Source organism: Streptomyces griseobrunneus, from assembly GCF_046713465.1.
In the GTDB taxonomy this organism is placed as follows: domain Bacteria; phylum Actinomycetota; class Actinomycetes; order Streptomycetales; family Streptomycetaceae; genus Streptomyces; species Streptomyces microflavus.
The window spans coordinates 3,679,153-4,601,898 of record NZ_CP177080.1; the positions used below are offsets into that span (position 1 = coordinate 3,679,153).

A 922,746-nucleotide genomic window follows, 5' to 3' on the forward strand; every position below is an offset into this window, starting at 1 on the left:
GCCCGCACCCCACGGATCGCGCCGGCCACGGCGTACGCCCTGGGAGTCCTCCACGCGGACCAGCGCCACGAGGTGGAGGCCGCGCGGGCGGTGTTCCGGGAGACCTGGCCGTACGCGGCGGCCATGACGGCCCCGTGAGCGGGGCCGGGGAGCACCACCAGGACAGCGCCACGCGCCGTGGAGCCGGGGAGCACCGCGTGCCGGGCAGCACCGTCCTGGCCGCCGGGTGCGTCCTGTGGCGCCGCGCCCCGGAGGGCGGCGGGGTGGAAGTGTGCCTGGTACATCGACCTCGCTATGACGACTGGAGCTTCCCAAAAGGCAAGCTCAAGCGCCACGAAGAGCCGCTCGCCGCCGCCGTACGGGAGGTCCTGGAGGAGACCGGCCACCACTGCACCCCGGGTGCCCGGCTCCCGACCGCCCGGTATCTCGTCGACGGCCGCCCCAAGGAGGTCGCCTACTGGGCCGCCGAGGCGACCGGCGGCACCTTCGAGGCCAACGACGAGGTGGACCGCCTCCTGTGGCTCGCCCCAGGGGCGGCCCGCATACGCCTCACCCAGCCGCGCGACCGCGAGCAGCTCACGGCCCTGCTCGACACGCTTCCCGGGGTCTGAGCCGATCAGGGCTCGGTCAGGGGCCGGCCAGGGGCGGCACACACCCGCCTGCCCGACACGGTTCACCTGCCGTTCACCCTCTCCCGTAGGCGGCTTCACCTGTTCTGCCTAATTTCGGACGTACACGGTGCGCGGCGCCAAGCCACAGCACCCTCCTCATCGCACGCCGTCGTAGAACGAACAGACCACGGCGGCTCCTGGAAGGAAACACCCGAAAGTGAAGCTTCAGCGCAAGAACCGGCTTCGTGCCACCGCGCTCGGTGCCCTCGCCGTCTCCGGCGCCCTGGTCCTCACGGCGTGCGGTTCGGACGACAACAGCGGCGACGCGACCACCGGCGGCACCGGTGAGAAGACCGCCGCCGCGTCGAGCATCGACTGCGGCAAGGCCAAGGGCCAGCTCCGCGCCTCCGGCTCCAGCGCGCAGAAGAACGCCATGGACCTCTGGGTCAAGAACTACATGGCCGCCTGCACCGGTGTGGAGGTCAACTACAACTCCTCCTCCTCCGGTGAGGGCATCGTCGCCTTCAACCAGGGCACCGTGGGCTTCGCCGGCTCCGACTCGGCGCTGAAGCCGGAAGAGGTCGCCGAGTCCAAGAAGGTCTGCAAGACCGGCCAGGGCATCAACCTCCCGATGGTCGGCGGCCCGATCGCCATCGGCTTCACCCTGGAGGGTGTCGACAAGCTCACGCTGGACGCCCCGACGCTCGCCAAGATCTTCGACACGAAGATCAAGAAGTGGAACGACCCGGCGATCGCCAAGCTCAACGAGGGCGTCAAGCTGCCGGACAAGGCCATCCAGGCCTTCCACCGCTCCGAGGACTCCGGCACCACGCAGAACCTCGGCAAGTACCTCAGCGCCGCCGCTCCGAGCGACTGGAAGTACGAGGCCGAGAAGAAGTGGCCGGCCCCCGGTGGCCAGGCCGCGTCCGGCTCCTCCGGCGTCGCCTCCCAGGTGAAGCAGGTCGACGGCGCGATCGGTTACTTCGAGCTCTCCTACGCCAAGTCCCAGAGCATCCCCACGGTCGCCATCAACACCGGCGGCTCCGCCCCGGCCGAGGCCACCTCGGAGAACGCCTCCAAGGCGATCGCCGCCGCCAAGGTCAAGGGCACCGGCAAGGACCTGGCTCTGGACCTCGACTACACCACCAAGGCCGACGGCGCCTACCCGCTGGTCCTGGTCACCTACGAGGTCGTCTGCGACAGCGGCAACAAGCCCGAGACGCTCGACACGGTCAAGTCCTTCCTCTCCTACGCCGCCTCCGACGACGGCCAGAAGATCCTGACGGACGCGGGCTACGCCCCGATCCCGGCCGAGATCAACGCGAAGGTCCGCGAGACCGTCAACGGTCTCTCGTAACACCCCGCCGCGCGGGGCATCCCCCCGCGCGGCACGCGACACCGGCAGGCCGGCCCGGCGCACCCCTCCGGACCGGCCCGCCGCCCCGACCATCCGGTGCACCGCCGCCAGGGGAGCCTCGGCTCCCCCACACAGACCGGAAAGACCATGGCTTCCACCACACCGATAGACACACCACCGGCCCCGCCGGCACCCCCGGACCGCAAGGAGCGCCCCAAGTCCACCGGGCGCGCCGGCGACAAGGTCTTCGTCGGCCTCTCGCGCGGTTCGGGCATCCTGCTGCTCGTGCTCATGGCGTCGATCGCCGTGTTCCTCAGCTACCGGGCCGCCATCGCCATCTCGAAGGACGAGGGCAACTTCCTCACCACCTTCGACTGGAACCCGGCCGGTGACCCGCCGGTCTTCGGCATCGCCGTCCTGCTCTTCGGCACCGTCGTCAGCTCGATCATCGCGATGGTCATCGCGGTTCCGATCGCTGTCGGCATCGCCCTGTTCATCTCGCACTACGCGCCGCGCAGGCTGGCCGCCCCCATCGCGTACGTCGTCGACCTGCTCGCCGCCGTACCGAGCATCGTCTACGGCATCTGGGGCGCCCTCGTCCTGGTGCCGTACCTGGAGGGCCTGAACCTCTGGCTCGACCAGTTCTTCGGCTGGACGTACATCTTCGAGAAGACCGAGGTCGGCGTCGCCCGCTCGCTCTTCACCGTCGGCGTCCTGCTCGCGATCATGATCCTGCCGATCGTGACCAGCGTCAGCCGCGAGGTCTTCCTCCAGGTCCCGAAGATGAACGAGGAGGCCGCCCTCGCGCTGGGCGCCACCCGCTGGGAGGTCATCCGCCTCTCGGTGCTGCCCTTCGGCCGCTCCGGCATCATCTCCGCCTCGATGCTCGGCCTCGGCCGGGCGCTCGGCGAGACGATGGCCGTCGCCACGGTCCTCTCCCCGAGCTTCCTCATCTCGCTGCACGTGCTCAATCCGGGCGGCGGGACGTTCGCGCAGAACATCGCGGCGAAGTTCGGCGAGGCCGACGAGTTCGGGCGCGACGCCCTGATCGCCTCGGGCCTCGTCCTCTTCGTCCTCACCCTGCTGGTCAACGGCGCGGCCCGGCTCATCATCGCCCGCCGCAAGGAGTACTCGGGGGCCAACGCATGAGCCACGCAACCGCCGTCCAGGACCGCCCGACGCCGCCCACCGGGCCCGCGCCGAGGTCCGGTCTGAGCAGCCGCTCGCTGCCCCGCCTGGCCCCCGTCGGCTTCGCCGCCGTGTCGGTCGCGCTCGCCGTCGGCATCAGCCTCGCCGCCGGCTGGCACAGCAAGGTGCAGTGGGGCATGATCGCCGCGCTGCTCTTCCTGGCGATCTCGTACGTCGCCACCACCGTCGTGGAGAACAAGCGCCAGGCCAAGGACCGCCTGGCCACCAGCATCGTCTGGGTCTGCTTCCTGATCGCGATCGTCCCGCTGGCCTCCCTGCTGTGGACGACCGTCAGCCGGGGCTCCGAACGCCTCGACGGCTACTTCCTGACCCACTCCATGGCCGGTGTGCTCGGCTCCGAGGCCAGCGGCGGCGTCTACCACGCGCTGATCGGCACCCTGGAGCAGGTCGGCATCGCCACGGTGATCTCCGCCCCGCTCGGCCTGCTGACCGCCGTCTACCTGGTCGAGTACGGCAAGGGCGCGCTCGCCAAGGCCGTCACGTTCTTCGTCGACGTGATGACCGGCATCCCGTCCATCGTGGCCGGTCTCTTCATCCTGTCGATCATGCTGATCTTCGAGATCCAGCCGTCCGGCCTGATGGGCGCGCTCGCCCTGACGATCCTGATGGTCCCGGTCGTGGTGCGCTCCACCGAGGAGATGCTCAAGCTCGTCCCCAACGAGCTCCGCGAGGCCTCGCTCGCCCTGGGCATCCCGAAGTGGCGCACTATCCTGAAGGTGGTCCTGCCGACCGCGATCGGCGGGATCACGACCGGTGTCATGCTGGCCATCGCCCGCATCGCCGGTGAGACCGCCCCGATCATCCTGCTGGTCTTCGGCAGCCAGCTGATCAACGCGAACCCCTTCGAAGGCGCCCAGTCCTCGCTGCCGTTCTACATCTACGAGCAGTACAAGATCGGCGAGGCCGCCTCGTACGACCGCGCCTGGGCAGCGGCCCTGGTACTGATCGCCTTCGTCATGATCCTCAACCTCGTGGCCCGCGGAATCGCCCGCTGGAAGGCCCCGAAGACCGGTCGCTGACGCGGCCATCAGCGACCTCCCGAAAGAAGCAGTGATTTCCATGGCCAAGCGCATCGACATCAGCGGCCTCAGCGCCTTCTACGGCAGCCACAAGGCCATCGAGGACATCTCGATGACCGTGGAGCCCCGCTCCGTGACCGCCTTCATCGGCCCGTCCGGCTGCGGCAAGTCCACCTTCCTGCGCACCCTGAACCGGATGCACGAGGTCACCCCCGGCGGCCGCGTCGAGGGCAAGGTGCTGCTGGACGACGAGAACCTCTACGCCTCCAACGTCGACCCGGTCACCGTGCGCCGCACGGTCGGCATGGTCTTCCAGCGCCCCAACCCCTTCCCCACCATGTCGATCTTCGACAACGTGGCGGCGGGCCTGCGGCTCAACGGCAGCTACCGCAAGAGCGAGCTGAACGACGTCGTGGAGAAGTCCCTGCGCGGCGCGAACCTCTGGAACGAGGTCAAGGACCGGCTCAACAAGCCCGGCTCCGGCCTCTCCGGCGGCCAGCAGCAGCGTCTGTGCATCGCCCGCGCCATCGCGGTCGAGCCCCAGGTCCTGCTGATGGACGAGCCGTGCTCGGCGCTCGACCCGATCTCGACCCTCGCCATCGAGGACCTGATCGGCGAGCTGAAGGAGCGCTTCACGATCGTCATCGTGACGCACAACATGCAGCAGGCGGCCCGCGTCTCGGACCGCACCGCGTTCTTCAACCTCGCGGCGGTCGGCAAGCCCGGCCGGCTCATCGAGATAGACGAGACGGAGCGGATCTTCTCCAACCCGTCGGTCCAGGCCACGGAGGACTACATCTCGGGCCGCTTCGGCTGAGCCGTACGTCTCCTCCCCCGATACGGCCTTGCGGTGCTGCATGGCGGTGCCACCACAAGGCGAAAGGGTCCGCCCCCGCTCTCCTCGGAGAGCGGGGGCGGACCCATGTGACGCCTGAGATACCCGAGATGCCTTACGGCGTCGGCTCAGCCGAAGAGCAGCAGCACCGCGCCGTAGCTCAGCGCGGCGACCAGCGCCGCGGCCGGCATGGTGATGAACCAGCCGAGGATGATGTTCTTCGCGACGCCCCAGCGCACGGCGTTCACCCGCTTCGTGGCGCCGACGCCCATGATCGCGGAGGTGATGACGTGCGTCGTGGAGATCGGGGCGTGGAACAGGAACGCCGAACCGAACATGATCGACGCGCCGGTCGTCTCGGCCGCGAAACCCTGCGGCGGGTCCAGCTCGATGATCTTCCGGCCGAGGGTCCGCATGATGCGCCAGCCGCCCGCGTACGTACCGAGCGAGAGCATCAGCGCACAGGCGATCTTGACCCAGACCGGGATCTCGTCGTTGGGGCCCTCGACATCGGCGATGACCAGGGCCATCACCACGATGCCCATCGTCTTCTGCGCGTCCTGGAGGCCGTGGCCGAGCGCCATGCCCGCCGCCGAGACCGTCTGCGCGATCCGGAAGCCGCGCTTGGCCTTGTGCGGGTTGGCGTTCCGGAATATCCACATGATGCCGACCATCACCAGATAGCCGGCGATCAGGCCGACGAACGGGGAGATGAACATCGGGATGACGACCTTCTCCAGCACCCCGGACCAGATGACGTCCGTCCCGCCGGCCAGCGCCGCCCCGACCATGCCGCCGAACAGGGCGTGCGAGGACGAGGAGGGAAGGCCGAAGTACCAGGTGACGAGGTTCCAGATGATCGCGCCGACCAGCGCCGCGAACAGGATGCCCATCCCCTTCTGTCCGACGGGCGTGGCGATCAGGCCTTCGCTGACGGTCTTGGCGACCCCCTGGCCCAGGAAGGCGCCGGCGAGGTTCATCACCGCCGCCATCGCCAGGGCCGCACGCGGGGTCAGCGCCCGGGTGGAGACCGAGGTGGCGATGGCGTTCGCCGAGTCGTGGAAGCCGTTCGTATACGTGAAGCCGAGCGCGACACCGATGGTCACGATCAGCGCAAAGGTGTCCACGAGGTTCAGGACTCCTTGACCGCGATGGTCTCCACGGTGTTGGCGACGTGCTCGAACGCGTCAGCCGCCTCTTCCAGCACGTCCACGATCTGCTTGAGCTTCAGCACCTCCATGGCGTCGTACTTGCCGTTGAAGAGCTGGGCCAGCAGCTTGCGGTGGACCTGATCGGCCTGGTTCTCCAGGCGGTTGATCTCGATCCAGTACTCGGTGAGGTTGGCCATGGTCCGCAGCCCCGGCATGGCCTCGGCGGTGAGCTCCGCCGCCCGGGCCAGTACCTCGATCTGCTGCTCGACGCCCTTGGGGAGCTCCTGGACCTGGTAGAGGACGACCAGGTCGACGGCCTCCTCCATGAAGTCCATGATGTCGTCGAGCGAGGACGCCAGCTTGTAGATGTCCTCGCGGTCGAACGGCGTGATGAAGGAGGAGTTCAGCTGGTGGAAGATCGCGTGGGTGGCATCGTCCCCCGCGTGCTCCGCTGCCCGCATACGCTCCGCGATCTCGACTCGGGAGGCAGAATCCGCCCCGAGCAGTTCCATCAGGAGTTTCGAGCCCGTGACAATGTTGTCCGCAGACGCGGAGAACATGTCGTAGAAGCTCGTCTCCCTGGGGGTCAGACGAAAGCGCACGTGGGGTCCTCGGGATGCTTTGGATTCGGTCAGGCTGATGCTAGGCGCATCATCCGGCCACGGCTAACCGGCGTTCTTCAGTGTCGCCCATCAGGAACGGGGATCAGCACGGGCCCCCGGTCACGTTTCCGCCGGATTCGTTACGATATACCCGGCAGGGGTATATCGGGGTCAGGTGCGCGGGCCCCAATCGCGGACCGCCGACGGAACGGCACCACCGGCCACATCCGGCCAGAGCACGCCGTAAGCAGGCTGTAACAGGTTGCACGAGGACAACGGGAGGACGCAGATGACCACCACCGAGACGACGGGCACGGGAGCGGCAGCGGAACCGGCGGGGACCCCGGAGGCGACCGCGGCGGCTCCCGTCGGCGCCGAGGAGATCGTCACCGACCACGACCGCGGCATCCACGGCTACCACTACCAGAAGGACGAGCACCTCAAACGGCTGCGCCGGATCGAGGGCCAGATCCGCGGCCTCCAGCGCATGGTCGACGAGGACGTCTACTGCATCGACATACTCACCCAGGTCTCGGCCTCCACCAAGGCCCTGCAGTCCTTCGCCCTCCAGCTGCTGGAGGAGCACCTGCGCCACTGCGTCGCCGACGCGGCGGTCAAGGGCGGCGAGGAGGTCGACGCGAAGGTCGCGGAGGCCACGAAGGCGATCGCCCGGCTGCTCCGGACGTGAGGCAGGGGGCGGGAACGGAAGCGGAGAGCGTCACGGAGGACGTCACCCCCGGTGAGCGGCCTGCCGGGGGACGGTCACCCGCGCCCCCACACCTCGGACGCCGAGCATCCCGCCTGTGACATCGCGTACATGATCGGCGTCGCGCACACCGCCCACGTCAGGCACACCGTCCGCGTCACGCACACCGTCGGCACCGCGCACACCGTCCGCGTCACGCACACCGTCGGCACCGCACCCGTCGTCGGCATCGTGCCCGTCGTCCCTGACGTTGAGCACTTCGTCGATACGGTCGGGACTGAGGCGCTCCTCACGCGCCGCCGAGGCCGCGATCATCAGCTCGCCGCACAACTCGATCTCGGCGAGGGCCACACAGTCCTGAGCGTTCGGAGCGCTGAGCGTCACCACCTGCGTCACCTCTCTCTGCCGTCGCCGACCCTGTTGGCGACCCTTGGGCGCACCGGCTTCCTAGCGTAGGGAGCGCGATACGCGCCGCGCATGGCACGGACGGACCATTTACCCCCCTCCCAACCGGCCCCTCCCGCCCCCGCTCTTCCCGTACTCGTCCCGTGTTCGCCGTGCTCGTCCCGTGGGCGCAGCGCCAGGAGGGCCGCTCAGCCCTGCCGGATCTCCCCCGTGTAGATGTCGTCGTCGTCCGGCAGCGTCACCGTGACCGGCACCCCGAACCCGTACAGCAGCAGCGTCGAGACCACCGTGACCTCCGCCGCCTCCGGCCCCTCGGAGGCGAAGCTGAAGCGGTGCCGGACCTTCCGCAGCCGCCCCTCCTCGTCGAGGTACGCGTCGAACGGGACGGCGTCCCTGCCGAACCCTTTCGCCGCCGCACCCAGCGCCCCGCGCGACTGCGGCGACGCGGCCCGCGCCGCCCGGTTCAGGTCGGCGACGCCCCGGTAGTGATGCACCGTCACCCCTGCCAGCTCCGACTTCCCCACATACGTCACATCACCGGCGCCGCGCAGCAGTTCGGCGGCCGCCATCGGATCGGTGACCCCGCCGGTGACGAGGTTGCCGTCCTTGAGGGCGGTCGTGTCGATCCTGACCCACTTGTCGTCGGGGACCCCGGCACCGCGGTTCTTCATGTAGAGCGCGCCCGGCGCCAGCAGCTCGGTGATCGGCCGGTGGTCGTCCGCGCCCGCCGCGTCCGTGGGCAGCACGACCTTGAGCCGCCCCACCTGGTTGCGGAAGTCGTACGTGCCCTGCCCCCGGATCGTCACCCGCGTCCCGCCGGCCGCCGTCTCCATCGACGTACGGGCTTCCGCGCCACCCGCCCGGGCCAGTACGTCGGCGGCCTGGCCGAGCACGTCGAACGGACGCCCCGCGGCCACGGCGCGTTGCCCGGAGCCGTCGCCGCCACCGCTGCCGCCGTCCCCGCCGACGCATCCGGCGGTGACCGCGATCACCCCGGCCACTGCGAGGGCGCAGGCAGCGCGGGCCCCGTCTCCATACCTGTACTGCTGCACCGCCATCGCCTGCCAACCCCCAACGACTGCCGCTCGACCGAGCCCTCACCCGCCGGGCATAACGACCACCGGCGCCCCCCGTCACGCCGCCCCGGCGCGTCCGCCGCGCATCGACGGGGTCGCCGGGCGCACACACCCCCCGTCGGGAGGCCGCTCCCAGTACCGTGGTCGGGTGCACGAGGAACCCTCCGCCCCAGCCCGCACCACGGCCCCGCACCCCCCTTCGTGCCCCGCACCGCCCCCGGCGGGGCACAGCGCCACGACGACCGAGCGCGGCTCGTTCTGCCTGGCCCGCTGCACCTGCGGCTGGGCGGGCCCGGCACGCAGATCGCGGGACCGGGCACGCACGGACGCCGCCGAACACCTGGCGGCACCCCCGCCCTGACCCTTCAGGAAACGCGAAGGATCAGGGCACCGGGCATGGCTGAAAACAGCACGATCCCCCAGGTGCTCGAAGCACCTGGGGGATCGTTGGAAGCGTCCGGCCGGCTCCGGGGTCAGGCGGCGAGATCCTTCTCCCCCGGGTTGCCACGCCCGGTGCCCGGCCGCGGCTCGGGGATTCCCAGCGAGTCCCCGCGCTCCTCGGCGTACGCCGCGTCCGCCTTCTTCGACCGGACGATCCAGCCGACCCGGTCGGAGCGGGAGATCGCCGCCATCAGCGGGGTCAGCATGGCCATGGCGAGCGGGGCCAGCAGCAGGGCGGTGGCCGTGCCGAGAGCGAATCCGCCGATCACGTCGGTCGGGTAGTGGACGCCCATGTAGACCCGGCTGACGCCTGCGAAGAGCGCGAGGCCGAGCGCGACGAAGCCGAACTTCCGGTTGGCCACGAAGATGCCGACGGCGAGGGCCATGGCGAGGGTGGCGTGGTCGCTGACGAAGGAGTAGTCCGTCTTGCCGTGGATCAGGACCTCGAGCCCCTCATGGTCGTTGAACGGGCGCGGCCGTTCGACGAAGCCACGGATCGGGATGTTGATCACGACCGCGAGCGCGGCGGCGAGCGGCGCCCAGACGAGCCCGGCGACCGTGGTCACCGAGTCCTCGGCGCTCCCGCGCTTGCGCATGCTCCACCAGCACCAGAGGCCCACCAGGACGAGGCCGAACATGGTCCCGTACTCACCGACGAACTCCATGACCCGGTCGAACCAGGTCGGAGCGGCCTTCGCCAGCCCGTTGATGTCGTAGAGCAGACTGACGTCCGGGTTCGACCCTTCGAGTTCGAGTCCAGCCATCTGCTGCGGCCCCTTGCCTTGTCTGCTTCTTCTGTGGCGACGCGCGTCCATGCGCGCCACCGTGGTCGAACCCCCGTGGTCGGTGTGGTCCCGTTCCTGCGCACGCATGGTCAGTGCGCATGCCGTCCCTGTCCAGGGAACGGCCCGGCGCCCGCCCGCGTTCCACTCTCCACCGAATGATCACCATGACGTTATCGAAGAGTGACTGGTCGTCGCAGCTCAGGGCCCAGGCTTCACGGAGAGTTCCGGCCACGGCCGACTCCCCGTCAGACCGGCCGATGACCGCCCGTGCGGGAGAGACCCTTCCGTGCGGGAGGGATCCTTCCGTGGGGAAGGGATCCTTCCGTGCGTCGGGAGAGATCCGTCACCCGGCGAACGTCACCCCGGTGGCAGGTTGGTCGGCAGGGCTGCGGCACCGTCCTTGGTGACCCGCGTCGCACCGAAGTAGTCCGGCGTATCGATCTTGTCGAACCGGATGACCGCCCCCGTGAAGGGCGCGTTGATCATGTATCCGCCCCCGACGTACAGCCCGACGTGCCGGATGGCCCGCGAGTTGGTGAGGTCGTCGGAGAAGAAGACGAGATCCCCCGGAAGCAGCTCGTCCCGCGAGGGGTGCGGCCCGGCGTTGTACTGGTCGTTGGCGACGCGCGGCAGCTCGATCCCGACCGTCCGGTACGCGGCCTGGGTCAGCCCCGAACAGTCGAACCGCCCCTGCTGCTCCGGCGTCCCGTTACCGCCCCACAGATACGGCGTACCGAGCTTCTTCTGCGCGAAGTAGATGGCCCCGGCCGCCTGCCGGGAGGGCGCGACACGGCCGACGGGCCGGGCGAAGCTCTTCTCCAGGGACCGGATGATCTTTACGTAGTTCTGCGTCTCCTTGTAGGGCGGCACGCCGCCGTACTTGATCACCGCGTAGGCGCCGGCGTTGTACGCGGCCAGCATGTTGCTCGTCGGGTCGCCCGGCACCTTCTTCACGTAACCGGCGAGCTCGCAGTCGTACGAGGCGGCCGAGGGGATCGCGTCGGCGGGGTCCCACACATCCCGCTTGCCGTCGCCGTTGCCGTCGATCCCGTGCGTGGCCCAGGTGCCGGGGATGAACTGGGCGATGCCCTGCGCGGCGGCGTGGCTCTGCGCGCTGGGGTTCCAGCCGCTCTCCTGGTACAACTGCGCGGCGAGGAGGGCCGGGTTGATGGCGGGACAGAGGTTGCCCCACTTCTGCACGAGCGGCTGGAACCGCGCCGGCACCGCCCCCTTGGCGAGCGCGACGGCACCACCGCCGCCCGCCCCGGCGAGACCGGCGGCGGCCGAGTACGTACCGACGAGGAGCAACGCCATGAAGGCCGCCGCCATGCCCACGCCGATGCCACCGAAGACCCAGAATTTCCGCACCCCTCAACCATCCCCCATCGGGGAACGGTTCAGGAGTGTTTTCGACGGTGTGTACGAGTCATCCGCGGCACACCACCGGCGCACCCGGAGCACACGGGGGCGGTGGCGGCTCATCAGCACCAGGACTGACGGCACCTCAGCACCCTGGCAGCTCTCTGACACCTCCTTGGCGGCTCTTCGGTGGCTCTTCGGTGACCCTCTGGCCAACGCCTCCTCAGCTCCCCTCCCCCGACTCCCCGGACCAGAAGTCGGAACGGACGGCGGGCCGGGGCAACGGATAGACGCCTTCGTGGGCGGGCCCGTTCGGTTCGGTGGCGGGAGGGGCCACTTTCGACTCCTTCACGCAGGGGCTGTCCGCTTCGAGAAAGGCCTGCCCCTTCCCGCGGAAAGAGACGCTCACACCGAACCCTGCCTTCGTGACCGCGTAGACGGCCGGGAACGCGTCGTCCTTGTTGACGGCCTTGATCCGGTAGTCGCTCTTCCGCCAGAAGGCCTCCGCCCGGTCCAGGAAGGTCTGGCGCCGGTAGGCGGAGATGACTGTCATGACGGCCCGCCGCCGGGTCACGCCGCAGGCCCGGGTGGTGGTGGGCCCGTGGGCCCACTGCACGTCCGGATCGATGGCTCCGAGGACGGCGTCCAGCATGGCGTCGGACCGCTCGGCGGCTTCCTGCATGTCCATGCGGCCGTTCTCCCCGCTCGCCGCGCCTTGCACGCTCCCACCTCCGCTCGTTCCTTCCTCGCTCCCACAGGCGGAGAGGGCGAGCGCGAGGGCCAGGGTCGTCGTGACGACCGGGAACAACCGCCTCACTTCGGTTCCTCTCACTTCGGTTCCTCCATCTTGAGCCGGTCCGAGTGCCCCGACACGATCAGGGCGATGCTGTCCGCGGAGACGGCGTCCCGTTCCGGGCTGAAGTAGTTCGAGTGTGAGTCCAGGCTCACGCCGCCCCCACTGACCAGGGGCGGCCCGTCGGCCACGGGGAAGCGCCGCGCCCCGAACGCCTTGCTCGCCGGATCCTTCCCGAACCAGAGGTCGTCGTCGCCCGGATCGGCGAGGTCTCCCGCGAGATAGGCCCCACCGGGCCCGCCCACGACCAGCCCGACCCCGCCCACCACGACCTGGGTCTTCGACGGCAGCTTGGTGACCGGGTCGTTGGCGGCGGCCCCGACGAAGACGTGCTCGCTGCCGACGCCGAGGTCCACTGCGTGGTCGACGCCGACCCCCGGGCTGCCGACGAGGATGATGTCGTCGACGCCGGGTATCCCGCCCGGCACGGCGGCCGCGGCACCGACGGTCCGGGAGCCGTAGGAGTGCCCGATGGCGGTCAGATGAGGATCCTTGTTCCCGTTGGTCGCGGCGATCCCGCCCATGAAGTCGCGGTAGGCGAGGCCGCCCTTCTCGGCCCGGGCCGTACCCATGACGGCGAAGTACCCGGCCACACCATCGCTGTCCGGCAGCTGCGGGGCGTCGTAGCCGAGCCAGACGATGGAGGCGGTGGACTCGTCGTACCCCTGCGCCCCGATGGCGGTGTCACGGGCCCGCCCGAGGTCGTTCTTGGCGAACTCCTCGTCGAGGGAGGTGTTGAGCCCCGGGACGTACGCCGACACATGCTGGGAGGCATCGGGATTCCCGAACGACACGATGGCGCGCCCGTTCCCCTCGTCACCGATCCCGATGAGATACATGGGCGGCTGCCCGTTCTCCTTGAGCTGCCGGTCGATCTCCCGGAGCCCGGCGAGCTGCTTGCGGGCCTTGTCGGTGTCGACGCCCTCCAGCTTCTCGATGAGCGCCGGGAGGTTCTTCCGGTTGGCGGCGTCGCGAGCGGCGACGGGGATGCCGTCGAGGTTCCCGATCCGCTCCGGGGTGAGCTCGATGTACCGCTCGCGCTGCTCGGGCGTGAGCCCGTCCCACCAGGCCTTGCGCTGCTGCGGGGTGGCGTTCTGCGGGATCCGCGCGTCGAGATACCGCCGCTCGTCCTCCCGCACCCGCTGGTCGACCCGCCCCCCGGACCCGGGAAGCCCGAGCCCGGTACCCCCGCCACCGACGGCCTTGTTCCACTCCCAGGCGGCCCCCGCGTAGTCCCCGCGCGCCCACTGGTCACGCGCCCCCTGGGAATCCCGCTCCCACTGATCCGCGATGCGCCGCCCGCTCTCGACGGGGCGTAGGACGACGTCGGCGACGCCCTGGAAATCTCCGCCGAGCCCGTCCCCCAGGAAGCCGTCGAGGAAGCCGGGGCGGTGGGGGGTGGTGGGGGTGTCAGGGCCGGTGAGGCCGTCAGGCCCGTTGGAACCGCTGGAGCCATCGGAGCCGTTGGGGCTGTTGGGGCTGTTGGGGCCGTTGGATCCAGCAGGACCACTGGAGCCACTGGAGCGGCTGGGCCCATTGGAGCCGTCGGAGCCGCTGGATCTACCCGCGTCGACTCGACTGGAAGAGTCACTTCCGGCGGATGCGGTGGACGACCCGGGAGTGCCGGAGTCGCCACCGGTCGGTCCACCGGAGGTGGTGGAGGAGCCGGCCCCACCAGAGGCTCCACCCCCGGACGTACCAGAAGCTCCACCCCCGGACGTACCAGAAGCTCCACCCCCGGACGTACCGGAGGCTCCTCCGGAATCGCCACCGGAGCCGTCGGCACCGGCCCCCTCACTTGCCCCGGGGCCGGCGACGACGTCACTGCCGGGGGCGGGGCACGAGCTGCCGGTCAGAGAGCAGATGGCGGCCCGCATCTCCGCGGTGAGCTGCCGCCCGATCCCGGTGGCCATCATCGCGCCGACAAGGGCGACGACAACCAGTACGAGCCCGAGGTACTCCAGCGCGCTCTGCCCACCGTCGCGGCGCAGCTTCACCATCCGGGCGAGGCTGAACGGCCGCTGCCCCGCCCGCTCCTCGGGCCCGAGCCTGAACCACCGCCGGCTCTCCGGCCGCGCCAACAACACAGCGACGGCCACCGGTATCGCCAGCCGCGCGACGCCTTGCGCCCCGGCCCCGCCGCTCAGTTCAGCGAGCGCACCGAGGACGAACCACACCTGTACGACGACGAGCCCGCGCCAGACGCCGATGCCGCCGGTACGCACGTACAGGGAGAGCACGAAGGCGCTGACGCCGGGTAAGGACGCGTAGAGCAGTAAGCCGAGCAGATGCCCGTCCACGGCGTCCACCGAGGACGCCGTGGAGAGAGCACCGATCGCGCCCACCAATGTGGCCACGAAAAGCAGCTGAACGAGGATCAGGACCGCCTGCAGCGACCGAGGCATCGACCGCCCGCCCGAACTCGCGGTGGCAGCGCTTACATCGACACCAGCAGAAACCGCACTTCCTCGTATGCCGGACAAGGGCAGTCCCCTACCTCGTGAGCGGGCGGCACAGCGACAGGTCAGTCACTCCGCGTATGCGACCACACGAGCAGGGGACGCGACATGGGCCCCAGGGCCCAATGCAGGGCTCAAAGCCCTTGAGCAGAAGGCGAGTTGGCCCAACTTGCCCTAATCACCGCCCGGACGTCACGCCGACCTCCGGCGTCTCTGCGGACCAGAAGTCGGAGTGGATGTTGGGGCGAGGGATGAGCTCCGCCTCCGGGTCGAGCGGCGCGGTGGCCTGGCGGGGGGAATCGGCCACCTCGGATCGGCGGACACAGGGGCTGTCCACATCGAAATGCACCTGCCCCTCGTCAGCAACAGTCAGGCTCACCTGAAATCCATCCGGAGTCTTCACATAGATCGCGGGGGCGTCGACATGGCTATTGATCGCCGTCACGCGATAGCCGCTCTTCCGCCAGAACCGGTCCACCACACCGAGAAGGCTTCCCCTCCGCTGCGCGGAGACGACAGTCATGACTGTCCGCCTCCGAGTAACCGTGCAGCTACCTGTCGTCGTCGGGCCGTGCACCCACCGCAGACTCGGCTCGATCTCTGCGAGAACGCTGTCGAGCATCTCATCAGCACGTTCAGCGGCATTCTGCATGTCCATCTTTCCACCCCGTCCGCCGTCGCATCCTGTCAACAAGGCCCCTACGAGAAGGGCCACAAGAACCGAACGAACCCAGACCATCAACTCGGCTCTTCTCTTTGGATTCTGTTCGCGTGCCCTGCGGCGATCAACGCCATATTCTCGACCGAGGTCCTATCTAGTTCGGGATCGAAGTACTCCGAATGGGCATCGGCGGTAATCTTGCCCCTCCCGATCAGGGGCGGCCCGTCTCCCACTTCGAACCGCCTCGCCCCGAACGACTCGCTGGCCGGGTCCTTACCGAACCAGACGTCGTCATCTCCTCGATCGGCCAGATCGCCGAAGACGTAGGCGGCCGCCGGTCCTCCGAACAGCATCTCGGCCGCACCCACAGCCGACTGGCCCTTCGACGGCAGCTTGGTCACGACATCGTTGGCAGCCGCTCCGACGAACACATGGCCCCGACCCACCCCCAAGTCGTCGGCGCTGTCGACACCCACCCCTGGGCTTCCGACGAACACGATGTCGTCGACTCCGGGAATTCCACCTGGATGCTGCGTAGCGGCTCCTACCGTCCGTGAGCCGTAGGAGTGACCAATGGCCGTCATGTGGGGATCCTCGTTGTCGTTGGCGGCCTCGATTCCATTCATGAATTCACGGAAGGCTCGGCCCCCGTTCTCCGCCCTGCCATCGGCCGCAACTGAAAGGGTCCCAAGCCCATCCGGTGATTGTGGTGCGTCATATCCGAGCCATGTGATAACTGCAGCAGGCGCTCCGTGGCGGTTTGAGACGATGGAAAGATCCCGCGCACGCTTGAGATCGTTCGTGGCAAACTCCTCATCCAGCGACGTATTCAGCCCCGGCACATACGCCGCCACATTCTTCGACGTATCCGGGTTCCCATAAGAAACAATGGCCCGCCCGTTCCCCTGATCCCCGATACCGAGCAGGTACATCGGCGGATCCCCCGGCTTCGGCACCGCCCCCAGCTGCCGGTCGATCTCCCGCAGCGCCGCGAGCTTCGTCACCGCGTCCTCGTCATCCCGCCCCGCCAGCTTCCCCATCAACAGCTGGAGGTTGTCCCGGTTCGCCGCATCCCGGACCAGGGCCGGGATCCCGTCCAGGTTGCCGATCTGGTCCGGGTACACCGCGAGGTACTCCTCGCGCTGTTCGTCCGTCAGCCCCGCCCACCACGCCTTGCGCTCGGCCGGAGACGCGTCATGCGGGATCCCCTGCCTGAGGTACCCGCCCGCCGCCTGCCGCACCGCTGCCGCATCGCCCGCGGCATCCGTCCATGTCGCCGCCGGTACGCCCAGGCCCTCCTCCGCCTTCAGGCCCCGCAGGATCTTCGCGTACCGCCAGTCCGCGTCGGCCGCCGTCCGCACCGCCCTGGCGACCCGGTCCGCGATGTCCTGGGCCTTCGCGGCGTTCGGGTTGGGCGCGACGAGCCCGGAAGGGACGGCCAGGCCCGGATTGGGGACCCCGGACGCCCGGCCGCCCGCCAACGGCTTCCCGTCGACCAGCCCTTCGCCCGCCGCCGGGTACGACACCGAGCCGTCCGCGTGCACCGTGAACTTCAAGGCCGCCGCATCGTCGAGTGCCCCCCGGAGAACACGCTGCTGGGCCTTCATCTCATGGGCCAGGCTGTTCAGCGCGGTCCGCAGCAGCCCGCACTCCGTATAGATGTACTGGAAGTTCATCGACAGCCGGCGCAACCTCCTCACCGCCGCCCGTGCCGCCTCGCCCTTCTGCGTCCGGCGCAGGTCGTTGACGAGCTGGGTGTCGATGCGGTCCCGGGCGGCGTCGGCGCGGTTACTGACCCGGCCCCACCCGTCGGCCGCCTCTTCCAGCTCGGCGCACTTCACCTCACGTAACTCCGCCCACGTCAGGGTCGCCCCCAGCCCGCCCAGACCGCTCTGCCCGGCCGGACCACTCAGACCACCAGGCCCGCTCACCGCCCCTCCCCCGGCCCCGCCACCCGCACCCGGCCGAAGGAGCCCCTGACGGCTTCGTTCACCTCGGACTGGGTGGCGGCCACCGCCCGCAGCTTCCCGGTGAGGCTCCGGCACTCGTCGCGGGCATCCTCGATCCGTCGCTCCCACGAGGCCCGTACGGCACCCAGCTCCGCGAGCGCCGACAACTCTCCGGCCCCGGCCGTCAGGCCCTGGTGGGCCCGTCCCAAGTCCGCCTTCACCGGACCGAGGTGCGCGACCAGACCCTCCGCTCCCCCGGCAGCCCGCAACCACGGCCCGTCGCTGTGTTTCAGGTCACCACCACCGGCATCCGCCTCGCCGCGCGGCTCACCCCACCACCACGGCCGGTCACCGCCCGGCTGCCCCGGCACGGTCACTCCGCCCACGCCGCTCACCCCGTTCCTCGATGTTCCTCGATCGTGGAGCGGCACTGTGCCAAACGCGGCATGGACGACATGCCGCCCATCTGCGCGGCCGGGCGGCAGCGGCGGGGGCAGGCAGCCGTGATCACAGGGGCTTCCCACCGCACCGGGCGAACACCGGATTCACCCGGACGATGGACGCAGGATCTCCGCCTTCCCCTGCGGCACGTCCTCCTGACGGCGCATCGACCCGGCTCACCGGCGCACCGGCAGCCCTCGAACGGCGCATACGAACACGTCGTGCCCCACGAACGCTGCAACCGCACCGGGAACCCATGGCCACCGTCGTTGCTCGGGGTCACAACGCGTGATACACAGAGTGACCAGGCATATGCGTGTGGATACCGGGACGAGCCGCAGGTCAGGGCGGCCATGTCGGTCGAACGTGCGAGATCCGGGTAAAGAGACCGGCGAAGGCGTCGTGCGAGCGCGGTTTCATCAGCGAAGATAGAAGGCAACCCGTGCCACACGGGCACGCGAAGCTAACTACCCAACAGGGGCGGTGACTTACATGATCCTGGCAGCGGAGAAGGGCGACATCACCACCATCATCGGCGGAATCGCTCCCAACTGGGGGCCGTTCGGCACGCTGGGCAACGAGGCACGCATCATGATCGAGGTGGTGATGGCGATCGCCATCCTGCTCTGCCTCGGCATCGCGATCTGGGGCGCTGCGAAGCAGCGCATCGGAGCGACGGCGCTGCGCGACACGTTCAGCGCGGAACAGGGTAAGGGCCTGATCGTGGCTGGCCTGACCGGGGTCTTCATCATCGGCTCCCTGGGCACTCTCTTCACCATCGTGTACGGAATGGCTGTCTGACCCACCGTCGGCCAGCCCGCACCGGGCCGTCCCCGCCCGCTCCCCACCATCCGTCCGTCGTGCCCACCGGCTGAGGTTGCGTCTCCCTGATGTCGAGTCACTCCACCGCGCTCACGCGGCAACCAGCACAGCTACCGTCGTCATGCGCGTTTCCGCACACGACCGAGGGAGCGAACGCGGCATGAGTCCCGGCGACGAGCACGACTACCGCGGCAAGGACCAGGGCGGGCGCGCGGACGACCCGTACAGCACCCTCGGCGGTACCCGACAGACCCGTACCCGCCTCCCGGACGGCGACGCGGGCCACCCCCACGCCCGCCGACCCGTCCGGAACTCCCGCTCCCTCGTCACGATCACCGGGGTCGTGGTCCTCCTCATCGCCGCCATCGCCTTCGCCAACCGGGGCGGCACGAGCGACGACAACAACGCCTCCCCCGGCACGAAGAACCCGGGGACCGCCGGCTCGGCCCCCACCTCCGCCACCGGCACCAAGCCGGTCCAGGGCAAGAACGGAACGATCGCCTCCGGCTTCGCCCACGACGAGCAGGGGGCGCAGAGCGCGGCGGCGAACTACTCGGTGGCTCTGGGGTCGGCGGAGATGTTCATCACGGAATCCCGCCGCAGCATCATTCAGGCGACGCATGATCCAGCGGTCACCCCGGACCTCCAGAGCAGCCTGGACAGCGCCTATTCGCCCGCGTTCTACAAGAACGTCGGCCTCAACGACGACGGCACGACGCCCACCGGGCTCACCTTCGTCTCACGGACCGTTCCGGTCGGTACGAAGGTCGTCAAGATGGAGACCGATGCCGCCACGGTGGAGGTCTGGTGCACCGGCCTTGTCGGGCTGGCCGGGCAAGGCTCCACCAAGCCTGTCACCGAGACCTGGTTCACCATCTCGCAGGAGCTCAAGTGGATCGACGGCGACTGGAAGATCTCGTCGTCGAGCCAGGCGGAGGGGCCGACACCGGTCAACGGTGACAATCGTGCCTCCACCGCCGACGAGATGGCCGCAGCGGTTGATGCATACGGAGGCTTCACCTATGCCCGATAGCCGCCGCTTCCGCCTCTCCTCACTGGCCGGCGCCGCAGGCCTCGTGCCTGCCGCGCTGGTCGTCACGGCGTCACATGCCGCCGCAGCCCCCGCGCCGACGCCGACCCCGTCACCCAGTGCGAGCGACAACCCCTGCGACCTCATCGTCGGACTCGCCCGGGACTACTGCGAGGACGGCGAGAACGCCCGCAGCGGGTCACGTGCTCCGAGCGACCTCGACAACCCCGCCGACCCCCTCACCTCCCTGGCCCAAGGCTGCGCCGACGCCGCAGCCTGGATCGTCGGCAAGCTCAGCGAGGCAGTCGACTCCACCGCCAACGTCGACTTCACCAACCCCAAGTTCCTCCAGCAGTACGCCGTCATCTTCGCCGCCTCCACCATCCTCACCCTCGTCCTCTGGCTCCTCGCCGTGACCAAGCGCGCCATCCGCGGCGTCCCGCTCACCACCGCGATCTCCGAGGCCGTCGGCTTCCTCTGGCTCACCGTTCTCGCCTCGGCCTTCACGCCGCTGATCCTCTACACGATCGTCTCCGCCACCGACGGCGTCACCGAGGTCATCGCCTCCTCCACCGGCGGCCAGACCGACGTCTTCTTCGGCTCGTTCGCCGAGGCCCTCAAGAAGGGCACCGACATCGGCGGCGGACCGATCATGCTGATCGTCGTCTCGCTCGTCTCGATCGTCGCGGCCGGCGTCCTGTGGCTGGAGCTCGTCATCCGAGCCGCCCTGCTCTACGTCGGAGCCCTGCTCGGCATCGTCGTCTACGCCGGCCTCGTCGACAAGAACATGTGGGGCCACGTCCGCCGCTGGGCCGGCATCATGATCGCGGTGATCATGGTCAAGCCGGTCATCGTCATCGTCCTCGGCCTCGCCGGAGCGCTCTCCGCGGGCGACGGCCCCGACGCCTTCTCGGCCGTCGTCTCCGGCCTCGCCATCATCCTGCTGGCCATCTTCGCCTCCGCCATGATCTACCGCTTCGTCCCCGGCTTCGGCGACGAGATCCAGGGCGCCCGCACCAACCGCAAGCAGGCCACCGACGGCGCCCAGGCGGCCGCCCTCATCAGCTCCCCGGCCGCCCTCGTCTCCCAGGGCATCAAGACCCACAGCGGCCGCAACGACCAGAACAGCGGAGGGGGAGGCGGCGGTGCCCGCCCCTCCAACCCGGCCAGCGGCGGCGTCGCCGCACACAGCTCCCGCACCTCCGGCGGAGGCGGGGGCGGGGTCGGCGGCGGATCTGTCCCCTCCGCCGCACCCTCGCCCCGCAGCGGCGGCTCCGGCCCCACCTCCGGCACCCCCCACAGCAGCCGCTCCTCCCGAGGCGGAGGCGGCGGCTTCGGCAACACGGGCAACACAGGTAACTCGAGCACAGGAGGTGGAGGGCGTTGACGACTCAGTCCCACACGATGACGCCCCGCCGTACGTATCTCATCGGCCGCGCCCGGCCGAACGCGATCGTCGGCAAGAATCGCGAGACCGGCGAGATCGCCCTGATCATCGTCGGCGCGTTCCTCGGCATGATGAGCGGACTCCTCGTCCCCGTCCTCTCCCTGCGCATCGTCTGCCTGGTGGGCTTCCCCCTGCTGGCCCTCGCCATCGTGTACGTCCCGTACAAGCACCGGACGTTCTACAAGTGGTTCGAGATCAACCGCAGCTTCAAGCGCTCCCTGCGCCGCGGCACCGCCTACCGCTCCAGCGCCATGGAGGCAGGCGTCAGCTCCGACGGCCGCGAGGTCGAGATCGGCCCGCCCCCCGGCATCGGCCGGATCAGCTGGCTCGCCGCCCCCTTCGGCCCCGACGAGATCGCCGTACTCCTCCACGCCGACCGCCGCACCGTCACCGCCGCCATCGAGATCGAGGGCCCCGGCGTCGGCCTCCGCGACAGCGAGGACCAGGAAGCCCTCGTCGACCGCTTCGGCACCCTTCTCAAGCACGTGGCCAACGGCGACGGCTTCGTCACCCGCCTCCAGATGCTCGCCCGCACCCTCCCCGCCGACCCCGACGCCCACGCCAAGGACGTCGCCCAGCGCGGCGACAAGGCGTCCCCCGGCTGGCTCCAGGAGTCCTACGAGCAGCTCCAGTCGATGGTCTCCACCTCCAGCGAGCAGCACCGCGCCTACCTCGTCGCCTGCATGCACTACAGCCGCGAACTGGCCGCCGAGGCCAACGCCATGGCCCGCGCCGCCCGCCCCCACGGCGGCCGCAAGCTCGACCGCGACGCCGGGCTCGCCGTCGTCATGGCCCGCGAGCTCACCGACATCTGCGCCCGCCTCGCCGAGGCCGACATCCGGGTACGCCAGCCGCTCGGCCAGAGCCGCCTGGCCTCCCTCGTGCACTCCATGTACGACCCCGACCACCCCATCGACCACATCCAGGCGATGACCAAGCGCAACGCCTGGCCCGCCGAACTGGACGCCGTCGAGCCGACGTTCCTCCAGGCCAAGACCCGCGAGTCCACCACCCGCGCCCCCTGGTGCCACGCCACGGCCTGGGTGAAGGAGTGGCCGATGACCCCCGTCGGCGTCAACTTCCTCGCCCCGCTCCTCGTCCACACCCCCGACGTCATCCGTACCGTCGCCGTCTGCATGGACCTCGAACCCACCGAGGTCGCCATCGAACGCATGCTGACCGAGAAGACCAACGACGACGCCGAGGCCAGCCGCCAGGCCAAGATGAACCGCACCGTCGACCCCCGCGACATCGCCGCCCACGGCCGGCTCGACCAGCGGGGTGAAGATCTGGCCAGCGGCGCGGCCGGAGTCAACCTGGTGGGGTACATCACGGTGTCGTCCCGTTCTCCCGAGGCCCTCGCCCGCGACAAGCGGACGATCCGCGCCTCGGCCGGCAAGTCGTATCTCAAGCTGGAGTGGTGCGACCGCGAACACCACCGCGCCTTCGTGAACACGCTCCCGTTCGCCACCGGCATCCGCCGCTGACGCCGACACCCGCTGACGCCGACACCCGCTGACAACGACGCCGACACGCCGACACCCGTAAAGCACACCGAACCCCACCCACAGGAAGAGAGGGCACCCACACCATGCGAGACCCCCTGTCCGCATTGTCGGATGCCTTCACCGCCTTCCTCTTCGGCAAGGTGGAGACGACCCGCCTCCCCGTCCGTACGTCGACGGGCCAGGCCCAGGCCGTCTACCTGCCCACCGCCGCCCCCGGCCTCGGCGACTCCGGCGTGATCATCGGCCGCGAGGTCTACAGCGGCAAGGGCTACATCTACGACCCGTTCCAGCTGTACGGGCAGCAGCTCCCCGCCCCCCACTGGCTCGTGCTCGGCGAGTCCGGCAACGGCAAGTCCGCCCTGGAGAAGACCTACGTCCTGCGCCAGCTCCGCTTCCGCGACCGCCAGGTCGTCGTCCTGGACGCCCAGGGCGAGGACGGCGTCGGCGAATGGAACCTCATCGCCCAGGAGCTGGGCATAACCCCCATCCGCCTGGACCCGACCGCAGCCCTCAACGGCGGCATCCGCCTCAACCCCCTCGACCCCTCCATCACCACCACCGGCCAGCTCGCCCTGCTCCGTACGATCATCGAAGTCGCGATGGGCCACGGGCTCGACGAACGTTCCGGCTTCGCGCTGAAGGTCGCCCACGCCTACGTGACCGCGACCAACACCGACCGCCAGCCGGTCCTGATGGACATCGTCGAGCAGCTGCGCCACCCCAAGCCCGAGTCCGCCGAGGCGATGAACGTCGACATAGACGATGTACGGGCCTGGGGCCTGGACGTCGCCCTCGTCCTGGACCGGCTCGTCGACGGTGACCTGCGCGGCATGTTCGACGGCCCCACGTCCGTCGGCATCGACCTGGACGCGCCCCTCATCGTCTTCGACCTCTCGCACATCGACCGCAACTCGATCGCGATGCCGATCCTGATGGCGATCGTCGGCGTCTGGCTGGAACACACCTGGATCAGGCCCGACCGCAAGAAGCGCATCTTCCTGGTCGAAGAGGCGTGGCACATCATCAACTCCCCCTTCGTCGCCCAGCTCTTCCAGCGCCTGCTGAAGTTCGGACGCCGACTCGGCCTCTCCTTCGTCGCCGTCGTCCACCACCTCAGCGACGTGGTGGACGGGGCCGCGGCGAAGGAAGCGGCGGCCATCCTCAAGATGGCCTCCACCCGCACGATCTACGCCCAGAAGTCCGACGAGGCACGCGCGACCGGACGGGTCATCGGGCTGCCCCGGTGGGCGGTCGAGATCATCCCGACCCTCACCCCCGGCATCGCGGTCTGGGACGTCAACGGCAACGTACAGGTCGTCAAACACCTGATCACCGAGGCCGAACGCCCCCTCGTCTTCACCGACCGCGCCATGACCGAGGGCTCGTCGGACGACCTGCTCCCCGAGGACATCCGCGCCGCCGAGCTGGAGGCGGAACAACGGGCGGCCCGGATGGAGAACCAGCAGCGGATGAACGAGTCGTCCCGGTCGACGGTGGCCTGACATGGCACGCCGGGCAGCCCACGGACCCGTACCGGAGCGGGGCGACCGGTACCGCCCCCGGAACGAGGACTCACGCAGCGGTGGCGTCCCCGACGGCCTGCTGGTCGGGCTGCTCGGCTTTCTGTTCGCGGCGACCCTGCTCGCCTGGACGGCCACCGGTGTGGCCGGCCTCTTCGCGCACGGGGCCTGGCCGGACGGCGTCACGTTCACCCAGACCCCGCTCGCCCTGCGCGAACTGGCCACCGCCCCGCAGGACCTCCCCGGCGCCTGGCCGCACACGCCCCCGGCCCAGCTCTCCGGCTACGGGCTGTTCTGGGGCCTGTTCATCGGCGAGCTGATGGTGCTGGTGGTCCTGACAATGTTCGTCCTCGGAGTCCTGGCCCGCTGGCGGCTGGTACGGGAACAGCGCCGCGCGAACCGTCTGTACGGGACGCCCCACGAGACCCACGAACCGCACGGCCCGCGCGAACCCCAGGAGATGGCTGCCCCCACACAGCCCTCGACGTCCCCCCTCACCAAAGCCCCCGAGACATCCCGCCAAGCAACTCCGCAGACACCCCCCACCCCAGAAACCCACACCACGGGGCACACAGCGGGGCACACCACGCAGCACACCACCACCCTCCCCCTCTCCCTCCCCTCCCCCCGCACCCCCCTCCTCGTCTACGCCCCCGCCCCCGTCCGGCGCCCCACCGTCGTCCAGGCCATCCAGGACGCCGAGGGCCCCGCCCTGGTCGTCACATCGGACCCCACGGTCTGGGCCGAGACGAAGGATGCCCGCGCCAAGCTCGGCCCGGTCCTCGTCTACGACCCCGGCCACCTCTGCGACACCCCCGCCCGCCTCCACTGGGCGCCCACCGCGGGCTGCGAGCACCCCGACACGGCCGCCGTGCGCGCCGCCGCCCTGCTCGCCCCGGTCCGCCCGCAGGCCCGGATCGACGCGGCGGTGGCCGACACCGCCCAGACGCTCCTCCAGTGCTGGCTGCACGCCGCAGCGGTGGACGGCCGCCCCTTCCGCCAGGTTGCCCGCTGGGCCTCCGGGGCCGGCGCCCACGAACCCGTACGCCTCCTCCGTACGCACCCCAAGGCCGCCTCCGGACTCGCCGGGCTCCTGGAGTCCGCGCTCACGGCCTACCCGGAACGGCGCGAGGTGGCACAGGAGTTGAACGTACGGGCCTTCTCGGCCCTCTCCTCGGTGCACATCCGCGACGCCTGCACGCCCAACCGATCGGATTCGGCCGCACTGGAATCTTTTGCCCGTGAGGGGGGAACGCTCTATCTGGTCGGTGAACCCATCGAGGATCCCCGCACCCGCCCCGGCGCGATGCCCCTCCTCACCGCGCTCGCCTCACACGTGGTCGAGCACGGCCGCCGCATGGCCGCACGGTCATCCGACGGTCGGCTCGACCCACCAATGACGCTGGTCCTGGACGACGTGGCCGCCGTGGCCCCGCTCCCCCAGCTCCCCGAACTGCTGGCGAAGGGCCAGGACCTGGGCCTGCCCGCGATCGTCCTGCTCCGCTCCCGCGAACAGGGCCGGGCCCGCTGGCAGCAACACCTGCACGCCCCGACCCCGGGCGCGGTCTGAGCGCACAGGGGCATCCGCCTACCCCCGCTCCCGCTCAATCACGTACTCCAGTTCCCACTCCCCCCGGTCGCCCGGCATCGGCGTCCGCTGCCCCGACGGTACGAACCCGAACCGTCGGTAGAACGCCGCAGCCCGCGGGTTGTTCTCGTGCACGTAGAGGCGCACCCGCTCCAGCCGGGGCGCGGACAGCGACCAGGCCCAGTCGACGGCCACCCGGAACAACGCGTCCGTCACCCCGGCCCCCCGCACCTCAGGCCGGACGAAGACACCGACCAGGTGCGCCTGGTCCACCTCGGCGGCCTCCCCGAAGCGCACGTCGTCGTCCGGGCGTTCGATCAGCACGGTGACCGTGCCCACCCACTCCCCCTCGGGCGACTCCGCGACGAACTGCCGCACGTACCTGCCCTCGGCAGCCGAGGCCGTACGGTCCTGCCAGAAGGAATCCGGCCGGGCCTCCGCCTCCTCGTACGACTCGAGGAACGCCACGGGAGCCGCCGGATCCTGCAGGGCCTCCAGCCGCAGCTGCCTGGCCAGCGGCCACTCCTCGGCCCGCACGGAACGCATCACATAGTCCATGCCCCGATCCTCGCCCCCACCCGCACTCCGCTCAACCGACTAAAACCTCCGGAACCTCCAGAACCTCCAAAACCTCCGACCGCTCCCCGCCCCCCATCTCCCCGGCCTCACCTCCTCGTACCCCGGTACTACGCCCCCGCCCACGTCCCACCCCCGGGCGGACGACCACCCCCGGGGCCGCTCCGTAGCGTCGACCGCATGATCAAGGCATACGGACTCACCAAGCGGTACGGCGACAGAACCGTCGTCCAGGACCTCGACTTCACGGTCCACCCCGGTACGGTCACCGGCTTCCTCGGCCCCAACGGCGCCGGGAAGTCCACCACGATGCGCATGCTGCTCGGCCTCGATACGCCGACGCGCGGCCGGTCCACGATCGGCGGGCGCTCCTACGCCACCCATGGCGCACCCCTCACCCAGGTCGGCGCCCTGCTGGAGGCCCGTTCCGTCCACCCGGGCCGGTCCGCCCGCAACCACCTCCTCGCGCTGGCGCACACGCACGGCATCCCGCGCAGCCGCGTCGAGGAGGTCATCGCCCTCGCCGGTCTGACCGGGGCCGCCGGCCGCCGGGTCAAGGGGTTCTCGCTCGGCATGGGCCAGCGCCTGGGCATCGCCGCCGCGCTCCTCGGCGACCCGGCCACCGTCATCCTGGACGAACCGGTCAACGGCCTCGACCCGGAGGGCGTGCTCTGGATCCGCACCCTGCTCAGGTCCCTCGCCGCCGAAGGCCGTACGGTCCTCGTCTCCTCCCACCTGATGACCGAAATGGCCCTCACCGCAGACCACTTGATCGTCATCGGCCGGGGCCGCCTCCTCGCGGACACGACGGTCGGCGAACTGGTCCGCCAGGCGGGCGGCGCGTCCGTGAAGGTCGTCACCCCACAACCCGAGGACCTGCGGACACACTTGGCGCATCCGGGCGTGGAGATCGCCACCGTCACTGCGGTCGACGCCCCTCTCCACGAGCTTCGCATCCGTGGCGCGGAGGCAGCCCACATCGGCGCCGTCGCCGCCGCCCACGGCATCACGCTCCACGAACTAACGCCACAGACGGTCTCGTTGGAACAGGCCTTCATGGACCTCACCCAGGACGCTGCCGACCACAGGTCCAAGCCCCCGGCGACCAGGACCCCCACCCACCTCACCGGAGCCGCAGCATGACCTCCACATCGCACACCCCGGCCCCCACCCCCGCCCCCACGCGCCAGGCACCCCCGTACCGCATCACCACGGCCCGGGTCCTGCGCTCCGAGTGGCACAAGCTCCTCTCCCTGCGCTCCACCTGGATCACGCTGGCAACGGCGGCCGCGCTCGTCCTGGGAGTCGGCCTGATCATGAGCGGGACCTACACCTCGGGCGGCGGGGACGCCGACGTCGACACCGTCGTCCTGACGCTGTACGGCAGCCTGCTCGGCCAGCTCTGCGTCATCGTCCTGGGCATCCTGGTCACCGCGGGCGAGTACGCGACCGGCATGATCCGCTCCTCGCTCACCGCGGTACCCGCACGGCTCCCCGTGCTGTGGGCGAAGGCAGCGGTCTTCACCGCCACGGTCTTCACGGTCATGTTCGCCACCGCCCTGACCACCTTCGCCGCAGCTCAGCTCTTCCTCCACGACACCGACCAGGCAGCCTCGTTCACCGACCCCGGCATACTGCGGGCCGTGGCCGGGAACGCCGTCGGCATCACCCTGCTCAGCCTGGTCGCCCTCGGTCTGGGCTCGTTGCTGCGCTCCGTCCCCGGCGCGATCGGAGCGTTCATCGGCGGGGTGATGATCCTCCCCGAGGTGCTGGGGATGCTCCCGTACGAGGCCGTCGAGCGCGCCCTCACGTACTTCCCCACCCAGGCCGCCGGCGCCCTCGGCTCCGCCACCCCGATCCCGGGCACAGCAGCCCCCGGCCCTGCCCTGCTGGCCCTGTGCCTGTGGGCGGCGGCGACACTGGCGGCGGCCGCTCCGGCCCTACGCCACCGAGATGCCTGACCGACCCCTTTCCCCCGGATGCCCGCAGGAGAATGCCCAGGTGACGGACCACCCCACCGATGCCAATATCGATGCCGATGCCGATGTCGATGCCGACACGGCACCACCCGCCCGAGCGGCTCCCTCCGGCCCGGCCCCGGACACCGCCCCGTTCACCCGGGCCATCCGCAGCGGTCTGGACCGCCTCCGCGCCTTCGACCGCCGTCGGCCACTGGCCTGGGACGCGGCAGTGACGGCGTTCTGGGCCGTGGTGGCCCTCCTCGACTACACCTCCGGCGGCTGGCGGAACGTCGCCCACGATGTGACGGCACCCGAACCGCTGGTGCTGCTGATGAGCCTGTGCTTCTCCCTGCCGCTGCTGCCGCGCCGCAGGTACCCCATGGCCGTGCTGCTGCTGATGGCCCCGGTGTCCCTGGTCAACGTCTGGACCGGGGCCGTGGTGCAGGCAGCCCTCCTCCAGCTGATCCCGGCCTTCCAGATCGCGTTGCGCTTCCCCCTCCGGAGGCTCGGGGTAGCCGGGCTCGTCCTCTGCGCCCCGGTGGTGGCCGGTGCGACCCGCATCCCGGACATCTGGGACCGGCAACTGGTCTCGTACCTCTGGGGGTTCGTCTTCGTGGCGCTCCTGGGCATCGCGGTACGTACTCGCCGCGACTACACCGAGGCCCTGGTCGAACGGGCCCACCGGCTGGAGCACGAACGCGACCAGCAGGCCCGCCTGGCCGCCGCCGCCGAACGGACCCGCATCGCGCGGGAGATGCACGACATCATCGGCCACAACCTGTCCGTCATCACGGGCCTGGCGGACGGCGGGGCCTATGCGGCAGCCAAGAGCCCGGAGCGCGCGGCCCAGGCCCTGGAGGCGATCGGCACCACCAGCAGACAAGCCCTGTCCGAACTCCGCCGCCTCCTGGGCGTCCTGCGCGACGACCACCCCGACGCGGACCGCGCCCCCCAGCCGACCCTGGACGACCTGGCCCCTCTCATCGAACAGGTCCGCCGTGCGGGCCTCCCCGTACACCTGGAGCTCCGCGGCGAACCCGGGCCGCCCGAACCGCTCACCGCGGGCCGCCAACTGACCGTTTACCGGGTGGTCCAGGAGTCCCTGACCAACACCCTCAAGCACGCATCCGCCCCCGCCGATGCGCCCCTGTCCGCGGCGGTGACCCTCACCTACACCCGCACACACGTAGACGCCCACGTCACAGACACAGGCACGAGCACAGCCACGAACACAGCCACCGGCACCGGCACCGCCACCAGCTCCGCAGCAGGTGAACCGGAACCGCCCATGCCCATACCCTCCCTCCCCCAGGGCATCATGGGCATGCGCGAACGCGCGGCGCTCTACAACGGCACGATCGAAGCCGGCCCCCTGCCGGAACACGGCGGATGGCACGTACGCCTCCGCCTTCCCCTGGAGGACACCCCCCAGTGACGACCGTACTCATCGCGGACGACCAGCCGATGCAGCGCTTCGGCTTCCGCATGCTGCTGGAGAGCCAGGACGACATGACGGTCGTCGGCGAGGCGGGCAACGGCACCGAGGCCATCAATCTGATCGCCCGGCACCAGCCGGACGTCACCCTGATGGACATCCGCATGCCCGGCCTGGACGGGATCGAGGCGACCCGCCGCATCATCAAGTCGGGCGCCCGCACCCGCATCCTGATCGTCACGACCTTCGACCTCGACGAGTACGCGTACGACGGCCTCCGCGCCGGAGCCAGCGGCTTCCTGGTCAAGGACGCCCTGCCGGAGGAGCTGCTCTCGGGCATCCGTGCGGTCGCCGCCGGCGACGCCGTGGTCGCCCCCTCCCTGACCCGCCGCCTCCTGGACACCTACGCCCACCACCTGCCGGTCACACCCGGCCACGGAGGTGCACCCACCACCTCGGACCCCCGCATCACCGCTCTGACGGACCGGGAACGGGAAATCCTGACGGTGATCGGCCAGGGCTGGTCCAACACGGAGATCGCCGCCCGCTTCCACCTCGCCGAGTCCACCGTGAAGACGCACGTCACCCGCATCCTCGCCAAAACGGGCTCCCGGGACCGTGTGCAGGCGGTCATTCTGGCCTATGACAGCCGGCTGGTGACCCCCGCATGAAGAGGCTGCGGTCGGGGGAAAATCCTGTGAACGCAGAAAAGCCCCGTGCCACAAGGCACGGGGCTTTCCCGGAAAAATTGTTCGGCGGCGTCCTACTCTCCCACAGGGTCCCCCCTGCAGTACCATCGGCGCTGAAAGGCTTAGCTTCCGGGTTCGGAATGTAACCGGGCGTTTCCCTAACGCAATGACCACCGAAACACTATGAAATTAACCAACACCGGACAACAACACGGCAGTTCGTTATTTCAGAACCAACACAGTGGACGCGAGCAACTGAGGACAAGCCCTCGGCCTATTAGTACCAGTCAGCTCCACCCGTTACCGGGCTTCCACATCTGGCCTATCAACCCAGTCGTCTACTGGGAGCCTTAACCCCTCAAAGGGGGTGGGAATACTCATCTCGAAGCAGGCTTCCCGCTTAGATGCTTTCAGCGGTTATCCTTTCCGAACGTAGCCAACCAGCCATGCCCTTGGCAGGACAACTGGCACACCAGAGGTTCGTCCGTCCCGGTCCTCTCGTACTAGGGACAGCCCTTCTCAATATTCCTGCGCGCGCAGCGGATAGGGACCGAACTGTCTCACGACGTTCTAAACCCAGCTCGCGTACCGCTTTAATGGGCGAACAGCCCAACCCTTGGGACCGACTCCAGCCCCAGGATGCGACGAGCCGACATCGAGGTGCCAAACCATCCCGTCGATATGGACTCTTGGGGAAGATCAGCCTGTTATCCCCGGGGTACCTTTTATCCGTTGAGCGACAGCGCTTCCACAAGCCACTGCCGGATCACTAGTCCCGACTTTCGTCCCTGCTCGACCCGTCGGTCTCACAGTCAAGCTCCCTTGTGCACTTACACTCAACACCTGATTGCCAACCAGGCTGAGGGAACCTTTGGGCGCCTCCGTTACTCTTTAGGAGGCAACCGCCCCAGTTAAACTACCCATCAGACACTGTCCCTGATCCGGATCACGGACCCAGGTTAGACATCCAGCACGACCAGAGTGGTATTTCAACGACGACTCCACAACCACTGGCGTGGCCGCTTCAAAGTCTCCCACCTATCCTACACAAGCCGAACCGAACACCAATATCAAACTATAGTAAAGGTCCCGGGGTCTTTCCGTCCTGCTGCGCGAAACGAGCATCTTTACTCGTAGTGCAATTTCACCGGGCCTATGGTTGAGACAGTCGAGAAGTCGTTACGCCATTCGTGCAGGTCGGAACTTACCCGACAAGGAATTTCGCTACCTTAGGATGGTTATAGTTACCACCGCCGTTTACTGGCGCTTAAGTTCTCAGCTTCGCACACCCGAAAGTGCACTAACCGGTCCCCTTAACGTTCCAGCACCGGGCAGGCGTCAGTCCGTATACATCGCCTTACGGCTTCGCACGGACCTGTGTTTTTAGTAAACAGTCGCTTCTCGCTGGTCTCTGCGGCCACCCCCAGCTCATGGAGTAAATCCAATCACCAGTGATGGCCCCCCTTCTCCCGAAGTTACGGGGGCATTTTGCCGAGTTCCTTAACCATAGTTCACCCGAACGCCTCGGTATTCTCTACCTGACCACCTGAGTCGGTTTAGGGTACGGGCCGCCATGAAACTCGCTAGAGGCTTTTCTCGACAGCATAGGATCATCCACTTCACCACAATCGGCTCGGCATCAGGTCTCACCCTTAACGTGTGACGGATTTACCTACCACACGGGCTACACCCTTACCCCGGGACAACCACCGCCCGGGCTGGACTACCTTCCTGCGTCACCCCATCGCTTACCTACTACAAGTCTGGTTCATCGGCTCCACCACTACCCTCAACTCCGAAGAGATCGGGCCGGCTTCACGGACTTAGCATCGCCTGATTCAGTACTGGGCGTTTCAAAGCGGGTACCGGAATATCAACCGGTTGTCCATCGACTACGCCTGTCGGCCTCGCCTTAGGTCCCGACTTACCCTGGGCAGATCAGCTTGACCCAGGAACCCTTAGTCAATCGGCGCACACGTTTCTCACGTGTGTATCGCTACTCATGCCTGCATTCTCACTCGTGAACCGTCCACAACTCGCTTCCGCGGCTGCTTCACCCGGCACACGACGCTCCCCTACCCATCCATACGGGCGTTGGCCCTATGTGTATGAATGACACGACTTCGGCGGTACGCTTGAGCCCCGCTACATTGTCGGCGCGGAATCACTTGACCAGTGAGCTATTACGCACTCTTTCAAGGGTGGCTGCTTCTAAGCCAACCTCCTGGTTGTCTCTGCGACTCCACATCCTTTCCCACTTAGCGTACGCTTAGGGGCCTTAGTCGATGCTCTGGGCTGTTTCCCTCTCGACCATGGAGCTTATCCCCCACAGTCTCACTGCCGTGCTCTCACTTACCGGCATTCGGAGTTTGGCTAAGGTCAGTAACCCGGTAGGGCCCATCGCCTATCCAGTGCTCTACCTCCGGCAAGAAACACACGACGCTGCACCTAAATGCATTTCGGGGAGAACCAGCTATCACGGAGTTTGATTGGCCTTTCACCCCTAACCACAGGTCATCCCCCAGGTTTTCAACCCTGGTGGGTTCGGTCCTCCACGAAGTCTTACCTCCGCTTCAACCTGCCCATGGCTAGATCACTCCGCTTCGGGTCTAGAGCGTGCAACTCAATCGCCCTATTCGGACTCGCTTTCGCTACGGCTTCCCCACACGGGTTAACCTCGCTACACACCGCTAACTCGCAGGCTCATTCTTCAAAAGGCACGCAGTCACGACTGCATGTGCAAGCACATACAGCGACGCTCCCACGGCTTGTAGGCACACGGTTTCAGGTACTATTTCACTCCGCTCCCGCGGTACTTTTCACCATTCCCTCACGGTACTATCCGCTATCGGTCACCAGGGAATATTTAGGCTTAGCGGGTGGTCCCGCCAGATTCACACGGGATTTCTCGGGCCCCGTGCTACTTGGGTGTCTCTTAAACGAGCCGTTGATGTTTCAGCTACGGGGGTCTTACCCTCTACGCCGGACCTTTCGCATGTCCTTCGCCTACATCAACGGTTTCTGACTCGTCTCACAGTCGGCAGACTATGAAAAAGAGATCCCACAACCCCGCATGCGCAACCCCTGCCGGGTATCACACACATACGGTTTGGCCTCATCCAGTTTCGCTCGCCACTACTCCCGGAATCACGGTTGTTTTCTCTTCCTGAGGGTACTGAGATGTTTCACTTCCCCTCGTTCCCTCCACACTGCCTATGTGTTCAGCAGCGGGTGACAGCCCATGACGACTGCCGGGTTTCCCCATTCGGAAACCCCCGGATCAAAGCTTGGTTGACAGCTCCCCGGGGACTATCGTGGCCTCCCACGTCCTTCATCGGTTCCTGGTGCCAAGGCATCCACCGTGCGCCCTTAAAAACTTGGCCACAGATGCTCGCGTCCACTGTGCAGTTCTCAAACAACGACCAGCCACCCATCACCCCGTCCTAGGACGAGTTCACTGGGGCCGGCAACCGAAGGACAGACTCAAACGAGCCCGTACCCTCAGATACCCAACAGCGTGCCCGGCCCGACCGATCCACCACCACATTCCACGCTCCGAGGAGCAGTACTAGCAGTGATCAACCTGTCGCGCCGAATAGTCAACGTTCCACCCATGAGCAACCAGCACCGAACATTCGCCGGTGTACTGGCCTCTGACCAAACCGAAGCCTGGTAAGAAGTGCTCCTTAGAAAGGAGGTGATCCAGCCGCACCTTCCGGTACGGCTACCTTGTTACGACTTCGTCCCAATCGCCAGTCCCACCTTCGACAGCTCCCTCCCACAAGGGGTTGGGCCACCGGCTTCGGGTGTTACCGACTTTCGTGACGTGACGGGCGGTGTGTACAAGGCCCGGGAACGTATTCACCGCAGCAATGCTGATCTGCGATTACTAGCAACTCCGACTTCATGGGGTCGAGTTGCAGACCCCAATCCGAACTGAGACCGGCTTTTTGAGATTCGCTCCGCCTCGCGGCATCGCAGCTCATTGTACCGGCCATTGTAGCACGTGTGCAGCCCAAGACATAAGGGGCATGATGACTTGACGTCGTCCCCACCTTCCTCCGAGTTGACCCCGGCAGTCTCCTGTGAGTCCCCATCACCCCGAAGGGCATGCTGGCAACACAGAACAAGGGTTGCGCTCGTTGCGGGACTTAACCCAACATCTCACGACACGAGCTGACGACAGCCATGCACCACCTGTATACCGACCACAAGGGGGGCACCATCTCTGATGCTTTCCGGTATATGTCAAGCCTTGGTAAGGTTCTTCGCGTTGCGTCGAATTAAGCCACATGCTCCGCTGCTTGTGCGGGCCCCCGTCAATTCCTTTGAGTTTTAGCCTTGCGGCCGTACTCCCCAGGCGGGGAACTTAATGCGTTAGCTGCGGCACCGACGACGTGGAATGTCGCCAACACCTAGTTCCCAACGTTTACGGCGTGGACTACCAGGGTATCTAATCCTGTTCGCTCCCCACGCTTTCGCTCCTCAGCGTCAGTAATGGCCCAGAGATCCGCCTTCGCCACCGGTGTTCCTCCTGATATCTGCGCATTTCACCGCTACACCAGGAATTCCGATCTCCCCTACCACACTCTAGCTAGCCCGTATCGAATGCAGACCCGGGGTTAAGCCCCGGGCTTTCACATCCGACGTGACAAGCCGCCTACGAGCTCTTTACGCCCAATAATTCCGGACAACGCTTGCGCCCTACGTATTACCGCGGCTGCTGGCACGTAGTTAGCCGGCGCTTCTTCTGCAGGTACCGTCACTTTCGCTTCTTCCCTGCTGAAAGAGGTTTACAACCCGAAGGCCGTCATCCCTCACGCGGCGTCGCTGCATCAGGCTTTCGCCCATTGTGCAATATTCCCCACTGCTGCCTCCCGTAGGAGTCTGGGCCGTGTCTCAGTCCCAGTGTGGCCGGTCGCCCTCTCAGGCCGGCTACCCGTCGTCGCCTTGGTAGGCCATTACCCCACCAACAAGCTGATAGGCCGCGGGCTCATCCTTCACCGCCGGAGCTTTTAACCCCGTCCCATGCAGGACAGAGTGTTATCCGGTATTAGACCCCGTTTCCAGGGCTTGTCCCAGAGTGAAGGGCAGATTGCCCACGTGTTACTCACCCGTTCGCCACTAATCCACCCCGAAAGGCTTCATCGTTCGACTTGCATGTGTTAAGCACGCCGCCAGCGTTCGTCCTGAGCCAGGATCAAACTCTCCGTGAATGTTTACCCGTAATCGGGTGCACACATCACGAGAGCGGAACAACCGGTCGGAATAAGACCCGTTGCTCTCAGCGTCCTCGCTGTGTAATTGCCTGCCCGGCGTCACCGAAGTGATCCGTGCAGGACTTTTCAAAGGAACCACCAACCTGCCGAAGCAGGCCGGGGTATCAACATATCTGGCGTTGACTTTTGGCACGCTGTTGAGTTCTCAAGGAACGGACGCTTCCTTCGGTCCCGTTTCACCGGGGCCCTCCGGGCGCTTCCCTTCGTTCTTGCGTTTCCGACTCTATCAGACTCTTTCGTGTCCGATTCCCGGTCGAAGCGGGTCAAGCAGTTTTCGCTTTCCAGGTCCTTCGCTTTCGCGTTTTCCCTTTCCGGCGAGTCCGACTCTATCAGATCCTTTCGGGCCTGACTCCCAGTCAGTGGGGCTTGCCTTCCCGGCCCGTTGGGCCGTTCCGACGCTCAAACTCTAGCGGATTCTCCCGGCGGCTCATAATCGGGCCTTCGAAATGAATTTCGGCATGTCGAAATTCTCCCGGCTGGGAGATCGTGCTGAAGTTTGGTTGCCGCGTGTGCGGCGGGATCGGTTGTCGAAGAACCGTTCCGGCCCCGTGACAACTCGAAGAACCTTACGGATCGGGTGGGGCGGTGTCAACCCCACCTCAGGCCCCTTCCAAGTCCCCCGCCTTGTCCCTCTCCGCCCCCGTCAGTCCAGGTCGGTGAGGCGGCCGCCGGCGTCCGGCTGGGCGTGCTCCACGCGGCGCAGGAGTCGGACCAGCAGCTCGCCGAGGACCCCGCGTTCGTCGCCGGAGAGGTCCTGGAGGAGGTCCTCCTCGAAGTCGGAGGCCATGCGCATCGCCTCCAGCCACTTCGTACGGCCCTCGTCGGTCAGCTCGACGATGACGCGGACCCGGTTGTTCTCGTCACGGTCCCGGGTGACCAGGCCCTCGCCGGCCATCCGGTCGATGCGGTGGGTCATGGCGGCCGGGGTGAGGCCGAGGCGCTTCGCGAGTTCGCCGGGGCCGAGGCGGTAAGGGGCGCCCGAGAGGACCAGGGTCTTGAGGACCTCCCACTCGGCGTTGCTGATGCCGAGGGCGGCGACCTGTCTCCCGTACGCGACGTTCATCCGGCGGTTCAGGCGGCCCAGCGCGGAGACGACCTGTTCGACCTGGGGGTCGAGGTCGCGGAACTCGCGCTGGTAGGCGGCGATCTGTTCGTCGAGGCTCGGCTCGTGGGGGCCGGGCTCCTCGGTGCTCTCAGACATGGCGGGCAGTATGGCACGCCCCCACCACCCTTGAAGTCCTTCGACCTGTAGTTTTCACCTTCTAAGTTTAGTGCTAAAGTCTTCGAGTCTGAGTTCGTCGCGGGGCGTCTCAGGCCTTCGGAACTTCTGACCTTTCTAGACCTTGAGGTAGGTGAGTGTGACCAGGGAGATGGGCGCAGCGCTGCGGCGGATCCAGCTGGGCAGCGCGCTGAGCGCGTTCGGGCTCGGGTTCACCGTTCCGTATCTGTACGTCTACGTGGCGCAGGTACGGGATCTCGGCGCCGGTACGGCGGGAGTCGTGCTGGCGGTCTTCGCGATGGCGGCGCTGGCCGTTCTGCCGTTCACCGGGCGGGCCATCGACCGGCGGGGGCCGCTGCCCGTGCTGGTGGTGGCCGCCGGGCTCGCCGCCGTGGGTGCCGCTGCCCTGGGGTACGCGAGCAGCGTGCCGGCCGCCGTGCTGTCGGCCGCGCTCCTCGGTGCGGGCACCGCCGTGATGCAGCCCGCCCTGGCCACGATGCTCGTCTGGTGCTCCAGCACCGCCACCCGTACGCGCGCCTTCGCCACGCAGTTCTTCCTCCAGAACCTGGGCCTCGGGCTCGGCGGGCTGGTGGGCGGGCAGCTCGTGGACGTGAACCGTCCGGCGAGCTTCACCATGCTGTTCCTGATCGAGGCCGTGATGTTCGTGGTCCTCGGTGTCGTCGCTGTGACCGTGCGGATGCCCCGTACGGCTTCCATCGGCGCGGCCCGTCCGACCGACGGGTCCGCCAAGGGCGGGATGCGGGCGCTGCTCTCGCACCGGGCCATGGTCCAACTGTGCGTGCTGGGGTTCGTGCTCTTCTTCGCCTGTTACGGGCAGTTCGAGTCCGGTCTTGCCGCGTACGGCACCGAGGCCGCCGGGATCCAGCCCTCGACGCTCGGCCTGGCGCTGGCCGCCAACACCGCGGTCATCGTCATCGCCCAGTTCGTCGTGCTGCGGCTGGTGGAGCATCGGCGGCGCAGCCGGGTCATCGCAGCCGTAGGGCTCATCTGGGCCTTCGCCTGGATCGTCGCCGGTTACGCCGGGCTCGGGCACGGCAGTCAGACCATGGCGACGGCCGCGTTCATCTCGACGTACGCGCTGTTCGGGCTGGGTGAGGCGATGCTGTCGCCGACTGTGGCCCCGCTGGTCGCCGATCTGGCGCCGGAGTCGATGGTCGGGCAGTACAACTCGGCGTTCGCCCTGTGCAAGCAGCTCGCGCTCGCGGTCGGGCCCGCTGTCGGCGGTCCGATGGGGGCGTCGCTGCACGGCCCGTACATCGTGACGTTCGTGCTGTTCTCGCTGGGCATCACGGTGCTCGCGCTGCGGCTCGGGCGCCGGCTCACCCCCGTACAGGATCAGCCGTCGCTGGCCCCCGCCCCCTCGCGGGTGGTCGCCGGGTCGCTGCCCGAGGGCGGGGAGAGCGGTGCGGAGGCGGCCGACCGGGCCGTGTCGGTCACCGCGCCGGCGGCCGCGGCCGCGGCCGCCGGCGCGGGCCGCTGAGCCCGATTGCCGACCGCTGAGCCGGGCCGGCAGTCGCTGAGCCCGGCCGGCAGCTGGCCGCACCCCGGCCGGCGGTCACAGCATCATCGAGTCACCGAGCCCTGTTCCGCGTCAGCGGGGCAGGGCGAACTCGCACCAGACCGCCTTGCCGCCGCCGGGGGTGCGGCGGCTGCCCCATGAGGTGGCGATCGACGCGATGATCTCGATGCCGCGTCCCGCCTCGTCCGCCGGTTCGGCCTGGCGGCGGCGCGGCAGGTGGTCGTCGCCGTCGGTCACTTCGATGATCAGCCGCCGGTCCGTGCGGCGCAGCCCCAGGCGCATCGGCGGGGTGCCGTGCTGGAGCGAGTTGGCGACCAGTTCGCTGGCGGCGAGGACGCCGAGGTCGCGGAGCTCGACCGGGAAGCGCCAGGAGGTCAGGACCCCGGTGGCGAAGGCGCGGGCGCGCGGGGCGGCCTCGATGCCGCCGAGCAGTTCGAGCGCGGCGTTGTGGAACAGCTCCGCGTTCGTCCCCGTACGGGCGGGGTGCTGGACCACCAGGACCGCCACGTCGTCGTCGTGCTCGGCGGTCACCCCCAGCGAGCGGATCAGCCGGTCGCAGACCACCTGCGGTGATCCCTTGGCGCCGGAGAGGGCACCGGCGAGGGAGGCCACGCCCTCGTCGATGTCCTCGCTGCGGCGCTCGACCAGGCCGTCGGTGTAGAGCACCGCGGTGGAGCCGGGCGGCAGACCGATCGTGCCCGAGGTGTGGACCCAGCCGCCGGTGCCGAGCGGGGGTCCCGTGGGGTCGGCGGCGCGCTGGACCGTGCCGTCCTCGTCGCGGACGAGGATCGGCAGGTGCCCGGCGGAGGCGTAGACGAGCTGTCCCTCGTTCGGGTCGTGGACCGCGTAGACGCAGGTGGCGATCTGGCTGGCGTCGATCTCGGAGGCGACGCCGTCCAACAGCTGGATCACCTCGTGCGGCGGGAGGTCGAGCCGGGCGTAGGCGCGGACCGCGGTGCGGAGCTGGCCCATCACGGCGGCCGCCCGGACCCCGCGGCCCATCACGTCACCGATCACCAGGGCGGTGCGGCCGGCGCCGAGGGTGATGACGTCATACCAGTCGCCGCCGACGGCCGCGTCGGTGCCGCCGGGCTGGTAGGTGGCGGCGATACGGAGGTCGTCGGGCTGCTCCAGCTCCTGCGGGAGCAGGGAGCGCTGGAGGGTGACGGCCGTTTCGCGGTGGCGGCGCTCGCTGGCGCGCAGGCGTTCGGCGGCCTCTGCGTGGTCGGTGACGTCGGCCGCGTAGACGAGGACGCCGCCCTCCCTGCTGCCGTCTCCCTTGTCGCTGTCGCTCCCGTCCTCCGTAACGTTCCAGGCGGCGACCGGGGTGCAGGTCACCGTGTACGAACCGCCCCCGGCGGTCCTGCGGGACTTGACCGTACGGGCGGTGCCGCTGCGCAGGACCTGGTCGAGCAGGGGCAGCACGCTCAGCTCGGCGAGCTCGGGCAGGGCCTCGGCGGCGGGCACCCCGGCGGGGCGTGGGCCGAACGCGGTCTCGTACGCCTCGTTGACGTACGCGACGCGGTGGTCCGGGCCGTGCAGCAGGGCGACGGCGGCGGGGAGCCGGCCGAGGATCTCGCGGGCCGAGAGGTCGTCGGGGGCGGGGCCGGTGGCTGCCTGCACGGGGGCGGTACCGGGTGGTTCCGGAAGTGCGCCGTCCGGCAGGGTGGCCGCGGCCTGCGCCTGGGCGGACTCGGCCCGGGCCGCGGGGACGGGACTACGGTCGTCCCGCGCGGCGGCTCGACGCTGCGTTCCGGGAAGGCGGGCGCTCCAACGCGTGAAGTTCACGGAATTTCTGGCCTCGTGTGTCGGTCTGGTCCGCTCGGGCGGGCTGCTTCTTCTGCCGGTGCTTCTGCCGGGTTCGAAGGCACCGGGGGCCATGCCCCCGGGAAGGCGCAGCCGGGCCTCGTCGTGCTGTCGGTGCGTCGCTGCTGGTCACTGTTGGTCACTGCCGGCCGGGTCACTCTGTGCAGGTGCGGGCCCACCTATGGTCACACGTCCAGTGTGACCGACCGTACTGACAGTCGCCGTCGGGTCGCTGTCCGGACGGCGTACTCGCGGTGCTCCGGACGTGTTCGGGCCGCCCGTCTGGCACTTGTCAGCGGGAGGGCTGGGGCGGCAGTCCGCCCGGCGGGTCCTCGGGCCTCTCGTCGGTTTCGGGGCGTGGCAGGGTGCCGGGGCGGGGCGGGGTGGCCGAGCCGCCACCGGCCGCGAGTTCGAACTCGGCCCGGGGGTGTTCGAGTGAGCCGAGGGAGACGATCTCCCGTTTGAAGAGTCCGGCCAGGGTCCATTCGGCAAGGACGCGCGCCTTCCGGTTGAACGTCGGCACCCGGCTGAGGTGGTACGTGCGGTGCATCAGCCAGGCGGGGTAACCCTTGAGCTTGCGACCGTAGACGTGGGCGACGCCTTTGTGGAGGCCCAGAGAGGCGACGGATCCCGCGTACTTGTGGCGGTACTCCTTCACCGGGCGGCCGTCGAGCGTCGCCAGGACGTTGTCGGCGAGCACCTTCGCCTGGCGGACCGCGTGCTGGGCGTTGGGGGCGGTCTCCTTGCCCGGCTCGGCGGCGGTGAGGTCGGGGACGGCGGCGGCGTCGCCCGCGGCCCAGGCGTGCGGCATTCCCTCGACGCCGAGGGTGGCGGTACAGCGGAGCCGGCCGCGTTCGGTGAGGGGGAGGTCGGTGGCGGCCAGGAGCGGCGCCGGTTTGACGCCCGCGGTCCACACGAGCGTGCGGGTGGGGAAGCGGGAACCGTCGCTCAGGACGGCGACCCGCTCCTCGCAGGTCTCCAGGCGGGTTTCCAGGCGTACGTCGACGCTGCGGCCGCGCAGCTCGCCGACGGCGTACCTCCCCATGGCCTCGCCGACCTCGGGGAGGATGCGGTCGGAGGCCTCGACGAGGATCCATCTCAGGTCCGTGGGCTTGATGTTGTGGTAGTACCGCGCGGTGTAGCGGGCCATGTCCTCCAGCTCGGCGAGCGCCTCCACGCCCGCGTAACCGCCGCCGACGAAGACGAAGGTGAGCGCGGCGTCGCGGATGGCGGGGTCGCGGGTGGCGGACGCGATGTCCATCTGTTCGATGACGTGGTTGCGCAGCCCGATGGCTTCCTCGACGGTCTTGAACCCGATGCCGAAGTCGGCGAGGCCGGGCACGGGGAGGGTGCGCGAGACGGATCCGGGGGCGATGACGATCTCGTCGTACCCGATCTCCAGGGCGCCGGTGCCGTCCTCCGCCGTGGCCAGGGTGGTGACGGTGGCCGTCCGTTTGGCGTGGTCGACGCGTTCGGCCTCACCGATGACGATCGTGCAGCGGTTCAGGACGCGGCGCAGCGGTACGACCACATGGCGGGGCGAGATCGAGCCGGCGGCCGCTTCGGGGAGGAAGGGCTGGTACGTCATGTACGGCTCGGGCGTGACGACCACGATCTCGGCGTCCCCGCTCTTGAGTCTCTGCTTCAACTTCCGTTGGAGACGCAGCGCCGTGTACATCCCGACGTAGCCTCCGCCGACGACGAGAATGCGCACACCTGGCCGGGTGCCGGGGGTCGTCCCCCGGGAATCTGGAGCCATCACCACCCCATGACGCAACGGAGTCAGTGGTTTGTCCACAGGCCCGGCAAATTGTGTGACCGGAGGGTCCGGCGGGGCGGTCCCGGCCGGTCGGCCGGGCCGTACGGAAGCGGCGCAGGTCAGGCCCGGTGCGAGGGACGTGTGGGCGGGGGCGGGCGGGGGGTTGGGGTGCTTCTGCTCCGATCGGGGGGCGCACCATGCGGAACTACCCCCTTCTGAATTGACGCGGGCTCAACTATGTTCGTAACCCGTCGGGAGTCGGGTGCGGATTTCGTTGTGCTCACTCCCCGACCGACAAGGCGGGGAAGTCTCCGGGGGGAGACGTCATAACCGGGGGAAGTTATGCATATTCAGGATTCGCACGGGCAGTCCACGCGCTCGCTCGCGTCCAAGGACCACGGACGTCTGGGCTCCGTGGGCGCGCTCGGTGTCATGAGCTCGGCCGACGCGGTGCGTTCCGCGGCGGCGGTGAGCGCGGCGGCGATCGGATCGGCCTCGGCCGCTCCCGCTGCCAACGGATCGTCCGCACCCACCTCACCGGTGGGCACTCCGCGTTCGGCTCCGCTGCGCGTCGACGCGCAGCGCAATCTGGAGCACGTGCTGCGGGCAGCGCGTGAGGTGTTCGGGGAGCTGGGGTACGGCGCGCCGATGGAGGACGTGGCACGCCGCGCCCGCGTCGGGGTCGGCACGGTCTACCGGCGCTTTCCCAGCAAGGACGTGCTGGTGCGGCGGATAGCCGAGGAGGAGACCTCCCGGCTGACCGAGCAGGCGCGTACGGCTCTGGGGCAGGAGGAGGAGCCCTGGTCGGCGCTCTCCCGCTTCCTGCGGACCTCGGTGGCATCGGGCGCGGGCAGGCTGCTGCCGCCGCAGGTGCTGCGGGTCGGGGTCGACGCGGAGGAGCCGGGAGCGCCGGTGACGGGTGACGCGGGCGACGAGACCCGTGTTCCGCAGCAGCGGCAGGGTGTGGCCCAGGCCGACCTCCGCGTCGTGGGCCGGCGCGCCGGCGGCGGGGACGGGCTCGACGGCCTCGGCGAGGATTCGGGCGCGGCCGAACTGCTGGAGGTCGTGGGCCGGCTGGTGGACCGGGCGCGGGAGTCGGGCGAGCTGCGCGGGGATGTGACGGTGGCCGACGTGCTGCTGGTCATCGCCACGGCCGCTCCGTCCCTGCCGGACGCCGTCCAGCAGGCGGCGGCCTCGGCCCGGCTGCTGGACATCCTGCTGGAGGGGCTGCGGTCCCGGCCTGCTGTCTGACGTCGGGTGCCCGCTCGACCGCTCGTTCACGTTGCGTGCGGTCGGGTGGGTGGCCCGGTCCGTCGGAGGGCCAGTCGGTGCGTCGGTCGGGGCGATGCTCGCGTCGGCGAACAGGCGAACGGGTTCCGGCAGGCGAAACAGCGGGGATTCATTCCCCGAAAGGGGGGTCTCCAGTACTCACATTCGAGAGAACGCCCCGGATGAGTGGTTGCCTGGACTGAGGGTCCATCGCGATTGAGCCATGTGGCAGTCTTGGCCGGTATTCGGGTCCGAGGGTGTATACGGGGGCTTCCGCGATGAGCGGTAACGAGCAGCAGGAAGAGCCGCTCGACGAGATCGCTGCGGCGGGCGGGGGCACGAAGGCCGACGGGATGTCCTCCGGGCTTGTGCCGGCCCAGCCAGGACGTGGACCGGCGGACGGGGAGGCCGAGGGCGGCACCGTGCTGCCAGGCCCGTGGCCGGCCGTCTCCGAGGCCGACGCCGGGGACAACGCCGGGGACGACGTCTCCGGTGGCATCGGCGCGTACGCGGTGCCGCCGCAGCGCGAGGGCCGCGGTGGGTCCCCCGATGCCGGGCTGTCCGACGCCCAGTTGATCGAGGGCATGCGCGACGGGGACAACCTCGCCTACGAGGAGCTGTTCCGGCGCCACTCGGGCGCGGTCCGCCGGTACGCCCGCAGTTGCTGCCGGGACGGGCACACCGCCGACGACCTGACCGCCGAGGTGTTCGCCCGCACCCTCCAGGCCGTACGGGGCGGCAAGGGGCCGCAGGAGGCCGTCCGGGCCTATCTGATGACCGCCGTCCGCCATGTCGCCGCCGCCTGGACGAAGAGCGCCAAGCGGGAGCACCTGGTCGACGACTTCGCGGTGTTCGCCGCGCAGGCCTCGCGCACCTCGGAGCTCTCCGACGACGACACCCTCGACCTCGGCGCCGATGTACTGGCGATGCACGAGGCCGAGCAGTCGATGGCCATGGAGGCGTTCCGGAGCCTGCCGGAGCGCTGGCAGGCGGTGCTCTGGCACACCACGGTGGAGGAGGAGTCGCCCAGCGAGATCGCCCCGCTCTTCGGCCTGACCGCCAACGCCACCGCCGTCCTGGCCAGTCGGGCCCGCGAAGGGCTCAAGCAGGCGTACCTCCAGGCCCATGTGAGCCAGGCGCTCACGACCGGGGGCGACTGCGCGCAGTACGCGGACCGGCTCGGCGCCTACGCCCGGGGCGGGCTGCGGATGCGGGCCGAGCGCGGTCTGCGCAAGCATCTCGACGAGTGCGCGAAGTGCCGTGTGGCCGCGGGCGAGCTGGAGCATGTGAACGCCGGGATCCCGGCGCTGCTGCCGATCGCGGTCATCGGCTGGTTCGCCGCCGGGTACTCGCTCAAGGCCGCCGGAGTGGTGGCGGGCGGTGCCGCGGGCGCCGCCGGGGCGGGAGCCGCCGCCGCGGCCACCGGGGCGGGCTCCTCCGCGAGCTCCTCCGGGGGCGCCGCGGCCTCCGAAGGCCTCGGCGCGCCAGCCAAGGCCGGGATCGCGGCGGCCGTCGCCGTGGCCGCCGCCGGTCTGGTGTGGGCGCTCGTCGGCGACGACCAGCCGAAGCCGGAGCCCAAGCCCGTGGCGAAACCCCCGGCGGTGGCGCCCGCGGTGCCGGCACCACAACCGCCCGCGCCGGAACCGGAACCTCCGCCCGCGCCCGCCCCCGTACCGCCCGCGCCGACGGAACCGGAGCCCGAGCCGACGCCCCCCGACCCGGCACCGACGCCGAGCGCCGAGCCCACGCCCTCCCCCGAGCCGCCGGAGCCCACGCCGCCCGCGCCCGCCCCGCAGCCGCCCGCCCCGGAGCCCCCTCCTGCTCCGAAGCCGCCCCCGCCGGCCCCCGCCCCGACCGTCTACCAGGTCAGCGAGCTCTCGTACTCCCTGCTCGGCGACCACACCGAGCCGGAGGTGGTGATGGGGCAGAGCAGCTGGATCTGGCAGCGTTCGAACGTGGCGATCGCCGGGACGCGGTACGCGCACGGGGTGACCGTGCACGCCCGGTCCTCCGTCACCATCCAGCTGAACCGCCCGTGCACCCGCTACCAGGCGATGGTCGGCGTGGACGACCTGACGATGGGGCTCGGCGCGGCCCGCTTCTCCGTCTTCGACGGGAACGGGGCGCGGCTGTGGCGCTCCCCCGTCATGAAGGGCGGCGACCCCGCGGTCCCGGTCAGCGTCGCGATCGGCGGCCAGTCGTCGATCCGGCTCGTGGTGGAGCCCCAGGGGCCGTTGGGCGGGGTGGCCCTGGCCGACTGGGCGGAGTCCCGGATCAGCTGCGCCTGAGCCCGGCCCGGCAGGGTCCTGGGCCCGGCCCGGTGGGTCGGCTTCCCGTCACGGCTGGAGCGTGCGCCGGGACGGGAGCACGCCGCCCGCCACCGCACGCTGGCGCGGGGCCGCCGTACCCGTCCAGCACGTCCCCCGACGGGTCACCAGGCGGCGCAGCCACAGCTCGGTGGAGGCCAGCTCCGCCAAGCCGTCCAACGGGAGCGGCTCGCCCTCGGAGGCGGCGCGCAGGGCCTTGCGGACGACCCGCGCCTCGACCAGGCCCGCGTCGGCGAGGAGCGGGGCGTCGAACAGGGCCATCAGTTCGGGCAGCGCGGTGCGCAGGCCGGTCCGGGTGACGGCGGTGGAGGTGGCCTGGGACGGGGCGCCCCAGCCGGGCGGCAGGTCGTGGATGCCGGCCCCGCCCAGCACCCGGCGCAGGATCGCGGCCCGGGCGCCCGGCTGGACGCGCAGCGACTCGGGCAACGCGCGGGCCGCCCGGACCACCTGGTTGTCCAGGAACGGCGCGTGCAGGCGCTGGCTGCGGATCTCCGCCGCCTGCTCCAGGATCCGGTGGTCGGCGGCGCTGCGGGCCAGGGCGGCCCGGGCCCGGGCCTCGCCGGGCCGCTGTACGGAGGTGGGCCGGATCGCCGCCGCCTGAAGGCGAACCGATACTTCGGCGAGCGCCTCGCCCGTCAGCCAGCGGGCCGCCGGTCCCGGGCGCGACCAGGCGAGAGCGGCCAGCGAGGCATCGGCGGGGGTCGCGAGGTCGGGGGCGTACCGGTTGGCGTCGGGGAGCAGTCCGGCGGCGGTCTCCAGGCCGGTGCGGTACGACGTACGGGCCAGCCGGCGGGCCGCGCGGTAGAGCGTCAGCGGGACGAACAGGGAGTGCGCCGAGGGGCCTTCGGCCTTGGTGAGGGCGGCGACGGGGCGCAGGAGGTGGCGTCTCTGCCGGTCCATCAGGAGGTCGGCGAGGCGGGCCGGGTGGGCGTCCAGGACCTGCCGGGCGCCGTGCCCCACCAGATGGTCGGCGCTGCCCGCGGCGAGGCGGCGGCGATGGCGTTCGGCGACGACGAGCGAGGGGCCCGGTTCGTCGGTGAGGGCGCCGGTCCCCAACGAGGCGTACGGCAGGGCCTCTTCGCCCGCCGCGACGACCACGTGGTGCAGGCGCGGGTTGGCGGCGATGGCGCGGGCGCGCTCCAGCTCGTCCTCGTGGCCGCGGGTGGTGAGGTCGTTGAAGGTGACGGCGAGCAGCCGCTCCCCGGCGCCGCTGCCGTGGCCGAGGAGGGTGCCGGGCAGTCCGGGCAGCCCGGAGGCGAGCAGGGCGAGGGTGGCGGACGCGCTGCCGCCGGAGAGGTCGGCGCCGATACCGGCCACCGGGCCGCCCCGGGCCGCGCGGCGGTCGGCGGGTCCCATGCCGGGGACGGGCCCCGGGTCCTGCGGCGCGGTCTCCGGAGCGTGGCGGGGGGCTGTGAGCCGGGCGCGTACCGCTTCGACGAGCGCGTCGCGTACGCCCTCCACCGCGTGCACCGGGTCGACCTGGGGCGCGGCGACGGCGAGGGAGGCGACCGCCTCGTACCCGGTGATCTCCCGCGAGCCCTCCCGCAGGATGAGGGCGTGGCCCGGCGGGACCCGCTTGACCCCGGCGTACGGGGTGCCGTCGCCGAGCGCCTCCGGCGTCTCCGGGCAGGCGAGCAGGGCGGCGAGGTGGCCGATGTCGAGCTGGGCCTCGATGAGGTCGGCCAGCGGCAGGGCGGCGGTGGCGTAGGCGGTGCCGTTGGCCCAGGGGGTGTGGAAGACGGGCCGGGCGCCGGCCAGGTCGCCCGCGACGGTGATGCGGCGGCCGATCTGGACGACGGCGGTGTAGCTGCCCGGCCAGGCGGTGAGGTGGCGCATGGCCCCGCCCCGCGCGGCGAGCAGCCCGACGCGCAGCTGCTCGTCGGTGGCCCCGCAGCAGCCGAGTACGGCGAGGCGGGCGGTGGGGGCGCCTTCGGGGGTCGCCACGCCGATGACGCGGATCTCGTCGGGGCGCCAGTCGCCCACCGCCCAGAGCGGATCCGGGTCGCCCCACAGGAGTTGGGAGCCCACGGGGTGGACCGTGCGCCCCTCACCGCCGTTGCCGACCGCACCGACGGTGCCGAAGCTCGCGGCGATACTGCTCCATCCCACCAACCAACGCATCGCCGCCTCCACAGGCTGTGGACAAGCGGCGCACTGTACCGAGTCGAATCGCCGCTGCGGGACATGCTGCCACGACAGGGCCGCAGGAGAGGGGGTACGGGCAGCGCACGCCGGAAGAGCATGCGCCCCTGGCAAAGGCCGGGAACCGTCCCGGCCGCAGTCTTCACCGCATCGCCGACAACGGAAGTACCGATTCCGCGAGTTAGGGCGGCACCGTGGGCTTCCCGGCCCCACGCCGAGGCGCGCCGGCCGGGGAAGCGGAGGAGGCGCCACCGCCCTTAAAGAGCGCATGAAATCCGGCCATAGTCGGACCGTTGGCCAGACCGTCACCGGACAGTCGTTATTCAGCCATTCTCATGAGGCTCCGCCGCCCGCGCATACCCGTCCGCGCCCCCGCGGCGGACCCTTCCACGCACAGTCCGGGAGGTGGGCCTCACCTCCCGGACCGGTCCGCCGCCCGCGGGGAATGGAGCGGCGTTATCCCCCAGCCCACTGAGTCCAGTGCAGTGAGCCGACCCACGCGGTACCCAGCCAAGCCCCTCCCCTACGGGCCCGGCCAGAGCGCACGGCCGGGCGCACGGCCACACACCAGGAGCACGCCCCACCCCGGTCCGCGCACCCCCGGAGCGCGGACCCGGCCGCCCGCACGGACAACAATCCCGCCATACGGACGTCCGCCCCTTAACGGTAGGGATGGGGAGAACTACGCTGTGTTTACTGGTGTTCTCAACAGGGGGGCATATTCCTCGGGGCTCGGCCACATGCGTGTGCAGGCGGAGTACGAGGGTTCGAACCTGGGGAGCATCGGTACGAATGCCGCGCGCCGTCCTCGGTGTCGCGGCGGCTGTCTGTGTGTCGAGGGGTGGCGCATGTCCAGGGAGCAACGCGGGCCGAACGAGAAGCTCGGCACGGTTCTCGCCCTCGCGGGAATCAGTAACGCCGGGCTCGCCCGGCGGGTCAACGACCTCGGAGCACAGCGCGGTCTGACACTTCGCTACGACAAGACCTCGGTGGCCCGGTGGGTCGCCAAGGGGATGGTGCCGCAGGGTGCGGCACCCCATCTGATCGCGGCGGCGATCGGGGCCAAGCTCGGCCGGCCGGTCCCGCTGCACGAGATCGGTCTCGCCGACGCGGACCCCGCGCCGGAGGTCGGCCTCGCCTTCCCCCGCGATGTGGGCGAGGCGGTCAGGTCGGCGACCGAGCTGTACCGGCTGGATCTGGCCGGGCGCAGGGGCGGCGGCGGGATCTGGCAATCGCTGGCCGGTTCGTTCGCGGTGAGCGCCTATGCGACCCCCGCGTCCCGCTGGCTGATAACCCCCGCCGATCCGTCGGTCGCCCGCGACCCGACGGCGGCACAGGCGGCGATCCTCGGTGCCCGGGGCGGCGGCCAGGACGGCCCTGGCGCGCCCGGTCCGCGGGGACCGCAGGGCGCGGCGGACGGCCGCGGTGCACACATCCTGCACACACCTCACGGCACGGCGGGCGGCTCCGTTCCCGTACAGCCCGGTCCGGAGTCCGCCGCGGACGCCTCTCCGCTGCGGGTGGGGCACAGCGATGTGATGAAGCTGCGCGAGGCGGCCCAGGACGCCCGGCGCTGGGACTCCAAGTACGGCGGCGGCGACTGGCGTTCCTCCATGGTCCCCGAGTGCTTACGTGTCGACGCGGCACCCCTGCTCCTCGGCTCGTACACCGACGAGGTGGGCCGGGCGCTGTTCGGCGCCTCGGCCGAGCTGACCCGTCTCGCGGGGTGGATGGCGTTCGACACCGGCCAGCAGGAGGCCGCCCAGCGCTACTACATCCAGGCCCTGCGCCTGGCCCGCGCCGCCGCCGACGTACCGCTCGGCGGCTATGTCCTCGCCTCGATGTCCCTCCAGGCGACCTACCGGGGCTTCGCCGACGAGGGCGTCGACCTGGCCCAGGCCGCCGTCGAGCGCAACCGGGGCCTGGCCACCGCCCGCACCATGAGCTTCTTCCGGCTGGTGGAGGCCCGCGCCCACGCCAAGGCCGGCGACGCACCGGCCGCGGGGGCCGCGCTCAAGGGCGCGGAGAGCTGGCTGGAGCGGTCCCGGGCGGGCGACGCCGACCCGTCCTGGCTCGGCTTCTACTCCTACGACCGGTTCGCCGCGGACGCCGCCGAGTGCTACCGCGACCTCAAGGCGCCCCGGCAGGTGAGGCGCTTCACCGAACAGGCGCTCTCCCGGCCGACCGACGAGTTCGTCCGCAGCCACGGACTGCGGCTCGTCGTCTCCGCCGTCGCCGAGCTGGAGTCGGGGAACCTCGACGCGGCCTGCGCGGCGGGCACCCGGGCGGTGGAGGTGGCCGGCCGGATCTCCTCGGCCCGCACCACGGAGTACGTGCGCGACCTGCTCCACCGGCTCGAACCGTACGGGGACGAGCCCCGCGTCGCAGAGCTGCGGGAGCGGGCCCGCCCGCTGCTGGTGACCCAGGTCTGAGCCGCCCCGGCGGGTGCTTTCGGCGCCCGCCGGCCACCGTGTGCGCCACGCCCTGCCCGGATCGGGTTTGAGCCCGTTGTCAGTGGGTCAGTGCACTATCGGGGTGGGAGGTGGCGTGATGATGACGCACGCGGCGTACGACTGCGATGTGCTGGTGATCGGCGGCGGGATCGTCGGTCTGTCGACCGCGTATGCGTTGCAGCGGGCCGCTCCGGGCACCCGGGTGACGGTCCTGGAGAAGGAGCACGGCCCCGCCCGCCACCAGACGGGGCGCAACAGCGGAGTGATCCACAGCGGTATCTACTACCGCCCCGGTTCGCTCAAGGCGCGGTACGCGCTCCGCGGCTCCGCCGAGCTGGCCGACTTCTGCGCCGAGCACGGTATCGCCCACGCCACCACCGGCAAGCTGATCGTCGCCACCGAGCGCTCCGAGCTGCCCCGGCTGCACAGCCTGGTCCAGCGCGGCCGGGAGCACGGACTGCCCGTGCGGGAGCTGGGCCCGGCGCAGATCGCGGAGTACGAGCCCGAGGTCCGGGGTCTCGCGGCGATCCGGGTCGCCACCACGGGCGTCTGCGACTTCACCGCCGTCGCCACCCGCTTCGCGACGGAGGTCGCCGCGGCCGGCGGCGTCGTGCGGTACGGGGCGGAGGTCACCGCGATAGACCGGCGCCCCTGGGGCGTGGCGGTGCGCACGGCGGACGGCCTGGTCGTCCGCGCCCGGACCCTGGTCAACTGCGCGGGGCTGCACTGCGACCGGGTGGCCCGGCTCGCGGGCGACGACCCCGGGGTGCGGATCCTGCCCTTCCGCGGCGAGTACTACGAGCTGGCCCGCCCCGAGCTGGTGCGCGGACTGGTCTACCCGGTGCCGGACCCGGCCTTCCCCTTCCTCGGCGTCCACCTGACCCGGGGGTTCGACGGCTCCGTCCACGTCGGGCCGAACGCGGTCCCCGCCCTGGCCCGCGAGGGGTACGGCTGGCCGGTGGTGCGCCCCGCCGAACTGCTGTCCACACTGAGTTGGCCGGGCACCTGGACGATCGCCCGCAGACACTGGCGGTACGGGGCCGGCGAGGTGCACCGCTCGCTCTCCAGGACCGCCTTCACCCGGGCCGTACAGCGGCTGCTGCCCGCGGTCACCGAGCACGACCTGCGCCCGTCGCCCGCCGGGGTCCGGGCCCAGGCGGTGCTGAAGGACGGCACGCTCGTCGACGACTTCCTGATCCGCGAGGCCCCGCACACCGTGCATGTGCTCAACGCTCCCTCGCCCGCCGCGACGGCGTGCCTGCCGATCGGGCGGGAGGTGGCGCGGCGTGCGCTGCGCCGGGCTCAGGAGACGGGATGGAGGCCGCCCGCCGTAGAATTGGGTCATTGTGTCTGAGCAGCCCTTGAACCCCACCACCGCCGCGGCCTCCGAACCCGGGACGGCCGACGCCACGACGGTCCACGCCTCCGCGACCGGCTCCACCGCCGCCGACGCCACGGCCCCGGCCGGGTCGACCGCCGACGAAGCCGCCGCGCTGCGGGCCGCCTCCTTCGAGCGCGCGCGCCGGCTGCGCCAGGAGCCCCGTTTCCCCGGCGGCCCCGCCGCCGACCCGGCCGGCTCTCACCACGAGCGCCGGATCCGCAGCTTCCAGCCGCGCCGCAGCCGGGTCACCACCGGGCAGCAGGACGCCCTGGAGCGGCTGTGGCCGCAGTGGGGCCTGGACATCGACGGCAGGCGCGTCCTGGACCTGGCCGACCTGTTCGACGGCCTGCCGGTCGTCCTGGAGATCGGTTTCGGCATGGGCGAGGCCACCGCGCAGATGGCGGCCGACGACCCGGGCACCGGCATCCTCGCCGTCGACGTCCACACCCCCGGCCAGGGCAACCTGCTGGGCCTCGCGGACAGGGCGGGCTCGACCAATGTGCGGGTGGCCAACGGCGACGCGGTGATCCTGCTCCGCGAGATGCTGGTCCCCGCCTCGCTCGACGGCCTGCGCGTCTACTTCCCCGACCCGTGGCCCAAGGCCCGGCACCACAAGCGGCGGCTGATCCAGCCCGAGTTCCTGGACCTGGTGGCCCCGGTGCTCAAGCCCGGCGCGATCATCCACTGCGCGACGGACTGGGAGCCGTACGCGGAGCAGATGCTGGAGGTACTGACCGCGCACCCCCGCTTCGAGAACACGGCGGCGGACGGCGGATACGCGCCGCGTCCGGCGTTCCGGCCGCTCACCCGCTTCGAGGGCCAGGGCCTGGACAAGGGCCACGTCGTCCACGACCTGCTGTTCGCCCGCATCTGACGCACAGCCCGTATCTGACGAACCGCCTGTCGCTGCCCGGAAGCGCCGCATCCTGGCCGGATGCACCGTCGCCGGGTGTCAGTGCTCCTCGTTAGGGTCAAGGGGTGTCCGACGGTTCCGTGCAGTACCAGCAGCGGCAGCCGGCGGTCCCGGTCCTCCACGAGCAGCGGCTCGACGAGGTGCTGGGCGCCGTGCCGGAGCGCGGCCGGTGGAGGTACCGGCCGCGCCGCGTCGGCATGGTGTGGCGCAGCAAGGCGTTCCGCGTCGGGGCCGTGACCGTGGCGCTCGCGCTGTGCGGGCTGGTGATCCTCGCCCTCGTCCGCGAACAGACGGGCCCGGAGGGGTTCCTGGTCGGCCTGGGCCTGGCGGTGCTTCCGGTGCCGCTCCTGATGGCCGCCTTCCGCTGGCTCGACCGGGTCGAGCCCGGCCCCTGGCGGAACCTGATCTTCTCCTTCGCCTGGGGCGCGTGCGCCGCCGCGCTCGTCGCGATCATCGCCAACTCGTTCGCGATGCGCTGGATAGCCACCGCCACCGCCGACCCGTCGAGCGCCGACACCCTGGGCGCCACGGTGATCGCCCCGGTCGTGGAGGAGAGCGCCAAGGCCGTCTCCGTACTGCTGATCTTCGTCTTCCGGCGACGGGAGTTCCGGGGCGTGGTCGACGGCATCGTGGTCGCCGGGTTCACCGCCACGGGCTTCGCCTTCACCGAGAACATCCTCTATCTGGGCAACGCCTTCGGTGAGGACCAGATGATGGGCAGTTCCGGGTTCGCCTCGGTGACCGCCGGGACGTTCTTCGTACGGATCGTGATGTCACCGTTCGCGCATCCGCTGTTCACGGTCCTCACCGGCCTCGGCTTCGGCTTCGCGGCCATCAGCGGCCGCCACCACCGGGTCCGCCGGATCGCCCTGCCGCTGCTCGGCCTGCTCCTCTCGATGGGCCTGCACGCCCTGTGGAACGGCTCGTCGGCCTTCGGCCCGTACGGCTTCTACGCGGTGTACGGGATGGTGATGGTCCCGGCGTTCGCGCTGCTGACCTGGCTGGCGGTCTGGTGGCGCCGACGTGAGCTGCGGACGCTCGCCGCCGAACTGCCCGCGTACGCCACGGCAGGCTGGCTGGGCCCGGCCGAGCCACTGGCGCTCGCCTCGATGCGGACCCGGGGCACGGCCCGCGACCTGGCCCGCCACTGGCACGGGCGGCAGGACAGGTCCCGGGGCCGGGCGGCGGCCCGCGCGGTCGCCGAGTACGAGTCGTTCGCGACCTCCCTGGCCGGCCTGCGCCGCCTCGCCCGCCACGACGCGGCGGGCCCGGACTTCGCCGAGCGGGAACGGGAGCTGCTGCACCATCTCTGGCAGCGCCGCCCCATCGCGGGCCCGGCCCTCACCCACGCGGCCCGCATCACCGGCAGCGGCCCGCGCCCACATGCGTACCCCCGCCCCCCGATGCCGTACGGAAACGGACAGGGCCAGGGGCACGGGCACGGGTACGGGTACGGGTACGGCCAGGGATACGGATACGGGCAGAGCCAGGGTTACGGGCAGAGCCAGGGTTACGGGCAGAGCCAGGGCCAAGGAACCGGGTACGGCTACCCGGCCCCGCAGCCCCATGCGTACGGCCAGCAGGGCCAGCACAGTCAGTACGGCCGGCACGGCCAACCCGGCGGCAGCCCCTACAACCCCACCCCGCCTCCCCCGTAAGGCGGTTCAGGCGGGCCGGGTCAGGCCGAGGCCTCCGTGAGCACCGCCAGCTCCGCCTCCGTCAGCTCCAGGTCCGCCACGGCCAGGAGCGCGGGGAGCTGTTCGACCGTGCGGGCGGAGGCGATCGGGGCCGCGACCGTCAGGCGGGCAGCGAGCCAGGCGAGGGCGACCGTGGCGATCTCGGCGTCCCGTTCCGTGGCGACCTTGTCGAGGGCGGCGAGCACCTTGCGGCCCCGCTCCGACTCCAGGTGCTCGCCCGCCTTCGCGGAGCGGGCGCTCTCCACGTTCGTGCCTGGGCGGTACTTGCCGGTGAGGAAGCCGGAGGCCAGCGCGAAGTACGGGACGGCGGCGAGGCCGGCGCGGGCGGCGGTCTCCTGGAGCGGGCCCTCGTAGGTGGCGCGGGAGACCAGGTTGTAGTGCGGCTGGAGCGCGATGTACCGGGCCAGGCCCTCGCGTTCGGAGAAGTCCAGGGAGGCCTGGAGGCGCTCGGGGCTGATGTTGGAGGCGGCGATGTGGCGCACCTTGCCGTCCTTCACCAGCTGGTCGAGGGCGGTGATGATCTCCTCGACCGGGACGGTCTCGTCGTCGAAGTGCGTGTAGTAGAGGTCGATGTGGTCGGTGCCGAGCCGGCGCAGCGACTGCTCGGCCGCACCCTTGATGGTGGCGGCGGAGAGCCCCTTGTAGCCGGGGTGGGCACCGACCTTGGTGGCCACCACGATGTCGGAGCGGTTACCGCGCGAGGCGAGCCACTTGCCGATGACGGTCTCCGACTCGCCGCCCTGGTTGCCCTCGATCCAGGCGGTGTAGGCGTCGGCGGTGTCGATGAAGTTGCCGCCGGCCGCGGCGTACGCGTCCAGGACGGCGAACGACTGCTCCTCGTCGGCCGTCCAACCGAAGACGTTGCCGCCGAGGGAGAGGGGGAAGACCTGGAGGTCGGAGTTGCCGAGGGTGCGCAGAGAAGTCATGTGGGTGTTCAACGGCGCCGGCGGCGCCGGGTATTCCACCGCCTCCACGTACGCCGGGCCCTGCCACCCCCCGCCCCCGGACAGACCGGCAGCCCTGACGTCGGGGGGTGAGCGTCAGGGCTGCCGGGGTTTCGGGGGTGGTGCGTGCGCCCGCGGGGACGCGGGGGGCTCAGACGTTCAGGCCCTTGCTGTTCAGCCAGGCCATCGGGTTCAGGGCCGAGCCGCCCGCGGTGTGGACCTCCAGGTGGAGGTGGACACCGGTGACGTTGCCGGTCGCGCCCATGCGGCCGATGGTCTCGCCGGTGCTGACCTTCTGGCCGACCGAGACGTCGATCGAGGACTGGTGGGCGTACCAGACCTCCGTGCCGTCGTCGAGCTGGAGGACCGTACGGTAGCCGTAGGAACCGGACCAGCCGGCCGACGTGATCGTGCCGCTGTGCACGGCCTTGAGCGGCGAACCGGCCGCCCCGGCGAAGTCCAGGCCGGTGTGCTGGCCGGAGGACCACATGGCGCCGGACTGACCGTAGGTCGAGGTGATCGTGTACGAGGAGGCGGGCAGGGTGTAGCTGGCGCGGAGCTTGGCGAGGCGCTCCTCCTCGGCCTTCTTCTCCGCCGCTTCCTTCGCCGCCTTCTTCTCGGCGGCGATCTTGGCCTTGGCCTTCGCCTCGGCGTCGTCCTGCTGCTTCTTCGCCTCGTCGGCGGCCTTCTCGGCCGCGGCCTTCTCCTCGGCGGCCTTGGCCTCGGCGTCGGCGCTGGCCTGCTGCTGCTCGGCCTGCTGGAGGATCCGGGCGCGCAGGGCCTCGCCCGCGTCGGTGGTGCCCTGCTCGGCCTCGGCGGACGTGATGCCCGCGGAGGTGATCGGTGCGGCGGCGAGCGGCGCGGCCTCGGCGTCCTCGGACATGAAAGCGCCGACGCCGGGGAGGGACTTGGCGTCGGGGAGGTTGTCCGCGATGGAATCGGGAAGAGAGATGGAGACCGGCGGCTTGCTCTGGGCGGTGGCCATGCCACCCGCACCGACGGCCGCTATGACGCCGACCCCGAGGACGGTGGAGCTGCGGGCGAGGCCTCGCTGCTTGGCCACGCGGTGCTTGCCGCGGACGGGACGGATGGACTCCGCGGTGGGGTTCCACTCCTCCCAGGTCCGCTCCGGGCCACCGATACCGTCGGCAGTGAAGGGTGACGGGGCCTCAGGGGCAGGCTTGTTGGACGCCACGTGGGCGCACTCCTTTCCTTCCTTCTCGCCTACCGGGTTAGCTGACGGGTTCGGAGCAGGAAGGTCTCCTACGGGCCCCTCCGCCTCTCACGAGACGCAGGCGTCCGATTCACCCCATGTAGGTGGTTCCCCGGTTCCCTTGCGGGATTCGGCGCTCGCGCACGGCGCCGTCTCTGACGACGGCTGGGACGACCGCGCTGCGTTATCGAACGTTAATAGACAGACGGGCCCGATTCCAAGCTGTTCTTGTTGATCATTAACGGCTCCGACGGGGACTTACCGTCCACAAGCGGCCCGAATCGGACGACTTGACGACCACTCACCCACACCTCTTTTTCTGATGGTGTGTCAAATGTTATGCGGAGTGGTGCTCTTCAGTTACGCACCGTGTCATCGCCCCGGCCCACGATCTTCACCGTCGTCCGCCGCGGCGGCTGTCCCTCCGCCGGCCGGCTCACCGCGAGCAGCGCCATGTCGTCCGTCGACCGGCCCCCGGTGTGCAGCCGTACGTCGTCGGTGAGCGCCGAGAGCAGCTCCTCGGGGCCGGGGAAGATCCGGCCGCGCAGCCGGGCCGCCGGGTCGTAGAAGGCCCCGTTCGCGTCCCGCGCCTCGGAGAGGCCGTCCGTGAAGGCGAGCAGCGTCGAACCGGCGGGCAGCTCCCACTCGTCGGAGCGATCGGGCCACACCCCGAGGTCCATCCCCAGCGGCATCGCGGGCACGCTGGGCGCGAGGACCTCCAGGGCCCCGTCCGCGTGCAGCAGGATGGGCTCCGGGTGACCGCGGTTGACCAGCCGCAGCGAGGCCGAACCGGGCGGGATCTCGGCCAGTACGGCGGTGATGAACCCCTCCATGGCGTCCAGCCCGTACCGCCGCGTCCCCTCCCGTGCGAGCGCCCGCTCCAGCCGCTGGGCCACGCCCTCCAGGGACCGCTCCTGCTCGGCGGCCTCCCGGAACGCCCCGATGATCACGGCCACCGCCTCCACGGCGTCCAGCCCCTTGCCGCGCACGTCACCGACGACCAGGCGTACGCCGTACGGGGTGTCCGCCACCGCGAACAGGTCCCCGCCGACGAACTCGTCCGCCTGCGCCGCCTCGTACCGCGCGGCCACTTGCAGCCCGCCGATCCGCTCCGCCGGGGTCGGCAGCACGGCCCGCATGGCGGTCTCCGCGATGACCCGCGCCGAGGCCAGCTGCTCGTTGCTGCGGCGCACGACCCCGTTGATGACGAGGGCCAGGGCCGCGGCGGTGAGCACGGTGATCATCTCGATGACCGGGACGACCTGGGTGGACGTGCCGTCGGAGAGCCGCATCGCGATGACCGAGAGGACGGCGGCCACGCCCGTACGGACCGTACTGGCCAGCGAGAAGAAGGGCGCGGCGATCAGCGGCGCGGCCACGAACAGGGGCACGGCGGTGAAGTTGGGCGGGGCGAGCGAGTCGAAGAGGAGCCCGCCGCCGATCAGCAGCACCGGAAGCAGCCGGACGAACCGCCGGGTACCGGCGCTCCGGGCCACCACCGGCTTCCCCCGGCCCGTGGAGCCGGACATGCCGCGCCCCGGGACGCCGAAGCTCCCCGTCACGCGTCCGCGCCCCTTCTCCGCCATCCCCACCTTGTGTACTCCTGCCCGGTCCGGCCACGGCTGCGGACGGTACCGCGCCCCGTCCAGGCTTCCCGGAGCCGCGCCGTGCGGCGACTCGTCATCGGCCAAATAGGGGGAAGCGGCCGGGAACGCCGCTCCCCGCGGTCAGTCGGTGAGCCGTTGTTCCGCGTAGATCGTCAGTGCATCCCGTACGAAGGCGGCGGTGCCGTCCCCGTAGCGATCGTAGTTCTTTCCGAAGCGCGGATCGGCGACATACATCTCACCGAGCCCGATCACGTACGACCGGCTCGGCGCCTTGGACGACGACAGCCACGCGCAGTGCCGCCGAGCGATGTCCTGCGCCTGCTCACTGTCCGCACCGAGCCCGGCCTCCCTGGCCCGCCCCCAGTCACGCGCGATGGCTTCGTGCTCGTCCAGGAACGCCTTCTTCCCGGCCTCCCCCAGCGAACGCCACCACCGGTCGCCCTCCTCGTACGTTTCGCGGCCCCAGCGCTCGGTCACCTCCCGCTCGTGGGCGGTGTGGTCGAAACCGTCGAACACTTCGTCGGCCATGAGTTCCATCCCCTCCTCGGTCTTGTGGAGAGTGGTCCGCACCGAGGCGATCTGCCGCCCGATGCGCGCCTGTTCCTGTTCGAGCAGCCGCAGATGCGCCCGCAACGCCACCGCCGTGTCCCGCTGCCCCTCCAGTACGCCCTTGATGGCGGGCAGCGACAGCCCCAGCTCCCGCAGCAGCAGGATGCGCTGCAGCCGGACGAGGGCGTCCTGGTCGTAGTAGCGGTAGCCGTTGCTCCCGACCCGGCTCGGCGCCAGGAGACCGAGGTCCCCGTAGTGCCGGAGCGTGCGGCTCGTGGTGCCGGCCTTTCTGGCGATTTCCTGGATGGACCACTCCATGCCGGAAACGCTAGATCTTTACGTTGCGTCAAGGTCAAGCCCGAACATCCGTGCCGGCCCCAGGAAACGACTCGGGCCCGGCACGCTGTGCGTGCCGGGCCCGGGCCTTCAGTAGCGGGGACAGGATTTGAACCTGCGACCTCTGGGTTATGAGCCCAGCGAGCTACCGAGCTGCTCCACCCCGCGTCGGTAAACACAACTCTACGCCATCGGAGCGGCAGGTCCGACCACTTTTCCCACGGCCCGCGCCGGGCCTGGACCGGACTCGGGGTGAGCGGCGCCTGAGCCCAGGAACGTCGAAGCGCCTTCGTCCGGCCTGGGCCGGACGAAGGCGCTCGTTCACGGGTCACGGGCTTGCACCCGGCCCCGCTCCGGGTAGGCCGTGTGGGACTCGAACCCACAACCAACGGATTAAAAGTCCGCTGCTCTGACCAATTGAGCTAACGGCCCCGGTCACATCACCCACGAGCATAGCCCGCCCGGTCCCGGCAGCCGATCCGGTATCGGTGTCGGGCCCTGTCGCGCCCCCCATAGCGTCCCTTTCGCGGCGAGATGCGGCCTTGGTGGGGGTCGCGGCACCCCGGGAGGCGGGGCCTCCCGGGAACAGCAACAGGGCCCGTACGTCACCGAGTCGGTTCGGTGGCGTACGGGCCCTGCCGGTCTGTCAGGCGGACGTGCTCAGCTGCTTGTCAGCGGCTGGGCGGTGGTCAGCCGTTGCGCTTCCAGCGCGGCTTGTCGTCGCGGCGGCCGAAGGAACCGGTGTTGGTGCCGGTGTTGGCGCCGGTGTTGGCGCCGCGGTGCTCGTCACGACGGCCGGTCGGGCGGTCGGTGCCACCCGAGCGGAAGCCGCCCGCGGGGCGGTCGTCACGACGGTCACGGTTGAACGGGCGGTCGCTGCCGCCGGAGCGGAAGCCACCGGAGCCACCCGAGGGGCGCTCGTCACGGCGGTCACGGTTGAACGCCGGACGGTCGTTGTCACGACGCTCGAACGGACGGCCACCACGGTCGTCCCGACGGTCGCTGCTGCCACCGGAGCGGAAACCACCCGAGGGGCGGTCGCTGCCGCCGGAGCGGAAGCCACCCGAGCCACCCGAGGGGCGCTCGTCACGGCGGTCACGGTTGAACGCCGGACGGTCGTTGTCACGACGCTCGAACGGACGGCCACCACGGTCGTCCCGACGGTCGCTGCTGCCGCCGGAGCGGAAGCCACCGGAGCCACCCGAGGGGCGCTCGTCACGGCGGTCACGGTTGAACGCCGGACGGTCGTTGTCACGACGCTCGAACGGACGGCCACCACGGTCGTCCCGACGGTCGCTGCTGCCACCGGAGCGGAAACCACCGGACGGGCGGTCGTCACGGCGGTCGTTGCCGCCGCGGTAGCCGCCACGGTCGCCACCGCGGTTGTCGCGGCGCTCGTAGTTGCCCCGCTCGTCGCGGCGCTGCTCGTCACGGGCGGCCGGCTGCTCCGGCACGGACACGGCTGCCACGAGGGCGGCCTCGGCCTCGGCGGCCACCTCGGCCACCGCCGCCTCCGGGTCGTCGCCCCGCTCGCGCGCGGCACGGGCGACCAGGCGGTCGGCCTCCTCGCGGAGCTCGACGGCGCGGCGCTGGACGCGCTCCAGCTGCTTCGTCAGGTCGGCGGCCTCGCGCTCGGCCTGCTTGGCGGCGTTGTTCGCGGAGTCGGCCTGGACCTCGGTGAGCGAACGGGCGCCGGTGATCTCGGCGACCTCCGGCTCGAAGACGCCCGCGCCCTGGACGATGTGGCGCGAGGCGTCGACGCCCGCGTCCTCCATCAGGCGGAAGATCTGGCGGCGCTGGTGCGGGAGCGCCAGCGAGACGACCACACCGGACTTGCCGGCGCGGGCGGTACGGCCCGAGCGGTGCAGGTAGTCCTTGTGGTCACCGGCCGGGTCCACGTTCAGGACCAGGTCGATGCCGTCCACGTGGATACCGCGGGCGGCCACGTCGGTCGCGACGAGCGCGTTGACGTAACCCTTCTTGAAGTCCTCCAGGACCCGCGTACGGGCGCCCTGGGTCATGCCGCCGTGCAGCGCGTCGGCCTTCACGCCGGACTCGATGAGCTGCTCGGCGATGCGGTCGGCGCCCAGCTGGGTGCGGACGAAGATGATCGTGCGGCCCTTGCGGGCGGCGATCGCGGCCGTGACCGGCGCCTTGTCCTTCGGCTTCACGACGAGGACGTGGTGCGACATGGTCGTGACGTTGCCCTGGGCGCTGTCGACCTCGTGCGTCACCGGGTTGGAGAGGTAACGCTTGACCAGCGTGCCGATCTCGTTCTCCATGGTGGCGGAGAAGAGCATCCGCTGACCGCCACCGGGGATCTGGTCGAGCAGCTCGGTGACCTCGGGCAGGAAGCCCAGGTCGGACATCTGGTCGGCCTCGTCGAGGACGGCGACCTGGACGTTCGCCAGGGAGCAGGCGCCCCGGTTGATGATGTCGCGCAGCCGGCCCGGGGTGGCGACGAGGACGTCGACACCGCGCTCCAGCGCGTAGATCTGGTTGCCCATCGACGTACCGCCGCAGACGACCTTCATCTTGAGGCCGAGCACGTCGCCGTAAGGCTGCAGCGCGTCCGCGACCTGCATCGCGAGCTCACGGGTCGGGGTGAGGATGATGCCGCGCGGCTTCTTCTTCTCGGTGGAGCCACCGGAGAGCGTGGCCAGCAGCGGCAGGCCGAAGGAGAGCGTCTTGCCGGAGCCCGTACGGCCTCGGCCGAGGATGTCCTTGCCGGCCAGGGCGTCCGGGATGGTCGCCGCCTGGATCGGGAAGGGGGCGGTCACACCGTTCTGCGCGAGCTTGCGGACGATGCCGTCGGGCAGGCCCAGCGAGCCGAAGGTGACGGTGGGCTCGGCGTCGATCTCGGCGTCGATCTCGGCGTCGGCCTCGGGGGCCGTGTCGGTCTCGTCGGCCGCGTCGGTCTCAAGAACCTCGACGGTCTCGGTCTTGGTGGAGACCTCGGCCGGCTGGTCCGCGATGAAGTCGGCGACGGACTTCTCGGCGGCCTTCTCGGCCACCGGAGCCTGGTCGGCCACCGGAGCCTGCTCGGCTGCGGCGGTGGCGCCGGCCGGGGCCTCGGTCACAGCGGCCTCGATGAGCTCGGTGAGCTCGGCGTTGTCGATGTTCTCGGGCATGACGGTGTGGTCAGAACTGGAAATTGACATGCGAAATGCGAAACCTTCCGGAGTCTCGGCACGCGCCCGTAACTCCGTGATTCGCAATTTCGACCGCCTCAATGCGGTCCAGCCACGGCAAGGGAGAGTACGCGCCACACGGCGCTCTTCTGTGTCGGCGCCGGGCAATGGGATCAAGCGATCTACCACCATACGCACTCTCACCCACATTGCGCAACCCGGCCTCTCCGAGCGCCCCGCTACACCGGCCCCACCTGCGGTGATGCCTCCGGAGTCCGCAACGGCCGGCTCTCCTCCGCACCGCCCATCGCCTGTGTCCGCAGCTGCGCGGCGGGCGACGCGGAGGGGGGTGGTTCGGAGGGTTCGGTGGGCTCCGGCTCGGGGTCCGGACCCGGGTCGGGGGTGGGCGGCGGAGTCGGCGGTTCCGGCACGACCGGCGGCGGCTCCCCCGGGCCCGGCGTGGACGGCGTCGGGGCCGGCGGATGACCGGGGCGCGAGGGCTGCGGGGCGCCGGGTTCGGGGCGCGGGCCCTTCGGTGTGGCCGACGGCACAGCGCCGGACGCCTCCGGGCTCGGCCGGCCCCCGGGGTTCTTCCGGTCGGAGTCCGAGTGAGGGTGGGCGTCGCCGCCCCGGTGCCCGGCCCCGCCGGATCCGGAGACCGTCTCACCGTTCGGCTCGACGGCCTGGCCCTTCGGGTCGGAGGAGCGCGAGGGCCCCGGCCTGGCGCCGTCGTCGCCGACGCTCATACAGCCGGTGGACGCGGCGATCGTCAGCGCGGTGACGGCTGCCCAACGGACAGGGACGGACGAGTGGCGCACGGGTGGCACCTCCGGGGCGAGGGGGCGGGGCGGAGAGCGGAACGAGCCGTACGGCGCCTTCCTCACGGAGCACGCCGTACGCGGTGGTGTCGTGCCGTGCCCAACTCCCCGGACCCCGCCGGAGACACGCCCGAAACGCCGCCCGCCCCGGCGGGAACCCCCTACCCCCCGAACCCGCCCGCCAGTTCCGCCCCCAGGAACACCGCCCCCAGCCCCGTCAGCAGCGACGCCACCACGTTGGCCGCGGCGAGGAAGGCCCGGCCCGTCTCGGCCAGGCGCAGGGTCTCGTAGGAGAACGTCGAATACGTCGTCAGCGCCCCGCACAGCCCCGTCGCCAGCAGGGCGTGCACCGGGGAGGAGACCGCGGCCCCGGTCAGGATCCCGAGCAGCAGGCTGCCCGCCGCGTTGGCCGTGAAGGTGCCCCAGGGGAAGACGTACGCGACGCCGGGCCCCTGACGCGTCTGCACCGCCCGGTCCGTCAGATAGCGCAGGGGCGCGCCGACCGCCCCGCCGATCACCACCAGCAGCCAGTTCACGCCGCACGCTCCCCGTCACGTACGTCAGGCACGCCCCGGTCCAGCAGCCGCCGCGTCACCACCGCCCCGGCCCAGACGGCCGCCAGCGCCGCCACGACCGTCGCCGCCATGTACGCGAGGGCCACCGCGAGCTCCTGACGCACCAGCAGGCCCGAGACATCGGCCGCGTACGTCGAGAAGGTCGTGAACCCGCCGAGGACGCCGACCCCCAGGAAGGGGCGGACCATCGGGTGGGTCACGCGGCCCCGCTCGACGGTCAGCACCATCAGGACGCCGATGAGGGCGCAGCCGCTCACGTTGACCGCGAACACCGTCCACGGGAAGCCGCCCCCGGCGGCCGGCCACAGCACCAGGGCCCCGTACCGCGCGAGTGCGCCGAGCGCGCCGCCCGCCGCGACCGCGCCCAGCACCCGCGCCTGCGGGGCGGCGGGCGGTCCGGGCGGCGGGAGGACCGGCGACGCGTCGCTCACCCGTAACCCAGGGCGTGCAGCCGCTCGTCGTCGATGCCGAAGTGGTGGGCGATCTCGTGCACCACGGTGATCTCGGTCTCGGCCACGACGTCCTCGTGGGTCTCGCACATCCGCAGGGTCGGGCCCCGGTAGATGGTGATCCGGTCCGGCAGCACCCCGGCGTACCACTCACCGCGGTCGGTGAGCGGAGTGCCCTCGTAGAGCCCGAGCAGGTCGGGGTCGCCGGGCTCCGGTTCGTCCTCGACGAAGACCGCCACGTTGTCCATCAGCCGCATCAGCTCCGGCGGAATCCGGTCCAGAGCCTGGCTCACCAGCTCCTCGAACTGCTCCCGCGTCATCTCCAGCACCCCGCCATTGTCACGTACGGGGGCCCGCCGCGGGCAGGTGGCGGCCGCTCCTGATCCACTCCGCGGGCCGGACCTGATCCCCCGCGCGGGCGGGACCTGATCCACTCCGCGCCCGCCGCCCCGCATGGGCGGGGCCGTACCGGGGCATACGGGCCCAATGGTCCGCGTCCCGTTCCGTGCCGCAGCCGACCGCGTCCGGCACCGCCTCACCCGGTTCACCCGCCCGAAGTCCGCCGCCCGCACCACCGCTCTTACCCCCGGCGACCTGACGGGCTCCGCCCCGAAGCCGTACGTCCGGGCCCTCTCCATGCTCGCCGTCGTCGTGATCGGGGCCTGGCTCGGACTGCTCGCCGTGGGGTCCATCCGTACGCCGGTCGGCCCCATGGACACCAACATGACCCTGCGCCCGTCCCTCACCGGCGGCAGCAAGATCAACGTGTCCCCGCTCGGCGCCCTGGAGCTGGACTCGCACATCGCCCCGCTCCGCCTCGACGTGGACGTGGACCGCCTCGACCCGGTGCGCTCCCAGGCCCTGGTGGACCAGCCGGAACGGTTCTCCGGCCTCCAGGACGAGGTCACCCGGGATGTCGCCGCCGGCACCCGGGAGCTGGCCGTGCGCTCCTGCGTCGCCGTGATCTCCGGGGCGACCGCGCTCGGCCTCGTCGTCTACCGCCGCCCGCGCCGCGCCCTGGCCGCCGGCGGGCTCGCCCTGACCCTGCTGGCCGCATCGGGCGTCAGCGCGTACGCCACCTGGAACCCGAAGTCCGTCCTGGAGCCCAAGTTCTCCGGGCTGCTATCCAGCGCCCCGTCCCTCGTCGGCGACGCCCGCTCGATCGTCACCGAGTTCGACATCTACCAGCAGGAACTGGCCCGCCTGGTCACCAACGTCACCCGGCTGTACGACGCCACCTCCACGCTCCCCGTCTACCAGCCGGACCCCGGGACCATCCGCGCCCTGCACGTCTCCGACATCCACCTGAACCCGGCGGCCTGGCACATCATCGCCTCGCTCGTCGAGCAGTACGAGATCGACGTGATCATCGACTCCGGCGACACGATGGACCACGGCTCAGCCGCCGAGAACGGCTTCCTCGACCCGATCCGCGACCTCGGGGCGCCGTACGTCTGGGTGCGCGGCAACCACGACTCGATGGTCACGCAGGCCTACCTGGAGAAGTTCCGGAACGTACGCGTCCTGGACGACGGCCGGACCGTGGACGTGGCCGGGCTGCGGATCGCCGGCACCGGAGACGCCCAGTTCACCCCCGACCGCACCAAACCCGTCGGAGGCAGGGCGGCCGCCGAGCTGGAGGGGATGCGCCTCGCGACCTCCCTCCGTGACCAGGAGCAGGCCGGCACCCCGGTCGACATCGCGGTCGCCCACGACCCGAACACCGCCCGGCAGACCGACGGCACGGTTCCGCTGGTCCTCGCGGGCCACCTCCACAACCGGATCAACGAAAAGCTGAAGGGCGGTACGCGGCTGAAGGTGGAGGGCTCCACGGGCGGCGGCGGACTGCGCGCGGTGCAGAACGACAAGCCCGAGAAGGTGCGCGCCTCGGTGCTCTACCTGGACCGCTCGACCCGCCGCCTCCAGGCCTGGGACGAGATCACGCTCGGCGGCCTCGGGCTGACGACCGCCGAGGTCAGCCGCCATCTTCCGGAGGAGAACCTGAAGAAGGACGCCCCCTCCTCCCCGGCCCCCACGCCCTCCCCGACACGCTCTCCGGCCCGGCCGACGCCCTCGCCGTAAACCGTTTTGGCGATAGCTCCACCCATCCCATATGCTTCTCACGTCCCCGACGCGCTGCAAAGCGAACAGGCGGGCCAATAGCCCTCATCGTCTAGTGGCCCAGGACGCCGCCCTTTCAAGGCGGTAGCACGGGTTCGAATCCCGTTGGGGGCACGTTTCACCGTGTGCGAGACTTGTTTCGCACATTGCTTGGTCCTGTGGAGCAGTTTGGAGTGCTCGCCACCCTGTCAAGGTGGAGGCCGCGGGTTCAAATCCCGTCAGGACCGCTGCAGCCCCAGCGGCTGCGTGGCTGGGTAGCTCAGTTGGTACGAGCGATCGCCTGAAAAGCGATAGGTCGCCGGTTCGATCCCGGCCCCAGCCACCTCTCGAAGGCCCCGTCCTCTGGACGGGGCCTTCGCCGTTCTCACACCTTCTCGGTCTCCTTCTCCGCCGGCTCCTCCTGCGGCCGGCCCGCGCGTCGCCGCCAGGCCCGTACGCCGAGAACCCCCAGCACCACAAGCACCACGGCCCCCAGCAGCACCGCGTCCGGCACCCGTTCGCCCACCTTCTGCGCCCACTGCTCGACCGCGAACGAGGCGTCGACCCCCAGCAGTCCCGGCAGCGCGGTCGTCCCGTCGTAGACGAGGAAGAGCGCGCCGAGCCCGACGAAGAACAGGCCCGAGAGCAGTGACGTGGTGTGCAGCTCGAACCGGCCGAGCCGGACGGTCCTGCCCCGCAGCCAGGTGCGGCGGCCGAGGTCGAACCGCTCCCAGAGCAGGGCGAGCACGAAGAGCGGTACGGCCATCCCGAGCGCGTAGACCGCCAGCAGCAGCCCCCCGTAGACCGGGCTGCCGCTGACCGCCGCCACGGTCAGGACGCTGCCGAGGATCGGGCCCGCGCAGAAGCCCGCGAGTCCGTAGACCGCGCCCAGGGCGTAGACGGAGAACGCGGTGGTGGGGCGGATGCGGCCGCTGAGGGCGGCGATGCGCCGGGAGGCGAAGCCGAGGCCGACGATCTGGGCGACGCCGAGCACGATGATCAGCCAGCCCGCGCCCGTCACCAGGGCGTCGCGGTGGCCGTAGAAGAGCCTGCCCGCGTACGAACCGGCGGCGCCGAGCGGGACGAGGGTGGTGGCGAGCCCGGCGTAGAAGATGCCGGTCCGGGCCAGCAGGCGCGAGGTGGAGTCGATGGAGTACGCGAAGAAGGCCGGGAGCAGCAGCGCGCTGCACGGGCTGACCAGGGCGAGCAGCCCGCCGAGGAAGGCCGCGAAGTAGCCGATGTCCGGCGTCACTTGGCGGAGTCCCCGGCGCCTTCGGACGCGTCGCTGCCTGCCTTGCCGGTGGTCTTCGCCTGCTCCGCCGCCGTCTCGATGGCCTGCGTGAACGTCTCCTTCGGCTGCGCCCCCGCGATCGGGCGGCCGTTGATCAGGAACGACGGGGTGGACGTGGCGCCGATCCCGTACCCCTGCTCCTGGTCCTTCGCGACGGCGGCGCGGGCGTCGGGGCCGTCCAGGTCCTTCATGAACCGGGCCAGGTCCTTGACCCCGGCCTCCTGTGCGAGGGCCTTGATCCGGTCCTTGCCGAACCCCTTCTCCTTCACCCCTTCGGCGTAGGCGGCCGCGTGGAACTCCCAGAAGCGGTCCTGCTGCCCGGCGGCCCAGGCCGCTCGGGCGGCGTTCTCGGACTCCTCGCCGAAGATCGGGAAGTTGCGCCACTCGATGCGCAGCGTCCCGTCCTCGACGTACTCCTCGATCAGTTCGGGCTCGGTGTCCCGGGCGAACTTCCCGCAGTAGCCGCACTTGAAGTCGGCGTACTCGATCAGGACGACGGGGGCGTCGGCCCGGCCGACCGCCAGCTTGTCGCCCGCGTCGCGGCGGGCCAGCTTCGTGAGCTCGGGGTAGACGCCCGCCTGCGGATCGGCGGAGACCTCGGCGGCCGGGGTGGTGGAGGTGTTGGCGGTGGAGCCGCCGGGGGCGGTGGCTTTGTAGGAGGCGAAGCCGAGGAGAGCGGCGGCGGCGACGATCACCGCGCCGTAGACGAGGGGCTTACGGGAGGAGGACTTCGTGCTCCCGGACGCGGACGGGGACTTCTTGGGCAGGGGCTTCTTGGGCAGGGGCTTCTTGGGCGTGGGCATGCGGCACTCCGTGCTGGTGGTGCGGAAGGAAAGGGAAAGGTGCGGGTCGGGCGGTTTGCCCGGCCTACACCCGCAGCACGGAGAGCTCTACGGGGGTCGGTGTGGCGGGGACCGGGGCCCGGACCCGTATCCCCGGCGGCGGCTCGGCCGGCAGGGCGCCCGTCGCGGCGGGCAGCCCCCACGGGGCGAGGCCGGGGGCCTGGTCGTGCGCGGCGCGGGCCCGGGTCGGGACGGCGGGCTCGCTGTCGTGGTCGCCGGGCTCCCGGCAGCCGGGGACCGGGGTGCCGGCGTCGAGGGCCTCCATGACGGGGGCCTGGGCGGCCTCCGCGGCCGTCGCCGCTCCCCTGACAGTGACCGCGGCAGCCTCAGGGGGCGACGCGTCGGCATAGGAAGAAGCCGCGCCCAGCGGCCCGCACAGCAGCCCCATCACGATCGCGAGCAGCGCCGTCAGGCAGCACCACTGCGTACGGGACACGGGACGGGCCTTTCTCGCGCTGGGGCCGGGCTGAGCGTTCGACTGCCCGAAATGGTACGCGCCGTGACCACGCCCGCCGCATCGGTCACCGGCTCGTACGCGCGCCGCCGCATCGGTCACCTGCCACGCGCGCTGCCCGCGTGACGCAGTCCGCGCGAAATGAGGTCGCCACTCCTCGGGCCCGGGTGAGATCCTGGGATCCGTATGTCTACTTCCTTTGCCGATCTCCAGTCCCAGCTCGGACAGCTCTCGCTCCGTGACGCGAACCGGCTCGGCCGGCGCCTCGAAGGAGCGCGCCGCATCCGCAAGCCCGAGGCCCGCCAGTCCGTGCTGGACGAGATCGCGGCCGAGGCGGGCAAGGCGGCCGAACGGCTCGCGGTGCGCGCGGCCCGGCTGCCGGCCCTGTCGTACCCGGAAGAGCTGCCGGTCAGCCAGAAGAAGGACGAGATCCTGGAGGCGATACGCGACCACCAGGTCGTGATCGTCGCCGGTGAGACCGGGTCCGGGAAGACCACGCAGATCCCCAAGATCTGTATGGAGCTGGGGCGCGGGGTCCGGGGCATGATCGGGCACACCCAGCCCCGCCGGATCGCCGCGCGCACGGTCGCGGAGCGCGTCGCGGACGAGCTGAAGACGCCGCTGGGCGAGACCGTCGGCTGGAAGGTCCGCTTCACCGACCAGGTGAACCCGGAGTCGACGTATCTGAAGCTGATGACGGACGGCATCCTGCTCGCCGAGATCCAGACGGACCGCGAGCTGCTGGCGTACGACACGATCATCATCGACGAGGCCCACGAGCGGTCCCTCAACATCGACTTCCTGCTCGGCTATCTGGCCCGGCTGCTGCCCAAGCGCCCGGACCTGAAGGTCGTCATCACCTCGGCGACCATCGACCCGGAGCGGTTCGCGCGCCACTTCGGCAAGGCGCCGATCGTGGAGGTCAGCGGGCGTACGTATCCGGTGGAGGTCCGCTACCGCCCGCTGCTCGAAGACGACAGCGAGGACTCCGACCGCGACCAGATCACCGCGATCTGCGACGCCGTCGACGAGCTGAGCCACGAGGCGCCGGGTGACGTCCTGGTCTTCCTCTCCGGCGAGCGCGAGATCCGGGACACGGCGGACGCGCTGAACAAGCGCAACCTCAGACATACCGAGGTGCTCCCCCTCTACGCGCGCCTCTCGCACGCCGAGCAGCACCGCGTGTTCCAGCGCCACACGGGACGCCGCATCGTGCTGGCGACGAACGTCGCCGAGACCTCGCTGACCGTCCCCGGCATCAAGTACGTGATCGACCCGGGCAACGCCCGTATCTCCCGCTACAGCCACCGCACCAAGGTCCAGCGGCTGCCCATCGAGCGGATCTCGCAGGCCAGCGCCAACCAGCGCAAGGGCCGCTGCGGCCGTACGTCGGACGGCATCTGCATCCGGCTGTTCTCCGAGGACGACTTCCTCACCCGGCCGGAGTTCACCGATCCGGAGATCCTGCGGACCAACCTGGCCTCCGTCATCCTCCAGATGACCGCCGCCGGACTCGGCGAGATCGAGAAGTTCCCGTTCATCGACCCGCCGGACCACCGCAACATCCGTGACGGCGTGCAGCTCCTCCAGGAGCTGGGGGCGCTGGAGCAGGGCGAGAAGTCCGCCGGGGAGGGGAAGAAGGGGCAGCGGCTCACCCCGCTCGGCCGCAAGCTCTCCCAGCTGCCCGTCGACCCGCGCCTGGCCCGCATGGTCATCGAGGCCGACAAGAACGGCTGCGCCCGCGAGGTCATGGTCATCGCCGCCGCGCTCTCCATCCAGGACCCGCGCGAGCGGCCCGCGGAGAAACAGACGCAGGCCGACCAGCAGCACGCCCGGTTCAAGGACGAGACGTCCGACTTCCTGGCATACCTCAACCTCTGGCGCTATGTCCGGGAGCAGCAGAAGGAGCGTGGCTCGTCCTCGTTCCGCCGGATGTGCAAGCAGGAGTATCTGAACTTCCTGCGCATCCGCGAATGGCAGGACATCTACGCGCAGCTGCGTACGGTCGCGAAGCAGATGGGCATCGCCGTCGAGGAGCCCAAGGGCGAGGAGTCCATCCCGGAGCAGGCGGTGCACACCTCGCTGCTGTCCGGGCTGCTGTCGCACATCGGTCTGAAGGACACCGAGAAGAACGAGTACGTGGGCGCGCGCAACGCCAAGTTCGCGGTCTTCCCCGGGTCGGCGCTCTTCAAGAAGCAGCCGCGGTTCGTGATGTCGGCGGAGCTGGTGGAGACCTCCCGGCTCTGGGCGCGGGTCAACGCCAGGGTCGAGCCCGAGTGGATCGAGCCGCTGGCGCAGCACCTGCTGAAGCACACCTACAGCGAGCCGCACTGGGAGAAGGACCAGGCCGCGGTGATGGCGTACGAGCGGGTCACGCTCTATGGCGTGCCGATCATCGCCCAGCGCAAGGTCAATTTCGGCCGTATCGACCAGGAGGCCTCGCGGGACCTGTTCATCCGCAACGCCCTGGTCGAGGGCGACTGGCGCACCCACCACCAGTTCTTCCACGACAACCGCAAACTCCTCGGCGAGGTCGAGGAGTTGGAGCACCGCGCCCGGCGGCGCGACATCCTCGTGGACGACGAGACGCTCTTCGACTTCTACGACCAGCGGATTCCGGAGCACATCGTCTCCGGGGCGCACTTCGACTCGTGGTGGAAGGACAAGAAGCGCGAGGAGCCGGACGCGCTCGACTTCGAGCGCTCCATGCTGATCAACGAGAAGGCCGGGGCCGTCACCAAGGACGACTACCCGGACTCCTGGCGGCAGGGGAAGCTCAAGTTCAAGGTGACGTACCAGTTCGAGCCCGGTGCGGACGCGGACGGTGTGACCGTCCACATCCCGCTCCAGGTGCTCAACCAGGTCACCTCGGAGGGCTTCGACTGGCAGATCCCGGGGCTGCGCGAGGAGGTCGTCACCGAGCTGATCCGCTCGCTGCCGAAGCCGATCCGCCGGCACTACGTCCCCGCGCCGAACTACGCGGACAAGTTCCTCGACCGGGCGGTCCCGCTGCAGGAGCCGCTGCCGTTCACCCTGGCGCGGGAGCTCCAGCGGATGGTCGGCGTGCCGGTCACGGCGGACGACTTCGACCTCTCCCGGGTCCCGGACCACCTGAAGATCACGTTCCGGATCGTCGACGAGCGGCGGCGCAAGGTCGCCGAGGACAAGGACCTGGAGGCGCTCAAGCTCCAGCTGCGCCCGAAGGCACGCCAGGCGCTCTCCAAGGCCGCTGCGGCGACCGCGGGGCCCTCCGGCGAGTCCATCGAGCGCTCGGGCCTCACGGACTGGACGATCGGCTCGCTGAACAAGGTCTTCGAGACCCGGCGGGCCGGGCAGCCGGTCAAGGCGTATCCGGCCCTCGTGGACATGGGCGAGACGGTGGCCGTAAGGCTCTTCGACACCGAGGCCGAGCAGCAGCAGGCCATGTGGCGCGGGACCCGGCGGCTGATCATGCTGAACATCCCGGTCAACCCCGCGAAGTTCGCCTCCGACCGGCTCTCCAACCAGCAGAAGCTGGCCCTCTCCCGCAATCCGCACGGCTCGGTCCAGGTCCTCTTCGAGGACTGCGCCACCGCCGCCGCCGACCGGCTGATCGCCGCGCACGGCGGCCCGGCGTGGGACGAGAAGGCGTTCCGGACGCTGTACGACAAGGTGCGCGCCGATCTGGTGGACCTGACCGTCCGCACGATCGACCAGGTGCAGCAGATCCTGGCCGCCTGGCAGGCCTGCGAGCGGCGGCTGAAGTCGACCAACAGCCTGACGCTGGTGGCCAACGTCACCGACGTACGAGAGCAGCTGGCCAGACTCGTACCGTCCGGTTTCGTTACGGCCACCGGACTGCGCCGGCTGCCCGACCTGATGCGGTACCTCGTCGCGGCCGACCGGCGGCTCCAGCAGATGCCGACGGCCGTCCAGCGGGACACCACGCGGATGGCGAAGGTCCACGAGATGCAGGACGAGTACGCGTGGCTGCTCGAACAGCTCCCGCAGGGACGGCCGGTGGGACAGGAGGTGCTCGACGTCCGCTGGATGATCGAGGAGCTGCGGGTCAGCTACTTCGCACACGCGCTGGGCACCGCCTTCCCGGTCTCCGACAAGCGGATCGTGAAGGCGATCGACGCCCTCGCGCCCTGACCCGGGGGCCTGCGGGAGGCCTGTGCGGCGGTGACGGTGTCACCACCAGGAGTGAAGTCGACCTGGGCCTCCCACCTCCTGTACAGTCTGGTTTCGCAGCCAGCCGCAAGGCAGCAGCGAAAACCTGGTCCTGTGGAGCAGTTTGGAGTGCTCGCCACCCTGTCAAGGTGGAGGCCGCGGGTTCAAATCCCGTCAGGACCGCAGTAGAAGAAAGCCCGGATCGAAATGATCCGGGCTTTCTCGCGTCTTGACGGCTCCTCGCACTCTTGACGGCTCCTCCCGCCACGGGTACCCCGTAGAGCAGAGGCTGTCCCTGTTTCCCTCGGCGCTTCCTAAGGCGGGGGACGGCCGGGCTCACCGGGAGGTGGCTCGTATGTCCGCGTCCACAGCACGACATGAGACCCGCGCACTGCTCCGCGCCCATCTGGCGGCCGCCTACGGCTACGGGCACCTCACCCGCCACTGCCCCGTCTGCCACCGGCTGCTGCGCCTCGCCATGGAGCCCGGGGACGGCGACCGGGAGGCGCGGGCGTCCGGAGCGGCTCCAGGGGCCCCGTACGAGCCGCAGGAGCCCCGGAATCGCACCGGAAGCCCCGCGGCCGCGGAAGGCGCCGCCGCGGAGCCGGACGGGGGCGAGGACGAAAGGCCCGCCGCTTCATGACCATCGGCCGGATGATTCCGCGTCCGGACAGTGGCAGGCTCGTAGTTGGCAAGCATCCGGCAGTGTGACGGGTGTCACCGAAAGAGTTTTCAGACCGGGGCACTTTACGCCTGTCCTACAACTGGCGAATTTAATATGTGCAATTGCACCGGCCCGAGCGTTCGGCCGGACCGTTCCGTCCGGGGCTGTCCCACCGAGTCCGGGACGCTCACCCACACTCCCGCACAGACCCGCTCACAGACCCACGAAGGGCGCCGGGACGGGCGGCGGGGCGATCCACCGACGGGCCCTGGAAGGCCTGGAAGCCGACCGACCACCCGGTTATCGGTCACCCGTCCGCGGACCCCTCCGAGGGTGTACGAGCGGCTTACGGGGGCACGAGAGGCCCGGCGGGACGCTGCCGGCCCAGGGTGCCGGGACATAAAAAGATCGCGCTGGACCCGGCGGAGTCCAGCGCGATCGAAACGACGCACCCGTACACAGGTATGACGCCCGTTGGGGCAGGCGTCCGTCGAATGGAGCTATGTATGGGCGGCCGGAGGTTGGGGGACCTGACGACTGCCCGGTTGTGATGCTGTTACTGCTGCTGCGCTGCGCGACAGGGGTGTGTCAGGCCTCGCTGCGCTGCTGCGGAATACCCGCAAGCAGTGCGCGGACCTCTGCCTCGCGGTACCGGCGATGTCCACCGAGCGTGCGGATGGACGTGAGCTTGCCAGCCTTGGCCCAACGGGTGACCGTCTTCGGGTCCACGCGGAACATCGTGGCAACCTCAGCCGGGGTCAGCAGCGGCTCGGCATCAGGGGTGCGAGCGGTCATGAGCGGCCTCCTCGGGAGAACCGAACCTTCTCGGTTCTTTCCTCTAAATTCTGCACCTTGACCCGCGTTGCCCGAAATGGCGGACGCGGGCCGAGTCGGTTATAGGACGAACGGCTTGTCCTCGGCACTACAACTACACCATCCGTCCAGCCGCGTCGGCCAAACCGATGGAATTGCCCTCCCAGGTGTTCATCAGCGACGGAAGCCGATGGACCATGCCATAGCGGACAGTCACACCACCGTGACGATCAGTCACAGAGCGATCAGGAGTCATCAGACCCCCCATAGCGTGCAATGCTGAGCATTCCGCCCTTACTTGGACAGAAGGAGCCCTCCCCGGACTCCTTGTCCTATTTTGGCACGAGGAGTAGGGATGAGCGCAAGGGCCCCGTTAGTGCTATCCATCACGCTTGAGGCAAAGGCCCGGTTCGGGACGTAGGTCCCGGCTCATGAGGCGTACTCTTCCGCCTCACCCACCCCACGTGCCACACGGGACGCAGGTTCACGGCCCGTCAGCCGCCCTTCGCGGCCTCCGCCCTGGCGATCCGGCCGGCTCCTCCGCCGGACTCCCGCACCCCTCCTTCCCGCCCGGTCCGACTTCCGGTCCGTCCTGGATGAAGGATGCCCCGGTTCCATCACGTTGATGCCGCTGTGGGCCTTTTCACGTCAATTGGTGAACGGGCCGACCGACGGGCCGGTCAGTTGGTGAACTGGCGGTCCCGGACCGCCCGCCACCGCTCCGCGAGCCGCGCGTACGCCTCTCCGGCGCCCTCGCTGTCGCCGGTGCCCAGCGCGGCGAGCCCCTCCGCCACATCCGCCGCCGACCGGTCCCCGGCGAGCTGCTCCGCGGAGAGCGCGTGCACCAGACCGCCGTAGTCGAGCTCCACGAGCGAGCGCGGATGGAACTCCTCCAGCCAGCGCCCCACATCCACGAGCCCCTCGGTGAGCGGGCCCTGGGCGACGCTCTCGCGCAGCGTCCGCAGCCCCCGGGCCAGCCGGCGCCGGGCCTCCACCATCGGCGTGCGGTAGCGCAGCACCGGCTCCCCGCCCTCGCCGTCCGCCGCCGCGTACTCCCGCTCCTCGTCGCGGAAGAGGACGAACCAGCGCACCGGGACCTGCCACACCGTGGTGCGGATCCACGGCCGCGCGTCCGGGTTGTGCCGCTGCCAGCGCTCGTGGTCCGCCCGCGCCTGGTCCCGCACCACGGCGGGCAGCAGGACGTCCAGCACGTTGGCCGGAAACATTCCCCCCACTTCCCCCGGCCCCTCCAGCTCCTCCAGTGCGAGCCACCCCCGCAGCCGGGTCCGCCACGGGCAGACGCACAGCACCCCGTCCAGCTCCGCCACGAACGCGTCACCGCTCTCGTGGACGGGCACCCCGACCGGCGGGGTCGGCACCAGGTCGGCCAGTGAGCGGCGCAGTTCGTCCTGGGCGGTGGGCAGCACCGGGCGCTGGGCGTAACGGGCCCAGTGACTGCGCTCGGGCTCCGCGAAGGCGGCGAGCGGCTCGTACACCCGGAGGTAGGACGTGTAAGGGACGACCACTGAAGACACCACCGACATGCAGCGCATCGTGCCACGCGCGTACACCCCCAGGGGGTGATCCTCCGCACGGGGGCAGATCCGCGCCGCCGGAGGACTTACGCTCTTGCCCATCGGACCGGCCGTGCCGGTCGGTCCGGGGCTCTCCCCACCCCTAGGAAAGCCTCCGCCGCTTCGTTATTTGGGAGTCACCACAGTGACCGATGTGACCAACGGCGTCCTGCACACCCTGTTCCACTCGGATCAGGGGGGTCACGAGCAAGTCGTGATCTGCCAGGACCGTGCCACCGGCCTCAAGGCCGTCATCGCCCTCCACTCCACCGCCCTGGGCCCCGGCCTCGGCGGCACCCGCTTCTACCCGTACGCCACCGAGGCCGAGGCCGTCGCCGACGCGCTGAACCTGTCGCGCGGGATGTCGTACAAGAACGCCCTGGCCGGGCTCGACCACGGTGGTGGCAAGGCCGTCATCATCGGCGACCCGGAGAAGATCAAGACGGAGGAACTCCTCCTGGCCTACGGCCGGTTCGTCGCCTCGCTCGGCGGCCGCTACGTCACCGCCTGCGATGTCGGCACCTACGTCGCCGACATGGACGTCGTCGCCCGGGAGTGCCGCTGGACCACCGGCCGCTCCCCCGAGAACGGCGGCGCCGGCGACTCCTCCGTCCTCACGGCGTTCGGTGTCTTCCAGGGCATGCGGGCCTCGGCCCAGCACCTGTGGGGCGACCCGACGCTGCGCGGCCGCAAGGTCGGCGTCGCCGGGGTCGGCAAGGTGGGCCACCACCTCGTCGAGCACCTGCTCTCCGACGGGGCCGAGGTCGTGATCACCGACGTCCGCGAGGAGTCGGTGCGCCGGATCACCGATCTGCACCCCGAGGTCACCGTGGTGGCCGACACCGAGACGCTGATCCGCATCGAGGGCCTCGACATCTACGCGCCCTGCGCGCTCGGCGGCGCGCTCAACGACGCGACCGTTCCGGTGCTCACGGCGAAGGTGGTGTGCGGCGCGGCCAACAACCAGCTGGCCCACCCGGGTGTCGAGAAGGACCTGGCCGACCGGTCGGTCCTCTACGCCCCCGACTACGTGGTCAACGCCGGCGGCGTGATCCAGGTCGCCGACGAGCTGCACGGGTTCGACTTCGACCGGTGCAAGGCGAAGGCGACGAAGATCTTCGACACCACGCTGGAAATATTCGCACGTGCGAAGGCGGACGGGATTCCGCCCGCCGCGGCGGCCGACCGGATCGCCGAGCAGCGGATGGCCGAGGCGCGCGGTCGCTGACGCGTACGCGGACGGCCCGCCGACCGGCAGGAGACAAGTCTCACGCCGGTCGGCGGGTCGTCCGCCCAGAAGAGGTTAAAATCGCAGTTGACCAGCGGGGACGGGGCTCCCCACTGGCCCTGCACCGGGGCGCAAGACGCGGGCGGCGTACCGTATGGCCACGGAAGCAGGTACCGTTAAAGCCCTACGGGCGCGGTCTCTCTGTCGAGAGTCCGTCCTGAAACATGAACGCGTGTCAAGACTCTGGGGCCGTCGAGCCCCGTCACCGAGGGGGTCGAGCCATGGGGCGCGGCCGGGCAAAGGCCAAGCAGACCAAGGTCGCCCGCCAGCTGAAGTACAGCAGCGGCGGAACGGACCTGTCGCGTCTGGCCAATGAGCTGGGCGCATCTCCTTCGAGTCAGCCACCGAACGCTGAGCCGTTCGAGGACGACGACGAGGAAGATGACCCGTACGCACAGTACGCGGATCGCTACAACGAGGACGATGGCGAGGATCAGGACGATCAGTCCGGCCCCTCGTCGCAGCGCCGCGGCGCTTGACCTCGCGCTGACACATCAACCCGGTCCGGGCCTGCCCCGGGCCGGGTTCTGTGTGTCCCGATCCGGATCGGATCCGTACGTCCCGGTCCGGAGCTTTTCTGCGTCCTGATCCGGGGTGCGCGAGCTGTCCCGGACCAGGGTGGGCACCCCGCCCCCGATCGGCTCCGCCGTGCGTGGTGTGCCGGGCCGGGCGGCCCGGCACACCACGGCGTACGGCCTAGCGTGCGTAGCTGCCGGTCAGCTCGGCGCCCGTGGCGTGGTCACCGCGGTCGGTGATCTCACCGGCGACCCAGGAGTCGACGCCGCGGTCGGACAGGGTCGTGAGCGCCGCGTCCACCGAGTCGGCCGGGACGATCGCGATCATGCCGACGCCCATGTTCAGCGTCTTCTCCAGCTCCAGCTGCTCCACGTTCCCGGCCTTGCCGACCAGGTCGAAGACCGCGCCCGGCGTCCAGGTGGACCGGTCCACGGTGGCGTGCAGCCCGTCCGGGATGACCCGGGCCAGGTTGTTCGCCAGGCCGCCGCCGGTGACGTGGCTGAAGCCGTGCACCTCGGTCGTGCGGGTGAGCGCCAGGCAGTCCAGCGAGTAGATCCGGGTGGGCTCCAGGAGCTCCTCGCCGAGCGTCCGGCCGAACTCCTCGACCTCGCGGTCCAGCGTCCAGCCGGCCCGGTCGAAGACCACGTGGCGGACGAGCGAGTACCCGTTCGAGTGAAGTCCGGAGGACGCCATCGCGATGACGGCGTCACCCTTGCGGATACGGTCCGGGCCGAGCAGGCGGTCGGCCTCGACCACGCCCGTACCGGCTCCCGCGACGTCGAAGTCGTCCGGGCCGAGGAGACCCGGGTGCTCGGCCGTCTCGCCGCCGACCAGGGCGCAGCCCGCGAGGACACAGCCTTCGGCGATGCCCTTCACGATGGCCGCGACACGCTCGGGGTGCACCTTGCCGACGCAGATGTAGTCGGTCATGAAGAGCGGCTCGGCCCCGCAGACGACGAGGTCGTCCACGACCATGCCGACGAGGTCGTGGCCGATGGTGTCGTACACGCCCATCTGACGCGCCAGGTCCACCTTGGTGCCGACACCGTCGGTGGCGGAGGCCAGGAGCGGGCGCTCGTAGCGCTTGAGCGCCGAGGCGTCGAAGAGGCCGGCGAAGCCGCCGAGACCGCCGAGGCCCGCGACCTCGGGGCGCTGCGTCTTCTTCACCCACTCCTTCATCAGCTCGACGGCGCGGTCACCGGCTTCGATGTCGACTCCGGCCGCCGCGTAGGAAGCACCTGTTGTCTCAGACATGGCCTGGGATCTTTCGTGTGGAGATACGGGGCTGGTGGGGGAGGCGGCCGCGCGTCCGGGTCACGGACGGCGCAGCGCGTCGGCCGCGGCGGTGGCCGCGGGCCCTGCCGCCAGCTCGGTCTCCAGCAGCTGCTTGCCGAGCAGCTCCGGGTCCGGGAGCTCCATCGGGTACTCACCGTCGAAGCAGGCGCGGCACAGGTTGGGCTTGTCGATCGTGGTCGCCTCGATCATCGCGTCGATCGAGATGTACGACAGGGAGTCGGCCCCCATCGAGGTGCAGATCTCGTCGACGGTCATGCCGTTGGCGATCAGCTCGGCGCGGGTCGCGAAGTCGATGCCGAAGAAGCAGGGCCACTTGACCGGCGGCGAGGAGATCCGGATGTGGATCTCGGCGGCCCCGGCCTCGCGGAGCATCCGGACCAGTGCGCGCTGGGTGTTGCCGCGGACGATCGAGTCGTCGACGACCACCAGGCGCTTGCCCTTGATGACTTCCTTGAGCGGGTTCAGCTTGAGCCGGATACCGAGCTGGCGGATGGTCTGCGAGGGCTGGATGAAGGTCCGGCCGACGTAGGCGTTCTTCACCAGTCCGGCGCCGAACGGGATACCGCTGGCCTCCGCGTACCCGATCGCGGCGGGGGTGCCGGATTCCGGGGTCGCTATGACCAGATCCGCCTCGGCGGGGGCTTCGGCGGCCAGTCGGCGGCCCATCTCCACCCGGGAGAGGTAGACGTTCCGGCCGGCGATGTCGGTGTCGGGACGGGCCAGGTAGACGTACTCGAAGACACAGCCCTTGGGCTTCGCTTCTGCGAATCGGGAGGTGCGCAGGCCGTTCTCGTCGATGGCGACGAGCTCACCCGGCTCGATCTCGCGTACGTAGCTGGCGCCGCAGATGTCGAGCGCGGCGGACTCGGAGGCGACCACCCAGCCGCGCTCCAGCCGGCCGAGCACCAGCGGGCGGATGCCCTGCGGGTCACGGGCGGCATAGAGGGTGTGCTCGTCCATGAAGACGAGCGAGAACGCGCCCTTGACGTCGGGAAGCACCTTGGCGGCGGCTTCCTCGATGGTGAGGGGCTTGTCGTTCTCGTCGCGCTGCCCGGCGAGCAGTGCGGTCACCAGGTCGGTGTCGTTGGTCGCGGCGACCTGGGTGGCGCGGCCGTCCTTGCGGGGGAGGTCGGCGACCATCTCCGCGAGCTGGGCCGTGTTGACCAGGTTCCCGTTGTGGCCGAGGGCGATCGAGCCGTGCGCGGTGGCACGGAACGTCGGCTGCGCGTTCTCCCACACCGAGGCACCGGTGGTGGAGTAGCGGGCATGACCGACCGCGATATGGCCCTGGAGGGAACCCAGAGACGTTTCGTCGAAGACCTGCGAGACCAGTCCCATGTCCTTGAAGACGAGGATCTGGGACCCGTTGCTCACTGCGATGCCCGCGGATTCCTGTCCGCGGTGCTGCAGGGCATACAGTCCGAAATAGGTGAGCTTGGCGACCTCTTCACCCGGAGCCCAGACACCGAAGACGCCACAAGCGTCCTGGGGGCCTTTCTCTCCGGGGAGCAGGTCGTGGTTGAGTCGTCCATCACCACGGGGCACGGCACCGAGTGTAGGCGAGATCGACCACTGGTCCGAATTGGGGACCGGTCGGCAGAGCCGGTGCGGAGCACGGGGAACGGGTCCGCCCGCCGCGCCGGGCGGGCGATTCGCGGGACTTCGGCCGGTGACCCTGTGTGACCGCTGCGCGGGTGCCGGATTCCCCGGGGAGCGGGTGCGGCGCTCGCTCCCGGGCCGGAGAACGGTTACCGACCGGTAGCGACTCTCTGCGGCGACCGGGCGGCGGCCGTCCGGCCGTGGCGCTCGGTGAACCTGCCCCGGACCCGCCCCGGCCGCTGGCCGAACGCTCGTTTCGTGGTGAGCCTCACACCCGGGAGCCGGGTTCAGCCCTGTTCCTGGGTGCCCTCGCTCTTCGCCGGGGTGGCCGTGGCGCCGATGCCCTTGCCGTCCTTCGACGTGACGGTGAGCGTGCTGCCCTTGATCGTGTACGTCGCCGGGCCGTCCAGGGCCGCGAGGACCGCGCGCTCCACCTCCATCTCGGCCTCCGGGCACATCTTCCGGGTGCCGGCCGGCGGGCCGAAGCCGATCGTGGAGCCCTTGACCGCCGCCTTGCCGTGGAAGGAGTTGCAGCCGGAGTTGCCGTGCACCGTGCCGTCCTCGCCGAAGGTCAGGTGGGGCACCCGCTCCTTCGGCAGGTCGGCGGGCACGGATGTCGCCGTCTCTCCGCTGAGCAGCGTGTTCACCGCCCACCGCGTGCCCACCAGGCCGGCCGGCTTCTCCTCGCTGAGCGCGATGGTGTCGCCGCCCTCGGTGGTGAGGGTCAGCTTCTCGCCGGAGAGCTTCGCGGTGAGTTCGCCGTCCATCGCGGCGAGGGCGGCCTTCTCGGCCTTCTCGGTGGTCTCGTCGCACGCCATCTGCGTGGAGACGGGCTTGCCGAAGGTGATCCGGTCGCCCTCCACGCGGGCGTCCGCGCTGATGTGGTTGCAGCCGAAGCCGGCCTTGGCCCGGCCCTTCGGGTCGATCTCCAGCCGGGAGCCCTCCGGGGCCTCGGTCTTCTTCCCGTCGACGGTCAGGGAGTCGACGCTCCACGCCACCCCCGTGACGGGCACATCGCTCTGCACGGTGTCACCGCCGTCACCGGAGCCGGAGCCGGAACCCGACTCCGTACCGCAGGCGGCGAGGGTGAGGAGGGCCAGGACGCTGACGCTGACTGCCATACGTTGTGTGTGCATGGCGATGTGACGGAACGGGGCCCCGATCCGGTTCCGTCGCCTTGTGTCCGTCAGCCCATCAGGGGCAGCAGCTCCGCCAGATCGGCGCGCTCGCCACTCGCGCTGACCTCGGCGTTCTCCAGGGCCCGCGCCCACTCCGTACGCCCGGTGGCGAGGCGGATCCAGGTCAGCGGGCCGGTCTCGACGACGTTGGGCGGGGTGCCCCGGGTGTGCTTGGGGCCGCCGATGCACTGGACCACCGCGAACGGCGGGACGCGCACCTCGACCGAACCGCCGGGCGCCCGGTCCGCGAGGGTGTCCGCCAGCAGCCGGGTGCAGGCGGCCAGGGCCTGCCGGTCGTACGGGATCTCCGCCCCGAGCGCCTCGTTGAGGTCGTCGGTGTGGACGATCAGCTCGACGGTCCGGGTGACCAGGAAGTCGGCCAGGCGCATGGTGCCGACCCGGGTGGGCAGCAGCCGCTCCCCCGTCCCGGAGGCCGGGACGTCCGCGAGGAATGCCGCCTCGACCTCCCCGTACAGCGTGGTGAGGTCGGGGCGGTCGGTCGCCAGGTCCTCGACGTCCTCCGCGATCCGGGCGGCGTACGCCGAGGTGGCGGGCGGCCATTCCAGGAGCGTGAGTCCGGGCTTGGGTCCCGGTGGCTCGGGCAGGGCCAGGGAGCGGCTCACGCTGCCCAGGACCATCGCGACATGCGCGGCGAGCTCGCGCACCGTCCAGTCGCCGAGCCGGGTAGGCCGGGCTAGCTGCTCGGGCGTCAACTCGGCGACGGCGTCACGGACATGGGCGAACTGGGCGAGGACCGCCGTCCGGGTCCTGAGGTGGTCGTAGGCGCGCGGGCGCTTCTTGGCCGGGGGCATGGGGCCGAGACTAACGGGCCCCACCGACATCCCCCGGCCGGGTCTGCTCGGCCCGCTCTCCGACGGTGAACGTCTCGCCGTTCGCCGGGACCCCGATGCCCCGCCAGGTGAAGGGGACGCCCCGGGCGTCGTCGGGATCGGGGCCGTCCATGAGGTGGAAGTGGAGGTGAGGTTCGGTGGTGTTGCCGGAGTTCCCGACACGGGCGATCGGCTGCCCGGCCCGGACGGTGTCCCCGGCCCTCACCTGGAGCGAGCCGCGCTGTACGTGGGCGTAGACGGCGTACGTACCCTCGCCGAGGTCCAGGATCACGTGGTTGCCGATGATCCGCCGGGCGCCGAGCATGTCCCGTACGGCGCCCTCGATCAGCATCAGATAGGCGAGCGCGGGCAGCGAGTTGCGGCTCAGGTGGTCGCGCCGGCCGGCGCTCGCCCGGACGACCGTGGCGTCCGCCACCGCGAGCAGTGGGGCGCCGAAAGCCGGGAAGTCGCGGTTGCGCCGGACGACCGGCCAGAACAAGCGGAACGGGGGGCGGGCCGGGGACTCGCCGTCACCGGTCTCGGGCTCGGCCACGATGTCGATCGCGTACGTCTGCCCGTACACGTGTGTCCCGTGGCTCGGCACCTTGTCCGCCGGGCTGTTCAGGGCGGACCAACGGCCGGTCACCGGCGGATCGACCTCCACGGCGGGGCGGTCCTTCAACGCCTCCCTCGGGCCGCTGCGGCTCAGCGTGAACCCGATGACCACGGCCACGACCGCGGGCACGAAGGTTAGGCCGAAGGGCAGCAGCGGCTCGGCGAAGACCCCGATGAGCACCAGCGCCACGAAGACGAGCCAGCACACGCGGTAGAGCACCATCATGGCTTTGCGGACGGACATGATCACTTCCCCCCTGTTTCCGGACGGTTCTACGGCCTCGCCGCCGCCAGCACCACCAGCAGCGGCACCACCCGGGCGGCCGGCACCTCGTACCGGCCGCGGCCGGCCGTGCGGAGCCAGCCCGCGCCGGTCAGCTGGCGCAGGTGGTGGTAGATCTGGCCGGTGGTGCCGACCGCGTCGAGCGCGGCCAGTTCGGCGGCGGTGCGGCGGCCGCCGAGGATCTCGCGGAGCAGGCGCAGCCGTACGGGGTGGCCGAGCGCGGCGAGCGAATCCGCCGTCGCCGACGCGTCGTCGGGCCGCTCCTCACCCGCCTCGCCGTCCCCTTCGAGGAGCGCGCCGGTGAGGGCCCCGTACTGCCACTCGTACTGCTCGCCGGTGGGCAGCCGGACCGCTCCGGTGAAGAGCACTCCCCCGTCGGCCGCGGCCTCCCCGACGTCGGCGAGCTGCTGTTTCAGCCCGCTCAAAGCCCAGAAATCACCGTCGCCCAGGCGGGGGGACTCACGGTCCTGCCGCTCCAGCGCCGTGAGCCGCCTCTCCAGCTCGGCGACCCGCTGCTCCAGCTCCATGACACCAACCTTACGTAATTACGTAATTTCCATCAAGAAGGTTCGAGGGAAAGCCGAAGCCCCCGTCCGGAGGACCCGGGCGGGGGCTTCGGTAAACGCCGGTCGGCGCGCGGCTCAGGCGAGCAGCGCGGGGATCGTCGCCTCGTGCGCCGTACGGAGCTCGCTCAGCGGAATGGAGAACTCGCCCTGGATCTCGATCTCTTCGCCGTCCACGACACCGATGCGGGCGACGGGCAGACCCCGTGCGCCGCACATGTCGTTGAAGCGGAGCTCCTCGCTGCGCGGGATCGAGACGACCGCGCGCCCCGCCGACTCGGAGAAGAGGAACGTGAACGTGTCCAGGCCGTCCGGCACGACCAGCCGTGCACCCTTCCCGCCGCGCAGGCAGGACTCGGTGACCGCCTGGATCAGGCCGCCGTCGCTCAGGTCGTGCGCCGCGTCGATCATGCCGTCGCGGGAGGCCGAGATGAGGATCTCGGCGAGCAGCTTCTCCCGGCCGAGGTCCACCTTGGGCGGCAGGCCGCCGAGGTGCTGGTGGACGACCTCGGACCAGGCCGAGCCGCCGAACTCCTCGTGGGTGTCGCCCAGCAGGTAGAGGAGCTGGCCCTCTTCGGCGAACGCGACCGGCGTACGCCGGGTGACGTCGTCGATCACACCGAGCACGGCCACGACCGGCGTCGGGTGGATCGCCGTCTCACCGGTCTGGTTGTAGAGCGAGACGTTGCCACCGGTGACCGGGGTGCCCAGCTCCAGGCAGCCGTCCGCGAGACCGCGGGTGGCCTCGGCGAACTGCCACATGACGTCCGGGTCCTCGGGCGAACCGAAGTTGAGGCAGTCCGAGATGGCGAGCGGCTTGGCGCCGGAGGCGGCGACGTTGCGGTACGACTCCGCCAGCGCGAGCTGCGCGCCGGTGTACGGGTCGAGCTTGGCGTACCGGCCGTTGCCGTCGGTCGCCATCGCCACGCCCAGGTTCGTCTCGGCGTCGATGCGGACCATGCCCGCGTCCTCGGGCATCGCCAGCACGGTGTTGCCCTGCACGAAGCGGTCGTACTGGTCGGTGATCCACGCCTTGGAAGCCTGGTTCGGGGAGGCGACCAGCTTGAGGACCTGCTCGCGCAGCTCGGCCGCGTTCGCCGGGCGGGGGAGCTTGCCGGCGTCGTCCGCCTGGAGCGCGTCCTGCCAGGACGGGCGGGCGTACGGGCGGTGGTAGACCGGGCCGTCGTGGGCGACCGAGCGCGGCGGGACGTCCACGATCTGCTCGCCGTGCCAGAAGATCTCCAGCTGGGAGCCCTCGGTCACCTCACCGATGACGGTGGCGATGACATCCCACTTCTCGCAGATCTCGAGGAAGCGGTCGACGTGCTGGGGCTCGACGATCGCGCACATGCGCTCCTGCGACTCGCTCATGAGGATTTCCTCGGGCGAGAGGGAGGAGTCGCGCAGCGGCACGGTGTCCAGCTCGACGCGCATGCCACCGGAACCGGCGGAGGCCAGCTCGCTGGTGGCGCAGGAGAGCCCGGCGCCGCCGAGGTCCTGGATGCCCGCGACGAGCTTCTCCTTGAAGATCTCCAGGGTGCACTCGATGAGGAGCTTCTCCTGGAACGGGTCGCCGACCTGGACGGCGGGGCGCTTGGCGGGGCCGGTGGACTCGAAGGTCTCCGAGGCCAGCACGGAGACGCCGCCGATGCCGTCGCCGCCGGTGCGGGCGCCGTACAGGATGACCTTGTTGCCGGGGCCCGAGGCCTGCGCGAGGTGGATGTCCTCGTGCTTCATCACGCCGATGCAGCCGGCGTTGACCAGCGGGTTGCCCTGGTAGCAGGAGTCGAAGACGACCTCGCCGCCGATGTTGGGCAGGCCCAGGCAGTTGCCGTAGCCGCCGATGCCCGCGACGACGCCCGGCAGGACGCGCTTGGTGTCGGGGTGGTCGGCGGCGCCGAAGCGCAGCGGGTCCACGACCGCGATCGGGCGGGCACCCATGGCGAGGATGTCGCGCACGATGCCGCCGATACCGGTGGCCGCGCCCTGGTAGGGCTCGATGTACGACGGGTGGTTGTGCGACTCGACCTTGAAGGTGACCGCGTACCCCTGGCCGACGTCCACGACGCCCGCGTTCTCACCGATGCCGACGAGCATCGCGTCGTTGGCGGGGACCTTCTCGCCGAACTGCTTGAGGTGGACCTTGCTGCTCTTGTACGAACAGTGCTCCGACCACATCACCGAGTACATGGCGAGCTCGGCGCCGGTGGGACGGCGGCCCAGGATCTCGCGGATCCGGGCGTACTCGTCCTCCTTGAGGCCGAGCTCCTTCCAGGGCTGCTCGGCGTCCGGGGTCTCGGCCGCGTGCTTGACCGTATCCAGGCTCATGCGTTGACCAGCTTCTTGATGATCGAGGTGAAGAAACCGAGGCCGTCGGTGCGGCCGGTGCCGATGAGCGGCTCCACGGCGTGCTCCGGGTGCGGCATCAGGCCGACGATGTTGCCCGCCGCGTTGGTGATGCCCGCGATGTCGCGGAGCGAGCCGTTGGGGTTGCCGTCCAGGTAGCGGAAGGCGACGCGGCCCTCGGCCTCCAGCTCGTCGAGCGTGTGCTCGTCGGCGGTGTACCGGCCGTCCATGTTCTTGAGCGGGACCTGGATCTCCTGGCCGGCGCTGTAGTCCGAGGTCCAGGCGGTCTCCGCGTTCTCCACCCGCAGCTTCTGGTCGCGGCAGATGAAGTGCAGGTGGTTGTTGCGCAGCATCGCGCCGGGCAGCAGGTGCGCCTCGGTCAGGATCTGGAAGCCGTTGCAGATGCCGAGGACCGGCATACCGGCCTTCGCCTGCTCGATGAGCGGCTCCATCACCGGCGAGAAGCGCGAGATCGCACCGGCCCGCAGGTAGTCCCCGTAGGAGAAACCGCCGGCCAGGACGACCGCGTCGACCTGGTGCAGGTCCCTGTCACGGTGCCAGAGCGATACGGGCTCGGCGCCCGCGATCCGGACGGCCCTCAGCGCGTCCTGATCGTCGAGGGTGCCGGGAAAAGTGACGACGCCGATACGGGTGGTCACTTCTCCTCCTCCACCTTCACGGTGAAGTCCTCGATGACGGTGTTGGCGAGGAAGGTCTCGGCCATCTCGTTAATACGGGCGAGGGCGGCGTCGTCCACCGGCCCCTCGACCTCCAGCTCGAAACGCTTTCCCTGACGAACGTCCGCGATTCCCTCAAAGCCGAGACGGGGCAGCGCGCGCTGCACCGCCTGTCCCTGCGGGTCGAGGATCTCCGGCTTGAGCATGACGTCGACTACGACGCGTGCCACTGGCACTCCCGGTGTGGTGGTGTGGTGCGGCTGTCTCTCCGGGGGGTTCCCCAGACCCCCGCGGGTCCACTCAGCGTACCTGGCCGAAAATTCTACGCGGGTAGATATAGGACGGAACGGACGTGGGGCACAGCCACCGGGGGCTCGGCGCAGATCACGCCGGGATATCGGCCGCGACAAGGTGCGAGAAAAGTCCTGGGAAAAAATCACCCGCCGGATTGCGCACGGACACGCGGATGTAATTGGCTGGGCTTCACAATGCGGTGCCAACCGCTGTACAAATGATTACCGGGGAAAGCAGCATTGCCCCGGGAACACCGGAACTGTCGACATCAGTCGATCCGTATCCGCCTAACAGCCGGAAGGCCGGCCCACCGGCGCACGCCCGACGCGCCGACGCCGTAGGAAAGGACCGATATCCGTGGCCCAGCGCGTAGTGGTTACGCTCTCCGACGACATCGACGGGGGAACAGCGGCGGAAACGGTCACCTTCGCCCTGGACGGGAAGACGTACGAGATCGACCTCAATCCCGCCAACGCGAAGAAACTGCGGAAGGCCCTGGCCCCTTACATGGCGGCCGGTCGAAAGCAGACAAATGCCAGTAAGCACGGCAGGACTCCCGCGTCGTACCACCACACCTCCCTCGCCCCGGACCCCGCGGCCGTCCGCGCCTGGGCCCGCTCGCACCGGATGGAGGTGCCGGCCCGCGGCCGGATCCCGAAGAAGGTCTACGAGGCGTTCAACGCGGCCGACTGAGGTGAGCGCCGGACGGGCCGGGGCTTTCCCGGGGGCACGGCACCCCGAGGGCTCCGGCCCCGGCGGCGGACGCTCCGTCAGGCGGGCTGCGCAGGAGCGGGACCGGGGTCCGGGGAGCCGCCCCGCCACCCGCTCCGGGGGACCCGCCGGGAGCCGACTTGCGCGACACCCCTGCAGGTCGGCTAGAGTCTGGAGCACGCCGAGGGGCGAGGCCGAAAGGCCGGATCCCGAGCCGCGTGCGGGTGTAGTTCAGTAGTAGAACATCCCCCTTCCAGGGGGAAGGCGCAGTGTGCAATTCCTGTCACCCGCTCTGCACGACTCTTCGGACCACTCAGTTGGATCAGGTAGAGTAGTGCTCGCTCCACCGGTGAAAGCCGAGTGGCTGCACTGCGGACGTAGCTCAGTTGGTAGAGCGCAACCTTGCCAAGGTTGAGGTCGCCAGTTCGAACCTGGTCGTCCGCTCCACAGAGACAAAGGCCCTGACCGATTTCGGTCAGGGCCTTTGTCGTTCTCCGGACTTCCCCCCTGACGTCCCCCGGCGCTTCCCATGACGTTTGTCATGAGCAGTGGTGACAGCGCGCACTGCTCGCGGGCCCGGTCCGGCGGAAAGCTTGAAGCATGACCAGCCAAGACTTTCTCAGCGACCGAACGACAGGTGGCCCGGCAGACGCGGAGACGGTGATCGCGGCGGACGGGGTCCGCCGCAGCTACAAGGACGGCTTCGAGGCCGTCTCCGGGGTCTCCTTCTCCGTGGCCCGCGGTGAACTGTTCGCCCTGCTCGGGACGAACGGTGCCGGCAAGACCTCCACCGTGGAGCTCCTGGAAGGGCTGGCGCTCCCGACCTCCGGGACCATCAAGGTCCTCGGCCACGACCCGTACCGCGAACGCGCCGCCGTCCGGCCCCGGACCGGGGTGATGCTCCAGGAGGGCGGCTTCCCCTCCGACCTCACCGTCATGGAGACCGCGCGGATGTGGTCGGCGTGCACCACCGGCGCCCGCCCCGCCGCCGAGGCCCTGGAGATGGTCGGCCTCACCAGCCGGACCGGGGTGCGGGTCAAGCAGCTCTCCGGCGGCGAGAAGCGGCGCCTGGACCTGGCGCTCGCCCTGACCTCGCGGCCCGAGGTCCTCTTCCTGGACGAGCCGACGACAGGGCTGGACGCCGAGGGCCGCCGCGACACCTGGGACCTGATCCGGGCGCTCCGGGACGGCGGCACGACCGTACTGCTGACCACGCACTACCTGGAAGAGGCCGAGGCGCTCGCGGACCGGCTGGCGATCATGCACCAGGGGCAGATCGTGACGGCCGGGACGACCGCCGAGGTCACCGCGTCGCAGCCCGCCAGGATCCGGTTCACGCTGCCCGACGGCGTACCGGCCGGGCACCTTCCGCTCACGCTGCGGGCGGCCGCCGAGGGGCAGCGGATCGAGATCCGCACCTCCGCGCTCCAGGAGTCGCTGCACGAACTCCTCGGCTGGGCACGGGAGTCGGGCGTCCACCTGCTCGGGCTCGACGCCCGTTCCGCCTCCCTGGAGGAGGCGTTCCTCCAGATCGCGAACACGCAGCTCCGCTCCCGGGCCGACGACCCGCGCCGGGCAGGGGCCAAGCCCATGGACGAGACGAAGAAGAAGGTGACGGCATGACGACGCCCACCGTCCTCGCGGACGACCGCACGGCCCCCGGCCGCTCCCCCTCATCCCCCTCGAAGGCCTCCGCCTCCGCCCGGCGGCTCACCGCCCTCGCCCGCGCCGAGCTGATCCTGCTGGTCCGCAACCGCTCCGCGATCTTCGTGGCCCTGGTGCTGCCGATCGTGATGATCTTCTCGATCCGGGCCTCGCTCCAGCAGATCGACCTCGCCGGCACCGGCCTCTCCATCGCGGGCGCCGCCCTCACCGGCGGCATCGGCATCGTGCTGGTCCAGGTCGTCTACATGACCCTCGTCACCGGGTACGTCACCCGGCGCGAGGAACTCGTTCTCAAGCGGCTGCGCACCGGTGAGGTCACCGACCGCGAGATCCTGGCCGCCAACGCGCTGCCCGCCGTCGCGCTGGCTCTCCTCCAGGTCGTGCTGCTGGTCGCGGCCGGCGCGGTCGCCTTCGACCTGAGCGCGCCGAAGCAGCCCGAGCTGTTCCTGGCGGGTCTGCTGGTGGGTCTCGTGATGATGTCCGGCCTGGCGGCCGCGACCTCCGCGGTGACCCGGACGGTCCAGACCTCGCAGCTCACCACGTTGCCGCTGTTCTTCGTCTCGCTCTTCGCCTCCGGGATCTTCGTCCCGCTGGACATCTTCCCGGACGGCCTGGCCTCGGTGTTCGAACTGCTGCCGCTGACCGGCGTGATGACCCTCATCCGGCACGGCTGGCTCGGCGGTGTGGAGGGCGGCGACCTGCTCACCGCGGCCGTGGCGGCGCTGGCCTGGACCGCGTTCGCGGTGTTTGCTGTGCAGCGGTGGTTCCGCTGGGACCCGCGCGGCTGAGCACCGGAATCGGTCACGGCCACGGCCACGGGGACGACATGAAGGAGCTGACCGAGGTGATCGGGCGAGTACGGGGCTGGCGGCGCGGCTGGACGGAGCGCACCAAGCTCCAGCGCATCGACCTCTACACCCGGGTCACGCTCTGCGCGCTCCCCTGGATCTTCCTCGTGACCTGGGGTCTGCTGCCGCTCGGCGCGACCCTGGACCGCGGCCCGGCGGCGATGGCCCTGGGCGGAGCGTTCTTCGTCGTGAACGCCGTCCAGTGCCTGCTGAGCAACCGCAACGTGAGCCTCTCCTTCGCCCACTACCGGGGGGCGGAGCCCTTCCCGATGCGGCGGCTGCGCCTGCCGGCCGCGCTGCTGGCAGTGCTGACCGGCCTGCTGGTGGCCCTCGCGGCGGTGGGCGGCATCAAGGACGAGGGGCTGGCCCTGCTGGTGCTGGACCTGCCCGTGGCGTTCACGATCCCGTACGTGCTCCTCGTCCCCGTCCGGACGTACCTGCTGCGCTGCGCGGCCTTCGCGGTGGTCGTCGTCGCGCTGCTGGCGGCCGTCGGAGTGCCCGGCGGCCTGCTGTTCGGGGCGGCCCTCTCGCTGGTCGTCGTCTTCCTGCTGGTGCTCACCTCCACCCGGCCGAGCGCCTGGAGCATGAGCGTGATGTGGCAGGCCGAGGACGCACGGGACATGCAGGCCCGGCTCGCGGTGGCGGAGGAGCGGCTGCGGTTCGGCCGGGACATGCACGACGTGCTGGGCCGGAACCTGGCGGTGATCGCGCTGAAGAGCGAGCTGGCCGTGGAGCTGGCCCAGCGCGGCAACGCGGCGGCCGTGGATCAGATGGTCGAGGTGCAGCGGATCGCCCGCGCCTCCCAGCAGGAGGTACGCGATGTCGTACGGGGCTACCGCGAGGCCGACCTGCCCACCGAACTCCTGGGCGCCAAGGGTGTGCTGGAGGCAGCCGGGATCTCCTGCACCGTCGAGGGCGCCGACGGCCCGGCGGGGATCGGGGCGCCCCCGGCGATCCAGGCTGCCCTGGGCTGGGTGGTCCGCGAGGCGGCGACCAACGTCCTGCGCCACGGCGACCCCCGGCACTGCGTGATCCGGCTCACCAGGGCGGCGGGCGCGGTCGTCCTGGAGGTCGAGAACGACGGGGCCACCGACTCCGCGGAGGCCGCCGGGACGAGCGGCGGCGGCTCCGGTCTGGCCGGGCTGCGCGAACGGCTCGCGGCCCTGGGCGGGTCGCTGGAGGCCGGAGCGGCCGGGGACGGCCTGTTCCGCGTCACGGCGACGGTCCCGCTCACGGTTCCGCCCGGCCTCCCCTCCCCCGCCCCCCGATCCATCTCTCCGGAGGAACGATGACCACTCCCGGCCCCACCGCCCTCCCGGAGAAGCGATGACCACCGGCCGTACGGCCATCCCGGAGGAACGATGACCCCCACCGGCCTTGCCGCCCTCCCGGAGGAACGATGACCACCGAAGGTCCGGACCGACCCCTGCGGGTCCTGCTCGCCGACGACGAGCACCTGATCCGGGGCGCCCTGGCCGCGCTGCTCGCCCTGGAGGACGACCTCATCGTGGTCGCGGAGGCGGCGAGCGGCCCCGAGGCGCTCGCGATGGCCCTGGCGCACCGCCCCGATGTCGCCGTCCTCGACCTCCAGATGCCGGGCGCGGACGGTGTGAAGGTCGCCACATCGCTCCGTACGGAACTGCCCGGCTGCCGCACCATGATCGTGACCAGCCACGGCCGCCCCGGGCACCTCAAGCGGGCGCTGGCCGCCGGCGTACGCGGGTTCGTCCCGAAGACCGTCAGCGCCCGGCGGCTCGCCGAGATCATCCGTACCGTCCACGCCGGAAACCGTTATGTCGATCCGGAGTTGGCGGCCGACGCGATCTCCGCCGGGGACTCCCCACTGACCGCCCGGGAGGCCGAGGTGCTCGAACTGGCGGCGGACGGGGCGCCGGTCGCGGAGATCGCGGAGCGGGCCTCGCTCTCGCAGGGGACGGTGCGCAACTACCTGTCCTCCGCCGCCTCCAAGATCGGTGCGGAGAACCGGCACACGGCGGTGCGTCTCGCACGCGAGCGGGGTTGGGTATAGTAAGCATCGCGCTTCGGCGCAGTGCGGACGTAGCTCAGTTGGTAGAGCGCAACCTTGCCAAGGTTGAGGTCGCCAGTTCGAACCTGGTCGTCCGCTCCACACGAAGAAGGCCCCGGTCCTTGAGGACCGGGGCCTTCTTCACGTCTCCGTCGGCTACGACCAGCCGGTGCCGGTGAGGACCTCGTACGCCTCGATGTACTTGGCGCGGGTCGCGTCCACGATCTCCTGCGGCAGCGCCGGCGGCGGCTGCTCGCTCGCGCGGTCCCAGCCGGAGGCCGGCGAGGTCAGCCAGTCACGGACGAACTGCTTGTCGTACGACGGCTGCGCGCGGCCCGGCTTCCAGGTGGCGGCGGGCCAGAAGCGCGAGGAGTCCGGGGTCAGCACCTCGTCGGCGATGATCAGCCGCTCGCCGCCGTCCGCGGTCTTCTCGAAGCCGAACTCGAACTTGGTGTCGGCCAGGACGATCCCCCGGTTGTGGGCGATGTCCCGGGCCCGGCGGTAGACGTCGAGCGTCGTGCGCCGCAGCTCGGCGGCGGTCTCCACGCCGACCTCGCGGGCGATCTCCTCGTAGCTCACGTTCTCGTCGTGGTCGCCGACGGCCGCCTTGGTGGCCGGGGTGAAGATCGGGCCGGGCAGCTCGGAGCCGTCGACCAGGCCCTCGGGGAGGCCGATGCCGCAGACCGTACGGGTGGCGTTGTACTCCACGAGCCCGGAGCCGGTCAGATAGCCGCGAGCCACGCACTCGACCTGGACCATGCGCAGCGACTTGCAGATGAGGGTGCGGCCCGCCCAGTCCGCCGGGGCGCCCGGGGGCAGCTCGGTGGAGATGACGTGGTTGGGCACGAGGTCGGCGAGCTGGTCGAACCACCAGAGCGAGAGCCGGGTGAGGACGCGGCCCTTGTCGGGGATCTCGGTGGGCAGGACCCAGTCGTACGCGGAGATACGGTCGCTGGCGACCATGACGAGGTCGCCCGCCTCGTTCCGGTACAGGTCACGCACCTTGCCGGTGTGCAGGTGGGTGAGGCCCGGAACCTGTACGGGCTCGGGCTTTTCTACAAAACCGGACACGGTGCCTCCGCGTAGATTGATCCAGGAGCGGTTCCGATTGTCCCGTACGGAGGGGGCGGAGCGCGCACGGGGCCCGGTCGCGGCCAGTCGCCCTTGCGGATCCGGTCAGTCCCGCCTGCAGATCGGTCAGTCCCGCTTGCAGATCCGGTCGAGGAGGTTGGCCGTCGCCCGCTGGATCCGGGGGTCGGTGTGGCCGGGCCGGTCCAGGGCCGGGGACCAGGCGAAGGTGCCTGAGGCGAAGACGAGCGCGCCGGAGGGGGCCTGGTAGAGCGAGGTCTCCTGGTGGCGGGTGGCGCCCTCGGAGTCCCGGTACGGGGAGTGGGCGAGCAGGATCCGCTTGTCGTGCTCGGGCAGGCTCGTACGGGGGAAGTAGCGGTCGGCCTCACCGGCGACCAGGCCCGCGATCTCGTCGCCGTCGGCCGCGCCCGTGGAGTCCCAGAGCCAGTGCTCGGCGTTGCGCACGACCAGCGGGCTGGGCTCGGGCACCCGGCCCGCGTACTGGATGCCCAGGAGCTGCTGCTCGGGCCTGTCCACCTCGCGCCACAGCGCGGACTTCCCCGGCCCCCGGCGTTTGCGGCAGGTCATCAGCCGGTCGGGGACACCGGAGGCGGAGAGGGCGAGGCCCACCTGCCAGTACATGGTGTTGGCGGAGAGGAAGACGAGCGAGGTGCCGGAGTCGCGGGCGCGCTCGGCGGCCCGGCGCATGGGCGTCGACCAGTACTCGTCGTGGCCGGGGAAGACCAGGCCCCGGTAGCGGCTGGGGTCGATGCGGCCCGCGTGCAGATCGCGGGCGTCGGCGTAGGCGAGGTCGTAGCCGTACCGCTCGGCCCAGCGGATGAAGTCGTAGGCGTGCCCCACGTGCAGCGGCAGCCCAGCCCCGGCGTACGGGCGGTCGAAGGAGATCGTGACGGCGGCGTCCTCCTCACCGAGCAGCCGCCCCCGCTCGTCCCACGCGTGGTAGAGGCTGGCGCCGGTGCGGCCGTCCTCCGGATAGAGGTTGTACGCCTGCCAGGTGATGTCCGGGAGCAGGAGCAGCAGGTCGGCGGGGTGGTCGTGGCGGACAGTGAACGGGATGTGCGAGCGGTACCCGTCGGCGGTCGTCAGGACGGCCACATACGCGCCGACCGACCAGTAGCTGGGGATCTGGAGCCGCCAGGACATCCACCAGTGGTGGCAGGAGACGGTCCGGTCGGCGGCGAGGGGCGGCGGCTGGACGATGCCGGAGAGGCGCGGGCTCGTGGTGATCTTGGCCGCGCCGTCACCGCCGTAATGACCGATCCGGTAGACGTCGACGGAGAACTGCTGGGGCGGGTCCACGGTGATGTGGAAGTCGATGGCCTCACCGGGGGCCGCCGCTCCGGGGGAGACGAAGCCCTTGATCTGCCGGCGGACGTCGTCGGCGGTACGGGTGCCGCCGCCGGTGCCCCGGCCGAGGTCGGCGTACCAGGGGACGACCTGGCCGGTGTCGTCGAAGTAGTTCTCGCTGCCGCGCAGCCAGGGCAGCGGGCCCTGTCCGAAGGGGTCGCTCACCGCGTGCGCGAGGGCGCCCGACTCCCACCGGCGAATCTGCTCCGCCCCCATGCCGCGCCCCTCCCTCAGGTCCCCCGGACAACTCCGGCGCGCACGATGTCAGCGCCGATCCCCAGCACATCACATAACGCACGCACTCCGTCACCCTTCGTCGCGAATTGACGTGAACGGAACCTTCTCTTCCGGCCTCTTCCCGTCTCTGCTGGCCCCTGCCGCCTTTCAGACCAGGCGTACGGGCTTGTCGGAGCGGACCCCCACCTCGGCCAGCCAGGACCGCAGCGGATCCGGATCGCCGTCCTCGACCAGGCTGAGGACGGGCGTCGCCAGGTCCGCCCGGCGCTCGCCGTCGACGAGCAGTGCGGGGCCGTCCAGCCAGTCGAGGCCGGGGGCCGCGCCCGCCGTGTCCACGGCCGCGCAGCACACCATGGCCGCGACGTGGTCGGCGAGCAGCTCCGTACCCGTACGCGGCGGCTGGAGCGGGAAGAGGGGGAGCGGGTCGGGGCCCCAGAGGTCCAGGGGGTCGGGGCCGGCGCCGGCCTGCGCCTGCTGGACCGGTCCGGGGGCGGGGGCCCGGGCGTCGTCGCGGGCGACCGCCGCGCCGATGCCCGCCGCGAGCTCCTCCCCGGGCCCGCCGGGACCGGCCAGGTGCTCCATGACACGGGCCAGGGTGGGGACCGCCGGATCGGCCGCGGACGCCGGGGGTACGCCCATGGCGTCGAGCACCCGGTGCAGCCGGGCCGCCTCCGTACGCCACTTCCGGTCCACGACCTCTTCCGGATACTGCTGCCAGTCCACCGGCGCCCAGCCCGGACCGCTCTCCGCCGGGCCGCCGTGGAAGAGGCGGGCGGCGAGCAGGGAGGTGGCCTCGTCGGCGACGCCGGGCTCTTCGAGCAGGTCGCACGCGGGGCGCTCGCCCAGGCGCGAGGTGAAGCCGTCGGCCAGCCGGTCGCGGCGGGAGAGCTCGGTGAGGGCGGAGACCACCCCGGCGTCCAGCCGGGAGGGCCAGCGGCCCATCCGCCAAGCGGGCAGCGCGACCCGGGTCAGCAACCGGTCCCAGCCCGCGTAGGCAAGGCCGACCTGCTCCTGGGCGGCGATGCGGAGCGCGTAGTCGACGCCCTGGGCGCGCATGGAGGCCGTGGCCGCCACGCACCGCTCCATCTCGGCGGCATGCTCCCGGCAGGCGCGCAGCAGCAGCCGGGCGACCCAGCCGGCGAAGGTGACCGGCGCCCCGCGCAGCGCCCCCCGGCCGGGGGCGGCGCCGTCGGCCACCGCGGCGTCCAGACCGCGGACGAAGCGCCGGGCGGCGGCTATGTCGGGGTGCGCGGACGAGTCGGTGCCCGCCACGACGGGGGCGAGGACCGCGCGGAGCTCGGCGACCCGCATCCACCACAGGAAGGGGGAGCCGATCACCAGGACGGGGGCCGTCTCCTTGGCCTCCCGCCCGGCTCCTCCTCGGTGGGCAGGGGGGGCACGGTGGAATCGGTGCGTGCGGTCCTCCAGCCAGCTGTCGCAGTCCGGGGTCAGCGCTATGGCCGAGGGCGCGGGGACACCGAGCCGGTCGGCCAGATCCCGGACCAGCCGGTAGAGATCGGGGGCCCCCTCCTCCGCCACGGGGACGGTCGGGCTCACGGCGGGCCGCGCCCGTGCGACGGACACCGCGACCGCGGCGGCCACCAGCAGCACCACGACGGCGACAGCGGCCAGGGCCCAGCGCACGCCGTCCCAGAAGGGTCCGCCGAGATGCCCTTGGGCGCCCGCGGCGAACAGCACGACGGCCACGGCCGCGGGCGTGATCACCACGGCCAGTGCCCTGCTGCGGATCCGCAGCAGGGCGAGCGCTCGGGCCTGTGCGGCCCGCGCACCCAGCTCCTCACCCACGTCGATACCGGACACGGCCGGATGTCACCCCCTCTGCCCCGCGACGGTGTTGCTCACTCCCCCACTGTGGCACCAGCCACCGACATCGCAATGCCGGTGGGCCAAGTGCCGGAACGCTTGCGCCGCACCCTAGTTGGGGCCCCGGCGGGCGTCATCCGTCTGGCCCAGTCGTCACCCGATGGAATGGCTTTGGGTAAAGCTGCTGACGTGTCCGCGTCCGTATGGGCGGTGGGCCGCCACCGGCGTACGCGGGCTGCTCCCCCCTGCACGCCCCATGCCGGCCCTGCCGGCTCCATGCTGTCTGTATGGAACAGCCCCTCGCGCCTGCCCGCGTACGCCGGTGGCGTGCGGGGGAGGCGGGAGGGGCCGGGGTGGGAAGCGGTCGTCGGCGGGATCAGCCCCCGGCGGCCTTCAGGGCGATGTCCGTCCGGTGCTGGGAGCCGTCGAGGCGGATGCGGCCGAGCGCGGTGTAGGCGCGCTCACGGGCCGCTGCGAGGTCCTTGCCGGTCGCGGTCACCGAGAGGACCCGGCCGCCCGCGCTGAGGACCGCGCCGCCCTCGGCACGGGTCCCGGCGTGCAGGACGTACGCGTCCGGCGCATCCTGCGCCGCGACATCCGCGAGCCCGTCGATCGGGTCGCCGGTGCGCGGGGTGTCCGGGTAGTTGTGCGAGGCGATCACGACGGTGACCGCCGCGTCGTCGCGCCAGGTCAGCGGCGGGAGCACATCCAGGGTGCCGTTGGCGGAGGCCAGCAGGACACCGGCCAGCGGGGTCCGGAGCCGGGCCAGCACGACCTGGGTCTCGGGGTCGCCGAAGCGGGCGTTGAACTCGATGACCCGCACCCCGCGCGAGGTGATCGCGAGGCCCGCGTAGAGCAGCCCGGAGAAGGGCGTACCCCGGCGGCGGAGCTCGTCGACGGTCGGCTGGAGGACGCTTTCGAGGACCTCGTCGACCAGCTTGGGGTCGGCCCACGGGAGCGGGGAGTAGGCGCCCATGCCGCCGGTGTTCGGGCCCTCGTCGCCGTCCAGTGCGCGCTTGAAGTCCTGGGCGGGCTGGAGCGGCAGCACGGTGGTGCCGTCGGTGATGGCGAAGAGGCTGACCTCGGGGCCGTCGAGGAACTCCTCGATGACCACACGGTCGCAGGAGAGCGCGTGGTCGCGGGCGGCGGCGAGGTCGTCGGTGACGACGACGCCCTTGCCCGCCGCGAGGCCGTCGTCCTTGACGACGTACGGGGCGCCGAAGGCGTCGAGGGCCTCGTCGATCTCCGCGGGGGTGGTGCAGACGTAGCTGCGGGCGGTGGGGACACCGGCCCCGGCCATGACGTCCTTGGCGAACGCCTTGGAGCCTTCGAGCTGGGCGGCTTCGCCGGAGGGGCCGAAGCAGGGGATGCCGGCCGCGCGCACGGCGTCGGCGACCCCGGCGACGAGCGGCGCCTCCGGGCCGACGACCACCAGCTCGGCGCCCAGACCGGTCGCGAGGCGCGCGACGGCGTCACCGTCGAGCGCGTCGACCGGGTGCAGTTCGGCCACCTCTGCGATGCCGGCGTTGCCGGGGGCGCAGTACAGAGCGGTGACATCGGGGTCGAGGGACAGAGAGCGGCACAGGGCGTGTTCGCGGGCGCCGCCGCCGATGACGAGGACCTTCACGGGGTGCAGCCTAGCCGCCGGGGGCGGTGGGCCCGGACGGCCGCCGGTCCGTGGGCGGCCGCTCGGCCCTTGGAAGGCGGCTCCGCCCGTGGAAGGCCGCTCGGCCGGTGGACGGTCGCTCCGCCCGCCCGGGGGCTACTGCTCGTTGTTGAACTCCTCCACCACGGTGGCGCCCAGCTCGCGGACGATCAGCTCGTGGCCGGAGAGGGCGGAGTCGACGAGATCCGGGTCGTCGGCCTCCGCGGTGTCGTCCTCGGGGGCCACGGAGCGCGGCGGCTCCGACGCGTAACCGCCGTGTGAGGGCTCGGGGGCGGGCGGGGCCGCGCTCCGGCCCTGCTGCGGCGCGGAGGAGGACGGGGACTGCTGGGACTGGTGGGGCTGCTGTTGCGTGTGCTGCTGGGGGGCGTGCGCCGGGTTGCCCTCGTACGCCGTCGGGGTCGGGGTGCTGGGTGAGGGCGTCGGGGCGGGCTGGTACTGCGGGGCCGGGGGGCGTCCGCCGCCGGGGGGCGGGGGCGCCGCACCACCGCCGGAGGCGTCGACGACCGCTTCGACCCTCCACTGGGCGTTGAACCGCTCGGCGAGTGCCTGCTTGAGGACTTCCTCGCTGCCGCTGCTGGCGAAGTTGTCGCGGGCGCCCGCGTTGATGAAGCCGATCTGGAGGGTGGTCCCGTCGAACCCGGTCACCTGGGCGTTCTGGCTTAGCAGGATCCAGGTGAAGCGGCGCTTGTTCTTCACCGCCTCCAGGATGTCGGGCCACATGCTCCGGACCTGGCCGGCGCCCTGGGCCATGCCCTGGCCGCCCGCCGCCGGGGCGGCCGGTGCGGAGGGGGCCGCCGGGGCGGAATAGCTCGGTGCGGGTGTGGGCGCGGGCGGGGCGGCGGGGCCGCTGCCGGGGGCGGACGCGGTGGGCCAGCCTCCTGGGCGCCGGGCCTGCTCACCGCCGGCCGCGGTGGGCCAGGACCCGGGCCGCTGCCCGGGACCGGGGTCCTCGGCGGGGGGCTGGGGGGCCGCTGCGGGCTCGGCCGGGGCCTGGGTGGCCGGGGCGGCGCTGGGCGGTGCATAGGCGGAGGGCGCGGGGGCCGGCGCCTCGCCCCGCACGGTGGCACGGGCGGCGTCCGGACCTGCGGGGGCCGCGGGAACGGCCTGCGGGGCGTGGGCCTGGACGTGAGGGTCCTGGGGCACGTGGGCCTGCGGGGCGTGGGCCTCGGGCCCGGGAACGTACCCCATCGGAACAGCGGCGGCGGGCGGCGCCGCGAACGAGGCGGCAGCGGCGGCGGACGCACCGCGCTCCAGCCGGTCGAGCCGGGCCTGCATCGACCGCTCGTCGTCGAAGGCGGCGGGGAGCAGGACCCGGGCGCAGATCAGCTCCACCTGGAGGCGCGGCGAGGTGGCGCCGCGCATCTCGGTGAGCCCGTCGTTGACCAGGTCGGCGGCGCGGCTGAGCTCGGCGGCACCGAAGACGGAGGCCTGGGCCTGCATCCGCTCGACGACATCGGCGGGGGCGTCGATGAGCCCCTTCTCCCCCGCGTCGGGCACGGCGGCCAGGATCACCAGGTCGCGCAGCCGCTCCAGGAGATCCGCCACGAACCGACGGGGATCGTTGCCGCCCTCGATGACCCGGTCCACGACCTCGAAGGCGGCGGCCCCGTCACCGGCGGCGAAGGCGTCGATGACCGAGTCGAGCAGCGAGGAGTCCGTGTACCCGAGGAGCGAGGTCGCCATGGCATACGTCACACCGTCGTCGGCCGCACCGGCCAGCAGCTGGTCCATGACGGACATGGAGTCGCGCACGGACCCGGCCCCGGCCCGCACGACGAGCGGCAGGACACCGTCCTCGACGGCGCTGTTCTCCCGCCCGCAGACGTCGGCGAGATAGCTGCGCAGGGTCCCAGGAGGAACGAGCCGGAACGGATAGTGGTGCGTACGCGACCGGATCGTCCCGATGACCTTCTCGGGCTCGGTGGTCGCGAAGATGAACTTGAGGTGCTCCGGCGGCTCCTCGACCACCTTCAGCAGGGCGTTGAACCCTGCCGGGGTGACCATGTGGGCCTCGTCGATGATGTAGATCTTGTAGCGGCTGGAGGCGGGTCCGAAGAACGCCTTCTCGCGCAGGTCACGGGCGTCGTCCACACCACCGTGCGAAGCCGCGTCGATCTCGATGACATCGATGGAACCCGGCCCGTTGCGCGCGAGGTCCTGGCACGACTGGCACTCCCCGCACGGGGTCGGCGTGGGCCCCTGCTCGCAGTTCAGACAGCGGGCGAGGATGCGCGCACTGGTCGTCTTTCCACAGCCGCGCGGCCCGCTGAACAGGTACGCGTGATTGACCCGGTTGTTCCGCAGGGCCTGCTGGAGCGGGTCAGTGACATGCTCCTGACCGATGACCTCGGCGAACGACTCGGGGCGGTAGCGGCGGTACAGCGCAAGGGACGACACATCTACGAGGTTATCGGGGCGGACTGACAACCGGCCCCACACGCCCCTCGCGGGGGCCCCCGCCCCAGCTGGGGCGCCAGAACACAGCCCCGTAAGCCCGTAAGTCACCGGTCCCGGAACACACCGCCCCGGAACGCAAAGGGCCCCCCACGCACCCGCCAGAGCCAACCTACCCTTGCTGCCTTCCGGCCCTGGGGGAGTTCAGTCAGATAGCGCCACGTGAGGGGCTGACGCCCACCTTAGCGGATCCCCACCCCCTCAGGTCCACCCACCCGTCCACCCACCCGCCCCGCCGAACGACCTGCGGGGCCTCTCCGGACGATCTTCCGGGAACATGTTCGCGAGCACCCTCCAACGTCTTGTATTGTTTGCGGCGGAGGATTCGCCTAGTGGCCTAGGGCGCACGCTTGGAAAGCGTGTTGGGGGCAACCCCTCACGAGTTCGAATCTCGTATCCTCCGCCATTGCTCTCACCGGGCAATACGTCGAAGGCCCCGACCGGGAAACCGGTCGGGGCCTTCTGCGTTCCCCGGTCGCCCCGCGGACACGGAGCTCCTTCGGCGGGGTTCAGCTGCACAAGGCGGTGTCCACCGCGCGTTCCAGACTTCTCCGGGGCGCCTCGCCGGTGAGCTGCAGGGTGACCGCGATGTTGGCGGCGCGGCCGTCGGCGGTGACGCCGCCGCGGGTCTCGTACCCCGGGAAGCTGCCGCCGTGGCCCCAGGAGAGGCCGCCGCACGGTAGTGGCCGGCTGACGAGTCCCAGGCCGTAGCGGGCGCCCGGGCCGAAGGTCGCTTCGGCCGGGACGGTGGTGCGCATCCGGGCGAGCTGGGCCGGCGGGAGGAGGCGGCCGGCCAGGAGCGCGGTGAAGAATCGGTTGAGGTCGGAGTTGGTGGAGATCATCTGGCCTGCCGCCCAGCCCCAGGAAGGGTCCATCTCCGTGATGTCGCGCAGCGGCGTCTGCGCCGATTCCTCGTAGTAGCCGTGCGGGTGAGGCTCTCGGATGCTCGCGTCGCCGGGAGCGGGGAAGTAGGTGTGGCCCAGCCCGATGCGCTTGATGACGCGCCGGTCGATCTCGTCGGCGAGGGGGCGGCCGGTGACCTTCTGGACGATCAGGCCGGCGAGCACGTAGTTGGTGTTGCTGTACTTCCAGCTCTTCCCGGGGTCGAAGTCGGCCGGGTGCCGGAGTGCTGTGGCGAGCAGTTCACGGGGGGCGTAGTACCGCGCGTCGTCCCCGAGATGGCTGGTGTACTCGGGGAGTCCGCTGGTGTGCTGGAGGAGTTGGCGGATGGTGATGCGACGACCGTCGATGCCCTTTCCTCGGACGAGGCCGGGCAGGTAGGTGTCCACGAAGGCGTCGAGGCCCACCCTCCGCTCCGCGACGAGTTGGAGTACGACGACGGCGACGAAGGTCTTGGTGTTGCTGCCGATCCGCACCTGGCCGTCCCTGGGCACCTTCGCGCCGGTGGTCAGGTCACCGACCCCTGCGGTGTAGGTGCGGGCGCGGCCGTCACGGCCCTTTACGCTCGCCAGTGCGGCGGGCGTCCCGATGTCGCGCACCAGCGCGTTCAGGCTCTGCTGGACGGCGTCCGGCCCGGCGGCCGAGGCGTCGGGTGGTACCAGGGCCAGCGGCGTCATGAGCCCGACGGTCATCGCGACCGCGGCGGGCAGGATCTGTCGCCAGGTGCCGTGCTGCCGGCCCGTCGAGCGGTATGCCCGCCGTTTCTGTCCACGCATGGGTCAACTCCTGAGGAATCGTCGGAACGTTGTTCGGGTTGCCGGTTGCGTGGTTCAGCCGCACAGGGCCCTGTCCACGGCGTCGTTCACGTGCCGTGCGGCCGCCTCGTCCGTCGGGATGCTGGTGACCGCGACGTTGGCGGCGCGGCCGTCCTCGGTGACACCGCCCCGGGTCTCGTAACCCGCGATGTCGCCGCCGTGGCCCCAGTAGACGCCGCCGCACGACAGTGGCCTGCTGGTGAGCCCCAGTCCGTAGCGGAGGCCGGAGGTTCCGGCGGGAATGGTCGTGCGCATCTCGGCGAGCTGGGCCGCCGGGAGGAGGCGGCCGGCGAGGAGCGCGGTGAAGAAGCGGTTGAGGTCGGAGTTGGTGGAGATCAGCTGTCCTGCCGCCCAGCCCGCGGAGGGGTCCATCTCCGTGAAGTCGCGCAGCGGTCCGTCCGCCGGGCTGCGGTGGTATCCCCGGGGGTGCGGCTCACGGATGGTCATCTCGCCGGGGGCGGGGAAGTACGTGTGGCGCAGCCCGATGCGCTTGATGATGCGCCGGTCCATCTCTTCGGCGAGGGGGCGGCCGGTGACCTTCTGGACGATCAGGCCGGCCAGGACGTAGTTGGTGTTGCTGTACCCCCACCTCTCCCCCGGAGCCGCGGTGGCCGGGTGCTCGAGGGCTAGGTCGAGCAGCTCGCGGGGCTCGAAGTACCGGTTCCTGATCTCGTCGTCGTCGAGGTGCATGCCGTAATCGGGGAGTCCGCTGGTGTGCTGGAGGAGCTGGCGGACGGTGATGCGACCACCGTCGATACCCTTCCCTCGGACGAGGCCGGGCAGGTACGTATCCACGAAGGCGTCGAGGCTCACCCTCCGTTCCGCGACGAGTTGCAGCACCACAACCGCCGTGAAGGACTTGGTGTTGCTGCCGATCCGCACCTGACCGTCCCTGGGCACCTTCGCACCAGTGGTCAGGTCGCCGACCCCCGCCGTGTAGGTGCGGGCGCGGCCGTTGCGGTCCTGGACACTCGCCAGCGCGGCGGGCATCCCGTCATCGCGCACCAGCGTGTTCAGCGCCCGCTGTACGGCGTCCTGCCTGGCGGCGGCAGCGGCCGGGGCTGCGGAATCGGAGGCGGCGGGCGGGGCGAGGACTCCCAGCGTCATGACGCCGATGGCCACCGCGGCGACGGCCGGCCAGGCCCGTCGCCGCCGGCCGCCCTGCCGGGTCGGGAAACGAAGGCTCTGCCGTGTCCGAGCACGCATATGTCGACTCCTCAGAAATCGTTCGGTCGGGGCACGATCCTTGTTTCCGGGGCCCTTTGACCGCATCGCGGGAAAGCAGGAGAAATCGCTCCCCCGATCGGGGGAGGCCGCCGGTGGGCCGTCCCGCGATACTGGCGTCATGAACAGGGGAATTCGGCTGCTGCTGCGCGGCTCCACGTACTCAGGTGTGCTGTTCGCCTATTGCGGCGCGCTGGCGAGCCTTCCGCTGCTGCCTTTCGCCCTGTTGCCGGCGCTGTCGTGGCCATCCGCCCCCGAGAGCGTGCAGACCGTCGTGGTGCTGCTGGTCTGGGCGGCACTGGTCGGGGCGGTCGGTCTGGCGCGCCCCGTACGGCGAGCGCTGGTCGTGTCGGCCCGCCGGCTGCTGCGGGTGTCGCTGCCGAACCCGGCGGCCGGTCGCCGGGCCTCCGGTCCGCTCGGCCTCGACCGCTGGCGGACCCCGCTCTGGCTGGTGCTGCACGCGGCCGTCGGGTGGACGGGGGCACTGGCGAGCGGGGTGCTGTTCATCATGGGCCTCTCCCTGCCCATGAACTGGCTCGGCGGCGAGGTGCGGGCGAGCCTCTTCGGCACGTCGGTCCGGGTGTCGGGCTGGTGGAGCTGGGCGGCGGCTGCCGTGTGCATCCTGCTGGCGGTCGCCGTCTGCGTCCTGGTCACGAAAATCCTGCGGTGGTCCGCGCCGCGATTGCTGGGGCCGTCGGCGGCCGAACGGCTCGCGCTGGCCGCCGAGCGGGAGCTGCTGCTGGCCGAACGCAACCGGATCGCCCACGAGTTGCACGACTCGATCGGGCACACGCTGACGGCGGCCACCATCCAGGCAGCGGTGGCCGGCGAGGTGCTCTCCACCGACCCGGCCGCGGCGCGGGCCGCCATGCGCAGCATCGAGGACTCGACGAGGGCCGCGCTGGAGGACCTGGACTACGCGCTCGGAGTGCTGCGGGAGGAACAGTCGGGAACGGCACCCACCCGGACCCTGGCCGACCTCCCCGAGCTGCTGGAACGCCTCCGGCACACGGGGGCGGTGGTGGAACCGGAGCTGTCCGGTGAATTGACCCGGGTCCAGGGGACGCTCTCCCGGGCGGCCTACCGGATCATCCAGGAGGGGCTGACGAACGCGCTGCGGCATGGCGCGGGCGGCCCCATCGAGGTCCGGGTGACGGCCGGACCGGACGGCCTGGACCTCGCGGTGGTCAACCGGACCGGAGCACGTACGGGGCCGGGCCCGGGATCCTTCTCGACGTCCGGCCACGGTCTGCCCGGACTGGCCGAGCGCGTCCGGCTGTTGCAGGGGGAGTTCGATTCGGGCCCGGACGGTACGGGGCACTGGCGGCTGGCCGTCCGGCTGCCGGTACGGGCGTCGGTGTGAGCGGATCCGATACGGACGGGAGCACGGCCCTCCCCTCGGAAACCGGCCCTGCCGTCACCGTCCTGGTGGCCGACGACGACGAGGTGACCCGCAGCGGTCTGAGCATGCTGCTTGCCGCACAGCCGGGGATCTCGGTGCTCGGCGAGGCCTCCGACGGCGTCGAGGCGGTCGACCGGGCGCTGAGCCTGCGGCCGGACGTGGTCCTGATGGACGTCCGGATGCCGCGTCGCAACGGGATCGAGGCCACACGCCGACTGCTGGCCGAGGCGGCCGAACCGCCGAAGGTCGTGGTGATCACCACCTTCGAGAACGACGGCTATGTCACCGGCGCCCTCAGCGCGGGCGCCAGCGGCTTCGTCCTCAAGCGGCTCCCGGTCCGCCGGATCGCCGAGGCGGTCCGGGTGGTGGCGGCAGGCGAAGCGGTTCTCTTCCCGGCCGCGCTGGGCCGCATGGTCGCCGCCCGGCCGCTGGGCTCCGCACAGGCCCTGCCGCGAGCGGCCCTGACCGTCCGGGAGGAGGAGGTGCTGCGGCTGATGGCCACCGGGCTCTCCAATCCGGAGATCGCGGAGTCCCTCACGGTGAGCATGGAGACGATCAAGACCCACGTCGGGAACGTGCTGACCAAGCTCGGCGCGCAGAACCGTACCCATGCGGTGGTCATCGCCTACGAGTCCGGCCTGGTGGTCCCGCGCTTCGCCGGCTGACCGGCTCCGTCACGGGTCGGCACGTCCGCGACCGTCCCCGACGCGTCACGCCGTCCGGGTGCGTCCCAGGCGGAGCGCGGAGACGAGGAAGAAGACGCCGCCGACGAAGGCGTACCCGGCCAGGTCGGTGAGTGAAGCGCCGTCCTTGCCGGCCTGGGCGAGGAACGTGGCGCCGGCGAGTGTGGAGATGCCCCCGCTGGCGATCATCGCCCACTGGCCGCCGAGTTGGCGGCGGGCAGCGCCGACGACGAGTTGGACGACGCCCGCGGTGATGGCCCAGACGCCCCAGACACGCAGGACGGCGGGGATGCCGGCCGTGGCGGCGATGGCGAGGCCGATGCCGCTGAGGGTGCTGAGCGCGATGTTCACGTACAGGCCGCGCACCGGTTGGGCGTTCGCCCGGGCGGACCGGAGGTCGACGACCGCGCACGCCACATCGAACAAGGGGTAGATCACCAGCAGCGTGACCGTGAGCGCGCCCAGCGTGTCGGCGGTCGCGAACAGCAGGGCGGCCCACACCGCGGCGAACGCGAAGCGCAGGAAGTACAGCTTGCGCAGGGCACTTCACCGGCAAGGAGGACCTCGTCCTCGCCTACCTCGACCGGGCCGACCGGGGAATCCGGGCCGGCATCGAGGGCGTACGGGCGGGTGAGCCGTCGGCGGCCGACGCGGTCCGGGCGATCGGCCGGTTCATCACCGGAGGCATCGAGAGCACCGGCTTCCGCGGCTGCGCCTTCCTCAACGCGGTGGCCGAATACCCCGACCCGCCCACCCCATCCACCAAGCCGTCCTGGCCCACCGCCAGTGGTTCCTGGATACGGTCACCGAGTTCCTGGCGCAGGTCGGCGACCGGCCCGCCGAGGAAGCCGGCCGGCACTTCGTCATGCTCCGCGACGGCGCCATGGCCTCCGGCTGCCTCTCCGACCCGAAGCCGATCGCTGCGACCTTCCTCCTGGGCGTCGAAGGGATTCTGCGGGCGCGCGGGGCCTGAGCTTTTTGCCGGCCGCCGCCTACAGAAGATCCCGCGCGGCGTAGTGGGCGTGCAGCGCAGCCTCGCTGCCGGAGCCCAAGGCCGTCATGATGCGCTGGTAGCGGGCTGAGCGGAGATCGCCGGCCACGATGATGCGCGGGTGCTGGACGGCCGGCGGGCAGTAGTCGTCGGCGTCCCGGACCAGGTCGCCTGCGGGAGCGGTGGGCGCGCTCCCGGAGCTGAGGTACGTCATGTCCGCCATGACCGAGCGCCGTCGGCCGTTCCGGCTCTCCACGTCGGCCGTCAGCGCGGCCCATCGGAGGGGTGCGGTGTCAGATGCGTGACGGGCAGAAGCCTGACGCGGGCGTCGTCACGGATCTCCTCGATCTTGTACGTAACGGCCCCCGGTTACGCCACGAGCAGGCGGGTGCCGGTGGCCGAGTGGGCGCGGAGGAAGGTGCCGATCGGGCGGTCGCCGCCGGGGACGAGGAGCGTACGGCCCTCGGCGTCGTCCGGGCCTGCCAGAACGGGTCAAGGTGAGGCCGCTGGGGGGGGTGACCCAGGGCCCGTCGCCGGGCAGGTTGACGAAACTGCCCGGAGTACACAAACAGGCATGGATTGAGCCCAGTTGATCGTCAGGGGCGGGCGCGACAGGGCGAGATCTTCAGACACCGTTCAGCCCGAACGATCGGAGTATCTCTGCGAGCGCGGCTTTCACAGACCGGCAGGCACCGTGGGGGACCGAGACCGCTCGCCCCGCAAGGGGCATACGCACGCACGTGGACATTGAGGCCTTCGATCTGCAAATCCCAGCCAGAACCTTTCCCGTCTCCTTGGTGTGGAAGGCATCCGGAAGTCCATACTCTCCCGCAAGATCTAGGCATCGCTCACCCACGTCGAATACCGCCCCGCGCAATCCGAATCTCCGTCGCGCCTTATGAGGCGCTCCTGTCCCGTCCGTATCCACCTCTCACGCGCCTTGGAGACTCACCATCCGTCTGGCTCTCGCCAAAATCGGCTCATGTCGGTGCCCACAAATACGCCGAGAGTGACACCCGCACCGGGACCTCACATAATGTGCGGGCTCGGATCCCCATAGCCAAAAGGACTCGTTTACGAGGCAGGATCGGGCCGCTCAGACGTGGGACGTCGGCAGTGTATCCGCCCTCTGTTCCCGGCCCAAGCCCTTGCCCAGTGCGAGCATGAAAGAGCGGAACCCGCTGGAGCGTCGAAGCTGAGCTACACACCGATCCCCGATAGACGGAGATACTCGCGCCAACTGCTCGGCCATATAAATAGAGTCCTGCCGAACATTACGGTAATCAAATCGAAGCTACTGCAGGAAAGCCAAGCTCACCAATGACTCCGGGAGATCATCCTGACGTAAACGATCAGCCCCGGACAGCAACACGGGGACGACTATCCGGTTGAGCCTGAACGCTTCTTCGATCTCCTTCTGAACCCAGTCAAAGGCATCTGGGGAACTACCCTTGAGAGTGTTGAATTTATCTGACCAACCAGGATCCACTACGACGAGCATCACCTGGCATTCGCTCACGGCTTTCAGTATGGACTCTGCGAAATCAGAACCAGCGACTACTGACTTCGCTGCCCGAAATGCCTGATCTTCGCCGAAGCGTTCCGACAGCAACGCGTCCAGGAGAGCCGCAGCGTAGGCCCCTCCACCTTTGCGATAGTTGATAAATATATGGACCACTTGGCATCCCTTCGCCCGAATCTTCAGCGATGCCGTCCCTTGCGGAACGCAATCAGAACCCCCGATACAGCGTGATGTCGGGGTCCGATACAGCATGGCGTCCATCTTTCCGAGGGACGGCGTCGGCTTCCTAGCGCTCCGCTCTCCGTGGCCGAAAAGTGTGGAGCCCCCGCCCCGGCAGAGCCAATGCTCAGCAGCCACTTCGGCGTCCACGGAGCCACGCGATGAGGATGACTTTTCGGACAACCCTGGTCCATCCGGGGGGCCCGGGACAACCTCGAGCGCCGAACACCGCCTCTCACAGGCCGGACACAGCGTCGCCACAGGTGCGTTGGGGCCGTGCTGTTCGTCCGCGTCCCGTCACGCACTCGGAAGCCGGAAGTACGAGGAATGATGACCAGATCCCAGCAGGGCCGCACCAACCGCCTCACCCGCCCCTCGATCGCCATCGCCGCGGCCGTCGCCGTGACGGCGGGTGTCGTTGCCGCCGCGCCCGACGCGAAGACGGCGCAGCCGGGGCCGAAGCTCAGCCTGATCGCGGCCTCCGCGTCGGTGACGCTCGACTCGTGGAAGGAGGATCCCGGGGTCTATCTCGATCTCGGGACCTATCTCACCTCCGAGAACGGGGCCTTCGAGCTCAAGGTGACCCGTAAGTCCTACAAGGACCCGGTCGTCGCCGCGCAGATCATCCGGGACGGGAAGAAGACGCAGACCAAGGCGCTCCCCGCGGGGCTGGTGAAGGACTTCTCCGGGCTGCCGGACTTCGCGCAGATCAGCGTCATCGACGCGGCGGGGAAGTCGGTGCTGGAGAAGACCGAGGCCTTCTGTCCCAACAACGCGTCCGGACGTGTGCGGCCCGATGCTCCCGCCAACTCGAAGTATCCGCAGAGCTGTCCGGTCAACCCCTTCACCCTCGGCTCCGTGTGGGGCGTGGAGAACGGGTGGGCGGCCAACACCTACGCCGGGTACTACTCCGATGCGGTCCAGCTGCCCGTCGGGACGTACACCGCCAAGGTCTCCGTGACCAAGAAGTACCGCGACCTCTTCGGCATCGAGGACAAGCCGCAGAGCGTCAAGGTGACCGTTCGTGAGCGGAGTTGGGAGGGTGAGGGGGGCGGTGAAGGCGTGTCCGCGTCCTCTGCCGGGGCCTCCTCCAAGTCCGCGGCCAAGTCCGGGCACGACGCCCACGCCGGCCATGGCACCGCCGCCTCCGAGCACGGTGCCGCCGCCGCTCCGGCCGCCGCTCCGGCCGCCGCCTCCGGCCACGCCGGGCACGGCGCCCCCGCCCGTACCGACGCCCCCGCCGCCGCGACGAGCGGCGCCGGGTCCACGTACAACGTCGGTCACGGGCCCTACCCCCCGGCGCCGCCCGCCCTCCCCTGGGCGCTCAAGAAGCAGGCCGCGGAGAAGGGCGCCCTCGGGCGGCAGGGGTTCTCCGCCGCCGCGGTCGGTGACCGGACCGGGCAGACCGACGGGTCGCGGCAGGCGCCCGGTGTGCAGCCCAACGCGAAGCGGCCCGCCGGCAAGGCGACCGTGCCCGACGTGCCCAAGCCCGACCTGCGCTCGCTGCCCGCGTACGGCATCACCGTCAGCGACGGTTACGAGGACGTGCCCGGCAAGGACTACCTCGCCTTCAGCGCCAACGTGTGGAACGCGGGCCCGGCCAAGCTCGTCGTGGACGGCTTCCGCTCCCCGGGCAAGGAGCTGATGGACGCGTACCAATACTTCTACGACGCCGACGGCAAGCAGGTCGGCTACACCCCGACCGGCACCATGGAGTGGGACCCGCGCCCCGGTCACGAGCACTGGCACTTCACGGACTTCGCCAGCTACCGGCTGCTGAAGGCCGACCAGAAGGAGACCGTCCGCAGCGGCAAGGAAGCCTTCTGCCTGGCCAACACCGACGCCGTCGACTACACGGTGAAGAACGCCAACTGGCACCCGGGCAACACCGACCTGTCCACCGCGTGCGGCCAGGAGAACTCGATCTCCGTCCGCGAGGTGCTCGACATCGGCTCCGGTGACACCTACACCCAGGACCTGCCCGGCCAGTCCTTCGACATCACCGACCTGCCGAACGGCACGTACTACATCCAGGTCCTCGCCAACCCGGAGAACCGGCTCAAGGAGACCAACCACGACAACAACAGCGCCCTGCGCAAGGTCGTCCTCGGAGGGAAGAAGGGCGCCCGTACGGTGAAGGTTCCCGCCCATCACCTGGTGGACGCCAACTGATCCACGGTTCATCGCCTCCCTTACGCCCCCTGTGATGCCGGCCCCGGGTTCCGCCCCGGGGCCGGCATCACCCGCTCTCCCCCACCGCCCGCCGGTCCGTGATCCGGGCCGTCGCGTCCGCGTCCAGGTGGGCAGTGCCCTCCTTGCCGGTCACGGTGACCCGGACCCTCGGCCCCGCCCCTGCGCCGGTGCCCGGGATGACGTCGATGCGCCAGCTCTCGGGGTCCCGTACGCCGAGGGTCGTGCGGGCCTCGCGGACCAGGCCGGGGAAGAGTTCGTACGGGAGGGACTGGAGGCGCACGGTCTCGGAGACCGGGCGGGTGGAGTCGCCGCGCACCGCCATGCGGTGGTCCTCGATGGTGATCGCGGTGACGTACGCGGTGCCCACCCGGGTCTCCAGCTCCATCGCCGTCACCCGCATGCGCCCGAAGGTGAGCAGGGAGGCCGAGGGCCCGGAGACGGTGGTGGAGGTCGAGAACGTACGGGAGGCGGAGGAGGACGAGGAGGAGGACGGCGGCTTCGCCCCGGCCTCACCGTCACCGCCGGAGGTGAACAGCTCGCCCCGGAACAGCAGCACCACCAGCGCCGCCCCCGCCAGGAACGCGAACAGGGTCAGCATGCACCACGAGCCCTCGCTCACGCCCGGGTCCGCCACCAGGGTCGACTCGGGTGCGGAGTCGATCTCCGCCTCCTCCGCCCGGCGGCTCCACTCCGGGGTCGGGCGGGTGACGATCCGCACGTTCCAGGGCTCGTCCGGGCGGTACTCCACGACCGCGATCCCGCGCGGCCGGTAGGCGGGGATGTCGACCAGGTTGATGGGCTGGTCGATCTTCACGCGGTACGCCGGCCGGTCCTCCGGCGCCACGGTCAGCCGGAACTTCACCGGTACGTCGGCCGATTCGCCGCTCGTCGCCCGCAGGTCCTCGATCCGGGCGAGGGCGATCCGGCCGGCCGGTGGCCCCTCGCGCGCCGGAGAGCGCCTCCCGGCGAGGACTCCGACGAGGATAAGGACGACCAGGACCCCGCCCCCGGTGAGGAAGACGGGCACATCCTTCATGATCACGGCGACGACGAGGGCGGCGAGCGCCGCTCCGGTCACCGCGGAGACGACCGTCAGGCGCAGGGCGACAAGAAACTCGCTCAGAGCCGAACGCTTGGGCACAGTCTGCCCGTTGGCCTCATCGACGTCCTGCCAGGCCTGCCCCTGCCCCGTTGTCCCCATGACCGTGATTGTGCCGGTCGGAGACGGATCGGGGCAGAGGCGGGGGAAGGCCGGAAGAAGAAGGTGAGGTCAGTCCTCACCCTCCAGATTGCCTTCGGTCTCCAGGTAGACCTGGCGGAGCGCTTCGAGGACCGCCGGATCCGGCTTGGCCCACATGCCGCGCGACTCGGCCTCCAGCAGACGTTCCGCGATCCCGTGCAGGGCCCAGGGGTTGGCCTCCTGGAGGAACTGCCGGTTCTCCGGGTCGAGGACGTACGTCTCGGTGAGCTTGTCGTACATCCAGTCGGCGACGACGCCGGTCGTGGCGTCGTACCCGAAGAGGTAGTCGACGGTGGCCGCGAGCTCGAACGCGCCCTTGTAGCCGTGGCGGCGCATCGCCTCGATCCACTTGGGGTTGACGACCCGGGCACGGAAGACGCGGGAGGTCTCCTCGACCAGGGTGCGCGTGCGGACGGTCTCGGGGCGGGTGGAGTCCCCGATGTACGCCTCCGGGGCCTTGCCCTTCAGCGCACGCACGGTAGCCACCATGCCGCCGTGGTACTGGAAGTAGTCGTCCGAGTCCGCGATGTCGTGCTCGCGGGTGTCGGTGTTCTTCGCGGCGACCTCGATCCGCTTGTACGCGGTCTCCATCTCCTCGCGGGCCGGGCGGCCGTCGAGCTCGCGGCCGTAGGCGTAACCGCCCCAGACCGTGTAGACCTCGGCGAGGTCGGCGTCGGTGCGCCAGTCGCGGGAGTCGATGAGCTGGAGGAGCCCGGCGCCGTACGTGCCGGGGCGCGAGCCGAAGATGCGGGTGGTGGCCCGGCGTTCGTCGCCGTGCTCGGCCAGGTCGGCCTGGGTGTGCGCCCGTACGTAGTTCTGCTCGGCGGGCTCGTCCAGCGAGGCGGCCAGGCGTACGGCGTCGTCGAGCAGCCCGATCGTGTGCGGGAACGCGTCCCGGAAGAAGCCCGAGATGCGGAGCGTGACATCGATACGGGGGCGGCCCAACTCCTCGTACGCGATGGGCTCCAGGCCCGTCACGCGGCGCGAGGCGTCGTCCCAGACGGGCCGGATGCCGAGGAGCGCGAAGGCTTCGGCGATGTCGTCGCCCGCCGTGCGCATGGCGCTGGTGCCCCAGAGGGAGAGACCGACGGAGGTGGGCCAGTCGCCGTTGTCGGTGCGGTAGCGGGTGAGGAGCGACTCGGCCAGCGCCTGCCCGGTCTCCCAGGCGAGCTTGGAGGGGACGGCCTTCGGGTCGACCGAGTAGAAGTTACGTCCGGTCGGCAGCACGTTCACCAGCCCGCGCAGCGGCGACCCGGACGGACCGGCCGGCACGAACCCACCGTTCAACGCGTGTACGGCGTGCGTGAGTTCGTCGGTGGTGGCCGCCATGCGCGGGACGACCTCGGTGGCCGCGAAGGTGAGGATGGCGGCCACCGCGTCCGGCAGCCCGGCGGCGACACCGGCGACGGCGGCCGGGTCCCAGTCGGCGTCGTCCATAGCCTGGACGAGCGCGCGGGCCTGCTCCTCGATCGTGTCGGCGGCCGTGCGGGTGGCGGCCGACTCATCGAGCCCGAGCGCCTCGCGGAGCCCCGGCAGCGACGCCGTACCGCCCCAGATCTGGCGGGCGCGCAGCACGGCGAGCACCAGGTTGACCCGGTCGTTCCCGGCGGGCGGGTTGCCCAGCACATGCAGCCCGTCGCGGATCTGGACGTCCTTGATCTCGCAGAGCCAGCCGTCGAGATGCATGATGAAGTCGTCGAAGCCCTCGTCCTCCGGCCGGTCCTCCAGGCCGAGGTCGTGGTCGAGCTTCGCGGCCTGGATCAGCGTCCAGATCTGCGCGCGGATCGCGGGCAGCTTCGCCGGGTCCATCGCGGCGATCTGGGCGTGCTCGTCCAGGAGTTGCTCCAGGCGCGCGATGTCGCCGTAGCTGTCGGCGCGGGCCATCGGCGGCACCAGGTGGTCGATCAGCGTGGCGTGGACGCGCCGCTTGGCCTGCGTACCCTCGCCCGGGTCGTTCACCAGGAACGGGTAGACGAGCGGGAGATCACCGAGGGCGGCATCCGGTCCGCAGGCGGCCGAGAGACCGGCGTTCTTGCCCGGCAGCCACTCCAGGTTCCCGTGCTTGCCGAGGTGGATCATGGCGTCGGCGCCGAAGCCGTTGTCGTCGGCGGAGGCGGCGATCCAGCGGTAGGCGGCCAAGTAATGGTGGGACGGCGGGAGATCGGGGTCGTGGTAGATCGCGATCGGGTTCTCGCCGAAGCCGCGCGGCGGCTGGATGAGGATGAGGAGGTTCCCGCGCAGCAGGGCCGCGAGAACGATGTCCCCGTCCGGGTTGGCGGACCGGTCCACGAACATCTCGCCGGGCGCCGGGCCCCAGTGCTCCTCCACGGCGGTGCGCAGCTCCTCCGGGAGCGTGGCGAACCAGCGGCGGTAGTCGGCGGCCGGGATACGGACCGGGTTCTTGGCCAACTGCTCGTCGGTCAGCCACTCCTGGTCGTGGCCGCCCGCCTCGATCAGCGCGTAGATCAGCTCGTCGCCGTCGCCGGAGACCAGCCCCGGGATGTCGGCCTCGGGCCCGAAGTCGTACCCCTCGGCGCGCAGCCGCCGCAGCAGGGCCACGGCACTGGCGGGCGTGTCGAGACCGACGGCGTTCCCGATCCTGGAGTGCTTGGTCGGATACGCGGACAGCACGAGCGCGATCTTCTTCTCCGCGTTCGGGATGTGCCGCAGCTTCGCGTGCCGTACGGCGATCCCGGCGACCCGGGCGGCCCGCTCGGCGTCGGCGACGTACGCGGGCAGCCCGTCCTCGTCGATCTCCTTGAACGAGAACGGGACCGTGATCAGCCGCCCGTCGAACTCCGGCACCGCGATCTGGGTGGCCGCGTCCAGCGGGGAGACGCCCTCGTCGTTCTCCTCCCACGCGGCGCGCGGGCTGGTGAGGCAGAGCGCCTGGAGGATCGGCACATCGAGCCCGGTGAGCGCCCCCGCGTCCCACGACTCGTCGTCGCCACCGGCCGAGGCCTCGGCGGGCCGGGTGCCGCCCGCCGCGAGGACGGTGGTCACGATGGCGTCGGCGGCGCGGAGCTCGTCGATCAGCTCGGTCTCCGGCGTACGGAGAGACGCGACGTACAGCGGGAGGGGCCGGGCTCCCGCGTCCTCCACCGCCGTGCACAGCGCGTCGATGAACGCGGTGTTCCCGCTCATGTGGTGGGCGCGGTAGTAGAGGACGGCGACGGTCGGCGCGCCCTCGGGCACCGCACGGGCCTCCCGCTCCAGCGGGCCCCACGCGGGGGCCGGGGCGGGCGGCTCGAAGCCGTGGCCGGTCAGCAGCACGGTGTCGGAGAGGAACCGGGCCAGCTGCTCCAGGTTGGCGGGCCCGCCGTGCGCGAGGTAGGCGTGCGCCTCGGCCGCGATACCGATCGGCACGGTGGAGGCGGCCATCAACTGGGCGTCCGGGGCCTGCTCACCGGTCAGCACGACGACGGGGCGGCCGGTGGCCAGCACGGCGTCGAGGCCCTCCTGCCACGCGCGTACGCCGCCGAGGAGCCGGACGACGACGAGGTCGGTGCCGTCCAGCAGCTCCGGGAGGCCGTCGAGGTCGACGCGGGAGGGGTTGGCGTACCGGTAGCTGACCGGTCCCTCGGAGGCTCGGGCGCTCAGGAGGTCGGTGTCGGACGTCGACAGGAGCAGGATCATGCTGCGTCAGGCCTTCCTCGGGGTGTCCACGCCCCGGGCGGTGTCGGAGGGGTCTCCCCTCGTCCGGTCCGGAGACCGGGCGCTGCGCTCGGCTCGGAAACCGGGCGCTCGGGGAAGGGAGTTCCTGACTCGCCCGGCCGGTGGTGGCGGCCGTGCTCACAGTGGCGGGACCGCGCCGGAATCACACCGGGCTTCCTCCCCTGTCGCCGTCTGGCGATGGCGGCCTGAACGGACCACCGCCTGCATCCTAAGCGGCGGGGGTGGGGGCGGGGCAGGGGGCGGGGGTGCGGTGGTGATCACTGTTTGCGGGGCGGTGAGGTGAGTCGCCGCGATTCCCTGTCCCGCAGGTCGGAGCGCGGGAGCCGGAGCCCTGTCCCGCAGGTCGGAGCATGGAAGCCGGGCCCCTGTCCCGCAGGTCACAGACGCGGGCCCGCCGCCGGGACCGGCCCGGTCGGTATGCTCGCCGCCATGCCCGATTCCGCCCCCTCGCCCCTTTCCGCGGGCGGCGTCTCCCCCCGTGCCGGTGGCGACGCCTGCCCGGGAACACTGCGGCTGCACCGGGCCGACGACGGGGCGCTGGCCCGCGTACGCATCCCCGGCGGCGTGCTGAGCGCGGACCGGGCGGAGGCGCTGCTGACGGCGGCGGGCCGGTTCGGGGACGGTGAGCTGCATCTCACCTCGCGCGGCAACGTACAGCTGCGCGGCCTCGGTACGGAGTGCGGCGGCGAGCTCGCGGCCCTGCTCACGGCCGCCGGCCTCCTGCCCTCCGCCGCACACGAGCGGGCCCGCAACATCGTGGCCTCGCCGCTGGCAGGCCTGGACGGTTCGCCGTCGCTCGGGCCATGGCTGGCCGAGCTGGACCGCCTGGTGTGCGGTTCGGCGGCCGCCGCCACCCTCTCCGGCCGCTTCCTCTTCGCCCTGGACGACGGCCGGGGCGACGTGGACGCCCTCGGCGCGGACGTGACGCTGATCGCGGAGGGCCACTCGGAGACCGCCCTGCTGCGGATCGGGGCGGCCGACGAGGTGTTCCGGGTCCCGGCCGCCGAGGCCCCGCGCGCAGCGCTGCTGGCCGCCGAGGAGTTCCTCCGCGCGGCCCGGGACTCCGGCGCCTGGCGCGTGAAGGACCTGCCCGACGACGTACGGGCAGAGCTGGCCCGCACCATCGGCTCGGCGGCAGGCCCGGCGGTCCACCGCCCCCGCCCGCGTACGGCAACGCCCCCCGCCCCAGGACCCCACGGCTCCGCGATCACCGCCAGTGTCCCCCTGGGCAGGCTCACCCCCACCCAGTGGCGCCTGCTCACGGAAACAGCCAGGCGGTACGGCGGCGAGCTGCGGCTCACCCCCTGGCGCGGGATCGTCATCCCCTTCGGAGCCGGCCGGGACGAGGCGGCGGAGGCACTCCGCGCCCTGGACGCGGCAGGCCTGATCACCGCCCCCGACTCCCCCTGGACCGGCGTCGGCGCCTGCATCGGCCACCCGGGCTGCGCGAAGTCGCTGTCCGACGTACGGGCCGAAGCGGGGGCCGCCGTCGGACCCCCCGGGCGGCTACCTGTGTACTGGTCCGGGTGCGAACGCCGCTGCGGCCACCCCCACGGGGAGTGGATCGACGTGGTCGTCACGCCGGACGGACACCGGATCTCGCACGTACGGGGAGAGCGCCGGGACCCTCCGACGACCGTGAGGAACGACCCGGCGGCACTGGCGGCAGCGGTAGCCACGGCCCGCGCCTGAACACCCTTACACCCTTCCTTGATGAGCTCCCGGCAGAAGAAAGCGACAGCACTGTGCACCAGTACGAGAAGGACGGACCGGCGATCTACCGCCAGTCCTTCGCCACCATCCGCGCGGAGGCGGATCTGGCCGGGCTGCCCGCCGACGTCAGCCAGGTCGCCGTGCGGATGATCCACGCCTGCGGCATGGTCGACCTCGTGACGGACCTCGCCTTCTCGCCGAACGCCGTGGCCGACGCCCGCGCGGCCCTGCGCTCCGGCGCCCCGATCCTCTGCGATGTGGCGATGGTGGCCAGCGGAGTCACGCGCAAGCGGCTGCCCGCGAACAACGACGTGGTGTGCACGCTGTCCGACCCGTCCGTGCCCGAGCTGGCCGCGAAGATGGGCACGACCCGCAGCGCGGCGGCCCTGGAGCTGTGGCGGGACCGGATGGAGGGGGCGGTGGTCGCGGTGGGCAACGCCCCGACGGCCCTGTTCCGCCTGCTGGAGATGATCGAGGAGGGCGCCCCGCGCCCCGCCGCCGTCATCGGCGTCCCGGTCGGCTTCATCGGTGCGGCCGAGTCGAAGGAGGCGCTGGCCGGGCACGCGTCGGGTCTGGAGCACCTGATCGTGCGGGGCAGGCGCGGCGGCAGCGCGATAGCGGCGGCGGCCATCAACGCCATAGCCAGCGAGGAAGAGTAGTGAGCTCCCCAGTGACGGACATCAACAGTGGTGGCGGCAGGCTGTACGGCGTCGGGCTGGGCCCCGGCGACCCGAACCTGATGACGCTCCGGGCCGTCCAGGTCATCGGCGAGGCCGATGTCATCGCGTACCACAGCGCCCGCCACGGCCGTTCGATCGCCCGGTCCATCGCGGCGGCGCACCTGCGCCCGGACCACATCGAGGAGCCCCTGGTCTACCCCGTCACGACGGAGACCACGGACCACCCGGGCGGCTACCGGGGCGCGCTGGAGGAGTTCTACGAGAAGGCCGCGGCCCGCCTCGCGGCGCATCTTGACGCGGGCCGGACGGTCGCGGTCCTCGCCGAGGGCGACCCGATGTTCTACGGCTCGTACATGCACATGCACAAGCGCCTGGCGGACCGGTACGCCACCGAGGTCATCCCGGGCGTCACCTCGGTCAGCGCGGCGGCAGCCCGCCTGGGCACCCCCCTGGTCGAGGGCGAGGAGATCCTCACGATCCTCCCCGGCACCCTCCCGGAGGAGGAGCTGACGGCCCGTCTCGCCGCCACCGACACCGCGGTGGTGATGAAGCTGGGGCGTACGTTCCCGGCGGTGCGCGGGGCGTTCGAGGCGTCGGGGCGGCTGGCGGAGGCGCGGTACGTGGAGCGCGCGACGATGGCCGGGGAGCGCACGGGCGACCTGGCGGACATCGACCCGGCGTCGGTGCCGTACTTCTCGGTGGCGGTGCTGCCGAGCCGGGTGGACGCGGTCAGGCCTTCTGGACAGGCCGGCTCGGGCGAGGTCGTCGTCGTGGGCACCGGCCCGGCAGGCCCGCTGTGGCTGACGCCGGAAACGCGGGGCGCCCTGGCGGCGGCCGACGCCCTGGTCGGCTACACGACCTACCTGGACCGGGTCCCGGTCCGTCCCGGCCAGGCGCGGCACGGCTCGGACAACAAGGTGGAGTCGGAACGCGCCGAGTTCGCGCTGGACCTGGCCCGGCGGGGCCACCGCGTCGCGGTGGTCTCGGGCGGCGACCCCGGGGTCTTCGCGATGGCGACGGCGGTGCTGGAGGTGGCCACGCAGGAGGAGTACGCGGACATTCCGGTACGGGTCCTGCCCGGCGTCACCGCGGCCAACGCGGCGGCGGCGCGCGCCGGCGCACCCCTGGGCCACGACTACGCCACGATCTCCCTCTCGGACCGCCTCAAGCCGTGGGAGGTCATCGCGGAACGGCTGCGCGCGGCGGCCTCGGCGGACCTGGTGCTCGCGCTGTACAACCCCGGCTCGAAGTCCCGTACGTGGCAGGTCGCCAAGGCCCGCGACCTGCTCCTGGAACACCGCTCCCCGGACACCCCGGTCGTTCTGGCACGGGACGTCGGCGGACCGACGGAGGACGTACGTACGGTACGGCTGGCGGATGTCGACCCGGCGGAGGTGGACATGCGGACGCTGCTGATCGTGGGCTCGTCGCAGACGCGCTGGGTGGAGCGGGGCGGGACGGGCAGGTCCATCGTGTGGACCCCGCGCCGCTACCCGGAGGCTGCCGGGCCCTCCGCGTAGAGCTTCCGTGCGACCCACTCCACGGCCTCGTCGGCCGTAGCGGCCACCGGCACCCCTTCGGGAACCGGTGGCCGCCGCACCACGACGACGGGAATCCCGGCCTCACGGGCGGCGGTGAGCTTGGGGGCGGTTGCATCGCCCCCGCTGTCCTTGGTGACGAGCACATCGATCCGATGCCGCCGAATGATCTCCCGCTCACCTTCAAGGCTGAACGGCCCCCGATCAAGCAGAACTTCCATCCTCCAAGGGCAGGGCGGCTCCGGCGCATCGACGGACCGCACAAGAAACCACAACGCATCAAGCTCGGCGAAGGCGGCGAGCCCCATCCGCCCGGTGGTGAGGAAGACCCGCTCACCGAGTGCGGGCAGCAGCTCGGCGGCCTCGGCGAGCGAGGCGACGGAGTGCCAGCGGTCACCGTCCTGGGCGACCCAGCCCGGCCGGCGGAGGGCGAGAAGAGGAACATGGGCCTGCGCGGCGGCCAGGGCCGCGTTCCGGCTCATGGTGGCGGCGAAGGGGTGGGTGGCATCGACAAGCGCATCGACGTGGTGCTCACGTACCCACTCCGCAAGCCCGTCGGCCCCGCCGAACCCACCGACGCGCACGTCACCGGACGGAAGCCGGGGAGCGGCCACGCGCCCGGCGAGGGAACTCGTGACCCGCACGCGCGGATCACCGACAAGGCTCTCGGCCAGCTGCCGGCCCTCGGTAGTCCCCCCCAGAACAAGCACATGCACAGGCACAGTCATCGAAACGGACTCTTCTCATGAACGGCTTCTCGTGAACGCTGAGGCGCGGGGAACGGCCGGCGGGGCACCGGCGGCGGGCACCGGGGCCCAGGGTGGCCGCAGTGCCCAACTCAAACACACGGGTCTGCGCCCCGGCTGGACGACCGGTGCCTGCGCGACGGCGGCGACGACGGCCGCGTACACGGCACTGCTGACCGGCGACTTCCCGGACCCGGTGAGCATCACGCTGCCGAGGGGCCAGACACCGGCGTTCGCGCTGGCGGTGGAGGAACTGGGGCCCGGGCGGGCGAGCGCCGGGGTGGTGAAGGACGCGGGGGACGACCCGGACGTGACGCACGGGGCGCTGGTGAGGGCGACGGTACGGCGGCTGCCGCCGGGCTCCGGGGTGGTGTTCCGGGCGGGCCCGGGCGTGGGCACGGTGACACTGCCCGGCCTGCCCCTGGACGTGGGCCAGCCGGCGGTGAACCCGGTGCCGCGCCAGTTGATGCGCGAGCACGTGGAGCGGGTGGCGGCGGAGCACGGGGAGCCGGGGGACGTCGAGGTGACGGTCTCGGTGGACCACGGCGAGGAGATCGCCCGCTCCACGTGGAACGGCCGGCTGGGCATCCTGGGCGGCCTGTCGATCCTGGGCACGACGGGTGTGGTCGTCCCGTACTCCTGCTCGGCGTGGATCGACTCGATCCGCCGGGGCGTGGACGTGGCGAGGGCGGCGGGCCTGACACACGTGGCGGGCTGCACGGGTTCGACCTCGGAGAAGACGGTGGTCGCGGAGTACGGCCTGCCGGACATAGCCCTCCTGGACATGGGGGACTTCGCGGGCGCGGTCCTGAAGTACGTACGCCGCCACCCGGTCGCCCGCCTGACGATCTGCGGAGGCTTCGCGAAGCTCTCCAAACTGGCCGCAGGCCACCTGGACCTCCACTCGGCCCGCTCCCAGGTGGACAAACCCTTCCTGGCGGACCTGGCCAGGCAGGGCGGCGCGACCGAGGAGCTGGCGTCCCGGATCGCCACGGCCAACACAGGCCTGGAGGCGCTGCGCCTCTGCGAGGCGGCGGGGGTGCGCTTGGGCGACCTGGTGGCGTCCCGCGCCCGCGACGAGGCGTTGTCCGTGCTGCGCGGGGCCCCGGTGGAGGTGGACGTGATCTGCATCGACCGGGCGGGGGTGGTGGTGGGACGGGGGTGACTCACCACCACCCCCGCCACCCCGTCCGCGGGGGGGCGCCCGGATATCAAGCGCGGCCGAGTGAGCGAACGGTCCAGCCAGCCGCACGCCAGGCCTCGACATCGAGGGTGCCGCGACCGTCGATGACCTTGGCGTCTGCGATCCGCCGGGCGAGCTGCTCGGGGTCGACATGGCTGAACTCCGGCCACTCGGTCAGATGCAGCAGCAGATCGGCGCGGCGATGTCACCGTGGGTTCAAATTCCACACCCACCGCAGATGAATGGCCCCTGACCAGGTGGATCGGCCAGGGCCGTTCATCTTCGCGCTGGCCGGCGATCTCCGTGGTTCCCCGTCAGTTCCCGGCCGAACGGACATGACAAGGGCACGGGTACCACATGGACAGTAGCGGGAGTCCTTAGGATGCCGGGCGGGGCGGAGCTGTAGCGCAGAGGTTGTCGCGCGCGGTCTCCAAAATCGCGAGGACGCCGGTTCGAATCCGGCCGGTTCTGCCTTCTCGCCGTACCCGGCGTGGCTCTACAGCGCTTCGTCTCGGGCCAGGATCAGGCTGACCGAGCCCTCTTCGAGATTGATGCCGCCCTCAAGATGCTCGTGGTACCCGTCCCTGAGTCCGGGATCTGCGAGCCCCATGAGCCGCTCAGCCAAATCGCGCAATCCTGCGGCATTCGCCGCGACGGTGATCTCGGTCGCTGAGCCGTAAACCTTGATCCTGGGTTCATCCATTCGGTCACGTTACAGCGGGCCTTCACCAGCCATCCCAACCCACCCACTCACCCCGGCTCCCATCCCGGAGTCTGAGCGCTCCCGCCGGAGGCAGGAGCGCGGGCGCAGCCAGAGCCGGGAAGCGCGCCCAGCGGAGCGGAGCACAAGCAGGACAGCGCTGGAAGGCAGTCCGTGACCACCGACCCGAGTCAGGGCCGGAAACGTCAGCGCGGAGCGGGTGGAGAGGGCCAGGACTCGCGCCTCTTCCTCGTGCGGGAAGAGCGCTGCACCAAGAGCTCTCTCATTTACCCTACTTTCCTTGCCTGCGGGCGCGATTTACCTGCACAAACCTTGCCTCGACTGGCCTGGAGCGAGGCCGTGCAGGCACTTTCGAGTGCAAAAGTTGCCTACCACGTTGGCCGCTGGAGTTCGGCACCAGCGGCTCGCGCAGTCGGCAGGTCAAAGCCGGTCGAGCTGTCAGGCTCGCGCCAGGTATCTACGCAGTAGGGGCAACGCTTCCCCCAGAGGCCGTCGCCCGCAAGCACCTCAACGCGATCATTGCGCAACTTTGGCCCGGTGCCGTGATCTCCGACCGCTCCGCCTTCGCAGGTGGGCAGCCCGAGGAAGGCTGGCTGTTCATCCGCCACCCCGACCCGCAGCGTCGCGCAGATCTCGTGCTGCCGGGAGTGACCGTCACCGTCCAGGACGGTCCGGGTCCCCTCCCGGGGGACATGCCCATGCCCGAAGGCTTGCATCTGTCGGGTGTCGCCCGTGGACTCGTGGAGAACGTCACAGGCCGTGGCCGGCCACCTGTTGGACGGCCGTCACGCGCCGCCGGCACTCAGGCAGTCGAGGACCACATCGATGCGCTGGCCCGGACAGGCGGATCCGGAAAGATCAAGAACGTCCTTGCTGAAGTGGATCTCCTGAAAGGCAGCCTGGACGCCGGAGCTGTCGAGATCGTCCGTAGCCGCCTTGCGGAGCTGCTGGGTACCTTCGCCTCCACCGCTCCTGCCTCGTCACGGTTGCAGGCCCGCCTGGAAGGCGAGCCCTTCGATGCGCACAGGGTGGGGATGTTCGAGCGGCTCGCCGAAGGCTTGACCGCCATGCCCCCGCAACCAGCACCAGCCCTGGGCGGCTCCTCCCGGTGGGAGTGGCTGGCGTTCTTCGAGGCCTACTTCTCCAACTTCATCGAAGGCACCGAATTCGGAGTCGAGGAAGCCCGCAGCATCGCGGTCGATGGCAACATTCCCGCCGCACGGCCTCAAGACGCTCACGATGTCGCAGCGACATTCCGCATCCTGTCCGACCCCGCCCTCGCCGGCCGCAAGCCGATCTCCGGCAGCGACATGCTGGACCTGCTGAGAGAGCACCACCGCATCCTCATGGCCGCTCGGCCGGACAAACGTCCGGGGGAGTTCAAGGAGAAACAGAACTACGCCGGCGGGTACCAGTTCGTCGAACCAGCCCTGCTGATCGGCACCCTCAGGCGTGGCTTCGATGCCTTCGCTTCCGTGACCGATCCACTTCAACGGGCCGCAGCCATGATGTTCTTGATCACCGAATGCCACCCCTTCGACGACGGCAACGGTCGTGTGGCCCGCATCATTGCCAACGCCGAGCTCACGGCCACCGGACAGATTCGGCTCATCATCCCCACGGTGTACCGCAACAACTACCTCGCAGGACTGTCGTCCGTCAGCAACGAAGCCGGCCGCGGCGAGGCCTTCCTCTCCGTTCTCCGCTATGCCCAACGCTGGGTCACTGCGGTTGATTGGAGGAGCTTCGACCGGGCCCACGCCGATATCACCGAGTCGTACGGGTACAACGACCCAGCGTTGGCCGAATCCTCCGGCCTCCGTCTACGCCTGCCCGGCTCATAGACACAAGCCGGCAGCACCCGCCCCACTCCCGCCCCGCCGAATACAGATGGCGGTCCCGGAACTGGGCATCGCCGCCTGAGCCCCGCTGGCCCAGCAGCCCCCGCTACTGACCGCCAGTAGCCCCGGTAGCCCCGGAGGCGGCAGCGGCGAGCCGCCCCCGCCACCCGTCGGGATCCCGCCCGGCCTCGACGGCCTTCGCGGCCTCCTCGGCAAGGTCGACGCCAAGATCAGCGGCACGGCGCTCGGCCCACCGGGCCCAGGCGGCAGCCTGCTGACAGTCGGGACACTCGGTCTCCCCCGCCATGGCTCGGAAGACATGCTCGGTCCCGGGCCCCTGGCAGGTCACGAGGGGCGCCGGAACGTACGGAGGAAGAACAACGGGCGCGGCGGCCAACGGAGCCTCATCCCTCTCCTCCACACCATCCCGTACGGACAACGGCTGCTCCTCCACGGGCGCTTCGGGCATCTTCTTCACGAGCCGATGCCCCAGGAACCCCACAGCGGACCGAACTCCATCGGGTGGCAGGCCACTGCTCAGCACACGCCGAAGCTCCACACCCGACACCCCACGCCGCAACCACTCAACAGCCAGCCCAACAAGCTCACGCGCTTCAGCAACCCCCAGGCGCAGCTGCCGGTCGCAGTGCCGAAGAGACAACAACACCCGCTCAGCCTCAGCCTCTTCAGCCGACAACTCCACCAAAGCCACGCCCACGTGCGGGGGTTCGGTGGGTGGGCGGGATGAGTTCTTCTCCCGTTCTTCCTCTACCGGTAGTTGACCACCGACGGACCGAGGACCCGGCTGACCGACGGTCGGAAAGTGCGCACTCGGAGACGAGACCGCCCCCACACCGGCCTCACGCCACACACCAAGAGCATCAGCATCACTCAACGGCACACTGGAGAAGAGCTGATGGGTGACCCACAACCCCCGCTCCCCAGAAACCCGCCGCTCATGAACGAACCCATTCACGACCAACTGCCCCTTGGCCCGCTGAAAAGCACGCCCCTTGATACCCAGCTTCCGCCCATGCTCGGACAGCGCCAGATGGGTCTGCTCATCGGGCAACCCCTGCACGTACAACAGCAGGATCTTCGCGTCACTGCACAGACGCGGATGACGCACGACATCGTGCGAGGCCTTCGTGTAACGCCGAACAGGCGCGATAGCATGCCAAAGCATCCCGGTGGACCTCTATCTCCACTAGTTGGGTGAAGGCCCTCGGTTCGGTGCTGTGAACACCTCCGGGGGCCGCCCCATGCACACAAGGGTGCACACAGAGCGTGATGACACGATGACGGTACCGCAGCGCTGAAGTGCCTTGAGGACAATCCGCCGAACGGGCGGGCAGACCAACGCAGATCAACCCGTAAGGGTGTCAGGCCATGGCATGTTGACGGACCAATAGGCGAGTGAGGCTCCCCCCAGCTGGCGGGAGCACCGGCGAGAACCTCCGGGCCGCCCCCTCCCGGTCAGCTCAAGGCCTTCTCGATGGCGTCGAAGATGTCGGCGTCGGTTTCCTGCTGCCAGGCGGGCAGGTCGGCCCAGTCCGCCACGTAACCCGGCTTCGGGTCGTCGAAGTGCTTGAACATCTGGGCGGTCCAACAGATCGCGACGAAGCGCCCACGCTGCTCACGTGACAACCGGGACGCGCGCCCTCCACTGACCTCAACGAACTGACGCACCTGCTCGTAGACGGCCCCCGCCGCTTCGCGCTCCCACTGCGGGGTGTCGTCCCACGGAGTGACGTAACCGGCTTTCGGCTCACCGGGGAAGTGCTGGTGGACCCCCGCGATCCAGGCTTCCCGGAACAGTCGTGCACCCTCGGTATGCGACATGCCATCCCCTTCTCGTCACGGCGTGCTCAGCGTGGCGATCTCCGCCCCCAGTTCCGCCAGGCGGTGGTCACGGCGCAAGGGACCGAACTCGTCGCACAAGCCTTGGAGTCTACGGGCGACGTACCCCGATCCTGAGGCGCGAGCCAGGCTGATCGCCTCTTTGCCGTACGCGACAACCTGGTCAGCATCACGCCGCTTCGCCCCGATCGCCGCCATGTCCGTCAGCACCGCACCCCGCCGGCGGTAGGACTGCCCCGGCGCCAGGGCCGTCTGCGCCAGCGCACGCTCCAGGGCCTCCTCCGCCAGGTCGAGACGGCCGAGCTGTACATAACGCGACCCCCGTTCCTCCGCCAGCCGCGCGCCGTCGAACCGGAGCCATCCGCCGTCGACGCTGTCCGCACTCAGGTCGCGGACAGCCTCCGCGCGCTCCATCGCGTGCTCGCACGCGTCCAGGTCACCGAGCGCCGCGTATGCCTCAGCCTGCACCGACGCGACCCATTGACGGGTCGAGAGGTTCCTGTCGCCCCGGCCCGCCAGGCGCTCGGCCGCACCGAGCATCTGCGCCGCATAGCGATAGCGGCGCTCGGACATGTCGACGTACGCATGCCGGACCAACGCGCACGCCCACAGGTCGTACGCCTGCGCGTCCTTGCTGACCGAGGCCGCGAGAGCGTACGAAGCGGAGGCATCGGCGTATCGGTTCGCATCGAACGCCACCTCCCCGGCCAACTGAAACAGGTCCGCCGCCGCATTCAACAGGGGGCGGGGGCTGCCACGATGACCGGCCAAGGCCTCATTCAGCGTGGCCAGCTGGTCGCGTACGACCGGATAGACGGCCCGCTTGGAACGGGACAGTTGGTAGACCTTCCCGCTGGGCCGCGTCCTGGCCGGCGCCAACCGTCACGACTCGCCGCTGCTCGCCCCGACCCTGGACTTGCTGGACGGCCTCGGCCCGCTCCCCGACGAGGTCACCGTGCACCTGGATGCCGGCTACGACTCCAACAAGACCCGCGCCCTCCTCGACGAACGCGGCCTGCACGGCCGCATCGCGCACAAGGGTGAGAAAGCGCCGGTCCAGGCAAGTCGGAGGTGGCACGTGGAGAGAACCCACGCCTGGCAGAACGCCTTCCACCGTCTCGCCCGCTGCTACGAGCGCCGGGCCACCGTCATCGACGCCTTCTTCGACCTGGCCGACACCGTCATCACCGTACGAAGCCTGATCCGTCGGGCATGGACGACCCACCGCTGGGACGAACGCCCCAACCGCCGCCCATGACCACACGCCTACCTGCGCGACCTCTTACTTCGCCTGATTGTCTGCCAGGAAGCCGGTGATCCGGTGGTTCGTCCGCGCGGGCAAAGCGGTGGGCATGGCGAAGTGGGTGAGTTCGGCGAGGATCTCGATCTGGGAGTCCGGTACGGCCTTGCGGGCCCGGGCTGCGACGTTCGCGGCGTCGTGGGTGCCACTGCGGCCTGCGAGAAGGACCAGGAGCGGGACGCTCAGCGCCGTGGGGTCCGGGCGGCGACCGACGACCAGCTTCCGGTGCGTGAAGCCCGAGACCGCCAAGGCATAGAGCCACTTCCAGCCCAGGTCGGTGTCGGTCCCCGCGGTCTCACGGTCCAGATAGGCGCGCGCACGGGATTCCGTCGGGCGCAACAGTATCGGCAGCGAGCGCAGCAGGAAACTCGGGCGGAAGCCGGCGAAGCACTGGGTCGGGTCGAGCAGTACCAGGCGGTCGACCCGCCGTGCGGCGTGCAGGGCGTAGGTCAGAGCGATCCAGCCGCCGTAGGAGTGGCCCAGCAGGTGCGTGCGGGACACGGTGAGGCCGTCGAGCAGCGCGTCCAACCAGACCATCAGGTCGGTGGTGGTGCGCAGCGGGCGCCCGCTGGGGATGCTGCGTCCGGCATCGCCGAGGATGTCGACGGCCAGCACCCGGTGGTGCGTGCCGAGTATCGGGGCATTGGCGAACCAGACCGCGCCGGTGGAGCCGCCGCCGTGCAGAAGGAGGACCGGGGTGGCGTCAGCAGGGCCGTAGGCGTGGACACGGGTGGTGCCGTACGGGGTGGGAACGTCGATCTCGGTGGTACCGGTGGGCCAGCGGGCGAGGAGTGCGTCGTAGGCGGCGAAGAACTCTTGGGATGAGGACACGGTGAACCTCCCGGGGAATCGTCTCGTTGACCTAGTATCTCGCTGGGCGAGATACTAGCCCGGTGAGTGATGACATCAACCCCGCGATGCGGCTGGTCCACCTGCTGCGCGCGGTGACCGTGGAATTCGACCTGCGCGGCGCCGAGTTCGCCGCGCGAAACGGCCTGCACCCGACCGATCTGCGAGCCCTCATCCACCTGCTTGACGCTGACCGGGCGGGCACCGACGTCACCCCGGGACGACTCGGTACGGCGCTGCGGCTCAACTCGGCCGGCACCACTGCCCTGCTCGACCGGCTGGAGCGCCTGGGACTCGTCCGCCGTAGGCGCGATGAAAACGACCGACGACGCGTCGTGCTGACGGTGGAACAGGAAGCCGCGGAGCTGGGTCAGTCCTTCTTCGGCCCGCTCATCGCCAATCTGGTCGAGGCAGCCAAGGACTTCACCCCGGGCGAACTGGACATCGTTCAAAGCTACTTGACCGCTGCCCTTCAAGCAGCCGCTCCCGGCCGCGACGCGTCGACATCGCTGAACTGGTGAGGGGATCCGGACCCGCGCCTCTTCCTCACTCGGAAAAGGGTCGTGCTGACCGGTGCCTCGCCGTCTCGCCCCGGGTCGTGGACGGTATCGCCGTACACGACGTCGAACCCGTGCTCGTCCAACAACTTCTTCCATACCGACACTCCCAGGACCCACCGCTGCACCGTGCCGGGGCGGCCGTCAGGCATGCGGGCCGGGATGTCGGCGGGCCGGCACTCCGTCTCGGGTGGCGCGCCCGTTCGGTAGTGGGCAAGTGTCGAGAACACCAGGGTGCCGCCAGGGCGGAGGGCCACCGCGGCGGACGGGAGCAAGGTCTGTGGGTCGCTGAAGTCGAGTGCGCCGAAGGTGCTGTAGACGACGTCGAGGCTGGACGGGTGGTCCCGGAGGTATGCGGCAGCGTCATCGTGGACGAAGTCCAGGCCGGGCACATCTTCGTAGAGGTCACGGCCACTGCTGTGCTGCGCGGTGGAGCTGTCGATCGCGATGACGCGCGCCGCTTTCAACTCAGTTGCTACATAAGCAGCCTGGTGGCCTGCTCCGGCGCCCAGCTCCGCGACGGTACGACCGGCGAGGTCCCCCAGCAGTTCGGCCCCAGGGCCGATCCGCTGGTACCAGTCCCAGCGGAGGCGGCTGAGGGAGCGACGTCCGCGCGAGGAAGCTCCGTAGTGCTGCCAGCGATCGGGCCCAGCAGTCGGGGAAGCTGAGGTCACAGCGACATCCTGGCCCACCCATGGTGATCGGCACGAAGGTCTCGCCGTATTCACCCCCTACGCGGCCAGACCTGCCTCACGGGCGGCGAAAGAGCCCAGGGGTTCCCATCGGGCACAACCGGGTGAGGAGATCGCCATGTGACCGTAAGACTTCCCGCGTAATGTTCAATCGCGTTCTGTACCTATTACGGAAGGGTCCGCATGGACGCCGAAGTCGTACGTTCATGGGTGGAAGGCTGGGTCGTCTCACGCGGAGCCGCGCCGCCGGTGTCCGAGCCCTGGGGCTTCACCATCGACGTCGGGCTGAGTGGCCACGTCACCCGGCACGTGGTGACGGATGCTGACGAGTCGCTGGTCCGCAAACTGACGGAGACGGTCACCGTCCCGGGCACCTGGCTCAAGATCTTCTTGCCGCCGCAGACTGTTGCCTCGTGGGCAGCGCCCGGCTGGCGCCTCGCTGACGACGGTTTCCTGATGTCGACACCGCTGCGCACGAACGCCGCAGTGGCCCCCGACGGCTACCAGGTGCGCACTTGGGCGCGGGGCGGGGTCACGCGGGTGCTCGTGGTGACGGAGGACGGTGCGTTCGCTGCCCGTGGTCAGATCGCTCTGCCCGGTCCTGGGCGCACCGCCGTCTTCGACCAGATCGAGACTTCGTCGGCCCACCGTCGCAGGGGGCTTGGCAGCCTCGTCATGCGGACGCTGGAGAACGCCGCTGTTGCCTCGGGCTCCTCGTCTGCTGTGCTGGCCGGGACGGTTGATGGCCGGGCACTGTACGAGTTCCTGGGGTGGCGCACCCTCGGCCCGATGACCAGCGTGGTCCGCGAAGCTCCGCCGCAGGGGCAGGGGCAGGGGATCTGAGCGGGCGTTCGTAGGCCGGTGTCTCCTTCCGAGTGAGCTGGAGCGTCACCAACCACCCCCTCTCAGGCCTTCAGCACCCGCCCCGCTCCCGCCCCACCGCATACAGGTGGCTGTCCCGGAACTGCTCTGCCCCCAGCGTCCGCCCCACCATGATGACCGCCGTCCTGATCACCCCCGCCGCCTTCACCTGCTCCGCGATCGAGTCCAACGTCCCCCGCAACACGATCTCGTCCGGGCGCGACGCCATCGCCACCACCGCCGCCGGGCAGTCCGCCCCGTAGTGCGGGAGCAGCTCCTCCACCACCCGGTCCACGTACCGGGCCGCCAGGTGCAGCACGATCAGGGCGCCGCTGCGGCCCAGCGTGGCCAGGTCCTCGCCGTCCGGCATCGCCGTGGCGCGCTGCGCGATGCGGGTCAGGATCACCGTCTGGCCGACCGTCGGGACCGTCAGCTCGCGCTTCAGGGCCGCGGCCGCCGCCGCGAACGCGGGGACGCCGGGGACGACTTCGTACGGGATCCCCGCCTCGTCCAGGCGCTTCATCTGCTCGTTCACCGCGCTGAACACCGACGGGTCGCCCGAGTGCAGCCGCGCCACGTCGTGGCCGTCCGCGTGGGCCCGTACGAGCTCCTCGGTGATCTGCTCGATGTCCAGGTTCGCCGTGTCGATCAGGCGGGCGCCCTCCGGGCACTCCGCCAGCAGCTCCACCGGGACCAGGCTGCCCGCGTACAGGCAGACCGGGCTGGCTGCGAGCAGGCGCGCGCCGCGCACCGTGATCAGGTCGGCCGCGCCCGGGCCCGCGCCGATGAAGTACACCGTCATGTTCGATCTCCTGAGACTGGGACTGGGGATTTGCCTACCGACCACTGCGTCACCGGCATTGCCTGGCGCCAGCCCGTGAACCCGCCCACCGGGACCGCGTGCGCGACCGCGAGCCGGGTCAGCTCGCCGCCGTACGCCCGGTACCACTCGCCCAGCAGCGCCTCCGACTCCAGCGTCACCGTGTTCGCGACCAGCCGGCCCCCCGGCCGCAGCGCCTCCCAGCACGCGTCGAGCAGGCCCGGTGCCGTCAGGCCGCCGCCGATGAACACCGCGTCGGGAGAAGGCAGTTCTGAGAGAGAAGAAGGGGCCGGGCCCGTGACGACCTTCAGGGCGGGGACCCCCAGGCGTTCCGCGTTACGGGTGATCCGCTCGGCCCGCACCGGGTCCCTCTCCACGCTCACCGCCCGGCACGTCGGGTGCGTCCGCATCCACTCGATCGCGATCGAGCCCGATCCGCCGCCCACGTCCCACAGCAGCTCTCCGGGCGCGGGCGCCAAGGCCCCGAGCGTGGCCGCCCTGATGTGGCGCTTGGTGAGCTGGCCGTCGTGCTCGTACGCCTCGTCCGGCAGGCCCGGTACGGCGCCGAGGCGTAGTGCGTCCTGCGACGCCCGGCAGTCGATCGCGATGACGTTCAGGCGGTCACCGGGCGCGTGCGCCCAGCTCTCCGCGACGCCGTCCACGTACGCCTCCGCCTCACTGCCCAGCTGTTCGAGGACGCGCATGCGGCTCGGGCCGAAGCCGTGGGCCGTGAGCAGGGCCGCCACCGTCGCGGGCGTCGACGCGTCCGCGCTCAGGACCAGCAGCCTCCGGCCCTCGTGGAGGGAGACGGCCAGCCGTGCCGCCGGGCGGCCCACCAGCGTCACGACCTCCGTGTCCTCCAGGGGCCAGCCGAGCCGCGCGCAGGCGTACGAGACCGAGGACGGGTGCGGGAGGACGTGCAGGGACTCCGGGCCCAGCTCCTCCGCGAGCGCGCGCCCGATCCCGTAGAACATCGGGTCTCCGCTCGCCAGCACCGCGATCCGGCGCGCCCGGTGCTCGGCCAGCAGCCGGGGTACGCCGGGGCGCAGCGGCGATGGCCAGCTCACCCGTAGTCCGGCGCACTCCGGCGGGAGCAGGTCCAGCTGGCGCGCCCCTCCGATCAGCACCTCCGCCTCCCGCAGCGCCTCCCGCGCCCCGCCGGACAGCCCGGACCAGCCGTCCGCGCCGATCCCCACGACGGAGACGGGGTGCGCGGGAGGAGCGGGAGGGGTGGCAGACACGGTCGGGACCTCGTTCAGCTGCGGAGGAGGCGGGTGGACGCAACGTTGCCGAACTTTACTGAACGTCCCGTTCCGACCCCTCCAGAGGGTGAATCCCGACGCCGGCGGGTGAATCCCGAAAAGAAGCCGCGCGTCATGTCGAGAACTCCGCCCCGGCCCCGACGTCCCCTGTGTAAGCGGAAGAGAAGAACGAAGAGCGAGCTATCAGGAGGCGACGGTCATGAAGTATCTGGTGATGGTCCAGGGCAGCCAGACGGACTACGAGGCTCAGTCCGGCAAGGGATCCCCCCACAGTCCGGCCTGGGACGAGAAGGCCATGCAGGAGATGTTCGCCTACATGGGCAGCATCAACGACGACCTCGCCGAATCGGGTGAGCTGGTGACCGGGTACGGGCTGCGGGCACCCGCTGAGGGGCGGGCCGTCAGCCTCGACGCCGAGGGGCGTCCGGTGATCTCGGACGGGCCGTACAGCGAGACGAAGGAACTCCTCGCCGGGTTCTGGGTGCTCGACTGCGAGAGCCTGGAAAGGGTGACCGAGATCGCCGCCCGGGTGGCACGCTGTCCGCAGCCCGCCGGGGCGCCCGACTACCCGGTGCTCATCCGGCCCGTCGACGGCGGGCTCGACGACTAGCAGGAGCCGAGAGGGCCTGAGTGGACCGTACGAACAACGACGACATCGAGGACCTGCTGCGCCTCCACGCGCCGCAGGTCCTCGGCGCGCTCGTCCGCCGCTACGGGCACTTCGACCCGGCCGAGGACGCCGTCCAGGAGGCCCTGATCGCGGCCGCCGGGCAGTGGCCGGAGGACGGAGTTCCGGAGAACCCGCGCGGCTGGCTGATCCGGGTCGCGTCCCGCCGTCTCACCGACCGGCTGCGCAGCGACACCGCGCGCCGGCGGCGGGAGGAGACCGCGGCGGCCCTCACCCCGGCGGACGCGTTCGTCGCCCCGCCGCCCGGGGAAGGCCCCTCCGGGCCGGGCCGGGCGCCCTCCGAGGACGACACGCTCACCCTGCTCTTCCTCTGCTGCCACCCCGTGCTCTCCCCCGCCGCCCAGATCGCGCTCACCCTGCGGGCGGTCGGCGGGCTCACCACGGCGGAGATCGCCCGCGCCCATCTGGTGCCGGAGGCGACGATGGCGCAGCGGATCAGCCGGGCCAAGCGGGCGGTGAGCGGTACGGAGTTCCGGCGGCCGGAGCCGGAGGACCGCGACCGGCGGCTGGCGGCCGTCCTCCAGGTCCTCTACCTGATCTTCAACGAGGGGTACACCGCCACCGCGGGCCCCGAACTGCACCGCACCGGCCTGGCCCGCGAGGCGATCCGGCTGACCCGTTCCGTACGCCGGCTCCTGCCCCACGAAGGGCGCGTGACCGGGCTGCTGGCGCTCATGGTCCTCACCGAGGCGCGCACTCCGGCGCGCACCGGGCGGGACGGTGAGTTGATCCCGCTCGACGAACAGGACCGCGCGCTCTGGGACCGTACGGCCATCGCGGAGGGCAGCGCGCTCGCCGAGGAGGCGCTCAGCCAGGGGCCGGCCGGGGACTACCAGCTCCAGGCCGCCATCGCCGCCCTGCACGACGAGGCCGGGCGCGCCGAGGACACCGACTGGCCGCAGATCCTGGCCCTGTACGAGCTCCTCGTGCACCGCACCCCCGACCCCGCCGCCGCCCTGGGCCGCGCGGTCGCGGTGGCCATGGCGCACGGGCCGCGGGCGGGGCTCACGGCGGTCGACGCACTGGCCGGGCCGGCGGCGGGGCGCCCCGGCGCGGGCGCCCGCGCGGAACCCTCGGCGGGTCACTACCGCCTCGACGCCGTACGCGCCCATCTCCTGGAACGCGCCGGGGAGCGGGACGCCGCCCGGGCTGCCTACCGTGCGGCCGCAGACGGCACGCTCAGCGAACCCGAGGCCCGGTACCTGCGGGCGCGGGCGGAGCGGTTGGACCCGTAGCCGGTACGGGAAACTGCGGGCGTGGGCGGCCCGGTCGGTCCCGTAAGCAGGCCGTACCTGCGCAGGAACACCCACGGCGATGACCCGGGCACGCTGCGCTACCTCCTTCAGCCGAAGCCGGAGGGCCCATCTGCGCGGCTCCGGAGGGGCCATCGGCGCGGCTGGAGTCGCCGTCGGCGCCCGGCCTCGGGATCATCGAAAGTATGACCAAGAGTGACAACGGCAGTAACGGCACCGGCAAGAACGACCTCACTCTGCGGATCGCGCAGCGGCCGGAGGCGGACGAACTCCTCGCCCGCAGCCCGCTGGCCGCACTCGTCGGCATGCTGCTGGACCAACAGGTCCCGATGGAGTGGGCGTTCACGGGCCCGTACACGCTGGCGGAGCGGATGGGTTCGGACGACCTGGACGCGGGGAAGATCGCCGCCTACGACCCCGATGCCTTCACCTCCCTCTTCACCACCAAACCGGCCCTCCACCGCTACCCCGGCTCCATGGCCCAGCGGGTCCAGCAGCTGTGCCAGTACCTGGTCGCGGAGTACGAGGGGGACGCGAGCGCGGTGTGGCGGGACGCCGGCACCGGGGAGGAGCTGCTGCTACGGCTGAACGCCCTGCCGGGTTTCGGTACCCAGAAGGCCCAGATCTTCCTGGCGCTGCTCGGCAAGCAGTTCGGCGTACGTCCCACGGGGTGGCGGTCGGCGGCGGGGGCGTACGGCGAGGACGGGTCGCGGCGGTCGGTCGCCGACATCACCGGGCCGGAGTCGCTCACGGAGGTGCGCGCGTACAAGCAGGAGGCAAAGGCGGCGGCGAAAGCAGCGAAGGCGGCCAAGACGGCGAAAGCGGCCAAGGGCTCCTCCAAGGGGTGACCGGAATGCACAGCTCAGCGCAGAGCCGGACAGAACAGTCGGCGGAAACGATCAAAAGCAGCCACTGCTGTTCCCAGGGGCCACCCCACTCGCTAGCTTTCGCAGCACATTCGTTCACACGTCCAGAACGTCTTGACCGGAAGGACTCTTGTGCACGCAACACGTCGCAGAGCCATGGCAGTTGTGGCCGCCACCGCTCTGGCCACGCCGCTCCTCCTGGGCGCCGCCCCGCAGCACGGGCACTCGCACGGGTCCGGCCCCTCGAAAGAGGCGGCCAAGCTGTCCCGGGAGCTGGTGAAGAACGCGTCCGCGCGTGACGCCTACCGTCATCTCCAGCAGTTCCAGGCGATAGCCGACTCGGCCGGTGGTCACCGCGCGGCGGGATCGCTCGGCCACGACGCCTCGGCGGCGTACGTCTACCGGCAGCTCCAGCGGGCCGGATACCAGGTCTCCTACGAGAGCTTCCGCTTCTCCTACACGGAGACCCTGGCCGAAAAGCTCGCCGTGGTGTCGCCGACGTCCCGCGATGTGACGATCAAGGCGATGACCTTCACTCCGTCGACCAGGGTGGGCGGCCTGACGGCGGGACTCGTCGCCGTCCCCGTCGACGACACGTCCGGCTGCGAGGCGTCCGACTACACCTCCGCCAACTTCACCGGCAAGATCGCGCTGATCAAGCGCGGCGGCTGCCCCTTCGCCGACAAGCAGGCGGCGGCAGCGACGGCCGGAGCGGCCGGAGCGGTCATCTACAACAACACCGAGGGCCTCCTGTCCGGCACGCTCGGCGACGCCACGGCCGGCAGGATCCCCACCGGCGGCATCACCCAGGAGGAGGGCGCGGAACTCGTCGCCGACCTGGCCGCCGGCGAGGTCACGGTCTCCTTCGAGATCCGCCAGCTCCAGGAGGAGCGCACCACCCGCAACGTCATAGCCGAGACGCGCGGCGGCAACGCGGCGAAGACCGTGGTACTCGGCGCCCACCTCGACTCCGTCACCGAGGGCCCCGGCATCAACGACAACGGCTCGGGCACCGCCGGACTGCTCGAAGTGGCCCTGGAACTCGCCAAGTCGAAGAGCAAGCCCGCCAACAAGGTCCGGTTCGCCTGGTGGTCGGCCGAGGAGAACGGCCTGCTCGGCTCGGAGGCGTACGTCGCCGGGCTCTCCGAGAAGCAGCGCCAGCAGATCAAGCTCTACCTGAACTTCGACATGATCGCCTCGCCCAACGGCGTCCAGTTCGTCTACGACGGCGACGACTCCGACGGGGTCGGCGCGGGCCCGGGCCCTGAGGGATCGGCCCAGCTGGAGCGCGACATCAACACGTTCCTCGACGGCAAGCGCAAGAAGCACGAGGGCACGGACTTCACCGGCCGCTCGGACTACGGCCCGTTCATCGAGGTCGGCATCCCCTCCGGCGGTACGTTCACTGGCGCCGAAGGCTTCAAGACGGCGGCGCAGGCCAAGACCTACGGCGGGCAGGCGGGCATGGCCTACGACCCGTGCTACCACGCGGCCTGCGACGACCTGGACAACATCGACATGCGGCACTTCGACGTCAACATCGACGTGATCGCCAACGCCGTCGGCACGTACGCCCACGACCTGCGCTCACTGACCCGTCCGGTCACCCCGGCTCCCAGCACCGGCACGCCGGGCAGCGGCGGCGGTCTGCATGACGGTCACGGCCACGAGGTCACGGAGTAGGGCCTACGTCATGGATTAGGGCCCATCTCCTGGAGTAGGACACAGCGCGGCCCCGCAGGAGCAATCTCCTGCGGGGCCGTCGTGGTCCAGGACCGGACCTTGCCCGGTGCTTGCCGAACGGCGGACATCGCTTCACAGGTCACAGACCGGTGATGTCCCGCGCCCTCTTCAGCACGGAGCCGAGCGTGTCCACAGCGGCACCGTGCCGCTTCGCGCGCTCCGCGACGTCCGCCGGCACCAGACGCTCGGCGGTCCGCACGGCATGGGCGTCCGGGTCTCCGTAGGCGGTCTGCGGGCTCTCTCCCGTATCCGCGCAGTGCGTCGTGACTTCCTTGACCGCCTGGAGCACCACGGCCCGGTCCACGCCCGGCTGCATGGCCAGCCGTACCTGGAAGCGCGCCATCCACTTCTCGCGGGCCTTCTCCCCCGCCGCGTCCGCCGTCCGGTCCTTCCTTGCCACGCGCCCTCCCGGGGTGGTCGACACTGCCGTCCGTCAGGAGGTCAGACGCCTGAGTAAGGGAAAAGGTTCACGGGCAGGAAGCCGATGCCGGGGAACCGCGATCCGCACACCGCAGGCGAAGATCAGGCACCACCCCGCCTGCGGCGTGCCCCACTCGCACGAGCGAACCCCTGTCCCGGTATCCAGCGCTATGCGGCGCTCTACGTCCTTTGCCGGGGCACCGCGATGGGGTTCCCTGGCTGCGCCCGGAGCCCCTTGCCCGGTAGGCTTTCCGTGTGATCTTCAAGCGCATCGGAAATGGGAAGCCATACCCCGACCACGGCCGGGAAAGCACCCGACAGTGGGCGGATGTCGCGCCGCGTCCGGTTCGCCTGGACCAGCTCGTGACCACCAAGGGCCAGCTGGACCTGGAGACCCTCCTCGCCGAGGACTCCACGTTCTACGGCGACCTGTTCGCCCACGTCGTGAAGTGGCAGGGCGATCTGTACCTGGAGGACGGGCTGCACCGGGCGGTCCGGGCCGCGCTCCAGCAGCGTCAGGTGCTGCACGCGCGCGTCCTCGACCTGGGCTGACGCCGCCACACCCCGGCACGCCCCCGGCGCGCGCACCACCCCCACGACGCCTTACCACCCCCATGACGGCCGCACGCGAATTCGGGCCTTTCGGGTGCTTTCGCGCTCATCCGGGTGCCATACGTTGATCATTTAGTACGCATCATCACCGGGTCGCACTACGCTGCCTCCATGAGCATGCTCACTCCCCCCGGCATGGGCGGAAAGTACCGCATCACGGGCGACACCTACCCCCGCATGCGCCGCCCCCGGCACCGCCGCAGAATCGTCCTCGCGGGCGTCTCGGCCGTGGTGGCCCTCGGCCTGGCCGGCTGGGGAACACTGCAGCTCATCGACGTCTTCACGGGCGGCGACAAGAGCGCCAGCGCGGCCGGCCACACCCGCGACTGCCCCACGCCGAAGCCGGTGGTCCCCACCAAGGCGCTGCCCAAGCCGGCCGGCATCAAGGTCAACGTCTACAACGCGACGACGCGCAGCGGGCTCGCCAAGACCGCCGCGGAGGAGCTGAAGAAGCGCGGGTTCACCATCGGGGAGGTCGGCAACGCCCCGAAGGAGTACGACAAGAAGGTCCCCGGCCCCGCTGTGCTGCTCGGCGCCCCGACCGCGGCGGACGGCAGCTTCACCGTGCTGGGCACGCAGCTGCCGGGCACGGTGCGGAAGACCGACACCCGCAAGACGGCGGAGGTCGATCTGATCCTCGGCGCGAAGTTCAAGGCGTTCAGCACCCCGGCGGAGGCGACCGCCGCCATGACGGCCCTCACCAAGCCCTCCCCGGCCCCGTCCGCCTCCTGCTCGACGACGAAGAGCGGCTGAGCGGCCCGCACCACGGACGCAGACGCAGACGCACCGGTGCCCCTCCCGCAACGTACAAGCGGGAGGGGCACCGTCCTGTTCCTGAACCGTTCCTGCGACCGTCCGGCAGGCTGCGACCATCCAGCCGACCGCGACCGTCCGGCTGCTAGTCCGCCGTGCCGTACATCCGGTCACCGGCGTCGCCGAGGCCCGGCACAATGTAGCCGTTCTCGTTGAGCCGCTCGTCGACGGAGGCGGTGACGACGGTGACGGGGGCGCCCGCCAGCTCGCGCTCCATCACCTCGACGCCCTCGGGCGCCGCGAGGAGCACGACGGCGGTTACATCGTCGGCGCCGCGCTTGATCAGCTCGCGGATGGCCGCGACGAGGGTGCCGCCGGTGGCCAGCATCGGGTCGAGAACGTAGACCTGGCGGCCGGAGAGGTCCTCGGGCATCCGGGTCGCGTACGTCTCCGCCTGAAGCGTCTCCTCGTTGCGGATCATGCCGAGGAAGCCCACTTCGGCGGTGGGCAGCAGGCGCACCATGCCGTCCAGCATGCCGAGACCTGCGCGCAGGATCGGGACGACGAGGGGGCGGGGGTACGACAGCTTGACCCCCGTCGTGGGCGTCACCGGGGTCTCGATGTCGACCTGCTCGGTGCGCACATCCCGGGTGGCCTCGTAGGCGAGAAGGGTGACCAGCTCGTCGGCGAGGCGCCGGAAGGTCGGGGAGTCGGTGCGCTTGTCGCGCAGCGTGGTCAGTTTGTGCGCCACCAGCGGGTGGTCGACGACGTGGATCCGCATGCGTCAACAGTAACCGCGCCTTCCGGCACTCTGCGCTGGCATCAACCACCTGTTCGGGGGGAAGGTGGGGGCATACGGACCCAGCGTTGGGGTGGTGTGTCGATGGCGGACGGGGAACAGCGGCGGAACCCGGTCTCACGCGGAGTGAGCGACGCGCGCGAACCGCGCGACACGACGGGTGAGGCCGCGGACGCGCAGGAGAGTGACGCGGCCCGCCGCCGGAGGCGCGCCCAGTTCCTCCGTGAGCTCCACGAGGCCAAGCAGCTGCGCGACCGGGTCCAGCCGCGCAGGGCCCGTGCCGCCCGTATGCGGCAACAGATGCGGATGCGCACGTTCCGTTGGTGAAGCCGTCCCGTACCACCGGCGCGCTCCCCCTCTGATCGGGTCCGTCAGGGAGACGTCCGACCAGGCACTCCTGGAACTGATGGCCGACGCAACGGTCGAAGAGGTCTCGCCCGGCGCTTGTTTCTGCCACGATGCCGATTGGGCGGGGCTCAGGACAGACGGATCGCCGTCTGCCCTCCCGTCGGACCGATTCGCCTATGACCAGTGGGAGAGTCACGGTGTACTTCGCCGCACTGCTCGCGCGCACCGAAGACGGGTGGGAAGCGAGCGATACAGAGCTCGACGATGTGGAGACCCTGTCCGACCTGACGGATCTGGCCCAGGAGGCCTCGGTGGACGAGGACACGGTCCTGGTCTACATCGAGCAGGAGGACGCCTGGTTCGGCATCCTCCGGGTGGACGGTGAGGAGGACCCCCGTATCTACGTCTCGGACGCGTCCGCCGCCGCCCGCTCCTCGTACGGGGAGATCCTGCTCACCGACGAACTGCTCGGCCGGGAACCAGGGGCCGAGGACGAGATCGCCGCGCTGGAAGAGCTCGTCGACCTCGACGGCACGGAGGACGGCGACCCGGACGAGGCGGCCCGGCCGGCCTCCCCGGCCGGAACCACCGCCGACCGGCAAGCCCATCCCCCTTCTCATCCCGACTCCGATTCCGACCCCGATGCCGACTCCGATCCGGACGCCGTGCCGGCGGGCCCGATCGGCGAGCTGGGCATCCTCGCCGACTTCGGGGTCTCCGAGAAGGACCTGCTGACGCTGCGAACCGACGCGCTGACGGAGATCGCCGACGCGCTGGGAGCGGCCGAGGTGCTGGAGGCCGTCCGCTAGGAGGTCTCCGGCCCCGACCGGGTCCATTTCCGTCCCCTCCTCGTCCGTTTCCTTCCCCTCCCCGTCCGTTAAGGTCCGCGGGTGACCGCACGACCGCCCGACCCCTCACCCCGGCCCGTCCCGGATCCCGTACGCGTACCCGAGCCCGACCCCGTACGCGATCCGTGGCAGGCCCCGATGCGCCGCGCCCTGGCCGAGGCCGAGCGGGCGGCGTCGGCCGGCGACGTCCCGGTCGGCGCCGTCGTGCTCGGCCCCGACGGCACCGAGCTCGCCGCCGCCCACAACGAGCGCGAAGCCACCGGCGACCCGACCGCCCACGCCGAGATCCTGGCCCTGCGCCGGGCGGCCGAGGCCCACGGCGAGTGGCGCCTGACCGGCTGCACGCTGGTGGTCACCCTGGAGCCCTGCACGATGTGCGCGGGCGCCCTGGTCCAGTCCCGGGTGGCCCGGGTCGTCTACGGAGCCCGCGACGAGAAGGCGGGCGCGGCCGGCTCCCTCTGGGACGTCATCCGCGACCGCCGCCTGAACCACCGCCCGGAGGTGGTCGCCGGCGTCCTGGAGGACGACTGCGCGACCCAGCTGACGGCGTTCTTCCGCACGCTCTGACCTGGCACGGCGCCGCCTCCGAGAACCGATTTCTGTGCACGCCCCGGGATGGTCTAAGCTCTCTCTCGGTAGCGTGTCCGAGCGGCCGAAGGAGCTCGCCTCGAAAGCGAGTGTGGCGTAACCCGTCACCGTGGGTTCAAATCCCACCGCTACCGCTTCTGACACCCCCTTGATCTGCGGAGACGCGGTTAAGGGGGTGTTCTGCGTTCGGGACAGCTCGCCGCGGGCCTTCGTGCACCCGCGAGAAGTCGGCGCGAGAAGTCAGGTCGGGGGAAGCGGCGTCGGGGGGACAAGCCGCTTCCCCCGATGAGAACAGGCTCCTGGTCGGCCGCCGCGGTCAGGGGGGAAGTCGCGCGGCGGTGACCCCACGGAGAGGCCTGTTCCGGCCCTCCGGTTCCTGCCGGGTCCGGGGGCTCGGGATCCATCCTGCCGTGGGGCAGAAGCCGCATCGGCGGGCAAAGGGCCTTGATGGGCGGGCCCTAGGTCCTTAAAGGGCGTATCAGTGATCGGGAGCAGCCACTGGATACGGCCATACGTGCGGATACAATCTGCCGATCGCACGCGAGGTCCGGGCGGGGTCTACGGGGAGGCAAGGGCAGTGGCGCAAGCGAGGAAGATCGCGCTCTACATAGTGGTGGTCTTCGTGCTGTACACGATCATCACCTCGCCCGAACGGGCCGCCGACCTCGTAGGGGTAGGGTTCGAAGGCGTTTCCAGCGCCGCTCAGGGCGTCGGCGACTTCATGACCGAACTGGTGAAGTAGCGAAGCAGTAGGGGTACCGATGATCCGCCACCTGGTCCTGTTCAAGCTGAACGAAGGCGTCGAGCGGGACGATCCGCGGGTCGTCGCCGGGGACCGCGCCTTCCGGGAGCTGGCGGGGCAGGTTCCGGAGCTGGAGTTCTGGGAGTGCGCCTGGAACATCACCGACCGGCCGATCGCGTACGACTACGCCATCAACTCCGCCGTCGCGGACGAGGACGCCCTCAAGCGCTACATCGAGCACCCGGCCCACCAGGCCGCCGCGGGCCAGTGGCGCGAATTCGCCACTTGGGTGATCGCGGACTACCCCTTCTGAATCCTTCCCGCATGCCAATGCGGGACCGGCTCCACCCGACCCCTCGCCTTCCGGCGGGGGGTTTCTTCGTACCTTTTAAACCCTTATGACCTCAACACGGCACTTTGCGGTGCTTGCACACAGTGGACATGTCTTGTGATGCTATGACCGCTTTTGACGGATGAGTTGACCGTAGTTGACCGCGAAGGGGTGGCGTCACCGTGCCGGCCAGTACAGCGCCTCAAGTGCCTCCCCAGTCCGTCCAGCCGTCCCCGGCCGCCTCCGCGGCGCCCCCGGCCGCGCTCCAGACCGTCCGGGCGGCCCCCTCCGAGGAGATCCAGACCGAGACCCCGGACCCCACCACCCCGCCCGCCAGAACCCGCGGGGCGGACACCAGGGCCCTCACCCAGGTGCTCTTCGGTCAGCTCAAGGACCTGGAGCCCGGCACCCCGGAACACGGCCGCGTCCGGGCCGCACTCATCGAGGCGAACCTCCCCCTCGTCCGGTACGCCGCCGCCCGCTTCCGCAGCCGCAACGAGCCGATGGAGGACGTCGTCCAGGTCGGCACCATCGGCCTGATCAACGCCATCGACCGCTTCGACCCGGAACGCGGCGTCCAGTTCCCCACGTTCGCGATGCCCACCGTCGTCGGCGAGATCAAGCGCTACTTCCGCGACAACGTGCGCACCGTCCACGTCCCCCGCCGGCTGCACGAGCTCTGGGTCCAGGTCACCGGCGCCACCGAGGACCTGACGACCGCTCACGGGCGCTCCCCCACCACCGCCGAGATCGCCGAGCGGCTGAAGATCTCCGAGGACGAGGTGCTCGCCTGCATCGAGGCGGGGCGCTCGTACCACGCCACCTCCCTGGAGGCGGCGCAGGAGGGCGACGGGCTGCCCGGGCTGCTCGACCGGCTCGGCTACGAGGACCCCGCGCTCGCCGGAGTCGAGCACCGCGACCTCGTACGCCACCTCCTCGTCCAGCTCCCCGAGCGCGAGCAGCGCATCCTTCTCCTGCGCTACTACAGCAACTTGACCCAGTCTCAGATCAGCGCCGAACTAGGTGTCTCCCAGATGCATGTGTCAAGGCTTCTGGCCAGAAGTTTCGCCCGACTGAGGTCCGCAAACAGGATCGAGGCGTAACCGGAACGGGTAGACCCTCCAGAGACCGGTTCTGACGGCATAAAAGCCCTACACCCCCTGTTTCCAGGGCGGATTCAGCGCTGACTTGTCGACATGTCACTACAGCGTGTTGCCGACATGTGACATTCTGCTCGAAGCGCGTTTGCCGCAGCCCCGCCTCCGGTATTCAGGTGGAGGCTGCGTTCCTCCGATGGTCGCGGCCACCGCGACCGTCCGCGACCTCAAGGGGGTGGCATGTCCGCAGAACAGGGCAGCTCGAAGGTGCTCACGCTCACGAAGAGCGTGCCGGCACCCGCCGTGCTCACCAGCTCGCCGGAAGCCATCGACACCCGCACTCTGTCCCGCTCCCTGTTCCTGCGGCTCGCCGCGCTCGGCCCCGCTTCGGGTCCCGAGGGAACGGACAGTCCGGAGCGGACCTATGTGCGGGACACGCTCATCGAGCTCAACCTCCCGCTGGTGCGTTACGCAGCGGCGCGGTTCCGCAGCCGTAACGAACCGATGGAGGACATCGTCCAGGTCGGCACGATCGGCCTGATCAAGGCGATCGACCGGTTCGACTGCGAACGGGGCGTGGAGTTCCCGACGTTCGCGATGCCGACCGTCGTCGGGGAGATCAAACGCTTCTTCCGCGACACCTCCTGGTCCGTACGGGTGCCCCGGCGCCTCCAGGAGCTGCGGCTCGCGCTGACGAAGACCAGCGACGAGCTGGCCCAGAAGCTCGACCGCTCCCCGACCGTGCCGGAGCTCGCGAAGGCCCTCGGGGTCTCCGAGGAGGACGTGGTCGACGGTCTCGCCGTCGGCAACGCGTACACCGCCTCCTCGCTCGACTCCCCCTCGCCCGAGGACGACGGCGGCGAGGGCTCCCTCGCCGACCGCCTCGGGTACGAGGACGCGGCCCTGGAGGGCGTCGAGTACCGCGAGTCGCTGAAGCCCCTGCTGGCCAAACTCGCCCCGCGCGAGCGCCAGATCATCATGCTGCGGTTCTTCGCCAACATGACCCAGTCGCAGATCGGCGAGGAGGTCGGCATCTCCCAGATGCACGTCTCCCGGCTGCTCACCCGCACCCTCGCCCAGCTCAGGGAAGGGCTCATCTCCGACTGAGGCCCGGCCGGAAGCCCCGTCACGTCGTGAGCCCGTGCACGCGGGTTCAGATTTGACGGGGCGTCAGACACACTGACGCGATGCGACGTCAGATGCGTCAGACCCGTCGGATACGTCAGGCACGCCGGACACTCGGTCCCAACGGCCGCCGGGGCACCGTGATCGCCGCCTCGGCGGTCGCGCTGTGTCTGGGAGGCGGGCTCCTGGTCGGCTGCGGGGGCGGCCCGGGGGACGGTTACGTGGCGGTGGGCGCGGCCGGCAGTGGGCCCGAGCGGTCCGCGGACGGGGCCGAGGGGCCTTCGGGGAAGGTGACGCTGATCCCGTTGGACGGCGGCGCGGAGGAGGGTGGGAGCGGGGGCGGAGCCGGGGGCCGTGATGGCAGCCGGAGCCCCGGAGCCCCACCCGAAGGCGCCGGAGGCGCTGACGCGGCCGACGGGCGTACGGGAGGACCCGGGGCGCAGCCCGCCGGTTCCGGCCCGGGAGACGGCCCAGCAGGTGGCGCGAGCGGGGAGCGTACGGGGGCACCCGGCGGGTCCGGGTCGGGGCCGGGGGCCACCACCGGCACCGGAGCGAAGCCGGACCGGCCCGCGAAGCCCCCGGGGAGCGGGTCCACGCCCTCGGCCCCCGGCAGCCCCAAGCCCGGCGGCGGAGGCGGCACGACCAGCCCTCCCCCCGCCAGACCCACTCCTCCCCCCACACCCGCCGCGCTGAAGCTGAGCGCCCCGCAACGTGCGCCGGCGGACAAGCGGTGGTGCGAGAAGGTCACCGTGGACTTCCGCAACACCGGCGGCACCCCGGCCCGCTCGGGAACCATCACCTTCGCCACGCACATCATCGGGGCCCTGGGAGTCGACTGGGCGACCATCAGGTCCAGCCAGCCGCTGCCCGCCCCCATCGCGGCAGGCGCGACGCGGTCACAGACGTACACGGTCTGCCTGGAGTCCTGGCGGGTGCCCCTGGGGATGCGCGTCGAGACCCAGGACGTCTCCGCCGTGTGGGAGTGAGCCCACGGCATCACAAGAAGGAGACGCGAAGGCATGCAGAAACGCCCGTGGGGCGGGCGGTGGGCGCGCGGGCGCGGTTCCACCGTCCGCCCCACGGGCGTTCAGGCCGTCATACGTCTTCGAGTGGGTCGGTGCGTCAGCCCAGTGCGAGCCACGCCACCGCGCCGAGGACGACGACGACCGCGACGACGATCGCGATCACCCCGGCCTTCGGCCCGGAAGAGGTCGCCGCGGGCTGCTGCCGGCGCTGCGGCTCGCCCTCGTCGACGAAGGCGCGGAACATCTGGGTGCTGCCCGCCGGATCAGGGGTGCCCTCGGGGCCCGGCTGAGGGGCGTGGGGGTTGTGTGCCATGGGGCAGGACCCTAGCGAACTCGGGGCCTGCCGCCCAACCCCCGGGCCACCCCGCACCCCTCCCGACCAGCGGCGGAGCGCACGGAAACCGGGCTTGACCCGGATCCTACGGAGGCTTTTGCGTTCCTTTACTTCTGCAAGCCCGTTTTCGTTTGCCTGTAGCAACCAACGGCTTCTATGGTTGCCCTAAGCAACAACATAGGCATCAGTGCGTTGGGGGGTCCCGTGGCCGCACGGAGTCGGTACGAGGAACTGGCCCGGCAGCTCAGCGCCGTCGGGGCCGTCAAGCGGGGACTCGCCCGCGTACTGCCCCCCGAGTGTCCCGGTGGCTCCGCCGCCGTGCTGACGCTCCTGGACCGGCACGGCGAGATGCGGATCAGCAGACTCGCCGAGCTGATGGCCGTGGACCTGTCGGTGACCAGTCGCCACGTGGCCCATGTGGCCGAGCGCGGCTGGATCGAGCGGTCTTCCGACCCGGCGGACAAGCGGTCCCGCATCCTGCGGCTGACCCCCGGCGGTCACGCGCAGCTCGACGAGCTGACGCGGCGGACCACCGAGATGTTCGCCCGCAATCTTGTCGACTGGTCCGACGAGGACGTCGGCCGGCTCAACACGCTGCTGTCCCGGCTGCGCGACAGCTTCGCCTGTCGCGGACCCGGTGGCTGCGCCCCGGGAAGCCACTCCGGCGAGTGCCGGAACGGGCTCGGCGACGACGCGTACACCCGTACATCTGTTTAACAGAAGCAAACACGCACGGATAAGGAACTCAATGGCTACGACCACACCGACCGGTGTGCGGGGCGGCCACGCCAAGCACGGAGGGCACGGAGGCCACAGCGGCTCCGGGGCCCCCGACGGCACGCCGATGACCCACCGGCAGATCATGGAAGCGCTGACCGGGCTGCTGCTCGGCATGTTCGTCGCGATCCTGTCGTCGACGGTCGTTTCCAACGCCCTCCCCGAGATCATCTCCGACCTCGGCGGCGGGCAGAGCGCCTACACCTGGGTCGTCACGGCCTCGCTGCTGGCCATGACCGCCACCACGCCCCTGTGGGGCAAGCTCTCGGACCTGTTCAGCAAGAAGCTGCTGGTCCAGATAGCCCTGCTTATCTACGTCCTGGGATCGGTCGTCGCCGGTCTGTCGACCAGCAGCGGGATGCTCATCGCCTGCCGGGTCGTCCAGGGCATCGGCGTCGGCGGCCTCTCGGCCCTCGCGCAGATCGTGATGGCCGCGATGATCGCCCCGCGCGAGCGCGGCCGCTACAGCGGCTACCTGGGCGCGGTCTTCGCCGTCGCCACCGTCGGCGGCCCGCTGCTCGGCGGTGTCATCACCGACACCAGCTGGATGGGCTGGCGCTGGTGCTTCTACGTGGGTGTGCCGTTCGCGATCATCGCCCTCATCGTGCTCCAGAAGACCCTGAAGCTCCCGGTCGTCAAGCGCGAGGGCGTCAAGGTCGACTGGACCGGCGCGTTCTTCATCAGCGCCGCCGTCTCGCTCCTGCTGGTCTGGGTGACCTTCGCAGGTGACAAGTACGACTGGCTGTCGTGGCAGACGTACGTCATGGTCGCGGGCTCGGTCCTGCTCGGCCTGATCTTCGTCTTCATCGAGTCGCGGGCCAAGGAACCGATCATCCCGCTGCGCCTCTTCCGCAACCGCACCATCACGCTGGCGTCCATCGCCTCGCTCTTCGTCGGTATCGCGATGTTCGCGGGCACGGTCTTCTTCAGCCAGTACTTCCAGCTCGCGCGCGGCAAGTCGCCGACGATGTCCGGCGTCATGACCATCCCGATGATCACGGGCCTCTTCCTCTCCTCGACCATCTCCGGCCAGGTCATCACCAAGACGGGCCGCTGGAAGGCGTGGCTGGTCAGCGGTGGCTTCCTGGTCACCGCGGGGCTCGGGCTGCTCGGCACGATCCGGTACGACACCGAGTACTGGCACGTCGCGGTCTACATGTTCGTCATGGGTCTCGGCATCGGCATGATGATGCAGAACCTGGTCCTCGCGACGCAGAACCAGGTCGCTCCCGAGGACCTCGGTTCCGCGAGCTCCGTCGTCACCTTCTTCCGGTCCCTCGGCGGCGCGATCGGCGTCTCGGCGCTCGGCGCCGTCCTCGGCAACCGCGTCACGCAGTACGTCAAGGACGGCCTCGCCGACCTCGGCCCCGAGGGCGCCAAGCTCGGCCACGGCGGTACCGGCGGCGGGGGCATCCCCGACCTGGACAAGCTGCCCGAGCCGTTCCGCTTGGTCATGGAGGCCGCGTACGGGCACGGCGTCGGCGACGTCTTCCTCTACGCCGCTCCGTGCGCGCTGGTCGCCTTCATCGTGACGCTCTTCATCAAGGAGGTCGCTCTGAAGACCAGTGCCGGCAACGACAGCCCGCAGACGGAGGACGCTCCCCACGAGGCCGCCCCCGTGGAGGCGCAGGCCCCCGTTGCCGTGGGTGCCGCTGGTGCCGTGGGTACCGTCGGGTCCGTCTCCGGGGGCACGGCCGGGGTCACCTCCGTCGACACGGCCACCGTGGCCGACGAAGCCCCGTACAACACCGTCCACGGCACTCCCGTACGCGGTGTGGTGCGCGGCGCCGAAGGGGCTCCGGTCTCCCGTGCGGCCGTCACCCTGATCTCGCTGGGCGGCCGGCAGCTGGGGCGTTCCGTCGCCCGGACCGACGGCGGGTACACCCTGGACGCGCCGGGCTCCGGCAGCTACGTCCTGATCGCCTCCGCCGACGGTTTCCAGCCGCAGGCGTCCACGGTGGTCGTCGGCGAGGAGCCGCTGGCCTTCGACATCCTGCTCTCCGGTACGAGCGGACTGGCCGGAAGCGTCAGGGCCGCGGAAGCCGGTACGCCGGTCGAGGGCGCGATGGTCATCGTGACCGACGTACGCGGCGATGTGCTGGCCACCGGGACGTCCGGTCAGGCCGGGGAGTTCGCGTTCGGCGAGCTGGTCCCGGGCTCCGTGACCGTCGCGGTCAACGCGGCCGGGTTCCGCCCGCTGGCGCTGCCGGTGGAGATCGGCGGCCAGGGCGTCACCCGCGTCGAGGCCGCACTGCGGTCCGGTGCGCTGGTGCGGGGTGTCGTACGGGCCGGGTCCGCCCGGGCCCCGCTGGCCGACGCCCGGGTCACGCTGATCGACGCGGCGGGCAACGTGGTCGCCACCGCGACGACCGGCGAGGACGGCGCGTACGCCTTCACCGACCTGGACGCGGGCGAGTACTCGGTCATCGCGACCGGCTACCCGCCGGTGGCCGGATCCCTCACCGTCAGCGGTCCGGGAGTCGACGGGCACGACATCGAACTCGCCCACCCGGGCGAGTGATCGACCCCGACGGATAGACCCCGACGGATAGACCCCGTCGGATCGATCCCTTCAGTACGGGCGCGCGTGCACCTATAGGGATGCGCGTGAACACGTGAAGGGATCGCGAAGACCCCTGGTCGGACGGCACTTCTTGCGGAGAGGCTGTCGCGACCGGGTGGAAATGGGCCCCGGTGGTGGGTACGGCAGGCAGGGGACGGCCTGCCGTGTTCGCCCCGGGGCCCGACTCATGTGCCCCGGGGCGGCGGACCAGGCCGCCCGCGGGTCATCGAGCTAGGAGAAGAGATACGGATGGGACTTCGCGCACAGGTACGGACGCGGGACGGCTGGGCGGTCCAGCACGCCGTCGTGACGGTCACCGACATGACCGGCACCCAGGTGCTGCGGGCCGCGGCCGACGAGGACGGGGCCGTCCGCACGGACGGGTCCCTGCCGGCCGGCGCGTACACGGTGATCGTGACGGCGGTCGGGTACGCCCCCACCGCCTCCACCGCCCTCGTCACGGCGAGCGGCCGGATCGAGGGCGGGCAGATCGTGCTGGCCCGCCAGGGCGGGGTGGAGCTCCCGCCGCCGGGCGCCTGGTCCCTGGACCCGGCCCACTCCTCGGTCGGCGCGGTCGCCCAGCACCTGGGGATCTCCAGCGTGCACGGCCGGTTCACCGACTTCGGCGGCCGGATCACGATCGCCGAGGACGTCTCCCGCTCCCGGGTCGACGCGGTGATCGGCGCGGCGAGCATCGACACCGGCAACGGCATGCGCGACAAACACCTGCGCTCGCCCGACTTCCTGGACGTGGACCGGTACCCGGAGATCACCTACCGCTCCACCGGCCTCACCCCGGCCGGCCCCGACCGCTGGAGCGTCCACGGCGAGCTGACCATGCACGGCGTCTCCCGCCCGGTCGGCCTGGACCTCAGCTACCTCGGCACCGGGCCCGACCCGTGGGGCGGGGTGCGCGCCGCCTTCCACGCCACCGCCGAGCTGCGCCGGGACGACTTCGCGATGAACTACAACCAGGTCGTCCAGGCGGGCATCTCCGCGATCGGCACGACCCTGCGCGTGGAGCTGGACATCCAGGCGGTCCAGGGCGAGGCGCTGCCCCAGCAGTGACCGGGGGCGGTCGTAGGGTGGTGGGCATGGCTCCCAATATCGCGACCAACAGCGCCGTGGAACTCGATGAGTTGCTGGCGTTCGTACGGCCCCGGCACCGGGCGATCCTGCTCACCACCCGGGCCGACGGCCGCCCCCAGGGCTCCCCGCTGACCTGCGGGGTCGACGACTCGGGCCGGATCGTCATGTCGACGTACCCGGAACGCGCCAAGACCCGCAACGCCAAGCGCGACGAGCGGGTCAGCGTGATCGTCCTCTCCGACGCGTGGGACGGGCCGTGGGTGCAGATCGACGGCTCGGCGGAGGTGCTCGACGTCCCCGAATCGGTCGAGCCGCTCGTCGAGTACTTCAGGAACATCTCCGGTGAGCACCCGGACTGGGACGAGTACCGGGCCGCCATGGTGAAGCAGGGCAAGTCGATCATCCGGGTCACCCCGGAGCGCTGGGGCCCCGTAGCGACCGGCGGCTTCCCGGCCCACCTGGCACCGGGCGCGTGACAGGCGCGGTGCCGGGGGTGCCGGGGGTGGTGCCCGCTAGTGACCTCCTCGCGCGGGCCCGGCTGCTGGTCGCTCCCGAGCTGAGCGCCCCTCTCGTACGGGAGTTGGAGCGGATCACCGGCCGGGGTGCCGAGCCCCTGGGGGACGGGGAGCCGGCCGCCGGGCCGCTCCTCTGCGTGGGGGCCGCGCTGCCCGGTGCGCTGCGTACCGACCGGCTGCTCTGGTTCCACAGCGTCAACGCCGGTACGGACCCGCTGCTCGCCGCAGCACCCTGGCCCGCCGGGGCGCTGCTGACCCGGACCGTCGGGCGGATGGGCGAGCGGATCGCCCAGTACGTCCTGGGCTGGGTGCTCGCCGAGTGCCAGTCCGTCCCCGAGTTCACCGCCCAGCACGCCCGGGCCGAGTGGCGCCGCCTCCCCTCCGAGCTGGTCGCCGGGCAGACCGCCCTGGTCTACGGCACCGGGCGGATCGGCGGGGCCGTCGCCGGGCTGCTGCGCGGCTGTGGTGTGCGCACGGTGGGCGTGGCCCGCACCGCGCGGACCGGGCCGCCCCCGCCGGGCTTCGACCGGGTGATCGGGGCGGACGAGGACGCCGGGGAGCTGGCGGGCGCCCGGTGGGTGATCTCCGCCCTGCCGTTGACCGGGGCGACGGAGGGCTTCTTCGGGGCGGGTCGGTTCGCGGCGGTGCGGCGGGCGACGTTCGTCAACGTGGGCCGGGGCGCGACGGTGGACATGGGGGCGCTGGAGACCGCGCTGCGGGGCGGCGGGGTGCGGAGCGCGGTGCTGGACGTGCTGCCCGAGGAGCCCGCCGCGCCCGCGGACCCGGTCTGGCGGCTGCCCCGCACGGTGATCACCTCGCACTCCGCGGGGATCACCGCCGACGCGGACGTGACCCGGGACTTCACCGCGTGCTGGGAGGCCGTGGCGGCGGGACGGCGACCGGAGCTGGCGGTGGACACGGGGCGCGGTTACTGAGCCGTCGTAGGGGAGCCCGCCCGCGCGCGCATCGCCTCGATGCCCGCGATCAGCAGGTCCAGCGCGAAGACGAAGTCCCGTTCGCGCATCTCCTCGACCGTGTCGCCGCCGCGCGCCGCCATCAGGTCGTCGGAGGACTCGACGATCTTCCTCAGGTGCGGCTGGGCCCGGATCGTGCCCATCGCGTGCCGGTGGTACTCGTCCTGGGTGAGCCCGGTCGCGTCGCACCGCGCTTTGAAGTGGCCCTCGACGGTGCCGAATCCGTACACGAACTGGAAGCACGCCGAGAGCGCGCCCGTCTGCCGTTCCAGGGGCAGGCCGGTGGCCCGGATGACGTCCATGACGGCGGACGAGAACAGCACCGAGTTCGGGCCGATGTTGAGGAAGGTCCCGGCGAGCGGGGAGATCCAGATGTGGCGGACGATCAGTTCGCGGTAGCTGCGGGCGAGCTCGCGCAGCCGGTCCCGCCAGTCGGCGTCCTCGCGCGGCGGGGCGATCTCCGCGTAGACCGAGTCGAGCGCCAGCTCCAGGAGGTCGTCCTTGGTCTCCACGTACCAGTAGAGGGACATCGCGGTGACGTCCAGTTCGGCGGCGAGCCGGCGCATGGAGAACTTGGCGAGGCCCTCGGCGTCCAGCAGCCGCACCGACGCCTCGGTGATCCGGTTCCGGTCCAGGCCCGCCGGGGACTCGGTCCTGCGGGTGCGCGAAGGGGCCCGCCGGTCGAGCCACACGCTGGTCCGCGCGGGGTTCTTCGCGGGGTCCGTCACACGGTCGGACGCGGACACCATGGCGCACTCTCCTCCTCTTGCGGGGACCGCCCCCGCCGGTACGGTCCTGCCCTGCCGGTACGGTCGGCCTGTGCGGGCGTACGGCCCTGACTGCCCTGCCAGTACGGCCTGCCCCGACTTGCCCTGCCGGTAGGGCGGCGTACCGGACGTCCACGGTCCGGTACGCGCGTCCCCTCCGATGCTATGCCGCCGGTCCCGTCGAGTCTGCCCGGCCTCCGGCAGCCGCAGCCGCCTCCTTCGGGGCCGGGTGCCCTGCCGCATCCACCCGTTCGGCCCGGCGCAGCAGCAGCGCCGCGAGCAGGCCGCCCGCCAGCACCGCGACCGCGCCGACCAGCTGGCTGGCCTCCAGGCCCGAGGCGAAGGCGCCCTTGATCGTCTCGCGCTCCCCCGGCCCGTCGGCGGCGGCCAGCGCGGCGGGCAGCGACGCCGCGCCGACGGCGGCCGGTACGAGGGTGGCGAAGCGGATGTTCAGGACCGCGCCGAGCACCGCGACCCCGAGCCCGTTGCCGAACTCCGCGAGCGTGCCGTTGACCCCCGCGCCCACCCCGGCCTTCTCCGGCGGGATGGCGCTCATGATGGCGTTGGCCATGGCGGGCATCGCGAGGGCGATCCCCACGCCCATCACGACCAGGCCGAACAGCATCCCGGTGTACCCGTCGCGGCCGAGCACGGCGATGGCCGCGAGACCGGCCGCCAGAGCGCTCATCCCCGCCGCGATGGTGGCGGGCGTCCCCATCCTCGGGACGAGCCGGGCGCCCAGACCGGTCAGGTTGAGGGCGACCACGGTGAGCGCCATCGGCGCCGTACGCAGACCCGCCTCCAACGGCCCGTACCCGAGGACGAACTGAAGGTGCTGCGTGAGCAGGAAGAGCGAACCGCCCATCCCGAAGGCGACCAGGATCGCGCCCGCCACCGCGCCGATGAACTTCTGGTTCCGGAAGAAGTGCATGTCGAGCATGGGGTGCGGGATGTTCAGCTCCCACAGGACGAACCCTGCGAGCACGGCGACCCCGGTGAACGCCGTGAGCAGCACCCGGGCCGACGTCCAGCCGTGTTCGGGCCCGGAGATGATCGCGAACACGACCGCGGTCATCCCGATCGTGGAGAGCAGTGCGCCGAGCAGGTCGGGCCGCTCCCCGCGCGGATTCTTGAACTCCGGTACGAGTCGGACGACGGCGACCAGGCCGATCAGGGCGACCGGGATGTTGATGAGGAAGATCGCGCCCCACCAGAAGTGGTCGAGCACGACCCCGCCGACGAGCGGCCCCGCTGCGAACCCGAGGGAGTTGACGGTCGACCAGAGGCCGATCGCCTTGACCCGCTCGGAGTCGTCGAAGATCTGGACGACGACGGCGAGGGTGGTGGTGATCAGCAGCGCGCCCCCGATCCCCATGCCGGCGCGGGCCGCGATGAGCTGGCCGGAGGACTGGGCGAGCCCGGCCGCCAGCGAACCGATGCCGAACAGGGCGAGGCCCACGACCAGCATCTTCTTGCGTCCGTAGCGGTCGGCGGAGCTGCCGGCGGTGAGCAGCAGGCCGGACTGGACGAGCGAGTAGGCGTTGATCATCCACTGCACGTCGGCGGTGGAGGCGTCGAGCTCCGTGGTGAGGGAGGGGATCGCGACGTTGAGGACGGTGTTGTCGAGCAGCACGGTGAGCTGGGCGAGGCAGATGACGCCGAGGATCAGCCAGCGCTGCGGGTGCCCCTGGGGGGCGAGGTCGGGTCGCTGTGCGGCGGGCGCCGTCATGCGGGCTCCTGGGTCTCCGGCGCGGCTCGATGCCTTGACGGCCGGTGGGTTCTACGGTGTATAGGACGTGAGCGTTGTACACCGTAGGGCACTCCCTGTACGGCGTACAACTCGAATTCGGCCTGTGTGCCGTCCCCGTCGTCGTCTGGAGAGCCATGTCACTGCGTCGCCGTATCCGTCTCCCGCAACTTCTCCTCGCCACCGCCCTGTTGGGCGCATTACTCGGATCGCCCGCTGCTGCGGCCTCCCGGCCGCACGTCCCGCTGCGGGTCGTCACGTACAACGTGCACGCCGGGGCGGGCGCGGACAACGTCTTCGACCTCGACCGCCAGACGGCGGAACTGCGCTCGCTGAAGGCGGATGTGATCGGCCTCCAGGAGGTCGACCGGCACTGGGGTGCCCGCAGTGAGTGGCGGGATCTCGCGGGCGAGCTGGCCGAGCGGCTGGGCATGTACGTGTTCTTCGCCCCGATCTACAGCCTGGATCCCGCCGAACCGGGCGGGCCACGGGCGGAGTACGGGGTGGCGGTGCTGTCCCGGTACCGGATCCTGAGCGCCGAGAACCACGAGATCACCCGGCTCTCGACCCAGGCCCCGAACCCGGTCCCCGCCCCCGCCCCGGGGTTCGGCGAGGTCGTCGTACGGGTGAAGGGGCACCCCGTACACGTCTACGTGACCCACCTCGACTACCGCCCGGACCCCGCCGTACGCGTCGCCCAGGTCGCCGACACCCGGCGGATCATGGCCGAGGACCGGGGCCCGAAGATCCTGCTCGGCGACTTCAACGCGGAGCCCGGCGCCCCCGAGCTGGCCCCGCTGTGGGCGGAGCTGACGGACGCCGGTCCGGGGGCGCCGACCTTCCCGGCGCAGGACCCGGTCAAGCGCATCGACTACGTGGCGGTGTCGAAGGCGGCCCAGGTGCGGCGCGCGTGGGTGCCGGAGAGCGTCGCCTCGGACCACCGGGCGGTCGTGGCGGACCTGGTGCTGCGGGGGCGATGAGGCAGGGGAGGTTCCGGAGTCTCTCTTTTACGGTCGTGGCGCTTTCTTTCGGCGCCCGATGACGTCCTACAGTCCGAGCACCGCTCACGGACCGCTGCCCACGGGGGGACGCACCAAAGAGGGCGGACTCATGACAGAGCACGCGGTACCGGAGAGAGGCCGACCATGAGCACCCCGCACGGACTGCAGGAACTGCTGGACTCCCACATCTCCGGGGGACCGGCGCCGGGCGCTGTGGCGCTGGTCGCCCGGGGCGATCGGGTGGAGGTGGCTGCGGCCGGCTCGGCCACGCTCGCCGGGACGGCGCCCATGCGGCGGGACTCGGTCTTCCGGATCGCCTCGATCACCAAGCCGGTCGTCGCGGCGGCCGCCATGACCCTGGTCGAGGACGGCCTGATCGCCCCCGCCGACCCGGTCGCCGCGTGGCTCCCCGAGCTGTCCTCGCCGCTGGTCGTCCGGACCCCGCGGAGCCCGGTCGACGACGTGGTGTCGGCGGTCCGCCCGGTCACCCTCCTGGACCTGCTGACCTTCCGGGCCGGATACGGCTTCCCGTCCGACTTCTCGCTCCCGGCCGTCGCCCCGCTGTTCGCCGAGCTGAAACAGGGCCCGCCGCAGCCGCAGGCCGTGCCCGCCCCCGACGCCTGGATGGCCGCGCTCTCCCGGATCCCGCTGCTGCACCAGCCGGGCGACGGCTGGCTCTACAACACGTGCTCCGACATCCTCGGGGTCCTGATCGCCCGGGTCGCCGACCGCCCGCTGCCCGCGTACCTGGCGGAGCGGCTGTTCGAGCCCCTCGGGATGACGGACACCGGGTTCTCCGTGGAGCCCGGCGCCCTGGACCGGTTCACCGGCTACTACCGGGCCGGGGAGGGCGGCGGCCTGGAGCTGGTCGACGCCCCGGACGGGCAGTGGAGCAGTCCGCCCGCCTTCCCGTCCGGCGCCGGCGGCCTGGTCTCGACCGTCGACGACTGGTACGCCTTCGGCCGGATGCTGCTGGCCGAAGGCCTGGCGGACGACGGCCGGCGCGTACTGGCCGGCGAGTCGGTGCGGCAGATGGTCACCGACCAGCTGACCCCGGACCAGCGCGCGGCGAGCGGCCTGTTCACGGAGGGCCAGGGCTGGGGGTTCGGCGGCTCGGTGGACGTCGAGATCACCGCCCCGTGGAACGTGCTCGGCCGCTACGGCTGGATCGGCGGCACCGGCACCACGGCCCACGTCATCCCGGCCACTGGCACGGTCGCCGTCCTGCTCACCCAGATGGAACTGGGCGGGCCGGTGGCGCCCAGCATGATGCGGGACTTCTGGACGTACGCGGCCGGGTTCTGAGCCCGGCCGCGTACGCCCCCCGCCTTCAGCCGACCGGCTTCGTCAGGTCGTAGAAGGTGGAGCTGCCGACGGTGACCTCGGTGAAGTTCTCCGTCACCCAGGAGGAGATCTGGGACGAGGTCCCGTTGCCGCCGCCTCCGACGCCTCCGCCCATGCCTTCGCCGCCCATGCCTGCGCCCGTTCCGCCCGAGACGAAGTAGTGGACCTTCCCCTCCGCCACGTACTTCTTGAACTGGGCGAGCGTCGGTGACGGGTCGCTGCCGTTGAACCCGCCGATGGCCATCACCGGTTCGCCGGTGGCGAGCTGGTAGCCGGCCGCGTTCTGCGCGCCGACGGCTGCGGCGGCCCAGGTGTAGGCGGCCGCGTCCTTCTCCAGGAGCGCCTTCGCCTCGGTGGAGACGGACGCGCCGTTGAGCAGCCCGCCCATACCGCCGCCTCCGCCACCGCCGAACGCCCCGCCCTCGCCGGCAGTGCCGGGAGCGGTTCCGCCGGGGGTGGTTCCGCCCGGCATGGTGGGCATGCCACCGGGCGCGTTGCCTTGCTGACCGCCCTGGCTCTGCCCTTGACCCTGGCCCTGACCAGGGGACTGCCCCTGCCCGCCAGGCGGCTGCATCCCCGCTCGCTGCCCACGCCCGTCATCGCCACCGCCGCCGCCGAGGCCACCGGGACCGCCGCCCCGGCCGCCACCCCCCGGTCCGCCCATACCGCCCCCGCCCGACGGACCGGCGGTCACGATCGACCCCTGGTGCCCGGAGTTCAGGGTGCTCAGCGTGTACGCCGTCGGCGCCGCGAGCGAGGCGGCGAAGCTGAGCCCCACCACCGCGAGGGCCAGGCTCCGGCCCCCCCACCGGCCTACGGCCAGCAGCCCGAGCGCCCCCACAACCCCGCCCACCAGAACCGCCCACCGCAGCCACGGCAGGTACTCCGGGGTACGGCCCAGCAGGACATACGCCCAGACCACCGTCACGACGACCGTGCCCGCGAGCACCGCCCTCGGCCACCAGGCGTTCCGCTCCTCCCACAGCACCGCCACCCCCATGGCGACGAGCGCCGCGATGTACGGGGCGAGGGCCACCGTGTAGTACTGGTGGAAGATCCCGGCCATGAAGCTGAACACCGCGGCCGTCATGACCAGCGCCCCGCCCCAGGCGAGGAACGCGGCCCGCGCGGAGTCGGTCCGCCCGGCCTTCCGGGTCAGCCAGAGACCGGCCACCAGCAGGATCAACGCGGCGGGCAGCAGCCAGGCGATCTGGCCGCCGACCTCGGAGTTGAACATCCGCCCGATCCCGGTCTCGCCCCAGCCGCCGCCACCTCCGCCCCCACGGCCACCGCCCCCGACGCTCCCGGTCTCCTCACCGTTGAGCCGGCCGAGCCCGTTGTAGCCGAAGGTGAGCTCCAGGAACGAGTTGTTCTGCGAGCCACCGACGTACGGCCGCGAGGAAGCGGGCATCAGCTCCACGATCGCCACCCACCAGCCACCGGCGACGACCATCGTCAGCGTGGAGAGGGCGAGTTGGCCGAGCCGCTTCCGTACGGGAACGGGGGCGCACACCGCGTACAGCACGGCCAACGGCGGCAGGATCAGGAACGCCTGGAGGGTCTTCGTCAGGAACGCGAACCCGACCGCGGCCCCCGCCCACAGCAGCCACTTCGTCCGCCCCTGCTCCAGCGCCCGCAGCACGCACCACACGGTGACGGTCATCAGCAGGGCGAGCAGCGCGTCCGGGTTGTTGAAGCGGAACATCAGCGCGGCGACGGGCGTCAGCGCGAACACGCCCACCGCGATCAGCCCGGCGACCGGCCCGAAGCGACGGCGTACGGCGGTGTTCAGCACGGCGGCCGTAGCGACGCCCATCAGTACCTGAGGGGCAAGGACCGCCCAGGAGTTGAGCCCGAAGAGCCGCACCGACAGGGCCATCGGCCAGAGGGCGGCGGGGGGCTTGTCGACGGTGATGGCGTTCGCGGAGTCCAGCGAGCCGAAGAAGAAGGCCTTCCAGCTCTGGCTGCCCGCCTGGACGGCGGCGGAGTAGAAGGAGTTGGCGTAACCGGAGGCGCTGAGGTTGAAGAAGTAGGCGAGCGCGACGGCCAGCAGGAGCCCGTACAGCGCGGGGCGCGCCCAGCGGGGGCCGCCGACGCGTTCGGGCGGCGCGGGCACCGGGATCGGAGGTACGACGGTCGTCGTGGTCATCGGACGTCCTCGGGTTCGGGGCAGGCGCGGGCCGGGAAGACCCAGGCGCGCAGGAGCAGGAAGCGCAGCACGGTGGCGGCGAGGTTGGCGGTGATCAGGACGGCCAGCTCGGTGGAGTGCGACGGCGAGCCGGTGGCCGCGCCGAGCGCCGCGAGGGAGCCGCTGGTCAGGGCGAGGCCGATGGCGAAGACGACGAGGCCCTGGGCCTGATGGCGGACAGCTCCGTCCCGGCCGCGGACGCCGAAGGTGAGCCTCCGGTTGGCTGCGGTGTTGGCGACGGCGGAGACGAGGAGCGCGCCGCCGTTGGCGAGCTGCGGGCCGACGCCGAGCCGGAAGAGGGAGTAGAGGGCCAGGTAGAAGAGGGTGGAGAGCACGCCCACGACACAGAACCCGACGAGCTGGCGGGCCAGTCCTCGCTCCACGCCGGTCAGCGCCCGGTCACGCGGGTCGTCGCCGAAGGGCCGGGCCAGCCGGTCCAGCGGCAGCGCGCCCACGGCGAGCGCCCGCCCCACCCGCCACACGCCTTTCAGGTCCTCGGTCGCCGTCCGCACGATGTGGACGGTCGAGTCGGGGTCGTCGATCCAGTCGACGGGCACCTCGTGGATGCGCAGCCCGGCCCGCTCGGCGAGGACCAGCAGCTCGGTGTCGAAGAACCAGCCGCTGTCCTCCACCATCGGCAGCAGCCGTTCGGCCACCTCGCTGCGGACCGCCTTGAACCCGCACTGGGCGTCGCTGAATCCGGCGGCGAGGGAGGAGCGCAGGATGAGGTTGTAGGCGCGCGAGATGAACTCCCGCTTCGACCCGCGCACCACCCGCGCACTCCGTGCGAGCCGCGAGCCGATGGCCAGGTCGGAGTGGCCTGAGATCAGCGGGGCGACCAGCGGGAGCAGGGCGTTGAGGTCGGTGGAGAGGTCGACGTCCATATAGGCGAGGACCGGGGCGTCGGAGTCCGACCAGACGGTACGCAGCGCCCGCCCGCGCCCCTTCTCCTCCAGCCGCACGTACCGCACCCCGCGCAGCTCCGCCGCGAGCGCGGCCGCGACGGCGGGGGTGGCGTCGGTGCTGGCGTTGTCCGCGACGGTGATGCGGAAGGCGTACGGGAAGGTGCGGGAGAGGTGGTCGTGGAGGCGCAGGACGCAGGGGCGGAGGTCCTTCTCCTCGTTGTACACGGGGACGACGACATCGAGCACGGGGACGCCGGAGGCGGCGGCCGGACCGCAGGCCGGGAGGTGTTCCCGGACCGGCAGACGGGCGCGGTCTCCGCTGGTGCGGCCGTTGGCGCCGGGGCCGCTCCGGAGGCTGTCGGTGGTCATGCACCGACGTTCACCGACCGCGCTGTCACACCGGTGTGGTGAGCCTGTCCCTGCCCTGTGAGTGCTCGTACGGGCCGGCTTCCGCAGGCAGCTCGACCGCGAACACCGTCCGGCCCGGCGCGGAGTCCACCCGTACGCGCCCGCCGTGCGCAGAGACGACGGCCTGCACGATGGCGAGACCGAGGCCGGTCGAGCCGGTGGCCTTTCCGGCTGCGGCTGCGGCATCGGCGCCGGCATCGGCAACGCGTGATCGGGAGGCGTCACCGCGGGCGAACCGCTCGAAGACGTGCGGCAGCAGTTCGGCCGGGATGCCCGGCCCGTCGTCCCGCACCTCCAGGGTGACCGGTCCCCCGGCACGCGCGGGCGCCCGCCGTACGGAGACGGTGACGGTGGTCCCCGGCGGGGTGTGGGTGCGGGCGTTGGCCAGCAGGTTGACCAGCACCTGCTGGAGCCGGGCGGGATCGGCGCGTACGGTCACGGGCCCGGCGGGCTCGTCGGGCAGATCGAGCCGCCAGTGGTGGAGGGCGTCAGCCTCGGTGGCGGCGTCCGCCACCCGGGCATCGCTGACCGCGTCCACGACCAACGGCAGCAGATCGGTGCTCTCGTACGAGAGCGGGCGTCCGGCGTCGAGCCGGGCCAGCAGCAGCAGATCCTCCACCAGACCCGTCATCCGGTCCGCCTCCGACTCGATCCGCCCCAGCGCGTGCCGGGTGACGGAGCCGGAGTCCGACGGCTCCCGGCCGGTCACGCGCCGGGTCAGCTCGGCGTACCCGCGGATCGAGGCCAGCGGGGTGCGCAGCTCATGGCTGGCGTCGGCGACGAACTGCCGCACCCGTGTCTCGCTCTCCTGGCGCACCGCCAGCGCCGAACCGACGTGCCCCAGCATCCGGTTGAGCGCGGCGCCGACCTGCCCGACCTCGGTACGGGGATCGGCCTCGGCGTCCGGAACGCGCTCCAGGAGCGCCACCTCACCGCTGTGCAGTGGGAGTTCGGCGACCCGGGTGGCGGTGGCGGCGACCCGGCGCAGCGGGCGCATGGCGACGCCGACGAGGACGGTGCCCGCGAGGGAGGCGGCGATGAGCCCGGCGGCGGTGACGCAGACCTCGACGAGGATCAGGGTGTTCAGCGCCCCGCTCACCTCGGCGGTGGGAATCCCGACGAGGACGGTCCGGCCCTCGGCGGTGGTGGCGGCCTCCACCCGGTAGCCGCCGAGGCCGGGCAGCTCGACGCTCCGGGTCCCCTCGCCGGTCTCCGGGGCCTCGGCCTCCAGTGCGCGCTGCTGCTGCCCGGTCAGGGGCTTCGCGCTCTCCTGGGAGCGCAGCCCGCTGTCCTCGACGACCTTCGAAGCGGTGACGTCCCCGTCGTCCCCGACGAGCGCCCCGAACGTGCCGAGCGGCTGCCCGCCCCCGCCGACGAACCCGAGCCGACCCGCCTCGCGCAGGGCGTCGGGCACCGGCTGGGGGCCGGGCGGCCGCTCCGCGCGTACGGCGATGGAGTGCAGCTGGTCGTCCAGCTTGTCGTACATGTAGCTGTGGAAGGCGATGGCGGTGACGGACCCGATGGCGGCCGCGACGACGGCGATGAGGGAGACGGCGGCCACGACGAGCCGGGTCCGCAGGGTCCAGGGCCGTCGCAGCACGCCCCTGCCGCCCTTGGCGCCCGGGCGGCTACTCACCGGGCTTGATCAGATACCCCGCCCCGCGCCGGGTGTGGATCATCGGCGTCCGTCCGGCGTCGATCTTCTTGCGGAGGTAGGAGATGTAGAGCTCGACGACGTTGGCCTGGCCGCCGAAGTCGTAGTTCCAGACCCGGTCCAGGATCTGCGCCTTGCTGAGCACCCGGCGCGGGTTGCGCATCAGGAACCGCAGCAGCTCGAACTCCGTGGCGGTCAGGTGGATCGCGTCCCCGCCCCGGCTCACCTCGTGGCTGTCCTCGTCCAGCACCAGGTCCCCGACGGTGAGCGTCGACTGGCTGCGCTCGGCCGCGAGTGCCGTACCGGAGCGGCGGATCAGCCCGCGCAGCCGGGCCACGACCTCCTCCAGGCTGAACGGCTTGGTCACGTAGTCGTCGCCGCCCGCCGTGAGCCCGGCGATCCGGTCCTCCACGGCGTCCCGGGCGGTCAGGAAGAGGACGGGCACGTCGGAGTACTCGCGGCGGATCCGGCCCAGCACGGCGAGCCCGTCCATGTCCGGGAGCATCACGTCGAGGACCACCGCGTCCGGGCGGAAGTCCCGGGCGGCGCGTACGGCCCCGGCCCCGTCACCGGCGCTGCGCACCTCCCAGCCCTCGTACCGCAGGGCCATCGAGAGCAGTTCGGCGAGCGGAGCCTCGTCGTCCACGACCAGGACGCGCACGGGCGTGCGGTCCGGCCTGAGCAGTTCGGTACGCCCCTGGGGCGCGGTCGTCGTCGTCATGGGACCACCCTGTGAGGCGCCCGTGAGAGAAGCCTGACCCGTTCCTGTGAATTGGCTGAGAAACCGGCGCGACTCCTAGGAAGGCCCCTCGGCGAACAACGCCTCCGCGTTCCCGTGACAGACCGCCCGCAGCCAGTCGTCCCCCAGCCCCAGCCGCTCCAGCGCCTCCAACTGGTGGAGGTACGGATACGGGATGTTCGGGAAGTCCGTCCCCAGCAGGATCCGGTCCCCGAGATCGGCGAGCCGACCGCGCTGGTCGGCGGGGAACGGCGTGAACCCCTCGCTGAAGTCGGTGAACGCCATCGTCGTGTCCAGCCGCACCTCCGGGTAGGCCTGCGCCAGCGCCAGGAACTCCCCGTACTCCGGCATCCCCATGTGCGCCACGATCAGCCGCAGCCGGGGGTGGCGCGCGAGGAGCCGCCCGATGGGTTCGGGCCCGGTGAACCTCCCCGGGGCCGGCCCGGACCCGCAGTGCGTAACCACCGGGACCCCGGCCTCCGCGAGCAGCCCCCAAGCCCCTTCCAGCAAGGGGTCGTTGGCGTCGTACGCACCGACCTGGAGGTGCGACTTGAAGACCCGCGCCCCGTTCTCGACGGCCTCCTTCACGTACAACTCCACACCCTCCTCCGGGAAGAGGGTCGCGGTGTGCAGGCAGTCGGGCGTCCGGGCGGCGAAAGAGGCGGCCCAGTCGTTGAGCCAGCGGGCCATGCCGGGCTTGTGCGGGTAGAGCATGGAGGTGAAGCGGAGGACCCCGAACGACCGCAGCACGGACAGCCGTTGCTCCTCCTCGTACCGGTAGGTGATCGGCCACTCCAGACCGGTGAGCGGCCCGGCGGAGTCGAAGTAGGCCCACACCTTGCGCAGGACCTGCTCGGGCATGAAGTGGGTGTGCACGTCGATGATGCCGGGCAGCCCGAGCCGCTCCCAGAACCGCACGACGTCATGGCTCTCGGCTTCCACGCACAGACTCCTTCGACGGCTGATCCGACCCCGGCAAGGTCAGAACAACCCACCCTGCACGCCGCCGCCCCCGATGTCGATGAGGGGGACACGTACATCGTTCGCCGCTGCCGGGTCCACGGCGGCGAGCTCCCACCCGGTGATCAGCCGCGTATCCAGCACGACCACGCCACCACTACCGCCACCGCCCCCTTCCACGGCAAGGTGAAGATCGGGCCCGGCGGCGGCCACCAACCGCCCGGCGACCACGCCCCCGTCGACCAGCTCACTCACGGACCGCGCGGCGGCGGCCGAGCGCTCCAGCCCGAAGATTTCCGCATGATCGACGACTTCAAGAGGCAGGGGCTCCAACGACTCGGGCCACCCACGCCCTTCAAGCGCGGCGGCCCGCCCGTACAACTCCACCACCTCGGCCGACCGCTCCTGCTCACCCGGAAGTTGCCCGCGTACGGCCCGCTTCCTGGCGTACGGGATCCGGTCCGGCACCCCGAGGGCGGCCCGCAGCACCTCCTCGGTCCGCCGGGCCGCCATGAGGGGCCCGCGCCCGAGCCAGGTGAACGCCACGGCCCCCTGCTCCCGCAGCCGGGCGGCGCCCCGCTCCTCCCGGGTGATCCCGACCTTGACCATGCCGGGCCCGAACCAGGCGAGATACACGCGGTACGTACGCGGGTCGTCCAGCAGCGTGTCGGCGGCCACCGAATGCGCTCGGTCCAGCCGCGCACACTCCGGGCACCGGGCCCCGGTACTGCGCACGGACACCACGGCCCCCAGGGGGCACACGTTCCCCCGGGCCCCCACACAGTGCCGCTCCCCCACCGCCCGGAACCCGAACCCGCCCCCGTACGCGAGAACGCTCACCCGCCGCTCGGCGCCCTTGCTCCACCCCAACCGCGGCTCGTCCCCCGGCCACGCGACCCCGGTACACCGCCACCCGAAGGCCACCCGAACCCCGTTCTCTCCACCGGGAGCCGATGAACCGGCCCCGCCGTCACGTCTCCGCGAAGGCTAACGGGCGCCGTGCGGGAACCCCTCCGCACCACCGGCCGGGCGACCGGTCGAGCCGATGGCCGGGCCGGCGATCGGGCGACCGCCGACCGGGCCGCCGCCGACGCCCTCGATCCGCCGCCGCATCCCGGCCATGCGGCGGACGAAGCGCCGGTTGAACCAGGCCATCCACCCCAGGAACGCCGCCCCGAACGCCAGCCCCCACACGCCCGCCGCCACGTTCCCGGCGGCGAACCAGAGCAGCGGGGTCCCGAAGAGGATCAGCCCCAGCAGCGGGAAGGCCCACCACTGATTGCGGCGCAGCTTCTCCTCCCGGCGGCGGATCAGCCGGACCATGACCGCCTGTTCGGCCGGGTCCTCGGGCAGCTCGCCGTTCCTGGCGATGCGCCGCTCCAGCTCCGGCACACGCGCGGCCTCGGTCCCCACCGCCCGGGCGTCCCGACGTCGGCGCCGCATCACGTACCACGTCATGAACCCGGCGTAGACGAGCCCGCCGGCCAGGATCCCGGGCCACCCCGACCACCCGTCGAAGGCCAGCCGGATCCCGGCCCACACCACCAGCACCAGCAGCGCCACCGCCCACCACCGGTCCTGCCACCGCTGCACCTGGCCGTGCCTCTGCGACGCCATCGGTAACCTCCGCGCGGGGAGCGCCCATCACGCCCCGTACATTTCCGGCTACCCCGGCACACGGCGCCGATGCACGGGTCGGGGCAGCAGCGGACAGGATCGTCGCCGTCCCCGTGCTCCGGGGTGCCGTTAGGATCCGGACCATGGCTCTGACGAGGACCCACGTGGACCGGTTCGAGGCCTCCATGCCCCGTCTGGAGGCCATCGCCTACCGCCTGCTCGGCTCGGCGAGCGATGCCGAGGACGCCGTACAGGACACGTTCCTGCGGTGGCAGGCCGCCGACGTCGACCGCATCGAGGTCCCCGAGGCCTGGCTGACGAAGGTCCTCACCAACCTCTGCCTCAACCAGCTCACCTCGGCCCGCGCCCGGCGCGAGTCGTACGTCGGCCAGTGGCTGCCCGAGCCGCTTCTCGCCGGGGACCCGATGCTCGGCCCCGCCGACACCGCGGAGCAGCGCGAGTCGGTCTCGTACGCGGTGCTCGCCCTCATGGAGCGCCTCTCGCCCAACGAGCGGGTGGTGTACGTGCTGCGGGAGGCGTTCGACTACCCGCACCGGAAGATCGCGGAGATCCTCGACATCACCGAGGCCTCCTGCCAGCAGATCTTCCACCGCGCGAAGAAGCACATCGCGGAGGGCAAGGCCCGTACGGAGATCGGCGAGGCCGCCGCCCGGCGGATCGTCGAGGAGTTCCTCGCCGCCGCCACCAGCGGGCGGACCGAGCCGCTCGTGCGGCTCCTCACCTCGGACGCGATCGCGATCGGTGACGGCGGCGGGAAGGTGCCGGCCCGCACGAAGGCGTTCGAGGGGGCCCTGGCGGTCGCGAAGTTCATGCGGGGCCTGTTCAAGCCCAGCAAGGCCAAGCGCGATCTCGTGGGCGGCTCGGCCGGGATCTACTCCACGACCGCCAACGGCGCCCCCGCCGTCGTGGCGGTCGTCGACGGCCGGGTCATCGGCGTCATGTGCGTCGAGGTCACCGACGACGGCATCGCCGCGTTCCGCAACCAGGCCAACCCCGACAAGCTCGAACGCGCGACCCGGCGGTGGGCCGCCACCGACCACGGAGAACCCCTGTTCCACGCCTTCTGACCATCTTGTGGCACAGGTCACATCGCACACCTGTCAGGAAACGGCGGGCTGCCCGGTTCAAGGGGCGAAACCGCGCGAGACAGGAGCCAGGTCATGCAGGTCACGCAGCACCGCATCATCGTCATCGGAGCCGGATACGCCGGAGCGATCGCCGCCGGTCGCCTCGCCAGGCGGTTGCGCCGCGAGGACGTCGCCATCACCCTCGTCAACCCCGAGCCCGACTTCGTCGAGCGGGTCAGGATGCACCAGCTGGCGGTCGGCCAGGAGCTCACGCCCCGCCCCTTCAGCGAGATGTTCGCCGGCACCGGTGTCGAAGTGAGGCTCGCGCGGGTCACCGCCGTCGACGTCGACCGCAGGACCGTCGCCGTCACGGACGCGCACGGCGCCGAGGAGCTGGCGTACGACACCCTCGTGTACGCCCTCGGCAGCGCCTGGAACACCCAGGGCGTCCCCGGGACCGCCGAGCACGCCCACGACATCGCCGGCCGCTCCGGCGCGCTCCGGCTCCGCGAACGCCTGGCCGGCCTGGCCGCCGGGCAGCCCGTGGTCGTCGTGGGCGGCGGACTCACCGGCCTGGAGGCCGCGACCGAGATCGCCGAGGCCCGCCCGGACCTCGACGTGGCCCTCGCCGCCCGCGGCGGGCTCGGCGACTGGCTCTCCCCCAAGGGCGCCCGGCACCTGCGGAAGGTCGTCGACCGGCTCGGCATCACCGTGCACGAACACACCGCCGTCACCGCCGTCGAGGCCGACCGCGTCACCACCGCCGACTCCACCATCCCGGCCGCGGTGACCGTGTGGACCACCGGCTTCGCCGTGCACCCGATCGCTCGGGCGACCACCCTGGTAGCCGACGGCAACGGCCTGATCGTCGTCGACGCCACCATGCGCTCGGTCTCGCACCCGGACGTGTACGCCATAGGCGACGCGGCCCGGGTGATGGGCCCGGGCGACAAGCCGCTGCGCATGTCGTGCGCCTCGGGCGTCCCCACCGCCTGGCAGGCCGCCGACTCCATCGCCTCCCGTCTGACCGGCACGAAGCCCACGACCGTCCCGCTGCGCTACTTCAACCAGTGCATCTCCCTGGGCCGCAGGGAGGGCCTCATCCAGTACGTCACCGCCGACGACCGCGCCCGCCCCGCAGCCCTCACCGGACGAACGGCCGCCCTCTACAAGGAGCTGGTCTGCAAGGGCGCAGCCTGGGGCGTCGCCAACCCGACCCTGGGGCTGCCGACCCGGCGGCGCGGCGTCATCACACAGAAGCCGGCAGAGGCGGTCGCCCGAGCGGCGTGAGGTTCCGCCCGAACGTCCGCTCCGTCCGGGCAACGCGAGAGGCCCCCGGGATTTCTCCTGGGGGCCTCTGGCCTGATGTGCACTCGGCAGGATTCGAACCTGCAACCTTCTGATCCGTAGCTCTAGCCGGATCGGTCAGTGACGGCCATACCGGCCGTTAGGAGGGTCCGGAGAGACGGTGGCGGGCGGGGGCAGTTGCTGTGGTTGCGGTACTCCGCTGCTGTACAGCAGCCCCAGCTACAGGTCGCCCATGCGGATGCACGTCACCCTGGGCATCGCTCGATCGTGGCCAGCGGATCAGACGGCGCAAGAATTTCCCCACCTCGTCAAGGCGGCTCGCTCCGGTCTCCGCCCCGCTCCAGCCCGGCCGCCGCCCACGCTGCCTCCGTAGCCGTCAGCCGCCGACGCGTTGCGACTGGGGCAGCCAACGCTACGGGCCTGCGAGAACAAAAGGCGCAACGGCTCGTCTTCGCAGTCACAGGCTTGACAACTTCTCCTTCCCTTGTGTCGCTCCGAGAAGAACGGCCAACCCTCGCGCGTCAGAGTCCCTGAGTGCCAAAACATCAGGGTGCTTGTATAGCTCCTTCATCGACCTGAAGGCATACTCGATCGCCTTATCAGCGTGGGCTTGAATGCGGGATTCCGTAAGGGCGCGCTTGGACTTTCCATGCACAATCTGACTGCGCGCGTTGTAAATTTGCTTAATTTCACTGTAAAGCGCGGACCGTTCTTCGTACTGTCCGGGCGCAAGCAGGCATGCCATAGCTCCGCACACTCTTAGTACGGTTTCGGGAGTACCACTGAACATGTTCTCCCAAGCCAATACTGCATCCAGAAGCGAGTCCGAGGGTGTATATCGACTATTACAAGCAGACACCATCCGCCGGATAGCGGTGTTTAGATTCGCGGGATGCGAGTCACGGAATCGAACATACCAGGCCGATGCTTCGATGGCAGTTGTCTGACTAAGGCTGATTCCCGCAACATTGGGTTGAGGGCGAGACCTCCAAGGCTCAATTGGATAATGCGTGAACGGTTCCAGCACTGCCGTGAAGGCTGGCACGATACCAGAAGGTCTAGCAACATCGGACGCCATATAAAGAGAAAGACAACATCTATCGGTCACCACCTCAATATCACTATGCCACTCCCGCACTTGGTCGGCGTAAGGCTGCGCGTCGAGGTAGTTGAATTCCCCGTCAGAGTAAATGACGCTTTTCACTTCATGAATCCTGTAACTCCTCGCCAGAGTGAGCACGATCGGATTCCATGGTGCACCAGATCCTGTGTTCGAATATGAAAATCTGCGCCTCAAGGCGCGCTCATCCCCCAGCACGATTTCATCGCAATCGATACCCAGCTGCGCCAAGCCCACCACCACTGTGATGTCGATCGATTCGCCACGCCCTAGCCTGCGAATATCACTAAGGACACTTGAGGCTTCTCGCAGAAATTGCGCTTGCGATACATCGCTATTTGCCGTCACCAGACGATGAAAGGCACTATTCAGGATATGCTCACCAATGGAATGCAGCCTCAGAATCTGCACTCCTCCACTGGAAGTCACTAGAAAAGATTGAACGTCGGTGATTTCTCGGCCTTGCTCAGCAGGCGCCTTATCGGCGAGAGGCTCTTGATTTGGGAAAAGTGCCGAGGTGTCAGGGTCGCCCAACAAGCCCACCGTGAAAGATAGGCCATCAGGGTGGCTTAGAAACTCTCCACCACACGCAAGGGTCGCACTGAGCGGTTCAGCCTCTGGGCGCTTGACGAGGAAGGCGGGATAAATATCGCTAGCGACACGTAGCAACTTATCCAACAGCTCATCATTCGATCCTTCGACATGGAAGAGCTTCCCGCCGTTGCTTTGGCGCAAGTGATTGGCTAGGGACATCCCCTGCCGATTCGTGAGACGCATGACATTAGCGGCAACGTTCGCCCACCTCAGATACGGTTCCTGATAGGCGGTAGACATGCAGATGTGATCAAGCGTGGCAAGCACTGCAGTCGAAAAGTCGCCGAGATCTTTCGAATCTGCCACACTATCGTGGTTGGCGATATAGGAAACGAACGCGTCGCCGAAAAAGTCTGCCAGTTTCGCATTGTCAGGCATGGCTACTCCACTACCTCCACCCAAAGGTTATTTTGCCGTACTGCTTCGGCGGTAAAATTCTGCAATAGTTTGCTCGATCGCGTGCCAACTGTAGGCCACTCCCAAGTTGAGTTCCTGAGCAAGCCTCACGTGCGGACCGCGACCTACAACAAGCGGAAGAAGCGTAGACCGCTGAACGGTGGCAGCGATAATTCCGACCAACACCAAGCGATTACCAGCTGCCACTGCGGTCGGCCCTGACCGATAAAAGCCCTCGCTCAAAAGGAATACTGGGCTGCCACTACTTCCACCGAATACCGACCCATCTACCAGAAATGAAGGTTTGCCGCCGAATGGAAGTTCAAGAGGTGTAGCTGTAATTCCACGCCTCACAATTGGCGTCAAGTGCGCGGGATCCTGATGGCCGTTTGGGTATCCAATAAAGGTAATCTCCTCGATGGCATCAATGAAGACACCATCGCCATCTGAAGGCATCTGGGTCGATGGAAGTGTGCGATAGAAGATCTTTTCACCTAGCTGATTTATGATGCCAGCGATGGGAAGTACAGCGACATCTACCTCAGGGTCTGGATGTCCAACCCAGGCGTTTTCAGGGTTTCCGATGGCCACGTCTTCGCGGTGACCGAGCTTAGGTAGCCCTTGATCATCTCGCGCAATGAAGCCCAGAGTAAGGAGCTCGGCACCGGCCAAAACATGCTTATTAGTAACCAGGAAAGGAATGGAACTGGACTCGTCAAAAGACTTGTGCAGCAGGAAACCGGTACCAACGCTTTGCACGCCAGCGGCACCTTCATTCACAATTCGCACAGTAACAAAAAGGAGTTCTTTAGTGGGCGTGTCCAGGTTCATGAGCATAGGCTCCCACATCAAGCCGGATGATCGTAGCTCTTTGCAAAATGGAGTCTCGGTTAGGATCGAATTGGAAGGCGGCCCTGGGCACCGCCGCGTCTGGCGGCCCGCCACCGTCTGAGTTGACGGCCATGAACCGGTGGCGTTGCTGTGGGCTACAGCGGGGTCACCAGAGGCTGGTGACAGCGTTTGTGCAGGTCAGAGGGTTAGATGTTCGTGGATGCAGACGGTCTTGAGAACCGTCGTCGCAGCGATGTGACCGTGGGTTCAAATCCCACACCCACCGCAGGCGAGAGGCCCCCGACCAGTACGTATGGTCGGGGGCCTCTGCCATGCCCGTTCCCTGTCAGGTACCGCTGTTCCCCCTGGTTTACCGCTCTGTCGGGCACGGAAGGGGCACGGCTGGGGCACGGCTTTGGAGCTGCCGGGGCAGCTCGTCAGCGGTTGATCGGGATCTCGTAGACGATCTCGCAGTGCGCTGTGGGTACCACGATGTCCGCTGTCTCCACGGGTCGGCCGTCGTCGCTGTAGTACGTCCGCCGGATGTGCGTCACGAGTGCGGCTTTCTGGATGCCGAGTAGTGATGCTTCCTTGGCGGTCGCGTGCCGGGGTTCGGGCTGCTCCACCGCGTGGCTGATGATGACTCCGATCGCGGCCATGCGGTTCACGACCCCGGCCCCGGCGTGGGGTCCTCCCTCGGGGAGAACGACGAGGGTGCCGCCAGTGACGGCGTACGGCTCCCAACTCGTCGACAGCTGAACCGGCTTCCCGTCCGCAAGGAACTCGTACGTCGTCCGCACGCACAGCTCGCCCTCGGCGATCCCGAGCCGCGTCGCGATCTCCGCCGGGGCCGGCACCTTCGCGTCGGTCCGGCTCTCCCAGTCGCCCTGTCGGCGAAGGGCCTTCATGTCCTGGCGGAACGGGGATCCACTGGGCTGCTCACGTGCCGACGACCGGACGACTCTCACGCGCTGCCGGGGCTCGGCGACGTAGGTCCCCGATCCGGCCCGGCCTTCCAGGACGCCTTGGGAGATCAGCAACTCCTGTGCCCTGCGCACCACGTTCTCGCCCACGCCGCACTCCTGGCCGATCTGGGCGCGGGATGGGAGGCGGTCGCCCGGTTCCCAGACGTGCTCCGCGATGCGCTGCCGGAGTTCGTCGGCGATGCGGAGGTACGGCGGTTGCTCAGACATATGGAAAATCTAGTCCACTAGCTCTAATCTAGTTAACTAGCTTTACTGAAAGTGATTGCTGGCAACGGAGGGTGTGCTGTGTCCGCTTCGGGAGTGACCGCGGCGGCTCTCGCCGCCCGCTTGTCTGCCGCTGGCCTCCGCCCGCGCGTTGAGGAGCACACCCGGTTCACGACGGTCGAGGCAGAAGTACCGGACACGCTCCCCGACGATTCATGGCGGGAGGTCCTGGACGCGGTGGCTGATGCCGATCGATTCGGGCTCGTGGCCACCAGCTTGAACGGCCGCACCTTATGGGCGGTCGTACGTAAAACGGTCCCCACGACACGCGACGTCGGGGGACCGGGCTATCAGCGATAGGAGCTGAACAGCATGCTCAACCGTATCCGCCGAGCCATCTCGCGCACCAGAGCGCGGTGCTTCCCCAATGGTCGGCACCGCCGCCCCTTAACGCCCTCCCGGCCGCTGGCCCCTCCCACCTACCCCGCGCCCGCGGACGCTTCGACCGTCACCCTGGGTCGGGCTCCGGTCGGCACGGTCCACCGTTACCCGCTGAGGGGAGAGGACGTCGCGCTTGTCCGGCCGTACCTGCTGGCGTGGGAAGAGCGTGCACGGACGCGCACGGTGCTCGTCGCCCCGCACCTGCCGACCGATGCCTGGTCGGCACTCGCGGGGGCCCACTGATGCCTCCTCGCCGAGAACTGCACCCGGCGGGCAGGACTTCCGCCCCCTACCGCTCGATCGCCTGCTGGATCGGGACGCACCACTCCTGCACCGAGCCGTCCCCGCCTGAGGCGACGGAGGACGTGCCTGTGATCTACGAGGTGTGCGTCTGCCCGTGCCACTCGGCCCCCGACCCGTTCGTGCCCGTGGAGGCGATGGCGTGAGGACCCCAGCCCCCGGCGGCGCGCTGGTCTCCACCGTCGAGGTCACTGCGGCCACCGTGCAGCGCGGCGACATCATCCAACTCGGCGGTCAGGCCTGCCGAGTGAGAGACCTCTTCCAGCTTCCCCAGGGGGCCAAGCAACTGGTCTTCGAGTCGGGCGAACTGCTGGCCATACACGCCCGCACCCGACTCACCGCCCTGCGACTGCTGAGAAGGCGGTGACCCGCTCCGTGCACCGACGCCATCACGACATCGCCGACGACCTACGCCACCAGATCACAACGGGCAGCATCAAGCCTGGCGAACGCCTCCCGTCCGAAGCCGGCCTAGCCGCCCGGTACAGGGTCAGCACGGTGACCCTGCGACGCGCTCTCGCCGTGCTCCAGGGCGAAGGACTCGTCGAGAAGATCCACGGCAAGGGCAACTACGTCCGTCACCCGCGCCGCAAGATCATGTACGTCAGCGGCTGGGGCACGCTGGACCCCTGGACCGCCGCTGAGCCAACGCTGCGCATCACGGTTCGCAGCACCACGGTTCCGGCCTCCGTGCACCTGACGACGCTGCTGAAGGTGCCAACGGGCAGCCCACTCGCGGAGTACACCTGCCTCAGCCTCGAACAGGGTTCGCCTCACGGCCTGGCCCGCATCTACATCCCGCGCGACCTGGCCCCGGCCGGAGTCCTCGACAACGACTCCGTGTGCCGGAAGGCAGCCACGAGATTCGCCGTCCTCGGCCCGTCGCCGGCCACCATCCGAGAGACGGTCTCCGCCCGCTCCCCTACCCCAGACGAAGCGTCGGCCCTCCGCATCGGCAACAACATGGCCGTTCTCTCGATCACGCGCATCGCCACCGACGCCACCGGTCGCGTCGTTGAAGCCGCGCTCCTGGCCTTCCCGGGAGACCGAGTCGACGCCGTCTTCACCGCCCACCACGTGGTCAACGAGAGGCCAACCCAAGGATGACAACACCGAACGAACTTCGGCTCCTCCCGTGGTCGGGCCCGGGAGACAAGCCCTGCTACCTGAGCACCGACGACCCGGACGGCTACATGTCCCGCCTCGCGGACAGCATCGAAGCGATCCAACTCGACACGGCAAGCAAACTGTTGGAGGAAGCCTCAGAGGCTCTCGACAACCAGGGGACGTCACTCGACGACATGCGGTGCCTGGTCAAAGAGCTGACCGGGGCTCTGCGGGACATCCTCCGCGTCGCAACTAGCCGCGGCCACATCCCGGCGTGAGCGAACACGTGAGCCCGCCTACTGATCCCCGCTCCCGCTGATCTGCACAGGAAGAGAAGCCCGCGGCTCTGACCAGCTCAGACGTCGTGGGCTTCTGGCGTTGTCTGACTTCGGCCGGCCGCGGATAGCCCGAGGACCGTTTCGTCTCGGAGCAAATTAGACGGGCGCTCGATCAGGGGCAGGTGCACCTCTTACCTGTTGCGGTGGTCCGCAGATGTGTGCAGGTGTCCGCCGCTGTCTGTCGGCGTTGTCACGCAGTTAAGATAAAAGGCTATCCTCGTCGACAACTCACTGTCGAAGGAACAGGAACTGAAGATACCTAAAGTACGAGACTTTTCGTGCGCCTGCCCGCAGCCGAGTTCTCGCCTCATTCAATCTGTGCATCTCCGCCGCGTCTGCTCGAATATCTGCCAGGCGTAGGCTGAGTTTCGCGATTTGGGTTCGCAGGATATCCAGCTCTTCCTGGTGAAGGTCAGCGAGCAGGGTGCGGGCAGTCCCGAGATCTCGCCTAGCAGTGCTTCGCTTTTGCTCCGCCACCTGTTCGACCGATTTCCTTCGATCTTGAATCTCGTCAAGCCTCCGTTTGAACATGCGCTCGATCTCCGAGTCCTGTTCTGCAGAGAGAATCACAGGACACGATTCTCTTGCCTCTTCTTCACATCGCTGACGCCACGCATACAGAGTATTTGCCTTCGCCGGTCCGACCCCAGCAACCTTTACAGTTTTCCCGTCAGGGGTTACGAGCAACGCGCCCGTGCCACCCTTGACGAGCTTAACTCCAATGATGTCCGCCGCCGAATGAAGGTTCAATTTGGCGAGCGCACTTACGTGCTTCGACGTTATTCCGGATAGGCGAACCTTCCTAAACAGATACGACGACAACCTTTCCGTCACCCAGGGCTCCTGAAGGGGATGCAGAATCTCAGCGACAGAGCCGTCCTTCTCAGCTCTCACCAATCGCAACTCTCCATCTAGCTCCGACACCGCAAGTTTTCTCTCAGATTCTATGCGTGCGAAATCTCGATGCAACTGGACCGTAAGTTCGTGATTTTTTTCTGCATTCACCTCCACCCTAGCTTCTTCGTCGGCAATTAGCTGATCAAGCTCTTCGCGGACCACCGCATAATCGACCGATGCATCTCGCGTCAGGTAGACAAGTTGATTCAAACTTCTCTGACTATTACGCAGCGCCTCCAATTCAGGGCGTCTAGCGCGAACCAAAGCCGACAGAAAAGCAAAGAACAGCAGAAGGACCGCCACACCTGAAACCACACTGCCCACATCGAGAAGTCCAGCCCCACCTATCGCGATAGGCGCAATGGTGACAAAGGCGCCAAGCAAGCACAGGAAGAACTCTTTCCGCCGCCATCCCTGGAAACCCTCCACAGAAAAATCTTGCCGCCCGGAGTTTTCTGCAAGATGCGTTTCGAGCCAAGCCGGCCTACCCGGCTTAGCGTCGGCATTGGGTCTTAACGGAGAATCGGTGAGACCATGCATGCCTGCATCTATTTCAACGGAGAGCGATTTTAAGTCAAATTCTGGGATTTCGTCAAACTGTTCTCCACAAAGACGCGCGAGCCGCTCCATGGAGTTTTTCACAACAGGGTTTGGGTGACGCAGCAGTCCTGGAAAGTGTGCCGACCCGGCTGGATCCAAGAAGTCATCCTCAGAGAGAAGTAAGGATTCGCCATCTGACTCATGAATTTGTGGCCAAAGCGCGGGGTCCGCAGCTACGGCGGTAAGTGTCGTATAGATCACCCAAGATGAGAAGTTGTCTATATTAGGACCGAAGTCATCGAGAGTCCGGTATGGGGACTGATAATTTCGATGTCCAATTTCAGTGCCCCGTTGACCCGCCAGCGATGGCACGAACAGACCGTCATAATCCACCAACCGCAACGTGCGATCCGGAGCCACCAACAAATTTCCGTGCTGAAGGTCTCCATGGGCCATATTATTCTGATGCAGATCGTTTACGATCTCGGCAAAGTTGCGAGCTACTTCGGCGACGGCTTCCTGGTCCTGGTAGTGACTATTTAGCCAATTTGAAAGCTGTATGCCATCGACCCATCTCATTCTAAGGATGGGGTATCGAGCGCCCTCCACGAGGATCCCCTCAGGGATGTACTCAAAGTCCATTTTCCAGGGTTGCGAAAGGGAATCAATGTCGACTCGCGCGAGGTGTTCGCTGATCTTTTCATACCTACGCTCCTGGCCCCGCACTTCTCTGGTGAAGCATTTGATCGCTGTGTGTTGCAGCCCATCATCACCAATAAGCGAGAACACAGTTGCCGAACTCCCGGAGATAGGTTTCGGTACGCCAATTGCATTCATTACAGGCTTGGTGTTCTTGAGCTCCGCTAGGTCGAAGCAAAGTCGCGTATTTTGCAAAGCTGTGGAGTATTGAGACCCGGTGGGCATCCTTCGAGCTTCGGGCTCATTCGCCGGATCGGCATGGGAGCCGGTCATCGATCACTCCGAAATGTAAATGCGTATGAGGGTGATGTCGTCGTTCCGGAGTCTCCCACTGATTATCATTGACGATAGCCAGGACTCGAATACCGACCTATTTTCGGCATGGCTGAATATTCTTACCTTATCTAGCACTTCTTCTATTTGGCTAGGAGTAGCGTTTTCGACGGCATACGTGAACCAGGCAGCAAGCGCATCCGTCATGAGGAAGAACTCGTCGCCACACGTAAACGATCCGCGACCAAAATAGGTGCGCTCGCATACAGTATCCAAGTCGGCCTTGCTCCCCAAGAGATCCGGGTTAACCCCGAAATCTGCAGAGGACTGTACGGGAAATTGGCTGATAACCCTCTGACCTCTGATTTGAAATAGGCAAGAGTCTCCTAGAGCTGCCGCATGCCAGCGGCCCTCTGGTGCTTCTTCGAAATGCACAGCTAACAGCGTGGCGAATGCCCCCGATGCCAATTTTGCCTCTTCATACCAACGCAATGGGCGACCAGAGGCAACACGCTGTTTTACGTAGCTGGAAACCCAACTCTCCCAGCGGTCCATAATCTGCCTAACGAAATGGCGGAAATTATCCCCTGAACCCGTGAAGCCGTCCGGAATGCAACGAGAACTGTCGGCGGCATGCCGGGTGATCATTCTTGCCCATTTCTTCGCAAACATGCTTTCAGTTGCGCCATCGGAAATGGCCACCGCGACGGGGCCGAGCCGCTGATTGCCGAAAGAGAGGTCACGGTCTATGCAAAAGGAGTCCTCGCACTCGTCCTCGCTGCTCCCCTTCTTGGGGATTAACGAAGCCTGTACAGCAACAGGATGGGGATTCACCGCAAATCCGTTGCGCGCGTACCGATATCGAGGAATTGAACCACGGCGGTAATATCTGCATTGTACACAAACCCGCGAGTTTCATCGCTGACTCGATGCCCTAGGGACGCCGCATAAGAGCGCATGTGTCCAGGAAGTGAACTAGACATGGCAAAAAGGAGACGTGAGTACGAGTCTGGTAGTGCCTTGTCAGATTGGGGGAATGTTAGAGGCTGACCGCCGGCAGCTGACACGTGAAGGTTAAACAGAAGGGGTGAGCCGTCTGCAGTCGTGTGGATGCAGATTGCTTTACCGGCCTCGGTGGGATCGCCATCTGTGGACTGACCATCTGTGAGGTTCAGTACAATCGGAGGAAAGCCTCCTGGGTGTTCTTCAACCCACCTTGATACCAAATTATCGGCGTACTGCAACGCGCGATTCATAGGTGTTCCCCCGCGTGCCACCGGCTCCATCCAAACCGGAAAGCTTGCAGCTGTTTCCACGAGACCGCCAGCCCCGTCAGGAACCTTCCTGATGCGCTGATCCACTCTTGCCGGATTGTCCGCAATGAGCGACAGGGGAATTAGGTCACGTTCAGCGAGTTTGCCGTCGAAAGCGGAACCTACGGATTCACCGTACCCAATGACCGCAACATGGAAGTAATCGCGGACGCCTGACTCCTTGGCACACTTGATGGTCAGCTCATAAAGAAGGCGATTAATCGCGTCAGCAACCACTTCTGCCTTAGGCTGCGGGATGTCGCCGCCGATCGCACTCGCCATAGACCCGGACCGGTCTACTAGGAAGACGATGCAAGCAGGGTTACTGCGGCTGATCTCTGCTGTGTATGCCATCTCGGCCTCCTGGACATTGTGATTCGGGTTGAGCCCAGGCTGCACCTGCCGACTGGCCCCCGTCAGGACTTCCTAGCCTAGTCTCACAGTGTGTGTATGGCAGGCTGTTGAGCTGAACTTGAGGGCAAGAGGCTAAGGCGGAGTGTCGTGGGCGCAGGTCAAGAGTCGGCACCTCCACATTGCGCCAGCAGCCGTGACCAGGGGCTTAGCACCAGTCCGTTCGCAACTGGGCCGATCGACAGCACGTACTTCATAAGTGGAATTCAGCATTCCGGAGCAGTAAGGCACTCTAAGCTACCCAGGTCGGAGCGAGGAGGAGCATGTCCGCGGAAGAGAGCAGTACTGAGAGTGGCGCCAGCCGGCGCCTGGCTAGGTCCCTCAAGCGGCAAGTAGCGGAGGCGGAGGCGGTACTGCTTGCGCGCCGTCGAACGAACCGCTGGTTTCGAGTTTGCTTGGCCGTGGTGGCAACCGCTGTCCTCGTCGGTGGGCTAGCTTCGGCGGTCGCCTGGGGTAACGCAATCGTCGAAAAGCTGATCCTAGTTTGCAGTGTCCTCGTAGCAGCTTTCGGTGGAGTATCGGTATTTATCAAGGCATGGGTTCGCAGGAAAGGTCTACCCTCCCTAGAGGAGGCAGAAGCCACGCTTGAGAGAATTCGAGATGATCTGCGCTGGACAGAGGCAAGCAATAGCGTTGCGAGCCAGATTAGCCAGAGCCTTTATAAAGCAGATGTGGCTGCACATATTGCACAGTATCAAGAAGAAAGCGATAAGTATCGAAAGATTCACAACAGGCTTCAGTCCGTAATTATTGTCGGATCGCTTTGCACAACTACCGTAGCTGCGCTGCAATCGGGTGAGATGACGCTTGCGCAATGGGCTACAGTTGGTTTGAGTTTTACTGTCGGACTTGCTGCAGGTTTTATGGGGTACTTCAAATTCCGTGAGCGCAGTTTCTACCTCCAGCAGACCGCAGACCTTATTGAACAAGAGGTCAACGCGATGACGCTGGGTATTGCAGACTACTCGGGGATGAATCGTCAAGAATCTCTCGCACGCTTCGTTGAGCGGGTGGAGGTGTTCCGGAATGAACAGCGGCGTCGGCAACAACAATTGGATCAGCCTGTGGAAGAACACGTTGCCGGATCTGCTGAATGGAGTCGCTCTTCAACAGGGCTAGCTTGATTCGACCCGAGTACCTCAGGCTCTCACTTGTCCTACGACATGGCCGAGGCGCAGCTTTCTCCCTGCCTGCACACCTGCGCCCATCCCGTCCGCCGTCGACCCACACACCGTGGAGCGGGCGTGGTTCATGGCGTCCAGGTGGAGCGCGCCACTGTACGAACGACCTGGACGCCATGGGCCGCGTCTGCTCGGCTCTGCCTGGGTCGACGGCGGGCGGGATGGGATTCCCTTCAACGCACGCCACGACGGGCTCGCGGTCGGCAATCGCGCCACTCCACCCCGGTGTCGGCCGATCCCCCGCCGGAGGCATCATCTTGTGCCCGCGGATAACGTCCGGCCCTTGCCCGCATGCACGCAGCGCGCCGCCGGGCGCGGCCAGCCGGGGCGAAGACAGAGGCAGGCCGCGCCGTCGAGGCGGCGCGCGCCCGCGCCGTGCGCGGGCCTTGATGAAGTAGAGAAAGTCTTATCCCGCTGTGATGAGCTGCTTGCCGTCGTGGCTCCGCACGTGAGGGCCGTTGCCGTCCAGGGCGTCCAGAAGACGGACCGCGTAGACCTCGGCCATGCGCTCGCTGACCTCGTCGGGGGTGAGCCAGGAGACGGCTGTCGACTCGCTTGATGTGCGCTCAGTGCCACCAGAGGGCTTGCAGCGGAAGACCAGGGCGACGATGCCTCGGGTCGTGTTCTTGTATACGCCGGTGAGCTGGTCCACCTCGACGTGGATGCCTGTCTCTTCCCAGACCTCGCGGGTAACGCCGGCCTCTGGTGTCTCGTTGAGTTCGAGGATGCCGCCGGGGAGCTCCCAGGTGCCGTTGTCGGCTCGGCGGATTGCCAGGAGGCGGCCGTCCTCGCGCACCACTACTCCGGCGACGGACACGGAGTGCAGGGGAGTGGGTGTCGCTTCCTGTGGTTGACTCATGTAGAGGAGCATAGGAGGCAGGGAAGGACTATGGGAACTGCGGCGGGAGGGGCCGGTTCCGGTCCTCGGTATGTACAGATCGCTGATGACCTCGTGCAGCAGATCCGGGCAGGGGTCCTCAAGGCTGGCGACATGGTGCCGAGCGAATCCGAGCTGGTGGACCGCTACGGCGTCTCCGGTGGGACGATCCGTAAGGCCATGGTCGAGGTACGGGCGAGTGGGCTCGTCGAGACCAGGCATGGCAAGGGCTCGATTGTGAAGAACCGGCCCCCCGTACGGCACCGCTCCTCCGATCGGTTCCGGCGCTCGCTCCGGCAGGGTGGCCAGGCCGCCTACCTCGCGGAGTCCGCACAGTCCGGCGCCACCGCGAAAGTCAGCGTCCTCTACATCGGTCCCATGGACGCGCCCGAGGATGCCGCCGAGCGCCTGGGCGTCCCCGCTGGTACGCAGGTGTTGGCCCGCCGGCGCCTCTACTTCCGTAACGGCACCCCGGTGGAGACCGCCTCGTCGTACCTGCCCTGGGACGTGGTGAAGGAGATCCCTGAGCTGTTCGCCGAGAACCCTGGGGGCGGAGGCATCTACGCCCGACTCGAAGACCACGGCCATGAGTTCGCGGAGTTCGTCGAGACGCTGCAAGCGCGCCCGGCCTCGAAGTCGGAAGCGTCGGAACTGGCTCTCAGCCCGGGTGCGCCCGTGGTTCACCTGATCCGGGAGGCCCGTACGACCGTGGGTCGGGTGGTCGAGGTGTGCGACACGCTCATGGCCGCTGACCAGTTCGTTTTCGAGTATCGGATCCCTGCCGACGACTGACGTCCGCTCAACTACCCGCAACCCGTCGCGAGTTCTTCTTCGCGGCGGGTTGACTCATGTACAGGAGTCCGGCACTCTTCTTCATGTCACTCATGTACATGAGTGACGGAGTTCAGCATCTATAGAGGAGTGATCTGCTGTGCGTCAGATTCCCGTCGACACCTCCGGCGCTGTCGTGATGGTCGCCAAGACTCCGCAGGTCAAGGTCCGTGACCGCCGCACCGGTGAGATCGCCACCGACATGGAGACCGGTGCTCAGCTCATGACCGTGGACGTGATGTTCGCGGCGAACGAGGAGGTGGAGATCCTGTCCGTCACCGTTCCGGAGCCCGGGATCACCGGTGAGCTGGCCATGGGTACGCCGGTCGCGCTCACCGGCCTGGTCGCCCGTCCGTGGGAGAACGACTTCAACGGCCAGCGGCGGCACGGCATCGCGTTCCGCGCGGTCGCGGTCACCTCGCTCGCCGACGTCGCCGCCACAGGGTCGAAGGCGGCCTGATCATGACCGCCTTCACGGTCGCTCTGGTGCTGGTCGTCGCTGCTGCGGGTCTCCTGCGGTGGCGGCGGCCCGCCTGGTACTGGCTGGCCTTCGGGGTCACTCTGGCCGCGCTGAGGGTCTTGGTTCGGTACCGCTCGGTCATGGACGCGTGCGGGTTGACCGTTCCGCCGGCGCGTTGGCGGTTATCTCTGGCTCGGGCCACCAACCGTCCGATTCCTGAGCCCCGCCCACCGCGTATCCGGCGACTGCGGCCGACTCGCACCGGCCTGGTCCTCCGACTCAAGCTTCGCCCCGGCCAGGACGTCTTCGACATCGCCGCGGCCTCGGACCGGCTTCGGCACTCGTTCTCGATGTTCGGCGTGACCTCGCGTGAGGTGCGGTCCGGTGTCGTCGAGGTGCGGATGACCGGATACGACGTGCTCAAGCGGGTGCAGATGCCTGCTGAGACGGAGACCCGGGCGATGCGAGTACCGGTCGCCCTTCGGGAGGACGGGTCGGTGCACTACCGCGACTACCGCGCGATACCTCACGCCCTCACCCTCGGCGCCACGGAGTCCGGCAAGTCGGTCTACCAACGCAACCTGGTCGCCGGCCTTGCTCCTCTGGACGTCGCCCTCGTCGGCATCGACTGCAAGCAGGGGGTCGAACTCTTCCCACTGGCGCGCCGGTTCTCAGCGCTGGCCGACAGCCCGGACACCGCTGCCGAACTCCTCGATGCACTCGTGGCGCGGATGGCGGACGTCTACCGCCTCATCCGTACCCAGCAGCGCATCACCGTCAATGTGCCGGACGCGGAGATCGCCGCCGACATCTGGGACCTACCTGATGAGCTCCGCCCGACCCCGGTCGTCGTCCTGGTCGACGAGGTGGCCGAACTCGCCCTGTACGCAACGAAGGAGGAGGAGAGGCGGCGGGACCGCATCATCACCGCCCTGGTCCGTCTCGCGCAGCTCGGCCGCGCCGCCGGTATCTACCTCGAAATCTGCGGACAGCGCTTCGGCTCCGAACTCGGCAAGGGCATCACCATGCTCCGCGCCCAACTCACCGGCCGCACCGCCCACCGTCTCAACGACGAGACCTCCGCCAACATGGCCTTCGGCGACATCGCCCCGGACGCGGTCCTCGCCGCCATCCAGATTCCCGCCGAACTGCGAGGCCTAGCCATCGCGGGAGACGCGTCCGGCGGTTGGCATCGCATCCGCGCTCCGCACACCTCGCTCCGCCAGGCCGTGAACCTCTGCAACCGGTACGCCGACAGGACCCCGGACCTGCCCGAGCTGGCCCCCTTCCGGCCCACCACCGGCACCGCCCCCGAGCTTGTGCCATCGGCGAAGGCCTCTCCGGCCACCGCCTGATCTCTCCCCCCACCCGGTAGGCGTGACCGTCTTCGCGCCGAGTCCCTACCACTGCCATGCCCAGAGAAGGGAGAACCGCCATGTGCCCCGACTGCGAGGACTTCGCCCTGACCGTGCTTCTGCTCGGCCAACTCGCCCTGTACGCCGACATGGCTGGCGCCGACCTCGACTTCGTGGACGTCGTCAGCCCGTCCCTCGCCGTGTCGCTGCCGGAGCCGCCGCCGGACACGTTCCCGGACGACTCCGACCCCGCTGAGGACTCCTGATGGGCGCCCGGCACGGTCTCCGGATCGACGCGGTGTTGATCCAGGCGGTCATCGCCGGGGCTCTGTCCTTCGCGCACCTGCACGACCTCGCCGCCGCGGCCGGACAGGACGGCTGGAAGGCATGGGCCTACCCGGTCAGCGTCGACCTGCTCCTTGTCGCCGCCTGGCGTCGGCTGCGTAGCGAGGGTCCGACTCGGTTGGCCTGGTGCTGGTTCCTGATCGCCCTGTTCGCGTCGCTCGGCGCCAACGTCGCCACCGCCGGGTTCCTCGACCTGGCCGACCCGCCGGCCCCGCTCCGGCTCGGCATCGCCGGATGGCCCGCACTCGCCTTCCTCGGCGGCACTCTCCTCGCCCACTCATCGGGGAAGCCGGAGCCAGCTCCGCCAGCCTCCGTCGTGGAGACGAAAGACGTCGGGCCGACGCGTGTGCCTGACGCCGCCCCGATCCCATCCCCGGCCGATGAACTCCCTGCGCCAACCGCCCTGCCCTCGCCACCGGCCCCGTCCCCGGATACGCCCGTCCCCGCCGTGCTGATCGACCACGCCCGCAAGGTCGCCGACGAGTACCGCACCCGCACCGGATCACCGATCGACACCGAAACCCTCCGCTCCCGCCTCGGCGTTCCGCCCCACCTCGCCGACGCCATCGCCGCCCGCCTCAGCTGACCGCAAAGGAGAACTGAGATGACCCACGATCCCGCCGACCTGACCGTGGCCGACTACCTCGACGGAGCGCGTGAGATGGCCGCAGCCGGACGTCCCTTCCTCGCTCACCTACTCGCCGAGGAAGCCGCACGGCGCGTCGACGACCCGGCCACCGCCCGCAGTATCCGCGCCCAGTACACCGACCCGACGACCGACAGGGGCTGACCGGCATGCCCGCCCGCGACAGCTTCCACTCCGTGATGCGTATCGGCCCCGTGCAGATCGGCACCCACCGGGACCGCACCGGCCGCACTGCCCACGCCGCCGTCTGCACTGCCGACCGCTGCGGCTGGTCCGCCGACTACTCCAGTCGGACCGCCGCCCAACTCGCCGCCCGTACCCACCGCTGCACCGTCCGTTAGGAGACAGCGTCCATGGACGTCCCCCTCTGGATTGCCCTGCTGGTCGTCGGCTACCTCGGCATCAAGCTCTTCCGTCCGCCGGTGTGGCTGATCTGCGTGCTCCTCCTCGGCGGCTACCTCCTCGCCGACAGCCTCTTCGCGTCCGTCATCGACACCGCCGTCAAGTAACCCGCGCCCGGGAGAGGAGAACCACTCATGTTCCAGCCCAAGATCCCGACCATGCCGCAGCCCTCGGGCCTGGTCACCCCGCCCGCCGTCGTCCAGCCGACCACCATCACGCCGGGCACGCCTGCCCCGGCACCCGCCGCCACCCCTGAGCCGTCCCGTCCGGTTGTACAGCTCACCCCCCGCAGTGCGGTCGCGCTCGTCGGTGCCGGTACTGCCGTCGTCCTGGTCGTCGGCACAGTCCTGGTCTCGCTGTTCCTGGCGGTCGCCGTCACCAGCGCCTCGGTCGCCGTCTGCGCGGTCGTCCTGCGCTCCCTGATCGCGTCCGACGCCAAACGCCGCTGACCGGCCCCCGGGCGGCCTCGATACCGCCAAGCATCCGCCGCCCGGGAGCCGTGCCCACCGATCGATCTCGCAACCGGAAGGAACCCCCAGCATGGCCCACCGGCCCTCACCCTCGAAGCAGAAGCGGTCCATGCCCGCCCCACAGCTCGACCCGACCGTCCTCGGGGACGTCCTCCGGGTGGCCTCGGCCTCCGACTACACCCGCTGGGAGGACCAGATCCGCCGCACCGGCGGCTGTGCCGACCCCGTTCATCTGAGCGGCTGGGTAACCCACAAGGACAAGACCACCGGCGAGACCCTGCACCGCTACTCGACCGCGCACGAGCCGGGCGGACGCCTCCGCATCGCCTGCGGCAACCGCCGCGCCTCCCGTTGCCCTTCCTGCGCCTGGACCTACGCGGGCGACACCTACCACCTGATCCGCGCCGGCCTCGCCGGAGACGACCGCCGCGACATCACCGCCGCCGTCCGCGACCACCCGCGCGTATTCGCCACCCTCACCGCACCCTCGTTCGGCCCTGTCCACAACCGCCCCGACCGGGGCACCTGCCGGTGCGGCACGGCGCACGCCTCGGACTCCGGGGACCTGGGCTCCGCCCTTGACCCGGAGACCTACGACTACGCGGGCGCAGTGCTCTTCAACAACCACGCCGGGGAGCTCTGGCAGCGTTTCACCACCCGACTCCGCCGCGAACTCGCCATCCACGCAGGAATCCCACGCCGTGAGCTGGGCGACCATCTCCGCCTCTCCTTCGGCAAGGTCGCCGAATTCCAGAAGCGCGGAGCCCTCCACTTCCACGCCGTCGTACGTCTCGACGGCCCCGAGGGACCTCGTACGCCGCCGCCCTCTTGGGCCACCGTCGATCTCCTCACCGACGCGATCCGCGCCGCAGCCGCGCACTCGTACACGTCGATCTCTGTCCCGGCTGCCGGTGAACAGCCGGCCCGGACCTTTCGATGGGGCCGACAGCTCGACGTCCGCCCGGTCAAGGCCTTCGGCGACGGTTCAGATGTCACCGAACAGGCAGTCGCCTCGTACGTGGCCAAGTACGCCACCAAAGCCGCCGAGAACACCGGCACCCTGGACCGCCGTATCGGTGAACTCGCCGAACTCGACCGCCACCGCGTTCCCGATCACACCCGTCGGCTCATCACCGCATGCCGTGAGCTCGACAGCCTCTATCCGGACCGACGTCTCTGGGCCTGGGCCCACATGCTCGGCTTCCGCGGCCACTTCTCGTCCAAGTCCCGCACCTACTCCACCACCCTCGGCGCCCTCCGTCAGGAACGCGCCGACTACCGCGCCGCCCAGGAAGCGTCTGCTCTCGGCCTCGCCGACCGCGAACCGGACACCGTCCTCGTCCTGACCGACTGGCAGTACGTCGGCCACGGGCACACCCCCGGCGAAGGGGCCCTTGCCGCCACCATCGCCCGTGATCTCCAGACCAACCGCGAGACCGCCCGCGAAGCCCGGTATGACGCTCTGGAAGGGACAGCTGCATGACCACCACCGTGATCGAGCGCAAGTGGCACTCCACCACCGAGGTCGCCGAGATGCTCGGCTTCGGGCTCTCCAAGACGAAAATGCTCGTGCTCACCGGGGAGATCCGCTCCGTGAAAGTCGGCCGCAACCGCCGCATCCTCCCGGCCTGGGTGGACGAGTACATCCAGCGCGTCTCCGCCGACGCCGAAGGGTGGGCGGCATGACCGGCAAGCGCGGCAACGGAGAGGGCTCCATCTACCCGTACAAGACCGGCTTCGCCGCCTACGTCTGGGTGACCAAGCCGGACGGGAAGCGCGCAAGGAAGTACGCGTACGGCAAGGCCCGCGAAGAGGTCCACGACAAGTGGCTGGCCCTCCACGCGGAAGCGAAGAAGGGGCCAGTGGCCACCCGGCACCGCACCCTCGACGCCTTCCTGGCGTACTGGCTCGACTCGATCGTGAAGCCCAACCTCGCCCCGCTGTCCTACGTCTCGTACGAGGGGTACGTCAGGCTCTACATCACCCCTCACCTCGGCTCCAAGCGGCTCGACAAGCTCACCGTCCGGGATGTGCGCGAGTGGCTGACCAAGCTGGGCACCGTCTGTCAGTGCTGCGCCCAGGGGAAGGACGAGAAAAGGGCGGCTGCTCGACGGAAGTGCTGCGCGGTCGGAGACTGCTGCGAGTCGTACCCGTCCCGCCGGGTGATCCAGGCATCCCGCGACGCTCTGCGGGCTGCCCTGACGCATGCGGTCACAGAGGAGGAGATCGGTAAGAACGTCGCCTCGCTCGTGAAGGTGCCGAAGCCTCGTCGACGCCGGATCAAGCCGTGGTCTGTTGCTGAGGCCGGCCAGTTCCTCGCGGACGCTGCTGCTCGCGATGACCACCTCTTCGCAGCCTGGGTTCTTGTGCTGACGCTCGGCCTGAGGCGCGGGGAGGTTCTGGGGCTTACGTGGAAGTCCATCGACTTCGAGGCTGGCGAACTGTACGTGGACCACCAGATCCAGCGGGCTGGCAGGCAGATCCTCCACCGCGAGACCAAGACCGAGGACTCTGACGACTTCCTGCCCCTGCCGTCCCTCTGCCTGAAAGCCCTACGGATGCGCCGGGCTCAGCAGGTCGGCGACCGGACGGCCGCGGGCGAACTCTGGCAGGACGCGCACGGCCTGGTGTTCACCACCAAGTACGGCACTCCGATCGAGCCGGGGAACCTCACCCGGATGTTCGCACTTCGGGCCCGCCGCGCCGGCCTCCGGGTCATCCCTCTGCGGAACACGCGGCACACATGCAGTTCGCTCCTGGTCGCGCTCAAAGTGCACCCGAAGATCGCTCAGCGAATCCTTCGGCACTCACAGATCGCCATGACGATGGAAGTCTACGCCGAGGCCAGCGAGGAAGAGGTGCGCGAGGCGATCGGCAAGCTGTCCGACGCGATGGGCGGTACCGGCTGACACGGTTGCTGTACTTCGCTGCTGTACGGGCAACGAGAGAGGCCCCCAGGATTTCTCCTGAGGGCCTCTGGCCTGCTGTGCACTCGGCAGGATTCGAACCTGCAACCTTCTGATCCGTAGTCAGATGCTCTATCCGTTAAGCTACGAGTGCTTGGCGTTCCGGGCTTTTCTGCCTGGTCGGCGTTGCGGGAACAACATTACATGACCTGCGCCGTGACGCGAAATCCATTGCTCACACCGCATCTGACCTGCGGAAACACCCTTCTGGGGCAATTCTCGACCGCCCCCTTGACCACCCTCCGCTCCGCAGCCCGCGCCGGGACGTGCCGGGAACGTGCACGGGAACGGCCGAAGCCCCGTGCCAGGGGCACGAGGCTTCGGGGTGGAGCGGAGGCGGAGGGATTTGAACCCTCGATGGGCTTTAAGACCCAAACCGCATTAGCAGTGCGGCGCCATAGACCGGACTAGGCGACGCCTCCTCCACACACCTCGCGCGGACGCGAGTGGTGCGTGCAGATGATGACACAGTCGAACGTCGTGCCACCAATCGCCGCTCACGTTACTAGCCATGCGGGGGCCAGGGCAAAGCACTTCGGCGTGGTGGCGCAACGTCCGGGCGGACGGCGCGTTAGAGAGGCGTGGGGGCTTCCGCCTCCGTCGGTCGGGAGCGGCCGGGAGCGGTCGGCCCGCCGCCCGCCACCCCACCGTCCGTCATCCGTCGCATCCGCCGCATCCGCGGTCGCCCGTGATGGCCCGCGATGGCCCGAGATGGCCCGCGGTCGTCTGCGATCGTCCGTGATGCAGAGATACAGGAGCCCGCATGCTGCGCCGTCTCGCCCTCACCGCCGTCGTATCGCTCGCCGCACTGTCCACCACCGCGCCCGCCGCGACCGCCACCGGTCCGGTGCCCTCCGCCCTGCCCACCGCCGGGCCCCTCTCCGCCGTCCAGCCCGCCCTCGGGCCGCTGCCCGTGCCGCTCCCGCCCCTGCCCTCCTTCCTGGAAGGCGGCGGCGGTGTGGGCCAGGAGAAGCCCGCCGAGCGGACCCGGCTCACCGTGACCGTCGAGCGTTCCGGGGTCGCCGGGGCCGACGGGACGTTCGAGCTGACCTGCGGGCCGACCGGGGGCACCCACCCGGAGCGGCAGGCCGCCTGCGACCGGCTCGCGGAGGCCGGCGCCACCCGGGCGGGGCAGGAGCTGTTCCGGGCGACGCCCGAGGGCACGATGTGCACCATGATCTACGGCGGCGACGCCTCCGCCCGCATCGTCGGATCGTGGGAGGGCCGGGCCGTGGACACCACCGTGACCCGGGGCGACGGGTGCGAGATCGCCCGCTGGAACAACCTCGTGCCGGTCCTCCCCGACCTCCGCTAGGCCTTCTCCGCCTCGCGTCCGGGCCTGTCCCGCTTCGCGTCCGCGCACGTCACAGGGTGCGCGGACGCTCACGTCATAGGCCGGTGGCGTACACCGCTTGCACAGAACCTTGGTGAGAGCTCCCCCTCATCCGCCGCCCCTGGGCCCTCCCCTGGCCTTAGACTCCTCCAGTGACAGTCTGCGGCCCGAGGGGCGAGACGGGGCCCACTGTCGGCAAGGTGCGGTAATCAGGGAGGAAGCGTCGTCGTGAGCAGCAGGCCATCCCGAGGCACTGCTCGCCTCGCAGCCATACTCGATGCCCTTCCGGACGGGCTTCTGCTCGTCAATTGCAACGGCACGGTCGTCAACGCCAACGCCATCGCCCTCGAAATGTTCGAGACCCCGGGCACCGCGCTCGTCGGTCGCGGACTGCTCGATCTGCTGCCGGAGTTCGACTCCAAGCTGATCCCGGGATCGATGCGCCGGCCCGAGGCTGCGGACGAGCAGGGCAGGACCAAGCCGACGCGCATGATCGCGCGGCGCACCGACCGGCACGAGTACCCCGTCGAGGTCACCAGCGCCAGCCTGGACAGCGGCCAGGCCGCCTACAACGACATCCACTCCAGCTACACCGGCGACGAGCTCCTGATGATCGTCGTACGGGACCTCTCCGGCACCGTCGACACCGAGGCCGAGCTGGCCCGTTCGCAGCGCCAGACCGAGATGATCCTGCGCGCCGCCTCCGAGGGCGTCGTGGGCACCGACACCGACGGGCGCGTCGTCCTCGTCAACCCCGCCGCAGCGCAGATCCTCGGCTTCCGGGCCAGCGACCTCGGCGGCCAGGAGCTGCATCCGCTGATCCTGCACTCGCGGGCGGAGGGCGAGCCGTTCCCGTACGAGGAGTCGCCGCTCGCCGACACCCTCAAGTCCGGGCGCAAGCACCGCGTACGCGGCCAGGTGCTCTGGTCCAAGAGCGGCGCCCAGGTGCCGGTGGACCTGACGACCGCGCCGGTACGCGACGGGGACCAGCTCGTCGGCGCCGTGATGACCTTCACCGACCGCAGGCCGTACGAGGAGCTCTCCGCCCAGCACTCGTCCGTCGTCGCCGAGCTGACCACGAGCCACTCCGACGAGGTCACCGCGCTGAAGGAAGCGCACGCCACCGAGCTGGAGGCGCTGAAGGAGGCCCACGCCGCCGAGGTCGCCGAACGGACCGAGCGGTACGAGGCCGAGCTGGCCGACCGCACCGAGCGGTACGCCGCCGAGCTGGCGGAGCAGGCCGAGCGCATCGCCGCCCTGAGCGCCCAGCACACCCAGCTCACCGCCGTCCTCGGCGGTTCGCTGCGCGGGCCCCTGGAGGAGCTGCGCGGTGAGCTGTCCATGCTCGCCGCCGACCCGGCCGGGCAGTTGTGGCCCGAGGCCAACCAGATCCTGCACCACCTCGCCGCCGGGTACGCCCGGATGACCACCCTCGTCGACAACGTGCTGGGGTACCAGCGTCTCGACGCGGGCGTGGAGGGGCTGCACAAGGCTCCCGCGCTGGTCGACGGGATCGTCACGGGCGGTATCGACGGGGCAGTCGAGCTGATCGGGCCCGGACGCGCCCAGTTCGCCGTGCACGCCCCGCCGATCGAGGCCGAGGTCGACGCGCGTCAGCTCGCCACCGCCCTCGCCCACCTGGTCGCGGATGTGGCCGGTGTCGACTCGACCGGCAAGACCCGGGCCGTCCCCGGGGGTGGATACGTCGACTCGACGGTCGTCGTGGCCGCCGCCCAGCGCGGTGACGTCGTCCGGATCGAGGTACGCGGGCCGTTCGCCGGGGGAGACCCGGTGCACGAGCCGATCGTGCGCGGCATCGTCCAGGCGCACGGCGGGGTGCTCCAGACCCACGAGATGCCGGGGATGAGCGGCAGCGCGTACGTCCTCGACATCCCGATCGGCGCCGGCTCGGGCGCCATCGCGCCTCCGGAGGTCCCGGTGGAGCCGTCCCCGGCCCCGGCCCCCTCCCCCGAGGGTGTCGGCGCGCCGGGCGTGACCAGTGGCGGGCGGCGCCGGGCGCGCCGGTCGTCGACCGACGCGTTCCTGGGCAGCCCCGGCGGTGCGCCCGAGGCCGAAGGTGCGACCGCAGCCGATGCGGGGGGCCAGGGCGACGGTCCCGCCGCCGCCGAGCCGACCGGGCGTCGCCGGGCGCGCCGCGGGCCCGCGGCCACCGAGGAGCAGGCGGCTCCCGAGCTGATCCCGGCCCAGCAGGGCGAGGGCTCCGGCCGCAGGCGCGGACGGCCCAGCCCGGCGGAGACCGGGGCGGGCGGGAACGGACCGGCGGAGATCGGTCCGCCGCAGATCGGGCCTCCTCAGATCGGCCCTCCCCAGGTCGGTACGCCTCGGACCGGTGCGCCGCAGGTCGGTCCGCCGCAGATGAGTCCGCCGCAGGCCGGTGTGCCTCAGACCGGTGTGCCGCAGATCGGTCCGGCGGGGCCCGGAACGTCGGGTACCGGGCAAGGTGCCGTCCAGCAGCAAGCCCAGCAGCAGCCGCAGCGGCAGGCCCTCGCGCTGACTTCTGCCGCTCCCTCCGCTCCCTCCGAGGGTTCCGTCGTCACCGCGGCCGAGGGTGCCCAGGGCGCCGGCGGCCGTCCCCAGCGCGGGCAGACCGTGCCGCCGCAAGGTGTCCCGGCGGACCCGCAGCAGCCGGTGCCGCCCACCGGGCGGCGGGCGCGGCGCGAGGGGGAGCACCGCCCGGCGCTCCCCGCCCTCGCGGCCGGCAACGGCAGCACGGGTCCGGAGCAGGGCCAGGGCGGCCAGGGCCGGCCTCAGGAGGAGGCGCACGCCCTCGGCCCGGCCCAGCAGTCCGGTGGGCGTCGGGCCCGCCGAGCGCTGGCCGCGGCCCAGGAGCGCACGGCCGCCGACGCCGGTCCGCGTACCGCCTTCGCCCTGCCCCCCGCCGACGCGGACCGGGCCCCCGACGCATCCCTTCAGGCTCCCGGCACCGCACCCCTGCCCGTACAGGCGCCCGGGTCCGCTCCGGTGCCCCCGACCGGCGACGAAGGCCACCACGAGCGCACCGCTCCGGAGGCCGGTCACACGCCACCGCAGGCCCATCCCGTGGCCGCGCACGCCCCGAACGCCCCGCACGCCGACTGGCCCGTCCCGGCCTCCGGCGACCGGGACGGCGTACCGCACTCCGGCCCCGACGCGGTGCCGGACGAGCAGCCCTGGGGTGCCGTACCGCAGGGCCCGGACGCCCCGCCGCCCGGCGCGCGGCCCGCGCCGGACGACCGTTCCTGGGGCGGCAACGGGCAGACCGCCCACACCACCGGCACCGCGGCCGTCCCCTCGGCGCACCAGCCGCTGCCCGCCGAGGAGCCGATGCCCGGTGGCAACCCGGACTCGACCCAGGGTCGGGCGTTCAGCGTGCGGACGCTGGGCCAGGGCGTGCCGTTCGCGCAGCACCTGACCCAGCAGCAGAACCCGCAGCCCGGCCAGGCCAACCAGGCCGGTCAGCCCAACCAGCAGCACCAGAGCCTCGGCGGTGCCGGCCGGCGCCGTAAGCTCGCCGCCCCGCCGGAGGGCGAGCGCGCCACCGCACAGCCGCCCGCCGGGGGCACCGACTCCGACGCTCCGGACCGGCAGCAGGGGCAGCACGGCGCCCCGGCGCCCCAGTCCGCCCCCGTCCCCGCCCCCCAGCAGCCCACCACCGCGGGCCCCGGCTCCGGCCAGCTGATGGCACCGCCGGTGGCCGAGGGGCGCGCCTACGCCATAGGGGCGCCCGACGAGGGTGCCGAGGGCCCGGAGCCGCTGGACGGCCCCGGTGGCGCGGTCGAGGTCGCCAACCGTCCGCAGCCCCGCCCCCTCGACGACGAACTGCCGCCCGAGCCGCTGGACAACCCGCGCCGGCTGCTCGTCTGGCCCGCCCCCGACGTACCGACCCAGCAGGCGCTCAGCGACCGGGGCTACCGGCCGGTGATCGTCAACTCCCGTGAGGAGGTCGACGCACAGATCGCCGCGTTCCCCGCCGCGCTCTTCGTCGACCCGCTGACCGGGCCCATCACCCGTACCGCGCTGCAGTCGCTGCGCCAGGCGGCCGTCGCCGCCGAGGTCCCTGTGCTGGTCACGGCCGGTCTGGGGCAGGCGACCCGGGAGGCCGCGTACGGCGCCGACCCGGCCGTCCTCCTCAAGGCCTTGGCCCCCCGGGACAGCGAGCAGCACCCGCCCCGGGTTCTCCTGATCGAGGAGCACGAGGAGATCGCGGCGGCGCTGGCGCAGACGCTGGAGCGGCGCGGGATGCAGGTCGCCCGGGCGGCGACCGACAGCGAGGCCGTCGATCTGGCGGGCCGGATGCGGCCGAACCTGGTGGTCATGGACCTCATGCAGGTACGCCGCCGTCGCGCCGGGATCATCGACTGGCTGCGGGCCAACGGGCAGCTCAACCGCACCCCGCTGGTCGTCTACACCTCGGCCGGGATGGACCCCTCGGAGCTGCCCCGGCTCGCCTCCGGGGAAACCGTTCTCTTCCTGGCGGAGCGGTCCACCAGCGACGAGGTGCAGTCCCGGATCGTCGACCTACTGGCGAAGATAGGGACCAACTAGGACGCCAGGACGCACGCACAACAGGGCGGGGGCGGTACGGATTTCCCGTACCGCCCCCGCCCTGTCCGCGCCCGCCCTTGTTTCACGTGAAACAAGGGAAGAACCGACGCCTCAGAGCTGCGTGACGTCCAGCTCCCCGGCCGCGTACTGCTTCCGGATCACCTTCTTGTCGAACTTGCCGACGCTCGTCTTCGGCACGGCGGCGATCACCGACCAGCGCTCCGGCAGCTGCCACTTGGCGATGCCCGACTCGGCGAGGAACGCCTTCAGCGCCTCGTAGTCGGTCCCGGTGGTGCCCTCCTTGAGGACCACCGTCGCGAGCGGGCGCTCGCCCCACTTCTCGTCCGGTACGGCGACGACGGCCGCCTCCGCGACATCCGGGTGGGCCATCAGCGCGTTCTCCAGCTCGACGCTGGAGATCCACTCGCCGCCGGACTTGATGACGTCCTTGGCCCGGTCGGTGAGGGTGAGGTAGCCGTCGGTGCTGATCACACCGACGTCACCGGTCTTCAGCCAGCCGTCCTCGCTGAACTTGTCCTCGGGACGCAGGTGCTCGCCGTCGGCCCCGCCGTAGTACGCGGCGGCGATCCAGGCGCCCCGGACCTCCAGCTCACCGGCCGACTCGCCGTCCCACGGCAGGTGCTCGCCCGCCGGGCCGACCAGCCGCGCCTCCACACCGGCCGGGAAGCGGCCCTGGGTGATGCGGTACGGCCACTCCTCCTCGGCGCTCAGCCCGGCGGGCGGGTGGGCCATGGTGCCGAGCGGCGAGGTCTCCGTCATGCCCCAGGCGTGGCAGAGCCGGACGCCGAGCTTGTCGTACGCCTCCATCAGCGAGGGCGGACAGGCCGCGCCGCCGATGGTCACGTTGGCCATGGAGGTGAGGTCGCGCGGGTTGGCGGTGACCTCGGCGAGGAGGCCCTGCCAGATGGTGGGGACCGCGGCCGCGTGGGTCGGGCGCTCGCGCTCGATCATCTCCGCGAGCGGGGCGGGCTGGAGGAAGCGGTCCGGCATCAGCATGTTGACGCCGCTCATGAACGTGGCGTGCGGCAGCCCCCACGCGTTCACATGAAATTGAGGGACTACGACGAGCGTGGTGTCCTTGTCCGTCAGCCCCATCGACTCCGACATGTTGACCTGCATGGAGTGCAGGTAGATGGAGCGGTGGGAGTAGACGACGCCCTTGGGGTCCCCGGTGGTGCCGGAGGTGTAACACATGGCGGCGGCCTGGCGTTCGTCCAGCTCGGGCCAGTCGTACGTCGTCGGGCGGCCCGCGATCAGCTCCTCGTACTCGTGCACGCGCGGCGCGACCCCGGCGAGCGCCGAGCGGTCGCCCGGCCCGGAGACGACCACGTGCTCGATGCCCGGCAGATGGGGCAGGAGCGGCACGAGGAGCGGCAGCAGCGTGCCGTCGGCGATGACCACCTTGTCGTCCGCGTGGTTGACGATCCAGGCGAGCTGCTCCGGTGGCAGCCGGAGGTTGAGGGTGTGGAGCACGGCCCCCATGGAGGGGATCGCGAGGTAGGCCTCGACGTGGACGGCGTGATTCCACATGAGGGTGGCGACCCGCTGGTCGCCGTCGATGCCCAGCTCGTCGCGGAGCGCGTTGGCAAGCTGGGTCGCGCGGGTGCCGATCTCAGCGAAGGTGCGTCGGTGCGGCTCGGGTTCGCCGGTCCAGGTCGTGACCTGCGACTTCCCATGGATCGTCATCCCGTGGTGCAGGATGCGGGTGACAGTCAGCGGTACGTCCTGCATGGTGCTCAGCACGGCGTCCTCCCGGTGGGCGCTACGCGGCAGTAAGGTTGCGCTGATTCTGCGCACATACCACGCGGTATGTCACTACTCGCGGGAGAGAATTCCTGTCCGGGGCACGTGGGTGGGCCTGTCCGGGGCACGTGGGTGGGCCTGGCGCGGTGGCCGTGTGGGGGAGCGTACGGAGTGGTCCCGGTCAGCGGACCGGTGTCAGCTCCGGGTCCTCACGGAGCTTGCCGAGGGCGCGGGAGACGGCGCTCTTGACCGTACCGACCGACACTCCCAGCACCTCGGCCGTCTGGGCCTCGCTGAGGTCCTCGTAGTACCGCAGGACGACCATCGCGCGCTGGCGGTCCGGGAGCTTGAGCACCGCGCGCCACATCGCGTCGTGCAGCGACTGCTGCTCGGCCGGGTCGGGCGCCGGGGCGCCGCCCTGCTCGGGCAGCTCCTCGCAGGCGAACTCGTCGACCTTGCGCTTGCGCCACTGCGAGGTCCGGGTGTTCAGCAGCGCCCGGCGGACGTATCCGTCCAGCGCCCGGTGGTCCTCGATCCGCTCCCACGCGACGTACGTCTTGACGAGCGCGGTCTGCAGCAGGTCCTCCGCGTCGCACGGATTCGCGGTGAGCGAGCGCGCGGTGCGCAGCAGGACCGGGCCCCGGGCCCGGACGTACGAGGAGAACGACGCGTACGGCGTGTACGCGTGGTGGCCGGCGGCGGTGGCGGTGGCCGCCCTGGAGGCGCCCGTGCAGACTGGCGTGGTCATGTACTCAACGCTAGGAGCGGAGCCCGCCCGGGGGATCGCCCCCAGGTCCCGAAGCGCCGTCCGCCTCAGGTTGTAGGGGCGGCTCACCCTCCACCTCCTGAAGGTGGACGGGCCGTCGTCCGGCCTTAAGGGTCCCGCCGCCCCTCCGTAAGGGTCCGCGCCCGACTGCGTCCGGGATGGTCACCCGTCCGCCCCGAGGATCAGTCCGGACGTCGGCACCCCCGTACCGGCCGTGACCAGGGACCTCGCCGCCCCCGCCACCTGGTTCACCGAGGTACCGCGGATCTGCCGGACGGCCTCGGCGATGCCGTTCATACCGTGGAGGTAGGCCTCCCCCAGCTGACCCCCATGGGTGTTCAGGGGCAGCGCGTCCGCCGCGACGAACGCCCCGCCCTCCCCCGGACCGCAGAAACCGAACTCCTCCAGCTGCATCAGGACGAACGGGGTGAAGTGGTCGTAGAGGATGCCCACATCGATGTCGGCCGGGGCGAGACCCGAGCTCCGCCAGAGCTGCCGGGCGACCACACCCGTCTCCGGCAGGCCGGTCAGCCCGTCCCGGTAGAAGCTCGTCATCTGCTCCTGCGACCGGCCCGCCCCTTGCGCGGCCGCCACGACGACGGCGGGCGGCCGGGGCAGGTCGCGGGCGCGCTCCACGCTGGTGACGACGAGGGCCTGGCCGCCGTCGGTCTCCTGGCAGCAGTCCAGCAGCCGCAGCGGTTCGACGATCCAGCGGGAGGCGGCGTGGTCGGCGAGCGTGATCGGCTTCCCGTGGAAGTACGCCGCCGGGTTCCGCGCCGCGTGTTGCCGGTCGACCACCGCCACGTGTCCGAAGACCTCCGGTCCGAGGCCGTACGTGTGCAGATAGCGCTGGGCCGCCATCGCCACCCAGGAGGCGGGGGTGAGCAGCCCGGACGGCAGGTTCCAGCCGAGCGCCGCGCCCTCGGCGGTAGGCTCGCGCCGCTGGACACCGGAGCCGAAGCGGCGGCCGGAGCGCTCGTTGAACGCCCGGTAGCAGACGACGACGTCGGCCACCCCGCTCGCCACCGCGAGGGCGGCCTGCTGGACGGTGGCGCAGGCCGCGCCGCCCCCGTAATGGATGCGGGAGAAGAACGACAGCTCCCCGATGCCCGCCGCCTGGGCGACGGTGATCTCGGGGCTGGTGTCCATGGTGAAGGTGACGAGGCCGTCGACGTCGGCGGGGGTGAGACCCGCGTCGTCGAGGGCGGCGCCGACCGCTTCGACGGCGAGCTTCAGTTCGCTGCGGCCGGAGTTCTTGGAGAACTCGGTGGCCCCGATGCCGACGACGGCCGCCTTTCCGCCGAGGGTGTCGGGCCTGCGGATGCTCATGCGCCGCCTCCCTCGGTGATGGCCACGGTGACCTTTCCGGTGACGTGACGCCCTATACGGTTGTCGCCGGTGACCGCGACCTCTACAAGGGCCTGGTTTTCGCCTTCCAGGGCCACGATGCGACCGGTCAACCGGAGCACATCCCCGGGGTGGTTGGGGGCGCCGAGCCGGATGGCGACCTTGCGGAGGGCGGCGGCGGCCCCGAAGTGGTCGGTGATGTAGCGGCCGACCAGCCCGTTGGTGGTGAGGATGTTCATGAAGATGTCCGGTGAGCCCTTCTCCCGGGCCAGTTCGGCGTCGTGGTGCACGTCCTGGTAGTCGCGGGAGGCGATGGCACCCGCCACGATCAGGGTGCGGGTGACGGGGATCTCCAGAGGCGGCAGCTCGTCGCCGACGCGGTAGGCATCCGTCATGACGTCCCCTCCATCCGGTCGCTGCCGATCAACAGGCCCAGCTCCTGCAGGAGTTCGGCACCGCACCCCAGGTAGGCGTCGAGCTGACGCCCCCAGAGGAAGTGCCGGTGGACCGGATGGTCGAGGTCGGCCCCGGTGCCGCCGTGCAGATGCTGCCCCGCGTGCACGACCCGCCGACCCGCCTCCGATCCCCACCACGCGGCCGTCAACGCCTGAGCCGCGTGATCAAGTTGCTGATCGCGGCGCCAGGCCGCCTCGTACGCCGTGACCCGGATGGCCTCGGTGTCCATGTGGGCGTCGGCGGCGCGGAGCAGGACGCCCTGGTTGGTGGAGAGCGGGCGGCCGAACTGCTCCCGGGTGGTGGTGTGCTGGACCGCACGGGCGAGGGAGCCCGCGCAGACGCCCGCCTGGAGCCCGGCGAAGGCGGTGCGACTCGCGGCGAGGACCGCGGCGCAGGCCCCCGGGCCCGTACCGAGGGACTCTCCCCGTACGCCGTCGAGGACGAGCCGCCCCGCCGACCAGGGCGCGGTCGTCTCCACGGGCACCACGGTCACCCCCGGCGCCCCCGCCTCGACGATCCACAACTCCCGCTCGGCATCCGAGACCAGCACATGGGTGGCGTCCCGCAGCCACGGCACCCAGGGCGCGACCCCGTACAGCGCCCCGCCCACCGCTGTCACGCCGCCTCGCGCCGGGAAGGCCCCGGTCGCCACCGCCGTACCGTCGCGCAGTCCGGGCAGCAGGCGCTCCCGCTGCTCCTCCGTACCGTGCTCGGCGACCGCGAGGAGCCCGTACACGCAGGTCACGGCCAGCGGGACCTGGGCGGTGGTGCGGCCCTGTTCCTCCAGGAGCAGGACCAGACCGAGGAGCCCGATGTCCTCGACCGCGCCGGGCAGCCCGGCCGTGCACAGCTCCTTCCACAGCCCGGCGTCCGTCCCCGTGCCCGCTGCCACCAGCCGCTCGTGCGTCGACAGGTCACCGAAGATCCGCGCGGCCAGACCCTGCGCCGCGGCCTGCTCCTCGCTCGGGGTGAAGTCCATCTCAACCGCCTTCGCTCGCCCGGAAGACCGGAAGTTCCAGATCGGGGTCCGTACGGAGGAACTCCAGCCGTACGGGCAGGCCGACGCGGACCTTGTCGTACGGCACACCGGTCACGTTGCCGACGATGCGGACGCCCTCGGTGAGCTCGATGAGCGCGACGGCGTACGGTCCGCCCTCGCCCGACGGGTCGAAGGCGGGGAACGACGGGTGGTGCATCACGACATGGCTGAAGACCGTGCCCTCGCCGCTCGCCTCGACCGTGTCCCACTCCTGGCCGGCACAGGCGTTGCAGCCGGGGAGCCAGGGGAAGCGGAGGGTGGCGCAGCCCGTGCAGCGCTGGATGAGAAGGCGGTGCTCGGCGACCCCGGCCCAGAATCCGGCGTTGTCGCGGTTGATGACGGGCCGGGGGCGGAGGGACGGTTCCTTCTCCGGCTCGGCGGTTTTCCGTTGCGCGGTTTTCCGTTGCGCGGGGTTCCGTTGTGCGGGCCGGTACTTGAGGATGCGGAAGCGGTGCGTTCCGGCGAGTTCGCCGTCGGCGTGGACGTCCATGCGGGTGGTGACGAAGTACCCGGTGCCGAGCTTGGTCGTCTTGCGCCGGGAGACGGACTCGATGACGGCGTCGAAGGTGATCAGGTCGCCGGGGCGGAGCGGCCGCAGATACTCCTGCTCGCAGTCGGTGGCGACGACGGAGGTGTACCCGGCGCCGTCGAGCAGTCTGAGTATCTCGTCGTACGCCGCCGAGCGGCCGGTGCCGTCGTCGGGCTCCGGGTCTGCGGAGAGGCCGCGCATCGTCCAGACCTGGAGCATGGTCGGCGGGGCGATGGCGTCGGGCCCCCGGTAGGCGGGCGAGGTGTCGCCCATGGCCTCGCACCAGTGACGGATCATGGGCGCGTTGACGGGGTCCCGGCCCGTGCCGGCGGTGGCGGCGGGGCGGCCGGCGTAGGCGCTGAGCCGTTCGTACAGCTGATCCGAGGCCTCGGCCCCGTGCGACGGGGAAGCTTCCGGCGCACCGGCCTGCCCCGCCCGGGTGCCCGGCTTCACCGCTTGCCCCGCGTCATCCCGAGCCGCATGGTCGCGACGATCTCGCGCTGCACTTCGCTGACGCCGCCCCCGAAGGTGTTGATCTGCGCGGCCCGGTTCATCCGCTCCAGCTCCCCACCACCCCCGCCATTCCCTCCAGCGCCGTCCGCTCCGAAACAGCCGGGCGACCCGCCCCGGAGGAGGGCGGCCTCCCCCACCACCTCCTGGCACATCCGGTAGACCTCCACGGCGCTCTCGGTCCCCGCGAACTTCACGCCGCTCGCCTCGCCGGGGGCCAGCGCGCCCGCCCCCACGGCACCGACCAGCCGCCAGTTGAGCAGCCGGGTCGCCGCGAGCCGGGCGTACGCCTCCGCGAGCCGGGCGCGTACCCACGGCTCGTCGATCCGGCGGCGCCCTGTCGCGGGGTCGGGGGTACGGGCGTGGGCGAGGGCCTCCTCGTAGAAGTCCTCGGCCTGCATGCCGATGGCGGCCAGGGCGACGCGTTCATGGTTGAGCTGGTTGGTGATGAGCCCCCACCCCTCGTTCTCCGCACCGACGAGGTTCGAGGCGGGAACGCGTACGCCGTCGTAGTACGTGGCGGTCGTCGTCAGCCCGCCCACCGTCTCGATGGGCGTCCAGGAGAAGCCGGGATCGTCGGTGGGCACGAGGATGATCGAGATACCGCGGTGCTTGGGGGCGTCGGGGTCCGTACGGCAGGCGAGCCAGATCCAGTCGGCCTGCTGGGCGTTGCTGGTGAAGATCTTCTGCCCGTCGATCACCCAGTCCTCGACGTCGTCGCCGTCGCGCACGGCGCGGGTGCGCAGCGCCGCCAGGTCCGTACCGGCTTCCGGCTCGCTGTAACCGATCGCGAAGACGAGGTCACCGCTGAGGATGCGGGGCAGGAAGTACGCCTTCTGCTCCTCGGTGCCGTACCTCATCAGGGTCGGGCCGACGGTGTTGAGGGTGACCATGGAGACGGGGGCGCCGGCCCGGTACGCCTCGTCGAGGAAGACGAACTGCTCGTCGGGGCCCCGGCCCTGTCCGCCGTACGCGACGGGCCAGCCGAGACCGAGCATGCCATCGGCGCCGATCCGCCGGAGCAGCCGCCGCTGCTCCCCCGGATCGTCACGCCACTGCCCTCCGCCTCCTCCGGGCAGCACGGCCGCGAAGTACGCGCGCAGTTCGGTACGGAGCTGCTGCTGGCGCTCCGTCGGGGCGAGGTGCACGGCGGACCTCCAGGGGCACGGATCACGGCGACCGAACAGTTTCTGACTGTCCGTCAGATCCACTCCCCCTGTCAAGGGCCGAGGACAACGCCGACAGCCCGCACGGAGCACCGAAGTGCCGCCGCACGGGCTGCTGTTCGACGACCGGAACCCACCCCCCGGAAGGTCCCGGACGTCTGATCACCGAGGAGGCGTGGCCGCCGGGATCATCACCAGAAGAACGGGGTGAAGTTCACGTCGACGCTGTGGTCCGACTGGTCGATGGCGGTGAAGGCCGAGCCGCTCACCTGGGCCGAGGTGTTCTGGTTCGACGCACCGGAGCCGACGGCCTGCTGCTGCGTCGTCGAGGAGTTGCCTGTGTTGTTGCCGCCGACGCCACTGCCGCCGATCGTCGCCACGGCCGCGTTCGATCCGTCGTTCGCGAAGGAGCCGTTGTCCGCCAGGGCCACTCCGCCGCAGAGGGCGATGGTGAGGGGCAGCGCGGCGACTGCGGCGAGAACACGAGCGGTACGGATGCTTGCCATGTCAATTCCTCCAGGAACCGGAAGTCCGGCTTCAGTTGGTTCATGTGCGGCTGGTTCCGGGGAAGTTGGCCGACCGCCCCGGTGCTGGTCACGACGTCGCGAGACCAGAGTTGCCCAGCGCATCCGCGTCGAACCATGCCGTGCCACCTGATTCCCCCGCAAGCATGAAGAAGAGGCGATAAACCTTCTATGGGCCGGAAATGCCCAGTCGGGCGATATGGCCACACCACCCGCTGCCCCGCAAGGGAAGAAGCGCCACCGGGGCCCTCCCGGCAGCCGGACCAGGACGATGCCGTGTTGATCGAATCGTTGCCCCGTCGCGTACAACCGCGCACCGCCCTCCCCTGTCCCACAGTCAGCCGTGAGGACCAGCCTCTGGCCGGTGCGCCGACGCGCTCCCGGTCCTGGCTACAGGGGAGAGGGCGGGGTTCAAGGGGATGGGGAAGACGATGTGGAGAGCGGCGGTGGCCGGTGGAGCGGCGGCCGTGCTCACAGCGATGGCGGCGGTGCCGGCCGGTGCGGCGGAGGGCGGGGTCGCCTTCTCCCGGGTCACGGTGAACGGCGGGAAGCCGATCGTGATCGGGGTCAAGGAGGAGGTCAAGGTGTACGTGACCTTCCGGATGACGACCAAGCTGAAGTACGACTCCGGACCGACGGTGTTCCCCTACCGGGGCAGGACCGACTCCGGGGACGAGCTGTGGAACACCATCTACAGCAGTGACTGCAAGGTGGTGAACAAGGCGAAGGGCATCTGCGACTTCGACGAATGGCTGCACATCGAGCCCCGGCACACCGACTTCGGGAACGAGGACGCCGGAACCTGGAAGACCGCCGCACGGGTCTACCTGCCCGGCGACGCTCACGACACCGATGACAAGAACCTGCCGTTGCAGGTCAAGCGGGCCACCCGCGTCACTGTCAACGCCTCGCCGGAGCCGGTCAGGAAGGGCAAGACCATCACCGTGACCGGGCGCGTCACCCGGGCGAACTGGGACACCCACGCGTACCAGGGCTACGCGGGCCGGTCGGTGAGCCTCCAGTTCAAGGCGGCTGGCTCCTCCTCGTACAAGACGATCAAGAAGGTGAAGTCGAGCGGCTCGGGCGCGCTCAGGACCACGGTGAAGGCGACCGTGCCCGGAACGTGGCGGTGGACGTACCACGGGAACACCACCTCCGGAGCGAAGTCGTCGACCGGGGACCACGTCGCCGTGCGCTAGCCACCACGAGACGGGCGCCCGCAGAACCCAGAGCGCGCTGCTCGGCCGGACCGGCCGAGCCGCGCGCGCAGTCGCGCCCCCCCCCCACCACCCCCCCCCCCCCCCCCCCCCCCCTCAGTCGCGCCCCCCCCCCCCCCCCCCCCCCCCCCCCCCCACCCACCCCCACTTCCCATATTCGAACTCATGTACGAAACTAGAACCATGGCCACCATCGACCGGCAGACCGCCACCCTGGCCCTCGCCCACGCCCTCGCCGCCGCCGGGCGCGGGCTCCCCGTCTTCCCCCTGTCCGCCACCAAGCTCCCCGCGCTGCGCTCCCCCCACCACGGCGAGCAGCCGCCGGTCCACTGCCGGGGCGAGTGCGGTCTGCCCGGCCACGGGGTGCACGACGCGACCACCGACCCCGCGGCCGTGCGCGCCCTCTTCGCCGCCGCACCCCGGGCCACCGGCTACGGCATCGCCTGCGGACGCGCCCCGCACCGGCTCGTCGGCATCGACCTGGACATCGACACCGCGCACGGCAACGACTCGGTGGGCGCACTCCAGCAGCTGGCGCTCCAGCACCTGTTCACGATCCCGCCGACGGTCACCGTGCTCACCCCGAGCGGCGGCCGCCACCTCTGGCTCACCGGCCCCGCCGACACCACGGTCCCCAACTCGGCCGGCCGCCTGGCCCCCGGCATCGACGTCCGCGGCAGCGGCGGCTACCTGGTGGGCCCCGGCTCGGTCACCGCCCACGGCCGCTACCGCCTGGCTCCCGGCACCGCCCACCTGCCCCCGGCCCCCTGCCCCCGCGCCCTCCTCCGCCTCCTCACCCCACCACCGCGACGCCCGGCCGGGGCTCCCGGCGGCACGGCCCCGACGGAGACTCCGGGCCGCCGGGGCGAGGGCCTGATCCAGTTCGTCCTGGCGGCCCACGAGGGCCAGCGCAACACCCGCCTGTTCTGGGCAGCCTGCCGCGCCTACGAACACGGCTTCGGCGACACCCTGGCCGACGCCCTCACCGCGGCGGCGGTCCGCACGGGCCTCACGGAGCAGGAGGCGCGTGCGGCGATCGCGTCGGCGGAGCGGCTGACGCGGGGGCGGGGCCACGAGAGGGACGGCCTGGCCTGACGGTCCGGACACCCGGCCGGGGGGCCTGCCCTGCCCGGCTCCCCCGGCCGGGCATTTTGCATGAAATGAGGTGACACCGGCGTGCCGGTGTCTGCCGTCACCTGGCAGGAGAACGTGCCAACAAGGCGGCACGCAGTGTAAGGGCGATCAACCCTCATGTACGGCGAACCCTGGCGAATGGATCGATCCGCCGGATACTTACCCGACCCGCGACAGCCTCCGCTACAGAGGCTCGGCCCTGCCCCTCCACGCCCCTTCTGCTTCATCGTGAAGCAGGGGGGACTGCGAGAGGCAGGAGGTGAGTTGATGGACCAGTCCGAGACGCCGAGTTGGTTTCGGCAGCACCGGTGGTGGATCCAGTTGACCCTGGACACCCTGGCCGTGGCTGGGACGATCGCGGGCTGCGTTGTGCCGTTCGCGCTCTGACCGTGCGCAAGTGGGCGACCCGGTCGGACGGGCTCAAGAAGTGGGCCCGGCCGATGAGTGCTCGACCGGGCCCACTGCCCGCACGGCCGGCCTGGTCCCGGGTGCATCCGGGACCAGGCCCCTGCCGCAACGGGAGCTCATTCCACTCTCGCGCCGACCCTAAGGGCCAAGCAGCGTACTGCAGAGGACTACGACCTACTACGGTCCACCGCAGTACGCCAGTTCAATGTAGCGGGGCCCCGACGGAAGCCCCCCGGCGTGCCGCGAATTCTCCCCCTTGTTAACCACCGCTAACACTAAAGGATCAAGAAAAACCCAAGGTCGCGGCAGGTATGGGGTGGCGAATCCTGGCGAATTCGTGATCTTGGTCTGCCCTGCTGGTCAACGCGTGGCCCCCAGCTCAGAGCACACCCTTGCCCACCGCCAGGTCCAACCGAGCCGCTTGGTGAAGCTCGTTCAAGGCACTGACGATCGACGAGCCCAGACCCATTCGCTCGATGCCGGAAACGCCGAAGGGGTTCCGAGCACACCTCAGCAGCGCCCAGAGCCGCTCATTGACCGCGTACGTCCAACGACGCCAGATGTGAGAAGCGTGAGGATTAAAGGGCCGATCCTGGCCCGCACATGGCGCACACGGCTTGGTCGGCACCGGGAATCAGGGCCGTGAGGTGAGACAAGGTGAGCGCAGAGGGCGGGCCTCCGGTTCGGAGACCTGCCCTCTGACCTGCTGCTTCTCTTCCTGGCGGTGGGTGTGGGATTTGAACCCACGGTGACATCGCTGCCACGACGGTTTTCAAGACCGTTCCCTTAGGCCGCTCGGGCAACCCACCCCGCGTCGGCGGCCCCGGGCCGTGATGGCCGATGGGCCGTCACGGGCCCGTGGGGCCGGTTCGACGCTTGGGACAGCCTAGCCGGTCAGCTGTCGCCCTCGCGCTGGCCCAGGGTGACTTCGGCGGTTGCCGTCTTGCCGTCGCGCTCGTACGTCAGGGTCACCTTCTCGCCGGGCTTGCGGGTCCAGATCTCGCCGATCAGGGTGGGGCCGCTGTCGATCACGGTGTCGTTGAACTTGGTGATCACGTCGCCCGCCTTGAGGCCCGCCTTGGCCGCCGGGCCGTTCGGGGTGACGGCGGGGGTGCCGGCCGCGCCCTCGGAGGAGATCGCGGCGCCGCCGGTCTTCTCCTCCATCGTCACCGTCGCGCCGATCACCGGGTAGACCGGCTTGCCCGTCTTGATCAGCTGCTCGGCCACGTTCTTCGCCTGGTTGATCGGGATGGCGAAGCCGAGGCCGATCGAGCCTGCCTGGGACTGGCCGAGGCCGCCGCCCGTCGACTGGATCGCGGAGTTGATGCCGATGACCGCGCCCGTCGCGTCCAGCAGCGGGCCGCCGGAGTTGCCCGGGTTGATCGAGGCGTCGGTCTGGAGGGCGCTCATGTACGAGTTCTTGCTGCTGGAGCCGTCCCCGGAGGCGACCGGGCGGTTCTTCGCGCTGATGATGCCGGTGGTGACCGTGTTGGACAGGCCGAAGGGGGCGCCGATCGCGATCGTCGAGTCGCCGACCGCCACGCTCTCCGAGTTGCCGAGAGGGAGGGGCGTCAGGCCCGCCGGCGGCTTCTTCAGCTTCAGCACGGCCACGTCGTAGCCCTGCGCCCGGCCGACCACCTCGGCCGCGTACTTCTTGCCGTCGGAGAACGTCGCCGACAGCTCGCCGGACTCCGCCGCGGAGGCCACCACGTGGTTGTTCGTGAGGATGTGGCCCTCCTTGTCGTACACGAAGCCCGTCCCCGTGCCGCCCTCGCCGTCGCCGCCCTGCGCGTCGATCGTGACCACGCTGGGGAGCGCCTTCGCCGCGACCCCGGCCACGGTGCCCGCCGGACGCTTGAGGTCCCTCGGGGTGTCCGATGCCGAGACGGTGGTCGAACTGCCGGAGGAGCCGTTGTCGTTGCGGTCGGCCGCCCAGTAGCCGAGTGCGCCGCCGACGCCGCCCGCGACGAGTGCCGCCACCGCGACCGCCGCGACCAGGCCGCCGGCGCCCCGACGCTTCCCGTTGCCGTGGGAGGGGTCGTGGCCGGGCTGCGGGGCGCCCCAGACCGGGCCGTTGCCGCCTCCGTTGCCGATGCCGCCGCCGTGCGTGTGGGCGGGGCCCCCTGCGTACGAGGGGACAGCGGGCGGGGGCGGGGGCCAGGATGCGGCGCCCGCGGGGGCCTCGGGCGCCGCCCCGTACGGGGAGTGCGGAGGTTGGTGGGGCTGCTGGGGGGTGTGGGGCTGGTGGGCGGCGGGGTGCGCCGGAGGGTCCTGGTGGGTGCCCGCGTGCGCCGGGGAGCCCTGGTGCGTGGGGGTGTGGCGCGGTGCGTCCGCGTGCGCCGGAGTGGGGGGCGCGATCGGGGCGGCCGGGGACGGTGTCCCCGTACCGGCGCCGTCCGTGGACCCGTCCCGTACGCCGTCCGCCGCCGGAGAGGCCGGGCGTGCCGGATCCGGCGCAGTCGCAGCCCCGTCCGCGGCCGGGTCAGGAGTGGTGGCCGGCACGGGAGGTGCGGGCGGAACGGACGGCACGGCCGGTACCGCGTTGCCCTCGGTGCCCTCGTTCTCGGTGCTCACAGCTCTTTACTCCTCGGTTCCACTCGGCATCCAGTCGGCATTCGGCAAGAAATCCGCTGTGCACGTGTCTGCGGTCAGCTTTTCCCACAGCACGTCGGGCCACTGTAAGCAGGACCTGTGCATCCGCACACCAATCTTTACATCAGACAAAACGGACCTCCAGGGTGACATGTGGTCTCCCACCCCCGTGGCGGTGACACCATGACGAGGGTGACCCACGCACGGCAGCGAAGCCCTCACACCTCGATCCAGGTCGTCGCCCATCGCGGGGCCTCCGACGACGCCCCCGAACACACCCTGGCTGCCTATCGCAAGGCGATCGAGGACGGTGCCGACGCCCTGGAGTGCGACGTCCGGCTGACCGCCGACGGGCACCTCGTCTGCGTGCACGACCGCCGGGTGAACCGTACGTCGAACGGGCGCGGCGCCGTCTCCGCCCTGGAGCTCGCCGATCTCGCCGCCCTCGACTTCGGCTCCTGGAAGGACCGCGAGGAGTCGCCGGACTGGGATCCCGTGCCGGGCGAGCTCACCTCCGTACTCACCCTGGAACGGCTCCTGGAGCTCTTCACCGAGGTACGGGCCACCGGGCGGCCGCTGCAGCTGGCAATCGAGACGAAGCACCCCACCCGCTGGGCCGGGCAGGTGGAGGAGCGGCTCCTGCACCTGCTGAACCGCTTCGGCCTGGCCGCACCACCGGCCGACGAGCCCTCGCCCATCCGCATCATGAGCTTCTCCGGCCGCTCCCTGCACCGCGTCCGGGCCGCCGCGCCCGCACTGCCCACGGTCTACCTGATGCAGTTCGTCTCACCCCGGCTGCGCGACGGACGGCTGCCCGCCGGTTCCCGGATCGCCGGACCCGGCATGCGGATCGTGCGCAGCCACCCCGGGTACATCGAGCGGCTCCACCGGGCGGGCCACCGGGTCCATGTGTGGACCGTGAACGAACCGGCCGACGTGGAGCTCTGCGCCGAACTCGGCGTCGAAGCGATCATCACCAACCGCCCGAAGCAGGTTCTGTCCCAACTGGGCCGCATTTAGCACACAACAGGCACGCGACCCACCCCGCGCACCCACCATGACGGGGAGTACACCGGCGCATTCGCTGCGCGTTCAGTCGTGACGAGTGCGTCACCGGCAGCCCCTTGGCCGGTTTCCGGTGCAGCTCAGTGGGGCATCCAACCCGTGGCGTGGGGCAAAGGAGGTCTCGGGGGTGGCGTTGGTGGTGGCACAAGAGGTGCCTGCGTCGTCGAGCATGGCCGTTCCCCATGGCCCTGCGGGCGTGGGGCAGGCACGGCACCGGATGCGTGAGCAGTTGCGCAGCAACGGGGTGTCGGACGCGGTCGTGGACGACGCTGTTCTCATTCTTTCCGAACTGCTCAGCAACGCCTGCCGGCACGGCAGGCCGCTGGGACACCACACGGATGTCGGTGACGGCGACATCCGTGCCGCCTGGCGCGTGGATACGGGCGGCGGGCTGACCGTGGAGGTCACGGACGGCGGAGGGCCCACCCGCCCGGTTCCGGCCACCCCCTCGGTGACGGCGCGCGGCGGCCGGGGGCTCAACATCATCAGTGCCCTGGCACAGGAGTGGGGTGTACGGGACGACTCCTCGGGCGAAGTCACCGTCTGGGCCCACGTCCCTTCCCCGAAGCCACCCGAGCTCGGCGCGGTCGGCGGGCTCACCGGGTTCGAAGGGCTCGACTTCTCCGACGTCCTCGACGACGCGAGCTGACGGGCCGACGAGCCGGCCGGCTGATCGACGGCTGATGGACGGCCGAAGCGGCGGTCCTGACGACGCCGGTCGGCGAGGGCGGCGGCGGACAGGGTGTGCGGCGGCGGTGTCGCGGGCGGCTAGGCTCGCGCCGAGACCGCACTGTCGCAATCGGGAGAATGCCCACCATGGCCAAGAAGCGCCCTCAGACCAAGGCCGGGAAGCAGCAGCTCAAGGACGGTGAGATCCCGGTCGTCGGGGCCCGTGAGCCCTGCCCGTGCGGTTCGGGCCGTCGCTACAAGGCGTGTCACGGACGCGCCGCCGCCCAGGCCGTGACCGAGCTCGTCCACCGCCCGTTCGAGGGACTGGCCGGCGAGTGCGACTGGGTCGCCCTGCGCGAGCTGGTGCCCGCCGCCACCGTCGGGCTGACGCTGAAGGGCGGGCTGCCCGAGGGCGTTCCGTCGGTGACACTCGCGACCGTTCTGCCGATGGCCTGGCCGGCCCTGCGCCGCGACGACGGTTCCGTCCTCCTCGCCCTCCAGAACGACACCTCCTCCGGCGACCTCAGCCGCGACCTCGCCGACACCCTCCAGCGCGCGCTGGAGGTGGAGCCCGGTACCCCGGTCGCCGCCCGCCGCGTGCCGGCCGACGGGCCGCGCCTGCAGGATCTGCTCGACGCGGACGCCGCGTTCGAGCCGGTCGTCCACACCGGGTTCGAGTTCTGGGTGCCCGACGCGGAGAACGCCACCCCCGAGGTGTCCGCCTCCCTGGAGCGCGCGAACGCCGCCGCGATCCCGACGGTGCTGCTCTCCGGCGTCGACTCCGCATACTGGTGCGAGACCCCGGAGAAGAACCACCTGCGCTGGGTCATGCCGCACCCCGAGGAGCAGCTCCTCGACGCGCTCGCCCGGCTGCACGCCGCCGGCACCTCCTCGCTCGGCGAGGACACCCGGCTGGTCGGCTCGTTCCGGGCGCACGGTCTGGTCGTCCCCGTCTGGGACCTGCCGAGCTCGATGGGGGCCGAGGCATGCGAGAAGCCGGCCGTCGCGTTCGCCGAGCGGCTGGCGACGGCGCTCGCCTCCGACGCCCCGCTCACCGCCGAGGAGCGCCGTGCCCGCGGCGGCCTCACCAACCGCCAGGTGACGCTCAGCTGACCCCGTCGGGAGCCGCTCCGAGTCGGTGACTCGCGTCACAACTCACCGTACTCACAAGTAAATCGCCGTCCCCATAGGCGAGATCGAATTTGCGAACGGCAGATCTCTTGTTACCGTTCTAGAAGCCCGGTCGCTGGTGCATCCCCCGTCGCCAGCGACCGGGCGTCTTCGTTTCCGGCTGCGGCCCGTACCGTCCGGCCCCCGGAGCCCCGCGCCCCCGCCGCCCGGAACCCCGCTTCCCCGGATTCAGTCCGCTGCGCCCGGCGCCCGGTCGGATCCGGCGCGCAGCAGCAACGGCGCCTCCTCCACCGGCCCCGCGCCCGCGTACTCCGCCACCGCCGCATAGGCACCGGGACCGCCCGCCGAGGTCCCTCGCGGGGTCTCGCAGCTGCCCGGCTCGTCGTGGGCCGCCAGGACGCAGTGCAGCTCCACGGTCCGCCCGCCCGGCCCCATCAGCGTGAGTACGGAACGGAGTTCGGCGCCGGAGGTGTTGCGGTAGTAGGCACGCGCCCAGGTCTCGCCGCCGCCGGTCATGACACAGGTCTGGGCCTCGATGCCCGCCGGCGAGGCCAGCTCGGGACCGCACCGGGCCGTACCGCCGGATCCGCTCGCACCGTCCACACTCATTCCCGACGGCGATGTCGACGATGTCGACGCAGATTTCGGCTGCGCCGGAGAAGAAGAATCGGCCTCATTCACGGACGGTTCATCAGAAAGCTTTTTTTCATGGCTTTCTGATGACCTGTCCGCAGATTCTTCGTCGGCCGGTACGGCATCCGGGGAACGCCCGGGATCCGCTGAAGCAACGATCGGAATCAGGCACGCGAACGCGACGACAGCCGTGAGACCGATCATGCGGAGATTCATGGTGGCGCCCCTTGCCGACCACGCGGGCAAGCCGACCGCGCGCGTATGTGGGGCGACGATATCGACGCGGGACACACGGCCGGGCCGTCCCGCACCCGTTCAACGCGAATACGGCCCGGCTCACACCCGAACGAGTGAGCCGGGCCGTCCGCCCCCGCCATAACACGAGAGACGTCCGTGCGCGGGTTCGCAGGACGTCAGTACGCGAGCCGGCTCCCGCCGTCCGGCGCGCTGGTGCTCGCCTCGACCAGGGCGTCCAGGACCGCCTCGACATCCGGCAGCCAAGGAGTCGCCGCCACCGGAGCGCCGCCGCCCCTGGCGGCCCGGCGGAAGACCGGGCCCGCCGGAGGCGAAGGGGCCCGCTCCCAGCGCACCTGGCCCGCGCCGATCTCGGACGGCGGCAGGACGAGATAGCCGCCCTCCCCGTGGAACCGGAGCGAGCTGGGCACCCAGTCCTTGCTGTACAGCAGCTCACCGAGCCGTTCCAGCGTGTACGGGGCCACCAGCAGCGACCACCGGGTCGGCGTCGCCACGACGGGGCCCAGCCGCATGCCCATGCGGTCGAGGGCGACCAGGGCCTTCGCCCCGGCCAGGGCGGGCAGGCTCACCGCGCAGGGGGCGCGGCCGCCGGTCGCCAGCATCACCGGGGCCGTGGGGCGGTTGCTCCACCACCAGCGCACCATGCGCTCGTCCGTGGTGGCCGCCAGCAGTGCGGGATCGAAGGGGTGTGCGCCGGGAACGGCGCAGTCGGGGTCGGGGCAGGCGCAGCCGAGGCCACGCCCGTCGCGCAGGGCGGCCGGCGCGGTTCCGGCTCCGGGGAGCACGGGCCACTGCCACGCGGTGGCGAAGGTCAGGGCCGCTTCGAGCCGGGCGGCACCCTCCTTGCGCCGGAGCCGGAGCCTGCGTCGCCTTCCGAGGATCTCGCGCATGAGCGCTCGTTCCTTTCCGTTGAACGCCGAGTCCACATGACGCCACGCGTGTGGGACACCGCGTGTACGTCTCTTCGCTGTGCGTACGTGCTCATAAGGTTCTGCGGTACGGGCGTGCCTTCGGTACCGAGCGTGAGCCGAGCCGAGCCGAGTGGAACCGATCCGAGTGGAACCGATCTGGGGTGGTGCCGAGCTGCGGGGAGCCGGGGGCGCCCGTCGGGCGCCTCGTGCCTGCCGGCCCGGGCCCGAACCCCGCCGCGTGGGGCGGGGGCGTGACCGTCACTGATCGCGACCGTCACGGGTAAGGACGTCCGGACCCGCTGTCAGGTTCCTGGGCGATCACATCCGCCCCTGAGCACCAGCCCTGGGCGTCCGCCCCGAGCATCCGCTCCGAGCGTCTGCCCTGAGCATCGTCGATTACGTACCCAGCCTGCCCGGAATGACGCCGCTCCTGGGCTTTCGCCCGGAGGAACCCTTGTAGAGCTGCCCCAGTCGACCGCAAATAGCTCCCGGAGGGTGCATTTTTCGGCCAAGTTGACTAACACTGGAGAGGCGCGAATCCGGCGAGCCTGCAGGGGACAATGCTGGACATCGGGTTACTTGTGCGTGTACATGTGGATGCATTGATAGTGGCGCAGAATCACATGGGGGTTTGCGATGCTATTCGACGAATCGCACCGGCCGGAAAGCTGGCTGCCATGAGCGCCCCACACCTGCCGAAAGTGGCTGGAATCGATCCGGAAGTTCCGGTTTCAACGCACACTCCCGCTCCTCTGAGAGAGGTTCCGGCAGCCCCCGGAGCCTTCATCCAGGACCGGCTCGCGGGCTGGGTCTCCGATCTCACGACGCTGCACGAACTCACCGAGCGGCTGGTCGGCACCGCCACCCTCGGCACCGCCCTGAACGAGCTGCTGTCCGCCGGAGCCGCCCTCGTCGGCGCCCGCCGCGGGCTCCTCGTCCTGGAACCGGCGGACGCCGGGACCCCGTCCACCACCCTCGGCCTCGGGCTCAGCCACGCCGATCTCGGGCACATCGAGACCTTGGAGCGCGGCACCACCGCCCTGGGCCGGGTCCTCGACGGACTCCCGGACACCGCGGAGGGCATCAGCAGCCCCGACCTGCTCACCGACAAGGATCTGGACCCCCGCCACCGCGAGGTCGCCACCCGGCTCGGCTACGCCGCCAGTTACGCCCTGCCCCTCGCCTCCGAGGCGGCCGGACGGCTCGGCGGTGCGGTCTGGCTCTACGACGAGCCCGGGGAGCCCTCGGAGAAGCAGCGCCACCTCGTCGGCCTGTACGCCCGTTACGCCACCGAGCACCTGGCCCGGCTGACCGAGCTGGAGCGGGCCCGCGCCGACATCGCCACCGTCACGGAGGAGCTGCTGCCCAGCCTGCTGCCCCGCATCCCCGGCGTACAGCTGGCCGCCAGGCACCGGACCGGCTCCAGGGGCGGCGGCGACTGGTACGACGCACTGCCGCTGCCCGAACACACGCTCGGGCTCGCCGTCGGCTCCGTGGGGGGATCGGGGGCGAGCGCGATGGCCGCGATGGGACGGCTGCGCGCCAGCCTGCGGGCGTACGCCGTGATGGAGGGCGAGGACCCCGTCGCCGTACTCTCCGATCTCGAACTCCTGCTGCGGCTGACCGAGCCCGCGCGGACCGCCACCGCCCTCTTCGCCTACTGCGAACCCGCCGCCCGCAAGATCGTGCTCGCCGGGGCCGGGCACACCCCGCCGCTGGTTCTCGGCGAGCGGCGCTGCGAGTTCGTCGAGACCACGCTCTCCGCACCGCTGGGGATGCTCGCCTGCTGGGAGGCGCCGAGCGTGGAGTTCTCCCCCGCGCCGGGAGAAACGGTGCTCCTCTACACGGACGGCCTGCTGCGACGCACCGGCGACCCGATGGACCGCGCCTTCGCCCGGCTGCACTCGGCCGCCGCTTCGGTACCGAAGGCGGGCCGGCACGATCCGGCCGCCGTCGCCGACCACGTACTGCACACGATGCTGCCCGACGGGCTCGACCGGACCGACTCCGCCGAGGACGTGGTCATCCTCGCCGCGCACTTCGACTGAGCGCGGACGCCTCTCCTGTAACAGGTCCTTCGACCCTGGGCCCCCTTCCGTACGCCCGTACGATGGGTGCTGGTCCAGTGTCGTATCAAGGAGAGACAAATCGTGTCTGAGGAGCTCATCCCGGAGACCCCGGAGCAGGAGACCGAAGAGAACGAAGCGGCGGAGCCGATCAAGCAGCGGAAGAACGGCCTGTACCCGGGCGTCTCCGACGAGCTTGCCGCGAACATGAAGTCGGGCTGGGCCGACACCGAGCTGCACGGGCTCGAACCGATCGCCCAGGCCGAGCACACCGCCGCCCGCCGCGCCGCGCTCTCCGCGCGCTTCCCCGGCGAGCGCCTGGTCATCCCCGCGGGCAACCTGCGGACCCGCTCCAACGACACCGAGTACGCCTTCCGCGCCTCCACCGAGTACGCGTACCTCACCGGCGACCAGACCCAGGACGGCGTCCTCGTCCTGGAGCCGACCGGCGAGGGCCACGAGGCCACCATCTATCTGCTGCCCCGCTCCGACCGGGAGAACGGCGAGTTCTGGCTGGACGGCCAAGGCGAGCTGTGGGTCGGCCGCCGGCACTCCCTCGCCGAGGCCGAGCAGCTGCTGGGCATCCCCGCGAAGGACGTCCGCGAGGTCGCCGCCGCGCTGACCGAGGCCACCGGCCCGGTCCGTAACGTGCGCGGTCACGACGCGTCCATCGAGGCCGCCCTCACCGACAAGGTGACCGCCGAGCGCGACGAGGAGCTGCGCGTCCACCTCTCCGAGGCCCGCCTCGTGAAGGACGCCTTCGAGATCGCCGAGCTGCAGAAGGCGTGCGACGCCACCGCGCGCGGTTTCGAGGACGTCGTGAAGAGCCTGGACAAGGCCGAGGCGACCAGCGAGCGCTTCATCGAGGGCACGTTCTTCCTGCGCGCCCGCATCGAGGGCAACGACATCGGCTACGGCTCGATCTGCGCCGCCGGACCGCACGCCACCACCCTGCACTGGGTCCGCAACGACGGCACCGTCCGCGCCGGCGAGCTGCTGCTCCTGGACGCGGGCGTGGAGACGAACGAGCTCTACACCGCCGATGTGACGCGGACCCTGCCGATCAACGGCACGTTCTCGCCGCTCCAGCGCAAGATCTACGACGCGGTGTACGAGGCCCAGGAGGCGGGCATCGCCGCCGTGAAGCCCGGTGCCACCTTCCGCGACTTCCACGACGCCTCGCAGCGCGTGCTCGCCGAGAAGCTCGTGGCGTGGGGTCTGCTCGGCGACCTGTCCGTGGACAAGGTCCTGGAGCTCGGCCTCCAGCGCCGCTGGACCCTGCACGGCACCGGTCACATGCTCGGCATGGACGTCCACGACTGCGCCGCCGCGCGCACCGAGGCGTACGTCGACGGCATCCTGGAGCCGGGTGTCTGCCTGACCGTGGAGCCGGGCCTGTACTTCCAGACCGACGACCTGACCGTGCCCGAGGAGTACCGGGGCATCGGCGTCCGGATCGAGGACGACATCCTCGTCACCGAGGACGGCAACCGGAACCTCTCCGACAAGCTGCCCCGGCAGGCCGACGAGGTCGAGGCCTGGATGGCTCAGCTGAAGGGCTGACCCGCTTCCGCCTGATGACAGGGCGCGCTGCTCACACCATGAGCAGCGCGCCCTCCCGCCATTTCAGGACCTTGTCGAAGCTGACCACCGCGCCCCGGCCGGGCCGGTTGCCGAACTGGACGTGGTCGGCGAGCTGCTCGATGAGATCCAGCCCGCGGCCGCTCTCGGCGACGCAGGGGATGTACGCGGCGAACGTGGGCTGCGCGCCGACGGGCTCCGGGTGCTGAGCCCGCTCGATGTGCTCGGCGCGCTCGATGTGCTCGGCGCGGTCGACGTGCTCGGCGCGGTCGACGTGCTCCGCGTGTTCGGTGTGCGCGGCAGGGCGAAGCGCGCGCCGGGCGGGAAAGCCCGGCCCCGAGTCGGCCACCTCGATACGGCATTTCTCGCCGTCCAGATAGGCCGTGACCCGGTACTGCCCGGAGTCCGCCGGGGGCCTTTCGGGTCCGGAATCCCCGTGCTCCCCGAGGCCCGACCGGTCGCCGCCGTGTTCCACGGCGTTGGCACAGGCTTCGCTGAGCGCGACCGACAGGTCGAAGGAGATATCCGGATCCACCCCCGCGGTTTCCATGGTGCCGAGCAGAAAACGACGGGCGAGCGGAACGCTCGCAGCTTCGCGCCGCAAATGGAGTGACCACCAGATGCTCATGCTCCAGCCTCCTGGCTGCGGCTCGACGTATCGATACGTATTGCCGCACAAGGCACTTCGTAAGCACGGATCGGCTGTGAGAGCCCTCATTCGGCGGATGTGGATATTCCGCGCACCGGTGTATGGCCACCCCGGGGACCACCCCGGCGGAGGCCGGGGCGGGTTCCGGAAGCGGCGCGTCCACAGTCCGTACATCCCCCGCGAACAGCCGCAACAAGCACGCTTGCGGACGGAGGCTGATGTTCCGGACCTGCCGTACCGCGGAGGGGGGCGCAGTGCGATGATGTCCCGGCCATGTCCACGCCTGTCGCACACGCCGGAGCCGGTCTGCGGCTCATGAGGGCCGCGGTGTTCACCGCGGTCTGCGTCGTGCTGTCCGCGGCGGGGCACGCCTTCGCGGCAGGTACGCCGGTCCCCGCGTGGACCCTGGTCGCCGGTTTCCTCGGCGTCCTCGCCGTCGCCGCCGCCCTCGCCGGACGGGAACGTTCCCTGCCGTCGATCGCGGGCGCGCTGGCGGGCGGGCAGGTCGCCCTGCACGTCCTCTTCGCGTACGGCAGCCACGGCAGCGCGCAGGCCGTCGCCGCCGCAGCGCCACGGGGCAGCGACGAGAACCCTCTGATCCGCTTCGCCGCCGGGCTCGTGTGCGGTGGAGGGGCGGGGCAGCTCGACGCCGCCGACGCCCACCGCATCGTCACCACGGCGGGCATAGACCCCTCGACGCTCTCGCAGGGCCACGGACATCTCGCGTCGGCGGGAGCGGCCGGCGCGGCGGCTCCGGACGGCGGACCGGGCCTGGCCTCGGCGGTCGCGGACGGGGGATCGGGCCTGGCGTCGGCGGTCGCGGACGGAGGATCGGGCCTGGCCTCGGCGTACGCCTCGGTGACCGCGCTGCTGCCGGCACTGCCGATGTTCCTGGCGCACCTGCTGGCCGCGCTCGCCGCCGGCTGGCTGCTGCGGCGCGGCGAAGCCGCTCTCTTCCGGCTGGCCCGGCTCTCGGCGTACGGCGCCCAGGAGTTGGCGGCCGGCGCCCGGCTGCGCTCCCTGCGCGCAGCGCTCGCACTCGTACGCGCCCTGCGCGCCGGAGCGCGCGAGCAGCTCGTGTGCGGCCCGCGCGCCCTGCGTACGGCCGACGACGAACCGGCCCCGGCCACCGGGGACCCGCTGCAGCACCTGGTGGTCAGGCGCGGGCCTCCGGCCCCGTACGCCCTCGCAGCCTGACGCGACACCTGCGCCCACCGCCCGTGACGGACCACCGTCCCGGATGGGCCGCCCCTGCATGTTCCTGAGCGGCTCTCCTGCGGGCAGGGCCGGATTCCTCCCGGACCGGACGAGGTGTCGTGCTGCCGTCGCGCACCCGCGCGCCGAACGACCATGTCTTCCTCTTCCTGCGTGTTCCTCTTCCTCCGTGGAGTGATTCCTGCCATGAACGCCATCCGCGTCTCCCGTATCGCCATCGCCACCGGCGTCGCCGCGTCCACCGTCCTGCTGCTCGCCGGGCCCGCCGCCGCGCACGTCAGCGTCCAGCCGCAGGGCGAGGCCGCCAAGGGCGGTTACGCCACCCTCAACTTCAAGGTCCCCAACGAGCGCGACCAGGCCTCCACGGTCAAGGTCGAAGTGAACTTCCCGGCCGACCACCCGCTCTCCTCCGTCACCCCCGAGGCCGTGCCGGGCTGGAAGATCGACATCACCAAGGGCAAGCTCGACAAGCCTCTTGAGGTCCACGGCAAGAAGATCACCGAGGCGGTCTCCAAGGTGACCTGGACCGCCGACGGCTCCAAAATCGCGCCCGGCTACTTCCAGCAGTTCCCGGTCTCCGTCGGCCAGCTTCCCGAAGACGCCGACCAGCTGGTCTTCAAGGCCATCCAGACGTACGACAACAAGGAAGTCGTGCGCTGGATCGAGGAGCCCACGGCGGGCGGCGACGAGCCCGACAGCCCCGCCCCGGTCCTGAAGCTCTCCGCCGCCTCCGACGACCACCACGGTGGCGGCGCGGCCGCCAAGCCCGGCGAGGACGACCACAAGGCCGACGACAAGGCGGCGTCGGCCGATGGCGACAAGAAGGAGACGCACGCCGCGTCCTCCTCCTCCAGCGACACCACGGCCCGCACCCTGGGCATCATCGGCATCCTCATCGGCGTCGCGGGCGTCGCGTTCGGCGTGCTCGCCGGCCGCCGCCGTACCGTCTGACCTGCCGGTTCCACCACCCGCACCACGTTCAGGACACCCTTCATGCGCAACAGAAAAGCAGTGACGGCCGTGGCGTTCGCCGCCGCGGCCGCACTGGCCCTCTCGGCCTGCGGCAGCGGCGACGACAAGGCGGGCTCCTCGTCGATCGCCGATGTCGAGGCCTCTCCGAAGACCAAGGCCGCGACCGTTCTCGACCGCCCGTTCACCAAGCCGAACCTCGTCCTCACCGACACGAACGGCAAGGAGTACGACTTCCGTGCGGCGACCAAGGGCAAGCCGACGCTCATCTACTTCGGCTACACCAACTGCCCCGACGTCTGCCCGCTGACCATGAGCAACATCTCCATCGCCAAGCGGGGGCTGCCCAAGGCCGACCAGGACAAGCTCCAGGTCGTCTTCGTCACGACCGACCCCGAGCGCGACACGCCTGCCTCGCTCGGCACCTGGCTCAAGGGCCAGGACCCCACCTTCACCGGCCTCACCGGCGACTTCCCCACCATCCAGGCGGGGGCGCGCCAGATCGGCATCGGTATCGAGCCGGCGACGAAGGACAAGGACGGCAAGCCGGTCTCGATGCACGGGGCGCAGGTGGTCGCCTTCTCCCCGAAGACGGACGGCGGATACGTGCTGTACGGCGAGGACACCTCCGCCGAGGAGTACGCGAAGGACCTCCCCAAGCTGATCAAGGGGGAGAACCCGTGAACCGCCGCACGGTCCTCGCCGGCGTCCTCGCCCTCACCACGGGGCTGGCGCTGGCGGGGTGCTCCGCGGGCAGCGACGAGCCCGAGCTGAAGGTCACCGGCGCGTATCTGCCGCAGCCCGTCAGCGACATGGCCGCCGGCTTCCTCGTCGTCCAGAACAGCGGGTCGTCCGCCGACCGGCTCACGTCGGTGACCAGTCCGCTCTCCGACGACGTCACGATCCACGAGACGAAGAACCAGCAGATGCGCGAGGTCTCGTCGTTCGAGGTGCCTGCGAAGGGTGAGCTCGACCTCGAACGCGGCGGCAGCCACATCATGTTCATGAAGCTCAAGCAGAAGCCCAAGCAGGGCGAGAAGGTCTCCGTCGAGCTGCACTTCGAGAAGGCCGACCCCATCACGGTCGACCTGCCGGTGAAGGAAACCACCCACAACCCGAAGAAGCAGTGAGGGACCGACTGTCATGACTGCCACCGCCCCGCGCCTCGGAGCGTCCCCGATACGGCGGCCGTTCGCCGCCGCCGCGCTCGTCGCCGCCCTCGTCAGCCTGCTGTTCGGGCTGATGCTGGCCGGCGCCGGCCCGGCGTCCGCGCACGCCGCCCTCACCGGGAGCGACCCGCAGGACGGGGCGGTGGTCGCCACCGCGCCCAAGGAGGTGACCCTCACCTTCTCCGAGGCGATCGCCGTCGGCGACGGGTCGATCCGGGTCCTGGACCCCAGCAGCAAGCGCGCCGACACCGGCGCCGAGCCGAAGGACCTGTCCGAGGGCTCCACCGTCCGGTACGGCGTCGAGCTCCATCCCGGCCTGCCGGACGGCACCTACACGGTGGCCTGGCAGGCGGTCTCCGCCGACAGCCATCCCATCTCCGGCGCCTTCACGTTCTCCATCGGCGCCCCCTCCGAGACCACCGTGGCCCTGCCCTCCGAGGAGGTGGGCGGCGGCCCGGTCGGCGTCGTCTACGGCATCGCGCGGTACGTCGCGTACACCGGGTTCATCCTGCTCGTGGGCGGCGCGGCCTTCGTGCTGGGCTGCTGGCCCCGGGGCGCGTCCGCCCGGCCGATGCAACGGCTCGTGGTGCGCGGCTGGATCACGCTGACCGCGGCGACCCTGGTCATGCTGCTGCTGCGCAGCCCGTACACCGGCAGCGGGAAGTTCGCCGACGCCTTCGACCTGGACGGGCTCCAGGCCGTCCTCGACACCAAGCCGGGCGCCGCCCTCGTCTCGCGGCTGCTGCTGCTCGGCGCGGCCGCCCTGTTCATCGCCGTCCTGTTCGGTACGTACGCCCGGCGCGAGGACGCGGTCGAGAAGAAGGACCTCACCTTCGGCCTCGCCGTCGGCGGCGGAGTCGTCGCGGCGGGCATCGCCGCCACCTGGGCCATGTCCGAGCACGCGTCCACCGGCCTCCAGGCGGGGATCGCCATGCCGGTGGACGTCCTGCACCTGCTGGCCGTCGCCGCCTGGCTCGGCGGCCTCGTCTCGCTCCTGGTGGCGCTGTACCGGACGCCGGACATCGGGAGCCGTGCCGTACGGCGGTTCTCCCGGGTCGCGTTCGGCAGCGTGCTCGTCCTCGCGGCGACCGGGATCTACCAGTCGTGGCGCCAGGTCGGCTCCTGGTCGGCCCTGACCGGGACGCGGTACGGGCAGTTGCTGATCATCAAGGTCGTGCTGATCGCGGTCCTGCTCGCCGTCGCCTGGTTCTCCCGGCGGTGGACGGCACGGCTGACGGATACGGCTGCCGCGTCCGGGGGTGCGGAGGCGACTGATACGGCTGCTGCCGCTTCCGGAGGCGCGGAGGAGGAATCCGGGACCGAGGAGGCACCGGACGACGTCGATCCCTCGCGGGCCGCGCAACTGGCCCGTCAGCAGGCCGTCCTGACCGCCACGAAGAAGAAGCGGATACGGGACGCCGACCCGGAGCGCTCCGGGCTGCGCCGCTCGGTGCTGGCCGAGGCGGCCGTCGCCGTCGTCCTGCTGGCCGTCACCACCGTGCTGACGTCGACCGAACCGGGCCGTACGGAGGAGGAGGCCGGGGCCGGGGCCGGGGCGACCGCTCCCGCCGCGACGGGACCCGTCAACCTGAGCATGCCCTTCGACACCGGCGGCCGGAACGGCAAGGGAACCGTCCGCATCGACATCGACCCCGGGCGCACCGGCTCCAACGAGCTGCATGTGTGGGTCGACGGCAGCGACGGCAAGCCGATGGACGTCCCCGAGCTGAAGGTCGCCCTCACCCTGGAGGCTCAGGAGATCGGTCCACTGCCGGTCGCGCCCGACCGGCTCGCCGAGGGGCACTGGTCGGCGAGCGGCGTCCGGATCCCGATGGCGGGGGAGTGGAAGGTCGATGTGACGGTCCGGACCTCCGACATCGACCAGGTCACCATCGACGAGAACGTAAAGATCGGCTGAGTACGGTGAGCAAGACCAGGAAGCAGGACCCGGCCCCCACCGGTACGACCGTCCACCCCGACACCGGCCCCCCGGGTGCCGGCCCCGCCGGTGTCTCGCGGCGGCGGCTGCTGGGCGGCGTGGGCGCGGCGGGCGCCACCGGGCTGGTGCTGGGCGCCGGGGGCGGGGCGGCCGGGTATGCCGCGACCCGCTCCGACGCACCGACCGCCCTGACGGCCGTCGGCTCCACCGAGGCGATGTTTCACGGGAAACATCAACCGGGGATCACCACTCCGCTTCAGGCCCGGGGCCACCTCGTCGCCTTCGACCTGGTGGCGGGCGTGGGCCGCAAGGAGGCCGTGGCCCTGATGCGGCGCTGGTCGGCGGTGGCGCGGGAGCTGATGGCGGGCCGCCCGGCGGGAGGCTCGGCGGACGGGCCCGGCCACGACACCGGGATCGCCCTGGACGCGGGCCCCTCCTCCCTCACCGTCACCTTCGGCTTCGGCCGTACGTTCTTCGCGCGTACGGGCCTCGCCTCCCGGCTGCCCGCCGCCCTCGACCCGCTGCCCCCGTTCTCCTCCGACCAGCTCGACGCCAAGCGCTCCGACGGCGACCTGTGGGTGCAGATCGGCGCCGACGACGCGCTCGTCGCCTTCCACGCCCTGCGGGCCGTACAGAAGGAGAGCGCGGGAACAGTAAAGGTGCGGTGGCAGATGAACGGCTTCAACCGCACCCCTGGGGCCACGGCCCGGCCGATGACCGCCCGCAATCTGATGGGGCAGATCGACGGGACCGGCAACCCGAAGCCGGCCGACGAGGACTTCGACCGGCGGATCTTCGTGCCCGCCTCCCCCGGCACCCCGCAGGAGTGGCTGGAGGGCGGTTCGTACGCCGTCGTCCGCCGGATCAGGATGCTGCTGGACGACTGGGAGAAGCTTCCGGTGGACCGGCAGGAGCGGGTCATCGGGCGGCGCAAGGCGGACGGGGCCCCGCTGAGCGGCGGGAGCGAGACCACCGCGTTGGACCTCGACAAGGCGGGCCCGGACGGACGGCTCGTGATCCCCGACAACGCCCACGCCCGGATCTCCTCCCCCGAGAAGAACGGCGGGGCCGCGATGCTCCGGCGCCCGTTCTCGTACCACGACGGGATCTCCGAGGACGGCACTCCGGATGCCGGGCTGCTCTTCGTCTGCTGGCAGGCGGACCCGTTCCAGGGCTTCGTCCCGGTGCAGCGCAAGCTCGACCGGGGCGATGCTCTGTCGCCGTTCATCCGGCACGAGGCGAGCGGCCTGTTCGCGGTGCCGGGCGGGGCGGCGGAGGGCGAGTACGTGGGGCAGCGGCTGCTGGAGTCCTGAGGCAGGGGCGCCTCATGGGGCCCGGGGGCGCGTGACCGGCGTGTCCGAAGCCCTGCGCGCCGGGCCCCGACCGGATTCTGAGACGGCGAGGCCCCCGTCGTACGGCGCAATAGGGTGAGCGTATGTCAGCCACGCGCTACGCCTATCTCGGTCCCGAAGGCACCTTCACCGAGGTCGCCCTCCGCACGCTCCCGGAAGCCGCCACCCGCGAGCTCGTCCCCATGGTCTCCGTACCGGCGGCCCTGGACGCCGTACGCAACGGGGCGGCGGCGGCGGCCCTCGTGCCGATCGAGAACTCCGTCGAGGGCGGCATCACGGCCACGCTCGACGAGCTGACCAGCGGAGAGCCGCTGATGATCTACCGCGAGGTGCTGCTCTCCATCACCTTCGCGCTGCTCGTGCGGCCGGGCACCAAGCTCTCGGACATCAAGACGGTGACCGCGCACCCGGCCGCCCAGCCTCAGGTCCGCAACTGGATGGCGGCCCACCTCCCGCAGGCCGCGTGGGAGTCGGCGGCCTCCAACGCGGACGGCGCCCGGCTGGTCCAGGAGGGGCGCTACGACGCCGCGTTCGCCGGTGAGTTCGCCGCCGCCACCTACGGTCTCGAACCGCTGGTCACGGAGATCCATGACGCGGAGAACGCCCAGACCCGCTTCGTCCTGGTGGGCCGCCCGGCCCGGCCGTCCGCGCCGACCGGGGCCGACAAGACGTCCGTCGTGATCTGGCTGGGCGACGACCGCCCCGGTGCGCTGCTTGAGCTGCTCCAGGAGTTCGCGGTGCGCGGCGTCAACCTGATGCTGATCCAGTCGCGGCCGACCGGCGAGGGCATCGGCAACTACTGCTTCGCCGTGGACGCCGAGGGGCACATCGCGGACCGGCGGGTGGGGGAGGCCCTGATGGGGCTGAAGCGGATCTGCCCGAAGGTGCGGTTCCTCGGTTCGTACCCGCGGGCGGGGGTCTCCGCCGACGAGGTCCGGCCGTTGCGTGCGGGCACCTCGGACAGCGCCTTCACCGAAGCCTCCGACTGGCTGGCGCGCAGCCAGGACGGGCGGATCTGAGAGCGGTCGGCTACGACCCGTCCCGGAGCGGAGCGCTCCGCTCCGGTGTGACCCGCGCACTCCACTCCGGGGTGCTCTGTGCGCTCCGCTGTGGTCCTACCTACAGATAGTCATCCACCCACAGAGTTATCCACAGGCTGGCTTCTCGACCTGGGGACAAGTCGACACCCTCATGCGACATCATCGACAAATCAATGCAGTGGCCCTGGATGCACCCACAGACGGCCGACTCGACACGCCCCCTCCCGAGTCGCGCGAATTCCCTTGATCAACTCACCAGAGCGACGAATTGCCACCCGAATGAGCGTGCGGGGCGGGTTTCGACTGCGAAGACAGGGGATCGGCGCACCTTCGTCCACCCCCCGGAACATTCCGTTCCGACATCCACAGAACTTCTTCACAGCCTGTGGATAACTATTGCGGCACACCCCCTCCTGTGGACAACGCAAGAGAAGAGCGACCCCAACTCCCCCTCCCCCAAGGCTCGTACGTCAAGAGAGCCTGCACCTTCTGCCCTGTTCAGGGGAGTTAACCGCCGTTATTGACGCAGACGCCGGTTCGCACCTCGCGATTCATACCAGAAATATCAATTCCGGCAATTCGGTCAAAGTGACACGCTCGGCAATATCGGTTCGAGTACGAGATCCGCGCACCGGTAGCCTGGAGGGGTGATTGACCTTCGCCTGCTCCGTGAGGACCCCGACCGTGTTCGCGCCTCCCAGCGCGCCCGTGGAGAGGACGTCGCGCTCGTCGACGCCCTGCTCTCCGCCGACGAGCTGCGCAGGTCGTCCGGCGTCCGCTTCGATGAACTCCGCTCCGAGCAGAAGCAGCTCGGCAAGCTGATCCCCAAGGCCACCCCCGAGGAGCGCGCCGAGCTCCTGAAGAAGGCCGATCAGCTCAAGGCCGAAGTCAAGGCGGCCGACGCCGCCCAGGACGAGGCCGACGCCGAGGCCAAGCGGCTGCTCCTCCTGCTCGGCAACATCGTCCACGAGGACGTGCCGGTCGGCGGCGAGGAGGACTTCGTCGTCCTGGAGACGCACGGCACCATCCGCGACTTCGGCGCCGAGGGCTTCGAGCCCAAGGACCACCTGGAGCTCGGCGAGGCGCTCGGCGCCATCGACATGGAGCGCGGGGCCAAGGTCTCCGGTTCGCGGTTCTACTACCTGACGGGCATCGGCGCCCTCCTGGAGCTCGCCCTCGTCAACGCGGCGATCGCCCAGGCCACCGAGGCCGGCTTCATCCCGATGCTGACCCCCGCGCTGGTCCGCCCGCGCGCCATGGAGGGCACCGGCTTCCTCGGCCAGGCCGCGGAGAACGTGTACCACCTGGAGAAGGACGACTACTACCTGGTCGGCACCTCGGAGGTGCCGCTCGCCGCTTACCACATGGACGAGATCGTGGAGGCGGACAAGCTGCCCCTGCGGTACGCCGGGTTCTCCCCCTGCTTCCGCCGCGAGGCCGGGACGTACGGCAAGGACACCCGCGGCATCTTCCGCGTCCACCAGTTCGACAAGGTCGAGATGTTCTCGTACGTCGACCCGGCGGACGCCGAGGCCGAGCACCGCAGGCTCCTGGAGTGGGAGAAGCAGTGGCTCACCGGCCTCGAACTGCCTTTCCAGGTCATCGACGTCGCCACCGGTGACCTCGGCGCGTCGGCCTCGCGCAAGTTCGACTGCGAGGCGTGGATCCCGACCCAGGGCAAGTACCGCGAGCTGACCTCCGCGTCGAACTGCGACAGCTTCCAGGCCCGCCGCCTCTCCGTCCGGATGCGCGAGGACAAGAAGGTCCGGCCGCTGGCCACGCTGAACGGCACCCTCTGCGCCGTACCGCGCACGATCGTGGCGCTCCTGGAGAACCACCAGCTGCCCGACGGTTCGGTCCGGGTGCCCGAGATGCTCCGTCCGTACCTGGGCGGGCGCGAGACCCTGGAACCGGTCTCCAAGTGACCTTCCCCTACAAGCTCGTCGCCACCGACCTCGACGGCACACTCCTGCGCGGGGACGACACGGTCTCCGAGCGCACCCGCGAGGCACTGGGCGCCGCCACGGCGGCCGGTGCCGCGCACATCATCGTCACCGGGCGGTCGGTCCCCTGGACCCGGCACATCCTGGACGACCTCGGTTACGACGGCCTCGCCGTCTGCGGCCAGGGCGCGCAGGTCTACCACGCGGGTGAGCACAAGCTGCTGACCTCGCTGACCCTGGACCGGCAGCTCGCCGGGCTCGCCCTCTCCAAGGTCGAGGCGGAGGTCGGCCCGCTGGCGCTGGCCGCCAGCCGCGACGGCCTGGAGGGCGAGGTGCTGGTCGGCCCGGGCTACCGGGTGCAGGAGGGGCCGCTCCCGTACGTCTTCGTGGACGACGCCGCCGAGATGTGGGCCGCCCCGCTGAACAAGGTCTACCTCCAGCACCCGGAGCTCGACGACGACGCACTGGCCACTGCCGCGCGGGCGGCCGTCGGCAACCTGGTCGACGTGGTCATGGCGGGCCCCGGAGTGGTGGAGATCCTCCCGCTCGGGCTGAGCAAGGCGACCGGCCTCTCGCTGGCCGCCCGCCGGCTCGGTGTGAAGGCCGCCGACACCATCGCCTTCGGTGACATGCCGAACGACATTCCGATGTTCGGCTGGGCGCAGCACGGTGTGGCCATGGCCAACGCCCACGACACCCTGAAGGCCGTGGCGCACGAGATCACCGCGTCCAACGAGCACGACGGCATCGCGGTGGTCCTGGAGGAGCTGCTCCGCACGGGGGCCGTGCCCGCGCCCCACTGACGCGATCCTGCCGAGCCTCGGCCCTGCCCGCTGCCGCTGCATTCCAGCGGCCGCGGGCAGGGCCTTTTCACGGCTCAGCGGCGCCCGGTGCGGCGCCGCAGGTCCTTCATCTGGTGCGCGAAGGCTTCCAGGCGCGCGTCGAACCGCGCGTCCATCCGTACGACGTCCTGCGACAGGTCGGACAGCCGCACGCTCATCGCTCCGACCACCTGCTGCGTCGCCTCCACCTTCCGGTCCAGGCTGTCCAGCCGCTCCGACATCCGGCAGAGCACCGGCCCGAGCTCCTGGAGCGCACTGCCGACGTCGGCGAGGCAGCTCTCGATCCGGGTGACCCGCACATCGAGGGCGTCGTACTGGGCCCGCAGCGATTCCTCGGCGTCGAGAAGGTACGTACGGACGCAGCGGGCGATGTCGCTGTCGCGAAGAAGCATGGCGACGTTGAGGACGGTGCGGCGGGTGTAGAGGCGCAGCTGCGTGGCTGCCTGTGGATAACTTTCCACCCCCTCCTCCTTCCATAGCGACTTCATGTCGCTTTGAAAGGACCGCAGCTCAGAGCCGCGCAGTACGCGCAGCCCGTTCTCACTCAACTCCTCCTGATGGCGATCGGTGAGCCTTCTGACCGAGGCTGTGGATACTTCGAAGTAACGTGCAACGTCCTCCGTGCGAACGTGAATTCCGTCGGGGAGCATGACAAGGCTCTTCACCTTGTCGAGGATGTCGACGCGCCCCATCTGCTCGACGCGCAGCGCGCGCGATTCGAGTAGGGCGACTTCCGTGGGCATGGGCATGCCTTCCGTCCGAGGGAATGACAAGGGAGGGCCCCTACCCCGGGCTGCGGGGGTGGAGGACGCTCACGGTTGCCACTCACTCGATGACCGGACCGGTGGGCTGAGCCTCACCCGGGTCAGGCACTCCCCGATTTCACGAACGCTACGACGCCACGGATTCCAGTTGCCTCCACGCACCCTGCCCAACGACCCGATAAAAGTACGGTTACGCGGACATCTGTACCGGTCATACGACAACCCCCGCCCCGGAATTCCGGAGGGCGGGGGCTGCGTGGAAGGCGTACCGGATCAGGCCGGGCTCACTCCTCCCCGGCCAGCTTGAGCGCGCGCAGCTTCTGGCCCGCGTACCAGGTGGCGGCCACGGTGACGGCGGCCAGCAGGACCGTCGCGAGCGGCAGTCCGACCTCCGAGGTGACCATGCCCTGGCCGGCCACCTTCTCGGCGACGGCGAGGGACCACTGCTGGACGCTGAGGGTCCGCGCGCCCGGCACCAGGCTGCCGAAGAGGGCCTCCCAGACCAGCGCGTACACCAGGCCGATGACCACCGCGTGGCGGCTGATGGTGCCCAGGAGCAGGAACAGCGCGCTGTACGCGATCGAGGCGACCAGCGCCGCGATCGTGTAGGCGATCGCGATCTGCTGCCCGTTGCCGTTCAGGATCAGGCCCGCGAGCAGGGTCGGCAGGGCGGAGAAGACCATGGTCACGGCGATGGCGACGATCAGCTTGGTGAAGATGATCGTGGGCCGCTTCACCGGCTTGGCCAGCAGGTAGACGATCGAGCCGTCGTCGATCTCGGGGCCGATCGCCCCGGTTCCGGCGATCACCCCGATCAGCGGCACCATCGTGGCGATGGCGAAGCCGCCGAGGACGTTGGCGGCGACCTGGTCGTCGGCTCCGGCGAACATGCGGACCGCCGCCGCGATGACCAGCAGCAGCGCGGGAAGGACGAACAGGATGGCGGCCCGGCGCCGGCCGAGCAGGGCCCGGTAGGTGAGCCGGGCGACTGTGGGGTCGTACATGACGGTGCACAGCTCCTTTCAGGCCACTACTCAGGCCGCTACGAGGTACGAAAAGACCGATTCGAGGGATTCGTCGGACGGGGAGACGGTCAGCAGCCGGATGCCCTGTTCACGGGCCACCTTCGGCAGCAGTTCGGTGAACCGTCCGAAGTCGACGGCCTGGATGCGCAGAGCCTTCTCGGTCAGGTCGACCTCGATGCCCGCCGTCGACGGGTCGGCGATGAGCGCGGCCGCCAGCGCCCGGTCGTCGCTGGAGCGGACCAGGTAGCGGTGCGGACGGTCCGTCATCAGGCGGCGGATCTTCCGGAAGTCGCCGGAGGCGGCGTGCCGTCCCGCCACGATCACCTCGATGTGCGAGGCCAGCTGCTCGACCTCTTCGAGGATGTGGGAGGAGAACAGGACCGTACGGCCCTCGGCCCCCATCCGTCGCAGCAGATCCATCAGCTGCATCCGCTGACGCGGGTCCATCCCGTTGAACGGCTCGTCCAGCAGCAGCACCGAGGGCTCGTGGACCAGCGCGGACGCCATCTTCACGCGCTGCCGCATGCCCTTGCTGTACGTGGAGATCTTGCGGTCCTGCGCGTACTCCATCTGGACCGTGGCCAGCGCCTTCTGCGCCTCCGCGCCTCCCAGGCCCTGGAGTTCGGCGTTGGCGACGACGAACTCCTTGCCGGTCAGGAAGTCGTACATCCCTTCCCGCTCCGGGACGATGCCGATCTCCTTGTAGACGCTCTCGTTGCGCCAGATCGGCCGTCCGCCGAGCGTGACCTTCCCCGTCGAAGGGGCGAGGAATCCGCCCATCATGTTGATGAGCGTGGACTTTCCGGCGCCGTTCGGGCCGAGCAGCCCGGTGACACCGGGGCCCACCGTCATGGAGACGTCGTTGACGGCGACCACATTGCCGAACCAGCGCGAGGTGTGGTCGATCTCGATGGTGGTCACAGCCCGACCCTCCGGTAGCGGCGCATCAGGACGGCGTACGAGCCGGCGACGAGCGCGAGAACAACGAACAGGTAGACCACTCCCGTACCGGCCCCCGGGCCTTCCCCTCCGGGGAAGGCGGAGGTGGCACCGAGGAACGCGGTCTGTACGCCGTCGATCAGCGTGATCGGCGAGAAGAGGCCGAGCCACTCCACGGCACCGGGCGAACCGGTCTCCCAGGCGATGGCCTGGACCGTGGAGACGGCACCGTAGGAGATGGTCAGCACCGCGATCACCGCGGCGACACCGAAGCCCCGGCGCGGCGTCAGGGCGGCCATCACCAGGCCGAGCCCGGCGAACAGCACGGACAGCAGTGCCACCGAAACCAGCCCCTGGCCGAACCACTTGGTCTGGTCGACGAAGTCGAACTTCGCGAGCAGAGAGCCCACATAGAGGACGAGCAGCGGCGCTCCGGTGAGGATGAAGAGGGCGGACGCCGTGGCGGCGAGCTTGGCGACGACGTAGTCGGCGCGTTCGATCGGCCGCGAGAAGTACAGGGGGACGCTCTTGAAGCGGAGGTCCCTGGAGACCGCCTGCGGGGCCTGTGCGGCGATGAAGAGGCCGATGACCGCCTGCAGGTAGATCGCGTACGAGGTGTACTTGACCACGAGCTTGGTGGCGTCCGGTGCGGCCATGGAGACGGCCACCAGGATCGCCGCCACCAGGGTCATCACGCCGAACAGCAGCATGGGCAGCACCTTGGACTTGGCGGAACGGCCGAGTCCGAAGGAGCCGCGCAGGGTCTGCGAGTAGAGGGAGCGGCGGGCGTAGGCCCGGCCGAGCCGCTTGCCGTCGTAGGAGCGGTAGCCGATGTTGTGGATCCGGGAGGTGTCGCGCCCGGTCGCGGTCCCGGTCTCAGTGCTCATCGCGACCGCTCCCCTTCTGCTGTGCGGCCCCGGCGGTGGCGGCCTGGGCCGGGACGGCGGCGGTGCGCGCCGCGTCCTGTTCGGTACGGAAGACCTCGGCGATGTGGTGGCGGCGCTGCTCCATGCGGACCAGGCCGAGACCGAGCCCGGCGACGCTGTCGCGGACCAGGTCGTAGGTCTCCTCGCCGGTGGCTTCGACCAGCAGGATGTGGCCCGCGCCCGGCAGCCCTTCCGCGTCGAGCCCGTCGTGGCCGACCAGGGCGACTCCGGCCTTCGTGAGGATCCGGCGCAGGGCGTCGGTGCCGTCGGGGTGGGTGTCGCTGTCGGTCACCTCGACCGCGAGGGTGGTGGTGATCTGGGTGAAGTCGCTGGTGGAGCTGGAGCGCAGGAGGGCTCCGCCGTCGATGACGACGACGTGGTCGCAGGTGCGTTCCAGCTCGCCGAGGAGGTGCGAGGTCACCAGGACGGAGATGCCGAAGTCGGTGTGGATCCGGCGGATCAGGCCGAGCATCTCGTCGCGGCCGACCGGGTCCAGGCCGTTGGTCGGCTCGTCGAGGAGGACCAGCTGGGGGTCGTGGACCAGGGCCTGGGCCAGCTTCACCCGCTGCTTCATACCGGTCGAGTAGCCGCCGATGGGGCGGTAGCGCTCCTCGTAGAGGCCTACGTGGCGCAGGGTGTCGGCGGTGCGCTCGCGGGCCGCGGTCGGCGGCAGCCCTGACATGCGAGCCATGTGCACGACAAACTCGGTGGCTGACACATCGGGCGGGAGGCAGTCGTGTTCCGGCATGTACCCCACCCGCTCCCGGATGGCGGCACCGCTCGTCGCCACGTCGAGCCCGAGCACTGCGGCCCGGCCTTCGGTGGCGGGGGAGAGACCCAGAAGGATCTTGATCAGTGTGGACTTGCCGGCTCCGTTGGAACCCACCAGACCGGTCACACCTGGTCCGATGTCCAACGTGAGCCGGTCGAGCGCGGTCACCCGGGGGAACCGCTTGCTCAGGGCTTCGGTAGCGATAACGGCAGTCACAAGTACGACGGTAGTGGCGCGGGCCACAGGGATCGTCAGCCTTGACGGCTGGATCGGCATCAGACTCCAGTCGTACGGCCCCGTAGGGGGACCCCGCGAAGGAGGAGTTCCGGCCTCCGGGTGCGTGGCCCGGCGGCGGCGATCTCGTCGGCGCCGGGAGTTGTCCACAGGCCGCACACACCCCTTGACGTAGCCGCTGGACATTGTCACATTCATCAGTGGCACGTTACGGGCACGTACCGCACACGGCAGGGAACGGACGGTGGCATGGTCTCGGCAGTGCAGGACGAAAGCGCCCCGGAGCTGCGGGGGTTCAGAGAGGTGCAGCGCCTCGCCTACGCCTGCGCCGAGGCCGTCGCCGGTCAGCTCAGGTCGGGGGTGACCGAGCGCGAGGCGGCCCGGATGCAGCGGGTGTGGCTGCGGGAGCGGGGCGTGCGGGACTGGTTCCACCTCCCCTTCGCCTGGTTCGGGGACCGCACGGCGTTCGCCGGGTTCAAGGTGCCGCTCCAGTTCTTCCCCACCAACCGGAAGCTGGAGCCGGGCATGCCGTTCATCCTCGACATGGCCCCGGTGTACAAGGGTTATACGGCCGACATCGGCTATTCGGGCTGCCTCGGCCTCAACCCGCTGCACGACAGGCTGCTGGCGGATCTGGAGGCGCACCGCGAGCTGATCCTGCGGGAGGTGCGCGAGCGCCGTTCGCTCCGCGAGATCTACGAGGACGTCGAACGCCTCATGAGCGCACAGGGGTACGCGAACAGGCACCGGGCCTACCCCTTCGGCGTCATCGCCCACAAGGTGGACCGCGTCGCCGAACGGCGCTGGTCCCCGCAGGTGTTCGGGTTCGGCACCCAGTCCCTCAAGGGTCTGGTGAGCGACGCGGTGCACGGCCACCGGGACGGCTGGTCGCCGCTGTGGAGCCCGTACCGCTTCTCCGACCATCCCCCGCGGCCCGGACTGTGGGCGGTCGAACCCCACCTCGGATTCCGGGGTACGGGCGCGAAGTTCGAGGAGATCCTGGTCGTCACCGACTCCAAGGACCCCGAACAGAGCGCCTTCTGGCTGGACGACGATCTGCCGCATGTGCGGCGCTGGGCCGAGGAGAAGGTGGCGGCGTGAATCTGCAAGGAGCGCGTGAGCGCCGGGTACGTACGGGTGGCGTCGAGCTCTGCGTCGCCGAACTGGGGGACGCGGACCGGCCGACGGTGGTGCTGGTGCACGGATACCCGGACAGCAAGGAGGTCTGGTCCGAGGTCGCCGTGCGGCTCGCCGGGCAGTGGCACGTCGTGCTGTACGACGTCCGGGGCCACGGCAGGTCGACGGCGCCCGCGCCGCTGCGCGGCGGCTTCACCCTGGAGAAGCTGACCGACGACTTCCTCGCGGTGATCGACGCCGTCAGCCCGGACCGGCCGGTCCACGTGGTCGGGCACGACTGGGGGTCCGTGCAGTCCTGGGAGTTCGTCACGGTCGGGCGGACCGAGGGCAGGATCGCCTCCTTCACCTCGATGTCGGGCCCCTCCCTGGACCACTTCGGGCACTGGATCAAACAGCGGGTGGCCCGGCCCACCCCCCGCCGGGTCGGTCAACTGCTCGGCCAGGGAGCCAAGTCCTGGTACGTGTACATGCTCCATACGCCGGTGCTGCCGGAGCTGGCCTGGCGCGGGCCCCTCGGCAAGCGGTGGCCCGGGATCCTCCAGCGGCTGGAGAAGGTGCCCGCGGGCGACTACCCGACCGCCTCCCTGCCCGACGACGCGGCGCACGGGGCCTGGCTCTACCGGGACAACGTCCGCGCCCGGCTGGGCAGGCCGCGCGCCGACGCCTACGCCCACGCGCCGGTCCAGCTCATCACGCCGACCGGCGACTCCTTCCTCTCCGAGCGGCTCTACGACGACCTGGAGCAGTGGGTCCCCCGCCTGGTGCGCCGGTCGCTGCCGGCCAAGCACTGGGTGCCGCGCACCCGGCCCGACCAGCTGGCCGCGTGGATCGGTGAGTTCGCCGCCGCCAACGAGGCGGACGGCCAGGAGGGTCCGCCGGCCCAGCAGCAGACGGCTGAGGGGCCGTACGCGGAGCGGTTCGGCGGTCAGCTGGTGCTGGTGACCGGGGCGGCCTCCGGGATCGGGCGGGCCACGGCCTTCGCGTTCGCCGAGGCGGGCGCCCGGGTGGTGGCCGTGGACCGCGATGCGGACGGGGCCGCCAGGACTGCGGAGCTGGCCCGGCTGGTCGGGGCTCCCGCGGCCTGGGGCGAGGCGGTCGACGTCGGTGACGAGGAGGCGATGGAGAAGCTCGCCGACAAGGTCGCCGCCGAGTACGGCATCGTCGACGTCCTGGTGAACAACGCCGGGATCGGGCTCTCCGGCTCCTTCCTGGAGACCACCAGCGAGGAGTGGAAGAAGGTCCTCGACGTCAATCTCTGGGGCGTCATCCACGGCTGCCGGATCTTCGGCAAGCAGATGGCCGACCGGGGCCAGGGGGGCCATATCGTCAACACCGCCTCGGCGGCGGCCTTTCAGCCCTCCCGGGCCCTGCCCGCGTACAGCACGTCGAAGGCGGCCGTGCTGATGCTGAGCGAATGCCTGCGGGCAGAGCTGGCGGAGAAGTCGATCGGGGTGAGCGCCATATGCCCCGGCATCGTCAACACCAACATCACCGCCACCACCCGCTTCGCCGGGACCGACGAGGCGGAGGAGCAGCGGCTGCGGAAGCGGACCACCCGGCTCTACGGCCGGCGCAACTACCCGCCGGAGAAGGTCGCCGACGCGATCCTGCGGGCGGTCGTCCGCAACCAGGCGGTGGTGCCGGTGACTCCGGAGGCGCGCGGTGCCCGGCTGCTCTCCCGGGTCAGCCCGGGGGTGCTGCGGGGGATCGCCCGGCTGAAGCCGCCGCTGTGAGCGGGCGGGAGGCGGGTGCCGAGTACCGGATCGAGGACCTGGCCCACGCCAGCGGGGCGACGGTGCGCACGATCAGGGCGTACCAGGACCGCGGGCTGCTGCCGACACCCGAGCGGCGCGGACGGGCCAATGTGTACGGGGAGACGCATCTGGCCCGGCTGCTCCAGATCGCGGACCTGCTGGACCGCGGCTACACCCTGGCCAGTATCAAGGAGCTGCTGGAGGCGTGGGACGCGGGGCGGGGGCTGGGCGGGGTTCTGGGCCTGGCCGCCGAGGTGCACGGCCCCTGGACCGACGAGGAGGCCGACCGGATCACCCGCGAGGAGCTCGACGCGAGGTTCGGCGGCTCGCAGGACGACGAGGCGATCGCCGAGGCGGTGGAGCTCGGGGTGCTGGAGCGCGTCCCCGGCCGGGCCGACGAGTTCCTCGTACCGAGCCCGCAAGAGCTGGCGGTGGCGGTCGAGTTGCATGCGGCGGGCGTTCCGCTGCTCGCGATCTCCGGTCACCTCAAGGAGCTTCGCGGCCAGGTCGAGCACATAGCCTCCCGTTTCCTGGAGTTCACCACCGAGCACGTCTTCGCCCGCTATCTCGGTCACCACCCGCCCACCGACTCCGACGCGGCCGAGGCGGCGTCGATGGTGCGCCGCCTGCGGCCGCTCGCCCAGCAGACCGTGGACGCCGAACTGGCGCGCGCGATGCGGACGTTCGCCACCCGGCACCTGCACCACCACCTCGGGTCGCGCGAGAGCGCCATCGAGGGGAGCGAGACCCGTCCGGTGCTGCTGCCGGCCCGGACAACGCAGGCCGTGCAGGATCTGGTTGGGGCGGAGCAGGTGGCGGCCTTCGTCGCGGCGGCCACAGAACGCGAGGTGCAGGCACGGACCTTGGATGCCCTCGCCTCATCTCACCCACTAGCCAACAAATTTGATGAAATGGGGTAAATCGCACGCCACTTGTCCACAGAACCGCCAAATAGCCTGTGGATAACCCGAGTTAGCTGTGGATCAAACATCGCTTCGGAGAAAGCGGAAAAGAATCCTGTAAGAAATCCGGATGCACCGGTGAACTGCCCACAGGCACTCTGGCGGGATGGACGAACGTCGCACCGTCAAGGTGTCCAAGTACCTCTCGGCCCATCTGCGGCACCAGCCGGAGCGCATCGGCCTCACCCTCGACGCCAACGGCTGGGTCGCCGTCGAGACGCTGCTGGAGGCGGCGGCCCTCCACGGCCTCCCCGTCACCCGGGCCGAGCTCGACCACGTCGTGGCCGTCAACGACAAGCGCCGCTTCACGGTGGACGGCGACCGCATCCGCGCCAACCAGGGCCACACCGTCACCGTCGACCTGGACCTGCCGCCCGCGCAGCCGCCGGCGTACCTCTACCACGGCACGGTCGCCCGGGTGATGGACGCGATCCGGACCGAGGGCCTGCGCCCCATGGCCCGCCACCACGTCCACCTGTCCCCCGACCGCGAGACGGCCACCCGGGTCGGCGCCCGGCGCGGCCGCCCGCTGGTACTGACCGTGGACGCGGGCGCCATGCACCGCGCCGGCCATGTCTTCCGGGTCAGCGCCAACGGGGTCTGGCTCGCCGACGCCGTACCTCCGGAATTTCTGCGCCTGCGTGAGTGAACTCCCCCGGTCGTCAGGCCAGCTGGGCGAGCGCCTCGGTCGCGATGCGCTCGTAGACGGCCAGGTCCGTGTCGAAGTCGGAGTCCGGGATCGGGGCGTGGATGGCGATCTCGGTGAACCCGAGCTCCGCATGGCGGCCCGCGAAGTCGACGAAGGCGTCCACCGACTCAAGCGGGGTGTTGCGGTCGGGGGTGAAGCCGGTGAGCAGGATCCGGTCCAGTTCGGACGCGTCCCGGCCGTCCTCCGCGCAGGCGGCGGCGAGCTTCTTGCTCTGTTCGCGGAGGGCCTGGACCGACTGCTCCGGGGTGCCCTCCTCGTACAGCTTCGGGTCGCCGGTGGTCACCCACGCCTGCCCGTGCCGGGCGGCGAGCCGCAGACCGCGCGGGCCGGTCGCGGCGACCGCGAAGGGCAGCCGGGGGCGCTGCACGCAGCCCGGGATGTTGCGGGCCTCCACGGCGGAGTAGTGCGTTCCGTGCTCCGTCACCGCGTCCTCGGTGAGCAGGCGGTCCAGGAGCGGGAGGAACTCGCCGAAACGGTCGGCACGCTCCCTCGGGGTCCAGGCCTCCTGGCCCAGCGCGGTGGCGTCGAACCCGCTGCCTCCGGCGCCGATACCGAGGGTGATCCGGCCGCCGGAGATGTCGTCCAGGGAGATCAGCTCCTTGGCCAGGGTCACCGGGTGGCGGAAGTTCGGTGAGGTGACCAGCGTGCCGAGGCGCAGCCGCTGCGTGGCCGTAGCGGCGGCGGTGAGCGTCGGGAGCGCACCGAACCACGTCCGCTCGCGGAAGCTCCGCCAGGACAGATGGTCGTAGGTGTAAGCGGTGTGGAAGCCCAGCTCCTCGGCCCGCTGCCAGCGCTCACGGCCCCCTTCGTGCCAGCGGTGGACGGGCAGGATCACAGTGCTCAGGCGCAAGGTCATGCCTCTGAGCCTACGGCCGCCCCCGAGTGCCGTGACCTCCCCGCGACCGCTTGGCATATGCCTGAGGAATGTTCCGCAGATCAGGGGCGCGCCCACTCACATGTGCGCCCCTCCGCACGCACGTGCACTCCGGTGGGCGAGAATAACGGCGTGACCTCAGCTACCGATACGCCTCTGCCTGCCGTGACCCGGCTGATCGCGACCGACCTCGACGGCACCCTGCTGCGCGACGACAAGACGCTCTCCGCACGCACCGTCGCAGCGCTCGCCGCGGCCGAGGAGGCCGGGATCGAGGTCTTCTTCGTCACCGGCAGGCCGGCCCGCTGGATGGGCGTCGTCAGCGACCACGTGCAGGGCCACGGGCTGGCGATCTGCGCCAACGGGGCCGTCGTCACCGACCTGCGGGCGGACCGCGAGCTGCTCACCGTGCGGGCGCTGGAGCGCGAGGCCGCCCTGCACGTCGTGCACACCCTGCGCGAAGCCGCCCCCGGCACCTCCTTCGCCGTCGAGCTGACCACCGGCATCAACTACGAACCGTCCTACCCGCCCTTCCACCTGGACCCGGGCGCCACGGTCGCCGTCGCCGAGAAGCTGCTGCACGAGGACGCCCCGGGCGAGGGCGCCCCCGTGCTCAAACTCCTCGCCCACCACACCGAGATGCCCCCCGACGCCTTCCTCGCCCTGGCCCGTACGGCGGCCGGGGAGCGGGCCTCCATCACCCGGTCCAGCCCCTCCGCGCTCCTGGAGGTCAGCGGGCTCGGGGTCTCCAAGGCCAGTACGCTCGCCGCCTGTTGCGCTCAGCGCGGTATCTCCGCCGCCGAGGTGGTCGCCTTCGGCGACATGCCCAACGACGTCGAGATGCTCGCCTGGGCCGGTGCCTCGTACGCGATGGGCAACGCCCACCCCGCCGCACTCGCCGCCGCCTCGGGGCAGACCCTCACCAACGAGGAGGACGGTGTGGCCGTGGTCATCGAGCGGATCCTCGCCGCCCGCTGACCACCCGCCCCCGACCTCACAAAGGGGCCTCCCACACCACCGTCGTACCTCCCCCGTCCTCCCCGATCCCCGGGCCGAACCAGCTCGCCCCGCCCAGCGACTCGGCCCGGCGGGCCAGATTGCGCAGTCCGCTGCGGCGACCGCCCTCCGGGATGCCCACCCCGTCGTCCGCGACCGAGAGGCGCACGGCGGCCCGGCCGTCCGGCAGGGTCGCCGTGGCGTCGACGACCACGTCGATCACGGAGGCCCGGGCGTGCCGGAAGGCGTTGGACAGGGCCTCGCGCAGCGCGGCGACGAGATTCTTGCCGGTCAGCTCACCGACAAGCGAGTCGACGGCGCCCAGGAAGCGGTGCGAGGGCTTGAACCCGAGCGGGACCGCTGCCATGTTGATCTCCCGCAGGACGCGGGTGCGGAGCCCCGAAGGGGCCTCGGCCGGTTCCTGTTGGAGCGCGAAGATGGCCGTACGGATCTCCTGGATGGTCACGTCCAGCTCGTCGACCGCCCGGCCGACCCCCGTCCGCACCTCGGGGACCACCGACCGGCGCTGGGCGCTCTCCAGCATCATCCCGGTGGCGAACAGCCGCTGGATCACGAGGTCGTGGAGGTCGCGGGCGATCCGGTCGCGGTCCTCGTAGACCGCGAGCCGCTCCCGGTCCCGCTGCGCCTCGGCCATCATCAGCGCGAGGGCGGCCTGCGAGGCGAACTGGGTGGCGAGCGTGCGCTCGGTCCGGCTGAACGGGCGCGCGCCCCGGGCCCGGGGCGTCGCCAGGGCGCCGAGCACCCGGCCGCCGCTCTGCAGCGGCAGCAGCATGCTGGGCCCGAAGAGGCCGGCCAGCCTGGTGACCATCCGGCTGTCGGTGGCCGAGTCGTCGATGAAGACCGCCTCGCCCGCCAGCAGCTTCGCCACCACCGCGGAGCGGGCCGGGATGATCACCCCGAGCGAGGACGAGGGGTCGTCGGCGGAGACGGCGACGATTTCGAGACCGCCCTCCTGCGTGGGCAGCAGCACAATTCCGGCGGCCGAATCGGCGAGGTGGCGGGCCTGTTCGGCGACCACGGAGAGCGCGTCGTCGGCATCCCCGCCCGAGAGGAGGGCGGTGGTCACCGCCACCGAACCGTCGATCCAGCGCTCCCGCTGCCGTGCCGCCTCGTACAGCCGGGCGTTGCCGATGGCGATACCGGCCTCGGTGGCGAGCACCCGCACCATGTGCAGGTCGTAGTCGCTGAACTCGGCGCCCTCCCGCTTCTCGGTCAGGTAGAGGTTGCCGAAGATCTCCCCCTGGACCCGGATCGGCACCCCGAGGAAGGTCCGCATCCGGGGGTGGCCCGGCGGGAATCCGGCGTACCGCGGATCACCGGTCAGATCGGCCAGCCGTACGGGTTCGGGGTCGTGGATCAGCGCGCCCAGGAGGCCGTGGTGTCCGTCGGGCCTGCGGCCGATCGCCCGGGCGACCTCCTCGGGCACCCCGTACGTGACGAAGTCGGAGAGCCCCTCGCCCGCCTCGTCGACGACGCCGATGGCGGCGTACCGGGCGTGGGCGAGTTCGGCCGCGGTCGCGCAGATGCGGTCCAGGGTGGAGTGCAGCTCCAGTCCCGTGCCGATCGAACGCATCGCTTCCAGAAGCTGCGGAACCCGGGCGGTGAGTTCGGTGGAGAGGCCCTGCAGGCTGCGGGTGGCCTGTGTGGCGGCATCGAGTGAGTCCTGCGGGTCCGGCTCTGCCATGACCTGAGCCTAGTTAGTGGCGATTAGGGAGGAAAGTCGGGTTTTCGCTCCACGGTGCGCACCCGAGGGTCACAAGGCACACCCGGGACCACACGGCACCGCCCGGGAAAGGCCGCACGGCACACTCGGCCTCAGGCCCCCGCCGCCACCGTCTCGTTCTCCCGCTCCAGCATGCGGCGCAGCGGCCCGTCCTCGGCGGCGAGTTCCGCGTAAGGCCCGCGCTGCGCCACCCGGCCCGCGTCCAGCACCAGCACCTCGTCGACCGCCTCGACCCCGGCCAGCCGATGGGTGATCAGGACGGTCGTGCGCCCTTCGGTCGCGGCCAGCAGGTCGGCGGTGAGCGCGTCGGCGGTCGCCAGGTCCAGGTGCTCGGCCGGCTCGTCCAGGACGAGGACCGGGAAGTCGGCCAGCAGCGCCCGGGCCAGGGCGAGGCGCTGACGCTGGCCGCCGGAGAGCCGGGCGCCGTGCTCACCCACCGGAGTGTCGAGCCCCTCCGGCAGGGAGCGGACCCACTCCAGCAGCCGGGCCCGGGAGAGCGCGTCGTACAGCTCGGTGTCGGTCGCCCCGGTACGGGCGAGCCGCAGGTTCTCACGGATCGAGCTGTCGAAGACGTGGGCGTCCTGGGCGCACAGGCCGACGGAGCGCCGAACCGTGTCGCCGTCCAGGGCATCCGCCTCCACACCACCGATGCTGTACGTCCCCGACGAGGCGTCCAGGAAGCGGAGGAGCACCTGCGCCAGCGTCGTCTTGCCCGAGCCGGAGGGGCCGACGACCGCGATATGGCGGCCGGGCACCAGCGTCAGGTCGAGCGACCGCAGGGCGTCGTGGTGGGCCCCCGGGTAGCGGGCCGACAGCCCCCGCACCTCCAGCGGGAACGGGGAGGAGGGCGCATCGGCCGGCGCCGCCGGCTCCCGTACGGGGACGGGGGCGTCGAGCACCTCGTACACCCGCTCCGCACTCCGCAGGACCCGCTGGCGGTACTGGACCGCGAGCGGCAGTCCGGCGACGGCCTCGAAGGCGGCGAGCGGGGTGAGCACCACCACCGCGAGCGCGACACCGGCCAGCCGGCCGTCGTTCACGGCGGGTACGGCGACGAGTGCGGCGGCCACCACCGTGAGCCCGCAGACCAGAGCGGAGAGCCCGCCGCCGAGGGCCGTCGCGGTGGCCGCACGGGAGGCGATCCGGGTCAGCAGCCCGTCGGCGGCCCGCATGTGGGTCTGCCGGGCCGGGAGCGCTCCGGCGACGGTCAGCTCGGCCGTTCCGCCGAGGAGGTCGGTGACCCGGGTGGCCAGGGCGGCCCGTGCGGGCGCCAGCTGACGCTCCGTACGGCGGGCGAAGGCACCGCTGACCAGCGGCACTCCGACCCCGGCGACCAGCAGCCCGACCGCGAGGACCACACCCGCCTCGGGCAGCAGCCAGCCGGTGAACCCGGCGGCGGCCACGGAGACCGTGAGCGCGGTCCCGGCGGGCAGCAGCCAGCGCAGCCAGTAGTCCTGGAGCGCGTCCACATCGGCGACGAGCCGGGAGAGCAGGTCACCCCGGCGCACCGTGCGCAGACCGGCGGGCGCGACGCGTTCGAGGCCCCGGTACACCGCCACCCGGAGTTCGGCGAGCAGCTTGAGCACGGCGTCGTGGGAGACGAGGCGCTCCGCGTACCGGAAGACCGCCCGGCCGATGCCGAAGGCGCGCGTCGCGGTGACGGCCATCATCAGGTAGAGCACCGGCGGCTGTTCGGAGGCGCGGGAGATCAGCCAGCCGGAGACGGCCATGAGCCCCACGGCCGACCCCACCGCGAGGCTGCCCAGCAGCAGCGCCAGGGCCAGCTGCCCACGCTGTGCGCCCGCCGCTTCACGGACCCGGGCGAGGACCCGCCCGGGGCGGGAGTCGGTCTCCCGCAGCAGTGCGGTGTCGGCCTCCCGTACGTCCCCGGACTCCAGCAGGTCCGCCGCCTCCAGCACATCCCCGGGGCGGCGCGCGTCCAGCGGCTCACCGCCCGCGAGGGGCTGCGGGACGGGCGGTCCGGGCACAGCGGTCGTGGTGGGCCCGGAAGCGTCCCCCTCCCGCGGCTCCAGCGTCACCACGCGGTCCGCCACCGCCAGCAGCGCCGGGCGGTGGACGACCAGCAGCACGGTCCGGCCCGCCGCCAGCCTCCGTACGGCGTCGACGATCCCCGCCTCCGTCTCCCCGTCCAGGCTCGCGGTCGGCTCGTCCAGGAGCAGCAGCGGCCGGTCGGCGAGGAACGCGCGCGCGATCGCGAGGCGCTGGCGCTGGCCCGCGGAGAGCCCGGCGCCGTCCTCACCCAGCAGGGTCCGCTCACCGTCGGGCAGCTCCGCGACGAAGCCGTACGCCCCCGCGTCCCGCAGCGCCGCCACCACCGCCTCGTCGCCGGCGTCGGGCCGGGCGAGGCGTACGTTCTCCGCGATCGTGCCCGCGAAGAGGTGCGGGCGCTGGGGGACCCACGCGATCCGGCTCCGCCAGCGCTCCGGGTCCAGATCCGCGAGATCCCGGCCGCCGACCCGGACGTGCCCCTCGTCGGGTACGGCGAATCCCAGGACGACGTTCAGCAGGGTGGACTTGCCGACGCCGCTCGGGCCGACCAGCGCGACAGTCTCCCCGGGCTCGACGGTGAGCGATACGGCGTCCAGCGACGGGTCGGTGCGGCCCTCGTGGCGTACGGTCACGCCCTCCAGCTCCAGGCGCGTCGAGTCCGGGACGTCCTCGGTGCCCGCTCCCCGGGGCTCGGTCTCCAGGACCGCGAAGATCTCCTCGGCGGCCGAGAGCCCCTCCGCCGCCGCGTGGTACTGCGCCCCGACCTGCCGGATCGGCAGATACGCCTCCGGGGCGAGGATCAGGACCACGAGGCCGGTGTAGAGGTCGAGCTCCCCGTGCACGAGCCGCATCCCGATGGTGACGGCGACCAGGGCGACGGACAGGGTCGCGAGCAGTTCCAGGGCGAACGAGGAGAGGAAGGCGATCCGCAGGGTGCGCACGGTGGCCCGGCGGTACTGAGAGGTGATGGTGCGGATCGACTCGGCCTGGGCCTTGGCGCGACCGAAGACCTTGAGCGTCGGCAACCCCGCGACGACGTCCAGGAAGTGGCCGGAGAGGCGGGACAGCAGCTGCCACTGCCGGTCCATCCGGGACTGGGTGGCCCAGCCGATCAGGATCATGAAGAGGGGGATGAGGGGCAGCGTGACCACGACGATCGCGGCCGAGACCCAGTCCTCGGTGACGATGCGGGCCAGCACCGCCACCGGCACGACGACCGCGAGCCCGAGCTGCGGCAGATAGCGCGCGAAGTAGTCGTCGAGCGCGTCGACCCCACGGGTCGCCAGCGCCACCAGGGAGCCGGTGCGCTGCCCGCTCAGCCAGCCGGGGCCGAGCCGCGCGGCCCGCTCCAGGAGCCGGCCGCGCAGTTCGGACTTGACCGCCGCGCTCGCCCGGTGGGCCGCCAGCTCGGTGAGCCAGGCGACCAGGGCTCGGCCCACGGCCACCGTCGCGAGCAGGAGCAGCGGGGTACGGAGCTCGGTGACCGTGAGCCCCTCCTCGAACCCGCCCACCACGATCTCGGCGATGAGCATCGCCTGGGCGATCACCAGCGCGGCGCCGACCAGACCGAGGGCCACCACGGCCGCCAGGAAGAGGCGGGTGGCATGGGCGTATCGCAGCAGACGCGGGTCGATCGGTTTCACGTGAAACATCCCCCAGCGGGATCAGCGAGGTGGGCGCGGGCCGTGTTTCACGTGAAACACGGCCCGGTGGGACCGGTGCGGATCAGTGCGCGTCCGCGATGTGCTGGGTGCCGATCCGCTTACGGAACACCCAGTACGTCCAGCTCTGGTACAGCAGCACCATGGGTGTGGCGATGCCGGCGCACCAGGTCATGATCTTCAGCGTGTACGGCGTGGACGAGGCGTTGGTGACCGTGAGGTTCCACGCCTCGTTCAGCGAGGACGGCATGACGTTGGGGAAGAGCGTCAGGAACAGCATCGCCACCGCCGCCACGATCGTCAGCCCCGAGAACGCGAACGACCAGCCCTCACGCCCCTTGGCGATGGCGCCGACCGCCGCCACCAGGGCCACCACCGCCACGATCAGCGCCACCAGGCTCCAGCGGTCACCTCTGGCGGCCTGGGTCCAGAGCAGGAAGCCCAGCGCCAGAACAGCCGTGGCCAGACCCAGCTTCAGCGCCAGCGAGCGCGCCCGGACCCGGATGTCCCCGGCTGTCTTGAGCGCGGCGAACACCGCGCCGTGGAAGGTGAAGAGGAAGAGCGTGACGAGCCCGCCGAGGATCGCGTACGGGTTCAGCAGGTCGAAGAAGGTGCCGACGTACTCCATGTCGGCGTCGATCTTCACGCCGCGCACGATGTTCCCGAACGCCACGCCCCACAGAACCGCGGGGATCAGCGAGGTCCAGAAGATCGCGTTCTCCCAGTTCGTCTGCCACCGCTCCTCGGTGCGCTTGGCCCGGTACTCGAAGGCGACCCCGCGCACGATCAGGCAGAGCAGGATGATCAGTAGCGGCAGGTAGAAGCCGGAGAACAGCGTGGCGTACCACTCGGGGAAGGCCGCGAAGGTCGCGCCGCCCGCGCTGAGCAGCCAGACCTCGTTGCCGTCCCAGACGGGCCCGATGGTGTTGATGAGGACCCGCCGCTCCTTGCGGTCGCGGGCGAGCAGCTTGGTGAGGACGCCGATGCCGAAGTCGAAGCCCTCCAGGAAGAAGTAGCCGATCCAGAGGACGGCGATGAGCACGAACCAGACGTCGTGGAGTTCCATCTCTCAGCTCCTGTGCTCTCAGTACGAGAAGGCCATGGGCCGGTCAGCGTCTTCGTCGTCGTGGCCGTTGATCCGGGTGGGCGGGTTGAGGTCGGATTCGGTGAGCTCCGGTGGCCCGGCCTTGATGTACTTCACGAGCAGCTTGACCTCGATGACCGCGAGCACGGCGTAGAGGAGGGTGAAGAGGATCATCGAGGTGAGGATCTCGCCCTGCGAGACACCGGGGGAGACCCCGTCGCGGGTCTGGAGCACTCCGTAGACCACCCACGGCTGGCGGCCCATCTCGGTGAAGATCCAGCCCCAGGAGTTGGCGATGAGCGGGAAGAGCAACGTCCACAGCGCGGTGAGCCAGTAGAGCTTGGTGAACTTCGGGCTCAGCGCCTTGTTCCGGAAGAGGACCAGGTTCGGCACTTCGTCCTCACCGGTCCGCATCGCCGGTGGCAGGAGGAACTTCCTCCGGGTCAGCCAGAGCCCCAGGATGCCGAGGCCGAAGGAGGCCATCCCGAAGCCGATCATCCAGCGGAAGCTCCAGAACGCGACCGGGATGTTGGGCCGGTAGTCGCCGGGGCCGTACTTCTCCTCCTGGGCCTTGTTGATGTCGTTGATGCCCGGGACGTAGGAGTTCGGGTCGTTGTCGGCGAGGAAGGAGAGCACCCCGGGGATCGAGATCTCGACGGAGTTGTGACCCTCGCTGACGTCCCCGTACGCGAAGATCGAGAACGGCGCGCCCTTCTGGCCGTCCCACAGGGCTTCAGCGGCGGCCATCTTCATCGGCTGCTGGCGGAACATCACCTTGGCCAGTGTGTCGCCGCTGACGGCGGTGAGCAGTCCGGCGATGACGACCGTGACCAGCCCCAGCCGCAGCGAGGTCCGCATCACCGGGATGTGCTTCTTGCGCGCGATGTGGAAGGCGGCGATGCCGACCATGAAGGCCCCGCCGACCAGGAAGGCCGCCGTGATGGTGTGGAAGAACTGGGTCACCGCGGTGTCCTGGGTGAGCACCTTCCAGAAGTCGGTGAGCTCGGCACGGCCGCGCTCCTCGTTGATGCGGTAGCCGACCGGGTGCTGCATCCAGGAGTTGGCCGCCAGGATGAAGTAGGCGGAGAGGATCGTGCCGAGCGAGACCATCCACATGCAGGCGAGGTGGATCTTCTTCGGCAGCCGGTCCCAGCCGAAGATCCACAGTCCGATGAAGGTGGACTCGAAGAAGAAGGCGATCAGCGCCTCGAAGGCGAGCGGGGCGCCGAAGACATCACCGACGAAGCGCGAGTAGTCGGACCAGTTCATACCGAACTGGAACTCCTGGACGATGCCCGTCACGACACCCATGGCGATGTTGATCAGGAACAGCTTGCCCCAGAACTTGGTGGCCCTGAGGTACTTCTCGTTGTTCGTCCGCACCCAGGCGGTCTGCAGGCCGGCGGTGAGCGCGGCGAGCGAGATCGTCAGCGGAACGAAGAGGAAGTGGTAGACGGTGGTGATGCCGAACTGCCATCGCGCCAGGGTCTCCGGCGCCAGAGCGAGGTCCACGTCGTCTTTCTCCTTACGTCGCCGTGGTGACACCACGTCGCCGTGGCCACACCGGGCACTCCGCCCCTTTAATCCCACCGATCATGGGACCAAACGGGGCACGCTTGTGAACGCGTTCACATTCACAAGCAATTATGGCGCACACACTTTCGGGCCGTTCGCCGGGGGTACCCCTTTCGGCCACAGGCGCCCCCGGACGTACACAAAAGGCCCCTGACCTCGTCGAACGAGATCAGGGGCCACCGGCCGTACGGCGCTCCGGCGCGCCAGGCAGCTATTGCTCCGCGCGGAACGCCCCCGCCGCCTTCAGGAAGAGGTCGTTGCCCTCGCTCTCCCCGATCGAGACCCGTACGCCCTCGCCCTTGAACGGGCGCACCACCACGCCGGCCCGCTCACAGGCGGCGGCGAAGTCGAGGGTCCGCTCGCCGAGGCGCAGCCAGACGAAGTTGGCGTGCGACTCCGGAACGGTCCAGCCCTGCCGCACCAGCTCCTCGCTCACCCGGCTCCGCTCGGAGACCAGCGAGCCGACCCGGCCCAGCAGCTCGTCCTCGGCACGCAGCGAGGCGACGGCCGCGTCCTGGGCGAGCTGGCTGACGCCGAAGGGGACGGCCGTCTTGCGCAGCGCCGCGGCCACCGGCTCATGGGCGACGGCGAACCCGACCCGCAGCCCCGCGAGGCCGTACGCCTTCGAGAAGGTCCGCAGCACCGCCACATTGGGCCGGTCCCGGTAGATCTCGATGCCGTCGGGCACGTCGGCGTCCCGGATGAACTCCTTGTACGCCTCGTCGAGCACCACCAGCACATCGCCCGGCACCCGGTCCAGGAACCGCTCCAGCTCGGCCCGGCGCACCACGGTCCCGGTGGGGTTGTTCGGGTTGCAGACGAAGATCAGCCGGGTCCGGTCGGTGATCGCCTCGGCCATGGCGTCGAGGTCGTGCACCTCACCGCTGGTCAGCGGGACCTTCACCGAGGTCGCGCCGCTCACCTGCGTGATGATCGGGTAGGCCTCGAAGGACCGCCAGGCGTAGATGACCTCGTCGCCCGGGCCCGAGGTGGCCTGGAGCAGCTGCTGGGCCACGCCGACCGAACCTGTGCCGGTCGCCAGGTGCGAGAGCGGCACACCGAAACGGTCGGACAGCTCGTTCATCAGCCCGGTGCACGCCATGTCCGGGTAGCGGTTGAAGCTGCCCGCCGCGCTGATCGCCGACTCCAGGACCCCCGGCAGCGGCGGGTAGGGGTTCTCGTTGGAGGACAGCTTGTACGCGACCGGCCCGCCGGCCGCCGCAGGCTTGCCCGGCACATAGGCAGGAACGCCGTCCAGCTCGGCGCGCAGCTTGGGGCTCGTCTCGCTCACCGCAGGTCCTCCTCGACCGTCGTACACATCAATACTGCTCACCTTATGAGGATTGGGCTCCGCTGCGAATGGCCCAGGCGCGGAATCTCCCGCAGTGCCGGGAATGGCCCGTCCGGGCGGGGCGGCCCGGACGGTTATCCGGGGGGAGCGTTTCCGGTTCCGGCGCGCGCCCGTGTCTCACGCCGTGGCGCGCATCCCCCGAAGTGGTGAGTTGAGACCTCTTCGAGACATCGACCATTCAGCAGGCCGTCAGCCGTCAATGCCTGACACCCCAATGCCCAGGCCGTCAACAGCCTTGCTTTGCACGGGATTTGACGGCAAACGACCATGCAGAAACGTGCCTGTCAATGCGTGCATATGCGACCGGACCGACCGCCCCTCGGAGCCCTACTATCGGCTCGCCATGACAGCAGCAGGGAAGCACCAGGTGAGCCGGACGGAGACCCCCCGGCGCAACGGCCGGCCAGGACGGGCGGGGATCCGTGACGTGGCCGCCGCGGCCGGAGTCTCGATCACGACCGTCTCCGACGCGCTCAACGGCAAGGGCAGGCTCCCGGACGCCACCCGCAGCCATGTCCGCGAGGTCGCAGAGCGCTTGGGCTACCGCCCCTCCGCCGCGGCCCGAACCCTCCGTACGGGCAAGTCGGGGCTCATCGGCCTGACCGTGACCACGTACGGGGATGAACCTTTCACCTTCACCGAATTCGCGTACTTCGCGGAGATGGCGAGAGCCGCGACCTCGGCGGCGCTCGCCCGGGGCTACGCCCTCGTCATCCTCCCCGCCACCTCCCGGCACGACGTCTGGTCGAACGTCGCGCTCGACGGGACCGTCGTCATCGACCCCTCCGACCAGGACCCGGTCGTCACCGAACTCGTCCGCCAGGGGCTGCCCGTCGTCTCGGACGGCCGCCCGGCCGGAACGCTCCCCGTCACCGCCTGGGTCGACAACGACCACCGGGCCGCCGTACTCGACCTCCTCGACCACCTCGCCGCCGCCGGAGCCCGCCGGATCGGCCTGCTGACCGGCACCACCACCGACACGTACACCCGGCTCTCCACCACGGCCTATCTCCACTGGTGCGAGCGGGTCGGCCAGGACCCCGTCTACGAGTCCTACCCGGCGCACGACCCCTGCGCGGGCGCGGTCGCCGCCGACCGGCTGCTCGCCCGCCCGGACCGCCCTGACGCGGTCTACGGGCTCTTCGACCCCAACGGGACCGATCTCCTCGCGGCCGCCCGCCGCTACGGGCTGCGGGTCCCTGAGGACCTGCTGCTGGTCTGCTGCAGCGAGTCCACCGTGTACGCGGCCACCGAACCGCCCATCACGACGCTCTCGCTGAAGCCCCGCCGCATCGGCACGGCCGTCGTCCAGCTCCTCATCGACGCCATCGAAGGGGTGGAGCACGACGGACCGGTGGAGCAGGTGATACCGACGGAGCTCATCGTCCGGACCTCCTCGCAACGCCGTCCGCCGCGCACCACGGTCAGCCCGCCTCGCTCCCCCAGCAGGGACTGATCGGCTCTTTTCGGACCAATCGGCCGGTGAACCGTACGTGCGCGCGGATTCACCACCCCTGGTGCGTCACACAGATCGATCCGCATTCCTATGATGGGCGCACGACACCGCGGACCACCTCTACCAGGCAGGGCCCGTCAGGTGTACGGCGGCGCGACGGTGGTGGAGGGGTCGATGACTCAGGGGGCCGGTCAGGAACCCGTGGTGCGGACGGCGACGTTGCGTGACTTCCGGGTTCCGCCGTATGCGCAGACGCCCGTTCCACCGCAGACGGCCGGCGCGGTGCCGCACCCGTCACTGCCACCGCGTGCGCCGGAGCCGCACGCGCCGACGCCGTACGCCTCCGTGCCGCCGCACGCGGCCGCAGCGCCCCACCTGCCGCATCCCGGCAACGTGGCCGTCGGCGACGAGCCCCCGGAGGGGTACACCCCCACCGAGCGCGACCTCCCCGTCATCAACCGCGGCGACACCGTCCAGGTGCAGGCCGTCCCCGAACCCCGCCCCGTCACCGGGGAGGGACTCGGCCCGCTCTTCGTCGTCGGCGACGTCCACGGCTATCTGGACGAGCTGCTGGCCGCCCTCGCCGAACAGGGCCTCATCGACGCCGACGCCAACTGGGCGGCGGGCAACGCCCGGCTCTGGTTCCTGGGCGACTTCACCGACCGCGGCCCCGACGGCATCGGGGTCATCGACCTCGTCATGCGGCTCTCCGCGGAAGCGGCCGCGGCCGGCGGCTACTGCAAGGCCCTGATGGGCAATCACGAGCTGCTGCTCATCGGCGCGAAGCGGTTCTCCGACACCCCCGTCAACTCCGGTGCGGGCACCGCCACCTTCCAGGCCGCCTGGCTGCTCAACGGTGGCCAGAAGAGCGACATGGACCGCCTCCAGGACGTGCACCTCCAGTGGATGTCCCGGCTCGACGCGGTCGTCGAGGAGGACGGGCATCTGCTGATGCACTCCGACACGACGGCCTACCTCGACTACGGCTCCACCATCGAGGACGTCAACGACACGGTCCACGCCATCCTCACGCGTAGCGACGCCGATGAGTGCTGGGACCTCTTCCGCAAGCTCACCAAGCGGTTCGCCTTCCGGGACGAGGGCGGCGCCGAGGCGGTGCGCGAGCTGATGACGACGTACGGCGGACAGCGCGTCGTCCATGGTCACAGCCCCATTCCGTATCTCCTCGGCGAGGTCGGCACGGAGGACGGCGAGAACGGTTCGGGGCCGGTGGTGAACGGCCCGCACGTGTACGCAGACGGGCTCGCCATCGCCATGGACGGCGGAGTGACCATGGCCGGAAAGCTACTGGTCGTCCAACTTCCCCTGCATGAATGACCTTCGGCGGGGAAGACGCTCCTGGATCGGACCGCGCCGATCATCGGGCCTATTTCCGGAAACACCCTGTCACCCCGCGCCGTGAGCGCTCTACCATCGGCTCATCAGTAGCAGGCTCTCCTCCGTTTCCGCCCGATCGCCCGGTCAACGCGGGCTGCCGGGCCCGACGGAGCATCGGGGGATGCAGATGACAAGCGCTCCGCACCTGCTGGCCGAGGACGGTCCCGAGTACGCGCGGATCCTGGGCGACGCACTGCGTCACGCCCACGACCACCCGGACCTGGAGGGCGTCGGTGACCGGCTCAACACCGAACAGCTGCGCACGATGGCGCTCAACGCCACGGCGCTGATCACCGCGGCCGCGGCCACCGAGTACGAGCACTACGTGAAGGCCCGTGCAGAGCTGCGCGCCGCCGGAGCCACCGTCCAGGAGGGCGAGAGTTACGCGGACGGCCCCGGGGCGGCCGGTCCGGGCGCCGGCATAGGAGCGGTCCTCACGGTCCTGACGCCGCTGCTCGCGGGCACCGCCGCCGTGATCTTCCTGCTCGTCGGCTATCTGCTGGAGGCGGTCAGCCCGTCGGTCGCCTTCGGCACCACCATGGTCGCGGCCGGGTGGTTCTTCGCGGCCGTCGCCGCCGCCGCCATCCTGGTCGCCGCCGTGGGACTGCTCGTCACCGCCCTGCGCAACGGCTCGACCTCACTGGCCGCCGAGGACGAGGAGCAGGGACTGCCGGAGGAGGTCGCCCGGGCCAGGGAGGCCTGGCGGCACGCCCTGCTGGAGCGCGGCATCCTGCCGTTCCTCCGGGACGCCCTGGCCGACCCGACCGCGGGCCCCGCCGCACGGACCCCGCACCCCTCACCCAACCGCATCCCGAAGATCGGCTACAGCAGGCCGGACTTCTCCGGCCCGGAGGACGGCCCGTCGGCGGGCCCCCGGCCGACCTTCACGAGCCCCGACTTCACCAGCCCGGACTTCGGCGGACCCGAGCACCGCCCGGAGTAGGGCCTGAGGGTTCCGCAAACGCCACAGGCCGGGGCGGCAAGTGCCGCGCCCGGCCTGTGCGATGCTCCGGCCATGCCGGAGCGGGTGGTTCAGCCCACCTGCGGAGCCAGCTTCGGGTTGGTGCCGTACTGGTTCGGCTCCTGCTTGCCCTCCGAGGCGAGGAAGACGATCAGGACGATGAAGCCGACCAGCGGGATGATCGCGATGAGGAGCCACCAGCCGGTGCGGCTCGTGTCGTGCAGACGGCGCACGCTGACCGCGAGCGTCGGGACGAGGACCGCGACGGCGTAGATGTAGGACAGGAAGTCCGCACCGATCAGGCCACCGACGATCGACAGGACCAGGCTGATCACGAAGCTGATGAGCGTGAACATCCAGTACTCCTTGCGGCGCGCGCGCCCGCTGAAGCCTGCGTAGTTCTTGAGTACTGCCAGGTACCAGTCCATGGTGTTTCCCTCCCCGGGCCCCCCGTGCGAGGGCCGCCAAAATTCAGCCAAGCAAGCCGGAAAGTAAGCCACAGATAAGGAACGGGTCAAGCCCAGTTGACGTTGCTGCGAAACGTACATCCAGCTGCCACACGACTGTGTCCATACTGTCGCTCAACAACGTCCCCAACCAGGCCAGATGACCACCAAGGACGCAAGGAGCCCATAAGGGACGGACCCTGGCGGCGCGTCACCGCCACCGGGTCCGTACACAGGCCGTCCCCGACACCGGCGCGAGGTGTCGGGGACGGGTACGAAGACGCGGGCGGAGAGGCGGACTAGTCGGCGATCGGCAGGTAGACCCGGTTGCCGGCGGCCGCGAACTCCTTCGACTTCTCGGCCATGCCCTCCTCGATCTCCTCCTGCGAACCACCGTGCTGACGGCGGATGTCCTGGGAGATCTTCATCGAGCAGAACTTCGGCCCGCACATCGAGCAGAAGTGCGCCGTCTTCGCCGGTTCGGCGGGCAGCGTCTCGTCGTGGAACTCCCGTGCCGTGTCCGGGTCGAGGGCCAGGTTGAACTGGTCCTCCCACCGGAACTCGAACCGCGCGTCGGAGAGCGCGTCGTCCCACTCCTGCGCGCCCGGGTGCCCCTTGGCCAGGTCGGCTGCGTGGGCAGCGATCTTGTAGGTGATGACCCCGGTCTTCACGTCGTCCCGGTTGGGCAGCCCCAGGTGCTCCTTGGGCGTGACGTAGCAGAGCATCGCCGTACCCCACCAGGCGATCATCGCGGCACCGATGCCCGAGGTGATGTGGTCGTAGGCGGGCGCGACGTCCGTGGTCAGCGGGCCGAGCGTGTAGAACGGCGCCTCCTCGCAGATCTCCTGCTGAAGGTCGATGTTCTCCTTGATCTTGTGCATCGGGACGTGCCCGGGGCCCTCGATCATCGTCTGGACGCCGAACCGCTTGGCGATCGTGTTCAGTTCGCCCAGCGTGCGCAGCTCGGCGAACTGCGCCTCGTCGTTGGCATCGGCGATCGAACCGGGGCGCAGCCCGTCACCGAGCGAGTAAGTGACGTCGTACGTCGCGAGAATCTCGCAGAGCTCCTCGAAATGCTCGTAGAGGAACGACTCCTTGTGGTGCGCCAGGCACCAGGCGGCCATGATCGAGCCGCCGCGCGAGACGATCCCGGTCTTACGACGGGCCGTCAGCGGAACGTACGGCAGGCGCACTCCGGCGTGCACCGTCATGTAGTCCACGCCCTGCTCGGCCTGCTCGATGACGGTGTCCTTGTAGATCTCCCAGGTCAGCTCCTCGGCCCGGCCGTCCACCTTCTCCAGGGCCTGGTAGAGCGGGACGGTGCCGATCGGCACGGGGGAGTTGCGCAGCACCCATTCACGGGTGGTGTGGATGTTGCGGCCGGTGGACAGGTCCATGACCGTGTCGGCGCCCCACTTGGTCGCCCAGGTCATCTTGTCCACCTCCTCCTCGATGGAGGAGGTGACCGCCGAGTTGCCGATGTTGGCGTTGACCTTCACCAGGAACCGCTTGCCGATGATCATCGGCTCGATCTCGGGGTGGTTGACGTTGACCGGCAGCACGGCCCGGCCCGCCGCGATCTCCTCGCGGACGACCTCGGCCTCGACGTTCTCCCGGATCGCGACGTACTCCATCTCCGGGGTGATCTCCCCCCGCCGGGCGTACGCGAGCTGGGTGACGGGACGTCCGTCACGGCTGCGGCGCGGCTGGCGCGGGCGGCCGGGGAAGACGGCGTCGAGGTTGCGCAGTCCGCCGCGCGGCGAGGTGTGCTTGAGCCCGTCGTCCTCGGGGCGGACCGGGCGGCCCGCGTACTCCTCGGTGTCGCCGCGGGCGATGACCCAGTTCTCCCGCAGGGGCGCGAGGCCCCGGCGGACATCGGTGTCGATTCCGGGATCGGTGTACGGCCCCGACGTGTCGTACAGCGTCACGTCCTTGCCGTTGGTGAGGTGCACCTGTCGGACCGGCACCCGGAGGTCCGGGCGCGAGCCCTGGACGTACCCCTTGTGCCAGCCGATGGACTTCCCGGCCTCGTCGTTCGGAGTGCCGTCCGGCGTTCCGTCGTTCTGTTTCGAGGCAGGCGTGCGTGCGTCCGCTGTGGTCATGAGACCTACTCCCTACGCCGGCATTACCCGGTAACAGGTTCGGCGGTCGGCGCAGCGTGTCCCGTACGGATGTACGGCGGTCAGCGCCCTCTCAGCCCGGTGCTCCGAGCTCCCGCGTGTGCAAAGGTGCCTCCACGCTAGCGTCCTTTCCGGCGAGCTGACCAGAGGGCCCTCTCCTTCTTGCGATGATCGCCCCGTGACCTCCCCCCAAAGCGACCCCGCACCCCAGCCGCCGCCCCAGGGCCACAGCCACGGCCACACGCACAGCCACGGGCCCGCCGCCCCGGTCTCCAAGCACCTGCGCAAGGTCATCGCCGCCGTGGTGATCCCGTTCGCCACGGCGGTGGTCGTCGGCCTGATCGCGTTCTGGCCCGGCGGCGTCCCCGACCACGAGCGCACCGGCGTCGGGTTCGACCGGCAGACCCAGGACGGCAAGGTCGTCCAGGTCGTCAAGGTCGACTGCGCCGACGTCAACGCCGCGCAGGTCCCCCCCACCGGTGACACCTCCACACCCTCGGGCCGGGAGGCCGTGAACGAGCAGGAGGGGGAGTGCAAGAAGGCGACCATCGAGGTGACCAGCGGCGACGACAAGGGCCGTGAGTTCGTCGAGGTGGTCCAGCCGGACGCGCCCCGCCAACTGAGCGAGGGCCAGGGCGTGGTCGTGGCGTACGCCCCCGACGCGCCCCGCGACCTCCAGTACTCCGTCACCGATGTGAACCGCAAGGTCCCGATGACGCTGCTGGCCGCGATCTTCGCGCTGGCGGTGGTCGCGGTGGGCCGGCTGCGTGGAGTGATGGCGCTGGTGGCGCTGGCCGTCTCGTTCGCCGTACTGACCCTGTTCATCCTGCCGGCGATCCTGCAGGGCTCGAACCCACTGGTGGTGGCGGTGATCGGGGCCAGCGCCATCATGCTCGCGGCGCTCTACCTGTGCCACGGGGTGACGGCCCGTACCTCCGTCGCGGTCGTCGGCACGCTGATCTCACTGCTGCTGATCGGGCTGCTCGGCTCCCTGTTCATCGGCTGGGCGAGCCTCAGCGGCAACACCGACGACAACACCGGCCTCATCCACGGTCTCTACCCGGACATCGACATGAGTGGTCTGCTGCTGGCCGGCATCATCATCGGATCGCTCGGTGTGCTCGACGATGTGACGGTCACCCAGACCTCCGCAGTCTGGGAACTGCACCAGGCGGACCCGCAGATGGGCTGGCGCGGGCTGTACCGGGCAGGTATCCGCATCGGACGGGACCACATCGCCTCGGTCGTGAACACCCTGGTGCTGGCGTACGCGGGCGCGGCGCTGCCACTGCTGCTGCTCTTCTCCATCGCGCAGAGCAGCGTGGGGACGGTGGCCAACAGCGAGTTGGTCGCCGAGGAGATCGTCCGGACGCTGGTCGGTTCGATCGGCCTGGTCGCCTCGGTGCCGGTGACGACGGTGCTCGCCGCGCTGGTGGTCTCCGCGGACCGCCCGGGCGCCGGCACCTCCTCGTCCACGGCCGCCGCCCCCGCACGGACCGGCAGGGGCCGCCGCCGTAAGGCGTGAGAGAGGCGCGATGCGGGGATGCGGGTGCCGCTCAGCCCGCGTTCTGCTCCTCGGCGAGGATGCGGCCGAGCGCCTCCTCCAGGTTCCCGTCGAAGTCACCCAGCGTGTGCTCCTGGCCGAGGGGCACCAGTTTGTCGGTCCGGTCGAGAAACGCCACCAGCGGCGCCGTACCGGCCCGGAACAGCGCGCGGTCCGCGCCGACCTGAAGGCGGATGTGCACATCGCCGAGGCCCTCGGGTTCGGTCGGCCCGATGTGCACATCGCCGTCACCACTGGGGCTGTTGAGCCCATCCAGCAGCAGCTCGCGACCGAATGCCCAGGTCACAGGGGCATCGCCGGGCAGATGGAACGTCATCCGGATGGCGTAGGGATCAGCCACCTCGTAACGGAGCTCCACCGGAATACGGAACGAGAGCTCCTCGGAGACGAGGAAGCTCATCATGACCTCTGCTTGAACCGACTCGCGCATCGTTCAACCCCGCAGTAGATGAAACTGGCCAGGAATGATCCCCCATGGCCCTATTGACGCCATCGTGGTGCACGCGATAGCAGATCACAAGGAGTGATTTTTCAGATACTGATAGAGAACACGAACGAACGCAAGAGGCTCGCCACTTCGCCGCGTAGCTGTTCGACTGCGGGCAGCAACCGTTCTTCCCGGTCCAGGGGTACGGAAATGGCCATCGCCGCAATGGTGGCACCGGCTGTGACGGGAATGGCGGCGCAGACGGTCCCCAGTGCGTACTCCTGGCGTTCGATGACCGGTTCACCCCGGCGCAACGTCCGCAGCCGCTCCAGAAGAGCCGCGCGATCTCGCACTGAGTAACGAGTGAGGGGCCGTACGGGGTGCCGGTCGAGGTGATCCTCGCGGTCCTTCTCGTCGAGCTGGCCGAGAAGGCACTGCCCGATCGCATGCGCGTGCCCGGTCTCCCGGAAGGACGCCCACTCGTCCACCGCGGGGGCGTCGGGGGCGTCCGCGACCGCGATGAGCTCGATCTCGCCCTCGCGGTAGACGGCGCAGTACACCGGGACCCCGATGGCGTCCCGCCAGTGCGCGAGCGAATCGGTGACGGTGGAGGGACGGCTCCTCGACCCCCGGGCGGCGGTCAGGTTCTCGGCGGCCGCACCGAAGAGGAAGACACCGTTCTCCCGGCGGAGATAGCCCTCATGGGTGAGGGTGCGCAGCAGGTGGTACGCGGTGGGCAGCGGTAGGCCCGCTTCACGTGCGAGTTGCTTGGCGGGCGCCCCGTCCCGATGGGTGCCCACAGCCTCCAGCAGCCTCAACGCCCGCTGAACCGAACCGATCAACGTCGGGACAGCGGTGTTCGATGCCGTGGTCAAAGGTCACCCCCAGGCATGGTGACGGGCCGTCAGCCCACCCGTGGAGGCCGCCCCCACGGGACTGCCGCACCAACGACCGGGCTGTCGTACAAACCACTGGTCACTCAGTCGGTTCGGTGACAGAAGGTCACATTCCAGAGGGCGGCAGCGTTATGTCACTGTATCGGCCGCCCCCGGCAGGAGGGGGTTTTCCTTCTGGACTTAGCTCAGCTGGGCTAATCCGCAGGCCTGTGCGCACCCTCGCACCGCACCGGCCCGCGGGACCTCTGCTACCAGTCGCCGCGCGAGGACGACGAGGAGGTGAACTTGCGTACGACGAAGATCAGACCGCCGACCAGCACGACGAAGACCAGCGCCTTGAAGAGGAGGCTGATCACGAACCCGACCACGCTGGCGATCAGCCCGCCGAACACGAAGATCGCGATGACGGGCACCGCGATCCACTTCACCCACCAGGGCATCCCCGCGTATATCTCCCGCACGGCCATCGCCATCTACCTCGTCTCTCTGGGTTGCTGCCTCGATGCTAAAGGCGCGGGGGACCCCGGCGGGGGCCTCGCAGCCCTTGAAGACCCCTGATCGAACCCTTAGGGAACCCGGGGTTCAGCCCTCCGGCGGCGAGAAGACGACCATCACGCGCAGGTCCTCGGTGATGTGGTGGAACTTGTGGGCCACTCCGGCCGGCACATAGACGACGCTCCCCCGGCCGACCTGCGTGGTCTCCATCCCGACCGTGATCGAGGCCCGGCCGCTGACGACGAAGTACACCTCGTCCTGCTGGTGCGGCTGCTGCGGGTCGAGCGCGCCCGCGTCCAGGGCGTACAGGCCGACCGACATGTTCCGCTCCCGCACGAACTGCAGGTAGGCGCCGTCGTTGGCGGCCCGTTCCGCCTCCAGCTCGTCCAGTCTGAATGCTTTCATGGCCCGTCCGCCCCTTGTGACCCGTACTACCGGTTCCGCGTGCGCTGTCGGTGTCCACCACCGATCATGTCTGCCACGATCAGACACATGAAGAATTTCGTAGTCAAGACGATCGCCAACGCGGGTGCGCTGGCCGTGGCCATCTGGCTGATCGGGAACATCACGCTGGAGGGCGGCTCCACCGGCCGCAAAGTCCTCACCCTGATACTGGTCGCGCTGATCTTCGGTCTGGTGAACTTCCTGGTCAAGCCGGTGGTCCAGCTCCTGACGTTCCCCTTGTTCATCCTGACGCTGGGGCTGATCACCCTGGTGGTCAACGCCCTGATGCTGATGCTGACCTCCTGGCTGGCCGGCGTCTTCGATCTCAGCTTCCACGTCGAGGGCTTCTGGACCGCCGTGCTCGGCGCCCTGATCATCTCGGTCGTCTCCTGGGCCCTCAACATGGTCCTGCCGGACGAGGACTGACCCCCGGCCCTCCCGGACCACCTGACTACTTACGGAGCAGCATGAGCACCATGGGCGACGGAACGCGCGCGGTACGCGCCGGACTTCCCGAACCGGAGCAGTACGAGCCGACCCTGCCCGGTCCGGTCTTCGCCGCGCACTTCCACCTCTCCGGCGAACCGGTGGGTCCCTACACCTACGGCCGGGACACCAACCCGACCTGGACCCATCTGGAACGGGCCATCGGCGAGCTGGAGGCGCCCGGCGAGGACGTGAGCACGACGGTGTTCGCCTCCGGTATGGCCGCAATCACCGCCGTACTGCTCTCCCAGGTCCGCACGGGCGACACCGTGGTGCTGCCGGACGACGGCTACCAGGCGCTGCCGCTCGTACGGGAGCAGCTGAGGGCTTTCGGCGTCGAGGTCAAGGCCGCGCCGACCGGCGGTGATGCCCAGCTGGCGCTGCTTGAGGGGGCGAAGCTGCTGTGGATCGAGAGCCCGTCCAACCCGGGGCTGGACGTCTGCGACATCCGCCGGCTGGCGGCGGCGGCGCACGAGGCGGGTGCGCTGGTCGCCGTCGACAACACCCTGGCCACCCCGATCGGCCAGCGCCCGCTGGAGCTCGGCGCGGACTTCTCGGTCGCCAGCGACACCAAGGGCATGACCGGGCACGGCGACATCCTGCTGGGCCATGTCACCTGCCGTGATCCCCTGCTGACCGCCGACGTTCGGCGCTGGCGCAAGGTGGTCGGGGCGATCCCGGGCCCGATGGAGGCCTGGCTCGCCCACCGTTCGCTCGCCACGCTCCAGCTGCGCATCGACCGGCAGTGCACCACGGCTCTGGCCCTCGCCGAGGCGCTGGCCGAGCGGGCAGAGGTCACCGGGCTGCGGTATCCCGGACTGCCCGCCGACCCGTCGTACGCGATCGCCGTGCGCCAGATGCGGCGCTTCGGTTCGGTGGTGTCGTTCGAGCTGGCCGACCGGGAGACGGCGGAGCGCTTCCTCGCCGCGCTGCGGCTGGTAGACGACGCGACGAGTTTCGGCGGCGTACGTTCCACCGCCGAGCGCCGGGGCCGTTGGGGCGGCGACGCCGTGCCGGAGGGGTTCATCCGCTTCTCGGTCGGCGCGGAGGACCCGGAGGACCTGCTGGCGGACGTCGAGCGGGCGCTGGACGAAGCGGTCGGGCGGGCCGGGGGAGTTTCAGACGGGTCTGCGCGGGCCACTCTCTTGCCATGACCGAACGTCCTGTGGTCAAGCGCACCGCACGCGCCATCCTGCTCGACGGCGACGACCTCGTCCTCATCAAGCGCACCAAACCGGGGGTCGATCCGTACTGGCTCACGCCCGGCGGCGGGGTCGAGCCGGAGGACGCCACGGTCGTCGAGGCCCTGCACCGCGAGGTCGATGAGGAGCTCGGCGCCAAGGTCACCGATGTGGTGCCCTGTTTCGTCGACACCGTCGAGCACATCGCGGACGGCGGTGTCACGGGGGTGAAGGTCCAGCACTTCTTCGTCTGCCGGCTCGCGTCGATGGACGTCACCCAGCGGCACGGCCCGGAGATCGACGAGCCCTGCGGGGAGTACGAGATCGTCCGGGTGCCGTTCAGCCGGGTCGGGATCGCCGCCGTGCACCTCGTACCGCTCTCCCTCCGCCACTATCTGGACGGCAACATCGAGGGCGTACGGGCGATGCACGCCCCCGACCTGAGCTGACAACCCCCGGGCGGGCGGCGCTCCCGCGCGCGACCGTGCTCCATGTTTCACGTGAAACCGAGCGGCAGGGCAGCTTCGGTTCTCGGCCAGTTCCGGGAAACCGGTGGACGGGCGATCATCGCGTCGGACAGCCTGGCCCCATGTACAGCCGATCACCCCTGCCCCTCGTCGACCTGCCCGTACGGCGCCTCACGCGGGGAGACCTGGTCTCCTGCGCCGACCTCAGCGAGGACCGGGGCTGGCCACGCGACGAGCACCGATGGGGGCTGCTCCTCTCCGCCGGTACGGGGTACGGCATCACGGAACCCGAGGGGAAGGGCCTGGTGGCGGCCTGTGTGGTGACGTCGTACGGGCCCCGCCTGGCAGCCGTCGGCGTGCTCCTCGTCGCCGAACGCCACGCCCGGCAGGGGATCGCCCGGCGGCTCATGCGCCATGTGATGGAGGAAGCCGGGTCCACCCCGCTCGCGCTGTACGCCACACCCCAGGGACAGCGCCTCTACGAGGAGCTCGGCTTCGCCCACGTGGGCCGGACCGAGCGGGTCCGCGGCAGATTCCGTGCGGAGGCCCGGGGCTCGGCGGTGACCACACGTCCGGCCGCCGCGGACGATCTGCAGGCGATGGTCCGGCTCGACCTGCCGGTCTTCGGTATCGACCGCACGCACATCATCGCCCGGCTCCCGGCCTTCTCCGACCGGCTCCAGGTCGCCGAGGAGAACGGTGAGCTGACCGGTTACGCTGCCCTCTGGCCGAGCGGCGACGCCCACGTCGTCGGTCCGCTGGTCGCACGGGACACCACCACCGCGAAGGCCCTCGTCACCTCGCTGGCCGCCACGACGGACCGGCCGCTGCGGGCCGATGTCGACGCACGCCATGAGGAGCTGCTCGGCTGGCTGGTGGAGCGCGGCCTCGAGCCGGGCTCCCGGACCGCGGTGATGACGTACGGCATTGCGGATCTGCCGGGCGACGCGACCCGCAGGTTCGCCCCGCTCACCGTCGCGACGGGCTGACGCACGGCAGCCGCACCGCCGGGTGGGCGGTGCGGCTGCGCTGTGGTCCGGTCCGGGCCCGGGGCCCGGCTCCTCCGCCTCAGACGAGGGAGGCCGCCGCGGCAGCCGCGAACCCGTGGTCCTGCTCGGGCGCCCCGCCGCCGACCCCGATGGCGCCGATCAGGCGGCCGTCGCGGTGCAGGGGGATGCCGCCGGCGATGAAGAGCAGCGGGCGGTCCAGCGCGGTCGGCAGGGTGTGGAAGAGCCCGCCGGGCTGCACGGCGTCGACCAGGTCCGCGGTGGGGGCGTCGAGCTGCAGCGCGGTGAACGCCTTACGGGTGCTGGTCTCTCCGGCGATGAGGACCGCCAGGTCGTCGCGCCGGAAGGCCAGCAGGTGGCCGCCCGCGTCCACGACGCTCACGGCGACGGCGACACCCGCCTCCTCGGCGGCGCTGCGGGCCGCCCCGACGAGGGACTCGGCGTCCTGGATGGTCAGCGGGGCGACAGCGATGGTGGTGGTGCTCATGGAACTGCTCCTGTTCGGTGCGTGGTGGGGTGTGGGGGTGGTCGGTGCCGGGCCTTGAGGGGCCCGGTGAGGCTCAGTGCCGGGCCGTGGCGGCGACCGGCTCGGGGCTGCTCCCGGCGACGCTCCCGCCTTCGGCACGGGACGTACGGCGCTCCAGCAGGCTGGAGACCACGGCCAGGGCCAGGGCGGACGCGGCGAGGACCGCGCCGACCCAGTTGGGCGCGGTGTAGCCGAGACCGGCGGCGATCACGAGGCCGCCGAGCCAGGCGGAGAGGGCGTTGCCGAGGTTGAAGGCCCCGATGTTGACGGCGGAGGCCAGGGTGGGAGCTCCTGCCGCCTGGTCGAGAACCCGCTTCTGCAGCGGGGGCACGGTCGCGAAGCCCAGGGCGCCGATCAGGACGATCGTGACGGCCGCGGCGACCTTGTTGTGGGCGGTCACGGTGAACAGGCCGAGGACAACGGCGAGCGAGCCCAGCGAGATGTACAGCATCGGCATCAGATGGCGGTCGGCGAACCTTCCGCCGACCAGGTTGCCGCCCACCATGCCGAGGCCGAAGAGGACGAGCAGCCAGGTGACGGACGAGGCCGAGTAGCCGGCGATCTCGGTCATCATCGGAGTGATGTAGGTGATCGCGGCGAAGACTCCGCCGAAGCCCAGGACGGTCATGGCCATCGCGAGCAGGACCTGCACGTTGCGGAACGCGGCCAGCTCGTGACGGATGCGTACGCCTTCGGGCTTGGGCTGCTCGGGGATGAGCTTCGCGACTCCGAGGAGCCCGATCACGCCGAGGAGGGCCACGATGACGAACGTGGTGCGCCAGCCGGCGGACTGTCCGATGTAGGTGCCGAGCGGGACGCCGACGACATTGGCGACCGTGAGACCGGTGAACATCATGGCGATGGCCCCGGCCTTCTTCTGCGGGGCGACCAGATCGGCCGCGACCACCGAGCCGATGCCGAAGAAGGCGCCGTGCGCGAGGGAGGCGATCACCCGCCCGGCGAGCATGACGCCGAAGACGGGGGCGAGGGCAGACACCAGGTTGCCGACGATGAACAGCCCCATCAGGAGCATCAGCATCCGCTTGCGGGTGACCCGGGTGCCCAGCAGGGTCATCAGCGGGGCGCCGAGGACGACCCCGAGCGCGTAGCCGGTCACCAGGAAACCTGCGGTCGGGATCGAGACCTGGAAGTCCGCGGCAACCTCGGGGAGCAACCCCATGATCACGAACTCGGTCGTCCCGATCCCGAATGCCCCGATGGCCAGGGCGAGGAGCGCGAGCGGCATGGGTTTCACCTTCCCTGGAGATTGCGTCTGCGCCTTACGAGCGTTCACAATAATTGCAGACGCGGGCTAAATGCAAGCGCGGACTATTGCAGGCGTCCCCTATCCTGGAACCACGCAGCTCCCGCACGGAGGAGAGACCATGACCGCGACCGACCCCGCCCTGACCGCCCTGGCCCAGGGCTGGTGCGCCCTCTCCCTGCTCCACGGGAAGATCGAGTCCCGCATCGAGCGATCCCTCCAGGCGGGCCACGGGCTCAGCGCACGTGAGTACTCACTGCTCGACGTGTTGAGCCGGCAGCACAGCGGCCCCGGCGGCCATCTCCAGATGAAGCAGGTCGCCGACGCGGTGGTGCTCAGCCAGAGCGCCACCACCCGGCTGGTCACGAGGCTGGAGGACCGCGGGCTGCTGACCCGGTATCTGTGCGACACCGATCGGCGGGGCATCTACACCGACGTCACCGAGGCCGGCCTCACCCTGCTCGCGGAGGCCCGGCCGACCAACGACAGCGCCCTGCGGGCGGCCCTGGACGAGGCGTCGGACAACCCCGAGCTCGCCCCCCTGGTCCGGGCGGTCGAAGAGCTGAAGGTCGCGGTCTGACAGTGGCGGGCCGGTACTCTGCCGCTCATGAGCGATCTTGAGATACGTCCCGTCGCCGAGACCGACCTGGACGCCGTGGTGGCCATGCTGGCCGACGACCCTCTCGGCGCGCAGCGCGAGTCGCCGGACGACCTCACCCCGTACCGCGCGGCGCTCCGGCGGCTGGCCGACGACCCGAATCAGCACGTCGTCGTGGCCGTCCGCGAGGACCGCGTGGTCGGGACCCTCCAGCTGACCGTGGTCCCCGGGCTGTCCCGGCAGGGTGCCACGCGCTCGATCATCGAGGCCGTGCGCATCCACGCCGACGAGCGGGGCAGCGGGCTCGGTACACAGCTGATCCAGTGGGCGGTGGACGAATCCCGCCGCCAGGACTGCCAGTTGGTGCAGCTGACCTCGGATGTCACCCGCGAGGACGCGCACCGGTTCTACGAGCGGCTCGGATTCACGGCAAGCCACGTGGGCTTCAAGCTCGCTCTCTGACCGACAACGGCCGGTGGGGTGGGTGTTTCACGTGAAACACCCACCCCACCGGCCGTCACAGCTCAGGCATCAGCCGCCGAGCCCCCTCCACCCGGCCGGGTCCAGCCCACCGGGAACATCCGCTCCCGCCTCATAGGGCTCACGGGTGAAGGTGAACGAGCCGAGGTCGAGGTGGTCGACCGAGCCGTCGTCCCTGCGTACGACCCGGAGGGTCTCCCCCGTGTAGTAGTCGTGCAGGCCCGTCCAGGTGCCGTCCGGCCTGGGGATGAAAGACGCTCCGCGACCGGTGCCGCCCAGCGGCCTGAGTTCCAGCCCCCGGCCACCGGTCAGCCTCAGCGTGAACGTGTGGGTCCCCCAGTGCCAGATCCCGGTCAGGGCCAGCAGCTCCTCGTCGGCCTCGGGCAACGGGCGCCAAGGCTCGGGGATCCGCGGTTCCGCGTCCGCGACGATGCTCAGGAGTTCGGCGGCCACCGTGGCGGCGGGCAGCCCTGAGGTGGCGTTGGCGAGGGCGACAGCCGCGACGTCGTCGTCCTCGCTGAACCACAGGCCGGCGACGAATCCGGGCAGCGAGCCCGCGTGCCCGAAGAGGATGCGGCTGTCGGTCTTCACGACCTGGAGGCCGAGGCCGTAGGCGTTGCCTCCGCCCTCGGCGGCGGGTGAGGCGGGTGCCCGCATCTCCCGTACGGACGCGGCCGACAGGACCCGGTCGTCGCCCTCGGCAAGGAATCCGGCGAACCGCAACAGGTCGGCGGCGGTCGACCAGAGCTGACCGGCCGGCGCCATCAGTCCGAGGTCCTCGGCCGGTTCGCTCGCCACCACATCGGCCCAGGGGTGCACGGCCCAGCCCTCCGCGTACGGAGTGACCGGCCCGGCCGTCGTACGGTGCATGCCCAGCGGCTCCAGGATCTCGCGGCGCAGGGCCTCCTCCCAGGAGACCCCGCGTACCGCTTCGATCAGCGAACCGAGCAGGGTGTAGCCCGGGTTGGAGTAGTGGAAGCGGTGGCCGGCCGGGTGCATCTGCGGCTGCTCGCCGAGCACATCGGCGAGCTCCGGCCGCAGGGACCCCGGGGTCCGCTCCCACCAGGGGGCGGGCGCCTCGGCGCCGAGACCCGAACTGTGGCCGAGCAGTTGGAAGACGGTCGCACCGCCCGCTCCGGTGCCGGAGAGGTGCTTCTCCAGCTGGTCGTCCAGGTCGATCAGCCCCTCGTCCCGCAGCCGTAGAACCAGAACCGCGGTGAACGTCTTGGTGATCGAGCCGATCCGGTACTGCGTATCGGCGTCCGGGGCCGGCCCCTCCAGACCCGTACGGCCCCCGCTCCAGACGATCCGGCCCTCCCGCCGCACGGCAGCCGCGAGGGAGGGTGCCCGGCCCTCCCGTTGTGCGGTGGCGACGCGATGGAGGAGGGATCGCCGGGTGCCGGGGAGCAGTTCTTCACTGGGAGAAGTCATGGTCAACCCATACCCGACGGGCTGCCGCCTGACGAGGGGATTACCGGGCACGAAGCCCGCTCCTGGAGCAGCTCCCGCCGGGGTTCAGCGCTTCCGGCTGTACGTCCGCACCAGAACCCCGTTCTCGAAGGAACGCACCTTCTCCAGCGTGAACTCGTCGGCGGCGAACCCGGATCCGAACATCGGCATCCCGGAGCCGTACACCAGCGGATAGGTCTTGATCACGAGCTCGTCGATCTCGTCGATCAGCTCCCCCGCCAGCTGGGATCCGCCGCAGAGCCAGATGCCCAGTCCGCTCTCCTCCGCCTTGAGCTCCCTGACCCTGCCGACCAGGTCCTCCGAGATCAGCTCCACGTTCGGGTCCGGCGCTTCGGTGAGCGTCCGGGAGGCGACGAACTCGCGCATATGGCCGTACGGGCTAGGCAGCCCCATGTCCAGGGCCAGCTGATAGCTGGCCCGCCCCTGGACCACGGTGTCGAACCGCTGGTTCACCAGGTCGTGGAGCCCGAGGATCCTGCGGCCCTCGGCCGAGATGGTCTCCGGGTACTCCTCCTTGAGGAAGGCGAGGAACTCCTCGTTCACGAAGGCCATCATGGTCCCGGCATCACCCTGCGGGTCACCGATGAAACCGTCGATCGAACAGGCGATGAAGTACGTGAACTTGCGCATGTGTTCCCCGTTCCACGTGGCGACGCGGGCCCGACGGCCCAGGACGAGGCGGCGGCCGCATCACGATGGTGACGCACCGCAACCACGTCACTTATAGTGCTTCAGGTGTAGTGGTTGTGCAAGCCTCTTTTCGGAGAACGACGGGCAGGGAGAAGAGCTCATGGCGAAGAACCCCGAGCGCAGGGTGGCACTCACGGACGCGGCCATCGACGTCCTGGCACAGGAGGGGGCCCGCGGCCTCACCTTCCGCGCCGTCGACGCCCGGGCCGGCGTGCCGGTGGGCACCGCCTCGAACTACTTCAGCAGCCGCGACGACCTGTTCATGCAGACGGGAACCCGCATCCACAGCCGGATGACCCCGGACCCGGTCCAGGTCGAACAGGCCCTGCGCCCCGCCCCCTCCCGCGAACTGGTCGCCGAGCTGATGCACTGGCTGGTCCGGCGCATGACCGACGACCGGACGGGCTATCTGGCCATGCTGGAACTCCGCCTGGAGGCGACCCGCCGCCCGGAACTGCGCACCCGGCTGACCGGGACGATCCGCACGTCGTTCGAGGAGAGCGCCGCCTTCCACCGCGACACGGGCCTCCCCGGCGACCACTCCGCGTTCCTCGTCCTCTACCTGGCGATGACCGGCGTGCTCCTGGAGCACTTCACCCTGCCGGACGTGCTCGGCGACATCGCCCTCGACGCCCTGGTGGACACGGTCGTGGAACGGATCATCCCCGGCGGGTGACCGTCACCGCGCCGGGCTCACAGCGAGCGCCGTACGCCCCGCTCAGGTCTGCGCCATGTCCACGAAGCGGGAGTAGTGGCCCTGGAAGGCCACGGTGATGGTGGCCGTCGGGCCGTTACGGTGCTTGCCGACGATGATGTCGGCCTCGCCCGCGCGCGGTGACTCCTTCTCGTACGCGTCCTCGCGGTGGAGCAGGATGACCATGTCGGCGTCCTGCTCGATGGAGCCGGACTCACGCAGGTCGGACACCATCGGCTTCTTGTCCGTGCGCTGTTCGGGACCACGGTTCAGCTGCGAGAGCGCGATCACCGGGACCTCCAGCTCCTTGGCCAGCAGCTTCAGGTTCCGGGACATGTCCGAGACCTCCTGCTGGCGGCTCTCGGAACGCTTCGACCCTCCGGCCTGCATCAGCTGCAGATAGTCGATGATCACGAGCTTGATGTCGTTGCGCTGCTTGAGCCGGCGGCACTTCGCGCGGATCTCCATCATCGACAGGTTGGGGGAGTCGTCGATGTAGAGGGGGGCGGCCGAGACCTCCGGCATCCGGCGCGCGAGCCGCGTCCAGTCCTCGTCCGTCATCGTGCCGGACCGCATGTGGTGCAGGGCCACCCTCGCCTCGGCCGACAGCAGACGCATCGCGATCTCGTTGCGCCCCATTTCGAGGGAGAAGATGACGCTGGGCAGGTTGTTCTTGATCGACGCGGCGCGCGCGAAGTCCAGCGCGAGCGTGGACTTGCCCATGGCGGGACGGGCCGCGATGACGATCATCTGGCCGGGGTGCATGCCGTTCGTCAGGGCGTCCAGGTCCGTGAATCCCGTCGGGACGCCGGTCATCTCGCCGCTGCGCGATCCGATGGCCTCGATCTCGTCGAGCGCGCCCTCCATGATGTCCCCGAGGGGGAGGTAGTCCTCGCTGGTGCGCTGCTCGGTGACCGCGTAGATCTCGGCCTGCGCGGAGTTGACGATCTCGTCGACGTCCCCGTCGGCCGCGTATCCCATCTGCGTGATCTTCGTGCCGGCCTCGACGAGCCGGCGGAGGACCGCCCGCTCGTGGACGATCTCCGCGTAGTACGAGGCGTTGGCCGCGGTCGGGACGGACTGCACCAGGGTGTGCAGGTACGGCGCACCGCCGACCTTGGTGATCTCCCCGCGCTTGACCAGCTCGGCGGCGACCGTGATCGGGTCGGCCGGCTCGCCCTTGGCGTAGAGGTCGAGGATCGCCGTGTAGACGGTCTCGTGCGCCGGGCGGTAGAAGTCGTGGCCCTTGATGATCTCCACGACGTCGGCGATGGCGTCCTTGGACAGCAGCATGCCGCCGAGCACCGACTGCTCCGCGTCCAGGTCCTGGGGCGGAACCCGCTCGAACCCGGGGGAGCCGCCGTCCCAGCCCTCGTCCGAGCCCCGGTCGTGGCGGTCCTCGCGGTTCCCCTTGCGCTCCCCGCGGCGCGGGCGGGAGACAGGCAGACGGTCGCCGGGACCAGCCTCGGTCCAGGGGTCGTCCAAAGGCTCGGGAATGCTCACCGGGCCACCTCCTCCCGTCCGCTTCGCGGACCTAGCCGTGCCACTCTTTCTTACGGCACGGCACCGACAAACAAGTCGCCCGACTCCGCTTCCGGCGCGTCTGGTTCTGCTGATTCCGGTGCCGGAACGGAGTGCGGGCGCCGGTCCACGGTAGGCCTGTCTCCACCGTCAGCCAATCTGGTTATCCACAGGGCATGTGGATGACGGATCAGATGCTGTGGAGAAGTGCTCAGAACCTGTGCACGGACCGGGGGACAGCACTGTGGACAAACTCATAGCAGGACGACGACCACCAGCTTGACCTGCACATTCTCCGTCCACCGACTGTGGGGGAGAAAAACTTTCGCCCTGATTTCAAGATCACTGCGAACGGCGCCCGGATGAGCGCCGCACGGGAGCAGAAGTAAGGGACACTAGGACATTGCATCTCTTACCTGTGGAAGATTAGATTGACCCCCATGACCCCGGCCCCCACCACCCCTCGAACAGGCCGCCGACGGCACGACCGCGAGATCGTCGCCCTCGCCGTTCCGGCGTTCGGCGCACTGGTCGCCGAGCCCCTGTTCGTCATGGTCGACAGCGCAATCGTCGGCCACCTCGGCACCCCGCAACTGGCCGGCCTCGGGATCGCCGCGGCCCTGCTGATGACCGCCGTGAGCATCTTCGTCTTCCTCGCCTACGCGACCACGGCCGCCGTTGCCCGACGCGTCGGGGCGGGCGATCTGCCGGCCGCGATCCGCCAGGGCATGGACGGTATCTGGCTCGCCCTGCTGCTCGGCGCCGTCGTCGTCGCGCTCGCCATCCCCTCGGCCCCCTGGCTCGTCGACGTCTTCGGAGCCTCCGACACCGCCGCCCCGTACGCCGTCACGTATCTGAGGATCTCCAGCTTCGGCATCCCGGCGATGCTCGTCGTCCTCGCCGCCACCGGCGTGCTGCGCGGACTCCAGGACACCCGTACCCCGCTGTACGTCGCCATCGGCGGTTTCGCGGCCAACGGCATCCTCAACGTGGTCCTCGTCTACGGGGCCGGGCTCGGCATCGCCGGATCCGCCTGGGGCACGGTGATGGCCCAGGCGGGCATGGCCGTCGCCTACCTGATCGTGGTCGTCCGCGGAGCCCGTAGGCACGGCGCGTCCCTCCGCCCCGACGCCGCAGGTATCAGGGCCAGCGCCCGGGCGGGTGTCCCCCTCCTGGTCCGGACGCTGTCGCTCAGGGCCGTACTCATGATCGCCACTGCGGTGGCCGCCCGGCTCGGTGACAGCGACATCGCCGCGCACCAGATCGTCCTCTCCCTGTGGAGCCTGACCGCCTTCGCACTCGACGCCATCGCCATCGCGGGCCAGGCCATCATCGGCCGCTACCTGGGAGCCGGCGACGAGAAGGGAGCACGGGAGGCCTGCCGCCGCATGGTCGAGTGGGGCATCGGCTGCGGTATCGCGCTCGGGTTGTTGATCATCCTCGCCCGGCCTCTCTTCATCCCGCTCTTCACCAGCGATCCGGCGGTGAAGGAGACTCTGCTCCCCGCGCTCCTGGTCGTGGCCGTCTCCCAGCCGATCGCCGGGATGGTCTTCGTCCTGGACGGCGTCCTGATGGGAGCGGGCGACGGACGCTATCTCGCGTGGGCCATGTTGGTGACGCTCGCCGTCTTCGCTCCCGTCGCGCTCCTGGTGCCGTCCCTCGGCGGCGGCCTCACCGCAGTCTGGTGGGCGATGACGCTGATGATGGCCGTCCGGCTGATCACTCTGTGGGCGCGCACCCGCTCGGGCCGGTGGATCGTCACCGGAGCGACCCGCTGATACGCGGGCTCTGCGGACTGTTTCACGTGAAACGGTCCGCCCGGGTCCCGTCCGGCTCGCGCCCAAGTCCCGCCCGGGTCCCGTCCAGGCGCGTGAAACGCTCGCGCTGTTTCACGTGGAACAGCCCTGTTTCACGTGAAACAGCCCGCCCCGGCACAGAGCGAAGGGCCGCACCCCCAACGGGATGCGGCCCTTCACCTGCTCTGCTGAGCTCTGCCCTTAGGCAGCAACGACCTCGACGCCGAGCTTCGCTGCGACCTCGGGGTGCAGACGGACGGACACCTGGTGTCCGCCGAGCGTCTTGATCGGCGAGCCGAGCTCGACGCGACGCTTGTCGACGTCGGGACCACCGGCGGCCTTGATCGCCGAAGCGACGTCGGCCGGGGTGACCGAGCCGAAGAGACGGCCGGCGTCGCCGGAGCGAACAGCCAGACGGACCTTCACGCTCTCGAGCTTGGCCTTGATCTCGTTGGCCTGCTCGATCGTCGCGATCTCGTGGATCTTGCGGGCGCGGCGGATCTGCGCCACGTCCTTCTCGCCACCCTTGGTCCAGCGGATGGCGAAGCCACGCGGAACCAGGTAGTTGCGGGCGTACCCGTCCTTGACGTCGACGACATCGCCGGCGGTGCCGAGGCCGGAGACCTCGTGGGTGAGGATGATCTTCATGCTGTTGTCACCCTTCCCTTATCGCGCGGTGGACGTGTAGGGCAGCAGCGCCATCTCACGGCTGTTCTTGACAGCCGTGGCGACGTCACGCTGGTGCTGCGTGCAGTTGCCGGTGACGCGGCGGGCACGGATCTTGCCACGGTCGGAAATGAACTTCCGCAGCATGTTCGTGTCCTTGTAGTCCACGTACTGGGTCTTGTCCTTGCAGAATGCGCAGACCTTCTTCTTAGGCTTGCGCACAGGCGGCTTCGCCATGGTGTTTCTCCTGTGTGATCAAGAAGTGGGGGTACGAGCCGCCCTAGAAGGGAGGCTCGTCCGAGTAGCCGCCGCCAGAGCCGCCGGAACCACCGGAGCCGCCGGAACCACCGGGGCTTCCGCCCCAGCCGCTCCCGCCGCCCTGCTGGCCACCGCTCTGCGGGCCGCCTGCCGGCGCGCCGGTCGCCCACGGGTCGTCGGCGGGAGCACCGCCGCCGCCCTGCTGGCCACCGCCACCGGGACCGCCGCCCCAGTTGCCGCCACCCTGCTGGCCACCGCCGCCGTATCCGCCCTGGCCGCCCTGACCGCCGCGACCGGTGGTCTTGGTGACCTTGGCCGTGGCGCTCTTGAGGCTGGGGCCGACTTCCTCGACGTCCAGCTCGTAGACCGTGCGCTTGACGCCCTCACGGTCCTCGTAGGACCGCTGCTTCAGCCGGCCCTGCACGACGACGCGCATGCCTCGCTGGAGCGACTCCGCGACGTTCTCCGCCGCCTGACGCCAGACCGAGCAGGTGAGGAACAGGCCTTCGCCGTCCTTCCACTCATTGGTCTGCCGGTCGAAGATGCGGGGAGTGGACGCGACACGGAACTTCGCGACCGCCGCACCGGACGGGGTGAAGCGCAGCTCGGGGTCGTCGACGAGATTGCCGACGACCGTGATGACGGTCTCGCCTGCCATGGGTGAACCTCTCGGCGGGGATTGCTTCTGGCTGCTTGCTGCTACTCGGACCCGAAAACCGCTGAGCTAGATGCTCAGTGGATCTCGGGACGGAGGACCTTGGTCCGGAGGACCGACTCGTTCAGGTTCATCTGGCGGTCGAGCTCCTTGACGACCGCAGGCTCGGCCTGCAGGTCGATGACCGAGTAGATGCCCTCGGGCTTCTTCTTGATCTCGTAAGCGAGCCGACGACGGCCCCAGGTGTCGACCTTCTCCACCTTTCCGTTGCCCTCACGGACAACGGAGAGGAAGTTCTCGATCAGCGGGGAGACTGCTCGCTCCTCGAGATCGGGGTCGAGGATGACCATCACCTCGTAGTGACGCATGTGGAACCCACCTCCTTTGGACTCAGCGGCCACGGTCGTTCCGTGGCAGGAGGGTCGTGATGCGTGTTGCAACGGCGTCTCCGAGGAGAACACCCAGCACTGACAATCCGCTCCCGGGATGTTCCTGGGGGAGGGGCTCGCCGTGCCGGCCTGGGCAGACACCGGTGCAGACCGTACAGACTACCTGCAGACCGGCTTCCGGTTGAAATCCGGAGCTCAGGGGGCACATCCGGACCACATCCCGGAGGGCAGATCCGGGGTCCGCGGGGCACAATCGAGACAGATGCGGTGTGAGAGGCGCTACATTCCACCGCCCGTCTCGCCAGGAGGTCATCCATGGCACAGACCATTCGTCCCGCCGGCTCCCGGTCCACGACCGGCCGCCCCGCCACCGGCTCGCTCTTCGCGACGGACGGCAGGCCGCACCCCGTCCAGGACGTCCTGATGGTGGTGACCGGGGTGCTCGGCATCCTCGCCTTCGCGACGGCGATGTTCCACCATCTGCACCTCATCAGCTCCTGGGCAGGGCTGATCGGGATTCTGACCGGTCTCTACGGCCAGTACATCTCGAAGACCACCTGGGAGAGGTTCGGCCTGATCATGGGGATCGGCGCCTCCGCGGTCGGCTTCTACCTCGGCATGGCGCACGGCGGCCTCTTCGGCGGCGTGATCACCTGACCGGCCCCAAGGCCGACGCGGCCACCGGCACGGCCGCGCCGGTCTGCTGCGGGCGGTCCGGCCGTACGCGGCCAGGCCGGGTACCCCTCGGTCACAGTAGGCTTCGGCGCGAGAGCCGGAGCCCCTGACCGATGGGGACACACCTGCCGAGGAGCGCCCCGCATGAGCCTGACCCTGAGGACCATCAGCCGAGAGCAGCATCTGGCGTACATCCAGAACCTGCCCTCGGCCAGTCACTGCCAGGTCCCGGCGTGGGCTGATGTGAAGACCGAATGGCGCTCGGAGAACCTGGGCTGGTTCGACAAGAACGGCGAGATGGTCGGTGCGGGCCTCGTCCTGTACCGCCAGCTGCCCAAGATCAAGCGCTACCTGGCCTACCTGCCCGAGGGCCCGGTCATCAACTGGTACGCGCCCAACCTGGACGACTGGCTCCAGCCGATGCTCGCCCACCTCAAGCAGCAGGGCGCCTTCTCCGTGAAGATGGGCCCGCCGGTGGTCATCCGGCGCTGGGACTCGACGGCCATCAAGTCCGGCATCCAGGACACGGACGTGAAGCGCCTGCGCGATGTCGAGGCCACCCACATCGAGCCGCGCGCCTTCGAGGTGGCGGACCGGCTGCGGAAGATGGGCTGGCAGCAGGGCGAGGACGGCGGCGCCGGATTCGGTGACGTACAGCCCCGTTACGTCTTCCAGGTGCCGCTGGCCAACCGCTCCCTTGAGGACGTCCTCAAGGGCTTCAACCAGCTGTGGCGCCGCAACATCAAGAAGGCCGACAAGGCCGGTGTCGAGGTCGTCCAGGGCGGCTACGAGGACCTGGCCGAGTGGCAGCGGCTCTACGAGATCACGGCCGTGCGCGACCACTTCCGCCCGCGCCCGCTCTCGTACTTCCAGCGCATGTGGACGGTCCTCAACTCCGAGGACCCCAACCGGATGCGGCTCTACTTCGCCCGCCACAACGGGGTGAACCTCTCCGCCGCCACGATGCTCGTCGTCGGCGGGCACGTCTGGTACTCGTACGGTGCCTCCGACAACATCGGGCGCGAGGTCCGGCCGTCGAACGCCATGCAGTGGCGGATGCTCCGCGACAGCTACGCGATGGGCGCCACCGTCTACGACCTGCGCGGCATCAGCGACTCGCTGGACGAGAACGACCACCTCTTCGGCCTGATCCAGTTCAAGGTCGGCACCGGCGGCGAGGCGGTCGAGTACGTCGGCGAGTGGGACTTCCCGCTCAACAAGCTGCTCCACAAGGCGCTCGACATCTACATGTCGCGCCGCTGACCCGCTTCGACCCCCCTCTCGGCACACCCCGTTCGCTCCCTGATTCACCGCAGCCACCAGAAAGGTTCCGGGCCGGCCATGGCGCTCTCCCTCTACGTCGACACCGCGCGCTGGCGGGCGCACCAGAAGTCCGTGATCGACCAGTTCCCCGGGCTCGTACCGGTCTGCAAGGGCAACGGTTACGGCTTCGGCCACGAGCGGCTCGCCGACGAGACGATCCGCTTCGGCTCCGACACCCTCGCCGTCGGCACCACCTACGAGGCCGCCACGATCAAGGACTGGTTCAGCGGTGACCTGCTCGTCCTGACCCCGTTCCGGCGGGGCGAGGAGCCCGTTCCGCTGCCGGACCGTGTCATCCGGTCGGTCTCCTCCGTCGACGGGGTGCACGCCCTGGTGGGCGCCCGGGTCGTCATCGAGTGCATGAGCTCGATGAAGCGGCACGGGGTCAAGGAGGAGGAGCTCGGGCTGCTGCACGCGGCGATCGAGGACGTACGCCTCGAAGGCTTCGCGCTGCACCTGCCGCTGGACCGCACCGACGGCTCGGACGCCGTCGAGGAGGTCATAGGGTGGATGGACCGGCTGCGCGCCGCCCGCCTGCCGCTGCACACCATGTTCGTCAGCCACCTGCGCGCCGAGGAACTGGCCCGGCTCCAGCAGCAGTTCCCGCAGACCCGCTTCCGCGCCCGCATCGGGACCCGGCTCTGGCTGGGTGACCACGAGGCCACGGAGTACCGGGGCGCCGTCCTGGACGTCACGCCCGTCGTCAAGGGCGACCGGTTCGGCTACCGCCAGCAGAAGGCCGCGTCCGACGGCTGGCTGGTCGTCGTCGCGGGCGGTACGTCCCACGGGGTCGGCCTGGAGGCGCCCAAGGCGCTGCACGGAGTGATGCCGCGGGCCAAGGGCGTCGCGCGTGCGGGTCTGGCCACGGTCAACCGGAACCTGTCGCCGTTCGTCTGGGCGGGCAAGCAGCGGTGGTTCGCCGAGCCGCCGCACATGCAGGTGTCGATCCTGTTCGTGCCCTCGGACGCGCAGGAGCCGCGGGTCGGTGACGAGCTGGTCGCCCATCTGCGCCACACGACCACCCAGTACGACCGGCTCGTCGACCGCTGAGCGAGCCGCCCCGGGTCAGCGCTCCCGCGCCGCGCCCCACTCCACCTGAGGTCCCGTGACCGCCGACGCCGTGTGCCCGGGCGGACGGGCCTCGGGCCCCAGCACGAACGCGTCCGGCGCCCCGTCGAGCACCCCGCCCGACGGGTCGTCCGACCCGTCCTTGCGCACCGGGTCCTTCTCCGGCAGCAGGACGTCCCGGACGACCAGGGCGCACAGGTAGAGCGTGCCCAGCAGGTGCAGGGCGATCGCGAGCTGGTACCCCTCCTGCGGCAGCCCCTGGTGCTTGTCGCCGCCGCTCGTGTACGCGAGGTAGAACCAGATCCCCAGGAAGTACATGACCTCGCAGGCCTGCCAGATGAGGAAGTCGCGCCAGCGCGGCCGGGCCAGGACGGCGAGCGGGATCAGCCAGAGCACGTACTGCGGTGAGTAGACCTTGTTCGTCAGGATGAACGCGGCCACCACCAGGAACGCCAGCTGGGCGAAGCGCGGCCGGCGCGCGGCGGTGAGCGCCAGGCCCGCGATGCCCGCGCAGAACACGACCATCAGGACCACGGAGGCGGTGTTCACCGTCTCCACGTCGATGGGCTTCCCGGTGCGCTGGGTGATGATCAGCCAGAACGAGCCGAAGTCGATGGGCCGTTCCTGGCTGAAGGTGTAGAACTTCCGCCACCCCTCGGGGGCGTAGAGCATCACCGGCAGGTTCACCACCAGCCAGGCCGCCCCCGCACCGAGCAGGGCCGTGGAGAACTCGCGCCACCTGCCCGCCCGCCAGCAGAGCACCAGGAGCGGGCCGAGCAGCAGGACGGGGTAGAGCTTGGCGGCCGTCGCGAGGCCGATGAGGATGCCGAAGGCGAGCACCCGGCCCCTCGACCACATGAGCATCGCCGCGGCTGTCAGGGCGACGGCCAGCAGGTCCCAGTTGATCGTGGCGGTGAGGGCGAACGCGGGGGCCAGCGCGACCAGCAGGCCGTCCCAGGGGCGCCGCCGGTGCGTCCGTACGGTGCACACGGCGATGACCACGGCGCAGATCATCAGCATGCCCGCGTTGACCATCCAGTACATCTGCTCCCGCTGCTGGATGGGGTCGCTGTCGGGCGTCAGCGTCAGCCAGGCGGCCACCTGCATGAACACCCCCGTCAGTACGGGGTACTCCAGGTACTGCATGTCGCCGCTCAGCCGGTCGAAGTAGGGCACCAGACCGTCGGCGAAGCCGCGTCCCAGGAAGAGGTGCGGGATGTCGGAGTAGCAGGCGTGCGTGTACTGCGAGGTCGCTCCGCGGAACCAGGCCCACTCGTAGCAGGGGATCTTCTGCACCATGCCGAGGGCGAACATCCCGATCGCGACCAGGGCGACGACCCGTACGGGCGTCAGCGGACCGTCGCCGAGCCGCGCCCAGCGCCCCACCCGTCCGCCGAACAGCTCACTGCCGGCCGCCGCGACCTCGTCCTGATCCGTGGGCCGCACGACGGGCCGCTCCTGCTGCTGCACGCTCGTGTCCTCTGCGCTGGGGCTTGGCATGCCGCACATCCTGCCGTACGGGGCTGTGGCCCGGGCATGGACCGCCCCGGGACACGGAAGGGGAAGCGGAGGAACACCTACGGGGTACGCGGTGGCTCCCGCAGCCCGCGAAAGCGACGAGGGCCGCCGCACCCCGTCCGGTGCGGCGGCCCTCGTCCTGCGGGCGTCCAGGGCCTGTCACGGGCCCGCTGCGGTGCGGCTGTCAGCCGTTGGCACCGCTCCATAGGCCGCCGCCACCGTTGTTGTTGCCACCGTTCCCGCCGTTGGCACCTTCGGTGGCGCCTTCCGTGGTGCCGGTATTCGCACCACCGTCGGCTCCGGCGTTCGCACCACCTTCGGTGGTGCCGGTATTCGCACCACCGTCCGCCCCTGCGTTCGCACCACCGTCGGCTCCGGCGTTCGCACCACCGCCGTTGGGGTTGTTGCAGTCCCAGTCAAAGGGCTCACAGGTCTTGCTCGGCGTGGGCGACGGGGTGGTGGGCGACGGGGACGGCGTCGGCGGCTCCGGCTCCTCGCTGGAGGGTGTCGGGGAAGGCGTCGGGCTGGGCGTCGGGCTCGGGCTGGCCGCGCCACCGCCCCAGACGGTCTCGCCGATGGGCTGCGGCTCCGGGAACGAGAGAACCTTCTTCCCTTTCATGGCCGCGGTCATGTAGTCGTGCCAGATGGACGCCGGGAACGAGTTTCCGTGGATCTTCTTCTCGCCGCCGGTGCCGAACATCTCTTCGAACTTGCGCTTGGTGTTGGTCTCGTCGTCGTCCAGCCGGAACATGCTGATCGCCGTCGAGAGCTGCGGGGTGTAGCCGACGAACCAGGCGGACTTGTTGCCGTCCGTCGTACCCGTCTTGCCCGCCGCCTCACGTCCGGGAAGCCGCGCCGGCTTGCCCGTTCCGTTCTCCACCACGTTCTTCAGCACGTCCGTGACGTTGTCCGCGATGAGCGGGGAGAAGGCGCGCCTGGGCTGCTTCTTGTGCTTGAAGACGACCTCGCCCTCCTTCTTCACCTCGGTGACCGAGTACGTCGGGTTCTGCTGACCGCTCGTGGCGAAGGTCGCGTAGGCGCCCGCCATCCGGATGGCGCTCGGCGAGGACGTACCGATGGAGAACGACGGAACGGTGGAGTCCGCCATCATGTCGTCGTCCTTCAGACCGGCGTTGACGGCGGCTTCCTTGACCTTGTCCGTCCCGACGTCCATGCCTAGCTGCACGAAGGGGGAGTTGGCCGACTGCTCCATGGCGTGCCGCAGGTCGATCTCGCCGTGGTCGTAGTCACCGTCGTTCGTCTGGAGCCACTCGTTGTCGTCCTTGTCCCTCCAGACCTCGCCGTTGTAGTTCTTGATCCGCAGCTTGTTGTCGCCGTTGTAGATGCTCTCCGGCGAGACGACGGTCCGCTGGGAGGCGTCCTGGTCGGGCTCCAGCTTCGGGTCGCGTACGCCGTACTGCATGGCGGCGGCCAGGACGAACGGCTTCCAGGTCGAGCCGACCTGGGCGCCGGTCGCGTCGGCGTTGTTGGTGAAGTGCTTCGTGGCGTCCTGCCCGCCGTACGTGGCCAGGATGGCGCCCGTCTTGGTGTCCACCGAGGCACCGCCGAACTCCACATGGGTGTCCGTCTTGGGACGCTCATCGGGCCGGATCTTGGCCTTGTAGACCTTGTCCACCGCCGCGCTGAGCTGCTTCACCTTCTTCTCGTCGAAGGTGGTGCGGATCTCGAACCCGCCGAGCTCCATGTCCTTGGCGGTGTAGTCCTTGGTGTTGGCGAGGAAGTACTTCCTCGCGAGCTCCACCAGGTAGCCGGTCTGGCCGCCCAGTTTCGCGTCCTTCCTCGGCGGCTTGGGCATCGGGAACTCGGTGATCTTGTCCCGCTCCGCCTTCTCCATCGTGCCGTCCTTGACCTGCTCGTCAAGGATCCACTTCCAGCGGTCCGTGGCACGCTCGGTGTTGGCCTCGCGAGTCGCGCTTTTGTCGATCTCGGTGGCACCGGCCGGGTCGAAGTAGCTCGCGCCCTTGAGCAGCGTCGCCAGGAAGGCGCACTCGCTCGGGGTCAGGTCCGTGGCGTCCTTGTCGTAGTAGGTACGGGCCGCGGCCTGGATGCCGGAGGCGCCGCGTCCGTAGTACGAGACGTTCAGGTAGCCGGCCATGACATCGCGCTTGTCCACGTTGCCGGCCACCTTGAGCGTGATGAAGAGTTCTTTGAACTTCCGGGAGAGCGTCTGGTCCTGGGTGAGGTGCGAGTTCTTCACGTACTGCTGGGTGATGGTCGACCCGCCCTGGGTCTGACCGCCCGTGGCCATGTTGAACACGGCGCGGCCGATGCCCTTGGGGTCGATGCCCCGGTCCGTCCAGAAGCTCTTGTTCTCGGCCGCGACCACGGCGTTGCGCATCGCCACGGGGATCTGCTCGTAACTGATCTCCTGGCGGTTGACCACGCCACCGGTCGCCACCATCTGATCGCCGTTGGCCCAGTAGTAGACGTTGTTCTGCGCCTTGGCCGCGTTCTGGATCTTCGGCGTGTCGACCAGGGCGTACGAAACGCCGCCCACGCCCATCAGCATGCCGAGGAAGCCCACGCAGAGGCCCGAGACGAGCTTCCACGAGGGCAGCCAGCGGCGGAATCCGTACTTGCCGTGACGCGGGTAGTCGATCATCCGCTTCTTGCCGGGAGGCCCGGCGGCGCCCCGGCCGCGCGGTTCCTCCGCACCGCCCCGCCGTCGGCCCCCGCCGCGCTGGGCCGCGCGACGGGCCTCGGCACGGCTGCCGTACCGGCGGTCCTCGCCGTGCGACTCGGACGGCGATTCGGAAGGTGATACGGACGTTGCTCTACGTGACGGGACGGCTCGTCGTCCCGTCGACTGCTGGGCGGCTCGTCTGGCCGCGGCCCGCCCGCCACCTTGCGGCTGAGGCGATTTGCGACGGTGCTCGCTCATGGAACGACTACTCCTCGGGCAGGCGAGAGCGCCTGGAAGCGGCAGTTGAGATCCGGTCCCCCCGAATTACGGACCAGCCCTGCGGAAGGCTCATCCGCAGTACATCCGGCAGTCCGCGATGACTGACGCACAACGGCGCCTCACGGTTCCCGGTGGTCTGCATGCCGCACAGACTACGCACGGTCAAAACCCTCCTAGGGCCGAAGTTCACCCCAAACGACGCAAGTCGCTTCCTACGAATTGACGATGTGACGCCGCTCACGAAGGTCACCCTTGTCGAACCGGACGGACCGATCTATCGTGCTGATGTATCGAGTCGATACATCAGTGCGGCATAAGTACGTCAGTGGGTCCGGCAGACGGCCCCCGCGGAACCAGCGGCAGAAGGAGGAGACGCCCGTGAGCCGACGCTCCGGCATTCTCGAGTTCGCCGTTCTCGGGCTGCTCCGCGAGTCACCGATGCACGGCTACGAGCTGCGCAAACGCCTCAACACCTCGCTGGGGATCTTCCGCGCGTTCAGCTACGGAACCCTCTACCCCTGCCTCAAGACGCTGGTGGCCAGCGGCTGGTTGATCGAGGAGCCCGTCGGCGACCCGGCGGACACCACACCCGCCTCCTCCCTCACGGGACGCCGGGCGAAGATCGTCTACCGGCTGACGGCGGAAGGTAAGGAGCACTTCGAGGAGCTGCTCTCGCACACCGGTCCGGACGCCTGGGAGGACGAGCACTTCGCCGCACGCTTCGCCTTCTTCGGGCAGACCGAACGTGAGGTGCGGATGCGGGTGCTCGAAGGCAGGCGCAGCAGGCTGGAAGAACGCCTGGAGAAGATGCGCGCCTCCCTCGCTCGCACACGCGAACGACTCGACGACTACACACTTGAGCTGCAGCGACACGGCATGGAGTCCGTGGAGCGCGAAGTGCGCTGGCTGAACGAGCTCATCGAGAGCGAGCGGTCGGGACGGGATCAGAGACGATCCTCGCCCGAAGGCTCTGCTCAGCAGGACACATCAGGAGAGACGGGCGGCCTGCCCCGGCACCGGGGTGACACCCCGCCGGATCCGTCCGACGACACCGCCAAGTGAAGTCACCGCATTCCGCGGGGACTTCATCGGAAACACCGATTACACAGGGAGCAACCGGAATGGGTTCGGTTCGCGTAGCCATCGTAGGCGTAGGCAACTGCGCCGCCTCGCTGGTGCAGGGCGTCGAGTACTACAAGGACGCAGATCCGGCCGGCAAGGTGCCCGGCCTGATGCACGTCCAGTTCGGCGAATACCACGTCAGCGACGTCGAGTTCGTCGCCGCCTTCGACGTCGACGCGAAGAAGGTCGGCCTCGACCTCGCGGACGCCATCGGCGCCAGCGAGAACAACACCATCAAGATCGCGGACGTGCCGAACACGGGCATCACCGTCCAGCGCGGCCACACCCACGACGGTCTGGGCAAGTACTACCGCGAGACGATCGAGGAGTCCGCGGACGCCCCGGTCGACATCGTCCAGGTCCTCAAGGACAAGCAGGTCGACGTTCTCGTCTGCTACCTGCCCGTCGGTTCCGAGGTCGCCGCGAAGTTCTACGCGCAGTGCGCCATCGACGCCAAGGTCGCCTTCGTCAACGCTCTCCCGGTCTTCATCGCCGGCACCAAGGAGTGGGCGGACAAGTTCACCGAGGCCGGTGTCCCGATCGTCGGCGACGACATCAAGTCCCAGGTGGGCGCCACCATCACGCACCGCGTGATGGCGAAGCTCTTCGAGGACCGGGGCGTCGTCCTGGACCGCACGATGCAGCTGAACGTCGGCGGCAACATGGACTTCAAGAACATGCTCGAGCGTGAGCGCCTGGAGTCCAAGAAGATCTCGAAGACGCAGGCCGTCACCTCGCAGATCCGTGACCGCGAGCTCGGTGCGGACAACGTCCACATCGGCCCCTCGGACTACGTGGCCTGGCTGGACGACCGCAAGTGGGCGTACGTGCGCCTCGAGGGCCGCGCCTTCGGTGACGTTCCGCTGAACCTGGAGTACAAGCTCGAGGTGTGGGACTCCCCCAACTCGGCCGGTGTCATCATCGACGCCGTCCGTGCGGCGAAGATCGCCAAGGACCGCGGCATCGGTGGCCCCATCCTCTCTGCGAGCAGCTACTTCATGAAGAGCCCGCCGGTGCAGTACTTCGACGACGAGGCCCGCGAGAACGTCGAGCGGTTCATCAACGGCGACACCGAGAGCTGAACCGGCCTTCACGGCTGACAGCCTCACCGGAGCGCTGAGCGGCGACGCTCACCTCTTCCTGCCGCACGTCGGGGGTCCCCGGGCAATCCGCCCGCGGACCCCCGACGTGTGTGACGCTTGCTCACATGTCTGTCGCGCGTGATCTGCGCACCCTCCTGCGCCTGCGGAACTTCCGCCTTCTGCTCACCGTGCGGCTGCTCTCCCAGTCCGCCGACGGCGTCTATCAGGTCGCCCTCGCCGCGTACGTCGTCTTCTCCCCGGAGAAGCAGACCTCGGCCGCCGCCATCGCCTCGGCCATGGCGGTGCTCCTGCTCCCGTACTCCCTGATCGGCCCCTTCGCGGGCGTTCTGCTGGACCGCTGGCCCCGCCGCCAGGTCTTCCTGTACGGGAACCTCCTGCGCGCCGCCCTGGCCTGCTGCACGGCCCTGCTGATCCTCGCCTCGGTGCCGGACTGGCTCTTCTACGCCTCGGCCCTCTGTGTCACCGCCGTCAACCGCTTCGTGCTGGCCGGGCTCTCCGCCGCGCTGCCACGGGTGGTGGACACCGAACAGCTCGTCGTCGCCAACTCCCTGTCCCCGACGGCCGGCACCCTCGCGGCCACCGCGGGCGGCGGCATCGCCTTCGTCGTTCGGCTGGTGGCCGACGAGTCCGATGCTGCGGTCGTCCTGCTGGGGGCCATGCTCTATCTGCTCTCCGCGCTGGCTTCGCTGAGCCTGCCGCGAGCACTGCTGGGGCCCGATCCCGACGGAACGCCTCTCCGGCTGCGGGCGGCCCTGACCGTCACGGCCCACGGGCTGGTCGCCGGAGTGCGCCACCTGGGAGAGCGGACCCACGCGGCCCGCGCGCTGGCCGCTATGACGGTGCTCCGCTTCTGCTACGGCGCGCTCACCGTGATGGTGCTCATGCTCTGCCGCTACGCCTGGGCGGACGACGAGTCCGACGGGCTGGCGCTCCTCGGCCTGGCGGTCGGGGCCTCCGGTGCGGGTTTCTTCGTCGCCGCCGTGGTGACCCCCTGGGCCGTGGGACGGCTCGGACGGTACGGGTGGATCGTGGTCTGCGCCGGATCCGCGGCTGTCCTGGTGCCGGCCCTGGGGCTCTCCTTCACACCTGTACCGATGCTGATCGCCGCCTTCGTACTCGGTGTCGTGACCCAGGGGTCGAAGATCGCGACGGACACCGTCGTCCAGACCTCGGTGGACGACTCCTTCCGCGGCCGGGTCTTCTCGCTCTACGACGTGCTCTTCAATGTCGCGTTCGTGAGTGCGGCAGGGGTGGCGGCGGTGATGCTTCCGCCGGACGGCAGGTCCGTCGCCGTGGTGACGGGAGTGGCCGCGCTGTACGCGGCCGTCGCGGTGGCAATGTTCCGCCGGCGGTACACCAGCAGCGCCGGGTAGCCGGTCCTGGACATGCCGAGGGGCGTTGTTTCACGTGAAACAACGCCCCTCGGCGCATGCGGAGCGGGTGATGTTTCACGTGAAACATCACCCGCTCCGGCTCAGCTCTGTTCCGCCCACCATTCCTTGAGCGCCGCCACCGCCGCGTCGTGCCCCATCGGGCCGTGCTCCAGCCGCAGCTCCAGCAGGAACGCGTACGCCTTGCCGATCACCGGACCGGGACCCACCCCGAGGGCCTGCATGATCTCGTTGCCGTCCAGATCGGGGCGGATGGAGTCGAGCTCCTCCTGCTCCTGGAGCAGGGTGATCCGCTCCTCCAGACCGTCGTAGATCCGGGAGAGCGCGTTCGCCTTGCGCTTGTTCCGGGTCGTGCAGTCCGACCGGGTCAGCTTGTGGAGGCGTTCGAGGAGCGGTCCGGCGTCGCGCACGTAGCGGCGGACAGCGGAGTCGGTCCACTCGCCGTCGCCGTACCCGTGGAAGCGCAGGTGGAGCTCGACCAGCCTCGACACGTCCTTGACCAGGTCGTTGGAGTACTTCAGCTCGGTCATGCGCTTCTTGGTCATCTTGGCGCCCACCACCTCGTGGTGGTGGAAGGAGACCCGGCCGTCCTTCTCGAAGCGCCGCGTCCTCGGCTTCCCGATGTCGTGGAGCAGCGCGGCCAGACGCAGAACGAGATCGGGGCCGTCCTCCTCCAGGTCGATGGCCTGCTCCAGAACGGTCAGCGAGTGCTCGTAGACGTCCTTGTGACGGTGATGCTCGTCACTCTCCAGCCGGAGAGCGGGGAGCTCCGGCAGCACATGATCGGCCAGGCCGGTGTCGACGAGGAGTCCCAGGCCCTTGCGCGGGTGGCTGGAGAGCAGGAGCTTGTTGAGCTCCTCACGGACCCGCTCTGCGGAGACGATCTCGATCCGGCCGGCCATCTCCGTCATCGCGGTGACGACGTCGGGGGCGACCTCGAAGTCCAGCTGTGCGGCGAAACGGGCGGCGCGCAGCATGCGCAGCGGGTCGTCCGAGAAGGACGACTCGGGCGTGCCCGGGGTGCGCAGCACGCGCTCGGCCAGATCCTTCAGGCCACCGTGCGGGTCGATGAACTCCTTCTCCGGCAGCGCGACAGCCATCGCGTTGACCGTGAAATCGCGGCGCACGAGGTCTTCCTCGATCGAGTCGCCGTAGGAGACCTCCGGCTTGCGGGAGGTTCTGTCGTACGCCTCCGACCGGTAGGTGGTGACCTCGATCTGATAGCCGTCCTTCTGCGAGCCGACGGTGCCGAAGGCGATCCCGACCTCCCACACCGCGTCGGCCCACGGTCGGACGATGGTCAGTACGTCCTCGGGGCGGGCGTCGGTGGTGAAGTCCAGGTCGTTCCCGAGCCGGCCGAGCAGCGCGTCACGGACCGAGCCGCCGACCAGCGCGAGGCCGAATCCGGCCTCCTGGAAGCGGCGGGCGAGGTCGTCGGCGACCGGGGACACTCGCAGCAGCTCACTCACCGCGCGATGCTGCACCTGGTTCAGTGCACTGGCGTTCTCTTCGTTGGCGTTCGGCACAACAGAAAAGGGTACGTGCCCGGACCGGCCGCGGCGTCATCGTTTATCCGGACCCTGCGGGCGTACCGCGATCATGTGAACCGGACCCCAGCACTTCGGCCCTGCGCACCTCGTTACCATGCGGGGACGCAGGACCGACAACGATCGACAGACTCTGATGACGACGAGGGACGGGTAGGCGCGTGGCCCAGGCGGCAGACATCCAGGGGATGCGTCCCTCTCCTGCCCGCCGATGGCTGCGGCGCACAGCCTCCGTGGCCCTCGGAGCACCACTGCTGGCCGGTCTGCTGGCCGTTCCGGCGGCCGGAAATGCGGGGGCGTCCGCACCGTTCAAAGCCCCCACGGGCTCCAGCACGGTCGATGTGTCCCTGGACACGCTCTCCCCCGCCGCCCCGGTGAAGGGGGACACCCTGACCGTCTCCGGAACGCTCACCAACAAGGGCAGGCAGACGATCGACGGCGCCGAGATCGACCTGCGGGTGGGCCCCCGGCTCTCCGGCCGGGGAGAGGTCGACGACGCCGCCAAGCGCAAGGGGTACACGCCCGGCGCCGACCCGGACGCGATCGACGACAAGTACACGGTGAAGATCTCGAAGCTCCCCAAGGGGATCAGCCAGAACTTCACGCTCGCCGTTCCCGTCGACAAGCTGGACCTCGACGCGTCGGGCGTCTACCAGCTGGGGGTCTCGGTCTCCGGCCGTACGGCAGCCGCCCCCTTCGAGCAGGTGCTGGGCATCGAGCGCTCGTTCCTCCCCTGGCAGCCCGAGGAGAGCGACAAGAGGACCAAGCTCACCTTCCTGTGGCCGCTGATCGCCTCCCCGCACGTCACCGCGGAGACGCGCTCGGACGAACAGCAGACCCCGGTGTTCACCGACGACGCCCTGGCCGAGGAGCTGGCGCCGGGCGGGCGGCTGCAGCAGATGGTCGCCCTGGGCAGCCGCCTCCCCGTCACCTGGGTCGTCGACCCGGACCTGCTGGCGAGCGTCGCCGCGATGGCCGGGGGGTACGAGGTCAAGTCCGATGGCACGACCGTCCCGGGCAAGAACCGGGCCGTCGCCGGACAGTGGATCACCGCCCTGCAGAAGGTGGTGGAGGACGGCAAGGTGATCGCGCTGCCGTTCGGCGATCCCGACCTGGCCTCCATCGCCCACCGGGGCAAGGGCGTCTCCGGCACCCTCAGCCATCTGCAGAACGCCTCCACGGTGGGCGCCTCCACGGTGGAGACCATCCTCCACGTGAAGCCCTCCACCGACTTCGCCTGGCCCGTGAACGGCGCCGTCGACCCGGGCATCGTGGATGTGGCGACCTCCGCGGGCGCCCACCACGTGATCGCCCGCAGCGACAGCTTCAAGGAGACCGGCAGCCTGCCCTACACCCCGACGGCGGCCCGGCCGATCGGCGGGGGCACCACCGCGGTCGTCGCCGACCACCGGCTGTCGACCGCGTTCGACGGCAGCTTGCTCCGGGCCGACGCCTCGACCCTCGCGGTCCAGAGGTTCCTCGCCCAGACGCTCACGCTGAACGAGCAGGCGCCGGACAACGAGCGCAGCATCGTCGTGGCACCGCAGCGGATGCCCACGACGGCCCAGGCACAGACGATGGCCCGCGCCCTGGAAGCCCTGTCGGGCAACCGCTGGACGCAGCCGCAGGACCTGGTCGCCTCATCCGAGGTCAAGCCGGACCCGCTGGCGACCACCAAGGTGCCGCGGGCCTCCGCGTACCCGAAAAAGCTCCGCAACCAGGAATTGCCCACCCAGGCGTTCCAGGACATCCGGACCACCCAGGGCTCCATCGACAGCTTCGAGACCATCCTCACGCAGCCCGAGCGCGTGGTGACGCCCTTCGGCAACGCGGTCAACCGCTCGATGTCGACGTCCTGGCGGGGCCGCTCCCTGGAGGCACAGGCCTACCGGGACGCCGTGCTCACGTACCTCAAGGACCTCACAGGAGAGGTCCAGCTGATCGACAAGTCGGACGTCACTCTCTCCGGCCGCAGCGCGACGATCCCGGTGACGGTGCAGAACAAGCTGGTGCAGGGCGTCGACCGGCTCGTCCTGAGGCTGAAGTCGGACAACATCCGGCTGAAGTTCAACGACGACGGGACGATGGCCGAACTGCCGGTCCGTATCGGGGGCGGGCACAGCCAGTCGGTGAAGTTCGACACGGCGACCAGCGCCAACGGACGCGCCCAGGTGACGGCCCGGCTCTTCACCGAGGACGGCACGCCGTACGGCGAGGAGATGACCTTCACGGTGAAGGTCTCCGAGGTCACCCCCACCGTCCTGCTCGTCATCGCCGGCGGACTGCTGCTCCTGGTGCTGGCCGGGGTCAGGATGTACAGCCACCGCAAACGCGCCGTGGCAAGCGACACGGCGAACGGCGACGGCGGCGAACCCGAGCAGCCGAGTGACCCGACCCCGGACACCGGACCGGAAAGCGGGGCCCCGTCGGGAACGGGTGAGAAAGTGGACCGTTGAGCGATGTCTGTCGTGGCCGGTCGGCCGGGGACGATGAGGTAGGGGTTTCGATGAACGCGCCGTACTACGGTGACCGCGGCCAGGGCGCCGGCGGAGCGGGGTCCCCGTCCGGGCCCCCGGTTCCTCCGGGCGCGGACCAGGACGGCCGGCAGGTGCCGCCCGACCCGTACCTCCAGCACGCCTATGAGGACGACCCCTACCGGGCGCAGGACCTCGCGGCCCAGGACCCGGTGGGCGAGGCGCTCTACGACCGGGCGTCCCATCCCCCGCCGCCCCCCGGCACCTATCAGGAGCCGCAGGCGCTCTACCAGCAGCCACCCGCGGCCCCGTACGCCCCCGACCCGCGTATCTGGGCCCAGACGCCGCCTCCCGAGCCCTCGGGGCCCTCCCGCCACCTCCCGTACGGCGACCATCCGGCGACCACGCAGTTCGTCGGCGTCGACGACCTGGTCACGCAGGCGTCGGACGACCGGCAGGAGCCGGACGCCTTCGCCCACCTCTTCCGGGACCAGGAGGGGTCGGGGAAGCCCCCGGGCCCGCCCGAGCCGGAACCGGCCCCCGCTCCCGTCCCGCCCAAGTCCGGCGGCGGCCGGGTCTCCGGGGTGCTGAAGTCCAGCGCGCTGATGGCGGCCGGCACCCTCGTCTCCCGGCTCACCGGCTTCATCCGCTCCCTGGTGATCACCGCGGCTCTCGGCGCCGCGCTGCTCGGTGACAGCTTCACCATCGCCTACACCCTGCCGACGATGATCTACATCCTCACCGTCGGCGGCGGTCTCAACTCGGTCTTCGTCCCGCAGCTCGTCCGCGCCATGAAGGACGACGAGGACGGCGGCGAGGCCTTCGCCAACCGGCTGCTGACCCTGGTGATGGTCGCGCTCGGCCTGATCGTGGCCGTCGCGGTCCTCATCGCGCCGGTGCTGATCCAGCTGATGTCGAACACCATCGCCGACGACGTGGCCGCCAACAGCGTCGCCGTCACCTTCGCCCGGTACTGCCTGCCCACCATCTTCTTCATGGGTGTGCACGTGGTGATGGGTCAGATCCTCAACGCCCGGGGCAAGTTCGGCGCGATGATGTGGACCCCGGTCCTCAACAACATCGTCATGATCATCACGTTCGGCCTCTTCATCTGGGTCTACGGCACCTCCGCCGAATCCCGGATGGGCGTGGACACCATCCCGCCGGAGGGCATCCGGCTGCTGGGTATCGGCACCCTGCTCGGACTGGTCGTCCAGGCGCTGGCGATGATCCCCTACCTGCGCGAGGCGGGCTTCCGCTTCCGCCCCCGCTTCGACTGGAAGGGCCACGGGCTCGGCAAGACGGTCAAGCTGGCCAAGTGGACCGTGCTGTTCGTCCTGGCCAACCAGGCGGGCGTTCTGGTCGTCACCCAGCTCGCCACCTCGGCGGGCAAGCTGGCCGGCCGGGACGGCACCGGGTTCCTGGCCTACTCCAACGCCCAGCTGATCTGGGGCATGCCGCAGGCCATCATCACCGTCTCCGTCATGGCCGCGCTGCTGCCCCGCATCTCCCGCGCCGCCCACGACAACGACCCGGGCGCGGTCCGCGACGACATCTCGCAGGGGCTGCGCAACTCCGCCGTCGCCATCGTCCCGGTCGCCTTCACCTTCCTCGCGCTCGGCCTGCCGATGTGCACCCTGCTGTACGCCTCCAGCGGCGCCGAGGCGGCCCGGTCCATGGGCTTCATCCTGATGGCGTTCGCCCTCGGCCTGATCCCGTACTCCGTGCAGTACGTCGTGCTCCGCGGCTTCTACGCGTACGAGGACACCCGCACCCCCTTCTACAACACGGTCATCGTGGCCGCCGTCAACGCAGCGGCCTCCGCCCTCTGCTACGTCGTGCTGCCAGCCCGCTGGGCCGTCGTCGGCATGGCCTTCTCCTACGGTCTGGCCTACGCGGTCGGCGTCGGCGTCGCCTGGCGCCGGCTGCGCAACCGTCTCGGCGGCGACCTGGACGGGGCGCACATCGTGCGGACATACGCCCGGCTCTGCATGGCGGCCGTGCCGGCGGCCCTCATCGGCGGCGCCATCGGATTCGCGATCCTCGAACTTCTCGGCACCGGCGCTCTCGGATCGCTGGCCGCGCTGATCTGTGGCGGCATCCTTCTCCTGGGCATCTTCTTCGTCGCGGCGAAGAAGATGCGCATCGAAGAGGTCAACGGCCTGGTCGGCATGGTCCGTGGACGGCTCGGTCGCTGAATGAGCGCACGGTCGCACAACCATCGCCGGACTCCGCGTGTCGTGGATAGCGCCGGAGTGTGGGCACAATTGGCGTGACTGTGGCGAGCTGGCTGGCATCGCGCAACGGATGGGGAGGCAGGAACGACGGTGGCGGAACGTAGCACGGCTGCCGTCGACGTGGCCGACAACGGCGGCAACGAGCCGCTGGCCGCCAAGGCGGACGAGGCCACGAACGACGGAACGGCGCAAGCCGAGGACACCGAGGGTGCGAGCCCCGAGAACCCCAAGGGTCAAGACGGCGGGCGGGCACGTTCCGAGGCCGTTCCGGCGACCCCCGATGTGCACAGCGGACACAAACTGGCCGGGCGCTACCGGCTGGAGGAGTGCGTCACCCGTCTGGACGGCTTCAGCAGCTGGCGGGCGGTCGACGAGAAACTGCGTCGGGCGGTCGGCGTTCACCTGCTGCCCGCGAACCACCCCCGGGCCCGCTCCGTGCTGGCCGCGGCCCGGTCGTCCGCCCTGCTCGGCGACCCCCGTTTCGTCCAGGTGCTGGACGCCGTCGAGGAGGACGATCTCGTCTACGTCGTCCACGAATGGCTCCCGGACGCCACCGAGCTCACCGCTCTGCTGGCCGCCGGACCGATGGACGCCCACGACGCCTACCAGCTCGTCAGCCAGCTCTCCCACGCGATGGCAGCGGCCCACCGCGAGGGCCTGACGCACCTTCGCCTCACCCCCGGCGCCGTACTGCGCAGTTCCACCGGCCAGTACCGGATCCGCGGCCTCGCGGTGAACGCCGCCCTGCGCGGCATCGCCTCCGAACGCCCCCTGCGTCAGGACACCGAGGCGATCGGCGCACTCCTGTACGCGGCGCTGACCAAGCGCTGGCCGTACGAGAGCGACGCGTACGGCCTCTCCGGGCTGCCCAAGGGCATGGGGCTCATCGCCCCGGACCAGGTCCGCGCCGGCGTCCACCGCGGCCTCTCCGAGCTCGCCATGCGCGCGCTCGCCAACGACGGGGCCACCGCCTCCCGGCAGGAACCGCCGTGCACGACCCCGGACGAGCTGGCGAAGGCCGTCGCCGCCATGCCGCGCGTCCTGCCGCCGGAGCCGACGTTCGCCGCCCAGCCCGTCTACCAGCAGCCCGGCTACCAGCGGACGACGTATCAGCAGGGCACCTACGGACGGCCGTCCACCCACCCGTCGTCCGTGCCCCAGCCGGTGCTGGCCGCCCCTCCGGCGCCCCTCCAGAGCCGTACCGGGCGGGTGCTCAAGTGGAGCGTCTCGGCGCTCCTCATCGCCGCCCTCGGTCTCGGCAGCTGGCAGCTCGCGGAGACCTTGCTCGACCAGCGCAAGGGCTCCGACGACACCGACGTCACCCGGACGACCGACGACGAGAAGGAACCGGCACCCGCCCCGCCCAAGCCGCTGACCATCGCGGGGGCCACCGAGTTCATGCCCGACGGTTCGGGGATCCAGCCGGGTGACGTGCCGAACGCCGTCGACGACAACTCCGCTACGGCGTGGGTCACCCATCGCTACCGGGGCTTCCCCAACTTCGGCAACCTCCCCCAGCGCAGGCAGGGCAGCGGGATCATCGTCGACCTGGGGAAGGTCCAGGACGTCCGCGCCATCGATGTGGACATGTACCGCAGCGGTCAGACGACCGCGGTCTTCGCCGCAGGGCCGGACGCCTCGTCACCGTCCTCGTCGGCGGACTTCCCCCAGCGGATCGTCGAGAAGAAGGTCGCGGGGAAGACGCTCAAGGAAGAGCTGGAGAAGCCCGTCCGGACGCGCTACGTCCTGATCCACATCACGGAGCTGCCCGCGGACGGCACCGGCGGCTATCGCGGCGGGATCGCCGACATCTCCGTACTCGGCTGACCGGGGGCGGTGCGGAGATCCCGCACCGGCCCCTGATCACCGGGCGCGCGGCCCGTTAATGTGGCACCTGACATCGGATCCGGTTCGGAGGGGGAGCACGGTGGATTCCGTTCCACCCGAGGCACCGAGCGACTCGGACCTGCTCGCCCTCCATGTGGCGGGCGCCCCCGACGCCTTCGGTGAGCTCGTACGCCGCCACCGCGACCGGCTGTGGGCCGTGGCGCTGCGCACCCTCGGGGACAGGGAAGAGGCTGCGGACGCCGTCCAGGACGCCCTCGTCTCCGCCTTCCGGGCAGCCCACACCTTCCGCGGCCAGTCCGCCGTCACGACCTGGCTGCACCGCATCACCGTCAACGCCTGCCTCGACCGGGTCCGCAAGGCCGCCTCCCGCAAGACGTCACCGGTGGACGACGCGGACCGGCTCGACCAGCTCCTGGAACCCCACGAGTCGGCCGAGGCCCCCGCCGAACGGCAGGACCTGCACCGCCAGCTCTTCGCCGCCCTGGCCACCCTCCCCGCCGAACAGCGCGCGGCCCTCGTCCTGGTCGACATGCAGGGCTACCCCGTGGCGGAGGCCGCCAGCATCCTGGACGTACCGACCGGCACCGTGAAGAGCCGGTGCGCCCGGGGACGGGCAAGACTGGCACCCCTGGTCCGGCACCTGCGCGCCGGGGACGGGAACGAGGACCCCGACGGGGAGAACCGCGCCACCGGAAGGAACCGGACGCGCGGGACATCCGTCCCACCGGCGTCAGGACCGAAGGACGCAGGAGCGAGCGACCCTGCCGCTGCGAAGGGAGGAGGTGGACGCCCGTGACATCCACGACCGACACGGATCAGCACCCGGAGGTCTCCGAGATCTCCGAGCTCGCCGAGGGGCTGCTCACCGCTTCCCGGGCGGCAGAGGTCCGCCACCATCTCGCGGAGTGCGAGCTGTGCGCAGAGGTACGGGACTCTCTGGAGGAGATCCGCGGGCTGCTCGGCACCCTGCCGGACCCCGAGCCGATGCCCGAGGACATCGCCGCCCGCATCGACGCGGCCCTCGCCGCCGAGGCCTCTACCGATACCGGCGCCGATGAACCTGCCGACGCCTCCCGGGCCTCCGCTGTTTCACGCGATGCCGATGTTTCACGTGAAACAGAGAACGTGGAGACCGGCGACACGTCCTCCGTGACGCCCCGCACCGGCTCCTCCCCGGACCGCCCGGCCGGCCGCCCCCAGGGCGCCACCGGGCCCGGCCGCCGCACCGCCCGGCGCCGCCGCCGTGCGGTGATCCTGGGCACCGCGTGCGGCGCCGCACTCATCGGCATGAGCGTCCTCTTCCTCCAGAACCTTTCGTCGTCCCGGAACGCGTCGGACGGGTCGGCCGACCGGGCAGTCAGCACCTCCGAGAGCGGGGCGCACAGCTACTCCCAGGACACGCTCGAAACCGAGGTCCAGGGCCTCCTGGCCGGCGGAGCGAGCACGGAGAAGTACGACGGGCAGAAGCAGTCACCGAGCACGGACGAGCGAGCCGTCCCCGAAGCGGAGACTCCCGACGCCACCGCCTCCAGGAACCCGCTGAGCGCGCCAGCCGTCGACGTACCCCCGTGCGTGCAGCAGGCGACCGGCCGCACCACACCGGCTCTCGCCCTCGACGAGGGGACCTATCAGGGGACGGATGCCTTCCTCGCCGTCCTCCCGCATCCGAGCGATCCCACCCGCGTACAGGCCTATGTGGTCGCCGCCTCGTGCGTGGACACCGCTCCCGGGTCAACCGGTCGGCTGCTGCTCACAGAGGCGTACGACCGCCCTTGAGAACCGCTACGGCACGGCGGGAATGCATCACCCGTAGGATCCGTTGGGTGGGGTGAGAGTCGTTGAACCGACCCCGTAGGCAGTAGGCAGTCTGCAGAGACGAGGAAGAAACCCGTGAGCGACGTCCGTAATGTGATCATCATCGGCTCCGGACCGGCCGGGTACACCGCCGCGCTCTACACCGCCCGCGCTTCACTGAGCCCGCTGGTCTTCGAGGGCGCGGTCACGGCCGGCGGTGCGCTGATGAACACCACCGACGTGGAGAACTTCCCCGGCTTCCAGGACGGCATCATGGGCCCCGAGCTCATGGACAACATGCGGGCCCAGGCCGAGCGCTTCGGCGCCGAGCTGGTCCCCGACGATGTCGTCGCCGTCGACCTCACCGGTGACATCAAGACCGTCACCGACACGGCAGGCACCGTGCACCGCGCCAAGGCCGTCATCGTGACGACCGGATCCCAGCACCGCAAGCTCGGCCTGCCCAACGAGGACGCCCTCTCCGGACGCGGCGTCTCCTGGTGCGCCACCTGTGACGGCTTCTTCTTCAAGGACCACGACATCGCCGTGATCGGCGGCGGCGACACCGCGATGGAGGAGGCGACCTTCCTCTCCCGCTTCGCCAAGTCGGTCACGATCGTCCACCGCCGCGACACCCTGCGCGCCTCCAAGGCCATGCAGGACCGCGCCTTCGCCGACCCGAAGATCAAGTTCGCCTGGGACAGCGAGGTCGCCGAGGTCAAGGGCGAGCAGAAGCTCTCGGGCCTGACCCTGCGGAACACGAAGACCGGTGAGACCTCCGAGCTCCCCGTGACCGGCCTCTTCATCGCCGTCGGACACGACCCGCGCACCGAGCTCTTCAAGGGCCAGCTGGAGCTCGACGACGAGGGGTACCTGAAGGTCGAGGCGCCCTCCACCCGGACCAACCTGACCGGTGTCTTCGGCGCCGGAGACGTGGTCGACCACACCTACCGACAGGCCATCACCGCTGCGGGCACCGGCTGCTCCGCGGCTCTGGATGCCGAGCGCTTCCTCGCCGCACTGGCCGACGTGGAGCCGGCCGAGCCGGAGAAGACCCCGGCAGTCTGAACTTCTCCACCGCACTCCCAACCCGAGAGACTAAGGAGGCCGCCGTGGCCGGCGACCTGAAGCACGTTACGGACGACACCTTCGACGAGGTCGTCCTCAAGAGCGAGAAGCCTGTTCTGGTCGACTTCTGGGCTGCCTGGTGCGGCCCGTGCCGCCAGATCGCCCCCTCCCTGGAGGCCATCGCGGCTGAGCACGGCGACCAGATCGAGATCGTCAAGCTCAACATCGACGAGAACCCGGCCACCGCCGCCAAGTACGGCGTGATGTCCATCCCGACCCTGAACGTCTACCAGGGCGGCGAGGTCGCCAAGACCATCGTCGGTGCCAAGCCGAAGGCCGCGATCCTCCGCGACCTCGAAGGCTTCATCACCAAGTAGCAGCGCCCCGGCGCGATGTTTCACGTGAAACGGGCCCACCCCCGCACCAGGGGTGGGCCCGTTCTCGTATCGGCCGGCTCCGGTCAGAGCGGGCGCAGCACCGGTTCCTTCTGCACTGCCCCCAGGAGCCGGTCGAGAGCCATCTCGACGTCCTCCTTCCAGGAGAGCGCCGTCCGCAGTTCCAGCCTCAGCCGCGGGTACCGGGGATGGGGCCGCACGGTCTTGAAGCCGACCGCCAGCAGGTGGTCCGCCGGGAGCACACAGCCGAACTCCTCCGCACGGGCGTCCCCGAATGCCTCGATCGCCTTGAAGCCCCGGCGCAGTACGTCCTTGGCCACCGTCTGCACCATCACGCGGCCGAGTCCCTGGCCCTGATACCCCGGAACGATCAACCCGGTGATGAGCTGAACGGCGTCGGGGGAGACCGGACTCGTAGGGAATGCCGTCGACCGCGGGACGTAGGCCGGCGGTGCGTAGAGAACGAACCCCACGGCGACGTCGTCCACGTAGACCACCCGGCCGCAGGAGCCCCACTCAAGGAGCACCGCGGAGATCCAGGCTTCCTTCTCCAGCTCCGGCTTGCCCGCCTTTACCGCGGCTTCCCCGCTGACCGGGTCAAGCTCCCAGAAGACGCACGCATGGCAGCGCTCGGGGAGATCCTCAAGGTTGTCCAAGGTGAGCGGTACAAGCCGACGCCCCATGGCGGCGATTCCTCACTTCCCTCACCCGCCGCATCGCGTGCGGCCGCCAGCGCGTTCCGTTCGTGGAACAGACTGCCGACGAATCCCCCGACGGCTCCCAGGCCCAGCCCGACCGTCACCAGCCGGCTGCGGCTCACTGTTCGCAAGGTCCCCGCCCTCCTCCGAGGTCGATCACCGTGGATGCGCCATCCCAGATCGCATCGTATCCACCCAGAGGTGATGCGGATACCGAGAGCGGGCAAAGGGCGGGCCGTGTTCCGGTAACCACCGGACACGGCCCGCCCTTTGCGGGGTCCCCACAAGCTGGGGACCCCGGGGAACTCAGCTCCCGTCGTCCTCGTCGGCCGTCTCGGAGAGCCGGCGCTCCAGCACCTTTCCCTCGCCCGGGGCGAGGGAGCCGAGAATCCGCTCCAGATCCTCCATCGAGGCGAACTCGACGGTGATCTTTCCCTTCTTCTGGCCCAGGTCGACCTTCACACGGGTCTCGAAGCGGTCGGAGAGCCGGGTCGCCAGGTCGGTCAGCGCGGGGGAGAGCCGCCCGCCGGCCCGGGGGCCCTTCGGCTTCGGCGAGCTCGTGGGGCGCGAACCCATGAGCGTCACGATCTCCTCGACCGCGCGCACGGAGAGCCCCTCCGCCACGATGCGGTGCGCGAGCCGGTCCTGCTCCTCGGAGTCGTCCACCGACAGCAGGGCCCGGGCGTGACCGGCCGAGAGAACACCCGCGGCCACCCGGCGCTGCACCGGCGGCGAGAGCCGCAGGAGCCGCAGCGTGTTGGACACCTGGGGCCGGGACCGCCCGATCCGGTCGGCCAGCTGGTCATGGGTGCACTTGAAGTCCTTGAGAAGCTGGTCGTACGCGGCAGCCTCTTCCAGCGGGTTCAGCTGAGCCCGGTGAAGGTTCTCCAGCAGCGCGTCCAGGAGAAGCTTCTCGTCGTCCGTGGCCCGGACGATCGTCGGAATCCGCTCCAGGCCCGCTTCGCGGCAGGCCCGCAGACGGCGCTCACCCATGATGAGCTCGTAGCGGTCCGCTCCCACCTTGCGTACGACGACCGGCTGGAGAAGGCCTACCTCCTTGATGGAGGTGACCAGCTCGGCCAGGGCGTCCTCGTCGAACACCTCACGCGGCTGGCGCGGGTTCGGCGTGATCGAACCGATGGGCAGCTCGGCGAAGTACGCACCGGACGCCCCCGCCTCCTGGTCCGGCGCGGACGCCGGCTCCGGCACCACCGGGGACGACGGGAGTGCGGTCACCTTCGCGGCCGCCACGCCCCGCTCCGCCGTCAGAACCGGACCCCCGCCGGGCGCCGAGATACCTCCGGGCGCCGACACCTGCTTCTCCTGGGGAGCGGCGGGGATCAGCGCACCGAGCCCACGCCCCAGCCCTCTACGTCGCTCACTCACTACATGCCCTCCGAAACGTTCTGCTGGCTGTTCTGCATGCTCGTGTGGGCGTGCTGGGCCTCGTAGTGCACCCCGACACCCCGCAGGGCGATCTCCCGGGCGGCTTCGAGGTAGGAGAGCGAGCCGCTGGATCCGGGATCATAGGTCAGCACCGTCTGCCCGTAGCTCGGCGCCTCGGAGATACGCACGGACCGCGGGATGCTCGTCCGCAGCACTTCCTTGCCGAAGTGGGTACGTACCTCCTCGGCGACCTGGGAGGCGAGCCTGGTCCTCCCGTCGTACATCGTCAACAGGATCGTCGAGACGTGCAGATCGGGGTTCAAGTGGCCCCGCACCAGGTCGACGTTCCGCAGCAGCTGTCCCAGACCCTCCAGCGCGTAGTACTCGCACTGGATGGGGATCAGCACCTCGGCCCCGGCCACCATCGCGTTCACCGTGAGCAGGCCGAGGGAGGGCGGGCAGTCGATGAGGATGTAGTCCAGCGGCTGCTCGTACGCCTGGATGGCCCGCTGAAGCCGGCTCTCCCGCGCCACCAGCGACACGAGCTCGATCTCCGCACCGGCGAGATCGATGGTGGCGGGGGCGCAGAAGAGACCTTCGACGTCCGGGACGGGCTGAACCACTTCGGAGAGCGGACGGCTCTCCACCAGGACGTCGTAGATCGAGGGGACATCGGAGTGGTGATCGATGCCCAGGGCCGTGGAGGCATTGCCCTGGGGGTCGAGGTCAACCACCAGGACACGCGCGCCGTGCAGGGCCAGCGAAGCAGCGAGGTTGACCGTCGTGGTCGTCTTACCGACCCCGCCCTTCTGGTTGGCCACCACCATGACGCGGGTCCGGTCAGGGCGAGGCAGCCCCTCACCGGCGCGACCGAGGGCCTCGACCGCCAGCTGGGCAGCACGACCGATGGGTGTGTCGTCCATCGGCGGCGGTGTTTCACGTGAAACACCCTCCCCCACGGACTCGGTTCGGGGACCGGGGACCGGATCGGTCATCGGTCCCGCGATGTTGGCGTCGGACCGCAACGATTCACTCTCCTCGACTACAGGCTCGCAATGAGCAGAGCCTGCCATGCTTTCGGGGTCGTGAACCAGCGAGGCCCGCTGTTCTGTGGATGAATCCGCGCGTGTGGACAACCCGGTAACCCGTACGGGCTTCCGATCGCGCGGTGTGGCAGCCGCACGACCGCGGCCGATGATTCCCTGCAGCAGAGAGCGACGTTTCACGTGAAACACGATGCCCCCGCAGGGCAACTACCAGGCCACGACACTCCGCAGGGGGCACAGATGGCTACTTTTCCGGCATTTCCCTGCTAGACGGCAGAGATCACCTGGAAGCAGCTATACGGGACCACGCCCCGCCGGGCCGTCGCCACACCACAGGTCGCCTCTCAGCGGCGCCGACGGGTGCGCCCCGTGCGCGCGGCCTTGGCCTTCTTTGCGGCGAACCTCACACCGCCCGGGCTCTCACCCACCACCACACGCACCACCGTGGCCAGCGGATCGACCACGCCCTCACCGACGTGGAGCACCTCGGCCTCCAGCACACCCAGCTTGCTGAGTGCTGCCTTGGCGCCGTTGATCTCCTCTTCGGCGGTGTCACCCTTCAGCGCGAGCATCTCCCCGTAAGGACGCAGCAGGGGCACACCCCAGCCCGCCAGCCGGTCCAGCGGCGCCACGGCCCGAGCGGTCACCACATGGACGGGCTGGAGCGTCCCGAGGACCTCCTCGGCCCTCCCGCGCACCACCGTCACATGGTCCAGCCCCAGCAGTTCGACGACTTCCTGGAGGAAGTTCGTCCGGCGCAGGAGCGGCTCCAGCAGAGTGATCTTGAGGTCGGGGCGCACCAGGGCCAGCGGGATGCCGGGCAGGCCGGCGCCCGAGCCCACATCGCAGACCGTGACGCCTTCCGGCACCACCTCGGAGAGCACCGCGCAGTTCAGCAGGTGCCGCTCCCACAGCCGCGGCACCTCGCGCGGTCCGATCAGGCCACGCTTCACCCCGGCATCGGCGAGCAGCTCCGCGTACCGGACAGCCTCCGGGAAGAGCTCTCCGAATACCGCCCGCGCCTCTTCAGGTGCCTGGGGGAGCTCTGCAGCGTCCGTCACGGGGACCGTCCTTCCGTACCGCACTAGCGCACTGTGGGTGGCTGACTATCAGGCTGACAAAGATCGGCCCCGCCTGCGAACAGACGGGGCCGACAGTACAAGGATCCGGTCAGGCCGGGAGAACGACGACGAAGCGCTGCGGCTCCTCGCCCTCCGACTCGCTCCGGAGACCGGCTGCGGCGATCGCGTCATGCACGACCTTGCGCTCGAACGGCGTCATCGGGTCCAGCTTGACCGGCTGGCCCGAGGTCTTGACGTCGTTGGCGGCCTTGGCACCCAGCTCGGCGAGGATCTCGCGCTTCTTGGCCCGGAAGCCGCTGATGTCCAGCATCAGACGGCTGCGGTCGCCGGTCTCCCGGTGAACCGCCAGCCGGGTCAGCTCCTGGAGCGCCTCCAGCACCTCACCGTCGCGGCCCACGAGCTTCTGGAGTTCACGCGGAGAGTCGCTGATGATCGAGACCGCGGCCCGGTCCGCCTCGACGTCCATGTCGATGTCGCCGTCGAGATCGGCGATGTCGAGCAGGCCTTCGAGGTAGTCGGCTGCGATCTCCCCCTCCTGCTCCAGGCGGGTCAGGGTGTCGCTGCCCTCAGCGGCGGCCGTGGAGGTGGTGCCTTCCGTCACGGGTGGACTCCTTCTTACTTCTTGGACGGGTGCTTGGGCCGCTGCGGGCCCTTGCGCTGTCCGGACTTGGCTTGGCGTGAGGAGCCGGAGGCGGGCTTGCCCGCCGACGTCGGCTTGTCGTCCTGCGGTGCGTCCCGCTTCTCCAGCGAGGTCTTGGAGCCGGCCTCGGGCTCGTCCTTGGGCGCACCGGAGGCGGTGGCAGCCGTCTGGCGCTTCGCCTTGGTCTGGCGCTTGGGCTGCTGGCGCTTGGGAGCCGCACCGCCCTCGGCCTCGATGACGGCCGTCTCGCTCTTCTGGACGGTGCCGTCCTCCTGAGCCGCGAGCCCCTTCTTGCTCAGCCCGGTGATGAACTTGCGCTCGATGTCGTTGCGGTCGGGACCCTTGGCCACGATCGCCTTGACGGTCCTGCGCTGCGTCCGGCCACGGACCTGCCCGCGGGAGTCCACGGTCTTGAGCACCCGCTGGAGGTAGGCGTCCTGCGCCTTGCTGCCCGGCGTCGGGTTCTGGTTGATCACGTACATCTGCTGACCCATGGTCCAGACGTTGGTGGTCAGCCAGTAGACGAGGACACCGACGGGGAAGTTGACGCCCATCACGGCGAAGATGACGGGGAAGATGTACATCAGCATCTTCTGCTGCTGCATGTACGGGGTCTTCACCGTCAGGTCGACGTTCTTCGTCATCAGCTGGCGCTGGGTGAAGAACTGCGAGGCCGACATCAGCACGATCATGACGGCGGTGACGACCCGGACGTCCAGCAGCGTGGCGTCGAGCGAGGTGAGCTTGTCGACGTTGTCGGTGAACTTCGCGGCCAGCGGCGCGCCGAAGATGTGGGCCTGACGGGCGCTGTCGAGCAGTTCCTGGTTGATCGCGCCGATCTTCTTGCCCGAGGCGATGGACGACAGCACGTGGTACAGGGCGAAGAAGAACGGGGACTGCGCCAGGATGGGAAGGCACGAGGAGAGCGGGTTGGTGCCCGTCTCCTTGTACAGCTTCATCATCTCTTCGGACTGACGCTGCTTGTCGTTCTTGTAGCGCTCCTGGATCGCCTTCATCTTCGGCTGGAGCACCTGCATGTTGCGGGTCGACTTGATCTGCTTCACGAAGAGCGGGATCAGGCAGATCCGGATCAGCACCACCAGGGACACGATGGACAGGCCCCAGGCCCACCCGGAGTCATCGCCGAACAGCGCTCCGTAGACCTTGTGGAACTGGACGATGACCCACGAGACAGGCGTGGTGATAAAGCTGAACAGACTGGCAATCGTGTCCACTAATCAGGCTCCTTGAGCATTGGGCGAGGTCTCTGTGGCCGGGCTCGGAGGTTCGGAGACCGACCCCCCGGACGGCACATCAGCGGCGGGCTCCCCGCCCTTGCCACCGCGCAGGCCGTTGCGCAGCAGCTCGTGCCACCGCGGACGCTTGCGTGGTGGGACATGGTCCACACCGCCGGGTGACCACGGATTGCATCGCAGGATGCGCCAGGCGGTCAGCGCTGTTCCCTTGATCGCACCGTGCCGGTCGATAGCCGTATATCCATAGTGGGAACACGACGGGTAGTAACGGCAGACAGGCCCGAGGAGTGGGCTGATCGTCCACTGGTAAAGCTTGATGAGGGCAAGCAGCGGGTACTTCATCTCGCGCCCCCTCCCAGCAGCCGCTGAAGGGCGGCATCCAGGTCTCGGGCCAGCTGTGCATGGTCGGCGTCGCCCGCACCGGGCAGCGCTCGTACGACAACAAGGCTACCGGGGGGCAGCTGCGCCAGCCGGTCGCGGACCAGATGGCGAAGCCTCCGCTTCACCGCGGTGCGGACGACCGCGCCTCCCACTGCTTTGCTGACAACGAAACCCGCACGCGGCGGGGGAACAGTCTCCCCAGTCACGTGCGGGTCCGTGTCACCGCTGCGTAGATGGACGACGAGCAGTGGACGTCCGGCTCGACGTCCTCGTCGTACCGCGGTCGCGAAGTCCTCGCGCCGCCTCAGCCGATTCTCGGTAGGCAGCACGTCATGGACCTGTTAGCGATCAGGCGGACAGGCTGCTGCGGCCCTTGCCGCGACGGTTCGCGAGAATCGCACGGCCGGCACGGGTACGCATGCGCAGACGGAAGCCGTGGGTCTTGGCACGACGGCGGTTGTTCGGCTGGAAGGTGCGCTTGCTCACTCGGGGGCTCCAGAAATGATTCGTGTCTTGGCGGGACATCGCCTGGCTGTCACCGTGCGCCCACGAGGAACTCGCGTAAACGCCTTAGTGCACCGCTTCACAATCACAGATCGTGATCTTTGCCCATCGGAGGCAGGCGGCAGCAGCCATCGACAACTCGACCTGGTCACGGTACGCGCGGCTACGCCATCCGGTCAAACCGGCTCCGCGCGACCCCCCATTGTGCACAGCCTGTGGACAACAACTTGAACCGCGCGGCCCGGCCTGACTACCGTGGCTGAACTCCGGTTCTTTTCCTTCCCGACTGCCGGGCCTCACCCATCCCGACCCATCCCGTCCCGAGAACCACACATTCGTGGGACATGCGAGAGAGCGTGCCTTGTGGCTGACGTACCTGCCGATCTTGCCGCAGTGTGGCCACGCGTGCTGGAACAACTCCTCGGGGAGGGCCAGCAGGGCATCGAGCCGAAGGACAAGCAGTGGATCGAGCGCTGCCAGCCCTTGGCACTCGTCGCCGACACCGCACTCCTGGCCGTCCCCAATGAATGGGGCAAACACGTCCTGGAGGGCCGCCTCGCGCCGCTCCTCAGCGAGACGCTGACCCGCGAGTGCGGCCGCCCCATCCGGATCGCGATCACCGTCGACGACTCCGCGGGCGAACCGCCCTCCCCGCCGGCGCCCCCGATGCACCAGAGCCAGCAGGGCCACCGCTACCAGGGCCAGCCGCGCGAGGACGCGCACAACGACGGGTACGACGGATACGGTCACCGGCACTCCGACGACGGCATGCCGACGGCCCGCCCCGCCTACCCCGACTACCAGCAGCAGCGCCCCGAGCCGGGCGCCTGGCCGCGCACCCAGGAGGACCTCTCCTGGCAGCAGCCGCGGCACGGGGGCTACCAGGACCGGGAGCAGCCGTCCTCCGAGACCTACCGCGAGACCGAGCCGTACCGCGGCGAGCAGTCGGCCGAGCAGTGGCGCGAGCCGTACGGCACCGGACGGCCCCAGCAGCCGCAGCACGATTACCGCTCGCAGCCGCCCGAGCGCCAGGGGTACGAGCAGCAGCGCGACCGGCACGACCAGCAGCACCGCCAGGGCGGCCCCGGGCGCACCGGCGGCTCGGTCCCCGGTCCGATGGGCGCCCAGCCGGCGCCCGCGCCGGGTCCCGGTGAACCGCACGCCCGGCTGAACCCCAAGTACCTCTTCGACACCTTCGTCATCGGCGCCTCCAACCGGTTCGCGCACGCCGCGGCCGTCGCCGTCGCCGAGGCCCCCGCGAAGGCCTACAACCCCCTCTTCATCTACGGGGAGTCGGGGCTCGGCAAGACCCACCTGCTGCACGCCATCGGGCACTACGCGCGCAGCCTCTACCCGGGGACCCGGGTGCGGTACGTGAGCTCGGAGGAGTTCACCAACGAGTTCATCAACTCGATCCGCGACGGCAAGGGCGACACCTTCCGCAAGCGGTACCGCGATGTCGACATCCTCCTGGTCGACGACATCCAGTTCCTGGCGAGCAAGGAGTCGACGCAGGAGGAGTTCTTCCACACCTTCAATACGCTGCACAACGCGAACAAACAGATCGTGCTCTCCTCGGACCGGCCGCCCAAGCAGCTGGTGACGCTGGAGGACCGGCTGCGCAACCGCTTCGAGTGGGGTCTGACCACCGACGTCCAGCCGCCCGAGCTGGAGACCCGGATCGCCATCCTCCGTAAGAAGGCGGTGCAGGAGCAGCTGAACGCGCCCCCGGAGGTCCTGGAGTTCATCGCCTCACGGATCTCGCGCAACATCCGTGAGCTGGAGGGCGCCCTGATCCGGGTGACGGCCTTCGCCTCCCTCAACCGGCAGCCGGTGGACCTCGGGCTGACGGAGATCGTGCTCAAGGACCTGATCCCGGGCGGTGAGGAGTCGGCACCGGAGATCACCGCGCCGGCCATCATGGCGGCCACCGCGGACTACTTCGGCCTCACGGTGGAGGACCTCTGCGGATCCTCCCGCAGCCGGGTCCTGGTGACGGCTCGCCAGATCGCCATGTATCTGTGCCGGGAGCTCACCGACCTCTCGTTGCCGAAGATCGGCGCGCAGTTCGGCGGCCGCGACCATACGACGGTGATGCACGCGGACCGGAAGATCCGGGCGCTGATGGCGGAGCGCCGCTCCATCTACAACCAGGTCACCGAGCTCACCAACCGCATCAAGAACGGCTGACGCCCACCCCTGGAGCCGTCACAGGGCTCCACAGCGCGCTCGCAAGGCGCCTCGCAACGACCTCCCACGGTCCGCGTGAGGCGCCTTTCGTCGTTCCTGCGGTCGTTCCCTGGGCCCTTGCAGCGGCCTCCGGCACCCGGCACTGTTCGAATACCGGCTGCTCAGAGGCCCTTCTCCACAGATGTGCGGGAAAGCTTCCGTCCACAGCCTGGGGACCGGAAAGTTGTCCATATTGCGTCCACAGGGCGAGCTGCCGATACTCCATCAGGCCAGGTCACGTGGTTGGGGATTTGTGGTCAACCGTGATCCACAGCCTGTGGACAGTTTTCTCGTCCACAGGGGGAGCTCCAGGTTGTCCACCGTCGGCCCACAAGCTGGACGCTGTTGTCCCCAGCTCGGCCCGGCTTCTCCACACCTCTGTCCACTGTTCGGCAACAGAACACGCCCTCTCACCGCCCGGAGTGAAAGGCGTCACACCAAGCTGCCCGAGTGGGCTGTGGGGAACGTGGGTAAAGCTGGGGACAGGCCTGGGGAGAAGTGACCCCCTCCTGTGCATCGGGTGTGCAGAACTTCCGCCCGTCCACAGAAAGCCCCGGTTGTCCACGGGTGCCACCCACAGGGTCGGTGGACAAAAAACCTGCGCTGACCTGCGCAAACGACGTTATCCACGGTTTCCACAGGGCCTACTACTACTACCACTCAGAGTTAGCTAGGAATCCGCTTCGAAGTGGGGCCTGTGTACAACTCGACCGGCGACCGCCTCGCAGCGTTTTGCTCGACTTGACCCCGAGCAGCAACGACTGTCGGTGCGGTGCGTCAGACTGGACCCCGGAGCCACCCCGGCCGTCGGCAGGGAGCTCCGGTCCAGACGACGAAGGCCAGCAGGGCGAGCGAGCAACAGCAGGAGGCGGTTCCGGTGAAGATCCGGGTGGAGCGCGATGTACTCGCGGAGGCGGTGGCCTGGGTGGCCCGCAGCCTCCCGGCCCGTCCGCCGGCGCCCGTTCTCGCGGGCCTTCTGCTGAAGGCCGAGGACGGAGCCCTCTCCTTCTCCAGCTTCGACTACGAGGTCTCGGCCAAGGTCTCCGTGGACGCGGAGGTCGACGAGGACGGCACGGTGCTCGTCTCCGGCCGGCTGCTCGCCGACATCTGCCGCGCCCTCCCCAACCGCCCGGTGGAGATCTCCACAGACGGTGTACGGGCCACGGTGGTCTGCGGCTCCTCGCGCTTCACCCTCCACACACTGCCTGTGGAGGAGTACCCGGCGCTGCCGCAGATGCCGACCGCCACGGGCACGGTCCCCGGTGAGGTCTTCGCATCGGCCGCCGCCCAGGTCGCCATCGCCGCGGGCCGCGACGACACGCTGCCCGTGCTGACCGGTGTGCGCATCGAGATCGAGGGCGACACCGTCACCCTCGCCTCCACCGACCGCTACCGCTTCGCGGTCCGCGAGTTCCTCTGGAAGCCGGAGGACCCGGAGGCCTCCGCGGTCGCCCTGGTGCCCGCCAAGACGCTCCTGGACACCGCCAAGGCGCTCACCAGCGGTGACACGGTCACCCTGGCGCTCTCCGGCTCCGGTGCCGGTGAGGGGCTGATCGGTTTCGAGGGCGCGGGACGCACCACGACCACGCGGCTGCTCGAAGGCGACCTGCCGAAGTACCGCACGCTCTTCCCCACCGAGTTCAACTCGGTCGCGGTCATCGAGACCGCCCCCTTTGTCGAGGCTGTCAAGCGTGTGGCCCTCGTCGCCGAGCGCAACACCCCCGTCCGGCTCAGCTTCGAGCAGGGTGTGCTCATCCTGGAGGCCGGTTCCAGCGACGACGCACAGGCTGTGGAGCGCGTCGACGCGGTGCTGGAGGGCGACGACATCTCGATCGCCTTCAACCCGACGTTCCTGCTGGACGGGCTGAGCGCGATCGACTCCCCGGTCGCACAGCTCTCCTTCACCACGTCCACCAAGCCCGCCCTGCTCAGCGGGCGCCCGGCCGTGGACGCCGAGGCGGACGACGCGTACAAGTACCTGATCATGCCGGTGCGCCTCTCCGGCTGATCCGGCCGACCGCCCGCCGCCCGCAGGGGCCGGGGCGGCACCTTCACAGCGGTTTCGGTGGGCCCGTTCGGCGCGGAGCGGGCCCACCGTCCTGTCGCCGGCCGGGCGTAGGCTCGGTCCCGGGCGGAAAACGCCCCGACGCTATCGCCACGACGCTTAAGGAATCTCTGATGGAGCTCGGTCTCGTCGGCCTCGGCAAGATGGGCGGCAACATGCGCGAGCGCATCCGCCGCGCAGGCCACACCGTCATCGGTTACGACCGCAACCCGGATGTCGCCGATGTCCACAGTCTCGAAGAGCTTGTGGGCAAGCTGAAGGGCCCCCGGGTCGTCTGGGTCATGGTCCCGGCCGGTGCCGCGACCCAGTCCACGATCGACGAGCTCGCCGCCCTGCTCTCGCCCGGCGACGTCGTCGTCGACGGCGGGAACTCGCGCTGGACCGACGACGAGAAGCACGCCGTCGAGCTGGGCATCAAGGACATCGGCTTCGTCGACTGCGGAGTCTCCGGCGGCGTCTGGGGCCTGGAGAACGGCTACGCCCTGATGTACGGCGGCACCGAGGAGAACGTGGCGAAGGTCCAGCCGATCTTCGACGCGCTCAAGCCCGAGGGCGACTTCGGCTCCGTCCACGCGGGCAAGGTCGGCGCCGGCCACTTCGCGAAGATGGTCCACAACGGCATCGAGTACGCCATGATGCAGGCCTACGCCGAGGGCTGGGAGCTGCTGGAGAAGGTCGACTCCGTCACCGACGTGCGTGAGGTCTTCCGCTCCTGGCAGGAGGGCACGGTCATCCGTTCCTGGCTGCTCGACCTCGCGGTCAACGCGCTCGACGACGACGAGCACCTGGAGAAGCTCCGGGGCTTCGCCGCCGACTCGGGCGAGGGCCGCTGGACGGTGGAGGCCGCGATCGACAACGCGGTGCCGCTGCCCGCGATCACCGCTTCCCTGTTCGCGCGGTTCGCCTCGCGCCAGGACGACTCGCCGCAGATGAAGATGATCGCCGCGCTGCGCAACCAGTTCGGCGGCCACGCGGTCGAGTCCAAGACCGAGAACTGATCGGAACGCCGGCCGCGCGCCGGCGTCACACACCTGCGAAGCACTGTCGCGAGAGGTCGGCCACCATGCACGTCACCCATCTCTCGCTGGCCGACTTCCGCTCGTACGCCCGGGTCGAGGTTCCTCTCGGCCCGGGCGTCACCGCGTTCGTGGGGCCCAACGGGCAGGGCAAGACCAATCTCGTCGAGGCGGTCGGCTACCTCGCCACCCTCGGCAGCCACCGGGTCTCCTCGGACGCCCCCCTGGTGCGGATGGGCGCCGAGCGGGCCGTGATCCGGGCGGCGGTGACCCAGGGCGAGCGCTCGCAGCTGATCGAGCTGGAGCTCAACCCCGGCCGCGCCAACCGGGCCCGTATCAACCGGTCCTCGCAGGTCAGACCGCGTGACGTGCTCGGGATCGTACGCACCGTGCTGTTCGCGCCGGAGGACCTGGCGCTGGTCAAGGGCGACCCCGGTGAGCGGCGGCGGTTCCTGGACGAGCTGATCACCGCGCGTTCGCCCCGGATGGCCGGGGTCCGCTCCGACTACGAGCGGGTGCTCAAGCAGCGCAACACCCTGCTGAAGTCCGCCGCCATGGCCCGCCGGCACGGCGGCCGGTCCCTGGACCTGTCCACCCTCGACGTCTGGGACGAGCACCTGGGCCGGGTCGGTGCCGAGCTGCTCGCGCAGCGCCTGGACCTGATCGCCACGCTCCAGCCGCTGGCCGACAAGGCGTACGGGGACGTGGCGCCGGGCGGCGGCCCCGTGACGCTGGAGTACCGCAGCTCGGTCGGCGAGGACATCGATCCCGGGCGGACCCGCGAGGAGCTGTACGAGCAGTTGACCGCGGCGCTCGTCGGGGTCCGAAAGCAGGAGATCGAGCGCGGGGTGACGCTGGTGGGCCCGCACCGGGACGACCTGGTGCTCGGCCTGCGGTCCATGCCCGCGAAGGGGTACGCGAGCCACGGGGAGTCCTGGAGTTACGCGCTGGCGATGCGGCTGGCCAGTTACGAGCTGCTGCGCGCCGAGGGCAACGAGCCGGTGCTGGTCCTGGACGACGTCTTCGCCGAGCTGGACGCCCGTCGCCGGGAGCGGCTGGCGGAGCTGGTGGCCCCGGGCGAGCAGGTGCTGGTGACGGCCGCGGTGGCGGAGGACGTCCCGGGCGTGCTGGCGGGGGCGCGGTACACGGTCTCGGCGGGCGAGGTGGAGCGGGTATGACCGGCCGGAGCAGGAAGCCGGGGGGCGCCTCCCCCGCGGAGGGAACGTCCGGCGGTACGGGGCCTGCGGCCGGTGCCGGGGGCGCCGAGGCGGGCGTTACACCGGCGGCTGCCGGGACCTCGAAGCCGCCCGAGGTGGCCGGGGTCGATCTCGCCCGGGTCGCGCTGCGGGCCGCGAAGGAGCAGGCGCGGGCGCGGGGTGCGGCGGCCCAGCAGAAGAAGCAGGCGAGGCGGGGCGGCGGGCTGCGCTCCGGGGCCCGTTCGGACGGCCGTGATCCGCAGCCGCTGGGCTCCGCGATCAACCGGCTGATCACCGAGCGCGGCTGGGAGACCCCGGCCGCGGTGGGCGGTGTGATGGGGCGGTGGCCGCAGATCGTGGGGGACGATCTGGCCAACCACTGTGTGCCGCTGCGCTACGACGAGGACCCGGCCGCGCGGGTGCTCACTGTGAGCTGCGACTCCACGGCGTGGGCGACGCAGCTGCGGCTGCTGGCCCCCCAGCTGGTGGCCCGGCTCAACGCGGATCTGGGTCAGGGCACCGTACGGATGATCAAGGTGGTCGGTCCGGGGGGCCCGGAGCGCCGGTTCGGACCGCTGCGGGCACCCGGCAGCAAGGGGCCCGGCGACACCTACGGCTGAGGCCCTGCTGTTTCCCGGCCGGTGATCGGTCAGCCGCTTCTCGTCCCTGAGCTGCGCTTTTGGCTGAAAATTGTCGTGTCCCTGATGCCCGTGGGGGCTGCGCCGGGGGGTTCGGAGCTCCCGGTTCGCCGGGGTTCGTACCGGCGGAAACCGGGGGGTGCGGCCGGAGCGTCCCTCACCGTAGCGGGAGGTTGACAGGCCGAAGCGCTCAATGCCCGTCAGGGCCCCTTGGGGCCCCTCCCTGAATATGGGGAGTCGTCAACCGCCGATTCAGGGCGGCACATGCGTACTCAGGTACCGGCAAACCCCCATTCATGTCAGTGCTACCGGTAGACTGGTGAGTAATCCCGCTACTGAGGCGGGAGTCGTCGATACAAGCCGAACGACGCAGCCGCTCCCGCCTTTCCGGAAGACGGCCTGTGCTGTGCCAGAAAGGGCGCTTCGTGGCCGATTCCGGCAACCCCAACGAGAACATCCCGTCCACAGCCGGTGGGCACGGCGAGGTCACCGCCTCGTACGACGCCAGCGCGATCACCGTGCTGGAAGGGCTGGACGCGGTCCGCAAGCGACCCGGTATGTACATCGGCTCGACCGGTGAGCGCGGTCTGCACCACCTCGTGCAGGAGGTCGTCGACAACTCGGTCGACGAGGCGATGGCGGGCCACGCGGACAGCATCGACGTCACGATCCTCGCCGACGGCGGGGTGCGCGTGATCGACAACGGCCGTGGCATCCCGGTCGGCATCGTGCCGTCCGAGGGCAAGCCGGCCGTCGAGGTCGTGCTGACCGTCCTGCACGCGGGCGGAAAGTTCGGCGGCGGCGGTTACGCCGTCTCCGGCGGTCTGCACGGCGTCGGCGTCTCCGTCGTCAACGCCCTGTCCACCCGGGTCGCCGTCGAGGTCAGGACGGACGGCTACCGCTGGACCCAGGACTACAAGCTCGGTGTCCCGACCGCCCCGCTGGCCCAGCACGAGGCCACCGAGGAGACCGGCACGTCGGTCACCTTCTGGGCCGACGGGGACATCTTCGAGACCACCGAGTACAGCTTCGAGACCCTCTCGCGCCGCTTCCAGGAGATGGCGTTCCTCAACAAGGGCCTCACCCTCAAGCTGACCGACGAGCGCGAGTCGGCGAAGGCCACGGCGGGCGCGGACAGCGCGGAGGCAGTCGAGGTTCCCGAGGAGGAGACGACCCGGTCGGTCACGTACCACTACGAGAACGGCATCGTCGACTTCGTCAAGTACCTCAACTCCCGCAAGGGCGACGTCATCCACCAGTCGGTGATCGACATCGAGGCCGAGGACAAGGACCGTCTCCTCTCGGCCGAGATCGCCATGCAGTGGAACACGCAGTACACCGAAGGGGTCTACTCCTTCGCCAACGCGATCCACACGCATGAGGGCGGCACGCACGAGGAGGGCTTCCGTGCGGCGCTGACCTCCCTGGTCAACCGGTACGCGCGCGACAAGAAGCTGCTGCGCGAGAAGGACGACAACCTCACCGGCGAGGACGTACGCGAGGGCCTCACCGCGATCATCTCGGTGAAGCTGGGCGAGCCGCAGTTCGAGGGCCAGACGAAGACCAAGCTGGGCAACACGGAGGCCAAGACCTTCGTGCAGAAGGTAGTCCACGAGCAGCTGACGGACTGGTTCGACCGGAACCCGAACGAGGCCGCCGACATCATCCGCAAGGGCATCGCCGCCTCGACCGCCCGTGTGGCGGCCCGCAAGGCGCGCGACCTGACGCGGCGCAAGGGGCTCCTGGAGAGCGCCTCGCTGCCCGGCAAGCTCAGCGACTGCCAGTCGAACGACCCCACCAAGTGCGAGATCTTCATCGTCGAGGGTGACTCCGCCGGTGGTTCGGCCAAGTCCGGCCGCAACCCGATGTACCAGGCGATCCTGCCCATCCGCGGCAAGATCCTGAACGTCGAGAAGGCCCGGATCGACAAGATCCTGCAGAACACCGAGGTCCAGGCGCTGATCTCGGCCTTCGGCACCGGGGTCCACGAGGACTTCGACATCGAGAAGCTCCGCTATCACAAGATCATTCTGATGGCGGACGCCGACGTCGACGGCCAGCACATCAACACCCTGCTGCTCACCTTCCTCTTCCGCTTCATGCGGCCGCTGGTGGAGCAGGGCAACGTCTACCTCTCGCGCCCGCCGCTCTACAAGATCAAGTGGGGCCGGGACGACTTCGAGTACGCGTACTCGGACCGGGAGCGCGACGCGCTCGTGGCGCTCGGCAAGCAGAACGGCAAGCGGATCAGGGAAGACTCGATCCAGCGCTTCAAGGGCCTCGGCGAGATGAACGCCGAGGAGCTCCGGATCACCACGATGGACATCGACCACCGGGTCCTCGGCCAGGTCACGCTGGACGACGCGGCGCAGGCCGACGACCTGTTCTCGGTGCTCATGGGTGAGGACGTCGAGGCGCGGCGCTCGTTCATCCAGCGCAATGCCAAGGACGTCCGCTTCCTCGACATCTGAGTCGGCCCTACCAGCGACGCCGCAGCTCGAAAGGACTTTGACCAGCAATGGCCGACGAGAACACCCCTGTGACACCCGAACCCGCGACGCCCGAGGAAGTCACCGTCCCCGGTGTGGGCATGCGTGTCGAGCCCGTCGGGCTCGAGACGGAGATGCAGCGCTCCTACCTCGACTACGCGATGTCCGTCATCGTCTCGCGTGCGCTGCCCGACGTACGGGACGGTCTCAAGCCCGTCCACCGCCGGGTGCTGTACGCGATGTACGACGGCGGCTACCGCCCCGAGAAGGGGTTCTACAAGTGCGCCCGCGTCGTCGGTGACGTCATGGGTACGTACCACCCGCACGGCGACTCCTCCATCTACGACGCCCTGGTGCGCCTCGCGCAGCACTGGTCGATGCGCATGCCGCTGGTGGACTCCAACGGCAACTTCGGTTCCCCGGGCAACGACCCGGCCGCCGCCATGCGGTACACCGAGTGCAAGATGATCCCGCTGTCCATGGAGATGGTCCGGGACATCGACGAGGAGACCGTCAACTTCCAGGACAACTACGACGGCCGCAACCAGGAGCCGACGGTCCTGCCGGCGCGCTTCCCGAACCTGCTGGTCAACGGCTCCGCGGGGATCGCGGTCGGCATGGCGACCAACATCCCGCCGCACAACCTGCGCGAGGTCGCCGCCGGTGCCCAGTGGTATCTGGAGCACCCCGAGGCCTCGCACGAGGAGCTGCTGGACGCGCTGATCGAGCGCATCAAGGGCCCCGACTTCCCGACCGGCGCGCTGGTCGTGGGCCGCAAGGGCATCGAGGAGGCGTACCGCACCGGCCGTGGCTCCATCACGATGCGCGCGGTCGTCGCGGTCGAGGAGATCCAGGGCCGCCAGTGCCTGGTCGTCACGGAGCTTCCGTACCAGACCAACCCCGACAACCTCGCGCAGAAGATCGCCGACCTGGTCAAGGACGGCAAGGTCGGCGGGATCGCGGACGTCCGGGACGAGACCTCCTCGCGTACGGGTCAGCGCCTGGTCGTCGTGCTCAAGCGCGACGCGGTCGCCAAGGTCGTCCTGAACAACCTGTACAAGCACACCGACCTCCAGTCGAACTTCGGCGCCAACATGCTGGCGCTCGTCGACGGGGTGCCGCGCACGCTGTCGATCGACGCGTTCATCCGCCACTGGGTGACGCACCAGATCGAGGTCATCGTCCGGCGCACGAGGTTCCGGCTGCGCAAGGCCGAGGAGCGGGCGCACATCCTGCGCGGCCTCCTGAAGGCCCTGGACGCCATCGACGAGGTCATCGCCCTCATCCGGCGCTCCAACACCGTGGAGATCGCGCGTGAGGGCCTGATGGGCCTGCTGGAGATCGACGAGATCCAGGCGAACGCGATCCTGGAGATGCAGCTGCGCCGGCTGGCCGCGCTGGAGCACCAGAAGATCACCGCCGAGCACGACGAGCTCCAGGCGAAGATCAACGAGTACAAGGCGATCCTGGCCTCGCCCGAGCGGCAGCGCCAGATCGTCAGCGAGGAGCTGGCGGCGATCGTCGAGAAGTTCGGCGACGACCGGCGCTCCAAGCTGGTGCCCTTCGACGGTGACATGTCCATCGAGGACCTGATCGCCGAGGAGGACATCGTCGTCACGATCTCCCGCAGCGGCTATGTGAAGCGCACGAAGACGGACGACTACCGCTCGCAGAAGCGCGGCGGCAAGGGCGTACGCGGGACGAAGCTCAGGGAAGACGACATCGTCGACCACTTCTTCGTATCGACGACGCACCACTGGCTGCTGTTCTTCACGAACAAGGGCCGCGTCTACCGGGCGAAGGCGTACGAGCTCCCGGACGCCGGCCGGGACGCGCGCGGTCAGCACGTCGCCAACCTGCTGGCCTTCCAGCCGGACGAGAAGATCGCCCAGATCCTGGCGATCCGCGACTACGAGGCCGTGCCGTACCTGATCCTGGCCACGAAGGGCGGTCTCGTGAAGAAGACCGCGCTCAAGGACTACGACTCGCCCCGCTCGGGTGGTGTCATCGCGATCAACCTGCGCGAGATGCCGGACGGCGGCGACGACGAGCTGATCGGTGCCGAGCTGGTGTCGGCCGAGGACGACCTGCTGCTCATCAGCAGGAAGGCGCAGTCGATCAGGTTCACCGCGACGGACGACGCGCTGCGCCCGATGGGCCGTGCCACGTCGGGTGTGAAGGGCATGAGTTTCCGTGAGGGAGACGAACTGCTCTCGATGAATGTCGTCCGGCCCGGTACGTTCGTGTTCACCGCAACCGACGGCGGGTACGCCAAGCGCACCCCCGTCGACGAGTACCGCGTCCAGGGTCGTGGCGGCCTCGGCATCAAGGCTGCCAAGATCGTGGAGGACCGGGGCTCGCTCGTCGGTGCGCTGGTGGTCGAGGAGACGGACGAGATCCTCGCCATCACGCTCGGCGGTGGTGTGATTCGTACGCGAGTCAATGAAGTCAGGGAGACGGGCCGTGACACCATGGGCGTCCAACTGATCAATCTGGGCAAGCGGGATGCCGTCGTCGGCATCGCGCGCAATGCCGAGGCCGGTCGTGAGGCGGAAGAGGTCGATGGGGCCGATGATGCTGATGGCGAGACGGCCGAGGTCCACGCCGAGAGCGTGGTAGAGGGCACTGTCGAGGGCACGGAGCCTTCGACCGGGGAGCACGAGGAGTAGAGCGTGAGTGGAGCCACGGGCGCCGGTTCGGCCGCTTCCGGAGCAGGGGCGAACGGTGCCCGTGGCCCTGCCACGGACTCCCAAGGGGGCACTGTGACGGACACACGAGGGCCTCAGCCCCAGTACGAGGGTTACGCGACCGGGCCGCTGCCCGGCGAGCGTGAGCCCGCACCGGGGCCGTCGGGGCCGTACCACCCGCCTCAGGCGTACCCGTCGCCGGCGGGTGGCACCCAGGGCGGCGGCACGCTCGGCGGCGCGCAGGGCGTGGGCGGCGCCCAGGCGACGCGCAAGCCGCGTACGGGGGCGCGGACCACTCCGCGTACCCGCAAGGCCCGTCTGCGGGTGGCCAAGGCCGACCCGTGGTCGGTGATGAAGGTCAGCTTCCTGCTGTCGATCGCCCTGGGCATCTGCACGGTGGTGGCGGCGGCGGTCCTGTGGATGGTGATGGACGCGATGGGCGTCTTCTCCACCGTGGGCGGCACGATCAGCGAGGCCACCGGCTCGAACGAGAGCAACGGCTTCGATCTGCAGTCGTTCCTCTCGCTGCCGCGCGTGCTCATCTTCACCTCGGTCATCGCCGTGATCGACGTGGTGCTGGCGACCGCGCTGGCGACGCTGGGCGCCTTCATCTACAACCTGTCGGCGGGCTTCGTGGGCGGCGTCGAGCTCACGCTGGCCGAGGACGAGTAGCGCGCCGAGTATCGATTTTGGGACTGGCCCCGACGTGCGCTAATCTTCAGAAGTCAGCGCGAGAGCGCGGCGGGGCTATAGCTCAGTTGGTTAGAGCGCATCCCTGATAAGGATGAGGCCACAGGTTCAAATCCTGTTAGCCCCACAGCGGCGTAACGCCAGGTCAGAAGGCCGGTAGATCCCAGGATCTACCGGCCTTCTGCATGTACTGCTCGTGCCCGTCCAGCCGTGCAACCTTCCCGCCGCTTCACGAGTCTTCGCGCTGTACCCCTTCGCACAGCGTGAAAGGTCCCCGTGCACCCGAAGAGTCTCGCCGTCACCCGGGCCGGTGGCGTCATGTCCGCCGTCGTCCTGGGCAGCCTGCTGGTCGCGGTCCCGGAGGCGACAGCCGCCGGCCCCGCTTGCTCGGCCAACGTCTACAAGCGGACGTTCTACAAGAGCACCTCGTTCTCCGGCAAACCGGTGAGGACCGACTGCGACAGCGCGATCAGCCAGAGCTGGTCCGGCCGCCCGGCCGCCGGCCTGCCGTCGGACAAGTTCGGTGTCCGCTGGTCGGTGACCCGTGACTTCGGCTCCGGCGGGCCCTTCACCTTCTCCGCCTCGGCCACCGACGGCGTCCGCGTCTACCTGGACGGGGTCCGCAAGATCGACCTGTGGAAGAACACCGGCAACTCCGCCCGTACCAAGAGCGTCCACGTCACCATCCCGTCCGGCAAGCACACCCTCCGCGTCGATCACGTGAACTGGTCCGGCGCCGCGAAGGTCGCGTACACCTATAAGCCCCGGACCTCCGCCACGTACGACAAGAGGAAGCCGCTCGCCCCCACCGGGGTGAAGACCGCCTACAACGTCAAGAACCGCAAGACGACCGTCTCCTGGGCCGCCAACAAGGAGATGGACCTGCGCAACTACTCCCTCTACCGGCGGCCCGTCGACTCCGGTGGCTGGACGAAGGTCGCCACGACCACCGCCCGCAGCCACACCGATCCCCTGGTGAACTCCGACGACCGCACGGCGTACCTCTACGAGGTCCGCGCCGCGGACCGGGCGGGCAACGTGTCGACGGGCAGTGCGGACGCCATCGTCCGTCCCCTGCCGGTCGTCGCCTCCCTGACCGGCGCCTACGACAGCAGGACCGGCAAGGTCACGCTGAAGTGGCCGCTCAACACCGAGCCGCACTTCGACCACTACACGGTCCTGAGCAACGACATGGTCAACGGCTCCTACGTCTGGGTGCCGCTCGGCACCACCAAGGGCAACACCTGGACCACCGGCCCCGTCACCTCCGACGGGGAGTGGCGCCACTATCGGGTCCTCGTCACCAACGACGGCGGCACGACCACCTACAGCTGGCACGGGCTCTTGGCCGGTGCCGACAACGAGGTCTGGCTCGAAGTGCCCGACGGCATCGCCCCCGCTTACGCCCCCGACCTGGCGCTGGGATCGTGCGCGACCGGCGTCCAGGCGACCGCCACCGACTACACGCCGGGACAGCTCCGCGACTTCAACGGCTTCGCGATCGAGCGGCGTGAGGTGGGCACTGAAGCCTGGTCGGTCATCCTGCGCAAGGGGTACGACCCGCGCGGCACCTACGCCACTGCCACGGTCTGCGACCCGTTGCCGGCCGACGGGCGCACCTTCGAGTACCGGGCCCGTACGTACGACACGGCCGGGAACCACTCCCCGTACAGCGATGTGGTCGCCATGACCCTGCCGGAGGGCTGACGGCCGGACCTCCATGGCGGTCTCCCGCGCCGTACGGAAGGGCCCCGGACGCACGGGAAGGGCCCCCGGTCGGTGTGTACCGACCAGGGGCCCCGGAGTGCGGTGGCGCCGGGGTCAGGGGGGCGGTGCCGGGGAGTCGCCTTCCGGGGCCGTGTGGTGGGGGCCGGAGGTGCGGGCGGTCGTCGGGTCGGCCGACAGGTGGCGGGTGGCCGGGGAGGAGCCGTGGGCCTCGGCCCGGATGCGCTGCTTCATCGTGGGCGGCAGGGCCCGGTCACGCGGGAGGGTCCATCGGACCGAGGGGGCGAGTGGAGTTGCCGCGGTGGCACCCGTGTGCTCCTGGGTCGTGGCGCTCGGCTGCGTGGCGTTCGTGGCGTTCGTGGCGCTCGCCGTGGCGGTGGCGAGGCCCAGCGACGCCAGCAGGGCGAAGAAGGCGGTGATGAAGGCGGTCCAGATGCTCTTGGGCTTGAAGGTTCTCATGGCCCCTCGCTTTCGGGTGGTCCGGTTGCTGGCTTCTCCGATCATGTGGATCCGGGCCGCGTTTTCGGGGAGCGACGCCCGCGCTGCGCCGATCTTCGGATTAACACCACTCGTATGGTGCAACCGGGCCTGACGGGCCGTCCGGAACGCGTCGCGGGGGTCGGCGCGGGCCCGTCGGGGTGCCGGTGGCGGGCCGCTTTTGTGTTCCAGGCAGGTCACCGATCGGTATCGGCCGGTGTGTATAGTCGGCGGCTGAAGGCCCCTATTCCAAGGAAAGACGAGGTCGCGCGGTGAAGAAGCTTCTCCTGGTCGCACTGGCTGCCATCGGCGGGCTCCTCGTGTACCGCCAGATCCAGGCGGATCGCGCCGAGCAGGACCTGTGGACGGAGGCGACCGACTCCGTGCCCGCAGGTTCGGGTGTGTGAGACGGCACAGTCTGTTACGAAGCCCCGGCCGCCGAGCGGCCGGGGCTTCGTGCTGTCCGGGGCCCCGGATCCGTCGTGCTGTTGCGGGACCGTGACGTCTCGCCCTTGAGTTCACCTCAGCAAATTAGTAGCTTGCTGAAGCAAATGGGCTTGGGTCGGGGGCGGCAGCGAGGGCAGGAACGCGGACAAGAAGGGTAATCCGGCTGCGGCCGGAGACAGCAGCGGCAGGGGCGGGGCAGGATGGACCGGCATTGCGGTCGCTGCCGGAGCGGGCGGCCCCGGTCATCGTGGCCGGGGGCTCCCCTTCGTACGCAGCCGTCGCGGGGCGGTCATGCGGACGACGAGGGGAAGCGCGTGAAGAGGCAGCGCAACAGGGGCCGGGCGATGGCGGCGGCACTCGCCGCGATGTGCGCGGTGGTGGCGCCGGCGGTGCCGGCGCACGCGGCCGGCCCGCCGGCGTACGCCTTCGCCCCCGACGCGAAGAAGGTGCAGGGCGCGGAGCGCAACGCCGAGGCGTCCGTCCTGGCGGCGGGGGCGGTGTACCGCAGCTCCATCAAGGCGGGCGAGAAGCTCTACTACCGGGTGGACCTCGACAGCGCCACCGACGCCTATGTCTCGGCGGTCGCGGTGCCCAAGAGCGAGGGCTCGGTGGCGTACGGGGACGGCATCACCGTCAGCATCCGGGACCTCAACGACTCCCAGTGCAGCTCGAACCGGACCACCTTCGGCTCGGGCGAGACCCCCCGGCCGATCGCGGCGTACGCCCACCGGACCATCGGCAGGGGCGCGAGCACCACCTGCCAGGGGGCCGGGAAGTACGACGTCCTGGTCGAGCGCGAGAGCAAGGACACCTCGAGTCCCGAGGCCTGGGACCTGGAGCTCCGCTTCGAGCAGGAGCCCGGGCTCAAGGCCGGCGGGCCCACGGAGACCACCGCGCCGAAGGACTGGCCCTCCAGCACGCCCGCCCCGCCCACGGCCGAGCCGGAGAAGCGTACGGGCGGCAGCAGTTACTACGACGCCACCAGCCTGGAGACCGGCGAGTGGATCGACGCCATCGCCCCGGGGCAGACCCGCTTCTACCGGGTTCCGGTCGACTGGGGCCAGCAGATCTACGCCTCCGCCGTGCTCAGCAACACCATCGGCGACACCACCGAGTTCATCGGCAACGCGCTCACCCTGTCGCTGGACAACCCCGCCCAGGGGCACATCGCGGACACGTCCCTCTCGTACTCCGGAAAGTCCGCGAGTACGGCGCTGAAGCCGCTGCCGCCGGTGGCGTACCGCAACCGGTACGACTACAGCTCCCAGGTCAACACCCTGCGCTTCGCCGGGTGGTACTACCTGTCGGTGACGCTCAGCCCGAAGGTCGCCGAGAGCTACGGCAAGGACCCGATCGTGCTGACGATGTCGGTCCAGGTGAAGAACAAGGCCGGTGCGTCGCCGTACGAGGGCGACCCCGGGATCTTCGCCGTCACCGACAAGGACAAGGAGCTGGCCGAGAGCGGCGACAGCGCTCCGAAGGCCGCGAAGAGCGCGACCATGCAGGTGGTCGCGGCGGGCGCGTTCGGGGCGGGCGCCGTGCTGGTGCTCGGCCTCGGCGCCTGGACGCTGCTGGCCCGCCGCCGCGCGGCCGCCGCGGGCGGTCCCGGTCAGGCCCACCACCAGCCGCCGCTCGGGGGGCCGCCGCAGCAGGGCTGGTGACGGCCCCGCCGCCCGTCACATCTGGGTCAGCGCCCAGATACCGACCGCGAAGCAGATCAGCGCCACCACCAGCACCGGGACCGCCACCTTCGGGGGCGGTCCCGGCCGCGTCTGCCGTACGGGGGTGGGCACGGTGGCGTTGCCATGCGCCGGCATGTGGGCGGCGTGGGCTGCGACGGGCTGGAGTTGCTGGTGCTGTTGGTGAGGCGGCTGGTGCTGCTGCTGGGCGGTGTAGGGGCGGGTGGCCGAAGCGTCGTGCGGTACGCCGGAAGTCGGTGCCTGGGAGGGGTCGGGGGCGCCGACGGCGTACGGGGAGGGGGCTGCGGGCTGGGCGGGCAGCGGGGCCGGGGGTGGCGTGGGCTGGTGGAACTGGGCCTGCGGGTGGGGCTGATGTTGCTGCTGGGGCGGGGGTGCCAGGTGGAAACTGCCGGTCTCCGACATGGAGACGGGGGGCGGTGGCGGTACGGACGACTCCTGGGCGGGCGGCTGGGCCGCCTGGGGTGTCTGAGGGGTCGTTACGGGGCCGTCCGGGCCGAACCCCGGGGGCAGCGGCCCGATTTGGTCGAACACCTCCACCGGCTCCTCGTCCGGTCCGGGCTCGGGCAGCATCTCGACCGCCGCGGTCAGCGCCTTGCGCGCCCCCGTCGCCGTACGGAACCGGGCCTGCGGGTCGGGCTGCAGCAGCCCGGCGAGAACCTGCCAGAGCGGCTCCGGGATGCCCTCGGGGGCGCCCGGGGTGCCATGGGCGGCGAAGTGCTGCACCAGCGCCTGGGAGTCGGGCTTCTGGCCCTGGAGGAGGTAGAGGGCGACCAGGCCGACCGCGAAGAGGTCCGCGGGGAAGTCGGGCTCGGCGCCCATCATCTGCTCGGGGGCGAAGTAACCCGGCGTGCCCACCACGTAGTTGGTCTCGGTCAGCCGGGGCTCGCCCTTGCGCATCGAGATGCCGAAGTCGGAGAGGCGCAGATGGGGGCGGCCCGTTCCGGTCGCCTGCATCAGGATGTTGGCCGGCTTGATGTCGCGGTGGACCACCCCTTCGGCGTGCACCGTGGATAGGCCGGAGAGCAGCTGGTCGAGCAGGAGGCAGACGAAGCGCGGCGGCAACGGGCCGTAGTCGCCTATGACATGGGCGAGCGAACCGCCGCTCACCAGCTCCATGGTGAACAGGACCTTGTCGTCGTCGGCGGCCCAGCTGGCCGGGGCCAGGACATGCGGGTGCTCGATGCGCAGCGCCTGCTCGCGGACGAAACGCAGCAGCGTGTGCGCGTCGCTCTGCTGGAGCACCTTGGCCGCCACGTACCTGCGGCGCCGGTGGTCCCAGGCCCGCCAGACGGCGCCGACCCCACCCCGTCCGATCGGATCGATCAGCTCGTACCGACCAGCGAAAACCTCACCCATTGCGCTGCGCCCGCTCCCCGTTCCCGTTGTTGCCGCGGCTCCTGCGGGGACCAGGGGCCCCGGCTGTGTGCGAGGCCCTGGTTCCGTCGTCGTAAGGCCGTACCGTCGTGATCCCGATCCGCTAGCTCTGGTGTCCCTCGTAGTGCGCGACCGCGTCCGCGGTGCGGCCAGCTCCGTACACCCGGAGGAACTCTGCCAGCTCCGGGTGGGTCGGGGCGAGGGCGTCGGCGGCATCGATGATGTCGCCGGCCGCCGCGACCGACCTCAGCAGGGACTGGATCTCGCGCACCACGCGGCGGACAGTGGGGGCGCCGCCGGTCGAGGTGGTCTGGCCGGTGCCGGTCAGCACGGACCCGCCCTGCGACTTCTTGATCTCTTCCATCCGGTCGGTGGCCTCGCCCGCGCTGACGCTGCCGTCCGCGACCTGGCTCGACAGCTCCTGAAGCGCCTGTACGCGCTGGACGACCGCGGGGTTCCCGATCTTGGCCCGCTGGCCGCTCATCAGCTGGGAGAGCATGGGGGCGGACAGCCCGAGAACCGCGGCGAGCCGGGCCTGATTCAGGCCGAGATCATCGATCAGCCGGCGGAAGAGCGCTCCCAACGGCTCCCCGTACCAACTGCGCTGAAGCTCTCTGGCTCTTGCCGTCGCCTCTTGCTGCGCTGCGTCCATGGCGTCTCCCCTTCGCTGCGGCTTCGCTGCTGCGAACCTCGTCGAGCATCTTACGGAGAGTGGTCGCCCACCGGGAGTCCCTATCCTTTTGCAGGATTGGGGGGAGCACCCGGTACTCTGGTCTGCGACGGTGGCTGTGGCACGGATGTGTTCGGCGCTGTCCTTGTTTGCTGTGGTTTCGGGGCCTTAGCTCAGTTGGTAGAGCGCTGCCTTTGCAAGGCAGATGTCAGGAGTTCGAATCTCCTAGGCTCCACTCGCTTCGCACCCCTCTGACCTGCGGAAACGCGGCCAGAGGGGTGTTTTTTGTCTCTGCCGGGCCCGCACGATCTACAACGCCATGACCGACCGCCGCCCGGCGGCTGTCGCGCAGTGCTCCGACGCGGCCGATGTCATGGCCGCGGTCGATTTCGTGCGGGAGCACGGTCTCGAAGCGGCTGTCCGCGGCGGCGGGCACAGCGGTGCGGGACTGTGCCTGGTGGACGACGGGGTCACCATCGACCTGTCGCCGATGCGCGGCGTACGCGTCGACCCGGCCGCGAGGACGGCACAGCTCGGCGACCTCGACCACGCCGCCCACGCCTTCGGCCTCGCCACCCCGGCGGGCATCATGTCGACGACCGGCGTCGGCGGCTCACGCTCGGCGGCGGGCACGGTCACCTCACCCGCGCGTACGGCCTGACCGTGGACAATCTGCTGTCCGCCGACGTGGTGCTCGCCGACGGGAGCTTCGTCACCACGAGCGAGACCGAGAACGCCGACCTGTTCTGGGCGCTGCGCGGCGGCGGGGGAAACTTCGGCATCGTCACCTCGTTCGGCTTCCGGCTGCACCCGGTGGACACCGTCGGGGTCGCGATCACCGTGTGGCCGCTGGACCTCATGCGCGAAGGTGCTCCAGTGGTACCGAGAGTTCCTGCCCCAGGCGCCGGACGAGCTGAACGGCTTCTTCGCCTCGCTGACCGTCCCGCCCGGACCGCCGCTCCCCGAGGCGATCCACGGGCAGCCGATGTGCGGTGTCGTCTGGTGCTCGACCGGCGACCTCGGCGGTCTCGACGAGGCCCTGGCCGCCGTGAACGAACCCGGGCCGCCCGCCTTCCACTTCACGACGCCGATGCCCTACCCCATGCTCCAGACCATGTTCGACGAGCTGATCCCGAAGGGCCTCCAGTGGTACTGGCGCGGGGATTTCTTCGACCGGATCACGGACGACTCGATCGACGTGCACATCAAGTACGCCGGGAGCCTTTCCACCGATCTGACGACCATGCACCTCTACCCGGTCGGCGCGGCGGCGGGCCGCGTCGACCCGGACGACACCGCGTGGGCCTACCGGGACGCCGTCTGGTCCGGGGTCATCGGCGGCATCGACCCCGACCCGGCCAACGCCGCGGCGATCCGGCAGTGGGCGGTGGACTACTGGGAGGAGCTGCACCCGCACTCCATGGGCGGTTCGTACGTGAACTTCATCGGCGTGGGCGAGGGCCAGGAACGTGTCCGGGCCACCTACCGCGGCCACTACGACCGGCTGGCCGCCGTCAAGCAGACGCACGACCCGGACAACTTCTTCCACGCCAACCAGAACATCGGCCCGGCCGGTCCCAGCTGAGACGGGCCGGGCCGAGTTCAGCCGATCCGAGCTGAGCTGCGGGACAGCCCTCCGGCCGTGTCCGGTTCGGCAACCCGGCCCATGAGTTCGGCCGCCCGGGCTCGGTACTCCGTGACCGACGCCATCTTGATGTCCTCGTACCCGCGCACCGCGTCGGGCAGCGACGCGACGTCCAGGGCCAGCGGGAGAGTTGCCGGGCTCAGCGTGGAACAGAGTTCCGTGATCATGGCCTCGTACTCGGTGATCAGCGCCCGCTCCGTACGGCGTACGGAAGCCGTGCCGAACAGGTCGAGCCGGGTGCCCCTGAGATGGCGCATCGCTGCGAGGAGCCGGAAGGCCGGTTTGAACCACGGGCCGAGCACGATCTTCCGGTCCATCCCGAGCGCCCGGAGCGCGGGCGGGTGGAGCCGGTAGGACATCCGCGCGCCCGCCCCGAACCGGGCCTTCACGTCCTGCTCCACGGCGGGGTCCAACGAGAGCCGCGCCACCTCGTACTCGTCCTTGTACGCCATCAGTTTGTACAGGTGCCGGGCCACGGCCTCGGTCAGCGCCGTCGAGCCGGGGACCCGTTCGTCCTCGGCCCGCCGCACGAGCTCGACGAAGCGGACGTAGCGCGTGGCGTAGGCGGTGTTCTGGTACGCGATGAGGTCGGGCACCCGGACACCGAGGAGCCGGGCGAGCTCCGAGCCCGGTGTCGCGCCGACCTGTGCGATCAGCCCGGGTGCGGCGGCGGGAACGGTACTCCGGGGGGCCTTCGGTCCTTCCGCCCCGGCCAGGACCGCGGCGAAGCCGTCGGGGTCCGCGACGGCGAGGCGGCCGTAGCGGAAGGCCTTGAGGTTGTCCTCGACCTTCACCCCGTTGAGGGTGATCGCCTCCTCGACGGCTTCCGCGGGCAGGGGCAGGGCGCCGGTCTGGTGGGCAGCGCCGGTGAGCAGCAGGTTGGCGTACTGGTCCGCCCCCAGCAGGGTGTTGGCCAGGTGCCGGGCGTCGAGGAACACGGCCGTGCGGGCGGCTGCGCGGATGCGGTCCCTGATCGGTCCGGCGTCGGGGAACGACGCCGCCGGGTCGATCACCATCTGCCCGGTCGGGACCTCCGCCGTCGAGACGACCGCCACCGTACGGGCGGGTGTCGCCGCCGCGAGGTGTCCGGTGTCCGCGGCGACGAGCAGGTCACAGCCGAGGTAGAGGTCGCACTCCGCCTCGGCAGCCTTGCCGGCCTGCTGGGTGGGCTCGTCGGTGATCTTGATGTCGGAGACGACCGCGCCGCCCTTCTGCGCGAGCCCGGTCTGGTCCAGGGCCCGGACGTGGCGCCCGGCGAGCGCGGCCGCCGTGCTCAGGATCTGCGCGAGGGTGACGACACCGGAACCGCCCACTCCGGTGATCCGCGTGGTGTGCGAGGCGGCGGGCCGGTACGGCGGCTCGGGCAGAGCGGTGGTGTCCGGCACCGGGGCGGTCCGGAAGGCCGGGGCCGCACCGGCCTTCCCCTTCGCCGGGACGACCGTGAGGAAGGAGGGGCAGTCACCGGCCAGGCACGAGTAGTCCTTGTTGCACGAGGACTGGTCGATCCGCGTCTTGCGGCCGAACTCCGTCTCCACGGGCTGGACCGAGAGGCAGTTGGACTTCTGGCCGCAGTCGCCGCACCCCTCGCACACCCGCTCGTTGATCACGACCCGCTCCGTGGGGTCGGGGGCGAGCCCGCGCTTGCGTCGGCGGCGTAGTTCGGTGGCGCACTCCTGGTCGTGGATGAGCAGGGTGACACCGGGAATCGCCGCGAGAGTCTCCTGGGCCTCGGGCAGCCGGTCACGGTGCCAGACCCGTACGCCCTTGGGGAGCTTCACCTTCCGGTAACGCTTCACGTCCTCGGTGGTGATGATGATCCGGGCGACCCCCTCGGCGAGGAGCCCCTCGGCGATGGCCGGCACCGGCATCACGCCGGCCGGGCGCTGCCCACCGGTCATCGCGACCGCCGAGTTGTACAGCAGCTTGTACGTGACGTTCACCCCGGCCGCGACCGCCGCCCGGACGGCGAGGCTCCCGGAGTGGTGGAAGGTGCCGTCGCCCAGGTTCTGGATCAGGTGGTTCCGCTCCAGGAACGGCTCCATGCCGATCCACTGGGCACCTTCGCCGCCCATCTGCGTCATACCGATCACGTCTCCGGCCTGCGCCGGGTCCATGAGCGTGACCATGGCGTGGCAGCCGATACCGGCACCGACGGTCGACCCCTGCGGAGCCTTGGTCGACAGGTTGTGGGGGCAGCCGGAACAGAAGTACGGGGTACGGGTCAGCAGTGGCAGGAGCGTGCGCGGCCCCTTGCCCCCGTCGCCCATTCCTCTGGAGTCCAGCCACCCCCGCACCGTGGGGAATTCACCGAGGGCCACCAGCCTGGGGGCGAGGCGTGCGGCGATCGTGTCGGGGTCGAGCTCTCCGTCCTGCGGGAACAGCGCGCTGCCGTCCGGGGCGCGCTTGCCGGAGACCGTCGGCATGGCCTCGGAGCCGTAGAGCAGATCCTTGAGCGCCGTCTCGATCAGCGGGCGTTTCTCCTCCACCACGACGATGTGACGCAGCCCGGCCGCGAACCGTTCGACCACCGACGGTTCGAGGGGATGGATCATGCCGAGGTGCAGCAGGCGGACACCGCGATCCGCCAGTTCGGCGTCGTCGAGTCCGATGCCGCGCAGCGCCTGACGGAGGTCGAGGTAGGTCTTGCCGGGGGCGATGATCCCGACGCGGTCGTCCGGTCCCGTGCGGGTGATCCGGTTGAGGCCGTTGGCCGCGGCGTAGCGCCGGGCGATCTCCAGCCGGGCGCCGTCCCTGCTCCGTTCCAGTTCGCCGAGTGCCGGCTGCACCATCCGGGCAGCCACCTTGTGGCGTACCGGTGTGCCGTCGACGTCGGGATCCGGCATGACCGGCGAGACGCGTCCCGCTGTCACGTCGACCGTGCCGGAACCGTCGGCGACGGCGGTCACGATCTTCAGTGCGACCCAGAGTCCGCTGGCCCGCGACATGGCGACGCCGTGGAGTCCGAAGTCGAGCGCCTCCTGCGGGTCGGACGGGTAGAGCGTGGGGATACCGAGGTCGGCCAGGAGCAGTTCGGAGGCGCCGGGGACCGTCGAGGACTTCGCGGCGGGGTCGTCGCCGACCAGGGCGAGCGCACCGCCGTCGGGATGCGTACCCATCAGGTTGTTGTGCCGCAGGGCGTCCGACGCACGGTCCAGACCCGGTGACTTGCCGTACCAGATGCCGGTGATGCCGTCGACGCGCTTGTCGGGCTGCATGGCCGCGAGCTGTGTCCCCTGGACCGCCGTGGCCGCCAGTTCCTCATTGACGCCGGGGCGGAAGACGATGTCGTACTCGTCGAGCAGGTCGCGGCAGCGCTCCAGTTCCATGTCGTAGCCGGCCAGGGGCGAGCCCTCGTAACCGGACACGAAACCGGCGGTACGGCGCCCGGCCCGGCGGTCCGCCCGGCGCAGGTCCAGGGTCAGCCGGGCGAGTGCCTGGATGCCCGTGAGATGGAGGGTGCCCTCCTCACGCACGTACCGGTCCTGAAGCGTTGGGCGCGCTGGTTTCCGCGCGCCCGCGTGATCCGTGCGACCCGCATGGTCTGTGCGACCCGCATGGTCTGTGCGGTCGTCGTGATCCGCGTGGTCCTTGTGGTCCGTGTGATCCTTGTGGTCCATGTGCTTTCCTCCCGCGATGACATCGGCGGTCAACGGCGTACGGGCCGTGCGGGAGGGGGCCCGGCGGACGGCGGAACTCGCCGCCCGCCGGGCCCCTGTGCACGTTTCGTACCGGAATACAGCTGTGCTGCTGAACGGGCGGGCCCAGGCAGTGCCCGGCCCGGACCATGTCCGGCCTAGGCCGCCCGGCCCGCGGTCAGCAACCCGTACAGCGCCGCGCTCAGGGAGTCCTCGCCGGTCCCCTCGGCGCTGCTCCACGCGATGTGGCCGTCGGGCCGGACGAGGACGGCCCCGTCCGCCGGGATACCGAGCTGATCCAGGCCGGTGCCATCGGTGCTGACGACGTCCCGGCCGACCACGACGGTGTGCGACGGCACGCCTTCGGCCACCGCCGCGAAGGCGTCGGCCCAGACCCCGCCGGCGGGTCCCACGATCAGCGTGAAGCCGGGGATCAGGAGGTCCAGCGTCGACACCCGGGCGTCGGCCCGTTCGACCCAGGCGTGCGGGAGCCGGGCGCCGCGCACCGCGGACGGGCAAAAGTCGGTCGCGGAGAGCGGGACATCCGTCGCTCCGTCCGCGGGCCGGCCGGGCCCGTAGGCGTAGCCGATCTCCTGGTTGAGCGCGTCGAAGTGCGGCCGCTGGACCGGGATGGCCGCCGCGAGCCGCCTGCGCGCTTCGGCCGCCACCTCCGGGTCGGGGCTTTCGAGGCACGCGGCGATGCTGCCGGTGTCCGGTCCGATGCCCGCGTCCGCCATCTGGAGCGCGTTGCTCACGCTGTGGCGGGCGTTGTCCATGGCGACCGGGCGGCGTTCGCTCTCGTAGCTGTCGAGCAGGTCCTCGGGCGCCCACCCGTTGATCACCGCGGCGAGCTTCCACGCGAGGTTGTCCGCGTCGGCGAGACCGGTGTTCATGCCCAGTCCGCCCGTCGGGGGGAACTGGTGCGCGGCATCGCCCGCCAGGAAGACGCGGCCGCTGCGGTAGCGCTCCGCGGTCCGCGCCGCCATGGTCCACGGCCCCACGGCCCGGATCTCCACGTCGAGTTCGTCCACGCCGACCGCGTCACGGATGATCTGCGCGCACCGCTCGGGCGGATAGTCGGCCGGTGACTCGGTCGCCGGGTCGAAGCTCCGCTGGAAGGTCCACCGGCGGTCGCCGTCCATCCCGATGAAGACACCGGGGGAGACCGAGTTGATCGCCCATACGAGCAGCGCGGGATCGCGGCTCGTCCAGGGGGACAGATCCGCGTGGAAGTAGATGTTGAGCTGGTGGCCCAGTACCGGCGGCCCTTCGAGCCCGATCCCGAACGCGTCGCGGATCACGCCGGTCGCCCCGTCGGCCGCGACCGCGTAACGAGCCCGGATCGTCTCCCGCCGCTGCCCGCTCTCCACCGACACCTCCACGTCCCCGCCCCGGTCGGTCACGTCGAGGACGGTGGTGTCGTAGCGGAGCGTGGCCATCCCCTGGGCGAGTACCGCGTCCAGGAGATGCTGCTGCACGCGGTCCTGGGCGCAGGAGGTGAGCACCTCGGGGGACGCGTCGATGCGGCGCAGAATGTCCTCGGCGGGGCCTTCGGCCAGGTTGATCCGGCCGAGGTCACGCCCGGAGAGGGTCTGTTTCCACCGGATGTTGTGCGTCCACTCCGGGCCGACCGCGTCCTTGAGCACGGCGTCCGTGACGCCCCATGCCCGCAGCAGCTCCATGGACCGGGTGTTGACGATGTGGGCCCGCGGGTGCGGGTTGACGCCGGAGTAACGCTCGCAGACGACGCTGCGTACGCCGTGCCGCCCCAGCACCAGAGCGGTGGCCAGCCCCACGGGGCCGGCGCCGACCACGACGACGGGGGTGTCGGTCACGGTCATGACTGCTTGACCAGTTCTGCGAAGGGCTCACCCGATTCGAACCGGCGGACCAGTTCGTCCGGGTCGAATTCGACCCCGATCGGATTGTCGGCGAAGGCCCCGGAACGGAACCACCGGTCGAGTTCCGCCTCCGTGGCGAAGTTGTCGATCTGCAGCTCGATGTGGTTGCCGTCGGGGTCTGCGAAGTACATCGACGTGGTCGGTCCGTGGTTGATGCACCAGAACGGATGGACCCCGTCCGCCTTCAGCCGCCGGTAGGTGCCCAGTAGGTCACCCAGCGTGTCGTAGGTGAAGGCCGCGTGGTGCAGACCGGTGTGCGACTCACCCGGGCGTTCCGAAGCCCCGGTGCCCACGAGCGCGATCCGATGGTGCTCGTCGTCGTAGGTGAGGAAGGCGATGAAGCCGTTGGAGAACGTGACGCGGCCTTCGAGGACCCGTACGTACCACTCCGTCATCACTGGAACCTGACCGGTCCGGAAAACGATGTGGGCGAGTTTGGCTGGAGAAGCCATGACAGCAACCTCCTCATCGAGGGCAGGAACAGCCTTCTTGGCTGCCATACAAGAGGAGCATAGGGACGCTCTTGTGTGACAGTCAAGAGAAGTGGCGGGGGACCCCTGTCGCGGGCACGCGAAAGCCGCCGGTCACCGGCCGCCGGGGGTGGTCGCGGCAATCACGGCGTATAAGGCATGGGCGACGACGTACGGAAAGCGACTGATGCCCGGCACCGCACATCGGGCATCAGGCATCAGGCATCAGGCATCGGCATCGGGCATCGGCGCTCAGGTCCGGCGCTCGGCGCACCGGGCGGTTCTCAGCGTCCGACGCGCACCACCGTTCAGCGCGCGGCGGCGGCCGCCACCAGCGCCTCGGTCAGCAGCTCGACGAGATCACCGGTCGCGCGGTCGCTTCTGCGCACGCTGACCAGCAGGCCTTCGAACAGCACATGCGCGGTGTCCGCGACGAGTCCGACGTCGGCGCCCTCGGGCAGCCGGGTCGCGATGGCCGAGAGAAGGCGCTCCTCCAGCCACTCCTGCATCCGGGCATAGGTGTCGCCGAGCGCCTTCGACTCGACGATCCGCTCGTACGCCTCCCTGTGCAGCCCCCGGTAGGGCTCCATGCCCACCAGGAGAGCCACCAGCTCGCGCTGCGGATCACCGCCGGCTTCGGGGTCCGCCTCCACCCGCGCCCGCACCTGCGCGAAGAAGCGGCCGATCGCCGCCGCGAACAGGTCGTCCTTGGTCGGGAAGTACCAGCGCACGGCATTGGCGGCGACCCCTGCGGCACGGCCGACCTCGGCCACGCTGGTCGCCTTGTACCCCTTGGCCGCGAAGAGCTCCCATGCGTGCTCGACCATGGCGGCCTCACGCTCGGCCTTGGGGATCTGCTGTCGGTTACGTGGCATGCCAATGAGCCTATGCCGAACGCGACGGCCTCCCGGTCACGGCCGGTGAACACCTCTTGACGAGCGGGCGCCCATCATCTTGACTCTGAAACAAGAAGACTCTTGCTTTTGAAACAAGAGTATCGGCCGGCCGGACAAAGGGGTTCGTGATGCGTCTGTACAGCACCGATCTGGGCATCGCCAGGGAGGACAGTCCCGGAGAGCTGTCCCTGCTCGATCTGCCCTTCGTGGACCTGGACGCGCTCCTGCGGGGCCCCGGCACCGAAGCGGCCGGGTCGGCGCCGGTCACCGGCCGCACCCCGCTCGACCGGGTACGGCTACACGCACCGGTACGCCGGCCGGGCAAGGTGCTCATCGTCGGCCTCAACTACCGCAGCCACGCGACGGAGGCGCTGGAGATGATCGCCTCCATGGGCCGGGGTCCCATCGCCCTCCCCGAGGAGCCGAACTTCCAGGTCGTGGCGGGCTCTGCCGTGGTCGCGCACGGTGCGGACATCGTGCTCCCGGAGGTCGCGGCCACCCAGGCCGATTACGAGGGCGAGGTGGCCGCGGTCATCGGACGCACCGCGACAGCCGTGTCCCCCGCCGACGCCGGGCAGTACCTCGCCGGTCTGACCATCACCAACGACGTGACTGCCCGCGATATCCAGCGCCGCGCGATGTCCGGGGACCCGACCGCCTCCATCGGCGTCGCCAAGAGCTTCGACACGTTCAAGCCACTCGGCCCCTGCCTGGTGACCGGGGAGGAGTTCGAGGAGCCGCTCGACCTGCGGCTGCGCACCCGGGTCAACGGCGAGCCGCGCCAGGACGACCGGACGAGCAGCTTCATCCACCGCCTGCCCGAGCTGATCTCGTACCTCTCCCGCTATCAGACCCTCGAACCGGGCGACGTGATCTGCACGGGATCGCCGAGCGGCGCAGGGGTGTTCTCCGACCGCTTCCTGCGCCCCGGCGACGTGGTGGAGGTGGAGGTCGACGGCATCGGGACGCTCCGCAACCGAGTGGTCCCGGCCTGACGGAACCGCCGTATCCGCCCACACCCGGCATCGGCCTTCGGCCCCGCGCTCAGACAGAACCGAAGGCCGCGCCCCCGCCCCCTGCCCCTACTCCGCAGCCGGAGTCACCGGGGCCGGAGTCACGGGGCCGGACGGCCGTGACGCTGGGCCGAGTTCGCGGCGAACGTCTTCGGAGCGGCCTGCTGGAGCTTCGGGTCGGCGGGGCGGAAGGCTCCGGCCTCCTCGTCCCGGACGGTTTCGACGGCATAGAGGGCTTCACCGTCCGGGCAGGCCGCCGTGGTCCAGTACACCCCGTCCGTACCGCCGGCGCCGGTGAGATACCGCTTGCCGCGGACGGTCTCCAGCCGGGCTGCCTTCACGTACGGGCCGTAGTAGGCGGACAGCTGGAACAGCCGGTTGCCCGCGTCGTCCGTCAGCACGCAGTCCTCGACCGGGGCGGGGCCGTCCGCTGCGGCCTCTAAGTTGAGCGGACCGTCCGCTGCCGACAGCACTTTGCTTGCGCAAGTGATGAGTATCGGGGCACCCATCGCCTTTCTGGCAAGGCATGCAAGGGCTTGGTCGGAATCATGGATTCCCTTCAGCAACGTGTCCCCATCCCGTGTTGACACGTCAACACGGGAGCCGGATCGAGGAGGATCGAGCAGGATGCGGGAGGATAGAAACAGGGTCTACTATCCGTTTCTCCTGCGTTTCCGCAGGTCAGCGAGGTAACGGTTTTGGGTTCGAATCTCCTAGGCTCCACATCAAAAGACCCCCTCCGACCTGTGGAAACTCAGGCTGGAGGGGGTCTCTGCGTGTTCCCGGGGTGGACCGGAGATCACGGTTTCGTTGCGGATCGGCGCTCCCTTGGCTCCGGGCCCCGGTCGGTTCGCCGGCGGAGTGGATGTCAGGGGCGGGTCAGCTCCGTGTCGGCACCCGTTCCGCCGGGTCCTCCGTCTGTGCGGGGCCGGCCTGGGCCGTCGTGTCCGTGGCAGGGGACGGGCGTTCATGGTGGAAGCCGTACTTCTGGTGGAACCGGCGCAGCGGCCCCGGTGCCCACCAGTTCGCGTTGCCGGCCAGCCGCATGAAGGCGGGCACCAGCAGACCACGGATGATGGCCGCGTCCATGGCGATCGCCAGCGCCGTTCCCAGGCCGAGGATCTTGACCGGGGTGAAGCTGGTGAAGACGAGCGCGAGGAAGAAGATCGCCATGAGCCCGGCCGCCGCGGTGATCAGCCGGCCGGTGCTCTGGATTCCGTGGGCGACGGCCGCGGTGTTGTCGCCGGTGCGGTCGTACTCCTCCTTGATCCGGGAGAGCAGGAAGACCTCGTAGTCCATGGAGAGACCGAAGATCACGCAGAACATCAGGATCGGCATCGTGACGTCGATCTGGCCCGTGACCGTGAAGTCGCCTGCCAGGAAGGTGAGGTTGCCCTCCTGGAAGATGAACACCATCGCCCCGAAGGTGGCGGTGAGGCTCAGCAGGTTCATGATGATCGCCTTGAGCGGGACCAACAGGCTGCCGGTGAAGAGGAAGAGCAGGACGAAGGTCAGTACGGCGATGATCGCCGCGGCGTAGGGGAGGGCGGCCCAGAGGCTGTCCAGGGTGTCGCTGTACGCGGCGGCCATGCCGCTCACCTTGGATTCGGTGCCCTCCGGCGGGGAGAGGCCGCGTACGTCGGCGACCATGTCCTGGCCGTCGTCGGAGTAGGCCTCGGTGACGCTCTGGAGGGACAGCCAGGTGGAGTCGTCGGTGTCGAAGACCTCCGCGGCACCGGACGGCGCGGGGGCGGCGAGTTCGCCGTCCTGGAAGATGCCGGCCGACGAGTCGACCCGTTCGATGCCGTCGATCTCGGACAACGAGGCTGCGTAGGAGGAGAGTTCACCGGCGGGCGGCTTGGCCCCGTCCAGGACGACCTGCAGGCCCTGTCCGGCCAGAGCCGGGAAGTTGTCGCGCAGGGCATCGCCGACCTGGGCGGCCTCGGAGCTCTTCGAGAGCGCGCGGTCGTCGGGCAGCCCGTAGGAGGCGTTGCCGAACGGCGCGACGAGGACGGCCAGGGCGATGAGTACGAGGGTGAGCACCGGGACGGGGCGGCGCATCACGAAGGTGGCGAGCCGGTACCAGAAACCCTGTCCGTCCGTGCGCTCGGTCTGCGGCTGCTTGCGCCGGAACCTGGCCAGCGGGTCGAACTTGTCGATCCGGTGGCCGAGCAGCGAGATCAGTGCCGGCAGGAGCACCAGCGATCCCAGCATCGCGAAGAGGACCACTCCGATGCCCGCGTATGCGAAGGACGTCAGGTAGTAGAGCGGGAAGACCAGCAACGCGCCCAGGGAGAGCAGCACGGTGAGCGACGAGAAGAGGACGGTGCGGCCCGCCGTGTCCAGCGTTCGGCGCAGCGCCTCCTCCTGGTCGCGTCCCGCGGCCCGTTCCTCGCGGTAGCGGCTGACGATGAAGAGCGAGTAGTCGATGGCCAGGCCGAGGCCGAGCGCGGTGGTGAGGTTGGTGGCGAAGATGGACACCGAGGTGAACTGCGCCACGACCACCAGGATGGCCAGCGATCCCACGACCGAGACACCCGCGACAGCCAGGGGCAGCAGCGCCGCGGCACCGGAGCGGAAGACCAGGATGAGCAGAAGCAAAGTGATCGGGACGGCGATCGACTCGGCCAGCAGGAGGTCCTTCTCGACGCTCTCGTTGGCCTGCCTGTTGAACTCGGCGTAGCCGCCGGACTTCACCTCGAGGCTGCCCTGCTCGCCCGTGACCTCGGGGGCGATCTCCTCGGCGGTCTTCGTGATCTCGTCGTCGTCGCCACCGAGCCGGGCCAGGATCAGGACCTGGTCGCGTTCCTTGGAGACGAGCTCTGAGGCGGCCGGATCACCCTGGGCGGCGAAGTAGGACGTGACCGACTCCACGCCGTCCTGATCGGCCAGTTTCTCGGTGAGCCGCTGCCCGTCGCGCTGTGTCCGCGGGTCGTCGAGCGCCTGGTCGGGCGTGACGAGCAGGATGAAGTTGGCGTCGCCCGCGTCGAAGCGGTTCTCCAGGATCTCGGCGGCGGCGGACGACTCGGAATCCGGGTCGTCGAAGCCGCCTGCGGAGAGCGTGGTCATCACGGGTCCGGAGACGACGGCGATCAGCACGAATCCCAGTGCGGACAATATGAGCACAAGACGGCGTCGGTGGACGGCCAGCGACGCCAGTCGCGAAAGCATAGAGAAACTCCATTGGTGTGGGCGGGAGCGGAGGCGGATGGCGAAGTGGCGTCGATTCGGCGTGGAATGCCGTCGACAGACGCTGCAGGAGATGGCTCGCCCGGGAGCTGCATGAAATAGCCGGTCGAATACGGGTGTCAAGGCGCTTTGGCGGCTCTGGCGGTGAATTGGCCGGTCAGAGCGGGGGAGAAAGATTTTGCGGCGGGTTCGGATGCGGACCGCCGGCCGTACGCGAGCGGCGGGGGTTGGGCCGGCCGGCTGTCGACGGGGGATCAACTGGTGGCCGATACCGGTGAAACGACTCTGACCAGGCGCGATGGTGATGTGTGACAAAGCGCCGGGGGAACGCTAGAGTTGGTCACATGACTAACTCGGTCGATCGGCCCACCTCGTCACGCGGCCAGCGGCGGCGCGAGCAGCTGGTCGACGCCGGCATGGAGCTGCTGGCGGAGGTCGGCTGGCCCGGCGTGACCACGCGGTCCGTCGCCGAGCGCGCCAACGCCAACCTCGGCCTGATCCACTACTACTGGGGCGGGCTGCCGGCGCTGAAGACGGCCATCGCCCGCCGGGCCGGTGAGCATGTCTTCGACCCCGTGACCGAGGAGCTCAGCAGGACCACGACGGTGGAAGAGGCGCACGCCAAGCTGATCGAGCTGCTGTCCACCCCGCACGACGGCAGGACCGCCCGTCTGACGGTCGAGCTGATCGCCGGAGCGGCCCGTGAGCCGCTCCTGGGCGAGGTGCTGCGGGAGGCGCTCGCCGAGACCAGGGACCAGCTGCGTCTGTGGATCAAGAAGGTCCATCCGGAGGCGCCGGACGGCAGCGAGACCGTCCTGATCGCCCTCCTCGACGGCATGCTGCTGCACCGGATGCTCGACCCCGACCTGGACAACGGTGAAGCGATCTCCGCCCTGTCGCAGTTCCTGCCGGGCCGTCCCCCCGGGGGCGGCTAGGCCCCGGGGGCACAGCCCCGGCGGTCCGGTACATCCCCCGGCCGGGCCGCCGCCCCTCCCCTTGTCGCACTTTCCCCTGCTGCCCGGAGGATCCACAGTGGAAGCGGCCAAGCCGAGCTGGGCCTTTGGCGCCGGTGCCACCCGCGCCGAGAAGGGACTCGCCTACGCGGTCTCGCTCTTCGGGATCTGCGCGCTCGTGGTCGGTGGGCACGGTCTCGGCTGGACCTGGTGGCAGTGGCTGATCGGGGCTCTGCTCGTGCACGATCTGGCCGGCGGCGTCGTCGCCAACGGACTGGACACCGCCAAGCTCTTCTACCACTCCCCCCTCACCTTCACCGACTCCGTGTTCGCCCGCTTCGTCCACCACCCCGTGGGCTTCACGGCGATCCACCTCCAGCCGGTTCTGATCGCCTTGGTGATACCGGGCGGCACCTGGTGGTGGGGGCTGCTCTGGTACGGCTGGGCCCTGGTCGGCGCGGTCGTCGTGGACCGGGCGGAGGAGCGGCTGAAACGGCCGGTCGCCCTGGCGTGTGTCGTCACCGGGATCATGGTGGCGACCTATGTCGACTCCCCTCCGGGGCTCGAGTGGCTGCCGGCCGTACTGCTGCTGAAGCTCGTCCTCGCCCATGGGGTGCCGGAGCGTCTCGGCCGGCCCGCCGCGGTCGGTCCGGAAGGCGAATCACGGGACGACGTAAGCGGAGGAAGTGGCTCCCATTTGTGAGAACGGGGAATTGGTTGAAGGTTCGGCCTCAGGATACTTTTGTTGAAGTTTTGAATGTCGATATCTTGCCGAGTTCCCGTAAGGGATGGACATCCGCCGGAAGAGTATGCGTAAATATTACTTCCAGTCATTTCTTGCGTGAAAGCGGATGAGCGTACGCCGTTCGGGTGTCAGATGACGGGCGCCCTGCGGACAACTTGCGTGCATTCGCTCTTGGCTGGGGCGGCATTCTGGCATGGGGGAGCAAAGCGAATGCGTCGTCATCTGTTTTCTTCGCTCGGCAGCCGACCGGATGGCCGTCCCCGCTCATCGCTCAACCAGAGCACGGCACCAATTTCGAGCAGACGGGGAAAGCATGCTGATCGAAGTTCTAGGCCCGATGCACGTATTCCATGACGGTACCGAAATCGAGATACCAGGAGCCAAGCCCAGAACCATCATCGCGAGCCTCGCCCTGCATCCGGGCGAGGTGATCTCCGCGGCCGACCTGCTGGACGAGCTGTGGGGGGCCAATCCGCCGCGCTCGGCGGGCAACTCGCTCCAGGGGCACGTGGCCAGGCTGCGCCGCTCGCTGGCGCAGCAGACGAACCGGGCCCGGGCCCGTGACGTGCTGCGGACCTTCGGGTCCGGCTATCTGCTCGACATCGACGCGGACAGTGTGGACGCCCTCAGGTTCACCCGGATCGTGCAGGAGGTCGGCAGCCGCACCATCCACCAGGACCCGAAGCACGCGATCGACCGGCTCACCGAGGCGCTCCGGATGTGGCGCGGGCCGGCCCTGGCGGACACCGGTCAGGGAATCAGCTGCCAGACGGCGTGCGCTCACCTCAACGAGACCAGGCTGATGGCCAGGGACCTGCAGATCGAGGCGCAGCTCGCTCTCGGTCTGCACCGCGAAGTCGTGCCGCAGCTGGAGCAGTTGCTCACGCGCCATCCGTTGCGGGAGCGGTTCTGCGAACAGCTCATGCTCGCTCTCTACCGCTCGGGCCGGCAGGCGGACGCCATCAACGTCTACTACCGGGTACGGGAACGCCTCAGCCAGGAGCTCGGGCTGGAGCCCGGGCCCGGGATGCGTAACCGGCTCACGGAGATCCTTCAGCAGGAGCCGAGCCTGATCCTCGCCGGGCACTGACGCCGGCTTCGCGGGGGCCGGCGGGCTCATCGCTCACCTCGCCGCACCGGACGCCGGACACGACGGTGCGGTGACGTCGGCTTCCTCATGCCGGCACCACCCGACCCGCCATGGGGCGGACCTCCGTTCTCGCAGGCTTAGTCACCCGACTAACTATAGTGCGGGCGTGCTTCTGTGTCACCCCCGCGAAGCCCGCAGTGACAGAAGGTGCGGCGGTATCCGGACAGCCCGGGTACCGCCGTCTCCCATGCCCACATCGGGACAAAAGGGCCTCAGTCAGGTTTCAGTGCATTCTCAGGAACCCCTGGAAAAGTCATGTGCGCACCCTTCTACAACCTCGACTCGCGCGATATTCGCAGACGGAATGGAGTCAGTGTGGGCACCGGTCAGCCGTCCCGTTCGAACCCTCAGGACCTGCGCACCTATTACTCCTACGTGAACGGCGAGCGGAGGGAGAGCGGCGAGTGGGTCTACGTGGTGGACTCCAACGCCCTGCTCGACGACGTGTTCGCCAGCCTCCGCCTCAAGCGCCGCCTGGAGCAGGGAAGGCTGGAAGACGTCGCTCCGGAAGGCCTGCCGGACACCGTGGTCGGCAGGGTCGCCAAGGCGGACCGCGCCACCGTCGAGCTCGCGGTGAAGGCTGCCGCGTCAGCGGTCCAGGAGTGGGCCGCGGTGCCTCTGGAGATCCGGGTCGACCGGTTCGCCGAACTGCTCCACCAGCGCATATCCGACCACGCGGAACAGATCGCCGCCGTCCTGGTCGAGGAGGGCCACCCCCTCGCGCTGGCCCGCTGGCAGGTGTCCGGGATGCTGGAGATCTTCGGCCCCCACTCCACCGCCTTCTACCGCTCGCAGATGCTGCAGGAGTTCAGCCACGGCGGGCGCCGGCTCCAGGTCCGCCGCCGGCCGGACGGCGTGGTGTGCCTCAACCCGCCGCAGAACGCCCCGCTCTCCAGCGCGATGCTGGGCGCCACCGCCATCATGGCCGGGAACGCACTGGTCGTCCGGGCGCCGCGGAGCGGGCCGCTGGGTGTGATGTACGTACTCCAGGAGATCGTCGCGCCCGTCCTGGAGGAGCTCGGAGCCCCCAGCGGCGTTCTCAACGCGGTCTGCGGCGACCCGGCGCCGATGCTCTCCGTCTGGCTGGACAGCCCGGAGGTCGACGACATCATCTACTTCGGCAGCAGCGAGAACGGCATCCGTTTCGAGCAGCGCTGCATCGCCGCCGGGAAGAAGCCGATCCTGGAACTGGCCGGCAACGACGTGGTCACCGTCTGGAAGGACGCCGACGTCGAACTTGCCGCCGAGGCCCTCACCGAGAGTTTCTACGGCTCCGGCCAGCTCTGCATGATCCCCAACCAGGTGGTCGTCCATCCGGACGCGGCCGACGGGCTGCTCGACGCGCTGGTCCGGCGGGTGCGCGAGATCCGGCCGGGCCGGCCGCAGGACCCGGACGTGCTGCTGACACCCGTGCTGCGCAACGAGAAGTTCTTCTCCTGCCTGGAGCAGGCACTGGACAAGGGTGCCGAGCTCGTCCACGGCGGACACGCGATGCAGCTGGACGGCACCCGCGACCCGCACGGCATCTTCCTGGAGCCGACCGTGCTGGTCGTCCGCGGCCTGGCGCACGCCCGGGAGCTGGACGCCGTACGGCATGAGACGTTCTTCCCGCTGCTGCCGGTGATCGTGGCCGAACCGGCCGACGACACCACGCTGCTGGACCGGTTCGTCGCCTTCGTGGAGTCCAACGAGTACGGGCTGCGCAATTCCCTGTGGGCGAGCGACGAACAGGTGGTGGAGTACTTCACCGACCGCATCACCGGGGGCGGTCTGCTCAAGGTCAACGACTCGCACATCGGCTTCCTGCCCTGCCTGCCCACCCATGGCGGCACCGGCCGGACCGGCGGAGTCTTCGGCGAGGCCAACTACCCGATCCTGCGGACCTCGCACATCCAGGGAGTGAGCTTCAGCACCGGCTCCCGTCCTCGCGAGGCCGTCTTCGGTGCGTGGCGTGAGCTCTTCGGCTGACGCGTTCGCGGGGCACCTGCCCCAGGCGTTCGCCATGACGCTCCAGGACGCCCTGCGGAACATCCGAGACGACCTGCCCTTCCGGGCGACCACGAGGGGAACCATGACCACCGTCGAATCTCCAGGCACCGCCGCCGGGGCCACCGATGCCGACACCCTGATCGGCCTCTACCGGACACGTATGAACAAAGGACGGGCCACGCTCGGCGAACTGTTCGGCCGACACGTTGAGTTGGCGTCCGACGGGGTGTGGGTCACCGGCGAGGAGGGGCGCAGGTTCCTCAACTGCGGTGGGTACGGGGTGTTCATCACCGGCGCCCGGCACCCGGCGGTCGTCTCCCGGGTCGCCGAGCAGCTGGCCCGCCACCCCGTCGGTACCCGGCTCTTCCTCGAACCCCAGGCGGCGTACGCCGCGGACGCGCTCGTGGCCCACACCCCGGAGGGCCTTGAGCGGGTGCACTTCGCCTGCGGTGGCGCCGAGGCGGTGGAGGCGGCGATCAAGCTCGCCCGCACCCAGGGCCGTACCCGTCTCGTGGCCACCGAGGGCGGCTACCACGGCAAGACCATGGGGGCGCTCAGTCTCACCGGCAAGGACGTCTTCCAGGACCCGTTCCGGCCGCTGCTGCCGGGCGTCGACCACGTCCCGTACGGCGACGCCGCCGCGTTGGAGCGGCTCGTCGCGACGATGCCGGGCGAGGCCTGCGTCGTACTGGAGCCGGTCCAGGGCGAAGCCGGGGTGATCATCCCGCCTGCGGGCTACCTGCGCGAGGTACGCCGGATCTGCGACACCCACGGAGCGCTGCTGGTACTGGACGAGATCCAGACCGGCCTCGGGCGGCTGGGCGCCTGGTGGGGCGCCGACCTGGCGGGCGTCGTCCCCGACATCCTGCTCACCGGAAAGGCACTGGGCGGCGGCGTCATGCCCGTCTCCGCCCTGGTGGCCACGCCGGAGGTGTTCTCGGTCTTCGACAAGGACCCGTATCTCCACACCTCCACGTTCTCCGGCTCGCCTCTGGCGATGGCGGCGGTACGCGGTGCGCTCGCCGCCATCGAGGACGACGGGCTGGTGGACCGGGCCCAGGTGCTCGGTGCCCAGCTGCTCACCGAGCTCCGTACGATCGCGGTCCGTCACTTCGGCGCCGCCGTCGCCGAAGTACGCGGCCAAGGCCTGCTGATCGGCGTCGAGTTCACCGAACCCGGCCTCGCCGGGGAGCTGCTGATCGAGCTGCTCGAACAGGGCGTCATCGCCAACCACTCGCTCAACTCGCACATGGTGCTGCGTTTCACTCCTCCGGCCGTGCTCGCCCCCTCGGACGTGACGTTCCTCTACGAGGCGTTCGACCGGGCCTGCCGCGCTCAGGCGGCGCAGTACTTCCCGTCCGTACCGACCCATTAGGCGGCAAAACCCATGCGTAGCGTGCAGCTTGTGATCGATCTGCCCTCCACCGAACCCGACACCGTGTTCGCCGCGGTCCGTGAGTTCGGCCGGTTCCCCGGCCTGGCACCGGCGGTGCGCTCGGTCGAACCGCACGAGGGCGGCAGCGACTGGGAGGTCTTCTTCCGCAACGGGATCCTGCGCTGGACGGAGACCGACCGCACGGACGGCGCCGCCCGCACCATCGACTTCGCGCAGACGGACGGGGACTTCGCGTCCTTCGCCGGGCGCTGGCACGTGACCGGGACGGACGGCGGGTCCAGGGTCGACTTCACCACGGACTTCGACTTCGGCATCCCCAGCCTGGTCGGCATCCTCGATCCGGTCGCCGAGCGCGTCATCAAGGAGACGATCAGCCTGATCGTCATCGGCCTCTTCCCGGGCGGCACGGTCGTCGGCGACGCGAAGCTCGCCGACCGGCTGGCCCGTCTGTCGCCGCCCGCGGGCGCGGTCTGATCAGGGGATGACCGTGAAGACTAGGGCTTCGATCCTGGCCGGACTCGGTACCTGGTTACCGGACCGCATCGTCACCAACGACGAACTCGGCCGGGAACTGGACACCTCCGACGAATGGATACGCAGCAGGACCGGCATCGGGCGACGGCATGTCGCCGACCCCGGGACCGCCACCTCCGACATGGCCGTCGAAGCCGGTGCCCGGGCCCTGAAGTCCGCCGGCCAGGACCGCGCGGACGCGGTCGTGCTCGCCACCACCACCCCTGACCGGATCTGCCCGGCCACCGCGCCGCTGGTCGCCGCACGGCTGGGGCTGGGTCCGGTGCCCGCCTTCGACGTGTCCGCCGTGTGCACCGGATTCCTCTACGCCCTGGTCACCGCCCGCGGCCTGATCGCGACGGCCATCGCCGACAGCGTCCTGGTGATCGGGTCGGACACCTACTCCCGGATCCTCGATCCGCGGGACCGCTCCACCCGGGCCATCTTCGGCGACGGTGCGGGCGCGGTCCTGCTGCGGGCGGGCGGACCGGAGGAGCCGGGTGCGCTCGGTCCCGCCGTGCTCGCCAGCGACGGCAGCGGCGAGGAGCTGATCTCGGTCCGTACGGGCGGCTCCAGGGAACCGTTCCGCGCGGAGCGCGCCGCCGACGCGGACCCGTACTTCCGGATGAACGGCAAGGCCGTCTTCCGTAACGCGGTGGAGCGGATGACCCAGAGCTCGCGGCAGGTGGCCGAGGAAGCCGGCTGGACGGTCGATTCCATCGACCGGCTGATCGCGCACCAGGCCAACCTCCGCATCCTGTACGGCGTCGCCGATCAGCTCAAGCTGGGGCGCGACCGCTGCCCGGTCCACCTGGACCGGGTCGGCAACACGGCGGCGGCCTCCCTTCCGCTCGCCCTCGCCGACGCGGTGACCGGGCGGCGGCTCCTCCCGGGCCACCGCACCGTGCTCACCGCCTTCGGGGGCGGCCTCACCTGGGGAGCCGCCGCTCTCATCTGGCCGGATGTGCAGCCCGTCTGACCGCTCCGTTCCAGCACGCGCAACACCCGTAATGCCTGTAACACCCGTACCACCGCACCATCCACTTCCCTGAGCGGACACCGCGTCCGCACCACCCTTACGGAGATACCCATGAGTGACGTGTACGTGCGCTTCGTCGACCTCCTGGTGCAGGGCTTCGGCGCCGAGGCGGGCGAAGTCTCCGACAGCACCACCTTCATGGACCTGGAGCTGGACTCCCTCGCGCTGGTCGAGCTGACGATCGCCGCCCAGCAGGAGTTCGGTGTCCCCATCGGCGACGACGAACTCCACGCCGAGGACACGATGGCGCATGTCGCCAAGGTGATCGAGGCCAAGCTGGTGGAGGTCTGATGGCGGCCGGTGACGGCCGCTTCGACGCCGCCATCACCGGCCTGGGGATGGTGACGCCCGCAGGTTCGGGGGTGTCACCCACCTGGGAGCGGCTGTGTGCCGCCGAGTCCACCTGCGCCGGACCGATCGCCGGACTCAGCGGTGAGCCGGTCGCGTTCGGGGCCCAGGTGCCGGACTTCGACCCGGTGAGGACCATCGGCCGGCGCAAGGCGTGGCGGCTCGACCGCCACAACCAGCTGGCGCTCGCCGCCGCCGCCGAGGCACTCGCGGACTCGGGGCTCGACCCGGCCACCTGGGACGGGGCCCGCGTCGGGGTGGTCCTGGGCGTCGGTCTGGGCGGAGCGGCGAGCTGGGAGGCGCAGCACCGCAAGATGCTGGAGCAGGGCGCGGCGAGCATGTCGCCGATGCTGATCCCCCTGCTCATCTGCAACATGTCGGCCGGTCATCTGGCCATGGAGTACGGCGCCAAGGGGCCGAACTTCGTCACGGTGACGGCTTGTGCCTCCGGCACCACGGCCATCGGAACGGCCAGGGAGCTGCTGCGCGGCGGTGTCTGTGACGTGGTCCTGACCGGTGGCGCGGAGGCCTGCATGGTGCCTTCGATCGCGGGCGGCTTCGCCCGGATGGGCGCGCTGTCCCGGCACGAGGACCCCACGGCGGCCTCCCGGCCCTTCGACGTGAACCGGGACGGCTTCGTGCTCGCCGAGGGCGCGGCCGTCCTGGTGCTGGAGCGGCTGGAGGACGCGCGGGCGCGTGGCGCGCGGGTGCGGGCGCGGGTGAGCGGTTACGGCGCTTCCGCCGACGCGTACAACCCCACGGCCCCCGACCCGCAGGGCCTGGGCGCCGAGCTGGCGGTACGGGCCGCGCTGCGGGACGCCGGGGCCGGTCCGGAGTCCGTCGACCACGTCAACGCCCACGGCACGTCGACCCCGCTCAACGACGCCGCCGAGGCCCGGCTGATCCGCCGGGTCTTCCCGCACCAGCCGCCGGTCACCTCCGTCAAGGGGGTGCTGGGGCACTCGCTCGGCGCCGCCGGGGCGATCGAGGCGGCGGCGGCCGCACTGACGCTGGAGCACTCCTTCATCCCGCCGACGGCGAACCTGGAGAGCCAGGACCCGGAGATCGATCTGGACGTCGTCGCCAAGCAGGGCCGGGAGGGCCGGCTCTCCACCGTGGTCAGCAACTCCTTCGGATTCGGCGGCCAGAACGCGGTCCTGCTGCTGAGCCGGGCCTGAGGTCCGGTCTCCCGGCCGGCCGTACGAACAGCGGGCCCCGGTCGCTTCCCGCGACCGGGGCCCGCTGCGCTGGTCCCACCGGCCCGGCTACCAGGCCGGTGCCGTGGAGTAGCCTGCGCCGACCCGTTCGCCGGCCGTCTCGTCGACGACGACAGCCATGGTGTCGAAGGCCTGTTCCAGCTCGTGGAACGCGTCCAGCTTCATGTCCCGGTCGAAGGCCGCCCGGTCGGTCACGCCGATGATCTCGAAGTAGTGGAAGGGGTCGTCGGGCTGGTGCGAGACGCGCTGGACGCTGAAGGAGAGGACGCTGGGCAGCAGCGGGCACGTCGCGTAGTCGACGTCGCGCACCCAGTGCTCGAAGTGCTGCGGGTCGACGGCGGGCAGGAGCTTGATGCGGTGGACGATGTACTCCACTGTTCCTCCGGGAAGTGGGATGCGGGAAGTCCGGGCGGTGGGGGTTCAGCGAGCCGTACGGCGCCGGTGCGGAGCGCGGCCCAGACCGAGCGCCCGGGCGATGTTGTTCTTCTGGATCTCGTTGGTGCCGGAGAAGATGCGGGACGGCAGCGCATCCCGCAGGAACGTCTCGGCCTCCCCGTCCACGATGCCGAGGCCGCCCCGCAACTGGACGGCGTCGAGGCCGAGTTGCACGGCGGCCTCGCTGACCGCGAGTTTGGCGAGCGCGGGCCCGACCTCGTCCTGGCTGCCCTCGTCGAGGCCCACGGCGGCCCGGAAGAGCATCAGCCGCGCCGACTCGTACCGCATCAGCATGTCGACGATGCGATGGCTGACCGCCTGGAAGGACCCGATGGGGGCGCCGAACTGCTCGCGCTCCCTGACGTGGTCGACGGTGGAGTCCAGCAGCCGCCGCATGGATCCGAGGTACGCGGCGAAGAGGCAGGTGCGCTCCCAGCGCATCGACGACGTGAACACGGCCGCGCCGCCGCCCTCGGCGCCCAGCACCTGGTCGGCGGGTACGGCGACGTCCTGCAGATGGACATCGGCCATCGGTGAACCGCGCAGGCCCACCTTGTCGTACGGGCGGCCGACCGTGAGGCCGGGCGTGCCCGCCTCGATCAGGAAGGAGGTCACCCCGAAGTAGCCCGCCTCGGGGTCGGTCACCGCCTGGATGAGGAAGACGTCGGCGACCGGGGCGTTGGTGGTGAAGCACTTCTCGCCGTTCAGGACATAGCGGTCGCCGTCCCGTACGGCACGGGTGCGCAGGCTGAACGCGTCCGAGCCCGCACCCGGCTCGGTGATGCCATGGGCGGCGATCAGCTCGCCGGAGGCGAGCGCCGGCAGCCACCGCTTCTTCTGTTCGGTGGTGCCGAACTCCACCACCGGCATCAGGCAGGCGTACAGGTGAGCGGCGACGGAGAAGGCGAAGCCCATGTCCCGGCAGCCGCGGCCGAGCGCCTCCATCAGCGCGGCGGCGCTGACCGCGTCCATCCCGGAGCCGCCGAACTCGTCGGGGACGCAGGTGCCGGTGACGCCCTGCCGCCCGGCGAGCAGCCAGCGGCGGCGGAAGTCCTCGGCGTCGAACGTCTCGGGTGGTGCCCCCAGCCTGCTCTCGGCGAAGGCCGTGAGCGTCGAGCACATCTCTTCGGTGTCCTGGTCGAGGGTGAAGCTGATCAGTGGTCTCATCGGGGGAGGTCCGTCCCGTCCTTCGGTTCGTCGTCACTGAGTGCGTCCCGCCGGCCGGGTCCGCCCGTGACCGGGCCCGGTTCCTCGACCAGCAGGTGGTAGTTGATGCCGCCGGTGCCGAAGGAGCTCACCGCCGCCCGGCGCGGACGGCCCGGTGCGGTGGGCCACTTCTTGGCCCGGGTGCCGAGCACGGCCGGCAGGGCGTCCAGCTCCAGCGCCGGGTTGGGGTGTTGGAGGTTGGTGTTCGGGGGCAGGGTCGCGGTGCGCAGGGCGAGCAGGGTGCGCAGCAGACCGGCCCCGCCCGCGGCCGCGAAGGTGTGGCCCACGAAGCCCTTCGCGGAGCCGATCTCCAGCGGCCGGGGCCGGTCGGGGCCGCCGTAGACCCGGCCGGTCGCGGTGATCTCCACCCGGTCGCCGACCTTGGTACCGGTGCCGTGCGCCTCCAGGTAGTCCACCTCCGAAGGGGCGTGGGCGACCTGCGCGAACGCCTGCCGCATGGCCCTGACCTGGCCTTCCACATCGGGGGCGATCAACGACTTGGCGTCGTTGGCGGCGCCCATGCCGGTGAGCAGGGCGACGATCTCGTCCCCGTCCCGCTCGGCGTCCGCCTGCCGTTTGAGCAGGAACAGCGCGCAGCCGTCGCCCGGGGTGAAGCCGTCGGCGTCGGTGTCGAACGGGGTGATCCTGGTGTGCGAGAGCAGGCCGAGCGCCGAGCAGAGCGCCATGTCCCTTGCCGAGCAGGGCAGTTCGACCCCGCCGGCCAGGGCGTAGTCGACCGTGCCGTTGCGCAGGGCGGTCATCGCGGTGTCCAAGGCGGCGAGCGAGGAGGCGCAGGCCGCCTCCACGGCCAGCGGTACGGCGTCCAGCCCGTACACCCCGGCGAGGAGAGCCGCCGAACCGCTGGCCAGGGCTCCGTCCAGGGTGTCGGGCGTCGGCGCGGCCGGTCTGCCGTACGCCTGCCGAGCCGTGTCCAGGAGCCGCTCGACCTCCGGCGCGGAGAGGGCCTTGAAGGCGGTCAGCTCCCTCACCCGGTCCTCCAGTTCCCCGAGGGAACCGTCCACGTGGGCCTGGCGGTCGGCGGCGAGGCCGAGGTTGCTGGCCAGGGCGATCAGCCCGCGCCCGGTCAGCGGTCGTCCGGCCCGGCGGCCGAAGAGCTCGGCCGCGACCGCCAGCGTCATGCGCTGGGCGGCGTCCATCGCCGCGTACCGCTCCGCGCCGATCCCGGTACCCGGCGGCGGGGACTGCGGAACCGCGGCGTGCCCGCCCAGCTCGGTGTAGCTGCGGTTGAGGCTCAACACGCCAGGTGTGTAGTGGAGTTCGCGGTCCAGCCGGTCGGCCGGAACGGGGCGCAGCCGGTCTTGGCCGTCCAGCATGAGCTGCCAGTAGGCGTCGGCGTCCTCGGCGTCCGCGAAGCGCCCTCCGTAGGCGATGACGGCGATCGGCTCCGGAAATCCGGCGCCGCGCGGCACGGCCCGCGCCACTTCCGGTCTCCCGCGGTCGGCGGGGTGGCGCGGCGTGTGCGGCTGCGGTACGTGCTCCTCCAGGATGAGGTGGCACAGCGTTCCGGTGAACGACGCTCCGGTGACGGCGGCCCGGCGGGGCGCGGAGTCCTCGGGTGGAGCCCAGGCGGCCGCCGCGACCGGGCCGCTGCGGGTGCGGTGTGCGGGCAGCGTGCGGTGGTGCAGCGCGAGCGCCGCCGTCGTCACCGCGGCCAGCCCGGCATGGGCGAACGTGCGCCCGATCCGGTCGCGTACGGTGCCGAAAGCCGGGCCGGTTGCCCCGAACTCGGCTTCCAGCGCGGCCAGTTCGCTGCCGTCGGCCTCATCGGCCGCGGTTCCGGCCCGCTCGACGTAACTCACGGTGCCGGTCCCGGCTCCGGCGGACCGGTGGGCGGCGCGGATGGTGTCACGGTGCCGCTCGGCCGAGGTCTCGTGGCGGAACGCGCCGGGGCGGCCCCGGTGCCGGACGTGGCAGTCCGCGATGGTGGCGTAGATCCGGTCGCCGTCGCGTTCGGCCGCGGCCAGGGGTTTGAGCAGCAGGGCGCCCACACCTTCGGAGAGGTCGTCCGCGTGGGCGGACGGCCCGAGCAGCCCCTTGGTCCGCAGCAGCGAGGACAGCACTCCGCTCTCCCGTAACTGCCCGGTGACGACCAGGGCCCGGTCGGTGAGGCCGGCGCGCAGCGAGCCGATGCCCTGGGCCAGCGCCACGAAGGAGGTGGCGTCGGCGGACTCCACCGCGAGCGTGCGGCCGCGCAGTCCGAACGCCGAGGCGATCCGGGCCGGGATGGTGCTGGCCATCTCGCCGACCCGGTCGTGCGGGGCCGCGCCGAGGGTTCGCTGGAGCAGCCCGCGCAGCTCCTCGGCGGCCTGGCTCGCGTTCTCGGCCGCCTCCGGGCTGCCCAGGGTGAGGGCGGCGCGCTCCACCTCCCGCGCGTAGCCGCTGCCGGCGATGCGCAGGGCGTTGGCGTACTGCCGGTCGAGGCCGAAGCAGGTGCCCACCACGACATCGGTGCGGTCGTCCCGGCCGGCCGGGCCGGTCCCGGCATCCGTCAGACACTGGTCGGCCGCCTCCAGCATCAGGAGTTGCAGCCGCGCCATGGAGCGCGCCTGCACCGGCGGGATGCCGAAGCGGGCCACGTCGACCGCGGGCTCGTCCGGCGCCCAGCGAGCGGGCTCCCGCATTCCGTCGGATTTATCCCGTACCCATGTCCAGTAGGCCTCAGCCCCCACTGCCCGAGGAGTGAGCGCGGCGATTCCGATGATCGCCGTTCGCTCTGTTCCGGTGTTTTCCTGCTGAATGCAGGCTGCGTCCACGGAGTGCATGACAGGCAACTCCAGATTTTATCGTTCGACCGGTTGGCGGAAATCCGTGGAAACGTACCATAGGAATTCGGCACTCCGGGCGGTGGGCTGCGATCCGCCGTACTTTTCCGGCGACGTCACCTCCGTACCCCCGGCGGTGCGCCCAGACACCGCCTGCCACCTGTGCCGATGTGCGCAACAGCCGATTGACACCGGGATCTCAGCGGGATCCAAGCTGCGTCTGCAACGGTTGTCCCGGCTCGGCGTTCTGCCGAATACACGTATAAGGCGGCCATGATTACTGAGCAATCGATCATCGAGTACATAGCCACGGCCTGGCTCGACGGTGACACCGAAGGCCTGGATAAGGAAACGCGTCTCGCCGAATTGGGAATAGTCGATTCCGCCGGAATTTTCGACCTGGTCCATTTCCTGCAGAGCGAATTCCGTATCACGGTGCCGCTGCACGAGGTCGCGCCGGCGAACTTCCAGTCGGTCAGCGCCATCACCGCGCTCGTGGACCGCATCCGGAACGAGAGAGAGGGTGCCCGATGAAGGAGTCGGCGGACGTCGCCGTGGACCCCCCGCCCATCCACCGCCAGGTCGTCGAGATCGTCGCGTCCCGCACGCTGTACGACGTCGCGCGTCTGACGCCGGAGAGCGAGCTGGAGGGTGAGCTCGGCATCGACTCGGTGGTGCTGGAGTCGATCCTGGAGGCCCTGAGCGAACACTTCGGCCTGCGGAGCGGGTGGGACCCGTCCCCGACGACGCTGCGGGAGCTGGTGGCGGACGTCACGAGCGCGCTCGGCGACTCCTCCCCGGCCGACGAGGGTGCGGACGCGCTGCTGCGTACCCTGGTCGACACGGCCATGCGGCACACCCACTACCAGCGCCACCAGCTGGGTCTGGACGCCGACTTCGAGAGCGAACTGGGCATCGACTCGGTCGTCCTGACGTCGATCGTCGCCGACGTCGCCGACGCCGCCGGAATCCCGCAGGAGGCCACCGACGGCGTCCTGGCCACCACCTTGCGCAAGCTGCACGCCGAACTCGCCTCGCTGCGGCCGCCGGACGGCCAGGACGCACGGGCGGAGGTCACGGCCGGGGAGGACGCGTGGGACAGCCGCTCCATGAAGGACTTCATGGAGGAGCGGGACCCCGATCTCTTCGCCAAGGCCCGCTCGTTCCGCCGCTACCGCACCCGGCGCGAGCAGGAGAAGCTCTACTGGTACGGGATGCCGCACCGGGGCATGAGCGGTAGCCGCGCGCTGATCCACGACGATCTGGAGGGCCGGGAACGGGAGTTCCTGATGTTCGCCTCCAACAACTACCTGGGCCTGGCCAACCACCCCAAGGTCATCGAAGCGATCTGTGACGCCACCGGCTCCTTCGGCGCCACGCACACCGGCTCCCGGATCATCGGCGGTACCAACGAGCTGCACCGCGAGCTGGAGCGCCGGCTCGCCCGCCTCAAGGGCCGCGAGGCCTGTGCGGTCTTCCCCGGCGGGTACTCGGCCAACCTCGGCGTCATCTCCGGCCTGGTGAAGAGCTACGACGCGGCCATCGTCGACCGGCTCAACCACATGAGCATCGTCGACGGCTGCAAGCTCTCCGGCGCGGTGCGCAAGATCTACCGCCACAACGACATGGCCGATCTCGAACGGGTGCTGCGGCGCAGCCAGGGCGAGGCCATGGGCAGGCTCATCGTCGCGGACGGCGTGTTCAGCATGCACGGCGACATCTGTGACCTGCCCGGGATCGTCCGGCTGGCCCGGGAGTACGGCGCCCGCGTCCTGATCGACGACGCGCACGCCACCGGTGTCCTGGGCGAGCGCGGCACCGGCACCGCCGAGCACTTCGGCCTCAAGGGCCAGGTCGACCTGGAGCTCGGCACGATGAGCAAGGCCCTGGCCGGCATGGGCGGGTTCGTCGTCGGTGACGAGGAGGTCATCGACTATCTGCGCTTCTACGCCAACTCCTACGTCTTCGCGGCGAACATCCCGCCCGGCACCGCCGCCGGCCTGATCGCCTCCATCGACGTCATGGAGTCCGAGCCGGAGCGGGTCACCCGGCTCTGGGACAACATCCGGACCCTGCGCTCCGCGCTCCTGGACGCCGGATTCGACCTGGAGAAGTCCGAGAGCGCCATCCTGCCGATCGTCATCGGCGACGAACGCACCGCGATGGAGATGGGCCGGGCCGTGCGGGCGCGCGGGCTGTTCTGCCAGACCGTGGTCTTCCCCGGCGTGCCCCTCGGTGACGCCCGGCTGCGGATCAGCGTCACCAGCGAACACACCCGCGCCGACCTGGAGGAAGCCGCGGGAATCTTTGCCGAGGCCGGACGCGAGGCCGGGGTGCTGCCCCCGTCCGAGCGGTGAGGGGTACACCGTGACCAAGGGGAACATCTCCGTGATCCGGCTGCCGCGCGGACTCGGCGTGGACGGACTCGCCCGGCCCGCGCTGGTCGGCGAGGACCCAGTCTCGTACGGCGAGCTGACCCGGCGGGTGGACGAGCTCGCCCGGTGGCTGTGCGCGGTCACCACCGGGCCCGGCGAGCGGGTGGCCATCTGGCTGGAGAAGCAGCCGCGCTACGCGGAGGCGATCCTCGCGACCCTGGAAGCCGGGTGCGTGTACGTACCGCTGGACGGGGCCCAGCCCGCCGGCCGGGTGGGGACGATCCTCGGCGACTCCTCGCCCACCGTGCTGTTCACCGACCGGGCGCGGTTCCGGCAGCTCACCGCTTCGGAACTGCCGCGGTCGCTCCGCACCGTCGTCCTGGCCGACGGGGCCGACGGGACGGCGGACAACGAAACGGCCGGGGACGCCCCCACCGTCCACGCCTGGCCGCAGCCCTCCGGCGGAGCCTCCACCGACGCGGCGGTGCCCGTGGGGCGCCCCGGCACCCCCGACGACCTGGCAGCGCTGCTCTACACCTCGGGCTCCACCGGCACGCCCAAGGGCGTGAAGATCTCCCACCGGAACCTGGCCAACTTCGTCGGCTGGGCGCTGGAGGAGCTGGACGTAGGTCCCACGGACGTCTTCGCCAACCACGCCTCGTTCAACTTCGACCTCAGCACCTTCGACCTCTTCACCGCACTGGCCGCCGGGGCCTCCCTGTGGGTGATCCCGGACGCCCGGGCCAAGGACGTGTCCGCGCTCGCCTCGGGCATCCGGCTCCACGGTGTCACCGTCTGGTACTCGGTGCCCTCGATCCTCAACCTGCTCACCACCTCGGGGGCGCTGACGCCCCGGGACACGAGCACGCTGCGGTACGTCCTGTTCGCCGGCGAAGTCTTCCCCATCGGCCAGCTCGCCCGGCTGGCAGAGGTGCTGCCGTCCGGCACGGCGCTCTACAACCTCTACGGGCCGACCGAGACCAACGTCTGCACCTACCACCGGGCCACCCCGGCCGATCTTGGGCGGGAACACCCGCTGCCGATCGGCACCCCGATCAAAGGCGCTCATCTCCGCGTCGAGGACGAGGACGGCAACACCGTGACGGCCCCGGGGGAGCCCGGCGAACTCGTCGTCTCCGGCGAGTGCGTCACCCCGGGGTACTGGGGCCGCGAGCACGAGCCGGCCGCCGAGGACCACCGGGGGGGCCGCCACCGCACCGGAGACCTGGTGGTCCACGAGGACGGTCTGCTCGTCTACCGGGGTCGCAAGGACCGGCTGGTCAAGCTCTCCGGCTACCGGGTGGAGCTCGGTGAGGTCGAGTCGGCGGTGCTGCGCCACCCGGCCGTCGCGGACGCGGCGGTGATCGTCACCGGTGAGCGCGGCCGGGACGGGATCGCCGTGTACTACGTCCTGCGCGAGGGCGCGAGGCAGCCGAACCTGCTCCAGCTCAAACAGCACTGCGCGCGGTATCTGCCGCCCTACATGCTGCCGCACTCGGCAACCCGGCTGACCGGCCTGCCGCGCAACGCCAACGGCAAGACCGACTACCGCACCCTGGCCGCGGCCCCCCGGCCCTGACGGACCACGTCCCGGCCGGCCGGGCACACCACCGGCCCCCGCCTGCCCCACCCGACCCCACCGAGGACACCGTGCCCCCAGTCGAACCGCCCGCCCGCGGGCTGCCGGACGCCCGCCCCGGCGCACCGTGGTTCCCGGCGGGAGCCCCCGGCCCCGCCGCACCGGACGCACTGCCGCTGGTGTGCTTCCCGTACGCGGGCGGCACCCCTTCGGTCTTCCACCGCTGGGCCCGTCCGCTCGGCACCGGCGTACGGGTCGCACCCCTGCTGCTGCCGGGCCGCGGGCTGCGGCTGGCGGAGGAGCCGTTCACCTCGATGGGCCCACTGGTCGACGCGGTCACCGACGCGCTGACGGACCAGGGCCTCGACGCGGACTGCGCGTTCTTCGGCCACAGCATGGGTGCCGTACTGGCGTACGAGGTGGCCTGCGCACTGCGTGAGCGTGGCCGGCCCGGCCCGCGAGGTCTCTTCCTCTCCGGCAGCCGGGCCCCGCACAGCTACGGCGACCGCCGTGACAGCACCCTGCCGGAGGAGGAACTGGTCGCGCTCCTCGGCGGACTGGGCGGACTGGGCGCCGGGCCCAGCGCCGTACGCCGGGCCTTCCTGCGCCGCAGGCTGCCCGCGCTCCGGGCCGATCTGCGGGTCTGCGACCACTACCGGTGGCGCCGGCGGGCCCCGCTGGACCTGCCCCTGACGGTGATGACCGGGGCCGACGACCCGCTGGCCCGGCCCGAACAGGCCGATTCCTGGCGTACGTACACCACCGCCGCGTTCCACCGGCACGAGGTACCCGGCGCCCACTTCTACCTGCTGGAGGAACCGACGCAGGACCTCCTCCTGCATGAGCTGCGCAGCTGGTGCGCAGGCCTCGCCTCCGCCGGCCCGGGGCTCCAGGGCCTCACCGGATCCGCCCGCACACCCCAGAGGTACTCATGACGCCGACCGGACACCGCCCCCGCAACGCCTCGCCGCTGACGACCGCGGTGACGGTCGCCAGGCTGCTCCGCTCCCCGCAGATCAGGCTGCTCCTGTCCCTCTCGGGCAAGCTGGTCACCCCGGTGTACCGGGCGGCCTTCCTGACGGCCGCGGCGAGCAGCGGCGTACTGCGCCGGCTCGCCGAGGGCCCGGCCGATCTGCGCACCCTCGCCCTGGAGCTGGGCATCGAGGGCGATACGCACCGGCTCGGCCGCTGGCTCGACGCCGGGGTGAAGCTCGGGCAGCTGTCGTCGCGCCACGGCCGGTACGCGCTGAGGAGCCGACTGGCCAAGCAGCTCGCCCGGGTCGAGAACGACGCGGCCGCCGGCGCCCTGGAGGAGGTCGTCCGCTTCCACCACCCGGTGCTCCTGGACGCCCCGCGCATGGTGCGCGAGGGCCGCTCCTTCAGCCTGGGGGACCAGGACGGCACGGTCATCGCCCGCTCCTCGCTGGTGGTGCAGCCGTTCATCGAGGAGGCCGTCTCCCGGCTGCTGGACCGGCACCACCCCGTCCGGCTGCTGGAGATCGGCTGCGGCAGCGGTGTGTACGTGCGCCATGCCGCCGCCCTCAACCCCCGGCTCACCGCCCTCGCCGTCGACCTGCAGTCCGAGGTGGCCGAGCAGGCCGCCCGGAACATGGACCGCTGGGGTATCGGCGACCGCGTCACCACCCGGCAGGGCGACCTGCGCGACCTGGCCGTCGACGAGCGCTACGACCTGGTCACCCTGCACAACAACATCTACTACTTCCCCGAGTCCGACCGGGTCGAGGTGCTCGCGCGCGCCCGCGAAACCCTGGCTCCCGGCGGCCGGCTGCTGCTCACCACCTCGTGCCAGGGCGGCAGCCCGAGCCTCGAAGTCCTCAACCTCTGGTTCGAGTTCGCCGACTTCGGAGGGCCGTTGCCGGTGGAGGACGAGCTCGTCGCGCAGCTGCGGAAGGCGGGATTCAGCGATGTGGAGGCCCACCGGATCGTCCCCGGCGAACAGTTCCGTGCCTTCGTCGGCACCAACTCCTGACATCCGCCATCCGTTCCAGCCCATTCTGGAGGCTCGTATGACCGCTACCGACGGCACACCGAACACCGAGAACCCCGGGGACGACACCGAGTTCGTCGTCGTCCTCGGCTCCAACACCCCTGTCACCACCGAGCATCTGGGCGGCAAGGCCGCCAGGCTCGGCGAGATGATCGAGGCGGGGGTGCCCGTCCCACCCGCGTTCTGCCTCACGACCCGGCTCTTCAGGCGCTTTCTCGAAGAGACCGGCCTCGCCGACGAGCTGCGGGCCGGTGCCACCCCGGCCCGCAAGGAGATCGTCGCCCGTGAACTGCCGGAGCCGATCACCCGGCTGATCCTGGACGCGTACGCGGCGATGGGCCGGCCCCGGGTCGCCGTGCGGTCCTCGGCGAGCCAGGAGGACTCGGCCGCCCAGTCCTTCGCGGGCCAGCACGACACGATCCTCGACGTCGGCGGCGACGAGGCGGTGCTGACCGCGGTCAAGGAGTGCTGGGCCTCCCTGTGGTCGGACCGTGCGTCGGTCTACCGGGACGACCCGGCATCGGTCGGCTCGATGGCCGTGGTGGTCCAGGAGATGGTCCACGCGGACGTCAGCGGGGTGCTCTTCACCATCGACCCGATGGGCGGCCGACCGCACCGCATGGTCGTGGAGTCCTGCTGGGGACTGGGCGAGGGGCTGGTGTCGGGCAAGGTGACCAGCGACCTGTTCGTGGTGGACGACCGTACCCTGGAGGTCGTCGAGAGGCGGGTGCGGTACAAGGTCACCCGGTGCGCGGCCGTGGAACCCGGCCGCGTCGCGATGGTGAAGGTGGACACCGCCCTCCGGAACCGGGCCACCCTCACGACCGGACAGCTCGGCGAACTCGCCCGGCTCGCCGTGCAGGTGCGCGACAGCTACGGCACCGAGCAGGACATCGAGTGGGTGCTCAAGGACGGCCGGATCTCGCTGCTCCAGACCCGGCCCATCACCACCAGGCCGCAGCCGCCGAGCCGGCACACCCCGTACATCAAGGAGGTGCCCGAACTGGTCCGGCAGAACACCATGTGGTCCCGGATGGACATCGGGGAGATCTTCGTCGGCGCGATGACGCCCCTCGGGCTGAGCTTCGCCCGCTACTACCAGCAGAACATCCACGGCGACTGCGTGCGGTCCATCGGCACCCGCCGGACCGGGGACATGGACCTGCACATGGGCTACCTGCAGGGTCATGTGTACCTGAACGTCTCCTACACCTCGCACGTCCTCACCCAGAGCCCGCCCACCAAGGACGCGTCCGTCTTCACCGAGCGCTTCGCCAGTGAGGAGGTGGACATGCCGTCCTATCGCTCCCCCTTCGGCCAGTTCACCAGCGGTACGCGCAGCGTGGTCGCCGCCGGGCACTGGGCGAAGAGCTTCGCCCAGGAACTGGCCCGGATGCGGAAGCGGTCCGAGCGGATGGCCGCCTCCCGCCACCGCGAGTACGACCGGGCCCGCGCCCTGGACCTCACCAAGCTGAGCCGCTCCGAGCTGGGGTCCGAGTTCCGTCGCTACCTGGCGTACTGCGGGGCGATGAACGTGGGCTACATGCCCTACTACATCAACGCGTTCGCCTTCTACAGCGCCTTCTCCGACCTGTGCGCCCAGTGGCTCGGCGACAAGGGAACCAACCTGCAGAACCGCATCAAGACGGACATGTCCAACCTGCGGACCGTCGAGTCGGCCCGCGAGCTGTGGGATCTGGCCCAGGCGGCCCGGCGGCGCCCCGAGGTCCTGAAGACCATCGTCGACTCACCGCTGACGGACATCGAGTCCGAGCTGCGCGCCACCGATGAGGGCCGGGCCTTCTGGGACTCGTACGTCACCCCGTTCATGCGCACCAACGGCACACGGGGCCGCCAGGAGATGGAACTCACCCATCCGCGCTGGGTCGACGACCCCACGTACGTCTTCCAGATGGTCCGCCGCTACGCGCAGGAGGAGCAGTTCTCCATCGACGGCCTGCTCCGCGGCGACGGCGGCGTCGCGCAGGACGCCGAGGCCGTGCTGGGCGAACTCCCCCTGGTGAAGCGGGTCGTGCTGCGCCGCATCATGTCGCTCTTCGCCACCTGCAGTGAGCTGCGCGAGATCACCCGCATGGCGATGGTCACCTCGGTCTGGCTGGTGCGCACCGTCGTCTACGAGGTCGGGCGCCGGCTGGTGGCCGAGGGCGTCCTGCACTCCGAGGACGACATCGCCTTCCTCGACTTCGAGGACATACGCACCTACCTCGCGGGCAACCGCGACGCGGCCGACGTCTTCTCCCAGGCGAAACTGACCGAGCGCAAGCGCACGCACGAGTACCACAACAGGCTGCCCGAGCCGCCGCTCACCTTCATCGGCGAGTACGACGTCGCCCAGGCCCTGCGCGCCCCGGAGAACAGCACGCGCCTGGAAGGACTCGGCTCCAGCCCCGGCAAGATCGTCGGACGGGCGCGGATCATCGAGGACCTTGCCTGGCAGGCGGACGAGTTCCAGCCGGGCGAGATCCTCATAGCCCGGTTCACCGACGCCTCCTGGACACCGCTGTTCGCCATCGCGGGGGGAGTGGTCACCGACATCGGCTCGATGCTGTCGCACAGCTCGATCGTCTCCCGGGAGTTCGGGCTGCCGTCGGTGGTGAACTGCAAGCACGCCACCCAGCAGATCTCCACCGGCGACATGATCAGGGTGGACGGTGACGCCGGCCTGGTCGAGGTCCTGGACCCCGCCGACGGCGCCCCCGTGCCGGACGCGGCGGGCACGGAAGCCGGGGCCTGACCGTGCCACCCCTCCCGACGGCCCGGGTGGGCCCGCCCGCCGGGCCGCCGGACCGGACCCGGCCGCCCGGCAGGCCCCCCGGGCGCCATGCGCTCCTGGCGGGCCTGGACGACCGGCTGCGACTCGATCCCGAACGCCCCCTGCTGGTCCACCGGGCGCCGGGCCCGCTCACCTTCGCCGTGGTCTCCATCGCCTGGCTGCGGGCTCTGGACCCCGGGGCGCTGGAACACCTGGCGGACACCCGGCTGCATCCGTCCGAACGCACTGTCCACCGCGGACTGGCCCTGCCCAAGCGGCGGTCCGAGTGGCTCGCGGGCCGGCTCGCCGTCAAGTACGCGGTCGCCGACCACCTCCGCAGGGGTGGCCGGGGCATCCGCCACGACGCGTCCGGTCCGCACGAGATCGTCGTGCACGCTGTCCCCGACGGGCCACGGGCCGGAAAGCCCTTCGTCCGGGAGCCCGTGCACATCGGACTCTCCCACTCGCTCGACTACGCCATCGCCGTCGGCGGCGCCCACCCGCTCGGCATCGACCTGGAGGGGCGGCCGATGGGGCCCCACGTGGCCCGGATGCTCGCTGTACCCGGCGGCAGGCAGGCCCCGGCGGGACTGCGGCGGGTGGCCGGTATGCCGCTGCGGCTGCGCTGGGCCTGCCGGGAGGCGGTCGTCAAGTACACCGGGGTCGCCGGACGTGAAGCGCTCCACCAGACCCGCGTCACCGACTGGCAGCCCGACGGCACCTTCCACTGGTCCCCCGGGGCCTCGCTGCTCCGGCACTCCCGCGGAGCCGATTCCCTGCCGGCCCACGGCTGGGCGCGGCAACTCGGCATCTACGCACTGGCTGTCACATGGAGATAGGACCCCTCTTGGCCACGGCAGAATCCACCTCGCCCCGCACGCTGGTGACCTGTAGCGACTTCGGCCACGCGCTGCGGACCGCCGCCGACACCGCCCGGCTCGCGCCGTCCTCGCACAACTGCCAGCCCTGGGCACTGGCCCGCCTGAGCAGCCCGGACGCCCGTGCGAGCGCTGTCCGGCTGCTGGCGGCGTCCGGTGATTCCCGCCCGTGCGAGGACAGCGAGTTCGTCGCCGTCGTGCTCGACCGGACCCGGCAGCTGGACTCGCTCGCCTCCCACGAGCTCGAAATGCAGCTGAGCTGCGGCGCGTTCACCCAGCTGCTGATCCGGTCACTGGCCTGCCAGGGCTGGTGGCTGGAGCGCAGCGTGCTCACCGACGAGCCCGACAGCTGGGCGTACCGCAGCGTTCCGGCCCCGGTGCGGGCGCTGGGCCCGGCAGGGTGGCGCCCCGGCTGGTCGCTGCTGGCCGTCCTGGAGGTGCGCTACGCCGGAATGCCGGAGGGAAGTCTCACGGAGTGGCAGGACCTCGCGGCCGCCCGCCGGACGAATCGGGGCCCGTACACGGACCGGGCCGTCAGCGGCGAGGCCCTGCGCCGGCTTCTCGACGCCGCACCGGGGCTGTCCGCCCAGGCGCCCGTCGGCATCCGGCACCTCACCTCCCGCGCGGACCGCGACCGCTTCGTCGACTTCGTCTCCCGGCACGCCGGCCGGGACTTCAGCGACCGGGCCGCCTGGCGGGAGACGTACAGCTATGTCCGCCCCACCCGCGCCGAGGCCGAGCGCCGCGGCGACGGTTTCAGCCTGAGCCAGCTCTTCGGCCGTCTCCACCCGCTGCGCGCCCTGATGCTGCGTACCGCGCTGCGCCCCGGCACCATGCGGCTGCTCCGGCACATCGGCTACCCGCGGCTTCTCGCCGACCGGATGGCTGCCGCGATCCGGCCCACACCAACCTTCGTCGCCATGGGCTTCACCGGGACCTCGCCCAGTGCGGCCGACGCGTTGCGCGGCGGCGCGCGGCTGGCGGACTACTGGCTGACCGCCACCCGCGAGGGACTGTCGCTGCACCCCATCAGCATCGTCCTCCAGCACGAGGACCTGCGCCGGCGGCTCCAGGCCGAGCTGGCCCTGCCGGGCCGCACGTTCTTCATCAGCCGTCTCGGCCACGCCGGTTCCGGCTTCCCACCGGCTCCCCGGCGCACGGCAAGCGCCTTCACCTTCACCCTGTAGGGGCGGAGCGCGACGGCGGTCCGGCGGTCACGGAGGCGGCGGGACGTCATCCATGCCGACGCACTTCGTGTACGTCTTCACGGGCTCGACCAGCGCGGACAGGTCGACCAGGACGTCGTCCACGGCGACGATCCCGTCGGAGACCACGGCCTCCACGGCCGGATCGCGGCCGTAGGTGACGACGACCTTCCCGCCGTCCTTCGAGCGGTCCGCGCGGGAGACCCAGTCCACGCCGTCGACGGTCGCGCACGGGTCGAGGGTCGGGACGGGCAGCTCGACGCCGCAGCGCAGCACGATCGCGTTGTCGCCCCAGACCGCGACCCCGGGGAGGTCGGTGAACTTCAGCTCCTGCCCGCCGAGGCGGTCCGGGTAGCGGTCGGCGAGCTTCCCGCAGGCCGCGTCCCCGGCGTGCGGGGCGGCCTTGACGCCCTCCCCCGGCGAGTCCGCGCACGACACCAGGACGCCGGCGGTCAGGACGACGGCCACCGCGAGGGCGGCCGTCCGTGCCCGGGAGACTCGCACCACAGCAGGACCTTTCGGGGAGACAGGGGACGGACAGGGGACTACCGGAGCCTAACCAACGCCCGTCCTGCCGAGGCGCGGGGGACCGGCGGCGGGTGAGCGGCGGCGAGCTCGGGCAACGAGAACGCCGGTCCGCCACAGACCCGTGAAGGTCTGTGGCGGACCGGCGTTCTCTTCTGCTGTCAGCGGTTACGGGCTCCGGCGCCGACTGCCCTCAGGGGCGGTCGTCGAGGCCCGGGGTGTCTCCGTCCGCCTCGGCCTCGGCCTGCTTGGCCTTGACCTCCGGGTCGAGCACGGCCTGGCCGCTGCCGTCGACCGAGCTCAGCGGCGACCGCTCGTCGCCGACCTCGGTGGCGACGGGCGGCTCGACCAGCCAGTCCGGGTTGGCCTGCTTGTCCCACCAGCGCCAGGCGGCGTAGGCGCCACCGGCGAGGACACCCAGCACCAGGAGCCCCTTGGTCGCCCGGCCGGCCTTGGCCCGCCGCTCGTGCTTCCTGGCCAGCTTCTGGATCTCCTTGGCCGTGACGTTGCTCCGCAGCGCGGCCAGCGCGGCGGCGCTCCGGGCGGTCGCCTGCTCGGCGACCGGCACGGCCACCGCCCTGGCGTGCTCGACGCGCGGCGCGGTGTAGTCGGCGGCGGACCGGGCGGCCTTCCGGGTCGAGTGCGCCGCACGCTGCGCGGCCTCGTCGACCTTCGGCGGTACATGGGTCAGGGCCTGTTCGAGACGCGGTGCGAGATGGGACTCGTACTGGACACGGGCCTGCTTGGCGGCCTTCGTCACCTTGGGCGCGAGCTGGACACGGGCCTCGTGCGCATAGTGTGCAGCCTGCTTCTTGGCCGTGTCGGCGTACGGCGCCACCACTTCCGCGGCGTGCTGCGCGCTGTCCCTGGCCGAGTCGGTTGCGGCGCGCACGCTGTCGATGCGGGTCACGGGATCCTCCTCCTTGGTGGCGGGTAGGTACTCCGCCTTTCCGCCCAATTCGAAATCATGCCTGTCACGGCCATGACCGGCACTCGGGACGTGCATCCGGGTCATGATCGTTATTTCCATCAAAACGGTACAAGACGGTAAAACCGTGCAAGTGAAGTGTGCCGACGACAATGCCATGGTTCGGCGGTGAACGCGCCGTTCCGCCAGGCATCCGGCCGTACATTTCCCGGTACGTGGGAGGATTCGGCCGACGTCAGCGAAGGATTGACGTCAGCGAAGGATGAGGGAAGGCAGATCGTGGCCGAGCAGCTTTACGCCACCTTGAAGACCAGCCAGGGCGACATCGAGATCCGGCTTCTGCCGAACCACGCCCCCAAGACGGTCAGGAACTTCGTCGAGCTGGCCACCGGACAGCGCGAGTGGACCAACCCCCGGAACGGCGAGAAGTCCACGGCCCGGCTGTACGACGGCACCGTCTTCCACCGTGTGATCAGCGGCTTCATGATCCAGGGCGGCGACCCGCTGGGCAACGGCACCGGTGGTCCGGGCTACAAGTTCGCCGACGAGTTCCACCCCGATCTCGCCTTCACCCAGCCGTATCTGCTGGCCATGGCCAACGCGGGCCCGGGGACCAACGGCTCGCAGTTCTTCCTGACGGTCTCGCCCACCGCCTGGCTGACCGGCAAGCACACCATCTTCGGCGAGGTCGCCGACGAGGCGGGCCGCAAGGTCGTCGACGCCATCGCGGCCACCCCGACCAACCCGCGTACCGACCGCCCCGTGCAGGACGTGGTCATCGAGTCGGTCGTCGTCGAGACCCGCTGACCGGCCGCCCCGGCCGCTCCCGCCCGGAGCGCCGGGAACCAACCGCCCTGCCCGTCCGTACTGTTACATAGCGGACCAGCGGGGCGGCCGTGTGTGCGGCGCCCGGAGGCGAGACGCGAGAGGCAGGCCGGGCCGATGGACCAGCAGCCGCCGACCGACCGGGGCGGACCGGAGAGCGGTGAGGCCGTGCCGACCTGCTACCGGCACCCCGGCCGGGAGACCGGGATCAGCTGTACGCGCTGCGAGCGGCCGATCTGCACCGAGTGCATGGTCAGCGCCTCCGTCGGCTTCCAGTGCCCCGACTGCGTACGCCAGGGTTCGGGCACCGGCCACCACCCCTCCGCGAGCACGCCCCGCACGCTGGCCGGCGGCACCCTGGCCGCCGATCCGCGCCTGGTCACCAAGATCCTGCTCGGCCTCAATCTCGCGGTCTTCATCCTGGTCGCGGCCGCGCCCGAATCCCTCCTCGACGACCTGGTGCTGCTCGGCCGGGCCTGGGACCCGACACCGCCGCCCGGCTCGGTCGAAGGCGTCGCCGAGGGCCAGTGGTACCGCCTGGTGACCTCGATGTTCCTGCACCGGGAGGTGTGGCACATCGGGTTCAACATGCTGGGTCTGTGGTGGCTCGGCGGACCGCTGGAGGCCGCGCTCGGCCGCGTCCGCTACCTCTCGCTCTATCTGCTGTCGGGCCTCGCGGGCAGCGCCCTGATGTATCTGATCGCCGCGCCGAACCAGCCCTCGCTCGGCGCGTCCGGTGCGGTCTTCGGCCTGTTCGGCGCCACCGCCGTCCTGATGCGCCGGATGAACTACGACATGCGTCCGGTGCTGGTGCTGCTGGCGATCAACCTGGTCTTCACCTTCACCATGGGCGGGATCGCGTGGGAGGCCCATGTGGGCGGCCTCGTCGCGGGCGCCCTGATCGCGGTCGGGATGGTGCACGCACCGCGTGAGCGGCGTACGGCGGTGCAGGCCGGGACCTGTGCGCTGGTGCTGCTGGCGTGCGTCGCGATCATCGTCGCGCGCACGATGTCCCTGAGCTGAGCGGCCCGGGAAGAGCTCTCTGCCCCCAGGGCAGACCCCAGTTGTCCACAGTGGGCGCACGACCTTGTGCATGGCAAGGGGAACATCTGTGCCCACCGTCGCTGAGCTGGGTTTTTCCGTGGTGGCACACAGTGCAGCCCCCCTCTGGCGAGGGAGGCTGCAGTCACACCGGCGTCAACTTGCGGGGAAGTTATCCACAGATCGTCTGACCTTTTCCCCCGACTGTGGATAACTCTGTGGGTAACTCAGGGCAAGGCTTGCGCGAAGGCAGGCCGAGCGGGAGGAGCCACTTCCACCGCGTGCGGAGCGGGAGGAGCTACTTCCACTGGGTGGAGACGGCGAAGCCACCGGCGATGAAGCCGAAGCCCACGACGATGTTCCAGTTGCCCAGGGCGTCGATCGGCAGATCGCCCTCGGTCACGTAGAACACGACGATCCAGGCCAGCCCGATGAGGAACAGGGCCAGCATCACCGGAGCGACCCAGCTGCGGTTGGTCAGCTTTATCGTCGTTGCCTGCTTCGCCGAGGGCGGCGTGAAATCGGCCTTCTTGCGGATACGTGACTTCGGCACGAGGGACTCTCCTGTCGATGCGCTGCGTGACCGCGCAGGGATCTGTGGCGGGCGCCGGGGCGGGGGGTGCCAGGGGGAATGCTGCCTCCCCCGGGCGTCCGTTAGCGTAGTGCTTCCATGGCGCCCGATGAGATAAGGGTACGTTGAGCAATTCTGCCGACTCTCCCGAAGGCCCGGTCCGGCACACCTCCGCGTGGGCGGTCCGGGGGCTCACCGCTGCTGTTTTCGCCCTGGCCGGGCTGATCTTCGTCACCAGCGCCAACACGGCCAAGGGCACCAATCTGCGCAGTGACTCCTCCCTGCTCAAGCTCTCCGACCTGATCAAGGAGCGCAGCGAGAACAACGCGGAGCTCAACGACGCGGTCGCCACCGCCCGCGCGGACGTCGACGCGCTCGCCCAGCGCGACGACGGCTCCACCGAGGCCGAGGACGCCAAGCTGAAGGCGCTGGAGAAGGCGGCCGGCACCACGAAGATCACCGGCGACGCCGTCAGCGTCACTCTCGATGACGCGCCCCCGGACGCCACCGCCAACCCCGGCTACCCCGAGCCCCAGCCCAACGACCTGGTCATCCACCAGCAGGACCTCCAGGCCGTGGTGAACGCCCTCTGGCAGGGCGGGGCGCGCGGGATCCAGGTGATGGACCAGCGGCTGATCTCCACCAGCGCGGTCCGGTGCGTCGGCAACACCCTGATCCTCCAGGGCCGGGTCTACTCCCCGCCGTACAAGGTCACCGCCGTCGGCGACCCCGGCAAGCTCAAGCAGGCGCTCGACAACTCCACGGCGATCCAGAACTACCAGCTGTACGTGAAGGCGTACGGGCTGGGCTGGAAAGTCGACGAGGACGACGCGGTGACTCTTCCCGGCTACTCGGGCACAGTGGATCTCCACTACGCGAAGCCTGTGGAGTGAGCCCGAGCTGATCCCCCGGGGAGGCCTTCCGGTGTCGTCGCCACTGTCGGTGCGATCGTTACGACTCGTCGTCAGAACGTTCAGCGAACTGTGCATCACCGTGGGCACCCTGATCGTCCTGTTCGTCGCCTACGTCCTGCTGTGGACGGGCGTCAAGGCCGCCGACGCGGCCGACGACGGGATCGCGACGCTCAACAGCCGGTGGGCCCGGCAGCCCGTGGCGTCCTCCCCCGGAGCTCCGTCGGCCCCCTCCGTCTCCCCGTCCCCGTCCCCGTACCGCGACGGAAAGCCGTTCGCGACGATGCGCATCCCCCGCTTCGGCTCCGGCTGGGAGTGGCCCGTCCTGGAGAACACCGAGGCCAGGACCTTGCAGAAGGGCCTCGGCCACTACAGCGGGACCGCCCGGCCGGGGGAGAGCGGCAACTTCGCGGTGGCCGGTCACCGCCGCACGTACGGAGACCCCTTCAAGGACTTCCCGAAACTGCGCCCCGGGGACGCGGTGATCGTCAACGACGGCACGACCTGGTTCACGTACCGCATCGCCAAGGAGCCCCACCGGACCGTGCCCACCGACACGGCCGTCGTCGACCCCGTCCCCCGCCGCTCCGGCTTCGAGGGGCCCGGCCGCTATCTGACCCTCACCACCTGCGAGCCCGAGTGGGGCAGCAGCCACCGGCTGATCGCATGGGCGCACCTGGACGCGACCCGGCCGGTGAGCGAGGGGAAGCCGCCGGACCTTACCGGCTGACCCGGACCCGGCCGGGGTTTTCCACAGGCTGACCCACTCTCCGGCCGCGGCACTCTAGTCTGGGCCGGGTACCGAATGGAGGGGTCAGCATGTACGGCTGGATCTGGCGGCATCTGCCGGGCAACGCATGGGTGCGGAGCGTCATCGCACTCCTGCTGGTTCTCGCGGTCGTCTACGCGCTGTTCCAGTACGTCTTCCCCTGGGCGGAGCCGCTGCTCCCGTTCGGTGATGTGACCGTCGACGGCGCGAGCGCCGGTGGGGCAGGAGCCGGCCAGTGAGCGCACGCATCCTCGTCGTGGACAACTACGACAGCTTCGTCTTCAACCTCGTCCAGTACCTCTACCAGCTCGGCGCCGAGTGCGAGGTGCTGCGCAACGACGAGGTGACCACCGCCCACGCCCAGGACGGCTTCGACGGCGTCCTGCTCTCCCCCGGCCCCGGCACGCCCGAGCAGGCCGGGGTCTGCGTCGAGATGGTGCGCCACTGCGCGGACACCGGCGTCCCGGTCTTCGGCGTCTGCCTGGGCATGCAGTCCATGGCCGTCGCGTACGGCGGTGTCGTCGACCGGGCCCCCGAGCTGCTGCACGGCAAGACCTCGCTCGTGGACCACGAGGGCAAGGGCGTCTTCGCCGGGCTGCCCTCCCCCTTCACCGCGACCCGCTACCACTCGCTCGCCGCCGAACCGGCCGCGCTGCCACCGGAGCTGGAGGTCACGGCCCGCACGGCGGACGGCATCATCATGGGGCTGCGCCACCGGGACCGGGCCGTGGAGGGCGTGCAGTTCCACCCCGAATCGGTGCTCACCGAGCACGGCCACCTGATGCTCGCCAACTGGCTGGAGCAGTGCGGCGACCAGGGGGCCGTCGCGCGGTCGGCGGGTCTCGCGCCGGTGGTGGGCAAGGCCGCCGCGTGACCGCACCCCGCCCCGAGGACGACACCGGACTTCAGGGCCCGTACGAGCAAGGGGCGTACGGGGCCGACGGGGCGTTCGCGGCGGCGGTGGAGGGTCTCGCGGATCCGCTCAACGACCCGCTGCCGGGGCAGCACACCTCCCCGTGGTTCCGGAGCGACACCGCCCAGGACGACCCGGGCACCGGGGTGAGCCAGGACGCGGCGCCGGTGGAAGGGGCCCGCCCCCAGGCGTACGGGGGCCCTGAGCAGCCGCAGGGGGCCCCGAACGAGTGGTACGACCCCGAGGGGTACCAAAGGGACTGGTACGGCGCCCAGCAGGCCCCTGCGCCTGTTCCCGCGCCTGTTCCCGCGCCCGCCCCGGACCCCGGACCCCGTCGCGTAACGGTGACGCCGCCCGTTCCCGACGAGACCCTGGGGCTGCGGACCGCGGACACCAGGCGAATAGTGGCGGAGCCGCCCGGCCGAACCGGGCCGCCCGAAGGACCCGCACCGGCCGAACGATCCGAGCCGGCTGAACCATTCGAGCCCTCCCGACGATCCGAGCCTGCGGCCGAACCGGTCACCGGAGGCCGTGCCGAGCGGCGCCGGGCGGCCAAGGGGCGCGGCCGCCGTCCCGCCCCGGCGTCCGGTGCGGCCGCCGCACCCGCCGCACCGCTGTCCCGGATGGAGGCGCGGCGCGCGGCGAAGGCGGCCAAGGACAGTCCGGCCGTGGTCGCCAGCCGGGTCGTCGGCGAGGTCTTCATCTCGCTGGGCGTCCTGATGCTGCTCTTCGTCACCTACCAGCTCTGGTGGACCAACGTCCGGGCCGAGCAGATCGCCGGCCGGGAGACGGACAAGATCCAGGAGGAGTGGGCCAAGGGGGCGGGCAAGCCCGGGGTGTTCGCGCCCGGCCAGGGCTTCGCGATCATGCACATCCCCAAGCTGGACGTCGTCGTCCCGATCGCCGAGGGCATCAACAAGGAGAAGGTCCTCGACCGGGGCATGCTCGGCCACTACGGCGAGGGCAAGCTGAAGACGGCGATGCCCGAGGACAAGCAGGGCAACTTCGCGGTGGCGGGCCACCGCAACACCCACGGGGAGCCGTTCCGCTACGTCAACACGCTCACCCCCGGCGACCCGATCGTCGTCGAGACGAGGGACGCGTACTACACGTACGAGATGACCAGCGTCCTGCCGCAGACCTCGCCGTCCAACATCTCGGTGATCGAACCCGTCCCGGTCGGATCCGGGTTCGACAAGCCGGGCCGGTACCTCACGCTGACGACCTGCACCCCGGAGTTCACGAGTACCTACCGGCTGATCGTCTGGGGCAAGATGGTCGACGAACGGCCGCGCAGCGAGGGAAAGCCCAGAGCGCTCGTGGGCTGAACATCATCACGACAGGGGCGGTGCGGTGGCAGCGAGGACCGAGCACGACGAGCGGACCGACGCGTCCACGCCCCCGGCACCCCGCCCCAGCAGCAGGCACCCCATCGCCACCGCCGTCAGCGTCTTCGGCGAGCTGCTGATCACCGCGGGCCTGGTGCTCGCGCTCTTCGTCGCGTACTCCCTGTGGTGGACCAACGTGCTCGCCGACCGGGAGGCCGACAAGCAGGGCGACACGGTCCGCAGCAAGTGGGCGGACGGTCCGGGTGCACTGGACACCAAGGACGGCATCGGCTTCCTGCACGTCCCCGCCATGAAGAACGGCGAGGTGCTGGTCAAGAAGGGCACCGACCCCAGGACCCTGAACAACGGCATCGCGGGCTACTACACGGACCCGGTCCCCTCCGCCCTCCCCTGGGACGACGAGGGCAACTTCACGCTGGCCGCGCACCGGGACGGGCACGGCGCCAAGTTCCACAACATCGACAAGCTCAAGAACGGTGACGCGGTCGTCTTCGAGACCAAGGACACCTGGTACGTCTACAAGGTCTACAAGTCGCTCCCCGAGACCTCGAAGTTCAACGTCGATGTGATCCAGCCGGTCCCGGAGGAGTCGGGCGTGGAGAAGCCCGGCCGCTACATCACGCTGACGACCTGCACCCCGGTCTACACGTCGAAGTACCGGTACATCGTCTGGGGCGAGCTGGAGCGTACGGAGAAGGTCGACAAGGACCGTACGAAGCCGGTGGAGCTGCTCTAGCCGCGCCCGTCCTCCCGCAAGCACAGCAAGTACGGCGAAGGCCCCGGTCACCGTGGATGGTGACCGGGGCCTTCGCCGTACGTCGTACCTGCTGCGGGCGCTACCTGCCCGACGGGCCTCCGAAGAGGCCGCCGCCGCCCTGGTCCCCGCCGCCGCCCTGGTTCCCGCCGCCGCCCGGGGTGGCGAAGATGTTGACCGCCGAGTTCTTGTCCACGGTCTCACCGACCCCCGGCTGCACGACGGCCACGACGGCGTTGTCGTCCTGCGACCCCTGGATGTTGCCGACCTTCAGGCCCGCCTCCTGGAGCTTCGCCTTGGCCTCGCCGAGCGTCAGGCCCTGGATCTGCGGGACCTGGGTCTTCTCCGGCTCCGGCGGCTCCGCCGGGCCCTTGGAGACCTTGAGGACGATCTGCGCGTCCTTGGCGTGCTTGCCGGGCTGCGGGGTCTGCTCGACGACCGTGTCCTTCGGCTGCTCGCTGTCGATGTCGGTCCGCGAGATGTTCGTGAAGCCGATGCCCCGCAGCTGCTGTTCCGCGGCCGCGAAGGTGCGGGTGCGCATGTCGGGCAGGTCCAGCGCCTCCTTCTTGGCGACCGTGATGGTCACCTCGGAGTTTTCCTCCGCCTCGGTGCCGCCGTCCGGCTTCTGCTTGATCACCGTGCCCTCGGCCTTCTCGGACTCGACCGCGGTCACGTTGACCGTGAAGCCCTTGTCCTCCAGGGCCTTGCGGGCACCGTCCTCGGACTTCTCCAGGACATCGGGCACCTCGATCTTCGGCGCACCGGAGGAGACCATGACCGTGACGGTCCCGTTCTCGTCCATGCTGCCGTCCTTCGGGGTCTGCGAGCAGATGTCGCCCTTCTCCTGCTGCTCGCACGGCTCCTCGCCGCCGACCTTGACGACGACCCCAGCGCGTTCCGCGAGCTGTTCCGCCTCCTGGACGGTGGAGCCGACCAGGTTCGGCACCGGGACCTGGCCGTCGTCGCCGGTGTCGCTGAACACGACCCGGCCGATCAGGATCGCGCCGATGAGCACCAGGATGCCCGCGACGACCAGCAGGATCGTCGAGGTGTTGCTCTTCTTCTGCGGCTGGCGCCGCCTGCTCGCGCGGTCGTCGTAGCCGTAGCCGCCGTCGTCCGGGTTGACCGGCGGCAGCATCGACGTCTGCGCGTTGTTCGGGTCGGTCGGGCGCAGGGCGGTGGTGGGCTGGTCGGCGTTGTAGCCGTCGTAGCCCCCGTACCCCACGGCGCCCATCGCCGCCGCGGCGGCGACCGGCCGGCCGTCGAGGCAGGCCTCGATGTCGGCCCGCATCTCGTCGGCGGACTGGTAGCGGTAGTCCGGGTCCTTGGTGAGCGCCTTCAACACGATCGCGTCCATCTCGGGCGTGATCTCGGGGTCGAAGTTGCTCGGCGGCTGCGGCTCCTCGCGGACGTGCTGGTAGGCCACGGCGACGGGCGAGTCCCCGACGAACGGGGGCCGGACGGCGAGCAGCTCGTAGAGCAGACAGCCGGTGGAGTACAGGTCGGAGCGCGCGTCGACCTGCTCGCCCTTGGCCTGCTCCGGGGAGAGGTACTGGGCGGTGCCGATGACCGCCGCGGTCTGCGTCATGGTCATGCCGGAGTCGCCCATGGCGCGGGCGATGCCGAAGTCCATGACCTTGACCTGGCCGTTGCGCGTCAGCATGACGTTGGCCGGCTTGATGTCGCGGTGGACGATCTGGGCGCGGTGCGAGTACTCCAGCGCCTGCAGGATGCCGACCGTCATCTCCAGCGTGCGCTCGGGCAACAGCCGGCGGCCCGAGTGCAGGAGCTCCCGCAGGGTCGACCCGTCGACGTACTCCATCACGATGTACGGGATGGAGACCCCGTCGACGTAGTCCTCGCCGGTGTCGTAGACGGCGACGATCGCGGGGTGGTTGAGCGAGGCGGCCGACTGGGCCTCACGGCGGAACCGGGCCTGGAAGGACGGGTCGCGGGCCAGGTCGGCCCGGAGCGTCTTCACAGCTACGGTGCGGCCGAGCCGGGTGTCGTGGGCGAGGTAGACCTCGGCCATGCCACCACGGCCGAGCACCGAGCCCAGCTCGTACCGGCCGCCGAGGCGACGCGGCTCTTCCATAACTGTTCCAGCCCTCTCCGTCAGTCCTGACCGCACCCGTGTGTGTGGTCCGGCGGTGCGCTGTTCGCGCATACGCTACCGGGCACGCGGTAGGTGATCAGCCCGCACCCGTCAGCCGATATCCGACCGGTATCCGATGTCCGGTATGGACGGACGGCCGCCGTGACGGGTCTCACCGCTTGCTGGCGATGACCGCCTTCATCACATCGCGCGCGATCGGAGCGGCCAGCCCGCCACCGGAGATGTCGTCCCGGTTGGCGTTGCCGTCCTCGACCACGACGGCGACGGCGACCGGGGAGCCGTTGTCGGTCTTCGCGTACGAGATGAACCAGGCGTACGGCTTCTCGCTGTTGTTCAGACCGTGCTGGGCGGTACCGGTCTTGCCGCCCACTGTGACGCCGGGGATCTGTGCCCTGGTTCCCGTACCGTCCTTGACGACGGTCTCCATCATCTGCTGGACCTTCTGGGCGTTCTCGCCGGACAGCGCCCGGCTGAGCTCCTCGGGCTCGGCGGTGTAGACGTCGTCCAGGTTGGGGGCCTGGCGCTTGGCGACCATGTACGGCTGCATCAGCTTGCCGTCGTTGGCGATGGCGGAGGCCACCATGGCCATCTGGAGCGGGGTGGTCCGGTTGGACGCCTGGCCGATGCCGGCCATCGCGTTCTGCGGCTTGTTGTCCTCGGGGTAGATGCTCGCGTCGGCGCGGACGGGGGTGAAGACTTCCTTGTTGAAACCGAACTTGTCCGTCTGCTCGATCATCTTCTTGTTGCCGAGGTCGTCGCTCATCTTCCCGAAGACGGAGTTGCACGACACCCGCAGGGCCTCGCGCAGCGACGCGTTCTCGCAGGGGATGTTGCCCTCGTTCTGCAGCGGGACGGTCGTCTGCGGCAGCGTCCAGGGCAGCGGCGACTCCGTCTTGGCGTCGATGTCGTCGTAGAGCCCGTTCTCCAGGGCGGCGGCGGCGGTGACGACCTTGAAGGTGGAACCCGGCGGGTAGGTCTCGCGCAATGCCCGGTTGAGCATCGGCTTGTCCTTGTCCTTCAGGAGCTTCTCCCGGGCCGCGGAGTCCTTGTCGGAGTTGCCCGCGAAGACCGAGGGGTCGTACGAGGGGGTGCTCGCCAGCGCGAGGATGGCACCGGTCTGCGGGTCGAGGGCGACGACGGCGCCCTTCTTGTCCCCGAGCCCCTTGAAGGCGGCCTTCTGGGCGGCCCCGTCGAGGGTGGTGACGACGTTGCCGCCCTGCTTCTTCTCCCCGGTGAACATCGACAGGGTGCGGTTGAAGAAGAGCTGGTCGTCGTTGCCGGTGAGGATGCCGTCCTCGAGGTTCTCCAGCTGCGAGGAGTCGAAGGCCTGCGAGGAGTAGCCGGTCACGGGGGCCCACAGGGGGCCGTCCTTCCAGACCCGCTTGTACCGGAAGTCGCTGCCGTTGGCCTCGACGGACCCGGTGACGGCCTTGCCGTCCACGATGATGTTGCCGCGCTCGTGGGCGTACCGCTCGATGCGGATACGGCGGTTCTCGGCGCGGTTGGTCAGCTCGTCGGCGCGGACGTACTGGATCCAGTTGTCCCGGAGGAGCAGGGCGAGCATCAGCAGGCCGCAGAAGATCGCGACGCGGCGCAGGGGCTTGTTCACGGACGGACCACCTGCGTCATTTCGGCGTCGGTCGAGGGTGCGGGCGCCGGTGCGGGACGGCGGGCGGTGTCGCTGATCCGGATCAGGATGCCGATCAGGGCCCAGTTGGCGATGACCGACGAACCACCGGCCGCCAGGAACGGCATCGTCATACCGGTGAGCGGGATGAGGCCCATCACACCGCCGGCGACGACGAAGACCTGGATGGCGAAGGCGCCGGAGAGCCCGATGGCCAGCAGCTTGCCGAACGGGTCGCGGGCGGCCAGTGCGGTGCGCACACCGCGCTCGACGATCAGCCCGTACAGCAGGAGGAACGCCATCACCCCGGCGAGCCCGAGCTCCTCGCCGACGGTGGCGAGGATGAAGTCGGTGTTGGCCGCGAAGAGGATCAGGTCGGAGTGGCCCTGGCCGAGGCCGGTCCCGAGCGTGCCGCCGGAGCCGAAGGACATCAGCACCTGGGCCATCTGCTCACTGGCCGGGTGCGTTCCCCAGCCGGCGAACGGGTCGAGCCAGGCGGTGACACGGTCCTGCACGTGCGGCTCGAACGAGGCCACACCGACGGCGCCCACGGCCGACATGACCAGACCGAAGACGATCCAGCTGGTGCGTTCGGTGGCCACGTAGAGCATGACGACGAACATGCCGAAGAAGAGCAGCGAGGTACCGAGGTCGGTCTCGAAGACGAGGATCAGGATCGACATGGCCCAGATGGCCAGGATCGGTCCGAGGTCGCGTCCGCGGGGCAGGTACATGCCCATGAAGCGGCGGCTGGCCAGGGCCAGGGCGTCCCGCTTCACCATCAGGTAGCCGGAGAAGAACACCGCGATGACGATCTTCGCGAACTCACCGGGCTGGATGGATCCGATCCCCGGGATGGTGATCCAGATCTTCGCGCCGAACTGGGCCGGGAAGAACATCGGCAGGATCAGCAGGACCAGCGCCACCACCATGGAGATGTAGGTGTAGCGCTGGAGGATGCGGTGGTCCTTCAGCAGGAGCAGCACTCCCACGAAGAGCGCGACCCCCATCGCCGAGAAGATCAGCTGCTTGGAGGCGGCGGGCGCGAAACTGGGGTGGGCGAGCAGCCGCTCCGACTGGTCGAGGCGCCAGATGAGCGCCAGGCCCAGGCCGTTGAGCAGTGTGGCCAGGGGCAGCAGCAGCGGGTCGGCGTACTTGGCGAACCTGCGCACCACGAGGTGGGCGACGCCGCCGAGCAGGGCGAGCCCCGCTCCGTATCCGAGCATGCCGGAGGGCAGTTCGCCGTTGAGGGCGAGGCCCACGTTGGCGTAGGCGAACACCGAGATGGCGACGGCGAAGATGACCAGCGCCAGCTCGGTGTTGCGGCGGCTCGGTGCGTCGATCGCGCCGATGGTGGTCGTGTTGGTGACAACGCTCATGGTGCTGAAGGCCCCCTACGGCTTACTGCTTACCGCACTGCGGGACCAGCTTCTTCTCTTCCTCCGAGAGGCTGGGGCCGGGAGTGGGAGTCGCTTTGGTCGGCTTGGTCCCCGCGGTGGGCGGAGTGGCGGAAGTCTCGGCCTCGGCCTCGGCCGCGCGGCGCTGCGCGTCCTTCTTGCAGGCCGAAGCCTGGGCGGCGAGTTCGTCGACCTTCTTGCGGGCGTCGGTGATGCTGCCCTCGGCGATCGTGGCCTCGACCTGCTTGCGCTGGTACGGCGGCAGGTACTTGAGCTCGATCTCGGGGTGGTTCTTCTCGACCTCGGAGAGCGAGATCCAGGCGAGGTCCTGGCTGATGCCGCGGAACAGCGCCACGTTCTCGTTCTGCGCGCCGACGTAGAACTGGGTCTGCGTCCAGCGGTAGCCGCCGTAGAGGCCACCGCCGATCACGGCCAGCGCCAGCACGGTGAAGACGGAACGCTTGAGCCATTTACGGCCGCCGCGCGGCTTGGCCAGGTCGTCGTCGGTGTAGGAGTCGTACGAGCCGTCCGGCATGGAGCCGTAGCCGGCGTCGCCGCTGCCGGGCGGGCCGAAGCCGCCCGGCGGGGCCGGGGCGGGGCGGCCGAGACCGGCCGCGCGCCCGGCGGGGGTCTGCATGGCCCCGCCGTCGCTCAGCTGGGCCGCCTGGTTCTCCGCGACCGCGCCGACGACGACCGGGGTGTCGTTGAGCCGGCCGGCCAGGGTGTCGTTGTTGTCGACGTCCAGGACGTCGGCCACGATGCAGGTGATGTTGTCGGGGCCACCGCCGCGCAGAGCCAGCTGGATGAGCTCCTGGATGGTCTCCTGCGGGCCCTGGTAGCTGGCCAGGGTCTCTTCCATCGTCTGGTGGGAGACCACGCCGGAGAGGCCGTCGGAGCAGATCAGGTAGCGGTCACCGGCGCGGACCTCGCGGATGGAGAGGTCCGGCTCGACATGGTCGCCGCTGCCCAGCGCCCGCATCAGCAGGGAGCGCTGCGGGTGGGTGGTGGCCTCTTCCTCGGTGATGCGGCCCTCGTCGACGAGGCGCTGCACCCAGGTGTGGTCCTGGGTGATCTGCGTCAGGACGCCGTCGCGCAGCAGATACGCGCGGGAGTCGCCGACGTGCACCAGGCCGAGCCGCTGGCCGGTCCAGAGCAGGGCGGTGAGCGTGGTGCCCATGCCCTCCAGCTGGGGGTCCTCCTCGACCATGACGCGCAGCTGGTCGTTGGCCTGCTGCACCGCCGTGGCGAGCGAGGTGAGGATGTCCGATCCCGGTACGTCGTCGTCGAGCTGGACGAGCGTCGAGATCACCTCGGAGCTGGCGACCTCACCGGCCGCCTGGCCGCCCATGCCGTCGGCGATGGCGAGAAGGCGCGGGCCGGCATAGCCGGAGTCCTCGTTCCCCTCCCGGATCATGCCCTTGTGCGATCCGGCGGCGAAGCGCAGGGACAGACTCATGCGCACCTGCCCGGTCGACGCCGCGTCGGGGTACAGCCTGTCTGGAGCCACACTGCCCACCCTCCGGTCGGGAACCGGGCAGCGTCCGTCGTCCAGGCCGCCGCGGCTCGCTCGCTCCGCTCGCTCATTGTCGTACTACTTCCGCAGCTCGATGACGGTCTTGCCGATACGGATCGGCGCGCCCAGCGGAACAGGCGTCGGGGTGGTGAGCCGGGTCCGTTCCAGATACGTGCCGTTGGTGGACCCGAGATCCTCAACGATCCACTGTCCGTCCCGGTCCGGATAGATCCTGGCATGCCTGCTGGACGCGTAGTCGTCGTCCAGCACGATCGTTGAATCGTGGGCCCGGCCCAGCGTGATGGTCTGGCCCTGGAGCGCGACCGTGGTGCCCGTGAGGGTGCCTTCGGAGACGACCAGCTTCGTGGGTGCCCCGCGGCGCTGGCGCCCGGGCTGCTGGCGCTGCTGGGGCGGCGCCGCTTGTTGTTGTTGGCGGCCCTGCTGCGGGCGCGCTTCGGCGGCAGTGCGGCGTGAGCCGCGCTGCGTGACGCGCGTTCCGAACAGGTCGCTGCGGATGACCTGGACGGCCACGATGACGAACAGCCACAGAACAGCCAGGAAACCTAGCCGCATGACCGTCAGGGTCAGCTCTGACATTGCCCCCGCTTCACCCTTCGGCTTGCCGGTAAACGATGGTGGTGCTGCCCACGACGATCCGCGAGCCGTCGCGGAGCGTAGCGCGGGTGGTGTGCTGCCCGTCCACCACGATGCCGTTGGTGGACCCGAGATCCTGGATCGTCGAGGGCGTTCCGGTCCGGATCTCACAGTGCCGGCGCGATACGCCGGGGTCGTCGATCCGCACGTCGGCGTCGGTGGATCGTCCCATCACCAGCGTCGGGCGGGAAATCTGATGGCGGGTGCCGTTGATCTCGATCCAGCGCCGCACCTGGGCGTCAGGCAGTGCGCCGGGCCCGGCCGGCGGGCGCCGGTCGCTCGTGGGGGCCGCCGGCCGTCCGCCGCCCGGCGGCGGGGCCGCGGGCATCGGCGGAGGGGCCGCCGGGGGGTAGCCGTAGCCGCCGGGCGCCTGCGGAGCGGCGGGCCGCCCGGGGGCTGGCCGCTGGGGCTGGCCGTGCTGTCCCGGCTGGTCGGACTGTGACGAACTCGACGCCAGGGTGCGGCTGCGCACCCGGTAGAGACCGGTGTCGAGGTCGTCGGCCTTCTCCAGGTGGACCTTGATCGGTCCCATGAAGGTGTAGCGCTGCTGCTTGGCGTAGTCGCGCACCAGGCCGGACAGCTCGTCGCCCAGCTGGCCCGAGTACGGGCTGAGCCGCTCGTAGTCGGGAGTGCTGAGCTCGACGATGAAGTCGTTGGGGACGACGGTCCGCTCGCGGTTCCAGATCGTCGCGTTGTTGTCGCACTCCCGCTGGAGTGCTCCCGCGATCTCCACCGGCTGCACCTCGGACTTGAAGACCTTGGCGAAGGTGCCGTTGACCAGCCCCTCGAGGCGCTGCTCGAAACGCTTCATGACCCCCATGGGGCACCTCCTCCGGTGTCATCGTCCCTGTACTGCTTACTGATCGTATCCACGCGTCGGGAAATCGGCTGGTTCCCCTTCTCTGCCCTGTGGATGAGTGTCACCCCTCACACGGATCGTAGAGGTGGCCTCCTCACAGTGTCCCGCACACGCGATGCTCTCTGGAGGAGTGGGGGCGATGGCTCCGCGTTCCCGTTTCCCCTCCAGGGATCGGCAGAACAACGGATGTGAATCCACCCTGCTCACCGTGCTAATCTTCCGGATGTCGCCAGGCGCTCGCACCACACACACGGTGAGAGGGACTGGAAACACCACTCTTGCGCGAGTGGCGGAACGGCAGACGCGCTGGCTTCAGGTGCCAGTGTCCTTAGGGACGTGGGGGTTCAAATCCCCCCTCGCGCACAACGAGCGGTTGCTTGCAACTGTTCATGTTGATTCGATAGAACCCCCGCTTCGGAGAGATCCGGAGCGGGGGTTCTTCGTTGTTCCGTCGGCTGTGTCGGCGAGGCGGCGGAAGGGTAAACAGGCAGCGCGGTCGGTATGGCCCGTCGGAGGACGAGGCGGGCGTCGGGGTCTCTCCGGTGCGGTTGCTGGAGCGGTTTCCGGACAGACCGATGGTCTGTGGGGCGGCATGCATGCATACGCTGACCGCAGAGGCTGGATCGACGGCTGCTCGGCAGTGAAGGGCTGAGCGCACAGAACGTCCCGGAGGCAGGAAATGGCGAAGCAGGCTCGCGCGGTGCAGACGTGGCGGTCGATCGTGGATGCCGCGGCGAGTGTCTTCGACGACTACGGCTACGAGCGCGCCGCCATCTCGGAGATCCTCCGCCGCGCCAAGGTGACCAAGGGGGCGCTCTACTTCCACTTCGCGTCCAAGGAGGCCATCGCCCAGGCGATCATGGACGAGCAGACCTCCACGGTCGAGTTCGCCCAGGAGGGATCGCCGCTCCAGTCGCTGGTGGACGGCGGCCAGCAGTTCGCCTTCGCCCTGCGCCACAACGCGATGGCGCGTGCCGGTACCCGCCTCTCCATCGAAGGTGTCTTCCTCGGCGGGCCGCACCCCTGGGGCGACTGGATCGATGCGACGGCCCGGATGCTGGAGCTGGGCAAGGAGCGGGGCGAGGTGCTGCCCCATGTCGATCCGATGGTGTCCGCCAAGGTCATCGTGGCTTCGTTCACGGGTATCCAGCTGATATCGGAAGCCGACTCCGGGCGCGCCGATCTGCGGGAGCAGGTGGCCGAGATGTGGCGCCACCTCCTGCCGTCGATCGCCCACCCCGGTGTCATCGCCCACATCAAGCCCGAGGGCCGGGTGGATCTCGCGGCCCAGGCGCGTGAGAAGGCGGAGCAGGCGGAGCGGGAGGCCCGGGAGATCGCCGCTGCGGCGGAGGCGGCCCGTGGGTCCGCGGCAGCCGGTCCGCGGAACGGCGGGAGCGGCCAGCGCGGCGGGGCCGGTCGCGGTACGCGGGACCAGCCCGAGGAGGAAGGCGCCGATGAACCTGCCGGGGCCGGTGCGACGGCCGGCGGACGGATCTGACCGGAGGCTGTGTTTCGTTTCACGTGAAACGTCCGGTTGCTGACAGCGCAAGGCCGCGGAACTCGATCGAGTTCCGCGGCCCTGTTTTCTGTCTTCCGACGTGGTGCTGCCCGTCGGGTCAGGCGGCGAGGCGGGAGGCGAGAGCCTTCGCCTTCTCCCGGGCCTCGTCGAACGCCCTGGCGCGGGAGGCCTCGGCGAGCGGGATCAACTCGGCCATCGCCGGCTGCGAGTGGGCGAGGGTCAGCTCCGGAACGATGAAGTCCACCTCGGCGGAGAACATGCTCGTGAGCAGCTTCTCCAAGTAATTCTGGACAAATTCGAAGCCCTCGCGCGGGGTGCCGGGAGCGTACGAGCCGCCGCGGCTGGCGACGACGGTCACCGGGGTCCCGGCCACGGGGGAGTCCGGTCCCGCGTTGTGCCCGACGATGATCACCTGGTCCAGCCAGGCCTTGAGGGTCGAGGGGATCGTGAAGTTGTACATCGGTGCGCCGATCAGGACGGCGTCCGCCGCTGCCAGCTCCTCCGCGAGCTCCCGGCGCAGCGGGTCGTCCGCGCCCGCCACCACTGCCGCCGCGTCCAGGTGGGGCAGCGGGTCGGCGGCGAGGTCGCGACGGACGACGGTGCCGTCCGGGTTCTGGTCGAGCCAGGCCTGGACGAACGCGGCGGTGACGTCGCGGGACGCGGAGCCCTGGGGAAGGACGGCGGAGTCGAGGTGCAGAAGCGTGGCCATGGGGATCTCCACAGAGAGCGAAGGGGACGGGGAGTCGCCGGATGCCCGAGCGCTGCCCCTTTCCGTACGTAACTACTAATAGCATAGTCACTTACTTTTCGTAAGTGCCCTACTGTGGCGCAGTACTCTAGGGGTATGGCAGATCACAGCGAGCAGACCTGTCGGCGGGTCGATGTGGGCATCAGCCGTGTCTTCGAACTGTTCGGCAAGCGCTGGACCGGGCCGATCGTCTCGGTGCTGCTGCAGAGGCCGGTGCACTTCGCGGAGTTGCGCCGCGCGATTCCCGGGATCAGCGAGCGCATGCTCTCGGACCGGCTGGCCGAGCTCGGGGCGGCCGGTCTGGTGATCCGTGAGGTCGACGAGGGGCCGCCGCTGCGCGTCGCGTACCGCCTCACCGAGGCCGGTGCCGCGATGGAGCCGGCGCTCAAGGAGCTCGGGCAGTGGGCGGACACGTATCTCGCGGAACCGGAGCCGGGTACCGGCTGCTGATCTGCTGGGAGTGGCGGGGGCCGCCGAGGGGCGCTCCGGGGTTGTCCACAGGGGCGGACGGCCGCAGGGCAACGGCGGTACGGTCGTGCTCGGTCCGAGAGCTGACGAGGTGGGGGAGGCGACGCTCCATGGGCGTCAACGAAGGCATGAGCGTTGTCGGAGGCGCGAGCCTCGGCGGAGGCGTGAGTCCCGGCGAGGGAGCGGCGCCGGAGCGGCCGGCGTCTGGGGCGGATCCCCGTATACCCGTCGTGCCCGGGTTCGCCGGGCGCGGGGAGGCGGGTTCCGCCAAGGCCGTGGGCAAGGCGCTCCGCGACCGGGTTCCGCGTTCCGCGCACGGTTCGCTGGTCCTGCCGTCGGGCCGTCCCGACGCGGTGCGGGCCGTCGAGGAGTCCAACCGGGGCCGGGTGCCGGGGCTGGCGCCGATCCGGGTGGGACGGATGGCCGCGTCGCCCTTCGCCTTCCTGCGTGGCTCGGCCGGGCTGATGGCCCACGACCTGACGGGGACCCCGGTCACCGGTGTGGGGGCTCAGCTCTGCGGTGACGCCCATGCCGCCAACTTCGGTCTCTACGGCGACGCCCGGGGCAACCTGGTCATCGACCTCAACGACTTCGACGAGACCGTCTTCGGCCCCTGGGAGTGGGACCTCAAGCGGCTCGCGACCTCGCTCGTCCTGGCGGGCCGGGCCGCCGGGGCGGACGAGGACACCTGCCGCAAGGGCGCCTTCGACACCGTCGGCGCCTACCGGCGCACGATGCGGCTGCTGGCGCGGCTGCCCGCGCTCGACGCCTGGAACGCCATCGCGGACGAGGAGCTCGTCTCGCACACGGACGCCCGCGATCTGGTCGGCACCCTGGAGAGGGTCTCGGAGAAGGCCCGCAGGAACACCAGCGCCCGGTTCGCCGCCCGGTCCACGGAGGACTGCCTCGACGGCGGCCGGCGCTTCGTCGACGCCCTGCCGGTGCTGCGCCGGGTGCCGGACGCGGAGGCCGCGGCGGTCGCGGCCGGGCTCGCCGGCTATCTCTCCACGGTCTCCGAGGACCGGATGCCGCTGCTGGCGCGGTACGCGATCCATGACGTGGCGTTCCGGGTGGTCGGCACCGGCAGCGTCGGGACCCGGTCGTACGTGGTGCTGCTGCTCGACCACCGCGGGGAGCCGCTGGTCCTCCAGGTGAAGGAGGCGCGTCCCTCGGCGCTGGCTCCCCATCTGCCGGACGTCGGCTTCGAGGCGCCCCAGGAGGGGCACGAGGGCCGCCGCGTGGTGCTCGGCCAGAAGCGGATGCAGGTCGTCAGCGACATCCTGCTCGGCTGGACGGACGTGGACGGCAGGCCCTACCAGGTGCGGCAGTTCAGGAACCGTAAGGGCAGCGTGGATCCCGCCGCGCTCACCGTCGAACAGGTCGACGACTACGGCCGGATGACCGGCGCCCTGCTGGCCCGCGCGCACTCCCACAGCGCCGACCCCCGTCTGCTCGCCGGCTACTGCGGCAAGAACGACGAGCTCGACGCGGCGGTGGCCGACTTCGCGGTGACGTACGCCGACCGTACGGAGGCGGACCACGCGGAGCTGGAGCGGGCGATCAAGACGGGCAGGGTGGCCGCCGAGCGCGGTATATGAGGGGGCCGGGGCCCGGGAGTCCGCTCCGCCGGGCCCGGGCGGTACAGGGCGTGCGGCCGTGGCCATACGCTGGACGGGTGACCCACGAAGCCGCCGGGGTGCCTCCCACCCGGAACGATGAAGACCGGCAGGACAACGACCGGCCCGCCGAGCCGCAGACCGTGCCGGAGACGCAGGACGCCGCGGCCTCTCCGGCAGGGGATGCCGGGGAGGCCGGAGTCCCGCACGACGCCGCGCCGCGCCCCGAGGCGCGGCTGGCCAGGGCCGTGCAGGTCGCCGAGCAGGCGCTGATCGAGTTCGAGATCGCGGTGGAGACCTTCCGGGTGGAGGTCGAGAACTTCTCCCGGCTGCACCACCAGAAGCTCGGCCCGATGTACGCGCGCCTCGACGAACTGGACGCGCGGATCGCCGAGGCGCGGGCCGCGAAGACCGGTGACCCCGAGGACCTGCGCAAGGCCAAGGAGGCGCGGGACATCGTCATGCCGATGCCCGGTGTCGACGAGCTCTTCCACGACTGGATGGACTCCGACGGGCTCTCCCCCGAGGCGTCCGCCATGCTCACCGAGCAGCCGGTGCGGCCGCCGAAGCGGGTCAGGCCGAGCGAGGAGGCCCGCAAGCTCTACCGGGAGCTGGCCCGCAAGGCCCACCCGGACCTGGCCCAGGACGAGCCGGAGCGGGAGCGCCGGGACGAGTTCATCACCCGCGTGAACGCCGCCTATGGGCGCGGCGACATCGAGCTGCTCAAGGAGCTGGCGGCGGAGTGGGCGGCGGGCCCGGCCCAGCCGCTCTCCCCGTTGAGCGAGAGCGAGGAGCTCTACGCCCGCCTGGAGTGGCTCAGCAGGCGCAAGGAGCTGCTCACGGTGCTCGCGGGCGAGCTGGAGGAGAGCGCGATCGGCTCGATGCTCCGGATGGCCCCGGACGACCCGGACCAACTGCTGGAGGACATCGGGGACCAGTTGCTGGGCGAGGTGGCCAAGCGTGAGGCCGAGCTCGCGGAGATGGTGCAGTAGCGTTCCCGGTGACTCTGCCGCGTCACTACGAGAGAAGGCATGACCCATGAATTTCGCCCCGCTGCCCTCGATGGACGTCGCGGAGGTGCCGTCGGACGGCCTGATCCTGGACGTCCGCGAGAACGACGAGTGGGCGGCCGGTCATGTCGAGGGTGCGCTGCACATTCCGATGAGCGACTTCGTGGGCCGTTTCGGTGAGCTCACCGAGGCCGCCGGGGACGGCCGGCGCGTCCACGTGATGTGCCGGGTCGGCGGCCGGTCCGCCCAGGTCACGCAGTACCTGGTCCAGCAGGGGATCGACGCCGTGAACATCGACGGCGGCATGCTCTCCTGGGACGGGGCCGGGCGCCCGATGGTCACGGAGAACGGGGCCTCGGCCTTCGTGCTCTGACGTCTGCGCCGGCAGGCTCCTGGCCCGTCAGCTCAGCGGGTGGGCGGCCAGCAGGTCGCCCAGCGCCTCCTCGTGGGCCGCCGCCGGGCCGAGGGAGAGCTCGATCTGCTTCGCCCAGGCGTGGAAGCGGTGCAGCGGGTAGTCGGTGTCCGCGCCGAAGCCGCCGTGCAGGTGCTGGGCGGTCTGCACGATGCGGCGCACCCCGCCGGAGGCCCAGATCTTCGCCACGGCGATGTCACCCGCGGCGGGCAGCGGGCCCCCGGCGCCGGAGGAGATCCGCCAGGCGGCCTGCCAGAGCGTCACCTCCATCGCCCGCAGGTCGATGTACCGGTCGGCGGCCTGCACCGCCACCGCCTGGAAAGTGGCGACGGGGAACCCGAACTGCTCGCGCTTGCCGGTGTATTCGGCGGTCATCGCGAGCACCCGCTCGCCCAGCCCGAGGGCCAGCGCGCAGGTCCCCGTGGTGAGCAGGGCCCGCAGCCGGTCCCAGGCACCGGGTGCGTCGATCAGTTCACGCGCTTCTACGCGTACGGAGTCGAGCCGGACCTCCGCCAGCCGTTCGCCGCTGGTGGAGACCTGGTCCGCGAGGGTGACGCCCTCGCGGGTCGGGTCCACGAGGGCCAGGACGGCCCGGCCCTCGCCGGTGTGGGCGGGCACCGCGATCAGGTCGGCCGCCTGGGCCCAGGGGACCGCCGACTGCACGCCGTCCAGCACCCAGCCCGAAGGAGCTGCCCCGGGGCCCTCCGGCCGTGCGGTGACGGCGAGTTCGGCCGGGTCGTGGCCGGTGCGCCCGTTTGCCCCGGCGGTCAGGATCAGCTCGCCCCTGGCGGCCCGGGGCAGCAGCTCCGCCGCGAGGGCGCTCTCCCCGTACCGCTCGACGGCCATCGCCACCGCGCAGCTCTCCAGCAGCGGGACCCTGGCCAGGACCTTGGCCGACTCGCGCAGGACCAGGCAGAGCGCGACCGGGTCGAGCCCGGCGCCCCCGTACTCCTCGGAGAGCGTGAGGCCCAGCAGGTCCGAACTCGCGAGCTCGCCCCACAGCCGGCGGTCGATGTCCTCGGCCACGGCGCCCGGGGTCAGGGCGGGGCTGGGCACGGCGTCGGGCGTGACGCCGGAGAAGACCGCCCGGGCCGCCTCCACGGCTGCCTGCTGTTCCTCGGTGAAGGTGAAGTCCACTGTTCCGGCCTCCCGTTGGCGGTCCCTGGCGGGCCGTCAAGATAGAACAGGTTCTAGGAGAAGGGAACAGGTTCTACGGGAGGGAACAGCCTCAGCGGTCGAAGTCCAGCTCCACCTCCGGGGTGAGCGGATGCGACTGGCAGGCCAGCACGAAGCCCGCGTCCGTCTCCTCCGGTTCCAGCGCGAAGTTCCGTTCCATCCGGACCTCCCCCGAGACGAGGAACGCCCGGCAGGTCCCGCAGACCCCGCCCTTGCAGGCGTACGGAGCGTCCGAACGGCTCCGCAACACCGTCTCCAGCAGCGATTCCGTCTCCTTCACGGGCCAGCTGCCCGAGCGGCCGTGCAAGGTGGCCGTCAGGGTGGAGTCGGAGGGGGCGGCGACCTTGACCACTGTGACGTCGGACGGGCCGTCGTCGACGTGGAAGATCTCCTGGTGGACCCGGGTCCGGTCGACGCCGAGCGCGCGCAGGGCGCTCTCCGTCCCCCGTACGAGGCCCAGCGGCCCGCACAGGAACCAGCCGGCCACGTCCGCCACCGGAAGCACCGCCGGCAGCAGCGAGGTGAGCCGCTCGGTGTCCAGGCGGCCGGAGGGGAGCCCGGCCGACTGCTCCTCCCGGGAGAGCGCGGTGACCAGCTGGAAGCGGTCCGGGTAGCGGTCCTTGAGGTCGGCCACCTCGTCCAGGAACATCGTGGAGGCCGCCGTGCGGTCGCTGCGGATCAGGCAGAACCGCGCCTTCTCCTCCTTGGCCAGGAGCGTGGCCGCCATCGACAGCACCGGCGTGATCCCGCTGCCGCCGACCACCGCCGCGAAGAGACCCGGACGCGGCTTCAGGACGAAGCGGCCCATCGGAGGCATGGCCTCCACCCGGTCCCCGACGGACAGCTCCTTCAGGGCGTAGGTGGAGAACGCCCCGCCCTCGACCCCGCGGATGCCGACCCGCACCACCGGTGCGGCGGGCTGCTCGGCGGCCGGTGCGCAGATCGAGTAGGAGCGGCGGATCTCCTTGCCGTCCACGCTGTAGCGCACGTTCAGATGCTGGCCGGGGGTGTGGCGGAAGGTCTCGCGCAGCTCGGCCGGCACGGCGAAGGTGACGGCCACCGCATCGTCCGTGATCCGTTCGATCGCGCTGACCCGGAGCGGATGGAACATCTACAACTCCTTGAAGTGGTCGAACGGCTCACGGCAGGCGACGCAGCGGCGGAGGGCCTTGCACGCCGTGGAGGAGAACCGGCTGAGCAGCTCGGTGTCCGTGGAGCCGCAGTGCGGGCAGCGCACCGAGAGCGTCAGGGGCACCGGGCCGCCGTCAGCGCTGTGGGCGCGCGGGGGCGCTATGCCGAACTCGGCGAGCTTGCGGCGCCCTTCGGCGCTGATGTCGTCGGTCGACCAGGCCGGTGCGAGCACCGTGACCACGGAGACCTCCGGCACACCGTGGTCGTGCAGCACCCGCTCGATGTCGGCGGACATGGCCTCGATCGCCGGGCAGCCTGTGTACGTCGGGGTGAGCCGCACGGTCACCCGGCCCGGGCCCTCCACGTCCACGCCCCGCAGGATGCCGAGCTCGGCCAGGGTCAGCACCGGGAGCTCCGGGTCCGGGACGGAACCGGCGAGGGAGCGCAGCTCCGCCTCCAGCGGGGTGTCGGTCACCATGACGCCCCCGGGTGGCTGCGGTGCAGGTGCTGCATCTCGGCGAGCATCCGGCCGAACGGCTCGGTGTGCAGGCCCTGTCGCCCCGCGCCCGCCGCCCAGGCCCCGGCCCGCGGCCCGGTCGGCAGCGTCAGCGTGGCCCGCTCCACGGTGCCGGTGACGGCGGCGAGCCAGGTGCGCTCCAGCTCCTGGTGGTCGAGGCCGGAGCCGGTGTCGTCCAGCCCTTCCACCGGCTGGAACATCTCGTCGGTGAAGCGCCAGAGCGCCTCCAGGCCGGCCTGCATCCGCTCATGGCTCTCGGCGGTGCCGTCCCCGAGCCGCAGCACCCACTGCTCGGCGTGGTCGCGGTGGTAGGCGACCTCCTTGACGGCCTTCGCCGCGAGGTCCGCGAACTCGCCGCCCCCGGCCGCCAGCCGCTCGTACAGCAGGTGCTGGTAGACCGAGAAGTAGAGCTGCCGGGCGATGGTGTGGGCGAAGTCCCCGTTCGGCTGCTCGACCAGTTGGAGGTTGCGGAAGGCCCGCTCCTCGCGGAGATAGGCCAGCTCGTCCTCGTCACCGACGAGGGAGAGCAGCACCCGCGCCTGCCCCAGCAGGTCCAGTGCGATGTTGGCGAGGGCCACGTCCTCCTCCAGGACGGGGGCGTGGCCGGCCCACTCCCCCAGCCGGTGCGAGAGCACCAGCGCGTCGTCGCCGAGGGCGAGGGCCGCGCTCACAGGTGCTTCACCCCGTCCGGGATCTCGTAGAAGGTCGGGTGGCGGTAGGGCTTGTCCCCGGCCGGCTCGAAGAACGAGTCCTTCTCGTCGGGGGAGGAGGCGGTGATCTGTGTGGAGGGGACCACCCAGATCGAGACGCCTTCGGAGCGGCGGGTGTAGAGGTCGCGCGCGTTGCGCAGGGCCATCTCGGCGTCGGGCGCGTGGAGGCTGCCCGCGTGGGTGTGGGACAGCCCGCGCCGGGAGCGCACGAACACCTCCCACAGCGGCCAGTCGGTCGAGCTGCTCATGCCGTCTCCTCCACGTGCGGTGCCTGATGTGCCTGCGGTGCCTGGTGTGCGTGCTGTGCGGACGGGGTGTGCTTGGCGGCGTACGCGGCGGCCGCGTCCCGGACCCAGGCGCCCTCTTCGTGGGCCTTGCGCCGCTGGGTGATCCGCTGTTCGTTGCACGGGCCGTTGCCCTTGAGGACCTCCTGGAACTCCGTCCAGTCGATCGCGCCGAAGTCGTGCTGTCCGCGCTCCTCGTTCCACCGGATGTCGGGGTCCGGCAGGGTGAGGTCCAGCGCCTCGGCCTGGGGCACGCAGATGTCCACGAAGCGCTGCCGCAGCTCGTCGTTGGAGTGCCGCTTGATCTTCCAGGCCATCGACTGCTCGGAATGGGACGACGCGTCGTCGGGCGGGCCGAACATCATCAGGGACGGCCACCACCAGCGGTCCACCGCGTCCTGGGCCATCGCGTGCTGGGCCTCGGTGCCGCGGCTGAGGGCGAGCAGCAGCTCGTAACCCTGGCGCTGGTGGAAGGACTCCTCCTTGCAGATGCGGACCATCGCGCGGGCGTAGGGTCCGTAGGAGCAGCGGCAGAGCGGCACCTGGTTGGTGATGGCCGCGCCGTCCACCAGCCAGCCGATCGCGCCGACATCGGCCCAGGTCAGGGTGGGGTAGTTGAAGATCGACGAATAGCGCTGGCGACCGGCGTGAAGCTTGTCGAGCAGCTCCTCGCGGCTGGTGCCCAGCGTCTCGGCCGCGCTGTAGAGATACAGACCGTGTCCGGCCTCGTCCTGCACCTTGGCCATCAGGATCGCCTTGCGGCGCAGCGAGGGCGCGCGGGTGATCCAGTTGGCCTCGGGCTGCATGCCGATGATTTCCGAGTGGGCGTGCTGGGCCATCTGGCGGACCAGCGTGGCGCGATAGGCCTCGGGCATCCAGTCGCGCGGCTCGATGCGGTCGTCGGCCGCCACGGCCGCGTCGAAGGCCGCGAGGCGTGCCGCGTCCGCCGGGTCCCCGGCCGTGCCCGCCACCGTCCCTGCCGCTTTCGCCGTGCCTGAGGTGCTCTGCGTCTTCTGGTCCGCAGTCACTGCCGCCATCCCGGGCTCCCTACCGACCGATCGTTCGGTTCATTGACTTCAATGGTCGGTCGGAGGCCCGTAGGGTGTCAACCCTGTGGATAACCGAGTGGTGATCGATCGTGAACGGGGCGGGATGGATGCGAACCACGACGGGAGCTCCGGGCGCGGGGATTCCGGCAGCGGGCACGAGGACGTCCGGCCGCAGGCCGTGAGCCCCGGGCAGGCCGGACCGGACACTCCGGCGCCCGAAGCGGAGGCTCCGGCACCGGTTCCCGGCCCCCCCGTGACCGGCGCGGGCATAGCCGGGCTCTCGTTCGGCTACCAGGTCGTCGCCGCCCTGGCGCTCTCCCTCATCGGGCTCCTGGCCTGCGCACAGGTGGCGATGGTCTTCCTGCACGTCGCCCCGTCCAACACGCTGACCAAGCAGCACGGGAAGACGGTCGACGACTGGATCTACCCGGAGTTCGAGCAGAACTGGAAGCTCTTCGCTCCCAACCCGCTCCAGCAGAACATCGCCGTCCACGTCCGGGCCGAGGTGTCCGGGGCGGACGGGCGCCGCACCACCGACTGGATCAGCCTCACCGAAGCGGACGCCGACGCGATACGCGGCAGTCTCCTCCCCAGCCATGTGAACCAGAACGAGCTCCGCCGGGGCTGGGACTTCTACGTGAACTCGCACGACAACCAGGACAAGCCCAACGGCCTGCGCGGCGAACTCTCCGAGCGGTACGTCCGGCGCATCGCGATGCTGCAGCTGAGCGAACGCGACCTGGGCGGCACGGTCGAACGCATCCAGATGAGGTCGGCCACCAGCCTGATCGCCCCGCCCTCGTGGGCCCCCGAGAAGGCCGACACCCGGCCCGGCTACCGCGTACTCCCCTGGTGGAACGTGACCCCCGACGATCTGCCCGCCCCGCGTGACGCGGCGCGCGCCGAGGAGGGGGACAAGTGACCACCCCGCCCACCGCACCACCGGCCGCCCGGCCCGCCCACGCTCCGGACCCCGGCGCCCCGGACCGCATCGCCGCCGCCGGAGCGGCTCTGGCCCGCGCCCTCCAGCGGATCACCGTCTGTGCCCTCGGCCCGTACCAGAGCGCCGTCATCCGGATCGGCTTCGCCGCCACCTACCTGTTCTTCCTGCTGCGCGAGCTGCCGCACCGCCATGAGCTGTACGGCCCCGACAGCCCGTGGCACTGGGACCTGGCCCGCCGGCTCACCGCCGGGAACGACGCCTTCTCCGTCCTCCTCTGGTCGGACAGCACCCTCTGGTTCGAGGCGGTGTACGCGCTCACCGTGCTCTCCGCCGCCGCCCTGCTCCTGGGGTGGCGCACCCGGACCATGTCGGTCCTCTTCATGGTCGGCGTGCTCTCCGTACAGAACCGCAGCGTCTTCATGGGCGACGGCGGCGACAACGTCATCCACCTGATGGCGATCTACCTCGTGCTGACGCGCTGCGCCCAGGTCTGGTCGCTGGACGCCCGGCGCGCCGCCCGCGACGCGGAGCGCGGCGCGGCGGGCCTGCCGACCCGGCGGGACGTCGTGGGCCCGGTGCTCTGGGCGGTCCTCGGCCCGGTCCTGCTGGGGGCCACGCTGATGGATGGCCTCGGCGGGACCTGGTGGTTCCCGGTCCTGCTGTGGACCCTCTGGCTCTCCGCCGCCGCCTGGTGGGCCGCCGAGCGCTACGCGCCGCAAGGGCAGCAGCGCGCCCTGCTCGATGTGCTGGCCAACCTCACCCACAACGCCACGCTCGTCGTGATCATGGTCGAGGTCTGCCTGATCTACGCGACCGCCGGCTGGTACAAGATCCAGGGCTCGCGCTGGCAGGACGGCACCGCGCTCTACTACCCGCTCAAGCTCGACTACTTCACCCCGTGGCCCGCCCTCTCCGACGTGCTCGCCTCCAGCGGGCTGATGGTGATGGTGCTGACGTACGCGACGGTCGTCGTCCAGGTCGCGTTCCCGTTCACCCTGTTCAACCGGCGGATCAAGAACGTCCTGCTGGTCATGATGATCGGCGAGCACGCCGGGATCGCCCTGCTGCTCGGGCTGCCGTTCTTCTCGATGGCGATGATCGCGGCGGACGCGGTGTTCCTGCCGACGGTCTTCCTCGTGTGGCTGGGCGGCCGGGCCTCGGTGCTCGCGCGGCTGCCCCTGGCCTCCCGGTTCCGGCGGGGGCGGAAGGAGCCGGGCGGTCCGGGCGTTCCCGGCGCACGGCCGGCGCCCGACGCGGCCGGGCCGGGCGGCGAAGGCCGCAGCGGTACGGGGGAGGCCCCGCCGCACGGCACCGGCGGGGGCCATACGCTCGTCGGGTGAGCAGCGAGACCGGCAGAACCGGCAGTACCCCAGACCTCTCGGCACCGGAGCCCCCGCCCGTGGACCCCGTCCCGGCGGAGCCCGTCCAGTACGACGACGGCTACGGCCAGGAGATCGGCGTCGGGCCGCACCCGCTGCCCTGGCCCGAGGGCGAGCGTTACGACCCCGAGCTGCTCGCCCTCGGCGACCGGCGCAACGTCGGTGACGCGTACCGCTACTGGACGCGGGAGGCGATCGTCGCCGATCTCGACCTGCGGCGGCACGACTTCCATGTGGCCGTGGAGAACTGGGGCCACGACTTCAACATCGGCTCGGTGGTGCGGACCGCCAACGCCTTCCTCGCCAAGGAGATCCACATCGTGGGCCGGCGGCGGTGGAACCGGCGCGGCGCCATGGTCACCGACCGCTACCAGCATGTGCGCCACCACCCGGACACGGCGGACCTGACCACGTGGGCGGCGGCCGAGGGGCTGCCGATCATCGGGATCGACAACCTCCCCGGCGCCGTACCGCTGGAGCGGACCGAGCTGCCGCGCCGGTGTGTGCTGCTGTTCGGGCAGGAGGGGCCGGGCCTGACCGAGGAGGCGCGCGAGCACGCCTCGATGGTGTGCTCGATCGCCCAGTTCGGCTCGACCCGGTCCATCAACGCGGGGGCCGCGGCCGCGATCGCGATGCACGCCTGGGTGCAGCGCTACGCCGATGTCCCCGACCCCCGGGACGCCCGCTAGCTACGCCTGGCGGCGCACCTCGACCACCCGGAAGCGGTTGGCGACGAAGGCCGCGTCGCACAGGGCCGCGTTGGCCGCCGGGTTGCCGCCCGAACCGTGGAAGTCGGAGAACGCGGCCGTCTGGTTGACGTAGACCCCGCCGGTCAGGTTCAGCGAGAGCTGGGCCGACTCGTCCAGGCAGACGTCCTCGATCGCCCGCTCCACCTCGGCGGAGGTGGTGTAGGCGCCGACCGTCATCGCGCCCTTCTCGCGGATCGTGCGGCGGAGCAGGTCCAGGGCGGCGGACGTCGACTCGACCGCCACGGCGAAGGAGACCGGGCCGAAGCACTCCGAGAGGTAGGCCGCGTCCTCGTCGGTCTTGGTGGAGTCCAGCTTGACGACGACCGGCGTACGGACGACGGCGTCGGGGAATTCGGCGTTGGCGACCGTACGCGAGTCCAGGGCCACCTCGCCCAGCTCACCGGCCGCCTCCACCCGGGCCTTGACGTCCGGGTTGACCAGCGCGCCGAGCAGGGCCGCCGCGCGGGCGTCGTCGCCGAGGAGTCCGGTGACGGCCGCCGCGATGTCGTTGACCACGTCGTCGTACGACTTGGCGCCGTCGTCCGTGGTGATGCCGTCCCGGGGGATCAGCAGGTTCTGCGGGGTGGTGCACATCTGGCCGCTGTAGAGCGAGAGGGAGAACGCCAGGTTGGCGAGCATGCCCCGGTAGTCGTCGGTGGAGTCGACGACGATCGTGTTGACCCCGGCCTTCTCCGTGTAGACCTGCGCCTGGCGGGCGTTGGCCTCCAGCCAGTCGCCGAAGGCGGTGGAGCCGGTGTAGTCGATGATCCGGATCTCGGGGCGGACCGCGAGGGTCTTGGCGATGCCCTCGCCCGGCCGCTCGGCGGCGAGCGCGACCAGGTTGGGGTCGAAGCCCGCCTCGGCCAGCACCTCACGGGCGATCCGCACGGTGAGCGCCAGCGGCAGCACGGCCCTGGGGTGCGGCTTCACCAGCACCGGGTTGCCCGTGGCGAGCGAGGCGAAGAGGCCCGGGTAGCCGTTCCAGGTGGGGAAGGTGTTGCAGCCGATGAGCAGCGAGATCCCGCGGCCGGTCGTGGTGAACGACTTCGTCAGCTTCAGCGGGTCGCGTTTGCCCTGCGGCTTCGACCAGTCCGCGGTCTCCGGCGTGCGGACCTGCTCCTGATAGGCGTACGCGACGGCTTCCAGGCCACGGTCCTGCGCGTGCGGGCCGCCTGCCTGGAACGCCATCATGAAGGCCTGGCCGCTCGTGTGCATCACGGCGTGGGCCAGCTCATGGGTGCGGGCGCCGATCCGCGACAGGATCTCCAGACAGACCAGGGCCCGGGTCTCGGGACCCGCCGCCCGCCAGGCGCCCGTGCCGGCCCGCATCGCCGGGAGCAGGACGTCCACGTCGGCGTGCGGATACTCGACGCCGAGCTCCGGCCCGTACGGCGAGGTCTCCCCGCCCGTCCAGCCGTCGGTGCCCGGCTGCCCGAGGTCGAGCCGGGTGTTCAGCACCGCGTCGAAAGCGGCCTTGCCCTCGGCCGCTCCCAGACTGCCCGGGGCGCCGCCCTCCCCGTACGCCTTCGGGTGCTCGGGGTGCGGCGACCAGTACGCGCGGGTACCGATCGTGTCGAGGGCCTGGTCGAGCGTGGGCCGGTGGGTCTCGGACAGCTGCTGGGGGGTGAGCGCGGCGGCCATGGCGGACCAACTCCTCATCGAGCCGGGCGGGGACGTACGGACGGAGTTAGAGTAACCGAACGATCGGTCGGGACAAGGGGGCCCGGGGAACCTGTGGACAATTCAGTGGTCCCCGCCTGCGCGGGGACGATCCCTCATGGGGGAGGATCGCGGACATGACCACGGCCAAGCGGGACACGTACACCCCGGAGACTCTGCTCACCGTCGCCGTTCGTGTCTTCAACGAGCGCGGCTACGACGGCACCTCCATGGAGCATCTCTCCAGGGCGGCGGGCATTTCCAAGTCCTCCATCTACCACCATGTGGCGGGCAAGGAGGAGCTGCTGCGCCGGGCCGTGAGCCGGGCGCTCGACGGGCTCTTCGCCATCCTCGACGAGCCGGGGGCGGTGCGCGGGCGCGCGGTCGAGCGGGTCGAGTACGTCACGCGCCGGACCGTCGACGTGCTGATGGCGGAGGTCCCCTACGTCACGCTGCTGCTGCGGGTGCGCGGCAACACGAAGACCGAGCGCTGGGCGCTGGAGCGGCGGCGCGAGTTCGACCAGCGGGTGGCCGAGCTGCTGAAGGCCGCGGTCGCCGACGGCGATCTCCGGGCCGATGTGGACATACGGCTGGCCACCCGGCTGCTGTTCGGCATGGTCAACTCGCTGGTCGAGTGGTACCGGCCGCAGCCGGGCGGCTTCCCGGGGGAGGAGCAGCTCGCCGACACCGTCGTCCAGCTCGCCTTCGAGGGCATGCGGGCGAACGGCGACCGCGACAGCTGAGCCCGCACCGGCCCGGTCGGCCCGGTCAGGCCAGCTCTGCGGGGCGGTCCGGGCGCGGGCCCAGGTCCGTCTCCTCGAAGACCAGCAGGGTGCGCGTCGAGAGCACCTCGGGGATCGACTGGATCCGGGTGAGGACCAGCTCGCGCAGCGCCCGGTTGTCCGGCGTGTGCACCAGCAGCAGGACGTCGAAGTCGCCGCTGACCAGCGCGATGTGCGTGGCACCGGGCAGCGCCTGGAGCTGCTCGCGCACGGTGCGCCAGGAGTTCTGCACGATCTTGAGCGTGATGTAGGCCGATGCGCCCTGGCCGGCCCGCTCGTGGTCGACCCGCGCACCGAAGCCGCGGATCACCCCGTCCTCCACCAGCCGGTTGATCCGGGAGTAGGCGTTGGCGCGCGAGACATGGACCCGCTCGGCCACCGACCGTATCGAGGCGCGGCCGTCCGTCTGGAGGATGCGCAGGATGTCGCTGTCGATGGCGTCCAGGGGGCGCGCGGGCGGGGGCGCGGGGGGCGGCGGGCCCGGTGACGGGGGCGGCGCCGACGGCGTGGCCGCGGGCGTGACCTGGCCGGGATCCTCGCCCCTGTCGGCCATTTGTTCAGCTGCCATCAGCCCGCGCCTCCCTGTTATGGACGACCTGCCTCTATCTCAGGCTGTGGAGAACCGTTTGTCCACAGGCTGAAGGTGCCTGTAGCCAAAATGCGCTCGCGACCGAACAATCGGTAGGTGAGGCACACCACACCGGTGCCTCACCCGATCCGCGACACCCTCGCGACATCTCTTGCCATCACCACACATATCGACACCCTCGATCTTTCGATCTCCATCGATGCCTGGAGGTGCTTTCCATGACGGTCCAAGAGCTGCCCGGCGCGGCCGCCTACCGGCCCACGCCGCCCCCGGCCTGGAAGCCGATCACCGACCCCGCCCCGCTGCTCCCGGACCCGGAGCCCTACCGGGTGCTCGGTACGGACGCGGTCGCCGACGCGGACCCCGAGCTGCTGCTCCGGCTCCACGCCGAGCTGGTCCGCGGCCGCCGGTACAACACGCAGGCCACCGCGCTGACCAAGCAGGGCCGTCTGGCCGTCTACCCGTCGAGCACCGGCCAGGAGGCGTGCGAGATCGCCGCCGCCCTGGTGCTGGAGGAGCGGGACTGGCTCTTCCCCAGCTACCGGGACACCCTGGCCGCCGTGGCGCGCGGGCTCGACCCGGTCGAGGCGCTGACCCTGCTGCGCGGCGACCGGCACACCGGCTACGACCCGCGTGAGCACCGCATCGCCCCGCTCTGCACCCCGCTCGCCACCCAGCTGCCGCACGCGGTGGGTCTGGCGCACGCGGCCCGGCTCAAGGGCGACGACGTCGTCGCCCTCGCCATGGTCGGCGACGGCGGCACCAGCGAGGGCGACTTCCACGAAGCGCTGAACTTCGCGGCCGTCTGGAAGGCCCCGGTCGTCTTCCTCGTGCAGAACAACGGCTTCGCCATCTCCGTACCCCTGGCCAAGCAGACCGCCGCCCCCTCCCTCGCCCACAAGGCCGTGGGGTACGGGATGCCGGGCCGGCTGGTCGACGGCAACGACGCGGCCGCCGTGCACCAGGTGCTGAGCGAGGCCGTGGCACGGGCCAGGCGGGGCGAGGGCCCGACGCTGGTCGAGGCCGTCACCTACCGCATGGAAGCCCACACCAACGCCGACGACGCCACCCGCTACCGGGTCGACAGCGAGGTCGAGGCCTGGCGGGCGCACGATCCGGTCCAGCTGCTGGAGCGCGAGCTGACCGGCCGCGGGCTGCTCGACGACGAGGGCATCGAGCGGGCCCGGGAGGCCGCCGAGCGCATGGCCGCCGCACTCCGCGACCGGATGAACGCCGATCCGGAGCTGGCGCCGATGGACCTGTTCACCCATGTCTACGCCGAGCAGACCAGCCAGCTCCGGGAGCAGGCAGCCGCCCTCCGCGCCGAGCTGGACGCCGAACAGGACCACGAGCACAGCGCGGAGGGAAGCCGATGACCACCGCGGCGACGAAAGCCGGCGGACGTACGGCGAAGACCAAACCGGCCACCATGGCGCAGGCCCTCGGGCGCGCCCTGCGCGACTCGATGGCCGAGGACCCCACCGTGCACGTGCTCGGCGAGGACGTCGGCACCCTGGGCGGGGTCTTCCGGATCACCGACGGGCTGGCCAAGGAGTTCGGCGACGACCGGTGCACCGACACCCCGCTGGCCGAGGCGGGCATCCTCGGGGCGGCCGTCGGCATGGCGATGTACGGGCTGCGGCCCGTGGTGGAGATGCAGTTCGACGCCTTCGCCTACCCGGCGTTCGAGCAGCTGATCAGCCATGTCGCCAAGATGCGCAACCGCACCGGGGGAGCCATGCCGCTCCCCATCACCGTGCGGGTGCCCTACGGCGGCGGGATCGGCGGGGTCGAGCACCACAGCGACTCCTCGGAGGCGTACTACATGGCCACGCCGGGCCTGCACGTCGTCACGCCGGCCACGGTGGACGACGCGTACGGCCTGCTGCGGGCCTCCATCGCCTCCGACGACCCGGTGGTCTTCCTGGAGCCCAAGCGGCTCTACTGGTCCAAGGCCGACTGGTCGCCCGAGGCCCCGGCCGCGGTCGAGCCGATCGGCAGGGCCGTGGTCCGCCGCCCCGGGCGCAGCGCCACGCTGATCACGTACGGTCCCTCCCTGCCGGTCTGCATGGAGGCCGCCGAGGCGGCCGTCGCGGAGGGCTGGGACCTCGAAGTCGTGGACCTCCGTTCGCTGGTGCCGTTCGACGACGAGACGGTCGCCGCCTCGGTGCGGCGCACCGGCCGCGCGGTCGTCGTCCACGAGTCCCCCGGTTTCGGGGGCCCCGGCGGCGAGATCGCGGCCCGGATCACCGAGCGGTGCTTCCACCACCTGGAGGCCCCGGTGCTGCGCGTGGCCGGGTTCGACATCCCTTACCCGCCGCCCATGCTGGAGCGGCACCATCTGCCGGGAGTCGACCGGGTGCTCGACGCGGTGGCGCGGTTGCAGTGGGAGGCGGACAGCTGATGGCCCAGGTGCTGGAATTCAAGCTGCCGGACCTCGGTGAGGGCCTGACCGAGGCGGAGATCGTGCGCTGGCTGGTGGAGGTCGGCGATGTCGTCGCCATCGACCAGCCCGTCGTCGAGGTCGAGACGGCCAAGGCGATGGTGGAGGTCCCCTGCCCCTACGGGGGCGTGGTGACCGCGCGCTTCGGCGAGGAGGGTTCCGAACTCCCGGTCGGTGCGCCGCTGCTGACGGTCGCCGTGGGGGCGCTGGACGCCTCTTCCCACGGAGGTGACGGGGCCGCCGCCGAGGAGCCTTCCGGTGGGTCCGGGAACGTGCTCGTGGGGTACGGGACCGGCGCGCCGGCCGCCCGGCGCCGGCGCATCCGGCCGGAGCGGGTCAGCGCCACGGCTGCGCCCGCGACCGCGCCTGGGCCCAAGCCCGTGCCGGTGCCTGCTGCGGCTCCTGCCCTCGCTCCTGCCCTCGCTCCCGCTCCCGCTCCCGCGCCGGTTCCGGTCGGTGGCGTGAACGGCCAAGTGAACGGTCGGCAGGGGCCCGTGGCCGTGGTCTCCCCGCTCGTACGCCGCCTGGCCCGGCAGCACGACATCGATCTGCGGCGGCTGACGGGGTCGGGCCCCGACGGGCTGATCCTGCGGGCCGACGTCGATTCCGCGATCCGGCACGCGGGGGAGGCGACGGAGGCGGCGACGCGTCCGGCCGCCGAGCCCGTCTCGGCGGAGGCGCCCACGGTCCACGGGGGCGCGGCGGCACCGGCTGCCGAGCGGATTCCGCTGCGCGGGGTGCGCGGGGCGGTCGCCGACAAGCTGTCGCGCAGCCGGAGCGAGATCCCGGAAGCCACCTGCTGGGTGGACGCGGACGCCACCGAGCTGATGGCCGCCCGCGCCGCGATGAACGCCGCGTCGGGTCCCTCCGGCGGGCTCAAGGTGTCGGTCCTGGCGCTCCTGGCGAGGATCTGCACGGCGGCGCTGAACCGGTACCCCGAGCTCAACTCCACCGTGGACACGGCCGCGCGGGAGATCGTGCGCCTGCCCGGCGTGCACCTCGGGTTCGCCGCCCAGACGGAGCGGGGCCTCGTCGTCCCGGTCGTCCGGGACGCGCACACCCGCAACTCCGAGTCGATCGGGGCCGAGATCGCCCGGCTGACCGAGCTGGCGCGGACCGGGAAGCTCAGCCCGGCCCAGCTGACCGGCGGCACGTTCACGCTCAACAACTACGGGGTGTTCGGGGTCGACGGTTCGACGCCGATCATCAACCACCCCGAAGCGGCGATGCTCGGCGTCGGCCGGATCATGCCCAAGCCCTGGGTGCACGACGGTGAGCTGGCTGTACGTCAGGTCGTCCAGCTCTCGCTCACCTTCGACCACCGGGTGTGCGACGGCGGAACGGCCGGGGGATTCCTCCGGTACGTGGCCGACTGCGTGGAGCAGCCGGCGGTGCTGCTGCGCACCCTGTAGGGCCTGTCGTCGGGCAGAGCCTGTCGTCACGCGTGTTCGCCCCCTCCGGACCGGCCTCTTCGGCCACCCCGGAGGGGGCGTCGGCCCCAGGCGCCGCCCATACTCGACGTATGACCGCCTACGACGTGATCGTCCTTGCCGGCGGGGCCGCCAAGCGGCTCGGCGGCGCCGACAAGCCGGCTGTGCGGGTCGGCGGCCGCGCGCTGCTCGACCGGGTGCTGGCAGCCTGCTCCGGTGCGGGCGTGACCGTCGTGGTGGGCGGCCGCAGGCCCACCTCGCGACCGGTCACCTGGACACGCGAAGTCCCTCAGGGCGGCGGCCCGTTGGCCGCGCTCGGAGCGGGGGTGCGGCTGACGGATGCGGAGCGGGTGCTCGTCCTCTCCGCCGATCTTCCGTTCCTCGGGCCGGCCACGGTCGACGCGCTGCTCGCCGCCGCCGGTGCGGACGGCCGGGAGGGCGCGCTCTGCACCGACCCCGACGGCCGCGACCAGCCGCTCGTCGCCGTCTACCGCTCGGAGCCGCTCCGCCGTGAGCTGGCCCTTCTCGCCACCGAGCACGGCGGCCTCGCCGGGCTGCCGCTCCGGCTGCTGACCGGGGAACTGGACCTGGCCCGGGTCGATGCGGGGCCCCACGCCGCGTTCGACTGCGACACCTGGGACGACATCGCCGCCGCCCGGGCCCGGATCAGGGAGCATGGGGCCGTGCTGGACGAATGGATCACCTCGGTCAAGAACGAACTGGGAATCGAACTCGACGTCGACACCGATGTCCTGCTCGACCTCGCCCGCGACGCCGCGCACGGGGTCGCGCGGCCCGCCGCACCGCTCACGACCTTCCTGGTCGGGTACGCGGCGGCCAGGGCGAGCGCCGACGCCGGGCCGGAGGAAGCCGCGGCGGCGGTCGCCGAGGCCGCCCGCAAGGCCACCGCGCTCGCCCTGCGCTGGGAGGCCGAAGGGGCGGCGAAGGGGACCGGGCCGGAGGCGGGCGGCGGAGAGGCCGGGACGCGATGACCGGCGGCGACCTGCCCGGCGGCGACCTGCCCGGCCGGAACGGCACTCCCGGCAGCATCCCGGCTGCCGGGAACGGCACGACCGGCCCCGACAGTGCCCTGGCGCGCGCCGCGGCGGAGGAGCTGGCCGTCGAGCAGGCCCTGGCGCTGGTCGGCGGCCGTAGCCACGCGCGTACCCCGGTGAACGGCCAGGTGGGCGACCAGGCGCCGCGCAACCAGGCCCCCGGTGAGCCCACCGGCGCTGCGGGCGACCCGCACCCTTCCCCCTCCCCGCAACCTCCCCCGTACTCGACGTCGGCCACCCCCTCCTTCTCCCCCTCCCCCACCCCGGACCTCCCCTGGGACCGCGCGCGGGCCGTAGCCGCGCGGGCCGGGCGGGGCGGGCCGCGCGCGGTGGTCCGGCTGCCGCTCGACCGCGCCCTGGGCCACGTACTCGCCGAACCGCTCGCCGCCCTCACCGACCTGCCGTCCTTCGACACCTCGGCCATGGACGGCTGGGCCGTCGCCGGGCCGGGCCCCTGGACGTACGAGGAGGGCGTGAGCCTGCTCGCAGGGGTCGGGGAAAGCCCCGCCCCCGCCCTGCCCGACGGCACCGCCGTACGGATCGCCACCGGAGCCCGTACCCCCGCCGACACCACCGCGGTCATCCGCAGCGAGCACGCCCAGGTCGACGAGGCCAGGAGGCTGGTCTCCACCCGGCGGCCCGTCGTCACCGGCCAGGACATCCGCCCCCGGGGCCAGGAGTGCCGCTCGGGCGACCAGCTGGTCCCGGCCGGCACGGTCGTCACCCCGGCGGTGCTCGGGCTCGCCGCGGCCGCCGGGTACGACGCCCTGCCCGCCGTCCCCCGCCCCCGCGTCGACGTCCTCGTACTCGGTGACGAACTCCTCGCCGCGGGCCTCCCGCACGACGGCCTGATCCGTGACGCCCTCGGCCCCATGCTCGGCCCCTGGCTGCGGGCCCTGGGCGCCGAGGTCTCGGTCCCCCGCCGCCTCGGGGACGACGCCCGGGCGCTGCGCGAGGCCCTCACCGCCTCCGACGCCGACCTGATCGTCACCACCGGCGGGACCGCCTCGGGCCCGGTCGACCATGTGCACCCGGTCCTGGCCGCCCTCGGCGCCGAGCTGCTGGTGGACGGTGTCGCCGTACGCCCCGGCCACCCCATGCTGCTGGCGCGGCTCTCCCCGGACGGGCCCCACCTGGTCGGGCTGCCCGGCAACCCGCTCGCCGCCGTATCGGGGCTGCTGACGCTCGCCGAACCGCTCCTCGCGGGGCTCGCGGGCCGACCGGCCCAGGACGCGTACCGGGCGCTCGTCCACGCCGATGTGCCCGGACATCCGCACGACACCCGCCTCGTCCCCGTGGTCCACTGCGTGGGCCGTGCGGGCGGCCGGGACCATGTGGCGCCCCTGCGGTACAACGGCCCCGCCATGCTGCGCGGGATCGCCGCGGCGGACGGACTGGCCGTCGTACCGGCCGGCGGGGTACGGTCCGGCACCGAGGTGGAGATTCTGGATCTCCCATGGGCCCCGGCGACGCCGTGGACGGAAGGGTGTTTCACGTGAAACTTCCCGGCCAGGACGCGATGGCCAGGCGGGCCGACGAACATGTCGTACCGACGCGGGTGATGCTCCCCCGCCGGGTCGTCGACGGTCCGGCCCGGCAGGTCGGCAAGCGGCTGCTGATGGCGCTGCTCGTGCTGGCCGCGACGGTGCTGATCGTCTGGCTCGACCGCGCGGGGTACAACGACAACGCCGATGGCGAGGTCGACCTGCTGGACGCGGTCTACTACGCGACGGTCACGCTCTCCACCACCGGGTACGGCGACATCACCCCGTACAGCGACGGAGCGCGGCTGATCAATGTGGTGCTCGTGACACCGCTGCGCGTGATGTTCCTGATCATCCTGGTCGGCACCACTCTCGAAGTCCTCACGGAACGGACCCGCGAGGACTTCCGGCTGAAGCGTTGGAGATCCAACTTGCGTGACCACACCGTCGTCGTCGGCTTCGGGACCAAGGGCCGTTCGGCGATCCAGACCCTCTGTGCCACCGGCCTGCGGAAGGAGCAGATCATCGTCGTCGATCCGGCTTCCAAGGTGATCGAGGCGGCCAATGCCGAGGGCTTCACCGGCGTGCTCGGTGATGCCACCCGCAGCGATGTTCTGCTGCGGGCCGAGCTCCAGAAGGCGCGTCAGATCATCATCGCCACCCAGCGCGACGACACCGCCGTGCTGGTCGCGCTGACCGCGCGTCAGCTGAACCGCAGGGCGAAGATCGTGGCGGCGGTCCGCGAGGAGGAGAACGCTCCGCTGCTGCGGCAGTCCGGTGCCGACGCGGTGATCACCAGTGCAAGTGCCGCCGGACGGCTGCTCGGTCTCTCCGTCCTCAGCCCGAGCGCGGGCACGGTGATGGAGGACCTGATCCAGCAGGGCAGCGGCCTCGATCTCGTCGAACGGCCGGTGATAAAGGCCGAGGTGGGCAAGAGCGTCCGGGAGACCGACGACCTGGTCGTCAGTGTGCTGCGCGGGCACCGGCTGCTCGGTTACGACGATCCGGCGGCCAGCCCGTTGCAGCTGACGGACCGGGTCATCACCATCGTGCGGGCCACCCCGCCCTCCGGCTCCGGCCCGTCCGGCCCCTCCCTGCCCCACCTGCCGCATCACCGCCCCTGAAGCCACGCGGGCGGGCAGCGACGGGAGTAGCCTCGCGGCCATGCATGCGATCACGATCCCCGAACCCGGTGGCCCCGAGGCGCTCGTCTGGGCCGAGGTGCCCGATCCCGTACCCGGCGACGGCGAGGTCCTCGTCGAGGTCGTCTCCAGCGCCGTCAACCGTGCCGATGTCCTCCAGCGGCAGGGCTTCTACGACCCGCCGCCCGGTGCGTCCCCCTACCCAGGTCTGGAGTGCGCGGGCCGTATCGCGGCGATCGGTCCCGGAGTGACCGGCTGGGCGGTCGGCGACGCCGTGTGCGCGCTGCTGTCGGGCGGCGGATACGCGGAGAAGGTCGCCGTACCGGTGGGCCAGCTCCTCCCCGTACCGGACGGCGTGGATCTGGCGGCGGCGGCCGCGCTGCCCGAGGTGACCGCGACCGTCTGGTCGAACGTCTTCATGGTCGCCCACCTGCGCCCCGGTGAGACCCTCCTCGTCCACGGCGGTTCCAGCGGCATCGGCACGATGGCGATCCAGCTGGCGAAGGCGGTCGGCGCCCGGGTGGCGGTGACGGCGGGCAGCCCGCAGAAGCTCGCCGAGTGTGCGGCGCTCGGCGCCGACATCCTTATCGACTACCGCGAGCAGGACTTCGTGGCGGAGCTGGAGAAGGCGACCGACGGGGCGGGGGCCGATGTCATCCTGGACATCGTCGGCGCCAAGTACCTGGACCGGAACGTGAAGGCGCTCGCCGTCAACGGCCGCCTGGCGATCATCGGGCTCCAGGGCGGTGCGAAGGGCGAGCTGAACCTCGGTGCCCTGCTGACCAAGCGGGCCGCCGTCACCGCGACCTCCCTGCGGGGCCGCCCGCTCGGCGAGAAGGCCGCCATCATCGCCGCCGTACGCGAGCATGTGTGGCCGCTGATCGCCGACGGGGTGGTCCGGCCCGTCGTGGACCGCGCGGTGCCCATGGAGGACGCCGCCGAGGCGCACCGCGTGCTTGAGTCCAGCACCCACATCGGCAAGGTGCTGCTGGTCGCGCCGGGCACGTGAGCAGGCAGAACGTACACAGCGGGGCCCGGCACACACCGTGATGTGTGCCGGGCCCCGCTGGTTCGCTGCGGTCGGATACGGCTACAGGTACGGGCCCGAACGGATCGGACCGTGCGGGTCCCCGCCGCCTTCCTCGTCCTCGTGGGTCATCCCGGGCGGCAGCGCGCGGCGCATCTGCTCCAGCTGTGCGCGGGCCGCCATCTGCTGGGCGAACAGCGCTGTCTGGATGCCGTGGAAGAGGCCCTCCAGCCAGCCCACCAGCTGAGCCTGCGCGATCCGCAGCTCGGCCTCGGAGGGCACCGACTCCTCGGTGAACGGCAGCGAGAGCCGCTCCAGCTCCTCCACCAGCTCCGGCGCGAGGCCGTCCTCCAGCTCCTTGACGGAGCTGGCGTGGATCTCCTTGAGCCGCACCCGGCTCGCCTCGTCGAGAGGAGCCGCCCTGACCTCCTCCAGAAGCTGCTTGATCATGCTGCCGATGCGCATGACTTTCGCGGGCTGTTCGACCATTTCCGTCACCGGGACCTCGCGCGACTCGTCGTCACTGGCACCGCCGCCGATAGCCATTCCGTCCTGGCCCACTACAAGGACCTGCGGGTGCTCCTGCGACCGGTCATTCCTCGGCATTTCCATGCCGCCATTGTCTCGCACACGTGCCGTACACCACGTTGGTGCCCCCGGAAACGGATGATCCACCGTCTCCGGGGGCACCGGAAGCCTCCTCGGGGGCACCGGAAGCCTCCTCGGAGGCACCGGAAGCGCCCCGGGGGCACCCGGAGCCGCCCCTCACCCCGCGCGTCGGGCCAGCTTCAGCCGGGAGCTGGTGAGCGCGGCGGCGAGCAGCCCGGCCAGCACCGGGACGACCACGGCCAGCAGGGCGATCGTCTCCCAGGGCAGCACGATCGGGGTGTACGCCGACTCCATCGGATCCGCCCGCATGTCCGCCAGGGCTTCGCGCAGGTCGGTCAGGCGCAGTGCGACCGCGGGCACGATCCCCGCCGCCGTCCCCAGCAGTACCCCGGTCAGGGCGACGACCAGGCACTGGAAGCCGGTGAGCGAGCGCCGTACGCCCGGGGGCGCGCCCACCGCGCTGAGCGTGGTGAGGTCGGCCTCCGCGTCGGCCTTGGAGAGACCGGTCGTGATGGCCGCGGCGCCCAGGGTCACGACACCGGCGAAGAGGGCGAGGATCAGCAGGACCGCCTCGTCGTCCCCCTGCCGCTCGGGGTTCGCGGTCATCACGTAGGCGCGGTTGCCGGCCTGCTCGATCGCCGCGTCGGCCCCCTGCCGCTCGGCGTCCGTCGGCTCGCGGTTGAGGGTGTAGATGCTGCCGTACTCCTCGGAGTGCAGGCCGAGCCGGTCCGCGGTCCGCTGCGGCATGACCATCCGGATGCCCGGGGTCGACGCGTAGCGGTCCGGGGCGACGTACACCTTCAGCCGGTCCGTGGTGGTGCGGGCCTTGCCGGGGTGCAGGGCGCGCATCTCCTTGTCGCGCTCGTTGTAGGTGTGGACGGCCTTGAGGGTGACCTCGCCGTCCTTCGCGTACGCCGAGTTGAGCAGGACGGGTGTGCCCTCCGCCAGGGCCTTCGCCGCCGCCGGATCGTCGAGCTTCACGTACGAGGTGAGCAGGGCCGCGTCCCCGATGACGATCTTGTTCTCGTCGGTGCCGAACGTCACCATGGTGGAGCTCTCGTCCACGCAGGCGGGGGAGTTCATCAGCCGCTTGTGCTCGTCGGCCGAGATCCGCAGGGCGAGTTCCTTGGCGCCCTTGCCCTTCAGGGGGCAGGAGTGGGCCTTTCCGGTGGGCTTGACGATTTCGAGGGTTCCGCAGCCGTTCTCCTCCTCGTAGTACACCGAGCAGTCGCTGCCCGCCCAGAGCCGCCCGAGGTCGGTGCGCCCGCCGCTGACGGGGTAGTTCTGTTCGACGGCGGCCCGTGCGCGGGGCAGGTTGGCCTTCTCGGCGGTGTCGAAGGTCATCAGCGCGGCGGTGCCCGCGGTGAGGTTGGGCTGGTGGTCGTAGTCGTTCTCGGCGGCGCTGCTGCTGGTGTACGTGGCGATGGCGACGCTGCCCGCGACGGCCGCCATGACGGCGGCGACGGCGGGGGCGGTACGGCCCCGGTTGCGGGCCGCGTCACGCAGGGCGATGCGGGGCGTCAGCGGCAGCCTGCGGCCGAGCCGTCCGAGGAAGCCGACGATCACCGGGATGCAGCCGAGAAGGCCCAGTTCGGCGAGGACGGAACCGCCCGCGACCAGGGTGGTGTTGCCGCTGACACCTCCGTACACCGCGACGGCGATGCCGCCCGCGAGCACGACGGAGCCGACGATCGGCAGCACCCGGGAGCTGCGGCGGGTGCCGCGGTGCCCGGTGAGCGACTCCAGGATCGACTGGCGGCCCGCCACGATCGCCGGGGCGAGTGCGGCGAGGACACCGGTGACCAGGCCGAGTACGGCGATGGCGAGGATCTCCCAGGGCCGGACGGTCAGTTCGCCGAAGCGGTTGCCGGTGAAGTCCTCGATCATCGGGCGGAACAGAACGGTGAGACCGAACCCGGCCCCGACGCCGGCGACGGCGCCGACCCCGCCGAGCACCGCACCGCCCGCGAGCACCACGGCCCGGACCTGGCCGCGGGTGCCGCCGCACGAACCGACCAGGCCCAGCTGCCGGCGCGAGCGTCGGGCGCCCACGGCGAACGCCGGACCGGCCAGCAGCACGATCTCCAGTACGGCCATGGCGGCCACGGTGAGGGCGGCCGCGGTCAGCTCCGCGTTGTCGGTCTCCCAGCCCTGCGTGTGCGCGGCCATGGGGACCTCGGAGTCCGGCGGCGGGTCCAGGGCGACCTGACGGGCCCGGACCACCACGCCCTTCTCATTGGCGGCGAGCACGTCCGGCCAGGTCACGCCCGCTCCGGGCGGGCCCTGGACCAGCCACTGCACGCTGCTCGCCTGGGGCGGCAGGATCTCCTTGTCGCCGTCCGCGGTCTTCTGCCACGGGGCGATGACCGCGCCGGGTACGGCGAACAGGGACCTCGCTTCCAGCTCGGCGGGCAGTTCCACCGCACCGGTGAGGGTGTAGACCTGCTGGGGGCCGCGCACGGTGATGCGGTCACCGACGGAGAGACCGGACGCCTCGATGAAGGCCTCGGTCGCCGCCATCTCGTTCCTGGCCCGTGGGAAGGCGCCGTCGGTCAGCTCGACCCGGCCGCGCAGCAGTGGGTCCGCGACGCTCAGTTCGGTGATCTGGGTGTCGGTGATGCCGTGGCGGGTCGTCACGGAGGCGGGCACGGACTGCTCGGTGAGGTGGCGCGAGCCCATAGGGAAGGTCGCCGGTACGTCGACGGGCTTCCGCTCGTCATCGGGGAGCGTCTCCGGGGCGTCCTCGGGCGTCTGCCACATGATGCCGTTGGGCATCTGTTCCAGCCGGACCGGGCCCATCCCCTGATCAGTGAAGAGGGCGTCGGCCGCCCCCAGGTCCGCCGTCAGCTCCTCCGCCAGGGTGGGCAGGGCGCTGCGGTACGTCAGGTCGGCGGCGGTCACACCGAGGACCGGCAGGGCGATCATCGCGACGACGAGGGCGCTGCGGCCCTTGGCCCGCATCGCGTCGCGTCTGGCTATGCGGAGGGCGGCGCGCCATCCGGAGAAGAGGCTCACTTGGCGGCCTCGGCGGATCCGGAGGTCCCGGACGCCCCGGGGGCACCCGCTGTGAGCAGCGAGTCGGCCCCGGTGGTCAGCGTCTGGTCGACGATCGAACCGTCGCGGAGGAAGACGACCCGGTCGGCCCAGGCCGCGTACCGGGGCTCATGGGTCACCATGACCCCGGCCGCGCCCTGGTCGCAGCGGGTGCGCAGCAGGGCGAGGACGGCCTCGCCGGTCTCGGAGTCGAGCGCTCCGGTCGGCTCGTCGGCGAGGACGAGGCGCCGGTCGCCGACGAGGGCGCGGGCGATGGCGACGCGCTGCTGCTGGCCGCCGGACATCTCGTCGGGGAAGCGGTCGGCTATCTCGGTCAGCTTCATCTCGGCCAGTGCGGCGAGGGCTTCCTTGCGGGCCTTGCGCACGGAGGCGCCGTCGAGTTCGCGGGGGAGCGCGATGTTCTCGGCGGCGGTCAGGGCGGGGATGAGGTTGTAGTCCTGGAAGACGTACCCGACGCTGCGGCGGCGCAGGGCGGCGACGCCCTTGCGGCCGAGGGAGGCGATGTCCTGGCCCTCGATGACGACCTGGCCGCTGGTGGCGTCGTCGAGCCCGCCGGCCAGGGTCAGCAGGGTGGACTTGCCGGAGCCGGAGGGGCCCATCACGGCGACCAGCTCACCCGGGTACACCGAGAGGCTGATCCCGCGCAGGGCGTGCACCTCGGCGATGCCGGAACCGTGGGTACGGGTCAGCGCCCGCAGTTCGAGTACGGGGTCGCCTACGGGCGTCCCGGGGGACGGCGGCGGCGGTGTGGCGGCGGGCAGGGACATGGTGGGTGGTTCCCCCTAGACAGAGACGCGCTGGTCATGGAGTGCGGAACAGGAAACGCGCGGGCTCGGTGGCGGGCTCTCGTGCGTGCGGTCGGGGACCTGACGCGGGCTCGGTGGCGGGCCTTCGTGCGGCCGAGCCCGCGCGGACGGGACGTGGGCTCAGCGGCGGGCCTTCGTGCGGCCGGTCAGGGACCGGGCCGGGCCCCGGGTGGCCGCCGGGCCGGGCTCGGCCGAGGGGTCGGTGGCGGCGGCTTGGGCGAGGCGGACGAGCCGTGACTCGCAGTGGTCGAGCCAGCGGGCCTCGGCCTCCGCCTGGAAGATCAGCTGCTCCACCACGAGGAGCCAGGCGACCTCGTCCCGGTTGGCCGGGACGTCGGTCAGGGCCTGGGCCTTGAGCCGGGTGTAGTCCTGCATGGCCTTGAGGGTGTGGTGGCGCTGGGACTGGATGACATCACGGATGTCGACACCCGGGGCCCCCACGGCCATGGCGAGCTTGATGGCCAGTTCGTCGCGGGGCGGGCTGGTGCGGTCCACCGGGGTCCCGAACCAGCTGCGCAGCTCGGCCCGGCCGTCGTCGGTGATGGCGTAGAGGTCGTGCCCGGCCTCGTCGGCCCCCTCCTGCACGACCATGCCGTCACGCTCCAGGCGGCCGAGCGTCGTATAGACCTGGCCGACGTTCAGGGGCCAGGTGGAGCCGGTGCGCGACTCGAACTCGGTGCGGAGCCGGGAGCCGTAACGGGGGCCCCGCTCCAGGAGGGCCAGTAGCCCGTGGCGGATCGACATACTGAGTATGTATACCGAGTATGTTGCTTCTGGCAAGTCGCTGCGGCGTTACGGCTACGGGGAATCCGTCAGTTCACGCGGCGCAAACGGAACGCGAGGAAGGCGAGTCCGAGACCCACCAGGGCGATGCCCGTACCGAGCGAGACCTGCCGCACCTGCCGTACGGCGGCGGCGTCCAGGGCACGTGCGGCCCCAGCCCCGGGCTCGCTGAACTCCGCGGGCGGCACGGTGGATTCCGGCAGGCCTGCGGCGCTCTGCTCCGGCTCGACCGGCGGTTCCGGCTCGTCCGGTGTCTCGGCCCGCGCCAGCTCCAGCGGGGTCAGCGACCGCCCGGGACGCACCTTCCCGGCCCCGGCCTCGCGCCCGGCCATCGGTGCGGTCGACCCCGACACCTCGACGGAAGCGGAACGGCTGGGAGAGGGCGAGGCGGAGGACGCGGGGGCCTCGGCGCCGTCCCCGTACACGAAGTCCGCGGATGGGCCGCCGCCCGGCTCCACGGCCCCGGAGCTGAGGGCGCCGGAGGGGAGGGGCAGGGCCGAGGGGCTCACGGAGGAGACGGAGGAAGGGGCGGCACCCGACGGCAGGGGCGGCGTGGCGGCGGGGCTCGACGTTCCGGAGGGTGTGGCGCTCACGGAGGGCCCGGCGGACACCGACGACCCGTGGGCGGTCCCGTCCAGCGGCCCCGACGGCCCCAGCGCCGCGCCGGCTGCCACCAGCAGACAGACCGCGCACCTCGACGACCACACGGCCGGAAGTCCTGGAGCCATGAGATCAGCGTCACATGGGCTCCTGCATCCGGCATCCCGGACGGGTCAGGAGGAGATATCCGGTCATCCGGGGTCGACTGCCGACCCGGAACGGAGATCAACGGCCCCACAAATGATCAGGGAAACGGCACCCCGATCAGAAACGATCACCGCGACGAGGCAGGCGAACCAGGCAGGTGCCGCGCACCCCGGCCGGCCCGCCCCGGCCTGTTCAGGAAGGCCGGCCCGTGGAGACCTTCAGCTCGAAGTGGGCGCCCTGCTCGGCGACGGCCGCACCCGAGGACGGGAACTGCCCGACGACCTGGCCCTCCGCGTACGTGTTGCCGGGCTCCTCGATCTCCTTGATCGTCCAGCCGGCGGCCGCCGCGCAGGCCTTGGCCGAGAGGATGTCCTTGTAGACGAAGTTGGGCGCCTGGACCTTCTGCGGGTCGTCGGAGTCCTCGATGGCGTCCGTGCACTTCGTGGTGTTCATCGTCCGGTTCCGCTCCGGCGGCCGGTAGCCCTCGTCCGTCGAGGTCTCGCTGGTCCCCGGGTCGCCGCCCTTGCCCGCCTCGTCGTCCTTGCCGCCCCCCTGGAGGGCGAGCGCGGTGATGAGGCCGCCGACGGCGAGCAGCGCGACGACGATCGAGCCGACGATGACCGGCATGTTCCGCTGGGAGGAGGAGCCGCCCGTGGTGCCGACGGCCGTCTGGTGCTGCGGGTTGATCGTGTAGGGCGGCGGGGTCTGGTGGGCGAGCGGGCCCGGCGTCGGGTAGCTCTGGGCCGCCTGTGGGTACCCGTAGCTCGGCGCGGGCGTCGGGGCCGGCTGGTTGTACGGGCCCGGGTGCTGCGGCTGCTGGTGCGGGTGGGGCTGGTACGGGGTCTGCACGCTCTGCGGCGCGGGGGTGGCCTGGTCGACGGGCGGGAACACCGCCGAGCCGACGCCCGAACCGCTGTTGGCGGGACCGCCCCCGGCGACGATCGCCGGGGCGCCGGTCCGGCCCCCGGAGGCGTTCAGCACCCGCGCGATCTCGTCCCGCATCGCGGCGGCGCTCGGGAAGCGCTCGTTCGGGTTCTTCTTCAGGGCGCGGGCGACGAGCGCGTCCATCGCCGGGGTGACCGACCGGTTGATGCTGGACGGCGCGACCGGCTCCTCCTGCACATGCGCGTACGCGATGGCGAGCGGCGAGTCCGCGTCGAACGGGATCCGGCCGGTGAGCAGCTGGAAGAGCATGATGCCGACCGAGTACAGGTCGGAGCGGGCGTCGACACCGCGGCCGAGGGCCTGTTCGGGGGAGAGGTACTGCGGGGTGCCGACGACCATGCCGGTCTGCGTCATCGAGGTGACACCGGACTGCATGGCGCGGGCGATGCCGAAGTCCATGACCTTCACGATGCCGCGCTTGGTCATCATGACGTTGCCGGGCTTGATGTCGCGGTGGACCAGGCCCATCTCGTGGCTGGTCTCCAGCGCGGCCAGCACGTCCGCCGTCACCTTGAGCGCCTTGTCGGCGGGCATCGCGCCGTACTGCCGGATGTCGGCGGCCAGCACCGAGCCGAGCGGCTGCCCCTCGACGTACTCCATGACGATGTACGGCATCAGCGCGCCGCCGAGCTCGTCCTCGCCGGTGTCGAAGACCGAGACGATGTTGGTGTGCTGGAGCTTGGCGACGGCCTGCGCCTCGCGCCGGAACCGCTCGCGGAAGGACTGCTCGCGCCCGAGCTCGGTGTGCAGGGTCTTGATCGCGACCTGGCGGTCGAGTGCGGAGTCGTAGGCCAGGTATACGGACGCCATCCCGCCTTCGCCGAGCAGGTCACGCAACTGGTAGCGGCCGCCTGCCACTGCCCCGCCCGCGTAGCGGCCCTGTGCGCCGTCCTGGCTCATGACTTGCATCCCCCTCGGCGGCGCACCGTGCACACGCGATGTTTCTGTATGACGTGGTCGCGTGCGACGCGGTTCCGTTCGACGCGATTACGCGCCAAGTCTGCCCGAGGGGTCCGACACGTCAAGCCGGGTGCCCGTTCCGTGACCCTACGCACAAGAAGCGTCTCGGAAGCGTTACAGGAAACGCGGTGAATCGGCGGGGAGGGCGCGCCGGCCGGTCGGATGATCCGTCCGGTGCGGAACCTGGGTGTCCGGTGGAGGCTGTAGCGTGACGTGGCAATGCAGCAAGGCACCGTGAGAACCCGCGGACGCGCGGACAGATACGACGGCGAGGACTGATGGCACCCGATTCCGAAGCAAACGGCGGCGGAGTTTCGGATGGCTCCGACGCCTGGGGTGTCGGCGGCGTCGTCGGTGACGGACGCTACCGGATGACCTACCGGCTCGGCCGGGGCGGCATGGCAGAGGTGTACGCGGCGGAGGACGTCCGGCTCGGACGTACGGTCGCGATCAAGCTGCTCCGCTCCGACCTGGCCGAGGACCCGGTCTCCAAGGCCCGCTTCACGCGTGAGGCGCAGTCCGTCGCCGGCCTCAACCACCATGCGATCGTCGCCGTGTACGACTCCGGCGAGGACGTCGTGGGCGGCCAGACCGTCCCGTACATCGTGATGGAGCTGGTCGAGGGCCGCACCATCCGCGACCTCCTCCTGACCGCCGAGGCGCCCCCGCCCGAGCAGGCGCTGATCATCGTCTCGGGGGTGCTGGAGGCGCTGGCCTACTCGCACCAGCACGGCATCGTGCACCGTGACATCAAGCCCGCCAACGTGATCATCACGGACTCCGGCGCGGTCAAGGTGATGGACTTCGGCATCGCGCGGGCGCTGCACGGCGCCCAGTCGACGATGACCCAGACCGGCATGGTCATGGGCACGCCGCAGTACCTCTCCCCCGAGCAGGCGCTCGGCAAGGCCGTCGACCACCGCTCCGACCTGTACGCCACGGGCTGCCTGCTCTACGAACTGCTCGCGCTGCGGCCACCGTTCACCGGTGAGACCCCGCTCTCGGTGGTCTACCAGCACGTCCAGGACATCCCGGTGCAGCCGTCCGAGGTCTCGGACGTGGTGCCTCCGGAGCTGGACGGGATGGTGATGCGCTCGCTGGCGAAGGACCCGGACGACCGGTTCCAGAGCGCCGAGGAGATGCGCGGCCTGGTCCAGTACAGCCTGCAGATGCTCCAGGTCCAGGGCGGTCACACCGGTACGTGGAACACCGGCCCGGTCGCGCACCACGAGGGCGGCCGGACCCCGCCGCACGGGATGACGGGCTCCACGCGTGCGATGGGTCACCCGATGCACGGGGACACCTCGCAGGGCCCGATCCTGCCCCCGCTCAACCCGGACGACGGCGGCTACGACGGCGGCCGGAGTGCCGGTGGCCGGCGCGGCAAGATGTGGCTCTTCGTGGTGCTCGCCCTGGTGGCGATCGGCGCCGGAGTGGCCTTCGCCCTCAACGCGGCGCAGGACAACGGCAAGGAGAAGAAGCCGGTCACGCCGTCCACCTCGGTGAGCTCCTCCGAGGAGGAGCCCTCGGAGGAGCCGTCCGAGGAGGAGTCCGAGGAGCCGGAGCAGCCGAGCGACCCGACGGGCGGTCAGACGCAGCCGAACCCGCCGCCGTACACCCCGCCCCCGACGGCCACCCAGCCCTCGCTCACCCCGTCCCCGACCCCGTCGGACAACACGGACGCCGGGACGACGGACGGCAACACCAACGAGGGCAGCAGCGGTGAACCGAGCGGCGACCCCACCGACCCGACCACCGACCCGGGCACGCCGGGCGGGCCCGGCGGCGGGGAGCCCGCCGGAGGAGCCGGTGGCGGCGACGACGGAGGCACGGGGACGACCCCCGGCGCCTCCGCGGGCCTGACCCCGTAGGGGCCGCGTCGCCATAGAGCGCACGCGTCACCTTCTTGGGGCACGCGCTCGGGGCACGCGTCACTCCGTGAAGGCCGCGCACACCGCCTCGTACTCACGGGTCCACCACACCGCCAGGGCCGACACCGCAGGGAACTGCGGGTCGGCCCTTCGGTCGTCCAGGCGGTAGCGCCAGCGGAGTATCCAGAAGTCGTTGAGCCGCTCCCACCACACCCGGTGCACGGCGGCGGCCAGTTCGGCCCCTGCCGCCCCCGCCGCACGCCGGTACGCGCGGGCGTACGCCCGTACCTTCGCCAGGTCCAGCTCCCCGCCCGGCTGCACGAAGAAGATGGCCGCCGCCCGGACCGCCTCCTCGGCGCGCGGCTGCACCCCCAGCCGGTCCCAGTCCACGATGGCGACCGGATCGGCGCCCCGGTAGAGCAGGTTGAGCGGGTGGAAGTCCCCGTGCACCCACCCGGTGGCGGGCCCGTCCGGCGTCGGCGGCCGGCGGTGAGCGTGCCGTTCCAGCAGCGCCCGGCGCTCCACGAGGCGGTGCACGGCGAGTTCGTCGAACGCGTCGCGGGGGCTGTCCCGGGGGAGCTGCCCGCGCGCCACGGCCAGCAGCTCGTCGATCAGCGCGAAGGTGTCGGCGGCGTGCGGACTGCCGTACCCGGCCGGTAAGGGCCCGGCGGACGGCTCGGGTTCACCGTCCGCCGGCATGACCTGCTCAAGAGCGGTGTGTACGGCTCCGAGGAGCGTCCCGAGACGCCGCGACTGGTGGGGGGTGAGCTGGGATCCGACCCGGTGGAGGCCGTCGACCCAGGGGTGCAGGGCGTAGCAGCGGTCACCGATCACGGTGACCGTGGTGCCCTCCGCGTCCGTGAGGGGCGGGACGACGGGCACGCCGAGGGAGGCCAGGCGCTGGGTGGCGCGGTGCTGGCGCACGATCGTGGCGCGCTCACCGGTGGCGTCGTCGATGTGCTTCTTGTCGAGATGGTGCTTGAGGAAGTAGGAGCCGCGGGTGGTGGACACGCGGTATCCGTGGTTCAGCAGGCCCTTGGTGATCGGCTCGCAGGCGAGCGGTTCTCCCACGTCCGGGTAGCGGCGCAGCACCTCGCCGACCGGAGGAACTGGTGGGCGGGTTACATATGAGCGCGGCACTTACCAAATGGTAGATCACGCTGCGTGGCGGACAAGCTGACTTGCGCCGAAGTCCAGAGTGTGCTCTGTGACGAAGTGCGGATCGACCCGGAGATAGGCCGGAGCGAAGGGTTCCCCGTTGGCGCGGACGGGGGCGGCTCCGAAGAGTTCTGCCTGCTCAGGGCAGGGATGGACGATCTCGGCGGGCCCGGTGAACTGCACCGACCACAGGTCCCCGCCGTCGCCGGAGGAGGCCGCGTTGTAGTTGTCCGCGCCGTAGGCGACGACGCTCCCGTCGCACGCCTCGTGGTAGCCGAAGCCGCTGTGCATCCGCAGCAGGATCCGGCCGTCGCTCACGATGTGCCGGGCCACCGCCAGGAACGGCAGGGCCCGCATGCTGGTGGCGAGACGGCCGTACGGGACGCGGCCGAGCAGCTCGATCGGCGAGACCGGCGCGGGCGCGGGGGATTCGTCGGAGGGCATACGGTCCACTGTCCGGCACGCGTAGGGGCCGGGTAAGAGTCCCAGGCCCCGGGTGGCGCGGGACCAAAGTCCCTGCGAGCCGTCGTCAGCGGCGCTCGGCCTGGAGCCGTGCGACGTACGCGGCCGCCTGCGAGCGCCGCTCCATGCCCAGCTTGGACAGCAGGCTGGAGACGTAGTTCTTGATGGTCTTCTCGGCGAGGTGCAGCCGCTCCCCGATGACCCGGTTGGTCAGCCCCTCCCCGATCAGGTCCAGGATCTTGCGCTCCTGTTCGGTGAGGTTCGAGAGCCGGTCGTCGCCCTTGGCGGTGCCGCCGTCACGCAGCCGTTCCAGCACCCGGGCGGTCGCCACCGGATCCAGCAGGGATTTCCCGGCGGCGACGTCCCGTACGGCATTGAGCAGTTCATTGCCCCGGATCGCCTTCAGCACATATCCCGACGCGCCGGCCATGATCGCGTCGAAAAGGGCCTCGTCATCGGCGTACGAGGTGAGCATCAGGCATTTGATGTTCTCGTCCAGCGAACGGACCTCCCGGCACACCTCCACGCCGCTGCCGTCGGGCAGCCGGACGTCGAGCACCGCCACATCGGGACGCGTCGCCGGGATCCTGACCAGCGCGTCGGCGGCCGTCCCCGCCTCGCCGACCACCTCGATGTCGGGCTCGGAGGCCAGCAGCTCATGGACGCCACGCCGGACGACCTCGTGATCGTCGAGCAGAAATACCGTGATTTTTCCATCTTCGCGCACGATCGCAGTCTCACATACTCGCCTCCGCTCCGCTCTTCCCTGCCGCTGATCCACGGGATAACGTGCCGTTGTTCCGGCGGCCTGCAAGGCTGTTACCAGTGCTGTGACCAGCAGAGCTTCGCGATTTTTTCGATTTACTTGGAAATCCAAGCAAAATCGCAGGTCAGATAGGGTTTCGCAGTTATGCGATGCACTGGGTAACGTGCCTATGACAGGGCGCTCGCCGGGGCACCTGTCACGCCTGTATCCCGGCCGAGAAGCACCCACCCCGTGCACGGGTCCGGACACAGGCGAGCCGCACTGGTTCCCGGCAGACCCCGGGGGCCGGACCGACGGAGGAGCACGCACGTGACCGTGGAGAGCACTGCCGCCGCGCGTAAACCGCGACGCGCCAGTAAGCGGACCAGCGCCGCGAAGACGCCACAGAGTTCCGAGCCCCAGCTCGTGCAGCTGCTGACGCCCGAGGGCGAGCGTGTCGAGCACCCGGACTACAGCATCGACCTGAGCGCGGACGAGCTGCGCGGTCTGTACCGGGACATGGTTCTGACCCGCCGCTTCGACGCCGAGGCGACCGCACTGCAGCGCCAGGGGGAGCTGGGCCTGTGGGCCTCGCTGCTCGGCCAGGAGGCCGCGCAGATCGGCAGCGGCCGGGCGCTGCGCGACGACGACTACGTCTTCCCGACCTACCGCGAGCACGGCGTGGCCTGGTGCCGCGGGGTCGACCCCACCAACCTGCTGGGCATGTTCCGCGGGGTGAACCACGGTGGCTGGGACCCGACGACCAACAACTTCCACCTGTACACGATCGTCATCGGCTCGCAGACCCTGCACGCCACCGGCTACGCCATGGGCGTCGCCAAGGACGGCGCGGACTCGGCCGTGGTCGCGTACTTCGGTGACGGCGCCTCCAGCCAGGGCGATGTGGCCGAGGCGTTCACCTTCTCCGCGGTCTACAACGCCCCGGTCGTGTTCTTCTGCCAGAACAACCAGTGGGCCATCTCCGAGCCCACCGAGCGCCAGACCCGCGTGCCGCTCTACCAGCGCGCGCAGGGGTACGGCTTCCCCGGCGTCCGGGTCGACGGCAACGACGTACTCGCCTGTCTGGCGGTCACCCGCTCCGCGCTGGAGCGCGCCCGCCGCGGCGAGGGCCCGACCCTGGTCGAGGCGTTCACGTACCGCATGGGCGCCCACACCACCTCCGACGACCCGACGAAGTACCGGGCCGACGACGAGCGGGCCGCGTGGGAGGCCAAGGACCCGATCCTGCGGCTGCGCACGTACCTGGAGAAGGAGAAGCTCGCCGACGAGGCGTTCTTCACCGAGCTGGAGACGGAGAGCGAGACCCTCGGCAAGCGCGTACGCGAGGTGGTGCGGGCGATGCCCGACCCGGAGCCGATGTCCCTGTTCGAGCACGGCTACGCCGACGGCAACTCCCTCGTCGACGAGGAGCGTGCCCAGTTCGCCGCCTACCAGGCATCGTTCGCAGACTCCGCCGAGGAGGGCAAGTAGCCATGGCCGTGGAAAAGATGTCCATCGCGAAAGCGCTCAACGAGTCGCTGCGGCTGGCCCTCGACACCGACCCCAAGGTCCTCATCATGGGTGAGGACGTCGGAAAGCTCGGCGGTGTCTTCCGTATCACCGACGGCCTCCAGAAGGACTTCGGAGAGGACCGGGTGATCGACACCCCGCTCGCCGAGTCCGGAATCGTCGGCACCGCGATCGGCCTGGCCCTGCGCGGCTACCGCCCGATCGTCGAGATCCAGTTCGACGGCTTCGTCTTCCCCGCGTACGACCAGATCGTCACGCAGCTCGCGAAGATGCACGCCCGCGCGCTCGGCAAGATCAAGCTGCCGGTCGTCGTCCGTATCCCGTACGGCGGTGGCATCGGCGCGGTCGAGCACCACAGCGAGTCCCCCGAGGCGCTCTTCGCCCACGTGGCGGGGCTCAAGGTGGTCTCGCCGTCCAACGCGAGCGACGCCTACTGGATGATGCAGCAGGCCGTCCAGAGCGACGACCCGATCATCTTCTTCGAGCCCAAGCGGCGTTACTGGGACAAGGGCGAGGTCGACACCGAGTCCATCCCCGGCCCGCTGCACAAGGCGGTACGCGTCCGCGAGGGCAGCGACCTCACGCTCGTCGCGTACGGCCCGATGGTGAAGGTCTGCCTGGAAGCGGCCGCGGCCGCCCAGGAGGAGGGCAAGTCGGTCGAGGTCCTGGACCTGCGCTCGATGTCCCCCATCGACTTCGACGCCATCCAGACGTCGGTCGAGAAGACCGGCCGGCTCGTGGTCGTCCACGAGGCGCCCGTCTTCTACGGCTCCGGCGCGGAGATCGCCGCCCGCATCACCGAGCGCAGCTTCTACCACCTCGAAGCGCCGGTGCTCAGGGTCGGCGGCTACCACGTGCCCTACCCGCCGGCCCGGCTGGAGGACGAGTACCTGCCGGGTCTGGACCGGGTGCTCGACGCCGTCGACCGCTCGCTTGCGTACTGAGAAGAGAGGGGTCGTGACGACGATGACGCAAACGTCCGCTCGCTTCCGCGAGTTCAAGATGCCCGACGTGGGCGAGGGGCTCACCGAGGCCGAGATCCTCAAGTGGTTCGTCCAGCCCGGTGACACCGTCACCGACGGCCAGGTCGTGTGCGAGGTCGAGACGGCGAAGGCGGCGGTGGAGCTGCCGATCCCGTTCGACGGTGTGGTGCACGAGCTGCGGTTCGCCGAAGGTACGACGGTCGACGTCGGCGAGGTGATCATCACGGTGGATGTGGCGCCGGGGAGCGAGGATGCCCCCGCTCCGGCCGCCGCTCCCGCCCAGGAGCCGGTCGAGGCCGCCCCCGCCGAGGAGCCTAAGGGCCGGACGCCGGTCCTGGTCGGCTACGGGGTCGCCGAGTCCTCCACCAAGCGCCGCCCGCGCAAGGGGGCCGCGCCGGAGGCCGCCGCGGTCGCGGCCGCGGTCCAGGCCGAGCTGAACGGGCACGGTTCTGCGGCTCCCGTGGTCGATGCTCCTCCGGTCGGCCGCCCGCTGGCCAAGCCGCCGGTACGGAAGCTCGCCAAGGACCTGGGGATCGATCTGGCGACGGTGGTGCCGACCGGCAAGGACGGCATCATCACCCGCGAGGACGTGCACGCCGCGGCGACTCCGGTGGCTGCTGAGGCTCCTTCGGCCCCGGCTCCCTCGGCGTCCGAGCCTGTGGTCACCGAGGCACCGGCCGCCACGGCCTCGGCTCGCGAGACCCGCATCCCGGTCAAGGGAGTCCGCAAGGCGATCGCGCAGGCGATGGTGGGCAGCGCGTTCACCGCGCCGCATGTCACCGAGTTCGTCACGGTCGACGTGACGCGCACGATGAAGCTCGTGGCGGAGCTCAAGGAGGACAAGGAGATGGCGGGGGTGCGGGTCAACCCGCTCCTGATCATCGCCAAGGCCCTCCTGGTCGCGATCAAGCGGAACCCCGAGGTCAACGCCGCCTGGGACGAGGCCAACCAGGAGATCGTGCAGAAGCACTACGTGAACCTGGGGATCGCGGCGGCGACCCCGCGCGGTCTGATCGTGCCGAACATCAAGGACGCGCACGACAAGACGCTGCCGCAGCTCGCGGCGGCCCTGGGCGAGCTGGTCGCCACGGCGAGGGACGGCAAGACGTCCCCGGCGGCGATGGCGGGCGGCACGGTGACCATCACCAACGTCGGCGTCTTCGGCGTCGACACGGGCACCCCGATCCTGAACCCCGGCGAGTCCGCGATCCTGGCGGTCGGCGCGATCAAGCTCCAGCCGTGGGTCCACAAGGGCAAGGTGAAGCCGCGTCAGGTCACCACGCTGGCGCTCTCCTTCGACCACCGCCTGGTCGACGGCGAGCTGGGCTCCAAGGTGCTGGCCGATGTGGCGGCGATCCTGGAGCAGCCGAAGCGACTGATCACCTGGGCGTGACCGCGTCTCCCGGCCGGCCCGGCGTCGGCCGGGAGAGAGCGGAATCGCCGGAAAGCGAAGGGGCCCGGCCCGCACGATGTGTGCGGGCCGGGCCCCTTGCTCGTACGCGCGGGTGGGCTACTTCTTGAACCCGTAGTCCATGAGCTTCTTCGCGTCCGCCGTGCGGTTCGCCTCGGAGGACGAGGTGAGCACCGTACCGATGACGGTCTTGCCCTTACGCGTCGCCGCGAAGACCAGGCAGTACTTGGCGGTCGGGCCGGAGCCCGTCTTCACGCCGATCGCGCCGCTGTAGCTGCTGAGCATCTTGTTGGTGTTGGTCCACGCCATGTTGCGGTAGCCACCGCTCTTGGTCGTGACCTTCTGCTTCGTCGACTTCGTCTTGACGATCGAGCGGAAGGTGGAGTTCTTCATGGCCTTGTTGGCGATGATCGTCAGGTCACGGGGGGTCGAGTAGTTGTTCCCTCCCCCTATGCCGTCGAACGAGTCGAAGCGGGTGTTCTTCAGCTTGAGGCTCTTCGCCGTGGAGTTCATCTTGCCGATGAACGACTTCACGCGGGCCGCACGGGTCTTGCCTGCGCCGAACTTGTCGGCCAGGGCGTACGCCGCGTCGCAGCCGGACGGAAGCATCAGGCCGTAGAGGAGCTGGCCCACGGTGACCTTGTCGCCGACGATGAGCCGGGCGGACGAGGCGTTCTTCGAGACGATGTAGTCGCTGTACGCCTTCTGGATGGTGACCTTGCTCTTGAGGTTCACGTTCTTCTGCGACAGCACCACGAGTGCGGTCATGATCTTCGTGGTGGAGCCGGTGGAGCGGCGGGTGTCCGCAGCCTTGCTGTAAAGGGCCTTGCCGGTGCCGCTGTTCATCACGAAGCCGCCCTTGGCGACGATCTTCGGAACCGGCGGCGCGGCGGCCTGTGCCGTCGAGGCGAAGGCGCCGCTCGCGAGCACCGCACCCGCGGTGAGTGCCACGGTGCTCATGATGGTGACGCGATTGATGCGCTTGATCCCGATTTTCAACTGAACGCTCCAAATGCCCCTGATATGCGGCCACATAAGGGTGCCGCTCGGTGGGTGAGACTCCTGAGGCGGGTGAATGGATGTGTTCCCGAACGGGTGAATTTGCGCAGACTTGACCTTGACCGCGATCTTGAACCTGACCGTGGTCGCAGTTGTCCTGCGCCGGCCCGGCCCCGCCGTCAGTGTCCGCAGGTCTGCGCCGGTGCGCAGCAGCCCTTGCCCTGCCAGGCTTCGCGGCCCTCCTTGACCGCGATGACGGCGATGACGAGGGCGGCGACCGGGTCGGCCCAGGACCAGCCGAGCGTGGCGTTGAGGAGGAGGCCGACGAGGAGGACGGCGGAGAGGTACGTGCACAGGAGGGTCTGCTTCGAGTCCGCGACGGCCGAGGCGGAGCCGAGTTCGCGGCCCGCCCGGCGCTGCGCGGCCGACAGGAACGGCATGACCGCAAGGGAAAGGGCCGCGATCACGATGCCGGTGACGGAGCGTTCGGCCTCGCCGTCGCCCGCCAGTGCCCGGACCGCGTCGACGGAGACGTACGCGGCGAGGGCGAAGAACGAGAGGGCGATGACCCGCAGGGCGGCCCTCTCCCGGGCCTCGCGCACCGCGTGGTCGCGGGCGGAGAACTGCCAGGCGACGGCGGTGGCCGAGGAGACCTCGATGACGGAGTCCAGGCCGAAGCCGACCAGGGCGCTGGAGGAGGCGATCGTTCCGGCGGTGAGGGCGACGGCCGCCTCGATGACGTTGTACGCGATCGTCGCCACGACCAGCAGCCGTATCCGGCGGGCGAGCGCGTCACGGCGGGCCGGGGAGGGGCCGAGGGATATCGCGGTCATCGCTCAGCAGCACCCTTCCGACTCGGCGTCCGCGCAGGTGCGGTCGGTCTCGACGGCGACCACGGCGGCGCGCAGGTTGTCCAGGGCGTCGCCGAGGCGTTCGTCGGCCAGTTCGTAACGCGCTCGGCGTCCGTCCGGCACGGTGACGACCAGGCCGCAGTCGCGCAGGCAGGCCAGGTGGTTGGAGAGCCGGGGGCGGGAGATGCCCAGGGCGTCGGCGAGGTCGGAGGGGTACGCGGGGGCCTCGCGGAGCGCGAGCAGCAGGCGGCAGCGGATCGGGTCGGCGAGCGCGCGGCCGAACCGTGCGAGCACCTCGATGTCGGAAGCGACGGTCAGCATGCGCACGACAGTACAGCTGATCCTGAATTCAGGAAAGCCTGAACTATTGATCCTCGCGGCCCGCCGGGGCCGGTCCGGAATCCGGACGCGGCCGCTCCATGCGTGCATGTTGTATCTATGCTGTGGGCATGCCTGCCGCACCCTCCGCCCCCGCCCGGTCGCCCCACACCTCGCTCAAGCAGCCGCCCGCCGCCGAACGCGTCTACACGCACATCAAGGAGGCGGTCCTGGACCGTCGTTACGAGGGCGGGACGCTGCTCACCGAAGGGGGCCTCGCGGACGCGGTAGGGGTGTCGCGTACGCCCGTACGGGAGGCGCTGCTGCGGCTGGAGGTCGAGGGGCTGATCAAGCTCTACCCGAAGAAGGGCGCCCTCGTCCTCGCCGTCTCCGCGCAGGAGATCAAGGACGTGGTGGAGACCCGGCTGCTGGTGGAGGAGTTCGCGGCGCGCAAGGCCGTGCCCGCCTCCGCGCAGCTGATCGCGCGGCTCGAACAGTTCCTGGAGGAGCAGCGGCAGCTGGCGGAGGTCGGGGATCTGGCGGCGGTGGCCGTGAAGGACCGCTGTTTCCATGCCGAGATCGTGAAGCACGCGGGCAACGAGATCCTCTCGCGCCTCTACGACCAGCTGCGGGACCGTCAGTTGCGGATGGGCGTCGCGGTGATGGAGGCGCACCCGGGCAGGATCGAGGCCAACATCACCGAGCACGGTGAACTGCTGGAGGCGATCCGGGCCGGGGACGCGGAGGGGGCCGCGCAGGTCGTGCGGCGCCATGTCGGCCGGGTGCGGGTACTGGTCCGGGGTGAGGACCGGTGAGTTCGGCCGCCGCCCCCACGCTCTCGCTGCCCGGTGACCCACCCGGGGGCCGGCGTGCCGCCCGGGTCTGGGGGATCGGCGTCGCGGTCTACTTCGTCGCGATCATCTTCCGTACGAGCCTGGGTGTGGCCGGTCTCGACGCCGCCGACCGGTTCGACGTCAACGCGTCGGCCCTGTCGACGTTCTCCATCCTCCAGCTCCTCGTCTACGCGGGCATGCAGATACCCGTGGGGCTGATGGTCGACCGGCTCGGCACCAAGCGGGTCCTCACCATCGGGGCCGTCCTGTTCACGGTCGGGCAGCTCGGCTTCGCGCTCTCCCCCTCGTACGGCATGGCGCTGGCCGCCCGCGCCCTGCTCGGCTGCGGCGACGCGATGACGTTCATCAGCGTGCTGCGGCTCGGCAGCCGCTGGTTCCCCGCCCGGCGCGGCCCGCTGATCGGCCAGGTCGCCGCGCTGTTCGGGATGGCGGGCAACCTCGTCTCGACGCTCTTCATCGCGCGGGCGCTGCACAGCTTCGGCTGGACCACGACCTTCGCCGGCAGTGCGGGGGCGGGTGTGGTCGTGCTCGTTCTGCTGCTGCTCTTCCTCAAGGACCACCCCGAGGGGCACGAGCCGCCGCCCGCCGAGCACGCGGGCGGCGCGTACGTCCGCAAGCAGATCGCCGCCGCCTGGCGGGAGCCGGGGACCCGGCTCGGGATGTGGGTGCACTTCACCACCCAGTTCCCGGCGATGGTGTTCCTGCTGCTCTGGGGGATGCCGTTCCTCGTGGAGGCTCAGGGGCTCAGCCGGGGTACGGCGGGCACGCTGCTCACCCTGGTGGTGCTCTCCAACATGGTGGTGGGGCTCGTCTACGGGCAGATCATCGCCCGCCACCACGAGGCACGGACCCCCATCGCCCTGGGCACGGTCGCGACGACCGCCCTTCTCTGGGCCTGCGCGATCTTCTATCCCGCCGATCACACGCCGATGTGGCTGCTGAGCGTCCTGTGCGTGGTGCTGGGCGCCTGCGGGCCCGCCTCGATGGTCGGCTTCGACTTCGCCCGGCCCGCCAATCCACCGGAGCGTCAGGGCACCGCGTCGGGGATCGTCAACATGGGCGGGTTCATCGCCTCCATGACGACACTGTTCGCCGTCGGGGTGCTGCTGGACGCGACGGGCGGCAACTACCGGGCCGCCTTCGCCTCGGTCTTCGTCCTGGAGGCGCTCGGCGTCACCCAGATCCTGCGGCTGCGCCGCCGCGCGGCGCTCAGGGAACGCGATCACCATGTGGTGAGCCGGGTGGAGGCCGTGCACGTACCCGCGTAACCCGTGCACCGATGTGCCCGGCGGCGCGCCCGCCCATCCGTGAAGTACGGGGCGGGCGCCGCCGAGAGCTACGGGGTGACGGCGAAGTGGTCCAGGATCGCGGTGGCCAGCTCCTGGTCGCCCTCGGCCTTGATCCGGTCGGCGACCGCCGTGTGGCGGACCCGGCCGCAGGCGAGGCGTACGTACGTCTCCCAGTCCATCGACAGGGTCACGGCCGGGCCCAGCGAGGGGGAGCCGTCGATCGAACCGCGGCCGTCGGCGTCGACCCGTACCGTCCGCAGGAACTCCACCGGACCGTGCACGTCCAGCACCACCGCCGAGTTGGCCGGGGCGCCCGCGTCCTTCGCGACCACCTTCGGCAGCGCGGTGAGCAGGACGTCCCGGGTGATGTGCGCGCCGGGGGAGTCCAGGTTGCCCGGCTGACCGAGCGTCGCCCGCAGGTCCTGCTCGTGCACCCAGACGTCGAAGGCCCGCATGTTGTGCGCCACTTCGAGGGTCTGCTCGGCGCCCAGGGGCGCGCGGACCATCGTCTCCGGGGCGCGGGACTCGTTGCGGAGCTGCCGGGCACGGCGGATGAGCACGTACTCCAGCTCGGACGTCATCTCGGGCGCGGTGTGGTGGCGCCGGACGTCGACCTGCATCTCCATGTACCGGGTGAAGTCGTTCTGTACGTGGTAGAGGTCGCGCGGCAGCGTGTGGATCGGGCGCGGGTCGCCGAGCATCTCGCACTCCATGCCGATGACGTGCGACACGATGTCCCGCACCGACCATCCGGGGCACGGCGTACGGCGGTTCCACTCCCCCTCCGCGAGTGGCTTGACCAGGTCGGCTATCGCTTCGATGGAGTGAGTCGCGGAGTCGGCGTAGGTCTGGAGGATGGGATGGACGGTCACGGGACCCCTCGGCGGTTCTTCGGTGCATGGGCTGGAGAGCAGGGAGTGCCGGCGGGCGGGCCGGCACGGACGACGCTGTCGTGGGCTGCGGGCTGCGGGCTACGTGGAGGTTCAGTCGCCTAAGTTACGCTGCGAGCAGGCACCCCGGCAGTGCTTTCGTGTGACGATCGTAGGCCCGTGTTGACGGCTCGAATGCCAGGACGGTGGTAGTGTGCGCGCCTCCCTCATCCAGATCGCAGTAGACCCGGACGAATCCGTCGAGGCCCGGCGGCAGCGAGCGGCCTCCCTGGTGGTCGCCCAGCGCGGCTCCGACCTGGTCGTCCTTCCCGAGCTCTGGCCGGTCGGGGCGTTCGCCTACACCGTGTTCGATGAGGAGGCCGAGCCGCTCCAGGGCCCCACCCACGAGGTGATGGCCAAGGCGGCCGCCGAGGCCGGGGTCTGGCTGCACGCGGGCTCCTTCGTCGAGCGCGCGCCGGACGGCACCCTCTACAACACCACGCTCGTCTTCTCACCGGACGGCGAGCGCTCGGCGGTCTACCGCAAGATCCACCGCTTCGGCTTCGACAAGGGCGAGGCGGTGATGATGGGCGCGGGCGAGGAGCTGGTGACCGTCGCCCTGCCGCAGACCACCCTGGGCCTGGCCACCTGTTACGACCTGCGCTTCCCGGAGCAGTTCCGCGGGCTCGTCGACGCGGGCGCCGAGACGCTCGTCGTGGCGGCCGGCTGGCCCGAGCGCCGCCGCGCGCACTGGACGCTCCTCGCGCAGGCCCGAGCCGTCGAGAACCAGGCGTACGTGCTCGCCGTCGGCACGGCCGGCACCCACGCCGACATCCCGCAGGCCGGGCACAGCATCGTCGTCGACCCGTGGGGCGAGGTCCTCGCCGAGGCCGGGTCGGACGAGGAGATCCTGACCGTGGAGTTCGACCCGGCGAAGGTGGGCGCGACCCGGGAGCAGTTCCCGGCGCTGAAGGACCGCCGCCTGGGACTCGCGCCGCCGAGCTGAGGACTGCCCTGCACGGGGCCGGGGCGCTTGTCTACAGTGAGCGCCATGGCCGAACCGGGCAGTGCCGAATCGACGTTGCTCCGTGGCACGGCGATCTTCGCCGCCGCTGTCACGGTCGTCCTCTACCTCTTCGGCCTCGTCCTCGTCGGCGTCGCGCTCAGCGAGGCCGGGTCGGGGGCGGACTCGACGCCCATGCACCAGTGCCGCGACGCGGGCGATCGGCCTCAGAACGTACAGGTGGGCGCGCGACAGGTGCAGTTTCTGCCGCTGCGCGTCCTGTGCCGCACCCCCGACGGCAGGGAGTTCACCAGCGGGGTCGTACCGTCCTGGCTCAACCCCGCCCTCGCGGTCTCCTTCGCGGCCACCGTCGCCCTTGCGGCAGCCGCCTTCGTACAGGCGGACCGACGGGCGGCAGCGCGCCATGCGTCGGCACGTTCCTGAGCCCCCGCGCTGTTTCACGTGAAACAGCGAACTCCCGCGCGAGGGCGCGCTCAGTCCTCGTGCTCCTTGTCCGCCAGCACGATCACACACATCGACACGGCGATCAGCAGCGCGATGTCCGCGTCCTCCCGCACCACGTCGATGCCGTACGTGTCCCGGACCGTCAGCCAGCGCCGCGAGACCTGGGCCAGCAGCTCACCGTCGTACTCGATGGCGAACTCGCGGTCCAGGATCTTGCCGCTGACGTCGATCTCCGTCCCGTCCACCAGGGTCACCCGGTAGTGGTTGCGGAGCAGCGAGAGCCGCTTGCGCTTGACCTTGGCCAGCTCCTCGCCGCCGCGCTCGATGAGCATGGTGTCGCGCAGGCTGATCAGCTTCTGGCGCAGCTCGACCAGCACCCGGCCGTCGGCGTCCTTGAGCTCGAAGGTGTCGCGCAGCCGCATGGCCTTGCCGTCGACCAGGAAGACCTTGCGGCCCTCGGTGTCCTCGATCCAGTAGTCGTCACCGATGGCGAACAGGCGCTCACGCACGAGAAGTCTCATGCGACACAGATTCCCCCGGGCCCCGGCGGAATGCGTGCAGGTGGGGGCGGTGTTGACTTGTGGCATGGCAACACGTGCACGCGTCCGCGCCCCCGAACTCATCGGCAAGGGCGGCTGGCTCAATACAGGCGACCGGCAGTACACCCTCTCCGAACTGCGAGGACGCATCGTCATCCTCGATTTCTGGACGTTCTGCTGTGTGAACTGCCTGCATGTCCTGGATGAGCTGCGGGAGCTGGAGGAGAAGCACCGCGACACCGTGGTGATCATCGGCGTCCACTCGCCGAAGTTCGTCCACGAGGCCGAGCACCAGGCCGTCGTCGACGCCGTCGAGCGGTACGAGGTCCACCACCCGGTGCTCGACGACCCCGAGCTGGCCACCTGGAAGCAGTACGCCGTCCGGGCCTGGCCGACGCTCGTCGTCATCGACCCCGAGGGCTATGTCGTCGCCCAGCACGCGGGCGAGGGCCACGCGCACGCCATCGAGAAGCTGGTCGAGGAGCTGGAGGCTGAGCACGGGGCCAAGGGCACGCTCCGCCGGGGCGACGGCCCGTACGTGGCGCCCGAGCCCGTCGCCACGCATCTGCGCTTCCCGGGCAAGGCGCTGCTCCTGCCCGACGGCGGTTTCCTCGTCTCCGACACCACCCGGCACCGCCTGGTCGAGCTGGACGAGGACGGCGAGACCGTACGGCGGCACTTCGGCACGGGCGAGCGGGGGCTGAGCGACGGCGGGCCGGACGAGGCCCGGTTCAGCGAGCCGCAGGGGCTCGCCGTGCTCCCCGACGGCCGCATCGCCGTCGCGGACACCGTCAACCACGCGATCCGCGCCCTGGACCTCACGACCGGCGTGACCGGCACCCTCGCCGGGACCGGCCGCCAGTGGTGGCAGGGGACCCCGACCAGCGGTCCGGCGCGCGAGGTGGACCTCTCCTCGCCGTGGGACCTGGCCTGGTTCGGCGACCGGCTCTGGATCGCCATGGCGGGCGTGCACCAGCTGTGGACGTACGACCCCGAGGACCAGGCCGTACGCGTCGCCGCCGGGACCACCAACGAGGGCCTGGTCGACGGACCGGCCGCCGAGGCCTGGTTCGCCCAGCCGTCCGGGCTCGCGGTCTCCGCCGACGGCGAGCGGCTCTGGATCGCCGACTCCGAGACCTCCGCCCTGCGCTGGGTCGACCGGGACGAGCACGTGCACACCGCCGTCGGCACCGGCCTCTTCGACTTCGGCCACCGCGACGGGGCGGCCTCCCAGGCGCTGCTCCAGCACCCGATCGGCGTGACCGCGCTGCCCGACGGGTCCGTGGCGATCTCGGACACGTACAACCACGCCCTGCGCCGCTACGACCCCGCGACCGACGAGGTCACCACGCTGGCCACCGACGTCCGCGAGCCCAGCGACGCGGTGCTGGTCGACGGCGACCTGGTCGTCGTCGAGTCCGCCCGCCACCGCCTCACCCGTCTCCGCCTGCCCGAGGAGGCCGTGCGCGTCGCCGAGCAGGCGCACCGCACCCGGCGGGCCGCGACCGAGATCGCCCCGGGCACCCTCCGCCTCGATGTGGTCTTCCAGGCGCCGGCGGGCCAGAAGCTGGACACCCGGTACGGGCCGTCCACCCGGCTGCTGGTCTCCGCCACCCCGCCCGAGCTGCTCGCCGAGGGCTCCGGCGCGGGCACGGACCTCGGGCGCGACCTGGTCCTCGCGGACGGGGTCACCGAGGGCGTGCTGCACGTCTCCGCGATGGCGGCGTCCTGCGACGACGACCCGGCCAACGAGTACCCGGCCTGCCATGTCCACCAGCAGGACTGGGGCGTCCCCGTCCGCGTGACCGCTGAGGGAACGCCCCGGCTGCCGCTGGTGCTGGCAGGGATGGACAGCCCTTGCTGAGGGCTGGTGGCCGGTGGCGCCGACGGCTCAGAACTCGTCGGCGCCGTTGCGCAGCTCGGCGGTCCAGTAGCCGGTGGCCCACTTCTGCGGGTTGACGGCGAGGCCCTCGGGGGCGGGGGACTTCACGACCGCCGCCCCGCCCCCGTTGGCCTTCAGCGTCACCGTGAACTCCTTCACCGTCTCGGTGCTCTCCTTCCGGCCACCCTCGGACATGCGCACCGCTGCATAGGCGGACTGACCGGGCTCCAGGATCACCGGGACCGCCGGCTTGCTCTTGGCGACGGGCGGGACGATGCCCCGCGCGTTGTCCAGGAAGTGGATGTGCGGGTATTCCTTCATCTCGCAGCCGGCGCCGGAGGTGTTCTTCGCGGTCAGCGTGAGGTGGGTGTAGGGCGGGCCGTCCTGGCGCTCGGCGGTGATCTGGAGGCCCTGCGCGGTGCAGAGGGGGGCGGAGGCACCCGAAGTGCCGCCGGAGGAAGAGGCGGACCCGGTGGTGCCGGAGCCCTTGGCCGTGCCGACGGCCTGCTCGGTGCCGCCGGACCCGGTGGTCCCGGTTTCCTGCGCGTCGTCGGTGGCCTTCTCCGACCCGGGCTGCGCTGCGACCGTCGCGCCGGCGCTCACCGCCGGACCGGCGGACTTGGTGCCGGTGTCGTTGTCACCGCAGGCGGTGAGGGTGAGGGCCAGGACCGCGGTGGTCGTGGCGGCCAGGACGGTGCTGCGGTTGCGGAACGTACGCACGGAGGCTCCCCCGGGAGTGGTGGTGGGACGGACGCCCGGTCGAGACGACCGCCCCGGGTTGCTGACAGGGATGACTCTGCCCGCCGCCGCTCACGTATCGCTGACGTCCGGCTGACGTCCGGGTGGCTCGCGTACCGGGTGGTGTCCCGGCCCGCCGCGCTCGGCGCTCAGCCCTCGCCGGAAAGCCGTCGCAGAGCCTCTTCGTGCCGTCGCCGGTGGTCGGCCCGTGCCGTCACGCGCAGCAGCGGTCCCAGCGCCCGTACGGCCCCCTCGTCGTACCCGGCGCGCTCCGCCTCCGTCGCCGCCCGGTCCAGCAGCCGTATGCCCTCGTCCTCCTCGCCGAGCGCGACGCGGGCCTCGCCGCTGACGGCCAGCAGCAGGGTCCGGCGGGCCACCTCCTCGTGCTCGGGTCCCAGGTCGAGCGCCGTCCGGGCGGACGCCAGGGCATCCTCGGGGCGTCCCGCGGTGAGCTGCATCCGGGCGAGGTGCTGGAGGGCGAGCATCTCGGTGTGCCGGTCCCCCTCCGTACGGGCCAGCTCGACGGCCTGTACGCACCCTTCCTGTGCCGTGTCCAGCTCACCCAGTTCGGCCTGGACGACCGCCAGATTGATCAGCGCGGTCGCCTCCCCCAGCGGGTCGCCGGCCTGGCGGGCGAGCAGGGGCGAGCGCTCCAGGAGGGCGGCGGCCTCGCCAGTCCGGCCCTCCTCCGTCAGCACCCAGCCCAGCAGGGTGAGCACCCGCGATTCGGCGTACGCGTCCTTACCCGCGCGCGCCGAGTCGAGCGCCAGCTCCAGCAGCGGGGACCAGCTGTCCCGGGCCCGCCACACCACCTGCGGCCACTGGAGCAGGATGATCCGCCACGCCCGGTCGTCGAGCCCCGCGGCCCGGGCGGCGACGGCGGCCAGCGCCAGGTCGTCCCGCTCGGCGGCCAGCCAGCGCATCGCGGCCGTACGGTCGGCGAAGTCCCGTACGGCGGAGGGGCGACGGTAGTCGTCCGGCAGGACGAAGCAGGGCTCGCCGCCGGGCTCCGCGGTGTCGGCGACGACCAGGGCGGTGGCGATGTAATGGTCGAGTACGCGGGCCAGCGCCTCGGACGCGGCGGCCGGGTCGAGCCCGCGGGCGTACAGGCGCACCAGGTCGTGCAGCACCCAGTGCCCGGGCGCGGTCTCGGTGACGAGGTGGGCCGCGGCCAGCCGTTCCAGCGCGGCGGTGGCGGTGACCGGGTCCGTCCCGGCCAGCGCGGCGGCCGTGTACGGGTCGAAGTGGCCGCCGGGATGGTGGCCGAGCCGGGCGAACTGGTGGACCGCTTCGGGCGGCAGGTGCTGGACGGTCAGCCGCAGGGCGGCTGCGACCCCGGTGTCGTCCACGTCGAGGTAGGCCAGCCGGGAGCGCTCGTCGGCCAGTTCGTCGGCCAGCGCGGCGAGCGTCCAGCGCGGGCGTCCGGCCAGCCGGGCGGCGGTGACGCGCAGGGCGAGCGGCAGTCCGCCGCAGAGCTCGGCGAGCCGGCGGGCCGCCACGGGTTCGGCGTGGACCCGCTCCTCGCCGAGCACCCCGGCGAACAGGGCCGTCCCGTCGTGGGGTTCGAGGGTGTCGAGCGGGACGGGCCGGGCGGCGTCCGAGGCGATCAGCCCTTCCAGCCGGTGGCGGCTGGTGACCAGCGTGACGCAGTCGCTGCCGCCCGGGAGCAGCGGCCGGACGGTGGCGGAGTCGCGGGCGTTGTCGAGGATCACCAGCAGCCGGCGCCGATCCGTCAGCGACCGGAAGAGCGCGGCCGCGGCCTGGACGGACTCCGGGACCCGGCGCGGTGCGACACCGAGCGCGAGCAGGAACTCCCGCAGTACGTCGATGAGCGCGGCCTCCCCGGCCTCGCTGAACCCGCGCAGGTCGGCGAAGAGCCGCCCCTCCGGGAAGAGCGCGGGGCTTCGGTGCGCCCACTGGAGGGCCAGCGCGGTCTTGCCCACCCCGGCAGGGCCGGTGACCAGACAGACGGGTGCCTCGCCCGCCGCCGCCCGGGTGAGCGCGGCCAGTTCGGGCCCGCGCCCGTGGAAGCCGCGAGGGGCGCGGGGGAGGAGGTCGGCGGCCGCGTCGTCGACCGCGGTGAGGGCTGCTGCGTTGCCGGACCTGGCGGCGGGAGCGGGGCCGGGGCCGGGATGGGGATCGGTATTGCGTACGGGGGCGGCCTGGTCGGGTACGGCCGTGGGCGCCGTCCCGGGCCGGGGCCCGGTGGCGCTCACGGGCTCCGGGACGCCTCCGTCCCCGGGCTCGGCAGGTCCCGGTTCCCCCCGCAGGATCAGCGCGTACGCGTCGGCGAGTCCGGGGCCCGGGTCGACGCCCAGCTCGTCCGCGAGCAGCCGCCGGGTGCGGTGGAAGCGGTCCAGGGCCTCCGACTGGCGTCCCACCCGGTACAGGGCCAGCATCAGCGCCGCCGCGAGCGACTCCCGCAGCGGGTGCGCCGCCGTCTCCGCCGCCAGCAGGGCCGCCGCGCGGTGGTGTTCGCCCAGCGCCCCGTACGTGCGGGCCAGGTGCTCGACCGTCGCCAGCCGCGACTCCTCCAGCGAGTGCGCGGCCGCCCTGAGCGGCGGACCGGTGAGGGCGCCGCTGAGCGCGGGGCCCTGCCACAGGGACAGGGCCTCCTTGAGCATCAGGACCGTGTCAGCGGGGGAGCGTTGCTCCCGCGCCAGCATCAGCAGTTCCTCGAACCGCTGCGAGTCCAGCAGGGTCTCCGGCAACCGCAGGACGTACGCGTCGCCGACGGTGGCCAGTTCCACTCCGTACGCCTCCGCGTCCGCGCCCACCAGGAGGGCACGGAGACGGGAGACGTGCCCTTGGATTACGCTGCGGGCGTGCAGCGGGGGTTCGTCGTCCCACAGGGAGTCCGTCAGCCTGCCGACGGTGACCGGGGTGTTGGGGGACAGCAGGAGCGCGGCCAGTAGGCTGCGCCGTTTCGCGGGTCCGAGCGGCAGGGGACCGGTGAGCGTTTCGACAGAGACCGTGCCGAGCAGCCGGAACTCCACGAGCGGCTCCCCTTCCGGGCGGGACGCGCCCGCGGTGGGGGCGCGGGATCCGTTCCAGAATATCGGGGCCGCCAGGCGCCGGACGCCGGGGTCACGCCTGGTAGGCGCCGGTTTTCGGCCGTCGGACGGGCCGGGTCCTCGCCTCTGTCGCCCGGCCGCGGCCGCCGGTCAGTGGTAGCGCTGCTGGTCGTCCTGGACGACCGTGGTGGTGGGCGGCACGACCATGCGCCGACGGCGCGCGATGCTCATGTAGACGAAGACCCCGATGAGGCCGACGAGCATCATGATCCAGCCGACCAGGTCGACATTGACGGTGTCCACCTTCCAGTCGGTCGCGAACGCCAGAATCGCGCCACCACCGATCAGGAGAATGCATCCTCCGAGTCCCATGAATCCCGCCTCCTTGACGATCCGGTGAATCCGGACCGGTGTACGGGTCGGGTACCCGGCCGGACAACAACCATGTCCGGGGCGCTCGTTGAGTGTGGGTGTCAGTCCGTCAGGAACGCCGTGAGCGCGTTCGCCAGCAGATACGGGTCGTCCGCCCCGCAGAGTTCACGGGCGCTGTGCATGGAGAGGATCGCGACCCCGATGTCCACGGTCTGGATGCCGTGCCGGGCGGCGGTGATCGGGCCGATCGTCGTGCCGCAGGGCATCGAGTTGTTGGAGACGAACGTCTGCCACGGCACGCCCGCCTTCTCGCAGGCGGCGGCGAACACCGCCCGGCCGCTGCCGTCGGTGGCGTACCGCATGTTGACGTTGACCTTGAGGATCGGCCCGCCGTTGGCGACCGGGTGGTGCGTCGGGTCGTGCCGCTCGGCGTAGTTGGGGTGCACGGCGTGGCCGGTGTCGGAGGAGAGGCAGACCGTTCCTGCGAAGGCGCGGGCGCGGTCCTCGTACGTACCGCCCCGGGCGAAGACCGAGCGCTCCAGGACCGTGCCCAGGAGCGGCCCGTCGGCCCCGGTGTCGGACTGCGAGCCGTTCTCCTCGTGGTCGAAGGCAGCAAGCACGGGGATGTACGGGAGCTCCTCGTCCGGCTGTCCGGCGACGGCGGCCAGGGCGGCGGTCGCGGCGTGCACGGACAGGAGGTTGTCCATGCGGGGCCCGGCGACCAGCTCCCGGTCGCGGCCCAGGTAGGACGGCGGCTCGATGGCGTGCGGCATGAGGTCCCAGCCGGTGACGTCCTCGGGGTCGACGCCGGCCTCCTCGGCGACGAAGCGGATCAGGTCGCCCTCCTCCACGTTCCCGAGCCCCCAGATCGGCTGCATGTGGCGCTGCCGGTCGAGCTTGAGGCCGTCGGTGTTGGCCGACCGGTCCAGGTGCACGGCCAGTTGCGGCACCCGCAGCAGCGCCCGGTCGATGTTGACCAGCCGGTGGGTGCCGTCCCGCAGCGAGATCCGCCCCGCGAGGCCCAGGTCCCGATCGAGCCAGGTGTTCAGCAGCGTGCCGCCGTAGATCTCGACGGCGATCTGGCGCCAGCCGTGGGATCCGGTGTCGGGCAGCGGCTTCACCCGCAGGTTCGGGGAGTCGGTGTGCGCGCCGACGATCCGGAACGGGGTGTGCGCGGTCGCTCCCTCCGGGACGTACCAGGCGATGATCGCTCCGCCGCGGAGCACGTACTTCCCGCCGGCGGTCGCGTCCCAGGCGGCGGTCTCCTCGACCTGGCGGAATCCGGCCACCTCAAGCCGGGCGGCCGCGTTGGCCACGGCGTGGTACGGGGACGGGCTCGCCGCCAGGAAGGACATCAGATCATCGGTGTGCGCACGGTCGAACCGGTGGCGAGAACTCATGGTCTTCACTGTATCGAGGGACCCGCGTCCGGTATCCGGTGACCGTCGCGGTGCTCCCCGGGGGCTACAGCTCGTCGATCGCGGTCAGGTCGATGTCGATGTCGTACGGGGCGGAGAGCTTGAGGCGGTCGTGGTGGACGCCGGTGGAGACGTACGTCTTGTTGACCGGGTCGAGCTCGTAGGTGATGACCATGGGGCGGTCGTTCTCGCCGGTCATCTCGACGAGCCAGAAGTGCTTGATTCCGGCCGCCGCGTACTTGTGCGGCTTGGTGTCCCGGTCGCGGTCCTCGGAGTCGGGGGAGACGACTTCCACGGCGAGGAGGACGTCGGCGGCCTGGTAGCGGTTCTGGCGTCGGCTCTTGACTGCTTCTGCCTCGACCACGACGACATCCGGCTCCGGGACATTTCTCTTGCCCAGCACCACTGCCATTTCCCGACGCAGGCGGAGACCGTTCGGGACGTGCTGCCGCAGTCCCTGCTCCAGCAGGTACATCGTCAGCGTGTGGAATGCCCGCTGCGGACCGACGAAGACCAGGCTCCCGTCGATCAGCTCGGTGTGCGGCGGGAGGTCGAGCGTGAAGAAGTCGTCCACTGTGTAGCCGGCCGGTGGTGGGACCGGCCACCTCGAGCCGTCCGGCTGGCGGTACAGCGAGTGATCGGGCAGTTCCTCGGCGGCCATGGTCTCTCCCATGGATGGGATTGTGGGCTCAGCGGCCCCGCCTACCCAGCTGATACGACAGCGCCGCCACCCGAACGAATTCCGGATGGCGGCGCATGTTGACGAAACAGGCGAGCGATTCCCTAGAACGCGGCCTCGTCCAGCTCCATCAGGGAGTTGTCGACGTTCTCGGCGAGCGCGCGCTCGGCCGAGACGCCCGGGAGGATGTTCGCGGCGAAGAACTTCGCGGCGGCGATCTTGCCCTGGTAGAAGGCGACGTCCTTGGCGGAGGCGGTCGGCAGCTTCTCGGCCGCCACGGTCGCGCCCTTGAGGAGCAGGTAGCCGACGACGACATCGCCGGAGGCCATCAGCAGGCGGGTGGTGTTGAGGCCCACCTTGTAGATGTTCTTGACGTCCTCGCCGGTCGCGGTGAGGTCGGTGATCATCGTGCCGACGATCGCCTCCAGGTCCACGGCCGCCTTGGCGAGCGAGTCCAGCGCGGGCGCCAGCTCCTCGTTGCCCTGGGCGCCCGCGAGGAACTTCTTGATCTCCTCGGAGAGCGTGTTGAGCGAGACGCCCTGGTCGCGGACGATCTTCCGGAAGAAGAAGTCCTGGCCCTGGATGGCCGTCGTGCCCTCGTAGAGGGTGTCGATCTTGGCGTCCCGGATGTACTGCTCGACCGGGTACTCCTGGAGGTACCCGGAGCCGCCGAACGTCTGGAGCGACTGCGCCAGCTGCTCGTAGGACTTCTCGGAGCCGTACCCCTTCACGATCGGCAGCAGGAGGTCGTTGAGGCCGTTGAGCGCCTTGGCGTCCTCGCCCGCGGCCTCCTTCTCCTGGATCGCGTCCTGGACGGTGGCCGTGTACAGCACGAGGGAGCGCATGCCCTCGGCGTACGCCTTCTGCGTCATGAGCGAGCGGCGCACGTCGGGGTGGTGCGTGATGGTGACCTTGGGCGCCGTCTTGTCCATGAACTGCGAGAGGTCCGTGCCCTGGACGCGCTCCTTGGCGTACTCCAGCGCGTTCAGGTAGCCCGTGGAGAGGGTGGCGATGGCCTTCGTGCCGACCATCATGCGGGCGAACTCGATGATGCGGAACATCTGGCGGATGCCGTCGTGCTTGTCGCCGATCAGCCAGCCCTTGGCGGGGTGGCGGTCGCCGAAGGTCATCTCGCAGGTGTTGGAGGCCTTGAGGCCCATCTTGTGCTCGACGTTCGTCGCGTACACACCGTTGCGCTCGCCCAGCTCACCGGTGGTCCAGTCGAAGTGGTACTTCGGGACCAGGAAGAGCGAGAGGCCCTTGGTGCCGGGGCCCGCGCCCTCGGGGCGCGCCAGCACGTAGTGGAGGATGTTCTCGGACATGTCGTGCTCGCCCGAGGTGATGAAGCGCTTCACACCCTCGATGTGCCAGGAGCCGTCCTCCTGCTGCACGGCCTTCGTCCGCCCGGCGCCTACGTCGGAGCCGGCGTCCGGCTCGGTCAGCACCATCGTCGAGCCCCACTGCTTCTCGACGGCGATCTCCGCGACCTTCTTCTGCTCCTCGGTGCCCTCCTCGAAGAGGATGCCCGCGAACGCGGGACCGGAGGAGTACATCCACACGGCCGGGTTCGCACCCAGCAGCAGCTCCGCGTAGCCCCAGATCAGGGAGCGGGGCGCGGTGGTGCCACCGATCTCCTCGGGCAGGCCCAGGCGCCAGTACTCCGAGTCCATGAAGGACTGGTACGACTTCCTGAAGCTCTCCGGGACCGGCGCGGTGTTGGTCTCCGGGTCGAAGACCGGCGGGTTGCGGTCGGCGTCGGCGAAGGAGTCGGCGAGCTCGTTCTCCGCGAGGCGGACGACCTCGCCGAGGATGCTCTTCGCGGTGTCGACGTCCATCTCCGCGAACGGACCGGTGCCGTACAGCTTGTCGCGCCCGAGGACCTCGAAGAGGTTGAACTCGATGTCGCGGAGATTCGACTTGTAGTGCCCCATGGGAAGGCTCCGTAATCAATAGCAGTGGCGCGCAGCGCCCCGGGGAGTGATGCGGGTCGGGCGACAGGCAGGCGTGGGGACAGGCAGACGCGGGTGTATCAGCTGACCTCTACGATGATGCTACCCGTCAGTAATAAGGCGCAACCCCTCAAGCCGTAGATGTGTCCGATTACTCTTTGCAGCATGTACGGCTACGACCAGAACCCTGGTGCTCAGCAGCAGATGGGTCAGATGGGCCAGATGGGGCAGATGGGTGGCGGCTACGGTGAGCAGCCGCTGTATCCCGAGCCCTCCCCGCCCTCCCTGGCCGACGCGGTACGGGCCTTCACCACCGGCTCCCTCTCCGCCGAGGACTTCCAGCAGATCTTCGCCACGTCGAAGGTCTACTGCCCGCGCGGTGACAACCCCGGCTTCCTGGCGCTGCACAACACGCAGCAGCCCGTGATCCCGATGTTCACCACGCTCAAGGAGCTGCGGCTCTACGCGGGCAAGGAGTCCAAGTACTTCGTGATCACCGGCGCCGAGGTGATCGACCTGCTGCCCACGGGGTACGGCTTCGTCCTGGACATGGAGGGCGATCACCGGATGGTCTTCGACGCCAAGGCGGTCGAGCAGATGGTCGACTTCGCGATGCGCCGCATGTACGGATAGTCGAGAGTCGGCGCATCGCTGACCTGCGGTTTCATCTTTTTCGGGCTAGGGCCTGCGCCGGGATCGGCGCAGGCCCTTTCCGCTGTCGGGAGCACCTCGGAGCGCACCGGGAATGCCGCACGCCTTGCAGGATGTTCACCATTCAACTAAATTAATTCCAGAAGACTCGCCCGGAGGTGGCTCCCATGCCCGCAGTGACCGTCGAAAACCCGTTGACCCTGCCCAAGGTGGCCGCTTCGGGTGACGCCGTGGCCCGCCCCGTGCTCGCCGTCACCACGGCGCCGAGCGGATTCGAGGGCGAGGGCTTCCCGGTCCGCCGCGCGTTCGCGGGGATCAACTACCAGCACCTCGACCCGTTCATCATGATGGACCAGATGGGTGAGGTGGAGTACGCCGCCGGCGAGCCGAAGGGCACGCCCTGGCACCCGCACCGCGGCTTCGAGACCGTCACGTACCTGATCGACGGCACCTTCATCCACCAGGACTCCAACGGTGGCGGCGGCACCATCGAGAACGGCGACACCCAGTGGATGACCGCCGGGTCGGGGCTGCTGCACATCGAGGCGCCGCCGGAGTCGCTCGTCCTGTCCGGCGGGCTCTTCCACGGCCTCCAGCTCTGGGTGAACCTGCCCAAGGCCGACAAGATGATGAACCCGCGCTACCAGGACATCCGCGGCGGCGAGGTCCAGCTCCTCGCCTCCCCGGACGGCGGCGCGCTGCTCCGGGTCATCGCCGGTGAGCTCGACGGACACCAGGGGCCCGGCATCACCCACACCCCGATCACGATGATCCACGCCACCGTCCGGCCCGGCGCCGAGGTGACCCTGCCCTGGCGCGAGGACTTCAACGGCCTCGCGTACGTCCTGGCCGGGCGCGGCACGGTCGGCGAGGAGCGCCGTCCGATCCGCCTCGGGCAGACCGCGGTGTTCGGCAGCGGCGGTTCGCTGACCGTCCGCGCGGACGAGAAGCAGGACGGGAACACCCCGGACCTGGAGATCGTCCTCCTCGGCGGCCGTCCGATCCGGGAGCCGATGGCCCACTACGGACCGTTCGTGATGAACAGTCAGGCCGAGCTGAAGCAGGCCTTCGAGGACTTCCAGGCCGGCCGCCTCGGCACGGTCCCGGCGGTCCACGGCATGTGACGCCTGGGGCGGTCCCGGCCGTTCACGGCATGTGAAGGTGAGGGCGGTCGTGCCTGACGGCCCGTCACCCGTACGGTGGCGGCGGGCGGGCCCACCGGCGTACACCGTGATCGGGTGGGAGGGTGCCTGCTTCCAAGCCCCTCCTGCCCGACGGCGCCCGCCGCGCGGCCGCATGGTGCGGTGTCGTCCTGCTGGTGGCGGGGGTCGCCGCCGTCGCGATCTGGCTGGTCGTCGCCCTCAAGACCGCGGTCACGCCGGTGCTGCTCGCCCTCCTCGGCACCGCGCTGCTGGGCCCCGTGCACCGCTGGCTCGTCGCCCGCCGGCTCAACCGGTCGCTGGCCGCCGGGCTGACCTGTGCGGCGCTCGTCGCGGTGGTGGGCGGAGCCGGGTACATCGTGGTCACCGCCCTCGTCGACTCCGGCGACCAGATCGTCCGCTCTTTGAAGGACGCCGGGCAGTGGGTCGTCGACCACCTCGACATCGGCGGCAACACCGACGTCGACAGCCTCGCCGACAACGCCAGGAACCTGGTCGAGAAGTTCGGCGCGAGCGCCGCGGGGGGCCTGCTCAGCGGTATCAGCCTGGTCGGCACACTGGTGGCGACCAGTGTGCTGGCTCTCCTGCTGACCTTCTTCTTCCTGCGGGACTCCGACCGGGCGGTGGACCTCGCGCACGCGGTGGCCCCGCGCGGCACCGGTGACCTGGTGGAGGCGATGGGGCGCCGGGCGTTCGAGGCCGTCGAGGGCTTCATGCGCGGCACCACGTTCATCGCCCTGATCGACGCCGTGTGCATCACGGTGGGCCTGCTGATCCTGGGTGTGCCGGGGGCGGTGGGGCTGGGCGCGCTGGTCTTCGTCGGCGCCTACATCCCGTACCTCGGGGCCTTCCTCTCCGGCGCCGTCGCCGTCCTGGTCGCGCTGGCCGACCGGGGGCTTGTGATCGCGCTGTGGGCGCTGGGGGTGGTCCTCGCGGTCCAGGTGCTTGAGGGGCATGTGCTCCAGCCGGTGATCCAGAGCCGTACGGTGCAGATGCACCCCGCGATGATCATGATCGCGCTGACGGCGGGAGCGAGCGTCGCCGGGCTGATGGGCATGCTGCTCGCCGTCCCGATGTGCGCGGCGGCTTTCGGCGTACTGGGCGAGCTACGCAGGCGCTCCGGCGGCAATCCCAGCCCGTCCGGCGTTTGAGGACGGAACCGTTACGGGGGTGGCCCCGCAGCAATCAGGGCCCCGGGCCCCTCAGAGCGCCCCCAACTCCCCCGGCTCAGCCGACTCGTACAGCTCGAACCAGATCGACTTCCCCTCCCCCCGCGGATCCACCCCCCACGCATCCGCCAGCATCTCCATCAGCACCAGCCCCCGCCCGCTGGAAGCCATCTCCCCCGGCCTCCGCTTGTGCGGCAGCTCGTCGCTCGCGTCGGCCACCTCCACCCGCAGCCGCCGCTCCCCCCGCTCCCCGGAGACCTCCGCCGCCATCAGCGCGTCGCCGTCCGTGTGGACCAGCACGTTGGTGGCCATCTCCGAGACCATCAGGACCGCCGAGTCGACCTGCTCAGGGTCCTTCCAGTCGTGCAGCAGCTCCCGTACGAGCTGCCGGCCCACCGAGATCCGCTCGGGCTCGGCCTGCGCGATCGTCATGACGCTGCGGCGCATCGGCGTCTGAGGCGCCCGCGCTCTCTCCCGCCGCAGCACCAGCACCGCGATGTCGTCCTCGCGGCGGTCCGCGAGCGGCCCGGTCGTGTAGTGCGAGGTCGGCCCGTGCACGGCCTGGACCAGGGCGTCGGCCATCTGCTCCAGGTCCTCGGCGGGCTCCTCCAGGACCGGTTGCAGCCGGGCCCAGCCGGTGGCCATGTCGTGGCCGCCGGTCTCGATGAGGCCGTCCGTGCAGAACATGATCGTCTCGGCGGGTTCCAGGACCACCCGGGTGGTGGGGTAGTCGGAGTCCGTCTCGATCCCGAGCGGCAGCCCGCCCGCCGTCTGCCGGATCACCGCGGTGCCGTCGGCGCTCACCACCACCGGGTCGGGATGGCCCGCGCGGGCGATGTCCAGCGTCCCGTTCTCCGGGTCCACCTCCGCGTACAGGCAGGTCGCGAAGCGCGGCGCCGAGGGTTCGTCGTCGCCCGCCACGCCCTCGTACGCGTCCGTCAGCCCGGAGAGGAAGCGCGAGGCCCGGGAGAGCACCGCGTCCGGGCGGTGCCCCTCGGAGGCGTACGCGCGCAGGGCGATGCGCAGCTGGCCCATCAGCCCGGCGGCCCGCACGTCATGGCCCTGGACGTCACCGATGACCAGGGCGATCCGGCCGTTCGGCAGCGGGATCATGTCGTACCAGTCGCCGCCCACCTGGAGCCCGCCGCCGGTCGGTACGTACCGCGCCGCGACCGTCATACCGGGGATGTCCGGTCCCAGCGTCGGCATCATCGAGCGCTGGAGGCCGAGCGAGAGCTCCCGTTCGGTCTCCGCGACCCCGGCCCGGGCCAGCGCCTGGGCGAGCATCCGGGCGACCGTGGAGAGCACCGCGCGTTCGTCGGGCGAGAACCCCACCGGGTGCTGGAACCCGGCCATCCAGGCGCCCATCGTGCGGCCGGAGGAGACCAGCGGCAGATACGCCCAGGACCGCCGCCCGAAGCGCCGGGCGAGCGGCCAGGTGGCGGGGTAGCGGCGGCGGTACTCCTCGGGGGAGGGGAGGTAGATGGCGCGGCCGGTGCGGACGACCTCGGCGGCCGGGTAGTCGGTGTCCAGGGGCATGTCGGTGAAGGGGTCCTCGTCGGCCGCGCTCTGCCCGTGGTGCCCGATGATCGTCAGCCGCTCCCCGACCGAGCCGAAGACCGCGAGCCCGTCCGGGGAGAAGCCGGGCATGGAGAGGGACGCGGCGACCCGCAGCACCTCCTCCGTGGACCGGGCCTCCGCCAGCGCCCGCCCGGCGTCCAGCAGGAACGCCTCCCGGGACCTGCGCCAGTCCCCGGTGATCGGCGTGTGGGGGCCGGACGACCCCAGCTGCGGCTCGGCGACCTCCTGGAGCGTGCCGATGAGCACGTAGTTCTCCCGGTCCCCGTCCGTCGCGACGACCGGCTTGGAGCGGCTGCGTACGGTACGCAGCACCTTCCCCCGCTCGTCCACGATCCGCAGCCGGGCCTCGGCCAGGGTGCCCTCGGCGACGGCCAGGTTCACGACGCCGTAGATCTCGTTCCAGTCGACCGGGTGGAAACGGGAGCGCACCGCCGCCTCCCGGTAGCTGCCGGGCTCGGCGGGCAGGCCGAGCAGCCGGGCCGCCTCCGCGTCGAGCGTGACCGTGCCGGCTGCGTTGTCCCAGCGCCACAGGCCGGTCGCGATCGCGGCCAGGACTTCCTCGGTGCGCATTGCCCCACTTTAGGAAGATGTGCTCTCCGTACGCCACCGAGGGGGCGCCGACTGCGGGCCCGGGTCGGGAGCGGGCGGTAAAGGGAAATGAAGGGGCCCGGCCCCGGGCGGTAGCCTGGGGTGGCTCATTCCACCCCCAACCGCGAAGACTGGATGAACGACGATGCATCGGTACAGGTCCCACACCTGCGGCGAGCTCCGCGCCTCTGACGTCGGCACCGACGTCCGGCTGAGCGGCTGGCTGCACAATCGCCGAGACCTGGGTGGCATCCTCTTCATCGATCTGCGCGACCACTACGGTCTGGTGCAGCTCGTCGCCCGCCCCGGCACCCCCGGCAACGACGCCCTGGCGAAGCTGACCAAGGAGACCGTCGTCCGGATCGACGGCAAGGTCTCCGCGCGCGGCGCCGACAACGTCAACCCGGAGCTGCCGACCGGTGAGATCGAGATCGAGGTCACCGAGGTCGAGGTGCTCGGCGAGGCCGGCCCGCTGCCCTTCACGATCAACACCGAGGACGGCGTCAACGAGGAGCGGCGCCTGGAGTACCGCTTCCTCGACCTGCGCCGTGAGCGCATGCACCGCAACATCCTGCTGCGCTCGGCCGTGATCGCCTCCATCCGCTCCAAGATGGTGGCCCTCGGCTTCAACGAGATGGCGACCCCGATCCTCACCGCGACCTCCCCCGAGGGCGCCCGTGACTTCGTCGTCCCGTCCCGGCTGAACCCCGGCAAGTTCTACGCGCTGCCGCAGGCCCCGCAGCAGTTCAAGCAGCTGCTGATGATCTCGGGCTTCGACCGCTACTTCCAGATCGCGCCCTGCTTCCGCGACGAGGACGCCCGTGCGGACCGTTCGCCGGGCGAGTTCTACCAGCTCGACGTCGAGATGTCGTTCGTCGAGCAGGAGGACGTCTTCCAGCCGATCGAGAAGCTGATGACCGAGCTCTTCACCGAGTTCGGCAACGGCCGCGAGGTCACCTCGCCGTTCCCGCGCATCCCGTTCCGCGAGTCGATGCTGAAGTACGGCAACGACAAGCCGGACCTGCGCGCCAAGCTGGAGCTCGTCGACATCTCGGACGTCTTCGCCGACTCCGGGTTCAAGGCGTTCGCCGGCAAGCACGTCCGTGCGCTGCCCGTCCCGGACACCGCGGGCCAGTCCCGCAAGTTCTTCGACGGCCTCGGTGAGTACGCCGTCGAGCACGGCGCCAAGGGCCTGGCCTGGGTGCGTGTGGGCGAGGACGGCACGCTGGCGGGACCGATCGCCAAGTTCCTCACCGAGACCGACATCAAGACGCTCACCGAGCGCCTTTCGCTGGTCCCGGGCCACGCGGTCTTCTTCGGCGCGGGCGAGTTCGACGAGGTCTCCAAGATCATGTCGGTCGTCCGGGTCGAGGCCGCCAAGCGCGCCGGCCACTTCGAGGAGGGCGTCTTCCGGTTCTGCTGGATCGTCGACTTCCCGATGTACGAGAAGGACGAGGAGACCGGGAAGATCGACTTCTCGCACAACCCCTTCTCGATGCCCCAGGGCGGCCTGGCCGACCTGGAGGAGAAGGACCCGCTGGACATCCTGGCCTGGCAGTACGACATCGTCTGCAACGGCATCGAGCTGTCCTCGGGCGCCATTCGTAACCACGAGCCCGAGCTGATGCTCAAGGCCTTCGAGATCGCCGGTTACGACCGCGAGACCGTCGAGCACGAGTTCGCGGGCATGCTCCGCGCGTTCCGCCTCGGCGCCCCGCCGCACGGTGGCATCGCCCCGGGTGTCGACCGCATCGTGATGCTGCTGGCCGACGAGCCCAACATCCGCGAGACGATCGCCTTCCCGCTCAACGGCAACGCCCAGGACCTGATGATGGGTGCGCCGACCGAGCTGGACGAGTCCCGGCTGCGCGAGCTGAACATCCAGCTGCGGAAGCCGGTCGCCGCGAAGGGTGCGGGCGCGTCGGAGAAGCCCGCCGACAAGTAGTCCGTACGGTCCCGCTCTGCGGATGTTTCACGTGAAACAGCCCCCGATCACCCGATCGGGGGCTGTTTCGTTGCGCGGGCAGGAGAGCCCCCGACGGCCGGGCGACGCGGTACAGCCGGATGGCCCCGGTTCGGGTTCGGCCGCGCCGGGTCCGGCAAAGACTGGCACCGAGACACCCCTCTCGCATCGCGTGCCGCCCCGCCACGCCGTCCGCCGTCACCCGAGGAGCCCGCCACCGTGTCCGTCCCGTGCCGCCCGCATGCCCTGCTCACCGCACCGCTCCTCGTCCTGGCCCTGCTGCTCACCGGCTGCGCGTCCGGCACCGCGCCTGCGAAGGCTCCCGTCGCCGCCCCGGGGCAGGGCGCCGCGGGCCCGGAGTCCGACGCCGCCTCCGTACTCCGGGAGCCGGCCGAAGCGGAGCCGGCGCCGAGCCCCGCGGAGATCCCGGGCCTGGGGCCGCTGACCCGGGCGCAGATCCCCGAGGAGGCCCGCCAGGCGTTCGTCGTCACCGGGGAGGACGAGGACGCCAACCGGTCCAGCGCGGTCCTGTACAGCCGCGAGGACCCGGCGGAGGGGTGGGCACCGGCTGCCGGTCCGTGGGACACCCACAACGGCATGGAGGGCTGGACCGACCACCACGTGGCGGGCGACCTGAGGTCCCCCAGGGGCGTCTACACACTCACCGACGCGGGCGGCCGACTCCCCGACCCGGGCGCCATGCTCCCGTACGACGAACACCCCCGGTTCGCGGTGGACGGCGAGGGGTTCTTCGGGGAGCCCCTGGAAGGCTCCTTCGACTACGTCGTCGCGATCAACTACAACCGCACGGAAGGCGTGACCCCGCTGGACCGCACCCGCCCCCTCGGCCTCGAACGCGGCGGCGGCATCTGGATCCACGTCGACCACGGCGGCCCCACCCAGGGCTGCGTCTCCATCCCGGAGGAGCGCATGGAGGAACTCCTGCGCACCCTGGACCCGGCGATGAACCCGGTGATCGTGATGGGGGATGCGGAGACGCTGGGGCGGTGACCCGACGCCGTACGCCAGGAGCCCGGGACCATGAACGGTGGTCCCGGGCTCCTGGCGTACGTACGGCGGTGGCTACGCCGGCTTCTCCTCCAGGCGCGGGAACAGCACCGCGCCCTTCGTCACCGTCGCGCCGGCGGGCAGGATGCCCCAGGTGCCCGCGTCCTGGACCCTCTGGTCGGCCAGGGCGCCCAGGGACTCCTCGGCGCCCAGGGACTCCCACAGGCTCTGCGAGGTCTCCGGCATCACGGAGTTGAGCAGGACCGCGACCCCGCGCAGTGCCTCGGCGGCCGTGTAGAGGATGGTCGCCAGGCGGGCCTGGCCCTCGGGGGTGGTGTCCTTGGCCACCTTCCACGGCTCCTGCTCCGTGATGTAGCCGTTGACCTGCTTCACGAAGTCGAAGACCGCCAGGATGCCGGCCTGGAAGTCCAGCTCCTCGCCGATCTTCAGGTCGGCCGTGGCGACGGCCTTCGCCAGGCCCTCCTGCACGGCCCGCTCGGCGTCACCGGCGGCCGTGGCCTCCGGCAGCGCCCCGCCGAAGTACTTGCCGACCATGGCCGCCACGCGCGAGGCGAGGTTGCCGTAGTCGTTGGCCAGCTCGGAGGTGTAGCGGGCGGTGAAGTCCTCCCAGGAGAACGAGCCGTCGCTGCCGTACGCGATGGCCCGCAGGAAGTACCAGCGGTACGCGTCCACGCCGAAGTGCGAGGTCAGGTCCTGCGGCTTGATGCCGGTCAGGTTCGACTTGGACATCTTCTCGCCGCCGACCATCAGCCAGCCGTTGGCGACGACCTTGCCGGGGAGCGGCAGGCCCTGCGCCATCAGCATCGCGGGCCAGATCACCGAGTGGAAGCGGAGGATGTCCTTGCCGATCAGGTGCACGTCCGCCGGGAACGTACCGTCGAACTTCTCCTGGTTGGCGCCGTAGCCCACGGCCGTCGCGTAGTTGAGGAGCGCGTCGATCCAGACGTAGATGACGTGCTTGTCGTCCCACGGGACCGGGACGCCCCAGTCGAAGGTCGAGCGCGAGATCGACAGGTCCTGCAGGCCCTGCTCGACGAAGTTCACGACCTCGTTGCGCGCCGACTCGGGCTGGATGAAGCCCGGGTTCGCCGCGTAGAACTCCAGCAGCCTCGGGCCGTACTCGCTGAGCTTGAAGAAGTAGTTCTCCTCCTTGAGGAGCTCCACCGGCTTCTTGTGGATCGGGCAGAGCTTCTGACCGGCGAACTCGCCCTCGCCGTCGATCAGATCGCCGGGGAGCTTGTACTCCTCGCAGCCCACGCAGTACGGGCCTTCGTACCCGCCCTTGTAGATCTCGCCCTTGTCGTACAGGTCCTGCACGAACTCCTGCACACGGTCGGTGTGCCGCTTCTCCGTCGTCCGGATGAAGTCGTCGTTGGCGATGTTCAGATGCTCCCAGAGGGGCTTCCACGCCTCCTCGACGAGCTTGTCGCACCAAGCCTGCGGAGTGACGTTGTTCGCCTCGGCCGTGCGCATGATCTTCTGACCGTGCTCGTCCGTGCCGGTGAGGTACCACACCTTCTCGCCGCGCTGGCGGTGCCAGCGCGTGAGCACGTCGCCTGCGACGGTCGTGTAGGCGTGGCCCAGGTGAGGAGCGTCGTTGACGTAGTAAATGGGGGTCGAGACGTAGTACGCCGTCGCCCCCTGCTTCTCGGATCCAGTGGCCGCCATGGTCGAAATCCTAACGGTCGGTTGAAGATCCACTCACATCGATAAGGCGGGCCCCGTGGGTGGAGAGCTTTGCGAAACATCCCTTCCCGTAATGGTTCCCCCAGGAAAGTCGCATCCTGGGAGGGAGCGGACAAGCGTGCACGAGGCAAGGGACATCACCATGCGGGTACTGGTCGCCGAGGACGAGGAGATCCTCGCGGAACTGGTCGCGACCGGGCTGCGCCGGGCCGGCTTCGCGGTCGACACCGTCTACAGCGGGGACGCCGCCCTCGCCTACCTGGGGCTGCACGACTACGACGTCGTCGTGCTCGACCGCGATCTCCCCCGCGTCCACGGCGACGACGTGGCCCGCCGGCTGGTCGCCTCCGGCTCCCGCACCCGGATCCTGATGCTGACCGCCTCCGGCGCCATGGAGGACCGGGTCGCCGGGCTCGACCTCGGAGCCGACGATTACGTCAGCAAACCGTTCGAGTTCCCCGAGCTGGTCTCCCGGGTCCGTGCCCTGCGCCGGCGCAGCGCCAGACCCGTACCGCCCCAGCTGGAGCGGTACGGCGTCCGGCTCGACACCGTACGGCGCTCCGCGCTCCGCGACGGCCGGGAGCTGGATCTCTCCCCCAAGGAGTTCACCGTGCTGCAGCTGCTCCTGGAGGCCGACGGCGGGACGGTCAGCGCCGAGGAGCTGCTGGAGCGGGCCTGGGACGCCAACGCCGACCCGTTCACCGGTGCTGTACGGGTCTGCATGAGCAAACTCCGCGCCAAGCTCGGTGAGCCCGCACTGATCCGTACCGTCCAGGGCGTCGGGTACGCCCTGTGAAGCCGTCGACCGGTTCGTGGGCGGGCTCCCGGCTGCGGCGGCTGATGGACGCCTCGAAGCTGCCGCACTCCACGATCCGCACCCGCATAGCCCTCGTGTACGGCGGTGTCTTCCTGGTCCTCGGCACCGCCCTGCTCGCCACCGTCAACGTGGCCTCCCGCGCCGGTACGGACTCCGAGGCGCGCGCCATCGCCTCCTCCGCCGTCGTCGTTCCGCCCGGGTATCCCGTCAACGGACCGTTCATCGCCCGCAGCTCGGTCGGCGCCCCCACCCTCTACGAACTGACCGACAACGTCAGTGACGCGGCGAGCAAGCAGCACATGTACTGGTCGATCGCCGCGCTCCTCGTCATGACGGCGGGCGCGGTCGGCGTGGGCTGGTGGATCGCGGGCCGGGTGCTGCGGCCCGTGCACGCGATGACGGCGAAGGCCCGCAGGCTCTCGGAGCGCACGCTGCACGAGCGGATCGCCTCCAGCGGCCCCGACGACGAGCTGAAGGAGCTGGGCGAGACGCTGGACGCGCTGCTGGCCCGGCTGGAGAAGGCCTTCGACAGCCAGCGCAGGTTCATCGCGAACGCCTCGCACGAGCTGCGGACCCCGCTCGCCACCCAGCGCGCGGCGATCCAGGTGGGCCTGGACGACCCGACGCCAGAGGATCTCGTCCGCACCCGGCAGACGCTGCTGGACACCAACCGGCGCAGCGAGCGGCTCATAGAGGGGCTGCTCGTGCTGGCCCGCAGCGAACGGGGGCTGGCCGCCGACGAGCGCGAGGACGTCCGGTTCGACCGGGTGGTGCGCGAGGAGACGGGCCGGTGTCCGGGGGCGCGGCGGGAGAGCGGGCGGCATCCGGCCGTGACCGTCGAGGTGTCGCCCTGTCCCGTGCGCGGCAACCGGCTGCTGCTGTCCCAGCTGGTGTCGAACCTGCTGGCCAACGCGGTGACGTACAACGTGCCGGGCGGGTCGGTGGACATCTCGCTGACCGGCGACGGCGCCCTGGTGGTGCGCAACACCGGCCCGGTGGTTTCCGAGGCCGACATCGCGGGGTTCTTCGAGCCGTTCCGGCGGGGCGAGGGCCGCGACCGGATGGGGCCGGGGTCCGGCCTCGGGCTGTCGATCGTGCGGTCCATCGCGGTGGCCCACGGCGGTACGGTCACGGCGGTACCGGGCCCGGAGGGCGGCGGTCTCGCCGTGACCGTACGGCTGCCGGTCGATCAGCCTGCGGTCGCTCAGCCCTCGGTAAGGGCCTCGCGCGCCGCGGTCCAGGCAGGCAGCCCGGCGAGGATCTCCCGGTAGAGCTCGGCGTCCGCGATCTCGCGCGGGGCCGGGCCCGCGTGGAAGAAGGCGGCGTTGGGGGCGTCCAGCTTCCGCAGGAAGTCGAAGCCCTTCGAGTCCTGCTCGCCGAAGGCGACGAACTGGAAGAACAGCGGCAGCCGTGCCGCGTCCGCCAGTGCCTGGCGGGCGAGCTGCTTGGCGTCCGGCGGGCCGTCCGTCTGGAAGATCACCAGAGCCGGTCCGGTCTCCTGCGACTTCTCGTGGTGCACCACGATCTCCTCGACCGCGCGGTGGTAGTTCGTCCGGCCCAGGCGCCCCAGACCCGCGTTCAGCTTGTCGACTCGGCCCTCGTGGGCGGCCAGCTCGATCGTGCCGGTGCCGTCGATGTCGGTCGAGAAGAAGACGACGGACACGGTGGCGTCGGCGTCCAGGTGCGCGGCGAGCGCCACGGCGCGGTCGCCCAGGTGCTGGGCGCTGCCGTCCTTGTAGAACGGCCGCATGGAGCCCGAGCGGTCGAGCACCAGGTAGACCCGGGCGCGGAGCCCGGCCAGCCCGTGCGCCTTGAGCGCCGCTTGCGCCGCCTTGTACGGGGCGACGAGCTGGGGGGCGCGCGAGGTGACACGGGCGAGGGGGGTGGCGGGCTTGGCGGCGGAGGCTGCCGCCTCGGGGGCTGCGGTGGTGGGTGCGGTGGTTCCGGCCGCTTCGGTGACCTCGATGGGCTTGGTGACCTCGGTGGGGGCTGAGGTCTGCGGGGCGGCCTCGGGGGCGGGCGCTGCTTCCGCTTCCGGCTCCGGCCGGGCTTCCGGCTCGGCGGTCGCCGCTGCGGGGGCGGCGGGGGCGGTCTCGGGCTCGGACGCAGGGTCCGGCTCGGCCTCCGGCGCGGGCTCGGCCTTGGCCGCCGCGACCGGCTCCGCTTCCGGTTCGGGAGCCGGGGCCGGCTCCGGCGCGGGCTCCGGGGCGAGATCCAGGTCGAAGTCGATCGTGATCGGGGCCGGCTCTGCGGTCGGCTCGGGGGCCGTTTCCACGGCCGGGGCCGACGCGGGCTCCTCGGCCTTCACGGGCTCGGCGACGGGCTCCTCCGCCTTGACCAGCTCGGCGACCGGCTCAGCCACGGTCTCTGCGACCGGCTCAGCGACGGGTTCGGCAACGGTCTCCACGACCGGCTCGGCGACGGTCTCCACGACCGGTTCCACGACCGGCTCCGCCACGGCCTCCGCGACGGGCTCTGCCACGGCCTCCGCCTTCGGCTCCGCGTCCGGGCCCGAGCCCTGTGCGGGGACGGTCGGCGAGGAAGTCGCCGGGGCGGTGGCCGCCTTGTCGAACGCCGCGGCCACCAGGTCCGCCGCGCCTGCGTCACGCTCGGTGGCGTCCGCGGACTCGGAAGCGGTCGAAGAAGGCGAGGTGGGCGAGGAAGAAGAGGAAAGGGGGGAAGACGATGAGGGCGAAGCCGGGGCCGGGATCGACGCCTTGGCCTCCGTCGCGGACGCGGCCGCCGAAGTGGTCTCCGGCTCCGGCTCCGTGGACGGGGTGCGCTCGGCCTGGGGCGGGACGGTGGCCGTGGTCGGCTCGTCCTGCTCCGTGCGGCCGAACACCTTACGCAGCAAGCTCCGAATGCCCATGGGCGAGGCCTTTCGCATGAGTTGGGTGCGGGGAATGTCCGACCTGGGTGATTTCATCCCTGGCCAGGACGGATACGTAAGGTTAGCGGCCGGATCCGGCCGTTCGCCGGTCCGGCCCACCCCCGCGCCAACCGAGCCGAAACCGATCCCGGACCGAGTCCGGGCCGGTGTCCGGGGCGGTGTTCACGTACGGCTCCAAGAGAACAGCGGTGGCCCGGACTTCACCCGCCGTTCACCGGGAGTCCCTCGGACCGCGTGGGGGTGCACCTAGCGTCACGCACGACACACCGACGGAGGGAATCCACGTGCGTAATCTGCTGCCGCTCATCAGCTCCCACCCGGGCGGGCGTTCCGCGCTGACCTGCCGCTTCCGCTGCGGGGACGCCTGCTTCAAGGAGACCCCGAACACCAGCGACAACGAGTACGCGGGTGACATCATCGCCCGTGCCGTCTCGCGCCGCTCGATGATGCGTGCAGCCGCCGTCGTGACGGTCGCCGCCGCAGCCGGAACGGCCGCGCTGACCGGCCCCAACGCCCCGCAGGCGGAGGCCGTCGCGCTTGCCGGGCACGGCCACGAACCGCCCCACAAACCGGCCCCGTCCGGCGCTCGGGGCCTGCGGTTCTCGCCGGTCGCGCCCAACAAGAACGACAAGGTCACCATCCCCGACGGGTACAGCCAGAACGTGGTGATCCGCTGGGGCGAACCCATCCTGCGCGGGGCGCCCGCCTTCAACCCGGACAAGCAGTCCGCCAAGGCGCAGGCGGGCCAGTTCGGCTACAACAACGACTTCCTCTCGCTCCTCCCGCTCCGCGGTGAGCGCGGCCGTCAGGTCCTGGTCGCCAACCACGAGTACACGGACGAGATCCTCATGTTCCGCGGCTACGATCCGGCCAACCCCACGCGCGAGCAGGTGGAGATCGCCTGGGCCGCGCACGGACTCTCCGTGGTCGTCGTCCAGGAGGAGCACCGCACCGGAAAGCTGGGCCCGGTCAGCCGTCACCCTCTTAACCGTCGGCTCACCGCCACGAGTGAATTCCGGGTCACCGGACCGGCCGCGGGAAGCCCTCTGCTGCGTACGTCCGCCGACCGCACCGGCCGCAAGGTGCTCGGCACCCTCAACAACTGTGCGGGCGGCACGACTCCGTGGGGCACCACGCTGCACGGCGAGGAGAACTTCAACCAGTACTTCGCCAACGGCAACACCGACATGCACAAGCGGTACGGCATCGGCACCGGCGCCACCGAGCGCAAGTGGGAGCGGTTCGACCGGCGGTTCGACCTGGCGAAGGAGCCGAACGAGGCCAACCGCTTCGGCTGGGTCGTCGAACTCGACCCGTACGACCCGGACTCCACCCCGCGCAAGCGGACCGCGCTGGGCCGGTTCAAGCACGAGGCGGCCGAGCCCCGGCTGACCTCGGACGGGCGCCCGGTCGTCTACATGGGTGACGACGAGAAGTTCGACTACCTCTACAAGTTCGTCTCCAGCAAGCGGATGAAGAAGGGCACATCGCGTGCTGCCCGCGAGCACAACCTGACGCTGCTGGACGAGGGCACGCTGTACGTCGCGAAGCTGACCGGCGACTCACCGGCCGCCGAGATCGACGGCACCGGCAAGCTGCCCACCGACGGCGAGTTCGACGGCAGCGGCGTCTGGATCCCGCTGGCCACCGGTACCACCTCGCACGTGCCCGGCATGACCGCCGACGAGGTGTACGTCTACACGCGGCTGGCCGGTGACAAGGTCGGCGCCACCAAGATGGACCGGCCCGAGGACGTCGAGCCCTCGCCGCGCACCGGCCGGGTCTACGTGGCGCTCACCAACAACTCCGACCGTGGCAAGGAGGGCAAGGCCGGGGCGGACGAGGCCAACCCGCGCAACGCCAACAAGCACGGGCAGATCCTGGAGCTCGCGGAGAACTGGGACGACCCGGCGGGCGACGGGTTCGCCTGGCGGCTCTTCCTCGTCGCGGGCGACCCGAACGACCCGGCGACGTACTTCGCCGGCTTCCCCAAGGAGAGCGTCAGCCCCATCTCCTGCCCGGACAACGTGGCGTTCGACGACCACGGCAACCTGTGGATCTCCACGGACGGCAACCGGCTCGGTTCGCACGACGGTCTCTTCGGCGTCGCGACCCACGGTGACCGGCGCGGTGAGCTCAAGCAGTTCCTGACCGTCCCGACAGGTGCGGAGACCTGCGGTCCCGTCATCCAGGACCGCCGCGTCCTGGTCGCCGTCCAGCACCCGGGCGAGGTCGACGGCGCCTCGGTGGAGAAGCCGGCGAGCACCTGGCCCGACGGACCCGGGAAGATCGTCCGCCCGTCCGTGGTCGCGGTCTGGCGCAAGGACGGACGCGACATCGGGGTGTGACCCCGGCGGCCCTTCCCGTGGGCCCCGCCGGCCATGAGGCCTGTGCCCTGCACGGTGGTCGCGGGGCGCCGTCCCGACAGGTGCGGCCTGTAAAGGACGGCGCCCCGCGCGGCCACCGGACTAGAGTCGGACCCATGGTTTCCGGTGACGCGCCGCAGGCGGAAGGAAGCGTCCGGGTCGACGTGTGGATCTGGTCGGTCCGGCTGACGAAGACCCGTGCCCAGGCGGCTGCCGCCTGCCGGGCCGGGCATGTGAAGGTCGGCGGTGAGCGGGCCAAGCCCGCCCAGGCCGTCCGCGTCGGCGACGAGGTGCGGCTCAGGCACGCGGGGCGGGACCGGGTGGTGGTCGTCTCGAAGATCGTGAAGAAGCGGGTCGGGCCGCCGGTGGCCGTCGAGTGCTTCGTCGACAACAGTCCGCCCCCGCCGCCGCGCGAGCTCGCGATCCAGGTCCCGGTACGGGACCGGGGTACGGGCCGTCCGACCAAGCGCGACCGTCGCGAGATGGAGCGCCTCCAGGGGCGCCCGCCGGAGCTCTGAGCCGACCGGCGGTCCCTGGTGCGGGTTCTGTCCCGTTGTTTCACGTGAAACATCCGTACGGGTGTTTCACGTGAAAGGTCGGCTCGGTCACCCCCGCCCGGGCCTCCGGCGCCGCAGCAGCACCCTGGCCACCACCGCCCCCACCAGCAGGACCGCGCCGACCGCCAGCACCGCCCACACCGTGGTCCGCAGTGAGGCGGTGAGCGCGTCGACCACCGCGGCCGCCGCGTCCCGGTCGCTGCCCGGCACCTCGTCCAGCACCCGGCTCCGGCCGACCGCCACCAGGATCAGCAGCACGATCGCGCCTAGGACGAACCCGGCGCCGACGGCCGCTGTGGCGGTCAGGGCGGCCCGGAGCCCGCCCCGTACCGTCGCGATGCCCACCACCAGGACGAGCAGGACCAGCGTGGCGACGGCCGGCCAGATGCTGCAGTAGCGCAGCCAGTGGAACGAGTCCCTGAGGGAGTCCGCACGGTCGGCGCCGATCACCGTGATCTCCGTCGGCTGAACGGGAATCTGATCCGCGAACGGCACCCCCTGGCTCACCAGATCCTGCTTGACCTGCTCGATCACCGGTGCCAGATCGATGGTGACCGCCTCGCCGCTGTCGCCGCCAAGTGCGGCGGTCACGGCCTCGTGGGCGGTCCGGTTCGCGGTGTCCCAGGCGGTGCGGAAGGCCTCGGTGGAGGTGAAGGACCGTACGGCCTCGTGCAGGAAGTCCCGGACCGTCTCCTGGAGCGGGCCGAGGTCGATCTGCCGCATCGCCTCGTCGGTGATCAGGTCCGTGACGGTGCTCTGCACCGCCGGGTCGGAGGAGAGCGGGGAGACTGCGGCGACATACCGGTCGGTGTCGTCGATCTCCAGGTCGACCCAGGCGGAGAGCGCGCTGAACGGCACCAGGACGGCGAGCAGGACGAGCAGGACGGCCGAGAGGGCCACCGAGGTCGCCGAGATCGCCGAGGCCTTCGAGGGCTTCGAGGTCGCCGGGGGAGAGGTCCGCACCCCTCCAGGGAATCCCCTGCGGAGCCGGACCGCTCCAGGCCGTACGCCGTTCGAGTTGCCGGGCCGCGTGGGCGGGTGTGCTCTGGATGAACGGGGGCGCGCGACGGGGCGACGGAAGGAGCTGTCCGCGATGGTCACACACGCAGCCATGCCCGGCCGGAAGGGGGCCCGTGCGCACGCACGGCCCCGCAGTCTCACTCCGCTCGCCGTGGCGCTGCCTCTGGCGCTCGGCATCATCTACGGGTTCTACGCCGCGTTCATCCGCCGGGACGGCGGCCCCAGCACCGGCGGGCAGGTCGTCCTGGGCCTCGTGTCCGGTGCGGCGCTGGCGGCTCTCTGCTTCGCGCTGGGCCGGATCCAGCGGTCACTGCCGCACGGGCTGCGGGCGGTGTCGTACGGCGCTCTGACCGCCTGCGCGATCGGATTCCTGGTGAGCCTGACGGATACCGGCGTGCTGCGGTCGACCTTGCTGGGGCTGGTGGTCGGCGTGGGTGTCTTCCTGACCACTTTCTATTTCTTCTACTCGCGGGAGCGCTGAGCGAGGCTTCTTCTGCTCGCGGCCGCCAGATTGCATCTGGCGGCCGCGCCCCGGCGTCTGGCGCCCTATGGGTGAGGAGGCCGGAGAGGGAGCGGGAGGAGGAGCGAGCGATGACGGACGACGCGGAGGCCGGCCAGATCGGCGAGATCGGAGAGGCCGACGAAACCGGCGAGGCCGGAGAAGCCAGGGAGACCGGGCAGGCCGGTGACGGCGGGGACCCGTTGCGGGTCGCGGTGATCATCGGCAGTACGCGCGAAGGGCGGATCGGCGACGCGGTCGGCCGCTGGTTCGTGGAGCGGGCTCGGGTACGGGGCGAGCTCGACCTCGTGGTGCTGGACCTCGCGGAGTTCGACTTCCCCGTGCACTATCCGGAGCGGGCGACGGAGCAGATGACGGAGTTCGCCGGGGCGATCGGGAAGGCCGAGGCCTTCGTCGTGGTCACCCCGGAGTACAACCGCTCCTTCCCGGCCTCCCTCAAGCAGGCCATCGACTTCGCGTACGACGAATGGCAGACCAAACCGGTCGGTTTCGTGAGCTACGGCCACGGCTCCTCCGGGCTGTACGCGGTGGAACACCTGCGCTCGGTCTTCACGGAGCTGCACACGGTGACCCTGCGCAACGGGGTCGCCCTCGACTTCCTGCACACGCCGCTGGAGGACCGCGCCGGGGCCTGCGCGCGGGACCGGGCGGTGCGGCTGATGCTCGACCAGCTCGGATGGTGGGGCTGGGCCCTGCGCGAGGCGCGGGCGGTCCGCCCCTACGTCTCCTGACACCGGAGCTCCCGCGCCCCGCACCTTGCCTTGCACCCCGCACCCGCCCCCCGAACATCGACGACGACGTACAAGGAATGGATTCATGAGTACTGAACTGGCCATCGAGACCACGGGGCTGGTGAAGGTCTTCGGTGAGAACCGCGCGGTGGACGGCGTCGACCTCGCTGTCCCGACCGGCACCGTCTACGGGGTCCTCGGACCCAACGGCGCCGGCAAGACCACCACCGTACGGATGCTCGCGACGCTGCTGCGCCCGGACGCCGGTTCCGCCCGGGTGTTCGGCAAGGACGTGGTGAAGGAAGCCGACGCGGTCCGCAGCCGGGTCAGTCTCACCGGGCAGTACGCCTCGGTCGACGAGGACCTGACCGGCAGCGAGAACCTCATCCTGCTCGCCCGGCTCCTCGGGCACTCCAAGCCGGCGGCCCGCGACCGGGCGGCCCAGCTGCTCGAGGGGTTCGGGCTGACCGAGGCGGCGGGCAAGCAGGTGAAGAACTACTCGGGAGGCATGCGGCGCCGCATCGACATCGCCGCCTCCATCCTCAACACCCCCGACCTGCTCTTCCTGGACGAGCCGACCACCGGACTCGACCCGCGCAGCCGTAACCAGGTCTGGGACATCGTGCGCGCGGTCGTCGAGCACGGCACCACGGTCCTGCTGACCACGCAGTATCTGGACGAGGCCGACCAGCTGGCCTCCCGGATCGCTGTGATCGACCACGGCCGGGTGATCGCCGAGGGCACCAAGGGCGAGCTCAAGGCCTCCGTCGGCTCCGGCACCGTTCACCTGCGGCTGCGCGATGCCGCCCAGCGGCCCGAGGCCGAGCGGGTGCTCTCCCTCGCGCTGGACGCCACGGTCCAGCTGGACGCGGACCCGGTGGCGCTGACCGCCCGGATCGACGCGCACGGATCCGACCGGGGCGCGGCGGAACAGGCGGCACGGGCCCTGGCCGAGCTGGCCCGGTCCGGCATCACGGTCGACAACTTCTCGCTGGGACAGCCCAGCCTCGACGAGGTCTTCCTCGCCCTCACGGACAAGAAGGGAGTGGCGGCATGAGCACCGCGACCACCAAGACGGAGCTCGAGGACGTCGAGCTCGCCGCGCCGGACGCGGAGCGCCTCTCGGCCCTCCTGGTCGGCCTGGACCGGCCGCCGAGGCCCAGTGCGCTGTCGGCCTCCCTCACCTTCGGCTGGCGCGCCATGCTGAAGATCAAGCATGTGCCGGAACAGCTCTTCGATGTGACGGCTTTCCCGATCATGCTGGTCCTGATGTACACGTACCTCTTCGGAGGGGCGCTGGCCGGCTCCACGCAGGAGTACATCCAGTTCCTGCTGCCCGGCATCCTGGTCATGAGCGTCGTGATGATCACGATGTACACGGGCGTCTCGGTCAACACCGACATCACCAAGGGCGTCTTCGACCGGTTCCGTACGCTGCCGATCTGGCGGCCCGCACCGATGGTCGGCTATCTCCTCGGCGACGTCCTGCGCTATGTCCTGGCCTCGGCGGTGATGCTCACCGTCGGCATGATCATCGGCTTCCGGCCGGACGGCGGAGTGCTCGGGATGCTGGCGGGGGTGGCCCTGCTGCTGGTCTTCGCGTTCGCGTTCTCGTGGATCTGGACCATGTTCGGGCTGCTGCTGCGCTCGGAGAAGTCCGTGATGGGCGTCAGCATGATGGTGATCTTCCCGCTCACCTTCCTCAGCAACGTCTTCGTCGACCCGAAGACGATGCCGGGCTGGCTGCAGGCCTTTGTGAACAACAGCCCGATCACCCACCTGGCCACGGCGGTACGCGAGCTGATGGCGGGCAACTGGCCCGCGTCCGACCTCGCCTGGTCGCTGGGGTGGGCCGGATTGATCATGGTGGTCTTCGGCGCCGTGACGATGCGGCTCTACAACCGGAAGTGACCGGTCGGAAGTGATGAAACGGAAGTGACACACCGGCTGTGAGCCCCCGGCCACGACCCGGCGCCGCATCGGCCCCGGGTCACAGCTGCCAGTCGGGGGCGTGGCCGGGGCGGTAGGCGCAGGTGGTGCCTGTGGTCACGGCCGCCCGCAGGTGCGCTGCCAGTTCGGGGTGCAGGGAGTCCAGCTTGCGCAGGGTGTCGCGGATGCGGGCGGTGACCGTCTTGCGGGCCCGCTCGGTCCGGTCGTCCAGGCGGCGGCTTCGGCCGCCGAGGCCCGCCGCGGTGCGCAACTGGTCGAGGAGGGCCTGCCGCTCCCGGTCGTACGCCTCGACCTGCCGGGTGTCGCCCCGTGCCGCCGCGCGGTCTATCTCGGCGTCCAGCCGGCCCAGATGGTCCTTGTACCGGCGCTTGGCCTCCTCGTCGAGCACCGGATCGCCACCCAGCTGCCCGGCGGCGACCACGACGCTCCCGCCCTCGGGGGCGAGCAGCTGCACGGCCGGTACGTCGGCACCGGGGAGCCCCAGGAGGCTGTGCAGGTCCCGAAGCCCCTTGGTGTCCGGGACATGCACGGTCCGCCCGTCCCAGCGCAACTGCCATACGGCCCCGTCGCGGCGGAACTCGGCGGCGGCCGGGGCGGGGACCGGAACAGGGGCGGGAGCAGGGACGTGGGCGGGGGAGCCGGCGGGGGTCCCGTGGTCGGTGGCTGACGGGGGCGTGCGGAGGGCGGTCGCTGCGGAGGCCAGGTGGTGCAGGCCCAACTCGGCCGTCTCCCGCTCCACTTCGGCGAGGAGACCGCGGGCCCGGCCGGTGTCGCCCGGCTCCGCGCGGGCGAGGAGCGAGCGGGCCAGGTGCAGCCGTGCGCGTACGGCCCAGGGGCGGGCGCCGAGGCGGTCCGCGGAGGCGGCGGCCTCGGTGAGTGCTGCCACCGCCGCGTCCCGGTCGTCCCGGGCGGCGGCGAGCATCCCGAGCCAGAGGTCCACGGGGCCGCCGATGTCGCACCCGTACAGCGAGACGACCCACTGGCCCGTGTAGGGGGTGAGCTCGTCCTCCGCGAGAGTGATCAGGCGCCGGTCGCCGGTGGTCGCGGCCGTCTGGGCCAGCAGCCGGAGCCAGAGCGGCATGAACGCCCGCGGATAGGGGGCCGGGCGGTCCGACTGCTCGGCGATCAGACGGAGGGCCGGGGCCGCGTCGCCCTGCTCCACCGCGGTGAGCGCCTCCAGCAGCCCGGGATACGGATACCGGGCCCCCGGCAGCGCGGCCAGGACCTTCTCGGCCTCCGCGAAGCGCCCCCGGAGCAGGTGCAGGGACCAGTGCAGATGGCACCCCATGAAGCCGAAGGCCTCGTGGTCCTCGCCCTCCATGCCGAGGGCCTCACCGTTGAGCGCATCGGCCGCCTCGGTGAACCGGCCCTGGAGGGAGGCGATCAGGCTGCCGTCGACGGCGACGGCCAGGGCGAACCGGGGCAGTTCCGAGCGCTCGGCGGCCCGGATGAACGTGCGGTACTGGTCGATGAAGGCCGGGTCGCCGAGCTCCAGCAGGGCCACCCACCGCATGGAGGTGGCGTGCAGCTCCATGTCCAGGTTCTGGGTGCGCCGGCCGACGACAGCCATCTCGTCGGTCAGCCCGAGCCGCTCCACCGCCGAGCCGAGACCCCACACGGAGTCGTGGCGCGCCCAGAGGGAGAAGGCGAGGGCCTCGTCGTCCGAGCCGCTGCGGGCGAGGGCCATGATGTGGATGGCCAGCTCCTGCGCGAGCCGGTCGGCGGAGAGGCTGTCCTGCCCGTCCTTGCCGGTGACCTTGCGGTGGGCCTCGCCCAGGAACGTCACCGTGAACGCCCCGCCGCCGCCCAGAGTGCCCCGGCGGTACAGGGTGATCGCCACCCGGGCCAGCAGCTCGGGATCGTCCAGCTCCCGTGCCAGGTCGACCGCCCGGTCCAGCAGGCGGTCCCCCTCGGCGGTCTCCCCGGCGTGCCGCAGCTGTTCGCCGAGGTCGAGGCAGATGAGCGCGGTCCGGCGGCGGTCGGGCACCGGCACCCGCCCAGGCGACGCCCCGTCCGGCCCGCCCGGCATACCGGCAGCCGCCTCGCCCGGCCCGCCCGGCATCCCGGCAGCCTCCGAGCCCGCCTCCCCCGACGCCAGCGTGAGGGCCCGGCGGTAGTGGCCGATGGCCTCCTCGTCGGCCAGGCGCCCCGAGGCGTCCCGGGCGGCGGCGAGCAGCAGGTCGATCCGGCGGTCGCGCTCCAGCTCCTCCCCGGCGAGGTGGGCGTGGCGGGCGAGGTCCCCGGGCCGCACCGTGTCGCCGAGGCCGCCGTGCGCGTCCAGCGCCCGTACGGCGGCGGCGTGGCGGCGGCGGGTGTCGGCGTCACCGAGGGAGGCGTACAGCGTCTCGCGCAGCAGGTCGTGGGCGAAGGCGTAACTCCCGGAGGGGCGCGGGACGACGACCCGGGCGACGATCGCCGACTCCAGCAGCCGCTCCACCTGAGGGACCGGGGAACCGTGCACCACGGCCAGGACCTGCCGGCGGAACTCCCGGCCGAGCACGGCGGCGGCGGTCAGCAGCGAGACGACCGCGTCCGGCAGCAGGCTCAGCCGCTGCCGGACCGCCTCCCGCACCCCGGGCGGAATGGTGGAGACGGGGCTGCCGCTGTGCCAGAGCCGGGCCGTCTGCTCGACGAAGAACGGGTTGCCGCCGGTGCGCCGGTGGACCTCGTCCACCAGCTGTGGCGCGGGCTCGCGGCCCGTCGTCACGGCCATCAGCGCCCCCACCTCGTCGCGGCCCAGACCGGTCAGCGTGAGGGTCGCCGAGGCGCGTGAGACGAGGGGCAGGATCAGCTGCTGGAGGGGGTGGCCGGGGGCCTCCACCTCGACGTCCCGGTAGGTGCCGATGAGCAGCAGCCGCTCGAACCAGGCGTGCTGGGCGGCGAATTCGAGCAGGCGGAGCGAGGCCGGGTCGGCGCTGTGGAGGTCGTCCAGGACCACCACCAGCGGGCGGCTCTGGGAGACGGTGACGAGGGCCGTGGTCACCGCGTCGTACAGCCCGAAGGCCTCGGCGCCGTCCGCCGAGGCCCCCGACGCACTGTCCCCGTCCGCATCTCCCGTACTCGGTCCGGTGGCCGTGCCGTCGTGCGCCGGGTCGCCGAGGAGGATGCCGAGCCGCCCGTCCGCCGCCTCCTGGGCCGCCGCCCACTCGGCGGCGGTGGCGGAGCGGCGCAGGCCGCGCAGCACCTGCACCCAGGGCCAGTAACCGGGGGTGCTGTCGGAGTCCCAGCAGGAACCGCCGACCACCAGCGCCCCGCGCCGCCGCGCCTCGTGCGCGGCGTCGGTGACGAGGGTGGTCTTGCCGATCCCGGCCTCGCCCGTGACCAGCACGAGACCGCCGTGGCTGTCCGTGGCCCGGACGATCTCCGAGCGGAGGACGCCTGCGGGATGGTCACGCCCGAACAGAGCAGGGGTCATGACCACACGATAGGAGGCACCACTGACAACGGCCCCCTCCGGCGGAGAAACCCCCGGTGCGGGCGCGGGCCTCGGCGCGGGGGCGGGCCTGGCGCGGGCGAGGGAAACCCCTCAGTCGCGCACCACCGTCACCGGGCACGGCGCGTGCTGCGTGACGTGGAGGCTGACCGAGCCGAGCAGCGTCGCCTTGAGACCGCTGCGGCCGCGGGCGCCCACGACGAGCAGGCCGGCGCCCCGGGCCCGGTCCAGCAGGGTCTGGGCGGGGTTGCCGATGACCACGACCTTGGTGACCGCGGCGGCTCCTTCGGCGCCGAGGGCCTCCTCCAGCGCCTCGTTGAGGGAGACGGTGGCCAGCGCCTGCGGGTCGAAGTCCTCCGGCAGGCCCGGCATCATCGACGCCCAGCTGGTCGCGGGGTACTCCCAGCTGTTCACGGCCTCCACCGAGTCACCGGTCAGCTCGGCCTGGCGTACGGCCCAGTGCAGTGCCTTGATCGAGGGATCGGACCCGTCCACACCCACGACGATCCTGCCCATATCTGCCTCCAGCTCGGTGCGGCTCGGAACAGGATGCGTTGCCGCATCCAGCCCCACTGTAATCAAATCGGACAACCCAAACCGGGCAATACGGCCGGACCGGTCCGTTCAGGTCCGGTCCGGCCGTATTGCCCGTTCTCCGTCCCGCCGGCTCAGTCCAGCCGCAGGTCCGCGAGCTGCTGCTCGAAGGGGACGACCGCGTCCTCCCCGTCGTCCAGGCCCGGTGCCCGCGAGGCGCCGGAGACCGTGCGGCCCAGGACCGCGGAGGCCAGCTCGCCGCCCGCGCGCCGGATCCGGGACGGCAGGCCCTCGGTGTACTCGTCGCCCGAGGAGCCCCAGTCCTCCGACGCCGCGTAGACGGAGGTGGGCACGGTGACGGCCCGCAGGTAGGCGAAGAGCGGCCGCAGCGCGTGCTCCAGGACGAGGGAGTGCCGGGCCGTGCCGCCCGTCGCGGCGATCACGACGGGCTTGCCGGTCAGCGCGGTGTTGTCGATCAGGTCGAAGAACGACTTGAACAGACCGCTGTACGAGGCGGTGAACACGGGTGTCACGGCGATCAGCCCGTCCGCCTCCGTCACCGCGTCGATCGCCTCCCGCAGGGTGGCCGAGGGGAAGCCGCTGAGCAGGTGGTGGGCGATGTCCACGGCGAGGTCACGGAGTTCGACGACCTGGACCTCGACGTTCCGGTCCTGCTCGGCCGCGAGGCGCTCGCGGGTGGCGGCGGCCAGCCTGTCGGCCAGCAGCCGGGTGGAGGACGGCTGGCTCAGCCCGGCCGAGACGGCGACGATGCGCAGCGGTGTGGTGGCGAACATCGCGGTCAGACCTCCTTCTTGTCCGTCGTACGGGCGGTGCGTGCGGCGGCGACCGCCGGGTGGACGGGCGCGGACTCCGGCACACCGGCCGGCCGCAGGTTGGCGAACTCCTTGCGCAGGACGGGCACGACCTCCTCGCCGAGGATGTCGAGCTGCTCCAGGACCGTCTTCAGCGGGAGCCCCGCGTGGTCCATCAGGAACAGCTGCCGCTGGTAGTCGCCCACCGCGTCCCGGAACGTCAGCGTCCGCTCGATGACCTCCTGCGGGGAGCCGACGGTCAGCGGGGTCTCGCGGGTGAACTCCTCCAGGGACGGCCCGTGGCCGTAGACCGGCGCGTTGTCGAAGTACGGGCGGAACTCCCGTACCGCGTCCTGCGAGTTCTTGCGCATGAACACCTGGCCGCCGAGCCCCACGATGGCCTGTTCGGCGGTGCCGTGACCGTAGTGGGCGTAGCGGCGCCGGTAGAGGGAGACCATTTTCTCGGTGTGCTCCATCGGCCAGAAGATGTTGTTGTGGAAGAACCCGTCACCGTAATAGGCGGCCTGTTCGGCGATCTCCGGCGAGCGGATGGAGCCGTGCCAGACGAACGGCGGGACACCGTCCAGCGGGCGCGGGGTCGCGGTGAAGGACTGCAGCGGGGTACGGAACTTGCCCTCCCAGTCCACGACGTCCTCGCGCCACAGCTTGTGCAGCAGGGCGTAGTTCTCGATGGCCATCGGGATGCCCTGGCGGATGTCCTTGCCGAACCAGGGGTAGACCGGTCCGGTGTTGCCCCGGCCCATCATCAGGTCGACGCGGCCGTCCGCGAGGTGCTGGAGGGTGGCGTAGTCCTCGGCGATCTTCACCGGGTCGTTGGTGGTGATCAGGGTGGTGGACGTGGACAGGATCAGGTTCTCGGTGCGGGCGGCGATGTAGCCGAGCGTCGTCGTCGGGGAGGACGGGACGAACGGCGGGTTGTGGTGCTCGCCGGTCGCGAAGACGTCCAGGCCGACCTCTTCGGCCTTCTGCGCGATGGCCAGGGTCGCCTTGATCCGCTCGTTCTCGGTCGGCGTCCGGCCGGTGGTCGGGTCGGTGGTGACGTCTCCGACGGTGAAGATCCCGAACTGCATGGCGCCCGCCTCCTGTGATGGTCCGCGTGGTCGGTGTAGCCCTGGCGAGGCGGCCTTTGGGGACCGGCCTTGCGAGGAATTGGTTGAACATTGAACTACACCCTACAACGGGACGCTCCCGCGACCTATTCCCCCGCTTCAGCTACCCCCCTGACTAGGGGATTCACCGTTACGGCGTCACGATCGGGAACGATTTGTCCGGCTCCGAGCATCGCGAAGAGGTCGCCGAGCAGGGACGCGTCACCGCTCTGCTCGATCCCGTCGAGTCCGCCGCCCGCCAGGACGGAGAGCAGCTGCGGTTTGGTGAGGGTGAGGGTCAGCCCCGCCGGTGCCCGGGAGCCGGACCGGTCCACCCCGTCCGCCCGGTCGGCGCTGCGATGGGTGAGGGCCCCGTTGTGCAGCGTGAGCCGGTGCCGGGACTCGGCCGGGCCGGTCACGACGAGGTCGATCACCAGCTCCGTGCCCCAGGCGCGCGGCCCCTCGACCCGTACGGCGAGCGAGTCGATCAGCTGCTCCACGGTCAGCGCCATCGCCATCTCGGGGTTCGCGGCGTCCAGCACGATGGTGCCCGCGCCCTCGTCGAGCTCCTTGGCGCCCATCAGGTAGAAGTTGCGCCAGGTCCCGTTCTCCGCGCCGCGACCCAGCCTGCGGTAGACCCCGGCCAGCTCGCTCCGGGCCGCCGCGTGCGAAGCGCCGACGAAGACGACATGGTTCAGCAGGGTCGCGGCGAACCGCAGATCGCCTGCCTCGGCGTAGTCACGCGCCTTCGCGACCACGGTGTCGGCACCGCCCATGCACTCCACGTACCGCTCGGCCGACTCCACCGGCGGGTGCTCCCACAGATGGGCCGGGTTGCCGTCGAACCAGCCCAGATAGCGCTGGTAGACCGCCTTCACGTTGTGGCTGAGCGAGCCCTAGTAGCCACGGATGTGCCAGCACTTCTCCAGTGCGGGCGGCAGCTCGATCGCCTCGGCGATCTCGGGCCCGGTCAGCCCGGCGTTGAGCAGCCGCAGGGTCTGGTCGTGGAGGTACGCGTACAGGTCGCGCTGGGTGGTGAGGAAGTCCCGCACGTTCTCCCGGCCCCAGGTGGGCCAGTGGTGTGACGCGAAGGCGACGTCCGCCGCGTCCCCGAACAGGTCGGCGGCCTCGTCCAGGTAACGCGACCAGACGCGCGCGTCGCGGACGACGGCTCCGCGCAGGGTCAGGATGTTGTGCATGTTGTGCGTGGCGTTCTCGGCCAGACAGAGCGCGCGGTGGTCCGGGAACAGGAAGTTCATCTCGGCCGGCGCCTCGGTGCCCGGGGTGAGCTGGAAGACGATCCGTACGCCGTCGAACACCTTCTCCTGGCCCGTGTGCGTGATGTCCATGGTCGGCGGGATCAGCGTCATCGTGCCGGTGGAGGTGGTCATGCCGAGTCCGGCGCCGATCTGGCCGTCGGGGGCCTTCGCGAGACGGTCGCCGTACATGTACATCGCCCGCCGGGTCATGGCGTTGCCCGCGTAGACGTTCTCGCTGACGGCGTGCTCAAGAAAGCCGGCGGGGGCCAGGATCGGAACGCCGTCCTCCGTGCCCCGGGGCAGCACCCCGCGCGCGCCGCCGAAGTGGTCGGCGTGCGAGTGGGTGTAGATGAGCGCCGTGACGGGCCGGTCGCCGCGGTGGCTGCGGTAGAGCGCCAGCGCGGCGGCGGCGGTCTCGGCGGAGAGCAGCGGGTCGATGACGACGATCCCGCGCTCGCCCTCGACCACGGTCATGTTCGACAGGTCGAGCCCGCGCACCTGGTAGATGCCCTCGGTGACCTCGTACAGCCCCTGCCGCGCACAGAGCCGGGCCTGCCGCCAGAGGCTCGGGTGGGCGGTTTCGGGGCATGGCGCGTCGAGGAAGGCGTAACCGTCGTTGTCCCAGATCACCCGGCCGTCGTCCGCGGTGATCACGGCCGGTTCGAGTGCGGTGACGAACCCGCGGTCGGCGTTCGCGAAGTCGGTCGTGTCGTCGAACGGCAGGTTGCTCATGAAAGCTCAGTAGAGCCGAAGGTGCTTAACGGTGTATTTCGCACATTCCCTCTGGGGCGGTCCAGGCTCGGCGTGCGCTGTGGGGGCTGCCCGGCCACGGTTTCACGTGAAACACGTTGCTCCGCGGTTCCGGTGTGACGGGTGCGGAAGCAGCGGCAGAGAGAAGCGGATCGTGAGCGGGAGTGGCAGCGACAGCGACAGCGAGAGCTGGAAGGCGCGGGGCGTCGCCCTGCGCGTCTTCGTCTACATCTTCGCGACGCACCTCTTCGCGGGCTTCATCTGGATCCTCTTCTACGTAGGCGATCACGCGAGCAAGTAGCGGCCGCCAAGTAGCGGCCGCGCCCGCCCACCCCTCCCCGGTTGTTCACCCGGCCCCAAGCTCATGGTCGGTACACTGACCGCATGACCTCCGTACCGTGCCGAAACTGGTGGCGCTCCTCTTAAGGAGCGGCCGCAGCACCTGTCTGCACGGAACCCAGGGCCGTTCACCATGGACGGCCCTTTTCGCTGCCTTCTTATAGGCGCGATGTACGGGAACGGGCACCGGACCCCCACCGCTCGGGCCGTCCTCCACGCACGCATCACCCGCGAGGAGACCCCACCCATGACCACCACCACCGCAGCCGCCACCACCACCGCACCCGCCCCCGCCGAGCTCCGCAGCGCCGAGCTGGAGCGCCACCTCGTCCAGGACCCCGGCCGCTTCCGGGTCCTCACCGGCGACCGCCCCACCGGCCCTCTCCACCTCGGCCACTACTTCGGCACCCTGAAGAACCGGGTCCGCCTCCAGGACCTCGGCGTGGACGTCTTCGTCCTGATCGCCGACTACCAGGTCCTCACCGACCGGGACACCGCCGAGCGGCTGGGGGAGTACACCGACGGGCTGCTCCTGGACTACCTGGCCCTCGGTATCGACCCGGCCCGGTCCACCGTCTTCAACCACAGTGCCGTCCCCGCGCTCAACCAGCTCCTGCTGCCCTTCCTCAGCCTCGTCTCCGTCGCGGAGCTGGGCCGCAACCCCACGGTCAAGGACGAGATCGCGCACTCCCGGCAGTCGGCGGTCAGCGGGCTGATGTACACCTACCCGGTCCACCAGGCCGCCGACATCCTCTTCTGCAAGGGCAACGTGGTCCCGGTCGGCCAGGACCAGCTGCCCCACCTCGAACTCACCCGGACGGTCGCCCGCCGCTTCAACGAGCGGTACGGGAACGTCTTCCCGGAACCGGACGCCCTGCTCTCCGCCGTGCCCCTGCTGCTCGGCACGGACGGCACCAAGATGAGCAAGAGCCGCGCCAACTCCGTCCCGCTCGGCACCACCGCCGACGAGACCGCCCGCCTCATCAAGGGCGCGACCACGGACGCCGACCGGCACATCACCTACGACCCCGACGCCCGCCCCGGCGTCTCCTCCCTCGTCCTCCTGGCCGCCCTCTGCCTGGAGCGGGACCCGCACGAGGTCGCGGCGGAGATCGGCGCCGGCGGAGCCGCCGCCCTCAAGCGGACGGTGACCGACGCGGTCAACAGCCACCTGGCCCCCGTCCGGGCGCGCCGGGCGGAGTACGCGGCTGACCTCACGTACGTACGGTCCGTCCTGCGCGCGGGCAACGAGCGGGCGAACGCGGTCGCGGAGGCCACCCTGGAGGAGGTGCGGGAGGCGATGGGCACGATCCGGTAGGCCGCGCGAGGGCACGATCCGGGAGTCGTACAAGCCCGCACGCCCCATGCGTCACTGCCTCGGCAGCACCGACCGTTGCCGCCGCAGCAGTTCCGCGAGGCCCCGCCGGGTGGCCGCGATCACCACCCGGTCCTGGGCACGCAGCACGTATCCGGGGTCCAGGTCCCAGACCAGGCCGGAGGGCGGCTGCGCGCTGACGTCCGGGGGGTACGGGGGGAGCGCGGCGAGGTCGGGGTTGCGGTAGGCGGGCGGGGTCGCGTCGATGGCCAGGATCCGCCACGCGCTCGCCTGGAACGCCTGCTGCACCGTGCGGCCCTCCAGCTGCGGGTGGCCCGCCACCTCCAGGGCGGCGAAGAGCATGACCTTCCGCTCGACCGGGACCGCGCCCAGGATCTGGCGGCCCATCATGGCGACCGCGAAGGAGGGGGCGGCCAGGTGGGAGACCGAGCGGGAGCGGGTCAGGGCCTGGGGGTGCGCGGCGCGCAGGGTGCGGTAGACGGCGGTGGCGAACTCGTCGTCGTACAGCCGCAGCGCCACCCTCAGGTCCGGCTTCACCGACCGGGCGTACAGCGTCGCTTCCAGGTTCGTCGTGTCGATGCTGGTGAGCGCGAGGAGGGCGCGGGCGCGGCGGATCTTGGCCGCTTCGAGGACGCCTTCCTGCGTGACGTCACCCAGGACGGTCGGCACGTGCATGGAGCGGGCCAGTGGGATGCCCCGCGCGTCGGGGTCCTCCTCCACGACGACCACGGGGATGTCGAGCTCGCGGAGGCGTACGAGGACGCGCGTACCGATCTTGCCGAGTCCGAGCAGCACCACGTGCCCCGACAGGCCGCGCGGCGGGCGGCGCAGCGAGGAGGCGGTGCGCAGGGTGCCGAACGCCTCCAGGACGGCGGCGATCAGCAGCGGGAGCAGGAGCAGCCCGGCGATGCCGGAGAGGAGCTGGATGATCTGCCGGGCCGCCGGTGCTTCCTCCGCCGGGTCGTTCATGCCCAGCAGGTCGAGCAGGGTGAGGTAGGTGGAGTGGACCGCCGTGTCCTCGGTGGTCAGGAGCGAGGCGACCACCAGGGAGAGCGCGGCGACCGCGACGCCGAGGGCTGACCAGCGCAGCCTGCGCGAGAAGACCTGGGAGAGCGGCGCGCCCCGGCCTCCCATCCGGGTCGCGGGGCGGTCCGGGTCGGCCCGGCTGATCGCCTCCAGGACGACGGTCCCGCGTCCTTCGGCGGCGGACACGGTCTGCTCGTCGGGCAGGAGCTGGGGTCCTTCGTCGCCGCTGCTGTCCGAACCCTCGGCCCCCGCCGGGTCGTTGGTGGTGGAGGAGAGCAGCGCGAGGGTGCAAAGCCCCGGGTCGAGCGTCTCGCCGGGGCGCGGCGGCGGGCGTTCGGCCGCGCGCAGGAGCAGCCCCTCCGCCTGGATGATCTTGCTGCTGCCGGTGAGCGCGGTGGCGGCGAGGGCGGGGGCGGCGGTGTCGGCGTCGGAGAGGACGGTGGTGGAGGCGTCGAGCAGCGCCGGGTCGATGCCGGGCATGGCGACGGCGGCGGCCTGGTCGAGCAGCTCCTCCAGGTGGAGGCCGAGCTTGCGGTTGTAGAGCCGGATCACCAGCCGCAGACGGGGGTTGAGGCGGCGGGCGGTCAGGGCGGCGCGGATGTTGCGCTCGTCGTCGTCGTAGACGAGGGCGAGGGCGGCCGCCCGGTCGACGCCCGCCTCCTCCAGTACGTCGTCGGAGGGCTCGGGCGCCTCCATGATCCGGACGGCCTCGACCCCGGCGTTGGTGTCGTTGCCGCCGCCGTTCCCCGTGGCGGCGGTGCGGTTCATCGCCGCCGACATCCGGCCGAACAGAGCGGCCGCGCGCCCCCGTTGGGTCAGCGGCGTCTCGGGGCTGTTGGCGTCGCGGCCGGGCGGCAGGAGCAGGGTGACCCGTTCCCCGTACACGAAGCGCAGCTCCACGGCGAGCCTGCGCGCCAGCGCGTCGTCGCCGCAGACGATCATGTGGCCGGTGGCCGGCGGACGCCCTGGCTGCGGTCGTCCCGGCTGCTGAGGAAGTGGGGGCACGAAACCCAGCATGCCGTGATCCTTCCGGCTCGGTCTTCCCGGGTCAGTGTGGAATGTTTGTGATCTTCGCACGGTGGTTCGGGAACCCTGGCCGGTTCTGGTCCCCCGGCGGCCGGTTCACCGCGCTCGCCGGTCCCGCCAGCAGGTGACGGGGATCCGTGGCCCGCTGGATCGCCGTCTCGACCGCCGCGATCCGGTCCGCGAGCAGCCCCAGGGCGGCCACGGCCCGGGTCATCGGGTCGCCGTCCGGGCCGCCGAGTGCCTGCGTACGGACGTAGGAGGCGGTGATCGCCGCCCACCGCTCGGCCTGATCGGCGGTCAGCGTGCCACGCAGGGCAGCCAGCTTGAGCAGGTTGGCCTCGGCGCCCGTGGTGCTGGGCCTCGCCCGCGTAGTGGTCGTCGACGACGGCGGAGAGCTCGGCGTCGTTCATGACGGGCACGATCCGCTCCGCGATCTTGTTCATGTTGCGGTACGAACCCTGGAGCCGGATCGGCGGCTCCGTGCGCGTCGCGTCCGTCTGCGCGGCCGAGGCGATGTACGCCGCGTTCACCGCGAGGACGGTGTCCCGGCCGCTGAGCACCTCGCCGAGGTTCCGGACGTCGGCCCGGTTGGCCAGCATGTCCGGGATCCGGAACTGCTCGCCGGACTCCGTTACGGGTTGCCCGCCTCCAGCGCGAAGTTGCTCTTCTCGATCTCCTGCCGGACGGTCGCGCTCGGCGCCTGGGCGGGGTCGAGCGAGGTGACGCCGTGCCCCAGGTTCGGCCCGCTGATCTTGACGAGCACCATCCCGAGCCGGTCCGCGACGTACTCCATGAGCGTCGTCTTGCCGTACCCGGGCGGGGAGACGAGCAGCAGCAGGCCCTGCGAGTCGGTACGCCGGTCGGTGTCGGCGGTGCCGAGCTGCTTGGCGAGGCTGTCACCGATCAGCGGCAGGTACACCTCGTCGAGCAGCCGGTTGCGGACGAACGCCGACATCACGCGCGGCCGGTGGTCGTCCAGCCGCAGCCGCCCGCGCTCGGCGGCCACCAGGGAGGTCCGCAGCCGCTGCTGGGCGCGGAAGGCGTGTACGGCGTGCCTCCGGAACTCCCCGGTACGGGCCAGGAGTTCATTGATCCGTACGGTGATGGTTCCGCCGCTCCCGATGCGCGGGTGGTCGCCGAGGAGGCCCTCCACCCGCTCCGTGAGCGGCGCGTCGCACCCGTACCGCTCCAGCTCCGGGCAGACCTCCACCGCGACGGCCTCCGCCAGGTCCCCGGGGTCCGTCCCGGCGCCGGTGGCCTCCGCGTACGGGATGAGCCAGCCCTCCACGAGCTGCTTGCGGGCGGCCAGGTCACCGCCGAGAGCGGCGAGGTCGTCCCCGTACGCGTCGGGGCCGGCCGCCCGGCGGAAGGCATCCAGGAACGAGCGGATCGTGGCGTCCACGACGAACCCGGCGGGCTCGTGGCGCAGCAGCCCCGCCTCCGCGTACAGGCGCAGCAGGGCGCGCAGGATGGCGGTGGCGTCCTCGTGTGGACGCCCCGGGTGTACCCCTCGTCGTACGCCTCGGCCGCCGACTCCCGTACGAGCAGGGCAATTTCGTTGTCGGCCAGCGCGGCGAGGCGCTCGGCGCCGCGCTCGGCCAGGAGGCGGGCGGCCAGGTGCTCGCCCCGGTAGACGGCCGCCGACTCCGAGGGGAGCAGCTGCTCCCAGTACGGGCGGGTCGCCTCGAACGCCGGGTCGGCGACCGGCGCCCGGTAGTCCGTCCCGGTCAGCGCGAACGCGAGGCGCTCCCCGTTCTTGTCCTCGGCCCCGGCCGGCACCAGGGTCAGGTCGAACAGCCGGGTGTTCACCGCGAACCGGTGGCGCCCCAGCTTGATGACCGACCCGCCGTCCGCGTACAGCTCGCTGCGGTCCCGCAGCGGCCGCCCGGCCTCCTGGCGGGCCGCCTCAAGCCGCCCGTCCAGCTTCTCCGCCCTTACGGGATAGCCCAGTTCGCGCAGGCCCGCCGCGCCCGCTCGTCCTGGAGCCGCTGCTTACGGGCCGAGAACGCCTCGTACACCTCGCTCCGGCGTCCGGCCAGCTCGGCGAGGAAGTCGCGAACTCCGCGAACCGCGACTGCAGGTTCTCCAACTGCAGCATCAGCCGGCCAAGTTGGTCGTCACAGGCCTCCGGTGAGTCGGCGGCGGCCAGCGCCCCCGTGACCGCCCCCCGAGCAGCGAGAACTCGGCGGCGAACTCGGCCCGCCCCTCCTTCGACAGCAGCTCCCGCCGCCGCGCGTCGAGCGTGGCGCGGTTGGCCCCGCCCAGCACCTCCGCGATCCGCTCCAGGATCGACGCACGCACGGTGGCGTCGCCGATCTCCAGACCGGCCACCACGTCCGTGACGGTGGCCAGCCCGTCCGTCATCGCGGCCAGCCGGTCGGTCACGGCGGACGCGTCCCGTACGGTCGCCAGCGCATCCGCTTCGGCGACCGGACCTGATCCTGTCATCCGGACCTCACCCACCGCATTGCCGGACTCCGGCAATCTTTACGCTTTGCTGATGCTGGGCACCGGCACCGCCCGGCGTGCGTTGGGGAAATGACAGGACTGTTGCAAGGCTGAAGGAGTGTGCATGGCCGAGCCCACGATTCCGCAGGAAATGCTGGGTAACTATGCCCATATTCTGGGCGAAGTCGCCATCACCGGCCGTAGTTTGACACGTAACGAGCTGGAGATGCGCCGGGCGCTGGGCCGGGAGGCGGCCGACGCGGGGCATCAGCTGCGTGCGCTGGTGACGATGCATCTGGCACAGACACGGGAGGCCTGGCCACGGGCGGCTGCCGGAAACAGCCCTGCCGTGGCCGACGCGGTGCTGACCGCGGTGGAGCAGGCGGTCGACGCGTTCGCCGAGGGGTTCGAGCGGGCGCAGCGCCTGACCGTACGGCGGGAGGAGGCGGCACGCCGCGAGTTCATCGACGATCTCCTGTACGGGCGCAGCGACTTGGTCCGCCTCGCGGAGCGCGCCACCCGCTTCGGCCTGCGGCTCTCCCGGGCGCACGCGGTCGCGGTGGCGTCGGGCCCGGAGGCGTACACGGAGACGGACGCGGTGCCGCGGAGTGTGGAGGCGGCGCTGCTGGCCCGGTTCAGCGGCCGCAAGATCCTGCTGACGACGAAGGACGGGCGGATCGTCTGCATCGCCCCCGGCAGCCAGCCCGACGTCCTGCGCTACTTCGCCAAGCAGTCGCACGCGGCGACGGAGGGCGGCCGGGTCGCGGTCGGCCGCCCGCACAAGGGGCCGGGCGGGGTGGTCCACTCGTACGACGAGGCTCTCGAAGCCCTGGACCTGGCGGAGCGGATGGGGATGGAGGATCCCGTGCTGTACGCCTCGGACCTCCTGGTCTACCCGGTGCTGACCCGGGACCGGCAGGCGATGGCGGATCTGGTGCGCAGCGAGCTGGGCCCGCTCCAGAAGGCGCGGGGCGGCGCGGAGCCGCTGCTGAAGACGCTGGCGGTCTACTTCGACGCGGGCTGCGTGGCAGCGGAGACGGCCCGCCGCCTGGCGCTGAGCGTACGGGCGCTGACGTACCGCCTGGAACGCATCCACCAGCTCACCGGCTCCGACCCGGCGGACCCGACGCACCGGTACAGCCTGCAGACGGCGGTGATCGGCGCACGCCTGCTGGACTGGCCGGCCAAGGAGCTGTGAGGCGCCCCGGCCGGCCCGTGATACGTACGCTTACGGGCCCTTACGGGCCCTTACCGGCCCTTACCGGCCCTTACCGGCCCTTACCGGCCCTTACAGGTCGAACTCGTGCGGCGGCAGGTCCAGGGCGAAACACACCTCGCGCACGACGGCCTGCTCGGCCTTGTCGAAGTCACCGTCGGCGCCGCCGATGATGATGCCGATCTGGACGACGGCACGCGCCTCGGCGGGCTTCTTCTTCGCCTTGGCGATCTCCTGGAGCACGCTGACCTTGCCGAAGGCGAAGTCGGCGGTGAGCTTGTTGACGTAGTCGTTGAACCGCCGCTGCAGGTCGTCCGCGGGGAAGTTCTTCAGAACGTCGTTGCTCGCGATGAGCGCCGCGACGCGCTGGCGCTCGGACGGGTCGATGGTGCCGTCGGCGGCGGAGACCAGAGCACACATGGCCATGCTCGCGTCCCGGAACGCTCCGGACTTGAGGTCGTTCTTCTTCGCTTCCAGCTGCGTCTGCATAGACGTAGCGGATTCCTTGATCCGATCCCACAGGGCCATGACATCTCCATACGTTGCGGTGCAATGCCGGAACAAAAGAAAACTCTACAGACGTGTAGAAGTTAGCAGGGACGGTGGCCCCCCGCCCCGGGGTCGGCAGGGCCGGCCCAGCCCACGAGGGCGAGTTCCGGACAGCGCCAAGCCCGGTCCGCACAGCACAACGGCCGGTCCGGGCAGCCGTGGTGACGGCGGCCCGGACCGGCCGGAGGAAGGCGTACGTCAGGTTGTCAGTCGTCGCGCGCCTCGCCCGCGGGCTCCGGGGTGAGGTCGTCGTGGTCGCCGAGGCGGCGCTCGGGCGCGGACTTCGACACCTCCTGCACCGCGGCACCGCCCTGGTCCGTCTTGTTGCCGTCGCGCATCGCCAGGATCTTCTGGGCGATGGGCTGCGTCCACCGGGCGGTGAGCGGGCCGACGATGACGAGGATCAGGACGTACGCGGTGGCCAGCGGCCCGATGCGCGGCTCGGTGGCCACGGCCAGACCGGCGATGACGATGGAGAACTCACCGCGCGCCACGAGCGTGCCGCCCGCCCGCCAGCGCCCGCGCGAACCGATGCCGGCGCGGCGGGCCGCGTACCAGCCGGTGAAGATCTTCGTGAGTACCGTGACGACGGCCAGCAGGGCGGCGGGCAGCAGCACCGGCGGGATGTCGGCCGGGTTGGTGGAGAGCCCGAAGAAGACGAAGAACACGGCGGCGAACAGGTCGCGCAGCGGTGTGAGCAGCTTGCGGGCACCCTCGGCGACCTCACCGGAGAGGGCGATGCCGACGAGGAACGCGCCGACGGCCGCGGACACCTGGAGCTGCTGGGCGAGACCGGCGACGAGCACGGTGAGGCCGAGGACGACCAGGAGCAGCATCTCGGGGTTGTCGGAGGAGACCGCGCGGCTGATGAGCCGGCCGTGGCGCAGGGCCAGGTACAGCACGAAGCCGACGGTGCCGAGCGCGATGAGCAGGGCGAGGCTGCCGCCCGCGAGGCTGACACCGGCGAGCATGGCGGTGAGCAGCGGCAGGTACACCGCCATCGCCAGGTCCTCCATGACGAGGACGCCGAGGACGACCGGGGTTTCGCGGTTGCCGAGCCGCCCGAGGTCGGTCATCACCTTCGCGATCACGCCGGACGACGAGATCCAGGTGACTCCGGCGAGCGCGACGGCGCCGACGGGACCCCAGCCGAGGATGAGCGCGGCCACGGCACCGGGCGTCGCGTTCAGCACGAAGTCGACGGCCCCGGACGGATACTGCGTCTTGAGGCTGGTCACCAGCTCGGACGCGCTGTACTCAAGACCCAGCAGAAGCAGCAGCAGGATGACGCCGATCTCGGCGCCGACCATGGTGAACTCTTCGCTGGCGTCGAGGGTGATGAGGCCGCCGTGGCCGAAAGCGAGCCCTGCGAGCAGGTAGAGGGGGATCGGCGAGAGTCCTATCCGCCCGGCGACCCGCCCGATGAGCCCGAGCCCGAGAATGACGGCGCCCAGTTCCACCAGCAATGCAGTCGTGTCATGCACGGTCAGCCCTCCGCAATGATCTCGGAGAGCGCGTCGACGCCCTCACGCGTACCCACTGCGACGAGCGTGTCCCCGATGGCGAGTCGAAAGTCCGGCTCCGGCGACGGGTGGGCGCTGTGCGTACGCAGCACCGCCACGATCGAGGCCCCGGTCCGGGTCCGTGCCCGCGTCTCCCCCAACAGCCGCCCGCCGTAAGGGGAACGGGACCCGAGCGGGATGTGCTCGGTGACGAGGTCGATGCCCTCGGTCCGTACGGCGTCGATCGGGGCGGGGTCGATGAGGTGGGCCAGCGCGGTGGCCTCGGTCGTCGTCAGGGGCACGGACAACTGGCACGAATCAGGGTCGTCCTGTTCGTAGAACCCGATGAACCGCCGACCGTCGTTGTGGACGACGACGGAGATGTGCTGCCCCGTCTCGGTGGTGAAGTCGTACTGAGCACCCACTCCGGGCAATGACGTGCGACGGGTTCCCATGACTTCCTCCCGAGACGTGCGTCGGCGCGACGGCGCACTTGGTCTTTATCCGGCCATTACCTTATCGGTCGGCCTGAAGTGGTCCGGAGTGAGCCGATCGGCAGGTGGACGTTCGTGCGACAGCGGCCCGTTGCACGCTGCCATCGGCTGTTCAGGACTCGATGCCGGCAGCGCGCAGGGCATCGACGACGAGCGCGTACCTCTCCGAGGGCTCCGAGGACTCCGATGACTCCTCAGACTTCGAGGACCGCTCGGCGCCCGCGCGGGCCTCACTCAGCGCCTTCGCTGTCGGTGTCGCGCCCCGGGCGAGCAGGTGGTGCACCATCGGCACGTACCCGAAGGCGGCAGCCCATTCAAGGGATGTCCGGCCCTTCATCGACCCGTCGATGTCCGCTCCGTACCGGAGGAGCAGATCCACGGTCTGCGGATGGCCCCCAGCACCAGGGGCGGGTAGTTCGGCCGGCCCTGGGCGCCGGTGGTGGCACGGGCCACCGCGGCCGAGTCTTCGGCCACTGCGGCTCGCGCGAGTCGATCCGCCATGTCCGTCCCTCGATCCTGCCCGGTTGCCCTACTTCGCGGACAGAAGGGTTCAGGTGGCGGACGGAGCCGGCGGGGGAGGGCGTACGCAGGTCCCGGCCGGCCCCGAGGGGCGGATCAGTACTTCCCGTCGACCGGAATCCAGCCGGACCACGTCTCGGGCTGGTAGAACTTCCCGGTGTCGCCGTCGTAGCGGAGGACCCGCAGGCGTACGTTGCCGGTCTCGCGGTAGTCCTTGTTGCAGGTGGCCCAGGTGTTCACACCGAGCTTGTTGATGCAGACCTCGGCGGCCCGCCCGTAGTCGGTGTAGACGCCGACGGCCGCGGACATGCCGTCCTTCTGGGTGTCGCCCGCCCAGACGATGTCCCCGTTGTGCTGGAAGCACCCCTTGGAGCCGTAGGCAGCGGTGGAACCGAGGCAGGTGTTCGCCGCCGGAGCAGCCTTGGCCGCTGCTGCTGCCGAGAAGGGGGCATCCGCCTCGGGCTCCAGGGAGGGGGCGTCCGCCCCGGCCACCGGAGCGACACCTTCGACGATCTTCACGCCCGCAGGCATCTGCACTTCCTGGAGGCTGTCCGCCGCTTCGTCGGCCACTGCAGGAGCCGACATGAGAGCCGAGAACGCAAGTGCTGACACACCAGCGACAAGGCTCACCTTTATGCGCCAGTTTTCACGCATATTTCACTACCCCCGCACCTGACTCCTGTTTAGGAGTCACCCATTGTTGAATGTGAACAGGGTGTGAGGCTATGGGATCTCCGCGCGCGGGGGAAGTTTCCGGGGTCCCGAACACACAGCAGGAGGGGCGGGCACCCTAGGGCGCCCGCCCCTCCTGCTGCTGGGATGTTGCGTAAGACCTACTGCGGACCTACTGCGCGTCGGGCGCCTCGGCGGCCGGCTCCCCGACACTGCTCTCGGCGAACGAGAGGTCGAGAGCGCACTCTGCCGGGATCTGCTCGGCAGAGGTCGCACACACCGAGGAGTCCCTCGCGCTCTGCCCGTCCATCTGGGGCGGCCCCGCCTGGCGCTTCCCCGTCTCGATCTTCCCCGCCATGCCTTCCAGGGGGACGGCCTCGGTCGACGAGGCGGGCCGGGCGGGCCCGGTGCTCTCGGAAGCATCCGGCGAGGAGGAGCAGGCGGTGGCGCCTGCGGCGGCGCACAGGACGAGTGCGGCAGAGGCCGCGACGGTGCGAAAACGCATGAAGATCCCCCTACGCGGACGCTCGGACACCCGAGACACCAATTGATCCACCGTGCCACAGAGCACGGCACAGAAGGCGCGGAAATTGTGAAGAAGCCGAGCCATTGTGCGGCTGCTGGTCAGGCCAACGCACTTTATACAGAAGGCTGGTGAGCAATACGAACTACGGCAAAGCATTCCGGTGGCCCGGCGCCTTCCGGCCGAAATCCCACCCCTACTTCAGGGGCGTGAGCAGCTCCAGCGCTTCCTCCCAGCGGAACTGCCGCGCCCCGTCACCGGCCTTGGGGTGATGGGGCTCGTAGGAGCCGACCAGGATCCCCATCTCCCGCAGCCGCTGCAGGCTTTCGGCGTACGCGGGATGGGCCGCCTGGGCGGAGTTGACGTACGGCAGGACGGCCGTGGGGATGCCGAACCCGTACGACTCGCACAGAATGCCCAGGGCCAGGGTGTCCGAAATACCCGCCGCCCACTTGCTGACCGTGTTGAACGTGGCCGGTACGACGGCGATGGCGTCCGGATCCGGCAGCGGCCGAGGCTCCCCGGGAACCCGCCAGGCGGACCGGATCGGGTACCCGGTCTGTGCTTCGACGGCCGCCGCATCGATGAAGCCCAGCCCTTGCGGGGTGGCGACGACACCCACTTCCCACCCGCGCTCCTGGGCCGCGGCGATGAGCCGCCCGACATCACGTGCAATGCCGGCCGCGCAGACGACGACGTACAGAAAGGGCTTCGCGGCCTGCTGTGCGGGCTGTTCGCTCACGCGGGGCTCCCGGATGACGACGACTGAAGGGTGCGGTTCCGGCAGCGTACGACCGATCCTCCGATCCGCCGCCCGCCTGCCGGAGTTCACGTTTCGCACCTCAGGACATGGCAACGCCCGAGAGGGTTCCGTCACCGAGGGCATCCGATACGACGCCTTCGCGGCGAACCTCTGACCCGACTGAACAGTTAGCGTGTGACCGGTGAGCACAGATTTTCAGAGGGCGCGGGACGCCCTCGGGGCGCGGCTTCGGGAGCTTCGTACGACGGGTCCCGCAGGTCGGCTCACCGGTCCACAACTGGGCGAACGGCTCGGCTGGCCCCACTCCAAGATCTACAAACTGGAGAACGGCCGGCAGACCGCGACCGCCACCGACCTCCAGGCTTGGGCGGAAGCGACGGGTCAACCCGATGCCGTACCCGAACTGCACTCGCGACTCAGCGGACTCGAATCCCACGTGCGGTCCTGGCGACGACAACTCGCCACGGGACACCGCCCGGTACAGGACGCGATCACTGTGGAGCACGCTCGGACCGCCACTTTGTACATCTGGGAGAACAGCCTCATACCGGGGATGGTGCAGACTCCGGACTACGCCCGCGCGGTCTTCACCCGGCACGCTCAGCTGATGCGCTCCCCGAAGGACACCGAGGAGGCTGTACGGGCGCGGGTGCAGCGTCAGGAAGCCCTGTACGACTCCCGCAAGCGGCACCGGATCCTCATGTGGGAGGGGGCTCTGCGGGCCCTCGTGTGTTCGCCCGCCGTGCTAGCCGCTCAACTCGACCGGCTCGCGAGCCTGACCGGCCTTGACACCGTGGAACTGGGAATCGTCCCTTTTGCCGCACCGCTGAAGATCCATCCGGCGAACGGATTCTGGATCTACGACGACCGGCTGGTCATCGCTGAGGACTGGCACGCGGAACTCTGGATCGATGACACCGATAGCGTCGCCGTCTACCAGCGCACCTGGAATCTCCTACGTGAATCCGCTGTCTTCGGTACTGAGGCCCAACGAGTCATTGCTCAGGTGCAGCGCGCCGGTTGGGCCACTTCTGCACGAGGTGAGCTACCCCTCGGCGAGGCGTCCTCTACCTGACCGAGCCAGCCGCTCCGCCAGTGCAGCGAAGCCTTGTCCAGGCGAATTAGCTCGTCGTAAGAGACGTTTTGGCGCGAGCACGGATCTCGGTGGTCAGTTGGTGGGCGATCATGCGGATGCGGATGGCCACCTGGTCCAGGTCTAGTGCTCCAGCCGTAGACCGTGATCTCGATGGTGAGTGGCGCCTCACCGCCTACCCGAGTTCACCGAGACGGAGGGCGTCCTCAATCTCGCTGAGCTTCGCGGAGGTCAGGACGCCCGCCCGCTCGATCAGGTCGTCCTGGGACACGGTGGTCAGCCACGTGCAGGGGGTAAAGCCCGGGCGCGGGAACGCGAACCGCAGCACGCCTTCAAAGGGCAGTCCTTCCATGGCATCTACTTGCACTTCGACGCCCAGACCGCTGATGTCGACGCCCGCAGGAGTGACTACCTGCATCGCCCGGATCCTGGACGCGTCGTCTGCCGCCAGCAGTACGACCAGCCGCCGCTCGTCGAACTCCACCCACCAGACTTCGCCACGTTGCACGTGTCCTCCTGACTCAGGACTGCAGGCGGAACTGCGCGACCCTGACGCGTTGTGGAGACGGGTGCGGTCACCGTCGATCATCGTGAGTTGTGTGGACTGACGAAGAGACGGTGGCCGCAGGGCACAGCGTAGAACCCACCCGTTGGCGGGACGCGTTCGAGGGTCTGATGGGCCGGATCGCGGGGCGCTTCGCCCGGGTCGAACCCCGGCGCAGGGCGGCGCGGTTGGTGCTCGGTCTCTTGGCCGATCTGCCGCGCAAGAACTGCTGGACCATCGCGGAGTGGGGTGGCGAGCCCACTCCGGACGGCATGCAGCACTTGTTGGGCAGGGCCAAGTGGGATGCCGATCAGGTCCGCGACGACGTGTGCGGCTACGTGGTGGAGCACCTGCACGACGACCGGGCGGTGCTGGTCGTCGACGAGACCGGCGATGTGAAGAAGGGCACTGGCACGGTCGGCGTCCAGCGCCAATACACCGGTACTGCCGGCCGGATCGAGAACTCCCAAGTCGCCGTCTACCTGGTTTACGCAGGTCAGCGCGGCCACGCCGCAGTGGACCGTGAACTCTACGTTCCGCGCTCCTGGACCTCCGACCCCGACCGCTGCCGCGCCGCGGGCCTTGCCGGGGAAACCACCTTCGCCACCGAGCCGGAGCTGGCCACTCGTATGGTCGCCCGGTTCCCGGATGCCGGTCACCAGGCCGCCTGGGTTGCCGGCGACGAGGTCTACGGCGGCAACCCGAAGCTGCGGGCCGCACTGGAGGAACGCGGCACCGGCTACGTCGTCGCGGTGGCCTGCTCGCACGAAGTCACCACCGGTGCACGGAAGTTCCGCGCGGACATCTTGGCCAAGAAGGTGCCCAAGTGGGCCTGGCAGAAGCTCTCCGCAGGGGCCGGGGCCAAGGGTCACCGCTTCTGCAACCGGGCAGTCATCGACCTCCCCGACCCCCGCCCCGGGAGTCGTCAGCTACTGCTCCGCCGTAACGCAGCACCGGCGAACTCGCCTACTACCGCTGCTACTCGCCCGCGGCCGTGCCGCTGACCGTGCTGGTCAGAGTCGCCGGATCAAGATGGCGGGTGAATGCGAGCTGGTACCGCAAGCCTGTGGACTACGGGTTGTTCAGTAGGGAACGCGAGTTTCTCCTCGCTGTCGACTTCTCCGTCCCTGATGACGACGATGTCAACGGAGAGCATCGAGGTTGGGCTCGCGTCCGCCTCCTCGACGAATGGGACGTCGTGAGGAGTGAGGTGGACCACTTCCGGAGTCCGATGGGTGGACTGCTGACAGAGAGGTTCATCCCAGAGTTCACGGTCGTCTCACTCGACAGCCGCATGCTGATGAATACCACGGTCTGGGGGAACGGCACCGTGAGCACGATTGCCATCCGACTGTGAGGTCGGGCCGCGGCCTCATCGAGCCGACCAGATGAAGTTGCCGGCGTCGAAGAGCCCCGCCCTGAAGACAGTGGCGGTCTTCTCTGGGGCATGGGGAGTTGGGCGGGCGTCAGGAATACTCGCTCCGTGTAGGCACCGGCGGCCAGCCGATGACCTCGTCTGCTTGGACGTCGCGCAGTGACGTTCCCTCGAAGCGGGCGCCCGTGATGTCCGTCGGGCCCAGGCGGGGGATGCCCGTGTTGACGCTGCTGAGTCGTGCGCCCGTCAGGTCGGTGTCGCGGAGGTCGGCGTCGCGGAGGTCGCAGCCGGCCAGGACCGCGCCGCGCAGGGAGGCTCCGCGCAGGTCTGCACCGCTGAAGTCGCAGAACTTGAACCAGCAGCCTTCCAGCGTCGCGTAGCGAAGGTCCGCCCCCGCGAACGAGCAGCGCGCGAAGCGCAGTTGGTTGGTGCGGGCCGAAGCAAGGTTCTGGTGGGTGAAGTCCTCGCCGCTTACGGCCGCGTAGCGGTGGAGCTCGGAAAGGCGTTGGCGCACGGTCAGTGGCGTGGTCATGGGGATCAGCGTCTCAGCCGTGCTGGTGGTCGGCGTCGAGATTACGACAACTTGACAGTTCAACAGACGGCCGTGCGTGAGGCGATCACGTGCCCCTGGAGGGGGAATTGAGGCTGTCTCGGGCCGATTTGGGCATCGACGCCCTCTTGCCTGCTGTACGGTGATCGTGTCATCACGCTCTGTGTGCGTGTCTTGCGTGCGCATGGGGCGGCCCCCGGTGGTGTTACAGCACCTAGCCGAGGGCCTTCACCCAACTAGTGGAGATAGAGGTCCACCGGGATGCTTTGGCATGCTATCGCGCCTGTTCGGCGTTACACGAAGGCCTCGCACGATGTCGTGCGTCATCCGCGTCTGTGCAGTGACGCGAAGATCCTGCTGTTGTACGTGCAGGGGTTGCCCGATGAGCAGACCCATCTGGCGCTGTCCGAGCATGGGCGGAAGCTGGGTATCAAGGGGCGTGCTTTTCAGCGGGCCAAGGGGCAGTTGGTCGTGAATGGGTTCGTTCATGAGCGGCGGGTTTCTGGGGAGCGGGGGTTGTGGGTCACCCATCAGCTCTTCTCCAGTGTGCCGTTGAGTGATGCTGATGCTCTTGGTGTGTGGCGTGAGGCCGGTGTGGGGGCGGTCTCGTCTCCGAGTGCGCACTTTCCGACCGTCGGTCAGCCGGGTCCTCGGTCCGTCGGTGGTCAACTACCGGTAGAGGAAGAACGGGAGAAGAACTCATCCCGCCCACCCACCGAACCCCCGGACGTGGGCGTGGCTTTGGTGGAGTTGTCGGCTGAAGAGGCTGAGGCTGAGCGGGTGTTGTTGTCTCTTCGGCACTGCGACCGGCAGTTGCGCCTGGGGGTTGCTGAAGCGCGTGAGCTTGTTGGGCTGGCTGTTGAGTGGTTGCGGCGTGGGGTGTCGGGTGTGGAGCTTCGGCGTGTGCTGAGCAGTGGCCTGCCGCCCGATGGAGTTCGGTCCGCTGTGGGGTTCCTGGGGCATCGGCTCGTGAAGAAGATGCCCGAAGCGCCCGTGGAGGTTCAGCCGTTGTCCGTACGGGATGGTGTGGAGGAGAGGGATGAGGCTCCGTTGGCCGCCGCGCCCGTTGTTCTTCCTCCGTACGTTCCGGCGCCCCTCGTGACCTGCCAGGGGCCCGGGGCCGAGCATGTCTTCCGGGCCATGGCGGGGGAGACCGAGTGTCCCGACTGTCAGCAGGCTGCTGCCTGGGCCCGGTGGGCCGAGCGCCGGGTCGCCGACCTCGGCGTTGATCTTGCCGAGGAGGCCGCGAAGGCCGTCGAGGCCGGGCGGGATCCCGACGGGTGGCGGGGGCGGCTCGCCGCTGCCGCCTCCGGGGCTACCGGGGCGGCCGGGGTGCCCGGCGGTCAGTAGGCCGGGCCGCGACCTGCCTCCCGGCGTCCCGGCTCGTCATCCTCGGGCGGCCGCTCGCTGCAGGCGGAGTTGGCCGATTTCCGCAACGTTCTTCATCAGTTCGGCGTTCACCCACGCGGTCATGTGGGCGACCGTGTGCTGCGGGTCCTTCGGCCAGGGGAACGGAGCCGGGGCGTCGAGGTCGGTGGTGGTGAGGCCGGCCAGTGCCGTCAGCCAGTCCTTCCTCAGAGCGCGCAGCCACTCGACGGTCGGCGTGCCCGCACCGGGCCAGGTGATGTCGCTCCGCTCCCGGGGCGTTCTCCCCCGGGCGTGGTCCACGGCCACGCTCCACCACCAGCCCATGTGCCAGCTCAGCCAGCCGATGGTGGGCACGGGTACGGGGTCGGGCTCCGTGTCCGCCCAGTCCGGTGTCCATGTCCCGTCGGCGGACCGGCGTACCGTCCAGCAGTTCGCGGCGGGCTCCCACAGGAAGTCGTCGGGCTCGATCCGCTCCAAGTGGTACTCGAACAGCGACCACGTCAGGTCGAACTGCCAGCGGAGGAGGTCGAGCGGGGGGACGGAGGGAGCGGGCGGGGAGGTCGTCACCGTACGAACCTCGCACAGGGGCGCGGGCGCTGAGAAGTGGTTTTGTGCTGCGGACGCGCCTGTGCCCGGCGACGGGAGAGATGTACGTCGCCGGGCACAGGCACAGGCACAGGCACAGGCACAGGCACAGGCACAGGCACAGGCACAGGCACGAGCTCAGGCTGGGGCGTTTACGCGGAAGGCGTCAGCCCGTGATCTCGATCTTGCCGTTGTCCTTGTCGTGCTTCTCGGGCGAGGAGGCCATGTCGGACGTCGGCGCGGCCGGGCCGCCCGTGCGGTCCTTCAGGTTCTGGAGCAGGGAGGCGACGTCGACGCCGGTCGTGGAGCTGAGCAGCTCCATGCCCTGGGCGACGTTGTCGGTGACCGTGCGGGCCAGCTGGCTGGCGCCGTCCGTCGAGATGACCGTCAGCTTGTCGATGGCGCTCAGCGGCTCGGAGGCCTTCGCGACGACGTCCGGGAGGACCTCGACCAGCATCTGGAGGACGGCCGCGTCGCCGTACCGCGCGAACGCGTCGGCCTTCTTCTGCATGGCCTCGGCCTCGGCCGCACCCTTGGCGGCGATCGCCGCGGCGTCCGCCTCACCCTCGATGCGCACCGCTTCTGCCAGGGCCGAACGGTGGAGCTTCTCACCCTGACCGGTCAGGCGCGAGCGCTCCGCGTCCGCCTCGGCCTCCTTGACCTGGGCGATCCGGCGGGCCTCCGCCTCCTGCTCCGCCTGGTAGCGGGCGGCGTCGGCGGGCTTACGGACCTTGGTGTCCAGCTCGCGGTCGGTCAGCGCCGCCTGGCGCTCGGCGACCTTCTCCTGCTCCATGAGGACTTCCTGCTGACGCGCGGCCTCGGCGAGCGGACCGGCGGCGTTGGCCTTGGCGGCCGCGGCTTCGGTCTCGGCCTTGATCTCGGCCTGCTTCAGGTAGTACGTCCGCTCGGCGATGGCGATCTCCTCGGCCGCCTTCAGCCGGGCCTGCTCCGATGCGCGCCTGGCGATCGCCTCGGCGATGTCCGCCTCCTGCTTGGCGCGGGCGGCCTCCGGACGGCCGAGGTCCTCCAGGTAGGAGCCCTCGGTGGTGATGTCCTGGATCTGGAAGGCGTCCAGGATCAGGCCCTGGCCGGAGAGGCTGGCCTCGGCCTCCTCGGCGACCTGACCGGCGAACGCGGCGCGGTCGCGGATGATGTCCTCGACCGACATGCGGCCGACGATCGCGCGGAGCGCTCCGGAGAGCACTTCCTGGGTGAAGCCGACGATGCCGTTCTGCTGCTGGAGGAAGCGCTGGGCGGCGGCGCGGATGGCGTCCTCGCTGCCCCCGACCTTGACGATCGCGACGCCTTCGAGGTTCGACTTCACGCCGCGCAGGGTGACCGCGCCGCGGACGGCGATCGGGATGTGCCGGCTGGAGAGGTCCAGGGTGAACTTCTGCTGGACGAACGGCACGACGAAGACACCGCCACCGACGACGACCTTCTGGCCGCTGTTGTCGATGCTGGTGAGGCCGGTGACCGGATCGGTCGACTTCTTGCCGCGGCGGCCGGTGATGATGAAGGCCTCGCTGGGCCCGGCGACCTTGTACCGCGTGATGACGACCAGGCCGAGCAGGACGAGGAGTACGACGATGCCGATGACGGCGATGACAACTGGACTCATGAGAGGTGTCCCCCCTGCCTCCCGGGTGGGGGACGGCAGATTGTTGTGGTGCGAGGTGCTGGTGGGGTGGGTGGGCGGATGCGGATGCGGTGTGGTGCTGCAAAAAGGTGGTGGGGAGCGGCGCCGGTCCTGCGTGGTCAGCGCTCGACCGGGCGTACGGCGACCGAGGTGGTCGACAGCTCCGCTTCCACCCAGATCTCGGAGCCGCGGGCGACGGGCGTCTGCGACTTGGCCGCGTACTTGACGGGCGTACCCGCCAGCCGCAGCATCACCTCGCCGTAGCCCTCGGCCGGGATGGCCGTCACGACCGTGCCGGACGTGCCGACGAGGTCGCCGCCGCGCGGTGTGGCGGAGGTCTGGTCCCGCATCAGGGCCTGGCTGAACTTCCAGGTCAGCCAGGCCGCGACGACTCCGGCCGCGATGCCGACGACGGTGGCCACGAAGGTCCCGGCACCCGTGGTGCCGAGCGTGATCGCCCCGCCGAAGCCGAGCATCGAGACGAAACCGGCGATCACCGGGAGCGAGAGCAGTCCGTCGAAGAGCCCGTCGAGCACACCGTCGAGCATCCCTTCGAGGACGCCGCCGAAGATGAGGGAAAGGGCCAGCAGGACGATTCCCGCAATGCCGAGACCGAGAAAGAAGGTCACGTGATCACTCCCCTGTTTTTCGACTTCCCCCGGGTGTTTCCGTCGAACTGGCTGGATGGTCCCATAGATGACCGGTTCGTGGCACTGCCGGAACCCGGCAATCTTTACGCGGTTTTGATGCCGGACAACTGATCGGCAAGGGTGGAAAGTGACTGGAAGGTGGCGCCCAGCAGTGCGACGTGCTTCCAGCGCAGGACGCCGTCGGGGCCGATGAGGAAGACCGCCCGCCGTACGCCGATGCCGGGGGCGGCGACCCCGTACGCCTTGGCGATCTCCCGGCCCTCGTCGGCCAGCAGCGGCATCCGGAGGCCGTAGGTGCGGGCGAACGACTCATGGCTGTCCACACCCTGTGGACTGATTCCCCAGACCTCCGCGTCGAGCCCCTCGAAGGTCTCCATGCCGGAGGAGTACGAGCACAGCTGCTTCGTGCAGACGCTGGTGTTGTCCCCGGGGTAGAACGCCAGCACCAGGGCCCGGCCGCGGGCGGCGGAGAGCGCGTAGTCGCCGCGGTCGAAGGTGTCCCCCGACAGGACACCGCCGGGGAGGGTGAAGTCCGGTGCCGGGCTGCCGAGGGGAGGTCCTGCCGCCATGAGGTCTCCTTCTTGTGCGTTCGTGGCGTGTACTTGTGTGTTCGTGGCGCATACACGGATGCGCCCGTGCCCGTACAGTGAACGGCACTTTCCGCCTGATGACACGTTCGGCCCATCCGGAACGGGTTCCGCACCGAATACAACGGAGGGAGCGGGCTCACCCGTCCCGCACCCGGCTCTGGAGGTACGCGTGGCCCAACGACCGCCGTCGGCAGCGGTTCTCGTCCTGCACGGGGGCCACGAGAACGGTACGGAACCGCCGCCCCCCGGCCTCCTGAACCTCCCCGGCGTCCGCATGCGCCCCTTCGTCCGCGCCCTGCGCCGGGCCACCCGTGCGCCCGGGGGCGCTGAGGACGGTACGGAGGTACTCGTACGGCAGGTGCGTTACGTCCACCGGGGGTGGAACGGGTCCCGTGCCGACGCCCTCCACGACGCCCTGGCCGCGCTCGACGCCCTCGGCGAGGAGGCCGGGGACGTACCGGTGGTCCTCCTCGGCCACTCCATGGGCGCCCGCGCCGCCCTGCGCGCCGCCGGTCACCCCCTCGTACGCGGGGTCGTCGGCCTCGCCCCCTGGTGCCCGCCGGGCGACCCGGTGACCCAGCTCGCGGGCCGTGACGTCGTCCTGGTGCACAGCAACCGGGACCGGATGACCAGCCCCCAGGCCACCCAGTCCCTCACCGCACGGGCCCGCCGGGCCGGCGCCCGTACCTGCATGATCACCGTCCGGGGCGGCGACCACGCGATGATCCGCCGCGCCCCGGCCTGGCACCACCTCACGACCAGCCTGGTCACCGGGTTGCTGGGAACCGGCAGTCTGCCGGGACCTGTCACCGCCGCCCTCGGCCTGCCGCCGACCGCCGAGCCCACCGAGGGCACCCTCGACCTCGACCGGCTGCGCGCCGAGCGGGGCGCGGCCGGGCTGCAGCCGAGTTCCTGACCCCTCCGGTCCGGCCGCATCCGCCGTCCTGGGGATGCGGTGCCGGAAGCGGACGCCCAGGATGGAGATCCGGAGGCCGATCTACGGCGGAGGAGAACCCCTTTGCAGGCCGAAGCGTGCGGCGACGGTATGCCGTCGTCCTTCGACCCCCCGACCGTGGCCGCCCTGCTCGACGGCAACCCCGCCGGAGTGGCCGTACTCGACGCGCACCTCCGCTACACCTACGTCAACCCGGCCCTCGAACGGCTCAACGGCCTCCCCGCCGGGTCCCACCTGGGCCACACCTTCTCCGAGGTGCTGCCCGAACTCCGCGGCCAGGCAGCCGTCCTGCGTGGCGTCCTGCGCGACGGGAAGCCCCGCGAGCAGACGATCAGCGGCCGGACCTGGGCCGCGGCCTCCGACGCCCCGCGGTTCTGGCGCGCCACCTACCACCGGCTGGAGACCGGCGGGGACGTGTGCGGGCTGATGGTGATCGTCGTCGAGGTCAGCGACATCACCCGCCAGCGGGCGGAGCTCGAAGAGGCCCGCGGCCATGTGGCGCTGCTCTCCACGGCCGCCGTCCGGATCGGCACCACGCTCGACATGGACACCACCTGCCGGGAGCTGGCCGACTTCGTCGTGCCCGCCTTCGCCGAGGTGGCGGCCGTCGACGTCTTCCCGCCCCAGGTGGGACACCCCGTACGCCGTGCCGGGCCCGGTGTCCTGCGGCTGCGGCGGGCCGCGCTGCGGGGCGACGGCCCGCTCGACGAGCAGGTGCAGCGGTTCGGACACCCGGGGGAGTACGTCGACTTCGCGGCGGACTCCGCGGTGACCCGGTGCCTGGCCGCGAACGAACCGGTCCTCGACGACTGGGGCGACCACCGCCGCGGCCGCTCCGCCTTCACCTCGGACCGGATCACCGCCTCCCAGGCCCTCGGTCTGCGCGAGGCGCTCGTCGTCCCGCTCACCGCTTGGGGCCGGCCGCTCGGCACGCTCAGCCTCGTCCGGGCCGACGGCTCGCCCGCCTTCACCGACCAGGACGTGGTCGTCGCCCGGGAACTCGCGGGCCGGGCCGCCGTCGACCTCGACCATGCCCGCCGCTACGACCACGAGCACAGCATCGCCCGCGAGCTCCAGGCCTCCCTCCTCTCCGAGCCCCGCGGCCCCCACCCGCACGTGGAGATCGCCACCCGGTACCTGCCGGCGGACCGGGGCGTCCTGGTGGGCGGCGACTGGTTCGACGTCGTACCGCTCCGGGACGGCCGCCACCTCAAGGCCATGGGCGACGTGATGGGCCACGGTGTGGAGGCGGCGGTCGCGATGAGCCACTACCGCTCGCTGCTGCGGCTGCTGGCGGGCGACGACCTGCCGCCGCACCGGATCCTTGAGCAGCTCGACGAGATGGTCGAGCGGTCGGGCCTGGACCGGGCGGCGACCTGCCTGCTGGCCGTCGTGGACCGGTTCGGCGGGGTGTGCGAGGTGGCCAGCGCGGGCCATCTGCCCCCGGTGTTCATCGACCCGGGGGAGGCCGGGGCCCGCATCGTCCCGGTGGATACCGGGCCGCCGCTGGGCAGCGGCTTCGGCGGCTACCGGACCACCTCCGTGCCCTGCGGTCCGGGGACGGTGCTGTTCATGTACACCGACGGCCTGGTGGAGCGCCGGGGCGAGGACATCGACGTGTCGGTGGGGCGGCTGGCCTCGCTGACCCTGCCGCGCACCGGGACGCTCGAGGACCTCCTCGACCAGGTGCTGGACCGGTTCGGCGGGGACGCGGAGGACGACATCGCGGTGCTGGCGTCCCGGATCAGGGAGGGGCCGCCGGTGCTGCGGAGGCCCGGCGGCGGGACGTAGGGAACCTCAGCCCAGCTCCAGGCTGGTGATGCCGTAGTACCCGTCCCGGTCGATCACCGGCTCGGGGCCCGTGTACATCCGGGCCGTGTCGAACGACGGTGTCAGGCCCAGCTCACCGGCGAGCCGGACGGCCGCCGGATTGATGTCGGGGACGTCGACGGCCACCGGCCGGTCCGGCGCGGTCGCCGCGAGCGCGCTCACCAGCGCCGCCGCCACCTGCGGGGACGTGGCATAGAGGGGTCCGATACGGGAGGCCGCCCGGCAGGCGCGCAGCACCGCGAGGCCCTGGAGCTCCCCGTTGCGCACCGCAGCCAGGGCGGTGCGGCCGGGGGCCGTGATCCAGGCCGCGAGGAAGCCGTTCCTGGCCGTCGGGAAGAACCGCCGGTCGTACGCGGCGAGCCGGGCGAAGGGCACGGCCCGGGCGTCGACGAGGGCGGTGCCCGGGGGCGGTGCGATGTCCGTCGGCGGGGTGCCCTCGAACCGCGCGTTGCTCCAGCACGTGACGAAGCCGGAGCGGCGGTAGTTGTCCTGCTGCGCGGGCACCCCGTCCAGCCCGATGGTGCGGCCGGAGAGCCGGGCCGTCCCCGCCTGCCAGGTGCGCAGCCCGTAGCCCTGGCCGCGCAGGTGGGGGCGGGTCAGGTAGAAGCCCAGGAAGCCGTGGTCGGGGCCGTACCGCACGACGGAGACGGAGGTGACCGGTACGCCGTCGAGGCGGCCGATCAGGAAGCCGCCGGGGTCGGTCGGGAAGAAGACCCCGCCGTCGGCGAGGCCGGGGTTCCAGCCCTCCTCGTGGGCCCATTCGCCCAGCGTCACGATGTCCTCGGCGCTGGCCGCGGTGATCTCGAAATCTTTGACAGGGTTCGGCACGGCACAGTCGTACCCAGGGCGGGGGCGGTTCAGTGATCAGGGGTTACGCCATTGGGGTGGCGCCCCGGTGCTCCTTTGCGCTCACGCCGTCTCCGGGCCGTTCTCCCGGCGCCGGCCGCGCAGCTGCCGCAGGACCAGGGCGGCCGAGGTGATCAGCGGCAGCATCCCCGCCACCGCGTCGGCGGTGTTCAGCTTGTCGTGCGAGCCCTTGGCCCGGCGCACCTGCTTGGACGCCCTGATGACGGCGAGCGCGCTGCTGCCCAGGCTCAGCGCGAGCCCCACCTTGCTGCCGCGCAGGCCCTTGGCGGGTGCGGAGCGGTTCTTCTTCGCCATCGGAGGTACCTCCACGTGGTGCGGTGCGGGGTGTTCCGGACTCGCCCGTTCCACGTAACCGGGTCCGCCCCGCCCCCGCAAACGGACCGTTCACCACCCCGTCCAGAGCAGGTGGTTGATCAGCAGCGCCGGAACCACCGACGCGACCAGCCAGTACCGCGCGGTCCGGGCGGGCAGCAGGGCGGCGGCGGGCAGCAGCCACAGGAGGAACGGCTGCCAGATGCGCTCGGTCTCCGCCTTGCTCATCCCGGAGAGATCGGCGGCGAGCAGCGCCACCAGCGCCGCCAGGACGAGCAGCGCCAGCCGCTGGATGGGGGCGTGCGGTGCGGTGTCCCCCGTACGTGGTGCGGTGTCGCCTGTACGGAGCGCCCGTACGGCCCCGGGGGCGTAAGACGTGCTCCGGCGCACTCCGGCGACGGCGGCCAGGCCCGACGCGAGGACGGCACAGGCGAGGTTGGCCCAGACCCAGTACGCGTACGGGCGGATGCCGCCCGCGCCCTGGTAGTAGCGCTCGACCAGCAGGTGGTACGCGGTCCACCAGTGGAAGCCGGCGAGGGTGAAGGCGGCCGGGACCACCAGCGCGCCGAGCAGGAACGGGACCACCGGGCGGGCCGTCCGGGCGAGCACCAGGACCATGATCAGGACGGCCGCCATCAGCCCCAGCCCGTAACTGAGGTAGCAGGTCCACCCGAACAGCAGGCCCCCGCCCACCGCCGCGGCGGCCGGGAAGCGGACCCGGCGCGTCGCAGCCAGCGCGAGCAGCGCCACCGACCAGGCGGCGACGGCGGCGAAGTACCCGTCGGCGGAGACCCCCGCCCAGACGGCCGCCGGGGCGAGGACGAGGAAGGGGGCCGCGCGCCGGGCGAGGTGCTCACCGGCCAGGACGCGCACCGTGATCAGGGCGGCCAGCACCGCCGAACTGCCCACGACGACACACCAGACGGCGGCCCACGCGCCCCCGCCGAGCCCGATGCGGTCCAGCCAGACGAAGGTCAGGGTCGCGCCCGGCGGGTGCCCGGCGACATGGGCGGGCCAGTTGCCGGGCTCCCCGATCACGATGTGGTTGGTGAAGTCGCGCAGGGTGGCGGGGATGTCCTCGAAGCGGTCGATGACCCGCAGGTACTCGTGCTTGGTGGTGAGGCGCCGTTCGACGCCCCGGTACCAGCCGTCGATCAGCGCCATCGAGAAGACCCAGGCGGTGGACCCGGCCCAGGCCGTCGCGAGGAACCCGCGCCAGGGCAGCCGGCCGGCGAGCGGCGGCCCGTACGCGACGACGAGGACTGCCGTCGTCAGCGCGGCCGGGGTGCCGGGACCAAGGTGGGGGTCCCAGGAGGCCAGGAGGGGCGGCCACTGGGCGCGCAGGGTGCCGTTCCGGTTCTGGACGGCGTGGCCGATGAGGATCGCGGCGGTGACGAGGAGGACCCCCGCTGCGGCAGCGATCAGGTCGAGCCGGCGTGCGCGCCCGCGGTCGGCGCCCTCGGGGTCGGTACGCGGGTCCGGGGCGTCCGGGCGGCCGGGTCCCGTTCCCTCGGCGGTTTCCGTGCGGGGGGTGTGTTCGGTCTTCACGCTGGCACGCTATGCACGCAGGGCCGCGTTCCGGCGGTACGGCGGGGCCGCGTCACCGAACCGTCAGATCCGGCGCGCCGGGTGCGCGTCAGGGGCGCGTCCGCAACGCGGACACAGCAGGCCCGGGCCCGACGTCAGAATTTCGTCAGGAGTCGCAGCCGCCTCCGCAGGGTGTCACCGGCTTAGCGTCGGGCCCATGCCCGAACGCCGCCGGATCCCCTCCCTTCCAGATCGCCTCACCGGCCGTCTCCCCGACCGCCTCACCGCCCTCCGCACGCCCGCCGACCCCGGCTTCTGGCGCAGCCCGGTGCGCGGAGTGCGCTTCACCGCCGTGCTCGGTGTCGTGCTGCTCGCCGGGCTCACCCTGCTGTTCGTCACCGGCCTGCTCTCGTACGCCGCGTACAACCCGGACCTGGACCCGGTCAACGACAAGACCCCGGACAAGGGGTTGCTGGGCTTCTACCTGTTCGCCTGGCCGACCGGACCGCACTGGCTCTACCGGCTGACGCAGGGGCTGCACGTCACGGTCGGCATCGTGCTCGTACCCGTGCTGCTGGCGAAGCTCTGGTCGGTGATCCCGCGCCTCTTCGCGCTGCCGCCCGCCCGGTCGGTGGGCCACGCCCTGGAGCGGCTCTCGCTGCTGCTCCTCGTGGGCGGGGCGCTGTTCGAGTTCCTCACCGGGCTGCTCAACATCCAGCTGGACTACCTCTTCCCGGGGTCCTTCTACACCCTGCACTTCTACGGGGCGTGGGTCTTCCTCGCCGGATTCGTCGCCCATGTGGCGCTGAAGATGCCGCAGGCCGTACGGGTGTTGCGGGCCGGCATCCCGCGCGGCGAGCCGGACCCCCTCGCCGCCCCCGACCCGCTGCCCGCCACCCTCTCCCGGCGCGGCGCCCTCGCCCTGGTGGGGGCCGGGTCCCTGCTCCTGCTGGTCACCTCCGCCGGGCGCAGCTTCGACGGGCCGCTGCGCCGCCTCGCGCTCCTCACCCCGCGCGGCGGTACGGAACAGGGTCCTGGCCCGAACGCCTTCCAGGTCAACAAGACCGCCGCCGCCGTCCGGATCACCCCCGCCGACACCGGCGAGCGCTGGCGGCTGACGGTACGGGGGCCGGCCGGCGAACTCCGCTTCTCCCGGGCCGAGCTGCTGGCGATGGAGCAGCACAGCGCGGCGCTCCCGATCGCCTGCGTGGAGGGCTGGTCGACCTCGGACCAGCTCTGGCGCGGGGTGCGGCTGTCGGACCTGGCGGCGCTCGCCGGGTACCCGGACCGGCCCCCGGCCGTGTTCGTGGAGTCGTTGCAGCGCAGCGGCTCGTTCCGCAAGGCCGCGCTCCGCGACAACCAGGTGCGCGACGGCCGCTCGCTGCTCGCGCTGGAGGTCAACGGCGCCCCGCTGTCGCCCGACCACGGCTACCCGGCCCGGATCATCGTGCCTGCCGCGCCCGGGGTGCTGAACACCAAATGGGTCGAGACCCTGACGTTCGGAGAACTCTGATGTCCACGAGAGCGGTGCCGCCCCTGCCCGCCGACACACCCAGCCCGTCCCGCTTCTCCCTGCGCCGGTGGTACGGCGAGGGCCCCCTCCACCTCCTCCTGCTGACGGCCACCTTCTGCCTGGCCGGATACGCGGGCGTACGCCTTCTGGACGGCGACACCCTCGGCGTACTGCTCTGGTTCGCCGGATCGGCGCTGCTGCACGATCTGGTGCTGCTCCCGGTGTACGCGGGGGCCGACCGGGCTCTGCGCGCGGCGCTGGGGCCGCGCCGAGCCCTGGTCAACTTCGTCCGCGTACCGGTGTTCCTCTCCGGGCTGCTCCTGCTGGTCTGGTTCCCGCTGATCACGCGGCGGACCGAGCGGCGGTACGTGGCCGCCTCCGGCACATCCCCGGACCTCTACCTCTCCCACTGGCTGTTGATCACCGGTGTGCTGTTCGCGCTCTCCGCGCTCTGGCTGCTGGTCCGCGCGCTCCGTTCCCGTACGGGAGGACGGGGTCGGCGCAGGGAGACGAAGGCCCGGCCCTCCGCGCTCCACTGATCGGCCGGACGCCAGCCGCACGCGCCGGCGTACCGCAGGAGCGCCGGGGTACCGATCCGGGCCCAGGGGAACGGCCGGTCCGCCGGGCCCGGGGCGGTCTTCTCCGCCGGTGTGCGCAGGCCGTCGTCCAGGCGGACCTGGACGCGTTCGTCGATGTCGAGCGGCGAGGTCTCCGCGATCAGCAGCCCGCCGGTGGAGAGGAGATCGGCGGCCCGGTCCAGCAGGGCGGCCGGGTCGCCGCCGATGCCGATGTTGCCGTCGACGAGCAGTACGGTGCCCCAACAGCCCTCCCCCGGCAGCGGATCGAAGACGCTGCGGAGCAGGGCGGAGCCGCCGATGCGCCGGGTGCGGGCCACCGCCGCCTCGCTGACGTCGATGCCGAGCGCGCGGTGGCCCAGCGCGCTCAGCTCCGCGACGAGCCGCCCCGGCCCGCAGCCGATGTCCAGCACCGGGCCCTCGCACCGGTGCAGGGCCGAGAGGTCGGCGGAGCCCGCGTCGGAGCACCAGCGTTCGACCTCCAGGGGCAGCAGCCAGCCGTCGCTGCGGCGGAGGAAGAGCGGGCCGTGGCCGTTGCGCAGGGCGTTGGCGTACGGGTCGGTGCCCCAGGGGGCGGTACGGGCTTCCGCGCCGAGGCCGGTCCCGGTCTCGGCTCTCGTGTGCGCTCCCGCGCGGGCTTCGGCTCCGGTGTGCGCTTCGGTGCGGGTCTCGGCGGTGGTGGCCTCGGGGCGGGCGTCCGGGGTGCCGGGGGTCTCCCGGGAAGCGGGTGCGTCCGGAGCGGCGGCGGCCTCCCGGGACTCCTGCGTGGCCGTCCCGGAGGACGACGGGGGCAGCGTCGTACTCATCGCACCCCCACCCCGGTCAGCCGGCCGAGCACCGCGGCGAACCGGCCGTCGGGCGCGTCGGCCGCGACCCGGTGGGCGTCGGCCGCCGTGTCCACGTCGAGCAGGACCGGCAGGTCCCGTACCCGGAGACCGGCCTCCACCAGCCGGCGCCGCTGCACCGCACCGGTCTCCGGGACGGACATGGGCACCCCGCGCAGCAGAGCGGGATCGGGTTGCGCGAGGCCCAGGGCCCAGAAACCGCCGTCCTCGGCGGGGCCGAACCAGGCGTCGCAGCGCTCCCAGGCGTCGGGGGCGAGGGCGGGGGCGAGCAGGGCCGGGGTGATCTGCGGGGTGTCCATGCCGACCAGGAGGGCCGGCCCGGTACACCCGCCGAAGGCCGCCGCGAGCCGCTCGTCCAGTCCGCCCGCGCTCTGCGGGACCACCTCGACGCCCGGCGGCACCCAGGGGCCCGGCCGCCCTTCGAGGACGAGGACGCGCCGCCGGGCGGGGAGGGCGAGCACGGTCCGCAGGGTGTCCGCCAGGGCGGCGGCGGCGAGCTCGGCGGCCTCGGCGGGGGAGAAGGGCGGACAGAGCCGGGTCTTGACCCGGCCGGGCACCGGTTCCTTCGCGATGACCAGCAACTCCGTGGGTCCGCCGGGCCCGTGCGCGGTGCGCCCGCCAGGTCCGTACGCGATGGGCCCGCCGGGTCCACTGTTTCCGTGCGCGCTCATCGGGCGGCCCCCGTCCCGGTAGGCACGGCCCCGGCGGACGCGCGGTCCGCCGGTGGTTCGCGCAGGACCCCGCGCATGTCGCGTACCGCGTGCCAGGTGCCCCGCCAGGTGCCGGTCACCTTGGACTTCCCGGTGCGCGGCCGGTAGGGGACATCGCTCTCGGCGACCCGCAGCCCGGCGTCCGAGGCCCGCACCACCATCTGGAGCGGGTAGCCGCTGCGCCGGTCGGTGAGGTCCAGGGCCAGCAGGTCGCTGCGGCGGGCCGCCCGCAGCGGGCCGAGGTCGTGCAGGCGCAGGCCCGTACGGCGGCGGAGCATCCGGGCGAGCGCCAGGTTTCCCGCGCGCGCGTGCGGGGGCCAGGCGCCCCGGCCCTCGGGGCGGCGGCGGCCGAGCAGCAGATCGCACTCACCGTCCGCGATCCGCCGGACGAACCCGGCCAGCAGCGCGGGGTCCAGTGAGCCGTCGCAGTCGCAGAAGCAGACGAACTCGGCCTCGGCGGCGAGCAGTCCTGCGTGGCAGGCCGCACCGAACCCGCGCCGCTCCTCGGTGACGACGCTCGCGCCGAGGGAGCGGGCGAGCTCGGCCGAACCGTCGGTCGAGCCGTTGTCGACGACGATCGCGCGCCAGCCGTCGGGAATCCGGTCGAGCACCCAGGGCAGGGCGCCCGCCTCGTCGAGGCAGGGCAGGACGATGTCGGCCTTCGGAATGGCTGATTGCGGAGGGACGGCTTCCGGGTGAAGGGCTGAGGAATCGGTCACCCGCCTCACCCTACGGAGACAACTCCGACATTCCGGTCTTCAGGTTCTTACGAAACATGGACGTCGGCCGGATGGCGGCGGGCTCCTCCCCGGCGCGCCGGAAAGCGGTGCGAAGGTGGACGCCATGGAGAACTCCCCGTCCGCCCCGCCCCACGCACCCGCCCCCGAAGGCAGGCGCGGCCGGGTCCTCGTCGTGGACGACGACCCCACCGTGGCCGAGGTCGTCGTCGGCTATCTGCAGCGTGCAGGGTACGCCGTCGAGCGGGCCGGGGACGGGCCCGCCGCCCTGGAACGGTTCTCGGCGGCCCGGCCCGACCTCGTCGTCCTGGACCTGATGCTGCCCGCCATGGACGGGTTCGAGGTCTGCCGCCGGATGCGCGCGCACGGGCCGGTCCCGGTCATCATGCTCACCGCACGCGGTGACGAGGAGGACCGCGTCCTCGGCCTGGAGACCGGGGCCGACGACTACGTCACCAAGCCGTTCAGCCCGCGTGAACTGGTGCTGCGGGTCGAATCCGTGCTGCGCCGCGCCGGGGCCGGGTCCCCGGCCGCCGAGGAGGCGCGGCCGCTGTCGGGCGCCGGGCTGCGCCTGGACCCGGTGGCCCGCAGCGCGTCCCGCGACGGTGCCGGACTCGCCCTGACCCTGCGGGAGTTCGACCTGCTCGCCTTCCTTCTCCGGCATCCCGGGCGGGCGTTCGGCCGGGAGGAGCTGATGCGGGAGGTCTGGGGCTGGGACTTCGGCGACCTGTCCACGGTCACCGTCCACATCCGCAGGCTGCGGGGCAAGGTCGAACAGGACCCGGCACGGCCCCGGTTGATCCGTACGGTGTGGGGGGTCGGGTACCGCCTGGACCTCCCGGGCGACGGGGAGGCCACGGAGGTCGCGGCGACCGCGGAGGTCAGGAGGGCCACGGAGGGCACGGTGGTCGCGGAGGCCACCGGCCGTACGGAGGGAGCAGGCCGTGCGTGACCTCCTCCTCATCGCCCTGTTCGCCTTCCTCGGCGCGGCCGCCGCCGGACTGCTCGGCGCGGTCGTCCTGCGGCTCCTGCGGCACCGGTCGCTCGTGGTCTCGATGAGCGTCGTCGCCGGCGTGGCCGTCACCGCGATGCTCGCCGGGACGCTGACGGTGGCGTGGGCGATGTTCCTGTCGTCGCACGACCTGTACGTCGTCACGACCGTCGTAGCCATGGCCGCCGTGGTCTCCCTCGTCACCGCCGTACTGCTGGGCCGCTGGGTCGCCGCCCGCAGCCACGAACTGACTCTGGCCGCGCGGTCGTTCGGCGACGGCGGCACCTTCGCGCCGCCCGCCGGGCAGCCCACCGCCGAACTGGCCGCGCTCACCCACGAGCTGGCCGCCACCAGCGCCAAGCTGGACAGCTCACGGGAGCGCGAGCGGGCCCTGGAGACCTCGCGGCGCGAACTCGTCGCCTGGATCTCGCACGATCTGCGCACACCGCTGGCGGGGCTGCGGGCGATGGCCGAGGCGCTGGAGGACGGCATGGCCCCCGACTCCGGGCGCTATCTGCGACAGATACGGACGGAGGTGGAGCGGATGAACGGGATGGTCGGCGACCTCTTCGAACTCTCCCGCATCCACGCCGGTTCCCTCACCCTCGCCCCGGCCCGCATCTCCCTCTACGACCTGGTCGACGACGCGCTGGCCGGGGCCGGCCCGCTGGCGCGCGAGCGCGGGGTGCGGCTGGTGGGCGACCGGATCGAGGAGGTGCCGGTGGAGGTGGACGGCAAGGAGATGAGCCGGGTGCTGGGCAATCTCCTGATCAACGCCATCCGCCGCACCCCGGCGGACGGCACGGTGGCCCTGTCCGCGCACCGCTCGGACGGCGGGGTCGTGCTGTCGGTGACCGACGGCTGCGGAGGCATCCCGGAGGAGGACCTGCCCCGGGTCTTCGACACCGGCTGGCGCGGCAGCCATGCCCGTACGCCCCCGGCCGGCGCGGGGCTCGGCCTGGCCATCGTGCGCGGCATCGTGGAGGCCCACGCCGGGCGCGCCGAGGTCCGCAACGTCCAGGGCGGCTGCTGCTTCTCGGTCACGCTCCCGGCGGTGTGAGGGCCTGGGCCGGCCGGTCCCCCCACTGCGGCATGACAGCGTCATCGCCCGTTCACACCACGTCCGTACGGGCGTCGCCGCGCCTTGCGATCGTCCCCACGGAAGAACGCGTGTGCGAAGTTCGCGTGTACGGAGAGGACGTCCATGAACAGATCGAGTACCGGCCTGCCCCGGCGCGGGGCCCGGCTGCTGGCCGCAGTGCTGGCCGCGGGCACGGTCGTCGTCGGCGCGTCCACCGGGGCGGTAGCGGCGGGCCCCGGCAGCGCGGGCGGTGCGGGGGCGTGCGCCGGGAGCGGGCCGCTGCCGCGCAGCTGTGCGCAGCCGGGCGATCTGATCGGCGTCACCCTGGGCGAACTCCACCCGACCCAGGCCGTGCTCGGCTTCGACCAGGTCTTCTACAAGCTGGGCCGCTACGGCAGCGACCGGGACGAGGCGGCGGGCGGCTTCAACAAGCGCTTCGACGACTGGTGCGAGACCAACGGGCAGGGCGAGGCGGCCTCGGTGAGCCCCGGCGCCCGGCTGGACGACCCGGCGAGCTTCTCCTGCACGGTGCCGCTCGGCCAGGAGACCGCGAAGTCGATCGCCCCGATGAAGACGGCCGTGATCGGGCCGGGCGGGAAGCTGTACCTCACCGACGGACACCACACGCTGACGTCCTTCCTGGAGGGCCCCGACGGCTCCACCCGGCTGCCGATCCGCCTCCGCGTCACCGACAACTTCAGCTCCCTCTCCACCACCGCCTTCTGGCAGCGGATGACCGCCGAGAAGAAGGTCTGGCTGCGCGACGAGAAAAACAAGCCCCTCACCGTGGACCGGCTGCCGGACCGCCTGGGGATCACGAACTTCCGCGACGACCCGTACCGCAGCCTCGTCTACTTCACGCGGGACATCGGTTACGAAGTCCCGGACGGGGCGACGGAGTTCCTGGAGTTCTCCTGGGGCTCCTGGCTGCGCGGGGAGCACGACGCGGCCGCGTACGACCTCACCTCCCCCGGTCCGTACCTCGACCTGGTCAAGAGCGCGTCGAAGTCGATGGCCGCGCTCGCCCCGGACGCGGTCGTCGACGACGGGAAGACCGCCGCCCAGCTGGGCCGGATCGCGGAGTGGAACGGCGGAAAGAAGGAGACGGGCGGGGAGTTCGCCAAGCTGGGCAAGCCCCTGACGGACCCCAAGCCGGGCAAGCTCGCCGAGGCGCTCGACTACAAGGCCCGGGTGCTGCCCGCCCCCGCCTGCACCACGAAGATCACCGGTACGCGCAACGGACCGCTGACCGTCACCGGCGGCGTGACCTGCGTCGACCGCGCCGCCCTGCGCGGTCCGGTCACCGTCCGCGCCGGCGCCGCCCTCGTGCTGACCGGCTCCACGCTGGAGGGCCCGCTCCAGGCCGACCGCGCCGCCGCGATCCACGTGTGCGGTTCGAGCGTCACCGGGCCCCTGGCCATCAGCCGGACCACCGGACCCGTCCGGCTGGGCGGCCCCGGCTGCACCGCCAACTCCGTCACCGGGGCCGTCGTCCTGACCGGCAACACCGGAGGCGTTCTGCTCGCCGCCAACAAGGTCACGGGCCCCGTGGCGTGCTCCGGCAACCTGCCGGCCCCGGACACCACGGGCCGGAACAACGAGGTCCGCGGCCCGCGCACGGGGCAGTGCGCCGGAGTGTGAGCCCCGGGGCCACGGGCTACGCGCGCCTCAGCCCGTAGCCCGTGCCCTACGCGTGCCTCAGCCCGTAGCCCCGCAGCGCGAGCTTCACGGCGCCTCAGCCCGCAACGCCGAAGCCCTGTAGCCCCGCAGTCCGAGCTCTACGGCGCCTCAGCCCCCACGGGCTGGGGCGCCGCCCCTTCAGCCCGAGCTGCCCCCGTCCCCCGCAGCCCGGCCCGTGCGAACTCAGCCATCCCCTCCGCGAAGCCGACCCCCGGCCGCCACCCCAGTTCCTCGCGCAGCCGCCGCGAGTCCGCCGTGACATGGCGTACGTCGCCGAGGCGGTACTCCCCGGTCACCACCGGCTCCGGCCCGCCGTGCGCGGCGGCCAGCGCGGTGGCCATCTCGCCGATGGTGTGCGGCTCGCCGCTGCCCGTGTTGTACGCGGTGAAGGAGGCGGGCCGACGCTCCCGGACCGCCTCCAGGGCCACCGCGTTGGCCGCCGCGACATCGTGGACGTGGACGAAGTCGCGGCGCTGGCGCCCGTCCTCGTAGACCCGGGGCGGCTCCCCGCGCGCCAGGGCCGAGCGGAAGAACGAGGCGACCCCGGCGTACGGGGTGTCGCGCGGCATCCCCGGCCCGTACACGTTGTGGTAGCGCAGCGACACCGCCCGGCCCCCCGTGGCCCGCGCCCACGCGGCGGCCAGGTGCTCCTGGGCGAGCTTGGTGGCCGCGTACACGTTGCGCGGGTCGGCGGGCGCGTCCTCGGAGACCAGGCCCGGCTCCAACTCCGCGCCGCAGTGCGGGCAGTGGGGCTCGAAGCTCCCCGCCCGCAGCCCGGCCTCCGGGCGCGGGCCGGGGCGGACCGTGCCGTGGCGCGGGCAGTCGTAGCGGCCCTCTCCGTAGACGACCATCGACCCGGCCAGTACGAGATCCCGCACCCCGGCGGCGGCCATCTCCGCCAGCAGCACCGCCGTACCGAGGTCGTTGCACCCCACGTACAGCGGCGCGTCCGCGAAGTCCTTGCCCAGCCCCACCATCGCCGCCTGGTGGCAGACCGCGTCCACCCCGGCGAGCGCCCCCGCCACCGCCTCCCGGTCCCGGACATCCCCGACGACCAGCTGGGCCCCGACGACCAGCTGGGCCCCGGGGACCTCGGGGGCCGAGGAGCCGGGGTGCGCCGAGGGCAGCAGGGCATCCAGCACCACGCTCTCGTGCCCGGCCGCGGTGAGGGCGGCGACGACATGTGACCCGATGAACCCGGCTCCGCCGGTGACCAGTACGCGCATGGCGGCCACGCTAGGGGCCGGGCGGCCGCCGGGCGGTGCGCGGCGCACGCGTGTCACGGGACCGTAAGGTCCGCACGCCCGGCCACGCCCGGCCACGCCCGGCCACGCCCGCCCGGCGCCGGGCGCACGGGAGGCCGTACGAGAGGGCGCACAGCACGGGAACGCTCAGCCGAACGCGTACGCCACCGTCGTCGCCGCCCCCAGCGCCGCACCCGCCACGGTCTGGGCGACCGTGTGGTAGCCGAGGGCCACCCGCGACCAGCAGACGGCCAGGGTCAGCGCGTACGCGGCCAGCCACCACGGGGAGTGCACGACGGCGAGCAGGGCCACGACCGCCGAGGCCACCGCCGAGTCGACCGAGATCTTCCACACCGTGTTGACGGCCAGCAGCCCGATCGTCATCACCCAGAGCGCGAGCATCGCGACGAGGATGCCGTGCGGCGCGTTGCCGAGGACCATCACCACCGAACCGGCCCCGATCGAGCCGAGGATGACGAAGAAGATAGGGGCCCGCTTCGTACGGTCGACGACATGGCGGTCGCCCCAGGTGCCGCGCCCGCGCTCCCACTCGATGTACCCGGCCGGGACCAGCCCGGCGCAGAGCGCTCCGAGGAACCCCCAGAGCAGCCCGGTCCAGTCGCCCGAGGCGGCGAGCCCGATACCGAGCATCCCGGTCAGCAGGGCGTTGCGGGGCTGGAGTACGTCGGTGACCGTGCGCGCGACGGAGGTGCGGGTGGTGTCTTCGGTGGTGGCGGCCGTGGTGGTGCTGCTCACGAGGTCTGCTCCGTCCGCTCTGCGGTGGCCGTAACTGCGGTCGTACCCGTGGCTGCCGCGAGCACCTCACGGGCGCGCTCCACCGTGACCGTCCGGTACGCGGCGGCGACCAGCTCCAGCCGGGCCACCTCGCCGTCCTGGTCGGCGGCCTGCTGGGCCGTCACCTCGGCGGCGGGCCCGGCGGGGGCGCCGGAGTCCTTGGCCAGCAGGGCGGCCTTGATCCAGTACGCGTCACCGAGCGCCGCCACCCGGCGGGCATCGGCGGCGTCCCGGCCTGCGGCCTCCGCCGAGGCGGCGGCCAGCCCGTCGGGGACGTAGTGGCGCAGCTTCTCGGCCGCGTCCGCGATGTCGGCGGCCCAGCGGTCGATCCGCAGGTCGGCCGGGGCGTTGAACCGGGTCAGCTCCCGGGTGAGGGAGGCGGGCGGGTCGAAGGGCTGGTCGGGGAAGGACGCCATCAGCTCGTACCAGAGGGCGTGCAGCCGGACCTGGGCCCGCCACAGCCGCACCCGGCGCGCGCCGGTGCTGAAGGCGGGGACCGAGGCCCCGATGGCGAAGAACGCGAAGAGGACCAGCTGCGCCGCCTCGGTCACCTGGTCGAAGCGGAGGGCGAACGCCTCGCTCGGCTCGTCCACCACGCTGACCCAGAGGAACAGGGTCCGGCTGACGGTGTAGCCGACGCCGATGAACATCGCGAACGTCATCATCCCGAGCCCGATGCGCAGATGGCGCCGCCGGGCGTCGGCGGTGGCCAGCGCCCACTGGAACGCGCAGACGGCGGAGGCGGCGCCGAGGTAGAGGTAGAAGACGCTCATGTAGAGCGTGGCGCCCCACTCGCCCGCGTGGTCGGAGACGAAGCGGTCCGAGGGGACGGAGCGGTCGACCACGGTGAAGAACAGGGCGGTCAGCAGGATCAGCGTCGCCACCGAGGCCTTCGCCGCGACCTGCTGGACGAGCCGGGCGAACCGTACGTGGCGGGGAACGGTGCCCGCTTCGGGGTAGCTGCCGTAGATGGCGACGATGTAGCTGAGGATGGCCAGAATCGCCACTGTCGCGGTGTAGTGCTTGATGAGGACGGCGAGGTCGGTGACGGCACTGTTGTTGAGCCCGGTGCGCACCGCCTCGGTCTTCGTCCACAGGGCGACGGCGAATCCGGCGTAGCAGCCCCACAGGGCCCGCCGTCTGCGGTCCTCCTCATCTCCCCACAGGGCAGCGGGCATACGCCACAGGGCAACGGCTGTCATCAGGCCGGCTATCAGGTATCCGGCGAGATCGAGGGGGGTCACAGCGGTCTCGTCCTCGGGTGTCGGGTGGTCGGGCGCGGGGGGTGCTTGCGGTGATGGTGGTGGCGGCGGGGCGATGGCACGTGTCAGCCGTCGTTCCACCGGTGCCGTCTCACGCGTCGTCCGGCCGTCTCCGGGGGAACAGCCCGCGCCGGCGGTGGGCCACCGGGCGGGAGAGGGAGTCGGTCAGCCGCCCCACCATGTCATCGGTGGTGAGGTCCCGCGCCATCCGGGGGATGAGGGAGGCACCGAATTCGGCCATGCGTTCGTCGTGGGTGGCGTACTGCGCGCGGGCCTGCACGGTGGAGCCGCCGGAGGCGAAGGACTCGGCGGCCTCGGGGGAGATCATCCGGGCGATCAGCGAGGTGTCGAAGACCGGGAGCAGCGTGCGCAGTTGCTCCGCGTCGAGGGTCGTCCCGTGGTCGAACCACTCGTGGCAGAGCTCGTGCAGGATGACGTGCTCGGTCTGGTAAGCGGTCGGCCTGCGGCGGTAGAGGACGAGGCTGGTGGTGTCCGCCTTCAGGCGGAGCCCGCAGGCGGCGTTGACGCGGGCGAGCCGGTCCGGCATCTCGTGCAGCCGGATGGTGCGGCCGCGCGCCGCCTCCATGTTGGCGACCAGACCGGTCAGCGAGAACGGAGCCGGGATGGGCAGGTCGGCGAGCTGTGCCTCGCACTCTTTGCGCAGCTTCCGCAGGGACATGACAGCGACGCTACGCTTCCGGACCGTCCGGGCGGCGGTTCACGCCACCATCGGCCCCACGCTCCCTGCGCCGTGAGCTGTCCTGTGAGCTGTCCCGCGAGGCTTCCCGAGAGGTCTCCCGGGTCTCCCGCGACGTCTCCTCCGGGGTCTCCCGCGCGGCGTCCTCCAGGAGGGAGAGCGCGAACCGGAGCAGCTCCGGCGGGAGCCCGTCGTCGTCCAGCCCGCGGCCCGCCACCCCGCTGATCTCCCCGGTCCGCCGCTTGGCCAGGAACTGGAGCCCCGCGACGACGTCGTCGACGACCTCGGACTCCTCCTTGAAGAACCGCCAGTCCACACCGAACCCGAGCCCGAGGGCCTTGAGGATCTCCTCCGAGGGCTGGGTGACCTTGCCGGCGAGGATGTTGGAGAAGTAGCTGTGCGAGAGGGATCCGCCGCGCTCCCGCACCAGCTCCGCGAAGAACCGGCCCGAGATCTTCTGGCCGGGGAAGGTCTTCTCGACCATGTACTCGACTTTTTCCCGCAGCGAGTTCAGCTGGGGAGGACCGGCCGTCTCTGGTGGTTCGCTCCGTTCCGCACCGGGTTCGTCACCGTCGTCCATGGCCATCCGGGCCTCCACGCTCACCTCGGAGTCGGAACTGAGCTTGCGCAAACACTCTACGTCACTGTTAACTCGAAAAAACACGGGCAGGGGACCACGAGGGGAGTCCCTTGCCCGTGATGATCGAGGCGCCCGAATCGGTCCGGAACCGGGGCTGGGCAGGCCCGGAACCGGCGCCGGACAGGGGTGTAGCCCTTCACGACGGGGGATGCGTGAAGGGCTACGCGTGCATTATGGCCCCGCGGTCCGTCCGACGACAACTGACCAGTCGGTCAGTTCCAGTGGCGCGTCGGCCACCGCCCACCCGCCGGTGGCCGAAACCTGTTCCGGCCGCGATAGACATGACCTTCCCGGCCGATTAGGATTTCTTGTGCAGTCAGGTGAAGCAGCGGTACGCAGCAGAGGGGCACCCCGCAGGTGTACGGCGCCCCGGGCCCTCGGTCATGCGTGACAGAAGAGGTGCAGATGCCCCCGGAGACCCCCTCGCACGCCATCGATCGGCTCGACGACGACGACTACCCCGCCTACACGATGGGGCGCGCCGCCGAGATGATCGGGGCGACGCCGGGGTTCCTGCGGGCGATCGGTGAGGCCCGGCTGATCACGCCGCTGCGGTCCGAGGGCGGTCACCGCCGCTACTCCCGCTACCAGTTGCGCATCGCCGCCCGCGCCCGCGAGCTCGTCGACGCCGGCACGCCCGTCGAGGCCGCCTGCCGCATCGTCATCCTGGAGGACCAGCTCGAAGAGGCGCTCCGCCTCAACGAGGAGCTGCGGGGCCGCCCGGCCCGCTGACCACGGCCGGGAACATATCTGCATTCGCCAGCACAGAATTTCACGCAATGTGCGATGAGGCTTTTTCTACCGCCGTTTTGTTCCGCCATGCCGAGTGATATTTGGTTCATCCTCTCCCGGTGCTGCCGTGCTACTGTTGATCTCAGTTGCAGTTGTGGTTCCCAAAAACTTCAAGTGCATCAGCCGACTCGATGTCGGTAGATGCACTTTTGTATTTCCGGTTTTCCGGACGGGGTAATCATCGCGGCGACGTGGGGTCCGCACAGTGTGGGCCCGCGGGCACTGCCCCTCCCCTAAGGAGATATGACATGGCTACTGGCACCGTGAAGTGGTTCAACGCGGAAAAGGGCTTCGGCTTCATCGAGCAGGACGGCGGCGGCGCTGACGTCTTCGCCCACTACTCCAACATCGCCGCCTCCGGCTTCCGCGAGCTGCAGGAGGGCCAGAAGGTGAACTTCGACGTCACGCAGGGCCAGAAGGGCCCGCAGGCCGAGAACATCACCCCCGCCTGATCGCTCAGGTAGTACTGCGCAGCTGGGGCCCGCACCTTGGGGTGCGGGCCCCGGCTCGTTGTCGTTTCCGGGATCCGCCGAGCGCGCGTCCCCAGCCGAAGCCGCGTCCGGTGCACTGATTCCCGGCGGCCGGGTTTCGCTATTTTTTTGTCATTTCATCGGCTCGTTCTTGCGATTCTGGGTGCCGTTCACGGCCGCTTCCCGAAAAGGAATCCCTCGATACGTGCCCCATCGAGGAAAGGTTCTGCATGAACCGCGAACGCACGCCCCGCTCGAACGACCGATTCGCCCGCACCCGCTCCGGCGGCCCCTCCGGTGCCCGCTCCGGCGGCGCCCCCCGCTACTCCGGTGGCGGCGAGCGCCGTGCCGCCGGGTTCGGCGGCGGACCCAAGCGCTCCGGCGGCGGTGGCCGCCGCAGCTCCGCGCTGAAGGGCGAGTTCGCCCTGCCGGTGACCATCACCCCGGCCCTGCCCGCCGCCGAGACCTTCGGCGAGCTGGAGATGCCCGCCACGCTCAAGGCGGCGCTCGTCGCCGAGGGCATGACCGTCCCGTTCCCGATCCAGGCGGCCACCCTGCCGAACTCGCTGGCCGGCCGTGACGTCCTCGGCCGCGGCCGCACCGGCTCGGGCAAGACCCTCGCCTTCGGCCTGGCGCTGCTGGCCCGTACCGAGGGCCGCCGCGCCGACGCCAAGCGCCCGCTCGCCCTGGTGCTCGTCCCCACCCGGGAGCTGGCGCAGCAGGTCACCGACGCGCTCACCCCGTACGCCCGCTCGCTCAAGCTCCGTATCGCCACCGTCGTGGGCGGCATGTCCATCGGCCGGCAGGCCAGTGCGCTGCGCGGCGGCGCCGAAGTCGTCGTCGCCACCCCGGGCCGGCTCAAGGACCTCATCGAGCGCGGCGACTGCCGGCTGGACCGGGTCACCATCACCGTCCTCGACGAGGCCGACCAGATGGCCGACATGGGCTTCATGCCGCAGGTCACCGAGCTGCTCGACCAGGTGAACCCGGAGGGGCAGCGGATGCTCTTCTCGGCGACGCTCGACCGCAACGTCGACCTGCTCGTCAAGCGCTACCTGCACGACCCGGTCGTCCACTCCGTCGACCCGGCCGCCGGTGCCGTCACGACGATGGAGCACCACGTGCTCTACGTCCAGGGCGCCGACAAGTACGCCACCACCACGGAGATCGCCGCCCGCGACGGGCGCGTGATCATGTTCCTGGACACCAAGCACGCGGTGGACAAGCTCACCGACCACCTGCTGCACAGCGGGGTCCGGGCGGCCGCGCTGCACGGCGGCAAGTCCCAGCCCCAGCGCACCCGCACCCTGGAGCGGTTCAAGACCGGGCACGTCACGGTCCTCGTCGCCACGAACGTCGCGGCCCGCGGCATCCACGTGGACAACCTGGACCTCGTCGTCAACGTCGACCCGCCCAGCGACCACAAGGACTACCTGCACCGCGGCGGCCGTACCGCCCGTGCCGGGGAGTCCGGCAGCGTCGTCACCCTGGTGCTGCCCAACCAGCGCCGCGAGATGACCCGGCTGATGGCCGACGCCGGGATCACCCCGCAGATCGCCCAGGTCCGCTCCGGCGAGGCCGAGCTGAGCCGGATCACCGGAGCACAGACGCCCTCGGGCGTCCCGGTGGTCATCACCTCCCCGCCCAAGGAGCGTTCCGGCCGCAGCGCCGGCGGCGCGTTCATGGGCCGCGGCACCAAGCGCGGCGGCGGGGCCCCGGCCCGTGGCCGCCGTCCGGGTGTCCCGACGCCGGAGGCGCGTGCGGCCGCCGCGCTGCGCCGGTCCAACCGCGCCGCGTAGGGCGCGCGGGGCGGCGGTCCGCCGCCGCCCTCCCCGTACGGCTCCGCCGTGCGGCCTCCCGAGCCACTCGACCCCTGTTGAGGACCCATGCGCTGTGTCATCGCCCGCTTCCCCTTCGATCTGTTCAAGAACGAGGTGGAGGACTCGATGAAGGGCATCAAGCCCGAACCCGTCACCGGTGACGCCGTGGTCATCAGCCGCCGCGTCTACCCGGTCAAGCAGGTCGGCGAGGTGATCACCCGGCAGGACCGGCGTGACTTCTCCTCCGCCGAGGTCGTCCGGGCGCTCTCCAAGCTCGGCTTCACCTGCCGTACCGCGGAGACGGCCGTGGCCCCGGCCGCCGCTGCCGCGCGCACCCCGCTGGAGACCGCCTCCGCGCTGCTGGGTACCCCGGCAGCCGCAGAGGAGCGCTCAGGCGACTCTCTGTAACAAGTGGCCGGACGCCCGGCGTCGGTGCCCGTCGCGGCGCCCGGCCCGGGCGAAGATCCACAGCATGAAGAGGAAGCTCACCGCGTTAGGTGTGACGGTGGTGGCGGCTGTGCTGCCCGCCGCCGCCGCTCACGCCGACGAGACGCACACGGATGCCCACAACGGCCCGCAGGTGGCCCTGGTCGCGACGGGCCAGATCGACGATCCGCTGGAGGACGTCCTGGAGCACGTCACGGTCATCGGCCGGACCGTCATCCTGGATCACTGACCCGCTCCGCTGCCCGGCTCTTCGCCGCCCGCCCCTCGACCCGTCAAGGTGTCCGAGCGGCCGGCGGCTTCTGCTTTGCCCACTCCAGGCGGGGCTCCAGCAGCGGGCGCAGCAGGCTCCGTACGTACGGGGTGCACAGCAGGGTCACCACGACCGCCGCGCCCACGGTGACGGTGACCGTGCCCAGCGTGGTGTCGAAGAACGGCCGCTCGTAGAAGCCCCCGTAGCGCAGGCCCCGGATGACGAAGCCGTGCAGCAGGTACCCGTACAGCGTGCACTTGCCGAGCGCCGTCATCCAGCTGTGGCCCTTGGGCACCCAGGCCAGGAAGCACGCGCCGAGCACGACGGCCGCCACGAACAGCAGGAGCGTCGCCGTCGGGCCGGTCCACTCGGCGCTCTCCATCTCCAGGGTGCTGTTCTTCCGGAAGAACCAGGAGGTCGAGGTCCGGGGCACCAGCCAGTACGCCACCAACAGCCCGAGCGCCAAGACCGGTACGGAGACGACGCGTACCCACGTACGCCGTACGAAGGCGAAGTGCTGCGGGCCCATCCGCAGGCCCAGCACGTAGAACGGCAGGAACTGCAGGGTGCGCTGGACCGGCAGGGCCCCGTCGGCGGCCGGTGAGACGGTCGCCACGGCGGCGATGGCGAGGGCGACCAGCACCGGGGCGCGGACCGTCTGCCAGACCGGGGTGGAGAGCCGCCAGAAGAAGAGGGCGGGTAGGAACCACAGCAGCCAGTAGGGGGAGAGCAGGGACAGGTGGTAGTCCGGGTCCTCCACGAGCCGCTGGAAGACCGTGTAGAGGACCTCGAAGATGAGGTACGGCACCAGCAGGCTGGTGATCAGCTTCCACACCCGGTCCGGCCGCAGCTCGAAGCCGCGGGAGAAGTAGCCCGCGATCAGGATGAACACCGGCATGTGGAAGGTGTAGATCAGGGTGTACGCGGCTTCCACCAGCCGACCGCTGGGCAGCGGCTCCCACGCGTGTCCGATCGCCACCAGCACGATCGCCAGGTACTTCGCGTTGTCGAAGAAGTGGTCCCGGCCGGCGGCAGTCGGCTTGCCGGTCTCCGGGACGGCGGCAGCCGCTGTGGGATGCGGCTGCTCGGAGGTGAGGGGGGAGGGCATCCTGACACCCTAGGGGGCGGAGGCGTTCCTTCCACCAGTTGTGTCCTCCGTCACTTCCGCCGGAGGCTTTCCGGACTGCTGCGCGCCTCCCTCGGCGTCCAGGTGCGGCAGGATCCGGTCCAGCGGGCGCGGGATCCACCAGGCGGCCCGGCCCAGCAGGGTCATCACCGCCGGGACCAGCAGCAGACGTACGACGGTGGCGTCGATGAGCACGCTGGCGGCCAGCCCGAGGCCCAGCATCTTCACCACGATGTTGTCGCTGATCACGAAGGCGGCGAAGACGCTCACCATGATCAGTGCCGCGCAGGTGATGACCCGGGCGGTGATCTCCAGTGCGTGCGCCACGCTCGCCCGCGCGTCGCCGGTGCGCAGCCAGGCCTCGTGGATGCGGGAGAGCAGGAAGATCTCGTAGTCCATGCTCAGCCCGAAGACGATGGCGAACATCATCATCGGGACGTAGCTCTCGATCGGGACCTTCCCCGACACGCCCAGTGCCGGGCCGCCCCAGCCCCACTGGAAGACCGCCACCACGACCCCGTACGAGGCGGCGATCGACAGGACGTTGAGCACGGCGGCCTTCACCGCGACGAGCAGCCCCCGGAAGACGGCCAGGATCACCAGGAAGGCCAGGGCCACGACGACCGCGATGATCAGCGGCAGCCGGCTGGAGACGATGTCCAGGAAGTCGACCTGGGCGGCGGTCGTGCCGGTGACGTACGTGCTGGCGTCGGTGCCGGAGACGGCCTGCGGCAGGACGTCGTCGGTGAGGTGGTTCGTCAGGGAGGTGGTCCGCTCGTTCTGCGGGGCGGCCACCGAGTAGGCGGTGGCGGTCAGCACGTCGCCGTCCGATGTGGCGGTCAGCGGGGTGATCACGGCCGCGTCCGGGATGTTCGTCAGTGCCTTCTGCGCCTGGTCGGCGAGGGCGGAACGGTCGGACGAAGGCACCTCGCTCTGGTCGATGACCAGGGTCAGGGGGCCGTTGGAGCCGGGGCCGAAGGCGCTGGACATCAGGTCGAAGGCGCGCCGGTCGGTGAACGACTTCGGGTCGGCGCCGTCGCCGATGTGACCCAGCTGGATGAAGAAGACCGGGAAGGACAGGACGGCCAGCAGCACCACTCCGCCGGCCAGGAACCACCACGGCCGCCGCTCCACCCGCTGCGCGTACCGGTGCCAGCCGCCGGCCTCCGCGCTCTCCGTCGCCGGTACGGTCTCGGCCACCGGTTTCCGCACGTGCATCCGGTCGATGCGGCGGCCGATGAGACCGAGGACCGCCGGTACGAGCGTGAGGGCGCCGATCACCGCGGTGACGACGGTGACCGCCGCGGCCAGGCCCAGCTTGCCGATGAACCCGATCCCGGAGACCCACAGCCCCGACAGCGCGATGATCACCGTGCAGCCGGAGAGCAGCACCGCGTGGCCGCTGGTGGCGGCGGCGTTCCCGGCGGCGGTCACCGGGTCCTGGCCGTCGACCAGGTTCTGCCGGTGCCGGGTGACCAGGAAGAGGGCGTAGTCGATGCCGACGCCGATACCGATCATCGTGGCGAGCGTCGGGGAGACGGTCGCGAAGGTCGCGGCGGCGGCCAGCAGCCCGAGGAGCGCGAGCCCGCACAGCGCGCAGACCAGGGCCGTGACCAGCGGCAGCACGGCGGCGAGGAGACTGCCGAAGCCGATGAGCAGGACCACGATCGCCACCCCGAAGCCGATCGCCTCGCTGGTGCGGTCGCTCGGTTCGGGCCGGGCCAGTTCGCCGAGCGGACCGCCGTACTCCACCGCCACCCCGGCCGAGCGCAGCGGCTGCACCGCCGCGTCGACCCCGTCGAGGTAGGACGGGTCCAGGGTGGAGGGCTGCACGCTGAAGCGGACGGTGATGTAGGCGGTCTTCTGGTCGGTGGAGAGCGGCCCGGTGTTCGGGTCGGGCGGCGGGGGCGGGGTGGAACCGGACGGCGGCAGCGGGTTCTGCGCGGAGAGCACGTCGGGCAGCTTCTGGAGGTCGGCGACGGCCGTGGCGACCTGGTCGGAGACCGAGGTGAGCGGCTTGTCGGCGTCGTGCAGCACCACTTGGGCGCTGTAGCCGCCCGCCTGTGGTGCGTGCGCCTTCAGGACGTCGAGGCCGTCCTGCGACTGGGTGCCGGGGAGCGAGAAGTCGTCGGAGTAGTCGCCGCCGTAGGCGTGCTGGAGGACCTGGAGCCCGGCGAGCGCGGCCACCCACAGCACGAGGACGGTCACGAAGTGCCGGGCGCACCATTCGCCGGTGCGGCGCAGCGCTCCCGGGCGGCGGCGCGGGGCGGCCTCCCGGCCGGCGCGGGCCTGTGACGACTGCATGCGGCTCCTGTCCTGTCCTGCCCCGCTTCCGGGAGGGCGCTCCTCTTTCGGGAGACGCCCCGTTTTCGGGAGGTGCCTCGGCTCCGGGAGGCGCCCTGCTTCCGGGAGGCGCCCTGCTTCCGGGAGGCGCCCTGCCTCCGGGAAGGTGCCCGGCTCCTGTCGGACGCCTCGGACTTCGCATTCAACGGCTCCCGTCGCCACCCGGCACCCCGGCGCGGGAGAACGGGTGACGGGTGCGTCCCGCAGGGCGGGTCCGGGGGGTGGCCCCACCTTTCGTTCACCGGCCTTCCGGATGGGCAGCCGTGGCCGGGTCAACCAGGCTTGTCACATGAAGAATTGGACCCGCAAGGCGCTCCTGCGCACCCTTTCCGCGACCGCCGTGGCCGGCACGCTGGCCGCCGCCGTGACGCCTGCCGCCGTGTCGTCCGTCGCGCACGGCCGCCCGGCGGGGCCCGCCGCGGCCTCGCTCGCCTGGCACCCCTGCGAGCCGCCCGGCGGGGTGCCGGTCCCGGTCGGGCAGGAGTGCGCCGAGCTGCGGGTTCCGCTGGACTACGGCGACCCCGGCGGCCGGACGGTCGCGGTGGGCGTCACCCGGCTGCGTACCGACCGGCCGGACGCCCGGCGCGGCACGCTGTTCGTGATCCCCGGCGGGCCCGGCTCCTCCGGGGTGCAGCGCCTGGCGCAGAAGGGCGAGGCGCTGCGGGCGGCAACCGCGGGGGCATACGACCTGGTCAGCCTGGACCCGCGCGGGGTCGGCTCCTCCACCCGGGCGAGCTGCCGGATCCCCGAGGCCGACCGGCACCTGATGACGCTGCGGTCCTGGCCCGCACCGGACGGCTCGATCGCCGCCAACACCGAGCGCTCCCGCCGCACCGCCGAGCTCTGCGCCCGCAACGGCGGCCCGGTGCTGCGCTCCTTCACCACGGGGAACGAGGTCCGTGACCTCGACCGGCTGCGCGGCGCGCTGGGCGAGCGGAAGGTGTCCATCTGGGGCTCTTCGTACGGGAGTTATGTCGGCGCCGTCTATGCGCAGGAGCACCCCGGACGCGTCGACCGCCTGGTCCTGGACAGCACCGGCGACCCGGACCCGGGCCGGGTCGCGTACGGCTGGCTGGCGAACATGGCGCCCGGTGCCGCCGAGCGCTTCCCCGACTTCGCGGCGTGGGCGGCGGACCCGGCCCGGGAGGCGGAGGGGCTGCGGCTGGCCCGCCGCCCCGGCGACGTACAGCCGCTGTTCCTCTCCCTGGCGCGGGAGTTGGACCGGAACCCGAAGGCGTCGGACGTGCCGGGTACCCCGCTCACCGGGAACATGCTGCGGCAGGCGCTCCAGAGCGCGCTGTACAGCGACGCCGCGTTCGCCCCGATGGCCCGGCTGGTGAAGGCCGCTCAGGAGCCGCAGGGCCGCCCGTCGCTGACCCCGGACCTCGCGCGGCCGATTCCGGACGAGGACGCGTCGCTGATGGTCGCTGCGATCTGCAACGACGTGCGCTGGCCGGGGCCGGCCACCGGGTACGCCCGCCGGGTCGCCGCCGACCGGGCGCGCCACCCGCTGACGGCCGGGATGCCCGCCAACATCACGCCGTGCGCCTTCTGGACCCACGGCCAGGAGCCGCGGCCCACCCGGATAACCGACGAGGGCCCGTCGAATGTCCTGATGATCCAGAGCCTGCGCGACCCCTCCACCCCGTACGCCGGGGCCCTCAAGATGCGGTCGGCGCTCGGTGAGCGGGCCAGGATGGTCACCGTCGGGCAGGGCGGGCACGGGATGTATCTGGGCAACGGCAACGCCTGCGGGGACCGGATGGTCAGCGACTTCCTGGTGACCGGGAAGCGGCCCGCCCGGGACACCCACTGCCCGAACTGACCGGGTACCACCGGCGGGGTGTCATAGCGGCTGATTCCGGGGCGTTCCTTGCTATACGCGAGCGATGGAGCACCCCGGGACCCTCGTCCTGATCATGGCCCTGGCGGTTCTCGCCCCGCTGCTCGGTTACGCGACCGGGCGGTGGCTCTCCGTCCCCGTCGTCATCTTCGAGATCGTGCTCGGCATCCTGGTGGGGCCCGATGTGCTCGGCTGGGCCCACCACGACCAGGTCATCGACACCCTGTCCGACCTCGGCCTCTCGATGCTGATCTTCCTGGCGGGGTACGAGATCCGGTTCGCCGAGGTCCGTGGCTCCACCCTGCGCCGGGCCGGCGGCGCCTGGATCCTCTCGTTCGCCGCCGGGCTCGGTGTCGCCCTGCTGCTCAGCGGCGCGGACGTGGCGAAGAGCCTGGTGATCGGCACCGCGCTCACCAGTACGGCGCTGGGCGCGGTGCTGCCGATCCTGCGGGACTCGGGGCGGCTGGAGGGGCGGTTCGGGTCGGTGGTGCCGGCGTTCGGGGCGGTCGGCGAGTTCGGGCCGATCATCGCGATGGCCCTGCTGTTCAGCGGCCGCAGCCCCGGGGCGGCGAGCGCGGTGCTGGCGGTGTTCGCCGTCGTCACGGCGGGCGCGGTGTTCTGGGCGATGCGGCCGAGGCCCCCGTGGTTCGCCCGGATCATCGCCATGACCCTGCACAGCAGCGGGGCTCCTGCCCGTCTTCCTGCTGCTGTTCCTGCTGGTGCGGGGCGTACCGGCGTACCTCCTGGCCCCGCGTGACCTGACCGGGCGCGCTCCACGGACCGCGCTCGCGCTGTTCGCGTCGACCTGTCTGCCCCTGGTGGTCGCGATCACGGCGATCGGCCTGGACGAGAAGGTGATCGGTGCGGGCGAGGCCGCCGCGCTGGTCGCCGCCGCGATGGTGTCGGTGCTGACGTTCCCCCTGCTGGCCTTCCGGCTGCTGGGGAGGGAGGCGGGCGGTAAGGGGGCGGGCGCCCCGGACCGTGCGGCGGAGAGCGGGGAGGCGTGGTGAGGTCCCGCGCCTTCTGGGGCCCGGCCGTCTAAGGCGTGCCGTCCTCCGTCGGTACACACAGGACCGGGATCGGGGACATGTGCAGCAGCTTGTGCGGGGTCGAGCCGAGCAGGGCCCCGCGCATCGGGCTCTCGCCCCAGGTGCCGACCACGATGACCCGGGCGCCATGCCGCCCGGCGGCCTCCAGGAGGGCCTGTGCGGGGCTCTCGTCCAGCACCTCCACACTCGCCGGTACGCCTGCCTCCTCGGCGGCCGTGAGCGCGTGCTCCAGGCCGGTGCGGCCGGCCTGCCGGATCGCGTCGTAGTGGCTGCGGTACTCGGCCCCGTCGCGCAGGCCCGGGGCGGCGGCGCCGTAGACGAGGACCAGCTCCTCGCCGTACGCCGCCGCCACCTCGATCGCGATGCGCAGGGCGCGGGCGGCGCCGGGGGACTCGTCGTAACCGAGGACGACCGACATCTCAGCGCTCCTTCCGGGCGGGGGCGTGCACCAGCTCCGGGTCGGCGACCGAGGGCCGCTCCTGCCAGAACACCGCGTCGCGCAGCCGCCACAGCACCATCAGGACCACGCCGACCAGGGAGATCACGATGCCGATGACGAGCGGTGGGCCGAGCCCGAACCACGAGGTGCCGCTGTAGGAGTTGGCCGGGTCGGACATGTCGATGACCGACCGCACCAGCAGCCAGGCCAGCAGCCCGGCGCCGACCACCGGGCCGAGGCCGATGAGGAGGAAGTTGCGCACGCTCTCGGTCAGATGGCGCCGGTAGTAGACCGCGCAGGCCACCCCGGTGAGCGCGTAGTAGAAGGCGATCAGCAGGGAGAGCGCGGTGAGTGAGTCGAAGAGGGCGTTGGTGGAGATCTGGTTGACGACCAGGTACCAGGCGATGGCGATCCCGGCGACCCACCACGTGCTGACGTCGGGGGTGCGGAACCGGGGGCTGATGTGCCCGAAGTGCTTGGGCAGCGCCTGGCGGCGGGCCATCGACAGGGCGGTCCGGGACGCCGGGATGATCGTGGTCTGGGTGGAGGCGATCGCGGAGGTGGCGACGGCGAGCAGCAGGATCCAGTCCCAGCCGCCCAGCACGTCCCCGGCGAGCTGGGCGAAGATGAACTCCTCCTCGCCCGCGTTCTCGGCCAGGAACGCCGTCCCCGCGAAGGCGACGACCGCGATGGCGACCGACAGGTAGGTCACCAGGAGCACCACCGTGGACCACAGGCCCGCCCGGCCCGGGGCGCTCGCCGAGTCCTCGGTCTCCTCGGTGAGGTTGACCGCCGACTCCCAGCCCCAGTAGATGAACACCCCGAGCAGCAGCCCGCCGGTCAGTGCGGCGTCACCGGCGCCGAACGGGTCCAGCCAGCTGAAGGAGGGTTCGATCGAGTCGAAGCCGGTCGTGCCCGCGTACACCCGGTAGAGCGCCACCACGACGAAGACCAGCAGGAACGCGATCTGGAGGAGGATCAGCACGTTCTGCACCTTGGCGGACAGCTCGGTGCCGATCACGCAGAGCGCGGTCATCACGATGATCAGGAGGACGGTGAGCGGCTGGCGTACGAAGTCGTTCTCGACCCAGCCGTCCAGACCCACCGCCAGCAGCGTGAAGCTCACCGCCACATCGGCCAGCGAGCCGATCACCAGGACGCCGGTCATGGTGATCGCCCAGCCGCCGAGCCACCCCGCCCATGGGCCCATCGCCCGGGTCACCCAGGAGAACGTCGTGCCGCAGTCCTGGTCGACCTTGTTGAGGTAGTAGAACGCCGAGGCGATCAGCAGCATCGGGACGAAGGAGGCGAACATGACGCCCGGGGAGTAGATCCCCACCAGGGCGACGATCGGGCCGATCACGGCGGCCAGCGAGTAGGCCGGGGAGGTCGCGTTGAGGCCGATGACGAGGGCGTCGACGAACCCGATGGCGTTCGGCTTGAGGCTGACCGCCGGTTCGTCCTGCTCACGGTCGTGGGCCATGGTTCCTCGATCCGGGCGGGCTCCCCCGCAGGGCGCGGCGGATGATCCGGATCTCATCGTATGAACACGCGTCCCGGTGCGCATTCCGGACGAAAAGCCCCCACCGGGCAGGGGTCACCCGAACGGCCCGCCCCCCTGCGAAGGACGAGGTCAGGGCGCAGGGTGGACTCCATGTGGTCCCGCCGAATCGTCCTGGGCACCCTGCTGCTGCTCCTGGTCCTCCTGGTGTTCCAGGACGGCCCGGCGCCCGACGGGCAGCGGCGTGAACTGGCCACAGGGCCGAGGCCGCCGCGCGGGCTGCCGCAGCCCGCCGTCGTGGGCCGCCAGGAGTGGCGGGCCGACGAGGGCCTGGTCCGGGAGCGCCCGCAGTACACGGGTGCGGCGAAGGCGGTCTTCATCCACCACACCGGCAACCCCAACGGCTACGACTGCGCGGACGCCCCCGAGCTGATCCGGGCGGTCCAGGCCGACCATGTGGAGAAGGACGGCTGGGACGACATCGGCTACAACTTCCTCGTCGACCGCTGCGGCACCATCTACGAGGGCCGGGCGGGCGGCGTCGGACGGTCGGTGCTCGGCGCCCACACCAAGGGGTTCAACGCGGACACGGTCGGCATCGCGGCGATCGGCACCTTCGGCGAGGGGACCGAGGTGCCGAAGCCGATGATGGACGCGCTGGTGGAGCTCGCCGCCTGGAAGCTGCGGCCCGGCGTCGACCCGCTCGCCACCGTCGAGCTGGTCTCGTCGAACGCCGAGAGCCGCTTCGACGAGGGCCAGGTGGCCCGGCTGAACGTCATCTCGGGCCACCGCGACAGCTATGAGACCCGCTGCCCGGGCGATGTGCTGTACGGGCTGCTGCCCGAGCTGCGGGAGCGCGTGGCCCGGCTGCGCGCCTCCGCCCCGGGGCACGCGGCGAACTCGCGGCTGCGCCCGTATTTCTGAACCACCGTTGCCGGGCTACCGCGCCACGAACTGCGTCAGTATCGCCTGCACCTCGTAGATGTCGACGCCCTTCGTGAACGTCTTCTGGAGCGGGGTGGGGCTGCCCGAGATCCAGATCTTCAGCTCCGCGTCCAGGTCGAACGTGCCGGCCGTCTCCACCGAGAAGTGCGTGATGCTGCGGTACGGCACGGAGTGGTACTCGGTCTTCTTGCCGGTGATGCCCTGCTTGTCGACGAGGATCAGCCGGCGGTCCGTGAACAGGATCGTGTCGCGGATCAGCAGGAACGCGGCGTGCACCTGCTCGCCCTGGCCGAGGAGCCGTTCGTAGTCCTGCTGGGCGGTGGCCGGGTTGATCGTGTGCGCGTTGCCGAACAGTGCCATGGATGCCCCGTCTCTCGGATCTGTCGTACATGAGTACGCGTACGGCAGTTGTCTGGTTCCCGCCTTCAGGTTCCCGCCGGGGCCTGTGCCATGCGCCGGGTCAGAGCGGGACGACCGTCACCTCGGTCGCCTTCACGCCCGTCCAGACCTCCGTGCCGTCCGCGATGTGCAGCTCGGCCGCCGCCTGCGGGGTGATCTCCGCGACCAGGTCGGGGGCCCGGTCGGAGGTGATCAGCAGCCGTAGCCGGCTGCCGCCCGAGGTGATCTCGCGGACCGTGCCGGGCCAGACGTTGCGGGGGGATCCGGTGGGCTTCTCGCGGTGTACGGAGACGGCTTCGGGGGCGATGACCGCGAGGGCCTCGGTGCCCGGCGCGAGGGGTTCGGCGACCACGAGGTGGCCGCCGCCCGCCAGGGCCAGGCCGTCGGCGGTGGCGGTGCCGGGCCAGGCGTTGCGGCCGAGCATCCGGGCCACCCAGGGGGAGCGGGGGTGGCGGGTCACCTCGGCGGGCGGCTCGTCCTGGAGGACCCGGCCGTCGTCCAGGACGAGGACTCGGTCGGCCAGGGAGACCGCCTCGACCGGGTCGTGCGTGACGATCAGGCAGACCCCGCCGAACTCCGCGAGGTGGCGGCGCAGGGTGTGCCGCACGTGGGCCCGGGTCGTCTGGTCGAGGGCGGCGAGCGGTTCGTCCAGCAGCAGGAGGCGCGGGCGGGCCGCCAGCGCGCGGGCCAGGGCGACGCGCTGGGCCTGGCCGCCGGAGAGCTGGCCGGGCTTGCGGTGGGCCAGGTGGCCGACGCCGAGCCGGTCCAGCCAGGACTGCGCCTCGCGCCGGGCCTCAGCGCGGGGGACGCCATGGGTGCGGAGCCCGTACGCCGTGTTGGACAGGGCGCTCAGGTGCGGGAAGAGCGCCCCGTCCTGGGGGACCCAGGCGACGCCCCGGCGGTGCGGGGGGAGGGCCGTCACGTCGGTGTCGCCCAGGCACAGTCGGGCGTGGGCGCGGGGGGTGAGGCCGAGGAGGGCGCGCAGGAGCGTGGTCTTGCCCGCGCCGTTGGGGCCGACGACCGCGATGGTGGTGCCGGGGTCCGCGTCCAGGGCGAGGCGGGTGAAGCCGGTGACCTCGGCGTGCAGGGGCCAGCGCTCCTGGGGGGCCTTCTCCCGTACGTACGCGGGTGGCTCGGGCAGGACGTCCGGGCTCGTCGGCTCCTCCGGGCGCGGGGCGGACCGGTCGCGGTGGTCGCCCGGCGTGCCGGTCCAGCGGCCGCGCAGCGCGATGAGCACGATCATGGCGATGGCCAGGAGCAGCAGCGACACCGAGGTGGCGGCTTCCGGGGACTCCTGGAGCAGCAGATAGACCTGGAGCGGCAGGGTCTGCGTGGTGCCGGGGAGGTTTCCGGCGAAGGTGATGGTGGCGCCGAACTCACCGAGCGCCCGCGCCCAGGTGAGGGCTGCTCCGGCGATCAGCCCGGGGGCGACCATCGGCAGTGTCACGGTGAGGAACACCCGTACCGGAGAGGCTCCGAGGGATGCGGCGGTCTCCTCGTACCGGGGGCGCAGTCCGCCGAGCGCGCCCTCCAGCGAGATGACCAGGAACGGCATCGCGACGAACGTGGCCGCCAGCACCGCCCCGGAGGTGTGGAAGGGGAGCGTGATCCCGAAGGTGTCCTCCAGCCACGGGCCGAGCAGCCCGCGCCGCCCGAAGGCCAGCAGCAGCGCGACCCCGCCGACCGTGGGCGGCAGCACCATCGGCAGCAGCACCAGCGAGCGGACGAACGCCTTGCCGGGGAAGGGCACCCGGGCCAGCAGCCAGGCCAGCGGCACCCCGAACAGCAGGGAGAGGCCGAGTGCCCAGAGGGAGACCAGCAGGGAGAGCCGGAGCGCCCGGGTGGTGGGCTCGGCGGTGAGGTGCGTGGAGAGCTCGCCCCAGGAGGTACGGGCCAGGATGCCGACGAGCGGCAGCATCAGGAACGCCACGGCCAGCAGCGCGGGCACCGTCAGCAGGAGCGGGGCACGGGTCCCGGGCGTACGGCGGAGTGCTGGACGTTTCATGGACGACCTCGTCGGGCGGCTCGAAGTGCGGTACCCGGCAGGTCCGTCGGACGGTACGGGCCTGCCGGGAGCGGTGCGGCTACGGCTGCTGGAAGCCGGCGCCCTGGAGGATCTTCTGCGCGGCGGGCGTGGAGAGCCAGGCCACGAACGCGGCGGCGGCCTCGCTGTGCTCGGACGCCTTCAGGGTGGCGGCCGGGTAGGAGGCGACGGCGTTCTCCGCGTCCGGGATGTCGATCGCGTCGACCTTGTCGGTGGCGGTCTCGGCGTCCGTCTTGTAGACGAGCCCCGCGTCCGCCTCGCCGAGCTCGACCTTGCTGAGGACCGCGCGGACGTTGGGCTCCTGGGAGACCGGCTTCACCTCGATCTTCTGCGCGTCGAGGATCTGCTTGCTGTAGCGGCCCACCGGCACCTCGGGGGCGGCCAGGACGACCTTCAGCTTGGTGTCGGAGAGGTCCTTGAGGTTCTCGACCTTCTCCGGGTTGCCCTCGCCGACGGCGATGACGAGGCGGTTCTTGGCGATGACGGTCGGGGTGCCGGTCTCGCCGGTGAGGCCGTCCATCGTCTTGGTGTCGGCGGTGACCAGGGCGTCGGCGGGAGCGCCCTGCTTGACCTGGGCGGCCAGCTCCTGGGAGCCCGCGAAGGAGAACGTGACCTTCGTGCCCGGGTTCTCCTTCTCGTACGCCGCCCCCGCCTTCTTGAAGACATCGGTCAGCGAGGCGGCGGCCAGCACGGTCAGGTCCGCCTTCGGGGCGCCCGACGCGGAGTCGGACGGCTTCGCGCCGGCGCCGCTGTCCTTGTCCGCGCCGGAGTCGTCGTTGCCGCAGGCGGTGAGCGGGACGAGGAGGGCGGTCGTCAGGACGGCGGCCGCGGCACGCCGGCGGGTGATCAGGAGAGACATGAGGGCGGGACTCCTTGGCTGCGAGCCCGGTCGGCGGGGTGCCGTCCGGGCGGGGACGAGTTCGCGCGGGGGGCATGAACGGGGTGGTGCGGGCAGCACTCGGCCCCCGGCCGTCGGTGGCTCCGGCCGGGTTCAGGTGCGGTCGATGTGCACGCTGGTCGACTTCACGCGGGCGGTCGCCTGCATGCCGACCTCCAGGCCCAGCTCCTCGACCGCCTCCCGGGTCAGGAGCGAGACGAGCCGGTGCGGGCCTGCCTGGATCTCGACCTGGGCGGCGACATCGCCGAGCTTCACCGCGGTGACGATGCCCGGGAAGGCGTTGCGCGCCGAGGTGTAGGGGGTCTCCTCCTCGCCCGCGGCGCCCTGGCCGACCTCGATCGAGAAGGCGGCCAGCGCACGGCCGTCGATCAGCCGGCGGCCGGTCCCGTCGCGATGGGTCGCGACCCGGCCGGCGTCCGCCCAGCGTCGGGCGGTGTCGGGGCTGACCCCGAGGAGTCGTGCTGCCTGACCGATTGTGTAGGACTGCATGCGCAACACGCTAGGCCAATTCATCTCGCATTTGCCATTCTCCGGACGATTGCCCATCGCAGATGCGAGGTTCTCGGAGAATCGTACGGAGGGGCTCTCCGGCCAACCCGGTGCGCCGGGCCGGTCGCTCGGCCCGGCGCACCGCGCTCGTCGCTCAGGCCGGGCTCGTCGCCGGCATCTCGCCCTCCGTCTTCGTCACGTCGATCAGGGTGAACGACGCGCCCTGCGGGTCGGAGAGTGCCGCGAACCGGCCGAAGGGGCTGTCCACCGGGCCGTAGCGCAGCACCCCGCCCCGCTCGGTCGCCTTCGCCACCGCCGCGTCGCAGTCCGGGACGGCGAAGTACACGTTCAGGTACGCGGGCACCTCGGGCGGGAAGTCGTCGCCCATCGCCATCCGGCCGAGCACCGTCTCCCCCTGGACGTCGTACATCCCGAAGTCCATCGACTCGTCGTCGAACTTCCGTACCGTGTACGGGAAGACGGCGGGGAAGAACGTGTCCGCGGCCTTCGGGTCCCGGGTGAAGACCTCGCCCCAGCAGTAGCCGCCGGGCATGCCCATCTCCGTCTCGAACCCGTCGTGGGTGTCGGCCTGCCACACGCCGAAGACCGCGCCGCCGGGGTCGCGGGCCAGCAGCATCGTGCCGAACTCGCCGACCTGCATCGGCTCCATCAGCACCTCGCCGCCGCCTGCGCGGACCTTCCCGGCGGTGGCGGCGGCGTCCGGCGAGGCCAGATACAGGCACCACGCGGACGGGGCGTCCGTGCCCGGCATCGGCGGGCACACGGCAGCCGCCCGCTTCCCGTTCGCGTACGCCGTCGTGTAGCCGCCGTACTCCGGCGAACTCTCGCCGAACGTCCAGCCGAGCACATCACCGTAGAAGCTCTTGGCGCCCTCCAGGTCGGCGAACGTGGCGTCCGCCCAGCACGGGGTGCCTTCGGGTTGTACAGCCATGACAGAGACCCTCTTCCGGTCCTGGTCCTCGCCGCCCGGGCCCGGTCTTCACCCCGGCGGCACCGCACCCCCTCCGGCCACGCTAGTCAGCCGTACGGCGGTCCGCGCGCCGGGAGGGCCGCTCCTCGGCGGCGTGATCCGCGCAGTCGGGGTTCTCGCAGGGGCCGGGGCGCCAGACCGGGACGAAGATCCCGAGGGTCTTGCGGCGCTGGATCTCGGAGGCGACGGGATGTTTGCAGGTCGGGCACATGAAAGCGGCCCGCTGCTGGGTCTCACGCTTTTTGCTTGCCATTTACCTACGATAGGCCGGGCATCGCGAGAGGGAAACTTTTTCCCTTCGCTTTGCCCGGCCATTACCCGGCGGGTTACTCCGACGGCTTATCTTCGGATGACTCCACCGCGTTCTCCCCGGAGTCCTTGTCCGGCGGTGGGCGTCGCACGCTGAGAACGACCGAAGCCGTCAGGATGACCACGATCACCGCAAGGCTGACCGGCGAGGGAATCTCCGGAATGGAGGTGCTGATCATCTTGTGCGATGCCTGAAGAACGAGCTTGACCGCGATGAAGGCCAGAATGACCGCGAGGCCCGTGCTCAGGTAGTGGAAACGGTCCAGCAGCCCCGCCAGCAGGAAGTACAGGGCCCGGAGCCCCAGAATGGCGAACGCGTTGCTTGTGTAGACGATGAAGGCGTCGTCGCTGACCGCCAGCACGGCGGGCACGCTGTCGACGGCGAAGAGCAGGTCGGCCGCCTCGATCGCGGCGACCACCGCGAGCAGCGGTGTGGCGACCCGCTTCCCCTCCTCCTTGATGACGAAGTGCGTCCCCGCGTACTCGTCCCGGACCGGCATGACCTTCCGCAGCATGCGCACCGCGAAACTCTTGCCCGGGTCGAAGTTGTCCTCGTCGTCCTTGAGGATTTTGTACGCGCTCCAGAAAAGGATCGCGGCGAAGAGGAACAGCACGAAGGTGAAGCGGTTCACCACCGCGACGCCGGCCGTCAGGAAGATCGCGCGGAACACCAGAGCGCCGATGACGCCGAAGAACAGCACCCGGTGCTGATATTCCCGGGGCACCTTGAAATAGGCGAAGATCAGCGCGAAGACGAAGAGGTTGTCGACCGACAGGCTCTTCTCCAGCAGCCAGGCCGTCGTGTATTCCGTCCCCGCGGTCGTCCCGAGGACGAAGAAGACCACACCGCCGAAGATGAGCGCGAGGCTCACCCACAGCACGCTCCACCAGGCCGCCTCCTTGAAGCCGATGACATGCGCGTTTCGGTGGGCAAGCAAGTCGACTGTGAGGGAGACGACCACCGTTACGGCGAACGCCACCCAGAGCCATACCGGTACATCCACGCCCGAGACCTCCCCAGTTGATTGTTACGAGTGTGACGTGTCGGGCGCAGGAGTGCGAGGGGGTGTGCGCCGACCGGTGCCGCGACCGCGGCCATCAGCTCCGCGTCCAGGAACGACGGATCCGCCATCCGGGTGGCGGCCGCCTAGGAGCTGAGCAGGGCTTTCGTCACCCGCAGGGCGGCTTCGGGGCGGCGCACGACGGGCTTCGCCCAGGCTTCCACGGCCTGGTCCAATTCCGTTGCGGGAACCACCCGCTGGAGCGCGGAGAGCGCGTGGGCCTCGGCGGCGGCGAAGGACCGGCCGGTGAGGATCAGCTCGCGGACCCGGGCCGCGCCGACCTCGTGGATCAGCCGGGGCAGCAGCCCGCCCGAGGCCGTCGGCAGCCCGAGCGCCGGCTCCGGCAGCCGGAAGGAGGCGGTGTCCGCACCCACCCGCAGATCGCAGGCGAGGGCCGCGCCCAGGCAGTGGTGCACCCGATGCTCACGCAGAGTTCCTTGACCTAGGCCCATGGACACCGACCGGAACATAGCGGGGAAGGGCGTGGATCAGACGCGGAAGACGTCGAGGAACGAACTCCACCAGCCCTTGGGCTTCTTGGCCGGCTCCGCAGCGTGACGAGGTGCCGCGCCCGGCTGGGGTGCCGCGTTCCGGTACGGGTCGGGCAGCTGCGCCGAGGTCTGCGCCGGCGGCTGGGTCCCGGTCGTGGTACGGCGGGCGGCGGTGGGGGTGAACCGTACGGGCAGCGCGATCATGGCCCGGTGGAAGGGGCCGGGGCGCCAGCCGATGCCCGAGGCCGGAACGGCCAGGGAGAGGTCGGGCACGGTGTTGAGGATCTTCTCGATCGCGGTCAGCGCGATGAGCGTCGCCGGCGACTTGGCCGGGCAGACGTGCGGACCCGCGCCCCAGGCGAGGTGGGCCCCCTTGCTCAGGGTCTGGCGGGCGTCGGTGAGGGACGGGTCGGTGTTCGCGGCGGCGAAGCTGATCAGCACCGGGGTCTCCGCCTTCAGCGTCACCCCGTCCAGTTCGATGTCCCGCACCGGGTAGTGCGTCGCGTAGTTGGCGATCGGCGGGTTGTTCCACAGGACGTCGTCCAGCGCGTCCTCGACGAGCATCCCCGAGCCGCGCCGTTCGGGCGCGCCCGGCTGGTCACCGGCGAGCATCAGCAGCAGCGCGTTGGCGATGAGGTTGCGCTCCGGCTCCACGCCGGCTCCCATCAGCATCACCAGCTGGTCCTTCAGCTCCTCGTCCCGCAGCCCCGCCGGGTGCTGGATCAGCCAGGAGGTGATGTCCTCACCGGGCTGACGGCGCTTGAGCGCGACCAGCTCCATGAGGCACTCCGTCAGCTCCGCGTTGGCGCGCAGTACGTCCTCGCCGTCGAAGATGGCCGACATCGAGCGGGTCAGCCGGTCGCCGATGTCGCCGGGGCAGCCGAAGAGCTGGTTGAACAGCAGCAGCGGCAGGAGTTTGGCGTACTCGTTGAGCAGGTCGGCGGTGCCGCGCTCGATGAACTGGTCGATCAGGTAGTCGGCGATCCGCTCGACATCCCGGCTGAGCCGGCTGCTGTTGAGCCGCGCCAGCGACTCGGTGACCGCCTTGCGCAGCCGCAGGTGCTCCGCGCCGTCGGTGAACAGGCAGTTGGGCCGGTACGCCATCATCGGCAGCACCGGACTGTCCATCGGTACGGCGCCCTCGCGCAGCGCCGCCCAGCGCCGCGAGTCCCGGGCGAACAGCGCCGGGTTCTGGAGCACCCGCAGCGCCGCCTCGTGCTGCACGATCAGCGTGGCGTCCACCCCGGGCGCCAGCTCGATCGGCGCGGCGGGCCCGTGCGCCCGGAACGCGTCGTACACGCGGTGCGGATCGGCGGCGAACTCCGGTCCGTACAGCGAGGTCTGCTGCTGGTGCATGGGGCACCCGGCGGGGGCGCTGTACGGGGTGGCTCCCGGCGACGGGTCCATGGCGGCTTCCTCGGTGTGGTTGCGGTCGGTGGGATCGCGGTCGGTGGGATCGCGGGGCCCGGTCGGCCCCGGATTCGGGGTACGTGGGGGGTGCGTCCGGCTCGGCGGGCCGGGCCGTGCTCAGGCCGCGTGCGTCAGGAGGTGCCGGACAAGGGTTATCAGGGCCTGCGCGGAGGACTTCTGGTCCCGCGCGTCGCAGTAGACGACCGGGGTGTCCGGCAACAGGTCGAGCGCCTCGCGCAGTTCGTCCTCGGCGTGCTGGGAGTACGGGTCGAAGCTGTTGACGGCGACCGCGTACTCCAGCCCGTACGTCTCGACCAGGTCGATCACCGGGAAGGTGTCGGCCAGCCGCGCCGGGTCGACCAGGAGCAGCGCGCCGAGCGAACCGCGCGCCATGTCCTCCCACAGCTCCACGAACCGCTGCTGCCCCGGCGTACCGAACAGGTACAGCACCAGCTCGTCGCTGAGGGTGAGGCGCCCGAAGTCCAGGGCGACCGTGGTCGTCTTCTTGTCGGGCGCCCCGCGCAGGTCGTCGACCTGGGCGGCGGCCTGGGTCATCCGCTCCTCGGTCCGCAGCGGGGTGATCTCGGAGAGCGTGCCGATCAGGGTCGTCTTGCCCACGGCGAAGTGCCCGACGACGAGGATCTTCGCCGCGCGCTGGACCGCGTCCGGCACATAGATGCTCTCAGCCGAACCGGACTTGGAGTCCATGCAACACCTCTTCGAGGATCTTTCTGTCGACGAGCTGGGCGGGCGGCGGCGCCTTGCGGCGCAGCAGATGTCCCTGCTGGTTTAAGTCCTGGAGCAGCAGCCGGGCCACCCCGACCGGCAGCCCGAGGTGGCCGGCGACCTCGGCCACCGACAGATAGCCGCCGGAACACAGCTCCCAGATCGCCTTGACCTCGGGGCTGGGGCTGGGCGGCGGCTGCCGGTCGGGGGCGAGGGTGACCAGCGTGACGAGGGAGAGGTCCTCCGCGTCGGGCAGCCCCCGTCCCCCGGTGATGACATAGGACCGGACGAACCCGCTGCTGACGCTGGACTCCTCGCCCGGTGCCGTCATATCTCGCTGCCCGCGTTCTCGCGGGGCGGCGTGGTCATCGCCTTCCCCAGCGCGGTGACCTGCTGCTGCATACGGAAGGACATCGCCTCCATGTCCACGTCCGCGGCGGCGGTGGCGGCGAGGTAGGCGCCGGTGCCCGCGGCGATGAGGAAGATCCAGCCGTCCTCGTACTCCAGGAGCGTCTGCCGCCAGCGGCCCGGGTTGCGGGTGCCGATGAAGGGGGCGACGGCCCGGCTGAGGGACTGCATGGAGCTCATGGCCGCGGCGACGGTCTCCGCGTCGTCCCGGCCGATCTCACTGGAGTTGGCGAGCAGCAGTCCGTCGGCGGATACGAGGATCGCGTGCCGGGCTCCGGGTACCTGGAGCACATCGTTGAGTACCCAGGTCAGATCGGGGTTCACTGGATCTCGGATCCTTCCGTGGTCGTCGTCGTGTCCCGCCCGGAGCGGGTACCGCGCTGGAACGCGCCCAGGCGGGAGGCGGTCTCCTCGTTGCTGCGCACCGGCTGCGGCGCGGCCGGGGGCACCGCGGAGACCGGGCTCTTGCGACGACGCTTCGGCAGCCCGCCGGAGGTGGTGGTGATCTGGGCGAGCTGCTGCGTGGCGGTGTCCGGACGCCGGTCCGCCGGCGGGAAGAGCGGGGTGGGCGCCGGCGCGGGCGCCTGCTGCCACCGGTCGGGCTGCGCGGTCTGCGGCTGCTGCTGGGTTCCGTAGGCGTCGTACGCTTCCGGCGCCTCGGCGGGTGCGGCGGGCTGCGGCACCTCCGTGGTGAGCAACTCGTCGGGGATCAGTACCACCGCGCGTACGCCTCCATAGGGGGAAACGGAGTCCACCGAGACCCGGAACCCGTAGCGGGCGGCGAGCATCCCGGAGACGGCGAACCCGAACTGCGGCGGGATGCCCAGGCTGGAGACGCTGATCGCCGCCTGGGGCGAGAGGAGGGCCGCCGCGCGGTCCTTCTCCTCCTGGCCCATGCCCAGTCCCGCGTCGTCGACGATGAGGCAGACGCCCGTCGGCACGGCCTGGATGTTGATCTCCACCGGGGTGCCGGGGGCGGAGTAGTTGGTGGCGTTGGCGAGCAGCTCGGCGAGGACCACCGCGACCGGTTCGACGGCCCGGCTGACGACCGAGAAGTTCACCTGGCCGTTGACCCGGACCCGGTCGAAGTGGCGGATACGGCCCTGGGCGCTGCGGGCCACGTCGAAGACGGATGCCACGGTCTCGCGCCGGCCGAGCCAGCCGCCGCAGAGCACCGCGATGCCCTGGGCGCGCCGCCCGAACTGGCTGTTGGCGTGGTCCATGGCCATCAGGTCGGCGAGGATCCCGGGATCGTCGCCGTACTTGCGCTGGGCCTTCTCGATCACGACCTGCTGCTCGTCGGCGAGGCCCTGGAGGGTGCGGACGGCGGCCTTGAGGACGGCTTTGGTCTCCTCCTCGGCGTCCTTGCGGACCTCGGCGAGCTCGGAGGCCTGCCGTTGGAGGAGCCCGTTGTGGACGACGAGGAGCTCGTCCCGCTGACGCAGGAGCGTGTCACGCTCCTCGTTCAGCTCGGTGTTGCGTCTGCGCAGTTTGATGTTGGTCGCGCGAGCCCGCAGAACGGCACCCACGGCGACCAGTGCTACGACAACCAGCGCCCAGATGACGGGGCCCTGTGGAAATGTCATGAGACTCACTTCAAGTGCCATGGCTGGAAACGGCTTGACACCCCGTCAGGCGGCACGCAGCCAGGGCTCGTTCGCCACGACCGTGCGCCGCTTCGGGAGGTGACCCTCCGAAGGTGGGGCCGAGGAATTCATTCCTCCCGGAATGCCCCCATACGCCATCAGCCCACTGGAAGTAAGATGATCTTACCATCGGCCGCACCGTGAAATGTCAAGCTCGCCAGGCCAGTTGCCACTCGACGCAGAACGTTCACATTGCGGAGACGTGGAGGAGGGGGCTCCGGGCCGATTCCCTTTGCCCGGTGGGGTGTTCGGTGTGTGGGTGGGGTGAGACGTTCGGTCCGTGACCCGACCGGTCCTGTCATTTGCGGCGTTGTCATACTGGGCGTCCATGAAGAGGCCCTTCCGAGCGGCGATCCTGACAGCGGCAGTCGCCACCGCCCTCGCCGGCTGCGCCGCCCCCGAAGAGCCGTTGCGTACGCACCGGTCCCTGCCGGATCAGCCCCTCTTCAGGAGCATCCGGCCCGCCGACCGCCCCGACGCCCCCGCCTTCTCCGGCATCTCCCTGGCGGGCAAGCCCCTCAGCCTCGCCGACCACCGGGGTGAGGTCGTCGTCGTCAACGCCTGGGCCTCCTGGTGCGGCCCCTGCCGGGCGGAGGCCCCCGCGCTCAATCACATACAACGCAAGCTGGGGGACCGGGGCGTGCGGGTGCTGGGCATCAACAACGACACGGGACTGGGCGCCGCCCGCGCCTTCGAGGGCGACTACGCCCTCGGCTACACCAGCCTCCACGACCCGTCCGGAAAGCAGTTCTTCAAGCTGCCCAAGGGCCTGGTCAACACCCAGGGCCTCCCCTTCACCGTCTTCGTCGACCGCGCGGGCAAGCTCGCCGGCGCGGTCTCGGGCGGGGTGTCCGAGGAGGACCTGGACGCGATCCTGGGGGCCCTGCTGAAGGAGAGGGCCGGGGCGGGCCAGGTGGTGGAGGAGCTGGGCTGATGTGGGGTCAGCCGGGCGGGGCGGTGGAGGCGCGGGTCTCCAGTGCCCAGGCGTGGCGGCGGACGGTGTCGGGGGCGGTGCGGCCCGCCAGGATGTCGCAGAGCAGCTCGGCGCAGGCGCGCCCGTACGCGGCGGGGCGCAGGTCGACCGCCGTGACGGGCGGCTCGGCGGAGCGGGTGGCGGTGCCGTCGACGCAGGACGCGACGAGGAGGGGGGCTGTGCTTTCGGGGCTTCCGGATATTCCGGCCGTACGGCGGGAGGTGGTGCCTTCGGCGGTGCGGCCCGAGGCGCTGCTTCCGGCCGTACGGCCCGAGACCGGGCGGCCCGCCGTTGCCGCCGCGCGCAGGACGCCCGGTGCCGCGCCGTCCGGGGCGCAGATCACCGCGTCCACCGCCGGGTCTGTGCGGAGCAGGGCCAGCGTGGTCTCCTCGGCCTCCTGCGGTGTGGCGGCGAACGGCACCGTGCGCAGCGCCACGGACACCCGGTGCTCCTGCCCCCAGGAGGCGGCGGTGGCCCGCAAAGCGGTGGCCCAGGCGGAGGTCCCGGCGGGGGCCAGGACGGCGGGGTGGCGGGCGCCGCGTTCGGTCACGTGGTCCAGGAGCGCGGTGAGCGAGGCGGCGTTGTCGCAGATCACGGCGCCGCTGGGGACGGCGGCGGGCCCGAGGTAGCGCTCCCCGGTGACGACCGGGACGCCCGCGTCCAGCAGCCCCGGAACGGCGCTGTCGGCCACCTCGGGGTCGATCACCAGCAGCCCGTCGACCCGCGAGGCGACCCGCCCGCCCGCGCCGCCCGCGACGCCCGCGGGGGCGAGGAGGACCACGTCGAGTCCTTCCTCCTGGGCGCGCGCCACGGCCCCGAAGGCGAGGTTCATGTAGTAGTCCAGCCGGGTCGCGGTCTGCGGCAGGTGCAGCCCGATGGCCCCGGTGCTGGAGCGGCGCAGCCTCCGGGCCGCGCTGTTGGGCCGGTAGCCGAGCTCCTCCGCCACCGCGCGGACCCGTTCCCTGGTCGCTTCGGCGACGCGCCCCGAGCCCTGGAGGGCGTCGGAGACGGTGCTCTTGGAGACCCCGGCGGCGCGGGCTACGTCGAGCAGGGTCACGGTCCGGGAGGTCACGGGGGTGAAGTCTAGACAGGGGCGGGGGAGAGGGTTGCCGGAACGTTCCGGCACGGTTAGATTCTCTGCATGCCGGAACGTTCCGGCATTCTCCTCGTGCCCCGCCCCGCCGGCCCCTCCCCCTGGAACTGGTCATGCGTCTGATCACCGCGTACAACCCGCCCGCCTCCCCGACCCGGACCCGCCCCGCCGAGCGCGCCCCCCTGCGCGTCGCCGCCGTACAGCAGCGGTGGCACCGCGATCCCGCCGAGCACCGCGCCGCGCTGCTGGAGGGCATCCGGCTCGCCGCCGCCGAGGGGGCGCGGGTGGTGTGCCTCCAGGAGCTGACGCTCTCGCCGTACTTCGCGGTCGTACGCCGGGCCGACCACCCCGCGCCGGCCGGGCCGGAGGAGCTGCTGACCGGCCCCACCTTCACCTTCGCCGCCGAGGCCGCCCGCGAGCACGGCCTCTATGTGCACGCCTCCCTGTACGAGAAGGCCCCGGGCCCCTCCGGTGACGACGGCCTCGGCTACAACACCGCGATCCTCGTCGCCCCCGACGGCACCCTCGCGCAGCGCACCCGCAAGACCCACATCCCGGTCACCGAGGGGTATTACGAGGACGACTGGTTCCGCCCCGGTCCTGCGGGCGACGACGCCTTCCCGCTGGTCACCGTCGACGAGGCCCGCTTCGGCCTGCCGACCTGCTGGGACCAGTGGTTCCCGGAGCTGGCGCGCGCCTACTCCCTGGCCGGTGCCGACGTCCTCGTCTACCCGACGGCCATCGGCTCGGAGCCCGGTTTCCCCGGCTTCGACTCCCAGCCGCTCTGGCAGAAGGTGATCACCGGCAACGCCATCGCCAACGCCACCTTCATGGTCGTGCCCAACCGCATCGGCGCCGAGAACGGGCTCACCTTCTACGGCAGCTCCTTCATCGTCGACCCGTACGGCCGGGTCCTGGCCCAGGCGCCCCGCGACGAGCCCGCCGTCCTGGTCGCCGACCTCGACCTCGACGCCCGCCGCGACTGGCTGGAGCTGTTCCCGTTCCTGACCACCCGCCGCCCGGACGCGTACGGCCCGCTCACGGTGACGGACTGAGCAGGTCGGGCGGGCCCCCAGGGCCAGGGTCCGGTGGGCCTCAGGACCGGAGTCCGGTGGGCCGCAGAGTGAATCGGCGGGATAACCCCATGGCCCGGGGGCCCGCCGGGCGGAGATCATTCGGATATGACTTCCACGAGCTCCGTGAGCACCACTGGCACGATCACCGCGGCCGCGTCCGGCCGCTGGACCCTCGGCGACCTGCCGGTCAGCCGCGTCGGCTTCGGCACGATGCGGCTGCCGCAGACCGGTGAGGCCCTCGTGCCGCACGCCGTCCCCCGCGACCGTGCGGCCGCGCTGGCCGTCCTGCGCAGGGCGGTCGATCTCGGGGTGAACCACATCGACACCGCCGCGTTCTACTTCTCCCCGCTGCGCTCCGCCAACGAGCTGATCAACAGCGCCCTCGCGCCCTACGCGGACGACCTCGTGATCACCACCAAGGTCGGCCCGGCCAGGGACCGGACGGGCGAGTGGGCGACCCATGCCCGCACCCCCGAGGCGCTGCGCGGCCAGGTCGAGGAGAACCTGCGCCAGCTCGGCCGCGACCACCTCGACGTGGTGAACCTCCGGATCGTCGGTACGGAGTCGATAGCCGAGCGCTTCGGCGCCCTGGCCGAGCTGCGCCGGGCCGGGCTCATCCGCCACCTGGGCCTCTCCAACGTCACCCCCGCCCACCTCGCCGAGGCGCAGGCCATCGCGCCGGTGGTCTGCGTACAGAACCGGTACGGCATCGGCGTGCGGCCCGAGGACGACGCGTTCGTCCAGGACTGCGGGGCGCAGGGGATCGCGTTCGTGCCGTTCTACTCGATAGCCGCGGCCGGCGGACAGGGCGGCGCGATCGTGGCCGAGCCCGCCGAGGTGCTCGCCGTCGCGCAGGCGCACGGGGTGAGCCCGGCGCAGGTCCGGCTGGCGTGGACCCTGCACCGGGGGCCGCATGTGCTGGCCATCCCCGGCACCGGCGACCTCGGCCACCTGGCCGCCAACGTGGCCGCCGGAGCCCTGCGGCTGTCCGAGGACGAGCTGACGCTTCTGGAGGGCCTGCACCGGAGCACGCCGACCGGCTGACCGCCGAACCGGCGGGCGCGGGGTTACGGGTCACATGGCGACGGGTGACCCCGACGGCAGTCGTGCGCACCGGCGGCAGGCGCGGGCCGAGCCGGCGACGAGCGCGTGGGAGGCCGCTGCCAGTGCGCAGGCCGCCGCTGTCAGCGGCCAGTTCTCGGCGAGGACCGACGCGGTGGCGAGGGCCAGGGTGGCCACGGCCATGGACACGCTCGCGGTGGTGCCCGTCCAGGCGACCGTGAGCGGCAGCCGGTGCGGTACGGGGAGGTGCCGGGCCAGGGTGCCGGTGGCGGCCAGGGTCGCGGCGGCGAGGAGCACCGCCGCGCCCGCGACCGTGGCCAGGTGGGTGGCGAGCAGGTGCGCGGCGCGGGGCACCGCCGAGTCCTGCGGGGCGCCCGTGTTCCGCACCAGGAACCAGCACGCCAGCAGGAAAGGGGCGCTGAGGGCGACGGCGCGGGCGGTGTGCCGGGCCTGGGCGATGGTCAGTTCACGCTGGAAGCTCCCGGCCAGCTCCCGCGCCGAGCCGAACTCCGCCACCGCCCGGTGGACCGCCCGCTCGTACGGCTCGCCCTCCCGCGTGTACTCCGCCACGGTCTCGGTGAGTCCGTCGCGAGCCTCCTCGACCAGGCGGGACTTGGCCCGGGCGGGGCCACGAAGGAGGGCGTCCAGCTCGGTGACGTACTCCTCCACGAGGTCACCGTCAGCGTCGCCGAGGCCCCCAGCGCGACCGCGACCGTCAGCGTGATCGCGACCGTCATCGCGCGGAGGGGTGCCGGTCATGCGCCCTGCCCGTGCGGGTGCGGTGCGACCGGGTTGAGGACCGAGCCGATCGCGGCGGTGAAGTCCTGCCACGCCGTGCGCTCGTCCGCCAGGAAGCGGGCGCCCGCCTCCGTCAACGCGTAACAGCGGCGCTTGCGCCGGCCCTCGGCCTCCCAGCTGCTGCGCAGCAGGCCGAGCCGCTCCAGCCGGTTCAGTGCCGGGTAGATGGTGCCGGTCCGCAGTTCGAGCGCACCGCCGCTGCGCTGCTGGACCGCGGTGATGATCGCGTATCCGTGCAGCGGAGCCGGTTCGAGAACCGCCAGGAGGAGACCGTCCAGATGTCCGCGTACCGCATCCTGCCTCATGCGTAGGCAGGCTACACATGGTCGACCGCAAGTGCCAGTGGTTCGGGCCAATAGGTAGGCGGCCTACCTATGAAGGGCCGGGGCGTGCTATTCCTGGGGTGCCGATCAATGTGTTGGTAGCAAACCTATTACCTCGGAGGGACTCCCGTGACCAAGCTGCTGCTCTCGCTGCACGTTCTGGCGTCGATCCTGGCGGTCGGGCCGATCACGGTCGCGGCCTCGATGTTCCCCCGCTACGCCAAGCCGCCCGCGCCCGGCAGCGAGGGGCCGCACGACCACGACATCCGCACCGCCGCCTTCCTGCACAAGATCTGCCGGGGGTACGCGGTCGTCGGTATCGCCGTACCCGTCCTCGGCTTCGCCACCGGAGCGCAGATGGGGGTGCTGGGCGATGCCTGGCTGCTCGCGTCGATCGTGCTGACGGCGATCGCCGCCGCCCTGCTGATGGCCATGGTCCTGCCCGGACAGAGCGAGCTGCTCGCGGAGGGGCCGGGAGGCGCCCCCGGTACGGAGGCGGGCGCGGGCGCTCTCCCGGTGGCCGAGCGGCGGTCGGCGGCGGCGCGGCTCGCCATGACCACCGGGATATTCAACCTGCTCTGGGCGACGGTCGTCGTGCTGATGATCGTCCGCCCGGGATCGACGACGGGGGCCTGACCCGCGGGCCGGGCCCCCGGCCGTCCGGGTCGCGCGTCAACCCTCCTTCGCGTAGCGGCTGGTGGGGCGGGCCAGGCCCAGGTGGCCGCGGAGCGTGGTGGATTCGTACTCCGTACGGAACACCCCGCGCCGCTGCAGCTCCGGGACCAGGCCCCGGGTGATCGCCGTGAGGTCCTGCGGCAGGGTGCCCGGGCGGAGGCGGAAGCCGTCCAGGCCGGCGGAGCGCCAGTCGAGCAGCAGGTCCGCCAGTTCGGCGGGGGTGCCGGTGAATATCTCGGCGTCGGAGGCGAGTGCGGACCCGGCCACCTCGTCCAGACGGGCCTTGCGCCGGGCCGCCGCGCCCGGTTCGTCGTCCAGGAAGACGATGAGGTCGGCGAAGGTCCGCAGTGGGCGGTCGTTCACATCCCGGCCGGTGCGCTCCACCGCTTCGGCGACCTGGGTGAGGATCGCCGCCGTGCCCGCCCGGTCGTGCGGCGTGATGGCGACGACGTCCGAGCTGAGGGCGGCGAACTCGTACGGCGTGGTCGCGTGCGCGAGGCTCACCACCAGGGGCTGGCCCTGGGGGGTGCGAGGGGTGATCGACGGGCCCTTCACGCTGAAGGCGCTGCCCCGGAAGTCGATGGGGTGGACCTTGTCGCGGTCGATGAAGCGGCCCGTCGCCGCGTCCCGTATCTCCGCGTCGTCCTCCCAGCTGTCCCAGAGCTGCCGTGCCGCCTCCACCACCTCCGCGCCTTCCGCGAAGAGGGCGCGCAGCGGCTGGGAGATCAGCTCCGAGTCGGTCACGTCGTCCTCGGTGAGCTGGGGCGTGGTGCGGCGGCCGAAGTGGGCGGCGTCCGAGGCCCGGGACGATATCTGCGGGCGCCAGCCGGCCCGGCCCTTGCTCGCGTGGTCGAGGGTGGCGATGCCGATGGCGAGGTGGAACGGTTCGGTGTGGGTGACGTTGGTGGTGGGGACCAGGCCGATGTGGGTGGTGAGCGGGGCGAGATGGGCGGCGAGCAGCACCGCGTCGATGCTGCCCCTGACCTGGTCGGTGCGGTCGTCGGGGAGGTGGAAGGCGGCGGACTGGAGGCCGAGGGCGTCCTCGATGGTGACGAAGTCGAGTCTGCCCCGCTCGGCCTCGGCGACCAGGTCCGCCCAGTACGCGGCGTCGAGCAGCTCACCGGGCCGGGCGCCCTCCTCGCGCCAGGCCGCCGGGTGCCAGCCCGCGCCGTCGAGCGCGACGGCCAGGTGCAGCGGGGCGGCCGCGCCGCCGGGGGTGCCGGAGGCGGCCGGGGCGCCCGTCGGGTCGGTGGCGCCGGGCGTGGCGCTCGTGGCGCCGGACGCGTTGCTCGTGGCGCCGGTCGTGCCGGTCATGCGGAGGTCTCCTTCTCGTCGTGCCGGTCGCCCAGGGGCTGCCCGGGTCCGCCCCATCCGGCCGGGCGGGGTGCGGCGGACAGGCCCAGGTGGTCCCGGAGCGTGCTGCCGGTGTAGTCGTCGCGGTGGACGCCCTTCTCCTGGAGGATCGGCACCACCCGGTCCACGAAGTCGTCCAGGCCGCCCGGGGTGAGGTGGGGCACGAGGACGAAGCCGTCGGCGCCCTCGGTCTGCACGTAGTCGTCGATGGCGTCGGCGACCGTCTGCGGGCTGCCGACGAACGTCTGGCGGCCGCCGACCTCGATGACCAGCTCCCGGATGGAGAAGTTCCGCTCCTCCGCGAGCTTGCGCCACTGCCGTGCCGTCTCGGCCCGGCCCTTGCGGAAGACGGAGTGCCCCTTCAGGAAGTGGGCCTCGTCCTCGGGCTCGATGCCGGGCAGCGGCCCGTCCGGGTCGTACCCGGACAGATCGCGGCCCCAGACCGCCTCCAGGTGGGCGATCGCGGTCTGCGGGCTGACCAGCTCGCGGCTGATCTCCTCCGCGTACGCGGCGGCCTCCTCGTCGGTGTCGGCGACGACCGCGTTGGCGGTGGGGAGGATCAGCAGGTCCTCGGGGCTCCGGCCGTACGCGGCCAGGCGCCGCTTGACGTCCCGGTAGAAGTCCCGGGCCACGTCGATCCGGTTGTGCTTGCTGAAGATGACCTCGGCGTCGGACGCGGCGAACTCCCGGCCCGCGTCGGACTCGCCGGACTGGATGATCACCGGGTGGCCCTGCGGGCCGGACGGGGTGGTGAATCGGCCGGAGATGTCGAAGTGCTGCCCCCGGTGGGCGAAGCGACCGGCCCCGGCGGCGGTGAACTCTCCCGTCGCCGCGTCGGCCTTCAGATCGCCCTCACCCCAGCTGTCCCACAACTCTCTTGCCGTGGTGAGGAATTCGGCCGCCCGTGTGTAGCGGTCGGCCTCGGGGAGGAAGCCGCCCCGGCGGAAGTTCCCGCCGGTGAACGCGTCGTAGCTGGTGACCACGTTCCAGGCGGCCCGGCCGCCGCTGAGCCGGTCCAGGGTGGCGAACCGGCGCGCCACCTCGTACGGCTCGTTGAAGGTGGCGTTGACCGTGGCGGCGAGGCCCAGGTGCGAGGTGACGGCGGCCAGTGCGCTCAGCACGGTCAGGTTCTCCGGGCGTCCCGCGATGTCCAGGTCGTAGACCTGCCCCTTGTGCTCGCGCAGCCGCAGCCCTTCGGCAAGGAAGAAGAAGTCGAACTTGCCGCGTTCGATGGTCTGCGCGAGCCGGATGAAGGAGTCGATGGATATCTGGCTCTCGGAGCGCGGGTCCGACCAGACGGTCACATTGTGGATGCCGGGCAGCTGAGCTGCGAGATGCACCTGTTTTTTCTTGGTGGTGGCGGGCACGGTGCGGTCTCCTCCTGCGAAGTCCGGCGTTGTCGAAATGAGTTGGAGGGGTGGCTCTCAGAGCGTGCCTGTGACCCGTGTCTTCTGCACAGGTCGGCCGGGCCTACTTCACGAGGTGTTCATGCCGTTGCGACAGGCGCCGGGGCGGCGGCCGGCGTGGTGGACGGGGCCGGGGAGACGTATCGCACCCGGTTCTCGAAGGCGACCCCGTGGCTCTTCACGTCGATGGCGATGCGGTCGCCGTCCGCGATCCGGAACCCGTCGTGGAAGCTGGCCTCGTCGGCGCCGAGGAGCACGTAGTTGACCAGACCGGGCCGCCGTACCGCCGGGAACGTGAACAGGTGGTCCGCCATGTCCTGCACCCGGTAGTAGAGGGCGTCGTCGCCGCAGTCGAACGGGCCCTCCCAGGCCGTCGCACCGTCCCGGACGATGGTGACCCGGCCGGTCACCGTGCGCGGCGGCGGGCCGAGGAAGAGCCACGGGGTGAGGGCGGTGTCGCACAGCTTGCAGTACGGGTTGTAGCCCGGGTCCTGGCGGTGCAGGCCGATGTCGCACAGGTCGTTGCCGAAGGTGTAACCGGCGTAGTGCGGGGTGCCGTCGGCGTCGTTGACGTAGACGAGGGCGACCTCCGGCTCCTCGATGAGGGCGACCGGCCGGGCGGGCACGTTCAGGTCCTCACCGGGCAGTTTCACCCAGTCGCCGAACCCCTTGAAGAACCACTTGGGCGGGGTGAACTCGCCGTCCTCCGGGGCGGTTTCGCCGCCCCACTTCTTCTTGTGCGTGCCCATGAACCCGCTCAGCAGGGCGTTGCCGGTGGCCTGCGGCAGCAGGGGCGGCAGCAGCCGCGGCTCCGGGTCCCCGGCGGTGACGACGACGGTCGCCGCACCCTCGGTGAGGGCGGCCCGCAGGGCCTCCTCCGAGCTGTGGCCCGCGATGAAGGCGGCGGCGACCTGGCCGTCCTCCACCCGGTACAGGGTCTGCTGCGTGCCGTCCTCGGGGCGGCCGAAGCCGACATGGCGTTCGCCGTTGTAGAGGACCTCGAAGAGGACGGGGAGGTGGGAGTGGGGCATCGGTGGCTCCTTCAGTCAGTCAGTACGTAGGTGAGTTGGGGAGTTCAGAGGTGCGGGGCGAGGGCGGGCACCGGCGCGCCCGTCAGGTCGGCCAGGACTTCCCCGACCCGGTCGACCGATCCCCGTATCCACGGCAGGGCGAGCGGGTCCGCCGCCTTCAGCGCCGCCGTGCGCTGCTCGTCCGTCTCGCCGTAGAAATGGCTGGTCGCCGCGCGGATGCGCAGGGGGCGGCCGGGCTCCCCGAAAGCGGTGGCGGGCAGGACCCCGACCCCGTACCGCTCCGAGAGCAGTGCGGCCAGTGCGTCGCCGCCGTGCACGCCGTGGGCCTCGGCCAGGTGTTCCCGCAGGGGCTCGAAGTCCGGGTAGAGGTAGCAGGTCGCGGCAACGGGAGCGAGCTCCGCGCCCACGGCGGTGAAACGGGCGGCGACCGCGCGCACCACCTTCTCGTGCAGCCGCCGGCTCGCCGCGACGCGCTCGGTGACCTCCGGCGGCTCCCCGAACGCCCACGCGGCCGCCGTCTGCACCGGCGCGGGCGGGCTCGACCAGATCTGGCTCGCCACCGCGACGAGCCGGGTGTGCAGGGCGCGCCCCAGCTCGCTGTCGGGCAGCCGTGCCACGCCCGTGCGCCAGCCGCCGAGCGCCAGGTTCTTGGTGAGGCCGGTGGTGACGACGGTCCGCTCGGGTGCGTGCAGCGCCGGGGAGACGGCCGGTTCGGAGCTGTCGTACACCAGGTCGCAGTAGATCTCGTCGGAGACGATGACGAGGTCCAGTTCGCGGGCCGCCTGCGCCAGCCGCCGTACGGTGGCGGCCGGCGCGACCGTGCCTGTCGGGTTGTCCGGCACGGTCACGACCACCGCACGCGGGTGCTGCCCGGCGGCCCGCGCGTCGGCGACCGCCTCGCGCAGCCGGTCCGGGTCCGGCACCCCGCCCTGCCCCGGCAGGATCGGTACGGGGATGGGGCGGGCCCCGACCAGCCGGGCCTGGGCCGCGTAGCTCACCCAGCTCGGCACCGGCACGATCACGTCCCCGCCGATGGCCAGGAGCAGGGCGAACAGCAGCGACTTGCTGCCCGGCCCGGCCACGACGAGCCCCGGGTCCACGGCCGGGCCGCGCCGCTCCCAGTACCCGGCGACGGCGGTGCGCAGGGCGGGGCTTCCGGCGACGGAGCCGTACGCGTTCTCGTCGGCCGCCGCAGCGAGCCGGTCCCTGAGCGCGGGGAGGACGGGCAGGCCGATCTCCCCGCTGGCCATCGACAGGACCCGCTCCCCGGCCCGGCGCCGTCGGGCCAGGGCCTCGTCGGCGGCGAGGGTCGCCGACATGGTGACCGGTGTGGGTTCGGGCATGACAGCTCCAGCGCTCGGTGGGTGCGGGGGGTCGGACGGGGGTCAGACGGGGGTGTTGGTGGCGTACCGCTCGCGCAGCTCGGCCTTGCGGACCTTGCCGGTCAGCGTCTTTGGGAGGGCGGGGACGAGTTCCACCCGGTCCGGCAGGAAGCGGGCGCCGTGGCCCGCCTCCGTGACCCGGGCCCGGACCTCGTCGAGTGTCGGACCCTCCCCGCCGCGTGGGACCACGACGGCGACGATGACGTTCCCGGCCGCGCTCCCGCCGGTGGGCTCCAGCCCGACCAGTGCGGCCTCGGCGGCCTTCGGGTGGCTGCCGATCACCGCCTCCAGCTCCGTCATCGGCGCCACCTGCCCGTCCCGCAGCACCGCGTCCCGGGCCCGGCCGATGATGCGGATGCCGCCCCCGCCGTCGTCCCGGGCGAGGTCGCCGGTGTCGAACCAGCCGTCCCCGTCCAGCTCGGCCGCGAACGCCTCGGGGCGCCGGTGGTACCCGAGCGCGATCGACGCACCGCGAATCCTGAGCCGCCCGACGGAGCCCACGGAGCTGTCGGAGCCCACGGAACCCTCGGGGCCCTCGTCGCCCGGGGATCCGTACGCCTCCGACGTCTCGATCCAGGTCTCCATGGCGTCGATGGAACTGCCGTTGCTCCGCGCCGCCCAGCCCTCGGGGTCCCCGGGCCGGGTGGTCGTCACGGGGCCGGCCTCGGACATGCCCCACAAGGAGTGCGCGCGGGCGCCGAGCGTCTCGTGGACCTCGTCGGCCAGCTCCTTCAGGACCGGCGCCGAGCCGATCACCACATGCCGCAGCGTGCTGGTGTCGCGCCGCTCGGCCCGCTGGGACGCGGCCACATCGGCGAGGGTGGCGGGCGGCCCGTACAGCAGGGTCGCGCCGTACCGCTCCACCAGGTCCAGCAGCGCCTCGTTGCGGCGGACGTCCTGGAAGGCGACCGTGCCGCCCAGCATGACCCCGGCCAGGATGCCCTGGGCGAAGCCCGAGTAGTGGACCAGCGGCGTGGAGACCGCCGCCACCCAGCCGCCGCCGTCCCCGTCGCCGGTACCGTCCCCGCCGCCCGCTCCGAACGCGTCGACGTACCCGCGTACGGCCGCGTGCACCGTGTTCTGGCTGTGCAGCACCCCCTTGGACAGGCCGGTGGTGCCGGAGGTGAACAGCACCACGAACGGGTCGTCCGGGCCGAGCGCCAGTCCCTCCAGCCGGGTGGCTGCGCCCTCCTGCTCCTCCCGCTCCCGGGCCACGAAGTGCTCGTGGAAGGAGCGCGCCCCCTCGGGCAGCGGTCCGTCCACCACCAGTACGTTTTCCAGCGTGGGGAGTTCGTCCTTGAGGCGGGTGGCGATCTCCGCCAGCGGGGTCCCCGACCACTCGGCCAGGGTGATGCACACCCTGGCCGCCGTGAGGCCGAGGCGGTGGCGCAGCTCCACCTCGGTGCAGATGGGCGAGATCGGGATGATGACCGCGCCGACCCGGATCGAGGCGAAGATCAGCGGCACCATCTCCCACCGGTTGGGCAGCTGTACGGCGACGAAGTCACCCCGTCGGACGCCCAGTTCGAGCAGGGCGAGGGCGAACCGGTCCGTCAGCCGGTTCAGTTCGGCGTAGTCGAGCGTGTCGGTACGGGACTCCGCGACGCGCCGGCCCGCGATGGCCGGCCGGCGCGGGTGCTCCCGGGCCTGGCGGTGCAGATCGTCGAGGAAGGTCTCGTCCCGCCACCAGCCCCGGCGACGGTACTCGGCGGCGCGCTCTGCGGTAACAGCCGTGCCCCCGGCAGTCGTTCGCTCCCCGAGCGCGGTGGCCGCCGCGCTCATCAGCGCTCCTTCCGGCGGGCCGCGAGCAGCTCGGGCAGCGGGTTGCCCGCCCGCGAGGCCGCGATCTCCAGCAGGTCCCGGGTGTTCTGCCGGACCCGGTCACCGACCCAGTCGAAGACCCACGCCTTGCGCGCCTCCGCCTCCAGGTCGAACGGGACGACCCGGGTGACTGCCAGGGCGGCGGAGGCGGCGCCGCCGATGTTGGCGATCACGCCCGGGACGAGCCCGGCCCGGGAAGCGGCCACCTTCTCCTTCGCCGCCGCGCTGGAAGCCAGGTTGGCGCCCTCGACCACCAGGCCGGCCCGCAGACGGTGGGCGTTCTCGGCGTTGATCGCGTACTTCTGCGCGGCCAGGATCAGGATGTCCGCGTCCACGTCGAGCCAGGCGTCCGGCTCACCGGAGAGCTTCACGTCCTGCGGCAGCCGGGTGCGGTCGATGGCCCCGAACCGGTCGGTGATGGCGACCAGTTCGGCGACCGGCAGCCGGTCCGCGCTGATCGTGCCCCGCACGTCCGCGACACCCACGACGATGTGCCCGCGGTCCTCCAGGAACCGCGCCACCGCCCGGCCGACCGCGCCGAACCCCTGCACCACGACCCGGGCGGGCCCGGTGCGGCCGCTCGCCTCCAGGGCGGTGACCGCGGCGACCCCGACGCCGTGGCCGGTGGCGTCGATCAGGGGCTCGTAGTACGTACGCCAGTCGATCGGCATGTCCGGGGCGCCGAGCCGGTAGCGGGGGTCGTACTTCGCCTCCTCGAAGAAGACGGCCCGGTCGGCGGGGGTGACGCCCATGTCGATGCCGAGGTGGATACCGCCGTGCAGGAGCGGCTTCACCGTGCGGCCGAAGGTGCGGAAGGTCTCCTCGCGGCCCGCGCCTTCGGAGTTCGTACCGTCGGCGACGATCCCGGCCTTGGCGCCGCCGATGCGGAGACCCGCCAGGGTGAACTTCTCGGTCATGTCCCGGGCCAGGCCCGCGACTTCCTCCTCGGTGACCCCGGTGGTCATCCGGGTGCCGCCCATCGCCAGGCCGTCGACGAGCGTGTCGACGACCACCCATCCCTTGATCGTGCCGCCGCTGCCGCTGCCGTTGAGGTGGACGGTGAGGGCGGGGTCCTGCGGGTCTTCCAGAGCACTCATGGCGAAGTCCTTGTTCTGTCCGGATGCGTGAGGGGGTCGTAGGGGGCTCGGGTCACTGGTAGAGCTGGGCGAAGCCGCGCAGGATCTCCAGGCCGTCCTTGCGGAACTCCAGGTGGGCCTGGGCGCCGTGGATCCGGCCGTCGTCCGAGCGCAGGAACTCCACGGGCGCGTGCTCGGAGCGGCCGATGGAGCGGTAGCCCGCCGGGGCCTGTTGGAGGTAGAGGGTGTGCCGGTGGAAGACGGTGACCGTCGGCTTCACGTAGGTGAAGAGGGGTTCCTCCGTGTCGACCTGCACCTCGTAGCCGCCGACCCGCTGCGGCCCCTCCGCGAGGCGTCCGCCGGCCGCGACGGCCAGGATCTGCATGCCGCCGCAGATGCCGAAGACCGGCACGTCCGCCGTGGTGACCAGGTCGATCAGGGGCTTGTAGTACGCGCTGTCGTACGCGCGCACCTTGGTGCCGCTGAGCACGATGGCCTGGTAGCGGCCGTCCACCCGGGCGGGGACGGACGAGGCGTCGACCGTCTCCGTGTCCGAACCCAGCTCCTCGAAGCGGGCGCGGAGTTGCTTGAGAGAGAGTGTTCCGTTGTTGACGACCAGGACGCGGGACCGGCTCATGCGTCAGCTCCTGACGTAGCGGCCCCGCCCGGAGCCTTCGTGATGAGCGTGCCGGTGGAGCCGGCCAGCAGGTCCGTCACGGCGGCGCTGCCGATGACGACCCGCTCGACGCCGTGCTCCAGGGCCTCGCCCGCGGCCCGCAGCTTCTTGCGCATGCCGCCCTTGGCGCCCTTGTCGCGGAAGGTTGCCGCGTCCTTCGCGCTGATCCGGCGTACCGGTTGGTCGTCGATCAGCAGATGGCCGACGTCGGTGACCAGGACCAGGTCGGACGCGCCGGTGGCCCCGGCGATCGCGGCGGCGGCCCGGTCGGCGTCGGTGTTGACCTCCTGGCCAGCCGCGTTCCGGGCGAGCGGGGTGACGAGGTAGGCGTGGCCCGGCTGGAGGTTCTTGAGCGGGGCCGGGTCGACCCCGGTGATCGGGCCGACGAGGTTCTCCAGCTCGACGAGCTGCTTCTCCCGCCACCACCACCGCTCGCCCTCGCCCGCGCCGACCAGTCCGTCGCTGCCGAGCAGCCGCTCGGCGGTGATGCCGCGGCTCTCCAGCCGGGCGAGGACGTCCTCGGCCAGTACGGCGCTGACGGTCTTGATGTCGTCGATGACCTCGGGTGTGGTCCACCGGCTCTGGTTGCCGTACCGGTCGCGCAGGATCGCCGACGGCTCGCTGTAGCGGGCGTCGAGCTTCTTCAGCGGCTTGGACCAGCCGTGCACGAGGACCAGCGGGCGCTCCCGGCCGTGCCGGGCCAGGTCGTCCCACCAGGTGCCGTCGAGGTCGTCCAGGCAACTGCCGCCGAGCTTGACCACCGTGGGGATGGCAGGCGATGCGCTCATGCCGGCATCACGGGCAGCTGCGTCAGCCCCGTCTCCTCCGGCAGGCCGAACCGCAGGTTCGTCACCTGCACGGCCTGGCCCGCGGCCCCCTTGACGAGGTTGTCGAGTGCGGCGAGCACCACGATCCGGCCGCCCTCCTCGTCCAGCAGCACGGTCACATCGGCGTAGTTGGAGCCGAGGACGACCTGCGGGTCGGGCACCGGGATCAGCGTCTCGTCGTGCCGCCGCACCCGGACGAACGGGCGCCCCTTGTAGAAGCGGAGGTAGGCCCGGTTCAGCTCGCGCTGGTCCACCTTCTCGTCGGTGAACACGTACGAACTGGTCAGCAGTCCGCGTACGTTGGGGACGCCGTACGCCGACATGGACAGGTTCCCGATGGTGCCGGGCTTGCTGCGCTCCAGGAAGTCACCGACCTCGGCGGCGTGCCGGTGCCCGGTCGGGGAGTACGGGGCGATGGCCCCGGCCCGGAACGGGTGCAGGTCGGAGGTGCGCAGCTGGACGCCGCCGCCGCTGGACCCGCTCTTGCCGTCCACCACCACCGTCTTCAGGTCGAGCCCGAGGCCCAGGGTCAGCGGGGCCAGGCCCAGGGTGATCGCGGTGGCGTAGCAGCCGGGCAGCGAGATGAGGGCGGCGTCCTTCAACTGGTCGCCGATCAGCTCCGGTACGCCGTAGACGAAGCGGTCCGCCAGGTCGGTGCGCCGCTTGACCTTCGGGTACCAGCGGTCGTGCAGCTCCGGCGTACGGATGCGGAACGCGCCGCTGAGGTCGACGATCGCCGGGATGCGGTCGGCGAGCAGCGAGGACAGCTCGGCCGAGACCGGTGCGGGGGTGGCCAGGAAGAGGACGTCGACCTTGTCCACGACCTCCTCGGTGACCGGCTGCACGGTCAGGCCCTGCTCGAAGCGGAGCCCCGGGTGGAGCTCGAAGCGGAGCCCCGGGTGGAGCTCGGAGGGGCGGCGGCCGATGTTGGAGGAGCCGCCCAGGAAGGTCAGCTCCAGGTCGGGGTGCTGGGTGATGAGGCGGATGAGTTCGCCGCCGGCGAGCCCGGAGGCGCCGACGACTCCTGCACGGATCATGCGAGTAGCTCCTGCACATAACGGCCGATGGCCGAGGGGATGTCCGCTCCGGTGGCGGAGGCCACGGCCCGGAAGCCGGGGGCGTGGTTGACCTCGTTGACGACGTAGCCGTCGGGGGTGGCGAAGAGGTCGACGCCGTAGATCCCGGGTCCGAGCACGTCCACCACACCGTTGACGATCTTCAGCACGTCGGGGTCGTGGTCGACCGCGCGGTTCTTGTTGCCGAGGGCCGCGTTGTTGCGCCAGTCGCTGCCGCCGCTCTCGAACTCCGCGGCCCCGATCAGCTCCCGCCCGACGACCAGGCACCGCACCGAGCTGCCGCCGAGGTACGGCTCCACCACGCTGGCCTGCTCGAAGGCGTGGGCCAGGTCCTCGATGTAGTCGTAGACGGAGTGGGCGGTGTCGGCGTGCCGGATCAGCGTGACCCGCTTGCCCATCCCGCCGAAGACGGGCTTGAGGACGAGCGGCAGCGGCAGGTCCGCGAGCGCCTTGTCGAAGTCCTTGCGGGAGAGCACGAGCCGGTGGTCCGGCACCGGTACGCCCGCGGTCCGGAGCAGGGCGCGCAGGGCGGCCTTGTTCTCGCAGGCGTGGATGGCCCGGGCGGTGTTCAGCGTGGGGACGCCGGCCGCCTCGGCGAGGGTGGCGATCAGCCCGCCGCGGGTGTAGCTGCGGCTGCGGACCAGGAGGGTGTCGTACCCCTTGATCGCCGGGGCGTCCGGGTGGCCGAGCGAGAGGGACTCGTCGTTGACCCAGTCGATACGGAGGCCGAAGGCCGGGGCCGCCTCGATGAGCAGGCGTTCCTCCCAGGCGATCCGGTCCGCGACGAGGGCGACGGGACGGGGAGCGCCCATGTCACTGGCCCCAGTCGCGCAGCTGCACCTCGACCATCTCCAGCGTCAGCCGGCCGTCCTCGACGGCCTCGACGCGGAGGGTCAGGATGCACTCGGGGCAGGAGAGGGTCTCGCCCAGGGTGACCGGGGGGACGGTCAGGTCGGTCTCGCACTCGGGGCATACGCCGGTCAGGGTGGCGGTGGACATCGTCAACTCCGTTGAGAAGTGGGGATGGCAGGGGGCGTGGTGGGTCAGGCGGGGACGGGGCGGAAGTCGATGGCGGCCTTGCGGATCGTGTCCCGGTCCAGCAGTGGGCGGCCGTCCCGCTCCTGCCGCTCGGCCAGCCACGGGGTGAAGGCGTCGACGTCGACCTCCAGGCCCGAATCGGCCAGGGCCCAGCGGACCAGGGCGGTGGTGAGGCGGGTGCGGACGCGCAACTCGCGTCTGTTGCCGACGAGTTCGGCGGGCAGCGTCTCGTATGCCGCCGGGTGGCTCAGCTGGCCCGGCAGCTCGTACGCGAAGGCGTGCGGGGTGGTCGGACCGGACTGGAAGGCCTCCCCGAGGCCGGCGCCGCGCAGGGCGATCCGGGACAGCTCGGTGAGGTGGGTGAGGTCGAAGCGGGTGTCGCCGTGGATGACGCGCAGCGAGGTGAGCAGCTCGGCCAGCGGGGCGTTGCCGCCGCGCTCCCCGATCCCGCCGACGGTCGCGGAGATCCACTGGGCGCCCGCCCGCACGGCGGCCAGGGAGTTGGCGACGGCCATGCCCAGCATGTTGTGCGAGTGGATCTCGATCTCGGAGCCGTCGATCGCGGTGATGTCCGCGATCACCTCCTCCATCTGCCAGGGCGAGAGGTACGCGACCGTCTCCGCGAGCCGGAACCGGTCGGCCCCCGCCGCGAACCCCGCCTCCACATAGGGGACGAGCCGCTCCCTGGGCGTACGGGCGCCGTCCTCACCGCTGAACGTGACGTGGAAGCCGCGCTCCTTCGCCTGCTGGATCGCCGAACGCGCCAGCGCCTGGAGGAACTTGGGGCTCGCCGAGTCGAGTTTCAGCTGTGCGTGCTGCTCGGAGGTGGGGATCGAGTACATGATGTGGCGCACGCCAAGACGCTCGGCCTCGTCCAGCGCTCGGGCGACCTGACGGCGGTCGCGTACGACGACGAGTGTCATGCTGCGCTCGGGCGTGATCGCCTCGTGGGTGGCGAGGACGAGGTCGGCGTCCTTGGAGTCCGGCCCGGAGACCATGCCCACCTCGACGAGTTCGACGCCCGTGCGCACCAGCAGGTCCGCGATGGCGGCGGCGTCCTCGGGGCCGAACTCGACCCCCGCCATGTGCGCGGAGTCCCGCAGCGTCGCGTCGGATATACGGGGCGGCCGCTCCAGTTTCTCGGGTCCCTCTGCTGCCATTTCCTCTGCTCCTCTTTTCCGAAAGTGGTTGTATTCCGCTGATCCACATCCTTCGCCGCGCGGGCCGGGAAGGGCAATATCTGCCGTGTCAGGGCTGTGTTGCGGAGTGTCAAGGAATGTCAGGAAGGAAAGGGAGTGCAAGAGCGGTGTGCGAGCGTGCCAAATAGCGGACGAAGAACACCCGTCGATGTGACGCGCGTCCTACTGTGCGGGCATGGATCTCTTCTCGCTGCCCCGGCTAGGGGTCGTCGTGCCGCCGGAAAACCCCACGGCGGAACCCGAGTTCAATCATCTGCTCGGCGCCGGAATGAATGTGTACACCTCCCGGTTCCCGGTGACTCCGGGGGCCGGTCTCCGGGCGATGCTGGAGACGTACAACGAGGTGCTCCCGGAGCTGCTCGGCAGCTTCGGCGCGCTGCGCCTGGACGCCACGGTGGTGGCGTGCAGCGCGTCGCACTACCTGCTGGAGCCGGCGGGCGACCGGGCCTTCTGCGACGAGCTGTCCGAGCGGGCCGGATCTCCCGTGCAGTCCTCCACCCAGGCGATCCTCGCGGCCTGCGAGGCGCTCGCAGTGACCCGACTGACGCTCGTCTCCCCCTACGAGCCGTGGCTCACCGACACCTCCCGCGCCTTCTGGGAGCGGGCCGGGCTCACGGTCGACGGGGTGGTGCTCGTCCCGGCGGAGGAGGCCGCGAGCCCGGGCGGGGACGCGCACTTCGACCCGTACGAGGTGACGACCGGGGCGATCCTGCGGCGGATACGGGAGCGGGAGCTGCCCCCGGACACGGCCCTGCTCTTCACGGGTACGGGCATGGGCACGCTCGCCGCCCTCGAAGAGCTGGCCCGGCGGGAGCCGCACCGCACGCTGCTGACCTCGAACCTGGCGTCGGCCTGGTGGGCGCTGCGCGCGGTGGGGGAGAAGGGCGAGGCGCACCACCCGCTGCTGCGGCGGCTGGAGGGCGCGGCGGTCTGACGGCGAAGGCCCCGGGGGCGCGCCCCCGGGGCCGTACCGCACCCGCGCTCAGCCGGCGGAGGTCTCCGGCATCCGCCAGGCGTACCCCATGCGGTAGCCGACGCCCCGGACGGTGAGGATCCAGCCGCTGGAGCCGAGCTTGGCCCGGAGGCTGCTCACATGCGTGTCGATCGTCCGGCTGGTGTGCCCCCAGTTGCTGCCCCAGACCCGGGCCATCAGTTCTTTCCGCGTCACGACCGTTTCCGGGGTGGCGGCCAGGGTGTAGAGCAGCTCGAATTCCTTCGACGTGACGCCGACGAGCCGGTCGTGCAGCCGTACTTCCCGCAGATGCGGATCGATATGGAGATGGCGCAGGGAAATGGCGGCCGGAAGGACCTGCCGGGGCTGCACCCGGCGCAGTACCGCTTCGATACGGGCCCCGACTTCCCTGAATCCCCAGGTTTTCACCACACAGTCGTCCGCGCCCGCATGAAGAACGAGGACCCGCTCAAGTTCGGCATCGGCATCGGTGACCGCTATCAGGGCCGTATCCCCGCCGTTCCGCAGGGACCGGCACAATTCCAGTCCGTCGATATCGGGCAGTTCCAGGGAGAAAAGCACCAGATCCGCGTCGCCGTACACCCGTAGCGCCCGCTCCCCGGTGGAGACGCTGCGGGCGGCGAATCCCTGCCGTCTCAGCTCGCCCACCATGGCCGCTGCGGCGGAGTGGTCCTGCTCCACCACGAGTACCTGTCTCACGTGCCCCACCCTTTCTCCTCGGCTTCACGTCAGTTGGGGGCGCCGGTGAGCGCGGCGGCCGGGGCGCGGGGCGGCGCGTCCGGCGGCGCGGTGTCTCCGCCGGGGGCGCAGGACAGGCGCTGGTAGACGTAGGCGGCCGAGGCCATGGTCATGTGATGGTGCCAGCCGGGGAAGGAGCGGCCCTCGAAGTCCAGGACACCGAACCGCCGGCGCAGCGTGGCCACGGCCGAGAGGGCCGCGGTGTGGCTGCGCGCCAGCCGGAGGACCTCCTCGACCCGGCGGTCGGTGAGCGTGGTGAGCCAGTACCGGGGCGGCTGCCGGCCGTCCGGGTCGGGCCGTTCCAGAATGCGGTACGGGCGTGCGCCCACGTCGTCGCCGATGCCGGTCCTCGTCCCCGCCACCGTGCCCGCGTAGGTGTGGACCGGTACGGCCCGGACGCGGCCGTCGGCGGTCTGCCGGAGCAGGACATGGGTCTGCCGGGCGTGCCGTACCTCCATCAGCGCGCTCACGGAGGTCACGACGGGGGTGTGCTGCCCGGTGAGGAGCACCGGGTGGTCCGGGGCGACCTCGCACACCACGTCGGCCCGCTGCCGGGCGAGGCCCGCGAGGACCCCGGTCGCGTCGTCGCACCGGGTGAGGTCCAGCACCCAGGGGACGCGCGGGAGCTGGGGCTGCGCGGCGGCCTCGGCGGCGTACCCGATGACATGGTCGGCGGGGGTGCGCCCGGCCTCGGACCCCGGGATGCGCGCCCGGCGCCTGCGCTCCCGGTCCGAGTCCCAGGTGCCGCCGAGCACGAGGCTCCAGCCCACCGGGTAGCACTGGGTGCCCGATGCGAGGAAGAAGACCAGTGCGCGCTGGCAGTTGACGGTGCGTCCGGTGACGGTGTCGAGGCGCCGGTGCACGCCGACCGAGTGCTCGCCGCGCTTGGGGATGATGAGCTCGGCGACGGTCCAGGCGTGCGGTGTCGTCGTCGCGGCGACCCGCCGGGCGAGTCGGCGGCGTACCGGGGTCCACTCCCACGGGCTGGCGTTGATGAACTGGTGGAGACCGTGTGCCGCGGCCGAGGGTAAGGGCTTCGCCAGTGCCATGCGGCGGGGTGTCTTCTTGCCCGATACATGGATCAGGGCCCACAGATACGTCTGGGCCCAGCGGCGCTGCTCCGGCCGCTGGAACGGCCGGAATATCTCGTCCATGAACGTCTGCATGCACGCGCCGTCGCCCGGCACCGCCGCGCGTACCTCACTTGACGACATGTAACGCTACGCCCCCTCGATACTCGACATCGCTCGCACCCGAGTGGATACATGGCACATCAGTACGAGGTGAAAGTACCGTCCGGGACGGAGTTTGCCCGGGTCGGCCGCCTATTTTGCAAGTTCGCGGTCTGACCTGCGGAAACGTGGAGCGGAGGGGTGCGTGCGGGAGGGGCGTACGCCGGGACGCCCCAGCTCTACCAGTGGTGGAGCCGTGGCTTGTACCTGCCTGGTGAAGTGTCAACAAATCGTGAACATGGCCCCGGCACGGTGCGATGCACGGAGTTCGGAGACCGTGTCCCGGTGACGGGAGACCGTATACGAAAGGTGATTGGCCGAGAGCGGGCCCGGCGCGAAGCGTCACCGGCCGAGGGCCGGGCTCCGGGTGAACGGTGACCGCCGGAGGACGGGGGAGGGGTGCCCTCCGGCGGTCGGTCGTCAGGCCGCCGGAACCGGGGACTCCTCGGCCTCGGCCCCCGGCCGCCGGGCGGGGAAGCCCGCCTGACGGGCGTAGAGCACGACCGCGATCACCGGGAGCAGGAGCAGCAGGACCGTCCAGGGGAAGGACTCGCTGCCGACCACGTCGAGCAGGATGCCGCCGACGATGCCGCCGCCCGCCATCGCGACGTTCCAGAGCGTGACGAGCATCGCCTGTGCCGCGTCGGCCGATTCGCCGCCCGCGTCACCGACTGCGGTCTGCAGCAGGGTGGGCACGCCGCCCCAGCCGAGCCCCCACAGCACCGCGGCGACATAGACGAGGGCGGTGGTGTCGGAGAGGACGGCCAGGAGCAGTGCGGCGACGGCGACCAGCAGGGCGCCGCCGACGGTGAGGCCGCGCAGCCGGCGGTTGATCTGCGCCCCGACGATCCAGATGCTCGCCAGCGACGCGGCGCCGAAGACCAGCAGGATCAGGCCGGTGGAGCCGCCCAGGCCGAGGTCGTCGAGGTACGTGGCGATGTACGCGTACAGGATGGTGTGCGCAAGCACGAAGACCGTCGTGACGAAGAGGACCGGGGAGACGCCCGGGACGCGCAGGGTCCGCAGCAGCTTCGGCCGCTCACCGCGCCCCTGGCCGGGGAAGTCCGGTACGGCCACGAAGATCCACACCAGGAGTACGACGGTGAGCACCGTCATCGACAGGAACGCCACCCGCCAGCCGAGCCAGTCGCCGAGGAACGTACCGGCGGGCACGCCGAGCGAGAGTGCGACGGGGATACCGGCCATGGCGATGGCCATCGCCTTGCCCTGAAGGTGTACGGGGGCCATGCGGCGGGCGTACCCGGCGAGCAGGGCCCAGGCGAGGCCGGCCGCGATGCCGGCGACGAAACGGGCCACCATCGTCAGCTCGTAGACGGACGACACGGCCGTCACGGTGTTGGCGAGGGCGAACCCGCCCATGGCCGTGAGCAGCAGCTTCTTGCGCCGCCAGCCCGCGGTGGCCGCGGTGAGCGGGATCGCGGTCAGGGCGGTCCCGATCGCGTAGACGGTGACCGTCTGGCCGGTCGCGGACTCGCTCACCCGCAGGTCCTGGCTCATCGCGGGCAGCAGACCGGCGGGGAGGGTCTCGGTGAGGCTGGTGATGAAGACGGCGGTGGCGAGGGCCAGCAGGGCGAGGAGCGGAAGCTTCTGCTGTTCGTCGCCTCCGCCCTTCGGGTCCGGTGCCGCAGCGGCGGCGGGCGCCGTGTCGGGTGCGGTGCTCATGACGTGTGCTCCAAATTTCCGGATGGGAGGTGCGGGGTGCGGGGACGGAGAGGGGACTGTGGTGGGCGGGCCGCGTCCTGGGTGGAGGCGGCGGTGGTGGTCCGGCGCGGCAGGTTCACGGGCGGCCGAGGCCGCCGTCGACGGGGAGCCGGGCCCCCGTGGTGAACGTCGCCTCCGTGGCCAGGAAGAGCGCGGCGCGGGCCACCTCCTCGGCGGCGCCGAGACGCCCCAGCGGCGGCAGGGGTACGGCGCCGGAGCCCGGCGCCTCGATACAGCCCGGGGCCACCGCGTTGACGCGGATGCCCCGGGATGCGAGTTCGGCGGCGAGCGCCCGCACGGCGTCGGGGCACGGGGTGGGGGCGGTCAGCACGATCGCGCCGCCGTCCCTGAGGTGCGGCAGCAGGGGGCGCACGGTGGGGATGGCGTCGGCGAAGAGGAGATCGACGCCGCCGCGGAAGCCGGTGGCGGTCTCTCCCGTGAGGGCCGCTTCGACGGCCGACGGCGTGACCACGCGGGCGGCGGAGCCGAGTTCGGCGACCGCGTGTGCGCGCTCCTCCTCGGTGCGGGCGGTCAGCAGGACCCTCGCCCCGCCCTCCACAAGGCGCTTGGCGATGGCCAGGCCGATGCCGGTGGCCTCACCGACGACCAGGGCCCTTCTGCGCGCGTACTTGGTCATGGTTGCCGCTCCCTCCAGGGGCGCCCGTTCCTCACCGGTGGAGCGGGGCCACCGGCGGGGACGACTCTGCGGCCGGGTACTTCGGGGAACCTTCGGAAAACCTTCGGGGCGGCTGACGGCCGGAGCGCCGGTCCGCCGGACATGTACGGTGGCGGCTATGCGGTTTGGGGTACTCGGGCCACTGGTGGTGTGGGACGGCGAGGGACGGGAAGTCGGAGTCCCCGAAGCCAAGGTCCGGGCCCTGCTGGCGGACCTGCTCGCGCACGACGGGGGGCCGGTCACCGCCGACCGTCTCATCCACGACCTGTGGGGCGACGCGCCTCCGGGCAAGCCCGCGGGCGCCCTCCAGGCCAAGGTCTCCCAGCTGCGCCGGGTCGTCGGCCGGGACAGGGTGGTGCGCCAGCCCGCCGGCTACCGGTTGCGGCTCGACGGCGGCGGCGACGAGGTGGACGCCGTACGTTTCCGTGCCCTGGTGACCGAGGCCCGCCCCGTCCGGGACCCGCGCACCCGGGCCGCGCTGCTCACGGAGGCCCTGGAGCTGTGGCGCGGACCGGCGTACGCGGACTTCGCGGACGGCCTCTTCGTACGCGGGCCCGCCCAGCGCCTGGCGGAGCAGCGGCTCTCCGTGCTGGAGGAGCAGGCGGAGGCGCGCCTGGAGGCGGGCGACCACGCGCTCCTCGCCGGGGAGCTCGCGGACCTCGTCGCGCTCCACCCGCTGCGGGAGCGCCTGCGCGCCGCCCAGATGAGGGCCCTGTACGCGGGGGGCCGCCAGAGCGAGGCACTCGCGTCGTACGAGGACCTGCGCACCCGGCTCGTGGGGGAGCTGGGGGTCGACCCGAGCCCCGAACTGGCCGCGCTGCACGGGGCGGTGCTGCGGCAGGAGCCGGGGCTGAGCGCGGGGGCATGGGCGTACGGGGCTTCGGCGGGCGGCTCCGCAGGTTCGGCGAACCCCGCAGCCGCACAGGACACAGCACCCGCCACGCACACCACAGGTGCCCCGTCCGCCACGGCCCCCACTCACCCCACGGCCCCCACTCACGCTCCGGCCACCCCTCACCCCACGGCCACCACTCACGCTCCGGGCTTCCCGCCCACCGCGCCCCCCACCCGCTCCTCCCCGCCCTCCCACTCCAACCTCCCCGTCCCCCTCACCCCCCTGGTCGGCCGCCGCCAGGCGCTCGCCGATCTCTCCCAACTCCTCTCCGGGACCCGGCTGGTGACCCTCACCGGGCCCGGCGGCGTCGGCAAGACCAGGCTGGCCGTGGCGGCGGCCACCGCCGAGCGGGACGGTGCCCGCGCCGGTGAACTGGCCGACGGCACCTGGCTCGTGGAGTTCTCCGGCATCCGTGCCGGCACCCCCGCCGACCTGGCCCAGGTCGTCGCCGCCACCCTCGGGATCCGCGACGACGCCCCGCGCTCCCTGCCGGGCACCGGCACCGGAACGCCCTCCCTGCCGCACCGCCTCGCCGCCGCCCTGCGCGACCGCCGCACCCTGCTCGTCCTGGACAACTGCGAGCACGTCGTCGACGCCGCCGCCGAACTCACCGAGCTGCTCCTGCGCACCGCCCCCGGCCTGCGGGTCCTCGCCACCGGGCAGGAGCCGCTCGGCCTGGCGGGCGAGGCGATGTTCCTGGTCGAGCCGCTGGAGCCCGCCGACGCGGTCCGGATGTTCATGGAGCGCGCGGCCGCCGCGGCCCCCGGCTTCCCGCGCGACCCGGACGCGCCGGACGAGCCCGAGCGCCGGGCCGTCGCCGAGATCTGCCGTCGGCTCGACGGCATCCCGCTCGCGCTGGAGCTCGCCGCCACCCGCGTACGAGCGCTGGGGGTGCGGGAGTTGGCGGAGCGCCTCAACGACCGGTTCCGGGTGCTGACCTTCGGGCAGCGCGGCGCTCCGGCCCGCCAGCAGACGCTGCGGGCGGTGATCGACTGGAGCTGGGAGCTGCTCAGCGCGCCCGAACGCATCGTCCTGCGCCGCCTCGCCGCCCACAGCGACGGCTGTGACCTGGCCGCGGCCGAGGCGGTCTGCGCGGGGGACGGCGTCGCCCGGGACGAGGTGCTCGACCTCGTCACCCGGCTGGTCGACCGGTCGCTGGTGGTCGTGGTGGGCGGGCCCAGCGGTCCCCGCTACCGGCTTCTGGAGTCCGTCGCCGCGTACGCGACCGAGCGGCTCCACGAGATGGAGGACCTCACCGCCGTACGGGACCGGCATCTGCGCCACTACCGGGCCCTGGCCGAACACGCCGAGCCTCGGTTGCGCGGCGCCGGGCAGCGGGACCGGCTGGCCCGGCTGGACGCCGAGGCCGGCAATCTGCGCTCGGCACTCGACGAAGCTGTGCGCCGCGCCGGCGCGGGGCAGCCGGAGGAGGCGGTCCGGCTGGCCACCGCGCTGGCCTGGTGGTGGCTGCTGCGCGGCCGGCTGACCGAGGCCCGCCGCAGCCTGGGCGCGGTGCTGGCCGCCACGGACGGGGCCTCGGGCTCCGGGGCCTCCGCCCCGGCGGCGGCCCCCACCGCCCCTTCCCCCGGCTGCGCCGAACTCGCCCTGTTGCACACCGCGTTCGCCCTGCTCACCGGCGACCACACGGCCGCCGCCATGATGACGGACGGCCCTGCCCGCACGGCCACGGCCGACGCCATCCCCGACTCCGTACGCCGGGCGCGTGCGCTCTGGCTCTGCGCGTACGGCCTGTTCAGCGCGGGAGACGCGGCCGGGAGCGGCGAGCTGAACGCCCGCGCCCTCGCCCTGTTCACCACCGCGGAGGACCGGTGGGGCACCGCCGCCGCGCTCGGCCTGCGCGCCACGCTCGCGCTGGTCTGCGGCGACCTCGCCGGGCTCGGCCGCGACGGGCTGCGCAGCGCGCTGATCTTCCGCGAACTGGGCGACCGCTGGGGCGAGTTGCAGACCGTTTCCCCGCTCGCCGCGCTCGCCGAGATCAAGGGCGCGTACGAGGACGCGGAGCGCCGCCAGCACGAAGGGCTGCGGATGGCCCGGGAGCTGGGGCTTGAGGCGGAGGTGTCCGCGCGGCTCTCCGGGCTCGGCCGGCTCGCGCTGCTCGCCCGGGACTGGGACCGCGCCCGCGACCTGCACGAACAGGCGCGCCGGATCGCCGCCGAACAGGGCTACAAGTACGGCGAGATCCACTCCGGGATGGGCCTCGCCCTCGGTGCCCGCCGTTGGGGCGACCTCGACAGGGCCGAGGCGTACCTGCTGCACATCCGCGACGGGTACGCCGAGGTCTCCTCCCAGGCGGGTGACCACCTGCTCCTGGCCGAGCTCGGCTTCGTCGCCGAGCTGCGCGGTGACGCGCGCGGGGCGGCCTCCCACCACCTGGCGGGCCTGGAGATCGCCCGCGCCCTCGCCGAGCCCCGCGCGCTGGCCCTCTCCCTGGAGGGCCTCGCCGGTGCGGCCGCCCTGCCCGGACATGCCACCGCCGCCACCGGGGCGGCCGTCCTCCTGGGCGCGGCGGCGGCCGCCCGCCGCCGGGCCGGGGCCCCGCTGCCGCCCGCCGAACGCGCCGACGTCGACCGCATCACCGTCGCGGCGCGGGCGGCGCTGGGGGCGGACGCGTTCTCGGAGGCGTACGCGAGTGGCGCCCGGCTGGACCCGGAGGAGGCGCTCCACCAGGCCCGTACGGCTCTCCCCTCCTCCCCGGAACGTTGATTCCCGAACGTTGACCGATACGTAGTCGATACAGACCCGCGCGGTCCCCGAAGCACGGCCCTGACCGGCCGGAAGCGCGGCTCCCGGAGGGTGGGGGCGTACCCGACCTCCGGCGTACGTGACCGTAGGGAGCCCGCGCCGTGCTGACCACCGAGGAGGACCCGAGCACTCAGGAGGGCCCGAGCGCTGAGAAGCCCCTGAGCCCGCGACCCGGCGCCCCGGGCCCCGCCCCTGCCAAGGCGACCACCGGCCGCTGCCTCGCCCTCGCCGCGCTGCTCTCCGCCGCCCTCATGGCCCTGCACGCGCTGGTCCCGAACACGGCCCTCAACCTCGGCAGCCTCTTCCAGACCCTGCTGCCCTGGACCGGCCTGGCCGTCCCCGTCCTCCTCACCCTGGCAGCCGTACGGCGCTCCAGGCTCGCCGCTGTCTCCGTACTCGCCCCCGCCCTCGTCTGGGCAGCGATCTTCGCCCCCGCCCTCACCGACAAGCGGTCCACCGGGGGCGGCCTCACCGTCCTCAGCCACAACGTCGACGAGGCCAACCCCGACCCGGCCGGAACCGCACGCGCCCTCGCCGGGGCCGAGGCCGACGTCCTGGCCCTGGTGGAGCTGTCCGAGGAGTCCACGCCCGTCTACGAGCGCGAGCTGGCCGCCGCCTACCCGCACCACGCGGTGCTCGGCGGCGTCGGCCTCTGGAGCAGGTACCGGCTCACGGCGGTGGCGGAGGTGGAGATCATGCCGTGGACCCGGGCGATGCGGGCCACCGCGGCCACTCCCGAGGGGCCCGTCGCCGTGTACGCGGCCCACCTCGCCTCCGTACGCGTATCGGGCGCGGGCTTCACCACCGTCCGCCGCAACGAGGCGGCCCGTGCGCTGGCCGCCGCCGTACGGGCCGAGCCCGCGCCCCGTGTGGTGGTGCTGGGCGACTTCAACGGCACGTACCAGGACAGGGCCCTGGCCCCGGTCACCTCGCAGCTGCGCTCCGCCCAGCGGGAGGCCGGGGACGGCTTCGGGTTCACGTATCCCGCCGGGTTCCCGGTGGTCCGCATCGACGACGTCCTGGCGAAGGGGATGACGCCGCTCGCGTCCTGGACCCTGCCCGCCACCGGCAGCGACCACCGCCCGGTCGCGGCGACGCTGCGGCTGTGACGCCCCGGGCAGCTCTACGATGCGCAGAGCGCCAACCCACCCCCCCACGACCAGGCAGGAACCGTGCCGGAACCCCGGGTCCCCGACCCCGTCAGCGTGCTCGTCGTCGAGGACGACGACACGATCCGGCGCGCCGTCCAACTGGCCCTGGAGCGTTACGGCTACCGCGTCGACGTGGCCGCCGACGGCCTCAGCGGCCTGGAGGCGTTCCGGGCAGGCGGGTACGACCTGCTGATCCTGGACGTGATGCTGCCCGAGCTGGACGGTATCGGCCTCTGCCACCGCATCCGGGAGGAGAGCCTCGTGCCCGTCCTGATGATGTCCGCGCGCGGTGACGCCCTCGACGTGGTCGCGGGCCTGGAGGCGGGGGCGGACGACTATGTGATCAAGCCGGTCGACACCCCCGTCCTGGTGGCCCGCATCCGCGCCCTGCTGCGCCGCGCCACCTTCCAGCCGTCGCAGAGCCCCCCGCCCGAGGCCCCCGACCACGTCCTGGTCTTCGGCGATCTGAGCGTGGACACCCTCGGCATTGAGGTCCGGCTCGCCGGGCGGCCCGTACCGCTGACCCCCACCGAACTGCGCCTGCTGCTGGAGTTCGCCGCCGCGCCCGGTTCGGTCCTCGACCGCCGCCGTCTGCTGCGCGAGGTCTGGGACTACGGCTGGGAGGGCGACACCCGGGTCGTGGACCTGTGCGTGCTCCGGCTGCGCAAGAAGATCGGCAGCGGCCGGATCGAGACCGTACGCGGCTTCGGCTACAAGCTCGTCCGCGACTGACCGGCCGGCCGACGGATCATCATGGGTCTCCTCAACCCCCGCGCCCTGCGCTGGAAGATCGCCGCGCTCGCCGCCGCAGCCTGCTGCGCGGTGGCGGCGGTCATCGGCTTCCTGGTCCACGACGCGACCCGCGAGCGTGGACTCCGCGTGGGCCACGAGCGCACGATCACCCGCCTGATCGCGGCCGAGCGGGAGCTGAGCCGTACGGGAAAGGCACCGCCGGACGTCGACGTACGGACCCGGGAGGAGCTGCCCGATCCGCTGGCGCGCGATCTCGCCGACCAGCCGGAGACCGGCGGCGGGTACGCCACCTGGTACGACGCCGATCCGCCCAACTGGTTCTGGATGTGGGGCGCCGTCTCCGTCGGCGGCGATCAGTTCCTCGTCGTCCGGGACGACATGAGCACCGAGGTCCGCAGCCTCCAGCTCCTGGACCGCTCCATCGTGAAGTCCGTCCTCGCCGCCCTCGTCTTCGTCGTCCCGCTCGCCGCCCTCGCCACCGAGCCGATCAACCGGCGGCTGCGCCACGGAGCCCGTACCGCCCGCCGGATCGCCGACGGGGAGCTGGACGCGCGCATCGGCTCCACCGGGCGGGCCCGCGACGAGATCACCGAGATGTCGGCCGCCGTCGACGACATGGCCACCGCTCTCCAGCGCAAGCTGGAGAACGAGCAGCGCTTCACCGCCGACGTCGCCCACGAGCTGCGCACCCCGCTGATGGGCCTGGTCACCGCCGCCGGGCTGCTGACGGAGACCGACGAGGCGACCGGTCTGGTACGGGACCGGGTGCGGGCCCTGAACGCGCTCATCGAGGACCTGCTGGAGGTCTCCCGCCTCGACGCGGGCGCCGAACGGGCCCGGCTCGACGCGGTGCCGCTGGGGGAGTTGGTCACCGACGTGGTGCGGCGCACGGGGACCGGGACACAGGTCGCCGCCGGGGACGCCGAGGTGGTGGAGACCGACCCGCGCCGGGTGGAGCGGATCGTGGTCAACCTCGTCACCAACGCCCACCGGCACGGCGCCGGCCCCGTCCAGGTCACCGTCACCGGCACCCGGATCACCGTCCGCGACCACGGCCCCGGGTTCCCCGCCGCGCTGCTCGAACAGGGCCCGCAGCGCTTCCGTACGGGCGCCGGCGAGCGCGGCCGCGGCCACGGCCTCGGGCTGACCGTCGCCCAGGGCCAGGCCGGGGTCCTCGGCGCCCGGCTGACCTTCGCGAACGCGCCGGACGGGGGTGCGGTCGCCACACTCGACCTCGCCCCCGCCCCGTCCGGAACCGCCTGAAACGGAACCGCAACGCACTCTCGCGGCGGCGGAAACGGCACCGCACCGGTCCGGGAACAGCGGCTCCCCGAAGGTGAGGTCCGTGCGGGAACCGCACACGTTCTCCCGGAGGTGCCCCATGCCCCACACCCCAGTCACGGACCGAGCCCCTGCCCCCGCCGCCGGATCCGGGGACACCGTCGCGGCCGTGGCGAAGTCGCTGCAGCTGCCGTGGCCCGCCGAGGGGCAGGCGAGCGTGGAGGTCGATGGGATCGGCAGCCTCGGCACCCGGGGCCGGCAGCGGCCGGTCCCGATCGCCGGCGTCACCAAGGTCATGACGGCCTACGTGATCCTCAAGGAGCACCCGATGCGGGCGGGCGCACCCGGCGCGGCCGTCACCGCCGACGAGCAGGCGGCGAACGAGTCGTACTCCTCCGTCGAGACGCGGGCAGCGAGAAGGCGTTCGTGGCGAAGATGAACGAGACCGCCGCCGCCCTCGGGATGGAGCGCACCACCTACACCGGGGTGAGCGGCATGGAGACCAGTACGCGGAGCACCGCCGCCGACCAGCTCAGGCCGGCCCGCGCCGTGATGAAGGACCCGGTGTTCCGGGAGATCGTGTCCACCCGCACGGTCGAGGCCCCCGGGACCGGGGTGACGTTCCGCAACACCAACAAGCTGCTGGGCCGGGACGGGGTCATAGGCCTGAAGACCGGTTCGTCCACCCCCGCGGGCGGCAACCTCGTGTGGGCGGCCACCCTGGACGACGCGGTGCGCCGGTCGATCGCGTCCGGCGTGACGTACGCCATCGCGGCCGGCAATTCCAACGCCCCCGCGTCCGGTTTCTCGCCCGCCCGGGTGACGACCGCGCTCACCGTCGGCGCCACGACCCGGACCGACGCGCGGGCCGGCTACTCCAACTACGGTCCCCTGGTGGACCTCTTCGCCCCGGGCTCCGACATCACGGCCGGCTGGGCCGCGCTGCTCAACGGCCGGTGGCCGTACGAGGGCCGGCCCTCGTACGGCCACCGGCCCTGTGCGTTCCGGAGGGATGCACGGGACCCTGCACAGGAGCATGCACGGAAGGTGAGCGGACCTCAGGAACAGCTCACGCTCTGTGCAAGGGGTCCGGGCACACCCGGCCGGTCATGCCCTCTGTGGTGCGGCGATACGGCTCGCCGTCCGTGTACCGGTCCGATGTCCACGCGTTACGGACGGGTTGCGTGGTGCCCGAGCCACCGTCGGCCACGTGACCCAGGTCGCAGTCGCCCCACCCGATTTATGGCGTCGGTGCACCGGGCACCACATCGGCGGGGAAGCCGGTGTCCGGAGCACCTAGGCATGCCGCCCGCCCGGCCCGCACCGTAGGGAACGAAGGCCCCGGATGCGCAGCCGAGAGGGAAGGCACAGGGATGAGTTCCGCTGCTCCATACACAGACAACCGAATGTCGGGCGAGCAGTACAGCCTGCCACCCGACGCGTCCGGAATGGAAGACATCGTGCTCGGCGAGCTCGGATCACGCCTGTTCCTCTCCCTGCCGCGCAGTGACCAGCGCCGGCGCGGGATGCACTACCTCCAGGCGCTGATAGCGGCGGAGGGCCGCAAGTCGATACGGAACATCGCCGCCGTCCTGGGCGGCAGCGCCACGGAACAGAGCCTGCACCACTTCGTCGCCAGCTCCACCTGGGGCTGGAAGCCGGTCCGCCGGGCACTGGCCGAGCATGTGGTGCGGGTCGCCCCGCCGCAGGCGTGGGTCGCCCGGTCCATGGTCATCCCGAAGGCCGGGGAGAACTCGGTGGGGGTGGAGCGCCAGTTCCTTCCGTATACGGGCCAGGTGCTCAACGCGCAGTACGCGGTGGGGGTGTGGGCCGCCTCCGAGGCCGGCAGCTTCCCGGTCAACTGGCGGCTGCACCTCTCCGACGCCTGGCTGGAGGACGGTGCCCGCCGGACGCAGGCGTCCATCCCGGACGCCGTGGCGTCGGAGTCGCCGGCCGACTGCGTCCACGAGGCGTACCTGGGCATGATGCGGACCTGGGGCCTGCCGGACTGCCCGGTGGTGCTCGACGGCCACGGCGCCGACGCGACGGACGCGGCGGCGACCGTGCGGGCGTACCACGGGGCGGGTGTACGGGTGCTGGCACGGGTGCCCGGGGGCACCCGGCTGGACGTCACCGACCCGCTGCTCCGGGGCCGGACCGGGGCGTCGACCGCGCACCAGATCATGGCGACCGCCCGGGATCTGCGCCGGCCGGTGGCCTGGCGCGGCCACGGACCGGGGCGCCCGTTACGCCGGAGCCTGGTCGCGGCGGTCCGGACCGCGATCCCGGGCGCGGTGCGGCCGCCGCGCCGGCACGGCGGTGAACTGGTGCTGCTCGGGGTGGGCGAGCAGGGGCGGGCGTGGCCCGCCGAGCTGTGGCTGACGAACATGACGGACGTCCCGCCGGGCGAACTCCACCGGCTCACGCGGCTCGTCGACCGGGTGGACCACGACTTCCGGGAGACCGCCGAGCGGGTGGGCATCCGCGACTACACGGGGCGCTCCTTCGCCGGCTGGCACCGCCACGTCACCCTCGCCTCGGCCGCGCACACCGTGGTCGCCCTCAGCCGGGCGGGCGACGAGGCCCGCTCCCTGTGCTGAGGCGGAGGCCGGAGCACCGGTTCACTCCACGTCCGTGCCGGGGCGGGAACCGTCCGCGTGCAGGTCCCGCCCCATCAGGGCAGACCGCATCCGCCTGAGTTTCAGGGCGAGTTGCACTTCCAGGGCGCGATCGGGGTGCTGCCATCCCTCGCCCAGCAGTTCGTTGACCCGCTCCAGCCGGCGAGCGACGGTGTTGGGGTGCACATGAAGCTCCTTCGCCGCGTGAGTGGGGGATCCGCAGGCGCTGAAGAAGGCCTCCAGCGTGTCGGTGAGCTGAGTGAGCCGCTGGTGGTCGTAGCGCACCACCGGACCGATCACCGAATCGATGAACCCGTCCACATCGTGGTCGTCGGAGACGAGCAGCCCGAGGAACCCCAGCTCGGACGCGGCGGCCGACCGGCCGGAGAGACCCAGAGCGCCCATCACCTCCAGGCAGCGCAGCGCCTCCAGGTAGCTCCGGTGGATCGGGGCGGCGCCGGAGACCGGACCGGCGGCGCTGACCGTCACCAGATGTCTGAGCAGCGGGGAGAGGTCGTTGTGCACCTCGCGGGCGACCTCGGCCGCGTCGGTGCCGGGCAGCAGGAAGACCACCCGGCCCGACTGCTCCGACTTCAGCCCGTCCTTGCGATGCGCGTAGGAGGAGGCCCAGATCATGGCCTTGCGCCGGGCGTCGCCGACCGGGCTGGCGACCACGAGGACGTACGACTCCTCCAGGGCGACGCCCAGCTTCCGGGCCCGCCGGTCCAGCTCCCGCGTGGAGCGGGTGCGGTTGACGAGGTCGTCCAGGAAACCGTCGCGGGCCTGGCTCTCCATCACGATGCCGTGGCTGTTCTGCATGAGCAGCAGGACGGCGGTGGCCTGCGCCACCAGGCCCAGCAGCCGGATGCCGGACTCCCACAGCGGGCGTTCGGTGCGCAGCAGCAGGGCACCCAGGTTCTCGTCGCCCATCAGGACCGGGGCCGCCCACACCCCGTTCTTGACCCGGATCGCCTTCCCCGCGGCGTGCGCGTCCATCATGGCCCGGGAGATCATGAGGTCGTCGTCGGGCTGGGCCCCGGCGGTGGTGGCCAGCACCGTGCCATCGCCCGCGCAGACGGTCAGCGCCCCGCCGAGGCCGTCGGACGCCTGCTCGACCAGGCTCTGCAGGTCGCACCCGGAGAGCACCTGGGACATCAGGAACTCGTTGATGTCACCGACCTCCTGCCACTGCCGGTGGCCGGCCTCCGCCTCGTCGGTGCGCCGCTGGAGCATCTCCATCTCCGCGGCGGTGCGGTCCATCAGCCAGGCCTTCTCGATGACGGCACCCGCGAGGTCGCCCAGCGAGCTCATCAGGGACACCTCGTCGGCGGAGAAGTGCCGGGGTTCGCGATCGGCGACGTGCAGCACCCCGAACGGTCCGCTGCCCTGGCTCAGAGGGACGGCCATGATGCCGCGCAGCTCCTCGGCCCGCGCCATCTCGTCCAGCCGCTCGTGGTGGGGGAAGCGCGCGTCGCTGAGATAGTCCGCGCTCCAGAAGGGGGCCGAGGTGGTGAGGACGTCACTGCTCCCGGCGCCGTGCGGGATCTGCATCCCCACATGGAACGACGACACGTGCCCGTCACTGGCCTCGACCCGGGCCGTGCCCTTCTCCGCGGTGAGCATGGTGATGTAGGAGATGTCCGCGCCGAGCAGCATCCGGGCCCGGCGGGTGGTCACTTTGAGAAGTGTCTTGAGGTCGTAGGGGGCGGAGAGCTCACGGGCGATGTCCACGAGTGCCGACAGGCTCGCCTCGCGCTGCTGCCTGCGGTCGAGCTGGGAATAGATGTGCAGGCCAAGTTTCCGCGCGTTTTCCAAACGGTCCAATTGGGGGCCGGGCATTCCCGCGGAACGGGCCATGGTGAGGAGCGATTCGAATCGGTCGGGCGGCGCGTCGGAGGCCAATAGCTCCAGTATGGCGACAGCGTCGATGTTCGCCTCGGCTTCGTGTCTTAACACGTTGATCCCCCGTTGTGCGGCCCGGCATCATCTCTGGTCAGCGGCCCCGGCGCGGTCCGTGCAGCCGTGCCGCCACTCCGCTACCTGCACCCCTCGGAAGCGTAATATGCCCTGATCTTCAGGGGGAGGTGGTCCGGGCACCGTAGAACGGCGCCGAGGGGTAGGCAGCGCACTTTTCGCCTAATCGTTTTCGGGGGCAAGCGGTTGCCGGGCAACCGTGCGCAGAGTGAATCGTGGGGCCGGGGCAGCGGCTGTGAAGGCAGTGAGACCGGAGGGTGAACAACTTCCGCCGACGGGTCAGGTCAGGTCGAGGAGGACGAGCTCCTGCCGCGAGCCCACGCCGAGCTTCGGATACGCCTTGTAGAGGTGGTGCTCGACCGTGCGCGGGCTGAGGAACAGCTGCGCGGCGATCTCCCGGCTGCTGCTGCCGTCCTTGGCGAGCCGCACCACCTGGAGCTCCTGCGGTGTCAGCCGGTCGATCAGGTTGTCCGCGAGCATCCGGGCCGTCACCAGGTGCTCGCCCGCGGCCTGCAGTTCGGCGCCGGCCCGCCGGGTCCAGGGCTCCGCCTTCAGCCGCTCGAAGGTGGCCAGCGCCGAACGCAGCACGCCACGGGCCTCGTTGCGCCGCCGGGCCCGGCGCAGCCACTCGCCGTACAGGAGCTCGGTGCGGGCGCGCTCGAAGGGCCGGCCGCCCTTCTCGTGCAGCTGCAGTGCCTGCGTGTAGTGCTCCGGCCGGTCGGTGAGGAGCGCCCGGCATCTGAGGACCACCGCCTGCGCCCAGGGCGCGGTGGTCGCGGCCGTCCGGGGCCGGGCCCCGGCCCGGGCCCAGTTCTCGAAGTGGCGCATGGCCGCCTCGGCGCGCTCCGGCTGCCCGAGCCGCACCGCGGCCTCGACCTGGTCCGCGGCGGTGGACAGGGACAGCCAGGTGTACCGGTCCGGGCCGGGCGGCGGCGGGTCCAGCCGGGTGAGGGCCGCGTCGAAGTCGCCGAGACCCAGGTCGAGGAGGACGCGTGCGCAGTCCACTCCGGTGCGCAGCGCCGCCGGGGTGGCGTCCGCGAGTTCGCGCACCCGCTGTGCGTCGCCCTCGATGGCCGCGATCCGCGCGCGCACCGCACCGAGACGGACCAGGCGCCGGCGCAGCCCGGTGTCCCGGGCGATCTCCTCCGCCTCGGCCACCGAGGCCTCGGCGTCCCGGTGGCGTCCGGCGAGAACCTGATTCTGCGACAGGATATCGAGTGCGTAGGGGAGGTCACCGATCAGCGCCTGGGACCGGCACCACCGGACCTCGGCCGCGGCCAGGTCCAGGGCCGCCTCGTCGTCGCCGAGGATCGTGCCGCAGGTGAGGGCGAGCATCCGGACGGCCTGCTCTTCGACGGCGCGGGTGTCGGGTGCGTCGAGCCGCCCCTCCAGGAACCGCGCGAGCAGCGGCACTCCGTGGGCGGCGTCGTCATCGCAGAGCCGCTCCAGCCCCTCGACCAGCGGATCGGCACCGCCGCCCGCCGTGAGCCGGCCGGCGGCGGCGCGCACCGCGTTCCCGTCCCCGGCCAGCCAGCCGTAGGCGGCGGAGGTACGGAGCAGCCCGGCCGTCTCCGGGGTGGCGGTGCCCCCGGCGCGGGCCAGCAGGCCGCGCGCCGCTTCGCTCTGGTCGCCCAGCTCGAAGACGACCGCCGCGCGCACCGAGGCGATCCGGGCTCCGACGGCCGAATCTTCCGCCAACTCCTGCGCCTCCTGGGCGAGTCGGTCCGCCTGTGCGGCGTGGCCCGCGGTGAGTGCCAGTGCGGCGGCTTCGGCCAGCCAGGAGGCGCGCCGCCCGTGGTCGGTGGCGATCCGGGCGGCGTGCCGGAAGAGACCGGAGGCCGCCGCGTACGCGGTACGGCCCCGGGCCCGCCCGGCCGCCGCCGCCAGTTCCAGGGCCACTTCGTGGTCCGGCCCCGTGGCCACCGCCAGCAGGTGCCGGGCCCGGCAGTCGGGGTCCTCGGCGGCCTCGGCCAGCGCCCGGTGCACGGCGATCCGGCGGGCGAGCACCGAACCCTGGTACGTCGCCGAGGCGATCAGCGGATGCCGGAAGGTGACCGTGCCGTCCATGACGTACATCAGGCCGGTCCGCTCGGCCTCCTCCAGGTCGCCGAGGTCCACGCCCAGCAGCTCCGACGCCCTCAGCAGCAGGGGCAGATCGCCCCGCCCCTCGGCCGCCGCGACGAGCATCATCAGCCGGGTGCGTTCCGGCAGTTTGCCGATCTGTGACCGAAAGGCCGAGAATACGCGGTCGGCGACCGGCAGGGGGGCATGCTGGTGCGGCTGGTCACGCCGTGCGGAGTCGAATTCGATGAGCGCGAGCGGGTTCCCCGCGGACTCGGTGATGATCTGGGAGCGCAGCGCGGGGGCTCTGCCCCGGTCGGCCAGCAGACGCGAGGAGTCCTCGAAGTTCAGCCGGGACAGCTGCAGTTCGGGGATGCCCGGGGCGACGAAGCCGTCGTCGCGGCCGGCCAGCACGATCGCCACGCCCTCGGCGGCCAGCCGGCGGGCGGCGAACAGCAGGGCCTCGGCGGTGGCCTGGTCCAGCCACTGGGCGTCGTCGACCAGGCAGAGCAGCGGCCCGTCCTCGGCGAGGTCCGCGAGGACCGTGAGCACCGCGAGGCCGGTGAGGAAGCGGTCGGGTCCGCGCTCCTCGTGTCCGGTGCCGAGGACCGCCCGTAACGCGGCGGCCTGCGGCTCGGGCAGGGCGTTCAGACGGTCCTGCACCGGCCACAGCAGCTGGACGAGGCCGCCGAAGGCAAGATCCGCTTCCGGCTCGACACCGGTGACCCGTAGGATGCGCAGCTCCCGGCCGTCGCTCCCGTCGTCCCGCACGGCCGTCGCGGCGAGCCAGTCGAGCAGTGCCGTCTTGCCGATGCCCGCCTCGCCGCGTACCAGAAGAGCACCACTGCAGCCGGCCCGTGCCCCGGCCACCAGCTGCTCCAGCCGCTCCTGTTCGGTGGTTCGCCCGTACAGCACCGACGTCCCCCTCCACCCGTTTGACGACCCGCCCGCATGCCATCGGTATACGGTTCCATGTTACTTACCCGTGAATACGTACCCGGGGCAGTAGAGATTACGGATTCGCCGCGAGGGCGCCGCTCCTACCGTTGTGATCAGGACATCCGCCGATGATCACGACCCGCTGGAGGACACCATGGACGAGCTGTTCAAGCCGCTGCGCCTGGGCAAGACGACCCTGCCGAACCGTCTCGTGATGGCACCGATGACCCGCAGCCGCTCCGCCGACCGCTCCGTGAACGCGCTCACCGCCGAGTACTACGCGCAGCGCGCCGGGGCCGGGCTGATCATCACCGAGGGCACCCAGCCGAGCGTGATCGGCCAGGGCTACATCGACACCCCCGGTCTGCACTCCACGGAGCAGGCCGAGGCCTGGCGGGGCGTGACCGACGCGGTGCACGCCGCGGGCGGCCGGATCTTCGTCCAGCTCATGCACTCCGGCCGGGTCGGCCACCCCAGCCTCTACCCGGACGGCGCCCTCCCCGTGGCGCCCTCGGCCATCGCCACCGGCGGGCAGATGTACACCCCCGACGGCATGGTCGACCACCCCGTCCCGCGCGAGATGACCCTGGAGGACATCGCGCGGACGGTGGAGGACTTCGTCTCGGCCGCCAAGCACGCGGTGGACGCCGGGTTCGACGGGGTGGAGCTGCACGGGGCCAACGGCTACCTGATCCACCAGTTCCTCGCCGACGGCTCCAACCACCGCACCGATGTCTACGGCGGTTCGGTGGAGAACCGGGTGCGGTTCGCCGACGAGGTCGCGCGGGCCGTCAGCGACGCCATCGGGCCCGAGCGGGTCGGGATCCGCATCTCCCCCGGATCGACCAGCGAGGGCGTCACCGAGAGCGACCCGGCCGAGCTGTACCGGACGCTGATCCGCACGCTGGCCCCGTACAACCTGGCCTATGTGCACGTCATGGAGTTCGGCCACCGCGAGGTCACCGAGCTGGTCCGGGCCGAATGGCCGGGCACGCTGATCCTCAACCCGCACAAGACCGGCGCCGAGGCCTCGGTCACTCCCGAGGCCGCGCTGGAGGTGCTCCAGGACGACCTGGCCGACGCGGTCAGCCTCGCCTCGCTCTGGCTCGCCAACCCGGACCTGGACCGGCGCATCAAGGCCGGCGGCCCGTTCAACGTGCCGGAGGCGAGCACCTTCTACGGCGGCGACAGCCGCGGCTACACCGACTACCCCACGCTGTCCGCCTGACCCCGGCCGCGTGACGGTCCGGCACACCGGGCGGTGCCGGACCGGATCCGCGCAGGCAGAGCGCGCCCGGCCAATCCCTCACCCCTGGAGGACCGATGAGTGAATCCCTCGCGGGTCCGGGCACCGCGCGCCCCGATAACGCGGATCCCCCGGCACCCGGCACCGCCCGCATCCCCACCTACTGGCTGGGGCTGATGGCCGGACCGCTCTCGTTCGGCATCGCCGGACCCGCGCTGGTCCTGGACGACATCGCCCGAGACCTGTCCACCACCACCGGAACCGTCACCTGGGGGGTGACCGCCTTCGGCTGGGGCATCGCGGTGGGCACCCCCCTGATGACCGGCCTGCTCCGGCACCGCGGCGCCCGGGCCGCGCTCAGCGCCTGCGGGGCGCTGGTGCTGCTCGGCGCACTCCTGGTGCTGACGGTGCCGCTGCTGCCGGCCGTCATCATCGGCTGCGCGCTCCAGGCGCTCGGCACCGCGGGTCTGACCTCCATCGCGATGAGCCTGACGAACTCCGCCCGCTCGATGGGCTTCGTCACCGCCTCGCTCGCGGTGGTCGGCTCGACCGCGCCGCTGGTCGGCTCGCTGGTCAACGACGCGATCAACTGGCAGGCGACCCTGGCCCTGCCGGCGCTCAGCCTGATCGCCCTGCTCGTCATCATCGGGCGGGCCTCCACCAGGCCCACCTCGACCGCCGCCTTCGACGGGCTCGGCGCGGTGCTGCTCACGGCGGTGGTCACGGCCCTGGTCTTCGTCCCGCACTATCCGCCGGTCGCCGGGATCCTCTCCGTGGTGACGATCGCCGCGCTCGTGTGGCATCTGCGGAGCAAGCCGCAGGGATTCGTTCCGGCGGTGGTGGTACGCAGCCCCGTCTTCCTGATCTCCTCGGTGCTGGCGTTCCTGCTCGCGGCGGTCAACTTCGGGCTGATGTTCGCGGTGCCGGAAGCCCTTTCGGACCACACCTCGTGGTCGAGCGGCAAGATCGGCGTGGCGATGGTGTGGCCGCTGCTGCTGGGCGGTGCGCTGTCGTGGGTGGTGGTCGCCCTGTCGGCGAAGGTGGGCCGGCAGCCGGTCATCATCACCCTGGTCGCCCTGAGCGTCGCCGGGGTGGTGCTGGCCTCGGTGAGCGTCGCCGCGGTGCTGCTGCTCCTCGCGCAGGCCCTCGCCTCGATCGCGGCCGCCTCCGGGCAGGGCGTCTTCGCGGTGCACTCCACCAAGGCGGTGCCCGACGAGGAACGGCCCGCGGCGATCGGCCTGTTCAACCTCTGCTATCTGCTGGGCGCGGCCTTCGGACCGGCGATCGTCTCGCTGCTGTAGTACCACCCGCACCACGGCGAGGGCCCCGGCACCATGTGCCGGGGCCCTCGCCGTACGAACCGGAGATCCTCAGGAGAGGGGGCCGGTGTCCCCCCGGTGCAGGAACCCCAGGAGCAGCGAGACGTCCTCGTCGGTCAGGGTGAGACCGAACTTCTCCCGCAGGGCCGCCACCACCTCGTGGGGGCCCAGTACCGCCCGTTCGGTGCGGCCGTCGGGATGGTCGGTCACCAGGACGTCGTTGCGGAGCCGGTGCCGTACGGTCTCCGAACCCCGCTGCACCACCAGCCGGTTGACGAACGGGGAGCCGGGCCGGGTGGAGCTGATGTAGTGGGCCGCCCGGTAGTCGACCTCGTACTGCCGCTCGGGCCGGAAGGCGTAGAGGTCCGTCCAGCCGCCCTCGGGGTTCTGGTTCCGCAGGACCCAGTGGTCGTCGTCCACCCCCAGCTGCCAGCTCCAGCCCGCCATGGTGCTCCGCGCGCCCTCGCGCAGCGGGATCGGCTCGATGAGCCCGGCGTAGCCGTAGCCGGGGTCGGCCAGCCACACCGTCTCCGGCTCGTCCACCGCCCTGACCAGCAGGGAGGTGTGCGAGCGGAAGCGCCGACGGGTGTCCCCCTCCCGGATGCGCGAGAGTATCCGGACCACCGGGAAGCCGAGGCGGTCGAGCACGGCGGCGAACAGCAGGTTGGTCTCGTAGCAGTAGCCACCGCGGCCGGAGCGGACCAGTTTCCGTTCCAGGTCCGCCATGTCGAGCGACACCGGGCGGCCCACCGCGATGTCGATGTTCTCGAAACAGATGGTGCTCATATGGGCGCGGTGGAGCTGCTGGAGGGTCTTCAGCGATCCGTCGAGCGCGCCTTCGTATCCGATCCGCCGCAGGTAGGCGTCCAGATCGAGCCTGTCCGCGCCCCACTCGGGCGAGTGGTCGACGTCGACAGGCAGCCCGGTGGCGTACATCGGGTCATCACTCCTTCATGGGGTCGCGGACATCCGCAGGGGTGCCGGGGTCGGTGTCACGCCTCGACCCGGACCCCGTAGAGGGTGACCCAGGTGTTGAACTCGACCAGCCGCTCCATCACCGCGCGCGTCCCCCACAGCCCGCCGAGCCCGGCGTACGACTCCAGCGGCTTGTCCAGCAGCAGCTGGACGGATTCGGCCGGCACCAGGGCCAGCACCGGCGAACCCTCGTCGAGCAGGGCGGCGACCTTGTCGCGCAGCGCCCGGACGTACTCCAGGTCCTGGGTGGAGGGGTACGGGCTCTTCTTGCGGGTCAGCACCGACTCCGGGAGCACGTCCGCCACGGCCGCGCGCAGCAGGCTCTTCTCGCGTCCGTCGAAGTTCTTCATCTCCCACGGAACGTTGAAGACGTACTCGACGAGCCGGTGGTCGGTGAAGGGGACCCGGACCTCCAGGCTGGCGGCCATGCTGATCCGGTCCTTGCGGTCGAGCAGGAAGTTCTCCCAGCGGGAGATGTTGAGGTACGTGAGCTCCCGCATCCGCTCCTCGCGGCCGGACTCGCCCTCCAGCCGGGGGACCTCCGACAGCGCCTCGGCATACCGCGTCTTGACGTACTCCTCAAGGCCCAGCCGGTCCCACAGCCCGATCTCCTTCATGGTGTCCAGACCGCCGAGCCGCTGCCAGGCGTCGTACCAGGGGAAGGTGTCGCCCTCGACGGCCTCCTTGTCGAAGAACCAGTTGTAGCCGCCGAACAGTTCGTCGGCGGTCTCACCGGACAGGGCGACGGTCACCTGACGCTTCAGCGCGGTGCACAGGTGCAGCAGCGAGTGCTCCATGTCGCCGGTGGAGATGGGGAGGTCCTGGCAGCGCAGCACCCGGGCGCGGATGGACTCGTCCAGGACGTCGGCGTTCTCCAGCTCGACGACGATGTGCTCGGCGCCGCAGTGCTCGGCGACCTCGACCGCGTACGGGGTGTCCGGGTCCTGCCAGATCCCGTTGCCGGCGAAGGCCTCGTCGTTGCCCTTGAAGTCGATCGAGAACGCCTTGACACGCTCGGACCGCCCCTGGTCCCGGAAGGTCTTGGCGGCCAGCGCGGTGAGGGCGCTGGAGTCCAGTCCGCCGGAGAGCAGGGTGCCCACCGGCACGTCCGCGATGAGCTGGCGGCGGACGATGTCGTCCAGGAGTTCCCGGACGTGGGCGATGGTGGTGTCGAGGTCGTCGCCGTGCGGCTGGGCCGTCAGCTCCCAGTAGGTGCGGGTGGTGCGGCCGTCCTTGCCGAAGCGGACGGTCGTGCCGGGGACCACTTCGTGCATGCCCTTGAAGACGGCGTGCCCGGGGGTGTTGATGATGGCGAAGATCTCGGCCAGGCCTTCGCGGTCCACGACCGCCTCGGCCTCCGGGTGGGCCAGGATCGCCTTCGCCTCGGAGCCGAAGAGGACCCCGTCGCGGGTCGGGTAGTAGAAGAGCGGCTTGACGCCCATCCGGTCCCGGACCAGCAGGAGTTCCTCGGTGCGCGGGTCCCAGATCGCCAGCGCGTACATCCCGTTGAGCCGCTCCGCGAACTCCTCGCCCCACTCCAGATAGGCGTGGAGCACCACCTCGGTGTCGCTGGAGGTGCGGAAGGAGTGGCCGAGAGCGCTCAACTCCTCTTTCAGCTCAAGAAAGTTGTAGACCTCACCGGTGTAGACGACGACCGGCAGGCCGTCGTCGGGCGCGGTGACGTGCATCGGCTGCCTGCCGCCCTCCAGGTCGATGACCGAGAGCCGGCAGTGGCCGAGCGCCGCATGGGGAGCCGTCCACACCCCCTCGTCGTCCGGGCCCCGGCACGCCATCGTCGATGTCATGGCCGCCGCGGTGTCGCCCAGTCGGGACAGATCGCGGTCGTAGCCGACCCAGCCTGCGAGTCCACACATAGTGTCTCGGTTCCTTTCCTTGTGTTCAGCCGTGTCAACAGCGCTGTGCGGGAGCCGGACGGCGGGCCCTAGGTGCGGGGCACCCAGCCCGCCCGGTCCCAGTAGCGGAGCTGGTCCGCCTTGAAGGTCGTGGAGACGCGGGCGACGTCGGGGCCGCCGACCACCATCGTGCTGGGGATACGGGGGGAGAACTCCGGCCACGCCGGGGCGTGCGGGCTGACCGGCCGGCCATCGCGGGCGAAGGAGGCGATCAGGTCGATCAGGGTGTCCGAGACCTGGCGCTCCAGGGGGCCGTCACCGTAGGCGGGCTCGTTGACGGGCAGCGCGTGCGAGCCGAACAGGAACTTCGACGTCGCCTCGTGCGGGGTGCCGGAGTAGGGCGCGCGCACCGGGTGCGCGAACTCCATGAGGTACTGCGGCGACCTGCCCTCGCGGGCGTGCCGCTCGGCGAGCCGGACTATCTGGTAGCGGAAGAGTCCGTCGCCCCATATCTCCGTCCAGAGCGACATCGGGTCCTGCGGCAGCCCGCCCCGCACGGCCGCCTTGCGGTAGAAGGCGATGACCTGGTCCGCATCGCGTAGGCCGGCCCGGGCACTGCCCTTGCGCAGCACCATGAACACCGCTTCGCGCAGCTCGGCGTCGTTCGTGGGGTGGGGCCCCGGGTAGGGGTAGCCGGGTCCGCCGGTGAAGAACGATCCCTCGGTACGGGCGTACACCGGCATGACCGGTATCTGCGGGGTGGGCAGCTCATGGTCGTAGCCGCGCATCCACTGCCCGTCGGGCACCGGCCCCCGGTACTCGCGCCAGCCGGTCACCGGCCGCTCGGAGGGATCGCCGGAGTACAGCTCCTCCCAGGCGGCCTTCAGTTCGTGGCCCGACACCTGACGCAGTCCGGCGACCGTGGTGCCGAGCCGTGAGGCGAGCAGTGCGTAGACCTCGCGCGACTCCTGCGGGGTCGTCGAACTCGCCGGGTTCCAGACGTGCTTGGCGCTGATCGGCACGGCCCGCCTGATCACGCCGCGCAGCTGCGGCAGCAGGCTCAGCTGCCAGGTGCTCGACCCGCCGGCCGAGGTCCCGGCCAGCGTGATGTTGCCCGGGTCCCCGCCGAAGGCCGCGGCGTTGGCCTGGACCCAGTGCAGCAGCGCCGCCTGGTCCTGGAGGCCCCAGTTGGCGAAGGACGAGGTCCGCCGGTCGGTGAACTCCTCGTGGAGCCCCCAGCCGAGCAGCCCCAGACGGTAGTTGAAGTTGATGACGACCAGGTCGCCGCGTACGGCGGGCCTGGCGCCGTCGTAGTCGGGCTCGCTGCCCGCGCCGAGGAACCAGCCGCCGCCGTGGATGTAGACCACGACGGGCCGGCGGCCGCTGGTGCCCGGTGTCCAGACGTTGGCGTACAGACAGTCCTCGCTGCTGTCCGGCAGGTAGTCGGTCTGCAGCGCGGGGGCACCGAAGGCCGTGGCGTCCCGCACCCCGTTCCACGGTTCGGGCGGCCGGGGAGAGGCGAAGCGCAGCGGCCCCACGGGCGGGGCCGCGTAGGGGACGCCCCGGAAGACGGTGACGTCGTCAAGCCGTTGGCCCGCGACACGGCCGGCGGTCGTGCGGACGGTCACCGATCCGCTGCGGGGCCGGGACGGCCGGTGGGAGGCGGACGCGGCCGCCGCCGGCCGGATCGAACCGGCGGTCGCCGCCGCTGCCGCGGCCGCCGCGGCGGTGGCGACGAACGTGCGCCGGGGAAGGCCGGAGCTGTTGCCTGATGTCATCGAAAGGTCTCCAGGGGCCTGGGGGGTGTCCGGCCCTGAGCGGCAGGACACTCCTGTGCGCCGGAACGGACGCGGAGCAGGGGGCGGGAGCGGCCTCATGGTGCATCCCGTCCGGGACACCGGCCCAGGCCCGACCGGCTAGTCCGTCAGGTCGGAGCCGCTGGACGCGGGTAGACCTGATGGAATCCGCGTCACCTGACGAACTGCGCCCCCGCCGGTTGGCAGCCGCCCCGATCCGGCCCAGGATCGGCAGCCGGACCAGGGCGGGACGGCCGCCCCCTCCTGACCCGCGGGCTCGGGTCGTCCGTGGACCGAGTGGCGCGGGACCCCCCCGGACGCCGCCTCGTCATCGACGAAGCCCGCGACGGGCTTGCCGGCACCGCACCGACTCACCCCTGACAGCGAGCGGTTCCCCGCTCGCGCCATGCGACCGTGGAGGCACCAGTGGACAACGTCGTGTCCGAGATCCGGCTCAGGCCTGCGCTCCAGCAACCGGACTGGCCCGATGCCGAACGCCTGGAGGAGGTGCGCAGAACCCTGTCCGGCCGCCGGGCACTCGTCCGTTACGAGGACGTCCGGGACCTCCGGCAGATCCTCGCCCGGGTGGCCCGCGGCGAGGCGCAGGTGGTCCAGGCGGGCGACTGCGCCGAGGACCCGATGGAGTCCAGCGCGGGGTACGTCGCCCGGAAGGCCGCCGTGCTCGACCTGCTGGCCGGGGCCATGAAGATGGCCTCGCACAAGCCCATCGTGCGGATCGGCAGGATCGCCGGCCAGTTCGCCAAGCCCCGCTCGCAGCCGGTGGAGTATGTCGGCGGGGTCGAACTGCCGGTCTACCGGGGCCATATGGTCAACAGCCCCGAACCCGCCCCCAAGGGCCGCGTCCCCGACCCGTCCAGGTTACTGACCGGCTACGACGCGGCGGGCGAGATGATGGGCCACCTCGGGTGGCACAGCACCGCCCGCGAGCCGGGCCGGGCGATCGACCCGCCGGTCTGGACGAGCCACGAGGCGCTGCTGCTCGACTACGAGCTGCCGATGCTCCGTCGGGACGAGTCCGGCGCCCGGTGGCTGGCCTCCACCCACCTGCCGTGGATCGGCGAGCGGACCCGCGCGCTGGACGGGGCCCATGTGGAGCTGTTCGCCTCCATCGCCAACCCGGTGGCCTGCAAGGTCGGCCCGTCGATGACCGTCACGGACCTGCTCGGCCTGTGCGAGCGGCTGGACCCCGACCGCGAGCCCGGACGGCTCACCCTGATCTCCCGGATGGGCGCGGGCGCCGTGGCCGAGCGGCTGCCCGCCCTCGTCGCGGCCGTCCGCGCGGCCGGGCACCCGGTGAGCTGGCTCTGCGACCCGATGCACGGCAACACCGTGACCACCGGCGAAGGGCTCAAGACCCGCTATCTGGAGCACGTCGAGCGGGAGGTGCGCGGCTTCCTCACCGCGGTCCGCTCGGCCGACGGCACGGCCGGGGGCATCCACCTGGAGACCACCCCCGAGGACGTCACCGAGTGCGTGCGCAACGAGACCCGGGCCCACCAGGTCGGGGAGAAGTACACGAGCTTCTGCGACCCCCGCCTCACCGCCTCCCAGGCGGTCTCCGTCATCGCCGCCTGGCGCGACTGACTTACCTGTCCGCGCACCTGACGTACATATCCGCGCACCCATAAGCACACCCGTACACCCCTCGTACGAAGGAGAGTTCAGGTGGAAGAGCACACGGCACTGGTCACCGGGGCCGCCGGCGGTATCGGCGCGGCCGTGGTCCGGCTGCTCGCCGAGCAGGGAACGGCGGTGGCCGCGGTCGACCGCGACGCCGGCCGGCTGGCCGATGAGGTCGCCAAACTCCGGGCGGAGTCCCTGCCGGTGACGGCCTTCCCCGTCGACGTGTCCGACAGCGCGGCGGTCGACGCCGTGGTCGCGGCCGTCGAGGAGCGGGTCGGGCCGGTGGACCAGCTGGTCAACGCCGCCGGGGTGCTGCGGCTCGGGCCGGTCAGCGAGATCACCGACCAGGACTGGCGGGCCATGCTCGACGTCAACATCACCGGCGTCCTGAACGTCTCCAGGGCGGTCGTGAACCGGATGATCCCTCGCGCCCGGGGCGCGATCGTCACCGTCACCTCCAACGCGGCCGTCACCCCCCGGGCGGGGATGGCCGCCTACGCCGCCTCCAAGGCCGCCGCGACGCTCCTCATCAAGTCGCTCGGACTGGAGGTGGCCGAGTACGGCATCCGCTGCAACACCGTCGCCCCCGGCTCCACCGACACCCCGATGCTCCGCTCGATGTGGCACGACCGGGCGGCCGAGCAGCACACCCTCGACGGCTCCCCGGCCGCGTACCGCGTCGGCATCCCGCTGCGCCGGATCGGCCGCCCCGCCGATGTCGCGGAGGCGGTGGCGTTCCTGCTCTCCGACCGGGCCGCCCAGATCACCCTGCACGACCTGACCGTGGACGGCGGCGCCTCGCTGGGGGCCTGACCGGCCGGACGCGCGCCCCCGGGGTGTGTCCGGCGACTCCGACAGAACCCTCCCGAAAGGACCAGGACAACCCATGGCCGGTATCGCCCCCATCCCGCCGTACCCGCTCCCGGAACGCGGCGACCTTCCCGACAGCACCGCCCGGTGGAGCATCGACCCCGACCGGGCCGTCCTGCTCGTCCACGACATGCAGCGGTACTTCCTCCAGCCGTTCGCACCGGAGCTGCGCGACCCGCTGCTGGCGAACGCCGCCCGGCTGCGGGACCACGCGGCCGCTGCCGGGATGCCGGTGGCGTACACCGCCCAGCCCGGCAGCATGACCCCCGAACAGCGCGGTCTGCTCAAGGACTTCTGGGGCCCCGGGATGCGCAGCGAGCCCGCCGACCGCGAGGTGGCCGACGAGCTCGCTCCCGCACCCGGGGACTGGATGCTGACCAAGTGGCGCTACAGCGCCTTCTTCCGCACCGACCTGCTGGAGCGGATGCGCGGGTCCGGCCGGGACCAGCTCGTCATCTGCGGTGTCTACGGCCATGTCGGCGTGCTGATGACCGCCGTCGAGTCCTTCACCCACGACATCGAGACCTTCCTGATCGCCGACGCCATCGCCGACTTCTCCCAGGAGCGGCACATGATGACCGTGGAGTACGCCGCGCACCGCTGTGCCGTGGTGCTCACGACCAAGGAGGCGGTGGGCTGATGACCGGTCTGCTCGGGCAGGTGCTCGCCCCCGACCCGCCGCCCTTCGCCCTGCTGTACCGCCCGGAGTCCACCGGTGAGGGCACCCTCGACGTACTGGTCGGGGACGTCCGCGCGTACGAGACCCTGGCCGACATCCCGCTCCCGTCGGGCCCGCACGGCGAGGCCCGGCACGACGCCCTGGTCCTCGTCCCGTACCGGCAGATCGCCGAGCGCGGCTTCATCGGCACCGAGGACGGCTCACCGCTCCTGGCGATGACCGTCACCGGCCAGGAGACCCGGACGGTGGCCGAGGTGCTGCGCCGGATCCCGGACACCCCGATCGGGCTCACCAACGGCGGCTTCGACATCGACGACGAGACGTACGCCGAGACCGTGCGCACCGTCGTCACCGAGGAGATCGGCACCGGCAAGGGCGCCAACTTCGTCATCAAGCGCTCCTACTCGGCGGACATCACCGACTACGGGCCGGGGGCCGCGCTGACCTTCTTCCGGCGGCTGCTGGAGCGGGAGTCCGGCGCGTACTGGACGTTCGTCGTGCACACCGGGGACCGCACCTTCGTCGGCGCCACCCCCGAGCGCCATGTCAGCCTCACCGCGGGTCTCGCCGTGATGAACCCCATCAGCGGCACCTACCGGTACGCGGCCTCCGGGCCGACCCTGCCCGCCATGATGGAGTTCCTCGCGGACCGCAAGGAGATCGACGAGCTGTACATGGTCGTCGACGAGGAGCTGAAGATGATGTCCCGGATCTGCCCGGAGGGCGGGCGGGTCATCGGACCGTTCCTCAAGGAGATGGCCAGGCTCGCCCACACCGAGTACTTCATCGAGGGGCACAGCGACCGCGATCCGCGCGACATCCTGCGCGAGACGATGTTCGCGCCGACCGTCACCGGCAGCCCGCTGGAGAGCGCCTGCCGCGTCATCAACCAGTACGAGCCCGAGGGCCGCGGCTACTACAGCGGGGTGGTGGCGCTCCTGGGCCGCGACCGCGACGGGGGCCACGCCCTGGACTCCTCGATCCTGATCCGTACCGCCGACATCGATTCCGGCGGACGCCTGCGGATCGGCGTCGGCGCCACCCTCGTACGCCACTCCGACCCGATGTCCGAGGCGGCCGAGACCCGCGCAAAGGCCGCCGGGCTGCTCGCGGCGCTGGAGACCGGCGGGCAGGTCCGGCTCTCCGCCAACCCCGAGGTCAGGGCCGCCCTGGCCGAACGCAACTCCTCGCTCGCGGACTTCTGGCTCGCCCACGCCGGGGACCGGCACGCCCCGGACGCGTACCTCGCCGGGCGGCGGCTGCTGGTGGTGGACGCCGAGGACACCTTTACGTCGATGATCGCCCAGCAACTCGTCTCCCTGGGGCTGACGGTGACGGTGCGTCGGTTCGACGAGCCCTACGATCCGGCCGACCACGACCTCACGGTCATGGGCCCGGGCCCCGGCGACCCCCGGGACCTGACCGACCCGAAGATCGCCCACCTCGACGCGGCGGTGGCCCGGCTCCTCACCACCCGTACCCCGTTCCTCGCCGTCTGCCTCAGCCACCAGGTGCTGAGCCGGCGGCTGGGGCTCCCGCTGATCCGCCGGGCGGAGCCCAACCAGGGCGTCCAGCGGGAGATCGACCTCTTCGGCCGCCGCGAACGGGTGGGCTTCTACAACACGTTCGCCGCGGTCGCCGACGAGGACAAGACCGACTGCCCGGGCATCGGCCCCGTCGAGGTGAGCCGCTCCACCCGGACCGGCGAGGTGCACGGCCTGCGCGGCCCCTGGTTCGCCTCCACCCAGTTCCACGCCGAGTCCGTGCTGACCCGCGACGGGGTGCACATCACCCGCAACCTGCTGACCGAACTGCTACGACGCACCGAGGGAGCCGCCGGATGACGAACGACGACCCGGCACTGGTCAACACCGAACGAATGGAGGGCAGTTCACCCGTCCTCACCGTCTGGTCGGACATCGGCTGCCCCTGGGCGGCCCTGGCCCTGCACACCCTGCGGACCGCCTCCGCCCGGCTGGACCTGCCGGTCCTGATCGACCACCGGGCGTTCCCGCTGGAGCTCTTCAACCGGGAGCCCACCCCCAAGTTCATCGTGGACGTGGAGCTCGCCGCGATCGCCGCCCGCCGCCCGGAGCTCGGCTGGCGGCGCTGGTCGGCACCGGAGTGGACCTACCCGTCGAGCATGCTGCCCGCCCTGGAGGCCGTACAGGCCGCCAAGTCGCCGGCCGTCGGCGGGCTGCGGGCCTCCGACGAGCTGGACACCGCGCTGCGCCACGCCTTCTACACCGGGAGCCGGTCGGTCGGTGTGCACGCGGTGATCCTGGAGCTGGCGGAGGCGTGCGAGCACGTGGACGCGGAGGCGCTTGCGAAGGCGCTGCGCGCGGGCGAGGGCCGGTCCGAGGTGTACGGCCAGTGGGACATCGCCCGGGGACCCCACGTACAGGGCAGTCCGCATCTGTTCGCACCCGGCGGGTACACCGTGCACAACCCCGGGGTGACCTGCCGGTGGACGGACGCACCGGAGAACGGCGGGTTCCCGCTGTTCGAGGCGTACGAGGACGGGTGGGCGGAGGAGCTGCTGCGGCGGCTGCACGGCTGAGGCCGACCCGTCACGTGGGCGAAGGCTGACCCCATACGTGGGCGGGGGGGGGGGGGGGGGGGGGGGGGCGCCCGCGGGGGGGGGGGGGGCCCGCCCCCCCCGGGGGGGGGGGGGGGGCCCCCCCCGCCGGCCCCCCCCCCCCCCACGGTCGTACGCGCCTACGCCCGCCCCACCTCCCGGTCGACCAGGGCGCCCGCCGCTCCCGTGTAGCGCGCCGGTTCGCACAGCCGGTCCAGCTCCGCGCCGGCCGGCAGCCCCACGGCCTCGGGGTGGGCCGTCAGCACCTCCGCGAGCGGGCGGCCGCTCGCCCGTACCTCGTCGGCGACCTCGGCAAGGAGCCGCTTGGCCGCCGCACGGCCCAGATGGGGGGCCAGGTGCGCCGCGATCCGCTCGGTCACCACCTGGTCGCCGGTCAGCGCCAGGTTGTCCCGCATCCGGCCGGGGTGCACCTCCAGCCCCGCACAGAGCTCGACCGCCGTGTGCGCGGCCCCGGCGGTCAGCCGCAGGCACTCCCGCAGCGGTGACCACTCGGCGTGCCAGACCCCCGCCGACCGCTCGTCCTCGGTGACCAGGCACTGGGCCAACCCGGCTGCCAGCAGCGGTACTTGGAGCGCGGCACTGCGGATCAGCGTGGCCAGCACCGGGTTGCGCTTGTGCGGCATGGCGGAGGAGGCGCCGCGCCCCGCCACGGAGGGCTCGGCGACCTCGGCGACCTCGGTCCGGCCGAGCGTCTGGACGTCGATCGCGATCTTGCCGAGCGCCCCGGTGGTGAAGGCGAGGGCGGCGCCGAGGTCCGCGACGGGGGTGCGCAGCGAGTGCCAGGGCAGCGGGGGCCGCGCCAGGCCGGTCTCGGCGGCGAACCCGTCGAGCAGCAGCCCGACGTATCCGTCGGTGTCCCCGGCCCGTTCGTCGCCGTCGACCAGGGCGTACTCCAGGTATCCGGCGAGCGTGCCGGCCGCCCCGCCGAGCGAGATGGGCAGCCCGCCGTCGAGCACCGCGACGATCCGCTGGTGGGCGTCGAGCAGCAGCCGCCGCCACCCCGCCGCCTTGAGCCCGAAGGTCGTCGGCACGGCCTGGAGGGCGAGGGTCCGCCCCGGCATGACGGTGTCGCGGTGCTCCCGCGCCAGCCGGGCCAGTGACTCCGCGGCCCCGGCCAGGTCCGCCGCGATCAGCTCCAGCGTCCGGGCGGCGACCAGCATCGCCCCGGTGTCCAGGATGTCCTGGCTGGTGGAGCCCCGGTGCACATACTCGGCGGCCTCCGGCGAGACGGCCGCCACGGCCCGGGCCAGCGCCGCCACCAGGGCGACGACCGGGTTGGCCGCCTCCCGGGATGCGAGCGCCAGCGCCCGCAGATCGAGCGCCTCCGCCCGCGCCACGCGGGTGACGGTCTCGGCGGCCTCCTTCGGTACGGTGCCGATCCCGGCCTGGGCCCGGGTCAGTGCCGCCTCGGCATCCAGCATGGCCTGCAGCCAGGCCTCGTCGCTGGTCGCCGCCTCACCGGGCGTACCCGCGCGGACCGGTGACAGCAGCCCCGAGTCGGTGCCGGCCGGGCGGGCCGCCGCCCCCGGAGCCGGAGCACCGGGGGCGGCAGCCCGGGGGCCGGTGGTTCCGGCCGTCACACGATCACCCCGACGATTCCCTCGTCCGAGGTGTGCAGCTGCGCGGACCACGGGCGGTGGGCGACGGGCGCCACGGCCAGGGCCGCCCGGGCGATGGCGTCCGAGTCGCTGAGCGTCACCGAGTCGACCCCGGGGCGGATGCCCGCCGCCGTGACCCAGTGCACCGACTCCGTCGGCACGCCGTAGGCGAAGCGCCGCGGATGCGCCTGCCCGTTCCCGTCCAGCAGCCGGTAGGGGCGTTCGGTGACGGCCAGCCCGCCGGTCTGGTAACTCGCGCCGCGCGAACCGGCGATGGAGTACGGGCGGGCCTGGCCGGTGTCGAGGAGATGGCGCATCAGCGGATCGTCGGTGCGCCGCAGATCGGGCTCGGGCAGCCGGGCCTCGATCAGTACGGTGGAGTGGATCGGCGGTCCGGGGACCTCGGTGGAGACCGCGACGAACTGCGGCATGCCGGTGTCCACCGCGATCTTCGTACCGGGCCCGGTCACCTCCAGCAGACCGCACTCGATGAGGGCGATCATCTCCTCGATCCGCGAGGCCGGGGGACCGATCGACAGGAACGCGTTGAGCGGTGTGTACCAGCCCTCCAGCTCGTCCCGGTAGGAGTCGCCCTCCAGCCCGCCGTGGTCCACCGCGAGCCGGATCTCGTTGCGCAGGTCGCGCAGCACGTCCAGCGCGGCCTTGACCGGACCGCTGACGTTGCCGCTGCGGGCGGCGACCACATCGGCCGCCAGATACTCCAGCAGCCAGGCCCGGAAACCCTCCCGGCTGGTGAACTGCCGGTCCTCGTAGGGCCGGGAGAGCCGATCCCAGGACCAGCGCTCGTCCGGCTGGATCCCGAACTCGGTGAGCAGCTGGGCCCCGTCGTCGTCGGCGGGCCGCTTCAGGTACCGCTCTGCCAGCTGCGCGCCGTCGTCCGCGCGGTCCCGGGCGGTGAGCAGGGTCTCGTAGTAGACGCTCTCCACCTCCCGGGAGATCAGCGGCCACAGGTCGGTGGAGAACCGGATCCGCTGGCCCTCGGCGGAGCGGGCGCGCAGCTTGGCGATGTACTCGACGGTGAGCAGCCGCGGGAAGTACCGCCCGAAGGCGCCCTTCTGGTTCTCGCCGCGGGAGTGGTACGGCACCCCGCGCCGGGAGAACGCGTACATCTGCGGCTCACGCCCCGAGGGCCGGTACACGAGCTTGCCGTCGTCGCCGCGCTCGTACGTCCCGCCCCGGCCCGCGCTGAACAGCGCCATGTGGTCGAAGAAGTTCAGCCCGAGGCCGCGCAGCAGCACCGGCTGCCCGGGGCCGACGGCGGAGAGGTCCAGGTCGGCGGGGTTAGCCGGGGCCACGTAGGTGAGGTGGTGGATCCGGGCGAGACCGGCCGTGCGCGCCTCGCGCGGGGTCAGCCGGGTGGGCAGGTGGCCCTGGGCCAGGACGATCACGTCGAGCTGGTTGAGCCGGGTGCCGTCCTCCAGCCGTACGCCCTGGGTCCCGTCGGTGACGCCGTGCACATCGGCGATGGCCACCGCCCGGGAGCGGTGCACGGTGACGGTCACATGGTCGGGGGCGCTGTCCACGACCTGCTGGAAGCAACTGCGCAGGTACCGGCCGTAGAAGGACCGGGTGGGATAGCTGTCCGGGCCGAGGGCCCGTGCCTCCGCCAGTACGTCGGCGTCGATGTCGTCGGCGCCGGGGGCGTCCGCCCCGGCCCGTGCGTCGAGGGCGCGGGCCCACTCGTACAGGCTGGGACCGGACTCGATCGGCCCCTCCAGCCGGGCGCTGTCGTCGGTGAAGACGGTGATCTGGGAGGCGACGGTGTTCATCAGCAGGTGGCGGGACTGCTCGGGCCGCCAGACCGTGCCGGCTCCCGGCGGCGAGGGGTCCACCACATGGAGGGTGATACGGGAGTGGCGCGGGGCGGCCCGCTCGTTGGCGCAGAGCCGTTCCACCACCGAGAGACCGCGGGGGCCGGCGCCCACCACACAGATTTCGAGCGGGGCGTCGGTCATGGCCGGTCGCCGTTCCCCGTGGAGCCGGCCGCGAGCAGCCGGGCCAGTTCCAGTCGTTTGATCTTGGTGGTGGCCGTCTGCGGCAGATCCTCCAGCTTCCACCGGACCGGGTCGGCCATCGGGGGCAGACCGACCACGGCGTCCCGCCACACCCGCTCGTCGAGCGGCTTGTCGTCGCGGGTGGAGACCACCGGGACGGGCCGCCCGTCCGGGCCGGGGATGATGATGACCTCGATCAGGTCCTCGACCCGGGCGAAGAGCTTGTCCTCGATCTCCAGGGTGGACTCCACCCCGGGGATCTCGTCCACTTCGCGGTCCAGCAGGTGCAGACAGCCCCACTTGGTGCGGTAGCCGACGTCTCCCATCCGCCACCAGCCGTCGTTGACCTGCTTCTCCCACCGCGGGTGCTCGCCGAGGTAGGTGACGATCCGTCCGTCGCTCTTCACCTCGATGAAGCCCGGCGAGGACTTGCTCGGCGGATTGCCGTCCCGGCTGACCACCCGCACGTTGGTCATGCCGTGGAACGGCGAGCCGACACAGCGGCCGTCCGCCTCGGCGCCGCGCTTGCGGGAGTAGGTGCGCGCCGCGATCGGGCCGACCTCGCTCTGGCCGTACGCCTGGGCGAACAGCGGCAGCCGCCGACGCGAGGCGCCCAGCAGCTTGTGCACGGTACGGGGGTGGATCGCGTCGAACGTGGAGCTGAAGTACTTGACGTTGCTCAGCGGGCCGCGCGGGTCGTTCGCCAGCACCTCCCACCGCAGGAAGGTGTTGGGGTGGGCCTCGATCAGACCCGGCGGGATCTGCGAGAAGAGGGCGCCCACGGACTCCGGCTCGTCGTCCTTGAGGATGATCAGCGGGTGGCCCTGGAGGATCGCGATCGGCATGGCGGTGAACATCCGCGAGTGCACGAACGAGACGTGGATGGCGACCGGTTCACGGCTGCGGACCGCCGAGACCACGGTGGCCTGGGGGCGGTAGCGGGCCTGGAAGGTGTGACCGGTGTGCACCGCCAGCTTCGGCGTGCCGGTCGTTCCCGAGGTGTGGGTGATCAGCGTCGGGTGGTCCGGCCCCATCGTGATCGGGGCGACCCGCTCGGCACCGGCGTACGACGCCAGCGGGGTCGCTCCCTCGAAGGTGCCGGAGGTGAGGAGCACCTTCCGCGCCGCCTCGAAGACGTCCGCCGGGAGGCTGCCGGTGAGCTTGGCCTCGTCGGTGACGAGGTAGGGCTGCTGGGCCCTGCGCACCAGCTCGACGACGGTCGCACCGTCCAGTTTGGGGGAGAGCAGCACCGGCACGGCGCCGATCCGGGCCGCGGCGCAGGCCAGCAGCGAAATGTCGAAGCCGTCGGTCTTGTGGACGACGATCCGCTCACCGGTGCGGACCCCGGCGGCCCACAGCCGCGACGCCAGTTCGGCGACCAGCTCGGCCACCTCGGGCAGGGCCAGCCGGCGGCCCAGCTCGGGCGCGACGTCCAGGTCGTGGTCCAGGACCACCATGTTGCCGGGGTGCCGGGCGGCCGCCCGGTCGAAGAGCGTCCCGAGCCGGATGCCCTTGTTCCCTATGCGTTGCAGAAACATCTCGCCCACTCCGTTTCACGAACGTTCACGTACGCGGGAAGGAACCCGTCATGCGGATTCGATGACGTCCTTGATGCGCTTGAGGGTGTCGTCGAGGTCCCGTTCCAGTTTCTCGGTCCACTCCTCGACGAATCGCTTACGGGCGTCCTCGTCGAGCTCCGAGACGATGTGGTGAATTCCGGCGGTCGCCTTTCCCATCCGGAAGTGGTGGACCAGCTTGCTGCCTTCGGCGAGGGGCTCGATATCGAAGCCCCAGATCGATTCCTGGTCGCCCTGGGTGTGCGTGAGCATCATCCAGCGGAAGGTCACGCCCGGGTCGGCCGCGGTGACACGGGCCTCGGTGTACCAGGTCCCGCGCACGAGCGGGGCCCAGCCCACGACCTCCTCGCTGCGCAGGTTCTCCCCGCGGAAGATGGTGCCCACCGCCGAAGGCTCTCCGCCGATCCATTCGCCGCCCCGGCATTCGGGGCTCCATTCCGCGCTGCGCGGCAGGTCGCTGACGACCGCGTAGACCTCTTCCGGAGTGGCGGATACGGCGATGTCCGCGCGCAGTTCGAAAAGCGGCGAGTTGTCGATGACTGATTTACTCATGAGGAGAACTCTGGTAGCGCGCGGAACTCCGGTCAACAAAAACCGGTATGGTCCGTCAAGTTCTGACCGGCGGAACCGGGTGGTCCACCCTGAGCAGGATTTTTCCGCGGACCTCACCCCGTTCGAGGCGGCCGTGCGCCTCGGCGGCGGCGCTGAGCGGCAGCGGGACCGTCGCCGGGGGCAGCAGCCGCCCGGCGGCCAGCAGCGTGCCGATGGTCTCCGCCGCCGCGGCGAGTTCGGCGGCGGTGGCCTGCGATATGGCGAAGCCGACCACGGAGCAGTCCTTGAGGTACAGCGGACCGGCGGGCAGCACCGGCCGGGTGGCCATCCCGGCGAGCACCACGATCCGCCCGCGCCACGCGAGCAACTCCACGGCCTTTTCCAGGTCGTTGGCGGCGGAGGTGTCGATGAAGACGTCAACTCCGCGCGGGCAGGCGGATTTCAGCCGCCCCATCACGTCCGGGTCGCGGTAGTCGATGACCTCGTCCGCCCCCAGGCCCCGGCAGCGCTCGATGTCCCGGGCCGAGGCGGTGGCGACGACCCGCGCCCCGGCGTGCACCGCCAGCACGATGAGGGCGCTGCCCACGTTGCCGCCGCCGCCCAGGACGACGACGGTCTCACCGGCCTGCACCCGCCCGTGCGGGTGGAGGGCGAGGTAGGCGGTGGCGGCGGGATGGGCCAGGGCGACGGCGTCCTCGGGGTTCACCCCGTCGGGAAGCCGGTAGAGCCGGTCCGCGGGGACGGCCACCCGCTGGGCCGCGGCACCCTGCCGGCCGGCGTGCCCCATGCTGTTGCACCACACCCGTTCACCGACCGCGAAACCGGTGCCGGGCGCCGACGCGGCGACGGTACCGGCGAGGTCACGGCCGATCACGAAGGGGAAGGTCAGGGGGGTACGCCAGGCCCCGGACCGGACGAAGGTGTCGACGTGGTTGACGGAGGCGACGCTCACGTCGACCAGAACCTCGCCCGCCTGTGCGACAGGCGGAGGGAGTTCGCCGTACCGGATGGTGTCGGGAGTGCCGAGCTGTTCGATGTAGGCGGCGAGCATGGTGCCGGATTCTGGCAGCGGAGCGCGGGCCGCGTCGCCACCGGCCGGGATTGTCTGTCAGGTCGGAGGGCGACCTCCTGCGGGCATACGCGGAGGCCACCCGGTCCGCCCAGCCCGCTCCTAGCATGAGCGCCGTGATGAACCTGACACTCACCGACCTCGCCCCCGACGACCCCCGTATGTACGCCGACATCGCCCCCCTGATCCGCACCCTGCGCCCGCAGTTGACCGCTTCCGCCTTCGCCGCCTTCGCGGAGGAGGCGTACGGCCAGGGGCTCCGCTTCACCGTCGCGTACGACGCCACCGGCTGCGGCCTGGGGGTGGCCACCCACCGGCTGCTCGCGACGAGCCGGGGCCGGGTGCTGTTCGTCGACGACCTGGTGACGGCACCCGAGTCACGCGGCCGGGGCGTCGGCGCGCACCTGCTGGCGGAGCTGGAACGACGGGCCCGGGCGGCGGGCTGCGCCCGGCTGGAGCTGGACTCCGGCACCGCCAACGTCCACGCGCACCGGTTCTACCACGCGCGGCGCATGACGATCGGCGCGCTGCACTTCGGCCTCGACATAGCTCCCGACACGGCCCCCGATACGCCTCCCGTCACGCCTCCCGACACACCCCCCGTCACGGCCCCCGACATAGCGCCCGAATAGCCCCCGCACAGCGCCCGGCACGGCCCCGACGCGTATGACATCCGTCATCCGGATGCATGACAGAGCGCCCACCGAACCCCGCTCCTCCCCGGGCACGTTGGAGTGTGAGGGCACGGCCGGTGCCCCGGGGGGTGTCCGACCACCCCCGTACACGCTCAGGAAGAGAGACATGGACCCCACCCTCCCGCAGCGGCTCTACCTGCTCACCTACACCGTCGAGAACGGCCTCTTCGAGGTCGTCGACCTCCAGGGGCGCGGCCAGCTGCTGCGCGCCGGGGCACTGGCCGAGCTGGCCTTCGGCGGCCTGCTCGCCACCGAGGGCGGAAAGGTCCACCGGATGGTCACCGAGCCGCCCGCCGACCCGTTCCTCCGGGAGGTGTGGAGCGACCTGCCGGTGAAGAAGCCGAAGGGGTGGCTGCAGTTCGTCTACCCCACGGCCCATATGGCCGAGGCCCCCGTCACCGAGCAGCTGGCCGGGGCCGGGGCGGTCCGCCGCCCGGAGGGGCGCCACCGGGGCCTCGGCTCCTACCACCGGACCACCGTCACGGACCCGGACCAGGTGCTCGCCCTCCAGGAGGCGGTGCGGAACGCCGTACGGGCCGACCCGGCGGCGGTCCCGGAGGACGTCCTGGCCCTGGTGGTGCTCGCCGTCGAGTGCGAGGTGACCACGGTCTTCTCCCACAAGGAGCTCCGCGAGCACAAGCAGGCGCTCAAGGCCCTCGCCGCCCGCTTCGACCAGCTCGTCCCCGGCCTGCGCAGGGCGCTGCGCGACGCGTTCCTGGTGAGCCGGGGGGCCGGAGCCGGTTACGGCGTATGAGCGCGGCCCGTGGACTTCTCGCCGGGCCGATGACTTTCCGGCCCGCCGCCGGTCATACCGACGACACCGAGATCCTCCGACTCGCCTGACAGACGGGACACACACCATGACCGACGCCGTGAAGGGCCCTGCCAGCTACTTCCCCTCGATCGAGAAGAAGTACGGCCGCCCGGCCGCCGAGTGGAAGGACCTCATCCGCTCCTCCCCGCTGACCAGGCACGGGGAACTGGTCACCTGGCTCAAGACGGAGCACGCCCTGGGCCACGGCCATGCCAACGCCCTGGTCGCCCACACCCTCGCCGAGGACAACGGCCGGTAGCCGGGCGGGGCGGGCACCCGGGGCCGCCCCGGTGACCCCGCGCGGCGCCGAACGAGTGGACTCGCCGGAGCCCGCCTCGCACGGTGCCCCGCGCACGGAGTCCGGATGGTGATGTGGCGCTCCGCTCCCCGACCTGGAAGAGGCGCTCCCCTCATGCGACGAAGCCCTGCCCGACGTCTGTTCGCCGCGACGCTGCTCGTGGCGTCCGTACTGGCCCCGATGGCCCTGGCTCCCACCCCGGCGGTCCACGCCGCGAGCGCCGACCGCAACGGGAACTGCTCCCGGGACTGCGGCGGCTCCCTCGGCCCCGAGGTGAGCGCGCGGCTGGACAAGGCCATCGAGAAGGTCCGTAGACAGGCGGGCATCCCGGGTGTCGTCGTCGGGCTCTGGATGCCGGGCAAGGGGAACTACGTCCGGGCGACCGGTGTCGCCGACACCGCCACGCGTGAGCCGATGTTCGCCGACTCGTACATCCGGATCGGCAGCGAGACCAAGACCTTCACGGTCACCGCGCTGCTCGAACTCGTCGACAAGCACCGGATCAAGCTCGACGACCCGATCTCGGCGTACGTACCCGGCGTCCGCAACGGCGACAGGATCACGCTCCGCCATCTCGCCGAGATGCGCAGCGGCCTGTTCCCGTACACCGCCGACGCGGACTTCCAACGCGACCTGCTGAGCGACCCGCAGCGCTACTTCACCCCCAAGGAAGTGCTCGCGTACGGCATGAAGCACAAGAACACCTTCAAGCCGGGCGCGCAGTTCCAGTACTCCAACTCCAACCTCATCCTGCTCGGCCTGGTGATCGAGAAGGTCAGTGGCCAGAGGCTCGACCACTTCATCCACGACCGGGTGCTCCGCCCGGCCCACCTGCACCACACGCTCTTCCCCACGGGGCCCGAGTTCCCCGAGCCGCACGCGCACGGCTACACCGACCAGACGCTGAGCGGCGAGACCGCCGACGCCACGGACTGGAATCCCAGCTGGGGGTGGGCCGCCGGGGCGATGATCTCCGATCTGCACGACCTGCGCCGCTGGGCGAAGACCGTCGCCACCGGAGAGCTGCTCAGCCCCGAGACCCAGGCGCAGCGGCTCAGGACGATCCCGACCGGCATCCCCGGTCTCAGCTACGGCCTGGGGATCTTCGACGCCAACGGGTGGATCGGGCACAACGGCTCCCTGCCCGGGTACGAGACCGTGACCGTCTACCTGCCCTCGCAGAAGGCCACCCTGGTCATCATGATCAACACGGATTCCCTCAGCGGCGGCCAGGAGCCGTCCACTCTGCTCGCCCGCGCGGTCACGCAGATCGTCACCCCGGACAACGTCTACGACGGCGCGGTCACCCCGAGGTAGGGCAGCGCCCCTCCTCATCGACCCCGGCGTCCCGCTCCACCCGGCTGGAGCGGGACGCCGGTGCCGTACCCCTCGTAGTCCGCCGCCGGTACGGGACCGGGCAGTGATCAGCGGGAGCCTTCCCCCGGCTTCCAGCCCCAGGCGGTGAGCATGCCGGCCGACAACGCGGCGCACCCGTCGGACCCCAGGTACCGGACAGCAGCGTCCACAGCCGCGTCGTCGACGAGTCCGGTGGAGACCATCGCCTCTCTGCTGCGCTCCCACGTGTCCGCCCAGAAACGGCTGATGGGGCTGCCCGGCAGAAGCGGCGGCACGTGGATCTCGGCGGCGACGGGCCCGAGCCCGGCCTCCCGCAGCAGCCGCGGGTACGACGGCACCCAGGAGACATCGGTACCGATGGTGTCCCCGAGCCCCTGCCACATCGCCCGCATGGCCGCCGTGTACGGAGTGCCGGGCGTCCGGTCGCTCGTCAGGTCGACCGCGTCACTGAGCACCAGCACTCCGCCGGGCGCAACGAGTTCGGCCAGCGCGCCGATCAGGCGGTCGTGCTCGGGCAGATGCATCAGCACGAAGCGCGCGTGGACGAGGTGGAACGGGCCGGAGGCGAAGTCCGGGCCGGTGATATCGGCCTCCCGGACGTCCAGCCCCGGCACGGACAGCTCACCGAGGAACCGTACGTCGCGGTCCACGGCGAGCACGCTCGCCACCCCGGCCTCGTCCAGCAGCCGACGGGAGACGGTGCCGGTACCGGCACCCACGTCGAGGCACCGCCACCCGGGCCCCGCCCCCAGTGCCCGCAGCCGCGCCATGGTGATGCCGTCGTAGGCGAGGGCCCCGAAGTCGATGCGCTCGCCCTCCCCCGCCGCGTCGGGGCTGAAGAAGGTCTCGCCGTAGTGGCCACCGGGGCCGTCGCCGCTGTCGCGGCCACCGGGACCAGGATGGGGATCGTCGAACGCTTTCATATCCGGGCCTCTCCACGCGGCGGGGCGATGCCGCCCGGCCCGCCCGGGACCGGCGCCCGCCCATCTTCCAGCGCCGCCCGCCCACCTGCCCGAGGCTCGCCGCGCCTGAGCCGATCGGCCCAAGGGGGCGGGGGCCGCGGAGAGGTTGTGGTGCGGCGGGCACGGTCATCGGCCCGCCGGCCCGCCCCGGACCTGGCCGGTCATCGGCGCAGCGCGCTCCGCTGCTGCCACTCGGCCCACGAGAGGTTCCACGCGCCGAAGCCGTTCCCGGGCTCGACCACGCCCTTGGTGTCCTTGCCGGTGATCTCGAACGGGTCGCCCGGCCGCACCTGCGCGTAGAACCAGGCCGCGTCCGCGTCGCTCATCCCTATGCACCCGGAGCTCTGGTTGGACCGGCCGAAGTACCTGGCGTTCCACGGGGCGGCGTGGGCGTACATGCCCGACCAGGTCAGCCGCATGGAGTGGTCGACCATCTTGTTGTAGGCGTCGCGGAGGCCCACCGTCTCGGAGTTCATGTTGATCGTGCCCTCCTTGGCCATGAGGACGGCGGTCCCGCGCCAGGAACGCTTGTCGCCGCCGGGTGTGCCGCCGGAGACCGGTATGCGGCGGACCGTCTTCCCGTCGCGTACGAGGGAGAGCCGGTGGCGGTCCAGGTCGACCTCGACGATCTGCCCGGCGCCGATGGTGAAGGCCGTCGTGTAGTCGCGGACGAACCAGCCGCCGGCCGCTCCCGAGTCGGTGCCGTTCAGCTCGGCCTTCAGCGTGATCTCGGTCCCGGGCTTCCAGTACGTCCTGGGCCGCCAGTCCACCCGGTCCCGGCCCGACCAGTCGCGCATCCAGCCCCAGGAGCCCTCGGTGTCGTTCGAGGTGGTGATCCGGAGCTGCTTCTCGACCTCGGCCCGGTTCTTGACCGGGCGGTCGAAGACCAGGGAGATCGGCTGGGCGATGCCGACGGTGGCCCCGGCGCCCGGTCGCCAGTCGACCTTGTTGACCTTGTCCGCCGGAGCCGTGGTGAAGCCCGCCCTGGTGCTGCCGGCGGTTCCGCCCGCGGTCCGGGTCGCCGCCACCACCGTGTACGCCGTGCCGGGTACGGCCTTGCGGCCGGAGACCCAGGACCGGCCGTCGGCGGCGACCTCACCGGCCAGCCGGTGGCCCTTGGCGTCGGTGACGGTCACCGAGGTGAGGCGGCCGCCCGTGGCCGTGACCCGTACGGGCTCGCCGGCCGGGGCCTTCGCTCCAGCGGGCGTGACGGTGACCGTGACGGGGCGGTCGTCGGGGCTCCGCGTCACCTTGGCGACCGACGAGCCGGAGGGGGCGCCCGACGAGCAGGCGGCGAGCGGCGCCAGCAGGGCGGCCACGACGGCGGCCCGGACGCGGGCATGGGCGAGAACGCGTGTGCGGGACAGGCGGGACAACAGGACCTCCGGGAGAGCCACGAGAACCACGAGAGCCGTGAGCGCCACGAGAGCGGGCGAGTCGGTGATGTCGTGACTGTAGAGCCGGAAAACCCGAGGTCAGACGCTACGGAGCGATGTGACGGCGACTGGTGAGGAACGGTCATGGTCCGGTCACATTCGCCGCGCGGAGCGGTCATGAAGCGCTGTGAGCATCCTCTGCATCCCCGCAGAAGAGCCGGGGACCACCCCCGCGAAAGGGCGGGGGAGCACCCCCGGCAAACGGGCTGGGGAGCACCCCCGCGAGAGGCGCGGGGAGCGTCCCCGCGACAGGTCCGGGGAGAAGGAGAGGCCAGACCGTGTCAGCGCTGCTCGTGCCGTCGTCTTCGTCGTCCAGCCCCGTGCGCCCGGCACGGAACGGGGACGTGGCCCTGCGAACCATCACCGCGGAGACCTACCGCGCCTTCCTCGCCTCCCCCGGCGGCGAGGCCCTCGGCGCCGGTTTCCTCCAGTGCCCGTCCTGGGCCGACGTCAAGGAGGGCTGGCGCTCCCAACTGCTCGGCTGGGGGCCGGACCCGGAGGCGGGCGAACTCACGGGCGTGGCCCTGGTGCTGCTGCGGCAGTTCCCCGGCACGCGTAAGTACTTCGCCTACCTCCCCGAAGGGCCCGTCGCCGACTGGAGCGACCCCGACGTCGACGGCTGGCTCGATCCGCTCCTGGAGCACCTGCGCCGCGTGGGCGCCTTCGCCGTGCGCATCGGCCCTTCGCCCGCCTACCGGCGCTGGAGCGCCGCCCGGCTCAAGCCGCTCACCGGTCCGGGCCGACGCCTGGGCGACGTCCTCGCCAGTGAGGTCGACCCGCTCGGCGCGGCCGTCGCCGACCGGCTGCGGGCCCGGGGCTGGCGCCGCTGCGGCGGCGACGGAACCGGCGAGGACGGGGACGCCCAGCCCCGGCACGTCTTCCACGTACCGCTCGCCGGACGCACCGCACAGGACCTGTGGTCCGGGCTCAACCAGGAGTGGCGCCGCAATGTGCGACGGGCCCGGAAGGAGGGCGTGGAGGTGGTGGTGGGCAGCGCGGCGGACCTCCCGGAGTTCTGCAGGCTGCTCGCCATCACCGAGCGGCGCGACGGCTTCCGGCTCGGCCGCTCGCTCGCCTACTACGAGCGCCAGTACGCCGCGCTCAACGCGGAGGAGCCGGGCCGGATGAAGCTCTACCTGGCCCGCCACCAGGGCGAGATCCTGGCCGCCCACACGATGATCACGGTGGGCCGCCGGGCCTGGTACCAGACGGGTGCCTCGGCCGACCACCGCCGCGAGGTCCGGCCCTCCAACGCCCTTCAGTGGCGGATGCTGCAGGACGCCCACGCCATCGGCGCCGACGTCTACGACATGCGCGGGGTACCCTCCTGTCTCGATCCGGAGGAACGTGCGTACGGATTGCTGCGGTGGAAGCTCGGCACCGGTGGGCAGGTCGTCGAGACGTTGGGGGAATGGGAGAGGCCGTTGGGCGGCAGCGCCAACCATGCGCTTAACCATGCCTTCCAGGCGTACCTGAAGCGCCGATGAAGCAGTCACCGCCGGCGCCGCACACGTCACCGGCAACACACGCCGCCACACCCCGTGCGGAAGCCACCAAGAAGGCACCGGAGGCGACGGCGGCACCGGAGACGGCACCACCGGGAGCGGCCTCCGTCCCACGCGGCAGCGCCGTCATGGCCGCCGGATCCGTCGTCGCCCGTGCCACCGGTTTCGCCCGCTCCGCCGTGGTCGCGGCGGCGCTCGGCACCATCGGACCGACCGCCGACGGCTACGCGGTCGGGAACGCCCTGCCCACCATCGTCTACATGCTGCTCCTCGGCGGCGCGCTGAACGCCGTCTTCGTTCCCGAACTGGTCAGGGCCGCGAAGGAGCACGCCGACGGGGGAGCGGCCTACACCGACCGGCTCGTCACCGTCTGCGTCATCGCCCTGCTGGCCATCACCGCGGCCGCCGTGTGGGCGGCTCCCGCGATCGTCGACGCGTACACGGACTACAGCGGCCGGCAGGCGGCCATGACGACCGCGCTGGCCCGCTACTGCCTGCCCCAGATCTTCTTCCTCGGCCTGTTCACACTCCTCGGACAGGTACTCAACGCCCGGGGCCGGTTCGGCGCGATGATGTGGGCGCCGGTCCTGAACAACATCGTGGTCATGTCCGTCTTCGGCCTGTACCTGGCCCTCGCCCTGGGTACGGGGCCCGGGGACACGCTCACCCCGGCCGGGACCGCCCTGCTCGGCTGGGGCACGACCGCAGGGATCGCCGTCCAGGCCCTCGCGCTCGTCCCCGGCCTGCGCGCGGCCCGCTTCCGCTGGCGGCCCCGCTTCGACTGGCGCGGCGGCGGACTGACGCGCCCTCTCCGCGCGGCCGGCTGGCTGGTGCTGCTGGTCCTGGCCAACCAGGCCGCGTACTGGGTCACCACCCGCCTCGCCACGACCGCGGGCCTCGACGGCGGCCCCGGATTCGGCGCGTACAACAACGCCTACGTCCTCTGGGTCGTACCGCACGGCATCATCACGGTCTCCGTGGTGACCGCCCTGATGCCCGGGATGAGTGCGGCCGCCGCCGAAGGCGACACCGCCGCCGTGCGGCACGACGTCTCCCGGGCCCTGCGGGTCAGTGCCGCCGCCGTCGTGCCCGCGGCCTGCGCGCTGTTCGCCCTCGCCCAGCCGGTGATGGCGCTCGTCTTCGGGTACGGGAGGACCAGCGCCGCCGACACGGCCGCGATGGCCGGAATCCTGATGGCCTTCGCACCGGGGCTCGTCGCCCTGTCGGGCCAGTACGTGCTGTCCCGCGCGTTCTACGCGCTCTCCGACACCCGTACGCCGTTCTTCCTCAACCTGGTGATCGTCGCCCTCAACGCGGGACTGTCCCTGGCCGCCGCGCACCTGCTGCCGGCCCGCTGGGCCGTCACGGGCATGGCGGCGGCGTACTCACTGGCGCTGTGCGCGGGCTGGGCGGTGACCGGCCGGGTGCTGAGCCGCCGGCTCGGCGTCGTACGCCCCCTGCGGTCGTCCGCCGCGGCCGCCCACGTACGACTGCTGCTCGCCGCCGTCCCCGCCACCGCGCTGGGCCACCTGGCGGCCCGGGGCGCGGAACCGGCGGGAGCCCTGGCCGCAGCGGGTGCCGGTGCGGCGACCGTCGTCCTCACCTTCGCCCTGCTGGCCCGTCCACTGCGCCTGGCCGAACTGAACGCGCTTCTCCTGCGTGTACGTCGACGAGCCCCCCACCCCTGACCACGCGCACGACCACCGCAACCACGCGCACGACAACCGCAATCACCGCCACCACCGGAACGACCCCCCAGGGAGAACCGCCGATGCCCCGCGTGCTCCTCATCGAGGACGACCCCGCCGTACGCGAGGGGGTCGAACTCGGCCTGCGCCGGCGCGGCCACGACGTACGGGCGGCCGGGACCGGCGAGGCCGGCCTCGCCGCGCTGGCCGAATTCCGCCCCGATCTGCTGCTGCTCGACCTGATGCTGCCCGGAATGAACGGCGTACAGGTCTGCCGGCAGGTCCGCGAGCACAGCCAGCTGCCCATCATCATGCTCACCGCGCGCGGCGACGACTTCGACGTGGTCATCGGCCTGGAGGCGGGTGCCGACGACTACATCGTCAAGCCCGCCCGCCCCGAGGTGATCGAGGCCCGGATCCGTGCCGTGCTGCGCCGCATGGACGACAGCGGACCGGGCCGCCCGGCCATCGAGGTGTACGGAGAACTCACCATCGACCGGGTCGGGCTGACGGTCACCAAGGCGGGCCGGCCGCTGTCGCTCGCCCCCTCGGAGCTGAGGCTGCTGCTGCACCTGTCCGCCGCACCCGAGCAGGTGTTCAGCAGGCAGCAGCTCCTGGAGAACGTCTGGGAGCACACGTTCCACGCCGATGCCCGGCTGGTCGACGCCTGCGTCGCCCGCCTGCGCTCCAAGATCGAGCCCGACGCCCGCAGCCCGCGTTACGTCCAGACCCTGCGGGGCTTCGGCTACCGCTTCGGCCCGCTGTGATCCCCCTCCCGCGCCGCGGCAGGAACACGGAACCGGGCGAAGGAAGAAGTACGGGCCGTGACGAGCGTTCCCGCGTCCGTGCGTTCGGCCTGCACACGCGCCTGCTGGCCGCCTTCCTCCTGGTCGCCGCCGTCAGCGCGGGCACGACGTCGGCGCTGACCTACCGCGAGGCCCGCAACGCGCTGCTGAAGACCGCCCAGGACACGGCGGTCTCGACGTTCCGCGAACAGGTCCAGCAGACGGGCTTCGGCCTGCCCGTCCAGGAGGAGGGGCTGGAGGAGGTCCTGCGCGACCTCGCCCGCAAGGGCAAGCCGCGCCCCTGGGTGGTGTTCGCCGAGTACGGTTCGGTCCGCGCCTCCTCCGGCGAGAACCCCGTCTCCACCGTCATCACCCCCGGACTGCGCCGGGCCGCGCTGGCCAACCCGTACGGCAGCTTCGAGCGGGTCGTCAAGGACGGCGTCCCCTACCTGACGATCGCCATGCCCACGGTCTTCAGGACCGGCCCGTACGACACGCTCCCCAGCGGGCTCGTCCTGTACGCCGTCATGCGGATGACCGACGAGCAGATCAACGTGGACGCTCTCCTCACGGCAGCCCGGGACGGCGCCCTGCCCGGTCTTGCCGTGGCGCTGGTACCCGGCCTGATCGCCGCCCGCAGTGTGCTGCGCCCGGTACGGGAACTGCGCCGTGCGGCCAGGAGCATGGGCAGCGGCCGGCTCGACACCCGGATCGCGGTACGCGGCAACGACGAACTGGCGGACCTGGCAGACACCTTCAACGAGTCGGCGGCCCAACTGGAGGACTCGGTACACGAACTGCGCGAGGCGGAGGCGCGTGCCCGCCGCTTCGCCTCCGACGTCTCGCACGAACTGCGCACCCCCCTCGCCGGAATGCTCGCCGTCACCGAGGTCCTCGACGAGGACGCGGACCACCTGGACTCCGACACCGCCCGTGCGGTCCGGCTGGTCAGCGCGGAGACCGGAAAGCTCGCCGTACTCGTCGAGGACCTGATGGAGATATCCCGCTTCGACGCCCGTGCGGCCGAGCTGAACGCCGACGAGGTCGATGTGGCCGAGACCATCCGCAAGACCCTCCAGAACCGGCACTGGACCGAGGACGACCGGGTGCAGGCCGAACTCCCCACCGGCATCCGGGCCCGGCTCGACCCGCGCCGCTTCGACGTCGTGATCGCCAACCTGGTCGGCAACGCGCTGCGCCACGGCGGCGGGCCGGTCACGGTACGCCTGCGCACCGGGGAACGCCCCGCGGGAACGCCCGTGGTGATCACCGAAGTCGCGGACCGGGGCCCCGGTATCCACCCCGAATCGATCCCGTACATCTTCGACCGCTTCTACAAGGCCGACGCGGCCCGTACCCGCTCGGCGGGCAGCGGCCTGGGGCTGGCGATCACTCAGGAGAACGTACGTCTGCACGGCGGAACGATCCGCGCCGGGAACCTCCCCGAGGGCGGTGCGGTCTTCACCGTGGAGATCCCGCTCCACACCGAGGAGGCCACCGCATGAGACACACGCGTCCCCACCGACGCGCGGCGGCCCTCGCCGTCGCTGCCGCCGTACCCCTGCTGGGCGGCTGCGGCATCCAGGAGTCCGACGTCATCGAGGCGGGCGGCCCCGCGACCGTCGAGGCCTTCTACAACCGCAACGACGACGTGATCCTCTTCTTCCGCACCCCCGACGGGGGCCTGAACCCCGTGATCCGAACGGTCGGGCCGTCGCCCCGCTTCGGCGACGAATACACCGAGCCGGGCTCAGCCGGCACCTCCGGCCCGCCATCGACGGAAAAGGCCGTCGCGGAACTGCTCGCCGGCCCCCGGACGCAAGACCGAGCCGCCGGCCTGACCACGGCCCTTCCCCCCACCCGCCCCGGCGCGACCATCAAGATCGAACCCACCTCCGGCTCCACGGTCACGACCCACCTGCCCTTCGCCCTGAAGGACCTGAACACCACTGCGCTAAGCCAGTTGACCTGCACCATCGCCTACAGCCAGGACCCCGGCGGCCGACTGGTGGTGAAGCTGACGGGCCAGGACGGAGGATCGCACTCAGACACCTGCGGCCTCACCTCCGGCACAACTGGCTGACGAGCATCCGAACCAGCGCCCGGAGCCCGGGAAGCAGTCCTCCACAGAGACCTCCACGACAGCCGCGTCTGGGCATCACCGAACTCCTCCTGCTTCCGGCCGGAGGCCGGGCGGTCAGCACGCCGGTGAGCTGTACGTCGGCCGTGATCAGGCCTTCGGCCTTCTCGACTGTGAGGTAACGCCTCAGCCCGCAACACCCCATCCACACAAGAGAAATGCCCTGCACCTCAGCGTTCTGCAACACGCTTGGCCCAGGCGGGGACATAGATACGGGAGTGACTGACTTCCACGATCGCAGACTTGAGGTTTGGCGCGTGCGGAGATTTCGAGCACCACGTACTCATGCCCATCCGTGAGGGCGGTGATCCGTTGTAGGCGGTGGGGTCCGAGACGATTCCAGTTTTCATGCGGACGCGCATGCTGAATTACCTTCTGTTCACGATTACCTTGTAATCGTAGTTCAAATGCCGACCTGTTTCGGGGTGGTCGGCCCGGTACGAAGTTCTCGTTGACGTCCTTACCTTCGCGGCTGTCGTTCAGCCAGCGTGGGGACACCACGTCCACCCGCAAGCACGTGGTTCCAGCCGTCCCCACAGACTCCACACCTCGAACCGACGCCGAACACGAGAAAGGCCCCGGTCACTGACCAGGACCTTCATCAAGAGCGGGTGACGAGAATCGGACTCGCGCTCTGAGCTTGGGAATCAGCGGCTCTTGAACGGTCGCATCGGCTCTGACCTGCATGTTTGGTCGAGACGTGCGAGGCTGGCACGGCCTCCCGGCGCCGTACACGACCGCTGTTGTCCGCTCCCTGGGCACGGATGGGGCACGAGCAGAGGGGGGCCAAGGGGCCCTCATGGCCAAGCCGAGCAGTCCTCCAGCGAGATCTCCGCGACGGCCGCGTCCGTAACAGCCTCCAGGTCCGGGATGTAGGGGCGAACGTCGGGAAGCGGGGTGCAGAAGGTGACGTTGGAGGTGAGGAGGGCCTCCTCGGTATCGGCGAAGGAGAGGGAGACATACGCCTTCACCTGAGTGTCACCGAACTCCTCCTGTGCTTTCCGAAGGCAGGCGCACACATACGCCAGGCACCTCCGGACGAGAAGGGGCGTACGTTCGTCCGGTGCGGCCGGGAGGTCGTAGTCGGTCATCCCCCTCCCGTTGATCGTCGTCTCCTCCGTGAGTCGGTCGACGTAGGTGCCAGGCGCCTCCGGACAGAGGTCGGTCAGCACGCGCCCACCGGCGGCCGTGAGGGACCACCCGCGCTCCACGACCTCAAGGAGCATGGGGGGAATGTCCCGATCGCTCAGGTCGGTGGTGTCTGTCGTCCGCAGGATCTCCCGCATCCGAGGATTGCTTCGCATGCCTACCCCTCGTCGAGTTCGTTTCTGACCCCTGTGATGAAGCCAAGTTTTTTCGATCGACTTTTGAGGAACAAGCGATTGCGCTGAGCCGGGGTGTGGTTCCCGGTTGGCCGTAACGCTAGGAATGTAGAAGGGTCACCGCCCGCTCCTCCTCGTACACCTCGAGAGCATGCGGGTCGCCCTCATAATACGCCTCCCAAAAGCCTGAAGCGTTCCACGGTTCCGGGCACAATGAAAAGGAGCCAGACTCGAGCTGAAAATATTTCCAGTTCGGTGGCAGGGAGTTCGAGGTGACAGTGAAAATTCGGCTGTCGAAGAGGCCGGACTGTCTGAGGCCAGCTTCGATGAATTCGACTCGGAACGTAGTGGCCCTCTTGAAGGGGGCGGAGACTTCGAGTACTGGGTATTCGCGGCCTTCCGTCAGGGCGCTGACGCCTTGCAGGGCGGCAGGTTCCACGGTGAATTCGGTGGCCATGCGGACGCGCATGCTAAATTACCTTCTGTTCATGATTACCTTGTAATCGTAGTTCAAAAGTCGGCCTGTTTCGGGGTTGTAATAATAGTGCACCTGGAAGTCGCCATAGGGGGACTGGTGTGTTCTGGTGGTGTACTTCCCCCAGTCGCTGAGACTGCTTCCATCAGATGTCATGGCTTCACGCACAGCGGGGTTGCCGATCTTTTCACCGTCAATCACCCGTCGCGAGTCAGCTATGGCCTCGGGCGTGAGCCACCCGTTCTCGTTGAAGATCGAGCCCGCCGACTCTCTGCGCAGCTGATCGGCGAGTCGCTGCCCCTCGGCCGAGCCCGGCACGAAGTTCTCGTTGGCCTCCTTACCCTCTCGGCCCGTTTCGTTCAGACAACGTGGGGCCAAACCCAGTGGGTCGGACCAGGTGTGTGGGTTGTGCACGTAGGCTGCGGCATTGGGCGCCGGGGCCAGGCCCAGTGGATCCGGAGTCAGGTAGCGAGCGGTCTCCGGGTCGTAGTGGCGATGGTGGTTGTGGTGGAGCCCGGTTTCGGGGTCGTAGTACTGGCCGGGAAAGCGGAGCGGTGTGTACGCCGTGCTGTGCCTTGCCCAGGTAGTGCTGCCCCAGAGGGTGGTGCGGGTGTGCCAGGCCAGGGAACCGGACTCGTCGACGAGTTCGGTGGGTGCTCCGACCAGGTCGGTCACCACGGCGAAGAACCTCTCGTCAACGGTGCGTTGGGATGCGTCGTCAGAGAGGATTCGTTCGGTCTGGGCCAGAGGGCGAAGTGCTTGATGATCCCAGGTGAGGACGACGGGGTTCGGTAGTGCGGTGGAGACGGAGGTCTGCTCGCAAAGGGTGTGCCCGTCCCAGGTGAAGCGGATCTCCTCCACCACGGTCAGATGATCTCCGCCGAGGCGCTCCTTGGCCACCCGGCGGCCCAGCGGGTCGTAGCGATACCGCCACCGGGTCCCGTCCGGAGTGGTGACAGCAGTGAGGCGGTCCTCAGGATCCCACTCGTACCGCCAGGTATCCGGCTTGCGGGAGAGCCTGACCTTCTGGCGGAGGGTGGTGCGTCCGCCGGCGTCGTGCTCGTACCGCGTGTTCCCAGCACGGTTGATGGTGGAACCGGTGTAGGAACGAGGGCCGGTGGAGTCACTGCCCGGGTGGGAGGAAGGCCAATCGGCGGCGGTCTGGTTGCCGGCGTCGTCGTAGTCGTAAGACTCGTTCCAGTTGGTGGCGGTGACCTTGGTGACGCGACCGGCTCTGTCCAGATCGAAGCGGCGGGGGCCGTTCAGTGAGTCGTCCAGGCCGATGAGGTATCCGTCGGCGCGGTAGGTGTAAGCGCGCGTGCTCAGGACGGTGCGATCGCGCCCGATAAGTTGCTGGCCGCTGAGACGGCCCGCCACATCCCGGACGAAGGCGAGGGTGCAGGCGTCATCGACGACACGTCCCGATTCCCGGCCGGCGGCGTCGTGAGTAAAGGTGATACGTCGTTCACCGGCGGTCGTCTCGGTGAGCCGTCCCGCCGCGTCGTACCGGTATGTGGTGCGCTGGCCTGTGGGAGTGACTCGACGGGTCCGCCGGCCCAAAGCGTCGTACGCGTATGTGGTGGCCCGGCCGTCGGCTAGTTCCGTCTTCACGCGCCCAGCTCGGTCGTACTGGTAGATCAGCTCCGTGTCCGGGTTGTTCGCCTGCACCAGCCGTCCCCCAGCGTCGTACGCGAGCGTTGTCACCCGCCCCGCTACGTCCTTACGGATGACGCGTCCGAGGGCATCGCGAACGTAGGAAATGGTCTCGCCCAGCGGAGTGACCGAGGCGAGCATCCTCCCGGCCGCGTCGAGGACATAGCTCACGGTGCGACCGTCGAAGTCGGTCTCGTCAACCAACCGGCCTGCCTGGTCGTAGGAGTATGACCAGGTGAGGCCCTGCGAGTTGGTGACCTGGACGAGTCGCAGGGCCGCGTCGTGGGCGAACTCGAACCGGGACCCGTCGGGGTCGGTACGGGCCGACAGCAGGTCGAAGTGGGTGTATTCGAAATGGCTCGTTCCGCCGGCATCTGTGTGGGTCAGCCGATTGCCCTCCCCGTCGTAAGTCCACGACTCCGTGGCACCGTCGGGGTTCGTGCGCTCGAGGAGTTCACCGTCCACAGTCCACCGCAACAGGGTGACGGCGCCCAGCGGATCGGTGACACGCGTGGGACGGCCCAGCGTGTCCCGGTCGTATCGGCTGACGCCCCCGAGAGGGTCGGTGACCTCCACCGGTAGCCCTGCGCGGTTGCAGCGGAAGCCGGTCACGTGTCCTAGCGCATCGGTGACCGACGTGATGCGGCCCGCTGAGTCATGGGTGTAGCGGGTGGTGCCGCCGCCCGGTTCGGTGACCGCGGTGAGGTTGCCGAAGTCATCGAACTCCTGCAGGCGGCGGGAACCGTCCGCTTCGACGAATTGGGTCACCAGCCCCAACTGATTGCGTGTCACGCGCAGTCGTGTGCCGTCCGCCTGCTGAACGCCGACGGTTCTGCCCTCCTCGTCGTACACGAACGTGGTGAGGTGACCCAGCGCGTCGGTGTGCGTCAGCCGGTTCCCGGCTGTGTCGAAGGTGTCCTGACTGGTGTTCCCCAACGGGTCGGTGGTGGCGAGGAATCGGCACCTGCTGTCGATGAGATGGCGTGTGCAGCGGCCGTCGGCTGTTGTCAGGACGGTGCTGCGATGACCCGTGGAGGGATGGGGTTCGCTGTATGCCAAGGTGAGTTGGAAGTGGCCCGCATCGCCACCTTGTGCGATGACACGATCCGACTCGTCGTAAACGTAGTTGTAGCGGCTCCTGTTGGAGTCCTCCCAAGCTGTCACCCTCCGCCGGTCGTCGTAGGTGAAGATGAGTGCGGCACCTGACTGCTTTGTGACAGTGGTGAGGTTGCCGTCCGTGTAGCCGTAGGTGCGCAGTTGACGAGCCGCACCAGCGCAGGCGGTGACTTCCTCCCAGATGTCCGTGGTGCTGAGCAGAGCCAGACCGGTGACGAGCCCCTCGGCCGTAATCAATTGCAGGTGGTAGCCACCGGAGTGGACGAGTGCCTGGGGTGTGCCGTCGTCGGTTCGGTCGATGCTGATGGTGTTGTTGCTGCGGTCGCTGATCTGGACGAGCCAGGCGGTCCCGTTCTCGCCAGGCTCAGTTCCGGACGGGGCGGTGAAGTGGTGTGTGTGACCGCTGTCCGGGTCGGTGACGGTGTAGCCGCCCTCCTCGTCGCGGTTCAGGGTGGAGCGGGAGGTGCCACTTTCGGGGCGGGTGGGCAGCCCTGGGACGGGGTGCGGATAGGTGATCAGCAGCCCGTCGTCGGTGACGTGGATAACGCCGTTGGCGTCGATCTCCAGGCGTTCGTCGACGGTGGAGGACCAGGAGGGTCCGAAGAACCGGCCCGCGGTGTAGCCCGATTCGGCCCGGCGGGTGAAGGCGAGGGGCAGTACGCCGGGCAGGACGACGTCGGTCTGGGGCAGGAACATGCGGCCGGAGGCGAGGTCGACCGGGTCGGTGCCCTCGCTGGTGCGTTCGCTGTCGGGCCGGTTGTGGGTGCCTTCGGGTGAGCGGTTCTCCAGCTTGCGGGCGTCGGAGGCGAGGTCGGCGGCCTCCTTCACCACCCGAGCGCCCTTGACGCCGGCCCCGGCGCCGCCGGTGGCGACGGTGAGGGCCAGGTCGGGCAGGAGCCGGCCGAACCCTTCGGCGGGGTCCTTCATGAACCCGTCGATCATCTGCTTGCCGGTGCCCCAGGGGTCGTTGGCGACCCGGACGAGCCCGGCGGCGGTGTTGTTGAGCGCGAGCGCGTACTCGGCGGGGTGGGTGATGTTGTACGGGTCCGTGGGGTTGACGCTGCGCGCGAAGTTCAGGATGCCCGCCGCGCCCTTGAAGACTCCACCGGCGATATGCGTCTTGATGACCTGGTACTCGGCGAGCCCGTCCATGGCCTGCTCCGAGTACCGCGGCTTCGCCGGCGCGGAGTCCCGCGCCGCCGCCACTGCCTTGCGCGCGGTCTCGGCCGCCGTGTTGCGCTGCTTACGCGCCTCGCCGAGCAGTTCCTGCGCCTCCTCCATCCGCCCCGTGCCCGGATCGCTGAATGCACCCGGCTTGGGCGGAAGTGCGGAGGGATCGCGGTCGTCGGAGGGTTTGGCGTTGTAGACGTCGACGGCCTTGTTGTACGTGGTCGTCTTCTCGTTGTACGCGTCCCTGGCCTCCTCCGACGCCTTCGTCCCGGCCTTCCACTTGTCGATGGCGGTCTGCGCCTGCCCCTGGGCCCACTCCACGGTCCCGGCGAAGGAGTCGAGCGCGCCGGCCGCCTTCTCGAAGGCGTCGGCGGCCTTGAACCACTTCGGCGGCTCGATCGACACCGAGCCCCGGAACGCCTCCGCCGCCTGCCCCTTGAGCGCGGAGGAGTCCACGCCCTTGAGCCCGCCGCCGACCTTGTCGAACGAGCCCTGCAACTTACGCAGGTGAGTGGCGCTGGACCGGATCTTGGACGGGCTGCCGTAGATCAGCTTGGACTTGTCATCGGTCTGCCCGAGGTCCATCTCGTCGACCTCGGCGCCCATCCGGTTCGCCACGGACCGGGACTTCTCCCTGACCCAGTCCGCCCCGGACTCCCAGCCGGCATCGTCCAGCCGGTCACCGGTCCAGTTCCCGGCGTCCTCGACCCGGTCACCGGCCCACTCGACACCGTCCTCGACCGCGTCCTCGACGACATCGGGCGTGATGTCACTGACGAAATCCTTGAAACCCATGACCTAGTTCCCCCCGCCGCCCCGCTGCTCCTGCTGCCGCGCCCGCTCCCCGGGCGAAGGCCCGAACGTGTCGTCCACGGACCGGTCGAACGCCTCCTGGTCCACGCCGAACATCTCGTTGAGCTGGTCCGCCTGACGCCCGCCGTTGCCCTCGGTGACGAGTGCACGTCCGGTGTCCTTCCAGGTCTGCCCGGCCTCGTCGGCCGTCCGCTCGAACGACTCGCGGCTGTAGTCCGGGCTCAGGTAGTCCGGGGTGAACACATCGCCCCAGTCCTGTTTGACGATCTCGTCCTCGGAAGCATGCGGATTTCCCACGCCCGCGTTGACGACGATCTTCAACGTGCCCTGGACGTACTGGTCCTCCTCCCACACGATCCCCGCCGCGAGCCCTAGCTTCGCCGCGATCGCGTTGGCGTCCTGGACCAGCGCCCGAACACCCCACTCCCACTGCTCGCAGAAGTCCTCGAAGTCCACCGACAGCCCGTGATGCCCGGCCTCCATACCGGTCATCGACAGCTTCGAAAGCCCCTTGCCCAACACCGCCCCCGTACCGGTGCCGATCTCCTTCAACTCGGCCACGGCTTCCCGCAGCCCGGTGGTGATCTGCTGAACACTGACCGGATCGACGTTGAGGTCCTCCGCCCCCGTACCGCTCACAGGTCATGCCCCCTGTCCGCTTCGTCCGCGTCGACGGCGACGGCATCCGGAACGATCCCCACCACCGGCGGAAACAGCATCGACCCGTCCGGATCGGCCACATTCACCGCGACCCCGGCCGGCACCCCCATCGCCGGAATGACCTCATCCAGCAGCCGAGCCCCCCGGAACTCCGCGTACTCCCATGCCCGCTCCGCAGCCCCGGACCCGTCCACAACAGCCCGCTGCTCGGCGAACCGGGCCAACGCAGTCTCATCGGTGAACCCGCACACCCACCGCACCCCACCGAACTCGGCAGTCCACAACCCGCCACCGTCGAACGGCACCAACACCAACGCCCGCCGCAGCTCGCCCACCAGAGCCCGCGGATCCCCGACCCCGGCCCGCCGCTCGGCAATCCGGTCCGCCAGCGCTACCTCGTTACCCACCGGAAGCCTCCCCCATACGCGAGTCGTCGCCGTTCACTTCCGCACACGCTAGGACACCACGCCCATCCGCAACCACGTGGTTCCAGCCGTCCCCACAGCCTCCACACCTCAGGACGGCGCTGAACACAAGAAAGGCCCCGGTCTCTGACCAGGGCCTTCATTATGGAGCGGGTGACGAGAATCGAACTCGCGCTCTGAGCTTGGGAATCACGGGTGCTTGAGTGGACGGGGCGGCTCTGACCTGCACGGTTGCCGGGAGTGGGGTAGTTGTCTGCGCCCCCCTGGGAGCCGTACGTGACCGCTGTTCTCCGCTCTGAAGGGCACGGATGGGGCACGTCGAGGCAGGTCATCAACCTGAGGTTTTGCTGGAGCGGGTGACAGGAAACGGAAGCCGCCCGTGGTGCAGACGCTGCGGTGGCGCAGACGTCAGGCCCAGAAGGCGTCGGTGACGACGATCTGTGGGTCGGCTTGGCGGCGCATGAAAGTGTAGATGAGCCAGCCGCGTCCGCCGGCCAGGTCCACGATGTGGGGGCCACCGGGGCTCGTGGAGGCCAGCGGTCGGACGGTCATCCAGTGCGGGAGCGAGGCATCGGCGTCGATTCCCCGGAAGTACGGGTCTTCGGCAGTGATCAGTTCCGCACGGGCACTCATGACCAGGTCACTGCCTTCGGCGGGCATGTTCTGGAAGTCGTGCTGCGCCTGCTTCGTCCAGTCCATTTGCCAAGGCGGCCGGAGTGGTTCGTCGATCACTCTCCGGGCTTCCTCTCAGCGGCTTCGTGCCGGAGGCGGCTGTACTCCTCCAGAAGCCGGATGGACTCCTCGGGATCCTCGGACTTGGCGGCGCGGGCTTCGAGGTCGCGAAGGTGCGAGTCGAGGACGGGATTCCGAGCGATGGCGTACTGCGTCCACCACAGGCGCATGAAGGCCGGCACTGGGGTGATGTTGAAGGCGTCACCAATGACGCGCTTCCAGTGAGCCTCAAAGTCCGGGAGGAGGTGCGGAGTGTGTTCCTGAATCGCCAACCGAAGTGCTTGAGGCGTGTGTTCGGGCATGGGCGGCAACCGCAGGGGTTCCCCCTCGTACCCATCGAAGTGGAGTGCGTGGGCGGGCATGGTTCGTGCTCCTTGGTGTGGAGGGTGGGTCAGGCCGCCTCGCGTCGGTCCTCGTGCGACTGGTGCCCGCGGGCCATCTGCTCGAACCACTCGGCCGGCACCAGGTAGGCGACCGTCTTTCCCTTGCGGGTGATGGCGGCGGCCTCGCCGGCGATCCGGGTCCGGTCCAGGATCTCGCCCATCCCCTTGCGCAGGTCGATGGTTGTGTACGTCTTCGTCTCCATATGCTGAAGCATATAGCAACTATCATAGTTGACATACACGCCCGTGGGGTGCGGGCGGCCGGAAGGAGCCGACGGGCACGTCGGGTGCAGAGCGGGCGCGGGGTGCCTGATCGGGCTTGTAACAACAAAGAAGCCCCCGGCCGTCGGCCTGGGGCTTCATGCGGAGCGGGTGACGAGAATCGAACTCGCGCTCTGAGCTTGGGAATCACCCGGCGCTCGAGCCAGAAGAGTGACGTGACCTGCGGTGATGCCTCTCTCGTGCGGTGCTGCCGGAGTCTGCGGAAGGTCGCTGTTCACCGCTGTTTACCCCTACGACTGGCACGTAGTGGCACGGCATCGACGAGGAAGCGCCGAACGGAGGAGCTCTCATCAGAGGCAGATCGGACGGCCCGGGGCTGCGGAACGGTGTCGCTCGGGCACTCTCCTCGGAGGACCGTGGTCAGCCTCTGATCCGGAATGCCGGCACGGACGGACGAGACGGCCTTGTTGGCGATGGCTGCCGCTGGTCGCGATGACCCTGCCGTGGTGGAGGAGGCGATGCCGCAACGCGCCTCACTGTGGTGCTTCGCTTGTTACCCGGGCCTCATGCAGTGCGAGAAGCTCGCCGAGGTCATTGGCGATCATGACCTGAGCGAGGCGGCCGGCGATGGCCACGACCTGCGGCCAACTGTCGGCGCGCAAGTATTCCGCGTCCGTTTCGTTCGGGGCCTCTGTCTGGGCGGTGTCGAGCGCGGCGCCGAGCTGCCGCATGAGTGCGACCTCTTCTTCGGTACGCAGGCCAATGCCGAGGTGCCGCTCTGGGTGGTCGGCATCGCAGAAGTCGTCGAACAGAGTGTGGAAGATGTGGTCCAGGTTCTCGAACGTGGACGGATCGAGCCATACATCGCGCTGCCAGGGCGGATTGGCCAGCGCCGGCACCGCCGGTACGAGATGGACCCGAACGCGCGCCGTAATGAGCATGTCATCGTCCACCCGGCGGATCCTAGCGGTCGTGCACTCGTGGGGCGTCCACGCTCCACGAGTGCACGGAACATGGGAGGGATGCACTGGGGGCTCAGTCTTGTGGTGTCCGTCTCCTGCAGGAGCGCTCTGATTCGAGCATAGTTCCCCATGTTTCAGCCCTCGCTGAGCGCGGCGAGCCCTTTCTGATCCCCGTGGCTGGCGTGGCAGGGGTCCCGAGCAAGGGGACGAGGGACTGGAGCAGTACCCCTCCTTTCCGTAAGGACTGGCTGTTCGTGATCGCGGATCACCTGAAGCGTTCGATCGAAGAGTGACGGGTCCGATGACCGCGCAGTGGGCCGCCCGCACGGTGATTCGACTCCTGTCCGTACGGAGCAGGTCCGCTTGCGCCTCAGCAGCACCGCCGACTGGTCTTCGTGCACCATCCGCCCCGTGAGCCGCCATGCCGGCGCGGCCCCCCTGTGGGACGGCGCTGCGATCACAGGTCGTCCGCAGTGCCGACTACGGCGGGTCCGCAGTTGTCAGGGAGATTGGCTGCGATCAACTCGTAGGCCTCTTCGACAGTGGCGGCCACACCGATGAGGGTCTTATCGGACTCACGGCGCACTCGGTAGCCGCCCGCGCTTTGAGGGAAAGCCGTTCCCACATCACGTGACCACGGGTACTGGGTGCACCGGCTCAGGTACAGGACGCCGTGGCTGACCATGGGCCAGAGCTCGCGCAGCGACGGGTGCTGGTAAGCAGCTCGGGGAACGGCCGGATTGATGAGGTCCGTGCCGTAGGACAGGATATCGGACCACTCTGCTGCCACGATCTCAGCCGCACTTCGGGACTTTTCGTTGCTCGCCATGATTTTCGTTACCTCAGGTGTGCCGGCAGGTTCGACAGGTCTGGTTGTATCTCGGGAATGCTCGGCTTGGGTACGGTGACTTCCTTGTATCCCCCCTCCTCGTTTCGGGTGTACCACTTTATCTCCTCCCACGGTCGCCCAGGACGTTCGTCATCTGGGTCTCCCCACGCGGCTGCCCCATCGTAATTACGTACTGCGTAGGCGACTTCGCTCATTTCCCATGCTGTGCCGTGGCCTTGGCCCGGGTAGTTGTCCTCGTGCAGGGTGTTGAACGGAGCTCCATTCTGTGCCGCGCTCTGGAAAGCGTCCACAATATCCTCGGGTGAGCTCCAGTTCCCGATCCTGCCACTGCTGTTGGGCATTCCGTCGAGCGTGATCGACAAAGTGGTACCGCGATCCCCGATGGCCCCCATCACGTTGGTCATCCAGACCGGCCCGCTTTCCTCGACTCCGGCATAGTCGTCCCCGTTGTAGGTGTGGGCTCCCGGATCGCCGTTGGCGCGGAGATGCGTGGCGAGGGAATTCGAGGCAAAATCGGGCTTCTTGTTGATGCCCAGCACCACGCTGTGCTTGTGTTCCCCGCTCCGGTGCGGGCACCCCGCAAGACCCAGCGGGTCGATCCACCGCGTGGGGTCGTCGACGTAGGTGACCGCGTTCGGGGCGGGGGTCAGACCGAGCGGGTCGGGGGAGAGGTAGCGGCCCGACTCGGGGTCGTAGTGGCGGTGGCGGTTGTAGTGGAGGCCCGACTCCGGGTCGAAGTACTGGCCGGGGAAGCGCAGGGGCGTGTACGCGTCGGCGTCGCGGTTCCATGACGTGGCTCCCCACAGGGCGGAACGGGTGCGCCACGCCACCTCGCCCTGTTCGTCGACCAGTTCACGAGGCGTGCCGACGAGGTCGGTGATGATCGCGAAGAAGCGGCTGTCGACTTCCGCCTGGTCCACGAGCCGGCGTTCCACCTGGGTCACCGGCTTCACACCGTCGTGGTCCCAGGTGAGGGCGACGGAATCCGGGGAGCCCGTCGTGGACGTGGTCTGTTCGCAGAGGGTGTCGCCGTCCCAGGTGAAGGTCACCACCTCGACCACCGTCGCCCCGTCCTCGGCCAGGCGCTGCTTGGCCGAGCGCCGTCCCAGGGCGTCGTAGAGGTAGCGCCAGCGCGTACCGTCCGGCGTGGTGACCGAGACGAGGCGGTCCTCCGCGTCCCAGCCGTAGTGCCAGGTCTCGGGCTTGCGGGAGAGACGGGTCTTCTGGCGCAGGATCACCCGGCCTTGGGCGTCGTGCTGGTACCGGACACGGCCCGCACGGGTGATGCGCGTTCCGGCGTACTCGCGCGGCCCGGAGGCGTCGCCCGCACCGGGCCAGGAGGCACTGGTCTGGTTCCCTGCCTCGTCGTACGCGTACCGCTCCGACCAGTTCTCCGCCGTGACACCGGTGACCCGGCCGTCACCGGAGACCTCCAGCCGCTTGCGGCCTCCGGTCAGCTCCTCGGCCGAAGCGAGATGGCCGTCGGGACGGTACGTATACGTGCGGCGCTGGAGAACCCGGTCACCGGTCGTCCGAACGAGCTGGTCGATCAGGCGCCCCGCCGGGTCGTACGCGAGGTCGACGGTCAGCGCGTCACCGATCCGGCGGCCGGTCTCGCGACCCGTCTCGTCGAAGTGGAAGCCCAGCCGGTGGCCGGAGGCGGTCAGCTCGGCGCGACCGGCCGGGAAGGACCAGGAGCTGACCGCACCGGACGGGGTGACCCGACGGGTGCGCCGCCCGATCTCGTCGTAGGTGTTGACCAGTTCGCGGCCATCGCACACCTCCCGCAGAACCCTGCCCGAGCTGTCCCGTACGTACGACAGCTCGCTGTCCGGGCCCGTCGCCGAGGCGAGGCGTCCGTGGATGTCGTAGGCAAAGCGCGTGACGCTCCCGTCGGCGTCCTTGGCGGTGACCCGGCCCGCGAGGTCGCGTTCGTAGCGGACCGTCTGGCCGAGTCCGTTCGTACGGGAGATGAGTTGGCCGCAGGAGTCGTGGGAGTAGCGGAGGGTGCGGCTGTCGTAGTCGGTCTCCGCGCTGGTACGGCCTGCCGCGTCGTAGGTGTAGTCCCAGGTCAGACCTTGGGGGTTGGTGACCCGGGTCAGGCGCAACTCGGTGTCGTGGGTGAACTCCTGGCGTGCGCCGCCCGGTGTGGTGCGGGCGGAGACCAGATCGAAGTGGGTGTACTCGAAGCGGGTCTCGCCGCCCGCCGCGTCGGTGTGCGCAAGGCAGTTGCCCTCGCCGTCGTACGTCCACGCCTGCTGCGAGCCGTCGGGATCCGTCCGGTGGGCGAGCTTGCCCTCGACCGTCCACTCCAGCTCGGTGGTGCGGCCTTGGGGGTCGGTGATGCGCACCGGGCGTCCGAACGCGTCCCGGATGTAGCGGGTGACCGTACCGAGCGGCCCGCGGACCGCCAGCGGAAGACCGGCCGCGTCACAGCGCAGCCGGTCCAGCGCGCCCAGGGAGTCGTCGACTCCGATGAGCTGGCCCTGCGGGCCATGGGTGAGTCGGGTGGTGGACCCGTCCGGCCGGGTGAAGAGCGTCGGGTTGCCCCGGCCGTCGTAATCCTGCCGTGAAGTCCCGCCGTCGGCCCCGGTGACGGCGGCGAGCTGGTTCAACTCGTTGTACTCGACCCGGGCGACGGTGCCGTCGGGGTGCTCGACCCGGACCGGGTTTCCACGATCGTCGTAGGTGTACGTCGTGGTACGACCGAGCGGGTCGGTCCGGGACAGCAGCCGGTCGTACCGGTCGAAGCTGCGGTGGGTGACGCCGCCCAGCGCATCGATCTCCGCGACGGCCTGGAGCCGGTCGTTGAACTGGTGGATCTTGGTCGCGCCGAGGGAGTCCGTGTACCGGCTGACGCGGTCGCCCGTCTCCGGATGGACGTCGTAGGCGAACGTGGACGACAGATAGCCGTCCGGGCCGACCGTGCGGACCACGCGGCCGGCATCGTCGTACACATAGCGGAACGTGGAGTCGTTACGGTCGGTCCACGAGGTGATCCGGTCGTCCGGGTCGTACGTGAAACGCAGCGGCAGACCGGACGAGTTGATGACGGCGTCGAGGTTGCCGAGAGGGTCGTAGCCGTAGCGCATGACCGTGACGGGACCGTCCGGCGTACGCAGGGACAGCTCCCGTACGCGGGAGTCCTCGACGGCCAGGGCGACCCGGTAGCCCCCGGAGTGGACGACGGCGGTCGGACTGCCGTCCCCGAGGCGGGCGAAGTCGATCCGATTGAGGTTGCGGTCCTCGATCTCCCTGAGCCAGTAGGCGGGGGACGCGTTGTACGGGCCGCCGCGGAAGGAACGCGTCAGACCGGAACGGGGATCGGTGACGAGGTAGGTGGTTTCGCCGTTGCTCTGGCCTCCGTGCCGCAGGGGGAGCCGTGGGCCTTCCACGGGGAGCACCCCGTCGTCGTCCTCGGCCAGGGGCAGCCGCGGATAGACGAGGAGCGAACCGTCCTCCCTGGACCACACCGCGCCCCCGCCGAGTGGGTCCAGCTCGATCCGCTCGTCCAGCGTGGAGGCCCAACTGCGGCCGAACCACTGGCCGTAGCGATAGCCGGAGAGGTGGGTCCGGCGAAGGACGAGAGGAAGGACTCCGGGCAGGGCCAGGTCGGTCTGCGGCAGGGTCATCTCCCCGGTGGCGACGTCCACCGGGTCGTTCTCGCAGGTCTTCTTCTCCAGCGAGATCGCGTTGCGGCGCGGCTCGTCCTTGGCGTTCTTCAGCGCGTCGGCCTTGGTGCGGGCGGAGTCCCGGGGCGCATCGGGGCGCGGGCCGTCTTCCTTGTCGCCCTTCCGCACCTTTACGCCCTTGGACATCATCTCCTTGATGTCCAGTTCGATCTTCTTCTGGGTCTCGGATATCTCCTTGACCGCTTTCGGCAGTGTCTTGCCGAAGTGGTCGCCCATGGCCTTGTTGGCCTTGCCGAGCGCCTTCATGGCCTTGTCGATCACGGGGTCCAGGGCGCCGGCGATGTCGTCCTTGCCTCGACTTCGTCCATGATGCGTCCTGGCCTTGGACAGTTTTCCCGCCGTCTTGCCGTGAACGTCGACGCTGACCAGGTTCAGCTTGGTGCCCGCGCGGGTGTGCTCCGCGTGCTCGATGTGCACTCCCTTGCCGGGCGCGGGGCCGGGACCGTCGGCGGAGGCGAGTTGAAGGGAGTCCTTGGCCCCCGCCACTCCTTCGTTGAAGCCCTCCTTGCCCGACTGGCCGACCTGGTTCATGTCGACGCCGTCCTGGAGGCCGAGCGCGTTGGCACCGACCTGTACGGCGAGATCCGCGGCCATGTTCTCCAGCGCGGCGACGGCCGGCTCGGTCAGAGCGGAGACGATGTAACCGACGACCTCCTCCATGCACTCCTTGATGATCCGGCGGATGGCCTGCTGAGCGACCGCGATGGCCGCCCCGCCGATGAGCATGGACAGCCCGCCGGTCACCGGTATCAACGCCATGGAGATGCCCGCCTTGCCGGCGAGCACGCCCAGGTGGACGAGTGCCGCGTACTTCATGGCCTCGATTGCCGTGGCCGCGTTGTCCAGCGCGCCGGCGATCGTTCGCGCGCCACTGGCCAGGTCCTTCACGTGCTTGTTCTTGACCTTGCCCCAGTGACCGTTGAGCGCGTCGAGGGCTTCACCGCTGCCGGAGGACAGCAGACGTTGAACGTGCTGGTTGGCAAGGTGACCGTCGTCCTCGACATCTTCGGCGAACTCCCGGAGAGCGTCGGCCATGTCCCGGTACGCGTCTTCGTCGACGTTCGGCCAGTTGATCCCGATGACGTCAAGCATGGTGTCGGCCCAATCGGGCACGGTTACAGCCACAGTGTGAAGTCCCCCCGTGCAAAGCTGCGTTCACTGAATGCAGATGCGAACAGGATCTCATTCCTGCACCGCGTTACCAAGATCGTTCACGGTCGGCTGGCATGGACGAATTGGTAGCTGCGAGGTGAGGCCGCGGACGCCTGGCGCCCAGTTCTCGCTGCGAGACGACGAGGCGCGCGGTGGCAAGGAGGTGGAAGGGGCCCGTACTCTCCGCATGGCGGTTGCGGGGAGGCCCGGTGGAAGGCGGCTGCCAGAGCATCGCGGTCCTGGCCTGTCCGGGTCGCGCGCCACACGGTGCGGACCTGGTGCGCGACACCTAGACAGGTCCAGACAACAAACAAGGCCCGGGTCGATGACCTGGGCCTCAGTCGTGGAGCGGGTGACGAGAATCGAACTCGCGCTCTGAGCTTGGGAAGCTCATGTTCTACCATTAAACTACACCCGCGAAGCGCGCCGATGATCGGCGCTGCATCGTCACACACTGTACCCCATGTCAGGCCCCCGGCGGATGAGCCGTGGGGCCTGTTCGGTGTGTGTTCCGTGCGGTGGGCCGGGTGGACGCGGTTGTGGTGGGCGGGAGTTGGGGGCGTAGCGTGACTGGTCGGAGTGCCGCTTGCGGTGACGTCCTGTTCATCCCCTAATGTGGCGGTCTCGTCCATATGCTGTTGGGGAAGGGACTTGATGGAGTCGATGGAGCGCACCGTCGTCCGCTGTGCCGAAGGGCACGTTTTCGCTACCTCGTCGTTCCCGATGCAGCAGCTCGGGGCCGACCGGATCGGGCCGGGGCGGTTGATCCGGTGCCCCCGGTGTGCACGGTTGCGGCAGGCCGTTCCTGTGGGGTTCGAGAAGCGGTAGATGGGGGCCGTAGGGGCGGGGGGCAGGGGACAGGGGGCGTGCGTGGTGGCCGTGGCCGTTGCCTCGCCCCTGCCCTGCCCTCTGCCTCTGCTTTCCCGCGCTCCCTCGCTGGCCCGGTTTGCCCGGCCCCCGGGTGGTCCGGTTGGGGCGGGCTCGTGCCTTCTGCGTATCCTCGGGACGTGCTTCTCTCAGACAAGGACATCCGGGCCGAGATCGACGCCGGCCGAGTCCGCATTGATCCCTTCGACCCGTCGATGGTGCAGCCGTCGAGCATCGACGTGCGGCTGGACCGCTTCTTCCGGGTGTTCGAGAACCACCGGTACCCGCACATCGACCCCGCCGTCGAGCAGCCCGACCTGACGCGCACGGTCGAGCCGGAGGGGGACGAGGCGTTCATCCTGCACCCCGGGGAGTTCGTGCTGGCGTCCACGTACGAGGTGATCTCGCTCCCCGACGACCTGGCCTCGCGGCTGGAGGGGAAGAGTTCGCTCGGGCGGCTCGGGCTGGTGACGCACTCGACGGCCGGGTTCATCGACCCGGGGTTCTCCGGGCACGTGACCCTGGAGCTGTCGAACCTCGCGACCCTGCCCATAAAGCTCTGGCCGGGCATGAAGATCGGGCAGCTGTGCCTGTTCAGGCTGACCTCGCCCTCCGAGTTCCCGTACGGCTCCGAGCGGTACGAGTCGCGGTACCAGGGGCAGCGGGGTCCGACGGCCTCGCGGTCGTTCCAGAATTTCCATCGGACCCAGGTGTGATCGAACATGGCTAGTGACGTGCGGGAAAACCTCACCTACGAGGGCTTCGGGCGGGCGGTGCGCGAGCTGGCGCAGGCCGTCGCCGACGACGGGTACGAGCCCGATGTCGTGCTCAGCATCGCGCGTGGTGGGGTCTTCGTCGCGGGCGGGCTCGCCTACGCCCTCGACTGCAAGAACATCCACCTCGTGAATGTGGAGTTCTATACCGGGGTCGGGACCACCCTGGAGATGCCCGTCATGCTGGCGCCCGTGCCCAACGCGATCGACTTCTCCGACAAGAAGGTTCTGATCGCCGACGATGTCGCCGACACCGGCAAGACGCTCAAGCTCGTCCACGACTTCTGCGTCGACCACGTCGCCGAGGTCCGCAGCGCCGTCATCTACGAGAAGTCCCACTCCCTCGTGAAGTGCGAGTACGTGTGGAAGAAGACCGATCAGTGGATCAACTTCCCCTGGAGCGTCGAGAAGCCCGTCGTGCGGCGGGCCGGGCAGGTTCTGGACGCGTAGCCCCGTACCGTACGGACGCCGTACGGACGTAGGCTGCCGCGCGTAGTACGTGAGAAGGCCCCCGGGTGCGCAGAACGCGCTTGGGTTCCAGGGGTCATCGCAACACCACTTGGTTTTAGGTGGTGAGTAGATCACGTAGACGCTCGGCTGGGGTATCCCAGTCGAGCGTCTTGCGTGGGCGGCCGTTGAGTTCCTGGGCGACGTGTTCGAGGTCTTCGGGGCTGTGGAGGCTGAGGTCGGTGGCTTTGGGGAAGTACTGGCGGAGCAGGCCGTTGGTGTTCTCGTTGGAGCCGCGTTGCCAGGGTGAGGCGGGGTTGCAGAAGTAGACGGGCATGCCGGTGGCCAGGGTGAACTGCTGGTGGCGTGCCATCTCGCTTCCCTGGTCCCAGGTGAGCGATCCCCGCAGATGTGCGGGCAGGGTCTGGATGGTGCGGACGAGGCCGTCACGGACGGTTTCGGCGTCGTGGGCTCCGCCGGGCAGGTGGACCAGCATGGTGTAGCGGGTGCTCCGCTCGACCAGGGTGGCGATCGCGGAGCGGCTGCTGGCTCCGATGATCAGGTCGCCTTCCCAGTGCCCGGGAACGGCCCGGTCCTCGATAGCGGCGGGACGATCGCTGATCATGACCATTGGGTCGGTGAACCGTGGCGTGCGCCGCTCGGGGTCCCGGCGTGCTTTGCGGCGGGTGCGACCGGAGCGGATTGCTGCCTGCACTTCCCGCTTCAGGCCGCCACGGGCCTGGAAATACAGTGCCTGGTAGATCGTTTCCACGCTCACCCGCATGCTCTGGTCGTCGGGATGCTCCTTGCGCAGAGCGTGGCAGATCTGCTCCGGCGACCATCGTGTCCGCAAGCCGTCCTGGACGAAGCGGCGCAGCCGGCTCTCGCGTAGCAGCTTGCGGTCCTTGGGCCGGGGCCGGCGTGCTGCGGCTGCGCGGTGGGCCGCATAGGGCTGATAGCCCTCGACGCCCGAGTTCGCATCGATCTCCCGCTTGATCGTGCTGGCGGGCCGGCCCAGGGCGCGTCCGATCGCCCGCAGCGAGTGGCCCACCGCGAGCAGATCCCGGATCCGCTCGCGCTCGGAAAGAGCCAGGAACCTGGGGTGCAGCTGCTTGTCCAGGGTCGCCAGACCCATCGATGCTGTGGTCACACCGAACATCGTGGCGGTCCCCGCCGCGTAATCGACACGGCGGCCGTCGGCGTAGGTCCGCGTGGTGCGAGTTTTCTTGACGCCCTGGTCCCAGTCCCTGGCTGTGCGCCTGTTCACCCCGATGCGCCGGGCCGCCTCGGACTGCGAGGCGCCCGTGGCCCGCAATTGCTCGTACTCCTCCCGCCGCGGATGCCGCCGCGGCAGACGTACCGACCCGCGACCGGATCTCCGAGCCCAACCGAACGCCGTGTTCCGGTTCACACCCAGCTCACGCGCCACCACCGTCACGTTCCCCACGGCATCCAGCCGTGCAAGGAAACGCTCCTTCAACCCCGCAAGATCAACCCGCTCAACGGCCACGGTCCTCGCAACTCCCACAGATCGTGGGTGTTGCGAGGACCGTTAGAACCCAAGGCGCGCCCGGGGGCCTTCTCGTGTGCTGTGCCCAGCCTCAGATCGTGCCCAGCTTGATGATCGACAGCAGCGCGATCAGCTGGATCCCCGACGCTCCCAGCGCCTTCGGCCACGGCAGGTCGTGCGACTTGCTCACCATCGACGTGAACAGCGCGCCGGCCGCCAGCCAGGTCAGCCAGCCCAGGATCTGGACCAGGGAGTTCTCGCCGCCCAGGAAGACGGCGAAGATCAGCCGCGGGGCGTCGGTGATCGACATGATCAGCATCGACAGGCCCACCGTCGGCTGCCACGAGCCCGTGCCGCCGAGCTGGCGGGCCAGGGTGTGGGTCACCGCGCCGAGGACCAGGCCGCCGATGACGAAGCCGACGCCGGTGAAGAGGACGTACGGGACGGCCGTCGCGACGGGTGCGTCGATCGCCTCGTCGCGCGCCTGGTCGAAGCCGAACAGTGCGAGCAGGCCGTAGAGGAACGTGACGATCAGCGCCGGGCCCCAGACGGGGTAGTCCCGCATCTGCCAGAACGTCGGGCCGGGGCGGGTCACGATGCCGGTCAGCAGCTCCTTCCAGCCCAGGCGCGGGCCGGCGGGCTGGGCGGGGGCGGAACCGGCGCGGTAGGTGTCGCCGTCGCCGTACGGGTCGTCGTTGATGCTGAACGCCTGTGTGTGACCCGGGTTGTTGGCGTACGGGTCGTGGGGCGCGGGGTCTGCGTAGGGGTCGCCGAAGTACTCCGGCTCGCCGTGCCCGCCGCGGGTCCCGTGCGGGCCCTGTCCGTGTCCGCCGTGTCTGCCGTCGTGCCCGTTGCCCGCGTAGCCGCCGCCGGTGTACGGGGCGCCCTGGGGAGCTCCGTACGGCGGCGGCGCCGCGCCGTTGCCGTCGGCTCCTGCCGTCGGCCACGACGGAGCACCGTACGGCGGCTGTGGTGCTTGCCCTCCGTACGGCTGCTGCCGCTGCTGCTGCGGTTGTTGCGGGGTGCGGTTGTCCCGGCCGCGTCCGATCCTGAATCCAGCCACCCATCGAACGTACCTGGTCCTCGCAGGTGTGGTGCGGGGGGCGGGGGGACCCGGCCACCATTGCGGCCGAGCTGTGACATCCCCTAGGGGGCGCCGGTAGGGGAGTTCAGGGGAGGAACACCGTTGTGGAGAAGGTCAGTACCGGGTCGTCCGTGGTGCCCGCCGCGTACAGGGCGACCAGGTCCTGGCGTTCGCCGCGGTACGTCCGCACCACCGTCTCCGCCTTCTTGCCGCCGCCATCGCTGGCGCCGTCTTCATCGCTGTCGCCGCCGAAGTCGCCGTGGGCGAGGAGCGTGGTGCGGGTGGCGCCCTTCGCGCGCAGGGGGGCCTCGGGGAGCTCCTCCGGCGCGAAGGTGTACGTGCCGCCGGGGCGCGCCGGGCCGTCCGCGGAGCCGAGCAGCAGCGTGCCCTTGGCCGCCTTCCCGGGCGTGCGCGGGCGTGCGGTGGCGACGAGGTCGTCGTAGCCGTCGCCGTCGGTGTCGGCCTTGGGCTCGGGGGCGTACAGGTACGGGCCGCCGTCCGGGAGCAGTTCCGCGCCCCTCGGGGCTCCGGCGCGGGTGAAGGGGCCGCGCAGGAAGGAGATACGGCCGTCGCTCGCGGTGACCGCGAGGTCGGTGTTGCCGTCGCCGTCGAAGTCGCCGCAGACCGGGTGCTCGGGCCACTCCTTGCCGTACCGGGCCTGCGCCGGGATCCGCACGGTGACCGCCTTGCCGGTGAGGCCCTCGGGAGAGCCGAAGAGGATCTGGAGGGGGACGGGCGGGGCGCCGACGCCGTTGTACGGGGGGTCGGTGGAGACGACCAGGTCCGTGAAGCCGTCCCGGTCCAGGTCGCAGGCGGCCTCGGCGTCGAACGCGGCGGGGAGGGTGTCCCCGGACTTCGCCGCGTTCGCGCGGGCGTTCAGCAGCTGGCGTACGGCCGGGTCCAGGGGGCTGTCCTCGGTGCCGTACACGATGCCTATGCCCGCGTCGTCGCCGTGCAGGTCCTCGGGGGCCTTCACCAGGTCGTTGATGACGAGGTCCCGGTGGCCGTCGCCGTTGAAGTCGTACGGGACCCGGCTGCCCTCGCCGCGGGGGACGGGGTCGAGCGGGGCCGGTGCGCGGTCGCCGTTCTTGGCGTCGGCGGTGGTGGCGGAGGCGGACGGTCCGGCGGCCGAGGAGCTGTCGCAGCCCGTGAGCACGAGCAGCAGACCGGCGCAGCCTGCGGCGAGGGCGGCTGCGGCCGTGGTGGTGGTCGTTGCCTGCGGGTGCGTGATGCGTGTGCGCACGGGCCCTCGTTCGTTGTTCGGCGTATGGCGGCTGCTGCCGTCGGCGGGGTGCGTTTCCCGGTCCGGCGGTCGTTCTCCAGGGGCACATGATGCTCCAGATGCGTCCGCGCGTACATGTCGGAGCTCACATGCGGCGGCCGGTCCGATGCCCCGCCCGGTCCGATGCCCCACCCGGGCCCGCCCCGTCCCGCCCTGTTCCGCCCCGTCCAGCCCTCTCCCGTCCCGGGCACGGAAAAGCGGCCGGTCCTGCCCCCGAGGCAGGTCCGGCCGCTCATCGCGTTGATGCGTTACGTCACTTTGCCGGTTCCGGCTCCGGTGCGTCCACCTGCTCCGGCTCACCCGCCGGATCCGCGGGCGTCTTCACCGACTCCAGGAGGAGCTGGGAGACGTCCACGACCTGGATGGACTCCTTGGCCTGGCCGTCGTTCTTCTTGCCGTTGACCGAGTCGGTCAGCATGACGAGGCAGAACGGGCAGGCGGTGGAGACGATGTCCGGGTTGAGGGCGAGGGCTTCGTCGACGCGCTCGTTGTTGACGCGCTTGCCGATCCGCTCCTCCATCCACATCCGGGCGCCGCCGGCGCCGCAGCAGAAGCCGCGTTCCTTGTGGCGGTGCATCTCCTCGTTCCGCAGGCCCGGGACCTTCGCGATGATCTCGCGGGGCGGGGTGTAGATCTTGTTGTGACGGCCCAGGTAGCAGGGGTCGTGGTAGGTGATCAGGCCCTCGACCGGGGTCACCGGGATCAGCTTGCCCTCGTCGATGAGGTGCTGGAGCAGCTGGGTGTGGTGGATGACCTCGTACTCGCCGCCGAGCTGCGGGTACTCGTTGGCGATGGTGTTGAAGCAGTGCGGGCAGGTCGCGACGATCTTCTTCGACGACTTGGGCTTCTTCGTCTCCGGCGCACCTTCCTCACCTTCGGCGGAGTCTTCGCCAAACGCCATGTTCAGCATGGCCACGTTCTCCTGGCCGAGCTGCTGGAACAGCGGCTCGTTGCCCAGGCGGCGGGCGGAGTCACCGGTGCACTTCTCGTCGCCGCCCATGATCGCGAACTTGACGCCCGCGATGTGGAGCAGCTCGGCGAAGGCCTTGGTGGTCTTCTTGGCCCGGTCCTCCAGGGCGCCGGCGCAGCCGACCCAGTACAGGTAGTCGACCTCGGTGAGGTCCTCGACGTCCTTGCCGACGATCGGGACCTCGAAGTCGACCTCCTTGGTCCACTCGACGCGCGCCTTCTTGGCCAGCCCCCAGGGGTTGCCCTTCTTCTCCAGGTTCTTGAGCATCGTGCCCGCCTCGGACGGGAACGCGGACTCGATCATCACCTGGTAGCGGCGCATGTCGACGATGTGGTCGATGTGCTCGATGTCGACCGGGCACTGCTCGACGCAGGCGCCGCAGGTGGTGCAGGACCACAGGACGTCCGGGTCGATGACGCCGTTCTCCTCGGCGGTCCCGATCAGCGGGCGCTCGGCCTCGGCGAGGGCGGCCGCGGGGACGTCCTTGAGCTGCTCGGCGGTGGCCTTCTCGTTGCCCTCCATGTCCTTGCCGCCGCCGGCCAGGAGGTAGGGGGCCTTGGCGTGCGCGTGGTCGCGCAGCGACATGATCAGGAGCTTCGGGGAGAGCGGCTTGCCGGTGTTCCAGGCGGGGCACTGCGACTGGCAGCGGCCGCACTCGGTGCAGGTGGAGAAGTCGAGGATGCCCTTCCAGGAGAACTGCTCGACCTGGGAGACACCGAAGGTGTCGTCGTCGCCCGGGTCCTCGAAGTCGATCTCCTTGCCGCCCGACGTCATCGGCAGCAGCGCGCCGAGCGCGACGTCGCCGTCGGCGTTCCGCTTGAACCAGATGTTCGGGAAGCCGAGGAAACGGTGCCAGGCGACACCCATGTTCGTGTTCAGCCCGACCGTGATCGCCCAGATCATCGTCGTACCGAGCTTGATCATCGCGGCCAGGTAGACCAGGTTCTGCAGCGTCTCGACGCTCAGCCCCTCGAAGGCCAGGACCAGGGGGTACGAGGCGAAGTACGCGGGCCCGTAGCTGTCCACGTGGTGCAGCGCGCCCTCGAGACCGCGGAGCACCATGATCGCGGCGCCGATGATCAGGATGATCGCCTCGACGAAGTACGCCTGGCCCATCTTCGAGCCAGTGAAGCGCGACTTGCGGCCGGCCCGCGAGGGCAGGTTCAGCTGGCGGATCGCGATCAGGACGAGGATGCCGAGGGTCGTACCGAGTGCGATGAACTCGATGTAGACCTCGTACGGCAGGAAGGTCCCGATGTACGGGAGCACCCAGTCGGCCTTGAACAGCTGGCCGTACGCCGTGACGATCGTCAGGCCCAGCGTCAGGAAGCCGACCGCGACGAACCAGTGGGCGACGCCCACGATTCCCCAGCGGTTCATGCGGGTATGGCCGACGAACTCCTTGATCAAGGTGATCGTCCGCTGCTTGGGGTCGTCGGTGCGGCTGCCGGCCGGTACCGCCTGTCCGAGACGGACGAAGCGGTAGATCTGCGCGACGGCTCGGGCGACGAGCGCAACGCCGACCACCGTCAGCACCAGCGACACGATGATCGCGGCGAGTTGCATGAGTAGGGCTCCTCGGGCCTGCGAGAGCGGGATCCAGTTACGACTGCCCACTACTACTAAGCAGTAACTTAATTAGTCTGTGCTGACACTATCCACTTAGTCCACCCGGCTGTAGCCGGGCAGGCGGTGATCTGTGTCGCTCAGGTGTGCCTTGGTTGTGCCTTGGTGAGGCGCGCCTTGCCGAGCGCCGTCCGCAGTGAGTTGCGTACGGCTTCCGTCAGAATCGCCAGGTCGAGCACGACTCCATGGTGCTCTGCGTAGTGCTGGTCCAGCAGGGCGGGGTCGTCCCACGGCATGGCGGAGCGGGCGCGGACCTGCGCCAGTCCGGTCAGTCCCGGCCGCAGCTCCTGCCGCCACTGCCGCGCCCCCGGCCATGCGGCACGCGGGTCGCCCGGGGCCAGCGGGGCCGGTCCTACGAGGGAGAGGTCGCCCCGGACCACCTGGGGGAGCCGGGAGAGCAGGTCGAGCCGGAGCCGGTGGGTGCGCAGGGAGCGCAGCGTGAAGACCCGGCCGCCCAGACCCGTACGGGGACTGCGCTCCCATACGTTGCCGGGGCCCCGCCGGACCGCGAGGGCGAGGGCCCCGAGGGCGACGGCAGGGGCGGTCGCGACCAGGAGAGCGGTGCCGAGGGCCAGGTCCAGCACCCGTTCGGCCGATGCGCGGGGGGCGAGGCGGTCCGCGAGGTGTCCGGCCCGGTCGGTGAGGCCCGCCATGCGTGCGGCGGGGCGGGAGGGGAAGTGGCTTCTGGCGGTGCCGGTGGGGGGCTGCGGGGGGCGCGTCTGCTGACCGGGCGGGGGTGAGGGTGAGGGTGGAGGCGGCTGAGCCGGGGGCGCTGTTCCGGCCCAGGGCTGCACCTGCTGCACCTGGGCCTGCTGGGGCTGCCGTGCTTGCGTCTGGGTCCTCTGTCTCTGCTGCTTCTTCCTCTGGTTCTTCTGCCGCACGCGCCGCTGTCTCGCGTTCCGCATCGCGCCCGCCCGGGGGTTCGGAGTCCGATGGAGTGGTGTGGTGTGCCTGTACCAGCCGATCGATGATGCTTCTGACCGTCTCGCGGCATTTTGTGACAGAACGATCCCACGGTGGGATGGTGGGTTGGGCGGTGCGCGAGGGGTGTGGCGTGCGCGGGTGTGCCCTGGGGGCGGGGGAGAAGTGCGATGGCGGCGGGCATGTGCACTTAAGTTGAGTCGACCCGACTCAGGTCTGTTGACTCTGGAGGCGGTGTCGTGCATCCTTGAGTCAGATCCACTCAAGTAGTCAGTTGGAGGAATTGAAATGGCACGTGCGGTCGGCATCGACCTGGGCACGACTAACTCCGTCGTCAGCGTTCTCGAAGGCGGCGAGCCCACCGTCATCACCAACGCCGAAGGCGCCAGGACCACGCCGTCCGTCGTCGCCTTCGCCAAGAACGGCGAGGTGCTCGTCGGCGAGGTGGCCAAGCGCCAGGCGGTCACCAACGTCGACAGGACGATCCGCTCCGTCAAGCGCCACATGGGCACTGACTGGAAGATCGAGATCGACGGCAAGGGCTTCAACCCGCAGCAGATGAGCGCCTTCATCCTGCAGAAGCTGAAGCGCGACGCCGAGTCCTACCTGGGCGAGAAGGTGGCCGACGCGGTCATCACCGTCCCGGCGTACTTCAACGACTCCGAGCGTCAGGCGACCAAGGAGGCCGGTGAGATCGCGGGCCTCAACGTCCTGCGTATCGTCAACGAGCCGACCGCCGCCGCCCTGGCGTACGGCCTGGACAAGGACGACCAGACGATCCTCGTCTTCGACCTCGGTGGCGGCACCTTCGACGTGTCGCTCCTGGAGATCGGTGACGGCGTCGTCGAGGTGAAGGCCACCAACGGTGACAACCACCTCGGTGGTGACGACTGGGACCAGCGCGTCGTCGACTACCTGGTGAAGCAGTTCGCCAACGGGCACGGCGTGGACCTGTCCAAGGACAAGATGGCTCTCCAGCGTCTCCGCGAGGCCGCGGAGAAGGCGAAGATCGAGCTCTCGTCCTCGACCGAGACCACGATCAACCTGCCCTACATCACGGCGTCCGCCGAGGGCCCGCTGCACCTGGACGAGAAGCTCACGCGCTCGCAGTTCCAGCAGCTGACCGCGGACCTCCTGGACCGCTGCAAGACCCCGTTCCACAACGTCATCAAGGACGCGGGCATCCAGCTCTCCGAGATCGACCACGTCGTTCTCGTCGGTGGCTCCACCCGTATGCCGGCCGTCGCCGAGCTCGTCAAGGAGCTGACCGGTGGCCAGGACGCCAACAAGGGTGTGAACCCGGACGAGGTCGTCGCCATCGGCGCCTCGCTCCAGGCCGGTGTCCTCAAGGGCGAGGTCAAGGACGTCCTGCTCCTCGACGTCACCCCGCTGTCCCTCGGTATCGAGACCAAGGGAGGGATCATGACGAAGCTCATCGAGCGCAACACCACGATCCCGACCAAGCGCTCCGAGATCTTCACGACGGCCGAGGACAACCAGCCGTCCGTGCAGATCCAGGTCTACCAGGGCGAGCGCGAGATCGCGGCGTACAACAAGAAGCTCGGGATGTTCGAGCTGACCGGTCTGCCGCCGGCCCCGCGCGGTGTGCCGCAGATCGAGGTCGCCTTCGACATCGACGCCAACGGCATCATGCACGTCGCTGCCAAGGACCTCGGCACCGGCAAGGAGCAGAAGATGACCGTCACCGGTGGCTCCTCGCTGCCGAAGGACGAGGTCAACCGGATGCGCGAAGAGGCCGAGAAGTACGCGGAGGAGGACCACGCCCGCCGCGAGGCCGCCGAGTCGCGCAACCAGGGCGAGCAGCTCGTCTACCAGACGGAGAAGTTCCTCAAGGACAACGAGGACAAGGTCCCCGGTGACGTGAAGACGGAGGTGGAGACCGCTGTCGGCGAGCTGAAGGAGAAGCTCAAGGGCGAGGACACCGCCGAGATCCGTACGGCCACCGAGAAGGTCGCGGCCGTCTCCCAGAAGCTGGGCCAGGCGATGTACGCCAACGCCCAGGCCGACGGTGCGACGCCGGGTGCCGAGGCTCCGGGCGGCGCCCAGGGCAAGGCCGATGACGATGTCGTCGACGCCGAGATCGTGGACGACGAGAAGGACACCAAGGGCGGTGCGGCGTGACCGAGGAGACCCCGGGCTTCGAGGAGAAGCCCGACGTCCCCTCCGGCGCCACCCCTGATGACGCCGAGCCGAAGGCTGCCGCACCCTCCGAGGAGGAGGCGGCGGCCCCGGCCGGGGACACCGACCCGACCGTCGGTCTGACCGCACAGCTGGACCAGGCCCGTATGGCGCTCAGCGAGCGCACCGCGGACCTCCAGCGGCTCCAGGCCGAGTACCAGAACTACCGCCGCCGCGTTGAGCGGGACCGGGTCACGGTCAAGGAGGTCGCCGTCGCGAACCTCCTGTCCGAGCTCCTGCCCGTGCTCGACGACGTCGGCCGCGCGCGGGAGCACGGCGAGCTGCTCGGCGGCTTCAAGTCTGTCGCCGAATCGCTGGAGACGGTTGTCGCGAAGCTGGGCCTCCAGCAGTTCGGCAAGGAGGGCGAGCCCTTCGACCCGACGATCCACGAGGCCCTGATGCACAGCTACGCGCCGGACGTCACCGAGACGACCTGCGTGGCGATCCTCCAGCCGGGGTATCGCATCGGCGAGCGCACCATCCGCCCCGCGCGGGTGGCCGTCGCCGAGCCGCAGCCGGGCGCCACGCCCGCGGCGGCCAAGGAAGAGAAGACAGACGACGAGGAGAGCGGTGGCACCGAGGAGGTCTGACGACACCACGTCTGACCACCAGGGTGCACACCGACCGGCCGGGCGGCCGGCCCACGGGCCGGCCGCCGTGCCGATCGTCCGGAAGGAGGGACGTCGATGAGCACGAAGGACTTCGTCGAGAAGGACTACTACAAGGTCCTCGGCGTCCCCAAGGACGCCACCGACGCCGAGATCAAGAAGGCGTACCGCAAGCTCGCCCGCGAGTTCCACCCGGACGCCAACAAGGGTGACGCCAAGGCGGAGGAGCGCTTCAAGGAGATCTCCGAGGCGAACGACGTCCTCGGCGACACCAAGCGGCGCAAGGAGTACGACGAGGCGCGCGCCCTCTTCGGCAACGGTGGCTTCCGCGCCGGCCCCGGTGGTGCGGGCGGCAACTTCAACTTCGACCTGGGCGACCTCTTCGGCGGGGGCGCACCGGGCGGCGGCCAGGCAGGCGGTGCGGGCGGCGGCTTCGGCGGCGGCGGGGGCGGTCTCGGCGACGTATTCGGCGGGCTGTTCAACCGCGGCGGCGCGGGCACCCGCGTCCAGCCGAGGCGTGGCCAGGACATCGAGTCCGAGGTGACGCTCAGCTTCACCGAGGCGGTCGACGGGGCCACGGTCCCGCTGCGGATGTCCAGCCAGGCGCCCTGCAAGGCGTGTTCCGGCACCGGCGACAAGAACGGCACCCCCAGGGTCTGCCCGACCTGCGTCGGCACCGGCCAGGTCTCGCGCGGTACGGGCGGCGGCTTCTCGCTCACCGACCCCTGTGTGGACTGCAAGGGCCGGGGCCTCATCGCCCAGGACCCCTGCGAGGTCTGCCACGGCAGCGGCCGGGCGAAGTCGGCCCGCACCATGCAGGTCAGGATCCCGGCGGGCGTCTCCGACGGCCAGCGGATCCGGCTGCGCGGCAAGGGCGGCCCGGGCGAGCGCGGCGGTCCGGCGGGCGATCTCTACGTCGTCGTCCACGTCGGCGCCCACCCGGTCTTCGGCCGCAAGGGCGACAACCTCACGGTCACCGTGCCCGTCACCTTCCCGGAGGCGACGCTCGGCGGCGAGGTCAAGGTCCCCACGCTCGGCGGACCGCCGGTCACCCTGAAACTGCCCGCAGGCACCCCCAACGGGCGTACGATGCGCGCCCGGGGCAAGGGCGCGGTCCGCAAGGACGGCACCCGCGGCGACCTGCTGGTCACCGTGGAGGTGGCGGTTCCCACGGACCTCGGCCAGGAGGCCAGGGACGCGCTGGAGACCTACCGCAAGGCGACCGCGGACGAGGACCCGCGGGCGGAACTGTTCCAGGCCGCGAAGGGAGCTTGAGATGGACGGCCGTCGACGCAATCCGTACCAGCTGACCGATGAATCACCGGTGTACGTGATCTCGATCGCGGCCCAGCTCTCGGGTCTCCACCCGCAGACGCTGCGCCAGTACGACCGTCTCGGCCTGGTCTCCCCGGACCGTACGGCCGGCCGCGGCCGCCGCTACTCGGCCCGCGACATCGAGCTGCTGCGCACCGTGCAGCAGCTGTCGCAGGACGAGGGCATCAACCTGGCGGGCATCAAGCGCATCATCGAGCTTGAGAACCAGGTGGCCGCGCTCCAGCAGCGCGTCGCCGAGCTCTCGGCGGCGGTGGACGGCGCGGCGGTGGCCATGCAGCAGCGCGAGGCCCAGGTGCACGCCTCGTACCGGCGCGATCTGGTGCCGTACCAGGATGTGCAGCAGACCAGCGCGCTGGTGGTCTGGCGGCCGAAGCCGAAGAGGCCGCCGACGGAGTAGCCGGATTCTGCGGATGCGCGGGGCCGGGAGAGCGTTCATCCGCTCTCCCGGCCCCGTTGCGTTTGTCCGCGCCCCGGGTTCCTACGGCAGGGCGGTGCTGATCGCGTCGGCCATCATCATCCACATCGGCTGGCCACCGGTGCCGAAGGCCGCGGCCAGCGTGTAGCCGACCGCCGCGTCGAGGGGCCCGACGGCGGCCCCCTCCCGCCACTCGGCGATCACCTTCCGGTCGCCGTCGGACGAGAAGTCCCCGATGTGCTTCCCGTCGCGGATCAGCCGGCTGCCCGGGATCGAGTCGGGCACGAGCCGGTAGGAGACTCCCGCGCAACGGACGTCGACCCGGTACGAACGCCGGCGGAGCCTGCCCTTGCCGGGCACGATCGTCGCCTCGTCGCCGTCCACGGTGAGCGTGAGGTGGCGGGGGTCACGGGTGCCGATGGCGATGTGGTCGTCGACCTCGGCGCCGGGTGCGCGGGTGAGGGTGGTGCGGGGGATCCGTTCCCCGCTCACGGTGAGCATCTCGCCCCGCTCCCCGCTGAGTTCGACGGCTATGTCCCCGTAGTGGTCGTCCTCGGTGGTGGCGGGCATGGGTCCGGTCTCGGTCATCTGGGGCCTTGCATCCTCGACTTGTGCGGAGAGACGGCGTCGGCTCGGTCAGGGCCGACGTACGTGATTCTCGCAGGCGGCCGGGTCCGGGGCGGCGTGATGCCGGGCCGGACGAGGAGGCCGGGCGGCCTACGTCAGGGGTTCGTGCGGGTTGGTGCCGGTGATGCCGGACCGGGCGAGGAGGGTGCCGAGGTGGGTACGGCTGGTGGCTCCGAGGGTCTGCATGAGCTTGGCTATGTGGGAGCGGCAGGTGCGGACGCTGATGCCCATCTTGCGGGCGACGACGTCATCCACGTGGCCTTCGGCGAGGAGGCGGGCGATGCTGTGCTGGACGGCGGTGACCGGGGCGTTCGGGGCGGTCGCCTGGTGGTTCTCGGCGAGCGGGACGGCCTGGGCCCAGAGGACCTCGTAGACCTGGATCAGGTACGAGACCAGAGCGGGGTGACTGATCCGCAGTGCGGTGTTGCGGTCGGCCGAGCCGGGGATGTAGGCCACCGACCGGTCGATGATGATCAGCCGTTCGACGGTCAGCTCGGTCGTGCGTACCTGCAGGTGCTGGGCCGGGACCTGGGAGAGGTAGTCCCTGATGGAGCCGCTGTAGCGGGCCGGGTGCTGGTAGATGTGCCGGATCCTGGCTCCCCGCCGGATGGCGGTGTGGGCGTTGGCCAGACCCTCCTGGAGCTTGCCGGCAGGGCGGTTGCTGCCGGGCTGGGCCGTGAGAACCTCGTCCCTGGCGGTGGCGGTGGCCTCGTTGATGGACGCCTGGATGACGGGGACTCCCTCCAGCACACTGATGGCGAGGTTGGGGTCGTCGTGGGCCACGGCGGTCAGGGGGAACAGGGACCGGCTCAGGGCGGTCGCCATACGCAGGCGTTCGTCGATCTCCCGGGAGACGGGCTGCAGCAGGTTGGCCAGGGCGGCCGACGGGGGAACGGGACGCATCCACGTGTCGTCCCACGGGTCGGGGTGCAGCAGGGCCAGTTCAGTGAGGCATGGGGCGTCGGCGAGAGCGGCGCGTGCTATGCGTCCTGCGCGAAGGGACTTCTCGTACAGGCGGAGCGCCGGATCGCACAGCTCGCCATGGCGATGCGGTCTATGAGCTAATTTGCCTTCGCTGCTGCCCATTTGGGATCCCCCTGCTTTATGCAGTGCAACAAGTTGACGGTGGTGCCAGCGTAGTTCTGAGGGGAGTGTGGAGCTGTCGGGGGAGCCGGGAACTCCCTCGGCACGCCCCGGGCGTTGGCTGCCTTCTCCCCCGTTGCGCAGTCACGCTCGGGTTCCCGACGGGGGGATCGGTCGCGCGGTCAGGAGTCCGATTCCAGAATTCCTGACCGTGCGATCAGATAGCCGAGTTGCGCCCGGCTGGTGCTGCCGAGGGTGGCGGAGAGTTTGGCGACATGGGCGCGACAGGTGCGTACGTTCATGCCGAGGCGCCGGGCGATCGAGTCGTCCACGTGGCCTTCCACCAGCAGTTGCGCGATGGATCGCTGAACGCCGCTGATGCCCTTGGGGGGTGGGTTGTACTGAAGCTCGCCGAGGAGGGGCGAAGCGCGGCTCCAGAGCTGCTCGAAGACCTTGACGAGGTAGTCGATGAGCCCGGGGTGGCGGAGTTCCAGCGCGACTTGGTCGTCGTTGCGCGCGGGTATGAAGGCGACGGTTCGGTCGAAGACTATCAATCGCTCGATGAGCTCCTCGAGCGTGCGGATCTCCACCTTGCTCTCGGCCAGGCGGGCGGCGTAGGCGAGTGTGCCCTGGCTGTGCCGCACGGTGTGCTGGTAGAGGGTGCGCATGGCGACGCCGCGGTCGACCACCGACAGGGCGCGTTCGAGGCCCTCGCTGAGACGGTCCTCGCCGCGGTCGCCCCCGGGCTGGACGGTGAGGACCTCGGTGCGGCACTCCGCGGTGGCCAGATCGAGGGCGGCATTGATCCGGTGGCCGCCTTCCAGGACTGTGATGGCGTGGGTGGTGGGAGGATCCTGGGCACTGATGTCCATGAACGGCTCGAAGGAGTCCGCCAGCTCCACCGAGCGTCGTCTGCGTTCCTGGATCTCCCGCTCGATGGGGTGCAGGCGCTGGGCCAGAGCCGCGGACGGGGCGATGGGCCGGAGCCATGCGGTGTCGTCCGGATCCGGGTGCAGTAGCGCGAAATCCATCAGGCAGGGAGCAGGCTCGACTTCTGAGCGAGAGATTCGTCCGGATCGTAGTGCGCTGGCGTAAAGCCGCTTTCCCTCGGCACATAGGTCCGTGACGCCGTGAGGATGTGTCGGCTTTGTCTCTCTTGTGGCCATATCTACACCCCCCAGGTTCCTGAACATGCAGGAACATGATGCATCGTCCCAGTGGCGTTCCCCTACCCGGTTGAGACATCGTCGTGGATGCGGGGAAGAGGAATCCACAAGTGAGGACGAAGCCGACTATGGATAAGCGAATGCTTCGCTCGGTGCTTGCCGCCGCTTTTGTCGCGGCCCTGGGCTTTGGCGTGGCAGGCGGCGCGGTGGGCAGCTCGGCGGCACCCCGTGCCGATGAGATCAGCTGGTTCTCCGATGCCTCGGTATCCGGCGGTGAGATCAGCTGGTCCGTGGAGGCGGCCGCTGCTGATGAGATCAGCTGGCTGACCCCCAGGACGTCGGGGCCCGGCGAGATCAGCTGGACCGCTCCGGCTGACACGGTCGCATGACCACGCCGCCGGACGACCGAACCTTCCGGCGCGAGATGGCAACCGCCTATCGCTCAGGGTGGCATTTCATCGATCTGCTCACGGCACTCCCCCGCCGTGGCGACTCGTTGATGGTCACCCTGTTCGGAGAGCCGATCGTCGTCGTGATGGAAGAGGACGAAGACGTCCGCGCCTATCGCTGTCTCCGACGCCCCCGTGGCGCGCCGCAGCCCGTCCGCTGCGCCGTCAGGTACGGGATGATCTTTGTGAACCTCGATCAGCGGGACCATGAGCTGATCGCGTCAGAACCCCTTTCCGCCACCCCCCGCAGTGCCTGAGCGATTCCCCCGTCGTCACCTATCGCTCCGGCGCTTCCCCCACACAGCGGCGCCACCGTGACCTGAACACGGTGGCGCCGCTGTGCTGTTCCCGTCCGGGGGCGGCCAGGCGATTCCGGGCGCCCGGTCGGGCGGTCAGGCGTTTCCGAGCGCCCGGTCGAGGGCGATCTCGATGACGATCCGCTCCGGGTTGGGCCTCGGCGTGCGCTCGTAGCGCTCCGCGTAACGGCTCACCGCGTCCGCGACGGCCTCCGGCTCCGTGCGGATGGTCGCGCGGCCCTCCAGCGTCGCCCAGCGGGCCCGGTGCATCTGGCAGACGGCGACCCGTGCCCCCTCCGGGCCGGCGGCCAGGATGTTGGCGACCTTGCGCGTGCCCTTGCCGGTGATCACGCGTGCCACCCCGGCCTCCGGGTCGTACGTCACGCCCACCGGCACCACGTGCGGTGTGCCGTCGGGGCGGAGCGTCGTCAAGGTGCACACGTGGCGCTCGCGCCAGAACGCGAGGTACTCGGGGGTGGGGTTGCGTACGTCTGCCATGGGTGAAGCGTAGGCGGCGGGGGACGCCGGTGCGGTGGCGGGCGGGCCGGGCAGCCGGTTCACTCGGAAGGTCGGGCGGTCCGGGAGCCGCATAATGGGCGCCGGAACCAACTTGAGTGGAATAGACTCAACTTTGTGCACGTTGATTCCGTCAAGGAATGAGTTCCAGCTGCGAGGAGGAGTAAGCGCACGTGGACGCCGAGCTGACCAACAAGAGCCGGGACGCCATCAACGCGGCCAGCGACCGGGCCGTGAAGGACGGGCACCCCGATCTCACCCCCGGGCACCTGCTGCTCGCACTCCTGGCGGGCGAGGACAACGAGAACATCGTCGACCTGCTGGCCGCCGTCGAGGCCGACCAGGCCGTGGTGCGCGCCGAGACCGAGAAGCTGCTCGGGACCCTGCCCAGCGTCACCGGCTCCACCGTCGCCCCGCCGCAGCCCAACCGCGAGCTGCTGGCCGTCATCCAGGACGCGGCGCAGCGGGCGAAGGAGCTGGGCGACGAGTACCTCTCCACCGAGCACCTGCTCATCGGGATCGCCGCGAAGGGCGGACGTGCCGGTGAGATCCTCGACGGGCAAGGGGCCACGGCCAAGAAGCTGCTGGCCGCATTCGAGACGAGCAGGGGAGGGCGTCGCGTGACCACACCCGACCCGGAGGGCCAGTACAAGGCCCTGGAGAAGTTCGGCACCGACTTCACGGCCGCCGCGCGCGAGGGCAAGCTGGACCCGGTCATCGGCCGTGACCAGGAGATCCGCCGCGTCGTGCAGGTGCTGTCGCGCCGGACGAAGAACAACCCGGTGCTCATCGGTGAGCCCGGCGTCGGCAAGACCGCCGTCGTGGAAGGGCTCGCCCAGCGCATCGTCAAGGGCGATGTCCCGGAGAGCCTGAAGAACAAGCGGCTGGTCTCCCTGGACCTCGGCGCGATGGTCGCGGGCGCGAAGTACCGCGGCGAGTTCGAGGAGCGCCTGAAGACCGTCCTCTCCGAGATCAAGGAGAGCGACGGCCAGATCATCACCTTCATCGACGAGCTGCACACCGTCGTCGGCGCCGGCGCGGGCGGCGACTCCGCCATGGACGCGGGCAACATGCTCAAGCCGATGCTGGCCCGCGGCGAGCTCCGCATGGTCGGCGCGACCACGCTGGACGAGTACCGCGAGCGCATCGAGAAGGACCCCGCCCTGGAGCGCCGCTTCCAGCAGGTGCTGGTCGCCGAGCCGTCCGTCGAGGACACCATCGCGATCCTGCGCGGTCTCAAGGGCCGTTACGAGGCCCACCACAAGGTGCAGATCGCGGACTCGGCGCTGGTCGCCGCGGCCACCCTCTCCGACCGCTACATCACCTCCCGGTTCCTCCCCGACAAGGCCATCGACCTGGTGGACGAGGCCGCCTCCCGGCTCCGTATGGAGATCGACTCCTCACCCCTGGAGATCGACGAACTCCAGCGCTCCGTCGACCGGTTGCGCATGGAGGAGCTGGCCCTCAAGAACGAGTCCGACGCCGCCTCCAAGCAGCGCCTGGAGAAGCTGCGCCGCGACCTCGCCGACAAGGAGGAGGAGCTGCGCGGCCTCAACGCCCGCTGGGAGAAGGAGAAGCAGGGCCTCAACCGGGTCGGTGAGCTCAAGGAGCGCCTGGACGAACTGCGCGGCCAGGCCGAACGCGCCCAGCGCGACGGTGACTTCGACGCCGCCTCCAAGCTGCTGTACGGGGAGATCCCGGGCCTGGAGCGGGAGTTGGAGGAGGCCGCCGAGGCGGAGCAGGAAGCCTCCAAGGACACCATGGTCAAGGAGGAGGTCGGCCCGGACGACATCGCGGACGTCGTCGGCGCCTGGACCGGCATCCCGGCCGGGCGGCTGCTGGAGGGCGAGACCCAGAAGCTGCTGCGGATGGAGTCCGAGCTGGGCAAGCGGCTGATCGGGCAGAGCGAGGCCGTGCAGGCCGTCTCCGACGCCGTACGCCGTACGCGCGCCGGGATCGCCGACCCCGACCGGCCCACCGGGTCGTTCCTCTTCCTCGGGCCCACCGGCGTCGGCAAGACCGAGCTGGCCAAGGCGCTGGCGGACTTCCTCTTCGACGACGAGCGGGCCATGATCCGCATCGACATGAGCGAGTACGGCGAGAAGCACAGCGTCGCCCGCCTCGTCGGTGCCCCGCCCGGTTACGTCGGGTACGAGGAGGGCGGCCAGCTCACCGAGGCCGTCCGCCGCCGCCCGTACAGCGTCGTGCTCCTGGACGAGGTCGAGAAGGCCCACCCCGAGGTCTTCGACATCCTGCTCCAGGTCCTCGACGACGGCCGGCTCACCGACGGCCAGGGCCGCACGGTCGACTTCCGCAACACCATCCTCATCCTCACCTCCAACCTCGGCAGTCAGTTCCTGATGGACCCCCTGGTCAAGCCCGAGGTCAAGAAGGAGCAGGTGCTGGACGTGGTGCGGGCCTCCTTCAAGCCGGAGTTCATCAACCGGCTGGACGACCTGGTGGTCTTCTCGGCGCTCTCCGGCGACGAGCTCACGCACATCGCGAAGCTCCAGGTCGACCGGCTCGCGGCCCGGCTGGCCGACCGGCGGCTCACCCTCGACGTCACCCCCGAGGCACTGGCCTGGCTCGCCGAGGAGGGCAATGACCCGGCGTACGGGGCGCGCCCGCTGCGCCGCCTCATCCAGACGGCGATCGGCGACCGGCTCGCCAAGGAGATCCTCTCCGGCGAGATCACGGACGGTGACACCGTGCGGGTGGACCGGGCCGAGGACGGGCTGATCGTCGGCCCGGCCTCGTGATCGTCGGCCCGGCCTCGTAGAAGCACCGGGCCCGTCCCGTAACACCGGGGCACGGATCGTCACACACTGTGCGCATGTGCCCGCCCGGCCCCATCCCCACCGGCTCTCTGTCAGCTTGTGGCGGATAGGGACCGTGCGGGCTTGCCATGCCCCGCCCGCCATGGGAGAGGATGGCCGCAACCGCACGAAGGGAAATAACGGTGAGCATCGATCCGTCCTCGATTCCTAATTTCGGGGGCCAGCCCGAACCGCAGGCGGCAGGACCGGAGGGCCCCGTCGTCCCTGACCAGGACCTCGTCAAGCAGCTCCTCGACCAGATGGAGCTCAAGTACGTCGTCGACGACGAGGGCGACCTCGCCGCGCCGTGGGAAGAGTTCCGGACGTACTTCATGTTCCGGGGCGAGGACGAGCAGCAGGTCTTCTCGGTCCGTACGTTCTACGACCGCCCCCACGCGCTCGACCTGCGTCCCGTCCTCCTGGACGCCATCGACGACTGGAACCGCCGCACCCTGTGGCCCAAGGTCTACACCCACGCCCACGAGGGCGAGGAGGGCGAGGCGGGCTCCGTCCGGCTGATCGGTGAGGCGCAGATGCTCATCGGCACCGGCGTCAGCCTGGAGCACTTCGTCTCCTCGACGGTGAGCTGGGTGCGCGCCTCGATCGAGTTCGACAAGTGGCTCATCGAGCGCCTGGGTCTCGCGCCGGCCGAGGAGAAGACGGACCCCGAGGGCGCCTAGCCCCTCGACCCATCCACGGGAACGGCCCGGGCAGCGGTCACCACGAGACCGCCACCCGGGCCGTCTCCGTGCTCACCCCAGCCGGCGAAGCCGCTCCACGGCCTCCTCCAGCACGTCCTCGCGCTTGCAGAAGGTGAAGCGGACCTGGCTGCGGCCCGCCTCCGGGTCGTCGTAGAAGACCGAGTTCGGTACGGCGGCGACGCCGCAGCGTTCCGGGAGGGCCCGGCAGAAGGCGTAGGCGTCCTCCTCGCCGAACGGGGAGATGTCGGTGGTGACGAAGTACGTCCCCTCCGGTTCGTAGACCCGGAAGCCCGCGCTCCGCAAGCCCTCCGCGAGCAGGTCGCGCCGGCGGCGCATGGACTCCCGGAACCCCGTGAAGAACGTGTCGGGCAGCCGCAGCGCCTCCGCGATCGCGTACTGGAACGGGCCCCCGCTCACGAACGTCAGATACTGCTTCGCCGAGCGCACCGCGGTCACCAGGGCCGCGTCGCCCGTCACCCAGCCGATCTTCCAGCCGGTGTACGAGAACGTCTTCCCGGCCGACGAGATGGAGACCGTGCGCTCGCGCATCCCGGGCAGGGCCGCGATCGGGTGGTGGGAGCCCTCGAAGACGAGGTGTTCGTACACCTCGTCGGTGACGACCAGCAGATCGTGCTCCACCACCAGGGCCGCGATCCCGCTCAGCTCCTCGGGGGTGAGGACCGCGCCGGTCGGGTTGTGCGGCGAGTTGAGCAGCAGCAGGCGGGTGCGGGGGGTGATCAGGGCGCGCAGTTCGTCGAGGTCCGGGCGGAAGGAGGGGGCGCGGAGGGTGAGGGGGACGCGGACGCCGTCCGCCATGGCGATGCACGCGGCGTACGAGTCGTAGTACGGCTCGAACGCGATGACCTCGTCGCCCGGCTCCACCAGGGCGAGCAGGGAGGCGGCGATCGCCTCGGTCGCTCCGGCGGTGACCAGGACCTCGGTGTCGGGGGACCAGTCCAGTCCGTAGAACCGCTTCTGGTGGTCGGCGACGGCGGTGCGCAGCTCCGGGACGCCGGGCCCCGGCGGGTACTGGTTGCCGTGCCCGGCCCGCAGCGCCCGGACCGCCGCCTCCCTGATCTCCTCGGGGCCGTCGGTGTCGGGGAAGCCCTGGCCGAGGTTGATCGAGCCGGTCCGCGCGGCCAGCGCGGACATCTCGGCGAAGATCGTCGTGCCGAACCCGGCGAGGCGGCGGTTGAGCAACGGTCGTCCCTGTGTCATGGGCGCCATCCTGTGCCCAAGCTCTGGAGTTGCTCAAGTCTGCTTTCGTTCGCGTGGGACGGGGGGATCCCCCTGTCACGAAGCAAGACCGAGAAACACGGAGAGATCCGGGAAGCGACGGGGGAACCGCGCTTCGGGGGAGAGAAAGGCGGGTGAGGGGCATGGGTGTCTTCATCACGGTGCTGATCGCTGTGGGTGTCCTGGTGGGTCTGGTGGTGTTCCTGGTGCGGGTGAGCAGCGTCGGGAGCGGTTCGTCCCGGCCGGGGGCCAAGCGCCGGTCCTCCGCGACCGCGGGCGGGGGCGGCGACGGCGGTGGTGGCGGTGGCGGCTGGTGGATCGGCGACAGCGGCTCGTCCGGCGGTGACTCCGGTGGTCACTCCGGCGGCCACTCGTGCGGAGGCGGATCCTCCTCCTCCTGCGGCGGTGGCGGCGGGTGCGGCGGCGGGGGCAGCTGAGCCGGTCGCAACCGCCACGGCGGAGAAGGAAGCCGGCCGGTGACCAACGTCGTCACCGACAGTGACTCGGGCACAGGGCGCCCGGAGGGTGAACTCCCTTCGGGCGCCCTGTCGTTGAGCCACGCAGGCGAAAATGGTTGAACAGTTGAACCGGGCAGCCCCCGAGGGGATGGAAACCGCGTCAAGTTGGGTAAAAACGCTGCGAGTGCCGCGTACTTCGTGATTCCCTCGTTGAAGAGAACATTCAGCCCTCGGACCCCAGTTGGACCAGATCGGGCGCTCCCCTCCTCCCACGCGCATGCCCAGGGGACGTCCGCTGTCCATGTGTCCATGTGTGTTTGCGGAGCCGACCCATGCTCACCACCCTCCAGACGGCCTATTCCGATACCCGCGCCGCCGACCTGGCCTGGACCCTGGGCCGGGAGCCGCTTCCGGCCCTCGCCGTCCTCGACCTCCAGCTCGGTGGCGCCGAACTCCAGTTGAGGCTGCTCGGCGCCTCCCATCAGGTCCTCCTCCAGGAGGACCGCGGGGTCTGCTCCGAGACCGTTGCCTGCATGCCGGGCAGCAGCACCCCCCTTCCCCTCGGCGTCGCGAAGCGGCTCGGGGACTGGGAGTACGAATTCGCGGCGCGCGTCGAGACCCTGACCCAGGGGCAGTTCGCCGGCCGGGCGCAGGAGCTGCTCGCGCTCGTGAGCGACCACCCGCACGGCCTCGCGGGCACCTTTCCCGGCTCCCCGTACGCGTTCACCGCGATGCTCGCCCAGCGCATCGAGGGCCAGGTGCGGTGGCGCACCTGGCACGCGTACCCGCAGGAAGGGCAGTTGGTGGTCACCCGGACCCGGGTGGGGGTGCGTATCCCGGCGCCCGCGCTCTGAGGGATGCGGCCAGGGGGCCGGGTGTCCCACGGCCGCTCCACTTGCACCCTTGTGGGTGACAAGCGGCGACCGGACAGTGACGTAGCGTTCGCAGCATGATCGACCAGCAGGTGTCGCTGCGAGGGGGCGCGGCGCGGCTTCCCGTACGGCCGAGGACCGGCCGGTTCCTCGTGCTGGCCGCCGTCTTCGTCTGCGCGGCCTGCGGCCTGGTGTACGAGCTGGAACTGGTCGCGCTCGCCTCCTACTTGATCGGTGACTCGGTCACCCAGGCCTCCGTCGTGCTCTCCTTGATGGTCTTCGCGATGGGCATCGGCTCTCTCCTCGCGAAACGTTTACGCTGTCACGCCGCCGTGGGTTTCGGCCTGATCGAGGCGGCCCTCGCACTGATCGGCGGCTCCTCGGCGCTCGTGCTGTACGCGTCGTTCGCCTGGCTCGGTGAGTCGCGCCATGCCCTGGTCGGGTTCTCGCTGGCGATCGGGGTGCTGATCGGCGCGGAGATCCCCCTGCTGATGACCCTGATCCAGCGCGTCGACCGGCAGGACGCGGGCGGGGCGGTGGCGGACCTCTTCGCCGCCGACTACGTGGGCGCGCTCGTCGGCGGGCTGGCCTTCCCCTTCCTGCTGCTGCCGATGCTGGGGCAGCTCACCGGCGCGCTGTTCACCGGCGCGGTCAACGCGGCGGCCGGCGGGGCGCTGGTCCTGTGGGTGTTCCGGCGCGACCTCACCTCCCGCTCGCGCTGGCTCCTGGTCGTGGCCAACCTCTCGGTGATCGCCGTCCTGGCCACCGCCACGTTCCTGGTGGACGACTTCGAGCGGGCGGCGCGGCGGGCGGTCTACGGGGACCAGGTGCGGGTCGCCGTGCAGACCGGGGTGCAGGAGGTCGTCCTGACCGGCACCGACCGCGACTCCCTCGGCCTCTACCTGGACGGCCGGCTGCGGGTCAGCGCCCGCGACGAGCACCGCTACCACGAGGCGCTGGTCCACCCCGCGATGAACGGGCCCCGCGCCCGGGTCCTCGTCCTGGGCGGCGGCGACGGGCTCGCCGCCCGCGAGGTCCTCCGCTACCGGGACGTCCGCTCGGTCACCGTCGTAGAGATCGACCCCGCCGTCACCCGGCTGGCCCGCACCGACCCCGCCCTCTCCGGGCTCAACGGCCACGCCTACCGCGATCCGCGCCTCACCGCCGTCGGCGCGGACGCGTTCACCTGGCTGCGGGCCGACCGCCACCGCTACGACGTGGTGATCTCCGACCTGCCGGACCCGGGGGTCACGGCCAGTACGAAGCTGTACTCCGCCGAGTTCTACGGGCTGATCGCCGAGGCACTGGTGCCGCGGGGACGGCTCGTGGTGCACGCGGGTCCGCCGGAGGCCCGGCCCCGGACCTTCTGGACCGTGGAGGCCTCGGTACGGGCCGGAGGCCTCGCGACCCGCCCGTACCGCATCCCGGGCCGCCCCTCCGGTTTCACCGCGAGCCCCGACCGGCTCGGCGGCGGTGGCGGTGGCGGTGGCGGTGGCGGGGGCCCGGAGGGCTGGGGCTTCGTCCTGGCGGGGGCGCGGGCGGTGGGGCAGCCGGGGCTGGGCGCCGGGGCGCCCGTGCTGCGCTCGCTGGGGGAGTCGGAGCTGCGCGACGGGGCCCGGGCGGCGGACCGGCTGCGGCTGCCGGGGCAGGTGCCGTCCACGTTGATCCACCCGCGCTACTGGGAGGAGGCGTGAGGGGGCGGGCGTGCGGGCCGGGCGTGGGGAAGCCCTGACGTGCGGGCCGGGGACGATTAGGCTCGGTCGGTATGGAGCATCAGGTGTTCGTTCCGGTCCCGGTCCCGGCCCTGCGGCACACGCTGGGCGATCCCGTGCGGGTCGCCCGCTGCGTACCGGGGATCCAGCAGGACGCCGACGCGTCGGCGTCACCCCTGGCGGGCCGGTTGAAGTTCCGGGCCGGCGGCCACACCATCACGTACCGGGGCGAGCTGAAGCTCTCCGGCCCGGAGGGTGCGGAGGGCGCTGAGCGGTTCTCGGTCACCGGGGAGGGCGTGGAGGCCCGCGGGACCGGTGCGGTGAAGCTGGCCATGACCATCGGCCTCACGGAGACGGACGGCGGGACGACCCTCGCCTACAGCGGTACGGCGAGCGGCGACGGCCGGCTGGCGGAGCTGGAGGAGGGCGCCGCGCTCGCGGCGGCCCAACGGCTCCTGGACCGCTTCACCCAGCAACTGGTGACGGAGACGCTGGCCGCGCAGGAGGCGGACGCGACGGCCGGGGAGGGTGTGGAGGCGGACCCGACGGCCGGGGGAGGCGCGGAGGACGTCTCGGCCGAGGGGCTTGAGGGGGATGTCGAGGAGGCGTCCGGCGACACTCCGGGCGGGGAGCCGGTGAGCGACGAGCCCGTGGGTGACGAGCCGTCCGGGAAGGGGGCTTCTGCCGATGCAGGCGCCGCCGCCGACTCCGCCGAACGTACCGACCCCACCGACCCCACCGAACCTGCCGACCCTGCCGAGCCCGCCGAATCCGCGTCCGTGTTCGACTCGCCCGTGCCGCCGCCCGCGCTCGACCCCGTCGCCGGAGTGGAGTTCACCGTCCCGGACGAGCCGCCCGCCGAGGCCGCGCACGCCCGCCGCACCATGATCGGCCGCAGCGCGGAGGAGGTCGACCACGCGCCGCCGCGCGGCCGGTACGCCCCCGTGCCCTCGCCGGACGCGGGCGGAGCGGGCAACACCCTGCGCTGGGTCGCCCCGGCGGCCGCCCTCGCCCTCGCCTCCGCCGTGGTGCTGGGCCGGGCGTTGCGGCGCCGCAGGCCGTGAGCCGCCAGTAGGGTCGTCGGGTGAGCAGTAGCGAAGAGAGCGTCCGCGGTGGCGAAGAGCGCGCCCGGAACGAAGTGAGCGTCAGGCTGACCGCCGGGGACGCCGAGTTGACCGTCGACCCCGCCCACGGCTGCCGGATCAGCAGCCTGCGGATCGGCTCCACCGAACTGCTGCGCCAGGGCGAGCGGTACGGCTGCTTCCCGATGGTGCCCTGGTGCGGGCGTACCGGGTACGGGCAGTTCCGCAACGGCGACGCGTCCCACCAACTGCCCCTGAACTCCCCGCCGCACGCGATCCACGGCACCGGCCGGGACACCGCCTGGCGGACCGCCCGCGCGGACAAGGCGCAGGCCGCCTTCTACTACGACCTCGCCGAGCCCTGGCCGTACGAGGGCCGGGTGACCCAGACCTTCGAGCTGACCGAGGACGCGCTGACGCTCGGCCTCGCCGTCGAGACGTACGGCAACTCCTTCCCGGCCCAGGCGGGCTGGCACCCCTGGTTCCACCGCAGCCTCGGGGGCCGGGACGCCGAGCTCTCCTTCGACGCCGCCTGGCAGGAGGAGCGCGGCGAGGACCACCTGCCGACCGGCCGCCGCATCGACCCCGTACCCGGACCGTGGGACGACTGCTTCGGGATGCCCGACGGCGTCGATGTGAAGCTCACCTGGCCGGAGCAGCTGGAGCTGACGGTGAAGAGCCGCAGCGAGTGGGTCGTGATCTACGACGAGCAGGCCGAGGCGGTCTGTGTGGAGCCGCAGTCCGGGCCGCCGAACGGGCTCAACACCGCGCCCCGGCTGGTCACCCCGATCGATCCGCTGGAGATCACGACGACCTGGAGCTGGGCGCGGCTCTGAGGTGGGGTGGCACCGCTTACCCTCGTGGACATGACTGACGTACGCGCTGACCTGCTCCAGCAGATCAAGGACAAGGCCGTGGTGCACGGCAAGGTGACGCTCTCCTCGGGGCTGGAAGCCGACTGGTACATCGACCTGCGCCGGATCACGCTGGACGGCAAGGCCGCGCCGCTGGTCGGCCAGGCCATGCTGGACGCCACCGCCGAGCTGGACTACGACTGCGTCGGCGGTCTGACCCTGGGCGCCGACCCGGTCGCCACCTCGATGCTGCACGCCTCCGCCGCGCGCGGTGAGAGCCTGGACGCGTTCGTCGTCCGCAAGGCGCAGAAGGCGCACGGGATGCAGCGCCGGATCGAGGGCACCGACGTGAAGGGCCGCCGCTGCCTGGTGGTCGAGGACACCTCGACCACCGGTGGTTCCCCGCTGACCGCCGTCGAGGCCGTACGGGAGGCGGGTGGCGAGGTCGTCGCCGTCGCCGTGATCGTCGAGCGGGGTGCCGCACCGGCCATCGCCGAGGCCGGTCTGCCGTACGTCCAGGTCTACTCGGTGGCCGACCTCGGCCTCGCCTGAGCCATGTCGGACGGGGCGGACCGTTTCACGTGAAACAGGGTCCGCCGAGTGGAGCCGGATGAGGAGTCTGGGAAGATGGGGGCGACGATGACGTCGCCCCCAGGTCAGGGACTCAAAGCCTGCACACCCGCACATCCCAAGGAGCGGTCAGATGCCCATCGCAACCCCCGAGGCTTACGCCGAGATGCTCGACCGGGCAAAGGCGGGCAAGTTCGCCTACCCGGCCATCAATGTCACCTCGACGCAGACCCTGCACGCGGCCCTGCGCGGCTTCGCGGAGGCCGAGAGCGACGGCATCGTCCAGATCTCCACGGGCGGTGCGGAGTTCCTGGGCGGCCAGTACAACAAGGACATGGTGACGGGCGCGGTCGCCCTGGCCGAGTTCGCGCACATCGTCGCGGCCAAGTACGACGTCACCGTCGCGCTGCACACGGACCACTGCCCCAAGGACAAGCTGGACGGTTACGTACGTCCGCTGCTCGACGTCTCCGCCGAGCGCGTCGCCAAGGGTCTGAACCCGCTGTTCCAGTCCCACATGTGGGATGGCTCGGCCGAGACCCTCGCCGACAACCTGGCCATCGGCCAGGAGCTGCTGGCCAAGGCCGCCGCCGCCAAGATCATCCTTGAGGTCGAGATCACCCCGACCGGCGGTGAGGAGGACGGCGTCACGCACGAGATCAACGACGAGCTGTACACGACCGTCGATGACGCGCTGCGTACCGCCGAGGCGCTCGGCCTGGGCGAGAAGGGCCGCTACCTGCTGGCCGCCTCCTTCGGCAACGTCCACGGCGTCTACAAGCCGGGCAACGTCGTGCTCCGCCCCGAGCTGCTGAAGGACCTTCAGTCGGGCGTCTCCGCCAAGTACGGCACGCCGGCCGGCAGCCAGCCGTTCGACTTCGTCTTCCACGGCGGTTCGGGCTCCACCGCCGAGGAGATCGCCACCGCGCTGGAGAACGGCGTCGTGAAGATGAACCTCGACACCGACACCCAGTACGCCTTCACCCGCCCGGTCGCGGACCACATGTTCCGCAACTACGACGGTGTCCTGAAGGTCGACGGCGAGGTCGGCAACAAGAAGACCTACGACCCGCGCACCTGGGGCAAGGCCGCCGAGGCCGGCATGGCCGTGCGCGTCACCGAGGCGTGCGCGAACCTGCGCTCCACGGGTACCAAGCTGAAGTAACCACGCGTCGGGGCTGAAGCAGCCACGCGTACGTACGGATGTACGGCTTCGGGCCCGGTCCTCCTTCCAGGGGGCCGGGCCCGTTGCTGTGCCGAGAGAAGGAGGGCCTGTCGTGGCCGCGCTCTATGACTTCGACACCGTCGTCGACCGCCGGGGCACCTGGTGCGTCCAGTGGGACGGGGTCGCGGACCGGTTCGGGGTCGACGGGCTCCTCCCGTTCACCATCTCCGACATGGACTTCGCCACCGCCCCCGAGGTGCTCGCCGCGCTGCGGGCCCGGCTGGACCACGGCGTCTTCGGCTACACCACCTGGCAGCAGGACGACTTCCGCTCGGCCATCGCGCACTGGTACGCCACCCGGTACGGCACCGAGATCGACACCGGGCAGCTCGTGTACGGCCCGTCCGTCCTCAGCCAGCTCTCCCAGCTCCTCCAGATGTGGACGGAGCCGGGGGACGGGGTCGTCGTCCACACCCCCACGTACGACGGTTTCCGCAAGGCGATCACCGGGCTCGGGCGGGAGCTGCGCGGGGTGCCGGTGGGGGACGAGGAGGCGCTGGAGCGGGAGCTGTCCCGGGCGGACGCGAAGGTCCTGGTGCTCTGCTCGCCCCACAATCCGACCGGCCGGGTCTGGACGGCCGGCGAGCTGACCCGGATGGCGGAGCTGTCGGAGAGGTACGGGGTGGCTGTCGTCAGCGACGAGATCCATGCGGACTTCGTGCATGAGGGGTACGTCCATGTGCCGTGGACGCGGGTGGCGGGGGCCGGTCGCTGGGCGCTCATCTCGTCCGGGTCGAAGTCCTTCAACTTTCCGGCGCTGACCGGTGCGTACGGGCTGATCGGGGATCCGGCGGACCGGGCGGAGTATCTGCGGCGGATGGAGACGGCGGAGGGGCTGGCGTCCCCGGCGGTGCTGTCGCTGACCGCGCACATCGCGGCGTACCGGGAGGGCGGGCCGTGGCTGGACGCGGTGCGGGGGTATGTGGCGGGGAATCTGGCGTACGTCGCGGAGAGGCTGGCCGCGGCCCTTCCCGAGCTGGGGTGGGAGCCGCCGCAGGCCGGGTACCTGGCGTGGATCGACCTGCGGGCGGCGGGGGTCGACGACGCGGCGTTGCAGCGGGCGCTGGTGGAGCGGGAGGGGGTGGCGGTCATGGGGGGTGCGGTCTATGGGGCGCCGGGGTTTGTTCGGCTGAACGTGGGGTGTCCTCGGGCGAAGGTGGTGCTGGGGGTGGAGGCGCTGGTGCGGGCGGTGGAGGCCGTGCGGTAGGCGGTGGTTTCGGGGGCTCTGCCCCCGGGCCCCCGCTCCTCAATCGCCGGAGGGGCTTGATAAGCCGCCGGAGGGGCTTGAAGGGCAGGGGCACACTGGTGGTATGCCGCTTCTTGTGTTCATGACTCTGCCTGGGCTGGTCATCCTGCTCACCGCCCTGGCCTTCGTCGATCAGCTGATGCTGCGGGCGGGGCGGGCCGGTCTGTTGCCCTGGCGGAACAGTGCGCGACAGGGGCAGATATCGGCGACCGGGTTCGAGCAGCTGCACGCGACCTTCTCCCCCGGCAAGCAGAGCGAGCTCAAGGAGCGGCAGTCGGCCCTGCTGCTGCGGGACGACGAGGAGGACGGGGCGCCGCCGAACCGGACCCTCGTCGACCTGGAGGGCGGGACGGCCGTGGTGCGTCTGCCCCGGGCCTGACGGGTCGGGCGACGGATCGGGCTTGGCGGGTCGGGCCTGACCGAGTTGGTCCGTCGAGTGCGGGAAAGGGCGAACAGGGGGAAGCTGACCCCATGGCTGCTGCCCCCGCGCCCGGGGAGATCCGGGTCGCCTCGCCCGTCGGGCGCTGGGTCGTTCTGACCACCGTGCTCGGCTCCGGCATGGCGATGCTCGACTCGACCGTCATCAACGTCGCCCTGCCCCGCATCGGCGAGGACCTCGACACCGACCTGGCCGCGCTCCAGTGGACCGTCAACGCGTACATGCTCACGCTCGCCGGGCTGATCCTGCTGGGCGGGGCGCTCGGGGACCGGTACGGGCGGCGGCGGGTGTTCGTGGTGGGGATCGTTTGGTTCGCGCTGGCCTCGCTGCTCTGCGGGATCGCGCCGAACGCGGGGGTGCTCATCGCTGCCCGGGCCCTGCAAGGCGTCGGCGGGGCGCTGCTCACGCCGGGGTCCCTGGCGCTCATCCAGGCCAGTTTCCATCCCGACGACCGGGCGCGGGCCGTGGGGCTCTGGTCCGGGTTCGGCGGGGTCGGGGCGGCCGTGGGGCCGTTCGTGGGCGGATGGCTCGTCGACGGGCCCGGGTGGCGGTGGGTGTTCCTGCTGAACCTGCCGCTCGCCGCCATCTGCGTACCCGTCGCCCTCCGCCACGTACCGGAGTCGCGGGATCCGGCGGCGCACGGCCGGTTCGACGTGCTGGGGGCCGCGCTCGGGGCGCTCGCGCTGGCCGGGGTGACGTACGCGCTGATCGAGGCGCCGGGGCGGGGCGCCTCGCCGCTCGTGATCGGGGCGGCCGTCGGCGGGGTGCTCCTCGGGGTGGCGTTCGTGCTGGTGGAGCAGCGGCGGGCGGACCCCATGCTGCCGCCGTCGATCTTCCGCTCCCGGCTGTTCACCTCGGTCAACCTGGTGACGTTCTGCGTCTACGCGGCCCTCGGCGGCTTCTTCTTCCTCTCCGCGATCCAGCTCCAGGTGGTGGCCGGGTACTCGGCGCTGGGGGCCGGTACCGCGCTGCTGCCCACCACCATTCTGATGCTGCTGTTCTCGGCCTGGTCGGGGGAGCTGGGGCGGCGGATCGGGCCGCGCATCCCGCTCACGGTGGGGCCGCTGCTGGCCGCCGCCGGGATGCTCCTGATGCTGCGGGTGGGGCGGGGCAGCGCGTCCTTCGGCGGGTACGTGAGTGAGGTGCTGCCCGCCGTCGCGGTGCTGGGCGCCGGGCTCGTCGTGGTCGTGGCCCCGCTCACCGCGACGGTCCTGGCCGCCGTGGACACCGGGCGGGCCGGGCTCGCCAGCGGGATCAACAACGCGGCCGCACGGGCCGCCGGGCTGATCGCGGTGGCCGCGCTGCCGCTGCTCGCCGGGATGGGCCCGGAGGCGTACCGGGACGCGGGTGAGTTCGCCGCGACCTTCCGGCGGGCGATGCCGATGTGCGCCGGGATGCTGGTGCTGGGCGCGGTCATCGCCTGGTGGACCGTCCGCACCCCGGCGGCCGCCGTCGAGCGGGAACGGGCCGGGGAGCGGCCCGAGTGCACCGTGCACTGCGGGATCGTGGCCCCGCCGCTGGAGCCCGAGCGTGCCCGGGAAGGCGAGCGGCCGGCCCGGTGAGGTGGGCGGTGCGGCCCCACCCGCGCCCCGGTGCAGGCACACTTGATCCATGTCCATCCACGAGAACCTTCTCGGGGGCCCCGCCCCGACCCTCCTGCCCGACGACCCCGAGCCGCGAGAGCTGCTCGCCGCCGGTACCCCGCCCGCCGAGGTCGCCGCGAAGTACCCCACCTCCTCGCTCGCCTGGGCGCAGCTCGCCGACGAGGCGTACGAGGGCGGCCGGGTCATCGAGTCGTACGCGTACGCCCGTACCGGCTACCACCGCGGCCTCGACTCCCTGCGCCGGGCCGGCTGGAAGGGCCACGGCCCCGTACCGTTCGAGCACGAGCCGAACCGTGGCTTCCTGCGCGCCCTGCACGCCCTGGCTCGGGCCGCCGGATCGATCGGGGAGACCGAGGAGCACGAGCGCTGCTCGACATTCCTGCGCGACTCCTCGCCGACCGCCGCCGACATCCTGAGCTGAGCAGCCTCCCCTGAGCGGCTCCCCGCCCAAGCGCGACGGGCGGGGAGCCGCTTAGTATGCGAGCAGGGGACCGGAGCTCCATCACCTCACGGAAGGGGCGGACCGCTACCCGGAAGCTCGTGTCGAGGAGACAGCAATGTCGACGAATCACCCCGATTCCGAAGCCACCGGTGCGGACAACCCGCACCTCGACTTCGCGGGAACGACTCCGTACGAGGACTATGTCCAGGCGGATGTCCTGACCCACCTGCAGCACCTCCGCTCCGACGACCCCGGCGAGATGGTCTTCCTGGTCACCACCCAGGTCATGGAGCTGTGGTTCACGGTCATCGTCCATGAGTGGGAGACCGCCACCCGCGCCCTGCGCGAGGATCGCATACCGGTCGCGCGCGACGCCCTGAAGCGTTCGCTGCGCGAGCTGGAGGCGCTCAACGAGTCCTGGCGGCCGCTCGCCGGGCTCACCCCCGCCCAGTTCAACTCCTACCGGGGTTCGCTCGGCGAGGGCTCCGGGTTCCAGTCCGCGATGTACCGGCGGATGGAGTTCCTGCTCGGCGACAAGTCCGCCTCCATGCTGGTGCCGCACCGGGGCGCACCCCGCGTCCACGCCGAGCTGGAGAAGGCGCTCGGGGAGCCCAGCCTGTACGACGAGACCCTCGCCCTGCTGGCCCGCCGCGGGTACGCCATCCCCGAGGCGGTCACCGGCCGGGACCTGACCAAGCGGTACGAGCCGTCGCCCGAGGTCGAAGCCGTGTGGGCGGAGATCTACTCCGCCGCCGACCAGAACGACGAGCTGGTGCGCCTCGGCGAGCTGCTCACCGACGTCGGCGAGCTCGTCTGGCGATGGCGCAACGACCACCTCGTCGCCACCCGCCGCGCGATGGGCTCCAAGACCGGCACCGGCGGTTCCGCCGGGGTGGCCTGGCTGGAGAAGCGCGCCACGAAGAACGTGTTCCCGGAGCTGTGGACGGCGCGCAGCCATGTCTGAGACCACGGCCACGGCCAAGGCCGAGGACCTGCGTGCGCGGGCATCGAAGCTCGACGCCGCCGACCCGCTCGCCGCGCGGCGCGAGCTCTTCGCCCTCGACGACGGCGTCTACCTCGACGGCAACTCGCTCGGCGCGCTGCCCGTCCACGTCCCCGCCCGGGTGCAGGACGTCCTCACCCGCCAGTGGGGCGAGCTGCGCATCCGGTCCTGGGGCGAGAGCGGCTGGTGGACCGCGCCCGAGCGGATCGGCGACCGGATCGCCCCGCTCGTGGGGGCCGCCGCCGGACAGATCGTCGTCGGTGACTCGACCAGCGTGAACGTCTTCAAGGCGGTCGTCGCGGCCACCCGCCTCGCGGGCGAGGGACGCGACGAGATCCTGGTTGACGCCACGACGTTTCCCACGGACGGGTACATCGCCGCCTCCGCCGGCCGGCTCACCGGTCACCGGATCGTGCCGGTCGCACCCGACGGCGTACCGGCCGCGCTCGGCCCCCGTACGGCCGCCGTCCTCCTCAACCAGGTGGACTTCCGCACGGGCCGGCTGCACGACCTGCCCGGTCTGACCGCCGCCGTGCACGCGGCGGGCGCGATCGCCGTCTGGGACCTCTGCCACAGCGCGGGCGCCCTGCCGGTCGGGCTGGACGAGCACGGGGTGGACCTGGCGGTCGGCTGCACCTACAAGTACCTGAACGGCGGCCCCGGTTCGCCCGCGTACCTGTATGTCGCCGAACGCCACCAGGCCGCCTTCGACTCCCCGCTGCCGGGCTGGAACTCGCACGCCGACCCGTTCGGCATGACCCCCGACTACGCCCCGGCGGACGGTTCCGTACGGGGCCGGGTCGGCACGCCCGACATCGTCTCCATGCTGACGCTGGAAGCGGCGCTGGACGTGTGGGACGGGGTCTCCGTGGACGCCGTACGGGCCAAGTCGCTGGCCCTGACGGACTTCTTCCTGGAGTGCGTCGAGGCGTACGCACCGGCGGGCCGGGTCACCTCCGTCACCCCGGCCGCACACGCCGAACGCGGCAGCCAGGTCGCCCTGCGCTGCGACGACGCCGAGCCCGTGATGCGCCGCCTCATCGAGCGGGGCGTCGTGGGCGACCTGCGGCGGCCCGATGTGCTGCGGTTCGGCTTCACCCCGCTGTACGTGGGGTTCGCCGACGCGGAACGGGCGGCGCGGGTCCTGGCCGAGGTGCTCGACGAGGTGTCCGGGGGGCCCTCGACGGGCTGACCTGCCGTCAGGGAGCCCTGTGACCGGGCGGGGGCGGTGCCGAGGACTGGTACCGTCCCCGCAGGTCAACCCAGTTGGGCCAGGACCCAGGCACAGGACACAGGCATAGGACGGTTGAGCAGCATGTCGGATTCTGCCGCGCGTGATCGGGACGTCGCCGAGACCGAGTCGGCGCTCGCACATCCGGTGGTCGCCCCCGACCGGACCGCCGCCTACGGCGACCATCCCGACCAGGTCATCGACTTCTACGCCCCGCGCGACGGCCGCACCGGCGCCCCGCTCGTCGTCCTGCTGCACGGCGGCGCCTGGCGGGCCCCCTACGACCGGGCGCACGTCTCCCCGCTCGCGGACTTCCTGGCCCGGCGGGGATTCGCCGTGGCGAGCGTGGAGTACCGGCGCGGCGGCGCGGAGGGCCAGGGGCAGGAGCCCGGTGCGGACCCCGTGGCCGGGCGCTGGCCGGAGACCTTCGACGACGTGGCCGCCGCTCTCGACGCCGTACCGGCACTGGCCGCCCGGGAGCTGCCGGAGGCCGACGTACGACGGATCGTGGTCACCGGGCACTCGGCGGGCGGCCACCTCGCGCTCTGGGCGGCGGCACGCCACGTGCTGCCCGAGGGGTCGCCCTGGCACCTGCCCGCCCCGCCGCCGCTGCGCGGGGTCGTCGCACTGGCCCCGATCGCGGACTTCCGGGCGGCGGTGGAGCTGGGGGTGTGCGGCGGCGCGGTCAGCCAACTCATCGGCGAGGGAGCCGAGTTCGACGAGCGGGCGGCCCACGCCGACCCCGGGGCCCTGCTGCCCACCGGGATCGCCACCGCGATCGTCCACGGCGAGGAGGACATCGTCGTCCCGCTGGCCGTCTCGGAGGCGTACGTCGACGCGGCGGCGAAGTCCGGCGAGATGGTCGGGTTCACGCTGCTCGGCGATGTAGGGCACTTCCCGCTGATCGACCCCCTCGCCGACGCCTGCGCGATCGTGGCTGAGGAGATCACGCAGCTGGCCTGGTGAGGTCAAGAGCCCCGTCCGTTGCGACGGAAGTTGCGGACAGAAGCTGACCGCGAGGGTCCCTAAGTTGGTTGATGTCGAACCGAACGCTGGTTGATGTCGAACCGAACGAAGGAGACCCGCAATGACGATCCTGGTGACCGGAGCCACGGGAACGGTCGGCCGTCGAGTGGTCGAGCAGCTGCTGGAGCGCGGCGAGCACGTCCGGGCCCTGACCCGCGACCCGGCGCGCGCCGAGTTCCCCGCGGGCGTCGAGACCGTCCGCGGCGACCTCGCCGACCCGGCTTCGCTGGAGAGCGCCTTGGAGGGCGTGACCGGGCTGCACCTGATCACCTTCGACGGCGGTCTCTTCGCCCCGCTGGCCACCGGTGAGGAGATCCTGGAGCGGGCCCGCGCGGCGGGGGTGCGCAGGGTGACCGTGCTCAACGGCGGCGGGGACACTCCGATGGAGGCCGCGGTGCGGGCGAGCGGTCTCGCGTGGACCGTCGTCATGCCGGTCGAGTTCATGGCGAACGCCCTGGAGTGGGCGCCCGGCATCAAGGCCGAAGGCGTGGTCCGTGAGCCGTTCGTCGACCGGCTGAGCGCGATGGTCCACGAGTCCGACATCGGCGCGGTCGCGGCGACTGCGCTCACCGAGGACGGCCACGGCGGCCAGGTGTACCTGATCACCGGCCCGCAGGCGCTGACCGTCGGGGACAAGGTGGCGGCCGTCGCGGCGGCGCGGGGCCGGGCGGTCGAGCTGGTCGAGCTGAGCGAGGAGGAGGCACTCGCCGACTGGCGGGCCAAGGGGATGCCCGAGGACGTGATCGCGTTCCTGATCGAGGTCTACCGGGACACCCCGCCGGAGGGGAAGACCGTGATCGACACGGTGGAGAAGGTCACCGGGCGGCCGGCCCGGACGTTCGCGCAGTGGGCCGAGGAGAACGCGGAATTCTTCCGTCCGTGACCCTGGGAACGCCCCTGGGAACGCCCCTGGGAACGCCCCTCGGAACGCCCCTCGGAACACCCCCCGGATCGTTCCCCGGCGGCCTCCGGGGGCGCCGCCCCGGGGCGCGAGTAGGGCGCGTAGTCCTTGAGAGGGATGCCCCGGAATCAGCACCTGTAGGGACGACCCGCACTCCGCCGCCGCCTACCGTGGAAGCGTGACCGAGACCCAGACGAAGACCAGTAGCCCGGAGTTCCGGGCGGCCGCCGGCGCGATGGACGGCCTGCGGGAAGACCTCATCCGCCCCGTGTTCGCCTACCGCCCGCTGCCGCCCCTCTCGACCGAGGGGCGGTTCATACGCCGGCTGCCCGACGGGCTGAAGCGGGCCGTTGTCTGGACCCCGCACGCCTTGGTGCTGTTCGCCGCCTTCATCGTGATGATGGCCGGGTTCGCCAACTGGAACTTCGGCCTCCTCATGGGGCTGGTGCCCGCGATCGCCGTCGCGATGACCCTGGTCAGGCCGGTCGCCGCGTTCTGGGCCTCCTGGTTCGCGACGCTCTTCTGCGCGCTCCTGGGAAGCGACGGGCTGTGGGGGCCCAGCGCCTTCATGGCCCAGGCGGTGGTCATGGTGGTCGTGGCGGCCCGGACCCGGCCCCGTACGGCGCTCTGGATGTGGTTGCTGACCCTGCTGTTCGGGGTGGTGCTGGAAGGCGGGGACCCGTCCACCACCGCGCCCATGGCCGTCCTGACCGCCTTCGCGCTGCTCTTCGTCTCCCTGCTCCAGGTCCGGCGCGACGCCGCACGGGAGGTCCGCGACGCCGAGCGCGAAGTCACCGTCCAGCGCACCGTCACCGCCGTCGAGCGCGACCGGCGCACGCTGCTGGAGGAGCGCACCACCATCGCCCGGGAGCTGCACGACGTGGTCGCCCACCACATGTCGGTCGTCGCGATCCAGGCGGAGGCCGCCCCCTACCGGGTGGAGAACCCGCCGCCCGAGCTGGAGCAGGCCTTCGTCACCATCCGGGAGAACGCGGTGGCCGCCCTCACCGAGCTGCGCCGGGTCCTCGGGGTCGTACGGGCGGAGGACTACGAGGCCCCGGACGCCCCGCAGCCCACGCTCGCCGTGCTCGACGGGCTCCTGGACAACGTCCGCGGGACGGGCCTGGAGACGGAGAAGGTGATCACCGGGGCCGTCCGTGAGCTGCCCCAGGGCGTCGAGCTGTCGGCGTACCGGATCATCCAGGAGGCCCTCAGCAACACCCTCCGGCACGCGCCGGGCGCCACCGCCAGGGTCGAGATCGCCTATGTGCTCGGCGGGATCGGGCTGCGTATCGTCAACGGGCCGCCGAAGGGCCTGGTCAAGCCGTCGCCGGGGGCCGGGCACGGGATCACCGGGATGCGGGAGCGGGTGGCGATGCTGAACGGCGTGATGACGGCCGTGGCGACGGAGGACGGCGGGTACGAGGTCGCGGTCTTCCTGCCCGTACCGGTGGCGGACGAGCCGGCGGAGCCGGTGGAGCCGACCGCCCCGGCCTCCCCGGCCTCCCCGGCCGATGGGGCCACCGTCCCCCAGATCGTCCTGCACAAGAAGGCGGACCGGACATGAGCGACATCCGTGTCCTGATCGTGGACGACCAGATGATGGTCCGCGAGGGCTTCTCGGTGCTGCTCAACGCCATGCCGGGGATCACCGTCGTGGGCGAGGCGGTGGACGGCCGGGACGCCATCGACAAGGTCGCCGCCCTGTTCCCGGACGTCGTCCTGATGGACATCCGGATGCCGGGGATGAACGGCATCGACGCGACCCGCGAGATCGTCGCGCAGGTCGTGGACGCCAAGGTGCTGGTGCTGACGACGTTCGACCTGGACGAGTACGTCTACCAGGCGCTGCGGGCCGGCGCCTCGGGCTTCCTCCTCAAGGACGCCTCGGCCCGGCAGCTCGCCGACGGTGTACGGGTGGTGGCCTCGGGCGAGGCGCTGCTCGCGCCGTCCGTGACCCGGCGGCTGATCACCGAGTTCTCCAAGCTGGCGGAGGCCCCGCGGCCGCCTGCCCTGGCCCGGATCGGGGACCTCACCGAGCGTGAGACGGAGGTGCTCGTCCTGATCGCGCGGGGGCTGTCGAACGCGGAGATCGCCTCCCACCTGATCGTCGCCGAGTCCACGATCAAGACGCACGTCAGCCGCATCCTGGTGAAGCTCGGGCTGCGCGACCGGACGCAGGCGGCGGTGTTCGCGTACGAGGCGCGGCTGGTCACGCCGGGGTAGGGACCGGGGCCCCGTGCGCGGGCCGGTCGCGGGGCCGCGCGGTGGCCGGGCTTCCGGACCCCGTGCGGTGGCCGGGGCTTCCGGACCCCTTGCGGTGGTGGTGGACGCGGGTAGCGTCGGGTCATGCACGTGTCCTTCGACCCCTGGTCGCCCGCGTTCGTCGCCGATCCCTACCCCGCCTACGCCGCCCTGCGCGCCGCCGGCCGGGCGCACCGGTTCGAGCCGACCGGGCAGTGGCTGATCCCGCACCACTCCGACGTATCGGCCCTGCTGCGCGACCGGCGCCTGGGCCGTACGTATCTGCACCGCTTCACCCACGAGGAGTTCGGCCGCACCCCGCCGCCCGCCGGGCACGAGCCGTTCACCACGCTCAACGGGCAGGGGCTGCTCGACCTGGAGGCCCCCGACCACCCCCGCATCCGGCGGCTCGTCTCCAGGGCGTTCACCCCGCGTACGGTCGAGAACCTCGCCCCGACCGTACGGCGGCTGGCGGCCGAGCTGGTCGACGCGTTCGTGGCCAAGGGCGGCGGGGACCTGCTGGCGGAGGTCGCGGAGCCCCTGCCGGTCGCCGTGATCGCGGAGATGCTGGGCGTGCCGGAGGAGGACCGGGGGCCGCTGCGGCCCTGGTCGGCGGCGATCTGCGGGATGTTCGAGCTGAACCCCTCCCAGGAGACGGCCGCGGCCGCCGTCCGGGCGTCGGAGGAGTTCTCCGCGTATCTGCGCGGGCTCATCGCCGAGCGGCGCAAGGCACCCGGCGACGACCTGATCTCGGCGCTCATCGCCGCCCACGACGAGGGGGAGAGGCTGACCGAGCAGGAGATGGTCTCCACGTGTGTGCTGCTGCTCAACGCGGGCCACGAGGCGACGGTGAACACCACGGTCAACGGGTGGCGCACCCTGTTCCACCACCCCGAGCAGCTCGCCGCCCTCCGGGCCGCGCCCGCTTCGCTGCCGGCGGCCGTGGAAGAACTCCTGCGCTACGACACCCCGTTGCAGATGTTCGAGCGGTGGGTGCTGGACGACATCGAGATCGACGGCCAGGTGATCGGGCGCGGGGCGGAGGTGGCGCTGCTGTTCGGCTCGGCCAACCGGGACCCGGAGCGGTTCGCGCACCCGGACACGCTGGACCTGACCCGGCCGGACAACCCCCACGTCACGTTCGGCGCGGGCATCCACTACTGCCTGGGCGCTCCGCTCGCGCGGCTCGAACTCACGGCGTCCTTCGGTGAGTTGCTGCGGAAGGCGCCCGAGATGCGGATGGTGGCGGAGCCGGAGTGGCACCCGGGGTATGTGATCCGGGGGCTGAAGGAGCTGGTGGTGGAGGTGTAGGGGGCGCCTGCTCGGTCAGCAGGGCGTGCCGCAGTCCTGAGCCGCCTGGGGGCCGGCCAGGACGTCGAAGCCGTACCCGAGGGCGGCGAGCCCCGCGACGGCCGCCGCCAGGCCGAGCGCGCCGAGCCACCGGCCCCGGACGACGGCGAAGACGGCCAGGGCGGTGGCGACCCCGCCGAGGGCCATGACGGGCAGGCCCAGCCAGAGGACGGCCGGGTTGGTCTCGCCCTCGAAGCCGCCGAAGAGGCCGTTCCTGCCGTACGGGAGCCAGGCTGCGATGCCCGCGAGGGAGCCGAGCACGGTGGTGAGGCAGCCGACGGTGCCGGTGACTGTTTCTCGGCGGGTCTCCATGTGGCGTGGGACGCGGCGGGGTGCGGGCGCGGTTCCGTCCTCCCAAGCCCCTCCGGCGATTGAGGAGCAGGGGTCCGGGGGCGGAGCCCCCCGAACTACGTCAGTGGGTACGACGTCCTGCCCGAGGCCTCGTCGATCTCCTCGTGGGCCTTGGTCAGCAGCTTCATCGCCAGTTCGTTGAGCGCCCTGGCCCCCGCGATCTCCTCGCCGACCCGCTGCTGGTCCTCGTCCGAGGGGTGGCGGCTGGCGTAGCCGTGGGCGCGTACCTCGGTTCCGTCGGAGAGGCGGACGAGGGCCGCCGCACGGGTGCGGTGCGCGTCCTCCTCGAATTCGAGCTCGATGTGCCATCCGACAGCGATCCTGGTCATGACGGGTCACCTCCGCGGCCGATTCCCGTACGTACCCCTTCAGCGTCCCCCCGCAGCCCCGTCCGCGCTCGCCGGGACCGGCTCGATCAGCTCGCGGGCACCGGCAGCATCAGCCCCCAGGCGCCCGCCCGCACGGTCCAGGTCCGGGTCCGGACCGGGCCGCCGGTCTGTATGTCGGCCCGGTAGCGGAAGTCCGCGCCGGAGACGGTGACGGCCTTGGCCTCCGCCGTGACCTCCTCGCCGTCCGAGGTGCGGACGACCACGTCGGCGAGGCCCCCGTCGCCCTGGGAGTGCACCGAGACCCCCCGCACCGGCGCGTCCAGGTCGCTCAGCAGCACCCCGTCCGCCTCGACCCGCAGCCGGTACGTCCCCTGGGGCCCGCCGGAGGCCCCCGGGGCCGCCGGGCGGACCAGGGACGTCATCAGGGAGCGGCAGGTGTCCCAGACGGCCGTGACGCCCGTGTGCGGGGCATCGGCGAGCAGGGTGGGGGCGGGGATGCACAGCCGGCCGAGCACCACGCCGTCGCTGTCGTCGACCAGCAGGTCCAGGCGGCGCACCGCCCCGTCGAGCGCGGTCCGCGCGGCCGCCACCGCGCCATGGGGCACGCCGAGGGCGTGGGCCACCTCCAGGGCGTGCGCGGCGCCGACGGGGATCAGGGAGAGGACGCCTCCGGCGAGCTCCCGTTCCCGGTGGAGCTGGGCCACGGCACGCAGCAGTGCGTGATCGTCGCCGACCACCACCGGGCGGCGAGAACCCCGCCGGGACAGGGCCCGGGCGAACTCCTCCGGGGTGTCCGGAAGGCAGATCTTGGCGTGCGAGCCAGCGCTCAGCACGTCCTTCGCGATACGGACGGACTCGCCGTCGGTCCGGCGGGCGACCGGGTCGATGACCACCAGGAGCTGGTCGTCGCCGTCGCCGGGGGGCTCTGCAGCCGACACCTCGGTCCTTCCTCGGGTAGCATCTTGGTGCAAGAGCCCCTTGCGCTATTGCGCCAGGGGCTTCGTCTATTCCGGGGCACCCGGTTCGACGGCTCAGGCTTTGCCGTACATCGTCGTGCGGCAGGTACGACCTTTACGTACGCCCCCTGGCCTTGGACATGCCCCGCCCGGAAGGGGTGTACGCCTGTGCCCGCACTTGTGCTGCTCGGTGCTCAGTGGGGTGACGAGGGCAAGGGGAAGGCCACCGATCTCCTCGGTGGATCCGTGGACTATGTCGTGCGTTACCAAGGCGGAAACAACGCCGGTCACACGGTCGTCGTGGGCGACCAGAAGTACGCACTGCATCTCCTCCCCTCCGGAATCCTGTCGCCGGGCTGTACCCCGGTCATCGGGAACGGTGTCGTGGTCGACCCGGCGGTCCTGCTCTCCGAGCTGAGCGGTCTGAACGAGCGAGGCGTCGACACGTCCAAGCTTCTGATCAGCGGCAACGCTCATTTGATCACTCCGTACAACGTCACGCTCGACAAGGTGACCGAGCGCTTCCTGGGGAAGCGCAAGATCGGCACGACGGGCCGGGGCATCGGTCCGACGTACGCCGACAAGATCAACCGGGTGGGGATCCGCGTCCAGGACCTCTACGACGAGTCGATCCTGGTGCAGAAGGTGGAGGCGGCGCTGGAGCAGAAGAACCAGCTCCTGGCCAAGGTCTTCAACCGCCGGGCCATCGAGGCCGGCAAGGTCGTCGAGGACATGCTCCAGTACGCGGAGCAGATCAAGCCGTTCGTCGCCGACACGACCCTGATCCTGAACGATGCCATCGACGAGGGCAAGGTCGTGCTCTTCGAGGGCGGCCAGGGCACGCTGCTCGACGTCGACCACGGCACGTATCCCTTCGTCACCTCGTCGAACCCGACGGCGGGCGGTGCCTGCACCGGTGCCGGTGTCGGCCCGACGAAGATCAGCCGCGTCATCGGCATCCTCAAGGCCTATACGACGCGTGTCGGCGCCGGTCCGTTCCCGACGGAGCTGCACGACGCGGACGGCGAGGCGCTGCGGCGCATCGGCGGCGAGCGCGGTGTCACCACCGGCCGTGACCGTCGCTGCGGCTGGTTCGACGCCCCGATCGCGCGATACGCGACCCGGGTCAACGGCCTGACCGACTTCTTCCTCACCAAGCTGGACGTGCTCACCGGCTGGGAGCAGATCCCGGTCTGCGTGGCGTACGAGATCGACGGCAAGCGCGTCGAGGAACTCCCTTACAACCAGACCGACTTCCACCACGCGAAGCCGATCTACGAGAACCTGCCGGGCTGGTCCGAGGACATCACCAAGGCCCAGACCTTCGACGACCTGCCGAAGAACGCGAAGGCGTACGTGAAGGCGCTGGAGGAGATGTCGGGCGCCCCGATCTCCGCCATCGGCGTCGGCCCGGGCCGGACCGAGACGATCCAGATCAACTCGTTCCTGTAGGCAGCACCTGCCTGAGCGGCCGCGAGGGCCCCGGATCCTCACCGATCCGGGGCCCTCGGCGCATGCGGCCGGCCGGTCAGTCCTCGCCGCAGACCCGCAGCCCCTTCGGCGTCGCGCACGGCAGGTGGCCGTGGATGCGGACGACGTCCTGGCCGCGCCCCCGGCTCAGATAGCCGAGGAAGCTGGAGGCCAGGGAGTCGGCGGGCGGGCGGCCGTAGGTGTAGGCGTACTCGATCTCCCGGTACGGGTAGGGGCTGGTGCCGATCGTGTCGACGGACGGGTGGGCGCCGTCGATCGCGATCCGGTGCAGGCCGCGCGGCTCGCTGCCGGAGCGCAGTTCGCTGTAGCCGAGGGCGCCGTCCAGCCGGGCGACGGTGGCCAGCACCTGGTCGGTGCCGTCGAGTTCGCAGCGGATGACCGGGGCCCGCGGGTCGTCCTTGGTGGCGCAGTCGCGGGAGGACTGGGCGGGTTCGTTGCGGTCCAGCACCCGGCGCTGGAACACCTCCCGGGTCCCGGAGTTGGCGTCCCGGCTGACGAGCAGGATCTCCAGGTCCGGGCCGCCGAGCTCCTGCCAGTTGCGGATCTCGCCCGCGTAGACGCGGCGGATGTCGGCCAGGGAGAGGTCGCGTACCGGCACCCGGTCGTTCACGACCAGGGAGAACAGCGACACGGCGACGCGGGTCTCGCGCAGCTCCGGGTGACCCGGCGGTTTCGGGCCGTCCGAGAGGGCCACCAATGCCGGAGAACCGCCCTTCGAGGACCGTGCGCCCTCGTCCGAGAGCTCGCGGATGCCGGAGTTGCTGCCGCGGGGGTCCACCTCGATCCGGGAGCCCTCGCACTCCTTCATGTACGTCGCGGCCAGCTCCCGTACGACGGGGGCGAAGGCGGTCGATCCCGTCACCCGGAGTTCGCCCCGCGCGCAGTCGAGTGGTGGCGGGGTGTCGTCCCGGACCAGGATGATCGCGGCGAGGGCCACGACGCAGACGGTCAGCGTCACGGTGATGAGCCGGGCGGCGCGGCCGAACAGCGGCGGTTTGTCGTCGGGGCGGGCGGCGCGGTTGACCGTCACCTCACCGTCCCGGATGCCGCCGGTGATCCGGATCGGGCTGCCGACGTCCGCGCCGGTCAGCAGCACCAGCAGCTTGAAGTGCTCGCCCCGGTTCAGCGGGACGCGGGGCAGCCGGATCAGCGATCCGCTGTGCCGCATCCCGGCGGCCGGGGTGAAGTGCTCCATCAGGTGTGCGGCGCCGGGGGGCTGGGTGACCGCTATGCCGCGTACCGTGCGTCCGGTGAACTCGGCTGTCAGACCGTGCAGTTCGCGCCCGGTGTAGTCGCTGTCGACGATGGACTGCGAGCCGTCGTTCTCGATGCGCAGCAGGACGAGTGTGGCGTCCGACATGTCGGGGGTCTCGCTGAAGAGCCCGAGGCGTACGTTGGCCCGGCCCTGGCTCACGTCGCTGCCGATGGGCGTGTCCATCTGGACGCGGTAGCCGATGCGTTTGCGGCGGGGCACCCGGCGCTCGTACCAGAGCACGCCGATCGAGGCGAGGACGCCCAGTACGGCGGTGAGGACCGCCACGACGTTCTCGGCGCTGAACCACTCCACGGCTGCCCCCCGGTCCCCCGTGCTCGCGCGTCCGGCCCCCGTGCCCGCGCGTCGGTGCGAGTCACCGTAGGCGGGCCGGGGGAGGAGCGGGAGGGGTGGGAGGAGAGCGACGGCCGTTGTTCTCCCGTTGTTCAGAAAGCAGTTGGGCGGGTCCTGGCCCCTGCGGCAGCCCCCCTTGCCGAGCTCTGCCGAGGCTCCGGCACAGTGGCCGCCGGAGGGCTCCAGCGGCCGTTGCGGGCGGGGCCGGAGGGGACGCCGTACTCCTTCTTGAGGTGTTCGGGGATGGCGTAGTGCATCACCCGGCCCCGGGTCAGGGAGGAGAGCTCCAGCACGCTGGTGAGGTGGCCGATCCGGTCCAGGGCCCAGGCGCCGAGCGGGGAGCGGTCCTCGATGGTCTCCAGGACGCCGAGGAGGTGCGGGACGGCCCTGGCGACGGTGTCCCACGGCGTACGGGGCACCTCCAGCCAGTCCGCGCAGGTGTCGCCGACGAGGTGGCGGATGAGGGCGGAGACGATCGGGTCGAAGAGGGTGCCGGGGACGATCTCCTCGTAGAGGTCGATGAGCTGCCGGGTCAGCAGCGCGCCCTGCGGGGACGGGCCCATGTGCCGGATCATGTAGAGGTCGAGGAATTCGCGGGCCTCGGCCAGGGTCTTGGGTACGGCGTCCTGGTCGACGCCGAGCATCGCGCCGACCACCCGCCAGGCGTAGTAGTAGGCGTCCGCCCCCTCCTCGGACATGTGGATGCCGAGCCGGTGGAGGCTGTCCAGGACCAGCATGGAGAAGAACATCTGCCCGCCGATCATGTCCTCCTGGCAGATCGGCACCCCCGCGCTCGCCACGTCCCAGACGCCCTCGCGCCGCAGGTGGTGGCGGATGGAGGCGTGCAGGAGGCGGACCTTCTGCGCCGCCGGGATGAAGCGGCTGCCGGCTTCGAAGGCGTCGGGCTGCATCAGGTACACCGTGAACTGGCCGGTCTCCGCCATCCGCTTGGACGGGTAGCTCAGCCCGTGCGTCGCCGACAGCAGCTTCGCCACGTGCGGGACGACGTAACAGGCGGGCATGGAGGCGAAGGAGAGGGCGGTGGAGATGTGCACGTTGTTGTCGATGAAGAACAGCCGGGCCTTCTCCATCTCGCCCCAGTCCACCCAGGACGGCGGGGCGGCGGTGGCGTTCAGGTACTCCCGGGCCACGTCGGGCAGCCCGTCGGGGAGCGGGGCTCCGGCGGTGGAGACGTACCGCATCAGGGTGTTGAACGTGCCGACCTCCCCGCGTTCGAAGAGAGTGGCGACCGTGGCGTCGGCGAGTTCGTCGCCGCCCTGCCGCAGCGCGTCCAGCGATGCCCGGGTGTAGGTCGGGGCGGAGGTCATGGCGGGGCCTTGCCTTTCTGGTGGGTTCGCGTCGGGGAAGGCCTCAGGAGTCGGGGAAGGCCTCAGGAACGGCGTACGGCCGCCGAGTGCGCCAGGCCGGTGAGCGCGGTGGCGGCGGGGCCGGGCAGCTCCAGCTCGTCGAGCGCGCGCAGCGCCTCCTCGACCCGGGCGGTGATCATGTCCTCGATGCGGTCGGGGGCCTTCAGACGGCGCATCACTTCGCGTACGGCCTCGGCGGAGTCGGTCTCGGCGGTGCCGGGTGTGAGCAGGGTGTGGAGGCGGGTCCGGTCCTCCTCCCCGGCCAGCCGCCAGGTCTCCGCGAGCAGGGCGGTCGGCCGGTGGCCGCGTACGTCGTCGGAGCCGTCCTTGCCGGTGAGCTCCGGGTCCCCGAACAGGCCGAGCAGGTCGTCCCGCAGCTGAAACGCCTCGCCCAGCGGCAGCCCGTACGCGGAGCAGCCCCCGCGCAGCCGCTCACCGGCCCCGCCCAGGAGCGCGCCGATCAACAGAGGCTGCTCGACGGTGTACTTGGCGGTCTTGTAGCGGACGACCTTGAGCGAGGTCGCCGTATCGGGGGCGGCGGATCCGGTGTGCAGGATCTCCAGGCACTCGCCCGCGACCAGCTCCCTGGCCAGTGCGGCCCAGAGCGGGCGGGCCCGGGAGAGGTAGGCGGCGGGCAGGCCGCTGGTGACGAAGAGCTGCCCGGCCATCGACATCAGCAGGTCCCCGGCCAGCATGGCCAGCGACCGGGCGGCCAGGGCGGGTTCGGGATGGTCCCGCACCGCGTCCAGCAGGGCCAGGTGGGCGGTGGGCCGCCCGTGTCGCAGCGGGCTCTCGTCGATCAGGTCGTCGTGGACGACGGCCGCCGCGTGCACCAGCTCCATCGAGGCCGCCGCCCGCACCAGGGCGTCGCTGTCGGGCTGTCCGGCCGCACGCCAGCCCCAGTAGCAGAACGCCGCCCGCAGCCTTTTGCCGTCCGCCACCGCCGTCTCCACGACGTCGGCCACCGGGCCCAGGGAGCCGTCGATCGCGGTGAGCTGATCGGCCTCCCCGGCGGCGAAGCGGTGCAGCACCTGGTCCACCCGGGCCTTGAACGCGCCGGGCTCCCACCGCTCAGACACCGTCACCGTCGCGCGCCCCGGCCCCGGCACCCATGCCCACACCGGCACTCCCGGCGTCTCCGGCCCGCTGGGCGATCACATGGCGGGCGAGCACCTCCAGGTGGGCCGGGGGCGCGTTGGTGTACCGGTCGAGTGCGAGGCGGCCGCGCGCGATCAGGTCCTGTTCGGCCTCCGCCGCCAGCTCGGCCGTGTCGGACCGCCGGAGCAGCCCTCGTACGGAGGTGAAGGCGGCGCCCACCGTGGTCACCGCCAGGTCCGCGATCCCGGCCGCCAGCAGCACCGCCTGCTCGTCCAGTCCGCCCCTGCGTGTGTCCGTCCGTCGTTCCACGCCATCCCCCAGCCGCAGTGTGTCCCAAGCCGCGGTGCGGCCGGGCGGCGCCGCGTTCGCTCGTGCCGCGCTGCCGAGTCTTGCCGGGGGCGTGTGCCGGGGCCGGGGAAACTCACCAACGAGTGATCGGCTCGCCCAGACGTACGGCTCGCCGGGCGGTCGATGCCGTCCCGCATGGTGGACACGCCCGAAGCTTTACCTTCGGTCCCCTGTCCGCTCACGGCGTGATCCGGACGGACTTCTTCCGGAATCACGGCAGTTGAGAGGCCTGTTGGCATCGTTGTCACGGGTGGCGGCGGGCCGGTGTGGAGGGTTTGGCATATTCACCAAGGTTGGTCTAGACCTTGACAGGTCCAGACCATCATCGCTTGAGTGTCGGCACCCCCACGGCGGCGCACGCCGGACGTCGCGCCGCGTCTAAGGAGTGATCACGTGATCCGACGCGTTATGAGCTTGCTGGTCGCGCTGGGCGCGCTCGTCGCCATGCTCGTCGTCCTTCCCGCGGCGACCGCGCAGGCCGCCAACTGCAACACGGCCTGGAGCTCCTCGTCCGTCTACGTAGGCGGGCAGACCGCCTCGTACAACGGCCGTAACTACACCGCCAAGTGGTGGACCCAGAACGAGCGGCCGGGCTCCTCCGACGTCTGGGCCGACAACGGCGCCTGCGGCACCGGCGGTGGCGGCGAGCAGCCGGGCACCGGCTTCGTCGTCAGCGAGGCCCAGTTCAACCAGATGTTCCCGAGCCGGAACTCCTTCTACACCTACAGCGGCCTCACCGCCGCCCTCAGCGCCTACCCGGCCTTCGCCAACACCGGCAGCGCCGAGCTGAAGAAGCGGGAGGCGGCCGCGTTCCTCGCCAACGTCAGCCACGAGACCGGCGGGCTGGTCTACATCAAGGAAGTCAACGAGGCCAACTACCCGCACTACTGCGACACCAGCCAGTCCTACGGCTGCCCCGCCGGCCAGGCCGCGTACTACGGCCGCGGTCCGATCCAACTGAGCTGGAACTTCAACTACAAGGCCGCCGGTGACGCCCTCGGCATCAACCTGCTGGCCAACCCCTACCTGGTGGAGCAGAACGCGTCCGTGGCCTGGAAGACCGGCCTCTGGTACTGGAACACGCAGAACGGCCCCGGCACGATGACGGCCCACAACGCCATCGTCAACGGCGCCGGCTTCGGTGAGACGATCCGCTCGATCAACGGCTCGATCGAGTGCAACGGCGGCAACCCGGCCCAGGTCCAGAGCCGGATCAACAAGTTCACCCAGTTCACCCAGATCCTCGGCACCACCACCGGCTCGAACCTGAGCTGCTGATCCCCACCCGTACGGGGGGTTCGTCCGGCTGCCGCCGGGCGGCCCCCCGTTCCGGCGTTCCCCCGCGTTCCGGAACCGTGCTAGATCAGCGGCGGCTTCACCGACATCAGCAGGTGCCGGTGGGTGTCCGGCTCCGACTCGCCCGTGATCATCGCCCGTTGCCCCGCCCCCATCAGCAGCAGCCGCAGCGCCGGCTCGTCGAAGGAGGCCAGGGCGTCCGCCAGATACCCCGGGTTGAACGCCACGGTCATCTCCCGGGCGCCCTCCAGCGTCGCGGGCAGCCGCTGGGACGCCACGTCGTCCTCGTAACCTGCCTGGAGGAGTACGGAGTTGTCCGCGGCGGAGAAGGCCATCTGCACCGGGCTGTCCCCGTCGGCGACCACCGAGACCCGCTTGACGGCCTCCACCAGCCGCGCCCGGTCCACCACCGCGACGGCAGGGCTCTCCAGGGCGAACAGCTTGTCGTGGCGCGGCAGCCGCCCCTCCAGCAGCCGCACGGTGGTCCGCATCCCCGCGTGCTCGAACCCCGCCGAACCGGCGTCCAGCGCGACGCTCACCAGCCCGGAGCGCCCCAGCGAGCGGGCGATCTCCGTCAACCGACGGGCGGAGACGATGACATCGGCGCTGACATCGGCGCTCCCGTCCGGACCCGAGTCGCCCGCGGTGGCCTTCCACCGGAGCGTCCGCACGGCGAAGCGGTACCGGTCGGTCGCGGCGAGCGTCATCGTCCCCGTCTCCCCGTCGAGCCCCAGCCGGATCCCGGTGAGCGCGGGCAGGGTGTCGTCCCGCCCGGCCGCCACCGCCACGTCCGCGACGGCCGCCGCGAACTCCGCCGCGTCCACCGCGCCCCGGACCTGCGGAAGCGCCGGCAGCGCCGGGTAGTCGGCAAGGGGCAGGACGGAGAGGCCGAAGCGGGCCCCGTCCCCGGAGACGGTGAACCGCGAGCCCTCCACCGCGCACTCCACGGGCCCGTCCGGCAGCACCTTGCAGATGTCGAGCAGGCGCCGCCCCATGACGAGCACCTTCCCCGGGCGCAGGACCTCGACGGCCTCCACGTCGATGCGCGCGGACGCCTCGTAATCCAGCCCGCTGACGCGCAGCCGTCCGCCCTCCGTGTCCAGCAGCAGCCCGCCCAGTACGGGAACGGGGGAGCGGACCGGCAGGACGCGGGCGGCCCAGGCCACGGCTTCGGTCAGGGCACTGCGCTCGATGCGGAACTCCACGGTGGGGCCTCTTCTCACGGGTCGTCCGGACACACCGACGACGCTAGAGGCCACCACTGACAATCGGCCGGGGCCGACGGATCGGCCGGGCTGACGAGTGGGCCGGGGCCGACAGATCGGCCGCGTCCGGGCAGCCCCGGTCGCGGTGGCAGCGACCCGACGACCGCGGCGCCGCCCCCCTCCTCGCCGTCGTCACGCCCCGCCCCGTGGCCGCCGGGCTCGCCACGCTGCTGGCCGACGTCCTGATGCCACTGTCCCTGTGCTGGGAGACCGAGGCGGTCGAGCGCAAGCGGCGCCGGGTGGACCTCGCCGAGTCGCGCGGCCGGGAGGCGGTGCTGCACCTGCTGATGACGGGCCAGCTCTCCATCGCCCGCCAGGTGGCCGGTGCGCTGCGCCCCCGGCTCCCCGACCCCGTACGGGTCTGTGTCGTGGAGTGCCCCGGGGGCAGCCGGGACGAGGTGGCCCGGGTCTGCGCCGAGGCGGACGGCGGGCGGTCCTGGATCGTGCGGTGCCCCGTCTGCGCCCGCCACCTCATCCTCGTGATGCCGGTCGAGGAGGAGCAGGAGGGGACCGCCACCGACGAGGCCGTCGCCGCGCTGGTGGACCACTGCGTGGTGGGCGTCAGCGAGCGGGTGCCCCTGGCCGACACCGCCACCGGCTACCGCCAGGCCTTCCACGCCCTGGCCGTCGCCCGCGAACACCCTGGCAGACACGTCAGCTTCGGCGCCGCCCCGGAACCCGCGCTCGTCGTCGGGCGCGCCGGACGGCAGTGGGCCGACGCCCTCCTCACCCCGCTCCTGACCCATGTGCCGCGCCGGGCCCAGGACCCGGGGAGCCAGGAGCTCGCGGCCACCGCGGCGTCCTGGCTGGCGTTCTCGTCGCACGCGACCGGCCATCTGAAGGTCCACCGCAACACCCTGGCCGCCCGCCTCAAGCTGATCGGCGAGCTGCTCGGCCTCGACCTCCACCGGCTGGCCGACCAGTCGGCGCTCGACCTGGCCCTGCGCATCCGCGCCACCCCCGCCCCGGTCTGCACCCCGGCCCCCGCGGAGACGGCTCACACACCCACCCCCGCACACGCGAACGGGGCGGCGCACGACCTCGATGAGGTCCTGCGCCGCCCCGCCGTCCAGGAGTGGGCCGCCCGCCAACTGGCCCCGATGGCAGGTCCGCCCGGCCCGGCGGCCGAGGAGACCCTGCGCGCCTGGCTCGGCTGCGAGGGCCGTCTCGGCCCGACGGCGGCCGAACTCGGCATCTCCGTCCCCGGAGCCCGCAAGCGCCTCACCCGGCTGGAGACCGTGCTCCAGCGCTCGCTGCTGAGCCCCCCGAGCGCCCGCTACGACCTGTGGCTGGCGCTGCGGGCCCAGGAGGTGGGCCCCTGACGCCTCTGGTCGCTACTTCGTGAAGATGAAGTACTTCCAGGCGCCGTGCGTCGTGGAGTTGACGCTGTCACCGGAGGAACTGTTCACGTACGAGGAGCGCACACGAAGCTTGTAGCCGGTCTCGTGCGGTCCCTGGAGGGTGACGACCGACTTGCCGTTGGGGCCGAGCGCGAAGTACTGCTGACCGGCGTCGTACCACTTGCCCTTGTAGTAGAGCTCCAGGCTCAGCCTCTGCGCACGACCCTTGTAGTAGGTCATGGTCGTGGTGAAGTCGGGGTTCTTCTTCTTGCTGTAGTACGCGTAGGAGGTCTTCCCGATCTTCGCCGTCTTGTAGTGCTTCGACAGCTTGGTCGAGACGCTGACCTTCGCGTACGCGGTCGACTTCACGGTCTTCGGCGCGTACCGGCCGTCACCCGCGAACACGGCGGTCACCGTCGTGTCGCGCTTCATGTTGACGGTGACGGACAGGTTGCCCTTGGAGTTGACCTTGGCCTTCTTGACCAGCTTCTTCGGCTTGTCGGCGCCGAAGGGGTCGGCCCACAGCTCGACGACGCGGTTCTTGTACGTCTTGCCGAGGGTCGCGGTGAAGGAGACGTTCTTGTTGTACGCGTGGAGCGACTTGTTCCGGTTCAGCTTCAGCGATGTCGCGGCGCGCGAGACGGTGACGGCGGCGGAGCCGGACGCGGCGGTGTGCGTGGCGCTGCCCGCGTAAGCGACCCTGTACGTCACCTTGCCGCCGACCGGCGGGGTGTTCGTGAAGGTGAACGCGCCCTTGGCATCCGTCTTCACGGTGCCGAGGGACTTGCCCTTGGGCGATTCCACGTCCGTACGGGTCACGGTGAGCGGTGTGCCCGCCGGAAGCGCCAAGGACGCCTTGATGCTGCCCTTGACGGTGAGCGCCTTGCCACGCGTCGCCTTCGCCGGGGCGCTGACGCTCAGGGTGGCGACGGACTTCGTCGTGTCGGTGAGGACCCGGAAGCAACGGACCCCCTCGCTGTTGACCGAGACGGCGAACAGCCGGCTGCCGTCGGGCGCCCAGGCCAGACCCGCCGGCTCCAGGAGGTCGGACCCGCTGGACGCACCGGTGCTGGGGAGTTCGTACTCCCGCACCGGGACCGTCTTCGACCCGCCCTTGGGGTAGATGTACACGTCCGGATCGTACGAACCGTCGATCCCGGCCGCGACCGTCCCGTTCGGGGCGATGTCCACGGCGTTGGGGTACGCGTCCGAGGTGTAGCCCTGCTCCGCCCTCAGGTCGGACGTCCGGTACACCTGGTGGAAGTAGGGCGCGCCGCTGGCGACGACGAGCTGAGCCCCGTCCGGGCTCACCGCGATGTCGCGCAGGTTGCTCGCGTCCGCCCGGAGATAGGCGGTCCGCTCGGCTGTACCCGACGCGACGTCGTACACGGCCAGCTCCGACGGGCTCTGGCCCTCGATGCCCGCGGCCAGCGTGCCGGGCGCGCCGGGCGACGAGGCGAGGACCGGTGCGGAGTACCACGTACGGTCCGCGTCCTGGTCCAGCGTGACCACCGGCTCCTCGCCGGACAGGTCCAGCGAACCGATGTTGCCCTCGGCCGCCGCCCCGTAGCCGAACCAGAGCTTCCCGCCCGCCAGGGCCGGGTGGGTCGGCCGGGTGCCCAGGCCGATGTCGTAGCGCGCGGACTCCGTCAGGGTGGCGGTGTCGATGGCCACGATGTAGTCGGAGGACGCCACGCCCGCGTACAGCGTGCCGGAGTCGGCCGACAGCTCCAGGCCGTTCACCCCGGGCAGTTCGCCGAGGATACGGACGACCTTGCCGGAGTAGTCGGTGGCGAGGATCTGGCCGGACTGCGGGTCGCTGATGAACACCCGCTGGTGCACGCCGTCGGCGACGATGTCGCCGAGCGAGGTTGCGGGAAGGATTCTGCTGCTGTCGGCGGCGGCCGGGCTCGCCGCCCCGCCGACGAGCACCACGGAACTGAAGAGGACCGCGAACGCTGTCGCGGTCGAAATTCTGCGCGTACGCACAGTTACTGATACCCCCACGGTATGAAGGGGCCGCGCGTCACCCGGGATGAGAGAAACGAAGGGGCGCGGCCCGGATCGCAGAATAAGCCATGGCACCGACAGGGGGGCGCGCTTTTCGCGTCCCCCTGAGACGTCTGTGCGCCGCCGTGCCGGGCCTGCGTGCTGCCCCATCCGCACCGGAGGGGAACGTGTGACGCATTAGTTTCTTATTCGATTCCTGATGGTGGGGAACCTCTTTTCGAGGAAAGCGTTCTGCGCTGTGCAAAAACCATTCACCATTGCGCGACGTGAAAAAGAAGGAGTATTTGGCCCTATTTCTCCGGGCTCTTTGGGGGGTTCTGTGCGTAATGTTCTGCCGACAACACGAGGGCTTCCGGGAAACCTTGAAACGGCTCGGAAGCCGCCGCCTCGCACAGAAAATCGGTTTCGGATGAAGCTCAGAACTCCTGATCTTGCAGTACGGCGCACTGTCTCCTCCTGGCTCACCGCCGCCCTCACCGCGACGGTCGCCGCGGCCATGGTGGCCGTGACGACGGCCCCGGCCTTCGCCATCGCCACGCCCGTACCGCTGGGGACGGCGGACAGTTTCGCGGTGCTGGCAGGGGAGTCGGTCACCAACACCGGACCCACCGTGATCACCGGGGACCTCGGCGTGAGCCCGGGAACGGCCATCAGCGGATTCCCGCCGGGGCTCGTGAACGGGGTCCAGCACTCGGCGGACGCCGTCGCGCTCCAGGCCAAGTCCGACCTGGTGGTGGCGTACAACAACGCGGCCGGTCAGGCCACGGACGCCGCGCTGCCGCCGGACGCCGGGGGCCTGACGCTGGTGCCCGGCGTCTACACGGCCTCCTCGACGCTGGGTCTCACCGGCACGCTCACCCTCGACGCGGAGGGTGACCCCAACGCCGTGTGGGTCTTCCAGATCGGCTCGGGTCTGACGACGGCGTCCGCCAGCCGCGTCAACCTCATCAACGGTGCGCAGCCGTGCAACGTGTTCTGGCAGATCGGCAGTTCGGCCACGCTCGGTACGGATTCGACCTTCATCGGCAACATCCTGGCTCTGACCTCGATCAGCGTGACCACCGGCGCGACCATCGAGGGCCGGGCGCTGGCCCGTAACGGCTCGGTCACCCTGGACAACAACCGCATCACCCGGTCCACCTGCTCCGGCGGCACCACGTCCGGCACGACCACGGGCACGACCACGGGCACCACGACGGGCACGACGACCGGGACCACCACGGGCACCACCACCGGCACCACCGGCGGCGTGCTGGGCGGGGTGCTCGGCGGCGTCCTGACCGGCGGCACGACCGGCGGAACCGGCGGGGTGCTGGGCGGGGTGCTCGGCGGCGTCCTGACCGGCGGCACCACCGGAGGCACTCCGGGCGGCTCGACCACCACCGGGACCACCACGGGGAACACCGTCGGCAACACCTCCGGGAACATCGCCGGCAACACCACGGGCGGCGGCAAGGGCGGCGTCATCGGTGGCGGAAAGGGCGGTGGCACCGGCGGCCACAGCGGCGGCCACAGCGGCGGCCACAGCGGTGGCGGCAAGGGCGGTGGCACCGGCGGTCACTCGGGCGGTCACGACGGCGGCTACGGCGACGGGCGCCCCGGCGACCACGGCCCCGGCCACGGCGAGCAGCACGGCGGCTACGGCGACAAGCCGGAGGGCCCCGGCCACCACGAGGGCTGACCGGGAGCGCGGCACACGCGCTGCCCGATGACCGGCGTGCGGTGGGGCATGTCCTCCTGCCCCACCGCACGCTTCCACGCGACGGACGCGACGGACGCGACGGACGCGACGACGCACGACGACAAGAACAACGACGAGAAACAGGGCGGGGCTGGGGCACGTGCTGGGTGGAGTCACGACGGAACACGTACGCAGACATGTACGCAGACATGTACGCAGAAGAGTCCTCAACACCGCCGTGGCGCTCTGCCTGACCACGGCCCTGGCCCACGTCGGCCTGGTGTTCTTGCACGTGGCACCGTCGAACGTGGTGTCGCAGCGCTTCAACTCCCAGGTGGACGCCTGGATCTACCCCCTCTTCGAGCAGAACTGGCGGCTGTTCGCGCCCGACCCGGACTCCGTCAACCGGGAGATCTCCGCGCGGACCGCGCACACGGCCCCGGACGGCTCCATCGAGGTCAGCGACTGGGTCGACCTGACCGCGGTGGACGCCTCCGCCATCCATCACAACCCCTTGCCGAGCCACACCGCGCAGAACATGCTGCGCCGGTCCTGGACGTCGTACGTCGAACTCCACGGCGGCGACGACCTCTCGCGCTCGGACCGGGCCGTGATGATGCAGCGCTACCTGCGCAACATCGCCGCCGACCGCATGGCCGAACGGGACCGCAAGCCGTTCGAGAACATCCAGCTCCGGGTGGTCACCCTGCCCGTGACAGCTCAGGGCAGCGCGGACGGCGGCCGCCGCGCGGCCGCCGCGAAGAACGCCGATACCCGGCTGCTGCCCTGGTGGAAGGTGGCATCGGATGCCTGAGCCGACCAACAGCCCGACCCGCCCGCCGGTACGAGTCACGGGGGCAGCGCGCCAAACATGGGCGCTGCTGACGGACCGCCCCCTCTCCCTCTACGCGGTCTCGGTCCTGCGTATCGGGTACGGCCTGCTCTATCTCGTCTTCCTGCTGCGGGAGTTCCCGCACCGCGACGCGATCTGGGGCCCCGGCTCCCCCTGGACACCGGACCTGGCCCGGCAGCTCTTCGACCAGACCGGCTGGGTCAGCGTGCTGACCCTCTCCGACAGCCGCCTCCACTTCGAACTCTGTTACGCCGCCGCGCTCGTCGTCAGCGTCCTGTTCCTGCTGGGCTGGCGGACCCGCGCGGTCTCCGTGCTCTTCGCCGTCGTCGTCGCCTCGTTCCACGCGCGGTCGATCTTCATGACGGACGGCGGTGACAACCTCGTCCTCCTCATGGCGCTCTACCTCGTCCTCACGGCGTCCGGCCGCCGCTGGTCCCTGGACGCGAGGAGGGCCCGCCGCGCCCCCGCCCGCCGACGACGCCTGCCCGCGCTTCCGCCCCAACTGGCGGCAGCACGTCGCGTCTTGGTGACGACGGTGCACAACTGCGGGCTCCTCGTGATCGGCGTCCAGGTCTGCTTCCTCTACGGCGCCGCCGGCCTCTACAAGGTGCAGGGCGGCACCTGGGGAGCCGGAACCGCGCTGCATTACGTCCTGAACCTCGACCTCTTCCAGCCGTGGCCCGCGCTCTCCCACTGGGCGGACGACCAGGCGCTCGCCATCGCGGTGGTCGGCTATCTGACGGTGCTCCTCCAGGTCGCCTTCCCGTTCGTGCTGTTCGGCAGGCTCAAGTACCCGGTGCTGACGATGCTGCTGGGGATGCACATCGGCATCGCGGTCCTCATGGGGCTGCCGCTGTTCTCCGGCGCCATGATCATCGCTGACGCGGTGTTCCTGCCGGACCGCTTCTGGATCGCGGCCGGAAGGCTGGCCCGGAGGGCGCTCGGACGTACGGAGGAGCCGCAGCCGACACCGGCAGGGGCACCGGAGGCACCGGAGGCCTCAGCAACGCCCGAGGCCTCGGAGCCGCCCCGTGGTGCGGTGCCGAAGCAGGGCGGCCGAGTCTCCCCCGTACGCGATTGTCCCTAGGGCGCGGACCGTACGCCCGGCCTGCGGTCCGCCGGCAGCGCGCAGGCCGGCGAGCCGCCCGGCATACGGGTGCGGTTGGCGGCGATGAGCCGGTAGACCCCGTGGGCGATCCACCGCACCGGGGGCAGGGTCAGCAGACCGCCGAGCCAGGCCCAGCCCCCACCGGCGCGCAGCAGCAACTTGGCGACGGCCTGCGCGCCGCCGTACACCGCCCCGAGCGGCGAGATCCACAGCACCTCGTGCTCGGCCCGCTCCTGGGTGACGCCGAGAGCGTCCAGGTCGGCGAACTGCCAGGGGGTCACGGTGCATTGCGGACGCACGTACCGCGTCAGGAAGTTCACCGAGGTCGTGCAGAAGGCGCAGTCGCCGTCGTAGACGAGGACAGGTTGAGTGGACATGCCTCCATCCTGCCCGAGCGCACCGCCCGCCCCCGGGAGGCTGCCCCGCGCTCAGTCCGCCCAGGTGACGAACGTGGACCAGGCGTCCGGCGCGACGGCGAAGGCGGGCCCGTCGGTCACCTTGGAGTCACGGACATGGACGGCGTGGGGGCAGGCGGCGACCTCGACGCAGTCGCCGCCGCTCCCGCTGCTGTAGGAGGATGTACGCCAGTCGAAGGCGACCTCGATGCACTCGCCGCCGCTGGCGTTGCTGTAGCTCGACGTGAACCACCGGAGGGTGCTGCTCATTCCTTCACTCCTGCCAACCGCATTATGAGGTCCAGCGATTCACGAGGACCCAGGGCCTGTGACCGGATCTTCGCATAGCGCTGCGCGTAGGTGCTCACCTTTGCCGGGTCACTGATGAGCAGGCTCTCCTCCTGCGCCTCCAGGTAGACGAGATGCTCATGCGCAGGGGTCTCCACCAGGCTCATTCCGCCGTGACCGGCCGCGTACTCCCCATACTTCCCAGCATCCATGGGCAGCACCAGCAGGGTGACGTTGCGCCGCCGGGCGCACTCCACGAGATGGAGGAGCTGCTCCCGCATGATCTCCTCGCTGCCGATGACGTGGCGCAGGACGGCCTCGTCGATGATGATCTCGATCATCGGCAGCGGGTCGCGGTCGAAGAGGGCTTTGCGATCCATGCGCAGCTCGACCAGCTCTTCCACGCGCTGGTCGGAGAGCGGCGGGTATCCGCCACCGATGAGCGCCCGCGCGTAGGCCTCCGTCTGAAAGAGCCCGTGGACGACGTTCGTGACGAACAACTGGAGGCTGACAGCCGCCTCCTCCAGCAGCGCGTAGTCCTGGAACTGCTGCGGAAGCCGCTCCATCCGCATGTACCGCCGGGCCGTCAGGAAGATGCCGGTGCCGTTGCCCAGGACCCGTTCCAGCTCGACCAGCATGGCATCGCTGGCGGGCTGGGCGCAGGTCTCCATGGCGCTGACCGCCGCCGCCGAGTAGCCGAGCTCCTGGCCTTCCTGCTCCTGGGTCCACCCGCGCTGGATGCGCATCGTGCGTGCCACTTCGGCCACCATCTGGGCCGTTGGGCTGGCTGATTCCTTGTTCTCCGCACTTGCCATGACGTGATCTCTTTTCGACTCAACCGAACTCAACCGGTCACTACGCGATGTGGCCGAAATCAACTGCCCAACAGCGAAGTTCGCGCAGGTCAACGGGTGTGCGACGCCCCTCGCCAGTCGTAGAGAACGCTAGGTGATCCGCGCCACACTCGTCCTGTGAATGCACTGAATGATGAGTGTGAGCGGAATATCGAGTGGCTTCCGGTTTCCGGATTCCAACTCCGCAAGGCGGGCGTGCAATTCGATGCCGTCCGCGTCGACGGTGACGCCGGGCGCCGACTGGCCGATCTCATGGAGGAACTCGTCGGGGGAGAGCCCGGCCCGGTGGTGGCGGAGGCGAACGGGCGGCGCGGGGTCTACTTCTTCGTGCCGCCGGGCTCGACGGCGCACCGGTGCTGGCCGCGCGAGGTGACGATCCTGAACGCGACGAGGAACCGGGTGAGTTACGTACCCGTTCCGGCGCTGGAGGGCAGGACCTGGCCGCTGTCGTGGCGGTACCCGCCGACGGCTCCGGACCGCTTCGTCCACACGCTGATCCTGATCAACGCGGCGGAGTCTCTGCTGTACTCCGGCCGAGATAGGTGACGGGCCCGGGGTCCGGGACGGCGATCTCGTGGAAGCCGACGCGGTCGTAGAAGGCGCGCGCCGGGGTGTTGCTGGTGACCATGGAGAGGTGGACCGCCGGAACGCCCCGGGCGTGGAGCGCGTCGAGGAAGGTCTCCATGAGCGCCCGCCCGTACCCGTACCGCTGGTGGCTGGGCAGCAGGTCGATGTGGAGGTGGGCCGGATAGCCGTCCAGCTCCGGCAGCACCATCCGCTCCGGGTCGTGCATGAGCCCGGTCATCATCTCGGCCGGGGTGGCCGGGTCCTGTGGCTGTACGGGGGCGGGGTAGCGGTCCGTCAGGACCGGGAGCCACTCGGTGCGGTAGCGGGAGACGAAGGACGCGGTGTCCGCCGTACCGACGATGTAGCCGACGGCCCGCCCCTCGTCCTCCACGACGAAGGCGAGCTCCGGTTCGAGGACGGCGTAGGGCGCGGCGAAGATGTTCGGCAGGAGGTCCGGGTCCGGGTAGAGGTGGCGGGAGTCGCCGCCTTCGTGCCCGGTGCGTACGCAGATGTCGAAGAGGGCGTCGCGGTCCTCGGGGCGGTACGGGCGCAGTATCCCGGCGGGTCGAGTCATGGCGCCGATCCTTGGGGGTGCGGGAGCGCTCCCGCAACCGTGTTTTCGGTAGGCGGGCTAGAGTTGGGGCGCGTCGCGTGCCGGTGGCAGACCGTGTCAGGCATGGAGGCGCCGGACCGAAGGAGGCCGACGATGAACGCGTCGCACCCTTCGTTCTCGCGTGACTGAGCGCGAGACGACCAGGCTCGTCGCCTGGAGCCAGGAACTCCGCCGGGTGCACCACCGGCTGCGGGAAGCGCTGGACGTGACCCGCGCGTCCCTCGCCGACGGTACCGCCGGGGAGTCGGCCACCCGTGAACTGCTGCTGTACTGCCACGGCTTCTGCGCGGCTCTTGACAGCCATCACCAGGGCGAGGACCGCACCCTGTTCCCGGCCATCGCGGCGGCCCATCCGGAACTGCGCCCGGTGCTGCGCTCGCTGGAGCAGGACCACTCGATGATCGCCCACCTGCTCGGCGGTCTCCGCGCCGCCGTCGACCGGGCCGCGCCGCCCGAGGAGCTCGACCAGCACCTCGAAGGCATCGCCGCGCTCATGGAGAACCACTTCCGCTACGAGGAACGGCAACTGCTCGCCGTACTCGAAACCCTGGAGCTGGCCGCCGCGCCCGGAGAGGTGCTGGGGCCGCTGTGACCAGGCCTCAAGGGGCGGGCGCCTCGGCGGATCAGAACCGGGGTGGCGGAACGGGTGTGGAGCCGTCCTCCGCAGGCGCGGTGATCCGGGCGATCGCCTCGACCGTCAGAGCGCGGTCGTGCGGCTCGGTCTCCAGGGCGCGGTGGATGGACAGCCCCTCGATGAGCGCGTCGAGCTGGCGGGCGGTGGGGGCGTCGAAGTGCCATTCGAGGGCGCGCCGGCTGCGGCTCATCCACTCCCGGGTGAGCTCGCGGTAGGCCGGTTTGCGGGCGGCGAGGGTGTAGAGCTCGTGGGTGAGGATCAGCTCGCGCTGGTTGCCGCCGGAGAGGTGGTGGACGAGGTCGGCGACGGCCTCGCGGGCCTCGTCGGGGGTGGCGGCCGCGCCGAGGCGGTCCTCGAAGACGGCGACGATCGTGCCGGAGAACCGGGTGAACGCCTCGTGGAGCAGCTCGTCCATGCTCGCGAAGTGGTACGTCATCGAGCCGAGCGGCACTCCGGCGCGGGCGGCCACCTTGCGGTGCGAGATGCCCGCGACGCCCTCGTCGGCGATGAGGTCGAGCGCCGCGTCGATGATGCGGTCCCGCCGGTCGGGGTCGGTGCGCCCTGTCGCCACCCGGCGCCTCCTTGTTCGGCCTGGTCCCTCTCCGCAGCATAGAGCGCGAGGTGGGGGGCGGGATCACGCGTCGACCGGACCGGTTTATGCGATGACGCCAATATTGGGGTTCCCGCATGGACGGCCTGGGCGCCCCGTTCGTACCGTCATCACAACCGGTCCGTAGGGGGCCGTCGGAGGGGGTTCGTAGTCATGGTCATGGCTCGTGAGGAACTGACCCGGCTTACCGGCAACGGCAACGGCACGTGCGACAAGGAGGCGCGTTCCATTACCCGGCAGGCAGCGGAACAGTTCGGCGTCACAGAACCCTTGGACACTCTCGGCGCACTCGCGTTCCGGGACGTGACGGGAACGCTGACGGACGAGGACGTCCTGCGCGTGGCAGACGTACCGGAAAGCGGGGAGCAGGCGAGATACGCGTCAGCCCTCAGTGGTTACGAGATGGGTGTCAACCGCCGATACGCCCACTTCCTCGCGGAGTTCACGCCCGGCGAAGAGAGCGAGTGCCACAGGCGGATACTCACGGCCGTCATCACCGGTCACGTGACGAAGCTGGGAGTGTGGCTGGACGAGCGCCACGGCCCGGGAACCTTCACAGGCCTGTTCCGCACGCAGGGTTACTTCGAACCCGTCCTGACCGCGTAGGCGACCGCCCTCCTCCCTGACGTCGGAGGGCTCCTCGCGCTGCGGCGGCTCGAACACGAGGGGAGGCGGAGGCGGCAGGCGGTGGGGTGAGGCGAGGTGTGTACGAACGTACGCTTCAGGCGTACGATCGTACGCTCCACCTCCCACTCTCTCCTGTCTGCCGAGGCACCCTGCTCATGAAGGTCACGCCGGTCATGGACGACCGCACCCGCCGCTGGCGCGCCGCGCTCTTCCTCTTCATGCTCGCCACCGGGGTCAGCCTGGCCTCCTGGGTGGCCAGAACCCCCGCCGTCCGGGACGCGCTGGACGCGTCCACGGGCTCGATGGGCCTGGTCCTGTTCGGGCTCTCGATCGGCTCGATGGCGGGCGTGCTGATCTCCGGCGGTCTCGTGCGCAAGCACGGCGGGCGGCCGGTGATCGCGGCCGGTGCGGGGCTGCTCGTCGCCGGGCTGCTGGTGATCGCCGGGGGCGCGGCGCTGGAGGTGTCCGGCGGGGTCTTCGGCGGTCTGGCGCTGTTCGGGGCCGGGATGGGGCTCGCGGAGGTGGCGTTCAACATCGAGGGTGCCGCTGTGGAGCGGACGCTGGGGCGCCCGGTCCTGCCGGTGCTGCACGGCTGCTTCAGCCTCGGGACGGTCGTCGGGGCGCTGCTGGGGATGGGGCTGACGGCGGTACGGTTCCCGGTCGGCTGGCACCTGGCGGCGGTGGCCGTCGCCGTCGCGGCGGCGGGGGTGTGGACCGTACGGGCGGTTCCGGCGGGGACGGGCCGTGACGACGTGGATGACGAGGGCGGTGACGGGGAGCGGGCCGGGTCCGGTGCGGGTGCCGGGGGCGGTGGGCTGCGGGCGCAGCCGGCGGTCTGGAGCGACCGGCGGCTGGTGCTGATCGGGCTGGTCGTGCTGGCCATGGCGTTCGCGGAGGGGTCCGCCAACGACTGGCTGCCGCTGCTGATGGTGGACGGTCACGGGACGAGCGCGACGGCCGGTTCGCTGACGTTCATGCTGTTCGCCGTCGCGATGACGACGGGCCGGTTCGCGGGCGGGCCCCTGCTGGTGCGGTACGGGCCTGCGGCCGTGGTCCGGGCGAGCGCGCTCGTGGCGGCGGTGGGCGTGGCGCTGGTGGTCTTCTCGTCCAGCGCGCTGCTCGCCGGGGCGGCGGTCGTGCTGTGGGGGCTCGGGGCGTCGCTGGGGTTCCCGGTCACGATCTCGGCGGCGGGGGAGGGGGCGAAGGACGCCGCCGCCCGGGTGAGCGCGGTCGCGACGGCGGGCTATGTGGCGTTCCTGGTCGGCCCGCCCTCCCTGGGCTTCCTGGCCGATCGGGTGGGCCTGCGGGCGGCGATGATCGTGGTGCTGGTGCTGCTGGGGGGTGCGGCGCTGATCACGGGGGCGCTGCGGCGGCCCGAGGCCTCGCCGGTGGCCGAAGTGCCCTCCGCTCAGTCCGACCTGGTGTAGATCAGGCTCTCGCCCGAACCGGGCGCCGCCCGGCGCAGGGTGCCGTCCGGGAGGAGCGTCAGCTCGGTGGCCTTGCCGGGGGAGCAGGAGGCGGCCGGGCGGCCCACGGAGACGGTGGAGGGGCCGATGCGGACCGGTTCGCCGGTGGCGGGGCGGGCGGCCAGGGGCGCGGTGAACTCGCAGTGGTACGTGGCGCCCAGGGCCAGAGGGCCTTCGGCGGTGAGGGAGAGGACCTGGTCGCCGACGCCGCCCTGGCGGATGACCAGCTTCCGGGAGGACGTGCCCTGGTCGCCGGGGATGGAGCCGGTCCAGGTGCCGAGGTAGTCGCCCGGGACGGCGCCCTCGTCGTCGGTCCCCGACCCGTTGCCGTTGCCGTTGCCCGAGGCGGACGGGCCGGGGTTGGTGTGCGTACCGCGCCCCTCGTTGTTCATGAACGCGTACACGGAACCGCCCGCCCCTATCGCCACGGCTATCGCGACGGCGACGAGAGCGACGGTCGCCCCGGCGGACCGGCGCGCGGGGGCGGGCGCGGGCGTGGGGACCGGGGTGAAGTAGGCGGGCGGGAGGGGGGTGTTGTACGCCGGACCGGGGTGGTGGCTCTGGTGATGGGTCTGGCTGTACGAGGGGTGGGGCTGGGGCTGCGGGTGTCGGGGCTGCGGCTGTCGGGCGTACGGGGGTGGGGTCGGGGCCGCGGGGGGAGTGGCGGGGGCTGCCCGGGTGGGCTGGGCGTGGACGGCGGCGGGGGGCGTGGCCGCGCGCCGCGGGTGCTCCGGGTGACGGGGGGCCGCCGGGCGCTCCGGGCCTTCCGAGTTCTCCGGGGCCGCCGGGCGCTCCGGGCCTTCCGGGTCCTCCGCGTCGAGCAACCCCACGGCGTGGCGGCCCAGTTGGGCGATGAGGGTGGCGGGGAGCCAGGGCTCGTCGGCCTCCGCCTCGCCCAGCCGCGCCAGGATCTCGTCGGGGGCGGGCCGGGCCGCCGGGTCCTTGGCCAGGCAGTCCCGGACTACCCCGGCCAGCTCCGCCGGGACGCCGGTCAGGTCCGGGTCCTCCTGGGTGATCCGGAACATCAGGGCATGCACCCCGCCGCTCTCGGCCGCGCCGAAGGGGAGGCGGCCGGACGCGGCGTACGCGAGCACGGAGCCCAGGCAGAACACATCGCACGCCGTCGTCACGCGCTCTCCGCGCACCTGCTCCGGGGCCATGAACCCGGGGGAGCCGATCATCGCGCCGGTGCGGGTCAGGTCGCCGTCGGCCAGGGACTCCAGGGCGCGGGCGATGCCGAAGTCGATGACCCGGGGGCCGTCGATGGTGAGGAGCACGTTGGACGGCTTCAGGTCGCGGTGGATGAGCCCGGCCCCGTGGATGTGCTGGAGGGCGTGGGCGAGCCCGGAGCCGAGGAGCTGGACGGAACGTACCGGCAGCGGTCCGTACGCCCCCGACTCCGCGACCGGGGCGCCGGGGCGGCCGGAGACGACGCGGTGGAGGGAGGGCCCGGCGACGTAACCGGTGGCGACCCAGGGGACCGGGGCCTCGGTGTCTGAGTCCAGGACCGGGGCGGTCCAGGCACCGCCGACCTGGTGCGCGGCGCGGACCTCCTGGCGGAAGCGGGCGCGGAACTCGGGCTGTTCGGCGAGTTCGCGGCGGACGAGCTTGAGGGCGACGGTGCGGCCCCGGTCGGAGCGGGCGAGGAAGACCTGGCCCATGCCGCCCTCTCCGAGCCGGCCGAGGAGGCGGTACGCACCTATGCGGTGCGGGTCGTCGGGCCCGAGCTTGTCCATATGCGCTTCCTCCCCTGCGGCCCGCACGAGAATAGCGCCACCACCACATGGGCTGCCCGCCCCGAGGCCTCCCCGTACAGGACACGCCTCCCCATGCCCCCGGTTCCGCCCTCAGACGCCGGGCGGGCTGGAATGGCCGGGGGCCACGCCGGGTTGGGCTGGCCCGGAGGTCACCCTCTCCACCGCCCCCGACAACCGCTCCAGCACCCGCACCACCTCCGCGAACCCCTCCACCCCCAGCTCCCCCGCCAGCCGCGCGGCGAACTCCGCGTGGGGCGGGTCGATCCGGGACACCGCCTCCCGCCCCGCCCCCGTCACCCGCAACAGCTTCGCCCGGCGGTGGGCCGGGTTCTCCACGTACTCCGCGAGCCCCCGCCCCACCAGCAGGTCCGCGATCCGCTGCACGCTCTGCCGGGTGATCCCCATCGCCCGTGCGATCCCCGCCACCGGCAACGGCTCGGGCAGCACCGCCCCCAGCACCTGCCACCAGGCCGCCGTCAGCCCACCCGGCTCGGCCAACTCGTCGGCCACCGAAAGGAACTGCCCGTTCAGCCGGAACACCGTGAGCGCGGTCCGGCTCAGCAACTCCTGCTCCGAGGGGCGCCCCACCTCCCCGGTCACGGCGCCTCGTCCCCCTCCAGCACCTCGTACGCACTCGCGTCCGAGTCATGGAACAGCCGGTACCACGCATCCAGCTTCTTCGGCCCGTACACCCCCAGCACCCCGAACACCTCCCGCGCCAACGCCACCGGCTCCGTCGGCCCGGCCGTGATCAGCCCGCCGTCCGTCACCGCGTCGGCGTCCACGTACCGCGCGCCACCCCCGTACCCCGTCGCCGCCAGGTAGAAGGAGACCGCGCTCGTGTGCGCCCGGTCGTCGAGGAGCCCCTCACGGGCCAGCCCCGCCGTCGCCCCGCAGATCGCCGCGACCGGCACCTCCGCGTCCAGGAAGGCGCGCGCGGCACGGGCGAACGGCGCCAGGTCGTCGCCCGCGTCCCAGAGCCCGGCCCCGGGGAGGACCAGCAGCGCGCTCTCCTCGGCCCGCAGCTCGGCCAGCGCCAGATCGGGCTGGACGCGCATCCCGCCCATGGTGGTGACCGGCTCCCGCCCGGGCCCCACGGTCCGCACGGTGTAGCCGTTCTGGGCGAGGAAGGCGGTGGTGTACCCGGTCTCCCAGTCGGCGAGGGTGTCGTACACGGCGAGATGAACCACAGCTCCGGTGCTGGTCATGGCGACCTCCTGTGAGTAGATGACAGAATTCTGTCATGACGACAGCGTGCTGTCAATCACTCGACCCCGCCCGGACCCGACACCTTGCCGACCCCCGCGCTCGACGCCGTACAACATGGCCATGGAGGCGGCCCGCCACCAGCACCTACGCTCCCCGCATGACCCCTCATGCCCCTCATGCCCCTTACGCCGACCCCGCGGCCGGTGCGGCCGTGAAGGCCGCGGACCGCGCGCACGTGTTCCACTCCTGGTCCGCCCAGGGCCTCATCGACCCGCTCGCCGTCGCCGGCGCCGAGGGGTCCTACTTCTGGGACTACGACGGCAACCGCTACCTCGACTTCACCAGCGGACTCGTCTACACGAACATCGGCTACCAGCACCCCACCGTGATCGCCGCGATCCAGGAGCAGGCGGGCAAACTCGCCACCTTCGCCCCCGCGTTCGCCATCGAGGCACGCTCCGAGGCCGCACGTCTCATCGCCGAGCGCACCCCGGGCGACCTGGACAAGGTCTTCTTCACCAACGGCGGGGCCGAGGCCGTCGAGAACGCCGTCCGCATGGCCCGGCTGCACACCGGCCGTACGAAGGTGCTCTCCGCCTACCGCTCGTACCACGGCGCCACCTCCACCGCGATCAACCTCACCGGCGACCCCCGCCGCTGGCCCTCCGACAACGGCTCGGCCGGAGTGGTCCGCTTCTGGGCGCCGTTCCTCTACCGCTCGCCGTTCTACGCCGAGACCGAGGCCGAGGAGTGCGCCCGCGCGCTCCAGCACCTGGAGGACACCCTCGCCTTCGAGGGCCCGTCCACCATCGCCGCGATCATCCTGGAGACCATCCCGGGCACGGCGGGCATCATGACCCCGCCGCCGGGCTATCTGGCGGGCGTCCGCGAGATCTGCGACCGGTACGGGATCGTCTTCGTGCTCGACGAGGTGATGGCCGGCTTCGGCCGCACCGGAGCCTGGTTCGCCGCCGACCACTTCGACGTCGTGCCGGACCTGCTGACCTTCGCGAAGGGCGTCAACTCCGGTTACGTACCGCTCGGCGGCGTCGCCATCAGCGCCGAGATCGCCGCGACCTTCGAGACCCGCCCCTACCCCGGCGGCCTCACCTACTCCGGCCACCCGCTGGCCTGCGCGGCCGCCGTCGCCACCATCGGCGTGATGGAGGACGAGAAGGTCGTCGAGAACGCGGCCCGGATCGGTGAGACCGTCCTCGGCCCCGGCCTGCGCGAACTCGCCGAACGCCACCCCTCGGTCGGCGAGGTGCGCGGCCTCGGTGCCTTCTGGGCGCTGGACCTGGTCCGCAACCAAGAGACCCGCGAGCCGCTCGTCCCGTACAACGCCTCGGGCGAGGCGAACGCCCCGATGGCGGCCTTCGGGGCGGCGGCGAAGAAGCAGGGCCTGTGGCCGTTCATCAACATGAACCGCACCCACGCCGTCCCCGCGTGCAACGTCACCGAGGCCGAGGCCGAGGAGGGTCTCGCGGCGCTGGACATCGCGCTCGCGGTGGCCGACGAGCACACGGTGTAAGCGTCCGACCACCCTCATGTACATCCCACCGCCCCCGCCGTGCCCGAAATCGGGCACGGCGGGGCGCTGGCTTAAGGTGACCCGAGCCGAAAGACGGCTGAAGCCGGACCACGGCTGAATACGGCTGGACACGGCTGACGAACGGGAAGGGTCGCCCATGGGTCCGAGCGGAGGTGTGACCCGCAGTACGCTGCGCCAGCAGATCGCCGACGCGCTGCGCGACGAAGTGCTGGCCGGGCGGCTTCGACCGGGCCGGGAGTTCACCGTCAAGCAGATCGCGGAACAGTACGGGGTCTCCGCGACGCCCGTCCGCGAGGCGCTCTTCGACCTCTCCGCCCAGGGGCTGCTCGCCTCGGACCAGCACCGCGGCTTCCAGGTCCGCGAGTTCACGATCCGGGACTACCGGGCGATGGTCGAGGCCCGCTCCCTCGTCGTCGAGGGCATCTTCCGCAGCCCCGCCGACCAGGTCGCCGTCCGGGCCGAGGCGCTCGCCCCGATCCGGCGCCGGGCCGCGGAGGCGGTCCGGGCGGCGAAGGGCGGCGATCTCGACGTACTGATCGGGTACGACCTCCGCTTCTGGCGGGAGCTCGGGGCCTTCGTCCTCAACCCGTACATCACCGCTTTCCTCGCCAAACTCCGCGTCCAGGCCTGGGTCTTCGCCGTGCACCGGCTGCGCGGCGAGCACCCGGACGAGCGGGTGCTGTGGTTCGGGCACGAGGAGCTGGTGGAAGCCATCGCGGGCGGCGACCGCGACGAGGTGCTCGCGGTGATGCAGACGTACTACGCGCACGCGCTGGCCTGGGCGGACCATCTGGAGTCCCAGGAGGCCCGGCAGTCCCAGGAGTCGTAGGGGCCCAGGTCTGCTGGAGGATGCCGGGGCGTGCCGGGGCACTGTGCGTGGGGTTCACCTCGCATTACGCTGTTCCGACGATCGCCCAACCCGTTGGAGAGCGAGACTTCGTGGCCTGTGACCTGTGGCTGGTCCCCCTCGTCGATGTGCTGTGCCACAGCCCCGACAACCCGTTCGCCGAAGAGATCGCCGTCTACGACCGAGCGCTGAACGACGCGGGGCTGCCGCCCGTCCCCGTCTTCGCCTACATGCCGGGCCTCAACGGAGACGTGGCCCCGGTGGCGGGCTTCGACTACGACGCCCTGCACTTCCTGCGCCGCGCCTACCTGCTCCAGCTGAGCGGCCTGGCCGTCACCCCGGTCGAGGGCCTCGGCGGTGACTACGAGCAGCTGCTGGAGATGTTCGAGCAGACCGCGCAGCAGTCGCACCTGGTCTGGCACTACGACCACGCCGGGGCGTACGTCCCGGTCGACTTCCCGCACCCGCTGTCCAACGACGCGCTGCTGGAGGGCGGCGGCCCGCTGGGCTCCGCGCACGGCCTGCTCCGGGAGCTGGAGTACGTGGCCCCGTCGATCGGCATCGACCCGGCCAACCCCCCGGCCGCCCCTCAGCCGCCCCCGGGCCCCACGGCCCTGGAGGAACCGGCGACCCAGGTCCCGTACGACGACAGCCCGTTCGCCAGGGAACGCCACGTCTGGCTGGGTCTCCACGCAGCGGCAACCCGCTCCCTGGCCCAAGGCTCAATGATCATCTTCAGTTGACAATTCCAGCCCGTCCGGCGTTTGAGGACGGAACCCTCGAAAGGTGGCTCCCGAGCCCGCCGGGCAATCCCAGCCCGTCCGGCGCCTGAGGCCCCCCGGGCCACCTACCGCGGCGCCTCCGGAGGCCGCTGCCGAGGCATGTTCGGCCGAGCCGCGACGGACGGCATGGAGAACCGCCCCGGCAGCACCCCCGGCTCCACCCGCCCCCCCGCACTCCCCGACACCAACGCCTGCGTCCCCATGGGCGCGGGCCCCGCCCGGAACTCCACCATCCAGTCCGCCGTCTCCGACCGCACCAGCTCCGTGACGTCCTCGGAGAACCGCCGCAACACCCCCAGGCACCGCTCGGCCGCCTCGCTGGCGGTCCCCTCGGTCGGCCCGAGCATCTCCCGTACGCACTCCGACGCCCAGTCGAACTGGAGCACCTGAAGCCGCCGCTGCACTGCCTGCGCGGTGGCGAGATTCCTTATCCAGCCGGAGGTGAGGCCGAAGTACCGGTCGCAGGCCATGCAGGCGGCACCCAGCAGCAGCGACAGATACCCCCACCCCGCCGACCCGCTCAACGCGCCGGTCAGGTCGAGCAGTGGCAGCGCGGCCCCCGCGACCACCCCGACGGCGGTGCCCAGCCGCAGGGCCCTGGCCCCCCGGCGCTTCCACACGCGGTCCTTGAGATACCAGTCCGCGGTGGCGAGGGCGCCGGTCTCGGCCCAGCGGTAGAGCTCGTCGAGCCGTTCGGCGGGCTCGCCCCAGTCGCCGAGCGGGAAGGGCCGCCCGGTCAGATCGCGCCCGCCGGCTCCGGATCCGCCGTCCCAGGCGCCCCCGGTACGGGCGCCGCCACCGCTCCCGGCTCCACGGCCCCCGCCGCTCCCCCCGGCTCCGCCGCTCCCCCCGGCTCCACCGGCCCGGGAGCCAGAAGCGGAACACTCCACTCCGCTCTCACCGGAACCCGCGTCGGACTCCTTGCGGGGCGGCCCCTCGGGCTGCATCTCCGGCTGACTCACCGGGGCACTCCTCTGCACTCTGACGGACGGGACGAACGCTCGGGGCTTCCTCGCGGTAACTCTGCGTCACCAGGCATGCGCGCATGCGTATCGATGTGCACGCCCTTCCTACCGCCGAATGGTGGGCCGCGGAGTCGGAATCGCAGGATTCCCGCCTGCGCAGGGCCGCTGGTCAGGTATAGGAGTCCTCGCGGCGGTTTCCGAATCTCACCCGAAAGAGTTGGTCCCCGGCGGGTGGAGCGCGGTGACCGAGGAGCACGTAGGCTCGGCTTACCGAAACATTTGTCGTCGAAATGCCAGGAGTGACCGTGATTCCCGGTGGTGGCCAGCCCGATATGCAGCAGTTGCTCCAGCAGGCCCAGAAGATGCAGCAGGACCTCGCCACGGCCCAGGAGGAGCTCGCGAGGGCCGAGGTCGACGGACAGGCGGGCGGTGGCCTCGTGAAGGCCACGGTGACCGGCTCCGGCGAGCTGCGGGCCCTGGTGATCGACCCGAAGGCCGTGGACCCGGAGGACACCGAGACGCTCGCCGACCTCGTGGTTGCGGCCGTCCAGGCGGCCAACGAGAACGCGCAGGCGCTCCAGCAGGAGAAGCTCGGCCCGCTGGCCCAGGGCCTGGGCGGCGGCGGCTCCATCCCGGGCCTGCCGTTCTGATCCGGGCCATGACCGGACCGGCTCCCCGGAGCTGACGCCGGGGGCCTACTGGTACCGACCCGTACCCACTACGGTACGGAGCAGGAAGCAAAGAAAGGCGTTCCGTTGTACGAAGGCGTTGTTCAGGACCTCATCGACGAACTGGGCAGGCTGCCCGGCGTCGGTCCCAAGAGCGCGCAGCGGATCGCCTTCCACGTCCTGCAGGCCGAACCCGCCGACGTACGCCGCCTCGCCCATGCCCTCCTGGAGGTCAAGGACAAGGTCCGGTTCTGCGTCGTGTGCGGCAATGTCGCCCAGCAGGAGCAGTGCGGGATCTGCCGCGATCCGCGCCGCGACCGGAGCGTCATCTGCGCGGTCGAGGAGCCCAAGGACGTCGTGGCGATCGAGCGGACGCGCGAGTTCCGGGGCCGTTACCACGTCCTGGGCGGGGCGATCAGCCCCATCGAGGGCGTCGGCCCGGACGACCTGCGCATCCGTGAGCTGCTCGCCCGGCTCGCGGACGGCTCCATCACGGAGCTGATCCTGGCGACCGACCCCAACCTGGAGGGCGAGGCCACCGCGACGTACCTGGCGCGGATGGTCAAGCCGATGGGCCTCAGGGTGACCCGGCTGGCCAGTGGCCTGCCGGTCGGCGGCGACCTGGAGTACGCCGACGAGGTCACGCTGGGCCGCGCGTTCGAGGGAAGGCGGCTGCTGGATGTCTGACACCGCAGCGGTACGCCTCCGGATCCGGCGTCACCTCCACGTACTGCCGTCCTCTTCACCGTCTGTGACCACGCCCACGGGAGGTCCCCTCGATGTCTGACGCCACGTTGAACACTGTCACGCAGGACCCGGGCGACTTCGCCGTCCAGATCGCGGACCAGATCAAGACGTTCATCGTCGCGGTCACCGAGGTGTCCAAGGTCGATGAGCCGGAAGAGGCCGTTCCGGTCCTGCTCCTCCAGGTCTCACAGCTCCTGCTCGCGGGCGGCCGCCTCGGCGCGTACGAGGACGTCCTCCCCGACGAGCGGTACGAGCCGGACCTCGGCCCCGAGCCGGACGCGGACGGCCTGCGCGAGCGGTTCGCGGCCCTGCTGGAGCCGATCGACGTCTACTCCGAGGTCTTCGACCCGTACGAGCCCCGCAAGGCCCCGGTCCCGCACCGCATCTCCGACGACCTCGCCGACCTGGTCACCGACCTCGGCCACGGCCTCGCCCACTACGAGGCGGAGCGCACGGCCGAGGCGCTGTGGTGGTGGCAGTTCTCGTACTTCTCCAACTGGGGCTCCACCGCCTCCGCCACCCTGCGCGCCCTCCAGTCCCTGGTCGCCCACATCCGCCTCGGCCAGCCCCTGGAGGAGCTGGACGGCCTGGACACCGACCAGGACCCGGGCGAGGACGACCTGGCCGAGGAGGCGGGCCGCGTCATGCTCCAGGAGATCGCGGGACCGCTGGGACTGCGGCCGGTGAAGTAGCCGCCCGGCCGCCTCCCCCCTCATCGGAGGGAGGCGGCGTCCATGGGAAGGCGGCGGCGCCCACCGGAAGGCGACGGCGTTTCACCGGAAGGCGGCGGCGTTCCCCTCGGCCCAGTGGCGGTACGGGCGGGCGGGCGAGCCGGTGACCCGGGACACGGTGTCGTGCACGGCCAGCAGCTCGTCGTTGACATCGCCGCCCATCAGGTCGAGGACGCTGTTGGCGACCTCGGCCCCCATCATCGCGGCCAGCGGCCCGAACGCGGCCTCCCGCCCGATCCCGACGCAGGCCACCTCGCGGCCCAGCACCCGCCCCAGCTCCCCGGCCTGCTGCCGCGGGGTGATCCGCTCCGGCCCCGTGAGCGGGTACGTCCGCCCACGGTGGTCCGGCCCGGTCAGCGCGGCGCGGGCCACCGATGCGATGTCGGCCGGGTGGACCGAGGGCAGCCCGGTGTCCGCGTACGGCACGCGCACCACGGACTCCTCGCGTACGGAATCCGCCCACCAGAGGGTGTTGGAGGCGAACTGCGTCGGCCGCAGGACCGTCCACTCCATCCCGCTCTCCCGCAGCCGGCTCTCGACGGCGAGATTCGCCTGCGCCGGGCCCAGGTGCGGATGGGTCACGACGGTGATGGAGGAGACCAGCACCACGTGCTCCACCCCCGCGCCCCGGGCGGCTTCCAGAACCCCCGCGTCGGCACCGGCCCCCGCGGTCAGGAACAGCGAACGCACCCCGTCCAGCGCCGGCTTCAGCGTCTCGACGCGTCCCAGATCGCCTTCCACCACCGAGACCCCTTCGGGCACCACGGGCCCGGCCCGCCCCGCGTCACGGGTCAGCGCCCGGACGCCGGGGGCGCGCCCGTCCGCGTGCAGCTGGCGCAGCAGCTCCCTGCCGATGTTTCCGGTCGCACCGGTCACCAGGATCATCGTCGCGCGCTCCTCTTCGTCTCGGCCTCTTCGTCATCGGCCTGTTCGTCATCCGCCTGCTCGTCTGCGATGACGCTAGGACCTCAACCGGCCTTGAGATCAAGCCGGTCGGGCGGTCGGCGAGGACCCCTTGACCTCAACCGCGCTTGAGGGCGGAGGCTCGGCCCGTCCGGACCGACCGGCATCGCTCGGCACAAGGAGACCCGCATGAGCACCAGCAGCGCAGCGACCCCCACCGTCCTCGGCGTGCCCGCCCCGCAGGAGGACGTCGACGCGATCGTCGCGTTCGTGGCAGGGGTCCAGGAGGCCCAGCAGAACGCGCAGCCCGACGCGTTCCTCAGCGGCTTCCGCGAGGACGCCATCTGGACCACGGCCCACGGGAAGAGACTGACCGGCCTGCCGGAGATCAGCGCCTTCACCCGCAAGGTGCTCCCTCCCCAGGCGGGCTCCCCGGTGACCGCCACGTACACCGTCGCGCTCATCCTCTTCATCCGCCCCGACGTGGCCGCGGTCAAGGTCCGCCAGCGGCCGGCCACCCGCGAGGGAGGGGAGTTCCTGGACGAGATGTTCCGCGGCGTGGAGGACCCTTCCGAACTCATCGCCGCCCACCCCGAGTCGGTCCCCGGCACCCCGACCTACGTGCTGGCCAAGGACGACGGGGTCTGGCGGATCGCGGCCGCGCAGAACACCTCGGTCATCGACGCGGAGACACTGGCCGCAGGTTAGGGGGTGTCCGGCGGATCACCCCGTGGACCTCTCGGTTATTCGCGGGCGGTGTGTCGGACCCGATTGCTAGCCTGCTCCAGCCCTTGATCGTCGAGGGGCCGGCCGGGGAGGGGTACGCACATGACGGGACGTACGAGACATGGGAGAGCGAGACGGGCTGCCGCGGCGGCGGTGATCGCCGCCGGGACGGTACTGGCGGCGCCGGGCACCGTACTGGCGGCGTCCGGCGGGCTCCCGCCGAAGCAGCCGCTGGTCTCCGACCTGGGAGCGGACGGCGCGCCGTGCGTCTCCGGTGAGGAGCGGCCCTACGTACGGTCGGTCCCGCAGGTGACGGCACGGCTGTACGGGCCCGGCGGCGGGCAGCCGGGTGAAGTGAGCCGGGTCCGGGGTGAGTTCGAGGCGTGGTGGCAGGCGGAGGGCGGCGCCGAGGAGCGCGTGACCGGGACCACCACCATGATGTCCGACACCGCTCCCTTCACCTGGCAGCTGCCGGACACGATCCCCGCCGACACCGTTGTGTCCTGGCGGGTGCGGGCCGTCAACGACGCCGGGGCGTCGGCCTGGAGCAGCGAAGGGGCGGGAGCGCCCTGCCAGTTCGTGTACGACCGCACCGCGCCCGACGCTCCGGTCGTCAGCTCCTCCGACTATCCGGACGACGACTCCTGGTCGCCCGGCGTCGGCGTCCGGGGGACCTTCCGCTTCTCGGCTCAGGCCGACGACATCGTCGCCTACAGCTATTCCTTCCTCGGCGGAGCCTCGAAGACCGTCGCGGCCGGCGCCGACGGGTCGGCCGAGATCCGTTTCGTACCGGAGAAGTCCGGGGTGCAGATCCTCTCCGTGCAGGCACAGGACCGTGCGGGCAACCGCGGCCCGCGCACCGACTACACCTTCCGGGTCGGTTCGGGCCCCGCCCCCGTGGCGCAGTGGAGGCTCACCGACGCGGCGGGCTCCCGCTCGGCCGCCGCGGAGACCGGTGGCGCTGCCCGTGCCGGTGCGGGGGTCACCTTCGGCGCACCCGCGCCCTCCGGTACCCCGCTCACCTCCACCGCCTCGCTCGACGGATCGGGGCACGGCTTCCTGACCCCGGGTTCCCCGGTCGTCACCGACACCGCGGAGACCTTCGCGGTCGGCGGCTGGGTGCGGCCGGGACGCGTGGACGGCACCCGTACGGTCCTCTCGCAGGACGCCGGCACGGCACGCGCGTTCACCCTGGGACTGACGCAGGCCGGGGCCGCCCCCGTCTGGTCCTTCTCCGTCGGCGGGGCGCGGGTCACCGGCGGAGTGCCCGAGACCGGCGCGTGGGCGTATGTGCTGGGCCAGTACGACGCCGGGACCGGTACGGCACGGCTGTACGTGAACGGCCGCGCGGTCGGCGAGGAGACGGCCGTCACCGCCGTGGCGGGCGAGGGCGCCTTCCAGATCGGCCGGGCGCGCGGCGCGCAGGGGTACCGGGACCGCTGGCAGGGCGAGATCGGTGACGTACGGGCGTACGACCGGATCGTCGTGGCCTCCGAGGTGAAGGAGCTCGCCACCCGTGCCGCGCGGCGGCTCGGCCACTGGGCGCTCGACACCGCGCCGGACGGCCTCGCACCGGAGGAGGGCGGCGGCGCACCGCTGAAGCTGGGCACCGGCGCCTCGCTCTACCGCCTCGACGACCCGTGCGACCCGCTGGACCTGGAGTGCGGCCAGGACTTGCCGCTGGAGATGGACGGCGACGGCCACCTCCGCTTCGACGGCGCCTCGGGCCACGCCGCCACGGACGCCCCCGTGGTCGACACCTCGGGGAGCTTCACCGTCAGCGTCCGGGTCCGGCTCACCGACGACGTGCCGGCGACGCCGATGACCGCGATTTCCCAGGGCGGCGAGCACGGCGACGCCTTCAAGGTGCGCTACGACCCGGAGAACTCCAGCTGGGACCTGGTGATGGCGCACGCCGACGAGCCGGGCGCGCCGGAGACCGTGCTCAGCCGTATCGAATGGCCGGACGGCAACACGGGGCCCGGCCACCGGCTGACCGTCGTCCATGACGCCTCCGCCAATCAGGTGTCCTTCTATCTGGACGGGGTGAAGTACGACGAAGGCGGTACGGCCGGCTTCGACGCCGCCTGGAAGAGCACGGGCGGGCTCCAGCTCGGCCGGGGCCGCACCGCCGACAGGTGGGGCGAGTATCTGCACGGCGCCGTGGACAGCGTGTTCGCCTACGAGGGCGTGCTGCCCGAGGAGGACATCCGGCAGCTGCCGTGGCTGCCTGCCGCCGGCCGCTGACGCAGGCCACCGCCGCCCCGAGCCTCGTGCCGGGGCGGCGGTGGCGCACAGTGTCCGTATGACGACACCCGCCGAGCCGTTCCGCTCCTTCGCCCGCACCCGCGCCTCGCTGGACGGCGAGGAGGTCACGTACTGGTGGTCGGGGGACGTGTACTCCTGGGCCCCCGACGAGCCCTACCAGCGCCTCTTCGGCTTCGAGGGGCTCAACGTCTCCCGCCTCGTCCAGGACGCCGAAGCCGGTCCGGACGCCTACCAGCTGCTCACCCGGGAAGCCGCCTTCTACCTGGACCCCACCACCCGCGAGATCCTGGAGACCTGGCAGGACCAGCCGGTGGTGCACGTCTGGAACGACCCGGCCAACCAGAAGTGGCGCCCCTTCCCCATCCCCACGACCGAGCTCGGCGGACAGGTCTGCTTCAGCCTGGAGATCCCGCTCGCCTACCCCTCGCCGCTGCCGGTGGCCCAGTACCCCGCCCACTCGGCCGGTGACACCTACAAGGCGCTGGAGCTCTTCCAGTTCTTCGCCGACCGCGCCGACCTGGACGGTTCCGCGCCCGGTGTCCCGGCCACCATGTCGTGGTCCCGGATGTCGCCGTGGCTGCCGTGGATGGCCCAGGGGCAGCGGCCCGGCGGGCTGACCTTCCACTGCCGGGGCCGCAAGCTCGGTTCGTACGAGGAGGTCCCCGGGCGCACCCGCGCGTACATCGCGGACCACCATCCCGAGTTCGCCCACGCCCCGGAGGAGTGGAGCGCGCCGAACGAGACGAGCTGGACGTACTTCCGGAAGCTCCACCCGGTGCGGTGAGCAGCTGGGTACGTAACCCGACCGGCACCGTCGGCTCGCACATTTTGCCCCGAAGGTGTGGGCTGGGACACAAAGGGGAGTGCGCTCCTCCTGGATGGGCAGCAGCCTCGTACGAGCAGTTCGGGACGACACGCCGTACCGGGTCGTGGGCGGGACATCTCACCATCTGGTAAGGACGGGTCGATTCCGGGCTGCTCGTTAAACTGAGCCGACCGCAGTAATGACTGAGCGAGGAGCGCACGTGGGCCTTGTCGTGCAGAAGTACGGAGGCTCCTCCGTAGCCGATGCCGAGGGCATCAAGCGGGTCGCCAAGCGAGTCGTCGACGCCAAGAGGAACGGCAACCAGGTGGTTGTCGTGGTGTCCGCGATGGGCGACACGACGGACGAGTTGATAGACCTCGCCGAGCAGGTTTCACCGATCCCTGCCGGCCGTGAGTTCGACATGCTGCTGACCGCCGGTGAGCGGATCTCCATGGCCCTGCTGGCGATGGCGATCAAAAACCTGGGCCACGAGGCCCAGTCGTTCACGGGCAGCCAGGCCGGTGTCATCACCGACTCGGTCCACAACAAAGCGCGCATCATCGACGTCACGCCCGGCCGCATCCGGACCTCGATCGACGAGGGCAACATCGCCATCGTCGCCGGGTTCCAGGGCGTGAGCCAGGAGGGCAAGAACATCACCACCCTCGGCCGCGGCGGGTCGGACACGACCGCTGTCGCGCTGGCCGCCGCGTTGAACGCCGAGGTCTGTGAGATCTACACCGACGTCGACGGCGTCTTCACCGCGGACCCCCGGGTCGTGAAGAAGGCGAAGAAGATCGAGTGGATCTCCTTCGAGGACATGCTGGAGCTGGCCGCGTCCGGCTCCAAGGTGCTGCTGCACCGCTGTGTCGAGTACGCACGCCGTTACAACATCCCGATCCACGTCCGCTCGTCCTTCTCCGGACTGCGCGGCACCTGGGTCAGCAACGAGCCGCAAGGGGACCAGAAGGTGGAGCACGCGATCATCTCCGGAGTCGCCCACGACGTCTCGGAGGCCAAGGTCACCGTCGTCGGCGTCCCGGACAAGCCGGGCGAGGCGGCCGCGATCTTCCGCGCCATCGCGAACGCCGAGGTCAACATCGACATGGTGGTGCAGAACGTCTCCGCCGCGTCGACCGGGCTGACGGACATCTCCTTCACCCTCCCCAAGTCCGAGGGCCGCAAGGCCATCGACGCCCTGGAGCGGGCCAAGGGCCCCATCGGCTTCGAGTCCCTCCGCTATGACGACCAGATCGCCAAGATCTCCCTGGTCGGCGCCGGTATGAAGACCAACCCGGGCGTCACCGCGGGCTTCTTCGAGGCGCTCTCCGACGCGGGCGTGAACATCGAGCTCATCTCGACATCCGAGATCCGCATCTCAGTGGTCACGCGTGCCGACGACGTCAACGAGGCCGTGCGCGCCGTGCACACCGCCTTCGGTCTCGACAGCGACTCCGACGAGGCAGTCGTCTACGGGGGCACCGGCCGATGACCGTACGCCGCCCTTCGCTCGCGGTCGTCGGTGCGACCGGGGCGATCGGCGGCGTCATGCTCCGGATCCTCTCGCAGCACGCGGACGTCTGGGGCGAGGTCAGACTCGTCGCCTCACCGCGCTCGGCCGGCCGCAAGCTGGCCGTGCGCGGTGAGGAGAGCGAGGTGCTCGCGCTCACCGAGGACGTGTTCGACGGCATCGACGTGGCCCTCTTCCTGGTGCCGGACGAGGTGTCCGCCCGCTGGGCCCCGATCGCCGCATCCAAGGGCGTCGTCGTCATCGACGACTCGGCGGCCTTCCGGCTCGACGACGACGTTCCGCTGGTCGTCCCGGAGATCAACCCCCATGCCGCCCGGCTCAGACCGCGGGGCATCGTCGCGTCCCCGAACTGCACCACGCTGTCGCTGATCGTCGCGGTCGGCGCGCTGCACGCGGAGTTCGGGCTGCGCGAACTGATCGTCTCCTCCTACCAGGCGGTCAGCGGCGCCGGCCGGGACGGCGTCACGGCCCTGCGCGAACAGCTGTCGCTGGTGGCCGGTACGGAGCTGGGCACCCACCCCGGAGACGTACGCCGGGCCCTGGGCGACCACGCCGGTACGGCGAACAGCCCCTTCGCCGCCCCCGTCGCCCTGAACGTCGTGCCGTGGGCCGGTACGGACGCCGGGGACGGCTGGTCGTCCGAGGAGCTCGCCATCCGCGAGGAGTGCCGCAAGGTGCTGGGCCTGCCGGGGCTGAAGACCACCGCGACCTGCGTGTACGTCCCCGTCATCGCGACGCACTCCATGTCCGTCCACGCGCGCTTCGAGAACGAGGTCGCCGTCGACCGGGCCCACGAGATCCTGGCGACCGCCCCCGGCGTCGTGCTCTTCGACAGCCCGGCATCCGGAGATTTCCCGACCCCGTCCGATGTCGTGGGCACCGATCCCACCTGGGTGGGCCGGGTCCGGCGCTCGATGGACGATCCCCGAGCCCTGGAAATGTTCATTTGCGGCGATAATCTCCGTAAAGGTGCGGCTTTGAACGTGGCGCAGATCGCCGAATCCGTGGCCGCCGAAATTACCCGGGCCTGAAACGCACCCCAATCATCCTCCGACCGCCCTCCGATCACCCCCTGGTTGGCGCCGACCGGCCCTGATCGGCCGCGATCGCCTTCGGATTCATCGAACCTGTTTTGTAGGATCTGTGAACGCCCTATGAGTAATTACCTGGTCTGAACCTCTTGAGCTGGGGCGTTGTCATATCCGACGATGATCTCCCGGCCTTCTGCAACCGCACGTCGGCCGGGCAGCGTCTATGCCGTCACTTCTTGCGTGACGGGGACGCATTTACGGGGCATTCGGGGAAGAGCAGGTACGTATGAGGGCATGTCGCACAGCGCCGAACGTGGCGCCGTACGCGTACAACCCTGACGGGGGGCAGCGTGTCCAACAGGCGTGGCAGAGGTTCTCGACATCACAGTGGTGGGCCCGTTGCGAGGCGCGACCGTGCGTCCGCTCCGGCGGCCCCGCGCGCCCGGCGGCATGCCGGTGATCGCGCCCATGCCCGCTGCACGCCCGGCTCAACTGCCCTCGCAGCGCGGGGGTGCTGACGAGACGGTGGCAGCAGGAACCACGGTCGACCATCTCACCGAGACCTACCGCGCCCACTACCGTTCGCTGCTCGGCCTCGCGGCCCTGCTGCTGGACGACACCGCGTCCTGCGAGGACGTGGTGCAGGAGGCGTTCATCCGCGTCCACTCCGCGCGCAACCGCGTGCGGGAGCCGGAGAAGACCCTCGCGTACCTCCGCCAGACCGTCGTCAACCTCTCGCGCTCCGCGCTGCGCCGCCGCATCCTCGGGCTGAAGCTGCTGTCCAAGCCCATGCCGGACATGGCGAGTGCGGAGGAGGGTGCCTACGACCAGCTGGAGCGGGACGCGCTGATCAAGGCCATGAAGGGGCTCCAGCGGCGCCAGCGCGAGGTGCTGGTGCTGCGGTACTTCGCGGACATGACGGAGGCTCAGGTCGCGGAGACGCTGGGAGTCTCGCTGGGGTCCGTCAAGGCGTACGGTTCCCGCGGTATCGCGGCGCTGCGCGTCGTGATGGAGGCCCAGGCATGAGCGGGCACCCGCACCGGCACGAGCACAGGCACGAGAATGACCCGACGGGAAACGGAATTGTGAACCACGGGCCCGAGAAGACCCCGCACACCGACCTGGATCGCCCGGACGGTCCGCACGACGAGGGCGCGCAACGCGAGCCGGACGAGAGCCCGGAACCCGGGCCGTCGCCTGCGCCGCGAGCGGATGACGCCGACGGCGGTGCCGGGACCGGCAGCGGGACCGGTAGTGGGACCGGTAGCGGTGCCGTCGGCGCTGCAGAGGGTGCCGCCGGCACGCTCACCGACCTCTTCGGGGGCGGCCGGGGCGGGCGCGGAACGGGTGCCGGCACCGGCAGTGCCGGCACCGACACCGGTACGGACACGGCCACAGGTCCCGGTACGGGCACAGGTACCGGTACCGGTACCTGTACGGACATGGGCATGGGCATGGGCGCCGACGGCGAGCTGGACGAGGTGGTCCTGCGCCGGATGCTGCACGGCGCCGTGGGCGACCTCGAACCCTCCGACCGAACCCTTGAGCATCTGCAACGCGCGGTTCCCGCCCGGCGCGCCCGCCGACGCCAGGCCGTCGTCGGCGCGGCCGCGGCGGCGCTGCTGATCGGCACCGCGGTCCCCGCCTTCGTGCACGTGGCGAACTCGGACGGCCCGTCCACCGCACTTCCCGCCATCGCCGGACATGGCGAGCAGGCGCAGGGCGGCAACGGGGAGGAGCCCGGCCCCCAGGCGCCGGGCGACCGGACCGCGGAGCCCACCGACCAGGAGAGCCGGGGCGGCACCGGCGAACCGGACCCGTCCGGCAGCCCCTCGTCGGACAACGCCGACGACCCGGAGGGCGGAGCCGCGACGGGCGGGGCCCCCGTGCCCCCGAGCATGGATCTCGCCGCCCTGCCGGTCTGCGACCCGGGCCAGCTCGGCGTCGCCTCCGCGGGAGCGGGCTCTCCGGACGCCGAGGGCAGGGTGTACGGCAGCTTCAAGATCGCGAACGTGTCCGGGGCGGACTGCACGGTCAGCAGCAACGGCACCGTCGGCTTCACGGCCCTCGGCGCCGCGGACCCGCTCAAGATCAACGTGATCCAGCACACGGCCGGCGATGCGGCACCCGGCCTCCCCGACCCCTCGCGGGAGCCGGGCACGGTGCTGCTGAAGCCCTCCATGGCGTACGAGGTGCAGTTCGCCTGGGTGCCGGCCGACACCTGCCCGACCGTGCCGCCCTCACCCACCCCCACTCCGTCGGCGGACGGCACCGGGGGATCGACGGGCGAGGGCTCCGGCCAGTCCGGCCCCGAGGCGCAGTCGCTGCACCAGGACGGCGGCACGGTGGACGGCAGCATCGCCGTGACGCACACACCGGAGACGGGCGCCCCCACAGCCGAGACGAAGATCAACAACGCCTGCTCGGGCACGATCTACCGAACGGGCGTCCTGGCCACCTCGTAACCCCGCAAAGCCCCGGGGCGAGCGAGACCGCGCGCGACAGCCTCTGGAAGGTCCTGGGGCGGGACCGCGACGGCCTCGGGCCGCCCTGCCCTACCCGGCCGAGCCTACGAACCTTGAGCGGTTTCCGGAGTCCTGCCCGTGAGGTCCTGCGCGGCGGCCTCGGCCTCCGAGGCACCGGCGCCCTCAGGACCGGCCTCCGGACCGGCTTGCCCGCCCTCCGGACCGCCCTCCGGGACCAACCCGAGGGCGACATCGCGGACGGCCTCGGCCTCGCGGCGGACCAGTCGGAACCACATGAACAACACGAAGCCCGCGAAGACGAACCACTCACCCGTGTACCCCAGGTTCTGGAACGCCTTCAGGTCGAGACCGCTGCCCGCCGGGGCGGCGGCGGGCACCGGCTTCATCGCGCCGCCCGTACCGCCCGCCTCCGCCTCGGGAAGCGTCACCCAGGCGTCGTACACGTCGTAGTCGACCAGGTTCACCAGGGCCGCGGCGCTGATCATGCCGAGCTGGCCCTCGGGGAGCCCGCCCCTGGCGTCGACGCCGTCGCTGTGGATGTTCTCGGAGGCCTGGAGGTCCCCGGTCACGGTGACCACGCCCTGCGGCGCGGCGGGCACCCGGGCACCGCTCGCGGTACCGGCCAGCCAGCCCCGTACCACCGGCAGGGCCTTGCCCCCCTCGGTCCGCAGCAGGTTCAGGACGTAGAACCCCTGGCGGTCGTCCAGTTCACGGCCGGGGACCAGGAACTGGTCGCCGTACGTCCCTGTCGCCATGGCCGGGCGGCCGGACGTCACCTTGTCGACGGGCAGCAGCTCGTCCAGCGGTTTCGCGGCCCGGGTGCTCGGATCGGGCTGCTTCTCCGCCTGTTCGTGCGACTGCACACGGTCCTCGAAGCGGCCGAGCTGCCAGGTGCCCATGAACACGCAGAACGGGATGGCCAGCACGACGAAGAGGTTGATCCCCCACCATCGCGGGGTCAGCAGGAACCGGTACACCCCACCAAGGTACGGTTCCCCGCTCCGGCCCCCCGGAGCGGGGTCGCCCCTTTATCCGCCTCTTACGCCCCCGCAGACCCCCGCCCCACCGCTCAACGCCCCCTCCGCGCTCAGCGCCTCTTCGCGCTCAACGCCCCCTCCGCGCTCAACGCCCCCTCCGCCCCCTCCGCGTCCTACGCCCCCAGGACGTCCCCACCCCCCAGGTGCTTCAGGGCGAACTCCAGCTCCAGCCGCACCTGCTTGATGCGCTCCTCCACCACCAGCGAGCCGTGCCCGGCGTCGTACCGGTAGACCTCGTGCACCGCGCCGCGCGCCGCCAAGCGGTCCACGTAGTTCTCCACCTGACGGATGGGGCACCGAGGATCGTTGACGCCCGCCGAGATGTAGACGGGGGCGCGCACCGCGTCGACGTAGGTCAGCGGCGACGAGGCCTCGAAGCGCTCGGGAACCTCCTCCGGAGTGCCGCCCAGCAACGTGCGGTCCATCGCCTTCAGGGCCTCCATCTCGTCGTGGTACGCCGTGACGTAGTCCGCGACGGGAACGGCGGCCAGCCCCAGCGCCCAGGCGTCGGGCTGGGTGCCGAGGCCGAGGAGGGTGAGATAGCCGCCCCAGGACCCGCCGGCCAGGACCAGCCGCTGCGGGTCCGCGAGCCCGGACTTGACCGACCAGTCCCGCACGGCCGCGATGTCCTCCAGCTCGATCAGGCCGACCCGGTGCTTGAGCGCGTCCGTCCAGGCGCGGCCGTACCCGGTCGAGCCCCGGTAGTTGACCCGTACGACGGCGAAGCCGTGGTCCACCCAGGCCGCCGGGCCGGAGGCGAAGGCGTCGCTGTCGTGCCAGGTGGGCCCGCCGTGGATCTCGAAGACGGTGGGAAACGGGCCATCCCCCGCCGGCTTCTGCACGAGGGCGTGGATCCGGCCGCCCGGCCCCTCCACCCACGCGTCCTCGACGGCCACCGACGCCGGGGCCTTGGCACCCGGCGGGTCCAGGACCACCGCACCGCTCGTCGACCGCACCACGGGCGGCTGCGCGGCCGACGACCAGAGGTACTCCACCGTGCCGTCCGGCCGGGCCGTGGCACCGGACACCGTCCCGGCGGGGGTCTCCACGCGCACGGGGCCCGCGGCCCCCGGCTCGTACCGCCACAGTTCGCTTCGGGCCTCGAAGCTGTGCTCGATGAGCAGGGCGGAGCCGTCCGGATACCACTCGGCACCCACGTCACCGGGCAGGTCGACGGGGAGCGCGGTCTCCGTGCCCGCGACCGGGTCCCAGATCATCGGCTCCCAGCGGCCCCGGCGCTGGTGCCCGACGAGGAGCCGGGTGTCACCGGCCACCGGCGCGAAGCCCAGCACGGCGAGCCCGAGCTCCTTGGTGCCGCCCTCGGTGTCGTCCAGCTCGGCCACCGTGGAACCGTCCGGGCGCACCACGCGCAGCGCGGAGTGCATGGCGTCGCCGTGCTCGGTGTGCTCCAGCGCGATGAGGGTCCCGTCGTGCGACAGGTCTCCGACACCGGCGGACTCCCGATGCCGGTAGATCTCGACGGACTCGCCGCCGCCTGCCGGCCGTACGAGATGGATGGTCGTCCCGTCCTCGTCGGTGGAACGGCCGATCACCGCGGACCCGTCGCGCCCGATGGCGAGGCCCGCCGGATACGAGGGCGCGAGACCCGGGGCGGCGGGCTCGTCCTCCCCGCCCCCGAAGGGCTGGCGCATCCACACGCCGAACTCGTCGCCGTCGGTGTCGCTGAACCACCAGATGGCTTCACCGTCCGGCGTCAGCACGCCGTCGGTGGTCCCGTTGGGCCGGTCGGTCACCTGGCGCTGCTGCCCGCTCGCACGGTCCCACGCGTACAGCTCGTAGGTCCCGGTGGCGTTGGAGACGAAGAGCGAGCGGTCAGGCGCGTCCTCGGCCCAGTCGGGCAGGGACACCCTGGGCGCGCGGAACCGCTGCTCCCACTCCGGCATGGTCGAGACGTTCTCTGATTCGCTCATGCCCTCCATCCAACCCGATCCCGCGCCCGGCCGGAGAAGCCTGTCCACAACCCCCTTGCGAAGATATGACCGGACCCCTCCGCCTGTGGATATCCAGTCGCACCCCTCCCGCCCTGTGGGTAACTTTCCGGTTATGTACTCCCCGACGCCGGACGACTGGCAGGACGCCAACCGTGCACGCTGGGACGAGCGCGTGCCGATACATGTGGCGAGCGATTTCTACGACCTGGAGGCGTTCCGGGCGGGCAAGGACGCGCTGCGCCCGTTCGAGCTCGCAGAGGTCGGCGACGTCACGGGGAAGACCCTCCTGCATCTCCAGTGCCACATCGGCCTGGACACCCTGTCCTGGTCGCGGCACGGTGCCGCGCAGGTGGTGGGTCTGGACTTCTCCGAGCCCGCAGTGGAGACCGCCCGCGGCCTCGCGGAATCGCTGGGTCTGGGCCCGGACCGCGCGGCGTTCGTGACGGCCGATGTGTACGACGCCCCGACGGCCGTCCCCGACTCCTCGTACGACATCGTCTACACGGGCACCGGCGCGCTGAACTGGCTGCCCGACATCGAGCGCTGGGCCGAGACCGCGGCCTCGCTGGTCGCGCCCGGAGGGTTCCTCTACCTGGCGGAGTTCCACCCCCTCACCGACACACTGGACGACGGGACCGGCTCGGTCGTCACCCACGACTACTTCAGCCGTGAGGCCTGGGTGGACGAGACCCCCGGGACGTACGCCGACTTCGACGCGCCGACCGTGCACAACCGCAGCGTCGAGTGGCAGCACCCGGTGGGCGAGGTGGTGACGGCGCTGGCGGCGGCCGGTCTGCGGATCGAGTTCCTCCGCGAGCACGACGCCACGCTCTTCCCCCGCTTCGGCAAGCTGGAGCGGGGCACGGACGGCCACTACCGCTTCCCGTCGGACCGCCCGAGGGTCCCGCTGATGTACTCGCTGAAAGCGACGCGCCCCAAGCCGAACGAGGTATAACCGCAGCTCAGCGGCGGCTCTCGGGCCGATTGTCAGTGCCGCACGCCACACTCACTCCCATGACGGACAAGACCAGCAGGACCATCACCACAGCCGGCCTGCGCGCAGCGGTGGAGGCGTACTGGGCGACGGCCGACGCCCGCGACTGGGACGCCTTCGCGGCGACCCTGGCCGACGATGTGGTGTACGAGCTGCCGCAGACCCGGGAACGTATCCACGGCAAGGACCGCTACGTCCGGTTCAACGAGGAGTACCCGGGCGACTGGCACGCCCGGATCGAGCGGATCGTCGCGGACGCGGAGGGCCGGCAGGCCGCCGCACGGACCGAGTTCACGGTCGGCGCGGAGGAGATGCACGCCATCCACTTCTTCACCTTCGACGACCGGGGCCGGATCACCGGTGTGACGGACTTCTGGCCGGAGTCGTACGAACCCCCGGAGGGCCGCGAGCACTTGGTGGAGCGGTACTGAACTGAGCTCCCGGGCCCCGACCGCGCGAAGGCGGCCCGCCGGTTCACCCGACGAGCCACCTCCGCACCGGCGCTCGTACCCGTTACACCGCCGACCGGAAGGCGGGCAGGTAGCCGCCCGACTGCCCTGCGACCGTGGGGTGGTAGGAGTTCTGGATGGGCACGGTCACGCTGTGGATCCAGGCGTCACCTGAGCACAGCTCATGCCCGGTGAACTCGTCGACGACGCTGGAGAAGGTGAACCCGGCATCGGCGGCCCGCTTGGCGAGGACCCCGTTCAGTACGTCCGCTGCGTCGTTGATCGCAGTCCGCTCGGCCTCGGTGAGCCCCGCGATGCAGCTGCCCGACAGCTGGTAGAAGCGTGGATAGCCGAGGACGACGACCTGGGCCGAGGGCGCTCCGGCGCGGATGCTCCCGTACAGCGAATCAAGGCTCCCGGGAAGGGAGTTGTTCATCTCACCGACCGCGGCGTTCACGCTGCTGATGCAGGTGGCCTCGCTCCCGAGAACGCAGTCCTGCATGACGTCGGCGAACCCGACATCGTTGCCTCCGGCCGTAACGCTGACGAGCGCGGTCGACGCGTCCAGGGCCCCGAGCTGGCCACTGGCGACGGAGGCGGTGGTGGCGCCGGAGCAGGCGACGAAGGCGAACGAGGTGGGGGAGTTCGCCGCCGCCCACAGCTGCGGATAGGCATTGGCGCTGCGCCGGCAGTCGCCGCTGTCGGGGAGATAGTCCCCGGCGCCGACACCGGAGGAGTAGGAGTCACCGAGCGCGACATAGCCGCCGGCCGCGACCGAGTCCGCCGCGACGGCGGCCCCGGCAACACCGAGAGAGGCCACGGCGGCGAGTGCGAGAGTGGATAGGGATGCCCAGAACCTGCGTACGGACATGGCTGCCGATCCTTCGAAGTGGGGGGGGTGGGGGTTGAAGGAGCGATGCAGTTTCTAGCAGCTCGCGGTACCCACCGGTAATGCCCGCGCAAGAAGTCGTCTGATATGCCCGGATGATCGATCGGGGCCCGATGCTCCGCGCGTAGATAAACCCTCAACTCCGTGCCGGAACAGCTAAGTTCAAGGAAATGTTGTGCCCCCGCAGCCCCCTGCCTCCGCATCGATTCCACCCGCACGAGGGACACCGAAGGCCCCCTCCCCGCACCCAGGTCCAACCGAACGGCTCAACCGGACCGAAGAGGCGATGCCTGCCTGACGACCAAGGCCACGAGGTACGAGCCGAGCCCCTCCAGTGCGCCTGGGCGGCCCTGCCGCGGGGACCGCGGAGACCTGGCGTTCGGGGCGCGACAGCAGCCTGGTGCCCTTGAGGTGGCGCCGATCGGATGGCGGCAATCGCAGCCGCGACGCCGCCTACTGGGTGGGAGACGGACGCAACCCGCAGGCCAGCATGCTGGCGTCTTCAAGCACCGACTTCAGCGCATGCGGATGCACGGACTCGAACCTCTTGGGCTGGAACGAGTCGTGCAGCTCCTCCATGAACATGCCGGGCCGTGCGCACAGGGGCTGATCGATTCTGCCGATCGGACATGGGCCACCCTGCTCTGCACTCAGTTCACCACGGTGATGGAATCGATCAGGGTGCCCCGCATCGGACCGGGACGGCCTCTTGTGGTGCCGTCGAGGAGACGACCGCGATCACCGCGCGGGGAGACCCAGACGGTTCGGGACATCGTCCGCGGTGCAGAGCGCCGTGACCTGCTCCTCCAGACGGCTCAGGGCGTCCATGAGGGAAAGCTGATGGATCCGATCGACAAGGAGAGTGTGGGCACCGGCGCCGAACTCTCCCAGAGGTCGTGCAAGGTCGACATCCACCATGGCCTCAACGCTGCACCCGGCCGAGGTGATGGTCAGACCCGCCGAGAACCGCAGCTCGCTGACGTCCGAATCGCCCTCCGCGAAGAAGCCGAAGCAGTGGTGGAGCCGCATTTCAGGCCCCGCGTCGTGCTTTTCGATCAAGATGTCATGTACCAGTCCAGACTCATTCCCGAAGTCGTAGGCGATGTAGAGCTGAGAGGTGGAATCCTCCAGCTGCTTCTGCAGCCGGTGCATCGTGGTCAGCAGGAGAGCCGCGCTTTCGGCGTCGTCCGCGCAGGTGACGTTCAACATCGGTGAATCATCACAGGTGACGTCGGGTTCACGCACAAAGCCGGAGGGCCGGTACTGGAATCAGTACCGGCCCTCTGACCTGCTGCTTAGCTGTCGGGGTGGCGGGATTTGAACCCACGACCTCTTCGTCCCGAACGAAGCGCGCTGCCAAGCTGCGCTACACCCCGATGCCCACCGGTCTCCCGGCGACATCGATTACTTTAGCCCACCTGCGGCCGGAGGCGAAATCCGCTTTCTCCGGTGCTGGGACCTGCGGCCTTCGACCGGGTCCGGTGCCCGGCCCCGCCCTTCACGCCCGCCCCGTGAGCGTCAGCAGTGTGACCTCAGGCGGGCAGGCGAAGCGGACCGGGGTGTAGCGGTTGGTGCCGCAGCCTGCGGAGACGTGGAGGTAGGCGCGGTGGTCGCCCACCGTGTGGCTGGACAGGCCCTTGACCCGGTCGGTGTCCAGGTCGCAGTTGGTGACCAGGGCCCCGTAGAAGGGGATGCACAGCTGGCCGCCGTGGGTGTGGCCCGCCAGGATGAGGGGGTAGCCGTCGGCTGTGAAGGCGTCCAGGGAGCGCAGGTACGGGGCGTGGACCACGCCGATGGAGAGGTCGGCGCCGCGCGTAGGGCCGCCCTGGACCTCGGCGTACCGGTCGCGCTTGATGTGCGGGTCGTCCAGGCCCGTGAACGCGACCTCCATGCCGTCCAGCTTGAGCCGGCCGCGGGTGTTCGACAGGTTCAGCCAGCCCGCCTCGTCGAAGGCGTCGCGCATCGGCTCCCACGGGTTGTGCACGACACCGACCGCGGGCTCGTTGCCGTTGAGGCCGTGCTTGCCCTGGACCTTCTCCAGGAGATAGCGCGCCGGGTTGCGCAGCTTCGGGCCGTAGTAGTCGTTGGAGCCGAAGACGTACACCCCCGGGAACTCCATCAGCGGGCCCAGCGCGTCCAGGACCTCGGGAACGGCCTCCGGGTCGGAGAGGTTGTCGCCCGTGTTCACGACGAAGTCGGGGCGCAGCCCGGCCAGCGACTGGAGCCAGGCGCGCTTCTTGCGCTGGCCGCTCACCATATGGATGTCGGAAACCTGGAGGACGCGCAACGGCCGTGCGCCGTGCGGGAGTACGGGAACCGTCACCCGCCGCAGGCGGAACGAGCGGGCCTCGAACCCGGCGGCGTAGGCGAGGCCGGCAGCCCCGACCGCTGCGCCGACTGCCGTGACTTTCAGGGGTACTCCGTAGCGTGCGCGCATGTGTCCATCGTCGCAGACACGGTGCGATGCGCGGAAAACCGGAGGGCGGCGGGCACCCCGCACCTGTCACAATCACGGCATGACCACGCTCAAGTCCAAGCTCAAGGAAGACCTCCACACGGCTATGAAGGCGCGCGACGAGCTGACCTCGTCCACCCTTCGGCTCACCCTCACCGCGATCACCAAGGAAGAGGTCAGCGGCAAGTCGGCGCGCGAGCTCTCCGACGACGAGGTGCAGAAGGTGATCGCCAAGGAGGCCAAGAAGCGCCGTGAGGCGGCCGAGGCGTTCGCCCAGGGCGGCCGGGCCGAGCAGGCGGAGCGGGAGAAGGCGGAGGGCGAGCTGCTCGACAGCTACCTGCCCAAGCAGCTCACCGACGACGAGCTGAACACGATCGTGGCGTCCGCCGTCGAAGAGGCGAAGGCCGCCGGAGCCGAGGGGCCGCGCGCCATGGGCGCCGTCATGAAGATCGTCAACCCGAAGGTGGCCGGTCTCGCCGAGGGCGGCCGGGTCGCCGCCGCGGTGAAGAAGCTCCTCGCGGGCTGAGCGCGTATGGCGGAGTAGAAGAAGAGAAGCAGCGCGTACAGCGGAGTGAAGAAGCGCTGAGCGCGTAGAGCGGAGCTAGCAAGAAGGGTGGGGCGCCCCGGTCCGTTCATCGACCGGGCGCCCCACCCTTCTTGCTAGCTCCGCTCTACGCCTACGCGTCAGGGGCCGGACCTGCCGCCGCCCCGCTGGTCCTGGTCCTGACCGCCGCCGCCGGCGCCGCCGATCAGGCCGGGCGGGAGCTGGATGCCGCCGGGCTTGCCGTCCTCGCGGTCCCCGTCGTCGTCGCCACGGCCACCGTCACGGTCGCCGTTCTCCTTCTCCTTGTCCTCCTTCATCTTCGCCCGGGGGACGGAGACGGGGTTGAACTGCGGAGTCTCGGAGGCGTTCAGCGCGCCGGTCATGGCGATCTTCCAGATCGGTCCGGGGAGGCAGCCACCGCAGACCTTGGGGTAGTACTGGCCGCCGATGGTGACGTTGAACATCGAGCTTTTCTCGCCGATGTCGTCCCCGACCCAGACCGCGGTGGAGAGGTTCGGTGTGTACCCGACGAACCAGGCGTCCTTGCGGTCGTTCGTCGTACCGGTCTTGCCCGCGTTGTCCCGGTCGCTCAGCCCGGCCTGCGTACCGGTGCCGTCCTCGACGACGCCCTTGAGCATCTGGTTGATGGTGTCCGCGGTGTTCTCGCTCATCGCCCGCGAGCACTGCGTCTCGGGGACCTTGATCTTCTTGTCGTTCGGGTCGGTGATCGACTCGATGGCGATCGGCGTGCAGTACGTGCCCCGGTTGGCGAACGCGGCGTACGCGCTGGCCATGGAGAGCGGGGTGCTCACCTCACTGCCGAGGGTGATCGAGGGCGCCTCGACGATCTTCTTGCCGTCACCGCGCTCGTAGCCGACCTTCTTCGCCATCTCCACGGTCTCGCAGAGGCCGGCCTTCTGCTCCAGCAGCGCGAAGTAGGTGTTGATGGACTTGCCGAGCGCGCTCGTCATGTCCCAGGAGCCCTTCTCGGACTCCAGCTCGTTCTGCAGGGGCCAGTCCGCATAGCCCGCGGGGGAGCCGGTGCAGTTCCGGAAGTCCTGCTCCTTGAGGGTGATCTTCCAGTCCGTCGAGAACGACGTCGCCGGGGTGATGCCCTTCTCCAGCGCCGCCGCCGCGGTGAACGGCTTGAACGTCGAGCCGACCTGGAAGCCGTACGTGCTGCCGCCCATCTTGTTGCTGACGGCGAGGTTGAGCACGGTCTCGTTCTGCTTCTGGTCCAGGCCGTACGGGCGGGACTGGCCCATGGAGAGGATCTTGCCGCTGCCCGGCTCCACCTGTACGACCGACGCCGCGAACTTGTCGTCCTTGTTGACCCTCGCGGTCGCGGCCTCGTTGGCGGCCTGCTGGGCGCGCGGGTCGAGCGTGGTCTTGACGGTGAGCCCGCCGAGGTTCCAGAGCTTGGAGCGCTCCTCCTCGGTCTTGCCGAACGCCGGGTCCGTCAGGATCGTCTTGCGTACGTAGTCGCAGAAGAACCCGGAGCCGCTGACGGCCGTGATGCAGCCGTTCTTCGGCTTGCGGACCTTCAGCTTGATCGGGGTCTCCATGGCCTTGTCGGCCTCGGCCTGCGTGATGGCGCGGGTGGCCGCCATCCGGGTCAGCACGGTGTTACGGCGCTTGGTGGCCTCCTCCGTGTCGTTGACCGGGTCGTAGCGGGTCGGCGACTGGACGATGCCGGCGAGCAGCGCGGCCTCCTCCACCTTCAGGTCCTTGGCGTGCTTGGAGAAGTACCGCTGGGACGCGGCCTCGACGCCGTACGCCTGCTGACCGAAGAACGTGATGTTGAGGTAGTTCTCCAGGATCTTCTTCTTGCCGAGTTCTTCCTCGACCTGGATCGCGTACTTCAGTTCGCGGACCTTGCGGCCGAGCGTCTGCTGGGTGGCCTGCGCGACCTTCTCCTGGTCGTCGCCCGCCTCCTCGACGAAGACGTTCTTCACGTACTGCTGGGTGAGGGTCGACGCGCCCTGCGCGGCCCCACCTGCCTGTACGTTGCGGTTCATCGCACGCAGGATGCCCTTGAGGTCGACAGCCCCGTGCTCGTAGAAGCGGGAGTCCTCGATCGCGATGATCGCGTCCTGCATGTACGGGGAGATGTCCTTGAGCGGGACCACGGTCCGGTCGCGCGAGTAGACCGTCGCGATCGCACCGCCGTCGCGGTCCAGGATCGTGGTCCGCTGGCTGAGCGGCGGAGTCTTGAGGTTGGAGGGGATCTCGTCGAACCCTTCGACCGTCCCCTTGGCGGCGAGCCCCAACGCTCCGGCTGCGGGCAGCGCGATGCCTGCCAGGACAGCTCCGGAGAGCGCGGCGACACCGAGGAACTTGGCGGCCTGCTGGGTCGTGGTGAGACCCCCGCCCGAGCGCTTCTTTGGCATGGGGGCAGCCTAATCCGTAGTTATGAGCGTTCTGTAGGAGCAGGGGCCTCTCGGAGCGTTCGCGTACCAGACCGTGACATCCGGGTACGGGTGGCGCTTGCGGACCCGGTGCGGAAGACGGCACGGCAAACGCCACAGCGAAACGACACAGCGATGTGAGGCGCCTACGTTCTCATTCGCCGGACAGGCGTGCAGGCCTTGGCCTAAGCTGCTCTCAACTGTCACAGCAGTCCGGTTCCGTATCAACCCCCCTGCTGCCCCATGCACCTCTTCTGGTCATTCTTCTCCCGGCCGACGTACAGGTGAATCGCACATCGCGGCGCTCCCGAAAACGCCCCGTGTGTCACTGAACGTCCGTTGCCATTCGGGTGTACTGTCCCGTTTTCGCGGAGTTAGTCGCGCATGTCTTCCCCTCACTCCCCTGGGTGATCTGCCGCATACGCATAGTCCGTTCGGACCATTCAAGATTGGGCCCGAAGGGGGTGTTGTGCTGTCCCCACCTTCCGTAACGTCCTCAACTGGCAGCGGTGAATATGCCGCTACCGCCGTGGGGGAGCCTCGATTCGGGAGAGGACGGCGCCGGCATGGGCTGGGTAACCGACTGGAGTGCGCAGGCAGCCTGCCGCACTACCGATCCGGATGAACTGTTCGTACAAGGGGCAGCGCAGAACAGGGCCAAGGCGGTGTGCACCGGATGCCCGGTGCGGACCGAGTGCCTGGCCGACGCGCTGGACAATCGCGTCGAGTTCGGCGTGTGGGGTGGGATGACGGAGCGGGAGCGCCGCGCACTGCTGCGCCGCCGGCCCACCGTCACGTCGTGGCGCCGTCTGCTGGAGACCGCACGCAGTGAGTACGAGCGGTCCACCGGCATTCTGCCCGCGGTGATCGGGCTGGAGGACGACGAACTGCACGAGACGTACGCCGCCGCGGGGTAGGTCGCTCCGGCAGGGCGCCCGAGGCGGGTGTTGCGGGAGGTCTACGCCGCTCCGGCCGGAGCTGGGGCGGAGCCGGTCGCGAGGCGGTCGCCGATGGCCCGCAGGCCGTCCAGGTCGTGCACATCGCCGGGCAGCGCGGCCACCGCGGTCACCGGGACCTCGGGGTGCAGCTCGGTGAACCGGTCGCGTGTGTGCTGTTCGCGGGCGACGACCTGCATGCGCTCGGCGTGCAGACGCAGCAGACCTGCCGTCAGTTCATCGACGTGCAAGGGCTGCAGAGGCTGCAGAGGGGCTTCGGCAGCGCCGGCGATGTCGGGGGTGCCGTCCGTCGTGTTCTTCGCGTGCGGCTCGTGCGTGTCCTCGTGATCCTGGTCCTCGGTGTTCTTGTGCGGGGTCCGGTGCTCGGTCTCGTGCTCGGGGGAGAGCGACGGCGCGGTGGCTTCGGGGTCGGTGGCCGCCGGGTCGGGGGCCTCCTGGTCACCAAAGCCAGCCTTCCCGGCCGTCTGATCCACAATGCGGGCGTCGTCAAGATTTTCTGCGGCGGCCAGAGCCTGCTCGGCGGAGAGCCGGGAAGCCTCGCTGCCGTGCGCCCGGTTGAGGACTAGACCGGCCAGCGGCATGTCCTCCGCCGCCAGGCGCTCCACGAAGTAGGCGGCCTCGCGCAACGCGTCCCGCTCCGGGGTCGCGACCACGAGGAATGCCGTACCAGGGGCCTGGAGCAGCTTGTACGTGGCGTCCGCGCGGCTTCGGAAGCCGCCGAACATGGTGTCCATCGCGGCGACGAACGTCTGGACGTCCCGCAGGAACTGGCCGCCGAGCAGCTTGCCCAGCGTCCCGGTCATCATCGACATACCGACATTGAGGAACTTCATCCCGGCCCGGCCGCCCACCTTCGCGGGCGCCATCAGCAGGCGGATGAACTTCCCGTCCAGGAACGAGCCGAGCCGTTTCGGAGCGTCGAGGAAGTCCAGTGCGGAGCGTGAGGGCGGGGTGTCGACGATGATCAGGTCCCACTCGTCGCGCGCCCGCAGCTGCCCGAGCTTCTCCATCGCCATGTACTCCTGTGTACCGGCGAACCCGGAGGACAGGGACTGGTAGAAGGGGTTCTCCAGGATCGCGCGGGCCCTGTCCGCGTCCGCGTGTGCCTCCACGGTCTCGTCGAAGGTCCGCTTCATGTCGAGCATCATGGCGTGCAGTTCGCCCTCGCCGCCGATGCCGTCGACCCGGCGCGGGACGTTGTCCAGCCGGTCGATGCCCATGGACTGCGCGAGTCGGCGGGCCGGGTCGATGGTGAGGACGACGACCTTCCGGCCGCGCTCGGCCGCCCGTACACCGAGGGCGGCGGCCGTGGTGGTCTTGCCGACGCCGCCGGAGCCGCAGCAGACGATGATCCGGATGGCCGCGTCGTCGAGCAGCGCGTCGGTGTCCAGCCCGGGGGCCGGCTCCGGGGTGTGGTCCGTGGCCTGCGTCATGTGTCCGCCCCTTCCCCTATGCCCTGTTTACGGAGCTCCGCGGCCAGCTCGTGCAGCGCGGCCAGGTCCACCCCGTCGCCGACCAGCGGGAGCTCGGCCGTCGGCAGTCCGAGCCCGGCCAGCACGGCGCGCTGCTCGCGCTCCAGGCCGACGCGCTGGGCGTGTTCGGCCGCCTGCTCGATCAGGGGCCGTACGAGGGCGGCGGAGCCCGTCACTCCGGCGCGGGTCAGCGTCTTGGCGATCTCCTTGCGGCGGCCGCTCGCGGCGGTGCGCAGGGTCTCCTCGTCGACCAGGTGCGGGCGCACCATGTTCACGATGACGCGGCCCACGGGGAGGTCGGCGGCACGCAGTTCGGCGATGCCGTCGGCGGTCTCCTGGACCGGCATCTCCTCCAGGAGGGTAACCAGGTGCACCGCGGTCTGCGGGGACTTCAGGACCCGCATCACGGCCTGGGCCTGGTTGTGTATCGGGCCGATCCTGGCCAGCCCCGCGACCTCGTCGTTGACGTTCAGGAAGCGCGTGATGCGGCCGGTCGGCGGGGCGTCCATGATCACGTAGTCGTAGACGAACCGGCCCTGCTTGTCCTTGCGGCGTACGGCTTCGCACGCCTTGCCGGTCAGCAGGACGTCCCGGACCCCGGGCGCGATGGTGGTGGCGAAGTCGATCGCGCCGAGCTTCTTGAGCGCCCGGCCCGCGCTGCCGAGCTTGTAGAACATCTGGAGGTAGTCGAGGAGTGCCAGCTCGGCGTCGATCGCCAGCGCGTGCACCTCGCCGCCGCCGGGCGCGACGGCGATCTTGTGCTCTTCATAGGGAAGCGCGTCGGAATCGAAGAGCTGGGCGATGCCCTGTCTGCCCTCGACCTCGACGAGGAGGGTGCGCCTGCCCTCGGTCGCGAGGGCGAGCGCGAGGGCGGCGGCGACCGTGGTCTTACCGGTACCACCCTTGCCGCTGACGACCTGGAACCTGCTCACGTATTCGAGCCTAACCAGTCCGGCCCCGGGCTACGCACGGGACCTTGGGTGCCAGGCGTTACAGTCGGGCCCATGACCAAGTGGGAATACGCGACCGTGCCCCTTCTCGTGCACGCGACCAAGCAGATTCTGGACACCTGGGGCGAGGACGGCTGGGAGCTGGTCCAGGTCGTTCCCGGCCCGAACAACCCCGAGCAGCTCGTGGCCTACCTGAAGCGGGAGAAGGCGTAGTGGCGGGCGCCGTCGAGGCGCGCCTCGCCGAGCTCGGCCTGACCCTGCCCGCCGTCGTGCCGCCGCTGGCCTCGTACCAGCCGGCCGTGCAGTCCGGGGTGTACGTGTACACCTCGGGCCAGCTCCCGATGGTGGACGGCAAGCTCGCCGTCACCGGCAAGGTCGGCGCCGAGGTGACGCCGGACGAGGCGAAGGAGCTCGCGAAGACCTGCGCGCTCAACGCCCTGGCCGCCGTGAAGTCGGTCGCCGGTGATCTGGACCGGATCAAGCGCGTGGTGAAGGTCGTGGGCTTCGTCGCCTCGGCATCCGACTTCACCGGGCAGCCCGCCGTGATCAACGGTGCGAGCGAGCTGCTGGGCGCGGTCCTGGGCGACAAGGGTGTGCACGCACGCAGCGCCGTGGGCGTCGCCGTGCTGCCGCTGGACGCCCCGGTCGAGGTCGAGGTCCAGGTCGAGCTCGTCGACGCCTGAGCCCGTACGAACCCTCTCGGCGCCTGAGCCGTACGAAGCCTCTCGACGTTCTTTCCGATCCCGTCCGGTCACGCGACCGGGCGGGATCGCGTGTGTACGGGAGATGCGCGTGTGTACGGGACATGTCGGGCCCCGGCGATGATCACGGAAGCTCTCGAACATCGGCGCGGTTCCGGATAGCCTCCGGCCATGTCCCAAGGTCAGTGGTACCCCCCGGAATGGCCCGACCGGATCCGGGCCCTCGCCGCCGGTGAGCTGACGGCCGTGACTCCCCGGCGGGCCGCCACCGTGATGCTGCTCCGCGATCCGGGAGCCAGGGGCGGCCCGGGAGCGAAGGGCGACCCGGGTGGTCCCGTTGTGCACATGCTGCGCCGGCGGACCTCCATGGCATTCGCCGGAGGCGCGTACGCCTATCCGGGTGGCGGAGTGGATCCGCGCGACGACGACCGGCTGATCGGGTGGGCCGGGCCCTCGCTGGAGCACTGGGCCGGCCGGCTCGGCGCCGCGACGGTCACCGAGGCGCAGGCCATCGTCTGCGCTGCGGTGCGCGAGACCTTCGAGGAGGCGGGCGTCCTGCTCGCCGGGGAGACCGCCGGGACGGTGGTCGGCGACACCACCGGGGCCGACTGGGAGGCCGACCGCGAGGCGCTGGTCGCCCGCGACCTGTCCTTCGCGGAGTTCCTGGACCGGCGCGGGCTGCTGCTCCGCTCGGACCTGCTGGGCGCCTGGGCCCGCTGGATCACCCCGGAGTTCGAACCGAGGCGGTACGACACCTGGTTCTTCGTCGCCGCGCTGCCCGAAGGGCAGCGCACCCGTGCCGTCTCCACCGAGGCGGACCGTACGGTGTGGATCGCGCCGACGGAGGCGGCCCGCCGCTACGACCTGGGCGAGCTGCTGATGATGCCGCCCACCGTTTCGACGCTGCGGGCCCTGACGCCGTTCAGGACGGCCGCCGAGGCGCTCGGGGCAGCGGACGTCCAGGACATGACTCCCGTACTCGCGCAGGCCCGTCTGGAGGGGGATGAGCTGGTGCTGAGCTGGCCGGGGCACGACGAGTTCACCAAGCACGTACCCACGGCGGGCGAGAGCGGCGGTGCGGGATGAGCGACGCAGCCGCCCTCCCGGGGCAGCCGCGCGGAACCGTGGGCTCCGGGCCCGCGACCGCCCGTACGGTCAACGTCCTCGCGCCGAACCCGTCCGCGATGACGCTCGACGGCACCAACACCTGGATCGTCGCCGAGCCCGGCTCCGGTCTCGCGGTCGTCATCGACCCGGGGCCGCTCGACGACGGTCACCTGAGGGCCGTGATCGACGCGGTGGAGCGGTCCGGGCGCCGCGTGGCCCTTACTTTGCTCACGCACGGTCATCCTGATCACGCGGAGGGCGCGGGGCGGTTCGCCGAGCTGACGCGGACGAAGGTACGGGCCCTGGATCCGGCGCTGCGGCTGGGGGACGAGGGCCTCGGGGCGGGCGATGTGATCACCACCGGCGGCCTGGAACTGCGGGTGGTCCCGACGCCGGGCCACACCGCCGACTCGCTCTCGTTCCATCTGCCCGCGGACCGGGCGGTGCTGACGGGCGACACGATCCTCGGCCGCGGTACGACGGTGGTCGCGCACCCGGACGGGCGGCTCGGCGACTACCTGGACTCGCTCAGGCGGCTGCGCTCCCTGACGGTCGACGACGGCGTGCACACGGTGCTGCCGGGCCACGGACCGGTCCTGGAGGACGCGCAGGGGGCCGTGGAGTTCTACCTGGCTCATCGCGCGCACCGGCTGGCCCAGGTCGAGACGGCGGTGGAGGCGGGGCACCGCACGCCGTCGGACGTGGTGGCCCGGGTGTACGCCGACGTGGACCGCTCCCTGTGGCCGGCCGCCGAGCTGTCGGTACGGGCGCAGCTGGAGTACCTCGCCGGACACGGGCTCATCTGAAGCGGCCCGCGCGAACGGACAGCGCTCCCGTGAACGTAGGGGGAGCCGCGTGAGCCCGTAGGGAGCCGCGTGAACGGAAGGGCCCCGCGCCGACCGGAGTACGTCAGGTCGGCGCGGGGCGCCTCGCGTCAGGTCACATCACCCGGTCATCGCGAACGCTTCGCGAGGCGCTCCACGTCCAGCAGGATGACCGCGCGGGCCTCCAGCCGCAGCCAGCCACGGCCCGCGAAGTCCGCGAGGGCCTTGTTGACCGTCTCGCGGGAGGCGCCGACCAGCTGGGCCAGCTCCTCCTGGGTGAGGTCGTGAACGACGTGGATGCCTTCCTCCGACTGGACGCCGAAGCGGCGCGACAGGTCCAGGAGGGCACGGGCGACACGGCCCGGCACATCGGAGAAGACCAGGTCGGACATCTGGTCGTTGGTCTTGCGCAGACGCCGGGCGACCGCGCGCAGCAGCGCGGTGGCGACCTCGGGCCGGGCGTTGAGCCAGGGCTGCAGGTCGCCGTGACCGAGGCCGAGGAGCTTGACCTCGGTCAGCGCGGAGGCGGTCGCCGTGCGCGGGCCGGGGTCGAAGAGCGAGAGCTCACCGATCAGCTCGCCGGGGCCGAGCACGGCCAGCATGTTCTCGCGCCCGTCGGGCGAGGTGCGGTGGAGCTTCACCTTGCCCTCGGTGACCACGTACAGGCGGTCACCCTGGTCGCCCTCGTGGAAAAGCGCGTCGCCGCGCGCGAGGGTCACCTCACTCATCGAGGCGCGGAGCTCCGCGGCCTGCTCATCATCGAGCGCCGCGAAAAGCGGGGCGCGCCGCAGAACGTCGTCCACGAGTTCTCTCCTTGTCGGCCTGTTCAGGGAACCGTGGTCCCCATCATGCCGGACGGTAAAACAGTGCGATCAATCACAAACCAGTTTGACGCACGGGAGTGCCGGTCCCTACGGCAGGGGGCCGATCGGGGGTGGATACGCGGTGACCGGGGCGGTTGTCAGTGGCTGGCTCTAGGCTGGCCGGGTGTCCAGAATGCCGGGGAGAGCGCAGGCCGAGGGGGCTGATGGGGTGTCGGAGCAGCGCGATTCCGCTGTGGGCGAACACTCCCCGGTTCGCCCGGAGAGTGCCGCAAATGGCTCCCCCGGAGGGCCGGGAAGCCGGTCCGGAAGTCGGCCAGGAGGTCCGCAGTGACATCGTCAAAGTCCGGAACGACGCCCGAGACCCCCAGGACCTCGACCGCGCCGAAGGCGCCCAAGGCGGTCAAGGAACTCAAGACGGCCAAGGCGGCCAAGGAGCTCAAGGCAGCCAAGGTGCCCGAGGCCGAATCGCACCTCGCGCTGGTCCGCCGCGCCCGCCGGATCAACCGCGAGCTCGCCGAGGTCTATCCGTACGCCCACCCCGAGCTGGACTTCCGTAACCCCTTCGAGCTGCTCGTCGCCACGGTCCTCTCCGCCCAGACCACCGACCTGAGGGTCAACCAGACCACTCCCGCGCTCTTCGCCGCCTATCCGACCCCCGAGGACATGGCGGCGGCCGTCCCGGAGGAGATGGAGGAGCTGATCCGGCCGACCGGCTTCTTCCGGGCCAAGACCAAGTCGCTCCTCGGCCTCTCCGCGGCCCTGAGGGACGACTTCGGCGGTGAGGTCCCCGGCCGGCTGGAGGACCTGGTCAAGCTGCCCGGTGTCGGCCGCAAGACCGCCAACGTCGTGCTGGGCAACGCCTTCGGTGTCCCCGGCATCACCGTGGACACACACTTCGGGCGGCTGGTCCGGCGCTGGAAGTGGACGGACGAGGAGGACCCGGTGAAGGTCGAGGCGGTGATCGCCGACATCTTCCCCAAGAGCGAGTGGACGATGCTCTCGCACCGGGTGATCTTCCACGGCCGCCGCATCTGCCATTCCCGAAAACCGGCCTGCGGCGCCTGCCCCATCGCCCCGCTCTGTCCTTCGTACGGTGAGGGGGAGACCGACCCGGAGAAGGCCGCGAAGCTGCTGAAGTACGAGATGGGCGGCTACCCGGGCCAGCGGCTCAGCCCGCCCGCCGACTTCCCGGGCAAACCGGCCCCCGCGCTGGGAGCCGCATGAGGGAACGCCGCATCGAGCACCCTCCCGAGAGACGACACCCCTCCCGAGAGACGACAGCCCTCCCGAGAACGACGAAATGGCTCGGAACGAAATGGCCGACGACAGGCGTTGTGAAACAAGGGGGGTGCCGATGACGCACACGGACACACACGCGGACACGGATGCGGACACGGATACGGCGGTCACCCGTGCGGCGATCGACGTGACCACGGCGGGCCTGCCCGCCTGGCTCGACCCCGTGGCCCAGGCCGCCCGCAGCGTCCGCCCGCAGCAGCTCAGCCGCTTCCTGCCGCCCGAGAGCGGGGCGGGGAGACAGTCCGCCGTCCTGATCCTCTTCGGCGACGGTCCGCGCGGCCCCGAGCTGCTGCTGATGGAGCGCTCCGGCACCCTGCGCTCGCACCCCGGGCAGCCGTCCTTCCCCGGCGGCTCCCTCGACCCCGAGGACGGCGACCAGGCCACGACCGGGCCGCTGCGTGCAGCGCTGCGCGAGGCCGAGGAGGAGACCGGTCTCGACCCCCGGGGCGTCCAGCTCTTCGGCGTACTGCCCCGGCTGTACATCCCCGTCAGCAGCTTCGTCGTGACGCCCGTCCTCGGCTGGTGGCGTGCGCCCAGCCCGGTCGGGGTGGTGGATCCGGCGGAGACGGCCCGGGTCTTCACCGTTCCCGTGGCGGATCTCACGGATCCGGCCAACCGGGCCACCGCCGTACATCCGAGCGGGCACAGCGGTCCGGCCTTTCTGGTCGAATCGGCCCTGGTCTGGGGGTTCACGGCCGGAGTGATCGACCGGATCCTGCACTACGCGGGCTGGGAACGCCCGTGGGACAGGGCTAGACAGGTGCCGCTCGACTGGCGCGCATGACACGCTGGCTGTCCTGCTGCGCTGTACCGGGCCCGGCCCGGACCCCGTCACCCCCGACGGGCCAGGTGACGAAACTGCGAGGCTATCGACGGTGAACGTGCTGGACATCCTGCTGCTGCTCGCCGCCGTATGGTTCGCGGTCATCGGCTATCGACAGGGTTTCGTCGTCGGCATCCTGTCGGTGATCGGCTTCCTCGGCGGCGGTCTCGTCGCCGTCTATCTGCTGCCGATCATCTGGGACCGGGTGACCGAGGGGGCCGAGGTCTCCACCGCGACGGCCATCGGCGCGGTCGTCATCGTGATCATCTGCGCCTCGGTCGGCCAGGCCTTCACCACCCACCTGGGCAACAAGCTCCGCCGGTACATCACGTGGTCGCCCGCCCGCGCGCTGGACGCCACCGGCGGCGCCCTGGTCAACGTGGTGGCCATGCTGCTGGTCGCCTGGCTGATCGCCCTGCCGCTGGCCCGCACCTCGCTGCCGACCCTCGGCAAGGAGGTCCGCAACTCCTCGGTCCTGCTCGGGATCTCCCGGGTGATGCCCCAACAGGCGCCGCCGTGGTTCGAGGACTTCTCCTCCGCCCTCGCGCAGAACGGCTTCCCGCAGGTCTTCAGCCCCTTCGACAACGAGCCGATCACCAACGTCGAGCCCCCGGACCCGGCGCTGGCGGGCAGTCCGGTCGCCGCCCGCGCCAAGAAGTCGATCGTCAAGGTCGTGGGTACGGCCCCGAGCTGCGGCAAGGTCCTCGAAGGCACCGGCTTCGTCTTCTCCGACCGCCGTGTGATGACCAACGCCCACGTCGTCGGAGGCGTCGAGGAGCCGACCGTCCAGATCGGCGGCGAAGGCCGGCTGTACGACGCGAAGGTGGTCCTCTACGACTGGCAGCGCGACATCGCGGTGCTGGACGTCCCCGACCTCAAGGCCACGCCCCTGGAGTTCACCGGCACGAACGACGACGCGGAGAGCGGCGACAGCGCGATCGTCGCGGGCTTCCCGGAGAACGGCGCCTACGACGTACGCTCCGCCCGGGTCCGCGCCCGTATCGACGCCAACGGCCCCGACATCTACCAGCGGGGCACCGTCCTGCGCGACGTCTACTCGCTCTACGCGACCGTGCGCCAGGGCAACTCGGGCGGCCCGCTGCTCACTCCGGACGGAAAGGTGTACGGAGTGGTGTTCGCCAAGTCGCTCGACGACCCTGACACCGGCTACGCCCTGACGGCCGACGAGATCCGCGAGGACATCGAGATCGGCCGCACGGCGAACCAGCAGGTCGACAGCCAGGGCTGCGCCCTCTGAGGCCCGCCCGGGATAGCCGTGAGCGATGAAGACCCCCGCCGGTCAGCGCATGCGGATCGGCGGGGGCGAGGTGTCAGGAGAGATCAGCTACGGGGGTGGCGCAGCCGCGCCGAGACCCAGCGGGCCCGACGGCGGAGGATGCGCGGAATCCCGAGCCGGTGATGATGAAGGTCCTGCACATCGTGCACCCGGCCCAAGGGGCCGCCCCCCTCATGAGTGCTCGCACCTGCTGTCGCGGTGGAGCGGCGGTTGCGTGCTTCGTCAGTGAAGTCGTGCGTCCAGCCCATACCCCGACGTCTGCCCGTGACCCAAGGTCGGTAATCGTGCGCGAGTCAGCCAATTGGCTTATGCGGCAGGCAAGTGGCTGTTCGTCGGACGGGTGTGCCCCTGGCGGGTGCTCGGCTACCGGTCGGGCTCAGGATCCTTGAGCCAGTTGATGAGTTCGGTGGAGAAGGCGATCGGATCCTCCTCGTGGGGGAAGTGACCGACACCGTCGAAAAGTCGCCACCGGTAGGGCGCCTCGACGTACTCGCCCGACCCCGCCGAACTCCGGGTCCGGACCGCCGGATCGAGCGATCCGTGCAGATGCAGGGTGGGTACGCGCACGGGCCGCTTCATCCGCCGGTTGAACTGGACCCCGTCCGGACGAGCCATCGAACGGACCATCCAGCGGTACGGCTCGATCGAGCAGTGCGCCGTCGAGGGGACGCTCATGGCCCGCCGGTAGACGGCCAGGGTCTCCTCGTCGGGGAACTCCGGGGTCCGGGGCCCGGCCCAGTCCTGGACCAGCTTTCCCACCAGGGCCGCGTCGTCCGCGACGAGCTGACGCTCCGGCAGCCAGGGGCGCTGGAAGCCCCAGATGTACGAGCCCGCCCGCGACTGCGCGAAGTCGGACAGCATCGAGGAGCGCCAGCGGCGCGGGTGGGGCATGGACGAGACGGCGAGCCGGCGCACCAGCTTGGGCCGCATCACGGCGGCCGTCCAGGCGAGGTAGCCGCCCAGATCGTGGCCGACCAAGGCCGCGTCCGGCTCACCGAGGGAGCGGATCACCCCGGTGACGTCGAGCGCCAGGTTGGCGGGGTCGTAACCGCGCGGTGTCCGGTCGCTGCCGCCCACCCCGCGCAGGTCCATGGCGACGGCCCGGAAGCCCGCTTCGGCGAGCGCGGGCAGCTGGTGGCGCCAGGTCCACCAGAACTGCGGGAACCCGTGCAGAAGGAGGACCAGGGGCCCCTCGCCCATCTCGGCGATGTGGAACCGCGCACCGTTGGCGGCCACATCGCGATGGGTCCAGGGGCCATCGATCCGTACGGGTCCTCCGGCGCCGGCCTGACCCGTGGAAGCGGAACGGCCGTCGCCCGAGGAGAGGCGGCCGGCCGGGCTCGTCGAGGAGCCCGCCGGGCCGGCCGAACCCTGCGGGCTCGCCGAACCCGCCGGGCCGAATGCGCTGGAATCGGGAACCGTCATGTGGACGAGCGTGCCACAGAGGCGGCCTTGTCCTTACCGGGGAGGCTCTCGACGCCCGTACCCGCCGCGAGGCTGGAGCCGGAGCGCTTGAGGATCGCGTCGGCCTCGATGGCCGGGCGGGGGTGCGGCTTCGCCTTCTGCAGGACGGCGGCGGTCTGCTTGGCGGAGGCGATGGACTTCTCCGGCGGCTTGACCTTCTTGAACTTCAGCCAGCCGATCAGCCCGAGCAGCGCCGCCAGGAGGACGAAGCCGCCGGCCACGATCAGGAACGACCAGGCGAGGCCCAGGCCCAGGTTGTGGATGCCGTACGCGGCGGCGAAGCTCAGCATCGGCATCGTGAACAGAAGCAGTACGCCCGCGACGATGAACGCCACGCTGCCGATCACCCCGCGCTTGACGTCCTGGCGTACCTCCGCCTTCGCCAGGGCGATCTCGTCGTGCACCAGCGCGGACATCTCGGCCGTCGCCGAGGCGACCAGCTGCCCGATGCTGCGGTCCGCGCTGCCCACGTAGTTGCCGGGGTCGCTCATCCCTGACTCCCTCTCCGTCTTCGACACATCCGATGTCAGATCATGCCGGACTGTCCGGCTTGTTGCTCGCTGCCCCCGCCCGTTCGGCGAGACGGCGGTGCTCGGCCGCCTTCTCCTCGTGGATCGCGGCCATCCGCAGGTGGTACCCCGGATCGTCCTGTTCATAGACGTCGGGCACCCCGGATGCGTCCTCGTCCCGCTCCTCGGCCTCGTACAGCTCCCTGTACTTGCGCACCCGCAGTTTGAGTAGGACACAGGCCAGTGCGGCTGCGATCAGGGAGCCGATCAGTACGGAGGCCTTGATCTCGTTGATCATCTCCGAGTCACCCTCGAAGGCGAGCTCGCCGATAAGGAGGGAGACGGTGAACCCGATACCTGCGAGCGAGGCGACCGCCAGGACATCGGCCCAGGCCAGCTCCTTGTTCAGCTCGGCCTTGGTGAAGCGGGCGGCGAGGTACGTACCGCCGAAGATCCCGACAGTCTTGCCCAGGACGAGCCCGAGGACCACGCCGAGTGTCTCGGGTCGGGTGAAGACGCCTGCCAGCGCCTCGCCCTGGAGGGAGACCCCGGCGGCGAAGAGGGCGAACAGCGGAACAGCGATACCGGCCGACAGCGGGCGTACCAGGTGCTCGATGTGCTCGCCGGGAGAGTGCTCCTCCCCTTCGCGCTTGGTGCACCGGAGCATCAGCCCCATCGCGACACCGGCGATGGTGGCGTGCACCCCGCTGTTGTACATCAGGCCCCAGATCACGAGAGCGAGCGGGATGTAGACGTACCAGCCGCGGACGTCGAAGCGGAGAAGCAGGTAGAAGGCGGCAAGGGCGAGCACGGCTCCGCCAAGGGCCAGGAAGTTCAGATCCGAGGTGAAGAACACCGCGATGATCACGATGGCGAAGAGGTCGTCGACGACCGCGAGGGTGAGGAGGAAGGCTCTCAGTGCAGACGGCAGCGAGGTTCCGATCACCGCGAGGACGGCGAGAGCGAAGGCGATGTCGGTTGCTGTCGGGACAGCCCAGCCGGCCAGGGAGCCGTCGCCCAGGACCACGGTGAGGGTGTAGACGAGGGCCGGCACCGCCATGCCGCTGAGGGCCGCCACGACGGGAAGGGCGGCGGCCTTCGGGTCACGGAGTTCGCCTGCGACGAGTTCCCGCTTGAGCTCGACGCCGGCGACGAAGAAGAAGACAGCGAGGAGCCCGTCCGCTGCCCAGTGGGCCACGGAGAGGTCCAGACCGATGGAGCCTGGACCGAAGTGGAACTTGCTGACTTCCTCGTACGATCCGCCGAACGTGTTCGCCCAGAGCAGGGCGACCACTGCGGCGACGAGCAGGAGCACGCCCCCCACGGTCTCGGTCCGAAGCGTTTCCGCGACGTAGTTCCGCTCGGGGAGGGGGAGGCGGCCGAGCAGCGAGCGCTGGGGCGGCGGTGTGGGGGTGGGCGGGGCCACGAGAGAGAACCTCCAGGTTGAGTGGGCATGTGGGCATGACTGATCAATGTGCCGACCAGTCTTCCCGGCGCCCCTGTGGAGATGTCCTCTGAAGTTGTGGATGAAGCGCCCACTGTACCGGGACGGTAGGGGTGAAAATCATTTTGGGTGACATTCGACCGCAATGCCCGATGGGCACCCGGCGCGTCGCCGGATGCCCATCGGAGCCGTACAGAAGAAGCTTGTCCGGTCTCAGTCCTCCGAGGACGAGGACGGCAGCTGGGTGGTGATCAGGTCCATCACCGAGGAGTCGGTGAGCGTGGTGACATCGCCCAGCTCGCGGTTCTCGGCGACATCGCGCAGCAGGCGGCGCATGATCTTGCCGGAGCGGGTCTTGGGCAGCTCGGCCACCGGCAGCACCCGCTTAGGCTTCGCGATCGGGCCGAGGGTCGTCCCGACGTGGTTGCGCAGCTCCACGACCAGCTCGTCGGACGCGGTCGCCGTACCGCGCAGGATCACGAACGCGACGATGGCCTGGCCCGTCGTCTCGTCGTTCGCACCGACCACGGCCGCCTCGGCGACCGACGGGTGGGAGACCAGGGCCGACTCGACCTCGGTGGTCGAGATGTTGTGGCCCGACACGAGCATGACGTCGTCGACCCGGCCGAGCAGCCAGACGTCGCCGTCCTCGTCCTTCTTGGCACCGTCGCCCGCGAAGTACTTGCCCTCGAAGCGCGACCAGTAGGTGTCGAGGAACCGCTGGTCGTCGCCCCAGATGGTGCGGAGCATGGAGGGCCAGGGCTCGGTGAGGACGAGGTAGCCGCCCCCGCCGTTCGGCACCTCGTTGGCGTCGTCGTCCACGACGGTGGCGGCGATTCCGGGCAGGGCGCGCTGGGCGCTGCCCGGCTTGGTCGCCGTCACGCCCGGCAGCGGCGAGATCATCATGGCGCCGGTCTCGGTCTGCCACCAGGTGTCCACGATCGGGCACTTTTCGGCGCCGATGTGCTTGCGGTACCACATCCATGCCTCGGGGTTGATCGGCTCGCCGACCGAACCGAGGACGCGCAGGGACGACAGGTCGAACTTGGCGGGGATGTCGTCCCCCCACTTCATGAACGTACGGATCGCGGTCGGCGCCGTGTAGAGGATCGTGACGCCGTACTTCTGCACGATCTCCCAGAAGCGGCCCTGGTGCGGGGTGTCGGGCGTGCCTTCGTACATGACCTGGGTCGCGCCGTTGGCCAGCGGCCCGTAGACGATGTACGAGTGCCCGGTGACCCAGCCGACGTCGGCGGTGCACCAGTAGACGTCGGTCTCCGGCTTGAGGTCGAAGACCGCGTGGTGGGTGTACGCCGCCTGGGTGAGGTAGCCGCCGGAGGTGTGCAGGATGCCCTTCGGCTTCCCGGTGGTGCCCGAGGTGTAGAGGATGAAGAGCGGCTGCTCGGCCTCGAAGGCCTCGGGGTCGTGCTCGGCGGACTGCCGGGCGGTGATCTCGTGCCACCAGACGTCGCGGCCCTCGGTCCAGGCGGTGTCCTGACCGGTGCGGCGGACGACGAGGACGTGCTCGACGCTCTTGATACGGGAGACGGCGTCGTCGACCGCAGGCTTGAGCGCGGAGGGCTTGCCCCGGCGGTAGCCGCCGTCGGCCGTGATGACGACCTTGGCGTCCGCGTCCTGGATGCGGGTGGCGATGGCGTCGGCGGAGAAGCCGCCGAAGACCACCGAGTGCGTGGCGCCGATGCGGGCGCAGGCCAGCATCGCGACGGCGGCCTCGGGGATCATCGGCAGATAGACGGCGACCCGGTCGCCCTTGCTGACGCCCAGTTCGGTCAGCGCGTTGGCGGCGCGGGAGACCTCGTCCTTCAGCTCCGCGTAGGTGATGGCGCGGCTGTCGCCGGGCTCGCCCTCGAAGTGGATGGCGACCCGGTCGCCGTTGCCCGCCTCGACATGGCGGTCCACGCAGTTGTACGCGACGTTCAGCTTGCCGTCCGCGAACCACTTCGCGAAGGGCGGATTGCTCCAGTCGAGGGTCTCGGTCGGCTCGGTGGCCCACGTCAGGCGGCGGGCCTGCTCGGCCCAGAAGCCCAGCCGGTCCGCCTCGGCCTGCTCGTACGCCTCTGCGGTGACGTTGGCGTTGGCGGCCAGCTCGGCAGGCGGAGCGAATTTTCGCTCTTCCCGAAGCAGGTTGGCCAGGCTCTCGTTGCTCACGACTTCTCCCAGTCCCAGGGTGTCCGTTGTGTCCCGGGGCATAGCTCATCAGGCGCGAGGCCGGGTGACAAGTGTCTGCCGGGAATTGGTTTAGACCTGTGTCTTCCTGTATGGAAGCATGATCCCGCTCCGCTGGTCAGGACTGCTTTACGACGTGTGGCGCAAAGTCGCCCTGCGGCTCGCTGCCGTGCCGTGCGGCGCGGAGCGGGGTCATCAGGTCTCACGGACCCGGGGCCTGTCCGGTTCAGACGCCGGTGCGCTCCAGCTCTCCGGTGCCGACGCGGTCGAAGACCTCGTCGGGGCCCGTCCCGGAGCTGGAACCTTCGGTCAGCAGATACGCCTGCGCCTCGCCGACGTGGAAATACATGCCGTGCAGCTGGAGCGTCCCCTCGGCGAGCCTCCGGGCCACCGATTCGTGCGCCCGCAGGTGCTCCAACTGCTGGACCACATTGGTGAGGCAGAGCTGCTCGACCTCGTCGGCGGGCAGCCGGCCGGAGATCCGCGCCCAGGAGTGGCGGCGCGATGCCATCCGCTCCAGGCTCGGCAGACCGTGGCGCAGCCAGCGCCACAGGGGGGTCCTCGGCTTCTCCGGGCCGGAGTCGGGCTCGCCCTTCAGCAGCGCCTGCATGGCGCCGCAGCCGGAGTGTCCGCAGACGGTGATGGATTCGACCCGCAGCACCTCCACCGCGTACTCGATCGCCGCGGCCACCGAGTCGTCGCCGCTCCCGGCCGGCGCGGTGCCCGGTTGAGGCACCAGATTGCCGACGTTCCGCACGGTGAAGAGGTCGCCGGGGCCGCTGGCTGTGATCATGCTGGTGACCAGGCGGGAGTCGGCGCAGGTGATGAAGAGCTGCGAGGGGCACTGGCCCTCGGAGGCGAGCCGGGCCAGCTCGTCGCGGACCAGAGGCGCTGTGTTCCGCTGGAAAGAACTCAGGCCACTCAGCAGTCGATGCGCGCCGCCCTTCCCGCCGGCCCCGGCGGTGGGGGAGGTGCCGGAACCGCTGTCGGGGAACATGCCGGTGGTGCCGCTGTTGTCCGCGGGGCGGGTGGGACGGTCGTGGCAGTGGTGGTTGCGCCACGGGGTCCAGGGGCGGCAGCACGAGTGGGCCGCGGCGGCCGGCTCGGCGATGCGGCTGCCGGACCTGCCGGTGAAGTCGATCCGGCCTCCCTGGGCGAGTTGGGCACCGCGCCAGGCCTGGATCGCCTCGTAGGCGGCGTGGTCCATGAAGAACCCGTCCAGCTCGACGGTCGAGTCGACGCCCGGCGGCAGCTGCCCGAGGGTCCGGGTGAGCCGCGGGACGGCCAGGAAGGTCAACTGGCCGTGGACGGTCACCACATGACGGCCGTCCTGCTCGGTCACGGTGATCTTCGTGCGGCCCAGCCGGTGCAGCGAGACGATCACCGCCACGCCCACCCCGAGCGCGACGCCCGCCAGCGCCCCGAAGGCGACGACACCGGCGACGGTGGCCGCGTAGACGGGGAACTCCCGGTGCTTATGGACGTTACGGATGTGCGCGAAGCTCACCATCTGGACCCCGACCACCATCACCAGGGCGGCGAGTGCGGCCAGCGGAATCCACTCGAACACGGTGACCAGCAGGCCTGCCGCGAGGAGGACCCAGACCCCGTGCAGCACGGTGGAGGCGCGACCGGTCGCCCCGGCCCGCACATTGGCCGAACCTCGCACCACGCCCCCGGCCACCGGGAGCCCGCCCAGCAGCCCGGTGAGCGTGTTGGCGATGCCCTGGCCGCGCAACTCGCGGTCCAGGTCGGACCGCTGGGGCGGAGTGGGGGAGGTCAGGGGGGCCTGCTCTCCCGCGCGGTCGGCGGCCAGCTTGTCCACGGCCACCGCGGCGAGCAGCGATTCAAGACTGGCCACCAGCAGCACGGTGAACACCGCGGTGGCCAGGGCGAGAACGGGTCCCTGAGGTAGCTCCGGCAGGGCGTGCGACCGCCAGGAAGGCAGGTCGACCCGGGCGAGCCCGGGCGTCGCCACCGCCGCCACCGAGGTCGCGATCACCACCGAGGCGAGCGCGGCCGGGATTCTCCGTACCGTCCGGCCGACCCGTCCCGGCAGCCGGGGCCACAGCAGCAGAACAGAGATGGTCAGCGCCCCGATGAGGGGGGCCGCCGGACTGATCCGGGCCAGCTGCTCCGGCAGGGCCAGGGCGTTGGCCACCACGGAGCTCTGGGGTGACCCGCCCAGCATGATGTGCAGCTGGGCGAGCGCGATGGCCACACCGATGCCGGCCAGCGTCCCGTGCACGATCGCCGGGCTGACGGCGAGCGCGTTGCGTGCGGCTCTCAGGGTGGCCAGGAGGATCTGGAGCAGCCCGGCGCCGACCGTGATGGCGCAGGTGGTGCGCCATCCGTAGACCTGGATCAGCTCGGCAGTGACGACGGTCAGCCCGGCGGAAGGACCGCTGACCTGGAGCGGTGTGCCCCCGAACAGCCCGGCGACGATGCCGCCGATGGCCGCTGCCACCAGCCCGGCCTCCAGCGGGGCGCCCACGGCGAGGGCGAGGCCGAGCGACATGGGGACGGCGATGAGGAAGACGGTGATCGAGGCGGACACATCCGTGCCTGCGATCCGCAGGCGGCGGCCGCCGGTGGGCGGTGGGCTGTGTGGGCTCTTCATCCCCGAGGCGCGGCGGGGGCGCGAACGGCGGGGTGTGCGGTCATGGCGAGTGGGGGCGCAGGCGGACATGTTCCCGTCTCCTCCGGAGGCAGCGCGGTCGCGAGGACGTAAGGGACGCGGCCGTGGGTCACGGCGTGCAGCGGCGGGATTTCTCAACTCTCAGTAAACGAATGGTAATGGAGAGTAAAGATCGGCATCTCGCATTCGCGGCATTTAGGTCAGCGCGTCACCCATTCAAGCGAATAGGCAGCTTTTCATTCGGCATGTCGTCCTCTTATCTGCAAAGCCGCGTGCGAGTTTGGCCGCGCCGTGTCGGCACTCAACGCAAATAACCTGCAAGGAAGAGGGTGGGCGGATGATGGCCGCCACGAAGAGGATCGCCCTGGGCGTCATGACCACGGCGCTGGTCGCCGTACTCGCGGGCTGTTCCGGTGCCGGATCCGGAGGCTCCGCACCTGGTGGTGCCGGTGCGGGCGCGGAGAAGGGGGCCCATGGAGCGAAGGAGAACGCTCCGCAGGCTGCTCCGAAGAACGCGGTCAAGCTCATCGGGGACGGCTCCACCGCCTTCACCGGCGCCCAGCCGAAGATGCCGGCCGCCCAGCGCCTGGCGCCGGGTCAGAAGCCGCCGCAGTTCGTGGTGTTCTCCTGGGACGGTGCCGGAGAGGACAGCCAGAAGCTTTTCTCGCACTTCCGCGGTGTCGCCAAGAAGTACAACGCGAGCATGACGTACTTCCTCAGCGGTGTGTATCTCCTGCCTGAGGAGAAGCGATCCCTCTATGCTCCGCCGCAGCACTCGGCGGGCCGTTCCGACATCGGCTTCAACGACACCGAGGGCATCCGCGACACCCTCGCCGAGGTGCGCGCCGCCTGGAAGGACGGCAACGAGATCGGCACCCACTTCAACGGCCACTTCTGCGGCCCGGACGGCGGTGTGGGCACCTGGTCCGTCGAGGAGTGGAAGAGCGAGATCAACCAGGCGAAGGCTTTCGTCAAGAACTGGAAGACCAACGCCCCGGAGCTGAAGGGCGAGGCGCCGCTCCCCTTCGACTACGACCAGGAGCTGGTCGGCGCCCGCACTCCCTGCCTCGAAGGGCAGAAGAACATGGTCGCCGCGGCCCGGGACATGGGCTTCCGCTACGACTCCAGTGGTGTCGGCAACCAGGTCTGGCCCAAGAAGAAGGACGGCGTGTGGGACATCCCGCTCCAGCTCGTCCCGATGCCCGGCCGCGCCTTCGAGACCCTCTCCATGGACTACAACTTCATGGTCAACCAGTCCGGCACGACGACACAGGGCGACCCCTCCCAGCACGAGTACTGGGGCAACCAGATGCGCGACGGCCTGCTCCAGGCCTTCGACCGCTCGTACAACGGCAACCGGGCGCCGCTGATCATCGGCAACCACTTCGAGTCCTGGAACGGCGGCACCTACATGCGCGCCATCGAGGAGACCATCGCGAAGGTGTGCACCAAGGAAGGCGTCCGCTGCGTGTCCTTCCGGCAGCTCGCGGACTGGCTGGACGCACAGGACCCGCAGGCGCTGGCCAAGCTCGCCACGCTCGGCGTAGGCGAGACGCCCAAGGAGGGGTGGAAGACCTACCTCGGCGCCCAGGCCGCCGCTGCCCAGCAGGCGGAGAAGGGCAAGGCGGCCGGGCCCGAGGCCGGAGAGCAGAAGGCCCGGAACGCCGACTAGGCACCCCGGGCCCCCCTCCGGTCACCTCGGCCGGCAGCCGCCGGGGTGGCCCGGAGGGGTCGGCCGGCGGGTCAGGCGGGTGCGGGGACGGCCGCTCCCGCGCGCCCCTCACCGAGCACGAAGGCGGGGTCGACCTGGGCGGCCAGGTCGGCGCCCGTCTTCTCGTTGCCCCAGCTCTCCGCGTTCTTCAGGTGGAAGTGCACCATCTGCCGCGTGTAGCGCTCCCAGTCGCGCAGTTCGTACGAGTCCTCGGCGGCGTCCTGGAGGGCCTGCAGGGCCATCCGGTTGTCCGCCTCCAGCAGCTCGAACCGGGACGGCCGCCCCTTCTCCATGGACCGCACCCAGTCGGAGTGGCCCACCCCGATCAGCAGGTCGTCCCCGACCTCCGAGCGCAGGAAGTCCAGATCGTCCCGGCCCTGCACCTTGTTGCCGACGACCTTCAACGCGACGCCGAAGTCCCGTGCGTACTCCTTGTACTGGCGGTACACCGACACCCCCTTCCGGGTCGGCTCCGCGACGAGGAAGGTCATGTCGAAGCGCGTGAACATCCCCGAGGCGAACGAGTCCGACCCCGCCGTCATGTCCACCACGACGTACTCGTCCGGGCCGTCGACCAGGTGGTTGAGGCAGAGCTCGACGGCCCCGACCTTGGAGTGGTAGCAGGCCACGCCGAGATCGGACTCCGTGAACGGGCCGGTGGCCATCAGCCGGATGTCCCCGTCGTCGAGCCGGACCGTACGCGCACAGGCGTCGAAGATCGGGTTGTCCTCGCAGACCCGCAGCAGCCGCGAGCCCTCGCCGGGTGGAGTCGTCTTGATCATCGTCTCGGCGGAGGCGATACGGGGGTTGGTGCCGCGCAGGTAGTCCTTGATGAGAGGGAGGTGCGCACCCATGGCGGGCAACGCGGCGGCCTCCGCCTCGTCGAGGCCGAGAGCGGCCCCCAGATGCTGGTTGATGTCGGCGTCGACGGCGACGACGTGGGCTTCATTGGCAGCGAGGTGACGGATGAAGAGCGAGGACAGCGTGGTCTTACCGCTGCCGCCCTTCCCGACGAAAGCGATCTTCATGTTCACCTAGGGTAGTGGGTCAATTGCACAGCGCTGTCGATGTTCGTGAAGATGGCCACTTGGGGGCGGTCCGGGTGTACGGGGCGCGTAGCCTCGCTACTTATGAGTACGACTGCCTCAGACCCGCTCGCCACGCTCGGTGCTCTGCCCGGAGTGCCCGATGCCGTGGACTCCGTACGCAAGGCCGTCGACCGGGTCTACGGTCACCGCGTCATGCGCCGTCGCAGCAACGAGGTCACGGCCGAAGCCGCGCTGCGGGGCTCCCGGGGGTCGGCGGCGCTCGCCGGTGCCGACTGGAACCTGGAGGAGGTCCGCCGGCGCACCGACTTCAGCGGTGAGGACGAGGCGCGCACGGTCGGAGCCGCGCTGCGTCTCACCGCGGAGGCCGGACAACTGCTCTCCATCTGGCGACAGTCGCCTCTGCGGGTGCTGGCACGGCTGCACCTGGTCGCGGCCGGCGGGGCCGCACCGGATGACGCCGTCGGGCGCCCGCGACTGGCGGGTGAACCCGTCGACGAACCGCTGATCGAAGCGCCGCTCCCCGGCGCCGAGGAGGTGGCCGGACGGCTCGAAGGCCTCTCCCAGCTGATCATCGCGGGCAGCGCGGCCCCCGCCCTGGTGACCGCCGCGGTGGTGCACGGCGAACTGCTGGCGCTGCGCCCCTTCGGCTCCCACAACGGTCTGGTGGCCCGCACCGCCGAGCGCGTCGTGCTGATCGGCAGCGGACTGGACCCGAAGTCCATCTGTCCGGCCGAGGTGGGCCATGCGGAGCAGGGGCGGGCGGCGTATGTCGCGGCGTTCGAGGGCTATACGACGGGCACTCCGGAGGGCGTGGCCGCGTGGATCGCGCACTGCGGCCGCTCGGTCGAGCTGGGAGTGCGCGAATCGACGGCGGTCTGCGAGGCCCTGCAGCGCGGCGCGGCGTAGGCGGCCGCCCGGGGCAGCGGAAGGGGTGGCGCTCCGGCGACTGTGACCTGGGGAAAGGGTTGCGGCGGTACCGGAGTGCGGTACCGCCGCTGGCACGTCCGCCCAGTTACCAAGCGTCCTCGTAAATTGCCCATCAGGTCGGGTACTTTGCCCGTCACCTGGTGCGGCTGGCCCGTAATCGACGGGTCGACGTCGCGTGGGTGCTCGGCTTTCGTGCTCGGTCCGTGGGGCCGTCACTGCGTTACAGGTCATCCTCACGGATGTCCTTGGTCTCGCGGGCCGTTGAGTCCTTTGTACTCCAGGACCGGGGGAAGGGGAAGCCCTGGTCCCACTTCTTTACTTTTAGGTTCAATCAAGGGCGAATCGGGCAGTGCGCCCCGTCGGTCGAATGCTCCTCGCCGCCGGTCGCGCGTCGGGTCAGCCGGGCAGCGCCGCGCCGGCGGTACGCCGACGGCTGGCGTACCAGACGAGTCCAGCGGTGACGGCTGCGGCGCCTACCGCGGCGGCGGCGACGAGTGCCGGGCGCGGCGGCATCGAGAAGGCGGGCAGCCGCTGCTTCAGCCGGACCGGACGATCGAAGACGAGAATCGGCCACTCGCGAAGGGTCGCTTCGCGGCGCAGCGCGCGGTCGGGGTTGACCGCGTGCGGGTGGCCGACCGCTTCCAGCATCGGTACGTCGGTTGCCGAGTCGCTGTAGGCGTAGCAGCGCGAAAGGTCGTACCCCTCCGAAACGGCGAGCGCCCTCACGGCCTCGGCCTTGGTCGGCCCGTAGGCGTAGTACTCGATCTCTCCCGTGAAGCAGCCGTCGTCGCCGACGACCATGCGCGTGGCGACGACACGGTCGGCGCCCAGCAGTTCGCCGATCGGTTCGACGACCTCCGCGCCGGAGGTCGAGACGATGACCACGTCGCGGCCGGCGGTGTGGTGTTCCTCGATGAGGGTGGCGGCCTCGTCGTAGATGATCGGGTCGATCAGGTCGTGCAGGGTCTCGGCGACGATCTCCTTTACCTGCTGGACGTTCCATCCCTTGCAGAGGGCGGAGAGATAGGCACGCATCTTCTCCATCTGCTCGTGATCGGCGCCCCCGGCCATGAACACGAACTGTGTGTACGCGGTGCGCAGCACGGCGCGGCGGTTGATCAGTCCGCCTTGGTAGAAGGACTTGCTGAAGGTCAGCGTCGAAGACTTCGCAATGACCGTCTTGTCCAGGTCAAAGAAGGCTGCTGTGCGCGGCGAGAAGCAGTTTTCCACAACGCTGAGCATAGGGGCCCGCCATTCGGCGTAAAATCCGGCGTGTGGGTTTGCCTGAGAAGGGCCTCGGGTACACCATGGAAGTCACGGATCGTTCGCGACCGTGCTAACCCCGGTCCGGCTCCTCCCCCCCCCGAGTCGGACCGTGGGGACGACCCCCGCTCTCCCCCCCGGCGGGGGTCGTCGCATGTCCGGATGGTTTTCTGCCTCCTGGGCTCAGCGCGTCCCTCCCTTTCGTCCCCTGTGGGCCCGCTCGTGCGAGGCGTCGGCGCGAACTCCGTCTCGTCACAGTGTGTAGCAGCGAGGCTGCGCTCCGGAAGTCGCTGGTTCGGGTGACGGAGATATTCACAACGCCGAAGTTGTCCACAGTTTTCGAGCAAGATCCACATGTTTTTTCGTGGTGCTGCACGTTGATTCCTCCCGCGAAGTCCGCGGGTACCGGAATCGCGCATCTCGGAAACGCTCCGGGATCGCCGCGAACCGCACTGCTGGGGCAGTGGGAAGGGGCGGAGATCGTGGCTGGATCCCTCACGCGAGAAGGGCTGACGGTCGCCGAAGGGCGACGCGGCGGACCGCTGATCGTGACGGAAGACGTGGAGTTGCTCGATGACCTGCTGCGGCTGTGCGCGGCGGCCGGGGCTGAGCCGGAGGTTCATCACGGACCGCCCGGGCGACGGGGCGGCTGGGAGCAGGCCCCGATGGTCCTCGTGGGCGATGACGCGGCCGCTCGGTGCCGCGGTGCCGTCCGCAGGCGGGGGGTGATGCTGGTCGGGCGGGACCAGGACGACCCGGACGTCTGGCGACGGGCGGTCGAGATCGGGGCCGAATATGTGTTGCGGCTGCCGGATTCGGAGGGCTGGCTGGTCGATCAGATCGCCAATGCCGCCGAAGGCGTCGGCAGGCCGGCGCTCACCGTCGGAGTGATGGGCGGGCGGGGCGGCTCCGGCGCATCGACGCTGGCCTGCGCACTCGCCGTCAGCGCGGCGAGGTCCGGCCGGCGGACGATGCTGATCGACGCGGACCCCCTGGGCGGGGGCATCGACGTACTTCTCGGCGGGGAACGGGCCGAGGGTATGCGGTGGCCGGATTTCGCTCACTCGAAGGGGCGCCTCGGTGGTGGAGCCCTGGAGGACTCCCTGCCCGCCCTCCACGGACTGCGGGTGCTGAGCTGGGGCCGCGACGACGAGGTGGCCATCGCGCCGCAGGCCGTACAGGCGGTGCTGGCCGCCGCGCGCCGGCTCGGCGGGGTGGTGGTCGTGGATCTGCCGCGCCGCGTGGACGAGGGCATCGCGGAAGCCCTCGCCCAGCTCGACCTGGGCCTGCTCGTGGTGCCGGGCGAGCTGAGGGCGGTCGCGGCGGCCAAGCGTGTCGCGTCCACGGCTCGCATGGTGCTGGACGACATGCGGGTGGTGGCCCGGGGGCCGTATGCGGCAGGGCTGGACGAGCGCTGGGTGGCCCAGGCCATCGGCCTGCCCCTCGTCGGTGAACTCCCCCTGGAATCAGGTCTCCTGGCCGCTCAGGACGGCGGAATGCCGCCCGGCGGCAGTGCCCGCAGCCCGTTGGCCCGCTTCTGCGCGGAGTTCTGGGAGCACGTGGCGGCAGCGGCGGGGGAGCCCGGTTCCGCCGTGGCTCCGGCCGGGGGAGGCGCACCATGACCGATGCGCTGCTGGATGCCGTACGCCAACGGCTGGCGCGCAGTGGCGGCGCGCCCACACCGGCCGGAGTGGCGGCCGCACTTCGGGCCCAGGGGCGGCTGCTGGGCGATGCGGAGGTGCTCGGGGCCGCAGCCGAGCTGCGCGGTGAACTCGTCGGGACGGGCGTGCTGGAGCCGTTGCTCGCGGACCCCGAGGTCACCGATGTCCTGGTGTCCGCACCCGACCGGGTGTGGGTGGACCGGGGCGGCGGGCTCCAGCTGACGGGGATCACCTTCCCGGACGCGGCAGCGGTACGGCGACTGGCCCAGCGGCTCGCCGCGGTGGCGGGCAGGCGGCTGGACGATGCCCGGCCTTGGGTGGACGCGCGGTTGCCGGACGGGACGCGGATGCATGCCGTGCTGCCCCCGGTCTCCGTCGGCTCGACCTGTCTCTCCCTGCGGGTGGTGCGCCCGCGGGCGTTCTCCCTGGCGGAGCTGGTGGAGGCCGGAACCGTGCCGCCGGGCGGCGACCGGATTCTCCGCGCCATGGTGGAGGCCCGTCTCTCCTACTTGATCAGCGGAGGCACCGGGGCGGGCAAGACGACCCTCCTGGCCAGCCTGCTGGGCGCCGTCGGCGCGGACGAACGGATCGTGCTCGCCGAGGACTCCGCCGAACTGCGCCCCGACCACCCCCATGTGGTGCGCCTGGAGTCCCGCCCCGCCAACCAGGAGGGCGCGGGCCTGGTGACCCTGCGCGATCTGGTGCGCCAGGCGCTGCGGATGCGCCCCGACCGGCTGGTGGTGGGAGAAGTCAGAGGTGCCGAAGTGGCGCAGCTGCTGGCTGCCCTGAACACCGGTCACGAAGGAGGATGCGGCACCGTCCATGCGAATGCCGCCGAGCACGTACCCGCCCGGCTGGAGGCGCTGGGGACGGCCGCAGGGCTGGACAGGACCGCACTGCACAGCCAGTTGGCGGCCGCGCTGTCGGTGGTCGTGCATCTCGTACGGGACCGGGCCGGACGGCGGCGGATCGCCGACGTGCACGTGCTGGAACGGGACGCGGCCGGCCTGGTGTTCACGGTGCCGGCCCTGAGCTGGGGCGCCGAAGGGTTCGCCCCGGAGCGGGGCTGGCAGCGGCTGGAGTCGCTGATCGGGGGTGCGCTGTGACGGGGGGAATCGCGGGCTACGCGGTGCATACGGCGGCCCTCTGCGGGGGTGCGGCTGTGTGGCTGGCCGCGATGAGGGACCCCGGGGTCCGGCGCGCGCGGGTCCTGCTCGTGGACGGGCCGGCCGAGCCGTGGCGGGCCTGGCGATCGTGGCCGTGTCTGCTCAGGGCCCGGCGGCTGGTCGTGGAGCGGCGCGAATGGTGGTGCGTTCCGGTGGCGGTGCTGCTCGCCGTGCTCGGTGCGTCGGTGCTGCCGCTGATCGCCGGAGCTGTGGCGGTGCCCTTGGTACGGAGGTGGGTGCGCGCTCGTGCCAGGCGTCGGCAGCGGGAACGGGCGGGGGACACGGTGGCGGTGCTGTGCGGGGCCGTGGTCGGGGAGCTGAGGGCCGGACAGGAGCCGGGCCAGGCCCTGTTGGCCGGGCTGCGGGAGTGCGCGGCGGACGGGGAGCCGCAGGCCAGGGGCGGGCCGGGTGGTGGCGCGTGGCTGGGGGACGCGGAGTCCGCGGTGCTGGCGGCCGCGCGCTTCGGGGGCGATGTGCCCGCGGCGATGCGGCAGGCGGCGGACGGGCCGGGGCTGGGTGGCCTCTCCGGGATGGCCGCGTGCTGGCGGGTGGCGGTGGACGGCGGAGCCGGTCTCGCGGCCGGCCTGGACCGCCTTGAGACGGCGTTACGGGCCGACCGGCGCAGACGTGAGGAGCTGCGGGCCCAGTTGGCGGGGGCCTGGTCGACCGTCGTGGTCCTGGCGCTGCTGCCGGTGGCTGGCCTGGGTCTGGGGGCCGCGCTCGGAGCCGATCCCCTGCGGGTCCTGCTGCACACGCCGGGCGGGCTGTTCTGTCTGGCGGTCGGGGGGTCCCTGGAGGCGGCCGGACTCTTCTGGGCCTGCCTGATCGTGCGCGGAGCGGAGACCCCATGAACGCGACGGGAGGAGTTCTCCACAGCCTGGGGATGCCGGGGGCACTGTTGGGCGCCGCGGTGCAGTTGGCCTTTGCCGCGGCGGCGGGCCACCGGGGACGAACGGTGCGCGGCCGGGGCGCAATGCTGCTGGAGGTCAACCAGGGCGTGCGGACCGGCTGGTGGTCCTGGGCGGCTGCTGGACGGGACCGGATGGGCAGTGTGGTCCGGACGGGCAATCGTGCCGGTGCCAGTTCCGGTGTCGGCGATCGCGTCGGTGTCATGCGGTGGGGCGGTCCGGCGGGGGCCTGGCTGGCCGGATGGATTCTGGTCGGCGGCCTGGTGGGGTGTGCGGTCGGTTCGGCCGCGGCGTACGGGACGTGGCGGTGGCAGCGGGCCCGGCCCCGGCCCGGTCCGGGCGAGAGCAGGGAGGAGCGGGCCGTGATCGCCGGGCAGCTTCCTCTGGCCGCCGATCTGCTGGCGGCCTGCGTCGCCGTCGGGGCCGGGCCACGAGAGGCCGCGGAGGCGGTGGGCGAGTCCATCGGCGGGCCGGTCGGCGACCGGCTTGCCCGCGCCGCCGCCGAGATCCGCCTCGGTGGAGAGCCGGCCGAGGCGTGGGGACGGTTCGGGGAGATACCGGGCGCCGGTCCGCTGGCCCGCTGCCTGCACCGGGCCGGATCGACCGGGGCCCCGGCGGCGGAGCCGGTCTCCAGGCTGGCCGAGGCGATGCGTGCCGAACGGGCCGGTGCGGCCGTGGCACGTGCCCAGCGGGCCGGGGTCCTGATCACCGCGCCGGTCGGACTCTGCTTCCTGCCCGCCTTCCTGGCGGTCGGGGTGGCGCCGGTGATCATCGGCCTGGCCGGCGGACTGCTGGTGGTGGATTAGGCCCGTCCGGCTTTCGCACATGGGCGTTCAGCTCGGACGCCTGCTCGATATCGATCGATGCCCATCGGGGGACGAAATGAAGAAGAAGTTCGAGGAACGAACCGCACGAACCGGACTGGCGGTCGGTGCAGTCTGCCGCCGCGCCCGGCGGCCGACGTGGGTGCGGAGGCTGGGTCGGTCGGCCGACCGCGGGATGACCACCTCCGAGTACGCGGTGGGCACCATCGTTATCTTGGGCTCCAAAGATCGTTCTGGCACATGAGGCACATGTGATCTCCAATCATGTGCCTCGAAGATATCGACGGGGTTCAAGTGACGTACCAACAACGGGCATATCGCCCTCAGAAAGCTGTGGCCCCCAGCGACGGCTCGCCGATCTGGGTCGTGGTGAACTCGACGTACGAGCTGCACATGCCCTCCTCGGCCTACCTGACCTCGTTGCGCAATCAGGAGGACGCCTCGATCAACACCGAGCGCGTCTACGCCGGCCGTGTCGCGCTGTATTTGTCGTACTGCGTGGACCATGGGGTCGACTGGACCGCTCCGACGATGCGTCAGTTGGGGGCGTTCTTGCAGTGGCTGGTGGATGAGCCGCTGCCCGCTCGGGGCCGGAAGGCGCCCGCGGAGCCGCGCCACCGGCAGAAGAAGACCGCGAACGACATCCTGACCACGGTGTGCCAGTTCCTGCGCTTCTGCGCTGCGGCTCTCGACCTGGTATCACCCGATCTGGTGACTTTGCTGTCTCAGCCGAAGCAGCTGCGATATGTACCTGGTCGCGACGCAGGAGAAGCCGGCCAGTACGCAACGGTCCACGTGAAGACGATCCGTTTCAAGGTCTCCGTCCCCGGCTTCGAATACCTGACAGACGAGCAGGTGAGGCGGCTGATGGACGGCGCCGTTCATGCCAGAGACAGGTTCTTGCTCGTGCTCTTGGCCGTGACCGGCATGCGCATCGGTGAGGCACTGGGCCTGCGCCGCGAAGACATGCACCTGCTGGCCAACTCGCAGTCGCTGGGCTGCCGGGTGGAGGGTGCCCACGTGCACATCCGACGCCGCCAGAACTCCAACGGGGCGCTCTCCAAGGCCCGGCGCCCGCGATGGATACCGGTGGGAGACGACCTGGCGGGTCACTACGCCGAATACCAGTGGGAACGCGAGCGGGTCGCGGAGGCTACGGGCTGCGACATGGTGTTCGTGAATCTCTTCAACGGTCCGCTGGGGCAGGCGATGAAGTATCCCAGCACCTACGAGCTCTTCGTACGCTTGGCGAAGAAGGCAGGTTTCAAGGCCCATCCGCACATGCTGCGGCACTCCGCGGCGACGCGCTGGGTGCGCGAGGGCAAGCCCCGACATGTCATCCAGGACATCATGGGGCACGTCTCACCGCAGTCGATGGAGCCTTACCTGCACGCTTCTGACCAGGAGAAACGCGACGCGGTCAGGCTCGTCTCCCAGCTTCGGGGCGAGCGCTGATGACGCTCTCGGCAATGGCACAGGTTGATGTGCTGAACGATGCGGACGCTACAACGCCGCAGGTGCTGATCGAGTGGGAGAAGTGGCTCAGGAGCCGCTTGGATCCCGGCTGGCGGCCGAGTGAGTGGAACGCCGCTGACCTGCTGTTCACGGGGGACCCCGCCAATCCCGCGACGCGGATCAATGCCTGTTCGGTGCGCGACTGCAGGAAGCCCATCACCGGCAGCCGATGGTGCACTGCCTGCGACCGCGCCGCCCGGCAGAGCGACTTGCCCCCGGATGAGTTCTCCGCCACATATCGACCTGCGCAGATCCGTCAGCACCGCAGCTTTGACGATTGCGAGGTGGATGGATGCGCCCGTCACTCGCAGTCCCGGGGACTGTGCGCCGCCCACTACCAGCGCTGGTTCAGGTACTGCCCGGAACCTGCCGACCTGGACGCCTGGCTGTCTACGCAAACGCCCTATGCGGCCCTCGACGAGTGCCCAGTATTCGGATGCCACATGGAGCGGCGCAGTTCTGCCGGACTTTGCATAACGCACCACACTCGCTGGAACACGGAGGTCCGGCGCCGGCAGGCGGCCGGGAAGCTGCTGTCCGCCGATGCCGATCAGGCGGGGCTGGCGGACTGGGTCAAGCGGCAGGTTCCGCTGTTCGACGCGACGATGTTCTCCCTGGCGCCGCTGAGTGAGGTCGTGAGGCTGGAGGTTCTGCATGTTCTTCAACTGCGTGACGTTCAGGGGAAGACCGTTCCTCCGATCAACATCAGGGCCGCGGTGCGAAAGCTCACCGGCCTGTCGAGCATCGCCCTGGACAGGGCGAATTTCCCCGACTACGACAAGATCGCCGACGTGGGATGCGCGTCCATCCTTCGGCAGATCCACTGGAACATCGCCGCCTCCTTTGACGAGTTCAGGGGCGTTGACCCCACTCGCAAGCTCGTCTGGGACCTGCGAGTCATCGGACAGAGCATCCCCTCACTCGCCCCGGTCGCCGACCGGACTCGCCAGAAGGGGGAGATCGACTTCGGGGAGATCCGGCAGGAGTGGCTTCGGGAGCTTGCCATGCACTTCGGCCGTGTCACCAGCCCGAGCAGCAGCCAGCTGCGCAACATCCACCGCGCCGCAGTGATCGCCTCGAACGGGCTGGAGCTACTGCCCGGCGGCGGCCATGACCCAGGCGCTCTTGGCTATTCACAGATGACCGCGGTTGTCGAAGCGTTCAACGTGGCGAAGCGGCTGGACGGCACCGACTACAAGTCGATGCAGCGGAACGCTCTGTGCAACCGCTTCTTCGAGCTGCTGGAGTTCGGCCGTCTCGACGGAGTGCTGAATGCGCTGTCCCAGAAGTTCACCCGGCACAAGGGGCATCGGGTCAAGGTGCTGGAGGACAACGAGGACGAGATCGGCAAAGCCTTGCCGGACACGGTCTTCCACCAACTGGATGATCACCTGCATCTACTCGGCGACCTCACATATGGCAGCCTCCCCAAGGAGGCGGTCAAGGCGATGTTCCGGACCGTCTACATCCTCCTGCGCGACACCGGGCGCCGACCGGTCGAGATCGGTGCGATCTCGGCGCAGTGCTTGGAGTTCGACGCCGGCGAGTACCAGCTCATATGGGACAACCGGAAGGGCCGCCGCTTGCGGCGACGCCTACCCATCCCGGCAGAAACTGCGGAAGCGCTCAAGGCGTGGCTGAAAGTCCGTTCAACGCTGGCCCTTCCCGAGTCCAGCAGCGAGTTCCTGTTCCCCGGACGGACAGCCCGCAAGAAGCATCTGGAGACCGGTGATTTGTGGCTGTTCCTGCGCAATTGGTTCCTGTCCATCCCCGTACTGGAGTCCGACGAGATGGGGGAGGACGGGCAGTTCCTGCCGTTTGATCGGACAAGGATCTTCCCCTACGCGTTCCGGCACAGCTTCTGCCAGCGGTATGCCGACGCCGGGGTTCCGATGCACGTCCTGCAGGATTTGATGGATCACCGATCGCCGCAGACCACGGCCTCGTACTACAAGATCAGCAACAAGATGAAGCGTGCGGCCATGGACAAGATGCGGCTCCACACCACCGACCGCCACGGTGAGCCGGCCCCAATGGGCTCCGCGAACTCCTACATGGTGGGGTCGGTCGCGGTTCACTACGGCAACTGCATCGAGCCGTCCAACGTGAAGGCCGGCGGGCACGCGTGCCCCATCCGTTTCCAGTGCTCGGGCTGCCCGTCGTTTCGGCCCGATCCCTCTCACCTGCCTGCCATCGAGGATCACGTCAGGACGCTGAAGACGAACAAGGAAATGGCTGAGGCCATGGGGGCGGCCGACTACACGATCACGGGCATGGCGGGCGAGATCGGCGACTACCAGAAGGTGATCATGAAAATGAGAGACAAAATGGAGGGCATGTCGGACGAAGAACGCGCCGAGGTGGAAGAGGCCAGCCGGGTCCTGCGTCGGCTGCGGGCCTCCTCCACCTCCCCGAGCCCCGTTGCCCTGCCGATGCCGGTGGTCCCCCGGCGGGCGGGTGGAGTGGCATGACTGAGCCCCGGACGCCTGCCCAGGTTCTGTTGGAGGCGCGTCGCAAGGACAGCCGCGACAAGCGGACGAGGGTGTTCGCGGTGGTGGACCAGATGAAGGCGAACGGGGAGCCGATCAGCTTCCTCGGGGTGGCGAAGGCGGCCGGCGTCTCGAACTGGCTGGTCTATGCCGAGGGGGTCCGGGAGTACATCGAGCAGGCCCGAAAGGGGCAGGCCGGGGAAACGTCACGCCAGCGCAGTGAAGGCGCCAGCGCGAGCTCGGCGAGCCTGGCCACTGACCTGGAGCTGGCCCGCGCTGAGCTGCGGACGGTCCGCGAGGAACGTGACCGGCTCAGGGGCGCGGTCGAACGCAGCCTGGGGCAACAGGTCGACCAGGCGGGCTCTGCGGAACTGGTGGCCCGAGTGAAGGAGCTGGTCAGCCACGTCGAGGCCCGGGACCAGGCACTGGCGGCGATGGCCGCTGAACGGGTCGCGCTACAGCGCACGGTGGATGAGACACAGGACGACCTGATCGCGGCTCGCACCGCGCTGCGGAACATGATGCGCGAGCAGAACAGCTGAAGGATGCAGCAGTTCAGCGGTACGTCCCGGGCTCGCGTCGCGCCGGGATCCTCCCGGTCTGTCCCCGGGGGCTGGCAGGCGTGTGCTGGTCAGGCGGCCGACGGCTGAGGGCCATGGCGACGCTCACAGTTTGCAGCTCAACAGGTCCACAACTCTGCGACGATACCGGGACGCATGCCGGGCACGAGGGGTGGGGCTGAAGTGGTCGATTACAAGAGCGAGGTTCGTCCGAGTGTGTTCTCCGATCTGAAGGAGAAGGTCGCCAAGGAAAACTATGGCAAGTACCTGAAGAGGCTCACGTTGCGGAAAGTACGTGGCTTCACGGACCGGGAAGTCACCTTCGATTTCCCCGTCACGGCGCTCGTCGGACCCAACGGTGGAGGAAAGACCACAATCCTCGGCGCAGCTGCGCTCGCTTATAAGGCGGTGCCTCCTGGGCACTTCTTCGCTAAGAGCGGCAAATACGACGAGAGCATGTCGAATTGGTCTATCGAATACGAGTTGATCGACAAGAGCATCGCCCCGCGTCTCTCGGTCTCCCGGACTGCGAGCTTCAAACAGTTGAAGTGGAACAGAAAGGCCCTTGACCGTGAAGTGCTAATTTTCGGTATTGAGCGCACGTTGCCTGCGACGGAACGAGCGAAGGTTCGCGCCGCTGCGGGAGGCTCCTTCGCGGCAGCCAGGGAAGTGCCCCTCAGCACTGAGGTGACCCAACATGCCGCGAAGATCCTGGCGAAGTCCATAGAAGGTTTCCAACGACTCTACCTGCACGAAGACGGAGAGGTCTCGCTGTTTGCGGGCCGAACGCCAGCAGGGGACGGGTACTCCGAGTTCCACTTCGGCGCGGGCGAGGCAAGCGTAATCCGCATCGTTGCTGATGTTGAGGCGGCACCAAGCGGATCCATGATCCTCGTTGAAGAGATCGAGAACGGCCTTCATCCGGTGGCTACCCAGCGCTTGGTCGAATACCTCATCGGTGTCGCCGATCGGAAGTCGTGCCAGGTCATCTTCAGCACTCACTCGAACGACGCCCTCGCGCCGCTGCCGGCGAACGCGATTTGGGCCGCCTACCAGGGAAATGTGATCCAAGGAAAGCTCGATGTGATGGCTCTGCGGACGATCACTGGCCAGACACAAGCCAAGCTGGCAATCTTCGTCGAGGACGATTTTGCAAAAATCATGGTAACCAGCGCTTTGCGGAGCCACGGCGGCGTGGAACTGGACGAGATAAAGGTGCACGCCATGCTCGGGGCCGACTCGGCGATGAAAGTGAATGAACAGCACAACATAGACCCGACCGCGTCTTTCCCGTCCATCTGCATTCTTGACGGGGACCAATTCGAACGCGTTGATGCAGAAAAGCGTGTCTTCGCGCTCCCGGGAACGAGCTCGCCAGAAGCGCACGTCCTGGACGGCGTCATGCAGCGCTTGGATGCAGTCGCTGGCCGGCTCACCCTGGCGCTCCACCTCAACCTGCATGAGCAGGAGCGCGTCAAGCGCACAGTTCGGGAACGCTATATGACAAATTGGGATCGACACGTTATCTGGGAACAGATTGGTGCAGATCTCGACTTCACGGCTGGTCTGACCGTCAAGAACGCGTTCCTTGCTATTTGGGCCCAGGAATTCCCGGGCGAAGTGGCTTCTCTCGCTCAGGACATCGGCACTCTGCTACCCCTTCGGCAACAGACCACCTAACCTGCGATCGACAACGTGCCTCACGTGCCTCAATCCATGTCAGCACGTTGACCTGCCTGATCACTTGACAGCCCTAGATAAGGGGCACCGCCTGTGCCTTCGCCGCCGTGCTCTACAAGGTGGTCAACAGCGGGCCGGTGATGTCGGCGATGCAGTCCATGATCGAGGGCGCGCTCGATGCGAAGTTCTGAGACCGGGGCCCGAGGCCGCCAGTCCGGAGGCCGGGGCGCGTACCGGCTCCGGCTCCGGGACCGGGGGGCGGTGACGGCGGAGGCGGCCGTGGTCATCCCGGTGCTCGTGGCCTTCGCCATGGCGCTGCTCTGGGCGCTGGTCGCCGCCTCGGCCCAGATCCGGTGTGTGGACGCGGCACGGGCGGGGGCCCGGGCCGCCGCCCGTTCGGAGCCGGAGGCGGCGGTGCTGGCGGCCGCGCGGGACGCCGCGCCTCGCGGGGCGCGGGTCGCGGTGGGGAGGGCCGGGGAGTTGTGGCGCGTCACGGTGGAGGCGCCGACCCCGGGCCCGGCGGCCCTGGCGTTGACGCTGAGTGCCGAGGCGGCCGCCCTGGCGGAGGATTCGGTGGGGCGCACGGTGGGGGGTGCCGGTCCGTGAGGGGAGCCGAAGCCCGGGGCGGGAGGCGCTCCCGGCGCCTGGGGCCGGGCCTTGGGCGGCAGCCGCGCAGGGACCGCGATCGAGGGATGGCGACGGTGTGGGTGGCGGTCACGGTGGTCACCCTGTGCGGGGTGTTCGCCCTCGTGCTCGCGCTGGGCCAGGCCGTGGCCGCCCGCCACCGGGCGGGCGGTGTCGCGGATCTCGCGGCCCTCGCGGCGGCCGATCGCGCGTTGGAGGGGGCGGAGGTCGCGTGCGAAGCGGCGCGGCGCGTGGCGGTGGCGCAGGGCGCCGTGCTCGTCCGCTGTGCGGTCCAGGGGGAGATCGCCGATGTGACCGCCGGCTCGCGCTTCGGGCTCTACGGACCCGAGGTCAGGTCCCGGGCCGGTCCTCCGCTTCCTGTTCCGCCTCCGGCGCCTCCGGGGGCGCCGCCCTGAGGAGTTCGGTGAGGAGGCGTACGGCGCCGCGTTTGTGCAGGGGTTCGTTGCCGTTGCCGCATTTGGGGGACTGGATGCAGGAGGGGCAGCCCGCCTCGCACTCGCAGGACGCGATGGCCTCACGGGTCGCCGTCAGCCACGTACGGGCGGTGTGGAAGGCCCGCTCGGCGAATCCGGCGCCGCCCGGGTGGCCGTCGTACACGAAGACCGTCGGCAGCAGGGTGTCCGGGTGCAGCGGTATCGAGACGCCGCCGATGTCCCAGCGGTCGCAGGTGGCGAAGAGCGGGAGGAGGCCGATGGAGGCGTGCTCGGCCGCGTGGAGGGCGCCGCCGAGGATCTCCGGGTTGATCCGGGCGGCGTCGAGCTGGTCCTCGGTGACCGTCCACCAGACGGCGCGGGTGCGCAGGGTGCGGGGAGGCAGGTCGAGCTTGGTCTCGCCCAGGACCTCGCCGGTGATCAGTCTGCGGCGGAGGAAGGAGACGACCTGGTTGGTGACCTCGACGGAGCCGTAGCAGAGCCGCCCCTGGCCCCAGGGGATCTCGGTGTCGGTCTCCAGGACGGCGATGGCCGTGGTGTCGCGGGCGACGGTCGAGTAAGGAGGGTCGGCCTGTTCGACCAGGGCGACGGAGTCCTCCAGGTCCAGTTTCCGGACCAGGTGGGTGCGGCCCTGGTGGAGATGGACGGCGCCCTCGTGGACGGAGGTGTGGGCGGCGGCCGCGTCGACCGTGCCCAGCAGGCGGCCGGTGCCCTCCTCGACGATCTGGACTGGGCGTCCGCCCCCGCCCCTGATGTCGGTGAGGTCGGCGGCCCGTTCTCGGCGGGTCCAGTGCCAGCCCGATGCCCGCCTGCGCAGCAGCTTCGCGGCCTCCAGCTGGGGCAGCAGCTCGGGCACGGCGGGTCCGAAGAGCGCGAGGTCGGGCTCGGTGAGGGGCAGCTCGGCGGCCGCTGCGCACAGGTGGGGGGCCAGGACGTAGGGGTTGTCCGGGTCCAGCACGGTCGACTCCACGGGCTGCCGGAACAGCGCCTCGGGGTGGTGCACCAGGTAGGTGTCCAGCGGGTCGTCACGGGCGACCAGGACGGCCAGGGAGCCCTGCCCCGACCGGCCGGCGCGGCCCGCCTGCTGCCAGAGGGAGGCCCGCGTGCCCGGGTAGCCGCAGATGACGACGGCGTCGAGGCCGGAGACGTCGATGCCGAGTTCGAGGGCGGTGGTGGCTGCCAGTCCGAGGAGCTCGCCGGAGTGCAGGGCCCGCTCCAGGGCGCGGCGTTCCTCCGGGAGGTAGCCGCCGCGGTAGGCGGCGACCCGCTTCGGCAGGGAGCGGTCCACCTCCGCGAGGCGCTCCTTGGCGATGACCGAGACCAGCTCGGCGCCGCGCCGGGACCGTACGAAGGCGACCGAGCGGACGCCCTGGACGGTCAGGTCGGTGAGCAGGTCGGCGGTCTCGGCCGTCGCGGTACGGCGTACGGGGGCGCCCTTCTCGCCGGGCAGGTCGGTCAGCGGGGGCTCCCAGAGGGCGAAGACCAGCTCGCCGCGCGGGGAGGCGTCGTCGGACACCTCCTTGACCGGCAGGCCGGTGAGGCGCCCGGCGGCGACCGAGGGGTCCGCCGCGGTGGCGGAGGCGAGCAGGAAGACAGGGTCTGCCCCGTAGCGGGCGCAGAGGCGACGGAGACGGCGCAGTACCTGGGCGACGTGGGAGCCGAAGACGCCCCGGTAGGTGTGGCACTCGTCGATCACGACGAAGCGCAGTGCGCGCAGGAAGGAGGACCAGCGGGGGTGGGACGGCAGGATCCCGCGGTGCAGCATGTCGGGGTTGGTGAGGACGTAGTTCGCGTACTGGCGCACCCATTCGCGTTCCTCGACCGGGGTGTCGCCGTCGTAGACCGCGGGCCGGACGGCGTTGCCGAGGGGCGCCGCCAGGGCCTTCACCGAGCGCCGCTGGTCGGCTGCCAGGGCCTTGGTGGGGGCGAGGTAGAGGGCGGTCGCCCCGCGGCCGTTCGGAGCCTCGGAGCCGTCCAGCAGGGTGCTGAGGACCGGGGCGAGGTAGGCGAGCGACTTGCCGGACGCCGTGCCGGTGGCGATCACGACCGACTCGCCGTCCAGCGCGTGCTCGGCGGCGGTCGCCTGGTGGGCCCACGGATGGTCGATTCCGGCTTTTTCGATCGCCGAGATCACTTCTGGCCGGATGCGATCCGGCCAGATGGCATGGGTTCCCGATCTAGGGGGCAAGTGCTCCGTATGAGTGATGCGCGCGGCCCGGCCCGCCCCTGTGGCGAGCCGGTCGAGGATCATGGCGGGAGTGGGGCGCGTGTCCCCACTCTCGGGTGGTCGTCCGGGACGGTGATTCTTGGCCATCGGCACCGAGTGTGTCACTGGCGTGACGGACAATGGTCCCAAGGCGTCGTGCATGGCTGCTGGTAAGTGATTGAATGCCATCGCGGCTGGCGATCCGTCCCCTGGCCTCCGTCGGGGAGACCGAGGGGCGACCGCTCGATAGCAAGGTGCTGGAGGATCCGTGGACCTGTCCCTGTCGACTCGCAATGTGTCCGGGCCTGGTGGCGACCGTACGGTCGTCGAGGTCGGTGGCGAGATTGATGTGTATACCGCGCCCAAGCTGCGCGAGCAGTTGGTCGAGTTGGTGAATGACGGCAGCTACCACCTGGTTGTCGACATGGAAGGCGTCGACTTCCTCGACTCCACCGGCCTCGGCGTGCTCGTGGGCGGCTTGAAGCGTGTCAGGGCCCATGAGGGCTCGTTGCGCCTGGTCTGCAACCAGGAGCGCATTCTCAAGATCTTCCGGATCACAGGTCTGACCAAGGTGTTCCCGATTCACACCACGGTCGACGAGGCTGTCGCCGCCACCGACTGAGGTCGGCTTCGACCGGCCCCCGGGCCGGTCGTCAGGCAGTGAACGGGCCGACAGCGGCAGCAACCGGGCCGCGACGGGCAGGCGGTCGGCCTTCGGGCCGGCTGTCGGCTTTGTCGATCTCGTCGGTTTCCGGAGAAGGAGAGCAGGGGTGCCGGACTTCAGGTCCGGGGCCTCTGAGGCGTACGCCCGAACGTTCCAGGGGGATCGCATGGCCACCGTTGAACTCCGCTTCAGTGCCCAGCCTGAACATGTCAGGACGGCCCGCCTGGTGGCGGCCGCCGTGGCACGCCGGGCCGGCGTCGACGAGGCGGTGCTCGACGAGGTCAGGCTCGCCGTCGGCGAGGCGTGCAGCCGTGCCGTGGGCCTGCACCGCAGCCACGGCATCACCGCGCCGGTCAGCGTCGTGCTGACCGAGGAGGAGAAGGCGTTCTCCATCGAGGTTGGTGACGCCGTTCCCGAGCCCGGGAGCGCCCCCGCCACGTCCGGAGCGCGCGGTGGTGCGTCCGGTGGCTCGGACGAGCCCGAGAGCGAGGGCGACGGCGAGGACGAAATGGGCCTCGCGGTCATCAGCGGTCTCGTCGACGACGTGGAAGTCCGTTCCGGCGCGGACGGCGGAGTCATCCGTATGAGCTGGCCGACGGCCCTTGCCGGGGTGCGCTCCTGAGGCATGGCAGCCCTTGCAGCAGTGCGTTCCTGAGGCCCGACGGCCCTACCGGCGGTGCGCCCCTGAGGAGTGCCGTCCGTAGCGTGTGAGCCTGTGCCGGCCCGCCCGTACGGCGTCGTGCGTGGGCGACCGCCTGCGCCGCCTTTCCCGGCCCTGCTGAGCAGGGCCTTTCTTGTGCGGCCCGGTGTCCGTCCCGTGTCGTCCCATGCTGTCCCGTGCAGTCCCGGGTGATTTCTTCCGCGTAATACGGCTGCCCCATTACTGCATTCGGGGAAAACCCTCCGTCGATCTTTCGGCGTTGGGGGGAGTGCGATCAATTCTCTTCCGGACCACTGTTTTGATCCGGTTCCGCTCCCTACAATCCGTCCACGTCTTGAGCGCTGAGCGTCAAGGAGGACGTATGGCGGAGTTCTTCACCACCCCAATGGCTGCACCGGCCCCCGTGGCTGCACCGACGCAAGAATCCGCACTTCAGGAATCCGCACTTTCCGACGGCCCCGTCTCCCTCGCGGCGGCGGTACTCACCGACGGCAACCGGCTGATCGTCATCGTCGTGGCGGTCGTCGCCGTCGCCGCGCTCGTCGTCGCCCGCCTGCTGGTACGGCAGGTACTGGCGGCCGGCGAGGGCACCGAGCGTATGAAGGAGATCGCCGCGGCGGTCCAGGAGGGCGCCAACGCCTATCTGACCCGGCAGCTGCGAACGGTCGGCGTGTTCGCCGTCATCGTGTTCTTCCTGTTGCTGTTGTTGCCGGCCGACAACTGGTCGCAGCGCGCGGGGCGTTCGCTCTTCTTCCTGGTGGGTGCGCTTTTCTCGGCGGCCACCGGCTACATCGGTATGCGGCTCGCCGTACGGAGCAATGTGCGCGTGGCCGCCGCCGCGCGTGAGGCGACTCCGGGAGAGGGCGAACCGGAAAAGGATCTCACCACCGTCTCGCACCGGGCGATGAAAATCGCATTCCGTACCGGTGGTGTGGTCGGAATGATCACGGTGGGACTCGGGCTGCTCGGCGCCTCCTGTGTGGTTCTCGTCTATGCGGCCGACGCGCCCAAGGTGCTGGAGGGGTTCGGCCTCGGTGCTGCGCTGATCGCCATGTTCATGAGGGTCGGTGGCGGGATCTTCACCAAGGCCGCCGATGTGGGCGCCGACCTTGTCGGCAAGGTGGAACAGGGCATCCCGGAGGACGACCCACGCAACGCCGCCACCATCGCGGACAACGTGGGCGACAACGTCGGTGACTGCGCGGGCATGGCCGCCGACCTCTTCGAGTCGTACGCCGTCACGCTCGTCGCCGCGCTCATCCTCGGCATGGCCGCCTTCGGCGACTCCGGCCTGGCCTTCCCCCTTATGGTCCCGGCGATCGGTGTCGTCACCGCCATGATCGGGATCTTCGCGGTCGCCCCCCGGCGCGCCGACCGCAGCGGGATGACCGCGATCAACCGGGGCTTCTTCATCTCCGCGGTGGTCTCGCTCGTCCTGGTGGCCGTGGCCGCGTACGCCTATCTGCCGTCCTCGTACGCCGGACTGGACGGGGTCACCGACGAGGCGATCACCGGGCACGGCGGCGACCCGCGGGTCTTCGCCCTGGTCGCGGTGGCCATCGGCATCGTCCTGGCCGCGCTGATCCAGCAGCTCACCGGCTACTTCACCGAGACGAAGCGCCGCCCCGTCCAGGACATCGGGAAGTCCTCGCTGACCGGCCCGGCGACCGTGGTGCTCGCCGGCGTCTCCATCGGCCTGGAATCGGCCGTCTACACCGCCCTGCTGATCGCTCTGGGCGTCTACGGGGCGTTCCTGCTGGGCGGTACGTCGATCATGCTGGCGCTCTTCGCGGTGGCGCTCGCCGGGACCGGGCTGCTCACCACGGTGGGGGTCATCGTCGCCATGGACACCTTCGGGCCGGTCTCCGACAACGCCCAGGGCATCGCCGAGATGTCCGGTGACGTCACCGGCGCCGGGGCGCAGGTGCTCACCGACCTGGACGCCGTCGGCAACACGACCAAGGCCGTCACCAAGGGCATCGCCATCGCCACCGCCGTTCTGGCGGCGGCCGCGCTCTTCGGTTCCTACCGCGATGCCATCGCGACGGCGGTCGCCGATGTGGGAGCCGGGGCGGGGGAGCTGGGGCTGAGTCTGGACATCTCGCAGCCCAACAACCTCGTCGGCCTGATCCTCGGTGCGGCGGTCGTCTTCCTCTTCTCCGGGCTCGCCATCAACGCGGTCTCACGGTCCGCCGGAGCCGTCGTGTACGAGGTCCGGCGGCAGTTCCGCGAGCACCCCGGGATCATGGACTACACGGAGAAGCCGGAGTACGGCCGCGTCGTCGACATCTGCACCAAGGACGCCCTGCGCGAGCTGGCCACGCCCGGCCTGCTCGCGGTCCTGGCACCGATCGCGGTCGGGTTCAGCCTCGGTGTCGGCGCGCTCGGCTCCTACCTCGCGGGTGCCATCGCCACCGGCACCCTGATGGCTGTCTTCCTCGCCAACTCCGGCGGTGCCTGGGACAACGCCAAGAAGCTCGTCGAGGACGGGCACTACGGCGGCAAGGGCAGCGACGCGCACGCCGCGACCGTGATCGGTGACACGGTCGGCGATCCCTTCAAGGACACGGCGGGCCCGGCGATCAACCCGCTCCTGAAGGTGATGAACCTGGTCGCGCTGCTCATCGCCCCGGCGGTGGTGCAGTTCAGCTACGGGGCGGACGCGAACCCCTGGGTACGGGCGCTGGTGGCCGTCTTCGCCATCGTGGTCATCGTCGGCGCGGTCTACGTGTCCAAGCGGCGCGGCATCACCGTGGGTGAGGACGACAGTGGTGCGCCGGGCGGCGGCGGTCCGTCGCTCCCGTCACCGGATCCCGCGACGGCCGCATGAGGGGTACGGGCGGAAGGGGATCCCCCGGTTCCGGGTGACGGCCAGTCATTGTGCGGGTGGGCGGTAGGTGTTGGTGTACCGTCCGCCCGCGCCCCTGTCCGGGGGTCGGACACCCGGAGTCCGCCGTTCTGGTGAGTGGTCGTACGTGCGTCGGATTCTCCGGCCGAGTGGCATCTCCCTCATTTCCCTTGGTGCAAATGGCTTCAAAAGTGTGCACATCGGATGCTCGGCACCCGGATGGAGCCCTCTTGGCGTGTAAGTTCCGGGGCCGAGAGCCTTGGAAGGGATCCATCCGGTGAACAAGAAGCTTGCAGCCGCACTGTCCGGCGGTGCGGTACTCGTACTGACGCTGTCGGGCTGCAGCGACGACAGCGACAACAAGGTGAACGACTGGGCCAAGAAGGTCTGCGACCAGTTCCAGCCCCAGTTGCAGAAGATCACCAACGCCAACGCCTCCATCCAGCAGCAGACTGCTGACAACAGCAAGCCCGCCGATGTCCAGAAGGCCGACTCGGCCGCCTTCCAGCAGATCTCCCAGGCGTACAAGGCGCTGGGCGTGGCCGTGGACTCGGCCGGTCCGCCGCCGGTCGACGACGGCGAGACCACGCAGAAGGAGGCGGTGAAGGAACTCAACGCCGCCTCCACGGCGTACGCCGATCTGAAGACCAAGGTCGACGCCCTGGAGATCAAGGACCAGGCGAAGTTCGCCGACGGCCTCAAGGGCATCGCCGACGAGCTGAACAAGATCAGCACCAGCGGTGACCAGGCGCTGAAGAAGCTGGAGTCCGGCGAGATCGGCACCGCGATGTCGAAGCAGAAGGGCTGCCAGAAGCCGGCTGCTTCGACCGGGCCCGCCAGCCCCTCGGGCTCCGAGGCGCCGGACGCGGGTGCCGCGGCTTCTCCCTCGGCCTCTGCCTCGGCGGAGAAGAAGGCGTAACCCGCGGCTTCCGGGAGAGCAGCAGACCTGGAGATCAGCCCTGCGGCAGCGGCCCGGACGCTCACCGAGTGTCCGGGCCGCTGCAGTTGTCAGTGGGACCGGACACAATGGTCGGGTGAGTAAGACCAGCCTTCCCGCACCCGACCACACCGCCGGCCTCCGTGAGGCGCTGCTCGCCGCGGCCTTCACCGCCGACGGGCTCCTCGACCGGCTCGGCGCGTCCGCCTACGCCGCGCTCGCCCGCAGCGAGACCGTTCCCGCTCTGCGCGCCACCCGGGGCGTGTCACCGCTCGACACGCTGGTGCGGCTGTTCCTGCTCCAACGGGCCGTTCCCCAGGAGCAGGCCCGCGCGGCCCTGCCGCTGGAGGAGTGCGTCCAGGACGGCTGGGTGGGCGTCGAGGACGGCCTGGCCCGCGCCACCGTCGACGTACGGCCGTACGGCGGGCCGGACGGCGAGGACTGGTTCATCGTCTCCGACCTCGGCTGTGCGGTCGGCGGTGCGGGCGGGATCGGCTCGCACGAGGAGGGCGTCGTCCTCGGGGTCGGCGGGGCCTCCACCACCCTCGCCTCCATCACCGTCCGTACGCCGGTCGCCTCGGCCCTCGACCTCGGTACGGGCTCCGGCATCCAGGCGCTGCACGCCGCCCAGCACGCCACCCGCGTCACCGCGACGGACCTCAACCCCCGCGCCCTGGAGTTCACCCGGCTCACCCTCGCCCTGTCCGGCGCCGCCCCCGCCGATCTGCGCGAGGGCTCCCTCTTCGAGCCGGTCGGCGCCGACACCTTCGACCTGATCGTCTCCAACCCGCCCTTCGTCATCTCGCCCGGCGCCCGCCTCACCTACCGGGACGGCGGCATGGGCGGCGACGACCTGTGCCGCACCCTGGTGCAGCAGGCGGGGGGCCACCTGAACGAGGGGGGATACGCCCAGTTCCTCGCCAACTGGCAGCACGTGGACGGCGAGGAGTGGCAGGACCGGCTGCGTTCCTGGGTGCCTGCGGGCTGCGACGCCTGGATCGTGCAGCGCGAGGTCCAGGACGTCACGCAGTACGCCGAGCTGTGGCTGCGGGACAGCGGCGACCACCGCAGCGACCCGGAGGCGTACGCCGAGCGGTACGAGACGTGGCTCGACGAGTTCGAGGCGCGCGGGACCACGTCCGTCGGCTTCGGCTGGATCACGCTGCGCAAGTCCGCCGCCGCGGCCGCGGGGAACCCGTCGATCGTCGTCGAGGAGTGGCCGCACGCCGTGCAGCAGCCGCTGGGCCGGGCCGTCGAGGACCACTTCGCCCGTCAGGACTATCTGCGCGACCAGGACGACGCCGCGCTGCTCGCCGGGCACTTCACCCTCGCCGCCGAGGTCGTGCAGGAGCAGGTGGGGCTGCCCGGTGCGGAGGACCCCGAGCACGTGGTGCTGCGCCAGCACCGCGGGATGATGCGGGCGACCAAGGTCGACGCGGTGGCCGCAGGCTTCGCCGGAGTGTGCGACGGGTCGCTGCCCGCCGGGCGGATCCTGGACGCCATCGCCCAGCTGATGTCCGAGGACCCGGTGCTCCTGCGCGACCGCACCCCGCAGGCGATCCGCCTGCTGGTCGAGGAGGGCTTCCTGGAGCCGGTGCCCGGTGCCGGGCAGGCCCGGGGGTGAGGCCGGTGTGACCCGGACCGGACGGTCCGTCACCCGCGAACCGGCCCTGGAGGGTGCGCACATCGCGATCGTGGAGGAGACCGTCGCGGCCCACGGCGAACGCAGGTACGGCACCCCGGGAGCCGTCCTCCTCGGCCCCTGTCGCCGGACTCCGCTCCGGGCCGGCCGGGCGCGGCTCTGTCTCCTCGGCACCCTTCTCATCAGCGCCTTCACGCTCACGGCCGCCTTCCCCCCGCCCGGCCCGCGGATTCCGGTCGGGCTCTGCCGGGGCTCGGGGCGGTGCTCCTCGCGGCCGTCGCCGGCGGCTCCGCGTCCGGGCCGGTGCCGGGGCGCCCGGGCTGCGATTCCGGAACCTGTTCCTCGTCCCCGGCGTGGCCGGATCCGTACTGCTCCTGCTCCTGCGCACCGGGTCCGTGACGCCTGACGGCAGGTGACGACCCCGGTACTCCCGGTGGGCGGGTGGTGTTCACCCGGGGTTCGTGTCGGCGACGCCCCGGGGTGGCAGCCTCCCCCATGATCGAGCGGTACGACGTGCTCGAGCGGTACGACAGGGTCGAGGGGTACGACATGGAGAGCGTCGCAGCAGTCTTCGCCGGCACGGCCTTCGCGCTGTTCGGTGCCGCTCTCCTCATCTGGACAGGGGCGCGCACGGTGCACCGCGCGCCGGTGCTGCACGGTGTGAGCCCCGTCGCCTCCACCGCACTCACGACACTTTTCGGCGTAGTTTTCCTCGCCCTCGGCGTGTGGTGCTTCACGCTCGTCTGATCCCCTCCCCCGCCGGGGCCGCGCCCGGGTCGAGGGGGTGCCGGGCGATCACCGGGACCACCTCCGTAAACCCGTAGGTCAGGGCTTCGCACGGCCCCGACCCGTCGGTCCGGGCGGCAGGAATGGCGGAAGTCGGGTTACCGTTCGAGTGGCCGTTGCGGGCTTTTGCCGTTTGACACGGGGGCGGGTTGTACCGTCACACTCCGCAGCGACAGCACCGCGGGCAGCATCTTGACGCTGCCCGGATGCCCATCGAGTGTCGACCGGAGAGAAGAGCGAAGTTGTCCCCGACCAGCGAGACCGCACAGGGCGGCCGCCGACTCGTCATCGTCGAGTCGCCTGCCAAGGCGAAGACGATCAAGGGCTATCTCGGCCCCGGATATGTCGTCGAGGCGAGCGTCGGGCACATCCGCGACCTGCCGAACGGCGCCGCCGAGGTGCCGGACGAGTACACCGGCGAGGTGCGTCGTCTCGGCGTGGATGTCGAGAACGACTTCCAGCCCATCTATGTCGTCAACGCAGACAAGAAGGCCCAGGTCAGGAAGCTCAAGCAGCTGCTGGCCGAGTCCGACGAACTCTTCCTCGCCACCGATGAGGACCGCGAGGGCGAAGCCATCGCGTGGCACCTGCAGGAAGTGCTCAAGCCCAAGGTCCCGGTCCACCGGATGGTCTTCCACGAGATCACCAAGGACGCGATCCGGGCCGCCGTCGCCAACCCGCGCGAGCTCAACCAGCGCATGGTCGACGCCCAGGAGACCCGCCGTATCCTCGACCGCCTCTATGGCTACGAGGTCTCGCCGGTCCTGTGGAAGAAGGTCATGCCGAAGCTCTCGGCGGGCCGCGTCCAGTCCGTCGCCACCCGCCTCGTCGTCGAGCGGGAGCGCGAGCGCATCGCCTTCCGCTCCGCCGAGTACTGGGACCTGACCGGAAAGTTCGCCACCGGCCGCACCGGTGACGCCTCCGACCCCTCGACCCTGACCGCCCGCCTCAGCGCGGTCGACGGCCGCCGGATCGCCCAGGGCCGCGACTTCGGCCCCGACGGGCAGCTCAAGGCCGGCTCCGCCCAGACCCTGCACCTGGACGAGGCGAACGCCCGCGCCCTGGCCGCCGCGCTCGCCGACTCCTCCTTCGCGGTCCGGTCCGTCGAGTCGAAGCCGTACCGACGCTCCCCGTACGCCCCCTTCCGGACGACGACCCTCCAGCAGGAGGCGAGCCGCAAGCTGGGCTTCGGGGCGAAGGCGACCATGCAGGTGGCGCAGAAGCTGTACGAGAACGGCTTCATCACCTATATGCGTACCGACTCCACGACCCTCTCGGACACCGCGATCTCCGCGGCCCGGGCCCAGGTCACGCAGTTGTACGGGGCGAACTACCTGCCCGAGAAGCCGCGTACGTACGCCGGGAAGGTCAAGAACGCGCAGGAGGCGCACGAGGCGATCCGCCCCTCCGGCGACCGCTTCCGCACCCCCGCCGAGACCGGTCTCACCGGCGACCAGTTCCGGCTCTACGAGCTGATCTGGAAGCGGACCGTCGCCTCCCAGATGAAGGACGCGGTCGGCAACTCCGTCACCGTCAAGATCGGCGGCCGGGCGAGCGACGGCCGGGACGCCGAGTTCTCCGCCTCCGGCAAGACGATCACCTTCCACGGCTTCATGAAGGCGTACGTCGAAGGCGCCGACGACCCGAACGCCGAGCTGGACGACCGCGAGCGGCGACTGCCGCAGGTCGCCGAGGGCGACGCGCTGTCCGCCGAAGAGGTCACGGTCGACGGGCACGCCACCAAGCCCCCGGCCCGATACACCGAGGCCTCGCTGGTCAAGGAGCTCGAAGAGCGCGAGATCGGCCGCCCGTCGACGTACGCGTCGATCATCGGGACCATCCTGGACCGCGGATACGTCTTCAAGAAGGGCACGGCGCTCGTCCCGTCCTTCCTCTCCTTCGCCGTGGTCAACCTGCTGGAGAAGCACTTCGGCCGGCTCGTCGACTACGACTTCACCGCCCGCATGGAGGACGACCTCGACCGCATCGCGCGGGGCGAGGCCCAGTCCGTGCCGTGGCTCAAGCGCTTCTACTTCGGCGCCCGGCCCGGTGACGACACGGCCGGAGCCGGCAAGGCATCCGACGCGGGCAACGGCGACGGCGACCACCTCGGCGGCCTGAAGGAACTGGTCACCGACCTCGGCGCGATCGACGCCCGGGAGATCTCCTCCTTCCCCGTCGGCAACGACATCAAGCTCCGTGTCGGCCGCTACGGCCCGTACATCGAGCGGGGCGAGAAGGACGCCGAGGGCCACCAGCGCGCCGACGTGCCCGAGGACCTGGCGCCCGACGAGCTGACCGTCGAGCTCGCCGAGGAGCTGCTGGCCAAGCCCAGCGGCGACTTCGAGCTGGGCGCCGACCCGGTCAGCGGCCACCAGATCATCGCCAAGGACGGGCGCTACGGCCCGTACGTCACGGAGGTGCTGCCCGAGGGGACGCCGAAGACCGGCAAGAACGCGGTGAAGCCGCGGACCGCCTCCCTCTTCAAGTCCATGTCCCTGGACACGGTCACCCTGGCCGACGCCCTCAAGCTGATGTCGCTGCCGCGCGTCGTCGGTGAGGATGCCGAGGGTGTCGAGATCACCGCGCAGAACGGCCGCTACGGCCCGTATCTGAAGAAGGGCACCGACTCCCGGTCGCTGACCTCCGAGGACCAGCTCTTCGACATCACCCTCGAAGAGGCCCTCGCGATCTACGCCCAGCCCAAGCAGCGCGGCCGCGCCGCCGCCAAGCCGCCGCTGAAGGAGCTGGGCACCGACCCGGTCAGCGGTGCGCCGGTCGTGGTGAAGGACGGCCGCTTCGGCGCGTACGTCACCGACGGCGAGACCAACGCGACGCTGCGGACCGACGACAGCGTCGAGGACATCACGCCGGAGCGCGGCTACGAGCTGCTCGCCGAGAAGCGCGCCAAGGGACCCGCCAAGAAGAAGACGGCGAAGAAGGCCCCGGCGAAGAAGGCGACGGCCAAGAAGACGGCCGCCAAGAAGACGACGGCGACCAAGACCACGGCCGCCAAGAAGACCGCGGCGAAGAAGACGACGGCCACCAAGAGCACGGCTGCCAAGAAGACGGCGACGGCGAAGAAGACGGCCTCTGCTTCGGCTTCCTCGGAGGACTGACCGGTTCTGTTGTTGTGACGTACTGCTGCCCGGCACCTGGATCAGGTGCCGGGCAGCAGTACGTCAAGGGCCTGTGACCGGGTGCGTCAAGGGTCCAAGAGCGGGCTGGCCGAAAGTCATCTGCGGCCATATGTTCGGACAGGCCGACAGGCACCGCACCGCTGCCGATAGGCTGGGCGGATGACGCGAGCCGAGCAGCCAACGGTCGTGAGCCCCACCTCCGACACACTTGCCGCAGACTCACGCGAGCGCGCCGTACGAGCCCTGTTGCGTGTTCCCCCGCTGAAGCGGTTGTGGAGCGCCCAGCTCGTCGGCGGTATCGGCGATGCACTCGCCCTTCTCGTGCTGGTGCTGTTGTCGCTGCAAGCAGCGGTCCTGGAGGGCTCATTCGGAGCCGGATACCGCGGGGCGGCCTTCGCCGTCGCCGCCGTGTTCGGTGCCCGGATCCTTTCCACAGTGCTCTTCGGAGCCGTACTCCTGGGGCCTTTGACGTCGCTCACGGCACCCGGCGGGAAACTGGACCGGCGATGGCTGATGATCGGGACGGACGGGCTGCGGCTCGCCCTGCTGGTCATCGCCCCGCTGTGGATCGACTGGGTGCCGGACAAGGCGCCCATGATGATCCTCATCACCGTCTTCGTGACCGGTGCGGCCGAGCGCCTGTGGGCGGTGGCCAAGGAGAGCGCCGCCCCGGCGCTGCTCCCCGCCCCGCCGATCGAGGGCGCCGCCGTACGTCCGCTCCCCGACCACCTCGACGCCCTGCGCAGGCTGTCGCTCCGTACGAACTTCCTCGCCGTCCCCGCCGCCGCGGTGGTCCTGCTGGCCGCCACGCTGATCGGCAACCTCCTCGGCACGGGCCTGGAGTGGTTCTCCTTCCACCAGGCGGCCCTGGGTTCGTATGTCGCGGCCGGTCTGTTCTCGGCCTCCATCTCGACCCTGTACTTCCTCGAACTGCCCGACACCCAGACCCCCCGGCCGCGCTCGCCCCTGGAAGGGCTGCGCCGTCCCACCCACGGCAGCACCCCCGACAAGGGCCGCACCGGTGCCCTCCCGCTGGTCGTCGCCGTCTGCGCGGCCGTCGCCGGGGCGATCGCCGCGGCTGCCGTCGTATCCGTCCTGCACGCCTACGACCTGGGCGGCGGACCCGCCACGTTCGCGCTGCTGATCCTCGCGCTGACCGGCGGTACCGCCCTCGGTATCCGTACGGCGCGGAAGGTGCTGCCCGCCCTGTCGCGGCGCCGCCTCCTCGCGCTGGCCACCGCCGTCGCGGGCCTCGCGCTCCTCGCGCTCGGCCTGGTGCCGGACACGGCCACCGGGCTCGCGATCGCGCTCCTCGCCGGTTACGCGGCCGGGGTCGCCGCCAACATCGGGCACGCGATCATCGACCAGGAGACCGAGGCGGCCCGGCAGGCCCGGACCACCGAGCACCTCCAGGCCATCGTCCGGGTGGTCGTCGCGCTCGGGGCGGTCGCGGGCCCGCTGCTCGCCGCCGCGATCGGGCAGCACCGCCTGGGCGGCGGAGACTTCGTCTTCGACCACGGCGGGGCCGCCTACACGCTGATGCTGATCGGCGCGCTGCTGCTGCCCGTCGCCGCGATCGTCCTGGCCAGGACGGACGACCGGGCGGGCGTACCGCTCCGCCGCGACCTGCGTGAGGCGCTGCGTGGCGGCGACCCGGCGGTCGCGCCCGCGGCCACCGGCTTCTTCCTCGCCCTGGAGGGCGGCGACGGAGCGGGCAAGTCCACCCAGGTCGAGGCGCTCGCCGACTGGATCCGGGCCAAGGGCCACGAGGTCGTCGTGACCCGTGAGCCCGGGGCCACCCCTGTCGGCAAGCGGCTGCGGTCGATCCTGCTGGACGTCTCCTCCGCCGGGCTCTCCAACCGCGCCGAGGCGCTGCTGTACGCCGCCGACCGCGCCGAGCACGTCGACTCCGTGGTCCGCCCGGCGCTGGAGCGCGGCGCGATCGTCATCTCCGACCGCTACATCGACTCCTCCGTCGCCTACCAGGGCGCCGGACGCGACCTGGCCCCGACCGAGATCGCCCGGATCTCGCGGTGGGCGACGAGCGGCCTCGTACCGCATCTGACGGTGCTGCTGGACGTCGACCCGCAGACCGCGCGGGAGCGGTTCACCGAGGCGCCGGACCGGCTGGAATCGGAGCCGGCGGAGTTCCACGAGCGCGTACGGTCCGGGTTCCTGACCCTGGCCGCCGCCGACCCGACGCGCTACCTGGTGGTGGACGCCGGGCAGGAGCCCGAGGCGATCACCACGGTCGTACGCCACCGGCTCGACCGGCTCCTTCCGCTCTCCGAGGCCGAGATCCAGGCCATCGAGGAGGCCCGGCGCAAGGCCGAGGAGGAGGCCCGGCGCAAGGCCGAGGAGGAGGCCGCCCGCAAGGCCGAGGAGGAGCGCCTGGAGAAGGAGCGCCAGGAGCAGCTCGCCCGGCTGCGCGCCGAGGAGGAGGAGCGCAAGCAGCGCGAGCTGGAGGAGGCCAGGCAGCGCGAGGCCGAACGCCAGGCGGAGGAGGCCCGGCAGCGTGCCGAGGAGGCCCGCCGCCGCGCCGAGGAGGACCGCCGGCGGCTGGAGGCCGAGGAGCGGGCCCGCGAGGCCGAGCAGGAACGCCTCCGCAGGCAGGCCGAGGAGGAGGCGCGGCTCCGGAAGGAGGCCGAGGCGCTCCGGCTGGAGAAGCAGCGGAAGGCGGAGGAGGCGCTGGTACGGGCCGAGGAGGCCCGCCGCCGGGCGGAGGCCGAGGCGGCCGCCCGTACGGAGGCGGCTCGCGCGGAGGCCGAGCGGGCCGAGGCGGACCGTGCTGAGGCCCGTGCGGAGGTGGCACGTGCCGAGGCGCGTGCTGCGGCGGACCGTGCTGAGGCGGACCGTGCGTCCCGGGATTCCGGTGATTCCCGTGATTCCCGTGATTCCCGTGCGGAGGCTTCCTCGCGGTCGGAGGGGCCCACCGTTCCGGAGAACGAGCTCACCGTGCCCACGCCGATCGTGAACCCGAACGAGATCACGCAGCCGGTGCCCACGGCGCGTCCGGAGGACGGTACGCCGTCCGGCCGCCCTTCCTCCCCTTCGGGGGAGGACGAGACGGCGATGCTGCCGCGGATCACGGACGAGCGGTCGGGCCGGAACGCCGGGGACGCCCAGGGTGCCCGGGGCGCTCGGGACGCCGATGAGACGGCTGTTCTGCCGCCGGTGCGCGGGGATCAGCCCTCCGACCGGGTGCCCAAAGGCTACTTCCGCGACGAGGGCCCGGCGTCCTCGCCCGCGGAGAGCGAGAACGAGCGCACCCGGGAACTGCCGCAGGTCGAGGACCCGCAGGCAGCGGGCCCGGCCGGTGACACGGCTCGCGGCCGGCGCACCAAGCGCCCCCGTTCGGACTGGGCGGAGGAGACCCCGCTGGACGATCTGCCGACGCTGGCGGACGAGCTGCTCGGCGGGCACGACGACGACGGTCCCACCGGCCGGGGGCGCCGCCCGCGCGGCTGACCCGAGCTGTCCTGAAGTCCGGCCCGTCCGCCCCTGAGGGGTGGGCGGGCCGGACTGTCAGTGGCGTCCCCCACAATGGAATCCGACGAACACAAGGCACCTGGACGAGCGGCGGAACACCGCTGCGCGTCTTCGCACCACCCGCACGACACCACCGGAAGGGCGGTGACCCATGACCGTATGGGACGACCTGGTCGGACAGGACAGAGTGAGGGAACAGCTCGCCGCTGCCGCCAAGGACGCCGATGCGCTGGTCACGGCCGTCTCCGACGGCGAGCCGGTGGAACAGGGCTCGAAGATGACCCATGCCTGGCTGTTCACCGGACCGCCGGGTTCCGGGCAGTCCACCGCCGCACGGGCCTTCGCCGCCGCGCTCCAGTGCACCAGCCCGGACCGGGCGCTGGGCGGGGAGCCGGGCTGCGGCTTCTGCGACGGCTGCCACACGAGCCTGATCGGTACGCACGCCGACGTCCAGGTGATCCGCACGGACCTGCTCTCCATCGGTGTGAAGGAGACCCGCGACCTGGTCCGCCGCGCCCAGCTCTCTCCGGCGGTCGGCCGGTGGCAGGTCATCGTCATGGAGGACGCCGACCGCCTCACCGAAGGCGCGGGCAACGTCCTGCTGAAGGCGGTCGAGGAGCCCGCGCCGCGCACGGTGTGGATGCTGTGCGCCCCTTCGCTCGAAGACGTGCTGCCCACGATCCGCTCCCGCTGCCGCCACCTCACCCTCGGCACCCCGCCGGTGGAGGCCGTGGCGGACGTCCTGATCCGCCGTGACGGGGTCGATCCCGAGCGGGCCCACTCCGCGGCGCGGGCCACCCAGGGGCACATCGGCCGGGCGCGCCGCCTCGCCACGGACGAGCGGGCCCGGGCGCGGCGGGCGGCGGTGCTCAAGGTTCCGCTGCGGGTCGCCGATGTCGGCGGCTGCCTCAAGACGGCCCAGGAGCTGATCGACACGGCCACCGACGACGCCAAGCAGATGGCGGACGAGGTGGACGTCAAGGAGACCGAGGACCTGAAGGCGGCGCTCGGCGGGGTCGCGGGCGGCCGGATGCCGCGCGGCACGGCGGGGGCGATGAAGGAGCTGGAGGACAAGCAGAAGCGCCGCAAGACGAGAACCCAGCGCGACAGCCTGGATCTGGCGCTCACCGAGCTCACCGGGTTCTACCGCGATGTGCTGGCCCTCCAGCTCGGTTCGCGGATCGCCATCGCCAATGTGGACGTGCAGGACTCCCTGGACCGGATCGCGGAGTCCTCGACCCCGGCGCAGACCCTGCGCAGGATCGAGGCGGTGATCGCGTGCCGGCAGGCGATGGACCGCAATGTGGCGCCGCTGCTCGCGGTGGAGGCGATGACGATGTCGCTGAGAGCGGGCTGAGAGCGGGCTGAGAGCGGGCTGAGAGCGGGCTGAGGGGGCGCAGGGCCGTCCCTGTTCACCCGAATGAGCAGGGAATCGGACGACTCGTCACCCGGCGGATACGCTCCCAGGATGGATACCAGGCGCCTGCTCCGCACCTTCGCCATCGGGATCGGCACTGCCGGCCTGCTCGTCTCCGGCTGCAGCGGCGGCGGCTCGTCGCCGAGTGCCTCGGCCACCGGCACGGCTGCCCCCGACGGGCTGAGCTCGTACTACGCGCAGAAGCTGAGCTGGCGCGACTGCGGGGTGGAGGGGTTCGAGTGCACGACGATGAAGGCCCCGAGGGACTACGACAAGCCGGCTGACGGCGACATCGACCTCGCCGTCTCCCGTAAGAAGGCCACCGGCCCCGGCAAGCGGATCGGCTCGCTCCTGGTGAACCCGGGCGGCCCCGGCGGCTCCGCGATCGGCTATCTCCAGGGGTACGCGGCGCTCGGCTACCCGGCCCAGGTCAGGGCCCGCTACGACATGGTGGCCATCGACCCGCGCGGCGTGGCCCGCAGCGAACCGGTGGAGTGCCTCACGGGCAAGGAGATGGACACCTACACCCAGGTCGACCAGACACCGGACGACGAGGCGGAGGTCCAGAAGCTCACCGCCTCCTTCGAGAAGTTCGCGCAGGGCTGCGAGAAGCGGTCCGGCGAGATTCTCCCGTACGTCTCCACCGTCGACACGGCCCGCGACATGGACGTCCTGCGGGCGCTGCTCGGTGACGAGAAGCTGCAGTACGTGGGTGCCTCGTACGGGACCTTCCTGGGCGCCACGTACGCGGACCTCTTCCCGGAGCGGGCCGGGCGCCTGGTCCTGGACGGTGCGATGGACCCCTCCCTCAAGGCCATCGAGATGAACCGCGATCAGACGGCGGGCTTCGAGGGTGCGTTCCAGTCCTTCGCCGCCGACTGCGTGAAGCAGCCGGACTGCCCGCTGGGCACGACGTCCACCGCCGACGCGGCGACCGCGCTCAAGCAGCTCTTCAAGGACCTGGACGCGAAGCCGATCCCGACGGGTGACGACCGCGAGCTCGGCGAGTCCCTGGCGACCACCGGGGTGATCGCGGCGATGTACGACGAGGCGGCCTGGCCCCAGCTCCGCGAGGCGCTCGCGGGTGCCCAGCGCAGCGACGGCTCCGGCCTCCTCTCGCTGGCCGACAGCTACTACGAGCGCGAGCCGAACGGAAAGTACGCGAACCTGATGTTCGCCAACGCCGCCGTGAACTGCCTGGACCTGCCGCCCGCCTTCGACAGCCCCGACGCGGTGGAGAAGGCGCTCCCCGACTTCGAGAATGCCTCCCCGGTCTTCGGCCGCGGCTTCGCCTGGGCCTCCCTGAACTGCGCCTACTGGCCCACCAAGGCCACCGGCACCCCGCACCGCACCGAGGCGAAGGGCGCCGCCCCGATCGTCGTGGTCGGCACCACCCGCGACCCGGCCACCCCGTACAAGTGGTCCCAGGCCCTCGCCGGCCAGCTCTCCTCCGGCGCCCTGCTCACCTACGACGGCGACGGCCACACGGCGTACGGCCGGGGCAGCGACTGCATCGACACGGCGATCAACACCTACCTCCTGGAGGGCACCCCGCCCACCGACGCCAAGAAGTGCACCTGACCCCCCTGGCTCCCTGACCTGCCCTGACCTGTGCAAACGCCTCCGGGGGTGCCCTGTGCGGAGCACCCCCGGAAACTGTGTAGACTTGGCCCCGCTGCTGATCGCACCATAGTGCGACAGGGCGTGCCGCCTTAGCTCAGCTGGCCAGAGCAACGCACTCGTAATGCGTAGGTCTCGGGTTCGAATCCCGAAGGCGGCCCAAAGAACCCCAGGTCACATAATCCGTGACCTGGGGTTTTCTCTTTTGGTGACCGTGGTATCACGGCAGATCGGTCACTTATGGTCTGTTCGCCTCAATGCGTAGGTCGCAGGTTCGTTGCGCTGTGGCCTGAGAGTTCCGGCAAGGCTCTGAGCCGCAGCTCTGGTGCATTTGAGCCCCTTGGTGACCGAGTGATCACTTGCTCCGGTGGACAGCCGGTGGACAAGCGTGCTTGACGCTGCTTCAGGGAAGCCTGCGCTTTCCGTGGGGAGGGGAAGGCTTCAGATGCCTGCGGAGGGACGGTTCGGCCGGAGTGCTTTCTGTGCTGGTCCGACATAGGGAAGAAGCCTCTGAGCAGCAGCTGCCTGTCGCTGTTCCACCAGCCTGCTGGTCGCCGCCGGCCGTCATGTCCCTCGCTGTGTGCGGGAGCGCAGCGACCGCTTGTGGTCTGGGCCAAGTGCTCTAAGGGGACGCGCCTCGTGGTGTGCCGCAGGGTCACGGCACCTCACTCACGACCCAGCTGTGCGAACCCGAGCCGGCGGCTGCCATCCGCAGCAGACGCGCCGTTGCCGAGCCCAGCGCGAGAGCCTGTTTTCAGACGTTCGACCAAGCTTTGAGGAAGGCTTTCCGCCCAACAGGATCGTCCGACCTGCGGTCGGAGTGCAGGACGTGCCACGCGGTGAGTTCGAGATCGCGGAGCCATAGTTCGCCGATGACCTGTGTCTTGAGGTCGGGCAGGTGGTCGGACTCGATGAGGGCTTGGCCGATCACCTCTCCGGCTGCGAGGCGTTGGGGCGGGGTCATCTCGTCGACGGCCGAGAGAATCTGTCGGGCCAGGGTGGTTCCCTCGCCTGTCAGCGATTCGAGTACGCCGGCCTTGATAGCGGCGGGCAGTAGGTAGGCGGTTCCCGAAGACCTCCACAGGTCCGACCAGAAGCGTTCTCCTGCCTCGGTGGGGGCGGGGAGCGCGGCCAGCAGTCCGAGGAGATGACCGATTGCCGCGTAGCCACCCGAGTGGGCAGCCGCGACGACTGCGATGCCTGCGACGCGCTCCACGTCGACCTGGCTGGTTTCCGAAGCGGGGCCCAGCTGATGCTCCAACTGATCGGCCAGAGGGGTGGACAGGTGGGGGTGAACTTCAGGAAGCATGGGCGCTCCTTGCGGGTGGGCGGGCGGAGATGCCGCTTCGGAAGCCCTGATCGTTCCCCACCGCCGGTCGGTCTACTCGGCTCCGGCAGGCCGAACCGACGTCGGGGTCGCGGGGGCTTGCATGACGGCGTCGGTCCCGCGTCGAACGACAAGCCCTTTCGCCGGGACCTCTTGAAGGGTTTCGCGTGGGTTTTCGTAGCATGAGCGCATGATTGCCAGTGACGCCCATGAGTCCGGTGGAGGTCGGGCAGCTATGTCCCGTGATGCAGCTGAAGCCGGAACCGTCCACGTCGGCTCAGGGCGTGGAGAGCGCGGCGAAGCCGCTCTGCCCCGCGAAGCACCGGGTGACGACGGAGCGAAGAGCGGTCATCTGGTCGCTGCTCTGGTGGAACAGGCTGTCGACCTGGTGGAGCCGGTCAAGCCGAGGCTGCGTGGCTGGCTGCACGCGGGGATGGTCCCCGCCTCATTGATCGCGGGCATCGCGCTGATCTGGCTGGCTCGCACGCCGCAGGCGGCCTGGGCCTGCGCCGTGTACGCGGTCACTGCCTGGCTGCTGTTCGCGACGAGTGCCGTCTACCACCGCGGTACCTGGGGGCCGCTGGGGGAGGCTCTCCTACGACGTCTCGACCATGCCAACATCTTCCTGATCATCGCCGGTACCTGCACCCCTCTGGCCGTGCTGCTTCTGCCGCCGAGCGATAGGCCCGTGCTGCTGTGGACCGTGTGGGTCGGCGCGTCGGCCGGCATCGCGTTCCGGGTCCTGTGGGTCGGAGCGTCACGCTGGCTGTACACCCCGTGTTACCTGGCTCTGGGGTGGGCGCCTGTGTGGTACCTGGCCGACTTCCTGCACACCGGGGGAGCGGCCGTACTCACCCTGATCGTGGCCGGCGGTCTCCTCTACAGCGCGGGCGCGGTCGTCTACGCAATCCAGCGGCCCGACCCCTCACCTCGCTGGTTCGGCTTCCACGAGGTCTTCCACGCGCTCACCGTGGCAGCGTTCACCGCGCACTACATCGCCATCCTCCTGGCCGCATCCTGACCGGTCGCCGCCCTCGGCGGGAGCCCAGGGCGCAACCAACCGTGATGCGTTCAGCAGCGTGCTCGGGCGCCGTCGTACCGGGTGAGGAGGTGCTGACGGGCTTTCAGGTCGAGGGCCCGCATGCGAGGGGCCGCGGGCTGTTGTCGTGGACGGCCACCGAGCTGCTGTCCTAGCAGGTGACCAGGTCCAGGTGCCGCAGCCTGGCGCAGTGCCTTGGTGGCGAGCTCCGAGACGACCAGGACCGCCGTGCCGACAGCTCCTGCTGGGATCGTTGGGACGAGTGCTTCGATGAACTCCCGTGCGGGCAGGAGGGACGTCGCGCTCCTCGTGTCCATCAGGCCTGGTCCTGTCACCAGTGCCGGGGGCCTGTCTGCCGGAGCGCTGTGCCCCGGTCTGCCGCGCTCCACCTGGATGCGCCCCCGACTGTGGAGCGTGTCCACCGGATCGGCGGCGCAGTCGGAGAGGCCGGCTGCTCGGGTAGCGCTCCTGGCCAGGGTGCAATGAGCTCGGCCGGGACGGCCTACACGTGCACCGTCCGTGGCTCGGACAGAGAGTCTCTCCGGCTAGCATCTGAAATTCTGTTCCGGCTGAGGTAGACATTGGCGCGCAGGGTGGTTATGGTTTCTCTCGTAGCCAAGAAGGGCAGCAGAGTTTGGCAGAGATGAACTGCCAGGCAGCAGTACTCAGCAGTTGCAGTGTGCAGGTCGGTGCGGTGGTGGAGTTCTGAAGCCAGGGTTGTTGCAGGATGGCGACGGGGCTGGCGACCGGACCGGGTGGCCCGCAGTTTTCAGGGGCTGCCGTGAGCAGAACCGCAGGAAGCAAGTGCAGTCCGCAGTACCAGTGGTTCCTCGGTAAATGGCGTCTGGCTGCGGCGCGCGTACCGGGAAGTTCGGCAGTGGGGTTCTAAGCCAGAGAAGATGCAGGATGGGCGACGGGGCTGGCTGCCGAAGTGGTGCTGTGAGAGGCCACCAGGAGTACGGAAGCGGTTTGTCCAGAGGGAAAGAACGGAGGAGTTGAGCGCCATCAGGATCGCCCGGGCGGAAGTGTTGGGCCCGGGTACCGCAGGACATCGTGAGTGAGGTGGTCTCCGGTCAAGCAACCGCGATCCCCGCAACCCCGGACCTCTTCCCGGTAGGTATGCGGAAACACAGAGCCGGCGTAGCCGATCAAGGCCGGCTGATGGTGTAGCAGTTCCTTCGGGGCCCTGGTGCCAATGGCACCAGGGCCCCTCCAACGCGTGTTCCACAGGAAGGTACAGATGACAGCAGACGACTCGTTCGGCCGTCTCGACGACGACGACTACCCCGCCTACACCATGGGCCGGGCAGCAGAAATGCTCAACACCACACAAGGGTTCCTCCGCGCCATCGGCGAAGCCCGCCTCATCACACCCCTGCGCTCCGCGGGCGGCCATCGCCGCTACTCCCGTTACCAGCTCCGCATCGCCGCCCGCGCCCGCGAGCTCGTCGACGCCGGCACCCCGATCGAGGCCGCCTGCCGCATCGTCATCCTTGAGGACCAACTCGAGGAAGCCCAGCGCATCAACGCCGAACATCACCGAGACACCAAGCCGCCCGGCAAGCCGACCTCCGCCTGAGGCGCTGCGCGTCCGGTGGAAGACCGGCAGGTGCCGGACTCACCTGCCGGAAGTGCGCTTGAGGGCCGTCTCCCCTGCGGTTGTCATGCTCGAAAGAATGCTCTCGTCTTCGGCGTGGGTGCTCTGTCGTGCCGCTGTTTCTTCGCGCAAGATGTCCATCGGCTGGTCGGGGCGGCGTCTGCAGGCGGCTTCAACACGGTGAAGGGCTTCGGCTGCGGCGTCAGAGGCAGCTTCCCGGACGCGTACCGCCCCGTTCGTGAGGTGCCCTTCGGACTACCGTGAACTCCAGTGTGCCGCCGCCGACAAACGGTCGGCATCCCCGCGCTGTGAAGGGTGAGCACCCTTCCGGCAACGCTGTGCTCAGGGCGGGCCAATATCTGTAGCCACGGCGTGAGGGTTTAACGCGCCGCGCCGGGAGCGTTATTGCGGCGGCAAACAGAGTGGAGTTATTCGCCGTACGCGGACCATTACGGCATGCTACTGTCGATCTCGGTTGCAGTTGTGGTTCCCAGAACTTCAGGCTTCCGCGTGGGTATTTTCGACCAGTGGAAGCTTTAATTGTACTTCCGGTTTTCTCCGGTCGGGGCATCATCGCGGCGACGCGGGATCCGTTCATCACGGGTCTCGGCGTACCTGCCCCCCGAAGGAGATATGACATGGCGTCAGGCACTGTGAAGTGGTTCAACGCGGCCAAGGGTTTCGGCTTCATCGAGCAGGACGGTGGCGGCGCTGATGTGTTCGCCCACTTCTCGAACATCGCCGCCCAGGGCTTCCGCGAGCTGATCGAAGGCCAGAAGGTCACCTTCGACATCGCACCGGGCCAGAAGGGCCCGACCGCCGAGAATATCGTTCCCGTCTGACGCTGACGCGCACTTCGTAGCTGGGTCCCGCATCCTTCGGGGTGCGGGACCCAGCTCCGGGCATCCTCCCGGAGCGGTGTCACCTGCGGCAGAACCTTCGCCCGCAGAGTCGCTGCCCACTGCTGCGGAGTCCCACTCGCCAGGGGCTGGATTCCTCGCCCCTATGGCGTGACTCATTCCATGGCCTGCATCCCGATCCGGGATAAATCGCCGGCCTCACTTAATTTTTGCATTTCGCTCGGCCCGTTCTTGTGATTCCTTGCGCTGTTCTTCCGCTGCGGGAAATCCTTGATACGTGCCGTATCAAGGAAGGTTCTCAATGAACCCCACACGTACGAACAATCGCTCTTCCCGCGCACGCAGCCGTACCGCCGAATCCGGTCGTGGCGGCAGCCACTTCAACTCGACCGCCCCGACCCGTTCGGCTGCCCCGGCCCGTTCCGGTGGTTCGGGCCGCTCGGGTGGCCAGGGGCGGCGGCCCACCGCGGTCCAGGGCGAGTTCGCTCTGCCGGTCACGGTCACTCCCGCGCTTCCCGCGGTCGAGGCGTTCGCCGACCTCGACATGCCGGGGCAGCTGCTGGCGGCGCTGACCGCGCAGGGGGTGAGCGTTCCGTTCCCGATCCAGGGGGCGACCCTGCCCAACACCCTCGCGGGCCGCGACGCCCTGGGACGCGGGCGCACCGGCTCCGGCAAGACCCTCGCCTTCGGCCTTGCCATGCTGGCCCGCACCGCCGGTCAGCGTGCCGAGCCCCGACAGCCGCTGGCCCTGGTCCTCGTGCCGACGCGTGAGCTGGCCCAGCAGGTGACCGACGCGCTGGCCCCGTACGCCCGCTCGGTCAAGCTGCGGCTGGCCACCGTGGTCGGCGGAATGTCGATCGGGAGGCAGGCCAACGCGCTGCGCGGTGGCGCCGAGGTTGTCGTGGCGACGCCGGGCAGGCTCAAGGACCTCATCGACCGTGGTGACTGCCGGCTCGACCAGGTCGCGATCACCGTGCTGGACGAGGCGGATCAGATGGCTGACATGGGCTTCATGCCTCAGGTCACCGAACTTCTGGACCAGGTCCGCCCCGAAGGGCAGCGGATGCTGTTCTCCGCCACCCTGGACCGCAACGTCGACCGCCTGGTCCGCCGCTACCTCAGCGACCCGGTCGTCCACTCCGTCGACCCCTCCGCCGGCGCGGTCACCACGATGGAGCACCACGTCCTGCACGTCCACGGCACCGACAAGCACCGGGCAACGACCGAGATCGCTGCGCGCGAAGGCCGGGTCATTATGTTCCTGGACACCAAGCGGGCCGTGGACAAGCTCACCGACCACCTGCTGGCCAGCGGTGTGAGGGCCGCCGCTCTGCATGGCGGGAAGGCGCAGTCCCAGCGCACTCGGACCCTGACCCAGTTCAAGACCGGGCACGTCACCGTGCTGGTGGCCACGAACGTCGCCGCACGCGGCATCCACGTCGACAACCTCGATCTCGTCGTCAACGTCGACCCGCCGACCGACCACAAGGACTACCTCCACCGCGGCGGCCGAACGGCGCGGGCAGGGGAGTCCGGCAGCGTCGTCACCCTGGTCACCCCCAACCAGCGCCGCGACATGACCCGCCTCATGACCGCCGCCGGCATCGTGCCCCAGACCACCCAGGTCCGCTCCGGCGACGAGGCACTCGGCCGCATCACCGGCGCCCAGAGCCCCTCGGGCATTCCCGTGACGATCACCGCGCCGGTGGTCGAGCGGCGTCAGCGCAGCGCGTCCTCACGCGGCCGGCGCAGCCCCGCCTCCACGGCCCGGCGCGTGACCGCGCATCAGTCCTCCTTCGACGCGGCGGCCTGAGGACTTCGTGATCCGGAAGCTGACTCACCTGTGCAGGAGGCACCTTTTGACGCTGGTCCAGATGCAGCCCCGCACGACCCAGGCCACAGCCGTAGGCAGGACGGTGGCCGAGGCCATGGACACCGCCGGACCGCAGGTCTGTGACGACATGACCGTCGAGGTGGCCCTGTCCGTCATGGCCAGTGCACGTACCGGGCATCTGCTTGTCTGCGACTACAGCGGCCTGTGCATCGGACTGGTCACCCACGCCCGGCTCGCAGCAGTCCGTGAGAGCTCGGCGTACTCGGACAGGGTCCAGCTGCGGGACATCCTCGGCGACCGAGGACCGTTCACCTCATCGGTGACCACCATGGCCGAAGCCGGGCACATGATGCGCTACAGCGACGCCGATGCCCTGCCCGTGGTCGACGAACACGGCAGTGCCCTGGGCGTACTCGCACTCGCCCGCTGAGCCGTCCCGTCCGCGGCAGGACCACTCCCTCTTCGTTTCTCTCCCTGTGAGGCATCATGCGCTGTGTCATCGCCCGCTTCCCGTTCGACCTGACCAGGAGCGGCGTCCTGGAATCGATGAAGGGCATCAAGCCCGAGCACGCCTCCGGCGAATCGGTGATCATCGGCCGACGCACCTACCCCGTCAAACAGGTCGGCCAGGTCATCACACGCCAGGACCGCCGCGACTTCAGCGCAGGAGAAGTCCTGCGGGCCATGACTCAGCTCGGCTTCACCTGCCGCGACCTGGCCCCGGTCCCCGCACCCACCCGCGTTCTCAACCCGGTGCAGCAGGCATCCGCGATGCTCGGCGCCCCTGTGGCCGCCTGAGCGACGGGCAGGCGCGAGCTGTCGGCAAGCATGGGTGAGGGTCCGGCCGGAGCACTCCGGCCGGACCCTCACGCGTATCGAGGTGCCCCGGCGAGGCAGCGGGTCAGTGGTCGGAGTAGCTGAAGTCGCCCATCGTCCAGGCGCTGACGTCCTCGATCGCGACCCGGTACATCCCGCCGGTCTCCGGGATCCCCACCGTGCCCTGCAGAATCCGCGCCACGTGGAAGTGCAGATGCGTGGGCGGCCCTTCCTCGGGTGCAGCAGTGGTGAACATGGCGGAAAAGTCGCCCAGGCGGGCCGAGTCCGCAAGGACCTCCGACACCCGCTGCCTCCAGACGGCTTCGGGTGCCAGCCGGCCCGTGATAACAGCACCACCGGCGACCACGGTCAGGGGCATCTGATTGCTGCGCCCGGACTCCACCAGGGCGACAACGTCAACAAGCAGCGCGTCAGGCTTCGACATGAGGCCGATTGTATTCGTCGGAAGTTGGCAGGCTTTCCCGCGCTGCCGCTCCGGGCAGGACAGCGCTGCAGCCCTGTTGCCGGATGCGCTGAACCGCCTGTGAGCGGCACCGCAGCCAACACTTCTCCTGCCTGCGGACGCCTGCTCCGAGAGGGAGACGAGACGGCTTGCCTCCGTATCGAGTCGGTCCTTGCGCTCGGCGCATGCTCCGTTACGGGGATGGGTTCGGCCGGGCACCTTCAGCTTCGAGGTCCTGCGGCCGGTGGGGGAGAGGTGTGCTGTCCTACCGTCGGGGATGCTTCGGAGACGTCGGCGCCGTGGTCCGCGTCGCGGCGGGTGGACTGGGTGCCGTACCAGTCCAGACACATCACGGTGGCGTCGTCGTGCAGGCGCCCGTCATGGGTGCTAACGACGTGCTCGATCAGGACACGGGCAGCCTCCCGCGGGTGCAGGTCCTGGGTGCTCTCGATGAGGGCCGGCAGATCGAGATCCGCAGCGCTGCGCTCCAGCATTCCGTCGGTGAGCATGACCAGCCGGTCGCCGGCCTGCAAGTCCAGCTCCTGGACCGAGTAGGTGTGGGGTGCTATGAAGCCGAAGGGCATGTCGACGGCCGGTGTGATCTCCTCGACCTTCCCGCCGCGCAGGCGCAGGGGCCAGGGGTGGCCGGCGTTGATGAACTCGGTTCGACCGTCGTGCAGGCTTATCCGCAGCAGTTGTCCGGTGACGTAGCGGCCGCCGCTGTGCTCTGCCACGGCCCGGTCGGCGCTCTGCGCCTGTTCGGCGAGGCCGGCCCCCTGCCTGCGGGCGCGGCGCAGTGCTCCTACGAGGAGCGTGGCCAGGAGCGCGGCGTCCACGTCGTGCCCCATGGCATCGGTGACGGACAGCTGGACGTAGTCGCGGTCTATGACGTAGTCGAAGGTGTCGCCGCCGACATGCTCGGCCGGCTCCAAGGCCCCGGCGACCGCGAACTGGGCCGCCTCGCAGGCCAGCGACGTGGGCAGCAGCCGGTGCTGGATCTCGGCGGCCAGGCCCAGCGGGGAGGTACGCCGACCCCACTGATACAGGTCGGTGAAGGGCCGGTTCGCGATGATGATGTAGGCCAGGGCGTGGGCACTCCGGCTGATTCTCAGCAGCGTGTCCGCCCCGGGGTGCTGGGGCAGATGGAGCTCCAGCAGTCCGAGCGCATCCCCGCGATTGGTGACCGGTGCGATCACCCGCGTCCACGCACCGCCCTCTGCGGCCTCCACATGCGGCCGTTGGGTCCGGATCACCTTGTCGTAGACGGTGCCGGAGACGGCGATCGGGTCTGCGGAACGCTCCAGGTCGATGTCATCCGCGGTGCCCAGGCGGACGACGGAGGCGCCCGTGAAGTCGGTGATCAGGAACGATACCGACCGGGCCCCGAGCTGTCTTCGCAAAGAAGCGGCTATGACGTCGACGGACTCCACCGGCGGCGCAGCCTCCGCCGCGGCCAGTGCCTCACCCAGACCGTCCTTCTCGCTGTCCCGCATGGAAGCGACCTCCCGCCAGCGTGCCCGCGTGTACGTGCCTGGCGACACGACTTTCCGGCCGAGCACGACAGGGAAGTTACCCCACCGCAGGGTACGGCTTACCTACTCGGTCGGGCGACGAGCCCCCTACCCGACTGGTCTGCTCTCGCCGCGGGTGTCGTGTTCTGGTGATGCGCCGCGAGCCGACCGCAAGGATGCGCAGCCGCTGTGCTGCGTCTGCCGACACCCTGGGCGGGGACACCAGCGGGTACCGGCCTTGATCCAAGGAATGAGGTGGCAGGAACGCCGGTGAGGACCTGGCTTGGGGAGGCCGTTCGGCGCAGTCGGAAGACATGAGCTGCTTGTCCATCCATGGACAGCAGCGAGAGGGCCGGAGCGCGGCCGTGACCGACTTCCCGGCCTGGCGAGAGTGGAGCTCATGAGACCGGAAGCGGAGGTGGCGAGGTGCCGAGACAGCCCTGAGACACCGGCGAGGCGCGGACCACCTCGGGAGCCTTCAGTCGAACCGGCCCCGTTGGGCCTCCCAAGGGGCTTCTGCTCTTAGATGGAGTCGGCGCAACGTGCTTTCCGTCTCACGCCTGAAGTGTTCGTAGGACACCAGACGCTGCCACAGCGGGTCAGGACGGCAGGGGACGGTGGCCCCTTCGGCTGACCATTCTTCGGCGAGCCGGCTGTACAGAGGTGTACTCCCGTTCATCGCTTCGTCAGAGGCCTGCCCTCGGGCGTGAGCCGGGCTGCAGGAATGCTTGCCGCGCGCTTGCTCCGGAAGACGAGGGCCGGCTCTGCGCTTGCCACCACCGGCCGGTGCGCTGCGGCTCGATTCGGCCCCATGATCATTCGTCACATGTGCCAGAACGATTCGTCCACCTCTCCGGATACTGCTGCCGTACTTCCTCCGGCCGGCCCTGGCCCTCCTTTCGCACAACGGCCGCCTCAGCCACAGGGCCTTGGCGGTCGCGGAAGCCGCCACCCAACCCGTTCCGTCGGCAGCCGACTTGGCTTGCCTACGCACCGACCGTCGCATCGAATGCCTGATTGCTCGGCACGTGGCAGGGAAGGAAGGGACCGTCCTAGGAGACCAGGCCACCGTCCGCGGCTCGCCGGGGCGAAGGGCTGGGTCTGTGAGCAGTATGTGGATGTACGCGCAGGACAGCGGTCACACGGATGGCCAGCCGCTGGTGGGCTTCACCGTTGAGGCCGCGGACGGGGGCATCGGCCACGCAGACCGTCAGCAGGACCAGCCCGGCATGCAGCACCTGGTCGTCGACACCGGTGTCTGGAAGTTCGGCGGATGCGTGCTGATCCCGGCCGGTGCCGTCATTGCCATCGACACCAGGGCGCAGACGGTGAAGGTCGCACCGTCCCGGGAGGAGATCAAAGCCGCTCCCCGATTCACCACCGACAGCGAGACAGGTGATCCCGACCACCTGTTGGCGGTCGGTTACTACTACCTTTCTCTCCACTCCGCGCCCCTTCGCTGAACCTGGGCGCAGTCGGCGGGCCCACCTACCAGGGAAGCTGGTACTCCACCGTGACGCCGACCGGCCCTGGCACGGCTGCCTCGTCAGCTCCGGCTCCGGTGTACCGGCGGACAGCAGTTCCCGCCCTTCGCCCGGGGACGGAGTGGCAGGGAGGGCGTCGGCCCTGCGTTGCAGTCGCATCAGATGGTCCGGGCCGCGTCGAGGGTGGCGTCCAGAATCACTCCCCCGTGACCCGGAGGTCTTGCTGTCCGTGGCGGTGTCAGCGGGAGAGGAGGGCCGTGACGGTTTTGCCTCCGGCTGCCCGGTGCGTGACCGCGGTCGTGCGGGCGAGGCGGTTGACCATGGGCCAGCCGAAGCCGCCGCCGGAACCGGTCAAGTCGGGGGTCCGCATGCGCGGCCATCGCGGACTTGTGTCGTCGACAGCGACCTCGACGGCGTCGGGGTGAGCGTTCAGACGGAGCGTGAAGGTGCCGTCGCCGTGGCGCAGGGCGTTGGTGACGAGCTCGGAGACCACTAGGACGAGGGTGTCCGCCACGTCCGGACAGGGCGTTGGGACCAGGCGGTCGGTGAAGGCCCGGGCGGCCTGGCGGGCTTGGCTGACGCCCGCTGCGCTGTCGCCCCGGACCGCGGTCGGTACGGGGGTCGCCTCTGAGATGGTGATCTTCGTGCTGTTCATGCGCGTACACCCCACCTGCAATCGGTTGTGGCGCTTGTGCCGTGCTGGCTCGCCTGCCCGTTTCCGGCGGCGCTCACACCTTGAGGCCCCGCTCCGGAGGATCAGGCCGACTATGCGTACCGTAGGACTTCACTGACAGCTTCCATAGAAAATCTGTTGTGGCGGATGTAGACATGTGGGTGTCGCTGGAGCTGGTGTCCTGTCCGTAGCCAAGAGGTCGAGCAGCACCGGCAGGCATGAACTGCCGTGAAGCACTGACGCAGTTGCGGGATGCAGGACGGTGCGGTGGTGGAGTTGTGAAGCCGGGATCGTTGAAGGACGGCGACGGGATCGGCCCCGGACCGGGTGGCCCGTAGTGGATCAGGGGTCGCCGCAAGCAGTACCGCAGTCCGCAGTACCAGCAGTACGCCTTTCCGGCGCAGTATCAGGGCTGGTGGGCGGTGCAGCAGTGCATTCGGGCCCCGGCGCCAAGGGCACCGGGGCCCGAATGCGTTTCGCGGACTGGGCCTTGCGGCGGTGCTGGGCGGCCGCGCGTTGTGGGAATGGGACAGTCGTCCTCGTGACGGTGCAGCACGGGGTGGCACAGGCCAAGCTGCTGCATATGCTCTGATCAGGAAAACGTCACGAGATAGCGCAACAGGGCGCCAACCGACATGATCGCTCGTGGTCTCGTGATGCGTAGGTCTCGGGTTCGAATCCCGAAGGCGGCCCCATTGGAAGCCCGGCTCGGACCCGTCTGAGCCGGGCTTCTTGCATGGTGTCCTCCGGTGGTGCCGAGCGTCCGGAATTTCTCCCGGTCCCCTCCGGGGCGATCGAGGTCCATGGCCCCGGACCCCGGCCCTGAATCCCGCCCCCGTCCGCGCGTCGGATGTCCCCTTGCCTGACCCATTGGTCTAGTCCAAACTGATCCGCGACGAAGCCTCTGCAGAGTCGGCCGTGCACGGCCCGCAATGCCGCAGCCGGTCGTGATCGAGGGGGGCGGTCATCGGATGAGGGGGATGGCATGTCGGAGAGGACGTCGGCCGTGGGGCTTGCCCCGGGGGGGCCGGCAGGTGAGCAGGGGTCGTTCGGACCGCGGCTCCAGGCGTTCCGCAGACGGGCCGGGCTGAGTCAGGAGGTGGCCGCGTTACGGGCCGGGATCAGTACGCGGGCGCTCCGTGACATCGAGCGCGGCCGGGTTCAGCGGCCTCAGGCGCGGACGCTTCAACGGCTGGCTGAGGTGCTGGAGCTGACCGGGGGTGAGCTGGCGGAGCTGCTGGCCACCACCCGTACCGGGCCACCGCGTGGCGCTGCCCGGCCCCGGCTGCTGATCCTCGGGCCGCTCGCCCTCCAGCGCGGCCGGGACCCCGTGCCGGTGACCAGTCCGATGCTGCGGCGGCTGCTCGGACTGCTGGCGCTCAAGCACCCCGAGCCCTCCACCCAGCGGGAGATCACCGACACGCTCTGGCCGTCCGGGCCGCCCAGTTCGCACCAGAGTCTGATCCACACCTATGTCAGCCAGGTGCGGCGGCTGCTGGAGCCGGGCGGTCCGCGGACCGTTCCGGCGCCCACCATCGTCCGGACGCCCACCGGATATCTGCTCCAGGCGTCCCGGAACCAGATCGACCTCGGCCACTTCGACGAGCTGCTGGCCCAGGCGGAACGGCTGCACCGCGCACCGGACCCGGGGGCGGCGTACGAGTCGCTGACGCAGGCGCTGCGGTGGTGGCGGGGGCCGGTGCTCGCGGACGCGGATCCGGTGCTGCGCCAGCATCCGGCCGCGGTGGTGGCCAACGAGCGGCGGGTCAAGGCGGTGCTGCTGTACGCCGACACGGCACTGCTGCTGCGCCGGCCCGAGGAGGCCGTCCCGCTGCTCTGGGACATGGTGAACACCGAGCCGCTGCACGAGGGGCTGCACGCCCGGCTTATCCTCACCCTCGGCAGCTGCGGGGAGCAGGCCGCCGCGCTCAACGTCTTCAGCCGCCTGCGCGACCGGCTCGACAAGGAGCTGGGCATCGCGCCCAGCGCCGAGGTCCGCGACGCCCACCTGCGGGTGCTGCGCCAGCAACTGCCCCTCGCGCAGCGCCCGGATCGTCCCGCACCGGCCGGCCGCACGGCGCCCGTCGGCCCGTCCCCGGCCCAGCTGCCTGCCATGGCCGGCGCCTACGTCGGACGGCGACGGCAGCTGCGGGAGCTGGACACCCTCCTCTCGCCCGACCCGGGGGGGCGCGCCCACGTGGTGGCGGTGGTCGGCGCGCCCGGCGTCGGCAAGACCGCCCTCGCCAAGCACTGGGCACACGCGCGGCGGAAGCACTTCGAGGACGGGCAGCTCTTCGTCGACCTGCGCGGCCACTCCCCGCTTCCCACGCTGCGTCCCGGCGACGTCCTGGCGCAGTTCCTCCGGGCCCTGGGCGCGCCGCCCGACCGGCTGCCCGCGGACGAGGACGAGGCGGCGGCGCTGTACCGCACGCTGCTCGCCGACAAGCAGATGCTGATCGTGCTGGACAACGCGCGCGACGCGGAGCAGGTCAGGCCGCTCATCCCGGGCGCCCGGGGCTGTGCGGTGGTGATCACCAGCCGCAGCCGGCTCGCGGGCCTGGTCGCGAGCGACGGCGCCCGCCAGCTCGCCCTGGACGTCCTCGATCCGGGCGAGGCCCGCCGGCTGCTGGGCAGCATCATCGGCGAGTGCCGGGCCACGGCCGAGGAGGAGGCGGCCCGCAGGCTCGTGCAGCTCTGCGGCGGCCTGCCGCTGGCCATCCGGATCGCCGGTGCCAACCTGGTGGCCCGCGACACGGGCATCGCCGACTACTGCGCCGAGCTGGCGGGCGACGACATGCTCAGCCGGCTGCGCATCGAAGGGGACCGGCGCTCGACCGTGCGGGCCGCCTTCGACCTCTCCTACCTCGCGCTCCCGGCCGAGGCCCGGCGGATGTTCCGGCTCCTGGGCCTGATGCCGGGACCGGACGTCTCGGTGAACGGAGCCGCAGCGCTGACGGACTCGACCTCGGCCGCGTCGGCGGGGCTGCTGGTGAGCCTGACGGATGCCCATCTGGTGCGGGAGCGGGCGGCCGGCCGCTTCGGGCTGCACGACCTGGTGCGCTCCTACGCCCGCGAACTGGTCAGCGGCCAGGAGGCGCACGCCGCCCGACAGCGGCTCTTCGAGTGGTACCTCTACCACGCCGACGCGGCGGCCCGGCTGCTCTACCCGGCGGAGCCGGGGGCGGGCCCGTCCGCCGGGGCCCCGCCCTCGGCCGCGCTGGTCTTCTCGGACCACGGCGAGGCCTCGGAGTGGCTGGACAGCGAGCGGGAGAACCTGGCCGGCGCCGTGCTGCAGGCGGCCGGCTCCGGCTTCACCACCATCGCCTGGCGGCTGGCGGAGAGCCTGCACAGCTTCCTCTCGGTGGGGATGTACACGGGGGAGTGCCTCAAGGTCGCGACCGCCGGACTCTTCGCCGCCGTCGCGGACGGCGAGCTGCGGGCCCAGGCCGCCGCCCAGCTGCGGCGCGCCGAATGCCACTGGGCGCTGGCGAACAGGGCGCAGGCGGTGGAGCTGTTCGGCAGTGGGCTGGAGCTCGCGCGGCAGGCCGGCTGGCCCGACGGGCAGGCGCTGGCGCTGCGCCGCATCGGCGCGGCGCACCGGGAGAACGGCTGCGACTACCTCGCGCGCGATCTCACCCGGCGCGGCGACGCGGCAGCGGCCGTCGAGGGTGTCGTCAGCCTGGGGCTGAGCTGCTGAGGGCTCCGGCGGCAGGACAACTACTCCGGCAGTTGTACGAGTTCTGCCGGTCACCCCGGGCCGGCCGGCGGCGGGCGGCGTAACCCTAGGCCAGCACCGGTCTGTCCGGCCCGAACCGGCCTCCCGGGGTGCTCGTCGGCCTCTGGTCCAGCTGTAGGAGACCGACCAGTCCGGGACCGTACTGTGGCGGCACCGAACCGCTTCGCACCCCACCGCCCGTCCCCGTGCCGACTCATGAGGTGACATGTCGCCCCAGCTCCCGGTGGCCTTCGCAGCCGCCTGTGCGGGGCATGTTCCGGCCGCTCTCCCCTTCGGCCAGGCCAACATCATCCGCGCGCTCAGAATGAGGTAACGATGCAATTCGCGGCACAGGCCCCGCTCGGGGGAGACCAACGGGCGGACGAGATGGACGAGTTCGTGATCGCTGTCTATGAACGCGCCATCGGGCGAGGGGCGTTCGATCCGGCCCGGATCGCGGAGGAGCTCGGTGTACCGGCGCACCGTGCCGAGCAGGCGGTCGGCGTGCTGCGCGAACTGCGCCTGGTCAAAGCGGCGGAGGGTGGCACGGACCGGCTGGTCGCGGTCAGTCCGGAGGCCGCCCAGATGGAGCTGCTGGTCCCCCTGGAGCGGGAGATCCTCGACAGCCGCCACCGACTCGCCGGATTCAAGGGGCAGTTGAGTTCCTTCGTGGCGGCCTTCGAGAAGCAGGCCAGAACCCGCACCGAGCCGGTGGTGATCACCGGTGACCAGGAGGAGATCGAGCTGCGGCTGCTGGAGGCCGCGCAGAGCTGCACCACCGAGGTCCTGGTGATGCAGCCCTGCGTGGCCCGCGAGACCCGTGAGCTGCGGCTGGCCCGCCCGCTGGTCCTGGAGGCGCTGCGGCGCGGTGCGCGGGGGCGGATCCTCTACCCCCATACCGCGCGCGGCGACTCGGGGACGCGCGCGCACCTCGGTGAACTCCTGCCCGCGGGGGGCCAGGTGCGCACCACCAAGGAAGTGAGCGACCGCTTCCTGGTGTTCGACCGGAAGACCGCCTTCATCCCGTCCGGTGAGGACGGTGAGATCGCCGTCGTCTACGAGAGTACGGTCGCGGCCTTCCTGGCCGGACTGCACGCCAGGGTCTGGGAGTCCGCCGTGGACTTCGACTCCGGTGCGGCCGGCTACGCCGGGACCATGGAGGAGCTGAAGGTGACCCTGCTCTCCCTGCTGGCCTCCGGTGCCAAGGACGAGGTCATCGCCCGCCGTGTGGGCATGTCCGAGCGGACCTTCCGCCGCCATGTGGCCACGATCATGCAGGACCTGTCAGCCAGCAGCCGCTTCCAGGCCGGCGTGCTGGCCGCCCGAACCGGCCTGGTCGACCTGGCCCTGAGGAGTGCCGTATGAGCCGCTTCAACCAACTCGCGCAGACCACCGCGGTACGCCAGGTCCAGGAGGAGATGGGCAGCGCCAAGGCGGCCGGCCGCCGGGTACGGGAACCGGTCGAGGAGCCCGATCCGCTCGACGCGCGGTCGGCCGACTTCATCCGCAGCCTCGACGGCTTCCTCTTCGCCAGTGTGGGCGAGACCGGCTGGCCGTACATCCAGTTCAAGGGCGGCCCGCAGGGGTTCGTCCACATCCTGGACCCCTGCACGCTCGCCTTTCTGGACGTCCGGGGCAACCGGCAGTACGTCACCACCGGCAACGTGCGCGGTGACGACCGGGTCGCGCTCTTCTTCATCGACCACGCCCGCCAGACCCGCCTCAAGCTGTTCGGCCACGCCACCGCCCTGCCGGTCGACGAGCACCTTGAGCTCGCCGAGCGCCTGGAGTCGCCCCGTACCGAGGGCAAGGTCGAACAGATCGTCACCATCCGGGTCGAGGCGTACGCCTGGAACTGCCCCAACCACATCACCCCCCGCTTCAGCCAGCGCGAGGTCTCCGAGGCCCTGGCCCCGGTCCATGAACGCCTCGCCCGGCTGGAGGAGGAGAACGCCGCCCTGCGCGCGGAGATCGCCGCGCGCCGGTGACGGACGCGTGGAGCTTGCCGCGCGCCCGTGGCGGACGCGTGGACATCGCCGCGCGCCCCATGACGGTCGCGTGGAAATCGCCGCGCGCCCGTCACGGGCCGGTCCGACCGCTGACCGGATAGGGCAGCCGGTTCCGGCCATCGAGCAACTCCGTGAGGGAATCCCTGACCAGAACCGGAACGGCCCACTGGCCGAATTCGGCAGCCGGTTCCGGGCATTGAGGAACCCGTGCCCGGATTCCTAATCTGGATTCAGCAAAGAGCCTCGAAGCGAACGGAGGAATCACTCGATGGTCAGCGACGTGATCGACCGGAACGACCGGTTTCGGGGAATCCTGGACCGGCTCGCCACCAAGTCGATCGATGACTACTACAACCCGTACCGGCTCTTCGAGTGGCCGGACCAGCTCCCCGAGGACATGTGGTGGATGAGCCCCGAGCTCACCACCACATACGGGACGGAATGGGCCGAGAAGCTCACTCCCGAGCAGCTCCACACGCTTTCCAAGCATGAGAGTGTCAATTTCTACAGTCTCAATGTCCACGGCATCCGGGAACTGCTCGTCGAGGTGGTCAACCGGATTCACACCGCCGGATTCGAGACACCGTCGGAGTTCTTCCACCATTTCATCGGTGAGGAGAACGAGCACATGTGGTTCTTCGCCGAATTCTGCCTGCGCTACGGCAAGAAGATCTACCGGCAGCCGGCCGGCGGCGCCGAGGCGGCCGTCCCCTCGGACAAGATCCGGAGCCTGCTGGTCTTCGCCCGCATCCTGATCTTCGAGGAGCTGGTCGACCACTTCAACTCGGCGATGGCCGAGGACGAGCGGCTGCACGAGACGATCCGCGGCATCAACCGGATCCACCACCAGGACGAGTCCCGGCACATCGCCTTCGGCCGCGAACTGGTCAACCTGCTCCACCAGGACCTGAAGCAGACCGCCACCGAGCAGGAGCTGGACGAGGTCTCCACGTACCTGCGCCGCTACATGAAGCACAGCTTCGAATCCCTCTACCACCCCCAGGTGTACCGCGACGCCGGTATCGAGCGCCCGCACGAGCTGCGCCGGGCCCTGCTGGAATCCCCGGCCCGGGCCGAGGCCGAGCTGCGCACCTTCCGCAAGACCGCCAAGTACCTGGAGAAGACGGGACTCATCCGATGACGGCGACCCGACTTACCGGCAGCGACGGCGAGCCCGCCCTGGCCATCCTGGGGCCGCAGGCCACCGCGCTCGTCAAGGAGCTCGACCGGATCTTCACCGGCTGGGGGCTGGCGGACGGCGCCGAGGAGATCAGCGCCCCGCCGCTCTTCCCGGTGACCGACCTGGAGAAGTTCGACGTCTACACCAACTTCCCCCACCTCGCCTGGGTGGCCGGTTCGCTGGAACTGACGGACGATCAGTTCAAACCGGTGGCAGGCAAGTTCGGGCCCGGGGCTGTCACCGAGGCGCGCTACGGGCTGCCGCACGCCACCTGCTACGGCGCGTACCTCTTCCACGAGGGCGGCCAGGTCGCCGACGACTCCCTGGTGACCCTGGTCAACCGGTGCTTCCGCAACGAGGACCACTACAGCGGGCTGCGCCGCCTCGCCAGCTTCCAGATGCGCGAGATCGTCGCGCTCGGCAGCTTCGACCACACCCAGGAGGTGCTGGCCCGCTTCACCGGGCGAATCCAGTCCTTCGCCGCCGCGCTCGGCATCGAGCTGGGCCGGGAAGCGGCCGGCGACCCGTTCTTCCAGAACGACAGCGGCCGGGCCCTGATGCAGAAGCTCAGCCCGGTCAAGTACGAGTTCCAGTACGGCGACCTGGCGATCGCCTCGGTCAACACCCACCGCAACTTCTTCGGCGAGCGGTGCTCCATCCGCCTGGAGTCCGGGGAGCACGCCTACACCTCCTGTGTCGCCTTCGGCCTGGAGCGCTGGCTCGCCGTCCTGACCGAGCACTTCGACGCGGACCTCGGTGCCGCGCTCGACGCCGTACGCACCGCCGCCGAACCGTCGTGAGCCAGCCCCTCATCGGCGTCGACCTCGTGCCGCTGGCCCGGGTCGGCGAACTGCTGGACCCCGACATCGGACCGGTGCTCAGACGGTTCCTCTCCACCGAGGAACTGGCCGCCTCCCGGACCCCTGACGGGGCCCCCGACCGGGCCGGGATCGCCGGCCGGCTGGCCGCCAAGGAGGCCGTCTTCAAGCTCCTCGGCGCTGTCGGCAGGCCGGTCCCCTGGCAGGGCATCGAGGTCCTGCGCGGCCCCGGCGGCCGGCCCGGGGTCCGGCTCTCGGGCACGGCGGCCGAGTTGGCGCAGCACGCCGGACTCGGCCCGATCGACGTCAGCATCAGCCACGACGCCGGCTTCGCGATCGCCGTCGCGGCCGCCACCACCTCTCGACCGACCCATCTCGCTGGATCAGTGACTTCGAAGGGAATGCCATGAGTTCCGCAGGTATCGACAAGGTCCGGGACTGGATCCTCGGCCGTCACCCCGAGCGCACCGAGCTCGCCGCAGACGTCGACCTCATCGAGAGCCGGCTGGTCGACTCGCTCGCCTTCGTCGAGCTCGTCTACACCATCGAGGACGCGGCGGGCGTCGAGATCGACTTCGACGCCATCGACATCGAGGACTTCCAGACCCTCGCCACCATCGAAAAGGCGTTCTTCGCCTGATCCCCAGGATTCTTCCGATCCCGAGGAGGGGTCTTCACCATGGATGCAGTCTCTTACACCGCACAGTGGATGGCCGCGGCCCGCGCACAGGAGTCCGAGCGGGAGGACGCGCTGTTCGTCGACCCGCTCGCCCGCGACCTGGCCGCGCCCAGGGGCTTCGAACTGATCGAGCGTTACGTCGGCGGCGGCGTGCTGCCGTTCATCTCCATCCGGACCCGGTTCCTGGACGACGCGATCCGGGAGATCGTCGCCGGGAGCGGGATCCAGCAGGTGGTGCTGATCGCCGCGGGCATGGACACCCGTGCGTTCCGGCTCGACTGGCCCGACGGCACCGAGCTCTACGAGGTCGACCACGCGCTGCTGATCGCCGAGAAGCGCCGCCGGCTCGACGCGCTGGGGGCCGAGCCGCGCACCGACCGGCGCGAGGTCTCCGCCGACCTCACCCAGGAGTGGCTGCCCTCCCTGGAGGCCGCCGGCTTCGACCGCAACCGCCCGACCCTGTGGGTCGCCGAGGGGCTGACCTTCTTCCTCACCGAGGAGCAGGCCGGCGGACTGCTGCAGCTGCTCGCCTCCGCCTCGGCCCCCGGCAGCCACCTGGCCTTCGACCTCCTCGGGCGCGCCATGCTGCGCAGCCCGTTCTCGAAGCGCTTCCTGGACCACCTCGCCGCCGACGGCACGCCGTGGGTGTTCGGCACCGACGAGCCCGAGGAGTTCCTGACCGCGAACGGCTGGAAGACCACCGACCTGCGTGAGCCCGGCCAGCCCGGCGCCGGCGAGGGCCGCTGGCCGTACGAGGTGCAGCCGCGGGGCCGCCGCGGCGCCAACCGGCTGTGGCTGATCCGCGCCGAGGTCGTGACGGACTGATGGGACAGCCGACCAAGGACCGGCGCATCACCCTGGAGCGGATCGAGTCGTACCTGCCCGAACGCAGCGTACGGATCGAGGAGCTGGGCGAGCGGCTGGGCCTGCACAGGGCCCAGCTCGGGGTGTTCCGCAAGTTCTACGGCCTGGACACCCTCCGCTTCGACCCCGAGCTCCCGCTGCTCGACCTGCTGCGGCCCGCCGCCCGCGCCGCCCTGGAGGCCCTGCCCGAGGACGGCCGGGTGGAGTACCTGGCGTACGCCCACACCACCCAGGCGGTGGCCCCGCCCGACGTGGACATCGCCCAGGTGGTCGGGGCGGACCTCGGTCTGCCCGACGCCGAGGCCTTCGGCTTCAGCCACCAGGCCTGCGTCAGCAGTCTGGGCGCCATCGAGGTGCTCGGCGAACTGCTCCGCGCGGAGGGCGCCGAGGGTGCGTACGCCCTGATGGTCACCGGCGAGCAGGCGTACTCGCCGATGGTCCAGCACATCCCCAACACCTCGATCATGGCGGATGCCGCGGCCTCCTGTCTGATCACCCTGGACGGCGAGGGCGATGTGGTCCGGTCCTTCGCCATCCGGACGCTGGGCGAGTACGCCCAGTGGCTGGAGCTGACCCCCGAGCAGAACACCGAGTTCGGGGAGCAGTACGGCCGGCGGATCGCCGACGTCATCCACGAGGCCCTGGCGGAGGCCGGGTTGACGCTCGACGAGGTCGACCTGGTGATCCCGCACAACGTCAACAAGCTGGCGTGGCGGCAGACCATCAAGGAGCTGGAGGTGGAGCCGGAAAAGGTGTTCCTGGACAACGTCCCGCGCTTCAGCCACACCTACGCCTCCGACGTCTTCGTCAACTACACCACCCTGCGGGACGAGGGCCGCCTGGTCGACGGCGCCCACTACCTGCTGGTCTCCGTCGGCCTGGGCGCGACCTTCGGCGCGATGGTGATCACCCACCGTGCGGGAGGCGGTGTCTGATGGAGCGTCAGGAATTGCTGCTGACCATCGAGAACGCGCTCAGTGAGGTGCTGGAGCGGCCGGTCAGCGGGCTCACCGAGGAGACCGCCCTCTTCGACGAACTGCAGCTCACCTCCATCGCCGTACTGGGGATGCTGATGAGCGTCGAGGAGGCGACCGGGATCTCGGTCGACCCGGAGGGGCTCGACATCGACGACCTGCGGACGCTCGGCTCCTTCGCCGACTACGTCGAGGCCGCCATCCGCAAGGAAGAGGGGACGTCATGAGCGGGCTCGCCGTCCGCGCCGCCGCATCGGTGCGCTCACCGCGGGGGCGGGCGCCGGAAGGCGTCCCGGCCGCCCTCGACTACTTCCGCGACCTGCTCACCCCCTTCGGGGAGAAGCCGGACGAGGAGCTGCTGAGCCGGGGACCGCACGTCCACCACCGCGACCTCGTGGACCTGCTCGTCGCCGACGAGGGCGTCGGCGGCAGCCGGCCGGAGCTGGCGATCGTCGCCCACGCCCTCCCGGACGTGGTGCCGTTCACCGCCGTCGCACCGCACCTGACCGAGCACCTCGGCGGCCGGGCGGTCAACTTCGCGATCGGCCAGCAGGGTCTGGCCGCGCCCTTCACCGCGCTGCGGATCGCATCGGCGTACCACCGCTCGGGGCGGGCCGCGGAGGTGGTGATCGCGGTGCTGGAGCAGACCACCCTGCCCACCGCCTTCCCGCTGGTCCAGGAGAACCCGCTGATCGACTCGGCCGCGGCCGTCGTTCTCGGCGCCTCCACCGGGGACGGGCTGCGGTTCGTCCGGGCGCACTCGGCCGGTTCGGCGGCCACGGCCCTGGACCGGGAGCTCGGGGAGGACGGGACGCTGCTGGTGCTCGGGCCCTGGGTCACCGAGGACATCCCGGACCACGGGGCGGTGCACCGGGTGGCCCCGGGCAGCTACTGCACCAGCCTCTGGCTGGAGCTGGCCGACCACTGGCAGGAGTGGCAGCGCGACCACCGGCGGGTCGTGCTCTGCGACACGGACCCCCGCACCGGCCGCACCCACGTGGCGCTCTTCGCCGGCACCCCGTAGCGCACCCGGCCGGGCCGGACGCGGTGAGGTGTCCGGCCCGGCCACTGCAGTGAGTCACAGAGAGCACAGAGAGCACAGAGCCACCACAGACATCGGACGAAGCGACGGACATCCGACGAAGCAACGGAAGGGAAGGCGGGAACACGATGACGACGGCCGAGTACCGGACCATCAGGCTGGACTCCGCGAGAGCCGGGACCGGCCCGGCGACCTGGGGGCAGCGGGCGATCTGGGGGGTCGTCTCCCGGCTCGGCGACGACGCCCCCCGCTACAACCTGCCGGTCGAGCTCCCCGTCTCCCCGCCCCGCCCCGTCTCCCGCGTCCTCGCGGACCTGACGGAGCTGCTCCTGCTCCACGACAGCCTGCACACCCGGTTCCTGCCGCACGGCGAGGACGGCCTGGAGCAGGTCGTGGACGGCAGCGGTGAGCTTCCGGTCGAGATCCGTACGAGCTCGGCGGAGCTGGCCCCCGAGGTGAGCGCAGCCCTGCTGGGGCAGCTGGCGGGGCGCTCCTTCGACCACACGCGGGAGTGGCCCCTGAGGGTCGGCCTGGTGGAGAGCGGGGGCCTGGTCCACCGCCTGGTGCTGGTCGGCGCGCACACCGGGATGGACTACTGGGGCCTCGGCCGGCTGCTCCGCGACCTGGAGTCGGTCCAGGCGGGGGAGACCGCCGTGTCGCTGCGGGATTCCCGCCCCGCCGTCCAGCCCCTGGAGGCCGCGGAGGTCCAGGCGTCCCCGCTGGGCCGCCGCCGGGACGAGGCGGCCCGCCGCTACTGGATCGAGCAGCTCACCGCCGGGCCCCGGCAGATCTTCCGGAACCCCGCCGCCCCGGAGCTCGCGGACGACCCCACCCGGCGCTTCCCCAACGCGCTGCTGCGCTCGCCCGCGCTGGCCGTCGCCGTCGGGCAGGTGGCCGAGAAGCTGGGGGTCAGCGACGCCGCCGTGCTGCTGGGGGCGGTCTCCCACCAGCTGGCCCTGTCGTCCGGCAGCGGCGATGTGCTCTTCCAGGTGGTGGTGGGCAACCGGTTCCAGCCGGCCGCCGCCGCGACGGTCTCCACGGTGGCGCAGGAGGCGCTGTTCCGGCTCACGGACGCGGACAAGGACTTCGCGGACGCGGTTCGGCGGACCAGGTCCGTCGCGTTCGGCGCGTTCCGCCACGCCGCGTACGACAAGTGGGCGCTGGACCGCGAGGTGGCGGGGCTGATCGAGAAGGAGGCGGCGGCCGACCACTCGTACTGGTGGAACGACACCCGCGACCCGGCCGTCGGCCCGTTCGACACCGTGGAGCGGCCGACGGCCCCGCTGAGCGAACTGACCGGCCGGACCGAACTGACCTGGCCGACCGAGTTCCTGCCCCGCAGGAACGTCTCCATCGCGGTGGACGCGCTGACCGCGCCGGGCGCCCTGGACCTGGCCATGACCGCCGACCCGGCCGTCATAAGCCGTACGGGGATGGAGGAGTTCCTCCGCGGGGTCGAGGGGCTGATCGTGGCCGAGGCGACAGCGCTGGGGGACCGATGAGCAAGCAGTACGCGGGAATCGCCTGGACCGAGACGGGCTACCGGGTGGAAGTCCTGGACGACGCGGGACACCGGGTCGCCGAGCCGAGCAGCTGGGGCGGCGGCCGGGTCGCCGAACTCATCGCCTGGCTCCGGGAACTGGGCGACGGCGAGGCCCCGGCCGTGGTCCTGGACTCCACCAACGGGCTGCTCGACGGCCCGATGACGGCGGCAGGCCTGGAGGTGTACCGCGCGGACCCCTGGCTGCTGCCCCCGCGCCCCCGGTTCGGCTCCGTGACCGCCGGACAGCTCGCGGAGCAGGCCCGGACCGCGCCCGGTGCGCTGGCCCGGGTGACCGCCGAGAGCGGCACGCTGGCCGGCCGCGCGGAGGAGTACTTCGAGGGTGTACGGCGCGGTGAGCCGGGCCGGGCGGCGCTGACGGAGGCCGGAGGCTGCTTCGACCACGGCCGCCGCGACACCCCCCGGGTCGCGCTCACCTTCGACGACGGCCCCGACCCGGTGTACACCCGCCAGGTGGTGGAGATCCTGGAGCGCTACGGGGCCCGCGCGACCTTCTTCTGTGTCGGCCACCATGTCGTGGCGCTGCCCGACGAGGTACGGCGGATCCACGCGGCCGGCCACGAGCTGGGCAACCACTCCTGGTCGCACCCCTTCCTGCCCGACCTGACGGCCCAGGAGCTGCGCGACCAGCTCGACCGCACGGCGGAGGAGCTGGACCGGCTGACCGGCCGGGCCCCGGCCTGGTTCCGGCCGCCGTACGGGTCCCTGACCCCCGAGGTGCTGGCCGCCCTGGACGGGCACCCGACCACCGTGACGATGTGGGACGTGGACGCCCGCGACTGGTCGAGGCCGGGGCCGGAGCGGATCGCCGCGACCGTCCTGGAGGGCGCCGGACCGGGCTCGGTGGTGCTGATGCACGAGGGCGCCGGCGACCGCGGCCAGACCGTACAGGCCCTCCCGTCGATCATCGAGGGCCTGCTCGAACGCGGCCTGGAACTGGTCACCGTGGGGGAACTCGCGGCGACGGCCGCCCCCACAGGCGGCGCATGACCAGGCTGCCGGCGAAGACGCCCCTGAACACCCCCTGAAGACCCCGATCAACGACTGAAGGATTTGAACGGCCATGGAAGAGCGCTTGGCAGAGCACGCTGCGGCGGAACCGCCTCCTCCGCCGCCCAAGGACGGCCCCGGCGGGTCCGGCGGGGGTCCGTCCGCGGGGGAACCGGCGATCTGGTCCCGTAACTTCAAGTTCTACTTCGTCGGCCGCAGCGCGGGCCTGCTCAGCTGGGCCATGCTGCCGGTCGCGGTCGCGGCCGGTCTGCTCATCGACGGGTACGGCCTGGAGACCGCGGGCTACTCGATGGCCTTCCTGGTCGCCCCGTTCGCCGGCCTGGTGCTGTTCGGCGGAGTGCTGGCCGACCGGTTCACCGCCCGCCGGATGATGATCATCGCGGACCTGGCCAACCTGGTCGCGCACGTCCTGCTCGCCCTCCTGTTCATCCACGGCATCGACCACCTCTGGCAGCTGTACTCGCTGCTGGTGGTCGCCGGTACCGCCAACGCGCTCTTCCAGCCCGGCGCCGCCTCGACCGTGCCGCTGGTCTCCCGGGACGTGCAGGGCGCCAACGGCATCCTGCGTACGTCGGAGGCGATCACCGGCCTCGGCGGCCCGGCACTCGCCGGAACCCTGGTCGGGTTCGGGTCCACCGGCTGGGTGATGGTGATCTCCGCCGTCGCCTACGGGACCAGCGCGATATGCCTGTTCGTGCTCAAGCTCGGCGTGGTGCCCGCCCCGCCGGCCGGCGAGTCCATGTGGCACAACCTGGCGGTCGGCTGGCGGGAGTTCTGGTCCCGCAGCTGGCTCTGGGGCGTCATCGTGATCTGGATGTTCTACGCGGTGCTCGCCTGGGGGCCCCAGCTCTCGCTGGCCGCCGGTGTCATCGTGCCCGAACACGGTGCGCGCGCCTTCGGCCTGGTCAACGCCGCGCTGGGCGCCGGAACCATCATCGGTGGTCTGCTGGCGATCCGCTACAAGCCCGAACGGCCGCTCGCCGCGGGGGCCGTGGCGATGATGGCGTACCCCCTCTACCCGCTCGGCATCGTGCTCGGCTGGCCGGTCTCGCTGCTCATGCTCGCCCAGGTCGCGGTCGGGACCGGGATCGGCATCTGGGGCGTCATGTGGTCCACCAGCGTGCAGACCCAGGTGCCCGGCGAGATGCTCAACCGCATCCACGCGTACGAGGTCGCGGGCTCCGTCGGCATGTACCCGATCGGCAGCGCGCTGGCCGGCCCCGCCGTCGGCCTGTTCTCCCCCAAGACGGTGCTCATGGTGGGCGTCGTGGTCTCCTTCCTCACCGCCTCCGCGCTCCTGATCGCCCGCCCGATCCGCAACCTGCGGCGGGTGCCGGACCGGCTCTGAACGCCACCGGCCCGGGCCCGGCCCGGCTGCGCACGGCCGCCGAGGGCGTGCATTACCTGGTCGGCCGGAACGAGGAGGTGCTGGACGCGCTGCCGGTCACCGTGAGGGACCGTGCGGCGGCTTCGCGGCTGCCGCCGTGGCGTGCCGTGGAGTACGCCGCTTCGCGGACCCTGCTGCGCGCCCTGCTGCGGGAGATCGGCGAGGACCTCCGGGACGGGCCGGTCGCCGCACGGCCGGGCGGCCGGCCGTACCTGCCCGGCCGGCCCGGTCTGGGGGTGAGCCTCTCGCACTCCTCCGGCTGGGTCGCCGCGGCCGTCGGCAGAGGCCGCGACGTCGGTGTCGACGTGCAGACCCCGTCCGTCGTCGGCCGCCGACTGCTGCGCCTGTGCTGTTCGCCCGCGGACGCCGAAGCGCTGATCGCCGTGCCGGAGGAGAGGCGCAGAGGGGAGTTCGCCTGGATCTTCACCGTCCAGGAGGCGTGCGTGAAGGCGGTCGGAAGAGGGCTCTCCGGCCGCCCCTGGAGCGTGCCGGTCGCCCTGGGCCAACAGGCGGGTGAGTGGGGGCGGGTGAGCTGGTGCGCCCCGCGCGACGGGCAGCCCGTACCGGTCGGCTGCGCCTGGACCGAGCGGCCGGGGCGGGAGGGGGAGGAGGGGGACACGGTGGCTCAGGGCGTGGCCGCGCAGTAGGCCTGGGCGCAGAACGAGGCGGCGCCCACCCTGGCCGATTCCGCGTACGTTGCGTCCCACTCTTCGTCGGGCCCGGCGACCAGGACCACCCACCTCACCTCCTCCTCGTCGACGAACCCTGTGAGCAGCGCCCGCCGCTGCGTTCCGTCGGCGCGCGTCACGAGGTACTCCAGTTCGGCGCTCTGCGATCCGCCGGAGGCGTCCGCCTCCTCCAGCCGGATGCGCTGGTAACCCTCGGTCCGGCCCATGATCCTGTCCGTCTCCCTCAGCGCGTCGGCCGGTGTGTAGTCCGGCTCGGAGATCCGGTAGACCTGAAGCAGGCCGTCCCCGCCGTCCGTCTCGTAGTAGACGACGACGCCCTCGTCGCGCTGTTCCTCCCTGCGTTCCCAGCCCTCCCTGACCTGTACCTGGAAGCCCTGCGCGTCTTCCCGGATCCCGAAGCCGGGAGGGGGTTCGGACGCGGCCCCGGTGTCCGTTCCGTCGGACCCGTCGGACCCGTCGGACCCGTCGGACCCGTCGGACCCGTCGGTCCCGTCGGTCTCTTCCGTCCCGTCGGTCCCCTCCGACTCGTCTGTCCCGTTCGCCCCGGGGGTGGTCTCCGCCGACGTCTGGGCACCCTGTGCCTCGTTGTCATCGAACAGCAGCAGCATGCCTCCGAAGGCGACCGTGGCCAGCACGGCCGAGGCCAGTACGGAGGCCGCGGCCCGCAGCCCCCATTCCCTGGTGTGCCGCCGCTGGGCGTCCGGGTCGGGGGAGGGCTCCCACCGCTGGTTCTCCGTCTCCCATCCGGTCATGTCAGCATTCCGCTGATCACCCCGGAGGCCACCCCGGCCGCCGTCTGTTCGCCCACGGACCGGGCCGCCCGGGCCGTCAGCGCTCCCAGCCGCTGCAGCCGGCCCCGCTCCACCCCGCCGGTGTCCCGGATCTCCCGTTCGGCCTCGGCGGCCTCCGCCCCCATCACGCCCGTCTGGCCCCGCAACAGCAGCAGTGCGTCGATGAGTTGGGGCGTCGCCTCGATTAACCGGTGCGACCGGTCGATGGCCTGTGCGCCGGGGCCCGAGGCCGCCGCGCCGCCGGTCATCCGTCCGATGGAGATGCCACCGGGAAGCGGCGCCACGACGGGCGGCGGCCCGGCCACGCCGTCCGCCCGGCCGATCCGCCTGCCGGCGTCCTCCGCCTTCGCGTTCCTGCCGACGGCGGTGGCTCCTCCGCCGAACTCCCCGATGACGATCCCGCCCGGCGGATCCGCACCCGCCGGCTCGTCGCCGGAGACCGGCTGCCGCCCGCCGCTCTCCGCGTCGCTCTGTCCGTCCATGTCCCTCTCCCCGCTGTTCTGTTGGCCGTTCTCGCCGTTCATCAGGTGCCCTTCCGCCGGCCCGACGGCCGGCCGCCCCCTCAGCGGACCATCTGCCGCATCGCTCCGACGGCCCGCGCCCTGGCGCCCCGGCCCGTCGCCACGGCCCCTCCGCTCATCGACCCGATGTAGACACCGCCGTTGCTCACCTCGACGATCTGCTGCTCCAGCAGGCCCGTGTCATGGCCCTTCTCACTCAGCGCCTGGAGGGCCCCCGTACCGATGCGTTCCTGGATCGTCCGGAGGTAGCGGCTGACGTCCATCCGCTGCAACGCCGACTTCCCGGGCCGGGAGGCCAGTTCGCGTACGGACACTGCCGCTCCCTCGGCCGGGATCTCCAGCGGGCTTCCCCGCAACCGGAACCGCACCGCCCGACGGACCGCGCCGGTCACCGTGCGCACGGCGGAGAAGACCGCCGCCACCCCGGAGGCAGGCGCGCTCAGCAGCGCTCGTGCCGCCGAGGTCGCCGGGAAACGGCCCCGCTCCACCAGGGCGTCAACGAGTCCGAAGGCCGGTTCGAGCGGATCGAGTACGTGCGGTACGACCTCCAGCACCAGCAACTCGCCCTGGGTGTGCACCCGTACCAGCACGGAGACCACCACCTGGTGATCCCACGCGGCGACCCGGACCCGCAGGAAATGCCGCCGCGCCTCGCCGCCCTCGCCGACCGAAGCGGACCGGTGCAGCTCCGTGGCGGTCTCCCCGTGATCGGCCCGGCTCCTGGCCGGCCCCGACGGCAGGTACACCAACTCGTCGATCTCCACGCCCCTGAGCCGGTCCAGGCCCGAAGGAGGGGCCGGCAGCCGGCCGAGGTCCGCCAGCCGCTCGCGTACGCAGTCGAGCACCCCGGCCGCGGTGAGCGGCTCGGAGTCCGCCCCCTGTCTGCGGCGCAGGTCCATCACGAGCGACCAGGGCGGCAGGGCACCCCCCGACCCGACGAACGGCCGGGACGGTTCGTACAGGACGATCCCCGAGTTCTGTTCCCTGTCGATGGCGCGGCCGATCTCCCGCAGCCACTCGGGGCCGGTCAGCTCCTCCCGGGGCAGCTCGCCGAAGACCTCGGCGCCCAGACGTTCGTGCATCACCGCCTCCACCGCGTTGCGGTGCCGCCACACGGGGATCACCATCAGCAGCGGGAAGACCACCGCCATCCAGTTCGCGGAGTAGTTCCACACGGCGGCCAGCGCCGCCGCCCAGTAGAGGGCCATCAGCACCTGGGGGACGAGAGCCACCAGTCGGCCCCGGCGCGGGACGGGCAGGCCGTCCAGGGAGTAGACGCTGGTGCCGCGCCTTGAGGCGCTTCGTACGGCCCACAGCAGCGCGCTCACGATGGTGTAGTTCCACGCCCAGACGCCGGAGCCCGGACGGTGGCCTGCGCCGTCCAGCACGTCCAGCACGCCCAGCACCTTCAGCACGTCGGTGGGGAGGAAGAAGCTCTGCTCGACATAGCTGCGGCCGTACGCCTCGGCCAGGCTCCAGGAGGTCATCCAGCCGAAGCTCTCCCCGAAGTAGTCCGCCAGCAGGAAGAGCACCCCCAGGAGTGCGATCCAGCCGCCGGCCCGTAACTCGAGCCTGCGCGCCCGTAACGCGTGGGCCAGTACCGGCACGACATCGGCACCGGCCGAGGGCGCCACCGTCCGCCCGCTGTGCTCCACCAGCTCCGACACGACCTCGCGGCGGAAGCGCGCCCGGAGGTAGGGGCCCGCGCAGAGCAGCCGGGTGGTCTCGGTGTGGATGTACCGGTTCCGAGGCGGTTGTGGAGAGGGGGCGGGAGCCCGGGGCCCGGGGGCCGGGCGGGGTTGGGCGGGAACCGCCAACTTTGCCTCAATTCCTTATTTATAGCTGTGAGTTACAGCGAAATACTCCTTATGGGGACGCAAACTGTAGAGCAACCGGTGGGCGCGCGCCATGCTTTCGCCGCAGCCCGTGCCGATGGCCGCGGCCCCGGTATGGGGCGCGCAACGAGCCGGGTGGGCACGGCTTCTATCCTGTGCCGAGCGCCAACGACCGCAGGGGAACGGGCCATCGGGGGATCGGGTCAGGATGAGTGGCAGCACGGAACAGCACGACGGCGAGCGTTACCCGGCCATGGAGGGCATACGCCCCCTCGTGGCCGGTGATCCCGTACGGATCGGGCCCTACCCGCTGCTCGGCCGGCTGGGGGCGGGAGGCATGGGCCGCGTCTATCTGGCCCGCTCCGCGGGGGGCCGCACGGTCGTCGTGAAGGTCGTCCACGAGGAGCACGTCAGCAACGGGGAGTTCCGGGCCCGTTTCCGCCGCGAGATCGAGGCGGCCCGCCGCGTCGGCGGGCGCTACACCGCACCCGTGCTCGACGCGGACGCCGACGCCGATCACCCGTGGGTGGCCACCGGCTATGTGCCCGGGCCCTCCCTGGAGCAGGCCGTCCGGGAGCACGGGCCGCTGCCCGCCGATTCCGTACGGGCCCTGGCCGAAGGGCTGTTGCGGGCGCTGCGCGGGATCCATGCCGCCGGAATCGTGCACCGTGACCTGAAGCCGTCCAACGTCCTGCTCACCGTCGACGGGCCCCGCGTCATCGACTTCGGCATCGCCCGTGCGCTCCAGGTCTCCGTCGAGTCCCTGCTGACCAGCACCGGCATGGTCATCGGCTCGCCCGGGTTCATGGCGCCCGAGCAGATCCTCGGCGAGGAGACCGGGGCGGGGGCGGACGTCTTCGCGCTCGGCTGCGTACTGACGTACGCGGCCACCGGGCAGCTGCCGTTCGGGAACGGGGCGAGCAACCAGCACGCCGTGATGTACCGGATCGTCGAGTCCGCGCCGGACCTCGCCCAGGTGGGGGACGCCTCCTTGCGCGAGCTGATCGGGCGCTGCCTGACCAAGAAGGCGGCCGAACGGCCCGGTGTGGACGCCCTGTTGGTTGACCTCCCTACGCCGGAGGGCCTGGGTGCCCTGCGGGGCGGGGCATGGCTGCCGCCGCAGCTCCTGGCCCGCCTTGCGCGGCAGGCGGCGGTGCTGCTGGACGCGGATGTGCCGAGGGCGGCGGCGGGCGGGTCGGAACCCGGACCCGTACCCGTATCAGAACCAGCACCGGGACCCGCGCCTGAACCCGAACCCGGTTCCGTACCTGCTGAGTTGGCGGAGACCGGGCCGGAAGCTGCGCCCGAGCCGCAGGCCGTGTCCGAGCCGGAAGCTGTGCCGGAGCCGGAACACGCCCCCGTCCCCGCCCTCGTAGTCTCCGCGAGCGAGTCCGGCGGCAAGGCCCCGCGTCGTCGACGCCGTACCTGGGTCGTGGCGGCCTCGGTGCTCGCCGTGCTGGCCACCGGCTCCACCGTGGCCTTCCTCCAGCACAGCCCCGGAGGCGGCACGGACGCCCGCGACGGCCAGGCGGCCGGGCCCTCCGGAACAGGTGATCGCCCCACCGCCGCCCCCTCCGGGAGCCCCGCGGACGGGAGCGAGGACGAGGCGGAGGACAAGGAGAAGAAGGACAAGAAGGGGGAGAAGGAGGAGGACGGGAAGGGCGAGGCTTCCGGCGCCGGGGGAGCCGTGGCGCCGGGGAGCGGGGACGGAGGGTCCGGCTCCGGAGGGGCGGAGGGCTCAGGGGCTTCCGACCCCGACAGCGGTGGCGGGGCCCAGGGCGGGTCCGGTCCGTCCGGGGGCGGGGAGGGGGACGGGGGCTCCGGCTCCGGTTCCGCGCCGAAGCCCCCCGCCGGGAATCCCGACCCCCCGGCCCCGGACAACCGCGTACCGCAGCACTTCGTCGGGACCTGGACCATCGCGTCGCAGTACAACGCCCTCCAGCCCCACACCGTGGTCATCCGGCGGGTCTCCCCGGGACAGCTCGCGGTGACCCTCGTCGCCGATGTGCAGGGCACGGGGCACTGCGAGTACGCGGCGAAGCTCTCCTCCGTGACGAACGGCGGGAAGCGGATCGACGTCGGTACCGCCACCGTGGACAAGGCGCGTTCCACCGGGATGTGCCGCGACACCGACCCCTCGGTCTTCGCCGTCGACGGGTCCGGCATCCTGCACGACGTCGGGCCCGCCCACGGCAGCGGCTACCGCTACAACCGGTCCTGACACCGGCCGGGAAGGGGCTGGGACGGCCCCCTCAGCCCACCGCCTCGCCCGGGTACGTGGTCTCGAACGCCGAGCGGAACAGGGCCGTGACGTCCTGGCCCGTGAGCCCCTCCGTGCGGGCCTGGTCCATCCACTCGGCCAGGGACGCACGGAGCGGTGAGTCGGGGCCGGACTGGGGCTGGGCGAGGGAGCGGGTGATGAACGTGCCCGCTCCCTGGCGCACCTCGGCCAGGCCGGCCCGCTCCAGTTCGCGGTAGGCCTTCAGCGTGGTGTTCGGGTTGACCTTGGTCTCCGCGGCGACCTGGGCGGCGGTGGGCAGCCGGTCACCCTCCTCCAGGGCTCCCATGCGCAGCGCCTGCTCGACCTGGCGGACGATCTGGAGGTACGTCGCCACCCCGCTGCGCCGGTCGATGCGGAACACGACCACGGACTTCACCTTCCGCTCGATGGGCGACACTTTACGTAGGGGATGCGCACCGCCCCTACAGCGGGCGGCGCGAGACCCGCCACAGCACGAACGCCGTCAGGATCGCCGTTCCGGCGAGCAGGATGCCTGCCGCGGTCCACTGCATCGCCGCCATCTGGTCGTAGTCGATGTACTCGATGACGCTGTTGATGATCCCGTGCTCCTTCATGCACGCGTTCTGCGCCTTCTCGGTGGCCTCGGCGCAGGTGCCCCAGCCGAAGAGCTCGCCGTTCGCGTTACCGACCCAGCGGTCCACCTCGTACGACTCGGCGAAGCGGGCCGGGAGTTCGGTGTCCAGCGGGTAGGTGAACATCCGGGTGGAGCCGAGGCGGACCCGGAACTCGTCCCAGACGAACCCGGTCATGACGGTGAAGAGGAACGTGACGACCATCGCGGGCAGCACCCGGCGCACGAGTGTGCCGATGGTGATGCCGGCGGCGGTCAGGAAGAGGAGCATCGCGGGCAGGACCGGGCCGGTGTTGTCGAAGACCGGCCCCTCGATCCACTGGCTGAGGAAGAAGGAGCGGTGCGGCTCCCACCACCAGGTGAAGACGGCCGAGAGCATCAGCCCGGAGACCAGGGCGAGGGTGTAGGCGAGGCCCAGCTTCGAGATCAGCCACTGGCGGCGGGTCACGGACTGGGTGGTGACCAGCTGTACGGTGCCGTTCTCCCGGTCGCCCGCGATCAGCGGGGCGCCGATGAAGAGGGCGAGGAGCAGCGGGAGTCCGCTGAGGAGGGCGGTGGTGTAGCCGTAGCCCCGGGTGTCGTCGACCGCGTGCCTGACCTCCTTCTCCGGCCAGCCGCCCGCGTCGAGCAGCTGGACCAGCTCGTGGCGCTGGTACACGATCCAGAGCGCGCCGAGCACGGTGAGTCCGAGGATGCAGGCCAGTGCGGTCCGGTGCTGGCGTACGACGAGCCAGGGCAGCCCGCGCAGCAGGCGGCGCCGAGGCCGGAGTCCGGCGGGGGTCTCGGTCAGGGTGGAGGTGCTCATGCGGCCTGGGTCCCTTCGGCGTCGACGCGGGCGCCCTGGGTGTAGAGCGAGGGTGCGTCCGGTGAGCGGAGATGGGCGAGCAGGACCTCCTCCAGGGAGGGCTCTGCGGTCTCCCAGTCGGTGGGCAGCGGGCCCTTCGGCCGGATCATCGCGTGGAACTGCCGTCCCTGGACGCGCGTTTCGACCACGGTGTGCCGGTCGAGCTCGGGCGGCAGGGAGCCGTCCCGGGTCACGCCCGTCACCAGGGTGTGGGCGGGTACGAGAGCGTCGGCGTCACCGGCCATCCGGATCCGGCCCTCCGCGACGACCAGCAGGTAGTCGCACATGTCCTCCAGCTCGGTGAGCATGTGGGAGGACATCACCACCGTGGTGCCGCGCTCGACGGCCTCCGCCATCAGCAGCGTGCTCATCTCGTCGCGGGCGAGCGGGTCGAGGTCCGACATGGGCTCGTCGAGGAGCAGCAGGTCGGGGCGCTTGCCGAAGGCGAGCGCGAAGGCGACGCGGGTGCGCTGGCCGCCGGAGAGCGTGCCGATCCTCGCGTGCAGCGGGACATTGCCGGAGCGGACGATCCGCTCGGCCGCCGCCGCGTCCCAGCCGGGGTTGAGCTCGGCGCCCATCCGCAGGGTGTCGGCGACGGTGAACCGCTTGAAGAGCGGCTTCTCCTGGCCGAGGAAGGCGAATCTCGGCATCACTGCGGGGTCGTCGACCGGTACACCGAAGATGCGCAACTCTCCTGTCGTCGGCTGCACCTGACGGGTCGCCAGTCCGAGCAGGGTGCTCTTTCCGGCGCCGTTGGGGCCGACCAGTCCGCAGATGCGTCCGGCGGGGATCCGGAAGGAGCAGTCGCGCAGCGCCCAGCCGCGGAAGTAGCGCTTGCCCAGGCCCCGGGCTTCCAGTGCCCAGCTGCCCGGGGTCCCGTTCGGAGTACTCGTGTCTGCCACGCGCCTCGCCTCGATTCCATTAGTCAATTAATGGAATCATGGTGTTCTGAGGGAATGCCTGTCAAGCGCACGCCGATGCGCGCGCGGACGAGGAAGGGTTCGCGTCAGGGGAGGATCGAGCCGCCGGAGCGCCCTGTCACCCCCGCGACGGGGGCGCGCAGTCCAGCACCATCTCCACCGCCGCGTCCAGACAGTCCCGTTCGGGCACCGTCAGGAAGGGGTTCTCCAACTGGCGGGCCCGGGCGCGGGCCAGATCGCCGGCGTCGGCGCCCCCGTCACCGGCCAGCTCCGCGAGGAGCGCCGCCAGCAGCGTACGGGCCTCGGCCTCCGGCGCCGGGAACTCCGGGTCGAGCGCCACCCGGGCCAGGGTCAGCGCCGACATCGCCCGGTCGAAGCCGGGCGGGCCCTCCGTCGCGGTGGACCAGTCGATCACCACCGGCCCCCGGTCCGTGAGCATCACGTTCTCCGGATGGAGGTCGAGGTGGAGGATGCAGTCCTCCGGATCGGCCGAGACCCGGGGCGGGATCGCGTGCAGCTCGCGCAGCAGCCGGGCGAGCAGCGCGCCACCCTCGGCAGCGGCCAGGGCCCCCGCCAGCAGGGCCTCGGACATGGTCGGGCCGGTCAGCCGCTGCAGCACCAGGTCCGTGGGGCGGGCCCCGTCGGCGGGCGGACCGATGCGCGGCACCGGGTACCCGAAGGCGCGGACGTACGACATCACGGCCAGCTCCTCCGTGGTGTCGGAGCGGTCGCGGTAGCGGCGAAGGACCCAGGAGCCGTCGAGTTCGTATACGTCGGCGGTGCGTCCCGAGCCCAGAAGTTGCCCTGTGTGCATGGGGCCGAACCTACCCGGGCGTACCACCGAAGGGGAGACGTCGGGCGGCTTCGCGCGCGGAGGGGGCCGCTCCCGTTCCCGGCGGGCCCCATAACGCGGGAGGAGGGGGCGAACGGGATCTCCTGTGCCGGGTCCGCCCGCGGCTACGGTGTCGGCAATTCTCTGGTCCGGACCAACCCCCCACCGGACCGGACACCCCCCTGAAACAAGGAGAGTTACGTGGAGAACACCACGCTCCGCAGACGCGTGCTCGCCACCGCAACCGCCACGGTGGCCGTGGGCGCGCTCGCACTCGCGGGACTGAACGGAGTGGCGTCCGCCGGTCCTGCGGCAACCACCGCCCCGGCCGTCTCCGCCGACAGCCTCTCACCCGGCCTGCTCGCCGCCATGGAACGCGACCTCGGACTCGACGCGGAAGCCGCGAAAAGCCGGATAGCGGGCGAGTACCGCGCCGCAGCCGTCGCCGCCGGTCTGGAGAAGTCCCTCGGCGCCAGCTTCGCCGGGGCCCGGGTCAGCGGGGACAAGGCGGACCTCACCGTCTCCACCACCGACGCCACCGAGGCCGCCCTCATCACGAAGGCGGGCGCCAGAGCCGAGGTCGTCGGCCACAGCCTGGACCGGCTCGAATCGGTCAAGGCCGCGCTCGACAAGGCGGCGCTGAGCAAGGCACCGAAGAACGTGCCCGTCTGGTACGTCGACGTCGAGACCAACCGGGTCGTCGTGAACGCCGCGAGCACCTCGGCCGCCGAGGCCTTCGTGAAGGCCGCCGGGGTCGGCGACAAGCTGGTCACCGTCGCCCGCTCCACCGAGCGGCCCCGCGCCCTCGCGGACATCCGCGGCGGCGACGCGTACTACATGAACCCGTCCGGCCGCTGTTCCGTCGGCTTCCCCGTGACGCGCGGCACCCAGCACGGCTTCGTCACCGCCGGCCACTGCGGCCGGGTCGGCACCACCACCAACGGTGTCAACCAGCAGGCCCAGGGCTCCTTCCAGGGCTCGACCTTCCCGGGCCGTGACTACGCCTGGGTCGCCACCAACACCAACTGGGTGGCGCGGCCGCTGGTCAACGGCTACGGCCGGGGCGATGTGACCGTCGCCGGCTCCACCCCGTCCGTCGTCGGCGCCTCGGTCTGCCGCTCCGGCTCCACCACCGGCTGGCACTGCGGCACGATCCAGCAGCTCAACACCAGCGTCACCTACCCGGAGGGCACCATCTCCGGCGTGACCCGCACCAGCGTCTGCGCCGAACCGGGCGACTCCGGCGGCTCGTACATCTCCGGCAGTCAGGCGCAGGGCGTCACCTCCGGTGGCTCCGGCAACTGCTCCTCCGGCGGTACGACGTACTTCCAGCCGCTCCTCCCCGCCCTGCAGGCGTACGGGCTGACGCTCGTCACCTCCGGCGGCGGCAACCCGACCACCCCGCCCACCACCCCGCCGCCCACCGACCAGCCGGGCGGCACCTGGGCGGCCGGCACGACCTACGCCGTCGGCGCCACCGTGACGTACGGCGGAGCGACCTACCGCTGCCTCCAGGGGCACACGGCCCAGGCCGGCTGGACCCCGGCGGCCGTCCCGGCCCTCTGGCAGCGAGTCTGACCACCGCTCCGACCCACTTCGCCCCATCCGGGACCCGGCGTCACCGAACCTCCTGAACCTCTCCTGCCTCCCCGCACCGAGGACTCCGAGGAACTGTCATGACCCCACAAATGGACAACGCAACCCCTCATGATCCCAACGCCTCCGAAGAGGCGTCGGCGGACCGGCGGCGGATCAGCCGCAAAGGTCTCCTGAAGGCCGCGATCGTCGCGAGCGCGGCTCCTCTGCTCGCCGGAGGAGGCGTCGCACTCGCCCGGGACGCCGCACCGTCGGGCGGGGGCGCCCTCCTGGCCCCCACCCCGCAGTGCGACGACGGCGACGACACGACACCGCCGCAGATGGAGGGTCCGTACTTCAAGCCCAACTCCCCGCGGCGCACCAGCCTGGTGAGGCCGGGCACCCCCGGCGTACCGCTCACCGTGAGCGGCTACGTCTTCGGCCGGGCCTGCCGGCCCATCTCCGGGGCGCTGCTCGACTTCTGGCAGGCCGACACCAACGGGTCGTACGACATGGCCCAGTACGCCTTCCGGGGGCACCAGTTCACCGGTGCCGACGGGTCGTTCAGCCTCACCACCATCGTGCCGGGCCTCTATCCGGGCCGCACACGGCACATCCACGTGAAGGCCCAGGCCCCCGGGGGCCGCATCCTCACCACGCAGCTCTACTTCCCGGGAGAGCCGCGGAACAACACCGACGCCCTGTTCGACCCGGAGCTGCTGATGAACGTCCGCAGCGTCGGCAACGGGCGCCAGGGCACCTTCGACTTCGTGCTGGACGTCGCCCAGACGCCCGGCCCGACCGATCCGCCCACCGACCCGCCCACCGACCCGCCGGGCTCCACCTGGACGCCCGGTACCTCCTACAGCGCGGGAGACCGCGTCACCTACGGCGGAGTCGCCTACCGCTGCCGGCAGGCACACCGGTCCCTGACGGGCTGGGAGCCGCCGAACGTCCCCGCGCTGTGGGAACGCGGGTAGACACAGCAGCAGCGAGGCGTACCACCGCCCGCGCCCCGTTCACGCCGTCCGGCGCGTGAACGGGGCGCTTCCGCGTGCGGGCTCCCCCGTGATCCCTGGGGCCGGGAACTCGTCGCCGGCCGGGTGAAACATTTGCCCGGTCCCGGAGCGTCGATCAGATGGAGGGGCGGAACGGAGGACGGATGAACGGGGGAAGGCATGAGGACATCGCGTGCCGAGGAGTTCAAGGAGTTCGCTGCCGGGCGGGCGAGCCATCTTTATCGCTCGGCCTGTCTGCTGACCAGCGGTGATGTGCACCTGGCCGAGGACCTGGTGCAGGAGACGCTGGGCCGGATGTATGTGCTCTGGGGCCGGGCCCGCAGGATCGACAACCCGGCGGCGTACGCGCAGACCGTGCTCGTCCGGATATTCCTGACCCACCGGCGCCGCCGCTCCGCCGGTGAACGCCCGCTGGCCGAGCTGCCCGAGGGCGCCCCGGCCGACCCCGACGATCCGGCGCTGCGGATGACGCTGCTCCGGGCGCTCGCCCAACTGGCCCCGAAGGACCGCGCGGTGGTGGTCCTGAGGTACTGGGAGGACCGCAGTATCGAGGAGACGGCCGCCGCGCTCCAGGTCAGCCCCGCTGCCGTAAGGACCCGCTGTGTGCGGGCCCTCGGGCGGCTGCGCGCCCTGCTGGGCGGCACCATCGCGGAGTTCGCCGCCCACTGACCCGGCGCGCGTGTGCCCGCGCGCTGTCAACTGCTGTGCACCCAGAACGAGAAAAGGTGGTTCCCCATGCCCTTTGAAGACGAACTCAGCGAGGAGCTCCGCCGGACCGGGGAGACCTTCGACCTGACCGCCCGTACGGCGGTGGTGGACGGTGCTCTGGAACAGGGGCGCCGCTCGCTCCGCCGCCGCCGGGGCGCCGCCGTGGCGGGCAGCGTCCTGGCCCTGGCCCTCGTCGGCGGCGGCGGAGCGTTCGGCGCCGGGCTGCTGAGCGGCGGATCCGGTGGCGGTACGGGGGTGGCGGGCGGCGGACCGGCGGTCCCGGTGAGCGTGCCGGGCGGCCTCTCCGAGGAGAAGCTGGTCGCCGTCCTGGAGGAGCTGCTCCCGCCGGGCAAGGTCAGTGAGGCGCGGGGGGTGGTGAGCGGCGACGCGAAGGCCCCGCACCGCGCGTCGGTCTCCGCCGTCTACGACGACGGCAAGGGGAAGGGATCGGTCCTGGTCCTCCTGTATCCCGCGCCGGGCAGCAAGGGGGCCAAGGGGGCCGACTGCGATGAGCAGCCCGGCCCGGCCCCCGGCATCGTCAGCGGCGAGCAGGGGTACGACTCCGGGCTCACCGTCTGCTTCGACACCGGAAGCGGCGGTGGCAGCGGCACGGGTACCGGCACCGGCAGCGGCACCGATGAGGCGTCGGATGCGGCACGTGCCGTCTTCTTCACAGCGGGCGGCATCGCGGTGGACGCCCGCGCCTACGACCGGGTGACGGGTGGCGGGGCGGGGGCCGGTCGCTCCGGCCCCGCCCTCGACGACAAGGGGCTCATGGAGCTGGCGCGGGCCGAGGAGTGGCGCCCGCTGGCGGCCGCGCTGGAGGCGGGCGCCGACACGGTGGACACCGACGGGGCCTCGCGCCCGCCCGCGGAGCCGGAGCCCGACGCCGAGGACCTGCCGCGCACCGGGCAGGACACCCCGCGGACCGGGCAGGACACCCCGCGCACCGGTGAGCGCTCGCCGGAACCGTCGCGCCGGGAGGAGAAGGGCTCCCAGCAGCCCCCGCTCGACTACGCGTCGCTGATGCCCACCTTCCTGAAGCTGCTGCCCGAGGGCCTCACGGCGAGCGATAGGACGGACAGCCAGGACGGGTTCGCCTCCGTAGTCGTCGACGACGGCCGGGGCAGGACCCTCGTGCAGATCAATGTGCAGCCCGACATGGGGGGCGTCGCCGACGAGCTGTACGGCGACGCGACCACCCTGCCCGACGGCACGCTGCTCGCCACCACCCAGCAGCCCGGCGAGAAGGGCGGCGCGGGGGTCGTCTGGTGGACGGCCGACACGATGCGCCCCGACGGTCTGCGGGTGGTCGTCTCGGCGTTCAACTCCGGCGAGCAGTCGACGCCCGCCACCCGTCCGGAGCCCGCGCTCACCATGGAGCAGCTCACGGCGCTGGCGACCAGCCCGGAGTGGCTGAAGCTCCAGCAGAGGTAGAGGCCGAGGGGCCCCTGGGTGGTCCCCGGGTGGCAGGGCTGGTGCCCCTGGGGCCCGGCGGCAGGTGCTCCGGAGGGGGCTGGCGCCCGGGCCCCCAGGGGCAGTGGCTCCGGCCGGGGGCGGTTGCCCCCGGGCCCCAGGAGGCGGTGGCTCCGGCGGGGGCAGTTGCCTCCAGGCCCCGGCAGCAGTTGCTCCGGAGGCCCCGGCCCCCCGCCCCCGGGGCCGTTCATTTCGCGTCGGAGTACCGCTCCACGACCGCCGTGGTGAAGGGGAACCGCACCGGCGTCTCCCCGAAGGCGATCCGTCCGGCCAGCTCGCCGGCCGCCCGGATCGCCTCGGTCACGGCGGCGGTCTCCTCGGCCGGGCAGTGCACGATCACCTCGTCGTGCTGGAAGAAGACCAGCTCCGCGCGGAGCCCCTGTTCGTGGAGGGTGCGGCGCAGCCCGGCCAGGAGGAGCAGGGCCCAGTCGGCGGCGCTGCCCTGCACCACGAAGTTCCGGGTGAAGCGGCCCCTGGCCCGGGCCAGGCCGCCGTCGGACGTGGCCTCGCCGCCCTCCTGGGGGATGCCCGCCTCCTCGTCCTGGCCCGCCAGTGCGACCGGCGGGCTGGTGCGGCCCAGCCAGGTCCGGACCGTCCGCCCCTCCTCGCCCGCCCGCGCCGCGTCGTCGACATAGGCGACGGCGAGCGGGAAGCGGCGGCGCAGGGCGGCCAGGTTCTTCAGCCCGTCCCCGGAGGTCTGGCCGTAGACGGCGCCGAGGAGGGCCAGCTTGGCGTGTTCGCGGTCGCCGTGGAACGCCCGGTCGGACAGGGCCTTGTAGAGGTCGCCGTCGTGACCGGCCACCTCCATCAGCCCCCGGTCGCGGGAGATCGCGGCCAGCACCCGCGGCTCCATCTGGTCGGCGTCCGCGACGACCAGGCGCCAGCCCTCGTCGGGGACGACGGCCTGCCGTATGACCTTGGGGATCTGGAGGGCCCCGCCGCCGTTGGTGGTCCAGCGGCCGCTGACCGTGCCGCCCGGCTGGTACTCCGGGCGGAAGCGGCCCTCGCGCACCCAGTCCTGGAGCCAACTCCAGCCGTGGGCCGTCCAGATCCGGTACAGCTTCTTGTACGCGATCAGCGGCTCGACCGCCGGGTGGTCCAGCTCCGCCAGCTCCCACCGCCGGGTCGACTTCACCGCGATCCCGGCCTGCGCGAACGCCTTCACCACATCGGCGGGCAGGTCGGGGCGGACCCTCCTGCCGAACGCCGCCGACACCTCGTCCGCCAGCTCGGCGAGCCTGCGGGGCTCGCCACCGCCCGCGTACCGCTCGCCCAGCAGCCCGTGCAGCACCTCCCGGTGGACATCGGCCCGCCAGGGGAGCCCCGACCGGTGCATCTCGGCCGCGACGAGCATCCCCGTCGACTCCGACGCGGTCAGCAGCCGCATTCGGTCCGGGTGTTCGGCGGTCTCGTGGCGGCGCACCTGGTCCGCGTAGACCCGGAGCAGCCCCTCGAAGGGGACCCCGGGGCCCGACGGCGGTTCGAAGAGGGAGGACTGCGCGCCTGGTTCGGCGGACCGGGAGGGCGGGTCCGGCGGCACGGGCGCGTTCTCCAGCCGGGCCAGCGCGGCGGCCGCGGACCGGGGCTCACCGAGCCGCCCCGCGTGCCCGAGCAGCAGGAGCTCGGCGCACTCGATGTCGTAACACCGCTCGACGCGGACCCCGGCGGCGAGCAGCCGGGGGTAGAGCTCGGCGGTGGACCGCCACACCCAGCGCGTCACGCCGGGCCGGGAGCGGACCGCCTCGACGAGGTCGGGCTCGGCCAGGACCGGACCGGCGGGCGTGCCGTCCCGCTCCAGCCCCACGAGCAGCGCCCCGCCCCCGTCCGTCGCCGACACCGCCCACCGTTCGGTCATGGATGCGAGTCTGGCACCCGCCACTGACAGTCCCCCGGAGCCGGGCCCCGACTGGCCGCCCGCCCCCGCAGCCGTGAGGATCGCCTCATGGAAGCGATCGTGTACGAAGAGTTCGGCGGGCCTGATGTGCTGCACCTGGCAGAGGTGGACGCGCCGCGCCCCGGGCCCGGCCAGGTCCGGGTGGCGGTGCGGGCGGCCGGGGTCAACCCGCTCGACCACAAGATCCGCAGCGGCCGGATGGAGGCGGCGTTCCCCACCCCGCTGCCCGCCACACCCGGCGCGGAGCTGGCCGGGGTGGTCGACGAGGTGGGGGAGGGCGTCACCGCCTTCGCCCCCGGTGACGAGGTCCTCGGCTGGAGCGCCACCGGTTCCTACGCGGCCGAGGCGCTCGCCGAGGCGGCCTCGCTGGCCCGCAAGCCGGAGGGGCTGTCCTGGGAGACGGCCGCCGCGCTGCCGGTGGCGACCGACACCGCCTCCCGGGTCCTGGACGAGCTGGCGCTGAGCGACGGCGAGACGCTGCTGCTGCACGGGGCGGGCGGAGGCGTCGGCTCGGTTGCCGTGCAGCTCGCCGTGGCCCGGGGCGCGACCGTCATCGGCACCGCCTCCCCGGCCAACCACGACTACCTCCGGGTGCTCGGCGCGGTCCCGGTGGCGTACGGGGACGGGCTGGTCGAGCGAGTGCGCGAGCTGGCCCCGCAAGGGGTGGACGCGGTCTTCGACGCGTCGGGGCGCGGTGCCCTGCCCGCCTCCATCGAGCTGCGCGGCGGCACCACCGACCGGATCGTCACCATCGCGGACGGGGACGCCGCCGAACTGGGCGTCGCCTTCTCCTCCGGCGGTGGCGGACCCTCCGCCGAACGCCTCGCGCAGAACGCCCGGCTGGCGGCCGACGGCGAGCTGCGCGCGGAGATCGCCCAGGTCTTCCCGCTCGCCGACGCCGCGCGCGCCCACGAGGTGAGCGAGGGCGGGCACGTCCGGGGCAAGCTGGTGCTGCTGCCGTAGAAGTCGGCAGAAGGCGGTAGAGGACCGTAGAAGCCCGTAGAAGCCCCTGGAAGTCCGTAGGACTACTCCGTAGAGCGGTCCTGTCCGTGCCCCCGCCTACCCTGGTCGGATGGAACCGGTGATCGACCAGGCATGCGCGGCGGCGCTGTACGCGGAGGGCGACGCGGCCCTGGACACCGGGGCCTCCCTGCTCGCCGCCGCCCCCGAAGCGGACGACGCGCTGCACCGGCGCGGCGAGGAGTTCGTGCGCCGCGCCTGGGAGAGGGGCTGGCACCCCGCCGACCTGGTCCGGTTCGTCCGGCTGGAGCTCGACGAGCGGCGGGCGGTGCTGGCGGCCACGCTGATCGAGGCCGAGACCGCCCGGTACGCCGAGCTGCCGCCCCGCTGGCGCGCCCAGCTCGCCGAGCTGCCCGGGCCCGCGGCCGCGCCGCGCAACAAGCCCGACCGGTTCAGTTACGCCTCCGACCTGCTGGAGCTCTACCGGCTGCTGCTGCGGCTCCCCGCGATCGAGCCCGTGGGCCCCGCGCCCGGCACCGCCGCCGACCACCTCCACCGGCCGCCCGCCCCTGGCGAACCCCGCATGCTCACCCGGATCCGGGCGCTGCTGGCGAAGGCGGAGGCGACCGGCTTCCCGGAGGAGGCCGAGGCGCTGACGAGCAAGGCGCAGGAGCTGATGGCCCGGCACAGCATCGACGAGGCTCTCATCGCCGCCCGTACGCAGAGCACCGAGACCCCCGGGGCGTGCCGGATCGGGGTGGAGCCCCCGTACGAGAGCGCGAAGGCGATCCTGCTCGACGCCGTGGCCTCCGCCAACCGCTGCCAGGCCGTGTGGAACGGCGACCTCGGCTTCAGCACGGTCGTCGGCTTCGAGCCGGACCTGGACGCCGTCGAGCTGCTGTTCACCTCGCTGCTCGTCCAGGGCACGGCCGCGATGACCCGGGCGGAGGCCGGGCAGCGGGCCTCGGGCCGTAAGCGGACCAAGACCTTCCGGCAGTCGTTCCTGATGGCGTACGCGCAGCGACTGGGCAGCCGGCTCGCCGACACCACCGAACGGGCCACGGCGACGGCAGCCGACACCGGCACCGACGCCGACACGGGCACCGGCACCGTCCCCGGCGGACTGCTCCCCGTCCTCGCCGCCCGGGACGTCGCCGTCACCGAGACCGCCGAGCGGATGTTCCCCCGGACCACCACCACCCGGGTCCGCGGCGCCACCGACCTGGACGGCTGGAACCACGGCACCGAGGCCGCCGACCGGGCCCGCATGGGCAGCACACACGGCCGCACCTCCCGTGGACGCGACGGCGAAATCATGGCGTAAGCCCGGCTTGTCCGTGTTGGAGGCTAGGCTCGGCCCATGAGCTGGCTCCGGGCGCTGAAGGAGACCGCCCGCTCGGGGCTGGAGATCGAGCGGCAGAGACTTGAACCGCTCATCGCCTTCCGCGGGGCGGCGGGGCTCGCCCTCGTCGTCGGCACGAGCCTCGTCCTCTTCGGGCCGGAGATCGCGGCGAGCTCGGCGTTCGGCGCCTTCCAGGCGGCCATCGCCACCTTCCAGCGCAGCTGGCGCCCGCGCCCCGTGCTCGCCCTCGTCTCCGGCGCCAGCCTGGCAGTGTCGACGTTCCTCGGCTATGTCACCGCCTCGCACCCCGTGCTGTTCCTCTGCCTGCTCGGCGGCTGGACCTTCCTCGCGGGTCTTGCCTGGGCGGCGGGCCCGACGGGCGGCATCATCGCCTCGTCCAACGTCGCGATCATGCTCGTGACGATCACCCTGCCGACCTCCGTCGTGGACGCCGCCGCCCATGCCGGGATGATCCTGGTCGGCGGGGTGGTCCAGGCGGCGCTGATCGTCCTGTTCCCGGTCCGGAGGTGGGGCGCCCAGCGCGACGCGCTCGCCGACGCGCTGGCCGCCGAGGCCGACTACGCCCGGCGCCTGCGCCACGACCCGGTCGCCCCCTTCGACCCGCTGCCCCTGATGACCGCCCGCAGCGCCGCCGCCGTCACCCCGCGCCAGGCCCGCCGCCGCCCCGCCGAGCTCCACGGCGCCCGGGGCATCGCGGAGCGGCTGCGTCCGGTCCTCGCCTCGCTTGCCGACCCGGCGATGGGGGTGCCCGCCGACGGCCTGGAGCGGGCCTGGGTGAACGAGCTGCTGGGCGCCGCCGGGTCCGTGCTCGACGCCGCCGCGCGGGCCGTCCGCCACGGCGAACCCGTCCACCTCTCCGCCACCGACCTGGGCGTCCTGAAGACCCCCGACAACGACGTGATCCTCGTCGGCCCCGCCCTCCGCGCCGCCGACCGCCTCGCCGCCCTCCTCGACGACGTCCTGGAGATCGCGGAAGGCACCGGCACCGAGAGCGGGGTCCCCGAACACCTCGCCCCGGACACCCGCCACCGCCCCACCCTGTTGCGGCTGGTGCCGGTCGTGCTGAAGGCGATGCGCCGGGAGCTGCACCACGACTCCCCGATCCTCCGCCACGCGATCCGGGTCGCCGTGGTCGCCGTCGCGGGCTACTTCGTCGGCGCCGCACTGCCGCTCGGGCACGGCTACTGGGCGCCGATGACCGCCGTCATGGTGATGCGCCCGGAGTTCTCGCAGACGTACGGCCGCTCAGTGGCCCGCTTCGGCGGCACCCTGGTCGGCGTCGGGCTCGCCACCGCCATCGTGCAGACCGCCCACCCCGACGCCCGGCTCTCGGCGCTCCTCGCGGTGGTCTGCGCCGGGCTGATGTACCTGCTGATGCGGACCGGGTACGCGGTCGGCCAGGTCTGTGTCTCCGCCTACGTCGTCTTCCTGCTCGGCATGGCGGGCGACGACTGGTCCCAGACCGTCACCGAGCGCATCGTGCTCACGCTGGTCGGCGGGCTCCTCGCGATGATCTCGTACGCCGTCTACCCGGCCTGGGAGACGCCGCGGCTGCGCAACCGGCTGGCCGAGTGGCTGGTGGCGGACGGGCGGTACGCGGCGACGGTGGTCGACCGGTACGCCGACCCGGCCCACCGCGACCTGGACGAGGTACGGGACGCCCTGATCGCGACCCGGGAGGCCAGGGTCGCCTGGCAGGAGGCGCTGGCGACCGCCCAGCACGAACCCGTACGCCACCGGGGCATCTCCCGAGCCGCCGCCACCGACGCCCAGCACGCCCTGGCCCAGCTCGGCCGCTCCGCGATGGTGCTGGAGGCCCACCTGCCGGCCCGTTCGGCGGACCCGGTGCCCGGCGCCGCCCAGCTGGCCGAGGCGTTGCGCCGGGCCACCGAGAAGGGCGCCAAGGCGGTACGGGAGCGGCGGTTGCCCGACTGGCAGCCGGTGGTGGACGCGGTGGCCCACTGGGACATGCCGACGCCGGCGGAGGACGGTACGACACCGGTCGGCGACCCGGTGGTGCGCCGGGGTGCGGCGCTGCTCCTGGAGGCGCTGGAGGAGTTCACCCGCGCCCTGGACGAGCGGGGCGGCTCCACGCGTGTCAGCAGCACCCTCGCCGAGCGCTGAGAGGACGAAGCCTCAGGACGCCGGAGGCACCTCGGGAAGCTCCGGCATCTCGGGCATCTCCGGCAGCGACGGCAGATCCGTCGGCAGCTTGCCCGGGTCGGCCTTGGAAAGGGTGTCCTTGACCCCGCCGTCCCAGGAGAGGACCAGCTTCTCGCCGTCGTTGGACTCGATCGCGCCCATCGTCCGGTCGGTGGACCCGCCGGTGCACTTCAGCGCGAGCATCACCTCGCCCATGTCCTTCACATCGCCCTGGCACACGGACTGGTCGGCGACGAGGGCGACCTTGCCAGCGGTGATGGAGACGGTGACGTTCTTGCCGTCCGTCAGCCCCACCCACGTGCCGTCCAGCGCTGCGGTGTCCGTGCCACCGCCCCCCGACGCCTGGCCGTCGCCGGGCTTCGCGCTCGCCCCTGCGTCCGGGCCGGAACCCTTGCCCGCGTCGTCGTCACTGCCGCACGCGGTCAGCGCCAGCGAGGCGGCCAGAGCGGCGACCACGACACCTCCGGTGCGTACGAACCTGGTCACGTGGAGTTCCCCCTTGCTGTTTTCCGGTCGAAAGACCGCGCCACGTTACCAAGGTTCTTCCGGTCAACTCCGTTAAGCGGGAGCCAAATAGGCGTGCCGTTCGTCTCTCCTCCAGGGTCTTCTCCAGGAAGGAAAGTGTGTAATCAAAGCAACACCCCGCGTGCACGTGCATCTGCTCATGCATCGGCATATGAACAGGGCTATGATCCGATCTAGTTGACACTTGCACCTTGCAACTCGGGGAGCGTCCTGTGCACCACGTGTACAACGGCATGGCGGCCACAGAGCTTCGCGGAGTCGTCTGGCAGAAGAGCAGGCACAGCAACTCCCAGGGATCCTGCGTGGAGTTCGCGAAACTGCCTGGAGGGGATGTGGCGATGCGGAACTCCCGCCATCCCGACGGGCCCGCGCTCGTCTATACGCCGGCCGAGATCGAGGCGTTGCTGCTCGGCGTCAAGGACGGCGAGTTCGACCACCTGACGGCCTGAAGCCACCTGACGGCCTTAAGTCACCTGTTGGCCTGAGGTCATCCGACGGCCTGAGACCACCTGACGGCCGGAGGCCGACTCCGGCGGCCAGGTGGCCAGGTGGTTCCTGCGAAGGGCCCGGGAGGGGCCCGCGTGGGCCGCTTCTCACTGTTCGTTCTTCGCGCAGTCCGCGAGCCGGAACAGGGCCCAGACCACCTTGCCGTGCAGGGGTGCCGACGGGAATTCCCCGGCCGGCGCGGGTGTGGGGTGCCAGCCCCAGCTGTCGCTGACGCACTCCACCAGGAACAGGCCCCGGCCCGACTCGGCTGAGTCCGCGGCCTCGCCCGTCACCGGGCTCTCCCGGCTGGGATCGCGCACCGCGCAGACCAGCCGTGAGCTCCAGCGCATCAGATGCAGCCGTACCGGCGGGTCCTGGAACTCCCGGGGCGGGTCGCTCGGCAGCGCGTGGCGCAGGGCATTGGTGACGAGCTCGGACACCACCAGGGCGACATCGTCGAAACGGTCGCTCAGCTCCCACCGTTCCAGGGTGGACCTGGTGAACTGCCGTGCTCCGCCGACCGCTTCGTAGCGGGCGGGCAGAGCGCAGGAGGCCGAGCCGGCGACCCCTGAGGGGTCGGTCGGGGGAAGCCCCTGCCGTAACGGCTCGAGCATCGTCGATCCATTCGTCCCCATACGAGGCACTCCCGGGATTCGCGGCTGTAGCGGCACTGCCTGTAAGCGGTACTGCGGGGGGTACAGCGGCACAACACGAGCACGCAGGTGCGCAGGGGTCATGCTTCCCAATGCGCAGGGCAGATGCAAGGGCAGATGCACGTGCACGCGCCGGACCTGCCCGACACCGTGGTGATTCCGGGGTATTTCTTCCCTCGGGCAGTTTCGGAGCTTTCCGGACGTCTTCTCATTTCCGTAATCGAATGAGTACGGGCTGAAGCGTTTTGGTGGCAGAATCCTGGCTTCGGGGTTCAGGCCCTAGGGGCGCCCCGAGTGCCCGGTAGACGATGGGGAAGGTCGGTCCGGTGTCGGCAGGCGAGTCGAGTGGATCAGTGGTGCGGCGCATCCTGCTGGGCTCTCAGCTCAGAAGGCTTCGGGAGTCGCGCGGTATCACCCGTGAGGCGGCCGGCTACTCCATCCGGGCCTCCGAATCGAAGATCAGCCGCATGGAGTTGGGACGGGTGAGCTTCAAGGCCAGGGACGTCGAGGATCTGCTCACGCTCTACGGTGTCGCGGACGACGCGGAGCGCGACGCGCTCCTCGGCCTGGCGCGCGAGGCCAATGTGGCGGGCTGGTGGCACAGTTACGGGAATGTGCTGCCCGGCTGGTTCCAGACCTATGTGGGTCTGGAGGGGGCGGCCTCTCTCATTCGTATCTATGAAGTCCAGTTCGTGCACGGCCTGTTGCAGACCGAGGCATACGCCCACGCCGTCGTCTCCCGCGGAATGCGCGGCGCCTCCGCCGCGGACATCGACCGCCGGGTCGCCCTGCGCCTGGAACGCCAGAAGGCACTCGTCTCCGAACGGGCCCCGACCTTCCATGCCGTTCTCGACGAAGCGGCCCTGCGCCGCCCTTACGGTGAACGCGACGTGATGCGGGCTCAATTGCGGCATCTGATCGACATGTCGGAGCAGCCGAACATCACCCTTCAGGTGATGCCCTTCAGTTACGGAGGGCATGCGGGCGAAAGCGGTTCGTTCACCATGCTCCGTTTCCCGGAATCCGACCTGTCGGACATTGTCTATTTGGAGCAGCTGACAAGTGCGCTCTATCTGGACAAGTCCGAGGAGGTCGCGCAGTACGAAAAGGCCATGGCGTGCCTGTGCGAGGACAGCCCCGGGCCGGAGGAGAGCCGCGATCTGCTGCGCGGACTCCTCCAACTCTCGTGATTACTCAGTACCATGACGTCACATCAGGAGTCTGCGAACGCCTGCAGTAAGGGATTGCATGTCCTTCTTCCATGAACTGGCCCACCAGTACATCGATGGCGAGTGGCGCACGGGCAGCGGCTCATGGGACATCATCGATTTCAATCCCTACAACGGTGAGAAACTCGCCGCCGTCACCGTTGCCACCGCGCTGGAGGTCGACCAGGCCTACCGGGCGGCCGAGCGGGCGCAGCAGGAGTGGGCCGCCACCAATCCGTACGAGCGGCGGGCCGTCCTGGAGCGGGCCCTGCGCATCACCGGGGAGCGCACCGAGGAGATCGTCGAGGCGGTCATCGACGAGCTGGGCGGCACCCGGCTGCGCGCCACGTACGAGGTGCGCGGTGCGACGGAGGTGCTGCGCGAGGCGGTCCGGCAGTCGCTGCGCCCCACGGGCCGTCTGCTGCCCGCCGTCTCCGACGGCCGCGAGAACCGCCTGTACCGGCTCCCCGTCGGCGTCGTCGGCGTGATCAGCGCCTTCAACTTCCCTTTCCTGGTGACCATGAAGTCGGTCGCGCCCGCGCTGGCGCTCGGCAACGCGGTCGTCGTGAAGCCCCATCAGAGCGCCCCCGTCGTGGGCGGCGGACTGATCGCGAAGATCTTCGAGGACGCCGGGCTGCCGGCCGGGCTGCTCAACGTCCTGATCACCGACAGCGCCGAGATCGGTGACGCGTTCATCGAGCATCCCGTGCCCCGGGTGATCTCGTTCAGCGGCTCCGACCGGGTCGGCCGCCACATAGCCGCGATCGCTGCGGGGTTCTTCAAGCGCACCATCCTGGAACTGAGCGGCAACAGCGCCCTGGTGGTGCTGGAGGACGCCGACATCGACTACGCGGTCCGGGCGGCGGTCTTCAGCCGCTTCCTCTACCAGGGCCAGGTCAGCATGGCGGCCAACCGCATCCTGGTGGACCGTTCGGTGGCCGGGGAGTTCACCCGGCGCTTCACCGCCGAGGTGGCCGCCCTGAAGTCCGGGGACCCGCGGGACCCGGAGACCCGGATCGGCCCGGTCGTCAACGCCTTCCAGGCCGACGCCCTGACCGCCCTGGTCGACCGCGCGGTCGCGGACGGCGCGACCGCGCTCGTGCGGGGCAGGACCCGCGGCAACGTCGTGGAGCCGACCGTCCTGACGGACCTGCCGGAGGACTCTCCGCTGCTGGCGCAGGAGATCCTCGGTCCGGTGGCCCTGCTGATGACCTTCGACGGCGAGGACGAGGCCGTACGGATCGTCAACGACAGCCCCTACGGCCTGAGCGGCGCCGTGCACACGGCTGACGCGGAGCGCGGGGTGCGGTTCGCGCAGCGGATCGACAGCGGGATGTTCCATGTCAACGACTCCACCGTCCAGGACGACCCGCTGGTGGCGTTCGGCGGCGAGAAGACCTCCGGCGTCGGACGGCTGAACGGCGAGGCGGTCGTGGAGGCGTTCACCACGCAGAAGTGGATGTCGATCCAGCACGGGCGCTCGGTCTTCCCGTTCTGAAGCCCCTCTTCCCGTTCTGGAGACCCCCGGCGGACTCTTCCCTTCCGGTCGGCCGGGCTACCCTAGTCAAAGTTGAATAGGAAGGGGTGGGCACCATGTCCGCGATCCGGCTGCTGGTGCTCGGCGCTGTGCGCATGCACGGCCGCGCGCACGGCTATCAGGTCCGCAACGACCTGGAGTACTGGGGCGCGCACGAGTGGTCCAACGCCAAGCCCGGGTCGATCTACCACGCCCTGAAGCAGATGGCGAAGCAGGGACTGCTCCTCGCGCACGAGACGGCCCCCTCCACGGCGGGCGGCCCGCCGCGTACCGAGTACGAGGTCACGGAGGAGGGGCTGGCGGAGTACCGCACCCTGCTGCGTGACGCCATCCGCTCCTACGACCAGAACCTCGACGTCCTCTCGGCGGCGATCGGGTTCATCGTCGACCTGCCCCGCGAGGAGGCGGTCGCGCTGCTCAAGGAGCGGGTCGAGGGCATGAGCGAGTGGCGGGACGCGGTCACCGAGTACTACACGCCCGAGGACGGCCCCGAATCCCTCGGCCACATCGGCGAGATCATGAACCTGTGGGTGCACTCGGCCGACACGGGCGCGGAGTGGACCCGGGGGCTGATCGAGCGGATCGAGGGCGGCGCGTACATCTTCGCGGGCGAGGGCGACCCGTTCGTCGGGGTGCTCGCCGAGGGCGAGGAGAACCCGTACGCGACCGGCGTCCCCGATCCCGGTGACGACGACTGATCAAGTTTGACGAATGACCTGACCCGGTTTATCTTCGAGCTGCTAGTCAAGTTTGACTACAAGGCTGTGGAAGGGTGGCGGGGTACGTGACCGACGCGATTGTCCTGGACGGCGTGCTCAAGAGGTACGGGGAGAAACGCGCCCTCGACGGGCTGGACCTCACGGTCGGAGCCGGCACCGTCCACGCGGTGCTCGGCCCCAACGGGGCGGGCAAGACCACCGCCGTACGGATCATGTCGACGCTGCTGCGCCCCGACGAGGGCCGGGTGACGGTGGCCGGGCTCGACGTCCGCGAGAGGGCGTCCGACGTACGGCGCAGGATCGGGCTGCTCGGTCAGCACGCGGCGGTGGACGAGCAGCTAGGCGGGCGGCAGAACCTGGAGATGTTCGGGCGGCTGTACCACCTGGGCGCCCGCCGGGCGGGCAGCCGGGCCGACGAGCTGCTGGAGCGGTTCGGGCTCGCGGACACCGGGCGCAAGGCCGTCAAGCAGTACAGCGGCGGGATGCGCAGGCGGCTCGACCTGGCCGCCTCGCTGATCACCGAACCGGCCGTCCTCTTCCTGGACGAGCCCACGACCGGCCTGGACCCGCGCGGCCGGGCCGAGGTGTGGGGCGCGGTGAGGTCCCTGGTCGGCGGCGGCACCACCGTCCTGCTGACCACCCAGTATCTGGAGGAGGCGGACCAGCTGGCCGACCGGATCTCCCTGATCGACGAGGGCAGGGTCGCCGCCGAAGGCACGTCCGACCAGCTCAAGGCCCTCGTCGGCGGCGACCGTATCGACGTCGTCCTGCGCGACGCGGCCCGGCTGGCGGAGGCGGCCGCGCTGCTGGGGCCCCCGGACGCCCTCCTCGACCCGGACCGCCGGCTGATCAGCGCCCCCGCCCCGGACCGGATGGCGGCCCTGACGGGGACGGTCCGGGCGCTTCAGGAGGCGGGCATCGAGGCGGAGGACATCGCGGTGCGCCGCCCGACGCTGGACGAGGTGTTCCTGTCGCTGACCGGAAGGCCCGGGGCGGGAAAGCCCGCAGGCGGGCAGGCAGTACGCGAGACGGAGGCGGCGGCATGAGCGCGGCGACGACAGCGATTCCCGGACTGGGCGAGCCCGGCCAGGGCGGTCCGGAGCAAGGCTGCCCGCAGCAAGGCACCCCCGGCCGCGAAGGAGGCTCCGCGCGGTTCGGCTGGGCGCTGGCCGACTCCTGGACGATGACCCGCCGCGAACTCGCCCACTGGGCCCGGCAGCCCGTCGAGGTACTCGTCAACCTGGCCTTCCCGGTGATGCTGCTCCTGATGTTCACGTACCTGGTCGGCGGCGGCCGGGGCGTGGAGGGCGACCCCACGGAGTTCCTGGTCCCCGGGATGCTCGCGCTGACCATGGCCTTCGGCCTGGAGAGCACGATGCTCGCCGTCACCCAGGACCTCGGCAAGGGCGTCATCGACCGGTTCCGCTCCCTGCCGATGGTCCCGGGCGCGGTCCTGGTCGGCCGCAGCACCGCGGACATGCTCCAGTCGACGGCGGCGCTCGCGGTGATGGCCGGGGTCGGCTACGCGGTGGGCTGGCGCTGGCACAACGGGGCGGCCGCGGCGCTCGGCGCGGTGGGGCTGCTGCTCCTGCTCCGGTTCGCGATGCTCTGGGTCGGCATCCAGCTCGCCATGGTGGCGGGGCGGCCCGAACTGGTCTCGGCGGTCCAGATCCTGGTCTGGCCCGTCGGCTTCCTCTCCAACGTGTTCGCCACCCCGGCGTCGATGCCGGGGTGGCTGGGCGCGGTGGTCGAGTGGAACCCGATGTCCGCCACCGCCACCGCCGTACGGGAGTTGTTCGGCAACCCGGGCGGCGCGACCGGCTCCTGGGCCGCCGAACACGCCCAACTCCTGGCCCTGCTGTGGCCGGTGGCGATCATCGCGGTGTTCTTCCCTTTGGCGGTAAGGAAGTTCGCCCGCCTGAGCAGGTAGCGGATTCGCTCACAGGGACTGGTGCAGGGACTAGTACCTGCCCTTGCCGGTCTTGGAGGCCACGATCCAGCCAGGAGCGGCTGTCCAGGACCGACGCCGTGGGCGCGGTCGAGAGGGTGGTGCCGAGCAGGGCGACGGCAACTCCCGCCGAGAGGGCGGCAGTACGGCCGAGGCGGCGCGTCGTACCGCGTGCCTTGAGGTGGGCGGACAAAAAAAGCCTCCTGAGCGAGCGTGGTGGGGGTGGCCCCCGGCACGTGCACACGGGGGCCCATGCTGCGAGTGAGAGCTCAGTTGTCCTGCGGTGCTGCTGTTCGAGCGCCCTTCGCGGACGCGGCGCGGCGGCGGGTTCAGTGGTGGAAGGCCGTCACTGCCGCCCGGTCATGGCTCAACGGGTGCTTCTGCGCCCGTAGTTCGGGGAGCAGCAGCTTCAGGTCCTCGATCAGCAGTGCGGCCAGGTCGGAGGAGAACCCGTTGCGGCACACCACCCGCAGCACCGAAAGGTCCTCCCGGTGGGCGGGGAAGGTGTAGGCGGGGACCAGCCACCCGTGCTCCCGCAGCCGGCGCGAGACGTCGAACACGTCGTACGCGTGGACGTCCGGCTTCGTCGTGAAGGCGAAGACCGGCAGCTCGTCGCCCCGGGTGAGCAGCCGGAAGTCGCCGAGCTCCTCCACCGCCCTGGCGAGCCGGCGGGCCACGTCCCGGGATGCCTGCTGGACCGCCCGGTAGCCGTCGTGCCCGAGGCGCAGGAACGTGTAGTACTGCGCGACCACCTGCGCCCCGGGCCGGGAGAAGTTCAGCGCGAAGGTCGGCATGTCGCCGCCCAGGTAGTTGACCCGGAAGACCAGCTCCTCCGGCAGCTCGTCCGCCGTACGCCACAGCGCCCAGCCGACCCCCGGGTAGACCAGCCCGTACTTGTGGCCCGAGGTGTTGATCGACGACACCCTCGGCAGCCGGAAGTCCCACTCCAGCTCCGGATCGAGGAAGGGCGCCACCATCGCGCCGGACGCCCCGTCGACATGGACGGGGATGTCGAGCCCGGTGCGTTCCTGGAGGGCGTCCAGGGCGGCGCACAGCTCGGCGATGGGCTCGTAGGAGCCGTCGAAGGTGGAGCCGAGGATGCCGACGACCCCGATGGTGTTCTCGTCGCAGAGCTCGGCGGCCGCCTGCGGGTCGAGATGGAAGCGCTCGCCGTCCATCGGGACCTGCCGGGCCTCCACCTCCCAGAAGTTGCAGAACTTGTCCCAGCAGACCTGCACGTTGACGCCCATCACCAGATTGGGCCGGGCGGTCGCCGGATAGCGGTCCGCGTTCCGCTTGGCCCAGCGGCGCTTGAGGGCGAGCCCGGCCAGCATGCACGCCTCGCTGGACCCGGTGGTCGAACATCCCACGGCCGCCGCCGGATCGGGCGCGTTCCACAGGTCGGCGAGCATCGCCACACAGCGCCGCTCCAGCTCGGCGGTGCGCGGGTACTCGTCCTTGTCGATCATGTTCTTGTCCTGGCACTCGCCCATCAGCACCCCGGCCTGCGGCTCCATCCAGGTGGTGACGAAGGTGGCCAGGTTGAGCCGGGAGTTGCCGTCGAGCATCAGCTCGTCATGGACCAGCCGGTACGCCGTCAGCGGCGGCAGCGGCCCGTCCGGCAGCCGGTGCCGGGGCGGCGCGGTGTTCATCGCCGCCGTCGGATCGGCCTCCCCGAAGAAGGGGTTGAGGGCGAGCCTGCGCCGCTCGTCGGAGTGTTCGTCCCGCTGCGGGTGGGCGCCACGGTGGAGCGGCATGGGGGAGCAACCTTTCTCCGGGTCTCGTCTCTCGGCTCTCGTCGATCAGCTCTCGGCGGCGAGCCCGGTCTTCAGGGCCCGGGTGAACTTCACGACGCGCTCGGCCTGCACCCGGGCGGCGGTCAGCGTCACCTCGCCGATCGGGATGTCGCCCTGCCCGGACACGTGCGAGGTGCCGTACGGGTTGCCGTCGACGAACTTCGAGGGGTCGGTGTACCCGGGGGCGACGAGGATGCCGCCGAAGTGGTGGATCGTGTTGTAGAGCGCGAGCAGCGTGGACTCCTGGCCGCCGTGGGCGGTGGAGCTGGCGGTGAAGCCGCTGTAGACCTTGTCGGCCAGCTGCCCGGACTGCCAGAGCCCGCCGAGCGTGTCGATGAACTGCTTGAGCTGCGCGGTGATGTTCCCGTACCGGGTCGGCGAACCGAAGATCACCGCGTCCGCCCAGACCATGTCGTCCGGCGAGACCTCGGGGACGGAGGCGGTCGCCTGCACGTTGGCGGCCCACGCCGGGTTGGAGTCGATGGCCGCCTGCGGGGCCAGTTCGGCCGCCCGGCGCAGCCGCACCTGGGCCCCGGCCCGCTCCGCGTCCTCGGCGATGGCCTTGGCGATCGTGGCGATCGTGCCGGTGGACGAGTAGTAGATGACGGCGACGTTGACGGGCGTGGACATGCGGGGACCTCCGTCGGGACAGTATCGGTATGAAACGGTACGCAGTGGTACGGAGCTGACGATACGGATATCCGCCGCACCCGGCGCGCCGGGCGGCCCCGCCTCCGTACGCCGTCTCCTCGCTCACCGCAGCGCCTTGCCCTCCCCGTCCAGCTGCATCTGGGCCCGCCCGGTCACCAGCAGCCAGGCCGGCAGGGCGGCGGCGCACAGCAGCGGCAGTACGGACGCGTCGCTGACCAGCACCGCCGCCGTGAACAGGCTGACCCACCCCTGCCGGGTGACGGCGAGCAGCACGCCCAGCACCGCGCACGAGACCGCGAGCGCCGGCGGTACGGCGTCGACCAGCGCGTGGGCGCAGAGCCCGAGGGCCACCCCCACGAAGACGGCGGGGAAGATCCGCCCGCCCCGGAAACCGCAGGCCGCCGCGACCACCAGGGCGGCCGTCTTCACCACCGCCATGCCCGCGAACCCCCCGGCCGACCAGCCGTCCGGGTCCGCGGCGAGCTCCTTCACCTCCTCCAGCCCCTTGAACAGGGTCAGATGGCCGCCCAGCGCCCCGAGCAGCCCCAGCGTCAGCCCGCCGAGGGTCAGCGCGAGCACCGGGTACCGCAGCGCGCGGAAGGCCCGGTGCGCCAGCGGCAACGCGTACACCGCCAGCAGGCCGAGGAGCGCGCCCGCCGAGGCGATCAGCAGGGCGGAGAGCAGGTCGCCCCAGTGCGGTCCGGAGTAGGCCGGGAGGGAGAGGTCGAAGCTGGGGTGGGCGAGCAACGACATGGTCAGCGCCCCTGCCGTACCGGCCGCGAGCGGCGCGAACAGCCGGTCCCAGAAGGCCCCGGGGGCCGGCTGCGAGGCCAGCGACTCGGAGAGGATCAGCGCGGCGGCGATCGGGGTGCCGAACAGGGCGCCGATCGTCCCGGCGGCGGCGAGCGCCAGCCACAGGTCGGCCGGTGCGCCGGGCGCGGCCCGTCGGCCGAGCCAGTACGCGAGGGCGATGTTGGCGGCGGTGATCGGGTTCTCCGGCCCGAGGCTCACCCCGCCCGCCAGCGCCAGCGTGGTCACCAGGAGCAGTCCGGGGATGATGCCCGGCCGCATCGGTGCGTCCACCAGGCCGGTGGTGGCCGGATCGGGCCCGCCGTGACCGGGCACGGCCCGCAGGACCAGGCCCACCGCGAGCCCGGTCGCGGTGAGCATCACGATCATCCAGAGCGAGGAGTACCGGCCCACGCCGAGCGCGTCGGGCAGGGTCTCCCAGAGCACGTCCTGGAGCTGTTCCGCCAGCAGGCTGACCCCGAGCAGGACCAGCGCGCAGACCACGCCGACGGCGATCGCGGGCAGGACGAGCGGCAGGAGGCGCCGGGCGGGGGCGGCCGGGGGACGGGGAGGCGCGGGGGATTCGGGGTCCACCGGCTCACCCTAGGGCGACGAAACGCGCAAACCACCCCATTGCGACCCCGGAGGAACCGCGTCACCGCCCGCCGGTCCGCCTCGCCGTCACACCCGGCTGATCACCGCCGCCGTCCCGTACGCGCAGACCTCCGTGCCGACATCCGCCGCCTCCGAGACGTCGAACCGCATCATCAGGACCGCGTTGGCGCCCCGCGCCCGGGCCTGCTCCACGAGCCGCTCCATCGCCTGGTTGCGGGTCTCGACCAGGGTCTTGGTCAGCCCCTTCAGCTCGCCGCCGATCATCGACTTCAGCCCGGCGCCGATCTGGCTGCCGAGGTGACGCGATCTCACCGTCAGTCCGAAGACCTCGCCGATCACCTGTGTCACCTGGTAGCCGGGTACGTCATTGGTGGTGACGACCAGCACGTCCGCCTGGGCCGTCTGGCCGCCGCCGAAATCCTCAATGCCCATGTTTGTGGCACCTCCTGTGCTCAGCCTCGCCCCGCTTCTCCGGATACGCATTCCCGATGTGCGCCACTGGAACCAAGGGCGTCCACCGGGCGTTGATAGCTTGGGGCGGCCTACAGAGCCCCCATCGCACACATCCTGGAGCCCGGACCCTTGAATACGCTTGCGCTCGGCCCGAGCTGGCTGGACCCGGACTATCTGCTCAATACGTTCGGCCTCCCCGGCCTTCTCCTCATCGTCTTCGCCGAGTCCGGACTCCTGATCGGCTTCTTCCTGCCCGGCGACTCCCTGCTGTTCACCACGGGGCTGCTGGTGACCACAGGACAGCTGAAGTACCCGCTCTGGCTCGTCTGCACCCTGGTCGCCGTCGCCGCGATCGTCGGCGACCAGGTGGGCTATCTCTTCGGCCGCAAGGTCGGCCCGGCCCTCTTCAAGCGCCCGGACTCCCGCCTCTTCAAGCAGGAGAACGTCGAGAAGGCCCACGAATTCTTCGAGAAGCACGGGCCGAAGTCGCTGGTCCTGGCGCGGTTCGTGCCCATCGTGCGGACGTTCACGCCGATCATCGCGGGCGTCAGCCGGATGAACTACCGCTCCTTCATCACGTACAACATCGTCGGCGCGATCCTCTGGGGCGTCGGTGTCACCGTGCTCGGCGCCATGCTCGGCAAGATCGACTTCGTGCACGAGCACATCGAGATGATCCTCATCCTGATCGTGCTGATCTCCGTGGTGCCGATCGTGGTCGAGGTCCTCAGGGCCCGCAGCCAGGGCAAGAAGGCCGCAGCCGCCGAGGCCGCCGGCAACCCGGACGGCCCCCCGGCGGGCCCGGCCTCCGGCCAGCGCGGCCGCCACGCCAAGCGCTGACCCCTTCCCGTACGTACGACAGGAGCCCCTCCCCGCAGCGACCGGGGGAGGGGCTCTTCCCGTACGCGTACAGGACGGGCCCTCAGAACCCCCGGGTCCGCTTCGCCGCCCGGCGGCTCGCCCCGCCGACCGCGCCCGGCACCCCCATGAACAGCCGCGAGATCTCGCTCCCCAGGTTCACCCCGATCGCGATGGCCAGGGCCGTCGCGACCGCCGTCGACAGGGAGGCGAGCCCCCGGTCCAGCTCGTTCTGCGCCACACCCAGCAGACCGAAGTACGTCGCCGAACCGGGCAGCAGCGGCCCGATCGCGGCCGTGATGTACGGCAGCGAGGAGGTGAACCGGTAGCGCGAGAACAGCTGGCCGAACAGGCCCACCAGACCGGCCGCCACCGCCGTCGCCGCGACCGGCGAGATGCCCCCGGTCCGGGCCATCGCCGCGAAGATGATCCAGGCGACACCGCCGTTGAGGGTGACCGCCAGCACGGTGGAGCGCTCCTGCTGGAGCAGGACCGCGAAGGCCAGGCTCAGCGCCATCGACGCCAGGATCTGGAGCACCGGCCGGTCGTTGGGCACGAACTGCGCCTCGGGGTTGAGCGCCGCCCCCAGCTGCACGCCCAGGTACAGGACGATCAGCACGCCCGCCACGATCCCGATGAAGAAGTACATGACTTCGAGGAGCCGGGCGGAGGCGGTGATGTAGTAGCCGGTCAGCCCGTCCTGCACCCCCGCCACCAGCGCCCGCCCCGGGAGCAGCGCGAACAGCCCACCGGTGATCACCGCGGACGGCCGGATGTCCGTCGAATGGGTCAGCGTCAGCGCCACGCCCATCGCGGCGGGCGGCATCGCGGCCACCGTGAACTGGTAGAACTCCGGCAGCCCGCGCCCGGCGCAGAGCCACGCCAGCCGGTCGCCGAGCATCGCGCCCGCCGCCGCCACGATGAAGACCAGCACCCCGCCGCCGACCAGCACGGAGGCCGAACCGGCCAGCAGCCCGGCGGCCGCCGTCAGCACCCAGCCCGGGTACGGGTGCCGGTTCCTGCGGATCTCCGCGAGCCGCCGGTAGGCCTCCTCCAGGGAGACGTCGGCGTCCTCGCTGGTGATGTCGTCGACCAGCCGGAAGACCGCTGCCAGCCGGGTGTAGTCGGTGCCCCGGCGGCGTACGGTACGGCTCGCCGTCACCGGGTCGTCGACCAGCGACGGCTGGTGCGAGATCGACAGCAGCGTGAACGTGACCGTCGGCTCGCTGCGGTCGAGGCCGTACGACCGGGTCACCGCGAACATCGCCGCCTCGACGTCCTCGGCACCCTCGCCGCCCGCCAGCAGCAGCTCCCCGATACGCAGCGTCAGGTCGAGCACGCGCGGCACGGCGGGACCCGTGTCGTCGTCGGTGCGCTGGACGGTCTCCGGCGCCGGGCGCTCGGTCACCGGCATCCGCAGCATCGTGCGCATCCTGTCCTGCCAGGGCGCCTCCTTGGTCAGCCTGACCATCGGAATGCCCTGCGCGGGGGTGAAGGCGGGGGGAGTCTGCTGGGCGTTGTACCCGCTCGGCGGGGTGAAAGCGGAACTCAGCGTGTCCGAGTTCGGACCGCCCGTGGAACCGCCGCCGGAACCGCCCGAACCGCTCGGCTCGGGGTACACCCCGATCGGGATCGCGAACTCCGACGTCGGATGGTCCTCCTCGGGCGGCGAGGCCGGCTGACTCGTCCCGGCAGGCGCGGTGAAAGCGCTCCGTGCCTCGTCGGACTGGGGCTTCTGGTCCTCAGGACCGCCCGATTCCGCCACCACTCGACCTCGTTCCTCCTCGGCTACACCTTCCGGGCGCACGTGTGCCCAGTATGGCCACCGCCATGGGCCCCGCATGACGAACCGTCCGCACAGCCGAACGGGCGGCACACCCGTGAAGGTGTGCCGCCCGTTCCGGTACGGCTGTCCGGCTCACAAACGGAACCGGAAGGCGGACGTCAGTGCTTGTCGCCCTGCGCCTCAAGGCGCTTGTACGAGGCCTCGATCTCGGCCTCCGCCTCGGTACGGCCGACCCAGTCGGCGCCCTCGACGGACTTGCCCGGCTCCAGGTCCTTGTAGACCTCGAAGAAGTGCTGGATCTCCAGGCGGTCGAACTCCGACACGTGGTGGATGTCGCGCAGGTGCTCCACCCGCGGGTCCGACGCGGGGACGCACAGCAGCTTGTCGTCGCCGCCGGCCTCGTCCGTCATCCGGAACATGCCGATGGCACGGCACTTGATGAGGCATCCGGGGAACGTCGGCTCGTCCAGAATGACCAGCGCGTCCAGCGGGTCGCCGTCCTCGCCGAGGGTGTTCTCGACGAAGCCGTAGTCGGCCGGGTAGCTGGTCGAGGTGAAGAGTCGACGGTCCAGGCGGATCCGACCGGTCTCGTGGTCCACCTCGTACTTGTTCCGCGAACCCTTCGGGATCTCGATGGTGACGTCGAACTCCACGGGTGGCTCCTCCATGATCAACACATACGACTGGTGGTTAAGTGTCCCCCACGCAGAAGAGTGCTCGCGAAAGGGGCTGGTCAACGGTGGCCGAGCCGGTGGAAGAACCGTCGAACCGCCCGTCGGACCCCTGGGGCCGGATCAAGAACCTGAAGAGCAAGCGCAACGGGTCCAACACCTGGCAGGTCGTCGCAGGCTCCGCCGTGCTCGGCCTGGTCGTGGCCACCGGCGCCGTCCTCGCCGCCGGTCCCTGGGACAACGGTCAGCGTAAGGCCGAGCGGCAGCTCGCAGCCGCCGCGGACCGCACAGGTGGCGCACATCACGGCCGTACGCTGCCCGGCGCCCCCGAACCGGCCCCCAGCGCCCCCGCCGTCCTCGGCGCCCTCGACACCACCGTCACCCGTTCCGCCCCCCAGGACCCCGCGAGTCTGCGCACCGCTCTCGCCCCGCTCATCGGCGAGCCCGCACTCGGCACCAAGGTCGCCGCCTCCGTCATCGACACCGCCACCGGCAAGCAGCTGTACGGGCGCGGCGCCACCGCCCCGATGACCCCGGCCTCCACCGTCAAGATCGCCACCGCCACCGCGGCGCTCTCCGCCCTCGGCCCCGACCACCGCATCGCCACCACCGTCCGGCTCTCCGAGGACGCCCGCACCCTGACGCTGGTCGGCGGCGGCGACCCCACCCTGAGCCCGGCCGCCCTGGCCTCGATGGCCGCCACCGCGGCCCGCGCGATCGAGGAGGCCGACGCCACCGGCGTACGGCTCACCTACGACACCTCCCGCTACACCGGCCCCGTGCTCCACCCGATCAGCCCCAACGACAACATCGCCCCCGTCACCGCCCTGATGGTCGACGAGGGCCGCCTCAACGGCACGGACCGCGGCCACGCCCCCCGTACGGAGGACCCGGCCGGAGACGCCGCCCGCGCCTTCGCCGCCCAGCTGAAGAGGGCGGGCGTCAAGGTCACCGGCGCCCCCCGCGAGGCCCGGGCGCCCGGCAAGGCCCGCACCGTCGCCACCCACCACTCCGCCCCGCTCTCCGCCCTCGTCGAGCGCACCCTCACCAACAGCGACAACGACATCGCCGAGGCCCTCGCCCGGCAGACCGCGATCGCCACCGGCGAGAGCGCCGACTTCGCCGGGGCCCGCCGCGCCGTCACCGCCGAACTCAAGAAGCTCAAGGTGCCCACGGCCGGGGCCCGCCTCGCCGACGGCAGCGGACTCGACCGCGAGGGCCGGGTCACCGCCACCCTCCTCACCACCCTCCTCGCCCGCGCCGCCGACCCGGACCGGCCCGAGCTGCGCCCCGTCCTCACCGGCCTCCCCGTCGCAGGCTTCAGCGGCACACTGAGCACCCGCTACGAGGACGCCCCCGGCGCCCCCGGCCTGGTCCGCGCCAAGACCGGCACCCTCAACCGCGTCAACTCCCTCGCCGGAACCGTCGTCGACCCGCAGGGACGGCTGCTCGCCTTCGCCTTCCTCGCCTCCGGCTCCACCTCGCCGTCCGCGGCCGAATCCGCCCTCGACGCCCTGGCCGCCGCCCTCGCCGGCACGAGCGGCTGAGCAGCCCTCCGGCACCCGAAGAGCGGTGCAAGACCCCACCACCGGGCGAAGGCCTCACGTACGGTTGACGCATGACGAGCATCGGTGGTGCAGAGATGGTCGACTGGAACCTCGCGGTCGCGACCGCGACCCGACTGGTGCGGCCCGGGCCCGAGATCAGCCGCGAGGAGGCCCGCGCCGTCGTCGCGGAGCTCCGGCGGCACGCCAAGGCCTCCGAGGAACACGTCCGCCTCTTCACCCGGATGATCCCGGAAGGGACCGAACCGGAGGACACCCCCGTCCTGGTCGTCGACCGGGCCGGCTGGATCAAGGCCAACGTCGCGGGCTTCCGCGAACTGCTGCGCCCGCTGCTCGCCAAGATGGAGAGCCGGCGCTCCGGCGGACCCGGCGGCGCCGTGCTCGGTGCGGTCGGCGGCAAGGTCACCGGCGTCGAGCTGGGCATGCTGCTCTCGTTCCTCGCCTCCCGGGTGCTCGGCCAGTACGAGACGTTCGCCCCCGCCACCCGCGACCTCCCCGCCGCCCCGAACGGCGGCGGACGGCTGCTCCTGGTCGCCCCCAACATCGTCCACGTGGAGCGGGAGCTCGACGTGGACCCGCACGACTTCCGGCTCTGGGTCGCCCTCCACGAGGAGACCCACCGCACCCAGTTCACCGGTGTCCCCTGGCTCCGCGACCACCTCCAGGGCGAGATCCAGACGTTCCTGGACGAGACCGACGTCGACCCGATGACCTTCCTGGAGCGGTTGCGCGAGGCCGCCCAGTCGCTCTCCGGCGCCGGCCGCCCCGAGGGCGAGAAGGGCGACGACGGCGGACGCAGCCTCGTCGACGTCGTGCAGACCCCCGCCCAGCGCGAGGTGCTCGGCCGCCTCACCGCCGTGATGTCCCTCCTCGAAGGCCACGCGGACTTCGTGATGGACGGCGTCGGCCCCGAGGTCGTCGGCTCCGTCTCCGAGATCCGGGAGAAGTTCCAGCGGCGCCGGGCCCAGGGCGCCGGCCGGCTCGACCAGGCGCTGCGGAAGCTGCTCGGCCTGGACGCCAAGCTCCGGCAGTACAAGGACGGCGAGAAGTTCGTACGATCGGTCGTCGAAGAGGTCGGCATGGACGGCTTCAACCGTGTCTGGACCTCGCCCAACACCCTGCCCACCAAGGCGGAGATCGCCAAACCCGCGGAGTGGGTCGCGCGGGTGCACCGTAAGGCCGAATCGTGACCCTTTCCCGGCCCAGGACCGGGAAACTGCCCTCCAATCACCCATCCGAGGGACCATGAGGGCATGGGAAGGCGTGCAATGCTCGATGAACAGCTTGCCTCTGTCACCATCGACGCACTCTGAGTGACGGGACTCACGCGTTCCGGCGCTCGACGCTCCTCCCGAATCTCCACGAAGGGCACCGGACATGGGTCCCCATCCTGCGGTCGCGGCGATACGCCTGGCGGTCCGCCGCGTACTCCACGACGTCCTCACCGAATTCCACCGGCACGACGGCCACGGCCGCCCTGCCGAAGAGGCCAGGCGCCCCGCGCCCGCCTCCGTCCCCCGCTACGCCGAGGCCGGCGCGGCGGGCGGGCCCGCTCTCCACGAACGACCCGCCCTCGCCGAACGGCCCGCCGCCCCGCTGGTCCTCGTCGCCTGCTCCGGCGGCGCCGACTCCATGGCGCTCGCCTCGGCCCTCGCCTTCGAGGCCCGCAAGCTCGACGTCCGGGCCGGCGGCATCACCGTCGACCACAACCTCCAGCCGGGATCCGCCCTCCGCGCCGCCGAGGTCGTCACCCGGCTCGCCGCCATGGACCTCGACCCCGTCGAGGCCGTCGCCGTGCACGTCGGACGCGAGGGCGGCCCCGAGGCCGCCGCCCGCGACGCCCGCTACGCCGCGCTGGACGCCGCCGCCGAACGCCACGGCGCCGCCGCCGTGCTGCTCGGCCACACCCGCGACGACCAGGCCGAGACCGTCCTCCTCGGCCTCGCCCGCGGCTCCGGCATCCGCTCGCTCTCCGGCATGGCCGCCGCCTCCGGGCCGGCCGGCCGCTACCGCCGCCCCTTCCTCCAGCTCGACCGGCAGACCGCCCGCAAGGCCTGCCTGGTCCAGTCGATCCCCGTCTGGGACGACCCGCACAACATCGACCCCGCCTACACCCGCTCCCGCCTGCGCCACGAGGGCCTGCCCGCCCTGGAGAAGGCGCTCGGCAAAGGTGTCGTCGAAGCTCTCGCCCGTACGGCCCAGCTCTCCCGGGACGACGCCGACGCGCTGGACACCTGGGCCGCCGAGGCCGAGCTCGCCGTACGCGACGACACCGGCCAGCTGGAGTGCGCCAAGCTCTACGTCCTGCCGCCCGCGGTACGCCGCCGGGTGCTGCGCCGGGCCGTCATCGAGGCCGGGGCGCCCGCCGGCTCCCTCTTCGCCCGCCATCTCGAAGAAGTCGACCGCCTGATCACCGGCTGGCGCGGCCAGCGGGCCATCAACCTGCCCGGCCGCGTCGAGGCCCGACGGCAGGGTGGCAGACTGGTCATTCGGCAGAGCTGACGCGCAAGCGGCTGAAACGCAGGCGAAACAGCCGGGCCGGGCCCGGGGCGCACCCCGGGCCCGGCAGGCAGAGAAAGAGACGTGGGTGAACGAGAAGGACATGGGTACCGACCTTCAGTCGGTGCTCCTCACCAAGGAAGAGATCGACGCGAAGCTCGTCGAACTGGCCGCGAAGATCGACGCGGAGTACGCGGGCAAGGACCTGCTCCTCGTCGGCGTCCTCAAGGGCGCGGTGATGGTCATGGCGGACCTGGCGCGCGCGCTGTCCACCCCCGTCACGATGGACTGGATGGCCGTCTCCTCGTACGGGGCGGGCACCCAGTCCTCCGGTGTCGTCCGGATCCTCAAGGATCTGGACACCGACATCAAGGGCAAGCACGTCCTGATCGTCGAGGACATCATCGACTCCGGCCTGACGCTGTCCTGGCTGCTGTCCAACCTGGGCTCCCGGGAGCCGGCCTCGCTGGAGGTCTGCACCCTGCTGCGCAAGCCGGACGCCGCCAAGGTCGCGATCGACGTGAAGTGGATCGGCTTCGACATCCCCAACGAGTTCGTCGTCGGCTACGGCCTGGACTACGCGGAGAAGTACCGCAACCTCCCCTTCGTCGGCACGCTCGCCCCGCACGTCTACGGCGGCTGACCCCCGGGAACCCTGGCCGCCTTCGGGCCGTTGAAGCTTCGAAAGCGGGTTTCTCCGCCGCACCCAGCGGTCGCGGGCGCCCCCGCTGGGGTACCGTCCGAAGAACACTCTTTTCAAACAGCAGCATTTACCTAGGCAGGAGGGACGGGGCGTCTTCGCTCCGTATGGATGGACGTGAAGCGATACTTCCGTGGGCCGGTCATGTGGATCGTGCTGGCCGTCCTCGCCGTGGTCGTGTTGATGCAGGTCGTCGGCTCGTCGGGCGGCTACAAGACGGTGGACACCGGCAAGGTGATCCAGGCGATCAGCAAGGACCAGGTGGAGCAGGCCAAGCTGACCACCGGTGACGAACAGATTCTCAAGATCGAACTTAAGGACGGCCAGAAGCTCGCCGGTGAGTCCGGCAACAAGTTCCAGGCGAGCTACATCGGCAACCAGGGCGTCGAGCTCGCCGACACGCTGCAGCAGAAGTTCGAGGCGGGTGACATCGAGAAGGGTTACACCGTCTCGCCGTCGAAGCAGTCCCCGTTCGTCTCGATCCTCCTCTCGCTGCTGCCCTTCGTCCTGATCGTGGTCGTCTTCCTGTTTCTGATGAACCAGATGCAGGGTGGCGGCTCCAAGGTCATGCAGTTCGGCAAGTCCAAGGCCAAGCTGATCACCAAGGACACCCCGAAGACGACCTTCGCCGATGTGGCGGGGTCCGACGAGGCGGTCGAGGAGCTCCACGAGATCAAGGAGTTCCTCCAGGAGCCGGCGAAGTTCCAGGCCGTCGGCGCCAAGATCCCCAAGGGCGTCCTGCTCTACGGGCCGCCCGGTACGGGCAAGACGCTGCTCGCACGCGCCGTCGCCGGCGAAGCGGGCGTGCCGTTCTACTCGATCTCGGGTTCCGACTTCGTCGAGATGTTCGTCGGTGTCGGTGCCTCCCGTGTGCGTGACCTCTTCGAGCAGGCCAAGGCGAACGCCCCGGCGATCGTCTTCGTCGACGAGATCGACGCCGTCGGCCGGCACCGCGGTGCCGGTATGGGCGGCGGTCACGACGAGCGCGAGCAGACGCTCAACCAGCTGCTCGTCGAGATGGACGGGTTCGACGTGAAGGGCGGGGTCATCCTGATCGCCGCCACGAACCGCCCGGACATCCTCGACCCGGCTCTCCTGCGCCCGGGACGCTTCGACCGGCAGATCGCGGTCGACCGCCCCGACATGCTGGGCCGGCTGGAGATCCTCAAGGTCCACCAGAAGGGCAAGCCGGTGGCGAAGGACGTCGATCTCGGCGCCGTCGCCCGCCGCACCCCTGGCTTCACCGGTGCCGACCTGTCGAACGTGCTGAACGAGGCCGCGCTCCTGACGGCGCGCAGCAACAGGAAGCTCATCGACAACGAGATGCTCGACGAGGCCATCGACCGCGTCGTGGCGGGCCCGCAGAAGCGGACCCGGATCATGTCCGAGAAGGAAAAGAAGATCACCGCGTACCACGAGGGCGGACACGCCCTGGTCGCGGCGGCCTCCCCCCAGTCGGACCCGGTCCACAAGATCACGATCCTCTCCCGCGGCCGCGCCCTCGGTTACACGATGGTGCTCCCGGAGGAGGACAAGTACTCCACGACCCGCAACGAGATGCTCGACCAGCTGGCGTACATGCTGGGCGGGCGTGCGGCCGAGGAGCTGGTCTTCCACGACCCGACCACCGGCGCTGCGAACGACATCGAGAAGGCCACCGCAACGGCCCGCGCGATGGTCACGCAGTACGGCATGACGGAGCGGCTCGGCGCCATCAAGTTCGGCGGCGACAACACCGAGCCCTTCCTGGGCCGCGAGATGGGCCACCAGCGCGACTACTCGGAAGAGGTCGCGGCGCTCGTCGACGAAGAGGTCAAGAAGCTCATCGACAGCGCGCACCACGACGCGTGGGAGATCCTCGTCGAGAACCGCGACATCCTCGACGCCCTCGTGCTCGAACTCCTGGAGAAGGAGACGCTCGGCAAGGAGCAGATCGCGGAGATCTTCGCCCCGATCGTCAAGCGTCCCGCCCGCCCGGCGTGGACCGGCTCCGCCCGGCGCACCCCGTCGACGCGGCCCCCGGTGCTCTCTCCGAAGGAGCTGGCCCTCACCAACGGCGCTTCCACCGCCAACGGTTCGGCCACCCCGCCGGAGATCGCCCCGACGGACCTGACGAAGGACATCGCCCCGTCCACCGAGGCGATCCCCGAGGAGCGTCCCGAGAGCTAGTCCCGGACCGGTTCCGGTGAGACCCCCGTCACGGGGGGAGCACCGGTCCCGGAATGGATGCCGCGCCCCCCAGGTTTTAGCCTGTGGGGGCGCGGCTTTTCCGTATGCCTGCGATGTCCACGTGCGAACCGCGCACGGGGCAGCACAGAGGAACGAGGCACAGATGACCGACCCGGTGACGCTGGACGGCCAGGGACCGATCGGCGATTTCGACGAGAAGCGGGCCGAGGCGGCCGTACGCGAACTGCTCATCGCCGTCGGAGAGGACCCGGACCGCGAGGGCCTGAGGGAGACACCGGGGCGGGTGGCACGGGCGTACAAGGAGATACTCGCGGGCCTCCGCCAGGAGCCGGAGGACGTGCTGACCACCACGTTCGACCTCGGCCACGACGAGATGGTCCTGGTGAAGGACATCGAGATCATGTCCCTCTGCGAGCATCACCTCCTGCCCTTCCACGGGGTCGCGCATGTCGGCTACATCCCGGCCGACACGGGCAAGATCACCGGCCTGTCCAAGCTGGCCCGGCTGGTGGACGTCTTCGCCCGCAGGCCGCAGGTGCAGGAGCGCCTGACCACGCAGGTGGCGGATTCGCTCATGCGCATCCTGGAAGCGCGCGGCGCGATCGTCGTGATCGAGGCGGAGCACATGTGCATGTCGGTACGGGGCATCCGCAAGCCGGGCGCGAAGACCATCACCTCGGCGGTGCGCGGCCAGCTCCGCGCCCCCGCGACACGCGCCGAGGCGATGAGCCTCATCATGGCGCGCTGACTCCGTCCGACAACGTTCCCGGCCACGACGGCACGGGCCCGGCACCGCCCTAGGCCGCGGCCGCGCCCGTGCCGTCGTGGTTGTCGTCGCTGTCCTCGGGGAGGCGGCAGACGCGCTCCAGGAAGAAGGCGGCCGCGATGACCGCGATGCCCGCCACCACCGCCGCGCCGGCGTAGATGGCCTGGTCGCGGCGGGGCGGGACGTCGAGGAACGAGAGCAGGAAGACGCCCGTGCCGCCGTAGACCCCGGCGACCAGGGCCGTGACCAGGGCGCTCGCCTGGCCGAAGACGACCGCCCGGGCCGCCATCAGGGGCTCGACGCCCTTGGCGCCGGGGCGGCGCTCCCGCTGGGCGCGGAGGCGGGCGCGCAGGGAGAGCGCGGTGGCGAGGAGGATCGCCGCGATCACGGCGAGCACGATCGACGCGGCCAGCGGGACGCTCGGGAGCGTGCCGAGGGAGTCCCAGAGGCGTGCGCCGCCCCAGGAGAGGACACCGGCGGCGACGAAGAGGCCCGCCAGTACCCCGAGCCGTAGTTGCTTCACCGCGTGAGCCGCCTTTCGTCGCCTGTGTTCCTGTCCTGCCTGCTGCCCGTCGAGACCAACGATTACTCCGGCAGCCGCAGTTCCAGGTCGGCGCGGGGCAGGACCCCGTCACGGCCGACCCCGGCGAGCAACTCGGCGACCGAGCCTGCGCCCGGCAGCTGGGCCTCGGGGTCCACGTCGTGCCAGGGGGCGAGGACGAAGGCCCGCTCACGGGCGCGGGGGTGCGGGAGGGTGAGCACCGGGTCGTCGGAGAGGACATCGGCGTACGCCACGATGTCGACGTCGATGGTGCGCGGGCCCCACCGCTCCTCGCGGACCCGGTCGAAGGCCTCCTCGACGGCCTGGCCGCGCTCCAGCAGGGAGGCGGGGGGCAGCGTCGTCTTCACGAGGATGACCGCGTTGAAGTACGAGGGCTGGCTGCCCTCGGCGACGCCCCAGGGCTCCGTCTCGTACACCGGGGAGACGGCTTTGACCCGCAGGCCCGGGGTGTCCTCCAGCGCGTCGACGGCGCCCTGGAGGGTCTCCAGCCGGTTGCCCAGGTTGGAGCCGAGGGCGATCACGGCCATCTTGGGGTTGGAGAGGGTGATGTCGGCGGCGTCCACCTGCTTGACGACGGCGGTGGGCACCGGCTGTACGGTCGGGTCGCTCTGCCCCTCGGTGGAAAACGCAGTCATGCTCGGCTCCGGGTGATGGTGATGGTCACGTCGTCGAAGGGGACGGTGATCGGCGCGTCCGGCTTGTGCACCACCACCTCGACCTCCTGGACACCTTCGTGCTTCAGGCACTGCTGGGCGATGCGCTCGGCGAGCGTCTCGATCAGGTCGACCGGCTCACCCGTCACCACGTCGACGACCTCCTCGGCCACCACGCCGTAGTGCACGGTGCGGGCCAGGTCGTCGGTGGCTGCCGCGGGGCGGGTGTCGAGGCTGAGCACCAGGTCGACGATGAAGGTCTGGCCCTCTTCCCGTTCCCGGGGGAAGACACCGTGGTGCCCACGGGCCTTGAGGCCGCGCAGCGCGACACGATCCACGCGAATCACTCCTGCTGTCGTTGGTCCAAGAGGCACCCGGCCGCGTGCGGGCGGCAAGGTGCCTTCTTTCGAATCTACCTGCGAGCACGGACAGTGCTCGCCCGTGGGGGCTATGGACAGCGCCTCACGGGGCTGGTAGCCGCCCATACCCCGCGGTCGTGGATTCCAACCCATCCGGAGGGGGCGCCACCCGGGAGAGTGGCTCCGCGTCCTCAGGAAGGGCTCTCCTCGTCGTCGTCCTCGTCGGTCTCCGCCAGCACGGGCGAGCCGTGGTGGGACCAGAGCTTCCAGCCCTCGGGCGTGCGCCGGAACATGTTCGTGGCGACGACCAGCTGGCCCACCAGCGGTCCCAGCGCGTCGCCGTCCTCGGCCGGGCCGCCGCTGAGGATGTTCTCGGTGCAGGTGACCAGGGCGGTGTCGCCGGTCATCGCCACGTTGACGTCGGTGAGGAAGAACTGGATGTACTCGGTGCTCGCCATGATCAGCGCGTAGCTGCGCAGCACGTCGCCCCGGCCCGTGAGCACCGGCCACCCCGGGTGGACGCAGGAGACGGTGAGGTCCTCGCCCGGCAGCCAGAGGCCGGAGAGGGCTTCGTGGTCGCCGCGTTCCAGTGCTTCGTAGAAGGCGGTGTTGGCCGTCTCGACCTCCGCGATGTCGGCGGCGGCCGACGCGTGGTCCTCGTTCACGCGGCTCCCTCGACGGCGCGGGCGACCCGTACCGCGTCGGCGGTGGCCCCCACCTCGTGGACGCGGACCGCCCAGGCCCCGGCCCGGGCGGCGAGGGCGGAGACCGCCGCGGTCGCCGCGTCGCGTTCGCGGGCGGGCGGCAGGGAGGCGCCGGGGCCGGCCAGGACGTGGCCGAGGAAGCGTTTGCGGGAGGCGGCCACCAGCAGCGGGCGGCCCAGCGCGTGCAGCTCGTCCAGGTGTGCGACGAGGGCCAGGTCGTGGGGGGCGTTCTTCGCGAAGCCGAGGCCGGGGTCGATCACGACGCGTTCCGGGGCCACCCCGCCCGCGATCACCGCGTCCATCCGCCCCCGCAGCTCCGCGAGGACCTCGGCGACCACGTCCTCGTACACCGCGCGGCTGTTCATGGACTCGCTGAAGCCGCGCCAGTGCATCACGACGAACGGTATGCCGGCGGCGGCGACCGCCGGGATCATGTCCGGGTCCGCGAGGCCGCCGCTCACATCGTTGACGAGGACGGCACCGGCGGCGACGGCCTTCTCGGCGACGCGGGCGCGCATGGTGTCCACCGAGACGGTGACGCCCTCGGAGGCCAGCCCCTTGACCACCGGGATCACCCGCCGCAGCTCCTCGGACTCGTCCACCCGGCTGGCGCCGGGGCGGGTCGACTCACCGCCGACGTCGACCAGGTCGGCACCCTCGGACACCAGGTCGAGGCCGTGCTTCACCGCGGCCGTGGTGTCGAACCAGCGGCCCCCGTCGGAGAAGGAGTCGGGCGTCACGTTGACGACCCCCATGACCGCACAGCGGTCCCACTCCGGCAGCCCTCGTACCGTGCCCCGCGTGCGTGACGTACTCATACCACCAGCCTAGGCCCGCGGCGCCGCCCGTCATGCCGCGCGTACCTCGTGCTCCGGGGCGCTGAGCAGCGTGTGGCCGCAGGGGCGGGGGGAGCGGGAGCGGAACGGGCGGGGCAGCGAGAGATTCACGAACCCCTCCGCCTGCATCGCCGCGATCCCGATGCGGGGCAGGTCGCGGCTGGTGCGGAATACCACGAAGCGGGGCTCCCAGCGGGGCCTGAACTTGGCGTTGAACTTGTACAGCGGCTCGATCTGGAACCAGCGGGAGAGGAAGATCAGCAGTCCGCGCCAGCAGCGCAGCACCGGCCCGGCGCCGAGCCGCTCGCCGCGGGCCAGGGCCGAGCGGAACATCGCGAAGTTCAGCGAGACCCGGGCGACGCCGAGCTTCCCGGCGGCCTGCAGCGAGGCGACGATCAGCAGCTCGTTCATGCCGGGGTCGGCCGAGCGGTCGCGGCGCATCAGCTCCAGGGACATCCCGTCGCGCCCCCAGGGAACGAAGTGGAGGACGGCCTTCAGGTCGCCGTGCGGTCCGTCATCGGAGCCGGGCAGATGGGCGGTGGCGATCACGCAGTCCCCGTCGGCGGGGTCGCCGATCCGGCCCAGCGCCATGGAGAAGCCGCGCTCGGTGTCGGTGCCGCGCCAGTTGGCGGCGGCCCGGCGGATGCGCTCCAGCTCGGTGCCCCCGATGTCACGTGCTCGCCGGACCCGGGTCTCGTAGCCGTTGCGTTCGATGCGCCCCACCATCTGGCGTACGTTCCGCATGGCCCGCCCGGCGAGGGAGAAATCCGCGACGTCCACCACCGCCTCGTCGCCCAGCTCCAGGGCGGTCAGCCCGGTCTCGCGGGTCCAGACCTCGCCGCCGCGCTCGCTGCACCCCATCACGGCGGGGGTCCAGGAGTGCGCCTTCGCCTCGTCCATGAACCGTTCGATGGCGCCCGGCCAGGCCTCGACATCGCCGATGGGGTCGCCCCCGGCCAGCATCACCCCGGAGACGACCCGGTAGCAGACGGCGGCCTTGCCGCTGGGGGAGAAGACGACGGCCTTGTCGCGGCGGAGCGCGAAGTGGCCGAGCGAGTCGCGGCCGCCGTGTGTCGCCAGCAGCGCCCGCAGCCGGCTCTCGTCGTCCTCGGTGAGGCGGGCGGCCGGGTGTTCGGGGCGGAAGGCGAGGTAGACGGTGGTGACGGCGGTCAGCAGGCCGAGCGCGCCGAGCGAGTAGGCGACGGTCCAGCTGGTCCGCCCGGCGTAGTCGACCGGGCCTTCGACGCCGAAGAGGCCGTACAGCACGTGCTGGAGCCGGTCCGCGATGGACGGGTCACCGACGACCCGGCCGGGGTGGACGGAGACGATGACCAGCCCGAGGGCCAGCGAACCGGCGCCGAGCAGCACGAAGTTGGCCAGTGCCCGCCAGCGGCTGCGCGGGTCGGGCAGGGCGCGGAACTGGTCCCGGTGGCGGACGAGCAGGTAGCAGAGCGTCAGGGAGACCAGGACGCCGACGACCGAGTGACGGTACGCGAACTGCGCCGCGGCCCCCGCCGGCAGCAGCACCACCGCCGCCCGCCAGGCCCGCCGCTTGTGCCGCTTCAGCCCGTGCGCGAGCAGGAGCAGCAGCATGCCCGCGCTCAGCGAGAGCGCGGCGGCGAACGGGCCGAGCGCCCCGGGGAGCACTTCGGCGAGGGTGTGCATCCTGCTGTGCCGGAAGCGGGGAAAGACCCCGGCCGCGACGTCGATCAGCCCGACGACGGTGCAGGCGGTGCCGACGACGACCGGTACGGATTCGGGGCGGGGGCCGCGCAGAAGCCGCCTCATGCGCTGCGGAACCGACACCGATTTATCCCCATCTACCGTGACAGACATCGCTTCCGTGGCTCCTGTTGGGATCGGGATTCCTTCAGTCCGTCGGCCGTGGCCCTTCCGGACGATGTGCGCCCTCTAGGACGGGGGCTGCAACGTGAAGGTTCATTCACATTCCGGAAATTTCGCATGCGGAAACGCGGAGAGCACGCAGAGAAGCACGCAGAGAACACGCACGCGAGTACGCAGGCAAGCACGCAGAGAAAGCTCACTCATGGGTCTCACCAGCAAGGTAGTTCTGGCGGTCGTGGCGGCCGCCGCCGTGGCGCTGTTCGCCGCCACGGTCCGGCTCTGGCCGCGCCTGGCCCGGCGGAGCGCCGCAGCGGTGACCGGCCGGGTCGGGCTGCTGCTGGCGACCCAGCTGACGCTGTTCGCCTCGGTCGGCCTGGCGGCCAACAACGCTTTCCTCTTCTACGGTTCCTGGGCCGACCTCTTCGGCCAGAAACAGGACCTGGGTGTGGTCACCGACCACACGGACGGGGAGCCCGGCCCGCGGAGCATGACCCGGATCGGCACCCAGCGGCCGGACGTGCCGGGCGGCGGGGTGCCGGAGGCGGGCGGCCGGATCGACAAGGTGGTGATCTCGGGGCGGCTCTCGGGCATCGAGTCCCCGGCGTACGTCTATCTGCCGCCGGAGTACTTCCGGAGCGGCCGGGCCGGGCGGACGTTCCCGGCGGTGGTGGTGCTGACCGGCTACCCGGGGACGGCGGAGAACCTTCTCAAGGGCCTGCGTTACCCGCAGACGGCACACGACCGCGTGAAGGCGGGCAAGGCGCAGCCGATGATCCTGGTGATGCTGCGGCCGACGGTGGCCCCGCCCCGGGACACCGAGTGCGTGGACATCCCGAAGGGGCCGCAGACGGAGACGTTCTTCGCGAATGACCTCCCGGAGGCGGTCGCGCAGTCGTACCGGGTCGGGAAGCAGGCCCGTAACTGGGGCATCATCGGCAACTCGACCGGCGGCTACTGCGCGTTGAAGATCGGGCTGCACCACCCGGACCGGTACGCGGCGAGCGCCGGGCTCTCCGCGTACTACAAGGCCGCCGAGGACGCGACGACCGGGGACCTGTTCCACGGGAACCAGGCGCTGCGGAAGAGGGCCGACCTGCTGTGGACGCTGGAGAACCGGCCCCCGTCCGGCGGCTCCTTCCTGGTGACGACGTCACGGCAGGGCGAGGGGAACCGGGACAGCACGATGAAGTTCATCGGGAAGGTGAAGAAGCCCGCCGCGGTGTCGTCGATCGTGCTGGACAGCGGCGGGCACAACTTCACGACCTGGCGGCGGGAGATCCCGCCGACCCTGGAGTGGCTGAGCGGGCGGCTCAAGGCGGAGTGAGGCGCTCCGGGCGGGCCCAGGGCCGGCCGGGCGGCCCTGGGCGCGGTGAATGCCCCGGTCACGCCGTGGCGACCGTCTCCACGGCGACCTCCGCGCGCGGCAGCGCCTGGGCGTCCGCGTCGATCGAGCGGCGGAGCGCCTCGTGCAGCCGGGCGGGGGTCAGCACACCGAGGAAGTGGCCCTCGCTCTCCTTGTCGATGACCGCGATCCACCCCGCGTCGTGCTGGAGCATGGTGGCGAACGCCTGCTTGAGCGGGGCACCGAGCGGGAGCCAGGCCTCCATCCGGCGGGCGTGCTCGCGGACGGTGCCCTTCGCCGTCGGGGAGGCGGCGCTGTCGGCGGGGATCCAGCCGTGCAGGTTGTCCCGGCCGTCCAGGACGACGGCCCACCGCGCGCCCTCGGACCGGAGCCGTGCGGTGGCCTCGGCGAGGGAGTCGTCGAGGTGGACGACCGGGGGCTGGTCGAGGTCGCTCTCCTCGATCGGGGTCACCGACAGGCGCTTCAGCCCGCGGTCGGCGCCGACGAAGTCGGCCACGTACGGGGTGGCGGGGGCGCCGAGGACGGTGGCGGGGGAGTCGAACTGCTCGATGCGGCCCTGCCCGTATACGGCGATCCGGTCGCCGAGGCGGACGGCCTCCTCGATGTCGTGGGTGACGAACAGCACGGTTTTACGGACCTGGGCCTGGAGTTTCAGGAATTCGTTCTGGAGCCGTTCGCGGACCACCGGGTCGACCGCTCCGAAAGGCTCGTCCATCAGCAGGACGGGCGGATCGGCGGCCAGGGCGCGGGCCACACCGACACGCTGGCGCTGTCCGCCGGAGAGCTGTTCCGGATAGCGGTCGCCGTAGACGGAAGGGTCGAGTCCGACGAGGTCGAGCAGTTCGGCGGCGCGTTCGCGTCCCTTTCCGCGTTTCCAGCCGAGGAGATGGGGGACGGTCGCGGTGTTCTCCAGCACCGTCTTGTGCGGGAAGAGGCCCACCTGCTGGATCACATAGCCGATGCGGCGGCGGAGTTCGACGGGGTCGACGGCCGATATGTCGTCCCCGTCGAGGAATATCGTGCCCTCGGTCGGTTCGATCAGCCGGTTCACCATCTTCATGGTGGTCGTCTTGCCGCAGCCGGAAGGTCCGACGAGCGTGACCAGTTCACCCTCGGCGACCTCGAAGGAAAGGTCGTCGACGGCGGTGGTGCCGTCCGCGTACCGCTTGGTGACGTGCTCGAAACGGATCATGATTCCCCATTGTGGAGGGCGTTCTGTGAAGGGCATGTTGCTGGAATGCGACAGCCTCCGCGATTGTCAGTGGTCGAGGATAGGCTCGCCAGACATCAGTTCGACACGGGCGCGACAGGGAAACGGGAGGTGGGGGCCGGATGGCCGGACAGAACTGCCTGGCGACGAACGACTGGATCTGCGGCGAGTATCTGCGCTCCCGCAGCCAGGAGTTGACGGACGCCACCGTGCAGCACATCGGGATCACGGTGGTCTCGGTCCTCATCGGGCTCGCGGTCGCCTTTCCGCTGGCCCTGCTCGCCCGCCGGGGCCGTGGCTTCGCCGGACCGGTGCTCGGGCTGACGACGATCCTCTACACCGTGCCCTCGCTGGCGATGTTCTCGCTGCTGCTGCCCCTGTTCGGGCTCTCCGCGGCGCTGGTCGTCACGGGCCTGGTGCTCTATTCGCTCACCATCCTGGTGCGGAACATCCTGGCCGGCCTCGAAGCGGTCCCGCAGGAGGCCAAGGAGGCCGCCCGGGGCATGGGATACGGGCCGTGGCGGCTGCTGTGGGAGGTGGAGCTCCCGCTCGCGCTGCCCGCGCTGATGGCCGGGCTGCGCATAGCCACCGTGTCGACGGTCGCGCTGACCACGGTCGGCTCGCTCGTCGGCAAGGGCGGTCTCGGCAATCTCATCGAGGACGCGCTGCCGAGCTTCTTCAAGGCCCAGGTGCTCGCCGCCTCCGTCCTGTGCGTGCTGCTCGCGGTTACCGCCGACCTGCTGCTCCTCGGCCTCCAGCGGCTGCTGACGCCCTGGACGCGTATACCGGCGGCGGCGGGGGATACGCGTACGGGTGCGGGCGGCACGGACGGTTCCGGCGGCCCCGGCGGTCCGGCGGGCCTACCCGCCCCGGCGAAGGTGGAGGCGGGCTGACCCGTGGGAGTCATCGGCGAAGCCTGGACCTGGCTGGCCACCGGGGCCAACTGGTCGGGGGACGGCGGAGCCGCACACCGGCTCGGCGAGCATCTGTACGTGAGCGGGGTCGCCCTCGCGGTGGCCTGCGCCATCGCCCTGCCGCTCGCCCTGTATCTGGGGCACATAGGCAGGGGCGGCGCGCTCGCGGTCAACATCTCCAACGTCGGGCGGGCCATTCCGGTCTTCGCGGTGCTGGCCCTCTTCATGGTCACGCCCCTGCGCAACTCCGGCTACTGGCCCACGATCATCGCGCTGGTGCTGTTCGCCGTGCCGCCGCTGCTGACCAACGCCTACGTCGGGATGCGGGAGGTGGACCGGTCCGCGGTGGAGGCCGCCCGGGGCATGGGAATGTCCGGCGGGCAGCTCTTCGTCCGGGTCGAGCTGCCGCTCGCCTACCCGATGATCATGACCGGGCTGCGCTCCGCCGCCGTCCAGGTCGTGGCCACCGCCTCGATCGCCGCCATGGTCGGTCTCGGCGGCCTCGGCCGGATCATCACCGCCGGTTTCAACACCTACGACACCGCGCAGGTCTTCGCGGGCGCGATCCTGGTCGCCGCCCTCGCCCTGCTGGTGGAGGGGGTGCTGATGGCGCTGGACCGGGTGCTCTCACCGCTGCGCCGTCGCCGGACCGCGTGACGGGCCCGGCGGCCCCCCAACTTCCTTTTGGTCACCTTTTTTCAGTTCGGACGGAGAACAGACATGAGCAGAACCTCGCGGATAGCCGGAGCGGTCATCGGCATGGTGGCGCTGGCAGGGTCGCTGGCGGCCTGCGGCGGCGACAGCCTGGAGAAGGAGAAGGGCTCCGGCTCCTCGGGCGGCGACAGCAAGAAGGGCTCCCTCGTCGTCGGCTCGGCCTCCTTCACCGAGTCCAAGGTGCTCGCCGAGCTGTACGCGCAGATCCTGGGCGACGCCGGGTACGACACCTCGATCACCACGGTGAAGAACCGCGAGCTGTACGAGCCCTCGCTGGAGAAGGGCGAGATCGACGTCGTCCCCGAATACGCCGCGACGATCACCGAATTCCTCAACGCCAAGGTGAACGGGGCGGAGAAGGCCCAGGGTACCCCCCTCGCCTCCGGAGACGCCGACGCCACGGTCGCCGCCCTGGAGAAGCTCGCGGGCCCGCTGGGCCTCAAGGTGCTCCCGGCCGGTAAGGCCGTCGACCAGAACGCCTTCGCGGTCTCGAAGGAATTCGCCGAGAAGAACAAGCTCACGACCCTTTCCGATCTTGGAAAGTCGAAGCTCAAGGTGAAGATCGCGGCGGGCGACGAGTGCGAGGTGCGGCCCTTCTGCGCACCCGGTCTGAAGAAGACGTACGGCATCGACGTCACCGGTATCGACCCCAAGGGCGTCGGCACCCCGCAGTCCAAGCAGGCCGTCCGCGACGGCAAGGTCGAGCTGGTCCTGACGACCACCACGGACGCGGTGATCGATGGGCTGGTCTTCCTGGAGGACGACAAGAAGCTGCAGAACGCCGACAACGTCCTGCCGGTCCTCAATGCCAAGGACGCGGGCACCCCCGAGATCGCCGACGCGCTCGGAAAGCTCACCGACACGCTCACCACGGAGGATCTCGCGGAGCTGAACCGCAAGGTCGACGCCGAGCGCGCGAAGCCTGCCGACGTGGCCAAGGAGTATCTGGAGTCGAAGGGTCTGATCAAGAAGTAAGGCCCGGGCGGAGTACATTTCGGGGGCCGCGAGGTAACCGGCGGGGAACAGATTGCCGAGCGGCCCCCAAGTGGCGCGTACACACGGTAAATTTCAGGCCATGCCACGTGGACGCCACCGCCATTCGCCACCCCTTCACAGAATCCTGCCGCCCTCCGTGGTGGCGGGAGTGTCGGTCGTCGGTGCTTCCGGCGCCTGGTTCCTCGCCGAACCCCTCGCTCTGCGCGGCCTGGTGGCCGCCGTGGCCGCCGCCGCCCTGACCGGCGCGTATCTGATGCGCAGCTGGGACCGGGCCGCGGGGCTGCAGGTCGCCGAGCTGACGCGGGCCCGCACCCGTGACGAGTGGCGGGCCGAGGAGCGGATAGCCGAGCTGGAGCAGGACCTGGAGGAGTCGCGCGAGCTGCGCACCCGTCTGGAGACCAAGCTCCGCCGCAAGCGCGTGGAGCTCGCCGGGCTGCGCGGGGAGCACGCGGGACTGCTGCGCCGGTACGCCAACGCCGAGACCGAGCGGGCCAGTGCGCTGGAGGGCCGCAGGCAGCTCGCCATCGAGGCGGCCGCCCCGGCCCCCGAGCTGGCCACCGGACGCTCGACGCCGGCCCCGGCGGCCTACCGCCGCGCCGACGAGGCTCTGCTGAACCTCACCCGCAACGCCGCACTCCAGGAAGCCCGCCGCACCGCGGAGGCGGCCCGGCAGCGGGACGCCGCGGAGCGGGGCGCGGAGGAGGAAGGCCCGCAGGGGAAGGGCGCGGCGGCCACCGGGGCGGGCGAGCACCACCAGCACCGCCGCCCGTCCACCACCCCGCCCGCCCCGGCCGCGAAGTCCCCGGCTCCGAACGCCCCGGCCGTGAACGCCTCAGTTCCGAACGCACCGACAGCCGGTCCCGACGCCCCGGCGGCCGGCCCCGAGGCCACCGGCGTACCGCCCATGAAGGCCCCGGCCCCCGCCGCTCCGGCGCCGATCACGCCGGCCTCCCAGGCCAAGCCCCAGGCCCTCGGTGCCCGGACCCCGGCCTCCAACGTGCCCGTGCACGTACCGCGTTCGGTCCCCACCGCCTCGGCCGTCGTGCCGTACGCGGCGGCCCGCCGCCACCTGGTCCCGCAGGGCACCTTCGACTTCTTCGGCACGCAGAAGACGAACGCCGCGATCGAGGCCGTACAGAACGAGGACCTCGCGGACGTCGTCGGCGAGGAGGCGCTCGCCGCCCACCGGACAGGAGCGGGCGCGGCCACCGGGAACCGGGCCGTCGGCAAGGTCATCGACCTCACCGTGCACGACGAGACCGAGCAGATCGACGTGGCGGAGCTGCGCGGCGCGGTCTCCTGAGCGGGGCCGAGACGAGCCGGGCCGAAGCCGGGACCGAGCCCGGCTTGGGCCCGGCGGCCTGAGCCGGGACAGGCCCCGGACAGGCCCGGGGCCGCTACTTGTCGATGTCCCCGACGACGAAGAAGAGCGAGCCCAGGATCGCCACCATGTCGGCGACCAGCGTCCCCGGCAGCAGCTCGGTGAGCGCCTGGATGTTGTTGAAGGAGGCGGAGCGCAGCTTCAGCCGGTACGGGGTCTTCTCGCCCTTGGAGACCAGGTAGTAGCCGTTGATGCCGAGTGGGTTCTCCGTCCAGGCGTACGTGTGCCCCTCGGGCGCCTTCAGCACCTTGGGCAGCCGCTGGTTGATGGGCCCCGGCTCCAGGCCCGCCATCCGGTCCAGGCAGGCGTCGGCCAGGTCCAGGGAGTTGAGGGTCTGCTCCAGCAGGCACTCGAAGCGGGCCAGGCAGTCGCCCTCGGTCCGGGTGACGACCTTGAGGGTGTCCTGGAGCTCCCCGTACGCGAGATACGGCTCGTCGCGCCGCAGGTCGAAGTCGACGCCCGAGGCGCGCGCGATCGGCCCCGACACCCCGTACGCGTGCACCGCTTCGGCGGAGAACACGCCCACACCGCGCGTACGGCCCCGGAAGATCTCGTTGCCGAGGACCAGGTTCTCGTACACGTCCATCCGGGAGCGGACCGAGGCGACGGCGTCGCGGACCCGGCCCGACCAGCCCGCCGGGACGTCCTCCTTGAGCCCGCCGACCCGGTTGAACATGTAGTGCATCCGGCCGCCGGAGACCTCCTCCATCACCGCCTGGAGCTCCTCGCGCTCCCGGAAGGCGTGGAAGACCGGGGTGATGCCGCCGAGTTCGAGCGGGTAGGAGCCGAGGAACATCAGGTGGTTGAGGACCCGGTTCAGCTCGGCGAGCAGCGTCCGTGTCCAGACCGCGCGCTCGGGGACCTCCATGCCGAGCATCCGCTCGACTGCCATCACGACACCCAGCTCGTTCGAGAACGCGGAGAGCCAGTCGTGGCGGTTGGCGAGCATGATGATCTGCCGGTAGTCGCGGGCCTCGAAGAGCTTCTCCGCGCCCCGGTGCATGTAGCCGATGACCGGCTCGGCGTGCTGGATGCGTTCACCGTCCAGAACGATCCGCAGCCGGAGCACCCCGTGGGTCGAGGGGTGCTGCGGGCCGATGTTCAGCACCATGTCGGTGCTCTCCGCCGCGCCGCCGATGCCGATGGTCGTCTCCGTCATGGGCGCCAGTATCCCCTGACCGGGCCCCGCCGCACCGGCGGTCACCCGTGCTCCGGTGACTCCACCCGGTGCAGCAGCCAGCCGAAGTCGCCGAGCCCGCCGCGCGCGGTCAGCTCCGCCGCCTCGCCCGCCGCCGACAGCGCCCGCAGATATCCCGCCGGATCGGAGGCGGCCAGGCTCAGCGGCGGCCGGTCGCCGGAGACCCCCAGCCAGCCGAGCGCCGCCCGCTGGTCGGTGAGTTCGGCGACTCCGCGAGTGACGGCCGCCGCACACGCGTCCAGCGCCACATGCGCGGTCAGGTCGCAGGAGCCGTCCGGCACCGGGTGCACCTCCCGCCCGCCCCGGAACCCGGTCAGCGTCCCGAAGGGCGGCCGCCGGCCCCGTACATGCGCGTAGTCCACCGCCACCGCGAGCCCGGCGTCCAGCGAACCCACCGCCCGCGCCCAGGCGAGATCCCGGGGCAGCCCGATCTCCGCCCGCTCACCGGGCGCCGACAGCGGCCACCACCGCTCCAGCCACTCCGCGTCCCTCCCGGTCACCGGCGGACCCGGCCGCTCGGCCCCGTCCGGGCTCCGCACCCGCACGTACCGGGCGACGCCGTCCCCGTCCGCCTCCGCCACCTCCACCGGCACGTTGTCCAGCCACTCGTTGGCGAACAGCAGCCCGGTGACGCCCCGGGGCGGCTCGGCGCACCAGACGATCCGGGGGTCCAGCCCCGGGGGACGGGCGGCGACCTCCACCCCGTACGGGATCACCTCCAGCCCCTCCGGGACGGCGGCGAGCACCCCGGTCAGCAGCTCACCGCGCCCGGCCCCGACATCGACCAGGTCCACCGTGCCGACGCCCAGCTCCGCCGCCGTCCGGGCCAGCAGCCCGGCCACCGCCCGCGCGAACAGGGGCGATGCGTGGACCGACGTACGGAAGTGGCCCGCGGGCCCGTCCGGGCTCCGGACCGGACTCCGGTAGAAGCCCTCGTCCCCGTACAAAGCGGTCTCCGCCGCCTTCCGCCACCCCTGCCACTCCTCCGTCATGTGGGCAAGTCTCCACCTTGGGGAGTACGGTCCCAGGATCTGGATCGACCCTCCGGTTGACCCGGGCACCTATCCGTTGTCCCTACGCTGGGCTACGTGCAGCGCCTCTACGATTTTCTCCGCAGACACCCGACGGGCGTCGACGTCTTCTGGGCGGTCGTCCTCCTCGGGCTCTCCGGCATGTCGATGGTGTCTGGCATGTACGACACCGGGCGGGAGGAGATCCTCGCCGTTCCGGTTGCGCTCGGGCTCTCCACGGTGGTGGCGCTGCGCCGACGGGTCCCGGAGAAGATGCTGCTGCTCGCCATCGCGGTGGGCGTCTGCCAGCTGGTCTTCGGCGTCCGGCCGGGCATCGGCAACTTCGCGATGCTGGTGATCACCTTCACGGTGGCCACGATCGGGGAGCGCTGGGCCTCCCGGCTCGCCCTGATCTGCAGCCTGAGCGCGGCGGGCCTGTCGCAGCTGCGCTGGGAGGCCGAGCCGGGCGGCTCCTGGCCCCAGCAGATCTTCGTGACGGTCATCATGACGGTGCCGTTCGTGCTGGCCTGGGTGATGGGCGACTCGCTGCGGACCCGGCGGGCCTACTTCAACCAGCTGGAGGAGCGCGCCGCCCGGCTGGAGCGGGAGCGCGAGGCGCAGTCCAAGGTCGCGGTGGCCGCCGAGCGGGCCCGGATCGCCCGCGAACTGCACGATGTCGTCGCGCACAACGTCTCCGTGATGGTGGTTCAGGCCGACGGCGCCGCGTACGTCATGGACGCGGCGCCCGACCAGGCACGGCAGGCGCTGGAGACCATCTCCTCCACCGGTCGGCAGGCGCTGGCCGAGATGCGTCGGCTGCTGGGGGTGCTGAGGACCGGCGACACCCGGGAGGGCGGGGAGTACGTCCCGCAGCCCGACGTGGAGCAGATCGAGGACCTGATCGACCAGGTCCGCCAGACCGGTCTGGCGGTGGACTTCAAGGTGGAGGGCACCGCCCGCCCGCTGCCGAGCGGCGTGGAGCTGACCGCGTACCGCATCGTTCAGGAAGCCCTCACCAACACCCGCAAGCACGGCGGCCCCGACGCCGGGGCCAGTGTCCGGCTGGTCTACTTCGACGACGGCCTCGGGCTGCTGGTCGAGGACGACGGCCGGGGCGCGGCGCACGAGCTGTACGAGGACGGCGGCGCGGACGGCGCCGGGCACGGGATGATCGGTATGCGGGAGCGCGTCGGCATGGTCGGCGGGACCCTGGACGCGGGGCCGCGGCCCGGCGGCGGGTTCCGGATCAGCGCGCTGCTGCCGCTCAAGCCCGCCGACTGACGCCCCCGCCCCCAGAGCAACCCCCTACCACCCATACAGGACAGGACACACCCCATGGCCATCCGCGTGATGCTCGTCGACGACCAGGTGCTGCTGCGTACGGGCTTCCGGATGGTCCTGGCCGCCCAGCCCGACATGGAGGTCGTGGCCGAGGCCGGGGACGGCGCCGAGGCGATCGAGATCCTGCGCGCCACGGCGGTCGACGTGGTCCTGATGGACGTCCGCATGCCCCGTCTGGACGGCGTCGAGGCGACCCGCCGGATCTGCGCCCAGCCGGAGCCGCCGAAGGTGCTGATCCTGACCACGTTCGACCTGGACGAGTACGCCTTCTCCGGGCTCAAGGCGGGGGCCAGCGGCTTCATGCTCAAGGACGTGCCGCCGGCCGAGCTGCTCTCCGCGATCCGCTCGGTGCACAGCGGTGACGCCGTGGTCGCCCCCTCCACCACCCGCCGCCTGCTCGACCGCTTCTCGCCGATGCTGCCCAGCAGCGAGAAGGAGCCCAGGAACAAGCACATCGAGAAGCTCACCGAACGCGAACGCGAAGTGATGCTCCTCGTCGCGCAGGGCCTCTCGAACGGGGAGATCGCGGCCCACCTCGTTCTCTCCGAGGCGACGGTCAAGACCCACGTCGGCCGCATCCTCACTAAGCTGAACCTGCGCGACCGGGTCCAGGTCGTCGTCCTCGCCTACGAGACGGGCCTGGTGCGCGCGGGCGGGGGAGCGGGCTGAGGACCGCCCGACGACAGGCCCTACCGCAGCACGCCCTCCAGGAAGTCGCTGCCGATGCGGGCGACGACCGTCAGGTCCAGCTGGTGCAGCACGTAGCGCCCACGGCGCCGGGTCGTGATCAGGCCGGCCTTCTTGAGGACCGACAGGTGCCGGGAGACCTCGGGCGCGGTGATGCTGTGCGAGTCGGCGAGTTCGCCGGTGGTGTACGCCGAGCGGGCCAGGTTGCGGCACAGGCGCATCCGCATCGGGTGGGCCAGGGCCTCCATCCGGAGCTGGAGCAGCTCCACGGATGCCGGGGTCGGCAGGTCGGGCATCCGGACCGGGTAGTGGATCACCGGACGCCAGCCGGGGGCGTGCAGCACCATCAGGTGCGGCCAGCCGAAGCTGCTGGGCATCAGGGTGAGCCCGGTGCCGACGGCTGGGTCGACGGCGGTGGTCCGGCCCTCGGCCAGCTTGTCGACGGAGAGCCTGCCCGCCTCCTCGTCCAGGGTCATGGCGGCGGAGACCGCCCCCATCGCCTCCCCGACGCCCTTGCGCCGCATCAGCTCCGTCTTGTGCCGGGCGTCGGCGACCAGCTGGACCGAGACCCGGCGCCAGGTGTCCGCGAAGAACGCCTCGTCGAGGTCCTCGAAGAGCCGCCGGATCCAGCGGCGTACGGGGGCGGGGTCGGCCAGCAGCCGATGGGTGAACTCCACCTGCCGGGGGCCGCGTGCCGCCGCCATCTCCAGGGCGCGGGCCCGCATCCCCGGGTCCGACAGCGGTGACGCGGAGCCCGCCCCGTAGAGGCCGGCGCAGGTGAACTCCAGTGCGGCGGTGACGAACCGCTCGTCGTCCAGCCGGTCCAGGATGTCCAGGTCCTCGGCGAGGTTCGCCCCGGTCCTGCCGTCGCCCCCGCGGATTCCGGCGAACGGCATGAAGACGTCGGAGAAGGTGTTCCGCCAGAGGAACTCCGCCTCCAGCAGCCGGTCGGCGAGATCGGGCTCCAGCGCCGCCGCGGTCGCGGTGGCCCAGCCGTGCACGCCGGGGTGGTGTCCGGGCTCGGAGAGCGCGTGCAGGGCGACCCCCAGCTCGGCGAGGGGGGAGGTCGCGAATTCGATGCGATCGGAGGGCAGGCCCGCGATGTCTATGTACACGCTCACCCGTCCATAGTGCGGGTACGCGGACGGGCCGTCGTTTCATTTGACGGTGGCCGTCAATCAACGGGCGGACCCGCCATGACCTGCGCACGCTGGATACATGGACGCCATACAGCAGCACATGCTCGACACCTACCGCGCGGCCTGCCTCGGCGAGCCCGCCCCGCCCCCGCCGGGCCGCCACGACCGCAAGACCCTGCGAGACCTCTACCACCACTGGCTGACCCACCCCCCGACACGCTCCCAGCCCGTCCGGCGTTTGAGGACGGAACCCTGACGCCGGGGGCCGGCCACTCGGCAAGGCCCTACGCCAGGAGCCCCACGAACACCCCCACCGCCTCCCGCACATCCTCCGCGGACCACTCGAGCCCGGCCCCAGAAACCGTCACCTCGGTGACCGAAACCCCCGGCGGCAACCCGGCCGCCCCCGCCGCCCCGGACCCCCACCGCCGGAACAACGTCACCCCCGTCTCCTCCGCCTGCCGCAACGACGCCTCGTCCAGCACCTCGGCCCCGTACGGCAGCCAGACCTGGAACTGGTGCGTGTGCGGCGGCTCCGGATGCACCCGGAACCATGGCACCCCCGCCGCCGCGAACCCCTCCGCCATCGCCCCGGCCACCACCTTGGCGTGGGCCACGTACGTCGGCAGCAGGGGCAGTTCCCGGTCCAGCCCGATCAGGGCGGAGAGCGCCGCCGGGTACTGCTGGAAAAGCTGCCCCCCGTACCGGTGGCGCCACACCCGCGCCTCCTCCACCAGCACCGGGGGCCCCGCCAGCGCGGCCCCCGACAGCCCGCCCAGCGACTTGTAGAAGGACACGTACACGCTGTCCGCGAGCGCCGCGATCTCCTGAAGGCCCCGCCCGAAGTGCGGACCGCACTCCCAGAGCCGCGCCCCGTCCAGATGGACCACCGCGTCCCGCTCCCGGGCCGCCGCGACGGTCTCCTCCAGCTCGTCCCACGTGGGCAGGACGAACCCGGCGTCCCGCAGCGGCAGCTCCAGCATCAGTGTGCCGAACGGCTCGGGGAAGTCCCGCACCTCCTCGGCGCTCGGCATCCGGGGCGCCGACGTCGGGTGCACCGTACGCAGCCCGCTCACCGCCCCGAGCGACCCCTCCTCGTGCAGCTCCGGGTGGGCCAGGGGGTGCAGCGCCACCGTCGCGTTGCCCGTGCGCCCCGCCCAGCACCGCAGCGCGACCTGCTGGGCCATGGTCCCGGTCGGGAAGAACGCCGCCGCCTCCGTCCCCAGCAGCCCGGCCACCCGCCGCTCCAGAGCGGCGACGACCCCGCCCCCGTACACATCCACCGCGTCGTCCGGATCGTGTACGGAACCGGCCCCGGCCGCCAGCGCCGCGAGCCCGTCGCCCACCGTGCGGTCCGTGGACCGGCGCGCCAGCACCAGTCGGGACCCGCGCCAGGCGGCCAGTCGGCGCCGCCGCTGCTCCTGCTCATCCATGGCTGTCATGGGACGATCATCCCCCGGACCACTGACGGCACGCCCGGGTGTTTCCCGTCCGCCCCGCAGAGTTATCCACAGGCTGTGGGCGGTGGGCGGGCTTCGCCGAAACGCTGGCGTAGCATGCAGAGAAATCGTCCGGTACCCCCCGCGGACTGGAACGGAAGGCCATCGCCGCGTGAATACGACAGTTCCGAAGGAACCCCTCGACGCGAGGGACCGCCCCGCCCGCCTCACCGTCGGCGTCGTGGGAGCGGGCCGCGTCGGCCCCGCACTCGCCGCCGCACTCCAGCTCGCCGGACACCGTCCGGTGGCCGTCTCGGGCGTCTCCGACGCCTCCCGGCGCCGCGCGGCAACCCTGCTCCCCGACGTTCCCGTGGTGGAGCCCGCCGAGGTCCTCGCCCGCGCCGAGCTGGTGCTGCTGACCGTCCCCGACGACGCGCTGCCCTCCCTGGTCGAGGGGCTCGCCGAGACCGGTGCCGTACGGCCGGGACAGCTGCTCGTCCACACCTCCGGGCGGTACGGGGCCCGGGTCCTGGACCCCGCGCTGCGGGCCGGGGCCCTGCCGCTCGCGCTGCACCCGGCGATGACGTTCACCGGCTCCTCCGTCGACGTCCAGCGGCTGGCGGGCTGCTCCTTCGGGGTCACCGCCCCCGAGGAGCTGCGGCTGGCAGCCGAGGCGCTGGTCATCGAGATGGGCGGCGAGCCGGAGTGGATCGCCGAGGAGTCCCGCCCGCTCTACCACGCGGCCCTCGCCCTCGGCGCGAACCACCTGGTCACCCTGGTCGCCGAGTCGATGGAGCTGCTGGCCAAGGCCGGGGTCACCGCCCCGGACCGGATGCTCGGCCCGCTGCTGGGCGCCGCCCTGGACAACGCCCTGCGCTCCGGCGACGCCGCGCTGACCGGCCCGGTGGCCCGGGGCGACGCGGGCACGGTCGCCGCGCACATCGGCGAGCTGCGCACGCACGCCCCGCAGATGGTGGGGGGCTACCTCGCGATGGCCCGCGCCACGGCCGACCGGGCACTGGCCCACGGCCTCCTCAAGCCGGAGCTGGCGGAGGACCTGCTCGTCGCCCTGGCCGACCAGGAAAGCCGCCCCGGACCGGGGGAGACCCGATGACCACCAGCAGCCGTACGGGAAGCACGGGCCCCACGCCCCTCCAGGGCACCGCCCCCGCCCTCCTCCGCACCGCCGCCGAGCTCGACGCGCTGCCCCGCCCCGCCGGGGCAGAGCGGGCCGTCGTCATGACGATGGGCGCCCTCCACGAGGGCCACGCCACCCTGATCCGCGCCGCCCGTGAGGCGGCGGGCCCGGACGGCCAGGTCGTGGTCACGGTCTTCGTGAACCCGCTCCAGTTCGGCGAGGCGACCGACCTGGACCGCTACCCGCGCACCCTGGACGCCGACCTGGAGACCGCCGCGGCCGCCGGCGCCGACGCCGTCTTCGCCCCCGGCGTGGACGAGGTCTACCCCGGCGGCGAGCCGCAGGTCCGGATCACCGCGGGCCCCATGGGCGAGCGTCTCGAAGGCGCCTCCCGCCCCGGCCACTTCGACGGCATGCTCACCGTCGTAGCCAAGCTTCTCCACCTCACCCGCCCCGACGAGGCGTTCTACGGGCAGAAGGACGCCCAGCAGCTCGCCCTGATCCGCCGCATGGTCCGCGACCTGAACTTCGGCGTCCGGATCACCGGCGTCCCCACCGTCCGCGACCCCGACGGCCTCGCGCTCTCCAGCCGCAACCGTTTCCTCTCCCCGCAGGAGCGGCACACCGCCCTCGCCCTGCCCCGCGCCCTGTTCGCGGCGCGCGACCGGCTCGCCGCCCAGCAGGCGCTGCACGAGCGGGCCAAGGCCACCGCGCCCGGCGGCGACGACCGGGCCGCCGGGCTCAACCGGCTCGGCGAGGCCCGGGCCGCCGCCGACGCCCAGGCCGTGGCCCTGGCCCGGCCGAACGGGGCGCCCGCCGCCGTGCGGGCCGCCGCGCGGGCGGTCCTGGACGAGGCCGCCGCCCGGGGCAGGAGCCCCCTCGTCCTGGACTACCTGGCCCTGGTCGACCCGGCGGACTTCACCGAGATCCCCGACGACCGCGAGAGCGGGGAGGCGGTCCTCGCCGTCGCCGCCCGGGTCGGGGACACCCGCCTCATCGACAACATCCCCCTCACCTTCGGAGCCCTCTCGTGACCGGAATACGGCTGACCGCCCCCGCCCCCGGCTGGGCCATCGACGCGGACGTCGTGGTGGTCGGCTCCGGAGTCGCCGGTCTCACCACCGCCCTGCGCTGCGCGGCCGCCGGCCTGGACACCGTGGTGGTCACCAAGGCGCGGCTCGACGACGGTTCGACCCGCTGGGCCCAGGGCGGTATCGCCGCGGCGCTCGGCGAGGGCGACACCCCCGAGCAGCATCTGGACGACACCCTCGTCGCGGGCGCGGGCCTGTGCGACGGGGAGGCCGTACGGGTCCTGGTCACCGAGGGCCCCGACGCCGTCCGCCGCCTGATCACCACCGGCGCCACCTTCGACACCACCGACAGCGGCGACATAGCGCTGACCCGCGAGGGCGGCCACCACCGCCGCCGCATCGCCCACGCGGGCGGTGACGCGACCGGCGCGGAGATCTCCCGCGCCCTGGTCGAGGCGGTCCGCTCGGCCGCCCTGCACACCATCGAGAACGCCCTGGTCCTGGACCTGCTCACCAACGCCGAAGGCCGTACGGCAGGGGTCTCCCTGCACGTCATGGGCGAGGGCCAGCACGACGGCGTCGGCGCGGTCCGCGCCCCCTCGGTCGTCCTCGCCACCGGCGGCATGGGCCAGGTCTTCTCCGCCACCACCAACCCCTCCGTCTCCACCGGCGACGGCGTGGCGCTGGCGCTGCGGGCCGGGGCGGAGGTCTCCGATCTGGAGTTCGTCCAGTTCCACCCGACCGTCCTCTTCCTCGGCGCCGACTCCGAGGGCCAGCAGCCGCTGGTCTCCGAGGCGGTACGCGGCGAGGGCGCCCATCTCGTCGACGCGACCGGCACCCGCTTCATGCTCGGACAGCACGAGCTGGCCGAGCTGGCCCCCCGCGACATCGTCGCCAAGGCCATCACCCGGCAGATGCACGAGCACGGCACCGAGCACATGTATCTGGACGCCCGGCACTTCGGCGCCCGGATGTGGGAACAGCGCTTCCCCACCATCCTGGCCGCCTGCCGCACCCACGGCATCGACCCGGTCACCGAGCCGATCCCGGTCGCCCCGGCCGCGCACTACGCCTCCGGCGGCATCCGCACCGACCTGCGCGGCCGGACGACCGTCCCCGGCCTGTACGCCTGCGGCGAGGTCGCCTGCACGGGCGTGCACGGGGCGAACCGGCTGGCTTCGAACTCCCTCCTGGAGGGCCTGGTCTTCGCCGAGCGCATCGCCGCCGACATCGCCGAGACCCGCCCGCCCCGCACCGAACCGGCGGAAGCCGCGAGCGAGGGCACCGACGACCCCGTCGCGCTGCTGGCCCCCGAGGCCCGTACGGCGATCCAGCGCACCATGACCCGGGGCGCCGGAGTCCTGCGCTCCGCCGCGAGCCTGGCCACCGCCGCCGAGGAGCTGGAGGCCCTGCACCGCAGCGCCGCCGCCGACGCGGACGCCGTCGACCCCAAGGACGCGGTCCCCGGGGTCGACGCCTGGGAGGTCACCAACCTGCTGCTGGTCTCCCGGGTCCTGGTCGCCGCCGCCCGGGAGCGCGAGGAGACCCGCGGCTGCCACTGGCGCGAGGACCGGCCCGACCGCGACGACGAGCACTGGCGCCGCCACCTGGTCGTCCGCATCGCCCCGGACCGCACCCCGGTCGTCCACCGCACGGAGACCGCCGCATTCCCGCCCGTACGCCCGGCGGATTGAGCAGACTGCTGGAAAGCAGCGGCGCGAGCCGCACCCGCACCACCCGCCACGCCCCGAGGAGCCGCAACCGTGTCCACGCCCGAAGAGAATCCGCGCCCCACACCTGTGGACGTACCGCTGATCCGGGTCGGCGCGCCCGCACCTTCCGCGCCCTCGGGAGGCTGCGGCGACGGCTGCGGCTGCGGCGGTGACGACGGATTCGACCCCGAAGCCCTGGAGTGCGGCCTGGACCCGGCGCTCGCCCTGCTGCTGGCCGAGGCGGGGCTCGACCCCGTCCAGGTCGAGGACGTCGCCCATGTGGCGATCGAGGAGGACCTCGACGGCGGGGTGGACGTCACGACCGTGGCGACCGTTCCCGAGGACGCAGTGATCACCGGTGACTTCACCGCCCGTGAGGCGGGGGTCGTGGCCGGGCTGCGGGTCGCCGAGGCGGTCCTGTCGATCGTCTGCACCGAGGAGTTCGAGGTCGAGCGGCACGTCGAGGACGGCGAGCGCATCGCCCCCGGCCAGAAGCTGCTCACCGTCACCACCCGCACCCGCGACCTGCTGACCGGCGAGCGCAGCGCGCTCAACCTGCTCTGCCGCCTCTCCGGCATCGCGACCGCCACCCGCGCCTGGGCGGACGTGCTGGAGGGCTCCAGGGCCCAGGTCCGCGACACCCGCAAGACGACGGCGGGCCTGCGCGCGCTGGAGAAGTACGCGGTGCGCTGCGGCGGCGGCGTCAACCACCGGATGTCGCTCTCCGACGCGGCCCTGGTCAAGGACAACCACGTCATCGCGGCGGGCGGGGTCGCGGAGGCGTTCAAGCGCGTCCGCGCCGAATTCCCCGACCTGCCCATCGAGGTGGAGGTCGACACGATGGAGCAGGTCCGCGAGGTGCTGGACGCGGGCGTCGACCTGATCCTGCTGGACAACTTCACCCCGGCCGAGACGGCCGAGGCGGTGGCCCTGGTAGCCGGCCGCGCGGTCCTCGAATCCTCCGGCCGCCTCACCCTCGACTCGGCCCGCGCCTACGCGGACGCGGGCGTCGACTACCTGGCCGTCGGGGCGCTCACCCACTCCTCGCCGATCCTCGACATCGGCCTGGACTTCCGCGACGCGTCCACCACCGACGGGGCCGGCGCCTGATGCTGCTCACCATCGACGTCGGCAACACGCACACGGTCCTCGGCCTCTTCGACGGCGAGGAGATCGTCGAGCACTGGCGGATCTCCACCGACGCCCGCCGCACCGCCGACGAGCTGGCGGTCCTGCTCCAGGGCCTGATGGGCATGCACCCGCTGCTCGGCATGGAGCTGGGCGACGGCATCGAGGGCATCGCGATCTGCGCGACCGTCCCCTCGGTCCTGCACGAGCTGCGCGAGGTCACCCGCCGCTATTACGGGGACGTCCCCGCCGTCCTGGTGGAGCCCGGCGTCAAGACCGGCGTGCCGGTCCTGATGGACAACCCGAAGGAGGTCGGCGCGGACCGCATCATCAACGCGGTCGCCGCCGTCGAGCTGTACGGGGGCCCGGCGATCGTCGTCGACTTCGGCACCGCCACCACCTTCGACGCGGTCTCCGCACGCGGGGAGTACGCGGGCGGGGTCATCGCCCCCGGCATCGAGATCTCCGTCGAGGCGCTCGGCGTCAAGGGCGCCCAGCTCCGCAAGATCGAGCTGGCCCGGCCGCGCAGCGTGATCGGCAAGAACACCGTCGAGGCCATGCAGTCCGGCATCATCTACGGCTTCGCGGGCCAGGTCGACGGGGTGGTGGCCCGGATGAAGAAGGAGCTGACCGCCGACCCGGACGACGTCACGGTCATCGCGACCGGCGGCCTTGCTCCGATGGTGTTGGGGGAGTCCTCCGTGATCGACGAGCACGAGCCGTGGCTGACGCTCATCGGGTTGCGCCTGGTCTACGAGCGGAACGTGTCCCGGTCGTAGCCGGTCCGGCACGGTCCGGCCGCACGGGCGCGGCGTACCAGCGGGAACGGCTGCCGACGGAGCGCCGGCGGCGGCTCAGGACCCCGTTCGCGGACGCCGCGCCACTGACGACCAGTTAAACGGATTTTGTCCATTTAGCACGTATTGTCGCGTTATGCCCACGCCCTACGGTTCACGAGGCGGCATGGCGTTCAGCGCGGACGAGCTGCGGGTGCTCCGACGTGCCCTCGCCATCGCCCTCCACCCCATGCCCCTGTCCGACGAGGATGTCCAGGACTGCCTGCGGCTCGCGGGCTCCGTGGACGAGGCGGTCGGGGAGGCGGGCCGGCTGCAAGCGTTCCTCCTCGCAGACCTCGCCCGCTACCGCGCCGCCCTCCCCGGCTCCGTCACCGGCTATCTGGAGCTCCTCCAGGACGCCCTGGCGGCCGGATACGACCCCCGCGCCGACGATCTGGCGGCCCTGCGCGCCCTGCGCGGGAAACCGCTCGCCGCGGCCCTCCTGGAGCGCTGCCAGATCCTTGCCGAGCGCTCCGTAAGGGCCCGGCTCGCCGGCCGCTCCGCCGCCCTGGTGGCCCCCGGCCCCCGCAGCCGGCTGCTCGCCCTGCCCGGCGGCCGGGCCGCCGACCGGGAAACGGAACGCCCCAAGGCTCCGGCCGCCCCCACTCCCGGCCGCTCACCGGCCCCCGGGCCGCGCCCGATGCCCAAGCCCTCCGAGGTCTTCCCGCCCCGCCGCCGCCCCGCACCGCCCCCGTCTGAGGAGGAGCGCGCGGCGGGCTGACCCCGCCCTGCCCACGGACGCGGCGGCCTCCACCGGGAGGTCGCCGCTTCCCGTCGTACGGGGCTCGCTACTCTGGACGGCATGGACTACGTATCCGCGCTCGTGCCCCCCGTGGTGATGGCCATCTTCTTCATCGGCCTGGTCGTGACGATCGTCAAGAGCCAGGGCGGTCCGAACAAGGCCAAGGAGGACGACGCCGTGGACGCGGCGATCGCCCGCGCGGAATCCGTAAAGCAGACCGCTCGTCCGGAGAATGCCTGAAGGCGGGAGCGGTCCACCGGAACCGCGGAACCTTCGCACCACCCCTGGAGCGCACGGCTCATGAGAGCCGTGCGCTCTTTTGGCTGCACAAATAACCAGCCATTCGGGACATCTAGCACTAAAGTGATCCCGTGCCCCGCCAATTGGGAGAGCTGGAAGACGCCGTGATGACACGCGTCTGGCAATGGAACCGTCCGGTCACCGTGCGGGAAGTCCTTGAGGACCTCCAGCAGGAACGGTCCATCGCCTACACGACGGTGATGACGGTAATGGACAATCTCCATCAGAAGGGCTGGGTCCGCAGGGAAGTGGACGGCCGGGCATATCGATATACGGCCGTCTCCACCAGGGCCGCCTACTCGGCCGCACTGATGAACGAAGCCTGGTCACACAGTGACAACCCGGCCGCCGCCCTTGTCGCCTTCTTCGGCATGATGTCGCCGGAGCAGCGCGAAGCACTTCAGAACGCTGTTCGTATGGTTTCCCCCAATGATGCGGAACCGACCGCCGGAGCCTCCGAAGGTGGAGCCCCGGCCGATGACACGGAGCCGGAGAGCGGGCGATAGCGTCGGGGCATGTCCTCAGAGCAGCCGCAAACCGAACCGGATACCGACTTTCATACCGACCCGTCGGTAAATAAGCTCGCCATCACCGTACGCCGGGCCAGGACGACCGATGTGTCATCCGTACGCAGGCTCCTCGACGGGTACGTGTCCGGCGGCATCCTGCTCGACAAAGCCACCGTCACCCTTTACGAGGACATCCAGGAGTTCTGGGTCGCGGAACGCGACGAGGATGCCCGGGTCATCGGCTGCGGCGCTCTCCATGTCATGTGGGAAGACCTCGCGGAAGTCCGTACTCTCGCCGTCGACCCCCGCATCAAGGGCGCCGGGGTGGGGCATCACGTACTGGAGAAGCTCTTGCAGACCGCCCGCTGGCTCGGGGTGCGTAGGGTTTTCTGCCTCACCTTCGAAGTGGACTTCTTCGCGAAGCACGGGTTCGTCGAGATCGGAGAGACGCCGGTCGACACAGATGTCTACAGTGAGCTGCTGCGTTCCTACGACGAGGGCGTCGCCGAGTTCCTCGGTCTCGAACGAGTGAAGCCGAACACCTTGGGCAACAGCCGGATGCTTCTGCACCTGTGATCTGCAGTAGCCCTGCATCCCTATGTCCGAATCGCGCACGTTTCCCGCGTTCTCGATCCCCTGAACCTCTCCCGGGGGTTTGTGTTTTCCCGAGAAAAGCGGTTTCCTTTCCGCGTACTCCATTTTCGATGAAAGGAAATCCCGTGGCACAGAAGGTTCAGGTCCTTCTTGTCGATGACCTCGACGGTGTCGAGGCGGACGAGACCGTGACGTTCGCGCTTGACGGCAAGACGTACGAGATCGACCTCACCACGGCCAATGCGGACAAGCTTCGCGGCCTTCTCGAGCCCTACACCAAGGGTGGCCGCCGCACCGGTGGCCGTGCCGCCACGGGCCGCGGCAAGGGCCGCGCCGTCGTCGGCGGCAACAAGGACACCGCGGAAATCCGCCGGTGGGCGCGGGAGAACGGCCACAACGTGAATGACCGAGGCCGCGTTCCCGCCGAGATCCGCGAGGCTTACGAGAAGGCCAACGGCTGATCTGCCGGACTGCCGTTACGCAGCCCGCCCCGGGCACGCGACAACCGGACCCGATGGCATTCCGTCGCCGCGGCGTCCACCAGGCGTACGAGATCGGGGGCATCCCCACCGCTGCTCCCGAAGCCCGCGAGAGCGGGAAGCGCCGGCCCGGGCGTATGCCTCGGCTCGGGGGGCCGCAGCCACACGGCGGCCCCCGGCGAGCCCGTACCCCGGGGTGACGGAGCCCTGATCCGGCCCCCCGCCCCCACAGCGGTCAGATCCAGCGCGATCGGACCCCACTCCAGCCAGTCGAGCAGCCCCGGCAGCTCATCGGCGCCGCCCGCGGCGACCAGCAGCCCCATCCGCCCGCCGCTCAGCAGCACAGGACCGGTACGCACAGGGCGGCGCAGCAGGGCATGACCGGCCTCGGCGGGAAGTTCCAGCACGTCGAAGCGGAGCCCGGTGAGCAGCCGCAGCGGAGCGCGCCCCTCGGTCGCCCAGCCGAGCTTCCGCTCGTACCACCGGGCGAGCGCGGCGGGACCCGGACCGGCATCGGGTGACGATCGGGGCGGCGGGACAGTGAGGGCCATGTCCGATGAACCGGCCGGCCACCCCCGAAGTTACGCAGAGCCCCTTGCCCGTCACGCTGAGTCCGGCTTTCGGGGGTGCGCGGGAGTGTTCGGCAGCGCAAGGTTGTTCGCCCGTAGCGGAGGGAACCGGGGCGCGCCGCATGGACTGTCAGTGATTGCGGGTAAGACTTTCCTAGTGGGAAGGGGCGACACGCAGGCCGAGGCGTCTCACGTTCGCCATCGGCGTACTGGCGAAAGGGGTATCTGCCTGGCCTGCGGGAACATCGTCTCGCACCATCGGGTTGGAGCAGTTGTCAGCTGTTCGGCAGTAAGAATCCCCGCTGGTGCGGGGTGATCCGGACGGATGTCGGCAGTTGGAATGAGCTGTCCCGTCCTGCGGGACTAGCATGCGGAAGGACTGGGAGGGGACCGACCCCTCACTGACCGACCGCTCTGAGGAGCGATTAACGATGTTCGAGAGGTTCACCGACCGCGCGCGGCGGGTTGTCGTCCTGGCTCAGGAAGAAGCCCGGATGCTCAACCACAACTACATCGGCACCGAGCACATCCTCCTGGGCCTGATCCATGAGGGTGAGGGTGTCGCCGCTAAGGCCCTGGAGAGCCTCGGGATTTCGCTCGAGGCGGTCCGCCAGCAGGTGGAGGAGATCATCGGGCAGGGGCAGCAGGCTCCTTCCGGGCACATCCCCTTCACCCCGCGAGCCAAGAAGGTCCTGGAGCTGTCGCTCCGCGAGGCCCTTCAGCTGGGCCACAACTACATCGGCACCGAGCACATCCTGCTCGGCCTGATCCGCGAGGGCGAGGGCGTCGCCGCCCAGGTCCTCGTGAAGCTGGGCGCCGACCTGAACCGGGTCCGGCAGCAGGTCATCCAGCTGCTTTCCGGATACTCGGGCGGCAAGGAGACGGCGGCCGCAGGCGGCCCCGCGGAGGGCACGCCCTCCACCTCCCTGGTGCTCGACCAGTTCGGCCGGAACCTCACCCAGGCCGCTCGTGAATCCAAGCTCGACCCGGTCATCGGGCGCGAGAAGGAGATCGAGCGGGTCATGCAGGTGCTGTCCCGCCGGACCAAGAACAACCCGGTCCTCATCGGCGAGCCCGGCGTCGGCAAGACGGCGGTCGTCGAGGGCCTGGCCCAGGCGATCGTCAAGGGCGAGGTGCCCGAGACCCTCAAGGACAAGCACCTCTACACCCTGGACCTCGGCGCACTCGTCGCCGGCTCCCGGTACCGGGGTGACTTCGAGGAGCGCCTGAAGAAGGTCCTCAAGGAGATCCGCACCCGCGGCGACATCATCCTGTTCATCGACGAGCTCCACACGCTGGTCGGTGCGGGTGCCGCGGAAGGCGCCATCGACGCGGCTTCGATCCTGAAGCCCATGCTGGCCCGGGGCGAGCTCCAGACCATCGGTGCCACCACGCTCGACGAGTACCGCAAGCACCTGGAGAAGGACGCGGCCCTAGAGCGCCGCTTCCAGCCGATCCAGGTCGCGGAGCCGTCGCTGCCGCACACCATCGAGATCCTGAAGGGTCTGCGCGACCGTTACGAGGCCCACCACCGGGTCTCCATCACGGACGAGGCCCTCGTCCAGGCCGCGACCCTGGCGGACCGGTACATCTCGGACCGCTTCCTGCCGGACAAGGCGATCGACCTGATCGACGAGGCCGGTTCCCGGATGCGCATCCGCCGGATGACCGCGCCGCCGGACCTCCGCGAGTTCGACGAGAAGATCGCGGGTGTCCGCCGCGACAAGGAGTCGGCCATCGACTCCCAGGACTTCGAGAAGGCAGCTTCCCTCCGCGACAAGGAGAAGCAGCTGCTGGCGGCGAAGGCCAAGCGGGAGAAGGAGTGGAAGGCCGGCGACATGGACGTCGTCGCCGAGGTCGACGGCGAGCTCATCGCCGAAGTCCTGGCCACCGCCACCGGCATCCCGGTCTTCAAGCTGACGGAGGAGGAGTCCTCCCGTCTGCTGCGCATGGAGGACGAGCTCCACAAGCGCGTCATCGGGCAGAAGGACGCCATCAAGGCCCTCTCGCAGGCGATCCGCCGTACGCGAGCCGGTCTGAAGGACCCGAAGCGCCCCGGTGGCTCGTTCATCTTCGCCGGTCCGTCCGGTGTCGGTAAGACGGAGCTCTCCAAGACGCTCGCCGAATTCCTCTTCGGCGACGAGGACGCGCTGATCTCCCTCGACATGTCGGAGTTCAGCGAGAAGCACACGGTTTCCCGCCTCTTCGGTTCGCCCCCCGGTTACGTGGGGTACGAAGAGGGCGGCCAGCTCACCGAGAAGGTGCGCCGCAAGCCGTTCTCCGTCGTCCTCTTCGACGAGGTCGAGAAGGCCCACCCCGATATCTTCAATTCCCTGCTCCAGATTCTGGAGGACGGTCGCCTGACCGACTCCCAGGGCCGGGTCGTGGACTTCAAGAACACGGTCATCATCATGACGACCAACCTCGGGACCCGGGACATCTCCAAGGGCTTCAACCTGGGCTTCGCCGCCCAGGGCGACGTCAAGACGAACTACGAGCGGATGAAGGTCAAGGTCAACGAAGAGCTCAAGCAGCACTTCCGGCCGGAATTCCTCAACCGTGTCGACGACACGGTCGTCTTCCACCAGCTGACCGAGGAAGACATCATCCAGATCGTCGACCTCATGCTCGCCAAGGTGGACGAGCGGCTCAGGGACCGGGACATGGGCATCGAGCTCAGCTCCGAGGCCAAGTCGCTCCTGGCGAAGAAGGGCTACGACCCCGTGATGGGCGCCCGGCCGCTGCGCCGGACGATCCAGCGCGAGATCGAGGACATCCTCTCCGAGAAGATCCTCTTCGGTGAGCTGCGCCCCGGTCACATCGTGGTCGTCGGCGTCGAGGGCGAGGGCGACGAGAAGAAGTTCTCGTTCCGCGGCGAGGAGAAGTCGGCTCTGCCCGACGTCCCCCCGATCGAGCAGGCGGCAGGCGGCGCCGGCCCGAACCTGTCGAAGGAAGCGTGACGCGTTTGTAGGGCGTGAGTCCGAGCGTGTGTGAAGGGGCTGCCCCGGAATCGGCTTTACGGCCGGGTCCGGGGCAGCCCCTTTTCGCGGGTCAGAAGAGACGGTCGTCCAGTTCCTCCGCGCCGATGAGCACGATTCCCACCTCATGGGAAATCCTCAGGTCGATGCCCTCGGGGTCACCGATCCGGCGGCGCTGGTCCCGGTGGCCGAGGAGCATCTCCAGCGCCGAGCGGTACAGCTTCCACCGGGTCTCCGGGAGGAAGCCCTCGCTGCGGCGGTGCAGGGCGCAGATCACCGCGCAGAGCAGGGGCGTACGCGCCTGGTCACGGAGCGTGGAGTTCTGGTCGAACTGGCGGGAGAGATCGCGTTCCAGTTCGTCCAGGCGCTCGGCGTCGTCCTCCTCGGAGGGCCGGGCCGCCCGGTGCCAGGAGGCCACGAACGCCTGGATGTCCTCGTTCCGCATCGGCAGCAGGCGTAACTCCGCGAAGGCTTCCGAGCGCAGCCAGTCCGGTTCGACGGCGAGCGGCCGTACGGTGGCCACGCACCGGGTCTCCGGGTAGCGGGCCAGCAGCTGCGAGAGCCAGCTGTGCGCCTGCTCACGGTCGCGCGGCTGCACCTCGTCCAAGCCGTCCACCAGCAGTAACGCGCGGCAGGACTCCAGCACCCGGCCCGCCCGTCCCTCCGGGGCCGCATCGATCGCCAGGGCCCCCGCGTCGGCGAGCTGCGCGGGCCTCGGGAACATGCCGCCACGGGCCCGCAGGGTGCGCAGCGGCACCACGAACGGGACCAGGCCGTTCAGCGGGGCCAGACCGTCGTCGAGGGTGTGTGCCGAGGCGTGGGCGGCCAGCCACCACGGCAGGGTCGTCTTGCCCGCGCCCGCCTCGCCGCGCAGCAGGACCCGGGGGCGGTCGGTGAGGAGGGTGTCGATGCGCTGGGGGTGGGGCGGGGTGGGTTCGGCGGTCCGGGACGGCGAGCTCTGCGCCTGGGCCTCCAGGCTGAGGTAGGCCGTGTCCAGGTCCCATTCGGAGTCGTGCCTGCTCAGCTCGTCGAGGCCGAAGATCTTCGTACGGCGGTACGCGACGCCCAGTGCCGCGCGTACCCCGCCTCGTGCCGCGTGTCCCCCGGGAAATGGCCGTGGACCCGTTCGTGGCGCAGCAGGGCGCCGGTCCTGCGGTAGGCCTGCGCGAAGGGTTCCGCCGCGAGGACCGGGTCGAGCGGGACGCATTCGACCCGGCGGCCGTCCCGCCGGAGCGGGACCTGCCGGGCGATGCCCAGGAGTACGTCCCCGACGAAGACCGGGCCGCAGGAGAGCCCGGACAGGGCCGCGGGCTCTCCGTCCGGGCGTGCGGCGGGCGGTCCGTCGAGATCGCAGACCAGCAGGTCACGCACCCGGCCCGCCATGGGCGGGACCGTCGCCGTGTACTGGTCCACCTCCAGCCGCCTGTCGGGGCCGTACCGCTGGACCTGTGGAAAGCCGGTGATCTCGCAGCCGGGGATCGCCTCGCGGGTGTCCAGCAGGCCGAGACGGGCCGGGGGCACGCGCCGCACCGGCTCGACGGCCTCCAGGAGTGCCACGTCCAGCTGGTAGTCGATCCAGGCGACGGTGGCCCGTATGCGGTCCGGGCGCGCGGGGTGGGCGATGAGGACGGACCTGGACTTGACCACATGGGCGCAGGTCAGGACCAGCCGGTCGGTGAGCAGGACGCCGCTGCCCTGGCGGATCGCGGAGACGGCCACCGTACGGTCGCCGAGGTGGGTGACGAGCGGGTTGGCCGGGCTCACGGGCGGCCCGCCCCGCCACCGGAGCCCGCCGTGTCCCCGCCCGATCCGGCCCCGTCACCGAAGCCCGCCGTCGAGCCGTCGTCCTCGGTACCGATCTCCCACGCCTCCCCGGTCACCCCGTTCCGCGGGCTCAGCGTGAACGCCACCTTGTGCGTACGGCCCGTGGCCCGGGACGCGTCCGCGCCCGCCTCGACCACCCAGGCCTTCACCCTGCCGCCCGCCTTGGCCTCCTTGCGCAGTTCGAGGGTGAACTCCATCTGGATGTCCCCGACCGCGAAGGCGAGCGGTCGGCCAGTGGCCCGGGCCGCCGCCTCCACCAGCTGGTTGCGGATGGATTCGACGGCATCGGCGAGTTCGATGCCGTCCAGGTCGTGGGTGTTCTCGGCCGTCATGGTGGTCCCCCCGGGGTGCGGTTCCGCTTTCCCGTCAGCGTAGTGACGTAGCGGGCCGAAGGTCCCGAATCGGAAGGACTCAGGTCCCACCGGCGGTGACAAGGCGCACAGGCCGAAACACGCCTACTACCCGCGCTAGGAGATGGCGCCGGGACCGGTGGGGGGACCTTCGGCCCGGCAGGCGGAGGCGGCCCCGGCAGGGCGGTCGATACGGCCTGCTACTGGTGCCATATCCGGAAAAGTGCCTCCAGGGCAGCGTTTAAACCCTATTCGGGTGAGGGATTTCGTCGCCCGCTCCCGCCTCCCGAAACGGGGCAACCGAGGTGAATTCCCAGGGGGCGTTCTACGGCTTTCCTTCGTAGATGGGGTGTTTGAGCACCGGCGGGGGTGCGGGTTACCAAGGTGGAGCAAGCCCGGACAGCACGCCGGGTCCACTCACCTTCGGAGGACTTCACCGTATGAAGCGCGCAACGAACCAGCACACCATCCGCCCGTCCGCCTCCCGCATCCGTGGCGCAGTCCTGGCCGCCGGCCTGGGAGCGTCCGTGGTGCTGGGTGCAGGCTCGGCGTTCGCGGCCGGCAACGCAGACGCCGCCGCTCCCCTCGCCGCGGGCACCACCGCCCAGTCGGTCGCCCAGCAGGCGGCCGCGCAGAGCAAGGCCGCCGACGCGGCCAAGAAGACGGCGGCCAAGAAGGCCTCCGACGCGAAGAAGAAGGCCGAGGACAAGAAGAAGGCGGCCAAGAAGAACGCCGCCTCCTGGAAGGCCCCGGTCAAGAAGTACACGCTGAGCGCCAGCTACGGCACCGGTGGCGCCCGCTGGGCCGCCAAGCACTCCGGCCAGGACTTCGCCGTGCCGATCGGCACCCCGGTCTCCGCCGCCCACACCGGCACCGTCGTGAAGGCCGGCCCGAACGGCGGCGGCGACGGCCCCGCGTACGGCAACGCCGTCGTGATCAAGCACTCCAACGGCAAGTACTCGCAGTACGCGCACCTGTCGAAGATCAACGTGAAGATCGGCGAGAAGGTCAAGACGGGCGAGAAGATCGCCCTGTCCGGCAACACCGGAAACTCCAGCGGCCCGCACCTGCACTTCGAGATCCGCACCAGCCCTAACTACGGCTCGGCGCTGAACCCCGCCGCGTTCCTGCGCTCGGTGCACGTCTCCATCTGATCCGGCCGGCGTAACCGCGCGACCCCGGGCCAGGCACCAGCAGGCACCCGGCACCCGGCGGGCGCGCAGCACAACCGAACAGAGTCAGTGGACCCGTTACACCCCGGTACCCGGGGCGTGCGCCCGGGTCACCCGACCGACGGCGACGTCGAGGACAGCCTCACGGCTCATTCCTCGGGGTCGCCGTCGGCGTTGTCGCAGGCGGGTACGGGAGGGCTCACTCAGCCCTGCGGCTGCCGCTCGTCCGCCGTCCTCAGCATCGGGAAGCTCCCGGTCGCCGTCGGCGCGTGCTCCGGCAGCCACAGCACCGCGATCGCCCCGCCCCTGCCCTCCGCCGCACCCGAGGGCGCCGCGTTCCGGAAGGTCAGCCGGGCCCCCAGCACCCTCGCCTGGCCCGCCGCGATCGTCAGGCCCAGCCCGTGCCCGTGCCCGGCGCGGTCCATGGAGCCGGTACGGAACCGGCTCGGCCCGTCCCGCAGCAGCTCCTCCGGGAACCCCGGACCGTGGTCCCGGACCCGTACCACCCGGCCCTCCACCGTTACCTCCACCGGGGTGGAGCCGTGCTTGGCGGCGTTGCCGAGGAGATTGCCCAGGATCCGCTCCAGCCGGCGCGGGTCGGTGGAGACCCACGACTCGTGCACCACCTGCACGGTCACGTCCGGGTCCAGCAGCCCGATCCGACGGCTGACGAACTCCCCGAGCGGCAGCTCCTGAAGCTCCGCCCGCTCCGAGGCACTGTCCAGGCGGGCCACCTCCAGCACGTCCTCGACCAGCGTCCGCATCGCCTGGGCCCGGTCCCGTACCAGCTCGGTGGGGCGGCCCGGCGGCAGCAGCTCGGCCGCCGTGAGCAGCCCGGTGACGGGGGTGCGCAGCTCATGGGCGATGTCGGCGGTGACCCGGCGCTCCGCCTCGATCCGCTCGTTCAGCGCGTCGGTCAGCGCGTCGACCGCCCGCGCCAGCTCGTCCGTCTCGTCCCGGACGACCCCGCCCACGGCCTCCCGGACCCGTACATCGGTGTGGCCCTCGGCGACCCGGCCCGCCGCGGCCGCCGCCTTGCGCAGCCGGCGCGAGAGCTGGCCGCCGATCAGGACGCCGAGCGCGCAGCCGCCGAAGACCACCGAGACCGAACCGATGATCAGCGCCCGGTCCAGGTCGTCCATGATCGTGGCGGAGCGGTCCGCGAACCGGGTGTGCAGCGAGAGCACGTCCCCGTTGGCCAGCGGCACGGCCGCCCACACGTCCGGCGCCCCGTCGGCGCTCTCCGCCACATGCGTGGCGCGCCGGTTCTTGCGGACCTCGTCGCGCAGGCTCGCCGGGATCGTCGGGTCGTTGAGCTTCGCGCCGAACTTGGGCGCGTTCTTCTGCATGCTCGTCGCTTCGTAGAACCGCTGCGCGCCCAGCAGCCGCTCCAGCTGCACCTCGCGGGCGTTCTCGATCATCGAGACCCGGGCCGCGTTGTGCACCACGAGGCTCAGCGCCACCGCGATGAGCGCGCCGACCGCGGCGATGGCGATGCTGATCTTCCAGCGGACACCGGTCCGCAGGGCCAGTCGCTTCATCCGCGCCTCACCGGCCGCCTCGTCCCCCGTGTCATCCGCGCCCCACCGGCCGCTCGGTCCCCCGTGCTCATCCCCGCCTCATCCGCGCAGCTTGTAGCCGAAGCCGCGGACCGTCTCGATCCGGTCCTGGCCGATCTTGGTGCGCAGCCGCTGGACATGGACGTCCACGACCCGGGTGTCGCCGCCCCAGCCGTAGTCCCAGACCCGCTCCAGGAGCTTGTCGCGGGAGAGTACGGTGCCGGGCGCGGAGGAGAACTCCAGCAGCAGCCGCATCTCGGTGGGCGTCAGCGCCACCTGCTCACCGGCGCGCCGCACCTCCATCCCGTCCGTGTCGATCTCCAGGTCGCCGAAGGCCAGCACCCCGCCGAGCCCCTCGGCCTCCCCTTCCGTACCGCCCTGGCCCGTGCCCTCCGGCCCGGCCGCGTGGCCGAAGCGGCGCAGCACGGCCCGGATGCGGGCGACCAGGACCGCGCCGTCGAAGGGTTTGGTGACGTAGTCGTCCGCCCCGGCCTCCAGTCCGAGCACCACGTCGATGGAGTCTGCCCGCGCGGAGAGCATGATCACGGGCACGGTCGACTCGTCCCGGATACGGCGGCACAGGCTGACCCCGTCGAGCCCCGGCACCATCACATCGAGCAGCGCGATGTCCGGCCGGTCGGCCCGGAAGGCCTCCAGGCCGGAGAGCCCGTCGGGCATCGCGGTGACCGTGAAGCCGACCCGCTCCAGGGCGAGCTGGGTGGCCTCACGGATGACATCGTCGTCCTCGACGAAGAGGACATGGGTCTCGGCCATGGACGTTGCGTCTCGCTTTCAGTTCCCGCTCGGTTCGGCCGGCTCGGCCTGGTCCTCCGGCACCGTCTGCGTGGGCGCCTCGATGTCCGTGCCGTCGACGGCACGGCTGAAGTCGTTGTGCACCCGGTCGTGCTCGGTGAAGCGCTCGTCGGCCCAACGGTAGGTGACCACCTCGGAGCCGGACGGATAGGCCAGCGGATCCTTCGACCCGTAGACCTGGGTCGTCACCACGAGGTCGCCCCGGTCGATGGTTCCGTAGACGGCCGGGACCTCGGCCATGAAGACGTTCTCGTACGAGCCGTCCTCGCGGGCCCGGTAGACGTACGTCCCCATGCTCACCGAATCGGCGCAGCTCATCACGTTGACCACGACATCGGCGGACGGGCCGCCGGTCATCGAGCCGTAGGAGGTGTCGACCGGATAGGCCTTGCCCGCACAGGGCTGGAGCCCCTCCCGGACCCGCTCGCTCACCGCGGGGTCCCCCTTGAGGAGGGCCACGGCGTTGACGCGCTTGGTGACCGGGGTCGTGCCGGAGGGGGTGGGCCGGGGGGAGACCTGGGCGACCGGCTGACTGCCGGCGGGGCCCTCGTCGCGGGTACCGGTGCCGCCGGTGGTGCAGCCGATGCCGAACAGCCCGAAGGCGGCGAGTCCGGCCAGGGCCGTACCACTCGCCGCCATACCTGCCCGGAACCCGCGGTTCCGGTGGGGTCTCCCGGAGGAGCCCCCGTCGTCGGTACCCGTCCCGCTGCCGTTCTCGCTGCTGTCGCTGCTGGCTGTCAGGCCGCGCACCGCTCCCGCCCCCGCTCGTCGTGACGCCCGTCGTGCCGCACCGGTGTGTGTCCCCGCGCGGCCGTGACGGAGGTGACCTTCGACCGCTGGGCCGGGACCCGGCCGGTGACGGCGGGCGCCGCACTCCGGTCGTTCCCGGTCTCCCGGCGTCGCTCGGCCTGCTGGTGGCCCCCGGTCTCCCGGCGGCCCCCGGTCTCCCGGGCGACCGCCTCGCGGCTCGTCAGCTCACGGTTCTCCAGCTCCTGCCGCAGACGCGCCAGCGCCCGGTGCAGCGTGCTCTTGACCGTACCGGCCGACATGCCGAGCGCCGCGGCCGTCTCCTCCGTACTCATCTGCTCCCAGTGTCGCAGCACGACGACGCTGCGCTGCTTCGGAGCCAGGATCCCGAGGATGTCCACGAGCAGGGCGCGGTCCGCGCGCTGCTCGCTGCCGTCGTCGACGCTCGCGTCGGGCAGCTGCTCGGTGGGCACCTCGTCGAGCTTGCGCGCCCGCCACCACTCCGTACGGGTGTTGATCATGACGCGGCGCAGATAGGCGTCGGCGAGGGACTTGTCGGCGATGCCGTCCCACCGGCCGTACGTCCGCACCAGGGCGGTCTGCAGAAGGTCCTGCGCGTCCACGGGGTCAGGGACCAGACGACGTGCGCTGCGCAGCAGCGCCTCCTGCCGTGTGCGTACGTAGTCCTCGAATGCGAGCACCTCGCCCTGCGCCATGACAACCGCCTCCGTCCCCGTAAATCCCCGTGTACTGCTGTCGGAGACGCTACGGAGGCGTTGTCACGAGGCTGTGCGGAGCAGCCGTACGCCGACGCACGGCTGCCCATCGGTTGTGTAACAGCGCCGGTTCAGGGCCGCGTCATGCCGGCGGCTCAGGTCAGCGGCAGCCGGTACCGGCCGTCGGCCAGCGGTTCGACCAGACCGTCGGCCACCAGCCCGTCCAGCGCCCGGGCCCGTTGCACCGGCTCCTCCCACACCGCGTCCAGAGCGGCCTGGGGGACGGGGTTCAGCGCGTCGCGCAGCACCGCGAGGAGCCGCCCGCGCACCTGACGGTCGGTCCCCGCGTACGTCTGGCCCTTGCGCGGCGGCCCCTCGTACGCGGGCTTCCCGGCCAGCCGCCACGCGCACCGGGAGGCGATCGGGCAGCGGTCGCAGTCCTCGTTGCGCGCGGTGCACACCAGCGCGCCCAGCTCCATCGTGGCCGCCGCCCAGCGCGCCGCCCGCTCGTCCTCCTCGGGCAGCAGCGCCCGCGCGAGCTTGCGCTCGGCGGCCGTGGTGGCGTTCGGCGGGTACTGGATCCCGGTCGCGGCGCGGGCGAACACCCGGCGGACGTTCGTATCGAGCACCGCGTGCCGCTGCCCGTACGCGAACGAGGCCACGGCCGCCGCCGTGTACTCCCCGATCCCGGGCAGCGCCAGCAGCTGGGCGTGCTCGCTCGGTACGTCGCCGCCGTGCCGTTCCGCTATCGCCTGCGCCGCCCCGTGCAGCCGCAGCGCGCGGCGCGGGTAGCCGAGCCGGCCCCAGGCGCGGACCGCTTCTCCGGGCGCCTCGGCGGCCAGGTCGGCGGGGCGGGGCCAGCGGGCGAGCCACTGTTCGTACACCGGGAGGACCCGGCTCACCGGGGTCTGCTGCAGCATGAACTCGCTGACCATCACCCCCCAGGCGCCCGCTTCGGGGCGGCGCCAGGGGAGATCGCGGGCGTGCTGCTCGAACCACCCGATGACGGGGGTGTGGAGGGAGGCGGCGGGGGGCGTCTGGGGTGAAGTCGAAGTCATGGCAGTCATCGCACCGACGATCCTGGCACGGAAGGCGGGAGCGGTGTCACGGGTGCGGGGGTGTCGGCCCGCGCGGCGGCCCCCGGAGGTGAGAACGCCACCCGTTCTGTCCCCTGTGACCGGGTCCTGCGACCGGCCTCCCGTGGTGATCATCGGCAAAACTTGATGATGATCGGCAAAACTTGTGACCGGAGCGGCGGGTGGGGCCTGAGACGGCCCCGATCTCTCGTACAGTTTGGCCCGTGGGATCTATGCGCAATCCGGTCGGTCCGCTTCCCTCCAGCATCTACTGGCGCCGAAGGGCGGTAGCGGGACTTCTGGTTGCGCTGCTCGCGGTGCTGGCCGCCTGGGCGTTCACCTCCGTCGGCTCCAAGGGGACCCAGGACGACGGCAAGCCCGGCGGCTCCGACCCGGTGAAGTCGATCACCCCGGGTCCGGGCAGCTCCGGCCCGGCGATCAGCCAACAGCCGGGCGGCCGCGACGAGTCGGGCGACTCGGGCGAGGACGGCGGCTCCGGCGGTTCCGGCGGCGGCGACGGCGACACGGGCGCGGGCTCCGGCGGCGCTCCGTCCGACGGCGCGTCAACCGGCGGCGCGGACACGGCCGGTTCGGGTACGGGCGGTTCGGGCACGGACGGCGGCTCCACGGCGGGCCGACAGGTCCCGGCGGGCTCCCCGCTCCCCGAATGCAAGCCCGGGGCCCTGGAGTTGACCCTGCGCACGAAGGTCAGTTACGGCCCCGACGACCGGCCCACGTTCGACATCATCGCCCGCAACACCTCGTCGGCGACCTGCAAGGCCGACCTCGGACCGAAGAACGTGGTGCTCACGGTCACCGAGGCGAGCGCGGAGAACGACGACGTGATCTGGTCCTCGAAGGACTGCCCCGCGACTTCGGGCCCGCTCTTCCTCCAGGTCCCGGCGGGCGCGACGGTCGTGCACAAGGTGGACTGGAACCGCACCCGCTCGATCCCCGACTGCGCCACCCCGCCCCCCGGCAATGCGGGCCCCGGCACCTACCTCCTGGAAGCCAAGGCCCCGGACACCCCGGTCCGCCGAGCCTCCTTCGTCCTGAAGAAGGACTAGCCCGCCCCAGCCCGTCCGGCGTTTGAGGACGGAACCTCCAGCCCCGGTGGGCGGCACGCAAAAGGAGGCCGCCCGCAAAGGACGACCTCCCAAGGCCCAGGGTTCCGTCCTCAAACGCCGGACGGGCTTGGTGGGCACGGCCCAACTCAGACGTAACGCTCCAGGATGGAAGACTCCGCCAGCCGCGAGAGCCCCTCCCGCACGCTCCGCGCCCGCGCCTCCCCGACCCCGTCCACGGTCTGGAGGTCGTCCACACTCGCCGCCAGCAGCTTCTGCAGGCCCCCGAAGTGCTCCACCAGCCGCTCGATGATCGCCCCCGGCAGCCTCGGCACCTTCGCCAGCAGCCGGAAGCCCCGCGGGGAGACCGCCGAGTCCAGCGTCTCGGGCGAGCCGCTGTACCCCAGCGCCCGCGCCACCACCGGCAGCTCCAGCAGCTCCGTGTGGCTCAGCGCGTCCAGCTCGGTCAGCGCCTCGGCCACCGTGCGTGACCGTTTCGCCGTCGGCTCGGGAACGTAGTCCCGGACCACCAGCTCCCGCTCCGGCTCCACGCCCGCGATCAGCTCGTCCAGCTGGAGCGAGAGGAGCCGTCCGTCGGTGCCGAGCTCGACCACGTACTCCGCGATCTCGGTCGCGATCCGCCGCACCATCTCCAGCCGCTGCGCCACCGCCGTCACGTCCCGGACGGTGACCAGGTCCTCGATCTCCAGTGCGGAGAGCGTCCCGGCCACCTCGTCCAGGCGCAGCTTGTACCGCTCCAGGGTGGCGAGCGCCTGATTGGCCCGGGACAGGATGGCGGAGGACTCCTCCAGGACCCGCCGCTCCCCGTCCACGTACAGCGCGATCAGCCGCATCGACTGGGAGACCGAGACGACGGGGAAACCGCACGCCTTGGAGACCCGGTCCGCCGTACGGTGACGGGTCCCCGTCTCCTCCGTGTGGATCGAGGCGTCCGGGACCAGCTGCACGCCGGCCCGCAGGATCTTGGTCATGTCCTTGTCGAGGATCAACGCGCCGTCGAGCTTGCACAGCTCGCGCAGGCGGGTCGCGGTGAACTCCACGTCCAGCACGAACCCGCCGGTACACATCGATTCGACGGTCTTGTCCATGCCCAGCACGATCAGCCCGCCGGTATTGCCCCGGAGAATGCGCTCCAGGCCGTCCCGCAGGGCCATTCCGGGCGCGACCGCACTCAACGAGGCGCGCATCAGCGCTTCGTTGCCGGTGCCTTGGCCGGACTTTCCGGGCGCTGCCGCCCGGTCGTTGGCTGCCACTGCACTCCTCCGGTCAACAGGTTTGCTGTGCCCTTGCGTCCCCCATGCCGTGTCCACGGGCGGGCGAGACCAGGGCAAAGTCTACCGGCGCGCGTTGTCCTCCTGCGGTGCCTCCTGCCGAGACCGGCGCGGGAGGACCCGCAGAGCATCCCCCATGTCGGCGACTTCTGTGACCTTCATACCCGAAGGAACCCTCCCCGGGTCGGTCGGTACCAAGGCGTGGGTGAAGCCGAGACGGTGTGCCTCGGCCAGTCTCCGCTGGACTCCGGTGACCCTGCGGACCTCGCCCGCGAGCCCCACCTCACCGATCGCGACCAGGTTCTTCGGGAGCGGGGTGTCACTGGCGGCACTGGCCAGCGCGAGCGCGATCGCCAGGTCCGCGGCGGGCTCGGTGAGCTTCACACCGCCGACCGTCGCGCTGTAGATGTCCCGCTTGCCCAGCGCGCTGATCCGGCCGCGCTGCTCCAGCACGGCGAGCATCATCGAGACCCGGGAGGTCTCCAGACCGGAGGTGGTGCGCCGGGGCGAGGGGATCTGGGAGTCGACGGTGAGCGCCTGCACCTCGGCGACCAGGGGCCGCTTGCCCTCCAGCGTCACCGTCAGACAGGTGCCCGGCACCGCCACGTCGCGCCGGGTCAGGAAGAGGCCCGAGGGGTCGGCGAGCCCGGTGATGCCCTCGTCGTGCAGCTCGAAGCAGCCGACCTCGTCGGTCGCCCCGTAACGGTTCTTGACGCCGCGGACCAGGCGCAGCCGGGCGTGGCGGTCGCCCTCGAAGGAGAGCACCACGTCGACCAGGTGCTCCAGCAGCCGCGGTCCGGCGATCGCGCCGTCCTTCGTGACGTGGCCGACCAGCAGCGTGGCCATCCCGCGCTCCTTGGAGGCCCGGATCAGCGCCCCGGCGACCTCCCGGACCTGGGCCATCCCGCCGGGCGCGCCGTCGATCTCGGGCGAGGCGACGGTCTGCACCGAGTCCAGGACGAGCAGCGAGGGCTTCACCGCGTCCAGGTGGCCGAGCACCGCCGACAGGTCGGTCTCCGCCGCGAGGTAGAGGTGGTCGTTGATCGCCTTGATCCGGTCGGCCCGCATCCGGACCTGGCTCGCGGACTCCTCGGCGGTCACATAGAGCGTGCGGTGGTCCTCGCTCGCCGCCTTGGCCGCCACGTCCAGCAGCAGCGTCGACTTGCCGACGCCCGGCTCGCCCGCCAGCAGCACGACGGCCCCCGGCACCAGCCCGCCGCCGAGCACCCGGTCCAGCTCACCGACGCCGGTCGAGCGCGCGGTGGCCTGACGGCTGTCGACCTGGCCGATCGGCACGGCCGCGGTGGAGACCCGGCCGGCCGCGGTGGTGCGCACGGCGGGGGCGCCGCCGAACTCCTCGACCGTCCCCCAGGCCTGGCACTCGGGGCAACGGCCGAGCCATTTGGCGGTGGTCCAGCCGCATTCGGTACAGCGGTAGGACGGCCGGTCCTTCGCGGATTTCGTACGGGCAGCCATGGCGTCACCGTATAGGTGGGCTCTGACAACGCCGTCATGACGGGGGCGCGTTCCCGGAACCGAGCGCCCCGCCGCATAGAGGGCGCACGGAAGCACTACCGGCGGAATCCGTGATCCCCGTCCCCTTTCGAGGGATACGTTCACCCGTAAGGATTAAATGTGCTCAAGGGGCACTAAGGGCACGTACTCCTCTGCCTACGGTCGCCGGGTGACGAGCAGCAGGCTGCAGACCCCCATGGACACCACCGGCGCACACCGGGCGCACCGACGGGCACCTCACGCCTCGGCCCAGCGACCGGCCGCACGTTACGAGCCGCACCTCGACGGACTCTTCACCTACTGCCTCTCCGTGCTCTGTGACCACGACGCGGCGGCCGAGGCGCTCGGCGCGGTCCTGGCGATCGCGGACCGGCACGACGCCCGGTGCCCCGAGGCCGAGGAGGAACGTCAATCCTGGCTCTACGCCCTGGCCCGGTGGACGTGCCTGCGCATCCTCACCGAGCGCAGGCGAGGCCGCCAGGCCCACCGCAGGCCCCCCGCGCCGGCCAGGGGCACGGGCCCCGCGGCGCGCCCCCCGGCCGGCCCGGGGGAAGCGCCCCCCACGCCGGAGGACGCCACCACCCCCGCCCCCGCCGAGTCCCCGGCCGCCGAGGCGCGCAGACGGGAGCTCTCCACGCTCGCCTGGCCCGAGGCCGCGGGCACCACCCCGGAGCAGCGCGAAGCGCTCGAACTGGCCGTACGCCACCGGCTCACCCCCCGCGCCGTCGCCTCCGTGCTCGGCCTGGAGCCGGTCACCGCCCGGGAGCTCCTGGCCGCCGCGGCCTGCGAGGTCGAGCGGACCCGCGCCGCGCTCGCCGTCGTGGAGACCGCGGACTGTCCCACCGTCGCCCGTCTCACCGGCGACCACCAGGTGCTGCTCTCCGCCGCGCTCCGCCGCGAGCTGGTCCGGCACGTCGACGACTGCCCCCGGTGCCGCCGCGCCGCCGAACGGGTCGACGCCGCCGGTCCCTGGCCCGGGGCCACAGTCGCCCCGGCCGCCCCCCTGCCGCTCGTCGAGGCCCCCCGCCCCTCCGTGTACGTCGCCCAGGCCCAGGCCCAGCGCTCCCGTGCGGGCGGACCGCGCTTCGGCCGCACCGGCTACCCGCTGGACCCCAAGGACCACGCCGCCCGCCGGGACCGGCTGCGCGCCCGGGTCGTGACGACGACGGTGGTCGCCACCGTGGTCGCCGCCCCGGTGATCGCCCTGTGGGCCGCGTACCGGGGCGCCCCGCTCACCGGCGAGGGCCACGACGGCTCCAAGGTCACCGCCACGGAGATCGAGGGCGCGGGAGAACACAGCGACGACCCCGGGGCCCCCTACGAGAAGGCGGGCAACGCCCGCCCGGGCGACCGGCGCGGTGTCCACTCCCCGGACGTCACGGCCGAGGTCGTCAGCACCGGCGGCGACCGGGAGAGCGCGGGCCGGCTGGCCGTCACCGCCCGGACCTCCGGCGCGCTCACGACGATCACGCTGACCGCGTCGGCCCGGGGCCCGGTCGACTGGACGGCCGCCACGGACGCGCGGTGGCTGCGCCTCAGCCGTACGGCGGGCACCCTCGCGGCCGGGCGGTCGACCACGGTCACGGTCGCGGTGAACCACGCGGCGGCCCCGCGCGGCCCGTGGCGGGCCCGGATCGCCCTGAACCCCTCGGGCTCCGCCGTGGTCATCGACGGTCGCGGCGCCACCGCCCCGCCCACCGGCGGCAACCCCGGCCCGACGCGCCCCGCACCCGGTTCACCCGGCCCCACGAACCCGCGCCCGACCGACCCCGGGCCCACCGATCCGGGCCCGACGGAGCCACACCCGACCGACCCGGGCCCCACGGACCCCGGACCGACGGACCCGGGCCCGACGGATCCCGGCCCCACGGACCCCGGGCCGACGGACCCGGGCCCCACCGAGCCGGGCCCCACCGACCCCGCCCCGACCGACCCGGCGCCCACGGACCCGCCCCCGACCGGCCCCGGCCCGAGCGACCCGGCCCCCACGGAGTGACGACGACGGCCCCGGCGGAGTGACGACGGGTCCTGAGAACTACCTACCGGCCGCCGGAGGGTCCGCCGGATGCGGGGCCATCGGCAGCAGAGAGGCCAGCCGCTGCTCGCACAGCTCGACCAGCCGGTCGTACGCCTCCTTGCCCATCAGCTCGATCAGCTCCGGCCGATAGGTCACGTACACCGGGTCCCCGGCCCCGTGCGCCGAGGTGGCCGAGGTGCACCACCAGTGCAGGTCATGGCCGCCCGGACCCCAGCCCCGGCGGTCGTACTCACCGATCGTGACCTGGAGCACCCGCGTGTCGTCGGGCCGGTCGATCCAGTCGTACGTACGCCGCACCGGCAGCTGCCAGCAGACGTCCGGCTTGGTCTCCAGCGGCTCCTTGCCCTCCCGCAGCGCCAGGATGTGCAGCGAGCAGCCCGCCCCGGCGGCGAATCCCGGCCGGTTCTGGAAGATGCAGGACCCCTCCCAGCGGCGCGTCTGGCGTTCGCCGTCCTCGTCGACGCCGACCCAGCCCGTCTCCGTACCGACGTCGTGGAACTGCCACAGGTCGGGGGTGAGCCGGGCCACGTTCTCGGCGACCCGCTTCTCGTCGTCCTCGTCCGTGAAGTGCGCGCCCAGCGTGCAGCAGCCGTCATCGGCGCGGCCCGCCTGGATGCCCTGGCAGCCGCTGCCGAAGATGCAGGTCCACCGGGAGGTCAGCCAGGTGAGATCGCAGCGGAAGACCTGCTCGTCGTCGCCGGGGTCCGGGAACTCCACCCAGGCCCGCGCGAAGTCGATGCCCTTCTCGTCCGACGGGTCGGGTCCGTTCGCCTCCGGCGGTGACGCCTGCTTGTTCGACTTCGGCTTCTTCGTGGCTTTGTCCTGCTTAGCCTTTTTCGTCTTTGGCACGCGGACAGCGTAAGTCCGATGGCGCAGTAGCGTTCCCGTATGAGACTCGGAGTCCTCGACGTGGGATCGAACACGGTTCATCTGCTGGTGGTCGACGCCCACCCCGGCGCCCGCCCGCTGCCCGCGCACTCGCACAAGGCGGAGCTCCGGCTGGCCGAACTCCTCGACCAGGGCGGCGCGATCGGCCCGCTCGGCGTCGACCGGCTCGTGACGACGATCGCCGGTGCGGTCCAGGCGGCCGAGGACAAGGGGTGCGAGGACGTGCTCGCCTTCGCCACCTCCGCGGTGCGCGAGGCGACCAACGCGGACCGGGTCCTGGAGCGCGTACGGGTCGAGACCGGCGTCGACCTCGCCGTCCTCAGCGGCGAGGAGGAGGCCCGGCTCACCTTCCTGGCCGCCCGCCGCTGGTTCGGGTGGTCGGCGGGGAAGCTGCTGGTACTGGACATCGGGGGCGGCTCGCTGGAGATCGCCTTCGGGATCGACGAGGAGCCGGACACCGCCGTCTCCCTGCCGCTCGGCGCGGGCCGCCTCACCGGCGCCTGGCTGCCGGACGACCCGGCCGGCCCCGAGCAGGTCAGGGCGTTGCGCCGGCATGTCCGGGCCAGCATCGCGCGGACGGTGGGCGAGTTCAGCCGCTCCGGACGCCCGGACCATGTCGTCGCCACCTCCAAGACGTTCAAGCAGCTCGCCAGGATCGCCGGCGCCGCCCGCTCCACCGAGGGGCTCTACGTCCAGCGCTGCCTCAGCCGCAGCGCCCTGGAGGAGTGGGTCCCGAAGCTGGCGGCGATGACGATCGAGGAGCGCGGCCGTCTCCCCGGCGTCTCCGAGGGCCGGGCCGCCCAGTTGCTCGCCGGTGCGCTGGTGGCCGAGGGGGCGATGGACCTGTTCGGTGTGGAGGAGCTGGAGATCTGCCCCTGGGCGCTGCGCGAGGGCGTCATCCTGCGCCGCCTGGACCACCTCCCGGCGGAGCGGGCCGGGCTGCCGGGGTGACGGTGGGGCCGTACGTACGCCACGTGCGCCCATGGCCCTGATCACTTTCCGCCAGGGCCCCTCGGCGCGGCGCACAGGTGCCCGTACGCTGTCCAGGTGGCAGAACCAGTGGTGCGCATCCCCGATGCGAAGGTCGCCCTGTCGACGGCCTCGGTCTACCCCGAGTCCACCGCGACGGCCTTCGAGATCGCCGCGCGTCTGGGGTACGACGGCGTCGAGGTCATGGTCTGGACCGACCCCGTCAGCCAGGACATCGAGGCCCTGCGCCGGCTCTCCGACTACCACCAGGTCCCGATCCTGGCGGTCCACGCGCCCTGCCTCCTGATCACCCAGCGGGTCTGGTCCACCGATCCGTGGGTCAAGCTCCAGCGGGCCAGGGCAGCGGCCGAGAAGCTCGGCGCCTCCGCCGTCGTGGTGCACCCGCCGTTCCGGTGGCAGCGCAACTACGCCAAGGACTTCGTGACCGGGATCTGGAGGATGGCGGACGAGACGGACGTCCGGTTCGCCGTCGAGAACATGTACCCGTGGCGCTACCGGGACCGCGAGATGCTCGCGTACGCCCCCGACTGGGACGTCACCAACGACGACTACCGGCACTTCACGGTCGACCTCTCGCACACCGCGACCGCCCGCACCGACAGCCTGGCCATGGTGGACCGGATGGGCGACCGGCTCGCCCACGTCCACCTCGCCGACGGCAAGGGTTCGGCCAAGGACGAGCACCTGGTGCCCGGCCGGGGCGACCAGCCGTGCGCGGAGCTGCTGGAACGGCTGGCCCGTACGTCGTTCGACGGCCATGTCGTCATCGAGGTCAACACCCGCCGCGCGATGTCCTCCGCCGAACGCGAGGCCGACCTCGCCGAGGCCCTGGCCTTCACCCGCCTCCACCTCGCCTCGGCCGCCACCACCACCGATCCGGCCCCCGGGACCAGCCGCCCGTGACCGAGGACGCGCCCGCACCCCGGCGCCGGGGCCGCCCCTCCCGCCAGGACGCGTCCGACGGACCCGACGCCCGTACGCGCATCCTCCGGGCGGCCCGTACCGAGTTCGCCGAGCGCGGCTACGACAAGACCTCCATCCGCCAGGTCGCCAAGGCCGCCGGGGTCGACGCGGCCCTCGTCCACCACTACTTCGGTACCAAGGACGAGGTCTTCGCCGCCGCCGTCGAGCTCTCCTTCGAACCGGCCCTGGTCATCCCCGCGGTCCTCGACGGCCCCCCGGAGGGCCTGGGGGAGCGGCTGGCGCGCTTCTTCCTCTCCGTATGGGAGAACCCGGCCACCCGCGCCCCGCTCCTGGCCGTCCTGCGCTCGGCGCTCACCCACGAGGCGGCAGCCAAGGTGCTGCGCGGCTTCGTCCTGCGGCGGCTGCTGGACCGGATCGCGGCGGACCTCGACGTCCCCGACGCCACGTTCCGCGCGGAGCTCGCCGCCTCGCACATGATCGGCATCGCGATGCTGCGGTACGTGATCCGCGCCGAGCCGCTCGCCTCGGCCGACCCGGAGGACATCATCGCGATGGTCGCCCCGACGCTGCAGAGATACTTGACGGAGAGCTGAGCCGTACGCCGGGGGGGCCGTGCCCACCCAGCGACCACCGCGTCCCGCATTCCGGACAGCCTGTCCAGATCCTGGATCCGGGGCGTACGCTCGAAGACGGTCTTTCTTTATCTGTCGGAGGCAGTCCCCCTGCCGAAGGAGCGAGCGACGATGCCCCAGCTGAGGTCCCGCACGGTCACCCACGGACGCAACATGGCGGGCGCGCGCGCCCTTATGCGCGCGTCGGGCGTAGCGAGCGCGGACATCGGCAAGCCGATCATCGCGGTCGCCAACTCGTTCACCGAGTTCGTCCCCGGCCACACCCACCTCGCCCCGGTCGGCCGGATCGTCTCCGAGGCGATCCTGGCGGCGGGCGCGGTCCCGCGCGAGTTCAACACCATCGCCGTGGACGACGGCATCGCGATGGGCCACGGCGGCATGCTCTACAGCCTGCCCTCGCGCGACCTGATCGCCGACTCCGTCGAGTACATGGTCGAGGCGCACTGCGCGGACGCGCTGATCTGCATCTCCAACTGCGACAAGATCACCCCGGGCATGCTGATGGCCGCCATGCGCCTCAACATCCCGACCGTCTTCGTCTCCGGCGGCCCGATGGAGGCCGGCAAGGCCACCCTCGTCGACGGCACCGTGCGAAAACTCGACCTGGTCAACGCGATCAGCGACGCGGTCGACGAGTCCATCTCCGACGAGGACATCCTCCGTATCGAGGAGAACGCCTGCCCCACCTGCGGCAGCTGTTCCGGCATGTTCACCGCCAACTCGATGAACTGCCTGACCGAGGTCCTCGGCCTCTCCCTCCCCGGCAACGGCTCGGTCCTCGCCACCCACACCGCCCGCAGGGCGCTGTACGAGAACGCCGGCCGCACGGTCGTCGACATCACCAAGCGCTACTACGAGCAGGACGACGAGACGGTCCTGCCGCGCGCCATCGGCAGCCGCGCCGCGTTCGACAACGCCATGGCGCTGGACATCGCGATGGGCGGCTCGACCAACACGATCCTGCACCTGCTGGCCGCCGCCGAGGAGGCGGAGCTGGCGTACAACCTGGACGACATCAACGAGGTCTCGCGCCGCGTCCCGTGCCTCTCCAAGGTCGCCCCGAACGTCGCCCCCGGCGGCACGTACTACATGGAGGACGTCCACCGCGCCGGCGGCATCCCCGCCCTCCTCGGCGAACTCCACCGCGGCGGCCTTCTCAACGAGGACGTCCACTCGGTCCACTCCGACACCCTCGCCGAGTGGCTGAAGAACTGGGACGTGCGCGGCGGCTCCCCGTCGCCCGAGGCCGTCGAGCTGTGGCACGCCGCCCCCGGCTGCGTCCGCTCCGCGACCGCGTTCTCCCAGTCCGAGCGGTGGGACACCCTCGACCTGGACGCGGCGGGCGGCTGCATCCGCGATGTCGAGCACGCCTACTCCAAGGACGGCGGCCTCGCCGTCCTCAAGGGGAACCTCGCCGTGGACGGCTGTGTCGTGAAGACGGCCGGTGTCGACGAGTCGATCTGGACCTTCGAGGGCCCGGCCGTCGTCTGCGAGTCGCAGGAGGAGGCCGTCGACAAGATCCTCCGCAAGGAGATCAAGGCAGGCGACGTCGTCGTCATCCGCTACGAGGGTCCGCGCGGCGGCCCCGGCATGCAGGAGATGCTCTACCCCACGTCCTTCCTCAAGGGCCGGGGCCTGGGCAAGGTCTGCGCCCTGATCACCGACGGGCGTTTCTCAGGTGGTACGTCGGGCCTCTCCATCGGCCACGCATCCCCCGAGGCGGCCTCCGGCGGCACGATCGCGCTCGTCGAGGACGGCGACCGCATCCGGATCGACATCCCGAACCGGTCCATCGAGCTGCTGGTCGACGACGCCGAACTGGCCACCCGCCGCGAGGCGCTGAACGGCGTGTACGCGCCCAAGGCCCGCGAGCGCAAGGTCTCGGCCGCCCTGCGCGCGTACGCGGCGATGGCGACAAGCGCGGACCGCGGCGCAGTCCGCGACGTCTCGAAGCTGGGCTGACGGCTCGGGGGAGCCCGATCCGGCTCCCCTTCCCGGCCGCTCCGGCGTCAGCCTTCCAACCCTCCCGCGCCCGTTCCCCTGACCGCTGTTCCCCTGCACCTCCGGTGCCTGCATTTCGGCCCTCCGGCGTTTGAGGAGCGGGGTCCGGGGCGGAGCCTCCGCCCCCAGCGCACCCGCACCCCGGGCCGCCTCCTCCGAGCCCTCGGCGCCAAGGGCGCCCCCTCACCAGCCCCCCGGCTCCAGCCCGTCCACCGCGAAGACCGACCCGTCCGGAGCCGTCCCCACGACCGTCCGCCCCGCCGTCACCGGGGCGGGCAGGCCGGACGCGTACGTCAGCTTCCCCCCGCTCAGCCGCGCCCGGGTCTGCCCCACCAGCGCCCCCCGCCCGGTGTCGACGGCCAGCAGCCGCCCGTCCGCCGCGGAGAAGTACAGGTGCCCGCCCTCCCCGAGCACGGGCGCGGACCCCCTCCCCGCCCCGGTCTCCAGCCGCCACAGCTCGGTCTTCCCGTCGCCCGCCCCGGTGTCCACGGCCAGCAGCGAACCACTCCGCGCCAGCAGATACGCGGCGTCCCCGCCCATGACCAACTGCGGCTCGTCCAGCCGGAAGGGCAGCGCGATCCGGACGGCCTCCCGCTTCCCGGGCGCGTACCGCACCAGCCCGACGGTCTGCATGTCCACGTTCATCGCCGTCAGGACGAGCTCCCCGGCCCCGGCGGTGGAGACCGGCGTGAGCACCCCGTCCAGCCGCCGCTGCCAGGAGGTCCGGCCGCTCGCCGCGTCCACGGCGGTGACGAGGGTGGAGGTGCCGGTCGCGGAGTGCTCGAAGGCGTACGCGAGGCCGGACGCCTCGTCGTACAGCCCGAAGTCGGGCCGGGTGTGCCCGGTCAGCGGGCGCTCCCACCGCTCCACCCCGCTCGCGCCGTCGAGCGCCGTGACCGTGCCGCCGTCCGCGACGACCAGCAGGGTGGAGCCGGCCGGGAACGCGGAGCCGGGGCTCGCGGAGACATCCGTCTCCCGGACCGGGACGCCCTTCACCGGGTCGTACGCGCGCAGCTTCCCGTCCGGGCCCGCGGAGAGGACCACCCCGCCCGAGACGATGGGCGCCGAAGCGTTCCGGAGCGAGGTGTTCCGGTCCGACCAGAGCACGCGTCCGTTCGCGGGGTCGATCCGTGCGGTCCCGGTCCCGGCCACCGCGCAGTACAGCGCCGCGCCCGCCCCGGCGGAGGAGCAGACGGGGGTGGCGCTGCCGGTGGTCCGCAGCGCGGTGCTCCACGGCGAAAAGGCGGTGCCCTCCGCCCCCTTCCCCTCCGATGCCCGCTCCGGGGCCTCAGCCGGGCCTCCGCCGCCGCCCCAGAGCGCGAACCCCCCGGCGCCCGCCCCCGCCACCAGAAGCAGCAGCGCGGCCGTGAGGACCGGCCGCCCGCGCGGCAGCCGCCACCGCCGGGCAGGGGCCGCCCCGCGCACATGCGTGGCGTCCTCGGACCCCGCCCGCTCCTCCACCGCCTCCATGAACGCCGCCGGCCGCCGCTGGGCCGGTATGAACGCGGCAGCCTCGTACGAGGGCGGCCGCAGCGCCGCCATCACCTCGTCCGGCGTCGGCCGCTCGGCCGGGTCCTTCGCCAGACACCGGCCTACCAGCTCAGCGAGATCCTCCGGCACCCCGCTGAGGTCCGCCTCGTCGTGCACCACCTGGTACGCCACGATGTACGGGCTGTCCGAGTCGAACGGCCCCCGCCCCGTCGCCGCGTGGACGAGCACCGCCCCCAGCGCGAACACATCGGCGGCCGGCCCGACCTCGCGCGGCCGCTGGAACTGCTCGGGCGCCATGTAGGGCGGCGAGCCGATCAGCTTGCCGGTCTCGGTGCGCAGATCACTGTCGTACGGGCGGGAGATCCCGAAGTCGATGACCTTCGGGCCCGCGTCGGAGAGCAGCACGTTGCTCGGCTTCAGATCGCGGTGGACGACGCCCGCCCGGTGGATGTCCCGCAGCGCCTCGGCCAGCCCGGCGGTCAGCCTGCGCAGTTCGGCGGGGGCCAGCGGCCCGTTCCGCTTCACCTGCTCGGCGAGGGTCGGCCCGGGCACGTACAGGGTGGCCATCCACGGCCGTACGGCCTCCGGATCGGCGTCCACGACGGGCGCGGTGAACGCCCCGCTCACCCGCCGCGCGGCCGCCACCTCCTGCCGGAAGCGGGCCCTGAACTCGGGGTCCGCCGCGTACGGCCGGTGCACCACCTTCACCGCGAGCTGGAGCCCGGAGGCGGAGCGGGCCAGATGGACGACGCCCATGCCGCCCGAGCCGAGACATGCCTCAAGGCGGTAGGTACCCGCATATTCCGGAAACTCCGCTTCCGGATGCGCTCCGGCCCCTGGCAGCGGCGGCATCGCCCACCCCCGTGTGTTGATGCGCAAGCGCGACGCACGGAGCCTAGTCGATGGTGCGTGCGAGCGGCGCGGGTCTTGTTAGCCTGCGCGTCGTACGGCTTCGTACACATCGTTTCTCAACGGGGGAGGCCCTCATGGGCGTTGACGAGCAGACCGTGGACCAGGCGGCGAAGGCCGCGCCGGCACCGGAGGAAGCGACCACCACCACCGCGGCGGCGGCCTCGGCGACCCGGTACCCGATCGCCCCCGGCTACCGGGTCAACGTCCGCACCGGCCCCGGCACCAGCTACCGGATCGTGCGGACGCTCCCGCTCGGGTCGAGGGTCCCGGTCTACTGCCAGAAGCCGGGGGAGCGGGTCACCGGCCCGTACGGCACGTCGAACCTCTGGTGCAACATCGCCAACGGCCAGTTCATCTCGGACACCTATGTCCTTACCGGCAGCGACGGCTCCATCGCTCCGCGCTGCGACTGACCGGACCGCCGAGCCGCTCGCTCACGGGACGACCCCGTACGGGGATAATCGACCCCGTGAGCGAGAACAGCGAGAACAGCGAAGCGCCCGGCACCCCCACACCCCCCGGCACAACCGCCGGTCCGCAGCCCGAGCCGATCCGCTTCTTCGGAACGACCTGGGTCGACCACGACGGCGGCTACGGCCTGCGGCGCGCCGGTGTCGCCGTCGGCTCGCTCGCCGCCGCGGTGGCCGCCTGCTTCGTCCTGCGCTTCGCCTACCAGGGCCTGGAGATCGCGGAGGTCGGCAGCCTCGTCGGGATGCTGGTGATCGTGATGTTCGCGATCTGCAGCGCCATCGCGTTCCGCAAGACCTGGGACGGTTTCGGCGCCCGCCCGAAGGACCCGGCGCGCGAGGACACCCTGCGCGGCCTGAAGTCGATCGGGTTCATCGGCTCGCTGCTCGCCTACTTCTTCCGGTCGCTCATCGAGGCCCCGGGCGAGAAGCTGCGCCGCACGGAGTACGAGAGCGCCCGCACCCAGTTCGAGAAGCGCCGCTCGGCCCGCACCGGCAACCCGGCGGCCCGCAAAGCATCCGGCCGCAAGCGCCCCAAGCGCACCTGACCGCACGGCTCCCCTTCGCTCCAGAGCCCCCAGACTCCCCACCTCTTGACGGCCCGGCCCCATCGGGCCTGTAATTCATCACATGGTGAATTACGAACTCGAAGGGACCCGGCCACCCCCAGCCGTCGCCGCCCGCGGCCTCACCGTCGTACGAGGCGACCGCACGGTCCTGCGCGGCCTCGACTTCACCCTCGAACCCGGCACCGTCACCGGCCTCCTCGGCCCCTCGGGCTGCGGGAAGACCACGCTGATGCGCGCGGTGGCCGGCACCCAGGCCAAGGTGACGGGCACCCTCGACGTCCTCGGCCTCCCCGCCGGATCCCCGGCCCTGCGCCCCCGCATCGGCTACGTCACCCAGGCGCCCTCCGTCTACACGGACCTCACCGTCCGCCGGAACCTGGACTACTTCGCCTCCGTCCTGAACCCCGGCCGCGCCCACCGGGACACCCGCCGCGCCGCCGTCACCCGCACCATCGAGGACGTCGACCTCACGAGCCACGCCGACGCCCTGGCCGGCGCGCTCTCCGGCGGCCAGCGCAGCCGCGTCTCCCTGGCCGTCGCCCTGCTCTCCACACCCGACCTGCTGGTCCTGGACGAACCGACGGTCGGCCTGGACCCCGTACTCCGCCGCGACCTCTGGGACCTCTTCCACCGCCTGGCCGCCGACCGGGGCGCCACCCTCCTCATCTCGTCCCATGTCATGGACGAGGCCGAACGCTGCCACCGCCTGCTCCTGATGCGCGAGGGCCGCATCGTCGCCGAGGACACCCCCGAAGCACTCCGCACCCGCACGGGCACCGGAACGGTGGAGGAAGCCTTCCTCCACCTGGTCGACGAGGCGGCCCGGACCGAGGAGCCCACGCCATGACCACGCGAACAGTGCCCCCCGCCCCCACAGGCCGAGCCCTGACCCCCTCCCGTACGGCGGCCACGGCGGCCAGGGTCCTGCGCCAGCTCCACCACGACCCGCGCACGATCGCACTCCTCCTGATCGTCCCGGTCGCGATGATCACGCTGCTCCGTTACGTCTTCGACGGCGCCCCCGGGACGTTCGACGCGATCGGAGCCTCGCTCCTCGGCATCTTCCCGCTGATCACGATGTTCCTGGTGACCTCGATCGCCACCCTGCGCGAACGCACCTCGGGCACCCTCGAACGCCTCCTCGCCCTCCCGCTCGGCAAGGGCGACCTGATCGCGGGGTACGCCCTCGCGTTCGGCGCGATCGCAGTCGTCCAGTCGGCCCTCGCCACCGCCGTCTCCGTCTGGCTGCTCGGCCTGGACGTCACCGGCTCGCCATGGCTGCTGCTCCTGGTCGCCCTGCTCGACGCCCTGCTCGGGACGGCGCTCGGCCTGTTCGTCTCCGCGTTCGCCGCGTCCGAGTTCCAGGCCGTCCAGTTCATGCCGGCGGTGATCTTCCCCCAACTGCTGCTCTGCGGCCTGTTCATCCCGCGCGACCGGATGCACCCGGCACTGGAGGCGATCTCGGACGTCCTGCCCATGTCGTACGCCGTCGACGGCATGAACGAGGTCCTCCACCACTCCGACCTCACCGGGGCCTTCCTCCGGGACATCGCGGTCGTGGCGGGAAGCGCGCTCCTGGTCCTCTGCCTGGGCGCGATCACCCTGCGCCGCCGCACGCCCTGAGACGCCACCGCACACCCGGGGGCCCCGGTGCGAGGATGACGGACAAGACGACGGCTACGCATCCGACGCATCCCGACCCAGCACCGCCCGGAGGGTGAACGCATGACCCAGACAGTCGCAGTCCTCGGCACCGGCAAGATCGGCGAGGCCCTCCTCAGCGGCATGATCCGGGCCGGCTGGCGGCCGGCCGACCTCCTGGTGACCACCCGCCGCAGCGAGCGGGCCCAGGAACTGCACACGCGGTACGGAGTCGAGTCGGTCAGCAACGCCGAGGCGGCAAAGGCGGCGGACATCCTCATCCTGGCCGTCAAGCCGCAGGACATGGGCAAGCTCCTCGACGAGCTGGCCCCGCACGTCGGCGCCGACCGCCTGGTGATCAGCGCGGCCGCCGGCATCACCACCACCTTCATCGAGGAGCGGCTGACGGAGGGCACCCCGGTCGTCCGGGTCATGCCCAACACCCCGGTCCTCGTGGACGAGGGCATGTCCGTCATCTCGGCCGGCAGCCACGCCACCGGCGCGCACCTCACCACCACCGAGGAGATCTTCGGCGGCGTCGGCAAGACCCTGCGCGTCCCGGAGTCCCAGCAGGACGCGGCCACCGCCCTCTCCGGCTCCGGCCCCGCCTACTTCTACTTCCTGGTCGAGGCCATGACCGACGCCGGCATCCTGCTCGGCCTGCCCCGCGCCCAGGCCCACGACCTCATCGTCCAGGCCGCCATCGGCGCCGCCGTGATGCTCCGGGACAGCGGCGAACACCCCGTCAAGCTCCGCGAGGCCGTCACCAGCCCCGCCGGCACCACGATCAGCGCCATCCGCGAACTGGAGAACCACGGCGTACGGGCCGCCCTCATCGCCGCCCTCGAAGCGGCCCGCGACCGCAGCCGCGAGCTGGCCTCCGGCAACGGCTGACCCGTCCCCCGAGCCGCACCGCCGACCCCCGGCCGCCGCACCACAGGCCGGGGGTTGACACCCTCCGACCGGAACCGTAATGTGCTCCGAGTTGTCCGACGTGAGCGCCGACCCCGGTCGGTCCCCGGACAGCCATTCCGCAGTAACCACGACCAGCGAGCGACCTCGTGTCGCCTGCTTTTTCGTGCGCATTCGCGAAATGAGGAATCCGCGTTCGAAGGGACGCACCCCGATTAGCGTCGGGGGGCAGGATTCCGCTAAAGTCTCACTCGTCGGAACGGCCCAACGGCCGGGAAGGCAAGCCCCACTGACTGGGAGTCAGGCCCGAAAGGATCTGATAGAGTCGGACTCGCCGGAAAGGGAAAACGCGAAAGCGAAGGACCTGGAAAGCGAAAACCGCTTGACCCGCTTCGACCGGGAATCGGACACGAAAGAGTCTGATAGAGTCGGAAACGCAAGAACGAAGGGAAGCGCCCGGAGGGCCCCGGTGAAACGGGACCGAAGGAAGCGTCCGTTCCTTGAGAACTCAACAGCGTGCCAAAAGTCAACGCCAGATATGTTGATACCCCGGCCTGCTTCGGCAGGTTGGTGGTTCCTTTGAAAAGTCCTGCACGGATCACCTCTGGTGACGCCGGGCAGGCAATTACACAGCGAGGACGCTGAGAGCAACGGGTCTTATTCCGACCGGTTGTTCCGCTCTCGTGATGTGTGCACCCGATTACGGGTAAACATTCACGGAGAGTTTGATCCTGGCTCAGGACGAACGCTGGCGGCGTGCTTAACACATGCAAGTCGAACGATGAAGCCTTTCGGGGTGGATTAGTGGCGAACGGGTGAGTAACACGTGGGCAATCTGCCCTTCACTCTGGGACAAGCCCTGGAAACGGGGTCTAATACCGGATAACACTCTGTCCTGCATGGGACGGGGTTAAAAGCTCCGGCGGTGAAGGATGAGCCCGCGGCCTATCAGCTTGTTGGTGGGGTAATGGCCTACCAAGGCGACGACGGGTAGCCGGCCTGAGAGGGCGACCGGCCACACTGGGACTGAGACACGGCCCAGACTCCTACGGGAGGCAGCAGTGGGGAATATTGCACAATGGGCGAAAGCCTGATGCAGCGACGCCGCGTGAGGGATGACGGCCTTCGGGTTGTAAACCTCTTTCAGCAGGGAAGAAGCGAAAGTGACGGTACCTGCAGAAGAAGCGCCGGCTAACTACGTGCCAGCAGCCGCGGTAATACGTAGGGCGCAAGCGTTGTCCGGAATTATTGGGCGTAAAGAGCTCGTAGGCGGCTTGTCACGTCGGATGTGAAAGCCCGGGGCTTAACCCCGGGTCTGCATTCGATACGGGCTAGCTAGAGTGTGGTAGGGGAGATCGGAATTCCTGGTGTAGCGGTGAAATGCGCAGATATCAGGAGGAACACCGGTGGCGAAGGCGGATCTCTGGGCCATTACTGACGCTGAGGAGCGAAAGCGTGGGGAGCGAACAGGATTAGATACCCTGGTAGTCCACGCCGTAAACGTTGGGAACTAGGTGTTGGCGACATTCCACGTCGTCGGTGCCGCAGCTAACGCATTAAGTTCCCCGCCTGGGGAGTACGGCCGCAAGGCTAAAACTCAAAGGAATTGACGGGGGCCCGCACAAGCAGCGGAGCATGTGGCTTAATTCGACGCAACGCGAAGAACCTTACCAAGGCTTGACATATACCGGAAAGCATCAGAGATGGTGCCCCCCTTGTGGTCGGTATACAGGTGGTGCATGGCTGTCGTCAGCTCGTGTCGTGAGATGTTGGGTTAAGTCCCGCAACGAGCGCAACCCTTGTTCTGTGTTGCCAGCATGCCCTTCGGGGTGATGGGGACTCACAGGAGACTGCCGGGGTCAACTCGGAGGAAGGTGGGGACGACGTCAAGTCATCATGCCCCTTATGTCTTGGGCTGCACACGTGCTACAATGGCCGGTACAATGAGCTGCGATGCCGCGAGGCGGAGCGAATCTCAAAAAGCCGGTCTCAGTTCGGATTGGGGTCTGCAACTCGACCCCATGAAGTCGGAGTTGCTAGTAATCGCAGATCAGCATTGCTGCGGTGAATACGTTCCCGGGCCTTGTACACACCGCCCGTCACGTCACGAAAGTCGGTAACACCCGAAGCCGGTGGCCCAACCCCTTGTGGGAGGGAGCTGTCGAAGGTGGGACTGGCGATTGGGACGAAGTCGTAACAAGGTAGCCGTACCGGAAGGTGCGGCTGGATCACCTCCTTTCTAAGGAGCACTTCTTACCAGGCTTCGGTTTGGTCAGAGGCCAGTACACCGGCGAATGTTCGGTGCTGGTTGCTCATGGGTGGAACGTTGACTATTCGGCGCGACAGGTTGATCACTGCTAGTACTGCTCCTCGGAGCGTGGAATGTGGTGGTGGATCGGTCGGGCCGGGCACGCTGTTGGGTATCTGAGGGTACGGGCTCGTTTGAGTCTGTCCTTCGGTTGCCGGCCCCAGTGAACTCGTCCTAGGACGGGGTGATGGGTGGCTGGTCGTTGTTTGAGAACTGCACAGTGGACGCGAGCATCTGTGGCCAAGTTTTTAAGGGCGCACGGTGGATGCCTTGGCACCAGGAACCGATGAAGGACGTGGGAGGCCACGATAGTCCCCGGGGAGCTGTCAACCAAGCTTTGATCCGGGGGTTTCCGAATGGGGAAACCCGGCAGTCGTCATGGGCTGTCACCCGCTGCTGAACACATAGGCAGTGTGGAGGGAACGAGGGGAAGTGAAACATCTCAGTACCCTCAGGAAGAGAAAACAACCGTGATTCCGGGAGTAGTGGCGAGCGAAACTGGATGAGGCCAAACCGTATGTGTGTGATACCCGGCAGGGGTTGCGCATGCGGGGTTGTGGGATCTCTTTTTCATAGTCTGCCGACTGTGAGACGAGTCAGAAACCGTTGATGTAGGCGAAGGACATGCGAAAGGTCCGGCGTAGAGGGTAAGACCCCCGTAGCTGAAACATCAACGGCTCGTTTAAGAGACACCCAAGTAGCACGGGGCCCGAGAAATCCCGTGTGAATCTGGCGGGACCACCCGCTAAGCCTAAATATTCCCTGGTGACCGATAGCGGATAGTACCGTGAGGGAATGGTGAAAAGTACCGCGGGAGCGGAGTGAAATAGTACCTGAAACCGTGTGCCTACAAGCCGTGGGAGCGTCGCTGTATGTGCTTGCACATGCAGTCGTGACTGCGTGCCTTTTGAAGAATGAGCCTGCGAGTTAGCGGTGTGTAGCGAGGTTAACCCGTGTGGGGAAGCCGTAGCGAAAGCGAGTCCGAATAGGGCGATTGAGTTGCACGCTCTAGACCCGAAGCGGAGTGATCTAGCCATGGGCAGGTTGAAGCGGAGGTAAGACTTCGTGGAGGACCGAACCCACCAGGGTTGAAAACCTGGGGGATGACCTGTGGTTAGGGGTGAAAGGCCAATCAAACTCCGTGATAGCTGGTTCTCCCCGAAATGCATTTAGGTGCAGCGTCGTGTGTTTCTTGCCGGAGGTAGAGCACTGGATAGGCGATGGGCCCTACCGGGTTACTGACCTTAGCCAAACTCCGAATGCCGGTAAGTGAGAGCACGGCAGTGAGACTGTGGGGGATAAGCTCCATGGTCGAGAGGGAAACAGCCCAGAGCATCGACTAAGGCCCCTAAGCGTACGCTAAGTGGGAAAGGATGTGGAGTCGCAGAGACAACCAGGAGGTTGGCTTAGAAGCAGCCACCCTTGAAAGAGTGCGTAATAGCTCACTGGTCAAGTGATTCCGCGCCGACAATGTAGCGGGGCTCAAGCGTACCGCCGAAGTCGTGTCATTCATACACATAGGGCCAACGCCCGTATGGATGGGTAGGGGAGCGTCGTGTGCCGGGTGAAGCAGCCGCGGAAGCGAGTTGTGGACGGTTCACGAGTGAGAATGCAGGCATGAGTAGCGATACACACGTGAGAAACGTGTGCGCCGATTGACTAAGGGTTCCTGGGTCAAGCTGATCTGCCCAGGGTAAGTCGGGACCTAAGGCGAGGCCGACAGGCGTAGTCGATGGACAACCGGTTGATATTCCGGTACCCGCTTTGAAACGCCCAGTACTGAATCAGGCGATGCTAAGTCCGTGAAGCCGGCCCGATCTCTTCGGAGTTGAGGGTAGTGGTGGAGCCGATGAACCAGACTTGTAGTAGGTAAGCGATGGGGTGACGCAGGAAGGTAGTCCAGCCCGGGCGGTGGTTGTCCCGGGGTAAGGGTGTAGCCCGTGTGGTAGGTAAATCCGTCACACGTTAAGGGTGAGACCTGATGCCGAGCCGATTGTGGTGAAGTGGATGATCCTATGCTGTCGAGAAAAGCCTCTAGCGAGTTTCATGGCGGCCCGTACCCTAAACCGACTCAGGTGGTCAGGTAGAGAATACCGAGGCGTTCGGGTGAACTATGGTTAAGGAACTCGGCAAAATGCCCCCGTAACTTCGGGAGAAGGGGGGCCATCACTGGTGATTGGATTTACTCCATGAGCTGGGGGTGGCCGCAGAGACCAGCGAGAAGCGACTGTTTACTAAAAACACAGGTCCGTGCGAAGCCGTAAGGCGATGTATACGGACTGACGCCTGCCCGGTGCTGGAACGTTAAGGGGACCGGTTAGTGCACTTTCGGGTGTGCGAAGCTGAGAACTTAAGCGCCAGTAAACGGCGGTGGTAACTATAACCATCCTAAGGTAGCGAAATTCCTTGTCGGGTAAGTTCCGACCTGCACGAATGGCGTAACGACTTCTCGACTGTCTCAACCATAGGCCCGGTGAAATTGCACTACGAGTAAAGATGCTCGTTTCGCGCAGCAGGACGGAAAGACCCCGGGACCTTTACTATAGTTTGATATTGGTGTTCGGTTCGGCTTGTGTAGGATAGGTGGGAGACTTTGAAGCGGCCACGCCAGTGGTTGTGGAGTCGTCGTTGAAATACCACTCTGGTCGTGCTGGATGTCTAACCTGGGTCCGTGATCCGGATCAGGGACAGTGTCTGATGGGTAGTTTAACTGGGGCGGTTGCCTCCTAAAGAGTAACGGAGGCGCCCAAAGGTTCCCTCAGCCTGGTTGGCAATCAGGTGTTGAGTGTAAGTGCACAAGGGAGCTTGACTGTGAGACCGACGGGTCGAGCAGGGACGAAAGTCGGGACTAGTGATCCGGCAGTGGCTTGTGGAAGCGCTGTCGCTCAACGGATAAAAGGTACCCCGGGGATAACAGGCTGATCTTCCCCAAGAGTCCATATCGACGGGATGGTTTGGCACCTCGATGTCGGCTCGTCGCATCCTGGGGCTGGAGTCGGTCCCAAGGGTTGGGCTGTTCGCCCATTAAAGCGGTACGCGAGCTGGGTTTAGAACGTCGTGAGACAGTTCGGTCCCTATCCGCTGCGCGCGCAGGAATATTGAGAAGGGCTGTCCCTAGTACGAGAGGACCGGGACGGACGAACCTCTGGTGTGCCAGTTGTCCTGCCAAGGGCATGGCTGGTTGGCTACGTTCGGAAAGGATAACCGCTGAAAGCATCTAAGCGGGAAGCCTGCTTCGAGATGAGTATTCCCACCCCCTTTGAGGGGTTAAGGCTCCCAGTAGACGACTGGGTTGATAGGCCAGATGTGGAAGCCCGGTAACGGGTGGAGCTGACTGGTACTAATAGGCCGAGGGCTTGTCCTCAGTTGCTCGCGTCCACTGTGTTGGTTCTGAAATAACGAACTGCCGTGTTGTTGTCCGGTGTTGGTTAATTTCATAGTGTTTCGGTGGTCATTGCGTTAGGGAAACGCCCGGTTACATTCCGAACCCGGAAGCTAAGCCTTTCAGCGCCGATGGTACTGCAGGGGGGACCCTGTGGGAGAGTAGGACGCCGCCGAACAATTTTTCCGGGAAAGCCCCGTGCCTTGTGGCACGGGGCTTTTCTGCGTTCTGAACGTCTAGGGTCGAACCATGCGCTACGAACTGGTCATCTTCGACAACGATGGTGTGCTCGTCGACAGTGAGCCGATCGCCAACACCATCCTCGCCGGCTACCTCACCGAACTCGGTCACCCCACCTCGTACGAGGAGTCGCTCCGCGACTACATGGGGGCCGCCGTGCACCGGGTGCACGATCTCGTCGACGAGCGGGGCGGCGAGAAGCTCCCCGCGGACTTCGAGGACACCCTCCACGCCCGCACTTTCGCTGCTTTCCAGCAGGAGCTGGTGGCGGTGGACGGGGCCGAGGAGCTGCTCGGCAAGCTCGTCGCCGACGGGGTCGACTACTGCGTCGCGTCGTCCGGGAGCCACGAGAAGATCCGGGTCGGGCACCGCAGGACCGGGCTCGACCAGTGGTTCGAGGAGGAGTGGATCTTCAGCTCGGAGGATGTCGGGCGGGGAAAGCCGGCGCCGGACCTGTTCCTGCACGCCGCCCAGCGGATGGGCGTCGCGCCGGAGCGGTGCGTCGTCATCGAGGACAGCCCGCTCGGGGTCGAGGCGGCCCGTGCCGCGGGGATGGACGTGTACGGGTTCACGTCGATGATGCCCGCGGACCGGCTGACCGGAGTGACCGGGCACTTCTCGGACATGGCCCAACTCCCGGAACTGCTCGCCTGATCCATCTACCCATGGGTAGATCCTGGGCTTACGCTCGCGGCCATGACAGACGCGGGCTTGCGGCACGGCAGGGCTTCACTGGCGCTGAGCTTCGGCGTCCAGGGGGTGGCCTTCGCCCTCCTGGTGACGCGGATCCCCGCCCTTCAGGACCAGTACGGGATATCCGACGGGCTGCTGCCCGTCTTCCTCGCCGCCGTCCCGATCCTGGCGGGCGCCGGCAGCGTACTCACCGAGAAGGTGGTCGCCCGGGTGCGGCCCGGTGTCGTCCTGCGGTGGGCGCAGCCCCTCGTCCTGCTCGCCCTGCTCGGGGTGGGCGCGGGCCGGGAGCTCTGGCACATCGCTGTGGCGCTCGGGGTGTTCGGGCTGGCGGTCGGGGCGCTGGACGCCTCGATGAACATGATGGGCGTCAGCCTTCAGCGGGCGTACGGGCGCAGCATCATGCTCGGCTTCCACGCCGCGTACAGCCTCGGCGGGATCGCCGGGGCGTCCCTGGCGTGGGTCGGGGCGCGCTGGGATCTGTCGCTGTTCGTGTCCTACCTCCCCGTGGTGGCGGTGCTGTTGCCCGCCGTGCTGGTCGGCAGCCGGTGGTACACGGAGGGGAGGAGCCCGGTGGAGGCCGGCGGGCCGGCGGCCGCGGGCGGGTCCGTCCCGTTCAAGCTGCTGCTGCCGCTCTGCCTGGTGATGTGTTTCGCGTACATCGGTGACTCGACCGTCTCCAACTGGAGTGCCAAGTACCTTCAGGACGTGCTCGGCAGCTCGGAGCAGATGTCGACCCTTCCGTACAACGTCTACATGGTGACGACGCTGCTGGGGCGGGCCGTCGGGGACCTCGGGGTCCGGCGGTTCGGGGCGGTCGCCGTCGTGCGGGGCGGGAGTCTGCTGGCGGCCGGCGGGTTCGCGGTGGTGGCCGGGGCGCCGGGGGCCTGGGTGGGGATGCTCGGGTTCACCATGCTGGGGCTCGGGCTCTGTGTGATCGTGCCGCAGACCTTCGCGGCGGCCGGGCGGATGTTCCCGGGGAACAGTGACGTCGCCGTGGCCCGGCTGAACATCTTCAACTATGTCGGGTTCCTGGTGGGTTCGCCGCTGGTGGGGGTTCTGGGGGACGCGTGGAGCTACCGGGGCGCCATGCTCGTACCGATGGTTCTGGTGCTGGCGACGCTGGTGTATGCCCGCTCGTTCGCGCCGGAGCCCGCCCGATACGGTGGCGGGCATGAGCGGCCGCACACAGCTGATGTGGGATGACGCAGTTACGGGATACGACTTCGGGGAGAGCCACCCCATGGACCCGGTCCGGCTGGCCCTGACGATGGGGCTGGTGCGGGCGTTCGGGCTGGATGAGGCGGTGGACCTGCGGGCGGCGAGGCCGTTGGGGGATTCGACCCTGCGGCTCGTGCACCGGCAGGACTACGTGTCGGCGGTGCGGGCCGCCTCGGCCGATCCCCGGGCCGCCGACCAGGACTACGGGCTCGGGACCGTGGACGATCCGGCGTTCGCGGGGATGCACGAGGCGTCCGCGCTGATCGCCGGGCTCTCCGTGGGGGCCGCCGAGGCCGTCTGGCGGGGCGAGACCGCGCACGCGGTGAACTTCACCGGGGGGCTGCATCACGCCATGCCGGGGGCGGCCGCCGGGTTCTGCATCTACAACGACCCGGCCCTCGCCATCGCCCGGCTGCTGGAGCTGGGCGCCGAGCGGGTCGCGTACGTCGATGTGGACGTCCACCACGGGGACGGGGTGCAGGCCGCGTTCTGGGAGGACCCCAGGGTGCTGACGATCTCCCTGCACGAGCACCCGCGCACGCTCTTCCCGCAGACCGGGTGGCCGGAGGAGACCGGGGCCGGGGCGGGCGAGGGGTCCGCGGTCAACCTGGCGCTGCCCGCCGGGACCGGGGACGCGGGGTGGCTGCGGGCGTTCCACGCCGTCGTGCCCGAGCTGCTGGCAGATTTCCGGCCGCAGGTGCTCGTCACGCAGCACGGGGCCGACACACACTTCGAGGACCCGCTCGCCCACCTCGCCGTCTCCCTGGACGCGCAGCGGGCGGTCATGGAGTCCTGCCACGAGCTGGCGCACCAGTACGCGGAGGGCGGGCGGTGGGTGGCGCTCGGCGGGGGCGGGTACGCGGTGGTGGATGTCGTACCGCGCTCGTGGACGCATCTGGTGGGGATCGCCGCGCATGCGCCCGTCGATCCGGAGTCGGTGGTCCCGCCGTCGTGGCGGGACCTTGTCTACGCCCGTACGCGGCAGTTGGGCCCCGGCCGGATGACCGACGGGCGTACGCCTTCCTGGAAGTCCTGGGAGGACGGGTACGACCCGGCGGACCGGCTGGACCAGGCGGTCATCGCGACCCGGAAGGCGGCGTTCCCGCTGCGCGGGCTGCTGGCCTGAGGGACGTACGTACGGGGGCATTGTGCCGTGCGGTTACGCCAACGGTGGGGTGTACCGGGAATCCGGCCCGCCCGGGCAGGTGGGTACGGCAGCATCCCGAGGGTGTTGAGCACCGGGGCGTTGCGCGCCCATCTGCTGGCGGCCCGGCTGGCCGGGCCCGTGGCCACGCCGCGCGAGAACAGTCTGCGCAGCTACCGGCTGTTCGCGGCGCGGGATCCGCGGGTGATGCTCGGTCTCTCGCCCGAGCGGACCTGGGACGAGCCGGAGCTGCTGCGGCTGATGGCGGACCGGTGCGGGGTCTCGGCCGACCCGGCGCATGTGTCGGGGCCCGACGCGATCGACCCGGAGCGGACGGTGGCCGCGCTGGACGCGTTCGCGGAGCGGCTGGGGCGGGCGGCGGCGCGGCGGGTTCCGGTGCTGCTGGGGACCGGGCATCCGCACCGGCTGCTGGGTTTCTACGCCGGGCTGGCAGACGCCTTGTCGGCGGCGGGGTGTCCTGTTCTCACCCCCGCGCAGGGGCGATGTATCGACATAACGACCCGGTTCGGCGTACGCACGTACAACCTCGACTACGTACGGGGCGTCGCCCTGGTCCGCGAACCCGGGGGGCGGCCCTCGGGTGGTGAAACCGGCGCACACACACATTCGCCGCTGCCGGTCAGGGTGGCGCTGCAGGACGCGGCGGAGCGGTACGGGGTGCTTCCGGAGCTGGTGATCGGGGATCACGGCTGGGTCTGCGGCGCAGGTCAGCTCGGTATCGAGGCGATCGGGCCGGCGGATACGGACGATCCCGCACTCTTCGTCGGCGAGGCCGAGGGGCGGGTTTCCGTCGTCGTGCCGCTCGACGACGGGGTCCGGTCGCACTACTACCGGCCACTGACGCGGTACGTGCTCCACCGGGCGGGTCTGCCCTCTTAGCCGCCCGATCGTCCCTCCTCTTCCCCACTCGCACCACCCGCCCCTAATCTGGGGAGTGAGCGCACAGCGACGAAGAGTCACCGGAGGGGAAGCCGGTGCGCGTCCGGTGCGGAAGGTACAGGTGGGTCATGGCTGCTGACAACGAGAGGCCTCTCAACGAGGTCAGGTTTCTGACCGTGGCGGAAGTCGCCTCGGTCATGCGAGTGTCGAAGATGACCGTGTACCGCTTGGTGCACAGCGGTCATCTGCCGGCGATCCGGGTGGGCAGGTCCTTCCGGGTGCCGGAGCAAGCGGTTCACGCGTATCTCCGCGAGTCCTTTGTGGGGGTGGAATCAGCCTGAGGCCGCCTTCGGACGGCTGGGGTTTGCCCTCGGGTTACGTCCCTCACCCGGTGGCGGGTAGGCTAGGCCGACGTAGGTCGTGTGGGCCCAGACGCCCCGCACCAGTGAAAATGAAGTGAGCGAGGGTAGTCGTGGGCTCTGTTATCAAGAAGCGGCGCAAGCGGATGGCCAAGAAGAAGCACCGCAAGCTGCTCAAGCGCACGCGCGTTCAGCGTCGCAACAAGAAGTAAGCGAACGCAGTTCGTGAGATCCGCAGCCCTTCCGCCGTCCTGGCGGGAGGGCTGCGGTGCGTTTCGGGGCCCGGGGTCGTCACAGGGCGGCGTCCACCCGCTACGGTGACGGCCAGGGAAGTTACCGCGGGAAGCAGGTACCGCTTCCCGGTCCGACGGAAGGCGCTGGTCTTGGGGAAGGTCGTCCTCGTCACAGGAGTGGCCCGGCAGCTGGGGGGCCGCTTCGTCCGGCGCGTCCAGCGCGAGCCGGGAGTGGACCGGGTGATCGCCGTCGACGCGGTCGCGCCCTCGCATCCGCTGGGGGACGCGGAGTTCGTCCGCGCGGACATCCGGCAGTCCGCCCTGGCGCGGATCCTGGCCGAGTACGCCGTCGACACGGTCGTGCACCTGGACGTCTCCGGCAAGGCGCTCGGTACCGCCGGCCGGACGGCGATCAAGGAGACCAACGTCATCGGCACCATGCAGCTGCTCGGTGCCTGCCAGAAGTCGCCGACCGTCCAGCGGCTCGTGGTGAAGTCCAGTACGAGTGTGTACGGGTCGGCGCCCCGCGATCCGGCGGTGTTCACCGAGACCACCCCGCCCAAGTCGCTGCCGAGCGGCGGGTTCGCGAAGGACGCGGTGGAGGTCGAGGGGTACGTACGGGGCTTCGCCCGGCGCCGGCCGGACGTCGCGGTGTGCGTGCTGCGGTTCGCCAACATCCTGGGGCCGCGGCCGGACTCGCCGCTCGCGGACTATCTGTCGCTGCCCGTCCTGCCGACCGTCTTCGGCTACGACCCCCGGCTCCAGTTCGTGCACGAGGACGACGTCATCGACGTACTGGGGATCGCGGCGCGTGAGCCGCGGCGCGGGACGCTGAACAGCGGGACCTTCAACATCGCCGGGGACGGTGTGCTGTTGCTCTCGCAGTGCTCGCGGCGGCTGGGGCGGCCGACCGTGCCGGTGCTGCTGCCCGCCGTCACCTGGGTCGGCTCGGCGCTCCGTACGATCGGGATGACCGACTTCTCGCCGGAACAGATCCGGCTGCTGACCCATGGCAGGGTGGTCTCGACCGTGCAGATGCGCGAGACCCTCGGTTTCCGGCCGGAGTTCACCACGGCCGAGACCTTCGCGGAGTTCGCGCGGAGCCGGGGTCCCGGGCTGCTGCCTCCGGAGACGGTGGGCAGGGCGGTGGACCGGCTGGCGGAGCTGCCGCTGCCGGGGGGTGCCGGGCCGCGGGAGCGCGGGGCCGGTGCGGTACAGACGACTCACGGCGCCAGGTAGAGGAGCGCATCCACGATGGCGGACGCCAAGGTCATTCCGTTCGACGACGACCGTTCGCGGGCCGGGTCCGCGTCGCGTCCGGCGCGGCGCCGGACCGGGGCGGGCTCCGGCGGCGGCCGGGGCGACGGCTCCACGGCCCCTGTGAGCGCCCTGCCGGGCGGGCGGCTCCCCGATGTCCCCTCGGACGGGGCGGAGGGGGCGCAGGACCCGCAGCAGCCTCAGGAGGAGGCTGTGGGCGGGGTGGGTGCGCCGGCCGATGCGGGTGGTGGCTGGGACCGGCGGATCGCGGGCGGGCTGGCGTTCCTGCGGCGGCGGGTCACCGGCGACTACGAGGTCGACGAGTTCGGTTACGACAAGGAGCTCACCGACCAGGTCCTGATGTCGGCGCTCCGGCCGCTGGCGGACAAGTACTTCCGGGTCGAGGTGAAGGGCATCGAGAACATCCCGTCGGACGGCGGGGCGCTCATCGTGGCCAACCACTCCGGGACGCTGCCGCTGGACGGGCTGATGCTCCAGGTCGCGGTGCACGACAACCATCCGGCCGAGCGCCATCTGCGGCTGCTCGCCGCCGATCTGGTCTTCCACCTGCCGGTCGTCAACGAGCTGGCGCGCAAGGCCGGGCACACGCTGGCCTGTGCGGAGGACGCGCAGCGGCTGCTGGAGCTCGGCGAGATCGTCGGGGTGATGCCGGAGGGGTTCAAGGGCATCGGCAAGCCGTTCGGTGACCGCTACAAGCTGCAGCGCTTCGGGCGGGGCGGGTTCGTCTCGACGGCGCTGCGGGCGGGGGCGCCGATCGTGCCGTGCTCGATCGTGGGCGCCGAGGAGATCTATCCGATGATCGGCAACGCGAAGACGCTGGCCCGGCTGCTGGGCTTCCCGTACTTCCCGATCACGCCGACGTTCCCGTGGCTGGGGCCGCTGGGGGCGGTGCCGCTGCCGACGAAGTGGACGATCCAGTTCGGTGAGCCGATCCCGACGGACGGCTATCCGCCGGAGGCGGCCGAGGACCCGATGCTGATGTTCAACCTGACGGACCAGGTGCGTGAGCAGATCCAGCACACGCTGTACAAGCTGCTGGTGCAGCGGCGGTCGGTCTTCTTCTGAGGGCTCGGGTACGTGAGAGGGGGCCGGTGCGCGATCCGCGTACCGGCCCCCTCTCACGTATGTCCTACGGCTTGGGCTTGAGGTTCTCCCCGTCGATCCCCAGGCCGGGGAGGAGCCCGGGGAGCAGCGGGGGCAGTGTGACGTCGGGGGCGGGGCGGGGCGGGGTGCTCGGCCGGTCCTCCGGGGACGGCTGGGTGAGGCCGTCCGTGGGGAGGTCGTCGAGCAGTCCGTCCGTACCGCCGTCGAGGAGGCCGTCCTCGGGGGCGGAGCCGGAGGAGCCCGCCGGACCCGAGGGATTCGGCGCGGTGCTGGAGTCGGTGCGGCCCTCGGAGGGGGAGGGGGGCGCGGGGGCGGGGTCGTCGGTCCGGGGGGATCCGGTGTCCGGTGTGGTGGAGTCGGAGCGCCCGGTGTCCTCGCTGCCGCCCGGGGTGCGGGGGAGGAGGGACTGGAGCGGGGCGACGTCGTCCTCTATGGCCTCGAAGACCGAGCTGACCTGGTCGCGGATGTCGGTGAGCTGGACGGGCAGCCGGTCGCGGATGCTGCTCCAGGTGGAGCGGTGCGAGCGGGAGAAGGTGTCCAGGGTCTGCATGGGGCCGATGGAGCCGTCGCGCTGGTAGGCGGAGTGGAGCAGGCGGTGGCCCTCGGAGGCGTCGTGTGACATGCCGTTGAGTGCGCGTCTGACGGCGCCGAGGGATTCGTGGTCCAGCTCGCCGGAGCGGCCGCGCTCCATGAGTCTGCGGGCCTCGCTGAGCCGGGTGGACGCCTGGTCGAGGTAGACCTCGCCGCGGTCGGCGTCGCCCTTGGCCATGCCGAGGCTGATGTCCTCCATCCCGCGCTTCAGCCCGTACAGCGAGTCACCGGGCAGGGCGTCGGAGCTGGCAGCGGCCACTCCGCCGAAGGCGCCGGCTGCCACACCCACGGTGAGCCCACCGGCGGTGAGCCCTTTCGCCCAGCGGGAGCGGGGACGCAGTTTGCGCAGTGGTGAGGCCCGGTGGGCCCCCTTGCCCCGTTGCACGGGCACCGTAGGGCCCGTCGATGCGCCGCCCTCGGCGAACATGGCCTCCATGGCCGCGACGAGCTGGGCTCGCTGCACCACTTTGACCTCGGGGTCCAACTGCGGCTTCGGTAGCTCACCGAGGCCGTTCGCCAGGGCCAACAGCGGTCCGCGGTCGGCCTGGTCGGCCGGTTCCTCGGGCTGTACGGCCGCCGCACCCTGGGGGTTCTGCTCCTCCAGGGCCTGGGCGAAGGCGTTCGCCCGCCGGTGTGCCGAAACGTTTGCGATCACTGGCGGCACCTCCTCTCGTCATGACGGTCGACTCCCCTGGCGGTCCGGAAGGTTGCACACCTTGAGCGTTTCCACTCGATGGAGTGAGTGGCCACGGACATGGGGTGACGACAGGGGGCCTGCAACCGGCACAACGAGTCGCTCGGCACTTGGGTTACGCACGAAAGATGATCGGACCAGTGCGTGATGGAACGGTCACTCTCCGGTCCGGTCGTCTCCGGTCCGGTCACGTCCGGTCCGTCACTTTTCGGTCCGTCACTTTTCGGTCCGTCACTTTTCGGTCCGTCACTTTCGGTCCGGTCAGCGGGCGTCGTCCGGCAGGAGCCGGGCGAGCGTCCGGACGGCGCGGTACTGCAGGGTCTTGATCGCGCCTTCGTTCTTTCCCATCACCCGGGCCGTCTCGGCGACCGAGAGGCCTTGCAGGAAGCGGAGCGTGACGCACTCCTGCTGCTGTGGATTGAGTCGGCGCACGGCCTGGAGCAGTGCGGCGTTGGAGAGGGACTCCAGGACGGAGTCCTCGGGGGAACGCGCCACCTCGTTGGCGTCGAGCATTTCGCCGGTGGTCACTTCCAGTCGGAACCGACTGGATTTGAAGTGGTCGGCGACCAGGTTGCGAGCGATGGTGACCAGCCAGGCGCCGAAGTCACGGCCCTGCCAGGTGAACGTGGAGATACGGCGCAGCGCGCGGAGGAAGGTCTCACTGGTGAGGTCCTCCGCGGTCGCCTTGCCGCCCACGCGGTAGTAGATGTACCGGTACACGGTGTCGCTGTACTGGTCGTACAGGCGGCCGAAGGCGTCGGCCTCGCCGGCCTGCGCGCGCTCGACGAGATCCATCATGCGCGCGCTGTCGCTGTCCGCCGTGGGACGGCGGACGGTCGACGTGGTCGAGGCGGCGCGGGTAGTGCGTCTTCCGACCGCCGCACTGCGTTCGGCCATGGCGTAGCAGGGGCCGGCAGGTGCAGGGGTGGCAAAGGCGGGGACGGCGTACGCGGTGGGGACGAAGCCGCGCAAGCGGTCAATGACCGATGCACGCAGCGTAGCCAGGCCCGAGGCGTCAACCCCGACGTGTGGGTACACGGGACTCCCAGAGGCAGAGCTTCCATCACGAGCAGTTCGAAAAACGTCACTCGTCGTAGCGAGCGGCGGTCTCCGTGATGCGTCTGAGGAGAATAACGCTTCGTGCAGGCGGCGCTACACCCAGTTGCCTAAATCATCGATTACGTCGTTTCTTGTATCGCTAGGTGACGCATCGAGCAGCACATCGTGACCAGTTATTGATCGGATTGCTTCGTGATCTGTCGCTCTGCCGCTCTCGCGCTGTGGTCAGCGGCGGCGGCGGTGCAGGGCGAGAGCGGCGGCGGTGCCGCCCGCCAGTGCGCCGACCCCGGCCGCGGCGGGGATGCCGACCTTGGCCGCCTTGCGGCCGGTGCGGTAGTCGCGCAGCCGCCAGTCCAGGGCGCGGGCGTGCTTGCGGAGCTTGGTGTCCGGGTTGATCGCGTAGGGGTGGCCGACCAGCGAGAGCATCGGGATGTCGTTGTGCGAGTCGCTGTAGGCGGCGCAGCGTTCCAGGTCCAGCTCCTCGGCCGCCGCCAGGGCGCGTACCGCTTCGGCCTTGGCGGGGCCGTGCAGGGGCTCGCCCACCAGGCGGCCGGTGTAGACGCCGTCGACCGATTCGGCGACGGTGCCGAGCGCGCCGGTCAGGCCGAGCCGGCGGGCGATGATGGTGGCGGTCTCCACCGGGGCGGCGGTGACCAGCCAGACGCGCTGGCCTGCGTCCAGGTGGGCCTGGGCCAGGGCGCGGGTGCCGGGCCAGATGCGGTCGGCCATGTACTCGTCGTAGATCTCCTCGCCGATGGACATCAGCTCGGAGACGCGGTGACCCTTGACGATGGAGAGCGCGCTGTCGCGGGCGTCCTGCATGTGCTCCGGGTCCTCGACGCCGGCCAGCCGGAACCACGCCTGCTGCCAGGCGAACCGGGTGAGCTCGCGGCGCTCGAAGAACTTCCGCTTGTACAGGCCCCGGCCGAAGTGGAAGATCGCGGCGCCCTGCATGACGGTGTTGTCGAGGTCGAAGAAGGCGGCGGCGCGGTCGTCGCCGGCGACGGGGAACGCGGGCTCCTCGGGGGAGGCGGCGTCCGGTTCTTCCGGTGCCTTGGTCAGGAGGGCGGATTCGTCCTCGGCCGAGGTCTTGCGTGCGGCCTCGGCCGCGGCCTCGCCTGCCAGGACGCTCCGTGCAGTCGCCGAACGCCTACGGGGTGTGAGCCATCCAAGAGCGGCCATGCGGTGAGCATAGCCAGTCCGTCCGTACGTGCCCGACCTGCCGGGATGCGACGGCGTGAACTCTGCGGGGCCGAATCGTTAATCGGGCGATTCCGGGCGGTCCGCCGGTGGAGCGGACAGGCGCAGAATGAGGGGCATGAGTGCTCTGCTGCGTCGTACGAAGAAGAGGCCCGCCGACCGTGTGGTCACCCTCGTGGGGAAGTCTGGATGTCATCTGTGCGAGGACGCGCGGGCGGTGGTGAGCGCGGTCTGCGAGGAGACCGGTGCGTCGTGGGTGGAGAAGGACATCACGCAGGACGAGGAGCTGTACAAGGAGTACTGGGAGCAGATTCCGGTGGTGCTGATCGATGACGAACAGCACACGTTCTGGCGGGTGGACCCCGGGAGACTGCGCAAGGCACTGGGTGCGTGAGTGAAACTCGGTTAACATCATGGGCGTTTTGAGTGGTCTCGGGGGCGTAGACATGAGGAGTGTGTACCGCTTTGCCCCCTTCGAGGTTGCAACGGGCTGATGCGGTCCTTGGTTCCGGGATCGCACGGGCAATGTGCGTGACCCCGGTCACTTTGACCGGACAAAACGGACATCATCTTTGTGCACGCGTTCACAAAGACATAGCCTGCATTCGACGGGGCGGTCATGGGACATACGGCCGCCTGCAGCCCCGCTCATCCCGCAGGAGCACCGTGGCAACTGGCCGAACTCACCGACCGGCGACCCGTAGCCGAGGAATTCCCGAGGCCACCGTCGCCCGACTTCCGCTGTACCTGCGCGCACTCACCGCGCTCTCCGAGCGATCCGTTCCCACGGTCTCCTCGGAGGAGCTGGCCACCGCGGCCGGGGTCAACTCCGCGAAGCTGCGCAAGGACTTCAGCTACCTGGGGTCCTACGGCACCCGCGGTGTCGGGTACGACGTCGAGTATCTCGTCTACCAGATCTCCCGCGAGCTCGGCCTCACCCAGGACTGGCCGGTCGCCATCGTCGGCATCGGCAACCTCGGCGCGGCCCTCGCCAACTACGGCGGCTTCGCCTCCCGCGGCTTCCGGGTCGCCGCGCTGATCGACGCCGACCCCGCCATGGCCGGTACGCCGGTGGCCGGGATCGCCGTCCAGCACACGGACGACCTGGACCGGATCATCAGCGACAACGGTGTGTCCATCGGCGTGATCACCACCCCGCCCGGCGCCGCCCAGCAGGTCTGCGACCGGCTCGTGGCCGCGGGTGTGACCTCCATCCTGAACTTCGCGCCGACCGTTCTCTCGGTGCCCGAGGGCGTCGACGTACGCAAGGTCGACCTCTCCATCGAGCTCCAGATCCTGGCCTTCCACGAGCAGCGCAAGGCCGGGGAGGACGCGCCCCCGGAGGGCGACGACCCCGAGGCCCCGCCGATGCGTGCCACGCCCGCGAGCCGGAAGGGACCCGACGGGGACATGCCCGCCGTGATGCCGGCATGAGCCTCCTCGTCGTCGGACTGAGCCACCGCAGCGCCCCCGTCTCCGTACTGGAGCGGGCCTCCCTCGCTGCCGACACCCAGGCCAAGCTGCTCCAGGACACCCTCGCCGCGGAACCCGCGACCGAGGCCGCCGTGCTGGCCACCTGCAACCGCATCGAGCTGTACGCGGACGTGGACAAGTTCCACGCGGGCGTCGCCGAGCTCTCCACCCTGCTCGCCCAGCACAGCGGCGTCGGACTGGACGAGCTCACTCCGTATCTCTACGTGCACTACGAGGACCGGGCCGTCCACCACCTCTTCTCGGTGGCCTGCGGCCTGGACTCGATGGTCGTCGGCGAGGGCCAGATCCTCGGCCAGATCAAGGACGCGCTCGCGCGCGGCCAGGAGCTGCACACCGCCGGACGGCTGCTCAACGACCTCTTCCAGCAGGCCCTGCGGGTCGGCAAGCGCGCCCACAGCGAGACCGGCATCGACCGGGCCGGGCAGTCGCTCGTCTCCTTCGGACTCCAGCAGCTCGCCGCCGGTGCCGACCCCGGGCTCTGGGCCCGCGGCAAGCGCGCCCTGGTGATCGGCGCGGGCTCGATGTCCTCGCTGGCCGCCGCCACCCTGGCCCGGACCGGGGTCGCCGAGATCGTGGTCGCCAACCGGACCCGCTCCCGCGCCGACCGGCTGGTGGAGATCCTCCAGCAGGGCGACGACACCACGGTTCGCGCCCACGCCGTCGAGATGTCCGCGGTCGGCGACGAACTGACACGTGCCGACGTCGTCGTCTCCTGCACCGGCGCCACCGGCCTCGTGCTCACCGCCGACGCCCTCGCGGACGCCCTCGGCGTCACCCTGGACACCCCGGCCGAGCCGGAGGCCGTGACGGCCGCCCCGGCCCCGGCCGACGTCGACCAGCACGCCGCCTGGGTGGAGAACGGTTCCGCCGCCTCCGCCCCGGCCGCCCCGCGCCGCGTCGTCCTGCCCGCGCAGTCCACCGGACCGGTGAAGCTCGCCCTGCTCGACCTCGCCATGCCGCGCGACATCGACGGCGCCGCCCACCGCATCGACGGGGTGCGCCTCGTCGACATCGAGTCGCTCGCCGACGCCTCCGCCGACGCCCCGATGGCCGCCGACGTGGACCAGGTGCGCACGATCGTCGCCGACGAGGTGGCCGCCTTCGGCGCCGCCCAGCGCGCCGCCCATGTCGCACCGACCGTGGTCGCCCTGCGCACCATGGCCGCCGACGTCGTCGCCGGCGAGATCGCCCGGCTGGACGGCCGCCTCCCCGACCTGGACGAGAAGCAGCGCGCCGAGATCACCCAGACCGTGCGCCGCGTCGTCGACAAACTCCTGCACGCGCCCACCGTGCGGGTCAAACAGCTGGCCAGCGAGCCCGGCGGCGCCGGGTACGCGGACGCGCTGCGCGAACTCTTCGACCTCGACCCGCAGACGGTGGCCGCCGTCTCCCGGGCAGACCTGAACGACCCGAATAGAGGGCGGTCATGACCGACAACTCATCGCCGGGCGCGCGGAGTTCCGCGCCGCTCCGGCTGGGCACCCGGCGCTCCAAGCTCGCCATGGCCCAGTCCGGCCTCGTCGCCGAGGCGGTCCGCGAGGTGACCGGGCGCGCCGTCGAGCTCGTCGAGATCACCACGTACGGGGACACCTCCCGCGAGCACCTGGCGCAGATCGGCGGCACCGGCGTGTTCGTCGCGGCCCTGCGCGAGGCGCTGCTGCGGGGCGAGGTGGACTTCGCCGTCCACTCGCTCAAGGACCTGCCGACCAGCCAGCCCGACGACCTGGTGCTGGCGGCCGTGCCGCCGCGCGAGGACCCGCGCGACGCCCTGGTGGCCCGCGACGGGCTGACTTTCGCGCAGCTGCCCGAAGGCGCCCGCATCGGCACCGGTTCGCCGCGCCGCATGGCGCAGCTCAACGCGTACGCCCGCTCCCACGGCCTGCGGATCGAGACCGTCCCCATCCGGGGCAACGTCGACACGCGGATCGGGTTCGTGCGGGACGGGGAGCTCGACGCGGTGGTTCTCGCCGCCGCCGGGCTCAGCCGTCTCGGCCGGACCGGTGAGGTGACCGACTTCCTGCCGGTCGACACCGTCCTGCCCGCTCCCGGCCAGGGAGCACTGGCGATCGAGTGCGCTGCCACAAGCGCCGACCTCGCCGCCGCGCTCGCCGAGCTCGACGACCCGTACACCCGGGTCGCCGTGACCGCCGAACGTGCCCTGCTCGCCGCCCTGGAGGCCGGCTGCTCCGCACCTGTGGGTGCGCTGGCCGACCTCCTGGCCGACGGACAGGTTGTCAACGAACTGCGCCTGCGCGGAGTCGTCGGTTCCACCGACGGTTCCTCGCTGGTACAGCTGTCCACCACCGGTCCCGTCCCCACGTCGCACGACGACGCGGCGGCCCTCGGTCGCGAACTCGCGGCCGAGATGCTCGCCAAGGGTGCGGCCGGTCTTATGGGGGAGCGAGTACTTTGAGCCCCACCGGCCCCGCCGCATCCGACTTTCCTGCCCTGTCCCCACGAGGTCAGGTCACCTTCCTCGGCGCCGGTCCCGGCGACCCGGGACTGCTGACGCTGCGCGCCGTCGAGGCGCTTGCGAGCGCGGACGTCCTTGTCGCCGAACCGGACGTTCTCGACGTCGTTCGCGGTCATGCGCGGGCAGGCGTAAGCACGCCTGAGCTGACGGTTGTTGACGTGTCGTCAACAGCCGTCGGGGTACCCGTTCTCAGGGATGCGGCCAATCTTGTCATGGAGGCCGCGAAGGGCGGCAGGCGGGTGGTCCGTGCTGTCGCGGGCGACCCGGGCCTGGACGGCAACGCGGGCGTGGAGATGCTCGCCTGCGCTGCCGCCGGGGTGCCCTTCGAGGTCGTCCCGGGCGTCGCGAACGCCGTCGGCGTGCCCGCGTACGCCGGGGTGCCGCTGCGCGACGCGCAGGGTGCCGACGTGCGCTTCGTCGACGCCCGTACCGCCTCCGACCGGTGCTGGAGCGAGGTCGGCGCGAGTGATGCGACCGCCGTCGTCTCCACCACGCTGGACTCGGTCGCGGCCGCCGCCGGTGAGCTGGTCTCCGCGGGCCGCAAGCCCGACACCCCGCTCACGGTGACGATCGGTGGCACCACCACCCGCCAGCGCACCTGGACGGCGACCCTCGGGACGATCGCCCAGACCCTCAAGCAGGCGAAGGTGCTGCCCTCTCCGGAGGGGCACCGGCCGGTCATAGCCGTGGTCGGTGAGCGCAGCTCCACCGCCCAGCGCGACCAGCTCGCGTGGTTCGAGTCCAAGCCGCTGTTCGGCTGGAAGGTGCTCGTACCGCGTACGAAGGAGCAGGCCGCGTCGCTCTCCGACCAGCTGCGTTCCTACGGTGCGGTGCCGCACGAGGTCCCGACGATCGCCGTCGAGCCGCCGCGTACACCCCAGCAGATGGAGCGCGCGGTCAAGGGCCTGGTCACCGGGCGCTACGAGTGGATCGCCTTCACCAGCGTCAACGCCGTCAAGGCGGTGCGGGAGAAGTTCGAGGAGTACGGGCTGGATGCCCGTGCGTTCGCCGGGATCAAGGTCGCGGCCGTCGGTGAGCAGACCGCCGCCGCCCTGGTCGACTTCGGTGTGAAGCCGGACCTGGTGCCCTCCGGTGAGCAGTCCGCCGCCGGGCTGCTGGAGGACTGGCCGCCCTACGACCCGGTCTTCGACCCGATCGACCGGGTGTTCCTGCCGCGCGCCGACATCGCCACCGAGACCCTGGTGGCCGGGCTGATCGAGCTGGGCTGGGAGGTCGACGACGTCACGGCGTACCGCACGGTCCGCGCCTCGCCGCCGCCGGCCGACACCCGCGAGGCGATCAAGGGCGGCGGCTTCGACGCGGTCCTGTTCACCTCGTCCTCGACCGTCCGCAACCTGGTCGGCATCGCGGGCAAGCCGCACAACGTGACCGTCATCGCGTGTATCGGCCCGGCCACCGCGAAGACCGCCGAGGAGCACGGCCTGCGCGTGGACGTCCTGTCCCCCGAGCCGTCCGTGCACAAGCTCGCCGAGGCGCTCTCCGCCTTCGGTGCGCAGCGGCGGGACGCGGCGAAGGAGGCCGGCGACCCGGTGACCCGGCCGAGCGAGCGCCGCCCGGGTGCGCGCAGGCGCCGGACGACGACCTGAGTGTCGTAGCCGTACGTGGATGAGTGGGTCCGGTCGCTTCGGCGGCCGGGCCCGCTGCCGTTCCCGGGGCCTTTCCCGTCGCGGGTGTCGGTAAGCGGGTGATGTGAGCGGGTCTATCGTCGGAGGATGACTGCGTACGGAAACTTCCCCGGCTCCCGCCCCCGGCGGCTGCGGACGACCCCGGCGATGCGGCGGATGGTCGCCGAGACACGGCTCGACCCCGCGAACCTGATCCTCCCCGCGTTCGTACGGGAGGGCATCGACGCCCCGGTCGCCATCTCGGCCATGCCCGGCGTGCACCAGCACACCCTGGACACCCTGCGGAAGGCGGCCGTCGAGGCGGTCTCGGCCGGGGTCTCGGGGATCATGCTCTTCGGTGTCCCGGAGGACGCGAAGAAGGACGCCCGGGGCACGGCGGGCACCGACCCCGACGGCATCCTCCAGGTCGCCCTGCGGGCGGTCCGCGAGGAGGTCGGGGACGATCTCGTCGTCATGTCGGACCTGTGCCTGGACGAGTACACCGACCACGGCCACTGCGGGGTCCTGGACGCCGGCGGCCGCGTGGACAACGACGCGACCCTGGAGCGGTACGCGGAGATGGCCCAGGTCCAGGCGGACGCCGGGGCCCATGTGGTGGGCCCCAGCGGCATGATGGACGGCCAGGTCGGCGTCATCCGGGACGCGCTGGACCAGACGGGGTACGAGGACGTGTCGATCCTCGCCTACACCGCGAAGTACTCCTCCGCCTTCTACGGCCCCTTCCGTGAGGCCGTCGGCTCCTCGCTGACCGGTGACCGCAAGACCTACCAGCAGGACCCGGCCAACGCCCGGGAGTCGCTGCGGGAGCTGGCGCTCGACCTGGAGGAGGGCGCCGACATGGTCATGGTGAAGCCCGCCGGACCGTATCTGGACATCCTCGCCAAGGTCGCGGAGTCGGTGGACGTGCCGGTCGCGGCTTACCAGATCAGCGGCGAGTACGCGATGATCGAGGCCGCCGCCGAGAAGGGCTGGATCGACCGGGACAAGGCGATCCTGGAGAGCCTGACCGGTATCCGGCGGGCCGGGGCGCAGATGATCCTCACCTACTGGGCGACCGAGGTCGCCCAGTGGCTCGGACGCGGCAGGGACTGAGAGCGGCTCAGGGGCTGCCGGCTCCGGTCTCCTGGAGCCGGTGGGCCTCCTTGATGGAGAAGCGGGCGCTGTCCCGTACCAGCGGGTCCTGGTCCGCCCGGGCGGTGGAGTCCAGGGCCATCGCGACGAGCGGGTCCGAGGTGTAGGGCGCCAGCGACATCGCCGCGTACTGGCGGACCAGGTCCTCCTCCGGGCCCCGCAGGGCGGTGAGCAGGGCGCGGCCCGCGCGGCGGCGGAGGTCGGGGTCGTCGGGGGGCCAGACGCGCAGGACGGTGGCGCTCTCGACGCGGGCGAGGTCGTACTCCTCGGCGTCGGCGACCACCGACACGAGGAACGGCAATGCCTGGGCGTTGGCGTCCAGTTCGGTGATGATCTCGCGCTTGCGGTCACTGCCGGGGGGCAGTGCGCGGTACTCGGCTATCAGGCGTTCGGCGGCTTCGGCCGCTGCCGCGGCCGCCGTGGTCGGGGGGTGCGTGTCGTTCATGGGGGTGGACACTTTCTGTCAGGGCCAGTCGACCAGTGCCATGAATGCTACGAAAGTGACCACGAGTGTGGTGGGTGCGGCCAGCGCCAGGCCCACCCGGCGGGCTACGTTGCGGAGCTGCCAGGGGGTGGCCCAGCTCGCGATCAGGGCCATCAGGGTCAGCAGCAGGCCCACCAGCAGGACGGTCCACGCGGGGCCGAAGCTCGCGTCGAAGCGGTCGGCCGCGGCGCCGTTGCAGGAGTCGCACGCCATCGGCGTGAGGCCGCCGACGAACAGGGCGATCAGTGCCATCGGCAGGGTCACGATCGTGGTGATCAGCGGGGCGATCCAGGCGCGGGGGTCGCGTGCGGTGTCGGGCATGCGTACGAGTCAACCTCGGGCGGCGGTCGCTCGCATGAGTACGGGGGCTCAGCCGCCCGGTGGTCCGTCCGCCCGGGGGTGGGGCTCCGGGCGGACGCTCACAGCCGCCGCCCGGGCCGCGCTGCTACGACGTGATCCTGCTGAGGCCCGACCGGTGCCCGGCGGGGCGGTCCCTCGTCAGTCCCACCAGAACGACCACACTTCCTGGTCGAGGAGGTGCTTCTCCGCGTAGACGTCCAGGTCGTACGGCGGGGACTGGTCGATGTTGTCCGGGCAGAACGCGTAGTGCTCGGCGGCCAGCGCGCGGGCCTCCTCCAGGGTGGCCGGCGGGCGGCCCACGGAGACGATCATCGTGTCGAAGCCGAGCACCACGACCCGCAGGTCGTAGCGGTCCTCCCAGGAGCGGAGCACGGCGCAGAGCCGGGCCACGTCGTTCTCGTGGTTCATCGGGCCGGACCAGCCGATCGCCGCCGGTATGTCGGCGGTGCGGCGGGCCGGGACGAGGGCGAGCCGGGCCCCCGCCAGCCAACTGTCGGGGTCGGCGGTGATGATGTCGGCGAGCTCGGCGGCCGCCGCGTCCGGGTCGCCCGGGGCCTCCTGCGCGGGCGCCGGGGCGAGGCCGGGCCAGGGGCCGGGGGCGCGCTCCGGTTCCGGGGCGTCCTGCGGGCCGCCGCCCACCTCGTCGTCCGCGTACTGCGTCCAGTACCCCGCCAGCACCTCTTCGGCATCGTGGTCGCCCGCGTACGAGGTGGCGTCCGGGCAGAGGTCCCACGCCTCGGGCCACTGATCGCGCGAGCCCCCGTTGACCAGCACCGGCAGCAGCCCCAGCCGCCGTCCGGCCGCGCGCAGGGCGGCCCAGTCGCCGGGAGCGGCGGGCCCGTCCGCGTACCAGAGCAGCGGTTCGTGCCACGGGCCGTCGAGCGTGGCGTCCACCAGGGAGCCGGGCGGGAGGTCCAGGCCCGAGGAGGCCAGGGAGGGCAGGGGATTCGGGAGCGTCGCCATGGAGGTGACTCTAGGCGGCACCACTGACAACGCCGGTGCCGGAAGGAGGGGAGGCAGGGGACCGAGGACGTCCGGGTGACTTCGCCCGACTCGGCACCGGAGACGCCCTGTTCGGCCCGAGCGCGCGTAGTGTCGCGGAGGCCTGTTTCCGGCGATTGCGGTGGGTGGTTCCATGAACAAGATCGTCTCGTCCATCTCGGTCTCCCTCGACGGCTTCTTCGAGGGGCCGGACCGGGATATCGAGTGGCATTCCGTCGACGAGGAGGTGCACCAGCACTTCAACGACGTCCTCCGGACGGCGGGCGCGTTCGTCGAGGGGCGCGTCACCTATCAGCTGATGGAGGAGTTCTGGCCGACCGCCGACCAGGATCCCGCCAGTGCCGGGCCGATGGCCGAATTCGCCGGCATCTGGCGGGAGATGCCGAAGTACGTCTACTCCCGGACGCTGGAGAGCGTGGGGCCGGGGGCGACCCTGCTGCGCGAGGTGGACCGGGACCAGGTGTGCGCGGTGCGCGACGCGGCCGCCGGGGACCTGATCGTCGGCGGGGCGGACCTGGTGGAGACGTTCCGGCGGCTGGACCTCGTGGACGAGTACCGCGTCTACGTCCACCCCGTCCTCCTCGGCGGGGGCCGCCCGTTCTTCGGGGAGGGGGCGCACCGGCAGGGGCTGCGGCTCCTGGAGACCAGGGCCTTCGGCAACGGGGTGGTGCTCCTGCGGTACGAGACGGATCCGGCACCGGCCGACGCGTGATGCGGCGGAGGGCCGACGCGTGAACCGTACGTACGGTTCACGCGTCGGCGTGTAGGGCGATCCGGCGTCAGAAGGTGAGCGCCGTCGCCCGGTCCGACTGCCAGTAGGTGACGAAGCCGTTGTCGTCCCAGTAGGTCTCGGCGGGGAGCTTCAGCTTGGCGGGCGTGTCGTAGGTCGAGCCGTTCCGCTTGGCGAAGTGCACCGACAGGTTCTTGCTCTTGTGGAGCGTGCCCTGGCCGGGCTCGCCGGTCAGGCCGATGCCCGCGTACGCCTCCTCGCCGGGGGCGAGCGTGACCACGGCCTGCGGCTTGCTGTCCTCCAGGATCGGGAAGACGGACTGGGCGCCGTCGAAGCCGAGGCGCGGCGCGTAGTAGGCGTCGCAGAGGCCCGAGCCGGTGTTCTTCAGGGTGAGCAGCAGGTGGTTGATCGGGCGGCTCACCTTGGTGACCGTCACCTCGGTGTTCGCGGTCGTGCAGGCGGTGCGGGCCGTGGCGGAGGCCGGGGCCGCCTTCTCGGTGCCGCTGTGGGCTGTTTCGTTCCCGTTGCCGCCCGCGTGCTTGCCCCGGGCGGGGGTGGAGGCGTTCTCGGCGGGGGCCCCGGTGGGCGGGGCGGTGGTCTCCGGCGTCTGCGGCCGGGTGGATTCGGCCTTGCCGTCGGTGCCCGACGCGGCCGGGTTCGACGCGGCGGCCGGGGCCGGGCCGGCGCTCTTGGTGCCTTCGTTGCCGCCGCCGCAGGCGGTCAGCGAGAGGGCGGCCACGAGTGCGGTGGCGGCGAGCGCGGTGGTGCGGATGCGGTTGGTGCGCATGGCTGTGGTACTCCCCGTGGTCGGTACGTCGGTCGGTGCTGCGGTCTGGTCCGAGCTTGTGGGGTGGCTGATTCCGGCCGCAACGCCTGGCGAACCATTGGGGATGCCGGAACGTCTACGCATACGGTGACCTGCGGGAATTCCGCGTCCCTGGAACGCCGTTCCGGGACGGATGAGGGAGGGGAACGCCGTCGTGGCGACGCCTGAGGCCGAGCATTTCGCGGCCCTGCTGAAGGAACTGAAGGACCGTTCGGGGCGTAGCTACGGGGTACTGGCCGGGAGACTGCACGTCAGTACGTCGACGCTCCACCGGTACTGCAACGGTGACGCCGTGCCCAACGAGTACGCCCCCGTCGAGCGGTTCGCGCGGCTGTGCGGGGCGGTGGGCGACGAATTGGTGGAGGTGCACCGGCGGTGGATCGTGGCGGACGCGGCCCGGCGGCGGCCTGCGGGGGCGGTACCGGGTGCGGCGGTTCCGGTTCCGGCGGCACCCGCATCGGTGTCGGCACCGGAGCCCGTTCCCGTGCCCGATCCCGAGCCTCCCGTCGTCGTCACCACCCCGGGCGGCAACCGCTCCCCGTGGGCCAGGCTCTCCCGGCGTACGCGGGTGCTGATCGCAGCCGCCGGGGTCGCCGCCCTCCTCGTGCCCACCACCGTCGTCGCCACCGCTCTCGTCGGGTCGCGGGCGGAGGGCGGCGCGGGCGCTCCGGACCGGGCCGGCCGGGCGGCCGGCGGCACCTCAGTGCCCCCTGCCCCGACCGTCTCCCGCACCTCCGGGGCCCCGGCCTCCCCCTCCCCGAGCGTTTCCCCGTCCGCGTCCCCCGGCGGGGCGTCGGACGGGCCCTCCGCGGAGCCCGGCGTGCCCGGCGGCTCCGGTACGAAGCGGTCCCAGGGCGGCACCACCACCGGCCTCGGCGCACCGCCGGCCGTCACCATCTCCTCGTACAACTGGGACGAGCCCTGCGGCCAGTTCTACCTGCTGGACCGGGGGCCGGAAGGTGTGGCTCCGCCGCCCCCGCCGCAGGACCGGCGGGGCTGGGCCCGGTCGTACGGCGGGGTGGACGCCGGGAGCATGCTGCTCCAGCTGACCGTGCAGGGCACCTCGCGCGAGGCGGTCGTCCTGAAGGGCCTGTATGTGCGGGTGCTGTCCCGCAAGGCCCCGCTGCCCTGGTCGGCGTACCTGATGGGCAACGGCTGCGGCAGCGGCATCGCGCCGCAGACCTTCGCCTCCGATCTGGATGCCGGGCACCCGGTCATCACTCCGGTGCCGGGGACGCAGGGCGACCGGGTGATCCCGGCCGTGCCCTTCCCGTACAAGGTGTCGTCCGAGGACGTGGAGGTCTTCAACCTCGACATGAAGGCCCAGGGGTACGACGTCAGCTGGTACCTGGAGCTGAAGTGGAGCAGCGGCGGGCGTGAGGGGATGCTGCGGATCGACGACCAGGGGAAGCCGTTCCGGACGAGCGGGATGCGGGGGCGGCCGATGTACACGTACGGCAACGACGAGGTGAAGTGGGAGCCGTACCAGGCAGGTTGAGGGAGGGGCGGACCACTGTCCGTGGCAGCGGCCCGTCCCCGTCGTGATCAGGGGGGACGCGGCGCGGGCGGAGCGGGAGGCGAACGCGCGCCAGCTGTTGGCGATGTCCTTGGCGGGGGCGCCGGCCGCCTTCCAGAAGTCGCGCCAGGGCTGCACCTCCAGCGCCTCCACCTCGAACCGCACCCCGTCCGCCGAGACGAACGGCGGCCGGGCCGTGCGGCGGTAGGGCGGGCTCGGGACCTCCTCCGGCTCGTCCCCGGCCGTCGCGGCGGCCACGTACGGCCCGAGGGAGAAGAGCGCCGCCTGCGCCACGCTGACCCGGGCCGTGCGGACCGGGGTGCCCCGCAGGCCGGAGAGGGTGCCCAGGTAGTCGGTGCCGAGCGGGCGCGGGCCGCCGTTGGCCCGGCCGTGGAGGGCCATGAGCCCGGTGGCCGCCTGGGCGGTGGTCTCGTCGAACGGCGTCGGGTCCCCGGGGGCCAGCCCCGCAGGACCAGGTCCGTGCCCGGGGCGTGGTGCGGTCCGCCGAGGCCGATGACGGTCTCCGGGCCGGCCGTGGCGTAACGGTCCCGCACCGGGGCCGTGCTTCCGTTCCCGTGCCAGGCCCCGAGCTTGGGCCAAACCGGGCGCCGAGCCGGGTGAGGTGGTCGCGGACGACCTCGGTCGCGGTGGCGAGGCCGGCGGGCGGGGCGGGCGGCAGGTGGACCAGGTGACCGTCGAGCGGGAGGGCCTCGCTGGTGGTGAGCGGCGAGAGCGGTGGCGTGGATGTCAACGGGTCCTCCGGATCGGCCCGCGTGGGGGAGCAGTTGGGCCGGGGGGACGAGGATCGGAGGCCTGTCCTCGGATCAGGTCCGGCGTGATCCGTACGACAGGCGCTGAGCCCTGCCCGCAGCCGGGAGTACAGTCTGCGAGGCCCTGGCGGCCCGCGCCGGTGCGGCAGTGCCGGTCGGTGGGCCGCCCCACCCCCGTACCCCCAGGTGACCGATGTCCGGCATAGCCCAAGCCTCCGAACGAGCCGACCAGGATCCGAGCGACCGCAGTACGGAACGCCGTGCACAGGAAGAACTCGACCCGCGCGTCTGCGATGAGCGCTCCCAGCGGCTCAGACGCAGGCTGGAGCGGCTGATCGGGATCGCGGCGACCGAGGGCAACGCGCTTGTCCCGCTGCGCAACGGCGACCAGATCTTCGGCGCGATGCTGAAGGCGATCCGGGGTGCCGAGCACACCGTCGACATGATGACCTTCGTCTACTGGCGGGGTGACATCGCGCAGGAGTTCGCCGAGGCGCTCGCCGACCGGGCGCGGGCCGGCGTCCGGGTCCGGCTGATGCTGGACGGCTTCGGGTCCCGGCTGATCGAGAAGGACCAGCTGGACATGATGGACGAGGCCGGGGTGACGGTGGCCTGGTTCCGCAAGCCGCTCTACCTCTCGCCGCTCAAGCAGAACCACCGCTGCCACCGCAAGGTCCTCATCACCGACGAGTCCACCGCGTTCACCGGCGGCGTCGGGATAGCCGAGGAGTGGTGCGGCGACGCGCGCAACGAGCACGAGTGGCGCGACACCCATGTGCAGGTCCGCGGCCCCGCGGTCGACGGACTGGCCGCCGCCTTCGCGCAGAACTGGGCCGAGTGCCAGGAGGAACTGTTCGACGACCGCGACCGGTTCGTGGCGAGCGACCGCCACGGTGACGCCGTCGTCCAGGTCGTGCGCGGTTCGTCGTCCTTCGGCTGGCAGGACATGCAGACCCTGATGCGGGTCGTTCTCGAATCCGCCGAGGAGCGCATCCGCCTCACCACCGCCTACTTCGCGCCCGACGACTACTTCACCGGTCTGCTCTGCGCCGCCGCCCGGCGCGGTGTGGAGGTCGAGATCCTGCTGCCGGGCCCGCACACCGACAAGCGGGTCTGCCAGCTCGCCGGTCAGCGCCACTACGAGGAGCTGACCGCGTGCGGGGTGAAGATCTACCAGTACCAGCCGACGATGATGCACACCAAGAGCGTCACCATCGACCGGATTGCCTCCCTCATCGGCTCCACCAACTTCAACCGGCGCTCCCTCGACCACGACGAGGAGGTCATGCTCGCCGTCCTCGACGGGGAGTTCACCGCCGCGCTCGACGGCCACTTCGACGAGGACCGGGACAAGAGCGTCCTGATCGAGCGCGGCCGGTGGAAGCGGCGCGACGTCCTCCAGCGGGTGCGGGAAGCTGCCGTCGTGCCGATCCGCCGCTACCTCTGAGACCGGCCGGCGGGTGTGGGCGGGGGCAGGCCGGGCAGGCGGGGAGAGCAGCCACGTCGTCCGTCATGTGCGTCATGTGAAGGGAAGGGCCCATGAGCGTCTCAGCCGACACCTCTCCGGCACCGGCAGCCGCAGTGATCACCGAGCCCCTGCCCGACCTCCAGCTCCAGTTGCTCATCCAGCTCCTGGACGAGGATCCGCGCTCCAGCCTGCCCCTCACCCTCACCCACCCCGGCGGCCTCCTGCACGGTGATGTGATCGGGCACGAGCAGTGGAAGGCCGAGTGGGCCAGGAGCCTGCGCCAGGTCGAGGGCGAGGGCGCCAACCTGCTCGCCGAGTTCCCCGAGACGGTCGACCAGGGCGTACGGGAGCTGCACGGCCAGGAGGACGCGGCGACCGCCCGGCTGCCGCGCTGGATCCACCTGCGGGACGTGACGCTCCTCGGTGGGGCCATCAGCGCGGTCTCGCTGCCGCTGTGGCGCGGCCGGCTCTCCGACGTGTCGGGATGGGCGCTGGGCCGCCCGCAGTGACGACCTACGTACGAGGTCGGCCCCGGCACCTGTGAAAGGTGCCGGGGCCGACCTGCGTACGGCTGGTGGGGTCAGAGCCGCTCGGGCGTCCGGATGCCGAGCAGTTCCATGCCCCGGTGCAGGGTCCGGGCGGTGAGGTCCACCAGGAAGAGCCGGTTCTCGACGACCTCGGGCGCGTTGTCCGGGCTGAGCACCTGGCACTGGTCGTAGAACGTGGTCAGGTGCGACGCCAGCTGGTACAGATACGCGGCCAGCTTGTGCGGCTCGTACCCCGAGGCGACCTCGCCGAGCACCTCGCCGAACTGGTCCAGGTGCAGGCCGAGCGCGCGCTCCGCCGGGGCCAGCGCCAGCTCCGGGTGGGCGGCCGGAACCGCGTCGCCCGCCTTGCGCAGGATCGACCGGATCCGGGCGTACGCGTACTGGAGGTAGACCGAGGTGTCGCCGTGCAGCGACACCATCTGGTCCAGGTCGAACTTGTAGTCCCGCACGGCGGAGGTCGACAGGTCCGCGTACTTCACGGCCCCGATGCCGACGTACCGGCCGTTCTCCACGATCTCGTCCTCGGAGAGCCCGACCTTCTCCGCCTTCTCCCGGACGACCGCCGTGGCCCGGGAGACCGCCTCGTCGAGGAGGTCCTCCAGCCGCACGGTCTCGCCCTCACGGGTCTTGAACGGCTTGCCGTCCTTGCCCAGGACCGTGCCGAACGCGAGCTGCACGGCCTGCACGTCCTCGTTGAGCCAGCCCGCCCGGCGGGCCGTCTCGAAGACCATCTTGAAGTGCAGCGACTGCCGGGCGTCCACCACGTACAGCAGGGTGTCGGCCTTGAGGTTCTGCACCCGGTCGCGGATCGCGGAGAGGTCGGTGGCCGCGTAGCCGTAACCGCCGTTCGTCTTCTTCACGATGAGCGGGACCTTGTTGCCGTCAGGACCCAGGACATCGTCGAAGAAGACGCACAGCGCACCCTCGGAGCGGACGGCGACACCCGTCTCCTCCAGGATCCGGCAGGTCTCCTCCAGCATGTCGTTGTAGCCGGACTCACCGACGATGTCGGGGTCGCGGACCTCCATGTCGAGCTTGTCGAAGACGGAGTGGAAGTAGATCTTCGACTCGTCGACGAAGCCCTGCCACAGCTCCAGCGTCTCGGGGTCCCCGGCCTGGAGGGCCACCACCCGGTCCCGCGAGCGCGCCTTGAACTCCTCGTCGGAGTCGAACAGCGCACGCGACGCCTTGTAGACGCGGTTCAGCGTCGACATCGCCGCCTCGCCGTCCGCCGCGTCGCCCTCGTGCTTCAGGGCGCCCGGGTGCTCGATCAGATACTGGATGAGCATGCCGAACTGGGTGCCCCAGTCGCCGATGTGGTGGCGCCGGACCACGCTCTCGCCGGTGAACTCCAGGATCCGGACCATGGCGTCGCCGATGACCGCCGACCGCAGGTGGCCGACGTGCATCTCCTTCGCCACGTTCGGCTGGGCGTAGTCGATGACCGTGGTCCCGGCCGCCGCGTCCACCGGGACGCCGAGGCGGCCCTCGGTGTCGGCGTGCCGGGCGGCCAGCGTCTCGACGATCGCCTTGTCCGCGAGGGTGATGTTGAGGAAGCCGGGCCCGGAGACCTCGATGTCCTTGATCAGCTCACCCGCCGGGAGGGCGGCCGTGACCTGGCCGGCGAGCTCCCGCGGGTTGCCCTTGAGCTTCTTGGCGAGCGCCAGGATGCCGTTGGCCTGGAAGTCGGCCCGGTCGCTTCGGCGCAGCAGCGGGTCCGCGGTGCCGGCATCCGGCAGAGCTGCCGTCAGGGCGTCCGCCAGCTGCTGCTGGAGCGTGGAAGCGAGGGAAGGGACCGAGGCCATGGCTGGCTGCCGTTTCCGTAGGGGTACAAGGGATCTGCCCAGTATCCCACGGGGCGTAAAGCCGTTTTCGCGCTACGGGGGGTAGCTGGGAGAATGGTCGGTAACCCACTGGGACCGACAGACGAGAGAAGGACGTGCCGACCGTGGCCGAGAGTCAGACCAGCACCGAGACCGACTGGGTCTCCCGCTTCGCGGACGATGTCATCGCCGAATCGGAGCGTCGTGCGCCTGGCAAACCGGTCGTCGTGGCCTCCGGGCTCTCCCCGTCTGGCCCGATCCACCTCGGCAACCTCCGCGAGGTCATGACCCCGCACCTGGTCGCCGACGAGATCCGCCGCCGGGGCCTCACCGTGCGCCACCTGATCTCCTGGGACGACTACGACCGCTACCGCAAGGTTCCCAACGGCGTCCCCGGCGTCGACGCGTCCTGGGCCGAGCACATCGGTAAGCCGCTGACCTCGGTGCCCGCCCCGGCCGGCTCCTCCCACCCGAACTGGGCCGAGCACTTCAAGGCCGCCATGACGGCTGCCCTGGACGAGCTGGGCGTCGAGTACGACGGAATCAGCCAGACGGAGCAGTACACCGCGGGGACCTACCGCGAGCAGATCCTGCACGCGATGAAGCACCGCGGTGACATCGACGCCGTCCTCGACCGCTACCGGACGAAGAAGGACCCGGCGGCCCAGGGCAAGGGCGGTAAGAAGCCGCAGCAGCAGCAGAAGAAGGTCGACGAGGCCGAACTGGAGGCCGCCGAGGGCTCCGGCGCCGCCGACGAGGACGACGGCAGCGGCAACAGCGCCGGCTACTTCCCGTACAAGCCCTACTGCGGCAACTGCGAGAAGGACCTCACCGTCGTCACCTCCTACGACGACGACACCACCGAGCTGAACTACACCTGCTCGGCGTGCGGCTTCGCCGAGACGGTCCGGCTCAACGAGTTCAACCGCGGCAAGCTCGTCTGGAAGGTCGACTGGCCGATGCGCTGGGCGTACGAAGGTGTGATCTTCGAGCCCAGCGGCGTCGACCACTCCTCGCCCGGCTCCTCCTTCGTCGTCGGCGGCCAGATCGTCCGCGAGGTCTTCGACGGCGTGCAGCCCATCGGGCCCATGTACGCCTTCGTCGGTATCTCCGGCATGGCCAAGATGTCCTCCAGCAAGGGCGGGGTCCCCACCCCGGCCGACGCGCTGAAGATCATGGAGGCGCCGCTGCTGCGCTGGCTCTACGCCCGCCGCAGGCCCAACCAGTCGTTCAAGATCGCCTTCGACCAGGAGATCCAGCGGCTGTACGACGAGTGGGACTCGCTGGGCCGCAAGGTCGCCGACGGTACGGTGCTGCCCGCCGACGCCGCCGCGTACGCCCGGGCCATCGGCACCGCGGCCGGGGAGCTCCCGAGCACCCCGCGCCCGCTGCCGTACCGGACGCTCGCCTCGGTCGCCGACATCACCGCCGGCGCCGAGGACCAGACCCTGCGCATCCTCAGCGAGCTCGACCCGGAGAACCCGCTGACCTCGCTGGACGAGGCGCGCCCGCGCCTCGACCGCGCCGAGAACTGGATCACCACCCAGGTCCCGGCCGAGGCCCGCACCATCGTCCGCGACGAGCCCGACAAGGAGCTCCTCGGTTCGCTTGACGACCAGGGCCGCGAGTCGCTGCGCCTCCTCCTGGAGGGGCTGGACTCGCACTGGTCGCTGGACGGGCTCAGCACGCTCGTCTACGGCGTACCGAAGGTGCTGGCGGGCCTGGAGCCGGATGCCAAGCCGACGCCCGAGCTGAAGGCCGCCCAGCGGTCCTTCTTCGCCCTGCTCTACCGGCTGCTCGTCAGCCGCGACACGGGACCCCGCCTGCCCACGCTGCTGCTCGCGGTGGGGGCGGACCGGGTGCGCAGGCTGCTGGGCGCGTAGCACCGCCGTACGTACGAAAAGGGCCGCCGCCCGGGAATCTCCCCCGGGCGGCGGCCCTTCGGCCGTCCGTACGCCTCGTCTCAGGCGCTCTGGTCGGCCGTGACCCGCTGCATGTAGTGGTTCCTGAACTGCGGCATCAGCTGCTGGAGCAGCTCGGCCGAGCGCGGGTGGTGCACATTGCGCCGGTCGGCCAGGTGGATGTCGAGGGTCTCGATGTTCGGGTACTGGCCCTCCTGGTCCGTGTACGCGCTGAACTCCTCGTACGCGCGGTCGGCGAAGTCGTTGTCCTCCTGGGACCACTCCTCCAACTGCGGCGCGTCCTCGGGGCCGGGGGCGGGCACGGCGGGCGGCTCCTCGTCGGCGGCCTGCTGCACGGGCTGTACGGGCTCCGCCCGCTGTACGGGCTCCGGGCCCGCGTGGGGCTCCTCGCGGAGTTCCTCGCGGCGGGGGTGCGGGACCGCGCCGATCGTGCCGACGTTGCCGAGGGGGCGGGTGCGGCCGGGGCCCAGGGGGACGGCGGCGGGCGTGGGCTCCAGGCCCTCGGCGTGCTGCGGGTCGTACGCGCTCGCGTGCGGGGCCTCCGGAAGCTTCTGGGCGGCGAACCAGGGGCTGTCGTGGGTGGGCGGGACCTGCGGGGCCTCCAACGCCTGCTGCTGCTCCTGCTGCTGAAGCGGGGACTGAAGCTGGGGCTGGGGCTGGGGTGCCTGCTTCTGGAGCGACATCGGCTGCTGCTGCGGGTGCTGATGAGCCTGCTCCTGCTGAGGCTCCCGCTCCTCGCGCCCCAGCTCGTGCCCGTGCTCCCGGCCCTGCTCCCGCTGGGGCTCGTAGGGCAGTTCGGCCTTCGGGGCGGGCGGCAGCAGGGCCGGCTCGATGCCGGCGGCGGCGAGCCCGGCCGGGGCGGTCTCGGCGAGCGGGACGCCGTACTTCGCCAGCCGCAGCGGCATCATCGACTCGACCGGGGCCTTGCGGCGCCAGTTGCGGCCGAACCGGGCCTGGAGCCGGGCCTGGTAGATCAGCCGCTCCTGTTCGAGCTTGATGACCTGCTCGTAACTGCGCAGCTCCCAGAGCTTCATGCGCCGCCACAGCTTGAACGTCGGTATGGGGGAGAGCAGCCAGCGGGTGAGGCGCACGCCCTCCATGTGCTTGTCGGCCGTGATGTCCGCGATCCGGCCCACCGCGTGCCGGGCGGCCTCCACGGAGACGACGAACAGGACCGGGATCACCGCGTGCATCGCGGTGCCGAGCGGGTCGGGCCAGGAGGCGGCGCCGTTGAACGCGATGGTCGCGGCGGTCAGCAGCCACGCCGTCTGGCGCAGCAGTGGGAACGGGATCCGCATCCACGTCAGCAGCAGGTCCAGCGCGAGCAGGACACAGATGCCCGCGTCGATGCCGATCGGGAAGACCAGGGAGAACTGGCCGAAACCCTTGTCCTCGGCCAGCTCGCGCACGGCCGCGTACGAGCCCGCGAACCCGATCGCGGCGATGAGCACCGCACCGGCGACGACGACTCCGATGAGTATCCGGTGCGTGCGTGTCAGCGGTATGGCGGCCACCGGCGCTCCCCTCCCCGACTTCTTCTCTCCCGGACCGGCATCCACGTCCGGCGCTGGCACAGCCTGGCACATGTGTACGAGTGCCGTTGCGCGGGGAGGGGGGAAGCCCGGCCCTCCGAGGAGGACCGGGCTTCGGAAAAACGGTGCGCGGCCTGGGAGTTCGACGTTCCCGGCCCGCTCAGGTCACGACTTGGCCGTGGCCTTCGGGCCGGCCTTCGCGGTCTTCCCGGCCGACGGGGTCTTCTTGGCGTCCCCGGTCGGCGGAGTGGCCTCCGCGCTGCCCGAACCGGCGGTGGCGCCGACCGCGGCGACCGCCTCCTTCGCCGCCTTCTGGGCGTCCTTGAGGATGTCCGCCGCGGACGGGGTCTTCGCCCCCGCGTAGCCCGCGCCGTTGTAGGTCAGGGTGACGACGACATTGCCCGTACGGGCCACGACCGTGGCGTTCTCGAAGTCCTCGTCCGTCTTGTTGAGGCCGTACGTGATCGCCGTGGCCTCGTCGCCGATGCCGGTCGCGGCGGTCGCGGCGACCTTCTGCGCGCCCTCGCTCGCCTTCTCCTTGGCGATCTGCTTCGTGTAGTCCTCGGTGGCGCGCGCGGCGCCGCTGCCGAGCGACTGGTCGGAGCCGAAGCGGGTGAAGGCGACGTCCAGCCAGCGGTACTGCGAGCCCTTGACGCCCTTGTCGTCCAGGCCGTTCCACGAGCAGCTGCCCCGCACCGAGAGGTCGCTGGAGCGGCCTGCGGTGCCGCCCTTCTTCTTGGCCTCGGGCACCAGTTCCGCGACGGTCTTCTTCGCGATCGAGGTGCACGCGTCGGGCAGGTCGGTGAACTTCGCCGGCTCGACCGCGGGCTTCGACGGCTCGGTGCTGCCGGTGCCGGACGACGAGGAGCCCGCGTTCTTCTTGCCTTCGGCGCCGGAGCCGGAGCCGGAGTCCGACGAGCAGCCGACGGCTACGAGCATCAGCGGAACGGCGGCGCAGGCGAGTATGCGGGACAGTCGCGGAGCTGATCGGTGCATGGTTCCTTCACTCGGACGGCACGGAGGTCTCGTTCGTGGAGGCTCGGTCGTGCGGTGTGCGGTCGGGCTCGTTGGCGGGCGGTGCGTCTTCGGACGTCGTCCGGCGGATCTCCGGAGGCTTCCGGAGAGCCACGTTACGACGGGCAGCGGCTCCGCGGCGCCCCGGTCACGGACCCGGACGGCCCGTGGACCGGCCGTCCGGAGGGGCCGGGAGCGCCCCTACTCGCTGATCACCTCGGCCAGCTTCCGGGCCAGTGCCTGGGCCTTGTCCTGCAGTTCCTTGCTGTCGGGCACCTTGGTGACGAGGGCCGGCTGCTCGCCGTACCGGACGGTCACGATCACGTTCGATGTGCGGAATACCACGCTCACCGTGCGGTGCTGCGCGGTGGAACCTGCCCGGGTGAGGAGATCGTCCAGGAATGCGGCATCTCCGAGCCCGTCGAGGACCCGCGGCCGGAGGTCTTCGCTGCCGCCGCCGGGCGTGCCCGGGGTGCCGGACGAGGAGCCGGACGCGGAGGGGGAGGGGTCGGCCGAACCCTCGCCGCCGGGCTTCCCGGTCCCCTCCTCCTCCCCTGCCGCGCTGCCCGCGGCCTTCTCCGGGGGCCCCGGGGAAGTGGTCACCCCCGACAGATCGGCCGCGGTCTCCTTCTTCGCGTACAGCGTGCGGGCGCGGTCGTCGTCGCTCACGGCGGGGTCGTACGACACGACGCGCTCGAAGTCGATCGAGAGGTTCCGGGTGGAGTCCGGCGCATCGGACTTCCAGCTGCAGCC

General features: G+C 70.9%; 799 protein-coding genes, 21 tRNA genes, 6 rRNA genes, 1 other RNA gene, 14 pseudogenes and 2 riboswitches (2 of these 843 cut by a window edge). Of the genes and pseudogenes, 456 read left to right on the top strand and 385 right to left on the bottom strand.

The genetic code is table 11. The features are described from left to right. From ACK8N7_RS16785 to pstB, 6 genes are all read left to right on the top strand, one after another. Positions 1-138, top strand: the end of a protein-coding gene (locus tag ACK8N7_RS16785) for a CHAD domain-containing protein (protein ID WP_403218024.1). It extends 1,008 nt beyond the left edge of the window; only the last 138 of its 1,146 coding nucleotides appear in the window; its start codon lies beyond the left edge, outside the window; the stop codon is at positions 136-138. Positions 139-197: 59 nt separating this feature from the next. Continuing rightward, positions 198-611 carry an NUDIX hydrolase gene (locus ACK8N7_RS16790; protein WP_403218025.1) on the top strand — a complete coding sequence of 138 codons (414 nt, stop codon included), beginning with the start codon at positions 198-200 and terminating at the stop codon, positions 609-611. A 217-nt stretch (positions 612-828) separates the two neighbouring features. After that, positions 829-1,968 (top strand): phosphate ABC transporter substrate-binding protein PstS, encoded by a 1,140-nt coding sequence (pstS, locus tag ACK8N7_RS16795; RefSeq protein WP_403218026.1) that lies wholly within the window; start codon positions 829-831, stop codon positions 1,966-1,968. Positions 1,969-2,115: 147 nt separating this feature from the next. Beyond that, entirely contained in the window at positions 2,116-3,117 is a 1,002-nt protein-coding gene (gene pstC / locus ACK8N7_RS16800; RefSeq protein ID WP_403218027.1) for a phosphate ABC transporter permease subunit PstC, read from the top strand. Next, complete coding sequence (gene pstA, locus ACK8N7_RS16805; protein WP_403218028.1) at positions 3,114-4,196, top strand: phosphate ABC transporter permease PstA; 1,083 nt, start codon at positions 3,114-3,116, stop codon at positions 4,194-4,196. The genes pstC and pstA overlap by 4 nt, the downstream gene beginning before the upstream one ends. Before the next feature lie 40 nt (positions 4,197-4,236). Next, complete coding sequence (pstB, locus tag ACK8N7_RS16810; RefSeq protein WP_205084963.1) at positions 4,237-5,013, top strand: phosphate ABC transporter ATP-binding protein PstB; 777 nt, start codon at positions 4,237-4,239, stop codon at positions 5,011-5,013. Between the two features lie 146 nt (positions 5,014-5,159). Here the strand turns inward: pstB and ACK8N7_RS16815 are convergent, their stop codons facing one another. Both ACK8N7_RS16815 and ACK8N7_RS16820 read right to left on the bottom strand, forming a co-directional pair. Beyond that, a complete protein-coding gene (locus ACK8N7_RS16815; RefSeq protein ID WP_015610167.1) occupies positions 5,160-6,158 on the bottom strand; it encodes an inorganic phosphate transporter in 999 nt (332 codons plus the stop codon). Between the two features lie 5 nt (positions 6,159-6,163). After that, positions 6,164-6,784 carry a DUF47 domain-containing protein gene (locus ACK8N7_RS16820; protein ID WP_015610166.1) on the bottom strand — a complete coding sequence of 207 codons (621 nt, stop codon included), beginning with the start codon at positions 6,782-6,784 and terminating at the stop codon, positions 6,164-6,166. Positions 6,785-7,073: 289 nt separating this feature from the next. Between ACK8N7_RS16820 and ACK8N7_RS16825 the strand changes: the two genes are divergently transcribed. Beyond that, positions 7,074-7,472: a metal-sensitive transcriptional regulator gene (locus ACK8N7_RS16825; RefSeq protein WP_500443012.1), complete on the top strand. Its 399-nt coding sequence runs from the start codon at positions 7,074-7,076 to the stop codon at positions 7,470-7,472. Positions 7,473-7,514: 42 nt separating this feature from the next. Here the strand turns inward: ACK8N7_RS16825 and ACK8N7_RS16830 are convergent, their stop codons facing one another. Further along, a complete protein-coding gene (locus ACK8N7_RS16830; RefSeq protein WP_500445954.1) occupies positions 7,515-7,877 on the bottom strand; it encodes a hypothetical protein in 363 nt (120 codons plus the stop codon). A gap of 206 nt (positions 7,878-8,083) precedes the next feature. Beyond that, a complete protein-coding gene (locus tag ACK8N7_RS16835) occupies positions 8,084-8,953 on the bottom strand; it encodes an SCO4651 family lipoprotein (protein ID WP_403218030.1) in 870 nt (289 codons plus the stop codon). A gap of 166 nt (positions 8,954-9,119) precedes the next feature. Between ACK8N7_RS16835 and ACK8N7_RS16840 the strand changes: the two genes are divergently transcribed. Beyond that, positions 9,120-9,332, top strand: coding sequence for a hypothetical protein (locus tag ACK8N7_RS16840; RefSeq protein WP_403218031.1), 213 nt, complete (start codon positions 9,120-9,122; stop codon positions 9,330-9,332). Positions 9,333-9,444: 112 nt separating this feature from the next. Here ACK8N7_RS16840 and ACK8N7_RS16845 read toward each other — a convergent pair whose 3' ends face one another. From ACK8N7_RS16845 to ACK8N7_RS16875, 7 genes are all read right to left on the bottom strand, one after another. Next, entirely contained in the window at positions 9,445-10,176 is a 732-nt protein-coding gene (locus ACK8N7_RS16845; RefSeq protein WP_500443014.1) for a phosphatase PAP2 family protein, read from the bottom strand. A 378-nt stretch (positions 10,177-10,554) separates the two neighbouring features. Continuing rightward, positions 10,555-11,526 (bottom strand): C40 family peptidase, encoded by a 972-nt coding sequence (locus ACK8N7_RS16850; RefSeq protein ID WP_043974656.1) that lies wholly within the window; start codon positions 11,524-11,526, stop codon positions 10,555-10,557. Positions 11,527-11,779: 253 nt separating this feature from the next. After that, positions 11,780-12,373, bottom strand: a complete 594-nt coding sequence (locus tag ACK8N7_RS16855) for a hypothetical protein (protein WP_403218033.1) — start codon at positions 12,371-12,373, stop codon at positions 11,780-11,782. Between the two features lie 11 nt (positions 12,374-12,384). Next, a complete protein-coding gene (locus ACK8N7_RS16860) occupies positions 12,385-14,814 on the bottom strand; it encodes an alpha/beta hydrolase (protein ID WP_500443016.1) in 2,430 nt (809 codons plus the stop codon). 232 nt (positions 14,815-15,046) lie between these two features. Beyond that, the gene (locus ACK8N7_RS16865) at positions 15,047-15,526 is read right to left on the bottom strand and encodes a hypothetical protein (protein ID WP_500443018.1); all 480 of its coding nucleotides are present in this window, start codon (positions 15,524-15,526) and stop codon (positions 15,047-15,049) included. An 80-nt stretch (positions 15,527-15,606) separates the two neighbouring features. Further along, positions 15,607-17,460 carry an alpha/beta hydrolase gene (locus ACK8N7_RS16870; protein ID WP_500443020.1) on the bottom strand — a complete coding sequence of 618 codons (1,854 nt, stop codon included), beginning with the start codon at positions 17,458-17,460 and terminating at the stop codon, positions 15,607-15,609. Then, positions 17,457-17,873 carry a hypothetical protein gene (locus ACK8N7_RS16875; protein WP_403218037.1) on the bottom strand — a complete coding sequence of 139 codons (417 nt, stop codon included), beginning with the start codon at positions 17,871-17,873 and terminating at the stop codon, positions 17,457-17,459. The genes ACK8N7_RS16870 and ACK8N7_RS16875 overlap by 4 nt, the downstream gene beginning before the upstream one ends. 538 nt (positions 17,874-18,411) lie before the next feature. Between ACK8N7_RS16875 and ACK8N7_RS16880 the strand changes: the two genes are divergently transcribed. The 6 genes from ACK8N7_RS16880 (at position 18,412) to ACK8N7_RS16905 (ending at position 25,816) form a co-directional block, all read left to right on the top strand. Next, positions 18,412-18,720 (top strand): DUF8827 family protein, encoded by a 309-nt coding sequence (locus ACK8N7_RS16880; protein WP_015610155.1) that lies wholly within the window; start codon positions 18,412-18,414, stop codon positions 18,718-18,720. A 181-nt stretch (positions 18,721-18,901) separates the two neighbouring features. After that, positions 18,902-19,774: a DUF8175 domain-containg protein gene (locus tag ACK8N7_RS16885; RefSeq protein ID WP_403218038.1), complete on the top strand. Its 873-nt coding sequence runs from the start codon at positions 18,902-18,904 to the stop codon at positions 19,772-19,774. Continuing rightward, positions 19,764-21,158: a hypothetical protein gene (locus ACK8N7_RS16890; protein ID WP_403218039.1), complete on the top strand. Its 1,395-nt coding sequence runs from the start codon at positions 19,764-19,766 to the stop codon at positions 21,156-21,158. The genes ACK8N7_RS16885 and ACK8N7_RS16890 overlap by 11 nt, the downstream gene beginning before the upstream one ends. After that, positions 21,155-22,705, top strand: coding sequence for an SCO6880 family protein (locus tag ACK8N7_RS16895; RefSeq protein WP_015610152.1), 1,551 nt, complete (start codon positions 21,155-21,157; stop codon positions 22,703-22,705). The genes ACK8N7_RS16890 and ACK8N7_RS16895 overlap by 4 nt, the downstream gene beginning before the upstream one ends. A 104-nt stretch (positions 22,706-22,809) precedes the next feature. Next, positions 22,810-24,228, top strand: a complete 1,419-nt coding sequence (locus ACK8N7_RS16900) for an ATP-binding protein (RefSeq protein WP_355087278.1) — start codon at positions 22,810-22,812, stop codon at positions 24,226-24,228. Position 24,229: 1 nt separating this feature from the next. After that, positions 24,230-25,816, top strand: a complete 1,587-nt coding sequence (locus ACK8N7_RS16905) for a type IV secretory system conjugative DNA transfer family protein (protein ID WP_500443024.1) — start codon at positions 24,230-24,232, stop codon at positions 25,814-25,816. Positions 25,817-25,834: 18 nt separating this feature from the next. Here the strand turns inward: ACK8N7_RS16905 and ACK8N7_RS16910 are convergent, their stop codons facing one another. Then, on the bottom strand, positions 25,835-26,392 hold the full coding sequence (locus tag ACK8N7_RS16910; RefSeq protein WP_500443026.1) for a GNAT family N-acetyltransferase: 558 nt from the start codon (positions 26,390-26,392) through the stop codon (positions 25,835-25,837). Between the two features lie 198 nt (positions 26,393-26,590). On the opposite strand from ACK8N7_RS16910, the gene ACK8N7_RS16915 reads away from it, so the two are divergent. Genes ACK8N7_RS16915 through ACK8N7_RS16930 form a run of 4 tightly spaced genes read left to right on the top strand, consistent with a single transcriptional unit; the run spans position 26,591 to position 30,477 of the window. Continuing rightward, positions 26,591-27,553: an ATP-binding cassette domain-containing protein gene (locus ACK8N7_RS16915; RefSeq protein ID WP_403218042.1), complete on the top strand. Its 963-nt coding sequence runs from the start codon at positions 26,591-26,593 to the stop codon at positions 27,551-27,553. Continuing rightward, on the top strand, positions 27,550-28,371 hold the full coding sequence (locus tag ACK8N7_RS16920; protein ID WP_500443028.1) for an ABC transporter permease: 822 nt from the start codon (positions 27,550-27,552) through the stop codon (positions 28,369-28,371). The genes ACK8N7_RS16915 and ACK8N7_RS16920 overlap by 4 nt, the downstream gene beginning before the upstream one ends. Positions 28,372-28,411: 40 nt before the next feature. Beyond that, a complete protein-coding gene (locus tag ACK8N7_RS16925) occupies positions 28,412-29,806 on the top strand; it encodes a sensor histidine kinase (RefSeq protein ID WP_500443030.1) in 1,395 nt (464 codons plus the stop codon). Next, a complete protein-coding gene (locus ACK8N7_RS16930) occupies positions 29,803-30,477 on the top strand; it encodes a response regulator (RefSeq protein WP_403218045.1) in 675 nt (224 codons plus the stop codon). Before ACK8N7_RS16925 ends, ACK8N7_RS16930 begins: the two co-directional genes overlap by 4 nt. 79 nt (positions 30,478-30,556) lie before the next feature. Here ACK8N7_RS16930 and rrf (ACK8N7_RS16935) read toward each other — a convergent pair. The 4 genes from rrf (ACK8N7_RS16935) to ACK8N7_RS16950 all read right to left on the bottom strand — a co-directional run bounded on the left by rrf (ACK8N7_RS16935) (position 30,557) and on the right by ACK8N7_RS16950 (position 36,975). After that, positions 30,557-30,673 (bottom strand): 5S ribosomal RNA (gene rrf, locus ACK8N7_RS16935). A gap of 79 nt (positions 30,674-30,752) precedes the next feature. Continuing rightward, positions 30,753-33,878, bottom strand: a 23S ribosomal RNA gene (locus ACK8N7_RS16940). A gap of 307 nt (positions 33,879-34,185) precedes the next feature. Beyond that, positions 34,186-35,711 (bottom strand): 16S ribosomal RNA (locus tag ACK8N7_RS16945). A gap of 706 nt (positions 35,712-36,417) precedes the next feature. Continuing rightward, entirely contained in the window at positions 36,418-36,975 is a 558-nt protein-coding gene (locus tag ACK8N7_RS16950; protein ID WP_031126318.1) for a MarR family winged helix-turn-helix transcriptional regulator, read from the bottom strand. A gap of 169 nt (positions 36,976-37,144) precedes the next feature. Between ACK8N7_RS16950 and ACK8N7_RS16955 the strand changes: the two genes are divergently transcribed. Further along, complete coding sequence (locus ACK8N7_RS16955; RefSeq protein ID WP_500445765.1) at positions 37,145-38,494, top strand: MFS transporter; 1,350 nt, start codon at positions 37,145-37,147, stop codon at positions 38,492-38,494. 111 nt (positions 38,495-38,605) lie between these two features. On the opposite strand, the gene ACK8N7_RS16960 is transcribed toward ACK8N7_RS16955, so the two are convergent. Next, entirely contained in the window at positions 38,606-40,321 is a 1,716-nt protein-coding gene (locus ACK8N7_RS16960; protein ID WP_403218174.1) for an ATP-binding SpoIIE family protein phosphatase, read from the bottom strand. Positions 40,322-40,631: 310 nt separating this feature from the next. After that, positions 40,632-42,098 (bottom strand): NAD(P)/FAD-dependent oxidoreductase, encoded by a 1,467-nt coding sequence (locus tag ACK8N7_RS16965; protein WP_500443033.1) that lies wholly within the window; start codon positions 42,096-42,098, stop codon positions 40,632-40,634. 342 nt (positions 42,099-42,440) lie between these two features. Here ACK8N7_RS16965 and ACK8N7_RS16970 point away from each other — a divergent pair, with 342 nt between their 5' ends. Next, positions 42,441-43,349 (top strand): TetR/AcrR family transcriptional regulator, encoded by a 909-nt coding sequence (locus ACK8N7_RS16970; protein WP_403218172.1) that lies wholly within the window; start codon positions 42,441-42,443, stop codon positions 43,347-43,349. 296 nt (positions 43,350-43,645) lie between these two features. After that, positions 43,646-45,655: a sigma-70 family RNA polymerase sigma factor gene (locus tag ACK8N7_RS16975; RefSeq protein WP_500443035.1), complete on the top strand. Its 2,010-nt coding sequence runs from the start codon at positions 43,646-43,648 to the stop codon at positions 45,653-45,655. A gap of 48 nt (positions 45,656-45,703) precedes the next feature. On the opposite strand, the gene ACK8N7_RS16980 is transcribed toward ACK8N7_RS16975, so the two are convergent. Continuing rightward, positions 45,704-47,815, bottom strand: coding sequence for an asparagine synthase-related protein (locus ACK8N7_RS16980; RefSeq protein ID WP_403218170.1), 2,112 nt, complete (start codon positions 47,813-47,815; stop codon positions 45,704-45,706). A gap of 869 nt (positions 47,816-48,684) precedes the next feature. Between ACK8N7_RS16980 and ACK8N7_RS16985 the strand changes: the two genes are divergently transcribed. From ACK8N7_RS16985 to ACK8N7_RS17000, 4 genes are all read left to right on the top strand, one after another. After that, positions 48,685-50,268, top strand: a complete 1,584-nt coding sequence (locus tag ACK8N7_RS16985) for an NsdA family TPR-like regulatory protein (protein ID WP_500443037.1) — start codon at positions 48,685-48,687, stop codon at positions 50,266-50,268. A gap of 118 nt (positions 50,269-50,386) precedes the next feature. After that, positions 50,387-51,643 carry an L-2-hydroxyglutarate dehydrogenase gene (gene lhgD, locus ACK8N7_RS16990; RefSeq protein WP_500443039.1) on the top strand — a complete coding sequence of 419 codons (1,257 nt, stop codon included), beginning with the start codon at positions 50,387-50,389 and terminating at the stop codon, positions 51,641-51,643. Then, the gene (trmB, locus tag ACK8N7_RS16995; RefSeq protein WP_500443041.1) at positions 51,636-52,544 is read left to right on the top strand and encodes a tRNA (guanosine(46)-N7)-methyltransferase TrmB; all 909 of its coding nucleotides are present in this window, start codon (positions 51,636-51,638) and stop codon (positions 52,542-52,544) included. The genes lhgD and trmB overlap by 8 nt, the downstream gene beginning before the upstream one ends. 104 nt (positions 52,545-52,648) lie before the next feature. Then, entirely contained in the window at positions 52,649-54,241 is a 1,593-nt protein-coding gene (locus tag ACK8N7_RS17000; RefSeq protein WP_500443043.1) for a PrsW family intramembrane metalloprotease, read from the top strand. Positions 54,242-54,261: 20 nt separating this feature from the next. Here ACK8N7_RS17000 and ACK8N7_RS17005 read toward each other — a convergent pair whose 3' ends face one another. From ACK8N7_RS17005 to ACK8N7_RS17055, 11 genes are all read right to left on the bottom strand, one after another. Further along, entirely contained in the window at positions 54,262-55,206 is a 945-nt protein-coding gene (locus ACK8N7_RS17005; RefSeq protein WP_500443045.1) for an aldo/keto reductase, read from the bottom strand. A gap of 169 nt (positions 55,207-55,375) precedes the next feature. Beyond that, a complete protein-coding gene (locus ACK8N7_RS17010) occupies positions 55,376-56,419 on the bottom strand; it encodes a M23 family metallopeptidase (protein ID WP_500443047.1) in 1,044 nt (347 codons plus the stop codon). Between the two features lie 12 nt (positions 56,420-56,431). After that, positions 56,432-56,583, bottom strand: a riboswitch (cyclic di-AMP (ydaO/yuaA leader). Positions 56,584-56,793: 210 nt separating this feature from the next. Continuing rightward, positions 56,794-57,966: a PP2C family protein-serine/threonine phosphatase gene (locus tag ACK8N7_RS17015; protein ID WP_043974643.1), complete on the bottom strand. Its 1,173-nt coding sequence runs from the start codon at positions 57,964-57,966 to the stop codon at positions 56,794-56,796. Between the two features lie 198 nt (positions 57,967-58,164). Further along, positions 58,165-58,911 carry a MerR family transcriptional regulator gene (locus ACK8N7_RS17020; RefSeq protein WP_403218164.1) on the bottom strand — a complete coding sequence of 249 codons (747 nt, stop codon included), beginning with the start codon at positions 58,909-58,911 and terminating at the stop codon, positions 58,165-58,167. Positions 58,912-59,023: 112 nt separating this feature from the next. Then, positions 59,024-59,097, bottom strand: a tRNA-Met gene (locus ACK8N7_RS17025). A 190-nt stretch (positions 59,098-59,287) separates the two neighbouring features. Beyond that, positions 59,288-59,361, bottom strand: a tRNA-Lys gene (locus ACK8N7_RS17030). Positions 59,362-59,618: 257 nt separating this feature from the next. Continuing rightward, on the bottom strand, positions 59,619-62,060 hold the full coding sequence (locus ACK8N7_RS17035) for a DEAD/DEAH box helicase (protein WP_500443049.1): 2,442 nt from the start codon (positions 62,058-62,060) through the stop codon (positions 59,619-59,621). Positions 62,061-62,299: 239 nt separating this feature from the next. After that, positions 62,300-62,878, bottom strand: coding sequence for a hypothetical protein (locus tag ACK8N7_RS17040; RefSeq protein WP_403218162.1), 579 nt, complete (start codon positions 62,876-62,878; stop codon positions 62,300-62,302). Positions 62,879-63,039: 161 nt separating this feature from the next. Beyond that, entirely contained in the window at positions 63,040-63,414 is a 375-nt protein-coding gene (locus tag ACK8N7_RS17045) for a fluoride efflux transporter FluC (RefSeq protein WP_500443051.1), read from the bottom strand. Next, positions 63,411-63,884 carry a FluC/FEX family fluoride channel gene (locus ACK8N7_RS17050; RefSeq protein WP_500443053.1) on the bottom strand — a complete coding sequence of 158 codons (474 nt, stop codon included), beginning with the start codon at positions 63,882-63,884 and terminating at the stop codon, positions 63,411-63,413. The genes ACK8N7_RS17045 and ACK8N7_RS17050 overlap by 4 nt, the downstream gene beginning before the upstream one ends. Beyond that, positions 63,881-64,231, bottom strand: a complete 351-nt coding sequence (locus tag ACK8N7_RS17055) for a metallopeptidase family protein (RefSeq protein ID WP_015610126.1) — start codon at positions 64,229-64,231, stop codon at positions 63,881-63,883. Before ACK8N7_RS17055 ends, ACK8N7_RS17050 begins: the two co-directional genes overlap by 4 nt. Positions 64,232-64,388: 157 nt before the next feature. Here ACK8N7_RS17055 and ACK8N7_RS17060 point away from each other — a divergent pair, with 157 nt between their 5' ends. From ACK8N7_RS17060 to ACK8N7_RS17075, 4 genes are all read left to right on the top strand, one after another. After that, positions 64,389-65,984: a metallophosphoesterase family protein gene (locus tag ACK8N7_RS17060; RefSeq protein ID WP_403218159.1), complete on the top strand. Its 1,596-nt coding sequence runs from the start codon at positions 64,389-64,391 to the stop codon at positions 65,982-65,984. An 80-nt stretch (positions 65,985-66,064) separates the two neighbouring features. Further along, positions 66,065-66,137, top strand: a tRNA-Glu gene (locus tag ACK8N7_RS17065). Between the two features lie 38 nt (positions 66,138-66,175). Then, positions 66,176-66,250, top strand: a tRNA-Asp gene (locus tag ACK8N7_RS17070). A 21-nt stretch (positions 66,251-66,271) separates the two neighbouring features. Further along, a tRNA-Phe gene (locus ACK8N7_RS17075) sits at positions 66,272-66,345 on the top strand. A 42-nt stretch (positions 66,346-66,387) separates the two neighbouring features. Here ACK8N7_RS17075 and ACK8N7_RS17080 read toward each other — a convergent pair. The 3 genes from ACK8N7_RS17080 to ACK8N7_RS17090 form a co-directional block, all read right to left on the bottom strand. Continuing rightward, the gene (locus ACK8N7_RS17080) at positions 66,388-67,254 is read right to left on the bottom strand and encodes a cytochrome c biogenesis CcdA family protein (RefSeq protein WP_403218158.1); all 867 of its coding nucleotides are present in this window, start codon (positions 67,252-67,254) and stop codon (positions 66,388-66,390) included. Beyond that, positions 67,251-68,096 (bottom strand): DsbA family protein, encoded by an 846-nt coding sequence (locus ACK8N7_RS17085; protein WP_403218157.1) that lies wholly within the window; start codon positions 68,094-68,096, stop codon positions 67,251-67,253. Before ACK8N7_RS17085 ends, ACK8N7_RS17080 begins: the two co-directional genes overlap by 4 nt. A 64-nt stretch (positions 68,097-68,160) precedes the next feature. Further along, a complete protein-coding gene (locus ACK8N7_RS17090; RefSeq protein WP_403218156.1) occupies positions 68,161-68,571 on the bottom strand; it encodes a hypothetical protein in 411 nt (136 codons plus the stop codon). Between the two features lie 204 nt (positions 68,572-68,775). Between ACK8N7_RS17090 and hrpA the strand changes: the two genes are divergently transcribed. From hrpA to ACK8N7_RS17105, 3 genes are all read left to right on the top strand, one after another. Beyond that, positions 68,776-72,723, top strand: coding sequence for an ATP-dependent RNA helicase HrpA (gene hrpA / locus ACK8N7_RS17095; RefSeq protein ID WP_403218155.1), 3,948 nt, complete (start codon positions 68,776-68,778; stop codon positions 72,721-72,723). A 126-nt stretch (positions 72,724-72,849) separates the two neighbouring features. After that, positions 72,850-72,924, top strand: a tRNA-Asp gene (locus tag ACK8N7_RS17100). Positions 72,925-73,096: 172 nt separating this feature from the next. Further along, a complete protein-coding gene (locus ACK8N7_RS17105) occupies positions 73,097-73,384 on the top strand; it encodes a DUF6274 family protein (RefSeq protein ID WP_403218154.1) in 288 nt (95 codons plus the stop codon). A gap of 609 nt (positions 73,385-73,993) precedes the next feature. Here the strand turns inward: ACK8N7_RS17105 and bldC are convergent. Beyond that, entirely contained in the window at positions 73,994-74,200 is a 207-nt protein-coding gene (bldC, locus tag ACK8N7_RS17110; protein WP_003949541.1) for a developmental transcriptional regulator BldC, read from the bottom strand. 698 nt (positions 74,201-74,898) lie between these two features. Then, the gene (locus ACK8N7_RS17115; RefSeq protein WP_403218153.1) at positions 74,899-75,762 is read right to left on the bottom strand and encodes a DUF8083 family protein; all 864 of its coding nucleotides are present in this window, start codon (positions 75,760-75,762) and stop codon (positions 74,899-74,901) included. 175 nt (positions 75,763-75,937) lie between these two features. Here ACK8N7_RS17115 and ACK8N7_RS17120 point away from each other — a divergent pair, with 175 nt between their 5' ends. Together ACK8N7_RS17120 and ACK8N7_RS17125 are read left to right on the top strand one after the other, a co-directional pair. After that, complete coding sequence (locus ACK8N7_RS17120) at positions 75,938-77,020, top strand: Leu/Phe/Val dehydrogenase (protein ID WP_403218152.1); 1,083 nt, start codon at positions 75,938-75,940, stop codon at positions 77,018-77,020. 281 nt (positions 77,021-77,301) lie between these two features. After that, a complete protein-coding gene (locus tag ACK8N7_RS17125; protein ID WP_031126291.1) occupies positions 77,302-77,559 on the top strand; it encodes a DUF3073 domain-containing protein in 258 nt (85 codons plus the stop codon). Between the two features lie 217 nt (positions 77,560-77,776). Here ACK8N7_RS17125 and purM read toward each other — a convergent pair whose 3' ends face one another. From purM to purS, 9 genes are all read right to left on the bottom strand, one after another. After that, the gene (purM, locus tag ACK8N7_RS17130; protein WP_015610116.1) at positions 77,777-78,850 is read right to left on the bottom strand and encodes a phosphoribosylformylglycinamidine cyclo-ligase; all 1,074 of its coding nucleotides are present in this window, start codon (positions 78,848-78,850) and stop codon (positions 77,777-77,779) included. Positions 78,851-78,910: 60 nt separating this feature from the next. Next, positions 78,911-80,437 (bottom strand): amidophosphoribosyltransferase, encoded by a 1,527-nt coding sequence (gene purF / locus ACK8N7_RS17135; RefSeq protein WP_015610115.1) that lies wholly within the window; start codon positions 80,435-80,437, stop codon positions 78,911-78,913. Positions 80,438-80,778: 341 nt separating this feature from the next. Further along, complete coding sequence (locus ACK8N7_RS17140; protein ID WP_403218151.1) at positions 80,779-81,627, bottom strand: META domain-containing protein; 849 nt, start codon at positions 81,625-81,627, stop codon at positions 80,779-80,781. 50 nt (positions 81,628-81,677) lie between these two features. Then, positions 81,678-82,481 carry a maleylpyruvate isomerase family mycothiol-dependent enzyme gene (locus ACK8N7_RS17145; protein ID WP_500443059.1) on the bottom strand — a complete coding sequence of 268 codons (804 nt, stop codon included), beginning with the start codon at positions 82,479-82,481 and terminating at the stop codon, positions 81,678-81,680. 10 nt (positions 82,482-82,491) lie between these two features. Next, positions 82,492-83,358 (bottom strand): M23 family metallopeptidase, encoded by an 867-nt coding sequence (locus ACK8N7_RS17150; protein ID WP_500443061.1) that lies wholly within the window; start codon positions 83,356-83,358, stop codon positions 82,492-82,494. Positions 83,359-83,387: 29 nt separating this feature from the next. Beyond that, on the bottom strand, positions 83,388-83,924 hold the full coding sequence (locus ACK8N7_RS17155; RefSeq protein WP_500443063.1) for an ArsR/SmtB family transcription factor: 537 nt from the start codon (positions 83,922-83,924) through the stop codon (positions 83,388-83,390). A 114-nt stretch (positions 83,925-84,038) separates the two neighbouring features. Beyond that, the gene (gene purL, locus ACK8N7_RS17160; protein WP_500443065.1) at positions 84,039-86,288 is read right to left on the bottom strand and encodes a phosphoribosylformylglycinamidine synthase subunit PurL; all 2,250 of its coding nucleotides are present in this window, start codon (positions 86,286-86,288) and stop codon (positions 84,039-84,041) included. Then, complete coding sequence (purQ, locus tag ACK8N7_RS17165) at positions 86,285-86,965, bottom strand: phosphoribosylformylglycinamidine synthase subunit PurQ (RefSeq protein WP_403218146.1); 681 nt, start codon at positions 86,963-86,965, stop codon at positions 86,285-86,287. Before purQ ends, purL begins: the two co-directional genes overlap by 4 nt. After that, a complete protein-coding gene (purS, locus tag ACK8N7_RS17170) occupies positions 86,962-87,213 on the bottom strand; it encodes a phosphoribosylformylglycinamidine synthase subunit PurS (RefSeq protein ID WP_015610108.1) in 252 nt (83 codons plus the stop codon). The genes purQ and purS overlap by 4 nt, the downstream gene beginning before the upstream one ends. Before the next feature lie 421 nt (positions 87,214-87,634). Between purS and ACK8N7_RS17175 the strand changes: the two genes are divergently transcribed. From ACK8N7_RS17175 to ACK8N7_RS17210, 8 genes are all read left to right on the top strand, one after another. Beyond that, entirely contained in the window at positions 87,635-87,970 is a 336-nt protein-coding gene (locus ACK8N7_RS17175) for a histone-like nucleoid-structuring protein Lsr2 (protein ID WP_015610107.1), read from the top strand. A gap of 238 nt (positions 87,971-88,208) precedes the next feature. After that, positions 88,209-88,280 (top strand) — tRNA-Gly (locus ACK8N7_RS17180). Positions 88,281-88,359: 79 nt separating this feature from the next. Beyond that, a tRNA-Gly gene (locus ACK8N7_RS17185) sits at positions 88,360-88,435 on the top strand. 153 nt (positions 88,436-88,588) lie between these two features. Further along, positions 88,589-89,611 carry an ABC transporter ATP-binding protein gene (locus ACK8N7_RS17190; protein ID WP_500443068.1) on the top strand — a complete coding sequence of 341 codons (1,023 nt, stop codon included), beginning with the start codon at positions 88,589-88,591 and terminating at the stop codon, positions 89,609-89,611. Then, complete coding sequence (locus ACK8N7_RS17195; protein ID WP_500443070.1) at positions 89,608-90,441, top strand: ABC transporter permease; 834 nt, start codon at positions 89,608-89,610, stop codon at positions 90,439-90,441. Before ACK8N7_RS17190 ends, ACK8N7_RS17195 begins: the two co-directional genes overlap by 4 nt. Before the next feature lie 38 nt (positions 90,442-90,479). Beyond that, the gene (locus ACK8N7_RS17200) at positions 90,480-91,793 is read left to right on the top strand and encodes a sensor histidine kinase (protein ID WP_403218143.1); all 1,314 of its coding nucleotides are present in this window, start codon (positions 90,480-90,482) and stop codon (positions 91,791-91,793) included. Between the two features lie 107 nt (positions 91,794-91,900). Continuing rightward, positions 91,901-92,530 carry a response regulator transcription factor gene (locus ACK8N7_RS17205; RefSeq protein WP_015610103.1) on the top strand — a complete coding sequence of 210 codons (630 nt, stop codon included), beginning with the start codon at positions 91,901-91,903 and terminating at the stop codon, positions 92,528-92,530. Between the two features lie 23 nt (positions 92,531-92,553). Then, positions 92,554-92,629: transfer RNA gene (locus tag ACK8N7_RS17210), tRNA-Gly, on the top strand. A 54-nt stretch (positions 92,630-92,683) separates the two neighbouring features. Here ACK8N7_RS17210 and ACK8N7_RS17215 read toward each other — a convergent pair. The 6 genes from ACK8N7_RS17215 to ffs all read right to left on the bottom strand — a co-directional run bounded on the left by ACK8N7_RS17215 (position 92,684) and on the right by ffs (position 101,319). Then, the gene (locus ACK8N7_RS17215; RefSeq protein ID WP_403218142.1) at positions 92,684-93,598 is read right to left on the bottom strand and encodes a phosphoribosylaminoimidazolesuccinocarboxamide synthase; all 915 of its coding nucleotides are present in this window, start codon (positions 93,596-93,598) and stop codon (positions 92,684-92,686) included. Positions 93,599-93,724: 126 nt separating this feature from the next. Further along, on the bottom strand, positions 93,725-95,179 hold the full coding sequence (locus ACK8N7_RS17220) for a N,N-dimethylformamidase beta subunit family domain-containing protein (RefSeq protein WP_403218141.1): 1,455 nt from the start codon (positions 95,177-95,179) through the stop codon (positions 93,725-93,727). 168 nt (positions 95,180-95,347) lie between these two features. Then, positions 95,348-97,021: a M48 family metalloprotease gene (locus ACK8N7_RS17225; RefSeq protein ID WP_500443073.1), complete on the bottom strand. Its 1,674-nt coding sequence runs from the start codon at positions 97,019-97,021 to the stop codon at positions 95,348-95,350. Between the two features lie 379 nt (positions 97,022-97,400). Then, positions 97,401-98,651, bottom strand: a complete 1,251-nt coding sequence (gene purD / locus ACK8N7_RS17230; RefSeq protein ID WP_356171219.1) for a phosphoribosylamine--glycine ligase — start codon at positions 98,649-98,651, stop codon at positions 97,401-97,403. Positions 98,652-98,786: 135 nt separating this feature from the next. Next, positions 98,787-101,087, bottom strand: coding sequence for a DNA polymerase III subunit gamma and tau (locus ACK8N7_RS17235; protein WP_500443075.1), 2,301 nt, complete (start codon positions 101,085-101,087; stop codon positions 98,787-98,789). Positions 101,088-101,222: 135 nt separating this feature from the next. Beyond that, positions 101,223-101,319, bottom strand: an RNA gene (gene ffs / locus ACK8N7_RS17240) — signal recognition particle sRNA small type. 143 nt (positions 101,320-101,462) lie between these two features. Between ffs and ACK8N7_RS17245 the strand changes: the two genes are divergently transcribed. After that, positions 101,463-101,550, top strand: a tRNA-Ser gene (locus ACK8N7_RS17245). A 103-nt stretch (positions 101,551-101,653) separates the two neighbouring features. Here ACK8N7_RS17245 and ACK8N7_RS17250 read toward each other — a convergent pair. Both ACK8N7_RS17250 and ACK8N7_RS17255 read right to left on the bottom strand, forming a co-directional pair. Further along, positions 101,654-102,820, bottom strand: a complete 1,167-nt coding sequence (locus ACK8N7_RS17250) for a serine hydrolase domain-containing protein (RefSeq protein ID WP_500443077.1) — start codon at positions 102,818-102,820, stop codon at positions 101,654-101,656. A gap of 54 nt (positions 102,821-102,874) precedes the next feature. Continuing rightward, entirely contained in the window at positions 102,875-104,065 is a 1,191-nt protein-coding gene (locus ACK8N7_RS17255) for a serine hydrolase domain-containing protein (RefSeq protein ID WP_500443079.1), read from the bottom strand. A 139-nt stretch (positions 104,066-104,204) separates the two neighbouring features. Here ACK8N7_RS17255 and ACK8N7_RS17260 point away from each other — a divergent pair, with 139 nt between their 5' ends. Then, a complete protein-coding gene (locus ACK8N7_RS17260; RefSeq protein WP_403218136.1) occupies positions 104,205-105,446 on the top strand; it encodes a sensor histidine kinase in 1,242 nt (413 codons plus the stop codon). Next, positions 105,443-106,150, top strand: coding sequence for a response regulator transcription factor (locus tag ACK8N7_RS17265; RefSeq protein ID WP_403218135.1), 708 nt, complete (start codon positions 105,443-105,445; stop codon positions 106,148-106,150). The genes ACK8N7_RS17260 and ACK8N7_RS17265 overlap by 4 nt, the downstream gene beginning before the upstream one ends. 45 nt (positions 106,151-106,195) lie before the next feature. Here ACK8N7_RS17265 and ACK8N7_RS17270 read toward each other — a convergent pair whose 3' ends face one another. Continuing rightward, positions 106,196-106,708 carry a hypothetical protein gene (locus ACK8N7_RS17270; protein ID WP_500445767.1) on the bottom strand — a complete coding sequence of 171 codons (513 nt, stop codon included), beginning with the start codon at positions 106,706-106,708 and terminating at the stop codon, positions 106,196-106,198. A gap of 2 nt (positions 106,709-106,710) precedes the next feature. On the opposite strand from ACK8N7_RS17270, the pseudogene ACK8N7_RS17275 reads away from it, so the two are divergent. Further along, a pseudogene (locus ACK8N7_RS17275) lies at positions 106,711-107,141 on the top strand (TetR/AcrR family transcriptional regulator); the annotation flags it as partial. A gap of 19 nt (positions 107,142-107,160) precedes the next feature. On the opposite strand, the pseudogene ACK8N7_RS17280 reads toward ACK8N7_RS17275, so the two are convergent. Beyond that, positions 107,161-107,697, bottom strand: a pseudogene (locus ACK8N7_RS17280) (pyridine nucleotide-disulfide oxidoreductase); the annotation flags it as partial. Between the two features lie 756 nt (positions 107,698-108,453). Continuing rightward, positions 108,454-108,942 (bottom strand): TIR domain-containing protein, encoded by a 489-nt coding sequence (locus tag ACK8N7_RS17285; protein WP_500443082.1) that lies wholly within the window; start codon positions 108,940-108,942, stop codon positions 108,454-108,456. 285 nt (positions 108,943-109,227) lie between these two features. Here ACK8N7_RS17285 and ACK8N7_RS17290 point away from each other — a divergent pair, with 285 nt between their 5' ends. After that, positions 109,228-111,072 carry a lysyl oxidase family protein gene (locus ACK8N7_RS17290; RefSeq protein WP_500443084.1) on the top strand — a complete coding sequence of 615 codons (1,845 nt, stop codon included), beginning with the start codon at positions 109,228-109,230 and terminating at the stop codon, positions 111,070-111,072. Positions 111,073-111,139: 67 nt separating this feature from the next. On the opposite strand, the gene ACK8N7_RS17295 is transcribed toward ACK8N7_RS17290, so the two are convergent. Both ACK8N7_RS17295 and cobN read right to left on the bottom strand, forming a co-directional pair. After that, positions 111,140-112,294 carry a hypothetical protein gene (locus ACK8N7_RS17295; protein WP_500443086.1) on the bottom strand — a complete coding sequence of 385 codons (1,155 nt, stop codon included), beginning with the start codon at positions 112,292-112,294 and terminating at the stop codon, positions 111,140-111,142. A gap of 69 nt (positions 112,295-112,363) precedes the next feature. Next, complete coding sequence (cobN, locus tag ACK8N7_RS17300; protein WP_500443088.1) at positions 112,364-115,969, bottom strand: cobaltochelatase subunit CobN; 3,606 nt, start codon at positions 115,967-115,969, stop codon at positions 112,364-112,366. 118 nt (positions 115,970-116,087) lie between these two features. Further along, positions 116,088-116,167: riboswitch (cobalamin riboswitch) on the bottom strand. Positions 116,168-116,425: 258 nt separating this feature from the next. Here cobN and ACK8N7_RS17305 point away from each other — a divergent pair. From ACK8N7_RS17305 to ACK8N7_RS17315, 3 genes are read left to right on the top strand one after another with little or no spacing between them, the layout of a single operon-like run. After that, a complete protein-coding gene (locus tag ACK8N7_RS17305; RefSeq protein ID WP_500443090.1) occupies positions 116,426-117,700 on the top strand; it encodes a ferredoxin-like domain-containing protein in 1,275 nt (424 codons plus the stop codon). 53 nt (positions 117,701-117,753) lie between these two features. Next, positions 117,754-118,380: a precorrin-8X methylmutase gene (locus ACK8N7_RS17310; protein ID WP_015610086.1), complete on the top strand. Its 627-nt coding sequence runs from the start codon at positions 117,754-117,756 to the stop codon at positions 118,378-118,380. Next, a complete protein-coding gene (locus ACK8N7_RS17315; protein ID WP_500443092.1) occupies positions 118,380-119,921 on the top strand; it encodes a precorrin-2 C(20)-methyltransferase in 1,542 nt (513 codons plus the stop codon). The genes ACK8N7_RS17310 and ACK8N7_RS17315 overlap by 1 nt, the downstream gene beginning before the upstream one ends. Here the strand turns inward: ACK8N7_RS17315 and ACK8N7_RS17320 are convergent. Beyond that, positions 119,891-120,667: a cobalt-precorrin-6A reductase gene (locus ACK8N7_RS17320; protein WP_500443094.1), complete on the bottom strand. Its 777-nt coding sequence runs from the start codon at positions 120,665-120,667 to the stop codon at positions 119,891-119,893. The genes ACK8N7_RS17315 and ACK8N7_RS17320 overlap by 31 nt on opposite strands. Before the next feature lie 31 nt (positions 120,668-120,698). On the opposite strand from ACK8N7_RS17320, the gene ACK8N7_RS17325 reads away from it, so the two are divergent. After that, a complete protein-coding gene (locus ACK8N7_RS17325) occupies positions 120,699-121,850 on the top strand; it encodes a cobalt-precorrin-5B (C(1))-methyltransferase (RefSeq protein WP_500443096.1) in 1,152 nt (383 codons plus the stop codon). Between the two features lie 414 nt (positions 121,851-122,264). Next, positions 122,265-122,339: transfer RNA gene (locus ACK8N7_RS17330), tRNA-Trp, on the top strand. A 25-nt stretch (positions 122,340-122,364) separates the two neighbouring features. Here ACK8N7_RS17330 and ACK8N7_RS17335 read toward each other — a convergent pair. Further along, positions 122,365-122,571, bottom strand: coding sequence for an Imm32 family immunity protein (locus ACK8N7_RS17335; RefSeq protein ID WP_360924671.1), 207 nt, complete (start codon positions 122,569-122,571; stop codon positions 122,365-122,367). Positions 122,572-123,131: 560 nt separating this feature from the next. Here ACK8N7_RS17335 and ACK8N7_RS17340 point away from each other — a divergent pair. Continuing rightward, complete coding sequence (locus ACK8N7_RS17340; protein WP_500443098.1) at positions 123,132-124,433, top strand: Fic family protein; 1,302 nt, start codon at positions 123,132-123,134, stop codon at positions 124,431-124,433. A gap of 103 nt (positions 124,434-124,536) precedes the next feature. Here ACK8N7_RS17340 and ACK8N7_RS17345 read toward each other — a convergent pair whose 3' ends face one another. The 3 genes and pseudogenes from ACK8N7_RS17345 to ACK8N7_RS17355 all read right to left on the bottom strand — a co-directional run. Beyond that, positions 124,537-125,616: a hypothetical protein gene (locus tag ACK8N7_RS17345; protein WP_500443100.1), complete on the bottom strand. Its 1,080-nt coding sequence runs from the start codon at positions 125,614-125,616 to the stop codon at positions 124,537-124,539. Between the two features lie 290 nt (positions 125,617-125,906). Next, positions 125,907-126,272 carry a hypothetical protein gene (locus tag ACK8N7_RS17350; RefSeq protein WP_403213919.1) on the bottom strand — a complete coding sequence of 122 codons (366 nt, stop codon included), beginning with the start codon at positions 126,270-126,272 and terminating at the stop codon, positions 125,907-125,909. Positions 126,273-126,287: 15 nt separating this feature from the next. Further along, a pseudogene (locus tag ACK8N7_RS17355) lies at positions 126,288-127,139 on the bottom strand (NsdA family TPR-like regulatory protein); the annotation flags it as partial. Between the two features lies 1 nt (position 127,140). Here ACK8N7_RS17355 and ACK8N7_RS17360 point away from each other — a divergent pair. Beyond that, positions 127,141-127,548, top strand: a pseudogene (locus tag ACK8N7_RS17360) (transposase); the annotation flags it as partial. A 24-nt stretch (positions 127,549-127,572) separates the two neighbouring features. Here ACK8N7_RS17360 and ACK8N7_RS17365 read toward each other — a convergent pair. Further along, entirely contained in the window at positions 127,573-128,421 is an 849-nt protein-coding gene (locus ACK8N7_RS17365; protein WP_403213913.1) for an alpha/beta fold hydrolase, read from the bottom strand. Positions 128,422-128,507: 86 nt separating this feature from the next. On the opposite strand from ACK8N7_RS17365, the gene ACK8N7_RS17370 reads away from it, so the two are divergent. Continuing rightward, positions 128,508-128,960, top strand: coding sequence for a MarR family transcriptional regulator (locus tag ACK8N7_RS17370; protein WP_500445769.1), 453 nt, complete (start codon positions 128,508-128,510; stop codon positions 128,958-128,960). On the opposite strand, the gene ACK8N7_RS17375 is transcribed toward ACK8N7_RS17370, so the two are convergent. Next, complete coding sequence (locus ACK8N7_RS17375) at positions 128,912-129,670, bottom strand: class I SAM-dependent methyltransferase (protein WP_500443102.1); 759 nt, start codon at positions 129,668-129,670, stop codon at positions 128,912-128,914. The two genes, ACK8N7_RS17370 and ACK8N7_RS17375, sit on opposite strands and share 49 nt — an antisense overlap. 201 nt (positions 129,671-129,871) lie before the next feature. Between ACK8N7_RS17375 and ACK8N7_RS17380 the strand changes: the two genes are divergently transcribed. After that, positions 129,872-130,531, top strand: coding sequence for a GNAT family N-acetyltransferase (locus ACK8N7_RS17380; protein ID WP_403213909.1), 660 nt, complete (start codon positions 129,872-129,874; stop codon positions 130,529-130,531). A 70-nt stretch (positions 130,532-130,601) separates the two neighbouring features. Here ACK8N7_RS17380 and cobM read toward each other — a convergent pair whose 3' ends face one another. Together cobM and cbiE are read right to left on the bottom strand one after the other, a co-directional pair. After that, positions 130,602-131,351 (bottom strand): precorrin-4 C(11)-methyltransferase, encoded by a 750-nt coding sequence (cobM, locus tag ACK8N7_RS17385; RefSeq protein WP_403213907.1) that lies wholly within the window; start codon positions 131,349-131,351, stop codon positions 130,602-130,604. Next, positions 131,348-132,610 carry a precorrin-6y C5,15-methyltransferase (decarboxylating) subunit CbiE gene (gene cbiE, locus ACK8N7_RS17390; protein ID WP_500443104.1) on the bottom strand — a complete coding sequence of 421 codons (1,263 nt, stop codon included), beginning with the start codon at positions 132,608-132,610 and terminating at the stop codon, positions 131,348-131,350. Before cbiE ends, cobM begins: the two co-directional genes overlap by 4 nt. A 220-nt stretch (positions 132,611-132,830) precedes the next feature. On the opposite strand from cbiE, the gene ACK8N7_RS17395 reads away from it, so the two are divergent. From ACK8N7_RS17395 to ACK8N7_RS17410, 4 genes are all read left to right on the top strand, one after another. Next, positions 132,831-133,241: a YciI family protein gene (locus tag ACK8N7_RS17395; protein ID WP_403213903.1), complete on the top strand. Its 411-nt coding sequence runs from the start codon at positions 132,831-132,833 to the stop codon at positions 133,239-133,241. 20 nt (positions 133,242-133,261) lie between these two features. Continuing rightward, a complete protein-coding gene (locus ACK8N7_RS17400; RefSeq protein ID WP_500443106.1) occupies positions 133,262-134,554 on the top strand; it encodes an RNA polymerase sigma factor in 1,293 nt (430 codons plus the stop codon). Positions 134,555-134,757: 203 nt separating this feature from the next. After that, positions 134,758-135,420, top strand: coding sequence for an HhH-GPD-type base excision DNA repair protein (locus tag ACK8N7_RS17405; protein ID WP_403213899.1), 663 nt, complete (start codon positions 134,758-134,760; stop codon positions 135,418-135,420). A gap of 174 nt (positions 135,421-135,594) precedes the next feature. After that, a complete protein-coding gene (locus ACK8N7_RS17410; RefSeq protein WP_500443108.1) occupies positions 135,595-137,121 on the top strand; it encodes a M28 family metallopeptidase in 1,527 nt (508 codons plus the stop codon). Between the two features lie 139 nt (positions 137,122-137,260). Here the strand turns inward: ACK8N7_RS17410 and ACK8N7_RS17415 are convergent, their stop codons facing one another. Next, a complete protein-coding gene (locus tag ACK8N7_RS17415) occupies positions 137,261-137,581 on the bottom strand; it encodes a hypothetical protein (RefSeq protein ID WP_403213895.1) in 321 nt (106 codons plus the stop codon). A 275-nt stretch (positions 137,582-137,856) separates the two neighbouring features. On the opposite strand from ACK8N7_RS17415, the gene ACK8N7_RS17420 reads away from it, so the two are divergent. Next, complete coding sequence (locus ACK8N7_RS17420; RefSeq protein ID WP_003967677.1) at positions 137,857-138,153, top strand: type II toxin-antitoxin system VapB family antitoxin; 297 nt, start codon at positions 137,857-137,859, stop codon at positions 138,151-138,153. Positions 138,154-138,348: 195 nt separating this feature from the next. Beyond that, complete coding sequence (locus ACK8N7_RS17425) at positions 138,349-138,966, top strand: LytR C-terminal domain-containing protein (protein WP_403213941.1); 618 nt, start codon at positions 138,349-138,351, stop codon at positions 138,964-138,966. Between the two features lie 145 nt (positions 138,967-139,111). On the opposite strand, the gene upp is transcribed toward ACK8N7_RS17425, so the two are convergent. Further along, complete coding sequence (upp, locus tag ACK8N7_RS17430) at positions 139,112-139,747, bottom strand: uracil phosphoribosyltransferase (protein WP_403213893.1); 636 nt, start codon at positions 139,745-139,747, stop codon at positions 139,112-139,114. Positions 139,748-139,849: 102 nt separating this feature from the next. On the opposite strand from upp, the gene ACK8N7_RS17435 reads away from it, so the two are divergent. The 9 genes from ACK8N7_RS17435 (at position 139,850) to ACK8N7_RS17475 (ending at position 145,830) form a co-directional block, all read left to right on the top strand. Further along, positions 139,850-140,092, top strand: coding sequence for a hypothetical protein (locus ACK8N7_RS17435; RefSeq protein ID WP_267065521.1), 243 nt, complete (start codon positions 139,850-139,852; stop codon positions 140,090-140,092). Positions 140,093-140,310: 218 nt separating this feature from the next. Beyond that, complete coding sequence (locus ACK8N7_RS17440) at positions 140,311-140,922, top strand: tRNA adenosine deaminase-associated protein (RefSeq protein ID WP_403213939.1); 612 nt, start codon at positions 140,311-140,313, stop codon at positions 140,920-140,922. A 177-nt stretch (positions 140,923-141,099) separates the two neighbouring features. After that, positions 141,100-141,528 carry a tRNA adenosine(34) deaminase TadA gene (gene tadA / locus ACK8N7_RS17445; protein WP_500445772.1) on the top strand — a complete coding sequence of 143 codons (429 nt, stop codon included), beginning with the start codon at positions 141,100-141,102 and terminating at the stop codon, positions 141,526-141,528. Between the two features lie 67 nt (positions 141,529-141,595). Next, a tRNA-Ser gene (locus ACK8N7_RS17450) sits at positions 141,596-141,683 on the top strand. 443 nt (positions 141,684-142,126) lie between these two features. Then, the gene (locus ACK8N7_RS17455; protein WP_015610042.1) at positions 142,127-142,291 is read left to right on the top strand and encodes a hypothetical protein; all 165 of its coding nucleotides are present in this window, start codon (positions 142,127-142,129) and stop codon (positions 142,289-142,291) included. Between the two features lie 19 nt (positions 142,292-142,310). After that, on the top strand, positions 142,311-142,604 hold the full coding sequence (locus ACK8N7_RS17460; protein ID WP_015610041.1) for a Dabb family protein: 294 nt from the start codon (positions 142,311-142,313) through the stop codon (positions 142,602-142,604). A 224-nt stretch (positions 142,605-142,828) separates the two neighbouring features. Then, the gene (locus tag ACK8N7_RS17465; protein ID WP_031122637.1) at positions 142,829-143,725 is read left to right on the top strand and encodes an RNA polymerase sigma factor SigF; all 897 of its coding nucleotides are present in this window, start codon (positions 142,829-142,831) and stop codon (positions 143,723-143,725) included. A gap of 234 nt (positions 143,726-143,959) precedes the next feature. Continuing rightward, positions 143,960-144,826: an RNA polymerase sigma factor SigF gene (locus ACK8N7_RS17470; protein WP_015610039.1), complete on the top strand. Its 867-nt coding sequence runs from the start codon at positions 143,960-143,962 to the stop codon at positions 144,824-144,826. Positions 144,827-144,918: 92 nt separating this feature from the next. Next, positions 144,919-145,830, top strand: coding sequence for a hypothetical protein (locus ACK8N7_RS17475; protein ID WP_500443112.1), 912 nt, complete (start codon positions 144,919-144,921; stop codon positions 145,828-145,830). 136 nt (positions 145,831-145,966) lie between these two features. On the opposite strand, the gene ACK8N7_RS17480 is transcribed toward ACK8N7_RS17475, so the two are convergent. Further along, a complete protein-coding gene (locus ACK8N7_RS17480) occupies positions 145,967-146,182 on the bottom strand; it encodes a hypothetical protein (RefSeq protein ID WP_015610037.1) in 216 nt (71 codons plus the stop codon). A 225-nt stretch (positions 146,183-146,407) separates the two neighbouring features. Here ACK8N7_RS17480 and ACK8N7_RS17485 point away from each other — a divergent pair, with 225 nt between their 5' ends. The 5 genes from ACK8N7_RS17485 (at position 146,408) to ACK8N7_RS17505 (ending at position 152,082) form a co-directional block, all read left to right on the top strand. Continuing rightward, the gene (locus ACK8N7_RS17485; protein WP_500443114.1) at positions 146,408-146,920 is read left to right on the top strand and encodes a MarR family winged helix-turn-helix transcriptional regulator; all 513 of its coding nucleotides are present in this window, start codon (positions 146,408-146,410) and stop codon (positions 146,918-146,920) included. Positions 146,921-147,047: 127 nt separating this feature from the next. Then, positions 147,048-149,501: an MFS transporter gene (locus tag ACK8N7_RS17490; protein WP_500445774.1), complete on the top strand. Its 2,454-nt coding sequence runs from the start codon at positions 147,048-147,050 to the stop codon at positions 149,499-149,501. 291 nt (positions 149,502-149,792) lie between these two features. Beyond that, positions 149,793-150,611 carry a YceI family protein gene (locus ACK8N7_RS17495; RefSeq protein ID WP_403213855.1) on the top strand — a complete coding sequence of 273 codons (819 nt, stop codon included), beginning with the start codon at positions 149,793-149,795 and terminating at the stop codon, positions 150,609-150,611. A gap of 26 nt (positions 150,612-150,637) precedes the next feature. Further along, positions 150,638-151,108 (top strand): PPOX class F420-dependent oxidoreductase, encoded by a 471-nt coding sequence (locus ACK8N7_RS17500; RefSeq protein WP_500443116.1) that lies wholly within the window; start codon positions 150,638-150,640, stop codon positions 151,106-151,108. 26 nt (positions 151,109-151,134) lie between these two features. Then, positions 151,135-152,082, top strand: coding sequence for an NAD(P)-dependent oxidoreductase (locus ACK8N7_RS17505; RefSeq protein WP_500443118.1), 948 nt, complete (start codon positions 151,135-151,137; stop codon positions 152,080-152,082). Here the strand turns inward: ACK8N7_RS17505 and ACK8N7_RS17510 are convergent. Further along, on the bottom strand, positions 152,076-152,870 hold the full coding sequence (locus ACK8N7_RS17510; RefSeq protein WP_403213849.1) for a TetR/AcrR family transcriptional regulator: 795 nt from the start codon (positions 152,868-152,870) through the stop codon (positions 152,076-152,078). The two genes, ACK8N7_RS17505 and ACK8N7_RS17510, sit on opposite strands and share 7 nt — an antisense overlap. Positions 152,871-153,051: 181 nt before the next feature. Next, complete coding sequence (locus tag ACK8N7_RS17515; protein WP_403213848.1) at positions 153,052-154,617, bottom strand: MFS transporter; 1,566 nt, start codon at positions 154,615-154,617, stop codon at positions 153,052-153,054. A 155-nt stretch (positions 154,618-154,772) separates the two neighbouring features. On the opposite strand from ACK8N7_RS17515, the gene ACK8N7_RS17520 reads away from it, so the two are divergent. After that, positions 154,773-155,615, top strand: a complete 843-nt coding sequence (locus ACK8N7_RS17520; RefSeq protein WP_500443121.1) for an endonuclease/exonuclease/phosphatase family protein — start codon at positions 154,773-154,775, stop codon at positions 155,613-155,615. 165 nt (positions 155,616-155,780) lie between these two features. Then, positions 155,781-156,941: a serine hydrolase domain-containing protein gene (locus ACK8N7_RS17525; protein WP_403213844.1), complete on the top strand. Its 1,161-nt coding sequence runs from the start codon at positions 155,781-155,783 to the stop codon at positions 156,939-156,941. A 25-nt stretch (positions 156,942-156,966) separates the two neighbouring features. Here the strand turns inward: ACK8N7_RS17525 and ACK8N7_RS17530 are convergent, their stop codons facing one another. The 7 genes from ACK8N7_RS17530 to ACK8N7_RS17560 form a co-directional block, all read right to left on the bottom strand. Beyond that, on the bottom strand, positions 156,967-159,129 hold the full coding sequence (locus ACK8N7_RS17530) for an ArnT family glycosyltransferase (protein WP_500443123.1): 2,163 nt from the start codon (positions 159,127-159,129) through the stop codon (positions 156,967-156,969). After that, positions 159,126-160,442: a bifunctional glycosyltransferase family 2/GtrA family protein gene (locus ACK8N7_RS17535; protein WP_403213840.1), complete on the bottom strand. Its 1,317-nt coding sequence runs from the start codon at positions 160,440-160,442 to the stop codon at positions 159,126-159,128. The genes ACK8N7_RS17530 and ACK8N7_RS17535 overlap by 4 nt, the downstream gene beginning before the upstream one ends. Positions 160,443-160,467: 25 nt before the next feature. Continuing rightward, complete coding sequence (locus ACK8N7_RS17540; RefSeq protein ID WP_500445776.1) at positions 160,468-162,081, bottom strand: sensor histidine kinase; 1,614 nt, start codon at positions 162,079-162,081, stop codon at positions 160,468-160,470. 28 nt (positions 162,082-162,109) lie between these two features. Continuing rightward, the gene (locus tag ACK8N7_RS17545) at positions 162,110-162,856 is read right to left on the bottom strand and encodes a response regulator transcription factor (protein ID WP_031122622.1); all 747 of its coding nucleotides are present in this window, start codon (positions 162,854-162,856) and stop codon (positions 162,110-162,112) included. Positions 162,857-162,931: 75 nt separating this feature from the next. Beyond that, positions 162,932-163,816 carry an amidohydrolase family protein gene (locus ACK8N7_RS17550; RefSeq protein ID WP_403213838.1) on the bottom strand — a complete coding sequence of 295 codons (885 nt, stop codon included), beginning with the start codon at positions 163,814-163,816 and terminating at the stop codon, positions 162,932-162,934. 39 nt (positions 163,817-163,855) lie between these two features. Continuing rightward, positions 163,856-164,758: a DUF2797 domain-containing protein gene (locus ACK8N7_RS17555; protein WP_500443125.1), complete on the bottom strand. Its 903-nt coding sequence runs from the start codon at positions 164,756-164,758 to the stop codon at positions 163,856-163,858. Positions 164,759-164,821: 63 nt separating this feature from the next. Then, positions 164,822-165,451: a hypothetical protein gene (locus tag ACK8N7_RS17560; protein ID WP_500443127.1), complete on the bottom strand. Its 630-nt coding sequence runs from the start codon at positions 165,449-165,451 to the stop codon at positions 164,822-164,824. Between the two features lie 143 nt (positions 165,452-165,594). Here ACK8N7_RS17560 and sigJ point away from each other — a divergent pair, with 143 nt between their 5' ends. Both sigJ and ACK8N7_RS17570 read left to right on the top strand, forming a co-directional pair. Then, on the top strand, positions 165,595-166,539 hold the full coding sequence (sigJ, locus tag ACK8N7_RS17565) for an RNA polymerase sigma factor SigJ (RefSeq protein WP_403213832.1): 945 nt from the start codon (positions 165,595-165,597) through the stop codon (positions 166,537-166,539). A gap of 93 nt (positions 166,540-166,632) precedes the next feature. Beyond that, positions 166,633-167,829: an NAD(P)/FAD-dependent oxidoreductase gene (locus ACK8N7_RS17570; protein WP_403213830.1), complete on the top strand. Its 1,197-nt coding sequence runs from the start codon at positions 166,633-166,635 to the stop codon at positions 167,827-167,829. 475 nt (positions 167,830-168,304) lie between these two features. On the opposite strand, the gene ACK8N7_RS17575 is transcribed toward ACK8N7_RS17570, so the two are convergent. The 3 genes from ACK8N7_RS17575 to ACK8N7_RS17585 all read right to left on the bottom strand — a co-directional run bounded on the left by ACK8N7_RS17575 (position 168,305) and on the right by ACK8N7_RS17585 (position 171,981). Then, positions 168,305-169,939, bottom strand: coding sequence for a hypothetical protein (locus ACK8N7_RS17575; RefSeq protein WP_500443129.1), 1,635 nt, complete (start codon positions 169,937-169,939; stop codon positions 168,305-168,307). Positions 169,940-169,966: 27 nt separating this feature from the next. Further along, positions 169,967-170,788 carry a trypsin-like peptidase domain-containing protein gene (locus ACK8N7_RS17580; protein ID WP_500443131.1) on the bottom strand — a complete coding sequence of 274 codons (822 nt, stop codon included), beginning with the start codon at positions 170,786-170,788 and terminating at the stop codon, positions 169,967-169,969. Positions 170,789-171,225: 437 nt separating this feature from the next. Beyond that, the gene (locus ACK8N7_RS17585; RefSeq protein WP_500442930.1) at positions 171,226-171,981 is read right to left on the bottom strand and encodes a GntR family transcriptional regulator; all 756 of its coding nucleotides are present in this window, start codon (positions 171,979-171,981) and stop codon (positions 171,226-171,228) included. 78 nt (positions 171,982-172,059) lie between these two features. On the opposite strand from ACK8N7_RS17585, the gene ACK8N7_RS17590 reads away from it, so the two are divergent. From ACK8N7_RS17590 to ACK8N7_RS17610, 5 genes are all read left to right on the top strand, one after another. Then, on the top strand, positions 172,060-172,338 hold the full coding sequence (locus ACK8N7_RS17590) for a hypothetical protein (protein WP_500442928.1): 279 nt from the start codon (positions 172,060-172,062) through the stop codon (positions 172,336-172,338). Between the two features lie 323 nt (positions 172,339-172,661). After that, positions 172,662-172,865 carry a hypothetical protein gene (locus ACK8N7_RS17595; protein ID WP_500442926.1) on the top strand — a complete coding sequence of 68 codons (204 nt, stop codon included), beginning with the start codon at positions 172,662-172,664 and terminating at the stop codon, positions 172,863-172,865. Then, on the top strand, positions 172,862-173,086 hold the full coding sequence (locus ACK8N7_RS17600; protein ID WP_500442924.1) for a hypothetical protein: 225 nt from the start codon (positions 172,862-172,864) through the stop codon (positions 173,084-173,086). The genes ACK8N7_RS17595 and ACK8N7_RS17600 overlap by 4 nt, the downstream gene beginning before the upstream one ends. Continuing rightward, a complete protein-coding gene (locus tag ACK8N7_RS17605; RefSeq protein WP_500443133.1) occupies positions 173,083-173,826 on the top strand; it encodes a GntR family transcriptional regulator in 744 nt (247 codons plus the stop codon). The genes ACK8N7_RS17600 and ACK8N7_RS17605 overlap by 4 nt, the downstream gene beginning before the upstream one ends. Then, a complete protein-coding gene (locus tag ACK8N7_RS17610; protein WP_500443135.1) occupies positions 173,823-174,104 on the top strand; it encodes a hypothetical protein in 282 nt (93 codons plus the stop codon). The genes ACK8N7_RS17605 and ACK8N7_RS17610 overlap by 4 nt, the downstream gene beginning before the upstream one ends. A 288-nt stretch (positions 174,105-174,392) precedes the next feature. On the opposite strand, the gene ACK8N7_RS17615 is transcribed toward ACK8N7_RS17610, so the two are convergent. Genes ACK8N7_RS17615 through ACK8N7_RS17625 form a run of 3 tightly spaced genes read right to left on the bottom strand, consistent with a single transcriptional unit; the run spans position 174,393 to position 178,240 of the window. Continuing rightward, positions 174,393-176,573: an AarF/UbiB family protein gene (locus tag ACK8N7_RS17615; RefSeq protein WP_500443137.1), complete on the bottom strand. Its 2,181-nt coding sequence runs from the start codon at positions 176,571-176,573 to the stop codon at positions 174,393-174,395. Between the two features lie 3 nt (positions 176,574-176,576). Beyond that, on the bottom strand, positions 176,577-177,407 hold the full coding sequence (locus ACK8N7_RS17620) for a protein phosphatase 2C domain-containing protein (protein ID WP_500443138.1): 831 nt from the start codon (positions 177,405-177,407) through the stop codon (positions 176,577-176,579). After that, complete coding sequence (locus ACK8N7_RS17625) at positions 177,404-178,240, bottom strand: vWA domain-containing protein (RefSeq protein WP_500443139.1); 837 nt, start codon at positions 178,238-178,240, stop codon at positions 177,404-177,406. Before ACK8N7_RS17625 ends, ACK8N7_RS17620 begins: the two co-directional genes overlap by 4 nt. 320 nt (positions 178,241-178,560) lie before the next feature. On the opposite strand from ACK8N7_RS17625, the gene ACK8N7_RS17630 reads away from it, so the two are divergent. Beyond that, positions 178,561-179,421, top strand: coding sequence for a DUF4231 domain-containing protein (locus ACK8N7_RS17630; protein WP_079134260.1), 861 nt, complete (start codon positions 178,561-178,563; stop codon positions 179,419-179,421). Between the two features lie 463 nt (positions 179,422-179,884). Here ACK8N7_RS17630 and ACK8N7_RS17635 read toward each other — a convergent pair whose 3' ends face one another. Further along, a complete protein-coding gene (locus tag ACK8N7_RS17635) occupies positions 179,885-180,349 on the bottom strand; it encodes an NUDIX hydrolase (RefSeq protein WP_500443141.1) in 465 nt (154 codons plus the stop codon). An 18-nt stretch (positions 180,350-180,367) separates the two neighbouring features. Here ACK8N7_RS17635 and ACK8N7_RS17640 point away from each other — a divergent pair, with 18 nt between their 5' ends. The 12 genes from ACK8N7_RS17640 to ACK8N7_RS17695 all read left to right on the top strand — a co-directional run bounded on the left by ACK8N7_RS17640 (position 180,368) and on the right by ACK8N7_RS17695 (position 187,773). Further along, positions 180,368-181,147 carry a GntR family transcriptional regulator gene (locus ACK8N7_RS17640; protein WP_201105301.1) on the top strand — a complete coding sequence of 260 codons (780 nt, stop codon included), beginning with the start codon at positions 180,368-180,370 and terminating at the stop codon, positions 181,145-181,147. A gap of 139 nt (positions 181,148-181,286) precedes the next feature. Beyond that, positions 181,287-181,646 (top strand): SCO3933 family regulatory protein, encoded by a 360-nt coding sequence (locus ACK8N7_RS17645; RefSeq protein WP_500443143.1) that lies wholly within the window; start codon positions 181,287-181,289, stop codon positions 181,644-181,646. Between the two features lie 2 nt (positions 181,647-181,648). Continuing rightward, positions 181,649-183,001 carry an FtsK/SpoIIIE domain-containing protein gene (locus ACK8N7_RS17650; protein WP_500443145.1) on the top strand — a complete coding sequence of 451 codons (1,353 nt, stop codon included), beginning with the start codon at positions 181,649-181,651 and terminating at the stop codon, positions 182,999-183,001. A gap of 80 nt (positions 183,002-183,081) precedes the next feature. Next, positions 183,082-183,267, top strand: a complete 186-nt coding sequence (locus ACK8N7_RS17655) for a hypothetical protein (RefSeq protein ID WP_500443147.1) — start codon at positions 183,082-183,084, stop codon at positions 183,265-183,267. Beyond that, positions 183,267-183,932, top strand: a complete 666-nt coding sequence (locus tag ACK8N7_RS17660) for a DUF2637 domain-containing protein (RefSeq protein WP_500443149.1) — start codon at positions 183,267-183,269, stop codon at positions 183,930-183,932. Before ACK8N7_RS17655 ends, ACK8N7_RS17660 begins: the two co-directional genes overlap by 1 nt. A gap of 18 nt (positions 183,933-183,950) precedes the next feature. Next, positions 183,951-184,136 (top strand): hypothetical protein, encoded by a 186-nt coding sequence (locus tag ACK8N7_RS17665; RefSeq protein ID WP_126931169.1) that lies wholly within the window; start codon positions 183,951-183,953, stop codon positions 184,134-184,136. A gap of 5 nt (positions 184,137-184,141) precedes the next feature. After that, entirely contained in the window at positions 184,142-184,333 is a 192-nt protein-coding gene (locus ACK8N7_RS17670; protein ID WP_003967784.1) for a mobile element transfer protein, read from the top strand. Positions 184,334-184,345: 12 nt separating this feature from the next. Continuing rightward, on the top strand, positions 184,346-184,501 hold the full coding sequence (locus ACK8N7_RS17675; RefSeq protein ID WP_010060553.1) for a hypothetical protein: 156 nt from the start codon (positions 184,346-184,348) through the stop codon (positions 184,499-184,501). A 27-nt stretch (positions 184,502-184,528) separates the two neighbouring features. Then, positions 184,529-184,843 (top strand): SpdD-like protein, encoded by a 315-nt coding sequence (locus ACK8N7_RS17680; protein ID WP_500443152.1) that lies wholly within the window; start codon positions 184,529-184,531, stop codon positions 184,841-184,843. A 91-nt stretch (positions 184,844-184,934) separates the two neighbouring features. Then, positions 184,935-186,347, top strand: coding sequence for a replication initiator protein RepSA (repSA, locus tag ACK8N7_RS17685; RefSeq protein ID WP_500443154.1), 1,413 nt, complete (start codon positions 184,935-184,937; stop codon positions 186,345-186,347). Further along, positions 186,344-186,550 carry an excisionase family DNA-binding protein gene (locus ACK8N7_RS17690; RefSeq protein ID WP_018513692.1) on the top strand — a complete coding sequence of 69 codons (207 nt, stop codon included), beginning with the start codon at positions 186,344-186,346 and terminating at the stop codon, positions 186,548-186,550. Before repSA ends, ACK8N7_RS17690 begins: the two co-directional genes overlap by 4 nt. Further along, positions 186,547-187,773, top strand: coding sequence for a site-specific integrase (locus ACK8N7_RS17695; protein ID WP_500443156.1), 1,227 nt, complete (start codon positions 186,547-186,549; stop codon positions 187,771-187,773). Before ACK8N7_RS17690 ends, ACK8N7_RS17695 begins: the two co-directional genes overlap by 4 nt. Before the next feature lie 78 nt (positions 187,774-187,851). On the opposite strand, the gene ACK8N7_RS17700 is transcribed toward ACK8N7_RS17695, so the two are convergent. Continuing rightward, a tRNA-Arg gene (locus ACK8N7_RS17700) sits at positions 187,852-187,924 on the bottom strand. A gap of 237 nt (positions 187,925-188,161) precedes the next feature. Then, a tRNA-Ser gene (locus ACK8N7_RS17705) sits at positions 188,162-188,252 on the bottom strand. A gap of 341 nt (positions 188,253-188,593) precedes the next feature. Here ACK8N7_RS17705 and ACK8N7_RS17710 point away from each other — a divergent pair. Then, on the top strand, positions 188,594-189,145 hold the full coding sequence (locus tag ACK8N7_RS17710; RefSeq protein WP_500443158.1) for an SSI family serine proteinase inhibitor: 552 nt from the start codon (positions 188,594-188,596) through the stop codon (positions 189,143-189,145). 246 nt (positions 189,146-189,391) lie between these two features. Further along, positions 189,392-193,708, top strand: a complete 4,317-nt coding sequence (locus tag ACK8N7_RS17715) for a response regulator (RefSeq protein ID WP_500443159.1) — start codon at positions 189,392-189,394, stop codon at positions 193,706-193,708. A gap of 111 nt (positions 193,709-193,819) precedes the next feature. Here ACK8N7_RS17715 and ACK8N7_RS17720 read toward each other — a convergent pair whose 3' ends face one another. The 8 genes from ACK8N7_RS17720 to ACK8N7_RS17755 all read right to left on the bottom strand — a co-directional run bounded on the left by ACK8N7_RS17720 (position 193,820) and on the right by ACK8N7_RS17755 (position 201,791). Beyond that, positions 193,820-195,472, bottom strand: coding sequence for a long-chain fatty acid--CoA ligase (locus tag ACK8N7_RS17720; RefSeq protein ID WP_355117276.1), 1,653 nt, complete (start codon positions 195,470-195,472; stop codon positions 193,820-193,822). Positions 195,473-195,653: 181 nt separating this feature from the next. Next, positions 195,654-196,220: a SigE family RNA polymerase sigma factor gene (locus ACK8N7_RS17725; RefSeq protein WP_500443161.1), complete on the bottom strand. Its 567-nt coding sequence runs from the start codon at positions 196,218-196,220 to the stop codon at positions 195,654-195,656. 180 nt (positions 196,221-196,400) lie between these two features. Then, the gene (locus ACK8N7_RS17730; protein WP_403213826.1) at positions 196,401-197,567 is read right to left on the bottom strand and encodes a lipid-transfer protein; all 1,167 of its coding nucleotides are present in this window, start codon (positions 197,565-197,567) and stop codon (positions 196,401-196,403) included. Beyond that, positions 197,564-197,980 (bottom strand): MaoC family dehydratase, encoded by a 417-nt coding sequence (locus ACK8N7_RS17735; RefSeq protein WP_403213824.1) that lies wholly within the window; start codon positions 197,978-197,980, stop codon positions 197,564-197,566. The genes ACK8N7_RS17730 and ACK8N7_RS17735 overlap by 4 nt, the downstream gene beginning before the upstream one ends. Next, positions 197,977-199,020 carry an acyl-CoA dehydrogenase family protein gene (locus tag ACK8N7_RS17740; protein ID WP_500443162.1) on the bottom strand — a complete coding sequence of 348 codons (1,044 nt, stop codon included), beginning with the start codon at positions 199,018-199,020 and terminating at the stop codon, positions 197,977-197,979. The genes ACK8N7_RS17735 and ACK8N7_RS17740 overlap by 4 nt, the downstream gene beginning before the upstream one ends. 1 nt (position 199,021) lies before the next feature. Then, complete coding sequence (locus tag ACK8N7_RS17745) at positions 199,022-200,062, bottom strand: bifunctional MaoC family dehydratase N-terminal/OB-fold nucleic acid binding domain-containing protein (protein ID WP_500443164.1); 1,041 nt, start codon at positions 200,060-200,062, stop codon at positions 199,022-199,024. Continuing rightward, complete coding sequence (locus tag ACK8N7_RS17750; RefSeq protein WP_500443165.1) at positions 200,059-201,267, bottom strand: acyl-CoA dehydrogenase family protein; 1,209 nt, start codon at positions 201,265-201,267, stop codon at positions 200,059-200,061. Before ACK8N7_RS17750 ends, ACK8N7_RS17745 begins: the two co-directional genes overlap by 4 nt. Before the next feature lie 209 nt (positions 201,268-201,476). Further along, on the bottom strand, positions 201,477-201,791 hold the full coding sequence (locus ACK8N7_RS17755) for a hypothetical protein (RefSeq protein WP_031122608.1): 315 nt from the start codon (positions 201,789-201,791) through the stop codon (positions 201,477-201,479). Positions 201,792-202,228: 437 nt separating this feature from the next. Here ACK8N7_RS17755 and ACK8N7_RS17760 point away from each other — a divergent pair, with 437 nt between their 5' ends. Beyond that, a complete protein-coding gene (locus ACK8N7_RS17760) occupies positions 202,229-203,008 on the top strand; it encodes a hypothetical protein (RefSeq protein WP_500443167.1) in 780 nt (259 codons plus the stop codon). A 201-nt stretch (positions 203,009-203,209) separates the two neighbouring features. Next, on the top strand, positions 203,210-204,121 hold the full coding sequence (locus tag ACK8N7_RS17765; protein ID WP_403213814.1) for a bifunctional DNA primase/polymerase: 912 nt from the start codon (positions 203,210-203,212) through the stop codon (positions 204,119-204,121). A gap of 1,166 nt (positions 204,122-205,287) precedes the next feature. On the opposite strand, the gene ACK8N7_RS17770 is transcribed toward ACK8N7_RS17765, so the two are convergent. Both ACK8N7_RS17770 and ACK8N7_RS17775 read right to left on the bottom strand, forming a co-directional pair. Beyond that, a tRNA-Ser gene (locus ACK8N7_RS17770) sits at positions 205,288-205,377 on the bottom strand. 85 nt (positions 205,378-205,462) lie between these two features. Next, on the bottom strand, positions 205,463-207,142 hold the full coding sequence (locus tag ACK8N7_RS17775) for a S1C family serine protease (protein WP_500443169.1): 1,680 nt from the start codon (positions 207,140-207,142) through the stop codon (positions 205,463-205,465). A gap of 201 nt (positions 207,143-207,343) precedes the next feature. Here ACK8N7_RS17775 and ACK8N7_RS17780 point away from each other — a divergent pair, with 201 nt between their 5' ends. The 3 genes from ACK8N7_RS17780 to ACK8N7_RS17790 all read left to right on the top strand — a co-directional run bounded on the left by ACK8N7_RS17780 (position 207,344) and on the right by ACK8N7_RS17790 (position 210,007). Continuing rightward, the gene (locus tag ACK8N7_RS17780; RefSeq protein WP_031122604.1) at positions 207,344-208,180 is read left to right on the top strand and encodes a glycerophosphodiester phosphodiesterase; all 837 of its coding nucleotides are present in this window, start codon (positions 207,344-207,346) and stop codon (positions 208,178-208,180) included. Between the two features lie 85 nt (positions 208,181-208,265). Beyond that, the gene (locus ACK8N7_RS17785; protein WP_403213778.1) at positions 208,266-208,874 is read left to right on the top strand and encodes an ATP-binding protein; all 609 of its coding nucleotides are present in this window, start codon (positions 208,266-208,268) and stop codon (positions 208,872-208,874) included. A gap of 167 nt (positions 208,875-209,041) precedes the next feature. After that, positions 209,042-210,007: a DUF5926 family protein gene (locus ACK8N7_RS17790; RefSeq protein WP_403213776.1), complete on the top strand. Its 966-nt coding sequence runs from the start codon at positions 209,042-209,044 to the stop codon at positions 210,005-210,007. Positions 210,008-210,253: 246 nt separating this feature from the next. On the opposite strand, the gene ACK8N7_RS17795 is transcribed toward ACK8N7_RS17790, so the two are convergent. Together ACK8N7_RS17795 and ACK8N7_RS17800 are read right to left on the bottom strand one after the other, a co-directional pair. Then, entirely contained in the window at positions 210,254-210,634 is a 381-nt protein-coding gene (locus ACK8N7_RS17795) for a hypothetical protein (protein ID WP_500443171.1), read from the bottom strand. 437 nt (positions 210,635-211,071) lie between these two features. Further along, positions 211,072-211,803, bottom strand: a complete 732-nt coding sequence (locus tag ACK8N7_RS17800) for a bifunctional DNA primase/polymerase (RefSeq protein WP_403213772.1) — start codon at positions 211,801-211,803, stop codon at positions 211,072-211,074. Positions 211,804-212,384: 581 nt separating this feature from the next. On the opposite strand from ACK8N7_RS17800, the gene ACK8N7_RS17805 reads away from it, so the two are divergent. Together ACK8N7_RS17805 and ACK8N7_RS17810 are read left to right on the top strand one after the other, a co-directional pair. Continuing rightward, positions 212,385-213,872, top strand: a complete 1,488-nt coding sequence (locus tag ACK8N7_RS17805) for a PP2C family protein-serine/threonine phosphatase (RefSeq protein WP_500443173.1) — start codon at positions 212,385-212,387, stop codon at positions 213,870-213,872. A gap of 102 nt (positions 213,873-213,974) precedes the next feature. After that, positions 213,975-215,453, top strand: a complete 1,479-nt coding sequence (locus tag ACK8N7_RS17810) for an aminopeptidase P family protein (protein ID WP_500443175.1) — start codon at positions 213,975-213,977, stop codon at positions 215,451-215,453. Positions 215,454-215,484: 31 nt separating this feature from the next. On the opposite strand, the gene ACK8N7_RS17815 is transcribed toward ACK8N7_RS17810, so the two are convergent. Further along, positions 215,485-216,099 (bottom strand): ATP-binding protein, encoded by a 615-nt coding sequence (locus tag ACK8N7_RS17815; RefSeq protein ID WP_403213766.1) that lies wholly within the window; start codon positions 216,097-216,099, stop codon positions 215,485-215,487. A 294-nt stretch (positions 216,100-216,393) separates the two neighbouring features. Between ACK8N7_RS17815 and ACK8N7_RS17820 the strand changes: the two genes are divergently transcribed. From ACK8N7_RS17820 to ACK8N7_RS17860, 9 genes are all read left to right on the top strand, one after another. Then, positions 216,394-217,317, top strand: coding sequence for a hypothetical protein (locus tag ACK8N7_RS17820; protein ID WP_500443176.1), 924 nt, complete (start codon positions 216,394-216,396; stop codon positions 217,315-217,317). 213 nt (positions 217,318-217,530) lie between these two features. Then, positions 217,531-218,286, top strand: a complete 756-nt coding sequence (locus ACK8N7_RS17825; protein WP_403213934.1) for a YcnI family copper-binding membrane protein — start codon at positions 217,531-217,533, stop codon at positions 218,284-218,286. A gap of 42 nt (positions 218,287-218,328) precedes the next feature. Next, positions 218,329-218,988 (top strand): SCO family protein, encoded by a 660-nt coding sequence (locus ACK8N7_RS17830; protein ID WP_500443177.1) that lies wholly within the window; start codon positions 218,329-218,331, stop codon positions 218,986-218,988. After that, positions 218,985-219,434: a copper chaperone PCu(A)C gene (locus ACK8N7_RS17835; protein ID WP_403213760.1), complete on the top strand. Its 450-nt coding sequence runs from the start codon at positions 218,985-218,987 to the stop codon at positions 219,432-219,434. The genes ACK8N7_RS17830 and ACK8N7_RS17835 overlap by 4 nt, the downstream gene beginning before the upstream one ends. A 13-nt stretch (positions 219,435-219,447) precedes the next feature. Beyond that, positions 219,448-221,391, top strand: coding sequence for a copper resistance CopC/CopD family protein (locus ACK8N7_RS17840; protein WP_500443179.1), 1,944 nt, complete (start codon positions 219,448-219,450; stop codon positions 221,389-221,391). 5 nt (positions 221,392-221,396) lie between these two features. Next, a complete protein-coding gene (gene efeB / locus ACK8N7_RS17845; protein WP_403213756.1) occupies positions 221,397-222,725 on the top strand; it encodes an iron uptake transporter deferrochelatase/peroxidase subunit in 1,329 nt (442 codons plus the stop codon). A gap of 122 nt (positions 222,726-222,847) precedes the next feature. Beyond that, a complete protein-coding gene (gene pheA / locus ACK8N7_RS17850; RefSeq protein WP_500443181.1) occupies positions 222,848-223,783 on the top strand; it encodes a prephenate dehydratase in 936 nt (311 codons plus the stop codon). 668 nt (positions 223,784-224,451) lie between these two features. Beyond that, positions 224,452-225,729, top strand: a complete 1,278-nt coding sequence (gene serS, locus ACK8N7_RS17855; protein WP_403213752.1) for a serine--tRNA ligase — start codon at positions 224,452-224,454, stop codon at positions 225,727-225,729. Next, positions 225,726-226,550: an HAD family hydrolase gene (locus ACK8N7_RS17860; RefSeq protein ID WP_500443183.1), complete on the top strand. Its 825-nt coding sequence runs from the start codon at positions 225,726-225,728 to the stop codon at positions 226,548-226,550. Before serS ends, ACK8N7_RS17860 begins: the two co-directional genes overlap by 4 nt. A gap of 74 nt (positions 226,551-226,624) precedes the next feature. Here the strand turns inward: ACK8N7_RS17860 and ACK8N7_RS17865 are convergent, their stop codons facing one another. From ACK8N7_RS17865 to ACK8N7_RS17885, 5 genes are all read right to left on the bottom strand, one after another. Then, entirely contained in the window at positions 226,625-227,332 is a 708-nt protein-coding gene (locus ACK8N7_RS17865; RefSeq protein ID WP_403213748.1) for a hypothetical protein, read from the bottom strand. 305 nt (positions 227,333-227,637) lie between these two features. After that, the gene (locus ACK8N7_RS17870; RefSeq protein ID WP_031122588.1) at positions 227,638-228,357 is read right to left on the bottom strand and encodes an ABC transporter permease; all 720 of its coding nucleotides are present in this window, start codon (positions 228,355-228,357) and stop codon (positions 227,638-227,640) included. Positions 228,358-228,387: 30 nt separating this feature from the next. Further along, a complete protein-coding gene (locus ACK8N7_RS17875; RefSeq protein WP_015609904.1) occupies positions 228,388-229,299 on the bottom strand; it encodes an ABC transporter ATP-binding protein in 912 nt (303 codons plus the stop codon). After that, positions 229,296-230,204: an ABC transporter permease gene (locus tag ACK8N7_RS17880; protein ID WP_031122587.1), complete on the bottom strand. Its 909-nt coding sequence runs from the start codon at positions 230,202-230,204 to the stop codon at positions 229,296-229,298. Before ACK8N7_RS17880 ends, ACK8N7_RS17875 begins: the two co-directional genes overlap by 4 nt. Then, the gene (locus ACK8N7_RS17885) at positions 230,194-231,291 is read right to left on the bottom strand and encodes an ABC transporter ATP-binding protein (protein WP_015609902.1); all 1,098 of its coding nucleotides are present in this window, start codon (positions 231,289-231,291) and stop codon (positions 230,194-230,196) included. The genes ACK8N7_RS17880 and ACK8N7_RS17885 overlap by 11 nt, the downstream gene beginning before the upstream one ends. A 207-nt stretch (positions 231,292-231,498) precedes the next feature. Between ACK8N7_RS17885 and ACK8N7_RS17890 the strand changes: the two genes are divergently transcribed. From ACK8N7_RS17890 to ACK8N7_RS17905, 4 genes are all read left to right on the top strand, one after another. Further along, the gene (locus ACK8N7_RS17890) at positions 231,499-232,350 is read left to right on the top strand and encodes a M24 family metallopeptidase (protein ID WP_403213744.1); all 852 of its coding nucleotides are present in this window, start codon (positions 231,499-231,501) and stop codon (positions 232,348-232,350) included. Next, on the top strand, positions 232,347-234,119 hold the full coding sequence (locus ACK8N7_RS17895; RefSeq protein WP_500443187.1) for an SDR family oxidoreductase: 1,773 nt from the start codon (positions 232,347-232,349) through the stop codon (positions 234,117-234,119). The genes ACK8N7_RS17890 and ACK8N7_RS17895 overlap by 4 nt, the downstream gene beginning before the upstream one ends. Next, positions 234,116-235,060 (top strand): MerR family transcriptional regulator, encoded by a 945-nt coding sequence (locus tag ACK8N7_RS17900; protein WP_500443189.1) that lies wholly within the window; start codon positions 234,116-234,118, stop codon positions 235,058-235,060. The genes ACK8N7_RS17895 and ACK8N7_RS17900 overlap by 4 nt, the downstream gene beginning before the upstream one ends. A 148-nt stretch (positions 235,061-235,208) precedes the next feature. Beyond that, positions 235,209-235,751, top strand: coding sequence for an RNA 2'-phosphotransferase (locus tag ACK8N7_RS17905; RefSeq protein ID WP_500443191.1), 543 nt, complete (start codon positions 235,209-235,211; stop codon positions 235,749-235,751). 13 nt (positions 235,752-235,764) lie between these two features. On the opposite strand, the gene ACK8N7_RS17910 is transcribed toward ACK8N7_RS17905, so the two are convergent. Further along, positions 235,765-236,667 carry an LLM class flavin-dependent oxidoreductase gene (locus ACK8N7_RS17910; RefSeq protein WP_500443192.1) on the bottom strand — a complete coding sequence of 301 codons (903 nt, stop codon included), beginning with the start codon at positions 236,665-236,667 and terminating at the stop codon, positions 235,765-235,767. Between the two features lie 150 nt (positions 236,668-236,817). Here ACK8N7_RS17910 and ACK8N7_RS17915 point away from each other — a divergent pair, with 150 nt between their 5' ends. After that, a complete protein-coding gene (locus ACK8N7_RS17915; protein ID WP_403213734.1) occupies positions 236,818-237,663 on the top strand; it encodes a Cof-type HAD-IIB family hydrolase in 846 nt (281 codons plus the stop codon). Positions 237,664-237,679: 16 nt separating this feature from the next. Here the strand turns inward: ACK8N7_RS17915 and ACK8N7_RS17920 are convergent, their stop codons facing one another. The 5 genes from ACK8N7_RS17920 to hisC form a co-directional block, all read right to left on the bottom strand. Next, positions 237,680-239,386, bottom strand: coding sequence for a sensor histidine kinase (locus ACK8N7_RS17920; RefSeq protein ID WP_500443194.1), 1,707 nt, complete (start codon positions 239,384-239,386; stop codon positions 237,680-237,682). A 131-nt stretch (positions 239,387-239,517) separates the two neighbouring features. After that, complete coding sequence (gene cydD, locus ACK8N7_RS17925; RefSeq protein ID WP_500443196.1) at positions 239,518-243,078, bottom strand: thiol reductant ABC exporter subunit CydD; 3,561 nt, start codon at positions 243,076-243,078, stop codon at positions 239,518-239,520. An 82-nt stretch (positions 243,079-243,160) separates the two neighbouring features. Next, entirely contained in the window at positions 243,161-244,162 is a 1,002-nt protein-coding gene (gene cydB, locus ACK8N7_RS17930) for a cytochrome d ubiquinol oxidase subunit II (RefSeq protein ID WP_403213728.1), read from the bottom strand. Between the two features lie 18 nt (positions 244,163-244,180). Next, entirely contained in the window at positions 244,181-245,692 is a 1,512-nt protein-coding gene (locus tag ACK8N7_RS17935) for a cytochrome ubiquinol oxidase subunit I (protein WP_403213726.1), read from the bottom strand. A gap of 274 nt (positions 245,693-245,966) precedes the next feature. After that, positions 245,967-247,046: a histidinol-phosphate transaminase gene (gene hisC / locus ACK8N7_RS17940; RefSeq protein WP_403213724.1), complete on the bottom strand. Its 1,080-nt coding sequence runs from the start codon at positions 247,044-247,046 to the stop codon at positions 245,967-245,969. A 403-nt stretch (positions 247,047-247,449) separates the two neighbouring features. On the opposite strand from hisC, the gene ACK8N7_RS17945 reads away from it, so the two are divergent. From ACK8N7_RS17945 to ACK8N7_RS17955, 3 genes are all read left to right on the top strand, one after another. Further along, a complete protein-coding gene (locus ACK8N7_RS17945; RefSeq protein WP_031122574.1) occupies positions 247,450-248,562 on the top strand; it encodes a LacI family DNA-binding transcriptional regulator in 1,113 nt (370 codons plus the stop codon). A gap of 174 nt (positions 248,563-248,736) precedes the next feature. Beyond that, positions 248,737-249,900 carry a metallophosphoesterase gene (locus ACK8N7_RS17950; protein WP_403213722.1) on the top strand — a complete coding sequence of 388 codons (1,164 nt, stop codon included), beginning with the start codon at positions 248,737-248,739 and terminating at the stop codon, positions 249,898-249,900. A 181-nt stretch (positions 249,901-250,081) separates the two neighbouring features. Next, on the top strand, positions 250,082-250,903 hold the full coding sequence (locus ACK8N7_RS17955; protein ID WP_403213720.1) for a hypothetical protein: 822 nt from the start codon (positions 250,082-250,084) through the stop codon (positions 250,901-250,903). 89 nt (positions 250,904-250,992) lie between these two features. Here ACK8N7_RS17955 and ACK8N7_RS17960 read toward each other — a convergent pair whose 3' ends face one another. Then, complete coding sequence (locus tag ACK8N7_RS17960; RefSeq protein ID WP_403213718.1) at positions 250,993-251,349, bottom strand: DUF805 domain-containing protein; 357 nt, start codon at positions 251,347-251,349, stop codon at positions 250,993-250,995. Between the two features lie 317 nt (positions 251,350-251,666). Then, entirely contained in the window at positions 251,667-253,469 is a 1,803-nt protein-coding gene (gene thiC / locus ACK8N7_RS17965; RefSeq protein WP_500443199.1) for a phosphomethylpyrimidine synthase ThiC, read from the bottom strand. A 196-nt stretch (positions 253,470-253,665) separates the two neighbouring features. Between thiC and ACK8N7_RS17970 the strand changes: the two genes are divergently transcribed. Next, on the top strand, positions 253,666-255,012 hold the full coding sequence (locus ACK8N7_RS17970; RefSeq protein ID WP_403213714.1) for a YibE/F family protein: 1,347 nt from the start codon (positions 253,666-253,668) through the stop codon (positions 255,010-255,012). Between the two features lie 31 nt (positions 255,013-255,043). Here the strand turns inward: ACK8N7_RS17970 and ACK8N7_RS17975 are convergent, their stop codons facing one another. From ACK8N7_RS17975 to ACK8N7_RS17990, 4 genes are all read right to left on the bottom strand, one after another. Beyond that, positions 255,044-255,481, bottom strand: a complete 438-nt coding sequence (locus tag ACK8N7_RS17975) for an SsgA family sporulation/cell division regulator (protein WP_015609883.1) — start codon at positions 255,479-255,481, stop codon at positions 255,044-255,046. A 101-nt stretch (positions 255,482-255,582) separates the two neighbouring features. After that, the gene (locus ACK8N7_RS17980) at positions 255,583-256,353 is read right to left on the bottom strand and encodes an IclR family transcriptional regulator (protein WP_403213712.1); all 771 of its coding nucleotides are present in this window, start codon (positions 256,351-256,353) and stop codon (positions 255,583-255,585) included. 269 nt (positions 256,354-256,622) lie between these two features. Beyond that, positions 256,623-256,835 carry a DUF5326 family protein gene (locus tag ACK8N7_RS17985; protein WP_032756174.1) on the bottom strand — a complete coding sequence of 71 codons (213 nt, stop codon included), beginning with the start codon at positions 256,833-256,835 and terminating at the stop codon, positions 256,623-256,625. Between the two features lie 121 nt (positions 256,836-256,956). Then, positions 256,957-257,274 carry a cupin domain-containing protein gene (locus tag ACK8N7_RS17990; RefSeq protein ID WP_015609880.1) on the bottom strand — a complete coding sequence of 106 codons (318 nt, stop codon included), beginning with the start codon at positions 257,272-257,274 and terminating at the stop codon, positions 256,957-256,959. A gap of 87 nt (positions 257,275-257,361) precedes the next feature. On the opposite strand from ACK8N7_RS17990, the gene ACK8N7_RS17995 reads away from it, so the two are divergent. From ACK8N7_RS17995 to ACK8N7_RS18010, 4 genes are all read left to right on the top strand, one after another. Then, positions 257,362-257,739, top strand: coding sequence for a phage holin family protein (locus ACK8N7_RS17995; RefSeq protein ID WP_403213710.1), 378 nt, complete (start codon positions 257,362-257,364; stop codon positions 257,737-257,739). A gap of 41 nt (positions 257,740-257,780) precedes the next feature. Further along, positions 257,781-258,953, top strand: coding sequence for a cystathionine gamma-lyase (locus ACK8N7_RS18000; protein WP_403213708.1), 1,173 nt, complete (start codon positions 257,781-257,783; stop codon positions 258,951-258,953). Then, positions 258,950-259,429, top strand: a complete 480-nt coding sequence (locus tag ACK8N7_RS18005) for an NUDIX domain-containing protein (protein WP_403213706.1) — start codon at positions 258,950-258,952, stop codon at positions 259,427-259,429. Before ACK8N7_RS18000 ends, ACK8N7_RS18005 begins: the two co-directional genes overlap by 4 nt. A 140-nt stretch (positions 259,430-259,569) precedes the next feature. Then, positions 259,570-260,436, top strand: a complete 867-nt coding sequence (locus ACK8N7_RS18010; RefSeq protein ID WP_403213704.1) for a GNAT family N-acetyltransferase — start codon at positions 259,570-259,572, stop codon at positions 260,434-260,436. A 79-nt stretch (positions 260,437-260,515) separates the two neighbouring features. On the opposite strand, the gene ACK8N7_RS18015 is transcribed toward ACK8N7_RS18010, so the two are convergent. After that, entirely contained in the window at positions 260,516-260,941 is a 426-nt protein-coding gene (locus ACK8N7_RS18015; RefSeq protein ID WP_500443202.1) for a GlcG/HbpS family heme-binding protein, read from the bottom strand. A 73-nt stretch (positions 260,942-261,014) separates the two neighbouring features. Beyond that, the gene (locus ACK8N7_RS18020; protein ID WP_500443204.1) at positions 261,015-262,226 is read right to left on the bottom strand and encodes an MFS transporter; all 1,212 of its coding nucleotides are present in this window, start codon (positions 262,224-262,226) and stop codon (positions 261,015-261,017) included. A 139-nt stretch (positions 262,227-262,365) separates the two neighbouring features. On the opposite strand from ACK8N7_RS18020, the gene ACK8N7_RS18025 reads away from it, so the two are divergent. Together ACK8N7_RS18025 and ACK8N7_RS18030 are read left to right on the top strand one after the other, a co-directional pair. Then, a complete protein-coding gene (locus tag ACK8N7_RS18025) occupies positions 262,366-262,824 on the top strand; it encodes a MarR family winged helix-turn-helix transcriptional regulator (protein WP_015609873.1) in 459 nt (152 codons plus the stop codon). Positions 262,825-262,851: 27 nt separating this feature from the next. Next, entirely contained in the window at positions 262,852-263,304 is a 453-nt protein-coding gene (locus tag ACK8N7_RS18030; RefSeq protein WP_031122559.1) for a GNAT family N-acetyltransferase, read from the top strand. Positions 263,305-263,373: 69 nt separating this feature from the next. Here the strand turns inward: ACK8N7_RS18030 and ACK8N7_RS18035 are convergent, their stop codons facing one another. After that, a complete protein-coding gene (locus ACK8N7_RS18035; protein WP_403213697.1) occupies positions 263,374-264,753 on the bottom strand; it encodes a serine hydrolase domain-containing protein in 1,380 nt (459 codons plus the stop codon). An 84-nt stretch (positions 264,754-264,837) separates the two neighbouring features. Beyond that, positions 264,838-265,422 carry a dihydrofolate reductase family protein gene (locus tag ACK8N7_RS18040; protein WP_500443207.1) on the bottom strand — a complete coding sequence of 195 codons (585 nt, stop codon included), beginning with the start codon at positions 265,420-265,422 and terminating at the stop codon, positions 264,838-264,840. 160 nt (positions 265,423-265,582) lie between these two features. Between ACK8N7_RS18040 and ACK8N7_RS18045 the strand changes: the two genes are divergently transcribed. Continuing rightward, entirely contained in the window at positions 265,583-266,158 is a 576-nt protein-coding gene (locus ACK8N7_RS18045) for a TetR/AcrR family transcriptional regulator (RefSeq protein ID WP_403213693.1), read from the top strand. 42 nt (positions 266,159-266,200) lie between these two features. Here the strand turns inward: ACK8N7_RS18045 and dnaB are convergent, their stop codons facing one another. After that, positions 266,201-267,679 carry a replicative DNA helicase gene (dnaB, locus tag ACK8N7_RS18050; protein WP_015609868.1) on the bottom strand — a complete coding sequence of 493 codons (1,479 nt, stop codon included), beginning with the start codon at positions 267,677-267,679 and terminating at the stop codon, positions 266,201-266,203. A gap of 458 nt (positions 267,680-268,137) precedes the next feature. Here dnaB and ACK8N7_RS18055 point away from each other — a divergent pair, with 458 nt between their 5' ends. Continuing rightward, the gene (locus ACK8N7_RS18055) at positions 268,138-269,475 is read left to right on the top strand and encodes an MATE family efflux transporter (protein WP_500443210.1); all 1,338 of its coding nucleotides are present in this window, start codon (positions 268,138-268,140) and stop codon (positions 269,473-269,475) included. 219 nt (positions 269,476-269,694) lie between these two features. On the opposite strand, the gene rplI is transcribed toward ACK8N7_RS18055, so the two are convergent. The 4 genes from rplI to rpsF all read right to left on the bottom strand — a co-directional run bounded on the left by rplI (position 269,695) and on the right by rpsF (position 271,440). Continuing rightward, positions 269,695-270,141: a 50S ribosomal protein L9 gene (gene rplI, locus ACK8N7_RS18060; RefSeq protein ID WP_015609866.1), complete on the bottom strand. Its 447-nt coding sequence runs from the start codon at positions 270,139-270,141 to the stop codon at positions 269,695-269,697. A gap of 18 nt (positions 270,142-270,159) precedes the next feature. Then, positions 270,160-270,396: a 30S ribosomal protein S18 gene (rpsR, locus tag ACK8N7_RS18065; RefSeq protein WP_003967857.1), complete on the bottom strand. Its 237-nt coding sequence runs from the start codon at positions 270,394-270,396 to the stop codon at positions 270,160-270,162. A gap of 43 nt (positions 270,397-270,439) precedes the next feature. Then, positions 270,440-271,075 carry a single-stranded DNA-binding protein gene (locus tag ACK8N7_RS18070; protein ID WP_032755849.1) on the bottom strand — a complete coding sequence of 212 codons (636 nt, stop codon included), beginning with the start codon at positions 271,073-271,075 and terminating at the stop codon, positions 270,440-270,442. A gap of 74 nt (positions 271,076-271,149) precedes the next feature. Continuing rightward, positions 271,150-271,440 carry a 30S ribosomal protein S6 gene (rpsF, locus tag ACK8N7_RS18075; RefSeq protein ID WP_015609864.1) on the bottom strand — a complete coding sequence of 97 codons (291 nt, stop codon included), beginning with the start codon at positions 271,438-271,440 and terminating at the stop codon, positions 271,150-271,152. Between the two features lie 336 nt (positions 271,441-271,776). On the opposite strand from rpsF, the gene ACK8N7_RS18080 reads away from it, so the two are divergent. The 3 genes from ACK8N7_RS18080 to ACK8N7_RS18090 all read left to right on the top strand — a co-directional run bounded on the left by ACK8N7_RS18080 (position 271,777) and on the right by ACK8N7_RS18090 (position 274,509). Further along, complete coding sequence (locus ACK8N7_RS18080) at positions 271,777-272,118, top strand: hypothetical protein (protein ID WP_403213689.1); 342 nt, start codon at positions 271,777-271,779, stop codon at positions 272,116-272,118. Between the two features lie 162 nt (positions 272,119-272,280). Next, positions 272,281-273,399 carry a lipid II:glycine glycyltransferase FemX gene (locus ACK8N7_RS18085; protein WP_403213687.1) on the top strand — a complete coding sequence of 373 codons (1,119 nt, stop codon included), beginning with the start codon at positions 272,281-272,283 and terminating at the stop codon, positions 273,397-273,399. 78 nt (positions 273,400-273,477) lie between these two features. Continuing rightward, positions 273,478-274,509: an alanine racemase gene (locus ACK8N7_RS18090; RefSeq protein WP_355122465.1), complete on the top strand. Its 1,032-nt coding sequence runs from the start codon at positions 273,478-273,480 to the stop codon at positions 274,507-274,509. A 15-nt stretch (positions 274,510-274,524) separates the two neighbouring features. On the opposite strand, the gene ACK8N7_RS18095 is transcribed toward ACK8N7_RS18090, so the two are convergent. Further along, positions 274,525-276,027: a glycosyltransferase family 87 protein gene (locus tag ACK8N7_RS18095; protein ID WP_403213685.1), complete on the bottom strand. Its 1,503-nt coding sequence runs from the start codon at positions 276,025-276,027 to the stop codon at positions 274,525-274,527. Positions 276,028-276,229: 202 nt separating this feature from the next. Further along, entirely contained in the window at positions 276,230-278,947 is a 2,718-nt protein-coding gene (locus ACK8N7_RS18100; protein ID WP_500443213.1) for a transglycosylase domain-containing protein, read from the bottom strand. 399 nt (positions 278,948-279,346) lie between these two features. Here ACK8N7_RS18100 and ACK8N7_RS18105 point away from each other — a divergent pair, with 399 nt between their 5' ends. The 3 genes from ACK8N7_RS18105 (at position 279,347) to ACK8N7_RS18115 (ending at position 282,566) form a co-directional block, all read left to right on the top strand. Continuing rightward, entirely contained in the window at positions 279,347-280,030 is a 684-nt protein-coding gene (locus ACK8N7_RS18105) for a PadR family transcriptional regulator (RefSeq protein ID WP_500443215.1), read from the top strand. Positions 280,031-280,089: 59 nt separating this feature from the next. Then, a complete protein-coding gene (locus ACK8N7_RS18110; protein ID WP_403213679.1) occupies positions 280,090-281,172 on the top strand; it encodes an inositol-3-phosphate synthase in 1,083 nt (360 codons plus the stop codon). 125 nt (positions 281,173-281,297) lie between these two features. After that, on the top strand, positions 281,298-282,566 hold the full coding sequence (locus ACK8N7_RS18115) for an MFS transporter (protein ID WP_500443217.1): 1,269 nt from the start codon (positions 281,298-281,300) through the stop codon (positions 282,564-282,566). Between the two features lie 101 nt (positions 282,567-282,667). On the opposite strand, the gene ACK8N7_RS18120 is transcribed toward ACK8N7_RS18115, so the two are convergent. Beyond that, positions 282,668-284,110, bottom strand: coding sequence for a CCA tRNA nucleotidyltransferase (locus tag ACK8N7_RS18120; protein ID WP_403213675.1), 1,443 nt, complete (start codon positions 284,108-284,110; stop codon positions 282,668-282,670). A 182-nt stretch (positions 284,111-284,292) separates the two neighbouring features. On the opposite strand from ACK8N7_RS18120, the gene ACK8N7_RS18125 reads away from it, so the two are divergent. From ACK8N7_RS18125 to trxA, 7 genes are all read left to right on the top strand, one after another. After that, the gene (locus ACK8N7_RS18125) at positions 284,293-286,587 is read left to right on the top strand and encodes a DUF6049 family protein (RefSeq protein ID WP_500443219.1); all 2,295 of its coding nucleotides are present in this window, start codon (positions 284,293-284,295) and stop codon (positions 286,585-286,587) included. Between the two features lie 50 nt (positions 286,588-286,637). Then, complete coding sequence (gene murJ, locus ACK8N7_RS18130; RefSeq protein WP_500443221.1) at positions 286,638-288,803, top strand: murein biosynthesis integral membrane protein MurJ; 2,166 nt, start codon at positions 286,638-286,640, stop codon at positions 288,801-288,803. 129 nt (positions 288,804-288,932) lie between these two features. Continuing rightward, positions 288,933-290,669 carry a protein kinase family protein gene (locus tag ACK8N7_RS18135; protein WP_403213669.1) on the top strand — a complete coding sequence of 579 codons (1,737 nt, stop codon included), beginning with the start codon at positions 288,933-288,935 and terminating at the stop codon, positions 290,667-290,669. 100 nt (positions 290,670-290,769) lie between these two features. Further along, positions 290,770-291,486, top strand: a complete 717-nt coding sequence (gene sigM, locus ACK8N7_RS18140) for an RNA polymerase sigma factor SigM (RefSeq protein WP_500443223.1) — start codon at positions 290,770-290,772, stop codon at positions 291,484-291,486. After that, the gene (locus tag ACK8N7_RS18145; protein ID WP_500443224.1) at positions 291,483-292,466 is read left to right on the top strand and encodes an anti-sigma factor family protein; all 984 of its coding nucleotides are present in this window, start codon (positions 291,483-291,485) and stop codon (positions 292,464-292,466) included. The genes sigM and ACK8N7_RS18145 overlap by 4 nt, the downstream gene beginning before the upstream one ends. A 114-nt stretch (positions 292,467-292,580) precedes the next feature. Continuing rightward, positions 292,581-293,552 carry a thioredoxin-disulfide reductase gene (gene trxB, locus ACK8N7_RS18150; RefSeq protein ID WP_032755861.1) on the top strand — a complete coding sequence of 324 codons (972 nt, stop codon included), beginning with the start codon at positions 292,581-292,583 and terminating at the stop codon, positions 293,550-293,552. A 44-nt stretch (positions 293,553-293,596) separates the two neighbouring features. Next, positions 293,597-293,929: a thioredoxin gene (trxA, locus tag ACK8N7_RS18155; protein WP_015609848.1), complete on the top strand. Its 333-nt coding sequence runs from the start codon at positions 293,597-293,599 to the stop codon at positions 293,927-293,929. 83 nt (positions 293,930-294,012) lie between these two features. Here the strand turns inward: trxA and ACK8N7_RS18160 are convergent, their stop codons facing one another. The 9 genes from ACK8N7_RS18160 to rpmH all read right to left on the bottom strand — a co-directional run bounded on the left by ACK8N7_RS18160 (position 294,013) and on the right by rpmH (position 300,922). Then, positions 294,013-294,630, bottom strand: a complete 618-nt coding sequence (locus ACK8N7_RS18160) for a GNAT family N-acetyltransferase (RefSeq protein ID WP_500443226.1) — start codon at positions 294,628-294,630, stop codon at positions 294,013-294,015. 321 nt (positions 294,631-294,951) lie between these two features. Continuing rightward, positions 294,952-296,031: a ParB/RepB/Spo0J family partition protein gene (locus ACK8N7_RS18165; RefSeq protein ID WP_500443228.1), complete on the bottom strand. Its 1,080-nt coding sequence runs from the start codon at positions 296,029-296,031 to the stop codon at positions 294,952-294,954. Further along, complete coding sequence (locus ACK8N7_RS18170) at positions 296,031-297,104, bottom strand: ParA family protein (protein ID WP_403213658.1); 1,074 nt, start codon at positions 297,102-297,104, stop codon at positions 296,031-296,033. The genes ACK8N7_RS18165 and ACK8N7_RS18170 overlap by 1 nt, the downstream gene beginning before the upstream one ends. Positions 297,105-297,421: 317 nt before the next feature. After that, the gene (rsmG, locus tag ACK8N7_RS18175) at positions 297,422-298,138 is read right to left on the bottom strand and encodes a 16S rRNA (guanine(527)-N(7))-methyltransferase RsmG (RefSeq protein ID WP_015609844.1); all 717 of its coding nucleotides are present in this window, start codon (positions 298,136-298,138) and stop codon (positions 297,422-297,424) included. Positions 298,139-298,247: 109 nt separating this feature from the next. Continuing rightward, positions 298,248-298,760, bottom strand: a complete 513-nt coding sequence (locus ACK8N7_RS18180; protein WP_403213656.1) for a Jag family protein — start codon at positions 298,758-298,760, stop codon at positions 298,248-298,250. Positions 298,761-298,774: 14 nt separating this feature from the next. Beyond that, the gene (gene yidC, locus ACK8N7_RS18185; RefSeq protein ID WP_403213654.1) at positions 298,775-300,034 is read right to left on the bottom strand and encodes a membrane protein insertase YidC; all 1,260 of its coding nucleotides are present in this window, start codon (positions 300,032-300,034) and stop codon (positions 298,775-298,777) included. A gap of 3 nt (positions 300,035-300,037) precedes the next feature. Then, the gene (yidD, locus tag ACK8N7_RS18190) at positions 300,038-300,397 is read right to left on the bottom strand and encodes a membrane protein insertion efficiency factor YidD (RefSeq protein ID WP_015609841.1); all 360 of its coding nucleotides are present in this window, start codon (positions 300,395-300,397) and stop codon (positions 300,038-300,040) included. After that, positions 300,394-300,765, bottom strand: coding sequence for a ribonuclease P protein component (rnpA, locus tag ACK8N7_RS18195; RefSeq protein ID WP_003967883.1), 372 nt, complete (start codon positions 300,763-300,765; stop codon positions 300,394-300,396). Before rnpA ends, yidD begins: the two co-directional genes overlap by 4 nt. A 19-nt stretch (positions 300,766-300,784) precedes the next feature. Continuing rightward, positions 300,785-300,922 carry a 50S ribosomal protein L34 gene (gene rpmH, locus ACK8N7_RS18200; RefSeq protein ID WP_003967884.1) on the bottom strand — a complete coding sequence of 46 codons (138 nt, stop codon included), beginning with the start codon at positions 300,920-300,922 and terminating at the stop codon, positions 300,785-300,787. 381 nt (positions 300,923-301,303) lie between these two features. Between rpmH and dnaA the strand changes: the two genes are divergently transcribed. The 10 genes from dnaA to ACK8N7_RS18250 all read left to right on the top strand — a co-directional run bounded on the left by dnaA (position 301,304) and on the right by ACK8N7_RS18250 (position 315,657). Then, complete coding sequence (gene dnaA / locus ACK8N7_RS18205; protein ID WP_403213652.1) at positions 301,304-303,130, top strand: chromosomal replication initiator protein DnaA; 1,827 nt, start codon at positions 301,304-301,306, stop codon at positions 303,128-303,130. A gap of 916 nt (positions 303,131-304,046) precedes the next feature. Beyond that, positions 304,047-305,177, top strand: a complete 1,131-nt coding sequence (dnaN, locus tag ACK8N7_RS18210; protein WP_015609839.1) for a DNA polymerase III subunit beta — start codon at positions 304,047-304,049, stop codon at positions 305,175-305,177. A 170-nt stretch (positions 305,178-305,347) separates the two neighbouring features. Then, positions 305,348-306,232 carry a phosphogluconate dehydrogenase (NAD(+)-dependent, decarboxylating) gene (gene gnd / locus ACK8N7_RS18215; protein WP_031122534.1) on the top strand — a complete coding sequence of 295 codons (885 nt, stop codon included), beginning with the start codon at positions 305,348-305,350 and terminating at the stop codon, positions 306,230-306,232. A gap of 65 nt (positions 306,233-306,297) precedes the next feature. Then, on the top strand, positions 306,298-307,428 hold the full coding sequence (gene recF, locus ACK8N7_RS18220) for a DNA replication/repair protein RecF (protein ID WP_500443233.1): 1,131 nt from the start codon (positions 306,298-306,300) through the stop codon (positions 307,426-307,428). Further along, entirely contained in the window at positions 307,425-308,066 is a 642-nt protein-coding gene (locus tag ACK8N7_RS18225) for a DciA family protein (RefSeq protein ID WP_403213649.1), read from the top strand. Before recF ends, ACK8N7_RS18225 begins: the two co-directional genes overlap by 4 nt. 419 nt (positions 308,067-308,485) lie before the next feature. Next, positions 308,486-310,555, top strand: a complete 2,070-nt coding sequence (gene gyrB / locus ACK8N7_RS18230) for a DNA topoisomerase (ATP-hydrolyzing) subunit B (RefSeq protein ID WP_403213647.1) — start codon at positions 308,486-308,488, stop codon at positions 310,553-310,555. Between the two features lie 47 nt (positions 310,556-310,602). Beyond that, entirely contained in the window at positions 310,603-313,242 is a 2,640-nt protein-coding gene (gene gyrA, locus ACK8N7_RS18235; protein ID WP_500443235.1) for a DNA gyrase subunit A, read from the top strand. Between the two features lie 93 nt (positions 313,243-313,335). Beyond that, positions 313,336-313,932: a DUF3566 domain-containing protein gene (locus ACK8N7_RS18240; RefSeq protein ID WP_015609833.1), complete on the top strand. Its 597-nt coding sequence runs from the start codon at positions 313,336-313,338 to the stop codon at positions 313,930-313,932. A gap of 71 nt (positions 313,933-314,003) precedes the next feature. Next, positions 314,004-314,077 (top strand) — tRNA-Ile (locus ACK8N7_RS18245). 149 nt (positions 314,078-314,226) lie between these two features. Then, positions 314,227-315,657 (top strand): PA14 domain-containing protein, encoded by a 1,431-nt coding sequence (locus tag ACK8N7_RS18250; RefSeq protein ID WP_500443238.1) that lies wholly within the window; start codon positions 314,227-314,229, stop codon positions 315,655-315,657. A gap of 114 nt (positions 315,658-315,771) precedes the next feature. On the opposite strand, the gene ACK8N7_RS18255 is transcribed toward ACK8N7_RS18250, so the two are convergent. Beyond that, entirely contained in the window at positions 315,772-316,134 is a 363-nt protein-coding gene (locus ACK8N7_RS18255; protein ID WP_500443240.1) for a DUF6344 domain-containing protein, read from the bottom strand. A gap of 290 nt (positions 316,135-316,424) precedes the next feature. On the opposite strand from ACK8N7_RS18255, the gene ACK8N7_RS18260 reads away from it, so the two are divergent. Both ACK8N7_RS18260 and ACK8N7_RS18265 read left to right on the top strand, forming a co-directional pair. Continuing rightward, complete coding sequence (locus tag ACK8N7_RS18260; protein WP_003958712.1) at positions 316,425-316,559, top strand: DLW-39 family protein; 135 nt, start codon at positions 316,425-316,427, stop codon at positions 316,557-316,559. A gap of 384 nt (positions 316,560-316,943) precedes the next feature. Next, positions 316,944-318,260 carry a hypothetical protein gene (locus tag ACK8N7_RS18265; protein WP_500445779.1) on the top strand — a complete coding sequence of 439 codons (1,317 nt, stop codon included), beginning with the start codon at positions 316,944-316,946 and terminating at the stop codon, positions 318,258-318,260. Positions 318,261-318,275: 15 nt separating this feature from the next. On the opposite strand, the gene ACK8N7_RS18270 is transcribed toward ACK8N7_RS18265, so the two are convergent. Both ACK8N7_RS18270 and ACK8N7_RS18275 read right to left on the bottom strand, forming a co-directional pair. Then, the gene (locus tag ACK8N7_RS18270) at positions 318,276-319,655 is read right to left on the bottom strand and encodes a serine/threonine-protein kinase (protein WP_403213641.1); all 1,380 of its coding nucleotides are present in this window, start codon (positions 319,653-319,655) and stop codon (positions 318,276-318,278) included. A 121-nt stretch (positions 319,656-319,776) separates the two neighbouring features. Next, positions 319,777-320,325: a helix-turn-helix domain-containing protein gene (locus ACK8N7_RS18275; protein ID WP_015609814.1), complete on the bottom strand. Its 549-nt coding sequence runs from the start codon at positions 320,323-320,325 to the stop codon at positions 319,777-319,779. A 180-nt stretch (positions 320,326-320,505) separates the two neighbouring features. Between ACK8N7_RS18275 and ACK8N7_RS18280 the strand changes: the two genes are divergently transcribed. Both ACK8N7_RS18280 and ACK8N7_RS18285 read left to right on the top strand, forming a co-directional pair. After that, positions 320,506-320,578 (top strand) — tRNA-Ala (locus ACK8N7_RS18280). A gap of 63 nt (positions 320,579-320,641) precedes the next feature. After that, a pseudogene (locus ACK8N7_RS18285) lies at positions 320,642-321,928 on the top strand (FAD-binding oxidoreductase); the annotation flags it as partial. 17 nt (positions 321,929-321,945) lie between these two features. Here ACK8N7_RS18285 and ACK8N7_RS18290 read toward each other — a convergent pair. The 4 genes from ACK8N7_RS18290 to ACK8N7_RS18305 form a co-directional block, all read right to left on the bottom strand. After that, entirely contained in the window at positions 321,946-325,605 is a 3,660-nt protein-coding gene (locus ACK8N7_RS18290) for an indolepyruvate ferredoxin oxidoreductase family protein (protein WP_500443242.1), read from the bottom strand. Positions 325,606-325,781: 176 nt separating this feature from the next. Then, a complete protein-coding gene (locus tag ACK8N7_RS18295; RefSeq protein ID WP_403213637.1) occupies positions 325,782-327,458 on the bottom strand; it encodes an FAD-dependent monooxygenase in 1,677 nt (558 codons plus the stop codon). Between the two features lie 2 nt (positions 327,459-327,460). Continuing rightward, complete coding sequence (locus ACK8N7_RS18300) at positions 327,461-327,976, bottom strand: VOC family protein (RefSeq protein ID WP_398601269.1); 516 nt, start codon at positions 327,974-327,976, stop codon at positions 327,461-327,463. Between the two features lie 326 nt (positions 327,977-328,302). Then, complete coding sequence (locus tag ACK8N7_RS18305) at positions 328,303-328,869, bottom strand: TetR/AcrR family transcriptional regulator (protein WP_403213635.1); 567 nt, start codon at positions 328,867-328,869, stop codon at positions 328,303-328,305. 149 nt (positions 328,870-329,018) lie between these two features. Between ACK8N7_RS18305 and ACK8N7_RS18310 the strand changes: the two genes are divergently transcribed. Further along, positions 329,019-329,885, top strand: a complete 867-nt coding sequence (locus ACK8N7_RS18310) for a fumarylacetoacetate hydrolase family protein (RefSeq protein ID WP_398601271.1) — start codon at positions 329,019-329,021, stop codon at positions 329,883-329,885. A gap of 119 nt (positions 329,886-330,004) precedes the next feature. On the opposite strand, the gene ACK8N7_RS18315 is transcribed toward ACK8N7_RS18310, so the two are convergent. Next, positions 330,005-330,376: a hypothetical protein gene (locus tag ACK8N7_RS18315; RefSeq protein ID WP_500443246.1), complete on the bottom strand. Its 372-nt coding sequence runs from the start codon at positions 330,374-330,376 to the stop codon at positions 330,005-330,007. Between the two features lie 406 nt (positions 330,377-330,782). Further along, a complete protein-coding gene (locus ACK8N7_RS18320) occupies positions 330,783-333,074 on the bottom strand; it encodes an MMPL family transporter (RefSeq protein ID WP_500443248.1) in 2,292 nt (763 codons plus the stop codon). A 362-nt stretch (positions 333,075-333,436) separates the two neighbouring features. Here ACK8N7_RS18320 and ACK8N7_RS18325 point away from each other — a divergent pair, with 362 nt between their 5' ends. The 9 genes from ACK8N7_RS18325 (at position 333,437) to ACK8N7_RS18365 (ending at position 342,403) form a co-directional block, all read left to right on the top strand. Continuing rightward, positions 333,437-334,027 (top strand): TetR/AcrR family transcriptional regulator, encoded by a 591-nt coding sequence (locus ACK8N7_RS18325; protein WP_358724549.1) that lies wholly within the window; start codon positions 333,437-333,439, stop codon positions 334,025-334,027. A gap of 97 nt (positions 334,028-334,124) precedes the next feature. Further along, positions 334,125-334,748: a hypothetical protein gene (locus tag ACK8N7_RS18330; protein ID WP_500443250.1), complete on the top strand. Its 624-nt coding sequence runs from the start codon at positions 334,125-334,127 to the stop codon at positions 334,746-334,748. Between the two features lie 355 nt (positions 334,749-335,103). Then, complete coding sequence (locus ACK8N7_RS18335; protein ID WP_500443252.1) at positions 335,104-335,880, top strand: AfsR/SARP family transcriptional regulator; 777 nt, start codon at positions 335,104-335,106, stop codon at positions 335,878-335,880. Between the two features lie 375 nt (positions 335,881-336,255). Next, entirely contained in the window at positions 336,256-337,908 is a 1,653-nt protein-coding gene (locus tag ACK8N7_RS18340) for an aldehyde dehydrogenase family protein (protein ID WP_403213625.1), read from the top strand. A gap of 103 nt (positions 337,909-338,011) precedes the next feature. Next, complete coding sequence (locus ACK8N7_RS18345) at positions 338,012-339,304, top strand: aspartate aminotransferase family protein (RefSeq protein ID WP_500445781.1); 1,293 nt, start codon at positions 338,012-338,014, stop codon at positions 339,302-339,304. Positions 339,305-339,334: 30 nt separating this feature from the next. Then, complete coding sequence (locus tag ACK8N7_RS18350; protein WP_403213623.1) at positions 339,335-339,799, top strand: type II toxin-antitoxin system RatA family toxin; 465 nt, start codon at positions 339,335-339,337, stop codon at positions 339,797-339,799. 7 nt (positions 339,800-339,806) lie between these two features. Further along, positions 339,807-340,817: a beta-ketoacyl-ACP synthase III gene (locus tag ACK8N7_RS18355; RefSeq protein ID WP_500443255.1), complete on the top strand. Its 1,011-nt coding sequence runs from the start codon at positions 339,807-339,809 to the stop codon at positions 340,815-340,817. 111 nt (positions 340,818-340,928) lie between these two features. Next, complete coding sequence (locus tag ACK8N7_RS18360) at positions 340,929-341,168, top strand: acyl carrier protein (protein WP_283898226.1); 240 nt, start codon at positions 340,929-340,931, stop codon at positions 341,166-341,168. Further along, positions 341,168-342,403, top strand: coding sequence for a beta-ketoacyl-[acyl-carrier-protein] synthase family protein (locus ACK8N7_RS18365; RefSeq protein ID WP_403213618.1), 1,236 nt, complete (start codon positions 341,168-341,170; stop codon positions 342,401-342,403). Before ACK8N7_RS18360 ends, ACK8N7_RS18365 begins: the two co-directional genes overlap by 1 nt. 87 nt (positions 342,404-342,490) lie before the next feature. Here the strand turns inward: ACK8N7_RS18365 and ACK8N7_RS18370 are convergent, their stop codons facing one another. From ACK8N7_RS18370 to ACK8N7_RS18380, 3 genes are read right to left on the bottom strand one after another with little or no spacing between them, the layout of a single operon-like run. Continuing rightward, the gene (locus tag ACK8N7_RS18370; RefSeq protein ID WP_500443258.1) at positions 342,491-342,817 is read right to left on the bottom strand and encodes a RedY/HapK family protein; all 327 of its coding nucleotides are present in this window, start codon (positions 342,815-342,817) and stop codon (positions 342,491-342,493) included. 45 nt (positions 342,818-342,862) lie between these two features. Continuing rightward, on the bottom strand, positions 342,863-344,044 hold the full coding sequence (gene redW, locus ACK8N7_RS18375) for an L-prolyl-[peptidyl-carrier protein] dehydrogenase (protein ID WP_403213614.1): 1,182 nt from the start codon (positions 344,042-344,044) through the stop codon (positions 342,863-342,865). Beyond that, positions 344,041-346,866, bottom strand: a complete 2,826-nt coding sequence (locus ACK8N7_RS18380) for a polyketide synthase (RefSeq protein WP_500445783.1) — start codon at positions 346,864-346,866, stop codon at positions 344,041-344,043. The genes redW and ACK8N7_RS18380 overlap by 4 nt, the downstream gene beginning before the upstream one ends. Before the next feature lie 273 nt (positions 346,867-347,139). On the opposite strand from ACK8N7_RS18380, the gene ACK8N7_RS18385 reads away from it, so the two are divergent. The 8 genes from ACK8N7_RS18385 to ACK8N7_RS18420 all read left to right on the top strand — a co-directional run bounded on the left by ACK8N7_RS18385 (position 347,140) and on the right by ACK8N7_RS18420 (position 357,666). Next, positions 347,140-347,400: an acyl carrier protein gene (locus ACK8N7_RS18385; RefSeq protein WP_403213612.1), complete on the top strand. Its 261-nt coding sequence runs from the start codon at positions 347,140-347,142 to the stop codon at positions 347,398-347,400. Next, positions 347,397-349,223: an aminotransferase class I/II-fold pyridoxal phosphate-dependent enzyme gene (locus ACK8N7_RS18390; protein ID WP_403213610.1), complete on the top strand. Its 1,827-nt coding sequence runs from the start codon at positions 347,397-347,399 to the stop codon at positions 349,221-349,223. Before ACK8N7_RS18385 ends, ACK8N7_RS18390 begins: the two co-directional genes overlap by 4 nt. 10 nt (positions 349,224-349,233) lie before the next feature. Continuing rightward, positions 349,234-350,820: an amino acid adenylation domain-containing protein gene (locus ACK8N7_RS18395; protein ID WP_403213608.1), complete on the top strand. Its 1,587-nt coding sequence runs from the start codon at positions 349,234-349,236 to the stop codon at positions 350,818-350,820. A gap of 71 nt (positions 350,821-350,891) precedes the next feature. Next, a complete protein-coding gene (locus ACK8N7_RS18400) occupies positions 350,892-351,755 on the top strand; it encodes a thioesterase II family protein (RefSeq protein ID WP_500443261.1) in 864 nt (287 codons plus the stop codon). Further along, on the top strand, positions 351,752-352,810 hold the full coding sequence (locus ACK8N7_RS18405; protein WP_403213604.1) for a methyltransferase domain-containing protein: 1,059 nt from the start codon (positions 351,752-351,754) through the stop codon (positions 352,808-352,810). The genes ACK8N7_RS18400 and ACK8N7_RS18405 overlap by 4 nt, the downstream gene beginning before the upstream one ends. A gap of 37 nt (positions 352,811-352,847) precedes the next feature. After that, positions 352,848-355,583, top strand: a complete 2,736-nt coding sequence (gene redH, locus ACK8N7_RS18410) for an undecylprodigiosin ligase RedH (protein WP_500443263.1) — start codon at positions 352,848-352,850, stop codon at positions 355,581-355,583. A gap of 2 nt (positions 355,584-355,585) precedes the next feature. After that, entirely contained in the window at positions 355,586-356,440 is an 855-nt protein-coding gene (locus tag ACK8N7_RS18415) for a 4'-phosphopantetheinyl transferase family protein (RefSeq protein ID WP_403213600.1), read from the top strand. A gap of 8 nt (positions 356,441-356,448) precedes the next feature. Beyond that, positions 356,449-357,666 carry a nitroreductase family protein gene (locus tag ACK8N7_RS18420; protein WP_500443265.1) on the top strand — a complete coding sequence of 406 codons (1,218 nt, stop codon included), beginning with the start codon at positions 356,449-356,451 and terminating at the stop codon, positions 357,664-357,666. Positions 357,667-357,693: 27 nt separating this feature from the next. On the opposite strand, the gene ACK8N7_RS18425 is transcribed toward ACK8N7_RS18420, so the two are convergent. Next, positions 357,694-358,191 (bottom strand): DUF3515 family protein, encoded by a 498-nt coding sequence (locus ACK8N7_RS18425; protein ID WP_500443267.1) that lies wholly within the window; start codon positions 358,189-358,191, stop codon positions 357,694-357,696. A gap of 211 nt (positions 358,192-358,402) precedes the next feature. Next, a complete protein-coding gene (locus tag ACK8N7_RS18430) occupies positions 358,403-359,119 on the bottom strand; it encodes a DUF5324 family protein (RefSeq protein WP_403213594.1) in 717 nt (238 codons plus the stop codon). A gap of 297 nt (positions 359,120-359,416) precedes the next feature. Here ACK8N7_RS18430 and ACK8N7_RS18435 point away from each other — a divergent pair, with 297 nt between their 5' ends. Both ACK8N7_RS18435 and ACK8N7_RS18440 read left to right on the top strand, forming a co-directional pair. After that, positions 359,417-359,944: a peptidylprolyl isomerase gene (locus tag ACK8N7_RS18435; protein ID WP_403213592.1), complete on the top strand. Its 528-nt coding sequence runs from the start codon at positions 359,417-359,419 to the stop codon at positions 359,942-359,944. Between the two features lie 135 nt (positions 359,945-360,079). Continuing rightward, positions 360,080-360,985, top strand: coding sequence for a rhomboid family intramembrane serine protease (locus ACK8N7_RS18440; RefSeq protein WP_403213590.1), 906 nt, complete (start codon positions 360,080-360,082; stop codon positions 360,983-360,985). A gap of 316 nt (positions 360,986-361,301) precedes the next feature. On the opposite strand, the gene crgA is transcribed toward ACK8N7_RS18440, so the two are convergent. Beyond that, the gene (gene crgA / locus ACK8N7_RS18445) at positions 361,302-361,556 is read right to left on the bottom strand and encodes a cell division protein CrgA (RefSeq protein WP_015609807.1); all 255 of its coding nucleotides are present in this window, start codon (positions 361,554-361,556) and stop codon (positions 361,302-361,304) included. 143 nt (positions 361,557-361,699) lie between these two features. Between crgA and ACK8N7_RS18450 the strand changes: the two genes are divergently transcribed. The 6 genes from ACK8N7_RS18450 (at position 361,700) to ACK8N7_RS18475 (ending at position 366,252) form a co-directional block, all read left to right on the top strand. After that, positions 361,700-362,467, top strand: coding sequence for a DUF881 domain-containing protein (locus ACK8N7_RS18450; RefSeq protein WP_403213588.1), 768 nt, complete (start codon positions 361,700-361,702; stop codon positions 362,465-362,467). A 31-nt stretch (positions 362,468-362,498) separates the two neighbouring features. Then, positions 362,499-363,215, top strand: coding sequence for a class E sortase (locus ACK8N7_RS18455; protein WP_403213586.1), 717 nt, complete (start codon positions 362,499-362,501; stop codon positions 363,213-363,215). A gap of 89 nt (positions 363,216-363,304) precedes the next feature. Then, positions 363,305-363,493: a hypothetical protein gene (locus ACK8N7_RS18460; protein WP_015609804.1), complete on the top strand. Its 189-nt coding sequence runs from the start codon at positions 363,305-363,307 to the stop codon at positions 363,491-363,493. Further along, entirely contained in the window at positions 363,490-364,128 is a 639-nt protein-coding gene (locus ACK8N7_RS18465) for an aminodeoxychorismate/anthranilate synthase component II (RefSeq protein ID WP_015609803.1), read from the top strand. The genes ACK8N7_RS18460 and ACK8N7_RS18465 overlap by 4 nt, the downstream gene beginning before the upstream one ends. Beyond that, entirely contained in the window at positions 364,125-365,495 is a 1,371-nt protein-coding gene (locus ACK8N7_RS18470) for a class E sortase (protein ID WP_500443272.1), read from the top strand. The genes ACK8N7_RS18465 and ACK8N7_RS18470 overlap by 4 nt, the downstream gene beginning before the upstream one ends. A gap of 25 nt (positions 365,496-365,520) precedes the next feature. Continuing rightward, on the top strand, positions 365,521-366,252 hold the full coding sequence (locus ACK8N7_RS18475) for a class E sortase (RefSeq protein WP_403213580.1): 732 nt from the start codon (positions 365,521-365,523) through the stop codon (positions 366,250-366,252). A 100-nt stretch (positions 366,253-366,352) separates the two neighbouring features. Here ACK8N7_RS18475 and pknB read toward each other — a convergent pair whose 3' ends face one another. The 6 genes from pknB to ACK8N7_RS18505 form a co-directional block, all read right to left on the bottom strand. Then, the gene (gene pknB / locus ACK8N7_RS18480; protein WP_500443274.1) at positions 366,353-368,365 is read right to left on the bottom strand and encodes a Stk1 family PASTA domain-containing Ser/Thr kinase; all 2,013 of its coding nucleotides are present in this window, start codon (positions 368,363-368,365) and stop codon (positions 366,353-366,355) included. Between the two features lie 172 nt (positions 368,366-368,537). Then, positions 368,538-369,995: a peptidoglycan D,D-transpeptidase FtsI family protein gene (locus ACK8N7_RS18485; protein ID WP_403213576.1), complete on the bottom strand. Its 1,458-nt coding sequence runs from the start codon at positions 369,993-369,995 to the stop codon at positions 368,538-368,540. Further along, positions 369,992-371,392: an FtsW/RodA/SpoVE family cell cycle protein gene (locus ACK8N7_RS18490; protein ID WP_015609798.1), complete on the bottom strand. Its 1,401-nt coding sequence runs from the start codon at positions 371,390-371,392 to the stop codon at positions 369,992-369,994. Before ACK8N7_RS18490 ends, ACK8N7_RS18485 begins: the two co-directional genes overlap by 4 nt. 22 nt (positions 371,393-371,414) lie before the next feature. Beyond that, entirely contained in the window at positions 371,415-372,866 is a 1,452-nt protein-coding gene (locus tag ACK8N7_RS18495; protein ID WP_403213926.1) for a Stp1/IreP family PP2C-type Ser/Thr phosphatase, read from the bottom strand. Positions 372,867-373,001: 135 nt separating this feature from the next. Further along, entirely contained in the window at positions 373,002-373,520 is a 519-nt protein-coding gene (locus ACK8N7_RS18500) for an FHA domain-containing protein FhaB/FipA (protein WP_015609796.1), read from the bottom strand. A 10-nt stretch (positions 373,521-373,530) separates the two neighbouring features. Further along, on the bottom strand, positions 373,531-374,397 hold the full coding sequence (locus ACK8N7_RS18505; RefSeq protein WP_031122512.1) for an FHA domain-containing protein: 867 nt from the start codon (positions 374,395-374,397) through the stop codon (positions 373,531-373,533). 319 nt (positions 374,398-374,716) lie between these two features. Between ACK8N7_RS18505 and ACK8N7_RS18510 the strand changes: the two genes are divergently transcribed. Beyond that, positions 374,717-374,799: transfer RNA gene (locus tag ACK8N7_RS18510), tRNA-Leu, on the top strand. Positions 374,800-375,115: 316 nt separating this feature from the next. Beyond that, entirely contained in the window at positions 375,116-375,934 is an 819-nt protein-coding gene (locus ACK8N7_RS18515; RefSeq protein ID WP_403213574.1) for a ScbR family autoregulator-binding transcription factor, read from the top strand. Between the two features lie 118 nt (positions 375,935-376,052). Here the strand turns inward: ACK8N7_RS18515 and ACK8N7_RS18520 are convergent, their stop codons facing one another. Then, a complete protein-coding gene (locus ACK8N7_RS18520; protein ID WP_500443278.1) occupies positions 376,053-376,664 on the bottom strand; it encodes an FMN-dependent NADH-azoreductase in 612 nt (203 codons plus the stop codon). Between the two features lie 135 nt (positions 376,665-376,799). Here ACK8N7_RS18520 and ACK8N7_RS18525 point away from each other — a divergent pair, with 135 nt between their 5' ends. The 4 genes from ACK8N7_RS18525 (at position 376,800) to ACK8N7_RS18540 (ending at position 380,170) form a co-directional block, all read left to right on the top strand. Next, a complete protein-coding gene (locus tag ACK8N7_RS18525) occupies positions 376,800-377,153 on the top strand; it encodes a winged helix-turn-helix transcriptional regulator (protein WP_015609792.1) in 354 nt (117 codons plus the stop codon). Between the two features lie 128 nt (positions 377,154-377,281). Beyond that, positions 377,282-378,769 (top strand): DUF2252 domain-containing protein, encoded by a 1,488-nt coding sequence (locus tag ACK8N7_RS18530; RefSeq protein WP_403213570.1) that lies wholly within the window; start codon positions 377,282-377,284, stop codon positions 378,767-378,769. Between the two features lie 77 nt (positions 378,770-378,846). Continuing rightward, positions 378,847-379,779 (top strand): J domain-containing protein, encoded by a 933-nt coding sequence (locus tag ACK8N7_RS18535; RefSeq protein WP_403213568.1) that lies wholly within the window; start codon positions 378,847-378,849, stop codon positions 379,777-379,779. 46 nt (positions 379,780-379,825) lie between these two features. Beyond that, positions 379,826-380,170 carry a rhodanese-like domain-containing protein gene (locus ACK8N7_RS18540; protein ID WP_403213566.1) on the top strand — a complete coding sequence of 115 codons (345 nt, stop codon included), beginning with the start codon at positions 379,826-379,828 and terminating at the stop codon, positions 380,168-380,170. Positions 380,171-380,197: 27 nt separating this feature from the next. Here the strand turns inward: ACK8N7_RS18540 and ACK8N7_RS18545 are convergent, their stop codons facing one another. The 6 genes from ACK8N7_RS18545 to paaA form a co-directional block, all read right to left on the bottom strand. After that, positions 380,198-381,346: an acyl-CoA dehydrogenase family protein gene (locus tag ACK8N7_RS18545; protein ID WP_500443281.1), complete on the bottom strand. Its 1,149-nt coding sequence runs from the start codon at positions 381,344-381,346 to the stop codon at positions 380,198-380,200. 91 nt (positions 381,347-381,437) lie between these two features. Further along, a complete protein-coding gene (locus tag ACK8N7_RS18550; RefSeq protein ID WP_500443283.1) occupies positions 381,438-382,496 on the bottom strand; it encodes a 2Fe-2S iron-sulfur cluster-binding protein in 1,059 nt (352 codons plus the stop codon). Continuing rightward, positions 382,497-382,994, bottom strand: a complete 498-nt coding sequence (gene paaD / locus ACK8N7_RS18555; protein ID WP_500443284.1) for a 1,2-phenylacetyl-CoA epoxidase subunit PaaD — start codon at positions 382,992-382,994, stop codon at positions 382,497-382,499. Next, entirely contained in the window at positions 382,988-383,704 is a 717-nt protein-coding gene (paaC, locus tag ACK8N7_RS18560) for a 1,2-phenylacetyl-CoA epoxidase subunit PaaC (RefSeq protein ID WP_500443286.1), read from the bottom strand. Before paaC ends, paaD begins: the two co-directional genes overlap by 7 nt. Further along, positions 383,701-383,991: a 1,2-phenylacetyl-CoA epoxidase subunit PaaB gene (gene paaB, locus ACK8N7_RS18565; RefSeq protein ID WP_015609784.1), complete on the bottom strand. Its 291-nt coding sequence runs from the start codon at positions 383,989-383,991 to the stop codon at positions 383,701-383,703. The genes paaC and paaB overlap by 4 nt, the downstream gene beginning before the upstream one ends. After that, positions 383,988-385,064 carry a 1,2-phenylacetyl-CoA epoxidase subunit PaaA gene (paaA, locus tag ACK8N7_RS18570; RefSeq protein WP_403213556.1) on the bottom strand — a complete coding sequence of 359 codons (1,077 nt, stop codon included), beginning with the start codon at positions 385,062-385,064 and terminating at the stop codon, positions 383,988-383,990. Before paaA ends, paaB begins: the two co-directional genes overlap by 4 nt. 115 nt (positions 385,065-385,179) lie before the next feature. On the opposite strand from paaA, the gene ACK8N7_RS18575 reads away from it, so the two are divergent. From ACK8N7_RS18575 to ACK8N7_RS18585, 3 genes are read left to right on the top strand one after another with little or no spacing between them, the layout of a single operon-like run. Further along, on the top strand, positions 385,180-385,998 hold the full coding sequence (locus ACK8N7_RS18575; protein ID WP_403213924.1) for a DUF5819 family protein: 819 nt from the start codon (positions 385,180-385,182) through the stop codon (positions 385,996-385,998). Beyond that, positions 385,995-387,359, top strand: coding sequence for an HTTM domain-containing protein (locus tag ACK8N7_RS18580; protein WP_500443288.1), 1,365 nt, complete (start codon positions 385,995-385,997; stop codon positions 387,357-387,359). The genes ACK8N7_RS18575 and ACK8N7_RS18580 overlap by 4 nt, the downstream gene beginning before the upstream one ends. Beyond that, on the top strand, positions 387,356-388,087 hold the full coding sequence (locus ACK8N7_RS18585; RefSeq protein ID WP_403213552.1) for a TrmH family RNA methyltransferase: 732 nt from the start codon (positions 387,356-387,358) through the stop codon (positions 388,085-388,087). The genes ACK8N7_RS18580 and ACK8N7_RS18585 overlap by 4 nt, the downstream gene beginning before the upstream one ends. Here the strand turns inward: ACK8N7_RS18585 and paaN are convergent, their stop codons facing one another. Then, positions 388,088-389,788: a phenylacetic acid degradation protein PaaN gene (paaN, locus tag ACK8N7_RS18590; RefSeq protein WP_403213550.1), complete on the bottom strand. Its 1,701-nt coding sequence runs from the start codon at positions 389,786-389,788 to the stop codon at positions 388,088-388,090. A gap of 155 nt (positions 389,789-389,943) precedes the next feature. Between paaN and ACK8N7_RS18595 the strand changes: the two genes are divergently transcribed. Beyond that, on the top strand, positions 389,944-390,549 hold the full coding sequence (locus ACK8N7_RS18595) for a TetR/AcrR family transcriptional regulator (protein WP_403213548.1): 606 nt from the start codon (positions 389,944-389,946) through the stop codon (positions 390,547-390,549). Between the two features lie 25 nt (positions 390,550-390,574). Here the strand turns inward: ACK8N7_RS18595 and ACK8N7_RS18600 are convergent, their stop codons facing one another. Continuing rightward, the gene (locus ACK8N7_RS18600) at positions 390,575-391,156 is read right to left on the bottom strand and encodes an Lrp/AsnC family transcriptional regulator (protein WP_500443291.1); all 582 of its coding nucleotides are present in this window, start codon (positions 391,154-391,156) and stop codon (positions 390,575-390,577) included. 239 nt (positions 391,157-391,395) lie between these two features. On the opposite strand from ACK8N7_RS18600, the gene pdhA (ACK8N7_RS18605) reads away from it, so the two are divergent. From pdhA (ACK8N7_RS18605) to ACK8N7_RS18635, 7 genes are all read left to right on the top strand, one after another. Continuing rightward, positions 391,396-392,553, top strand: a complete 1,158-nt coding sequence (pdhA, locus tag ACK8N7_RS18605) for a pyruvate dehydrogenase (acetyl-transferring) E1 component subunit alpha (protein WP_403213544.1) — start codon at positions 391,396-391,398, stop codon at positions 392,551-392,553. Further along, complete coding sequence (locus ACK8N7_RS18610) at positions 392,550-393,581, top strand: alpha-ketoacid dehydrogenase subunit beta (protein WP_015609775.1); 1,032 nt, start codon at positions 392,550-392,552, stop codon at positions 393,579-393,581. Before pdhA (ACK8N7_RS18605) ends, ACK8N7_RS18610 begins: the two co-directional genes overlap by 4 nt. Then, entirely contained in the window at positions 393,581-395,032 is a 1,452-nt protein-coding gene (locus ACK8N7_RS18615) for a dihydrolipoamide acetyltransferase family protein (protein ID WP_500443294.1), read from the top strand. The genes ACK8N7_RS18610 and ACK8N7_RS18615 overlap by 1 nt, the downstream gene beginning before the upstream one ends. Positions 395,033-395,142: 110 nt before the next feature. After that, complete coding sequence (locus ACK8N7_RS18620; RefSeq protein WP_500443296.1) at positions 395,143-396,042, top strand: NTP transferase domain-containing protein; 900 nt, start codon at positions 395,143-395,145, stop codon at positions 396,040-396,042. Further along, complete coding sequence (locus ACK8N7_RS18625) at positions 396,039-397,604, top strand: molybdopterin molybdotransferase MoeA (RefSeq protein WP_500443298.1); 1,566 nt, start codon at positions 396,039-396,041, stop codon at positions 397,602-397,604. Before ACK8N7_RS18620 ends, ACK8N7_RS18625 begins: the two co-directional genes overlap by 4 nt. Next, on the top strand, positions 397,562-398,713 hold the full coding sequence (locus ACK8N7_RS18630; RefSeq protein ID WP_403213536.1) for a potassium channel family protein: 1,152 nt from the start codon (positions 397,562-397,564) through the stop codon (positions 398,711-398,713). Before ACK8N7_RS18625 ends, ACK8N7_RS18630 begins: the two co-directional genes overlap by 43 nt. Positions 398,714-398,753: 40 nt before the next feature. Continuing rightward, a complete protein-coding gene (locus tag ACK8N7_RS18635; RefSeq protein WP_403213534.1) occupies positions 398,754-399,740 on the top strand; it encodes an NAD(P)H-quinone oxidoreductase in 987 nt (328 codons plus the stop codon). 81 nt (positions 399,741-399,821) lie between these two features. On the opposite strand, the gene ACK8N7_RS18640 is transcribed toward ACK8N7_RS18635, so the two are convergent. The 6 genes from ACK8N7_RS18640 to ACK8N7_RS18665 all read right to left on the bottom strand — a co-directional run bounded on the left by ACK8N7_RS18640 (position 399,822) and on the right by ACK8N7_RS18665 (position 407,602). Beyond that, positions 399,822-400,370 carry a bacterial proteasome activator family protein gene (locus ACK8N7_RS18640; RefSeq protein WP_078618696.1) on the bottom strand — a complete coding sequence of 183 codons (549 nt, stop codon included), beginning with the start codon at positions 400,368-400,370 and terminating at the stop codon, positions 399,822-399,824. A 153-nt stretch (positions 400,371-400,523) separates the two neighbouring features. Continuing rightward, on the bottom strand, positions 400,524-403,382 hold the full coding sequence (locus tag ACK8N7_RS18645; protein ID WP_500443301.1) for an FtsX-like permease family protein: 2,859 nt from the start codon (positions 403,380-403,382) through the stop codon (positions 400,524-400,526). After that, entirely contained in the window at positions 403,379-404,188 is an 810-nt protein-coding gene (locus tag ACK8N7_RS18650) for an ABC transporter ATP-binding protein (protein ID WP_500443303.1), read from the bottom strand. Before ACK8N7_RS18650 ends, ACK8N7_RS18645 begins: the two co-directional genes overlap by 4 nt. 159 nt (positions 404,189-404,347) lie before the next feature. Next, entirely contained in the window at positions 404,348-404,971 is a 624-nt protein-coding gene (locus tag ACK8N7_RS18655) for a PadR family transcriptional regulator (protein WP_403213528.1), read from the bottom strand. 68 nt (positions 404,972-405,039) lie between these two features. Next, the gene (locus ACK8N7_RS18660) at positions 405,040-405,738 is read right to left on the bottom strand and encodes a hypothetical protein (RefSeq protein WP_403213526.1); all 699 of its coding nucleotides are present in this window, start codon (positions 405,736-405,738) and stop codon (positions 405,040-405,042) included. Positions 405,739-405,949: 211 nt separating this feature from the next. After that, on the bottom strand, positions 405,950-407,602 hold the full coding sequence (locus tag ACK8N7_RS18665; RefSeq protein WP_403213524.1) for a protein kinase domain-containing protein: 1,653 nt from the start codon (positions 407,600-407,602) through the stop codon (positions 405,950-405,952). A gap of 338 nt (positions 407,603-407,940) precedes the next feature. Between ACK8N7_RS18665 and ACK8N7_RS18670 the strand changes: the two genes are divergently transcribed. Beyond that, positions 407,941-409,533, top strand: coding sequence for a protein kinase domain-containing protein (locus ACK8N7_RS18670; RefSeq protein ID WP_403213522.1), 1,593 nt, complete (start codon positions 407,941-407,943; stop codon positions 409,531-409,533). 60 nt (positions 409,534-409,593) lie between these two features. Here the strand turns inward: ACK8N7_RS18670 and ACK8N7_RS18675 are convergent, their stop codons facing one another. The 3 genes from ACK8N7_RS18675 to ACK8N7_RS18685 form a co-directional block, all read right to left on the bottom strand. After that, positions 409,594-410,625 (bottom strand): phosphotransferase, encoded by a 1,032-nt coding sequence (locus tag ACK8N7_RS18675; RefSeq protein WP_500443305.1) that lies wholly within the window; start codon positions 410,623-410,625, stop codon positions 409,594-409,596. Between the two features lie 63 nt (positions 410,626-410,688). Next, positions 410,689-411,135, bottom strand: coding sequence for a pyridoxamine 5'-phosphate oxidase family protein (locus tag ACK8N7_RS18680; RefSeq protein WP_403213520.1), 447 nt, complete (start codon positions 411,133-411,135; stop codon positions 410,689-410,691). Between the two features lie 85 nt (positions 411,136-411,220). Next, entirely contained in the window at positions 411,221-411,880 is a 660-nt protein-coding gene (locus ACK8N7_RS18685) for a response regulator (protein WP_403213518.1), read from the bottom strand. Positions 411,881-412,228: 348 nt separating this feature from the next. On the opposite strand from ACK8N7_RS18685, the gene pdhA (ACK8N7_RS18690) reads away from it, so the two are divergent. The 3 genes from pdhA (ACK8N7_RS18690) to ACK8N7_RS18700 are packed head-to-tail and all read left to right on the top strand — an operon-like array spanning position 412,229 to position 415,804. Beyond that, positions 412,229-413,389 (top strand): pyruvate dehydrogenase (acetyl-transferring) E1 component subunit alpha, encoded by a 1,161-nt coding sequence (gene pdhA / locus ACK8N7_RS18690; RefSeq protein ID WP_031122480.1) that lies wholly within the window; start codon positions 412,229-412,231, stop codon positions 413,387-413,389. Between the two features lie 2 nt (positions 413,390-413,391). Continuing rightward, positions 413,392-414,372 carry an alpha-ketoacid dehydrogenase subunit beta gene (locus ACK8N7_RS18695; protein ID WP_015609758.1) on the top strand — a complete coding sequence of 327 codons (981 nt, stop codon included), beginning with the start codon at positions 413,392-413,394 and terminating at the stop codon, positions 414,370-414,372. Between the two features lie 13 nt (positions 414,373-414,385). Beyond that, positions 414,386-415,804 (top strand): dihydrolipoamide acetyltransferase family protein, encoded by a 1,419-nt coding sequence (locus tag ACK8N7_RS18700; RefSeq protein ID WP_403213514.1) that lies wholly within the window; start codon positions 414,386-414,388, stop codon positions 415,802-415,804. 117 nt (positions 415,805-415,921) lie between these two features. Here ACK8N7_RS18700 and ACK8N7_RS18705 read toward each other — a convergent pair whose 3' ends face one another. The 3 genes from ACK8N7_RS18705 to ACK8N7_RS18715 all read right to left on the bottom strand — a co-directional run bounded on the left by ACK8N7_RS18705 (position 415,922) and on the right by ACK8N7_RS18715 (position 417,993). Next, a complete protein-coding gene (locus ACK8N7_RS18705; protein WP_015609756.1) occupies positions 415,922-416,821 on the bottom strand; it encodes a D-alanyl-D-alanine carboxypeptidase family protein in 900 nt (299 codons plus the stop codon). A 179-nt stretch (positions 416,822-417,000) separates the two neighbouring features. Continuing rightward, entirely contained in the window at positions 417,001-417,654 is a 654-nt protein-coding gene (locus tag ACK8N7_RS18710; RefSeq protein WP_403213512.1) for a cation efflux transmembrane domain-containing protein, read from the bottom strand. Between the two features lie 3 nt (positions 417,655-417,657). Further along, entirely contained in the window at positions 417,658-417,993 is a 336-nt protein-coding gene (locus ACK8N7_RS18715; protein WP_403213510.1) for an ArsR/SmtB family transcription factor, read from the bottom strand. A 128-nt stretch (positions 417,994-418,121) separates the two neighbouring features. Here ACK8N7_RS18715 and ACK8N7_RS18720 point away from each other — a divergent pair, with 128 nt between their 5' ends. Further along, positions 418,122-418,805, top strand: coding sequence for a GntR family transcriptional regulator (locus ACK8N7_RS18720; RefSeq protein ID WP_403213508.1), 684 nt, complete (start codon positions 418,122-418,124; stop codon positions 418,803-418,805). Beyond that, positions 418,802-420,112 carry an MFS transporter gene (locus ACK8N7_RS18725; protein WP_500443310.1) on the top strand — a complete coding sequence of 437 codons (1,311 nt, stop codon included), beginning with the start codon at positions 418,802-418,804 and terminating at the stop codon, positions 420,110-420,112. Before ACK8N7_RS18720 ends, ACK8N7_RS18725 begins: the two co-directional genes overlap by 4 nt. A gap of 68 nt (positions 420,113-420,180) precedes the next feature. Here the strand turns inward: ACK8N7_RS18725 and ACK8N7_RS18730 are convergent, their stop codons facing one another. Continuing rightward, positions 420,181-421,005, bottom strand: coding sequence for a maleylpyruvate isomerase family mycothiol-dependent enzyme (locus tag ACK8N7_RS18730; RefSeq protein WP_403213504.1), 825 nt, complete (start codon positions 421,003-421,005; stop codon positions 420,181-420,183). 211 nt (positions 421,006-421,216) lie between these two features. Here ACK8N7_RS18730 and ACK8N7_RS18735 point away from each other — a divergent pair, with 211 nt between their 5' ends. Both ACK8N7_RS18735 and ACK8N7_RS18740 read left to right on the top strand, forming a co-directional pair. Continuing rightward, positions 421,217-422,008 carry a carbon-nitrogen family hydrolase gene (locus ACK8N7_RS18735; RefSeq protein ID WP_403213502.1) on the top strand — a complete coding sequence of 264 codons (792 nt, stop codon included), beginning with the start codon at positions 421,217-421,219 and terminating at the stop codon, positions 422,006-422,008. Between the two features lie 45 nt (positions 422,009-422,053). Then, positions 422,054-422,449: a hypothetical protein gene (locus ACK8N7_RS18740; RefSeq protein ID WP_403213500.1), complete on the top strand. Its 396-nt coding sequence runs from the start codon at positions 422,054-422,056 to the stop codon at positions 422,447-422,449. A gap of 50 nt (positions 422,450-422,499) precedes the next feature. Here ACK8N7_RS18740 and ACK8N7_RS18745 read toward each other — a convergent pair whose 3' ends face one another. Then, positions 422,500-422,991, bottom strand: coding sequence for an LURP-one-related/scramblase family protein (locus ACK8N7_RS18745; protein WP_403213498.1), 492 nt, complete (start codon positions 422,989-422,991; stop codon positions 422,500-422,502). Positions 422,992-423,055: 64 nt separating this feature from the next. Between ACK8N7_RS18745 and ACK8N7_RS18750 the strand changes: the two genes are divergently transcribed. Then, positions 423,056-424,873, top strand: coding sequence for an NHL domain-containing thioredoxin family protein (locus ACK8N7_RS18750; RefSeq protein ID WP_500443313.1), 1,818 nt, complete (start codon positions 423,056-423,058; stop codon positions 424,871-424,873). Between the two features lie 27 nt (positions 424,874-424,900). On the opposite strand, the gene ACK8N7_RS18755 is transcribed toward ACK8N7_RS18750, so the two are convergent. From ACK8N7_RS18755 to ACK8N7_RS18780, 6 genes are all read right to left on the bottom strand, one after another. Then, positions 424,901-425,611, bottom strand: coding sequence for a DUF4232 domain-containing protein (locus ACK8N7_RS18755; RefSeq protein WP_500443315.1), 711 nt, complete (start codon positions 425,609-425,611; stop codon positions 424,901-424,903). A gap of 167 nt (positions 425,612-425,778) precedes the next feature. Next, entirely contained in the window at positions 425,779-428,625 is a 2,847-nt protein-coding gene (locus tag ACK8N7_RS18760) for an AfsR/SARP family transcriptional regulator (RefSeq protein WP_403213492.1), read from the bottom strand. 168 nt (positions 428,626-428,793) lie between these two features. Then, positions 428,794-429,015 carry a DUF6458 family protein gene (locus ACK8N7_RS18765; protein ID WP_015609744.1) on the bottom strand — a complete coding sequence of 74 codons (222 nt, stop codon included), beginning with the start codon at positions 429,013-429,015 and terminating at the stop codon, positions 428,794-428,796. 101 nt (positions 429,016-429,116) lie between these two features. Next, positions 429,117-430,415, bottom strand: a complete 1,299-nt coding sequence (locus ACK8N7_RS18770; protein ID WP_164358856.1) for a M18 family aminopeptidase — start codon at positions 430,413-430,415, stop codon at positions 429,117-429,119. A gap of 64 nt (positions 430,416-430,479) precedes the next feature. Further along, positions 430,480-431,106, bottom strand: coding sequence for a Uma2 family endonuclease (locus ACK8N7_RS18775; protein ID WP_403213490.1), 627 nt, complete (start codon positions 431,104-431,106; stop codon positions 430,480-430,482). 110 nt (positions 431,107-431,216) lie between these two features. Continuing rightward, complete coding sequence (locus ACK8N7_RS18780) at positions 431,217-433,043, bottom strand: acyl-CoA dehydrogenase (RefSeq protein ID WP_015609741.1); 1,827 nt, start codon at positions 433,041-433,043, stop codon at positions 431,217-431,219. Between the two features lie 183 nt (positions 433,044-433,226). Between ACK8N7_RS18780 and ACK8N7_RS18785 the strand changes: the two genes are divergently transcribed. The 3 genes from ACK8N7_RS18785 (at position 433,227) to ACK8N7_RS18795 (ending at position 436,023) form a co-directional block, all read left to right on the top strand. Continuing rightward, the gene (locus ACK8N7_RS18785; protein WP_007447855.1) at positions 433,227-433,694 is read left to right on the top strand and encodes an SseB family protein; all 468 of its coding nucleotides are present in this window, start codon (positions 433,227-433,229) and stop codon (positions 433,692-433,694) included. Between the two features lie 185 nt (positions 433,695-433,879). Further along, positions 433,880-434,836: a pirin family protein gene (locus ACK8N7_RS18790; protein WP_015609739.1), complete on the top strand. Its 957-nt coding sequence runs from the start codon at positions 433,880-433,882 to the stop codon at positions 434,834-434,836. A gap of 122 nt (positions 434,837-434,958) precedes the next feature. Further along, positions 434,959-436,023: an AI-2E family transporter gene (locus ACK8N7_RS18795; protein WP_403213488.1), complete on the top strand. Its 1,065-nt coding sequence runs from the start codon at positions 434,959-434,961 to the stop codon at positions 436,021-436,023. Between the two features lie 51 nt (positions 436,024-436,074). On the opposite strand, the gene ACK8N7_RS18800 is transcribed toward ACK8N7_RS18795, so the two are convergent. Then, on the bottom strand, positions 436,075-438,192 hold the full coding sequence (locus ACK8N7_RS18800; protein ID WP_403213486.1) for an ATP-binding SpoIIE family protein phosphatase: 2,118 nt from the start codon (positions 438,190-438,192) through the stop codon (positions 436,075-436,077). 163 nt (positions 438,193-438,355) lie between these two features. Here ACK8N7_RS18800 and aspS point away from each other — a divergent pair, with 163 nt between their 5' ends. Next, a complete protein-coding gene (gene aspS, locus ACK8N7_RS18805) occupies positions 438,356-440,155 on the top strand; it encodes an aspartate--tRNA ligase (RefSeq protein ID WP_031122464.1) in 1,800 nt (599 codons plus the stop codon). A 237-nt stretch (positions 440,156-440,392) separates the two neighbouring features. Continuing rightward, positions 440,393-441,184 (top strand): L,D-transpeptidase family protein, encoded by a 792-nt coding sequence (locus ACK8N7_RS18810; RefSeq protein ID WP_500443319.1) that lies wholly within the window; start codon positions 440,393-440,395, stop codon positions 441,182-441,184. 72 nt (positions 441,185-441,256) lie between these two features. On the opposite strand, the gene metG is transcribed toward ACK8N7_RS18810, so the two are convergent. Beyond that, entirely contained in the window at positions 441,257-442,870 is a 1,614-nt protein-coding gene (gene metG, locus ACK8N7_RS18815) for a methionine--tRNA ligase (RefSeq protein WP_403213482.1), read from the bottom strand. 160 nt (positions 442,871-443,030) lie between these two features. On the opposite strand from metG, the gene ACK8N7_RS18820 reads away from it, so the two are divergent. After that, positions 443,031-443,684, top strand: coding sequence for a response regulator transcription factor (locus tag ACK8N7_RS18820; RefSeq protein WP_403213923.1), 654 nt, complete (start codon positions 443,031-443,033; stop codon positions 443,682-443,684). Positions 443,685-443,728: 44 nt separating this feature from the next. Beyond that, positions 443,729-444,976 carry a sensor histidine kinase gene (locus tag ACK8N7_RS18825; protein WP_500445786.1) on the top strand — a complete coding sequence of 416 codons (1,248 nt, stop codon included), beginning with the start codon at positions 443,729-443,731 and terminating at the stop codon, positions 444,974-444,976. Here ACK8N7_RS18825 and ACK8N7_RS18830 read toward each other — a convergent pair. Continuing rightward, on the bottom strand, positions 444,910-446,574 hold the full coding sequence (locus ACK8N7_RS18830; protein ID WP_500443320.1) for a VWA domain-containing protein: 1,665 nt from the start codon (positions 446,572-446,574) through the stop codon (positions 444,910-444,912). The genes ACK8N7_RS18825 and ACK8N7_RS18830 overlap by 67 nt on opposite strands. Positions 446,575-446,879: 305 nt before the next feature. Here ACK8N7_RS18830 and ACK8N7_RS18835 point away from each other — a divergent pair, with 305 nt between their 5' ends. Beyond that, positions 446,880-448,943, top strand: a complete 2,064-nt coding sequence (locus tag ACK8N7_RS18835; protein WP_403213478.1) for a PhoX family protein — start codon at positions 446,880-446,882, stop codon at positions 448,941-448,943. 134 nt (positions 448,944-449,077) lie between these two features. After that, a complete protein-coding gene (locus ACK8N7_RS18840; RefSeq protein ID WP_015609729.1) occupies positions 449,078-449,479 on the top strand; it encodes an RNA-binding S4 domain-containing protein in 402 nt (133 codons plus the stop codon). Positions 449,480-449,566: 87 nt separating this feature from the next. Here the strand turns inward: ACK8N7_RS18840 and ACK8N7_RS18845 are convergent, their stop codons facing one another. Further along, positions 449,567-450,481 carry a hypothetical protein gene (locus tag ACK8N7_RS18845; protein ID WP_403213476.1) on the bottom strand — a complete coding sequence of 305 codons (915 nt, stop codon included), beginning with the start codon at positions 450,479-450,481 and terminating at the stop codon, positions 449,567-449,569. 130 nt (positions 450,482-450,611) lie between these two features. Between ACK8N7_RS18845 and ACK8N7_RS18850 the strand changes: the two genes are divergently transcribed. From ACK8N7_RS18850 to ACK8N7_RS18865, 4 genes are all read left to right on the top strand, one after another. After that, complete coding sequence (locus ACK8N7_RS18850; RefSeq protein ID WP_403213474.1) at positions 450,612-451,019, top strand: hypothetical protein; 408 nt, start codon at positions 450,612-450,614, stop codon at positions 451,017-451,019. Positions 451,020-451,129: 110 nt separating this feature from the next. After that, a complete protein-coding gene (locus ACK8N7_RS18855) occupies positions 451,130-451,789 on the top strand; it encodes an NADPH-dependent FMN reductase (RefSeq protein WP_500443323.1) in 660 nt (219 codons plus the stop codon). A gap of 85 nt (positions 451,790-451,874) precedes the next feature. Beyond that, on the top strand, positions 451,875-452,846 hold the full coding sequence (locus ACK8N7_RS18860) for an ATP-binding cassette domain-containing protein (RefSeq protein WP_403213470.1): 972 nt from the start codon (positions 451,875-451,877) through the stop codon (positions 452,844-452,846). Beyond that, a complete protein-coding gene (locus ACK8N7_RS18865) occupies positions 452,843-453,700 on the top strand; it encodes an ABC transporter permease (protein ID WP_403213468.1) in 858 nt (285 codons plus the stop codon). The genes ACK8N7_RS18860 and ACK8N7_RS18865 overlap by 4 nt, the downstream gene beginning before the upstream one ends. 79 nt (positions 453,701-453,779) lie before the next feature. On the opposite strand, the gene ACK8N7_RS18870 is transcribed toward ACK8N7_RS18865, so the two are convergent. The 5 genes and pseudogenes from ACK8N7_RS18870 to ACK8N7_RS18890 form a co-directional block, all read right to left on the bottom strand. After that, positions 453,780-457,154: an ATP-binding protein gene (locus ACK8N7_RS18870; protein WP_403213466.1), complete on the bottom strand. Its 3,375-nt coding sequence runs from the start codon at positions 457,152-457,154 to the stop codon at positions 453,780-453,782. Between the two features lie 111 nt (positions 457,155-457,265). Further along, positions 457,266-457,688 carry a universal stress protein gene (locus ACK8N7_RS18875; protein WP_403213464.1) on the bottom strand — a complete coding sequence of 141 codons (423 nt, stop codon included), beginning with the start codon at positions 457,686-457,688 and terminating at the stop codon, positions 457,266-457,268. Positions 457,689-457,840: 152 nt separating this feature from the next. Beyond that, positions 457,841-458,500, bottom strand: coding sequence for an FMN reductase (locus tag ACK8N7_RS18880; RefSeq protein ID WP_015609721.1), 660 nt, complete (start codon positions 458,498-458,500; stop codon positions 457,841-457,843). Between the two features lie 5 nt (positions 458,501-458,505). Beyond that, the gene (locus tag ACK8N7_RS18885; RefSeq protein ID WP_500443326.1) at positions 458,506-459,609 is read right to left on the bottom strand and encodes an LLM class flavin-dependent oxidoreductase; all 1,104 of its coding nucleotides are present in this window, start codon (positions 459,607-459,609) and stop codon (positions 458,506-458,508) included. Between the two features lie 169 nt (positions 459,610-459,778). Beyond that, positions 459,779-461,618 (bottom strand): annotated as a pseudogene (locus tag ACK8N7_RS18890) (alkyl/aryl-sulfatase). Between the two features lie 172 nt (positions 461,619-461,790). Here ACK8N7_RS18890 and ACK8N7_RS18895 point away from each other — a divergent pair. Together ACK8N7_RS18895 and trpS are read left to right on the top strand one after the other, a co-directional pair. Then, entirely contained in the window at positions 461,791-461,937 is a 147-nt protein-coding gene (locus ACK8N7_RS18895; protein ID WP_500443328.1) for a DUF6126 family protein, read from the top strand. A gap of 285 nt (positions 461,938-462,222) precedes the next feature. After that, the gene (gene trpS, locus ACK8N7_RS18900) at positions 462,223-463,293 is read left to right on the top strand and encodes a tryptophan--tRNA ligase (RefSeq protein WP_403213456.1); all 1,071 of its coding nucleotides are present in this window, start codon (positions 462,223-462,225) and stop codon (positions 463,291-463,293) included. A gap of 51 nt (positions 463,294-463,344) precedes the next feature. Here trpS and ACK8N7_RS18905 read toward each other — a convergent pair whose 3' ends face one another. Both ACK8N7_RS18905 and ACK8N7_RS18910 read right to left on the bottom strand, forming a co-directional pair. Beyond that, positions 463,345-465,354: an NAD-binding protein gene (locus tag ACK8N7_RS18905; protein WP_500443330.1), complete on the bottom strand. Its 2,010-nt coding sequence runs from the start codon at positions 465,352-465,354 to the stop codon at positions 463,345-463,347. A 31-nt stretch (positions 465,355-465,385) separates the two neighbouring features. After that, positions 465,386-467,793 (bottom strand): annotated as a pseudogene (locus tag ACK8N7_RS18910) (DUF7902 domain-containing protein); the annotation flags it as partial. Between the two features lie 142 nt (positions 467,794-467,935). Here ACK8N7_RS18910 and ACK8N7_RS18915 point away from each other — a divergent pair. Beyond that, on the top strand, positions 467,936-469,009 hold the full coding sequence (locus ACK8N7_RS18915; RefSeq protein WP_500443331.1) for a PucR family transcriptional regulator: 1,074 nt from the start codon (positions 467,936-467,938) through the stop codon (positions 469,007-469,009). Between the two features lie 90 nt (positions 469,010-469,099). On the opposite strand, the gene ACK8N7_RS18920 is transcribed toward ACK8N7_RS18915, so the two are convergent. The 7 genes from ACK8N7_RS18920 to ACK8N7_RS18950 form a co-directional block, all read right to left on the bottom strand. Next, positions 469,100-469,555, bottom strand: coding sequence for a tellurite resistance TerB family protein (locus tag ACK8N7_RS18920; protein WP_403213450.1), 456 nt, complete (start codon positions 469,553-469,555; stop codon positions 469,100-469,102). A 227-nt stretch (positions 469,556-469,782) separates the two neighbouring features. Continuing rightward, a complete protein-coding gene (locus ACK8N7_RS18925; RefSeq protein ID WP_500443333.1) occupies positions 469,783-471,060 on the bottom strand; it encodes a cation:proton antiporter in 1,278 nt (425 codons plus the stop codon). Between the two features lie 2 nt (positions 471,061-471,062). Then, positions 471,063-471,533 (bottom strand): cation:proton antiporter regulatory subunit, encoded by a 471-nt coding sequence (locus ACK8N7_RS18930; RefSeq protein WP_403213446.1) that lies wholly within the window; start codon positions 471,531-471,533, stop codon positions 471,063-471,065. A 151-nt stretch (positions 471,534-471,684) separates the two neighbouring features. Next, positions 471,685-471,951 (bottom strand): hypothetical protein, encoded by a 267-nt coding sequence (locus ACK8N7_RS18935; protein WP_403213444.1) that lies wholly within the window; start codon positions 471,949-471,951, stop codon positions 471,685-471,687. 236 nt (positions 471,952-472,187) lie between these two features. Further along, on the bottom strand, positions 472,188-472,745 hold the full coding sequence (locus tag ACK8N7_RS18940; protein WP_403213442.1) for a hypothetical protein: 558 nt from the start codon (positions 472,743-472,745) through the stop codon (positions 472,188-472,190). Positions 472,746-472,935: 190 nt separating this feature from the next. Then, positions 472,936-473,268, bottom strand: coding sequence for a hypothetical protein (locus ACK8N7_RS18945; RefSeq protein WP_403213441.1), 333 nt, complete (start codon positions 473,266-473,268; stop codon positions 472,936-472,938). Between the two features lie 214 nt (positions 473,269-473,482). Then, entirely contained in the window at positions 473,483-474,028 is a 546-nt protein-coding gene (locus ACK8N7_RS18950; protein ID WP_500443335.1) for a flavoprotein, read from the bottom strand. 202 nt (positions 474,029-474,230) lie between these two features. Between ACK8N7_RS18950 and ACK8N7_RS18955 the strand changes: the two genes are divergently transcribed. After that, on the top strand, positions 474,231-475,124 hold the full coding sequence (locus ACK8N7_RS18955) for a helix-turn-helix domain-containing protein (protein WP_500443337.1): 894 nt from the start codon (positions 474,231-474,233) through the stop codon (positions 475,122-475,124). A gap of 193 nt (positions 475,125-475,317) precedes the next feature. Here the strand turns inward: ACK8N7_RS18955 and ACK8N7_RS18960 are convergent, their stop codons facing one another. Further along, positions 475,318-475,650, bottom strand: a complete 333-nt coding sequence (locus ACK8N7_RS18960) for a type II toxin-antitoxin system PemK/MazF family toxin (protein WP_500443339.1) — start codon at positions 475,648-475,650, stop codon at positions 475,318-475,320. Between the two features lie 167 nt (positions 475,651-475,817). Between ACK8N7_RS18960 and ACK8N7_RS18965 the strand changes: the two are divergent. Continuing rightward, positions 475,818-476,728: pseudogene (locus ACK8N7_RS18965) on the top strand (IS701 family transposase); the annotation flags it as partial. A gap of 424 nt (positions 476,729-477,152) precedes the next feature. Here the strand turns inward: ACK8N7_RS18965 and ACK8N7_RS18970 are convergent. Then, on the bottom strand, positions 477,153-477,593 hold the full coding sequence (locus ACK8N7_RS18970) for a pentapeptide repeat-containing protein (RefSeq protein ID WP_500443340.1): 441 nt from the start codon (positions 477,591-477,593) through the stop codon (positions 477,153-477,155). Between the two features lie 279 nt (positions 477,594-477,872). On the opposite strand from ACK8N7_RS18970, the gene ACK8N7_RS18975 reads away from it, so the two are divergent. Continuing rightward, a complete protein-coding gene (locus tag ACK8N7_RS18975; protein WP_500443342.1) occupies positions 477,873-478,961 on the top strand; it encodes a hypothetical protein in 1,089 nt (362 codons plus the stop codon). A gap of 36 nt (positions 478,962-478,997) precedes the next feature. Here ACK8N7_RS18975 and ACK8N7_RS18980 read toward each other — a convergent pair whose 3' ends face one another. The 4 genes from ACK8N7_RS18980 to ACK8N7_RS18995 form a co-directional block, all read right to left on the bottom strand. Beyond that, positions 478,998-479,546, bottom strand: a complete 549-nt coding sequence (locus ACK8N7_RS18980; RefSeq protein ID WP_500443344.1) for a DinB family protein — start codon at positions 479,544-479,546, stop codon at positions 478,998-479,000. Between the two features lie 184 nt (positions 479,547-479,730). After that, entirely contained in the window at positions 479,731-481,185 is a 1,455-nt protein-coding gene (locus tag ACK8N7_RS18985; RefSeq protein ID WP_403217574.1) for a flotillin family protein, read from the bottom strand. Between the two features lie 137 nt (positions 481,186-481,322). Beyond that, on the bottom strand, positions 481,323-481,832 hold the full coding sequence (locus ACK8N7_RS18990; RefSeq protein WP_500443346.1) for an NfeD family protein: 510 nt from the start codon (positions 481,830-481,832) through the stop codon (positions 481,323-481,325). Positions 481,833-481,936: 104 nt separating this feature from the next. Then, on the bottom strand, positions 481,937-482,422 hold the full coding sequence (locus tag ACK8N7_RS18995; protein WP_403217572.1) for a peroxiredoxin: 486 nt from the start codon (positions 482,420-482,422) through the stop codon (positions 481,937-481,939). A gap of 190 nt (positions 482,423-482,612) precedes the next feature. Between ACK8N7_RS18995 and ACK8N7_RS19000 the strand changes: the two genes are divergently transcribed. After that, positions 482,613-483,359, top strand: coding sequence for a serine aminopeptidase domain-containing protein (locus ACK8N7_RS19000; protein WP_403217571.1), 747 nt, complete (start codon positions 482,613-482,615; stop codon positions 483,357-483,359). Positions 483,360-483,488: 129 nt separating this feature from the next. Beyond that, positions 483,489-485,189: a SpoIIE family protein phosphatase gene (locus ACK8N7_RS19005; RefSeq protein ID WP_500445788.1), complete on the top strand. Its 1,701-nt coding sequence runs from the start codon at positions 483,489-483,491 to the stop codon at positions 485,187-485,189. A 6-nt stretch (positions 485,190-485,195) separates the two neighbouring features. On the opposite strand, the gene ACK8N7_RS19010 is transcribed toward ACK8N7_RS19005, so the two are convergent. The 3 genes from ACK8N7_RS19010 to ACK8N7_RS19020 form a co-directional block, all read right to left on the bottom strand. Next, positions 485,196-486,056 (bottom strand): GNAT family N-acetyltransferase, encoded by an 861-nt coding sequence (locus tag ACK8N7_RS19010; protein WP_500443349.1) that lies wholly within the window; start codon positions 486,054-486,056, stop codon positions 485,196-485,198. Between the two features lie 81 nt (positions 486,057-486,137). Then, positions 486,138-486,389, bottom strand: coding sequence for a hypothetical protein (locus tag ACK8N7_RS19015; RefSeq protein ID WP_015609690.1), 252 nt, complete (start codon positions 486,387-486,389; stop codon positions 486,138-486,140). A gap of 90 nt (positions 486,390-486,479) precedes the next feature. Next, a complete protein-coding gene (locus ACK8N7_RS19020) occupies positions 486,480-487,955 on the bottom strand; it encodes a hypothetical protein (protein ID WP_500443351.1) in 1,476 nt (491 codons plus the stop codon). 196 nt (positions 487,956-488,151) lie between these two features. On the opposite strand from ACK8N7_RS19020, the gene ACK8N7_RS19025 reads away from it, so the two are divergent. Beyond that, entirely contained in the window at positions 488,152-489,447 is a 1,296-nt protein-coding gene (locus ACK8N7_RS19025) for a molybdopterin-dependent oxidoreductase (protein ID WP_500443353.1), read from the top strand. Between the two features lie 397 nt (positions 489,448-489,844). On the opposite strand, the gene ACK8N7_RS19030 is transcribed toward ACK8N7_RS19025, so the two are convergent. From ACK8N7_RS19030 to ACK8N7_RS19040, 3 genes are read right to left on the bottom strand one after another with little or no spacing between them, the layout of a single operon-like run. Continuing rightward, entirely contained in the window at positions 489,845-490,828 is a 984-nt protein-coding gene (locus ACK8N7_RS19030) for a class I SAM-dependent methyltransferase (RefSeq protein WP_403217567.1), read from the bottom strand. Then, the gene (locus ACK8N7_RS19035) at positions 490,825-491,538 is read right to left on the bottom strand and encodes a TIGR04282 family arsenosugar biosynthesis glycosyltransferase (RefSeq protein WP_403217566.1); all 714 of its coding nucleotides are present in this window, start codon (positions 491,536-491,538) and stop codon (positions 490,825-490,827) included. Before ACK8N7_RS19035 ends, ACK8N7_RS19030 begins: the two co-directional genes overlap by 4 nt. Next, positions 491,535-492,296, bottom strand: coding sequence for a glycosyltransferase family 2 protein (locus ACK8N7_RS19040; protein ID WP_403217565.1), 762 nt, complete (start codon positions 492,294-492,296; stop codon positions 491,535-491,537). The genes ACK8N7_RS19035 and ACK8N7_RS19040 overlap by 4 nt, the downstream gene beginning before the upstream one ends. A 124-nt stretch (positions 492,297-492,420) precedes the next feature. Here ACK8N7_RS19040 and ACK8N7_RS19045 point away from each other — a divergent pair, with 124 nt between their 5' ends. From ACK8N7_RS19045 to ACK8N7_RS19055, 3 genes are all read left to right on the top strand, one after another. Further along, positions 492,421-493,266, top strand: a complete 846-nt coding sequence (locus tag ACK8N7_RS19045) for a response regulator transcription factor (RefSeq protein ID WP_403217564.1) — start codon at positions 492,421-492,423, stop codon at positions 493,264-493,266. Continuing rightward, entirely contained in the window at positions 493,259-494,365 is a 1,107-nt protein-coding gene (locus ACK8N7_RS19050; RefSeq protein WP_403217563.1) for a sensor histidine kinase, read from the top strand. Before ACK8N7_RS19045 ends, ACK8N7_RS19050 begins: the two co-directional genes overlap by 8 nt. A 144-nt stretch (positions 494,366-494,509) precedes the next feature. Further along, positions 494,510-496,027: a ParB/Srx family N-terminal domain-containing protein gene (locus ACK8N7_RS19055; protein ID WP_500443357.1), complete on the top strand. Its 1,518-nt coding sequence runs from the start codon at positions 494,510-494,512 to the stop codon at positions 496,025-496,027. Between the two features lie 137 nt (positions 496,028-496,164). Here ACK8N7_RS19055 and ACK8N7_RS19060 read toward each other — a convergent pair whose 3' ends face one another. The 5 genes from ACK8N7_RS19060 to ACK8N7_RS19080 all read right to left on the bottom strand — a co-directional run bounded on the left by ACK8N7_RS19060 (position 496,165) and on the right by ACK8N7_RS19080 (position 500,695). Next, positions 496,165-497,292 (bottom strand): NAD-dependent epimerase/dehydratase family protein, encoded by a 1,128-nt coding sequence (locus ACK8N7_RS19060; protein ID WP_500443359.1) that lies wholly within the window; start codon positions 497,290-497,292, stop codon positions 496,165-496,167. A gap of 165 nt (positions 497,293-497,457) precedes the next feature. Next, the gene (locus tag ACK8N7_RS19065; RefSeq protein WP_403217560.1) at positions 497,458-498,066 is read right to left on the bottom strand and encodes a hypothetical protein; all 609 of its coding nucleotides are present in this window, start codon (positions 498,064-498,066) and stop codon (positions 497,458-497,460) included. Next, positions 498,063-499,349 carry an MAB_1171c family putative transporter gene (locus ACK8N7_RS19070; RefSeq protein WP_500443362.1) on the bottom strand — a complete coding sequence of 429 codons (1,287 nt, stop codon included), beginning with the start codon at positions 499,347-499,349 and terminating at the stop codon, positions 498,063-498,065. Before ACK8N7_RS19070 ends, ACK8N7_RS19065 begins: the two co-directional genes overlap by 4 nt. Before the next feature lie 109 nt (positions 499,350-499,458). Beyond that, positions 499,459-500,046, bottom strand: coding sequence for a toxin (locus ACK8N7_RS19075; RefSeq protein WP_403217558.1), 588 nt, complete (start codon positions 500,044-500,046; stop codon positions 499,459-499,461). Positions 500,047-500,056: 10 nt separating this feature from the next. Then, the gene (locus ACK8N7_RS19080) at positions 500,057-500,695 is read right to left on the bottom strand and encodes a hypothetical protein (protein ID WP_500443364.1); all 639 of its coding nucleotides are present in this window, start codon (positions 500,693-500,695) and stop codon (positions 500,057-500,059) included. 414 nt (positions 500,696-501,109) lie between these two features. Here ACK8N7_RS19080 and ACK8N7_RS19085 point away from each other — a divergent pair, with 414 nt between their 5' ends. The 5 genes from ACK8N7_RS19085 (at position 501,110) to ACK8N7_RS19105 (ending at position 504,462) form a co-directional block, all read left to right on the top strand. Next, on the top strand, positions 501,110-501,436 hold the full coding sequence (locus ACK8N7_RS19085) for a MerR family transcriptional regulator (RefSeq protein ID WP_403217556.1): 327 nt from the start codon (positions 501,110-501,112) through the stop codon (positions 501,434-501,436). A 308-nt stretch (positions 501,437-501,744) separates the two neighbouring features. Beyond that, positions 501,745-501,948, top strand: coding sequence for a cold-shock protein (locus tag ACK8N7_RS19090; RefSeq protein ID WP_015609674.1), 204 nt, complete (start codon positions 501,745-501,747; stop codon positions 501,946-501,948). Between the two features lie 248 nt (positions 501,949-502,196). Beyond that, complete coding sequence (locus ACK8N7_RS19095) at positions 502,197-503,765, top strand: DEAD/DEAH box helicase (protein WP_403217555.1); 1,569 nt, start codon at positions 502,197-502,199, stop codon at positions 503,763-503,765. Between the two features lie 87 nt (positions 503,766-503,852). Then, a complete protein-coding gene (locus tag ACK8N7_RS19100; RefSeq protein WP_015609672.1) occupies positions 503,853-504,194 on the top strand; it encodes an SCO5918 family protein in 342 nt (113 codons plus the stop codon). Between the two features lie 64 nt (positions 504,195-504,258). After that, entirely contained in the window at positions 504,259-504,462 is a 204-nt protein-coding gene (locus ACK8N7_RS19105; protein WP_500443366.1) for a hypothetical protein, read from the top strand. A gap of 43 nt (positions 504,463-504,505) precedes the next feature. Here ACK8N7_RS19105 and ACK8N7_RS19110 read toward each other — a convergent pair whose 3' ends face one another. Together ACK8N7_RS19110 and ACK8N7_RS19115 are read right to left on the bottom strand one after the other, a co-directional pair. Further along, a complete protein-coding gene (locus ACK8N7_RS19110) occupies positions 504,506-505,591 on the bottom strand; it encodes an acyltransferase family protein (RefSeq protein WP_500443368.1) in 1,086 nt (361 codons plus the stop codon). A gap of 9 nt (positions 505,592-505,600) precedes the next feature. Further along, the gene (locus tag ACK8N7_RS19115; protein WP_500443370.1) at positions 505,601-507,913 is read right to left on the bottom strand and encodes an MMPL family transporter; all 2,313 of its coding nucleotides are present in this window, start codon (positions 507,911-507,913) and stop codon (positions 505,601-505,603) included. A gap of 328 nt (positions 507,914-508,241) precedes the next feature. Here ACK8N7_RS19115 and ACK8N7_RS19120 point away from each other — a divergent pair, with 328 nt between their 5' ends. After that, entirely contained in the window at positions 508,242-509,777 is a 1,536-nt protein-coding gene (locus ACK8N7_RS19120) for an alpha/beta hydrolase (RefSeq protein WP_500443372.1), read from the top strand. Positions 509,778-509,841: 64 nt separating this feature from the next. Then, positions 509,842-510,805: pseudogene (locus tag ACK8N7_RS19125) on the top strand (cation:proton antiporter). A 28-nt stretch (positions 510,806-510,833) separates the two neighbouring features. Here the strand turns inward: ACK8N7_RS19125 and ACK8N7_RS19130 are convergent. Together ACK8N7_RS19130 and ACK8N7_RS19135 are read right to left on the bottom strand one after the other, a co-directional pair. Then, positions 510,834-511,262, bottom strand: a complete 429-nt coding sequence (locus ACK8N7_RS19130; RefSeq protein ID WP_403217550.1) for a universal stress protein — start codon at positions 511,260-511,262, stop codon at positions 510,834-510,836. Between the two features lies 1 nt (position 511,263). After that, complete coding sequence (locus ACK8N7_RS19135) at positions 511,264-512,766, bottom strand: APC family permease (RefSeq protein ID WP_403217549.1); 1,503 nt, start codon at positions 512,764-512,766, stop codon at positions 511,264-511,266. A gap of 171 nt (positions 512,767-512,937) precedes the next feature. On the opposite strand from ACK8N7_RS19135, the gene ACK8N7_RS19140 reads away from it, so the two are divergent. After that, entirely contained in the window at positions 512,938-513,708 is a 771-nt protein-coding gene (locus tag ACK8N7_RS19140) for a peptidoglycan recognition protein family protein (RefSeq protein ID WP_403217548.1), read from the top strand. 15 nt (positions 513,709-513,723) lie between these two features. Here the strand turns inward: ACK8N7_RS19140 and ACK8N7_RS19145 are convergent, their stop codons facing one another. The 13 genes and pseudogenes from ACK8N7_RS19145 to ACK8N7_RS19205 all read right to left on the bottom strand — a co-directional run bounded on the left by ACK8N7_RS19145 (position 513,724) and on the right by ACK8N7_RS19205 (position 524,541). Next, positions 513,724-514,089, bottom strand: a complete 366-nt coding sequence (locus tag ACK8N7_RS19145; RefSeq protein WP_403217547.1) for a PH domain-containing protein — start codon at positions 514,087-514,089, stop codon at positions 513,724-513,726. 100 nt (positions 514,090-514,189) lie between these two features. Further along, positions 514,190-516,133 (bottom strand): ABC transporter permease, encoded by a 1,944-nt coding sequence (locus ACK8N7_RS19150; protein WP_500443374.1) that lies wholly within the window; start codon positions 516,131-516,133, stop codon positions 514,190-514,192. 79 nt (positions 516,134-516,212) lie between these two features. After that, positions 516,213-517,031 carry a molybdate ABC transporter substrate-binding protein gene (gene modA, locus ACK8N7_RS19155; protein WP_500443376.1) on the bottom strand — a complete coding sequence of 273 codons (819 nt, stop codon included), beginning with the start codon at positions 517,029-517,031 and terminating at the stop codon, positions 516,213-516,215. A gap of 132 nt (positions 517,032-517,163) precedes the next feature. Further along, a complete protein-coding gene (locus tag ACK8N7_RS19160; protein WP_380983684.1) occupies positions 517,164-517,559 on the bottom strand; it encodes a TOBE domain-containing protein in 396 nt (131 codons plus the stop codon). 154 nt (positions 517,560-517,713) lie between these two features. Then, positions 517,714-518,511 (bottom strand): VOC family protein, encoded by a 798-nt coding sequence (locus tag ACK8N7_RS19165; protein ID WP_403217544.1) that lies wholly within the window; start codon positions 518,509-518,511, stop codon positions 517,714-517,716. Between the two features lie 82 nt (positions 518,512-518,593). Further along, entirely contained in the window at positions 518,594-518,803 is a 210-nt protein-coding gene (locus tag ACK8N7_RS19170) for a hypothetical protein (protein WP_403217543.1), read from the bottom strand. 73 nt (positions 518,804-518,876) lie between these two features. Continuing rightward, entirely contained in the window at positions 518,877-519,863 is a 987-nt protein-coding gene (locus ACK8N7_RS19175) for a TerC family protein (protein ID WP_403217542.1), read from the bottom strand. Positions 519,864-519,887: 24 nt separating this feature from the next. Continuing rightward, a pseudogene (locus tag ACK8N7_RS19180) lies at positions 519,888-520,315 on the bottom strand (enoyl-CoA hydratase/isomerase family protein); the annotation flags it as partial. A gap of 93 nt (positions 520,316-520,408) precedes the next feature. Next, positions 520,409-521,818 carry a cytochrome P450 family protein gene (locus ACK8N7_RS19185; protein WP_403217541.1) on the bottom strand — a complete coding sequence of 470 codons (1,410 nt, stop codon included), beginning with the start codon at positions 521,816-521,818 and terminating at the stop codon, positions 520,409-520,411. 120 nt (positions 521,819-521,938) lie between these two features. Next, entirely contained in the window at positions 521,939-522,529 is a 591-nt protein-coding gene (locus tag ACK8N7_RS19190; protein WP_356749953.1) for a GTP-binding protein, read from the bottom strand. Further along, a complete protein-coding gene (locus ACK8N7_RS19195; protein ID WP_015609655.1) occupies positions 522,504-522,878 on the bottom strand; it encodes a DUF742 domain-containing protein in 375 nt (124 codons plus the stop codon). Before ACK8N7_RS19195 ends, ACK8N7_RS19190 begins: the two co-directional genes overlap by 26 nt. After that, on the bottom strand, positions 522,875-523,279 hold the full coding sequence (locus ACK8N7_RS19200) for a roadblock/LC7 domain-containing protein (RefSeq protein WP_015609654.1): 405 nt from the start codon (positions 523,277-523,279) through the stop codon (positions 522,875-522,877). The genes ACK8N7_RS19195 and ACK8N7_RS19200 overlap by 4 nt, the downstream gene beginning before the upstream one ends. After that, complete coding sequence (locus ACK8N7_RS19205) at positions 523,276-524,541, bottom strand: ATP-binding protein (protein ID WP_403217540.1); 1,266 nt, start codon at positions 524,539-524,541, stop codon at positions 523,276-523,278. Before ACK8N7_RS19205 ends, ACK8N7_RS19200 begins: the two co-directional genes overlap by 4 nt. A gap of 388 nt (positions 524,542-524,929) precedes the next feature. Here ACK8N7_RS19205 and ACK8N7_RS19210 point away from each other — a divergent pair, with 388 nt between their 5' ends. Beyond that, a complete protein-coding gene (locus ACK8N7_RS19210) occupies positions 524,930-525,535 on the top strand; it encodes a TlpA family protein disulfide reductase (protein ID WP_500443379.1) in 606 nt (201 codons plus the stop codon). A gap of 7 nt (positions 525,536-525,542) precedes the next feature. Here the strand turns inward: ACK8N7_RS19210 and ACK8N7_RS19215 are convergent, their stop codons facing one another. Next, on the bottom strand, positions 525,543-526,646 hold the full coding sequence (locus tag ACK8N7_RS19215; RefSeq protein WP_500443381.1) for a LacI family DNA-binding transcriptional regulator: 1,104 nt from the start codon (positions 526,644-526,646) through the stop codon (positions 525,543-525,545). A gap of 134 nt (positions 526,647-526,780) precedes the next feature. Between ACK8N7_RS19215 and ACK8N7_RS19220 the strand changes: the two genes are divergently transcribed. Both ACK8N7_RS19220 and ACK8N7_RS19225 read left to right on the top strand, forming a co-directional pair. Further along, on the top strand, positions 526,781-527,722 hold the full coding sequence (locus ACK8N7_RS19220; RefSeq protein WP_500443383.1) for a carbon-nitrogen hydrolase: 942 nt from the start codon (positions 526,781-526,783) through the stop codon (positions 527,720-527,722). A gap of 126 nt (positions 527,723-527,848) precedes the next feature. Then, positions 527,849-528,787 (top strand): oxidoreductase, encoded by a 939-nt coding sequence (locus ACK8N7_RS19225; protein WP_500443385.1) that lies wholly within the window; start codon positions 527,849-527,851, stop codon positions 528,785-528,787. Positions 528,788-528,817: 30 nt separating this feature from the next. On the opposite strand, the gene ACK8N7_RS19230 is transcribed toward ACK8N7_RS19225, so the two are convergent. Further along, complete coding sequence (locus ACK8N7_RS19230) at positions 528,818-529,564, bottom strand: permease prefix domain 1-containing protein (protein WP_500443387.1); 747 nt, start codon at positions 529,562-529,564, stop codon at positions 528,818-528,820. After that, the gene (locus tag ACK8N7_RS19235) at positions 529,561-529,908 is read right to left on the bottom strand and encodes a PadR family transcriptional regulator (protein ID WP_015609647.1); all 348 of its coding nucleotides are present in this window, start codon (positions 529,906-529,908) and stop codon (positions 529,561-529,563) included. Before ACK8N7_RS19235 ends, ACK8N7_RS19230 begins: the two co-directional genes overlap by 4 nt. A gap of 147 nt (positions 529,909-530,055) precedes the next feature. Between ACK8N7_RS19235 and ACK8N7_RS19240 the strand changes: the two genes are divergently transcribed. After that, a complete protein-coding gene (locus tag ACK8N7_RS19240) occupies positions 530,056-530,562 on the top strand; it encodes a hypothetical protein (protein WP_500443388.1) in 507 nt (168 codons plus the stop codon). A 36-nt stretch (positions 530,563-530,598) separates the two neighbouring features. Here ACK8N7_RS19240 and ACK8N7_RS19245 read toward each other — a convergent pair whose 3' ends face one another. From ACK8N7_RS19245 to ACK8N7_RS19300, 12 genes are all read right to left on the bottom strand, one after another. Further along, positions 530,599-531,915, bottom strand: a complete 1,317-nt coding sequence (locus ACK8N7_RS19245; protein ID WP_500443390.1) for an LLM class flavin-dependent oxidoreductase — start codon at positions 531,913-531,915, stop codon at positions 530,599-530,601. Then, positions 531,912-533,321, bottom strand: coding sequence for an NtaA/DmoA family FMN-dependent monooxygenase (locus ACK8N7_RS19250; RefSeq protein ID WP_500443392.1), 1,410 nt, complete (start codon positions 533,319-533,321; stop codon positions 531,912-531,914). The genes ACK8N7_RS19245 and ACK8N7_RS19250 overlap by 4 nt, the downstream gene beginning before the upstream one ends. Before the next feature lie 119 nt (positions 533,322-533,440). After that, a complete protein-coding gene (locus ACK8N7_RS19255; RefSeq protein WP_403217531.1) occupies positions 533,441-534,391 on the bottom strand; it encodes a fumarylacetoacetate (FAA) hydrolase in 951 nt (316 codons plus the stop codon). Between the two features lie 44 nt (positions 534,392-534,435). Then, positions 534,436-535,734 (bottom strand): pyridoxal phosphate-dependent aminotransferase, encoded by a 1,299-nt coding sequence (locus ACK8N7_RS19260; protein WP_403217530.1) that lies wholly within the window; start codon positions 535,732-535,734, stop codon positions 534,436-534,438. Between the two features lie 42 nt (positions 535,735-535,776). After that, positions 535,777-537,555, bottom strand: a complete 1,779-nt coding sequence (locus ACK8N7_RS19265; RefSeq protein ID WP_500443394.1) for an AMP-binding protein — start codon at positions 537,553-537,555, stop codon at positions 535,777-535,779. Continuing rightward, a complete protein-coding gene (locus tag ACK8N7_RS19270; RefSeq protein WP_500443396.1) occupies positions 537,555-538,691 on the bottom strand; it encodes a Glu/Leu/Phe/Val dehydrogenase dimerization domain-containing protein in 1,137 nt (378 codons plus the stop codon). Before ACK8N7_RS19270 ends, ACK8N7_RS19265 begins: the two co-directional genes overlap by 1 nt. A gap of 52 nt (positions 538,692-538,743) precedes the next feature. Further along, the gene (locus ACK8N7_RS19275; protein WP_403217527.1) at positions 538,744-539,307 is read right to left on the bottom strand and encodes a type 1 glutamine amidotransferase; all 564 of its coding nucleotides are present in this window, start codon (positions 539,305-539,307) and stop codon (positions 538,744-538,746) included. Further along, the gene (locus ACK8N7_RS19280; protein ID WP_403217526.1) at positions 539,304-540,134 is read right to left on the bottom strand and encodes an amino acid kinase family protein; all 831 of its coding nucleotides are present in this window, start codon (positions 540,132-540,134) and stop codon (positions 539,304-539,306) included. The genes ACK8N7_RS19275 and ACK8N7_RS19280 overlap by 4 nt, the downstream gene beginning before the upstream one ends. Further along, a complete protein-coding gene (argC, locus tag ACK8N7_RS19285) occupies positions 540,131-541,210 on the bottom strand; it encodes an N-acetyl-gamma-glutamyl-phosphate reductase (protein ID WP_500443399.1) in 1,080 nt (359 codons plus the stop codon). Before argC ends, ACK8N7_RS19280 begins: the two co-directional genes overlap by 4 nt. Next, positions 541,207-542,061 carry an ATP-grasp domain-containing protein gene (locus ACK8N7_RS19290; RefSeq protein ID WP_403217525.1) on the bottom strand — a complete coding sequence of 285 codons (855 nt, stop codon included), beginning with the start codon at positions 542,059-542,061 and terminating at the stop codon, positions 541,207-541,209. Before ACK8N7_RS19290 ends, argC begins: the two co-directional genes overlap by 4 nt. Before the next feature lies 1 nt (position 542,062). Beyond that, entirely contained in the window at positions 542,063-542,248 is a 186-nt protein-coding gene (locus ACK8N7_RS19295; RefSeq protein ID WP_015609635.1) for a lysine biosynthesis protein LysW, read from the bottom strand. A gap of 44 nt (positions 542,249-542,292) precedes the next feature. Next, entirely contained in the window at positions 542,293-543,447 is a 1,155-nt protein-coding gene (locus ACK8N7_RS19300) for a hydroxymethylglutaryl-CoA lyase-like TIM-barrel protein (protein ID WP_403217524.1), read from the bottom strand. Between the two features lie 214 nt (positions 543,448-543,661). Between ACK8N7_RS19300 and ACK8N7_RS19305 the strand changes: the two genes are divergently transcribed. Beyond that, positions 543,662-544,420 carry a maleate cis-trans isomerase family protein gene (locus tag ACK8N7_RS19305; RefSeq protein ID WP_403217523.1) on the top strand — a complete coding sequence of 253 codons (759 nt, stop codon included), beginning with the start codon at positions 543,662-543,664 and terminating at the stop codon, positions 544,418-544,420. Positions 544,421-544,468: 48 nt separating this feature from the next. Here the strand turns inward: ACK8N7_RS19305 and ACK8N7_RS19310 are convergent, their stop codons facing one another. The 4 genes from ACK8N7_RS19310 to ACK8N7_RS19325 all read right to left on the bottom strand — a co-directional run bounded on the left by ACK8N7_RS19310 (position 544,469) and on the right by ACK8N7_RS19325 (position 548,788). Further along, positions 544,469-545,158, bottom strand: a complete 690-nt coding sequence (locus ACK8N7_RS19310; protein ID WP_403217522.1) for a response regulator transcription factor — start codon at positions 545,156-545,158, stop codon at positions 544,469-544,471. A 29-nt stretch (positions 545,159-545,187) separates the two neighbouring features. Beyond that, positions 545,188-546,411, bottom strand: coding sequence for an IS701 family transposase (locus tag ACK8N7_RS19315; protein WP_403217521.1), 1,224 nt, complete (start codon positions 546,409-546,411; stop codon positions 545,188-545,190). A gap of 438 nt (positions 546,412-546,849) precedes the next feature. Then, positions 546,850-548,112, bottom strand: a complete 1,263-nt coding sequence (locus ACK8N7_RS19320; protein WP_403217520.1) for an MFS transporter — start codon at positions 548,110-548,112, stop codon at positions 546,850-546,852. 115 nt (positions 548,113-548,227) lie between these two features. After that, positions 548,228-548,788 carry an SDR family oxidoreductase gene (locus ACK8N7_RS19325; RefSeq protein WP_500443403.1) on the bottom strand — a complete coding sequence of 187 codons (561 nt, stop codon included), beginning with the start codon at positions 548,786-548,788 and terminating at the stop codon, positions 548,228-548,230. Between the two features lie 157 nt (positions 548,789-548,945). Here ACK8N7_RS19325 and ACK8N7_RS19330 point away from each other — a divergent pair, with 157 nt between their 5' ends. The 7 genes and pseudogenes from ACK8N7_RS19330 (at position 548,946) to ACK8N7_RS19360 (ending at position 558,270) form a co-directional block, all read left to right on the top strand. Then, positions 548,946-552,446, top strand: a complete 3,501-nt coding sequence (locus ACK8N7_RS19330; protein WP_500443404.1) for an AfsR/SARP family transcriptional regulator — start codon at positions 548,946-548,948, stop codon at positions 552,444-552,446. 197 nt (positions 552,447-552,643) lie between these two features. After that, positions 552,644-553,594, top strand: coding sequence for an endonuclease/exonuclease/phosphatase family protein (locus ACK8N7_RS19335; RefSeq protein ID WP_403217580.1), 951 nt, complete (start codon positions 552,644-552,646; stop codon positions 553,592-553,594). Positions 553,595-553,657: 63 nt separating this feature from the next. Then, positions 553,658-554,368, top strand: coding sequence for a two-component system response regulator CseB (cseB, locus tag ACK8N7_RS19340; RefSeq protein ID WP_403217517.1), 711 nt, complete (start codon positions 553,658-553,660; stop codon positions 554,366-554,368). 21 nt (positions 554,369-554,389) lie between these two features. Continuing rightward, positions 554,390-555,652, top strand: coding sequence for a sensor histidine kinase (locus tag ACK8N7_RS19345; protein ID WP_500443406.1), 1,263 nt, complete (start codon positions 554,390-554,392; stop codon positions 555,650-555,652). A 118-nt stretch (positions 555,653-555,770) separates the two neighbouring features. Further along, positions 555,771-556,109, top strand: coding sequence for a hypothetical protein (locus ACK8N7_RS19350; protein WP_403217515.1), 339 nt, complete (start codon positions 555,771-555,773; stop codon positions 556,107-556,109). A gap of 23 nt (positions 556,110-556,132) precedes the next feature. Then, positions 556,133-556,609, top strand: a pseudogene (locus ACK8N7_RS19355) (S8 family serine peptidase); the annotation flags it as partial. Positions 556,610-557,043: 434 nt separating this feature from the next. Further along, a complete protein-coding gene (locus ACK8N7_RS19360) occupies positions 557,044-558,270 on the top strand; it encodes an IS701 family transposase (RefSeq protein WP_500443408.1) in 1,227 nt (408 codons plus the stop codon). Positions 558,271-558,291: 21 nt separating this feature from the next. On the opposite strand, the gene ACK8N7_RS19365 is transcribed toward ACK8N7_RS19360, so the two are convergent. Together ACK8N7_RS19365 and ACK8N7_RS19370 are read right to left on the bottom strand one after the other, a co-directional pair. After that, a complete protein-coding gene (locus ACK8N7_RS19365; RefSeq protein ID WP_500443410.1) occupies positions 558,292-560,244 on the bottom strand; it encodes a helix-turn-helix domain-containing protein in 1,953 nt (650 codons plus the stop codon). Positions 560,245-560,541: 297 nt separating this feature from the next. Next, on the bottom strand, positions 560,542-563,238 hold the full coding sequence (locus ACK8N7_RS19370) for a helix-turn-helix transcriptional regulator (RefSeq protein ID WP_403217512.1): 2,697 nt from the start codon (positions 563,236-563,238) through the stop codon (positions 560,542-560,544). Between the two features lie 178 nt (positions 563,239-563,416). Between ACK8N7_RS19370 and ACK8N7_RS19375 the strand changes: the two genes are divergently transcribed. After that, complete coding sequence (locus tag ACK8N7_RS19375) at positions 563,417-564,490, top strand: alkene reductase (RefSeq protein ID WP_403217579.1); 1,074 nt, start codon at positions 563,417-563,419, stop codon at positions 564,488-564,490. Positions 564,491-564,585: 95 nt separating this feature from the next. After that, a complete protein-coding gene (locus ACK8N7_RS19380) occupies positions 564,586-565,809 on the top strand; it encodes an MFS transporter (RefSeq protein ID WP_403217511.1) in 1,224 nt (407 codons plus the stop codon). Positions 565,810-565,878: 69 nt separating this feature from the next. Here ACK8N7_RS19380 and ACK8N7_RS19385 read toward each other — a convergent pair whose 3' ends face one another. From ACK8N7_RS19385 to ACK8N7_RS19395, 3 genes are all read right to left on the bottom strand, one after another. Next, positions 565,879-566,763: an arylamine N-acetyltransferase family protein gene (locus ACK8N7_RS19385; RefSeq protein ID WP_403217510.1), complete on the bottom strand. Its 885-nt coding sequence runs from the start codon at positions 566,761-566,763 to the stop codon at positions 565,879-565,881. A 56-nt stretch (positions 566,764-566,819) separates the two neighbouring features. After that, positions 566,820-568,676 carry an asparagine synthase (glutamine-hydrolyzing) gene (gene asnB, locus ACK8N7_RS19390; protein ID WP_500443412.1) on the bottom strand — a complete coding sequence of 619 codons (1,857 nt, stop codon included), beginning with the start codon at positions 568,674-568,676 and terminating at the stop codon, positions 566,820-566,822. 68 nt (positions 568,677-568,744) lie between these two features. Beyond that, positions 568,745-570,433 carry a carboxylesterase/lipase family protein gene (locus ACK8N7_RS19395; RefSeq protein WP_403217508.1) on the bottom strand — a complete coding sequence of 563 codons (1,689 nt, stop codon included), beginning with the start codon at positions 570,431-570,433 and terminating at the stop codon, positions 568,745-568,747. 444 nt (positions 570,434-570,877) lie between these two features. On the opposite strand from ACK8N7_RS19395, the gene ACK8N7_RS19400 reads away from it, so the two are divergent. The 5 genes from ACK8N7_RS19400 (at position 570,878) to ACK8N7_RS19420 (ending at position 576,204) form a co-directional block, all read left to right on the top strand. Continuing rightward, complete coding sequence (locus ACK8N7_RS19400) at positions 570,878-572,056, top strand: 3-deoxy-7-phosphoheptulonate synthase (protein WP_403217507.1); 1,179 nt, start codon at positions 570,878-570,880, stop codon at positions 572,054-572,056. Positions 572,057-572,137: 81 nt separating this feature from the next. Continuing rightward, the gene (locus ACK8N7_RS19405; protein ID WP_403217506.1) at positions 572,138-572,908 is read left to right on the top strand and encodes a 2,3-dihydro-2,3-dihydroxybenzoate dehydrogenase; all 771 of its coding nucleotides are present in this window, start codon (positions 572,138-572,140) and stop codon (positions 572,906-572,908) included. A 73-nt stretch (positions 572,909-572,981) separates the two neighbouring features. Next, positions 572,982-573,605, top strand: coding sequence for an isochorismatase family protein (locus tag ACK8N7_RS19410; protein WP_403217505.1), 624 nt, complete (start codon positions 572,982-572,984; stop codon positions 573,603-573,605). Further along, complete coding sequence (locus tag ACK8N7_RS19415; protein ID WP_500443415.1) at positions 573,605-575,488, top strand: anthranilate synthase family protein; 1,884 nt, start codon at positions 573,605-573,607, stop codon at positions 575,486-575,488. The genes ACK8N7_RS19410 and ACK8N7_RS19415 overlap by 1 nt, the downstream gene beginning before the upstream one ends. Beyond that, on the top strand, positions 575,485-576,204 hold the full coding sequence (locus ACK8N7_RS19420; RefSeq protein ID WP_500443417.1) for a DsbA family oxidoreductase: 720 nt from the start codon (positions 575,485-575,487) through the stop codon (positions 576,202-576,204). The genes ACK8N7_RS19415 and ACK8N7_RS19420 overlap by 4 nt, the downstream gene beginning before the upstream one ends. Before the next feature lie 158 nt (positions 576,205-576,362). Here ACK8N7_RS19420 and ACK8N7_RS19425 read toward each other — a convergent pair whose 3' ends face one another. Genes ACK8N7_RS19425 through ACK8N7_RS19445 form a run of 5 tightly spaced genes read right to left on the bottom strand, consistent with a single transcriptional unit; the run spans position 576,363 to position 583,036 of the window. Continuing rightward, entirely contained in the window at positions 576,363-577,823 is a 1,461-nt protein-coding gene (locus ACK8N7_RS19425) for a nitrosuccinate lyase (protein WP_500443419.1), read from the bottom strand. Beyond that, the gene (locus tag ACK8N7_RS19430; protein WP_500443421.1) at positions 577,820-579,817 is read right to left on the bottom strand and encodes an FAD/NAD(P)-binding protein; all 1,998 of its coding nucleotides are present in this window, start codon (positions 579,815-579,817) and stop codon (positions 577,820-577,822) included. Before ACK8N7_RS19430 ends, ACK8N7_RS19425 begins: the two co-directional genes overlap by 4 nt. Continuing rightward, positions 579,814-581,394: a class I adenylate-forming enzyme family protein gene (locus ACK8N7_RS19435; RefSeq protein ID WP_403217501.1), complete on the bottom strand. Its 1,581-nt coding sequence runs from the start codon at positions 581,392-581,394 to the stop codon at positions 579,814-579,816. The genes ACK8N7_RS19430 and ACK8N7_RS19435 overlap by 4 nt, the downstream gene beginning before the upstream one ends. 48 nt (positions 581,395-581,442) lie before the next feature. Beyond that, the gene (locus tag ACK8N7_RS19440) at positions 581,443-581,985 is read right to left on the bottom strand and encodes an SRPBCC family protein (protein WP_500443423.1); all 543 of its coding nucleotides are present in this window, start codon (positions 581,983-581,985) and stop codon (positions 581,443-581,445) included. Positions 581,986-582,040: 55 nt separating this feature from the next. After that, positions 582,041-583,036: an NADPH:quinone reductase gene (locus ACK8N7_RS19445; protein ID WP_500443425.1), complete on the bottom strand. Its 996-nt coding sequence runs from the start codon at positions 583,034-583,036 to the stop codon at positions 582,041-582,043. 125 nt (positions 583,037-583,161) lie between these two features. Here ACK8N7_RS19445 and ACK8N7_RS19450 point away from each other — a divergent pair, with 125 nt between their 5' ends. The 4 genes from ACK8N7_RS19450 (at position 583,162) to ACK8N7_RS19465 (ending at position 586,178) form a co-directional block, all read left to right on the top strand. Further along, on the top strand, positions 583,162-583,686 hold the full coding sequence (locus ACK8N7_RS19450; RefSeq protein WP_500443427.1) for a GNAT family N-acetyltransferase: 525 nt from the start codon (positions 583,162-583,164) through the stop codon (positions 583,684-583,686). Positions 583,687-583,855: 169 nt separating this feature from the next. Continuing rightward, complete coding sequence (locus tag ACK8N7_RS19455) at positions 583,856-584,503, top strand: GOLPH3/VPS74 family protein (protein ID WP_500443429.1); 648 nt, start codon at positions 583,856-583,858, stop codon at positions 584,501-584,503. A 106-nt stretch (positions 584,504-584,609) separates the two neighbouring features. Beyond that, on the top strand, positions 584,610-584,822 hold the full coding sequence (locus tag ACK8N7_RS19460) for a DUF4287 domain-containing protein (RefSeq protein WP_500443431.1): 213 nt from the start codon (positions 584,610-584,612) through the stop codon (positions 584,820-584,822). A 153-nt stretch (positions 584,823-584,975) separates the two neighbouring features. Then, a complete protein-coding gene (locus tag ACK8N7_RS19465) occupies positions 584,976-586,178 on the top strand; it encodes a serine hydrolase domain-containing protein (protein ID WP_403217494.1) in 1,203 nt (400 codons plus the stop codon). 107 nt (positions 586,179-586,285) lie between these two features. Here the strand turns inward: ACK8N7_RS19465 and ACK8N7_RS19470 are convergent, their stop codons facing one another. Then, the gene (locus ACK8N7_RS19470) at positions 586,286-587,140 is read right to left on the bottom strand and encodes a class I SAM-dependent methyltransferase (protein WP_403217492.1); all 855 of its coding nucleotides are present in this window, start codon (positions 587,138-587,140) and stop codon (positions 586,286-586,288) included. Between the two features lie 200 nt (positions 587,141-587,340). Next, positions 587,341-588,546: a L,D-transpeptidase gene (locus ACK8N7_RS19475; protein ID WP_500445790.1), complete on the bottom strand. Its 1,206-nt coding sequence runs from the start codon at positions 588,544-588,546 to the stop codon at positions 587,341-587,343. Positions 588,547-588,893: 347 nt separating this feature from the next. On the opposite strand from ACK8N7_RS19475, the gene ACK8N7_RS19480 reads away from it, so the two are divergent. From ACK8N7_RS19480 to ACK8N7_RS19500, 5 genes are all read left to right on the top strand, one after another. Continuing rightward, positions 588,894-590,102 (top strand): lipid II:glycine glycyltransferase FemX, encoded by a 1,209-nt coding sequence (locus tag ACK8N7_RS19480; RefSeq protein WP_500443432.1) that lies wholly within the window; start codon positions 588,894-588,896, stop codon positions 590,100-590,102. 146 nt (positions 590,103-590,248) lie between these two features. Then, positions 590,249-591,808 carry a murein biosynthesis integral membrane protein MurJ gene (gene murJ, locus ACK8N7_RS19485; protein ID WP_403217576.1) on the top strand — a complete coding sequence of 520 codons (1,560 nt, stop codon included), beginning with the start codon at positions 590,249-590,251 and terminating at the stop codon, positions 591,806-591,808. Between the two features lie 83 nt (positions 591,809-591,891). Then, positions 591,892-592,575, top strand: coding sequence for a response regulator (locus tag ACK8N7_RS19490; protein WP_015609594.1), 684 nt, complete (start codon positions 591,892-591,894; stop codon positions 592,573-592,575). Continuing rightward, complete coding sequence (locus ACK8N7_RS19495; RefSeq protein WP_403217488.1) at positions 592,572-594,098, top strand: ATP-binding protein; 1,527 nt, start codon at positions 592,572-592,574, stop codon at positions 594,096-594,098. The genes ACK8N7_RS19490 and ACK8N7_RS19495 overlap by 4 nt, the downstream gene beginning before the upstream one ends. After that, entirely contained in the window at positions 594,095-594,676 is a 582-nt protein-coding gene (locus tag ACK8N7_RS19500) for a hypothetical protein (protein WP_500443435.1), read from the top strand. Before ACK8N7_RS19495 ends, ACK8N7_RS19500 begins: the two co-directional genes overlap by 4 nt. Positions 594,677-595,530: 854 nt before the next feature. On the opposite strand, the gene ACK8N7_RS19505 is transcribed toward ACK8N7_RS19500, so the two are convergent. From ACK8N7_RS19505 to ACK8N7_RS19560, 12 genes are all read right to left on the bottom strand, one after another. Beyond that, positions 595,531-596,019 (bottom strand): hypothetical protein, encoded by a 489-nt coding sequence (locus ACK8N7_RS19505; protein ID WP_500443436.1) that lies wholly within the window; start codon positions 596,017-596,019, stop codon positions 595,531-595,533. 136 nt (positions 596,020-596,155) lie between these two features. Further along, positions 596,156-596,512, bottom strand: a complete 357-nt coding sequence (locus tag ACK8N7_RS19510) for a hypothetical protein (RefSeq protein WP_398604991.1) — start codon at positions 596,510-596,512, stop codon at positions 596,156-596,158. An 18-nt stretch (positions 596,513-596,530) separates the two neighbouring features. Next, entirely contained in the window at positions 596,531-601,264 is a 4,734-nt protein-coding gene (locus ACK8N7_RS19515) for a putative T7SS-secreted protein (RefSeq protein WP_500443438.1), read from the bottom strand. A gap of 3 nt (positions 601,265-601,267) precedes the next feature. Then, positions 601,268-601,921, bottom strand: coding sequence for a hypothetical protein (locus ACK8N7_RS19520; RefSeq protein ID WP_403219474.1), 654 nt, complete (start codon positions 601,919-601,921; stop codon positions 601,268-601,270). Continuing rightward, positions 601,918-602,349 (bottom strand): hypothetical protein, encoded by a 432-nt coding sequence (locus ACK8N7_RS19525; RefSeq protein ID WP_403219477.1) that lies wholly within the window; start codon positions 602,347-602,349, stop codon positions 601,918-601,920. The genes ACK8N7_RS19520 and ACK8N7_RS19525 overlap by 4 nt, the downstream gene beginning before the upstream one ends. A gap of 426 nt (positions 602,350-602,775) precedes the next feature. Continuing rightward, positions 602,776-603,066 carry a hypothetical protein gene (locus ACK8N7_RS19530; protein ID WP_403219480.1) on the bottom strand — a complete coding sequence of 97 codons (291 nt, stop codon included), beginning with the start codon at positions 603,064-603,066 and terminating at the stop codon, positions 602,776-602,778. A 29-nt stretch (positions 603,067-603,095) separates the two neighbouring features. Next, positions 603,096-603,461 (bottom strand): hypothetical protein, encoded by a 366-nt coding sequence (locus ACK8N7_RS19535; protein WP_030595201.1) that lies wholly within the window; start codon positions 603,459-603,461, stop codon positions 603,096-603,098. Between the two features lie 29 nt (positions 603,462-603,490). Next, entirely contained in the window at positions 603,491-603,685 is a 195-nt protein-coding gene (locus ACK8N7_RS19540) for a type II toxin-antitoxin system Phd/YefM family antitoxin (RefSeq protein WP_383848191.1), read from the bottom strand. Between the two features lie 552 nt (positions 603,686-604,237). Next, complete coding sequence (locus ACK8N7_RS19545) at positions 604,238-604,657, bottom strand: SCO4402 family protein (protein ID WP_500443440.1); 420 nt, start codon at positions 604,655-604,657, stop codon at positions 604,238-604,240. Positions 604,658-605,123: 466 nt separating this feature from the next. Beyond that, positions 605,124-605,495 carry a DUF6193 family natural product biosynthesis protein gene (locus ACK8N7_RS19550; RefSeq protein WP_500443442.1) on the bottom strand — a complete coding sequence of 124 codons (372 nt, stop codon included), beginning with the start codon at positions 605,493-605,495 and terminating at the stop codon, positions 605,124-605,126. A gap of 8 nt (positions 605,496-605,503) precedes the next feature. Next, positions 605,504-610,321 (bottom strand): RHS repeat-associated core domain-containing protein, encoded by a 4,818-nt coding sequence (locus ACK8N7_RS19555; RefSeq protein ID WP_500443444.1) that lies wholly within the window; start codon positions 610,319-610,321, stop codon positions 605,504-605,506. A 383-nt stretch (positions 610,322-610,704) separates the two neighbouring features. Then, a tRNA-Gly gene (locus ACK8N7_RS19560) sits at positions 610,705-610,778 on the bottom strand. A gap of 589 nt (positions 610,779-611,367) precedes the next feature. Here ACK8N7_RS19560 and dcd point away from each other — a divergent pair. Both dcd and ACK8N7_RS19570 read left to right on the top strand, forming a co-directional pair. After that, positions 611,368-611,943, top strand: coding sequence for a dCTP deaminase (gene dcd, locus ACK8N7_RS19565; RefSeq protein WP_015609586.1), 576 nt, complete (start codon positions 611,368-611,370; stop codon positions 611,941-611,943). Positions 611,944-611,949: 6 nt separating this feature from the next. Beyond that, positions 611,950-612,450 (top strand): phosphoribosyltransferase, encoded by a 501-nt coding sequence (locus tag ACK8N7_RS19570; RefSeq protein WP_015609585.1) that lies wholly within the window; start codon positions 611,950-611,952, stop codon positions 612,448-612,450. A gap of 115 nt (positions 612,451-612,565) precedes the next feature. Here the strand turns inward: ACK8N7_RS19570 and ACK8N7_RS19575 are convergent, their stop codons facing one another. The 5 genes from ACK8N7_RS19575 to ACK8N7_RS19595 all read right to left on the bottom strand — a co-directional run bounded on the left by ACK8N7_RS19575 (position 612,566) and on the right by ACK8N7_RS19595 (position 619,572). Further along, positions 612,566-613,801 (bottom strand): IS30 family transposase, encoded by a 1,236-nt coding sequence (locus ACK8N7_RS19575; protein ID WP_500445639.1) that lies wholly within the window; start codon positions 613,799-613,801, stop codon positions 612,566-612,568. A gap of 247 nt (positions 613,802-614,048) precedes the next feature. Continuing rightward, the gene (locus tag ACK8N7_RS19580; RefSeq protein WP_500443446.1) at positions 614,049-615,020 is read right to left on the bottom strand and encodes a Yip1 family protein; all 972 of its coding nucleotides are present in this window, start codon (positions 615,018-615,020) and stop codon (positions 614,049-614,051) included. Between the two features lie 106 nt (positions 615,021-615,126). Further along, positions 615,127-616,284 carry an FG-GAP repeat domain-containing protein gene (locus ACK8N7_RS19585; protein ID WP_500443447.1) on the bottom strand — a complete coding sequence of 386 codons (1,158 nt, stop codon included), beginning with the start codon at positions 616,282-616,284 and terminating at the stop codon, positions 615,127-615,129. Positions 616,285-616,576: 292 nt separating this feature from the next. After that, entirely contained in the window at positions 616,577-618,859 is a 2,283-nt protein-coding gene (locus ACK8N7_RS19590) for a (Fe-S)-binding protein (protein WP_403214411.1), read from the bottom strand. Positions 618,860-618,999: 140 nt separating this feature from the next. After that, positions 619,000-619,572, bottom strand: a complete 573-nt coding sequence (locus ACK8N7_RS19595; RefSeq protein WP_500443449.1) for a sugar transferase — start codon at positions 619,570-619,572, stop codon at positions 619,000-619,002. A 556-nt stretch (positions 619,573-620,128) separates the two neighbouring features. On the opposite strand from ACK8N7_RS19595, the gene dnaK reads away from it, so the two are divergent. The 4 genes from dnaK (at position 620,129) to ACK8N7_RS19615 (ending at position 624,379) form a co-directional block, all read left to right on the top strand. After that, complete coding sequence (dnaK, locus tag ACK8N7_RS19600) at positions 620,129-621,982, top strand: molecular chaperone DnaK (RefSeq protein ID WP_500443451.1); 1,854 nt, start codon at positions 620,129-620,131, stop codon at positions 621,980-621,982. Further along, positions 621,979-622,629: a nucleotide exchange factor GrpE gene (grpE, locus tag ACK8N7_RS19605; RefSeq protein WP_403214417.1), complete on the top strand. Its 651-nt coding sequence runs from the start codon at positions 621,979-621,981 to the stop codon at positions 622,627-622,629. Before dnaK ends, grpE begins: the two co-directional genes overlap by 4 nt. A 96-nt stretch (positions 622,630-622,725) precedes the next feature. Continuing rightward, positions 622,726-623,922, top strand: a complete 1,197-nt coding sequence (dnaJ, locus tag ACK8N7_RS19610; protein WP_015609578.1) for a molecular chaperone DnaJ — start codon at positions 622,726-622,728, stop codon at positions 623,920-623,922. A 1-nt stretch (position 623,923) separates the two neighbouring features. Next, a complete protein-coding gene (locus ACK8N7_RS19615) occupies positions 623,924-624,379 on the top strand; it encodes a heat shock protein transcriptional repressor HspR (protein ID WP_031125432.1) in 456 nt (151 codons plus the stop codon). Positions 624,380-624,460: 81 nt separating this feature from the next. Here ACK8N7_RS19615 and ACK8N7_RS19620 read toward each other — a convergent pair whose 3' ends face one another. The 3 genes from ACK8N7_RS19620 to ACK8N7_RS19630 all read right to left on the bottom strand — a co-directional run bounded on the left by ACK8N7_RS19620 (position 624,461) and on the right by ACK8N7_RS19630 (position 627,300). After that, positions 624,461-624,985: a hypothetical protein gene (locus ACK8N7_RS19620; RefSeq protein ID WP_500443454.1), complete on the bottom strand. Its 525-nt coding sequence runs from the start codon at positions 624,983-624,985 to the stop codon at positions 624,461-624,463. Between the two features lie 129 nt (positions 624,986-625,114). Further along, on the bottom strand, positions 625,115-626,110 hold the full coding sequence (locus ACK8N7_RS19625) for a helix-turn-helix transcriptional regulator (protein ID WP_403214421.1): 996 nt from the start codon (positions 626,108-626,110) through the stop codon (positions 625,115-625,117). A gap of 179 nt (positions 626,111-626,289) precedes the next feature. Continuing rightward, the gene (locus ACK8N7_RS19630) at positions 626,290-627,300 is read right to left on the bottom strand and encodes a helix-turn-helix transcriptional regulator (RefSeq protein WP_403214423.1); all 1,011 of its coding nucleotides are present in this window, start codon (positions 627,298-627,300) and stop codon (positions 626,290-626,292) included. A 113-nt stretch (positions 627,301-627,413) separates the two neighbouring features. Between ACK8N7_RS19630 and ACK8N7_RS19635 the strand changes: the two genes are divergently transcribed. Then, a complete protein-coding gene (locus ACK8N7_RS19635) occupies positions 627,414-627,662 on the top strand; it encodes a hypothetical protein (RefSeq protein ID WP_403214425.1) in 249 nt (82 codons plus the stop codon). Then, positions 627,659-627,979: a Rieske (2Fe-2S) protein gene (locus tag ACK8N7_RS19640; RefSeq protein WP_015609572.1), complete on the top strand. Its 321-nt coding sequence runs from the start codon at positions 627,659-627,661 to the stop codon at positions 627,977-627,979. Before ACK8N7_RS19635 ends, ACK8N7_RS19640 begins: the two co-directional genes overlap by 4 nt. A gap of 135 nt (positions 627,980-628,114) precedes the next feature. On the opposite strand, the gene ACK8N7_RS19645 is transcribed toward ACK8N7_RS19640, so the two are convergent. Continuing rightward, on the bottom strand, positions 628,115-628,516 hold the full coding sequence (locus ACK8N7_RS19645) for a pyridoxamine 5'-phosphate oxidase family protein (RefSeq protein WP_403214427.1): 402 nt from the start codon (positions 628,514-628,516) through the stop codon (positions 628,115-628,117). Between the two features lie 191 nt (positions 628,517-628,707). Between ACK8N7_RS19645 and clpB the strand changes: the two genes are divergently transcribed. Together clpB and ACK8N7_RS19655 are read left to right on the top strand one after the other, a co-directional pair. Continuing rightward, positions 628,708-631,293, top strand: coding sequence for an ATP-dependent chaperone ClpB (clpB, locus tag ACK8N7_RS19650; protein WP_403214429.1), 2,586 nt, complete (start codon positions 628,708-628,710; stop codon positions 631,291-631,293). A 200-nt stretch (positions 631,294-631,493) separates the two neighbouring features. Continuing rightward, positions 631,494-632,030: a type III secretion system chaperone family protein gene (locus ACK8N7_RS19655; RefSeq protein ID WP_015609569.1), complete on the top strand. Its 537-nt coding sequence runs from the start codon at positions 631,494-631,496 to the stop codon at positions 632,028-632,030. A gap of 72 nt (positions 632,031-632,102) precedes the next feature. Here the strand turns inward: ACK8N7_RS19655 and ACK8N7_RS19660 are convergent, their stop codons facing one another. Then, entirely contained in the window at positions 632,103-633,269 is a 1,167-nt protein-coding gene (locus tag ACK8N7_RS19660) for a pyridoxal phosphate-dependent aminotransferase (RefSeq protein WP_500443456.1), read from the bottom strand. Between the two features lie 161 nt (positions 633,270-633,430). On the opposite strand from ACK8N7_RS19660, the gene ACK8N7_RS19665 reads away from it, so the two are divergent. The 18 genes from ACK8N7_RS19665 to ACK8N7_RS19750 all read left to right on the top strand — a co-directional run bounded on the left by ACK8N7_RS19665 (position 633,431) and on the right by ACK8N7_RS19750 (position 651,507). Beyond that, positions 633,431-633,724: a hypothetical protein gene (locus ACK8N7_RS19665; RefSeq protein WP_500443458.1), complete on the top strand. Its 294-nt coding sequence runs from the start codon at positions 633,431-633,433 to the stop codon at positions 633,722-633,724. A gap of 353 nt (positions 633,725-634,077) precedes the next feature. Further along, on the top strand, positions 634,078-634,599 hold the full coding sequence (locus ACK8N7_RS19670; protein WP_015609566.1) for a DUF2617 family protein: 522 nt from the start codon (positions 634,078-634,080) through the stop codon (positions 634,597-634,599). Between the two features lie 95 nt (positions 634,600-634,694). Continuing rightward, positions 634,695-636,311 (top strand): polyamine aminopropyltransferase, encoded by a 1,617-nt coding sequence (locus ACK8N7_RS19675; RefSeq protein ID WP_500443460.1) that lies wholly within the window; start codon positions 634,695-634,697, stop codon positions 636,309-636,311. A 71-nt stretch (positions 636,312-636,382) separates the two neighbouring features. Beyond that, a complete protein-coding gene (locus ACK8N7_RS19680) occupies positions 636,383-637,393 on the top strand; it encodes an SRPBCC domain-containing protein (RefSeq protein ID WP_500443462.1) in 1,011 nt (336 codons plus the stop codon). A gap of 20 nt (positions 637,394-637,413) precedes the next feature. Then, positions 637,414-638,247 (top strand): aldose epimerase family protein, encoded by an 834-nt coding sequence (locus ACK8N7_RS19685; protein WP_457810832.1) that lies wholly within the window; start codon positions 637,414-637,416, stop codon positions 638,245-638,247. Positions 638,248-638,277: 30 nt separating this feature from the next. Then, on the top strand, positions 638,278-638,817 hold the full coding sequence (gene pyrE, locus ACK8N7_RS19690) for an orotate phosphoribosyltransferase (RefSeq protein WP_031125422.1): 540 nt from the start codon (positions 638,278-638,280) through the stop codon (positions 638,815-638,817). Between the two features lie 151 nt (positions 638,818-638,968). Beyond that, positions 638,969-640,000, top strand: coding sequence for a class II fructose-bisphosphate aldolase (gene fbaA, locus ACK8N7_RS19695; protein WP_500443464.1), 1,032 nt, complete (start codon positions 638,969-638,971; stop codon positions 639,998-640,000). Positions 640,001-640,112: 112 nt separating this feature from the next. Continuing rightward, on the top strand, positions 640,113-641,267 hold the full coding sequence (locus ACK8N7_RS19700) for a MalY/PatB family protein (RefSeq protein ID WP_500443466.1): 1,155 nt from the start codon (positions 640,113-640,115) through the stop codon (positions 641,265-641,267). A 103-nt stretch (positions 641,268-641,370) separates the two neighbouring features. After that, positions 641,371-641,685: a DUF6191 domain-containing protein gene (locus tag ACK8N7_RS19705; protein ID WP_403195925.1), complete on the top strand. Its 315-nt coding sequence runs from the start codon at positions 641,371-641,373 to the stop codon at positions 641,683-641,685. A gap of 92 nt (positions 641,686-641,777) precedes the next feature. Next, positions 641,778-643,307, top strand: a complete 1,530-nt coding sequence (locus tag ACK8N7_RS19710; protein WP_403214441.1) for an MFS transporter — start codon at positions 641,778-641,780, stop codon at positions 643,305-643,307. A gap of 49 nt (positions 643,308-643,356) precedes the next feature. Next, positions 643,357-643,770 carry a DUF3151 domain-containing protein gene (locus ACK8N7_RS19715; protein WP_403214443.1) on the top strand — a complete coding sequence of 138 codons (414 nt, stop codon included), beginning with the start codon at positions 643,357-643,359 and terminating at the stop codon, positions 643,768-643,770. A gap of 136 nt (positions 643,771-643,906) precedes the next feature. Next, complete coding sequence (locus ACK8N7_RS19720; RefSeq protein WP_403214445.1) at positions 643,907-644,755, top strand: tryptophan 2,3-dioxygenase family protein; 849 nt, start codon at positions 643,907-643,909, stop codon at positions 644,753-644,755. Next, positions 644,748-645,986 carry a kynureninase gene (gene kynU, locus ACK8N7_RS19725; RefSeq protein ID WP_403214447.1) on the top strand — a complete coding sequence of 413 codons (1,239 nt, stop codon included), beginning with the start codon at positions 644,748-644,750 and terminating at the stop codon, positions 645,984-645,986. The genes ACK8N7_RS19720 and kynU overlap by 8 nt, the downstream gene beginning before the upstream one ends. Before the next feature lie 123 nt (positions 645,987-646,109). Continuing rightward, entirely contained in the window at positions 646,110-646,991 is an 882-nt protein-coding gene (locus ACK8N7_RS19730; RefSeq protein WP_403214449.1) for an alpha/beta hydrolase family protein, read from the top strand. A 121-nt stretch (positions 646,992-647,112) separates the two neighbouring features. Continuing rightward, a complete protein-coding gene (locus ACK8N7_RS19735; protein ID WP_500443468.1) occupies positions 647,113-647,934 on the top strand; it encodes an SDR family oxidoreductase in 822 nt (273 codons plus the stop codon). A 196-nt stretch (positions 647,935-648,130) separates the two neighbouring features. Continuing rightward, positions 648,131-649,519, top strand: a complete 1,389-nt coding sequence (locus ACK8N7_RS19740; protein WP_500443470.1) for a sensor histidine kinase — start codon at positions 648,131-648,133, stop codon at positions 649,517-649,519. Beyond that, complete coding sequence (locus tag ACK8N7_RS19745) at positions 649,516-650,178, top strand: response regulator (protein ID WP_403214454.1); 663 nt, start codon at positions 649,516-649,518, stop codon at positions 650,176-650,178. The genes ACK8N7_RS19740 and ACK8N7_RS19745 overlap by 4 nt, the downstream gene beginning before the upstream one ends. 123 nt (positions 650,179-650,301) lie before the next feature. Continuing rightward, a complete protein-coding gene (locus ACK8N7_RS19750) occupies positions 650,302-651,507 on the top strand; it encodes a cytochrome P450 (protein ID WP_500443472.1) in 1,206 nt (401 codons plus the stop codon). A 15-nt stretch (positions 651,508-651,522) separates the two neighbouring features. Here the strand turns inward: ACK8N7_RS19750 and ACK8N7_RS19755 are convergent, their stop codons facing one another. The 3 genes from ACK8N7_RS19755 to ACK8N7_RS19765 form a co-directional block, all read right to left on the bottom strand. Next, entirely contained in the window at positions 651,523-651,858 is a 336-nt protein-coding gene (locus ACK8N7_RS19755) for a hypothetical protein (RefSeq protein ID WP_500443474.1), read from the bottom strand. Between the two features lie 95 nt (positions 651,859-651,953). Then, entirely contained in the window at positions 651,954-652,226 is a 273-nt protein-coding gene (locus ACK8N7_RS19760; RefSeq protein ID WP_403214460.1) for a DUF1876 domain-containing protein, read from the bottom strand. An 86-nt stretch (positions 652,227-652,312) separates the two neighbouring features. Further along, entirely contained in the window at positions 652,313-653,164 is an 852-nt protein-coding gene (locus ACK8N7_RS19765; protein WP_500443475.1) for a diacylglycerol kinase family protein, read from the bottom strand. Between the two features lie 186 nt (positions 653,165-653,350). On the opposite strand from ACK8N7_RS19765, the gene ACK8N7_RS19770 reads away from it, so the two are divergent. After that, the gene (locus tag ACK8N7_RS19770) at positions 653,351-654,634 is read left to right on the top strand and encodes an adenylosuccinate synthase (protein ID WP_381096569.1); all 1,284 of its coding nucleotides are present in this window, start codon (positions 653,351-653,353) and stop codon (positions 654,632-654,634) included. Between the two features lie 76 nt (positions 654,635-654,710). Here the strand turns inward: ACK8N7_RS19770 and ACK8N7_RS19775 are convergent, their stop codons facing one another. The 4 genes from ACK8N7_RS19775 to ACK8N7_RS19790 all read right to left on the bottom strand — a co-directional run bounded on the left by ACK8N7_RS19775 (position 654,711) and on the right by ACK8N7_RS19790 (position 659,053). Next, positions 654,711-656,240, bottom strand: a complete 1,530-nt coding sequence (locus ACK8N7_RS19775; protein WP_500443477.1) for a substrate-binding domain-containing protein — start codon at positions 656,238-656,240, stop codon at positions 654,711-654,713. A gap of 131 nt (positions 656,241-656,371) precedes the next feature. Further along, positions 656,372-657,607, bottom strand: coding sequence for an oxygenase MpaB family protein (locus ACK8N7_RS19780; RefSeq protein ID WP_403214466.1), 1,236 nt, complete (start codon positions 657,605-657,607; stop codon positions 656,372-656,374). Between the two features lie 62 nt (positions 657,608-657,669). Beyond that, a complete protein-coding gene (locus ACK8N7_RS19785; RefSeq protein ID WP_403214859.1) occupies positions 657,670-658,725 on the bottom strand; it encodes a polyprenyl synthetase family protein in 1,056 nt (351 codons plus the stop codon). Continuing rightward, positions 658,718-659,053: a hypothetical protein gene (locus tag ACK8N7_RS19790; protein WP_403214468.1), complete on the bottom strand. Its 336-nt coding sequence runs from the start codon at positions 659,051-659,053 to the stop codon at positions 658,718-658,720. Before ACK8N7_RS19790 ends, ACK8N7_RS19785 begins: the two co-directional genes overlap by 8 nt. A 432-nt stretch (positions 659,054-659,485) precedes the next feature. Here ACK8N7_RS19790 and ACK8N7_RS19795 point away from each other — a divergent pair, with 432 nt between their 5' ends. Further along, positions 659,486-660,370, top strand: coding sequence for a glycoside hydrolase family 19 protein (locus ACK8N7_RS19795; RefSeq protein ID WP_355118893.1), 885 nt, complete (start codon positions 659,486-659,488; stop codon positions 660,368-660,370). Between the two features lie 80 nt (positions 660,371-660,450). Here ACK8N7_RS19795 and dnaN (ACK8N7_RS19800) read toward each other — a convergent pair whose 3' ends face one another. After that, a complete protein-coding gene (gene dnaN, locus ACK8N7_RS19800) occupies positions 660,451-661,593 on the bottom strand; it encodes a DNA polymerase III subunit beta (RefSeq protein ID WP_500443480.1) in 1,143 nt (380 codons plus the stop codon). A gap of 167 nt (positions 661,594-661,760) precedes the next feature. Between dnaN (ACK8N7_RS19800) and ACK8N7_RS19805 the strand changes: the two are divergent. Continuing rightward, a pseudogene (locus ACK8N7_RS19805) lies at positions 661,761-662,975 on the top strand (helix-turn-helix domain-containing protein); the annotation flags it as partial. 12 nt (positions 662,976-662,987) lie between these two features. On the opposite strand, the gene ACK8N7_RS19810 reads toward ACK8N7_RS19805, so the two are convergent. Next, positions 662,988-664,982, bottom strand: a complete 1,995-nt coding sequence (locus ACK8N7_RS19810; protein ID WP_500443482.1) for an Ig-like domain repeat protein — start codon at positions 664,980-664,982, stop codon at positions 662,988-662,990. A gap of 430 nt (positions 664,983-665,412) precedes the next feature. Between ACK8N7_RS19810 and ACK8N7_RS19815 the strand changes: the two genes are divergently transcribed. The 3 genes from ACK8N7_RS19815 to ACK8N7_RS19825 all read left to right on the top strand — a co-directional run bounded on the left by ACK8N7_RS19815 (position 665,413) and on the right by ACK8N7_RS19825 (position 668,624). After that, complete coding sequence (locus ACK8N7_RS19815; protein ID WP_403214472.1) at positions 665,413-666,684, top strand: ice-binding family protein; 1,272 nt, start codon at positions 665,413-665,415, stop codon at positions 666,682-666,684. 160 nt (positions 666,685-666,844) lie between these two features. Further along, entirely contained in the window at positions 666,845-667,498 is a 654-nt protein-coding gene (locus tag ACK8N7_RS19820; protein WP_500443484.1) for a DUF5819 family protein, read from the top strand. Beyond that, the gene (locus ACK8N7_RS19825) at positions 667,491-668,624 is read left to right on the top strand and encodes an HTTM domain-containing protein (protein WP_500443486.1); all 1,134 of its coding nucleotides are present in this window, start codon (positions 667,491-667,493) and stop codon (positions 668,622-668,624) included. Before ACK8N7_RS19820 ends, ACK8N7_RS19825 begins: the two co-directional genes overlap by 8 nt. On the opposite strand, the gene ACK8N7_RS19830 is transcribed toward ACK8N7_RS19825, so the two are convergent. From ACK8N7_RS19830 to ACK8N7_RS19840, 3 genes are read right to left on the bottom strand one after another with little or no spacing between them, the layout of a single operon-like run. Continuing rightward, positions 668,621-669,022, bottom strand: a complete 402-nt coding sequence (locus ACK8N7_RS19830; RefSeq protein WP_403214478.1) for a thiol-disulfide oxidoreductase DCC family protein — start codon at positions 669,020-669,022, stop codon at positions 668,621-668,623. The genes ACK8N7_RS19825 and ACK8N7_RS19830 overlap by 4 nt on opposite strands. A gap of 51 nt (positions 669,023-669,073) precedes the next feature. Then, positions 669,074-669,310, bottom strand: a complete 237-nt coding sequence (locus tag ACK8N7_RS19835; RefSeq protein WP_403214480.1) for a DUF397 domain-containing protein — start codon at positions 669,308-669,310, stop codon at positions 669,074-669,076. Then, the gene (locus tag ACK8N7_RS19840; protein WP_500443489.1) at positions 669,307-670,143 is read right to left on the bottom strand and encodes a helix-turn-helix domain-containing protein; all 837 of its coding nucleotides are present in this window, start codon (positions 670,141-670,143) and stop codon (positions 669,307-669,309) included. The genes ACK8N7_RS19835 and ACK8N7_RS19840 overlap by 4 nt, the downstream gene beginning before the upstream one ends. 234 nt (positions 670,144-670,377) lie before the next feature. Between ACK8N7_RS19840 and ACK8N7_RS19845 the strand changes: the two genes are divergently transcribed. Then, entirely contained in the window at positions 670,378-670,728 is a 351-nt protein-coding gene (locus ACK8N7_RS19845) for a hypothetical protein (RefSeq protein WP_099127464.1), read from the top strand. Here ACK8N7_RS19845 and ACK8N7_RS19850 read toward each other — a convergent pair. Then, a complete protein-coding gene (locus ACK8N7_RS19850; protein WP_403214486.1) occupies positions 670,685-671,323 on the bottom strand; it encodes a GNAT family N-acetyltransferase in 639 nt (212 codons plus the stop codon). The two genes, ACK8N7_RS19845 and ACK8N7_RS19850, sit on opposite strands and share 44 nt — an antisense overlap. A gap of 160 nt (positions 671,324-671,483) precedes the next feature. On the opposite strand from ACK8N7_RS19850, the gene ACK8N7_RS19855 reads away from it, so the two are divergent. Then, positions 671,484-671,954, top strand: a complete 471-nt coding sequence (locus tag ACK8N7_RS19855; protein WP_500443491.1) for a hemerythrin domain-containing protein — start codon at positions 671,484-671,486, stop codon at positions 671,952-671,954. A gap of 31 nt (positions 671,955-671,985) precedes the next feature. On the opposite strand, the gene ACK8N7_RS19860 is transcribed toward ACK8N7_RS19855, so the two are convergent. Beyond that, positions 671,986-672,567, bottom strand: coding sequence for a TetR/AcrR family transcriptional regulator (locus ACK8N7_RS19860; RefSeq protein ID WP_500443493.1), 582 nt, complete (start codon positions 672,565-672,567; stop codon positions 671,986-671,988). 198 nt (positions 672,568-672,765) lie between these two features. Here ACK8N7_RS19860 and ACK8N7_RS19865 point away from each other — a divergent pair, with 198 nt between their 5' ends. Both ACK8N7_RS19865 and ACK8N7_RS19870 read left to right on the top strand, forming a co-directional pair. Continuing rightward, the gene (locus tag ACK8N7_RS19865; protein ID WP_500443495.1) at positions 672,766-673,212 is read left to right on the top strand and encodes a hypothetical protein; all 447 of its coding nucleotides are present in this window, start codon (positions 672,766-672,768) and stop codon (positions 673,210-673,212) included. Positions 673,213-673,388: 176 nt separating this feature from the next. Then, positions 673,389-674,660: an MFS transporter gene (locus ACK8N7_RS19870; protein WP_500443497.1), complete on the top strand. Its 1,272-nt coding sequence runs from the start codon at positions 673,389-673,391 to the stop codon at positions 674,658-674,660. On the opposite strand, the gene ACK8N7_RS19875 is transcribed toward ACK8N7_RS19870, so the two are convergent. The 3 genes from ACK8N7_RS19875 to ACK8N7_RS19885 all read right to left on the bottom strand — a co-directional run bounded on the left by ACK8N7_RS19875 (position 674,642) and on the right by ACK8N7_RS19885 (position 677,664). Then, entirely contained in the window at positions 674,642-676,435 is a 1,794-nt protein-coding gene (locus tag ACK8N7_RS19875) for a serine/threonine-protein kinase (RefSeq protein ID WP_500443499.1), read from the bottom strand. The genes ACK8N7_RS19870 and ACK8N7_RS19875 overlap by 19 nt on opposite strands. Before the next feature lie 111 nt (positions 676,436-676,546). Then, entirely contained in the window at positions 676,547-677,056 is a 510-nt protein-coding gene (locus ACK8N7_RS19880; protein ID WP_403214498.1) for a MarR family winged helix-turn-helix transcriptional regulator, read from the bottom strand. Then, positions 677,053-677,664, bottom strand: coding sequence for a DJ-1/PfpI family protein (locus tag ACK8N7_RS19885; RefSeq protein WP_403214500.1), 612 nt, complete (start codon positions 677,662-677,664; stop codon positions 677,053-677,055). The genes ACK8N7_RS19880 and ACK8N7_RS19885 overlap by 4 nt, the downstream gene beginning before the upstream one ends. A gap of 158 nt (positions 677,665-677,822) precedes the next feature. On the opposite strand from ACK8N7_RS19885, the gene ACK8N7_RS19890 reads away from it, so the two are divergent. The 3 genes from ACK8N7_RS19890 to ACK8N7_RS19900 all read left to right on the top strand — a co-directional run bounded on the left by ACK8N7_RS19890 (position 677,823) and on the right by ACK8N7_RS19900 (position 680,807). After that, complete coding sequence (locus ACK8N7_RS19890; protein WP_403214502.1) at positions 677,823-679,196, top strand: aspartate aminotransferase family protein; 1,374 nt, start codon at positions 677,823-677,825, stop codon at positions 679,194-679,196. Between the two features lie 157 nt (positions 679,197-679,353). Continuing rightward, positions 679,354-680,046, top strand: a complete 693-nt coding sequence (locus tag ACK8N7_RS19895; RefSeq protein ID WP_500443501.1) for a GntR family transcriptional regulator — start codon at positions 679,354-679,356, stop codon at positions 680,044-680,046. A gap of 110 nt (positions 680,047-680,156) precedes the next feature. Next, a complete protein-coding gene (locus ACK8N7_RS19900; protein WP_355083479.1) occupies positions 680,157-680,807 on the top strand; it encodes a putative DNA-mimic protein in 651 nt (216 codons plus the stop codon). A gap of 104 nt (positions 680,808-680,911) precedes the next feature. Here the strand turns inward: ACK8N7_RS19900 and ACK8N7_RS19905 are convergent, their stop codons facing one another. After that, the gene (locus ACK8N7_RS19905) at positions 680,912-681,808 is read right to left on the bottom strand and encodes an SLATT domain-containing protein (protein WP_403214507.1); all 897 of its coding nucleotides are present in this window, start codon (positions 681,806-681,808) and stop codon (positions 680,912-680,914) included. 308 nt (positions 681,809-682,116) lie between these two features. Between ACK8N7_RS19905 and ACK8N7_RS19910 the strand changes: the two genes are divergently transcribed. The 3 genes from ACK8N7_RS19910 (at position 682,117) to ACK8N7_RS19920 (ending at position 683,918) form a co-directional block, all read left to right on the top strand. Continuing rightward, entirely contained in the window at positions 682,117-682,461 is a 345-nt protein-coding gene (locus ACK8N7_RS19910; RefSeq protein WP_015609517.1) for a YbaB/EbfC family nucleoid-associated protein, read from the top strand. Between the two features lie 105 nt (positions 682,462-682,566). Next, positions 682,567-683,166: a recombination mediator RecR gene (gene recR / locus ACK8N7_RS19915; RefSeq protein ID WP_500443503.1), complete on the top strand. Its 600-nt coding sequence runs from the start codon at positions 682,567-682,569 to the stop codon at positions 683,164-683,166. 92 nt (positions 683,167-683,258) lie between these two features. Further along, positions 683,259-683,918 carry a DUF5063 domain-containing protein gene (locus tag ACK8N7_RS19920; RefSeq protein ID WP_015609515.1) on the top strand — a complete coding sequence of 220 codons (660 nt, stop codon included), beginning with the start codon at positions 683,259-683,261 and terminating at the stop codon, positions 683,916-683,918. 81 nt (positions 683,919-683,999) lie between these two features. On the opposite strand, the gene ACK8N7_RS19925 is transcribed toward ACK8N7_RS19920, so the two are convergent. Beyond that, a complete protein-coding gene (locus ACK8N7_RS19925) occupies positions 684,000-684,842 on the bottom strand; it encodes an SDR family oxidoreductase (protein WP_500443506.1) in 843 nt (280 codons plus the stop codon). A 207-nt stretch (positions 684,843-685,049) separates the two neighbouring features. On the opposite strand from ACK8N7_RS19925, the gene ACK8N7_RS19930 reads away from it, so the two are divergent. The 7 genes from ACK8N7_RS19930 to ACK8N7_RS19960 all read left to right on the top strand — a co-directional run bounded on the left by ACK8N7_RS19930 (position 685,050) and on the right by ACK8N7_RS19960 (position 693,686). Further along, on the top strand, positions 685,050-685,568 hold the full coding sequence (locus ACK8N7_RS19930) for an SgcJ/EcaC family oxidoreductase (RefSeq protein ID WP_403214513.1): 519 nt from the start codon (positions 685,050-685,052) through the stop codon (positions 685,566-685,568). A gap of 120 nt (positions 685,569-685,688) precedes the next feature. Further along, positions 685,689-687,833, top strand: a complete 2,145-nt coding sequence (locus ACK8N7_RS19935) for a LamG domain-containing protein (RefSeq protein WP_403214515.1) — start codon at positions 685,689-685,691, stop codon at positions 687,831-687,833. A 58-nt stretch (positions 687,834-687,891) separates the two neighbouring features. Further along, positions 687,892-688,638, top strand: coding sequence for a DUF1838 family protein (locus tag ACK8N7_RS19940; RefSeq protein ID WP_500443509.1), 747 nt, complete (start codon positions 687,892-687,894; stop codon positions 688,636-688,638). Between the two features lie 241 nt (positions 688,639-688,879). Continuing rightward, positions 688,880-690,151 carry an aspartate kinase gene (locus ACK8N7_RS19945; protein WP_015609511.1) on the top strand — a complete coding sequence of 424 codons (1,272 nt, stop codon included), beginning with the start codon at positions 688,880-688,882 and terminating at the stop codon, positions 690,149-690,151. Continuing rightward, positions 690,148-691,221 carry an aspartate-semialdehyde dehydrogenase gene (locus tag ACK8N7_RS19950; RefSeq protein ID WP_500443511.1) on the top strand — a complete coding sequence of 358 codons (1,074 nt, stop codon included), beginning with the start codon at positions 690,148-690,150 and terminating at the stop codon, positions 691,219-691,221. The genes ACK8N7_RS19945 and ACK8N7_RS19950 overlap by 4 nt, the downstream gene beginning before the upstream one ends. Before the next feature lie 363 nt (positions 691,222-691,584). Next, entirely contained in the window at positions 691,585-692,247 is a 663-nt protein-coding gene (locus ACK8N7_RS19955; RefSeq protein WP_355083471.1) for a SigE family RNA polymerase sigma factor, read from the top strand. Continuing rightward, the gene (locus tag ACK8N7_RS19960) at positions 692,244-693,686 is read left to right on the top strand and encodes a hypothetical protein (RefSeq protein ID WP_500443514.1); all 1,443 of its coding nucleotides are present in this window, start codon (positions 692,244-692,246) and stop codon (positions 693,684-693,686) included. The genes ACK8N7_RS19955 and ACK8N7_RS19960 overlap by 4 nt, the downstream gene beginning before the upstream one ends. A 104-nt stretch (positions 693,687-693,790) precedes the next feature. On the opposite strand, the gene ACK8N7_RS19965 is transcribed toward ACK8N7_RS19960, so the two are convergent. Together ACK8N7_RS19965 and ACK8N7_RS19970 are read right to left on the bottom strand one after the other, a co-directional pair. Then, positions 693,791-694,684, bottom strand: coding sequence for an SURF1 family protein (locus tag ACK8N7_RS19965; RefSeq protein ID WP_403214523.1), 894 nt, complete (start codon positions 694,682-694,684; stop codon positions 693,791-693,793). A 173-nt stretch (positions 694,685-694,857) separates the two neighbouring features. Further along, entirely contained in the window at positions 694,858-696,684 is a 1,827-nt protein-coding gene (locus tag ACK8N7_RS19970; protein ID WP_500443516.1) for a S9 family peptidase, read from the bottom strand. Positions 696,685-696,808: 124 nt separating this feature from the next. On the opposite strand from ACK8N7_RS19970, the gene ACK8N7_RS19975 reads away from it, so the two are divergent. After that, on the top strand, positions 696,809-697,651 hold the full coding sequence (locus ACK8N7_RS19975; RefSeq protein WP_500443518.1) for a class I SAM-dependent methyltransferase: 843 nt from the start codon (positions 696,809-696,811) through the stop codon (positions 697,649-697,651). A 59-nt stretch (positions 697,652-697,710) separates the two neighbouring features. Then, a complete protein-coding gene (locus tag ACK8N7_RS19980) occupies positions 697,711-698,121 on the top strand; it encodes a nuclear transport factor 2 family protein (RefSeq protein WP_500443520.1) in 411 nt (136 codons plus the stop codon). Between the two features lie 82 nt (positions 698,122-698,203). Here ACK8N7_RS19980 and ACK8N7_RS19985 read toward each other — a convergent pair whose 3' ends face one another. From ACK8N7_RS19985 to ACK8N7_RS20000, 4 genes are all read right to left on the bottom strand, one after another. Continuing rightward, complete coding sequence (locus ACK8N7_RS19985; protein WP_403214529.1) at positions 698,204-699,010, bottom strand: SGNH/GDSL hydrolase family protein; 807 nt, start codon at positions 699,008-699,010, stop codon at positions 698,204-698,206. A 756-nt stretch (positions 699,011-699,766) separates the two neighbouring features. Continuing rightward, positions 699,767-700,237 (bottom strand): hypothetical protein, encoded by a 471-nt coding sequence (locus ACK8N7_RS19990; RefSeq protein WP_500443522.1) that lies wholly within the window; start codon positions 700,235-700,237, stop codon positions 699,767-699,769. Between the two features lie 93 nt (positions 700,238-700,330). Then, positions 700,331-700,404, bottom strand: a tRNA-Pro gene (locus ACK8N7_RS19995). Between the two features lie 122 nt (positions 700,405-700,526). Beyond that, complete coding sequence (locus ACK8N7_RS20000; RefSeq protein ID WP_403214593.1) at positions 700,527-701,465, bottom strand: metallophosphoesterase; 939 nt, start codon at positions 701,463-701,465, stop codon at positions 700,527-700,529. 79 nt (positions 701,466-701,544) lie between these two features. On the opposite strand from ACK8N7_RS20000, the gene ACK8N7_RS20005 reads away from it, so the two are divergent. After that, complete coding sequence (locus tag ACK8N7_RS20005) at positions 701,545-702,009, top strand: GatB/YqeY domain-containing protein (protein WP_015609459.1); 465 nt, start codon at positions 701,545-701,547, stop codon at positions 702,007-702,009. A gap of 158 nt (positions 702,010-702,167) precedes the next feature. Here the strand turns inward: ACK8N7_RS20005 and ACK8N7_RS20010 are convergent, their stop codons facing one another. Further along, entirely contained in the window at positions 702,168-704,417 is a 2,250-nt protein-coding gene (locus ACK8N7_RS20010) for a transglycosylase domain-containing protein (protein WP_403214597.1), read from the bottom strand. A 584-nt stretch (positions 704,418-705,001) separates the two neighbouring features. Between ACK8N7_RS20010 and ACK8N7_RS20015 the strand changes: the two genes are divergently transcribed. Beyond that, positions 705,002-705,352, top strand: a complete 351-nt coding sequence (locus ACK8N7_RS20015; protein ID WP_266927671.1) for a WhiB family transcriptional regulator — start codon at positions 705,002-705,004, stop codon at positions 705,350-705,352. Positions 705,353-705,393: 41 nt separating this feature from the next. On the opposite strand, the gene bagB is transcribed toward ACK8N7_RS20015, so the two are convergent. Beyond that, a complete protein-coding gene (gene bagB / locus ACK8N7_RS20020; protein WP_500443525.1) occupies positions 705,394-706,824 on the bottom strand; it encodes an ATPase BagB in 1,431 nt (476 codons plus the stop codon). Continuing rightward, positions 706,821-707,795 carry an ATPase BagA gene (bagA, locus tag ACK8N7_RS20025; RefSeq protein WP_403214602.1) on the bottom strand — a complete coding sequence of 325 codons (975 nt, stop codon included), beginning with the start codon at positions 707,793-707,795 and terminating at the stop codon, positions 706,821-706,823. Before bagA ends, bagB begins: the two co-directional genes overlap by 4 nt. A gap of 72 nt (positions 707,796-707,867) precedes the next feature. Here bagA and sp36 point away from each other — a divergent pair, with 72 nt between their 5' ends. The 4 genes from sp36 (at position 707,868) to ACK8N7_RS20045 (ending at position 710,427) form a co-directional block, all read left to right on the top strand. After that, positions 707,868-708,026, top strand: a complete 159-nt coding sequence (sp36, locus tag ACK8N7_RS20030) for a Sp36 family protein (protein ID WP_003967454.1) — start codon at positions 707,868-707,870, stop codon at positions 708,024-708,026. After that, positions 708,026-708,496 (top strand): RidA family protein, encoded by a 471-nt coding sequence (locus ACK8N7_RS20035; protein ID WP_030588418.1) that lies wholly within the window; start codon positions 708,026-708,028, stop codon positions 708,494-708,496. The genes sp36 and ACK8N7_RS20035 overlap by 1 nt, the downstream gene beginning before the upstream one ends. 189 nt (positions 708,497-708,685) lie before the next feature. Then, positions 708,686-709,600 (top strand): NUDIX hydrolase, encoded by a 915-nt coding sequence (locus ACK8N7_RS20040; protein WP_500443528.1) that lies wholly within the window; start codon positions 708,686-708,688, stop codon positions 709,598-709,600. Continuing rightward, the gene (locus tag ACK8N7_RS20045; protein WP_403214607.1) at positions 709,597-710,427 is read left to right on the top strand and encodes an MBL fold metallo-hydrolase; all 831 of its coding nucleotides are present in this window, start codon (positions 709,597-709,599) and stop codon (positions 710,425-710,427) included. The genes ACK8N7_RS20040 and ACK8N7_RS20045 overlap by 4 nt, the downstream gene beginning before the upstream one ends. A gap of 146 nt (positions 710,428-710,573) precedes the next feature. Here ACK8N7_RS20045 and ACK8N7_RS20050 read toward each other — a convergent pair whose 3' ends face one another. Next, positions 710,574-711,248: a Crp/Fnr family transcriptional regulator gene (locus ACK8N7_RS20050; protein WP_003967450.1), complete on the bottom strand. Its 675-nt coding sequence runs from the start codon at positions 711,246-711,248 to the stop codon at positions 710,574-710,576. A gap of 498 nt (positions 711,249-711,746) precedes the next feature. Between ACK8N7_RS20050 and nth the strand changes: the two genes are divergently transcribed. From nth to ACK8N7_RS20065, 3 genes are all read left to right on the top strand, one after another. Then, on the top strand, positions 711,747-712,493 hold the full coding sequence (gene nth / locus ACK8N7_RS20055; protein ID WP_055560815.1) for an endonuclease III: 747 nt from the start codon (positions 711,747-711,749) through the stop codon (positions 712,491-712,493). Positions 712,494-712,623: 130 nt separating this feature from the next. Further along, complete coding sequence (locus ACK8N7_RS20060; protein ID WP_500443530.1) at positions 712,624-713,352, top strand: NUDIX hydrolase; 729 nt, start codon at positions 712,624-712,626, stop codon at positions 713,350-713,352. Between the two features lie 91 nt (positions 713,353-713,443). Beyond that, positions 713,444-714,649, top strand: coding sequence for a MarP family serine protease (locus tag ACK8N7_RS20065; RefSeq protein WP_403214613.1), 1,206 nt, complete (start codon positions 713,444-713,446; stop codon positions 714,647-714,649). An 83-nt stretch (positions 714,650-714,732) separates the two neighbouring features. On the opposite strand, the gene ACK8N7_RS20070 is transcribed toward ACK8N7_RS20065, so the two are convergent. From ACK8N7_RS20070 to ACK8N7_RS20095, 6 genes are all read right to left on the bottom strand, one after another. Further along, the gene (locus ACK8N7_RS20070) at positions 714,733-714,936 is read right to left on the bottom strand and encodes a hypothetical protein (RefSeq protein WP_358726969.1); all 204 of its coding nucleotides are present in this window, start codon (positions 714,934-714,936) and stop codon (positions 714,733-714,735) included. A 115-nt stretch (positions 714,937-715,051) separates the two neighbouring features. Next, positions 715,052-716,113 carry an alpha/beta fold hydrolase gene (locus ACK8N7_RS20075; protein ID WP_500443533.1) on the bottom strand — a complete coding sequence of 354 codons (1,062 nt, stop codon included), beginning with the start codon at positions 716,111-716,113 and terminating at the stop codon, positions 715,052-715,054. Beyond that, complete coding sequence (locus tag ACK8N7_RS20080) at positions 716,110-716,643, bottom strand: phage holin family protein (protein ID WP_015609447.1); 534 nt, start codon at positions 716,641-716,643, stop codon at positions 716,110-716,112. Before ACK8N7_RS20080 ends, ACK8N7_RS20075 begins: the two co-directional genes overlap by 4 nt. Before the next feature lie 40 nt (positions 716,644-716,683). Continuing rightward, entirely contained in the window at positions 716,684-718,087 is a 1,404-nt protein-coding gene (gene nhaA / locus ACK8N7_RS20085; protein ID WP_500443535.1) for a Na+/H+ antiporter NhaA, read from the bottom strand. 231 nt (positions 718,088-718,318) lie between these two features. Next, positions 718,319-720,316 (bottom strand): acetate--CoA ligase, encoded by a 1,998-nt coding sequence (acs, locus tag ACK8N7_RS20090; protein WP_500443537.1) that lies wholly within the window; start codon positions 720,314-720,316, stop codon positions 718,319-718,321. A gap of 202 nt (positions 720,317-720,518) precedes the next feature. Next, positions 720,519-722,981, bottom strand: a complete 2,463-nt coding sequence (locus tag ACK8N7_RS20095) for a bifunctional SulP family inorganic anion transporter/carbonic anhydrase (RefSeq protein ID WP_500443538.1) — start codon at positions 722,979-722,981, stop codon at positions 720,519-720,521. Between the two features lie 286 nt (positions 722,982-723,267). Between ACK8N7_RS20095 and ACK8N7_RS20100 the strand changes: the two genes are divergently transcribed. Beyond that, positions 723,268-724,602: a polysaccharide deacetylase family protein gene (locus tag ACK8N7_RS20100; protein WP_500443540.1), complete on the top strand. Its 1,335-nt coding sequence runs from the start codon at positions 723,268-723,270 to the stop codon at positions 724,600-724,602. Positions 724,603-724,673: 71 nt separating this feature from the next. Here the strand turns inward: ACK8N7_RS20100 and ACK8N7_RS20105 are convergent, their stop codons facing one another. Further along, complete coding sequence (locus tag ACK8N7_RS20105) at positions 724,674-725,669, bottom strand: ATP-binding protein (RefSeq protein ID WP_500443541.1); 996 nt, start codon at positions 725,667-725,669, stop codon at positions 724,674-724,676. Between the two features lie 102 nt (positions 725,670-725,771). On the opposite strand from ACK8N7_RS20105, the gene ACK8N7_RS20110 reads away from it, so the two are divergent. Continuing rightward, positions 725,772-726,596, top strand: a complete 825-nt coding sequence (locus tag ACK8N7_RS20110; protein ID WP_403214627.1) for a Fic family protein — start codon at positions 725,772-725,774, stop codon at positions 726,594-726,596. 417 nt (positions 726,597-727,013) lie between these two features. Here ACK8N7_RS20110 and ACK8N7_RS20115 read toward each other — a convergent pair whose 3' ends face one another. Beyond that, positions 727,014-727,859 (bottom strand): HAD family hydrolase, encoded by an 846-nt coding sequence (locus ACK8N7_RS20115; protein ID WP_403214629.1) that lies wholly within the window; start codon positions 727,857-727,859, stop codon positions 727,014-727,016. Positions 727,860-728,362: 503 nt separating this feature from the next. On the opposite strand from ACK8N7_RS20115, the gene ssd reads away from it, so the two are divergent. The 11 genes and pseudogenes from ssd (at position 728,363) to ACK8N7_RS20170 (ending at position 739,723) form a co-directional block, all read left to right on the top strand. Continuing rightward, positions 728,363-729,502 carry a septum site-determining protein Ssd gene (ssd, locus tag ACK8N7_RS20120; protein WP_403214631.1) on the top strand — a complete coding sequence of 380 codons (1,140 nt, stop codon included), beginning with the start codon at positions 728,363-728,365 and terminating at the stop codon, positions 729,500-729,502. Next, entirely contained in the window at positions 729,499-730,647 is a 1,149-nt protein-coding gene (locus tag ACK8N7_RS20125; protein ID WP_500443544.1) for a TadA family conjugal transfer-associated ATPase, read from the top strand. Before ssd ends, ACK8N7_RS20125 begins: the two co-directional genes overlap by 4 nt. Next, positions 730,644-731,558 carry a type II secretion system F family protein gene (locus ACK8N7_RS20130; RefSeq protein ID WP_500443546.1) on the top strand — a complete coding sequence of 305 codons (915 nt, stop codon included), beginning with the start codon at positions 730,644-730,646 and terminating at the stop codon, positions 731,556-731,558. Before ACK8N7_RS20125 ends, ACK8N7_RS20130 begins: the two co-directional genes overlap by 4 nt. Next, positions 731,555-732,421, top strand: coding sequence for a type II secretion system F family protein (locus ACK8N7_RS20135; RefSeq protein ID WP_403214660.1), 867 nt, complete (start codon positions 731,555-731,557; stop codon positions 732,419-732,421). Before ACK8N7_RS20130 ends, ACK8N7_RS20135 begins: the two co-directional genes overlap by 4 nt. Before the next feature lie 282 nt (positions 732,422-732,703). Beyond that, positions 732,704-733,894 (top strand): tyrosine-type recombinase/integrase, encoded by a 1,191-nt coding sequence (locus ACK8N7_RS20140; protein ID WP_500443548.1) that lies wholly within the window; start codon positions 732,704-732,706, stop codon positions 733,892-733,894. Positions 733,895-733,908: 14 nt separating this feature from the next. Continuing rightward, the gene (locus tag ACK8N7_RS20145) at positions 733,909-736,425 is read left to right on the top strand and encodes a tyrosine-type recombinase/integrase (RefSeq protein WP_500443550.1); all 2,517 of its coding nucleotides are present in this window, start codon (positions 733,909-733,911) and stop codon (positions 736,423-736,425) included. Next, positions 736,422-736,985: a DUF6262 family protein gene (locus tag ACK8N7_RS20150; protein ID WP_500443551.1), complete on the top strand. Its 564-nt coding sequence runs from the start codon at positions 736,422-736,424 to the stop codon at positions 736,983-736,985. The genes ACK8N7_RS20145 and ACK8N7_RS20150 overlap by 4 nt, the downstream gene beginning before the upstream one ends. Positions 736,986-737,186: 201 nt before the next feature. Beyond that, entirely contained in the window at positions 737,187-738,683 is a 1,497-nt protein-coding gene (locus ACK8N7_RS20155; RefSeq protein ID WP_500443553.1) for an ATP-dependent nuclease, read from the top strand. An 89-nt stretch (positions 738,684-738,772) separates the two neighbouring features. Next, positions 738,773-738,874 (top strand): annotated as a pseudogene (locus ACK8N7_RS20160) (DUF4244 domain-containing protein); the annotation flags it as partial. Next, positions 738,861-739,289, top strand: coding sequence for a TadE family type IV pilus minor pilin (locus ACK8N7_RS20165; protein WP_403214662.1), 429 nt, complete (start codon positions 738,861-738,863; stop codon positions 739,287-739,289). The pseudogene ACK8N7_RS20160 and the gene ACK8N7_RS20165, both read left to right, overlap by 14 nt. Positions 739,290-739,375: 86 nt before the next feature. Next, positions 739,376-739,723: an Rv3654c family TadE-like protein gene (locus ACK8N7_RS20170; RefSeq protein WP_500443555.1), complete on the top strand. Its 348-nt coding sequence runs from the start codon at positions 739,376-739,378 to the stop codon at positions 739,721-739,723. On the opposite strand, the gene ACK8N7_RS20175 is transcribed toward ACK8N7_RS20170, so the two are convergent. Then, positions 739,659-742,154 (bottom strand): DEAD/DEAH box helicase, encoded by a 2,496-nt coding sequence (locus ACK8N7_RS20175; protein WP_500443556.1) that lies wholly within the window; start codon positions 742,152-742,154, stop codon positions 739,659-739,661. The genes ACK8N7_RS20170 and ACK8N7_RS20175 overlap by 65 nt on opposite strands. A gap of 79 nt (positions 742,155-742,233) precedes the next feature. On the opposite strand from ACK8N7_RS20175, the gene ACK8N7_RS20180 reads away from it, so the two are divergent. The 11 genes from ACK8N7_RS20180 to ACK8N7_RS20230 all read left to right on the top strand — a co-directional run bounded on the left by ACK8N7_RS20180 (position 742,234) and on the right by ACK8N7_RS20230 (position 759,329). After that, positions 742,234-742,587, top strand: coding sequence for an STAS domain-containing protein (locus ACK8N7_RS20180; protein ID WP_003967428.1), 354 nt, complete (start codon positions 742,234-742,236; stop codon positions 742,585-742,587). A gap of 208 nt (positions 742,588-742,795) precedes the next feature. Further along, positions 742,796-743,251, top strand: coding sequence for an ATP-binding protein (locus ACK8N7_RS20185; RefSeq protein ID WP_403214668.1), 456 nt, complete (start codon positions 742,796-742,798; stop codon positions 743,249-743,251). 400 nt (positions 743,252-743,651) lie between these two features. Continuing rightward, the gene (locus ACK8N7_RS20190) at positions 743,652-746,120 is read left to right on the top strand and encodes a sodium-translocating pyrophosphatase (RefSeq protein WP_403214670.1); all 2,469 of its coding nucleotides are present in this window, start codon (positions 743,652-743,654) and stop codon (positions 746,118-746,120) included. Positions 746,121-746,415: 295 nt separating this feature from the next. Beyond that, positions 746,416-747,057, top strand: a complete 642-nt coding sequence (locus ACK8N7_RS20195; RefSeq protein WP_403214672.1) for a small secreted protein — start codon at positions 746,416-746,418, stop codon at positions 747,055-747,057. Positions 747,058-747,172: 115 nt separating this feature from the next. Then, positions 747,173-748,699, top strand: a complete 1,527-nt coding sequence (locus ACK8N7_RS20200) for a DUF7059 domain-containing protein (RefSeq protein ID WP_500443559.1) — start codon at positions 747,173-747,175, stop codon at positions 748,697-748,699. A gap of 567 nt (positions 748,700-749,266) precedes the next feature. Next, positions 749,267-749,464, top strand: coding sequence for a hypothetical protein (locus ACK8N7_RS20205; protein WP_403214873.1), 198 nt, complete (start codon positions 749,267-749,269; stop codon positions 749,462-749,464). A gap of 281 nt (positions 749,465-749,745) precedes the next feature. Continuing rightward, positions 749,746-752,622 carry a type I DNA topoisomerase gene (gene topA / locus ACK8N7_RS20210; protein ID WP_403214676.1) on the top strand — a complete coding sequence of 959 codons (2,877 nt, stop codon included), beginning with the start codon at positions 749,746-749,748 and terminating at the stop codon, positions 752,620-752,622. A 180-nt stretch (positions 752,623-752,802) separates the two neighbouring features. Beyond that, on the top strand, positions 752,803-756,111 hold the full coding sequence (tmk, locus tag ACK8N7_RS20215; RefSeq protein ID WP_500443561.1) for a dTMP kinase: 3,309 nt from the start codon (positions 752,803-752,805) through the stop codon (positions 756,109-756,111). A 172-nt stretch (positions 756,112-756,283) separates the two neighbouring features. Next, complete coding sequence (locus ACK8N7_RS20220; RefSeq protein WP_500443563.1) at positions 756,284-757,489, top strand: DNA polymerase III subunit delta'; 1,206 nt, start codon at positions 756,284-756,286, stop codon at positions 757,487-757,489. A 111-nt stretch (positions 757,490-757,600) separates the two neighbouring features. Then, complete coding sequence (locus tag ACK8N7_RS20225) at positions 757,601-759,130, top strand: alpha/beta hydrolase (RefSeq protein WP_403214682.1); 1,530 nt, start codon at positions 757,601-757,603, stop codon at positions 759,128-759,130. A gap of 125 nt (positions 759,131-759,255) precedes the next feature. After that, a tRNA-Thr gene (locus ACK8N7_RS20230) sits at positions 759,256-759,329 on the top strand. A 594-nt stretch (positions 759,330-759,923) separates the two neighbouring features. Here ACK8N7_RS20230 and ACK8N7_RS20235 read toward each other — a convergent pair. Beyond that, positions 759,924-760,478: a hypothetical protein gene (locus ACK8N7_RS20235; protein WP_403214684.1), complete on the bottom strand. Its 555-nt coding sequence runs from the start codon at positions 760,476-760,478 to the stop codon at positions 759,924-759,926. A gap of 253 nt (positions 760,479-760,731) precedes the next feature. Between ACK8N7_RS20235 and trhA the strand changes: the two genes are divergently transcribed. The 6 genes from trhA to ACK8N7_RS20265 all read left to right on the top strand — a co-directional run bounded on the left by trhA (position 760,732) and on the right by ACK8N7_RS20265 (position 766,624). Next, on the top strand, positions 760,732-761,517 hold the full coding sequence (gene trhA / locus ACK8N7_RS20240; protein WP_403214686.1) for a PAQR family membrane homeostasis protein TrhA: 786 nt from the start codon (positions 760,732-760,734) through the stop codon (positions 761,515-761,517). A 1,258-nt stretch (positions 761,518-762,775) separates the two neighbouring features. Then, positions 762,776-763,114, top strand: a complete 339-nt coding sequence (locus ACK8N7_RS20245; RefSeq protein WP_403214688.1) for a helix-turn-helix domain-containing protein — start codon at positions 762,776-762,778, stop codon at positions 763,112-763,114. A gap of 656 nt (positions 763,115-763,770) precedes the next feature. Beyond that, entirely contained in the window at positions 763,771-763,974 is a 204-nt protein-coding gene (locus ACK8N7_RS20250; RefSeq protein ID WP_403214690.1) for a cold-shock protein, read from the top strand. A gap of 319 nt (positions 763,975-764,293) precedes the next feature. Beyond that, complete coding sequence (locus ACK8N7_RS20255; RefSeq protein ID WP_403214692.1) at positions 764,294-765,805, top strand: DEAD/DEAH box helicase; 1,512 nt, start codon at positions 764,294-764,296, stop codon at positions 765,803-765,805. Positions 765,806-765,851: 46 nt separating this feature from the next. Then, complete coding sequence (locus ACK8N7_RS20260; protein ID WP_403214694.1) at positions 765,852-766,256, top strand: CBS domain-containing protein; 405 nt, start codon at positions 765,852-765,854, stop codon at positions 766,254-766,256. Positions 766,257-766,312: 56 nt separating this feature from the next. Beyond that, positions 766,313-766,624, top strand: coding sequence for an SCO5918 family protein (locus ACK8N7_RS20265; RefSeq protein ID WP_403214696.1), 312 nt, complete (start codon positions 766,313-766,315; stop codon positions 766,622-766,624). A 103-nt stretch (positions 766,625-766,727) separates the two neighbouring features. Here the strand turns inward: ACK8N7_RS20265 and ACK8N7_RS20270 are convergent, their stop codons facing one another. Both ACK8N7_RS20270 and ACK8N7_RS20275 read right to left on the bottom strand, forming a co-directional pair. Continuing rightward, complete coding sequence (locus tag ACK8N7_RS20270) at positions 766,728-767,087, bottom strand: GvpU-like protein (protein WP_403214698.1); 360 nt, start codon at positions 767,085-767,087, stop codon at positions 766,728-766,730. A gap of 239 nt (positions 767,088-767,326) precedes the next feature. Beyond that, complete coding sequence (locus ACK8N7_RS20275) at positions 767,327-768,598, bottom strand: PP2C family protein-serine/threonine phosphatase (protein ID WP_403214700.1); 1,272 nt, start codon at positions 768,596-768,598, stop codon at positions 767,327-767,329. 1,136 nt (positions 768,599-769,734) lie between these two features. Between ACK8N7_RS20275 and ACK8N7_RS20280 the strand changes: the two genes are divergently transcribed. Continuing rightward, complete coding sequence (locus ACK8N7_RS20280; RefSeq protein WP_500443567.1) at positions 769,735-770,079, top strand: PRC-barrel domain containing protein; 345 nt, start codon at positions 769,735-769,737, stop codon at positions 770,077-770,079. 259 nt (positions 770,080-770,338) lie between these two features. On the opposite strand, the gene ACK8N7_RS20285 is transcribed toward ACK8N7_RS20280, so the two are convergent. Beyond that, the gene (locus tag ACK8N7_RS20285; protein WP_500443569.1) at positions 770,339-770,755 is read right to left on the bottom strand and encodes an ATP-binding protein; all 417 of its coding nucleotides are present in this window, start codon (positions 770,753-770,755) and stop codon (positions 770,339-770,341) included. 1,003 nt (positions 770,756-771,758) lie between these two features. Here ACK8N7_RS20285 and ACK8N7_RS20290 point away from each other — a divergent pair. From ACK8N7_RS20290 to ACK8N7_RS20360, 15 genes are all read left to right on the top strand, one after another. Continuing rightward, entirely contained in the window at positions 771,759-774,470 is a 2,712-nt protein-coding gene (locus ACK8N7_RS20290; protein WP_500443571.1) for a BTAD domain-containing putative transcriptional regulator, read from the top strand. A 354-nt stretch (positions 774,471-774,824) separates the two neighbouring features. Then, positions 774,825-775,853: a LuxR C-terminal-related transcriptional regulator gene (locus tag ACK8N7_RS20295; protein ID WP_403214708.1), complete on the top strand. Its 1,029-nt coding sequence runs from the start codon at positions 774,825-774,827 to the stop codon at positions 775,851-775,853. Next, on the top strand, positions 775,850-776,476 hold the full coding sequence (locus ACK8N7_RS20300; RefSeq protein WP_403214709.1) for a pyridoxamine 5'-phosphate oxidase family protein: 627 nt from the start codon (positions 775,850-775,852) through the stop codon (positions 776,474-776,476). The genes ACK8N7_RS20295 and ACK8N7_RS20300 overlap by 4 nt, the downstream gene beginning before the upstream one ends. 289 nt (positions 776,477-776,765) lie before the next feature. Continuing rightward, a complete protein-coding gene (locus tag ACK8N7_RS20305) occupies positions 776,766-777,638 on the top strand; it encodes a diiron oxygenase (protein ID WP_403214711.1) in 873 nt (290 codons plus the stop codon). Continuing rightward, entirely contained in the window at positions 777,635-778,477 is an 843-nt protein-coding gene (locus ACK8N7_RS20310) for a class-II aminoacyl-tRNA synthetase family protein (RefSeq protein ID WP_500443573.1), read from the top strand. Before ACK8N7_RS20305 ends, ACK8N7_RS20310 begins: the two co-directional genes overlap by 4 nt. Next, complete coding sequence (locus ACK8N7_RS20315) at positions 778,474-778,905, top strand: holo-ACP synthase (RefSeq protein ID WP_015609406.1); 432 nt, start codon at positions 778,474-778,476, stop codon at positions 778,903-778,905. Before ACK8N7_RS20310 ends, ACK8N7_RS20315 begins: the two co-directional genes overlap by 4 nt. Beyond that, positions 778,902-779,135, top strand: coding sequence for a phosphopantetheine-binding protein (locus ACK8N7_RS20320; protein ID WP_015609405.1), 234 nt, complete (start codon positions 778,902-778,904; stop codon positions 779,133-779,135). Before ACK8N7_RS20315 ends, ACK8N7_RS20320 begins: the two co-directional genes overlap by 4 nt. A 39-nt stretch (positions 779,136-779,174) precedes the next feature. Next, positions 779,175-779,999: a class I SAM-dependent methyltransferase gene (locus ACK8N7_RS20325; protein ID WP_403214715.1), complete on the top strand. Its 825-nt coding sequence runs from the start codon at positions 779,175-779,177 to the stop codon at positions 779,997-779,999. Continuing rightward, positions 779,999-780,973: a 3-oxoacyl-[acyl-carrier-protein] synthase III C-terminal domain-containing protein gene (locus ACK8N7_RS20330; RefSeq protein ID WP_403214717.1), complete on the top strand. Its 975-nt coding sequence runs from the start codon at positions 779,999-780,001 to the stop codon at positions 780,971-780,973. The genes ACK8N7_RS20325 and ACK8N7_RS20330 overlap by 1 nt, the downstream gene beginning before the upstream one ends. Next, positions 780,973-781,239 carry an acyl carrier protein gene (locus ACK8N7_RS20335; RefSeq protein ID WP_015609402.1) on the top strand — a complete coding sequence of 89 codons (267 nt, stop codon included), beginning with the start codon at positions 780,973-780,975 and terminating at the stop codon, positions 781,237-781,239. Before ACK8N7_RS20330 ends, ACK8N7_RS20335 begins: the two co-directional genes overlap by 1 nt. Further along, complete coding sequence (locus tag ACK8N7_RS20340) at positions 781,236-782,036, top strand: hypothetical protein (RefSeq protein WP_403214719.1); 801 nt, start codon at positions 781,236-781,238, stop codon at positions 782,034-782,036. The genes ACK8N7_RS20335 and ACK8N7_RS20340 overlap by 4 nt, the downstream gene beginning before the upstream one ends. Before the next feature lie 146 nt (positions 782,037-782,182). Further along, the gene (locus tag ACK8N7_RS20345; RefSeq protein ID WP_403214721.1) at positions 782,183-783,556 is read left to right on the top strand and encodes a condensation domain-containing protein; all 1,374 of its coding nucleotides are present in this window, start codon (positions 782,183-782,185) and stop codon (positions 783,554-783,556) included. Continuing rightward, positions 783,553-784,605 carry a polysaccharide deacetylase family protein gene (locus ACK8N7_RS20350; RefSeq protein WP_403214723.1) on the top strand — a complete coding sequence of 351 codons (1,053 nt, stop codon included), beginning with the start codon at positions 783,553-783,555 and terminating at the stop codon, positions 784,603-784,605. Before ACK8N7_RS20345 ends, ACK8N7_RS20350 begins: the two co-directional genes overlap by 4 nt. Before the next feature lie 85 nt (positions 784,606-784,690). Continuing rightward, positions 784,691-785,974: an MFS transporter gene (locus ACK8N7_RS20355; RefSeq protein ID WP_403214725.1), complete on the top strand. Its 1,284-nt coding sequence runs from the start codon at positions 784,691-784,693 to the stop codon at positions 785,972-785,974. A 47-nt stretch (positions 785,975-786,021) separates the two neighbouring features. Next, on the top strand, positions 786,022-786,660 hold the full coding sequence (locus tag ACK8N7_RS20360) for a 4'-phosphopantetheinyl transferase family protein (RefSeq protein ID WP_403214727.1): 639 nt from the start codon (positions 786,022-786,024) through the stop codon (positions 786,658-786,660). Here ACK8N7_RS20360 and ACK8N7_RS20365 read toward each other — a convergent pair. The 3 genes from ACK8N7_RS20365 to ACK8N7_RS20375 form a co-directional block, all read right to left on the bottom strand. Continuing rightward, a complete protein-coding gene (locus ACK8N7_RS20365) occupies positions 786,639-787,454 on the bottom strand; it encodes a serine/threonine kinase C-terminal domain-containing protein (protein WP_403214729.1) in 816 nt (271 codons plus the stop codon). The two genes, ACK8N7_RS20360 and ACK8N7_RS20365, sit on opposite strands and share 22 nt — an antisense overlap. Next, the gene (locus ACK8N7_RS20370; protein ID WP_403214731.1) at positions 787,451-787,975 is read right to left on the bottom strand and encodes a hypothetical protein; all 525 of its coding nucleotides are present in this window, start codon (positions 787,973-787,975) and stop codon (positions 787,451-787,453) included. The genes ACK8N7_RS20365 and ACK8N7_RS20370 overlap by 4 nt, the downstream gene beginning before the upstream one ends. A gap of 80 nt (positions 787,976-788,055) precedes the next feature. Further along, on the bottom strand, positions 788,056-789,831 hold the full coding sequence (locus ACK8N7_RS20375) for an AbeC-like domain-containing protein (protein ID WP_500443578.1): 1,776 nt from the start codon (positions 789,829-789,831) through the stop codon (positions 788,056-788,058). A gap of 226 nt (positions 789,832-790,057) precedes the next feature. On the opposite strand from ACK8N7_RS20375, the gene ACK8N7_RS20380 reads away from it, so the two are divergent. Continuing rightward, positions 790,058-792,070, top strand: a complete 2,013-nt coding sequence (locus ACK8N7_RS20380; RefSeq protein WP_500443580.1) for a serine/threonine-protein kinase — start codon at positions 790,058-790,060, stop codon at positions 792,068-792,070. Between the two features lie 31 nt (positions 792,071-792,101). Here the strand turns inward: ACK8N7_RS20380 and ACK8N7_RS20385 are convergent, their stop codons facing one another. From ACK8N7_RS20385 to ACK8N7_RS20400, 4 genes are all read right to left on the bottom strand, one after another. After that, positions 792,102-792,506, bottom strand: coding sequence for a GntR family transcriptional regulator (locus ACK8N7_RS20385; protein ID WP_403214875.1), 405 nt, complete (start codon positions 792,504-792,506; stop codon positions 792,102-792,104). 46 nt (positions 792,507-792,552) lie between these two features. Next, positions 792,553-793,527 (bottom strand): ABC transporter permease, encoded by a 975-nt coding sequence (locus ACK8N7_RS20390; protein WP_500443582.1) that lies wholly within the window; start codon positions 793,525-793,527, stop codon positions 792,553-792,555. Next, on the bottom strand, positions 793,524-794,468 hold the full coding sequence (locus tag ACK8N7_RS20395) for an ABC transporter ATP-binding protein (RefSeq protein WP_500443583.1): 945 nt from the start codon (positions 794,466-794,468) through the stop codon (positions 793,524-793,526). Before ACK8N7_RS20395 ends, ACK8N7_RS20390 begins: the two co-directional genes overlap by 4 nt. Positions 794,469-794,604: 136 nt before the next feature. Further along, positions 794,605-795,300, bottom strand: coding sequence for a phosphotransferase (locus ACK8N7_RS20400; protein ID WP_500443585.1), 696 nt, complete (start codon positions 795,298-795,300; stop codon positions 794,605-794,607). A gap of 219 nt (positions 795,301-795,519) precedes the next feature. Here ACK8N7_RS20400 and ACK8N7_RS20405 point away from each other — a divergent pair, with 219 nt between their 5' ends. The 4 genes from ACK8N7_RS20405 (at position 795,520) to ACK8N7_RS20420 (ending at position 800,057) form a co-directional block, all read left to right on the top strand. After that, a complete protein-coding gene (locus tag ACK8N7_RS20405; protein WP_500443587.1) occupies positions 795,520-796,896 on the top strand; it encodes an alpha-lytic protease prodomain-containing protein in 1,377 nt (458 codons plus the stop codon). 110 nt (positions 796,897-797,006) lie between these two features. After that, positions 797,007-797,873 (top strand): dioxygenase family protein, encoded by an 867-nt coding sequence (locus ACK8N7_RS20410; protein ID WP_403214877.1) that lies wholly within the window; start codon positions 797,007-797,009, stop codon positions 797,871-797,873. A 198-nt stretch (positions 797,874-798,071) separates the two neighbouring features. Then, positions 798,072-798,581 (top strand): SigE family RNA polymerase sigma factor, encoded by a 510-nt coding sequence (locus ACK8N7_RS20415; protein ID WP_015609386.1) that lies wholly within the window; start codon positions 798,072-798,074, stop codon positions 798,579-798,581. 66 nt (positions 798,582-798,647) lie between these two features. Next, positions 798,648-800,057, top strand: a complete 1,410-nt coding sequence (locus tag ACK8N7_RS20420) for a hypothetical protein (RefSeq protein ID WP_403214745.1) — start codon at positions 798,648-798,650, stop codon at positions 800,055-800,057. A gap of 226 nt (positions 800,058-800,283) precedes the next feature. On the opposite strand, the gene ACK8N7_RS20425 is transcribed toward ACK8N7_RS20420, so the two are convergent. After that, entirely contained in the window at positions 800,284-801,951 is a 1,668-nt protein-coding gene (locus ACK8N7_RS20425) for a bifunctional 3'-5' exonuclease/DNA polymerase (protein ID WP_500443589.1), read from the bottom strand. 87 nt (positions 801,952-802,038) lie between these two features. Here ACK8N7_RS20425 and ACK8N7_RS20430 point away from each other — a divergent pair, with 87 nt between their 5' ends. From ACK8N7_RS20430 to ACK8N7_RS20440, 3 genes are all read left to right on the top strand, one after another. Next, positions 802,039-802,953 carry an NADP-dependent oxidoreductase gene (locus ACK8N7_RS20430; protein ID WP_403214749.1) on the top strand — a complete coding sequence of 305 codons (915 nt, stop codon included), beginning with the start codon at positions 802,039-802,041 and terminating at the stop codon, positions 802,951-802,953. A 109-nt stretch (positions 802,954-803,062) separates the two neighbouring features. After that, the gene (locus ACK8N7_RS20435; protein ID WP_403214752.1) at positions 803,063-804,274 is read left to right on the top strand and encodes a DUF2786 domain-containing protein; all 1,212 of its coding nucleotides are present in this window, start codon (positions 803,063-803,065) and stop codon (positions 804,272-804,274) included. Positions 804,275-804,310: 36 nt separating this feature from the next. Next, entirely contained in the window at positions 804,311-806,437 is a 2,127-nt protein-coding gene (locus ACK8N7_RS20440) for an FUSC family protein (RefSeq protein WP_403214754.1), read from the top strand. 12 nt (positions 806,438-806,449) lie between these two features. On the opposite strand, the gene ACK8N7_RS20445 is transcribed toward ACK8N7_RS20440, so the two are convergent. Continuing rightward, complete coding sequence (locus ACK8N7_RS20445; protein ID WP_403214756.1) at positions 806,450-806,962, bottom strand: hypothetical protein; 513 nt, start codon at positions 806,960-806,962, stop codon at positions 806,450-806,452. A gap of 251 nt (positions 806,963-807,213) precedes the next feature. Here ACK8N7_RS20445 and ACK8N7_RS20450 point away from each other — a divergent pair, with 251 nt between their 5' ends. After that, positions 807,214-807,450, top strand: coding sequence for a DUF397 domain-containing protein (locus ACK8N7_RS20450; protein ID WP_031123986.1), 237 nt, complete (start codon positions 807,214-807,216; stop codon positions 807,448-807,450). Positions 807,451-807,594: 144 nt separating this feature from the next. On the opposite strand, the gene ACK8N7_RS20455 is transcribed toward ACK8N7_RS20450, so the two are convergent. Continuing rightward, the gene (locus ACK8N7_RS20455; RefSeq protein WP_403214758.1) at positions 807,595-808,101 is read right to left on the bottom strand and encodes an ATP-binding protein; all 507 of its coding nucleotides are present in this window, start codon (positions 808,099-808,101) and stop codon (positions 807,595-807,597) included. A 347-nt stretch (positions 808,102-808,448) separates the two neighbouring features. Between ACK8N7_RS20455 and ACK8N7_RS20460 the strand changes: the two genes are divergently transcribed. The 5 genes from ACK8N7_RS20460 (at position 808,449) to ACK8N7_RS20480 (ending at position 813,534) form a co-directional block, all read left to right on the top strand. After that, entirely contained in the window at positions 808,449-809,330 is an 882-nt protein-coding gene (locus ACK8N7_RS20460) for a Sco1979 family transcriptional regulator (RefSeq protein WP_176143946.1), read from the top strand. Positions 809,331-809,388: 58 nt separating this feature from the next. Next, positions 809,389-810,846, top strand: coding sequence for an aldehyde dehydrogenase family protein (locus tag ACK8N7_RS20465; RefSeq protein WP_500443593.1), 1,458 nt, complete (start codon positions 809,389-809,391; stop codon positions 810,844-810,846). A 95-nt stretch (positions 810,847-810,941) separates the two neighbouring features. Next, positions 810,942-811,583 (top strand): PadR family transcriptional regulator, encoded by a 642-nt coding sequence (locus ACK8N7_RS20470; RefSeq protein WP_403214762.1) that lies wholly within the window; start codon positions 810,942-810,944, stop codon positions 811,581-811,583. A gap of 86 nt (positions 811,584-811,669) precedes the next feature. Further along, on the top strand, positions 811,670-812,650 hold the full coding sequence (locus tag ACK8N7_RS20475) for an ATP-binding cassette domain-containing protein (protein ID WP_403214764.1): 981 nt from the start codon (positions 811,670-811,672) through the stop codon (positions 812,648-812,650). Beyond that, on the top strand, positions 812,647-813,534 hold the full coding sequence (locus tag ACK8N7_RS20480; protein WP_403214766.1) for an ABC transporter permease: 888 nt from the start codon (positions 812,647-812,649) through the stop codon (positions 813,532-813,534). Before ACK8N7_RS20475 ends, ACK8N7_RS20480 begins: the two co-directional genes overlap by 4 nt. Positions 813,535-813,881: 347 nt before the next feature. Here ACK8N7_RS20480 and gad read toward each other — a convergent pair whose 3' ends face one another. The 4 genes from gad to ACK8N7_RS20500 form a co-directional block, all read right to left on the bottom strand. Beyond that, positions 813,882-815,309 (bottom strand): glutamate decarboxylase, encoded by a 1,428-nt coding sequence (gene gad, locus ACK8N7_RS20485; RefSeq protein WP_500443596.1) that lies wholly within the window; start codon positions 815,307-815,309, stop codon positions 813,882-813,884. Between the two features lie 45 nt (positions 815,310-815,354). Beyond that, positions 815,355-815,978 carry an NAD(P)H:quinone oxidoreductase gene (wrbA, locus tag ACK8N7_RS20490; RefSeq protein WP_403214770.1) on the bottom strand — a complete coding sequence of 208 codons (624 nt, stop codon included), beginning with the start codon at positions 815,976-815,978 and terminating at the stop codon, positions 815,355-815,357. A gap of 123 nt (positions 815,979-816,101) precedes the next feature. Next, positions 816,102-817,382: an ion channel protein gene (locus ACK8N7_RS20495; protein WP_500443598.1), complete on the bottom strand. Its 1,281-nt coding sequence runs from the start codon at positions 817,380-817,382 to the stop codon at positions 816,102-816,104. Between the two features lie 87 nt (positions 817,383-817,469). Beyond that, a complete protein-coding gene (locus ACK8N7_RS20500; RefSeq protein WP_319341629.1) occupies positions 817,470-817,835 on the bottom strand; it encodes a YbjQ family protein in 366 nt (121 codons plus the stop codon). A 150-nt stretch (positions 817,836-817,985) separates the two neighbouring features. Here ACK8N7_RS20500 and ACK8N7_RS20505 point away from each other — a divergent pair, with 150 nt between their 5' ends. After that, entirely contained in the window at positions 817,986-818,696 is a 711-nt protein-coding gene (locus ACK8N7_RS20505) for a DedA family protein (protein ID WP_403214774.1), read from the top strand. Positions 818,697-818,778: 82 nt separating this feature from the next. On the opposite strand, the gene ACK8N7_RS20510 is transcribed toward ACK8N7_RS20505, so the two are convergent. Together ACK8N7_RS20510 and ACK8N7_RS20515 are read right to left on the bottom strand one after the other, a co-directional pair. Then, the gene (locus ACK8N7_RS20510; RefSeq protein ID WP_403214776.1) at positions 818,779-820,482 is read right to left on the bottom strand and encodes a threonine/serine exporter family protein; all 1,704 of its coding nucleotides are present in this window, start codon (positions 820,480-820,482) and stop codon (positions 818,779-818,781) included. Positions 820,483-820,658: 176 nt separating this feature from the next. After that, the gene (locus ACK8N7_RS20515; RefSeq protein ID WP_015609366.1) at positions 820,659-821,153 is read right to left on the bottom strand and encodes an inorganic diphosphatase; all 495 of its coding nucleotides are present in this window, start codon (positions 821,151-821,153) and stop codon (positions 820,659-820,661) included. Between the two features lie 86 nt (positions 821,154-821,239). On the opposite strand from ACK8N7_RS20515, the gene dacB reads away from it, so the two are divergent. From dacB to folE, 6 genes are all read left to right on the top strand, one after another. Then, positions 821,240-822,718: a D-alanyl-D-alanine carboxypeptidase/D-alanyl-D-alanine endopeptidase gene (gene dacB, locus ACK8N7_RS20520; RefSeq protein ID WP_500443600.1), complete on the top strand. Its 1,479-nt coding sequence runs from the start codon at positions 821,240-821,242 to the stop codon at positions 822,716-822,718. A 71-nt stretch (positions 822,719-822,789) separates the two neighbouring features. Beyond that, entirely contained in the window at positions 822,790-823,926 is a 1,137-nt protein-coding gene (locus tag ACK8N7_RS20525) for a zinc-dependent metalloprotease (protein ID WP_403214780.1), read from the top strand. A 187-nt stretch (positions 823,927-824,113) separates the two neighbouring features. After that, positions 824,114-825,238, top strand: coding sequence for a tRNA lysidine(34) synthetase TilS (gene tilS / locus ACK8N7_RS20530; protein ID WP_403214782.1), 1,125 nt, complete (start codon positions 824,114-824,116; stop codon positions 825,236-825,238). Between the two features lie 100 nt (positions 825,239-825,338). Continuing rightward, a complete protein-coding gene (gene hpt, locus ACK8N7_RS20535; RefSeq protein ID WP_030593143.1) occupies positions 825,339-825,878 on the top strand; it encodes a hypoxanthine phosphoribosyltransferase in 540 nt (179 codons plus the stop codon). Positions 825,879-826,046: 168 nt separating this feature from the next. Then, the gene (ftsH, locus tag ACK8N7_RS20540) at positions 826,047-828,104 is read left to right on the top strand and encodes an ATP-dependent zinc metalloprotease FtsH (protein ID WP_355083299.1); all 2,058 of its coding nucleotides are present in this window, start codon (positions 826,047-826,049) and stop codon (positions 828,102-828,104) included. A 163-nt stretch (positions 828,105-828,267) separates the two neighbouring features. Continuing rightward, entirely contained in the window at positions 828,268-828,873 is a 606-nt protein-coding gene (folE, locus tag ACK8N7_RS20545; protein ID WP_403214785.1) for a GTP cyclohydrolase I FolE, read from the top strand. 49 nt (positions 828,874-828,922) lie between these two features. On the opposite strand, the gene ACK8N7_RS20550 is transcribed toward folE, so the two are convergent. From ACK8N7_RS20550 to ACK8N7_RS20575, 6 genes are all read right to left on the bottom strand, one after another. Beyond that, the gene (locus ACK8N7_RS20550) at positions 828,923-829,414 is read right to left on the bottom strand and encodes a DUF3180 domain-containing protein (RefSeq protein WP_015609359.1); all 492 of its coding nucleotides are present in this window, start codon (positions 829,412-829,414) and stop codon (positions 828,923-828,925) included. 62 nt (positions 829,415-829,476) lie between these two features. Further along, positions 829,477-830,088: a 2-amino-4-hydroxy-6-hydroxymethyldihydropteridine diphosphokinase gene (gene folK, locus ACK8N7_RS20555; protein WP_403214789.1), complete on the bottom strand. Its 612-nt coding sequence runs from the start codon at positions 830,086-830,088 to the stop codon at positions 829,477-829,479. After that, a complete protein-coding gene (gene folB / locus ACK8N7_RS20560; RefSeq protein WP_403214791.1) occupies positions 830,085-830,444 on the bottom strand; it encodes a dihydroneopterin aldolase in 360 nt (119 codons plus the stop codon). Before folB ends, folK begins: the two co-directional genes overlap by 4 nt. Positions 830,445-830,656: 212 nt before the next feature. Further along, a complete protein-coding gene (locus tag ACK8N7_RS20565; protein WP_500443604.1) occupies positions 830,657-831,130 on the bottom strand; it encodes a nuclear transport factor 2 family protein in 474 nt (157 codons plus the stop codon). Then, a complete protein-coding gene (gene folP, locus ACK8N7_RS20570) occupies positions 831,127-831,987 on the bottom strand; it encodes a dihydropteroate synthase (protein ID WP_457810834.1) in 861 nt (286 codons plus the stop codon). Before folP ends, ACK8N7_RS20565 begins: the two co-directional genes overlap by 4 nt. 30 nt (positions 831,988-832,017) lie before the next feature. After that, positions 832,018-833,841, bottom strand: coding sequence for a phosphatidylglycerol lysyltransferase domain-containing protein (locus ACK8N7_RS20575; protein ID WP_500443605.1), 1,824 nt, complete (start codon positions 833,839-833,841; stop codon positions 832,018-832,020). Positions 833,842-834,052: 211 nt separating this feature from the next. On the opposite strand from ACK8N7_RS20575, the gene ACK8N7_RS20580 reads away from it, so the two are divergent. Then, positions 834,053-835,174, top strand: coding sequence for an alpha/beta hydrolase (locus ACK8N7_RS20580; RefSeq protein WP_500443607.1), 1,122 nt, complete (start codon positions 834,053-834,055; stop codon positions 835,172-835,174). A gap of 58 nt (positions 835,175-835,232) precedes the next feature. Here the strand turns inward: ACK8N7_RS20580 and ACK8N7_RS20585 are convergent, their stop codons facing one another. Further along, complete coding sequence (locus tag ACK8N7_RS20585; RefSeq protein ID WP_403214799.1) at positions 835,233-836,405, bottom strand: ABC transporter ATP-binding protein; 1,173 nt, start codon at positions 836,403-836,405, stop codon at positions 835,233-835,235. A gap of 140 nt (positions 836,406-836,545) precedes the next feature. On the opposite strand from ACK8N7_RS20585, the gene ACK8N7_RS20590 reads away from it, so the two are divergent. From ACK8N7_RS20590 to ACK8N7_RS20605, 4 genes are all read left to right on the top strand, one after another. Beyond that, entirely contained in the window at positions 836,546-837,316 is a 771-nt protein-coding gene (locus tag ACK8N7_RS20590) for an ABC transporter permease (protein WP_500443609.1), read from the top strand. Between the two features lie 3 nt (positions 837,317-837,319). Further along, a complete protein-coding gene (locus ACK8N7_RS20595; protein ID WP_500443611.1) occupies positions 837,320-837,994 on the top strand; it encodes an ABC transporter permease in 675 nt (224 codons plus the stop codon). A 63-nt stretch (positions 837,995-838,057) separates the two neighbouring features. Then, positions 838,058-839,026 carry an ABC transporter substrate-binding protein gene (locus ACK8N7_RS20600; RefSeq protein WP_500443612.1) on the top strand — a complete coding sequence of 323 codons (969 nt, stop codon included), beginning with the start codon at positions 838,058-838,060 and terminating at the stop codon, positions 839,024-839,026. A gap of 157 nt (positions 839,027-839,183) precedes the next feature. Continuing rightward, the gene (locus tag ACK8N7_RS20605) at positions 839,184-840,350 is read left to right on the top strand and encodes a hypothetical protein (RefSeq protein WP_500443614.1); all 1,167 of its coding nucleotides are present in this window, start codon (positions 839,184-839,186) and stop codon (positions 840,348-840,350) included. A 94-nt stretch (positions 840,351-840,444) separates the two neighbouring features. Here the strand turns inward: ACK8N7_RS20605 and ACK8N7_RS20610 are convergent, their stop codons facing one another. Together ACK8N7_RS20610 and ACK8N7_RS20615 are read right to left on the bottom strand one after the other, a co-directional pair. Next, on the bottom strand, positions 840,445-841,587 hold the full coding sequence (locus tag ACK8N7_RS20610; RefSeq protein WP_031124013.1) for an NADH-quinone oxidoreductase subunit D: 1,143 nt from the start codon (positions 841,585-841,587) through the stop codon (positions 840,445-840,447). A 41-nt stretch (positions 841,588-841,628) separates the two neighbouring features. Further along, the gene (locus ACK8N7_RS20615) at positions 841,629-842,618 is read right to left on the bottom strand and encodes an SAM-dependent methyltransferase (protein WP_500443616.1); all 990 of its coding nucleotides are present in this window, start codon (positions 842,616-842,618) and stop codon (positions 841,629-841,631) included. A gap of 96 nt (positions 842,619-842,714) precedes the next feature. Between ACK8N7_RS20615 and ACK8N7_RS20620 the strand changes: the two genes are divergently transcribed. Together ACK8N7_RS20620 and ACK8N7_RS20625 are read left to right on the top strand one after the other, a co-directional pair. Next, on the top strand, positions 842,715-843,917 hold the full coding sequence (locus tag ACK8N7_RS20620; protein ID WP_403214811.1) for a sensor histidine kinase: 1,203 nt from the start codon (positions 842,715-842,717) through the stop codon (positions 843,915-843,917). A gap of 54 nt (positions 843,918-843,971) precedes the next feature. Then, entirely contained in the window at positions 843,972-844,646 is a 675-nt protein-coding gene (locus ACK8N7_RS20625) for a response regulator transcription factor (protein WP_403214813.1), read from the top strand. A 20-nt stretch (positions 844,647-844,666) separates the two neighbouring features. Here the strand turns inward: ACK8N7_RS20625 and ACK8N7_RS20630 are convergent, their stop codons facing one another. Then, positions 844,667-845,779 (bottom strand): DUF5937 family protein, encoded by a 1,113-nt coding sequence (locus ACK8N7_RS20630; RefSeq protein ID WP_403214881.1) that lies wholly within the window; start codon positions 845,777-845,779, stop codon positions 844,667-844,669. Between the two features lie 103 nt (positions 845,780-845,882). Between ACK8N7_RS20630 and ACK8N7_RS20635 the strand changes: the two genes are divergently transcribed. Next, positions 845,883-846,059, top strand: a complete 177-nt coding sequence (locus ACK8N7_RS20635; protein WP_403214815.1) for a hypothetical protein — start codon at positions 845,883-845,885, stop codon at positions 846,057-846,059. Between the two features lie 28 nt (positions 846,060-846,087). Here ACK8N7_RS20635 and ACK8N7_RS20640 read toward each other — a convergent pair whose 3' ends face one another. Beyond that, positions 846,088-847,245 (bottom strand): threonine aldolase family protein, encoded by a 1,158-nt coding sequence (locus ACK8N7_RS20640; protein ID WP_500443619.1) that lies wholly within the window; start codon positions 847,243-847,245, stop codon positions 846,088-846,090. 169 nt (positions 847,246-847,414) lie between these two features. Here ACK8N7_RS20640 and ACK8N7_RS20645 point away from each other — a divergent pair, with 169 nt between their 5' ends. The 10 genes from ACK8N7_RS20645 (at position 847,415) to ACK8N7_RS20690 (ending at position 855,693) form a co-directional block, all read left to right on the top strand. Continuing rightward, a complete protein-coding gene (locus tag ACK8N7_RS20645) occupies positions 847,415-848,356 on the top strand; it encodes a Rossmann-like and DUF2520 domain-containing protein (protein WP_015609341.1) in 942 nt (313 codons plus the stop codon). After that, on the top strand, positions 848,353-849,414 hold the full coding sequence (panC, locus tag ACK8N7_RS20650) for a pantoate--beta-alanine ligase (protein WP_500443621.1): 1,062 nt from the start codon (positions 848,353-848,355) through the stop codon (positions 849,412-849,414). The genes ACK8N7_RS20645 and panC overlap by 4 nt, the downstream gene beginning before the upstream one ends. Continuing rightward, on the top strand, positions 849,411-851,105 hold the full coding sequence (locus ACK8N7_RS20655; RefSeq protein ID WP_500443623.1) for an L-aspartate oxidase: 1,695 nt from the start codon (positions 849,411-849,413) through the stop codon (positions 851,103-851,105). Before panC ends, ACK8N7_RS20655 begins: the two co-directional genes overlap by 4 nt. A 105-nt stretch (positions 851,106-851,210) precedes the next feature. Continuing rightward, positions 851,211-852,233, top strand: a complete 1,023-nt coding sequence (nadC, locus tag ACK8N7_RS20660; protein ID WP_355122639.1) for a carboxylating nicotinate-nucleotide diphosphorylase — start codon at positions 851,211-851,213, stop codon at positions 852,231-852,233. Next, a complete protein-coding gene (locus ACK8N7_RS20665; RefSeq protein WP_015609337.1) occupies positions 852,233-853,030 on the top strand; it encodes a type III pantothenate kinase in 798 nt (265 codons plus the stop codon). The genes nadC and ACK8N7_RS20665 overlap by 1 nt, the downstream gene beginning before the upstream one ends. 184 nt (positions 853,031-853,214) lie before the next feature. After that, the gene (locus tag ACK8N7_RS20670) at positions 853,215-853,808 is read left to right on the top strand and encodes a hypothetical protein (protein ID WP_403214883.1); all 594 of its coding nucleotides are present in this window, start codon (positions 853,215-853,217) and stop codon (positions 853,806-853,808) included. 81 nt (positions 853,809-853,889) lie between these two features. Next, entirely contained in the window at positions 853,890-854,069 is a 180-nt protein-coding gene (locus ACK8N7_RS20675; RefSeq protein WP_015609335.1) for a hypothetical protein, read from the top strand. A gap of 131 nt (positions 854,070-854,200) precedes the next feature. Continuing rightward, the gene (locus ACK8N7_RS20680; RefSeq protein WP_403214823.1) at positions 854,201-854,635 is read left to right on the top strand and encodes a BlaI/MecI/CopY family transcriptional regulator; all 435 of its coding nucleotides are present in this window, start codon (positions 854,201-854,203) and stop codon (positions 854,633-854,635) included. Positions 854,636-854,644: 9 nt separating this feature from the next. After that, positions 854,645-855,214 carry an amino-acid N-acetyltransferase gene (locus ACK8N7_RS20685; RefSeq protein WP_403214825.1) on the top strand — a complete coding sequence of 190 codons (570 nt, stop codon included), beginning with the start codon at positions 854,645-854,647 and terminating at the stop codon, positions 855,212-855,214. Between the two features lie 143 nt (positions 855,215-855,357). After that, positions 855,358-855,693 carry a histone-like nucleoid-structuring protein Lsr2 gene (locus ACK8N7_RS20690; protein WP_398822558.1) on the top strand — a complete coding sequence of 112 codons (336 nt, stop codon included), beginning with the start codon at positions 855,358-855,360 and terminating at the stop codon, positions 855,691-855,693. Here the strand turns inward: ACK8N7_RS20690 and ACK8N7_RS20695 are convergent. Further along, positions 855,672-856,262: an SCO3374 family protein gene (locus ACK8N7_RS20695; RefSeq protein WP_500443626.1), complete on the bottom strand. Its 591-nt coding sequence runs from the start codon at positions 856,260-856,262 to the stop codon at positions 855,672-855,674. The genes ACK8N7_RS20690 and ACK8N7_RS20695 overlap by 22 nt on opposite strands. 449 nt (positions 856,263-856,711) lie before the next feature. Between ACK8N7_RS20695 and ACK8N7_RS20700 the strand changes: the two genes are divergently transcribed. Further along, positions 856,712-859,240 (top strand): ATP-dependent Clp protease ATP-binding subunit, encoded by a 2,529-nt coding sequence (locus ACK8N7_RS20700; RefSeq protein ID WP_015609331.1) that lies wholly within the window; start codon positions 856,712-856,714, stop codon positions 859,238-859,240. Between the two features lie 130 nt (positions 859,241-859,370). On the opposite strand, the pseudogene ACK8N7_RS20705 reads toward ACK8N7_RS20700, so the two are convergent. Together ACK8N7_RS20705 and ACK8N7_RS20710 are read right to left on the bottom strand one after the other, a co-directional pair. Further along, positions 859,371-861,022, bottom strand: a pseudogene (locus tag ACK8N7_RS20705) (NACHT domain-containing protein); the annotation flags it as partial. Beyond that, complete coding sequence (locus tag ACK8N7_RS20710) at positions 861,019-861,414, bottom strand: trypco2 family protein (protein ID WP_403214830.1); 396 nt, start codon at positions 861,412-861,414, stop codon at positions 861,019-861,021. The gene ACK8N7_RS20710 and the pseudogene ACK8N7_RS20705, both read right to left, overlap by 4 nt. Before the next feature lie 458 nt (positions 861,415-861,872). Between ACK8N7_RS20710 and ACK8N7_RS20715 the strand changes: the two genes are divergently transcribed. Next, a complete protein-coding gene (locus ACK8N7_RS20715) occupies positions 861,873-862,586 on the top strand; it encodes a M23 family metallopeptidase (RefSeq protein WP_500443629.1) in 714 nt (237 codons plus the stop codon). A 221-nt stretch (positions 862,587-862,807) separates the two neighbouring features. Here the strand turns inward: ACK8N7_RS20715 and cseC are convergent, their stop codons facing one another. The 5 genes from cseC to ACK8N7_RS20740 form a co-directional block, all read right to left on the bottom strand. Beyond that, positions 862,808-864,145, bottom strand: coding sequence for a two-component system sensor histidine kinase CseC (gene cseC, locus ACK8N7_RS20720; protein ID WP_403214834.1), 1,338 nt, complete (start codon positions 864,143-864,145; stop codon positions 862,808-862,810). A 78-nt stretch (positions 864,146-864,223) separates the two neighbouring features. Next, the gene (cseB, locus tag ACK8N7_RS20725) at positions 864,224-864,937 is read right to left on the bottom strand and encodes a two-component system response regulator CseB (RefSeq protein ID WP_403214836.1); all 714 of its coding nucleotides are present in this window, start codon (positions 864,935-864,937) and stop codon (positions 864,224-864,226) included. An 18-nt stretch (positions 864,938-864,955) separates the two neighbouring features. Beyond that, the gene (locus tag ACK8N7_RS20730) at positions 864,956-865,615 is read right to left on the bottom strand and encodes a hypothetical protein (RefSeq protein ID WP_032775725.1); all 660 of its coding nucleotides are present in this window, start codon (positions 865,613-865,615) and stop codon (positions 864,956-864,958) included. 98 nt (positions 865,616-865,713) lie between these two features. Next, complete coding sequence (locus tag ACK8N7_RS20735; RefSeq protein WP_403214838.1) at positions 865,714-866,439, bottom strand: SigE family RNA polymerase sigma factor; 726 nt, start codon at positions 866,437-866,439, stop codon at positions 865,714-865,716. 155 nt (positions 866,440-866,594) lie between these two features. Continuing rightward, the gene (locus ACK8N7_RS20740) at positions 866,595-867,506 is read right to left on the bottom strand and encodes an iron-sulfur binding domain-containing protein (RefSeq protein WP_043972439.1); all 912 of its coding nucleotides are present in this window, start codon (positions 867,504-867,506) and stop codon (positions 866,595-866,597) included. Positions 867,507-867,748: 242 nt separating this feature from the next. On the opposite strand from ACK8N7_RS20740, the gene ACK8N7_RS20745 reads away from it, so the two are divergent. Continuing rightward, a complete protein-coding gene (locus tag ACK8N7_RS20745; RefSeq protein WP_500445794.1) occupies positions 867,749-868,582 on the top strand; it encodes a hypothetical protein in 834 nt (277 codons plus the stop codon). A 146-nt stretch (positions 868,583-868,728) separates the two neighbouring features. Here the strand turns inward: ACK8N7_RS20745 and disA are convergent, their stop codons facing one another. Together disA and radA are read right to left on the bottom strand one after the other, a co-directional pair. Further along, positions 868,729-869,853 carry a DNA integrity scanning diadenylate cyclase DisA gene (gene disA, locus ACK8N7_RS20750; RefSeq protein ID WP_015609320.1) on the bottom strand — a complete coding sequence of 375 codons (1,125 nt, stop codon included), beginning with the start codon at positions 869,851-869,853 and terminating at the stop codon, positions 868,729-868,731. An 81-nt stretch (positions 869,854-869,934) separates the two neighbouring features. Then, complete coding sequence (radA, locus tag ACK8N7_RS20755; RefSeq protein WP_128851431.1) at positions 869,935-871,347, bottom strand: DNA repair protein RadA; 1,413 nt, start codon at positions 871,345-871,347, stop codon at positions 869,935-869,937. A gap of 208 nt (positions 871,348-871,555) precedes the next feature. Between radA and ACK8N7_RS20760 the strand changes: the two genes are divergently transcribed. Then, positions 871,556-873,382 (top strand): RNA polymerase sigma factor, encoded by a 1,827-nt coding sequence (locus ACK8N7_RS20760; RefSeq protein WP_500443633.1) that lies wholly within the window; start codon positions 871,556-871,558, stop codon positions 873,380-873,382. A gap of 39 nt (positions 873,383-873,421) precedes the next feature. On the opposite strand, the gene ACK8N7_RS20765 is transcribed toward ACK8N7_RS20760, so the two are convergent. Next, positions 873,422-874,273, bottom strand: a complete 852-nt coding sequence (locus ACK8N7_RS20765) for a DUF3109 family protein (RefSeq protein ID WP_500443635.1) — start codon at positions 874,271-874,273, stop codon at positions 873,422-873,424. 39 nt (positions 874,274-874,312) lie between these two features. Between ACK8N7_RS20765 and ACK8N7_RS20770 the strand changes: the two genes are divergently transcribed. The 4 genes from ACK8N7_RS20770 (at position 874,313) to ilvD (ending at position 878,820) form a co-directional block, all read left to right on the top strand. Beyond that, the gene (locus ACK8N7_RS20770) at positions 874,313-875,263 is read left to right on the top strand and encodes a Ppx/GppA family phosphatase (RefSeq protein ID WP_403214845.1); all 951 of its coding nucleotides are present in this window, start codon (positions 874,313-874,315) and stop codon (positions 875,261-875,263) included. A gap of 108 nt (positions 875,264-875,371) precedes the next feature. After that, positions 875,372-876,205, top strand: a complete 834-nt coding sequence (locus ACK8N7_RS20775) for a sugar phosphate isomerase/epimerase family protein (protein WP_403214887.1) — start codon at positions 875,372-875,374, stop codon at positions 876,203-876,205. After that, positions 876,202-876,819 (top strand): TetR/AcrR family transcriptional regulator, encoded by a 618-nt coding sequence (locus ACK8N7_RS20780; protein WP_015609314.1) that lies wholly within the window; start codon positions 876,202-876,204, stop codon positions 876,817-876,819. The genes ACK8N7_RS20775 and ACK8N7_RS20780 overlap by 4 nt, the downstream gene beginning before the upstream one ends. A 150-nt stretch (positions 876,820-876,969) precedes the next feature. Beyond that, the gene (gene ilvD, locus ACK8N7_RS20785) at positions 876,970-878,820 is read left to right on the top strand and encodes a dihydroxy-acid dehydratase (protein WP_015609313.1); all 1,851 of its coding nucleotides are present in this window, start codon (positions 876,970-876,972) and stop codon (positions 878,818-878,820) included. Positions 878,821-879,042: 222 nt separating this feature from the next. Here ilvD and ACK8N7_RS20790 read toward each other — a convergent pair whose 3' ends face one another. Beyond that, positions 879,043-881,202: a protein kinase domain-containing protein gene (locus ACK8N7_RS20790; RefSeq protein WP_500445796.1), complete on the bottom strand. Its 2,160-nt coding sequence runs from the start codon at positions 881,200-881,202 to the stop codon at positions 879,043-879,045. Between the two features lie 134 nt (positions 881,203-881,336). Between ACK8N7_RS20790 and ACK8N7_RS20795 the strand changes: the two genes are divergently transcribed. The 16 genes from ACK8N7_RS20795 to ACK8N7_RS20870 all read left to right on the top strand — a co-directional run bounded on the left by ACK8N7_RS20795 (position 881,337) and on the right by ACK8N7_RS20870 (position 897,671). Next, positions 881,337-881,675 carry an SH3 domain-containing protein gene (locus tag ACK8N7_RS20795; protein ID WP_403214849.1) on the top strand — a complete coding sequence of 113 codons (339 nt, stop codon included), beginning with the start codon at positions 881,337-881,339 and terminating at the stop codon, positions 881,673-881,675. A gap of 56 nt (positions 881,676-881,731) precedes the next feature. After that, entirely contained in the window at positions 881,732-882,277 is a 546-nt protein-coding gene (locus ACK8N7_RS20800) for a hypothetical protein (protein WP_500443639.1), read from the top strand. 82 nt (positions 882,278-882,359) lie between these two features. Continuing rightward, positions 882,360-883,145 (top strand): ABC transporter ATP-binding protein, encoded by a 786-nt coding sequence (locus ACK8N7_RS20805; protein ID WP_403214853.1) that lies wholly within the window; start codon positions 882,360-882,362, stop codon positions 883,143-883,145. Then, positions 883,142-883,921, top strand: a complete 780-nt coding sequence (locus tag ACK8N7_RS20810; RefSeq protein ID WP_403214855.1) for an ABC transporter permease — start codon at positions 883,142-883,144, stop codon at positions 883,919-883,921. Before ACK8N7_RS20805 ends, ACK8N7_RS20810 begins: the two co-directional genes overlap by 4 nt. A 102-nt stretch (positions 883,922-884,023) precedes the next feature. Further along, positions 884,024-884,833: a pyrroline-5-carboxylate reductase gene (gene proC, locus ACK8N7_RS20815; protein WP_319341563.1), complete on the top strand. Its 810-nt coding sequence runs from the start codon at positions 884,024-884,026 to the stop codon at positions 884,831-884,833. A gap of 731 nt (positions 884,834-885,564) precedes the next feature. Further along, positions 885,565-887,090: ribosomal RNA gene (locus tag ACK8N7_RS20820) — 16S ribosomal RNA — on the top strand. Positions 887,091-887,397: 307 nt separating this feature from the next. Continuing rightward, positions 887,398-890,523 (top strand): 23S ribosomal RNA (locus ACK8N7_RS20825). 79 nt (positions 890,524-890,602) lie between these two features. Beyond that, positions 890,603-890,719, top strand: a 5S ribosomal RNA gene (rrf, locus tag ACK8N7_RS20830). Between the two features lie 71 nt (positions 890,720-890,790). Continuing rightward, a complete protein-coding gene (locus ACK8N7_RS20835; protein ID WP_403212872.1) occupies positions 890,791-891,435 on the top strand; it encodes an HAD family hydrolase in 645 nt (214 codons plus the stop codon). Between the two features lie 42 nt (positions 891,436-891,477). Continuing rightward, a complete protein-coding gene (locus ACK8N7_RS20840) occupies positions 891,478-892,677 on the top strand; it encodes an MFS transporter (protein WP_500443642.1) in 1,200 nt (399 codons plus the stop codon). Then, on the top strand, positions 892,646-893,818 hold the full coding sequence (locus ACK8N7_RS20845; RefSeq protein ID WP_403212868.1) for an acetoin utilization protein AcuC: 1,173 nt from the start codon (positions 892,646-892,648) through the stop codon (positions 893,816-893,818). Before ACK8N7_RS20840 ends, ACK8N7_RS20845 begins: the two co-directional genes overlap by 32 nt. 102 nt (positions 893,819-893,920) lie before the next feature. Then, the gene (locus tag ACK8N7_RS20850) at positions 893,921-894,736 is read left to right on the top strand and encodes a phosphatase (RefSeq protein ID WP_403212866.1); all 816 of its coding nucleotides are present in this window, start codon (positions 893,921-893,923) and stop codon (positions 894,734-894,736) included. A gap of 128 nt (positions 894,737-894,864) precedes the next feature. Continuing rightward, a complete protein-coding gene (locus ACK8N7_RS20855; protein WP_015609302.1) occupies positions 894,865-895,077 on the top strand; it encodes a helix-turn-helix domain-containing protein in 213 nt (70 codons plus the stop codon). A gap of 131 nt (positions 895,078-895,208) precedes the next feature. Continuing rightward, a complete protein-coding gene (locus tag ACK8N7_RS20860; RefSeq protein ID WP_003948845.1) occupies positions 895,209-895,307 on the top strand; it encodes a 30S ribosomal protein bS22 in 99 nt (32 codons plus the stop codon). Positions 895,308-895,478: 171 nt separating this feature from the next. Then, positions 895,479-896,567 (top strand): NAD-dependent epimerase/dehydratase family protein, encoded by a 1,089-nt coding sequence (locus ACK8N7_RS20865; RefSeq protein ID WP_031126368.1) that lies wholly within the window; start codon positions 895,479-895,481, stop codon positions 896,565-896,567. A gap of 15 nt (positions 896,568-896,582) precedes the next feature. Then, positions 896,583-897,671, top strand: coding sequence for a lysophospholipid acyltransferase family protein (locus tag ACK8N7_RS20870; RefSeq protein ID WP_500443645.1), 1,089 nt, complete (start codon positions 896,583-896,585; stop codon positions 897,669-897,671). Positions 897,672-897,735: 64 nt separating this feature from the next. Here the strand turns inward: ACK8N7_RS20870 and ACK8N7_RS20875 are convergent, their stop codons facing one another. The 3 genes from ACK8N7_RS20875 to ACK8N7_RS20885 all read right to left on the bottom strand — a co-directional run bounded on the left by ACK8N7_RS20875 (position 897,736) and on the right by ACK8N7_RS20885 (position 901,236). Then, the gene (locus ACK8N7_RS20875) at positions 897,736-898,956 is read right to left on the bottom strand and encodes a DUF5667 domain-containing protein (protein ID WP_403212862.1); all 1,221 of its coding nucleotides are present in this window, start codon (positions 898,954-898,956) and stop codon (positions 897,736-897,738) included. Positions 898,957-899,256: 300 nt separating this feature from the next. Beyond that, positions 899,257-900,033, bottom strand: a complete 777-nt coding sequence (locus tag ACK8N7_RS20880; protein ID WP_015609298.1) for an ECF subfamily RNA polymerase sigma factor, BldN family — start codon at positions 900,031-900,033, stop codon at positions 899,257-899,259. A gap of 246 nt (positions 900,034-900,279) precedes the next feature. Beyond that, positions 900,280-901,236, bottom strand: a complete 957-nt coding sequence (locus ACK8N7_RS20885; protein WP_403212860.1) for an HAD family hydrolase — start codon at positions 901,234-901,236, stop codon at positions 900,280-900,282. Positions 901,237-901,372: 136 nt separating this feature from the next. Here ACK8N7_RS20885 and ACK8N7_RS20890 point away from each other — a divergent pair, with 136 nt between their 5' ends. From ACK8N7_RS20890 to hemB, 6 genes are all read left to right on the top strand, one after another. Beyond that, entirely contained in the window at positions 901,373-901,648 is a 276-nt protein-coding gene (locus tag ACK8N7_RS20890; RefSeq protein WP_500443648.1) for a glutaredoxin family protein, read from the top strand. Between the two features lie 272 nt (positions 901,649-901,920). After that, positions 901,921-902,688: a redox-sensing transcriptional repressor Rex gene (locus ACK8N7_RS20895; protein ID WP_031126363.1), complete on the top strand. Its 768-nt coding sequence runs from the start codon at positions 901,921-901,923 to the stop codon at positions 902,686-902,688. Continuing rightward, positions 902,685-904,178 (top strand): glutamyl-tRNA reductase, encoded by a 1,494-nt coding sequence (locus ACK8N7_RS20900; RefSeq protein ID WP_403212856.1) that lies wholly within the window; start codon positions 902,685-902,687, stop codon positions 904,176-904,178. The genes ACK8N7_RS20895 and ACK8N7_RS20900 overlap by 4 nt, the downstream gene beginning before the upstream one ends. Beyond that, positions 904,175-905,161, top strand: coding sequence for a hydroxymethylbilane synthase (gene hemC, locus ACK8N7_RS20905; protein ID WP_403212855.1), 987 nt, complete (start codon positions 904,175-904,177; stop codon positions 905,159-905,161). Before ACK8N7_RS20900 ends, hemC begins: the two co-directional genes overlap by 4 nt. Further along, a complete protein-coding gene (locus ACK8N7_RS20910; RefSeq protein ID WP_403212853.1) occupies positions 905,158-906,828 on the top strand; it encodes a bifunctional uroporphyrinogen-III C-methyltransferase/uroporphyrinogen-III synthase in 1,671 nt (556 codons plus the stop codon). Before hemC ends, ACK8N7_RS20910 begins: the two co-directional genes overlap by 4 nt. A gap of 126 nt (positions 906,829-906,954) precedes the next feature. After that, positions 906,955-907,959, top strand: a complete 1,005-nt coding sequence (hemB, locus tag ACK8N7_RS20915) for a porphobilinogen synthase (RefSeq protein ID WP_403212852.1) — start codon at positions 906,955-906,957, stop codon at positions 907,957-907,959. 7 nt (positions 907,960-907,966) lie between these two features. On the opposite strand, the gene ACK8N7_RS20920 is transcribed toward hemB, so the two are convergent. The 3 genes from ACK8N7_RS20920 to ACK8N7_RS20930 all read right to left on the bottom strand — a co-directional run bounded on the left by ACK8N7_RS20920 (position 907,967) and on the right by ACK8N7_RS20930 (position 909,805). After that, positions 907,967-908,443, bottom strand: coding sequence for a hypothetical protein (locus ACK8N7_RS20920; protein ID WP_403212850.1), 477 nt, complete (start codon positions 908,441-908,443; stop codon positions 907,967-907,969). Positions 908,444-908,461: 18 nt separating this feature from the next. Beyond that, on the bottom strand, positions 908,462-908,803 hold the full coding sequence (locus ACK8N7_RS20925; protein WP_031126358.1) for a hypothetical protein: 342 nt from the start codon (positions 908,801-908,803) through the stop codon (positions 908,462-908,464). 177 nt (positions 908,804-908,980) lie between these two features. After that, complete coding sequence (locus tag ACK8N7_RS20930) at positions 908,981-909,805, bottom strand: DUF4253 domain-containing protein (RefSeq protein ID WP_403212848.1); 825 nt, start codon at positions 909,803-909,805, stop codon at positions 908,981-908,983. A 172-nt stretch (positions 909,806-909,977) separates the two neighbouring features. Here ACK8N7_RS20930 and ACK8N7_RS20935 point away from each other — a divergent pair, with 172 nt between their 5' ends. After that, entirely contained in the window at positions 909,978-910,556 is a 579-nt protein-coding gene (locus ACK8N7_RS20935; protein ID WP_403212846.1) for a dihydrofolate reductase family protein, read from the top strand. A 67-nt stretch (positions 910,557-910,623) separates the two neighbouring features. Here ACK8N7_RS20935 and ACK8N7_RS20940 read toward each other — a convergent pair whose 3' ends face one another. Further along, positions 910,624-911,361, bottom strand: coding sequence for a DUF4232 domain-containing protein (locus ACK8N7_RS20940; RefSeq protein ID WP_500443652.1), 738 nt, complete (start codon positions 911,359-911,361; stop codon positions 910,624-910,626). Between the two features lie 193 nt (positions 911,362-911,554). On the opposite strand from ACK8N7_RS20940, the gene ACK8N7_RS20945 reads away from it, so the two are divergent. The 4 genes from ACK8N7_RS20945 to ACK8N7_RS20960 all read left to right on the top strand — a co-directional run bounded on the left by ACK8N7_RS20945 (position 911,555) and on the right by ACK8N7_RS20960 (position 915,663). Next, complete coding sequence (locus tag ACK8N7_RS20945; RefSeq protein WP_500443654.1) at positions 911,555-912,898, top strand: helix-turn-helix domain-containing protein; 1,344 nt, start codon at positions 911,555-911,557, stop codon at positions 912,896-912,898. A 43-nt stretch (positions 912,899-912,941) separates the two neighbouring features. Further along, positions 912,942-913,124 carry a hypothetical protein gene (locus ACK8N7_RS20950; protein WP_500443656.1) on the top strand — a complete coding sequence of 61 codons (183 nt, stop codon included), beginning with the start codon at positions 912,942-912,944 and terminating at the stop codon, positions 913,122-913,124. Between the two features lie 755 nt (positions 913,125-913,879). Further along, positions 913,880-915,133, top strand: coding sequence for a phospholipase D-like domain-containing protein (locus ACK8N7_RS20955; protein WP_403212838.1), 1,254 nt, complete (start codon positions 913,880-913,882; stop codon positions 915,131-915,133). Positions 915,134-915,225: 92 nt separating this feature from the next. Further along, entirely contained in the window at positions 915,226-915,663 is a 438-nt protein-coding gene (locus ACK8N7_RS20960; RefSeq protein ID WP_031126063.1) for a GvpU-like protein, read from the top strand. A 71-nt stretch (positions 915,664-915,734) separates the two neighbouring features. On the opposite strand, the gene argS is transcribed toward ACK8N7_RS20960, so the two are convergent. After that, the gene (argS, locus tag ACK8N7_RS20965; protein ID WP_403212836.1) at positions 915,735-917,507 is read right to left on the bottom strand and encodes an arginine--tRNA ligase; all 1,773 of its coding nucleotides are present in this window, start codon (positions 917,505-917,507) and stop codon (positions 915,735-915,737) included. Between the two features lie 134 nt (positions 917,508-917,641). Here argS and lysS point away from each other — a divergent pair, with 134 nt between their 5' ends. Beyond that, complete coding sequence (gene lysS / locus ACK8N7_RS20970) at positions 917,642-919,408, top strand: lysine--tRNA ligase (protein ID WP_500443659.1); 1,767 nt, start codon at positions 917,642-917,644, stop codon at positions 919,406-919,408. A gap of 80 nt (positions 919,409-919,488) precedes the next feature. Here the strand turns inward: lysS and ACK8N7_RS20975 are convergent, their stop codons facing one another. The 3 genes from ACK8N7_RS20975 to ACK8N7_RS20985 all read right to left on the bottom strand — a co-directional run. Next, entirely contained in the window at positions 919,489-920,961 is a 1,473-nt protein-coding gene (locus ACK8N7_RS20975; RefSeq protein WP_500443661.1) for a DUF2637 domain-containing protein, read from the bottom strand. A 183-nt stretch (positions 920,962-921,144) separates the two neighbouring features. Then, positions 921,145-921,975 (bottom strand): DUF3558 domain-containing protein, encoded by an 831-nt coding sequence (locus ACK8N7_RS20980; protein WP_500443663.1) that lies wholly within the window; start codon positions 921,973-921,975, stop codon positions 921,145-921,147. A gap of 219 nt (positions 921,976-922,194) precedes the next feature. After that, positions 922,195-922,746: the 3' portion of a DUF3558 domain-containing protein gene (locus ACK8N7_RS20985; RefSeq protein WP_403212829.1), read on the bottom strand. It continues 279 nt past the right edge of the window; 552 of the gene's 831 nt are visible here — the last part of the coding sequence; its start codon lies beyond the right edge, outside the window; its stop codon occupies positions 922,195-922,197.

Coding starts and splice junctions, on each gene's coding strand:
- ACK8N7_RS18625 (WP_500443298.1), top strand. CDS start 396,039: ATGACCGGCGGCGACCTGCCCGGCGGCGACCTGCCCGGCCGGAACGGC.
- pstB (WP_205084963.1), top strand. CDS start 4,237: ATGGCCAAGCGCATCGACATCAGCGGCCTCAGCGCCTTCTACGGCAGC.
- hpt (WP_030593143.1), top strand. CDS start 825,339: ATGGGTACCGACCTTCAGTCGGTGCTCCTCACCAAGGAAGAGATCGAC.
- ACK8N7_RS19170 (WP_403217543.1), bottom strand. CDS start 518,803: ATGGCAAGCAAAAAGCGTGAGACCCAGCAGCGGGCCGCTTTCATGTGC.
- ACK8N7_RS16975 (WP_500443035.1), top strand. CDS start 43,646: ATGAGCGGTAACGAGCAGCAGGAAGAGCCGCTCGACGAGATCGCTGCG.
- ACK8N7_RS18090 (WP_355122465.1), top strand. CDS start 273,478: ATGGCGCTCTCCCTCTACGTCGACACCGCGCGCTGGCGGGCGCACCAG.
- ACK8N7_RS17840 (WP_500443179.1), top strand. CDS start 219,448: ATGACTGCCACCGCCCCGCGCCTCGGAGCGTCCCCGATACGGCGGCCG.
- ACK8N7_RS19150 (WP_500443374.1), bottom strand. CDS start 516,133: ATGAAACGTCCAGCACTCCGCCGTACGCCCGGGACCCGTGCCCCGCTC.
- paaA (WP_403213556.1), bottom strand. CDS start 385,064: ATGGCGGCAGTGACTGCGGACCAGAAGACGCAGAGCACCTCAGGCACG.
- pstA (WP_403218028.1), top strand. CDS start 3,114: ATGAGCCACGCAACCGCCGTCCAGGACCGCCCGACGCCGCCCACCGGG.
- ACK8N7_RS19375 (WP_403217579.1), top strand. CDS start 563,417: ATGGACGAGCTGTTCAAGCCGCTGCGCCTGGGCAAGACGACCCTGCCG.
- ACK8N7_RS19135 (WP_403217549.1), bottom strand. CDS start 512,766: ATGGCCCACGACCGTGAGCAGGACGAACCGGCGGTCAGCCTCAAGCCG.
- ACK8N7_RS17780 (WP_031122604.1), top strand. CDS start 207,344: ATGACGAGGGTGACCCACGCACGGCAGCGAAGCCCTCACACCTCGATC.
- ACK8N7_RS18610 (WP_015609775.1), top strand. CDS start 392,550: ATGACCACCGCGGCGACGAAAGCCGGCGGACGTACGGCGAAGACCAAA.
- ACK8N7_RS19185 (WP_403217541.1), bottom strand. CDS start 521,818: ATGGACCCGTCGCCGGGAGCCACCCCGTACAGCGCCCCCGCCGGGTGC.
- ACK8N7_RS17680 (WP_500443152.1), top strand. CDS start 184,529: ATGTTCCAGCCCAAGATCCCGACCATGCCGCAGCCCTCGGGCCTGGTC.
- ACK8N7_RS18860 (WP_403213470.1), top strand. CDS start 451,875: ATGAGTACTGAACTGGCCATCGAGACCACGGGGCTGGTGAAGGTCTTC.
- ACK8N7_RS19840 (WP_500443489.1), bottom strand. CDS start 670,143: ATGGCAAGTGCGGAGAACAAGGAATCAGCCAGCCCAACGGCCCAGATG.
- ACK8N7_RS19920 (WP_015609515.1), top strand. CDS start 683,259: ATGTCTGACGCCACGTTGAACACTGTCACGCAGGACCCGGGCGACTTC.
- ACK8N7_RS17350 (WP_403213919.1), bottom strand. CDS start 126,272: ATGTCGCATACCGAGGGTGCACGACTGTTCCGGGAAGCCTGGATCGCG.
- ACK8N7_RS17475 (WP_500443112.1), top strand. CDS start 144,919: ATGCGTCAGACCCGTCGGATACGTCAGGCACGCCGGACACTCGGTCCC.
- wrbA (WP_403214770.1), bottom strand. CDS start 815,978: ATGTCCACGCCCGTCAACGTCGCCGTCATCTACTACTCGTCCACCGGC.
- ACK8N7_RS18225 (WP_403213649.1), top strand. CDS start 307,425: ATGACCGGCCGGAGCAGGAAGCCGGGGGGCGCCTCCCCCGCGGAGGGA.
- ACK8N7_RS18385 (WP_403213612.1), top strand. CDS start 347,140: ATGATTACTGAGCAATCGATCATCGAGTACATAGCCACGGCCTGGCTC.
- ACK8N7_RS17755 (WP_031122608.1), bottom strand. CDS start 201,791: ATGGCAAGCATCCGTACCGCTCGTGTTCTCGCCGCAGTCGCCGCGCTG.
- ACK8N7_RS16965 (WP_500443033.1), bottom strand. CDS start 42,098: ATGGCTCCAGATTCCCGGGGGACGACCCCCGGCACCCGGCCAGGTGTG.
- ACK8N7_RS19490 (WP_015609594.1), top strand. CDS start 591,892: ATGCCCCGCGTGCTCCTCATCGAGGACGACCCCGCCGTACGCGAGGGG.
- ACK8N7_RS17820 (WP_500443176.1), top strand. CDS start 216,394: ATGTCCACGCCTGTCGCACACGCCGGAGCCGGTCTGCGGCTCATGAGG.
- ACK8N7_RS16885 (WP_403218038.1), top strand. CDS start 18,902: ATGAGTCCCGGCGACGAGCACGACTACCGCGGCAAGGACCAGGGCGGG.
- ACK8N7_RS20840 (WP_500443642.1), top strand. CDS start 891,478: ATGACAGACGCGGGCTTGCGGCACGGCAGGGCTTCACTGGCGCTGAGC.
- ACK8N7_RS18255 (WP_500443240.1), bottom strand. CDS start 316,134: ATGAGAACCTTCAAGCCCAAGAGCATCTGGACCGCCTTCATCACCGCC.
- ACK8N7_RS18865 (WP_403213468.1), top strand. CDS start 452,843: ATGAGCACCGCGACCACCAAGACGGAGCTCGAGGACGTCGAGCTCGCC.
- ACK8N7_RS20370 (WP_403214731.1), bottom strand. CDS start 787,975: ATGGACGGACAGAGCGACGCGGAGAGCGGCGGGCGGCAGCCGGTCTCC.
- ACK8N7_RS17640 (WP_201105301.1), top strand. CDS start 180,368: ATGGGAACTGCGGCGGGAGGGGCCGGTTCCGGTCCTCGGTATGTACAG.
- ACK8N7_RS18365 (WP_403213618.1), top strand. CDS start 341,168: ATGGCGGCCGGTGACGGCCGCTTCGACGCCGCCATCACCGGCCTGGGG.
- ACK8N7_RS18020 (WP_500443204.1), bottom strand. CDS start 262,226: ATGCCGCTCGCGCTCCTCGCCCTGGCCATCGGGGCATTCGGGATCGGG.
- ACK8N7_RS20525 (WP_403214780.1), top strand. CDS start 822,790: ATGACGAGCATCGGTGGTGCAGAGATGGTCGACTGGAACCTCGCGGTC.
- ACK8N7_RS20500 (WP_319341629.1), bottom strand. CDS start 817,835: ATGGGCATTGAGGATTTCGGCGGCGGCCAGACGGCCCAGGCGGACGTG.
- ACK8N7_RS19460 (WP_500443431.1), top strand. CDS start 584,610: ATGACCGACGCCGTGAAGGGCCCTGCCAGCTACTTCCCCTCGATCGAG.
- ACK8N7_RS16865 (WP_500443018.1), bottom strand. CDS start 15,526: ATGGACATGCAGAATGCCGCTGAACGTGCTGATGAGATGCTCGACAGC.
- bldC (WP_003949541.1), bottom strand. CDS start 74,200: ATGACCGCTCGCACCCCTGATGCCGAGCCGCTGCTGACCCCGGCTGAG.
- ACK8N7_RS18170 (WP_403213658.1), bottom strand. CDS start 297,104: ATGGCAGGCTCTGCTCATTGCGAGCCTGTAGTCGAGGAGAGTGAATCG.
- ACK8N7_RS18930 (WP_403213446.1), bottom strand. CDS start 471,533: ATGGGAACCCGTCGCACGTCATTGCCCGGAGTGGGTGCTCAGTACGAC.
- ACK8N7_RS19120 (WP_500443372.1), top strand. CDS start 508,242: ATGAAGAATTGGACCCGCAAGGCGCTCCTGCGCACCCTTTCCGCGACC.
- ACK8N7_RS18325 (WP_358724549.1), top strand. CDS start 333,437: ATGACTAACTCGGTCGATCGGCCCACCTCGTCACGCGGCCAGCGGCGG.
- ACK8N7_RS19105 (WP_500443366.1), top strand. CDS start 504,259: ATGAAGAGGAAGCTCACCGCGTTAGGTGTGACGGTGGTGGCGGCTGTG.
- ACK8N7_RS17575 (WP_500443129.1), bottom strand. CDS start 169,939: ATGCCTGACAATGCGAAACTGGCAGACTTTTTCGGCGACGCGTTCGTT.
- ACK8N7_RS17945 (WP_031122574.1), top strand. CDS start 247,450: ATGACAGCAGCAGGGAAGCACCAGGTGAGCCGGACGGAGACCCCCCGG.
- ACK8N7_RS19510 (WP_398604991.1), bottom strand. CDS start 596,512: ATGGCCACCGAATTCACCGTGGAACCTGCCGCCCTGCAAGGCGTCAGC.
- ACK8N7_RS20300 (WP_403214709.1), top strand. CDS start 775,850: ATGAGCCGCTTCAACCAACTCGCGCAGACCACCGCGGTACGCCAGGTC.
- ACK8N7_RS19960 (WP_500443514.1), top strand. CDS start 692,244: ATGAGCGGGCACCCGCACCGGCACGAGCACAGGCACGAGAATGACCCG.
- ACK8N7_RS20000 (WP_403214593.1), bottom strand. CDS start 701,465: ATGCGCGCACGCTACGGAGTACCCCTGAAAGTCACGGCAGTCGGCGCA.
- thiC (WP_500443199.1), bottom strand. CDS start 253,469: ATGACCACAGCGGACGCACGCACGCCTGCCTCGAAACAGAACGACGGA.
- ACK8N7_RS17345 (WP_500443100.1), bottom strand. CDS start 125,616: ATGCTTTGGCATGCTATCGCGCCTGTTCGGCGTTACACGAAGGCCTCG.
- ACK8N7_RS19430 (WP_500443421.1), bottom strand. CDS start 579,817: ATGACCGACGCCCCGCTCGAAATCTGTGTGGTGGGCGCCGGCCCCCGC.
- ACK8N7_RS18335 (WP_500443252.1), top strand. CDS start 335,104: ATGCTGATCGAAGTTCTAGGCCCGATGCACGTATTCCATGACGGTACC.
- ACK8N7_RS17795 (WP_500443171.1), bottom strand. CDS start 210,634: ATGAGTGTGGACGGTGCGAGCGGATCCGGCGGTACGGCCCGGTGCGGT.
- ACK8N7_RS20190 (WP_403214670.1), top strand. CDS start 743,652: ATGGCGGAGTTCTTCACCACCCCAATGGCTGCACCGGCCCCCGTGGCT.
- ACK8N7_RS20005 (WP_015609459.1), top strand. CDS start 701,545: ATGACCACGCTCAAGTCCAAGCTCAAGGAAGACCTCCACACGGCTATG.
- gnd (WP_031122534.1), top strand. CDS start 305,348: ATGGAGCTCGGTCTCGTCGGCCTCGGCAAGATGGGCGGCAACATGCGC.
- ACK8N7_RS18680 (WP_403213520.1), bottom strand. CDS start 411,135: ATGCCCTCCGACGAATCCCCCGCGCCCGCGCCGGTCTCGCCGATCGAG.
- ACK8N7_RS19535 (WP_030595201.1), bottom strand. CDS start 603,461: ATGCCCGCCCACGCACTCCACTTCGATGGGTACGAGGGGGAACCCCTG.
- ACK8N7_RS17370 (WP_500445769.1), top strand. CDS start 128,508: ATGCGGCTGGTCCACCTGCTGCGCGCGGTGACCGTGGAATTCGACCTG.
- ACK8N7_RS16835 (WP_403218030.1), bottom strand. CDS start 8,953: ATGGCGGTGCAGCAGTACAGGTATGGAGACGGGGCCCGCGCTGCCTGC.
- ACK8N7_RS19870 (WP_500443497.1), top strand. CDS start 673,389: ATGAAGGTCACGCCGGTCATGGACGACCGCACCCGCCGCTGGCGCGCC.
- ACK8N7_RS19835 (WP_403214480.1), bottom strand. CDS start 669,310: ATGAGCAGCACCCTCCGGTGGTTCACGTCGAGCTACAGCAACGCCAGC.
- ACK8N7_RS20185 (WP_403214668.1), top strand. CDS start 742,796: ATGGCCACCGTTGAACTCCGCTTCAGTGCCCAGCCTGAACATGTCAGG.
- ACK8N7_RS17105 (WP_403218154.1), top strand. CDS start 73,097: ATGTCCGCGTCCACAGCACGACATGAGACCCGCGCACTGCTCCGCGCC.
- ACK8N7_RS17410 (WP_500443108.1), top strand. CDS start 135,595: ATGGCAGTTGTGGCCGCCACCGCTCTGGCCACGCCGCTCCTCCTGGGC.
- ACK8N7_RS18515 (WP_403213574.1), top strand. CDS start 375,116: ATGGCGAAGCAGGCTCGCGCGGTGCAGACGTGGCGGTCGATCGTGGAT.
- ACK8N7_RS17480 (WP_015610037.1), bottom strand. CDS start 146,182: ATGGCACACAACCCCCACGCCCCTCAGCCGGGCCCCGAGGGCACCCCT.
- ACK8N7_RS19890 (WP_403214502.1), top strand. CDS start 677,823: ATGACCCCTCATGCCCCTCATGCCCCTTACGCCGACCCCGCGGCCGGT.
- ACK8N7_RS18615 (WP_500443294.1), top strand. CDS start 393,581: ATGGCCCAGGTGCTGGAATTCAAGCTGCCGGACCTCGGTGAGGGCCTG.
- ACK8N7_RS18915 (WP_500443331.1), top strand. CDS start 467,936: ATGGCCGAGCCCACGATTCCGCAGGAAATGCTGGGTAACTATGCCCAT.
- ACK8N7_RS18875 (WP_403213464.1), bottom strand. CDS start 457,688: ATGGGCAGGATCGTCGTGGGTGTGGACGGGTCCGATCCCTCGATCAAG.
- ACK8N7_RS16915 (WP_403218042.1), top strand. CDS start 26,591: ATGATCAAGGCATACGGACTCACCAAGCGGTACGGCGACAGAACCGTC.
- ACK8N7_RS18780 (WP_015609741.1), bottom strand. CDS start 433,043: ATGGGGCACTACAAGTCGAATCTCCGCGACATCGAGTTCAACCTCTTC.
- ACK8N7_RS18495 (WP_403213926.1), bottom strand. CDS start 372,866: ATGAGTCTGTCCCTGCGCTTCGCCGCCGGATCGCACAAGGGCATGATC.
- ACK8N7_RS18800 (WP_403213486.1), bottom strand. CDS start 438,192: ATGCGCACCGAGGAAGTCCTGGCCGCGATCGCGACCGGCCTGTGGCGC.
- ACK8N7_RS19420 (WP_500443417.1), top strand. CDS start 575,485: ATGACGAACGACGACCCGGCACTGGTCAACACCGAACGAATGGAGGGC.
- ACK8N7_RS19625 (WP_403214421.1), bottom strand. CDS start 626,110: ATGGGCAGCAGCGAAGGCAAATTAGCTCATAGACCGCATCGCCATGGC.
- ACK8N7_RS20670 (WP_403214883.1), top strand. CDS start 853,215: ATGGCGTTCAGCGCGGACGAGCTGCGGGTGCTCCGACGTGCCCTCGCC.
- ACK8N7_RS19255 (WP_403217531.1), bottom strand. CDS start 534,391: ATGCCCCACTCCCACCTCCCCGTCCTCTTCGAGGTCCTCTACAACGGC.
- ACK8N7_RS18660 (WP_403213526.1), bottom strand. CDS start 405,738: ATGGCTCCAGGACTTCCGGCCGTGTGGTCGTCGAGGTGCGCGGTCTGT.
- ACK8N7_RS19090 (WP_015609674.1), top strand. CDS start 501,745: ATGGCTACTGGCACCGTGAAGTGGTTCAACGCGGAAAAGGGCTTCGGC.
- ACK8N7_RS17380 (WP_403213909.1), top strand. CDS start 129,872: ATGGACGCCGAAGTCGTACGTTCATGGGTGGAAGGCTGGGTCGTCTCA.
- ACK8N7_RS19895 (WP_500443501.1), top strand. CDS start 679,354: ATGGGTCCGAGCGGAGGTGTGACCCGCAGTACGCTGCGCCAGCAGATC.
- ilvD (WP_015609313.1), top strand. CDS start 876,970: ATGCCCCAGCTGAGGTCCCGCACGGTCACCCACGGACGCAACATGGCG.
- ACK8N7_RS20855 (WP_015609302.1), top strand. CDS start 894,865: ATGGCTGCTGACAACGAGAGGCCTCTCAACGAGGTCAGGTTTCTGACC.
- ACK8N7_RS19645 (WP_403214427.1), bottom strand. CDS start 628,516: ATGGCAGACGTACGCAACCCCACCCCCGAGTACCTCGCGTTCTGGCGC.
- ACK8N7_RS19930 (WP_403214513.1), top strand. CDS start 685,050: ATGAGCACCAGCAGCGCAGCGACCCCCACCGTCCTCGGCGTGCCCGCC.
- ACK8N7_RS20075 (WP_500443533.1), bottom strand. CDS start 716,113: ATGACGGTTCCCGATTCCAGCGCATTCGGCCCGGCGGGTTCGGCGAGC.
- ACK8N7_RS17545 (WP_031122622.1), bottom strand. CDS start 162,856: ATGACGACGACGACCGCGCCCCAGGGGCGTACCGAACTGCTCAGGCCG.
- hemB (WP_403212852.1), top strand. CDS start 906,955: ATGACTGCGTACGGAAACTTCCCCGGCTCCCGCCCCCGGCGGCTGCGG.
- cobN (WP_500443088.1), bottom strand. CDS start 115,969: ATGATCCTGCTCCTGTCGACGTCCGACACCGACCTCCTGAGCGCCCGA.
- ACK8N7_RS18380 (WP_500445783.1), bottom strand. CDS start 346,866: ATGCACTCCGTGGACGCAGCCTGCATTCAGCAGGAAAACACCGGAACA.
- ACK8N7_RS20920 (WP_403212850.1), bottom strand. CDS start 908,443: ATGAACGACACGCACCCCCCGACCACGGCGGCCGCGGCAGCGGCCGAA.
- ACK8N7_RS20715 (WP_500443629.1), top strand. CDS start 861,873: ATGAAGCGCGCAACGAACCAGCACACCATCCGCCCGTCCGCCTCCCGC.
- ACK8N7_RS18715 (WP_403213510.1), bottom strand. CDS start 417,993: ATGCTGACCGTCGCTTCCGACATCGAGGTGCTCGCACGGTTCGGCCGC.
- ACK8N7_RS20640 (WP_500443619.1), bottom strand. CDS start 847,245: ATGACAGCCATGGATGAGCAGGAGCAGCGGCGGCGCCGACTGGCCGCC.
- ACK8N7_RS17495 (WP_403213855.1), top strand. CDS start 149,793: ATGGGACTTCGCGCACAGGTACGGACGCGGGACGGCTGGGCGGTCCAG.
- ACK8N7_RS18505 (WP_031122512.1), bottom strand. CDS start 374,397: ATGGGGGTCATGAAGCGTTTCGAGCAGCGCCTCGAGGGGCTGGTCAAC.
- ACK8N7_RS17595 (WP_500442926.1), top strand. CDS start 172,662: ATGCCTCCTCGCCGAGAACTGCACCCGGCGGGCAGGACTTCCGCCCCC.
- ACK8N7_RS19445 (WP_500443425.1), bottom strand. CDS start 583,036: ATGCTCGCCGCCTACATCGAACAGCTCGGCACTCCCGACACCATCCGG.
- ACK8N7_RS19325 (WP_500443403.1), bottom strand. CDS start 548,788: ATGACCAAGTACGCGCGCAGAAGGGCCCTGGTCGTCGGTGAGGCCACC.
- ACK8N7_RS20700 (WP_015609331.1), top strand. CDS start 856,712: ATGTTCGAGAGGTTCACCGACCGCGCGCGGCGGGTTGTCGTCCTGGCT.
- hemC (WP_403212855.1), top strand. CDS start 904,175: ATGACCGACAACTCATCGCCGGGCGCGCGGAGTTCCGCGCCGCTCCGG.
- ACK8N7_RS16980 (WP_403218170.1), bottom strand. CDS start 47,815: ATGCGTTGGTTGGTGGGATGGAGCAGTATCGCCGCGAGCTTCGGCACC.
- ACK8N7_RS17580 (WP_500443131.1), bottom strand. CDS start 170,788: ATGAACCTGGACACGCCCACTAAAGAACTCCTTTTTGTTACTGTGCGA.
- ACK8N7_RS20150 (WP_500443551.1), top strand. CDS start 736,422: ATGACTGAGCCCCGGACGCCTGCCCAGGTTCTGTTGGAGGCGCGTCGC.
- ACK8N7_RS18530 (WP_403213570.1), top strand. CDS start 377,282: ATGGGCGTCAACGAAGGCATGAGCGTTGTCGGAGGCGCGAGCCTCGGC.
- ACK8N7_RS17995 (WP_403213710.1), top strand. CDS start 257,362: ATGAAGAATTTCGTAGTCAAGACGATCGCCAACGCGGGTGCGCTGGCC.
- ACK8N7_RS17800 (WP_403213772.1), bottom strand. CDS start 211,803: ATGCGCGAGATCCTCGGAAGGCGACGCAGGCTCCGGCTCCGGCGCAAG.
- ACK8N7_RS20480 (WP_403214766.1), top strand. CDS start 812,647: ATGAGCGCGGCGACGACAGCGATTCCCGGACTGGGCGAGCCCGGCCAG.
- ACK8N7_RS17830 (WP_500443177.1), top strand. CDS start 218,329: ATGCGCAACAGAAAAGCAGTGACGGCCGTGGCGTTCGCCGCCGCGGCC.
- ACK8N7_RS17955 (WP_403213720.1), top strand. CDS start 250,082: ATGCAGATGACAAGCGCTCCGCACCTGCTGGCCGAGGACGGTCCCGAG.
- ACK8N7_RS20585 (WP_403214799.1), bottom strand. CDS start 836,405: ATGATCCGTTTCGAGCACGTCACCAAGCGGTACGCGGACGGCACCACC.
- ACK8N7_RS19540 (WP_383848191.1), bottom strand. CDS start 603,685: ATGGAGACGAAGACGTACACAACCATCGACCTGCGCAAGGGGATGGGC.
- ACK8N7_RS17500 (WP_500443116.1), top strand. CDS start 150,638: ATGGCTCCCAATATCGCGACCAACAGCGCCGTGGAACTCGATGAGTTG.
- ACK8N7_RS17250 (WP_500443077.1), bottom strand. CDS start 102,820: ATGCGTGGACAGAAACGGCGGGCATACCGCTCGACGGGCCGGCAGCAC.
- ACK8N7_RS20935 (WP_403212846.1), top strand. CDS start 909,978: ATGAACAAGATCGTCTCGTCCATCTCGGTCTCCCTCGACGGCTTCTTC.
- ACK8N7_RS17990 (WP_015609880.1), bottom strand. CDS start 257,274: ATGAAAGCATTCAGACTGGACGAGCTGGAGGCGGAACGGGCCGCCAAC.
- ACK8N7_RS20420 (WP_403214745.1), top strand. CDS start 798,648: ATGCCCTTTGAAGACGAACTCAGCGAGGAGCTCCGCCGGACCGGGGAG.
- ACK8N7_RS17655 (WP_500443147.1), top strand. CDS start 183,082: ATGTGCCCCGACTGCGAGGACTTCGCCCTGACCGTGCTTCTGCTCGGC.
- ACK8N7_RS18635 (WP_403213534.1), top strand. CDS start 398,754: ATGCATGCGATCACGATCCCCGAACCCGGTGGCCCCGAGGCGCTCGTC.
- ACK8N7_RS18945 (WP_403213441.1), bottom strand. CDS start 473,268: ATGCGTTTTCGCACCGTCGCGGCCTCTGCCGCACTCGTCCTGTGCGCC.
- ACK8N7_RS20430 (WP_403214749.1), top strand. CDS start 802,039: ATGGAAGCGATCGTGTACGAAGAGTTCGGCGGGCCTGATGTGCTGCAC.
- ACK8N7_RS19455 (WP_500443429.1), top strand. CDS start 583,856: ATGGACCCCACCCTCCCGCAGCGGCTCTACCTGCTCACCTACACCGTC.
- ACK8N7_RS19755 (WP_500443474.1), bottom strand. CDS start 651,858: ATGGAGACCCGCCGAGAAACAGTCACCGGCACCGTCGGCTGCCTCACC.
- rpsF (WP_015609864.1), bottom strand. CDS start 271,440: ATGCGTCACTACGAGGTGATGGTCATCCTCGACCCCGATCTCGAGGAG.
- ACK8N7_RS19160 (WP_380983684.1), bottom strand. CDS start 517,559: ATGCAGTCCTACACAATCGGTCAGGCAGCACGACTCCTCGGGGTCAGC.
- ACK8N7_RS19465 (WP_403217494.1), top strand. CDS start 584,976: ATGCGACGAAGCCCTGCCCGACGTCTGTTCGCCGCGACGCTGCTCGTG.
- ACK8N7_RS20255 (WP_403214692.1), top strand. CDS start 764,294: ATGAACCCCACACGTACGAACAATCGCTCTTCCCGCGCACGCAGCCGT.
- ACK8N7_RS17665 (WP_126931169.1), top strand. CDS start 183,951: ATGACCCACGATCCCGCCGACCTGACCGTGGCCGACTACCTCGACGGA.
- ACK8N7_RS18265 (WP_500445779.1), top strand. CDS start 316,944: ATGGCGGCGGCACTCGCCGCGATGTGCGCGGTGGTGGCGCCGGCGGTG.
- ACK8N7_RS19760 (WP_403214460.1), bottom strand. CDS start 652,226: ATGACCAGGATCGCTGTCGGATGGCACATCGAGCTCGAATTCGAGGAG.
- ACK8N7_RS20250 (WP_403214690.1), top strand. CDS start 763,771: ATGGCGTCAGGCACTGTGAAGTGGTTCAACGCGGCCAAGGGTTTCGGC.
- ACK8N7_RS20270 (WP_403214698.1), bottom strand. CDS start 767,087: ATGTCGAAGCCTGACGCGCTGCTTGTTGACGTTGTCGCCCTGGTGGAG.
- ACK8N7_RS19315 (WP_403217521.1), bottom strand. CDS start 546,411: ATGTCGTCAAGTGAGGTACGCGCGGCGGTGCCGGGCGACGGCGCGTGC.
- ACK8N7_RS19950 (WP_500443511.1), top strand. CDS start 690,148: ATGACCGTACGCCGCCCTTCGCTCGCGGTCGTCGGTGCGACCGGGGCG.
- ACK8N7_RS20290 (WP_500443571.1), top strand. CDS start 771,759: ATGTCGGAGAGGACGTCGGCCGTGGGGCTTGCCCCGGGGGGGCCGGCA.
- ACK8N7_RS19055 (WP_500443357.1), top strand. CDS start 494,510: ATGAACAGATCGAGTACCGGCCTGCCCCGGCGCGGGGCCCGGCTGCTG.
- paaN (WP_403213550.1), bottom strand. CDS start 389,788: ATGGCCGCCGCGCTCACCCCCCAGCAGCTGTCCGAGACCCACCGGCCC.
- ACK8N7_RS20400 (WP_500443585.1), bottom strand. CDS start 795,300: ATGCACACAGGGCAACTTCTGGGCTCGGGACGCACCGCCGACGTATAC.
- ACK8N7_RS16890 (WP_403218039.1), top strand. CDS start 19,764: ATGCCCGATAGCCGCCGCTTCCGCCTCTCCTCACTGGCCGGCGCCGCA.
- ACK8N7_RS16955 (WP_500445765.1), top strand. CDS start 37,145: ATGGGCGCAGCGCTGCGGCGGATCCAGCTGGGCAGCGCGCTGAGCGCG.
- yidD (WP_015609841.1), bottom strand. CDS start 300,397: ATGAAGTACCCGCTGCTTGCCCTCATCAAGCTTTACCAGTGGACGATC.
- ACK8N7_RS19330 (WP_500443404.1), top strand. CDS start 548,946: ATGCGGTTTGGGGTACTCGGGCCACTGGTGGTGTGGGACGGCGAGGGA.
- ACK8N7_RS17470 (WP_015610039.1), top strand. CDS start 143,960: ATGTCCGCAGAACAGGGCAGCTCGAAGGTGCTCACGCTCACGAAGAGC.
- ACK8N7_RS17805 (WP_500443173.1), top strand. CDS start 212,385: ATGCTGGACATCGGGTTACTTGTGCGTGTACATGTGGATGCATTGATA.
- ACK8N7_RS20795 (WP_403214849.1), top strand. CDS start 881,337: ATGGGCGTTGACGAGCAGACCGTGGACCAGGCGGCGAAGGCCGCGCCG.
- ACK8N7_RS19985 (WP_403214529.1), bottom strand. CDS start 699,010: ATGTCCGTACGCAGGTTCTGGGCATCCCTATCCACTCTCGCACTCGCC.
- ACK8N7_RS20615 (WP_500443616.1), bottom strand. CDS start 842,618: ATGACGGAGGAGTGGCAGGGGTGGCGGAAGGCGGCGGAGACCGCTTTG.
- ACK8N7_RS17920 (WP_500443194.1), bottom strand. CDS start 239,386: ATGGCAGAGCCGGACCCGCAGGACTCACTCGATGCCGCCACACAGGCC.
- ACK8N7_RS20685 (WP_403214825.1), top strand. CDS start 854,645: ATGTCCTCAGAGCAGCCGCAAACCGAACCGGATACCGACTTTCATACC.
- redH (WP_500443263.1), top strand. CDS start 352,848: ATGACCGCTACCGACGGCACACCGAACACCGAGAACCCCGGGGACGAC.
- ACK8N7_RS17690 (WP_018513692.1), top strand. CDS start 186,344: ATGACCACCACCGTGATCGAGCGCAAGTGGCACTCCACCACCGAGGTC.
- ACK8N7_RS19590 (WP_403214411.1), bottom strand. CDS start 618,859: ATGCAACTCGCCGCGATCATCGTGTCGCTGGTGCTGACGGTGGTCGGC.
- ACK8N7_RS20710 (WP_403214830.1), bottom strand. CDS start 861,414: ATGACGGCCGAGAACACCCACGACCTGGACGGCATCGAACTCGCCGAT.
- ACK8N7_RS18855 (WP_500443323.1), top strand. CDS start 451,130: ATGACGGACGACGCGGAGGCCGGCCAGATCGGCGAGATCGGAGAGGCC.
- ACK8N7_RS20365 (WP_403214729.1), bottom strand. CDS start 787,454: ATGACCGGATGGGAGACGGAGAACCAGCGGTGGGAGCCCTCCCCCGAC.
- ACK8N7_RS19750 (WP_500443472.1), top strand. CDS start 650,302: ATGCACGTGTCCTTCGACCCCTGGTCGCCCGCGTTCGTCGCCGATCCC.
- ACK8N7_RS20345 (WP_403214721.1), top strand. CDS start 782,183: ATGACGACGGCCGAGTACCGGACCATCAGGCTGGACTCCGCGAGAGCC.
- ACK8N7_RS18720 (WP_403213508.1), top strand. CDS start 418,122: ATGCCTGCCGCACCCTCCGCCCCCGCCCGGTCGCCCCACACCTCGCTC.
- recF (WP_500443233.1), top strand. CDS start 306,298: ATGCACGTCACCCATCTCTCGCTGGCCGACTTCCGCTCGTACGCCCGG.
- ACK8N7_RS19680 (WP_500443462.1), top strand. CDS start 636,383: ATGGAGCATCAGGTGTTCGTTCCGGTCCCGGTCCCGGCCCTGCGGCAC.
- ACK8N7_RS18840 (WP_015609729.1), top strand. CDS start 449,078: ATGGTTTCCGGTGACGCGCCGCAGGCGGAAGGAAGCGTCCGGGTCGAC.
- ACK8N7_RS18000 (WP_403213708.1), top strand. CDS start 257,781: ATGAGCACCATGGGCGACGGAACGCGCGCGGTACGCGCCGGACTTCCC.
- ACK8N7_RS20080 (WP_015609447.1), bottom strand. CDS start 716,643: ATGAGCGACCCCGGCAACTACGTGGGCAGCGCGGACCGCAGCATCGGG.
- ACK8N7_RS17610 (WP_500443135.1), top strand. CDS start 173,823: ATGACAACACCGAACGAACTTCGGCTCCTCCCGTGGTCGGGCCCGGGA.
- ACK8N7_RS19130 (WP_403217550.1), bottom strand. CDS start 511,262: ATGTCGGTCGTCCTCGGTTACGACGAGTCCCCCGGCGCCGCCCGCGCC.
- ACK8N7_RS16950 (WP_031126318.1), bottom strand. CDS start 36,975: ATGTCTGAGAGCACCGAGGAGCCCGGCCCCCACGAGCCGAGCCTCGAC.
- ACK8N7_RS17880 (WP_031122587.1), bottom strand. CDS start 230,204: ATGAGCACTGAGACCGGGACCGCGACCGGGCGCGACACCTCCCGGATC.
- ACK8N7_RS17140 (WP_403218151.1), bottom strand. CDS start 81,627: ATGCACACACAACGTATGGCAGTCAGCGTCAGCGTCCTGGCCCTCCTC.
- ACK8N7_RS18765 (WP_015609744.1), bottom strand. CDS start 429,015: ATGGGACTCGGAGGATGCATTCTCCTGATCGGTGGTGGCGCGATTCTG.
- ACK8N7_RS16905 (WP_500443024.1), top strand. CDS start 24,230: ATGGCACGCCGGGCAGCCCACGGACCCGTACCGGAGCGGGGCGACCGG.
- folK (WP_403214789.1), bottom strand. CDS start 830,088: ATGACTGCGTTTTCCACCGAGGGGCAGAGCGACCCGACCGTACAGCCG.
- ACK8N7_RS20340 (WP_403214719.1), top strand. CDS start 781,236: ATGAGCGGGCTCGCCGTCCGCGCCGCCGCATCGGTGCGCTCACCGCGG.
- ACK8N7_RS19025 (WP_500443353.1), top strand. CDS start 488,152: ATGCCCGAACGCCGCCGGATCCCCTCCCTTCCAGATCGCCTCACCGGC.
- ACK8N7_RS19100 (WP_015609672.1), top strand. CDS start 503,853: ATGCGCTGTGTCATCGCCCGCTTCCCCTTCGATCTGTTCAAGAACGAG.
- ACK8N7_RS17435 (WP_267065521.1), top strand. CDS start 139,850: ATGGCGGACGGGGAACAGCGGCGGAACCCGGTCTCACGCGGAGTGAGC.
- ACK8N7_RS19980 (WP_500443520.1), top strand. CDS start 697,711: ATGACGGACAAGACCAGCAGGACCATCACCACAGCCGGCCTGCGCGCA.
- ACK8N7_RS18270 (WP_403213641.1), bottom strand. CDS start 319,655: ATGGGTGAGGTTTTCGCTGGTCGGTACGAGCTGATCGATCCGATCGGA.
- ACK8N7_RS17060 (WP_403218159.1), top strand. CDS start 64,389: ATGGTCCGCGTCCCGTTCCGTGCCGCAGCCGACCGCGTCCGGCACCGC.
- ACK8N7_RS17865 (WP_403213748.1), bottom strand. CDS start 227,332: ATGCCCACGGAAGTCGCCCTACTCGAATCGCGCGCGCTGCGCGTCGAG.
- ACK8N7_RS18460 (WP_015609804.1), top strand. CDS start 363,305: ATGTACGGCTGGATCTGGCGGCATCTGCCGGGCAACGCATGGGTGCGG.
- sp36 (WP_003967454.1), top strand. CDS start 707,868: ATGACCAAGTGGGAATACGCGACCGTGCCCCTTCTCGTGCACGCGACC.
- ACK8N7_RS18880 (WP_015609721.1), bottom strand. CDS start 458,500: ATGTTCGCCACCACACCGCTGCGCATCGTCGCCGTCTCGGCCGGGCTG.
- trpS (WP_403213456.1), top strand. CDS start 462,223: ATGACCACCACCACCGCAGCCGCCACCACCACCGCACCCGCCCCCGCC.
- ACK8N7_RS20305 (WP_403214711.1), top strand. CDS start 776,766: ATGGTCAGCGACGTGATCGACCGGAACGACCGGTTTCGGGGAATCCTG.
- ACK8N7_RS18575 (WP_403213924.1), top strand. CDS start 385,180: ATGGATGCGAACCACGACGGGAGCTCCGGGCGCGGGGATTCCGGCAGC.
- ACK8N7_RS17515 (WP_403213848.1), bottom strand. CDS start 154,617: ATGACGGCGCCCGCCGCACAGCGACCCGACCTCGCCCCCCAGGGGCAC.
- ACK8N7_RS17730 (WP_403213826.1), bottom strand. CDS start 197,567: ATGAGCATCCGCAGGCCCGACACCCTCGGCGGAAAGGCGGCCGTCGTC.
- ACK8N7_RS20435 (WP_403214752.1), top strand. CDS start 803,063: ATGGAACCGGTGATCGACCAGGCATGCGCGGCGGCGCTGTACGCGGAG.
- ACK8N7_RS20265 (WP_403214696.1), top strand. CDS start 766,313: ATGCGCTGTGTCATCGCCCGCTTCCCGTTCGACCTGACCAGGAGCGGC.
- ACK8N7_RS17815 (WP_403213766.1), bottom strand. CDS start 216,099: ATGAGCATCTGGTGGTCACTCCATTTGCGGCGCGAAGCTGCGAGCGTT.
- ACK8N7_RS17625 (WP_500443139.1), bottom strand. CDS start 178,240: ATGGCATACACAGCAGAGATCAGCCGCAGTAACCCTGCTTGCATCGTC.
- ACK8N7_RS20575 (WP_500443605.1), bottom strand. CDS start 833,841: ATGTCTGTCACGGTAGATGGGGATAAATCGGTGTCGGTTCCGCAGCGC.
- ACK8N7_RS19350 (WP_403217515.1), top strand. CDS start 555,771: ATGCCCCACACCCCAGTCACGGACCGAGCCCCTGCCCCCGCCGCCGGA.
- ACK8N7_RS20175 (WP_500443556.1), bottom strand. CDS start 742,154: ATGGCATTCAATCACTTACCAGCAGCCATGCACGACGCCTTGGGACCA.
- aspS (WP_031122464.1), top strand. CDS start 438,356: ATGCATCGGTACAGGTCCCACACCTGCGGCGAGCTCCGCGCCTCTGAC.
- ACK8N7_RS17765 (WP_403213814.1), top strand. CDS start 203,210: ATGGCCACCATCGACCGGCAGACCGCCACCCTGGCCCTCGCCCACGCC.
- proC (WP_319341563.1), top strand. CDS start 884,024: ATGACCCAGACAGTCGCAGTCCTCGGCACCGGCAAGATCGGCGAGGCC.
- ACK8N7_RS16860 (WP_500443016.1), bottom strand. CDS start 14,814: ATGCCTCGGTCGCTGCAGGCGGTCCTGATCCTCGTTCAGCTGCTTTTC.
- ACK8N7_RS20600 (WP_500443612.1), top strand. CDS start 838,058: ATGAGCAGAACCTCGCGGATAGCCGGAGCGGTCATCGGCATGGTGGCG.
- ACK8N7_RS19440 (WP_500443423.1), bottom strand. CDS start 581,985: ATGAGTAAATCAGTCATCGACAACTCGCCGCTTTTCGAACTGCGCGCG.
- ACK8N7_RS18750 (WP_500443313.1), top strand. CDS start 423,056: ATGGCAACACGTGCACGCGTCCGCGCCCCCGAACTCATCGGCAAGGGC.
- ACK8N7_RS20220 (WP_500443563.1), top strand. CDS start 756,284: ATGACCGTATGGGACGACCTGGTCGGACAGGACAGAGTGAGGGAACAG.
- ACK8N7_RS18360 (WP_283898226.1), top strand. CDS start 340,929: ATGAGTGACGTGTACGTGCGCTTCGTCGACCTCCTGGTGCAGGGCTTC.
- ACK8N7_RS18905 (WP_500443330.1), bottom strand. CDS start 465,354: ATGCTGGGTTTCGTGCCCCCACTTCCTCAGCAGCCGGGACGACCGCAG.
- ACK8N7_RS19615 (WP_031125432.1), top strand. CDS start 623,924: ATGGACGGCCGTCGACGCAATCCGTACCAGCTGACCGATGAATCACCG.
- upp (WP_403213893.1), bottom strand. CDS start 139,747: ATGCGGATCCACGTCGTCGACCACCCGCTGGTGGCGCACAAACTGACC.
- ACK8N7_RS19320 (WP_403217520.1), bottom strand. CDS start 548,112: ATGAGCACCGCACCCGACACGGCGCCCGCCGCCGCTGCGGCACCGGAC.
- ACK8N7_RS19275 (WP_403217527.1), bottom strand. CDS start 539,307: ATGAGCCGGTCCCGCGTCCTGGTCGTCAACAACGGAACACTCTCTCTC.
- ACK8N7_RS20205 (WP_403214873.1), top strand. CDS start 749,267: ATGGAGAGCGTCGCAGCAGTCTTCGCCGGCACGGCCTTCGCGCTGTTC.
- rplI (WP_015609866.1), bottom strand. CDS start 270,141: ATGAAGATCATCCTCACCCACGAGGTCTCCGGCCTCGGCACCGCCGGC.
- ACK8N7_RS19015 (WP_015609690.1), bottom strand. CDS start 486,389: ATGGCGAAGAAGAACCGCTCCGCACCCGCCAAGGGCCTGCGCGGCAGC.
- ACK8N7_RS19060 (WP_500443359.1), bottom strand. CDS start 497,292: ATGCGCGTACTGGTCACCGGCGGAGCCGGGTTCATCGGGTCACATGTC.
- ACK8N7_RS18790 (WP_015609739.1), top strand. CDS start 433,880: ATGCCCGCAGTGACCGTCGAAAACCCGTTGACCCTGCCCAAGGTGGCC.
- ACK8N7_RS19270 (WP_500443396.1), bottom strand. CDS start 538,691: ATGAGTGCTCTGGAAGACCCGCAGGACCCCGCCCTCACCGTCCACCTC.
- ACK8N7_RS17260 (WP_403218136.1), top strand. CDS start 104,205: ATGAACAGGGGAATTCGGCTGCTGCTGCGCGGCTCCACGTACTCAGGT.
- ACK8N7_RS20380 (WP_500443580.1), top strand. CDS start 790,058: ATGAGTGGCAGCACGGAACAGCACGACGGCGAGCGTTACCCGGCCATG.
- ACK8N7_RS17695 (WP_500443156.1), top strand. CDS start 186,547: ATGACCGGCAAGCGCGGCAACGGAGAGGGCTCCATCTACCCGTACAAG.
- ACK8N7_RS19260 (WP_403217530.1), bottom strand. CDS start 535,734: ATGCCCGAACCCACACCGGTCACCATGTCGGCGACCCTCGCCGCCGAC.
- redW (WP_403213614.1), bottom strand. CDS start 344,044: ATGAGACCACTGATCAGCTTCACCCTCGACCAGGACACCGAAGAGATG.
- ACK8N7_RS19005 (WP_500445788.1), top strand. CDS start 483,489: ATGCCGTCGTCCTTCGACCCCCCGACCGTGGCCGCCCTGCTCGACGGC.
- ACK8N7_RS20170 (WP_500443555.1), top strand. CDS start 739,376: ATGGCGACGGTGTGGGTGGCGGTCACGGTGGTCACCCTGTGCGGGGTG.
- ACK8N7_RS20390 (WP_500443582.1), bottom strand. CDS start 793,527: ATGAGCACCTCCACCCTGACCGAGACCCCCGCCGGACTCCGGCCTCGG.
- ACK8N7_RS20675 (WP_015609335.1), top strand. CDS start 853,890: ATGGACTACGTATCCGCGCTCGTGCCCCCCGTGGTGATGGCCATCTTC.
- ACK8N7_RS17870 (WP_031122588.1), bottom strand. CDS start 228,357: ATGTACGACCCCACAGTCGCCCGGCTCACCTACCGGGCCCTGCTCGGC.
- ACK8N7_RS17885 (WP_015609902.1), bottom strand. CDS start 231,291: ATGCCGATCCAGCCGTCAAGGCTGACGATCCCTGTGGCCCGCGCCACT.
- ACK8N7_RS19415 (WP_500443415.1), top strand. CDS start 573,605: ATGACCGGTCTGCTCGGGCAGGTGCTCGCCCCCGACCCGCCGCCCTTC.
- murJ (WP_500443221.1), top strand. CDS start 286,638: ATGAACGCGCCGTACTACGGTGACCGCGGCCAGGGCGCCGGCGGAGCG.
- ACK8N7_RS18525 (WP_015609792.1), top strand. CDS start 376,800: ATGGCAGATCACAGCGAGCAGACCTGTCGGCGGGTCGATGTGGGCATC.
- ACK8N7_RS18500 (WP_015609796.1), bottom strand. CDS start 373,520: ATGTCAGAGCTGACCCTGACGGTCATGCGGCTAGGTTTCCTGGCTGTT.
- ACK8N7_RS16970 (WP_403218172.1), top strand. CDS start 42,441: ATGCATATTCAGGATTCGCACGGGCAGTCCACGCGCTCGCTCGCGTCC.
- ACK8N7_RS18710 (WP_403213512.1), bottom strand. CDS start 417,654: ATGACCGCGATATCCCTCGGCCCCTCCCCGGCCCGCCGTGACGCGCTC.
- cydB (WP_403213728.1), bottom strand. CDS start 244,162: ATGGAACTCCACGACGTCTGGTTCGTGCTCATCGCCGTCCTCTGGATC.
- ACK8N7_RS18005 (WP_403213706.1), top strand. CDS start 258,950: ATGACCGAACGTCCTGTGGTCAAGCGCACCGCACGCGCCATCCTGCTC.
- ACK8N7_RS18975 (WP_500443342.1), top strand. CDS start 477,873: ATGCTTTGGCATGCTATCGCGCCTGTTCGGCGTTACACGAAGGCCTCG.
- ACK8N7_RS20980 (WP_500443663.1), bottom strand. CDS start 921,975: ATGCACCGATCAGCTCCGCGACTGTCCCGCATACTCGCCTGCGCCGCC.
- ACK8N7_RS20235 (WP_403214684.1), bottom strand. CDS start 760,478: ATGCTTCCTGAAGTTCACCCCCACCTGTCCACCCCTCTGGCCGATCAG.
- ACK8N7_RS18870 (WP_403213466.1), bottom strand. CDS start 457,154: ATGACCCCTGCTCTGTTCGGGCGTGACCATCCCGCAGGCGTCCTCCGC.
- ACK8N7_RS16850 (WP_043974656.1), bottom strand. CDS start 11,526: ATGGCGGCGGCCTTCATGGCGTTGCTCCTCGTCGGTACGTACTCGGCC.
- ACK8N7_RS19245 (WP_500443390.1), bottom strand. CDS start 531,915: ATGACCGGCACGACCGGCGCCACGAGCAACGCGTCCGGCGCCACGAGC.
- ACK8N7_RS19305 (WP_403217523.1), top strand. CDS start 543,662: ATGGATCTCTTCTCGCTGCCCCGGCTAGGGGTCGTCGTGCCGCCGGAA.
- ACK8N7_RS19815 (WP_403214472.1), top strand. CDS start 665,413: ATGAAGCTCAGAACTCCTGATCTTGCAGTACGGCGCACTGTCTCCTCC.
- pknB (WP_500443274.1), bottom strand. CDS start 368,365: ATGGAAGAGCCGCGTCGCCTCGGCGGCCGGTACGAGCTGGGCTCGGTG.
- ACK8N7_RS18820 (WP_403213923.1), top strand. CDS start 443,031: ATGCGGGTACTGGTCGCCGAGGACGAGGAGATCCTCGCGGAACTGGTC.
- acs (WP_500443537.1), bottom strand. CDS start 720,316: ATGCCCCGGGACACAACGGACACCCTGGGACTGGGAGAAGTCGTGAGC.
- ACK8N7_RS18830 (WP_500443320.1), bottom strand. CDS start 446,574: ATGGGCATTCGGAGCTTGCTGCGTAAGGTGTTCGGCCGCACGGAGCAG.
- paaB (WP_015609784.1), bottom strand. CDS start 383,991: ATGAGCAGCTCGACCGACTGGCCGCTGTGGGAGGTGTTCGTGCGCTCC.
- ACK8N7_RS18305 (WP_403213635.1), bottom strand. CDS start 328,869: ATGCCACGTAACCGACAGCAGATCCCCAAGGCCGAGCGTGAGGCCGCC.
- ACK8N7_RS17650 (WP_500443145.1), top strand. CDS start 181,649: ATGACCGCCTTCACGGTCGCTCTGGTGCTGGTCGTCGCTGCTGCGGGT.
- hrpA (WP_403218155.1), top strand. CDS start 68,776: ATGTCTACTTCCTTTGCCGATCTCCAGTCCCAGCTCGGACAGCTCTCG.
- ACK8N7_RS17725 (WP_500443161.1), bottom strand. CDS start 196,220: ATGACCACGCCAGTCTGCACGGGCGCCTCCAGGGCGGCCACCGCCACC.
- argC (WP_500443399.1), bottom strand. CDS start 541,210: ATGATCCGTGCAGGAGTCGTCGGCGCCTCCGGGCTCGCCGGCGGCGAA.
- ACK8N7_RS18290 (WP_500443242.1), bottom strand. CDS start 325,605: ATGGACCACAAGGATCACACGGACCACAAGGACCACGCGGATCACGAC.
- ACK8N7_RS20610 (WP_031124013.1), bottom strand. CDS start 841,587: ATGACGGAGACGACCATCGGCATCGGCGGCGCGGCGGAGAGCACCGAC.
- ACK8N7_RS18300 (WP_398601269.1), bottom strand. CDS start 327,976: ATGGCTTCTCCAGCCAAACTCGCCCACATCGTTTTCCGGACCGGTCAG.
- ACK8N7_RS18070 (WP_032755849.1), bottom strand. CDS start 271,075: ATGGCAGGCGAGACCGTCATCACGGTCGTCGGCAATCTCGTCGACGAC.
- ACK8N7_RS17675 (WP_010060553.1), top strand. CDS start 184,346: ATGGACGTCCCCCTCTGGATTGCCCTGCTGGTCGTCGGCTACCTCGGC.
- ACK8N7_RS17960 (WP_403213718.1), bottom strand. CDS start 251,349: ATGGACTGGTACCTGGCAGTACTCAAGAACTACGCAGGCTTCAGCGGG.
- ACK8N7_RS20635 (WP_403214815.1), top strand. CDS start 845,883: ATGGACGCCATACAGCAGCACATGCTCGACACCTACCGCGCGGCCTGC.
- ACK8N7_RS17530 (WP_500443123.1), bottom strand. CDS start 159,129: ATGACCACGACGACCGTCGTACCTCCGATCCCGGTGCCCGCGCCGCCC.
- ACK8N7_RS17200 (WP_403218143.1), top strand. CDS start 90,480: ATGAAGGAGCTGACCGAGGTGATCGGGCGAGTACGGGGCTGGCGGCGC.
- ACK8N7_RS20625 (WP_403214813.1), top strand. CDS start 843,972: ATGGCCATCCGCGTGATGCTCGTCGACGACCAGGTGCTGCTGCGTACG.
- ACK8N7_RS20590 (WP_500443609.1), top strand. CDS start 836,546: ATGGCCGGACAGAACTGCCTGGCGACGAACGACTGGATCTGCGGCGAG.
- panC (WP_500443621.1), top strand. CDS start 848,353: ATGACCACCAGCAGCCGTACGGGAAGCACGGGCCCCACGCCCCTCCAG.
- paaD (WP_500443284.1), bottom strand. CDS start 382,994: ATGGTGACCGACACCCCGCTGGAGGCGGAGCTGCGCTCCCTCGCCGGT.
- ACK8N7_RS19190 (WP_356749953.1), bottom strand. CDS start 522,529: ATGGACTCCAAGTCCGGTTCGGCTGAGAGCATCTATGTGCCGGACGCG.
- ACK8N7_RS17560 (WP_500443127.1), bottom strand. CDS start 165,451: ATGGCGTCGCAGAGGCACGGCCAGGTGCAGCGGTGGCAGGACCGGTGG.
- purM (WP_015610116.1), bottom strand. CDS start 78,850: ATGTCTGAGACAACAGGTGCTTCCTACGCGGCGGCCGGAGTCGACATC.
- ACK8N7_RS17255 (WP_500443079.1), bottom strand. CDS start 104,065: ATGCGTGCTCGGACACGGCAGAGCCTTCGTTTCCCGACCCGGCAGGGC.
- ACK8N7_RS20320 (WP_015609405.1), top strand. CDS start 778,902: ATGAGTTCCGCAGGTATCGACAAGGTCCGGGACTGGATCCTCGGCCGT.
- ACK8N7_RS19205 (WP_403217540.1), bottom strand. CDS start 524,541: ATGACATTTCCACAGGGCCCCGTCATCTGGGCGCTGGTTGTCGTAGCA.
- ACK8N7_RS19640 (WP_015609572.1), top strand. CDS start 627,659: ATGACCACGCCGCCGGACGACCGAACCTTCCGGCGCGAGATGGCAACC.
- ACK8N7_RS20440 (WP_403214754.1), top strand. CDS start 804,311: ATGAGCTGGCTCCGGGCGCTGAAGGAGACCGCCCGCTCGGGGCTGGAG.
- ACK8N7_RS17660 (WP_500443149.1), top strand. CDS start 183,267: ATGGGCGCCCGGCACGGTCTCCGGATCGACGCGGTGTTGATCCAGGCG.
- ACK8N7_RS18490 (WP_015609798.1), bottom strand. CDS start 371,392: ATGAGCGTTGTCACCAACACGACCACCATCGGCGCGATCGACGCACCG.
- ACK8N7_RS19210 (WP_500443379.1), top strand. CDS start 524,930: ATGAAGAGGCCCTTCCGAGCGGCGATCCTGACAGCGGCAGTCGCCACC.
- ACK8N7_RS19875 (WP_500443499.1), bottom strand. CDS start 676,435: ATGGACAAGCTCGGGCCCGACGACCCGCACCGCATAGGTGCGTACCGC.
- kynU (WP_403214447.1), top strand. CDS start 644,748: ATGTCTGAGACCACGGCCACGGCCAAGGCCGAGGACCTGCGTGCGCGG.
- ACK8N7_RS20960 (WP_031126063.1), top strand. CDS start 915,226: ATGAGCGTCTCAGCCGACACCTCTCCGGCACCGGCAGCCGCAGTGATC.
- ACK8N7_RS19380 (WP_403217511.1), top strand. CDS start 564,586: ATGAGTGAATCCCTCGCGGGTCCGGGCACCGCGCGCCCCGATAACGCG.
- ACK8N7_RS19530 (WP_403219480.1), bottom strand. CDS start 603,066: ATGGACTGGACGAAGCAGGCGCAGCACGACTTCCAGAACATGCCCGCC.
- ACK8N7_RS19865 (WP_500443495.1), top strand. CDS start 672,766: ATGGCTCGTGAGGAACTGACCCGGCTTACCGGCAACGGCAACGGCACG.
- ACK8N7_RS18695 (WP_015609758.1), top strand. CDS start 413,392: ATGGCCGTGGAAAAGATGTCCATCGCGAAAGCGCTCAACGAGTCGCTG.
- ACK8N7_RS19450 (WP_500443427.1), top strand. CDS start 583,162: ATGAGCGCCGTGATGAACCTGACACTCACCGACCTCGCCCCCGACGAC.
- rpsR (WP_003967857.1), bottom strand. CDS start 270,396: ATGGCGAAGCCGCCTGTGCGCAAGCCTAAGAAGAAGGTCTGCGCATTC.
- ACK8N7_RS19720 (WP_403214445.1), top strand. CDS start 643,907: ATGTCGACGAATCACCCCGATTCCGAAGCCACCGGTGCGGACAACCCG.
- ACK8N7_RS16910 (WP_500443026.1), bottom strand. CDS start 26,392: ATGGACTATGTGATGCGTTCCGTGCGGGCCGAGGAGTGGCCGCTGGCC.
- ACK8N7_RS19030 (WP_403217567.1), bottom strand. CDS start 490,828: ATGAGTACGACGCTGCCCCCGTCGTCCTCCGGGACGGCCACGCAGGAG.
- ACK8N7_RS20415 (WP_015609386.1), top strand. CDS start 798,072: ATGAGGACATCGCGTGCCGAGGAGTTCAAGGAGTTCGCTGCCGGGCGG.
- murJ (WP_403217576.1), top strand. CDS start 590,249: ATGGCCGCCGGATCCGTCGTCGCCCGTGCCACCGGTTTCGCCCGCTCC.
- ACK8N7_RS17510 (WP_403213849.1), bottom strand. CDS start 152,870: ATGGTGTCCGCGTCCGACCGTGTGACGGACCCCGCGAAGAACCCCGCG.
- ACK8N7_RS17015 (WP_043974643.1), bottom strand. CDS start 57,966: ATGTCCGGCTCCACGGGCCGGGGGAAGCCGGTGGTGGCCCGGAGCGCC.
- ACK8N7_RS19975 (WP_500443518.1), top strand. CDS start 696,809: ATGTACTCCCCGACGCCGGACGACTGGCAGGACGCCAACCGTGCACGC.
- ACK8N7_RS20350 (WP_403214723.1), top strand. CDS start 783,553: ATGAGCAAGCAGTACGCGGGAATCGCCTGGACCGAGACGGGCTACCGG.
- ACK8N7_RS19990 (WP_500443522.1), bottom strand. CDS start 700,237: ATGTTGAACGTCACCTGCGCGGACGACGCCGAAAGCGCGGCTCTCCTG.
- cobM (WP_403213907.1), bottom strand. CDS start 131,351: ATGACGGTGTACTTCATCGGCGCGGGCCCGGGCGCGGCCGACCTGATC.
- ACK8N7_RS19635 (WP_403214425.1), top strand. CDS start 627,414: ATGCTTCGCTCGGTGCTTGCCGCCGCTTTTGTCGCGGCCCTGGGCTTT.
- ACK8N7_RS19220 (WP_500443383.1), top strand. CDS start 526,781: ATGCGTCTGATCACCGCGTACAACCCGCCCGCCTCCCCGACCCGGACC.
- ACK8N7_RS20145 (WP_500443550.1), top strand. CDS start 733,909: ATGGCACAGGTTGATGTGCTGAACGATGCGGACGCTACAACGCCGCAG.
- ACK8N7_RS19885 (WP_403214500.1), bottom strand. CDS start 677,664: ATGACCAGCACCGGAGCTGTGGTTCATCTCGCCGTGTACGACACCCTC.
- ACK8N7_RS19850 (WP_403214486.1), bottom strand. CDS start 671,323: ATGACTCGACCCGCCGGGATACTGCGCCCGTACCGCCCCGAGGACCGC.
- ACK8N7_RS20225 (WP_403214682.1), top strand. CDS start 757,601: ATGGATACCAGGCGCCTGCTCCGCACCTTCGCCATCGGGATCGGCACT.
- tmk (WP_500443561.1), top strand. CDS start 752,803: ATGACGCGAGCCGAGCAGCCAACGGTCGTGAGCCCCACCTCCGACACA.
- ACK8N7_RS20735 (WP_403214838.1), bottom strand. CDS start 866,439: ATGGCGCAGGGCGAGGTGCTCGCATTCGAGGACTACGTACGCACACGG.
- ACK8N7_RS19670 (WP_015609566.1), top strand. CDS start 634,078: ATGCTCACCACCCTCCAGACGGCCTATTCCGATACCCGCGCCGCCGAC.
- trhA (WP_403214686.1), top strand. CDS start 760,732: ATGTCCCGTGATGCAGCTGAAGCCGGAACCGTCCACGTCGGCTCAGGG.
- ACK8N7_RS18025 (WP_015609873.1), top strand. CDS start 262,366: ATGACCGCGACCGACCCCGCCCTGACCGCCCTGGCCCAGGGCTGGTGC.
- ACK8N7_RS19075 (WP_403217558.1), bottom strand. CDS start 500,046: ATGTCCCTGCGGAAGCTGCGCAAAGAGTGCGAGGCACAGCTCGCCGAC.
- ACK8N7_RS17335 (WP_360924671.1), bottom strand. CDS start 122,571: ATGGATGAACCCAGGATCAAGGTTTACGGCTCAGCGACCGAGATCACC.
- ACK8N7_RS17460 (WP_015610041.1), top strand. CDS start 142,311: ATGATCCGCCACCTGGTCCTGTTCAAGCTGAACGAAGGCGTCGAGCGG.
- ACK8N7_RS20955 (WP_403212838.1), top strand. CDS start 913,880: ATGTCCGGCATAGCCCAAGCCTCCGAACGAGCCGACCAGGATCCGAGC.
- ACK8N7_RS20285 (WP_500443569.1), bottom strand. CDS start 770,755: ATGAACAGCACGAAGATCACCATCTCAGAGGCGACCCCCGTACCGACC.
- ACK8N7_RS20695 (WP_500443626.1), bottom strand. CDS start 856,262: ATGGCCCTCACTGTCCCGCCGCCCCGATCGTCACCCGATGCCGGTCCG.
- ACK8N7_RS18670 (WP_403213522.1), top strand. CDS start 407,941: ATGGCACCCGATTCCGAAGCAAACGGCGGCGGAGTTTCGGATGGCTCC.
- ACK8N7_RS18440 (WP_403213590.1), top strand. CDS start 360,080: ATGGACCAGCAGCCGCCGACCGACCGGGGCGGACCGGAGAGCGGTGAG.
- ACK8N7_RS20940 (WP_500443652.1), bottom strand. CDS start 911,361: ATGCGCACCAACCGCATCCGCACCACCGCGCTCGCCGCCACCGCACTC.
- ACK8N7_RS19470 (WP_403217492.1), bottom strand. CDS start 587,140: ATGAAAGCGTTCGACGATCCCCATCCTGGTCCCGGTGGCCGCGACAGC.
- ACK8N7_RS18775 (WP_403213490.1), bottom strand. CDS start 431,106: ATGGGAGAGACCATGGCCGCCGAGGAACTGCCCGATCACTCGCTGTAC.
- ACK8N7_RS18825 (WP_500445786.1), top strand. CDS start 443,729: ATGGACGCCTCGAAGCTGCCGCACTCCACGATCCGCACCCGCATAGCC.
- asnB (WP_500443412.1), bottom strand. CDS start 568,676: ATGTGTGGACTCGCAGGCTGGGTCGGCTACGACCGCGATCTGTCCCGA.
- ACK8N7_RS20900 (WP_403212856.1), top strand. CDS start 902,685: ATGAGCCTCCTCGTCGTCGGACTGAGCCACCGCAGCGCCCCCGTCTCC.
- ACK8N7_RS17190 (WP_500443068.1), top strand. CDS start 88,589: ATGACCAGCCAAGACTTTCTCAGCGACCGAACGACAGGTGGCCCGGCA.
- ACK8N7_RS17520 (WP_500443121.1), top strand. CDS start 154,773: ATGTCACTGCGTCGCCGTATCCGTCTCCCGCAACTTCTCCTCGCCACC.
- ACK8N7_RS17910 (WP_500443192.1), bottom strand. CDS start 236,667: ATGACCTTGCGCCTGAGCACTGTGATCCTGCCCGTCCACCGCTGGCAC.
- ACK8N7_RS18160 (WP_500443226.1), bottom strand. CDS start 294,630: ATGGGGCGTCGGCTTGTACCGCTCACCTTGGACAACCTTGAGGATCTC.
- ACK8N7_RS20770 (WP_403214845.1), top strand. CDS start 874,313: ATGAGACTCGGAGTCCTCGACGTGGGATCGAACACGGTTCATCTGCTG.
- ACK8N7_RS17145 (WP_500443059.1), bottom strand. CDS start 82,481: ATGCCCCCGGCCAAGAAGCGCCCGCGCGCCTACGACCACCTCAGGACC.
- repSA (WP_500443154.1), top strand. CDS start 184,935: ATGGCCCACCGGCCCTCACCCTCGAAGCAGAAGCGGTCCATGCCCGCC.
- ACK8N7_RS17570 (WP_403213830.1), top strand. CDS start 166,633: ATGCAGGTCACGCAGCACCGCATCATCGTCATCGGAGCCGGATACGCC.
- ftsH (WP_355083299.1), top strand. CDS start 826,047: ATGGACGTGAAGCGATACTTCCGTGGGCCGGTCATGTGGATCGTGCTG.
- ACK8N7_RS18275 (WP_015609814.1), bottom strand. CDS start 320,325: ATGGACGCAGCGCAGCAAGAGGCGACGGCAAGAGCCAGAGAGCTTCAG.
- ACK8N7_RS18650 (WP_500443303.1), bottom strand. CDS start 404,188: ATGTCCCTGCCCGCCGCCACACCGCCGCCGCCGTCCCCCGGGACGCCC.
- ACK8N7_RS19345 (WP_500443406.1), top strand. CDS start 554,390: ATGGGTCTCCTCAACCCCCGCGCCCTGCGCTGGAAGATCGCCGCGCTC.
- ACK8N7_RS20425 (WP_500443589.1), bottom strand. CDS start 801,951: ATGACCGAACGGTGGGCGGTGTCGGCGACGGACGGGGGCGGGGCGCTG.
- tilS (WP_403214782.1), top strand. CDS start 824,114: ATGGGTCCCCATCCTGCGGTCGCGGCGATACGCCTGGCGGTCCGCCGC.
- ACK8N7_RS17950 (WP_403213722.1), top strand. CDS start 248,737: ATGACTCAGGGGGCCGGTCAGGAACCCGTGGTGCGGACGGCGACGTTG.
- ACK8N7_RS18665 (WP_403213524.1), bottom strand. CDS start 407,602: ATGAGCCAGGACGGCGCACAGGGCCGCTACGCGGGCGGGGCAGTGGCA.
- ACK8N7_RS16900 (WP_355087278.1), top strand. CDS start 22,810: ATGCGAGACCCCCTGTCCGCATTGTCGGATGCCTTCACCGCCTTCCTC.
- ACK8N7_RS18940 (WP_403213442.1), bottom strand. CDS start 472,745: ATGCGTGAAAACTGGCGCATAAAGGTGAGCCTTGTCGCTGGTGTGTCA.
- ACK8N7_RS18100 (WP_500443213.1), bottom strand. CDS start 278,947: ATGAGCGAGCACCGTCGCAAATCGCCTCAGCCGCAAGGTGGCGGGCGG.
- ACK8N7_RS19145 (WP_403217547.1), bottom strand. CDS start 514,089: ATGGCACTGTTCGGCAACGCGCACACGATCAACCCGGCCACCGCCCAG.
- folE (WP_403214785.1), top strand. CDS start 828,268: ATGACCGACCCGGTGACGCTGGACGGCCAGGGACCGATCGGCGATTTC.
- ACK8N7_RS19265 (WP_500443394.1), bottom strand. CDS start 537,555: ATGAGCGCGGCGGCCACCGCGCTCGGGGAGCGAACGACTGCCGGGGGC.
- pyrE (WP_031125422.1), top strand. CDS start 638,278: ATGACTGACGTACGCGCTGACCTGCTCCAGCAGATCAAGGACAAGGCC.
- ACK8N7_RS20060 (WP_500443530.1), top strand. CDS start 712,624: ATGACGCACACGGACACACACGCGGACACGGATGCGGACACGGATACG.
- purL (WP_500443065.1), bottom strand. CDS start 86,288: ATGAGCCTGGATACGGTCAAGCACGCGGCCGAGACCCCGGACGCCGAG.
- ACK8N7_RS20295 (WP_403214708.1), top strand. CDS start 774,825: ATGCAATTCGCGGCACAGGCCCCGCTCGGGGGAGACCAACGGGCGGAC.
- ACK8N7_RS17085 (WP_403218157.1), bottom strand. CDS start 68,096: ATGCCCACGCCCAAGAAGCCCCTGCCCAAGAAGCCCCTGCCCAAGAAG.
- ACK8N7_RS20870 (WP_500443645.1), top strand. CDS start 896,583: ATGGCGGACGCCAAGGTCATTCCGTTCGACGACGACCGTTCGCGGGCC.
- ACK8N7_RS17740 (WP_500443162.1), bottom strand. CDS start 199,020: ATGGACTTCACCCCGAGCGAGGAGCAGGCCGCGGCGCAGGGTCTGGCC.
- ACK8N7_RS19550 (WP_500443442.1), bottom strand. CDS start 605,495: ATGGCGAGCAACGAAAAGTCCCGAAGTGCGGCTGAGATCGTGGCAGCA.
- ACK8N7_RS18595 (WP_403213548.1), top strand. CDS start 389,944: ATGACCACGGCCAAGCGGGACACGTACACCCCGGAGACTCTGCTCACC.
- ACK8N7_RS19935 (WP_403214515.1), top strand. CDS start 685,689: ATGACGGGACGTACGAGACATGGGAGAGCGAGACGGGCTGCCGCGGCG.
- ACK8N7_RS20885 (WP_403212860.1), bottom strand. CDS start 901,236: ATGGCCGCTCTTGGATGGCTCACACCCCGTAGGCGTTCGGCGACTGCA.
- ACK8N7_RS17905 (WP_500443191.1), top strand. CDS start 235,209: ATGGACGAACGTCGCACCGTCAAGGTGTCCAAGTACCTCTCGGCCCAT.
- ACK8N7_RS19595 (WP_500443449.1), bottom strand. CDS start 619,572: ATGGCGGGCCTCACCGACCGGGCCGGACACCTCGCGGACCGCCTCGCC.
- ACK8N7_RS17735 (WP_403213824.1), bottom strand. CDS start 197,980: ATGACGGATGCCTACCGCGTCGGCGACGAGCTGCCGCCTCTGGAGATC.
- ACK8N7_RS18600 (WP_500443291.1), bottom strand. CDS start 391,156: ATGGCAGCTGAACAAATGGCCGACAGGGGCGAGGATCCCGGCCAGGTC.
- ACK8N7_RS18035 (WP_403213697.1), bottom strand. CDS start 264,753: ATGACTTCTCCCAGTGAAGAACTGCTCCCCGGCACCCGGCGATCCCTC.
- gyrA (WP_500443235.1), top strand. CDS start 310,603: ATGGCCGACGAGAACACCCCTGTGACACCCGAACCCGCGACGCCCGAG.
- ACK8N7_RS19665 (WP_500443458.1), top strand. CDS start 633,431: ATGGGTGTCTTCATCACGGTGCTGATCGCTGTGGGTGTCCTGGTGGGT.
- ACK8N7_RS19505 (WP_500443436.1), bottom strand. CDS start 596,019: ATGCGGGAGATCCTGCGGACGACAGACACCACCGACCTGAGCGATCGG.
- ACK8N7_RS17975 (WP_015609883.1), bottom strand. CDS start 255,481: ATGCGCGAGTCGGTTCAAGCAGAGGTCATGATGAGCTTCCTCGTCTCC.
- ACK8N7_RS20040 (WP_500443528.1), top strand. CDS start 708,686: ATGTCCCAAGGTCAGTGGTACCCCCCGGAATGGCCCGACCGGATCCGG.
- ACK8N7_RS20140 (WP_500443548.1), top strand. CDS start 732,704: ATGTGCCTCGAAGATATCGACGGGGTTCAAGTGACGTACCAACAACGG.
- ACK8N7_RS18550 (WP_500443283.1), bottom strand. CDS start 382,496: ATGTTCCATCCGCTCCGGGTCAGCGCGATCGAACGGATCACGGACGAT.
- ACK8N7_RS20310 (WP_500443573.1), top strand. CDS start 777,635: ATGACGGCGACCCGACTTACCGGCAGCGACGGCGAGCCCGCCCTGGCC.
- ACK8N7_RS20245 (WP_403214688.1), top strand. CDS start 762,776: ATGACAGCAGACGACTCGTTCGGCCGTCTCGACGACGACGACTACCCC.
- ACK8N7_RS20890 (WP_500443648.1), top strand. CDS start 901,373: ATGAGTGCTCTGCTGCGTCGTACGAAGAAGAGGCCCGCCGACCGTGTG.
- bagB (WP_500443525.1), bottom strand. CDS start 706,824: ATGACGCAGGCCACGGACCACACCCCGGAGCCGGCCCCCGGGCTGGAC.
- ACK8N7_RS20135 (WP_403214660.1), top strand. CDS start 731,555: ATGAACGCGACGGGAGGAGTTCTCCACAGCCTGGGGATGCCGGGGGCA.
- ACK8N7_RS19435 (WP_403217501.1), bottom strand. CDS start 581,394: ATGTTTCTGCAACGCATAGGGAACAAGGGCATCCGGCTCGGGACGCTC.
- ACK8N7_RS20125 (WP_500443544.1), top strand. CDS start 729,499: ATGACCGATGCGCTGCTGGATGCCGTACGCCAACGGCTGGCGCGCAGT.
- ACK8N7_RS20805 (WP_403214853.1), top strand. CDS start 882,360: ATGGTGAATTACGAACTCGAAGGGACCCGGCCACCCCCAGCCGTCGCC.
- ACK8N7_RS19290 (WP_403217525.1), bottom strand. CDS start 542,061: ATGGGCGCTCCCCGTCCCGTCGCCCTCGTCGCGGACCGGATCGCCTGG.
- ACK8N7_RS20115 (WP_403214629.1), bottom strand. CDS start 727,859: ATGCTCAGCGTTGTGGAAAACTGCTTCTCGCCGCGCACAGCAGCCTTC.
- ACK8N7_RS17305 (WP_500443090.1), top strand. CDS start 116,426: ATGCTCGCCGCCATGCCCGATTCCGCCCCCTCGCCCCTTTCCGCGGGC.
- fbaA (WP_500443464.1), top strand. CDS start 638,969: ATGCCCATCGCAACCCCCGAGGCTTACGCCGAGATGCTCGACCGGGCA.
- ACK8N7_RS20165 (WP_403214662.1), top strand. CDS start 738,861: ATGCGAAGTTCTGAGACCGGGGCCCGAGGCCGCCAGTCCGGAGGCCGG.
- ACK8N7_RS19940 (WP_500443509.1), top strand. CDS start 687,892: ATGACGACACCCGCCGAGCCGTTCCGCTCCTTCGCCCGCACCCGCGCC.
- ACK8N7_RS20045 (WP_403214607.1), top strand. CDS start 709,597: ATGAGCGACGCAGCCGCCCTCCCGGGGCAGCCGCGCGGAACCGTGGGC.
- ACK8N7_RS18085 (WP_403213687.1), top strand. CDS start 272,281: ATGAGCCTGACCCTGAGGACCATCAGCCGAGAGCAGCATCTGGCGTAC.
- ACK8N7_RS18655 (WP_403213528.1), bottom strand. CDS start 404,971: ATGTCGATCCGCCACGGGCTACTGGCCCTCCTGGAGCGGGGCCCCCGT.
- ACK8N7_RS20280 (WP_500443567.1), top strand. CDS start 769,735: ATGTACGCGCAGGACAGCGGTCACACGGATGGCCAGCCGCTGGTGGGC.
- ACK8N7_RS18630 (WP_403213536.1), top strand. CDS start 397,562: ATGGGCCCCGGCGACGCCGTGGACGGAAGGGTGTTTCACGTGAAACTT.
- ACK8N7_RS18985 (WP_403217574.1), bottom strand. CDS start 481,185: ATGAGTCCAGTTGTCATCGCCGTCATCGGCATCGTCGTACTCCTCGTC.
- ACK8N7_RS20015 (WP_266927671.1), top strand. CDS start 705,002: ATGGGCTGGGTAACCGACTGGAGTGCGCAGGCAGCCTGCCGCACTACC.
- ACK8N7_RS17710 (WP_500443158.1), top strand. CDS start 188,594: ATGCTGCGCCGTCTCGCCCTCACCGCCGTCGTATCGCTCGCCGCACTG.
- ACK8N7_RS20810 (WP_403214855.1), top strand. CDS start 883,142: ATGACCACGCGAACAGTGCCCCCCGCCCCCACAGGCCGAGCCCTGACC.
- ACK8N7_RS18390 (WP_403213610.1), top strand. CDS start 347,397: ATGAAGGAGTCGGCGGACGTCGCCGTGGACCCCCCGCCCATCCACCGC.
- ACK8N7_RS19195 (WP_015609655.1), bottom strand. CDS start 522,878: ATGACGGCACCGGGCGAGGAGTCCAGCGTCAGCAGCGGGTTCGTCCGG.
- ACK8N7_RS19620 (WP_500443454.1), bottom strand. CDS start 624,985: ATGACCGAGACCGGACCCATGCCCGCCACCACCGAGGACGACCACTAC.
- ACK8N7_RS20460 (WP_176143946.1), top strand. CDS start 808,449: ATGGGGAAGGTCGGTCCGGTGTCGGCAGGCGAGTCGAGTGGATCAGTG.
- ACK8N7_RS17155 (WP_500443063.1), bottom strand. CDS start 83,924: ATGGAGCTGGAGCAGCGGGTCGCCGAGCTGGAGAGGCGGCTCACGGCG.
- ACK8N7_RS18080 (WP_403213689.1), top strand. CDS start 271,777: ATGGCACAGACCATTCGTCCCGCCGGCTCCCGGTCCACGACCGGCCGC.
- ACK8N7_RS18885 (WP_500443326.1), bottom strand. CDS start 459,609: ATGCAGTTCGGGATCTTCACCGTCGGAGACGTCACCACCGACCCGACC.
- ACK8N7_RS17670 (WP_003967784.1), top strand. CDS start 184,142: ATGCCCGCCCGCGACAGCTTCCACTCCGTGATGCGTATCGGCCCCGTG.
- ACK8N7_RS16920 (WP_500443028.1), top strand. CDS start 27,550: ATGACCTCCACATCGCACACCCCGGCCCCCACCCCCGCCCCCACGCGC.
- cseB (WP_403214836.1), bottom strand. CDS start 864,937: ATGGCCGAGACCCATGTCCTCTTCGTCGAGGACGACGATGTCATCCGT.
- ACK8N7_RS19715 (WP_403214443.1), top strand. CDS start 643,357: ATGTCCATCCACGAGAACCTTCTCGGGGGCCCCGCCCCGACCCTCCTG.
- ACK8N7_RS20100 (WP_500443540.1), top strand. CDS start 723,268: ATGATGGCCGCCACGAAGAGGATCGCCCTGGGCGTCATGACCACGGCG.
- ACK8N7_RS20465 (WP_500443593.1), top strand. CDS start 809,389: ATGTCCTTCTTCCATGAACTGGCCCACCAGTACATCGATGGCGAGTGG.
- ACK8N7_RS19730 (WP_403214449.1), top strand. CDS start 646,110: ATGTCGGATTCTGCCGCGCGTGATCGGGACGTCGCCGAGACCGAGTCG.
- ACK8N7_RS19280 (WP_403217526.1), bottom strand. CDS start 540,134: ATGAGCGCATCGCCTGCCATCCCCACGGTGGTCAAGCTCGGCGGCAGT.
- ACK8N7_RS19925 (WP_500443506.1), bottom strand. CDS start 684,842: ATGATCCTGGTGACCGGTGCGACCGGAAACATCGGCAGGGAGCTGCTG.
- ACK8N7_RS20470 (WP_403214762.1), top strand. CDS start 810,942: ATGTCCGCGATCCGGCTGCTGGTGCTCGGCGCTGTGCGCATGCACGGC.
- ACK8N7_RS17760 (WP_500443167.1), top strand. CDS start 202,229: ATGGGGAAGACGATGTGGAGAGCGGCGGTGGCCGGTGGAGCGGCGGCC.
- cseC (WP_403214834.1), bottom strand. CDS start 864,145: ATGAAGCGACTGGCCCTGCGGACCGGTGTCCGCTGGAAGATCAGCATC.
- ACK8N7_RS17150 (WP_500443061.1), bottom strand. CDS start 83,358: ATGTCCGTCCGCAAAGCCATGATGGTGCTCTACCGCGTGTGCTGGCTC.
- ACK8N7_RS19360 (WP_500443408.1), top strand. CDS start 557,044: ATGAGTTCCGCTGCTCCATACACAGACAACCGAATGTCGGGCGAGCAG.
- ACK8N7_RS20455 (WP_403214758.1), bottom strand. CDS start 808,101: ATGCTCGAGCCGTTACGGCAGGGGCTTCCCCCGACCGACCCCTCAGGG.
- ACK8N7_RS17290 (WP_500443084.1), top strand. CDS start 109,228: ATGATGACCAGATCCCAGCAGGGCCGCACCAACCGCCTCACCCGCCCC.
- ACK8N7_RS18620 (WP_500443296.1), top strand. CDS start 395,143: ATGACCGCCTACGACGTGATCGTCCTTGCCGGCGGGGCCGCCAAGCGG.
- ACK8N7_RS16985 (WP_500443037.1), top strand. CDS start 48,685: ATGTCCAGGGAGCAACGCGGGCCGAACGAGAAGCTCGGCACGGTTCTC.
- ACK8N7_RS20835 (WP_403212872.1), top strand. CDS start 890,791: ATGCGCTACGAACTGGTCATCTTCGACAACGATGGTGTGCTCGTCGAC.
- ACK8N7_RS18345 (WP_500445781.1), top strand. CDS start 338,012: ATGACCACCGTCGAATCTCCAGGCACCGCCGCCGGGGCCACCGATGCC.
- ACK8N7_RS19230 (WP_500443387.1), bottom strand. CDS start 529,564: ATGACCGGCACCCCTCCGCGCGATGACGGTCGCGATCACGCTGACGGT.
- ACK8N7_RS17220 (WP_403218141.1), bottom strand. CDS start 95,179: ATGGGGGCGGAGCAGATTCGCCGGTGGGAGTCGGGCGCCCTCGCGCAC.
- dnaK (WP_500443451.1), top strand. CDS start 620,129: ATGGCACGTGCGGTCGGCATCGACCTGGGCACGACTAACTCCGTCGTC.
- argS (WP_403212836.1), bottom strand. CDS start 917,507: ATGGCCTCGGTCCCTTCCCTCGCTTCCACGCTCCAGCAGCAGCTGGCG.
- ACK8N7_RS17035 (WP_500443049.1), bottom strand. CDS start 62,060: ATGCCCGAGAACATCGACAACGCCGAGCTCACCGAGCTCATCGAGGCC.
- lhgD (WP_500443039.1), top strand. CDS start 50,387: ATGATGACGCACGCGGCGTACGACTGCGATGTGCTGGTGATCGGCGGC.
- ACK8N7_RS17630 (WP_079134260.1), top strand. CDS start 178,561: ATGTCCGCGGAAGAGAGCAGTACTGAGAGTGGCGCCAGCCGGCGCCTG.
- pdhA (WP_403213544.1), top strand. CDS start 391,396: ATGACGGTCCAAGAGCTGCCCGGCGCGGCCGCCTACCGGCCCACGCCG.
- ACK8N7_RS18030 (WP_031122559.1), top strand. CDS start 262,852: ATGAGCGATCTTGAGATACGTCCCGTCGCCGAGACCGACCTGGACGCC.
- ACK8N7_RS20010 (WP_403214597.1), bottom strand. CDS start 704,417: ATGCCAAAGAAGCGCTCGGGCGGGGGTCTCACCACGACCCAGCAGGCC.
- ACK8N7_RS18995 (WP_403217572.1), bottom strand. CDS start 482,422: ATGGCGGCAGGACCTCCCCTCGGCAGCCCGGCACCGGACTTCACCCTC.
- ACK8N7_RS20105 (WP_500443541.1), bottom strand. CDS start 725,669: ATGAAGATCGCTTTCGTCGGGAAGGGCGGCAGCGGTAAGACCACGCTG.
- metG (WP_403213482.1), bottom strand. CDS start 442,870: ATGGCGGCCACTGGATCCGAGAAGCAGGGGGCGACGGCGTACTACGTC.
- ACK8N7_RS19830 (WP_403214478.1), bottom strand. CDS start 669,022: ATGTCCACTCAACCTGTCCTCGTCTACGACGGCGACTGCGCCTTCTGC.
- ACK8N7_RS19675 (WP_500443460.1), top strand. CDS start 634,695: ATGATCGACCAGCAGGTGTCGCTGCGAGGGGGCGCGGCGCGGCTTCCC.
- ACK8N7_RS19045 (WP_403217564.1), top strand. CDS start 492,421: ATGGAGAACTCCCCGTCCGCCCCGCCCCACGCACCCGCCCCCGAAGGC.
- pstC (WP_403218027.1), top strand. CDS start 2,116: ATGGCTTCCACCACACCGATAGACACACCACCGGCCCCGCCGGCACCC.
- ACK8N7_RS19630 (WP_403214423.1), bottom strand. CDS start 627,300: ATGTTCAGGAACCTGGGGGGTGTAGATATGGCCACAAGAGAGACAAAG.
- ACK8N7_RS18015 (WP_500443202.1), bottom strand. CDS start 260,941: ATGAGCACCACCACCATCGCTGTCGCCCCGCTGACCATCCAGGACGCC.
- ACK8N7_RS19035 (WP_403217566.1), bottom strand. CDS start 491,538: ATGAGCGCGCACGGAAACAGTGGACCCGGCGGGCCCATCGCGTACGGA.
- ACK8N7_RS17585 (WP_500442930.1), bottom strand. CDS start 171,981: ATGTCTGAGCAACCGCCGTACCTCCGCATCGCCGACGAACTCCGGCAG.
- ACK8N7_RS20930 (WP_403212848.1), bottom strand. CDS start 909,805: ATGGCGACGCTCCCGAATCCCCTGCCCTCCCTGGCCTCCTCGGGCCTG.
- ACK8N7_RS20070 (WP_358726969.1), bottom strand. CDS start 714,936: ATGGGCTGGACGCACGACTTCACTGACGAAGCACGCAACCGCCGCTCC.
- ACK8N7_RS18040 (WP_500443207.1), bottom strand. CDS start 265,422: ATGCGCAAGTTCACGTACTTCATCGCCTGTTCGATCGACGGTTTCATC.
- ACK8N7_RS18355 (WP_500443255.1), top strand. CDS start 339,807: ATGACCGTGAAGACTAGGGCTTCGATCCTGGCCGGACTCGGTACCTGG.
- ACK8N7_RS20845 (WP_403212868.1), top strand. CDS start 892,646: ATGAGCGGCCGCACACAGCTGATGTGGGATGACGCAGTTACGGGATAC.
- ACK8N7_RS19410 (WP_403217505.1), top strand. CDS start 572,982: ATGGCCGGTATCGCCCCCATCCCGCCGTACCCGCTCCCGGAACGCGGC.
- ACK8N7_RS19140 (WP_403217548.1), top strand. CDS start 512,938: ATGTGGTCCCGCCGAATCGTCCTGGGCACCCTGCTGCTGCTCCTGGTC.
- ACK8N7_RS20325 (WP_403214715.1), top strand. CDS start 779,175: ATGGATGCAGTCTCTTACACCGCACAGTGGATGGCCGCGGCCCGCGCA.
- gad (WP_500443596.1), bottom strand. CDS start 815,309: ATGCCGCTCCACCGTGGCGCCCACCCGCAGCGGGACGAACACTCCGAC.
- ACK8N7_RS18520 (WP_500443278.1), bottom strand. CDS start 376,664: ATGGCCACGCTTCTGCACCTCGACTCCGCCGTCCTTCCCCAGGGCTCC.
- ACK8N7_RS17635 (WP_500443141.1), bottom strand. CDS start 180,349: ATGCTCCTCTACATGAGTCAACCACAGGAAGCGACACCCACTCCCCTG.
- ACK8N7_RS19780 (WP_403214466.1), bottom strand. CDS start 657,607: ATGACCTCCGCCCCGACCTACACCCGGGCATCGCTGGACGCGCTGCGG.
- ACK8N7_RS19570 (WP_015609585.1), top strand. CDS start 611,950: ATGGCTAGTGACGTGCGGGAAAACCTCACCTACGAGGGCTTCGGGCGG.
- ACK8N7_RS20275 (WP_403214700.1), bottom strand. CDS start 768,598: ATGCGGGACAGCGAGAAGGACGGTCTGGGTGAGGCACTGGCCGCGGCG.
- ACK8N7_RS17425 (WP_403213941.1), top strand. CDS start 138,349: ATGGGCGGAAAGTACCGCATCACGGGCGACACCTACCCCCGCATGCGC.
- ACK8N7_RS19395 (WP_403217508.1), bottom strand. CDS start 570,433: ATGACATCAGGCAACAGCTCCGGCCTTCCCCGGCGCACGTTCGTCGCC.
- ACK8N7_RS18115 (WP_500443217.1), top strand. CDS start 281,298: ATGTCTGTCGCGCGTGATCTGCGCACCCTCCTGCGCCTGCGGAACTTC.
- ACK8N7_RS18110 (WP_403213679.1), top strand. CDS start 280,090: ATGGGTTCGGTTCGCGTAGCCATCGTAGGCGTAGGCAACTGCGCCGCC.
- ACK8N7_RS18320 (WP_500443248.1), bottom strand. CDS start 333,074: ATGCTTTCGCGACTGGCGTCGCTGGCCGTCCACCGACGCCGTCTTGTG.
- ACK8N7_RS19500 (WP_500443435.1), top strand. CDS start 594,095: ATGAGACACACGCGTCCCCACCGACGCGCGGCGGCCCTCGCCGTCGCT.
- ACK8N7_RS20410 (WP_403214877.1), top strand. CDS start 797,007: ATGGACAACGCAACCCCTCATGATCCCAACGCCTCCGAAGAGGCGTCG.
- ACK8N7_RS18745 (WP_403213498.1), bottom strand. CDS start 422,991: ATGAGACTTCTCGTGCGTGAGCGCCTGTTCGCCATCGGTGACGACTAC.
- ACK8N7_RS19745 (WP_403214454.1), top strand. CDS start 649,516: ATGAGCGACATCCGTGTCCTGATCGTGGACGACCAGATGATGGTCCGC.
- ACK8N7_RS19300 (WP_403217524.1), bottom strand. CDS start 543,447: ATGGCAGCAGAGGGACCCGAGAAACTGGAGCGGCCGCCCCGTATATCC.
- ACK8N7_RS20095 (WP_500443538.1), bottom strand. CDS start 722,981: ATGTCCGCCTGCGCCCCCACTCGCCATGACCGCACACCCCGCCGTTCG.
- ACK8N7_RS17535 (WP_403213840.1), bottom strand. CDS start 160,442: ATGACCACCGACAGCCTCCGGAGCGGCCCCGGCGCCAACGGCCGCACC.
- tadA (WP_500445772.1), top strand. CDS start 141,100: ATGCGCCGCGCCCTGGCCGAGGCCGAGCGGGCGGCGTCGGCCGGCGAC.
- ACK8N7_RS18045 (WP_403213693.1), top strand. CDS start 265,583: ATGGCGAAGAACCCCGAGCGCAGGGTGGCACTCACGGACGCGGCCATC.
- ACK8N7_RS19095 (WP_403217555.1), top strand. CDS start 502,197: ATGAACCGCGAACGCACGCCCCGCTCGAACGACCGATTCGCCCGCACC.
- ACK8N7_RS19235 (WP_015609647.1), bottom strand. CDS start 529,908: ATGAGGCAGGATGCGGTACGCGGACATCTGGACGGTCTCCTCCTGGCG.
- ACK8N7_RS17525 (WP_403213844.1), top strand. CDS start 155,781: ATGAGCACCCCGCACGGACTGCAGGAACTGCTGGACTCCCACATCTCC.
- dnaJ (WP_015609578.1), top strand. CDS start 622,726: ATGAGCACGAAGGACTTCGTCGAGAAGGACTACTACAAGGTCCTCGGC.
- ACK8N7_RS19705 (WP_403195925.1), top strand. CDS start 641,371: ATGCCGCTTCTTGTGTTCATGACTCTGCCTGGGCTGGTCATCCTGCTC.
- ACK8N7_RS19165 (WP_403217544.1), bottom strand. CDS start 518,511: ATGGCTGTACAACCCGAAGGCACCCCGTGCTGGGCGGACGCCACGTTC.
- ACK8N7_RS19710 (WP_403214441.1), top strand. CDS start 641,778: ATGGCTGCTGCCCCCGCGCCCGGGGAGATCCGGGTCGCCTCGCCCGTC.
- ACK8N7_RS18740 (WP_403213500.1), top strand. CDS start 422,054: ATGGCCGAACCGGGCAGTGCCGAATCGACGTTGCTCCGTGGCACGGCG.
- ACK8N7_RS17115 (WP_403218153.1), bottom strand. CDS start 75,762: ATGTCGGTGGTGTCTTCAGTGGTCGTCCCTTACACGTCCTACCTCCGG.
- ACK8N7_RS18785 (WP_007447855.1), top strand. CDS start 433,227: ATGTACGGCTACGACCAGAACCCTGGTGCTCAGCAGCAGATGGGTCAG.
- ACK8N7_RS16880 (WP_015610155.1), top strand. CDS start 18,412: ATGATCCTGGCAGCGGAGAAGGGCGACATCACCACCATCATCGGCGGA.
- ACK8N7_RS18770 (WP_164358856.1), bottom strand. CDS start 430,415: ATGAGTTCTCGCCACCGGTTCGACCGTGCGCACACCGATGATCTGATG.
- ACK8N7_RS20335 (WP_015609402.1), top strand. CDS start 780,973: ATGGAGCGTCAGGAATTGCTGCTGACCATCGAGAACGCGCTCAGTGAG.
- ACK8N7_RS18970 (WP_500443340.1), bottom strand. CDS start 477,593: ATGACCACGCCACTGACCGTGCGCCAACGCCTTTCCGAGCTCCACCGC.
- ACK8N7_RS19085 (WP_403217556.1), top strand. CDS start 501,110: ATGCCCCCGGAGACCCCCTCGCACGCCATCGATCGGCTCGACGACGAC.
- ACK8N7_RS20110 (WP_403214627.1), top strand. CDS start 725,772: ATGAGTACGACTGCCTCAGACCCGCTCGCCACGCTCGGTGCTCTGCCC.
- ACK8N7_RS17320 (WP_500443094.1), bottom strand. CDS start 120,667: ATGACTGTGCCTGTGCATGTGCTTGTTCTGGGGGGGACTACCGAGGGC.
- ACK8N7_RS19825 (WP_500443486.1), top strand. CDS start 667,491: ATGCCTGAGCCGACCAACAGCCCGACCCGCCCGCCGGTACGAGTCACG.
- ACK8N7_RS18640 (WP_078618696.1), bottom strand. CDS start 400,370: ATGGAAATGCCGAGGAATGACCGGTCGCAGGAGCACCCGCAGGTCCTT.
- ACK8N7_RS20665 (WP_015609337.1), top strand. CDS start 852,233: ATGCTGCTCACCATCGACGTCGGCAACACGCACACGGTCCTCGGCCTC.
- ACK8N7_RS20740 (WP_043972439.1), bottom strand. CDS start 867,506: ATGACTGCCATGACTTCGACTTCACCCCAGACGCCCCCCGCCGCCTCC.
- ACK8N7_RS20580 (WP_500443607.1), top strand. CDS start 834,053: ATGGGTCTCACCAGCAAGGTAGTTCTGGCGGTCGTGGCGGCCGCCGCC.
- ACK8N7_RS17790 (WP_403213776.1), top strand. CDS start 209,042: ATGGCCAAGAAGCGCCCTCAGACCAAGGCCGGGAAGCAGCAGCTCAAG.
- sigJ (WP_403213832.1), top strand. CDS start 165,595: ATGGCTCTGACGAGGACCCACGTGGACCGGTTCGAGGCCTCCATGCCC.
- ACK8N7_RS17295 (WP_500443086.1), bottom strand. CDS start 112,294: ATGGGGACAACGGGGCAGGGGCAGGCCTGGCAGGACGTCGATGAGGCC.
- ACK8N7_RS20790 (WP_500445796.1), bottom strand. CDS start 881,202: ATGCCGCCGCTGCCAGGGGCCGGAGCGCATCCGGAAGCGGAGTTTCCG.
- ACK8N7_RS20730 (WP_032775725.1), bottom strand. CDS start 865,615: ATGGCGGCGAGTGGTACGGCCCTGGCCGGACTCGCCGCCTTCGGGCTG.
- ACK8N7_RS17490 (WP_500445774.1), top strand. CDS start 147,048: ATGACCCACCGGCAGATCATGGAAGCGCTGACCGGGCTGCTGCTCGGC.
- ACK8N7_RS17195 (WP_500443070.1), top strand. CDS start 89,608: ATGACGACGCCCACCGTCCTCGCGGACGACCGCACGGCCCCCGGCCGC.
- ACK8N7_RS19385 (WP_403217510.1), bottom strand. CDS start 566,763: ATGTACGCCACCGGGCTGCCTGTCGACGTCGACCACTCGCCCGAGTGG.
- ACK8N7_RS19295 (WP_015609635.1), bottom strand. CDS start 542,248: ATGTCCACCGCCACCCTGACCGGCGTATGCCCCGAGTGCGAGACCGAC.
- ACK8N7_RS18055 (WP_500443210.1), top strand. CDS start 268,138: ATGACCCCGGCCCCCACCACCCCTCGAACAGGCCGCCGACGGCACGAC.
- ACK8N7_RS17890 (WP_403213744.1), top strand. CDS start 231,499: ATGGTCTCGGCAGTGCAGGACGAAAGCGCCCCGGAGCTGCGGGGGTTC.
- ACK8N7_RS18405 (WP_403213604.1), top strand. CDS start 351,752: ATGACGCCGACCGGACACCGCCCCCGCAACGCCTCGCCGCTGACGACC.
- ACK8N7_RS17405 (WP_403213899.1), top strand. CDS start 134,758: ATGACCAAGAGTGACAACGGCAGTAACGGCACCGGCAAGAACGACCTC.
- ACK8N7_RS19115 (WP_500443370.1), bottom strand. CDS start 507,913: ATGCAGTCGTCACAGGCCCGCGCCGGCCGGGAGGCCGCCCCGCGCCGC.
- ACK8N7_RS17395 (WP_403213903.1), top strand. CDS start 132,831: ATGAAGTATCTGGTGATGGTCCAGGGCAGCCAGACGGACTACGAGGCT.
- ACK8N7_RS19110 (WP_500443368.1), bottom strand. CDS start 505,591: ATGCCCTCCCCCCTCACCTCCGAGCAGCCGCATCCCACAGCGGCTGCC.
- ACK8N7_RS18095 (WP_403213685.1), bottom strand. CDS start 276,027: ATGCCAAGCCCCAGCGCAGAGGACACGAGCGTGCAGCAGCAGGAGCGG.
- ACK8N7_RS17285 (WP_500443082.1), bottom strand. CDS start 108,942: ATGGACGCCATGCTGTATCGGACCCCGACATCACGCTGTATCGGGGGT.
- ACK8N7_RS19735 (WP_500443468.1), top strand. CDS start 647,113: ATGACGATCCTGGTGACCGGAGCCACGGGAACGGTCGGCCGTCGAGTG.
- ACK8N7_RS16845 (WP_500443014.1), bottom strand. CDS start 10,176: ATGGCTGGACTCGAACTCGAAGGGTCGAACCCGGACGTCAGTCTGCTC.
- ACK8N7_RS18850 (WP_403213474.1), top strand. CDS start 450,612: ATGGTCACACACGCAGCCATGCCCGGCCGGAAGGGGGCCCGTGCGCAC.
- pheA (WP_500443181.1), top strand. CDS start 222,848: ATGTCAGCCACGCGCTACGCCTATCTCGGTCCCGAAGGCACCTTCACC.
- ACK8N7_RS18310 (WP_398601271.1), top strand. CDS start 329,019: ATGCGTCTGTACAGCACCGATCTGGGCATCGCCAGGGAGGACAGTCCC.
- ACK8N7_RS19970 (WP_500443516.1), bottom strand. CDS start 696,684: ATGGAGGGCATGAGCGAATCAGAGAACGTCTCGACCATGCCGGAGTGG.
- ACK8N7_RS18540 (WP_403213566.1), top strand. CDS start 379,826: ATGAATTTCGCCCCGCTGCCCTCGATGGACGTCGCGGAGGTGCCGTCG.
- ACK8N7_RS17205 (WP_015610103.1), top strand. CDS start 91,901: ATGACCACCGAAGGTCCGGACCGACCCCTGCGGGTCCTGCTCGCCGAC.
- ACK8N7_RS17125 (WP_031126291.1), top strand. CDS start 77,302: ATGGGGCGCGGCCGGGCAAAGGCCAAGCAGACCAAGGTCGCCCGCCAG.
- ACK8N7_RS18010 (WP_403213704.1), top strand. CDS start 259,570: ATGTACAGCCGATCACCCCTGCCCCTCGTCGACCTGCCCGTACGGCGC.
- ACK8N7_RS19660 (WP_500443456.1), bottom strand. CDS start 633,269: ATGACACAGGGACGACCGTTGCTCAACCGCCGCCTCGCCGGGTTCGGC.
- ACK8N7_RS17615 (WP_500443137.1), bottom strand. CDS start 176,573: ATGACCGGCTCCCATGCCGATCCGGCGAATGAGCCCGAAGCTCGAAGG.
- ACK8N7_RS20745 (WP_500445794.1), top strand. CDS start 867,749: ATGCGCAATCCGGTCGGTCCGCTTCCCTCCAGCATCTACTGGCGCCGA.
- ACK8N7_RS17005 (WP_500443045.1), bottom strand. CDS start 55,206: ATGACTTCTCTGCGCACCCTCGGCAACTCCGACCTCCAGGTCTTCCCC.
- ACK8N7_RS17020 (WP_403218164.1), bottom strand. CDS start 58,911: ATGGAGTGGTCCATCCAGGAAATCGCCAGAAAGGCCGGCACCACGAGC.
- ACK8N7_RS20330 (WP_403214717.1), top strand. CDS start 779,999: ATGGGACAGCCGACCAAGGACCGGCGCATCACCCTGGAGCGGATCGAG.
- ACK8N7_RS18920 (WP_403213450.1), bottom strand. CDS start 469,555: ATGGCCCTGTGGGATCGGATCAAGGAATCCGCTACGTCTATGCAGACG.
- ACK8N7_RS20925 (WP_031126358.1), bottom strand. CDS start 908,803: ATGCCCGACACCGCACGCGACCCCCGCGCCTGGATCGCCCCGCTGATC.
- radA (WP_128851431.1), bottom strand. CDS start 871,347: ATGGCTGCCCGTACGAAATCCGCGAAGGACCGGCCGTCCTACCGCTGT.
- ACK8N7_RS16825 (WP_500443012.1), top strand. CDS start 7,074: ATGACCACCACCGAGACGACGGGCACGGGAGCGGCAGCGGAACCGGCG.
- folP (WP_457810834.1), bottom strand. CDS start 831,987: ATGAGTACGTCACGCACGCGGGGCACGGTACGAGGGCTGCCGGAGTGG.
- ACK8N7_RS19515 (WP_500443438.1), bottom strand. CDS start 601,264: ATGGGTTTCAAGGATTTCGTCAGTGACATCACGCCCGATGTCGTCGAG.
- ACK8N7_RS19225 (WP_500443385.1), top strand. CDS start 527,849: ATGACTTCCACGAGCTCCGTGAGCACCACTGGCACGATCACCGCGGCC.
- modA (WP_500443376.1), bottom strand. CDS start 517,031: ATGTCTCTCCTGATCACCCGCCGGCGTGCCGCGGCCGCCGTCCTGACG.